The 922,746-nt window shown below is 71.8% G+C and carries 680 protein-coding genes, 10 tRNA genes, 7 pseudogenes and 1 riboswitch; of the genes and pseudogenes, 350 read left to right on the top strand and 347 right to left on the bottom strand.

The features are described from left to right. Positions 1-50 precede the first annotated feature (50 nt). Positions 51-1,256 (bottom strand): glycosyltransferase family 4 protein, encoded by a 1,206-nt coding sequence (locus WMF12_RS03485; protein WP_437864959.1) that lies wholly within the window; start codon positions 1,254-1,256, stop codon positions 51-53. A gap of 765 nt (positions 1,257-2,021) precedes the next feature. Between WMF12_RS03485 and WMF12_RS03480 the strand changes: the two genes are divergently transcribed. Both WMF12_RS03480 and WMF12_RS03475 read left to right on the top strand, forming a co-directional pair. Beyond that, positions 2,022-2,468, top strand: coding sequence for a hypothetical protein (locus tag WMF12_RS03480; protein WP_437744193.1), 447 nt, complete (start codon positions 2,022-2,024; stop codon positions 2,466-2,468). 77 nt (positions 2,469-2,545) lie between these two features. Continuing rightward, positions 2,546-4,435 (top strand): DEAD/DEAH box helicase, encoded by a 1,890-nt coding sequence (locus WMF12_RS03475; protein ID WP_437864949.1) that lies wholly within the window; start codon positions 2,546-2,548, stop codon positions 4,433-4,435. Between the two features lie 76 nt (positions 4,436-4,511). Here the strand turns inward: WMF12_RS03475 and WMF12_RS03470 are convergent, their stop codons facing one another. The 5 genes from WMF12_RS03470 to WMF12_RS03450 all read right to left on the bottom strand — a co-directional run bounded on the left by WMF12_RS03470 (position 4,512) and on the right by WMF12_RS03450 (position 7,279). Beyond that, positions 4,512-4,898 carry a DUF5615 family PIN-like protein gene (locus tag WMF12_RS03470; RefSeq protein ID WP_437864933.1) on the bottom strand — a complete coding sequence of 129 codons (387 nt, stop codon included), beginning with the start codon at positions 4,896-4,898 and terminating at the stop codon, positions 4,512-4,514. Further along, positions 4,895-5,131, bottom strand: coding sequence for a DUF433 domain-containing protein (locus WMF12_RS03465; RefSeq protein ID WP_437744190.1), 237 nt, complete (start codon positions 5,129-5,131; stop codon positions 4,895-4,897). The genes WMF12_RS03470 and WMF12_RS03465 overlap by 4 nt, the downstream gene beginning before the upstream one ends. Before the next feature lie 215 nt (positions 5,132-5,346). Then, positions 5,347-5,589 (bottom strand): anti-sigma factor family protein, encoded by a 243-nt coding sequence (locus WMF12_RS03460; protein WP_012233331.1) that lies wholly within the window; start codon positions 5,587-5,589, stop codon positions 5,347-5,349. Positions 5,590-5,595: 6 nt separating this feature from the next. After that, entirely contained in the window at positions 5,596-6,345 is a 750-nt protein-coding gene (locus WMF12_RS03455; RefSeq protein WP_437864911.1) for an RNA polymerase sigma factor, read from the bottom strand. Positions 6,346-6,427: 82 nt separating this feature from the next. Beyond that, positions 6,428-7,279, bottom strand: coding sequence for an alpha/beta fold hydrolase (locus WMF12_RS03450; protein ID WP_437864898.1), 852 nt, complete (start codon positions 7,277-7,279; stop codon positions 6,428-6,430). 304 nt (positions 7,280-7,583) lie between these two features. Here WMF12_RS03450 and bioA point away from each other — a divergent pair, with 304 nt between their 5' ends. The 4 genes from bioA (at position 7,584) to WMF12_RS03430 (ending at position 12,280) form a co-directional block, all read left to right on the top strand. Continuing rightward, positions 7,584-8,867, top strand: a complete 1,284-nt coding sequence (bioA, locus tag WMF12_RS03445; protein WP_437864888.1) for an adenosylmethionine--8-amino-7-oxononanoate transaminase — start codon at positions 7,584-7,586, stop codon at positions 8,865-8,867. Between the two features lie 269 nt (positions 8,868-9,136). Continuing rightward, complete coding sequence (locus WMF12_RS03440; protein WP_437864877.1) at positions 9,137-9,499, top strand: hypothetical protein; 363 nt, start codon at positions 9,137-9,139, stop codon at positions 9,497-9,499. A 192-nt stretch (positions 9,500-9,691) separates the two neighbouring features. Further along, a complete protein-coding gene (locus WMF12_RS03435; protein WP_437864872.1) occupies positions 9,692-10,537 on the top strand; it encodes a GFA family protein in 846 nt (281 codons plus the stop codon). 678 nt (positions 10,538-11,215) lie between these two features. Continuing rightward, positions 11,216-12,280, top strand: a complete 1,065-nt coding sequence (locus WMF12_RS03430; RefSeq protein ID WP_437864864.1) for a Vgb family protein — start codon at positions 11,216-11,218, stop codon at positions 12,278-12,280. 137 nt (positions 12,281-12,417) lie between these two features. Here WMF12_RS03430 and WMF12_RS03425 read toward each other — a convergent pair whose 3' ends face one another. Continuing rightward, a complete protein-coding gene (locus WMF12_RS03425; protein ID WP_437864856.1) occupies positions 12,418-12,816 on the bottom strand; it encodes a hypothetical protein in 399 nt (132 codons plus the stop codon). A gap of 340 nt (positions 12,817-13,156) precedes the next feature. On the opposite strand from WMF12_RS03425, the gene WMF12_RS03420 reads away from it, so the two are divergent. Continuing rightward, entirely contained in the window at positions 13,157-13,351 is a 195-nt protein-coding gene (locus tag WMF12_RS03420) for a GFA family protein (RefSeq protein ID WP_437864851.1), read from the top strand. 79 nt (positions 13,352-13,430) lie between these two features. Here WMF12_RS03420 and WMF12_RS03415 read toward each other — a convergent pair whose 3' ends face one another. Genes WMF12_RS03415 through WMF12_RS03405 form a run of 3 tightly spaced genes read right to left on the bottom strand, consistent with a single transcriptional unit; the run spans position 13,431 to position 16,216 of the window. Further along, entirely contained in the window at positions 13,431-13,856 is a 426-nt protein-coding gene (locus WMF12_RS03415; RefSeq protein ID WP_437864845.1) for an STAS/SEC14 domain-containing protein, read from the bottom strand. Positions 13,857-13,866: 10 nt separating this feature from the next. Then, positions 13,867-14,703 (bottom strand): acyl-CoA desaturase, encoded by an 837-nt coding sequence (locus WMF12_RS03410; protein ID WP_437864840.1) that lies wholly within the window; start codon positions 14,701-14,703, stop codon positions 13,867-13,869. 19 nt (positions 14,704-14,722) lie between these two features. After that, the gene (locus WMF12_RS03405) at positions 14,723-16,216 is read right to left on the bottom strand and encodes a B12-binding domain-containing radical SAM protein (RefSeq protein ID WP_437864827.1); all 1,494 of its coding nucleotides are present in this window, start codon (positions 16,214-16,216) and stop codon (positions 14,723-14,725) included. 532 nt (positions 16,217-16,748) lie between these two features. On the opposite strand from WMF12_RS03405, the gene WMF12_RS03400 reads away from it, so the two are divergent. Next, on the top strand, positions 16,749-20,186 hold the full coding sequence (locus WMF12_RS03400; RefSeq protein WP_437864812.1) for a DNRLRE domain-containing protein: 3,438 nt from the start codon (positions 16,749-16,751) through the stop codon (positions 20,184-20,186). A gap of 50 nt (positions 20,187-20,236) precedes the next feature. Here the strand turns inward: WMF12_RS03400 and WMF12_RS03395 are convergent, their stop codons facing one another. Continuing rightward, positions 20,237-21,151, bottom strand: coding sequence for a LysR family transcriptional regulator (locus tag WMF12_RS03395; RefSeq protein WP_437864803.1), 915 nt, complete (start codon positions 21,149-21,151; stop codon positions 20,237-20,239). A gap of 93 nt (positions 21,152-21,244) precedes the next feature. On the opposite strand from WMF12_RS03395, the gene WMF12_RS03390 reads away from it, so the two are divergent. After that, positions 21,245-22,117, top strand: a complete 873-nt coding sequence (locus WMF12_RS03390; RefSeq protein ID WP_437864795.1) for an oxidoreductase — start codon at positions 21,245-21,247, stop codon at positions 22,115-22,117. 124 nt (positions 22,118-22,241) lie between these two features. Here WMF12_RS03390 and WMF12_RS03385 read toward each other — a convergent pair whose 3' ends face one another. Continuing rightward, the gene (locus WMF12_RS03385) at positions 22,242-22,709 is read right to left on the bottom strand and encodes a hypothetical protein (RefSeq protein ID WP_437873830.1); all 468 of its coding nucleotides are present in this window, start codon (positions 22,707-22,709) and stop codon (positions 22,242-22,244) included. A gap of 73 nt (positions 22,710-22,782) precedes the next feature. Here WMF12_RS03385 and WMF12_RS03380 point away from each other — a divergent pair, with 73 nt between their 5' ends. Beyond that, positions 22,783-26,781, top strand: coding sequence for a protein kinase domain-containing protein (locus tag WMF12_RS03380; RefSeq protein ID WP_437864788.1), 3,999 nt, complete (start codon positions 22,783-22,785; stop codon positions 26,779-26,781). Positions 26,782-26,810: 29 nt separating this feature from the next. Further along, positions 26,811-28,271: a sigma 54-interacting transcriptional regulator gene (locus WMF12_RS03375; RefSeq protein ID WP_437864777.1), complete on the top strand. Its 1,461-nt coding sequence runs from the start codon at positions 26,811-26,813 to the stop codon at positions 28,269-28,271. Between the two features lie 13 nt (positions 28,272-28,284). On the opposite strand, the gene WMF12_RS03370 is transcribed toward WMF12_RS03375, so the two are convergent. Continuing rightward, a complete protein-coding gene (locus WMF12_RS03370; RefSeq protein WP_437864768.1) occupies positions 28,285-28,683 on the bottom strand; it encodes a hypothetical protein in 399 nt (132 codons plus the stop codon). Positions 28,684-29,174: 491 nt separating this feature from the next. Between WMF12_RS03370 and WMF12_RS03365 the strand changes: the two genes are divergently transcribed. Both WMF12_RS03365 and WMF12_RS03360 read left to right on the top strand, forming a co-directional pair. Beyond that, positions 29,175-29,741 carry a hypothetical protein gene (locus WMF12_RS03365; RefSeq protein WP_437864762.1) on the top strand — a complete coding sequence of 189 codons (567 nt, stop codon included), beginning with the start codon at positions 29,175-29,177 and terminating at the stop codon, positions 29,739-29,741. Between the two features lie 116 nt (positions 29,742-29,857). Next, positions 29,858-30,514: a hypothetical protein gene (locus WMF12_RS03360; protein WP_437864759.1), complete on the top strand. Its 657-nt coding sequence runs from the start codon at positions 29,858-29,860 to the stop codon at positions 30,512-30,514. 91 nt (positions 30,515-30,605) lie between these two features. Here WMF12_RS03360 and WMF12_RS03355 read toward each other — a convergent pair whose 3' ends face one another. Beyond that, the gene (locus WMF12_RS03355) at positions 30,606-33,191 is read right to left on the bottom strand and encodes a bifunctional serine/threonine-protein kinase/formylglycine-generating enzyme family protein (RefSeq protein ID WP_437864751.1); all 2,586 of its coding nucleotides are present in this window, start codon (positions 33,189-33,191) and stop codon (positions 30,606-30,608) included. Between the two features lie 245 nt (positions 33,192-33,436). Between WMF12_RS03355 and WMF12_RS03350 the strand changes: the two genes are divergently transcribed. Beyond that, a complete protein-coding gene (locus WMF12_RS03350; RefSeq protein ID WP_437864741.1) occupies positions 33,437-34,312 on the top strand; it encodes an ATP-grasp domain-containing protein in 876 nt (291 codons plus the stop codon). A gap of 332 nt (positions 34,313-34,644) precedes the next feature. Here WMF12_RS03350 and WMF12_RS03345 read toward each other — a convergent pair whose 3' ends face one another. After that, the gene (locus tag WMF12_RS03345; RefSeq protein WP_437864724.1) at positions 34,645-36,180 is read right to left on the bottom strand and encodes a hypothetical protein; all 1,536 of its coding nucleotides are present in this window, start codon (positions 36,178-36,180) and stop codon (positions 34,645-34,647) included. 546 nt (positions 36,181-36,726) lie between these two features. On the opposite strand from WMF12_RS03345, the gene astD reads away from it, so the two are divergent. Next, positions 36,727-38,196, top strand: coding sequence for a succinylglutamate-semialdehyde dehydrogenase (astD, locus tag WMF12_RS03340; RefSeq protein WP_437864716.1), 1,470 nt, complete (start codon positions 36,727-36,729; stop codon positions 38,194-38,196). A gap of 259 nt (positions 38,197-38,455) precedes the next feature. Here astD and WMF12_RS03335 read toward each other — a convergent pair whose 3' ends face one another. The 4 genes from WMF12_RS03335 to WMF12_RS03320 all read right to left on the bottom strand — a co-directional run bounded on the left by WMF12_RS03335 (position 38,456) and on the right by WMF12_RS03320 (position 42,669). Then, positions 38,456-39,745, bottom strand: coding sequence for a cytochrome P450 (locus WMF12_RS03335; RefSeq protein WP_437864702.1), 1,290 nt, complete (start codon positions 39,743-39,745; stop codon positions 38,456-38,458). 190 nt (positions 39,746-39,935) lie between these two features. Continuing rightward, complete coding sequence (locus WMF12_RS03330) at positions 39,936-40,628, bottom strand: ROK family protein (RefSeq protein WP_437864695.1); 693 nt, start codon at positions 40,626-40,628, stop codon at positions 39,936-39,938. Between the two features lie 247 nt (positions 40,629-40,875). Then, positions 40,876-41,973: a pectin acetylesterase-family hydrolase gene (locus tag WMF12_RS03325; RefSeq protein ID WP_437864685.1), complete on the bottom strand. Its 1,098-nt coding sequence runs from the start codon at positions 41,971-41,973 to the stop codon at positions 40,876-40,878. A gap of 90 nt (positions 41,974-42,063) precedes the next feature. After that, positions 42,064-42,669: a hypothetical protein gene (locus tag WMF12_RS03320; protein WP_437864674.1), complete on the bottom strand. Its 606-nt coding sequence runs from the start codon at positions 42,667-42,669 to the stop codon at positions 42,064-42,066. 353 nt (positions 42,670-43,022) lie between these two features. Here WMF12_RS03320 and WMF12_RS03315 point away from each other — a divergent pair, with 353 nt between their 5' ends. From WMF12_RS03315 to WMF12_RS03290, 6 genes are all read left to right on the top strand, one after another. Next, positions 43,023-43,964 (top strand): aldo/keto reductase, encoded by a 942-nt coding sequence (locus tag WMF12_RS03315; RefSeq protein WP_437744164.1) that lies wholly within the window; start codon positions 43,023-43,025, stop codon positions 43,962-43,964. Then, positions 43,961-44,803: a 3'(2'),5'-bisphosphate nucleotidase CysQ family protein gene (locus WMF12_RS03310; RefSeq protein WP_437864639.1), complete on the top strand. Its 843-nt coding sequence runs from the start codon at positions 43,961-43,963 to the stop codon at positions 44,801-44,803. The genes WMF12_RS03315 and WMF12_RS03310 overlap by 4 nt, the downstream gene beginning before the upstream one ends. A 6-nt stretch (positions 44,804-44,809) precedes the next feature. Continuing rightward, entirely contained in the window at positions 44,810-45,958 is a 1,149-nt protein-coding gene (locus WMF12_RS03305) for an NAD(P)/FAD-dependent oxidoreductase (protein ID WP_437744162.1), read from the top strand. Between the two features lie 109 nt (positions 45,959-46,067). Then, the gene (locus tag WMF12_RS03300) at positions 46,068-46,910 is read left to right on the top strand and encodes an SDR family NAD(P)-dependent oxidoreductase (protein ID WP_437864603.1); all 843 of its coding nucleotides are present in this window, start codon (positions 46,068-46,070) and stop codon (positions 46,908-46,910) included. Between the two features lie 221 nt (positions 46,911-47,131). After that, a complete protein-coding gene (locus WMF12_RS03295) occupies positions 47,132-48,889 on the top strand; it encodes a hypothetical protein (RefSeq protein WP_437744160.1) in 1,758 nt (585 codons plus the stop codon). 263 nt (positions 48,890-49,152) lie between these two features. After that, complete coding sequence (locus tag WMF12_RS03290) at positions 49,153-51,099, top strand: sigma 54-interacting transcriptional regulator (protein WP_437864576.1); 1,947 nt, start codon at positions 49,153-49,155, stop codon at positions 51,097-51,099. Between the two features lie 377 nt (positions 51,100-51,476). Here the strand turns inward: WMF12_RS03290 and rsgA are convergent, their stop codons facing one another. Next, positions 51,477-52,541 carry a ribosome small subunit-dependent GTPase A gene (gene rsgA / locus WMF12_RS03285; protein ID WP_437864560.1) on the bottom strand — a complete coding sequence of 355 codons (1,065 nt, stop codon included), beginning with the start codon at positions 52,539-52,541 and terminating at the stop codon, positions 51,477-51,479. A gap of 857 nt (positions 52,542-53,398) precedes the next feature. Here rsgA and uvrB point away from each other — a divergent pair. The 4 genes from uvrB to WMF12_RS03265 all read left to right on the top strand — a co-directional run bounded on the left by uvrB (position 53,399) and on the right by WMF12_RS03265 (position 60,592). Then, positions 53,399-55,558: an excinuclease ABC subunit UvrB gene (uvrB, locus tag WMF12_RS03280; protein WP_437864532.1), complete on the top strand. Its 2,160-nt coding sequence runs from the start codon at positions 53,399-53,401 to the stop codon at positions 55,556-55,558. Between the two features lie 408 nt (positions 55,559-55,966). Then, entirely contained in the window at positions 55,967-57,151 is a 1,185-nt protein-coding gene (serB, locus tag WMF12_RS03275) for a phosphoserine phosphatase SerB (protein WP_012233298.1), read from the top strand. Positions 57,152-57,446: 295 nt separating this feature from the next. Then, positions 57,447-58,466 (top strand): LacI family DNA-binding transcriptional regulator, encoded by a 1,020-nt coding sequence (locus WMF12_RS03270; RefSeq protein WP_437549493.1) that lies wholly within the window; start codon positions 57,447-57,449, stop codon positions 58,464-58,466. 188 nt (positions 58,467-58,654) lie between these two features. Further along, positions 58,655-60,592: a glycoside hydrolase 5 family protein gene (locus tag WMF12_RS03265; RefSeq protein WP_437864491.1), complete on the top strand. Its 1,938-nt coding sequence runs from the start codon at positions 58,655-58,657 to the stop codon at positions 60,590-60,592. 23 nt (positions 60,593-60,615) lie between these two features. Here the strand turns inward: WMF12_RS03265 and WMF12_RS03260 are convergent, their stop codons facing one another. The 3 genes from WMF12_RS03260 to WMF12_RS03250 form a co-directional block, all read right to left on the bottom strand. Then, positions 60,616-61,299 (bottom strand): extensin-like domain-containing protein, encoded by a 684-nt coding sequence (locus WMF12_RS03260; protein ID WP_437864464.1) that lies wholly within the window; start codon positions 61,297-61,299, stop codon positions 60,616-60,618. Between the two features lie 325 nt (positions 61,300-61,624). Then, a complete protein-coding gene (locus WMF12_RS03255; RefSeq protein WP_437864448.1) occupies positions 61,625-63,820 on the bottom strand; it encodes an ABC transporter permease subunit/CPBP intramembrane protease in 2,196 nt (731 codons plus the stop codon). A 6-nt stretch (positions 63,821-63,826) separates the two neighbouring features. Next, positions 63,827-64,612: an ABC transporter ATP-binding protein gene (locus WMF12_RS03250; protein WP_437744153.1), complete on the bottom strand. Its 786-nt coding sequence runs from the start codon at positions 64,610-64,612 to the stop codon at positions 63,827-63,829. A gap of 182 nt (positions 64,613-64,794) precedes the next feature. Between WMF12_RS03250 and WMF12_RS03245 the strand changes: the two genes are divergently transcribed. The 4 genes from WMF12_RS03245 to WMF12_RS03230 all read left to right on the top strand — a co-directional run bounded on the left by WMF12_RS03245 (position 64,795) and on the right by WMF12_RS03230 (position 69,333). Further along, a complete protein-coding gene (locus tag WMF12_RS03245) occupies positions 64,795-65,037 on the top strand; it encodes a hypothetical protein (RefSeq protein WP_012233293.1) in 243 nt (80 codons plus the stop codon). Positions 65,038-65,119: 82 nt separating this feature from the next. Continuing rightward, positions 65,120-66,316 (top strand): hypothetical protein, encoded by a 1,197-nt coding sequence (locus WMF12_RS03240; protein ID WP_437864413.1) that lies wholly within the window; start codon positions 65,120-65,122, stop codon positions 66,314-66,316. Between the two features lie 232 nt (positions 66,317-66,548). Continuing rightward, on the top strand, positions 66,549-67,376 hold the full coding sequence (gene thiD, locus WMF12_RS03235) for a bifunctional hydroxymethylpyrimidine kinase/phosphomethylpyrimidine kinase (protein WP_437864407.1): 828 nt from the start codon (positions 66,549-66,551) through the stop codon (positions 67,374-67,376). Positions 67,377-67,647: 271 nt separating this feature from the next. After that, positions 67,648-69,333, top strand: coding sequence for an FHA domain-containing serine/threonine-protein kinase (locus tag WMF12_RS03230; protein WP_157906421.1), 1,686 nt, complete (start codon positions 67,648-67,650; stop codon positions 69,331-69,333). 185 nt (positions 69,334-69,518) lie between these two features. Here the strand turns inward: WMF12_RS03230 and WMF12_RS03225 are convergent, their stop codons facing one another. From WMF12_RS03225 to WMF12_RS03190, 8 genes are all read right to left on the bottom strand, one after another. Further along, positions 69,519-70,100: a hypothetical protein gene (locus WMF12_RS03225; RefSeq protein WP_437864368.1), complete on the bottom strand. Its 582-nt coding sequence runs from the start codon at positions 70,098-70,100 to the stop codon at positions 69,519-69,521. Positions 70,101-70,498: 398 nt separating this feature from the next. Continuing rightward, entirely contained in the window at positions 70,499-71,071 is a 573-nt protein-coding gene (locus WMF12_RS03220) for a hypothetical protein (RefSeq protein WP_437864360.1), read from the bottom strand. Positions 71,072-71,397: 326 nt separating this feature from the next. Next, complete coding sequence (locus WMF12_RS03215) at positions 71,398-72,732, bottom strand: tolB protein (RefSeq protein WP_437744148.1); 1,335 nt, start codon at positions 72,730-72,732, stop codon at positions 71,398-71,400. Next, positions 72,723-73,583 (bottom strand): TonB C-terminal domain-containing protein, encoded by an 861-nt coding sequence (locus WMF12_RS03210; RefSeq protein WP_437864343.1) that lies wholly within the window; start codon positions 73,581-73,583, stop codon positions 72,723-72,725. The genes WMF12_RS03215 and WMF12_RS03210 overlap by 10 nt, the downstream gene beginning before the upstream one ends. Beyond that, positions 73,580-74,083 carry a biopolymer transporter ExbD gene (locus WMF12_RS03205; RefSeq protein ID WP_437744146.1) on the bottom strand — a complete coding sequence of 168 codons (504 nt, stop codon included), beginning with the start codon at positions 74,081-74,083 and terminating at the stop codon, positions 73,580-73,582. The genes WMF12_RS03210 and WMF12_RS03205 overlap by 4 nt, the downstream gene beginning before the upstream one ends. Positions 74,084-74,098: 15 nt before the next feature. Continuing rightward, entirely contained in the window at positions 74,099-74,839 is a 741-nt protein-coding gene (locus WMF12_RS03200) for a MotA/TolQ/ExbB proton channel family protein (RefSeq protein ID WP_437531733.1), read from the bottom strand. 151 nt (positions 74,840-74,990) lie between these two features. Continuing rightward, positions 74,991-75,539, bottom strand: a complete 549-nt coding sequence (locus tag WMF12_RS03195; protein WP_437297730.1) for an OmpA family protein — start codon at positions 75,537-75,539, stop codon at positions 74,991-74,993. A gap of 175 nt (positions 75,540-75,714) precedes the next feature. Next, the gene (locus tag WMF12_RS03190; RefSeq protein ID WP_437864275.1) at positions 75,715-76,530 is read right to left on the bottom strand and encodes a hypothetical protein; all 816 of its coding nucleotides are present in this window, start codon (positions 76,528-76,530) and stop codon (positions 75,715-75,717) included. Between the two features lie 614 nt (positions 76,531-77,144). Between WMF12_RS03190 and WMF12_RS03185 the strand changes: the two genes are divergently transcribed. After that, entirely contained in the window at positions 77,145-77,579 is a 435-nt protein-coding gene (locus WMF12_RS03185) for a DUF6918 family protein (protein ID WP_437549462.1), read from the top strand. A gap of 103 nt (positions 77,580-77,682) precedes the next feature. Here WMF12_RS03185 and WMF12_RS03180 read toward each other — a convergent pair whose 3' ends face one another. The 3 genes from WMF12_RS03180 to WMF12_RS03170 all read right to left on the bottom strand — a co-directional run bounded on the left by WMF12_RS03180 (position 77,683) and on the right by WMF12_RS03170 (position 81,741). Then, entirely contained in the window at positions 77,683-78,999 is a 1,317-nt protein-coding gene (locus WMF12_RS03180; protein WP_437864260.1) for a hypothetical protein, read from the bottom strand. A gap of 10 nt (positions 79,000-79,009) precedes the next feature. Further along, entirely contained in the window at positions 79,010-81,097 is a 2,088-nt protein-coding gene (gene fusA / locus WMF12_RS03175) for an elongation factor G (RefSeq protein ID WP_437864252.1), read from the bottom strand. Between the two features lie 176 nt (positions 81,098-81,273). After that, a complete protein-coding gene (locus tag WMF12_RS03170) occupies positions 81,274-81,741 on the bottom strand; it encodes a Tudor-knot domain-containing protein (RefSeq protein ID WP_437549458.1) in 468 nt (155 codons plus the stop codon). 235 nt (positions 81,742-81,976) lie between these two features. On the opposite strand from WMF12_RS03170, the gene WMF12_RS03165 reads away from it, so the two are divergent. After that, positions 81,977-82,477 carry a YchJ family protein gene (locus WMF12_RS03165; RefSeq protein WP_437297724.1) on the top strand — a complete coding sequence of 167 codons (501 nt, stop codon included), beginning with the start codon at positions 81,977-81,979 and terminating at the stop codon, positions 82,475-82,477. An 83-nt stretch (positions 82,478-82,560) separates the two neighbouring features. On the opposite strand, the gene WMF12_RS03160 is transcribed toward WMF12_RS03165, so the two are convergent. The 14 genes from WMF12_RS03160 to WMF12_RS03095 form a co-directional block, all read right to left on the bottom strand. Beyond that, a complete protein-coding gene (locus WMF12_RS03160) occupies positions 82,561-83,802 on the bottom strand; it encodes a patatin-like phospholipase family protein (RefSeq protein WP_437864209.1) in 1,242 nt (413 codons plus the stop codon). Beyond that, a complete protein-coding gene (locus tag WMF12_RS03155) occupies positions 83,799-84,761 on the bottom strand; it encodes a CPBP family intramembrane glutamic endopeptidase (protein WP_437864191.1) in 963 nt (320 codons plus the stop codon). The genes WMF12_RS03160 and WMF12_RS03155 overlap by 4 nt, the downstream gene beginning before the upstream one ends. Continuing rightward, positions 84,758-86,440 (bottom strand): L-aspartate oxidase, encoded by a 1,683-nt coding sequence (locus WMF12_RS03150; RefSeq protein WP_437864174.1) that lies wholly within the window; start codon positions 86,438-86,440, stop codon positions 84,758-84,760. Before WMF12_RS03150 ends, WMF12_RS03155 begins: the two co-directional genes overlap by 4 nt. 926 nt (positions 86,441-87,366) lie before the next feature. Beyond that, entirely contained in the window at positions 87,367-88,128 is a 762-nt protein-coding gene (locus tag WMF12_RS03145; protein WP_437864161.1) for a PP2C family protein-serine/threonine phosphatase, read from the bottom strand. Between the two features lie 907 nt (positions 88,129-89,035). Next, the gene (locus WMF12_RS03140) at positions 89,036-90,595 is read right to left on the bottom strand and encodes a PGRS family protein (RefSeq protein WP_437864128.1); all 1,560 of its coding nucleotides are present in this window, start codon (positions 90,593-90,595) and stop codon (positions 89,036-89,038) included. 20 nt (positions 90,596-90,615) lie between these two features. Continuing rightward, positions 90,616-91,164 (bottom strand): hypothetical protein, encoded by a 549-nt coding sequence (locus WMF12_RS03135; RefSeq protein ID WP_437864119.1) that lies wholly within the window; start codon positions 91,162-91,164, stop codon positions 90,616-90,618. 1,115 nt (positions 91,165-92,279) lie between these two features. Beyond that, complete coding sequence (locus tag WMF12_RS03130; protein WP_437864109.1) at positions 92,280-93,320, bottom strand: hypothetical protein; 1,041 nt, start codon at positions 93,318-93,320, stop codon at positions 92,280-92,282. 1,511 nt (positions 93,321-94,831) lie between these two features. Further along, entirely contained in the window at positions 94,832-96,304 is a 1,473-nt protein-coding gene (locus WMF12_RS03125; RefSeq protein ID WP_437864098.1) for a hypothetical protein, read from the bottom strand. A gap of 122 nt (positions 96,305-96,426) precedes the next feature. After that, positions 96,427-97,359 carry a PEGA domain-containing protein gene (locus tag WMF12_RS03120; RefSeq protein WP_437864089.1) on the bottom strand — a complete coding sequence of 311 codons (933 nt, stop codon included), beginning with the start codon at positions 97,357-97,359 and terminating at the stop codon, positions 96,427-96,429. Positions 97,360-97,938: 579 nt separating this feature from the next. Then, positions 97,939-99,417, bottom strand: a complete 1,479-nt coding sequence (locus WMF12_RS03115) for a hypothetical protein (protein ID WP_437864080.1) — start codon at positions 99,415-99,417, stop codon at positions 97,939-97,941. 131 nt (positions 99,418-99,548) lie between these two features. After that, entirely contained in the window at positions 99,549-100,625 is a 1,077-nt protein-coding gene (locus tag WMF12_RS03110; protein WP_437864071.1) for a PEGA domain-containing protein, read from the bottom strand. A gap of 41 nt (positions 100,626-100,666) precedes the next feature. Continuing rightward, complete coding sequence (locus tag WMF12_RS03105; protein ID WP_437864061.1) at positions 100,667-101,854, bottom strand: hypothetical protein; 1,188 nt, start codon at positions 101,852-101,854, stop codon at positions 100,667-100,669. A 24-nt stretch (positions 101,855-101,878) separates the two neighbouring features. Then, positions 101,879-104,587, bottom strand: coding sequence for a protein kinase domain-containing protein (locus WMF12_RS03100; RefSeq protein ID WP_437864054.1), 2,709 nt, complete (start codon positions 104,585-104,587; stop codon positions 101,879-101,881). Further along, positions 104,587-105,822, bottom strand: coding sequence for a serine/threonine-protein kinase (locus WMF12_RS03095; RefSeq protein WP_437864031.1), 1,236 nt, complete (start codon positions 105,820-105,822; stop codon positions 104,587-104,589). The genes WMF12_RS03100 and WMF12_RS03095 overlap by 1 nt, the downstream gene beginning before the upstream one ends. Before the next feature lie 280 nt (positions 105,823-106,102). On the opposite strand from WMF12_RS03095, the gene WMF12_RS03090 reads away from it, so the two are divergent. From WMF12_RS03090 to WMF12_RS03065, 6 genes are all read left to right on the top strand, one after another. Then, positions 106,103-106,423: a hypothetical protein gene (locus WMF12_RS03090; RefSeq protein ID WP_437864012.1), complete on the top strand. Its 321-nt coding sequence runs from the start codon at positions 106,103-106,105 to the stop codon at positions 106,421-106,423. A 62-nt stretch (positions 106,424-106,485) separates the two neighbouring features. Then, entirely contained in the window at positions 106,486-107,109 is a 624-nt protein-coding gene (locus tag WMF12_RS03085; protein WP_437864002.1) for a sigma-70 family RNA polymerase sigma factor, read from the top strand. Between the two features lie 267 nt (positions 107,110-107,376). Then, positions 107,377-108,192 carry a hypothetical protein gene (locus WMF12_RS03080; protein WP_437744125.1) on the top strand — a complete coding sequence of 272 codons (816 nt, stop codon included), beginning with the start codon at positions 107,377-107,379 and terminating at the stop codon, positions 108,190-108,192. Between the two features lie 544 nt (positions 108,193-108,736). Beyond that, positions 108,737-109,564 (top strand): electron transfer flavoprotein subunit beta/FixA family protein, encoded by an 828-nt coding sequence (locus WMF12_RS03075; protein WP_437744123.1) that lies wholly within the window; start codon positions 108,737-108,739, stop codon positions 109,562-109,564. A gap of 105 nt (positions 109,565-109,669) precedes the next feature. Further along, a complete protein-coding gene (locus WMF12_RS03070; RefSeq protein WP_437744122.1) occupies positions 109,670-110,641 on the top strand; it encodes an electron transfer flavoprotein subunit alpha/FixB family protein in 972 nt (323 codons plus the stop codon). A 294-nt stretch (positions 110,642-110,935) separates the two neighbouring features. Continuing rightward, complete coding sequence (locus WMF12_RS03065; protein ID WP_437863963.1) at positions 110,936-113,683, top strand: ATP-binding protein; 2,748 nt, start codon at positions 110,936-110,938, stop codon at positions 113,681-113,683. Positions 113,684-113,901: 218 nt separating this feature from the next. Here WMF12_RS03065 and WMF12_RS03060 read toward each other — a convergent pair. Then, positions 113,902-113,975: transfer RNA gene (locus WMF12_RS03060), tRNA-Pro, on the bottom strand. Positions 113,976-114,432: 457 nt separating this feature from the next. On the opposite strand from WMF12_RS03060, the gene WMF12_RS03055 reads away from it, so the two are divergent. Further along, positions 114,433-115,041 carry a response regulator gene (locus tag WMF12_RS03055; RefSeq protein ID WP_012233257.1) on the top strand — a complete coding sequence of 203 codons (609 nt, stop codon included), beginning with the start codon at positions 114,433-114,435 and terminating at the stop codon, positions 115,039-115,041. Between the two features lie 75 nt (positions 115,042-115,116). Here the strand turns inward: WMF12_RS03055 and WMF12_RS03050 are convergent, their stop codons facing one another. Next, positions 115,117-115,758: a TlpA family protein disulfide reductase gene (locus WMF12_RS03050; protein WP_437863927.1), complete on the bottom strand. Its 642-nt coding sequence runs from the start codon at positions 115,756-115,758 to the stop codon at positions 115,117-115,119. A 152-nt stretch (positions 115,759-115,910) separates the two neighbouring features. Here WMF12_RS03050 and WMF12_RS03045 point away from each other — a divergent pair, with 152 nt between their 5' ends. After that, entirely contained in the window at positions 115,911-117,173 is a 1,263-nt protein-coding gene (locus WMF12_RS03045) for a chorismate-binding protein (RefSeq protein WP_437863916.1), read from the top strand. Positions 117,174-117,183: 10 nt separating this feature from the next. Here the strand turns inward: WMF12_RS03045 and WMF12_RS03040 are convergent, their stop codons facing one another. The 4 genes from WMF12_RS03040 to cysS form a co-directional block, all read right to left on the bottom strand. Then, on the bottom strand, positions 117,184-118,629 hold the full coding sequence (locus WMF12_RS03040) for a protein kinase domain-containing protein (protein ID WP_437863902.1): 1,446 nt from the start codon (positions 118,627-118,629) through the stop codon (positions 117,184-117,186). Positions 118,630-119,047: 418 nt separating this feature from the next. Then, complete coding sequence (locus WMF12_RS03035; RefSeq protein WP_437863881.1) at positions 119,048-120,127, bottom strand: AgmX/PglI C-terminal domain-containing protein; 1,080 nt, start codon at positions 120,125-120,127, stop codon at positions 119,048-119,050. Positions 120,128-120,177: 50 nt separating this feature from the next. Further along, entirely contained in the window at positions 120,178-121,143 is a 966-nt protein-coding gene (locus WMF12_RS03030) for a DnaJ C-terminal domain-containing protein (protein WP_437744116.1), read from the bottom strand. Between the two features lie 158 nt (positions 121,144-121,301). Then, entirely contained in the window at positions 121,302-122,888 is a 1,587-nt protein-coding gene (cysS, locus tag WMF12_RS03025; protein ID WP_437863844.1) for a cysteine--tRNA ligase, read from the bottom strand. Positions 122,889-122,951: 63 nt separating this feature from the next. Here cysS and WMF12_RS03020 point away from each other — a divergent pair, with 63 nt between their 5' ends. The 5 genes from WMF12_RS03020 (at position 122,952) to WMF12_RS03000 (ending at position 127,630) form a co-directional block, all read left to right on the top strand. Beyond that, positions 122,952-123,728 carry a rhomboid family intramembrane serine protease gene (locus tag WMF12_RS03020; RefSeq protein ID WP_437863826.1) on the top strand — a complete coding sequence of 259 codons (777 nt, stop codon included), beginning with the start codon at positions 122,952-122,954 and terminating at the stop codon, positions 123,726-123,728. Between the two features lie 153 nt (positions 123,729-123,881). Continuing rightward, positions 123,882-124,442 carry a hypothetical protein gene (locus WMF12_RS03015; protein WP_437863802.1) on the top strand — a complete coding sequence of 187 codons (561 nt, stop codon included), beginning with the start codon at positions 123,882-123,884 and terminating at the stop codon, positions 124,440-124,442. Beyond that, positions 124,439-125,392 (top strand): MlaE family lipid ABC transporter permease subunit, encoded by a 954-nt coding sequence (locus tag WMF12_RS03010; protein WP_437863792.1) that lies wholly within the window; start codon positions 124,439-124,441, stop codon positions 125,390-125,392. Before WMF12_RS03015 ends, WMF12_RS03010 begins: the two co-directional genes overlap by 4 nt. A 26-nt stretch (positions 125,393-125,418) precedes the next feature. After that, positions 125,419-125,874 (top strand): hypothetical protein, encoded by a 456-nt coding sequence (locus tag WMF12_RS03005; RefSeq protein WP_437863779.1) that lies wholly within the window; start codon positions 125,419-125,421, stop codon positions 125,872-125,874. A 97-nt stretch (positions 125,875-125,971) separates the two neighbouring features. Then, positions 125,972-127,630, top strand: coding sequence for a phytoene desaturase family protein (locus tag WMF12_RS03000; RefSeq protein ID WP_437863769.1), 1,659 nt, complete (start codon positions 125,972-125,974; stop codon positions 127,628-127,630). 35 nt (positions 127,631-127,665) lie between these two features. Here WMF12_RS03000 and WMF12_RS02995 read toward each other — a convergent pair whose 3' ends face one another. The 5 genes from WMF12_RS02995 to WMF12_RS02975 form a co-directional block, all read right to left on the bottom strand. Beyond that, a complete protein-coding gene (locus tag WMF12_RS02995) occupies positions 127,666-128,082 on the bottom strand; it encodes a YkgJ family cysteine cluster protein (RefSeq protein WP_437715531.1) in 417 nt (138 codons plus the stop codon). A gap of 273 nt (positions 128,083-128,355) precedes the next feature. Beyond that, positions 128,356-134,391: a hypothetical protein gene (locus WMF12_RS02990; protein ID WP_437863747.1), complete on the bottom strand. Its 6,036-nt coding sequence runs from the start codon at positions 134,389-134,391 to the stop codon at positions 128,356-128,358. Beyond that, entirely contained in the window at positions 134,388-139,160 is a 4,773-nt protein-coding gene (locus tag WMF12_RS02985; protein WP_437863738.1) for a hypothetical protein, read from the bottom strand. Before WMF12_RS02985 ends, WMF12_RS02990 begins: the two co-directional genes overlap by 4 nt. Before the next feature lie 447 nt (positions 139,161-139,607). Next, on the bottom strand, positions 139,608-139,904 hold the full coding sequence (locus tag WMF12_RS02980) for a polyhydroxyalkanoic acid system family protein (protein ID WP_272097713.1): 297 nt from the start codon (positions 139,902-139,904) through the stop codon (positions 139,608-139,610). Positions 139,905-139,960: 56 nt separating this feature from the next. Next, on the bottom strand, positions 139,961-140,560 hold the full coding sequence (locus WMF12_RS02975; protein ID WP_437863718.1) for a peptidyl-prolyl cis-trans isomerase: 600 nt from the start codon (positions 140,558-140,560) through the stop codon (positions 139,961-139,963). 274 nt (positions 140,561-140,834) lie between these two features. On the opposite strand from WMF12_RS02975, the gene WMF12_RS02970 reads away from it, so the two are divergent. Both WMF12_RS02970 and WMF12_RS02965 read left to right on the top strand, forming a co-directional pair. Next, on the top strand, positions 140,835-145,250 hold the full coding sequence (locus WMF12_RS02970) for a tetratricopeptide repeat protein (RefSeq protein WP_437863701.1): 4,416 nt from the start codon (positions 140,835-140,837) through the stop codon (positions 145,248-145,250). A gap of 46 nt (positions 145,251-145,296) precedes the next feature. Then, positions 145,297-145,788: an N-acetyltransferase family protein gene (locus WMF12_RS02965; protein ID WP_437863689.1), complete on the top strand. Its 492-nt coding sequence runs from the start codon at positions 145,297-145,299 to the stop codon at positions 145,786-145,788. Between the two features lie 97 nt (positions 145,789-145,885). Here WMF12_RS02965 and WMF12_RS02960 read toward each other — a convergent pair whose 3' ends face one another. Then, complete coding sequence (locus WMF12_RS02960; protein ID WP_437863658.1) at positions 145,886-146,476, bottom strand: GNAT family N-acetyltransferase; 591 nt, start codon at positions 146,474-146,476, stop codon at positions 145,886-145,888. 769 nt (positions 146,477-147,245) lie between these two features. Here WMF12_RS02960 and WMF12_RS02955 point away from each other — a divergent pair. After that, positions 147,246-147,920 (top strand): glutathione S-transferase family protein, encoded by a 675-nt coding sequence (locus WMF12_RS02955; protein WP_437744103.1) that lies wholly within the window; start codon positions 147,246-147,248, stop codon positions 147,918-147,920. 25 nt (positions 147,921-147,945) lie between these two features. Further along, positions 147,946-148,566 carry a glutathione S-transferase family protein gene (locus WMF12_RS02950; RefSeq protein ID WP_437744102.1) on the top strand — a complete coding sequence of 207 codons (621 nt, stop codon included), beginning with the start codon at positions 147,946-147,948 and terminating at the stop codon, positions 148,564-148,566. Between the two features lie 60 nt (positions 148,567-148,626). On the opposite strand, the gene WMF12_RS02945 is transcribed toward WMF12_RS02950, so the two are convergent. Together WMF12_RS02945 and WMF12_RS02940 are read right to left on the bottom strand one after the other, a co-directional pair. After that, on the bottom strand, positions 148,627-149,802 hold the full coding sequence (locus WMF12_RS02945) for an acyl-CoA dehydrogenase family protein (RefSeq protein WP_437863598.1): 1,176 nt from the start codon (positions 149,800-149,802) through the stop codon (positions 148,627-148,629). A 10-nt stretch (positions 149,803-149,812) separates the two neighbouring features. Beyond that, on the bottom strand, positions 149,813-150,682 hold the full coding sequence (locus WMF12_RS02940; protein ID WP_437744100.1) for an isocitrate lyase/PEP mutase family protein: 870 nt from the start codon (positions 150,680-150,682) through the stop codon (positions 149,813-149,815). Positions 150,683-150,872: 190 nt separating this feature from the next. On the opposite strand from WMF12_RS02940, the gene WMF12_RS02935 reads away from it, so the two are divergent. Next, entirely contained in the window at positions 150,873-151,721 is an 849-nt protein-coding gene (locus tag WMF12_RS02935) for an alpha/beta fold hydrolase (protein WP_437863572.1), read from the top strand. A gap of 28 nt (positions 151,722-151,749) precedes the next feature. On the opposite strand, the gene WMF12_RS02930 is transcribed toward WMF12_RS02935, so the two are convergent. Both WMF12_RS02930 and WMF12_RS02925 read right to left on the bottom strand, forming a co-directional pair. Next, positions 151,750-151,989, bottom strand: coding sequence for a DUF378 domain-containing protein (locus WMF12_RS02930; RefSeq protein WP_437549382.1), 240 nt, complete (start codon positions 151,987-151,989; stop codon positions 151,750-151,752). 142 nt (positions 151,990-152,131) lie between these two features. Next, the gene (locus WMF12_RS02925; protein WP_437744098.1) at positions 152,132-152,941 is read right to left on the bottom strand and encodes an SIR2 family NAD-dependent protein deacylase; all 810 of its coding nucleotides are present in this window, start codon (positions 152,939-152,941) and stop codon (positions 152,132-152,134) included. A 361-nt stretch (positions 152,942-153,302) separates the two neighbouring features. On the opposite strand from WMF12_RS02925, the gene WMF12_RS02920 reads away from it, so the two are divergent. From WMF12_RS02920 to WMF12_RS02900, 5 genes are all read left to right on the top strand, one after another. Continuing rightward, entirely contained in the window at positions 153,303-155,177 is a 1,875-nt protein-coding gene (locus tag WMF12_RS02920) for a vWA domain-containing protein (RefSeq protein ID WP_437863545.1), read from the top strand. Positions 155,178-155,348: 171 nt separating this feature from the next. After that, on the top strand, positions 155,349-156,194 hold the full coding sequence (locus tag WMF12_RS02915; RefSeq protein WP_437744096.1) for a ribokinase: 846 nt from the start codon (positions 155,349-155,351) through the stop codon (positions 156,192-156,194). Continuing rightward, positions 156,191-157,393 (top strand): hypothetical protein, encoded by a 1,203-nt coding sequence (locus WMF12_RS02910; protein WP_437863523.1) that lies wholly within the window; start codon positions 156,191-156,193, stop codon positions 157,391-157,393. Before WMF12_RS02915 ends, WMF12_RS02910 begins: the two co-directional genes overlap by 4 nt. Positions 157,394-157,396: 3 nt before the next feature. After that, on the top strand, positions 157,397-158,455 hold the full coding sequence (locus WMF12_RS02905; RefSeq protein WP_437863515.1) for a retropepsin-like aspartic protease: 1,059 nt from the start codon (positions 157,397-157,399) through the stop codon (positions 158,453-158,455). A 271-nt stretch (positions 158,456-158,726) separates the two neighbouring features. Beyond that, complete coding sequence (locus WMF12_RS02900) at positions 158,727-160,184, top strand: cyclic nucleotide-binding domain-containing protein (protein ID WP_437863502.1); 1,458 nt, start codon at positions 158,727-158,729, stop codon at positions 160,182-160,184. Positions 160,185-160,430: 246 nt separating this feature from the next. Here the strand turns inward: WMF12_RS02900 and WMF12_RS02895 are convergent, their stop codons facing one another. From WMF12_RS02895 to WMF12_RS02875, 5 genes are all read right to left on the bottom strand, one after another. Further along, positions 160,431-161,000 (bottom strand): hypothetical protein, encoded by a 570-nt coding sequence (locus tag WMF12_RS02895; protein WP_193790775.1) that lies wholly within the window; start codon positions 160,998-161,000, stop codon positions 160,431-160,433. A 145-nt stretch (positions 161,001-161,145) separates the two neighbouring features. Beyond that, positions 161,146-163,281, bottom strand: coding sequence for an ATP-binding protein (locus WMF12_RS02890; protein WP_437863482.1), 2,136 nt, complete (start codon positions 163,279-163,281; stop codon positions 161,146-161,148). Positions 163,282-163,494: 213 nt separating this feature from the next. Continuing rightward, positions 163,495-164,583 (bottom strand): MaoC family dehydratase, encoded by a 1,089-nt coding sequence (locus WMF12_RS02885; RefSeq protein WP_012233223.1) that lies wholly within the window; start codon positions 164,581-164,583, stop codon positions 163,495-163,497. A gap of 190 nt (positions 164,584-164,773) precedes the next feature. Further along, positions 164,774-166,540 carry an acyl-CoA dehydrogenase family protein gene (locus WMF12_RS02880; RefSeq protein WP_437863457.1) on the bottom strand — a complete coding sequence of 589 codons (1,767 nt, stop codon included), beginning with the start codon at positions 166,538-166,540 and terminating at the stop codon, positions 164,774-164,776. Positions 166,541-166,903: 363 nt separating this feature from the next. Beyond that, positions 166,904-167,815 (bottom strand): polyprenyl synthetase family protein, encoded by a 912-nt coding sequence (locus WMF12_RS02875; RefSeq protein ID WP_437863441.1) that lies wholly within the window; start codon positions 167,813-167,815, stop codon positions 166,904-166,906. A gap of 98 nt (positions 167,816-167,913) precedes the next feature. Between WMF12_RS02875 and crtD the strand changes: the two genes are divergently transcribed. From crtD to WMF12_RS02860, 3 genes are read left to right on the top strand one after another with little or no spacing between them, the layout of a single operon-like run. Further along, positions 167,914-169,491: a 1-hydroxycarotenoid 3,4-desaturase CrtD gene (gene crtD / locus WMF12_RS02870; protein WP_437863423.1), complete on the top strand. Its 1,578-nt coding sequence runs from the start codon at positions 167,914-167,916 to the stop codon at positions 169,489-169,491. After that, entirely contained in the window at positions 169,488-170,372 is an 885-nt protein-coding gene (locus WMF12_RS02865; protein ID WP_437744088.1) for a carotenoid 1,2-hydratase, read from the top strand. Before crtD ends, WMF12_RS02865 begins: the two co-directional genes overlap by 4 nt. Further along, positions 170,369-170,860 (top strand): beta-carotene hydroxylase, encoded by a 492-nt coding sequence (locus tag WMF12_RS02860; protein WP_437863408.1) that lies wholly within the window; start codon positions 170,369-170,371, stop codon positions 170,858-170,860. Before WMF12_RS02865 ends, WMF12_RS02860 begins: the two co-directional genes overlap by 4 nt. Positions 170,861-170,904: 44 nt before the next feature. On the opposite strand, the gene WMF12_RS02855 is transcribed toward WMF12_RS02860, so the two are convergent. From WMF12_RS02855 to crtI, 3 genes are read right to left on the bottom strand one after another with little or no spacing between them, the layout of a single operon-like run. After that, entirely contained in the window at positions 170,905-172,383 is a 1,479-nt protein-coding gene (locus WMF12_RS02855) for a lycopene cyclase (RefSeq protein WP_437863402.1), read from the bottom strand. Next, positions 172,380-173,336 (bottom strand): phytoene/squalene synthase family protein, encoded by a 957-nt coding sequence (locus WMF12_RS02850; RefSeq protein ID WP_437863389.1) that lies wholly within the window; start codon positions 173,334-173,336, stop codon positions 172,380-172,382. The genes WMF12_RS02855 and WMF12_RS02850 overlap by 4 nt, the downstream gene beginning before the upstream one ends. Further along, the gene (gene crtI, locus WMF12_RS02845) at positions 173,317-174,924 is read right to left on the bottom strand and encodes a phytoene desaturase family protein (RefSeq protein ID WP_437863372.1); all 1,608 of its coding nucleotides are present in this window, start codon (positions 174,922-174,924) and stop codon (positions 173,317-173,319) included. Before crtI ends, WMF12_RS02850 begins: the two co-directional genes overlap by 20 nt. 173 nt (positions 174,925-175,097) lie before the next feature. On the opposite strand from crtI, the gene WMF12_RS02840 reads away from it, so the two are divergent. Then, positions 175,098-176,012, top strand: a complete 915-nt coding sequence (locus WMF12_RS02840) for a MerR family transcriptional regulator (RefSeq protein WP_437863359.1) — start codon at positions 175,098-175,100, stop codon at positions 176,010-176,012. Positions 176,013-176,048: 36 nt separating this feature from the next. Here the strand turns inward: WMF12_RS02840 and WMF12_RS02835 are convergent, their stop codons facing one another. Continuing rightward, entirely contained in the window at positions 176,049-176,630 is a 582-nt protein-coding gene (locus WMF12_RS02835) for a YtfJ family protein (RefSeq protein WP_437863346.1), read from the bottom strand. 437 nt (positions 176,631-177,067) lie between these two features. Between WMF12_RS02835 and WMF12_RS02830 the strand changes: the two genes are divergently transcribed. The 3 genes from WMF12_RS02830 (at position 177,068) to WMF12_RS02820 (ending at position 179,851) form a co-directional block, all read left to right on the top strand. Beyond that, positions 177,068-177,532, top strand: coding sequence for an Hsp20/alpha crystallin family protein (locus tag WMF12_RS02830; RefSeq protein ID WP_437863332.1), 465 nt, complete (start codon positions 177,068-177,070; stop codon positions 177,530-177,532). Positions 177,533-177,621: 89 nt separating this feature from the next. Then, complete coding sequence (locus tag WMF12_RS02825) at positions 177,622-178,002, top strand: Hsp20/alpha crystallin family protein (protein ID WP_044967738.1); 381 nt, start codon at positions 177,622-177,624, stop codon at positions 178,000-178,002. Between the two features lie 595 nt (positions 178,003-178,597). Continuing rightward, on the top strand, positions 178,598-179,851 hold the full coding sequence (locus WMF12_RS02820) for a hypothetical protein (protein ID WP_437863299.1): 1,254 nt from the start codon (positions 178,598-178,600) through the stop codon (positions 179,849-179,851). A 131-nt stretch (positions 179,852-179,982) separates the two neighbouring features. On the opposite strand, the gene WMF12_RS02815 is transcribed toward WMF12_RS02820, so the two are convergent. Continuing rightward, the gene (locus tag WMF12_RS02815) at positions 179,983-180,696 is read right to left on the bottom strand and encodes a hypothetical protein (RefSeq protein ID WP_437863288.1); all 714 of its coding nucleotides are present in this window, start codon (positions 180,694-180,696) and stop codon (positions 179,983-179,985) included. A 438-nt stretch (positions 180,697-181,134) separates the two neighbouring features. Here WMF12_RS02815 and WMF12_RS02810 point away from each other — a divergent pair, with 438 nt between their 5' ends. From WMF12_RS02810 to WMF12_RS02800, 3 genes are all read left to right on the top strand, one after another. Beyond that, the gene (locus WMF12_RS02810; protein ID WP_437863277.1) at positions 181,135-182,889 is read left to right on the top strand and encodes an adenylate/guanylate cyclase domain-containing protein; all 1,755 of its coding nucleotides are present in this window, start codon (positions 181,135-181,137) and stop codon (positions 182,887-182,889) included. A 134-nt stretch (positions 182,890-183,023) separates the two neighbouring features. Continuing rightward, positions 183,024-184,820 (top strand): glutamate--tRNA ligase, encoded by a 1,797-nt coding sequence (locus tag WMF12_RS02805; RefSeq protein WP_437863245.1) that lies wholly within the window; start codon positions 183,024-183,026, stop codon positions 184,818-184,820. A gap of 67 nt (positions 184,821-184,887) precedes the next feature. Beyond that, entirely contained in the window at positions 184,888-185,814 is a 927-nt protein-coding gene (locus tag WMF12_RS02800) for a glutamate--tRNA ligase family protein (RefSeq protein ID WP_437863210.1), read from the top strand. A gap of 12 nt (positions 185,815-185,826) precedes the next feature. On the opposite strand, the gene WMF12_RS02795 is transcribed toward WMF12_RS02800, so the two are convergent. Then, positions 185,827-186,036 carry a hypothetical protein gene (locus WMF12_RS02795; RefSeq protein WP_437549338.1) on the bottom strand — a complete coding sequence of 70 codons (210 nt, stop codon included), beginning with the start codon at positions 186,034-186,036 and terminating at the stop codon, positions 185,827-185,829. A gap of 254 nt (positions 186,037-186,290) precedes the next feature. On the opposite strand from WMF12_RS02795, the gene WMF12_RS02790 reads away from it, so the two are divergent. Next, positions 186,291-187,574 carry an MFS transporter gene (locus WMF12_RS02790; protein WP_437863192.1) on the top strand — a complete coding sequence of 428 codons (1,284 nt, stop codon included), beginning with the start codon at positions 186,291-186,293 and terminating at the stop codon, positions 187,572-187,574. Between the two features lie 451 nt (positions 187,575-188,025). Further along, entirely contained in the window at positions 188,026-188,664 is a 639-nt protein-coding gene (locus tag WMF12_RS02785) for a hypothetical protein (protein WP_437863177.1), read from the top strand. Between the two features lie 102 nt (positions 188,665-188,766). Here the strand turns inward: WMF12_RS02785 and WMF12_RS02780 are convergent, their stop codons facing one another. From WMF12_RS02780 to WMF12_RS02765, 4 genes are all read right to left on the bottom strand, one after another. Further along, the gene (locus WMF12_RS02780) at positions 188,767-190,647 is read right to left on the bottom strand and encodes a protein kinase domain-containing protein (RefSeq protein WP_437863170.1); all 1,881 of its coding nucleotides are present in this window, start codon (positions 190,645-190,647) and stop codon (positions 188,767-188,769) included. Positions 190,648-190,744: 97 nt separating this feature from the next. Further along, positions 190,745-192,724 (bottom strand): globin family protein, encoded by a 1,980-nt coding sequence (locus WMF12_RS02775; protein ID WP_437863151.1) that lies wholly within the window; start codon positions 192,722-192,724, stop codon positions 190,745-190,747. Positions 192,725-193,458: 734 nt separating this feature from the next. Then, positions 193,459-193,535 (bottom strand) — tRNA-Met (locus WMF12_RS02770). Positions 193,536-193,679: 144 nt separating this feature from the next. Beyond that, positions 193,680-196,022 (bottom strand): ATP-binding domain-containing protein, encoded by a 2,343-nt coding sequence (locus WMF12_RS02765; protein ID WP_437863131.1) that lies wholly within the window; start codon positions 196,020-196,022, stop codon positions 193,680-193,682. Between the two features lie 337 nt (positions 196,023-196,359). Here WMF12_RS02765 and WMF12_RS02760 point away from each other — a divergent pair, with 337 nt between their 5' ends. Then, positions 196,360-196,863 carry a hypothetical protein gene (locus tag WMF12_RS02760; RefSeq protein ID WP_437744070.1) on the top strand — a complete coding sequence of 168 codons (504 nt, stop codon included), beginning with the start codon at positions 196,360-196,362 and terminating at the stop codon, positions 196,861-196,863. 160 nt (positions 196,864-197,023) lie between these two features. Continuing rightward, positions 197,024-198,127 (top strand): GHMP family kinase ATP-binding protein, encoded by a 1,104-nt coding sequence (locus WMF12_RS02755; RefSeq protein WP_437863112.1) that lies wholly within the window; start codon positions 197,024-197,026, stop codon positions 198,125-198,127. Positions 198,128-198,143: 16 nt separating this feature from the next. Here the strand turns inward: WMF12_RS02755 and WMF12_RS02750 are convergent, their stop codons facing one another. Further along, a complete protein-coding gene (locus WMF12_RS02750; RefSeq protein ID WP_437863102.1) occupies positions 198,144-199,283 on the bottom strand; it encodes a D-alanine--D-alanine ligase family protein in 1,140 nt (379 codons plus the stop codon). 79 nt (positions 199,284-199,362) lie between these two features. Continuing rightward, complete coding sequence (locus WMF12_RS02745; protein ID WP_437863097.1) at positions 199,363-199,695, bottom strand: hypothetical protein; 333 nt, start codon at positions 199,693-199,695, stop codon at positions 199,363-199,365. Positions 199,696-199,980: 285 nt separating this feature from the next. On the opposite strand from WMF12_RS02745, the gene WMF12_RS02740 reads away from it, so the two are divergent. Together WMF12_RS02740 and WMF12_RS02735 are read left to right on the top strand one after the other, a co-directional pair. Beyond that, positions 199,981-200,241, top strand: coding sequence for a hypothetical protein (locus WMF12_RS02740; protein ID WP_437863092.1), 261 nt, complete (start codon positions 199,981-199,983; stop codon positions 200,239-200,241). Between the two features lie 507 nt (positions 200,242-200,748). Next, positions 200,749-205,935: a protein kinase domain-containing protein gene (locus tag WMF12_RS02735; protein ID WP_437863086.1), complete on the top strand. Its 5,187-nt coding sequence runs from the start codon at positions 200,749-200,751 to the stop codon at positions 205,933-205,935. A 200-nt stretch (positions 205,936-206,135) separates the two neighbouring features. On the opposite strand, the gene WMF12_RS02730 is transcribed toward WMF12_RS02735, so the two are convergent. Further along, complete coding sequence (locus tag WMF12_RS02730) at positions 206,136-207,143, bottom strand: hypothetical protein (RefSeq protein ID WP_437863071.1); 1,008 nt, start codon at positions 207,141-207,143, stop codon at positions 206,136-206,138. A 209-nt stretch (positions 207,144-207,352) separates the two neighbouring features. Between WMF12_RS02730 and WMF12_RS02725 the strand changes: the two genes are divergently transcribed. From WMF12_RS02725 to WMF12_RS02705, 5 genes are all read left to right on the top strand, one after another. Continuing rightward, complete coding sequence (locus WMF12_RS02725; RefSeq protein WP_437549309.1) at positions 207,353-207,898, top strand: RNA polymerase sigma factor; 546 nt, start codon at positions 207,353-207,355, stop codon at positions 207,896-207,898. Further along, a complete protein-coding gene (locus tag WMF12_RS02720) occupies positions 207,898-208,644 on the top strand; it encodes a tetratricopeptide repeat protein (protein WP_437863055.1) in 747 nt (248 codons plus the stop codon). The genes WMF12_RS02725 and WMF12_RS02720 overlap by 1 nt, the downstream gene beginning before the upstream one ends. Then, entirely contained in the window at positions 208,641-209,348 is a 708-nt protein-coding gene (locus tag WMF12_RS02715) for a hypothetical protein (protein ID WP_437863042.1), read from the top strand. The genes WMF12_RS02720 and WMF12_RS02715 overlap by 4 nt, the downstream gene beginning before the upstream one ends. A 161-nt stretch (positions 209,349-209,509) precedes the next feature. Continuing rightward, positions 209,510-211,255 carry a DUF1592 domain-containing protein gene (locus WMF12_RS02710; protein ID WP_437863037.1) on the top strand — a complete coding sequence of 582 codons (1,746 nt, stop codon included), beginning with the start codon at positions 209,510-209,512 and terminating at the stop codon, positions 211,253-211,255. Continuing rightward, a complete protein-coding gene (locus WMF12_RS02705) occupies positions 211,252-212,643 on the top strand; it encodes a DUF1552 domain-containing protein (RefSeq protein WP_437863029.1) in 1,392 nt (463 codons plus the stop codon). Before WMF12_RS02710 ends, WMF12_RS02705 begins: the two co-directional genes overlap by 4 nt. A 330-nt stretch (positions 212,644-212,973) precedes the next feature. Here WMF12_RS02705 and WMF12_RS02700 read toward each other — a convergent pair whose 3' ends face one another. Genes WMF12_RS02700 through WMF12_RS02690 form a run of 3 tightly spaced genes read right to left on the bottom strand, consistent with a single transcriptional unit; the run spans position 212,974 to position 214,843 of the window. Beyond that, positions 212,974-213,543 (bottom strand): manganese efflux pump MntP, encoded by a 570-nt coding sequence (locus WMF12_RS02700; RefSeq protein ID WP_437863022.1) that lies wholly within the window; start codon positions 213,541-213,543, stop codon positions 212,974-212,976. Beyond that, entirely contained in the window at positions 213,540-214,559 is a 1,020-nt protein-coding gene (dmeF, locus tag WMF12_RS02695) for a CDF family Co(II)/Ni(II) efflux transporter DmeF (RefSeq protein ID WP_437863000.1), read from the bottom strand. Before dmeF ends, WMF12_RS02700 begins: the two co-directional genes overlap by 4 nt. Before the next feature lie 11 nt (positions 214,560-214,570). Continuing rightward, positions 214,571-214,843 (bottom strand): metal/formaldehyde-sensitive transcriptional repressor, encoded by a 273-nt coding sequence (locus WMF12_RS02690; RefSeq protein ID WP_437297622.1) that lies wholly within the window; start codon positions 214,841-214,843, stop codon positions 214,571-214,573. Positions 214,844-215,191: 348 nt separating this feature from the next. Here WMF12_RS02690 and WMF12_RS02685 point away from each other — a divergent pair, with 348 nt between their 5' ends. The 3 genes from WMF12_RS02685 (at position 215,192) to WMF12_RS02675 (ending at position 219,957) form a co-directional block, all read left to right on the top strand. Further along, positions 215,192-216,373, top strand: a complete 1,182-nt coding sequence (locus WMF12_RS02685; RefSeq protein WP_437862978.1) for a hypothetical protein — start codon at positions 215,192-215,194, stop codon at positions 216,371-216,373. A gap of 114 nt (positions 216,374-216,487) precedes the next feature. After that, positions 216,488-218,866, top strand: a complete 2,379-nt coding sequence (locus tag WMF12_RS02680; protein ID WP_437862969.1) for a DEAD/DEAH box helicase — start codon at positions 216,488-216,490, stop codon at positions 218,864-218,866. Continuing rightward, entirely contained in the window at positions 218,863-219,957 is a 1,095-nt protein-coding gene (locus WMF12_RS02675) for a hypothetical protein (protein ID WP_437862958.1), read from the top strand. The genes WMF12_RS02680 and WMF12_RS02675 overlap by 4 nt, the downstream gene beginning before the upstream one ends. Positions 219,958-220,078: 121 nt before the next feature. Here WMF12_RS02675 and WMF12_RS02670 read toward each other — a convergent pair whose 3' ends face one another. The 22 genes from WMF12_RS02670 to WMF12_RS02565 form a co-directional block, all read right to left on the bottom strand. Next, complete coding sequence (locus WMF12_RS02670; protein WP_437862952.1) at positions 220,079-220,402, bottom strand: hypothetical protein; 324 nt, start codon at positions 220,400-220,402, stop codon at positions 220,079-220,081. A 98-nt stretch (positions 220,403-220,500) separates the two neighbouring features. Beyond that, positions 220,501-221,331 (bottom strand): hypothetical protein, encoded by an 831-nt coding sequence (locus WMF12_RS02665; RefSeq protein WP_437862946.1) that lies wholly within the window; start codon positions 221,329-221,331, stop codon positions 220,501-220,503. 79 nt (positions 221,332-221,410) lie between these two features. Beyond that, the gene (locus WMF12_RS02660) at positions 221,411-222,193 is read right to left on the bottom strand and encodes a hypothetical protein (RefSeq protein WP_437862941.1); all 783 of its coding nucleotides are present in this window, start codon (positions 222,191-222,193) and stop codon (positions 221,411-221,413) included. 638 nt (positions 222,194-222,831) lie between these two features. Then, positions 222,832-226,233 carry a GAF domain-containing protein gene (locus WMF12_RS02655; RefSeq protein ID WP_437862933.1) on the bottom strand — a complete coding sequence of 1,134 codons (3,402 nt, stop codon included), beginning with the start codon at positions 226,231-226,233 and terminating at the stop codon, positions 222,832-222,834. Between the two features lie 104 nt (positions 226,234-226,337). After that, positions 226,338-227,183, bottom strand: a complete 846-nt coding sequence (locus WMF12_RS02650; protein ID WP_437862917.1) for a lysophospholipid acyltransferase family protein — start codon at positions 227,181-227,183, stop codon at positions 226,338-226,340. A gap of 141 nt (positions 227,184-227,324) precedes the next feature. After that, positions 227,325-228,782, bottom strand: a complete 1,458-nt coding sequence (gene gatB, locus WMF12_RS02645; RefSeq protein WP_437862904.1) for an Asp-tRNA(Asn)/Glu-tRNA(Gln) amidotransferase subunit GatB — start codon at positions 228,780-228,782, stop codon at positions 227,325-227,327. A gap of 107 nt (positions 228,783-228,889) precedes the next feature. Then, entirely contained in the window at positions 228,890-229,564 is a 675-nt protein-coding gene (locus WMF12_RS02640; protein WP_437862893.1) for a NuoI/complex I 23 kDa subunit family protein, read from the bottom strand. 11 nt (positions 229,565-229,575) lie between these two features. Beyond that, positions 229,576-231,342, bottom strand: a complete 1,767-nt coding sequence (locus tag WMF12_RS02635; protein ID WP_437862873.1) for a complex I subunit 1/NuoH family protein — start codon at positions 231,340-231,342, stop codon at positions 229,576-229,578. Continuing rightward, positions 231,339-233,009: a 2Fe-2S iron-sulfur cluster-binding protein gene (locus WMF12_RS02630; RefSeq protein WP_437862860.1), complete on the bottom strand. Its 1,671-nt coding sequence runs from the start codon at positions 233,007-233,009 to the stop codon at positions 231,339-231,341. Before WMF12_RS02630 ends, WMF12_RS02635 begins: the two co-directional genes overlap by 4 nt. 79 nt (positions 233,010-233,088) lie before the next feature. After that, entirely contained in the window at positions 233,089-234,303 is a 1,215-nt protein-coding gene (locus tag WMF12_RS02625) for an NADH-quinone oxidoreductase subunit D (protein WP_437862856.1), read from the bottom strand. A 3-nt stretch (positions 234,304-234,306) separates the two neighbouring features. After that, positions 234,307-234,960 (bottom strand): NADH-quinone oxidoreductase subunit C, encoded by a 654-nt coding sequence (locus WMF12_RS02620; protein ID WP_437862847.1) that lies wholly within the window; start codon positions 234,958-234,960, stop codon positions 234,307-234,309. Continuing rightward, positions 234,957-235,502 (bottom strand): NADH-quinone oxidoreductase subunit B, encoded by a 546-nt coding sequence (locus tag WMF12_RS02615; RefSeq protein ID WP_437301525.1) that lies wholly within the window; start codon positions 235,500-235,502, stop codon positions 234,957-234,959. Before WMF12_RS02615 ends, WMF12_RS02620 begins: the two co-directional genes overlap by 4 nt. 26 nt (positions 235,503-235,528) lie before the next feature. After that, positions 235,529-235,885 carry an NADH-quinone oxidoreductase subunit A gene (locus WMF12_RS02610; protein WP_437862831.1) on the bottom strand — a complete coding sequence of 119 codons (357 nt, stop codon included), beginning with the start codon at positions 235,883-235,885 and terminating at the stop codon, positions 235,529-235,531. 246 nt (positions 235,886-236,131) lie between these two features. Then, positions 236,132-237,253 (bottom strand): hypothetical protein, encoded by a 1,122-nt coding sequence (locus tag WMF12_RS02605; protein WP_437744022.1) that lies wholly within the window; start codon positions 237,251-237,253, stop codon positions 236,132-236,134. A gap of 350 nt (positions 237,254-237,603) precedes the next feature. Next, positions 237,604-240,135: an MXAN_6577-like cysteine-rich protein gene (locus WMF12_RS02600; RefSeq protein ID WP_437862795.1), complete on the bottom strand. Its 2,532-nt coding sequence runs from the start codon at positions 240,133-240,135 to the stop codon at positions 237,604-237,606. Positions 240,136-240,383: 248 nt separating this feature from the next. Continuing rightward, the gene (locus tag WMF12_RS02595) at positions 240,384-243,269 is read right to left on the bottom strand and encodes an MXAN_6577-like cysteine-rich protein (protein WP_437862779.1); all 2,886 of its coding nucleotides are present in this window, start codon (positions 243,267-243,269) and stop codon (positions 240,384-240,386) included. Positions 243,270-243,401: 132 nt separating this feature from the next. After that, positions 243,402-244,601 carry an alpha/beta fold hydrolase gene (locus WMF12_RS02590; protein WP_437862766.1) on the bottom strand — a complete coding sequence of 400 codons (1,200 nt, stop codon included), beginning with the start codon at positions 244,599-244,601 and terminating at the stop codon, positions 243,402-243,404. Positions 244,602-244,605: 4 nt separating this feature from the next. Continuing rightward, entirely contained in the window at positions 244,606-244,731 is a 126-nt protein-coding gene (locus WMF12_RS02585) for a hypothetical protein (protein WP_437744018.1), read from the bottom strand. A 690-nt stretch (positions 244,732-245,421) separates the two neighbouring features. Continuing rightward, positions 245,422-246,417, bottom strand: coding sequence for a TIGR02757 family protein (locus tag WMF12_RS02580; protein ID WP_437862745.1), 996 nt, complete (start codon positions 246,415-246,417; stop codon positions 245,422-245,424). Further along, positions 246,414-248,105, bottom strand: a complete 1,692-nt coding sequence (locus WMF12_RS02575) for a sensor histidine kinase (protein ID WP_437862726.1) — start codon at positions 248,103-248,105, stop codon at positions 246,414-246,416. Before WMF12_RS02575 ends, WMF12_RS02580 begins: the two co-directional genes overlap by 4 nt. Before the next feature lie 12 nt (positions 248,106-248,117). Further along, a complete protein-coding gene (locus WMF12_RS02570; protein WP_437862693.1) occupies positions 248,118-249,989 on the bottom strand; it encodes a GAF domain-containing protein in 1,872 nt (623 codons plus the stop codon). Positions 249,990-250,474: 485 nt separating this feature from the next. Next, positions 250,475-252,958, bottom strand: a complete 2,484-nt coding sequence (locus tag WMF12_RS02565; protein ID WP_437862663.1) for a thioredoxin domain-containing protein — start codon at positions 252,956-252,958, stop codon at positions 250,475-250,477. 565 nt (positions 252,959-253,523) lie between these two features. Between WMF12_RS02565 and WMF12_RS02560 the strand changes: the two genes are divergently transcribed. The 8 genes from WMF12_RS02560 to WMF12_RS02525 all read left to right on the top strand — a co-directional run bounded on the left by WMF12_RS02560 (position 253,524) and on the right by WMF12_RS02525 (position 265,338). Beyond that, positions 253,524-255,824, top strand: a complete 2,301-nt coding sequence (locus WMF12_RS02560; RefSeq protein ID WP_437862652.1) for a hypothetical protein — start codon at positions 253,524-253,526, stop codon at positions 255,822-255,824. A 1-nt stretch (position 255,825) separates the two neighbouring features. Further along, positions 255,826-258,201 (top strand): hypothetical protein, encoded by a 2,376-nt coding sequence (locus WMF12_RS02555; protein ID WP_437862640.1) that lies wholly within the window; start codon positions 255,826-255,828, stop codon positions 258,199-258,201. Between the two features lie 134 nt (positions 258,202-258,335). Then, positions 258,336-258,680, top strand: coding sequence for an HU family DNA-binding protein (locus WMF12_RS02550; protein ID WP_437297590.1), 345 nt, complete (start codon positions 258,336-258,338; stop codon positions 258,678-258,680). 160 nt (positions 258,681-258,840) lie between these two features. Next, complete coding sequence (gene tyrS / locus WMF12_RS02545) at positions 258,841-260,070, top strand: tyrosine--tRNA ligase (protein ID WP_437761807.1); 1,230 nt, start codon at positions 258,841-258,843, stop codon at positions 260,068-260,070. Further along, positions 260,063-261,109, top strand: a complete 1,047-nt coding sequence (locus WMF12_RS02540; RefSeq protein ID WP_437862595.1) for a hypothetical protein — start codon at positions 260,063-260,065, stop codon at positions 261,107-261,109. The genes tyrS and WMF12_RS02540 overlap by 8 nt, the downstream gene beginning before the upstream one ends. 42 nt (positions 261,110-261,151) lie before the next feature. After that, positions 261,152-263,251, top strand: a complete 2,100-nt coding sequence (locus WMF12_RS02535) for an alpha/beta hydrolase (RefSeq protein WP_437862585.1) — start codon at positions 261,152-261,154, stop codon at positions 263,249-263,251. A 58-nt stretch (positions 263,252-263,309) separates the two neighbouring features. Further along, complete coding sequence (locus WMF12_RS02530) at positions 263,310-264,647, top strand: metallophosphoesterase (protein ID WP_437862574.1); 1,338 nt, start codon at positions 263,310-263,312, stop codon at positions 264,645-264,647. A gap of 85 nt (positions 264,648-264,732) precedes the next feature. After that, the gene (locus WMF12_RS02525) at positions 264,733-265,338 is read left to right on the top strand and encodes a Uma2 family endonuclease (RefSeq protein WP_437862549.1); all 606 of its coding nucleotides are present in this window, start codon (positions 264,733-264,735) and stop codon (positions 265,336-265,338) included. A 44-nt stretch (positions 265,339-265,382) separates the two neighbouring features. Here WMF12_RS02525 and WMF12_RS02520 read toward each other — a convergent pair whose 3' ends face one another. The 8 genes from WMF12_RS02520 to WMF12_RS02485 all read right to left on the bottom strand — a co-directional run bounded on the left by WMF12_RS02520 (position 265,383) and on the right by WMF12_RS02485 (position 274,530). Beyond that, positions 265,383-265,994 carry a DUF2914 domain-containing protein gene (locus tag WMF12_RS02520; protein WP_437862524.1) on the bottom strand — a complete coding sequence of 204 codons (612 nt, stop codon included), beginning with the start codon at positions 265,992-265,994 and terminating at the stop codon, positions 265,383-265,385. Positions 265,995-266,235: 241 nt separating this feature from the next. Next, positions 266,236-267,570: a multicopper oxidase family protein gene (locus WMF12_RS02515; RefSeq protein ID WP_437862504.1), complete on the bottom strand. Its 1,335-nt coding sequence runs from the start codon at positions 267,568-267,570 to the stop codon at positions 266,236-266,238. A 1-nt stretch (position 267,571) separates the two neighbouring features. After that, positions 267,572-269,047 carry a TolC family protein gene (locus WMF12_RS02510; protein WP_437862473.1) on the bottom strand — a complete coding sequence of 492 codons (1,476 nt, stop codon included), beginning with the start codon at positions 269,045-269,047 and terminating at the stop codon, positions 267,572-267,574. Continuing rightward, a complete protein-coding gene (locus WMF12_RS02505; RefSeq protein WP_437862452.1) occupies positions 269,037-269,438 on the bottom strand; it encodes a hypothetical protein in 402 nt (133 codons plus the stop codon). Before WMF12_RS02505 ends, WMF12_RS02510 begins: the two co-directional genes overlap by 11 nt. Before the next feature lie 201 nt (positions 269,439-269,639). Continuing rightward, positions 269,640-271,205, bottom strand: a complete 1,566-nt coding sequence (locus WMF12_RS02500) for a L,D-transpeptidase (RefSeq protein WP_437862441.1) — start codon at positions 271,203-271,205, stop codon at positions 269,640-269,642. A 130-nt stretch (positions 271,206-271,335) separates the two neighbouring features. After that, positions 271,336-272,238 (bottom strand): hypothetical protein, encoded by a 903-nt coding sequence (locus WMF12_RS02495; RefSeq protein WP_437862426.1) that lies wholly within the window; start codon positions 272,236-272,238, stop codon positions 271,336-271,338. Between the two features lie 23 nt (positions 272,239-272,261). Continuing rightward, the gene (locus WMF12_RS02490) at positions 272,262-273,794 is read right to left on the bottom strand and encodes a S53 family peptidase (RefSeq protein ID WP_437862412.1); all 1,533 of its coding nucleotides are present in this window, start codon (positions 273,792-273,794) and stop codon (positions 272,262-272,264) included. Positions 273,795-273,909: 115 nt separating this feature from the next. After that, positions 273,910-274,530, bottom strand: coding sequence for a hypothetical protein (locus tag WMF12_RS02485; RefSeq protein WP_437744000.1), 621 nt, complete (start codon positions 274,528-274,530; stop codon positions 273,910-273,912). Between the two features lie 398 nt (positions 274,531-274,928). Between WMF12_RS02485 and WMF12_RS02480 the strand changes: the two genes are divergently transcribed. The 3 genes from WMF12_RS02480 to WMF12_RS02470 all read left to right on the top strand — a co-directional run bounded on the left by WMF12_RS02480 (position 274,929) and on the right by WMF12_RS02470 (position 277,849). Further along, the gene (locus tag WMF12_RS02480; RefSeq protein ID WP_437862386.1) at positions 274,929-275,819 is read left to right on the top strand and encodes a homocysteine S-methyltransferase family protein; all 891 of its coding nucleotides are present in this window, start codon (positions 274,929-274,931) and stop codon (positions 275,817-275,819) included. Between the two features lie 168 nt (positions 275,820-275,987). Further along, positions 275,988-276,680, top strand: coding sequence for a glutathione S-transferase N-terminal domain-containing protein (locus WMF12_RS02475; protein ID WP_437743998.1), 693 nt, complete (start codon positions 275,988-275,990; stop codon positions 276,678-276,680). A gap of 503 nt (positions 276,681-277,183) precedes the next feature. Further along, on the top strand, positions 277,184-277,849 hold the full coding sequence (locus WMF12_RS02470) for a hypothetical protein (RefSeq protein WP_437862363.1): 666 nt from the start codon (positions 277,184-277,186) through the stop codon (positions 277,847-277,849). 292 nt (positions 277,850-278,141) lie between these two features. Here WMF12_RS02470 and purU read toward each other — a convergent pair whose 3' ends face one another. The 3 genes from purU to WMF12_RS02455 all read right to left on the bottom strand — a co-directional run bounded on the left by purU (position 278,142) and on the right by WMF12_RS02455 (position 280,298). Next, the gene (gene purU, locus WMF12_RS02465; protein ID WP_437719484.1) at positions 278,142-279,035 is read right to left on the bottom strand and encodes a formyltetrahydrofolate deformylase; all 894 of its coding nucleotides are present in this window, start codon (positions 279,033-279,035) and stop codon (positions 278,142-278,144) included. Positions 279,036-279,132: 97 nt separating this feature from the next. Further along, the gene (locus tag WMF12_RS02460; RefSeq protein ID WP_012233128.1) at positions 279,133-279,870 is read right to left on the bottom strand and encodes a histidine phosphatase family protein; all 738 of its coding nucleotides are present in this window, start codon (positions 279,868-279,870) and stop codon (positions 279,133-279,135) included. A 122-nt stretch (positions 279,871-279,992) separates the two neighbouring features. Next, positions 279,993-280,298, bottom strand: coding sequence for a hypothetical protein (locus WMF12_RS02455; protein ID WP_437862342.1), 306 nt, complete (start codon positions 280,296-280,298; stop codon positions 279,993-279,995). Between the two features lie 346 nt (positions 280,299-280,644). Between WMF12_RS02455 and WMF12_RS02450 the strand changes: the two genes are divergently transcribed. Then, entirely contained in the window at positions 280,645-281,250 is a 606-nt protein-coding gene (locus WMF12_RS02450; protein WP_437862330.1) for a hypothetical protein, read from the top strand. Positions 281,251-281,329: 79 nt separating this feature from the next. Here the strand turns inward: WMF12_RS02450 and mgtE are convergent, their stop codons facing one another. Both mgtE and WMF12_RS02440 read right to left on the bottom strand, forming a co-directional pair. Continuing rightward, positions 281,330-282,664 carry a magnesium transporter gene (gene mgtE, locus WMF12_RS02445; protein ID WP_437862320.1) on the bottom strand — a complete coding sequence of 445 codons (1,335 nt, stop codon included), beginning with the start codon at positions 282,662-282,664 and terminating at the stop codon, positions 281,330-281,332. 374 nt (positions 282,665-283,038) lie between these two features. Continuing rightward, the gene (locus WMF12_RS02440) at positions 283,039-283,656 is read right to left on the bottom strand and encodes a Maf family protein (protein WP_437862299.1); all 618 of its coding nucleotides are present in this window, start codon (positions 283,654-283,656) and stop codon (positions 283,039-283,041) included. A 340-nt stretch (positions 283,657-283,996) separates the two neighbouring features. On the opposite strand from WMF12_RS02440, the gene WMF12_RS02435 reads away from it, so the two are divergent. After that, positions 283,997-285,724, top strand: coding sequence for a right-handed parallel beta-helix repeat-containing protein (locus WMF12_RS02435; RefSeq protein WP_437862273.1), 1,728 nt, complete (start codon positions 283,997-283,999; stop codon positions 285,722-285,724). Positions 285,725-285,728: 4 nt separating this feature from the next. Here the strand turns inward: WMF12_RS02435 and WMF12_RS02430 are convergent, their stop codons facing one another. Further along, positions 285,729-287,918 (bottom strand): bifunctional alpha,alpha-trehalose-phosphate synthase (UDP-forming)/trehalose-phosphatase, encoded by a 2,190-nt coding sequence (locus WMF12_RS02430; RefSeq protein ID WP_437862264.1) that lies wholly within the window; start codon positions 287,916-287,918, stop codon positions 285,729-285,731. Between the two features lie 99 nt (positions 287,919-288,017). Further along, positions 288,018-289,724, bottom strand: coding sequence for a serine/threonine protein kinase (locus tag WMF12_RS02425; protein ID WP_437862250.1), 1,707 nt, complete (start codon positions 289,722-289,724; stop codon positions 288,018-288,020). Between the two features lie 479 nt (positions 289,725-290,203). Here WMF12_RS02425 and WMF12_RS02420 point away from each other — a divergent pair, with 479 nt between their 5' ends. Further along, positions 290,204-291,178 carry a tetratricopeptide repeat protein gene (locus WMF12_RS02420; RefSeq protein WP_437743989.1) on the top strand — a complete coding sequence of 325 codons (975 nt, stop codon included), beginning with the start codon at positions 290,204-290,206 and terminating at the stop codon, positions 291,176-291,178. An 18-nt stretch (positions 291,179-291,196) separates the two neighbouring features. Here WMF12_RS02420 and WMF12_RS02415 read toward each other — a convergent pair whose 3' ends face one another. Beyond that, positions 291,197-292,570, bottom strand: a complete 1,374-nt coding sequence (locus WMF12_RS02415) for a hypothetical protein (RefSeq protein ID WP_437862227.1) — start codon at positions 292,568-292,570, stop codon at positions 291,197-291,199. Between the two features lie 385 nt (positions 292,571-292,955). Between WMF12_RS02415 and WMF12_RS02410 the strand changes: the two genes are divergently transcribed. Continuing rightward, positions 292,956-293,933: a hypothetical protein gene (locus WMF12_RS02410; RefSeq protein ID WP_437862219.1), complete on the top strand. Its 978-nt coding sequence runs from the start codon at positions 292,956-292,958 to the stop codon at positions 293,931-293,933. Between the two features lie 46 nt (positions 293,934-293,979). Here the strand turns inward: WMF12_RS02410 and WMF12_RS02405 are convergent, their stop codons facing one another. Both WMF12_RS02405 and WMF12_RS02400 read right to left on the bottom strand, forming a co-directional pair. Beyond that, the gene (locus tag WMF12_RS02405) at positions 293,980-294,720 is read right to left on the bottom strand and encodes a hypothetical protein (RefSeq protein WP_437862211.1); all 741 of its coding nucleotides are present in this window, start codon (positions 294,718-294,720) and stop codon (positions 293,980-293,982) included. Between the two features lie 43 nt (positions 294,721-294,763). Beyond that, positions 294,764-297,400, bottom strand: coding sequence for a hypothetical protein (locus WMF12_RS02400; protein WP_437862202.1), 2,637 nt, complete (start codon positions 297,398-297,400; stop codon positions 294,764-294,766). A gap of 73 nt (positions 297,401-297,473) precedes the next feature. Here WMF12_RS02400 and WMF12_RS02395 point away from each other — a divergent pair, with 73 nt between their 5' ends. Then, on the top strand, positions 297,474-299,231 hold the full coding sequence (locus WMF12_RS02395) for a WD40/YVTN/BNR-like repeat-containing protein (RefSeq protein ID WP_437862193.1): 1,758 nt from the start codon (positions 297,474-297,476) through the stop codon (positions 299,229-299,231). Between the two features lie 22 nt (positions 299,232-299,253). On the opposite strand, the gene WMF12_RS02390 is transcribed toward WMF12_RS02395, so the two are convergent. The 5 genes from WMF12_RS02390 to WMF12_RS02370 all read right to left on the bottom strand — a co-directional run bounded on the left by WMF12_RS02390 (position 299,254) and on the right by WMF12_RS02370 (position 305,972). After that, complete coding sequence (locus tag WMF12_RS02390) at positions 299,254-300,159, bottom strand: hypothetical protein (RefSeq protein WP_437862181.1); 906 nt, start codon at positions 300,157-300,159, stop codon at positions 299,254-299,256. 10 nt (positions 300,160-300,169) lie between these two features. After that, the gene (locus WMF12_RS02385; protein WP_437862170.1) at positions 300,170-301,027 is read right to left on the bottom strand and encodes a hypothetical protein; all 858 of its coding nucleotides are present in this window, start codon (positions 301,025-301,027) and stop codon (positions 300,170-300,172) included. Positions 301,028-301,321: 294 nt separating this feature from the next. Further along, complete coding sequence (locus tag WMF12_RS02380; RefSeq protein ID WP_437862160.1) at positions 301,322-302,887, bottom strand: vWA domain-containing protein; 1,566 nt, start codon at positions 302,885-302,887, stop codon at positions 301,322-301,324. Positions 302,888-302,898: 11 nt separating this feature from the next. Next, entirely contained in the window at positions 302,899-304,461 is a 1,563-nt protein-coding gene (locus WMF12_RS02375; protein WP_437862137.1) for a hypothetical protein, read from the bottom strand. Positions 304,462-304,814: 353 nt separating this feature from the next. Further along, on the bottom strand, positions 304,815-305,972 hold the full coding sequence (locus WMF12_RS02370) for a zinc-dependent alcohol dehydrogenase (RefSeq protein ID WP_437862127.1): 1,158 nt from the start codon (positions 305,970-305,972) through the stop codon (positions 304,815-304,817). 319 nt (positions 305,973-306,291) lie between these two features. Here WMF12_RS02370 and WMF12_RS02365 point away from each other — a divergent pair, with 319 nt between their 5' ends. The 3 genes from WMF12_RS02365 (at position 306,292) to WMF12_RS02355 (ending at position 311,335) form a co-directional block, all read left to right on the top strand. Beyond that, positions 306,292-307,179 (top strand): DUF58 domain-containing protein, encoded by an 888-nt coding sequence (locus WMF12_RS02365; RefSeq protein ID WP_437862094.1) that lies wholly within the window; start codon positions 306,292-306,294, stop codon positions 307,177-307,179. Between the two features lies 1 nt (position 307,180). Then, positions 307,181-309,223, top strand: a complete 2,043-nt coding sequence (locus WMF12_RS02360; protein WP_437862085.1) for a vWA domain-containing protein — start codon at positions 307,181-307,183, stop codon at positions 309,221-309,223. Positions 309,224-309,634: 411 nt separating this feature from the next. Then, positions 309,635-311,335: an FG-GAP repeat domain-containing protein gene (locus tag WMF12_RS02355; protein WP_437862066.1), complete on the top strand. Its 1,701-nt coding sequence runs from the start codon at positions 309,635-309,637 to the stop codon at positions 311,333-311,335. A gap of 171 nt (positions 311,336-311,506) precedes the next feature. Here WMF12_RS02355 and WMF12_RS02350 read toward each other — a convergent pair whose 3' ends face one another. Both WMF12_RS02350 and WMF12_RS02345 read right to left on the bottom strand, forming a co-directional pair. Continuing rightward, positions 311,507-312,106: a Uma2 family endonuclease gene (locus WMF12_RS02350; protein WP_437862051.1), complete on the bottom strand. Its 600-nt coding sequence runs from the start codon at positions 312,104-312,106 to the stop codon at positions 311,507-311,509. Positions 312,107-312,206: 100 nt separating this feature from the next. Next, positions 312,207-313,352 (bottom strand): serine/threonine-protein kinase, encoded by a 1,146-nt coding sequence (locus WMF12_RS02345; RefSeq protein ID WP_437862034.1) that lies wholly within the window; start codon positions 313,350-313,352, stop codon positions 312,207-312,209. Positions 313,353-313,737: 385 nt separating this feature from the next. On the opposite strand from WMF12_RS02345, the gene WMF12_RS02340 reads away from it, so the two are divergent. The 5 genes from WMF12_RS02340 to WMF12_RS02320 all read left to right on the top strand — a co-directional run bounded on the left by WMF12_RS02340 (position 313,738) and on the right by WMF12_RS02320 (position 320,621). Continuing rightward, positions 313,738-316,902 (top strand): VWA domain-containing protein, encoded by a 3,165-nt coding sequence (locus WMF12_RS02340; RefSeq protein ID WP_437862017.1) that lies wholly within the window; start codon positions 313,738-313,740, stop codon positions 316,900-316,902. Between the two features lie 23 nt (positions 316,903-316,925). Continuing rightward, complete coding sequence (locus WMF12_RS02335; RefSeq protein ID WP_437861999.1) at positions 316,926-317,981, top strand: AraC family transcriptional regulator; 1,056 nt, start codon at positions 316,926-316,928, stop codon at positions 317,979-317,981. A gap of 75 nt (positions 317,982-318,056) precedes the next feature. Continuing rightward, on the top strand, positions 318,057-319,049 hold the full coding sequence (locus WMF12_RS02330) for an alpha/beta fold hydrolase (protein ID WP_437861968.1): 993 nt from the start codon (positions 318,057-318,059) through the stop codon (positions 319,047-319,049). Further along, positions 319,046-319,759: a hypothetical protein gene (locus tag WMF12_RS02325; protein ID WP_437861954.1), complete on the top strand. Its 714-nt coding sequence runs from the start codon at positions 319,046-319,048 to the stop codon at positions 319,757-319,759. The genes WMF12_RS02330 and WMF12_RS02325 overlap by 4 nt, the downstream gene beginning before the upstream one ends. Before the next feature lie 337 nt (positions 319,760-320,096). Then, positions 320,097-320,621, top strand: coding sequence for a hypothetical protein (locus WMF12_RS02320; protein WP_437861944.1), 525 nt, complete (start codon positions 320,097-320,099; stop codon positions 320,619-320,621). A 320-nt stretch (positions 320,622-320,941) separates the two neighbouring features. On the opposite strand, the gene WMF12_RS02315 is transcribed toward WMF12_RS02320, so the two are convergent. Next, positions 320,942-321,292: a hypothetical protein gene (locus tag WMF12_RS02315; protein ID WP_437861934.1), complete on the bottom strand. Its 351-nt coding sequence runs from the start codon at positions 321,290-321,292 to the stop codon at positions 320,942-320,944. Positions 321,293-321,329: 37 nt separating this feature from the next. On the opposite strand from WMF12_RS02315, the gene WMF12_RS02310 reads away from it, so the two are divergent. Continuing rightward, the gene (locus WMF12_RS02310) at positions 321,330-322,118 is read left to right on the top strand and encodes a hypothetical protein (RefSeq protein WP_437861924.1); all 789 of its coding nucleotides are present in this window, start codon (positions 321,330-321,332) and stop codon (positions 322,116-322,118) included. 132 nt (positions 322,119-322,250) lie between these two features. Here WMF12_RS02310 and WMF12_RS02305 read toward each other — a convergent pair. Next, positions 322,251-323,603: pseudogene (locus WMF12_RS02305) on the bottom strand (styrene monooxygenase/indole monooxygenase family protein); the annotation flags it as partial. A 643-nt stretch (positions 323,604-324,246) separates the two neighbouring features. Between WMF12_RS02305 and WMF12_RS02300 the strand changes: the two are divergent. From WMF12_RS02300 to pyrE, 4 genes are read left to right on the top strand one after another with little or no spacing between them, the layout of a single operon-like run. Next, positions 324,247-324,675 (top strand): bactofilin family protein, encoded by a 429-nt coding sequence (locus tag WMF12_RS02300; protein ID WP_437743959.1) that lies wholly within the window; start codon positions 324,247-324,249, stop codon positions 324,673-324,675. Between the two features lie 54 nt (positions 324,676-324,729). Continuing rightward, the gene (locus tag WMF12_RS02295; RefSeq protein ID WP_012233083.1) at positions 324,730-325,044 is read left to right on the top strand and encodes a bactofilin family protein; all 315 of its coding nucleotides are present in this window, start codon (positions 324,730-324,732) and stop codon (positions 325,042-325,044) included. 3 nt (positions 325,045-325,047) lie between these two features. Further along, positions 325,048-325,749 carry a bactofilin family protein gene (locus WMF12_RS02290; protein ID WP_437861877.1) on the top strand — a complete coding sequence of 234 codons (702 nt, stop codon included), beginning with the start codon at positions 325,048-325,050 and terminating at the stop codon, positions 325,747-325,749. Next, positions 325,746-326,324: an orotate phosphoribosyltransferase gene (gene pyrE / locus WMF12_RS02285; RefSeq protein ID WP_437861850.1), complete on the top strand. Its 579-nt coding sequence runs from the start codon at positions 325,746-325,748 to the stop codon at positions 326,322-326,324. Before WMF12_RS02290 ends, pyrE begins: the two co-directional genes overlap by 4 nt. Before the next feature lie 61 nt (positions 326,325-326,385). On the opposite strand, the gene glyQ is transcribed toward pyrE, so the two are convergent. Continuing rightward, positions 326,386-327,333 (bottom strand): glycine--tRNA ligase subunit alpha, encoded by a 948-nt coding sequence (gene glyQ, locus WMF12_RS02280; protein ID WP_437861842.1) that lies wholly within the window; start codon positions 327,331-327,333, stop codon positions 326,386-326,388. Positions 327,334-327,608: 275 nt separating this feature from the next. Here glyQ and WMF12_RS02275 point away from each other — a divergent pair, with 275 nt between their 5' ends. Together WMF12_RS02275 and WMF12_RS02270 are read left to right on the top strand one after the other, a co-directional pair. Further along, entirely contained in the window at positions 327,609-328,154 is a 546-nt protein-coding gene (locus WMF12_RS02275) for a MarR family winged helix-turn-helix transcriptional regulator (RefSeq protein WP_437861835.1), read from the top strand. A 61-nt stretch (positions 328,155-328,215) separates the two neighbouring features. Then, entirely contained in the window at positions 328,216-330,045 is a 1,830-nt protein-coding gene (locus tag WMF12_RS02270; protein ID WP_437873829.1) for a chloride channel protein, read from the top strand. Here the strand turns inward: WMF12_RS02270 and WMF12_RS02265 are convergent. Both WMF12_RS02265 and WMF12_RS02260 read right to left on the bottom strand, forming a co-directional pair. Beyond that, complete coding sequence (locus tag WMF12_RS02265) at positions 330,042-331,256, bottom strand: pyridoxal-phosphate-dependent aminotransferase family protein (protein WP_437743954.1); 1,215 nt, start codon at positions 331,254-331,256, stop codon at positions 330,042-330,044. The two genes, WMF12_RS02270 and WMF12_RS02265, sit on opposite strands and share 4 nt — an antisense overlap. Before the next feature lie 411 nt (positions 331,257-331,667). Next, positions 331,668-331,925, bottom strand: coding sequence for a GlsB/YeaQ/YmgE family stress response membrane protein (locus tag WMF12_RS02260; RefSeq protein WP_437549160.1), 258 nt, complete (start codon positions 331,923-331,925; stop codon positions 331,668-331,670). 332 nt (positions 331,926-332,257) lie between these two features. Between WMF12_RS02260 and WMF12_RS02255 the strand changes: the two genes are divergently transcribed. Then, positions 332,258-332,659, top strand: coding sequence for a CsbD family protein (locus WMF12_RS02255; RefSeq protein WP_437861812.1), 402 nt, complete (start codon positions 332,258-332,260; stop codon positions 332,657-332,659). A gap of 126 nt (positions 332,660-332,785) precedes the next feature. Here WMF12_RS02255 and WMF12_RS02250 read toward each other — a convergent pair whose 3' ends face one another. Further along, entirely contained in the window at positions 332,786-334,153 is a 1,368-nt protein-coding gene (locus WMF12_RS02250; protein WP_437743952.1) for a sigma 54-interacting transcriptional regulator, read from the bottom strand. Positions 334,154-334,540: 387 nt separating this feature from the next. On the opposite strand from WMF12_RS02250, the gene WMF12_RS02245 reads away from it, so the two are divergent. The 3 genes from WMF12_RS02245 to WMF12_RS02235 are packed head-to-tail and all read left to right on the top strand — an operon-like array spanning position 334,541 to position 337,761. Continuing rightward, the gene (locus tag WMF12_RS02245; protein WP_437861801.1) at positions 334,541-335,926 is read left to right on the top strand and encodes a cystathionine beta-synthase; all 1,386 of its coding nucleotides are present in this window, start codon (positions 334,541-334,543) and stop codon (positions 335,924-335,926) included. A 34-nt stretch (positions 335,927-335,960) separates the two neighbouring features. Continuing rightward, positions 335,961-336,230 carry an acyl carrier protein gene (locus WMF12_RS02240; protein ID WP_012233072.1) on the top strand — a complete coding sequence of 90 codons (270 nt, stop codon included), beginning with the start codon at positions 335,961-335,963 and terminating at the stop codon, positions 336,228-336,230. Between the two features lie 10 nt (positions 336,231-336,240). Then, positions 336,241-337,761, top strand: coding sequence for an AMP-binding protein (locus WMF12_RS02235; RefSeq protein WP_437861785.1), 1,521 nt, complete (start codon positions 336,241-336,243; stop codon positions 337,759-337,761). Between the two features lie 155 nt (positions 337,762-337,916). Here WMF12_RS02235 and WMF12_RS02230 read toward each other — a convergent pair whose 3' ends face one another. Further along, positions 337,917-339,083 (bottom strand): hypothetical protein, encoded by a 1,167-nt coding sequence (locus WMF12_RS02230; RefSeq protein ID WP_437743948.1) that lies wholly within the window; start codon positions 339,081-339,083, stop codon positions 337,917-337,919. A 327-nt stretch (positions 339,084-339,410) separates the two neighbouring features. Next, the gene (locus tag WMF12_RS02225) at positions 339,411-339,935 is read right to left on the bottom strand and encodes a hypothetical protein (RefSeq protein ID WP_437743947.1); all 525 of its coding nucleotides are present in this window, start codon (positions 339,933-339,935) and stop codon (positions 339,411-339,413) included. 702 nt (positions 339,936-340,637) lie between these two features. Between WMF12_RS02225 and WMF12_RS02220 the strand changes: the two genes are divergently transcribed. After that, a complete protein-coding gene (locus tag WMF12_RS02220; protein WP_437861762.1) occupies positions 340,638-344,597 on the top strand; it encodes a serine/threonine-protein kinase in 3,960 nt (1,319 codons plus the stop codon). A gap of 955 nt (positions 344,598-345,552) precedes the next feature. After that, positions 345,553-346,554 (top strand): squalene/phytoene synthase family protein, encoded by a 1,002-nt coding sequence (locus tag WMF12_RS02215; protein ID WP_437861725.1) that lies wholly within the window; start codon positions 345,553-345,555, stop codon positions 346,552-346,554. Here the strand turns inward: WMF12_RS02215 and WMF12_RS02210 are convergent. The 5 genes from WMF12_RS02210 to WMF12_RS02190 all read right to left on the bottom strand — a co-directional run bounded on the left by WMF12_RS02210 (position 346,542) and on the right by WMF12_RS02190 (position 351,837). Further along, positions 346,542-346,910 carry a response regulator gene (locus WMF12_RS02210; RefSeq protein ID WP_012233064.1) on the bottom strand — a complete coding sequence of 123 codons (369 nt, stop codon included), beginning with the start codon at positions 346,908-346,910 and terminating at the stop codon, positions 346,542-346,544. The genes WMF12_RS02215 and WMF12_RS02210 overlap by 13 nt on opposite strands. Further along, the gene (locus tag WMF12_RS02205; RefSeq protein ID WP_437861704.1) at positions 346,907-349,051 is read right to left on the bottom strand and encodes a HAMP domain-containing sensor histidine kinase; all 2,145 of its coding nucleotides are present in this window, start codon (positions 349,049-349,051) and stop codon (positions 346,907-346,909) included. Before WMF12_RS02205 ends, WMF12_RS02210 begins: the two co-directional genes overlap by 4 nt. Positions 349,052-349,336: 285 nt before the next feature. After that, positions 349,337-350,047, bottom strand: a complete 711-nt coding sequence (locus WMF12_RS02200) for a glycosyltransferase family 2 protein (protein ID WP_437861680.1) — start codon at positions 350,045-350,047, stop codon at positions 349,337-349,339. 95 nt (positions 350,048-350,142) lie between these two features. Further along, complete coding sequence (locus WMF12_RS02195; protein ID WP_437743942.1) at positions 350,143-350,580, bottom strand: rhodanese-like domain-containing protein; 438 nt, start codon at positions 350,578-350,580, stop codon at positions 350,143-350,145. Positions 350,581-350,613: 33 nt separating this feature from the next. Beyond that, on the bottom strand, positions 350,614-351,837 hold the full coding sequence (locus WMF12_RS02190) for a DUF1015 domain-containing protein (RefSeq protein WP_437861656.1): 1,224 nt from the start codon (positions 351,835-351,837) through the stop codon (positions 350,614-350,616). Between the two features lie 266 nt (positions 351,838-352,103). On the opposite strand from WMF12_RS02190, the gene WMF12_RS02185 reads away from it, so the two are divergent. Further along, the gene (locus WMF12_RS02185) at positions 352,104-353,762 is read left to right on the top strand and encodes a helix-turn-helix domain-containing protein (protein WP_437743940.1); all 1,659 of its coding nucleotides are present in this window, start codon (positions 352,104-352,106) and stop codon (positions 353,760-353,762) included. After that, complete coding sequence (locus tag WMF12_RS02180; protein WP_437861648.1) at positions 353,755-355,290, top strand: ArnT family glycosyltransferase; 1,536 nt, start codon at positions 353,755-353,757, stop codon at positions 355,288-355,290. The genes WMF12_RS02185 and WMF12_RS02180 overlap by 8 nt, the downstream gene beginning before the upstream one ends. A 40-nt stretch (positions 355,291-355,330) precedes the next feature. Here WMF12_RS02180 and WMF12_RS02175 read toward each other — a convergent pair whose 3' ends face one another. Next, positions 355,331-356,353, bottom strand: a complete 1,023-nt coding sequence (locus WMF12_RS02175; RefSeq protein ID WP_437861645.1) for an OmpA family protein — start codon at positions 356,351-356,353, stop codon at positions 355,331-355,333. 129 nt (positions 356,354-356,482) lie between these two features. Between WMF12_RS02175 and WMF12_RS02170 the strand changes: the two genes are divergently transcribed. The 3 genes from WMF12_RS02170 (at position 356,483) to WMF12_RS02160 (ending at position 360,255) form a co-directional block, all read left to right on the top strand. Continuing rightward, the gene (locus tag WMF12_RS02170; protein ID WP_437861644.1) at positions 356,483-357,460 is read left to right on the top strand and encodes a LysM peptidoglycan-binding domain-containing protein; all 978 of its coding nucleotides are present in this window, start codon (positions 356,483-356,485) and stop codon (positions 357,458-357,460) included. Further along, positions 357,457-358,713 carry a serine/threonine-protein kinase gene (locus WMF12_RS02165; protein ID WP_437861641.1) on the top strand — a complete coding sequence of 419 codons (1,257 nt, stop codon included), beginning with the start codon at positions 357,457-357,459 and terminating at the stop codon, positions 358,711-358,713. Before WMF12_RS02170 ends, WMF12_RS02165 begins: the two co-directional genes overlap by 4 nt. A 96-nt stretch (positions 358,714-358,809) precedes the next feature. After that, entirely contained in the window at positions 358,810-360,255 is a 1,446-nt protein-coding gene (locus WMF12_RS02160; protein WP_437861638.1) for an Ig-like domain-containing protein, read from the top strand. A gap of 3 nt (positions 360,256-360,258) precedes the next feature. Here WMF12_RS02160 and ftsH read toward each other — a convergent pair whose 3' ends face one another. Then, on the bottom strand, positions 360,259-362,118 hold the full coding sequence (ftsH, locus tag WMF12_RS02155) for an ATP-dependent zinc metalloprotease FtsH (RefSeq protein ID WP_437861636.1): 1,860 nt from the start codon (positions 362,116-362,118) through the stop codon (positions 360,259-360,261). 289 nt (positions 362,119-362,407) lie between these two features. Here ftsH and WMF12_RS02150 point away from each other — a divergent pair, with 289 nt between their 5' ends. Then, positions 362,408-363,367, top strand: a complete 960-nt coding sequence (locus WMF12_RS02150) for a DUF58 domain-containing protein (protein ID WP_437861633.1) — start codon at positions 362,408-362,410, stop codon at positions 363,365-363,367. Further along, positions 363,364-365,568 (top strand): VWA domain-containing protein, encoded by a 2,205-nt coding sequence (locus WMF12_RS02145; RefSeq protein WP_437861632.1) that lies wholly within the window; start codon positions 363,364-363,366, stop codon positions 365,566-365,568. Before WMF12_RS02150 ends, WMF12_RS02145 begins: the two co-directional genes overlap by 4 nt. A gap of 107 nt (positions 365,569-365,675) precedes the next feature. Here the strand turns inward: WMF12_RS02145 and panB are convergent, their stop codons facing one another. From panB to WMF12_RS02055, 18 genes are all read right to left on the bottom strand, one after another. Next, positions 365,676-366,623 (bottom strand): 3-methyl-2-oxobutanoate hydroxymethyltransferase, encoded by a 948-nt coding sequence (gene panB, locus WMF12_RS02140; RefSeq protein WP_437861629.1) that lies wholly within the window; start codon positions 366,621-366,623, stop codon positions 365,676-365,678. 207 nt (positions 366,624-366,830) lie between these two features. Beyond that, the gene (locus WMF12_RS02135; protein WP_437861628.1) at positions 366,831-367,460 is read right to left on the bottom strand and encodes a GNAT family N-acetyltransferase; all 630 of its coding nucleotides are present in this window, start codon (positions 367,458-367,460) and stop codon (positions 366,831-366,833) included. 21 nt (positions 367,461-367,481) lie between these two features. Next, on the bottom strand, positions 367,482-369,734 hold the full coding sequence (locus tag WMF12_RS02130) for an HD domain-containing phosphohydrolase (RefSeq protein ID WP_437861625.1): 2,253 nt from the start codon (positions 369,732-369,734) through the stop codon (positions 367,482-367,484). Between the two features lie 396 nt (positions 369,735-370,130). Then, a complete protein-coding gene (rpoC, locus tag WMF12_RS02125; RefSeq protein WP_012233046.1) occupies positions 370,131-374,414 on the bottom strand; it encodes a DNA-directed RNA polymerase subunit beta' in 4,284 nt (1,427 codons plus the stop codon). Positions 374,415-374,555: 141 nt separating this feature from the next. Continuing rightward, a complete protein-coding gene (gene rpoB / locus WMF12_RS02120; RefSeq protein WP_437743925.1) occupies positions 374,556-378,692 on the bottom strand; it encodes a DNA-directed RNA polymerase subunit beta in 4,137 nt (1,378 codons plus the stop codon). A 366-nt stretch (positions 378,693-379,058) separates the two neighbouring features. Further along, on the bottom strand, positions 379,059-379,445 hold the full coding sequence (rplL, locus tag WMF12_RS02115; RefSeq protein ID WP_437743924.1) for a 50S ribosomal protein L7/L12: 387 nt from the start codon (positions 379,443-379,445) through the stop codon (positions 379,059-379,061). Between the two features lie 98 nt (positions 379,446-379,543). Then, positions 379,544-380,074 carry a 50S ribosomal protein L10 gene (gene rplJ, locus WMF12_RS02110; RefSeq protein ID WP_012233043.1) on the bottom strand — a complete coding sequence of 177 codons (531 nt, stop codon included), beginning with the start codon at positions 380,072-380,074 and terminating at the stop codon, positions 379,544-379,546. 3 nt (positions 380,075-380,077) lie between these two features. Further along, entirely contained in the window at positions 380,078-380,788 is a 711-nt protein-coding gene (rplA, locus tag WMF12_RS02105) for a 50S ribosomal protein L1 (RefSeq protein ID WP_012233042.1), read from the bottom strand. Between the two features lie 145 nt (positions 380,789-380,933). Then, entirely contained in the window at positions 380,934-381,377 is a 444-nt protein-coding gene (rplK, locus tag WMF12_RS02100; protein ID WP_437743923.1) for a 50S ribosomal protein L11, read from the bottom strand. Between the two features lie 117 nt (positions 381,378-381,494). Beyond that, a complete protein-coding gene (gene nusG / locus WMF12_RS02095) occupies positions 381,495-382,025 on the bottom strand; it encodes a transcription termination/antitermination protein NusG (protein ID WP_012233040.1) in 531 nt (176 codons plus the stop codon). 30 nt (positions 382,026-382,055) lie between these two features. Continuing rightward, the gene (secE, locus tag WMF12_RS02090; protein ID WP_437861620.1) at positions 382,056-382,685 is read right to left on the bottom strand and encodes a preprotein translocase subunit SecE; all 630 of its coding nucleotides are present in this window, start codon (positions 382,683-382,685) and stop codon (positions 382,056-382,058) included. An 87-nt stretch (positions 382,686-382,772) separates the two neighbouring features. Next, positions 382,773-382,845 (bottom strand) — tRNA-Trp (locus tag WMF12_RS02085). A gap of 29 nt (positions 382,846-382,874) precedes the next feature. Then, a complete protein-coding gene (rpmG, locus tag WMF12_RS02080) occupies positions 382,875-383,045 on the bottom strand; it encodes a 50S ribosomal protein L33 (protein WP_012233038.1) in 171 nt (56 codons plus the stop codon). A gap of 9 nt (positions 383,046-383,054) precedes the next feature. Then, positions 383,055-384,245 carry an elongation factor Tu gene (tuf, locus tag WMF12_RS02075; RefSeq protein WP_012233037.1) on the bottom strand — a complete coding sequence of 397 codons (1,191 nt, stop codon included), beginning with the start codon at positions 384,243-384,245 and terminating at the stop codon, positions 383,055-383,057. Positions 384,246-384,297: 52 nt separating this feature from the next. Next, a tRNA-Thr gene (locus WMF12_RS02070) sits at positions 384,298-384,373 on the bottom strand. Positions 384,374-384,389: 16 nt separating this feature from the next. Beyond that, positions 384,390-384,462, bottom strand: a tRNA-Gly gene (locus WMF12_RS02065). A gap of 73 nt (positions 384,463-384,535) precedes the next feature. Beyond that, positions 384,536-384,617, bottom strand: a tRNA-Tyr gene (locus WMF12_RS02060). Positions 384,618-384,698: 81 nt separating this feature from the next. Next, a tRNA-Thr gene (locus tag WMF12_RS02055) sits at positions 384,699-384,771 on the bottom strand. 747 nt (positions 384,772-385,518) lie between these two features. Here WMF12_RS02055 and WMF12_RS02050 point away from each other — a divergent pair. Both WMF12_RS02050 and WMF12_RS02045 read left to right on the top strand, forming a co-directional pair. Then, positions 385,519-387,312, top strand: a complete 1,794-nt coding sequence (locus WMF12_RS02050; protein ID WP_437861615.1) for a serine/threonine-protein kinase — start codon at positions 385,519-385,521, stop codon at positions 387,310-387,312. A 220-nt stretch (positions 387,313-387,532) separates the two neighbouring features. After that, positions 387,533-387,793, top strand: coding sequence for a hypothetical protein (locus WMF12_RS02045; protein WP_437861614.1), 261 nt, complete (start codon positions 387,533-387,535; stop codon positions 387,791-387,793). A 202-nt stretch (positions 387,794-387,995) separates the two neighbouring features. Here WMF12_RS02045 and WMF12_RS02040 read toward each other — a convergent pair whose 3' ends face one another. Together WMF12_RS02040 and WMF12_RS02035 are read right to left on the bottom strand one after the other, a co-directional pair. Next, entirely contained in the window at positions 387,996-389,486 is a 1,491-nt protein-coding gene (locus WMF12_RS02040; protein ID WP_437861612.1) for an MXAN_5187 C-terminal domain-containing protein, read from the bottom strand. A gap of 5 nt (positions 389,487-389,491) precedes the next feature. Continuing rightward, a complete protein-coding gene (locus WMF12_RS02035; RefSeq protein ID WP_437861611.1) occupies positions 389,492-390,244 on the bottom strand; it encodes a hypothetical protein in 753 nt (250 codons plus the stop codon). Positions 390,245-390,462: 218 nt separating this feature from the next. Between WMF12_RS02035 and WMF12_RS02030 the strand changes: the two genes are divergently transcribed. From WMF12_RS02030 to WMF12_RS01995, 8 genes are all read left to right on the top strand, one after another. Next, positions 390,463-391,932, top strand: coding sequence for a prolipoprotein diacylglyceryl transferase (locus WMF12_RS02030; RefSeq protein WP_437861610.1), 1,470 nt, complete (start codon positions 390,463-390,465; stop codon positions 391,930-391,932). 3 nt (positions 391,933-391,935) lie between these two features. Continuing rightward, positions 391,936-392,625: a bifunctional phosphoribosyl-AMP cyclohydrolase/phosphoribosyl-ATP diphosphatase HisIE gene (hisIE, locus tag WMF12_RS02025; RefSeq protein WP_437743914.1), complete on the top strand. Its 690-nt coding sequence runs from the start codon at positions 391,936-391,938 to the stop codon at positions 392,623-392,625. A 267-nt stretch (positions 392,626-392,892) separates the two neighbouring features. Next, positions 392,893-393,795, top strand: coding sequence for a hypothetical protein (locus WMF12_RS02020; protein ID WP_437861608.1), 903 nt, complete (start codon positions 392,893-392,895; stop codon positions 393,793-393,795). Between the two features lie 51 nt (positions 393,796-393,846). Continuing rightward, complete coding sequence (locus tag WMF12_RS02015) at positions 393,847-395,463, top strand: BamA/TamA family outer membrane protein (RefSeq protein ID WP_437743912.1); 1,617 nt, start codon at positions 393,847-393,849, stop codon at positions 395,461-395,463. Then, entirely contained in the window at positions 395,460-396,401 is a 942-nt protein-coding gene (locus tag WMF12_RS02010) for a hypothetical protein (RefSeq protein WP_437861607.1), read from the top strand. The genes WMF12_RS02015 and WMF12_RS02010 overlap by 4 nt, the downstream gene beginning before the upstream one ends. A 106-nt stretch (positions 396,402-396,507) precedes the next feature. Continuing rightward, the gene (locus WMF12_RS02005) at positions 396,508-397,116 is read left to right on the top strand and encodes a precorrin-2 dehydrogenase/sirohydrochlorin ferrochelatase family protein (protein ID WP_437743910.1); all 609 of its coding nucleotides are present in this window, start codon (positions 396,508-396,510) and stop codon (positions 397,114-397,116) included. A gap of 174 nt (positions 397,117-397,290) precedes the next feature. Next, positions 397,291-398,586, top strand: coding sequence for a PEGA domain-containing protein (locus tag WMF12_RS02000; RefSeq protein WP_437861590.1), 1,296 nt, complete (start codon positions 397,291-397,293; stop codon positions 398,584-398,586). 10 nt (positions 398,587-398,596) lie between these two features. After that, positions 398,597-399,547, top strand: a complete 951-nt coding sequence (locus WMF12_RS01995; protein ID WP_437861582.1) for a hypothetical protein — start codon at positions 398,597-398,599, stop codon at positions 399,545-399,547. Between the two features lie 45 nt (positions 399,548-399,592). Here the strand turns inward: WMF12_RS01995 and hflX are convergent, their stop codons facing one another. Next, positions 399,593-401,461, bottom strand: a complete 1,869-nt coding sequence (gene hflX / locus WMF12_RS01990; RefSeq protein WP_437861578.1) for a GTPase HflX — start codon at positions 401,459-401,461, stop codon at positions 399,593-399,595. 220 nt (positions 401,462-401,681) lie between these two features. Here hflX and WMF12_RS01985 point away from each other — a divergent pair, with 220 nt between their 5' ends. The 6 genes from WMF12_RS01985 to thiL all read left to right on the top strand — a co-directional run bounded on the left by WMF12_RS01985 (position 401,682) and on the right by thiL (position 409,058). Beyond that, positions 401,682-402,710: a homoserine kinase gene (locus WMF12_RS01985; RefSeq protein WP_437861567.1), complete on the top strand. Its 1,029-nt coding sequence runs from the start codon at positions 401,682-401,684 to the stop codon at positions 402,708-402,710. Between the two features lie 168 nt (positions 402,711-402,878). Continuing rightward, positions 402,879-403,772: a M48 family metallopeptidase gene (locus WMF12_RS01980; RefSeq protein ID WP_272097504.1), complete on the top strand. Its 894-nt coding sequence runs from the start codon at positions 402,879-402,881 to the stop codon at positions 403,770-403,772. A gap of 44 nt (positions 403,773-403,816) precedes the next feature. Further along, the gene (locus WMF12_RS01975) at positions 403,817-405,634 is read left to right on the top strand and encodes a dynamin family protein (protein WP_437861544.1); all 1,818 of its coding nucleotides are present in this window, start codon (positions 403,817-403,819) and stop codon (positions 405,632-405,634) included. A 108-nt stretch (positions 405,635-405,742) separates the two neighbouring features. Continuing rightward, positions 405,743-406,471, top strand: a complete 729-nt coding sequence (locus WMF12_RS01970; protein WP_012233021.1) for a GTP-binding protein — start codon at positions 405,743-405,745, stop codon at positions 406,469-406,471. After that, on the top strand, positions 406,468-408,072 hold the full coding sequence (locus WMF12_RS01965) for a sensor histidine kinase (protein WP_437861531.1): 1,605 nt from the start codon (positions 406,468-406,470) through the stop codon (positions 408,070-408,072). Before WMF12_RS01970 ends, WMF12_RS01965 begins: the two co-directional genes overlap by 4 nt. Next, the gene (gene thiL / locus WMF12_RS01960) at positions 408,069-409,058 is read left to right on the top strand and encodes a thiamine-phosphate kinase (RefSeq protein ID WP_437861514.1); all 990 of its coding nucleotides are present in this window, start codon (positions 408,069-408,071) and stop codon (positions 409,056-409,058) included. Before WMF12_RS01965 ends, thiL begins: the two co-directional genes overlap by 4 nt. 24 nt (positions 409,059-409,082) lie before the next feature. Here the strand turns inward: thiL and WMF12_RS01955 are convergent, their stop codons facing one another. From WMF12_RS01955 to sppA, 3 genes are all read right to left on the bottom strand, one after another. Continuing rightward, entirely contained in the window at positions 409,083-409,604 is a 522-nt protein-coding gene (locus tag WMF12_RS01955) for a hypothetical protein (protein WP_437861507.1), read from the bottom strand. Positions 409,605-409,939: 335 nt separating this feature from the next. Next, positions 409,940-413,359 (bottom strand): vitamin B12-dependent ribonucleotide reductase, encoded by a 3,420-nt coding sequence (locus WMF12_RS01950; protein ID WP_437861502.1) that lies wholly within the window; start codon positions 413,357-413,359, stop codon positions 409,940-409,942. A gap of 507 nt (positions 413,360-413,866) precedes the next feature. After that, entirely contained in the window at positions 413,867-415,675 is a 1,809-nt protein-coding gene (gene sppA / locus WMF12_RS01945; RefSeq protein ID WP_437861495.1) for a signal peptide peptidase SppA, read from the bottom strand. Positions 415,676-416,018: 343 nt separating this feature from the next. Between sppA and WMF12_RS01940 the strand changes: the two genes are divergently transcribed. The 3 genes from WMF12_RS01940 (at position 416,019) to WMF12_RS01930 (ending at position 420,064) form a co-directional block, all read left to right on the top strand. Continuing rightward, the gene (locus WMF12_RS01940; RefSeq protein WP_437861487.1) at positions 416,019-417,710 is read left to right on the top strand and encodes a ribonuclease J; all 1,692 of its coding nucleotides are present in this window, start codon (positions 416,019-416,021) and stop codon (positions 417,708-417,710) included. After that, entirely contained in the window at positions 417,707-418,786 is a 1,080-nt protein-coding gene (locus tag WMF12_RS01935) for a CHAD domain-containing protein (RefSeq protein ID WP_437861472.1), read from the top strand. The genes WMF12_RS01940 and WMF12_RS01935 overlap by 4 nt, the downstream gene beginning before the upstream one ends. Before the next feature lie 174 nt (positions 418,787-418,960). Next, the gene (locus WMF12_RS01930; protein WP_437861456.1) at positions 418,961-420,064 is read left to right on the top strand and encodes a hypothetical protein; all 1,104 of its coding nucleotides are present in this window, start codon (positions 418,961-418,963) and stop codon (positions 420,062-420,064) included. A gap of 61 nt (positions 420,065-420,125) precedes the next feature. Here the strand turns inward: WMF12_RS01930 and WMF12_RS01925 are convergent, their stop codons facing one another. The 4 genes from WMF12_RS01925 to WMF12_RS01910 form a co-directional block, all read right to left on the bottom strand. Continuing rightward, on the bottom strand, positions 420,126-420,695 hold the full coding sequence (locus WMF12_RS01925; protein ID WP_437743892.1) for a peptidylprolyl isomerase: 570 nt from the start codon (positions 420,693-420,695) through the stop codon (positions 420,126-420,128). Positions 420,696-420,856: 161 nt separating this feature from the next. After that, positions 420,857-422,068, bottom strand: coding sequence for a thiolase family protein (locus WMF12_RS01920; RefSeq protein ID WP_437861439.1), 1,212 nt, complete (start codon positions 422,066-422,068; stop codon positions 420,857-420,859). Between the two features lie 218 nt (positions 422,069-422,286). Then, a complete protein-coding gene (locus tag WMF12_RS01915; RefSeq protein WP_437861421.1) occupies positions 422,287-423,093 on the bottom strand; it encodes a TPM domain-containing protein in 807 nt (268 codons plus the stop codon). Beyond that, complete coding sequence (locus WMF12_RS01910; RefSeq protein WP_437861408.1) at positions 423,093-423,719, bottom strand: LemA family protein; 627 nt, start codon at positions 423,717-423,719, stop codon at positions 423,093-423,095. Before WMF12_RS01910 ends, WMF12_RS01915 begins: the two co-directional genes overlap by 1 nt. 220 nt (positions 423,720-423,939) lie before the next feature. On the opposite strand from WMF12_RS01910, the gene WMF12_RS01905 reads away from it, so the two are divergent. The 5 genes from WMF12_RS01905 (at position 423,940) to WMF12_RS01885 (ending at position 429,344) form a co-directional block, all read left to right on the top strand. Further along, the gene (locus WMF12_RS01905) at positions 423,940-424,494 is read left to right on the top strand and encodes an ureidoglycolate lyase (RefSeq protein ID WP_437861395.1); all 555 of its coding nucleotides are present in this window, start codon (positions 423,940-423,942) and stop codon (positions 424,492-424,494) included. Between the two features lie 158 nt (positions 424,495-424,652). Continuing rightward, complete coding sequence (locus WMF12_RS01900) at positions 424,653-425,489, top strand: TrmH family RNA methyltransferase (RefSeq protein WP_437743887.1); 837 nt, start codon at positions 424,653-424,655, stop codon at positions 425,487-425,489. Positions 425,490-425,502: 13 nt separating this feature from the next. Continuing rightward, on the top strand, positions 425,503-426,201 hold the full coding sequence (locus WMF12_RS01895) for a hypothetical protein (RefSeq protein WP_437861370.1): 699 nt from the start codon (positions 425,503-425,505) through the stop codon (positions 426,199-426,201). A 206-nt stretch (positions 426,202-426,407) separates the two neighbouring features. After that, a complete protein-coding gene (locus WMF12_RS01890; RefSeq protein ID WP_437861359.1) occupies positions 426,408-428,810 on the top strand; it encodes a (Fe-S)-binding protein in 2,403 nt (800 codons plus the stop codon). 378 nt (positions 428,811-429,188) lie between these two features. Next, positions 429,189-429,344 carry a hypothetical protein gene (locus WMF12_RS01885; RefSeq protein WP_437531283.1) on the top strand — a complete coding sequence of 52 codons (156 nt, stop codon included), beginning with the start codon at positions 429,189-429,191 and terminating at the stop codon, positions 429,342-429,344. Between the two features lie 69 nt (positions 429,345-429,413). On the opposite strand, the gene WMF12_RS01880 is transcribed toward WMF12_RS01885, so the two are convergent. Next, positions 429,414-431,777, bottom strand: coding sequence for an autotransporter assembly complex protein TamA (locus WMF12_RS01880; RefSeq protein ID WP_437861350.1), 2,364 nt, complete (start codon positions 431,775-431,777; stop codon positions 429,414-429,416). 245 nt (positions 431,778-432,022) lie between these two features. Here WMF12_RS01880 and WMF12_RS01875 point away from each other — a divergent pair, with 245 nt between their 5' ends. From WMF12_RS01875 to gspC, 3 genes are all read left to right on the top strand, one after another. Further along, complete coding sequence (locus WMF12_RS01875; RefSeq protein WP_437743883.1) at positions 432,023-432,610, top strand: ubiquinol-cytochrome c reductase iron-sulfur subunit; 588 nt, start codon at positions 432,023-432,025, stop codon at positions 432,608-432,610. Next, a complete protein-coding gene (locus WMF12_RS01870; RefSeq protein ID WP_437861341.1) occupies positions 432,607-434,400 on the top strand; it encodes a cytochrome b N-terminal domain-containing protein in 1,794 nt (597 codons plus the stop codon). Before WMF12_RS01875 ends, WMF12_RS01870 begins: the two co-directional genes overlap by 4 nt. A 310-nt stretch (positions 434,401-434,710) precedes the next feature. Next, positions 434,711-435,670 (top strand): type II secretion system protein GspC, encoded by a 960-nt coding sequence (gspC, locus tag WMF12_RS01865; protein WP_437743881.1) that lies wholly within the window; start codon positions 434,711-434,713, stop codon positions 435,668-435,670. Positions 435,671-435,696: 26 nt separating this feature from the next. Here the strand turns inward: gspC and WMF12_RS01860 are convergent, their stop codons facing one another. Together WMF12_RS01860 and WMF12_RS01855 are read right to left on the bottom strand one after the other, a co-directional pair. Beyond that, on the bottom strand, positions 435,697-437,298 hold the full coding sequence (locus WMF12_RS01860) for a serine/threonine-protein kinase (RefSeq protein WP_437861329.1): 1,602 nt from the start codon (positions 437,296-437,298) through the stop codon (positions 435,697-435,699). Between the two features lie 159 nt (positions 437,299-437,457). Then, the gene (locus tag WMF12_RS01855; protein ID WP_012232997.1) at positions 437,458-438,060 is read right to left on the bottom strand and encodes a hypothetical protein; all 603 of its coding nucleotides are present in this window, start codon (positions 438,058-438,060) and stop codon (positions 437,458-437,460) included. Between the two features lie 515 nt (positions 438,061-438,575). Here WMF12_RS01855 and treS point away from each other — a divergent pair. Together treS and WMF12_RS01845 are read left to right on the top strand one after the other, a co-directional pair. Further along, positions 438,576-441,971, top strand: a complete 3,396-nt coding sequence (treS, locus tag WMF12_RS01850) for a maltose alpha-D-glucosyltransferase (RefSeq protein WP_437861311.1) — start codon at positions 438,576-438,578, stop codon at positions 441,969-441,971. A 16-nt stretch (positions 441,972-441,987) separates the two neighbouring features. Then, positions 441,988-442,566, top strand: a complete 579-nt coding sequence (locus WMF12_RS01845) for a hypothetical protein (RefSeq protein WP_437861297.1) — start codon at positions 441,988-441,990, stop codon at positions 442,564-442,566. 23 nt (positions 442,567-442,589) lie between these two features. On the opposite strand, the gene WMF12_RS01840 is transcribed toward WMF12_RS01845, so the two are convergent. From WMF12_RS01840 to WMF12_RS01805, 8 genes are all read right to left on the bottom strand, one after another. Further along, positions 442,590-444,221: a protein kinase domain-containing protein gene (locus tag WMF12_RS01840; protein ID WP_437743877.1), complete on the bottom strand. Its 1,632-nt coding sequence runs from the start codon at positions 444,219-444,221 to the stop codon at positions 442,590-442,592. 575 nt (positions 444,222-444,796) lie between these two features. Then, positions 444,797-445,738, bottom strand: coding sequence for an alpha/beta fold hydrolase (locus WMF12_RS01835; RefSeq protein WP_437861277.1), 942 nt, complete (start codon positions 445,736-445,738; stop codon positions 444,797-444,799). Beyond that, positions 445,738-445,944: a hypothetical protein gene (locus WMF12_RS01830; RefSeq protein WP_437861267.1), complete on the bottom strand. Its 207-nt coding sequence runs from the start codon at positions 445,942-445,944 to the stop codon at positions 445,738-445,740. The genes WMF12_RS01835 and WMF12_RS01830 overlap by 1 nt, the downstream gene beginning before the upstream one ends. A gap of 498 nt (positions 445,945-446,442) precedes the next feature. Continuing rightward, entirely contained in the window at positions 446,443-448,089 is a 1,647-nt protein-coding gene (locus WMF12_RS01825; protein ID WP_437861256.1) for a fumarate hydratase, read from the bottom strand. A gap of 117 nt (positions 448,090-448,206) precedes the next feature. Beyond that, entirely contained in the window at positions 448,207-448,980 is a 774-nt protein-coding gene (locus tag WMF12_RS01820) for a thioesterase II family protein (protein WP_437873828.1), read from the bottom strand. Between the two features lie 42 nt (positions 448,981-449,022). Beyond that, entirely contained in the window at positions 449,023-449,973 is a 951-nt protein-coding gene (locus tag WMF12_RS01815) for a hypothetical protein (protein WP_437861238.1), read from the bottom strand. 185 nt (positions 449,974-450,158) lie between these two features. Then, the gene (locus WMF12_RS01810) at positions 450,159-451,163 is read right to left on the bottom strand and encodes a PEGA domain-containing protein (RefSeq protein ID WP_437861231.1); all 1,005 of its coding nucleotides are present in this window, start codon (positions 451,161-451,163) and stop codon (positions 450,159-450,161) included. Further along, on the bottom strand, positions 451,160-452,854 hold the full coding sequence (locus tag WMF12_RS01805) for a serine/threonine protein kinase (RefSeq protein WP_437861221.1): 1,695 nt from the start codon (positions 452,852-452,854) through the stop codon (positions 451,160-451,162). Before WMF12_RS01805 ends, WMF12_RS01810 begins: the two co-directional genes overlap by 4 nt. A gap of 199 nt (positions 452,855-453,053) precedes the next feature. On the opposite strand from WMF12_RS01805, the gene WMF12_RS01800 reads away from it, so the two are divergent. Beyond that, complete coding sequence (locus WMF12_RS01800) at positions 453,054-454,550, top strand: hypothetical protein (RefSeq protein ID WP_437861213.1); 1,497 nt, start codon at positions 453,054-453,056, stop codon at positions 454,548-454,550. Between the two features lie 34 nt (positions 454,551-454,584). On the opposite strand, the gene WMF12_RS01795 is transcribed toward WMF12_RS01800, so the two are convergent. The 4 genes from WMF12_RS01795 to WMF12_RS01780 form a co-directional block, all read right to left on the bottom strand. Further along, positions 454,585-456,552 (bottom strand): 4-alpha-glucanotransferase, encoded by a 1,968-nt coding sequence (locus tag WMF12_RS01795; protein WP_437861206.1) that lies wholly within the window; start codon positions 456,550-456,552, stop codon positions 454,585-454,587. 112 nt (positions 456,553-456,664) lie between these two features. Beyond that, on the bottom strand, positions 456,665-458,536 hold the full coding sequence (locus WMF12_RS01790; protein WP_437861175.1) for a GAF domain-containing sensor histidine kinase: 1,872 nt from the start codon (positions 458,534-458,536) through the stop codon (positions 456,665-456,667). Positions 458,537-458,561: 25 nt separating this feature from the next. Beyond that, complete coding sequence (locus WMF12_RS01785) at positions 458,562-459,659, bottom strand: FIST signal transduction protein (RefSeq protein WP_437861145.1); 1,098 nt, start codon at positions 459,657-459,659, stop codon at positions 458,562-458,564. 616 nt (positions 459,660-460,275) lie between these two features. Further along, positions 460,276-461,352 (bottom strand): hypothetical protein, encoded by a 1,077-nt coding sequence (locus WMF12_RS01780; protein WP_437861134.1) that lies wholly within the window; start codon positions 461,350-461,352, stop codon positions 460,276-460,278. A gap of 30 nt (positions 461,353-461,382) precedes the next feature. Between WMF12_RS01780 and WMF12_RS01775 the strand changes: the two genes are divergently transcribed. From WMF12_RS01775 to WMF12_RS01765, 3 genes are all read left to right on the top strand, one after another. Continuing rightward, on the top strand, positions 461,383-462,624 hold the full coding sequence (locus WMF12_RS01775) for a class I SAM-dependent rRNA methyltransferase (protein ID WP_437861125.1): 1,242 nt from the start codon (positions 461,383-461,385) through the stop codon (positions 462,622-462,624). A 458-nt stretch (positions 462,625-463,082) separates the two neighbouring features. After that, complete coding sequence (locus tag WMF12_RS01770; RefSeq protein WP_437743865.1) at positions 463,083-463,664, top strand: cupin domain-containing protein; 582 nt, start codon at positions 463,083-463,085, stop codon at positions 463,662-463,664. Positions 463,665-464,220: 556 nt separating this feature from the next. After that, positions 464,221-475,794, top strand: a complete 11,574-nt coding sequence (locus WMF12_RS01765) for an amino acid adenylation domain-containing protein (protein ID WP_437861101.1) — start codon at positions 464,221-464,223, stop codon at positions 475,792-475,794. Between the two features lie 22 nt (positions 475,795-475,816). On the opposite strand, the gene WMF12_RS01760 is transcribed toward WMF12_RS01765, so the two are convergent. Next, the gene (locus WMF12_RS01760; protein ID WP_437861085.1) at positions 475,817-480,877 is read right to left on the bottom strand and encodes a protein kinase domain-containing protein; all 5,061 of its coding nucleotides are present in this window, start codon (positions 480,875-480,877) and stop codon (positions 475,817-475,819) included. A gap of 148 nt (positions 480,878-481,025) precedes the next feature. Then, on the bottom strand, positions 481,026-482,186 hold the full coding sequence (locus tag WMF12_RS01755; RefSeq protein WP_437861069.1) for a M20 family metallopeptidase: 1,161 nt from the start codon (positions 482,184-482,186) through the stop codon (positions 481,026-481,028). A gap of 173 nt (positions 482,187-482,359) precedes the next feature. On the opposite strand from WMF12_RS01755, the gene argB reads away from it, so the two are divergent. Together argB and WMF12_RS01745 are read left to right on the top strand one after the other, a co-directional pair. Next, complete coding sequence (gene argB, locus WMF12_RS01750) at positions 482,360-483,214, top strand: acetylglutamate kinase (protein WP_437861061.1); 855 nt, start codon at positions 482,360-482,362, stop codon at positions 483,212-483,214. Positions 483,215-483,293: 79 nt separating this feature from the next. Further along, the gene (locus tag WMF12_RS01745) at positions 483,294-483,761 is read left to right on the top strand and encodes a hypothetical protein (RefSeq protein WP_437861048.1); all 468 of its coding nucleotides are present in this window, start codon (positions 483,294-483,296) and stop codon (positions 483,759-483,761) included. Here the strand turns inward: WMF12_RS01745 and WMF12_RS01740 are convergent. Further along, the gene (locus WMF12_RS01740; protein WP_437861041.1) at positions 483,722-484,003 is read right to left on the bottom strand and encodes a hypothetical protein; all 282 of its coding nucleotides are present in this window, start codon (positions 484,001-484,003) and stop codon (positions 483,722-483,724) included. The genes WMF12_RS01745 and WMF12_RS01740 overlap by 40 nt on opposite strands. 194 nt (positions 484,004-484,197) lie before the next feature. Between WMF12_RS01740 and WMF12_RS01735 the strand changes: the two genes are divergently transcribed. From WMF12_RS01735 to WMF12_RS01725, 3 genes are all read left to right on the top strand, one after another. Beyond that, complete coding sequence (locus WMF12_RS01735) at positions 484,198-486,366, top strand: hypothetical protein (RefSeq protein ID WP_437861032.1); 2,169 nt, start codon at positions 484,198-484,200, stop codon at positions 486,364-486,366. 371 nt (positions 486,367-486,737) lie between these two features. Continuing rightward, the gene (locus WMF12_RS01730) at positions 486,738-487,748 is read left to right on the top strand and encodes an isopenicillin N synthase family dioxygenase (protein ID WP_437861021.1); all 1,011 of its coding nucleotides are present in this window, start codon (positions 486,738-486,740) and stop codon (positions 487,746-487,748) included. Between the two features lie 662 nt (positions 487,749-488,410). Then, positions 488,411-488,483, top strand: a tRNA-Ala gene (locus WMF12_RS01725). A 467-nt stretch (positions 488,484-488,950) separates the two neighbouring features. Here WMF12_RS01725 and rd read toward each other — a convergent pair. From rd to WMF12_RS01710, 3 genes are all read right to left on the bottom strand, one after another. Continuing rightward, complete coding sequence (gene rd, locus WMF12_RS01720; protein WP_437861011.1) at positions 488,951-489,115, bottom strand: rubredoxin; 165 nt, start codon at positions 489,113-489,115, stop codon at positions 488,951-488,953. Positions 489,116-489,280: 165 nt separating this feature from the next. Further along, positions 489,281-490,120 carry an SDR family NAD(P)-dependent oxidoreductase gene (locus WMF12_RS01715; protein ID WP_437860981.1) on the bottom strand — a complete coding sequence of 280 codons (840 nt, stop codon included), beginning with the start codon at positions 490,118-490,120 and terminating at the stop codon, positions 489,281-489,283. Between the two features lie 300 nt (positions 490,121-490,420). Beyond that, the gene (locus WMF12_RS01710; protein ID WP_437860955.1) at positions 490,421-490,564 is read right to left on the bottom strand and encodes a hypothetical protein; all 144 of its coding nucleotides are present in this window, start codon (positions 490,562-490,564) and stop codon (positions 490,421-490,423) included. A gap of 49 nt (positions 490,565-490,613) precedes the next feature. Between WMF12_RS01710 and WMF12_RS01705 the strand changes: the two genes are divergently transcribed. The 3 genes from WMF12_RS01705 to WMF12_RS01695 all read left to right on the top strand — a co-directional run bounded on the left by WMF12_RS01705 (position 490,614) and on the right by WMF12_RS01695 (position 499,072). Continuing rightward, positions 490,614-491,732, top strand: coding sequence for a cytochrome-c peroxidase (locus WMF12_RS01705; RefSeq protein ID WP_437860946.1), 1,119 nt, complete (start codon positions 490,614-490,616; stop codon positions 491,730-491,732). Positions 491,733-491,804: 72 nt separating this feature from the next. Next, on the top strand, positions 491,805-495,392 hold the full coding sequence (locus WMF12_RS01700; RefSeq protein WP_437860936.1) for an AAA family ATPase: 3,588 nt from the start codon (positions 491,805-491,807) through the stop codon (positions 495,390-495,392). Positions 495,393-495,418: 26 nt separating this feature from the next. Next, positions 495,419-499,072 carry an AAA family ATPase gene (locus WMF12_RS01695; protein ID WP_437860918.1) on the top strand — a complete coding sequence of 1,218 codons (3,654 nt, stop codon included), beginning with the start codon at positions 495,419-495,421 and terminating at the stop codon, positions 499,070-499,072. Positions 499,073-499,126: 54 nt separating this feature from the next. Here the strand turns inward: WMF12_RS01695 and WMF12_RS01690 are convergent, their stop codons facing one another. The 3 genes from WMF12_RS01690 to WMF12_RS01680 all read right to left on the bottom strand — a co-directional run bounded on the left by WMF12_RS01690 (position 499,127) and on the right by WMF12_RS01680 (position 500,619). Then, positions 499,127-499,594 carry a hypothetical protein gene (locus WMF12_RS01690; protein WP_437860916.1) on the bottom strand — a complete coding sequence of 156 codons (468 nt, stop codon included), beginning with the start codon at positions 499,592-499,594 and terminating at the stop codon, positions 499,127-499,129. Beyond that, positions 499,591-499,953 (bottom strand): c-type cytochrome, encoded by a 363-nt coding sequence (locus WMF12_RS01685; protein WP_437860915.1) that lies wholly within the window; start codon positions 499,951-499,953, stop codon positions 499,591-499,593. Before WMF12_RS01685 ends, WMF12_RS01690 begins: the two co-directional genes overlap by 4 nt. Before the next feature lie 144 nt (positions 499,954-500,097). Continuing rightward, a complete protein-coding gene (locus tag WMF12_RS01680; protein ID WP_437860903.1) occupies positions 500,098-500,619 on the bottom strand; it encodes a penicillin-binding transpeptidase domain-containing protein in 522 nt (173 codons plus the stop codon). A gap of 137 nt (positions 500,620-500,756) precedes the next feature. Between WMF12_RS01680 and WMF12_RS01675 the strand changes: the two genes are divergently transcribed. Beyond that, the gene (locus WMF12_RS01675; protein ID WP_437860889.1) at positions 500,757-501,167 is read left to right on the top strand and encodes an SET domain-containing protein; all 411 of its coding nucleotides are present in this window, start codon (positions 500,757-500,759) and stop codon (positions 501,165-501,167) included. 161 nt (positions 501,168-501,328) lie between these two features. On the opposite strand, the gene WMF12_RS01670 is transcribed toward WMF12_RS01675, so the two are convergent. The 11 genes from WMF12_RS01670 to acpS all read right to left on the bottom strand — a co-directional run bounded on the left by WMF12_RS01670 (position 501,329) and on the right by acpS (position 511,515). Continuing rightward, positions 501,329-501,400 (bottom strand) — tRNA-Cys (locus tag WMF12_RS01670). Positions 501,401-501,636: 236 nt separating this feature from the next. Further along, positions 501,637-502,437 carry a hypothetical protein gene (locus WMF12_RS01665; RefSeq protein ID WP_437860878.1) on the bottom strand — a complete coding sequence of 267 codons (801 nt, stop codon included), beginning with the start codon at positions 502,435-502,437 and terminating at the stop codon, positions 501,637-501,639. A gap of 259 nt (positions 502,438-502,696) precedes the next feature. Then, positions 502,697-503,602, bottom strand: a complete 906-nt coding sequence (gene cysW / locus WMF12_RS01660) for a sulfate ABC transporter permease subunit CysW (RefSeq protein WP_437743847.1) — start codon at positions 503,600-503,602, stop codon at positions 502,697-502,699. Further along, positions 503,602-504,504 (bottom strand): sulfate ABC transporter permease subunit CysT, encoded by a 903-nt coding sequence (gene cysT, locus WMF12_RS01655; RefSeq protein ID WP_437860870.1) that lies wholly within the window; start codon positions 504,502-504,504, stop codon positions 503,602-503,604. The genes cysW and cysT overlap by 1 nt, the downstream gene beginning before the upstream one ends. Positions 504,505-504,509: 5 nt before the next feature. After that, complete coding sequence (locus WMF12_RS01650; RefSeq protein ID WP_437860866.1) at positions 504,510-505,565, bottom strand: sulfate ABC transporter substrate-binding protein; 1,056 nt, start codon at positions 505,563-505,565, stop codon at positions 504,510-504,512. Then, positions 505,562-505,885 (bottom strand): DUF2325 domain-containing protein, encoded by a 324-nt coding sequence (locus WMF12_RS01645; RefSeq protein WP_012232960.1) that lies wholly within the window; start codon positions 505,883-505,885, stop codon positions 505,562-505,564. Before WMF12_RS01645 ends, WMF12_RS01650 begins: the two co-directional genes overlap by 4 nt. A gap of 159 nt (positions 505,886-506,044) precedes the next feature. After that, positions 506,045-506,719: a helix-turn-helix domain-containing protein gene (locus tag WMF12_RS01640; protein ID WP_437860857.1), complete on the bottom strand. Its 675-nt coding sequence runs from the start codon at positions 506,717-506,719 to the stop codon at positions 506,045-506,047. 59 nt (positions 506,720-506,778) lie between these two features. Further along, positions 506,779-508,122 (bottom strand): NAD(P)/FAD-dependent oxidoreductase, encoded by a 1,344-nt coding sequence (locus WMF12_RS01635; RefSeq protein ID WP_437860854.1) that lies wholly within the window; start codon positions 508,120-508,122, stop codon positions 506,779-506,781. A 217-nt stretch (positions 508,123-508,339) separates the two neighbouring features. After that, a complete protein-coding gene (locus WMF12_RS01630) occupies positions 508,340-509,017 on the bottom strand; it encodes an RNA polymerase sigma factor (RefSeq protein ID WP_437860853.1) in 678 nt (225 codons plus the stop codon). Between the two features lie 258 nt (positions 509,018-509,275). Next, positions 509,276-511,072, bottom strand: a complete 1,797-nt coding sequence (locus WMF12_RS01625) for an NAD(P)H-hydrate dehydratase (RefSeq protein ID WP_437860852.1) — start codon at positions 511,070-511,072, stop codon at positions 509,276-509,278. After that, positions 511,069-511,515: a holo-ACP synthase gene (gene acpS, locus WMF12_RS01620; RefSeq protein ID WP_437860851.1), complete on the bottom strand. Its 447-nt coding sequence runs from the start codon at positions 511,513-511,515 to the stop codon at positions 511,069-511,071. Before acpS ends, WMF12_RS01625 begins: the two co-directional genes overlap by 4 nt. Before the next feature lie 355 nt (positions 511,516-511,870). Between acpS and WMF12_RS01615 the strand changes: the two genes are divergently transcribed. The 8 genes from WMF12_RS01615 to WMF12_RS01580 all read left to right on the top strand — a co-directional run bounded on the left by WMF12_RS01615 (position 511,871) and on the right by WMF12_RS01580 (position 524,631). Continuing rightward, a complete protein-coding gene (locus WMF12_RS01615) occupies positions 511,871-513,610 on the top strand; it encodes an Eco57I restriction-modification methylase domain-containing protein (RefSeq protein WP_437860850.1) in 1,740 nt (579 codons plus the stop codon). Positions 513,611-513,684: 74 nt separating this feature from the next. Further along, positions 513,685-515,931: a DUF4139 domain-containing protein gene (locus WMF12_RS01610; protein ID WP_437860849.1), complete on the top strand. Its 2,247-nt coding sequence runs from the start codon at positions 513,685-513,687 to the stop codon at positions 515,929-515,931. A gap of 19 nt (positions 515,932-515,950) precedes the next feature. Next, on the top strand, positions 515,951-517,654 hold the full coding sequence (locus WMF12_RS01605) for a DUF4139 domain-containing protein (RefSeq protein WP_437860848.1): 1,704 nt from the start codon (positions 515,951-515,953) through the stop codon (positions 517,652-517,654). A gap of 175 nt (positions 517,655-517,829) precedes the next feature. Next, a complete protein-coding gene (locus WMF12_RS01600; protein ID WP_012232951.1) occupies positions 517,830-518,186 on the top strand; it encodes a cupin domain-containing protein in 357 nt (118 codons plus the stop codon). A gap of 16 nt (positions 518,187-518,202) precedes the next feature. Then, positions 518,203-519,231 carry a phosphatase PAP2 family protein gene (locus WMF12_RS01595; RefSeq protein WP_437860847.1) on the top strand — a complete coding sequence of 343 codons (1,029 nt, stop codon included), beginning with the start codon at positions 518,203-518,205 and terminating at the stop codon, positions 519,229-519,231. Positions 519,232-519,233: 2 nt separating this feature from the next. Beyond that, entirely contained in the window at positions 519,234-520,127 is an 894-nt protein-coding gene (locus tag WMF12_RS01590) for a hypothetical protein (protein ID WP_437743834.1), read from the top strand. Positions 520,128-520,165: 38 nt separating this feature from the next. Continuing rightward, entirely contained in the window at positions 520,166-520,870 is a 705-nt protein-coding gene (locus tag WMF12_RS01585; protein WP_437743833.1) for a thioredoxin family protein, read from the top strand. A gap of 440 nt (positions 520,871-521,310) precedes the next feature. Next, positions 521,311-524,631 (top strand): protein kinase domain-containing protein, encoded by a 3,321-nt coding sequence (locus WMF12_RS01580; RefSeq protein ID WP_437860809.1) that lies wholly within the window; start codon positions 521,311-521,313, stop codon positions 524,629-524,631. 21 nt (positions 524,632-524,652) lie between these two features. Here WMF12_RS01580 and WMF12_RS01575 read toward each other — a convergent pair whose 3' ends face one another. Genes WMF12_RS01575 through WMF12_RS01565 form a run of 3 tightly spaced genes read right to left on the bottom strand, consistent with a single transcriptional unit; the run spans position 524,653 to position 527,602 of the window. Beyond that, the gene (locus WMF12_RS01575; RefSeq protein ID WP_437860789.1) at positions 524,653-525,174 is read right to left on the bottom strand and encodes a J domain-containing protein; all 522 of its coding nucleotides are present in this window, start codon (positions 525,172-525,174) and stop codon (positions 524,653-524,655) included. Between the two features lie 13 nt (positions 525,175-525,187). Continuing rightward, positions 525,188-526,408 (bottom strand): GNAT family N-acetyltransferase, encoded by a 1,221-nt coding sequence (locus WMF12_RS01570; RefSeq protein WP_437860771.1) that lies wholly within the window; start codon positions 526,406-526,408, stop codon positions 525,188-525,190. A 42-nt stretch (positions 526,409-526,450) separates the two neighbouring features. Beyond that, on the bottom strand, positions 526,451-527,602 hold the full coding sequence (locus WMF12_RS01565) for an alpha/beta fold hydrolase (RefSeq protein WP_437743829.1): 1,152 nt from the start codon (positions 527,600-527,602) through the stop codon (positions 526,451-526,453). Between the two features lie 322 nt (positions 527,603-527,924). On the opposite strand from WMF12_RS01565, the gene WMF12_RS01560 reads away from it, so the two are divergent. Further along, positions 527,925-528,854, top strand: coding sequence for a hypothetical protein (locus tag WMF12_RS01560; protein WP_437743828.1), 930 nt, complete (start codon positions 527,925-527,927; stop codon positions 528,852-528,854). Between the two features lie 12 nt (positions 528,855-528,866). Beyond that, positions 528,867-533,597 carry a sigma 54-interacting transcriptional regulator gene (locus tag WMF12_RS01555; protein ID WP_437860720.1) on the top strand — a complete coding sequence of 1,577 codons (4,731 nt, stop codon included), beginning with the start codon at positions 528,867-528,869 and terminating at the stop codon, positions 533,595-533,597. A gap of 91 nt (positions 533,598-533,688) precedes the next feature. On the opposite strand, the gene WMF12_RS01550 is transcribed toward WMF12_RS01555, so the two are convergent. Continuing rightward, the gene (locus WMF12_RS01550; protein WP_437860706.1) at positions 533,689-534,279 is read right to left on the bottom strand and encodes a Uma2 family endonuclease; all 591 of its coding nucleotides are present in this window, start codon (positions 534,277-534,279) and stop codon (positions 533,689-533,691) included. Between the two features lie 120 nt (positions 534,280-534,399). Here WMF12_RS01550 and WMF12_RS01545 point away from each other — a divergent pair, with 120 nt between their 5' ends. After that, on the top strand, positions 534,400-534,756 hold the full coding sequence (locus WMF12_RS01545) for a hypothetical protein (protein WP_437860691.1): 357 nt from the start codon (positions 534,400-534,402) through the stop codon (positions 534,754-534,756). 72 nt (positions 534,757-534,828) lie between these two features. Here the strand turns inward: WMF12_RS01545 and WMF12_RS01540 are convergent, their stop codons facing one another. The 7 genes from WMF12_RS01540 to WMF12_RS01510 form a co-directional block, all read right to left on the bottom strand. Then, positions 534,829-535,539: a hypothetical protein gene (locus WMF12_RS01540; protein ID WP_437743824.1), complete on the bottom strand. Its 711-nt coding sequence runs from the start codon at positions 535,537-535,539 to the stop codon at positions 534,829-534,831. Between the two features lie 363 nt (positions 535,540-535,902). After that, entirely contained in the window at positions 535,903-536,352 is a 450-nt protein-coding gene (locus WMF12_RS01535) for a hypothetical protein (protein WP_437860682.1), read from the bottom strand. Positions 536,353-536,752: 400 nt separating this feature from the next. Then, on the bottom strand, positions 536,753-537,976 hold the full coding sequence (locus WMF12_RS01530) for a matrixin family metalloprotease (protein WP_437860673.1): 1,224 nt from the start codon (positions 537,974-537,976) through the stop codon (positions 536,753-536,755). Position 537,977: 1 nt separating this feature from the next. After that, positions 537,978-538,550, bottom strand: a complete 573-nt coding sequence (locus WMF12_RS01525) for a hypothetical protein (RefSeq protein ID WP_437743821.1) — start codon at positions 538,548-538,550, stop codon at positions 537,978-537,980. A gap of 463 nt (positions 538,551-539,013) precedes the next feature. After that, a complete protein-coding gene (locus tag WMF12_RS01520; protein ID WP_437860654.1) occupies positions 539,014-540,654 on the bottom strand; it encodes a tetratricopeptide repeat protein in 1,641 nt (546 codons plus the stop codon). 250 nt (positions 540,655-540,904) lie between these two features. Next, complete coding sequence (locus WMF12_RS01515; RefSeq protein ID WP_437860646.1) at positions 540,905-542,239, bottom strand: LysM peptidoglycan-binding domain-containing protein; 1,335 nt, start codon at positions 542,237-542,239, stop codon at positions 540,905-540,907. Then, entirely contained in the window at positions 542,236-542,643 is a 408-nt protein-coding gene (locus WMF12_RS01510) for a hypothetical protein (protein WP_437743818.1), read from the bottom strand. The genes WMF12_RS01515 and WMF12_RS01510 overlap by 4 nt, the downstream gene beginning before the upstream one ends. Positions 542,644-542,857: 214 nt before the next feature. Here WMF12_RS01510 and WMF12_RS01505 point away from each other — a divergent pair, with 214 nt between their 5' ends. From WMF12_RS01505 to WMF12_RS01490, 4 genes are all read left to right on the top strand, one after another. Beyond that, the gene (locus tag WMF12_RS01505; protein ID WP_437860630.1) at positions 542,858-543,373 is read left to right on the top strand and encodes a hypothetical protein; all 516 of its coding nucleotides are present in this window, start codon (positions 542,858-542,860) and stop codon (positions 543,371-543,373) included. Then, positions 543,370-543,996 carry a Holliday junction branch migration protein RuvA gene (gene ruvA / locus WMF12_RS01500; protein ID WP_437860623.1) on the top strand — a complete coding sequence of 209 codons (627 nt, stop codon included), beginning with the start codon at positions 543,370-543,372 and terminating at the stop codon, positions 543,994-543,996. Before WMF12_RS01505 ends, ruvA begins: the two co-directional genes overlap by 4 nt. Before the next feature lie 349 nt (positions 543,997-544,345). Further along, positions 544,346-545,443, top strand: a complete 1,098-nt coding sequence (locus tag WMF12_RS01495; protein ID WP_437743815.1) for an FHA domain-containing protein — start codon at positions 544,346-544,348, stop codon at positions 545,441-545,443. Between the two features lie 90 nt (positions 545,444-545,533). Beyond that, on the top strand, positions 545,534-545,932 hold the full coding sequence (locus tag WMF12_RS01490) for a (deoxy)nucleoside triphosphate pyrophosphohydrolase (protein ID WP_012232930.1): 399 nt from the start codon (positions 545,534-545,536) through the stop codon (positions 545,930-545,932). 13 nt (positions 545,933-545,945) lie between these two features. Here WMF12_RS01490 and WMF12_RS01485 read toward each other — a convergent pair whose 3' ends face one another. The 3 genes from WMF12_RS01485 to WMF12_RS01475 all read right to left on the bottom strand — a co-directional run bounded on the left by WMF12_RS01485 (position 545,946) and on the right by WMF12_RS01475 (position 548,655). Further along, positions 545,946-547,004, bottom strand: coding sequence for a FecCD family ABC transporter permease (locus WMF12_RS01485; protein ID WP_437860589.1), 1,059 nt, complete (start codon positions 547,002-547,004; stop codon positions 545,946-545,948). Positions 547,005-547,012: 8 nt separating this feature from the next. Continuing rightward, complete coding sequence (locus WMF12_RS01480; protein ID WP_437743813.1) at positions 547,013-547,912, bottom strand: type III pantothenate kinase; 900 nt, start codon at positions 547,910-547,912, stop codon at positions 547,013-547,015. Positions 547,913-548,013: 101 nt separating this feature from the next. Continuing rightward, entirely contained in the window at positions 548,014-548,655 is a 642-nt protein-coding gene (locus WMF12_RS01475; protein ID WP_437743812.1) for an O-methyltransferase, read from the bottom strand. A 93-nt stretch (positions 548,656-548,748) separates the two neighbouring features. Between WMF12_RS01475 and WMF12_RS01470 the strand changes: the two genes are divergently transcribed. Next, positions 548,749-549,468 carry a hypothetical protein gene (locus WMF12_RS01470; RefSeq protein WP_437860558.1) on the top strand — a complete coding sequence of 240 codons (720 nt, stop codon included), beginning with the start codon at positions 548,749-548,751 and terminating at the stop codon, positions 549,466-549,468. Continuing rightward, positions 549,381-549,983 (top strand): hypothetical protein, encoded by a 603-nt coding sequence (locus WMF12_RS01465; RefSeq protein ID WP_437860554.1) that lies wholly within the window; start codon positions 549,381-549,383, stop codon positions 549,981-549,983. The genes WMF12_RS01470 and WMF12_RS01465 overlap by 88 nt, the downstream gene beginning before the upstream one ends. Positions 549,984-550,098: 115 nt before the next feature. On the opposite strand, the gene WMF12_RS01460 is transcribed toward WMF12_RS01465, so the two are convergent. After that, positions 550,099-550,989 carry an SDR family oxidoreductase gene (locus WMF12_RS01460; protein ID WP_437860548.1) on the bottom strand — a complete coding sequence of 297 codons (891 nt, stop codon included), beginning with the start codon at positions 550,987-550,989 and terminating at the stop codon, positions 550,099-550,101. Between the two features lie 437 nt (positions 550,990-551,426). Between WMF12_RS01460 and WMF12_RS01455 the strand changes: the two genes are divergently transcribed. Together WMF12_RS01455 and WMF12_RS01450 are read left to right on the top strand one after the other, a co-directional pair. Next, entirely contained in the window at positions 551,427-552,005 is a 579-nt protein-coding gene (locus WMF12_RS01455) for a protoglobin family protein (RefSeq protein WP_437860538.1), read from the top strand. A 264-nt stretch (positions 552,006-552,269) separates the two neighbouring features. Further along, positions 552,270-553,628 (top strand): hypothetical protein, encoded by a 1,359-nt coding sequence (locus WMF12_RS01450; RefSeq protein ID WP_437860522.1) that lies wholly within the window; start codon positions 552,270-552,272, stop codon positions 553,626-553,628. Positions 553,629-553,649: 21 nt separating this feature from the next. On the opposite strand, the gene WMF12_RS01445 is transcribed toward WMF12_RS01450, so the two are convergent. Both WMF12_RS01445 and WMF12_RS01440 read right to left on the bottom strand, forming a co-directional pair. Continuing rightward, the gene (locus tag WMF12_RS01445) at positions 553,650-553,865 is read right to left on the bottom strand and encodes a hypothetical protein (protein ID WP_437743806.1); all 216 of its coding nucleotides are present in this window, start codon (positions 553,863-553,865) and stop codon (positions 553,650-553,652) included. Positions 553,866-554,260: 395 nt separating this feature from the next. Then, positions 554,261-557,668, bottom strand: coding sequence for a DUF2126 domain-containing protein (locus WMF12_RS01440; RefSeq protein WP_437860508.1), 3,408 nt, complete (start codon positions 557,666-557,668; stop codon positions 554,261-554,263). Between the two features lie 560 nt (positions 557,669-558,228). On the opposite strand from WMF12_RS01440, the gene WMF12_RS01435 reads away from it, so the two are divergent. Both WMF12_RS01435 and WMF12_RS01430 read left to right on the top strand, forming a co-directional pair. Next, complete coding sequence (locus tag WMF12_RS01435) at positions 558,229-560,112, top strand: serine/threonine protein kinase (RefSeq protein WP_437860502.1); 1,884 nt, start codon at positions 558,229-558,231, stop codon at positions 560,110-560,112. Positions 560,113-560,122: 10 nt separating this feature from the next. Next, entirely contained in the window at positions 560,123-561,199 is a 1,077-nt protein-coding gene (locus WMF12_RS01430; protein WP_437860494.1) for a hypothetical protein, read from the top strand. Positions 561,200-561,374: 175 nt separating this feature from the next. Here the strand turns inward: WMF12_RS01430 and WMF12_RS01425 are convergent, their stop codons facing one another. Together WMF12_RS01425 and WMF12_RS01420 are read right to left on the bottom strand one after the other, a co-directional pair. Further along, entirely contained in the window at positions 561,375-562,667 is a 1,293-nt protein-coding gene (locus tag WMF12_RS01425) for a hypothetical protein (RefSeq protein ID WP_437860489.1), read from the bottom strand. Between the two features lie 216 nt (positions 562,668-562,883). After that, entirely contained in the window at positions 562,884-563,546 is a 663-nt protein-coding gene (locus tag WMF12_RS01420) for a transposase (RefSeq protein WP_437860481.1), read from the bottom strand. Between the two features lie 248 nt (positions 563,547-563,794). On the opposite strand from WMF12_RS01420, the gene WMF12_RS01415 reads away from it, so the two are divergent. After that, positions 563,795-565,345, top strand: coding sequence for an ATP-binding protein (locus WMF12_RS01415; RefSeq protein ID WP_437860470.1), 1,551 nt, complete (start codon positions 563,795-563,797; stop codon positions 565,343-565,345). 54 nt (positions 565,346-565,399) lie between these two features. Here the strand turns inward: WMF12_RS01415 and WMF12_RS01410 are convergent, their stop codons facing one another. The 3 genes from WMF12_RS01410 to WMF12_RS01400 all read right to left on the bottom strand — a co-directional run bounded on the left by WMF12_RS01410 (position 565,400) and on the right by WMF12_RS01400 (position 569,364). Continuing rightward, the gene (locus tag WMF12_RS01410) at positions 565,400-566,491 is read right to left on the bottom strand and encodes a hypothetical protein (protein ID WP_437860456.1); all 1,092 of its coding nucleotides are present in this window, start codon (positions 566,489-566,491) and stop codon (positions 565,400-565,402) included. 234 nt (positions 566,492-566,725) lie between these two features. Then, the gene (locus WMF12_RS01405) at positions 566,726-567,721 is read right to left on the bottom strand and encodes a hypothetical protein (protein ID WP_437860449.1); all 996 of its coding nucleotides are present in this window, start codon (positions 567,719-567,721) and stop codon (positions 566,726-566,728) included. Between the two features lie 137 nt (positions 567,722-567,858). Continuing rightward, positions 567,859-569,364, bottom strand: a complete 1,506-nt coding sequence (locus WMF12_RS01400; protein ID WP_437860437.1) for an RNA polymerase sigma factor — start codon at positions 569,362-569,364, stop codon at positions 567,859-567,861. Positions 569,365-569,488: 124 nt separating this feature from the next. Here WMF12_RS01400 and WMF12_RS01395 point away from each other — a divergent pair, with 124 nt between their 5' ends. The 8 genes from WMF12_RS01395 to WMF12_RS01360 all read left to right on the top strand — a co-directional run bounded on the left by WMF12_RS01395 (position 569,489) and on the right by WMF12_RS01360 (position 575,380). After that, positions 569,489-570,181 carry a DNA-binding protein gene (locus tag WMF12_RS01395; RefSeq protein ID WP_437860429.1) on the top strand — a complete coding sequence of 231 codons (693 nt, stop codon included), beginning with the start codon at positions 569,489-569,491 and terminating at the stop codon, positions 570,179-570,181. 152 nt (positions 570,182-570,333) lie between these two features. Continuing rightward, positions 570,334-570,855 (top strand): Uma2 family endonuclease, encoded by a 522-nt coding sequence (locus tag WMF12_RS01390; protein ID WP_437860421.1) that lies wholly within the window; start codon positions 570,334-570,336, stop codon positions 570,853-570,855. Positions 570,856-571,084: 229 nt separating this feature from the next. Continuing rightward, positions 571,085-571,276 (top strand): hypothetical protein, encoded by a 192-nt coding sequence (locus tag WMF12_RS01385; RefSeq protein WP_437860413.1) that lies wholly within the window; start codon positions 571,085-571,087, stop codon positions 571,274-571,276. Positions 571,277-571,340: 64 nt separating this feature from the next. Next, a complete protein-coding gene (locus WMF12_RS01380; RefSeq protein WP_437860406.1) occupies positions 571,341-572,087 on the top strand; it encodes a radical SAM protein in 747 nt (248 codons plus the stop codon). Continuing rightward, positions 572,084-573,160, top strand: a complete 1,077-nt coding sequence (locus WMF12_RS01375; protein ID WP_437860386.1) for a radical SAM protein — start codon at positions 572,084-572,086, stop codon at positions 573,158-573,160. The genes WMF12_RS01380 and WMF12_RS01375 overlap by 4 nt, the downstream gene beginning before the upstream one ends. Next, on the top strand, positions 573,157-574,149 hold the full coding sequence (locus tag WMF12_RS01370; RefSeq protein WP_437860368.1) for a class I SAM-dependent methyltransferase: 993 nt from the start codon (positions 573,157-573,159) through the stop codon (positions 574,147-574,149). The genes WMF12_RS01375 and WMF12_RS01370 overlap by 4 nt, the downstream gene beginning before the upstream one ends. Before the next feature lie 11 nt (positions 574,150-574,160). Continuing rightward, a complete protein-coding gene (locus tag WMF12_RS01365) occupies positions 574,161-574,778 on the top strand; it encodes an AAA family ATPase (RefSeq protein ID WP_437860350.1) in 618 nt (205 codons plus the stop codon). Continuing rightward, complete coding sequence (locus tag WMF12_RS01360; RefSeq protein ID WP_437860334.1) at positions 574,772-575,380, top strand: Uma2 family endonuclease; 609 nt, start codon at positions 574,772-574,774, stop codon at positions 575,378-575,380. Before WMF12_RS01365 ends, WMF12_RS01360 begins: the two co-directional genes overlap by 7 nt. A gap of 69 nt (positions 575,381-575,449) precedes the next feature. On the opposite strand, the gene dnaX is transcribed toward WMF12_RS01360, so the two are convergent. After that, entirely contained in the window at positions 575,450-577,849 is a 2,400-nt protein-coding gene (gene dnaX / locus WMF12_RS01355; RefSeq protein ID WP_437860300.1) for a DNA polymerase III subunit gamma/tau, read from the bottom strand. 390 nt (positions 577,850-578,239) lie between these two features. On the opposite strand from dnaX, the gene WMF12_RS01350 reads away from it, so the two are divergent. The 4 genes from WMF12_RS01350 (at position 578,240) to WMF12_RS01335 (ending at position 582,087) form a co-directional block, all read left to right on the top strand. Further along, complete coding sequence (locus WMF12_RS01350; RefSeq protein WP_437531181.1) at positions 578,240-578,563, top strand: YbaB/EbfC family nucleoid-associated protein; 324 nt, start codon at positions 578,240-578,242, stop codon at positions 578,561-578,563. Between the two features lie 98 nt (positions 578,564-578,661). Further along, positions 578,662-579,276 carry a recombination mediator RecR gene (recR, locus tag WMF12_RS01345; RefSeq protein WP_044967626.1) on the top strand — a complete coding sequence of 205 codons (615 nt, stop codon included), beginning with the start codon at positions 578,662-578,664 and terminating at the stop codon, positions 579,274-579,276. 96 nt (positions 579,277-579,372) lie between these two features. After that, positions 579,373-579,759, top strand: a complete 387-nt coding sequence (locus tag WMF12_RS01340) for a RidA family protein (RefSeq protein ID WP_437860280.1) — start codon at positions 579,373-579,375, stop codon at positions 579,757-579,759. A gap of 54 nt (positions 579,760-579,813) precedes the next feature. After that, complete coding sequence (locus tag WMF12_RS01335; protein ID WP_437860270.1) at positions 579,814-582,087, top strand: hypothetical protein; 2,274 nt, start codon at positions 579,814-579,816, stop codon at positions 582,085-582,087. Positions 582,088-582,200: 113 nt separating this feature from the next. Here the strand turns inward: WMF12_RS01335 and WMF12_RS01330 are convergent, their stop codons facing one another. The 3 genes from WMF12_RS01330 to WMF12_RS01320 form a co-directional block, all read right to left on the bottom strand. Further along, positions 582,201-583,034, bottom strand: coding sequence for a hypothetical protein (locus WMF12_RS01330; RefSeq protein ID WP_437860260.1), 834 nt, complete (start codon positions 583,032-583,034; stop codon positions 582,201-582,203). A gap of 152 nt (positions 583,035-583,186) precedes the next feature. Next, positions 583,187-584,179: an aminotransferase class IV gene (locus tag WMF12_RS01325; RefSeq protein WP_437860247.1), complete on the bottom strand. Its 993-nt coding sequence runs from the start codon at positions 584,177-584,179 to the stop codon at positions 583,187-583,189. A gap of 14 nt (positions 584,180-584,193) precedes the next feature. Continuing rightward, the gene (locus tag WMF12_RS01320) at positions 584,194-595,347 is read right to left on the bottom strand and encodes a tetratricopeptide repeat protein (RefSeq protein ID WP_437860227.1); all 11,154 of its coding nucleotides are present in this window, start codon (positions 595,345-595,347) and stop codon (positions 584,194-584,196) included. 317 nt (positions 595,348-595,664) lie between these two features. Here WMF12_RS01320 and WMF12_RS01315 point away from each other — a divergent pair, with 317 nt between their 5' ends. The 17 genes and pseudogenes from WMF12_RS01315 (at position 595,665) to WMF12_RS01235 (ending at position 611,554) form a co-directional block, all read left to right on the top strand. Further along, entirely contained in the window at positions 595,665-596,555 is an 891-nt protein-coding gene (locus WMF12_RS01315) for a 3-hydroxyacyl-CoA dehydrogenase family protein (RefSeq protein ID WP_437860222.1), read from the top strand. A 560-nt stretch (positions 596,556-597,115) separates the two neighbouring features. Then, a complete protein-coding gene (locus WMF12_RS01310; RefSeq protein ID WP_437860212.1) occupies positions 597,116-597,943 on the top strand; it encodes an enoyl-CoA hydratase/isomerase family protein in 828 nt (275 codons plus the stop codon). Positions 597,944-599,071: 1,128 nt separating this feature from the next. Next, positions 599,072-599,279: riboswitch (cobalamin riboswitch) on the top strand. A gap of 98 nt (positions 599,280-599,377) precedes the next feature. Next, positions 599,378-600,091: an energy-coupling factor ABC transporter permease gene (locus WMF12_RS01305; protein WP_437873973.1), complete on the top strand. Its 714-nt coding sequence runs from the start codon at positions 599,378-599,380 to the stop codon at positions 600,089-600,091. Further along, positions 600,088-600,429 (top strand): hypothetical protein, encoded by a 342-nt coding sequence (locus WMF12_RS01300; protein ID WP_437860199.1) that lies wholly within the window; start codon positions 600,088-600,090, stop codon positions 600,427-600,429. The genes WMF12_RS01305 and WMF12_RS01300 overlap by 4 nt, the downstream gene beginning before the upstream one ends. Continuing rightward, a complete protein-coding gene (locus WMF12_RS01295; RefSeq protein ID WP_437860192.1) occupies positions 600,419-601,168 on the top strand; it encodes a CbiQ family ECF transporter T component in 750 nt (249 codons plus the stop codon). The genes WMF12_RS01300 and WMF12_RS01295 overlap by 11 nt, the downstream gene beginning before the upstream one ends. Continuing rightward, on the top strand, positions 601,165-601,992 hold the full coding sequence (locus tag WMF12_RS01290; RefSeq protein WP_437860182.1) for an energy-coupling factor ABC transporter ATP-binding protein: 828 nt from the start codon (positions 601,165-601,167) through the stop codon (positions 601,990-601,992). Before WMF12_RS01295 ends, WMF12_RS01290 begins: the two co-directional genes overlap by 4 nt. Next, positions 601,968-603,155, top strand: coding sequence for a CbiX/SirB N-terminal domain-containing protein (locus WMF12_RS01285; RefSeq protein WP_437860169.1), 1,188 nt, complete (start codon positions 601,968-601,970; stop codon positions 603,153-603,155). Before WMF12_RS01290 ends, WMF12_RS01285 begins: the two co-directional genes overlap by 25 nt. 23 nt (positions 603,156-603,178) lie before the next feature. Continuing rightward, entirely contained in the window at positions 603,179-603,553 is a 375-nt protein-coding gene (locus WMF12_RS01280) for a DUF3209 family protein (protein ID WP_437762077.1), read from the top strand. A gap of 69 nt (positions 603,554-603,622) precedes the next feature. Next, positions 603,623-604,360: an FAD-dependent oxidoreductase gene (locus WMF12_RS01275; protein WP_437860154.1), complete on the top strand. Its 738-nt coding sequence runs from the start codon at positions 603,623-603,625 to the stop codon at positions 604,358-604,360. Between the two features lie 17 nt (positions 604,361-604,377). Continuing rightward, positions 604,378-605,523, top strand: coding sequence for a cobalt-precorrin-5B (C(1))-methyltransferase (locus WMF12_RS01270; protein ID WP_437860145.1), 1,146 nt, complete (start codon positions 604,378-604,380; stop codon positions 605,521-605,523). Next, complete coding sequence (locus WMF12_RS01265; RefSeq protein ID WP_437860135.1) at positions 605,520-606,257, top strand: precorrin-8X methylmutase; 738 nt, start codon at positions 605,520-605,522, stop codon at positions 606,255-606,257. Before WMF12_RS01270 ends, WMF12_RS01265 begins: the two co-directional genes overlap by 4 nt. Continuing rightward, on the top strand, positions 606,254-607,576 hold the full coding sequence (gene cbiE, locus WMF12_RS01260) for a precorrin-6y C5,15-methyltransferase (decarboxylating) subunit CbiE (protein ID WP_437860129.1): 1,323 nt from the start codon (positions 606,254-606,256) through the stop codon (positions 607,574-607,576). Before WMF12_RS01265 ends, cbiE begins: the two co-directional genes overlap by 4 nt. After that, on the top strand, positions 607,573-608,373 hold the full coding sequence (cobI, locus tag WMF12_RS01255) for a precorrin-2 C(20)-methyltransferase (RefSeq protein WP_437743737.1): 801 nt from the start codon (positions 607,573-607,575) through the stop codon (positions 608,371-608,373). The genes cbiE and cobI overlap by 4 nt, the downstream gene beginning before the upstream one ends. Then, positions 608,370-609,509 carry a cobalt-precorrin 5A hydrolase gene (locus tag WMF12_RS01250; RefSeq protein ID WP_437860114.1) on the top strand — a complete coding sequence of 380 codons (1,140 nt, stop codon included), beginning with the start codon at positions 608,370-608,372 and terminating at the stop codon, positions 609,507-609,509. The genes cobI and WMF12_RS01250 overlap by 4 nt, the downstream gene beginning before the upstream one ends. Then, positions 609,502-610,773, top strand: a pseudogene (cobJ, locus tag WMF12_RS01245) (precorrin-3B C(17)-methyltransferase). The gene WMF12_RS01250 and the pseudogene cobJ overlap by 8 nt, the downstream one beginning before the upstream one ends. Before the next feature lie 155 nt (positions 610,774-610,928). Next, complete coding sequence (locus WMF12_RS01240) at positions 610,929-611,228, top strand: hypothetical protein (RefSeq protein WP_437860107.1); 300 nt, start codon at positions 610,929-610,931, stop codon at positions 611,226-611,228. Further along, complete coding sequence (locus WMF12_RS01235; RefSeq protein ID WP_437860097.1) at positions 611,225-611,554, top strand: type II toxin-antitoxin system RelE/ParE family toxin; 330 nt, start codon at positions 611,225-611,227, stop codon at positions 611,552-611,554. The genes WMF12_RS01240 and WMF12_RS01235 overlap by 4 nt, the downstream gene beginning before the upstream one ends. 635 nt (positions 611,555-612,189) lie before the next feature. Here WMF12_RS01235 and WMF12_RS01230 read toward each other — a convergent pair. Beyond that, a complete protein-coding gene (locus tag WMF12_RS01230; protein WP_437860073.1) occupies positions 612,190-612,423 on the bottom strand; it encodes a hypothetical protein in 234 nt (77 codons plus the stop codon). Between the two features lie 62 nt (positions 612,424-612,485). Here WMF12_RS01230 and WMF12_RS01225 point away from each other — a divergent pair, with 62 nt between their 5' ends. Continuing rightward, entirely contained in the window at positions 612,486-612,713 is a 228-nt protein-coding gene (locus WMF12_RS01225) for a hypothetical protein (RefSeq protein ID WP_437860068.1), read from the top strand. A 416-nt stretch (positions 612,714-613,129) separates the two neighbouring features. After that, on the top strand, positions 613,130-613,609 hold the full coding sequence (locus WMF12_RS01220) for a hypothetical protein (RefSeq protein ID WP_437860062.1): 480 nt from the start codon (positions 613,130-613,132) through the stop codon (positions 613,607-613,609). 197 nt (positions 613,610-613,806) lie between these two features. Here WMF12_RS01220 and WMF12_RS01215 read toward each other — a convergent pair whose 3' ends face one another. The 8 genes from WMF12_RS01215 to WMF12_RS01180 all read right to left on the bottom strand — a co-directional run bounded on the left by WMF12_RS01215 (position 613,807) and on the right by WMF12_RS01180 (position 627,650). Next, positions 613,807-616,032: a TOMM precursor leader peptide-binding protein gene (locus tag WMF12_RS01215; RefSeq protein WP_437860059.1), complete on the bottom strand. Its 2,226-nt coding sequence runs from the start codon at positions 616,030-616,032 to the stop codon at positions 613,807-613,809. Between the two features lie 140 nt (positions 616,033-616,172). Next, positions 616,173-617,327 (bottom strand): amidohydrolase family protein, encoded by a 1,155-nt coding sequence (locus tag WMF12_RS01210; RefSeq protein WP_437860057.1) that lies wholly within the window; start codon positions 617,325-617,327, stop codon positions 616,173-616,175. A gap of 77 nt (positions 617,328-617,404) precedes the next feature. Next, entirely contained in the window at positions 617,405-618,355 is a 951-nt protein-coding gene (locus WMF12_RS01205) for a BMA_0021/BMA_0022 family TOMM bacteriocin (RefSeq protein ID WP_437860056.1), read from the bottom strand. Positions 618,356-618,417: 62 nt separating this feature from the next. After that, entirely contained in the window at positions 618,418-619,605 is a 1,188-nt protein-coding gene (locus tag WMF12_RS01200) for an amidohydrolase family protein (RefSeq protein WP_437860055.1), read from the bottom strand. A 127-nt stretch (positions 619,606-619,732) separates the two neighbouring features. Next, a complete protein-coding gene (locus WMF12_RS01195) occupies positions 619,733-620,503 on the bottom strand; it encodes a BMA_0021/BMA_0022 family TOMM bacteriocin (protein ID WP_437860054.1) in 771 nt (256 codons plus the stop codon). After that, positions 620,500-624,564, bottom strand: a complete 4,065-nt coding sequence (locus tag WMF12_RS01190) for a TOMM system kinase/cyclase fusion protein (RefSeq protein WP_437860053.1) — start codon at positions 624,562-624,564, stop codon at positions 620,500-620,502. Before WMF12_RS01190 ends, WMF12_RS01195 begins: the two co-directional genes overlap by 4 nt. Positions 624,565-624,615: 51 nt before the next feature. Then, the gene (locus WMF12_RS01185; protein ID WP_437860051.1) at positions 624,616-626,373 is read right to left on the bottom strand and encodes a sigma 54-interacting transcriptional regulator; all 1,758 of its coding nucleotides are present in this window, start codon (positions 626,371-626,373) and stop codon (positions 624,616-624,618) included. A gap of 422 nt (positions 626,374-626,795) precedes the next feature. Next, positions 626,796-627,650 (bottom strand): hypothetical protein, encoded by an 855-nt coding sequence (locus WMF12_RS01180; protein WP_437860050.1) that lies wholly within the window; start codon positions 627,648-627,650, stop codon positions 626,796-626,798. 102 nt (positions 627,651-627,752) lie between these two features. Between WMF12_RS01180 and WMF12_RS01175 the strand changes: the two genes are divergently transcribed. Next, positions 627,753-629,612: a hypothetical protein gene (locus WMF12_RS01175; protein ID WP_437860048.1), complete on the top strand. Its 1,860-nt coding sequence runs from the start codon at positions 627,753-627,755 to the stop codon at positions 629,610-629,612. A 4-nt stretch (positions 629,613-629,616) separates the two neighbouring features. Here the strand turns inward: WMF12_RS01175 and WMF12_RS01170 are convergent, their stop codons facing one another. The 4 genes and pseudogenes from WMF12_RS01170 to WMF12_RS01155 form a co-directional block, all read right to left on the bottom strand. Beyond that, complete coding sequence (locus tag WMF12_RS01170; protein ID WP_437873982.1) at positions 629,617-631,467, bottom strand: hypothetical protein; 1,851 nt, start codon at positions 631,465-631,467, stop codon at positions 629,617-629,619. Between the two features lie 68 nt (positions 631,468-631,535). Next, positions 631,536-632,231 (bottom strand): annotated as a pseudogene (locus WMF12_RS01165) (AAA-like domain-containing protein); the annotation flags it as partial. Further along, positions 632,228-634,438, bottom strand: a complete 2,211-nt coding sequence (locus tag WMF12_RS01160; RefSeq protein WP_437860045.1) for an AAA-like domain-containing protein — start codon at positions 634,436-634,438, stop codon at positions 632,228-632,230. The pseudogene WMF12_RS01165 and the gene WMF12_RS01160, both read right to left, overlap by 4 nt. 669 nt (positions 634,439-635,107) lie before the next feature. Then, positions 635,108-635,341: a hypothetical protein gene (locus tag WMF12_RS01155; RefSeq protein WP_437860043.1), complete on the bottom strand. Its 234-nt coding sequence runs from the start codon at positions 635,339-635,341 to the stop codon at positions 635,108-635,110. A gap of 119 nt (positions 635,342-635,460) precedes the next feature. On the opposite strand from WMF12_RS01155, the gene WMF12_RS01150 reads away from it, so the two are divergent. From WMF12_RS01150 to WMF12_RS01140, 3 genes are all read left to right on the top strand, one after another. Continuing rightward, positions 635,461-635,631, top strand: coding sequence for a hypothetical protein (locus WMF12_RS01150; RefSeq protein ID WP_437860041.1), 171 nt, complete (start codon positions 635,461-635,463; stop codon positions 635,629-635,631). A gap of 57 nt (positions 635,632-635,688) precedes the next feature. Continuing rightward, positions 635,689-637,596 (top strand): FG-GAP repeat domain-containing protein, encoded by a 1,908-nt coding sequence (locus WMF12_RS01145; RefSeq protein ID WP_437860040.1) that lies wholly within the window; start codon positions 635,689-635,691, stop codon positions 637,594-637,596. Positions 637,597-637,706: 110 nt separating this feature from the next. Beyond that, positions 637,707-638,195 carry a hypothetical protein gene (locus tag WMF12_RS01140; RefSeq protein WP_437860038.1) on the top strand — a complete coding sequence of 163 codons (489 nt, stop codon included), beginning with the start codon at positions 637,707-637,709 and terminating at the stop codon, positions 638,193-638,195. Positions 638,196-638,221: 26 nt separating this feature from the next. Here the strand turns inward: WMF12_RS01140 and WMF12_RS01135 are convergent, their stop codons facing one another. Both WMF12_RS01135 and WMF12_RS01130 read right to left on the bottom strand, forming a co-directional pair. Continuing rightward, positions 638,222-641,131, bottom strand: a complete 2,910-nt coding sequence (locus WMF12_RS01135) for a protein kinase domain-containing protein (protein WP_437860037.1) — start codon at positions 641,129-641,131, stop codon at positions 638,222-638,224. Positions 641,132-641,165: 34 nt separating this feature from the next. Further along, a complete protein-coding gene (locus WMF12_RS01130) occupies positions 641,166-643,016 on the bottom strand; it encodes a hypothetical protein (RefSeq protein WP_437860036.1) in 1,851 nt (616 codons plus the stop codon). A 313-nt stretch (positions 643,017-643,329) separates the two neighbouring features. Here WMF12_RS01130 and cobM point away from each other — a divergent pair, with 313 nt between their 5' ends. Genes cobM through WMF12_RS01100 form a run of 6 tightly spaced genes read left to right on the top strand, consistent with a single transcriptional unit; the run spans position 643,330 to position 649,246 of the window. After that, positions 643,330-644,124, top strand: a complete 795-nt coding sequence (cobM, locus tag WMF12_RS01125) for a precorrin-4 C(11)-methyltransferase (RefSeq protein ID WP_437860035.1) — start codon at positions 643,330-643,332, stop codon at positions 644,122-644,124. Continuing rightward, positions 644,121-644,672, top strand: a complete 552-nt coding sequence (gene cobO, locus WMF12_RS01120) for a cob(I)yrinic acid a,c-diamide adenosyltransferase (RefSeq protein WP_012232849.1) — start codon at positions 644,121-644,123, stop codon at positions 644,670-644,672. Before cobM ends, cobO begins: the two co-directional genes overlap by 4 nt. Further along, positions 644,672-646,165, top strand: a complete 1,494-nt coding sequence (locus WMF12_RS01115) for a cobyrinate a,c-diamide synthase (protein WP_437860034.1) — start codon at positions 644,672-644,674, stop codon at positions 646,163-646,165. The genes cobO and WMF12_RS01115 overlap by 1 nt, the downstream gene beginning before the upstream one ends. Next, positions 646,162-646,752: a bifunctional adenosylcobinamide kinase/adenosylcobinamide-phosphate guanylyltransferase gene (gene cobU, locus WMF12_RS01110; protein WP_437860033.1), complete on the top strand. Its 591-nt coding sequence runs from the start codon at positions 646,162-646,164 to the stop codon at positions 646,750-646,752. The genes WMF12_RS01115 and cobU overlap by 4 nt, the downstream gene beginning before the upstream one ends. Next, positions 646,749-647,687, top strand: a complete 939-nt coding sequence (gene cbiB, locus WMF12_RS01105; RefSeq protein WP_437860032.1) for an adenosylcobinamide-phosphate synthase CbiB — start codon at positions 646,749-646,751, stop codon at positions 647,685-647,687. The genes cobU and cbiB overlap by 4 nt, the downstream gene beginning before the upstream one ends. Then, a complete protein-coding gene (locus tag WMF12_RS01100) occupies positions 647,684-649,246 on the top strand; it encodes a cobyric acid synthase (protein ID WP_437860031.1) in 1,563 nt (520 codons plus the stop codon). The genes cbiB and WMF12_RS01100 overlap by 4 nt, the downstream gene beginning before the upstream one ends. Positions 649,247-649,277: 31 nt before the next feature. On the opposite strand, the gene WMF12_RS01095 is transcribed toward WMF12_RS01100, so the two are convergent. Continuing rightward, complete coding sequence (locus tag WMF12_RS01095; RefSeq protein ID WP_437860030.1) at positions 649,278-649,949, bottom strand: hypothetical protein; 672 nt, start codon at positions 649,947-649,949, stop codon at positions 649,278-649,280. A gap of 155 nt (positions 649,950-650,104) precedes the next feature. Here WMF12_RS01095 and WMF12_RS01090 point away from each other — a divergent pair, with 155 nt between their 5' ends. The 8 genes and pseudogenes from WMF12_RS01090 to WMF12_RS01055 all read left to right on the top strand — a co-directional run bounded on the left by WMF12_RS01090 (position 650,105) and on the right by WMF12_RS01055 (position 659,952). Further along, complete coding sequence (locus tag WMF12_RS01090) at positions 650,105-652,282, top strand: DUF362 domain-containing protein (protein WP_437860029.1); 2,178 nt, start codon at positions 650,105-650,107, stop codon at positions 652,280-652,282. A 91-nt stretch (positions 652,283-652,373) separates the two neighbouring features. Continuing rightward, a complete protein-coding gene (locus tag WMF12_RS01085) occupies positions 652,374-653,012 on the top strand; it encodes a regulatory protein RecX (protein ID WP_437743702.1) in 639 nt (212 codons plus the stop codon). Between the two features lie 102 nt (positions 653,013-653,114). After that, positions 653,115-653,363: pseudogene (locus WMF12_RS01080) on the top strand (PAS domain-containing sensor histidine kinase); the annotation flags it as partial. Positions 653,364-653,437: 74 nt separating this feature from the next. Beyond that, positions 653,438-653,893, top strand: a complete 456-nt coding sequence (locus tag WMF12_RS01075; protein WP_437860028.1) for a sensor histidine kinase — start codon at positions 653,438-653,440, stop codon at positions 653,891-653,893. A gap of 67 nt (positions 653,894-653,960) precedes the next feature. Further along, positions 653,961-654,377, top strand: coding sequence for a GAF domain-containing protein (locus WMF12_RS01070; protein ID WP_272097267.1), 417 nt, complete (start codon positions 653,961-653,963; stop codon positions 654,375-654,377). Between the two features lie 248 nt (positions 654,378-654,625). Beyond that, entirely contained in the window at positions 654,626-655,855 is a 1,230-nt protein-coding gene (locus tag WMF12_RS01065) for a radical SAM protein (protein ID WP_437860027.1), read from the top strand. Between the two features lie 353 nt (positions 655,856-656,208). Further along, positions 656,209-656,835: an L-2-amino-thiazoline-4-carboxylic acid hydrolase gene (locus WMF12_RS01060; protein WP_437860026.1), complete on the top strand. Its 627-nt coding sequence runs from the start codon at positions 656,209-656,211 to the stop codon at positions 656,833-656,835. Between the two features lie 279 nt (positions 656,836-657,114). Next, entirely contained in the window at positions 657,115-659,952 is a 2,838-nt protein-coding gene (locus WMF12_RS01055) for a hypothetical protein (RefSeq protein ID WP_437860022.1), read from the top strand. A gap of 55 nt (positions 659,953-660,007) precedes the next feature. Here the strand turns inward: WMF12_RS01055 and WMF12_RS01050 are convergent, their stop codons facing one another. Continuing rightward, positions 660,008-660,961, bottom strand: a complete 954-nt coding sequence (locus tag WMF12_RS01050; RefSeq protein WP_437860017.1) for a S1 family peptidase — start codon at positions 660,959-660,961, stop codon at positions 660,008-660,010. A gap of 562 nt (positions 660,962-661,523) precedes the next feature. Between WMF12_RS01050 and WMF12_RS01045 the strand changes: the two genes are divergently transcribed. The 5 genes from WMF12_RS01045 to WMF12_RS01025 all read left to right on the top strand — a co-directional run bounded on the left by WMF12_RS01045 (position 661,524) and on the right by WMF12_RS01025 (position 669,010). After that, positions 661,524-662,972 carry a cytochrome P450 gene (locus WMF12_RS01045; RefSeq protein WP_437860006.1) on the top strand — a complete coding sequence of 483 codons (1,449 nt, stop codon included), beginning with the start codon at positions 661,524-661,526 and terminating at the stop codon, positions 662,970-662,972. A gap of 242 nt (positions 662,973-663,214) precedes the next feature. Next, on the top strand, positions 663,215-663,472 hold the full coding sequence (locus WMF12_RS01040) for a hypothetical protein (RefSeq protein ID WP_437859991.1): 258 nt from the start codon (positions 663,215-663,217) through the stop codon (positions 663,470-663,472). 42 nt (positions 663,473-663,514) lie between these two features. Beyond that, positions 663,515-663,988 (top strand): hypothetical protein, encoded by a 474-nt coding sequence (locus WMF12_RS01035; RefSeq protein WP_437859987.1) that lies wholly within the window; start codon positions 663,515-663,517, stop codon positions 663,986-663,988. Between the two features lie 85 nt (positions 663,989-664,073). Next, positions 664,074-667,715 (top strand): PD-(D/E)XK nuclease family protein, encoded by a 3,642-nt coding sequence (locus WMF12_RS01030; RefSeq protein WP_437859981.1) that lies wholly within the window; start codon positions 664,074-664,076, stop codon positions 667,713-667,715. An 83-nt stretch (positions 667,716-667,798) separates the two neighbouring features. Beyond that, positions 667,799-669,010: an ABC transporter permease gene (locus WMF12_RS01025; RefSeq protein WP_437859975.1), complete on the top strand. Its 1,212-nt coding sequence runs from the start codon at positions 667,799-667,801 to the stop codon at positions 669,008-669,010. A gap of 63 nt (positions 669,011-669,073) precedes the next feature. Here WMF12_RS01025 and WMF12_RS01020 read toward each other — a convergent pair whose 3' ends face one another. Next, positions 669,074-671,431: an ATP-binding protein gene (locus WMF12_RS01020; RefSeq protein WP_437859968.1), complete on the bottom strand. Its 2,358-nt coding sequence runs from the start codon at positions 671,429-671,431 to the stop codon at positions 669,074-669,076. Between the two features lie 502 nt (positions 671,432-671,933). Further along, a complete protein-coding gene (locus tag WMF12_RS01015; RefSeq protein WP_437748159.1) occupies positions 671,934-672,476 on the bottom strand; it encodes a hypothetical protein in 543 nt (180 codons plus the stop codon). On the opposite strand from WMF12_RS01015, the gene WMF12_RS01010 reads away from it, so the two are divergent. Next, a complete protein-coding gene (locus WMF12_RS01010) occupies positions 672,366-673,268 on the top strand; it encodes a DUF4142 domain-containing protein (RefSeq protein WP_437743690.1) in 903 nt (300 codons plus the stop codon). The two genes, WMF12_RS01015 and WMF12_RS01010, sit on opposite strands and share 111 nt — an antisense overlap. Before the next feature lie 176 nt (positions 673,269-673,444). On the opposite strand, the gene WMF12_RS01005 is transcribed toward WMF12_RS01010, so the two are convergent. Next, a complete protein-coding gene (locus WMF12_RS01005; protein ID WP_437743689.1) occupies positions 673,445-673,870 on the bottom strand; it encodes a hypothetical protein in 426 nt (141 codons plus the stop codon). Positions 673,871-674,032: 162 nt separating this feature from the next. Here WMF12_RS01005 and WMF12_RS01000 point away from each other — a divergent pair, with 162 nt between their 5' ends. Beyond that, positions 674,033-674,686, top strand: a complete 654-nt coding sequence (locus WMF12_RS01000; protein WP_437859951.1) for a hypothetical protein — start codon at positions 674,033-674,035, stop codon at positions 674,684-674,686. Between the two features lie 145 nt (positions 674,687-674,831). On the opposite strand, the gene WMF12_RS00995 is transcribed toward WMF12_RS01000, so the two are convergent. Next, a complete protein-coding gene (locus WMF12_RS00995) occupies positions 674,832-675,191 on the bottom strand; it encodes an arsenate reductase family protein (protein ID WP_437743687.1) in 360 nt (119 codons plus the stop codon). A 745-nt stretch (positions 675,192-675,936) separates the two neighbouring features. Between WMF12_RS00995 and WMF12_RS00990 the strand changes: the two genes are divergently transcribed. Then, positions 675,937-677,277 carry a sigma-70 family RNA polymerase sigma factor gene (locus tag WMF12_RS00990; RefSeq protein WP_437859941.1) on the top strand — a complete coding sequence of 447 codons (1,341 nt, stop codon included), beginning with the start codon at positions 675,937-675,939 and terminating at the stop codon, positions 677,275-677,277. 24 nt (positions 677,278-677,301) lie between these two features. On the opposite strand, the gene WMF12_RS00985 is transcribed toward WMF12_RS00990, so the two are convergent. The 3 genes from WMF12_RS00985 to WMF12_RS00975 form a co-directional block, all read right to left on the bottom strand. Next, positions 677,302-677,943: a hypothetical protein gene (locus WMF12_RS00985; protein ID WP_437859933.1), complete on the bottom strand. Its 642-nt coding sequence runs from the start codon at positions 677,941-677,943 to the stop codon at positions 677,302-677,304. Then, complete coding sequence (locus tag WMF12_RS00980) at positions 677,940-679,148, bottom strand: RCC1 domain-containing protein (RefSeq protein WP_437859927.1); 1,209 nt, start codon at positions 679,146-679,148, stop codon at positions 677,940-677,942. The genes WMF12_RS00985 and WMF12_RS00980 overlap by 4 nt, the downstream gene beginning before the upstream one ends. A gap of 392 nt (positions 679,149-679,540) precedes the next feature. After that, positions 679,541-680,461, bottom strand: coding sequence for a transposase (locus WMF12_RS00975; protein ID WP_437859919.1), 921 nt, complete (start codon positions 680,459-680,461; stop codon positions 679,541-679,543). A gap of 1,032 nt (positions 680,462-681,493) precedes the next feature. On the opposite strand from WMF12_RS00975, the gene WMF12_RS00970 reads away from it, so the two are divergent. Then, positions 681,494-683,932, top strand: coding sequence for a PAS domain-containing protein (locus WMF12_RS00970; RefSeq protein ID WP_437859907.1), 2,439 nt, complete (start codon positions 681,494-681,496; stop codon positions 683,930-683,932). A gap of 60 nt (positions 683,933-683,992) precedes the next feature. On the opposite strand, the gene WMF12_RS00965 is transcribed toward WMF12_RS00970, so the two are convergent. Next, positions 683,993-684,901, bottom strand: a complete 909-nt coding sequence (locus tag WMF12_RS00965) for an MBL fold metallo-hydrolase (protein WP_437859894.1) — start codon at positions 684,899-684,901, stop codon at positions 683,993-683,995. Between the two features lie 498 nt (positions 684,902-685,399). Here WMF12_RS00965 and WMF12_RS00960 point away from each other — a divergent pair, with 498 nt between their 5' ends. The 3 genes from WMF12_RS00960 to WMF12_RS00950 all read left to right on the top strand — a co-directional run bounded on the left by WMF12_RS00960 (position 685,400) and on the right by WMF12_RS00950 (position 691,051). Then, entirely contained in the window at positions 685,400-688,693 is a 3,294-nt protein-coding gene (locus tag WMF12_RS00960; protein ID WP_437859886.1) for a P-loop ATPase, Sll1717 family, read from the top strand. Between the two features lie 102 nt (positions 688,694-688,795). Then, a complete protein-coding gene (locus WMF12_RS00955; protein WP_437743680.1) occupies positions 688,796-689,551 on the top strand; it encodes a glutathione S-transferase in 756 nt (251 codons plus the stop codon). Between the two features lie 234 nt (positions 689,552-689,785). Next, the gene (locus WMF12_RS00950; protein ID WP_437859876.1) at positions 689,786-691,051 is read left to right on the top strand and encodes a PAS domain S-box protein; all 1,266 of its coding nucleotides are present in this window, start codon (positions 689,786-689,788) and stop codon (positions 691,049-691,051) included. 88 nt (positions 691,052-691,139) lie between these two features. Here the strand turns inward: WMF12_RS00950 and WMF12_RS00945 are convergent, their stop codons facing one another. Next, a complete protein-coding gene (locus WMF12_RS00945; protein WP_437859868.1) occupies positions 691,140-691,793 on the bottom strand; it encodes a TetR/AcrR family transcriptional regulator in 654 nt (217 codons plus the stop codon). 136 nt (positions 691,794-691,929) lie between these two features. Between WMF12_RS00945 and WMF12_RS00940 the strand changes: the two genes are divergently transcribed. Together WMF12_RS00940 and WMF12_RS00935 are read left to right on the top strand one after the other, a co-directional pair. Beyond that, positions 691,930-692,538 (top strand): VOC family protein, encoded by a 609-nt coding sequence (locus tag WMF12_RS00940; protein WP_437859856.1) that lies wholly within the window; start codon positions 691,930-691,932, stop codon positions 692,536-692,538. Positions 692,539-692,769: 231 nt separating this feature from the next. Then, complete coding sequence (locus WMF12_RS00935; protein ID WP_437548723.1) at positions 692,770-693,195, top strand: organic hydroperoxide resistance protein; 426 nt, start codon at positions 692,770-692,772, stop codon at positions 693,193-693,195. Here WMF12_RS00935 and WMF12_RS00930 read toward each other — a convergent pair. The 3 genes from WMF12_RS00930 to WMF12_RS00920 form a co-directional block, all read right to left on the bottom strand. Then, entirely contained in the window at positions 693,181-695,106 is a 1,926-nt protein-coding gene (locus tag WMF12_RS00930; RefSeq protein WP_437859841.1) for an ABC transporter ATP-binding protein, read from the bottom strand. The genes WMF12_RS00935 and WMF12_RS00930 overlap by 15 nt on opposite strands. Then, positions 695,103-697,037, bottom strand: a complete 1,935-nt coding sequence (locus WMF12_RS00925) for an ABC transporter ATP-binding protein (RefSeq protein ID WP_437859825.1) — start codon at positions 697,035-697,037, stop codon at positions 695,103-695,105. The genes WMF12_RS00930 and WMF12_RS00925 overlap by 4 nt, the downstream gene beginning before the upstream one ends. 154 nt (positions 697,038-697,191) lie before the next feature. After that, entirely contained in the window at positions 697,192-698,766 is a 1,575-nt protein-coding gene (locus tag WMF12_RS00920; RefSeq protein WP_437859799.1) for a hypothetical protein, read from the bottom strand. A gap of 662 nt (positions 698,767-699,428) precedes the next feature. Here WMF12_RS00920 and WMF12_RS00915 point away from each other — a divergent pair. After that, complete coding sequence (locus tag WMF12_RS00915; RefSeq protein WP_437859795.1) at positions 699,429-700,340, top strand: LysR family transcriptional regulator; 912 nt, start codon at positions 699,429-699,431, stop codon at positions 700,338-700,340. A gap of 93 nt (positions 700,341-700,433) precedes the next feature. On the opposite strand, the gene ilvE is transcribed toward WMF12_RS00915, so the two are convergent. Together ilvE and WMF12_RS00905 are read right to left on the bottom strand one after the other, a co-directional pair. Further along, positions 700,434-701,324 carry a branched-chain-amino-acid transaminase gene (gene ilvE / locus WMF12_RS00910; protein WP_437859789.1) on the bottom strand — a complete coding sequence of 297 codons (891 nt, stop codon included), beginning with the start codon at positions 701,322-701,324 and terminating at the stop codon, positions 700,434-700,436. 5 nt (positions 701,325-701,329) lie between these two features. After that, positions 701,330-702,043 carry an IclR family transcriptional regulator gene (locus WMF12_RS00905; RefSeq protein ID WP_012232810.1) on the bottom strand — a complete coding sequence of 238 codons (714 nt, stop codon included), beginning with the start codon at positions 702,041-702,043 and terminating at the stop codon, positions 701,330-701,332. Between the two features lie 232 nt (positions 702,044-702,275). Between WMF12_RS00905 and WMF12_RS00900 the strand changes: the two genes are divergently transcribed. From WMF12_RS00900 to WMF12_RS00890, 3 genes are all read left to right on the top strand, one after another. After that, entirely contained in the window at positions 702,276-702,968 is a 693-nt protein-coding gene (locus tag WMF12_RS00900) for an alpha/beta hydrolase (RefSeq protein WP_437859773.1), read from the top strand. 191 nt (positions 702,969-703,159) lie between these two features. Next, positions 703,160-703,567 (top strand): cupin domain-containing protein, encoded by a 408-nt coding sequence (locus WMF12_RS00895; protein ID WP_437743672.1) that lies wholly within the window; start codon positions 703,160-703,162, stop codon positions 703,565-703,567. A 177-nt stretch (positions 703,568-703,744) separates the two neighbouring features. Continuing rightward, a complete protein-coding gene (locus tag WMF12_RS00890; RefSeq protein WP_437859762.1) occupies positions 703,745-704,293 on the top strand; it encodes a hypothetical protein in 549 nt (182 codons plus the stop codon). A 93-nt stretch (positions 704,294-704,386) separates the two neighbouring features. On the opposite strand, the gene WMF12_RS00885 is transcribed toward WMF12_RS00890, so the two are convergent. From WMF12_RS00885 to WMF12_RS00850, 8 genes are all read right to left on the bottom strand, one after another. Next, positions 704,387-705,634 carry a hypothetical protein gene (locus WMF12_RS00885; RefSeq protein ID WP_437859759.1) on the bottom strand — a complete coding sequence of 416 codons (1,248 nt, stop codon included), beginning with the start codon at positions 705,632-705,634 and terminating at the stop codon, positions 704,387-704,389. A gap of 62 nt (positions 705,635-705,696) precedes the next feature. After that, the gene (locus WMF12_RS00880) at positions 705,697-706,335 is read right to left on the bottom strand and encodes a peroxiredoxin (RefSeq protein ID WP_272097229.1); all 639 of its coding nucleotides are present in this window, start codon (positions 706,333-706,335) and stop codon (positions 705,697-705,699) included. A gap of 163 nt (positions 706,336-706,498) precedes the next feature. Beyond that, positions 706,499-707,821 carry a S41 family peptidase gene (locus tag WMF12_RS00875; protein WP_437859751.1) on the bottom strand — a complete coding sequence of 441 codons (1,323 nt, stop codon included), beginning with the start codon at positions 707,819-707,821 and terminating at the stop codon, positions 706,499-706,501. Between the two features lie 290 nt (positions 707,822-708,111). Beyond that, entirely contained in the window at positions 708,112-709,479 is a 1,368-nt protein-coding gene (locus WMF12_RS00870; protein ID WP_437859745.1) for an LLM class flavin-dependent oxidoreductase, read from the bottom strand. Then, a complete protein-coding gene (locus tag WMF12_RS00865; RefSeq protein ID WP_437859733.1) occupies positions 709,476-710,264 on the bottom strand; it encodes an ABC transporter ATP-binding protein in 789 nt (262 codons plus the stop codon). Before WMF12_RS00865 ends, WMF12_RS00870 begins: the two co-directional genes overlap by 4 nt. Beyond that, positions 710,240-711,148, bottom strand: coding sequence for an ABC transporter permease (locus WMF12_RS00860; protein ID WP_437743667.1), 909 nt, complete (start codon positions 711,146-711,148; stop codon positions 710,240-710,242). Before WMF12_RS00860 ends, WMF12_RS00865 begins: the two co-directional genes overlap by 25 nt. Further along, positions 711,145-712,056 (bottom strand): ABC transporter substrate-binding protein, encoded by a 912-nt coding sequence (locus WMF12_RS00855; RefSeq protein WP_437859713.1) that lies wholly within the window; start codon positions 712,054-712,056, stop codon positions 711,145-711,147. The genes WMF12_RS00860 and WMF12_RS00855 overlap by 4 nt, the downstream gene beginning before the upstream one ends. A 550-nt stretch (positions 712,057-712,606) precedes the next feature. Next, complete coding sequence (locus WMF12_RS00850; RefSeq protein WP_437859700.1) at positions 712,607-713,527, bottom strand: LysR family transcriptional regulator; 921 nt, start codon at positions 713,525-713,527, stop codon at positions 712,607-712,609. A gap of 234 nt (positions 713,528-713,761) precedes the next feature. Here WMF12_RS00850 and WMF12_RS00845 point away from each other — a divergent pair, with 234 nt between their 5' ends. Then, a complete protein-coding gene (locus tag WMF12_RS00845) occupies positions 713,762-714,562 on the top strand; it encodes a dioxygenase family protein (protein WP_437859690.1) in 801 nt (266 codons plus the stop codon). A gap of 21 nt (positions 714,563-714,583) precedes the next feature. Beyond that, positions 714,584-715,243, top strand: a complete 660-nt coding sequence (locus WMF12_RS00840; RefSeq protein WP_437859681.1) for a YceI family protein — start codon at positions 714,584-714,586, stop codon at positions 715,241-715,243. Positions 715,244-715,339: 96 nt separating this feature from the next. On the opposite strand, the gene WMF12_RS00835 is transcribed toward WMF12_RS00840, so the two are convergent. The 7 genes from WMF12_RS00835 to WMF12_RS00805 form a co-directional block, all read right to left on the bottom strand. Further along, positions 715,340-716,089 (bottom strand): SDR family NAD(P)-dependent oxidoreductase, encoded by a 750-nt coding sequence (locus tag WMF12_RS00835; protein ID WP_437859677.1) that lies wholly within the window; start codon positions 716,087-716,089, stop codon positions 715,340-715,342. A 164-nt stretch (positions 716,090-716,253) separates the two neighbouring features. Then, positions 716,254-717,159 (bottom strand): LysR family transcriptional regulator, encoded by a 906-nt coding sequence (locus WMF12_RS00830; protein ID WP_437859668.1) that lies wholly within the window; start codon positions 717,157-717,159, stop codon positions 716,254-716,256. 76 nt (positions 717,160-717,235) lie between these two features. Continuing rightward, positions 717,236-717,457, bottom strand: a complete 222-nt coding sequence (locus WMF12_RS00825) for a hypothetical protein (RefSeq protein ID WP_437859658.1) — start codon at positions 717,455-717,457, stop codon at positions 717,236-717,238. Between the two features lie 146 nt (positions 717,458-717,603). Further along, complete coding sequence (locus WMF12_RS00820) at positions 717,604-718,563, bottom strand: protein phosphatase 2C domain-containing protein (RefSeq protein ID WP_437859655.1); 960 nt, start codon at positions 718,561-718,563, stop codon at positions 717,604-717,606. 14 nt (positions 718,564-718,577) lie between these two features. Further along, positions 718,578-718,862, bottom strand: a complete 285-nt coding sequence (locus WMF12_RS00815) for a ClpX C4-type zinc finger protein (RefSeq protein ID WP_437859650.1) — start codon at positions 718,860-718,862, stop codon at positions 718,578-718,580. Positions 718,863-718,877: 15 nt separating this feature from the next. Continuing rightward, on the bottom strand, positions 718,878-719,696 hold the full coding sequence (locus WMF12_RS00810; protein ID WP_437859642.1) for a hypothetical protein: 819 nt from the start codon (positions 719,694-719,696) through the stop codon (positions 718,878-718,880). 165 nt (positions 719,697-719,861) lie between these two features. After that, positions 719,862-720,338, bottom strand: coding sequence for a GNAT family N-acetyltransferase (locus WMF12_RS00805; RefSeq protein WP_437859638.1), 477 nt, complete (start codon positions 720,336-720,338; stop codon positions 719,862-719,864). Positions 720,339-721,128: 790 nt separating this feature from the next. Between WMF12_RS00805 and WMF12_RS00800 the strand changes: the two genes are divergently transcribed. The 6 genes from WMF12_RS00800 (at position 721,129) to WMF12_RS00775 (ending at position 728,199) form a co-directional block, all read left to right on the top strand. Then, on the top strand, positions 721,129-722,067 hold the full coding sequence (locus WMF12_RS00800) for a hypothetical protein (protein WP_437859628.1): 939 nt from the start codon (positions 721,129-721,131) through the stop codon (positions 722,065-722,067). A 357-nt stretch (positions 722,068-722,424) separates the two neighbouring features. Next, entirely contained in the window at positions 722,425-723,687 is a 1,263-nt protein-coding gene (locus WMF12_RS00795) for an alpha/beta hydrolase family protein (protein ID WP_437859624.1), read from the top strand. A 187-nt stretch (positions 723,688-723,874) separates the two neighbouring features. Beyond that, a complete protein-coding gene (locus WMF12_RS00790; RefSeq protein ID WP_437859613.1) occupies positions 723,875-725,299 on the top strand; it encodes a M20 family metallopeptidase in 1,425 nt (474 codons plus the stop codon). 140 nt (positions 725,300-725,439) lie between these two features. Beyond that, positions 725,440-726,096, top strand: a complete 657-nt coding sequence (locus WMF12_RS00785; protein WP_437859608.1) for a lamin tail domain-containing protein — start codon at positions 725,440-725,442, stop codon at positions 726,094-726,096. A 379-nt stretch (positions 726,097-726,475) separates the two neighbouring features. Beyond that, complete coding sequence (locus WMF12_RS00780; protein WP_437859597.1) at positions 726,476-727,303, top strand: hypothetical protein; 828 nt, start codon at positions 726,476-726,478, stop codon at positions 727,301-727,303. Between the two features lie 128 nt (positions 727,304-727,431). Next, the gene (locus WMF12_RS00775; RefSeq protein WP_437859592.1) at positions 727,432-728,199 is read left to right on the top strand and encodes a thaumatin family protein; all 768 of its coding nucleotides are present in this window, start codon (positions 727,432-727,434) and stop codon (positions 728,197-728,199) included. A 45-nt stretch (positions 728,200-728,244) separates the two neighbouring features. Here WMF12_RS00775 and WMF12_RS00770 read toward each other — a convergent pair whose 3' ends face one another. From WMF12_RS00770 to WMF12_RS00745, 6 genes are all read right to left on the bottom strand, one after another. Further along, positions 728,245-730,098, bottom strand: a complete 1,854-nt coding sequence (locus WMF12_RS00770) for a vanadium-dependent haloperoxidase (RefSeq protein WP_437859585.1) — start codon at positions 730,096-730,098, stop codon at positions 728,245-728,247. 482 nt (positions 730,099-730,580) lie between these two features. Beyond that, positions 730,581-732,548 (bottom strand): hypothetical protein, encoded by a 1,968-nt coding sequence (locus tag WMF12_RS00765; protein ID WP_437859573.1) that lies wholly within the window; start codon positions 732,546-732,548, stop codon positions 730,581-730,583. 10 nt (positions 732,549-732,558) lie between these two features. Further along, complete coding sequence (locus WMF12_RS00760; protein WP_437859567.1) at positions 732,559-733,182, bottom strand: hypothetical protein; 624 nt, start codon at positions 733,180-733,182, stop codon at positions 732,559-732,561. Then, on the bottom strand, positions 733,179-734,081 hold the full coding sequence (locus WMF12_RS00755; protein ID WP_437859562.1) for a DUF692 domain-containing protein: 903 nt from the start codon (positions 734,079-734,081) through the stop codon (positions 733,179-733,181). The genes WMF12_RS00760 and WMF12_RS00755 overlap by 4 nt, the downstream gene beginning before the upstream one ends. Next, positions 734,078-734,854, bottom strand: coding sequence for a hypothetical protein (locus tag WMF12_RS00750; RefSeq protein WP_437859555.1), 777 nt, complete (start codon positions 734,852-734,854; stop codon positions 734,078-734,080). The genes WMF12_RS00755 and WMF12_RS00750 overlap by 4 nt, the downstream gene beginning before the upstream one ends. A 105-nt stretch (positions 734,855-734,959) precedes the next feature. Beyond that, the gene (locus WMF12_RS00745; protein WP_437859551.1) at positions 734,960-735,427 is read right to left on the bottom strand and encodes a hypothetical protein; all 468 of its coding nucleotides are present in this window, start codon (positions 735,425-735,427) and stop codon (positions 734,960-734,962) included. A 214-nt stretch (positions 735,428-735,641) separates the two neighbouring features. Here WMF12_RS00745 and WMF12_RS00740 point away from each other — a divergent pair, with 214 nt between their 5' ends. The 6 genes from WMF12_RS00740 (at position 735,642) to WMF12_RS00715 (ending at position 740,654) form a co-directional block, all read left to right on the top strand. Then, complete coding sequence (locus WMF12_RS00740; protein ID WP_437859545.1) at positions 735,642-736,085, top strand: hypothetical protein; 444 nt, start codon at positions 735,642-735,644, stop codon at positions 736,083-736,085. Positions 736,086-736,226: 141 nt separating this feature from the next. Further along, a complete protein-coding gene (locus WMF12_RS00735; protein ID WP_437297194.1) occupies positions 736,227-736,481 on the top strand; it encodes a YdeI/OmpD-associated family protein in 255 nt (84 codons plus the stop codon). 1 nt (position 736,482) lies between these two features. Beyond that, positions 736,483-737,070: a hypothetical protein gene (locus WMF12_RS00730; RefSeq protein ID WP_437859537.1), complete on the top strand. Its 588-nt coding sequence runs from the start codon at positions 736,483-736,485 to the stop codon at positions 737,068-737,070. Between the two features lie 35 nt (positions 737,071-737,105). Further along, positions 737,106-737,528, top strand: a complete 423-nt coding sequence (locus WMF12_RS00725; RefSeq protein WP_437859533.1) for a hypothetical protein — start codon at positions 737,106-737,108, stop codon at positions 737,526-737,528. A 99-nt stretch (positions 737,529-737,627) separates the two neighbouring features. After that, positions 737,628-738,737 (top strand): hypothetical protein, encoded by a 1,110-nt coding sequence (locus WMF12_RS00720; RefSeq protein ID WP_437859529.1) that lies wholly within the window; start codon positions 737,628-737,630, stop codon positions 738,735-738,737. 48 nt (positions 738,738-738,785) lie between these two features. After that, positions 738,786-740,654: a hypothetical protein gene (locus tag WMF12_RS00715; RefSeq protein ID WP_437859524.1), complete on the top strand. Its 1,869-nt coding sequence runs from the start codon at positions 738,786-738,788 to the stop codon at positions 740,652-740,654. Between the two features lie 21 nt (positions 740,655-740,675). Here the strand turns inward: WMF12_RS00715 and WMF12_RS00710 are convergent, their stop codons facing one another. Next, positions 740,676-741,692 carry a zinc-binding alcohol dehydrogenase family protein gene (locus WMF12_RS00710; RefSeq protein WP_437859519.1) on the bottom strand — a complete coding sequence of 339 codons (1,017 nt, stop codon included), beginning with the start codon at positions 741,690-741,692 and terminating at the stop codon, positions 740,676-740,678. A gap of 179 nt (positions 741,693-741,871) precedes the next feature. On the opposite strand from WMF12_RS00710, the gene WMF12_RS00705 reads away from it, so the two are divergent. Then, positions 741,872-743,140: a hypothetical protein gene (locus WMF12_RS00705; protein WP_437859514.1), complete on the top strand. Its 1,269-nt coding sequence runs from the start codon at positions 741,872-741,874 to the stop codon at positions 743,138-743,140. Positions 743,141-743,217: 77 nt separating this feature from the next. Then, the gene (locus WMF12_RS00700) at positions 743,218-743,535 is read left to right on the top strand and encodes a hypothetical protein (RefSeq protein WP_437859510.1); all 318 of its coding nucleotides are present in this window, start codon (positions 743,218-743,220) and stop codon (positions 743,533-743,535) included. 51 nt (positions 743,536-743,586) lie between these two features. Here the strand turns inward: WMF12_RS00700 and WMF12_RS00695 are convergent, their stop codons facing one another. Beyond that, complete coding sequence (locus WMF12_RS00695) at positions 743,587-744,474, bottom strand: 2-oxo acid dehydrogenase subunit E2 (protein ID WP_437859506.1); 888 nt, start codon at positions 744,472-744,474, stop codon at positions 743,587-743,589. A gap of 767 nt (positions 744,475-745,241) precedes the next feature. On the opposite strand from WMF12_RS00695, the gene WMF12_RS00690 reads away from it, so the two are divergent. Beyond that, on the top strand, positions 745,242-745,562 hold the full coding sequence (locus WMF12_RS00690) for a hypothetical protein (protein ID WP_437548633.1): 321 nt from the start codon (positions 745,242-745,244) through the stop codon (positions 745,560-745,562). A 146-nt stretch (positions 745,563-745,708) separates the two neighbouring features. On the opposite strand, the gene WMF12_RS00685 is transcribed toward WMF12_RS00690, so the two are convergent. Both WMF12_RS00685 and WMF12_RS00680 read right to left on the bottom strand, forming a co-directional pair. After that, positions 745,709-746,215, bottom strand: coding sequence for an RDD family protein (locus WMF12_RS00685; protein ID WP_437859494.1), 507 nt, complete (start codon positions 746,213-746,215; stop codon positions 745,709-745,711). 322 nt (positions 746,216-746,537) lie between these two features. Continuing rightward, positions 746,538-748,679, bottom strand: coding sequence for an FG-GAP repeat domain-containing protein (locus tag WMF12_RS00680; RefSeq protein WP_437859489.1), 2,142 nt, complete (start codon positions 748,677-748,679; stop codon positions 746,538-746,540). Positions 748,680-748,968: 289 nt separating this feature from the next. Here WMF12_RS00680 and WMF12_RS00675 point away from each other — a divergent pair, with 289 nt between their 5' ends. The 4 genes from WMF12_RS00675 to WMF12_RS00660 all read left to right on the top strand — a co-directional run bounded on the left by WMF12_RS00675 (position 748,969) and on the right by WMF12_RS00660 (position 755,524). Beyond that, a complete protein-coding gene (locus WMF12_RS00675; protein WP_437859483.1) occupies positions 748,969-750,591 on the top strand; it encodes a DUF1552 domain-containing protein in 1,623 nt (540 codons plus the stop codon). A gap of 293 nt (positions 750,592-750,884) precedes the next feature. Beyond that, the gene (locus WMF12_RS00670) at positions 750,885-751,748 is read left to right on the top strand and encodes a DUF6209 family protein (protein ID WP_437859480.1); all 864 of its coding nucleotides are present in this window, start codon (positions 750,885-750,887) and stop codon (positions 751,746-751,748) included. 55 nt (positions 751,749-751,803) lie between these two features. Then, positions 751,804-753,888, top strand: a complete 2,085-nt coding sequence (gene metG, locus WMF12_RS00665) for a methionine--tRNA ligase (RefSeq protein WP_437859472.1) — start codon at positions 751,804-751,806, stop codon at positions 753,886-753,888. A 229-nt stretch (positions 753,889-754,117) separates the two neighbouring features. Beyond that, positions 754,118-755,524, top strand: a complete 1,407-nt coding sequence (locus tag WMF12_RS00660) for a hypothetical protein (protein ID WP_437859462.1) — start codon at positions 754,118-754,120, stop codon at positions 755,522-755,524. Positions 755,525-755,709: 185 nt separating this feature from the next. Here WMF12_RS00660 and WMF12_RS00655 read toward each other — a convergent pair whose 3' ends face one another. Then, complete coding sequence (locus WMF12_RS00655) at positions 755,710-757,356, bottom strand: glycoside hydrolase family 43 protein (protein WP_437859457.1); 1,647 nt, start codon at positions 757,354-757,356, stop codon at positions 755,710-755,712. Positions 757,357-757,358: 2 nt separating this feature from the next. Between WMF12_RS00655 and WMF12_RS00650 the strand changes: the two genes are divergently transcribed. Then, the gene (locus WMF12_RS00650) at positions 757,359-757,505 is read left to right on the top strand and encodes a hypothetical protein (protein ID WP_437859444.1); all 147 of its coding nucleotides are present in this window, start codon (positions 757,359-757,361) and stop codon (positions 757,503-757,505) included. 17 nt (positions 757,506-757,522) lie between these two features. Here the strand turns inward: WMF12_RS00650 and WMF12_RS00645 are convergent, their stop codons facing one another. From WMF12_RS00645 to WMF12_RS00635, 3 genes are all read right to left on the bottom strand, one after another. Continuing rightward, complete coding sequence (locus tag WMF12_RS00645; protein WP_437859440.1) at positions 757,523-758,011, bottom strand: SLC13 family permease; 489 nt, start codon at positions 758,009-758,011, stop codon at positions 757,523-757,525. A gap of 147 nt (positions 758,012-758,158) precedes the next feature. Beyond that, complete coding sequence (locus tag WMF12_RS00640; protein WP_437859436.1) at positions 758,159-759,160, bottom strand: universal stress protein; 1,002 nt, start codon at positions 759,158-759,160, stop codon at positions 758,159-758,161. Positions 759,161-759,496: 336 nt separating this feature from the next. Beyond that, positions 759,497-759,976 carry a hypothetical protein gene (locus WMF12_RS00635; protein WP_437859427.1) on the bottom strand — a complete coding sequence of 160 codons (480 nt, stop codon included), beginning with the start codon at positions 759,974-759,976 and terminating at the stop codon, positions 759,497-759,499. Between the two features lie 102 nt (positions 759,977-760,078). Between WMF12_RS00635 and WMF12_RS00630 the strand changes: the two genes are divergently transcribed. Next, positions 760,079-760,207 (top strand): hypothetical protein, encoded by a 129-nt coding sequence (locus WMF12_RS00630; protein WP_437859423.1) that lies wholly within the window; start codon positions 760,079-760,081, stop codon positions 760,205-760,207. A 72-nt stretch (positions 760,208-760,279) separates the two neighbouring features. Here the strand turns inward: WMF12_RS00630 and WMF12_RS00625 are convergent, their stop codons facing one another. After that, the gene (locus WMF12_RS00625) at positions 760,280-761,785 is read right to left on the bottom strand and encodes an FAD-dependent oxidoreductase (RefSeq protein ID WP_437859419.1); all 1,506 of its coding nucleotides are present in this window, start codon (positions 761,783-761,785) and stop codon (positions 760,280-760,282) included. A 43-nt stretch (positions 761,786-761,828) separates the two neighbouring features. Between WMF12_RS00625 and WMF12_RS00620 the strand changes: the two genes are divergently transcribed. Beyond that, positions 761,829-762,347 carry a MarR family winged helix-turn-helix transcriptional regulator gene (locus tag WMF12_RS00620; RefSeq protein ID WP_437873972.1) on the top strand — a complete coding sequence of 173 codons (519 nt, stop codon included), beginning with the start codon at positions 761,829-761,831 and terminating at the stop codon, positions 762,345-762,347. Between the two features lie 30 nt (positions 762,348-762,377). On the opposite strand, the gene WMF12_RS00615 is transcribed toward WMF12_RS00620, so the two are convergent. Continuing rightward, the gene (locus WMF12_RS00615) at positions 762,378-763,595 is read right to left on the bottom strand and encodes a cytochrome P450 (protein WP_437859414.1); all 1,218 of its coding nucleotides are present in this window, start codon (positions 763,593-763,595) and stop codon (positions 762,378-762,380) included. Positions 763,596-763,671: 76 nt separating this feature from the next. Here WMF12_RS00615 and WMF12_RS00610 point away from each other — a divergent pair, with 76 nt between their 5' ends. From WMF12_RS00610 to WMF12_RS00595, 4 genes are all read left to right on the top strand, one after another. Next, complete coding sequence (locus WMF12_RS00610; RefSeq protein WP_437859397.1) at positions 763,672-764,460, top strand: DUF2690 domain-containing protein; 789 nt, start codon at positions 763,672-763,674, stop codon at positions 764,458-764,460. Between the two features lie 481 nt (positions 764,461-764,941). Continuing rightward, positions 764,942-766,795, top strand: a complete 1,854-nt coding sequence (locus WMF12_RS00605; RefSeq protein ID WP_437859393.1) for an OmpA family protein — start codon at positions 764,942-764,944, stop codon at positions 766,793-766,795. Beyond that, positions 766,792-770,898, top strand: coding sequence for a DUF3344 domain-containing protein (locus WMF12_RS00600; protein ID WP_437859384.1), 4,107 nt, complete (start codon positions 766,792-766,794; stop codon positions 770,896-770,898). The genes WMF12_RS00605 and WMF12_RS00600 overlap by 4 nt, the downstream gene beginning before the upstream one ends. A 237-nt stretch (positions 770,899-771,135) precedes the next feature. Beyond that, on the top strand, positions 771,136-771,549 hold the full coding sequence (locus WMF12_RS00595) for a PilZ domain-containing protein (RefSeq protein ID WP_437859378.1): 414 nt from the start codon (positions 771,136-771,138) through the stop codon (positions 771,547-771,549). A gap of 64 nt (positions 771,550-771,613) precedes the next feature. Here the strand turns inward: WMF12_RS00595 and WMF12_RS00590 are convergent, their stop codons facing one another. The 3 genes from WMF12_RS00590 to WMF12_RS00580 all read right to left on the bottom strand — a co-directional run bounded on the left by WMF12_RS00590 (position 771,614) and on the right by WMF12_RS00580 (position 774,805). Next, a complete protein-coding gene (locus WMF12_RS00590) occupies positions 771,614-772,309 on the bottom strand; it encodes an acetoacetate decarboxylase family protein (protein WP_437859370.1) in 696 nt (231 codons plus the stop codon). Between the two features lie 17 nt (positions 772,310-772,326). Beyond that, positions 772,327-774,003: an amidase gene (locus WMF12_RS00585; protein ID WP_437859364.1), complete on the bottom strand. Its 1,677-nt coding sequence runs from the start codon at positions 774,001-774,003 to the stop codon at positions 772,327-772,329. A gap of 163 nt (positions 774,004-774,166) precedes the next feature. Next, positions 774,167-774,805, bottom strand: a complete 639-nt coding sequence (locus WMF12_RS00580) for a hypothetical protein (protein WP_437859356.1) — start codon at positions 774,803-774,805, stop codon at positions 774,167-774,169. A gap of 277 nt (positions 774,806-775,082) precedes the next feature. Here WMF12_RS00580 and WMF12_RS00575 point away from each other — a divergent pair. The 5 genes and pseudogenes from WMF12_RS00575 to WMF12_RS00555 all read left to right on the top strand — a co-directional run. Further along, positions 775,083-775,418 (top strand): annotated as a pseudogene (locus WMF12_RS00575) (type II toxin-antitoxin system VapC family toxin); the annotation flags it as partial. A 145-nt stretch (positions 775,419-775,563) separates the two neighbouring features. Beyond that, positions 775,564-776,547 carry a TauD/TfdA dioxygenase family protein gene (locus WMF12_RS00570; protein WP_437748140.1) on the top strand — a complete coding sequence of 328 codons (984 nt, stop codon included), beginning with the start codon at positions 775,564-775,566 and terminating at the stop codon, positions 776,545-776,547. Continuing rightward, on the top strand, positions 776,544-777,395 hold the full coding sequence (locus tag WMF12_RS00565; RefSeq protein WP_437859349.1) for a dienelactone hydrolase family protein: 852 nt from the start codon (positions 776,544-776,546) through the stop codon (positions 777,393-777,395). The genes WMF12_RS00570 and WMF12_RS00565 overlap by 4 nt, the downstream gene beginning before the upstream one ends. A 312-nt stretch (positions 777,396-777,707) precedes the next feature. Continuing rightward, the gene (locus WMF12_RS00560) at positions 777,708-778,520 is read left to right on the top strand and encodes a dienelactone hydrolase family protein (RefSeq protein ID WP_437859338.1); all 813 of its coding nucleotides are present in this window, start codon (positions 777,708-777,710) and stop codon (positions 778,518-778,520) included. Between the two features lie 126 nt (positions 778,521-778,646). Further along, positions 778,647-779,507 (top strand): alpha/beta fold hydrolase, encoded by an 861-nt coding sequence (locus WMF12_RS00555; RefSeq protein WP_437859331.1) that lies wholly within the window; start codon positions 778,647-778,649, stop codon positions 779,505-779,507. Between the two features lie 32 nt (positions 779,508-779,539). On the opposite strand, the gene WMF12_RS00550 is transcribed toward WMF12_RS00555, so the two are convergent. The 3 genes from WMF12_RS00550 to WMF12_RS00540 form a co-directional block, all read right to left on the bottom strand. Next, positions 779,540-780,016 (bottom strand): DUF2059 domain-containing protein, encoded by a 477-nt coding sequence (locus tag WMF12_RS00550; RefSeq protein ID WP_437859325.1) that lies wholly within the window; start codon positions 780,014-780,016, stop codon positions 779,540-779,542. 126 nt (positions 780,017-780,142) lie between these two features. Then, entirely contained in the window at positions 780,143-780,961 is an 819-nt protein-coding gene (locus WMF12_RS00545; protein ID WP_437859321.1) for an MOSC domain-containing protein, read from the bottom strand. A gap of 82 nt (positions 780,962-781,043) precedes the next feature. Beyond that, complete coding sequence (locus WMF12_RS00540; RefSeq protein WP_437859315.1) at positions 781,044-782,027, bottom strand: hypothetical protein; 984 nt, start codon at positions 782,025-782,027, stop codon at positions 781,044-781,046. 79 nt (positions 782,028-782,106) lie between these two features. Here WMF12_RS00540 and WMF12_RS00535 point away from each other — a divergent pair, with 79 nt between their 5' ends. From WMF12_RS00535 to WMF12_RS00525, 3 genes are all read left to right on the top strand, one after another. Next, positions 782,107-782,763 (top strand): ferritin-like domain-containing protein, encoded by a 657-nt coding sequence (locus WMF12_RS00535; RefSeq protein WP_437859310.1) that lies wholly within the window; start codon positions 782,107-782,109, stop codon positions 782,761-782,763. 381 nt (positions 782,764-783,144) lie between these two features. After that, on the top strand, positions 783,145-783,483 hold the full coding sequence (locus WMF12_RS00530) for a four-helix bundle copper-binding protein (RefSeq protein ID WP_437297157.1): 339 nt from the start codon (positions 783,145-783,147) through the stop codon (positions 783,481-783,483). A gap of 202 nt (positions 783,484-783,685) precedes the next feature. Further along, a complete protein-coding gene (locus WMF12_RS00525) occupies positions 783,686-784,807 on the top strand; it encodes a DUF4185 domain-containing protein (RefSeq protein ID WP_437859297.1) in 1,122 nt (373 codons plus the stop codon). Positions 784,808-785,244: 437 nt separating this feature from the next. Here the strand turns inward: WMF12_RS00525 and WMF12_RS00520 are convergent. Continuing rightward, positions 785,245-786,166 (bottom strand): annotated as a pseudogene (locus WMF12_RS00520) (transposase). 459 nt (positions 786,167-786,625) lie between these two features. Between WMF12_RS00520 and WMF12_RS00515 the strand changes: the two are divergent. Next, complete coding sequence (locus tag WMF12_RS00515) at positions 786,626-787,591, top strand: AraC family transcriptional regulator (protein WP_437859292.1); 966 nt, start codon at positions 786,626-786,628, stop codon at positions 787,589-787,591. A gap of 206 nt (positions 787,592-787,797) precedes the next feature. After that, a complete protein-coding gene (locus WMF12_RS00510; protein ID WP_437859277.1) occupies positions 787,798-789,342 on the top strand; it encodes an IMP dehydrogenase in 1,545 nt (514 codons plus the stop codon). 118 nt (positions 789,343-789,460) lie between these two features. Here the strand turns inward: WMF12_RS00510 and WMF12_RS00505 are convergent, their stop codons facing one another. Then, positions 789,461-790,372 carry a LysR family transcriptional regulator gene (locus WMF12_RS00505; protein WP_044963587.1) on the bottom strand — a complete coding sequence of 304 codons (912 nt, stop codon included), beginning with the start codon at positions 790,370-790,372 and terminating at the stop codon, positions 789,461-789,463. A gap of 221 nt (positions 790,373-790,593) precedes the next feature. Between WMF12_RS00505 and leuC the strand changes: the two genes are divergently transcribed. From leuC to WMF12_RS00480, 5 genes are all read left to right on the top strand, one after another. Beyond that, the gene (gene leuC, locus WMF12_RS00500; RefSeq protein ID WP_437743602.1) at positions 790,594-792,003 is read left to right on the top strand and encodes a 3-isopropylmalate dehydratase large subunit; all 1,410 of its coding nucleotides are present in this window, start codon (positions 790,594-790,596) and stop codon (positions 792,001-792,003) included. Between the two features lie 27 nt (positions 792,004-792,030). After that, the gene (gene leuD, locus WMF12_RS00495) at positions 792,031-792,648 is read left to right on the top strand and encodes a 3-isopropylmalate dehydratase small subunit (protein ID WP_437859258.1); all 618 of its coding nucleotides are present in this window, start codon (positions 792,031-792,033) and stop codon (positions 792,646-792,648) included. A 920-nt stretch (positions 792,649-793,568) separates the two neighbouring features. Continuing rightward, the gene (locus tag WMF12_RS00490; protein ID WP_437859252.1) at positions 793,569-795,110 is read left to right on the top strand and encodes a hypothetical protein; all 1,542 of its coding nucleotides are present in this window, start codon (positions 793,569-793,571) and stop codon (positions 795,108-795,110) included. Between the two features lie 784 nt (positions 795,111-795,894). Then, positions 795,895-796,074 carry a hypothetical protein gene (locus tag WMF12_RS00485; RefSeq protein ID WP_437859249.1) on the top strand — a complete coding sequence of 60 codons (180 nt, stop codon included), beginning with the start codon at positions 795,895-795,897 and terminating at the stop codon, positions 796,072-796,074. A 581-nt stretch (positions 796,075-796,655) separates the two neighbouring features. Further along, entirely contained in the window at positions 796,656-799,193 is a 2,538-nt protein-coding gene (locus WMF12_RS00480) for a glycoside hydrolase family 31 protein (protein WP_437859245.1), read from the top strand. A gap of 115 nt (positions 799,194-799,308) precedes the next feature. Here the strand turns inward: WMF12_RS00480 and WMF12_RS00475 are convergent, their stop codons facing one another. The 4 genes from WMF12_RS00475 to WMF12_RS00460 are packed head-to-tail and all read right to left on the bottom strand — an operon-like array spanning position 799,309 to position 802,668. Continuing rightward, a complete protein-coding gene (locus WMF12_RS00475; RefSeq protein ID WP_437859233.1) occupies positions 799,309-800,049 on the bottom strand; it encodes a lycopene cyclase domain-containing protein in 741 nt (246 codons plus the stop codon). 14 nt (positions 800,050-800,063) lie between these two features. Continuing rightward, the gene (locus WMF12_RS00470; RefSeq protein ID WP_437859230.1) at positions 800,064-800,981 is read right to left on the bottom strand and encodes a prenyltransferase; all 918 of its coding nucleotides are present in this window, start codon (positions 800,979-800,981) and stop codon (positions 800,064-800,066) included. Next, entirely contained in the window at positions 800,978-801,712 is a 735-nt protein-coding gene (locus WMF12_RS00465; RefSeq protein WP_437743595.1) for a ferrochelatase, read from the bottom strand. The genes WMF12_RS00470 and WMF12_RS00465 overlap by 4 nt, the downstream gene beginning before the upstream one ends. Beyond that, positions 801,709-802,668, bottom strand: a complete 960-nt coding sequence (locus WMF12_RS00460) for a prenyltransferase (RefSeq protein WP_437859225.1) — start codon at positions 802,666-802,668, stop codon at positions 801,709-801,711. Before WMF12_RS00460 ends, WMF12_RS00465 begins: the two co-directional genes overlap by 4 nt. Before the next feature lie 250 nt (positions 802,669-802,918). On the opposite strand from WMF12_RS00460, the gene WMF12_RS00455 reads away from it, so the two are divergent. Next, positions 802,919-806,665, top strand: a complete 3,747-nt coding sequence (locus tag WMF12_RS00455) for a UvrD-helicase domain-containing protein (RefSeq protein WP_437859220.1) — start codon at positions 802,919-802,921, stop codon at positions 806,663-806,665. Between the two features lie 46 nt (positions 806,666-806,711). Here WMF12_RS00455 and WMF12_RS00450 read toward each other — a convergent pair whose 3' ends face one another. Further along, positions 806,712-807,491, bottom strand: a complete 780-nt coding sequence (locus WMF12_RS00450) for a hypothetical protein (RefSeq protein WP_437859213.1) — start codon at positions 807,489-807,491, stop codon at positions 806,712-806,714. A gap of 392 nt (positions 807,492-807,883) precedes the next feature. On the opposite strand from WMF12_RS00450, the gene WMF12_RS00445 reads away from it, so the two are divergent. Next, the gene (locus tag WMF12_RS00445) at positions 807,884-808,231 is read left to right on the top strand and encodes a PD-(D/E)XK nuclease family protein (protein WP_437859206.1); all 348 of its coding nucleotides are present in this window, start codon (positions 807,884-807,886) and stop codon (positions 808,229-808,231) included. Here WMF12_RS00445 and WMF12_RS00440 read toward each other — a convergent pair. After that, positions 808,141-808,758, bottom strand: coding sequence for a hypothetical protein (locus WMF12_RS00440; RefSeq protein ID WP_437859201.1), 618 nt, complete (start codon positions 808,756-808,758; stop codon positions 808,141-808,143). The genes WMF12_RS00445 and WMF12_RS00440 overlap by 91 nt on opposite strands. A 395-nt stretch (positions 808,759-809,153) precedes the next feature. Next, a complete protein-coding gene (locus WMF12_RS00435) occupies positions 809,154-809,681 on the bottom strand; it encodes a hypothetical protein (protein WP_437859196.1) in 528 nt (175 codons plus the stop codon). Positions 809,682-809,834: 153 nt separating this feature from the next. Here WMF12_RS00435 and WMF12_RS00430 point away from each other — a divergent pair, with 153 nt between their 5' ends. Beyond that, the gene (locus tag WMF12_RS00430; RefSeq protein ID WP_437859193.1) at positions 809,835-810,683 is read left to right on the top strand and encodes a GNAT family N-acetyltransferase; all 849 of its coding nucleotides are present in this window, start codon (positions 809,835-809,837) and stop codon (positions 810,681-810,683) included. 24 nt (positions 810,684-810,707) lie between these two features. On the opposite strand, the gene WMF12_RS00425 is transcribed toward WMF12_RS00430, so the two are convergent. Further along, complete coding sequence (locus tag WMF12_RS00425) at positions 810,708-811,019, bottom strand: hypothetical protein (protein WP_012232709.1); 312 nt, start codon at positions 811,017-811,019, stop codon at positions 810,708-810,710. 498 nt (positions 811,020-811,517) lie between these two features. Here WMF12_RS00425 and WMF12_RS00420 point away from each other — a divergent pair, with 498 nt between their 5' ends. Together WMF12_RS00420 and WMF12_RS00415 are read left to right on the top strand one after the other, a co-directional pair. Continuing rightward, positions 811,518-812,519 carry an N-acetylornithine carbamoyltransferase gene (locus WMF12_RS00420; RefSeq protein WP_437859175.1) on the top strand — a complete coding sequence of 334 codons (1,002 nt, stop codon included), beginning with the start codon at positions 811,518-811,520 and terminating at the stop codon, positions 812,517-812,519. A gap of 5 nt (positions 812,520-812,524) precedes the next feature. After that, entirely contained in the window at positions 812,525-813,859 is a 1,335-nt protein-coding gene (locus tag WMF12_RS00415; protein ID WP_437859167.1) for an acetylglutamate kinase, read from the top strand. A 46-nt stretch (positions 813,860-813,905) separates the two neighbouring features. Here the strand turns inward: WMF12_RS00415 and WMF12_RS00410 are convergent, their stop codons facing one another. Further along, the gene (locus tag WMF12_RS00410) at positions 813,906-814,679 is read right to left on the bottom strand and encodes a GNAT family N-acetyltransferase (RefSeq protein ID WP_437859159.1); all 774 of its coding nucleotides are present in this window, start codon (positions 814,677-814,679) and stop codon (positions 813,906-813,908) included. Positions 814,680-814,856: 177 nt separating this feature from the next. Continuing rightward, positions 814,857-815,468, bottom strand: a complete 612-nt coding sequence (locus tag WMF12_RS00405) for a superoxide dismutase (protein ID WP_012232705.1) — start codon at positions 815,466-815,468, stop codon at positions 814,857-814,859. Between the two features lie 347 nt (positions 815,469-815,815). On the opposite strand from WMF12_RS00405, the gene WMF12_RS00400 reads away from it, so the two are divergent. From WMF12_RS00400 to WMF12_RS00390, 3 genes are all read left to right on the top strand, one after another. Continuing rightward, the gene (locus WMF12_RS00400) at positions 815,816-817,642 is read left to right on the top strand and encodes an OmpA family protein (protein WP_437859142.1); all 1,827 of its coding nucleotides are present in this window, start codon (positions 815,816-815,818) and stop codon (positions 817,640-817,642) included. 13 nt (positions 817,643-817,655) lie between these two features. Next, positions 817,656-821,909 carry a hypothetical protein gene (locus WMF12_RS00395; protein WP_437859137.1) on the top strand — a complete coding sequence of 1,418 codons (4,254 nt, stop codon included), beginning with the start codon at positions 817,656-817,658 and terminating at the stop codon, positions 821,907-821,909. Between the two features lie 190 nt (positions 821,910-822,099). Then, on the top strand, positions 822,100-822,966 hold the full coding sequence (locus tag WMF12_RS00390; protein ID WP_437859133.1) for an Hsp33 family molecular chaperone HslO: 867 nt from the start codon (positions 822,100-822,102) through the stop codon (positions 822,964-822,966). 50 nt (positions 822,967-823,016) lie between these two features. Here the strand turns inward: WMF12_RS00390 and WMF12_RS00385 are convergent, their stop codons facing one another. Further along, positions 823,017-823,652 carry a TetR/AcrR family transcriptional regulator gene (locus tag WMF12_RS00385; protein ID WP_437859125.1) on the bottom strand — a complete coding sequence of 212 codons (636 nt, stop codon included), beginning with the start codon at positions 823,650-823,652 and terminating at the stop codon, positions 823,017-823,019. A 68-nt stretch (positions 823,653-823,720) separates the two neighbouring features. Continuing rightward, positions 823,721-825,355 (bottom strand): FAD-dependent monooxygenase, encoded by a 1,635-nt coding sequence (locus WMF12_RS00380; RefSeq protein WP_437859119.1) that lies wholly within the window; start codon positions 825,353-825,355, stop codon positions 823,721-823,723. 437 nt (positions 825,356-825,792) lie between these two features. On the opposite strand from WMF12_RS00380, the gene WMF12_RS00375 reads away from it, so the two are divergent. Further along, positions 825,793-826,257 (top strand): SRPBCC family protein, encoded by a 465-nt coding sequence (locus tag WMF12_RS00375; protein ID WP_437859115.1) that lies wholly within the window; start codon positions 825,793-825,795, stop codon positions 826,255-826,257. 467 nt (positions 826,258-826,724) lie between these two features. Here the strand turns inward: WMF12_RS00375 and WMF12_RS00370 are convergent, their stop codons facing one another. After that, entirely contained in the window at positions 826,725-827,513 is a 789-nt protein-coding gene (locus WMF12_RS00370; protein ID WP_437859114.1) for a hypothetical protein, read from the bottom strand. A 28-nt stretch (positions 827,514-827,541) separates the two neighbouring features. Here WMF12_RS00370 and WMF12_RS00365 point away from each other — a divergent pair, with 28 nt between their 5' ends. Together WMF12_RS00365 and WMF12_RS00360 are read left to right on the top strand one after the other, a co-directional pair. Beyond that, positions 827,542-827,937, top strand: a complete 396-nt coding sequence (locus WMF12_RS00365; RefSeq protein ID WP_437859113.1) for a cellulose binding domain-containing protein — start codon at positions 827,542-827,544, stop codon at positions 827,935-827,937. A gap of 477 nt (positions 827,938-828,414) precedes the next feature. Then, positions 828,415-829,536, top strand: coding sequence for a PLP-dependent aminotransferase family protein (locus tag WMF12_RS00360; protein ID WP_437859112.1), 1,122 nt, complete (start codon positions 828,415-828,417; stop codon positions 829,534-829,536). Positions 829,537-829,705: 169 nt separating this feature from the next. Here the strand turns inward: WMF12_RS00360 and WMF12_RS00355 are convergent, their stop codons facing one another. After that, positions 829,706-830,488 (bottom strand): hypothetical protein, encoded by a 783-nt coding sequence (locus tag WMF12_RS00355; protein ID WP_437859111.1) that lies wholly within the window; start codon positions 830,486-830,488, stop codon positions 829,706-829,708. Between the two features lie 242 nt (positions 830,489-830,730). Here WMF12_RS00355 and WMF12_RS00350 point away from each other — a divergent pair, with 242 nt between their 5' ends. The 6 genes from WMF12_RS00350 (at position 830,731) to WMF12_RS00325 (ending at position 838,469) form a co-directional block, all read left to right on the top strand. After that, the gene (locus tag WMF12_RS00350) at positions 830,731-831,405 is read left to right on the top strand and encodes a dienelactone hydrolase family protein (RefSeq protein ID WP_437859109.1); all 675 of its coding nucleotides are present in this window, start codon (positions 830,731-830,733) and stop codon (positions 831,403-831,405) included. 117 nt (positions 831,406-831,522) lie between these two features. Then, on the top strand, positions 831,523-832,878 hold the full coding sequence (locus tag WMF12_RS00345; protein ID WP_437743573.1) for a cyclic nucleotide-binding domain-containing protein: 1,356 nt from the start codon (positions 831,523-831,525) through the stop codon (positions 832,876-832,878). A gap of 276 nt (positions 832,879-833,154) precedes the next feature. Next, a complete protein-coding gene (locus WMF12_RS00340) occupies positions 833,155-834,678 on the top strand; it encodes a protein kinase domain-containing protein (RefSeq protein ID WP_437859108.1) in 1,524 nt (507 codons plus the stop codon). Positions 834,679-834,686: 8 nt separating this feature from the next. After that, positions 834,687-835,679: a tetratricopeptide repeat protein gene (locus tag WMF12_RS00335; RefSeq protein ID WP_437859107.1), complete on the top strand. Its 993-nt coding sequence runs from the start codon at positions 834,687-834,689 to the stop codon at positions 835,677-835,679. After that, entirely contained in the window at positions 835,679-837,364 is a 1,686-nt protein-coding gene (locus WMF12_RS00330; RefSeq protein ID WP_437859106.1) for an SBBP repeat-containing protein, read from the top strand. The genes WMF12_RS00335 and WMF12_RS00330 overlap by 1 nt, the downstream gene beginning before the upstream one ends. Positions 837,365-837,836: 472 nt before the next feature. After that, complete coding sequence (locus tag WMF12_RS00325; RefSeq protein WP_437859105.1) at positions 837,837-838,469, top strand: hypothetical protein; 633 nt, start codon at positions 837,837-837,839, stop codon at positions 838,467-838,469. Positions 838,470-838,630: 161 nt separating this feature from the next. Here the strand turns inward: WMF12_RS00325 and WMF12_RS00320 are convergent, their stop codons facing one another. Continuing rightward, positions 838,631-841,963, bottom strand: coding sequence for a lamin tail domain-containing protein (locus WMF12_RS00320; protein ID WP_437859104.1), 3,333 nt, complete (start codon positions 841,961-841,963; stop codon positions 838,631-838,633). 37 nt (positions 841,964-842,000) lie between these two features. Then, on the bottom strand, positions 842,001-843,326 hold the full coding sequence (locus WMF12_RS00315; protein WP_437859103.1) for a hypothetical protein: 1,326 nt from the start codon (positions 843,324-843,326) through the stop codon (positions 842,001-842,003). Between the two features lie 80 nt (positions 843,327-843,406). Here WMF12_RS00315 and WMF12_RS00310 point away from each other — a divergent pair, with 80 nt between their 5' ends. The 4 genes from WMF12_RS00310 (at position 843,407) to WMF12_RS00295 (ending at position 849,110) form a co-directional block, all read left to right on the top strand. Then, a complete protein-coding gene (locus tag WMF12_RS00310) occupies positions 843,407-845,104 on the top strand; it encodes a hypothetical protein (protein ID WP_437859102.1) in 1,698 nt (565 codons plus the stop codon). A gap of 180 nt (positions 845,105-845,284) precedes the next feature. Continuing rightward, positions 845,285-846,079 carry a hypothetical protein gene (locus tag WMF12_RS00305; protein ID WP_437859101.1) on the top strand — a complete coding sequence of 265 codons (795 nt, stop codon included), beginning with the start codon at positions 845,285-845,287 and terminating at the stop codon, positions 846,077-846,079. A 200-nt stretch (positions 846,080-846,279) separates the two neighbouring features. Further along, complete coding sequence (locus tag WMF12_RS00300) at positions 846,280-847,017, top strand: hypothetical protein (protein WP_437859100.1); 738 nt, start codon at positions 846,280-846,282, stop codon at positions 847,015-847,017. 146 nt (positions 847,018-847,163) lie between these two features. Further along, a complete protein-coding gene (locus WMF12_RS00295) occupies positions 847,164-849,110 on the top strand; it encodes a CBS domain-containing protein (RefSeq protein ID WP_437859099.1) in 1,947 nt (648 codons plus the stop codon). 195 nt (positions 849,111-849,305) lie between these two features. Here WMF12_RS00295 and WMF12_RS00290 read toward each other — a convergent pair whose 3' ends face one another. Beyond that, on the bottom strand, positions 849,306-849,512 hold the full coding sequence (locus WMF12_RS00290) for a hypothetical protein (protein WP_012232684.1): 207 nt from the start codon (positions 849,510-849,512) through the stop codon (positions 849,306-849,308). Next, a complete protein-coding gene (locus tag WMF12_RS00285) occupies positions 849,509-849,721 on the bottom strand; it encodes a hypothetical protein (protein WP_437859098.1) in 213 nt (70 codons plus the stop codon). The genes WMF12_RS00290 and WMF12_RS00285 overlap by 4 nt, the downstream gene beginning before the upstream one ends. Positions 849,722-849,980: 259 nt before the next feature. Here WMF12_RS00285 and fadI point away from each other — a divergent pair, with 259 nt between their 5' ends. The 11 genes from fadI (at position 849,981) to WMF12_RS00230 (ending at position 863,133) form a co-directional block, all read left to right on the top strand. Next, positions 849,981-851,291, top strand: coding sequence for an acetyl-CoA C-acyltransferase FadI (gene fadI, locus WMF12_RS00280; RefSeq protein ID WP_437859097.1), 1,311 nt, complete (start codon positions 849,981-849,983; stop codon positions 851,289-851,291). Further along, positions 851,288-853,516, top strand: a complete 2,229-nt coding sequence (gene fadJ, locus WMF12_RS00275) for a fatty acid oxidation complex subunit alpha FadJ (RefSeq protein WP_437859096.1) — start codon at positions 851,288-851,290, stop codon at positions 853,514-853,516. The genes fadI and fadJ overlap by 4 nt, the downstream gene beginning before the upstream one ends. Positions 853,517-853,764: 248 nt before the next feature. Continuing rightward, positions 853,765-854,745 (top strand): SDR family oxidoreductase, encoded by a 981-nt coding sequence (locus tag WMF12_RS00270; protein ID WP_437859095.1) that lies wholly within the window; start codon positions 853,765-853,767, stop codon positions 854,743-854,745. Between the two features lie 214 nt (positions 854,746-854,959). Beyond that, positions 854,960-855,469: a GNAT family N-acetyltransferase gene (locus WMF12_RS00265; protein ID WP_437743558.1), complete on the top strand. Its 510-nt coding sequence runs from the start codon at positions 854,960-854,962 to the stop codon at positions 855,467-855,469. Between the two features lie 12 nt (positions 855,470-855,481). Beyond that, positions 855,482-856,261 carry a lysophospholipid acyltransferase family protein gene (locus WMF12_RS00260; RefSeq protein ID WP_437859094.1) on the top strand — a complete coding sequence of 260 codons (780 nt, stop codon included), beginning with the start codon at positions 855,482-855,484 and terminating at the stop codon, positions 856,259-856,261. A gap of 8 nt (positions 856,262-856,269) precedes the next feature. Then, on the top strand, positions 856,270-857,238 hold the full coding sequence (gene speB, locus WMF12_RS00255; RefSeq protein WP_437859093.1) for an agmatinase: 969 nt from the start codon (positions 856,270-856,272) through the stop codon (positions 857,236-857,238). A gap of 102 nt (positions 857,239-857,340) precedes the next feature. Next, on the top strand, positions 857,341-858,333 hold the full coding sequence (locus tag WMF12_RS00250) for a M14 family metallopeptidase (RefSeq protein ID WP_437859092.1): 993 nt from the start codon (positions 857,341-857,343) through the stop codon (positions 858,331-858,333). Positions 858,334-858,468: 135 nt separating this feature from the next. After that, complete coding sequence (locus tag WMF12_RS00245) at positions 858,469-859,857, top strand: serine/threonine-protein kinase (RefSeq protein WP_437859091.1); 1,389 nt, start codon at positions 858,469-858,471, stop codon at positions 859,855-859,857. Next, complete coding sequence (locus WMF12_RS00240) at positions 859,844-860,851, top strand: tetratricopeptide repeat protein (protein WP_437859090.1); 1,008 nt, start codon at positions 859,844-859,846, stop codon at positions 860,849-860,851. The genes WMF12_RS00245 and WMF12_RS00240 overlap by 14 nt, the downstream gene beginning before the upstream one ends. Before the next feature lie 128 nt (positions 860,852-860,979). Then, positions 860,980-861,687 (top strand): hypothetical protein, encoded by a 708-nt coding sequence (locus WMF12_RS00235; RefSeq protein WP_437859089.1) that lies wholly within the window; start codon positions 860,980-860,982, stop codon positions 861,685-861,687. 159 nt (positions 861,688-861,846) lie between these two features. Then, a complete protein-coding gene (locus WMF12_RS00230) occupies positions 861,847-863,133 on the top strand; it encodes an alkaline phosphatase PhoX (protein WP_437859088.1) in 1,287 nt (428 codons plus the stop codon). Between the two features lie 11 nt (positions 863,134-863,144). Here the strand turns inward: WMF12_RS00230 and WMF12_RS00225 are convergent, their stop codons facing one another. The 6 genes from WMF12_RS00225 to WMF12_RS00200 form a co-directional block, all read right to left on the bottom strand. Continuing rightward, entirely contained in the window at positions 863,145-864,476 is a 1,332-nt protein-coding gene (locus WMF12_RS00225; protein WP_437859087.1) for an RNA polymerase sigma factor, read from the bottom strand. Between the two features lie 2 nt (positions 864,477-864,478). Further along, entirely contained in the window at positions 864,479-864,832 is a 354-nt protein-coding gene (locus WMF12_RS00220; protein ID WP_437743549.1) for a YciI family protein, read from the bottom strand. Then, entirely contained in the window at positions 864,829-865,152 is a 324-nt protein-coding gene (locus WMF12_RS00215; protein WP_437743548.1) for a hypothetical protein, read from the bottom strand. Before WMF12_RS00215 ends, WMF12_RS00220 begins: the two co-directional genes overlap by 4 nt. 5 nt (positions 865,153-865,157) lie before the next feature. Continuing rightward, positions 865,158-865,829, bottom strand: a complete 672-nt coding sequence (locus tag WMF12_RS00210) for a glutathione S-transferase family protein (protein ID WP_437859086.1) — start codon at positions 865,827-865,829, stop codon at positions 865,158-865,160. Positions 865,830-866,021: 192 nt separating this feature from the next. Next, positions 866,022-868,715, bottom strand: a complete 2,694-nt coding sequence (locus tag WMF12_RS00205) for a PBP1A family penicillin-binding protein (protein ID WP_437859085.1) — start codon at positions 868,713-868,715, stop codon at positions 866,022-866,024. A 312-nt stretch (positions 868,716-869,027) separates the two neighbouring features. Then, positions 869,028-870,233 (bottom strand): serine/threonine-protein kinase, encoded by a 1,206-nt coding sequence (locus WMF12_RS00200; protein WP_437743545.1) that lies wholly within the window; start codon positions 870,231-870,233, stop codon positions 869,028-869,030. Between the two features lie 86 nt (positions 870,234-870,319). On the opposite strand from WMF12_RS00200, the gene pgeF reads away from it, so the two are divergent. Further along, positions 870,320-871,132, top strand: a complete 813-nt coding sequence (gene pgeF, locus WMF12_RS00195) for a peptidoglycan editing factor PgeF (protein ID WP_437859084.1) — start codon at positions 870,320-870,322, stop codon at positions 871,130-871,132. 9 nt (positions 871,133-871,141) lie between these two features. Beyond that, entirely contained in the window at positions 871,142-872,404 is a 1,263-nt protein-coding gene (locus WMF12_RS00190) for a bifunctional nucleoside/nucleotide kinase/histidine phosphatase family protein (RefSeq protein WP_437743543.1), read from the top strand. A 58-nt stretch (positions 872,405-872,462) separates the two neighbouring features. On the opposite strand, the gene WMF12_RS00185 is transcribed toward WMF12_RS00190, so the two are convergent. The 3 genes from WMF12_RS00185 to rpoN all read right to left on the bottom strand — a co-directional run bounded on the left by WMF12_RS00185 (position 872,463) and on the right by rpoN (position 876,078). After that, positions 872,463-873,461, bottom strand: coding sequence for a hypothetical protein (locus WMF12_RS00185; protein ID WP_437859083.1), 999 nt, complete (start codon positions 873,459-873,461; stop codon positions 872,463-872,465). A 41-nt stretch (positions 873,462-873,502) separates the two neighbouring features. Next, positions 873,503-874,495 carry a hypothetical protein gene (locus WMF12_RS00180; RefSeq protein ID WP_437859082.1) on the bottom strand — a complete coding sequence of 331 codons (993 nt, stop codon included), beginning with the start codon at positions 874,493-874,495 and terminating at the stop codon, positions 873,503-873,505. A gap of 62 nt (positions 874,496-874,557) precedes the next feature. Beyond that, positions 874,558-876,078: an RNA polymerase factor sigma-54 gene (rpoN, locus tag WMF12_RS00175; RefSeq protein WP_437859081.1), complete on the bottom strand. Its 1,521-nt coding sequence runs from the start codon at positions 876,076-876,078 to the stop codon at positions 874,558-874,560. Positions 876,079-876,421: 343 nt separating this feature from the next. Between rpoN and WMF12_RS00170 the strand changes: the two genes are divergently transcribed. Further along, positions 876,422-877,183 carry a Crp/Fnr family transcriptional regulator gene (locus WMF12_RS00170; protein ID WP_437859077.1) on the top strand — a complete coding sequence of 254 codons (762 nt, stop codon included), beginning with the start codon at positions 876,422-876,424 and terminating at the stop codon, positions 877,181-877,183. Here WMF12_RS00170 and WMF12_RS00165 read toward each other — a convergent pair. Continuing rightward, positions 877,137-877,844 (bottom strand): response regulator, encoded by a 708-nt coding sequence (locus WMF12_RS00165; RefSeq protein WP_437743538.1) that lies wholly within the window; start codon positions 877,842-877,844, stop codon positions 877,137-877,139. The two genes, WMF12_RS00170 and WMF12_RS00165, sit on opposite strands and share 47 nt — an antisense overlap. Positions 877,845-878,301: 457 nt before the next feature. On the opposite strand from WMF12_RS00165, the gene WMF12_RS00160 reads away from it, so the two are divergent. From WMF12_RS00160 to WMF12_RS00140, 5 genes are all read left to right on the top strand, one after another. Continuing rightward, positions 878,302-878,386: transfer RNA gene (locus WMF12_RS00160), tRNA-Leu, on the top strand. Positions 878,387-878,700: 314 nt separating this feature from the next. Then, complete coding sequence (gene secA, locus WMF12_RS00155; protein WP_437859062.1) at positions 878,701-881,736, top strand: preprotein translocase subunit SecA; 3,036 nt, start codon at positions 878,701-878,703, stop codon at positions 881,734-881,736. A 137-nt stretch (positions 881,737-881,873) separates the two neighbouring features. Further along, the gene (gene fsa, locus WMF12_RS00150) at positions 881,874-882,524 is read left to right on the top strand and encodes a fructose-6-phosphate aldolase (RefSeq protein ID WP_437859050.1); all 651 of its coding nucleotides are present in this window, start codon (positions 881,874-881,876) and stop codon (positions 882,522-882,524) included. Positions 882,525-882,531: 7 nt separating this feature from the next. After that, positions 882,532-883,140 (top strand): rRNA maturation RNase YbeY, encoded by a 609-nt coding sequence (gene ybeY / locus WMF12_RS00145; protein ID WP_437859035.1) that lies wholly within the window; start codon positions 882,532-882,534, stop codon positions 883,138-883,140. A gap of 64 nt (positions 883,141-883,204) precedes the next feature. Further along, entirely contained in the window at positions 883,205-883,513 is a 309-nt protein-coding gene (locus WMF12_RS00140) for an HU family DNA-binding protein (protein WP_437743534.1), read from the top strand. On the opposite strand, the gene lnt is transcribed toward WMF12_RS00140, so the two are convergent. Together lnt and WMF12_RS00130 are read right to left on the bottom strand one after the other, a co-directional pair. Next, a complete protein-coding gene (lnt, locus tag WMF12_RS00135) occupies positions 883,500-885,257 on the bottom strand; it encodes an apolipoprotein N-acyltransferase (RefSeq protein WP_437859011.1) in 1,758 nt (585 codons plus the stop codon). The genes WMF12_RS00140 and lnt overlap by 14 nt on opposite strands. 129 nt (positions 885,258-885,386) lie before the next feature. Beyond that, the gene (locus WMF12_RS00130; protein ID WP_437859006.1) at positions 885,387-886,301 is read right to left on the bottom strand and encodes an outer membrane beta-barrel protein; all 915 of its coding nucleotides are present in this window, start codon (positions 886,299-886,301) and stop codon (positions 885,387-885,389) included. A gap of 236 nt (positions 886,302-886,537) precedes the next feature. Here WMF12_RS00130 and WMF12_RS00125 point away from each other — a divergent pair, with 236 nt between their 5' ends. The 3 genes from WMF12_RS00125 (at position 886,538) to WMF12_RS00115 (ending at position 890,675) form a co-directional block, all read left to right on the top strand. Further along, positions 886,538-887,737, top strand: coding sequence for a class I SAM-dependent rRNA methyltransferase (locus tag WMF12_RS00125; RefSeq protein WP_437859000.1), 1,200 nt, complete (start codon positions 886,538-886,540; stop codon positions 887,735-887,737). Between the two features lie 10 nt (positions 887,738-887,747). Then, the gene (locus WMF12_RS00120; RefSeq protein WP_437858994.1) at positions 887,748-888,602 is read left to right on the top strand and encodes an HAD family hydrolase; all 855 of its coding nucleotides are present in this window, start codon (positions 887,748-887,750) and stop codon (positions 888,600-888,602) included. A gap of 183 nt (positions 888,603-888,785) precedes the next feature. Next, the gene (locus tag WMF12_RS00115; RefSeq protein ID WP_437548427.1) at positions 888,786-890,675 is read left to right on the top strand and encodes a serine/threonine-protein kinase; all 1,890 of its coding nucleotides are present in this window, start codon (positions 888,786-888,788) and stop codon (positions 890,673-890,675) included. 219 nt (positions 890,676-890,894) lie between these two features. Here the strand turns inward: WMF12_RS00115 and WMF12_RS00110 are convergent, their stop codons facing one another. Next, positions 890,895-891,218, bottom strand: coding sequence for a CxxC-x17-CxxC domain-containing protein (locus WMF12_RS00110; RefSeq protein WP_437873971.1), 324 nt, complete (start codon positions 891,216-891,218; stop codon positions 890,895-890,897). Positions 891,219-891,362: 144 nt separating this feature from the next. Beyond that, positions 891,363-891,503 (bottom strand): annotated as a pseudogene (locus WMF12_RS00105) (zinc-ribbon domain containing protein); the annotation flags it as partial. 367 nt (positions 891,504-891,870) lie between these two features. Here WMF12_RS00105 and WMF12_RS00100 point away from each other — a divergent pair. From WMF12_RS00100 to WMF12_RS00090, 3 genes are read left to right on the top strand one after another with little or no spacing between them, the layout of a single operon-like run. Continuing rightward, positions 891,871-893,292, top strand: a complete 1,422-nt coding sequence (locus WMF12_RS00100; protein WP_437858986.1) for a hypothetical protein — start codon at positions 891,871-891,873, stop codon at positions 893,290-893,292. 28 nt (positions 893,293-893,320) lie between these two features. Beyond that, positions 893,321-895,117, top strand: a complete 1,797-nt coding sequence (locus WMF12_RS00095; protein ID WP_437858978.1) for an ABC transporter ATP-binding protein — start codon at positions 893,321-893,323, stop codon at positions 895,115-895,117. A gap of 29 nt (positions 895,118-895,146) precedes the next feature. Then, the gene (locus WMF12_RS00090) at positions 895,147-897,069 is read left to right on the top strand and encodes an ABC transporter ATP-binding protein (protein ID WP_437858963.1); all 1,923 of its coding nucleotides are present in this window, start codon (positions 895,147-895,149) and stop codon (positions 897,067-897,069) included. A gap of 11 nt (positions 897,070-897,080) precedes the next feature. Here WMF12_RS00090 and WMF12_RS00085 read toward each other — a convergent pair whose 3' ends face one another. The 3 genes from WMF12_RS00085 to WMF12_RS00075 all read right to left on the bottom strand — a co-directional run bounded on the left by WMF12_RS00085 (position 897,081) and on the right by WMF12_RS00075 (position 899,231). Next, the gene (locus WMF12_RS00085) at positions 897,081-897,656 is read right to left on the bottom strand and encodes a hypothetical protein (RefSeq protein ID WP_437858951.1); all 576 of its coding nucleotides are present in this window, start codon (positions 897,654-897,656) and stop codon (positions 897,081-897,083) included. A 3-nt stretch (positions 897,657-897,659) separates the two neighbouring features. Next, positions 897,660-898,643, bottom strand: coding sequence for a porphobilinogen synthase (hemB, locus tag WMF12_RS00080; protein ID WP_437858947.1), 984 nt, complete (start codon positions 898,641-898,643; stop codon positions 897,660-897,662). Between the two features lie 210 nt (positions 898,644-898,853). Further along, positions 898,854-899,231, bottom strand: a complete 378-nt coding sequence (locus WMF12_RS00075; protein ID WP_437858942.1) for a DUF4339 domain-containing protein — start codon at positions 899,229-899,231, stop codon at positions 898,854-898,856. Positions 899,232-899,434: 203 nt separating this feature from the next. Between WMF12_RS00075 and cobA the strand changes: the two genes are divergently transcribed. Next, on the top strand, positions 899,435-901,039 hold the full coding sequence (gene cobA, locus WMF12_RS00070) for a uroporphyrinogen-III C-methyltransferase (RefSeq protein ID WP_437858939.1): 1,605 nt from the start codon (positions 899,435-899,437) through the stop codon (positions 901,037-901,039). Between the two features lie 326 nt (positions 901,040-901,365). On the opposite strand, the gene WMF12_RS00065 is transcribed toward cobA, so the two are convergent. Together WMF12_RS00065 and WMF12_RS00060 are read right to left on the bottom strand one after the other, a co-directional pair. Beyond that, positions 901,366-904,188: an ArnT family glycosyltransferase gene (locus tag WMF12_RS00065; protein ID WP_437858927.1), complete on the bottom strand. Its 2,823-nt coding sequence runs from the start codon at positions 904,186-904,188 to the stop codon at positions 901,366-901,368. Positions 904,189-904,454: 266 nt separating this feature from the next. After that, the gene (locus tag WMF12_RS00060; RefSeq protein WP_437858916.1) at positions 904,455-905,312 is read right to left on the bottom strand and encodes a response regulator transcription factor; all 858 of its coding nucleotides are present in this window, start codon (positions 905,310-905,312) and stop codon (positions 904,455-904,457) included. Between the two features lie 298 nt (positions 905,313-905,610). On the opposite strand from WMF12_RS00060, the gene WMF12_RS00055 reads away from it, so the two are divergent. Beyond that, on the top strand, positions 905,611-906,570 hold the full coding sequence (locus tag WMF12_RS00055) for an RluA family pseudouridine synthase (protein WP_437743521.1): 960 nt from the start codon (positions 905,611-905,613) through the stop codon (positions 906,568-906,570). Here the strand turns inward: WMF12_RS00055 and hrcA are convergent. Further along, positions 906,563-907,606: a heat-inducible transcriptional repressor HrcA gene (gene hrcA, locus WMF12_RS00050; protein ID WP_437858898.1), complete on the bottom strand. Its 1,044-nt coding sequence runs from the start codon at positions 907,604-907,606 to the stop codon at positions 906,563-906,565. The two genes, WMF12_RS00055 and hrcA, sit on opposite strands and share 8 nt — an antisense overlap. A 336-nt stretch (positions 907,607-907,942) precedes the next feature. Between hrcA and WMF12_RS00045 the strand changes: the two genes are divergently transcribed. From WMF12_RS00045 to WMF12_RS00035, 3 genes are all read left to right on the top strand, one after another. Then, complete coding sequence (locus tag WMF12_RS00045; protein WP_437858892.1) at positions 907,943-908,737, top strand: hypothetical protein; 795 nt, start codon at positions 907,943-907,945, stop codon at positions 908,735-908,737. 70 nt (positions 908,738-908,807) lie between these two features. Next, on the top strand, positions 908,808-909,869 hold the full coding sequence (locus tag WMF12_RS00040) for a hypothetical protein (RefSeq protein WP_437714927.1): 1,062 nt from the start codon (positions 908,808-908,810) through the stop codon (positions 909,867-909,869). Positions 909,870-909,967: 98 nt separating this feature from the next. After that, complete coding sequence (locus tag WMF12_RS00035) at positions 909,968-910,480, top strand: Fur family transcriptional regulator (RefSeq protein ID WP_437743518.1); 513 nt, start codon at positions 909,968-909,970, stop codon at positions 910,478-910,480. A gap of 50 nt (positions 910,481-910,530) precedes the next feature. On the opposite strand, the gene WMF12_RS00030 is transcribed toward WMF12_RS00035, so the two are convergent. Next, positions 910,531-912,978 (bottom strand): HAD family hydrolase, encoded by a 2,448-nt coding sequence (locus WMF12_RS00030; protein WP_437858881.1) that lies wholly within the window; start codon positions 912,976-912,978, stop codon positions 910,531-910,533. Position 912,979: 1 nt separating this feature from the next. Beyond that, on the bottom strand, positions 912,980-914,242 hold the full coding sequence (locus tag WMF12_RS00025; protein WP_437858874.1) for an aspartate aminotransferase family protein: 1,263 nt from the start codon (positions 914,240-914,242) through the stop codon (positions 912,980-912,982). 290 nt (positions 914,243-914,532) lie between these two features. Here WMF12_RS00025 and grpE point away from each other — a divergent pair, with 290 nt between their 5' ends. The 3 genes from grpE (at position 914,533) to WMF12_RS00010 (ending at position 921,205) form a co-directional block, all read left to right on the top strand. Beyond that, a complete protein-coding gene (gene grpE / locus WMF12_RS00020; protein ID WP_437743515.1) occupies positions 914,533-915,117 on the top strand; it encodes a nucleotide exchange factor GrpE in 585 nt (194 codons plus the stop codon). A 187-nt stretch (positions 915,118-915,304) separates the two neighbouring features. Next, positions 915,305-917,167 carry a molecular chaperone DnaK gene (dnaK, locus tag WMF12_RS00015; protein ID WP_012232637.1) on the top strand — a complete coding sequence of 621 codons (1,863 nt, stop codon included), beginning with the start codon at positions 915,305-915,307 and terminating at the stop codon, positions 917,165-917,167. 120 nt (positions 917,168-917,287) lie between these two features. Then, on the top strand, positions 917,288-921,205 hold the full coding sequence (locus WMF12_RS00010; RefSeq protein ID WP_437858847.1) for a serine/threonine-protein kinase: 3,918 nt from the start codon (positions 917,288-917,290) through the stop codon (positions 921,203-921,205). A gap of 125 nt (positions 921,206-921,330) precedes the next feature. Here the strand turns inward: WMF12_RS00010 and dnaA are convergent, their stop codons facing one another. Next, positions 921,331-922,746 (bottom strand): chromosomal replication initiator protein DnaA, encoded by a 1,416-nt coding sequence (dnaA, locus tag WMF12_RS00005; RefSeq protein ID WP_437858780.1) that lies wholly within the window; start codon positions 922,744-922,746, stop codon positions 921,331-921,333.

The following is a 922,746-nucleotide window of genomic DNA, read 5'->3' as shown; positions in this document are numbered from 1 at the left end:
CTGCCTCTCGGATCGCCGAGATCGCCCACGCCCCCTGCGACGAGCTTGCCTCAGGCCACGGCCCGCGCGCTGTCCCCGAATGCCGCCTGCGCGAGCAGCCGCTGCAGCTCGCCCGCGCTCTCGTCCCACGATGGCGGCGCCGCCTCGGCGAACGCGCGCTCGTCCCAGGGCCGCGCAAGCGCCTCGCGGAGCGCCTTGGTGAGCGCCCTCACGTCGCGCGGCGGGACGAGCAGGCCTGTGCGACCGCCGGTGACCACGTCCGGGATGCCTCCGACGCTCGTAGCCACCACCGGGCGGCCGACGGCCAGCGCCTCGAGCACCACATTGGGAGTTCCTTCCGCCCAGCTCGGTAGCGTCAGCAAATCGGCGGCGGCGATGTAGCGCGCGACCGAACTGAGCGGGACCTCGCCAGCCGCGATGATCCGACCGCCCGCGCCCCGAGCGGCCTTGTGGCGCGCAGCGGCCTGGTCGACGGCGGCCCGGGCCGGTCCGGCGCCGACGAGCACGAGGTGGGTGGGCTCGCCCCCCTGCCGGGCGAGCGCCTCGAACGCCTCGAGCAGATCCAGGGTGCCCTTCGTCGGCTTGAGGTCACCGACGAAGGTGATGATGCGGCCGCGCTCCGGGAGGCCGAGCTCGCGCCGGGCGGCGAGCCGGTCGCTCGGGTGGAAGATCGCGCGGTCGACACCATTGCGGACGACGACCGCGCGGCCCGGCGCCGCGCCGAGCGCGGTGAGCAGCTCGGCCATCGGACGACTCACGGCGATAGCGTACGAGGCGGACCGAACCGCGGTGGCGACGAGCGGGCGCACCGAGCGCCAGCCAGCCACGACGTTCACGTCCGTGCCGTGCGCTTTGACGACGTAAGGAAGGCCGAGCAGCCGCGCGAGCAACGCCGCCGCGCAGGCATCCGGATACAGCCACGCTCCGACCACGACGTCGAACCGCCCGAGCAGCCGTGGGATGTGGGGCACCAGCCCCGTGAGGTAGAGCGGCGCGTTCACGGGCGCCAGGAGGCTACCCGCGCCGGGCAGGTACGGCGCGCGCGGGTGCACCACCGAGATGCCGTCTATCACGTCGCGCTCTGGCACCTCCGCCAGTCGCCCCGTGCGCGTTCGCGCGCCCAGCAGCGAGATCCCCGGGTGGTAGGGGATCGCCGCGAACACCTCGACCGCGCAGCGGCGCGAGAGGGCCGCGAGCTGCTGGCGCTGGAAGGCACAGGCGAACGGCTCGACTCGGTTCGGAAAGAGGCGCGTCACCCAGAGGACACGCGGCCTTCTTGGTCGTCCCTCCCCATTCAGCTTGGAGCTCGGGCTCACTCGGGGGCTCGCATTTGGATTGGGATCCGTGAACAACATATCCAGCATGATGCACCCTTCCTCCGGGGATCGGCGCGAGCTCCGTGGTGCGTCCTGCCACTCGACGTCGGCGCCCGTGCTGCGTGCGACCTCGCTCACCAGGCGTCTCAGCACGCAGAACGGCTCCCATTCGCTGGCAGCGAGCGAGTCGTCCCCCTGCACGAGTGATACCGCATACGAAGCTCGTGTCGAGTGGTTTTTCCAGTGTTGTGAGGTTTCAAGCATTGCTCGACGTGGGATGATCCGGGCGTCCTGCGTGCTCTCGTGGAGGGCGATCGAGCCTGGTCGGCGTCCCAGACACTCGGCTCAGGCGGCTCTCCTTGCGTCCAGACGGCAGGCGGCGCACCGCGGCGCCGGCGCGCGCCACGAAGACCATCGTCGGTCAGATTCGAGCAAAAGACCTCATGTCGCTATCGAGCTTGGCACGATGGTCGTACCCCTGTGCGAGCCATCACCAACTCCATGCGCTCCTCGACCCTGGCCTCCATCATCTTTCCATACCTATCTTGCCGAACGACGAAGGGATTGCCGCTCGTTGCATTCATCGATCGCGCTCTGGATCTCGGCACCAAGCCTGATCGACACGACGGTCTCCTCCCGCTCAACGCGCGCGTGCCGGCGCGCGCCACGGAGGCAGCGATCGGCTAGACTCGAACAGGAGACCCTATGTCGCTCAGACAGCGCGATTACATCCTCCGCATGATCGAGCAGCTGGCCGAGGCCATCGGCCGGATCGCCGGGCTCCGGCGCGCCGGCCAGCTCGACGAGGCGGAGCTGCTCGTCCGCACCACCGCCGACGGGCTCTTCGGCCCGATGCGGGACATGCTCGACCGGCTCGACGCCGCGGGCGCGGCCACCCTGCTCGGCGACCACGAGAAGATCGGCGCGTACGCGGCGCTCTGCGCGGAGCAGGGCGAGATCCTCGAGCTCCGGGGCCGGGCCGCGCCGGCGCTCGCGGAGCGCAGGCGCGCGCTCGAGCTCTACCTCGAGGCGGTGAGCCGCGCGCCCGAGGGCAGCCCCGGCGCGCAGGAGGCCGCGCGCGCGCTCCTCGGCCGGCTGGACGCCGCGCGCCTGCCGGAGCGGTACCGCGCCCTCGCCGCGAAGCTCGGCTGATCGGGGCAGCGGGGCTCGCCTGCCGCGCGCGCTGCGCCCCGCACCGATGCCGGTTGCAACGGCGCCGGTGCGCGACCATGACATGGGGAGCCCCTGTGGAGACGACCACTTCGTCCGCCAGCTTCGCCGCGCTCGGCATCGCACCTGCCCTCCTCGGCGTGCTCGCCGAGCTCGGTTACGAGGAACCCACGCCGATCCAGCGCGAGGCGATCCCGCACCTCCTGACCGGGCGCGACCTGCTGGGGCAGGCCGCCACCGGGACCGGGAAGACGGCCGCGTTCGCGCTGCCGCTGCTCCAGCGCCTCCAGATCGGCGGCGAGCCGCCCGGCCCCCCCCAGGCGCTCGTGCTCGTGCCGACCCGCGAGCTGGCCATGCAGGTGGCCGAGGCGATGCACCGCTACGGCCGCCGGCTCGGCGTGCAGGTGCTGTCCGTGTACGGCGGCCAGCCCTTCGGGCAGCAGCTGCGCGCGCTCCGCCGCGGGGTCCACGTCATCGTGGCCACGCCGGGCCGGACGCTCGACCACATCGGGCGCGGCACGCTCGCGCTCGACGGCATCCGCACCGTCGTGCTCGACGAGGCCGACGAGATGCTCGACATGGGCTTCGCCGAGGCGCTGGAGGAGATCCTCTCGGCCACGCCGGGCGCGCGGCAGACCGTGCTCTTCTCCGCGACGCTGCCCCCGCGGATCGCCGCGATCGCCGGCCGGCACCTGCGCGAGCCGGTGCGGGTCAAGATCGCGGGCGAGAAGGCGGCCCCCGGCGAGCTCCCCCGCGTCCGCCAGACGGCGTACATCGTGCCGCGGGCGCACAAGTCCGCCGCGCTGACCCGGGTGCTCGACATGGAGGACCCGTCGTCGGCCATCCTCTTCTGCCGCACCCGCAACGAGGTCGACGAGCTGACCGAGGCGCTGCGCGCCCGCGGCTACGAGGCCCAGGCGCTCCACGGCGGGTTCTCGCAGGAGCACCGCGATCGCGTGATGGCCCGCTTCCGCGCCGGCACGGCCGAGCTGCTCGTCGCCACCGACGTCGCGGCGCGGGGGCTCGACATCGAGCATGTCTCGCACGTCATCAACTACGACGTCCCCTGCGCCCCCGAGGTGTACGTCCACCGCATCGGCCGCACGGGGCGCGCCGGCCGCGAGGGCGCGGCGATCACGCTGGTCGAGCCGCGCGAGCACTACCTGATCCGCAACGTCGAGCGGCTCACCGGGCAGCGCATCGAGGCCGCCACCCTCCCGACCGTGGCCGACCTGCGCGCGCGGCGCCTGGAGCTGACGCGCGCCTCGCTGCGGGAGGCGCTCATCGAGGGCGGCGCCGAGCGGTTCCGGGTCGTGGTCGAGGGGCTCGCCGACGAGTTCGACGTGATGGACATCGCGGCGGCGGCGGTGAAGCTCGCCCACGACGCGACGGAGGGGGACCGGGAGGACGACGAGGCGGAGATCCCGTCGTTCCGGCCACCTCCGCGCGGGCCGGACCGCGCCCGCGACGACCGCGCGGCGCGCGGCCCCGCGGGGCCGCGCGGGCGCCCGGGCGAGGCGCAGGCGCGGCCGCGGCGCGAGGGGCGGGAGACCGACGGCAACATCGCCCGGCTCTACATCAGCGCGGGGCGCGCCGCGGGCATCCGGCCGGCCGATCTGGTCGGCGCCATCGCAAACGAGGCGTCGCTGAGCTCCCGCGACATCGGCGCCATCGAGATCGCCGACGGCTTCTCCACGGTGGAGGTCCCGGCCGACGCGGCCGACGCCGTCATCGAGGCGCTGCGCGCCACACGGCTGAAGGGCCGCAAGGTCCAGGTCCGCCGGGACGACGCCGGGTCCCGCGAGGCGCGAGGCGGCGCGGCCGAGACGCGCGGCGGCGTGCCTGGGGCTCGCGGCGAGGCGGCCGAGGCCGGGCCGCGCGCCGGCTCAGCCGAGCCCCGGAACGGCGCGGCGGGGATGGCGCCCCCGCGGCGTCGCCCACGGGCCTGAGCACCACGGTCAGACCAGGATCCCTGTGGGATCCCCCACACGCACGCTCGGAGTAAGGGTCTCCTATGCGGCAATGTTAGCCATGGCCTTTCGTTGCCCTTCGAATCGGTAGGATCCGGACCCGCGACGTCGTCCCATCGACGGTGACAATTGCACCGCGGTCGAGCTCGTCGTCATGCTCGCGAAGCACGCGGACGATATCGGCCCCCATCGCGTTCGGGAGAGGATCCAGGGTTCGAACCTGCAGGATGCTCGGACCGCTGGCGCCGGTTGTAGCGAGGATGATGCTGAAATCGAGGTCGTGCGTGAAGACGATGTACCCGCCCTGGCGTGCCCAGGCCATCAGCTCTCGATCCTGTGCTCGAGGGTCGCCGACTGCAGACCAGTGAACGGCCTCTATCCCTTCGCCCTTCAGGAACGGTGCCCAGGTCGGCGAGAGGTTCATGTCCACCAGAACTTTCATGAGGCCTTCAGCGGGAGCTCAACCTCCTCGACACGCCATGCCGCATAAGAGAGCGCCGCCATCACGTCGTCCCTCTCGAGGTAGGGATAGAGCTCGAGCACCTCCTCGACCGGGTGCCCCGCAGCCAGCAGTCCCAGGATGGTGCCCACCGTCACCCTCATCCCTCGGATGCAGGGCCGGCCCCCCATCACGGCGGGGTCGTGCGTGATCCGTTCCAGCAGCTCCGTCGGCATGCTGGCGAGGCTACCTCATCGTCGGCTCCTCCGCTCCCGTCAGTTGGTTTCTCGGCGAATGCGCGACCGCACCGGCGGGCGGCACGGCCGGCGCCCAAGCTGCCGCGGCCGGTCGCGGTGGCAGTAGCGGCGCGTTCCATGCTCACAGCAACGCGGGCATGGCGCCTCCGCGGCGCTGCCTTCGGGCCTGAGCGCCGCCGCCCGAGGCGCCAGGCTCAGTCGGCGGTGGTCTTCCGCCGCTGGAACTGGGCGAACAGCGCGGCGCGGACGTCGTCGTGCAGCGGCTCGCCCGGGAGCCCCTGGAGCGCGTCGATCGTCAGATCCATCTGCTTCAGGTAGGTGCGGCACCTGTCGCACCACGCGAGGTGCCGCGCGCAGCCCTCCTCCTGCTCGGAGGACAGCTTTCCCTCGCTCCTGTCGGTGATCATCTCGGTCAGCTGACAGCACGTGACGATCATGCGCGCTCACCCCCTCGTCATGTAGCGCTCGAGCGCGGCCCTGAGCTTCGATCGGCCACGGTGCAAGAGGACCCGCTGGTTCGCCTCGCTGATACCCAGGATCTCGCAGACCTCGTCGGACGGACACCCCTCCACGTCGCGCAAGAGGACCACCGCGCGCTGTCCAGGCGCCAGCGTCTCGAGCTCTCGCTGCAGCACGGCGCCTATCTCCTTGCGCAGCAAGAGCACCTCCGGGCTCTGCTCCGTCCACGGAACAGGCGGAGCCGCCCAGTCACCGGTGCTGTCGAATCGGGCCGGATCGACCGCCGGCTCGCCGCCGTGATCCCCGTCCTCCACCCAGGAGACAGGGACCATGCGCTTCTCTCGAGTGCCCCACGTCCTGGCGCGGTTCGTCAGGATCCTGAACACCCATGTCTTCAGCGCGGAGCGCCCCTCGAAGCGCACGAGCCCATCGAAGACCGCCGCCCAGGTCTCCTGGACGACCTCTTGCGCGCCCGCGGGGCCGGCGACCGCCCGGGCGAGCCGGAGCATGGGTGTGTGGAGCTGGGTCACGAGCTGCTCGAAGGCCTGCTCGTCGCCCGCGAGCAGCCGGCGGACGAGCGCGATGTCGTCCGCCGGCGCCGCGCAACCGGGCGCAGCCGCGTTGCCCGGCGCGGCGGGCGCGAGGAGCGGGCCTACCTCGGCCGATGCGCGCTGCGCCGTTGCGGCCTGTTTGCCGTCGGCGGCGGCCGAGGGGTCATGGGACACGCGGAGCACGGTATCACGCCGCCGAGCCCCGCATCAATCGACGTGGATCCGGGGCGGCTCGCCCCGCGGACGACGACGGCCGCCGCCCCGGTCAGAGCGATCTCAGCGCGTCCGCGACCTCCTTCGGCTTCGTCAGGAAGGGGGCGTGGCCCGCGTCGATCGAGATGACCCGCTCGCAGGGCAAAGCCGTGTACTGCTGCTTCTGCTCTGCAGGGCTGATGGCGAGATCCTTGAGCGCCTCGACGTAGACCCGGGGGACCCTCCCCCACCTCTCCTCCGTGACATGGATCGGCTCGTCGAACGGCTTCGCGGGCTCCTCGCGCAGGTGGCTCTCGAGCCGCGCGACGTCGTCCGGAGAGCAATCCTGGCAGAAGGCGTTCGCGGCCCACCCCTCCTTGAAGGTCAGCGTCGTGCCGTCCTCCGAAGGGGCCGCGTACGCCTTGATCGCGGCCCCTTCATCGTCGGCCCACTCCTGGCTCAGCGACTGGCCATCTTTGAGCAGGAAGGCGGTCAGGTAGACGAGCTTCTTCACCTTGTCGGGCCGCTGCTCGGCGGCCTGGCTCACCACGGTGCCGCCCATGCTGTGGCCGACGAGGATCACGGGGCGCGAGGCGCTGTCGATGGCCTCCACCACGGCGTCGGTATAGGCCTCTAGGCCGGCGTCCGCGACGGGCGTCTGGTCCTCGCCGTGAGCGGGGAGATCGAGGGCGATCACCTCGTTGCCGCCGGCCTCGAGGAGCGGCACCACCTTGTCCCATGCCCATGCGCCCACGAAGGCGCCGTGGACGAGGACATACGTGTTCTTGTCCGAGCCCTGGGAGCCGCCGCCCCCCGTGCCCCCGTCCGTGTCGCTGCCGCCGCAGCCGGGCAGCGCGGACGACATGAGCGCAGCGGCCGAGATCATGGTGCCAGACCGCAGGACCTTGCGAAGCAGACCGTTCATGGATGTCTCCTCATCGTCGCGAGGCTCTCCTCGAGCGCGACGTCATCGGTATTTCGACGTGCGATGGATGCGCGCGCCCCTGCGCCCGGGCGTGTCCCCGGCGCCGCGACGGCTATCCCGCTACCTGCACAGTCTCGGGGGGGGCCCGAACGTTACAGCCTGTTCAAGGAATCGTCCGGAGGGGGCCGGGGCCGCGTCCCGCCGGCGGGACGGCGCCGGACGCGGAGGCCGCCCGCGCGCCCGGCGGACCTGGTGGCGATGGGCGTTCTGGGCTAGACGCGTCGCCATGCCATCGGAGAGCGCCATGCCTGGCGGAGACGATCTCGTCGCGCGCGACCGCCGCTGCGTGATGCACCCCTACGCCGCGCCCATCTCGAGCGCGCCGCTCTTCGCGGTCGAGCGCGCGGAGGGCGTTCGCCTCACGCTGACCGACGGCCGCGAGCTCATCGACGGCATGGCGTCCTGGTGGGCCGCCATCCACGGCTACGCGCACCCGGCGCTGACGGCGGCGATCAGCGCCCAGCTCGGGCGGATGAGCCACGTGATGTTCGGCGGGCTCACCCACGCGCCCGCGGTCGAGCTGTGCGAGGCGCTGGTGGCGCTCACGCCCGAGCCGCTGACGCGCGTCTTCCTCGCCGACTCCGGATCCGTGTCGGTCGAGGTGGCCATCAAGCTCGCTCTCCAGTTCTTCATCGCGCAGGGGCAGCCCGAGAAGCGCCGCCTGATCAGCGCGCTCGCCGGCTACCACGGCGACACGTTCGGCGCGATGGCGGTCACCGATCCGGTCAATGGCATGCACCACCTCTTCCGCGGCGCGCTCGTGCAACACCTGTTCGCGGAAGCGCCCGGGCCGGCGTTCGACGCGCCCTGGTCGCCGGACGCCCTGAGCAGCATGGCCGCGCTGCTCGAGCGGCACGCGCACGAGGTCGCCGCCGTGATCCTCGAGCCGATCGCGCAGAACGCCGGCGGGATGCGATTCTACCACCCGCAGTACCTGCGCGAGCTGCGCGCGCTCTGCGACCGCCACGGCGTGCTGCTCATCTTCGACGAGATCGCGACCAACTTCGGCCGCACCGGGGAGCTGTTCGCGTGCCAGCACGCGGGCGTCGCGCCGGACATCATGTGCCTCGGCAAGGCCCTCACCGGCGGCACCATGACCCTGGCCGCCACGCTCTGCACGGAGCGCGTGGCCGCGACGATCGCCGGCAACGAGCCGCGCGTGTTCATGCACGGCCCGACGTACATGGGCAATCCGCTCGCCTGCAGCGCGGCGCTGGCCAGCGTCCGGCTCCTGCTCGGCTCGCCGTGGCGCGCGCGCGTCTCGGCCATCGAGGCGCAGCTCCGCCGCGAGCTCGCCCCTTGCCGCGCGCTCGACGCGGTGGCCGACGTGCGCGTGCTCGGCGCCATCGGCGTGGTCGAGCTCAAGCAGCCCGTCGACACGGCGCGCGTGCAGCCGGCCTTCGTGGAGCGCGGCGTCTGGTTACGGCCTTTCGGGAAGCTGGTCTATACCATGCCGCCTTACATCATCGAGCCAGCCGACCTATCGCGTATCAGCGAGGCGATCGTGGGCGTGCTGTCGGGGATTTGACGCGGGTCGACCATCAGCGTTCGTGTTGCAGCGGAGCGTCCCCACGCTGGCTGGGCGACCACATCCGCATTCATGCTCCCAATCCAAGGCCAACCGATCGCGTCCCGAACGTTCGCGCCATGTGTGAAGGTGCGTACACCACTGAAGCGAACGCTTCGGATGGCCCCGCTTGTGGACCCGGCTCGTTGGACCATAGACTCGTACGCGTGAAGTATTGCACCAAGCCTTCCTGTCCTCACCGACTGCGAACGCGCTCGCCGGCGGAGTTCATGGACTCCGTGGCGGTCTGCAGCGACTGCGGCACGCAGCTCGTGGCGGCCGACTCACCCGAGCAGATCGAGAGCATCGTCGCGCAGGCGGACGAGGGCTCAACCAGGGGCACGGGAGACGTCCCGACGGGCACCGGGGACGAGACGAGCGCGCTCAGCCGCACGAGGAAAGACAGGTGGGTAGGGACGGCATGCCTGGCCGGCGGAATCCTCTTCGCTGCATTGCCTGTCATCGGTGGCAGCCGCCGTGGCGACGGCAGCATCACGCTAGGTGACCTCGTCAACGCGCTGTTTCAACTTGGTATCGCCGCATACCTCGTCCGAAAAGGCATGTCGCTCCGTCGAGCTCCGTCCAGATCGTGAGATCCTCCAGAGCAAGAGCCCGGAGCGCCTCGTCGTGAGGTCGTGAGCTCGGCTCCGACGCTTGACGCGGGCGCGGGCGCCCGCGTCGAGCGTCGGATCGGGACGCGCCTGGCAACCCCGCCGTGCTAGCGTGCACGCCCAGGCCATCGCTCCTGCGCACACGGAGCACCCACGACCACGGGAGATGCGAACATGACCAAGGGCGCGTGTCTATGCGGAACGGTCCGCTTCGAGATCGACGGTCCGTTCCAGACCATGCTGAACTGTCACTGCTCGATGTGCCGCAAGTTCAACGGCACGGCGTTCACCACGGCCGTCGTCGCGCCGCTGCCCGGCTTTCGCTGGCTCGCCGGCGAGGACGCCATCCGCCCGTCCTGCGCGAGCGACCGTCGCTCCTTCTGCGGCACCTGCGGCTCGGCCACGCCGATGCTCCGCCCCGAGAGGCAGCTCGCCGTGCTCCATGCCGGCAACCTGGAGGGCGATCTCGGGATCGAGCCGAAGTTCCACCAGTTCGTCGGCTCCAAGGCGCCCTGGTACACGATCACGGATTCCCTGCCGCAATTCGAGGAATGGCGGCCCGAGATGCAGGCGCCGGTCGTCTCGCGCCCCGTGGCCCCGCCGAAAGAGGGCGTCACCCAGGGGAGCTGCCTGTGCGGCAGTGTGGCTTTCGAGTTCGACGGCGCGCCCCTCCGCATGGTGAGCTGCCACTGCACGCGCTGTCGCCTCGGGCGCAGCGCCGCGCACGCGACCAACGTCTTCGTCGCCCTGGACAGCTTCCGCTGGATCCACGGTGACGCGCAGATCGCGAGTTACAAGGTGCCCGACGCGCGGTTCTTCACCGTCGCGTTCTGCAAGCGCTGCGGCGGCGCGGCCCCGCGCCAGTCACCCGAGCGCGGCTTCGCCGTGGTGCCCGCGGGCACGCTCGACACCGATCCCGGCATCCGCCCCGCAGCCCACATCTTCGTCGACTCCAAGGCGAGCTGGTTCCCGATCACGGACGACCTGCCGCGGTTCGCCGAGTACCCGCCCCAGGCCTGACGCCGCGAGCGCGCGATCGGCTGAGGCGCATCACCGGAAGCACGGTCTGCGGCTCCTCGGGGCTCGAGCCGAAGCCGCTCCGCCTGGCGCTCGGTGCCGACGCGGTGAGCGGCGTCCGCGCGAAGCTCGCCAGCGTTGCGGCCGACGTCGACCGGACCGAGGCGTTCGCGCTCGACACCGCGATCGACGCCGCGGCGACCGGCGCGTGACACGACAGGAGGAGCAGTCGCTGCATGAGCCCCCTGTGCCGAGCTCGCGCGTCGAGCGCTTCGAGGTCCGCGCGCCGGCGGCGTCGTAGACGTACACGATCGCCCTGCCGTTGACCTCGACGCGCCGCAACGGTTCCCAGCAGGGGTGCGGAGACGGTCGAGGGTAGACGTATTCGAGGGCAGCGAGCGCTTCGTTCCGGCGCGATCACCTGGCAGTGCGCCGAGCGGATCCGACTCTCTCCGTGCAGCGCCTCGGGTTCGGCTGGGGCATGCTCCCGCTCGTCGAAGCCACATCGGTTGGCGCTCTAGCGGTGTTCGTGGTAGCTAGCTCCTCCAGCGCGATTCCGGATTGTTGGCCGCCAGCGAATATCAACGGATCCGCGGGAGATGCGCCGCAATGCGCGATATGCGCCATGCGCATGTCCCGACTCCCAGGCTGGCTCCGCGCGCTGGCAAGGGAGGGTCACACATGACGTTTTCTCGTTCTGCCTTTGTCGTTTCCATGTTCGTCGCGGTGCTCGCGGTCGGCTTCTCCGTCGCTCCTCCGGAGGGAGCTGCGGCTGAGGACGACGATGTCCTCCGATATGGTACGACGAACGACTATCTCTATGTCTCCGATTCATTCGGCGACACGGTCGTTCGCTTCGATGCAGAGACAGGCGCCCTTCTCGGGACGGTCGAGTCAGGCCCTGCGCTGCGGAGGCCGAACGGGGTCATCACCATCGGTCGCGGCTCACTGCTCGTCGCCAATCAGAACGCCGCGCTGCCCGTCAACGGCGAGATTTTGCGCTACGTCGGCCCGACCGGCCGGTTCACACGCGCGATCGTTCCGAGGGACGATCCTGACGCCCCGCTGACACCTCGGGGCATCGTCGTTCGTTCAGGCATTCTCTACGTGGCCAACCAGGGCCAGCCCGCCACCGGGGAAGAGGGGTCGATCTCTCTCTATCGTGTAGGGAGCGGCGCGTTCTTGGGCGACCTGAGCACGGCGGGTTATACGGACGACTTCTATCCTACCGGCATCGTCTTCGGTCCGGACGGCGATCTGTACGTCACCGTCAGGAACGCGGGAGGGGGCACTGCCCCCGGCGGAAGAGTGCTGCGTTTCGATCCTGAAAGCGGATTCGTGGAAGTCTTCGTCCCCGAAGGCGACTTCCCGTGCGACCTCAACCGCCCTGAAGGTCTGGTCTTCGGCCCTGACAACCGACTCTACGTAGTGAGCTTCCGGGCGAGCCCGAGCGACCTCGACCGGATCCTGATCTTCAACGGTGACACCGGCGAATGCGTCGACCAGATCCCCCTCAACGAGCCTGGTGCGCCGCGCGAGTTCGCGCAGGCCCTCGTCTTCGGCCCCGATGATTTCCTCTACGTGACCGTCATCACGTCGACGTTGCCGTTCGCTGGTGAGGTGCGCCGTTACGATGTAACCACGAAGGAGTATACCGTGTTCATCCCGGAGGGCATCATTGAGGCGCCGAACTACCTCGTCTTCGGCAGGAGCGATCCAGCCACGCTGGCCTACGGTCGCCATTAGAGCAGCGCTGGCGCGGCCGGCGGCGCCTTGCGCCGTGGGTCCTCCTCTCCATGCCACGTGATCGTACATCCCTTTGGCCTGGCCGCATTCGCGCGCCGACGCCAGGCAGCCGGCGCGCGCCGCGGAGGCGGCCGGTGTCATGCGACCGGGCGCCGCCTGGACCGGAGCGCGTCCCGCTGAGCGAACAGCCACGCGCCGCAGCACGCCGACGACGGCGCGCGCCCGTTCTTTCGTGACTTCCCTGTGGCGTGGCCCCTCCGGCTCCCTCGATCCAGCCCTCCCCTCACGCCACCGCCGCGGAGCGGCTTGCCCGACGGGACCGGATCCGCACGGAGGTACTCCGGCACCCGCGCGAGGTAGTCGTTGGTGTCCCCGTCCGCGCCCACCAGAAGCCCGAAGGAGAGGACGATCCCGCTCGCGAAGCCCCGCTGGATGACCTCCCTGACCTCGCTCAGCTTGTTCTGGCCCTTGTTCATCGAGCTGATCGACTCGGGGTTCAGCGACTCGAGCCCGGTGTAGACATAGCGGCAGCCCACCCCGCCCCATGAGGCGGACCAGTTCCGGGTCGCGCAGCACGTTGAACGTGAGCGCGCAGCCCCAGATCTTCTTGAGCGGCATCAGCGCCTCGCAGAGCTCCCGCAGGTAGCGGGGCGAGCCCCCCAGGTTGTTGTCGAGGAAGCTGAACACATCGTTGGTCACCCCCGGGATGCGCTGGTTGAAGATCATCCGGTCGCGGATGTCCCGGATCACGTGGTCGATGAGGCGATAGCGATACTATTGACGAGGGGGCGAGCAGGAGAGCCACGAATGCGCCAAACGCTGGGCAGGGGTCAGTCCAGGGAGCACTCCACACGACATAAGGACACAGGAGGAACCTTGGTCGGGTCAGCGCTGCGGCGGCGCGCCCCGCGCCAATCACCCGAGCGCGGCTTCGCCGTGGTGCCCGCGGGCACGCTCGACACCGATCCCGGCATCCGCCCCGCAGCCCACATCTTCGTCGACTCCAAGGCGAGCTGGTTCCCGATCACCGACGACCTGCCGCGGTTCGCTGAGTACCCGCCCCAGGCCTGACGCCGCGATCACGCGATCTGCCACGGCACCGTCACCGTACGAGCTGTCCTGAAACGCCCCCGCGCACACGCGCGGTCACTCAGGTGCCCGGGCGCCGCCCGGCCCGGAGCGCGTCTCGCCGAGCGAGCAGCCACGCGCGCGCCTCGCCCTCGGTGTCGAAGAACTGCTGAGGGTAGGGCTGTCCTGTGAGCATTTGCACGCCCTTCGCGAGGAGCGCCACGATCACGCGCATGGGAAAGCTCGCTCCGACCATCGCGACCGCATCGACACGCGCTCCCCGCATTTCTTCCGTCACCGCCTTGCGCGCCTGCGCCGAGACAGGTCCCATGTGACGCGCGTCGGCGAGCACCAGGACGTCGCGGCCGCTCTCCGCCACGCGCCGGATCGCGCCGAGGACAGCGCGCACTCGGCCTTCCGTGACCTCGCCGTGGATCTCCACCCGCAGGATGCCGTCGGGCTCATCACGAACATCGGGGCTCGCGTCCTTGGCGCCGAGATCGCTCATGCCAACCATGCTAGCGCCTCCGCCGCGCCGCGGGGCGCGCACTCTCACGGTCCGCCGGGCTCGACTGGATGTCCGAGGCGAGCCCGACCGCTGCGAGCGCGCGGATGAACAGGAAGGCGAGGTCGTGCTGCCCCGGCGCCATCGCTTGCCGGGCGGCGCGCGGGAAGGCGTGGTGGTTGTTGTGCCAGCCCTCGCCGAAGGTCAGGGCCGCCACCCAGCCCACGTTGCGGCTCCCGTCGCGGGTATCGAACGCGCGGCCGCCGAAGCGGGCCGCGTGGCAGACGGAGTTCACCAGGTAGGTCGCGTGCATCCAGCACACGAGCGGCACGAAGAACACGAAGGGCACCGCGGCCCAGCCGAGGGCGAGACCCGCGAGCAGCAACGCCGCGACCTGCGGGGCGAAGCGCCAGCGGAGCAGCCACCGGTAGTAGGGATCGCCGACCAGATCGCGGCAGTATTTCTCCGGATCGCGGGGGTCGGTCGAGCCATCGTCGAGGATCCACCCGAGGTGGGCGTACCAGAGGCCGCGGCGCGGCGAGTGGACGTCGCCTTCGCGATCGGTGTGGGCGTGGTGCCGCCGGTGCGTGGCCACCCACGCGATGGGGCTGCCCTGGCCGCTGATCATCGCCACCGACACGAGCGCATACTCGACCCATTTCGGGCAACGGAACGCGCGGTGCGAGAGCAGCCGGTGCAGGCCGACCACGGTGGAGAGCTGGAGCGCCGCGTAGAGCGCGGCGGCGACGACAACGAAGCTCGCCCGGATCGGCAGGAACAGCCCGAGGATGGCGGCGGCGTGCACCAGGGCGAAGTAGGCGATCGCGACGAGGCGTGTGCGGCCCTTCATGGCGGATCCCCTCATGGCCTCACGCGGCCGCGCTGGTGCGGCCCGCCCGGCGGGGCCGGATCCGCGCGAGGCCGCGCGGATCCGCTCTGCAGGACGACGCCTCGATGCGCTGCGGCTCGAGGCCGAGCTCCCGCATCTTCTCCGCGTCCCAGGCCTCGATGGGGTCGCGCCCGGCGATGTAGCTGCGTGATCGGTTGGCGAGCGGCGCGCGCAGGCTCATCACCTCGGGCGCCGACATGACGACGCACGCCTTGTAACGGGGCAGATCGCTCGTCATCAGCCGATTCCACACGTGGCGGCCCACGTTGTGGAGGCTCCCCAGCGCGCGGCTCAGGCGCTGGAAATGGTCGATCACCTCCGAGGGGTGCAGCCGGGGCGGGCGGTGGCAGAGGGTGTATCCATCGAGGTCCCGGCTGATCACCCCGGGAAGGAGCCGGCCCTCGGCCGCCACCTGCGCGAAGAAGGGCGTCTCCGGGTACGGGCAGACGATGCCCAGGAAGGTGGGGCAGTGATCGCCGAGATCATGGAGGTACTCGGGCACCCGCTCGAGGTAGTCGTTGGTGTCCCCGTCCGCGCCCACGAGGAGCCCGAAGGAGAGGACGATCCCGCTCGCGAAGGCCCGCTGGATGACCTCCCGGACCTCGCTCAGCTTGTTCTGGCCCTTGTTCATCGAGCTGATCGACTCGGGGTTCAGCGACTCGAGCCCTGTGTAGACGTAGCGGCACCCTGCCCGCCCCATGAGGCGCACCAGCTCCGGGTCGCGCAGCACGTTGAACGTGAGCGCGCAGCCCCAGATCTTCTTGAGGGGCATCAGCGCCTCGCAGAGCTCGCGCAGGTAGCGGGGCGAGCCCCCCAGGTTGTTGTCGAGGAAGCTGAACACGTTGTTGGTCACCCCGGGAATGCGCTGGTTGAAGATCATCCTGTCGCGGATGTCCCGGATCACGTGGTCGATGGGGCGATAGCGATACTGTTCGTGCCCGGTCAGAACGCAGAAGTTGCAGGAGAAGGGGCAGCCGCGCGACGCCTCGATGCCGGGCAGGCGGACGAGGTTGTTCCGGTAATCGACAAGGTCATAGCGGTAGGTGGGGATCTGCTCCGGGGGCACCGGCGGGAGCGCATAGACGGGCTGGAGCTCGCCCCGCTGGAAATCGGCGATGAGGGCCGGGAGGTTGGCCTCCGGGTCCTCCGCGACCACGGCGTCGAAGTACTGCAGCGCGTCCGCGCGGAAATGGCTCGCGTGCCGCCCGCCTGCCACGGTGGTCATGCCTTGCCGTCGAAACAGCGTGGAGAGGACCTTGGTGTGCTCGTAATAGGCGTGCAGGTACGAGAAGAACACCAGGTCCCAGTGGCGATCGAGCGGGATGTCCTTTTCCTTCTCGTTGTAGAGCTCGATCTCGGCGTCAGGCGGGCACAGGGCCGCGAGCAGCTCGGGCACGGACGATTGCATGATCGAGCGCTCCTTGCGGAGCAGACGGCTCGGGTGCGTATAGGTCGAGATGATCGCGATGCGCATCGAGGACACTCCTGTTCAGTTCAGGACGTATCACACCCTCGAGGCAAGCAGGACGGAGACAGACGAGGGGGCAAGCTGGAGGACAACGAATGCGCCATGCGGTGGGCAGGGGTCAGCTCAGGGAGCACTCCACGCGACATGAGGACACAAGAGCCACCTCGGCCGGGTCGACGGCGCCACCCCCGCCGTCACAACCTCGGCGAACGCGACAGCGAACCGCACGAGGACGTGTCTTCTCTGTTGCGATTCCCCGACAAACTTATCCTCGAATCGAAACATCTCCTCGCGCAGCATCCCGGGCTCCGGGGGTCGGCCGGACTGGCCAGTTGCGATTTCATGGAGACGTGACATTCACAATGCACGTTCCGGCGTAGCGTGAAAGTGGCCGCTGCTGTCTGCTTCGGCCATTTCTTGCAATCGTCTTCGAAGGCCAACAGGTGTCATGGTGCTAAAGTCATCCTTGTTCCCGCGCGCCCTCTCGCGCGCGGGGTATTCTCTTCTCCGGCGTGACCGCGTTCGATGGACGGCGGCCATGGCGCTCGCGACCGCCTGGGGCTGCGGCGGCTCGCCGGACCCAGGTGAGCTCGGGACCGCCGAGCTCGCCGCCTCCCTCCCGAGCGGGCGCGTGGTCATCAGCCAGGTGTACGGCGGCGGGGGCAACGCTGGGGCCGTCTACACGCACGACTTCGTCGAGCTGTTCAATCGGTCGAACAGCCCGGTGTCGCTCGCGGGGTGGTCCATCCAGTACGCGAGCGCCAGCGGCACGGGCGCCCTCGGGGCCACGACGACGCAGCTCACGGAGCTGCCCGCGATCACCCTGCAGCCCGGCCAGTACTTCCTCGTCCAGCAGGCCGGGGGCTCTGGCAGCGGCGCGCCGCTCCCCGCCGCCGACCTCGTCGATGCGACCCCCATCAACATGAGCGGCTCGGCCGGCAAGGTCGCCCTCGTCCGGCAGGCCACGGGCCTCGGCTGCAACGGCGGCACCGCGCCCTGCTCGGCGGCCCAGGAGGCGCTGATCGAGGATCTGGTCGGCTTCGGCGGGGCGAGCTACTTCGAGGGCGCCGCGCCGGCGCCGGCGACCGCCAACGCGACGGCGTCGCTCCGGCAGGGCGCTGGCTGCCAGGACACGGGCAGCAACGTCGACGACCTCTCGACCGGGACGCCTACCCCCCGCAACACCTCGACCGCCGCGCTCGAATGCGGCGGCGACACCCCGCCGGCGGTGACCTCGACGGCGCCCGGCGACGGCGCCACGGGCGCCGACCCGACCGCGAGCCTGAGCGTGACGTTCAGCGAGGCGGTGGCCGTCGCGGATGCCTTCGAGCTCTCCTGCGGGGGCAGCGCGCGCCCGTTCGTGGCCAGCGGCGGCCCCCTCGCCTTCACGCTCACGCCGGCCGAGCCGCTCCCCCCGAGCGCCGCGTGCCTCCTCGTCGTGCGGGCGAGCGGCGTGCAGGAGCAGGACCCGGGGAGCAACGGGACGATCGACCCCTTGCCCGCCGACGTGTCGGTCTCGTTCACCACGGCGCAGGCGGCGCAGGCGCTCGCGATCCACGACATCCAGGGGCGCGCGCACCTCTCGCCGCGTTCGGGCGCGGTCGTGAAGACGACGGGCCTCGTGGCGACCCTGCGCAGCAACGGCTTCACCGTGGAGTCGACGGCGCCGGACGGCGATCCGGCCACCTCCGAGGGGCTGCTCGTCTTCACCGGCGCTGCGCCGTCGGTGAGGGTCGGCGACCTGGTCGAGCTCACCGGCGAGGTCACGGAGTACCGCGCCGGCTGCGCGGACCCGTGCACGCCCTCCCGCGGCAGCGCGTACCACAACCTGACGGTCACCGAGCTCGCCCGCCCGCAGATCACCGTCCTCTCGAGCGGCCATGCGCTGCCGGCCCCGGTCTCGATCGGCTTCGCGCCCGGCGCGCGCCGCCCCCCGACGCAGATCATCGAGGACGACGCCAGCGGCAGCGTCGAGGCAGCGAACGGCTTCGACCCCGAGTCCGACGGCATCGATTTCTGGGAGAGCCTCGAGGGCATGCGGGTGAGCGTCAACGCCCCGGCCGTCGTGGGCCCCACCCGCGAGTTCCCGAGCTCCGGGACCGCGGAGATCGCGCTGGTCCCGGGCGACCGCGACGCGGCCACGGGCGACGCGGCCGGCCTGCGCAGCGCGCGCGGGGCCGTCGTCGTCAGCCCCGGCGACTTCAACCCGGAGCGGATCCTGCTCCAGATCCCCCTGCGCGCCTCGCCGCCCGCGCTGGACGTGGGCGCCACGTTCGCCGGGCCCATCGTGGGCACGGTCGACTACAACTTCGCCAACTACAAGCTCCTGCCGGCCGACGAGGCGCTCCCCGCGGCGACCTCGACGCTCTCGCGCGAGGTCACGTCGCTCGGACCGCGGACCGCCGACGACCTCGACGTGGCCGCGTTCAACGTCGAGAACCTCGATCCGGGCGATCCGCAGGACAAGTTCGATCGACTCGCGCGGATCCTCGTCGAGAACCTCGGCAGCCCCGACCTCGTCGCGCTCGAAGAGGTCCAGGACAACAGCGGCCCGACCAACAATGGAGTGGTGGACGCCTCGACCACGTTCGCGCGGCTCATCGCCGCGATCGCGGCCGTGCCGGGCGGGCCCAGCACCTATCAATTCCGCAGCATCGATCCGACCGACGGCACCGACGGCGGGGAGCCCGGCGGCAACATCCGCGTGGGCTTCCTGTTCCGGACCGACCGCGGGCTCGCGTTCGTCGATCGCCCGGGCGCCGGCGCCCTGACGCCGAACGAGGTGCTCGGCGGCGCGGGCGGCGTGTCGCTGCGCTACAGCCCCGGCCGCATCGACCCGGGCAATCCGGCCTTCGCCAGCAGCCGCAAGCCGCTGGCAGGCGAGTTCCGCTGGAACGGACAGCCGCTGTTCGTGGTGGCCAACCACTGGAACTCCAAGGGCGGCGACGAGCCGCTCTACGGGCGCTTCCAGCCCCCGACCCTCTCGAGCGAGGTCCAGCGGCGACAGCAGGCCACCGTGGTGGCCGGCTTCGTGCGGCAGATCCTGGACAGCGATCCTTCCGCCAACGTCGTGGTCCTGGGCGACCTGAACGACTTCCAGTTCTCGGCGCCGCTCGGCATCCTCAAGGACGCCGGGCTGACCACGCTGCTCGAGACGCTCCCGCCGGAGGAGCGCTACACCTACGTGTTCGACGGCAATGGCCAGTCGCTCGACCACGTGCTGGTCAGCGCCAACCTGGCCGGGCCGAAGCTCATGGGCTTCGACGTCGTCCATGTCAATGCGGAGTTCGCCGACCAGGCCAGCGACCATGACCCCGGCGTCGCGCGCTTCCGCGTCGCGCCCGCGCCGGACATGGATGGCGACGGCGTGCCCGACGCGAGCGACAACTGCCCGGCCGAGCCCAACGCCTCCCAGGTGGACTCGGACGGCGACGGCCTCGGCAACACCTGCGACCTCGAGTGCGTCAGCGTTCGTCGCGGCGCGTTCGGCGGCGTGCAGGACTCCTTCGTCGAGGGCCCCACGACGGGCTGGGCGTACGGCGCGTATCCCTACCTCATCACCAGCGCGAGCGCGGTCCAGCCGGCGACAGCGGTCCTCGCGTACGATCTGTCGTTCATCCCGGAGGGCTCCAGCGTGACCTCGGCGACGCTATCGCTGTCCTATGCCTGGAAGCCCGCGGGCAGCGTCGTGACCGTGCACCGCGTGAACGGCGCCTGGGAGGAATCGACGCTCCATGGGGGCGGGTTCAGCGGGTACAGCCCGGCGGTCGAGGCCTCCCTCGCCACGCTGGCGCAGACCGACGCGTTCGTCACCGCCGATCTGACGTCCCTCGTGCAGGGCTGGGTCGATGGCGCGCAGCCGAACCACGGTGTCGCGCTGGTCGACGCGAACAACAGGACCGACTTCCGCGCGAGCGAGTATCCCGACGCCGCGCGCAGGCCGAGGCTCGACGTCTGCTATCACGCGGGCGAGTGATCCGCCGGATCGACAGCGCCCGTCCGCCCCATCGCTCTCGGTGACATCCCTCAACCGCCGCGCCGCCCGCGGCTCCCGCGCCTGCGCAGGAAGTCGATGAACGCCGAGAGCTTGGGCGGCACGTGCGCCCGGCTCGGATAGTAAAGGAAGTACCCCGGGAAGGGCGGACAGAAGCCCTCGAGGACGCGGGCGAGGCGCTTGCCGTGGAGCTCGTCCCGCACCGTCGCCTCCAGGACGTAGGCGAGCCCGATGCCGTCGACCGCGGCGCGGACCATGAGATCGGGATCGTTGCACACGAGAGGACCGCTCACCGCGATGTCGAAGTCCTTCCCGTTCTCGGTGAACTCCCACCTGTAGACGTTCTGGCTCGTGATCTGCCGGTAGTTGATGCACTCGTGCGCGTGCAGGTCGCGCGGGTGCTTTGGCTTCGCGCGCGCTGAAAGATACGCCGGCGACCCCACGACGGCGATGCGCTGGTCCTCGCTGATACGGACCGCGATCATCTCGCTGTCGAGCGTCTCGCCGAGGCGGATGCCCGCGTCGAACCCTTGAGCGACGATATCCGCGAGCCCGTCCTCGATCGCCACGTCGACGCGGATCTCCGGGTAGGCCGCGACGAACGCCGCGAGCACCGGCTCGATCACCTGCCGGCACGCGATCCTCGGGACGTTCAGCCGCAGCGTCCCGGCGGGCCTTTCGCGCAGCTCGTCGAGCGCCTCGAACGAGGCGCGGACCTCGGCGAGCGCGGGCCGGAGCCGCTCGAGGAAGCGGGCGCCGGCCTCGGTCAGGCCCACGCTGCGCGTCGTGCGCTGGAGGAGCCGCACGCCGAGCCGCCGCTCGAGCCCGGTGATCGTCTGGCTCACCGCCGAGGGCGTCACGCGCAGCTCCGCCGCCGCTCGGGTGAAGCTCCGCTTCTCGGCCACGACGAGGAGCACCGACAGGCCCGCCAGGTCGTCCTGGATCATGAAGCGCAGCTTAACATCCCGTGCAGATTCACCCCGTTTTTCGGCACAGCGCCGCGGCGTAGGCTCCCCGTCGAAGGCAGAGGAGAGAGACCCATGAGCACTGCAAACAGCGGATCCAGGATCTGGTTCATCACCGGCGCGTCCTCGGGCTTCGGCCGCGCGATCGCCGAGGAGGCGCTCCGGCGTGGCGACTCGGTCGTGGCGGCGGCGCGCGGCGAGGGCGCGCTCGCGGGCCTCGCGGCCGAGGCGCCAGGGCGCGTCGAGGTCGTGAAGCTGGACGTCACGAAGCCGGACGACATCCGCCGCGGCGTCGCCGCGGCGCTCGCGCGCTTTGGCCGGATCGACGTGCTCGTGAACAACGCGGGCTACAGCCTGGTCGGCGCGGTCGAGGAGACCAGCGAGGAGGAGCTCCGCGCCGCGATGGAGGCGATGTTCTTCGGCGCCGTGGCGCTCACCCGCGAGGTGCTGCCGCACATGCGCGGCCGCAAGAGCGGCGCGATCGTCCAGATCACGAGCATGGGCGGCCTCACGACGGGGCCCGGCTTCGGCGCCTATTGCGCCGCGAAGCACGCGCTCGAGGGGCTCTCGGAGTGCATGGCCGCCGAGCTCGCGCCGCTCGGCGTCCGCGTCCTCATCGTCGAGCCGGGCGCGTTCCGCACGCGCCTCTTCGGGGGCGCCTTCCGGTCGATGCCGGCGCTCGACGCCTACGCGCCCACCGTCGGCGCGACGCGCGCGTACGCGGCCGGGTCCGACGGATCGCAGCCGGGCGATCCAGCGAAGGCGGCGCGCGCGATCATCGATGCGATCGGCCTCGACCCGATGCCGCTCCGCCTGCCGCTCGGCGCCGACGCGGTGAGCGGCATCCGCGCGAAGCTCGCCCGCGTCGCGGCCGACGTCGACCGTACCGAGGCGATCGCGCTCGACACCACGGTGGACGCCGCGGCGAGCGGCGCGGAAACTTCCTAGCCGTGAGCACGGCCGACCTGTTCACCGAGAGCTTCACGTTCGACGCGGCCAAGTGGCAGGACGGGGACATTCCCACGCTGAATTAGAGCGCTTCAGGCTGGCGCCCTCGCCTCGGGCCAGCGCGTCACTTCGCGCCGGCGCGCCGCAGCACCTCGGCGCGCTCGGCGTCGGTCGGCTCGCGCTGGCAGTCCTTCCCGGCGCTCTGCAGGACATCGAGCTGGCGGACGAGATCCTGGGGATCCACGCTCAGGCATCCTTCCTCGAACTCGGAGCACTCGGCGACCGAGAGCGCGGTCCCCGCGACATAGCGGCAATCGGGATCCCCGGGTGGGTACCTCAGGAAGGTGGAGGCGTTCGTGACGAGACACGCCGCGTCCGACGGCGTGTTCGCCTTCTTGCAGCGCGCGGCGGCGATGCGCGCCATCCGGTCCAGCTCGGCCGCCGGATACATGGGTATCCGGGGGCGGGCGGGCTCGGCGCTCGAGGCGCCCGCGGCCCGCGGGCCCGCGGCGGGCTGCGGCGCTCCGGAGCACGCGCCCGCGAGGAGCGCGCATGCGCCGGCGAGGACGAGCAACAACCCCCCAGGCATCATCACGCGAGACGTATCATATCCGCCTCATCACCCGCAATCGAGCCGCCCCGGACCGGAGGCTCGCTGGCCCGACGTGGATCGGGTCGCCGCCCTTGCGGCGGCGGCGAGCGAGGAGGCAAGCTCCTCCTCGATGCTCCCGGACAGCGTGATCGACGGCCGCTTCGAAGTGAACGCGCTGGCCGGCGCCGGAGGGATGGGGACGGTCTACCGGGCCCGCGACCGGGCGAGCGGCGCGACCGTGGCGCTCAAGCTGCTGCGCGAGGCCGACGCGCACTCGGCGGCGCGCTTCGTCCACGAGGCGCACATGCTCTCGGGCCTCGAGCACCCGCACATCGTGCGCTACGTGACCCACGGGACGGCGCCGTCGGGTCAGCCGTACCTCGTGATGGAGTGGCTCGCGGGGGAGACGCTCTCGGAGCGCCTTCTGCGCGGAGCGCTGCGCCTCGAGGAGGCGCTCGCCGTCGTGCGCGCCGCGGCCGGAGCGCTCGGGACGGCGCACGCGCGCGGGATCGTCCACCGCGACGTCAAGCCGAGCAACCTGTTCCTCGTGGATGGCTCGATCGAGCGCGTGAAGGTGCTCGATTTCGGGATCGCGCGCCTGCACGCGGCGGCGACGCGGCTGACGCAGACGGGCAACGTGCTCGGCACGCCCGGGTACATGGCGCCGGAGCAGGCGCGTGGGGACCACGCGCTGCTCGACGCGCGCGCCGACGTCTTCTCGCTCGGCTGCGTGCTGTTCGAGTGCCTGACCGGGCTGCCGGCGTTCCACGGGCAGCACGTGATGGCGCTGCTCGCCAAGCTGCTGATGGAGGAGCCGCCGCGCCTGCGGGAGCTGCGGCCCGAGATGCCCGCGGAGCTCGATCACCTGGTGGCGCGGATGCTGGCCAAGGAGCCGGCCGCGCGGCCGGGCGAGGGCGCCGCGGTGGCGCAGCTCCTCGACGGGATCAGGGACGCGAGCGGCGGCGCGACCCCGGCGGATCGGAGCGTCGCGCCGATCACCGGGGACGAGAAGCGGCTGATCTCGATCGTGGCGATCCAGCCGGTCCGCGAGCGGCCGAGCCCCTTGCAGGAGACCGTGCCGCTCAGCGCGGTGTCCCTCGACGCGCTCGCGCAGGTGCGGTGCGTCGCGGCCCCGCTGGGCGCGCGGGTGGAGCAGCTCTGCGACGGGACGGTGGTGGCGACGGTGACCGGCGCGGGCAGCGCGACCGACGCGGCCTCGCTCGCGGCCCGCTGCGCGCTGCGGATCCACGCGACCCTGCCGACGGGCGCGTGGAACGTCGCGCTGGTGACGGGCCGGGCCGAGGACACGGGGCGCATACCGCTCGGCGAGGTGCTGGAGCGGGCGGCCTCGCTGTTCGAGGCGCCCTCGCGGGCCGGCCGCGCGGACGGGCGCGAGGAGCGCCACGAGGGCGTCCAGATCGACGCGATCACGGTGGCGTTGCTCGACATGCGCTTCGACGTGCTGGAGCAAGGGGGAGCGCTCTGGCTGCTTGCGGAGCGCGAGGTCGGCGAGGCGGCGCGCAAGCTGCTCGGCAGGCCGAGCCCCTACGTGGGCCGCGACCGCGAGCTGCGCGGCCTCCTCCAGACCGTCGAGGGGAGCTTCGAGGATCGGCAGGCCGCGGTGGCGCTGGTGACTGCGGCGGCGGGGATGGGCAAGTCGCGCCTGCGCCACGAGCTCTTGGAGCTGCTGAAGCGGCGCTACCCTGCCATGGACCTCGGCGTGGGCCGCGGCGACTCCATCGGCGCGGGCTCGGCGTTCGCGATGCTGGCCGGGGCGCTGCGCAACGCGCTCGGGATCGCGGCGGGCGAGGCCGCCCCGGCGCGCCGCGAGAAGCTCGAGCGAGCCGCGTGCCGCCTCCTCGCCGAGGCCGATCGCCCGCGGGTGGCGGCGTTCCTCGGAGAGCTGATCGGCGCGCCGTTCCTGGACGATGACCGGCCGCTCCTGCGAGCGGCGCGTCAGAGCCCGGCGCTCATGGCGGAGCGCGTCGAGCAGGCGTACCTCGATCATGCGCGCGCGGTGACGGACGCGCAGCCCATGCTGGTGGTGCTGGAAGACCTGCACTGGGGGGACGCACCCTCGGTGCGGATCTTCGATCGGGCGCTGCGTGAGCTCTGCGATCGGCCGTTCGTGGTCGTCGCCTTCGCGCGGCCCGAGGTCCACGACCTCTTCCCCCGGCTCTGGGTGGAGCGGGGGCGCTCGGAGATCCAGCTGCGCCCCCTGCCCGCCCGGGCCGCCGAGCTGCTCGTGCGGAGCGCGCTCGGCGAGGCGATCGACGCGCAGACCGCCGCCACCATCGTGGCGCAGGCCGACGGGAACGCGTTCTACCTCGAGGAGCTGATCCGGGCGGTCGCCGAGGGGCGGGGCGGCGCGCTGCCGGAGACGGTGCTGGGGATGGTGGAGGCGCGGCTCGCGGCGCTGGGGTCGGAGGAGCGGCGGCTGCTCCGGGCCGCGAGCGTCTTTGGCGAGGTGTGCTGGACCTGGGGCGTGCGCGCGCTCTCGGGCTCCCCGGCGCCCGGCGCGCGGGAGAACGACGCCTGGGCCGAGCTCTTCGAGCGCGAGATCCTCGAGCGCCGTCGGACGCCGTGCTTCGCGGGCCAGGAGGAGATCGCGTTCCGGCACGCGCTCCTGCGGGAGGGCGCCTACGCCATGCTCACCGACCGCGACAGGCGCGTCGGGCACAGGCTCGCGGGGGAATGGCTCCTCCAGGCGGGCGAGCAGGATCCGATGGTGCTGGCCGAGCATTTCGAGCGCGGCGGGGAGACGGCGCGGGCGGCGGGGTTCTACCTGCAGGCGGCCGACAAGGCGCGGCTCGCGGCCGATGTGCCGGCGGTGCTCGCGCGCGCCCGGCGGGGTATCGCCTGCGAGCCCGCGGGGGAGGTGCTGGCCGAGCTCCATATCCTGCTGTCGGAGCTGCTGTTCCACCTCGACGACCTGGCGCAGTCCTGCGCGCACGCGCTCGCTGCGCTGGAGAGCTTGTCGCCAGGCAGCGAGCACCACGGGAGGGCCCTGGCGATCGCGCTCCTCGGCGCGGTCTACGCGGGTGACCGGCAGGCCGCCCGCGACCTGATCCAGCGCGCGCCCCCCGCGGATCTCCCCGTCGATCCCCGGCTGGTGCTGGTCACCTGGACCCCCATCACCTTCCACGCCGTGCTCTGGGAGGGGATGCCCGACCTGGCGCGGCGCTACCTGCACAGGATCGAGCAGGACGTCGCGCCGATCGCGGGGGATGATCACATCGCCTGGGCCGCGATCGACATGGTGCGGGCGTGGTGGTGCGCCCACGCCGAGCGAGATGCATGGGGAGCGCTCCAGCGGTGCCGCACCGCGAAGGAGCACATCGAGGCCCTCGGCGATCGCTTCCACATCATGATGGTGCGGCTGTATGCGGCCCAGAACGAGCTGAGGCTCGGCGCTTTCGAGCTCGCCGAGCAGGCCTTCGACGCGCTGCTCGCGGTGGAGCACGCGCCGGCCTACGTCGCGCTGACGGCGCTCTCGTTCCGGATCATGGGGCTGCTGGAGCAACGGCGGGTCACGGAAGCGCAGGAGCAGGCCGGCACGATGCTCCGCAGAGCCTCGGCCTCCAGCGGGTTCTCTTACACGACGCAGGCGCGCCTGCTCCTCTCGGAATGCCGCCTCGAGCGAGGGGATCTCGCCGGGGCGGAGGAGGAGGTGCGCGCCGTCGGGGATGCCGCCAGGCTGGTGCCCTTCTTTCAGTCCGTGCGCCTCTCGCTGCTCGCCGAGATCCGGCTCCGGCAGGGGCGGGCGGCGGAGGCCGCCGCGCTGGCCCGCGAGGCGTTCGCCCTGGAGCGGTCGACCGCGTGTCTCTTTGTGCTGCGGCAGGAGGTGGTCCCCGCGCTGCTGGCCGAGGCGCTCCACGAGAGCGGCGAGGTCGAGGCGGCCCGTGAGGTCCTCCGCGAGGCGCGCGCCGAGCTGCTCGCCCGCGCCGACAAGATCGCGGATCCCGCCTACCGGCGGAGTTTTCTGGAGGACATCAACGCGCACGTACGCACGCTGGCGCTCGCGCGCGCGTGGCTCGAGACGCGAGCAGACGGGGGCGGCGCGACGAGGTAAAACCAGCCGCAGTGAACAGGGAGAGAACCGTGGCCGCCGCGAAGTCCACCCGGAACGATGTACAGGGCGCCCTGGAGCTCGCGGTGTTCGCCGGGGGCCGCGTGACGCGGCACCCGCTGCCTGCCGAGGGCCGGGTGTCGCTCGGCCGGTCGCCGGAGAACGACGTCCCGATCGACGACAGCTCCGTCTCGCGCCGGCACGCGATCATCCACCTCGGCCCGCCCATCGCGATCGAGGACCTCGGGAGCGCGAACGGGACCCGCCTCCGCCGCGAGCGCAGCGCCGGGCCGACGACCAAGCTCCTGGAGCTCCAGCCCGAGCAGGGCAAGACGATGGAGCTCGCGGTCGGGGACGCGGTGAACCTCGGCTCGACGCTGATCGTGATCCTGCCGCGCGAGGGCGCCGCGAGCGCGGCGCCGGGCCAGGGGCCGGGCCAGCCCATCGTGCTCGACCCGGCCATGGAGCGGCTCTACGCGCTGGCCGAGCGCGTGGCCGGCGCGCCGATCACCGTGATCTTGCTCGGCGAGACGGGCGCCGGCAAGGAGGTGCTGGCCGAGCACATCCACCGGCGCTCGCCGCGCGCGCAGGGGCCCTTCGTGCGGCTCAACTGCGCGGCGCTCTCGGAGTCGCTCCTCGAGAGCGAGCTGTTCGGCCACGAGCGGGGCGCGTTCACGAGCGCGGTCCAGGCGAAGCCGGGCCTCCTGGAGACGGCCGAGAAGGGCACGGTGCTGCTCGACGAGGTGGGCGAGCTGCCGCCCAGCATCCAGGTGAAGCTCCTGCGCGTGCTCGAGGAACGGAAGGTGATGCGCGTCGGGGGCCTGAGCCCGCGGCCCATCGACGTGCGCTTCCTCTCGGCGACGAACCGCGATCTGGCCGCCGAGGTGAAGCGGGGCGCTTTCCGGGAGGATCTGTTCTTCCGGCTGAACGGCATCGCGCTGACGATCCCGCCGCTCCGGGCGCGCATCGCCGAGATCGCGCCGCTCGCGCGCGCGATCGCCGACCGGACCGCGAGCGCCGTCGGGCGCCCGGCGCCGGCGTTCGCCCCCGAGACGCTCGCCGCGCTGGAGGCGCACCGCTGGCCCGGCAACATCCGCGAGCTGCGCAACGTCATCGAGCGCGCGGTCGTGCTCTCCGGCGGGGACACGCTGCTCCCGGAGCACCTCCTGCTCGACGCCGCCGCCGCGCTGCCGCCCTCCGAGGCGCGCCTCGCGGCGGGGCCCGTCGAGGCGCACCCCGCGGCGGCGCCCGCCGAGGCGCGCTCCGCGGCGGTGCCCGCCGAGGCCACCGCGCCACCCCCGGCCGAGGGCGCGGGCGGTCTGCGGGGCGAGCTCGACGCGATCGAGCGGCGGCGGATCGTCGACGCGCTGGAGCAGTGCGCGGGGAACCAGACGCAGGCCGCGGCACTCCTCGGCATGCCCCGCCGCACCTTCGTGGCCCGGCTGAGCGCCTACGGCATCCCGCGGCCGCGCAAGGGCAAGGCCACGCGCTGACGCGCGCCGGGCCTCACTTCGTGCCGAGGAGCTTCAGCAGCTCTGCCCGCTCGGAGTCGGTCGGCTCGCGATTGCAGTCCTTGCCGGCGTTCTGCAGGGCCGCGAGCTGGTGGTCGAGATCCTTCGCGTCCACGCTCTGGCAGCCCTCCTCGAAATCGGAGCACTCGGCGACGGACAGCGCGGTCCCCGACACGTAACGGCAATCCGGGTCCTCGGGCCGGTATTTGAGGAATGGTGTGGCCTCGGTGAGGAGACACGCCGAGTCCGAGGACGCATTCGCCTTCTTGCAACGCGCGGACGCGACGCGGGCCACCCTGCGCAGCTCTTCCAAGGGGTAGCGGCGGCTCCGGGGACCGGCAGGGCCCGCCGCGGCGGTGTCGCCGGCCGGGGCCGCCGGCTGAGCGACGGCCACTACCGGGGCACCGCCCCCCAGGCGCTCCGGCGTCGAGGGCGAGGGCGGCGAAGAGGAGGCGCACCCACAGGCGAGAAACGCGGCAACTGTGATGAGATGAGTTCCCCCAACCTTCATGGGCGACATATATCACACCTTGTCTCGCACTTTCAATGCAGAGCTCACCCGCCGAGCGCCGATCCCACCCATCAAGTGTGAGCAAATATTTACAGCATGAACATCCTGTCGGACGGCGAGGTGAGGTCCACACTCGGGAAGGCTGATTGAGGATGCGCCGCGCGGCGCTCGCGCAAGCGCCGCTCGCGCAGGTCTTGCTCAAGTCGAGCGAGGGTGACCCGACCTGCGGCGCCGCGACGCGAGAGCGCCTCGGATCCTGCACGGATCCTCGTTTCCTCGCGGTGGCACGACGCCTGCTGAAAGGCCAATCGCCGCGCGCAGCGCCGCTATCTCGGCAGGAGAGCGCGCAGGCACACCTCGAAGGGAGCTCTATCATGATGCGTGCACTGTTCGCTTCGTTGTCCTTCTCGTTGCTCGCTGGTTGCGCCGTGACGCCCGCTGGAGAGTCGGCCGCAGAGGATCTCGCCCCGCCGGACGCGGTCGAGCAGTCGGCGGCCAGCGACGCTGTCGCCTTCTCCTCGGCGGTGACGTTTCATTCGGAGACGCCGTTCTACGTCCCGCCGCGCGTCGGCGGTGATGCCGACTTCGGCGGTCACGGGCCGCGCACCACGCTGGAAGTGGAGCTCCACGTCTTCAATGGCAACGAGGTCTGGGCGTCCGTCCATATCGACGCCATCGAGACGAAGAGCGACTGGACGCGCGCCGAGGGGACCGGCTGGTTCCACCTCTACACCGCGCCCCGCGAGATCACCGGGATCCTCGGCCCCACGTACTTCGAGCACGAGTACCTCGACACGAACCACGCCCACGACCTCTTCTCGTTCTCCACCGGCAGCCTGGTCTCGCTGCTCGACTATGTCGGCGACACGAAGGGCAACGAGGCGGGGACCAGGACCGGCGTCCAGGTCTTCTTCCAGCCCATCACCGTGGGTCTCCTGTGAACCCCCGGCGCGAGCGCGCGCCCGGCGAGGTCCGCCCCTCCGGAGGTCGCGCTCGCGCCGGACAAACCGGCCGACATTTCGAGGTTCCACGCACGAGACGAGGAGTTCATCAAGCCATGAACATTGTATCAAGCACGGGCGAGCTGGGTGTCACGCGGGGATACGTCTTGCCCACGGGGTCGGATCAGCCGGACCAAACGCAGATCCCCATCGACTCGAAGCTCCGCTTCATCGAGACGAGCACCGGGAACCCGCTCCTCCACGTGGCCGTGACGGGCATGACACCCCCCGGCGGGTACACCGCGAAGACCGAGTACTGGTCGAGGCTCGCCCCCATCAAGTCGAGGTTGATCACCCTGGTCTCGTTCGGGTTCACGAACCGCCCGGGAGCGCCGGATTACCCCAGGGAGTTCCGGGACTGGCTCGTCGGGGGCAGCGTCCTCGCGACGGGCCAGGAGGCGTCGGCGCAGCAGTGGACTCAGGGCATCTACCAGCCGACCTCTCCGGCCAGCGCGCTCTACTGGGCCGTCGATCCGGACGGGCCGCTCGGGCGCCGGATCGGCCTCCTCGTGGAGCTCGGCAGCGCCGGCGAGCTGCGCAACGCGATCTGGTACAAGATGGATCGGCCCCAGAACGGCCTCATCTTCCAGAGCACCCCGAGCAAGGTGAACTTCACGCAGGTGTTCGTGGGGGATACGCCGTCGATCGATCCGCGCCACATCGACCCTCAGGGCGCCTGGCACCACTACCATGGCGTGATGAGGCCCGCGTGAGCGGCCCGCGCGCTTGACGCCTCGCCCGGGGGCGCCGCCCCAGGCGCGCCCGGGCAGGCCTCCAGCGCAGGGAGGCGGAGCGCTGCGCCGCTCACCCCGGCGCCGGGCGCGCCAGCCGAAACCCGATCCCCCCGAAGCGATCCCCGGGCTTGCCCGCGAAGCGCCCCGCCGCCCGGCAGAGGTTCGGCGACGTCGACCACGCGCCGCCCCGCGCCGCGCGGAAATCCGCGTCGCCGTCGTCCGCCGGATCGAGCAGCACGACCCCCGCTTCGGTCCGGGCCCCCTCGCGCTTCCACGCGTTGATGCACCAGTCGCGCACGTTGCCCGCCGCGCCGCGCAGGCCATAAGGGCTCTCGTCCTGCGGGAAGTCGTCGACGGGCCGCCGGCCGGCGACGCCCTCGTGGCTGCCCAGCATGCAACCCCAGGTCGGCTCCAGGAAATCACCCCAGGGCATGCACCGGCCGTCGACGCCCCGCGCCGCCTTCTCCCATTCGAGCTCGTTCAGGAGGCGCCACGGCGCGCCCGTCCCGGCGGCGTACCACGCCGCATAACGCATCGCCGCCCGCCAGTGGACGAACGCGACGGGCATCCTCGGCTCCTCCTGGACGTCGGTCTGGATGCACCCGAGCCGGAAGCGGCCGTCGTCTCCCCGCTCGAACCGGAGCGAGTCCGGGCTCGATCCCGAGGCGGCGCGGCCGAGCGAGAGGCGCGGGCAACACTCGAGGGCCTCGGCTTCCCGCCCGCTCGCGACGAGCGCGTTGAGGAAGCGGAGGTACTCGGCGTTGGTGACCGGGTGCCTCCGGACGATGAAGCCGTCACACCAGAGCCGCGTCCGCGGGAGGCTGTCCCCCGCGTCCGGATCGCCGCCGGCGAGGAACCAGCCGGCCGGCACGTAGAGGTCGTCCTCGCCGAGCTCGCCGAGGCGAAGGAGGCGCACCGGGTGGGCCCCTTCCCCGCCTGGCCGGACGCCGTCCCAGCGCCGCCCGCGCTCGATGAGCACGGGATAACACGCGTCGTGGTACCCCGGCGCGCGCAGCGTGAGGAGGTAGCTGCCGCGCGGGAGCGCCAGTTCGAGCAGGGGCGTCGGGCCGAGCTCGCGCGCGAGCTCGGGCACGAGCCTCCGGTCGCGCTCGACGTAGCGGTGGAGGGAGACCTGCGCCCCCGCGGGCACGGTCGCCAGCGTGAGCGCCCCGTCGCCGGCGAGCAGCACCGCGTGGCGCCCGCGGTCGTGCTGCCGGAGGAGCGCCTCGGCGCGCGCCGCGCCCCGCGGATCCCGCGCCTCCTCGGCCTGGGCGAGCTCCTCGGCGTAGTGATCGGCCAGCGCCTCGTGCGCCTCGCGGAGATCCGGCGCCTCGTTCAGCGCCGAGCGGAGGACCTGCATCCACTCGACCTGGCCGAGCGACGCCTCCCGCTCCAGGCGCTCCGCCTCGTCCTCGAGCCGCCACCCGCGCGCCTTCTGCTCGGCCGGATCGAACGAGCTCAGGCCGTCGAGGATCGCCCGCGCCTCGTCGCGCAGCGCCCGGGCGCGCGCCCGGGTCGCCTCGATCTCCGGCCGGATCGCGCGGGCATGGTCCACGATCGCGAGCGCGCGCTCGCGCCGCCGCGCGCCGTCGAGCCAGCTCCTGACGTCGGCCGCGAGCGCGGCCGCGTCCGGGTGGCGAGCCTCCGGGGCGAGCGCCATCGCGCGGGCGCAGATCGCCGCGAGCTCCGCGGGCACCTCGTGGGGGGCGCTCGCCTCGACCGGCCTGAGCCCGCCGGTGAGGAGCGCGCCCCAGACCGCCGCGGGCTGGCCGCCGTAGGGGTGGCGCCCGGCGAGGATCTCGTAGAGCACGACGCCGAGCGCGTAGACGTCGCTCGCCGCACCGAGGCGATCGCCCTCGCCTCGCGCCTGCTCCGGGGCCATGTAGAGCAGCGTGCCCAGCACCTCGCCGGGCTGCGTGAGCGGGGCCGCCTCGATCACGTCCGCCGCGCCCGCGGCCCCTGGCGAGGCGCGCAGCGGCGCGGAGGGCCGCGCGAGGCCCCAGTCCATCACCAGGACCTCGCCGAACTCGCCGATCATCACGTTGGCGGGCTTGAGGTCGCGGTGCATCACGCCACGGCTGTGCGCGTACGCCACGGCCTCGCAGACGCGGAGGAACGTGTCGATCGCCCGCCGCAGCGCGACGGGCGAGAGGCTCCCGCCGCCGGCCGCGTACGCCTCGGCGATCACCTCGCCGAGCGTGCGCCCGCGGACCTCCTTCATCGTGAACCACAGCCGCCCGTCGGCGAGCTCGCCGCACTCGTGCACGGGAACGATCCCGGGGTGCTGGAGCGCCGCGGTCAGGCGCGCCTCGGCGAGGAAGCGGGCGCGATCGGGCGTCGCGTCGCGCGTCTCGGCCGACTGGATCTTCATCGCGAGCACGCGCCCCAGGATGCGATCGCGCACGCGGCGCACCTCGCCCATGCCCCCGCGCCCGATGCAGCCGAGGTCCTCGTAGCGCTCCTCCGCGGACAGGCGCTCGGGGGCCGTGACGGAGATGGGCGGCAGCTCGGGGGCCGTGGCGCCCGGGGTCTCGCGCAGCCTGAACGTGACGTCCGACGCGGCGCCGGCCGGCGGCGCGCTTCCCGACTCGGTCGAGGCGGGCGCGCCGCATGCGGGCTGCGTCAGCGCCATCCGCTCGCGCTCGCTGAGGCTCATGCGTCGTCCACTCCGCGGATCGCGCCGGGGAGCTCCCCAGGGCCGAGGTCCGCGCCGACTGTATCGTCCGGGCGCGCTGGGCTCAACCCGACAGGCGCTGAAAGACCCGATTTTCGCCCCCGTTGAGTCTATCCTCTCGCAAGCGATCGCTCTTCGCAAGACTGGTTCTTCGCGAGCGTGGACTCACCTTGTCCGCCCCGCCGCGCCGACCCGGACCCGGGCGCGGCGGCACCCAGGAGGACTCCATGAGCGACGTCACCATCCTCTTCGGAAGACCCCATGTCCCTCAGTTCGCCGAGGATCGCTTCGAGATCGACGTGCTGGCCGCCGAGGAGCTCGGCATCGAGTCGTACGCGATCCCGCTCGACCCCGTCGTGAATGGCGAGCCGGAGCGCGCATTGCGCCGGCTGCCGAGACCCCGGCACCGGACATGGCTCTACCGGGGATGGCTGTTGAGCGAAGAAGAATACACGGGCCTGTACGAGGCCATGCAGGACCGCGGCGAGGAGCTCGTCGTCGATCCGGAGAGCTTCGCCGAGGCGATGTACATGCCCAATTACGTCCCGCTGCTCGGCGACAAGACGGCGCCCACGCGGTGGACCGAAGGGGAAGACATCCGGGAAGCGTGGGAGGCGGCCCTGGAGCTCGGGCCGCCGCCGTGGGTGGTCAAGGACCACGTGAAATCGGTCAAGGAGCTCTGGCATCGTGCGTGTTTCGTGCCCGAGGGCGCCACGTACGACGATTTCGCCGAGGTGTGCGAGAAGATCCTGGAGCTCCGCGGGGACCGCTTCGAGCGGGGGTTCGTCGTGAGACAATACCTCGACCTCGCGACGCTGCCCGGCTGGGCGCCCGGCCAGCGCCGCGTGACCGACGAGCACCGCCTCGTGTTCTGGGAGGGGCGGCTCGTGGCGCACGCGCCGTACTACGACGTGGACTCGACGCTCGAGCATCCGGGGCAATTCGCCCCTCTCGGGCAGGTCATCGGCTCCCCGTTCTTTACGGCGGACGTGGCCCGGCTCGAGCGCGGTGGGTATACGGTGATCGAGATCAACGACGGCGGCTGTTCGGCCTTCCCCGAGCAGATGGATCCGCGCGACTTCTACGGGGCGGTGCTGGGTTGAGCTGCCGGGCGGACGGCAGGCGCGAGGCTCTCCGGGCCCGAAAGCGGCGGCGCGTAGCGCGCTGACCTTCCAAGGTCCTGCCGAAAGTGAGGAGGACGCTGCGCGCCGGGAGCGGGCCCGTCGAGGGCGATGGGCGCCGGCAGCCTAGTTCCATCCACCAGGAGTCCAGCCAGGGATCCGGGGAGAGATTTCAACGCAAAGGCACAAAGACACAAAGGCGTAACAATGAGCAAATACCATGCATTTTTGCGCCTTTGCGCGCTTGGCGCCTTTGCGTTCAATCTCTCTCCGCTCGCGCTGCAGAGCCCTGGCAGGATTTCTGGCCCGCGGTATCAGCCGCGCAGCGCGGCCGTGGCCTGGGGCCGAAGCGCGGCGGGGCGCGGGCGCTTGGCCATCTCGGCCTTCCTCGGCACGGACGGCCTCGCATCGGCTCTCCAGGGCTGGAACCGCTCGTCCTTCCACATCACGAGGCCGCCCGACAGGGGCGCCTCGGGACCCGCATCGTCCTCGGACCGCAACCAGACGAGCGGGCGCGCCTCGAAGACGGGCTGCGTGCACGCGATGTCCTCGAACGCCGCGGACCAGGAGCCGGTGTTCCCGAAGAACACCCCGCCTTCCCAGCTCCCCTCCGGGTTGTGGGTGTGCCCGAAGATCACGGCCTTGGCGCCGTGCGCCCTGGCCACGGACCGCGCCGCCCGGTTCACGCCCTGCCAGACCGCGTCGAGCGTGGGCTTCGGGACCGTGCACTCGTACGCGACGAGGAGCGTCGGCGCGAGCAACGCCGCCGCCGCGAGCCCCCCCGGCATCCAGCACAGGCACGCGAGCGCCGCGAGGATCCCGACCGCCGCGAGCCCGAGGCGATCCAGCCAGAGCTCGCGCGCCACGCGGCCGAGGCAGTCCTCGGCCGGCCGCGCGAACAGCCGCGCGTGCTTGACCACGGCGGGGAAAGGCGCGCCCGTCTCGCGGGCGGCCGCGGCGAGGTCCGCGCGCCGGAGCGCCCGGCGGCTCGGGTCGCGCCGGCGCACGAGCTCGATCATCGTGCGCAGCGCGCCCACGCCGAAGGCGAGCACGAGGGAGCGGCCAGAGAACAGGTAGTACCGCGTCCAGTGAGAGAGATAGCCGAAGCCGGACAGCATGAACGACGAGTCGACGTGCGGGTTGAAGTACCCCATGCGCGACACGAGCAGGCGGCTCACGAGCGAGCCCATCGTCGGCTGGATCTCCCCCGGATTCCGGCCGAACGGCGCCATCGGGTAGCGATAACAGCAGTACGAGTCGTACTGATTGCCGTGCTCGACGATGACGCCGTCGTGCGTGCGGTGGAACCAGGCGCGGAAGACCACCCGCGCCGCGAGCGCCGCGCGGAGGTCCTCGGTCGATCCCGCCGGAAGGCCGCCGTCCCGGATCGCGAGCTCGTGCATGGCCGCGTCCACGACGCTCCGCTGCACCGCCTCGCGCACCTCGGGCAGCGTGAGCTGGATGTCGTGGTTGCCCGCCACGAAGACCGCGGTGTGCCCGTCCGCGACGATCCGGCCGACGGCCGCGACGAACACCGGGTGATCGCGCAGGATGGCCTCCATCGCCGGCACGGCGTGCTCGGCGGTGCGCGGCAGGTCGTGGACCACGCTCTCGTTGCCGATCACCCGAGGCGCATCCAGGTCGAAGATGTCGCCGTTCAGGACCAGCGTCAGCTCGTCGCGCTCGGCGCCGGGCCCTCCGGAGCTGCCCGCCCCCTTCCGGACCTCTCCCCGGAGCGCGTCGAGCATCGCCGCAATCTCCCCGTCCGGAGAGTACGGCGCCTGCCGATAGCGCATCCAGAGACCGTCGGACGGCTCGAGCTCACATAGATGGATGTCTGAGATAGCCACCGTGTGATGCATCGGCGGGAAAACTGACATGAACACGTCTCCACGCCAGCCACAGGACCGTCAAGACTTGGTGTCACCGGGCGTGGAGAGCGCCCTGCTGCAGTGCGCCCGGAGCGTGATCCAACGCGCAATCACGTTCAGCACACCTGTTCGCCACGGTGCATTCCCGTGAATGTCGCGCGCCCGCCACGAGCGAACTCGGAACGATCGACCACGAGGCGCATTGAGATCTCGGCTCCTGGATTCTCACCAAGAGAGCAACTGGCCGAGCGGCCCCCATCTGGTTGGGGCTCAGTCGCGCCGGAACACATGATGTGGTGGTCCCCCCGGACGCGGCGAAGCCCTGGCGAGCTCGGCGAGCGGCCCCATCTTTCCTGGGCGGTCGCCGGCGCGATGTTCCGTCCGGGGGCGCGCGAGCCCTGGGGGCGCCGGCCTCTGGTACGATGCACACTGGCGGAGCGAGGTGGACGCAAACCATACTGGGTGGACGGACTGTTGAGCCCGTGTGGTGTTCCGCGGGGGGAGCTCCGCGACAGAGAGGTGACCATGTCGACCCATTTCATCGACGGCAGCTGGGTGACCGGCGCGGGCGAGCCGTTCGCGAGCCGGAACCCCGTGACGCAGGCGGTCGTCTTCGAGGGGCGCGCCGCGAGCGAGGAGCAGGTCGACGCGGCCGTGACGGCGGCGCGCGGCGCGTTCGCTGCGTGGCGCGATCGCGGCCTGGAGGAGCGGGCGGCGCTGGTGAAGCGGTTCGCCGGCCTCCTGGGCGAGCACAAGCCCCGGCTCGCGGACGTGATCGGGCTGGAGACGGGCAAGCCGCGCTGGGAGGCGCTCACCGAGGTCCAGACGATGATCGGCAAGATCGACGTGTCGCTGATGGCCTGGCGCGAACGGACGGGCGAGCGTCAGGCCGAGGCGGGCGACGCGACGGCCGTGGTGCGCCACCGACCGCACGGCGTGGTCGCCGTGCTCGGGCCCTACAACTTCCCGGGCCACCTGCCGAACGGCCACATCGTCCCGGCCCTGATCGCGGGCAATTGCGTGGTGTTCAAGCCCTCGGAGCTCACGCCGAGGGTCGCGGAGGAGACCGCGCGGCTCTGGGAGGAGGCGGGGATCCCGGCCGGGGTGCTCAACCTGGTCCAGGGGGGGAGGCGCACCGGCGTCGCGCTCGCCGATCACCCGGGCATCGACGGCCTCTTCTTCACGGGCAGCTCCGGCACGGGCAACGCGCTGCACCGGCAGCTGGCGGGCCAACCGGAGAAGATCCTCGCCCTGGAGATGGGCGGCAACAACCCGCTCATCGTCCAGGACGTCGCGAACACCGAGGCGGCGATCCACCATATCCTTCAGTCGTCCTTCATCTCGGCGGGCCAGCGGTGTACGTGCGCGCGGCGGCTGCTGGTGCCGGCGACGCCGGAGGGCGACGCGCTGTTGGCGCGCCTGGTCGACGCGGCGTCCCGGCTCAAGGTGGGCAGGTACGACGACGCAGAGCAGCCGTTCATGGGCGCGGTGATCTCGCTCGCGGCGGCGGATCGGCTGCTCGCGGCGCAGGCACGGCTGGTCTCGCTCGGCGGCGAGGTGCTGCTGGAGATGCGCCGGCTCGAGGAGGGAACCGCGCTGCTCTCGCCCGGCATCCTCGATGTGTCGGCGATCAAGGAGCTACCGGACGAGGAGCATTTCGGGCCGCTCGTGCAGGTGCAGCGCTACGGGAGCTTCGATGAGGCGCTCTCGCTGGCCAACCGCACGCGTTATGGGCTCGCGGCCGGGTTGATCTCGGATCGCAGGGAGCTCTATGAGCGGTTCTGGCGGGAATCCCGGGCGGGGATCGTCAACTGGAACAAACCGCTGACGGGGGCGTCGAGCGCCGCGCCGTTCGGTGGGGTCGGGAGCAGCGGGAACCACCGGCCCAGCGCGTATTACGCGGCGGACTACTGCGCATATCCGGTCGCGGGGCTGGAAGCGACGGCGGTGGCGCTGCCTGGACAGCTGGCGCCGGGGATGCGGCTCAACAACTAGAACCTGGACCAGGGCGCAACGGCCGCCGGGGAGAGGGGAGGGGGCGCGCGGGGGCGAGGGGGGCCCTTCCCGCGGACTCGCGCCTTGTGGTGGCTATGGCCGGCTGTGCGGGAGAGGAAGATCTGGGGGGATTGGCTGCGGAGCGGGCCGGCGCTCGGATCCGCGGGGCCCTTCCCCCTCGCCCCCGCGCGCCCCCTCCCCTCTCCCCGGCGGCTCCATATTGGAACTGGCGGGTTGGGGAACGATTTGACAGGAGGGGTCAGGAGGCAGAGCTCTGCGGGCCTAGCTCTATCGGGAGGGCGGTGAGGCCGCGCATGCCGGGGTTCATCCGCCAGGTCAGCGGCCCAGGGGAGAGCTCGGCGTCGGGGAAACGGCGCAGGAACGTGGAGATGGCAGCCTGGGCCTCGACCCGGGCGAGCGCGGAGCCGGCACAGTAATGGACGCCCACGCCGAGCGAGATGTGACGGATGTCGGTGCGGCGGAAGTCGAGCTTGTCGGGGTCGGGGAACTGCGCGGGATCGCGGTTCGCCGCGCCGAGCACCAGAAAGGCGCGATCACCCTTCGGGATCCGCACGCCGTCGAGCTCGATGTCGTCGAGCGCGACGCGGCTCATCCACTGCACCGGAGAGTCGTATCGGAGCAGCTCCTCCACCGCCGGGCCGATCAGCGACGGGGTACCGCGCAGCGCTTCGCGCTCGGAACGGTGGAGAAGGAGCGCGAGCAGGCCATTGCCGATGAGGTTCTTCGTCGTCTCGTGGCCGCCGAAGAGGAGCATGCAACACGTCGAGAGCAGCTCCTGCTCGCCGAGGATCATGCCCTGCTCCTCCGCGAGGATGAGCTGGCTGAGCAGGTCGTTGCCGGGGCTCTGCCGCCGGGCCGCGATCACGCCGCGGAAATAGTCCTCCAGCTCGGCCACGGCGCTCAGCGCGCCCCCCGCGATCTCCAGCGTCGGCCGGCCCGCGCCAAGGAAGCCGCTGAGCGCGTTGGACCAGCCCTTCAGCCGGTGCCGGTCCTCGGCGGGTACACCGAGCACCTCGCCGATCACGAGCAGCGGCAAGAGGTCGCCGAGATCGCGGAGGACATCCATCCGGCCCGCCGGGGCGACCGCATCGAGCAGCTCGTTGACCAGCGTCTCCACCCGGGAGCGCAACCCCTCGACGAGCCGCGGCACGAACGCCTTGTTGATCAGCGAGCGGATGCGCGTGTGCTCCGGCGGATCGAGCAGCAAGGCCCACGACGCCAGGTTGCGGCGCAAGGGCTCCAGCCGCTGCCGCACCTCATCAGGCAGCTTCGTCACGAAGGCGCTGGAGCGCTTCGCCGACAGGCGCGGGTCACGAAAGCCCGCCGCAACCTGGTCGTAGCGGGTGACGAGCCAGCCGTTGTAAGCCGCGCTGAAGTACACGGGCGCTTCCTGGCGCAACCTGGCGTACACGGGGTACGGGTTCGCGAGGGTCTCCGGTGACTGGAGGCGAAACGGATCGAGATCAGCGTCCGCCGCTGGATTGGCCGCGGGCGGTGCGTCGGGCTTCGGTGCGTCGGGCGAGTTCATCGGGTCAGGGTACGACGGTCACGCCCGCTTGGGAACCGGCGCGACCCACGCCCGCGCAGGCCCGCCCCAGGGTCGGCGAGTCGTCTCAGGCGAGAAGGCGGCCACAGGCGAGAAGGCGGCCAGGCGAGGAGGCCGCGCGGGCGAGGGGGCCGGCCTCCCCACCGGCGCACGGGCGCGCGGCCGCGCTGGGCTAGGCCCAGAGCTTGATTCCGCCGAGCAGGCCAGCGACGTTGTCCACCACGACGACGTTCTCGGGCAGCCGCGAGGCATCGAGCAGGCGCGCGTTGCCGCCGCCGAGGTAGAGCTTGCGGTAATTGAAGATCGGCTCGACCTGCTCGATCATCTTGCGCACGCGCTTGTTCCAGCGCTTCGGGCCGATGCGCTTGCACTCGGCGTCGAACACGCGGTCCTCGTACTTCAGGTCCCTCTTTCCGTACGGATGGTGCCCGAGCTCGAGGTTCGGCACGTAGCGGCCGTCGATGTACAGGGCGCAGCCGAGCCCCGTGCCGAAGGTGAGCACCATCTCGAGCCCCTTGCCCTCGATGACGGCGAGCCCCTGGATGCCCGCGTCGTTGGCGACGCGGACAGGCTTGCCGAGGCGGCGCTCGACGGCCTCGCCGAGCGGGTAGCCCTTCCACTTCTCGTTGTCGAGGTGCGGCGCCGTCTTGGTCACGTTCTCCATCACCACCCCGGGGAAGCCGATCGAGACGCGATCGAACTCCCCCTGCGCCCGGGCGATCTCCTCGATGAGGTCGAGGATGGGGTCCGGCGAGGCCGGCTGGGGCGTCGACACGCGCACGGGATCCGTCATCGGAGTCCCCTGCTCGTCGAGGATGGTGGCCTTGATCCCCGTTCCGCCGATATCGATACAAAGCGTGCGCATGGATCCCTCTGTCTCCCCCCGGAGCTCTTCCTCCGGGGCCGCCGCGGATGCGCCCACGCGCCCGCGTTCGCGGCGGACATAATCTAGAGCTCTGGCTGCGCGTCAACTGGCGCCGCGACGGCGCACGCCTGAGCGGGCGACCACGCCCCCTGCGCCCGCCCTCGCGCGCACACTCCGCCCGGCGCCGACCAGCGCGCACCCCGCCCCTCGGTGCCCGGCCGCCGCGCCGCCCGCCCCCGGGCGACGCTCAAGGCGAGCCGCAAGCGTCGCACGCGACGCTCGGCGGCGGCGCACCGTTCGCGAGCCCGTCGAGCCATTGCACGAGGCGCGCTCCGCGCGACTCGAGGGTGTAAAATTCCGGCCGCCAGAGGATGCAGTGCGCGGAGCCGGCGGCAAGGAACGACCTGAAGTTCGGCGTCGACGCCTCGATTTCGGCGATCTCTGCCCTCATGGCGTCTGACCACGCCTGGGCGTCGCCGCCGCCCATCGCGTTGAAGAAGAAGACCTGGTCCTCATCATAGGCGGTGTTGTACTGCGACAGGCGCATGTCGGGGTAATGGGCGCCGATCTTCTCGTAGAGCACCGACAGCCGCGCGAGCTCGGCCGGGTCGAGGCCAGGTATCCATGTGGGATAAGCGCCCTCGGGCTTCCAGGAAGGAAGGCTGTCCCTGAAGAACGTCTCCGTGATGATCCCTGCCCCGCTGTCCGCGAACTCGATGACCGACGCGCTCTTGTAGTGCTCTCGCAGGTGCGCGGACCAGAGGATGGCGCCATACGCGCCCGCGCTGCAGCCCGTCACGAAGATCTTCTCTGGCGCGGGGACGTTCTCGTAGATCCAGCCGAGCGCCGCGCGGACGTTGACGGCGCCCTTGTGCTGGATGGTGACGGCCTGGCTCCCCTCCCCATACGTGGCCACGTTGTCACCCCAGTGGACGTCCCCGGTGCAATAGGGGATGTACACATGGTGCCACTCCTTGAAGGGGTTGTCCGGGTTCTCATGATCGTAGATCCCGGTCGTCAGGGCGTCCTCGCCGACCGTCTCCTGGAAGAGCGCTCCCGCGAACGAGCACGTGGTCGCGTCCCAGCACGCGCCGCCGCCGCGGAACTCGACGATGAGGCGATTGACGGTGCCCGGACGGACGAAGTACTTGAAAGGATCGCCGCGCGAGCACGTCGTCTCGCCGCCCGGCTCGATGGAGCTCCAGCCGGACGGCAGGCTCAGGATCCCGCCCCGCGGCTCGCTGCTCGGGTCTTCGTGCTCGGCGGACGTGCCGCCACAGCCGAGGACGGCGAGCGGGCAGAGCAGGAGTTGAACCGGAAGGGGCGGAACGATCTTGAATCGCATGGAGGGCAGAGAATACCACTCCATGACGCGCGGGCGGGCATCACCCGCCGGTGACGGCCCGCTCGACGCCCGCTCGGCGGTGCCGTCGCGTCATGGCACAGGGGCGTGCTCTGCCCACAGCTGCGCCGCGGCCTCGCCGACAGCGCGGCGGATCGACCCCTCGTCGAGGCGGGCGCGGTCGCGCGGCGCGAGGGCGGCGCAGATGCCGAGCGCGACGAGGTAGAGGGCGCCGATGAGGCCGATCCAGCGCAGGCCGGACGCCCCCAGGCGTGAGATGATCTCGATGGGCACGATCTGCGCGCGGATCTGGACGGCCCCGATCACGAGCACGGCGCGGTCTCCCTCCTGGAGCTCGATGTCGGCCGGGCCCGTCAAGAGGCGCGCGAGCCCGTCCGCGCCGTGAAGGCGCGCCCGCGTCCGCCGCGGGACGTGCAGCACGTAGCGGGCGCCGATCACCTCCGCGATGACCGGGGCCGCTCTGTCGAGCTCCCCCGACGGCACGCGCACGATGGACGCGGGCGTGTCGCCGATGTGCGCGCGCCCCTCCGCGAGCACGTGGCGGACGCCGAGCACGTCTTTGCCTCGGACGGCGACGAGCTCCAGCGCGCGCCGCGCAGAGGAGCTCGCCGCGGGCGGCCGCGACCTCCGGTCGCGGATGGGTTCGGCCGCCGACGCCTCATTAGGCCCTTTCGCCATACTCTCCAGCCCCCTTCGTCGGCCACCGGCAGGGCTCGACTCGACATGTCACCTGAAGACCCTGCCCCCCGCGGCGCCGCCCCGCGCGCTTCCGCATCACTCCCCTTCCCTGGCTCTCTGGCATGGAGCGTTCCGTGGCCGAGCGCGCAGGGACGTGGCGGCCCGACGACCCGCGCCGGCGCGTGAGGCTCCGGAGGACGCGCCCTGCCACCGCGCGCCGAGGCGCGACGGGGGACGCCCGCCCCGGGGCAGCTCTCCGCCGCTCCGAGAGGGGCGCGCGACGCGGCGCGCCGTGCCCGGAGCTCCGCCCCTATTTCGTGGCGCCCTCCCGGCGCTGGTGTAGATCGCCGCCCGTGAGGAAGCGCCCCCTCGGCAAGACGACCCTTCAGGTCTCGGAGCTCGCCCTAGGCACCTGGGGACTCTCCGGCGACGGCTACGGTCCCGTCGCCGACGTCGAGATCGATCGCGTCATCGATCGCGCGCTCGCGGTCGGCATCGACCTCTTCGACACCGCCGACGTCTACGGCCGCGGCGAGATGGAGCGCTGCCTCGGCAGGCGGCTCCAGGGCGCCGGCACGACGTTCGTCGTCACCAAGATCGGCACCGTTCGCGACGGCGATCCCCCGACGAAGCGGTTCGACCCGGCCCACCTCCGCACCGCGTTCGAGCGGTCGCAGGAGCGCCTCGCCCGCGAGGTGGTCGACGTCGTCCTGCTCCACAACCCCACCGTGGCCGCGATGCAATCGAAGGAGGCCCTCGCCTTCCTGAAGGAGCTCAAGCAGGCCGGGAAGATCCGCGCCTACGGCGTGAGCGCCGGCTCCGCGGACGTCGCCCGCTCCGCGCTGCGCGACGAGGTCGACGTCATCGAGATCGCCTACAACGCGTTTTTCCCCGGCGACCTCCACGACGTCGCCAGCGACGTCTCCGAGTCCGGCGCGGGCGTCCTCGCCCGATCGGTGCTCGCGCACGGGCTGCTCGCCGGCCAGTGGAGCCCCGAGCGCGAGTTCTACCTCGACGATCACCGCTACCAGCGGTGGACCCGCGACGAGCTCAAGACCCGCATCCGCCAGCTCGACGCGCTCAGGCCGCTGGTCTCGGGCGCCGTCACCTCGCTCCGCTCGGCGGCCCTGCGCTTCGTCCTCGCGAACCGCGTCGTCTCGTCCGCCGTGCTCGGCCCCCGCTCGGTCGCCCAGCTCGACCAGCTCGTCCGCGAGGCCGGCATGCCGCCCTACCTCCAGGACACGGCGCTCACGGAGCTCTCCGCGCGCCTCAAGCAGGCCGGGATCGAGGTATGAGCAGGATGGACCAGAACGACAGGGAGCTCGACGAGATCGTCCGCATCGCGCGCGCCGCGGCGGCGATCGTGATGGACGTGTACGCGACGCCGTTCGCCGTCGAGATGAAGGGCCCCGGCGACCCGGTGACCCGCGCCGACCGCGAGGCGAACGCGCTCATCTGCAGCGCGCTCGAGGCCGCGTTCCCCGGCGAGGCGATCCTCGCCGAGGAGAGCGTCCCGACCGGCGACGAGCTCGCCTCGCGCCTGCGGAAGGAGCGGGTGTTCTTCGTCGACCCGCTCGACGGCACGCGGGAGTTCGCGGACAGGAACGGCGAGTTCGCCGTGATGATCGGGCTCGCGGACCGCGGCCGCGCGGCGCTGGGCGTCGTGGTGATGCCCACGACGGGCGAGGCGCTGGCCGGCCGCGCCGGCGAGGGCGGCGCCGCCTTCCTCGAGGCGAGGGACGGCAGCCGCAGGCCGCTCCGGGTCTCGGCCGTGAGCGCTCCGGCCGACGCGACGCTCATCGTCTCGCGCTCGCACCGGCCGAAGGAGATCGAGCCGCTCCTCGCGCGGCTCGGCATCTCGAAGGTCGTCCCCTGCGGCTCGGTCGGCGTGAAGATCGCCCGGATCGCGACCGGCGAGGTCGACCTCTACGTGCACGGCGGCGGCGGCGCCAAGCTCTGGGACAGCTGCGCGCCCGAGGCCGTGCTCCTCGGGGCGGGCGGCAGCTTCACCGATCTCTCGGGCGCGCCCATCGACTACAACGGCCCCGGGCTCAAGCTCGGCCGCGGCATCATCGCCTCGAACGGCGCCCTCCAGGCCGCCGTCGTCGCCGCGGCGAGGGCGGAGCTCGGCTGAGGCGCGATGCGGGGGCAGGCCGAGATCGTCATCATCGGCGCGGGGATCATGGGCCTCGCGATCGCGTACAACCTCGCGCGGCACCACGGCATCACCGACATCGTCGTCGTCGACCGGAGCTACCTCTGCGGCGGCGCCAGCGGGCGCAACGGCGGCGGGGTCCGGGCGCAGTTCTCGAGCGAGGGCAACATCCGGCTCATGCAGGAGAGCATCCGCATCTGCCGGGATTTCGCCCGCGAGATGAAGATCAACATCTGGTTCCGGCAGGGCGGCTACCTCTTCCTCGTGCGCAGCGAGGCGGGCCGCCGGACGCTCGAGAAGAGCGTCGCCGTGCAGAACGCGTGCGGCCTCGGGACGCGGATGCTCACCGCCAACGAGGCGCGCGCGATCGTGCCGCAGCTCTCGACCGACGGTGTCGTGGCGGCGAGCTACAACCCCGACGACGGCGTCGTGTTCCCCTGGCCGTTCGTCTGGGGCTACGCCGAGCGCGCGCAGAAGCTCGGCGTCGACATCGCCACCTTCACGAACGTCCTCGGCTTCCGCACGCAGGGCGCGCGGATCGACGCGGTGGTCACCGATCGCGGCGAGATCCGGACGAACAAGGTCGTCAACGCGGCCGGCGCGTGGAGCCCCGAGATCGCGCGCATGCTCGGCGTGGAGCTGCCCAACCACCCGCACCGCCACGAGATCTGCTCGACCGAGCCGCTCAAGCCCTGGCTCGGCCCGCTCGTCGCGGATCTCTCGAACGGCCTCTATTTTTCCCAGTCGATGCGCGGCGAGATCGTGGGCGGCATCTCCAACGAGGACGTCCCCGACGGCCTCGACATGGGGTCGAGCCACAAGTTCCTCTCCCTGTACGCGCGGGCGCTCGTCGCCGCGTGCCCCCTCCTCGGCAGCGTGAAGGTGCTGCGGCAGTGGGCCGGCTGTTACGACCTCACCCCGGATCAGAACCCGATCGTGGGCGGGGTCGACGAGGTCGAGCACTTCTACCAGGCCTCCGGGTTCATGGGGCACGGCTTCATGATCGCGCCCGTCATGGGCAAGCTCCTCGCGCAGCACATCGCCGAGGGCGCCTCCCTCCCCCTGTTCGATCGCTGGAACCTGCGGCGCTTCAGGGAGGGCCGGCTCCTCAGCGAGGCGATGATCATCGGCTGAACGCCTGCCCCGGCGGCGCGGCGGCGGCGGCGCTTCGACGCGCCGCGCGCGCCGCACATGCCGCGCGCCCCGCCGCGTCGCGCTTCGCCTATACTCGCGCCCCTTCGTCATGGGTCACCTCGTCCTCGTCACCGGCTCCTCGAGCGGCATCGGCCTCGCGACCGCGGTCGCGTGCGCGGCCGCGGGCCACCGGGTCATCGCCACGATGCGCCGCCCCGAGAAGGCCGGCGCGCTCCTCGCCGCCGCCGGCGCGCGGGGCGTCACGCTCGAGATCGAGCAGCTCGACGTCGCCGCGGCGAGCGCGCCCGACAGGGTCGGGGAGATCCTTCGGAAGCACGGCCCCGCTTACGCCCTCGTCAACAACGCCGGCATCGCGGTCGGCGGCGCCTTCGAGGAGCAGGCGGACGGCGACGTCCGGGCGCAGTTCGAGACCAACGTCTTCGGGCTGATGGCCGTGACGCGCGCGGTGCTCCCGGCGATGCGCGGCGCGGGGCGCGGCCGCATCGTCAACGTCTCGAGCCTCTCCGGGCTCGTCGGCCTCCCCGGCGTGAGCGCCTACGCGGCCACGAAGCACGCCGTCGAGGGCTTCAGCGAGGCGCTGCGCTGGGAGGTCGCCCCGTTCGGCGTCCATGTCTGCCTCGTCGAGCCCGGCACCTTCAAGACCGAAATTTTCTACGAAAACCAGCGGCGCGGCGCCCACGTCTCGCTCGAAGGCCCTTACGGCGCGATGACCAGGGCGATCGAGCAGATCGTCCTGAAGGACGCCGCCAAGGCGCCGCCGCCCACCCCGGTCGCGGCGGCGATCCTCCGCCTCATCGACGACGCATCGCCGCCTTTCAGGACCCTCGTCGGCCGGGACGCACGGGCGCTCGTCGCGCTGCGCCGTGTCATCCCCGACCGCCTCTTCGCCACGGGGATCCGCCGGCTCGTCTCGGCGCCGCGCTCGCGTTGACACGTTCTCTGGCGGCGAATAGCGTCGGCTTCGCCGTTTCCAATGGCGGAGCGGCGCCACGTCGTGGCCGAAGGGGGGCCGCGCCCCCTGCCGCGCGCTGTTTTTGTCCGCTTTCGTCCCCTCAGGCTAACGAAGGCTAGCCGCTGACCGCCTCTCCTGAAGCGCACCGTGCGACGGCGAGGTCAGGCCGGCAGCATCACCGAGGTCCCGGAGGAAACACCATGTCCCGCTCAGCACGCAGCATCCTGCCGCTCCTTCGCTCGCTCCTCCTGGGGGCCGCCACCGCGTCGTCGATGGCGCTCTCCGCAGGGGTCATCGTCGGATGTGGCGACGAGAACGACCCCGAGACGCACGTCAAGCGGCTCGACGACCCGGCCACGCTCACCGCCTCCGTCAACCGGCTCGTCCAGTTCTTCGAAGACGCGATGACGCGTGACAACAAGGACCGGACCGGCCCGACCGTGAAGCCGCTCCTCGACAAGATCATCGAGCCGATGACGCAGAAGTGCGTGGCCGGCGATCTCGACGAGCGCACGAACTCGAAGCTCATCAAGTTCATCTCCGACACGAGGGACCCGCGCGGCGAGGCTTGCCTCATCAAGGCGCTCAAGGACTACAAGCCCGAGTCCACCGAGGAGGACGTCCGCTGGGCCGTGCGCGGCCTCGGCGCGATGAAGTCGGAGAAGGCCGCCGAGCCGCTCATGGCCGTCTTCTCGAAGCTCCAGCACGGCAAGCCCAAGGGCTCGACGATCTCGCGCGACGTGCACGACGCGATGGTCGACATCAACAGCAAGTCCTGGGAAGACGGGCTCATCACGATGATCGGGCGCCCGATCAACGACCCGAAGGACGTCAGCACGATGCGGAACGAGCTGTTCTGGCAGATCACCGCCGCGGAGCTGCTCGGGTGGCAGCGCAGCGAGAAGGCGGTCGTGCCGCTGCTCAAGGTGGTGCTGTCGCCGTTCAAGGCGGACGCGGCCACGACGGCCATCCTGGCGCTCACGAAGATCGGCAAGCCCGCGATCCAGCCGACGATCGCGCTGCTCCAGGGCGACCAGAAGGAGCTCGTCGAGTACTCGAAGGTCGAGAACCTGAAGGGCGCCGGCGGCGACAAGGCGAACGCGGAGCAGAAGAAAGCCGCGGAGACCGCCCACGTCGCGGCGGCCGCCCTCGTCCTGGCGACGATCGGCCGGCAGGAGTCGTCGCAGCCGCTGCTCGCCGCGCTCGAGAAGGCCGACGACGTGCCGCGCGCCATCATCGCGCGCGAGCTGACCAAGGTGCCGAGGACGCCGGAGACCCTCGCGGCCTTCCAGGCGGCCTACGAGAAGACGCCCGCGGGGCTCGAGATGCCGCCGGCCGGCATCAACGCGCGGGTGATGCTCGCCGAGGCGGCGAGCAACTTCTTCGACGCGAGCCTCGTGCCGTGGCTCGTGAAGACCGGCCTCGAGGCGCGCGGCGAGGAGGACGACGTCGCGCAGATCCGCGACGTCTCGCTGCAGACGGCGCTCAAGCTGATGAAGCCCGACCAGATCGCCGACGTCGATCGGCTCGCGGGCACCCGCACGAGCGGCGGCGGCACGGTCGGCAAGTCGATGGAGAAGGAGATCAAGATCGCGAAGGAGCTGCTCGGGGCCTGCGGCACCAAGCTCGAGTGTTACGTCGGCAAGCTCGGCGATCCGGCGTCGCAGGCGAAGGAGACGCAGTTCCAGGGGATCAAGTCCGCCTACATGGCGGGCGTGCTCGGCACCCCCGAGGTCCGGCAGCAGATCATCGACGCGATGCCGAAGGTCTCGAACGCGGCCGTCCGCTTCGTCTCGGTCTCGGTCATCGACGCCCTCTCGCCGAAGGGCGACGCCGAGGTCGCGACCAAGCTGCAGAAGATCGTCGACGACGGCGAGGCCTCGAAGGATCCCGAGAAGATCGCCGGCAACGCGCCCTTCAAGACGGTCATCTACCGCCTCACCGCCCGCGCGCAGTGACCGCCGCAGCGCCGTGCGCCCCGTCCGCGGTCGGGGCGCACGGGGCGCATGGAGCGCGCAGGCGGGCACATCACCTGGATCCAGATTTTCCTTGATTGGCGCCATTCGGGCGCGATGCTTGCTCGAAGGTCGCGCGAAGCTCGCGCGACGCTTGCGCGAAGCTTCACTGACGCGCCTGGCTCCTGATTTTTCCTGGCGTCTCCGCCGTCTTGACGGTTTACTCCGGCCCTTGTCACGGGGTCTTCCCGGCTGAAGAACGAACCATGATCGTGCTCGAGGTAACCCAGGGTCTCGCTGCCGGGCGCACCTTCGAGCTCCAGGGCGAGCTGATCACGCTCGGGCGCTCGTCGGACAACCGCGTCGTCCTCGACGATCGCCACGTCTCCGGGGCGCACGCGCGCATCGTGAGCGGCGCCGACGGGGTGATCCTCGAGGATCTGCGCTCGACGAACGGCACGAGCGTGACGCGGCGGGGCGAGCGGCTGGAGCTCGGCGCGGGGCGCAGCGCGCTCGCCCTCCAGACGGGGGACGTCATCGAGCTCGGCTCCGGGGACGCGGTCACCCGGATGGTGGTGAAGATCCCGGAGGAGGCCGACGACGCGCGGGTCGTCTCGATCCGCCGCCTCGACGAGATCGAGCCTGCCGAGGCGAAGATCGAGCGCGACCCGAGCGCGCTGTCGGCGATGTACGCGGCGCAGAAGCGCATCGGCGCGGCGACCGATCTCGACGAGGTGCTCGCCGAGATCGCCGACGCGGTGCTCGCGCTGGTGCCGAGCTCGACCCACGTCACGGTGGTGCTGCGCGACGACGACCAGGAGCCGGGCGCGGCGCCGGCGGCGTTCGTGCCGGTGCTGACGCGGGTCAGGTCCGCGTCGGGCAAAGGGGGGCCGCCTGCAGGGCCGGTCCCGATCACGCGCAGCGTGTACCGGAAGGTGATCAAGGAGCGGGCTGCCGTGCTCGCCGCCGACGCGCCGATCGAGGTCGGGCAGTCCGAGTCGCTGATGGGCGCCTCGATCCGCAGCACGCTCGCCGTCCCGCTCTGGAAGGGCGAGGAGATCATCGGCGTGCTCCAGGCCGACAACCGGAGCGTGCCCGGGATGCTGAACGCCGGCGACCTGGAGACGCTCCTCGTGCTGGCCGCCAACGCCTCGCTCGCGGTGGCGAACGCCCGGCTCATCAAGCGGCTCGTGCTCGCGGAGGAGCGGCTCCAGAAGGAGAACAGCTTCCTCAAGGGGCGCGAGGAGCGCCGCCGGGGCGGCAGCGGGGGCGCGGTCGACATCATCGGCAACAGCGACGCGATGCGCAAGGTGATCGGGCAGCTCGACAAGGTGGTCGACACGCGCGTCACGGTGCTGATCGAGGGCGAGACGGGCACGGGCAAGGAGCTCATCGCCGCCGCCGTCCACTACCGCTCTCGCCGCCGCGACAAGCTGTTCGTCGCGCAGAACTGCGCGGCGCTGGCCGAGAGCCTCCTGGAGAGCGAGCTCTTCGGGCACAAGAAGGGGTCGTTCACGGGCGCCACCGAGGAGAAGAAGGGGCTGTTCGAGATCGCCGACGGGGGCACGCTCTTCCTCGACGAGATCACCGAGACGCCGCTGTCGCTGCAATCGAAGCTCCTCCGGGCGCTCCAGGAGGGCGAGATCCGCCCCGTGGGCGCGACGAGCCCGAAGCACGTCAACGTGCGCATCGTCGCCGCGACGAACCGGAACCTCGAGGACGAGGTGGCCAAGGGGCGGTTCCGCGAGGACCTCTACTACCGCCTCAAGGTCTTCCCGATCCGCCTGCCGCCGCTGCGAGAGCGGCGCGACGACATCTCGCTTCTCGCGGCGCACTTCCTGGAGCGCTACGCGGACGAGATCGGCAAGCCCTGCGGCGGGTTCAGCCAGCAGGCGATGGAGCTCATGATCGCGTACGACTGGCCGGGCAACGTCCGGGAGCTCCAGAACGAGGTGCAGCGGATCGTCATCCAGCTGGAGCCGGGGGCGTTCGGGACGCCAGAGCTGCTCTCGCCGAGGATCCGGCAGGTCGAGGGGCTCATCGCGCGGGCGGGGACGCCGAAGGGGTCGCTCAAGGAGATGATGGACGCGGTCGAGAAGTTCTTCCTCCTGGAAGCGCTGCGCGGGCACAACAACAACAAGACCAACGCGGCCAAGTCGCTCGGGATCACGCGCGAGGGGCTCCACAAGAAGCTCCGGCAATACGGGATCTGACGGGACACGGGACGGAGAGGGCTCTCCAGGACGCGGGGGAGCCCTCGGGAGGGGGTGTCGCGCGCGGGGCCGACGGGGGGCCCTTCCCACGAACTCGCGCCTTGTGGTGGCTATGGCCGGCTGAACGGGGGAGGGAGAACCAGGAGCGAGTGGCTTCGGTGCGGGCCGGCGCTCGGGTTCGTGGGGCCCTTCCCCCGCCGGCCCCGCGCGCGACACCCCCTCCCGAGGGCTCTTTCCAAGGGATGGGAAAGAGCGGTCTCGAAGGTGCGCGCAGGCGGGCGGGGGCGGGGGAAGAAGCGGGGGGATTTGCTGGGGGTGTCTACGCAGCGTGGCGGGGACGCCGAGGTCTGGCCGCGGGGGCGGGAGGGCGGCTCTGCTTATCGCTTCGGATTGGCGCGCATCTGCTTCGAGATCTGCTTCCAGCGCCGCTTCTCCTCGATCCTCACGCGCACGTCCTGCTGCCCGGCGAGGTGGCGTCGCTCCGCACCCAGCTTGAGGTAGGCGCCGAGGCGCTCGGGATCGAGGTCGCCGTCCTTGATGGCACGGAGCACCGCGCAGCCGGGCTCGCCATCGTGCGCGCAGTCCCGGAAGCGGCAGGCCGCGGCGTGGGCCTCGACGTCGTTGAAGCCGGCCGGGGCGCTGCCGCCCGCAGACCAGACGCCGAGCTCCCGTATGCCCGGCGTGTCGATGAGGAGGCCACCGCCAGGGATCAGGAACAGCTCCCGGTGAGCCGTCGTGTGGCGGCCACGCTCGTCCGAAGCCCGGATCGCGCCCTCGAGCTGGACCTCCGCGCCGAGCAGGCGATTGCTGAGGGCGGACTTCCCCACGCCGGACGAGCCGACGAGGGCGATGGTCTCCCCTGCCCCGATCTCGGCGCGGAGCGCGTCGAGGCCGGCGCCGGAGAGCGCGCTGACGAGCGCGATCGGCGCGGCAGGGGCGACGTCCCGCGCCGCGTCGATGTACCGCGCCGGATCCGGGCAGACATCGGCCTTGTTGAGCACGAGGACCGGGCGAGCACCGCTGTCGAGGACGGCGTCGATGTAGCGCTCGAGGCGGCGCAGGTTGAAGTCGGCGTTCAGCGACGTGACGATGAACACCTTGTCGATGTTGGCCGCGAGCACCTGGGCCTCCACCGTGGGCCCAGCGGCCTTGCGGCGCAGGCACGTGCTCCGCGCGAACGTGTGCACGATGTACGAAGGCCCGGCGCCGTCGCCAGGCCTGAGCCCCACCCAGTCACCGACGGTGGGGAGCGCCGCGCGATCCGCGGCCTCGTGCGCGAGGCGACCGCTGACCACCGCGAGGCGCGGGCCATCCGCGGTCTGAACGTGGTGCCTGGACGCAGAGGCGAGGACGACGCGCGCAGGCTGCACGGCATCCTTGAGACAGGCGAGCTGGCTCGCGAAGAAGGGAGTCCATCCAAGCCCGACCAGATCGGGCTGCATTTCGTGCTGCGAAGACGGATCAACGAGAGAATCGAGGTGAGTTTGCATGACGGACGAGCGCTCCATGGCGTTCGGCCGCGCCCGAGCTTCGGCGCGCGGCGATCGACGGACAGGGCGCGGCGGCGCACAAGCGCGCACGCGCCGGCCATTCCACGCGCGGGGCCGCCGCGGAGCGGAGCTCGTCGATCGATCAGGACGTCACGCCAGAAGGCACGCCCGGCCAGGGCAGATCCCTGGAAGGGGCACGCGCTCAGGGCACACACGCACCCCTCAGGGCACGCGGGCGACGTCGCGGAGACGTGGAGACGAGCTCAGCCGGCCGCGGCGGAAACGACGGCGGCGGCGCAATGGGTGTGCGATGTGTTGGCACTCATGACCTGACCTCCGCGTTCGGCTCACGTCACCACGACGCGACAGCACCTAGAATCCTATGGCCCCGCGCCGACGTCAAGCGCTCTCGGCTCGGCCCGGCCGTATGGCCAGCGAGCACAGCGCGCGCGTACGGAGCGCGCTTCATGCAACGAGCGCGCGGAGCCCGCGCTGGGGGTGCAACGAGCGCACGGAGCCCGCTCTGGGGGTGCAACGAGCGCGCGGCGAGGTGCGGCGCATGCGGCGAAGCGGGGACGAGCGTGGGCCGGACGGAGGGGCGCGGGACGTGGGGCGCCCTCGTTCCAGGTGAACGACAGTGGGTCGACAATTTCCGCTCGGCCGATGGTTGCCAATGGTTGCCGATAGTTGGAAGACCGACGAAGCCGTACGAGACCGCGCCTTCCCGGCGAGGCGCTCCTCGCAACCTCCGGCCCTGACGGCCGCGGAGGTTGCGAGGAGCGCCTCGCCGCACTAGGGTCCTCCGCTCCATGCCCACACACTTCGAGCTCGTCTCCGAATTCAAGCCGTGCGGTGACCAGCCTCGCGCGCTCCAGGAGATCTGCTCCGCTTTCGAGCAGGGCGAGGCCTTCCAGGTCCTCCTCGGCGTCACGGGCAGCGGCAAGACGTTCACCGCCGCCAAGGTGATCGAAAAGCTGCAAAAGCCGACCCTCATCATGGCGCCGAACAAGACGCTGGCGGCCCAGCTCTACGGCGAGATGCGGGAGCTCTTCCCCAACAACGCCGTCCACTACTTCGTCAGCTACTACGACTACTACCAGCCCGAAGCCTACGTCCCGACGAGCGACACGTTCATCGAGAAGGACGCGATCATCAACGACGCGATCGACCGCATGCGCCACGCGGCGACGCACGCGCTGCTCTCGCGGCCGGACGTGATCATCGTCGCCTCCGTGAGCTGCATCTACGGCATCGGCTCGGCCGAGAGCTACCACGGGCTCCTGATCAAGCTCGAGCGCGGCACCGAGATCCGCCGCGACGAGCTCCTGCGGCGGCTCGTCGACATCCAGTACACGCGGAACGACGTCGATTTCCACCGCGGGACGTTCCGCGTCCGCGGCGATGTCGTCGAGATCTTCCCGGCCTACGAGGAGGCGCTCGCGATCCGGGTCGAGTTCTTCGGCGACGAGATCGAGGCCATCAAGGAGGTCGACCCTGTCCGCGGCAAGGTGGTGGGCCAGCTCGATCGTTACGCGGTCTTCCCCGGCTCCCACTACGTCACCGAGCAACAGCAGCTCAGGCTCGCGATCCAGGCGATCCGCGAGGAGCTGCGCGAGCGCATCGACTTCTACGACAGGGCCGTGCGCTTCCTCGAGAAGCAGCGCATCGAGCAGCGCACGATGTACGATCTCGAGATGCTGGAGCAGATGGGGTTCTGCAACGGCATCGAGAACTACTCGCGCCACCTCTCGGGCCGGAAGGCCGGCGAGCCCCCGCCGACGCTGATCGACTATTTCCCGAAGGACTTCCTCCTCATCATCGACGAGTCGCACCAGACCGTCCCGCAGGTCGGGGCGATGTACCGGGGCGACCGGGCGCGGAAGGAGACGCTCGTCGAGTACGGGTTCCGGCTCCCCAGCGCGCTCGACAACCGGCCGCTCAAGTTCGAGGAGTTCGAGCAACACTACGCGCAGGTCCTCTTCGTGAGCGCGACGCCCGGCGACTACGAGCTGCAGAAGTCGGCCGGCTCGGTCGTCGAGCAGATCATCCGGCCGACCGGGCTCATCGATCCGCAGATCCACATCCGCCCGGTGTCCGGTCAGGTCGACGACCTGCTCGCGCGCATCCGGGAGCGGGTCGGCCGCGGCGATCGCGTGCTCGTCACGACGTTGACCAAGCGGATGGCCGAGGATCTGACCGAGTACTACACGGAGCTCGGCATCCGGGTCCGCTACCTCCACTCGGACATCGACACGCTCCAGCGCGTGGAGATCCTCCGCGATCTCCGGCGCGGCGAGTTCGACGTCCTGGTCGGCATCAACCTGCTGCGCGAGGGGCTCGATCTCCCCGAGGTGTCGCTGGTCGCCATCCTCGACGCCGACAAGGAGGGCTTCCTCCGGAGCCCGCGCTCGCTCATCCAGACGATCGGCCGCGCCGCACGCAACGTGCACGGCGAGGTCGTGATGTACGCCGATCGCATCACCGAAGCGATGAAGCGCGCGATGGACGAGACGAACCGGCGGCGCGCGATCCAGGAGGCGTACAACAAGGAGCACGGCATCACGCCGGCCACGGTGAAGAAGGCGATCCTCGACCTGTCGCCCACCTCGGGCACGCGCGACTACTACGCCGTCCCGAAGGGCCCGGCGAAGCCCGCGGCCGAGGCGGCGCGCGCCGCGATGGATCTGGTCGACCAGATCGACGCGCTCCGGCAGGAGATGTTCGCGGCGGCGGAGAACCTCGAGTTCGAGAAGGCGGCGCGGCTGCGCGATCAGCTCCGGCAGCTCAAGGCACAGCAGGGGGACGGGGACGCCGGCGCGGCGCGCGAGGCGGCCGAGGAGAAGCCGGCGCGGGCTGGGCGGCCGGCGAGCCGGCGCGGTCCGGGCGGCAAGGGGGGCGGGCGGCCAGCGGCGGGCGGCAAAGGGGGCGGACGGGCGGCGGCGGGGCGAGGGGGCGGGCGCTACCGATAGCTACGGAGCCCGCGGGGGAGGAGGCTGCGCGCGCGGGGGGGCGGTGGGCCCTCCCACGAACTCGGGCCTTTTGGGGGGCTGGTGCCGGCTGGACGGGTGAGGGAGGACCGCGCGGAGATCGCTGCGCTGCGGGCCGGCCCTCGGGTTCGTGGGGCCCGCCCACCGCCCCCCCGCGCGCGCAGCCTCCTCCCCCGCGGACTCTTTGTGGGGGGATGGGGGGATGGGGGGATGGGGGGATGGGGAGGCTGCAGGCGCGGCGGGCCATGCGGAGCAGGAGGTCGCCGGGGCGTGGAGCGCGAGGGGGAACGGTGGCTTGGCAAACGCTCTTCCGGTGAAGCATCGTTTTGCTTCGTGCAGCGATCTATCGGCGTCGACCCTGCCGCGCGGCGCTGTTAAGGGGGCTCCGGCATGACAGTCTCGTCCGATCCGATACTCGTCACCGTCACCGGCAGGGACCACCCTGGCATCACCGCTCGACTTACGGGCATCCTCAGCGATATCGGCGCCACGCTGCTCGATATCGAGCAGGTGGTGGTCCACGGAAACCTGAACCTCGCGCTCCTCGCGCTCTTCCCCGAGACACGCAGCGGACTCAAGGAGCTGCTGTTCGCCGCGAAAGAGCTCGGCGTGACGCTCGACTTCAAGCCGCTCGACGGGGGCGCGCCGCGGCGCGCGCCCGGGAGCCGCTACGTGGTGACAGCCATCGGCCGCGAGCTCGGCGCAAAGCCGCTGCACGACGTGGCCTCCACACTCGCAGCCCACGGCGCGAACATCGAGAAGATCGCGCGGCTGTCGGTCGAACGCCTCTCGTCGGTGGAGATCCAGGTGCTGCTCCAGCGCGAAGAGGAGGCCGACGCCCTCAAGCAGGCCCTCCTCGCCCTCGCGACGCAGAACAGCTTCGATCTCGCGCTGCAACGCGAGGGCCTCTTCCGCCGGAGCAAGCGGCTCGTCGTGATGGACATGGACTCGACGCTCATCCGGATCGAGGTGATCGACGAGCTGGCGCGCGCGAAGGGCGTCGCGGAACAGGTGGCGAAGATCACCGAACGCGCGATGCAAGGGGAGATGGATTATGACGAGTCGCTCCGCCAGCGGCTCTCGCTGCTCCGCGGCCTCGACGTCGGCGTGCTGCGGAAGCTCGCCGCAGAGCTCCCCATCACCGAGGGCGCAGAGACGCTCATCCGGGTGCTGAAGCGGCTCGGCTACCGGACCGCGGTGATCTCCGGCGGCTTCTCGATCGCAGCGGAGGCGCTGAAAGCGCGGCTCGGGATCGACTACGCCTACTCGAACGCGCTCGAGGTCGTGAACGGACAGCTGACCGGCCGGGTCACAGGGCCGATCGTCAACGCGCAACGCAAGGCCGAGCTGCTCGAGACCATCGCCCAGGCAGAAGGCGTGTTGCTCGATCAGACCATCGCCGTGGGCGACGGCGCCAACGACCTCCTGATGCTGCAAAGGGCCGGCCTCGGCGTCGCGTTCCGCGCAAAGCCCAAGCTGCGAGAGGCCGCCGACACGTCCCTCTCCGCAAGCGGCCTCGACGCCATCCTCTTCCTGCTCGGCATCACCGAACGCGAGCTCCTCGAGGTGGCGTGAGCAGCGCGACACGGCCCGTCCGCCCAGCAGCGGAGTCCCACGGGACGCAGCGCCGCGCTTGACAGCGGCGCGCTGACCGGGCCCCCCCGCGGCCGTCCGGCGCGGCGCCTGGCCCGCCCCGCCTGGCCAGGCGACGGTGTGGGAGGGGCTGCGCTGGGCTCGTCGCTCGCTCGCGGCGCTCGGCCCTGCGCGGCGTTCGGCTCGCCAGCGGGCCGTCGTGCTATCCAACCGGGGCCATGCGGCAGAGCGGGTTCACACGGCAGGCGCGCTCCGTCGCCTGGAGCGGAGGTGATGCGTGAAGCGTCCGACGATCACGGACATCGCGTGGCGGGCGGGGGTATCCAAAGGAGCGGTGTCGTATGCGCTGAACGGCAGGCCCGGCGTGTCGGAGCCGACGCGCGAGCGGATCCTGGCCATCGCGGCGGAGCTGGGCTGGCAGCCGAGCAACGCGGCGCGGGCGCTCTCCGACGGCCGCGCCGGCGCCGTCGGCCTGGTCATCGATCGGCCCGCGCACATGCTCGGCATCGAGCCGTTCTTCATGCAGCTCATCTCCGGCATCGAGGCGGAGCTGTCCGAGAAGGCCGAGGCGCTGCTGCTCAAGGTCACGGAGGATCGCGTGGCCGAGGTGGAGACCTACCGCCGCTGGTGGGCCGAGCGGCGGGTCGACGGGGTGATCCTCGTCGACCTCTGCGACGACGATCCGCGCGTGAAGCTCATCGAGGAGCTGAAGCTCCCGGCGGTGGTGATCGGCGGGCCGGCGGGCAAGGGGCAGCTGCCCGGGGTGTGGAGCGACGACGCGAGCGCCATGCGGGCCGTCGTCGACTACCTGGCCGCGCTGGGCCACCGGTCGATCGCGCGGGTCGCCGGCCCGGCCGAGTTCGTGCACACCGCGGTCCGGACCAAGGCGTTCACCGCGGCCGCGCGCCAGCGGCGCCTGGATCGGGTGCAGACGGTCCACGCCGACTACACGGGCGAGGCAGGCGGCCAGGCCACACGGCGGCTCCTGGCCGAGGCCTCGCCGCCGACGGCCATCGTGTTCGACAACGACGTGATGGCCGTGGCCGCGCTCGCGGTCGCCCACGAGATGCGCGTCCCCGTGCCGGAGCGCCTCTCGATCGTGGCCTGGGACGACTCGGCGCTGTGCCAGCTCGTCCACCCCGCCCTGACCGCGGTGCGCCGCAACATCGCCGAGCACGGCTCCCGCGCCGCCGCGCTGCTCCTCCGCCTCGTCGCAGGAGAGCCGGTCACCGACGACGAGTGCAGCGCGCCGACGCTCGCGACGCGGGGCAGCACCGCCCCGCCCCCCCGCGCATGAGCCGGCCTGGCCCGAGCGAGGGCCCGGCCCCCCGCACGGACGCATAGACTGAACCGATTAAGTAACGTAAGCTGAACCGATTAAGTCACCTGCCCGCCGCTCGCGCCTCGAGCGCGCGGCCCGCGCCGCGAGCACGGGGACGGACGGTGTTCGAGAGCGCCGCTCTGCATGACCAGGACGTGAGGACTATGCACCGCAATTTCGCCAAAGTCGCAGTTCGTCAACAGGCGGTCGCCTGGCTGGGGGCCAATTTCTGGTCGCGGCGCGGCGGCCCGCTCATGTGGCAGAGCTATGATCCGTTCGTCGTCCGCGAGGAGCTCCGGGTGCTCGCCGATCACGGCCTGACCATGACCCGGTCGTTCTTCTACTGGCCGCACTTCATGCCGGAGCCGGACCGGATCGACGAGGACTGCGTCGCGCGTTATGCCGATTTCCTCGAGGCGCACGTCGAGGCGGGCCTCACGACGATCCCGACCCTCCTCGTCGGCCACATGTCCGGCGAGAACTGGGACCCGGCATGGCGGCGCGGGCGGGACCTCTACGGCGACGTGTGGATGGTGGCCCGGCAGGCCTGGTTCGCCGAGCAGATGGCGCGGCGCTTCGCGGGGCACCGGGCGGTGACGGGCTGGCTCGTCTCCAACGAGATGCCGATCTACGGCGAGCGCGAGCGCTCGATCCGCGAGAACGTCACGAGCTGGGCGAGCCTGGTCCTGCAGGCGCTGCGGGCCGGCGGGGCGAGCCAGCCGATCTCGATCGGCGACGGCGCGTGGGGCATCGAGGTCACGGGGAACGACAATGGGTTCTCTGTCCGCGATCTCGGCGCGCTCGTCGACTTCCTCGGCCCGCACGTGTACCGGATGGAGAACGACCTGACGCGCCAGCACTACGGCGCGGCGTTCGTCTGCGAGCTCACGGGCTTCCTCGGCAAGCCCGTCGTGCTGGAGGAGTTCGGCGTCTCGTCGGCTTTCGCGTCCGACGAGAACGCCGCGCACTACTACCGGCAGGTCCTCCACAACACGCTGCTCGCCGGCGCCACCGGGTGGATCGGCTGGAACAACACCGATTTCGATCTCATCGACCAGGATCCCTACAGGCACCACCCCTTCGAGCTCCACTTCGGGCTGACGACCGTCGATGGCCGTCCCAAGCCGCAGCTCGAGGAGATGGCCCGCTTCGCCAAGGTGCTCTCCGACATCGACGTCCTCGGCTGTGAGCGCGAGCCGGCCGACGCGGCGCTGATCGTCCCGTCGTACCTGGAAGGCGCGTTCCCGTTCACGGAGGCCGAGGACCGCAGCTACCTGTTCACGATGCTGCGGCAGGCCTACATCGCGGCGAAGGAGGCGGACCTGCCGGTCGGGCTGACGCGGGAGCGGGACGGGATCGCGGAGGACTGCCGGCTTTACCTGCTGCCGTCGGCCAAGCAGCTGACCGCGCCCACATGGCACCTCCTGGAGCGGCTTTCGTCCGCCGGCGCGGTCGTCTACGCGTCGTACTGCCACGGCACGCACGGGTCGCAGCGCGGGCCGTGGTACGCGCACCTCAACGCGATGTTCGGCGTCGAGCACCAGCTGCGTTACGGGATGATCGATCCGATCGAGGACGATTGCGCGAAGCTCACCTTCGAATGCGAGTTCGGCACGATCGCGGCGGGCACGACGCTCACGTTCCCGGTCTCCGGCACCGAGCACAGCCGCGCTTACCTGCCCGTGCGCCCGAGGGGCGCGGAGGTCGTCGCGGTCGACCAGCGCGGCCGGCCGGCGCTGCTGCGGCGCAAGATCGGGAGCGGCAGCGTCGTGCTCTGCACGTACCCGATCGAGCACTTCGCCGCGGCGACCCCGCGGATCAACCCGGAGCCGACCTACAAGATCTACGACGCGCTCGCCGAGCTCGCCGGCGTGAAGCGACCGGTGACGGTGGACGACCCGCGCGTCGCGGCGGACACGCTGCGCCACCGGGATGGCCGCCGCTTCGTGTTCCTTGTCAGCCAGGCGGATCAGCCGCTCTCGGTGAGGCCCGCCGCGGCCTCGGGGCACCTGACCGAGCTCGGCGGCAAGTCCCCGGTCCACGCCGTGGAGCTCGCGCCGTACGACGTGCGGATCCTCGAGCTGCGGCCGGGGCCGCGGTAAGCGCGGGGCCGCCGGCCGTCTCCTCAGTACCAGCGCGGCGTGCCGCAATCGATGTGCAGGTGGTCCCGGTGGCTCGCGTCGAAGTCCGGGCCGAGGACGCGCGCGGCCGCCCCCTCGGCGCGGAGCCGGCGGGCCACGCCCCGGAGGAAGCGGCCCTCACGGGTGCTCGGGTCGTCTCCGTGGAGCACGTAATCGCGGAGCACGCTGATCGCGCGGCCGCGCTTCGGCGAGAAGCGCGCGATATCGAATGCATTGCCGAACGAGTGCTCGCTCAGCCCCTCGCTCCACGGGCGCATCCTGCCGACCACTTCGCGGCAGGCATAGCTCCCCAGGGTGTTGATGCGGACGATCTGCGAGCTCAGGTGCGCCTCGGCCTCTTCCTGGATCACGCGCTCCATATCGCCCAGCCGGAGGGCGAGCGAGCAATCGACTTGCAGCGGCGGCGAGTAAACGATGCCGGTCGGCCCGCGGCTCAGCAGCACGCCGTGGGGGATGCCACACCCCTTCTTGTTGGGCTTCACGGTGTCCGGCAGCGACTGGAACCGCGCCCCCGCAACCTTGAGGGCATCGCGGCAATCCGCCCCCGCGGCCGCGGCGATGTGGTTCCACTGGCGCTGCGCCCGCGGAGGCCGCTCGCGGAGGCCGGCAGCGTCGGCGAGGTGCTCGATCCAGGGGCCGGCCAATCCCGGTGATGTCGGCGGCGTCACGGGTGGTCCTGCGGCACCGGTGGGCGCTGCTTCCGCGGAGACCGGCGCGCCCCCGGCCTCAACCGGTGCTGCTCCAGCGACTCCAGCGAGGGCAGGCGCTCCGCCGGGGGCCGGCGCCGCGAGACGGCCGGGCGCGGTTCCTCCGCGCTCCGCGAGCGTGGGACCGCCGTGAGAGCAGGACAGCGCCGAGGTCATCGCCGCCGCAGCGAGCCCCAGAAGAAAGCGTACGTGCACATCGATGTCCGTACCGCCGCGAGCGGCCGGCGCAAGGTGCGCGATTCCCCTCCACGCGCTCTCGCCCACACCGCTGCCGCGTTCGCCAGCCTCAGCCCTGTGCCGCGCTGCCTCCGCCGGCCGCTCCCCCGCGACGCTCGCGCTCGTCCATCTTCGCCTTCCCTTCCGGTTCCGGTTCCGGCGCGCTCGGCGCCGAGAACCGGAGCAGGAGCAGCCCGGCCAGCGAGACGACCATCCCCGCGAACGTCACGCTCCAGGGCAGGAGCTCGCCTTCGAGGAGGCCTTGCGCCCATGACGGCTTGAAATAGAGGAGCGACACCGCGAGCCCGTTGTTCAGGGCGTGAAGCAGCGCCCCGGGCAAAACGGAGCCGGTGCGGTGGCGCGCGTAGCCGAGCGCCAGCCCGAGCGAGAACGTCGGCAAGAGCCGGTACACCGACCCGTGCGCGAGCCCGAAGAGGAGCGCCGATACGCCGATCGCCACCGCGGGCCCGGCGCGGCGCAGGCCTGCGTAGACGAGGCCGCGGAACAGGAGCTCCTCGCAGACGGCCGGCGTGACGGCGACGAGCAGCAGGACGACCGGGTACGGCTGCCCGCCGAGCAGCACGAGCTCACCCAGCTCACGGGCGAAGGGCTCCGGCGCGGGGAACCACCGGAGGACGGTGCCGCCGATCGCGGCCCACGCCGCGACCCCGAGGAGCAGCGCCCCGGCGAGGCCCCGGACCGAGGCCGGCCTGAGGCCGAGCGTCGCCCGCGGCGAGTAACCGAAGCCGGCGACCAGCGCGAGGGTCGGGACCAGGAAGAAGCCGACCTGCGAGACCGCGAGCTGGACCGCCACGCTGGTGCGGGCGATGAGCAGGCTGCCATAGAAGAAGAGCACCTGGACGCCCGCGAACGCCGCCAGCGAGAAGCCCGCCGAGGGCGCCCCGCCGGCCCGGCGCCCCAGGCCGAGCACGGCGCGCGCCGGCTCGTGCCCCCCGAGGAGCACGCTCTCGCGCTCGAAGACGCGCGCGGCGAAGAGGAGCGCGAGGCAGGCATAGAGCGCCGAGGAGACGAGCGCCGTGAAGAGGAGATCGGCCGGCGCCTCTCCGACGAACAGCGCCTTGATCAGCACCGCGATGTTGAGGACCGGGGCGTAGGCCGTCCACGGGTTGAGCTCGACCACCGGCAGGGCCGTGATGCCGGCGAGCAGCGAGAGCGGCAGGTACGCTGGCATGAGCGCGTTCTGACCGTCCTTGAAGTCCTTCGCGAACACGGCGAGCGCGAGGAACAGCGCCGAGAACAGGAGCGTGACCGGCACGAGCAGCACGAACGTCAGCGCGAAGGTGCCGGGGCCGACGACCATCGCGTCGGGCAGCAACCGGCTCACCGTGAGCGACATGCTCACCACGTTGCCGAGCGCCGTGAGCAGCGAGATGACCCACACGGCCAGGAACTTGCCCGAGATGATCTCGATGGGCCGCACGGGCGCGCACAGCAGCGTCTGCATCGTGCCGCGCTCCTTCTCGCCCGCCGTCAGATCGATCGCCGGGAGGAAGCTGCCGAGGAGCGACATCAGGATCAGCAGCATCGGCATCATCGCGCCGAGGATCTGGCCGACCTTGCGGCTGTCCGCCGCGACGTCGCGCGGCACGACGTCGAACGCGCGCGAGAACCCCTCGGGCAGGCCGCGCTCCGCCTCGCGATCCGCGACGATGGCCCTGCGGGCGCGCTGCAGCGCGCCCTCGAGGCGCGCCTCTGCCGTGGCCGAGTCGGCGCGGACCGAGTCGAAGTAGATCGCGACGGCGCCCTTCCCGCCGCGCCCGAGCTCGGCCCCCATCGATGGCCACGGCACGAGCACCGCGTCGATCTTGCGCTCGCTCACGGCGGCGCGCGCCGCGGCGAGCACGGGGTTCTCCGGCTCGATCCACCTCGCCGGCTCGGCCTCGGCCTCGGGGGGCGCCGCCTCGCCGTCGTCCGGCGCGGCCGCCGGCCCCGCCGGCGGCGCGAGCGCCCCGGAGAGGAGCCCCTCGCGCACGTCGGGGGGCGCGCCGGCCCACGGCGCGAGCTCGATCTTGCCCGCCGCGGAGAGCCTCGCCTGCAGGCCCTCGGCGAGCTCTCCCCAGACCGCGATCCTGGACGGGCGCGCCTCGCGCGCGGCCGCCTCGACGCCGACGAGCTTGCTCATCGCGAGCGCGAAGAGCGGATAGAGGAGGAGCGGGACCACGACGAGGCGCACGAGCGTGCGCCGATCCCGGAGCGACTCGACGAGCTCCTTGCGGAGGATCGTCCAGACGATGGCGAGCCTCACGGCGCGTCAGCCCCCTGGCGCGGGCGCGCCGGCGCGCTCGGGCGTGTCGCGCGCCGCGCTCGGGCGGCTCCGCTCCACGTGGTGGAGGAAGGCGTCGGTCAGGTTCGTGGTGCCGGACCGCCCGAGGAGCTCGGGCAGGGCGCCGGCGTCGACGACGCGCCCCTCGTGCATGAGGGCGATGCGGTCGCAGAGGTATTCGGCCTCGCTCATGATGTGCGTCGAGAAGAGGATCGCCCTGCCCGCGGCGCGCTCCCGCCGGATCGACGCGACGATGAAGCGGCCGCTGAGGATGTCGAGCGCGGTCGTCGGCTCGTCGAGGATGAGCACCTCCGGCTCGTGGAGGAACGCGCGCGCGATGTTGGCGCGCTGCTTCTGCCCCGTGGAGAGCGTGCCGCACGGCCGCGAGGCGAACGCGTCCATCTCCAGGTCGGCCACGAGCGCGTCGATCCGGCGCGAGAGCGCCGCCTCTTCCATGCCGTACAGCCGACCGAAGTAGCGGAGCACCTCGCGGGGCGTGAGCCGCTGGTAGAGCTGCGTGTCCCCGGAGAGAAAGCCGAGGCGCTGCTTCGCCTCGAGCGGCCTCGCGGCCAGATCGACGCCGCCGACCAGGATCTGCCCCTGGTCCGGCGACAGGATGCCGGCGAGCATCCGCAAGGTCGTCGTCTTGCCCGCGCCGTTCGGCCCGAGCAGCCCGACGACCTCCCCGGCGTACACGGCGAGATCAACCCCGTCCACGGCCGTGACGCCGCCGTACCGCTTCACCAGACGCTCGGCGTACAGGGCGGGGCGCATGGAATCGTCTCCTAGTTCGGTCCGCGGCGCGGCGCAAAGCGCCCGTCGGACGGACCCGCACGCAGCGCGTGCCGCGGCGCGCCGCCCCTCTGCTCGCGCCGCCCGGTCGCCTCCGTCCAGGCGGCGTCGCGGCGCCGCCCCCTCGACGTCCGCCGCGGGCCCCCTAGACTACGCTGACGTCCATGCCAACGAGCCCGTCGATGCCCTATCGCGACCGTACGACGCCCGAGCCGGTCCAGTGCCCCTGCGGACATGGTCGCGATCATTACATGGTGAGCGCCGAGGCGGAGTACCGAGTCCTCGGGTACATCCAGCTCGCGTTCGGGATCTCGGCCCGGCCGACGAAGGTGAAGTACAGGTGCCGGCGCTGCGACACGGTCTTCGCGACGACGAAGGATCCCGCGGTCCTCGACAAGCATTACTGACGCCGAGGCCTCCAGCGCGATCAGGCACCTCCCCCTGCCGTGGTCGCCTCGCTCGGCGCGCCCTGTGGCATACTCGTCGCCGATGCGGCAACGGCTCTTCGCGATATCGCTCGTGATGCTCGGCGCGGCGGCCCTCCCGGCCGGCTTCCTGGCAGTCGCCTGCTCACCGGCGGAGCGCTCGTTCGGCGACAGCGGCGGCGGCGGGACCGGCGGCGCGTCGCCGACCGGCAGCGGCGGTGCATCGCCGACCGGCAGCGGCGGCGCGTCGCCGGCCGGCAGCGGGACTGGCGGCGGCGTGAGCGCCGGCGAAGGCGGGGGAGGAGGAACGGGCGCAGCTGGCGGAGGGGACACGCAACCATTGCCTCCGGAGGTCATCGCCACGGGCCTTGACGACCCGTACTCGATCGCGGTCGACGACCAGAGCATCTTCATCCTCTCCGCGTCCACGCTGCTGCGGTGCTCCCTGGCAGGCTGCCCGGCTCCGGTGGTCCTCGCCGAGGGGCTCGGGCCTCCCTCGGGCGCCGCCATCGCCTCTCCATACCTCATCGCGGTGGATCCGAATTTCGTGCACTGGCTGAGCTCCCCGAACGACGGAGGGTCGCGCCGTTACTACAGATGCCCAGCGGCCGGTTGCTTCGGCAAGTCGCCGGTGGAAGTGTGGGAGTCCATCGTGGGCAACCTGAACCAGATCCAGGTGAGCGATGACGGCGTGGCGCGCATCTCGGACAAGTTCGATGTCCTCGAGTGCGATAACGGCCAATGCCAGCGGATCCGCTGCGTGAGCGCGGACGGGATCCGTTCGTTCGTCATGGATGGGACGACCGTGTACTGGGCCCACGCCACCGATCCAGGAGGCGTCTATTTCTGCGATCCCGGCAATGCCGACGGCGCGATCCAGCTCCACGCCGAGCACGGCGTCGTCATGGCCATCCACGACGGGATTCATTACGTGATGAACGCGGTCAAGAATACCATTTTCGCGTGCAAGAAGACCGGGTGCGGCGGCAGCCCGACGACCTTCGTCGAGGGCGAGCCGTCATTGACCAGCATGGCTGTCGGCCCCACAGGCGTGTACTGGACCGCTCTCGGCACGGGCATGAGCGCAGACGGCGTCGTCAAGATGTGTCCGCTGGACGGCTGCGGCGGCGGCCCTCGGGTCATCGCCTCGAACCAGGCGCGGCCGACGAGCGTCCGCCTCCGGAACGGCTTCGTCTACTGGTCCAACCGCGGCTTGTCCGGGAGCCCGATGTCGGGTGAGATCGTGCGCGCTGGCCTCTGACGCACGGCCGGGATCGCGGCGGCGAGCAGAGCGCTCGACCTGCCGCCGGCCCGACCTCCGTGGCCGGCGGCCCTCTCGCGCCGCCAGCAAGAACCCCTCGCCACTCGCTGCATTTCAGGACACCCTGCGCGCTCGCCATGCGCGCCTCTCGCAGCTCGCTCCCCGCTCTCCCAGCGCACCTGCCGCGCGGGGGCCGACCGGCCTCCGCAACTGCCCGCCGCCGGAGCGCGCCATGAAAGGACGCGTCCTCATCGTCGCCGGCTCCGACTCGGGCGGCGGCGCAGGAATCCAGGCCGATCTGAAGGCGGTCACCGCGCTCGACGCGTTCGGCGCGACGGCGATCACCGCGCTCACCGCCCAGAACACCCGCGGCGTCGACGCCGTGTTCCCGGTGCCACCCGACTTCATCGGTCGCCAGATGGAGGTCGTGCTCGACGACATCGGCGCGGACGCCATCAAAACCGGGATGCTCCACTCGGCCGAGGTCATCGACGAGGTCGCGCGCGTCTACGAGCGCCTCGGCCGCGGCGCGCCGCTCGTGGTGGACCCGGTGATGGTCGCCAAGGGCGGCGCCCGGCTGCTGAAGTCCGACGCGGAGGGCGCCCTGCGCGCCCGGCTCCTGCCGCTCGCGGCGCTGCTCACGCCGAACATCCCCGAGGCCGAGGCGCTGACCGGCGTGGTCATCGACAGCGTGGACGCCATGCGCAGCGCCGCAGCGCGGCTGCTCGCCATGGGTCCGCGCGCCGTGCTGCTGAAGGGGGGCCACCTCCCGGGCGCGACGGTCGTCGACGTCCTCCGGGTCGCGCCGGGGCCCGGCGCCTCCGGGCTGCCGGAGGGCGAGCAGCTGTTCGAGGACGCGCGCATCGAGACGCGCGCGACCCACGGCACGGGCTGCACGCTCGCCTCGGCCATCGCCGCTGGTCTCGCCCAAGGCCTCGCCCTCGTCCCGGCGATCGGGCGCGCGCGGCGCTACCTCCGCGAGGCGATGCGCTCCGCGCCGGGGCTCGGCCAGGGCCACGGGCCGCTGAACCACGCCCACACGGCGCGGCCGTTCCCCTGAACAGCGCGGCGCGCCGCGCGCGTCTGTGGACGGCCGCGACGACCACGGCGGCCCCGCGCCGCGGGCCCCGCACGGCGGCCTGGCTGCTCTGCGAAGGAGCGGCGGGGCGGTCCCGTAGGGCGCCGAACGGGCCGCGTGCAGCGCTTGTGCAACGACTCGTTGCGCCCGGCGCTCGAATGGACGACCCTGCGCGCAGTCCGTATCGGCGTCCCGGCGCGTCTCCTTCGGCGCCGTCGCGGAGCTCTTCCTCACCCTTCGTGCGCCCGTGGCCGTGACCAAAGATCCCCTCCCTCCCATCGACGTCGGAACGGTCATCAACGACCGCTACGAGGTCCTGAAGAGCATCGGCAAAGGCGGCATGGGCGAGGTGTTCTTGGCCTTCGACCGCCTGACCCAGCAACAGGTGGCGCTCAAGGTGGTGCCCGAGGCCTCCGCCATGCCCGGCGACGACGAGGCGCTGCGGCAGGAGGTGATCCTCGCGCAGAAGGCCCGCCACCCGAACGTCTGCCGCGTGCACGACCTCGCCCCGAGCCCATGGGGGCCCATCCTCGTGATGGAGTACATCCCCGGGCAGACGCTCCACAACCACATCCGCAAGCGCAAGACGTCGGGCGGGTTCAGCGCCGACGAGTTCCGAAAGATCTCGACCGACGTCTGCGCGGGGCTCGCCGCGATCCACCAGCAGGGGCTCGTGCACGGCGATCTGAAGCCCGGCAACGTGATGGTCGCCGACGATCGGGCGGTCATCCTCGACTTCGGCTTCGCGAAGGAGCGCGCCCGCGCCGCCGTGCGCAAGCCGGGGGCGCCTCCGGACGGCGGCACGCCTCACTACATGTCGCCGGAGCGGCTGCGCAGCGGCGGCGCGAGCCCGGAGGACGACGTCTACGCGGCGGCGCTGACGCTCTGGGAGATGTGGACCTGCCGCGTCCCCGAGCCCGGCTACAAGCCGCGGCTCAAGACGATGAAGCAGCAGATCACGTTCGATGTGCCCGCCGCGCTGACGAACGACGAGATCAGGCAGATCTTCCGCGCGCTGAACCCGGATCCGCAGATGCGCCCGCAGGCGCGGCACATGCGGTTCTTCAACCCGACGCAGACCGCGACCGCGCCGATCCAGCTGCCGCGCGAGCGCATCGATCCCGGCCCCGCGCCTGGGCGAGCCATCAAGACGCAGTTCACGCCGGGCGCGCAGTCGCTGCTCATCACGTACGCCACGAACGCGCCCGACAGCGTCGCCACCCTGTTCCCGCTGCAGAAGCCGGTGCTCTCCATCGGCCGCCGCAGCGATCAGGACCTCGTCCTCGCCGAGGCGACCGTCTCCGGGTCACACGCGCTCCTCCGCTGGCAGACGGGCTCCTGGCTGGTGGAGGATCTCAACAGCACGAACGGCACCTACGCGGACTTCCCCTTCGAGCGCAAAGCGCAGGTCTCGCTGCTCCATGGGGCCGAGGTGCAGCTCGGCGAGTGCCGTCTCATGGTGGTCACGTTCGGGCCCGACTCGCCGCACCACGACAAGGCGAAGCGTTACCTCGCCCGGCGCGACGGCCTCACGGGGCTGCTCGTGCGCGAGCACCTGATGAAGGCGATCGACGAGGATGGCTTCTTCGCCGAGTGGGGCGAGGTGCCGATGCAGATCGCGCGCTTCGAGCTCCGCGGCCAGAACGGCCTCGTGAGCTTGCGACCGACGATCCTCGAGATGCTCGCGCTGCGCAAGGCCGCGCTTCAGGTCGTCGATTTGACCCAGACGTTGCTGCTCAGCCTGACGCCGGCCGCCGCCGGGCGCACCGGCCCGCTCACGTTCGTCGTCTCCATCGTGGGTCCCAACCTGGACGAGGCTCAGCACGTGGTCGAGCAGGTCGTCGCGCAGGTGCAGGGCACGCTCCCCGAGACGCTCGAGCTGACCGCCACGCTCGTGAAGTGCGAGCCTGGCCGCCCCGCGCGCACGCTGATCGACTGAGGCAGACCGCCGGGGCGTTGCTCGACCGTCGCTCAACCACCGGGCGGTGGTTCGATCGCGTGTTCCGTCACGAAGACACGGAGCCCATCACCAGGCGCACCGCGCCGGCAGCACGCCGCGCAGCGCCTGCACCCTGCGAGCGCTCCTGCGCAACGGGGCCGCTCCCAGGCCGGAGCAGCAAGCGGCTACTGGGCGGCGAGCGGCTGCTGGGCGGTGAGCGGCTGCTGGGACGGCCCGCTGCAGGCCTCGCCCGGAGCGGCGACACGATCGAGCACCACCTCGCCGGCCGACTTCCGGACGTCGATCTCGCCCTGCCAGACGAGCTCTGCGCTGCCCTGAGCGTCGACGACGTCGCGCAGCAGCCGCACGTAGACCTTGCGCTGGGCGACCTCGGGGATCGCCACCGCGAAGTCGAACGCGCAGACCGAATCACACCTCGGATTCGCCGCATCGGGCTCGTCCCGCTCGGTGATCTCGTAGATGCTGTCGATCCTGTCGACGTGCATCGCGCGCTGGCCGCAACAGTTCAGCAGGAGCCGGCTGTCCGCGATCTTCAGGGCGCCGCTGGAGTGGTCGTAGCGCCAGCGCAGGACCTCGGCCCCGCAGTAGCTCTCCTCCCCCTCGGAGGCGAGCCGCCGCTCCGGATCCACGAACCCGCCGGCCTCGCTCACGAGCCCCACCTGCGCGGGCTCCGCCTCCAGGCACGCGCTCAGAGCAAGCAGCGACCCCACCATTGCAAGCGCTCCACAGACCCCCAGGTACTTCATGCCCCGATTTCCTTGGCTGTCCCGCGACACTGTCAAAATACGCCCAAAAGGCAAAGAACCAGGGCCTCTAGAAACGCGCTTCACGTGTCCGCTACTTGCGCCTAGGGATTCAGCTGCAAGCCAACGTACATAAGGTGCGCACATGCGCCGCACCCCGGAGCAGCTGCACGCACATTCGAGTGTGATTTACGGGTTTCTGGAAACCTTGTCCAGGCGAAAGTGGCAGAGTTAGCCCGATTCTCTGACCATGAACGTCATGGTCGACCAAGCTCCTCCATCATCCTCCACCATCCCACCCCATGACGCGCTGCCATGCGCGCCGGGACATTCACGAGCTCCCCCTGCCGACCGCGGACGCGAGGTGCTGCGGAGCGATCCGGGGGCGTGTGCTCAGCGCCTCATCGCGCGGCGACCGTCTTGCTGCGCTGGCGCGGGGAGCCCTTCGCCTGGCAGCCGGCTTCCGCGGGGGTTTCGTCGAGGACGACCGCGCCGGCGGAGACCCCCAGATCGAGCGAACCGCTCCAGATCACGGCCGGGCCGCCCTGTTGATCGACGACGTCGCGCAGCAGCTTCACGTAGACCTCGCCCTGCGGGACGCCGCGCACGCCGACGGACAGATCGAAGGCGCACTGCTCGCTGCAGCGACCTCCGGCGCCGTCCGGCGCATCCCGCTCGGTGACCTCGAAGAGGCTGTCGATCCTCTCGACGTGGATCGCGCGCTTCCCGCAGCAGTCGAGCATCAAACGGGCATCGGCAAGGCGGAGCGTCGCCGCCGGCTCATCGTACTGCCAGCGCAGCACCTCGGCGCTGCAGTAACCCCCGTCCTCTGCCGCGGCGAGCCGGTGCTCCGGGTTCCTGAACCCCCCCTGCTCGCTGATCCTCGCCTCCTGAACCGCCGCCACCTGGCTGCAGCCACCGGCACAGAAGGCCCAGACGATCGCGATGGCGGTCCAGATACGGCTCGACACCATGCACTTCTCCATTTCCTCTTGGCTGGCTGGCCAGGGCGGTTCGTCCCAATTTCGTTGCAATTTTCCAGCCAACTCTCCCCCTGAGCAGTCCGGAGGCTAACCGCGACCGACGCGGTGGGCCAAGGAAGCGGGGCTGCTAACGCGGTCTCCCTTCATCGTCGTCGCTCGCAGCAGCGGCGCGGGAGGGCGCGCAGGAACTACCCACGTCAGACGTGCCGGGACGTAAAAAGTTGTCGGAGAGAGAACGCCTGGCTCAGCCACGATGCGGGCGGCCCTCGATCGGACACACGCTGGATGTCCGGGCCGTGCCCCGCGGCTCGCCCGCGTCAGTTCTTCGCTTCGACGGCCTTGCCGGGCGGCAGAGGATCCCAGCGCAGCGAGTCCCCAAGGAGGTTCGAGATGCGCTTCGGGCGCTGCCCGTCGACGCGCATGACGTAGAGCCCTGGCCCCTCGCCAGAGGTGCGCGTGGAGAAGAACGCCACGAGCCGCCCGTCGGGACTGCAGGCCGGGTACCCGTTCCTGCCCTGATTCTGGGTCAACCGTACGAGGCCGCCGCCCGTCTCCCCCGAGGCGACGAGGTCGGTGTTCTTTCCCACGCCGACGGCATAGACGGCCTTCACGCCGTCGGGGTGGTTGCAGAACGTGGGCGCCGAGGCGAAGAGCCCGTCCGGGGAGATCGCCTTGCCACCGACGTAGATGCGCTGTCCGTACCTGCCCTCGCCGGAGAAGGCGAGCTTGCCGGTCGGCGTGAACACCGGGTGGAGCGCCATCCCCACCTCGGACGCCGGCTTGATGCTCTGGAGATCGGGCCCGGAGAACAGCTTGATCGTCGACCCCACCCCGATGCTGAGGGCGACCTGGGCGCGATCCTTCGAGAACGCGATCCCGTAGACCGAGCCCTTCACGGGCAGCGGGAGCGGGCCGCCGGCGGGCGTGAAGACCTTGTACTCGTCGCCCTTCACGCTCGCCGCGTAGTGGAGCTGCTCGTTCTTCCCGAACGCAGGGGCGATGGCGGTCTGGTCGGGCGGCGAGACGGCCCTGGCGTCATGGCCGTCGGCGTCGATCGTGAAGACACGCCGCAGCGAGCCCGAGCCCGAGGCGAACGTCATGTGGCTGGCGAAACCGCCGTTCTGGCCGGTGAGGGCGCCGATCAGCTGGTCGGCCACCCGGTGCGACTCGAAGCGCACGTCGCGGAGGGGCACGATGAACTTCTTGTCGAACACCGGGGCCTGCCCGCGGTTCACCAGGAACGCCTGGCCGACGAGCTCGACCTTGTCAGCGGCGACCTTCTTGCCGCTCACGCTCACGACCGCCTCGACCCCCTTCGCGGACCACGCCTTCACGTCCACGGGGCTGTCGGAGAGGTACAGTCCGTCGGGCGCGGCGCTGTCGGGCAGCACCTCGAACTCGCCGCACAGCTCGAGGTCGCGCCGGACCACGCTGTGGATCGTCACGTCCTCGGGATCCGAGACGAGCGACGGCAGGACGCCGATCTTCGGGAGCGGGCGCGTCGCGCCGGCCACGACCGTGATGTGGCCGAGCAGTTCGTCCGGGTTGGGCGGCGCCGCCGAGGAGGCCGGCGCCTGCGCAGGAGCAGGGGGAGCAGCGAGCGCGGCGGCGGCGAGCGCCAGGGCGCCGAGGGCGTATCGAGCTAGTCGCATGTGGTCTCTCTACAGACGAACGTGACGCTGACCTGCTTCTGCCCGAGGTTGGGATAGTTCTCGGGCGGCGGCGGCAGCGCCTGCCCCTTCGCCGCCTCGAGGGTCGCCTGCGCGGCCGCGTCGAAGGCGGGATTCCCGCTCGGCGTCAGCGTGTAGCTCACCATCTGCCCGTCGGACAGGACGATGACCGCGCGCGGCTTGTGCTTCGTGAGCTCCTCCGGCGGGAGCCCCGAGCCGTTCACGCGGAACCTGCTCGAGAACCAGCCCGCGATGCGGGCCAGGTACAGATCCACCGCGCGCGCCTTGAGGGGATCGGTCTCGGTCCCCTCCTTCACGCCGTCCTCGTGGCCCTCCTGGTCGACGTTGGCGGCCGGGGCGGCGTCGGTCTTCGGATCGAGCTCGGTGTCGACCTGCTTCGCGATCTCGGCGTCGGGCGGCGGCGGCGCGGTGCCCGCGTCCGCGATCTTGACCTCCGGGGGCGGGATGTCCGCCTCGGTCTTGCCCGCGCTCGGCGACACGAACGCCTTCTGCTCGACGCGCGGCTTGGGCGTCTGGCGCACCCACCGGTCGGGCAGCTTCATCTTGTCGCGCTTGCCGCCCAGCTTGAGCAGCGGCGTGTCCATGTCGAGCACCGGCACGACCTTCACCGGGACGCTCGGCCCCTTGTCGATCTCGGGCGCCGCAGCGGGCACGGCGAGATCGGCCAGGCTGACCGCGACGGCGGCCCCCGCCTGCACGGCCATCGCCACCGCGACGGCGAGCGCGATGTCCCGCGGGCGGAAGTCGCTCGCCGGCCGGCGCTGCCCCGGCGGCGTCCTCGGTCCGGGCGCGCGCGCCGCAGCCGTGCTCACGGCGCCGCACCTCCGGGCCGCGGCGCGGCTCCCCCGGGTCGCGGCGCCGTTCCCCCGGGCGGCGGCGGCGCGCCCTCCGGCTCGATCTCCGGCTGGACGAGGAGGTTCAGCCCCTCGACCCCGGCGGCCCGGGCGGCGGCGACGACCCGCGCCACGGCGCCGTAGCGGGCGTCCTTGTCGGCGCGGATGTAGAGCTCCTTCTCCTTCTGCACGCGCCCGTTCGAGGCGAGCACGGCCTCGATGTCGGCGGTCGCGTCGTCCTCGCCGAAGAGGATCTTCTCTTCCTTCGTGACGGTCACGACGAGCTTCGTGTCCTTCGTCGGCGCCTCCTCGGCGGAGACGTTGGGCAGCTCGACCCGGAGCCCGGCCGTGAGCAGCGGGGCCGTGACCATGAACACAACGAGGAGCACGAGCATCACGTCCACGAGCGGCGTGACGTTGATGTCGCTGAACCCGCCGCCGCCGCGCCGCCTGCGCCCTCCACCGACCGACATGCCCATGATCGGCCCCGCCCCTCAGCCCTTCGGCATCACCGGCGTGGGCCGGTCGCTCGACCGCTGGAGCGCCAGCGGGATGGACTCCTGCATCCCCCGCGCGGAGAGCGACGCGATCTCCACCCAGCCCTCGCTCGCGGCCTCGAGCGCAGCGAGCAGGTCATCGATGCGCTTGTTGATCCCGTTGTAGGCGATGACCGCGGGGATCGCGGCGAACAGCCCGATCGCGGTCGCGATGAGCGCCTCGCCGATGGCCGGGGCGACGACGGGCAGCGACGCGCTCTTCTGCTGACCGATGCGGAGGAACGCGTCCATGATCCCGTAGACCGTGCCGAACAGGCCGATGAACGGCGACGCCGCCGCGATCGACGAGAGCGTCGGCATGAGCGCGCTCGCGCGCTGCGTCTCGGTCACGATCGCCCGCTTCGCGATCGAGTCGAGGAGCCGGCTCGTCCCGACGCGGCGGCTGAGCTCCATCACGACGCGGGCGCCGGGCGCGTCCGCGTGCCGCTGCGCGAGCGCGAACAGCTGATCGGGCGAGTGGGCGTGCGCCGACTCCTGCTCGAACCGCGCCTGCTGCGAGGCGAGCCGCGCAAGCTGGAGGACCTTGAGGACGGCGATCACCCAGACGAGGATCGCCGCGAAGATCAGCAGCCAGACGACCAGGAAGACCGGACCGGAGGCGTGAAGGACCAGGGAGACGGGATCGAGCTTGATCGGGACCGCCGTCGCCGGCTCGGGGGCGCTTTGCAGGAAGGCCATTTCGATCTCTTCAGGTCAGGGAGTCGGCTCGTCAGGGTTCCGCGCGCGCGGCCCCGTTCAGTGGAGTTTGCGGCCGCGACCCCCTCTCTCGCCTGGAAGCGCGGCCGTGGCCCTCTTCAAGTTCGCCCAGCGCCGCACGCGGCGCGTGCGCTCAGTCCGCGAGCAGGATGTCGACCTTCCGGTCGCGCGCCCAGCCCTCTTCGTCCGTGCCGGTCGCCTCGAACTCGCCCTTCGACGAGGTCGCGATGCGGCCCTGCTCGAGGCCCTTCTTGCCGAGGTACTCCGCGACGCTGCCGGCGCGCTTCTGGCCGAGGCCCAGGTTGTACTCCGTCTCCCCCCGGGGGTCGGCGTGGCCGATGAGCTTCATCCCCTTGCCCTTGAGCGGACCCGAGACGAAGCAGCGCGCGAGCGCGTCGAGCGCGCCCGCCGCCTCACCCTCGATCGACGTCGAGTCGAACGCGAAGCGGGCGGTCGGTAGATCGCCGCAGGCCTTGAGGATCTTGTCGTCGATGCGGATCGATCCGCTCGTCGGCTTCTCGGTGTCCTGCTTCGGGGCAGGCGGGGCAGCGGTCTTCGCCACCGGAGGGGGCGCGACGTCGCTGGCGACATTCGCCGGCGGCTGCGGATCGGAGCCGCAGCCGGCCGCGAAGGCGGCAAGGGGCGCCGAGACCACGAGGATCAACGCAGGCAGTTTTGTCATGGGCATGCCGTTACCACGCCGGGAGGCGCGTTGCAGCATTTTGAGCGCCCGCCGGCGAGCCGGCGCGCCTGGATGACAGGCATTCCGTTAAAGTGCCGCGATGCATCGCTCGCTCCAGGCGCGGGAATATTTGGGGCACCAACGGTTGGCCAGCCGCGCGCCCCCTCGACGCTGGCTATTCCTCGCTGGTGTCCGCCTGGCGCTGCGTCTCCGCAGCCGCCGGGGCCGGGGGGTCGGCGACGGCTGCAGCCATCGCGTCGGTGAGCGACATCGGCGCCTGAGGCCGCGACACCTCCTCGGACGCGAGCGACGGCGACGGCTGACGCTCAGGCCGGGCGCGGGCCCCCGGAGCGGCGGGCGGGCGCAGACCCGCCCCGGAGGCCTCGCGCGCGCCCGCCTCCGGTGCGGCGCGCGGCTGCGGCGCCGTGGCGGGCTCGGCGGCGCTGGCCTCGTCCTCGTCGGCCGCTCGCGCGCGCGCGTCGAGCCCGCGCAGCGCCGTCCTCCGGGGGCCGGGCGCCTCGAGCGGCACGCGCACCTCGCGCGCGATCTCCCCGGCCCGGGCCACGCCGCGCTGCGCTGCAGGCGGCACGTCATCCCGCGGCGCACGCGACATCCGGCCGGCGATCAGCGTGAGCCCGACAGCGATCACCAGGGCGCCGGCCACGGTCGCCGCCGCGAGGATGCGCACGCGGGCTCGTGATCGCGCCCACGAGGGCACCGCGACGGGCACGAGCGCGTCGTGGACGCGCATCACGTCGCTCACGCTCGGCGCATCGACCACGACCGGCGCCGTACCCGCGAACGCGCTCGAGGCGGTCGCCGCAGTCGACTCCACGCCCCGGATCGCCTGTGGCGTCGTCAGGCCCACCGCCGCCGGAGCGACCGGGCCGCTGCCCGGCGCGACCGAGCCCGCCGCCGACGCGCTCGACGTCGTCGTCGCGGCGGGAAGCGTCGCGATGAACGACTTCAGCGCGAGCGACCGGAGATCCATGATCGTCGGGTCATCGTCGCTCCGTGGCACCGAGGGCGCGCTCGATCGCCGGAGCGGCGGAGGAGGCCGGCTCGATCGCCGGCCGGCGCCTCCCGCCGGGGGCGCTGCCGCACCCCTCCCGTGCGCACGGAGCATCGCACCGCCGCAGACGCTGCACTCGAGCGCAGCCCCGCCGCGCGCGTCGCTCGACACCGTGGTGACGATTCCGCAGATTTCGCAGGTAACGTCCATGAGCCCCCCGCAGGCCTCGCGACACGACAACGGCGAGCGCCCGCCACGCCAGATTGTGATTCAAATTACATCTTGAGTATGGCGCGCGAGGGGCGGCCATGCATGCGGTCTCCGCGCGGCATTTCCGAGAATCGAGCGCGTGACGGCGTTGCGGTGCCATCCCGGACGGTCGACATCGGACGAGAGCCGTCCTGGACCGAAGGTTTCCCGGGTGGGCGCTTGCGATGCCGGCCTTCGGGCCGCTGTGGTAAGAGCCGCGCTTCGATGTGGTCGGGAGCGGACCACCGGTCCGCTCGACGTGGTCGCGGCTCCCTGCCGGGGGTCACGCTGACATGGGTGTGGGGGCCGCGACCGGCCTCCGAAGCGCCCGGAGGAGTTCGAGAATGGGTCTCAGCGAAACGCTGCTCGATGCGAACAAGAAATCCAAGGTCGTCGCCGACTGTTGCACGCTGGTCGACGAGGAGGTGGCTTCGAAGAGCGGACTCTCCGGCCTGGCGGTCAAGGCCGGCTACGCGGCCGTGAAGGGCATCAAGCCCGGCTTCATCCAGCAGGTGGTCGAGAAGCTCCTGCCCGAGTTCGCCAAGAAGCTCGATCCCATCTGGACCGAGGCCGCGAGCAGCGGCAACCCGAGCTCCTTCTTCACGTCGAACCGCTCGCGGATCGCCGACGCGCTCCTCAGCATCACGGACGAGAAGGCGAAGTCGTCGTCGAGCGGCGTGGTGCGCGGCACCTACGAGAAGCTGCGCGGCTCAGCGAAGAAGAACGTCGAGGAGGCCGTTCCGCGCCTCGCCCAGCTCATCCAGAAGCACTCAGCCTGAGCGGCTCGGCGCAGCAGGCCCGCTTCGCGCCGGCCTGCTGCGCGCCGCAGCGAGGCGCCCCCGCGGCCGCGTGCGCAGCGGAGGGCGCCCCTGCGATCGGCTCTCAGCCAGGCTCGCCGAAGCTGCGCGCGAAGAGGTCGCGGATCGCGTCGCGGCCGGCGTCGTTGAGATCCTGCGTGCCGATGCCGGCGAAGTTCTCGCAGGTGATGCTCGGCTGCCGCGCCATCTCCCAGGCCGAGCCGCTCCAGCGGAACCAGCCGCGCTTCTCCTGATCGTAGACGAACAGCTGCTTCTTCCAGAGGCGCGCGAGCTCCGCGCCCCAGCCGGTGCCGCCGCGCACGGTGCCGTCCTCCTGGAGCGTGCCCACGACGAAGACCTGGCTGGCCGCGTTGATCTGGTGCCAGATCGTCTGGAGGATGTTGCGCACGAGCGGGATCTCGCTCAGCACGCGGCCGAGGCGCCGCGACACGTAGACGAGGCTGAAGTCGCCCTTGCGCAGCTCGTCGTCCCCCAGCACGACCACGCCGCGCTGGCGCTCGAGGAGCCGGTGGCCCTCGAAGCTGTAGTTCAGCTCCTGCACCCCGTACCGCTCGGCGCACGCGCCGAACTCGGCCTCGGCCCCCTTGGCGCCGCCCGAGTGCACGCGGAAGCTCCGCGGGTCCTTCGGCCGCTCCGAGGGGGGCCGCACGTCCTCGTCGATGACGCGCATCGAGTGGGGATCGAGCCGCAGGTGGAGATCGGCGAGATCCTCGTTGCCGTGGTCCTTCAGCAGCCGCAGGCGAACCACGTCGCGCTCCGGCTGCAGGTAGACGACCACGTTGAGGTGCCGCTCGACCTTCTGGAGCGCGGCAGGCAGCTTGCCGGGAGGGCTCGCCTCGTCGACCTGGGCCGCGACCCAGACCTCGGCGGAGCGCTCCTTCGCGAGCCGCCCGAGCGCCTCCATCGCCTGCTCCGACGCGACCGCCACGTCGAAGCCGTCGACGATGATCACGTCGGGCTCGAAGTGGGCGACGCCGCGCGCGAACGCCACCGTCTCGAGCATCTTCTCGACCCACAGGCGCGCCGCCTCTTCGGGCGCGTCGGCCGACGCCTTCACGTGGCCGAGGTGCGAGTAGATCTGCCGGTGCCGCTCGACCTCGAGCCGGACGGCCTCCGGCTCCTCGAGCCGCATCGACTGCGCGAGATCGTGGAAGATCTCGTCGTAGTACGCGCGGACGTGATCGACCGCGTTCTCGTGCGAGATGTGGAGGACCCGGCGATCCCGCAGCAGATCGTCGAGCGCGATCTGCACGAGCAACGCCGTCTTGCCCACGCCGGGCCGGGAGACGATGACGCCGACGTTGCCGCGACCCAGCCCGCCGTGCATCGACCCCTCGAAGACCCGCATGGGGCTCCGCTCGTTTACCTCTTTGCGGTACATGCCGACCCCCTCACTTGGCCTTCTTCGCCTGCTCTTCCCGGTATTTCTTGATGAGCTCCTCACCAAGCGCCGCCGGAAGAGGAGCATAGCGCGAGAACTCCATCGTGAACTCGGCTTTGCCCTGGGTGGCGGAGCGGAGGACGGTCGAGAAGCCGAACATGTCGGAGAGCGGCACCTCCGCCTCGACGCGGCAGAAGCCGTCTGCCTCGGTCGAACCGACGATGATGCCGCGCCGCTGCATGAGGATGCCGACGATGCCGCCCTGGTACTCGCTCGGCCCCTCGCAGCCGACCTTCATCAGCGGCTCCAGGATCTGCGGGCCGGCCTTGGGGTACGTCTCGCGCCAGGCGCCGCGCGCGGCCTCCTGGAAGGCGATGTCGGACGAATCGACCGCGTGGGCCGCGCCGTCGTTCAGCGTGACCGACACGCCCGTGACGGGCGCGCCGATGAGCTGCCCCTTGGCGAGCATCGACACGAAGCCCTTCTCGACCGCCGGGATGAACTCGCGCGGGATCGCGCCACCGACGACCTGGTCGTCGAACCGGAACGGCGCCTCCGTCCAGGGCTCGATGAAGCCGCCGACCTTGCCGTACTGGCCGGAGCCGCCGGTCTGCTTCTTGTGCGTGTAGTTGAAGTCCACGCGGCGCGTGATCGTCTCGCGGTACGCGACGCGCGGCGGGCTCGTGACGACCTCCGCCGAGTACTCGCGCTTCATGCGCTCGATGTAGACGTCCAGGTGGAGCTCGCCCATGCCGTGGATGACCGTCTCGCCGCTCTCCGGATCGGCCCCGACGCGGAAGGTCGGGTCTTCCTTCGTGAAGCGGCGCAGCGCCTTCGACATGTTCGCCTGGGCCTTGTTGTCCTTGGGCGTCACGGTGAGCGAGATGACGGGCTCGGGCACGTGCATCGACGTCATCGCGACGCTCAGGGTCCCGTCCGTGAAGGTGTCGCCGGAGTTGCAGTCGATGCCGAACATCGCGACGATGTCGCCCGCGCCCGCGGAGTCGATGTCCTCCATCTCGTCCGCGTGCATGCGGACGAGCCGGCCGACCTTGTGGCGCTTGCCCGTGCGGGTGTTCGTGATCTCGCCCCCGCGGGCCAGGTTGCCCTGGTAGACCCGCAGGTACGTGAGCTGGCCGAAGCGGCCGTCCTCGAGCTTGAACGCGAGCATCACGAGCGGCTTGTCCGAGTCGCTCGACAGGACGACCTCGGCCTCGTCCTTGTCGAGATCCACGGCCTTGTTCGTGATGTCGGCGGGCGTCGGCAGGTAGCGGGTCACGCCGTCGAGCAGGACCTGCACCGCCTTGTTCTTGTAGGCCGACCCCATCATCACCGGGACGATCTGGAGCTTCACGGTCGCCTCGCGGATCGCCTTCTGGAGCAGCTCCTCGGTGACGCGCTCCTCGAGGATCGCCTCCGTGAGCTCGTCGGAGTACATCGAGAGCGCGTCGAGCATCTCCTCGCGCGCCGTCTTCACCTCGTCGGCCATCTCGGACGGGATCTCGCCGACGACGATCTTCTCGCCGTTCGCCCCCTCGAACCGGTAGGACTTCATCGCGATGAGGTCGACGACCCCCTCGAACTTGTCCTCGAGCCCGATCGGCAGCTGCAGCAGCACCGGGTTCAGGTTGAGCTTCTCGCGCAGCTGCGCGCGGACCCGCAGCGGGTTCGCGCCGGCGCGGTCGCACTTGTTCACGAACGCGATGCGCGGGACGCCGTAGCGGCGCATCTGGCGGTCGACCGTGAGCGACTGGCTCTGCACGCCGGCGACGGCGCAGAGGACCAGGATCGCACCGTCGAGCACGCGCATCGCGCGCTCGACCTCGATCGTGAAGTCCACGTGGCCGGGCGTGTCGATCACGTTGATCTGGTGCCCGTTCCAGAAGCAGTGCGTGGCCGCGGACTGGATGGTGATCCCGCGCTCGCGCTCGAGATCCATCGAGTCCATCTTCGCGCCGACGCCGTCCTTGCCCTTGACGTCGTGGATGGCGTGGATCCGCTTGGTGTAAAAGAGGATGCGCTCGGTCAGCGTTGTCTTGCCCGAATCGATGTGGGCGCTGATCCCGATGTTGCGCAGCTTGGACAGTTCGCTGATCACAGAAGGCTCCCCGCCGCGCACCCGTGGGGGCGTGCCCGTGGAGGGCGTGCGGCACGCATCGAACGTCAGCCAGGCGGCGCACTCTTGCGATCGCCCAGTCAGAAATTCGGCGCGGCTCTTAATTCGGCCCCATGGACAGCGCCAGGGGGAAAATGATCGCGCGTGAACATTTCACGCTACTTGGCTTGAATCCTGGAAAGCCCGACCGTCTCGTCCCACTCGGATCCGTAGCCGTCGTAGTGGATGCGGTAGCGCTCTTGCCCCACGATGCCCGTGACGACCGCCGGGTACATCTGCCCGTGCCACTCGACGCGGACCCTGTCGCCGATCTTGTAGACGTTGGTCTGCGACGCCTGCAGCCCCTTGCTCCGGACCTTCGGCGGCGGCGGCGGGTGGACGACATTGCCCTCGACGAGGCCGCGGATCCGTTCACGAGGTACAACTTCGTCCCAGATGTCGTCGTATCCCTGGTAGTGGATCTTGAACTTCGTCGGACCCAGGACCTCGATGACCTCCGCCGGGTAGACGTTCCCTTCCCACGTCACGAGGACGTGATCGCCGATGGCGTATTGGCGCTTGCAGCCCCCCAGAACCAGGGCGAGGGCCAGGAGGAGGGCCGCGGCGTGAGCGCGCGCTGCGGGCATACTTCCCGCCCGCCTTACCGTCCTCGCCGGCGCCCCGCAAGAGGCTTCGCTCAGGGACGCGCGCGGGTCGGCGCTGGACGGCGCGACGGCGCCGGGCCACGCCATGCCGTGCCGGGCCGTCCTGCCGCAGGCCGCGCCATGCCGTGGTGAGCCGTCCTGCCGCACGCCCGCCGCGCCCCATCTCGACGCCCCCCAGGGCGCTGCAGCGGGGCACGAACCCGTGTAGAGAACGCCCATGACCCGAGATGTTCGTCCTGGTACGGGGACCCTCTCCCGCCCGTGCCCGTGCGGCTCGGGGCGCTCGTACCGCGAGTGCTGCGCCCCCTGCCATCTGGGCGATCGCGAGGCGCCCGACGCCGTGGCGCTGATGCGCTCGCGGTACGCCGCGTTCGCCGTCGGAGACACCGCCTACCTCTGGCGGACGCTGCACATGGGCCACATCGACCGCGGGCGCGACAGGGATCAGGTGCTCCGCGAGTTGAAGGTGACGATCCACCACCACCGGTACCGGGGCCTCCAGATCCTCGACAGCCTGCAGAGCGGTGACTCGGCGTCGGTGCTGTTCCTCGCCAAGATCTTCGAGGCAGGCGTCGATCGATCGTTCGTCGAGCTGTCCGATTTCCTCCACGACGGCGAGGGCTGGCGCTACCTCCACGGCGTCGCCATCCCGCGCGCCCGCATCAGCGTCCCGCCCGACGAGCTGACGATCGCCCGGTTCTCATCCCTCGCCAGCTGACCGGCCCTCGCCGGCCGAGCGGGCGCTCGGGCGGCCGATGCGCCCTGGGCCCGCTGACCAGGCCCTCGGGTGGGCGATGCGCCTCAGCCAGCCGACGGGCCCGACGCGCGGGCCTCGTGCCACCCCATCGCCTCGACCACGGCGCGGTTCTTGTCCATCCACACCGCGATGCGCTCGCGCGTCGTCCGGTAGGCGTACTCCAGGATGGCGCGCCGCGCGCGCAGGTTGGCGGGGTTGTGGAGGAACAGCAGCGCGTCGTTCCGCGCGGGCTCGAGCACGAGGACCTGCATCTTGCCCTCGGCGAGCGCGCGCCCCACCGCCTGGTGGAGCCGCGCGTGCGCCCCGATCCGCATCGCCTGGTTGAAGATCCAGAGCATGCCCTTGTCGCGCACGCTCTCGCGCACCCCGTGCCCTGTCGGGACGGGGCGGTGCGCGGTGGAGACGGGCACGAGCGGGCTCACGACGATCGTGAGGTCCACGCCGGCGGCCTGCGCGAGATCGAGGTGCGCCACGTGGCCCAGCCCGCCGTCGAGGTAGTGGCGGTGCTCGACGCGCACCGGCGAGAAGAACAGCGGGAGCGCGAGCGACGCCGCGCAGGCGAGCGACACCGGGACGTGGTCGAACCCCTCGGCGCCGAAGACGACGCGCTCGCCCGAGTCGAGGTCGTGCGCCGGGATGCGCAGCGTCCGCGGCATCGCGCGGAACGAGTTCGGGATGCCGCGCCTCAGGAAGAACTCGCCGAGGAACCGCTCGTAACGATCGAGCTGGAAGAGCCCCGCGGGGAGCGAGTCGTTGAAGCGATCGAGCTGCTCGAACAGGTACTGCTGCGCCGGCGCGTTCGGGGTCGCGTCGCCCCGGGTCGTGAGCCGGACGATCGCGTGGCGGAGCGCGACCAGGCTGGTGCTGAGCGCGCGCCGCCACTCGCCGACGTCGATGTGGAGGAGGTGGCTGCGCTCCAGCGGGAAGAAGTTGTCGACCGGATCGAGCAGGGCGCGGTAGAGCCGCTCGATCGGGATGCCGCCCGCCAGGGCCGCGGCCACCGCGGCGCCGCTGCCGTGGCCGAGGTAGAGCGAGAAGCTCTGGTTGTCGATCCCCTCGACGCCATCCTCGAGCGCCGCGAGCGCGCCGATCTGGTAGAGCGCGCCCGTCAGGCCGCCCCCTGGCAAGCAGAGGCTGACGCGCGCTCGCTTCGCCCCGGCGCGCGGAGCGGCGCGGCCCTGGCCGCTCGCGTCCACGGTCCCGGAGGAGCGGCCCTCGCCGTCCCCCGCTGCGATCTGCGCGGATCGGCTCTCGCCGCCGCCTTGGCTCCCGAACGCCGGCATCATGAGAGGTCCTTTTCCCTCGCGCGGGCCGCCCCCTCGGCGCGACGGCCGAGGACGCAGGCGAGCGCGGTCAACACGAGCGCAGAGGCGGAGCTCACCGCCACGAGCCACACCGGGCTCGCCGCGGCGTCGGGCAGCGCAGCGCCGGCAGCCGAGGGCGCGCCGTCGGCGGCCCCCGCGCCCGCCGCGGAGAGGAGCGAGAAGCACTGGATGGCGTTGTAGGTGCCGTGGAGGAGGATGGACGGCAAGAGCGAGCCGCTCGCGACGCGGAGGACGCCGAGGGCTGCGCCGAAGATGCCGATCGGCAGGAACTTCTGCCACCCGACGTGGGCCACCGCGAAGAGCGCGGCCGTGATCGCGATCACGAGCGGCGCGCGGTGCGTCCAGCGCAGCGGGCGGGCGAGCGCTCCCCGGAAGAAGACCTCCTCCAGCGCGGGGCCGAGCACGATGAAGATGAGGCCGAGCGCGGCCCGCTCGGGCGCGCTCGCGTCGACGAAGACCCGGACGAGCTCGGCGTCGTCGATCCCCGACGGCCAGCGCGCCTCGATCGCCGTGTAGAGCGCGGCGATGGGCCCCTCGAGCGCGAAGCCGAGCGCGATCGCCAGCGGATAGAACGCCACGTGCGTCCCGCGCACGCCGAGGAACTGCCGGATCGACGCGCGGGGCGCGTGCACCTGGAGCACGCCGAAGAGCCCGAGCAGGTACGCCGCGGCCTGGCACGCGAAGCTGCCGATGACGTCGAGCTTCGGCGCCGCCCGGAACGAGCCCGCGCCGTCGAGCGCCGGCTCCATCCGGAAGGAGGAGATCAGGCCGAGCAGGAACAGGAACAGCGCGGTGACGCCCACGGTCCAGCCGATGGCCCCGGGGATCGACATCGGTCGCTCCTCGCCGCCTCGCCGGACGAGCGGACCGGGCCCTCCGCCGGTCGGCGGAGGGTCGGGGGTGCCGTGCAGATCGCTCATCGGCCTCGCAGATAAGGCAGGACGCCCCGCTTCACGACCGTGTCCGTGCCGAGGCGATCGCTCGTCTCCGGGTAGTCGATCGTCGTGTGCAGCCCCCGGCTCTCGTGCCGGGCGGAGGCGCAGCCGACGATGAGCTCGGCCACGGTGGCGATGTTGCGCAGCTCGAGCAGATCCCGGGTGACAAGGTGCTTCCAGTAGTACTCGCGGATCTCCTCCTGGAGCAGGGAGATCCGCCGGGCGGCGCGCCGGAGGCGGGCGTCGGACCGGACGATGCCGACGTAGTTCCACATGGTGCGGCGCAGCTCGTCCCAGTTGTGGGCGACGACGACCTCCTCGTCGCTGGCGACCGCGTTGCCGACCTGCCACTCGGGCACATCGGGGAACGCGCTCTGCCGGAGCTCGGCGATCTGGGTGCCGAGGCGCGCGGCCGCGCGGTGGCCGAAGACGAGCCCCTCGAGCAGCGAGTTCGAGGCGAGCCGGTTCGCGCCGTGCAGCCCCGTGCACGTGCACTCGCCGATCGCCCAGAGCCCGGGGATCGTCGTCCTGCCGTAGAGATCGGTGGTGATCCCGCCGCACATGTAGTGGGCGGCCGGCACGACGGGGATCGGCTGCGCGGTGATGTCGATGCCGTAGCGCAGGCACTGCGCGTGGATGGTCGGGAAGTGCTCGCGGACGAAGCTCGCGGGCCGGTGGGTGATATCGAGCAGCACGTAGTCCGACCCTGTCCGCTTCATCTCGAAGTCGATGGCCCGCGCCACGATGTCGCGCGGCGCGAGGTCCTTGCGCGGATCGTGGCTGGCCATGAAGGCCGTCCCGTCCGGCAGCCGGAGGATGGCGCCCTCGCCGCGCAGCGCCTCGCTCACGAGGAAGCTCTTCGCCTCCGGGTGGAACAGGCACGTCGGGTGGAACTGGTAGAACTCCATGTTCGCGATCTCGGCGCCTGCCCGGTAGGCCATGGCGACGCCGTCGCCCGTCGCGACGTCGGGGTTCGTCGTGTAGAGGTAGACCTTGCCTGCGCCGCCGGTCGCGAGCACGGTCGCCCGCGCGAGGTAGGTCTCGACGACGTGCGGCTTCGAGGCTGGCCGGTGCCGGGGCGCTGGCCGCTCCGAGTCGCGCGGCCGCGGCCTGCCCTGGTTCAGCGCGGCGTCGGTCTCGTCGAGCACGTAGGCGCCGGCGCAGATGTCCGGCCCCCCGAACCGGGAGAGCGGGATGAGGTCGATCGCCGTGTGGTGCTCGGCGAAGCGGATGTTCGGGTTCTGCCGGGCCTGCTCGAGGAGCGCGCGCTCGATCTCGAGGCCCGTGGCGTCCGCGGCGTGCACGATCCGCCGCGCGGAGTGCCCTCCCTCGCGCCCGAGGCGCACCTGGCCGTTCTCGTGATCGAACTGGGCGCCCCGCGCGATGAGCTCGCGCACCCGCTCGGGCCCCTCCCGCGCGCAGATCTCGACGACCACCTCGTGACAGAGGCCCGCCCCCGCCTCGAGCGTGTCGGCGATGTGCGCCTCGGGGGAGTCGTCCGGGGCGAAGACCGCGGCGATGCCGCCCTGGGCGTACTTCGTGTTGGATTCGTCACGCGCGCGCTTGGTGACGATGATCACCTCGCCGTGCTCGGCCGCCTCGAGCGCGAAGGTCAGCCCAGCCACACCGCTACCGATGACGAGGAAATCGGTCGTTATCGCCACGGCCAGGAGGGTAGCAGGAGCGGGGCGCACGGAGGTAGGCCGTGGTGCGCTTCCTGCGTGCGACGGCGCTGCGGCCGGGCGTTCGGGCGGGAGGCCGGTGTGGCCGGGGAGAGCCGAGCGCCGGCGTGAGCCTGCGCGAGGTGAGGGCGCGCGCACGGGCTGATCGCGCTCATGGCGGAGCGCCTCGGCCGTTGCCGACGCGCGCCGGGGCGCATGTCGCGCGCTCGGGCTCGCAGCGCGAGCTCATGAGCGCAGTCCATCCATCAGAAGCCGCGACTCGCGAGACGGAGCGGGGATGCCGGAGATGCGGTGTCCTGGCACAACACGACAGGTTCCCGGAGAGCACATCAGAGCCGGCGTCCCCCACACCATCGGTGTCGACTCGCTCGATCCAACCCCTTCGTGAAGGGGCCTCTCGCTCAAGGGTCCTCGCCTTTGCGGTGCACCGAGGGAACGAGCATCAGCTTGGGGCGACGCTTGCTTCGCGCTTTAGGACCACCTGCCGGGCGTGGGTTCTGCGCCCACAAGAGGCTCTGCGACACGGGCAGTCTGGGCCCTGACGGCGGCGCAAGCTCCTCCGCCGCCGCTTCGCGAGCTTCCCGCTCTGCGATGCAGTGCACGCAATACTTCTCGGGATCCCAGTCGATGTCCTCGAGACCCAGCCTCCGTACCCACATCCGCTCCCACTCCCCCATCTTGCTCAAGCTGGGGCGCTTACCAGAGGGAGGAGGGTCGTCTCCGCGGGACCTTCGGTGCTTCGGCATGGGGCTCCTTGAATTCGGGCGGCGCCCATTCTGCCGGCAACGAATGAGCTCGCCAAGGGGTTTCTTCGAATCAGGATTGCCGTTTTGCCGAGTTACGTTCAGCCGTCCGAAATTGCCACGAAATCATACCGCCTCTCATTTTTTCTACAGCGCTCGCCGTCATCAGCAGTCCAGCGGGCTCTGCTCGCCGCTCCACCCCCTCCCCGGGTAGCCCGCTGCAACCGCGGGGTTCGCCGCTGCCTCCGCTCGCTCTGGCGCCGGCCTGGCTCCCGGGAAGATCGCTTCCCCGCCCTTCGCGCCACGACGTTCGCCCCCAAAGAACGCTGCCCACCCCCGGCCCGTGCTCGGCCCTCCGGGCCAGAGGCCCCCCGAGCACGCGAGGAAGATGTCGCCCGGCTCCGTGTTCTCGACCTGGGCCGTCATCTCCACCGCTGCGTCGCAGCCGAGCGCGCGAGTGGCCGCGCTGGCGTGTTGCCCCAGCACGGCTGGGGCATCCGGCGAGCTGAATCCGTCCAACGCCCCACCGTCGAGCTCCGCATCCTCACGCGTTCGCGCCTCCAGCTTCCCCCCACGGAACCGGTAGATGTGCATATCGCCGGCGCAGACGATATACGCCGCCCCTGGCGCGAGCAGTACACCGGCGAAGGTCACCTGCACGCCGCTCGGTCCCGGCCCCGGACGTTCGTCCTCGGAGCGGCCTGGTCGACGCGGGCTCATCATGAGCCGCACTTCGTCCCGGCACTGCGGCGCAATCATCTCACCAGCACCAAGGTCGTCCACGCTGGCTGCCTCGACAGCGGGATGCACCATCTCGATCGCCGCGCGGGAGACGACCTCTCCGCCAGGCCGGCCCGTGACCAGGAAGAGCCCCAGGCAAGGCAACTCCCCAGAGCGCTCCTCGTTGCTCGCACGACGCCTCGACACGAAGGCCTCCGCCCCTGCCTCGATGGCGATCGTTGGACGCACCATCCTCCACCTCGCACGCTCGTCGCAAAGACGAGCCGAGTCAGCGCGCACCACGCTCGCGGTGCGCCGGTCTCCTGTTCTGTCGCCCAGCGCGCCGCGCCGCCGCCGTGCGCCCTCTCGGCGTGCTCAGGCCGTCAGCGGCTGCTCGCTCGAGCTGGGAGCTCGCGACGGGACCTTTCGCTCAAGCGCTCAAAAATCATCGCGCACGAGACGCGCCAGTCGCACCATCTTCAGCAGCAGCCGCCTGCAGCGGCCCTTGCTCCGCCTGCTTCGTCTACCCGCCCTCGGTGGAATCTTCTCCCACCCAGGGCTCAGCCGCAGCTTCGGTCGGCTCCCCGACCGTGCGGCAAGCTCCTCCATCACCGCTTCCCAGGCCGCTCGCTTCGCGATGCAGTGCTCGCAGTGCAGCTCGGGGTCCCACTCCACATCCTCGAGGCCCAGCCTGCGCACCCACATCCGCTCCCACTCCCCCATCGCGCTCGGGCTGGGGCGTCTTCCGGAGGGAGGGACATCGTTTCCACTGGAATTCCGGCGCATCGGCAGGGCGCTCCTTGGATCGAGCGGCGCGCATACTGCCGGTCACGAAAGAGCTCGCCAAGCGTTTTCGTCCAGAAATCGATATCTTTCGACTACTTACGCGAAGCCAGGCCGGGTCGTCACAAAATCGTACGGTCATCCTCACTTTCTCCACCGCTCGCCGGTGGCAGCAGTCCAGCGGGCGCTGCTGGCCGCCCCATACCCGTCGCCTGCGGGAGACGCCTCGCCTCCTCAATGGCGCGTCGCGCGATCGTCGGGGTCCCCTCCGCCACGCTTGGCGACGCCAGGCGGTACCAGCGACGAGGCCGCCCGTTACCTCGTCGCTCACTTACGGAAGTTGCTGCTCCGCAGCCGCCGTGCCTGCCGCGCCCGCGTTGTCCGCCACGTTGTTGCTGCCGCCGGGGCCCCCGTCGCCCGGCGTGCCGGGTTCCAGCGTGGTCTGCCCTTCCTGCTTCACCGCCTCGCCTCGGTAGGCGATCGCGAACGACGGCCCGCCGAGGCCTCCTCCTCCAGGACCGCCGTTGCCTCCCTGGCCTCCATGCCCGCCAGCGCACGCGTGCTTCGACCCGCCGACCCCTACGCCACCAGCGCCGCCGAGCCCGCCCGATCCACCCGGCTGCAGGTCGCCGCCAGCACCTCCCTTGCCCCCATCGCCTGCCTTCAGCACGCAGTCCTTCAGCGTCACTTTCCCCTCCACGCTCGCCAGGGCGATGCTCGCTCCGCCGGCGCCGCCGCCTTGGCCGGGCTGCCCGCCGCAACCACCAGGGCCGCCGCTGCCGCCGCTCGCGCCAGCTCCCGGCATGGCGCCTGGGCAGATCGCCGCGCCACCCTTCGCACCACCGCCTCCGCCTCCACCTTGCCCGGGCTTGCCCGCGCCACCGGCTCCGCCGCTCACGCCCACGTAGCCCGACGAGCGCAACGCGCCGAGGCCGCTCGCGGCGACGCCGGCGTCGCCGGGGGAACCATTGTCGCCACCCTGGCCGGTGCCACCCGCGGCACAGCTCCAGGCGCCTGTCGCCGGCTCTCCGGAACCTGCTGCGCCGAGGGCGCCCGACGCTCCGATGTCGCCGCCAGTGCCATTGGTTACATTGCCATCACCACCACCACCGCCGATCGACAGCTCCCCGCCGCACTCGTTGACCACCTGGGCGCCACCGGACAGCGTCGCGTCCGGCCCCGGCGTGCCATCGAGATCGCTGCACGCGTTCGTTCCGGCGTTCCCAGGTGACGCCTGCGCCGGCACCTCGCTCGGCGCATCCTCTCCCTCCGCACCATCCGCTCCGTTCCCCGCAACCAGCTCGCACCGCACCAGCTCGGCTTCCGCGCCATCCACCAGCACCGCGATCGACGACGCCCCCGGCGCCCGTGCATCCGTCGCGCGCACCGACACGTCCTCGATCCTCACCGCGCCCTCGCCCCGCAGCACCTTCAGCACGATCCCGTCCTCCCCTGGGGCCACGACCGTCTTCGCCGTCTTGCCGATCCAGGTCCACCCGTTCGCGCAATCGAGACCGCCGAACAGCTTGGCTCCCGCTGGCAGCTCAACCGCCTCCGTAAACGTTTCGGCGCACGCGTAGACTCCGCGACCTTGCTCCTCCGCGCGCCGGAGCGCTTCGGCGAGCGTCGCCACCGGCTCCGCCCGGGTACCTGCATTGTCGTCGTTGCCGCTCGAAGCCACGAAGATCCCGCACGTATCGTCCGCGGCGCCCTCGATCTCGCTCGGCACGCACCCGGAAGGCACAGCCTCACTGCCCCTGCCCCGGTACTCCTCGCAGGTGAGCATGAACTCGCAGTCGTCCTCGACGTGATACCAAAGCCCGTCGCAGCCGCCGGGGACCAGCGCAATGGCGGCGGTCGTTCCAAGCAAGGTTCGCCTGAGCGTTCTCATCGTTCTTCCTCCGGTTCCACTCACCATGCGTTCACCATCACGACGCTGACGCCCTGTGCCCGCGGCTCAGGAAGCACGAGCAACGCTTTAGAGCCCTGCGCGCTTCTCCTGGGCCACAGGGCATACGTCACAGCGCCCGTCGCCAGCAGGCCCGATAGGACGTAGCTGCCTAGCGCGATGTCCCCCAGACGACCGGCGCGCTCGCCGGAGCGTTGGAGCTCGGCGCATCGCTCGGCGAACGACGGTGACGCCACGCAGCCGCCGCCTGCAGCGAAGATCTGGCGCCGTTGAGCACGACCTCCCGAGTTCGCATCGTTCGACGCGACGGTCATCACCACCCCCACGCCGAGCCACACCGCGCTCACTGCTCCCAACGCGATCACCGGCCCCCAGTTCCTCTTGTTCGGCAGCGGTCGCAGCTCGCTCGGCACCGCCAGCAGCCCCGCTACGGAGCCTCCGGCCCCCGCGCCCGCCGCGCTCCCGCCCTTCTCCGTCGTCACACCCGCTGCCGGCGGCCCCTCGGTCGTCGCGAGCGCCACTTCGGCCTGCGCTCCCTTGGCCACCGGCACGCGCTCTTCGCACCACCCCACACGCGCTGGGGCGCAGCATAGAACTAACACGACAAGATAGCTGCCCACCCCCGGCCCGTGCTCGGCCCTGCGGGCCTGCGCGCGGTCCGCCCCTCCCGTCCCGCGCGTAGCGCGGGACCTGGGAGCGGCCTCGCTTGCAACCGCGGTTCGGGATCCAGCGCCACTGCGCCCCTGCCCCGCCTCCACGGCACAGCAATGCTCCGACGCCGAGCAAAAACGATCTGCTGCCGGGCTGCCTTCAGCGACCGTAGGATGGTATCCGGGTTTGCGGCCCGACGCAGAAGCAGTCAGCAGATCATCGGTCCCTCCGCCCGCGCCTCTTCCGATCCACGCTAGGGTGGTGAAGTCTTCAGCGCCGGGCAGCCCACCGTGCCGCGTCTCCGCGACAAATGAGTCCCTATCACCCCGGCTCGGGGCGTGTCCATTCATTTCTTGTCTCCTCCTTCAGCTCAGCTGCTCACTGACCGCAGCCCTCGTCTTCGACCAATCGCATTCCCTCGATCCCTACACAATTGTCACTCGGCAGCATGTATTCTCGCTGCCCAGGCGCCCGCAACCGATTGCATTCCTTTGAGAGCTGCGAAATTCTCACACGACACCGCTTTTTCTCTCACTGCCCACAGCTCTCGTTTCCACCAAAGTTCCGGCACGCTCCGCTCGCCCTCAGTTCGCCAGTGTTCCCGCCCGGCCTCGCGTTGCCGCCGTCTCCTGCAGCACCGGCGGAGCATCCACTTGCCGCCGCGCGGGTCGCCCTCAGGACGCACCTCTCCCCGTCGATCGCGTTCCATGCGATCGCCAACACCTTCTTCCGCCGCACTTCGCGCCGGCGAGCGACGCCGCCTGCTACCTCATCGGTCGCTTACGGAAACGCCTGCTCCGCCGCTGCAGTGCCTTCCGCTCCCGCGTTATCCGACGCGTTTTTGCTTCCGCCGGCTCACCCCAGCGCCCGGCGTGCCGGGTTGTAGCGTCGTCGGCCCTTCCTGCTTCACCGCCTCGTCTCGGTAGGCGATCGCGAACGACGGCCCTCCAAGGCCTCCTCCTCGAATTGCATTCCGTTGAGCTCTACGAAATTGCCACGCAGCAACACCTTTTTCTCACTGCCCGCAGCTCTCGTTTCCACCAAAGTTCCAACACGCACCGCTGGCTCCGGGCGTACCCGCGTTCCCGCCGGGCCCCGCGCTGCCGCCGTCCCCAGTTGCGCCTTCGGTGAAGCCCTTCAGCGCGACCGCTGCGCTCGGCGCCGTCGCGTACGCGATGCCCACCGCATGCCCACCTCGGCCGCCTGCCCCGGGGCCGCCCGTTCCACCTTGACCGCCTCTGCCACCATCGCAGCCGATGGATCCACCAAGGTGCGAAGCGGTACCTCCGGTCGCGCCGCTGCCTCCAGCGGCACCACCTAGCCCGCGGGCTCCATCTCCCCCCTTCCCCGCCTTGCCGACCGCGACCGTCACCTCCGTCAGCACAAGCTTCGTCCCCAGGCTTACGATCCCGATGCTCGACCCGCCGGCCTGCCCGCCTCCGCCTCCCTTGCCGCCGCAGCCTCCAGCGCCACCGCCGCCGCCGCTCGCGCCGACGCCGTCCACCGTGGTCCCGCCGGGGCCCGGGCAGAAGACGCCCGCCTTCGCTCCTCCTCCGCCTCCGCCCCCTTGCCCCCGTTTCCCGATCGTGCCGCTCTGGCCGTTACCACCAGCGATGCGCTCCAGCGTCAGTTCCGTGCCGTTGCTGGGCTCGCCGGCATCGCCGCTAGCGCCGGGCAAGCCATCTTCTCCGCGCCTGCAGTTGGAGGCGGCTTGTCCAGCGCCACCGATCCCGTATTCGTCGGGGTTCGGCTCAAGCACCGGCACACCATCCGCCCCCTTCTGCCCGTTGCCCTCGTTGGTACCCGTGATCCCGCCGAGCCCTCCGACTCCCCCGCGCGTCTCGCCGTCCTCGCACACCGTCACGCCGGGATCGCCGCCGTACACCAGTGCGGTGCACGCATTCGACACGTTCGTCGGCGCGCCCGCCCCCGCCTGCGGCGCCTCCATCGGCGTCTCGCCGTCCGCTCCATCCGCCCCATCGCCCGCAGTCACCTCCACCTGCGCCAGTTCCGCCTCGATATCCGCCACCGCCACGCCGATCGACGACCCCCCCATCCTCCATCGCGTTCGCCGCGCTCACCGCAAAGCTCCTCACCTTCGCCCCGCTTGCGCCTTCCCCGAGCGTCAGCGCCACTGCGCCAGCAGGCCCCTCAATCGCGCTCCGCGCCTCTTCGCTCCACGTCCACTCCACCTCGCAGTCGAAGCCCCCGATCACCTCGATCCCTGCTTCGATCGCCACGCTCTCGGCGAACGCTCCGCTCGTGCACGCCAGCACCCGCTTGTTCCCCGCGTTCACCACCGCCTCCCCGAGCGACACGTACGGCCTCGCCTTCGTCCCATCTCCACCCGGCTCCGCCGTCGCGCTCGCGAACACCGCGCACTCGTCCGTCACCGTGCTCGCGTCCTTCGTCGGATCAGCCTCGCATGCGGGGTTTGGCGCTCCGCCGCCTGCTGCTTCTAGCCAGTCGTGTTCTGGGCACGTCAGCGTGTAGTCGCAGTCGCTGGTCAGGCCGAGCGACAGCGCGTCACACCCGACGGCCGCAAGCACCGCGCAGAGGGTGCCAGCCGTGATGCCAATAGGTTTTCTCACGTTCGCATCCTTTCCTTCCCGTCGCCGCTCACCACACACCAACGACTCCCAGACCTCGCTCTCCCTGCGCTATCCAAGCGGTCGGCAGCACACCCACCGCGTTGCTCGATGCAGATGAGCGAGGCCACAGCGCATAGACCAACGCGCCTGCGGCCAGCGCACCGGACGCCGCATAGGCCACGATGGCGCCGGTGCCCAACGTTCCAGCTCGCCCCGCTCTCTCGTCGAACGTGCTGCACGCACTCGCAACATCGCTCGGCACGTGAACGCACCCAGGCCCCTGCGACAGGATCGCAGCGCGCTGCGCATCCGCTTCGCTCCGCGCATTTCTCGACGCCACCGTCATCCCGATCCCCACGCCGAGCCACACCGCACTGGCCGCTCCCAGCGTGATCACCGGCACCCAATTCCTCTTGTCCGGCGGCAGCCGCGGCTCCACGAGCACCGCCGGCGGCCCCGCCACCGCCACGACGATCCCCGCACTTGTCGCGCTCCCTGCCCCCTCCGTCGTCGCCCCCGGGGCTGTCGACGCCTCGTTCTTCGCTAGCGCCGTGTCTCACCAGCTACGGCAGTTCGGGTGCCAGCGAAACCACGCCTCCGTCCCACCGCTACGGCACCGCGCAGTTCTCTCGCCGCGCAAAAGCAACCTGCTGCCGGGCTGCCTTCAGCAACCGTCGGATCACATCCAGGTTCGCGGCCCGACGCAGAAGGACTCAGCAGATCTACGGTTCTTCCGCCCGCGCCTCCGGCAGTCCACTCCAAGGTGGTGAAGTTGTCAGCGCCGGGCAGCCCACCGTGCCGCGTCTCCGCGACAAAAGAGTCCCTATCACCCCGGCGCGGGGTGCATCCAACCATTTTCTGTCTCCTCTTTCAGCTCAGCTGATCACGGTTCAACGCGCTCGTCAGTCGTTCGTCCGCATTACGTTCAGCTCGACGAAATTCTCATCCAACGTCACAGCTCACATCTCGGCTCACTTCACTGCCCGCAGCTCGCATTGCCCGTGAAGTCCCAGCACGCCCCCGTTGTCCCCGGGTTACCGGCGTTGCCATCCGGGCCCCCGATGCCACCCTCACCCGCTGTACCCGCCGTGAAGTCCTTCAGTTCCACCGGACTGCTCGGCGCCGCCGCATACGCGATACCGACTGCATGGCCGCCTCGACCGCCTCCGCCGGGACCGCCGGGACCGCCTCGACCGCCTTTGCCCCCGTCGCAGCCGGGGACGGAGTCCACGTTCTCCGAGGCGGTACCTCCAGTCGCGCCCATGCCTCCATCAGCGCCGCGTCTTCCGCTGGCGCCCTGTCCACCCTTCCCCGCCTTGCCGACCGCGACCGTCACCTCCGTCAGCACAAGCTTCGTCCCCAGGCTCACGATCCCGATGCTTGACCCGCCCGCCTTCCCGCCACCGCCGCCGTTGCCTCCGCAGCCGCCGGCTCCGCCTCCGCCACCACTGGCGCCGGGGCCATCCAGCGGGTTCGCGACGGGCCCGCAGAACAGCCCTGCTTTCGCGCCTCCGCCGCCACCTCCCCCTTGACCTCGCGTCCCAGTTCCGCCGTTGCCACCGTCGCCGCCCGTGATGCCCGCCAGCGTCAGCGTCGTCGCACTACCGGCCTCGCCGGAACCGCCGAGAGTTCCTGGCGTGCCATCTTCACCCCGCCGGCAGTTGCCCGCGACGTCGGTTTGCCCAGCGCCGCCGATGCCATACTTCTCTGGGTTCGGGTCCAGAAGCGGCGCACCATCCGTACCCTTCTGCCCGTTGCCCTCGTCGGTACCCGTGGTACCGCCGAGTCCACCGGTGCCGCCGCGCGTCTCGCCGTCCTGGCACATCGTCACGCCGGGCTCGCCGCCGAAGACGACCTCGCACGCATCCGACACCATCTCCGACGCGCTCGCCCCCGCCTGCGACGCCGCCGTCGGCGTCTCGCCGTTTACGCCGGCCATCCCGTCGCCCGCGGTCACATCCACCTGCGCCAGTTCCGCCTCGATATCCGCCACCGCCACGCCGATCGACGACCCGCCCAGTTCCGTCGCGCTCGCAGCGCGGATCGCGAAGCTCCACAACTTCGCTCCGCTCGCGGCCTCCGACACCGTGAGCGCGATCTGGTTCGCGGGCGCCTCGATCGTGCTCCGCGCCGCATCGCTCCACGTCCACTCCGCCTCGCAGTCGAATCCCCCGATCACCTCGATCCCTGCCTCAATTGTCACGCTCTCGGCGAACGGCTCGCTCGTGCACGCGAGTACCCGCTTGCCGTCCGCCTTCGCGACCGCTTCCCCGAGCGACGCGTATGGCTTCGCCTTTGTCCCGTCTCCCCCCGCTTCCGCCGTCGCGCTCACGAACACCGCGCACTCGTCCGTCACCGTGCTCGCGTCCTTCGTCGGATCCGCCTCACACGCGGGGTTCGGCGGACTGCCGCCAGTACCTCCGGATGCGAAGTGATCGCACGTCAGCATCAGCTCGCAATCCTCATCCATATTGTCCCAGAACCCGCTGCACCCGCAAACTGCCGTGGCGAGTCCCAAGCCTGCTACGATCCAACACCTTCGGCCCATGGTCGTTGTTCCTTCGCTCGAGCTCACCACGCACCCAACACATCGACTCCAACACTACCTGTCTGCACCCGGGGCAATGCGCGAACGCGCTCCATCGTTGTCGCTTTCGGTCGAGGCCATAAGACATATGTCACCGCAGCGATCGCCAGCGCTCCCGATGCGATGTAGGCTACTCGCGCAGCGTCGCCCAACGTCGCGCCTCGAGAGCCGATACTCTGAAGCTCTTCGCATGGCTTGACGAACGTAGCCGAGGGTGTCGCGCATTCTCCGCCGGCTCGAAGGATCACTTCGCCTTTGGAGCGTGCGTCATCGTGCGCGCTGTTCCTCGCCACCGTCATCCCGATCCCCACTCCGAGCCCCACCACGCTCGCCGCGCCCAGCGCTATCACCGGCACCCAGTTCTTCTTCGGCGGCGGCTCCACCGGCACCGCCGGCTGCCCCGCCACGAGCCCCACAACCCCCGCTCCCGCCGCGCCTCCCTCCGTCTTCGCGCCCGCCACCTGCGCCTCGCTCTTCACCGGCACCATCGCCAGCCCCGCGTCCGTCGTCTCTCCCTTGGCGCTCTTCACCGTCTGGCTCACCGGCGCGTACCCCTCCAGCCTCGCCTCTACCCGGTGCTCCCCTGGCTCGACGAACACCTCTCCTTCCAGCGGCGCTCGGCCCACGGCCTTGCCGTCTACAAGCACTTCCGCCCCCGCCGCGCTGACCGTCACCCTCAGCGCACCCACCTGCGCTCGCGACTCCGCCAGCCGCTGCTCCGCCGTCGGCTTCAGCTTCGCCACCGTCTTGACCAGCGGCCAGTTCCTCAGCGCGAACGACAGATGCTCCGCTGCTTCTCGGTACTTCTTCAGCTGGTACTTCGTGTTCCCGAGGTTGTACGCCACGTCGAACGTCGGGTTCAGCTCCCACGCAGACTGCAGCTCAGCCTCCGCCTCCACGTACTTCCTCGACGCCATCGCCGTCGATGAGCCGCGCTCTTGGCACCAACCCACACGCGCAGGCGCACAGCACAGAACTGCCGCGAAAACATAGCTGCCCACCCCCGGCCCGTGCTCGGCCCTGCGGGCCTGCGCGCGGTCCGCCCCTCCCATGTCCCGCGCCGCGCGCGGGACGGGAGGGGTCTCGCTTGCAACGGCGGCTCCTGTTCCAGCGCCACGGCGCCTCTGCCCCGCCGCCACGGCACCGCAATGCTCCGACGCGGCGCAAAAGCGATCTGCTGCCGGGCTGCCTTTAGCGACCGTAGGTTGGTATCCGGGTTTTCGGCCCGACGCAGAAGCAGTCAGCAGATCATCGGTTCCTCCGCCCGCGCCTCTTGCAGTCCACTCCAGGGTGGTGAAGTTTTCAGCGCCGGGCAGCCCACCGTGCCGCGTCTCCGCGACAAAAGAGTCCCTACCACCCCAGCGCGGGGTGCGTCCATTCATTTCTTGTCTCCTCCTTCAGCTCAGCTGCTCACGGAGCACCGCGCTCGTCAGTCACACATATGCATTCCGTTCAGCTCTCTGAATTTCTCAATCCATCTCCGCCATCGTCGACCTTCACTGACCGCAGCTCGCATTGCCCGTGAAGTCCCAACATTCTCCGCTCACGCCCATCTCACCGACATTTCCCATCGGCGCCGTGCCTCCGCCCTCGCCTGCTGTCCCCGCCACGAAGTTCGCCAGTGTTACGGCAGCGCCCGGCGGCACCGCGAATGCAAGCCCCACCGCATGACCGCCTCGACCGCCTGCTCCGGCGCCGCCCATGCCTCCTTGACCGCCTCGTCCGCCATCGCAGCCGGCCGAGCCGCCAAGAGGCGACGGCGTTCCACCGATTGCGCCGCTGCCGCCAAGCGCGCCACCTAGCCCACCGGCTCCGTTGCCCCCCTTGCCCGCCTTGCCCACCATCACGGTGACGTCGATCAGCACAAGCTTCGTTCCCAGGCTCACGATCCCGATGCTCGAACCGCCCGCCTTGCCGCCGCCGCCGCCCTTCCCGCCACAACCGCCGGCGCCACCGCCGCCACCGCTCGCGCCCACGCCGTCCACCTTGGTCCCGCCTGCCCCCTGGCAGAACACGCCCGCCTTCGCTCCCCCTCCACCTCCTCCCCCTTGACCCTTCTTCCCCGTTCCACCATTGGCTCCGTCGCCTCCCGCGATGCCAGACAGCGTCAGCTCGGTGCCGCTCCCCGCGTCACCGAGACGGCCGACGGCTCCTGGCCCCCCGTCTTCGCCACGCCTACAAATTCCTGCTGCATCCGTCTGCCCAGGACCGCCCAGTCCGTAGTTGTTCGGGTTCGGCTCCGGCAACGGCGCTCCATCTACACCCTTCTGCCCGTTGCCCTCGTCGGTCCCCGTTATCCCGCCGGGCCCACCGGCGCCGCCGCGCGTCTCGCCGTCCTCGCACGTCGTCACGCCTGGCTCTCCGCCAAACACTGTGTTCGGCGCATCGCACGCCTCTGGCACCACAGTCGACGCGCCCGCCCCCGCCTGCGGCGCCTCCGTCGGCGTCGTGCCGTCCTCCCCAGCCATTCCGTCTCCCGCCGTCACCTCCACCTGCGCCAGTTCCGCCTCGACGTCCGCCACCGCCACGCCGATCGACGATCCGCCCCGCTCCGTCGCGCTCGCAGCGCGCACCGCGAAGCTCCGCACCTTCGCCCCGCTCGCGGCCTCCGACACCGTGAGCGCGATCTGGTTCGCAGGCGCATCGATCGCGCTCCGCGCTTCTTCGCTCCACGTCCACCCCGCCTCGCAGTCGAAGCCCCCTATCACCTCCACCCCGGCCTCGATCCTCACGCTCTCCGTGAACGGCTCGGTCGCGCACGCAAGCACCCGCTTGTTCCCCGCGTTCACCACCGCCTCCCCGAGCGACGCGTACGGCTTCGCCTTCGTCCCGTTTCCTCCCGCCTCTGCCGTCGCGCTCGCGAACACCGCGCAGTCGTCCGTCACCGTGCTCGCGTCCTGGGTCGGATCTGCCTCGCACCCGGGGTTCGGCCCACCTCCGGTGCCATTCCACAACCCGCGGTGGTGGTCACACATGAGTGTAAACTCGCAATCCTCCGCGACATTGCTCCACACCGTGTCGCAACTGGCAACACAAACGACAATCCCCAAGGAGCACAGCTGCCAGCGAAATCGATTCCTCATCATCGTATCCTCGTGTCGGCTCTTCACCATGCCCCCTGCACCACAATCCCGCGGTAACCGACGTGCGTCTCGGGCAGGACACGCACCTTGCCTGACGCCTTGGCCCCCGAGCGCGGCCATAGCGCGTAGGTGACGGCTGCAATTGCCAGCACACCCGACGCCGTGTACGCCACGGTGGCTGCATGCGCGAAGGTATCGACCCGCGAAGCCGTCGACCGGAGATCAGAGCACGCTTGACTGTATGCGGCCGGTGCATCCGGGCAGCCGCCCCCCGCCTTGAGGATCGCATCCGCTTGCGCGCGCCCATCCGCGCTCGCGTTGTTCGACGCCACCGTCGTCCCGATCCCCACGCCAAGCGCCACCGCGCTCGCCGCGCCCAGCGCGATCACCGGCCCCCAGTTCTTCTTCGGCGGCGGCTCCACCGGCCCCGGTGGCAGCTGCTCCACCACCGGCCCGCCGACCCCCACGCCCGCCGCGCCCATCCCCCCCTCCGCCATCGCGCCCGCCACCTGCGCCTCGCTCTTCACCGGCACCATCGCCAGCCCCGCGTCCGTCGTCTCTCCCTTGGCGCTCTTCACCGTCTGGCTCACCGGCGCGTACCCCTCCAGCCTCGCCTCTACCCGGTGCTCCCCTGGCTCGACGAACACCTCTCCTTCCAGCGGCGCTCGGCCCACGGCCTTGCCGTCTACAAGCACTTCCGCCCCCGCCGCGCTGACCGTCACCCTCAGCGCACCCACCTGCGCTCGCGACTCCGCCAGCCGCTGCTCCGCCGTCGGCTTCAGCTTCGCCACCGTCTTGACCAGCGGCCAGTTCCTCAGCGCGAACGACAGATGCTCCGCTGCTTCTCGGTACTTCTTCAGCTGGTACTTCGTGTTCCCGAGGTTGTACGCCACGTCGAACGTCGGGTTCAGCTCCCACGCAGACTGCAGCTCAGCCTCCGCCTCCACGTACTTCTTGTCCGAGTAGAGGCGCAGCCCTCGTCGATAGGACGCATCGGCACGTGTCACCGCGTCGGCGTTGGCGGGCGCGGCCTGCGGCGTGGCGGGCTGCGCGGCAGCGATCTCAGGGACGGCGATCAGCGTCGCGGCACTGAACAACACAGCAAGGGATCGGCAGTTCATCATCATGGCTCCACGCGGTTTCACTCCATCACGTCATCGGCGAGCGGCTTCTCGGTGGGCGCAGGCGCGACGGGCGCCTGCGGAACGTGCGGCGCTGCGTGCGTCGGCCGCGCAGGCACAGGCGACACTGGCGGTGGCGGCGCTGGCGGCGCTGGCGGTTGGCTCGCGGACGCGGTGTCGTCGAGGCTTGGCTCGACCGCCTCCGGCGGTGCCGGCGCCACCGGCGGCAACAGCTCCGAGGCTTCCGGCGGCGCCTGCGTGCTATGCGCTGGCGCCCCGCTCGGCGGCAGCGCCGGCTCCTGCTCTTTCGGCGGCGTCTGTCGCCGCAGGAGCATCGCCAGCACGAACGGCATGCTCACCGCGAGCACTGCGAGCACCACCATGAGCCACGTCGGCATCCAGGGTCGACGCCCTCCCGCCGCGTGCGCTGCAGGCGGCGGCTTCGGCGTCACCACCGGCGGCGGCGTCACCGGCAGCAACGACGACGGCAGCAGCGCCTTGTCGATCGGCGGCAGCGCACGGTCCGCCCACTGGCTCTGCGCCATCGCTCCCGGCTGCACCGGCGCGCCCTGCGGAGCCGCCGCGCCCCCGTATAACGGCACACGCTGCGTCACCTGCGGCCCCTGCTGCACCGGCGCACGCTGCGTTGCCGTCGCGCCCTGAAGCGGCACCGCTGCTCCCGGCAACGCCGCCCCGTGCTGCTGCGCGACCGCCCCGTGCTGCTGCGCGACCACTCCGTGCTGCTGCGCGACCACTCCGTGCTGCTGCGCGACCACTCCGTGCGGCGCTGCCTGCTGCGGCGCCTTCGCCGAAAATGGCGGCGGTACCGCCTGCACCGGCAGCGGAGTTCGCCCCGCTTGCGCCGGATACGGCGGCGGCACCGCTTGCGCCGGATACGGCGGCGGCACCGCTTGCGCCGGATACGGCGGCGGCACCGCTTGCGCCGGATACGGCGGCGGCACCGCTTGCCCTGGCAGCGGCGGAGGTCCCGTTCGCTCCTTGGGCAGCGCCGGCACCACCGGGAACTGGAACAGCGGCTGCCCCGTCGGCTTCTGCTGCTGCATCTCCGACAGCGCCCGGTCCAGCTCCGGGTTGTTCAGCGCCTGCTGCAGCTTCCGCTCGGCCACCTCGGGATCCGCCTCGCGCCGGATGCTCTCCAGATCCGGCAGGTACTGCCGAATGTCGTCGCTGTCCTTGTTGCTGCCCATCTCGAAGACCTCTCTCCTCAGCGACTAGAACGGCCTGCATCCCACCGCAGGGCACGGCTTGGCTGGCTTCGTGCCCCCTGTTTGCGCTGGCGCTGCCGCCTTGGCCGGCGCCGCCTTCTTCCGCTCCTCGATCACCCGCAAAAACGATGACTTCTGCCGCTTCGGCATCGGGTAGAAGTCCTCGTCGTCGTCCGTCGCGGCCGGTGCTGCCTTCACAGGCGCGGCGTTCGCCACCGCCTGCTCCTTCGCCGCCGCCGGTTGCTCCTTGGGAGCAGGCGCCTCGGCGGCCGCTGCCGCCCCTGCCTTCTCCGCTGCTCCGGCCTCCACCGCCGCCTCGGCCGTGCTCGCCGCCGCCGCGCTCGCCGTCGCCTCCGGCGCGGGCGCAGCGGGGCTCGCCTCGGGTGGCGGCGGCGCTGGCGCGACCGCTGTCCGCGCTGCGCTTGCTGTCGCTGCGCTCGCCGCCGCTGCGCTCGCCGTCGCGCTCTCGACCGGCGCCGCCGAGGCCGCCGGCTCTCCTGTCACCGGTGCCGGCGCCGTGTCGCGCGCCGAGCGGAGCGCCAGCACCACGCCCACGCCTCCCAGCGTGAGCGCCAGCGCCACCAGCGGCGCCAGCACGTAGGCCCGCGGCGCGCGCCGCCGCTGCGTGAGCAGCGCCGCCGGAGCCGCCGTCATCGGCGTCTCTTTCCGCAACGACTCCGCCGGTCCGGCACTCGGTGCGGTCACCGAGCTCGGCTCCGCTGGCCGCGCCGCGACCGGCAGCGGCACTCCCGCTCGCGGCAGATCCATCGCCGAGAGCTGTGGTGTCACGTACGGCAGCTCCAACTCCTGCGGCGGTTGCGGTGCCGCTCGCTGCGCCTCTCGCCATGACGTGGCGTGCTGCGTCTCGATCACCGGCAACGGCGCCGACCCACCATGCCCCGGCGCCCCCGCAGGCGACGCCGGCCCACCGTACGACTGCGGCAGCGGCGGCGGGCCTGCGTACGACTGCGGCCCACCGTACGACTGCGGAAGCGGCGGCGGTCCTGCATACGACTGCGCCAACGGCGCCGACCCACCATGCCCCGGCGCCCCCGCAGGCGACGCCGGCCCACCGTACGACTGCGGCAGCGGCGGCGGTCCTGCATACGACTGCGGCCCACCGTACGACTGCGGAAGCGGCGGCGGGCCTGCATACGACTGCGCCAACGGCGCCGACCCACCATGCCCCGGCGCCCCCGCGGGCGACTGCGGCCCGCCGTACGACTGCGGCAGCGGCGGCGGCCCACCGTACGACTGCGGCAACGGCGACGGCCCCCCATACCCCTGCGCCCCCGCAGGCGACTGCGGCAACGGCGACGGCCCCCCATACCCCTGCACCCCGGCCTGCACCTGCGGCATCGGCGACGGCCCCCCATACCCCTGCACCCCGGCCTGCACCTGCGGCATCGCCGGCGACCCCGTCCGCTGCGCCATCCGCTCCGCCCACGTCCCCCCGAGCTTCGCGGTCGACTCCAGCGGCTTCAGCGCCGGCAGCGGCTCCGTATGCCCCACCCCCCGCCCCCGCGGCAGCCTCGACGCCGGCGCGAACGGCAGCGCGCTCGCCGGCGCAACGAACTGCTCCAGCGGCGCCGTCTCCACGTGCACCACACGCCGCGCCCGCTTCTCGCCCTCCGCGCTCCCTCGCTGCATCCGGCCCTCCTGCCCCGCCTCCTCCGTCTCCTCCTCGCCCGCTGCGCCCTTCTCGTCGTCCACCGGCGCGCTGTCCTCCAGCGCCACCCCCGCGAACGCCGCCTGCCGCTCCGCCTCCATCCGCTCCCGCGCCAGCCGCTGCGCCAGCACGTGCCCCGCCGGCACCGTCTCTCTCAAGAGCCCCCGCAGGTCCCGCGCCACGTCGTCGAACCTCGGATACCGCTCCTCCCGGTCGATCGCGATGCACCGCGCCACCACAGGCCACACGAACTCCGGGCAATCCGGCACGATCTCGTGCACCGGCTCCGGCGCCGCCACGAGGTGCCCTGTCAGCGTCTCCTCCGCCGTCGCCGGCTCGCTGTCGTCCAGGAACAGGTGCTTCCCCGTCAGCACCTCATAAAAGATCGCACCGAACGCGTAGATGTCCGTACGCCCATCCGGCCTCGCCCGTTCCACGCGCTCGGCTTTCCGCGAGCTCGTGTACAGCATCTTCACCTGCTCCGGCGAGATGTACCTGACCGTCCCCACGTCCGGCAGATCATCGGTGTTCATCCCGCCGTCCGCGAACTTCGCTATCCCGAAGTCGAGCAGCCACACGTGCCCTTTCGCGTCCGCCTTCGTCCCGACCATGATGTTCTCGGGCTTCAGGTCGCGGTGCCATATCCCCTTCGAGTGCACGAACGTCATCGCGTCCGCCACCTGCAGCATCACGTGCATCGCGCTCAGGAAGTCGAGACGGTACGCCTTGTTCAGCAGCTTCCTCAGCGTCCTCCCCTCGAGGTAATTCATCACGATGTACGCCACGTGGTCTGGCGACACCCCGGCTTTCCTCATCCGCACGATGTTCGGGTGCTTCAGCTTCGGATAGAACTTGCACTCCTGCCGGAACCGCCTCGCGAAGTCCTCTCTCTTCAGGTGCCGTGGCAGCATGCACTTGATCGCCACGACATCCTCCGAGTAGTCCTCCACCGCCCGGTACACTTCCCCCATCCCACCCGCGTCGATCACCTCCGTGATCCGGTAGTCCAGGAACACGTCCCCGGCCTTCAGCGCCTCCCGCGCCATCACAGGACCCCCATCCCGCGCAGCACCAGCGCCGCCAGCACCGAGAACACCACCGTGCTCGCCAGCGTCAGCCCCGCGAACAGCCGCGCGTCCACCGGCGCCGCCCCCGCCTCCACCGCCACGCCCGCGCCGGCACCCGCCCTGCTGCTCCCCTCCGGCCTCGCCTCGAACCACGTCCTGCTCTGCGGCCCCCATCCCGCCTGCGCCTCCGGCACCCGCCCCGCTCCTCCCCACGCCCCCGCCCCGCCCGGCCCTTCCACCACCCCCAGCTCCGCCCCGATCCGCCCCAGCTCCGCCCCGATCCGCCCCAGCTCCGCCGCGAACGCCTCGGCGCTCTGAAACCGCTCCTCCGGGCGCTTCGCCAGCGCCTTCAGCACCGCCCGGTCCAGCGCCGCCGGGATCCGCTGCGCCGCGTACCGCGACGGCGGCGCCGGCGTCTCCACGACGTGCGCGCGCAGCAGCGCCAGCGCGTCCTCGACATGGGCGAACGGACCGTGCCCCACAACCAGCGTATACATCAGCAGCCCGACCGCATACACGTCCGCCCGCGCGTCCACCGGCTGGCACTGCGCCTGCTCCGGCGAGGCCGTCCGCGGCGTCCCCACCAGCAGCCCGGCCTCGGTCGGATACGCCGGCGCGGGCACGGACGCCGACGGCTCCGCCCCCGGCGCCGCCTCGGCGACGGCGCCGTCGAGCACCTTTGCGACGCCGAAGTCGAGCACCTTCGCGACCCGGGCGTCGCCCGGCGCCGCCGCCCCCGGCGCGCACAGGAACACGTTGTCGAGCTTCACGTCGCGGTGGACCAGCCCCACCCGGTGCGCCGCCGCGAGCCCCGCCAGCACCTGCCGCACCAGATCGATCGCCTCGGCCACCGGCAGCGGACCGCGCCGCTCGAGCTCCTCCCCCAGCGTCGTCCCTCGAAGCCGCTCCATCACGAAGTACGGGCGCCCCGACGGCGTCTGTCCCAGATCGAGCACCGACACCACGTGCGGCGACGACACCGCCGCCAGCGCCCGCGCCTCCACCTGCAGCCGGTCCGCGAACCGCGGATCATGCGCCAGCGCGCGGCGGACGAGCTTCACGACGACCCGCTTCCGGAGCGCGCGGTGCTCCGCCTCGACGACCTCCCCCATGCCCCCACGCCCGAGCACCCGGACCGCCCGGTACGGCGTTCCTTCCAGCACATCCCAGGCGCCACCCGAGCGCCCTGAGCCGTCTGTGGTGCGGCGTTCCACCAGCGAGGTCTCCTGAGATGGAAATCACGACCAGGGGGCCGGTTCAGACAAAGAAAATGCACCCCCCCGCGTCGATTCATGAAAACCTACATCAAATCAAGGTGTTGCCAGCCCACCGGGACCTCGGCCCAGGCCTCCGGCCCGCGCCCGACCTGGCCCCGCCGCCGGGCGCGGACAAAAGATCCCCGCGCGTCGCTTTCCTTGTCTGAAACGCCCCCTTAGCAGTGATTTAGGAGAAGGAACGGGCGCCGCACGCGGGCCCCCTCTGCTCGAGGTCACCATGACGCACGACGCTTCCGACGAGCCCGACGCGCTGGAGCCGCCCGGCGGCGCCGATCCCCTCCTGGAGGCCTGCCTCGCCGACGCGCTCGGCCCGTACCTCGGCGCGCTCTCCCCCGAGGAGCTCGAGGACTACCGCAGGCTCCTCACGATCTTCATCAAGACGCACCCCGTCGCCGCGCCGCTCTACGACCGCTTGCGGGCCAGGCCTCCGGTCCCCTCCGAGAGCGGCGAGGTCGCACGCGACGCCTCGGGCGCCGGCGGGCCCGCGGCTGGCGAGGCGGCGGCGCGCCGCGACGGCACCTTCGGTGGGCGGCGGTGACCCGCGGCCAGCGCCCGTCTCCACCTCTCCCTGACCAGGAGCGCGTGCTGGAGGCGCTGCCCATGGCCCGCCACGTGGCGCGCACGACCGCGCAGGTCCATGGCGTGCGGACGTCCCAGCGCCTCGAAGATTGCGAGCAGGCGGCCTATCAGGCGCTCCTGGAGGCCAGCCCCGGATACGACCCGACCCGCGGCGTCCCGTTCAGCGTCTATGCCTGGAAGCGGGTCGCCGGCGCCGTCATCCGCCTGATCACCCGCGAGGCGTCGTTCCAGCGCGCCGGGCTCGACGCCTTCCTCGATGCGGCCGAGTCGGTGCGCGACACGAGCGACCCGTTCGGCGACGACGACGCCGACGCGCGGAGCCAGCTCCTGGAGCCGTGCCGCGCGCTCGCCTTCGCGCGCTTCGTCGCGCACACCGGCGAGCGGCTCAAGGCGCGCCCCGAGGACGCGCTCACGCGCACACGCGCCTTCGAGGCGCTCGGGATCGCGCTCCGCGGCCTCGAGGAGCGGGAGGCGCGCCTCATCGAGCTCCGGTACTGGCAAGACCTCTCCTGGGCCAAGGTCGCGGCCGAGCTCGGCGTCCACGAGAAGCACGCCATGCGCATGGACGAGCACCTGCGCAGGCGGCTCCGGGGCGATCTGCAGGCGAGCCACGTCGAGGAGCCGCCGCCGAGCGACGGGACCTGAAGGGACCTCCGCGCCGGACCACCCGAGCTTCCGGAGCAAAAGGCAATTACAGGCGATAACACCGTCCTCCCCTCTTGAGCCCCTCTTGAGCCGCGAATCAGCAGTAATCGAGCCGTAATTGAGCCGCGGCGCCCCTCCCGGACGCGCCGCGGGCCGACTCGAAATCTCGCGCCGCGCAAAAGCGGCTTTACAATGCCCATCCGGACTGAGAGCTTGACGAATGGTGCATTCCCCGGCGCGTCGCCGGAGGACAACCAAGGAGGCACCATGGCCCTCAAAGACCTCTCTCCTCGCCAAATGGTCCAGATCACCGGCGCCTGGCTCGACCCGGAGCGCGAAAGGCCGCGCCTCGTGTCGCTGAAGCGGTGTGCCCCGCTCATCGACGATATCGAGGAGGCGCACGAAGGCGTCTTGAAGTCGCACCGGCGGCAGAAGAAGGCGGACGACCAGATCTCCGAGATCCAGCAAAAGCTGGTCGCGACCGATCAGATCCATGATCGCAAGGCCCGCGGCGCCCATGCGGTGCTCACCGGCTTCGCCGATCTGGCCGACGAGCCCGAGGACGCGGCGATCTACCTCGAGATTCGCGATCAGCTCTTCGCGGATGGGCTCAAGTTCATCGGGGCGAGCTACAGCGATGAGGCCGGCGAGGTGAAGCTCGCGCGCGACCGGCTGACGCCGGAGTCCAAGGCGGCGCTCCGGGCGCTGCCGACGCCGGGGGGCAACCTGCTCAAGGCGGTGCAGGCGTGGTTCGCCGCGGGCGACGAGCTCGGCAAGCTCGACGCGCAGCGGATCCACCTTTCGGCGGAGGACCGGCCGGGAGCGGCCGAGTCGCCCGGCGGGCAACTCCGGGCGCGCAACCGCTGGATCAAGGTGGTGCGCAGCGTCCTCCAGATGCTGGAGCTCGAGGAGGCCGGCGAGGAGACGGCGCGCCGGCTGCTCGCGCCGCTCCAGCGGGAGACGGCCAAGGCCGAGCGCCGGCGCTCGGGCGGCAAGGAGGAGACCGACGTGGAAGGCGGCGCGCCGTCCGACGCCGGCGAGAAAGCGATCGACGAGGGAGCCCCGGCGACCGGCGTGGATTGACGGGGCCGCCCCTCCGCCGGGCCCTCCGGGCTGACTCGATCCGTTAACCACCCCCCTCCGCCGGGCCCTCCGGGCTGACTCGATCCGTTAACCACCCCCCTCCGCCGGGCCCTCCGGGCTGACTCGATCCGTCACGCCCCCTCTCCGCCGGGCCCTGCTGACTGACTCGATCCGTCACCAACCCCCTCCGCCGGGCCCCGCTGACTGACTCGATCCGTCACCAACCCCCTCCGCCACCCCCCTCGCAACGGATCGCATCCGTTACGAACCCCCTCCGCCATCCCCTCACAATGGATCACCTCGCCTCTCCCGCTCCGCGAGACCCCTCACAATGGCTCGCGCCCTTCGAATAGGCCGTCGCGTCTGCTTGACGCACCACGTCGGCGCTGCCATGACCGGCTCCCTCCGCCTCGGGCGTGCTGTTTCAGCCGCGCGCGCCGGGTCCACGCATGGGGCCGCCGGCCCGGCTGCCGCAGGCGTGGCGCGTCCTTGCCGAGGCGGACTACGCTCTGCGTTACCACACAGCAACAGGAGCCACCGAGCCGTGAAGATCCTCGTTCCGCTCAAGCGCGTCGCCGATCCGGATAACGCGAACAAGGTGAAGATCCCCGCTTCCGGGGACAAAATCGAGACGACCGGGCTCGAGTGGAAGCCGAACCCGTTCGACGAGTACGCGCTCGAAGCGGCGCTCCGCCTGACCGAGGACGGCAAGGCGCCGAAGACGCGGGCGGGCGAGGTCGTCGTCGTCACCTTCGGACCGAAGGAGACCGAGCAGACCCTCCGCGCCGCGCTCGCCACCGGCGCCGACAAGGCCATCCGGGTCGACGTCACCGACGACAAGCTCGACGGCGACCTCGTGGCCCGCGCCCTCAAGACGCTCGTCGAGCGCGAGAAGCCCGACGTCGTGCTGATGGGCAAGCAGGCCGTCGACGGTGACTCCAACCAGGTCGGCCAGATCCTCGCCGAGCTGCTCGACTGGCCGCTCGCCACGTTCGCCGCGACCATCAAGGAAGAGAAGGGCGCGCTCCTCGTCGGCCGCGAGGTCGACGGCGGCGTCTCCACCCTCCGCGTGCGCCTGCCGGCCGTCGTCACCGTCGACCTGCGCATCGTGGCGCCGACCAGCGTCTACTCCCAGAAGACGGCGCCCGCGTTCAAGTACAACGACGGCGTCCGCTTCGCGGCGCTCCCCGCGATCATGGCCGCCAAGAAGAAGCCCCTCGCCGAGGTGAAGCTCGCCGACCTCGCCGCGGACCAGGCGCTCAAGGTCCAGTACAGCGCGTTCCAGCCGCCCCCCGCGCGCAAGGCGGGCATCAAGGTGAAGGACGTCAGCGAGCTCGTCTCGCGCCTCAAGAACGAGGCGAAGGCCATCTGACAGGACGCAGCAGGGACAAGACCGGACGCGACAAGAGGTCGAAGACATCGAGGGTGCCGCCGACGCGGACCCCGACCCGCAGCGGCGGGTCGTGCAGGAGGGATCATGGCTGACGTTCTCGTGGTGGCCGAGGCCGCCGATGGAAAGCTGAAGAAGACGACCCACTCCGCTGTCACGTTCGCGAGGCAGGCGGCGGCGGCGCTCGGCGGGACGTACTCGATCCTCGTGATCGGCGACGCCCTCGGCGACGCGGCCGCCGAGGCGGCGACGCTCGGCGCGGCCAAGGTGCTCGTCGCCCAGGCGAGCTCGCTGAAGGACTACGTCGCCGAGCGCTACGTGCCGACCGTCGCGGCGGCCGCCAAGGGCGCCGCCGTCGTCGTGGGCACCGCGAGCGCCTACGGCAAGGACCTGCTCCCGCGCGTCGCGGCGCGGCTCTCGGCAGGGTTCGCGAGCGACATCTCCGAGCTCCTCCCCGAGGGGGGCAAGCTCAAGTACAAGCGCCCCATGTACGCCGGCAACGCGTACGGCGTCTGCACCGTCTCGACCCCCGTCCAGGTCGTGAGCGTCCGCCAGAGCGCGTTCGCCGCCGCCGAGCCCACCGGGTCGACGTCGCCGATCGAGCAGGTCGCGGTCGTCCCGCCGAGCGCGGCGGCCGAGCGCGTCGAGTTCGTCTCCTTCGACCAGGTGAAGAGCGAGCGCCCCGAGCTCACCGAGGCCAAGGTCGTCGTCTCCGGCGGCCGCGCCCTGAAGGAGCGCTTCAACGAGGTCCTCGACCCGCTCGCCGACGTCCTCGGCGCCGCCGTCGGCGCCAGCCGCGCCGCGTGCGACGCCGGCTACGCCGCCAGCGACCTCCAGGTCGGCCAGACGGGCAAGGTCGTCGCCCCCTCGCTCTACGTCGCCGTCGGCATCTCGGGCGCCATCCAGCACCTCGCCGGGATGAAGGGCTCGAAGGTCATCGTCGCCATCAACAAGGACGCCGACGCGCCCATCTTCCAGGTCGCCGACTACGGCCTGGTCGCCGATCTCTTCGCGACCGTGCCCGAGCTCGTGAAGCAGATCCAGGCAGCCCGCAGCTGATCTTCGCGCGACCGTCCTCGCGCGACCGAGACGGCCGACGCAACCAACGCAACGGACGCGACCGACGCGACCGACGCGACCGACGCGACCGACGCGGCCACCACAACCGACGCGACCAGCACAACCGACCCCGCCGGGGTGCACCTCGTCCGCCCTCCAGCGATGCGAGCGTACCCCGGCTCACCGGATGAGTCCGTCCAGCGAGAAGTTCACGTTCACGGGCGCGATTTCCGTGTCAGGTCGCGCACGTAGCATCTTGTTCGCGTCCTGCGGCCGTGGGATCCCTTGAGCTCTATGCCCGAACGCCCGGACATGCCGATCGTCGCGGCGCTCGCGCAGGCGCGGGCATTGCTGTACGACACGGCCACGACCACGGAGCAGCGGCGGCTCATCGGCCCGACGGTCATGGAGATCGACCGCGCGATCGTGAGCCTCGATCCGACCGCGAGCGCCTCCTTCGAGCTCACGCCGCTCGCGGCGTCGGTGCCGCCGGTCGACACGGAGATCGAGGCGCTGCGCCGCGAGGTCGAGCGGCTGCGCGTGATCACCCAGCACGAGCGCGGGCTCCTCGACGCGCTCCTCAGCGAGAGCCCGCACGGCATCATCGTCTCCGACAGCCAGGGCAAGCTGATCCTCCAGAACCGCGCCTCCGAGCGGATCTGGGCCGGCAGCTCCACCGCCGAGAACGTCGAGGGCTGGGGGCGCTACCGCGCGTTCCACCCCGACGGGCGGCCGTTCGAGGGCGGCGACTGGTCGATGGCGCGGTGCCTGTCGCGCAGGGAGACCGTCCCCGCGGAGGAGATCCACTTCCAGCGCTTCGACGGCACCCACGGGATGCTGCTCGGCAGCTGCGCGCCGCTCTTCTCGCCGGAGGGCGAGATGCTCGGCGCGGTGTCCATCTTCGCCGACATCACCCAGTTCAAGCAGCTCGAGGCGGACCTCCGGGTCAGCAAGACCAAGTTCTCGACCACCCTGAAGAGCATCGGCGACGCGGTGATCTCGACCGACGGCACCGGGCGGATCGACTTCATGAACGCCGTGGCCGAGACGCTGACCGGCTGGACGCTCGACGAGGCGAAGGACCGCCGCCTGTCCGATGTCTTCCGGATCATCTCCGAGCAGACGCGCCACGACCTCGACAACCCCGTCACCGAGGTGCTGCGCCACGGCGGCATCATCGGGCTCGACGACACCACGCTGCTGCTGCGCAAGGACGGCTCGGAGCTCGCGATCGACTCGAACGGCGCGCCGATCCGGAGCGAGGAGGGCGAGCTCGTCGGGCTCGTGCTGGTCTTCCGCGACGTGACCGAGAAGCGGCTCGCCGACAAGCGGCGCTACTTCATCGGCGAGGCGAGCCGGCAGCTCGCGCTGTCGGGCCTCGACTACGAGAGCACGCTGGCCAACGTCGCCCGCCTCGCGGTGCCGCACATCGCCGACGCCACGGTGGTGGACATCGTCGAGCCGGACGGCTCGCTGGGCCGGCTCGCGGCCGTGCACGCGAGCGACACGAAGAAGGCGCTGGGGCGGGATCTCCCGGCCCGCTACCCGACGGATCCCGAGGTGCCGCGCGCGGTGCACGCGGTGCTCCGGTGCGGCGAGTCGCTCCTGCTCCCCGAGGTCGAGGGCATGGCGTGGCAGCGCGCCGCGTCGCTGAAGCCCGGCAACGAGTGCTGGTCCGGCGCGCACGACCCGGCGTACCTCGCGCTGCTCCGGGAGCTCGGCGTCCGCTCGGCGATGATCGTGCCGCTGCGCGCCCGGGACCGGACGCGCGGGGCGATCACGCTGCTCTCGACCGAGCCGAGCCGGCGCTACACCGTCGAGGATCTCGCGCTCGCCGAGGAGCTCTGCAACTTCGCCGCGCTCGCGCTCGACAACGCCCAGCTCTACCGCGAGTCGCAGCAGGTCAACCGCGCCAAGGACGAGTTCCTCGCGACGCTCTCGCACGAGCTCAGGACCCCGCTCACCGCGATCCTCGGCTGGGCGCGCATGCTGCGGCAGGGCTCGCTGAAGCCGGACACGCACGTCCGCGCGCTGGAGGCGATCGAGCGCAACGGCACGCTCCAGGCGCAGCTCGTCGAGGACCTCCTCGACGCCTCCCGCATCATCACCGGCAAGCTGCGGCTCGACGTGATGCTGGTCGACCTGCCGCCGATCATCAACGCCGCCATCGACGCGGTCCGCCACGGCGCGGACGCGAAGGGGATCGAGCTGCTCGTGCAGCTCGACCCGAACGCGGGGCCGATCTCCGGCGACCAGACGCGGCTGCAGCAGGTGGTGTGGAACCTCCTGTCGAACGCGATCAAGTTCACCCCGCGCGGCGGCAAGGTCTCGATCCAGCTCGGCAGGGCCGAGGGCCTGGCCCGCATCCAGGTGAGCGACACGGGCCAGGGCATCGTGCCGGAGTTCCTGCCGTACGTGTTCGACCGCTTCCGCCAGGCCGACAGCACGAGCACGCGGCCGCACAGCGGGCTCGGGCTCGGCCTTGCGATCGCCCGCCACCTCATCGAGCTCCACGGCGGCACCGTGAAGGCGGAGAGCGCCGGGGACGGCAAGGGCGCGACGTTCACGGTGGACATCCCGCTCGCGCCCCGGGGCGCCATCGCGGCGCTCCGGAGGGCCGACGGGCTGGTCCCCCTGTCCAACGAGCTGGAGCCGACGCTCCAGGGCGTCCGGGTGCTGATGGTCGACGACGAGCCGGACGCGCGGGAGCTCGTGACCACGGTGCTGGAGCGCAAGGGGGCGAGCATCACCGCGGTCGCGACGGTCGACGAGGCGCTGTCCGCGATCGAGCGCGAGAAGCCCGACGTGATCCTGAGCGATCTCGGGATGCCCGGGGAGGACGGCTACAGCCTGATCCGGCGCCTGCGCGCGCAGAGCCCCGAGCAGGGAGGGCGCATCCCCGCCGCGGCGCTGACCGCGTACGCGAGCGCCCAGGACCGTACACGCGCGCTGCTGGCCGGGTTCCAGTCGCACGTGCCCAAGCCGATCGAGGCGTCGGAGCTAGCGGCCGTGATCGCCAACCTGGCGGGCCGCACCGGCTAGGACCGCCCCCGACCACGCCCCCCAACGTGGACGTCAACGTGGTCGTGGACGTCAACGTGGTCGTGGTCGTGGTCGTGGACGTGGACGTAAACGGCCAGACGTCCACGTAGACGCCCACGGCCAGGAAGCCCCCCCCGCTCCCCGTCTTCCCGTCGGCAGGCCCGAACGACGAAGGGCGGCCATCAGGCCGCCCTTCGTGGATCCCCAGATGAACTGAGTCGGGGCGAGAGGATTTGAACCTCCGACTCCTCGGTCCCGAACCGAGTGCGCTACCAGGCTGCGCTACGCCCCGTTCGCTGCCCCAAGAGCAACGCCCGCTGAACAGCGGGCGCGCAACATCGCCAAGAGCGAGCCGCTTGTCAATACGAAATGATCAGGGCTCCACCGCTGCACCGCGGGCTCGCACGGCATCCCCGGGAGCGCCCGCGCACCACATGACCGTCAGATGACAAAAAGTGGCAAGAATTCGCTCACTTCGGGGTCGCCCCGGCGCCCCGGACGTTTCACGAAGCCAAGAATCGTGGGAGCGCAAGAAAAATGTCCCGTCCTGACTTGCTCAGGCCGTGTTAAAGTGTCACTGGAATCCCGATGTTGCCGAAAGGAAGCAGAGAGCGAGGCGTCTGGTGCGCCGGTGAGGGCCTCGCCCCCTGCTCGCGCAACTTGAGCAGGGGACCGCACGGGCGGCCCCTTCCAGAACGGACCAGGGCGACCGGCCGGCTCCGGCGGTCGTGACGTGAGAGGAGGAACAGGTGGCAATTGAGCTTCCCGCTGTACGCATTCTGATCGTCGACGACGACCGCGCGATCTGTGACTACATGCAGACGCTTCTCGAGCGCGACGGGTACCAGGTCAAGACGCTGGGCGACCCCACGACCGTGGAGGAAGAGGTCCGCACGGGCGGCTATCACCTCATCATCCTCGACCTGATGATGCCGAAGCTCGACGGCATCGAGGTGCTCAAGCGCATCCGCAAGGTCGACAACGACATCGCCGTCGTCATCTTCACCGGCTTCCCCAACCTCGAGAGCGCCGTCGCGTCTATGAAGCTCGACGCGGTCGACTACATCAAGAAGCCGTTCAACGTGGACGAGTTCCGCGAGGTGCTCGCCCGCGTCATGCGCAAGAAGGGCCTCGCGCGCACGCCCGAGGAGCAGCTCCACCGCGTCATCGGCGACACGATCAGGAACCTCCGCAAGGACAAGGACCTCACGCTGAAGCAGATGGCGCGCCGCACGGGGCTCAGCGTGTCGCTGCTGTCGCAGATCGAGCGCGCCGAGTCGTCGGCGTCCATCTCGTCGCTCTACAAGATCGCGGTCGCGCTCGAGTCGCGCATCCAGGACCTCTTCGGCCACTACTGATCCGCTCGCCGAGCGGCGACGCCTGGCCCGCCGCGCGCGCAGCGTGGACGCGCGCGCGCCCGGGCCAGCGCCGGCTCAGCGCCGCGCGCCGCGCTCGATCGCCGCGTCGAGCTCGTCGAGCGCGAGGCCGGCGATCGCCTCGACCCGCGCGCCCGACGTGTCGAAGACGATCACGTACGGCAGCTTCGAGACCTGCTTCAGGTACCGCCGGGCGAGCGGGCTGTCCCAGTCGACGATGTCGAGCTTGCGGTACGCGACGTCCTTGCGGGCCTCGAGCACCGTGACCATGTGCGCGTCCAGCTTGCGGCAGGGCATGCACCAGGCCGCCACGAAGTCGATGACCGTGACCTTGCCCGGGACGATCTGGGCGCCGAGGTCGGGGATGTCCGCGCCGCCGTCCTCGATCGTCCGGGCGTCCGCGCCCTCGGGGAACGTCGCCCAGCCGAGGTACTGCCCCTGGCCGGCGCCGAGCACCGCCTCGAACCCCTCGTCGGCGGCGAGCCGCTTCACGGTCCCCGCGACGTCGAACGACCGCGACGCGGTGACGGAGATCTCGGCGCGGCGCCTGTCGAAGGCGGCCGAATAGACGCCCGGGCGCTCGCGGAGATCCGCGACGAGCTCGGCGCCGCACGCCTCGCAGTCGATCTTCCGCAGCGAGACGACCGTGGTGCTCGCGCCCTCCGGGGCGGGCTGCGCGCCGCCGCAGGCAGCCGCCAAGCTGCCAAAGGCGACCAGCCAGCCGCCGCAGGCAGTCAAACCAAGGGCCGAAGAGAGGGCGTTCGCGCTTCGCACCGCGTCCTTCGAGGTACCTTGCCCGCCTTCTCCGCGCGGCGCAACGTCGTGTAGGCTGGGCCGCGATGAGCTCCGTCGTGACCCGCACCCTTCCGGCCGATCACGTCACGCCGGTCCGCGCCTACGCCGCGCTCCGCGCCCAGTCGCCGGGCCGGTCGTCGTTCATGCTCGAGTCCGCCCTGCCCGGCGAGCGCTGGGGCCGCTACGCGATCCTCGGCTACGGGGCGCGCGCCGAGACCCTCCTCCCGAGCGGGTTCGACCCGTTCGCGACGCTCGCGGACGGGCTCGCGCAAGCCGCGGCGGCGGACACGCGGAATGCGCCGGACGCACAGGGCACGGCGCGCGACCTGGCGGCCCGCGTCTGTCAGGCCTGGGTCGGCTTCCTCGCGTACGATGCGGTGCACCTGCTCCTGGGCGTCGAGCCGTGGCCCGACGAGGCCTACCTCGGACGGGTCATGAAGGACGCGACCGTCGTCGTGTTCGACAGCGTGGCGCAGACCATGACGATCGCCGGCCAGTCGCAGGGCGCCGTGAGCCGATGCGCCTGGGAGCTGTCGCACGGGCCAGAGCAAATGAGCCTCCCCGCGCTCGATCCGCACGCCCTGCCAGAGCACGTCGAGACGCCGGTGGCCGACGAGGACTTCGCCGCGAAGGTGGCCGCGGCGCACGAGCGCGTCGCGGCCGGCGAGGCGAACGAGGTCGTGCTCGCCCGCAGGTTCCGAGCCCCGCTGCGCGGCGCGGATCCGTTCGACGTGTACCGGGCGCTGCGGGTGCTCGCGCCGTCGACCCACCTCTACTTCCTCGACTTCGCGGAGTCGCCGTTCGCGCCGGGGCTCACCGTGGCAGGCGCGTCGGGCGAGACGCTCGTCCGTGTCGAGCGCGATCCGTCGGCGGGGCCGAGCGCAGGCGACGCGTCGCCCGTCGAGGCGCTGCGCGCCGCCTTCGCGCGCGGCAGCGCGGTCGGCGCGCCGGCGGCGCACGCGAGCGGCGTCAGCCGCCGCCTCGAGGTCGGCCCGCGCCAGATCTACGGCGGCTCGGTCGGGTACTTCGGGCCGGAGGGCGCGGAGATGGCGCACACGCTCGGCGCCGTCTGGGTCGAGTCGGGGTACTTCGAGACGATGACCGGCGCGCGCATCGGGAACGGGAGCGACCCGCGCGCGGCGTCGGAACGGACGCGCGGCGACGCGCGCGCGGCGCTGTCGGCAATCCGCGCGGCGCAGGAGGCGCGCAAGGCGAGCGACGCGGCCGCGGAGAAGAGGGCCGCCGCCGAGAAGGCCGCCGCCGAGAAGGCCGTCGCCGAGAAGGCCGCCGCTGACGACGACGCGGTCCGGAGCGCGTAGCGCGCAGCGCTCAGTCGTGCAGCAGGCTCTGGCGCACGCGCGCGCCCGTGGGGGCCGCCCCCGTGGCGGTGCCTGGCCGCGCGAGGCGCGACGAAGCGGCGGCCTGGGGCGCGGTTGCCGCCGCGCGGGCGCCGCGCTGAGGAGGCTCGGGAGGCGCCGGCCGAGCCGGCGGCGAGGCGATCGCCTCGAGCGCGGCGGCGCGCGCCGCCTGGGCCTTGCCGGCGGCGAGCACCGCCGTGAGCACGGCCGCCCTGGCGCCGGTCGCGGCCATCGCAGGCCTCGGGCGCTCGGGCCGCGTGAGCGTCACGAACGTCGCGACGCCCATCAGCGCGACGAGGCCGACGGGGAGGAGCCAGCCCAGGCGCGCGGGCGACGCGAGCCCGCGCAGCACGGTGGCGCTCTCCGCGCCGAGCAGCGTGTCCGGCGGCGTCGTGCGGCTCGCGGTCGGCGGCTCGGAGCCGGCCTCCGGCCCCACGACGGCGCGAGGGGCCGCCGCGTTCCCGTGCGCGAACGCCGCGACCGGCGCCCGCACCGAGGCGATCCCGGAAGCGCGCGCCGACAGGGACGGGCGCTGGAGGCCAGAGGAGGGCGGCGGCGCGTGCTCCGCGATGCGAGCGAACGACGACACCATCTCCTCCACCGAGCGGAAGCGCCGGGCCCGGTCGCGCGCGAACGCCTTCTCGAAGAAGCCGTCCAGCGCGGCAGGCAGCCTCGGCGCGAGCCGCGTCGCGATGGGCACCGGCGCGAGCAGGATCTTCGAGGCGACGACGCTGGCGATGTCGCCGGGGAACGGGAGGTGACCGGTCACCGCGCGAAACAGGATCGAGGCCAGCGACCAGAGATCGGTCTGCGCGTCGAGGGTCCGCTCCGCCCGGATCTGTTCCGGACTGAGGTAGTGGAGCGCGCCCGCGCTGATCTCCGCCGCGATCTCGCCGACGAGCCGTGGCGCGACCGCCCTCGGGAGGCCGAAGTCGAGCACCTTCACGACCTCCTCGTCGCCCTCCAGCGCGAGGAAGAGGCTCTCCGGCCGGAGGCCCTGGTGAAGGAGGCCCGCCGCATGGGCGGCCTGCAGGGCGTCGCCGGCCTGCGCCGCGACGCGCGCGGCCTCGTCCAGCGAGAGCCGGCCGCGCCGGACGAGGCGCGCCGCGAGATCCTCGCCGGAGAGCAGGTCCATCGCCAGGTAGACCACGCCGTCCTCGGTGCCGTGATCGCGCACGCTCACGACGTGCCGCGACGAGAGCTCGGCGGCGGCGCGGACCCAGCGGTCGAGCCAGAGGATCTCCCCCGTGGCGCCGGCGTCGGGGTCGAAGAGCTTCAGGGCGACGCGAACGCCCAGCTGGAGCTCGCGCGCGGCCCAGACAGAGCCGCGGTCGCGCGCGATCCGCGCGAACGGACGCGCGAGCTGCCTCTCCAGCAGATACTTCCCCCCAACGATGGTGCCCGGTGAGATATCCATGGGTTACCTGAGCCTCCTCCCCCACCGTAAAGTTGCACATACGCCATGCGGCGCAATTTGGCGTTGCGGATCGCTGCACGGTTTGCTTGTGCGACCGCCTCGACCGTGCAGGCGGCGGGAGCGTTCGCACCGCACGCCGCGCGCGGAAAGAGGCGAGTCGTATCGCGGAGCACAAGGAGCCCGTCCCGGTTGGGGCAGACCGAACCCGGCCTCCGAGGTCGGTGCAGCGTCAGGCGCGGAGAGGAGCCTTACCTGGCCAGGCGGAACCAGGGCGGTCGCGAAGCGGACACCGGGGCGTAGAACGGGACGTGGAACGGAGCGAAGCCCCGAGGAAACAGAGCCGGTTCCGCCCGCGCGACGTCGCCTTGAAGCGGCGCAGAAATCCGGCCAGAGATGGCCGGACTTCTGGCGGGCGGAACTAGGGTGCTGAGGGCTGCGGGTCGGGCGAAAACCGGAGCGGTACGACGAAGCGCAGGTCGCCGCCCTCCGGCGCCGGGAACGTGAGCGCTCGCGCGCGCCGGAGCACGCAGCGGGTGAGCCGTTCATCCGGGAAGCGCGACTCGGCCTCGAAGGCCTCGTCGACGGCGCCGCTGTCGGTCACGTGGAAGCGGATCGCGAGGCGGCCCCAGAGCGCCGGCGCGCCCGCGAGGGCCTCTTCGTAGCAGCTCCGCCACACGGGCAAGGCCTCGGCCAGGGCGGCGGAAATCGCGTCCGGCTGGAGCTCGCCCGGGCCAGGAGCGAGGACGGACGGCGGAGGCTCGACCGGCTCGTCGCCCGGATAGACCTGCAGCGTGGCCACGACCGTCGAGCCGGCCTTGGCCCCGGGGAGCGGGAGCGACCGCGCGCGCGCGGTGAGGCACGAGACGACGTCCGGCGCGGAGAGCGTGGACGAGGTGGCGCGCGCCCGGGTGACCTTGCCGGCGCGGCTCACCGTGAGCCGCACCGTGGTCTTGCCGTGCAGCGTCGGGTCCCGGTACGCGCGCAGGCGGTAGCACGAGTAGACGTGGATCCAGAGGTGCCGCCGGGCGATGCGCTGCACCTCGCTCGCCTTGAGCGGACCCTTCACGTGGTCGATGTCCACGATGATCCTCGGCAGCGGGTGCCCCTCGGTCGGAGGCGGCGGCGCGGGAGGATCCCCCCTGCCCCCGGCGTTCCAGCGATCCCGCTCCGCCGCCTCGGCCTGGCCGCGAGGCACGAGGTGGCGCCCGAGCTTGTAGGGCGGATCGATCGCGATCGAGGGCCCCTGCGAGGCGCCGCGCGCGTCGCCCTCGGCGAACGCCGCGGACGGGTCCCCGAGGGAGGCGCCCGGCGCCGCAGGAGAGACCGCCGGAGGCGCGGCCGGGGCGCGCAGCTCAGTGGAGGAGGCGGCGGCCGCCAGCGCGCCCACCCGCCGGGGCGGACGCCCCGGCTGGGCGGCGGCCGGGGCGGAGAGGCCGGCGGCGCGCGGGGCCGGGCGCGGCGGCGCCGGCGAGGCGCACGCGGCGAGCGCGATGGCCATCGCGAGGAGCGGACCGTACGCGCGGCCCGCGCCGCGCCGGGAGGCCGCGCTCAGAACCGGAGATCGCCGCGCGGCGCCTCCACCTTGCCGTCGAGCGCATCGATCGCCTTCGCGACCTCGGGGTCGTCGACGGTGGGGACGTGCACCACGAACTTCACGTAGAGATCCCCGGGCTCCTTCGCCTTGCGGGCGATGCCCTTGCCGCGCAGCCGCATCACCTGGCCGGTCTGGGTGCGCGCCGGGATCTTGAGCGTCACCTCGCCGTCGGGCGTGGGGACGCGGATCTTCTCGCCCCGGTAGGCCTCGCCCAGGGTGACGGGGACGTCGAGGTGGAGGTCGTCGCCCTCGCGCTTGAAGAACGGGTGCGGCGTGACGTGGATGTTGAGCAGCAGATCGCCGGGCTCGCCGCCGCCCATGCCCGGCGCGCCCTGGCCGCGGATGCGCAGGCGGCTGCCCTCGGCGGCCCCGGGCGGGACGCGCACCGTGACCGGCTCGGGATCACCCTCGCGCTGGAGCTGGAGCGTCGTGCCGCGCACCGCCGACACGAAATCGATGGTGAGGTTCTGCTCGATGTCGCCGCCGCGGCCGCGCGCCGGCTGCGGGCGGCGGCCCGCGCCGCCCGCGCCGGCGCGGCCACGGCCAAAGAGGTCGCCGAGGATGTCGCTGAGGTCGCCTCCGGCGGGGGCGTTGCCGAAGATCTCCTGGACGTCGAAGCCGCCGGGGCCGCGGCCCCCGCCGCCGGCCCGCGCGTTCGCGTAGCGGCGGTAGGCGCGGGCGCGCTCGGGATCGAAGTTCTGCGAGAGGCTCTCCTCGCCGAACTCATCGTAGAGCGCGCGCTTCGTCTTGTCGCTCAGCACCTCGTGAGCCTGGTTGATCTCCTTGAACTTCTGCTCGTTGGCCTTCCCCGGGCTCTTGTCCGGGTGGTACTTCATCGCGAGCTTGCGGAACGCCTTCTTGATGCTGTCCTCGTCCGCGTCGCGCGAGACGCCGAGCACGGAGTAGAGATCACGAGCCATGGTCGTCCGTCATCGTTCTGGTCCGCGGGAGGTGCGAGGCGCGCGGACCGCTGCGGGCCTTCATCGGGCCGAAACCTAGATCTCCCGTCGGTCCTCGTCCACTGGGGGCAGCCGCCTGCACGAGCGTCAGCGGTGGAACGCGCGCGGCGCGGCGCGCCTCAGGCGCTCACCCGGAATGTCGTACCGGTGGGAGAGTCGGCAACCTCGATGCCGTCGCGCTCGAGCTCCTTCCGGAGGGCGTCGCCCCGCGCGAAGTCCTTCGCGGCGCGCGCCGCGGCGCGCTCGGCGAGCTTCGCCTCGATCGCCTGCCGGGTCGTGCCGAGGAGCCCGAGGCGCTGCTCCTGCGTGCGGGCCTGGTAGACCGGAGACGGCGTCTGCAGCAGGCCGAGGACGTCGAGCGAGGACCGCAGGGCCGCGTGGAGGCGGCGCGCGAGCGGCGGGGCGGCGCGGGCGACGTCCTGGTCCTTCCCCCGCCGCTGCGCGGCGTCGGCGAGCTCGTTGGCGGCCTTGGCGACCTCGGCGATGATCGAGAGCACGACGGGGGTGTTGAGGTCGTCGTCGAGCGCGGCGGCGGCGCGGCCCGGCGCGCCGTCCGCGAGCGCGGCGAGCGCCGCGAACCCCTTCGGGAGCCGCGCCGGCAGCTCCGGCGCGGCGCCCTCGCTGGCGGGCGGGCCGGCGAGCGCGGACAGCGCGGAGAGCCGATCGAGCGTCGCATACAGGTAGTCGACGCGGCGCTCGGCCTCGACCACGCCGGGGAACACGACCCGGCCGTCGTCGCGCTTGTGGGTGTCGAACTCGAGCGGGCCCCGGTAGTGGACCGTGAGCAGGAAGTAGCGGAGCGCCTCCGGGTCGTTGCGCGCGTAGACGTCGCGGAGCTTGACGAAGTTGCCGAGCGACTTCGCCATCTTCTCCTTGTCGACGTTGACGAAGCCGTTGTGGATCCAGATCGAGGCGAGCGGCGCGCCGTCAGGATGGGCGGCCTCGCTCTGGGCGATCTCGTTCTCGTGATGGGGAAAGACGAGATCCATGCCGCCGCAGTGGACGTCGAAGCCGGCCCCGAGATAGCGGCCCGCCATGGCAGAGCACTCGATGTGCCACCCGGGGCGCCCCTTGCCCCACGGGCTGTCCCAGCCCCACCCGCCGGGGGCGACCCCCTTCCAGAGCGCGAAGTCGAGCGGATCGCGCTTGTCCTCGCACGGCCCGACGCGCGCGCCGACCCGCAGCTCGTCGAGGTTGCGCTTCGAGAGCTTGCCGTAGGAGGGGAAGCTGCGGACCGAGTAATAGACGTCGCGAACGTCGCGAACGTCGCGAACGTCGCCGGGCCGCTCGACGACATAGGCCACGCCTCGCTCGATCAGCCGCTCGACGAAGGCGATGACCTCCGGGATGTGCTCCGAGACCTTCGGCTCGACGTCGGGCGTCAGACAGCCGAGGGCGGCGACGTCCTCCTGGTACAGGCGAGCCATCCGCGCCGACAGGTCCATGGGGGGCTCGCCGGACTCGGCCGACCGCTGCAGGATCTTGTCGTCGACGTCCGTGACGTTTCGAACGTAAACGACGCGGAGGCCGCGCGCCCTCAGGTGGCGGACGAGGATATCCGGGGCGAGCGCGGCGCGGCCGTGCCCCACGTGCGCGACGTCGTAGGTCGTCGGGCCGCAGCAGTACATGCGGACCTCGCCAGGCCGCCGTGGGGCGAGCGGGGCGAGCTTCTGGGTCAGCGTGTCGTGGAGGCGCAGGGCGGACATCGGCCGGGGGTCTATCAAGGCAGGCGGATGCTGTCACGGGCCCGCGTGCTTAAGGTGATCGCGATGCTGCCCGTCCGTGACCAACTGCCCACCCGCAAGCTGCCGGCCGTCAACTACCTGCTGATCGCGCTCAACGTCCTCGGTTTCTTCTGGATGCGATCGACGATCGCGGCCGGGTTGCCGCCCGACCGGCTGCTCTCGGCGTGGGGCCTCGTCCCCGAGCAGCTCCTGGAAGCGCCGAGCGACGCGTGGTGGACGGTCTTCAGCAGCATGTTCCTGCACGATCCGACGGGGTGGGCCCACCTCGGCGGGAACATGCTGTTCCTCTGGATCTTCGGCGACAACGTCGAGGACGCGCTGGGCAGCGCCCGCTACGCGGCCTTCTATGTGCTGTCCGGGATCGCCGCCGCGGGCGCGCAGGTCGTCATCGATCCCGGCTCGACGATCCCGATGGTGGGCGCCTCCGGCGCGATCTCGGGCGTGCTGGCCGCGTACGCGTCGCTCTACCCGCGATCGCCGATCACGGTGCTGAACCCGATCTTCCTCCTGTGGTTCATCTTCGGGCTGTTCCTGGAGCTCCCGGCGTGGCTGGTCATCCTCGAGTACTTCGTGGTGAACCTGCTGAACGGGCTCGGCTCCATCGGCGTGCGCGGCGGCGGCGTGGCGTTCTTCGCGCACCTCGGGGGGTTCGTCGCCGGGCTCTTCCTCGTCCGCGTCTTCATGACAGGGCGCACCCGGCGCGAGCACGAGCGCTGGCAGCACTTTCGCCCGTCCCCCCGGCACCCCGCTGCCCGCCGGGCCCCGCCGTGGGACGCGCCGCGGCGGCGAGACTCCTGGTGACGGCGAGGTGCGACCAGGAGCGACCCGAGGTGCGGCGCCCTGTACGCGGCGCGCGGCGAAAAAGCCGGTGAGATCCGAAGGATCTCGCCGGAACGGCCAGGCTGCTCGCGGTTCGCCCAGGATGCAAAAGCGTGATAGCGTCGGCCCGCAGCGATGCGACGACCCCTTCGAAGGCGCCTCACCGCCGCGGGTTCTGCGGGCGAGGCAGCGGACCCCCGAGCCTGGCTGCTCGCCGTCGCGATCGCGCTCGCCGGCTGCGGAGGGTCGTCGTTCGACGGAACGGTCTACCGCGGCACGGACGTGGCGTTCCGCGTGCCCCCGGCGCCGGCGAGCTGGAAGCGGCTCGAGGTGTCGGACGCGGCGGTGGCGTACCGCGACGACGCGAACGGGGCGACCATCGCCCTCAACGGGCGCTGCCGGAACGAGGAGGACATCCCGCTCGTCTCGCTGACCAACCACCTCTTCCTGCACTTCACCGAGCGCGAGGTGCTGAAGCAGGACGTCGTGCCGTTCGACGGCCGCGAGGCGATGCACACCGTCATGTCGGCGAAGCTCGACGGGGTGCCGAAGGTCTTCGACATCTGGGTGCTCAAGAAGAACGGCTGCGTGTACGACATGCTCCTCATCGCCGATCCCGCCGGCTACGCCGCCAGCGAGCCGGCGTTCACGCGGATGGTCCGCGGCTTCTCGACCCTGCGCACCGATGACCGATGACGACTGATCGCAAACGGCCCGTGGCGGCGCCGCCGCCCGCCTCGAACGGCCCGCCGGCCGCCTCCTCCGGCGGGGGCTCCACCAGCGTGCCCCCGCAGAGCCTGCAGCCGACAAGCGTGCCCCCGCAGAGCCTGGCGCCGAACAGCCTGCCTCCTCCGCCGCTCCCCCCGCTCCTCGCCAGGATCAACGAGAACGCGGTCGGGTTCGTCGAGCACCTCGGGCAGTTCGGGCGGATGACCTGGGGGGCGCTCAGGTCGATGTTCGAGCGGCCGCTCGAGATCCGCTCGACCCTCTATCAGATGGAGGCGCTCGGCGTCCGCTCGGCCGCCATCGCGTCGGTGACGGCGCTCTTCGTCGGGATGGTCATGGCGGTGCAGTTCGCCATCGGCCTGCAGAAGTTCGGCGGCATGGAGTACACCGGCCGCATCATCGGCCTGTCGTTCTCGCGCGAGCTGGCGCCGACGCTCACGGCGGTGATCGTCGGCGGCCGCATCGGCGCCGGCATCGCGGCCGAGGTCGGGTCGATGGCCGTCACCGAGCAGATCGACGCGATCCGCGCCCTCGGCGCCAGCCCGCTGAAGAAGCTCGTCTTGCCGCGGCTGCTCGCGAGCGTCGTGGTGATGCCCGTGCTCGGCGCGTTCGCGCTCGTGCTGGGCTTCGGCGGGGCGATGCTGGTCTGCGCGACCGAGTTCGGCATCCCTGCCGGCTTCTTCCTGCGGACGGCGCTCGGATCCGTCACGTTCATGGATTACTTCAGCGGGATGTACAAGACGCCCTTCTTCGGGGCGATCATCGCGCTCGTCGGGTGCCACTTCGGGCTCATCACGCGGGGCGGAACGGAGGGCGTCGGCCACGCGACCACGCGCACGGTGGTCGTGACGTCGATCACCATCCTGATCGCCGACTTCTTCCTGACCAAGATGTCCATCCTGCTCTTCCCGACCCGGTGAGCAGGGGCGGTCCGGGAGGCGCCCAGATGCCGCCGCCGACGTCGCAGCGAACGCTGGCCGGGCTCCTGCCGGTGCTGCTGTTCGGGGTGCCGTTCGGGGTGACTGCGTGCCAGGGGGACGCCGGGAGGGAGGGCGGGGTCGCGGAGGCGAGCGACGGCGGCGCCGCGCTCCCGGAGGGCACGCCGGTGCCGCGGCGGCCGACGCGGCACTACCACCTCCGCCGGACGGACGACGGGTGCGAGATCTTCTGGATCGACGGGGATCTCGTCTCCGCGTCCCAGGCGGTCGTGTGCCCGCCCGACCTCGAGGTGGGCGAGCGCCTCCGCCTGACCGGCAAGACATGCCTCCGCGAGTCGGCGCAGACCCCCGCGCGCGCCGTGCCCGTCGTCTGCCCGCTGCCGCTCATGAACATGGAGAAGGCGGACAGGGCGCCGCCCGACGCCGGGGCGCCGCCCGACGCCGGCAAGCGAGGCGGCGGGTAAGCGACGGGGAAGCGACGAGCGAGAGGCGGGGCCATCGAGGGCACAAGCGCGCAGCCGACCACGTCCCTGGAGCATCGTAGTCCGGAGGGGTAGCGTCATGCGGCACGCGGATACCGTCGTGATCGGATCGGGCGCCGGCGGGCTCACTGCGGCGCTCGCGCTGGCGCGCGCGGGACAGAAGGTGCTCGTCGTCGAGCAGCACTACCTGCCCGGCGGGTGGACGCACAGCTTCTCGTTGAACGGGTACCTGTTCAGCCCGGGAGTCCATTATATCGGCGGGCTCGGTCCGGGGGGCGCCGTGCGGCGGCTCTACGAGGGGCTCGGGCTCTCGGGAGATCTCGAGTTCTGCGAGCTCAACCCGGACGGGCTCGATCACCTGATCATCGGCGACGAGCGGCTCGACGTGCCCAAGGGCCTCGATCGGCTCGTCGCCCGGCTCACGGCGCGGTTCCCGCACGAGGCCGCGGGGATAGCGCGGTACTTCCGTGTCCTGCGCGGGGTCAACGACGATCTCGGGCGGCTCGAGGCGATGCTCGAGTTCCCGAGGGTGCTGCTCGCGCCGTTCAAGGCGCCGAGCCTCGTGCGCTGGGGCCTCCGCACCCAGGAGGATCTGCTGGACGCGACGATCCGCGATCCCCTGCTGCGCGCGTTCCTGTCGGCGCAGGGGGGCGATCACGGGCTGTCGCCGTCGCGCGTGGCGCTGCCTGTCCACGCGGGCATCGTTTGCCATTACATGGATGGCGGGTACTACCCGCGCGGGGGCGCGAAGCGCATCCCGCTCGCGATGATCAGGGCCCTTCGCCGGCTCGGCGGGCAGGTGCGGACGCGCGCGCGGGTGAAGCGCATCCTCGTCGAGCGAGGGAGAGCGGCCGGCGTCGAGCTGGAAGGGGGAGAGGTCCTGCGCGCGGCGAGCGTCGTCTCGAACGCGGACCCGGCGATCACCTATGGAGAGCTGCTGCCGCCCGAGCTGACCGCCCGCGAGCGCCGCAAGGTCCAGCGGATGGAGTACTCGGTCAGCCTGCTCAGCGTGTTCTGCGCGGTGGACATGGACCTCCGGTCGATGGGTTACGACTCAGGCAACTACTGGTGGTACCGCGAGCGAGACGTGGGGCGCCTCTACGAGCGCATGGAGCACCAGCTGCCGCGCGGGGCGGTGGACGGGCTGTTCCTGACCATCACGACGCTGAAGGACCCGGGCCACCCGACCCGGGGCAACCACCACACGATCGAGATGTTCACGTTCGTGCCCCACGGCCCCTTCACGCGCTGGGAAAAGACCCGCACGGGCGAGCGAGGGGCGGACTACGAGGCGTTCAAGGAGTCGATCGGAGATCAGATGATCGCGGCGGCGGAGAACGTCATCCCAGGCATCTCGCGCGCGCTCGTGTTCCGCTCGGTGGCGACGCCGCTGACCAACGACTTCTACTGCGCCACGTACCGCGGCGCCGCCTACGGCACCGCCAAGACGAGGTGGCAGCTCGGCCCGCTGTCGTTCTCCATCGGGACGAGGATCCCGGGGCTGTACCAGTGCGGGGCGAGCACGCTGAGCCACGGGGTGGCAGGCGCCGCGATGTCAGGCCTCATGGCCGCGCAGCGGATCACGGGCGCGGCGCGCGCGGAGGATCTGCTCGGGCCGGCCGACGGCTCGCTGCGGACCTACCCCGCCGATCGGCCGGAGGAGTGGCTGCACGAGCGGAGGAAGGCGAGCGCGGCGGCGCAGGCGGACACGGACGACGAGGTCCACGAGGGGACGTGAGCCGCGCTTGAGCCGCGCTGCCGCCCTATCGAGCGCTAACCGGCCGGCGTCCTGGACCGGAACGTGATCTGCACGAGCGGCATCACGTCGGGATCGTCCTGTGTCTCCCGCTCGAACTGGAGCACGTCGTAATAGCCGCACCGCGGCCTGCCCGGGTAGTCGCGGCAGACCTCGGGCCGGGCCTCGTAGATGGTGCAGCCGCGGGTCGTGAGATCGAGGAAGCGGCAGACCCGGCCGAGCACCGGATCCGACTGCCGCCGGAGGATGCGCTCGTCGTTGTAGCGCTTCGTGAAGCGCTCCTCGGCGGCCTCGAGCGTGAGGCCGAAATGGCGGGCGAGCCGCCGCAGGTCGCGCGGCGTGACCTCGACCCGCTCGTAGATGGAGCAGCAGTAGGCCGGGCACTTCGAGCAATCGTAAGAGACGCGGGGCTTGGCCTTGAGGGTCGTCGTCATGGATCGTGAGGGACGTGCAGCCGATGCCGGAGCGAAGAGGCCGAGCGCTCGCTGTCAGGCAGCGGAGCATACGCGGCCGAGCAAGCCTCCGCGACGGCGAAGTGCTCGCCACGGCGCGCGCTCAACATAGCGCCACGGTGCAATCGTGCGATGGGAACGCGATGGGAACGCGATGGGAACGCGATGGGAGCGCGATGCGCGAGGACGGTGGCACGATGACGCGATGAGGCGCGGGCGGCGCGCAGCCACGAGCGCACAAGCGCCCGCCCGCCTTCACTCGTTGAAGCCGAGCTGCTCCCGCGCCTCGGTCAGGCCGTCGCTCACGGCGAAGACGATGAGGTCGCGCGCCTCCGCGTTGCGCCCGATCCAGGTGACGCGGTCCTTGCCCGCGGCGGGAGGCGCGTTCGTGTTGCCGCCGGACCAGGCGATGCCCGTGAGGACGACGTTGATGTCGCCCACGGCGAGGAACGCGGCCCGGTTCCCCCAGCCGTTGATCGCGGTGTTCAACGTCGAGGCGCGGTTGCCGATCGAGCCGATGACGTCGGCGGCGAGCACGCTGATCTTCGGATCCACGCCGCCCGCCATCACCCGCTCGATGCGGCCGTGGTACTCGCGCAGGCGCCCGGCGTCCGCGCCCTGCGGCGACCACGTCGGGACGAACGCCTTCAGGTAAGCCGCGAGCAGCGGCCAGAGATCGATCGGCGCCGTCCGCGAGAAGGCCGAGGCGTTGGTCTGGAGGATCTTGACGGCGCGGTGGATGAGGGCGACCCGGACGTCCTCGCGCGGCGAGGTGACGAGCGCCTGGCCGAGGACGATCTTGGGCGGGCTCGTGGACGCCGGCACGCAGACGGCGCCGAGCGCACCCGTCATGTAGACCTGCAGGCCGGGGAGGCCGTACGCCGCGCCGATGCCGCGCGCCAGATCGGTGATCTCGGCGTGCTGGGGCGGCAGCGGCGTCGCGCGGATCGAGTCGAGATCGAACGGCACCGCGGCGTCGAGCAGCGGGCCCGTCTTGAGCAGGAGCTCCCGGAACGCCGGGGTCATGAGCTCCGGCGCGAGGTGGGCGTCGAGGCGTGCCGCGCCGGCGGCGTTGCCCGCGCCGCCCATCGCGGCGTCGCGGCCGTCGAGCGCGTCGACCGTCGCGCGCGCGATCTTCGCGGCGCCGGCGCGGCCGCGGAGCTCCGCGACCGTCGCGACCGTCGAGAAGAGGTAGGGCTCGAAGCGGCCGGTGTTGAGCGCGCGGCGCGCGTCGGCGAGGGCGCGATCGAGCAGCGTGGTCGCCGCGGAGGCCTGCTCGGTGCGCTGGTAGTAGCGGGCCAGCGCGCCGAGCGCGAAGTCGTCCTTCGGCCACGTCTTGCGGGCGGTGAGCAGCGTGGCCTCGGCCTTCTTCGCGTCCCCCATCGCCTCGTAGATCTCGGCGAGCTCCGCGGTGCGGCGGCACTTCTGCTCGGGCGCCTCCGCGGCGTTGATGAGGAGGTTCTGCTGCTCGAGCGCGCGGGCGCCGTCGCCGGCGCGCTTGTAGAGCGAGACGAGGCGCTCGCGCGCGCTCACGTCGCCCGGCGAGCGCTTCAGGATCTCCTGGTACGCGAGCTCGGCGCGCTCCGCGTTCGGGAGGTGCTCGTCGTAGAGCTCGCCGAGGCGGAGGTAGATCGCGACCTGCTTGGCGGGCTCGGGAACGAGGCGCGCGAGGCGGATCCACGCCTGCTCGGCGCCGGCCCAGTCGCCCTCGCCGGCGCAGACGTCGGCGAAGGCGGACAGGGCCTCGACGTGATCGGGGTTCGCGTCGAGCGCGGCGGCGAGCGCGCGCTTCGCGGCCGCCGCGTCGCCGACGTCGGCGAGCGCCCGGCCGCGCAGGACCTCCATCTCGACCCGCTCCGCGGGATCCGTCACCGCCTCGAGGCGGCGCTCGAGGAGCGCGGCGAGCTCGGCGCGCGCCCCCTCGGCGATGTAGATGGCCCTGAGCCGCGAGAAGACGTCGGCGTACGACGGATCGACCGTGGCGACCGCCTCGAGGACGTCGCGCGCCCGCGCGACGTTCTGGACCTTGTCCTGCCAGAGCACGGCCGCGGCGTAGAGCGAGTGCGCGCGCCCCTCGGGGCCGACGCTCGCGCCCGCGGCAGACTCGAGCGCCGCGGCGGCGGCCGCCGGGTCGCCGCCGCGATCGAGCGCGTCGGCGAGATCGAGGTGCGCGACGAGGTAGTGCGGGACGAGCGTGATCGCGTGCCGGAAGAAGGCGACGGCGTCCTCGATCGAGCCCGCGAGCAGGGCGTCCCTGGCGGCGCGCACCGAGAGGGCCGCGGCCTCGGACGGGCGATCGGTGCGCTCGATGAGCTGGCGATCCGCCTCGATCGCGAGGGCGTGATCCGCCTTCGCGCGGGCCTGGGCCGCCATCTGGCGCAGCGCCCAGATGCCGCGGGGCTCGTTCCTGTACGCGATCTGGACCGGCTCGAGCGCCTCCTCCCACGGGAGCACGCGCAGGCGCAGCCGCGCGGACAGGAGCGCGTGGGCGATCGCCTCCGGGCCGTCGAGGACACGCGCGATCTCCAGGGCGATCGGCTCGAGCTCCTCGTCGCGGCCCTCGCCGATGAGGTAGGAGGCGACCCGGCGGAGCGTCGGCAGGTGGTGCGGCGTCTCCTCCAGGATGGAGCGGCGCCAGAGCAGGGCGCTGCCGGCGTCCTTGCGCCCGTGCTCGTCCAGCTCCGCGAGGCGCTCGTAGATGTCGAGGCGCTCCGCCGCGTCCGCCGCCTCACGGGCGCGCGGGATCAGGGCGTCGACGAGCTCTCCTGTGCCGTGGCCCGCGACGGCCGCGCGGTAGAGGGCGATCGGCGCGAGCGCGTTGTCCCCGGCGGCGATCGCCTGGCGGGCGCACGCGGCGGCCTGCGCGAGGTCGCCGGCGCGCTCGTGGTCGAGGGCGGCCTCGAGCGCGAGGCGAGCGGCCTCGATGCCCGCGGCGGCGCGGTCGTCACCCGAGCGGCCCGCGTCGCCATCACCGCCTGCGTCGAGGGCGCGCAGGAGCTCGGCGGCGCGCTCGGCGCGCCAGGAGGCGCGGTCGGCGGGCGGCTCCGGCGCGAGCCGCTCGAAGAGCTCGCGCAGGCCGATGTCCTGGGGGCGCGAGCGGTGCGCCGTCTCGAGGAGCGACGCCGCGGCCGCGGGGTCGGCCTCGGCGACGAGGAGCGCCTCGCGGACGAGATCGTGAGCCCGCTCGAGGGGGTCGGCCGCGCCCTCGCGGCGGGTCCTGAGCCACTCGAGGAGACCGTCGCGGTCCACCCGGGCGCGCGCGCTCCGCTCGCCGAGGTGGAGCGCGACGGGGAGCTTCGGATCGATCTGGGCGGCGCGCGAGAGCAGGCGCTCGCCCTCCTCGTTGTCGCCGCCGTCGAGCAGGCGGATCGCGGCCTCGGTGACGAGCACCGCGGCGCGCGGCCCCTCGTCGAGCGTGAGCGCGTGCTCCGCGAGGATGCGGGCCGCGCCGACGCCGCTCTCCTGCGCGGCGCGGGCGCGCGCGGCGCCCTCGTGCTGCGGGTCCGCGGCGCGGGCGCGATCGAGATCGCTCATCGCCGCGCGCTGATCGCCCGCGATCTCCGCGAGGACGGCGGCGGCGAGCGCGCTGTCGCGCTCGGACGCGACCTCGCGCAGCGACGCCACGGCCCTGGCGACGCGGGCGCCGCGATCGCCGTCGAGATCGAGCTCGAGCGCGAGCGCCCGGAAGAGCGGGCTCTCCGGCGCGGTGTCGCCGTACGTGACGACCGCGCGGGAGAAGGCGTCGCTCGCGTCGACGCCGCCCTCGGCGGGGACGGCCTCGCGCGAGAGCGCGCGGCCGAGGGCCGCGGCGGCGCGGGCCCTCGGGCCGCCGAGGGGGCGCACACCCCTCGACGCGGGCGCGCCGTCCACCGCGGCGTCGCCGCCGGCGTCGCTCAGGGCGGCGCTCGCCGCGGCGCAGAGCGGCGCGAACTCGGGATCGTCGGCGAGGGCGTCGAGCCACGGGTCGATCTCGCCCGCGGCGCCGCCGGCGAGCGCCGAGAGGACGATGCGATCGGCCGGCGAGAAGGCGCCGCCGTCGTCGAGCGTCGCGTCGCGCACGGCGGCGGCGTCGCCGAGCTCGATCGCCTGCGCCGCGAGGGCGCGGCGCGCCTGGCCGCCGTGCGAGCCGGCGGCGACGTTGCGGAGCGCGCCGAGCGACGCCGGGCGGGTCTCCTTGCGCGCGGCGCTCAGCGCGGCGGTGAGCCACGCGACGGCGGGCGCGAGCGAGGTGCCGCGCAGGGGATCGAGGGTCGCGAGGCCCTCGGCGAGGTCGCCGGCGCCGAGCAGGGCGCGGGCACGGAGCAGCGCCTCGTACGGCGTGGCGGGGGCGGCGCGGCCGCGCGCCGGCCTCGGGGCGCCGCGGTGCGCTGCGACCTGAGTGCTCGCCGCGGCGAGCGGCGCGAGCTCGGGCGCCTCGGGGAGGCGGAACTTCGCGAGCACGGCGGAGGCCGCCGCGTCCGAGTCCGGCGCGGCGAGCGCCTCGCAGAAGCGCTGGACGTGCGCGCGGGGATCGGCGGGGTGCGTCCGCGCCGCGAGCTCGAAGCGTTTGTGGGCGCCCTCGGGATCCGCGAGCGGGATGCGGCAGAGCTCCGCGCCGAGCACGAGGTTGTGGCAGCGCGCGGCCGGCGTGCCGAGGACGCGGGTCTCGCTCTCCAGCGCCTCGAGCGCGGCGGGCAGATCCCCCTCGCGCATCAGGAGGCCGCGGAGCTGGCGGTGCGCGAAGATCAGGCTCGGGGCGAGATCGCGCGCCTCGGCGGCGATGGCGCGGGCGGTGGCGTCCTCCCCGGCCATCACGTAGAGCTCGGCGACGGGAAGCAGCGCGCGCGCCCGGGCCGCGGGATCCTCGATGAGCTCGGCCTCGGAGCGGAGCCACGCGGCGCGCGCCGCCCACACGTCGCGCTGCTGCGACTGGACGAGGATCGCGCTCGCGTCCTGCTCGCCGTCGAACACCGAGGCGGGCGGCGGGATCGACGGCAGCGGCGGGAGGCTCTCCGGCGCGCGGGAAGGCGACGACGACGGGCCCGCAGGAGGCGCCGACGGGACGCGTGCTGACGAAGACGGGCGCGGCGGCGACGACGACGGCACGCGTGACGACGACGGCACGAACGACGACGACGGCACGAACGACGACGACGGCCGGACGTGGGACGCCGCGAACGGGCGCGGCGGCGACGACGAGGGGCGCGGCGACGACGAGGGGCGCGGCGACGACGAGGGGCGCGGCGACGACGAGGGGCGCGGCGGCGACGACGACGCGCGCGGCGATGAAGGCGGGCGCGGCGGCGCGAAGGCGACGCCGCTGTCGGGTCTCCGGGTCGCGACCCGCGTCTGCGCGAGATCGTCCTCCAGCTCTTCATCGGTCGGCTCGGTCGGCCCGCCGATCAGGCTGGACTCGTCCACGAGCTCGCCGGGATCGCTGTCGGCGGCGGGCTGATCCCAGCGGCTGGTGGAGGCGGACGACTGGCCGGCGTACGACCGGGTCGTGGGCCCGGGCTCGTCGAGGGCGTTCGTCTCCTCGTCGTCGAGGCCGTGCGTCTCCTCGTCGTCGAAGGCGTGCGCCTCCGCGAACCGGCCGCTGCTGGCGCCGCTGGGCGGCGCGAACTCGAACGGGGAGTCGCCGCCGTCGGGGATGGGCGTCGCGCGGTCGCCCGGCTCGGCGGTGTCCTCCTCGAACACAGGCTCCCGGCGCACCGACGGCGGCGGCAGCGGGGGCGGCGGGGCGGCGGGCTGCGGGCGCGGCGCCGTGAACCTCGCGGACGGGGCCGGCGGCGGGATCTTCGGCGTCCGATCGCCGGGCGTGAGCTCCGCGCCGAGCGACGCCTTCACGTCGCCCGGCCTGCTGCCCGAGCGGGGCTGGGCGGCGGGGCGGGGCAGCGACGGGGGGCGCGGCGGCGGGATGGGCGCCGGGGGCCGGCGCGTCCCGTGCAACGCCGGCGCCGAGGTCACGACCCCGTCGTCGACGTCCTCGGCGCGCTGATCCTCGAACAGCATGTCGAGCAGCGCGTCGCTCTCTCCGGCGCTCTGCGCGGGCCTCGCGGGCACGGGCACGGGCTCGCGGGAGAACAGCTGCTTCAGGCCGCCTTCGCCGGCGCGCTCACCCTCCTCGGCGCCGCGGATCGACTGGATGAGCTCTTCGGGGATCTTCGCGAGGAGCGTGGCCTCCTCGACGTCGCCCTCCGATACCGCCGCGCCGTACATCGCCGGCGGGGGGACCGTGATCTTCTCCTGCGACGGCGCGCCCTCGTCGCCGCCGCCGCCAGAGGAGCTCTTGGATTGCGGATTCTTGCTCACCGGACCCCCATGCCGAGCTTCTTCCGGAGCTCGAGGTAGCTCTGCGAGAGGACGAACGCGACCAGCTGGCGCGCCCGCTCGCTCTCGGCGACGACACCGCCGAGCTGCTCGCGCGGGGTATTGAGGATGTCCGAGAGGACCAGCGAGACGTCGCCCGCGGCGATGACGGCCATGCGGTCGATGCTCCTGCGCGCGGCCTGCGCCCAGCGGAGCGGGTCCTGCTGGCTCGAGACGATGCGCTGGCAGACGTCGGCGATGGCCTTGCGGGTCGCGCGCGACATCTCCTTGTGGATGGCGCGCGAGACCTCGCCGAAGACGGCGTAGGGCGGCTGCGGGACCGTGAAGCCCGCCTCGATGCACGCGGCCGCGACGAGCGAGGCGACGGTGCTGTCGTCCCGCGTCCTGAGCGATGAGATGCCCCGGCGCAGCGCGAACGCCTCGCGCGCGATCGCCGAGCGCGAGGCGGCGTCGAGCGGCGTCGTGATCTCGGGGCCGAGCACGAGCGCCGGCAGCTGGCCGTAGACGCCGGTCGCGCCGCGAGGGCTCGGGCCGCCGACGTAGAGCTCGAAGTCCGTCTCGAAGCTGAGCGCGCCCATCCACTCGGCGACCGCCACGCGCAGCGGGTGGCCGCCGCGCGAGTCGATGCGGTCCTTCTTGCCGACGCCGAGCGACACGAGCGAGGGGCCGAGCGCCATGCAGATGGTCTCGGCCATCTTCGCGAACAGCTCGCCGACGGGCCCGGTGTCGAGCGGATCGGCGATGTCGGCCATGGCCTTGGCGTCGAGGGCGATCTGCGGCCGCGCCGGGACGCGGGCGTCGATCTTCCTGAGCTCCGCGGAGATGCCGTCGTCGATGCGGACGAGCGAGACGAGCGCGCCGAGCGTGGCCTGCCGGAGCGCCGCGTCCTGCCCCGCGCCGGCGATCTTCGCGAGGAGCGCGACCCGGTCCGCGTCGATCGGCTCGGACGCGAGCGCCTGGATCAGCGTCGCCTTGGCGCGGCCGAGCACACGGGTGCGGAAGGCGGGCTCGTAGTCCGTCGTGAGGACGAGATCGATCGCCTCGCCGTCGTCCGGCGCCTCTTCGAGGAGCTTCGCGACGGCCCGCTCGGCGCGGCGCGGCGCGCGGAGCTGATCCCGGTAGATGGCCATCGCGAGGCGCGCCGCCTCGATCCGCCCCTCGGGGGTGTCGCGCTCGACCATGAGCTCCTCGAGCAGGCGCGTCGCCTCGTCCCAGGAGCCGACCCGGGCGGCGACCCGGACGAGGCGCTCGCGGACGACGGGCGTCGACAGCCCGGCCCGGTGCAGGCCGATCAGCACCTCGAGCGCCCTGTCGTGCTCGCCGAGCTTCTCGTAGGCGTCGACGGCCGTGATCCCCGACATGAGGCGCTGCTCCCCCGGCGCCTTCGCGACGCGCGAGAGCTCGGCGTAGAAGGCGGCCGCCTGGCCGAGGTCGCCCTGCGCCTTCGAGATGTCGGCCGAGAGCGCCAGCGCGCCGATGTGGTCCGGCTCGAGCAGCGTCACGTTCTCGAGCGCGGCGAGCGCGTCGTCGAGCTTGCCCTTCTTGCGGAGCACGCGCGCGCGCTCCCAGAACAGCTTGCAGAGCTCGAGGTCGTTGTCCGCCACGCCGAGCCGCTTCTCGATGATGTCGAGCAGGCGATCGTCCTCGTTGCGCGCGCGGACCCGGCGGAACAGCCGGTCGAAGGCGACGCCGCGCCGCGGGTCGCGCGTGAACGCGCGATCGAAGGCGATCTCCGCGTCCTCGTCGGCCTCGGTGTGCTGGAGGAGCAGGAGCCCAGCGCTCTCCCAGAACCCCGCGCCGCGCGCGTCGTCCTTGCAGAGCGCCCCGAGCTGCGCCGAGGCGAGCGCCGTCGACACGGGGTCGCGGAGCGCCTCGGACGTCGCGCGGACGCCCTCCCAGGCGGCGACGTCGTCGGGCCGCCGCTCGACGACCGCGCGGAACGCGGCGAGCGCGCGCTCGTGATCCCCGGCCGCGAAGTCCGACCAGCCCGCGAGGCCGAGCGCGGTGAGCTGCGCCTCCTCGCCGAGCGCGTCGCCGAGCCCGTGCAGCGCCGCGGCGCGGCGCCGCGGATCGCAGCCGGGGAGCGCGAGCTCGAGGTTGGCGAGCTGCGCGGGCGCGTGCTCGCCGGTGAGGAACGGCCGCGGCAGGTTCGGCTGATCGAGCGCGCCGACGATCGCGGCCGAGGCCTCCATCGCGGCGCGGGCCTCGCCCTCCATGTGCCGCGCGAGCGCGCTCCGCGCGGCGACCTCCGCCTCGCGGTCCTCGGCGCCGAGCGCGGCGCCGAGCCACTCGAGCTCGGCGTGCGGGCTCGGGTCGGCCGCGGCCCACGCCGCCGCGCGCGCCGCGGTGCGCGCGCGATCCTGGTCCAGGGTCCGCGCGAGGCGGAAGCGCTCGGCGTGCGCGATCGTCGCGGCGCCGTCGCCGCGCTCCTCGATGTAGTCGAGCGCGCGCTCGACGGCGCTGCGCTGCTCGAGGGCCGGCTGCCAGAGGAGGCGCCCGAGCGCGGCGGCCAGGGCGAGGTCGTCGCTCGCCTGCGACTCCAGCGCCTCGAGCGTCGCGAGCGCCTCGTCGGCGTCGCCGCCCTCGGCCGCGCCGACCTCGAGGCCGAACCGCGACAGCGCGAGCGCCGCCGGGTCCTCGCCCGCCTCGCCGGCGACCTCGAGGGCGCGGCGCCGGCTCTCCAGATCGCCCGCCTCGTGGCCGCGAAGGGCCCAGGTGAGCGCCGTCGCGCCGGCGCGCGGCGCCTTGCCGCGCGCCGCCTCGAGCTCCTCGACGGCGCGCCCGCGTTCGCCGGCGCGCCAGAGCAGGATCGCCGCCTCGATGTGCAGCGCCGCCGAGAGATCGGCGTCGTCGATCGCCGCGGCGCAGGCCGAGAGCGTCGCGGCCGCGGCGGTCGGGCTCCCGGCGCGCCGGTGGAGCTCGGCCAGGAACACCGCGATGACCTCGTCGTCCGCGGATCGCTCGAAGAGCGCGCGGAGCCGGCTCCGCGCGCGATCCAGATCGCCGCCGCGCGCGCTGCGCAGGGCAGCGACGAGCCACAGCCCGCGCGCGGTCTCCTCGCCCTCGACCTCGGCGAGCGCCTCGATGACCGTCGGCGAGCGCCGCGGGCCCGGGGCGCCGGGCTCGTCGCCGCGCTCGCGCCGGCTGCGGACGAGATCGACCGCGAAGGCGCCGAGCGCCCGCCCGAGCCACGCGTTCGGCGTGGCGCCGTCGTCGGCGCCGGCGTCGGCGAGCTCGGCGAAGGCGCCCTCGGCGCCGTCCGCGTCCCCCCGGAGGAGGCGGCTCCGGCCGATCTCGAACCACAGGCTCGCCTTCTCGGCCGGGTCGACGCCCGTCGAGAGCAGCCGCTTCGTCGACTCCTCGTACCAGGCCGCGTCGCCGCGGAGGGCCGCGAACGAGCGGCCGAAGCGCGCGAGCACGCCCGGGTGGACGCCGGCCATGCCGGCCTGCGACAGGGCCGCCTTCGCCGCGCCGACGTCGTCCGTCCGCACCGCCCAGACGTAGGCCGCGAGGAGCAGCGCGCGCCCCCGCGCGTCGTCGCTGGCGTACGAGGCCGCCGTCGCCTCGAGCGAGGCCGCGAACGCGGACGGGTCCTGACCGTCTCCGAGGAGATCGATCTCCAGCGCGCGGGCCGGGATGCACTGCGGGTCGGCCGCGAGCGCGCTCCGGAGCGCCGCGAGCGCGGCCTCGCGATCGCTCGCGAGCGCCGCCGCCTCGGCGACGCGGAGCCACAGGGCCGCAGCGCCGGGCCCGCTCGCGCCGCGCGCGATCTCCTGCTTGGCCAGGCTGGCGGCGGCCTCGGCCTCGCCGGCGGACTCGAGCGCGGCGATGCGCGCCCGGCCGAGCAGCGTCGACTGGGGCAGCCGCTCCGCGGCCCGCTCGAGGAGCGACGCGAAGCCGCCCGTGCCGGCCCGCTGCGTCAGCTCGGCGGCGCGGAGCCACGCGTCGGCCGCGTGCTCCGGCTTGCGCATGGTCCGCGGGACGCCGTTGGCGTCGCCGCTCGCCTCGTCGTCGAGCGCGTCGGCGATGAGCTCCGCCTGCCCCTCGAGGGCGCGCGCGAGCGCGCCGAGGTCCTCCTCGCGCCGGGCGATGACCTCGAGCGCGAGCTGCGACCTGAAGCGCGCCCGCCCCTCCAGCGCGGCGGCCGCGTCGAGCAGCTCGTAGGCGCGCTCCACGTTCTCGGTCGCCGCCGCGAGGTCGGCGAGCTCGATGAAGAGCAGCCCCTTCCACGTCGCGTCCGTCGCGAGCTCCGCGCGGGCCTCCAGCGCGCGCATCCGGCCGGCGAGGTCCCCTTCCTTGGCCGCGATGAGCTCGAGCTCGAGCCACGGGGTCGCGTCCTCCGGGTTGCTGAGCGCCGCCTCCTCGAGCGCCTCCTTGGCCGCCGCGAGGTTCTGCTCGTGGTCCTGGAGGTACGCCGCGCGCTCCCAGAACGAGCGCGCCCGCTCCTCGGGGGTGGCCGCGGCGCGCGTGAGCGCGTCGAGCAGCTTGCCGAGGTTCTTGATCGACTTGCGCCGCGTGAGGATGCGGACCAGCGCCTCGAGCGGCTCGCGGAACTGGGGATCCGCGTTGAACGCGGCGAGGTAGTCGCGCGCCGCCGTGGGCTCCTCGCCGAGCGCCTCCTCGAGCGCGCCTAGCTCGTGCAGCAAGAGCGCCTGGAGCTGCCGCTCCGGTTGCTCGCCTTGCTCCGCGCGGAGCCGCGCGATCAGGGCCGTCATGCTCTCCGCCTGCCCCTCGGGTGCCTGAACCGTCATCTCGCTCGCGACGCCTCCGAACGGGGTCTCATCTGTGCGCACCGCATGACGATGGCGGAGAGTAGCGAACCGAACCTGACGGAGTAAAGCGCGCCGGGCAGGGAGCCGGCTCGAACAGCGTCGCGCCGCGTCGAGTAGCCTGCCTGGCCGCGCGCGATCGGTGGGTCGAGCGGCGGACACGAATGTGCGCGCGCCCGCGCCCGGCGAGGAGATCCGCGGAGCGCGCCGGTCGACCGCGTACGCCGCCGGAACCGCTGGAAAACGAAGAACGGTGGGCGCGCTCGCGCGCGGCGCGACGCGCGCGAGGGGGCGGAGGTCGCTCGCTCGCGAGGAGGAGGCGGGGTTGCGGCGCTGAGCAGGAGGGCGCGCGTGTCGGCCGGGGCGCCGCGCGCTGCGGGGCGGCGCGGTCGATCGAGCCGCCGGGGCGCGCCTGGCCCGGCTGCCGGGCTAGGCCCTGCCCAGCACGGCGTCGAGCTTGTCGTTGACCTTCGACTCGACCATGCCCTTCATCGCCTTCAGCAGGAACGGGAGATCGATCTCCACATGGACCGCGGACGCCTCGACGCGAACGAGGCCCTTCGTCCCCTTCGCGGCGCCGCCCGGCGCCTCGAACCGGATGACGTCGCCATCCCATCGCCACTGGATGCCGAGCTTGTCTTCCATGCCCCGCGCGAGCTCTTCCGCGCGCTTCCTGGCCTCGTCCTTGGTGAGCGCGTGCTGCCGACGGATGTCGATCGTCGCCATACGGTATCTCCACTCGTTCGCGTCCACGGCGACGCGCCGGGTGCGGTACGCTCTACTTACTCGATCCGACGCGCGATCCAAAAGCCGCGCGGCGTGTCGACCGGGCCGCTCACGCCCCCCTTGGGGAGGCTGAACAGCTCGTACTCCGGCGCGGGCTCGAGCACGCCGCGCGGGATGTAGCCGAGGTCGTCGGTCGACCCCTTGTCGCCCTTCTCGATGGCGGCCTTGAAGTCCGTCTTGGCCACCTCGGCGAGCTCCCTGGCGAGCGCCAGCGCGGCGTCCTTGGAGCGCGCGGTCGGCGCCGCGCCCTGCGCGCCGCGGTACTGGATGAGCACGACGCCGAAGCGCACCTTCTTCGGCGCCTCGGCCGGCAGCGAGGGCGGCGCCTCTCCCGAGAGGAGCGTGACGCCCGCGTCGGATCGCCCCGCTGGCTCGGGGCCGCGCTCCTGGACGATGCCCTCGGCGCCGGCGTCGCTCCCCGCGTCGGCGTCGCCCGCCGCGGCCGTCGCAAGCGATGCGGCGGCGTCGGCGGCGTCGGGGCCTGCGTCGGCGGGCGCGCTGGCCGCGCCGCGCCCCTTCGAGCCGCCTTGCGTGATGACGAACGCCAGCGCGCCCGCGAAGAAGAGCGTGTAGATGACCGCCGTCGAGCGCTGCATGAGCGGCAGCGCGTTAGCACAGGTGGAGGACGCTTGGCGAGGCCGCGATGGCGACACGCGCCGCCTGCCAGACGGCGTCGCCGCTCCGTTACCGTCCCGCTACCGTCCCGCCCGTCCCCGCGTCCCGCCGTCCCCGGCCGCCCCGCGACTGCGCGCTGTCCGCTTCCTGCTTCCGGACCACGTACGCGACATGCCCGAGGAAGTCGCCGATTTGAGGGCGCCCGGCAGAAGAGGCGATCCTAAGGACCGCAACCCCTGCTAGTAAGGAGAGCGGATGTCGGGGCATCCCGGCCTTTCGCAGGCCGAACGAGCGTGGGGCGCCTGCGAAGGCGCTCGCAGCGCCGGCATCGGGTCGGGAAGCATGATCAAGGTCGAGTGCGACGGGTGCAAATCGCCGTACCAGGTCGACGAGAAGCGTGTCCCCCCTGCGGGGCTCAGGATGCGCTGTCCGAAGTGCGGTACGAGCCTGCTGGTGACCAAGGGGGGCGCAAGCGCAGCGCCCGCGCCGACGCCTGTGCCCACCCCCCCGCCGCGGGCCGGGGCGGGGGGGCTTCAGCTCTCGGAGCGGAGCGCCCCGGCGGCGACCGAGGACGCCGATCTGCCCATGGCGGCTCCGGAGGACATCGCATTCCCCGCGGTCGCGCCTCCCCGACGCCCCGGGCCGGCGCCGGCGCCGGTACCGACGCCGCCGCGCCGCGCAGCGCCCGCGGTGCCTGCGCCGCCCGCGCCGCCTCCTGAGCCGCCGGGTCCGGAGGTCTTCGGCGAGATCGGCTTGCCGGACGTCCCCGATCGCCCCGCCCCGTCCGATCGGCGGAACGCCAAGACCGTGCCGCAACGGCGCGGCTTCGGAGAGATCGATCTCATGGTCGAGCTCCCGAGCCCGACGGACGCCGAGGTGCAGGGGCTCAACCCGGACGATCTGCCGGTCGTCTACGGCAATGCGCCCGGGGCGTCGGTGGCGCTCCCGGCGCGATCGCGCGCGGAGTCCCGAACCGCCCCGGCGACGCCGACCGCGTTCGCCGGTACCGACCTGCCGGCGCGGGTCGAGCCGCTGCCTCCGAGCAACCGGCGCACCCTCGGGTTCGGCGAGCGAGAGTCGGCGCCGGGCGCCCCCTCGGGGCCTGGTGCGCGGGACGCCGGGCTCGGCGCGCGAAACGCCGGGGCCACCACGCAGCCCCTCGGTCGCGGGCGCACCCGCGGTGCGGGGGACGCGCCCCCGCGCGTGGCCCCGGAGTACGATTTCGGAGACCTGGACGACGACGCGCCCCCGGCTCCTCCGGCGCGTTCCAGCAGCGGATCCATGTCGTTCGGCTTCGGTGAGCTCGAGCTGCCTCTCGAGGGCGACGGCGACGCCGAGCTGCCCGCGACATCCGCGGGCGACCTGCCCATCGTCGCCGGCGATCTGCCGAGCTCGGCCCCGGCCGTCATCGGCATGCCCGCCCCGTTCTCGAACACGGGCTTGCCCACGCCGGCTTCCGCGCCGCTCCCCTCGCCGGCGCGCGCCGGGCTCCCGACCGCGGCCCAGGCGGGCTTCCCTGCTCCGACCGCCGCGGGCTTCCCCACGAAGGCCACCGGCCCCGCCCTCCCCTCGAAGGCCACCGGCTCCGCCCTCCCCTCGAAGGCCACCGGCTCCGCCCTCCCCTCGAAGGCCACCGGTGCCGGTTCGCCTGCAGGACCGGGGACCATCGTCGGCGCCGAGCTCTTCGACGAGGCCCCGCCGGACTACGACGACTCGCGCGTGGGCGCCGCATTCCAGGCGCCCGGGCCGCGCCCCCTCCCGCCGCAGGCGGCGCCGGAGCCGCCCAGCAGCGGCGCCATGCCGCCCGTCGACTTCGGCGCCGTACCCCCCGCCGACTTCCTCGCCGCGCCGCCCGCCGACGTCCGCGCCGCGTCCACCACCGGCTTCGGCGCCGCGCCGCCCGCCGACGCCCGCGCCGCGTCCACCACCGGCTTCGGCGCCGCGCCCACCGCCGGCTTCGGCGCCGCCGATTTCGGCGACGAGATCGCCCTCGGCGAGAGCGTCACGCAGCTCGCCCCCGGCGCCGCGCCCACCCCTTACGATCCGTCCGACCGATCCGCGAACTTCACGCAATCGCTCGCGGACGCCGACGATCGGGGCATCGAGCTCAGCGAGCCGCACCCCAGCGTCGGGGACGAGGTCGACCTGACCGGCGCGGGCACCGAGATCGGCGACCTGAGCGCCGGTCCCGGCGCGCAGGCCGAGAAGCCCGCGGCGACCACGGAAGCACCGCCGCCAAAATCGAAGATCAAGCGCTACGTCGTGGCGGCGCTCGCGGTCGCCGCCGTCAGCGGCGGCGCGCTCGCGCTCGTTCCGGACGTCGGCGCCTTCGGCGTGAACCTCATCAGCGACCGGCTCAACGCCTTCGCGCACGAGGGGGCGCTCGCCGAGCTCCGCCTGCGGACCCAGACGGCCTTCGCGAAGGACACCGCGTCGGCCGCCAACGGAGCGCTGAACGACGCGAACGCCACGCGGGCCAATGCGCCGCGCCACCGGGCGACCATGGCCTACGCCGCGTACATCGCCTTCGCGCGGAGCATCCGCTTCGGGCACCGGACCGTCGACGACGCCTTCGGCAAGGAGATGCTCACGCTCGCGAGCTCCCATCCGGGCGACCTGCTCTCCCTCGCCGTCGCGGCGCAGGCCGCGGCCAGCGGCGAGCTCCCGCGCGCGCGACAGGCCACGCAGGCGCTCGCCGCGCAGCTCAAGGACGACATCGACCTCGCCGTCCTCTCGGCCGAGATAGAGCTCGCCGCCAGGGACGCCCCCAAGGCGATCGCGGCGTGGCAGCACGCGAGCGGCCTCCAGAAGAGCGCGCGCACGCTCTACGGCCTGGCCCGGGCGCAGCTCCTCGCCGGGGACACCGCGGGCGCCGAGGCGAGCGCCCGCGGCGCGCTCGAGGCCTCGCCCGACCACGTCGGGGCCCGCACCCTGATCGCGTCGGTGCTCTGGCAGACCCCGGGCCGTGAGCAGGAGGCGCTCGATCTGCTCGGCAAGGTCACCGGCGACGGCCCGACCCGGGCCGCCGCGAGCGACCCCGAGATCGTCGACGCGTACACGCTGCTCGGCACCATCCACCTCGCGAGGTCGCGCATGAGCGCGGCGGAGCAGGCCTTCGCCGCCGCGGTGAAGCTCGACCCGCAGGCGGTGCGCGCCCTGATCGGCAACGGCGAGGTCCTCTACCGGTCGGGCCGCTACTCCGAGGCGCAGGCGCGCTTCGAGGCCGCGGCCCGCGCCGACGCCCAGCGCCTCGCCGCGCAGCTCGGCAAGGCGAAGACGTGGCTGGCGCAGGAGCGCATGAAGGAGGCGAAGGACCTCCTGAAGGAGCTGCAGAAGACGCACGCGGCGGCCCCGCAGGTCGCTTACTGGCTCGGGCGCACCGAGCTCGCGCTCGGCAACAAGAAGGACGCGGAGCAGGCGTACCTCGACGCCGTGAAGTCGACAGAGGACCTTCCGGAGGTCGTCGACGCTTACGTGGCGCTGGCGTCGCTCCTGTCCAGCATGGGCCGCAACGAGGCGGCGGCGGAGAAGCTGTCGGAGGCGACGGCGAAGTTCCCGGACCTGCCCGCGCTGCACAAGGCCAAGGCGGAGGTCGCGCTCCAGACCGGGCGGTACGACGAAGCCCGGCAGGAGCTCGAGCTCGCGCTCGCGAAGGAGGATGACCTCGGCAGCCAGTTCAAGCTGGGCGTGGCGTACCGTCGCCTGCGCCGGTTCGAGGACGCCGCGAAGATCTTCGACAAGGTCACGGCGGCCGACAAGGACTACCCGGGCCTCGCGCTCGAGCGCGGGCTCCTGTTCGAGGAGACCGGCCAGAGCGAGCGCGCGCTGGAGATGTACGCCGACGCGCTCCGCAAGGCGCCGAACGACATCGACCTGAAGCTGCGCGTCGGCTCGACCCAGGTCATGGCGGGGCACGCGAGCCAGGCGGAGCCCATCCTGCGCGACGTGCTCAAGGACCGCGCGAACTCCGCCGAGGCGAACCACTTCCTCGGCCGCGCGCTCCTCGTGCGCGGCACGAACATGGCCGAGGCGCTGCGCTTCCTGGAGCGCGCCGCGGAGCTCGATCCGAACCGCGCCGAGTACCACCTCTACGTCGGCTGGGGCGCCAACGAGACGGCCCAGACCGCGCGCGCGGAGATGGCGCTGAGGCGCGCGCTGGAGCTCGACGCGGAGCTCGGCGACGCGTACTGGCAGCGCGGCGTGCTGCTGCAGAAGCAGGGGGCGAGCCGGGACGCGCTGGCGGATCTGAAGATCGCGCTGGAGAAGCGGCCGTCCCGCTACGAGGCCTACGCCACGATGGCGCTCTGCTACCAGGATCAGGGCAACTGGGCGGCCGCGGAGGAGGCGTGGCGCAAGGCGATCGCGGCCAACGACAAGGTCCCCGAGTGGCACTACCGCCTCGGCAAGATCTACGCGTCGCGCGGCAACCGGGCCGGGACCGCGAGCGAGATGGAGCAGGCGGTCGCCCTGGGCGAGGCGCCGGACCGCTCGAGCCCGCCGTGGCTGTTCGACGCGCACTTCCTCCTCGCCGAGGCGCTCCGCGCGGCGAACAACCGCGAGAAGGCCATCCACCATTACCAGCGCTTCCTGGAGACGGCGCCGACCGACAACGCCTACCGGCGCGACGCGGAGCAGGCGCTGGAGGGCCTGGGGGCGGGAAAGGGACGCTGAGGACGCTGAGGCGGAGCGAGCGGCCGGCGCTCGGCTATCCTGGCGGATGATCCCCTCCGTCAACGCCCGCCTCGCGGTGCGCGCCGACATGCCCGAGGTGGCGAGCTTCGCCGCGCAGCTCGTCCGCCTGCACCACGCCCTCGATCCGCACCGCTTCATGTGCCTGGAGCCGCTCGAGCCGGGCTACGAGCGGTGGCTCACGAGCGAGCTCGCCGACCCCGACGCCGCGATCGTCGTCGCCGAGCGAGCGGGCGCCGAGCCGGCGCTGGTCGGCTACGCCTACGGCCGCCGGGAGCCGCGCGACTGGAACAGCCTCCTCGACGCCTGCGGCGCCCTCCACGACATCTATGTCGCCGAGCCCGCGCGCCGGCTGGGCGCGGGCGCTATCCTCCTGGAGGCCGTCATCGCGCGCCTCCGGGCCCTGGGCGCGCCGCGCGTCGTGCTCCACACCGCGACCCAGAACGCCGCCGCGCAGCGCCTGTTCGAGCGGTTCGGCTTCCGTCGCACGATGATCGAGATGACGCTCGAGCTCGAGTGACCGCGGCGTCCGCCACGCTATCAGCGCGTCGGCCGCGCCTCGATCCGAACATCCGAATCCGACGGCGCTCCCGGCGCGCTGGCGGAGGGTGATGGACTCACGAGCTCCGGCCTCCCCGGCGCGATCCTGGGAGCTCCGCGGCCGTCTGCGCCCACACCATCGTGTCGCGAGGCTCGCCCGCGGGCGTCAGGGCGTTCGCCTCGAGCGTCGTCACATGCCGGTACCCGAGCCGCCGGGGCACGGCGGCGCTCGCGGTGTTCCGCGGATCGCAGCGGATCTCGACGCGGCTCACGCCGAGCTCCTCGAGCGCGACCCGGGTCAAGCCTGCCACCGCCTCGGTCGCGTAACCGCAGCGCGTCGCCGTCGCCCGGAGCCAGTAGCCGATCTCGATCGCGCCCGGGCCGATCCGCGGGTGGAGCCCCGTACCCCCGAGCACGGCGCGCTCGTCGCGCGTGAAGATGCCATAATGAAAGTCGCGTCCTTCCGTGAAGTCGTCCCGGAACTTCTCGAGGAGCGCGGTGGTCGCCTCCATGGAGGAAGGCTCGTGCACGGCCCACGGCATCCAGGGCCGCAGGTGAGCAAGGCTTGTGTCGATCGCCTCCCTGATCAAAGGCGCATCCTCGGGCCGCCATGCTCGCAGCGTCAGCCGAGCGGTCAGGATGCGGTCCGGCGGGCGTTCACCTGTCATCGCGTCGCTCCATGCCTGTCGCCGTCATGCGCTTGACGACGAGGACGCTGTCTTGCCAAGGCCATCGGCCCACGCGACGGTCACGTCCCGAACCATGCGAGCCATGGAGTGCTCGGGCGTCGAGGCGAGCAGGCGTCACGGCACGCACCTTACAACGAAGACAGCCCTCGCACATCCGGTCAATCCCAGCCTCCGCAGCGATCATCGCCGTTGCACACCGGTCCACACACCTCTTGCCGAGGACATCGACGCTACCGCGGAGCGTCTTGACATGTCCGTCATAGCAGACTATTGTCCGTCATAGAAGAGTAAGGCGGAAAACATCAGCGCGCCCTCCCGGCACACCGGGAGGAGGTCCACGTCCACGCCCGCGCGTGGACGACGGATGACCGCTCGAGCAGAGGTGCCATTGGCTGAGGTGGCGCGGGCTGCGAACCATGACACGAGGAGGAAGGATGAAGATCTGAGCGCGCCTCATCCCGGCGGACGCGACGTCTCCCGGGTACTCGACAGGGGTCGACCATCCATCAGCAGAGGCCTTCCCTCGCCCCACGCCGGATTCATTGCTGCCTCAGCAGCACATCACAAGCAATCCCTGCTCCCGTCGCAGCAAGCGCGCGGCCAGCGCGAACGATTGTGATCCGTTCCTGCAATAGAGCCCTGGCACGCTCCCTGCTCCCTGCCACGACGACGGCCCGTTAGCGGAGCGCCCCCTCTGCCTGAGAGCAGGAGAGCTCTTCGCGTGGCGCACGCCGTCAAGGAGAACAGGATGACGAAGCTGCGACTCTACAGCGCGAAGGCGTGCCCCTTCGCCCACCGCACCCGGCTCGTTTTGCAGGAGAAGGCGATCGACTTCGAGCTGACCGAGGTCGATCTGCAGAACAAGCCGCGGGCGTTCGTCGACGCCTCGCTCTACGGCAAGGTCCCGGCGATCGAGCACGAGGGCCACCGTATCTGGGAGTCGGCGATCATCAACGAGTACCTCGAGGAGGTCTTCCCCGAGCCACGGCTCCTGCCCAGGGAGCCGGGCAGGCGCGCCCTGGCGAGGATCTGGATCGATTACGCGAACACGCGCCTCGTGCCGGCGTTCACCCAGCTGCTCAGGGCCGAGACCCGGAACCAGGAGGCGGAGGGGCGCAAGGCGCTCGGCGAGGTGCTCGCGTTCATCGAGCAAGAGGCGCTGGCGAGGTCGTCGGGCCAGGGGCCCTACTGGCTCGGCGCCGAGGTCAGCCTCGTCGATCTCTCCTTCTATCCATGGTTCGAGCGGCTGCCGGCGGTCGGCCGCCTCCGCGACTTCTCCATCCCCGCGGAGCTCACGCGGCTCCGGGCGTGGATCGAGGCCGTGCAGGCGCGCCCCGCGGCCAGGGCCATCCAGAATCCGGTCGAGTTCTATGTGGAGCGCTTCGCGAAGTTCGTGAAGCCGGCGGCGACGACGGCCGCCTGAGCGGCGCCGAGGGACAAGGGACATCATGTTGAGACTCTGGGGTCACAAGAATTCTTCGAACGTGCAAAAGGTCCTCTGGGCGCTCGACGAGCTCAGGCTCGATTTCGAGCGCATCGACGCCGGCGGACCGTTCGGTCGCGTCAAGGACGCCGACTATCTCACCCTCAACCCGAACGGGCTGGTTCCGACGCTCGAGGACGGCCCGCTGGTGCTCTGGGAGTCGCACGCGATCGTGCGTTATCTGTTCTCGCGCTACGGGTCGCCGCCGCTCCAGCCGAGCGATCTCGCCGACAGGGCGCGCGCCGACGCCTGGACCGACTGGCAGTTCGGGACCCTGTGGCCCCCGATCCGGACGCTCCTCGTGCAGCTCGTGCGCACGCCGGAAGAGCGCCGCGATCAGGGCGCGATCGACGCCGCCCGCAGGTCGGCGCTCGCCGCGCTGGGGATCCTCGACAGGCAGCTGTCACGGCACCCGTGGGCCGCGGGAGAGTACTTCACGTTCGCCGATATCCCCCTCGGGGTCGCGGCGCAGCGGTGGTACAACCTGAAGACCGAGCGGCCCGCGCTGGAGCACGTCGACGCGTGGTACGGCCGCATCAAGCGCCGGCCTGGATTCGAGCGGTGGGTGGATCTGCCCCTGGGATGAGAGCGGGGCGCATCTTCGTGCGCTACGGGCTCATCCGCGTCTCCTCTCGCGGACGGCCCCTCAGAACATCGGCAGCTCGGTGTCCAGCCCGAGGAGCACACGGCCCTGGACCTCGCGCGTGTGCGGGGCGACGAGGGCGTGCTGCGTGACGGCGTGAACGTCGCGGAAGCTGCGCTGAAGAGGGCTCTCCGCGTAGAGCGCCGTGGCGCCGCCCGCCGTGAAGGCCAGATCGACGGCGCGCGCCGCGCCGAGGGCGGCGTTCGTCGCGGCGAGCCGGACGCGCGCCCGCTCCCGCAGCGAGATCGGCCTGCCAGAGACCGCGACGTCCCAGACGGCGCCGACGGCCTCGAAGAGGTAGGCCCTGGCCGCGCCCAGCGTGGCCTCGGCCTCGGCCACGGCGAGCGCCGTCGAGGGCCGCGTCGCGAGCGACGTCGTCATGCCGCTCGGCCGCTTGGTCGCCGCGAGCCGGACCAGCTCATCAATGGCCGCGCGCGCCATCCCGAGCGCGGTCGTCGCGACCGCGCTCGCGAGGAAGCCGAAGAGCGGGAACACGAAGAGAGGCCCTGGATGGGTCGGAGACGTCATCGGGAGCCGGATGCACCGGCTGCTCGGCACGAAGACGTCGACGACCGCGAAATCGTGGCTCCCGGTGCCGGCAAGGCCGGAGACGCTCCACGTATCCAGGATCTCGCACTCCGAGGCGCGGAACATCGGCACGACGGCCTCGGGGACGCCCCCGGGCAGCATGCGCGGGGCCATCCCGTCAAAGACCACCGCGGTGCCGCCCAGCCAGTCGCAATGATGACAGGCGCTCGCCATCGCCCACCTCCCGGCGACCCGATATCCTCCCTCGACCTCGACGGCGCGCCCGCTCGGCGCGAAGACGCCGGCGGTCACGACATCCGGGCTCGCATGCATCTCTTTGCCCCCCTCCGCCGGGATGTACGCCTCGAACGCGCCGGTCGTGCCGCAGATCATGGCGCACCACCCTGCCGCGCCGTCGGCGCGCGAGAGCTCCTCGATGACCTGCAGCGCCGTGAGGGGGTCGGCCTCGAGCCCGCCCAGCGCGCGCGGACGACACATGCGGAAGATGCCCGACTCCCGGAGCGCCCTCGCGACCGGATCGGGCAAACGGCGCTCGCGCTCTCCCCGCTGGGCGTGCTCCTGGACGAGCGGGACGAGGCTCCGCGCCGCGTCGAGGAGCGACGCGGGGGCGGCAGAGGACATCGTGGTCATGGTGCTCGACTCACCCCTTCCTTGGCGGCTGCGCATAGCGCGCTTCTTCAGCGTAGTACTCGGGGAACCCGACGATCTCCTGGAGCGCCGCGAAGCTCATCCGCGGGTCGGGGTGCCGGCCGGCGCGCAGGGCCGCGAGCGCCTCGCGCATGGCGGCGGCGGCGACCGAGAGCAGGGTGAGCGGATAGGCCGCGATCTTGTAGCCGATCGCCCCGAGCTCGGCCGGCGGCAGCACCGGTGTCCTACCGTGATCCACCATGTTGGCCATCGTCGGCTTGCGCACCTCGCGGCAGAACGTTCGCATCTCCTCCACGCTCTCGGGCGCCTCCAGAAACACGATGTCTGCCCCGAGGTCGGCGAACGCCCGCGCGCGGGCCAGCGCCTCGTCGAAGCCGTGCGTCTGGCGGGCGTCGGTGCGGGCCATGATGAGCACGCCGGCGCCCTCGTCGCGCGCGTCCACGGCGGCCTGGACGCGGGTGAACGCCTCGTCGCGGGGCACGACCTGCTTGCCGCGCGTGTGGCCGCAGCGCTTGGGAGCGACCTGGTCCTCGATCATGACGCAGGCCAGCCCGGCCTGCGCATAACCGCGCACCGTGCGCTTCACGTTCATCGCATTGCCGTAGCCCGTGTCGCCGTCGCCGAGCACCGGAATCGACACGGCGCCGGAGATCGCCCGCGCCTGATCGACCATCTCACCATACGAGATGAGCCCCGTGTCGGGCGCGCCGAGGCGCGCGGCGGAGACCGCGAAGCCGCTCATGAACGAGAGCGAGAAGCCGGCCTGCTCGATCAGCCGCGCCGACAGCGCGTCGAAGCAGCAAGGCATGACGAGGAGGCCGGGCGAGGCGAGCAGATCGCGGAGCTTCTGAGCGGGGGACACGGCGGGGACGATACCGCGATCGGCTGCCCGTGAGGCAAGCGCGAAGGGCCGAGAGGCGCCGCGCGCCCGGCCAGCGCCCGCACACGCAAGAGGGAGGGACGGGGGCGCGCGCCGGCGTGCGTTCCTGTTGCGGGCCCCCGGCAGCCGGGGGCAGGATGGGCCCCGCGATGATTCCGCACAGGAGAGGGGCATGAGCACGGTTTCGGTGAAGGAGATCGCGATCGACGGCCGCCCTGCCAGCGTCCACGTGGGCGGGCAGGGCGAGCCGCTGCTGCTGGTGCACGGCGCCTGGGGCGGGGCGCCTCTGCACTGGGCGCCTGTCTGGGAGCGATTGGCGGAGCGTTTCCAGGTGATCGCGCCCGATCTGCCCGGCATCGGGCGCACGGACGCCCCGGGGCTCGGCGCCCTGGACGCCTATGCGCGCTGGCTGGAGCGGCTCCTGGACGAGCTGGGTATCTCCAGCGCGTGGTGCATCGGCAACTCCTTCGGCGTCTCGGTCGTATCGAGCTTCGCTAGCCTGTTCGCGGCCCGCTGCCGAGGGCTCGTGTTCGTCAACGGCGTTCCCATCCCCCCGCTGCCGCGCCTCGTCGGCTGGCTCGGAGCGCGGCCGCTGCCCCGCCGGATGCTGCGCGCGTTGATGCGGAAGCAGACCTATGGCCCGCGGGTCCTGAGCCGCGCCTACGCCGATCCCGGCCGCGCCCCGGCTGCCCTGCGGGACGTCCTGGAGAGCGCCAATCCACCTCAGCTGGAGGCGGTGCTCGACGCCGCCATCCACGGAGGTCCCAGGGCCCCGCTCAGCCTGAATCCGCTCCTCGTCTGGGGCGAGGCGGACCAGCTCCTCGGCAACAGCGCGGACGACGCGAAGAAGCTTCACGCTTCGCTGCCGGGGTCGCAGCTCACCTTCATCCCGGCGACAGGGCACATGCCGCAGGTGGAGAACCCCGAGGCGTTCGTCGACGCGGTGTCGCGGTTCATCGAAGCGCGCGCGACCGCCGCCCGTCCGCGCGGCTTCGGCGGCCAGGCCAGCCCGGGCGCGTGAGCGCCTGGGGTGCACGGGCGCATCGCCCTCAGGGCATCGTGGTGACCCGAGCGCGCTTTCCGAGCTGGACCGCAGCGTAGAGCAGATAGAGCCCAGCGATCCCGACGAGCACGTAGATGATGCGGCTGAGCGCGCTGAGCCTGCCGAAGAGCGCGGCGACCACGTCGAACTCGAACAGCCCGACGAACCCCCAGTTGACGGCGCCGATCACGACGAGCGTGATTGCCGCCCACGTTAGCCCTGAGATCCCACGGTTGACCTGCTCCATGACCGCGGCAGAAGCACGCGCCGCGCCGCGCGATGCGTGCACCGCGCGCCCGCTGCGGCGCGACCGCGCGTCGCGCTGACGCCGCCGGCTCGCCTCGCCGTGCTGACGCCGCCGGCGCGCCGCGCCCGTCAGGCCGCGGCGCTCACGCCGGCGTGACGTCGAGCAGGGAGGGCAGGATCGCGCCGGAGCCGCCGGTGAACACGACATCGCAGAGGCCGGAGATCGCGCTCGGCTCGACGTTGACCTCGGCGATGAGGGCGCCGTGGCGCTTGGCCATGGGGACGAAACCGGCGGCGGGATACACCACGGCCGACGTACCGACGACGAGCAGGAGATCGCAGCCCTCGACGCCGGCGGCCGCCGCGGCGAGATCGCTCTCCTGGAGGGCCTCGCCGAACCAGACCACGTGCGGGCGAAGGACGCCGCCGCAGCCGCAGCGCGGCAGCTCCGCCGCCGTGAAGCGGCGGGCGGGGGCTTCCGGATCGGGGGAGCCGCTGCCCGCGAAGGCGGGCGTGATGGGCACGTCGCGGTTCTCGGTCACGCTCCCGCACGAGAGACAGCGCACCTGCCACAGCGAGCCGTGGAGGCGCACCGGGCTCCGGGAGCCCGCCTGCTCGTGCAGGCCGTCGATGTTCTGGGTGATCAGGGTGAAGACCCTGCCGGCCTCCCGCCACCGCGCCTCCAGCTGCGCCAGCGCGTGATGACCCGGGTTCGGGGCGCAGCCGAGGGCGCGCTCCCGGCGGTGATTGTAGAACTCCCAGACGAGGCCCGGATCGCGCCGCCACGCCTCGGGCGAGGCGAGGCTCGTCGCCTCGTAACGCCGCCACAGCCCCCCAGCGCCGCGGAACGTGGGGATACCCGACTCCGCCGAGACGCCTGCGCCGGTCAGGACGGCGATCTTCCTGGCGCGGCACAGGGTGGACTGGAAGCGCTCGCGGCTCGTTTCGCTCATCACGGACCCCTGAGGATAGATCGAGAGGGAGGCGGGCGGAGGACCCGACCCGAGCTCCCGTCGATTTCGGGTGTAAGCCGGCCGAGACGACCGCGTTTCTTTGGCACTCGGACGCGCCGAGCCCCGCCACAGCGGGCCCCGGCCGCGAGAGCCCCTTCGTCGGCTCGCCGGACGACCGGCGACACGCGGCGTTCACACAGCAAAAGCGGCGAAGGGCCCGTCTCGCCCGTGGAAAATGCACCATGGGGCAGCCGCGCGTGCGGCCCCCGCAAGGACCTGTGTGTGGCGATCGGCGATGGCCGACCCACGAGAACGTACAGCAGGGATCCGCCCTCGCGATCCCCTTCAAGGAGGACACCTCATGCGCACCCGGCCCCTCGATCTCGTCGCCCCCGCCCTCGTCACCGCGCTGCTCATCGGCTGCGGTGGCTCCACGCCTGCCCCCACGGCGGCGACCGCATCGGCCGCGTCGACCGAGGCCCCCGCCGGGCAGGCCATGCAGCCGGAGTTCGACGCGCCGCAAGACGAGGGCCGCACGTCCACTGCCAAGCGCGAGGAGGCCGCGGCGAGCGACGCGGTCGACCGTGACGCCGCGCCCGCGGAGGCCGCGCCGCCGCCGGCCCTGCCCGTGGCGGCCGCCCCTGTGGCGCCCTCGCCGGCCTCGCCGGGGCCCGCGCAGTCACGGGCGACCAAGGCGGGCGCCGCGCCCGGGGCGGACGCGCGCGTCCGCGTGACGGGCGGCGCGCCCGCGCCCAAGAAGGCGCCCACCCCGGCGGCGACCGCCGTGGCGCGCCCCGCGCCCCCGCCCCCGGCCGTCGCCGTCACCGCGCCCGAGCCCCAGGGCAGCGAGACGTACCGGGACTACGGCGTCAACCCGGTCGAGGACCCCGCGAAGGACCGGCTCTCGACGTTCGCGATCGACGTGGACACGGCCTCTTACGCCATCGCGCGCCGCAAGATCATGGATGGCGCGCTGCCCCCGTATCAGGCCGTGCGCGCCGAGGAGTTCCTCAATTACTTCGATTACGGCTACGCGTCGCCCGCAACAGGCCCGTTCGCCGTGCACCTCGCGGCCGCGCCCTCGCCGTTCACGTCGGGCCACCACCTCGTGCGCGTGGCGGTCCAGGGCAAGCGCGTGCCGGTCAAGGAGCGGACCCCGGTGCACCTCGTGTACCTCGTCGACACCAGCGGTTCGATGCAGTCGCCGGACAAGATCGAGCTCGCGAAGAAGAGCCTGAAGATGCTCACCGACACCCTCAAGCCGGGGGACACCGTCGCGCTCTGCACCTATGCGGGCAGCGTGCGAGAGGTGCTCGCGCCGACCGGCATCGAGAGCAAGGGGAAGATCCTCGCGGCCCTCGCCGACCTCACCGCGGGCGGCTCCACCGCCATGTCGAGCGGCATCGATCTCGCGTACAGCCTGGCCGAGCGGACGCTCGTGAAGGGGCACGTCAACCGCGTCATCGTGCTCTCCGACGGAGACGCGAACGTCGGCCCGACCTCCCACGACGAGATCCTGAAGACCATCAAGCGCGCGAGGGACAAGGGGATCACGCTGTCCACCGTCGGCTTCGGCCAGGGCAACTACAAGGATCTCATGATGGAGCAGCTCGCCAACCAGGGCGACGGCAACTACGCCTATATCGACAGCGAGGCGCAGGCGCGGCGGGTCTTCTCCGAGCAGGTCGGCGGGATGCTCCAGGTCATCGCCCGCGACGTGAAGATCCAGGTCGAGTTCGACCCGAGCTTCGTCAAGAGCTACCGGCTCATCGGCTACGAGAACCGCGACGTGGCCGACCGGGACTTCCGGAACGACAAGGTGGACGCCGGCGAGATCGGCGCAGGGCACAGCGTGACGGCCATCTACGACGTCGAGCTCAAGGCCTCCGCGCCGAAGGGCGAGGGCGCGGCGCCGGTCGTCGTGCGCCTCCGCCACAAGGCGCCGCTCGGCTCGAACACGGCCGAGGAGACGCTGGTCAAGATGGCCCCGGGCGCCATCGCCCCCACCTTCGACGCGGCGCCGGCCGACCTCCGGTTCGCGTCCGCGGTGGCAGGGTTCGCGGAGGTCCTGCGCCACAGCCCGCACGCGCGCTCCTGGAGGCTCGCCGACATCGAGAAGATCGCGAGGGCCGCCGCGTCCAGCAAGGGCGATCAGCAGGAGTTCATCGGCATCATCCGCCGCGCCGGCGCGCTCGCCAATGGCAAGACCGACGCCGTGGCCGTGAACGCCGACTGACGCGCGCGGCGTGGGCGGACGGACGGATCGATCGGAACGCACCTGACGAGCCCCGTTGGCCAGTCGCCTCCGGGGCTCGTCCGTGCCCTCTGTCGACAACACTCCTTCCAGCCGGCGCCGTGCGCTCGGGGGACCCGGCCGGCGCCGCCTCGTTCGTGGTATGCGGCGGTGATGGGATTGCTCGCGATCTGCGGCTCGATCACCGCCGATCTCATCGGCTACGGCCCGCGGCTGCCGCGCCCCGGCGAGTCGGTGCTGGGCCGCCGCTTCCTCGTCGCGCCGGGCGGCAAGGGCGCGAACCAGGCGGTCGCGGCGGCGCGCTCCGGCGCGCGCGTGCGGCTCGCGGGCGCGCGCGGCGACGACGCGCACGGCGAGCTCTGCGCGGCCGCGCTCGCCGCCGACGGGGTGGAGCTCTCCGCCGTGGCGGTCCACCGCGGCGCGACGACGGGCGTGGCCCTGATCTGCGTCGACGAGGCCGGAGAGAACCAGATCCTCGCGATCCCCGGCGCCAACGCGCTCGTCACGCCGCCCTCGCCGTGCGGGGCCTCGGTCTGGCTCTGCCAGGGCGAGATCCCGGCCGCGGCGATCGACGGCGTGCTCGCGGCAGCGCGGGCCGATGGCGCGCTGTCGATCTGCAATCCGTCGCCCGTCAACGCCATCGATCCCGAGCTCGTCGGCCGGTTCGATCTCGCCGTGGTCAACGAGCTCGAGCACGAGGCGCTGCGCGGCCGCCTCCCGGAGCGCGTGGTGCTCACGCGCGGCGCGCGCGGCGCGGTGCTGCTGCCGTCGGGCGAGGAGTTCCCCGCCCTGCCGGCCCGCGCTGTCGACACGACGGGCGCCGGGGACGCCCTCACGGGCGTGCTCGCCGGGGGGCTCGCGTCCGGGATAGCGATCGAGGCCACACTCCGGTTCGCGATCGCGGCGGCGGGCATGTCGGTCGAGCGCGAGGGGTGTCAGACCTCGTATCCGACGCGCGCCGAGGTGGAGCGCCGCCTCCAGCGCTCCACGGTTCCGTGACGGCCTCTCCTCCCGGCGTCACAGGGCACCTCGCCCATCACGCCCCCTCGCGGCGAGCGCCGCGCCTCCGGGACATGACGCTGCACCTCGCCTGCAAGGGCGGCTATCCTGGCGGCATGACGAACTTTCGCGGGCCTGCGATAGCAGCGCTCGTCAGCCTCTCGGCCTGCAGCGTCCAGGAGCGCAACTTCGCTGGCGCGGGCGGGTCGGGCGGCGGTGATGGCGCCGGGACGACCGAACATTCCAGCGCGAGCGCCGGCACGAGCGCGAGCGCCGGCACGAGCGCGAGCGCCGGCACGAGCGCGACGACCGGCTGCACGCAGGTCGAGGATTGCTTCAATGGCGGCGACGACGACTGCGACGACGCCGTCGACTGCGCGGACTCGGACTGCGCGGAGGGCGCGGTCTGCCTGACGGCACCCACGAACTTCGAGCTTGGCGTCGTTGTGGACGCGACCGAGCCGTGCCCTGACGGGTTCACCGCGAAGGAGACGCTCCTCTTCCGCGGCCTCTCCGGCAGCGGCTGCGAGGGCTGCGGCTGCACGCCGAACCCCACCGACTGCGCGGCGGATCTCCACCTCTACGCCGACGAGTCGCAGTGCGAGGCCGACGAGGGCGGGACGCGCGGCACGCTCGCGAAGCGGGTCGGGTTCACGTGCGACGCGAAGCCGATCAACAACGGGTTCGTCGACTGGGGCGGCGTGCGCGTGGGCCTCTTCGACGTGATCCAGAGCTGCACCGCGACCGGCACGGCGATCCCCGCGCCGGCGACGTGGTCCGAGTCCAGGAAGTTCTGCCACGCGAGCGCCGGCGTGGGCTGCGGCGCCGGCGAGGCCTGCGTCCCGAGGCAGGCCTCGCCGGCGACGCAATGCGCGCTCGTGTCCGGCAGCGCCACCTGCAGCGGCTATGCGCGGCGCGAGAGCGACTGGTTCCGGGGGTACAACGACACCCGGACGTGCTCGTCGTGCTCGTGCACCGCGAGCGGCGGCGACTGCAACTACGTGCGCGTCGAGCTCGGCAACGACTACAGCTGCTTCGATCACGCCCAGATCTCGCAGGGCGGGCGGTACTGCGGGTACGCCTACTCGCCCCCGGCTCACCTCGTCGGCACGCCGACCAGCTCCACCTGCACCGCGCGCACGAACCTCAGCGGCTCGCTGGATCCCACGGGGCAGTCGACGCTCTGCTGCGTCGAGTAGCGGATGCTCGTGCCGCGCGCTCGCAGGCAGCTCCTCGCCGCGCTCTCGGCCGCCGCCGCGGCCGGCGCGCTCGCGGTGGCCGGCTGCGCCGAGCCCGCCGCGGTCCGCGCCGCGCCGGCCTCGCCGCGCAGCGCGGCGTCGACCGGCGCCGGCGACGCGTCCTCGCCCGCGGGCCCCCCGGCGGCGGGCGCGGGCCCGGCGGCGCCGGCGGCGGGCCCCGAGCGCCGGGCCAGCCTCCAGTACCACCTCAACGATCGCGCGTTCCCCTCGCCGCTCATCGACGCCGTCGTGGCGGGCCAGCCGGCCGTGCTGATCGTCGACACCGGCGCCTCCCACCACGTCCTCGCCCGCTGGCTCGCCGACGAGCTCGCGCTGCCCCTCTCGACCGCAGGCGACGTCGCCGTCGACCACGCGGGCAGGCCCCTCGCGGTGTCCCGCCTCGAGGACGCGAGCTTCGCGCTCTCCGGGTGGGGCCGGGTCGAGGTCTCCGCGCTGCTCGTCGTCCGCATGCCCGACGTCCTGCAGCGCATCGGCATCGGCGGCATCGTCGCGCCTCAGGAGCTGGCGGGGCCGGGCCGCGCCGTCGTGCTCGACCTGCGCGAGGGCCGGATGACCGAAGCTCCGCGCGACGAGGCCGCACGCACGCTCCGGGCACGGTTCGGCGAGGCCGCCATCGTGGAGCTCGCCCGCTGCGGCGGCCCGAACCAGGGCAGCGAGCTCACCGCCAAGGCGAGCGTCGAGGGGATCGACGTCACGCTGAAGATCGACTCGGGGGCGTCGCAGAGCTCGCTCTTCGCCGTCTCCCCCGCGGGGAAGCGGCTGTCGCGCCGGGCGACCGGCGCCAGGAGCGCCTACGCCGCCTCAGGCAGGCACACCGTTCCCGTCCTTTCGGGCGCTCGCCTCCGGATGGCGGGGTTCGACGCCGCCGCGGATATCGATCTTCTGCCCGGCGAGCGGCGGGCGACCTGTCCGTCGGACGGATTTGCCGGCATGGATGTGCTCCGCACCTGTGTGCTGGTGCTCGCCGAGGACGGCGGCGTCGCGGCCTGCGCCCCGCGGTGACCCGGTGAAGGACCACGCGACGTGCGTTCGGCGCGAGCGCGGCGCGTGATCGACGAGGCGCGCTGCGGCGACCGCGGCGCGGTCAACGAGGCGCCCCGCGGCAACCGCGGCGCGATCGGCGCCGAGCCAGCGGGCGGACCGCCATGCCTCAGCGGAGGCGCGATGCGTCGTGGTAGAAGGGGCGCACGCGTGGACGCCTCTGTCGCCGCGGCGGGGGGGAGAGATCCGTTCCTCTGCGAGTCCGGGGCGCCCGCGGCGCTCGGGAGGCATCATGACGACAGGTTTCGAGTTCTTGACCCAGGACGACGAGCGGCTGCTGCTGGAGAAGTCGAGCTGCGTCACCTACCGACCGGGCGAACAGATCCTTGAGGAGGGCTCGCGAAGGCAGGGCATCTTCATCGTGCGCAGCGGCCTTGTCGGGGTCGAGGTCGCCCACCTCGGGCGCGGCGTGGCCCTCCGCCAGCTCGGCCCCGGCGCCATCTTCGGCGAGATGTCGTTCCTCGAGAGCGCCGCCGCGAGCGCCTCCGTCGTCGCCCGCGAGGAGTGCACGCTCGACGTCATCGAGGGCCCGTATGTGCACTCGCTCCTCGCCTCCGTCCCCGGGCTCGCGGCGCGCTTCTACCAGTCGCTCGCGATCATGCTCGCCCAGCGCCTCCGCGAGAACACCGCGATGCTCCCGCCGCTCCTCGTCGAGGACGTGCCGCAGGTCAACCGCTTTCACGCCGCGAGGACGGGCCAGGCCGGCACCAACAACATCCCTCCGAAGCTCATCGACACGGTCGAACAGTTCAAGTTCGAGATGATGATCGCCGACAGGATGGTGAAGGAGGCCAAGCAGCCCGAGGCGGAGATCCAGGAGAAGGTGAGCGCCGCGTGCCAGACGATCGTGTCCGCGCTGCGCGAGCACATCGAGCGCGAGCGCCACCTCGAGAAGGGCATCGGCGCCTATGTCTTCCGCGAGACGTTCTCGCTCTTCATGCTGAGCCGCACCGTCGACCGGTGCTACACGAAGCCGCGCGGCTACGCGGGCGACTTCTACACCATCGAGATGATGTACAACGACGAGCCCGCGGGCGACGGTCGCCTCGGCCGCTTCATCGACCAGTGGGGGCTCGCCATCGACGCCTGCCGCGCCGTCAAGAACCGGAGAGGCGTGCTGAGCCGCGCGATCCGGGACGCCTGCAGCGGGCACGCGTCCGGCCCGGTCCACATCACCAGCCTCGCGAGCGGCCCTGCCCGGGAGCTGTTCGACCTCTTCGCGGAGGGGGGCGAGCTGCCCGACATCAAGGCGACGTGCATCGATATCGACAACCAGGCCCTCGCCTACGCCGCCGGCATCGCCGACCAGCTCGGCGTCATGGACCGCTTCAGCTTCGCGCAGGACAACGTGGTGCGGCTGGCCCACGGCCGCGGCAGGACGGTGCTCAAGCCCCAGCACATGATCTACAGCATCGGGCTCACGGACTATCTCCGCGACGACCTGGTCGTGAGCCTCCTCAATTGCATGCACGACAAGCTCCTGCCCGGGGGCGTCGCGGTCGTGGGCAATTTCGGGGTGAACAACCCGAGCAAGGCGTTCATGGACCACGTCCTCGAGTGGGAGCTGATCCACCGCAGCACCGAGGATCTCAGGACGCTATTCGCCCGGTCGAAGTTCGGGAGCACCCCCGTGGAGGTGCTCGCGGAAGAGGCGCAGGTGAACCTGTTCGCCTTCTGCACCAAGTGGTGACGCGCCCCGCTTCAGAGCAGCGGTCACCCGCACAGGAGACGGGCCCAGATCGGCGTTTTCGGCGCGGAAGCGCACTCCGGTGCGCTGAGCACCGAAAACGTCGAGGTGACACGCTCCGCTTCAGAGCGGCGGTCACCCGCACAGGAGACGGGCCCAGATCGGCGTTTTCGGCGCGCAAGCGTACTCTTGTACGCTGAGCACCGAAAACGTCGAGATGGGCCCGTATCCGACGCGGGTGACCGCCGCTCAGCGGAGCCAGCGCACCTCGTACTCGCACGTGGGGTGTCCCTCGAACCGGCACTTCGTGTGGAGGCTCTGGCCGCCTCGCGCGCCCGAGAGCCGGAGCGCGTTCTCCTGCCACGCCGGCACCGCGTCTCTGCAGATCTGGCGCCCCGGGTCGGACTGCGGGTCGACCCCCAGGTAAAGTATCAGCCGGAAGAACCGCTCTCCCTCGGCGAGGGGCGCGAGCCGGCCGCCGTTGAAGTACATGCCCCACATCACGCCGGCCTGCCGCATGACGAGCGCGGGCGTGCCGAGCTTGAGCAGCACCTTGTGCGCGAGCGTCAGGTCCTGCTCGGCCACGTAGGCCGCGAGATCGCGAATGACGCCGGACCGGTTGGGCCACCGCGAGATCTCATCCGCGATCGCGTTCCAGACCGAGATGGGATACCAGCTGTGCGCCGCGAGATCGGGCGCCGTGAAGACCGCCCGCGCAGCGGCGGGCAGCTTGGCGTCGAGGGCGGACATGGCCTGGCTCCCCCACCGCGTCTGCAGGTAGGTCCTCGTGTGCATGAGCGCCGACCCCCGGATCTTCATCGCCAAAGCCGCCCGTCCAGGATAGATGCACCCGGGCGGTGGGGGCCAGCGTGGCGCGCTGCGGGCCGCCGCGCACGGGCGCACACACGCCGACGATCGCGCGCGAACGCGCCGCGAGCCCGCCTCCCGCGGCGCACGAGCGCGCTCACTGCAGGCGCTCGGCGGTCGGAGCCGGCGGCGGGGCGTCGCCGGAGCCCTTCGCCCGTCGCGCCTGCGCGGACGCGTCGAGCACGGCGCGCACCGCCTTCGCGAGCTGCGTCGGCGTGTACGGCTTGGCGAGGAAGTGGGCGACCCCGTCGAGCAGATCGGTCTGGAGGAGGGCGTCCTCCGTGTAGCCCGAGGCGTAGAGCACGGGCAGCGGGGCGCGCGCGCGGGCGAGCATCGCCGAGAGCGCGGGGCCGCGCGCGTCCGGCAGGACCACGTCGCTCACGAGCAGGTGGATCGGGCCTGGATAGGCGGTCGCGAGCGCGATCGCCTCCTTGCCGCTCCGCGCCGCGAGGACCGAGTAGCCGAAGGAGCGCAGCGCGGCGACGCAGAGCTCGCGCACCTGCGCCTCGTCCTCCACGACGAGCACGGTCTCCACGCCCCCGACGGCGGCCGCGGTCGCCCTCACAGGCTGCTCGCAGGGCACGCCGCGCACGCGCGGGAAGCAGATCGTGAAGCGCGTGCCCTGGCCGGGGGCGCTGGCGAACCCGATGTGGCCGCCGTGCTGCTTCACGATGCCGTGGCACGTCGCGAGCCCGAGTCCCGACCCCTTGCCCGGCTCCTTGGTCGTGAAGAACGGCTCGAACACGTACTTCTGGACGGCGTCGTCGATGCCCTGCCCGGTGTCCGTGACCGTGAGCTCCACGTAGTCGCCGGGCTCGATCTCTGGCCCCCACCCCCGGTCGTCCCCGCCGAGCGCCCTGTTCGCCGTCTCGATCACCAGGCGGCCCCCGCCGGGCATCGCGTCGCGCGCGTTCACGGCCAGGTTCATGAGCAGCTGCTCGAACTGCCCCCGATCGATGTGGATGGGCCAGATCTGGCTCCCCGGCAGCACGACGAGCTCCACGTCCTCGCCCACGAGCGGGCGGAGGAGCGGCTCGACCCCGAAGATCAGCGCGTTCGGGTCGACCACGCTCGGCTGGATCAGCTGCTTGCGCGCAAAGGCGAGCAGCTGCCGCGTGAGCGCCGCGGCCCGCTCCGCGGCGGTGCCGATCTGCGTGAGGTGCTCGGCGACGGGCGACGCCGCCGGCACCTTGCGCACCGCGAGCTCCCTGTGCCCGAAGATCGCGGTGAGCATGTTGTTGAAGTCGTGCGCGACCCCGCCGGCGAGGCGCCCGATCGCCTCGAGCTTCTGGCTGTGCAGGAGCTGCTCCTCGAGGCGCCGGCGCTCGGTGATGTCGAGGCTCGTGCCGACCAGCCCGGTGATCGTCCCGGCGTCGTCCGTGACCAGCTGCGCCGCCATCTGCACGTGGCGCAGCTCCCCGCTGGACGGGCGCACGACGCGGCACTCGACGGGGCTCGCGATGCCGAGCGGCGACGCGGTCTCCGCGCCGCCGAAGACCCGGTGGCGATCCTCGGGGTGGATGAGGCCCGCGAAGAGCTCGAACGTCGGGCGCACCGAGGGATCGACGCCGAGGATGTGGTAGAGCTCCTCGGACCAGCGGATCGTCCGCGACGCGATGTCGTAGGACCAGCTGCCCACGTGGGCGATGCGCTGCGCCTCCTTCAGCATGCGCTCGCTGCGGCGGAGCTCCTGCTCGGCGCGGCGGCGCTCGGTGAGGTCGACGACCGCGCCGAAGAAGCGCGACGGCGGCCCCGCCCCCTCGACGAGGGGCAGGCTGCTCAGCAGGCACTCCCGCACCGTTCCATCCCGGTGGCGCACGCGGAACGCGATCGCGCCCGACCCCTCTCCTGTCTCGTTCGCCAGCTGCAGGCCGGCTTGCAGCCGCTCCCGGTCGTCGGGATGGACGGCCTCGAGAAAGGTCTCCGTCGAGGGCGTATCCGTCTCGGGATCGCGGCCCAGGATCCGGAAGAGCTGCCGCGACCAGATGGTGCTGCTCTGGCCGAGCTCCCAGAGCCAGTTGCCCATCTGCGCCGCCTGCTCGCCCTCGTCGAGCTGCCGCCGCGCCTCCTCGACCAGGGCGGAGCCCCTCGCGCTGCCCGGGTCTCTGGCCGGCGCGTCCGGGCCTCGCGCAGCGGCGCTCCGACCTGGCGCGCGAGCGTGGGCCAGCTCCCGCTCCAGCTCGGCGACGCGCGCGCGCAGCGCGTCCAGCTCACGGCTCCCAGCGGTGCTCATGGCCGTCCCGTTCCTCGCTGGGGCAGAGCGGTGCTCATGGCCGGCCATTGTATGCCGCAGGCGGCCCGCCGGGGACTCCTCATTCTGCGGCCCCCGCCTCGGGCGCGCCTGGTTTCCTCGGGGCTCCGCCCCGCTCCGCACCCCGGCGTCCGCTTCGCGGCCGCCTGGTTCTGTCCGTCAGCAATCCCGCCCAGTGATTGCTGACGCACAGAACTAGCTCCGCCGGCGCAGGAGCAGCGTTCGCGTGATCTCCACGACCTTTTCCTTCACCCTGCCCTCGGCCTTGCCGAGCTCGGGTGTGAACAGGTCGGCGCCCTGCTCGATCAGGGCGCGCGGCGGCGTGTTCTTCACGCCGACGATCCGGAAGGTGACGCTCCCGGCGCCGCTCTTGGCCTCTTCCCTGGCGATCACCTTCGACGCGGCGAACAGCGTGTCGCCCGCGAGCACGCCGCTCGGGTGCGCCCCCTCGTCGAGGCCGAGGTCCCAGACGCCGCACCCGGCCGTGTCGCGGCTCGAGAGCGCGAGCACCCAGGACAGCACGAGCCCCCCGTGGACGACCCGCGTCTTCGCGAAGGAGCTCGACCTGGAGTACTGCTCGTCCACGTGCAGCGGGTGGGAGTTGCGCAGGAGGGTCGCGAGCTGCATGTGCTCGCTGTCCCCGATGGTCCTGCCGACCTCGTGGGTGATCACGTCGCCGACCTCGAAGTCGTCCCACGCGCAGGCGAAGCCGCCCTGGCGCGCCGGCGGCGGCAGCGGGCCGTCGAGCTCCTCCGGGAGGCGCGCCGGCTGCGCGTCCGGCTGCGCGACCGCGTGCGGCGCGTCCGCGGGGCGCTCCGCGACGCGGCCAGGGGGAACGAGCGCCTTGCGCTCGAACGAGCAGACGAGCAGCCCGTCCTGGTTCACCACCTGGGTCCTGACGTGCACGACGCCCTTGTCCCCCGTCGAGACCGGCTTCTTGCCGATGACCAGCGAGCTCGCGCGCAGCGTGTCCCCCGGATAGCAGGCCGCCGGGAACCGGACGTCGGTGTAGGCGAGGTGCGCGATCGCCTGCTCGCTCACGTCGTGCACGCTGAAGGAGATCCCGAGGTTGAGGAGCAAGAGCGGGCTCACCGGCCTGTCCCTGAGCCCCACCGACCGGGCCGCGACGCGGCTGGCGTAGGTCGGGATCGCGTCCTGGAACGAGGCCGCGAAGAGCGCGAGCATCCCCTCGTCCACGGTGACGTCCCAGGGGTGGGCATACACCGCGCCGACCGTGAAATCGTCGAGCTTGCGGCCGTAGCGAGGAGAGCGGACGCGGACCATCGGTCCGCGCGATCATGGCACAGGCGCGCTCGGCTGACGACGGCGCGCACGCGCGCCGCGCCTCCGCGCCGCGCACACCACGCCACGCCTCTGCGCACGCGCTCGCTCGCTGGCTCACGCGCCCGGCCGCCCGTTCGCGACCCCCTCCTCTCGTGCCTCCGCGCAGCAGCGCGCCGCGGCGGAGCTCGCCTCAGGGCAGCGGCCCTTCGAGCAGGGCGCGCGCGATGCCCTGCGCGAGCACCTCGTGCGGGCCCAGCTGGAAGAAGAGGCTGCGGGCGTCGAGCAGGAGCCTCGCCGCGGTCGAGCTCTCCGCGTAGCCGCTCGCCCCGTGGAGCTGCATGCAGGCGTCGGCCGCGTCCCAGGCCACGCGGCTGGAGAAGAGCTTCGCCATCGCCGACGTGAGCTCGCACGGCTGCCCCGTGTCCGCCACGTGCGCCGCGGCGCGCGTGAGCTGCCGCGCGGCGGCGACGCGCGCGATGAGCCCTCCGAGCCGGTGCGCCACGCGCGGGAAGGAGATGAGCTGCGACCCGAACTGCACGCGCGTCTTCGCCCGCTCGAGCGCGAGCTCCAGCGCGGCCTGCGCCACGCCCACGCCGCACGCGGCCGCGTAGGTGCGGCCGGTCACGAGCGCCCGCTGGATCTGGGCGATCCCCTCGCCCTCGCGCTCGCCGAGCAGGGCCTCGCGGCCGATCTGGAGCCCCTCGATCCGGAGCTCGTAGTGCCCCATGCCGCGCTGCCCGAGCGCCCGCAGCTCGGTCCCGGCGATCCCGGCGTCCGGGAAGTCGGCGCCTGGCGCGCCGCGCCGCTTCGCGATGACGAAGAGGCTCGGCCCGAGCGGCAGCTGCCCTTGTCCTCCCGGCGTCGTGGTCCTCGCGAGGGTGAGCACCAGGTCGGCGCGGGACGCGCCGGTGACCCACGCCTTCTTTCCGATGAGGAGATAACTGCCGTCGGCCTGGCGCTCGGCGCGCGTGACGACGCGCGCGAGGTCCGACCCGTACGCCGGCTCCGCGAACGCGAGGGCGCAGCGCGCCTCGCCGTTCGCGATGCGCGACAGCCAGGTCCGGCGCTGGAGGTCCGTGCCGGATCGGGCGAGCAGGTCCGACGCGATGGAGGCCGTCATGGTGAGCACGCCGAAGCCGAGCGAGCCGCGCGCGAGCTCCTCGATGGCGGTCGCCATGGCGGCCACGCCGAGCCCGTCGCCCCCGTGCTCGGGGGCGGTGGCGAGCCGGAACACCCCGAACTGCCCCATGCGGCGGACGATCGACTCGGGGATGAGGCCGTTGCGGCGGTGGATCTCGGGGGCGAGCGGCTCGACGAGGCGCTCGACGAAGTCGCGCATGTTGTGCCGGATCCAGCCGATGCGCTCGTCCTCCGCGCCGGCGCTGGCGGGGATGCCGTGCTCGGCGGCCGCGCGCGCGATCGAGGCGACGGCGACGCTGGAGCCCGCGTCGCGCGCCCACGCCGCGACCGCCGGGTGGCCGATCGCCTTGGCGACCTCGTCGTCGCGGAGCTCGAGCTCGCCGAGCGGCGCGATCTCCCCGCCGCCGAGATCGACGCCGCCGCGCAGCGACAGGAGCAGCGCCCCTGCGTGCGCCTCGGCGACGGCCCTGGCCTCCCCGCCGGCCTCGCAGGCCCAGCTCGCGAGCGAGCGGCAGGCCTCGATCTCCGCGTAGAGGTGGGCGAGCGCGTGGGCGGCGACCTGGTGTCGATCGAGCAGCATCCGCGACACGTGCAGCGGCACGGCGGCGCCCGCCCGGACGAAGCTCGCGCTCCTCGGCGCACCCCGGAGGGCGGTGCCCACCGCGCTCCCGACGTCCACCACCCGGTCGCGGAGGCGCCCGCGCGCGACGCGCGCGAGCTGCTCGGCGGAGGTGATCGCCTCGCGCATCCCCCCGGGACTGTCGGCCTCGAGCTTTCGAGAAACGATCGTGGCGTGTTGCTCCCGAATCGCCCTCATCCCACAATCCCCCCGCTCGCGGACTATGACCCACGCCTCGCTTCACGGGACGCAGGACACAGCGCCTTTACACCGCGCCACAGCCACGCTCCCCGCGGCAGACGCGGAAAGGCCCGCCGAGGATGCCACCCCAAACCGCGTTCGTCGAGCCTGGGCGCAGCCTCACTATCGCGAGGCGACAGCGCATTAAGGCCCTCCCTGAATTTGCCTCACGTAGGGTTCACGTAGGGTTCACGTCGGCGTCGCGCGTTCCGTCCTGCGGCCCGCAAACAACCCAGCTCCACTCCCGATCATCAGTCTCAGACGTCCCCAGTCCCCCCCGACGGCCGCCCCTCTCGGACGCACGTCAGGCCGCCCGAGCCGTTACATGGAGCTCACGGTCGGAAGCGCCGCCGAAGGCCCCCTGCAGACCCGGAGGAGCCTGTCCCCCAGCTCGACGGCCCACGACCGCACGTCGTCCGCCCGCGGGCACTGCGGCACCGCCTCGACCGCGTCCTGGATGAGCCGCTGCAGCAGCCGGGTCGTGCCGGAGAGCCCGAGCTCCAGCGCCGTGTTCGGGCGCCCGAGCGCCCCGTCGCGCCCCGCCGGTTTGCCCATGTCCTCCGGCTTCCCGACCAGGTCGAGCACGTCGTCCGCGACCTGGTACGCCTCGCCGATGCGCTGCCCGAGATCGCCCCAGGCGGCCCCGTCCTGGCCTGCGGAGAGCGCGCCGAGGGTCGCCGCCGCCTCGAAGAGCGCGCCTGTCTTCGCGCGCCGGTAGGCCGAGAGCGGGACCTTCGCCTCCGACTCCCACGCCTGCCCGGCGATGATCCCCTGCGGCATCCCGACGCCGCCCCCGAGCACCTCGAAGAACCGGACCGCCCTGCGCGCGTCGGTCACGCCGCTCGCCATCGCGTGGAAGGCGCCGCGCGCGAGCGCCTCGAAGGCGAGCACGATGAGCTGATCGCCGGCGAGCACCGCGATCGGCTCGCCGAAGGCCCGGTGGACCGACGGCCGGCCGCGCCGGATCGACGCGTCGTCGAAGCAGGGGAGGTCGTCGTGGACCAGCGACGCGCAGTGAATGAGCTCCACCGCCGCCGCCGCGGCGTCGGCGGCCTCCGGCGCGGGATCGCCGTACGCCGAAGCGACGGCCAGGCAGAGCCGCGGCCGGATGCGGGCGCCTCCAGGGAAGACGGCGTGCTGCGTCGCGGCCAGGAGCCCGGGCGGCGACGCGGGCGAGGAGAGCGGCTCGATGGCGGCGAGGAGGACGCGCTCGATCCGGCGATCGAAATCCATGGGGAGCGAGTCTTGGCGAGCCTCAGGGGCTTGTCAATAGTTTGAACATTAGTTAAACAAAGTATAGACAAACTACCTCCGACGCGTACACTCCGACCATGGCGGACAGGAGGGATCGCGTCGTGGTGATCGGCGGGGGTATCGGCGGTCTGACCTCGGCCGCGCTCCTTGCTTCGAGCGGGCTCGACGTGGTGCTACTCGAGCGGGCGCCGCGCGTCGGCGGAAAGATACGCGAGGTGGTCCTCGGGGACCGCCGCGTCGACGTCGGCCCGACGGTGCTCACGATGCGGTGGGTCTTCGACGAGATCTTCGCGTCGCTCGGGCTCCGCTTCGGGGACCACGTGCCGCTCCGCCAGGCCGAGACGCTCGCGCGCCACGCCTGGCCGGACGGCTCGACGCTCGACCTCTTCACGGACGTCGAGCGCACCGCGGACGCGATCGGCGCGCTCGCGGGGGCGCGGGAGGCGGACGGGTACCGCCGGTTCTGCCGGTACGCGCGCGAGATCTTCGACGTGGTGGAGGCGCCGTTCCTGCGCGCGGAGCGGCCCACGCTCAAGACGATCCTGAGCACGGCGGGCAACCTGGGCCTCGGCGGGATGATGAAGATCGACGGGCACCGCACCCTCCACCGCGCGCTCGGCGACTTCTTCACGGACGCGCGCCTCCTGCAGCTGTTCGGGCGCTATGCGACCTACTGCGGCTCGTCGCCGTACCTCGCGCCTGCGACGCTGAGCGTCATCGCGCACGTGGAGCGCGAGGGCCTCTGGCTCCCCGAGGGCGGCATGAGCCGCGTCGCCGAGGCGCTCGCCGCGGCTGCGGCCCGCGCCGGGGCGACGCTGCGCTGCGGCGCGCACGTCGCCGCCATCGAGGAGGGCCGCGGCCGCGCGACGGGCGTCGTGCTCGAGGGCGGCGAGCGCATCGAGGCCGACGCCATCGTGCTGAACGCCGACCCCGCGGCGCTGCGGGCCGGCCTGTTCGGCCAGCGCGCCGCCCGCAAGGCGCCGGGGAGCGAGCCGCGCTCGCTCTCGGCGGTCACCTGGGCGCTCGTGGCCGAGGCGAGCGGCTTCCCCCTCCTCCGGCACAACGTCTTCTTCTCCGGCGACTACGAGGCCGAGTTCCGCGCGCTGTTCGACCGCGCCGAGCTCCCGCGCGACGCCACGGTCTACGTCTGCGCCGAGGACCGCGGCGACGCGCCGGCGCACGAGCCCGGCGGGCCCGAGGCCGGGGCGCGCCCGGGCGCCGAGGGCGGCGGAGAGCGGCTGTTCTTCATCCTCAATGCCCCTGCGACCGGTGATAAACACACCCCCTCATCCACGGAGATCCACGAATGGGAGCAGCGCGTGTTCCAGCAACTGCAGCGGTTCGGCCTTTCGCTGAAGAGCACGGGCGCCTCCCCGGTGGCGACGACGCCGTCGGACTTCGAGCGGATGTTTCCGGCGACGGGAGGCGCGCTGTACGGGCCGGTGTCCCACGGGTGGAACTCGACCTTCGCGCGCCCGGCCTCGCGCTCGAAGCTCCCGGGCCTGTACTTCGCCGGCGGGAGCGCGCACCCGGGGGCGGGCGTGCCGATGGCGGCGCTGAGCGGACAGCTCGCGGCGCGGAGCGTGATGGAGGACCTCGCTTCGACCTCGAGATCCCGAGCGGCGGCTACGCCTGGTGGTACCTGGACGCGGTGAGCGACGACGGGCAGAGCGCGATCACGATCATCGCGATGCTCGGGAGCGTCTTCTCGCCCTACTACGCCAAGGCGCGATCGCGCGGCGCCGCGGACCCGCTCATGCACTGCGCGATGAACGTCGCGCTGTACGGCGCGCGCGCCGATCGCTGGGCGCTGACCGAGCGGCCGCGGGGCGCGGTCTCCAGGTCGCCGCGGTCGCTCGCCATCGGACCGAGCCTGATGGAGTGGTCCGGGGGTGAGCTCCGCGTCTCCTTCGACGAGATCACGGCGCCTCTGCCCTCCCGGCTCTCGGGGACGGTGCGCCTCCGCCCGTCCGTGCCCGGGCCCGCGGCGGACGGCGCGCACGATGGCGTCGCCCTGGACGGGCGGGGGCTCCACCGCTGGACGCCCATCGCGCCGATCGCGCGGGCCGAGGTCGAGCTCGCGCACCCCTCGCTGCGCTTCTCCGGCAGCGCCTACCTCGACACGAACGCCGGCGACGAGCCGCTCGACCACGCCTTCGAGCGCTGGACCTGGTCGCGCGCGCTCGGCTCGGACGGGATCGCCCTCACCTACGACGTCCGGCGCCGCGACGGCACGCGCATGCTCCTCTCGCCCGCGTTCGACGCGGCGGGCGGCGCGCGCGAGCTCCCGCCGCTCGCCCCGCGGCCGCTCGGCGACACGCGCTGGGGCATGGCGCGGGAGATCGCCGCCGACCCGGGGTCCGCGCCGCGGCTCCTCCGCACCCTCGAGGACACGCCGTTCTACGCGCGCTCCCTCGCTGCCGCGACGTTCGGCGGCAAGCCGGCGACGGTCGTCCACGAGGCCCTCTCGCTCGACCGCTTCGCCAGCCCCTGGGTGCAGCTCCTCCTGCCGTTCCGCATGAGGAGGGCGCGATGACGCTCGCGATCTGGATCGGCACGGCGCTCGCCGCCTTCGCGATCATGGAGGTGTGGGCCGCGCTCCTCCACGGCAAGGTCTGGCACCACGCGCTCTGGCGCATCCACCGCTCCCACCACACGAAGCGGCGCGGCGCCTTCGAGCAGAACGACGCGCTCGCGTTCCTCCACGCCCCGATCGCCGCCGGGCTCATCATCTACGGCTGCGACGGCGCGCCCGGGCCGCTGCGCGAGGCCGCGTTCGGCTTCGGCCTCGGCATGACCGCCTTCGGCCTCGCCTACGTCCTGGTCCACGACGGGCTCGTCCACGGGCGGCTCCCGGTCTCGGGCCTCGCGCGCATCCCGTACCTCGCGCGCGTCCGCGACGCGCACCGCGTACACCACGGCACCGGCGGCCCGCCGTACGGCCTGTTCCTCGGGCCCCTCGTCCTCGCGCGGCGCGCCGCCGCGGGCGGCCGCGCCCAGCGCTCCGCGCAGCGGGCGGGGTAAAGCTCCAGCGGGCGCGGTAGAGCTTCAGCGGGCGCGGTAGAGCTTCAGCGGGCGCGGTAGAGCTCTCTCGCGAGCCCCGCACCCCAGCGGCCGATGGCCCGGAGCGGCAGCGCGCTCACGACCTCGCGGTACACCTCGGGCCGCCGCGCCGCCGTCTCCCGCAAAAACCTCACGAAATCGGCCGGCTGCATCTCGTCGCGCAGCAGCGCCGCGTACGCATCGTTGCCCATCGCGTGGAGCACGGCGAAGGCCGTGTTGAGGAGCGCGTTCATCTCCCCTGCCCTCGCCCCGCCGGCGGGCTTCGCCATGAGGGCCGCGAGCGCGCCGGTGCCCGAGTGCACCGGCGCGTCGCGCGCCGTGGCCAACGTGCGACGCGCGCCCGGCTCCCGGACCGCCCGCGCCAGATCGGCGGCCGTCGCCGCGAGCTCACGCACGTTCGCGCCGAAGCCGCAGAACGTCAGCGGGGAGTGCCGCGCCGCCGCGTCCCCCACGAGCCGCACCCGGCGCCCCGGCGCGCGCGGCGCGGCCGACAGCCGCGACCAGCCGGGGATGAAGCCGAACGTCGGGCGGACGAGGCGCGCGTCGCCCTCCTTGTAGCGCGAGAGGAGCCGGAAGAACCGCGCGTAGAGCGACAGGAGCGCGCCGGGCCCGACGTCCCCGGAGCGCGCGTAATAGAAGAGGTAGACCGTCGTCTCGCCCGGACGCCCCGGGAACGCCTCCCAGAGGTGCTGCCTGCCCTCCTCGACGTCCTCCGTGGTGGCGAGGATCTCGCCGACGTCCGGCCGGATCCGCCGCTCCCCGTCGCCCTCCGAGAGCCCCGTGAGCACGCCACCGACGGTCGGGCAGAGGAGGTCCGCGGTCGCGTAGGGGCTCGCCGCGCCGCGCGCGTCGACGAGGAGCCGCGCGGACAGCGCGCGCGGCGCGGCGCCCGGCTGCGCCTCGGCCACGGCGAGCGCGACCGCGTCCGGCCCCTCCGCGTGCCCGAGGAGCGCGTGCCCGTCGAGCAGCGTCACCCCCAGCGCCTCGGCCCGGGCCCGCGCCGCGGCGAGCAGCCCCGCCGCGTCGATGGCGTGGTCGAGCACGCCGCGCACCGGGTACGTCCCGCCGCCGTGCCAGCGGCAGAGCCCCTCGACGTAGCGGGCGATGACGAGCCGCTCGATCTCGTCCCTCGCGAAGATCCCCGACGCCGACAGCGCGGCCACCTCGGCCGTCCCGGCGTTCCACTCCCGGTGCGCGGCGCCGATCCGCGCCCGGTCGAGCACCGCGACGCGCAGCCCGGCCGACGCGAGCAGCGGCGCGAGCAGGAGCGACAGCCCGCCGCCCGCGACGACCACGTCGTAATCGGCGGTCGCGCCCCGATCCGGCGGCCGCGGCGAGGGTCCCGGCCGAGGCGCCGGGGCGGCCCGCACCGCGTCGAGGTGCTCGAGGCGCGCGAGCAGCGCCTCGCCGCCCGCCTCGCGCACGCGCCCCCGCGCCGCGTCGATCTCCCGCGCGGCTGAGCCCGGCGCGCCGCCGGCGCTCATCGCGCCGCCTCCAGGAGGAAGCGGACCTCGTCGAGCGGCGGCGCCGCGCCGTGCTCGCGGGCCTCCGCGGGCGCGACGGACCTGCGGAGCAGCGCCCGCAGCACGAGCCACGCCTTGCGGCCCGGCGACACCACGGCGCGCGTCGACACCGAGTCGAAGCCGCGGCGCGCGATGACCCGGCCGATGTCGGCGTAGATGAGCCGCGCCGCCTGGATCGCGGGGCGGCAGTCGCGCGGCAGCATCGGGATGCCGGCGCCCGCGCGGAGGTAGAGCACCTCCGCCTCGGCGAGCAGCCGCGCCACGAGCCGCCCCAGCCGGTCGTCGAACACCGGCCGCGCGAGCCACCCGTCCGGCGCGATCCCGGCCTCCCGCATCCAGGCGAGCGGCAGGTAGATCCGCCCGCGCCGCGCGTCCTCGCCGACGTCGCGCGCGATGTTCGTGAGCTGCATGGCGACGCCCAGGTCGCACGCCCGCGCGAGCGCGTCGGGCCCCCGCGCCCCCATGAGCGTCGACATCGTCGCGCCCACGGTGCCCGCGACGCGCGCCGCGTAGGCGTTCAGGTCCGAGAGCGTCTCGTAGCGGCGCCCCTCCGCGTCCCACGCGAACCCCTCGAGCAGCGCCTCGATGAACGCGCGCGGCAGCCCGTGCTCCGCCATGACGTGGGCGAGCGCGCGATCGACCGGGCTGTCGTCCGGCCTGCCCGCCGCGGCGCGCGCGAGCCGCTCCCGCAGCGTCGCGACCGCGGCCGCGGCCGCGGACGGCGGCGCGTGCTCCCCGAGCTCGTCGACCGCGTCGTCGGCGACCCTGCAGAACGCGTAGAACGCCGCCGCCGGCTCCCTCACGCGCGCGGGCAGGAGGAGCGCCGCCGCGGCGAAGCTCTTCGACCCCTTGCGCAGCAGGTCCCTGCACGCGGCGAAGTCCGCCGCCGACGCCTCAGGCGAGCTTCGATGCATCCGGGACCACCCGATCCAGCACGCGGGCCGACGAGAGCACCCCGGGCAGACCGGCGCCCGGGTGCGTGCCTGCCCCGACGAGGTAGAGGCGCTCGACGTCCTCGCTCGCGTTGTGGGGCCGGAAGAAGGCGCTCTGCGCGAGCACCGGCTCCGGCCCGAACGCCGCGCCCCGGAACGACAGCAGCCGGTCCTGGAAGTCCTGCGGCGTGAGGAGCCGCGAGCTCGCGAGCGCGCCCTCGAGCCCCGGCAGGAGCGTCGCCTCGAGCAGCGCCGAGATGGAGCGCCGGTACCGCTCCTGGGCCGTGGGCCAGTGGGTGCCGCTGAGCAGGTTCGGCACCGGGGACAGCACGTAGAACGCGTCGCAGCCGGGCGGGGCGAGCGCCGGATCGGTCGCGGTCGGGCGGTGCAGGTACAGGCTGAAGTCGTCGGCGAGCACGTGCTTCTCGAAGATGTCCTCGAGCAGCGGCCTGTACCGCGGGCCGAGGAGGATCGTGTGGTGAGCGACGTCCGGGTACTGCCGGCGCGTGCCGAAGTACCACACGAAGAGGCTCATCGAGTAGCGCTGCCGCTCGATGCGCCGGTCGGTCCAGCGCTTCCGCGCCTCGGGGGGCACGAGGTGCCGGTAGGTCCACGCCGAGTCCGCGTTCGAGACGACGACGTCGGCGGCGAGCCGCTCCCCCGACGCGAGCTCCACGCCCCGGGCGCGGCCGCCCTCCACGGAGATGCGCCGCACCTCGGCGCCGCACCGCACGGAGCCGCCGAGCCCCTCGATGAGCGACACGAGCCCCTTCACCAGGGCGCCCGTGCCGCCGATCGGGAAGTGGACGCCCCAGTTGCGCTCGAGGAACGCGATCAGGCTGTAGATCGAGGTCGTCGAGAACGGGTTCCCGCCCACGAGCAGCGGGTGGAAGCTCAGCACCTGGCGCAGGCGGTCGTCCTTCACGTGCTTCGCGACGAGGCCGTACACCGTGCGATAGCTCTCGAGCCGCACCATGTCCGGCACGATGCGCGCCATGTCCAACCACGACCCGAACGGCACGTGCGCGAGCTCCTCGAACCCGACGCGGAAGATCTCCTCGCTCCGCCGGACGAAGCGCTCGTACCCCTCGACGTCCCCGGGTGACAGGCGCCCGACCTCGGCGCGCATCGCGGCGGCGTCGCCCGTGTAGTCGAACGTCGCGCCGTCGTGGAACCGGATCCGGTAGAACGGCGTCACGGGCCGCATGTCGATGTCGTCGGCCATGTTCCGGCCGCAGAGCTGCCAGAGCTCTTCCAGGAGGAACGGCGCCGTGATGACGGTCGGCCCCGCGTCGAAGGTGAACCCGTCCTGGCGGTGGACGTACGCGCGCCCGCCCGGCTGGTCGAGCTTCTCGACCACCGTGACGTCGTAGCCCCGCACCCCGAGCCGCACGGCCGCCGCGAGGCCCCCGAAGCCGCTGCCGATCACGACGGCGCGCGGCGCGCGCGCTCCACGGAGGACGCCGGGCGCGCGCGCCGCTCGCGGGGGAGCGGCCACCTCGTCGCCCGGCGAGGCGTCGGGCCTCGCCGGGTGCGCCGGATCCTGCGCCGAAGCGCTGGTGTTTTGCATGACGCGCAGTATAATGTTTGTCCTAGCCTTTGACAAAGGCGAATGACCAAGGTGAAAGACGTCGGCAGGAGGGGGTCTTTCTGGGCCTCGCTGCCCGCCGTTCCGATGCATCCCGGTGCGCCGGGCCGGCGCGGACGGCCGCGGCTCGGCGGGTCCTAGCAAGGTTTATCCAGTTGAGCCGCTACAGAATCCATGTCGTCTCGGAGATGTGTGGCGTGTCCTCGGCGACGCTGCGCGCGTGGGAGCGCCGTTATGGCGTGCCGTCCCCTGCGCGCACGGCGTCGGCGTATCGCCTGTACAGCGACGACGATGTGGCGGTGATCAAGAAGATGCGCGACCACGTGAACGGCGGGATCGCCGCGGCCGAGGCGGCGCGCATGGTGCTCGAGGCGGCGGGGCCGCGCGTGCCGGTGGGCACGAGCGGCGGCGACGCGTTCGCCGGGGCGAGCGAGCGCATCGTCGACGCCGCGGTCCGGTTCGATCCTGACGGCCTCGAGGCCGAGGTGAACCGGGCCCTCTCGCTCGGCCCGGCGGTGACGATCTTCGAGCGCGCGCTCGGCCCGGCGCTCGAGCGCATCGGCGATCTCTGGCACGCGGGGAAGATCACGGTCGCGCAGGAGCACCTCGCCTCGCAGGTCCTCGGCGCGACGCTGCTGCACCTCCTGCGGCTCGCGCAGCCTGGCGAGAGCGGGCGGCGCGTCCTGCTCGCGGCCTTCGCCGACGAGGATCACGTGCTCGGGCTGTTCGGCATCGGCCTGCGCTTCTGCTCGTGGGGCTTCCGCTCCGTCGTGCTCGGCGCGAGGACGCCGCCCGCCGCGATCGCGCGGGCGGTCGAGGCGCTCGCGCCGGACCTCGTCGCGCTGACGGTCGCGATCCCGCCGCTCCCGCCGTCGGCGCGCGAGCTCATCGACGCCTACGCGGACGCGTGCCGTGGCGTGCCGTGGATCGTGGGCGGCGCGGGCGCCGGGGCGCTCCGGTCCTTCATCGAGGCGCGCGGCGGCCTCGTGGCGGCCGCGGAGGCGGCGGAGATCCGCGCGCAGGTCGAGTCCGCGCTGCACGCGCGGCGGCGCCGCAGGGACGGGCGCTGAGCGCGCGCGCCCCGCCGGCCGGGGCGTTCGCTGCGGTCAGCCCTCGACTTCCTTGCGGAGCAGATCGAGGACCCTGCTCTGCGACTCCGGCGTGAGGGCGCCTTCGGCCGCGAAGAGCACGTGGCCGTTCTTGCCGACCACGACGACGTTGCTGACGCCGCGGCGGAGCTTGTAGGCCGTGCGGAAGGAGCCGTCCCAGTCGCAATAGATGGTCCCGCCGACCTTCCTCGACTCCTCCCGGATGGCGTCCTTCACGAACCCTCGCGCCGGCCAGAAGTCGTAGGAGCTGACGTCGGCGATCGCGGCGACGGCGATGCCTCGCCGGTAGCGGTCGCCTTTCGTGAGCTTCGCCAGCGCGTCCTTGAGCGCCTGGTTCTGGGTCTTCGAGTCCTTGTCCTCGTAGACGATGAGGATCGGCTTGCCTTGAAGCGCCTTGAGCTGGAGCGCGCGGCCGTCCGCGTCCTCGACGCGCGCGTTCGGCGCCCGGTCCCCCTCCGAGGGCAGCGCCAGCGCGGCGCCCGAGATCAGCGCCAGGGACAGCGCCGCCGCAGAGGAGACCGAGCGGAGGCGGGCGGCAAGGACGCCGCGGCGGCGGGAGGCGGGCGGGCAGGGCTGCATGTCCGGGTTTCTAGCGCTTTCCGGGATGCGCTCCCAGGGATGTTCGAGGTGTTCGAGGCGGCAGGCTCCACCGGGCGCCGGCGTGGCTGGCTCCGCCGACTGCCTGCGCTGGCGTGGCTCGGCCTGCGGGGCGGTAGCCGGCGGGAGGCGCATGGAGCTGCTCCGGGGAGCCGGAGAGGTCGCGCTCGCCCGCCTTTCCCTTCGCTCTGACGAGTCCGGCCGCCATCGCCACTCCCGCCGATCTGCCTCGGGGGGACGACGGCGCGCCGTGCTCTTGACACCCCACGTGCCGTGCAAAGATTGGGCGGTGCGAAGAGACCGGCTCTCGGAGCCAAGGTCCCGTAACGCTACAACAAATCGGCCGTCACGAGCAGGTTGACGGCGCCGCGGGCGGAGCCCCGGCGCGCGCCGCGCGCGGCGGTCATGGAGGATTGACCATGCTGCACCGAACCACGGATTTCGATCGCGCGTTTGCCATGATGGATGAGCTTCGCCGGCGCCTCGATTGGGTGTTCGAGGAGGCGGACGCGCCCCGCGCGTCGCTCCGCGGCGACTTCGACCAGACGTCCCGGTACGTGGGTGGTCCGCGCGTCTACCTGTTCGACACGGGGAGCGCCCTTGTCGTCAAGGCCGATGTTCCGGGTCTGACGGAGAAGGATGTCCAGATCTCGCTGAATCAGGACGTCCTGACGGTGAGCGGCGAGCGCAAGTCGGATGCGCCGGAGGGCTACCTCGTCCACCGCAGGGAGCGAGGCGCGGTGCGCTTCAGCCGGAGCTTCACGCTGCCGAGCAAGGTCGATCCGGAGAAGACGACCGCGGTCCTGAAGAACGGCGTGCTGACGCTCACGCTGAACAAGGCCGCCGAGGCGCAGCCGCGTCAGATCGCGGTGACGGCTCGCTGAGGGAGCTGAGAGCTGAAGAGCGAACGAAGAGGAGAGCGACGATCCTGCGATGAGCGGATCTGGAGTGTACAGAGGAAGGAGCGATGAACATGAGCACCGATCGAAGCTTGACCCACCGTGCCGAGAGCAACCCCGAGAAGATCCAGCAGCGCCCCGCCGTGGCGCCGGCGGTCGACATCTACGAGAGCGCCGAGGAGCTCCTGGTCGTGGCGGATCTCCCGGGCGTGACGCAGGATCGCCTGGCCGTCCGCGTGGAGAAGGGGGAGCTCACCTTCGAGGGCCGGCGGACCGAGGCGGCCGAGCGGGAGCAGGGCGTCGAAGGCCTGCCGGACTTCCGCCGCAGCTTCGTGGTCCCGCAGGGCATCGATTCCGAGAAGATCTCCGCGGATCTCCGCGCGGGCGTCCTGCGGATCCACCTGCCGAAGAGCGCGTCGCTCAAGCCGCGTCAGATCCCGATCAGCGCGAGCTGAGGCGGTGTGCCAGGTGTCGAGGCACCGTGTCGCCGATCACCGACGGCCCCCTCCGGGGCGGCGTCGGGGCGGCGCGCGGTGCCTTTCGCGCGCTCCGGGGCGCCCTCGGCCGAGGAGCCCCTGTCCTGGCGGCGCGGCTTTCGGCTACGGTTCCCGCGTGCCTCTCCTGCGCCATACCCTGCCCGCGTTCGCGTCGACCGCGCTGCTCGCCTCCGGCTGCGGCGCGCTGATCGGGCTCGACGAGTTCACCGACGCTCCGGCCACCGCCGGCTCCGGGGGCGGCGATACGACGCCTTGCAAGGAGGGCGACTCGCGGGCGTGTTACGAGGGAGCGAGCGAGACCGACGGCGTCGGCGTCTGCGCGCCAGGCACGCAGACCTGCGGCGCGGACGGGCGATGGGGGGACTGCGAGGAGCAGGTGCTCCCGGGCGAGGAGGACTGCAACGAGAGGGGCGATGAGGACTGCGACGGCGTGGGGTGCAGCGACGTCGCGTGGGCCAGGATGTTTGAGGCGGGGTCCTTCGGTTTGGCGACCTCAGTGGCGATCAGCCCGAAGGGCGATCGGATCGCCATAGCAGGTCTCCACGAGGGCACGATGAACTTCGGGCCGGATGCCACCACGGTCCTGCCGGAGCAAGCCGATGAGAGAGGACTCTTCCTTGCTGTGTTCGACAGCGAGGGGAACCATGTATACAGCATCGCGCTGCCGCGCAGCGGGGACAGCGCTGCTGCCGTGGCGCTGGACGCGGAGAGCAACGTGCTATTCGCGACCAAATACACGAGAACCGTGAACCTCGGCGGCAACGATCTCCCGGCCAGCGGGACCACCGACATGCTTGTCGCCAAGCTCGACGCGAACGGCGGACATGTGTGGAGCAGGCAGTTCGGCGGCCCGCAAGGCCAAACCACACCGATCGACATCGCCGTGACGCTGGACGGCGACGCCGTGATCACCGGGAGCTTCAGCGGAGCCGTGACCTTCGGGGGCTCGGCGCTCGAGACCGCGGAGGCGTCGGACACCGACGGCTTCCTGGTGCGATTGAGCGGTGAGGACGGCGGCCATGTCTACAGCGTCCGGATCGGGGACCGATCAAGCGACACCCCGGGGTACCAAACGGGTAAGGGCGTCGGGGTCGATGCGATGGGCCGTGCCGTGGTCGCCGGCACGTTCGAGAACTCGGTCGACTTCGGCGCTGGCCACACCCATGGGTCCGCCAGGATGGGACAGTCCGGCTGGGTGGCCAAGTTCGACGCCGAGGGAGTGCCGCTATGGAATACGACCTTCATCCACGGCGACGGCAGCACGCTCGATATCGCCGACGTTGACGTTGACGCTACGGGAAACGCCGGCATCGTCGGGAGCTTCTCCGGTACGGTCACCTTCCAGGGCACGAACAATGGGGTAGACGTGCCACGCAGGACGACCGGCAGGGAGGACGACGACCTGTTCGTCGTGCGCCTGTCGTCGACCGGCGCCCACTCGTGGTCGAAGCAGTTCGGAGATGCAACTGCGCAGATGGGCGGCGAACCACGTCTGGGCGTCGCGCTCGACAGCGAGGGCGAGCTCGTCTTCGCGGGCGGCTTCCGCGGAAAGGTGGATTTCGGTGGCGGAGATCTGACGGCCAGCGACTACGACTGGTTGATCGCCAAATTCGACCCTTCGGGGGCTCACCGGTGGAGTCATCGCTATGGCGGCGCCGCGGCGGCCCAGATGGCAACCTCCGCGGCTATCTATAAGGAGACGCGCGAGATCGTCGTAGCCGGCGTAAGCGACGGCACGATCGACCTGGCGGATCCGCCGCTGATGATGGACAATCTCAGCGTGGTGCTAGCGCGAATGTCGCCGTAGATGCGGCGCCTGATGAGGAGCGCTGTCCCGGACGAAGCAAGATCGAGGTGAGCCGGCGCTGATGTGTGGTGCGCACAGGCTCAAGGATCTCTTATGTGCCGGTGACCGGCCTGCGGGCTGCGCGTGCAGGCTTAAGGCTCTATCAACGCCGCATTGTTGCCGAGGAGCGTCAGCGTCCACTTCGCGTCCTCGCCGCACGCGGTACCCTCCACATGCCGCACCTCGAGGATAAACCAGAGCTCATCGGGATCGGCGAAGCGGTCGTTCCACGTCACGTAAAATGATTCGGGCGTGCCCTGCCCTCTGACGCCGGACGCAAAGCAATTCGGTGCATCAACTTCAATTTCTCCTTGGTAAGCGATCAAATCGAAGTTCATCCCCGGCGGAGACTCGAGCGTGGCACGGAAGTGCTCGGAGCTGGCCTCATCTGCATTGTCGACGATCAGGATCTTGAACCACTTCGACGTGGTCCCCGTCACCGTCATCGAATCAGCCTCGACGTCGCCCGAGATACTACCGAGATCCTCTGCTCCCGTGCAGGTATTGGGCGCCGCATAGTCGCACTCGGCCACCGCTCCCCCGCCGCCGTCGCCTCCGTCACCTTCATTGCTTCCGCCGTCGCCGCCCTCGCCCTCAGCACCGCCGGCTCCGGTGGAGCCGACGCTCACGCTTGAGCTCGAGCTCGCGGACAGGTGTTCCCCTCTGGCACCGCCATCACCGCCGAGTCCGCCTCCGCCGGCCTGCTCCTCGTAATAGCCGGGCAGCAGATCGTCGGTGCCGTTGGCGCACGCGGCGAGGGTGAGAAGGACCGCAGGAATGACAAGCAGCCGGCCGGGCGTGTGCATTGCACGCATTCTATCTGCTCTCGCGACAGCGGTCCAAGGAAGCCACGAGGCAACGTGAGATACCGTAGCGTCGTTCATCACCGCCGGAAACGGCGACAACCGTTCAAGTTGTTTTCATTACTACGGACCTGAATTTCCGCGAATATCGATGAGGACTCGGCCCGAAACGAGGGGCTGGAACGTCCACGATACACATCTGGAACTCGATGCCTCGCGTGCCGCCGTAGAACGAGAATGAAACCGCGCCGCCTGGCCCGCCCCGGAGACCCCTCCACGCGAGCGCGGCCCGGGCCGGGCCAGGGGCACCGCGCCGCACCACGCCGCCGCGCCCCCTCCCCCACCCGCCGGAGCCCGCGCCGTCCCGGCTGGCGCCGGCGCGCTTCCGCGCCGTCCCGCATTTCGATAGTCTCGGCGCCGCTGAAGCCCGCCCTCGACGCCTTGCTCTCACTGCGCGCGAAGACGCTGCTGGCGATCGCCGCCACGCTGCTCGGGCTCAGCTTTGCCTTGTACGGCGTGTCCTCGAGGGCGCTCCTCGCCAACTCGATGGCCGCCGAGGCGCAGGACACCCGCCGTACCGTGCAGGTGGCGCTCAACCTCTTCCGCCAGGCCAGCAGCGACTTCAACGCGCGCTGGACCGACTGGAGCCAGTGGGATGACGCCTACGCGTTCGTGCAGGACGGCAATCAAGAGTTCGTTCGCTCGAACCTCGTCGCCCAGCTCTTCGACATCGCCCGGATCGATCTCGCGGTCTTCGCCGGCGCCGACGGAACGCCCGTGTACAGCACCGGCTACGACCACGCCACGAAGAGCTGGGCCCCCCTGCCGCGCGGCATCGCCGAGCGGCTCCGCCTCGGCGATCTCCTCTTCGGGCGGGACGCGCCCAGCAGCGCCGTCCGAGGCGGCATCGTCCTCCTGCCGGACGGGCCGATGCTCCTCTGCTCCCAGCCGAGCGTCGGCAGCTCCGGCCGCGGACCGGTCGCCGGCACCGTCACGTTCGGGCGCTTCTTGACCGACGCCGAGATCAAGCGCCTCACCGAGCCCGCCGGCCTCTCGCTGGCCGTGCACCGCCTCGACGATCCCCAGCTGCCCGACGACTTCCGCGAGGCGCGCGCCGCCCTGTCCGACCGCGACCCGATCCTCGTCCACCCGCTCGGCAGCGACCGGATCGCCGGATACACCGTGCTCAACGACATCGACGGCAAGCCGGCGCTGCTCGTGCGCGTGGACAACGACCGGGCCATCCTCAGGATGGGTCATGACACGTTGCGTTATCTCGTGCTCGTGACCGTGGTCGTGGGCCTGGTCTTCGGCGGCGTGACGCTGCTGCTCCTGGAGAAGCTGGTGCTGTACCGGCTCGCCCGCCTCAGCCGGGAGGTCACGGAGATCGGCGGCGTCGGCGACCTCTCGGCGCGGGTCGCGATGCCGGGGACCGACGAGCTGTCGCGCCTCACCGGCTCGATCAACGGCATGCTCTCGGCCCTGGAGGCGAACGCGCGGCGGCAGAGCCAGCAGAAGGCGGCGCTCGAGCAGGCGAAGGCGGCGGCCGAGCAAGCTCATGAGCGCTCGGACCGGCTCCTCCTCAACATCCTGCCGAGGACGATCGCCGATCAGCTGAAGGAGCACGAGCAGCTCATCGCCGAGCACTTCGAGGAGGTGACCGTCCTCTTCGCGGACATCGCGGGCTTCACCCCGCTCGCCGCGCGGCTCCCTCCGGCGGAGCTCGTCGGCCTGCTCAACCGGATGTTCTCCTCGTTCGATCAGCTCGCCGATCAGCACGGCCTGGAGAAGATCAAGACCATAGGAGACGCCTATATGGTCGTCGGCGGGCTGCCGGCGCAGCGCCCCGATCACGCGAGGGCCATCGCGCGGATGGCGATCGCCATGACGCACACCGTGCGCCAGTTCGTCGGCGACGACGGCGAGCCGTTCCAGCTCAGGATCGGCATCAACACCGGGCCTGTCATCGCCGGCGTGATCGGCAAGAAGAAGTTCAGCTACGATCTCTGGGGCGACGCGGTGAACGTGGCGAGCCGCATGGAGTCGAGCGGAGAGCCCGGCCGGATCCAGGTGAGCGAGGCGAGCTATTCCCTGCTCGCGCGAGATTTCCTCCTCGAGGAGCGGGGCCTCGTGGCGATCAAGGGCAAGGGCGCGATGAAGACCTATTGGCTCATCGGCGAGAACATACCGCAGTAGCGCGGCGCGCCGGCGCTCGTTAGCCCGCGATTGACAGGCCCCCGCCGATTGACGGGGCCCCCGGCCGATTGACAAGGCCAGGCGGGCGTGCAATGGCTGCCCGCCCGATGTCAGACCAGGAGCGACGCGCCCTCATGGACAAGCAGGCCCCGAACGAGACGACGCTTCCCGTCACCGTCCGCGAACCGGGCCCCGGAGAGGACCGCGACGAGCTCGTGCGCCTCCTCTTCGGCGACGCCGCGGCGTCGGCCAGGCGGCCCGAGGAGTACGAGGCGCGTTATCCCCGGCGCGCGCTGCCCAAAGGCGCGATGGTCACCCGCTACGCGCCGAGCCCGACCGGGTTCATGCACATTGGCGGCATCTTCGTGTCGCTCATCAACAAGCGGCTGTCGCTCCAGAGCGAGGGCGTCTTCTACCTCCGCCTCGAGGACACCGACGTGAAGCGCGCCATCCCCGGCGCGCTCGACACCATCGTCGACTCCCTCGCGCGCTTCGATCTCTCCCCTCAGGAGGGCGTGCTCCGCGCGCCGGCGAAGGACGGAGACGCGTCGTCGCGAGGCGAGTTCGTGCAGCAGGGCAGCTACGGCCCCTATATCCAGACCGAGCGGGTCGAGATCTACAGGGATTACGCGATCGATCTCATCCGCCGCGGCTTCGCCTACCCCTGCTTCTGCACGGTCGAGGAGCTCGACGCCATCCGGCAGGAGCAGATGGCCCTCACGGTGAAGCCCGGGGTCCACGGCCGGTGGGCGAAGTGGCGCGACGCGCCGCTCGCCCGGGTGAAGGAGGCGCTCGCGGGCGGCACCCCGTTCGTGCTGCGGCTGCGCGCCCCGGACGACGTCTCCGGCCGCGTCGAGTGGAAGGACGGCGTGAAGGGCGTCATCTCGATGCCCGTCAACGATCTCGACACCATCCTCCTCAAGTCGGACGGCATCCCGACGTACCACTTCGCCCACGCGATCGATGATCACCTGATGCGCACGACGCACGTGATCCGAGGCGACGAGTGGATCTCGTCGATGCCGCTCCACCTGCAGCTCTTCCGCACGCTCGGCTTCAGGCCGGTCGAGTACGCCCACGTCCCGCCCATCCAGAAGCTCGATCGCGTGGAAGAGGTCGACCCGGAGACGGGCGAGACGAAGGTCTCGGACGCGCGGCGCAAGCTGAGCAAGCGCAAGGACCCCGAGGCGAACATCGCCTATTACCGGGAGATCGGCGTCCCCGAGACAGGCACCATCGAGTACCTCCTCAACATCGCCAACTCCGCGTTCGAGGACTGGCGCAAGGCGAACCCCGACAAGCCCTATTCCGCGTTCCCCCTCAAGCTCAACAAGCTCGCCCCCGGCGGCGCGCTGAGCGACATGGTGAAGCTGAAGAGCGTGAGCCAGGCGGTCGTGAGCCGGATGAGCGCCGAGGACGTCTATGCCCAGGGCCTCGACTGGGCCAGGGAGCACGACAAGGAGCTCGCCGCGCTGATGGAGCGAGATCCGGAGTACACGAAGCGCGCGCTCGGCATCGAGCGCGGCGGCAAGAAGTCGAACAAGCGCATCACCACCTGGCCCGACCTGCGGGCCCAGCTCTTCTTCTTCTACGACGAGCTCTACAACCGCCTCGACGCGCTCGATTTCCCCGAGAACGTCCCGGAGGGCGATCGCCAGCCGCTGCTCCGGCAGATGCTCGACACGTTCGACCCGGCCGACTCGAAGGAGGCGTGGTTCGAGAAGATCCGGCAGATCGCGGTGGCCTCGGGCTACGCAGGCGAGGTGAAGCAGTACAAGGCCTCTCCCGAGTCGTGGAAGGGCCATGTCGGCGACGTCTCGATGCTCCTCCGGGTCGCGGTCTGCGGGACGAGGAACAGCCCTGATCTGACCGAGGTCATGGCGGTGCTGGGCGAGCCGCGCGTGCGGGCGCGCATCGCGCGCTTCCTCTGAGGCGCGGCGTGACGAGCCCGCGGGCCGCGCGACGAGGGCGCGGCCGGCAGCGGCAGGAGGAAGAGCGATGAGCGAGGTGTGCCGGTTCGCCCCGTCGACCACCGGGCCCGCCCACCTCGGCACGCTCGCCGCGGCGCTGCTCTCCTGGCTGGACGCGCGGTCGCGGGGCGCGCGGCTGCTCCTCCGGCTGGAGGACCTCGATCCCGACCGCTGCCGGCCCGAGTTCGCGCGCGCGATCGAGGAGGATCTCGCGTGGCTCGGGCTCGATTTCGACGAGCGCGTCGAGCAGCACGCGCGGAGGGCGCACCACGAGGCGGCGATGGACCGGCTCGAGGCGCTCGGCGCGCTGTACCCCTGCTCCGCGACGCGCGAGGAGGTGCGCGCGATCGGCCGGCGCGCCCCGGACGGCGGCTTCGCCTACGACAACCGCGCGCGCGGCCGCGCGCTGCCGCCCGGCGGGTGGCGCGCGAGCGTGGAGCCGATCCGGGCGCAGCTGCCGGACGGCGTGTTCCGGCCCCTGGACGAGGGCGGGCTCGACCTGTCGCAGGAGCCCGCGCTCGCGATGGGCGATCCCGTGGTTCGCCGGCGCGACGGCGCCTTCTCCTACCAGCTGGCGGTGGTGGTCGACGACGGCGCGGCGGGCGTCACGCGCGTCGTCCGGGGGCGCGACATCGCGCCGAGCACCGCGACGCAGGCGGCGCTCCAGGCGCTGCTCGGGCTGCCAGCGCCGGTCTACCGGCACCACCTGCTCCTCCTGGAGGAGCGCGGCGGCAAGCTGGCGAAGACGCACGGCGCGGCGCGCGGGGCGGCGCTCGCCCGGAGCGCGCCCGCGCTCACCGGCGCGCTCGCCTGCTGCGTCGGCCTGCGGGATCGCCCCGATCCGTGCACGCCGACGGAGCTGCTCCGCGAGTTCGACTGGTCGCGCGTCGCGACCGCAGACCGCGTCGTGAGCCTCCGCGACGGCTCGCTCACGCTGACGGCGAGCGGGCCCTGAGCGGCGCGTAGATCAGGCGGGCAGCGGCGAGACGGCGCGTCCCAGCATCGGGAGCCACGTGAGGATCGCGTTCGGCCGCGGGAAATCGTCGTCGTCGTCGTCGTCGCGCCGGCCATCACGCCCACGGCGGGAGCGGCTGCCAAACAGCGTCCAGGCGCGCCACGCCTGCTCGGCGAGGTCGCGCGCCCGTCCCGACGAAGTGTCATGTCCAAGGAGCATCATGTGTGGCTGCCGCTTACCACAGGTCCAAGTCGGCGCGCCAGTGTTCCACGCCGAGGCCACGCGAACGTGACCGTCCCGATGACCGGCCGTGGTGCCCGGACCGTCCCTGCTCTCCCTCACAGTGCCCGGGATGCAACCCCTCCACGGCGCGCGGGGTGGAGCGACCCGGCGCTCGATCTCCCGGCCCGTAACCGCAGCATCGCAGCCTGGCGACCCTCGCTGGAATGCGCCATGAACGTCGCCCGGACTCGTTCATGGCCACCGCCCCCGCCGCCCTGAAGCCGTCGTCGCCCTTCGCCGCCTTCACATCGCCCGATTTTTGCGTTTACGCGGCGGCCCGCCTTCTGGCCACGGTGGCCTACCAGATGCAATCGGTCGCCGTGGGGTATCAGATCTACGACCTCACGCGAGATCCGCTCGCGCTCGGTTATGTGGGGCTCGCCCAGTTCCTCCCTGTCGCGGGGCTGTCCCTCGCGTCGGGGCACGCGGCGGATCGCTTCGATCGGCGGCGGATCCTCGTCCTTTGCTACCTCACCTCGGCGCTCGCGGCGCTCGCGCTCTTCTTCCTCGCGCGCTCGCCGAGCCCGAATTTGCCGGGGATTTACGGGGTCCTCGTGCTCCTCGGCACGGTGCGCGCCTTCCAGGGGCCGGCCGGCTCGGCGCTCCTGCCCACGCTCGTGCCGACGGAGCACTTCCAGAACGCGGTGACGTGGCAATCGACGCTCTGGCAGGTCGGCGCCATCGGCGGGCCGAGCCTGGGCGGGCTGCTCTACGCGCTCTGGAAGGCGCCTGCGCCCGTCTACCTGAGCGCGAGCCTCGCGCTCGCCGCGGCGTGCGCCGGGCCCCTGGCCGTGCGGGCGCCCGCCGGCCGCCTGGAGAGGAAGCCGCCGTCGCTCGCCACGGCGCTCGCCGGGCTGCGCTACGTCTACCGGAAGAAGGTCCTCCTCGCGTCGATCTCGCTCGATTTCGCGGCCGTCTTCCTGGGCGGCGCGGTCGCGCTGCTGCCCATCTACGCGACCGACGTGCTCGGGGTCGGCCCGCAGGGGTTCGGCTTCCTGCGCGCCGCGCCGGCCGTCGGGGCCGGGCTCATGGCCGTGGTCCTCGCCTTCCGGCCCATCACGCGGCGCGCCGGGCCGAGGATGCTCCTCTGCGTCGGGCTCTTCGGGCTCGCCGCGGTGGTGTTCGGCCTGTCGCGGAGCTTCCCCCTCTCGCTCGTCGCGCTCACCGTGATGGGCGCCGCCGACATGGTGAGCGTCGTCGTGCGGATGACCCTGGAGCAGCTCGCCACGCCGCCCGAGATGCGCGGCCGCGTGAGCGCGGTCAACATGGTGTTCGTCGGCGCCTCGAACGAGCTCGGAGAGCTCGAGTCGGGCACCCTCGCGAGGCTCATCGGGACGGTGCCCACCGTGGTGTTCGGCGGCCTCGGGACGATCGCGGTCGTGCTGCTCTGGGCATGGCTGTTCCCCGAGCTGCGCGCGGTCGACCGGCTCGAAGACACGCGCGCGACCTCCGAAGAAGACGCCGCCGAGAAGGCCTGACGCGCGCCTCGCGTCGAGCGCGCGCGCAGCACATCACCGCTCCCAGCCCGGTGAGGGCCAGTCGCTCTCTCGAGGACTGGAGAGGGCCACTCCATTCGTGAGCCCCGCGGCGAGAGCACGAGACAACTCGGCGCGAATTTAACCGCGAGCACACCCGCAATCTCGCCAGGCCGAGCGCAACAAACGTAACAAACGTAACTGAACACAACCGAACACAACCGAACACAAATCCAGTGCGAACCAGTGCGAAAACGATTGCGCACCACGTACGACGCACCGCTTCCCAGATCATTCGCAATTTGACGAGGACGTTATAATGCACACTGAGCGGCACGCCATCATACAACGCACGACGACAATCCCAGCCAGGCTGTCCGAATTGCTTGACACAGAGGTAGCCCATGACCTTACATGTCTTATGGATACGATTATCGCGTGGGCTGTTGGTATCATGATGACATGGGCCCCGCCTGGGAAGAGCTTCATCAAGGACGCGGTCGAGACGCCCGAGGAAGGCCGCGCGCGCTACCACGAGATCGCGCGCGCGGCGGCGAAGGTTGCCTATGATCCCGCATTGAAGCCGCTCTTCGGCGGCCCGCGCGGTCGAGCCGAGACGATGGCGCTGCTCTTATCGATCGCGTATTTCGAGAGCGGTTACCGTCGCGACGTGGACCTCGGGCTCGGGAAGCTCGCGCGCGGCTCGGGGCTCGACTCCTGTCTGCTCCAGGTCCGCGTCGGCGCCGGCAAGACCCGGGAGGGGTGGTCGCACGAGGATCTCGTCGGGGATCGAGAGAAATGCTTTCGCGCGGGACTCGCGCTGATCAAGGGATCGTTCGGGGCGTGCCGCAAGCAGGAGCCGCGCGACCGGCTCAGCGCATACACGCGCGGCAGGTGCATCGACAACGACAAGCATTCGAGGGCGCGCATTGGACGCGCGCTGAACGTGCCGCGCGCGCCGATGACGGACGCGGCGGTGCTCGCCGCAATGCCCGGGCGCGCCCCCCTCCCCGCGGCGCCGCCGAGCGCGCCGTCCGCGACCGGAGCGGCCAGGACGGTCGCACCAGTCGGAACCGCCGGAAACGACAGCTAACGCGGCGAGGAATGAGGGGGATTGGCCAGCGCGCGAGCGCGTCGCGATCGCCCCGCGCACGACCGCTCCGGCCGCGCCTGACGACCCGCTGGAGGCGCGCGCTCAGCCCCGGATCAGGTTCGTGGCCGCCTCGGCGGTGAGATAGCTCTTGCTCTTCATTCCCAGGCGGATCGACGACAGGCTCACGTCCGTCTCGCCCTGGAGCGCGGCGATCGTCAGCGCGTTGTGGCAGTAGATGTTGATGAGCTTCGGGCTACCGCCGCTCCTCGCGTGCAGCAGCTGCTGCGACGCGAGGCCCAGCTGGAGCCCCCGCCTGCTCCCTCCGACCGAGCACATCCGGAAGTCGATGTATTCGATCATCTCCTGCTGGGTCATGCCGGGCAAGAGGAGCGACTGAGCGCCAGAGTAGAGCTCGCGCGGCACGCCGTTCGAGGCGAGGGTCGCGGGGAGATCTGGGGCGCCCACCAGGATCATCGAGAGCCTGCCCGCCGGGGCGCAGCGCAGGATGTCATGGAGCTCCATCAGGAGATCGTGATCCTCCGGATCGACGCCGTCGACGACCAGCACCGCGATCGCGTCCGACCCGGCGCGGAGGAGCGCTTGCCCGAGGAACGCGTCGACGAGGAACTGCTGGCTCAGCGTCGGTGTGATGGCCGTCGCCCCCACCTGCCTGCACAGCGACACGAGCGGCCGCGTCCCGAAGAGCAGCTGCGGCTCGACCGAGAAGACATGGATCCGCGGGACCTTGTTCTTGATCATCTCACAGACGAAGGTCCGGCCGCTCCCCGGCTTGCCCACGAGGATCGCCGGGCGCTGCCCGGCCACGATCTGCGACGCCAGCGTCCTCAGGATCCAGGCATAAGGGCCTGCGTCCCAGAAGAAGCTCGGCTGCCGGATGTCGCTGAACGGATAGCCGGTCAGCCCGAAATGATCACGGTAGCTGTACTGGCCGGTGAAGTGCCCGACGGCGGTCGAGCTGTTCACCAGGATCGTGCCCGTCGGCGTCGCGAGGGGGCCCCTCGGCGGCGCTGGGAGCTCGCTTATCCTCGTATCGGAGAGATCCACGGGCGAGCCGAGCAGCGCGCTCTTCGGCTCCGACATCTCTCGCGGCCTGACGCTGCTGCGCCGGAGCATCAGCATGTCCTCGAGGAACGCCACGATGTGCCCGGCCGACGGCCGCTCCTGAGGCCTCTTCGCCATGCAGCGGCGCAAGAGCTCCGCGAGGAGCGGGTCGATGTCCGGCATCGCCAGCTTCGGATCCGGGACGGGCGCGTGGCAGTGCGCCTGGAAGCAGCCAGCGAGATCCCGCGCCGAGAAGGGCGTCCTGCCCACGAGCAGGTGGTAGAACGTGCAGCCGAGGCTGTAGATGTCCGACGGAGGCGCGATGTCCTGCCCGGTCCATTGCTCCGGGCTCATGTAGAACGGCGTGCCCTCCAGCGTGCGGGCGGCGCTGCCGCCGAGCGGACCGCTCTCCGGATGGGACGCCAGGCCGAAGTCGGCGATCTTGAGCGTCCCCGACGCATTGAGGAGGAGGTTGGCGGGCTTGACGTCGCGGTGGGAGATGCCGAACGACGCCGCGAGCTCGAGCGCCGCCGCGGCCTCGCGCATCTTCTCGATCCCGAACTGCTCCGGCAGGCGGCCGCCGTGCTGCTTGGCCGCCTGCGCCATGGTGAGGCCGTGGACGTACTCCATGGCGATGTAGCGGACGTCCTCGTCCTCGCCGACCTGGAAGATCTGCACCACGTTCGGGTGGAGGAGGCGCGCCGCCGCGCGCGCCTCGCGCAGGAAGCGGTCGCGCCGCTCGGGATCGGTGTCCGCGCTCCCCTTCGCGATCAGCTTCACCGCGACGTCGCGCTGGAGCACGCTGTCCCTGGCCAGGTACACGGCGCCCATCGCGCCGATGCCGAGCAGCTGGATCAGCTGGAAGGGTCCCAGCCACTGTCCCGCCAGGTGGGTCAGCGTACTCGCAGGCTCCGCGATCATCGGGCTCTCATTCCCATCTTGCCATCAAACCCGTGCGCTCGCCGGGCGAATGCGTCGGCTTCCAGTCCACGACCCGCTCACGACCCGCACGAGGAGCTCACAGCTGCCCCGCGCCGGGCCCCGCGTCGCTCCGCGCCCGACCCCGCCCCAGGATGTGTCCCATCGTGAACGCGGAGAGGACGAGGACCGTGACGATGATCGGCACGGCGTAGGTCGCGAGGGACGCGATGTTGGGCGCGGCGCCCGCGCCGGCCGCGGCGCCCACGCCCGCCGCAGCCTTGTCGGCGCCACCCACCGTCATCAGGATGGCCGTGGCCATCGAGGCGGCGATCGAGAGCAGGGCGATCGCGAGCCCCGCGGCGAGGCCGCTCGGGCCAGTCGGCTCCAGCACGACGGGCGCTGCGACCGCCGGCGACGTAATCCCGGGCGAGGCGACCGGGACCGTCACCAGCGGACCGTCCAGCTTGACGTGGACGTTGACGACCATGTCCTGGCCCGCCCACGGGATGACGAGCCCCTGCGGGCTCGCGCTCGCGACGGCAGAGGGCGCTGCAGATGCCGGGCGCGCCGCCGCCCGGGACTCCTCGTGGTGGATACCGCTGGTCATCATGGCCTCATGGGCAGGGTTGGTCTGGTAGTGCAGCGTGTCGGCGTCCTCGTCGAGCGGGCCCGGGCGCCTCTTCGCCGGCATCACCTCCGTGACGCTCGACGGCGCCGGCGCGCGCTGCTCCGAGAGGGGCGGCCGCTGCGCGGGCGCCCGCTCCCGCGCGGGCGCGGCGTCGGCCTTGCGACCGCCCCCGCTCGCGACGTGATCTGCGGCCGCCTTCTTCATGACGTCCGCGATCACGCCGTAGACCTCGGTCCATGCCGACTCGACGTCGCGCGTGAAGCCGTCGCCCAGCCCTTCGCGCAGCGTCCAGAGCAGCGCCTCGCCCACCACGTCGTAATGCCGATCGACGACCATGTAGCCGTGGTGCCGCACGCCGAGCGCCTGGAGCACCGGCACGAGCCTGCCCAGGTTGTTCAGCCCATCGACGGCCACGGCGAGCGTCTGCATAAGCTTCTTCTTCTGCTCGGCCATGTCGTTCTTGAACAGCGGCCGCACCGACGGTTCGAGCTCGAAGAGGCGGTCGTAGAAGAGCGCCGCCGCGGCGTCCGAGATGGGCATCACCTTCGCCCACGATCGCTGCACGAGCTCGATGGTGCGCAGGCTGATCGGCGCGCCCGCGGGCGCCGCAGCGGGCGCGGGCGGCGGCGGGTCGCCCTGCCAGGGCGGCACGACCCCGACGAGCGTCCGCGAGGCCTTGGTCGACGAGGGCGGCGGCACCGACTTCGGCATCTGCACCGCCTGCTCCACGGGCGCCGAGCGCTGCGCCGGTTGCGAGGAGCCGATCCGCGGGGCCTCCCTCCCGGCCGGCGCCGGCGAGGGGTGCGCCTGCGCGCCGCCCACGGCCGCGTGGGCCGCGGCGGCCTTCTTCATGACGTCCGAGACCACGCCGTAGACCTCTTTCCACGCGGACTCGACGTCGGCCGAGAAGGAGTCGCCGAGCCCCTCGCGCAGCGTCCAGAGCAGCGCCTCGCCCACCACGTCGTAATGCCGATCGACGACCATATAGCCCTGGTGCCGGACGCCGAGGGCCTGGAGCACCGGCACGAGCTTGGGCAGGTTGTTCAGCCCATCGACGGCCACGGAGAGCGTCTGCATGAGCTTCTTCTTCTGCTCGGCGATATCGTTCTTGAACAGCGGCCGCACCGACGGTTCGAGCGTGAACAGCCGCTCATAGAACAGCGCCGCCGCGGCGTCCGAGATGGGCATCACCTTCGCCCAGGACCACTGCACGAGCTCGATGGTGCGCTGGCTCAGGAGCTCCGGCGGCTGCGCGCTGCGCGCCTTGTTGAGGAACTCGGGCGCGCCGTAGGCCCCCGGCCCTCGCTGGGTGGCAGGCCCCGCAGAGGGCAACGCACGCGCCGCGGGCGCGGGCGCGCTGGCGCTGCGTTGCGGCTTGGCAGCATCCCCCGGCGTCGCGGCGCCGCGCGTGTTGGTCGAGGGTGCGAAGGGATCGTTCGGTTTGGCCATCGTGGTTGTCCGCTGGAGGTTACCGGGAATGCGCCGGTGGGGTGCGCGCCGCGGCGCGCGTGTTCAGAGCACAGGAGCCGCCTCTATCGCCATCCTACATCACGGGGCCGGCGCCTGCCTACGGCGCGGCGAGAGGGCTGCGCCGCCGGCGCGAGACGCCCGTGGAAGCGCGCGCCATGTCCACCAACGCCCGACCAAGGCGCAACGAACGCACGACGAACGCGCGCAGATCGCGGCGACCTCGCCGGGGGGCGCGGCTGCGCGACGAGCGGACCGAGGCCGCGGATGTGGCGCTGGCGAACCGCACCTGTACCGGCTCCGTAGCGCTGCGCACTTCCCGAGCGACACCGCCGACGGACAGGGCATCGGAGCGGCAGCGCGCCGGAGCCGCAGAGAGCGATTGAGTTCACGCTGTCGACGCTCGATGTTCCAGAAGGGGTGTGCCCCTCATCGCCCTTGCGCTCGAGCCGCTCCGCGCCGCCGCGCTCCGATGGAACGACTGGGACCCAGGGCGCGCGAGGCCGCCGGGACGACCAGGACCTCTCCCGAGAGGCACACACCAAGCGAGCAGGCAGAGCGCACGACGAGCAGCGCTCGCCTGAAGGGGCCGGACGGCGGGATCGCTCAGACCGCCTCTCCGGTCTCACGCTCGGCGTCAGCGGACAGACCCTGAAAACGAAAAACGCGAGGTGGCCTTTCCGGCCAATCCTCGCGTCCTCTTGCTACTTGGGTCGTGGTTGCGCGGGCGGGATTTGAACCCACGACCTTCGGGTTATGAGCCCGACGAGCTACCAGGCTGCTCCACCGCGCGAGAGGGAATCTACTCACGGCCTCGCTCCGGTCAAGGATTCTCTCACGGCCCGGTGTCGATTGTGTCCATTCCCCTTTCCGATGCCTTCCGAGGGCGGCGGCACAGCTCGGCTGCGCTCGAGCGGTCCCTTCGTCCCCCTGCCCCTCAGCCCAGCCAGTCCGGCACGAGCGGCGACGGCGCCGCCGTCGAGATCACCCAGAGCTGGTGCGCCGCGCGCGTCGCCCCGATGTGGAGCAGGTGCCGCGACTCGTCGTCGGCCGAGTAGGTCGACGCGTTCACGTCGACCAGCACCACGTAGTCGTACTCGAGGCCCTTCACCTGCCGGACCTCCGTCACCTCGACGCCGGGGCGGAACGCGAACTCGTAGGCGCGCACGCGCCGGAGGTTCGGGATCTCGGCCATCCTGAGGGCGTCGTAGTAGACGTCCGCCTGCTCGGGGTGGCGCGCCAGGATCGCCAGCGTCGCGCGGGGCTCCCGCGCGAACAGCGGGCGGATCGCGTCGGCCAGGAACGCGACGGCCGCACCGGCGCTCGGGAAATGGTGGTGCTCGACCGGCGCCCCGCTGCGTGGGGCGAGGGGCGGCGTCGGATCCGCCAGCGGGCCCAGCACCGCGCGGGCGAACGCGAGCACCTCGCGCGTCGAGCGGTACGCGATGCGCAGCGGCTCGACGTCGACCCGCGACAGGCCGAGGTCGTCGAGCGTCACCCGCCAGTCGCGGAAGCCGGAGTCCATGAAGAGCCGCTGCGCCGTGTCGCCCGCCAGCGTCACGCTGCGCGGCTCGGCCACGACGCCGAGCAGCACCGCGAGGTCGATCGGCGCGAGATCCTGCGCCTCGTCCACGAAGAGGTGCTCGTAGACGAGCACGTTCTTCCCCTTGCGGAGCTCGCCCCGGAGCAGCTGGTACGCCCGCAGGAGGAGCGCGTCGTCCTCGGGGTCGAGCACCGCGCGGTCGTCGCTCGAGACCTCGCGGCCGTCCCCGCCCCGGTCGTCGTCGTCATCCGCGGGCTCGTCGGCCATCGCCGCCTTGCGCTCGGCGCGGTCGCCGGGGTCGAGGTCGAGCACGGCGGGGCAGCGGTCCGCGCACCAGCGCCACGCGCGCTTCACCTGCTCCGGGCCGAACTCGGGGTCGCCCGCCGCCTCGAAGGCGGCCATCACCCGGTCGAGATCGGTGAGCACGTCCGCCCAGAACGCGAGGGTGCCGCGCGAGTCGCGCCGCGCCCGCGCGTCGTCCTTGAGCTCCGCCGCGCGCTGCTCGAGGAGGTGGAGCATCGCCGGGTGGGTCTTGTAGCGGGTCACGACGGAGGGCGTGTTCTCCTCGATCGGCGCCTCGAGCCACGGGAACGCGCGCTTCCGCGCCGCGCGCGCCCACTCGGAGAACGTCTCGACCGCGATGCCGCCCAGGCCGAGCGCGGGGAGCGCCTCGCTGATGTACGCGCGGAGCGCGGGGCTGCCGACGATGACGAGCATCTTGTCGGCGGTGAAGCGGCGGCCTCCGTTGTAGGAGAGGAAGGCGAGCCGGTGGACGCCGATCGTCGTCTTGCCGCTGCCGGCGCCGCCCTGGATGACCACGATGCCGGCGTCCGGCTTCGAGATGAGCTCGAACTGCCGCGGGTCGAGGAGCGCCGCGATCTCCGGGAGGTGCCGGTCCTCGCGGGCGTGGAACGCCGCCCCGGTCCCGAGCCCGCCGCGCGCGCCGCCCGCCGCCGCGCGCGCGATGTCGCGCATGTCCTCGGGGCGCACCGCGCTGCCCTGCCCGCCGGAGAGCTCGGTCGCCCGCGTCGCGATCTCGCGGAAGCCGCCCGAGGGCCCGCGCACGAGCGTCCCCTGCGGCGCCGAGATGCGATAGAGCTCGCCGTCGTCGATGGTCACGGTGCGCCGCACGAGCACGGTGCCCTCGACGTCGCGCTCGCCGAAGGTCTCCTCGTACTCCGCGCCCTCCTCGTAGCGGTAGTAGATCTGGCTGACCGGGGCGTGGCGCCAGTCGACGATCCGCACGCCCGCGCTCGCGTCGACGAGCGTCGTGCGCCCGATGAGGACGTCGCGCTCGGGGCGGCCCTTCTCCCGGAGGCGCAGGTGGCCGAAGTAGGGCGACTTCGGATCGACGGGCTCGACGACGTTCTCGTTCCGCCGCGCGGCGATCCCTTGCAGGCGCTCCATCTGCTGCACAAGCGCCGGCACGTCCTCCAGCCGCGCCGCCGCGATCTGATCGCGCAGCGAGAGGAGCTGCTCCTCGTAGTTCTCGGCAGGCGGCGGGCGCGACGGCTTGGTCGCGGCGGCGGCGAGGTGCGCGGTGACGCGGGCGAGCAGCGCCTCCTCCTCGTGCACGATCGCCGCGCCGTGCTCGCTCAGCCCGGCGCCGGGCGCGCCGTCCGCAAACGTGGGAGGCGTGGGCGGCGCGGGCCGGGTGGACGTCGTGATGGTGGCCGAGGACGGCGCGGTGGACTGCTCTCGGGTGGGCGTGGGGCTCGTAGAACGATTCGCGGTCACGGGGATGCCGATGCGATGGTGGATGAGGTGACAGGCTGAGCCGGAGCGTCAGCACGCCAGACATCCGTCGCGGCCCGTTGACGCAGGAGGGTCGGACCTATTGACCGATCCGGCACAGCTCCGCAACCGCCGCGTGGGGCCCCCCACGCTATCCGCGTTTCGGCGCGTTTTCACGGGCCGGCGCGCGCCTCGACGGGGCGGTTCGCGCCTCGGCGTGCCACCGCGCGCCACGCGAGCGCCCTCGGTGCGTAACGTGCCCCGCGTCCGAGGGCGGATCCGCCGCGGGCGGTGGCGTTCTGGATTGAGGTCACGTGGGCGGACGCCGTACAAGGCAGCGATGCAAAACTGCGCGACCCGGTCCGACCGGCTCCTCGAGCTGATCCTCTTCTCGCTGCGCGATCGCGGGGCGCTCTGCGCGCTGGTCCTCGCCGCCTACCGGGTCGAGCTGACCAGCCTGCTCGACCGCGTCTCCTCGGGCTCGATCGGGGACGACGACGATCGGGAGGTCGCGCCGCACGCCCGGGGGGATCGCGCTTCCGGATCTCCGGCGCGCGCCCGCGCCGAGGGGCGCCGTACGGAGGCCCGGATCAGCGAGGAGGACGCGTTCCTCATCTACGATCTCGCCGGGTGCATCGCCGAGGCGGCGGGCGCGGCCCGCCTCCCGGTCGTCCGCCGCGACGCCCTCGCCCTCCGGGAGAAGGCGGCCGAGGTGCACGCCGGCGGCGAGCGCGCTGAGCGGGACATGTTCGCGGCCGGGCTCAGGGTGATCGACCGGATCCTCGACGCGGCCCGCGCGCAGCCCTCGCCGCGGAGCGAGCCCGCGAGCAAGGACCTGAACTGAGCGGAACCGAGCGGGACCGAGCGGGACCGAGCGGGAGCGTGCACGCCGGGCGCTCCATCGATGGCCTGCTCTCTGCACCGGGTGCCGCCGCGGGGCGCTCCGCCTCGGTCCCTGGGGCGGGCTCGCGTCCCGGCGGGTCGCGCTCGCGCCGAAGGACAGCATGAGCACCCCCTGCGCCGGCTCCCTCTCCGCGCCGCGAACGCTGCGAAGCCCGCTGTGGCGCGCGGCCTCGAGCGCGCCGATGCGCGTCTCCTTCGCCGGAGGTGGCAGCGACCTGCCCGGCATCGCCCGACAGGACGGCGGGCGCGTCGTGGGCGCCGCGATCGATCTGCGCGTGCGCGTGATCGTCGAGCCGTTCGATCGAGGCTGGGTGCGGCTCGAGCTCGCCGCGCGCGGCGAGGGGCGGGCGGAGCCGCGCCCGACCGAGGGCGCCGGCGGCGCCGGAGGGGCGCGCGTCCTCCTGCGGCGCCGCGCGGATCCTCCGCGCGACGATCTCGCGTTCCGCCTGGTCGAGGCGACGCTCTCCGCGGCGGGCGTGGGCGACGGGGTCGCCCTGCGGGTCGAGAGCGAGACGTCGCCCGGGGCTGGCCTGGGCGGCAGCGCGTCGGTGGCGGTGGCGGCGCTGTTCGCGCTGCGCGCCTCGCTCGGAGAGGCCGTGGCGCCGGAGGCTCTGGCGCGCGAGGCGGTCGCGATCGAGCGCGAGCGCCTGTGCAACGCGTGCGGCGCGCAGGATCAGGTGTTCGCGGCGTTCGGGGGGCTGCTCGATCTCGCCTTCGACGCCGGCGGCTGCTCGGGGGTGCGTCCGCTCGCGATCGGCTGCCCGGACCTCGTGCCCGCGCTCTCGGCGGGGCTGCTGCTCGTGGACACGGAGGTGCGGCGCGTGTCGGGCGAGGTGCTGGATCGGATGGACTCCGGCTCGGCGTGCGACGCGAAGGGCGAGCTCGTGGCGGCGGCCGGCGAGGTCGCGCGCGGCTTCGAGATCGGCTCGCTCTCGCTGGTGCTCTCGGGCATGCGCCGGGGCGCGGCCGCGAAGGTGCGCCTCTCGAGGGCGGCGAGCGCGCTCGCGCTTTCCCTGGAGCGGCGGCTCGACGGCCTCGGGGTCGAGGTCCTCCGGGTGTGCGGCGCAGGCGGCGGCGGGCACATCCTCGTGTGGGCGCCCGCCGAGCGCCACGCGCGCATCCTCGAGGCGCTCGGCCCGCGCCTCGTGCGGCGCCCCGCGCTCGGCGCCCCCGGCGTGCGACTCGAGGGGGCTGACGCGGGCTGACGCGCGCCGCGCGGCGCTAGGCGCTCGTCCTGAGGCGGGCCTTGCGCGCGCCGCGCTCGAGCGCGAGCCCGATGAGGCGCTCGATCAGCTCGCGCGCGGGGATGCCGCTCGCCTCCCAGAGCTTCGGGTACATCGAGATCGCCGTGAAGCCGGGGATGGTGTTGATCTCGTTCACGTAGAGCGCGCGATCGGGCGAGAGGAAGAGGTCGACGCGGGCCATCCCCGACGCCTCCAGCGCGCGGAACGCGCGGAGCGCGACCAGCTGCACGGCGTTCGCCTCGGCCGGGGAGAGGTCCGCCGGGATCCGGATCGTGGCCCCGTCGGCGTCGATGTACTTGGCGGCGTAGGAGTAGAAGCCGTCGGCGTGCCCGACCACGATCTCGCCGGGCACGGAGGCGATGGGGTCGTCGTCGCCGAGCACGGAGCACTCGATCTCGCGCACCCCCTCGATGCCCTGCTCGCAGACGATCTTCAGGTCGAACTCGAAGGCGTGCTCGACGGCCGCCTCGATCTCGGAGCGCGCCTTGACGCGCCGGACCCCGACGGACGACCCGAGGTTCGCGGGCTTGACGAAGATCGGCCCGAAGCCGGCGCCGCCGGCGGAGAGGGCGGCGATCTGCTCGATGCACGCGCCGCGATCGCGGTCCCACGCGGCCCGGCGGAGGGTGACGTGGGGGACGATCGGGATCTCCGCCTCGCGGAGCAGGCGCTTCATCACGTCCTTGTCCATCCCCACGGCGGAGCCGAGCACGCCGGAGCCGACATACGGGACGCCGGCGAGCTCGAGGAGGCCCTGGACGCAGCCGTCCTCCCCGGTGGGCCCGTGCAGGACGGGGAAGACGACGTCGATCGGGGAGCGCGCGCCGCCCGGCACGGTCAGCGTGGCCTCGCCCGCGGGCCCGGGGTGGGCGTCGAGGGCGATCTCCGGCATCGCCTCGTTCAGCCGGGCGAGGCGGGGGTCGCGCGCCGCGCCGAGGAGCAGCGCCTCTTCCTGGAGCAGCCAGCGGCCGGACTTGTCGATGCCGATGAGCACCGGCTCGAAGCGGTCGCGGTCGAGCGCCTCGACGACGAAGCGGGCGGACAGGAGGGAGATCTCGTGCTCGGCCGAGCGGCCGCCGAAGAGGACGGCGACGCGCACCTTGGCGGGGTTCCGCATGGCGGCACCCTAGCCGCGATCGCGCGCGGGGGTGAAGAAGCCGGCGGCTCGAGCGACCCGAGCGACTCGAAGAAGACGGCTACTCGGAGAGGACGCGGAACGACTTGCGGACGGTCGCCATCGCCACGCGCGCGACGTGGCCGTCGGCGAGCTCGACGTCGATGGCGGTGAGCTGCCCCTGGCGCTCGATCAGCCTGGCCACGCTCACCCTGGAGCCCCGGGCGACCTCGGCGCGCGCGACCTTGACGTCCGCGAGCGCCTCCAGCTGAGCGCCGACGGCGATGCCGTTCGCCATCTTTGCCGGCGTCTCCTCGCTCGCGCCCGCCTCTCCGCCGGGGACGACCACGGCGAGCGCCGCGACGACCGCAACGAGGAGGCCGCCCGTCGTGCTCCTTCGACTGCAGGTGAGCATCGGGCCGATTCTACGCGGAAGGAGAGCGATGTCACCTGCGATGTCGCCGGATCCGGCGGTCCGTCCAGGAGGCCATCCGCGACGACATCGAGCGCGCCTGTCGGCACAGAACGCAGAGGCGCATCATCCCCTTGGGGCGGCCCGCTGGAGCGGGCACCCCGGGCGGGCGCTCCGCGCGCTGTCGCCGCGGCCGCGCCGGCGAGCTCCGCGACGCGACATCGAGCTCGGCAAAAAGGGTCCCAATGCGCGGTCCTCGCTCGTGTCCGATAAAGGCGAGGAGGCATGATGAAGTCGCGATCGCTTATTTCAGTCACAGCCGCGCTGCTGTTTCTCTGCGTCTCGATCCCCGAGGCCGCTGCGCAGGACAAGACACCGACCAAGCAAGAGAATTACAGCTACACGTTCACCGACGATCTGCTGGATGCCTCGAACAGCTCCGCGACCGGCGCCATGCTCCAGGTCCGACAGCCCGGGCGCCGCGACAGGCTGCTCCGGCCGAGACTCCACTTCATCCCGGAGATGCTCAAGTCGGTCGAAACGATGTGATGGGCCGACTCGCCTCGTCGGCCGCGGAGGGGGTCGGGTAAGGTGAGCGAGAGCCTTCGTCCCCGCGCACGCGGGGTCAACTCCCACGAACACCGCGGCATCGACATCCTCGCGAGGACGCGCGAGCGACGCGCGACGTTGGGATGACATTGAGCGCTCTTCGCTGAACGCGACACTTCGCCCTGGTAACACTTCTGACCGGGAGCCTGAGAGCGGAGCGACCCGTAAGGTGCTGCGCACGTCCCTGCTTTGCCCTGGAGCGATTCAGCGTGCAAGGCGCGGCGACATGGCGTATCAGATGAAGTATCCGACGCGGGGAGGCGATGCGTCGAGACAACCATCAAGGGTAACAGCGAGCCCAACCACGCAGGGATCACCACAGCCCTCTGCGCAGCTCGCCTGCTCGGCAAAAGGATTGCAACCCCGATTTCCGAGAGTCGTTGTTCTGTGGGGCGGTCCACCAACAGAGCCGTGGCGTTTCTCCCGAATCCCGGATACGACCTCGACATGCTCTCAAGGACTGGAGAAGCCATCGAGGTTTCAGGGGTCACGCTGGACGTGCTCGTCCATCAAGGGATCGAAACGGCTCTGTATCGAGGTCGTCGTCGCGGAGACGGTGCGCCCGTCGCCGTCAAGGTCACACAGAGCGATTACCCGACCTTCCGCCAGCTCGCCCGGCTCCGGCGGGAGCACGCGATCTTGCGCGATCTCTCCATGCCAGGTGTGCCGCGGGCGCTCGACCTCCTCCCGCATGGCCGCGGCCTCGCGTTCGTGCTCGAGGACCTCGGCCCGACAAGCCTCGCCGATTTGATCGCGAGGCGCGGGCGGCTCGAGGCGAAGACGACGCTGCGCATCGTGGCGCCGCTCGTGCGCACGCTCGACACGCTCCACCGGCGGCATATCATCCACAAGGACATCAAGCCGCGCAACGTGATGATCGACGAGGCGGCGCTCTCGCCGCGTCTGATCGATTTCGGCATCGCCGCCCGCCTGGCCCAGGAGACACAGGAGGCTTCGGCGATGGAGGAGCTGGAGGGGACGCCTGCGTACATCGCGCCGGAGCAGACGGGCCGGATGAATCGACCTGTCGACCGGCGCTCGGACCTCTATTCGCTCGGCGTGACGCTCTACCACATGCTGACCGGGGCCACGCCGTTCCAGGCTGCGAACGCGACGGAGGCGATTCACGCGCACCTGACGCGGGTGCCGGCGCCGCCGCACGCGGTCGTCAAGGACGTGCCGCGCGGCCTGTCCAACGTCGTGATGAGGCTCCTGGCGAAGGCCCCGGAAGATCGCTACCAGAGCGCGAGGGGGCTCCTTTCGGATCTGGAAGAGTGCCAGCGGCGGCTCGATGCGAGCGGGACCGTGGAGCCGTTCCCGCTGGGCCGGGACGACCTGGTGGAGGACGTCGTGTTGCCCGATCGGCTCGTGGGTCGCGAGGCCGAGCTCGGCGCGCTCAAGGCCGCGCTCGATCGAGCGCGTTCCGGCGCGGCCGCCCTCTCGCTCGTGGTGGGCCCGCCCGGCATCGGCAAGTCGGCGCTCGTGCGCGAGCTCTGTGCGACCCAGGCGCGCGAAGCGTACTTCGCCCCCGGCAAATTCGACGCGATGGCGAGGAGCATGCCGCTCTCGGCCTTCTCGCAGGTGATCCGCGCGCTCGTGCGGCAAGCGTTGGCCGAGCCGCCCGACACCCTCCTGGCGAAGAAGCACGCCATCCAGGCCGCGCTCGGCCAGTACGGGCGGGTCGTGACCGACCTCTGCCCGGATCTCGAGCTCGTGATCGGGCCGCAGCCGGAGCTACCGGCAACCAGCGCGAGCGAGGCGAAGAACCGCCTGGCGCTCCTGATCCGGCGCTTCCTGTCCGTCTTTTCGCGTGAGGACGCCCCGCTGGTCATGTTCTTCGACGACCTGCAGTGGGCAGACCTGGCGTCGCTCGACCTGCTCGGCCGCCTGCTCATGGATATGGATGCGCGCCACCTGTGCGTGGTCGGCGCCTACCGCGACGAGGAGGTGGACGCCGCGCACCCGCTCACCGCGACGATAGGCACGCTGCGCGAGGCGGGGATCGAGCCATTCAAGCTCACGCTGGGGCCGCTGCCGCCCGCGGCAGTGACGGAGATCGTGGCCGAGGCGCTGCATGCGGACCTCGGGCGAGCCGAGCCGCTCGCGGCCCTGATCCGGGACAAGACGCACTCGAATCCGCTCTTCCTCGGCCAGTTCTTGCGTGAGCTAGAGAGCGACGGGCTGCTCCGCTTCGACCCCGAGGCGCGCGGGTTCGTCTGGGACCTCACGCGCGTCAAGGGCGCGATGGTCACCGACAACGTGCTCGCGCTGATGGCGCGCAAGATCGAGCGGCTCGCGCCCGCGACGCGCCGCGCCCTGATGTGCGCGTCGTGCATCGGCCCGTCGTTCGATCTCCGCACGCTCGCGACGATCGTCGAGAAATCGCCCGGGGCCGTCGCCGCGGATCTGCGGGAGGCGCTGCGCGAGGGGCTGGTCCAGCCGCTCGGCGGCAACTACCGGCTCCTCGAAGAGGCCGGGGACGCGCTCGAGCCGACGGACGTCGCGGTCCCGTACCGCTTCCTGCACGACCGGGTGAAGGAGGCCTGCTACGCGCTCGTGCCCGAGGCGGAGCGGCCGGCGGTGCACCTCGCCATCGGCCGGCTGCTCATGGCGCGCGGCGGCGGAGCCCGGGGCACAGCCGGCTTGTCCGTCTCGTCCGGCGGCGCCTCGGATGTCAGCGGGCAGGTGCCGGACGAGGACCTGCTCGAGGTCGTGCGCCACCTGAACCTGGGCGCGCGGGAAATCACGGACGAGACCGAGCGCATGGACATCGCACGGCTCGATCTACGCGCCGGCCGGCGGGCCATGGCCGCCACGGCCTTCGAGGCGGCGGCGAGCCTCTTCGCGGCGGGCCGGGCGCTCGCGTCGGAGAAGGGGTTTTCGTGTGATCACAAGGCGTGCTTCGCGCTCTGGCTCGAGGGGGCCGAGGCGGAATACCTCATCGGCGCGTTCGAGGAGGAGGAGGCGCTCACGGCCACCGCGCTCACGCGGGCGGAGAGCGCGAGCGAGCGCGCGAGCGTGCACAGCGTCCGCGCCCGGGCCCTGACCACGCGAGGTCGGTTTGCCGACGCGGTGCGCGCGGGGCTCTCAGGGCTCGCGGAGCTCGGCGTGACGATGCCCGAGGATCCGGCCGCGCAACAGGCGGCCTTCATGCAGGGCGTGGGGGACGTGGATCGATTGCTCGCGGGCCGCTCCATCGAGGCGCTCGCCCACGCTCCGGTGACCGAGGATCCGGAGGATCGGCAGATCTTCACGCTGATGGCGGAGATCTGGCTGCCCGTGTACTTCGTGAGCAAGGCGCTGTTCGGGCTGGTGATCGTCGAGCAAGTGCGCCGCTCGCTCGCGCGTGGCCAGTCCGAGACCAGCGCGCTTCCGTACGCAGGCTATAGCCTCATCCTATGCGTGATGATGGGGCGGCACGCCGAGGGGCACGCGTTCGGCCGGCTCGCGGTCTCGCTGTGTGAGCGATGGAAGAGCCCGACCATCGCCGCGCGCGTGCACATCACGTGGGCCACCGCGCTCTACGTGTGCGAGCCGCTCCGTAACGCGGTCGATCATGCGATACGGTCGCGAGACGCCGCGCTGGAGGCCGGGGACAATCTCTACCTCGCCATCAACCTGGGCTACTGCCTGCTGCAGTGGCTCATCGCCGCGGGCGTTCCGCTCGAGGAGGTCAAGGCCGAGGCCGACCGGTCCGCCGTCTTGGCGCGACGAACGAAGGACCCGGTCGCGATCGCGGCCGTCACCGTGTCGCGGCAGCTGGTCGCCTGTCTGACCGGACAGACCCGGGGCCGGACGAGCCTGGACAGCGACGGCGTGGTGCTCAGCGAGGAGCTCGCGGCGCTCAACGAGAAGGAGCACGCGATCGCCTTCTATTACAAGCATGTGTACCTCCTCTTCCTGCACGTGCTCTACGGCGAGCACGAAGCCGCGCTCGAGGCGGCTGCGGACGCGGCGCGGTTCGCCGCGGACGTGACGGGCATCTACTGGCCGGTGAACGCGGCCTTCCTCGAGGCCCTGACCCGGGCCGGGCTTGCGCGCGAGGCCGCGGATCTCGAGGCGCGGAAGGAGCACGAGGCCGCCATCACACCGCTGAGGGCCCAGCTCGAGGCGCTCGCCCGGAGCTGTCCGACAAACTTCCAGCACAAGCTCGCGCTCCTCGACGCGGAGCTCTGCGCGCTGCGGGGCGAGCGCTGGGAGGCGATCGAGCAGTACGACCATGCCATCGAGCTGGCGCGCGAGCATGGGTATGCGCAGGACGAGGCGATCGCGAACGAGCGGTGCGGCCGGTTCCTGCTCTCGCTCGGCCGCGAACGGGCCGCCCAGGGGTACCTCGCCGACGCCTTCCGTGGTCATTTGCACTGGGGCGCGACGGCCAAGGCCGAGGCGCTCCTCTTCGAGTTCCCCGGCCTCTCCGCGCGTATCAGCAGGCGCGACGCAAGCTCGCAGAGCAGCACGTCGGAGTCGGCGACGTCCCAGACGACGCTCCTCGGTCGGGCCACGATGGGGAGCCTGCGCGACGCCGCGCTCGTGCTGCGCGCGGTGCAGATGATCGCGGGCGAGGTCGTGCTCTCCCGGGTGGTGAGCCGCCTCATGCAGATCGTGCTCGAGAACTCGGGGGCGGAGCGAGGCATCCTGCTCCTCTCGCGTGACGACCGGCTCTTCGTCGAAGCGGCCTTCCGGGCCTCGCCGGAGTCGATCGAGGTGGGGCAGAGGCGGCTGCTCGAGGACGAGCCGGAGCTCGCGCAGCAGGCGGTGCTCTACGCGTGGCGCACGCGCGAGGCGCTGGTGCTCGACGACGCGGCGGGCGACTCACGCTTCGCGTCGGACCCGTACCTCGCGGAGCGCAAGACGCGCTCGATCCTCTGCATGCCGGTGAGCAGCCAGGGGCGCACGGCGGGGATGCTGTATCTCGAGAACAACGCGACCGCGGGGGTGTTCACCGCGGTGCGGGTGGAGCTCCTCGGGCTCCTCTCGTCACAGGCATCGATCACCATCGAGAACGCGCTGCTCCTCGAACGGATCCAGGAGGCGAACGAGGAAGCCCACCTCGCGAACGCCCGGCTCGAGCGGGAAGTCGAGCAGCGGACACGCGAGCTCGAGCGCTCGAATGCCGAGCTCGCGCGCGAGCTCGAAGACCGGACGCGCGCCGAGGCGGAGCGCGCCACGCTCCAGGAGCAGGTGGTGGAGGCGCAGAAGGCCCGACTCTCGGAGCTCATGGCGCCGCTGATGCCGATCAGCGAGGACGTGCTGGTGATGCCGATCATCGGCACGGTGGAGGCGGAGCGGGCGGCGCAGATCATGGAGGTGGCGCTCACGGGAGCGCAGCAGACCGGCGCGCGGGCGCTGATCCTGGACATCACCGGGATGCGGTACGTCGACACGGCCGTCGTGAGCGCGCTCGTGTCGGTGGCGAACGCGCTGCGCCTGCTCGGCACCGAGCCGCTGTTCACCGGCATACGACCCGAGGTGGCGCGGACGATGGTGGAGCTCGGCGTGGATCTCCAAGCGATGACGACGCTGTCGACGCTTCGGGCGGGTATCGCGCGCGCACTTTCAGGGTCGGCGATTCCAAGGAGGGGCGAGGGCTCCGGCCCGCGCGCTGAGTTCATTCACACCAGGATCGGCGGGTGACCCGGGGCTTGTTGCTCGCCGTGGTCAACAAGGCTCCCTCTCCCGGGCACATGGCGCGAGCGCTAGGCGTCCCGTCCCCGGGAGATCGAGTCTTGTTGTTTTGTTCGTGGACGCTCCGCCGACTGCGTCTCTGACATGGCCATTTTCGGCTGCACGTTATGCCATCGGCCCACTCGTGCCCCCTGGGCGCGAAATCCACGCTAAAGCACCCAAACCCCGACGCCGCGGAGCGACACCAGCACGCCGACCGGCGGCGAGCTGTACGCGACGCCCACGCCATCCACCGAGAAATCGCTGCGCCGGAGCGGCAGCAACGCGGAGGCGCTGACGTCGAAGCCGAGCGGACCTGACAGCCTCGCCAGCGACAGCTCGAGCGGCACCGCCAGCCACATCTTCTCGGCAACGTCGTTCCGCGTGTAGCCGCTCGCCGCCGCCTTCAGCCAGCCGGCGTGAAGGCCAGAGCACACATCGAAGCGCAGCGCCTCTGAGCCCGCGGCAGCCACGCAGGCGCGGACGACTCCACCGAGCATCGTTTCGCGGAGCTCGCCCGGACCGTGCTTCAGCGTCTGAGGAACGAGCCAGAGCGCGCCCATCGTCGCTCGAAGTCGCGCGCCGCCGATGCCTACCTCCGCGGAGAGCGCGGGCGCAAAGGGGCGCACCACGCCGAACAGGCCAATGGCGCCGACCGCCAGCGTGAGCCGCGTCGGAGTACGCCCCGCGCTCGGAGCCTCGCCCGTCCGCTCGCCGCCGCCAGGTCCCGCGGGCTTGGGCGGCGAGGTGGCCGCCGCCGCCACCGCCTCGGGGGCAGGCGCCACCGCCTCGGGGGCAGGCGCCACCGCCTCGGGGGCAGGCGACGCCCCGGCGCCCGCGCCGGCCTCGGGAGCCTGCGCCGACGGCTCCCGCGCGTCGGAGTCGAGCAGCAGCGCGAGCGTCACCGCCGTCGCCTGCTCGAGCCCGGCGCAGCTGCGGCTGCGATCGCGCAGCTCGCGCGCGCCGCTCCCGCTGCGGATGGACGCGCGGAAGCCGTCGGTATCCCGGGTGAAGTCGACGACGTAGGAGCCGCTCGCACCCGTCTCCGGCCGGCCGCGCAGCTGCTCGACGCGCTCGATGAGGCGCGCCGCGTCCGGGCAGCTCTCGGCGCCAGCGCCGCGCGTCACGCTCAGGAACGGCTCGGTCTGCGCCGTGGCGGTCCCCGAAGCCGCCAGCATCGCACCAAGAACCACGGGAAAAGCGCGACGCCTCCGCATCGGGACGACGCGAGGGTAGCCGCCGCGCGGAGCACGCGCATTTATTTGTGATCGTCTCGGCCCGGCGTCCCCACTAGGAGACCGAGTGGTATCGTCCCTGCACAATTCCGCGCTCGAGCTGGCGGCGTCTGCTCGTCTCGTTCGCTGACAGGTCACCGGGACGTCACGGCATGAGCACACCGGACCCCGAGTTTCGAGCCCTCTACGACGCGCACTTCAACTTCGTCTGGTGCTCGCTCAGGCGCCTCGGGGTGCGCGAGGCGGACGTGCTCGACCTGGCGCAGAAGGTGTTCTTGACCGCGCATTTCAAGCTCCCCGAGTTCGAGGGTCGATCGCTCCTCACGACATGGCTCTTCGGCATCTGCCAGCGTGTTGCGAGCGACTACCGGCGCTCCGCGCGGTTCCGGCGCGAGGTCACGACGGACGCCGCGGAGATGGACCTCTACGGCGGCGCGTCCGAGGAGCTCGCGCTGAGCGCGGAGTCGCGGCAGCGCGCGCAGGCGGCGGAGGCCATCCTGAACAAGCTGCCGGAGCCGCAGCGCCTCGTGTTCGTCCTGTTCGAGCTCGAGGAGAAGTCGGGCCAGGAGATCGCGGACCTGCTGGGCATTTCCGTGGGCACCGTGCGCTCGCGCCTCCGCCTGGCGCGCGAGACCTTCTCGCGAGAGGTCAAGCGCCTCGCGCTGGCACAGGACACGAGCCGAAAGGAGGCCGTGTGATGGGGGATCCTGAACGGCTGCTGAGCATCAAGAGCGGGGCTGACCCGCTCGAGCGGGAGCTCCTGGGAAGCGTGCGCCACGTGGGTCCGCCCGAGGGCGCGAAGGAGCGCGCATGGCGCGGCATCGCGGGCCAGCTGGCGGCGGGGACGGCCGTCGGCGCCACGGCCGGCGCCAGCGCCGCCGCTGCCACGAAGGCTGGCGTCGGTTCGCTGTTGCCGTCGGCGCTCTCGGTCAAGGCAGCGGCGGTGCTCGTGGGCGGCGGCCTGGTGCTCGGCGGAGGGTACTGGGCCCTCTCCTCCCCGGACGAGCCGCCTGCGCCGCCCCGCGCGGCGGCCCCGGAGCGCGCGCCCGCGGAGGTGCCGCAGACCCCTGTGGCGCCTCTGGAGGAGCCCAAGGCGCTTCCGGAGCCGCCGCTCGATGGTCCCACCGCGGGAGAGCCATCCCGGAGGCCGAGCGGGCCGAAGCCGACGGAGACCGATCTGTTGCGCGCGGAGAGCGCGCTGCTCACGGAAGCGCGCGCCGAGCTGCGCTCCGGAGACGTGGCGGGAGCCACGGCGCTCCTCGAGCGCCTGCGCGCGCAGTTCCCGAACGGCGTGCTCCGGCAGGAGCGCGAGGTGCTGGCCATCGACGTGCTGGCCGCGCGCGGCAACGCGCAGGAGGCGAAGCGGCGGGCTCAGGCCTTCGTCAAGCAGTATCCCAAGAGCCCCCACAGCGCGAAGCTAAGGCGGTTCCTGGATCAGCCGTGAAGCGCTGCTCGGCCGCTCGCATCATGGCGTTCGGCTGCCTTGCGGCCTCCGGGTGTGATGCGGAGATCACCTCGGTCGGAGCCTGGGCGCCGGTCGTGTCCGGATCGTCTTCTATCGAGGCGGAGCTCGGAGAGCTGAGCGACGGCTTCACCGTCGGTGAAGACAGCCGCGCTTCCGAGGGCCGCTTCATCGCGCCCCCTGGCGGAATGCCCTCGGACGAGGTGCCGGGGCTCGCGCGAGCTCGCTACCGCTTCGAGACGCCGAGCGGGGCAGAATACGTGATCTGGGGGCGGATCCACGCTCCGAGCGCCCTCAACAACCGCTTCTGGTTCCAGGTGGACAGCGGCCCCTGGTACCTCTGGCGCATCAGCGTCGGCGACATCTGGTTCTGGGACGATCTCCACGACGACACGCGCTATGGCGAGCCGCTCCGCTTCCCCCTCTCGGCCGGAGCGCACGAGCTCGTCCTCGCGAACGCCGTCGAGGGCGTCGGGCTGGATCGGCTGTACTTCACGCCGGACGGCGACGAGCCCCCGGGCAACGACACGCCCTGCGATCCGCCGCATTCGATCGAGGTCGAAGGGGAATGCCTCCCGAGCTGCGGCGCCTTGAAGGGAACCGCGTGCGGCGACGTCCCGTGCGCCGGGCGCGAATTGCTCGAAGCCTACGATTGCGCGGTGTGCTGCAGCATCGAAGGACCGTGAGCCGGCGGCGCTCCCGCCATCGGGTCGGAGCTCGGCGACCATAGACCCACCTCTTCGTACCAATCGAAACGTCTCCACGCTTCGACGACGAAAAAGGTGATCGCGCCCGAGCGGGTCTCCCACCGAGGCTGAGTAGCCAGCAGCCTCGAGCGGAGCCCTGAATGACTACATCATCGATTGAACAATTCAAGTCGCACGGAAGCGTGGGCCTGCTCGCCGCGGCGCTCGCGCTGTCGGCGTGCATCGGCAACCTGGGCAGCGAAGACGGCACATCGCCGGCGGAGGGCACGAACGGCACGAGCGGCAGCTCGAGCAGCGGAGGCTCGGGCTCGGGGTCGGCGGGCCCCGGCGAGCCATTGAAGTGCGACGCGAGCACCATCGATCCTGGGCCTTCGCCGATGCGGCTGCTCTCGCGGGAGCAGTACCTGAACACCGTGCGCGACCTCGTCGGCGACGTGCCCGGCCTGGATGCGGCGCTCGGCCCCGCGATCGAGGCGTCGGCGTTCGGCCTCTTGCAGCCGGACGTGACGCAGGTCGAGCTCGAGCATTTCCAGGCCGCGGCGGACGTCATCGCCGCGGCCGTCGCCGGCAATCCGGCGGCGCTCGACGAGATCGCGCCTTGCGAGGCCGGCGCCGAGCCGAGCGAGTGCGCGCGCCGGCTGGTCGTGGGCTTCGGCGCCCGCGCCTACCGCGCGCCGATCACGGACGCGGCGGACATCGAGCGACACCTTCAGCTCTTCGACGTCGGCGCGGAGACGAGCTACGAGCACGGGGTCGAGCTCCTGCTCCGCGGCATGCTGCAGTCGCCGCGCTTCCTCTACCGCGTCGAGATCGGCACCTCGGAGAAGGTGAGCGAGCGCGCCGTGAAGCTCTCTCCGTACGAGGTGGCCGCTCGCCTCTCCTACATGCTGTGGGGCACCCTGCCGGACGCCAGGCTGAACGAGGCCATCGAAGACGGCAGCCTGACCACGAAGGAGGGCGTCGCGGCGCAGCTCGACTGGATGCTCGAGGACGAGCGCGGCCAGAAGCTGGTCCATCGCTTCCTCGGCAGCTGGACGCACCTGAACGGCCTGAACAGCGTGGTGAAGGACGCGGACGCCTTCCCCGAGTGGCAATCGCGGTCGTTCCGTGAATCGCTGCGCGGGCAGGCCGACGCCTTCTTCGACCACGTGCTCAACGACGAGGGAGGCAAGCTGAGCGCGCTCCTCACCTCGACGACGGTCTTCTACAACAAGGATCTCGGCGGGTACTACGGCGTCACCGGCGACGAGTCCTTCCAGGCGCTGAAGCGCACGGACGGCGCCACCTCGGGTATCCTGACGCTCCCGGCGCTGCTCGCCGTCCAGGCGAAGCCCGCAGAGAGCTCGCCGATCTACCGAGGGAAGTTCGTGCGCGAAGCGCTGCTCTGCCAGCAGCTGCCGGCCCCGCCGGCCAACATCCCCAAGCCGCCCGAGGTCGACCCGAGCAGCTCGACCCGAGAGCGGCTGTCGCAGCACGAGGTGGACCCGAGCTGCGTCGGCTGCCACCAGCTGCTCGATCCGATCGGCTTCGGCTTCGAGCACTACGACGCGATCGGCCGCTACCGCGAGCTCGACGGCGGCGAGCCGGTCGACGCGAGCGGCAAGGTCATCGCCACCCGCGACATGGACGGCGAGTTCGAGGGCGTGGCGGAGCTCGGCGAGAGGCTCGCGGGCAGCGCCGATGTGGAAGAGTGCGTTGCGCGCCAGTGGTTCCGCTTCGCCATCGCCCGCTTCGAACAGGACATGGATGGTTGCTCGATGGAGAGCTTGCTCGAGACCTTCAAGGCCGCCGGCCAGGATCTGAACGCGCTTCCCCGCGCCGTCGTCGAGACGGACGCCTTCCTCTTCCGCCGCGCGATCGACGCGCACACGAAGGAGATGCCATGAACCGAAGAGGCCCTATCGACCTCCGCACCCAGATCAGCCGCCGCAAGCTGCTGGGCGGGCTCGGCGCCCTGACCGTCGCGCTCACGAGCCCCGTCTGGCGGAGCGCCACGGTGTTTGGTCAGGACGCGAAGCAGCCGGGCGCCAGGCGCTTCATCGGCATCTTCTCGGCGAACGGCACCGTGCCGTCGGCGTTCTTTCCGGCAGGGGACGCGCACGAGGCGCCGCTCTCGCTCGGCCCGATCCTGGCGCCGCTCGAGGAACACAAGCAGAGGATGCTTGTGCTCAAGGGCGTGCACATGAACTCGACGGTCGAGGACGAGCTCGGCGTCCCGAGCGAGAACAAACCCGGCGGCCCGCACATGAAGGGCCCCGGCGCGATGCTCACGGGCGGCTCGCTGCTCGCCGGCAGCTTCACGGGCGCGGGCGGCCCCGCCGGCTGGGCGGATCGCATCTCGGTCGACCAGCACATCGCGAGTCGCATCGGGGGCAACAGCCAGTTCCCGTCGCTCGAGTTCGGCGTGCGCATCGAAGGGCAGGAGCCGCTCCGCGTGATCTCGTACCGCGGTCCGAACCAGCCGAACACGGCCGTCGACGATCCATTCCAGATGTACTCGCGCATCTTCGCCAACGCGGATCTCTCCGAAACGGAGCTGCAGCGGCTGATCGCCGAGCGCCAGAGCGTGCTCGACTTCCTCAAGGACGATATCGGACGCCTGAAGGCGCGCGTCAGCTCCGAGGACAAGGCGCGGCTCGAGGCGCACCTCGGCGGCATCCGCAACATCGAGCAGCGGCTGCAGAGCTCGGCGGTCTCGTGCACGCCGCTCACGATGCCGGAGAAGTTCGACACGCGAGCGATGGAGAACTACCCGAAGGTCGGCCGGCTGCAGACCGACCTGATGCTGCTCGCGCACATCTGCGGCATGACCCGCGTCTCCACGTTCATGTGGGCCAACGCCGATAGCTGGCAGTACTATCCCTGGATCGGGGTGAACGAGGAGCACCACGAGCTCTCCCACGCCGGCGACAACGATGCGGTCGCGAACGAGAAGCTCGTGAAGATCAACGTCTGGCACAGCGAGCAGGTGAAATACGTGCTGGATCAGCTGGCGCTCGCGAAGGAAGTGGACGGCAGCTCGGTGCTGGACAACACCCTGCTGCTCTGGGGCAACGAGCTCGGCGTCGGCAACACGCACACGTACAAGGATATCCCGTGGGTGCTCGCGGGCGGCGCGGGCGGCTACTTCAAGATGGGCCGTTACATGAAATACGCCGACCTGCCGCACAACAACCTGCTCGTGTCGGTATGCAACGCCATGGGCCTCGACGACGTGACCACCTTCGGCATTCCCGGCGTGTGCACCGGGCCGCTGCCGGGCCTCCTGGCCTGAGCCGCGGGGAGAGGGCGACCTGCCGGCCGCCGGGCTGGATTCGGTCGCGAAGCTCCGCGCCAGGGGACGAGAAGGGATACAGCCGTACGCGGCCCCGGAAGAAACCCGACATTCGCGCCGAGGCAGGAAATCGCGGACGGATCCCGTCCAGCCGGAGCGAGCGCGCGGCCCGGCCCGGCGGCTGGGGCGCGCCGCGCACCGACGCGGCGGCCAGCGCGCGGTCGCGCTCGCCGATCGCGCTGTCGATCTGAGCGAGCGCTGCGGCGCAACTCGAACTCGCCTCGGCCCTGCGCACCCGGAAGCCGGCGGGCGCGGTCCGCGGGGACATGCCTACGACGTCACAAGGTGTTCGAGGAGAATCTTGAACCCGAGTCCGATGAGAACGACCCCCCCAGCGAGGTCGAGACGCTTGCCGAGCATCGCCCCGAACCGCCGTCCCGCGAAGAGCCCCGCTGCGCTGAGCAGCGCCGTGACGACGCCAATCGTCACGACGGAGATCGCGAACGGGGCGTTCAGCATCGGCAGCGTGATGCCCACGGCGAGGGCGTCGATGCTCGTGGCGATCGCCAACACGAGCATCGAGCTCAACGCGAAGGGATCGACCGTGGTCTCGCCCTCGCCACCGTCGTCGCCGCGGGCTTCCCAGAGCATCTTTCCGCCGATGAACGCGAGCAGCACGAACGCGATCCAGTGGTCCCACGCTTGCACGCGCGGACCGATCCGCTCTCCGAGCAGCCAGCCGATGACGGGCATCAGGGCCTGAGCGCCGCCGAAGAACCCGGCGACGAGCAGGACATGGCGCGCCCCAATCGCCGGGACAGACAGCCCTCGTGCCGCCGCGACAGCGGTCGCGTCCATCGCGAGCCCGAGCGCGAGGAGCAAGATCGCGCTGAAACTCACGAGCCCCTCCGCGCGTCACCGGCAGAGAGCGGGTGAACCTCGACCGTGACGTGCTGGAGGCTAGCGATGGGGACGAGCGCGTCACGGTAGGCGGAAGGCGCCAGGGGGCTCGGTACCGCGACCGAAACGATGCAGGCGCGCGCGCCGGGACCGATGTCCCACAGGTGGAGATCGACGACGCTCGCTCCTGCGAAGGTAGACTCGATGCGATCGCGGATGCGCTGAGCAAGGGACTCGGAAGGGACGACGTCGAGCAGCTGCCTGGCCGCCTGTCGGCAGAGTCCGTAGCTCCACTTCGCGATGACGAGCCCGCCGACGATGCCCATCGCGGCGTCGAGGAACGTCCAGCCAAGGTAGCGCCCGCCGAGGAGGGCGAGGATCGCGAGCACGCTGGTCAGCGCGTCCGCGAGGACGTGGAAGTACGCCGCACGCAAATTGTGATCGTGCCCGTGGTGGTCGTGGCCATGGGCGTGCTCGTCGTCGGGATCGTCATGGCCATGGTCGTGGTGATCGTGGTCGGGATGGTCGTCGTGCGCCTCGTGATGGTGCTCGTCCGCGTGGAGGAGCCGCACGCTGACGAGGTTGACCGCGAGACCAACGACGGCGACGGGAAGCGCCTCGGAGAAGGCGATCGACTCGGGATGGAGGAAGCGGCGCAGCGACTCGACGACCATGAGGAGCGCGATGAGCGCGAGCACGACCGCGCTCGTGTACCCGGCGAGGGCGTGCACCTTGCCCGTGCCGAAGGAGAACGCGCTCGACCCGGACTGCTTGCGCGCGAACCAGTACGCGAAGGCCGCCATGCCGAGCGCGCCCGCATGCGTGGCCATGTGCCAACCGTCGGCGGTGAGCGCGAGCGATTTCGTCGCGTAGCCGACCACGAGCTCCGCCACCATCATGGCGAAGGTCAGCGCAACGACCCACCGGGTCCTGGCTTCGTGCGAAGACGCGGCAGCGCCGTGATCGTGGGCGTGTCGAAACTGGGCGAGCCGATCGGATCCCGTGGAGTCGCTCATCGTTGCTTCCTTCACTTCACATACGCGCGGACGATCTGGACCAGCTCCTCCGCGGCCTCCCGCTGAGGTGCCGTTGCACGCTCCCCGTCGATGACGTGCGTACGGATGTGACCCTCGATGAGCTCGCCCACGAGGCCGTTCAGCGCGCCACGCGCCGAGGTCACCGTTTGCAGGACCTCCGAGCAACCGGCCTCGCCCTCGAGGGCCCGCTCCACCGCTTCGAGCTGCCCGCGGATCCGCCGGACGCGCGCGATGAGCTTCTTCTTGTTCTCGACCGTGTGCACGAATATAGCATAGGGGGGTATACTATATGGGTCAAGCGCCGCGCGCTGGCTCCTCTCGGAGGCCGACGACGGTGGCTCGGTCAGGCGCGGATTCGCTGCCACCCCTCGGGCAGGTGATGCTTCGGGGCAAATCCGGGCCAGTGGCCCCCATGATTCTGCCGAGCACATCGCACACATTACCACATTTCACCAGCATCCACACGCGGCAATGCCGCACGCTTTCGTCCATTTCAACCAAGCGTCCGGGCGCGCGCGAGCGGAAGATGGATGCTTCGAGCAGCGAGCGCCGCTCGAAGCACCACGGTGAACATCGTGGTGTTCACCCCGTTCCCATGGAGGGAAGCGCCTATGCTGGGATGGTTGGGATTTCTCGCGGGCAGCGCCTTCGGCGCGTACGACATCACCTCGGTCGAGGTCACGCGACCGCATCCATCGCTCGAGAGGGTGGTCTACGAAGTGGAGGCCGGGGACAGCCCCCTCGATCGATTCTCGATCATCCACGTGAGCAAGCGCGGGGCCGGCCGCGGCTGCGGCGAGCCCGTGATCCTCTTCAGCCCATTCACATTCCCGGGCGAATTCTACGAGATCAGCGAGACCGGGAGGTACGCGAAGTCCGCGGCCGGCGAGCTCGCCATGGCCGGTCACGACGTCTGGCTCGTCGACCAGCGGAGGACCGAGCTCCCGCCCGGCGCGTGCGAGTCCGGCGCCGCCGATTGCAGCGTGATGGCCGACTGGGGCTTCGACACCCTCTCGAACGACGGGCTCTTCGCGCTCGCCCTCGTGCGCTCGCAGAACCCCGGCGCGCGGCCCGTCATCGGAGGATTCTCCGCGGGCGCCAACACGGCCATGGCGCTCGTCAATCACGCGCCCCGCGCCTTCTCGGGCGTGTTTCTCTACGAGGGCACCTTCTACACCGAGGATCCGGAGATCGCCGCGCACAACGACGCGATCTGCAGCAACCTCGAGGGGGCGCTCGCCGCGGGCTCGACCTACGATCCCAGCATCGCCGTCCTCGGGCTCGCGTTGCGCGGCGCCGCCGCGGATCCTCAGGGCGCGTTTCCTCTGCCCATCTTCCCCCCGGGCACGACCAACCAGCTCGCCATGCTGCTCGTCTTCGGCGCCCCGCCCCCTCCGGGCGCGCTCGCCCCGACTCCCTCGTTCGTCCGCGCCGTCGCCGATTTCGAGACCCAGAGCCTCGTCTATAGCGATGAGGCCCGGCTCGAGCTCGTAGGCCCCCTCTTCGACAATTACGGCTCCCTCGCCGCCGTCCGCGATCTCGCGTGCGGGCTCTCGGGGCGCGACGCGAGCCACTTCTCGAACCTCTCCGCCTTCCGCGGCGACGTGCTCATCTACGTCGAGGGCACCGGCTTCGGCCCCGCCATGTTCGACACCGCAGGCCTCTTCGATCGCGCCGCGTCCGTGACCATCGATCACAACCCCGAGCTCGGCGAAGCGGACGTGTACTTCAACGTCCACTGGAAACGGACCTTCCTAGACCCCTTCACGCGCTGGCTTCGCCAGAAGATCTAGGACGCATTCCGATCAGGGGCGTCAAATTTCCAAAAATAATCGACCTATTTCCGCCGTTCTCGCGCCCATGGCACCTCGACATCCCGGAGCCAGAGGGATACACGCGGCCGAGGCATGCAGGTCTCGACGACGCCCATCACGTCGATCTCCGCGAGCGACGTGAGCTGGCTGCTCGCCACGGAAGCGGGCAGCCGGCTGCTCTCCGGCGCTGATCTCTTCACCTTGGCGTTCGCGCTCTCGGGCCGGTCGCACCAGGAGCCGCTGACGCTCGACGAGGCGCGTGACCTGCTCCTCGCGCACGGCCTCCCACAGGCGCTCGCGGGCAGCGCGCTCATCGAGCGGATGCGCGAATCGACGAGCGCGGATCCGGCGTTCCTTGTCTACAACGCGAGCACGTTCTGCATCGACCGCAACGTCGGTATCCCGCGCCGGCTGGGCCAGCTCGTCTTTCGCCACGACGTCCAGCGACTCCTCCTGGCTCATCGCGCGGAGCAGCCGTCGCCCCCGGAGCGCCCTGTCACCCGCGCTCGGGCTCGCTCACCCGCGCGGGCTCGGCGGACCGAAGCGCCCGCCGCGCCGCCACGAAGTCCCCCCGCCACCCCGACGACCCCGGAACGCCCGCCGCGCGCCCGCGCTGCCGGCCCGCGCGGCACGCCCGCCGCCTCCCGGCCGCCCGCCGCCTCCCGGCCGCCCGCCACCTCCGGCGCGGCGGAGCCGGCGCCACCGCCCGAGCCGGCTCCTCTGCCGGCTCCGCCGCCCAGGAAGCCGGCGCCGCTCCTGATGTCCGGCCTCGACCGATCCGAGCTGCTCCAGCGGCTCGCGGGCCCGCCCTCCTCGCTCGCGGCGGTGAGCCACGCGCTGCGCGCCCACCTGCTCGCCTCGGCCGAGCAGTTCGAGGAGCTGCTCGCGCTCGCCGCGCTCACCGGCGTCGAGCCGCACCGCTACCAGATCGAGACCGCGCGCCGCGTCCTCCGCGTGTTCCGCGGGCGCGCGCTGCTCGCGGACGAGGTCGGTCTCGGCAAGACGGTCGAGGCGCTGACGATCCTGCGCGAGTACCAGCTCCGCGGGATGGTCCGGCGGGCGCTCGTGCTCGTCCCTCCTGCGCTCGTCGGCCAGTGGACGGGCGAGCTCGCGGAGAAGGCCGGGATCGCCGCGCGCACGACCGACGACGCCGCGCGCACGGCGGACCCCGAGGCCTTCTGGCGCGATGAGGGCGTGGTCGTCGCGTCGCTCGCCCTCGCGAGGAGCGCGAAGCACGCGCCGCTCGTCCAGGCCGCCTCGTGGGACCTCGTGATCGTCGACGAGGCCCATCACGTCAAGAGCCGCACGACCGCCGGCTTCAAGCTGGTCGACGGCCTGCACAGCCGGTTCCTCCTGATGCTCACGGCGACGCCGATCGAGACCGATCTCGAGGAGCTCTACAACCTCGTGACGCTGCTCAAGCCCGGGCAGTTCGCGACCCCGGCGGCCTTCCGCGCGCAGTTCGTCGACCCGAAGGACCCGCTGTCGCCGAAGAACCGGGAGCGGCTGCGCGCCCTGCTCGCCGAGGTGATGGTGCGCAACACCCGCGCCGACAGCGGCCTCGCGCTGCCGCCCCGCTATGTGAGCACGGCGCTGGTCGATCCGCTCCTGGAGGAGCGCGAGCTCTACGAGCGCGTCCTCGCCCTCGTGCGCGCGCACGGGGCCGACGCCGGCTCCCGGATGCTGGCCTCGACGCTCCTGCTCGGCGCCGGCTCGAGCCCCGCCGCAGTTCGCGGGAGCCTCGAGCGCATGAGCGCGAGCGAGCGGCGCGTCCCCGGGCTGCGCGCCGCGCTCGCCGCGCTCGCGAAGCTCGCGGCCTCGGTCCGCGCGTCCCGGAAGGGCGGCGCCCTCGTCGATCTCGTGCGCGCTCACGACGAGCAAGTCCTCGTCTTCACCCGGTTCCGCGACACGCTTTCGTACATCGAGGCCGTGCTCCGCGAGGCCGGCGTCGAGCCCGTGGCGTTCCACGGCGGCCTCTCCGCCGCGGACAAGCGCGCGGCGCTCTCGGCGTTCCGTGACGGCCGCGCGCGCGTGCTCGTCTCCACCGACGCCGGCGGCGAGGGGCACAACCTCCACCACTGCCATGTCCTCGTGAACTTCGATCTTCCCTACAACCCCATGCTCATCGAGCAGCGGATCGGGCGGCTGCACCGGATGGGCCAGCGAGAGGAGGTGCGCGTCTACAACCTCTGCGCGCGGGGCACCGCCGAGGAGCGTGTCCTCGATCTGCTCGACCGCCGCCTGCACCTGTTCGAGCTGGTCGTGGGCGAGATGGATATGGTCCTTGGCAACATGGCGGACGAGCGCGATCTGGAGGAGCGGATTGTCTCCCTCTACGCGACATCGCTCTCAGAGGAGGAGATCGCGAGCGGCTTCGACGCCATTGCCGAGGAGCTCGCCGCGGCGCGCGGGCGTTACGAGCAGGTGAAGCGCCTCGACGCCAAGCTCTTTGGAAAGGACTACGAGGCGTGACCGCGGCGCTGGGGATGCTCTCGCCCACGGAGGGCGCGCTGCCCTCTCCGCTCGATTTCGTGGTCGAGGCGCTCGCGGAGGCCGGAGCGCTCGCAGAGCGGGAGGACGCGCGGGCGGTAGCGCTCCTGCCGGCGCGGCTCGCGGCCGAGATCGAGGTCCCGGAGGAGTGCGCCCTCGCGCTCTACCCCGATCGGGACGGGGACGTCGCGTGTGGCCTTGGCTCCACGCTGCTCGAGCGGCTCATCGCGAGGGCGCGCGGGCGGCCGGTGTCCACCTCGGTGCGGCTCGCCTCGGATCCGCCGCGGCCTGCCCACGTGCGGGCCGCCGCGGACCGCTTCGTGCTGCGCAACGGGCTCTGCGAGCCCGGTCAGGTCTCCACGGGCGCGGCGGTCTACGTCGCGGCCATCGTCGCTTATGGGGTCGAGGCCGACGACCGGCGCGAGGGGCTCGTTCGGGTCGTGGTGAACGCGCACGACGGCGGCGAGCCGGACGCTGCGGTGGGCGCGCACCTGGATCTGGCCTGGCCGAGCGCGCTCGTGCAGCCGAGCGCCGTGCCCCTCTCAACGGACGATCGCGCGGCGGACTGGATCGCGCTCCGCGCCGAGCGGGCGGTGCGGGCTGCGGTGCAGCCGCTGCTTGGCGAGGTCGAGCGCAGGCACGCGCGGGATCACGATCGTATCGTGTCGTATTTCGCGGACCTGATCGCCGAGGCCCGGGCGCCGCGGCGGCGCGCGGATCCGAAGGCCGTCGAGGCCAAGGTCGCGCACCTCATCGCCGAGCGGAACGCGAAGCTCGAGGCCTTGCCCGCGCGGTTCGCGGCGAAGGTGACGTGCTCGGTCGCGGCGCTGGTGAGCGCCGAGGTCCCGGCGGCGCTCGTCAACATGCGTCTCCGGCGGCGCAAGGAGTCGCGGGACATCGTTTTGCGGCTCCCGGCGGGCGCCTCGAGCCTGGACAGGCTCACGTGCGAGGCGTGCGGCGCCGCGACGGCGCGGCCGGCGGCCTGCGACGATCGGATGCACCTGCTCTGCGAGGCGTGCGCGCCGAACGCGCAGGGCCGCATCGCGTGCCCGGCGTGCGCGAAGCGGCGCTGAGGACCTGTCCAGCCGCCGCCGCCAAACCGCTCCACGCTCCGCGGTTTCCTTTTCCGCCTCCGATCCCAGGTGGCCCTGGCGATGGCGCCCTTTTCGCTTCGGTCCCCTGGTGATTCCCGGACTAGCCAGCGGGCGCGTCGAGCACGGGGAACTCCTTCACGGAGCGGCCGCCCGCCTGCTCGACCGTCAATTCGCTCTCCACGTAGAGGACCTGGAGCCTGCTCGGCCCAAGGTTCTGGACGAAGACGACGTTGCCGTTGGGCTGGTAGGTGTCGGTGTGGCCCGTCTGGATGACGACGTCGGTCCAGGCGCCGACGTTGAGAATGGTGATGTTGTAGGTGGTCGCGCCGCCTCCGGGGTTGCCGGTGTTGTAGACGTGCATCGTCCCGGGGATGGGGCCGAGCTTGTAGATGACCTGATTGGGCGGGATATTGACGACGGCCATGGTTGTCTCCTGTCTTGTAACAAGGCACGACGAACAGGTCGTGCCGGTGCAACACGCGATGGCAATGAATAGCAACGTCAATGCCAGGACATCGTCCTTCAGGGGCTCCGGACGACGAGCAGGGGGAGGATGTCCGCGCCGGCCGACACGGCCATGGCCCAGGGCTCGGAGCCCCAGCTCCACCCCGCATTGATCTCGAACGCGAGCCGGCGGACGCTCTCTTGGCCCAGCTCCACGAGCACGCCTGGTCCTGGCGACGTGGTGGCCGGGTCGCCGGGGCGGAGGCTCGACGCCGCGAAGACGAGGAGCACCGTCTCCATGGGATAGAAGACCTGGCGGGTCTTGCCATAGAGCGGAAAGGAGGCGATGGGCGCGGCGGTCTCGCCGAGGCGCTGCGCGAGGCCACAGGTGAACGGCGTCGACGTGTCGTTCTGTATCGAAATGGCGTTCGCCGGTCCCCCGAGGAGCACGACGCCGGTGCCCGTCGGCTCCTGCACGTACAGCACCTGTCCGGGCTCGATGTCGTACGAGGCCGAGGCGTCCACCCGGGCCGACGGCAGCAGCGTGCGGGTCGCGGTGTAGGCCCGATAGAGCGCCGCCCACGACAGGGTCGTGGTGAGGGAGTAGGTCCTCGATTGGAACCACACGAGCGGCACGCCGGCGGCGTCCTCTGCGCCCACCGCTTTGAAGGCGTACAGCGAAATCTCGGAGGCGGCGAGCGCGCTCGCCGTCTCGGCGCTCATGGAGACGATCAGCCGTCTCTCGGTCGGCGCTGAGGAGGAAATGGGCGGAGCGGCTTCGTCGACGCGCGCGGCCTTCGATGTCGCCGCGCCTGGCCGCTCGTCGGGCGTCCTGAGACCCGTGCCGCACGTGAGGGACAGCAACGACGCGGCGACGAGCGCGGCCTGTCCACGAAGAGGTCGTCGCATGAGGCCTCCTTGCCGCGTCGCGCTCGTCGCCCGACCGCGGAGGGTGAACCGGCAGCCGGTCCGCCCCGCGGGCGCCACGTCAGGCCTGGATCAAGCCGCCATTGCTGCGGGAGGCGTGGCGCGCCTCCGGCGCCGGTGCGTGGGCGCTTTGCGCCGCCAGGATCCTTCGGTTCAGGCTGGCGGACGACTGGAGCAGGAGCGGCGCGAGGTTGGTGCCCGCGGGGACGAGCTGAACGTTCGGGTTGCCGCTGGAATTCCAGCCTGCGTTGATGTCGAAGCTCAACGAGACCTCGGGCTCGCTGGTGAGGTTGATCAGGGCGGCCTGGCTGAACGCCTGGAAGATGACCGTCCCCGTGTTCACCGCCGTCGTGGCGAACTCCAGCAAGACGAGCTGGATTGGCGCGAAGACATCGAGCATGTTGCCGTAAAGCGGGAAAGCGCAGAGAGGCGTCGCCACCGCGCTGCCGCTCACCGACTGCACCTGCGAGATGCCGCAGACCATCTGCGTCGTGGTCTGGTTCGCGATCGAGATCGCGTTCTGCGTTCCACCGGTCACGACGGTGCCCGTGCCCGCCGGGCTCGTGACCTGGAGGATGTCGCCGAGGTTCATGTCGTAGGACGCGCTCGCCTTGATCTTGCCGCCGGGGATGATGGCGCTCTGCGAGGTGTACCCCTGATACTGCTCCTCCCACGAGATGGTGGTATCCAGGGAGAAGTTCTTGGTCTGGAACCACACGAGCGGCGCGCCGCCCTGGATGCTCGTCTGCACCCCCTTGAATCCATACAGATAAAATCCGCCCGACTCCAGGGCGTTGAAGGTGTTCTGGTCCATAGCAATGTCGATCGAATAGGGCGTGGCCATGGCGATGCTCTCCTCTCCGAGAAATCCTTGTGCATTCGCCTGGAGCCGCCGGCGCCGCGCATCGACGCAGGTCATGGGATCCGAGCGATGCTGCGTCCAGAATTGCAACAAGAATGCCAATCGAAAACGTGGCATCACGGACGCGCGACCGGGAGAGAGGGCAACAACTTGCCCGGCGGCCCCTCCCCTGACGGCAACCCTTTGCCCAGGGCAACAACTTGCCCTCGCCCCCGAGACAACCATTGACGGCGGACGTGAGGAGGGCGACGTCGGCGCTTGAATGAACGCAGCCGACCGCTCGCTCCCCGAGCGGCTCGGCCCCTACCGAATCAAGCTCGCCCTCGGCCAGGGGGCATGGGCGTCAGGGCCGTGAGCGCCGGGGTGGGGGTGTGCGCGGCAGCGCGCGGGGGGCGCGCTGGAGCACCGAACGAGGTGCCATAAGGTCCCAGCAGGCTCCACGTCCCAGGCGCGCCTTGTGTGGCGCGCAACGGAACGTCTCAGAGGGCAAGGCCCGAAGTGAGACATGCCGGGCGGTGTTTCATGCGCAAGCTCTCCCGCCCCTGTCTTGGCGGATGGCCAGCGCCCCCCGCGCGCTGCCGCGCACACCCCCACCCCGGCGCGTGCCCCCGGATCCCCCGTCAGTCCTCCCGGGACCAAGGCATCAGCCCGGTCGCCAGGCACTTCACCGCCGCCGCCAGCTCGATCGGCTCGATCGGCTTGGGCACGTGCATCTGGTACCCGGCCGCGAGCGCCCGCACCCGGTCCTCGGTCCGCGCGTACGGCGTCAGCGCCAGCGCCGGCGTGCGCCCCACCTTGCGCGGCAGGAGATCCCGCACCCGCCGGATCAGCGAGTAGCCGTCCTCCCCCGGCATCCCGATGTCGACGACGAGCAGCGCCGGCTCCGACGTCTCCAGCAGCTTCAGCGCCTCGTTGCTCGACGTCGCCGTGCTGACCTCGGCCCCGCAGCGCCGCAGCACCGCCGAGAGCATCGCCAGCGTGTCGGGATCGTCGTCCGCGATGAGCACCCGCACCCCGGTGAGCCGCGGGAACGGGTTGCGCGGGTCGGGCGCGATGCCCGCGTTCGTGAGCGCCGTCGCGGTCGCGCCTGTCGAGAGCGGCAGTTGCACCGTGCACGTCGTCCCGCGCCCCGGGCCGGCGCTCGTCACGCGCACCATGCCGCCGTGCAGCCCGACGATGTGCCGCACGATCGACAGCCCCAGCCCGAGCCCCCCGTGCCGGCGCGCGCCGCTGTTGTCCTCCTGCCGGAAGCGCTCGAAGACGTGCGGGAGCGAGTCCGCCGAGATGCCCTCGCCGTCGTCGATCACCTTGACCTCGGCGAAGCGCTCGTCCTGCGAGAGCTGCACCTGCACGAGCCCCCCAGGGCGCGCGAACTTCACCGCGTTCGAGAGCAGGTGCCACACGACCTGCTGCAGCCGCGCAGGGTCGCCCTCGACGAACACGCCCTCCGGATCGAGCCTCGTCTCGATCGCCACGCCCTTGCCCGCGGCCGACGGGAGGATCGACTCGACCGCCGTCTGCACCGGCAACGTCAGCTCCACCGCGAGCCGCTCGATCTTCAGCGTGCCCGTCACCACCTGCGACGCGTCGAGCAGCTCGTCGATCAGCGTCACCTGGTGCTCGGCGTTGCGCTCGACCGCCGACAGCGCCCGCGTCTCCGCGACCCGATCGAGCGAGCCCGCCTGCATCATCCTCGCCCAGCCGAGGATCGCGTTGAGCGGCGTCCGCAGCTCGTGCGACACCGTCCCGAGGAACTCGTCCTTCAGGCGGTTCGCGTCCTGCACCTCGCGGTACAGGCGCGCGTTGTCGAGCGCGAGCGCGGCCCGGTGCGCCACCTCCTCCGCGAAGGCGACGTCGGACCGCTCGAAGAACCGGCCCGACTCCGACGACACGAGCGAGATCGCGCCGAGGATCCGCCCGCGCGCCCGGAGCGCCACCACGAGGTACGAGAGCGGCGCGAGCGTCCGGTTGGCCGTGGCCTCCTCGCTCGTCATCGCCTCGTGCAGCAGCACGTCCCCGCGGACGTCCGCGTAGAGCTCCGACCGGCCCGTGCGCAGCACGCGCGCCACCGGGCCCGGCTCGCCGTCGACCCGGCTCGGGTGGAAGTACCGGAGCAGCGGCTCCTTCAGCGGGCTCACGTGCGCGGCCGCGACGTGGCGCAGGCCGAGGCCGTCGTCGATGTCGACCAGGCAGAAATCGGCGAGCACCGGCAGGACGAGCCGCGCGAGCGACTGGAGCGTGGCCGTGAAGTCCAGCGACGCGGCGAGCGCCGTGCTGAGCTCGGCCAGGAACGCGAACCGCCGCGCCGCCTCCTCGGCCTCGGCCCGCGCCGCCTGCACCCGGATCAGCCGGGCGCGCTCCTCCTCGGCCCGCTTGCGATCGGTGATGTCGCGGTGGATGCCGACGAGGAACAGCGGGCGACCCTCCTGGTCGTGTACCGCGTACGCCGTGATCTCGATCGGCACCTCGGAGCCGTCGCGCCGCACGCACGGGACCTCGCCGACGAAGGTGCGCGCGTCCTCGATCTGCTGGAGGATCCGGGCCGTGCTCTCCTCGCGGACGTCGTCGCGGTGGAGGAGCGCCATGCTCTTGCCGACGATCTCCTCGGACAGGTAGCCGAAGATCGACTCGGCCTCGCCCATCCAGTACCGGATGTTGCCCTCGACGTCCGTGACGAGGATGGCCTCGGGCATCTGCTTCAGCACCTCGTGCGAGAGGTGCATGGCCTCCTCCGTCTGCAGCGCGGAGAGGCGCGCCCGCTCGAGCGCCTGCGCGCTCTGCTGGACCAGCGCGAGCATGAACGCCCGGTCGTCCTCGGTGAACGACTGCGGCGCCGAGAAGCCGAACCCCACGGCGCCGAGCACGCGCCCCTCGAGGAAGAGCGGGATCGCGGCGTACGCGCGCTCGCCGGTCGCGACGCAGCACGACGCGAAGCCCGGCTCGAACTCGCCGAAGCGCTCCTCCGACTCGAGGAAGATCGGCTGGCGCTCCCGGACCGCGCGCGCCAGCGGCAGCTCCGCGCCGAGGTCGAAGCTCTTGAAGCGCGCGATCTGCGCCTCGAGGTAGCCCGTCGAGCGCACCGTCTCGAGCTCACCGCCGAGCCCGGCGCGCAGCGCCACCACGCCGGTCATCGCCCCGGCGGCCGCGACGACGTCGCTCGCGAGCACGCGGAGCACCGCGGGCGGCGTGATCGCGTCGGACAGCGCGGCCGTCACCGCGAAGAGCCACGCGGCCCGGTCCGCGCTCCGCTCCGCGGCGTGGCGCGCCTCCTCCGCCTTCCGGTAGAGGTAGGCGTTGTCGAGCGCCAGCGCCACGCGGTGCGCGAGCTCGGCCGCGAGCACGAGATCGTCCGCGGAGTAGATGCGGTTCGACTCCGAGACGCCGAACGACAGCACGCCGAGCTTGCGGCCGCGCGCGATGAGCGGCACCGCCATCGCCGACCGCGTGCCGAGCTGCTCCAGCGCGGCGGCGCGCTCGGCGGCCTCGTCGCTCTTGTCGCGATCGAGCTCGTGCAAGAGCTCGGACTCGCCGCTGTGCAGCACCTTGGCGATGCCGAGGCGCTCCTCGGCGTCGGGCGAGATCGCGCGCAGGAGCCCCTCGCGCTCGGGGTTCACGTGCTTCGCGGCGACGCGGCAGAACCGCCGCCGCGTCGCGCCCGCCTGGCCCGCGCGATCGGAGCCCGCCGGGTCGGAGTCCGCGGCGGCGCGATGGCGCCGGGCCGCGTAGATGCCCGCCACGGGCGCCGGGTCGATCCCGTCCGGCCCGGCCACGAACGTGGGACCGCCGTCCGACGGCGGCGGCGGCGGCACGGAGCCGACCAGGCCCATGGCGTCCGCGGCGCCACGCTCGATGAGATCGACCGTGCACCAGTCCGCCAGGTAGGGCACCGACAGACGCGCGAGCCGCTCGAGGATCGTATGAGGGTCAAGCGATCCGGTGAGCTGCTCGCTCGCGTCCGCCAGGAACATCAGCTCATTATGGATCGCCCCTCCGCGGGGCGGCTTCAGGACCTGCCATGCCATGGCGGTCTCGCTAGGGTTGCCTTCACGCTCCATGGGGTCGCCGGCGGCCCGCATCGTAGCGAGGGCCGATCGCAGAAGCCAGCGGCGCAGGAGAGAGCGCGGCGCTAACCGTCGGCGGCGAGCCGCGCGCGGGCGCGGTGGACGAGCGCCTGGACGGCGCGGTGCGATTCGTCGCGCACCTCGCCGACGTCCTGGCCTACCGTGGCGATGGGCGCGCCGACCTCGAGCGCTACCGGGATACGTCGCGCACGGCTCACCCGGGCCATGTGCGCCGTGAACGACTCGTCGACGTAGGAGGACTCGGCGCCGCCGTACACGAGCCCCACAGGGACGATCTCCGCGCCAACGCGGCATGCCGCGGTGAAGCCGCCCGCGCGGAACGGCCGCACCTCATCTCCGGAGAACGTGGTCCCTTCGGGGTAGACCATCACACCACGGCCGCCCTTGAGCGCGGAGCACATCGCCTGGACGACCGCAGAGCCGCTGCGCTTGCTGGAACGGTCCACGAAGAGCGTTCCGACGCGGCGCGCCGCCATGCCGATGACCGGCCATCCAGCGAGGTCGGCCCGGCTCACGACCGTGGCCTCGAAGAAGGCGAGCGTGATCATGATGTCGAGCGCAGAGCGGTGGTTCATCACGAACAGCCGGCCGAGCCCAGCGGCGTCGCGTCCAGGGCAGTATCCGGCGCCCGCCGGATCGGCCGCGCCGTCGGCGCGCCCCGCCGCGAGCTCACCCTGGAAGAGGCCGCCCGCGCGCACGTCGAGTCCGTAGAGCTTCAGGAGCGCGCGCCCATACCGGCGCATCCATGTGTGGAGGACCACTTCGCGGTCGGCCGCGGGCGAGATCGCGGTGTCGACCTCGAGCAGGCCGTACATGCCGAAGGTGAGGCCGACGAAGCCGGCCGTGCGGAGAGGGAAGCGGAGGGCGTCGAGGGGGCGAGCGCTGAGCATGCGTCGGATGTCCTTCCCGCTCGGGGCGATCGTAGAGCCAGGGCTTCAGCGAGGCGGAGGCGCCGGGCGCGCCCCGGCTCGCGCGGCGAGAGCGCCGGCCGGCGGCACCCTATTTCACGCTTGCGCTCGGAGAAAGCCCCGTCACCCGCCCGTGGCGGGAGCTCCCTCGAGCAGTCGCTTCAGCACGTCGTTCACGACGGCCGGGTTCGCGCTGCCCCCCGTCTTCTTCATGATCTGGCCGACGAAGAAGCCGAACAGCGCGGTCTTGCCGCCGCGGTACGCCGCCGCCTGCTTCTCGTTCGCGGCGATGACCGACGCGGCGACCGCCTCGATCGCGGCCGCGTCGCTCATCACGGCCATGCCCTTGTCGCGGACGATGTCGCCGGGCGCCCGGTCCGTGCCGGCCATCTCCATGTAGACCTCCTTGGCCTGCTTGCCGCTGATCGCGCCCTCGTCTACGAGACGGAGCAGCGCGGCCACCTGGCCGGGGGCGACCGGGAACGCCGCGGAGAGCCCCGTCGTCCGGGTGTCGCGCAGCACCTCGCCCTGGACGAAGTTCGCGACCTTCACGGCGTCGCCGTGGAGGCGCGCGGCCTCCTCGAAGAACGCCGCGATCTGCGGGTGGCCGGTCAGGACCGACGCCGCGTACGGGGTGAGGCCGAGCGACTCGGTGAAGCGGCGCCGCTTGTCGACCGGCGGCTCCGGGAGCGCGCCGCGCACGTCGGCGAGGAACGCCTCGTCCACGACGAGCGGCGGCAGATCCGGCTCGGGGAAGTAGCGGTAGCCGGACTCGTTCTCCTTGTCGCGGAGGAGGTACGTCTCCTTCTTCTCGGCGTTGTACCCGCGGGTCTGCTGCCGGACGCGGCCGCCCTGCTCGATGAGCGCGATCTGCCGCCGGATCTCGAGGTCGATCGCCTCGGCGACGAAGCGGAACGAGTTGATGTTCTTGAGCTCCGTCCGCGTGCCGAGCTTCGTCTCCCCCACCTTGCGGACCGAGACGTTGGCGTCGCAGCGGAAGCTGCCCTGCTCGAGGTTGCCGTCGTTCACGCCGATGAACATGAGGATCTCGCGCAGCCGCTTCAGGTACTCGGCCGCCTCCGCGCCCGAGCGGAGGTCGGGCTCACCGACGATCTCGATGAGCGGCGTGCCGGCGCGGTTGAGATCGACGACCGACAGGCCGCCGATGCCGTGGACGTTCTTGCCGGCGTCCTCCTCCATGTGGACGCGCGTGATCCCCGCCCGCATCTTGCCCGCCTCGGTCTCGATCTCGAGCTGGCCGCGCAGCGCGAGCGGCCGATCGAACTGGCTGATCTGGAAGCCCTTCGGCAGGTCGGGGTAGAAGTAGTTCTTCCTCGCGAAGACGCTGCTCTCCTGGACGGCGCAGCCGAGCGCGAGCGCCGCGCTCACCGCCATCCGGACCGCCTCGCGGTTCAGGACCGGGAGCGCCCCCGGGAGGCCGAGGCAGACCGGGCACGTGTGCGTGTTCGGCGGGTCGCCGAAGCTGGTCGCGCAGCCACAGAACGCCTTGGTCCGGGTGAGGAGTTGCGCGTGGACCTCGAGCCCGATGACCGCCTCGAAGGAGCCGTACGTCGTCGCCATGACCCGCCCTTCTAGCAGAACCTCAGCCGGACGAGAGGCGAGATGCCTGGGCTCCGCCGCGCGCCAGGCGGCGCAACGGCACGGCCTACCGGGGGAGGAAGACCGGCTCAGTGCTCCGCGTGGTCGCGCGAGAGGCCAGGGTGCGTCGGGTCGCCCGGCTCGTGGCGCTTGTTCGCCGTCAGCCGCGAGCCCGACCGATCGGAGAGGCTCATGAGGAGATCGCGCCGGTAGATGAACTGCTCGCGCGAGTCGTAGGGCACCGCGTGGAGGCCGGTGTCCATCCGGATGGCGTCGACGGGGCACGCCTCGACGCAGAACCCGCAGAAGACGCAGCGGAGCTCGTCGATGACGAAGCTGCTCGGGTACCGCTCGTAGCCTTTCCGCCGATCGCCGTCGGGGTACTCGGCCGGCTCGATCGCGATGCACTGCGCCGGGCACGCCGTCGAGCAGCAGAGACACGCGACGCAGCGGGGCGAGTTGTCCTCGCGCAGCGTGAGCCGGTGGATGCCCCGGAAGCGCTCCGGGTAGGGGCGCTTCTCCTCGGGGTAGCTGATCGTCGTGACGCCCGGCTCGAGCGCGTGCAGCACCGGGTCGGGCTTCTGGCCGAGCACCATCTCCTTCGTGTTCTTGAAGAAGTGCTTCATCGTGATCCCCAGGCCCTTGACCATCTCGGGGATGTAGGCCTGGACGTCAGCGCTCCGGACCGGGCGCGGAATGGGCTTGCCGGCGACCGGCCTTCCGGCCGGCTTCGTCCACGTGGTGCTGGGGGTAGCTCTCGCCATGAGATCCTCCTCTACGCCTGCTGCGGCGACGCCTTGGTGCCCCCCGCCGCGGCCGTGAACCGGGAAGAGGTGGAGTTGACGGTGCGCTGGCGCTCGACCGGCTCGAGCAGGCCGGCGATCAGCGCCACGACCGCCGCGAACCCGCCCAGGGCGACGACCGCGTGGGTGACGTCGGCCGCGACCTGGAGACCGCCGACGAGCCCCGCGGGCGCCGAGTCGACGGCCAGCACGACGATGCCCGTGACCATCATGTTGACGATCGTGAGCGGCAGGAGCTTCGTCCACCCGAGCCGCATCACCTGGTCGTAACGGAAGCGCGGCAGCGTCCAGCGGAAGAAGACCTGCACCCACGCCATGAGGATCGTCTTGCCGAAGAACGCCAGCACGTAGGTCAGGCTCACGGCGAAGTGGGTCATCTTGTACTGGAAGAGCGTCGCGTCGCCGAAGGCGATGTTGATGCCGTCGCGGTCCAGGAACGGCAGGTGGTAGCCACCGAAGAAGAGCGTGACGAGGAGCGCGCTCGACGTGATGAGCTCCACGTACTCGCCCGTCATGAACATGCCGAACTTCATCCCGGAGTACTCGACGAAGTAGCCGGCGACGATCTCGCTCTCGCCCTCGGGCTGATCGAACGGGATGCGCTTCGTCTCGGCCGCGAGGGCCGCGAGGAACAGGACGAACGCGAGCGGCTGGACGAAGATCCCCCACGTGTGCTCGGCCTGCCACTGCACCATGTCGCCGAGCCGGACGCTGCCGTAGATGATGAAGAGGCCGACGACGCTGAGGCCCATCGCGACCTCGTAGCTGACCATCTGGCTCGCGGCGCGCAGGCCGCCGAGCAGCGAGAACTTGTTGTCGCTCGCCCAGCCGGCGAGCGCGGCGCCGATGATGCCGGTGCCCGCCATCGCGAAGATGTAGAGGATGCCGACGTTGAGGTCCGCGACCTGGAGGTTCACGACGTGGCCGCTGCACGTGAACGCCTGGTCGACCGTCCGCTTGAGCAGCGGGAGGTCCCCGAAGCCGAAGACCCCGTCGCCGTTGTCCTCGAAGCAGAGCTTGTCGCCGAACGGGATGACCGCGAACGTCACGAGCGCCGGGAACATCGCGAGCAGCGGCGCGAGCGAGTGGAGGAGCCGGTCGGCGTTCTTCGGGATGAAGTCCTCCTTCCAGATCATCTTGATCGCGTCGGCCGCGGCGTGGAGCGTGCCGAGGAGCCGCAGCGGGATCTTGCCCTCGGGCACGCGCAGCGCCGCGTAGGCGCCCGTCACGAGCAGCAGCGCGCCGAGCAGCACACACGCGATCCGCGCGACGACGGGCGCCGCCGAGAGCGGGACCGCCTGCGTCAGGAAGAAGACCGCGACGTGGGCCATGACGCCCCCGTAGAAGATGTTGCGCGGCTCGACGCGGGCGAGCGCCTCTTCAGCCGGGTTGATCGGGCCGCCGCTGCGGGCCGACGCGCAGAACACGATCAGCCCGAGCCAGGCCACGGCCACCGCGAACTGCGCGGCGGCCACCATCGTCTCGGCCGCGGCCGGCGCGGACGCCGGGCGCGTCGCCGTGAACACGGACAGCGCCGCGAGCAGCGCCGGGGGGAAGAACACGATGCCCCGCACGACCAGGGACGGCAGGTAGACGACCGCCCGGTTCGGGCCGACGCGGTCCTGCACCATCGCGCCCTGGCGCCGGTCGGCCCAGGTGGCGATCGCCGCCATGTTCAGCAGGAACAGGACGACGATGAGGATCTTGACGATCGCGAGAACGAGCTCGACGCTGGTCATGCCGTGGCCTCCGTCTTCTTCGGCTCGACCCGCGCGCCGTCGGCGGCGGGCGCCGGCGCGGCGTGCGCGGAGGGCGCCGCTGCCCCGCCGAGGGCCGCGCCGGGCGGCATCGCGCGGCGGAGCTCGGCCAGGGTCTTCCACCCGGTCTCGTATCCGAGCACGCGCCCGAGCCGGCCGATGAGCTCCCAGGCCGGGCGCGCGTCGCCGTGCGGGAGCAGCGCCCGCTCGCTCCGCTGCGCCAGGCCCTTGCCGTTCACGTACGTCCCCTCGGCCTCGGCCCAGGAGCACGCCGGCAGGGCGACGCGCGCGGCCTTCGCGAGCGGCCCCTCGTGGGCGGCGATCGTCACCACCCCCTTCAGCCGCGAGAACGCCCGCTGCGCCTCGCCCGCGTCGACCTCGAGGTCCGACCCGAGGGCGACCACGTACGCGTAGTGCCCGGACGCGATCCCCTGGATCAGCTCCGCGACCGGGCGCGGCGGGGTCGCCGCCGCGATCTGCACGGCGCCGCGGGTGTTCGGGTTCTTGTCCTCGCTGATGAGGATGTCGTCACCCTGGCCGAGCGGCTTGCCCGACACGAAGAAGTCGGTCGCGCCGAGGTACGTCGTGGCGAGGTGGTAGAGCGCGAAGTTGTCCTCGTTCGAGTGCTGCGCCGACAGGACGATCGCGACCTTCTGCGGGTCGTCGCCGTGGCCTGCGAGCTGCTCCTTGGCCGCGGCGAGCGCGTCGTCGACGCTCGCGTCGTCGTTGCCGACGAGCGCCGTGAGCAGCCGCCCATCGACCGCGTGCCGGTACGAGAGCATGCCCTCGTCGCACATCCAGTACGTGTTGACCGCCATGTTCTCGCGGGGGCGGTGCCGGTACGGGGTGTTGTTGCGCGGATCGTAGTCGAGGTAGGCGTTGCAGCCCGTCGCGCAGCCCTGGCAGACGGTCCGGGCGCTGCGGAGGAACCAGACGCGCGCCTTGAACCGGAAATCGCGCGACGTGAGCGCGCCGACCGGGCAGACGTGCTCGGTCATGAGCGTGTAGTTGTGGTCGAGCTCGCGCCCCGGCGAGACCGTGATCTCCCCGAGGTTGCCGCGCTCGCGGACGGAGAGCACCGGATCCCGGGCGAGCTCGTTGCAGACGCGGATGCACCGCGTGCAGACGATGCAGCGCTCGGCGTCGTACACGATGGTCGGGCCGAAGGTGACCGCCTTCGGCTTGTGCACCGGCTCCTGCCGCATCCGCTTGCCCTTGCGCTGGTGCTCCAGCCAGTAGTCCTGGAGGCGGCACTCGCCGGCCTGGTCGCAGATCGGGCAGTCGACCGGGTGGTTCAGCAGCAGGAGCTCCTGCACCGCCGAGCGCGCCTCGGACACGTGGTCGCTGTTGTCGGACAGCACCTCCATGCCGTTCGCGCAGGCCATCTGGCAGGCCGGCTGGAGCTTCGGCTTCGCCGCCGGCACGTAGTCCTGCTTCGCCGCGTCCCAGCGGAGGATGTCGAGGCTCATCGCCGGCCGCCCCGGCGGCGGCATCACCTCGACCAGGCACATCCGGCAGTTGGCGGCGACGCTGAGGCCCGGGTGCCAGCAGTAATGGGGGATGTCGATCCCGGCGCGGTGCGCCGCGCGGATGATCGTGTCACCGCTCTCGAAGGGGATCTCCCTTCCGTCGATCTTGATCGTAGGCATCGTGCTCTCGATTCCCGGCGGGGCCGCGGAGGGCCCTTGCTTTCCTAAGTCGATGACGGGAGCGCTCCTCGCGCCGTCGCTAGTGGTCGCACTCCCCGCCGATCATGTTGAGGGAGCCGAAGGTCGGCACGACGTCGGGGATCATCAGCCCGGTGATGAGCTGGGAGAGCCCCTGCGTCGTGGCGAAGCACGGCGGGCGGATGCGCACGCGGTACGGCGTGCCGCTGCCGTCGGACACCAGGTAGAAGCCGAGCTCGCCGTTGCCGGCCTCGGTGTACGAGTAGCACTCGCCCGCGGGCACCTTGATGCCCTCCATGACGATCTTGAAGTGCTGGATGGTCGCCTCGATGGTCGTGTAGACCTCCTCCTTCGGCGGCAGCACGATGCGCGGATCGTCGATGTTGACGGGCCCCTCGTCGGGCATCTGCTCGAGCGCCTGCTCGATGATCCTCCCCGCCTGGCGGATCTCCTCCTGGCGGCACATGAACCGATCGTAGTTGTCGCCCCGCGTGCCGACCGGCACGTCGAAGTCGAAGCGGTCGTAGACCATGTACGGGTTCGCCCGGCGCACGTCGTAGGGCACGCCGGTCGCCCGGAGCACGATGCCGGTCCAGCCGAGCGCGAGCGCGTCCTCCTGCGAGATCTGCCCGACGCCGTCGAGGCGGTCGAGGAAGATGCGGTTCTTGAGGATGAGCTTCTCGGCGTCGTTCACGAGCGCGAGCACGCGCGCGAGGCCCACGCGGACCATCGCCTTGAAGTCGGCCGTGGGCGGCCGCGCCATGCCGCCGACGCGGCCGAAGCTGTGCGTCAGGCGCGCCCCCGTCTCCTCCTCGAAGATCTCCCAGAAGATCTCGCGCGCGCGGCACAGGTAGAGGAACGGCGTGAAGGCGCCGAGCTCCATGCTCATGGCGCCGCTGCAGATCATGTGATCGCAGATGCGCGCCAGCTCGCCGAGGATCACGCGGTAGTACTGGCAGCGCTCGGGGACCGTGACGCCGAGCATCTTCTCGACCGCCAGCGCGAAGCCGACGTTGTTGAGCATCGGCGAGACGTAGTTGAGCCGGTCGACGTACGGGAAGACCTGCGACCACGTGCCGCGCTCGCACATCTTCTCGAAGCCGCGGTGCAGGTAGCCGATCTGCACGTCGGCCTTGTTGATCGTCTCACCGGACAGCTCGAGCACGATGCGCACCGTGCCGTGCATCGCCGGGTGGGACGGCCCCATGTTGAGGAGCATCGGCTCGCTCGGTAGGTCGAGCTCGGCCTCGTCCAGCTCGCGATCCAGGGGTTCCATGGGTCAGCTCCGCTCCTCCAGCGCGCCCGCGCGCTTGCCGTTGCTCACGGCCTCGTCTCCGTCGATCGACGCCCCGGGGCCTCTCCGCGCGAAGTCGTGCGACTGGCGGCCGAAGCTCATGCCCTCGTCGGGGCCGAACGGCGGCAGCTTGCCGGTGTTCGGCACATCCCGGAACGGGATGAGCGGCTGGATGCGGTCGGCCGGATAGTCCTTGCGCAGCGGGTGCCCCTCGAACTCCGGGTACATCAGGATGCGCCGGAGATCCGGGTGCCCCTTGAAGACGATGCCGAGCAGGTCGTAGCACTCGCGCTCGAACCAGTTCGCGCCCTTCCACACCGGGACGATCGAGTCGATCTCGGCGCCGTTGCCCTCCTCGTCGCCGACGCGCGCCTTGATCCGGATGCGGTGGTTGCGCTCGAGCGACCGCAGGTGGCAGACCACCTCGAAGCGGGGCACGTCGCCGCGCCAGAGGTAGTCGACCGCGGTCAGGTCGACGAACATGTTCATCAGGGTCCGCGGGTCGTTGCGGAGGAACAGGGCGGCGTCGCGCCACACGGCGGGATCGAGCACCGCCGTGTCGTCGCCGAACTGCGAGTGCGTCTCCAGGACGGCGCCCGGGAACTGCGCCGTGAGGAGCTCTAGGACCTTCTTGCTCATGGCAGGCTCCGCTCCTTGCGCTGGAGGGTGACGAGGTGCTCCGTCGTCTGCGCCGGGTCCTCGCGCGGCTTGACGATCGCCGGCGTGCGATCGCCGCGCGCGATCTTGTCCTGGAGCAGCATGAGGCCGTCGAGCACCGCCTCGGGGCGCGGCGGACAGCCGGGCACGTAGACGTCGCAGGGGATGACCTTGTCGATGCCGGCGACGGTCGTGTAGTTGTCGTAGAAGCCGCCGCACGAGGCGCACGTGCCGAAGGCGAGCACCCACTTCGGGTCCGCCATCTGCTCGTAGATGCGGCGGAGCGCCGGCGCCTGGCGCTGGCTGATGGTCCCCACCACCCAGAGCAGGTCGGCCTGGCGCGGCGAGAAGCGCGGCACCTCGGCGCCGAACCGCGCCATGTCGAAGCGCGGGCTCGCCATCGCCATGTACTCCATGCCGCAGCACGCCGTCACGAACGGGTACTGGAACAGCGAGTACTTCTTCGCCCAGTTCAGCAGCGCGTCCACGCGCGTGGTCGCGAAGCCGTGCTCGGAGCCCTCCATCACCCGCGTCGAGGGCCCACCGGCCTTCACTTCTCCCATTCCAGAGCTCCCTTCTTCCACACGTACACGAGCGCCACGACGAGCAGCGCGACGAACGAGCTCATCGTCGCGAGGCCCGTCCACCCGAGGGTCCGGAACTGGACCGACCACGGGTAGATGAGCACCGCCTCGATGTCGAACACGACAAAGAGGATCGCCGTCAGGTAGAACTTCACGCTCGGCTTGACGAACCGCCCGCCCGTCGAGTCGCTGCCGCACTCGTACGGGATCATCTTCTCGGGCGTCGGGTTCTTCGGGCCGAGCAGCGACGTCAGCGTGAACATCGCGAGCGCGATGATCGCGGCGACGAGAAACAGCAGGAACAGGGGGATGTAGGTGGCCATCGAGAGAGCACTCCTACGCGTCGACCCCCTGGAGGGGTCGACCATCTCGCCGAGGCGCGCGGCGTCTCGGGGCGAGACCTCGGGGCCCACGGCCCCGAACCATGCAGTCCAAAAAGGTGAGAGCGACGCGGCGATGCTGCCTGAAGCAGCAAAAATCCGAGCGATCCCGGCTTAATCCGCGCCGGATCTAGTCGGCCGCCGCGGGGGTGTCAATGGAGGCGGTCGGCCAACCAGCGGGCCGCAAGTCTAGGAGCGGTTCGCGGCCAGGACCAGCCCTCGCCACGCGGTGAGCGCCGTCCCCAGGCTGGCCTCGATCTCCCGGATCTCCTCCACCATGTCGGCGTCCGCCACGCCCACGCTCCGCGCCTCGCGGACGCAGGCGAGGGCGGCGACGAACTTCTTGCGCTGCACGAACGCCCGCGCGAGCAGCGGCCAGATCTGCTTCGGCGGGGCGCCGAGGTTGGCGGCGCGCCGGAGGGGGCCGATGGCCTCGCCGGCCCGGCCGTCGTCGAGCATGGCCTCGCCCAGCCGGCGGAAGATGTCGCCGGCCGCGGCCCCGTCGTGCGCATACTGGACGGCGAGGCGCATGACCTCCTCGCCCTGGTGCTCCTCGCCGAGCTTGACGCACGCGGTGCCGAGGAGGCCGAGGCCCTTGGCGATCAGGCTGCGGGCGTCCGGCGTGAGCATCTGCCCCTCGGGCGTGCGCAGGAAGATCGCGAGCGGGGCCGGCCAGGTGCCGAGCAGCTGGATCACCTTCGGGAAGTCGCCGCGCTGCGAGGCGACCTCGGCCTCGGCGACCTTCGTGAGATCGATGGCGGAGCGCGCGCCGGCCGAGGCGCGCTCGAGCTCGTCGCGCACGTGCGAGCGGATGCGGGCGCGGAACTCGTTGAGCTCGTGGGTCTCCTCGATGCCGTCGCGCAGGAGGAGGAGGCGCGAGGTCTTCCCCTCGACGGCGAGCTTGCGGAGGCTGTAGCCGTAGAGCGGGGCGAGCAGCAGGTAGCGGACGCCGATGTGGAGCTGGATGCCCTCGAGGTCGGTGTCCCGCTCGGGCGCGGGCGGCGTCGTGTCCTCCGTGAGGAGGGCGCCGACGAGGCGGTGGCGGAAGTCCGCGAGCGTGAGCCGCTGGACGTCGCCGTCGATGTCCTCCTCGCCCGGCGGCGCGATAACGAAGTCGACCAGGGTGTTGTCCGGGTTGCGGCGGTCGACGGTGAGCGCCGTGATGCGGGCGCCCGTAATCATCGAGAAGGCAAAGAACGCCTCGCCCACGATCTCGCAGAGCGCCTGGAAGCTGCCGATGCCGTCGCCTATGCGCTCGAACCAGCCGTCGGTCCGAACGGCATCGAGGGAGAACACGCGTTCCTTTGGCATGGTTCGACCCGGATCACAGGGGCGCGTCCCGGACGACGGGCGCAAGTCCCAAGGGGGCCGAGACTCGCACGGGCGGGCGCCGCTCTCAAGAAAACTCCTAGGGCGTGCGCGTCGACACGTCGCCCGCGTCGCTCACCGACGAGAGCGCTGGCCGCCTTCCATGGCTCCCTATCGTTCCATGCCGCTCCACCTGCCCCCACGCGCGCCGATCCGCGCCTCCCTCCCGGCCCGTGACCCACGAGCCCCGGCCGGGCCCGTCGCGACGGCCGACCCGCCACAGCAGCGGTGCCGCCCCGCTCCCGCGCCCCTCTCCCCGCTGGCCGACGGGTCGCCGAGCGGGCGCGCCCCGCTCAAGGGATCTTTGCGATGTTGAGGGTGAGGTTGCCGGAGGAGGAACGCCGGCTGTCGCCGATGATCGTGATCACCTGCCCTTCGGTGAGGGTCACGGTCACGCGCGAGCTGGCCATGACCGCGTTGTCGTTGCACGCGAGCTCGGGGCCGGAGCAGCTGTCGCCGTCGTGCACGTGAAGGACGGTGTCGAAGTTCGACGACAGCGTGTCGATGACGTAGGTCCCGTCCGCCGGCGCGGTGAAGCGATAGACCCTGTCGTTGCCGCTCGACGGGACGCAGCTCGGTGTGGCCAAGTTCGGCTGGAACAGGGTGGAGCCCGTCGTCGTCTGCGGGACCGTCGAGCCGAGATCGACGGGGTTCCCGCAGATGCCGTCCTCCTGGAACAGGCTGATGTTGAGCTTGAACGCGCCCACGGCCTGAGGTTTGGCGCTGGCGCCATCGACCACGACGACGGTCTCCTGCCCCGCGGCGAGCGGCACCACGATCCGCGACTGGACGCCCGTGGCGTTGTCGTTGCAGCCGAGCACCGCGCCGCCGCACGTGCCGGCGTGCACGTGGACGACCGTGTCGAAGCTCGCTCCGAACGTATCGAAGACGTACAATCCGTCGGCCGGCGCCGTGAAGCTGTACGCCCTGTCTTCGCCGCCGGGCATGCCGCACGGCGCGCTCACGTAGTCGCCGGCGCCGACGGTCGTCCCCGACACGGTCTGCGGGACGACCGACTCCAGCGCCTTCTCCGGGCACGGGGGGCCCGGGGTGCCGCTCACGTTGAGCGTGTACGCGCCGTGCTTCCCGGACGCACCGTCCACGACCACATACGCCGTCTGCCCCTGCGCGAGGGGCGTGGACACCTGCGATTGGTACGACAAGCCCTCCGCGTCGTCGCTGCACCCCAGCAAGGCGCCCGTGCAGCTGCCGTCGTGAACGTGGAGCACCGTGTCGAAGGTCGAGCCGATCGTATCGAATGTGTACCGGCCGGCGATGGGCGCCGTGAAGCTGTAGCTGACCTCGGGGGAATTGCCCATGGCGCAGTCCGCCGGGGGCTGGAGGACGCCGTCGAGGCCTGACGTGCGGCCCGTGACCGTCTGCGGGTAGGTGGAGCCGAGATCCACCATGGGGCACGCGGGCGGAGCCCACGCGGCGACGTTCAGCGTATAGGGCCCACGCGCGCCCTCGAAGCCGTCGATCACCGCCACGACCTTCTGGCCGGCGCTGAGCTCCACCGTGGCGCGCGACTGCGACCCTTCTCCTGAGTCGTCGGAGCAGGTGAGCACGTCGCCATCACACGCGCCGTCGTGCAGCTCCAGGATCGTATTGAACCCGGAGCCGAAGGTATCGAATACATACTTCCCGGCCGCCGGCGCCGTGAAGATGTAGCTCGCGTCGGGGCTGTCTGCGCCTCCGCACGTCGGCCTGATCGCGTCGCCGAAGTGCTCGGTGTTGCCGGTGATGGTCGTCGGGAGCGCAGCGTCGATCGCCCACCCAGGGCACTTCGGCGGATCGGCCCTCGCCATGTTGAGCGTGAAATCGCCTTCCCCTCCGTCGAAGCCGGTCACCACGATGAGGACCTGCTGGCCCGCCTCGAGGACCGCGCGGACCCTCGATTGGGCGACCCCGGTGGCAATGTCATCGTTGCAGGCGAGCTGAGCGCAGGTGGTCGACCCCAGCACCCCGATGGCCGTATCGAAGGTGGACCCGACGGTATCCAGCGTGTATGTCCCCGCCACGGACGGCGTGAAGCGGTAGACCCGCTCCGACGAGCCGGCGGCCACGCACGCGAGATCGTAGTTCGTCTCGCCGCTGATGGTGGTCCCCGTGATCGTCTGCGGGAACGTGTTGCCGAGCTCATCATACGTCCCGAGGACGCAGGTGCAGGCGCCTGCCTGGCATAACGCCCCTCGCTCGCACGCGACGCCGCAGGCGCCGCAGTGGAGCTGGCTCGTCTGCAGATCGGCGCACGCGCCATCACACGCCGCGAGACCGGCCGGGCAGGTGCAGACGCCGTCGACGCACAGCTGGGCAGGCGCGCAGCTGGATTCACACTCGCCGCAGTTGCGCCTGTCGCTCAGCACATCCACGCAGGCGCCGTCGCACTCCGTGAGATCGCCCGCGCATGCGCAGGAGCCGTCCGCGCAGACGTGCCCCTCCGCGCACTCGACGTCGCAATCGCCGCAGTTCCGCAGGTCGGTCTGGAGGTTCACGCATTTGCCTGAGCAGTCGGTCTGGCCTTCTCCGCACTTCTCCCCGCCCCCGACGCCGGCCCCTATACCGCCGCCGCCCTCACCGCCGCCCCCGCTGCAGCGGCCCTTCACGCAGAGCTGCCCCTCCTCGCAGGCGTCGCCGCACGCGCCGCAGTGCTCGGCGTTCGCCTGGAGCTCGACGCACTCTCCATTGCACCGCGACAGCCCGTCAGGGCACTCGCTCGACGCGTCGGGGCTCTCCGCGCAGGACGCCGCGAGGACGACCCCCGCAGCCAGGAGCAGCGCGGCGGACGACAGGGCGGGCCTGGGGCGCGATCCGGATCTGTTCATAGCCATCCTTGGGGGGGTGCGTGGCCGCTCGAGGCGAGCGGATAACGAGGCGAGCGGATAACGAGGCGCGCGCCAGGATACGCCTACGGCCGGCGCATCCGCAACCGGCGGGGGTGCTCGGCTGGCGGCGCGCAGGTCGAGCCGCGGCCCGGACCGCGCTCGCCGCGCCGCGCCGCGGAGAGGCGCCCTCGCGGGCTCGACGCGACAGACACCGTCGCCAGGCCGGCCAGGGCACCTCCAGCGCGGACTCAGAGCTTGGCGATCTTCAGCGTGAAGTCGCCGGACGCTCCATTATACCCGTCGACGACCACGGTGATGGTCTGGTTGGGGGCGAGCTCGATCTGTACCCTCGACGCTTGTGAGCTCGTCAGATCGTCGTTGCATTGTAGCTCGATGCCGACGCAGCCACGCGTGTGGACGTGAAGGACGGTGTTGAACGACGAACCGATCGTATCGATGACATAGGTGCCGCGGATCGGGGCGGTGTAGGTGAACACCGTCTCCGGAGAGGACACGGACGCCGCGGACACGCATTTCGGCCTCACCGCGTCGGGCTGGCCGCGCGTGGTGCCGGTCCTGGTGAGCGACAGCGGCGATCCGAGGTGGATCGCGGTCGCGCAGGTCCCCGGGCCGGTGAACCGGTCCACCTGGAGCACGTAGTCGCCGGAGCTCGTGCCGAGGCCGTCGACGACGACGAGGACGGTTTGATTGGCGGCCAGGCGGAGGGCGACACGCGACTGCTGACCGTCCGTGTTGTCGTTGCACGCGAGCGACGTCCCCGTACAGCTCTCCTCCAAGATCTGGAGTATCGTGTCGAAGCTCGATCCGAACGTATCGAAGATGTAGAGCCCGTCCTCCGGCGCGGTGAAGCGGTAGATCATGTCTGGAGCATTCGACGAGGAGCCGCAGGCCGGGCGAACGGACTCGGGCCGCTCCGCGGTGCTCCCTGTCACGAGCTGCGGGACGACGGAGCCGAGATCGATCGCCGTCGAGCAGGTGCCGCCGCCGGAGAACGGCGCAATGTTGAGCGTGAAATCGCCCGACGCGCCCGCGGCGCTGCCGTCCACGAGGAGGACGATCGTTTGCCCCTCGGCGAGCTCCAGCGTCAGCCGCGACTGCTCGCTTCCCGGCGCGTCGTCGTTGCACGCGAGCTCGGCCCCGGAGCAGCTGCCGTCGAGGACGGAGAGCGCCGTATCGAGGCTCGATCCGAGCGTATCGACGATGTAGGTGCCGGCCGCGGGCGCGGTGAAGCGGTAGGTCACCTCGCCGGCGCCGCTGCCGCAGCTCGGGCGCAGGACGTCGGCCGCATCCGCGGTGCTCCCCGTCACTGTCTGAGGCACCGTCGAGCCGAGATCGATCAGCGGGCACGGGAGGACGAAGGTCTGGCTCACGTTGAGCTTGAAGGCGCCGGAGGCGACTGGAGCGTAGCCGTCCACGACGACGGAGATGGTCTCTCCCTCGCGGAGCATCACCTTCACCTGCGATTGCGGGCCAGAGGTGTCGTCGTTGCACGCGACGCTCTCGCCGCTGCATGTCCCCTTGTGGACGTGCAGGACCGTGTCGAAGGAGGAGCCGAAGGTATCGAAGGTGTAGAGTGCGGTCGCCGGCGCGGTGAAGGCATAGGTGGCCTCGGGGCCGCTGTCCCTGGTGCAGGGCGGCTGGAGGGCGCTCACGCGATCCGGGATAGCCGTGGTGCCCGTCACCGTCTGCGGAAACGTGGCGTCGAGCGTGAGCTCCGGACATGGAGGCGGCACGAACTCGGAGACGTTGAGCGTGAATGGCCCGGATCCGCCGTCGACGCCGTCGACGACCGCGACGACCGTCTGGCCCTCGGCGAGGTTCGCGACGAGGCGCGACGTCTTGGCTCCCATGGCATTGTCGTTGTCGTTGCAAGAGATCACCGTCCCGGAGCAGGACCCCCTGCGCAGCTCGAGGACGGTATCGAACGTGGATCCGGACGTGTCGAAGACGTACCCGCCGGCGCGCGGCGCGGTGAAGCTATAGCTCGCGTCGGAGGTGTCGATTGAACCGCAACGCGTCGAGACGGCGTCGCCGAGCCCCCAGGTGTCCCCGGTGATGCTCAGCGGGAGCGCCGTCGCGAGGGTGTCGAGCGGGCACGCCGGCGGCGCCATCCGGTCGAGGTGAAGGGCGAAGTCGCCTTGCGCGCCGTCGTAGCCCGAGACGACGAGGAGGACGCTCTGCCCTTCCTCGAGGGCCACCGAGGCGCTGCCCGTCACGGCTCCCCCGCGATCGTCATTGCACGCGAGCTCCTCGCAGGCGTCGAAGTCCAGGACGCCGATGGCGGTGTCGTAGCTCGACCCGGCGGTGTCGAACTTGTAGCTGCCGGCCTCCTCCGCCGTGAACCTGTAGACGAACTGGGTCGAGCCGACTCCCATGCAGGCGAGCGGGAAATAGGTCTCCGCGCCGACCGTGGTGCCCGTCAGGAGCCGAGGGACCGTCGAGCCGATGTCCTCGTAGTCGCCGGCGGCGCACGCGCACGCGCCCTCCCGGCAGAACAGCCCCGGGGCGCACGCCGCGCCGCACGCGCCGCAATGCGCCGGGTCGACGGCCAGATCGACGCACCTGCCGCCGCAGACCGCGAAGCCCTCGTCGCAGACGCACGCCCCCTCCACGCACGTCTCGTGGAGGGGGCAGCGGGCCTCGCAGGTCCCGCAATGCAGCGGATCGCTCTTCACGTCCACGCAGCCGCCGCCGCACGCGGTGAAGCCGGAGGCGCAGCGGCAGGAGCCGCCCTCGCACCGCTGTTCGGCCGCGCATTCCTGGCCGCAGCCCCCGCAATGGGCGGCGTCGGTGGCGAGGTCGACGCAGCTGCCGCTGCACGCCACGAGGCCGGAGGCGCACAGCTCGCCGCCCGCCCCGCCCCCGCCCCCGCCGACGCACACGCCCGCCTCGCACCGCGTCCCGCTCGCGCAGACGCCCTCGCAGCCGCCGCAGTGGTCCGGATCGGCCTGCGTGTCGAAGCACGCTCCCCCGCACGGCGTGAGGCCGTCATCACACGGTGCGGCGGCCGAGTCCTCCGCGCAGGACGCGGCAAGGGCGAGGAGGGCCGCGACCGTCAGCCAGAGCGCCATCGACGACGGCTCGAATCTGGCGCGCAATCCGGGGTGACTCATGAACATCCTTCGGCGGACAGGCCGGCCACCGCGTGGCTCCGAGAGATCCGGCGCCGAGGATACGCCTCTTCGCTTTCGCTCTGCAATCGTCGATCACCGCACTTCCACACGCGCGATCGACCTCCACGGGCGTCAGGCGGCCGGGAGATCCGGCATCGGAGCGGTCTCGTCGGATGTCGGCTGACGCGCCTGGATGGCCTCCAGCGCCACAGCGCCCGTCTCGGGCCCGGGCGCGTCTTCGGCCTGCAGATCGGGGCCGAGGAAACGAGCGATCGGCTCGAAGAGCTCGACGCCGGTATAGGCGCCGACGGCCAGATCGCCGTGACCGTAATCTTCCCGCGCCCCGAAGTCGCGCCCGAGCACGAGAAAGCGCTTCGGCGTCTCCGGGCGGTCGCGCCCCCATGCGTCGAACGCCGCGCGCACCGCCGAGGCGGGGGCTATCCTGTCGGCGCTGCCCGCGATGAACAGGGCCGGCGCCCCGACCGAGGCGAGGCCGTCCAGGACCCTCTCGCCGTCCACGCGGATCTCCCCGTCGCTCGCCATCCACGCGGCGAAGTCGGCGTTCAGCGCTGCAGGGATGTCTTCGATGCAGTTGACGAGCGCGAGCCGCGTGACGCCGGGAGGCACGTTGCGCGGGTTGGCCACGGCGTGATGGATCGGCGTCGGCAGCCACTCCGACGCGAACGCGACGCTGCGTGCCATGAGGCGGAGCGGGACGCCCGGCAGCAGCCGGCCCGGCAGGAAGCGCATGAGGCGCACCGGCGTGGTGAGCCGGCCAGGCGAGCCGACGATGACGACGCGGCGGACCCGATCGCCGGCGACGCTCCGGCCAAGCGCCGCATAGAGGAGCATGCCCCCCATGGAGAAGCCGACATAATCCAGCGAACGGGCGCCGGTGCGCTCCAGGATCGCCTCGATGGCGCAGGGAAGATCGTACCGGACCATGGCGGAGAACCGGACGCTGCGGCGCTCGGCGCGGGTGAGGAGGCGGCCGCTGCGCAACGTCAGCAACCACACGTCGCGTCCGAGCGTGGCGAGGTGGCGAGCGAGCGAGTAATCGGGGTGGATGTCCTGGTTTCTGTGGTTCGCGGCGAGCCCGTGGACCAGCAGGATCGGCGGCAGGTCCGGCTGCGCCTCCGCGCCGTCCGGGCGCGGGACGCGGCGGATCTCGATCGGCGCGCCATCCTCGGTCCGCAGGACCTCTTCCACGCTGTACTCGAGCGGCAGCGTCAGCCGCTTGACCCAGTAAAGGAGGTGCGCCCACAGCCCGATCGCCGCCAGCACCGCGAGCGCCAGCGCCACCAGGAGCGTTGCCCCGAATGTCCAGACCATACGGTCAATCTACCTGCTGGCGCTGCTTCCGCATGCAGGCAACCTCGACATTCTTTTTCACCAGGATGGACGGAACACAGGCCAGTCGCTCGTCGAGGCCGCAATCCAGCTCGCTCGTCTGGATGATCATGAATCCATGGGAACAGCACGTTTCACGATCATCTCCTGCAGCGCGTGAAAAAGTCACACAGCGTTCCGGAAGCCACTCCACCCCATCGCGCCGGACAGCGCGTGGGGCGACTGCCCCTGGCGGAAACGCACGTTGGCAACGGCTCGTTTTCCCTGGGATTCGCGTCTCGCGGGGACATGACCATGTGCCCAGGCCTACCGCGACGCGAGATCGAGAGCTCCAGCACAGGCGTGCACAAAGGTTCCAGATCTACCAACCCGGAACGTGGCATGCGGATCGCAACACACCAGGGCGAGGAGAGAGCTGGCAAGGGTCCCGTAAGCACCCGGGAAAGGGGGCACGGCAAGAAGAACGCCGCAGCAGAGCTCGGGGGGGCTCGGTTGCGGCGCTCTTCTTGCCGTACCGTCTGCCGGACGGCCGAGCTCATGCGCTTGCCGGAGACAAAATGAAAAAAGCGCCTCGCGGACCTGGGGGGGGAAGGTCTCCGCGACGGCGCTCGCCTGTCATTTTGCAGGCTCTGTGCCGTCCCACGCAGGATAGAATTTCAAATACTTACACCAAACACAACCAGCCACTATTGCACGATTGCAAATCACAGTTGCAATCTGATTCAAATTCGAAGGCCTTCACGTTCTCGAACTGATCGGGGTTGTAGCTGTTCCGGACGGAAATCTGCCGTGCGGGGCGTGTTCACTCGTCCCAGTGGCGGCAGACCGGCTTCACGCCGCATCCCTGGCAGCGGACCGGATCGCGCCGCGACGGGCATTGCTGGAGCATGCCGAGGTGGCAGAGGGCGAAGTCGTACTTGACCGGGTCGGCTGGATCGAAGCCGCGGAGGGCCGCGGTGATCTCCTCTGCCGTCTTCCAGGTGGCGCCCCTGCGATCGGTGAGCCCGATGTTGTAGCCGAGCTTCTCGATGTGCGTGTCGACCGGGATGAGGAGGGCCGACGGGGGCACCGGCCACAGGCCGAGGTCCACGCCGTCCGCAGGGCGGATCATCCACCGCAGCAGGAGCATGAGCCGCTTGGCGGCGCTGCCCTTCTCGGGATCGGGGAGGATGTGCGCGGCTCCGCGGTCGTCCGGACGCCGGTCGAGGCCGCCGGCGCGTCGGATCGCCCGCACCCAGGCCCCGAGGGCCTGGCGCAGGTCGCCGGTGCGCGAGAGCTCGGCCGCAAAGGCGGCGCCGAGCGAGCCCGAGGCCCGCTGCACCCGCCGCGCGCCGACGATCAGCCCGACGAGGTCGCGATCGCGGTAGATCCGGTGGCGGAAGCCGCGCAGCCGCGCCGAGACGGCCCGGGCGTCGTCGGCGGCGAGGGCGATCTCCGGCCCGAGGCGATCGAGCGCCTCGCCGATCTTGGCGTGCAGCGCCTTCACGTTGCCGAAGGCGAGCGACGCGGCGATGAGCGCCACGAGCTCCTGATCGGCCGGGTCCGTGTAGCGATGGACGAAGGAGACCGGGTCTCGCGCGCGGCGCTCCTCGACGGCGCACCGCGCGCGCACCCCGTCGAGCGCCGCCTTGACCGCGGCGCCCCGCGCGGCGTCCCTCCGCCGGGGCGCCGCCTTGAGCGCGGCGTCCGTCCTCCGGGGCGCCGCCTTGACCGCGGCGTCCGTCCGCTGCTGAGGCGCCGCCTTGACCGCGGCGTCACTCCGCCGGGGCGCCGCCTCGCCGCTCCCGCGCGCCCTCACGGCGACCCCGCGTCCGGCGCCGGATCGGTCACGACCGGCTCGGCGTTCGCGGCGCGCTCTTGCGCCTCCCGGTCGTGCTCCAGCGCGGGGAGCGACACGACGAACGCGCTGCCGCGCCCGTCATCGGTGAGCGGGCTCTCGACGCGCACGGCGCCGCCATGGCTCTCGGCGATGTGCTTCACGAGCGCGAGCCCGATCCCGCTGCCGCGCACCTGCCGCTCGCTCGCCCGCCGCCCGCGCGCGAAGCGCTCGAAGATGTGCTTCTGCTCGTCGGGATCGATGCCCGGCCCGCGGTCGCTCACCCGGATGGTGACCTGCCTCGCCTGGCGCGTCAGCGCGGCGAGGCGCCCGCCGCCCCCGCCCTCGGCCTCCACCGCGACGGCGACGCGGCCGCCGTCCTTCGCGTACTTGAGCGCGTTGTCGAGCAGGTTCACGAGGGCGAGCTCGAGCGCGCGCGCATCGATCAGCGCCTCGGGCAGCCCCTCGGCGATCGTGAGCTCGACGGTCATCTCCTCGCGCTCGGCGCGGTAGCGGTACATGTCGACGGCGCGCGTCGCCACCTCGGCGACGCTCCCGCGCGCGAACTCGTAGGCGGCCTTGCCCCGCTCGACGCGGGCGAAATCGAGGACGTTCTCGATGAGCGCGGTGAGCCGCTCGCTCTCGCTCACGATGATCTGCAGGTACTGGCGGCGCTTCTCGTCGTTGGGGACGCGGCCGCCGAGGAGGAGCTCGCCGAACATGCGGACCAGCGAGAGCGGCGTCTTGAGCTCGTGGGACACGTTCGCGACGAAGTCGCTCTTCAGCGCCGCGAGCCGCCGCTCGTTGACGGAGGCGAGCACCACGATCGCGAGCCCGGCCAGCGCCACCAGGGCCGAGAAGCCGACCATCAGGATCTCGATCAGGCGCTGCCGCTCGACCTTCTCGCCGAGCTCCTCGGCCGTGGTGAGCGCCATCTGAAGGCGCCAGTTGTAGAGCGTGGTCGGGAAGGGGCGCCCGACGGTGAACTCGCCGCCGATGATGGGCGGGCCGAACACGATGCGGCCCTCCTCGTCGATGACGTTCATCCGGCTCTTCTCGCGATCGAGGTCGCGGAAGAGCCGGGGCATCACCTCGTGGACCAGGCGCGGCACCTCGTGCCACGCGACGATGAGGCACCTGCGCCCCACGTGCTCGCGCTGCCAGTAGCTCACGAGCAGGCTCTGCTGATCGATGACGTGGTGGAGGTGGCGCAGCTCGGTCGTGTCGCCGGCGAAGTTCATCTGCGGCAGGAGGCGGGCGAGCAGGAGCTTGCGGAAGGCGTCGTCCTCCCGCCCGGACGCGCCGCGCGAGGCGAACGCGAGCACGTCGTGCGCCTCGTTGTCCATGTCGAGGACCAGGATGGCGCGCACGGTCGGCGTCTCGCGGGCCGCCGTGGGGAGCCACCGCCGCGCGATGACCGAGAGGTTCGCCACGTCGACGTGCGCGGCGACGACGTTGTCCTGGGCGATGATCAGCTTGTCGAGCCGGTCGACGCGCTCGTCGGCGAGGGTGAGCGTCGCGTCGAAGACGGTCTGCTGCCGCGCCTTCTCGATCTGCAGCGTCGTGCGCAGGGCGATCCCGCCGAGCACGAGCACGGCGACGACGATGGCGGGGACGAGGGCGAAGTACGGGACGCGATGGCGCTTCCCAGCGGAGGGGAGGAGGTCCATCGCTCGGCTCCGCTAGCGGGCGGCCTTCTTCGCCCCCGCGGTCACGAGGCCGGGCTCGAGGACCACGCCGCGCGCCCCGACGAACTCGGCGAACTGCTGGCCGATGTAGGTGAGCGCGTTGCCGTCGCTCTCGGAGAACGGCTTGCCGTCGAGCGGGTTTCCGATCTCGAGGAGGCCGAGGTAGCGGCCCGCGAGCTCGACAGGCGCGCAGATGACGCTCCGGAGCTCGACGCCGATCGCCTTCCACCGCTCGTCCATGACGCGCTCGTCCTTGGCCGCGTCGGGCACCACGACGGCGCGCCTCGACCGCATGGCGGCCAGCGGGAGCGGCGCCCGCTCGGACAGCCTGGCGAGGAGCGCGCTCTTGCCGCCGTACTGCCGGACGACCACGAACTCGCGCCGGTTGATGTCGAACAGCGACACGAGGCCGAGGGCGCACGGGATCTTGTCGAGCGTGAGCGCGAGGATGAAATCGGCGCCCGCGAGGGTGTCCTGGAGGAAGTGCAGGTCGCTGCACGCCTCGAACAGCTCGGCGATGAGGTCGTCGCCGGAGAGGCGCCCGGTCTTCGGAGGGAAGGAGGAGCGCCGCCGCGGCGGCGCCGGCGTGGGGGCAGCGACATCGGGCGGCTCCGGGACGAGCTGGAGACGTGGCGGCGCCCTCTGCTGGTCGGCCGGCACGGCGAGCAGCACCACGTCGGCCGGCGGCGTGAGGGCTGGCCGCGGCAGGTCCGCAGAATACGCGGCGGCCGGCGGTGGCACGTCCGCAGGCGGCGCCGCGTCCGCAGGCGGCGCGGCAGCAGGCGGTGCAACGGCCGCAGGCGGCGCGGCAGCCGGCGGCGCCACGTCCGCAGGCGGCGCAACGGCCGGCGGCGCCATGTCCACAGGCGGCGCAACGGCCGGCGGCGCCACGTCCGCAGGGGGCGCGGCGTCTGCCGGCGGCGCGGCAACCGGCGGCGCTACGTCCGCAGGCGGCGCAACGGCCGCCGGCACGGCAACCGGCGGCGCTACGTCCGCAGGCGGCGCAACGGCCGCCGGCACGGCAACCGGCGGCGCCACGTCCGCAAGCGGCATGGCCGGCGGCGGTGCGGTGCCGCCGGTGCGCGGGCGGAACTGGATCTCGGGTTCGGCCGAGCGCCAGTCTTTCCAGGCGAGGGTCGCGAGCGGGCTACGCTGAGGCCGGCCGTCGAAGACGTGATCGAACACGGCGATATGGATGAACTTGCCCGGTCGCGCGTCGTCGATGCGCTGCCGTGCGCGCTCGAGCCGATCGATCAGCAGCGCGCTGACGAGATCGCGCGGGGTGCCGGTCGCGACCGCATAGACGAACTCTCGGTACGTGAGCGGCGAGCGCTCGGACGGGTTCTCCTCGCGCTGTGAGATGAGCTGATACGGCGGCAGCTCCGCGGGCGCTCGCTCCGGCTCGGCGCCTCGCTCCTGCGGCGCATCCCGCCCCGGCGCCGCCTCCCCGCCTTTCGCCTGTTGCGCCTGGGCGCCCGCTGGCTCCGAGACGAGGAGCGCGGTCCCCATCGAGATGAATGGGACCGTGGGCGCGATCGGGCGCTTCCCTGCGACACGCCCCGCAGGCTCGGCCGGCTTTGGAGAAGCCGCCCCGGCCGGGGAGGCGCCCGCCGGCGTGTCGGTCCCGTCCGTCAGCGCCGCGTCGTCCGGGGCGCGCTGCACGACGTACCGCACGCGCGTCGCCGGATCGATCGCTCGGTAGCCGCTCTCCAGCAGATCCACCGAGAAATTGTTGAGCGGGCCCCCATCGCCGCGGAGCGCCCGGGCCTTCTGCAGCGCGGGCTGCCACTGCGGGGCCTCGACGCACACCTTCCTGCTCGGCGGAGCGTTCTGGCCTAACGACGAGATCTCGACGAACCAACGCATCGTTTGCGGTTCCAATCCGCGCGGGCGCTGACTGGGTGGCGCGCTCTGGCGCGAAGATCGTTCTACTCGACGCGCGCGAGAGGGGTCAACGCGCAGGCCGCACGGGAGCGCGTAGAGAGCGCGCGGACGCCTTTGGAGGATGGCGCGAAATCTTCTCAACCGGGACCGGCAAGGAGAATCGGGCCTGTCCTGAAATCACGCCGCCCGCGCCGCGAGTCGCCGCGGACGAACCCGTTCGTCCACTGAACGGCCGCCGGGTATCCCCGCGGGAGCAGGAGGTCACCCGCTGTCGAGCCGCGCGCGCCATGGAGCGCGCGGTGAATGGGGCCACCCCGCGCCGCTCGTCTCCAGGCGATCGCCGTCCTGCGCGCAAGCGGGATACCCGGCGTACATCCGATCCAGGCCGGGGGACGATCCGTGATGCGCAACTCTGCATTTCGCTTCGTGCGCAGCTCGACCCCTGCAAGGGGGTCCGCCCACGCTCGCTATCGGGTCCGCAGGATGATGTGAAAGCCGAACGGCGTCTCCACGATCCCGCTCAGCGCGCCGACAGCGACCTTCTCCACCGCCTGCTCGAACTCGGGCACCATCATCCCCTTCGAGAAGGTGCCGAGGTCGCCGCCGCGCGCCGCCGCCCCCGGCTCGTCGCTGTACTGGGCCGCGAGGTCCTCGAACCTCGCCCCCTGCTGCGCTCTCTTGAGCACCTGCTCGGCGAGCGCGCGCGCCTCGTCCCGCGTGCGAACGACGCGCGCCGGGGCCCGCCGTGACCCCGCATACATGATGAGGAGGTGCTTCGCCCCCATCTGGCCGGCCGTCGCAGGGGGCTGGGCCGCCGCCGGCTGCGCAGCGCCCGGCTGGGCCGGCGCCGGTGGCGCTGCCCCCGGCTGGGCCGGCGTCGGCTGCGCTGCACCCGGCTGGGCCGGCGTCGGCTGCGCTGCACCCGGCTGGGCCGCGGGCTTGCCCGCGCCGTGAAGCGACTCCTTCGTGGGGGGATCGTGCGGGCCGAGCGCCCTGTCGACGAGGCGCTTGAAGTGCGCGGTCGACTGCGCGCCGCCGAGAAAGTAGTCGTTGATGGCGAAGGACGGCGTGCCGGTGATGTGCAGGCGCTCGGCGAGCTTCCGGTCCGCCTCGACCGCCGCGCGGTGCGCTCCCGAGTCGAGCGCGGCGCCGAACTTCGCCACGTCGAGGCCGATCGCGGCGGCGTGGCGCTCGAGCGCCTCGCGGCCGAGCCCGCTCTCGGACTGGTCCTCCCACAGGCGCTGCGCCATCGCCCAGAAGCCGGCGTCGCCCTTCTGCCGGAACGCCTCGATCGACGCCTCGGCGGCGAGGGGCGCCCGCGTGTGGAAGGGGAGCGGCAGGTGCCTGAAGACGACGCGGACCTTGCCCGGATAGGCGGAGATGACCTCGTCGATCGTGGGCTGGACGCGCTTGCAGAACGGGCACTGGAAGTCGGCGAACATCTGGATCGTCACCTTCGCGCCGGGCTTCGCTCCCTTGCCGGGGTTGTCCTTGGTCGGCGCCGGGGCGAGGATCCGCTCGGGCGCGTTGCCAGCCCTCGCTTCCTTCTGCAGCGCGTCGTAGACCTTCGCGGGCGGGGTGCCCGCGGCCACGAGCTTCGCGGCGTGCGCGATCTGCTCATCGATGAGGGCCTCGAACTTCTCCGCCGGCTGGGCGCCGGCGAGACGCCTGCCGTTGATGAAGAAATGGGGCGTCCCCCTCGCCTGGAGGTCGTCGGCGAGGCGCTGATCGCGCTCGATGCGCGCCGCGTGGCGCCGCGCGGCGATGGCCCTCTGCGCGCGGGCCACGTCGAGGCCCAGGGACGTCGCGTGCGCCGCGAGGTCAGCGTCCTCGAGGCCCCCGGACTTCAAGAGATCGTACGCCTTCCAGAACGCCGCGTCGCCCTTCTGCGCCTTGGCCTCCAGCGCGAGCTCCGCGGCGGGCTCGGCCCGCTCGTGGAAGGGGAGCGGGTTGTGCTTGAAGACGACGCGCAGCTGAGCGCCGTACTTCTTTTCGAGGCCGTCGACGGTCGGGGCGGCCCTGCGACAGAACGGACACTGGAAGTCCGAGAACATGACCAGCGTCACCAGAGCGCCCGGGTTGCCCCGGATCGGCGATCCGTCGACAGGCACCTTCCACACGGTCGTGTCCTCGGGGGCCGGGGCCGTGGGCGGCGTCGGGGCCGGAGCGCGCGCCTTGTTCTGCTCGGACAGGGCCGCGTAGATGCGCTCCTGCGGGACGCCGGATCGCCGGAGATCCTCGGCCGCCCGGAGCTGCTCGTTGACGAGGGTCCGGAAGTCCTCGATGGGCCGCGCCCCGCTGACGAACACCCCGTTCACGAAGGTGGCTGGGGTGCCCCTGACGCCCGCGGCCTGGCCGGCCTCGACGTCCCGCTCGATCTTCGGCGCGTGCTGCTGCTGCTCGAAGGACGCGCGGAACGCCGCCCGATCGACGCCCGCCTCGGCAGCCCACGACTCGAACGACTCCGGCGCGAGCGAGCGCTGGTTGGCGAACGCGAGCCGATGGAACTTCCAGAACGCCTCGGGCCCGCCGAGCCGGAACACCGTCTGGGCCGCCAGGTGCGCCGGGCGCGCATTTTTGTGGAACGCGAGCGGGAAGTGCCTCCAGACGATGCGCAGCCGCTCGGGGCCGTAGGCCTGCTTCAGCTGCTCCAGCGTCGCCATGTGCCGGGAGGTGAAGGGGCACTCATAGTCGCCCCACACCACGAGGGTGACCGGCGCGAGCGGCTCGCCCCACCACGGATCCGCGCGGGTGACGGGCACGGCGGTGCCCGGCTCCGGCTCCGGCTCCGGCTCGGCCGCTACAGCAACCGTCGGCGCGGGAGCGGGGAGGACCACCGTCTTCGGCCGCTCGACCGCAGACGGGGGCACCGCGCCCGACGCGCAGGCAGCGAGAAAGCACCAGAGGAACTGCAGCAAGAACAGACGAGAAAACGGCGGTAGCGCAGGCATGAGCCCCCTCGAGTGTCGCGGTCCGTGGACGGGATCCTACACGGACGGCCACAGCTCAGGTCGCCCGGGCCGCGGCGAGCCATCGCTGCAGACGGGCGCACGACGGGAGCCCCGGCGAGCACAGACGGCGAGCGCCTGCCAAGAAACACCCGTAGATCCGTCCGCCAGCCATCCGACCAGCGAGGCAACGGAGAAAAAAAAGAGCGCCCGCTCGACGGCGGGGGGGGGAGACCGTCACGGGCGCTCTGCCTGCTCATTGAGCAGGATGCGGGCCAGGAGCTTCCCTTCCAAGTTCGGGGACTTTCGCTAGTAAAATGACTTTCCCATTTCAATCCTGAACAGCCGCTTGCAAACGTGCTGGGCAGAGCTGGCGGCCTCAGCCTTCGCGGGCGGGCTCCTCGGGTCAGGCTGCGTGAAAGTCGTGTAAAAGAGCCGCGTGTCACCGTCCAGCGCCGACCCTGGTTCCCCCTCGCCGCCCGGAAGCGCAGCGCCCCGACCGAGCAGCGCCTCCCCCGACGGAACGGACGGAACCGAGACCGCGGCCTCCCGGGGCGCCGGCCCGGCGGTGCCACCCGGCTGGCTCGATCGCCTGGTCGCGGCCTGGCCGCGCGTCGATCCGGTCCTGTTCGCCGCCTACGCCGGCGCATGTGTCCTCTACGCCGCCGTCGCGTTCTACAGCGCGATGCACCAGCAGACGGGCGGCATGTGGTCGGCGCCGCTCGACGACGTCTTCATCCACTTCGATTACGCCCGCGCCACCGCGCGCGGGTACCCGTTCGAGTGGTCCGAGGGCAACGGCTTCTCGAGCGGGAACACGAGCCTGAGCTACCCGTTCGTCCTCGCCCTCGGCTATCTCGTCGGCTTCCGCGGCGTCCTGCTGATGCAGTGGGCGGCGATCGTCGCGTGCACCTCGACGCTCGGCTTCCTGCTCGTCGGCGCGCGGCTCCTCGAGCCCGTCGGGCGCTGGGCGAAGTACCTGCTGCCGCCCGTGGCGCTCTCCATCGGCGCGCTCGACTGGTCGCTGTTCAGCGGGATGGAGAACGCCTTCCACCTCGGCGTCTGGGCGCTCGCCACCCTCGCCGCGCTCTCGGTCGCCCGCGCGGCCGACGCGCCACGCGAGCCGACGACGCAGGCGACGCGGACGACGCGGACGGCCGATGACACGCGCGCCGCGGCGCCGCCGAGGCGCCTCGCCCACCTCGGCTGGGCCGCCGGCCTCGCCGGCGCGCTCCTTTACGCCACCCGGCCGGAGTCGGTCGTCTGCGTGGCGGCGCTGAGCGTGTACGCGGCCATCGCCGTGAAGCGGGCCCACGGCGCGCGCGCGGCGATCGCGACCCTGCTCCGGACGTCGGTGCCCGGCGCGCTCGCGTGCCTCGCCCAGGCGGTCGCCAACCGCGTGTTCACCGGCGAATGGGCGGCGAGCGGCGCCATCGCCAAGCTGGCGCTGAACAACCCGTACATGACGTCCTCCGAGAAGTGGGACACCTACGAGTTCCTCGCGACGTACGTCGTCGCCCGCAACACCAACCACCACTTCTCGGACGCCCTCCCCTGGGGCTGGCTCGTGCCCGCCCTCGCGCTCATCCCCCTCGCCTCGCGCAGGACCCGCGGGGCCGCGGTGCTGCTCTGGATCCAGGTCGCCGGGTGGCTCGCGCTCGTGGCCCTGAACGGTCAGGTCCGCTGGCAGAACGAGCGCTACACCATGCCCGCGGTCGCCTGGCTGCTGGTGCTCGCGGCGATGGGGCTCGCGCTGCTCGTCGCGCGCGCCGCATGGGCCAACGGCGGCGAGCGCCGCCAGGAGCGGCCAGAGAGCGCCCCGGCCGGGATCAGAGCGCGGCTCGGGGCCCTCGGCGGCATCGCGGCCGCGGCCCGCGGCGGCGCCCTGGCGCGCGGCCTCTGGTGCGCGCGCGTCGCGCTCGCCCTCGCCGTGGCCGCGCTCTTCTGGGCCCACCAGCTGCCCAGGATGCGCGACCAGATCTGGTTCTTCGGCCGCGCCAGCCGCAACATCCGCGATCAGCACCTCGTCGCCGGCAAGCTCCTCGCCCAGCTCGACGTGCGCCGCGTCCTCGTCGGCGACGCGGGCGCGCTCCTCTACGCGTCGGACCGGCCCGGCCTCGACATCATCGGGCTCGGCGGCTACCACGATCTCCCGTTCGCCCGCGCGGGCGTCCACGGCCTGGGCGCCTCGCTGGAGCTCATCGAGCGCATCCCCGCCGACGACCGCCCCGACACGCTGGCCATCTACCCGGGCTGGTGGGGCGACCTCCCGGCCATCTTCGGCAGGCGGATCGCCGCGATCCCCGTCGTCGGCAACGTGATCTGCGGCGGCGCGGAGAAGGTCATCTACCAGGCCGACTGGAGCCCGCTCGCGCACGGCGAGGCGCCCGCGTCGATGCGCGAGGACGAGCGGGTCGTCGACGAGCTCGACGTCGCCGATCTCGTGAGCGAGCGGGAGCACGGCTACGCCTTCCCGCGGCCTCAGGCCGGCTTCGTCGGCTTCAGCGTCCTCCCGGATCCGCGCGGATCAGGGCACGATCGCTTCGACGCGGGGCGCGTCATCCCGGGCGGCAGGAGCGAGGCGGCCCGCCTTCACGCCCCCCGCGAGGGCCAGGGCAGGCTCGTGGTCCGCACCGCCGCGCCCCGCGCCGCCACGATCCGCGCGACGGCGGACGGCCGGGAGATCGGCCACGTCGCGCTCAAGAGGGGCGACGGCTGGACCGAGGCCTCGCTCGACCTCCCCGAGGGCTTGCCCGAGACGTTCACGCTCACGCTCACGCCGGTCGACGGGGAGTGGGTCGATCACCACGTCTGGATCCTCGATCGCCCCGCGCGCGGCGTCGGCGCGCGCCCGCTCGCCGGACAGTGACGTGCGCGCCGGCCTGCCCCGCGACCCCGCGCAATGGATCGCGCTCGCGCTCGCCCTCGCCGCGCTGCTCGCCGACGCCTGGCTCCTCCGCCGCTCGCCCGCCACCGCGCGGGCCGGCCCCGCGCCTCCACGCCCCGGCGCCGCGCGCTCGGGCCGCGATCCCGCGCCCCGCTCCGGCGCGGCCCTGGGCGCCGCGATCGCCGCGACCCTCTCGGTCGTCGCGGCGCTGCTCTCGGCCGCGTACGTCGCGGTCTACCTGCGGGGCGGCCCCCGCATCATCGACGCGACCAGCTACTGGCTCGAGGCGCGCGCGATGGCGGCCGGCTACCTCGCGTGGCCCCTCGATGAGCCCGCGGCCTCCGTGCTCGGTCGCTTCCTCGTCCGCAGCGACGCGATGGCCGGGCGCGGCGCGGCCGAGGTCGCGGTCCTCTTCCCCCCGGGCTACCCCGCCCTGCTCGCGCTGGGCTTCCTCGCGGGCGCGCCGCTCGCGGTCGGCCCAGCGCTCGCCGCGGCGCTCGCGATCGCCACCTACGACCTGGCCGCGCGGTTCGCGCCGGAGGGCCCGGCCCCGTCCGGGAGCGCCGCGCCGATCCGCTTCGTTCCGCTCGTCGCCGCGCTCTTCTCGGCGCTCTGCGCCGCGCTCCGCTACCACACGGCCGACACGATGTCGCACGGGCTCGCGGCCCTCTGCTTCACCGTCGCGCTCGCGTCGGCGCGGCGCGCGCTCGACGAGGCCCGCGCCGCCGCATCGACGGGCGCCGCGACGGGGCCCCTCGGTCCGGAGGTCCGCGCCGCCGCGCTCGGCGGGCTCGCCGCCGGCTGGCTCGCGGCGACGCGCCCGCCGAGCGCGCTCGCCCTCGCTGCGACGCTGCCCTTCGTGATCCTGCCGGCGATCGCGCCGGGGAGCGCGGCGGCCGGCCCGCGCGAGGGCGATCCGCCGCCGCGCCCCTCGCCGCGGCTCGCGCGGCTCGCCGCGGCGATGGCGATCGGCGCCCTCCCCGGCCTCGCGCTGCTCGCGGCCCACCAGCGCGCCGCGACGGGCGCCTTCGCCTCGTCGCAGGCCGCGTACTACGCGGTCTCGGACGGCCCGCCCGGCTGCTTCCGCTACGGCTTCGGCGCCGGCGTCGGCTGCCTCGGCGAGCACGGCGACTTCGTCCGTCACAACCTCGCGGAAGGATACGGCTTTCTGGCGGCTGCCGGCACGACGCTGCGCCGCCTGAAGCTCCACCTCGTGGACGCGCTCAACGCCGAGCCGCTCGCGTTGCTCGTGCTCGCCGGCGCCGTGATCGCCTGGCGGCGGCCGCGCTCGCGCGCCCTCGCGATCGCCCCGCTCCTCCAGGTAGCCGCTTACGCCCCCTTCTATTTCGACGGCAACTACCCGGGAGGCGGCGCGCGCTTCTTCGCCGACGTGCTGCCGGTGGAGCACGTCCTCGCCGCCATGGCCGCCCTCGCGCTCGCCGAGCGCGCGGCGACGGCGGCGCACGCGGAGCGCGGCCCCGCGCGCCGGCGTGGCGCGCTCCTCCCGGCAGCGCTCCTCCCGGCAGCGCTCCTCGCGGTGGCGCTCCCGCTCGCCGGCTTCGCCTTCCGCGCGGGCTTCGACCACGCCGCGCTCCGCGATCGCGAGGGCGGCCTGCCCATGTTCGACCCCGCCGCCGTCGCGCGCGCGGGCGTCTCGCGCGGCCTCGTGTTCGTCGACACCGATCACGGCTTCAACCTCGGCTTCGATCCCGCCCCGGAGGACGTCGCGGTGCTGCGCTACCGGGGCGACGCGATCGACCGCATGGCGTGGGAGGCCCGCGGTCGCCCCCCCGCGTACCGCTACCGCTTCGCGATCCCGGACGGAGGCGGCCTCGCCTCGGTCTCGATCACGCCGCTCGTCTTCGACGCCGAGCCGCCCGGCGAGGCCCGCATCGAGGGCGAGTCGCTGTGGCCGCCCCGCGACCAGCGCGGCGCCTTCGCGCTTCCCGAGCACGCCGGCGGCACGTGCGCGTCAGGCGGGCGCCTGCTCGCGGTGCACGCGGCGGGGCGCGGCGAGGCCGTCGTCCGGGTCGGCCTGCCCGCCCCTTGGCTCCGCGGCGCCCGGATCAGCCCGCGCGTGGCGCTCTCGGGCGACGGCGCCGGCGAGGTGCGCCTCCTCGTCGACGGCGCCCTGCTCCACGTCTGGCGGGTCGAGCCCGCCGCGCCGAGCCCCCCCGGCGCGGCGCTCGCCTGCGCCGAGCTCCCGCCGTATCCGATCCCCGAGGATGCCGTCGGAATCGAGCTCGCCCTCGCCCGCGAGGACGCGGCGACGGCCGGAGAGACCGGGCAGGGAGAAACCGGAGCCCTCTTCGCGCTCGACGCGCTCTCCGTTGTGGGCGGGAATTCGGTTGACCGCTAGTCCCGTAACATGCGAGCTTTTCATAGGATTCTGTTGTCGTGCGGCTCCTGGAGCGGCGCATCCCCTGGAGCTCTGCGGTGGAAAGCGGCAAGTCGAGCGCCGGCGGCGGTCCGCTCGGGTGGGGGAGGTGGACCATGACGAAAAGCGAGCTCATCGACGCGATCGCGGGACGGGGGGAGCTCACCAAGGCTCGAGCGGAGCTCGTGGTGAACTGCGTCTTCGACGCGATGACGCAGGCGCTCCAGCGCAACGAAGGCATCGAGATCCGCGGCTTCGGCAGCTTCACGGTCAGGCCGTACAAGCCCTACAGCGGCAGGAACCCGCGCACGGGCCAGCCGGTGCCCGTGCCCGCCAAGCGCCTTCCGTTCTTCAAGGTCGGCAAGGAGCTCAAGGAGCTCGTCAACGCGAGCCGCGCGTACGCGATCTCGGGTGACGACGACGACGAGGACGAGGACGACGAGGAGACCGACGACGAATGAGGCGGCGCGCGGCGCGTCCGTGACGTGACGCGCCCCACGGCGTGGCGGCGTGACGACGTCGCTCGCGGCGCCCTGGTCGCTCCCTGCGCCCTCTCCGCGCGCGCCGAGGCGCGTCGCCCCTCTGGCGGGCGGTTCCGCTGCGCGGTAGAAGCGGGCCCCCATGGTCCCCGCCGAACGTCAGCTCCAGATCCTCTGCAAGGGTGTCGTCGACCTCCACGTCCGGGCCGAGCTCGAGGAGCGGATCCGCGAGGGCAAGCCGCTGCGCGTGAAGGCCGGCTTCGACCCGACCCGACCCGATCTCCACCTCGGCCACACGGTGGTGATGCAGAAGATGCGGGAGTTCCAGGAGCTCGGGCACCACGTGGTCTTCGTGGTCGGCGACTTCACGGCGATGGTCGGCGATCCGACCGGCAAGAACGAGCTGCGCCCGCGGCTCTCGCGCGAGGAGGTCGTCGCCGCGGCGGAGACCTACCAGGCGCAGGCGTTCAAGGTCCTCGACAAGAACAGGACCGAGGTCCGCTACAACTCCGAGTGGCTGAACAAGCTCGATCCGACGCAGATGATCGAGCTCTGCGCGAAGTACACCGTCGCCCGCATGCTGGAGCGCGACGACTTCAAGAAGCGCTACGAGGAGGCGCGGCCCATCTACGTGCACGAGTTCATGTACCCGCTCCTCCAGGCCTACGACTCGGTCGAGCTCGAGGCCGACATCGAGCTCGGCGGCACCGATCAGCTCTTCAACCTGCTCGTGGCGCGCGACCTGATGCCCCGCTACGGCAAGCGCGCCCAGATGGTGATGACGATGCCGCTCCTCGAGGGCACGAACGCGCGCGTCGAGGACGGGAAGGTCGTCGGCGCCAAGATGTCGAAGAGCGCGGACAACTACGTCGGCATCACCGAGCCGCCGTTCGACATGCTGCAGAAGCTGATGCTCGTCGATGACGGCGTGATCTGGCGGTACATGGAGCTCCTGTCGTCGCGCCCGCCCGAGGAGATCGCCGCCCTGCGGGGGGCGGTCCTCCGCGGCGAGCAGGGCGTCATCGCGGTGAAGGAGCTCTTCGCGCAGGAGATCGTCGCCCGCTTCCACTCGGCGGAGGACGCGCGCGCGGCCCTCGAGCGGCGCCGCAGCGTCGCGGCCGGCGGCCTGCCGGAGAACATCGAGGAGCTCCAGGTGGCGAGCGACCGCGACACGATCCCGATCGGCAACGCGCTGGCGCTGGCGGGGCTCGCCGAGTCGACCTCCGCGGCGCGGCGCCTCGTGAAGGGCGGCGCGGTGCACCTCGAGGGCGAGGTGGTCAAGGACGAGCAGCTCAAGCTCGAGCGTGGGAAGCGCTACCTGGTCCGCGTCGGCTCGAAGAACCGCCGCTTCGCCTACCTCGTCGTTGGCTAACGCGCCCGGGCGAGCGCCTCGCCGGCGCGCCGTGCTCGGCGGCGTCCTGGGCTGCGCCCTCGGCCTCGCGCTGCCCTCGTGCGGCGGCGCGCCGCGGCCGCCCGCCCGGCCTAGCCCGCCGCTGCCGCCGCTCGCCACGGCGGACCTGACGCGCCTCCTGCCGCAGGCGGGGCTCAGGTGGCTGATCCTCGTCCGGCCCCGCGAGGTCGCGGCGGTGCCGTGGCTCATCCCGTCGATCGCGCTCGTGGCGCCCGAGGAGAACCTGGCCCGGCACGCCCGCGCGACCGGCGTCGATCTGCGGCAGGTGCGCGAGGCGGCGATCGCGTCGTACGCGGGCGCGGGGCCGGCGGGCGACGCCACGCTCTACGTGGCGCGCCACAGCGGCGATCCGCGCGCCATCGAGCGCCTCTTCCGGCGGCGGCTCACGGGCAAGGAGCGGCGCGCGCTCGATCGCCCGGACGTCGTGCGCGTGACGGGCGACATCGGCACGAAGCCGCACGCGCTTGTGCTGCTCGGCGAGGACGTGGCCTGCGTGCAGGACGGCGGCAGCCCGCTGCGCGGGCCGGCGCGCGTCGCGTCGCTGTACGCGCTCGGGCGCCTCAAGCGCTCGCCCGCGGCGCTCTCGGGCGGCCCGCTGCGCGCGCTCGAGGCCCGCCTCGGCCCGGCGCCCGTGCGCGCGTTCGCGCCGGGGCCGTTCGACGGGGAGCTCGCCCGCGGCGCGCGGGGGCTGCTCGCGGCGGCGACCGCCGTGGGCGCGGCCGCGAGGCCGAGCGCCCGCGAGGGGATCGCGCTCGCGATCGCGGTGGCGGGCGACTTCTCGACGAGCGGGGAGGCCGCCTCGGAGGAGCTGCTCGCGGCCTGGAACGAGCTGGCGGGCGGCTCGTTCGGCCACCTGCTCGGGCTGGACGCGCCGGTCGAGCCGCCGCTCGCCACCCACGCGCCGGACGCGGTGGCCGTCGCGGTCGAGCTGAACCCGCGGGCGCTCGCCCGGGGGCTCGCGGCGTCGACGGGCGAGCGGCTCGCCGAGATGCTGCGGTAGGCGCGGCGGCGCGTCGCCGGTAAATTGGGTGCCGTCAGCGCCATGCCCACCACGACCAGCGGCTTCTTCCTGCAATGCGCCTCCCGCGGCACGCTCGAGCTCGTCTTGCCCGCCGCCGACACGCCGTTCGGCGTCGAGCACCACCGCCGCGAGGAGGCCTCCGGGCCGTGGCGTCACGTGGCGACGTTCGCCAGCGGCCTCGGCCCGGTCGAGGCGGTGTCGCTCATCCAGAGCAACTTCGGCGATCCAGGCCACCTCGAGGCGGTGGCGCGCATCGGGGATCGGCTGGCCGCGTTCTGGTGCGCGCCATCGAGCGAGCCGTCGTGGAGCGAGCCGCGCTTCTTCGCGGAGGGCGCGGCCGGCGACCCCGCCCTGATTCAGGGCTGCTTCGGGGGCAAAGGCAACTTCGAGCTCGTGGTGCCTCACGCGCGCGGCGGGATCGCGCACTACCACCGCGACAACGACACCGCGGAGCTCGGCTGGCGCGGCCCGGTGATCTTCGGCGAGGGGCTCGGTCGATTCGAGGCGGTCGCGATGATCCAGCGCGTGGCCGGCGCGCCGCACGGACCCAACGCGCCCGGCGACCTCGAGGTCGTCGCGCGCGTCGGCGATCGCCTGGTGATGTTCCGGCGCTCTCCCGGGTCCGGGGCTGCGTGGCACGGCCCGGAGGAGGTGGTCTCCGGGGTCCGCGGGACACCGGCGCTCTTCCGGAGCACGATCGGCGGACCTGGGACGCTCGAGCTGTTCTCGCCGCTCGCGCGCGTGGGGCTCGCGCGGTGGAGCCGTGACGACGGCGCCCGCTTCCGCGGTCCGACGGTGTTCGCCACCGATCTGGGCCGGTGCGAGGCGGTATCGGTGATCGAGAGCTGGCCGCTCGGGCGAATCGAGCTCGCCGTGCGCGCCGATGGGCGGATCGTCCACGCGACGCGCGACGGCGCGGTCTGGTCGCAGCGCGCGATCGGCAACACGTCGCCTTCCCCGGCAGATGTCCCCTCTCCGGCGACGCTCCCTCCGCCTGCCACCACGACGAATCGCCCGCCTGCAGCGACGACCTCTCGCCCACCCGCCGCCACGACGAATCGCCCGCCTGCAGCGACGACCTCTCGCCCGCCTGCAGCGACGACCTCTCGCCCGCCCCCCTCGATGAGCTCGCCTCCGCCTGCGCCGCTCCCCACCGGCGCTTCGCCGCGGCTGCGCGCCGGGCCGCACCGGGCGGGGTTCCGGCGCATCGGCGCGCTCTCGCTGTCGGCGGACGCCTGCTACCCCGACACGTGGCCGTTCCAGGGCGCGCTCTACCGATGCCCCGCGCGGAGCGCCGCGCTGCTCTACTACCCCGCGTCCGCGGACGGCGAGGAGGCGCCGCTCTCGCCGGAAGGCCCGTTCCCGGTCATCGCGATCGCCCACGAGCGGCGCCTCGCCACGAGCGCGGCCACCGCCGGGTCGCCCGCGGGTCTTGCCCAGGACTACCGCCAGCTCGCCGGCGTGATGGCGCACCTCGCGCGCTGGGGCTTCGTCGTCGTCGCGCCCGATCTCTCGTGGCTCACGCCCGACGACGCGCCGCTGCGCCGCGCCGCGGTGCTCCGGGACGCGCTCACGCACCTCCGCGCCGGCTCCCGGGGCCCGCTCCTGGCCGACTTCGCTCGAGTGGGCCTGCTCGGCCACGGGCTCGGCGCGCAGGCCGCGCTCGCGCTCGCGCTCGACGCCGCTTGCCCGTTCGATGTCCGCGCCCTCGCGCTCCTCGCGCCGGCGGGCGCCCCCGAGCGCGCGCTATCCATTGACGCGCTCGCGCCTCGGCCGGCGCTCGTCGTCCGCGGCACCGCGGACCCCATCGCCGCCGCGGTCCCGGCGTCGCTCTACGACCGCGCGCGCGCTCCGAAGCACCTCGTGACCCTGCCCGGCGCGAACCACTTCGGCTACACGACGTCGCTCGGCCTCGCCGAGCCGCTCGACGGCCACGCCGGGCTCCCGCGGCGCGAGCAGCAGGCGATCGCGATGGGCTACCTCGCCGCGTTCTTCAATGGCTACCTCCGGGACGCGCGCGGCGACCTCGACGCGCTCTCGGGCAAGGCGTCGCTCGAGGGGCTCGAAGCACGTGAGATCCCGGTCAGCGCCGAGGTGCCTGACGGAGCGGCTGGCTCCTAGGCGCAGCCGGCGGGGCCGCGGCCGGACGCGCGATCGGCGCGATGCTAGTTTCCGTCGCGTGTACCAGCTCGGCGGCCTCGTCGTCACGCTCGTCAACGGCCTCCTCGGCCTGATCCTCTGGCGGCGGCTGCGCGCGGCGTTCCCTCGACATGGGGCGCTGATCAGCGGCCTCTGCGCTGCGGGCCTGCTGCTGGCCGCGCTCCCGGCGCTGCTCATGGCCGCGGCGAGCTTCTCGGGGCTGCGCGCGCTCCAGCGCCACGCGCCAGAGCCGCTGGCGCTGATCGCCATGGGCGCGCAGGTGGGCCTGCTCCTCTATGGGTTGCTCCTCGGGCTCGCCACGCTCGCGTGCGCGGCCGTCCGGGCGCTCCGCCGGCTCCGGCCGCCCCGGAACGCCCGGCCTGCGGCCGATGCCCAGCCTGCGACGAACGCGCAGGCCAGCGCCGGCGCTCAGGCCGATCCAGCCGCTCAGGACATCCGCGTGCCTGCCGATGTCGAGGCCCGGCCGGAGGCCGTCGATGAGCGCCGCCGCCGCTTCGTCGTCGGCGCGACATGGGCGCTTCCCGCGGCGGCGGTCGCGGTGTCGATGGGCGGCGTGCTCGCGTCGCGACAGCGTCCGGCCGTCGTGAGGCTCGCGCTGCCGGTGCGCCGCGAGCTGACGAGCCTGCACGGCGTCACCATCGCGCAGCTCAGCGACGTGCACGTCGGCAGCTTCATGGATGCGGAGCGGCTCGACGAGCTCCGCGACGCCATGAACGCGATCCGCGCGGACATCCACATCGTCACCGGCGATCTGCTCGATCACCACGTCTCGCAGCTCGAGCTGTCCGCGCGGCTGCTCCGGGGCCTGCGCCCCGCCCGGGGGCAGCTCTTCTTCTGCATGGGTAACCACGAGTACATCGCCGCCCGGTCGGCCAGCGTGGGGACGATCGTGAAGGGCCTCGAGGAAGCGGGCGCCCAGGTGCTCGTCGACGAGGCGCGGGAGGTCCGCCTCGGCGGCGATCGCCTGTGGATGGGCGCCATCGACTACCCGAGCCGCGCGCGCCCAGGAGAGCCCGCCCGGCGCCCGACGCGAGACGGACTCGATCGAGCGCTCGGCCAGATGCGGGACGACGGCGCGCCGCGCGTCCTCCTCAGCCACCACCCGGGCACGTTCCGGGCCGCGCGCGAGCTGCCGTTCGATCTGATGCTGTCCGGTCACACGCACGGCGGGCAGATCTCGCTCGGCCGGATCGGCGATTACGCGCTCACGCCGATGTTGCCCGCCGGGCTCTACCACAACGGGCATTACGAGCACCGGGGCCGTCGCCTCCACGTCAACGCCGGCGCCGGGGGCTGGCTGCCGGTCCGCATCAACTGTCCACCGGAGATCACGCTCGTCGAGCTCGTGCCCGCCTGACGCCGCAGGAAGGGTCCCACCCCCTTGCGCCCGTGGAGCTCTCGACCGGTGGACGCGTTCCGTCTCCCGGGTGAAACTGCGGGACATGGCACAAGCCGCGGTCCGCACCGGCCTTTCGCCGCAGGAGTACCTGGACTTCGAGCGTTCGTCGCCGCTTCGCCACGAATACGCGGACGGTGAGCTCTTCGCCATGGCGGGCGGCACGCTGGAGCACAGCGCGATCGCCGCGAACATCATCGGTGAGCTGCGGAACGCGCTCCGCGGTCGGGGGTGCCGGGTGCTCACCTCCGACATGCGCGTCAAGATCGCCGCCATACGCCGCTACGTGTACCCCGACGGCGCCGTCGTTTGCGCGCGTCCCGAGTTCGAAGACGAGCAACGCGACACGCTCCTGAACCCACGCGTCCTCCTCGAGGTGCTCTCCGACTCCAGCGAGGCCTATGATCGAGGGGACAAGTTCGCCCAGTACAGGACGCTACCGTCGCTCGAGGAGTACGTGCTCGCATCGCAGAAGGCGCCGCGAATCGAGGTGTTCACGCGGCAGCCAGACGGCAGCTGGCTGCTCCGGATCCACGGCCCGGGCGAGCAAGCAGAGCTGTCGTCCCTCGGCGGCGCGCTCGACGTCGACCGGGTGTACTTGGACGTCTTCGAACGGGATGCGATGGGAGAAGCGCCGAAGGACGCGCCCTGACGCGCTGACGACGACCGGCGTCTCCCGCGCCCAGCCGCCCTCGGCTACAGCGTCACCTCGAACGGCGCGCGCGCGAGCTCTTCGCCCGTCTCCGACCGCACGACCGCCGTCCACTCCCCCGCCTTCCGCGCCCCGCGCGTGAACGCCCACGTCCGCCACCGCGGCGACGGCCCGACCCCGAGCGTCACGTTCCCGACCGGCTCCCCGCCGCCCGGCGGGACGAACGCCACCGTCACCTCGCCCTCCACGTCGCTCCGGTTCTCGACCTCCAGGTACGCATAAAGCCGCGGTGTCTCCGGCGCGTTGAACGTCGTCCCCGGCGCCACCGGCTCGCGGTCCTTCACCCCCTCCGCGATCACCAGCCGCTTCACCTTCAGCTCCGCCGCCCCCCTCCCCTTCTCCTTGGCCTCACGGCTCCCCTTGCCCCCCTTGTCCGCCACGACGTTCGCGTCCGGCGCGGGCGCCGTCACCGTCGCGGCCGGCAGGCCTGCGGGCGCCGCCGCCGTGGCGGCTGCAGGCTCGGGGCACTGCGTCGCCGCGGGGCTCGCGGCAGCGGCCGGCGCCGGAGGCCGCGCGTCGTGACGCTCGCCGCAGCCGGCGAGCGAGACCGTGCAAAGCGCCAGAAACGTCATCCGTCGAGCCATCTTCATTGCCATCGAAGCACTCCTCCGCGATCCGGGGCGTCCCGGCCTCGCCACCGGATATGGCAAGGCGTGGACCGCTTCTGGCTCATTGAAATCGCTGAAGATTTTGGCTGACCTGTGGTCGATCGGCCGCGCCCCGTGTGTCCATCGAGACGGCCGACCCGCGCCGCCGCGATCGACCCGAGCCCCAGGCCTCCTCGAGTCGACGCGCGGACGAGATGCCGATCGCGAGCCTTCGCTCACGTCGAGAGATTCACCCGCCCGGCTTGCCTCCAGAAGCGGGGACAATCCCGTCCGCCCGCATCCGCTCGGCGCTCGCCGGCCCGGCCACGGTGCCGGCCGGGTGCACATACCACCCGGCCGGATCCGCCTTGTCCGGATCGTCGCGGACCTTGAGGACGGTGAACATTCCCCCCATGTCGATGTACGAGAACGGCCCGGCCCCGCCGCGCATCGGCAGGCTGTTCGCGGGGATCGGCATGGGCATCTCGCCCATGCCGCCCATCCCCGTGGTCCCCATCGTCATGTAGCCGGGCATCACGCGGCTCATCCGCCGATCGAGCGCGCGGGTCTCGGCGCCGACCATGTTCGGCAGGCCATGGCCCATCTGCATCATCGTGTGATGGGTCATGTGGCAGTGCACCGCCCAGTCGCCCGGCTCCTCGGGGACGAACTCGATGACCCGCGTGCTGCCGACCGGGACCAGGACCGTCGTCTCCGGGTACTGGGCCGACTCGGGGACAAACCCGCCGTCCGTCGCCGTGACCTGGAACGACAGGCCGTGCAGGTGGATCGGGTGGTGATCCATCGGGCCGAGGTTCCCGAGGCGCACGCGCACGCGCTCGCCGCGGCCGACGACGAGCGGCGCCGTCGCGGGGAACGCCTTGCCATTGAACGTGAGGACGTTGAAGTCGCTCATCGCGTTCGGGTCGGGCCGGCGCGCCCCCGCGTTGATCTTCCACTCGTGCGTCATCAGCACGAAATCCCGGTCCACGCGCGGCCCCCTGGGCCTCCTCGGATGCACGACGAACATCCCCACCGCGCCCAGCGCGATCTGGGTCATCTCGTCGAAATGCGAGTGGTACATATACGTCCCCGGATACCGCACGACGAACTCGTAAACATACGTCTCGCCGGGCTCGATCGGGCGCTGGGTGAGCCCGGCGACTCCATCCATGCCGTTCGGCAGCACGAGGCCGTGCCAGTGGACCGTGGTGGCCTCCGGCAGCGAGTTCGTCACGTAGATGCGCAGGCGATCGCCCTCGACCGCCTCGATGGTCGGGCCGGGCGTGCTCCCGTTGTAGCCCCACACCTCGCTCTTCAGGCCGGGGGCAATCTCGTGCTCGAGGGGGCCGGCGACGAGGTGGCCGACCTTCACGCCGTCCACCACGCGCAGCGGGAGCGTGCTGCCGTTCGGCGTCACCGCGGCGGGCTGCCCCCCGGGCGCCGCGGTCCGGCGAGGCGGGGGCGTAGCGGCGCCCGCGGCGGGCGGCGCGCCAGGGCGCTGCTGCGCATGGGCGAGCCCTTGCGTGAGGATGGCGGCGCCGGCGGCCAGACCGCCCGCGTGGATGAAAGCACGTCGGTCCATGTCAATGCCCTCCTTCGCCGGTGGCCGAGGCCCTCGGCATCGCCGCGGGAGCTCCGGCCCCCGCGGCCTCGACGCGGCGCCCTGCCAGGAGCGCGTCGAACGCAGCCTTCGCCGTCCAGTGCTCGCGCAGCGCCTCGACCGCAGCGAGCTCGGCGTCGAGCTGCTCTCGGCGCGCCGAGAGCAGCTGGAAGACCCCGACCTGCATCGCGTTGTACTGGAGCAACGTCTGCTCCAGCACCCGCTTGCGCGCCGGGAGGATCACGCGCGCGTAGTGCCGCGCGCGCGCGTGCGCGAACAGGAGCCGGCTCTGCGCCTCGCGGACCGCCGAGCGGACGTCGACGGCGCGGCCGTGGTAGCGCTCGAGCAGGCCGTCGAACTCCGCCGCCTGCGCGACCTCGGCCCCCTGACGCCGATCGAAGAGCGGGAGCGAGAGGCGGACCCCGGCGCCGAGGACCCACGGGTGCTCGTGCGCCTCGCCGCTCGCGCCGAGCTCCCGCTCGCCGTGCACGCCGATCGCCACGTCCGGCACCCAGCCCTCGGCGCGCAAGGCCCCGGCGCGCCCCGCCGCCGCCTCGAGCCGGCTGCGCAGCTCCGCGAGCTCGAGGCTCGCCCGCAAGGCCAGCGACTCCGCGCGCGGCGGCGTCGCGAGCGCCTCGGGCGCCGCAGGGACCGCGCCGGCGATCGTCCAGGAGGTCGCCGCGCCGGAGAGGCCGAGCAGCCGGGTGAGCCGCTCGCGCTGCGAGAGGAGCTCCAGCTCCATCTGCGCGGCCGTGACGCGCGCCTCCTCGTAACCCGCCTCCTGCGTCGCCACGTCGAGCTCCGGGACGTTGCCCGCCTCGAAGAGCGCGCGGGCGGCGTCGCGGGCCGCGGCGAACGCGTCGAGCGCGCGGTTCGCGATGCCGAGGCGCTGCTCCGCCGCCTGCGCGGCGTAGAACGCGGCGCGCACCTGGTAGCCGAGATCGACGACCGCGCCCGCGGCGCGGTAGCGCGCGGCCTCGTGCTCCGACCGCGCCGCCTTCGCGTGGAGCGGCGAGAGGAGCGCCGACGTGAGGTCGATCTCGACCTCGAGCTCGAGGTGCGCGTGCTCGACCCCCTCCTGCAGCGGCGTGACCCCGATCGCGATCTCCGGGTTCGGCAGCTTGCCCGCCTGCTCGAGGTTGCCCCGCGCGACGCCGACCTCCTTCAGCACGGCGCGCAACTCGCGGTTGTTGAGCAGCGCGATCCGCACCGCGGCGTCCGCGGTGAGCGGCTGCCGCGGCGCCTGGCCGAGGGCGCGCGCGCCGTCGGCCGGCGCCGGATCGACCTCCTCCGACGCCGCGCCCTTCGGGAGCTCGACGCGGGAGAGCTCGCGGATCCGCGCCATGTCGGCGGTCGACGACGGGGCGGCGCAGCCGGCCGCGGAGAGGAGCGCGAGGCCCGCCGCGAGCGGGGTGAGGCGCGCGGCGAGCGCGCGCGAGCGCCGGGGTTCAGTGCGCATGGGCGGGCTCCCTGGGCGGAGGCGGCGCGTCACCGCTGGGTGGCGCCTGGGCCGGCGCATGACCGCTCGGCGGCGCCTGGGCCGGCGCGTGGCCGCTCGGCGGCGTCCGGGCCGACGCGTGGCCGTGGTGATGATGGTGATGGTGCTGGTGAGGATCGGCGCCGCCGCCCGGCGCCGGATCGAGCCCGATCCAGGCGGCGGCGGGCTCTCCGGGCAGCGGAGGATCCTCGGCGAGGGCGACGCCGATCCGCGGCGAGGGAGCTTCTGCTGCCTGCGGTGACGCAGCAGACGACGCGGGGAAGCTCGCGGGAAGGCTGCGCGGCGCGCAGCCGGCGAGCGCAGCGACGAGCATCAGCAGGGCGTTCAGGCCGGCGAGGTGAGGTGATTTCATGGAAGCCGCTCCAGCGTGGCGAGTGCGATCACGTGCGGGGCCCGAGGGCGACCGCGCCCCGCAGCGGCTTCATGCCGCATTTGAGCTCGAGCGCTCCAGAGCTCAGCGCAGGAAGTTGGATCGCCAACAGCATCGTCCCGGGTTGCATGCATGGCCGACGCGCGCGGCCCGGCGGTATTACACGCTCCTGGCCGCGCGCGGTCAGGCGTGGATGTACACGAGCGTCCCGCCCTTGTCGTTGAACGCGGCGTGCCAGCCCTCGGGGACGGGGGGATCGGTCCACGCGAACAGCCACGCCGCGTCGGCGGGCGCGAGGTTCACGCAGCCGCTGCTCCGCACCTTGCCGAACGCGTCGTGCCAGTAGACGCCGTGCAGCGCATAGCTGTTGTGGAAGTACTGGACATAGGGCACGTCCCGCAGGTCGACGGACGACTCGCTGAGCTCGTCGCCGTCCATCGTCGCCGTGACGTGCTTCTCGCGGATGAAGAACGTGCCCTGCACGGTGGCGCTGGTGGTCGCGGGATCGCCGAGCTCGCCCCTGCCCGTCGAGACGAGGGTCGCGAAGACGGGGCGCTCGCCCTCGTAGGCGACCAGCGTCTGGAGCTCGATGGAGATGTCGATCCACTTCCTTCCGCGCGCCGCGTGCCCCCAGAAGTCGCGGCCCAGCCGCGCGACCCGCAGCGCGGACGCGGGGATCCACACGCCCGCGTCGGTCTCCGCGTAGGCGCCGCCGGCGGCCGTCTTGCCGGTGAGCACCCAGCCGGAGCGGTGCGCCGCCCAGCCGTCCGGCTTGAGCTCGCCCGAGGCGTCCGGCTTCAGCGTGCGCACCCCGTGGTGCATGACGAACGCGGGCGTCCCCTCGCTCTTCACCTCCACGCCGCGCATCGCCGTGGGGGTGACGGCCGAGGTGCGATCGATCGGGATGAGGTCGAGCTCGGTCGTCAGGCCGAAGCGCCGCCCGGTCCACGCGAAGGTGGAGATCAGGCCGAAGGCCGAGTCGGCCCGCGCGCGCCCGCGGTGCGCGGGGAAGCGGACCTTCTCGGCAGCGCCTACCGGCTTGGGCAGGTCGCGGCGGCTCGCGAAGAAGGGCGTGAGCGGCTCCGGCTCGCCCAGGAGCGCCTCGTCGCGGCGGGACCACGCGGGGGTGCCCTGGGCGCGCGAGCGCCCCTCGACGCGCCGCTGCTCGGCCTCGCTGGGCAGGTGGACATAGAGGTGCGGCGGCGGCTTCCGCGACACGACGTACCGGTACGGATACGGCTCGCCCCGTCGCGGGCCGGCCGGCGTCGCGGCGACGATCTCGTGGTCCAGGTCGAGCGAGGCGCCCCTGCCGACGCACACGAAGCCGCGGGGATGGATGGCGTACCACCCGCCGGCGCACCCCGCGTCGCCCGACGGCGCCGCGGCGCGCTCGACGAGCGCGCCGGCCCGGAGGTAACCGAGCTTGAGCGCGCCGCGCTCGGGCGCGGCGTGCACGAACGTGCGCATGGCGATGCTCGCGAGCTTGTCGCCGCGCCCGGGCCGCAGCGCCTCCCTGGACGCCGCGGGCTCGGCCTCGACGGCCGCGCCGCCGTCCAGCGGCTCCACGACGCCCGCGGCGGCGAGCGCCGGCTCCAGGGCCGCCGGCTGCGCGGCGGCCGAGCGCCCCGGCGGCTCCTCGCCCGGGCCGCAGGCCGCCACGAGCGCCGACGCGGCGAGCGCCGACGCGCGCCGCAGCCGATCCAGACCACTGCGGCGGCGCGCGCGCGCATCCGGGAAAGAGCAAGCCATGACGAGCAACGGGCCTCGTCTAGCTCAGAGCCCGCCCGCCGACCAGATCGCCCGCGGCGCGACGTCTCGACCCGCCGAGCAGCCGCGGCAGTTCAACGCGCGCGCTCCCCCTCGCGTCGCCGAGCGGCGTTTACCAGCGCGGGTCGCCGTCGATCAGCCAATCCAGCGCTCTTCGGGTCTCCTCGGCCACAGGCCCGTCGTACCGGTGGCCGGCCTCCTTGCTGCGCGCCACGCGAGCGAGCACCCCCGCTTTCTCCAGGCGCGCCGCGGCCGCCGCAGCGGCGCCGCCGCACCCGGCCTGCGCGCACACGAAGAGGACCCGCTGCCCGCCGCCGTCCGCGAACGCCTTGGCCGTCGCCGGGGTCCACTTGTCGTGTCCGCCCTCGACCAGCACGAGGCGCGGGAAGAGCGCCGCCCGGCGCGCGGCGATCGCAGAGCCCATGATCGCGCCCAGCGAGAAGCCTGTATAGAGCACCGCGCCGGGATCCACGTGCTCGGGAAAGCGCGCCCGCAGCGCCGCGAGCCCCGCGTCGATCTCCTGCTCCAGGCGGGCGTTGCTCTCGTACGTGAAGCGGACGTCGCTCGCCGACGGCGAATCGGGCCGCGCGACGCCCCTCGGGCACAGGACGAAGACGCCGTCTCCCACGATGTCGCGCCACACCTGGCACTGCCACTCGGGCCGATCGTAGTTGCCGTGCGACGCGATGAGCACGGGACGCCGCGCGGTGGCGCCGATCGGCACCGACACCACGGCGCTCGGAAACCCCTCGACAGGGAGCTCCACGAACGGCGCGTCCGCGCGGAGCGGCGCAGCCCCCGCAGCAGCGGCCGCCGCGTCCCCGGCGGCGGCCACCGGTGTCGCGCCGCCGTCCGCGGCCTGCGCCGCCTCTTCCCGCGCCGGGGCGGGCGCGACGCTGGGCGGCGCGGGCGCCGGACCGGCGGAGCGGCCTGGGCGGTCACAGCCGAGCGCCGCCGCCGCAAGGAGCGGAAGCGACACGAGCGAGAGGAAGAGGAACGCGACGGGGGGCGCCATCCGACCCAGAGGATGACGCTTTCCTACGGGAGCGCCTCCGCGAGCTTGTCCGCGAGCGGAGCGCCCCAGCCGGTCGGATAGTCCCAGCCGGGCCCCGCGCTGAACCCCTCGGGGGTCTTGCCCTCGGTGATGTCGCGGAACGCGGCCTGCACGCCCGCATCGGTGTAAAGCGCCCGGTTCAGCCACCCGGCGACGGGCTTGCCCTGCGCGATCCGGTGGCTGTTCACCGACGCCATCAGCCCGGCGAACACCGGCGCCGCAAACGAGGTGCCGCCGCGCTGATCCCACTCGCCCAGGAAGTAGAGCCAGTACGGGGAGTCCGACGACGCGCTCAGCGCGACGTCGGAGACCGCGCGCGTGCCCTGCGCGTCCGTCACGACGCTCTCCTGCCACCACGGCGTATCGAAGGCGCGCGATCGGCCCGAGCCGGAGCCGCTCCACGCCACCTCGCGCGCGACCTCGCCGCCGTCGCCGAGCTCGAGCACCGTCCCGCCGACGCACGTCACATACGGGCTCGACGACGGCACGTCGGGCCTGCTCGAGTCGCCGCTCGCGACGACGATCGTCATCCCGAGCGCCGCGCCCATGCGCGCCGCCTCGTTGTATTGCTCGCGGATCGGCTGCGCCTCCGTCTCCTCGCGGTGCGCGAACGACGTCGAGAGCACCGACACCTCGCCGGCAGCGATCGCCTCGTTCCACGCATAGAGGATGGAGTGGGTGCGCGCGTCCGGCCCCTGGTACGCGATGAGCTCCGCCATGGGCGCCATCACGCCCGACCATTGCATGTCCAGCGTGCTCTCGACATACCGCGTGGAGATCGGATCCGCGGTGACCACTTCCTCGGGGTTGTCGCGCGAGACGCCGAACGACCGCCAGAACGACTGGAGATCCCGGGTCTTGAACGTCGCCCCGACAACGACGCCGAGCTTCACGCCCTGCCCGCTGTGGCCGGCGGTGTGGAGCGCTTCGGCTCCATAGGCCCGCGCGATCTGCGCGGGCGTGTACCCCTGCTCCGGCTCCGGCGGAGGGTCCGTCTCGATCGCGCCTCCCTCGGCCGGGAGCGGATCGGTGTCGGCGGGGATCTCGACCGAGATGACGCCCGACGCGAGGTCGATGATCCGCTGCGGCGGCCTGAGCGGATCGAGCGCGCCGAACGTGCGGAGCGGCTTGCCGCCGGCCGCGGGGTTCTCGCGCTCGAAGTCGCGGAGCTCGGTGTCAAACGCGGTATTGAACTGCTCGACCGTGCCCGCGAACTCGAGCAGGAGCCGGTTTTTGGACCGCCGCCGGATCTCCATCCCCTGCTGGACGAGCCAGTCTTCGACGGCCGCGACGTCGCTCTCGGACGGGGCGTGGCGCTCCATCCAGGTCTCGACCGACATGTACTTCCGGAACGTGTCCGGCTTCCCGGGATCGTACATGGCCTCGATCGCGCTCTCGAGCCCGGGGACATCCCGGGTCGGGAACCCCATCAGCGCGCGGAAGCGGCCCTCCTCCGGCGCCGCGCCGAAGTCCATGTAGATCCCCGCGAGCGGCCGGGGAAGGCCGCTCGGGAGCACGGGCCCGTCTTTTCCGCACGCTGTGCCCCCGAGGGCGAGCAGCGCAGCGCACCAAACCGAGAGCGAACGCATCAACGAGGCCCTGCGAGGGGGGAAAGAGTCCGTCAGGCGCGTCTCAGCACCACACGTGCTCGATGAGGTAGCAGGTGTAGGTCCCCGGCTTCCATGTCTCGGGGCGCCCGCCGGTCGTGTTGTCGGTACATACCTCGCAGTAGGCGTGGATGCAGTCGGGGTCGGTGCTCTGCGGCTTCGCCCCGGGGGCGGACGGGGGCTCCTCGGAGTAGAAGAACCCGTCGGTCCTCAGCTGGTCGAGCTCGCTCTCCGACAGCTTCCCGAAGGCGGACTCGTCCGAGGAGATGCTGAACCGATCGTCCGACGCCTCGGTCAGGACGGGCGCCGGGTAGTCGCCGTAGTCCGCCTGCTCGATGGCGGCCATCTGCTCCGAGAGCAAGATCTCCTTGCCGTTGCCGGTGGAGAGCTTGATGCGCGCGTAGTCGATGGCCCCCCCCGAGTAATCGAGGGCGTAGACCGTGTCTCGGCTCATGTCGAGGTTCAGGAACTCGCTCGTCTCGAGGGCCTTCGAGACCTCCGCCTGGGTGATCCGCTCGTGCGCCACCGCGTCATCGACGGGAGCCTCCTCCGACGCGCCGCATCCGGTAAACCCGGCCGCTGCGATGACGCCAAGCGCAACACTGAGAGCGAGCGATTTGGAAGAACGGATGGACTGTCGAATCATGATGGCGTTCCTTTCTTATGGGCTCACTGACGGCGCTCGCCTGGCCTCGCGCGGGCCAGCGGGAGCTCCCCCATGTCGGTCCTGCGTCGCTCCTGCAAACGATCGCTTGCTTGTCGGACCCCACGACTCCGGCGAGTCGAGTGGAATGAGGGGAAGATGAATTCATTTCAACGGTGCCGCAGGCCCCCCATACCTGGCAAGTAATTTCCCGGCGCGAAAGAGATTTCCATCGTTCTTTCTGCCGCACAGTGGTCGGGACGGTGCACCGTGCGGGGCCTCGCTTACCCCGAGCCGCAGACGGGCCATGACCCGACTCAGGGGTTGCCGTGGAAACCGGCCGCGGACATACCGGAGCCTACATGGAGGACGTGGCCAGATCGCCGCTCGGTTCAGCTGCTGTGTCCGCCGAGGCTGCCATCGTGGTCCTCGACGGCCCGCTCGGGACCGAGCTCGCCGCGCGCGGGGTCGAGACGCCTGCGCCGCTCTGGAGCGCCGCGGCCCTGCTCGATGCGCGCGGCCGCGACGTGGTCCGCGCGATCCATCGGGATTACGCGCGCGCAGGCGCGACGGTGCACACGGCCAACACGTTCCGCACCAGGCGGAGGCAGGCGGGCGCCGCCTGGGCCGAGCTGACCGCGCGCGCGGTCTCGCTGGCGCGCGAGGCCGTGCGCGACGAGGGCCCACGGCACCGGGTCGCCGGCAGCATCGCGCCGATCGAGGATTGCTACCGGCCCGACCTGAGCCCGGCCGACGCGCGGCAGGAGCACCGCGAGCTCGCGCAGGCGCTCGCGAGCGCGGGCGTCGACGTCCTCCTCTGCGAGACGTTCCCGCACATCGGCGAGGCGCTCGTGGCGCTGGAGGAAGCGGTCGCCACGGGCGTCGAAGCATGGGTGTCGTTCACGGCCGGTCCGGGGTCGGATCTGCTCTCGCCCGAGGACATCGGGCTCGCCGCGCGGGAGGCGGCCTCCCGCGGCGCGAGTGCCGTGCTCGTCAACTGCACCCCGGCGACTCGCACGCTCGCGCACATCGAGCGGCTCGCGGCGTGCGGCGTCCCGTTCGGGGCCTACGCGAACGCGGGCGCGGAGGCCGAGGGGCTCGGCTGGGGCGTTGGCGTCGACCAGCGCGGCTCGGCGGCCGCGCGTTATGCGGAGCTCGCGCGCCGCTGGCTCGAGGCGGGCGCCACGATCGTGGGCGGGTGCTGCGGGACGGGGCCCGGGCACATCGCGGCGCTGCGCGCGCTCGTCGACGGGGCGAGGCCCGCGCGCGAACCGACGGGATCGCCGCGCTGAGGCGACGCGCCCAATCGCCGGTTGCTCCCCACGGGGCGACGTGCCACCGATTGTCCGACGAGCCGGGCGACGCCAGCGCGAAGCGGCGCGGCGCCCGGCAGACACGATCCATCGCCTGAGACAGCACGCCGTCGCGATCGGCGACGGCCCACGGACACGGAGCGCAAGATGATCGATCTCTATTACTGGCCCACCCCGAACGGCTGGAAGATCAGCATAATGCTCGAGGAGACGGGCCTCCCCTACAAGCTCGTCCCGGTCAACATCGGGCGGGGCGAGCAGTTCAAGCCGGAGTTCCTCGCGATCAGCCCCAACAACCGGATGCCCGCCATCGTCGATCACGACCCTCCGGGCGGCGGGGCGCCGATCTCCGTGTTCGAGTCGGGCGCGATCCTGCTCTACCTCGCGGAGAAGACGGGCAAGTTCATCCCCTCGGACGTCCGCGGTCGTTACGAGGTGACCCAGTGGCTCATGTGGCAGATGGGCGGCCTCGGACCGATGAGCGGCCAGGCGGGCCATTTCAATCACTATGCGCCGGAGAAGATCCCCTATGCGATCGAGCGCTATACCAAGGAGGTACGCCGGCTCTATGGCGTGATGGACAAGCGGCTCGCGGACCGGCCTTTCCTGGCTGGCGAGTACTCGATTGCCGACATGGCGAGCTATCCCTGGGCGATGCCGCACGAGCGGTACGGGGTGTCGGCCGACGAGCTCCCGAACTTCAAGCGGTGGCTCGATGCGGTGCGCGCGAGGCCCGCCGTCGAGCGCGGGCTCGCGGTCGGAAATGAGCTGCGGAACGCGAGCCAGCCGATGGACGACGAAGCGAAGAAGTGGCTGTTCGGGAAGAAGCCCGAGGCGTGACCCGCCCGTCCCGCACGCGCAGGGGACGCGCCCCCCGCGATTGCGCGGCGGTGCGCCCTGGGCGCGCGGCGCCTCGCTGACGAACTGCGACCAGGGCGGACAAACCAAGCTCCAACGCGCCGTCCAGCGCGCCAGCGCGCCACGCGCGACGCACCCCAGAGCGTCCTGAGCAGGGCGGGGCCACCAGCGCAGCGCGGCCTGCCGTCAGGGCTTCACCGGGCGCGCCGGGCCGCTGGTGCGCCCTGGCTGGACCCGACACGTCCTCTCGCCGGAGAAAAGGGGAACGAGCGCTCCTCGACGATCCGCTCGGCCCGGATCGCGCGGGCTCCGCTGCGGGGCGCCGCTCGCGCGAGCGCGCTGCATTGACGCCCTCGCGGACGTCAAGCACGCCGGGAGCGGAAACGTCTGCACAGCTCCGCCAGGCACACACTCTGCTCTGCGGTGAGCCGAGATGTCTGGGCCTAGTGGGCCCTCGCGGACATCGGGGGGAAACGATCATGTCGATGCATAGCAAGATGCTGGTGCCTGCATTTCTTTTTGCTGCTCTGGCCGCCGGTTGTGCGGTGAACACGGACGACGCGGACCTCGATCAAAGCGATCTCGGTGACGACGAGATCGGGGCCGTCGAGCAAGCGTTGGAGGAGGAGCGAGGCGGATACCTGGGGATGGGCGCGGCGCAGCTCGCGCCCGGACAGGCCCAGATGGGCCCGAGCAAGGGCGGGATGTTCCCCAGCAAGGGCGCGCTCGGACCGAGCAAGGGCGAGATGTTCCCCAGCAAGGGCGCGCTCGGACCGAGCAAGGGCGAGATGTTCCCCAGCAAGGGCGCGCTCGTGCCGAGCCAGGCCGGGATGTTCCCCAGCAAGGGCGCGCTCGGACCGAGCAAGGGCGCGCTCGGGCCCAGCAAGGGTGAGGTGTTCCCTGGCAAGGGCGCGCTCGTGCCGAGCCAGGCCGGGATGTTCCCCGGGCAGGTGCCGTCCAAGGCCGGGTTCGGCGGTTATTCCGGCCAGCAATCCAGCCAAGGGATCCAGGGCTATGCTGGTCAGCAGGCCGGCCTCGGCCAGGCCGCCATCTCCCAGTCGGGCGCTTATGGCCAGTCGGCCGTCCTCGGGCAGCTCGCGCCCGGCCAGCAAGGCCAGATCACCGCGCCTGGCCAGCAGGGCCGGCCGTAACGCCTCGCGCGCGCGCTCATCGGGCTCCCAGGAGAGCGCGCCCGGCCGCGCGCACCTCCCCCGCGCTCGATCGCCCAGATTGCCCCGACTGTCCCACGGCCTGGGTCGGTCGGGGCATTGTCTGGAGATCCACAGCGGTCTCCGCCCCCCTCTGCACCATGCCGAGCAGAGCGACGGTCTCCCGCACAGGAGACGGGCCCAGATCGGCGTTTTCGGCGCGCAAGCGCACTCCGGTGCGCTGAGCACCGAAAACGTCGAGATGGGCCCGTATCCGAAGCGGGTGACCGCCGCTCTAAAAAACGACGGTGCGGCGGCCTTCGACGATGACCCGCCGCTCCAGGTGCGCCCGGACGGCGCGAGAGAGGACGAGCCGCTCCACGTCACGCCCCATCCGGGTCATCTCCTCGGGGCCCATCTGGTGATTCACGCGCGCCACGTCCTGCTCGATGATCGGCCCCTGATCCAGGTCCCGCGTCGCATAATGCGCCGTCGCGCCGATGAGCTTCACGCCGCGCGCGTGCGCCTGGTGGTAAGGCTTCGCGCCCTGGAACGCGGGCAGGAACCCGTGGTGGATGTTGATGACGGGCGGCGCCTCATCGAGCATCTGCTCGGAGAGGATTTGCATGTACCGCGCCAGGACGACGAGATCGACATGGTGCCTCTTCAGCAGGTGAAGCACCTGACGCTCCTGCTCGCGCTTGGTCTCCGGGGTGATCGGGATGCAGAAGAAAGGGATTCGAAAGCTCTCGGCCACCGCCTCGAGCGTGGGGTGGTTGGAGATCACGAGCGGGATCTCGCAGCGAAGCTCGCCCGCGCGCTGCCGGAGCACCAGATCGTAGAGGCACGCAGGATCCCTCGTGACGAGGATCGCCATCTTCGGGACGTGATCGCTGTATTCCACCGACCATCGCGCCGAGAGCGACGCGGCGAGCTCGCGAAAGGCGGCCTCGATCGCGCCGCGGGTGGCCGAGCCGCCCAGGGCGGCGACGGCGGCCGGCGAGGCGAGGCCGGACAGATCGACGACGAGACGCATGAAGAAGCGCGGGCCCTCGTCCATGAACGCATCGGTGTGGTTGCTCGCGTCGATGATGTTCAGGCCGATGTCGTAGAAGAACCCCGCGAGTCGCGCGACGAGACCGGGCTGGTCGGGAGCGGCGATGAGGAAGGTTGCGTGAACGGGACCCATCATACGGGTCATGTAGCTCGCCCCGAGGCGGAGGCGCAAGCGCGAGGGCCGGGAGGGACCGCGGGCGGGCGGCTGCCTGTCTGCCTGGCCGCGCGTGCTAGCGCCCCTCGCCGCTCTCGGAGGACGGCGGCCCAGACGGATCATCCACGAGCCTCGGCGCCAGCGTGGAGAGCTCCGCCCAGGGGATGCGCACGGTCCGCTCGACGTCGCGCAGGTGCGCGCTGTCGTTGTAATAGATGAGGTGCCAGGCCTCGGCCCGACCCCAGCGCCGCCTTCGCTGCCAGTGGGTGAGCGAGGTGTGGCGGGTGGCGAAGTGCGCGCTCGGGAAGGCGAGCGCGTTCATCCTGAAGAAGTGGAGGAACGCGACGTCGATGAAGCCGCCGTGGGTGACGACGACGATCGTCCGCCCCTCGTGCTCACGGGTGACGCGATCGAGGGCGACGGAGACCCGCAGCATGAACTGAGCCCAGCTCTCGCCACCGGGGCTCGCGGGCCGGTACGGCTCGCGCTCGAAATCGATCGCGTAGCGCACCATCGCCTCGCCGACCGGCATCCCGTCCGCCTCGCCGGGGCGGAGCTCCTGGACCTCGTCGTCGAGCGTGACGGGCAGCCCCAGGGCGGGAGCGACGATCTCGGCCGTCTGCTGCGCCCGGCGATAGGTGCTGGCGATCAGGACGTCGGCGGGGATCTCGCGCGTCGCGGCCAGGCGATCGCGCAGGCGCTCCGCCTGGAGGACGCCGAGCTGCGTCAGCCCGGTGTCCCCGCGCATCCCGCCCACGATATGGTTCACGTTGACCAGCGCTTCTCCATGCCGGATGAGATAGAGGTTCGTCACGATCTGAGCCTCCGAGGCGCGCGACCTTGTGGGGGGAGGGCCGCGCGGGGCGGTCCGCGCTCGCTAGGAAGAGCAAGGCCCCCCTCGAATGTCAAGGGTTTGTACCGCCGCCGCGCGGGCGCTCAGGGACAGCCGTGGAAGAGCGCGAAGATGGCCGCGCTCTCGGAGCAGACCTGCTCGTCGCGCAGGGCGCTGCAGAAGTCGTCCTCCGTCAGGAAGGTCTTCTTTCCCGTGCTGCCCTCGATGCAGGAGATCGAATAGCCGAACCGCGAGGCGCCCTCCCCGGGCAAGCCTGGGATCTCCAGCTCGGAGCCTTCGCCCACCTGCGAGCCGCTGCCACCCGCGTCCTCCGGCGGATCGACGCCGAGCAACGGGAGCACCAAGATGGGCAAAATGCTGAAGAGACCGGCTACGAAATTCGGGATCATGGGTTTACCTCCAACGTCGATAGAAAGGCATCCTCGTACGAGGTGGCCATTGCAGCTGTCGAATCGAACATGCATCCGACAGGCCAGCTCCGGTCCTGTCCGCCCATTGCACAGCGCGCGCGAGCGCGGGGCGAGCCCGCGCGCGCCATCGATCGAATGCGCGGGCCGCCTGCCCCGTCCGGGTCGGAGGGGGCGCGCGGGCCGCCGCCGCGTGATCGCGGCGGGCCGGACGGGCCCGCCTGGGCGCGGCGCGCCGGACCGGCCCGCCCGGGCGCGGCGCGCTGCGCCGCCCTTGCCAGCTCGCTCGGACATGGCCTACAAGGCGGGCCCTCTGAAGGAGACCCTCATGCACCGTCGCAGCTTCATCGCGGCCGCGCTGCTCGGCTTCGCGGCCCTCGCCGGGTGCGGGCCGCGCTGGCGCGTCGTGACCCAGGCGAGCCCCGACACGTTCGTCGGCCAGCGGTATTTCGCCCTGATGCCCATCGACTACGTGGGCCTCTTCATCCTCGACCAGCGCGAGGACCAGTACCTGGCCGGCAAGGACGCGGACGATCACCAGCGCTTCGTGGCGGACAAGGAGTCCATCAACGAGGAGTTCACGAAGGCCCTGGTCGCCGCCGCCCAGGAGGAGGGCATCGAGGTCGCGCCGTCCGACGGCCACACGTCGGCGCCGTTCGTGATCAAGCCCTATATCGGCTACATGAATCCAGGCTTCTACGCGGTCGTCTCCTCGGCCCCGAGCCAGATCCGGCTGACGCTCCGGCTCACGACGCCGGACGGCCGGGTGCTCGATGAGGTCCAGTTCTCGAGCCGCACGGCGTCGCCCATCCCGAACACGAGCCTGAGCTCCGCGGACGCGGACAAGCTGAAGCCCGGCGGCCGCTGGCGCGAGGACGCGCGCGTGATCGGCGCGTATGTGGCGCGCTACCTGGCGTCCCGCGTCAGCCCCTAGGCCCCCGCCGCCCGGGCGCTCCCCGGCCGCGCGCTTCGGGGAAGCCCCCGGGGAGGGCGCGGGGGGGCGCTCGCCCGCTTCACAGCAGCACACCGCGGAGCAGGAGCTCGGCCACGCTGAAGTAGATCACGAGGCCGGAGACGTCGACGAGGGTCGCGACGAACGGGGCCGAGGCGCTCGCCGGGTCGAAGCGCAGCGCCCGGAGCACGAACGGCAGGAGCGCCCCCGCCAGCGTGCCCCAGGTCACGACGCCGACAAGGCTGATCGCGACGGTCAGGGCGAGGAGCGCGTAGTGCGGGCCATAGGCCTCGAAGAGCTTCTCCCAGGCGATGACGCGCGCGAAGCCGATGGCGCCGAGGATCCCGCCGAGCGCGAGGCCCGACGCGAGCTCCCGGCGGCTGACGCGCCAGAAGTCGGCGAGCCGGATCTCGCCGAGCGCCATCGCCCGGATGACCAGCGTCGTCGCCTGAGAGCCGGAGTTGCCCCCGCTCGAGATGATGAGCGGCACGAAGAGGGCGAGCACGACGGCGCGGGCGATCTCGCTCTCGTAGTGCCCCATCGCCGTTGCGGTGAGGAGCTCGCCCACGAACAGCGCGGACAGCCAGCCCGCGCGCTTGCCGAGCATCCTGGAGAGGGGGGTCCGGAGGTAGGGCGCGTCGAGCGCCTGCATGCCGCCGAGCTTCTGGATGTCCTCGGTCGCCTCCTCTTCCACGACGTCCACGATGTCGTCTGCGGTGACGATCCCCTTCATCCGACCCTCGCTGTCGACGACGGGTATCGCCACGAGATCGTGCTCCGCGAAGGTCCGCGCCACCGCCTCCTGGTCGGCGTCCTCGTTGACCGACACGACGTCGGTCTTCATCACGTCGCTGACGCGCCGGTCGCCGGGGGCGATCATGAGCTGCCTGAGCGACACCACGCCGCGCAGCCGCTGCTCGGCGTCGAGCACATAACCGTAGTAGATGGTCTCGAGGTGATCCCTGGCCTGCCGCTTGAGGTAGCTGATCGCCTGGTCGACCGTCGCCTCCGGCCGCACGCGCGCGAACCACGGGCTCATCAGCCCGCCGGCCTCGTCCTCGGCGTACGCGAGGAGCGCGATCACCTCGCGCCGCGTCGGCTCGTCCAGCAAGGAGAGGAGCTCCGCCTGGTCGGCCGGCGACACCTCGAGGAGGAGGTCCGCCACGTCGTCGGGCGCGAGCAGGCGGATCCACAGCCTGCGTTCGCCCTTCGTGAGGCCCGCGAGGAGCGCGGCCTGGTCGGCCGTGGGGAGACCCTCGAAGAAATCCTCCGCCTCCTCGCGCCGCAGGCGGCGATAGGCCTGCACCCGCTCCTCGTTCTGCAGGGCCGACCAGGACAGCGTCAGATCAGCCGCCGTGAGCGCCTCGGCCGCGTTGAAGGGCGGGCGTTCCATCATCGCCTCACCTCGTCGAGCGCCTGGCCCGCCCCGTCGGCGTCGCCCGGCAGAAGATGCCCATTCGTGAGGGCCCAGCGGCAGGCTCGACCCTGGAACCACGATTAGCAACGGGCGCGCCACGGCCGCCCCTCCCTGAGAGCCCCGGCGCGCACACAGCGCCGCGGCCCCCCCCGCCCGCGCCGTCAGACAGCACAGCGCCTGGGGCAGCCGGCAACTTCCTGGTTCCCTGGGGCTTCTCCCTCGGTGCTCGGATCGCGCCGACGCGCAATGGCGCGGTTTGGCGGGAACCTACCGTATCTCCCAGGATGCAGGCTCTCTCTCGGCCTGCGTGGAGCCTGCCGGCGCTCTCTCTGACGCCTGCCTGACGCCTGCGCTCACGCGCGCGCGGGCGGGGCGAGCGGATCGACCCCGAAGCGGCGCAGGAGGCGGCAGAGCGGGACGAGCGGCAGCCCCACGATGGCCGCCTCGTCGGCGTGGCGCACGTCGTCGAACAGCCACGGTCCGTGCTTCTCGAAGAGGTATCCTCCCGCGCTGCCGATCGGCCGATCCAGCTCGACGTAGCGGCGGATCTGCGCGCGGTCGAGCGGGCGGACGCGGAGCTCCACCGAGACGCACTCGGCCAGCGTCCGCGGCTCGCCGGCCGCGAGCGGCACCCCCGGCGGCGCGTGCACCGCGACGGCGGCGTGGAGCGCGTGGACGCGCCCCGAGAGCCGCCCGAGCTGGTCTGCCGCCTCGTCGAGCGAGGCCGGCTTGCGGAGGAGCTCCCCATCGAGCTCGAGCGCCTGATCGGCGCCGATGATCAGGGCGCCTTCCCGCGCGGGCGCGAGGCTCAGCGCCTTCCCCTCCGCGAAGAGGCGGGCGCACGCGAGGGGCGACATCCCCTCGGGCGCGATCTCCTCGAACGCCGGCGCGACGGCCTCGTAGGCGAGCCCGAGGCGATCGAGGAGCGCCCTCCGGAAGGGCGACGTGGAGGCGAGGACAACCGGAAACATGGTCGGCTCCATGACACGGAACGACGCGCGCGCCGAGAGGAACCGCCCGCCTCGCCCCGCGCGCTCCTCCAGCCCCTCGCGCTCCTCCCGCTCCTCCCGCGCTTCACCCGCTCTTCGCTGCTCTTCACGCTCTTCGCGGCGTTCGCACCGACTTGCTTTTATTTACCAAAATTTATCGAGAAATGGCAGACGGCGAGGATTCTAAGCAATGGTGAAAGCCGCTGGGCACACGGGAATAACGGCAGGAATTCCTGCCGTCAGGTGTCGCCTGAATTACCCATCATGCATTTCATTAAAAAGCAGCTTGCACTCGGACTCTACAGCACGCGACAGTACGCCAATGCAGCAACTCAACACAAGGCACCTCGTCACACTCTCTCTCGTCGCGCCGGGCATCGGGCTCTCCGTGCTGCTCGCCGCCTCGCCGGCGAGCGCAGCGACGTACGAGGTGGGGCGGGGCAAGCCTTATGCGAGCCTCGCGGAGGTCGCCCCTCGCCTCGCTGCCGGGGACGTGGTTCTGGTCGAGGGCGACGCGACCTATCCGGGGGATCTGTTCTTCAAGAAGTCGGGCACCGAGGCGCAGAAGATCACGATCCGCGGCGTTCGCGTGAACGGCCGCCGCCCTGTCCTATCGGGGGGGACGAACACCGTGGTCTTCGCTGGCAATCACTATACCTTCGAAGGCTTCGACATCACCGGCGGCTCGGGCCGCTGCGTGTTCAACAAAGCGCACGACATCACGATCCGCGACTCGGTGGTGCACGATTGCGCCGGGCACGGGATCCTCGGCGCCGACTCCGAGTCGGGCTCCCTCACGCTGGAGTACGTCGAGGTCTATGCCTGCGGCTCGGGCGACACCAGGCACCCCATCTACATCGCGACCGACGAGGAGACGCGCCTCGGCTCGGTGTTCCGCATGCGGCACTGCTATGTGCACGACGGCAATGGCGGCAACAGCGTGAAGAGCCGCGCGGAGCGGAACGAGATCTATTACAACTGGATCGAGGGCGCGAAATACCACGAGCTCGAGCTGATCGGGCCGGACGGCCAGGACGAGGGGCTCGCGCGCGAGGACTCCGACGTCGTCGGCAATGTCATCGTCAAGACCGGCCAGCACTTCGCCGTGCGCGTCGGGGGCGACGGCACGGGGCAGACGTGGGGTCGCTTCCGGTTCGTCAACAACACGTTCCTGCTCGCCCCCGGGTCGCGGCCGGCGATCAGGATGTTCGACGGGATCGAGAGCGTCGAGCTGAGCAACAACGTGTTCTATCGGCGCGGCGGCGGCGGCGTGGAGGTCTATGTCGACAGGAGCGCGACCTGGAAGACCGGAACGGCGTTGATCTCGGGCGCCAACAACTGGGTGCCCACCGGCTCCTCGGCCATCCCCGCGGCGTGGACAGGCACGGTGCAGGGCACCGACCCCGGCTTCACCAACCTCAGCTCGCTGGACCTCCGCCCGGCGTCGAACAGCCCGCTCGTCAACGCCGGCTCCAGCGCGACGCCGAGCCCGGCAGGGTACCCGTTCCCGAAGCCGCTCACCGCGCCGCAGTCCTCGCCCAGGAGGGGCAGCCGCGGGGCCAGCGGACCGCTGCTGCGGCCGGTCGCTGGCGCGATCGACATCGGAGCCTACGAGTCCGGCTCCAGCCTCGCGGCGTTCGCCATGAGGGCCGCGGACAGCGATCGGGACCTCGACGACGGCGACAGCAGCGCCGCGGAGGAGGCGTGGAACGTCGGCCGCGATGCCGCCCCGAGCGACGGTGAGGCGGACGCCAGCGACACCGACGACGGCGATGCCAGCGACGTCGATGGCAGCGACGCCGACGCCGACGCCGACGCGTCCGCCGGCGACTGCGCCGCGGACGGCGACGACACCGCAGCGCGCGCCGCTGCGTGCTCCGAGGCCGCGCAGGGCAACGCGGGCGCTCCGCACGACGCCCACGCCAGCGCGTGCAGCGTCGGCGGGGGGCTCGCGGGCGGCCCGGTCGCCGGCTCGGGGGCTCTCCTCGCCGGGGCGGCGGCGCTCCTCGGCGCCGCCCTCCGGCGGCGCGGTCGCCGCGCCAGGGCGTGAGCCCTCAGGCGACGAGCGCGCGCAGCAAGCGACGCGCAGACGCCGGGTCGGGCAGCTGAAACGCCGCGGAGCTCTCCCCGCCGCCCACGTGGATCGTGAGCGCGGTCGGGGGGAGCGCCGCGAACAGATCCTCGTCGGTCCTGTCGTCGCCGAGCGCGATCACCACCGCGTCGGGCCCCATCATGGCGAGCACCCGCGGCACGATCACCCCCTTGTTGACGCCGCGGAGCCGCACCTCCAGCACCTTCCGGCCCGGGATGAGCTCGAGATCGTGCTCGCGCAGCGCCTCGCCGAGCTCCAGGGGCACCTCGCGGGCCGTCTGGCTGGCGAGCTCCGGGTCGGCGGCCCGGTAGTGCCACGCGATCGAGACCATCTTCTCCTCGATGAAGCTGCCCGCCGTGCGGTCGACGAAGCCCTGGAGGACGTCGCGGACCCTCGGCTTCCAGTCGAGCGCGGCCTCGCGGAGCGCGACCCAGGGCTCTCCGGGCGCGGCGCGCGAGAAGAACCCGTGCTCCGCGTGGAGGCTGATGGGCAGCTCGCCCAGCCACCGCTCGAGGTCCTCGCGCGGCCGGCCGCTCACCACGTGCACCTGCGTCCGCGGGCGCGCCGCGAGCTCGCGCAGCTCGGTGACGAGCGCCTCGTCCGGCTGAGCGAGCTCGGGCATGGCCTCTAGGGGGACCAGCGTGCCGTCGTAGTCGAGCATCACGATCAGCGACGGCGCGCTGCGCGCGCTCGCGATCGTGCTCCCCTGGGGCGCGCCTTCCGGCCGCCGGACGGCCCCCACCGCGGACAGGACGCCGCCCGCGCGCTCGAGATCGTTCAGGAAGCGGTGCGACCAGCGGTGCGCGTCGTGCGTCACGACGCGACGCCGGAGCGCCTGCATCCGGACGCGCTGCTCGGACGGCGACATGACGAGCGCCCGCTGGATCGTCGACGCCACCGCGTCGATGTCGTGCGGGTTCACCAGGAGCGCCTCGATCAGCTCGGCGGCCGCGCCCGCGAACTCGCTCAGCACGAGCGCGCCGGTGTCGTCGAGCCGCGAGGCCACGTACTCCTTGCAGACGAGGTTCATCCCGTCGCGCAGCGGCGTCACCATCATCACGTCGGCCGCGAGGTAGAGCGCGACGACCCCGGCCATGGGCATCGACCGGTGCAGGAAGTGGATCGGGACATCGTCGAGCGTCCCGTAGCTGCCGTTGATGCGGCCGACGAGCTCGTTCACGACGCGCCGGAACTCGGCGTAGGCGTCGACGTTCTCGCGCGTCGGCACCGCGAGCTGGATGAACCGGACCTTGCTCCGGAGCTCGGGCTCGCGCTCCAGGAAGCGCTCGATGGCGAGCATGCGCCTCGGGATGCCCTTCGTGTAGTCGAGCCGATCGACGCCGAGCACGATCTTCCGGCCCTGGGCGCTCTCGCGGATGCGCCGCGCCTCGGCGCGGACCTCCTCGTCGCGCGCGAGCCGCACGAACTCGTCGACGTCGATGCTGACCGGATAGGCGCCGAGCCGCACCCGCCGCCCCTCGTACGCGAGCGTCTCCAGGTCGGGATCGAGCCCGAGCACGCGCGCGGCGGAGTAGACGAAGTGGTACCGATAGGCCGTCGTGTGAAACCCGACGACGTCGGCGCCGAGCATGCCGCGCAGCACCTGCTCCCGCCAGGGCAGGATCCGGAAGACCTCGGCCGCGGGGAAAGGGATGTGCAGGAAGAAGCCGATCCGCGCGTCGGGGATGCGCCGCCGCAGCATCGCCGGCACCAGCGTGAGCTGGTAGTCGTGGATCCACACCCTGTCGCCCGGCCTGTACCGGGCGACGATGGCCTCGGCGAAGCGCTCGTTCACCTCGCGGTAGCTCTCCCAGTCGTGCCGGGCGTCGAGGTGCAACTTCTCGACGAGGTAGTGGAACAGCGGCCACAGGACGCTGTTCGAGAAGCCGTCGTAGTAACGGCTCACCTCGGCCGAGGTGAGGTGCACCGGGGCCGCGCCGAGCTGCTCGAGCCGATCCTCGACCTCTCGGCGCTGCTCCTCGGTGAGGCGCGCGAGGTCGCCCGGCCATCCGAGCCAGAGGCCGCCGTGGCGCTCGTGGGGGCCCCGGAGCGCGGTCACGAGGCCGCCCGCCGAGGGGACGACGGAGACGTCCCCCTGATCGGCGTGGACGGTTACCGGAAGGCGGTTCGAGACGATGAGCAGGCGGGACATGCGCGGCCAGGAAGCTAGCGCATGGCCCCTGCACCACGCCCTTGAGGCGCGGTGAAATCAGGGGCTAGCCGATGGTGCTCGTCGGGCGCGCCCTGATCGCTACCTGTCGATCCGGATCGACGGCGCCGTGTTCTCCGGAGGGCTGGGCTTCGACGTGGCCGTGGGCGCTGCGGGGCGAACGGGCCGGCCCCAGTTTCGCCTGCCGCCCGAGCTCGTGTTGGACGGCGCGTCGTCGGTCTTCGCAGGCGCGGCCACCTGCGCGAGCCGCGCGACGGTCTGCACGGACATCTCCGACGGCCCCTGCACGATGGAGTAGGGCTGAAAGCCTTCCTTCTGCAGGGTCAGCCGGCGAGGCGACGCGCGCACCTGCTCGTTCGCGATCGAGAGCTGGAGCGGCGTCTGCCCGAGCGACTTCCCGTCCTCCAGGACGTCGGCGCCCGGCGGGATCGACTCGATGATCAGCATGAACGAGGGCGCGCCCTTGTGATCGCCGGGCGTGCCGGTCGCCGCGGGCGCGGTCGTGGGCGCGGTCGCGACCTCGGGCGTGGCCTCGGTCTGAGCGGGCTTGCGGGTCAGCGCGAACGCGGCCGCCGCCACGACGACCGCGCCGATGGCGGCGAGGATCACCCCCTTGCGACCGCCGCCGGAGGGGGCCTCCTGCGCGCCGGTCGCGCCCTTGGACGCGCCCGCCGCGGTCGCGGCGGCGCCCGGGCCCGAGCCGACGCCGGAGGTGCGCCCGCTCGGATCGTCATCACTCGACGGCGCCGGGAGCGTCACCGCGTCCTTGAGCGCTTGCACCGTGGACGAACGCGACGAGATCTGCACGCCGGGCAGCGACTCGAACGAGGTGATCTGCGTGCCGCCGAACGCGGTCGTCACGCCCATGCCGCGGGCGCACTCGCCGAGGCCCTGGATGAGGGCGTCCATCGTCGCGGGCCGGCCGTCCGGATCCTTCGCGAGACAGCGCATCACGAGCGCCTCGAGCGGCTCCGGGATGTCGACGTCCGGGTTCCGCTCCTTCATGCGCGGCACCGGCTGCTGGAGGTGCGCCATCAGGATCTGGATCGACTTCTCGGACTCGAACGGGACCTTCCCGCAGAGCATCTGGTAGAGGATGACGCCGAGCGAGTAGATGTCGGTCCTGAGATCGACCTTGCCGTGCGAGATCTGCTCCGGCGACATGAAGCGGGGCGAGCCCAGGAACGCGCCCTGCTGCGTGAGCTCCTCCGAGTCGTCGCCCAGCTGCTTCACGAGGCCGAAGTCGAGGATCTTGACCGCCTCCTCCGCGTCCTCGTTGGAGACGAGCATGATGTTCGACGGCTTGAGGTCGCGGTGGACGACGCCGTGCTTGTGCGCCTCGCGCAGCCCGCGCGCGATCTGCCGCGCGATGCGCATCGCCTCGGGCGGCGGCAGGCGCCCCTGCCGGCGCACGCGCCGGAAGAGCGTCTCGCCCTCGAGGAACTCCATCGCCATGAAGAACCGCTCCTGATCGTCGGCCTCGATGCGGCCGTAGTCGAAGACGGTGACGATGTTCGGGTGCTGGAGGCGCGCGAGGATGCTCGCCTCGAGGAAGAAGCGCTTGTGGAAGTTCGGGTCGAGCTGCCGCGAGGCCTGGTTCGGGATCAAGACCTTGATCGCCACCTGGCGCCCGAGCGGGATCTGCTCGCCGCGATAGATCGTGCCCATGCCGCCGGTCGCGAGCTGGGAAAGGATCTTGAACTTTCCGTTGAGCACCTTTCCGAGCAACGGATCGATCGGCTCGCTGCGCGCTACTTCATCGACGACGTTTTCGTTGGCACCACTCATATGAACTCCGTCGCCTTCCCCGTGCGGGCGCGGGCGAGCCCTCCCCTCGGTGACGATGCCTCGCGATGCGTGAGCCTGGACCTCATGATCGTGGGGAGCGTCGGCGCGTGGGGCCGTCGGGGCAGTCTAAACGGAAGAAATGTCCTTGGCGACCTTTCCTCGATCGCCTCCACGATCGCCCCGTTCGTGAGGCAGGGGCCCCCGCTCGAGAGGCCGATCGTGAGGCCGTTCGGGAGGCGCCGCACCATGCGCCGTGCGCCATAGCCCCGATCGACGGGAACCGCCAGTTGCTGGCATCGAGCGTCTGCATCGCACCTTCGCGCCACGAGATCCTGCGAGCAGAGTACACTGCTCCGCGCCCGCGCGATGCTCTTCCGATCATCCTTGTCGGGTGCCGCCGCCGGACGCCGGCCGGTGCGCGCCGGACGTCCCTGCCGGCCTTCTCGCCCTCCCGGGTGGGGACGAGGTAGTAGAGGAGGATGCGACCGGATCGCGCCGTGCTGCGCTGGTGGAGGGGGAGAGAGTACCGGCGCCTACTCGACGTGGCCGCGTCCGAGCTCGCCGGCTCGCGCCACGCCGACGCGGAGGCGACATGCGCGCGGGCGCTCCGGATCGCCGAGGAGATCTACGGTGACGGGGACGCCGAGCTGACGGCGCCGCTCTACGCGCTGAGCTCGGCGCGGCTCGCGCAGGGGCGGCTGGACGAGGCGCGCGCGAGCTCCGCGAGGGCGATCGCCATCGCCGAGGCGGCGGCGAGCACCGATCCGCCGCTGCCGAGGCTGCTCGAGCAGCTGGCCGCCATCCTCGAGCGGCAGGGCGAGCTCGAGGACGTCGAGGCGCTGTTCCGCCGGATGCTCGCGGGCTACGAGCGGATGCGCGACCCCGACCCCATCGAGCTGTCGGCGCTGCTGAACCGGCTCGGCCTGCTGCTCGGCAGGCGGGGGGCCCGCGCCGAGGCGGCGCCGCTCTTCCGGCGGGCGATCGCGCTGCGGGAGGGGGCGCTCGGCGCCCGTCACGCGCTCGTCGCAGAGGCGCTCTACAACGCCGCCACGTTCCTGGAGCTGGAAGAGGACCTCCCGACCGCCGAGCGGGAGGTGATGCTCCGGAGGGCGCTCGAGATCGCCGAGGCGGGGGCGGGCGTGGAGGGGGGCCTCCTCGCGTCGATCCTGCACAACCTGGCGGCCGCCCGGGAGGCGCTCGGGGACACGGCCGAGGCGGCGGCGCTGTACGAGCGCGCGCTCTCCGCGCGGGAGGCGCTGGCCGGGGCCGCCCACCCGTCGCTCCGGCCGACGCTGGTCCGGCTCGCGCAGGTCCACCACGCCGCGGGGCGGCCGTCCACGGCGCTGCCGCTGTACGAGCGGGCGCTCGCGCTCGCCGAGGCGGAGCTGGGGGCGGATCACCCGGTGGCCACGGCGATCGGGGCCTGGATGGCCGAGGCGCGGAGCCGGAGCTGACCCTGCCGCTCCCGTCGATCAGCGCTCGGACGACGGATCGCCGCCTTCGCGCCAGCGCTCGACGAGCTCCGGGAGGACGGTCGAGGCCATCTGGAGCAGGTGCGCCATGTGGTGTTCGGGCGTGTTGCCCCGGAACCCGCGGACATGGAGCTCGCCCACGCTCGCCTCGGTGGTCGGGATCATCTGCTTCTCGAGCTTCTTCGAGACGGCGCCCTCGGCCGCGCGCAGCCGCAGGTGCGGGGGCGCGTCCGACGCGGGCGACCGCTCGACGTGGCGCCCTGCCGCGGCGTCGAGCAGGTAGCTGGCCGTGGCGGAGGAGCTGGCGTACGCGATCGGGTCGATCTCCGAGTGCGTGATGGTGAACAGCAGCTCCTCCGAGGCGGCGAGCTGCGCGGCGCGCGCGAACGAGGCGAGCTGCAGCGGGTTGAGCCCGCTCGGCTGCTCCGGGACGAAGCCGCAGTGGATGCCGTCGGTGACGAGGATCGCGTCGAGGGGCTCGGTGCCGCGGCGGAGCTCGAGGATCTTGGCGACCGCGCCGTAGCCCGCGCTCCACGAGGAGAGGGCGACCCGGCGGAGCCGCGGGGTCGGCAGCCCGCGCTGCGCGAGCGCCCGGTCGATGTCCGCGAGCAGGCTCTCGTAGACGCCCGGCGTCGCGTAGAAGTCCTCGTACGCGCCCGAGCCGATGCCGAGGTTGATGACGGCGACCGCGGCGTTCAGCCCGGCGACCTCGGCGCTCTCGCGGACGAGCTGGGTGTTGCCGTGGAAGTGCAGCAGGAGATCGTAGCTCGACCCGGCGGGCCTGAACGTGTCGGGCGTGAAGAGCACGCCGCCGCGGATCGACGCGTATCCCTCGTGCCGGATCGCGGGCGGCGGCGTCACCGGCGCGGGCGGCGGCGCCGGCGGCTGCAAGCGCGCGAGCCCCTCCGGCGCGACGGCCGCGCTCGCCCCGGCGTCCTCGCGCGAGGAGCGCAGCGCGAGCAGCGACGCGCGGTTGACGGGGGTCATGGCGCGGAAGGCCTCGGCGGAGGCGATCGGCATCCGCGCGGCGATCCCGCGCGCGGCGGCGGCGACGACGACGATCACGGTGGCCGCGGCCAGGACGAACGCCCCGAGGGCGCGCCACACGCGCGCGCGGCGCTCGTCCGGCGAGGGCGCGGACCAGGAGCCGTACGGCCCGGCCCCGGCCATGGGGAAGGGCGGCGTCCCCTGCGGCGTTGGCGAGGCGAAACCGGGAAGGAACGCTTGCTCCTCCGGCGCGGGGGCCATGCCGAGGGGGGGCAGGTCGAGGGGAAGACCGCGGTCCGGGCAACCCTGGATCACGGTGACGGGCGGCGGCGTGGGCGTCGGCGATAGGTCCGCAGGCGACCCGTCAGCGCGCACGTTTCCCTTCATTCGATACCCCTCCCTTACAACGGGGATGTAGCGCCCAGCCCTGGCTCGCCAGGCGCTGCGTCTGTTCCGTGAGCGCGCCGCATGGCGGCAGCGCGCTGCGTTTCTGCTCCTGCCGTGAGCCCGGAAGGCGTCGCGGCAGGCGGAGCATCGACCAGTACGGTCTCGAGCTCAAGCGACAACCATTCCGTACGCGCATATTTAAGCGTGGCCGTAATACCCTGTCCCCTGCTGGAACACGCGTGGGTGAGCCTGTCGGGCCGTAAAGCGAGGGAGCGGGTGGGGTGTGCCCGGGGCTGCGCAGGTGCGCGCGAGCGGGGACGTGAGCACGCCGGCGACGAAACGCGCACTTGCGCCCCTGTCCGGCACCCACCAAGGTGCTCGGCGCTTGCTCTCCCGCGAGGTCCGCTTCCTGCTCGCAGCGACGCTGCTCCATGCCGCCATCCCGCTGCTCGCGCGGATCGCGGGCGCCCCGGGGCCGGTGCTCGAGGCCCGCTCGAGCGGCGCGCGCCGCGAGGTGGAGATCGAGATAGAGCCCGTCGCGCCGCGCGAGGCGGAGCAGGACGAGGCGCGCACGCCCTCGCCGCGCACGCCGGACGAGGCACGGCCGCGCGAGGCGGAGCCGGTCCTCGGCCGGACGGCGCGCCGCGAGCGGCGGCCGCTCGATCCATCAGCGCCGCCGGCGCCGACGGAGGCGCCGGTCGAGCCGCGGGAGGGTCCCGTGGCGCCTCCGGCCCCGGCGCCATCGAGCGAGTACGACGGGCCGCCGAGCGCCGAGGCGCCGCGCGGGGTCGCCGGCCTCGGGGGGGCGCCGGTGTGGCAGCTGCCCGGCGTTCTGCCGGATCGCGCGCCGCCGGCGCCGGCGCCGACCACGCCGGCCGCGCCGCGCGAGGTCTCGGCTGACAGGGCCGGCGAGCTGCTGCGCGAGGCGATGCGCGATCGGGACAAGACGCTGGGGCTGGATCTGCCCGCCGCCGGCACGGTCGCGTCCGTGGTGGCGGACGCGGTGCGCTCCGCCGAGACGCCCGCGACGGCGCGCGCGGTGTTCGAGGTGCACCTGAGCGGCGCCGGCGCGGTGCTCGGCGTGCGCGCGCTGTCGTCGACGGCCGGAGCGGCGACGCTCTGGGCGCGGGTGGCGCGCGAGGCGGCGGCGCAGCTCGCCGGGCGCGTGCTCGCGATGACCGCCGCGTTCGCCAAGGGGGCGAAGGTCTACGTCACGGTGAGCTCGTCGGTGCAGATGCCGAGCGGCGCCACGTCGGGCGGGATCCACCACCAGGGCGCGGGCTTCGGGTTCGACGTCGCCGACATCGGGGCCCGGCCCCGCCGCCTGGTCCAGTCGAGCTTTCGCGTCGAGGCGATCGACTGAAGCGATCGCAGAGGCGGAGGCGCGCGACGCGCGCGAGCTCGGGCGATCAGCGGCCCCGGCGCGCCGTCCAGCGCCTGTAGCGCGCGGCGCTCGCGGCGAGGCCGATCCAGAGCAGCCCGAGCAGGCTCAGCGCCGCCGGGACGCCGGTGAGCCAGACGAGCGCTGGCAGCGGCGGGCGCGTCGGACAGGGGCGGCGCGTGTCGAAGCGGCAGGCCTGATGCCGATCGAGCTCCTCCGCAGCGGCGCGGACCTCGGGGACGTCGTCTGGCAGGCCCCGCAGGGCCGCGGAGGCCATCATGTACGCCGCAGAGGCGGCGCGATCGTACGCCGGGTCGGCCGGCACGCGGTCGCGCACGAGCTCGCTCAGCCGGGCGGCGCGCTGCGCCGGCGCCTGCTCGGCCAGCGCTCCGGCGAGGTGCCGAGCGAGCGCCTCGTCGAGCTGCAAGGCGCAGGCGACGGCGCGATCTTCCCCAGGCGTGAGGTAGACCGTCTCGCCCGACGCCGTCTGGCGCGGCTCCGTGCCGGACGCCGCGACCGGCCTGCGCAGCGCCACCCGCGCCCCGCGGACACAGCCCGGGACCCTCGGGAGGGCGCGCAGGTGCACCGCGGCGTAGCGCTGGTATGCGACGCCGGCGATCGCGCCGAGCGAGAGCGCCAGCACGAGGAGCGCGGCGACCCTGCGCGCGCCGGCGCGCTCTCCGGCGCCGGCGCGCGCTGGCGGCGCGGCGCGCTCCTCGCCGGTCTCCGGCGCGGGAGCCGGCTCGCCGGAGGGCTCTCGGGACGACATGGCCGGCGGTATGGACAGCCGCGACGACGCTGTCAATGCGCCGTCACGAGGGGGGCTCCGCGCCGGCGAGGCGCGCCACCTGCGCCCACGCGCGGGCCGCCTCCCCGTGCCCGGTCGCGGCCGCGAGCTGCGCCAGGAACTGCGCGCACGCCTGCTCGCCGTGGGGATCCTCGGCCTCGCGGGCGCGCGCGAGGGCGCTCAGCGCCTCGAGGAGCGCGCCCTCCGTGCGGCCCGCGGCGGCCAGCGCGACGCCGTACGCGAGCAGCGCCCGGGCCCGCTGCGAAGGCGACGCGTCGGCCTCCGCGGCGATCCGGAAGCGCCGGAGCGCCTCCTCCTTCGCGCCGCGCCCGAGCGAGATCAGGCCGGTCATGCGCTCCGCCAGCTCGAGGTGCTCGCCGGTGCGGCGGAGCTCGCCCACGAGCCGCTCGAGCGTGCGGAGGTCGCCCTGGACGAGCGCCTGCTTGGCCAGCTCGGCGAGGCGGACCGCGATGTCGTTCATCGACAGGACGGGCGACTCCGTGGTCTTCGCGAGCGGATCTCCGGAGGCGTCGCCGCACGGAAGACCGACGTCCGGGGAGGTCGCGTCGGAAAAGTCCTTAGACGTGTCGTCCGGTTGCGCCGCGGGCGCGCCGGCCACGTCGCCCGCGCCCTCGCCGCGCTCGCCCTCCGCGGGGAGCGCGGAGCGCGCCGCGCGCTGCGGCTCCGGCGCGTCGCCGACCACCTCGATGGGCGTGCGGTAGGTAGGCGGCTGGCTCGACGAGCTGTCCGGCGCCCCGTCCCGATGATCTCTCGCGGTCTCCTGCTCGTCGGCGAACGCGAGCAGCTCCGCGGCCGAGCCCTCGAGCAGCGCGTCGCCGGCCGCGCGCCCGGCGCGCCCGGCGAGATCGGCCGCGGAGCGCCGATCGCCCGCCTTCGCGGCGTGCCACGCGGCGTCGGCGAGGCCGAGCACGCTGGCGTGATCCTCGACGACCCGCGCCGCGGCCAGGTGCCACGCGGCGCGCTCGCCCGGCGGGACGCCCGCGAGCAGGGCGTCGCGCAGCGTGCGCGAGGAGAGCCGCAGCCAGCCAGGCTCCGGGCGGAAGACCCAGCCGGCGCCGAGCAGCGCCGCCTGGACCGCGGCGACCTTCGGGGCGCCGGTGCCGTCGCACAGCGCGTCGATCGCCGCGTCCGACGCGTCCCCGCCGAGGGTCGCGAGCGCGGTGAGCACCGTGCGCTGGCCGATCGCGAGCAGGCGCAGGCGGGCCTCGATCGAGCGGAGCGCGGGGGGCGCGACGAGCTCGGCGCCGGTCATCGTGCGCGGGGGCCTGCCCCGCCCGGCGCTGCGCCGGCGCGGCCCGACGCTCCTGTTGATCCAGCGCAGCGCGCCGCTCTCCAGCGCCTCGCAGAGGAGCTCGCGCACGGCCAGCGGGAACGCGGGCGCGCGCGCGGCCCAGCGGCGCGCGCCCGCCTCGTCGATGCAGCCGTCGAGGAGGCGGCGGACGAGATCCTGCGCGCCCGGCGCGGAGAGCGGCCCCAGCGTGACCGTCGCGGCGGGGGTGAGCCCGGTGAGCGGCGCGGGGAGCGGATCCGAGCGCCCGAGCCGGGCGACGGCGCGCAGGCCGCCGCCCGGCGAGAGGGCGAGGGCGATCGCGTCGAGGCTCGCGGCGTCGACCTCGGAGGCGTCGTCGACGGCGAGCAGGCCGACGCGGACGTCGGACGGGGCGAGCCACACGGCGAGCACCTCGGCGGCGATCCTCGGCTCGACGCCCTCGCCGGCGAGGAGCCGGGCGAGCGCGGGCTTCAGCCGATCCGGGAGCACCGGCGCGCGGGCGCGGCTCTTCTCGGCGCGGAGCGCCGCGCGCGCGAGGGCGCGCCGGAGCGCGCCGAACGGCTCGCGCGAGGCCCCGATCGGCGCGACGAAGAGGCTCCGCGACGGCGCGAGCAGCCTCTCCAGCTCGAGGAGCAGCCGCGTGCCGCCGGCGCCGGGCTCGGCCCGGACGATCGCGAGCGAGCCGGGGGGCACGGCCAGCTCGGCGAGCTCGGCGTCGCGGCCGATGAGCGGCGGCTTGCACAGGCGCGCCACGCTCTCGGCGACCTGCCTGCGCAGCGGCTGCTGCGCGTCGAGGCGGAGGCCGCGCACCCGGCGCGCGCCGTCGATGCCGCGGTGGGCGCCGAGGGTCATGAGCTCGCCCGAGATCACGGCGGCGAGCGCGGGATCGAGGAGCACGTCGCCGGGGAGCGCGACGCGGGCGAGCATGACGGCGACGAGCAGCGGCTGCCCCCAGGAGAGCGCGGTGAAGCGCCCCGCCTCGCCGACGTAGGTCATCTCGCCCTGCGCGATGCCGACCGCGAAGCGCGCGTCGGGGTGCACGGCGGCGTCCTCCGCGGCGAGCGCGGCGAGCAGCACGGCCTCCTCGACGTCGTCGGGGGTGAACTCGAACGAGAAGGTCTGCGCGCTCCAGGCGCACAGGGTGGCGCCGAGCGCCTCGGCGCGCTTCTTCAGCGCGAGCGCCCTCGCGAGGTAGCTCTCCTCACCGCGCGCGGCGCCGCCGGCGGCGCGCGCGGCGCCCTTCTGGCGCGACGGCGGCGCGGGCGCCCGCGGCGCGCCGCGGCGGCCGGGCCACGGCGCGACCGCGTCCGTGCTGTCTGGCTGCGAGAGGGCCGCAGTACCTCGAAAGGACACGACGATGCGCTCCGGCATTGCGGCGAGTGTAGCGGGGCGCGGAGGGCGCGTGGGCGGTTCTCGGCGCGCGCCGCGGTACGATGGATCCTCGATGCGACCGCCTCCCCCGCGCGCCGTGAGGCCGGGATCTCGCCCGGCGCGCGCCGTCGCGCTCGCCGCCATGGCGCTCCCCTCCCCTGCGGCCGCGAACGGCGTCTTTCCCTCGGCGGACCAGCTCGTGTTCGACCCGGCGGATCCAGCGCGCGCCGTCGCCCGGATGACGTACGGCCTGCTGACCACGCGAGACGGGGGCGCGAGCTGGCGCTGGATCTGCGAGGGCGCGGTCGGGTACGACGACACGGCCGGCCAATCCCCGCCCATCGCGGCGGCGGCGAGCGGCCGGGTGCTCGCCGCGCTGGCCGACGGGATCGCGGTCGGCGCCGAGGGCGGCTGCGCCTGGGCGCGCGCCGCGGAGCTCGCGGGGCGGGAGGTGATCGATCTCTCGGTCCGGCAGGGCGATCCGTCGCACGTCGTCGCGGTGGCCACGGGGACCAGGCACGGCCTCTGGGCGTCGCGCGACGGCGGCGCGAGCTGGACCGGCGCGGGGGCGCCGCTCCCGGCGGGCTTTGTGGCCCGGACGGTCGACGTCGCGCCGTCGGATCCGCGGCGGGTCTACGTGAGCGGCCTCGCGAGCGAGGGCGGCGCCATCAAGGGGGTGCTCGCGCGCTCGGCCGACGGCGGGGAGACGTGGCAGACCGCGGCGGTGCCGGGGAGCACGACGTCGCGCGAGCCGTACATCGCGGGGGTCGATCCGCTCGACGCCGACGTGCTGTACGTGCGGATCGCGAGCGCGCCGGGGCGCCTGTTCGTCTCGACGGACGGCGGGGCGGCGTTCGCGCCCGTGTTCACGACCGAGGGCTTCGTGCGCGCGTTCGCGATCTCGCCGGACGGCGCGACGGTGGCGGTGGGCAGCGACGTCGACGGCGTCTTCCGCGCGCCCTCGTCGACGCTGGCCTTCGAGCGCGTCTCGAGCGTCGCGCCGCGCTGCTTCGCCTGGACGGATTCGGGCCTCTACGCGTGCGCGAGCGAGTTCCTGGACGGCTTCACGATCGGCCGCTCGCTCGACGGCGGCGCGACGTTCGAGCCGCTGCTCCAGCAGGGGTGCATTCGTGGTCCTCTGGAGTGCGCGGCGAGCACCGCGGTCGGAGCGGTCTGCCCGACGGACTGGCCGAGGATCGCGCTGATGACGGGCCACCGGGACTGCACGCCGGACGCCGGTTCACCCGCGGCCGGCAGCGGCACGAGCGCTGTCGCGACCGGCGCGACCAGTGCGACCGGCCCCGGCGCGGCGGCGGCGAGCGGCGGCGGCCAGGCGAGCGCCGCGGGTCTGGGCGGAGCGCCCGACGGACCAGGAGACGGGGCGCCGCCTTCTGGCGGGGCGCGGCCGAGCGAAGCGGGCTGCGGTTGCCGTACCGGCGGCGTGGAGGAGGGCCAGGCCGGCGCCCTTGCCGCCGCATGCCTGATGGCGGCCGCGGCGGCGCGACGGAGGTCTCGGCGCGCTGGCGTCATGTACGAGGGGTGCTTGGCTGAGCCAAGACCAAAACGGACAGCCTCGAGGGCCGCTCCTGAGAGGTCGCGACGTGCCGGCCCCCCCTCGCGAGGGGGGCACGTCGATCTGGAACCGAAATCGACGCCCTCGGGCGCCGCTCCTGAGAGGTCGCGACGTGCCGGCCCCCCCTCGCGAGGGGGGCACGTCGATCTGGAACCGAAATCGACGGCCTCGAGGGCCGCTCCGACAGGTCGCGACGTGGCGGCGCCCCCCCCGCGAGGGGGGCGCGTCGATCCGGAACCGCAGTCGACCCCCTCATGAGGCCGCTCCGACAGATGATGAGTCAGGGAGAGATGACGACCCGCTGCGCGGCCATCGCGACGTCGCCGTTCGGGTCCTCCAGGGCAACCTCGATATCGAGCGCTTGCCCCCGGACGGCCTCGACCGGGAGCCCCCGGTCCACCTGAAAGCGCACGCCATCGATCTCGCAGCGGTCCTCGCCGGCCTTATGCATCGTGACCTGCGCGGTGAAGGGAAGGAGCTCGAACTCCAGCTCGGGGAAGTGCCCCTCCACGGTCAGGCGCGAGCCCATCTGCCGGAGGCCGGTCACGCGCAGCGCGAGCCACACGTGATGGCCCCCTTGATGGCCCGCCTCGATCGGCACCACCTCGCCATGCTCCAGCGAAGCGAACGCGCTTTCCCCCTGCCCGATCACAACCGCAGGGTCGCCAGAGCCCGGCGTCTTGCACGCATCGCTCGCCGACGCGATCCACAGCGGGTCGTAGTCGGTGAGGGCGGAGGGGGCGATGAAGGGCTCGACGCACGCCCCCGCCGCGCAGGTCGCGCTCGCCGCGCAGGTGGTCGCGCAGCACGCCTCGTCGAGCGAGACGGGCAGGAGCAGACTCCGCCCGCCAGCCGCGCGGGTCGCGCCCCTCCGCGTCACGATGGGAGAGGCCTCGCCGTCGCGGAACGCCGCGATGGACAGCTCGATCTCCGCGCCGTCGGGCGCTGGCCCGACCACGAGCTCGGCCGGGAGCGACAGCTCTCCCCCGCCATACGAGAGACGCTCGGTGCCCGTGACGACGCCATCCACCTTCGTGGTCGTCTCGATGTGATCGAACTGGAAGCCGACCGCCATATCCGTGGTGAGGCCGATCACCACGAGCGCGTCAGCCGCCTCGCTCGCACAGCCCGCGGAGCACAGGAGGAGCAGCGCGAGCAGCGTCTCGTGGGTCGGCCGCACGCTCACCTGGGGACGCTCAGCCCGACGTGCGCGATGAGCGCTTGCGGCGCCGCGCAAGCCAGCCTGCCGCCGCGGCGAACACGGCGAGCGGCGCGGTGAGGGAGGCCTTGCTCGCAGGCCTGGCGGCGCACATGCCGGCTGAGAGGTTCCCGTCGATGCCGTCTGGACCGATGGTGACCTCCGCTTCGGCCTTCACGCTGACGCCCTGCGCGAGCAGCGCGTTCACGCACGCCGGGATCTGCGATCCGGAGATGATGTACTTCCCATTGCAGAAGAGCGCGCCGTCGCCGCTGCAGGAAGCGTCGCAGTTCGCGCGGAACTCGTGCTCGCAGTCCTCGAACTGCATGTCCTGGCAGGTGGTCTGGCAATCCATGTTCGCGTCGGCCGTGCACGAGCCCCCGCAGCACTCGATGCAGTGCTGGTAGCAGCCGCCATCCACCGTCACGCACTTGGCGCCGCACTCGCTGTCGCAGTTCGCGTCCCACGTCGCGGCGCACTGGGCGGCGTCGACGGCGCCACTGCACTCGACGTCCCGCGTGGTGGTGCACTCGACGAAGCAGTTGTGGGAGCAGATGACATTGATGCCCCTGTCGCAGTCCGCGCTGCACTGCTCGGTGCAGCTGTCCGTGCAGCCCGCCTCCGCCGAGAGGGTGCACTCCGTCTTGCAGACCGGCACGAGCTTCGTGGCGCACGCGGTCTTGTAGATCCCGAGCTCGCTGCAGCCCGCGGTGCACTCGCCCGTGACGCGCACTTCGCAGTTCGACAGGCCCTCGAAGCGAATGTTGCCGCACTCCGGGACACCCGCGCTCGCCGGGAGAGCGGCCGTGAGACAGACGGTGATGCTCGCCAACCCGAACCACATGGATCTTCGCATAGATGCACTCTCCTCCTCGACGGCCGCGAAAATACGATCCTACACAAGGCGTTCGCCGCGAGGAAGCGACATCGCCGCGGCGCACGTTTGCGGCGCACGGGACGCGTTGTTGTGTACGCGTGCACGCGGGCACGCGTACACGCGTAGCGCATGTGGAGATGTGGAGACGTCGAAACGCGTGTTGAGGGGGATCGACGTGAATGGGGGTCACGGGCGCGGCGCGCTGGTGTCACCTCGCGCGCCTCGCTGTCACCTGGCGCGCGTCGCCGTCACCTGGCGCGCGGCGCGCGGGGCTCAATCGGCGGGCCAGGGGTTTGGCGGCTCCGCCGGCGTGTAGGGCTGCACGTTCGCCTCCGCCGTGATGAGGTTCTCGATGAACAGATCGACGTAGCGCAGGTCGTCCTCGACGTCGGGGTCCGGATGATCCGCGAGCCACGCCTCGACGTTCGGCCGCAGCGCCTCGAGCGTGCGCCGCGCGGTGCGGGGGTCGGCGTCCGCGGCGAGCTGGGCGGCGAGCTTGAACCCGGCGAAGAGGTTCAACATGACGAAGCCCTTCTCGACGGTGTCGCCGGAGAAATAGCCGGCCTCCGGCGGCGCGTCGGGCGCGCTCGGCGCCTCGATGTCGACCTCCTGCGCGTGCGCCTCGCCCGTCAGCGGGTGCCGCCACGACAGCGCGAGGCTGCCCACGGCGCGCGGGTCCTCGACGCCTTGCTGGTCGGGCTTCGGCACGAGCTCGAGCAGGATGGCGCCGCCGCCGCCGCGCCGGCCGGAGCCGAAGGGCTCCGCGGCGCTCGTCCGGCCGGCGAGGAAGAGGCTCGGGATGTGCACGGCGCCGCCGCGCTCGCCGCCCTGCCAGCCGTTCGTGCCGTACGCGCCGCGCACGACGTAACCGTCGCCCACGGCGACGTCGAGCTCCACGTCGAGCGCCAGGGGCACGAGGAACGTCTTCACCTCCTCGGCGAAGACCTCCTCCACCGCCTTCGGGTCCTCGAGGAAGTAGAAGTTGCCCGCGCCGACCTCGCTGATCCCGCGCATCGCGTCGACGTCGAACTCGGCCCCGACGCCGATGGCCGTGAGGCCGATCCCCTTCTCCGCGTACCCCGCCGCGAGCGACACGAGGCGCTGAGGCGAGGTGAGCCCGGCCGTGGCCACGCCGTCGGACAGGAAGATCACGCGGTTCTGCCAGGCCGGATCGAGGTGCTGCTCGGCGAGCGCGTACGCGGTGAAGAGCCCCTCGTACAGGTTGGTCGACCCCCGCGCGGTCAGGCCCTCGAACGCCTCCGTGAGCGCCTCCCTGTCCGAGCCCTCCGCCTGCTCGAGGACGACCTCGGCCGCGTCCGCGTAGCGGACGAGCGAGATCCGGTCGGTCGGCTGGAGGGCGCCGATCATCTCGACGAGCCCCGCCCTGACGTAGGCGATCGGGTCGCCTTCCATCGAGCCGCTCGTGTCGACGGCGATGACGAGGTGCAGCGGCGGCCGCTCGAGCGCGCCGAGGTCCACGGGCGAGTTCATCCCGATCTGGATGAGCGTGCAGGGCGAGCCGCTGATCATGTTGCCCATGATCCCGAGCAGCCCGTGCATGCACACGTCCTCGCCGCAGGTCGCGGCCGGGTAATCGAGCTTGTGCTCGGCGAAGAAGCCGACGTCGTCGAGCGTGTCCGGCCCGGGGATCTCGCCGTCCTCGAGGATCTGCCGGAACAGGCCGAAGTCCTGCGCGCCGCCCTGGGAGACGCCCACGCTGCCCGGGGGATCCGTGGGTGCGGCGACGCTGCCCCGTGCGTCACCGGAATCGGCGCAGCCGGCCGCGCCGAGCGCGGCGGCGGCGCCGAGCGCGAGGACATCATGGATTCGGAGCTTCATGGCGTGACCTCCTACGGCGCCGCGGTGGCGGCGACCAAGACCGACTCGAGCAGGCGGGGTTGATCGACGGGAACGGTGAAGCACTCCGCGTCGCGCACGGGCATGTCGTCGGCGCGCACGAGGAAGACCGCGCCGGCGCCCTCGGCGAGCTCCGCGCTCTCGCCCGTCCGCAGCGAGACGACCCCGGAGATCCCCTCGCCGAGGAGCGACGCCTCGAGCGGCGCGACGAGGCTTCCGCACGCGTCGTGGAACGCGTCGCAGCCCGGGAGCGGCGAGAGTTCGGCCGAGAAATCGGCGGCCGGCAGCCGGCCCACCATCGACCAGCGGGCGAGCACGTTGCCTCGCAGCGCGAGCACGGCGTGCGTCGCGCTCTCGATGTGGATGCCGCGCGCGAAGGCGAGCTGGTCCCGCGGGAGCTCCGGGTACCTGCCGCCGTCGATCGCGACGGAGCTCACGCGGAGGACGTCGCCTTCGCTGAACGGGATCGCCTCGGCAGGAGCGCAGAGGAAGAAGGTGTCGCCGCGCTCGAGCGTGAGGGCATGACAGCCGTCCGGAGACGACGTCACGCCGGTGAGGACCCCTGCCCCGGGGACGGGCAGGGTCCAGTCGAGCCCGCTCCCCGTGGCGTACGCGCCGCACGCGCTCACGGGCGACGGCGTCTCGATAGGCGGCGCCGGGAACACCGCCGGGTGCTCGGCGAGCTCGAGCCTGGCCCCGGCACGCTGCAGCGCGATCATCCGATCCGGCTGCGGGTTCTCCGTCGACGTGACGAGCAGCTGCTCCGGAAACTCCGCCGCGGACCACGCGAGGAGCGTGAGGGGCAGCCCGTCGGCGTCGATCAGGGTTGCGTCGCACCCCGCGTTGCCCAGCGGCAGCGCGCGGCCGGGCGCGATGAGCCAGGTCTCGGCGTTCGCGAACAGATCGCGCGAGAGGGCGCTCGTCGGGTCGTCGAGCACGACGCCGCAGTCGACCCGCACCGACTCCCGCAGGCGCCGCACGCGGATGAGCTGCTCGGTCCCGGTCGTGTTGCCGATCACGAGCGACGCGAGCTCCTGCGGCTGCGGCGGCGCGCACCCCTCGGCCTCGCCGCACGGAGGCGGATCGTAGCTCGTGGCCACGCAGGACAGGCTGCCCGCCATCAGCGCCAGGCGGTGGGCGACCGGGCGCGCGGGCTCCGGCCGCGCCGTCGCCTCGGCGAGCACGCGGTACGAGGCGAGGAGGACCGGCAGCGCGATGAGGTCCGTCGGATCGACGGTGATCCGCCACGGGAGCGGCGTGAGCGCCATGAGCCCCTCGACCGCGCGGGCGGCCTCCGGAGCGAGCTTGATGGCCGAGAAGACGACGCCGATGACGACGTGCGCGCCGAGGAATCCCCGGCGCGAGGTCACGCGGAGCAGCGAGGCGAGGACCGCGGGCGCGACCAGGAGCCCCGCGAAGTCGCTGAGCTTCCCGGTCAACCACCCAGGGAGCACACCAGAGCCCTTGAGGGCGTGATCGTTGAGGACGAGGAGCGCCAGGGCTCCTAACCACAAGGGGTGAAGGAGCGTTCGAGTTGAGCGCAGATCTCGGGCCATCGGGAGCTCTCCTTCCGTGCGATCAGAGGCCATCGCGGGTGGCCGAGCAAGCGAGCGGGGCGCTCGCCGAGGTTCGGCCCCAAGCAAGCGCCATACCCTGAACAAACAAACATCAATTCAACCAATTACAACGCAACGCGGCCGCGCGCCCCTGACGCCGGTGTCAGGCGTCAGGGCTGCGGCGGGCGATGGTTCGCGTGTCCGCGGCGCCCGAGCCCCTGGGCCGCTCTCGAGCGCCGGATCGACCGGTGGAGCATCGCCCGCCGACGAGGGGCGTGGTGGCGGTGCTCGAAGGGCGGAGGGCGCATGACGGCGCGCCGGACGGGCGCCGGAGGGGCGATCGGCGCGCTACGTCAGGGCCTGAGGACGACCTTGACGCAGTCGTCGAGCTTCTTGTTGAAGATCTCGTAGCCTTGCGGGGCGCGCGAGAGCGGCAGGCGGTGGGTGATGATGTCGTCCGCCCGGAGGTGGCCGTCCTCGATGTGCTTGAGGATCCGGTCGATGTAGTTGTGCGCCAGCGCCTGGCCGGCGCGGAGCTTCAGGCCCTTGTCGAAGAGCTGGCCCAGCGGGAAGTTGTCGTAGGACACGCCGTAGACCCCCACGACCGGCACGACCCCGCCCCGGCGCACGGCGCTCATGGCGAGCCGGAGGGCCGATATCGTCCCGACCTGGCCGTGAAGGGCGCTGGAGGCCTTCTCGAGGAGGCCGCGGTGCGCCTCCATCCCGACCGCGTCGACGCACACGTCCGCGCCGCGCCCGCCCGTCATCGCGCGGATCGCCTCGACAGCGTCGACCTTGTCGACGTTGACGGTCTCGGCCTTGGCGACCTCGCGGGCCGTCTTCAGGCGGTACTCTTCGCGATCGACGCCGATGACGCGCGCCGCGCCGCGGAGCCAGGCGCACTTCATGGTGGCGAGGCCGACAGGCCCGCATCCGAACACGGCGACCGTCTCTCCACCCTTGAGCTCGGCCCACTCGATCGCCGTCCACCCGGTGGGGAGGATGTCGGTCGCGAAGAGGACCTGCTCGTCGGTGAGGCGCTCAGGCACCCTCCGTGGCCCGAAGTCGGCGTAAGGGACGCGCACGTACTCGGCCTGACCTCCGTCGTAACCGCCGTAGAGGTCCGTGTACCCGAAGAGGGCGCCGCCCTTGCCCTCGAGCGTGCCGCCCTCGGGGCCGTAGTGCTTGGGGTTGGAGCTCTCGCAATGGACGGGGAGCTCCGCCTGACAGAAGAAGCAACGCCCGCACGCGATGGGGAACGGGACAACGACCCTGTCGCCCTTCCGCAGCTTCGTGACCTGCGGGCCGATCTCCTCGACGACGCCCATGAACTCATGGCCGAGCACCATGGGCTTCGCCTGGGGAAAGAAGCCGTTGTAGATGTGCAGATCCGAGCCGCAGATCGCGGTCGCGGTGACGCGCACGATGACGTCGGTGGGCTCTTCGAGCCGGGGATCCGGGACGTCCTCGACGCGGACGTCCGAAGGTTTGTGGAAAACCAGGGCCTTCACGGTGCCTCCTTTCGGCTGACACATCGGTACGGGGCGCTCGGCGGCTCCACCGGCCGAGCCGGCGCACGGACAGCGGAACCACAGCGCTGGCTCGCATAAAGCGAGCCACGGAGCAGCGGCGCGCCCGCAGGCGGGGGCCCGTCAGCCACGGCGAGCGCGAACGGGGTGCCCTGCCCCACCGTGGCGGTCTGTCTCGACGCCGGGGAGCGACCGCGGCGACCACGGGCCGGGCGCGGCCGGCGCCCCTGCCGAGCGCGGGCCGCCGCTGCTCCGCGACCCCGCTGGCACCCCCGCCCGCGCCGATGTCTACTGCTCTCCGATGCTGCCCTCGTCCCCCGAGCCGCTCCTCGGCGCGAGCTTCGTCCGCGAGCTCGAGGTGCTCCAGCGGCGGCTCGAGATCCGCGCCCGCTCCGGCGGCGCCGGCGAGCACCTCGCGCGGCGCCGCGGCGGCTCGGCCGAGTTCAAGGAGCACCGGGCGTACGCGCCCGGCGACGACATGCGGCGGATCGACTGGGCCGCTTACGCCCGCACCGGGGAGCCGGTGCTCAAGCTGTTCCGCGCCGAGGAGGACGTCATCGCCCGCATCGTGTGCGACGCGTCGGCGTCCCTCGACTTCGGGGAGCCCACGAAGCTCGACGCGGCCCGCCGGCTCGCGGCCGCGATCGGCTACATGTCGCTCGCGCGCTCCGAGCGCGCGCAGCTCTTCGTGGCGGGCGACGGCATCGCCCGCGAGCACGCGCCGGTGCGCGGGCGCGCGGGGCTCGCCGCGCTCCTCCGCGCCCTCGACGGCGTGAGGGCCTCCGGCGGGACGCACCTCGCGCGCGCCATCGACGCCGTCGTGCGGCAGAGCGCGCGGCCAGGCCTCCTCTGCGTCGTCTCCGACTTCTTCGACCCCGGCCCGCTCACCGCCGCGCTCGGGCGCGCGGCGCAGGCCGGCCACGACGTCGCCGCCCTCCAGGTCGTCGCCGCCGACGAGCTCGAGCCGAGCTTCGAGGGTGACCTGACGCTCGAGGACGCCGAGACGGGGGCGCTCGTCGACGTGACCCTGGACGCCGCGGCCCTCGCCGCCTACGCGGCCCGCTTCGCCGGCCTGTGCGAGGCGCTGCGCGCGTTCGCCCGCCGCCACGGGGCGACGTACGTGCGAGCGCGGAGCGACGAGCCGCTCGAGGGCGCCGTCCGCCGCTTCGTCGCGAGGAGCGTCGACTGACGTGGCCGCCCCGCTCGCACAGGCCTCCGCGGGCGCCCCGCTCGCGCTGCTCTCGCCCGGCGGCCTGTGGCTGCTCGCGCTGCTCGGCCCGCTCGTCCTGCTCTACATCCTCAAGATCAAGCGGAGCCGCCGGCGCGTCCCCTCGACGTGGCTCTGGGCCGCCGCGCAGCGCGATCTCATGGCGCGCGCGCCCTTCAGGAAGCTCATCGCCCAGCTGCCGCTCGTGCTGCAGGCGCTCGCGCTCGCCCTCCTCGCGCTCGCCCTCGCCCGCCCCGCCTCGCGCGGGCGCGAGCTCACCGGCGATCACGTGGCGATCGTCCTCGACACGAGCGCCTCGATGTCCGCGGCCGCTCGAGGGCCGGCCGGCGAGGCGACGACGCGCGTCGAGCTCGCGAAGCAGCTCGCCAGGGACCTCCTCTCCGGCCTCGCCCCGGGCAGCGACGCGCTGATCGTCGAGGCGGGGCGCGACGCGCGCCTCGTCGCGGCGCTCGATCGCGATCTCGTCCGGCTCAAGGCGGCGATCGACCCCATCGCGGCGCGCGACGTCGAGGGCGACCTCGAGGCCGCGGTGGCGCTCGGGATCGACCGGCTCCGCCAGCTCGGAGGCGCCCGCCGGGTCGTCGCGATCACCGACGGCAATCTCGCCCGCCCCGCCTCGCTGCGCGGCGCGTCGCTGCCGGTGGAGGTCATCACGGTCGGTGATCCGGTCGACAACGCCGCCATCGTCCGCGTCGACGTGCGCTCCGGGAGCGCAGCGGTCGGCGCGAGCGGCGCGAGCGGCGCGGACGGCGAGCGATCGGAGCATCGCGAGGAGGTGCAGGCCTTCCTCGTGATCGCGAACTTCGGGGCGCAGCCGCGCGACGTGTACGTGACGATGCGGCAGGACAACGCGTCGGACGTGCTCGGCTCGCGGCGCGTGCTGGTCAAGCCGGGCGAGCGCCTCCCGGTCGTGCTCACGTTCCGCCCGTCGCCCGGCGACTACCGCAAGGGGCTCGTCTTCGAGCTCTCGCCGCGCGACGCGATGCCGCTCGACGACGTCGCCTACGGGCGCGTGCCGGCCGGCGACAAGCTCCCGGTGTTCCTCGCGTCGGCCGGCAAGGGCCAGGGCGGCGACGCCCAGGGCGCGCAGCCGGGGGCGCCCTCCGGCGGCTCCGTCTGGATCGAGCGGGCGCTCGCGTCCGATCCGATGACCTCCGTGACCTCGGGCGCGCTCGCGGACCTGCTCGGGAAGCCCGGGCTCGATCCCGACACGTTCGTGGTGATCGACGGCGCGTGCCCGCCCGATCCTCCGGGGGGCGATCTGCTGATCGTGAACCCGCCGCCCGGGCGCTGCGCCGGCACGCTCGTCGGGCAGACGCTCGAGCGCCCCACGCTCACGTCGTGGGACACGGCGGATCCGCGGCTGCGCTTCCTCACGCTGGACGGCGTGAACCTCCGCGTGGCCTCGTCCCTCAAGCCGGAGGCGGCGACGCAGGAGCTGATCCGCGCCCAGGAGGGCACGATCGCGACCGACATCTCCACCGCCTCGCGGACCGGCACGCTGCTCGGCTTCGACGTGGGCGAGAGCGACTGGCCGCTCAAGGCGTCGTTCGTGCTCTTCGTGCGCAACCTGCTCGAGCAGGCGCGCGCCCACCGCGCCCACGGCATCACCGGCCCCGCGCGCACCGGCGAGCCGCTGCGCGTGAGCGTCCCGGCGACGGCGCGGGACCTCCAGGCCATCGGCCCTGCGGGCGAGCGGCTCGAGGTCGCGCAGCGCGCCGGCGTCGCGGTGGTCGCGGAGACGCCCCGCGCCGGCTTCTACCGCCTCGCCTGGCAGGGACCGCAGGCCGGGTCCGTCGTCGTGCCGGCGAACCTCACGAGCGTCGCCGAGAGCGATCTCACGCCGAGGCCGCTCGCCGCGGAGGGAGGCGGCGAGGTCGCCGTCTCCAGCGCGGCGGGACAGCCGGACGCCCACGTCGAGTGGACCTGGTTGCTGGCGCTCGCGGCGCTCGGCTTCGTGGTCTTCGACGTCTGGTACTTCACGCGCGTGCCGATACGGTCGTGAGTTTCACGCGCGTGCCGATACGGTCGTGAACACGCTGCGGTTGCAGGAGCGCCATGTGCTCGGCGAGTTCGCCGATGCACGCGAATCACTGCTCGAGGGGCGGAACGCACCCCGAACGACGAACCACACCCTGCTCTGGACAACCACCCTCACAGCGACCCCGTGAGGCTCCCCTCGGGTGGACTCCCGTATCCACGGCTTTGAAGGTTCCTGGTAATCTCGATGAGCTTGGCTCCTGTCCTTTTCCACCGGCGGGCGTCGCCCGCGGGCGCATCCCCCGGAGGACCCATGGTTACCCAGCGCCGCCCGTGCCGTTCCGGTCGCGGATTCCCCACCGGACCTCAGCACCCGCCCCCTTCGCCGTGGGCCGCGCGCACCGGCCTGGGTGCGTGGCCTCTCGGCAGCGCGGCGTTGCTCCTCACGCTGCTCGCGGCGGCATGCGCCGGGGGCGAGATCGGGGGTGGCGCGAGCGGCGGCAGCACGGGCGGCACGCGCAACCCGATCTGCGAGGTGGGGACGAGCGCCGGCGAGGTGCAGGCGCCCGAGCACCGGATGGTCCTGCCCGGGCAGACGAGCTGGTACGCGTCGCCGGTGGTGATGGACCTCGACGGCGACGGTCGGAACGAGCTCATCGCCGCTTACTATGCGCTCTTCGTCTTCGACTCGAACGGGAAGGAGATCGATCGCGCCGAGGCCGGGGAGGACCGGGTTTACGCGCCGCACGTGGTCGCCGACCTCGAGGGCGACGGGGCGATCGACATCGTTTATGGCAACGGTCCTCAGGTCTTCGCATTCGAATGGAACAACGGGCTCGCGCTGAAGGCCGGGTGGCCGGCGGACACCACCACGGCCGGCAGCGCCCCCGAGGTGCGCGGGCTCGCCGCGGCGGATCTCGACGGCGACGGCACCATCGAGGTGGTGGCGACGACGACCCAGACCGCGAGCACCGAGGACGGCGGCGCGCAGGTCTTCGTCTTCAGCGCGGATGGGTCGCTCTATCGACCCGCGCCCGGGGGCGCCGCCTTCGCGGCCTGGCCTCGGTACAACAACCAGAGCGGCCCGGGGAACGACGCCGATCGCAACGGCATGGGGCACTCCGGGTTCGGGTGTTATGGGCTCAACGTCGGCATCGGCGACATCGACGACGACCCGGAGCTCGAGATCCTGGCCACCTACGACAACCACCACATCCAGGCGTTCAACCACGACGGCGTGGCGGTCGACGCCGCGCCGTATTTCAAGAATCGCGACGAGGCGTTCGCCGACCAGCCGCTGACCTGGGGCCAGTTCATCCGCTGGGCGGACCCGAAGGTGGAGGGCGAGCATTATCATCTCCATGCCGGGACGTGGCCGCACCCGAGCTCCGCCGAGTGGCTGCAATGGACCGCGTCGCCGCCGAACGTGGTCGATCTCGACGGGGACGGGCGGAACGAGGTCGTCGGCGTACCGAACGTCGAGATGCACGAGCCCTACGAGACGCAGGCTTATGCGGTGATGGTGCTCGAGGGCGCGCACGGCGACGGCAGCCGATCGGCGATGCGCAAGCCCGGGTGGGAGACGCTCCCGCGCGGCGAGAGGCCGCTCGAAATCGACGGTTATTACCCGCCCAACGGCGTGCCCTCGCCGACGACGGTGAACATCCAGGGGGACGCGCGGCCCGAGATCATCGTGCCGATGAACGACGGCTACCTCTATGCGTTCGGCCCCGATGCGTCGCTCCTGTGGCGATACGACTACATGCACGGCAAATCGATCCTGTTCGCGACCGAGGCCACCGTGGCCGACCTGAACCAGGATGGATCACCCGAGGTCTTGCTGGCGACCTACGGCGCTCCCGACGTGCTCGACTCCGGCAACCTCGTGATCCTCGGCGCGAACGGCGCGGTCCTGCACGACGTGCCCCTGCCGAACCCCGGCAGCAACGGCAACGGCAACGGCGCGCCCGCCTCGCCGGCGGTGGGTGATCTCGACGGAGACGGGCAGCTCGAGGTCTTCGTGCAGACCTTCGAGCATGGGATGGATGTCTTCACGATCCCGGGATCGGCGGCGAATTGCATGCTCTGGCCCACCTCGCGAGGTGGCCCGCTGCGCACGGGTCAGCCCTCGCGGTGACCCGCGCTCGCATGACGGACGGGAGGCCGTGAGCGGCGCGCTGGCTCGCGGCGGTCCGGGCGGAGCGAGCCAGGGCGGTCGCCGCGCCCTCCTGACCTGCCGCAGGCGGGCTCCATGGCCCGATCGGCTCGACCACGAGGCGAGCGCAGTCCGCCTCGGTGAGCTGACGCCTCAGGGCGCGTCGCTCTCGTCCTCGTCGAGCCCTTCCCACCACTCGGCCAGGTCGATCTCGACGTCCTCGAACGGCGCCGCGCGCACCTTCTCGTCTCGCCCATGCAGCCCCAGCTCGACCCACCGCCCGTTCTCGAGCTGGCTGACCAGCAACGTTCGCCGGACGGGATCCACGTACCAGAGGTGAGGCACGCCGATCTCGGCGTAGAAGCGGCGCTTCACGAGGTTGTCGTAGCTCGCCGTGCGCGGCGAGAGGATCTCGCAGCACCAGTCGGGAACGAGGGAGATGGGTTCCGCGGGCCGCGGCGGCGCGGGCATGCGCGCGCGGCGCCAGCCCGCGACGTCGGGCGATATCTCCGGCGCGCGCTCGATCTGGATGCCAGGCTCGGAGAGGATCCACCACCCTCCCGGACCGCCCCTGCCCCGCTGGTAGGGGTTCTTGAGGTCGGCCGTGATCAGGTCCTCGATGTTCGCGTGAACGAAGCGGGGACGCGGAAAGGCGTACAGCGTGCCGTCGATGATCTCGCCCCGCCAGCCGGGCGGCAGCTCGTCGAGATCGGCGAGCGTGGCGGACCGGACGAGCTTCTCGGCGAGGTTCATGCGCGGCCTGTCGCCAGCGTACACCGCCGCCACTCCCGCCGCTCGACCCGCGTCGCGCTCGCTGCCACCAGGCGAACGCCGACCGCTTCAGGGGGCTCTCTCAAGGGCAGGCCGTCTGCTCGCCGTGTGGCCGGCCCCGGTGCACCCGGTACACCCGGCGGCGCGACGACCACCGGCGGCTCGGCCGGCTCCGCTCCTCCACCCAGGATACGCGCGGCGTCGAGCCATTGCCCGCAGGCACACAGGGCTCCTCGCAAGGAAGCCACTCCCCCTGGAGCGATACGCCGCGCGCGTCCTCCAGGACGCCCCGCGCCCTTAGCCACGCGGCGAGCGCCTCGCCGAGCTCGCGCATGCTCGACCAGCGCGAGGACGGCTCCTTCCGCAGCCCGCGCTCCACGATCGCCCAGAGATCCGCGTCGAGGCCGCACGTGTCGACGAGCGACGGCACCGCGTCCTGCAGCACCGCCCGCAGGCCGTCCAGCGCGTTCCTTGACGAGAACGGGGGCCGGCCCGACAGGAGCTCGTACAGCATCGCGCAGAGCGACCAGATATCGGCGCGGCGATCGATGTCAGGGACGGCGAGCACCTGCTCCGGCGGCATGTAGTCGGGGGTGCCGAAGACCTCGAAGCTCGCCGACGCCTGGCTCGCCTCGCGCTCGGAGACGATCTTCGCGACGCCGAAATCGACGATCTTCGGCTGGAGCCGGCCGCCGCCGCGGCGCACCAGCATCACGTTGTCCGGCTTGAGGTCGCGGTGGACGACCCCCTTCTCGTGCACCGCGTGCATCGCGCCCGCGACCGGGAGGAGCAGCGCGATCGCCCGCTCCGGCGTCATCGCCGCCTCGCGCGAGAGCGCGCTCCGCAGCGACTCGCCCTCGATGAGCTCCATCACCAGGTAAGGGTCCCCCGCCGCGGTCTCGCCGAGGTCGAAGATCCGGACGACCTCCGCGTGGTTCAGCCGGCCGGCGGCGCGCGCCTCGCGGACGAAGTACTCCGCGAGCTCCGGCGACCGGAGCTCGGGCCGCATCAGCTTGATCGCGACCTCCGACCCGAGCGCCACGTGCGTCGCGATCCAGACCGTGCCCATCGCCCCCTCCCCGATCCTGCGGACCAGCCGGTACTTGCCCGCGATGAGATCCCCCTCCTGGCAGTGCACGCTGCGCGCGGGCTCGCCGAGGCCCTCGTCGAGATCCCACGCGCCGCCGCCCGTGCCGTTCCAGGTGTCCGTGGTCTCGATGCGCGACATGATCTCTCCTGCGCCGACTGCGCGGCCTCGCCGCGCCCATGACCCGCGCTCAAGCAGACTGCGTGCCATCCCTGACAAACATGGAAAGGTGCTCCGATGCGCCGGAGCGCCCCATGAAACCCGCTCGACACCGACAGAGACGCCCCACGGCGTCGCCGATGGGGCACTCGGCCACACCCGCCGAAGCGGCGTCCCCGGGCCCGCGCAAAGATGATTTACTGCGGCTCCCCCGCATGCGGACCGAACGGAGGTTTCCCTGATCCCGGCGGCCGCGCTGCGCGCCCTCCCCTACGCCGCCACGCTCGCCGGCGCGCTCGTCTTCGCCGCGCTGCTGCGCCTCGCCCTCCGGCGCGGCGCGCTCCGCCGCCCGATCCTGCTCGGCTGGATGGTGGCAGGCGCGCTGCCGGCGCTCTACGTGGGCCTCGTCTGGTGCGGCCTGCTCCCGGACGCCTATCTCCGGCTCGCGCGGCCCTGGGGCGCGCTGCTCGCGCTGGGCGCCACGTCGTTCATCGCGCTCCGGTACCTCGCGCTCGCGCTCGCCTCGGCGCACGCCCGCCGGCAGGGGGCGTGGCGCTCGCGGCTCGGCGACTCCCTCGCCCCCTTCGCCGCGTTCGCCGCGGCCATGGCCGTGGCCGGGCCAGAGCTTGGCCGGCCACTCGACCGGCTCACCGTCCTGGTCGCAATCGATCGCAGCCGCTCGATCGACCTCGTACCGAGCGCCGACCGGCGTGTCGCGCAGGAGCTCTCCGTCGCCGAGCTCGGCATGCGCGAGGACGATCGGATCGCCACCATCGCGTTCGCCGCGGGCGCGGCGACCGAGGATCCGCCGCGCCCGCGCTCGCAGCTCGCGGCCCCGCAGCGGGTCGCGCTCGGCCGGGACGGGACGGACCTCGCCGCCGGCATCCGGCGCGCGCTCGCCGAGGTGCCGCCGGACTCCGCGGCGCGCGTCGTGCTGCTCAGCGACGGCGTCGCGACCCGCGGCGACACGATGGCCGCGGCCGCCGCCGCCGTCGCCGCCGGCCTCCCGGTCGACGTGATCCCGCTGGAGCAGCGGCTCGTCCCCGACGTCCGCGTGGTCGCCCTCCGCGCGCCCGCGCGGGCCGACGAGGGCGAGGCGCTCGATCTGCGGCTCGTCACCTCGTCCCCGTCGCCGGCCGAGGTCGAGATCCGCCTCCGCCGCGACGGCGAGCTCATCGCCCGCACCGAGGCCTCGATCGCCGCGGGGGAAGACGTGCTGCGCATCCGGGAGAAGGCGCCGGGGCCCGGGCTGCACCGCTACGACGTCGAGATCACCGCGAAGGATCCGAGGCTCGACGAGGCCGCCGAGGACAACGCGGCGAGCGCGTTCCTGCGCGTCCGCGGGGCCGCGGCGGCCCTCGTGCTGGAGGGCGACGCCGGGCAGAGCGCGTTCATCGCGCGGGCGCTCGCGGACGGCGCGTTCCGCGTGGACGAGGGCGGCCTGAGCCGCGTCCCCGCCGATCTCGGGGAGCTCGCCGGCTACGACGTCGTGGTGCTCAGCGACATCCGCGCGTCGGATCTCTCGCCAGGCCAGATCGACGCGCTCGCGAGCTACGTCCGCGATCTCGGCGGCGGGCTCCTCCTGATGGGCGGCGATCGGAGCATGGGGCCGGGCGGCTACGCGCGGACGCCGCTCGAGGAGATCTCGCCCGTCGCGTTCGACCTGAAGCAGGAGCGGCGGCGGGCGAGCCTGGCCGAGGTGATCGGCATCGACATCTCCGGGTCGATGGCGGCGACCGCCGGCGCCCACACGAAGCTCGAGCTCGCCAACGAGGCCGCCGCCCGGTCGGCCTCGCTGCTCGGCCCCGGCGATCGGATCGGCGTCGCGCACGTCGACACGGCGGTGCGGTGGAGCGTGCCGCTCGGGCCGGTCGCGGACGGCGCCGCGATCGAGAAGGCGATCCGCGCCGTGGGCCCGGGCGGCGGCGGCATCTACGTCGACATCACCCTCGAGGCGGCCTACCAGGCGCTCGACCGGGACACCTCGAGCCTGAAGCACGTGCTGCTCTTCGCCGACGGGTCGGACGCGGAGAACATGGGGCCGTGCCGCGCGATGGTGGAGGCGGCGATGCGCCGCGGGACGACGACGAGCGTCGTGGCGCTGGGCCAGGGCAGCGACGTGCCGGAGCTCGAGGCGCTGTCGCGCATCGGCGGCGGCCGCTTCTACCTCGTCGAGGACGCCACGCGGCTGCCCGCGGTGTTCACGCAGGAGACGATCATGGCGGCGAAGAGCGCGATCGTGGAGGAGCCTTTCCACGTCGCGCTGGGCGCGCCGTCGTCGATCACCGCCGGCGTGCCGTTCGGCGAGGCGCCGCCGCTCGGGGGCTACGTGGTGACGGTCGCCAAGAGCCGGTCCACGGTGCTGCTGTCCGGGCCGGAGGGCGATCCGGTGCTCGCCGTGTGGTCGGCGGGGCTCGGCCGGGCCGCCGCGTTCACGAGCGATCTCAAGGGCCGCTGGGGCGCCGCGTGGACGCGCTGGCCCGGCGCGGCGCGGATGATCGCGCAGGCCGCGCGCGACGTGACGCGCAAGGAGGAGGATCCGCGCGTGCGCCTGGAAGCGGACGCGTCGGGCGGCGAGCTGTCGGTGCGGGCGAGCGTGATCGGCGACGACGGGCGTGCGCAGTCGTTCCGCCGGCTGGTCGTGCACGTCGCGGGGCCCGACGGCTTCTCGCGAGAGCTCCCGCTGGAGGCGACGGGCGCGGGCGCGTACACGGCGAAGCTGCCGCTGTCGCGGCCGGGGACCTACGTGGCGGTGGCCCGGGACGAGCTCACGGGGGAGGCGGTCGGGACCACGGGGGCGGCGATGACCGCCGGCGAGGAGCTGCGCCCGACGGGCAGCGATCTGTCGCTGCTCCGGCGGATCGCGGAGTTCACCGGGGGCAAGCGGCGCGACACGCTCGCGGGCATCTTCGAGGATCGGGCCTCGAAGCGGTTCGCGTACCGGGACGCGACGCCGAGCCTGGTGTTCTTCGCCGCGCTCGCGCTGCTGCTCGCGGTGGCGGCGCGGCGGCTCGCGCTGCCGGAAGCGGCGGCGGCGTGGCTCGCGCGGGCGGGAGAGCGGCTCCGCGCGGCGCGGTGGGGAGCCGCCGCGGAGCCGGCCGCCGCGGGCGCGACCGTGGGGGCGCTGCTGTCGGCGCGGGAGCGGGGGCGCGAGCGGCGCGAGGGCGCGCAGGCGGGACAGGCGCTGCGCGATGACGGGCGCGGCGGGGGCGAGCCGGCGCGGGCGCCGACGCAGCCGGGGCAGACGGCAGCGCAGCCGGCGTGGACGGCGCCCACGCGGAGGCCAGCGCAGGCGGGATGGAGGGCGCCGCCCGAGGGGCCCGCGCACCCGGGATCCGCGGGGCCCGAGCAGGCGGGATGGCCGGCAGACCAGGCAGCCGCGCGGCCGGAGCAGCGCGGAGCGGCCGCAGCGCCGGCGGCGGGGCGAGCCACGCACGAGACCGCGGCGCCCGCAGACCGCGAGGCGGCGCGCGAGGGGCGGCCGCTCACCGCGGCGGAGAAGATCCTGGCGCGCCGCCGCGGGCGGCAGTGAAAGTGTCGCGCAGGCCCCGCCTCGTGAGCTCTCGTCGGGGGCTCGACCCGCTCGTGAAGGCGGAGGGCGAGCGCACGCTGAGCGTCGGCGTGAAGGCGCTGCGGAGCGTGCTCGGGGCCGCGGAGGCTGCCGGGATCGACGGGAGCTCGCTCGCCCGAGCGCACGGGCTCACGCCGGAGGAGCTGCGCAACCCCGACTTCCGGCTCTCCTATCGCCGGTGGATCGCGCTCTGGGACGATGTCGTCGAGAGGGCCGGCGATCCGGGCGTCGGGCTCCGCGCCGCGGAGGCGCTCTCGATCGGTCACTGGGATGTGATGGACTACGTCGTCGCGTCGAGCGACACGGTGGGCGACGCCTTCCAGAGGTTCTCGCGGCACTTCGCCGTCATCAGCACGGCCGTGCGCCATGTCCTTCACGTCGATCGCACGGAGGCCCGGCTCGTCCGGGAGCACGTCCCCGGCGCGGCCCCGCACCGGGTCGCGACCGAGTTCGGCTTCGCGAACATCGTCCTTCGCTTCCGCGCGCTCGCCGTCACGCCGTGGTCGCCTTCCTCGATCCAGTTCCGTCACCCGCGCTGCGCCGAGCTCGAGGCGTACACCCGGATCTTCGCTTGCCCGGTTCGATTTCGAGCGCCCGGCGACGCGATCGTCCTCCCGCGCGCGGCGCTCGCGACGCCGATGAAAGGGGCCGCCCCCGAGCTCTGTGCCGTCCTCGAGCGCCACGCCGCCCTCCTCGTGCAAAAGCTCCCGCCCGCCCACGCGAGCCTCGTGGAGCGCGCGCGGCACGCGCTCGCCCTCGAGCTGCACGGCGGTGCTCCCAAGCTGGCGACGGTGGCGAAGCGGCTCGGGCTGAGCGCGCGCACGCTGCAACGACGCCTCTCGGAGGACGGTTTTCCCTTCCGAGCGCTCGTCGAGAAGACCCGCGAAGAGCTCGCGCTGCGCTACCTGGAGGATCCCGCCATCGGGCTCGCGGAGATCGGCTCGCTGGTGGGCTTCTCCGATGTGAGCGCGTTCTACAAGGCCTTCCGGCGGTGGACGGGGAGCACGCCGGGCCAGCTCCGCGGGCGCTCCGTGGCGTAGCCGAGGGCGCCGCCGGACAATCGATTGGCGCGGCGGCACAATGCCGGGGGCGGCCCGGGTTCGTACGCTTCGGTCATGCGCTCCTTCGCCCGCCGCTCTTGTCTCGCTTGCCTCGCGTGCCTCGTGCTCGCCTCGGGCTGCCTGGATCCGGACGCGCCTGGAAACCTCGTCCCGAGGACGGTCGCGGAGGACGACACGCTACCTCGCTTCACCCTCCGCGACGGCGCCCTCATTCACCTTCGCACGCAAGGGGATCCGGAGAACCCCACCCTCATCACGCTGCACGGCGGCCCCGGCGGCGACATGCGCGGCATGCTCGGCCTCGGCGCGCTCTCCGAGCGGTACTTCGTCGTCCACTGGGATCAGCGAGGCACCGGTCTCTCGGAGCGCGTCCCTTCATCGGACTTCACCGCCGAGACGTACGCGGCGGATCTCCACGAGCTCGTCCAGCACTTCTCCCCCGACGCGCCGGTCACGCTGTTCGGGCATTCGTGGGGCGCCATGTACGCGGCCCTCTATATCCAGAGGCACCCCGACCGCGTCGGAGAGGCCGTCCTCAGCGAGCCGGGCTTCCTGAACGCGGCGATCGCGAACGAGACCGAGCTCTTCACGTTCGGCCTCACCGCCGAGGGGCTGAACGATCTCGGTTGGTCGGAATGGGCCATGAGCCCCGACGGAGACGCGCGCGCAGACTTCCTCCTCTCGCTGGGACAGGGCTGGTCGCAGCCAGGGTATTACGAAGACCCGGACGACCCCGACAACTTCAAGGCCTTCCGCCTGGGCGCGCGCGCGATGCGGGACCTGCAGAGCTCGGCGAAGACGGACGGAGAGTGGGACTTCGATTTCTCTTCCGGCCTCGACCGCTTCTGCAAGCCGGTGACCCTGATCGGAACGACGATCAACACCGTCATCGGGTTCGAGCAACAGGAGAGCCGCCACGCCCCTCTTTTTTGCGACGTCGAGCTCGTCCGCATCGAAGGCGAAGACCACGGCTGGGTGAACAAGCACCCCGATCGTGTCATGGAGGTCCTGCGCGCCCATCTCGGCGCATACGAGGGGGCGAGATGAGGGCCGTCGCCCTCGCCACGGCGATCGCCGCGACGGCGGTCTCCGCGGTCGCGTCGGCCGCGCCCATCAGCGGGTATCAAGGGGAGCGAGAGAACGCGACGCACGTCAATCTCGGATGGAACTCCGCGCCCGCTCTGGAGCTCGCCTACGGGCGGGCGATTCCGGTGGAACGGCTCGTGCGCCGCCTCGACCTCGAGATCGGGCTGACGCTGCCGGTCTTCCTCGTGCCGGCGCTCGACTCCTTCCGCCTGGAGCCGGCGGCGCGCGCGACGCTCTTGCAGCACGGCGGCTGGGGGCTCGCCGGGCGCCTGGGGCTGCCGGTGCAGACGGGCGACAACCAGACGTTTCGGTTCGTGAGCGTGGGCGCGCACCCCGGGCTCGCAGGCGGGTATTTCCAGCGCGGCTGGTTCATCGCGCTGGAGGTGGAGTACACGGCGATCCTGAGCACGTACATCGCGGCGAGCGGTCGCGCGCGCGCGACCTACGAGGGCATTCGCGACGGCTTTTACGCGCCCACGGGGGGCTACCTCGACGCGAGCCTCGCGTTCGGGTTGTCGATCGGCTCGAGCGTCGAGCTCGGGCTGCGCGCGGGCTATCGCTCCACCCACGGCCTCGAGCCGCCCCCGCTCGTCCCCTTCCGCGCCGAACTGGGCGTGTCCTACGCGTTCGGAACCTCGGCGGCGGCGCCGCCCCGAGAGATCACGCAGTAGCGTGGCGCACGGGTGGCCCTCTCCCGCTCGCCTGTGACATGGATTCTCGGCGGGCGCGAGGCGGACACGACGTCGAGGGAGACCGTGTGCTTGCGGCGGGTACAGACCGGGGGCCTGGGTTACAAAGTTGACCGGGACCCTAGGTGACAGATCTGACCGGGAGCCTAGGTAACAGGCTCCCGGTCTGTACCCAGCACCAGGCGCAGCTCGCGAGCAAGGCCTATGGCCCCGAGCGTCGCGCGCTCTCCGCGGCGCCATCCAGCTCCTCGACACGGCGGACCTCTGGTTCGGCGAGGGCAAGCGCACCGGCGCCTATCAGCTGCGGCCCATCGACCAGGTGATCAAGGCGAGCCGGCCCTGGCGCGCGCGCCTCAAGGCGTTCGCCGACCAGGCGTTCGCGTTCGAGCCGGACGTCGCCGAGCAGTTCGCCGACGTGAACACGAGCGGCACGCTCACCGAGGAGACAAGCGATCTCGCCATGTTGCTCCGGCTCGCCCAGCAGCACCAGGCCCGCCTTGCGCCCGTCGGCCTCACCGAGGATTTCCTGCGCGAAGGCAGCGCGCTGCTCGACGAGGTGAGCGGGCGCGACCTGCTCGGCATCCTCGGGTTGCGCAACCGGGAAGAGTCGATGGTGCTCCGCAACTCCATCGTGACGTACGCCACGCTGCTCGGGAACGAGGCGCGCGCCGCCGGCGTCAACGCCTGCTGGGACATGCACGAGGTCAAGCGCCGCTTCAGCGCCACCTCGTTCCGCGGCGCCCTGCGGCGGCTCCGCCCGAAGCGCCGCGGCAGCGCCGCCGCGCCCGACGAGCCGGCGCCGCCCGAGCCTGCGCCGGTCGAGCCGACAGGCGCGCCGGTCTGACGCCGCGCCGGATCGAGAACGCGGCGCGCTAGCGCTGCGGCTCCGCCGCAACCCCTCCGTCATTCCGGCAGGAGCGCCTCGCCCAGCCGGTCGCGCGCCGCCAGGGCCGGGCTCTCCTCCGGGAAGACCAGGTTGACCTGCTCCGCGCCCCGCGCCAGGCACCGCACGAAGTCGGCGAGCCGCCCAGGTTCTCATCGGCGCGCGCGCTGGCCGCTTCGGGAGCGCCTGCGAGGGCTGCGGCGCGGGTCTTCGGCCTGGGCGCGGCGCGGGCGGGAGCGGCGGGGAGACCGCGCCTGCGCCGAGGGCGCGCGCCGCGAGCGCTACGATGACGAAACGCGCTCCTCGGCGATGAAGCTGCGTCTCGCGAATGTTCGGTCACTCTCCGCGACTTCCCACCCCTCCTGCTGCTCCATTGGATACCCGAGGCCACCGACCTCCCATCCATTGATGGCGCCGCGGTAGCCGGCTGCCAGCCCAACCAGCGCCACCAGCATGGTTCGCACGAGCGCTACGCGGCGCAGGTCGGCGACCGTGTCATATCCGTTGGGGGCCATCAGTCCTTGATGCACTACGATATCTCGCCCATCCCCGTCGGCTCCGGGAACGCTGCGATCGTCGGGATGCACATCGCCGGGTTCGTGGTGGCCCCCTTCGACCAGACCTGGTTTCATTCGGTCGGTGACATCGAATCTCAGCTAGGAGTCACCGTTGCGTTTTGATTGGAGCCTCGCCGCGTCCCGACCGCTCGCCGCTTCCCTCCTCCTCGTGGCCGGGTGCAACGCTCGTACACCGGGGAGCGGCGGCGATGCAGCGACCACCGGCGCGAAACCACAGGGAGCCCCGGCCTCGACGTCGGCCGCGCCGTCGTCCTCGAGGCCGGAGACCGCCCCGGCGGCACGTCGATCGAGCGATGTCCCTCCCGCCGTTGATCGAGCGGCCTTCAGCCCGGTCACCCTCGAGACGATCCAGCGCGCGCAGCACAAGATCACCGGGGACCACGCGGTCGGCGTGAACCTGCAGCCCTACTGCGAGCCGGAGGTTCAGGCGCCCGGCAGCACGAGCCCGGTCGGCGAGATGGCATGGCCAGAGCTCCGCGTGACCGACTACCAGCCGCTGCACGATTTGCTCTCGAAGCACCCGTCGTTCATCGGGGTGGTGCCCGAGCGGCAGCGACGGTCGATCGTCGTCGTCTTCGAGCCGGACTTCCAGGATTGGGCATCGATCCAGGCCCAGATCCCGGTTCCAAGGCGCGTCCCGGTCGAGCTGCGTCCCGGCTGTCACACGCGGAAGCAGAGAGAGCTCGCGCAGCAAGCGCTCGAGGCGCTCAGGAAAGAGCCGGCGGTCGGCTCGGCGTTGCACGCATGGGCGCCCGATGCCTCGATCGCCGGCCTCCGTGTCTTCGTGCTGCCGGGAGACACGGCGACGGCGGCGCTCGTCGCCGAGCGGCTCGGCTCGATCGCGAACGTCTGGTTCAGCAGGCCCTTCGGGAACCACTGAGCTCCCGCTGCTCGACCGAGGCGCGGACCGCCGTCATCGTCACGCCGAGCGGGCGGTACCACCCCGTCCTGGAGTAGCCATCGCGGAGCCATCTCCGCGACCACGTAGAACCGTGGCGAGCTCCTCCGGATGCCCCGGCGGGAGCCCGATGCGCTGCCGCACCTGCGCGATGCCGACGCCAACGCCCCCTGCGGCGAGCGCGAGGGGCCAGGGCCTCCCGGTCGTCTGCCGGATGAACGCGCGCACCCGCCCGACGTCCTCGAGGACCGCCGTCAGCCGCGCCGGATCGTTGAAGTTGTTCACGAAGGCGTTGGCGAGCGCCTGCTGCCCGCTCGTGTTGTCCGCCCGCCCGTCGCTGCCGTATTGCGCCATGAGGAGGTGGGCCATCGCGGGCGAAACCCCGGCGAGCAGGATGTTGTTGAACCGGTCGGTGGGCCCGCCGTGCCGCGCGTAGAAGCGATCGAAGGTGCGCGTCATCCATTCGGCGTCGAAGGGGCGCTCGCCGTGCTGCACGATGCACTCGACCAGGTTGCGCGCCATCTTGTTGCCGTTGTTGGCGCCCTGGCCGCCGATCGGATCGATCGACATCGCCGTGTCGCCCAGCGGCGTCACGATCCGGCCGGAGGGCAGCCGTCCGACGGGCTTGCGCACCGCGGGGACGACCCGCCCGTTCTGCCATCCGTGCTTGTCCGACAGCTCGGCTCCCCTGAACCACTCGTAGTCCCAGGGGATGAGCTCCTTCACCAGCCCCTTCGCGATCGCGATGATCTCCTCGCCTGACTTCGCGCCCTGGAACCTGTCGAGCGGCCCTCCGGGCACCGCCTCGACGAGACAGTTCCAGCTCGGTCCCACGTCCTTGTGGTGGTAGGGCACCCAGAACGCCTCCCCGATGCCCGCGAACAGGTTGAACTTGACCGGGAGCATCGGGATGCCGTCGAACCCGAGCTTCGGGCCGGTCACGCACATCATGACGACGTTGCGCTGCGCCTCCGAGTGGACGCTGCGCGCGGCGTCTCGCTCGAACAGGTTGCACAGATCGCCCCGTCCAGCAGCGACGACGGTGAGATCGTTCTCGGCGGCGATCGCGTCGAGCCGCGCGATCGTGACGGGCTCGATCACGATCTTGCCGCCCCGCCGCTCGAGCTCGAGCATCCACCGGTGGCTCTGGAGCCGGAGATCGATCGCGAAGAAGTGCTGCTCGAGGCGGCCCGCCAGCGTCAGGAGGCGGTTGCCCGGGGTGGCAGACGCGGTCACCTGGGCGCCGTGGCCTCGGGGCGCGGCGTCCTCCCAGAAGGCCAGGCCGAGCTCGCGCTCGAACGCGAGCGCGACGTCGAACCGCGCCGCGGTGCCGGTCGGTTTCGAGTCGTTGAGCCACTGCTCGGGCGTGCGATCCGAGTAGAGCGTCACCTCGTAGCCGGCCTTCACCAGGGCGTGCGCCGCGAGCAGGCCGGCCTGTCCAGACCCCACGATAGCTATCTTCCGCATGAGGAACCCCCGGGTTGGTTTGGTCTGCGCTCGCCTCACGGGCGACGCGCGCCGAGCCATCCGAGTCGGTTCGCCGTCAGGGCCACAGCAGGCGTCGCGAGCAAGGAAAGCCCAGTCGAGAGAGACCGTATCACCCGAGCCAGCCCCGCAGGAAGCGCCCACCCCCGCGCGCTCGCAAGCTCCGTCGCCGCGCATCGTTCCCCGTTCCCTCCCCCTCGCCCCCCCGCGCTCCCCTTCCGCGTTTCCCGCTGGAGAGAGCCCTCGGGGGGAGGGGGCGTCGCGCGGGGGGGGGGGCGAGGGGGAGGGCCCCACGAACCCGAGCGCCGGCCCGCATCGCAGCGACGCCTCATGGACTCGGCACCTCCGTACAGCCGGCCATTGCCACCAAAAGGCGCGAGTTCGTGGGAGGGCCCCCCTCGCCCCCCCGCGCGACGCCCCCTCCCCCCGAGGGCTCCGCTGCAGTCAGTCCATGGAGCGCCCCCGCCACCGAGGCCGCCCGCCGGTTGCGAGGCGCAGCCGCTTGGAGTAGCGTCCGCGCCGCCGCGGGGCCGGGTGATCCAGTTCGCCCAGCTCCAGCGGACGAGCCGGGCGTCTGGTGCGCGCCCCGGCTCGCGCGGCTCCCTCCCGCGCACAGGAGACGAGAATGGCCCGAGGTTCGACAACGACGCGCAGCGAATCGGACGCTGCCGAATCGCTCATCGGACGGGGCGCCCGCATCCGCGGGCGCGTCCATGGCGACGGCTCGCTCCGGGTCGAGGGGAGCGTCGAGGGGAACATCCAGCTGGCTGGCGACCTCGAGATCGAGGACGGAGCGACGGTCACCGGAGACGTCGAGGCGAGCTCGCTCGTCGTGTCCGGCCAGCTCACGGGGGACGTCGCGTCGCGCGGCCCCGTCACGATCCGGGCGACCGCGCAGTACGCCGGAAACGTGGGCGGCAGCGAGGTGATCCTCGAGGAAGGCGCGGCGTTCGCCGGCCGCATCGAGGCGGAGTTCGACCTCCCGGCCGAGCTCTCGGAGCGGACGACCGGCGGGCGCGGGCAGGCCCCGCGGCGTGAACCGGCAGGGCGGTAGCGCGCGTTGACGGACGAAGAATCGCGCCGCGAGGGCGCGGCGAGGAGCACGAACGTGGCGGGTACGATCATCGGAAACGGGCTCACGATCGAGGGCGAGATCACCTCCGACGAGGAGGTGATCGTCGCCGGGACGGTGCGCGGAAAGCTCACCGTCGAGGGGCCTCTCACCATCGACGCAGGGGCGCTGATCGAAGCGGACATCGGGGCGGCGTCGCTCCAGGTGGGCGGCAACGTGACCGGCAACGTCACGGCGGCCGATCGCGTCGATCTCCTCGCTGGCGGTCGCCTCGTCGGCGACGTGAAGGCGTCGCGGCTGACCATCGCGGACGGAGCCTCGTTCAAGGGCAACGTCGACATGGACGTGTAGCCGATGGCCGCCCAGTCCTCGATCGGGCCGACGACGGCCATCCGCGGCAACGTGCAGGGCGACGGGGATCTCGAGATCCTCGGCCGCGTCGAGGGGAGCGTCGTCATGACCGGCGACGTGACCATCGGCGAGGGCGCGCTCATCCAGAGCGACGTCCGCGGGCGGCGCGTCGTCGTCCGCGGCGCCGTCGCCGGGAACATCTCCGGCGACGAGGCCGTGATCCTCGAGCCCGGCGCGCGCGTCGTCGGCGACCTCGGCGCGCCGCAGATCGGCATCCACGCGGGCGCGCTGGTGCGCGGCAACGTCACCACCGGCGCGCCGCTCGCCGCGGTCCCTGCCCCCGCCCCGGCGCGGACCGCCGCCGCTGTACCTGCGCCGCGCGCCGCGGCGGCGCGGCCGGCGCGTGCGCTGGCGGAGCAGCGCGCGCCTGCGCCGCCCGCCCGGCCTGCGCCGCGCGCCGCGCCTGCCCCCGCGCGCCCCGCGCCGGCGGCGCGCCCGGTCGTCGAGGCGAGGCCCGCTCCTGCGCCGGAGCCGCGCCTCGCGGCCGTTCACGACGACGAGGAGGCCGATCTGTCGGCCTCGGCCGCCGGCGAGGGTGACGAGCCCGAGGCGTCCGAGGGCGCCGGCGGGCCGCCGCCGCCCGTGGTCCCCGCGCTCCGGAAGGGGGCCGCGAAGGCCTCGCTGCGCAAGCGGGGCGGCCGGTGAGCGCCGCCGACGCCTCGGAGCGGGAGCGGCTCGTCGCGCTGCTGCGCGAGCGCTCGTTCGAGCAGAAGCGCGTCGTCCTCGCGTCCGGCCGGGAGAGCGACTTCTTCATCGACTGCAAGCAGTCGGTGCTGACCGCCGAGGGCCACGCCCTCGTCGGCTCGCTCATGTTCGAGGCGCTCGGCGCGCTCCCGCGGTGCGAGGCCGTCGCCGGCGTCGAGCTCGGAGGGTGCCCCCTCGCGAGCGCTGTGTCGCTCACGAGCTTCCTGCGAGGCCGCCCCCTCCCCGCGCTCTACGTGCGCAAGGAGGTCAAGGACCACGGCTCGCGGCGCCTCGTCGAGGGCGATCGTGGCCTCGTGCCCGGGATGCCCGTCGCGATCCTCGAGGACGTGATCACGACGGGCGGCTCGACGCTGAAGGCGGTCGAGAAGCTCCGCACCGCGGGCGCCTCCGTGGTCGGCGTGATCGCCCTGGTCGACCGCCTCGAGGGCGGCGCGGAGGCGATCCGCGCCGCGGGGCTGCCGGTCGTCGCGATCTGCACCCGCCGCGACTTCATCCCGGACACCCCGCCCGGCTGAGGCTGCGCGACGCGCAGCCCGGCCGAGGCGACGGCGCGCTGCCCGCCGCCTCGGCTGCGCGCTACTCCGCCGCCTTCGCCTGCGGCTCGCCGAGGAGCGGATAACCGAGCGCCTCGCGCTGCGCGACGTACGTCTCGGCGACCGCCCGCGCGAGCGCGCGGACACGGCCGATGAAGCGCTGCCGCTCGGTGACGCTGATCGCGCCCCGCGCGTCGAGGACGTTGAAGCGGTGGGCCGCCTTCACGACGAAATCGTAGGCCGGGAGCACCAGCGCCTTCTTCGGATCGATCGCCGCCCCCTTCGCCGCCGGATCCGCGCCCCGGTACAGGAGCCGCTTCACCTCGGCCTCGCAGACGTCGAACGCCGCGAAGTGCTCGGCGATGTCGGCCTCCTCGAAGTTGTAGGTCGACCACTCCCACTCGGCGCGCTGGTAGATGTCCCCGTAGCGCACGATCTTCCCGCCCCTGTCCGAGTAGACGACGTCGTAGATGCTGTCCTTGTCCTGCAGGTACATCGCGATCCGCTCGAGCCCGTAGGTGAGCTCGCCGGACACGGGGCGGCAGTCGATCCCGCCGATCTGCTGGAAGTAGGTGAACTGCGAGATCTCGAGCCCGTCGATCCACACCTGCCAGCCGAGCCCCCACGCCCCGAGCGTCGGCGACTCCCAGTCGTCCTCGAGGAACCGGACGTCGTGATCGAGCGGGTTCGTGCCGATCGCCCGCAGCGACTCCAGGTAGAGGTCCTGGATGTCGATCGGGCTCGGCTTGAGGATCACCTGGAACTGGTGAAACTGCTGCATACGGTTCGGGTTCTCCCCGTAACGACCGTCCGCGGGCCGCCGGGAAGGCTCGACGAAGGCCACATTCCAGGGCTCGGGGCCGAGCGCGCGAAGGAACGTCGCCGGGTTGAAGGTGCCGGCGCCGACCTCCGAGTTGTACGGCTGCACGATGAGGCAGCCGCGATCGGCCCAGAACTTCTGCAGGGTGAGAATGAGGTCTTGGAAGGTCATGGGAGGGCCGGTTCTTAGCCTGGATCGCCCGCGCAGGCGACGCCCCGCGTAGCGTCGCCCGCACGGTCCGCCCGGCGCGCTGCCTCCGGGCCCGCGCGCCGCGCGCCGGACGCCGCACCGGCGCCCCGCCGCCATCCACCGCCGCCCGCGACCACCCCGTCGAGGACGGCCCGCCTCGATCCGCCCCTGCCCCTCGGAGGTCCGCAGACTGCTTGCGCTTGACCGGCGAGCGGCGTAGGTTCCCGCGCAATTATATGGGAGCCCATGCATCCTCGATGGCGCGCCGGAAGAGCCCCGCGCGGCAGGCCCCCGGCGGGCCCGACGCGCAGCGGGTCATGGATGCGATCCGCGCGATCGTACAGCGCCTGCGCGTCTCGTCGCGCGCGTGCGAGCGGCAGCTCGGCCTGAGCAGCGCGCAGCTGTTCGTGCTGCAGCAGCTCGATCAGGCGGCCGCCTCCTCGATCGCCGAGCTCGCGCAGCGCACGCTGACGCACCAGAGCTCGGTGTCGGTCGTGGTGACGCGCCTGGCCGAGCGAGGGCTGGTCACCCGGCGCGCCTCGCCTGAGGACGCGCGCCGGACCGAGATCTCGCTCACCGCTGCCGGCCGCGCGCTGCTCCGCCGCGCGCCCCGCACCGCGCAGGCCGAGCTCGTCACCGCCGTCGACCGCCTGCCCGCCGACGAGCGCAGCGCGCTCGCGCAGAGCCTCGCCACCCTCGCCCGGGCGCTCGGCGCCGGCGACGAGGCCCCCCCGCTGTTCTTCGAAGGCGAGGAGACCCCCGCCGGAGCCGAACCCGAAGCGACAGACCGCGAGGAGAGCTGAATTGTCCAGATTGAACGCCCCACCCCCACCAGTCACCGAGAGCATCCCGGTCGCCCCCTCGATGGGCCCGACCCTCGAGGACCTCCGCGTCCCCGCCCCCAGCGCCGCCGTCGACCGGCGGGTCGTCCTCGTCAGCGGCCTCGCGATCGCGCTCGGCGGCGTGGCCTTCCTCGCGGCGGAGCTGCTCACCACGCTCATCGCCGTCATCACGAACCTCGCCTTCTTCGGCCGGCTGTCCGCCGCCCCCGCGTCGCCCGCCGAGCACCACCTCGGCCTCCTCGTGCTCGTGGTGCCGATCCTCGGCGCGCTCGTCGTCGGCGTGATGGCCCGCTACGGCTCGCAGGCGATCCGCGGCCACGGGATCCCGGAGGCGATGGAGCAGGTGCTGTTCAACCAGAGCCGCATCCCGCCGCGGATAACGCTGCTCAAGCCGCTCTCCGCGGCGATCGCCATCGGCACCGGCGGTCCGTTCGGCGCGGAGGGCCCCATCATCGCCACCGGCGGCGCGCTCGGCTCGCTGGTCGGGCAGCTGCTCCGGATCACCGCGGACGAGCGCAAGACGCTGCTCGCCGCGGGCGCGGCGGCGGGCATGTCGGCGACCTTCGGCAGCCCGGTGGCGGCCGTGCTGCTCGCGATCGAGCTCCTGCTCTTCGAGTACCGCCCGCGCTCGGTGATCCCCGTCGCCCTCGCCGCGACCACGGCGACCGCGGCGCGCCTCTGCGCGGGCCACACCGCGCCCGCGTTCGAGATGGCGTCCGTGGCGCCCTCGACCGGCCCCGCGCTCGCCTTCTACATCGTGCTCGGCGCGGTCCTCGGCCTCGCGGCGATGGGCGCCACCCGCGCGATCTACGCGATCGAGGAGGCGTTCGAGCGGCTGCCGCTCCACTGGATGTGGTGGCCGGCGATCGGCGCCGTCGCGATCGGCGTCGTGGGTTACTTCGCGCCGCGGACGCTCGGGGTCGGGTACAGCAACATCGACGACATCCTGAGCGGCCGCCTGGCGCTCGCCGCGCTCGTGTCGCTCTCGCTGATGAAGTTCATCTCCTGGTCGATCGCGCTCGGCAGCGGCACCTCGGGCGGGACGCTCGCGCCGCTCTTCACCGTCGGCGGCGGGCTCGGCGCGATCCTCGGCCTGGCCGCGAGCGCGCTCCTCCCCGGGCTCGGCGTGGACGCGCGCGTCGCCGGGCTCGTCGGGATGGCGGCGATCTTCGCGGGCGCGTCCCGGGCGCTCCTCGCGTCCGTCGTCTTCGCCTTCGAGACGACCCGGCAGCCGATGGGGCTGCTGCCGCTGCTCGGCGGCTGCAGCGCGGCCTTCCTCGTCTCCAGCCTGCTGATGCGGCACTCCATCATGACGGAGAAGATCGCCCGCCGCGGCGCGCGCGTGACGGTCGAGTACGCGGCCGATCACCTGGCGCAGATCACCGCCGGCGAGGCCGCCTCGCGCCCCGCCGTGACGCTCGCCGCCGACGATACGGTCGAGACGGCCCGCGCCTTTCTGCTGTCGCAGGCGGCGGGCTCGCGCCACCAGGGCTTCCCGGTCGTGGACGATCGGGGGGAGCTCGTCGGCGTGGTCACCCAGCGCGACGTGCTCACCGAGCAGGCCGGTACCATCTCGATCCGCCACCTGGTCCGGCGGCCGCCCGCCGTGGTGTTCGAGGACAGCTCCTTGCGCGAAGCCGCCGATCACATGGTCACCGAGGGGGTGGGGAGGCTCCCTGTCGTGTCCAGGCAGGCCCCACGCAAGGTCCTCGGGATCCTGACGCGCAGCGATCTGCTCGACGCGCATCGGAGCCGGATCGACGCCGGCAAGCGCCGCGAGCAAGCCCTTGCCGCCGCGAGGCGGCGCGGAGGTCCGGCCATCCCGGACCGGGCCACCGTGGGGCAGAGCTAGTCCACGAAGTAATCGCGATCGCCCGCCAGACCCTGCTCGAGCGCGGCCATTCCCTTGGCGACGTCGAGCTTCACGCCCTCTCGCTGGAAGCTCATGCCCATCGCGTAGAGCGTCTTGAACAGGTTGTGCGAGCGGCACTGCTCGCCCATCTGGCCCACACGCACGATGTTGAGGCCGAAGGCGCCCGAGATCTCGACGCGGAAGGCCTTGGTCATGTACTCGCGGATCCGCGCGCTATCGACGCCGGACGGCAGCTTGATGGCGAGCACGCTGTTGAGGCGCACGTCCTTCGACGCGAACAGCTCGAGCCCCATGGCCTCGAGGCCCGCCTGCATGGCCAGAGAGCTCATCTCGTGGCGACGGAACCGCCGCTCGAGCGTCTCCTCGCAGACGAGGCGCAGCGCCTCGTGCAGCGCGAGCACGCCGGGCACCGGCGCCGTGTAGTGGTACTGCTGGTAGCCCCAGAACCGCTGCGCGCGCGTCGCGTCGTAGCACCAGTGCGGGCGCGGCAGGGGGCGCTCCTCGACGACCTTCCACGCGTCCTGCGAGAACGCGCAGGCCGAGACGCCCGGGATCGACGACAGCGCCTTCTGCCCGCCGACGATGCCGACGTCGATGCCCCACTCGTCCATGTGCACCGGCATGGCCGTGAGCGTGACCACCGCGTCGACGATCGTGAGGGCGCCCTGCGTCTTCGCGAGCTTGCAGATCTCCGGCATCTCGACCATGCGGACGCCGCAGGACGTCTCGCCGTGCGCCATCGTGACCACGTCGTAGCGCTGCTTCTTCATCGCCTCACGCACGTCCGCGAGCGACACGGGCCGCCCGGGCGGCCCCTCGAGGAAGGTGACATCGGCGCCCACGCCGAGCGCCATCTCGCCGAGGCGCCCGCTGAACGTCCCCACCTTCAGGCAAAGCACCTTGCGCCCGGGCCAGCACAGGTTCGCCACGGCCATCTCCATCGCCGCGGACGCGGGCCCGGCGAGGCCGAGGATCTTGTCGCTGCGCGTCTGGAACGCATAGGCCGCCATGTACTTCACGTTCTGGATGACGCGGTCCATGGTGGGGCCGAGGTGATTGATGATGACCCCGTTCGCCTGGGCCACCGCCTGCGGGATGGGCACCGGACCGGCGCCCATGAGCAGCAGCGGCTCGGACGGCAGGATCGCGGCGAGGGGCGTGATCGGCGGGGGCAGGATCGAGAACGACATGGCCAGGACCTTGGGCAAAAGCGCGGAGCCCGCTAGCAAGCCCAAAGCCTCCTGCGGCGTCAAGCGTTACCCGGCGAGCGGGCGCGGCGCCGGCGGAAATGCGGTGCCGGCGCCGGAGTCCGCGCCGCAGGCCGCCACAGGCCGCCGAAGGCCCTGCTCGTCGTACGACCCTGGGGGGTGGGCCGTGCGACGAGCAGGGCCCCCTCCAGCCTGCCGAGCGAGAGGGGAGCGCGCCGCGCCGCCTGAGCCGAGATCGCGCTCACGGGTCGCGGCGCCTCCTCCGCGCCTCCTGCTCTCGGCCCGAGGTGCTCCCGGACGTTACAGATCGCGGCGGCGGATCGAGGGCTCCTTCATGCAGCGCCATGGGCCGGTATCGGGCGTGGCGCCTCAAGAGAGGATCGCTCGGCCCGCTCATACCACCGTACGGCGCCGCGCGATCGCCTGATAGCCGGCGGTCAGCACGATGGCGCCGATGAGCGACATGAAGAAGCCAGCCGGCTCACCCTCACGGTACATGAACAACATGCGGCCGAGCAGCCCGCCGATGAAGGAGCCGACAACGCCGATGATCATCGAGACGACCCACCCGCCCGGCTCACGTCCAGGGACGATGAGGCGCGCCAGAGCACCGACGACGAGGCCAAACAGGAGAAAGAGAATGAACGACATGATGAACCTCCCAGAAAGGAGCGAAGTGCTCCTCGTTGCTATGCAGGCTGTTCAGCAAGCGCCGCGCCATGCCCTGGAGTCCCGGCTCTCCACAGACGCCCAGCCGAGCTGAACGCCGCGGACAGAGCGCTCGCATCGCCGCATTCACCGCGAAATCCGACCGCAGCGCGGGTGCGCCCCCAGGAGAGCGGGGGCCGTCCGGTCGGACCGTGGGATTGCTTGCTTGGCCGCCGCGTGGCGTATTGCCTCAGGCGAGCCGAGAGGCAGAGCGCGAGCGAGGTAGCCTGCCCCAATCGCCCTTCCGCGTCCTCGAAAAGACCGTTCGGCATGCGATGGCGCACCGGTTGCTAGATCTGGAGGTTGCCAATGCGAGGTCGACGGCGGCGGTGCGCCGCAGAGAGGCTCTGCGGAGGCCACGCCACGAGGAGCATGCAATGAGCAACGCAAGCGATCGCAATGAAGGGGCCGCCGAAGAGATGGGCGGCAAGATCAAGAAGGGCCTCGGCCAGCTGCTCGGCGACGAGCAGATGGAAGCGGAGGGCCGCGCCAAGGAGCTCCGAGGAAAGGTACAAAAGGAGGACGCCAAGGCGGAGGAGCGCGCGAAGGGCGCGGTCGAAGAGGCCGCCGGCGCGATCAAGAACCGAGTCGGCAAGCTGGTCGATAACGAGCAGATGGCCGCCGAAGGGAAGGCCAAGGAGCTCAAAGGAGAGAACCGCCAGAAGGCCAATCAGTAACCAGCGAGAGGGCGCGCCCTGGCGCCGCCCGCCGGAGGTCCGGCGGGGCGGGCCGCCTCCGGCGCCGCCCTAACCGCTCACCAGGCGCGCGAGGCCGTCTCCGGCGCTGGCCCGCGGGCCCGGCCGTCACGCCTCCGTCGCCGAGACGCCGTGCCGCTGGAGGAGCTCGCGCAGGTGGCTGCGGTCCATCCGCGCCGCGCGGGCCGCGCGCGAGAGGTTGCCGCCGTTCGCGCGCACGAGCGCCGTGAGGAACGTGCGCTCCCAGCGCGCCACGGCGCGCTCCTTCGCCTCGCGGAACGACAGGCTGAGCTCGTCGTCCCGGGGCGCCGGGAGCGCCGGGGCGCCGCTGTCCACCCCCTCGGAGCCCATCACGGCTTCGCGGAACAGCGCGGGATCGATCATCAGCACCGCGCGCTCCACCGCGCCGCGGAGCTCGCGGACGTTGCCCGGCCAGTCCTGCCGCATGAAGGCCTCCAGCAGCTCGCCGGGGGGGCTCTGGTCCTGCCCTTGCGCGAGCTGCCGGTAGAAATGCGCGGTGAGCATCGCGATGTCGTCGGGGCGCTCGCGCAGCGCGGGGACGCGGAGGCGGACGATGTTGAGCCGGTAGTAGAGATCCGACCGGAAATTTCCGCGGTTCACCTCCTGGCGGAGATCGCGGTTGGTCGTCGCGATGACCCGGATATCGAGCTTGGTCGGCTCGATCGTGCCGATGCGACGGATCTGCCGCTCCTCGAGCACGCGCAGGAGCTTCGGCTGCATGTCGAGCGGGAGCTCGCCCATCTCGTCGAGCAGCACGGTGCCGCCCCGCGCCGCCTCGAAGGCGCCGGCGCGCGCCGCCTGCGCGCCCGTGAACGCCCCCTTCGCGTGCCCGAAGAGCTCGGCCTCGATGAGCGTCGGCGGGATGGATCCGCAGTCGATCACGACGAACGGCCCCCCAGCGCGCGGGCTGCTCTCGTGGATCGCCTCGGCGAGCAGGCCCTTGCCCGTGCCCGTCTCGCCCTCGATCAGCACCGTCGAGTCCGACGCGGCGATCCGCGGCAGCGCCCCGAAGATGCGGCGCATCGCGGCGCTCTGCCCGAGCACCCGGCCGTACCGCTCCTCGTCGCCGAGCGGCTCGCGGATCTCCTCGGCCAGCGGCTCGAAGCGGAGCGTGGACTGCCCGACCCCGAGCAAGGCGCCCGGCAGGAGATAGGCCGCCTCGACGCGGAAGCCGGAGAGGGTCGTGCCGTTCTTGCTGCCGAGATCGCGGAGAAAGAACCCCCGCGGGGTGACCGAGATCACGCAATGGTGCCGCGACACCGCCCGGTCGGTGAGGATGAGCTGGTTGCCGGGCGCCGTGCCGATCACGAACTCCGTCGCGTCCGACGTCTGGGACGCCCCGGCGTCCGGGCCGGCGGTCACCTGCACGCGGAAGCGGCTGAACGCGATCTCCTTGGAGCGGACCTTGAGGAGCGCCGTCTCGGCGCTCGGGTGGATCTTCGGCTCGGACGCCATTTCGCCAGTCTACCACAGGGAGCGCGGCGCGAGATCGCCCGCCGGTCCGCTCTCCCCGGCGCGCGCAGCAGCGCCGCGTGGCGTTGACGTCAGCGCGCGAGCGCCGCGCCCCGGCGGCTCGCGCCGGAGAGCTCTGGCTCGCCACCGTCAGGGCCTTTGAACCCGTGACGATAACGTGCCGGAGAGGGGCAGTGTGGACCCCATCGTAAACACAATTTCTTTTGCTTTCTCTTCTAGAAGGATAGGAAGGATGGCCGACGGCCGGGCCCGGCAGTCACGGCAGGCGCGCGCGCTCGCCAGCGCTGTGGCGAGCCCGCCTCTCGCGGCGCCGCCGCGCGCGCGGACTCCCCTTGTCGCTGCGGCGCGCGGCGGCTAAGAGGTCTCCCCATGATGCGAGGCGCGCGCAGCGATATCACGAAGGCCGTCGGCGACACGCCGATCGTCAAGCTGAACCGGGTCACCGAGGGGCTCGAGAGCGACATCTATGTGAAGTGCGAGTACCTGAACCCGGGCGGCAGCCACAAGGATCGGGTCGCGCTGAACATGATCCGCGACGCCGAGGCGAACGGGCTCAAGCCCGGCGGGACGATCGTCGAGGCGACCAGCGGCAACACGGGCGCCGCGCTCGCGATGGTCGCGGCCATCCGGGGATACAAGTGCGTCTTCGTCATGCCGGACAAGATGTCGCAAGAGAAGATCGCGACGCTGCGCGCCTATGGCGCCCGCGTCGTGGTCTGTCCCACCGCCGTCGAGCCCGACGACCCGCGCAGCTACTACCAGGTGGCCAAGCGCATCGCCGACGAGACGCCGAACTGCTTCTACGCGAACCAGTACCACAACCCGTCGAACCCCGAGGCCCACGTCCGGTCCACCGGCCCCGAGATCTGGGCGCAGTGCGGCGACGAGCTCGACGTCTTCGTCGCCGGCATGGGGACAGGGGGCACCCTGAGCGGCATTGGCAAGTTCCTCAAGGAGAGGAAGCCAGAGATCAAGATGGTCGGCGTCGACCCGGTCGGCTCGCTCTATTACGATTACGTCAAGACCCAGCGGATCACGAAGCCATTTGCCTACAAGGTCGAGGGGATCGGCGAGGATTTCTTCCCGAGCACGATGAACCTCAAGATCATCGACGAGATCATCCGGGTCGACGACAAGGAGTGCTTCCTCATGACGCGGGACCTCGTACGGCTCGAGGGCCTCTTCGTGGGCGGCTCCGGGGGCGCGGCGGTGGCCGGCGCGATCAAGTATGCGCGGCAGAGCGGGAAGAAGGAGAACATCCTCGTTCTTTTGCCCGACGGCGCGTCCAAGTACATCTCGAAGATCTTCAATGACGACTGGATGCGAGAGAACGGCTTCCTCGAGGAGGACAAGGGCCTCGGGACGGTGCGCGACCTGCTCGCCGTCAAGCCCAGCGGGGCGGTGGTCACCGCCGACGCGAACGCCAGGGTTCGCGAGGTCATCGACATGATGAAATCGCACGGGATAAGCCAGCTCCCGGTGACCCAGGACGGCAAGCTGCGCGGGATGGTCCACGAGATCGACCTGCTCCGGCACCTCGTGACGGGGAGCGGCACGCTCGACTCGAGCATCGGCGGGCTCGTCGAGAGCGACTATGCGACCGTGACGCCCGCGACGAAGGTCGAGCTCCTGAAGGGCGTCCTGAGCGACGCGAAGATCGCGCTCGTCGTCGACAAGGAGACGGTGCTCGGCGTCGTGTCCAAGATCGACCTCATCGACTATCTTGCCCGCAAGGCGACGCCGGCCATCGGCTGAGCGCCCGAGCTCCGGCTGGAAAGGGACCATTGCGGTGACCTACGATCTCGACACGGTGCGGCGCGCGCTGCACGACCATATCGCGAAGGAGATCCTGCTGCGCAAGGCGCCGCTCGCCCTGGACGAGGATCTGTTCGCGGGCGGGTCCGGCTTCGACTCGATGTCGCTGACGCGGGTGCTCGTGTTCATCGAGCAGCGCTTCGGCGTGAAGATCCCGGACGAGGAGGTGGACCTCGACGCGGTGTCGACCGTGGACAGCATGGCGCGCTTCGTCGCCGGCCGCATCGCGGCCGCGCAGGGCTAGCGGGGAGCGGGTGGCCGGCACGTTCCGCCTGCGCGACGAGGACCTGGCCGCGCGCGGCGACGCCGTCGCGCTCGCGTCGCGCGGCGCCGCGATGACCTACGCCGAGCTCGCGGCGCGCGCGGCGGCCGTGGGCGTGGCGCTCGGCGGGGCGGGCGTGCGCCCGGGCGACCGGGTGGCGCTGCTCTCGCTGGGCCGGGCGCACGACGAGCCGGTGGCGCTCGCCGGGGTGCTCACGGCCGGCGCCGTGGCGGTCCCGCTCGACGCGACCGCGCCGCCGGCGCGGCTCGGGCGGATCGCGCGGGCCCGGGGGTGCCGGGCGCTCGTGCTCGACGCCGCGGCCGCGGGCCTCGCGGCCGGCATCGACGCCGAGCTCCGCGGGGGCCTGCCGCGCGTGGAGCTCGACGCCGAGGGGCGCACGCTGCGCGGGGCCGCGCGCGCCGGCGCGGACGGCGACGACGGGACGAGCGACGGCGGCGCCCGCGACGACCGCGCGCAGGACGTCGCGTGCATCCTGCACACCTCGGGCAGCACGGGCGAGCCGAAGCCGGTCCCCATCACGTGGGCGGGGCTCGATGCGTTCACGTCCTTCTGCATCGACCTCGTCGGGCTCACGCCGGCGGATCGGGTCCTCCGCGTGGCCGAGCTCGTCTTCGATCTCGCCTGGTTCGACCACCTCGCGACGTTCCGCGCGGGCGCGACGCTCGCGACGATGGCGCGGCGCGACCTCGCCTCGGGCCGCGCGCTCCGCGACGCGGTGAGCGCGCTCGCGCCGACGGTCATCTACGGCGTGCCGTCGATGTTCATGAAGCTCGTCGCGGCGCTCCCCGCGGCGGACGCGGGCGCGCCGGCGCCGGCTTTCGCGCTCTCGCCCGTGCGCGCCATCCTCTTCGCCGGCGAGGTCTTCCCGCCGCGCGAGCTCGCGGCCCTGGCGGCGCGGGCGCCCGGCGCGGCGCTCTACAACCTCTACGGCCCGACCGAGACGAACGTCTGCACGTTCCACCGGGTCGACCGCGCGGCGCTCGACGGGGCGAGCGAGGTCCCGATCGGCGTCGCGTGCCCCTACGCCGACTGCGCGCTGCGCGCGCTGGACGCGGGCGGCGAGAGCGGCCAGGTCATCGAGGGCCCCGGGACGGGCGAGCTCGTGGTCTCGGGGCCGACGACCGTGGACGGCGGCCCGTACCGGACCCGCGACCGGGTGGAGCGCAAGGCCGACGGGCTCTTCTACTTCCGCGGCCGCATCGACCGGATGGTGAAGATCCGGGGTTATCGGGTCGAGCCGGGCGAGGTCGAGGCCGCGCTGGCGTCGCACCCCGCCGTGCGCCAGGCCGCGGTGATCGCCGTGGAGGACGCGCGCCTCGGCAAGGCGCTGCGCGGCTTCGTCGCCCTCGCAGGGGACGCGGACGATCGCTCGCTCAGGCTGTACCTAGCGGAGCGGCTGCCCCCGTACATGGTCCCGGACACGATCGTCGCGATGGACGAGCTGCCGCGGACCTCGACGGGGAAGATCGATTATCGCGCGCTCCCCGGGTGAGCGCGCTCGGGTGGTCATCGAGGTGCCGTTCCACTCACCTCCGTTGAGCTTTATGCCATTGAGCTTCACGCCCTCGCCCCCATCGCGCCGCGGAGCACGCCGCGTCGCTGGGATGGCGGCGGTGACAGGCGCGCCCGTCACCGCCGCGCGTCGCATCAATGCGCCCCGATCTTGGCGCCCGCGCTCGCGCGGGCCGACGCCGACGCCTTGAAGCTCGGCTTGGGGATCGAGATCTTCGGCGCCTTGATCTGCACGTTCACGCTCGGCGGCGTCACGCGGACGCTCGGCGCCTTGACGTGCACGTTGGCCTTCGCGTTGGCCCTGGCAGCGGCGCCGGCCCCCGCGTGGACGTGGACCTTCGGGTCGATGTCGGCCTTCGCCTTCAGGTCGGCGTTCGCGAGCGCGTGGACGCGCGCGTCCCAGTCGGTCTTCACGCGCACCTTCACGCGCGGGGCGCGCGCGTGGACGGCGAACGCCGCCCCGGCCCGGTAGCCGCACAGGGCCACCGCCGAGCGACCCGCGTTCCGCACCGCGATGGTCAGCTTCAGCGGATCGGCGGCGAGCGCGAGCTTGCCGGTCAGGTACGCCCCCGCGGCCACCCCCGCCGCCGCGGTCGCGGCCACGTCCGCGGTCGCGACCGCCGGAGCGAGGACGACCACCTGCGGCGCCTCGGCCACCACGCCGAGCGTGATCTTGCGCTCGCCGAGGTCGATGGGCTTCAGGTCGGCGTCGAGCACATAGACGCGGACCTCGCCGGTCACCTCGTCGACCAGGAGCTCGAGGCGGTCGTCGCCCACGATCTCGATGCGCCCGCCGTGCGGGCCGAGCTTGCCCTCCGGCAGCCCGAGCTCCGCCGACGCCTTGGCGTTGGCGAAGAGCTCGGCGGTGCCGCCGGCGGGCACGTGCAGCGTCCCGTTCCACGGCTTGCCGGCGACGTTGAGCGTGTAGCCGATCTCGGTGAGATCCGCCTCCAGCTTGGGGCCGGCGGCGACCAGGAGGCCGGTCTTCGCGTCGAGCGTGAGCGGCACGCTCTTCTCCCCGGAAGCGTCCTTCCACACCAGCGTGCCGCTGACGTCCTCGCGGATCGGCTTGCCGTCCGGACCCGTGACCGCGGCCTTGACGTTCCCGTCGGCAGCGACATTGAAGGCGGCCTTGCCGCTCTCGTGCTCCTCGACGTAAGCGCCTTCGCCGATCGCCGATTCGGCGGTGGCGGTCACCTCGACCGTCGCGTTCGCCTCAGCCGGCTGCTCGCCCTTGCCGCAAGCAGCCGCGGCGGCGATCAGCAGCAGGGCGAGCACTCCGGAAACCTTGGTGATCTTCATGAAATCCTCCTCTGTGCCAGCGAACCCTCGGCGCGAGCCGCGACTTCGCTTGAGCCGAGACGCCGAGGGTTGAACCTCCCCGGGCGCGCCGGCTGCGGAGCCCATCATACGCCGAGATGCCCTGGAAGGCGCGGACGAGCACGAATATCGGTAGGAATCAAAAGATCCAGGGAAACAGAGGTAGGACAATGGCACTCACGGCCGCCAAGCGGCCGTGTCGTGCCTACCGGCGATTCGTTCAGGCAGCGAGCCGTGCGTCCACGTTGAGCGCGGTGATCGATGATCGATCGCCGATGATGGGTGGCCGCCCGCGCCCCGGCGCCGTGTTCAGGGGCTCTCGGCGCCCTGATCTCCGCCCACGTCCAGGATCTGCGGGCACTTGCGCGCCACCGCATCACACTCCGGAGGAGCCGTCTCGAGCGAGCTCAGCGCCGAGTCGCACGTGAGCGCCCGGACCCGCTGCGTCTGGGCGAGCAAGCAGACCTCGTACTCGGCCACCGTGGCGGAGCAGCCGGCGCGGTGCTCGGTCGGAGGCATGCAATCCGCTGCGTGGTCGTCCTGCTCCGCAGCCGCCTCGTCGGCCGTGGAGAGGCACTCGTCCTTCACCGTGCCGCACGGCTGCCCGACGGCGGGAGACGCGACGAGGCCCAGGTACTCACAGGCATCTTCCTTGGAGAGCTTCACCCTCGCCGCGAGCGAATCGCAGGCGGATTGGACGTCATCGGCCGTCAGATCCCTGAGCTGCTTGGAGCTCACGGCGCTGTCCGTCGGGGCGGAATCTGCACCTTCGCCGCCGCACGCAGCGAGGAACAGGACGGTCAACAAGGCCCCGAGATGAGTCGAATGCTTCATTCGTTGGTTCCCTTTCTAAGTGCGGCCGCCAGCGCGGGCCGTGAGCGCACCGGGAGCAAACCGTGTACCGCGAGCTCAGCTGTGCACGATGGGATCGCACGGCACGGTCGAAGCTCGATGAAACGGGACAACGACATCGGAGATGTCGAATCCACCAAGCGGGGAAAGCAGACGATCCCCGGCGGTCCGCTCGCCGCGAGAGACCGAGACGTCCCCGCCCGAGCGCCGCGCGGCTCGGCTCGCCTCGACATCGCGTCTCGACATGCGGCGACGACCGCGGCGGCAGAGCGCGCCTCCGCAGAGTCCCGGGTTCACCGTGTCTCGCGCGGCGCTGGCGTCCAGAGGGCGGCCGCGCGCCGGCGCTCCCTCCGTGCACGCGCCGCGCGGCCGCGCGGCGCGACGACGGCACGGCGCGGGGCGACGGCGCCTCGAGACGCGCCGCGCCTCCGCCCCGGCGCGAGCCTCGATAGCCACGCTCCGCTGGCTCATGTGTAGTCGCCTGTCGGTGCGGCAGCCCCGCCGCGCGGCGTTCGTGCGATGAGCTGGCCTCCACACAGACCTGTTGTACGGTCGGCCGCGCCGTGACATCATCGCGCGCCGTCGGGTGGATGTACTCAGCTCCAGCGTGGATGTCGGGAAGCCGCTTTTGACCTACCACCTGGGGCGAATCCAGGCCCGGGCCAAGGATGCGTCGGACCCTCGATGATCACGACGCCGAGCTCGGGACAGGCCAGGCACCCTCCGGATGTCCCGGTGTCCATCGGGCCGTGGCGGGTGCTCGCGCCGCTCGGCCGCGGCGGGATGGGGGTCGTCTACCGCGCTCAGCACGGCGTCACGGGCGCGCTCGCGGCGCTGAAGACCGTCTGCGTGGGCGACGAGAGCCTCGTCTCCAGCATCCGCCGCGAGATCCACGCGCTCCGGGGCGTCGAGCACCCGGGCGTCGTGCGGGTGCTCGACGAGGGGGTCCAGGGCGGGATCCCGTGGTACGCGATGGAGCTGATCGAGGGGCGCACGCTCCGCGATCACAACCAGGAGCGCTGGCGCGCCCGCGGGAGCGTGAGCAGCGAGCCGACCGTGAGCGTCTCCACGGCCATGAACGCGCAGGCCAGCACCGCGACGGCGGAGATCGCGCCCGCCTCGATCATCCCGCGCTCGTACCAGCCCTTCGCGCCGCGCCCGTTCCACCGCGCGGCGGGCGGCGCGCTCCGCCAGGCGCTGACGCTCCTCCGCGCGATCTGCCGGCCGCTCGCGTACGTCCACGGCCGGGGCCTCGTCCACCGCGATCTCAAGCCGGACAACGTGTTCATCCGCCCGGACGGCACGCCGGTGCTCTTCGACTTCGGCCTCGCTTTCCAGTTCGAGGGGCACACCGGGCGCGACGTGCTCCAGGCGGGCGGCAGGCTGATGGGCAGCCCCGACTACATGTCCCCCGAGCAGATCCGCGGCGACCTCGTCGACGCGCGCGCGGACCTCTACGCGCTCGGCTGCATGATCTACGAGGCCGTGACCGGGGGCGTCCCGTTCCTCGGCGACTCGAGCTCCGTCGTGCTGTCCATGCACCTCTACGCCGAGCCGCTCCCGGCCTCGGAGCTCGTCGCCGACGTGCCTCCCGCGCTCGACGCCCTCATCGCGCGGCTCCTGAAGAAGCGCCCCGAGGACCGGCTCGGCTACGCCGACGAGGTCGCGACCGCCCTCGCCGAGCTCGGCGCGGCCGACACGCCGCCGCACGACTGGAGCGGCGCGGCGCGCGCGCGCGTGCGCGTGCCGAACGCGCAGCCGTACCTGTACCGGCCGCGCCTCGCCGGGCGCGGGGAGGCGCTGCAGCAGATCACCGCGGCGCTCGAGCGCGCCCACGAGCGGCGCCAGGGCAGCCTCGTCGTCGTCGGCGGCGAGAGCGGCGTGGGCAAGACGCGCCTCGCCGTCGAGGCGGCGCACCAGGCGGCGCTCAACCGCATGGCCGTGGTCACGGGCGCGTGCGCGGCCGTGTCCGCCGAGGTCGAGCGCGAGGGCGCGGTCAAGGCCGCGCCGCTGCACCCGTTCCGCCCGCTGCTGCTCGCGGTGGCCGACCGGTGCAACGAGCTCGGCCCCGCGGGCTACGACGCGCTGCTCGGTCCGCGCGGCAGGGTCCTCGCGCCGCACGAGCCGTCGCTCGCCCAGCTCCACGGCCACGACCGCTACCCCGAGCCGCCCGAGCTGCCGCCGGACGCGGCCCGCTACCGGCTGCGGACCGCGCTCGCCGACACGCTCGCCGCGTTCGCCGCGACGCGGCCCGTCCTGCTCGTGCTCGACGACCTCCAGTGGGCCGACGAGAACTCGCGCGCCGTCCTCGAGCACCTCGACGCCGACTACTTCGCGGCCCATCCCGTCGTCCTCCTGTGCGCGTACCGGACCGAGGAGACGTCGCCCGCGCTCTCCTCGCTCCTCGGCGCCCCCTGGGCCTCGCGGCTCGAGCTCGGGCGGCTCGACCGCGGCTCGGTCGGGCGGATGGTGCGCGACATGCTCGCCCTGGACGAGCCGCCGGAGGCGTTCGTGCAGTACCTCTTCGAGCAGTCGGAGGGGAACCCGTTCTTCATCGCCGAGTACCTCCGGGCCGCGATCCAGGAGCGGGTGATCTACCGGGACGAGGCCTACGCGTGGCGGATCCGCGCGGGCGCCGAGGGCGCCGCCGCAGAGCGGCTCGCCCGCGCCGCGCGCGGGAGCCAGCCGCCCGCGCCGCTGCCGCTGCCGGGCTCGCTGCGCGAGCTCGTGGCGCGCCGGCTGTCGGGGCTGAGCCACGAGGCGCTCGCGCTCGCGCGGCTCGCCTCGGTGCTGGGCCGCGAGCTCGAGGAGCGCCTGCTGCTCGGCGCCGCGGGCCTCGCCGAGGTCGACGCCATGGACGCGCTCGCGGAGCTCGCCCGCCGCCACGTGCTCGAGGAGACGGAGCCGGGGCGGCTCGGCTTCGTGCACGACAAGCTGCGGGAGATCGTCTACGCGGGCATCCCCGAGTCGGAGCGGCGGGCCCTGCACGCCGCCGCGGCGCGCGCGATCGAGGGGCGCCACCGCGACGCGCCGGGCCTCGCGCTGTCGTACCCGCTCCTCGCCCACCACTATGGAATCGCGGGCGCCGTCCAGAAGACGCTGGAGTACCTCGACAAGGCGGGCGCCCAGGCCCTCGCGACGGGCGCCTCCGGCGACGCGGTGGATTTTTACAAGAGGGCGCTCGACCTCGACGGCGCGCACCCGCCGGAGGAGCGCGCGCCGCCGATCCGGCGCGCGCGCTGGGAGCGGCGGCTCGGCCAGGCCCACTACAACCTCGGCGATCTGCTCGGCGCGGAGCGCCACTGCGCGGCGGCGCTGGAGCTGCTCTCCCGGGACGAGGCCGCGTGGCTCCGCGCGGGGGAGCGCGCGGCGAGCGGCCGCGCGGGCCTCGGGGAGCGGCTGCGCCCGGCGATGGCCTCGCTGAAGCAGCTCGGCCTGCAGCTCGCGCACGTCGCTGGCCTGCCGGCCCCGGTCGCGAGCGACGCGGCCGAGCGCGAGCGCCTCGCCGAGGCGTCGCTCGCGGCGGAGAAGCTGTCGGAGACCTACCTGTTCCGCAACGAGCCGACGCTCGCCTTCCTGGCCGCGCTGGCGGCGACCAACGCCGCGGCGCGGCTCGGCCCGTCGCTCGCGCTCGCGCGCGGGTACGCGACCCTGAGCGTCGCGTTCGGGTACGTCCCGTGGAAGGCCGTCGTCGACGCGTACGCCGCGCGCGCGACGGCGGTCGCCGCGGCGCTCGACGACCCGCAAGGCGTCGCGTTCGTCTCGTGCCTGCGCGGGCTGACGGCGCTCGGCGAGGGCCGGTGCCGCGACGCGCGGGCGCTGCTCACCCAGGCCGAGCGGCTGGCCGAGGCGCTGCACGACCGCCGCCGCAAGGAGGAGTGCATCACGCTGCTCGCCGGCGCGGCGTACTCCGAGGGCCGCTGGAGGGAGGCGCTCGACCTGTACGGCGCGCTGGTGATCGCGTCGCGCGAGAGCGACAACGCGCAGGGCCACATCTGGGCGGAGAGCGGCCGCGCGCAGTGCCGGCTGCTGCTCGGCGACGGCGAGGGCGCGATCGCCATCTTCGACGCGCTGTCGGCCGAGGTGCAGCGGCTCGGCGACCGCACGCAGCAGATCACGCACGGCCAGGTCGCGCTGGGGCACCTGCTCCGCGGCGCGCAGGGCGAGGCCCGCGCGGCCGCCGAGCGGACGCTCCCCATGCTCCGCGAGGGACAGCCGGCGGGCTACCACTGCCTGTACGGGTACGCCGCGACGTGCGAGGTGCTGCTCGCGCTGCTCGAGGACGCCCCTGGCTCGGCGGAGCGGCGCGAGCTCTCACACCTCTCCGCGGAGGCATGCCGCGCGCTCGGCCGGTACGCGCGCATCTTCCCCCTCGGCCGCTCGACCTCGCTCCGCCTGCGCGGCCTCGCCGCCTGGCTCGCCGGCGGCCACGCGCGCGCGAGGCGGCTCTGGGCCGCGGCGATCGACGACGCCCTGCAGCGCGGCCTGCCCGTCGAGGAGGCGCGCGCCCGCTTCGAGCTCGCGCGGCACCTCCCGCGCCGCGATCCGGAGCGCGAGCGCCAGATCGCGCGCGCCGCCGCGGTCTTCTCCGCGCTCGATCTCCAGTACTGGCGCGACCGGGTGGCCCGGCTGCGCGAGCGCTAGGACCTCGCGTCCCGGACGAAGAACACAAAAAAGAGCGCCCATTCGACGGCGGGGGGAAGCCGTCACGGGCGCTCTGCCCTTCAGCTTTAGCAGGACACGGGCCAGGGCCCGACCTTGCTCGATTCATGGAGTTGACCTTAAGGATGCTCCTGACGTCTTTCGAACCTGAGATTCTCGATTGCAGGTCTGAACACGATGAATGCGCGGGGACGCGGCTCGATCTCCTCTGTCTGGAGCGGACGCCACTCGGGCGCGCCTGGCGCGGATGACCGCTTTGGACCGTGGTCACAGCCACAGATCGGGGCCGTTCACCGCAGCACGCACGGCGCGATGACAACCGCTGAATCCCCCCTCTCACGAGCGCGTCTAGCATCGCGTCCGATCGCGAGTCGGAGCGTTCCCGTCGCGCCGCTCATCGAGGCAGACCGAGCAGCAGAGAGAGAGAGAGAGAGAGAGGCTCGCCCCCGGCGCTCACCCGCCCTCACGTGGGGCGTAGAGGCCATCCGCCAGGAACTCCGGAATAATCCATGTGCCTAGAACACGCGACCTACCGCCGAGACGGAGCGAGAGAGGGCCGAGACGTCAGGCGATCACTGACGTTATCCGTTGGACAATGTACCGACCGAGGGTATACACCGACGATCATTGACGGCATGTTCCCAACACACCGGCAAAACACACAGGGAATCCATGCATTATCTCCGGCGCCCGTGCCCTGGACGACGAATTTCCGCGTCGACTGGGGGACGATAAGGCCTCATAAAGGAAGGCGAACAGGCGTCACCGCGCATCTCTCGGAGGATCGGAAAGTTCTACACGGTAGAGAGCCACCATCCATCACCGACGCAGGCGCCCCAAGCAAACAGGGTGAGCTACGTCCATAATCGCCAGTGACCGCGCGAAGCCAGGGCGACGCACCGGCGACAAGCACGTTCAACGTGCGGCACTCGACATCGTGAAACCTACTCAACACATCTCCTCTCGACCGCCCTACCTGCCCGCTGCCGCACCGGCATCGGAGCGGACTCCCTACCAGCCGATCTCGGCGATCGTCGGCTCATCGCACTATCGCGCGCTGTCGGACGACGCGTTGAAAGACGAGGACAACGCCGCGTGGGTGCTCGGCCTCGCGCCCGACGTGAAGCGGGCGTGGCTCGATCGCATCCGCTGGATCCGGATCGTCGATCGCCTCGCCGAGAACGAGCGCATCGAGCCCCACGCGCGGCGATTCAGCCGCTTCATGGTGGCGTGGAGGCGCGTCCGTTCCTGCGGCTTCGTCGATCCGTGCTGCCCCTTCGCGCGCGAGCTCTCTGCCATCCACGCGCTGTGGCTCCGCCGCCCCGCGCTCGATCGTCCCGACCTGGACGAGATGCAACCGCGCTCGCTCGCCGCCTGGGACGCCTACTTGCTCGCCCTCGCCGACTACCACGCGCCCAGCCTGCTCATCCGCACCCTGAAGGAGCACGACACGATGCTGGTGCGGCTGTCAGGCCATATCTTTCAGCTGGTTCCGTTCCTGACGAAGGAGCACTGGGACGCTGCCGGGGAGTTCGGCCGGCTCGATCAGTTCTTCAACAACCTGAGGGACATGCAGGAGGACGCCGATCGCGGCATCTGCTACCTGCCCGAGGAGGAGCTCGCGCGCCATGGGGTCACGCGCGCTCAGGTGATCTCCGGACGGTGCGTCGACACGCCCGGATACCAGGCCCTGATGCGGTACTGGCTCGATGAGGTCATGCCAGCGCTCTACGCGCGGGCGGCGCCGTTCATCGAGGCGCGCGGCCTCCACCCCTCGCTCCAGATCATGAGGGAGTGGAGCCTGCGCCGTTATGCCCGCATCACACGGGTGTTCCGCGCGACCGGCTTCGATCACCGCCGGTTCCCCGCGCGGTACTGGGCCGAGGTGCGGCGCGACCTCGCCGAGCGGCGGCAGCTCCTCCGCGCTCACCCCGTGTAACGCCTTACCGTCGAGAGGAGCGCGTCCGGCTCGAACGGCTTGCCGAGCCACGCGTCCGCGCCGACCTCGGCCGCCCGCCGGTGCGCGTCCGCCGCGGCGGTGAGCACGACGATGGGCGCCTGACGCCCGTGCCGGACCTCGAGCTCGCGCGCGAACTCCGGGCCGTTCATCACCGGCATCTTCATGTCGAGCAGGATGAGATCCGGCAGGTCGTGCTCCAGCTTGGCCAGCGCCTCGCGGCCGTTGCACGCGATCTTGACCCGGTAGCCGTCCTCCTGGAGCACGAGGGAGACGAGCGCCACGAGATCCGCGTCGTCCTCCACGAGGAGCACCGTCTTTGCGTGTCTGTCGCTCATCGTCGATCGGCCGCGGGGGCCTCGCTGCTGAGTGGAAGGGTGAAATAAAACGTGCTGCCGCTGTCCTCCTCGCTCTCGAACCAGATACGGCCGCCGTGGCGGGTGATCATGTCCTTCGCAAGGAACAGCCCTATCCCCATGCCGCCGTAGTCGTGTCGGGTGTCCGTGTGCGCGCGGAAGAAGCGCTCGAAGATCCGCTCCTGCCTGTGGGCGGGGATGCCGACGCCCTGGTCGCGCACGGACACGACCGCCTCGAAGCGCGGCGCCGCGCCGTGCCGCTGCGAGAAGAGCGCGGCGTCGCAGGAGGACGGCGGCGACGACGCCGGCGCGCGCTCGGCGACGGCGACGGTCACGTCGACGTCGCCGCCGTCGGGCGAGTACTTCACCGCGTTGTCGAGGAGGCTCGCGAGCACCTGGCGCAGCCGCTCCGGATCGGCGCGTACGACGGGCGGCCGCTCGGCGTCGAGCGACAGCCGCACCCGGTGGCGGCTCGCCGATTTCGCGACGCGATCGACCGACTCCTGCACGAGCTCCTTCAGATCGACGTCCTCCTCGGAGACCTGGAGCACGTCGAGCGTGACCTGCGAGATGGCCAGGAGATCGTCGACGATGCGGTTGATCCTGTCCGCGCCGCGGTCGATGGCCTCCAGCATCTTGCGGCGCGGCGCCGGCAGATCGTTCGAGTTGCGCAGGAGCGCGAGCGCGTATCCCTTCATGATCGCGACCGGCGTCTTGAGCTCGTGCGCGCCGACCCGGATGAACTGATCCTTGACGAGATCGAGCTCCATGAGCTCCGTCACGTCGCGGGCGACCGCGACCGCGCCGAGGACCGCCCCGCCCTCGCTGCGGATCGGCGCCGCGCTGGTCCGCAGGAAGACGTCGCGGCCCGCGCGGCCGTCCGCGAGCACCTGCTCTTCCTGCACGATGGTCTCGCCGGCGAGCGCCCGCACCATGGGCAGCTCGTCGCGCGTGAAGGCGCGGCCGTCGCTGTGGCGCACCCGGCCGAGGTCCATCACCTCCTCGACCATCCGGCCGGCCTGCTCCGAGCGGCCCGAGAGGCCGAGCAGCCTGAGCCCCGAGGCGTTGATCATCGTCAGCCGGCCCTGGCGGTCGCACGCGAACACCCCCTCGACGAGGTTGTCCAGCACGGCCCCGAGCTGCGCCGCGCGCTGCGCCGCGTCCTGCAGCAGGCGCTCGCGCTCCGCCAGGTAGCTCCGCGTGCGCCGGGACGACTCCTCCAGGCGATCGACCATCGCGTTGACGCCGCCCGCCAGCGCGCCGATCTCGTCCTTGAAATAGATCGGGATCCGCTCCAGCCGGTCGACCTCGCCGCGCTGGACGATCTTCTGGATGACCGCGGCGACCTGCTGGAGCGGGCCCGCGAGGGCGCCGGCGAGGAAGCCCGCGCAGACGGGCGCCCAGGTGACCGCGACCATCGAGAAGATCGCCAGGGTGAGCTTCAGGCCGGGCTTGGCCGGCCCCGCCGTCTCGCCGAGCACCATCGCCGCCATCCAGCTCGTCGGCGCGATGGCGAGGCAGGCGCCGAGGATCACGAGGCGGACGGCGAGCGAGTAACCCTTGCCGGGCATGGAGAGGCCGCGCTCGCGCGCGATGAGCGAGATCACGCCGGCGGCGGGGGCGAGCAGGCGGCCGAGGATGCTGTAGGCGAGCGGCAGCGCGGCCGCGAACAGGGCCAGCGCGAACAGGGCCAGCGCGACGCCGCGCTGGACGCCGAGGGGGCTCTGGTCCGGCGCGATGAAGTAAAGCGCCATCGTGACCGGCAGGTACAGGAGCCCCCACGACACGGCCCAGACCGTCGCGAACGCGAGCGGGGTGTCGTAGGCGGCGTTCGCCGCGGCGAGGACGACCTCCTCCGGGGGCGCCGCGCCGCCGCTGCTCGTGTCCTCGACGCCCGCGCCGCTCTGGAGGCGATGGGCCACGGCGTACTGCCGCAGGCGCTCGATCGGGCGCAGCATGTGGACGAGAAGCGCGATCAGCCCCCCCGTCTTGACGAGGTACATGAGCCCGATCAGCCCGAGTAGCCGCGCCTGGACCGCCGAGTCCACGACGCCGAGGAGGCGCAGGTGAGCGACCGGGACAAGCAGGCTGTACGGCAGCTCGATGCCGAATGCATAGGCCACGACCCGAGGCGTGAACGATAGAGTCCGCGACCTCCCCGGATTCCAGATTCTAGCCCAGGCGGCTCGGCTGATGGCCACGTCCGTCACCCCCCTTGTTGAAGCATGGCCGCGGGGTTCGCGCCTCTGGAGCCCCTCCGCGCCAAGTTGATGAGTCAGGTCGCCAGGCAGCTTTGCTATGAAACCAACGAGCGAGTTGTCGACCGTTTTGCGCAGCGGCTCGTGTCGATTCGATCGACTCCCACTCACACGTTCCGTCCGCGCGCGGGCGTTCTGCGATTTTCCTGATCAGCTCAGGGACTGCCTTATGGCGTTCCTGGCAATCAGGAAAAGGATGGTGAGCACGTGGCGCGCGCGCAGGCCGCTCGCCTCACCGCGGTAGACGGGACGCACGCTGACCTCGCAGACGCGGAGCCGGCGAGCCGCGAGGGCGGCGAGCAAGTCGTTCGGATAGCCGTAGCGGGGCCAGAGGCCGTCGAGGTCGAGCGCGTCGATCGCGCGGGCCGAGATGGCGGTGTACCCGCACTGGCTGTCGGAGAGGGCGTCGAGCCCCGCCGCACGGCGGGTGAGCGCGGCGAGCGCCGCCGTCGCGGCGAGCCGCTGGAGAGGCATGACACGCCACACGTCGGGGTGGCGCAGCCGATCGCCCTTCACGTAATCGGCTTCGCCCGAGGCGATCGGGGCGATGACGCGCGGGAGATCGCGCGGATCCATCTGCCCGTCGCCGGCCATGACCGCGACGGCCGAGGCGCCGAGGGCGCGAGCGCGCCGGTAGCCAGCGACGATCGCCGCGCCGACGCCGCGGCACTCCGGGTGGACGAGCACCTCGAGGCGCTCGTCCCCGACCGCGCGCGCCATCTCGGCCGTGCCATCTCGACTGGCATCGTCCACGACGATCACGTGGTCGACAAAGGCGGGGACCGACGCCGCCGCCTCGGAGATCCATCGCGCCTCGTCCCGCGCGGGGATGACCACTGCGACGCGCGCACCGTGGAGCACGCGGATTCCTAGCGGAGCGAGCGGTCTCCGGCAACGCGATCGACGCCGCGACAACACGCTCGGCGCCGCGCCGCGGGCCGTGCGCGCCGGACGTATTACCTGCCAGCGCTCTTACGGAGCTCGGCGTAGGAGCCGCCAGGCGTGGCCGTCTCGACGGGCAGCCCGGCCGGCCCCCACCCCGGCTCGGTGATCGCGCCGAACGCGTCGCGCGGCCCCTCGAAGCCTGCGCGTTGCTCTATGACGGCCGTGTAGCCGGCCGACACCATGGCCTCGGCCGCGCGCATCGAGCGCTGTCCGGACTTGCAGCCAACGATGATCTTCGCGTCTCTGGGATAGAGGGCGCCGACCACATCGAGGAAGTCGGGGTTCTGCTTCATGCCGCCGGCGCCGGCGTGCATGAGCGGCACGTTGTGCGCGCCGCTCGGGTGCCCGGCCGCATACTCGGGCTCGCTCCGGACGTCGAGGTAGAGATACCCCTCCTCGTCGATGAGCTTCTTGGCCTGCTGGGGGGATACACGCTTGATGTCCGCCATGGGGCGCAGTCTACCCCCGGCGCGGCGCGCTCGTCAGAACGTATGAATGAAGAGCCCGCTGCGGAGCTTCGGCTCGAACCACGTGCTCTTCGGCGGCATGAGCAGCCCAGCGTCGCTCACCGCGAAGAGCTCGTCGATCTGCGTGGGATAGAGGTGGATCGCCATCGTGAACGCGCCCGAGTCGACGCGTCGCTCGAGCTCGGCGACGCCGCGGATGCCGCCGACGAAATCGACGTGCTTGTCCCGGCGGGGGTCGCTGACGCCGAAGATCGGGCCGAGGATCTGGTCCTGGCAGATGGAGCAGTCGAGCGAGGCCACCGGGTCTTTCGCGTCGAACGACCCCGGGCGGACCCTGGCGGTGTACCAGCGGCCGCCAAGGTAGAGCCCGAAGGCCCGCGGCTCGGCCGGGGTGGCGGCCGCGCCGTCCCTCGCCGGCGCGACGTCGAGCCGCTCGCCGAGGGCTGCGAGCAGCGCCTCCGCGCTGCGGCCGGCGAGGTCCCGCACGACGCGGTTGTACGGCATGATGTTCATCTGGTCGTGCGGGAAGACCACGGCCAGGAAGACGTCGTGCTCGCCGCCGTCGCCGCGCAGCTTCCTGTGGACGCGCGCCGCCGCGGCGCTGCGGTGGTGGCCATCGGCGACGTAGAGCGTCGGGATCGCCTGGAAGCGCTCCTCGAGGTCGGCGGTCGCCGCGCGGCCGAGGACCCAGAGCTTGTGCGCGACGCCGTCGGCGGTCGTGAAATCGTAGATGGGCGGCGACTGCAAGGCCTCCGCGACGGCGCGGTCGATGCCCGCGTCGGCGCGGTACGTGAGGAACACCGGCTCGTCGTGGGCGCCGAGCTCCTCGATGTGGCGGGTGCGGTCGTCCTCCTTGTCGGGGCGCGTCTTCTCGTGCTTCTTGATGACGTCCTGCTCGTACTCGGCGACCGCGGCGCAGCCGACGACGCCGATCTGCCGGTGATCACCCATCCTCTGGGCGTAGAGGTAGAGGTGCGGCTCCGGGTCCTGCGCGAGGTCGCCGCTCGCGATGAGATCGGCGAGGTTCTGCGCGCCGCGGGCGTAGACGGCGTCGTCGTGCTCGTCCGTCCCCTCGGGCAGGTCGATCTCGGGGCGGGAGACGCGGAGGAAGCTGTGCAGGCCTCCCGCCGCGAGGACGCGCGCCTCGGCGGTGGAGATGACGTCGTACGGCGGGCTCGCGACGCGAGCCGCCTGGGCCTGGGGGGGTCGGTAAGCGCGGAAAGGTCGGACGGTAGCCACGGGGAGCGACTAGCCCAGCGGCCTGGGCGCGTCGAGGCGGCTCGCGCGGCGGGAGCTGCGGCAGGCGGGGCGGGCAGACCGCGCGGCCCTCGTCGCCGGCGCGGAGCCCTCGGCACCGGCGCGGAGCCCCGGCGACGGCGGCGCTGATGGCCGCGCGCGGCGCGTGCTAGGAGGGACTCGCGCCGCGAGCCGCTCGCATCCGCTCGCCGCCGCACCATCCCGCCCGCGCACTACCGCGCGCCGCACGAAGAGCACGAAGAGGAACCTTGTCCAGCTCCGGTGAGTCCTACCCTCCGCCGCGCTATTCGACCCTCCCGCCCGGCTCGGCGGACGACGATCTCCCTCTGCCGGGCGAGATCACCTCGTTCTCCAGCTCGCGATCCCGCCGCGTGATCGCCGTGGGGGGCGGCCGCGGGGGCGTCGGCAAGGCGACGCTCGCGGTCAACCTGGGGGTGTACTTCGCGCAGCTCGGGCGCGACGTGATCATCATCGACACCGACGCTTACAGCCCGGGGCTGCACGCCGCGCTGGGGATCGAGGCGCCGCCGCTCGTCACGCGCGAGGACATCGAGGAGGGCAAGGCCGAGCCGATCGCGACCACGGTGCCCGGGCTCCGGCTCGTCCCGACCGCGTACGACCCGATGACGGCCACGCCGCTCCGGCCGAGCCGCGCCGCCTACTGGATGAAGATGATCCAGGAGCTCGACGTCGACTACGTGATCGTCAGCCTCGGCGCGGCGACCGGCTCCTCGACGCTCGACCTCTTCCTGCACGCCGACGTCGGCATCTGCGCCACCACGCCCGAGCCGCTCGCGGTCGAGCACTCCTACCGCTTCTGCCGCGCGCTCTACCAGCGCACCTTGCGCCGGGCGCTCATGAAGGAGCGCTTCAAGATCCGGCTCGTGGAGAAGGTGGCCGCGTCGCTCCCGGCGCTCGCGACGCCGCGCGACTTCATCATGGAGGTGAAGCGGTTCGACGAGGGGGTCGCGTCGCTCGCGGCCGCGCAGCTGCCGCGGGTGAAGCCGCACCTCGTGGTCAGCCAGACCCGGCACCGCTCGGACCTGGAGCTCGGCCCCGCGATGAGCGCCGTCTCGGAGCGCTTCCTCGGCATCTCCCTCGACTACCTCGGCCACATCGAGCACGACGACGCGGTGTGGCTGACCGCGCGCCGGCGCCAGCCGCTCCTCATCGACAGCCCGACGTCGAAGAGCGCGCGCAACCTCGAGCGCGTGGCCCGGCGCATCCTCGCGCTGCTCGCCGCGCGCGACTCCCGCCCGGCCGAGGCGCACGCCCGCGCCCTCGCCGCCGCCTCGAAGAGCGCCGCGCCGCCGACGCTCTACGAGGCGCTCGGCCTCGCGCGGACGGCCGCTGACGACGAGATCCGGCGCGCCTACAAGCGCCAGCGCGACACCTACCGGGAGGGGAGCCTGCCCGTGGTCAGCGTGCTGAGCCCCGCGGTGCTCCAGAAGGAGCAGGCGCGCATCGAGGAGGCGCACGACACCCTCCTCGATCCGGTGCGCCGCCGCGCGTACGATCTCTCGACCTACCCGGACGATCCGCGCACGCAGCTCGGCCCGGTGCGCGCCGAGAACGCCGCCGCCGCGGCCGAGCTGGCCATGCTCCAGGCCGAGCTCGCGCGCGAGATCAACGCCGAGACGCAGTTCAGCGGCGCGCTGCTCCGCAAGGTGCGCGAGTCGCAGGGAGTCGAGCTCACCGACATCTCGCAGCGGACCAAGATCTCGCTGGCGCACCTCCAGGCGATCGAGAACGAGGCGATAGGCGACCTGCCAGCGACCGTCTACGTACAGGGATTCATTCAGGAAATTGCCAAGTACCTGCGGCTCGATCCGGCGCAGGTGGCGAAGACCTACATGCGTCGCCTGCGCGAGATCTCTGCCGGCTCGCGCGCCAAGCCGCATGGCTGAGGCGGCGCGCGGAAGCGACGGGGCGGCGCGGATCGGAGGCGGGCGCGGCACGTGCGGCACGTGCGGCACGTCAGAACGCGCCGGCGGGGATCTCGCGTTCTCGGCGCTCGCGTTCGCGCTCGCGCTGCTGCCGCGGCTCTACGTGGCGATCGCGTGGGCGCGCGAGCCCGTGTGGGACGGCCATTACTACGATTTCGGCGCGCGCCGCATCGCCGCCGGGCTCGGCTACTCGGACGATCTCATCGTCGGGGGCCAGGCGGTATGGCACCCGTGGTGCCATTATCCGGTCGGCTACAGCGGGTTCCTCGCCCTCGTCTACCGGCTGTTCGGCGCCGGGCCGCACGCTGCGACCGTCGCGAACGCGGTGACCGGCGCGCTGCTCGTCGTCGTGGTCCACCGCCTCGCCCGGTACGCGACAACGCCGGCGCGCGCCCGCGTGGCGGCGCTCCTCGCGGCGCTCTCGCCGGGGCTCATCGTCTATGCGGCGCTCCTCATGACGGAGCCGCTCGCGGCGCTCGGCTTGGTGACGGCGCCCTGGCTGCTCGCGCGCGACGCCGCGCGCGGTCGCCCGGCCCGCGGCGCGGTCCTCGCGGGCGTGGCGCTCGGGCTCTCGGCGCTGGTGCGGCCCCAGAGCCTGCTCTGCGCGCCGGCGCTCGCGCTGCTGGCCATGCGCGGCCCGGAGGCGTCCGTGTCCGGAGGAACGGCGGCGACAGCGTCTGGAGGGGCGGCCGCGTGGAAACGCGGCGCGCTCGCGGCGGCGCTCGCGGCCGCGACGGCCCTCGCGGTGGTGGCGCCGTGGACGATCCGCAACTGCCGCGTGATGGACGGCTGCGCGCTCGTCTCGACGAACGGCGGCTGGAACCTCGCCATCGGCGCGTTCCCGCGCGCGACGGGCCGCTTCGAGACGCTGCGCGCGGGCGACGGCTGCCCGATCGCGCGCGGCCAGGTGGCGCAGGACCGCTGCTGGATGGCCGCGGGGCTTCAGTGGATCAAGGATGATCCAGGTCGCTGGCTGGCCCTGATCCCGAGGAAGCTGGGCTTCACCTTCGATCACGAGTCGTTCCCGATCGGCTATCTCGGCGAGGCGAACCCTGCGGCGTGGCCCGAGGAGCGGCGCGCGGCGGGGCGCCGCGTGCTCACGGCGTCGCACCTCGGCCTGCTGTCCGCCGCGGCGCTCGGGGTCGTGGCGATGCCGAGGCGGAGGCCGCGGCGGGAGCTCGTCGCGCAGCTCCTCGCGCTCGCGGCGGTGCTCGCGCTGGCCGCGCTCGGGGTGCTCGGCGACGGGCACGCGTTCTGGCCGCTCGCGGTGGCTATCCCGCTGATCGCCGCGCTGCCGCTGCCGGGCCGGCCCGCGAACGGGGGTGTCGCCGGCTACCTCGCGTTCGCGGTCGCGTCGGTGGCGCTGACACACGCCGTGTTCTTCGGCGAGGACCGGTATCACATGGTCGTGACGCCGGCCCTGTGCATCCTCGCCGCGTGCGCGCTGCGGCGAGAGGAGGCGGCTGGGGAGCAGGCGGGCGATCGGTGACGTGACGCGGGCGGCGCCCGGAGGCGCTCAAGGCGACCCGTCAGGGCCTTGGCGCCGCCCCGCTCGGGCCGCCTGCTTTCTCTTTCTCCAACGCTTCCTGGTCCATCACCAGGCCGATCTCGATCCGCCGGTTCTTCGCCCGCCCCTCCGCCGTGACGTTCGTCGCCGCTGGCGCGAACTCCCCGTATCCAGCCGCGGACAGGCTCCCGGGCGCCATGCCCTCCGCGATCAGCGCCTGGACCACCGCCACCGCGCGGGCCGACGACAGCTCCCAGCTCGACGGGGAGCGCGCGCCCTTCGCCTTCTTGCTCTTCGCGTCGCCGCCGTCGTCGGTGTGCCCGGCGACCTGGAACCTGTGCTCCGGCATCGTCCGGAGCACCGCGGCGATCTCGGCCAGCACCGCGCGCCCCTCGCGCTGGATCTCGGCCTTCCCCGCGGCGAACAGCGCGTCGCTCGGCACCTCGATCACGAGCTGCCCGGCGCGGAGCCCGACACGGACCTTCCCCGCGAAGGCCGCGCCCTTCAGCCGGTCCACGGCGTCGCGGATCCCGGCCGCCCGCGCCTCCGCCGCCGCCTGCTTCCGGCGCAGATCGTCGAGCTTGGCCCGCGTCTCCGCGAGCTCCACCGACAGGCTGCCCCGCTCCCCGGCGAGCTGCCCCACGCTCTGCCCGGCGCTCCGGAGCCGCGCCGACAGCTCCTCGTTCATGGCGGCGAGCTCGTCGAGCCGCCGCGCGAGCCCCGCCTCGGCCGTCGTCGCCTCGGACACCCTGAGATCGCGCGCCCGGAGGTCGTCCGAAAGGCGCGCCAGCTCCTCCTCGATGGCGGCGACCTGCGCGGACCGCTGCGCGGCCTCGGCGCGGGCGCTCTGGGCCTCGGCCCGCGCCTTGTCGCCCGCCTCGCGCTCTCTCCGGATCTCCGCGCGCGCCTCGTCGTACAGCCCCTGCCGGACGAGGCAGCCCGGCGTCGCCAGCCCGAGCAGGCCGGCCGCGAGGAGCCGCGCCGCCGCAGGCGAGCGCCGCGAGAGCCACGTCGGGATCCTGCCGGCTGTCGTCGTGTCTTTCATGCGTCGCGCGCACTCTGGCACGAAACCACGGGCGCGACGAAATCGTGGCAAACGTTCCCCGCGCGCCGCCGCGCGAGCGGTCGCGAGCCGTCCCACAGCGCGCGATCCCCTGGTACCCTCGGCGGCGTGATGTCACGGCGAGCTTGGTTGTCCGTGGGCGCCCTCGCGGCGACGACGCTGGTCGGCAGCGCCGCGGCGGCGTTCCCGCACGTCGTCCGCGAGGGCGAGACGCTCGCGCAGATCGCGGAGCGCACCTACGGGCGCGTGCAGATGGAGCAGGTGCTCGTCGCCGCCAACGCGCTCGACGCGGGCGCCGGCGTGCCGATCATGCCCGGCCTGCGGCTGGAGGTGCCCGCGCTGGGCCACCACCGCGTCACCGCGGGCGAGACCTGGGCGATCCTCGCGGAGCGGCTGCTCGGCACCGCCGACCGGAGCGACGTCCTCGCGCTCTCGAACGACACGTGGCCCTGGCTCGAGCCGACCGACGGGCAGGAGATCATCGTGCCGTACAACCTGCGGTACGTCGTCGGCCAGCACGACACCTTGCTCACCATCGCCTATCGCTTCCTGGGCAAGCGGGACCACGCGTGGATGCTCGACAAGTACAACCACCTCAAGCAGGACCCGCTGCGCCGCGGCATGGTGATCCTCGTCCCGCTCACGGATCTGCCGCTCACGGCCCAGGGCAAGGCCGAGGCCGCGAGCTCCGGCGCGCTGGTGCGCTCCGAGGGGGCCGGCCGCGCGCGCGACGCCCAGCGCCGGGTCGACGCCGAGCTGCCGCAGCTCGCCGGCGACGTGCGGAGCGGCCGCTACATCGACGCCGTGGCGCGGGCGAGCCGCCTGCTCGGCTACGGCGATCTCGCCCGGGTGCAGATCGCCACGGTGCAGCGGCACCTGCTCGAGGCCTACGTCGCGCTCGACGCCACCGGGCTCGCCGAGACCGCGTGCGCCGCGTGGCGCGAGGCTGACCCCGCCGCGCGGCTCGATCCCATCGAGCTCAGCCCGAAGATCGTGCGCGCCTGCACCTCGTCGACGGAGCTGCACCTCAGGGCGCCTTCGCCGGACCCCGCGCCGCCGATCCCCGCGGACGCGGGCGGTGGGCGGTGACCTCGCAGCAGCCCGCGCCCGATCGCCTGCCCGCCGGGCACGGCGTCGCGTCGCGGTACACCGTCGAGTCCGTCATCGGCGAGGGGGCCTCCGGCGTCGTCTACCGCGCCACCCGCGACGAGGACGGCCAGCGCGTCGCGCTGAAGGTGATCCACAGGCACCTCTCGGGCACGCCCCAGATCTTCAGGCGCTATCACCGGGAGGCCGCCATCCTGGAGCGCGTCGAGGGCCCTCACGTCGTCCGGATGCTCGACTTCGTCGAGGAGGGCGGGCTCCTCGTGATCGCGCTGGAGCACATCGACGGCAGCTCGCTCGAGGAGCTCCTGCGGGACCACGCGCCGATCGAGATCGACCTGGCGATCGAGATCGCCCTGCAGATCTGCGCCGCGCTGGAGACCGCGCACGCGGCGGGCGTGGTGCACCGCGATCTCAAGCCGGCCAACGTGCTCATCGAGCGCCCGCACGGGCACGCGGGCGCCGCGCCGTCACCCTTCGCGGGCCGCGTCCGCGTGGTCGATTTCGGGCTCGCCAAGGTGGTGCACGGCGAGCAGCAGACGACCGGGCTCACCGAGAAGGACATGATCTTCGGGACGCCGGAGTACATGGCGCCGGAGCAGGTGCGCGGGGAGGACGTCGACCCGCGCAGCGACATCTACGCGCTCGGCTGCATCCTCTACGAAATGGCGGTCGGCGCCGTGCCGTTCAGCAAGCGGACGCCCATCGCCGTGATGACGGCGCAGATCGCCGAGCAGCCGCTGCCGCCGCGCGCCAGCGAGCGCTCCGGGCTCATCTCGGCCGGCCTGGAGGCCGTCATCCTGAGGGCCCTCGCCAAGAGCCCTTCCGAGCGGCACCCGAGCGCCAGGGCATTCGCCGACGCCCTGCGCGCCTGCCGAGAAGAACGGCGCGTCGTGCACCACACCCCCGCGAGCCTCGCGGACGCCGTCTCGATCACCGATCTCGCGCTCGAGCGGACCGGCCTGGATTACGCCGCGCCCCTCCAGGACGGTGCTTCCGCCCCGGGCGTCGGCCATGTTGGCCACGTCGGCCATCCGGGCACGCGTCCGGAGAGCGCGGTGGCGAGCGCGGTGAGGAGGGCGCTGCCGGAACGCACGGCCGCGGTGGTCCGCGAGACGCCCGCTGGCCCTGCGCCGCCGGCGGGCGGCACATCGCGTGAGCTCATCCTCTGGACCGTGGTGGCCATTCTCTGCGCGGCCGCCGGCATCGTGGTCGGCACGCTGTTCGGGGCGCGCTAGGACGCCGCAGGAACGCAGCTGGGACGTGCCTGGCGCGCCGCCATCGGGGGGGCTGCGGCTATGGCGTGGAGCGCGAGGATCGTGGTAATCGTTCTCATGCGTTCCTTGCTGTCCGGCGGCGCTGCCCTCGCGGCCTTCCGCTCTGCTCGGCCCCGGCGGCGGCGCGCTCTCCCCTGCGTCGCCGCCGCGCTCGCCCTCCTCGCCCCCGCGGCCGCTTCGGCCTATGACTCGCTCGCCGTGCCGTGCACGGACGACCCGCTCCAGTGCGCGCGGGGACCGCTCACGTTTCAGCGCAAAGACGCCATCCCGCTCGAGCTCGACTTCGATACAGGCTGGGTCCCGCCGGGCTCACCGCTCCAAGTCAGCCTCGGGGCGGCGGTCTACGCCGACACCCAGGTCTCGTTGAACGGAGCGCTCGAGGCGTCGTGGCCAGAGGCGCTCGCGCTCAAGGCGCCAGGCGCCCCGGATGGAGGCGCGTTCAGCTGCGATGTTGGACTCGATGTCAGCGCACAGGGACGCATCAGCGTTTCCGTCCTGGGCCAGGACTTCGACTGGACGGGTGATATCCCCTATGTGCCCCAGATCGATTTCCAGGTGCACGCGCGAGAGCAGTTCGACGCCTGGGGCTGGGAGCCGGGCATCACGCTGGAGAGCTCCACCGCGCTGCAGCGCGTTGCGTCCGTATCGCTCGGCGACCTCATCGGCGGCTCGATCCCCGGAATCGACGGGAGGTTCGAGCTCGACATCGCGATGGACGTCGCGGCCCGCTACACGACCCATCGCGTGGCCATCGAGACGCTCGATCAGGAGACGGTGAGCGGAGGCGACATCACCTCCGAAGGCGGAGCCTCCTCCGTGGACTACCTGGGAGGCCCGTCGGTCGAGCTCAACGTTCGTCCGGAGGGCTCGGTGCGGTACGACGGCACGCTCCACCTCGTCCCCGCGTTCGGCGTCAGCCTGCTGGGCCGCTCGTGGTCGATCCCGCTCGCCGACATCCCGCTCGCCTTTCCGCTCACCGAGCGGGAATGGGTCTTCGAGAGCGAGCGCGTCCATGTGCCGCTCCCGGACCTCGCGCTGGACAAGCAGGAGATCGATTTCGGCGCCGTGGAGGTGGGGCAAGCCAACGTGGAGCTCGTCCGGCTGTCGAACGCGGGGGAGGCGCTGCTCGATGCCGTCGTGACGACCGACGACCCGGAGAGCTTCGAGCTCGCGGACGCGGCGCTCGGGATCGACCCAGAAACGGAGATCGACTTCGCGATCCGCTTCGCGCCGAAGTCCAGCGGCGAGCTCGCGGCGACCGTCCTCGTCGAGTCCAACGACCCCGACCGACCCGTGCAGATGATCGCGGTGCGAGGGATCGGCGTCAGCGAGCCGGAGGCCCCGGCAGGCGGCGGCGAGCTCGCGGAGGAGGACGGCGGCTGCGCCTGTCGCGCGGCCGGGGGCGCGCCGCGCGGGAGCGCCGGCGGCCGGGCGTGGGCGGCCGCCGGCCTGTCGCTCGCCGCGCTCGCGGGCGGCCTCAGGCGCCGGCGGCGCGCGGCCTGAGGCTCACGCCGCGCTCGGCGGGCCCACGGCGATCTTCCGCCGCGTCGACACGGCCGCGACCTCCTCCAGCTCCTCGCCGCGCAGCGTCTCCTTGAGCACGAGCGCCTCCGCGACCGCCTCGAGGCCCTCGCGGCGATCGACGAGCAGCTGCTTGGCCTTCAGGTACATCTCGCCGAGCCGCTCCCTCACCTCCTCGTCGACCTCGCGGGCGGTCTCCTCGCTGCACGTGCGCTCCTCCTGGAGCACGCCGAGCATCGGCGCTCCGACGGTGCGCGCGAGCGCGGCCAGCCCGAGGCGCCGGCTCATCCCGAGGCGGGTCACCATCTCGCGGACGAGCGCCGTGGCGCGCCCGAGATCGTCGTGCGCGCCGCTCGACACCTGCCCCAGCGCGAGCTCCTCCGCCGCCCTGCCGCCGAGCATCACCGTGACGCGCGACTCGATCTCCTGCTCGGTGACCAGCTGGCGCTCGTCGCGGGGCACCTGGATCGTGACGCCGAGCGCGCCGATCGTGCGGGCTACGATGGACACCCGCTCCACCGGATCGGCGGCCGGCAGCGCGAGCGCGACGAGGGCGTGCCCGGCCTCGTGGTAAGCCACGCGCCGCCGCTCCTCCGCGGTCATGATCTGCCCGCGGCGCCGGAGCCCGAGCTGCGAGCGATCGAGCGCCTCGTCGAAATCGGCCTGTCCGATCTCGCTCGCGCCGCGCCGCGCCCCGGCCAGCGCGGCCTCGTTGACGATCTTCGCGAGATCGGCGCCGACCATGCCCGGCGTGCGGCGCGCCACGAGCCCGAGATCGACGTCGCTCGCGAGCGGCACCCGCCGCGCGTGGACGGCGAGGATCGCCTCGCGGCCCCGCAGATCGGGCCGATCGACGATGACCTGGCGGTCGAAGCGCCCGGGCCGCAGGAGCGCCGGATCGAGCACCTCGGGGCGGTTGGTGGCGGCCATCAGGATCACGGTGGTGCGCGCGTCGAAGCCGTCGAGCTCGGCGAGGAGCTGGTGGAGCGTCTGCTCTCGCTCGTCGTGGGTCGCGAGGGCGCCGAGGCCGCCCCGGGTCCTGCCCACGGCGTCGATCTCGTCGATGAACACGATGCTGGGCGCGCTCTTGCGCGCCTCCTCGAAGAGCTCGCGGACCCGCGCAGCCCCGAGCCCCACGAACATCTCGACGAACTCGCTCGCGTTCAGCGAGAAGAACGGCACGTTCGCCTCGCCCGCCACCGCCCGCGCGAGCAGCGTCTTGCCGGTGCCTGGCGGCCCGATGAGCAGGAGGCCGCGCGGGATCCGCCCGCCCAGCGAGCGGTACCTCGAGGGCTCCTTGAGGAAGTCGACGACCTCGACGAGCTCGTCCTTGGCCTCATCGACGCCGGCGACGTCCGGGAAGCGCACCGGATCCTGCCTGGATCGATCGTAGATCTTCGCCTTGCTGCGCAGGAACCCGAGCGGCCCGCCGGCCCCCTGCCCCGCCCGCCGCAGCATCATGAAGAACGCCGCGTTGATGAGGAGGAGCGGCAACACCCAGATCGCCACCTGCATCCACACCGACGTCTGGGGGCTCTTCGCCTCGATGCGGACCTGCTGGTCGAGAAGCGCCCTCACGAGCGGCTCGTCCTCGACGCCGGGCAGCCGCGTCACGCGGACGCGCTCCTCCGGTCGTTGCGGGCTCTCGCGGCGGATCAGCTCGATCTCGTCGGGCTTCACGATCGCCGCGGAGATCTCCCCGCGCCGCACCTCGGCGACCGCCTCGTCGTACGGCACGAGCGGGCGCCCTCGTGACCTGACGATCCCGGAAAGGACCAGGATCCCGACCGCGATCAGCAGGTACCCGAGCCACGCACGCGACGCCGGCCTCTTCTCGTCAGCCATTCCAAGGAGCTGATGTGCGGCGGGCGTCGCCTCGGCAAGCCCTCGCCCCCGGAAGAACGGGAAAGCCCACGAGAAAGCCGCGCGAGGGAGGGAGCCCAGGAGCGTCCCCGAGCGCGGCTCGGCGCGCCGCCGACGCACGGCAGCCGCGCGTCCACCGACAGCGCCGACGCACGGCAGCCGCGCGTCCACCGACAGCGCCGACGCACGGCAGCCGCGCGTCCACCCGCAGCGCCGACGCGCCGCTGCCGCGAGGTGATCGCCCGGTGGATCCAGGCTAAGAAGCGACACCGTGCCGCTCGCCTCCGACCGCGCCTCGCTCGCAGCGTTCCCCATCGACTGGGGCGGGCTCGCCCCGCTCCGCCTCAAGTCGCGCGCCGTCGCCGAGGGCGTCTACGCCGGCATGCACCGGAGCGTCCGCAAGGGCGCGGGGGTCGAGTTCGGCGGTCAGCGGCCCTATGTGCCCGGCGACGATCTCCGCTTCTTCGATCGCCGCGCCCTGCTCCGCCACGATCGCCTCATGGTGCGCGAGTTCGAGACCGAGACCGATCGCGCCCTGTGGCTGTGCGTCGACGCGACCGCCTCGATGTCCTACCGCGGCCGGCGCGCGCCCGGCGCCAAGCTGGCCTACGCGGCGCTCATCGCCGCGGCCATGGCCCGCATCGCGCTCGCCACCGGCGACCCGGTGGGGCTCGCCTGGCTCGGCGGCGCCGGCACCCACGGCCTGCCCGCGATGGCGGGGCGCGAGGCGTTCGAGCGGATCGTCGGCGCCCTCGAGGCCACCTCCGCCGCCCAGGACTGGAGCGGCGACGCCGGCGCCGTCGAGCGCGCGCTCGCGCCCATCGCGAAGAAGGCCCGCCGCGGCGCCGTCGTCCTCCTCATCTCAGATCTCATCGATCTTGCTCATGAATCCGGCGCGGCCCCGTCGGGCGCCGATCGCGCGCTCTCGGCGTTCACGTCGCTGAGCACCGGCGGCCGCACGCTGATCGCGCTCCAGGTCCTCGATCCCAGCGAGGCGACGCTCGACTTCGAGGGCAACGTGCGCCTCCGCGCCCTGGAGGGCGGCGCGGTCGTGGAGGCCGACGCGGGCGCGGTCCGCGCGCAGTACCAGGCGCGCCTCGCCGCCCTGGCCGAGGCCTGGTCGCGGGCGCTCGCGTCGCGCGGCGGCCGCCTGCTCCGCGCGACGAGCGCCGATCCTCCGACCGACGTCGTCCGCTCGCTCGTGCAGGCGATCGCCGAGGTGCGCCGATGAGCTTCGTCACGCTCGGCGCGCTGCTGGTCGCGCTGCTCGTCGGCGCGCCGGTCGCCGCGCACCTCCTGCGCCGTCGCCGCGCCGAGGAGCGGCCGTTCCCGCCGGCGCGCCTGGTCCCGCCCACGCCGCCGACGGCGCGGCGCCGGAGCCTCCTCGAGGACCGCGCCCTCTTCGCCACCCGGGCCGTCTCGGTGATCGCGCTCGCGGTGCTCGGCGCGACGCCGCTCCTGCGCTGCTCGCACCTGTCGCTCAGCCGCAGGGCCGGCGCGTCGGTCGCGCTCGCCATCGTCGTCGACGACTCGCTCAGCATGCGGGCGCGCACGGACGGCGCCGAGGGCGCCGCGCGCGAGGGGCGGTCGATCGACGATTCCTCGCACGATTCCTCGCACGATTCCTCGCACGATTCCTCGCACGCTTCCTCGCGCGATTCCTCGCATGCGCCCTCGCGGTTCGAGCGCGCGCTCACGGCCGCGCGCGAGCTCGCCGGCGGCCTCGCTCCCGGCGACGCCGCGGCGCTCGTCCTCGCGGGCGCCCCGGCCCGCGTCGCCCTCGCGTCGACCACCAACCTCGCCGCCGTCAGCGAGGCGCTCGCCGCGGCGGCGCCGTCGGACCGCGCCACCGACATCGACGGCGCCCTCGCGCTCGCCCGCGATCTGCTCCGTGGGCTGCCTCAGAGCGACAAACGCATCGTGCTCCTCAGCGACCTCGCGGACGGCACGCCCAACGCCCCGCCCATCTCGGGCACCCCCGACATCGCCACGTGGGTGCCGCTCCAGGAGCTCGAGGCGACGGGCCAGGACTGCGGGATCGTGCGCGCCGATCGATCCGGCCAGAAGGCGCGCGTCCGCGTCGTCTGCACCGCCGCGTCGACCGCGGCGCGCGGGCCCGACATCGCCGTCGCGCAGCGAGACGGCGGCGCGGACGCGCCGCCCGCCGCGGGCGCCGCCGCAGGCGCCTCGGCGACGGGCGCCTCCGCCGCGGCGGGGCGATCCCTCGAGGTGCGCGCCGGCGACGCCGTGCTCGGCAAGGTCGCGCTCGATCCGGCCCTGCGCGCCGAGGAGCTCTCGATCGACCTCCCGGCCGCGGCGCCCGAGATCCTGGTCGCCGCGCTCACCGGCGGCGACGCGATCGCCGAGGACGACCGCGCCCCGATCATCTCCGCCGGCGGCCCGCTCTCGATCGCGGTCGTGGTCGACCCCGCGACCACGCACGTCGAGACGGGCGGCCCGCCGCCGCTCGAGCAGGCCCTCTCGGCGCTCGACCTGGACGCGCAGATCAGGCCGCTGCCCTCGGTCCCGGAGCACGCGGACGAGCTGGCCGCGCACGCGGGGCTCATCGTCGACGACGCGCCCGGCTTCACGCCGGAGGTGCGCCGCTCGCTCGCCGCGTGGGTCGAGCGGGGCGGCGTCGCGCTGCTGACGCTCGGCCAGCGCGCGGCCGCGGCGCCGCTCGGCGCCGGGTTCGAGCCGCTGGTCCCGGGCGTCGTCCGCTGGTCGGCCTCGCCGGTGCCCGGCGTGGATCCGGCGACGGCGGGCTGGCTCGGCCCGTCCGCGCCCGGCCTCGCCGACGTCGCCCCGCGCGGCCGGGCGACGCTGGGCGCGGAGGCCTCGGAGGGCGCCGAGGTGCTCGCCCGGTGGGCGGACGGCGCCCCGTTCCTCGTGCGCCGCCCGCTCGGGCGCGGCGTGGTGCTGTTCATGACGCTGCCCCTCGGCACGGAGGAGAGCGACGTCGCGCTGCGGCCCGCGTTCCTGTCGTTGCTCGACGGCTTCGTCGGCGCTGCGCGCGCCCGCGGCGGCGCGCGGCGCCTCGCCGCGGGCGAGCTGTGGACGTTCGACGGCTACCACGACGTCAAGGTCGAGCGCGTGCGGGTCGACCGCGACGGCGCCTCGCAGTCACGCGAGGCGCTCCCCGTCGCCGAGGTCGAGCGGCGCCTGCGCGTGTCTCCGCCGCTCGCCGGCCTCTACGAGCTCACCCTGGACGGCGAGCGCTCGACGCGCGTCGTGTCGGTCCCGGAGCGCGAGATCGACCTCCGCCCGAGGCGCGTCGCCGAGAGCGCCCGAGCGGCAGAGCTGGGCGGCATGGCCGCATCCATCGACGGGTCGCCCTACGTCGCGCTCCTGCTGCTCCTGTTGCTCGCGGTCGAGCTCTTGCTGCGCGCCATCGGAGGGCGGCAGGAGCCGGCAGAAGGCCAGGCGAGCTGAGGCCGGTCCCCTCCGGGGCGCTTGCCCGCGCGGAGCGCGCGCCTGCCGGCGCGGAGCAGCCGGCGTCGAATCGAGTCAGCCGACCGCACCGCGCCGCGTTACCGCGCTCAGTGCGTCTGCCAGTGCGGGGGGATCTCGTCCGCCGGCGCGAACTCGGTCTTGGCCGGCGCGGCGGGCACGCTGGCGGCCCGGCGAGGCCCGTTCGGCTTGAAGCTGTGCTCTGCAGCGGGGAACGTGCGCGACTGCACCTCGTCCACGTAGGCGCGCGTCGCCTCCACGATCTGATCGCCGACCTCGGCGAAGCGCTTCGCGAACTTCGGCGTCAGCTCGCGGAACATCCCGAGCAGGTCGTAACAGACGAGCACCTGCCCGTCGCAGCCGGCCCCGGCGCCGATCCCGATCGTCGGGACGGAGACCGCGGCCGTCACCTCCTGCGCGAGATCCGGCGGGATGGCCTCGAGCACGATCGCGTAGGCGCCCGCCTCGTCGAGGATGCGCGCGTCGGCGATGAGGCGCTCGGCCGCCTCGTCGCCCTTGCCCTGCACCTTGAACCCACCCATCGCGTGCACCGACTGCGGCGTGAGCCCGAGGTGACCCATCACCGGGATGCCCGCGGCGACGATCCGGCGCACGTGCTCGGCGATCTCCTCGCCTCCCTCGAGCTTGATGCTCTCGAAGCTGCCCTCCTTCATCATGCGCCCGGCGTTCTCGAGCGCGTGCATCGGAGAGAGCTGGAAGCTCATGAACGGCATGTCGCCCACGACGTGGGCCCGCCGCGCGCCGCGCGCCACCGCGCGCCCGTGGTAACAGATCTCCTCGACCGTCACGGGGAGCGTCGTCGTGTGCCCCTGCACGACCATCCCCAGCGAGTCGCCGACGAGCAGCAGATCGGCGCCGCCCTCGTCGAGCAGCCGCGCCATCGTGAAGTCGTACGCCGTCACCATCGCGATCGGCGAGGCCCCTTTGCGGGAGCGGATCTCCGGGACCGTGACCTTCGTCGAGCGCTGCGCTGGCCTGCGTGCGCTACCGCCACCGTTGCCTTGCGGACCGTACATGTGCCTCCGGGTCGCGGCCGCACTCGCGGTCCACGCCTCGGGACAAGCTAGGGCGGCGCCCGCTGCGGGGCAAGACGCGGCGCGCGGCGGTCGCGGGCCGGTAAGCCGCAATCTTCAGCGTTCTCGCCTGGTTGCCGGCCGGTCGCCGGCCGGCAGGGGCGTGCGGCCAGGACGCCGCGCGGCGGCGCGATCCCAGGAGCGGCCGGATCAACCGTGGCGGGGGCCGGCGCCGCGGACGGGGTGCGCTGCCCCCGTCGTTCGCGAGCCGCCCGGAGGCGCGGACCTCGGGTTGGTCAGCGCGGTCAGGACGTGATCGCGCCACGCACCATCGATGAACAGGTAATCGCGCGCATACCCCTCGACGGCGAAGCCGAGGCGCCGGAGCAGCCGGCCGCTGCGCTCGTTGTGCGGCAGGTAGTTCGCCATCACCCGGTGGAAGCCGAGCGTGTCGAACATGTACGCGATCGCCGCCTCGATCGCCTCGAACATCAGGCCCGAGCCCACGGCGCGCTGGTCGAGCGAGTAGCCGAGGGTCGCGGCCTGGAAGGCGCCGCGGACGAACTGCGTGAAGTTGCAGACCCCGATCACATCGCCGCCGGGGGCGCCGCGCGACTGCAGCGCGAGCCGGAGCGCGCGATCCGCGGCGAAGTCCTCGTGGTCGCGGAGGAGGCGCTCACGCCAGAACGCCTCGGTGTAGAAGCCCTCGGGGCGCGGCGGATCCCACCGCGCCAGGTGGTCGCGGTTGCGCTCGAAATAGGCGAGGTAGCGGCCAGCGAACTCGACGGGAGGGATGAAGAGGCGCAGCCGCGGGGTCTCGATGCAGACGGGGCTCTTCAAGGGGTCTCCAGCGCGACGCGCCTAGGACAGGGTCCCTTCATCGAGGCGTCGCATCCCTTCGAGGAGCAGCGCCTCGGGTGACGCGGTGATGCTGCGGGTGCTGGGCGAGAAGCTCGGGTCGAGGCGGAAGTCGCCCTCCCGGAGCGTGAGCATCCGGTAGAACGCGTCCTCGCCCAGCGCGCCGGCCCAGAGCGCATGGACGACCTGTCCATCGGCGAAGTGGATCTCGCCGGCCATGGAGTTCGCCTGGATCTTGAGCGCGCACGTCTTCCGGCCGTGCCAGAGGATCTGGATCATGTCCGGCAGGCCCATCTCGGCGAGCGAGCCGGACACGCCGCGGGGGACGGTGGTCGTGGAGCGCCGCTCGATGAGCTGGCGGAGCTTGGCGGCCATGACGTCGGTCGACGCCGGCTTCGAGACGAAGTCGTCGACGCCGAGATCGAAGGCGCGCTGGGCGGTCTGCCGGTCCGTCTTCGCGGTGAGGATGACCCACGTCTTGTCGCGGCCGAAGCCGAGCTTCAGCGCGTCGGAGCGGAGCGTGAGGCCGGCGTCGGGCTCCTCGAGGTCGATCTCGCTGACGACCACCTCGATGTCCTTCGTCTCGAGCTCGCGGCGCGCCTGCGCCACGTTGCGCGCGATCGAGACCTCGAAGCCCTGCTCGAGCAGGCGCAGCTCGAGCACCGTCGTCTCCTCGGGATCGGGGTCGACGATGAGCGCCTGGTGCCGATCGGAGAGCAGCTTCGCGCGCATGTCGTCGCCCGTCATGACCTGGCGGAAGAGATCGACGATGTTCGGATCGAAGATGGTGGCGCGGTACTGGGCGAGCACGTCGCAGGCCTCCGGCGGGCGGAGCGCCTTGCGGTACGGGTTGCGCGGGTTCTGCGTGAGATCGGCGTAGGTGTCCGCGACCGCGAGGATGCGCGCGCCGAGCGGGATCTCCTTGCCAGACAGGCCATCGGGGAAGCCGCTGCCGTCGTAGCGCTCGTACATCATGCTGATCGCCGAGACGACCTCCTGCGGCAGCCCCACCGACTCCATGAGGTGCGCCGGAAGATCGACGCTCTTCGTCGCGGCGAGCCGGTGCCCCTCGTACTCAGCGACGTTGAGCGCGGTGAGGTGGTACGGGCCGTTCTTGCCGAGGTCGTGCAGGTAGGCCGAGGCCACGTAGCTCGCGACCGTCGTCGGCGGCAGGCCGATGCGCTCGCAGAGCTTGCGGACGATGCGGGCGACCGTGGAGGAGTGGCCTCGAAGGTCTTGCCGCGCGTTCTCGAGCAGGCTCACGAGGACGTTGAGCGTCTCGACGTACGCGTGGGTCGTCGTCGGATGCGGCGGCGGCGGCGGCGGCGCCGCGGCGACCGGCGCGGAGATCGGCGCCGGAGCGACGTGCTGCTGGGGGGGCGGCGATGGGGGCACCGGCGTGGGCGGGGGCCCGGCCGGGGCCACTCGGGGCGGCGCGGAGGGCGCCCGCATCACCGCGGGCACCTGCGGCGCCGTGACGAGCGGCGCAGGCACCGGCGCCGCCTGCATGGGCGCCGCGTGCGCCGGCTGCACGTGCATCGCCTGCGGGTGCATCGGCGCCGCCTGCGTGGGCGCCGCGTGCGCCGGCAGCCCGTGCATCGTCTGCCCGTGCATCGTCTGCCCGTGCGCCGGCTGCGGGACCACCGCCGGCACGTGCGTCATCGACGCGCGCTCGTGCGTGATCGATGCGCGCTCGTGCGTCATCGACGCGCGCTCGAAGGGGCTATTGCTGTTGGTGTAGAGGATCTCGTCGAACGAGTTGACCGGGCGCAGAAGCGAGCTGAACGCGGTCGTGTCGCCCCGGTAGTGGTACGCGATGGCCGCGCGGACCGCCGCCGGCCTGGCGACGATGGCGCGTACGTCCCGCACGCCCGCGGCGAGCCGGATCTCGTGCAGCGCGACGTCGTTGTCGGGATCCGCCGTCGCGACCGAGAGCGTCGTGTTCCGATCGTCGAGCAGCACCGGGAAGACGCCGTGCAACGTCGCGGTGATCGCCGAGACCTTGGCGAGCACGCGGGGCTCGATGATCGCCTTCGAGAGCTTCTCGGTCGAGACGAAGCGGGTGTTGTGGACGGTCGCGATGAACTTCAGGAGCTCGGCCTCGTTGACGATGTCGAGCTCGATGATGGCGTCCTCGATACGGCCGCGCGTACGCATCGCGTACTCCACCGCACGACGGTGATCGTCCGGGGTGATGCGCCCCTCGAGGACGAGGCGATCGGCAATCCGCTGGTTCAATCCTTGAACGGAAGCCATCGAAACCCTGATTCTACCCAGAAATTGGAGGTGGCGCGCCCAAGAACCCTCGCGGAACGGGAGCACGCGGGGAGAGCTGGCCAGCCGCTCGCGGCGTATGCAGCCATGGGGTGCGCTCGAGGAATGAGAGCAGAGCTCGGCGCGGCGCGCGAGCCCCGTGAGCATTCCAGCCGACGCCGGTTGGCTGGCGATGCCCGCTCGACCCGATACGCTGCGACGTGGAAGTGAAGACTGGCTCCGGGTAGGCGCGCGCGCCACGTCCGGCGCGGCTCGCCAGGCTGGTCACCTTGGGGCGACGGGCAAAACGCCTCCCGAGCGCTGCGAGCGCGCTTCGGGAGATGGGCGGCGCGCCCGGGGTCGGGGTTGGATCCCGCCCTGGGCGCGCCTGCAGGTCGGCTACTCCTCGTTCACGGCCGTGAGCGTCTCCTCGGGACGCGGCCTGGGGGCGACGTACGGCGCTTGCGCCACCGGCTCGCCCTCGACCACGACCTGGAGGCGCTTGTAGGCGGGCAGCCCCGTCCCGGCGGGGATCAGGCGGCCCATGATGACGTTCTCCTTGAGACCGCGGAGATCGTCCGTCTTGCCGTTGATCGCGGCCTCGGTGAGCACCTTGGTCGTCTCCTGGAACGACGAGGCGCTGATGAACGACTCGGTCGACAGGCTGGCCTTGGTGATGCCGAGGAGGAGCGCCTCGGCGATGGCGGGCTTGCCGCCGCGCTCGAGCACGGTCTCGTTCTCCTTCTCGAAGATGTGCTTCTCGACCTGCTCGTCCACCAGGAAGTTCGTATCGCCGACCTCGCGCACCCGGACCCGCCGGAGCATCTGCCGGACGATGACCTCGATGTGCTTGTCGTTGATGCCGACGCCCTGGAGCCGGTACACCTGCTGGATCTCGTTCACGAGCCAGGCCGAGAGCTCCTTCTCGCCCTTCACCCGGAGGATGTCGTGCGGGTTCGGCGGGCCGTCCTGGAGGGGGTCGCCCGCGCGCACCCGGTCACCCGGCTGCACCTGGATGTGCTTGCCCTTCGGGATCAGGTACTCGCGCGCCTGATCGCCGAGCGCGTGCCCGTCCGGCGAGTACGGCGTGATGATGACCTTCCGCTTGCCCTTCGTGTCCTTGCCGAACGTGACCTCGCCGTCGATCTCGCTGATGATCGCGTGATCCTTCGGCTTTCGGGCCTCGAACAGCTCGGCGACGCGGGGCAGACCGCCGGTGATGTCCTGCACCTTCGTCGTGTCGCGCGGGATCTTGGCGATGACCTCGCCGGCCTCGATGAGATCCCCCTCCTGCGCGACGATGTGGGCGCCGACAGGGAGCAGGTAGCGCGCCTCGAGCTCGCTGTTCGGGAGCTTCAGCGTCTTGCCCGACTCCGGGTCCTTCAGCGAGATGCGCGGGCGGACGTCGGCCGCCTTCGACTCGATGACGACCTTTCGCGAGAGGCCCGTCACCTCGTCGAGGCGATCCTGCACGCTGACGCCCTCGATGAGGTCGCCGAACTTCACCACGCCGGAGACCTCGGTGAGGATTGGCGTCGCGAACTGGTCCCACTCGGCGAGCAGCTCGCCGGGCTTGGTGCGCTCGCCGTCGGCCTTCTTGAGGATGGCGCCGTAGACGAGGCGGTTGTGCTCGCGCTCGCGCCCCGTCTCGTCGACGACCACGATCTCGCCGTGGCGGTTCATGACCACCATGGTGCCGTCCTTCTTCTTCTGGACGACCGCGCGGCGGAGGCGGACGGTGCCCTCGGTGCGGGCCTCGAGGTAGCTCGCCTCGATCTTGCCGCGGGCCGCGGTGCCGCCGATGTGGAAGGTGCGCATCGTGAGCTGCGTGCCCGGCTCGCCGATCGACTGGGCGGCGATGATGCCCACCGCCTCGCCGATGTTGACCCGGTAGCCGCGCGCGAGGTCGCGCCCGTAGCACAGCGCGCAGACCCCGCGGCGGAGCTGGCACGTGAGCACCGAGCGGATGACGACCTCCTCGATGCCGGCGTCCTCGATGGACCGCACCGCCTGCTCGTCGAGCTCGGTGTTCGCCGTGATGAGCACCTCGCCGGTGAGCGGGTCGACCACGTCCTCCAGCGCGACGCGGCCGAGGATGCGGTCGCCGAGCGGCTGGATGACCTCGCCGGCCTCCTCGAGCTTCGCCACGCGGATGCCGTCGAGCGTGCCGCAGTCGAACTCGGAGATGACCGCGTCCTGCGCCACGTCGACGAGCCGCCGGGTGAGGTACCCGGAGTTCGCCGTCTTGAGCGCCGTGTCGGCGAGCCCCTTCCGGGCGCCGTGCGTCGAGATGAAGTACTGGAGCACGCTGAGACCCTCGCGGAAGTTCGCGGTGATCGGCGTCTCGATGATCTCGCCGGACGGCTTGGCCATCAGGCCGCGCATCGCGGCCAGCTGCCGGATCTGCTGCGTGGAGCCGCGCGCGCCGGAGTCGGCCATGATGTAGATGGGGTTGAAGCTCGGCTCGATCGACTCCTTGCCCGTCTCGTGGTCGACGACCGTCTCCTTGCCGATGCCGGCCATCATCTCGGTCGTGACCTGGTCGGCGATGCTCGCCCAGATATCGACGATCTTGTTGTACCGCTCGCCGTCGGTGATGAGCCCCTCCTGGTACTGCTCGACGACGCGCTCGACCTCCTTCTGCGCCTCGCCGAGGAGGACCTTCTTGGCCGGCGGGATCACCATGTGATCCATGCAGATCGAGATACCGGCCCGCATCGCGTGGTCGAAGCCGAGCGTGCGGAGCCGGTCCGCGAGGAGGACGGTCTCCTTGTTGCGGTGGATGCGGTAGCAGACGTCGATGAGCGCCGAGAGCGCCTTCTTGTCGAGGGTCTTGTTCGCGTACTCGAACGCGACCCCCTTCGGGAGGACCTCGGAGATGATGACGCGGCCCACCGTGGTCTCGACGATGCGGCGCTTCACGTGGCCGAACTCGTCGAGCTGCGGGTTGCCGTCGTCGTCGATGATCGGGACGCGGACGCGGATGCCGGCGTGCAGCGCGACCTCGCCGTTGTCGTACGCCATCCGCACCTCCTCGAGGGAGGCGTAGATGCCGCGCAGGTAGCCCTGCGCCACGCCGTCCTCGCCGAAGGCGAGGGTGTCCGCGCGGTACGACCCCTTCTCGAACTTCCGCTCGCGGGTCGCGTAGTAGAGCCCGAGCACGATGTCCTGGGTCGGGTTGATGATCGGCTTGCCGCTCGCGGGCGAGAGGATGTTGTTCGTGCTCATCATGAGCACGCGCGCCTCCATCTGCGCCTCGACCGACAGCGGCACGTGGACCGCCATCTGGTCGCCGTCGAAGTCGGCGTTGAACGCCGCGCAGACCAGCGGGTGCAGCTGGATCGCCTTGCCCTCGATGAGGACCGGCTCGAACGCCTGGATGCCGAGGCGGTGGAGCGTCGGGGCGCGGTTCAGGAGCACCGGGTGCTCGCTGATGACCTCCTCGAGGATGTCCCAGACCTCCGGGCGCTCCTTCTCCACCATCTTCTTGGCGCTCTTGATGGTGTTGACGTAGCCGCGCTCTTCCAGCTTGTTGTAGATGAACGGCTTGAAGAGCTCGAGCGCCATCTTCTTGGGCAGGCCGCACTGGTGCAGGCGCAGCGTCGGGCCCACGACGATGACGGAGCGGCCCGAGTAGTCGACGCGCTTGCCGAGCAGGTTCTGGCGGAACCGGCCCTGCTTGCCCTTCAGCATGTCGGAGAGCGACTTGAGCGGGCGCTTGTTCGGGCCGGTGATCGTCTTGCCGCGGCGGCCGTTGTCGAACAGCGCGTCGACCGCCTCCTGCAGCATCCGGCGCTCGTTCCGGATGATGATCTCCGGCGCGTTCAGCTCGAGGAGCCGCTTCAGGCGGTTGTTGCGGTTGATGACGCGGCGGTAAAGATCGTTGAGATCGCTGGTCGCGAAGCGGCCGCCGTCCAGGGGGACGAGCGGGCGCAGATCCGGCGGGAGCACCGGGATCACGGTCAGCATCATCCACTCGGGCCGGTTGCCGCTCTCGCGGAACGCCTCGACGACCTTGAGCCGCTTCGCGAGCTTCTTCCGCTTGGCCTCGCTGGTCGCGGCGCGCATCTCCGTCCTGAGCAGCTCCGCCAGGCCGTGGACGTCGACCTGCTTGAGCATCTCGAGGATCGCCTCGCCGCCCATGCCGGCGCTGAACTTGTCGTCACCGTACTCGTCGAGGAGCTGCAGATACCGCTCCTCGCTCAGGAGATCGCCCCGCATGAGGCCAGTCTCCTTGGGATCGATGACGATGTACGCCTCGCAATAAAGCACCTTCTCCAGGTCCTTGAGCGTGATGTCGAGCATGTTGCCGATGCGCGACGGCAGGCTCTTCAGGAACCAGATGTGGGCGACCGGCGTGGCCAGCGAGATGTGCCCGAGCCGCTCGCGCCGGACCTTCGACTGGATGACCTCGACGCCGCACTTCTCGCACACGATGCCACGGTGCTTCATGCGCTTGTACTTGCCGCAGTTGCACTCGTAGTCCTTCACAGGCCCGAAGATCTTGGCGCAGAACAGACCATCGCGCTCCGGCTTGAACGTCCGGTAGTTGATGGTCTCCGGCTTCTTCACCTCGCCGTGCGACCACTCGCGGATCTTCTCCGGGCTCGCGAGCGAGATGCGGATGGCGCTGAACGACAGCGGGTCCTTGGGCTTCTCGAAGAAGCTGAAGATGTCACGCATGGAGACCTCCGGAGACAGAAACGAAACCGATGAACCTGTCCGCGCCCACTGCTCGAGTCTTCGGGAGCGCGCCGCCCGCGCGGCGCGCCTCCCCTGCCGTCACCGAGAAGGCGCGCGGCGCTCGTGACGTGACGAACTGCATCACTCCTCTTCCTCCGCGGCCGACGCCTCCACCCCTGCGCTCGTCTCGACCAGCTCGACGTTGAGGCACAGCGACTGGAGCTCCTTGATGAGCACGTTGAAGCTCTCCGGCAGCCCCGCCTCCAGGGTGTAGTCCCCCTTCACGATGGCCTCGTACATCCGGGTGCGGCCCATCACGTCGTCGCTCTTCACGGTGAGGAACTCCTGCAGCGCGTAGGCCGCGCCGTAGGCCTCCATCGCCCAGACCTCCATCTCGCCGAGCCGCTGCCCGCCGAACTGCGCCTTGCCGCCGAGGGGCTGCTGCGTGACGAGCGAGTAGGGCCCGATCGAGCGAGCGTGGATCTTGTCGTCGACCAGGTGGTGGAGCTTCAGCATGTACATGATGCCCACCGTGACGTTCTGATCGAACGCGTCGCCCGTGCGCCCATCGAAGAGGATCGCCTGGCCCGAGGTCGGGAGACCCGCGAGATCGAGGGCGCCCTTGATGTCCGACTCGTGCGCGCCGTCGAACACCGGCGATCCCATGAACACGCCCTCATCGACCGTCTTGACGAAGCGCTTGACGTCGCCGTCGTCGAGGTTGTCGAAGAAGCCGTTCATCGTCTCGTCGCCCGCATAGATGGCCTTCAGGTGCTCCTTGATCTCGGCGCTCGCCCGCTGCTGCTCGATCATCCGCTGCAGCTGGTTGCCGAGCTCGAAGGCGCCCCACCCGAGGTGGATCTCGAGGATCTGACCGACGTTCATGCGGCTCGGCACGCCGAGCGGATTCAGCACGAGATCGACCGGCCTGCCGTCCTGCAGATACGGCATGTCCTCCTCGGGGAGGATGCGGCTGATGACACCCTTGTTGCCGTGGCGGCCTGCCATCTTGTCGCCGACCTGGAGCTTGCGCTTGATGGCGATATAGACCTTCACCATCTTGATGACGCCCGGCGGCAGCTCGTCGCCCTTGGAGAGGCGATCGATCTTGTCGCGGAAGTGCTCCTCGCGCGTGCGGACGAGCTCCTCGAGGTCGCGCAGGATCTGCTGGACCCGATCGGCGTCGTCGACGGGGATCTCCCCCCAGTACTTGCGGGGGATCTCGGCGAGCGAGGGCTCGTCGATGATGGCGCCCTTCTGGAAGAGCACCTTGCCCTTGTCGTCGACGAGCTTGCCTGTCGCCTCCTTGCCGAGGAGGAGCTCGCGGATGCGGCGGAAGAACGAGTCGCGGAGGATCTTGATCTCCTCGTCGCGCGTCCGCTCGATCCTGGCCCGCTCCTGATCCTCGATGTCCCGCGCGCGGTCGTCCTTCTCGGTCCCCTTGCGCGAGAACACGCGGGCGTTGATGACGATCCCGCCGACGCCGGGCGGCACCTTGAGCGAGCTGTCGCGGACGTCGCCGGCCTTCTCGCCGAAGATCGCCCGGAGCAGCTTCTCCTCGGGCGAGAGCTGGGTCTCGCCCTTCGGCGTGATCTTGCCGACCAGGATGTCGCCCGGCCGCACCTCGGCCCCGATGCGCACGATGCCGGAGTCGTCGAGGTCCTTGAGCGCCTCCTCGCCGACGTTCGGGATGTCGCGGGTGATCTCCTCCTTGCCGAGCTTCGTGTCGCGGGCGACGCACTCGAACTCCTCGATGTGGATCGAGGTGAACACGTCGTCCTTGGCGATGCGCTCGGAGACCAGGATCGAGTCCTCGAAGTTGTAGCCCTGCCACGGCATGAACGCGACGAGCACGTTCTGGCCGAGCGCGAGCTCGCCCATGTCGGTCGACGGGCCGTCGGCGAGCACGTCGCCCTTCTTCACCACCTCGCCCGTCCTGACGACCGGCTTCTGCGTGTAGCAGGTCGACTGGTTCGAGCGCTGGAACTTCATGAGGTGGTAGATATCGGGCACCTCGGCGCCCTCGCCCTCGGCGCGGACGACGATGCGCGTCGCGTCGACGCTCTCGACGACCCCGGGGCGCCGCGCGATGACGCAGACGCCGGAGTCGCGGGCGAGCCGCTCCTCCATGCCGGTGCCGACGAGGGGCGCGTGCGACACGACGAGGGGCACGGCCTGACGCTGCATGTTGGCGCCCATGAGCGCGCGGTTCGCGTCGTCGTGCTCGAGGAAGGGCACGAGCGCGGCGGCGACCGACACCATCTGGTTCGGCGCGACGTCCATCAGCTCGACCATCTCGGGCGTGACGATCTTGAACTCGCCGTTGTAGCGGGCCGAGACCAGCGACTCCTTGAAGCGGCCACCCTCATCGAGGTTCACGGTCGCCTGCGCGATGTACTTGCCCTCTTCTTCGAGCGCCGAGAGCCAGATCACGTCCTCGGTCACCCGGCCGTTCTCGACCTTCCGGTACGGCGTCTCGACGAACCCGAACTCGTTCACGCGGGCGAACGTCGACAGCGACGCGATGAGGCCGATGTTCGGCCCTTCCGGCGTCTCGATCGGGCAGATACGGCCGTAGTGGGTCGCGTGGACGTCGCGCACCTCGAACCCGGCGCGCTCGCGGGTCAGGCCGCCCGGGCCGAGCGCCGAGAGGCGGCGCTTGTGGGTGACCTCCGAGAGCGGGTTGGTCTGGTCCATGAACTGCGAGAGCTGGGAGCTCCCGAAGTACTCCTTCACGACCGCGCTGACCGGCTTCGCGTTGATCAGATCGTGGGGCATGAGCGTGTCGATCTCCTGCGACATGCTCATGCGCTCCTTGATCGCGCGCTCCATGCGGACGAGGCCGATGCGGTACTGGTTCTCCATCAGCTCGCCGACCGCGCGCACGCGGCGGTTGCCGAGGTGATCGATGTCGTCGACCGAGCCGCGCCCGTTCTTGAGCTCGATCAGGTGACGCACGGTCTCCAGGATGTCCTGCGGCGTGAGCACCGTGAGGTCGAGCCCCGGCCGCTCGTCCTCGGGGACATCCCGGTAGAACTTGTAGTTCAGCTTCAGCCGGCCGACCTTCGAGAGGTCATAACGCTCGGCGTTGAAGAACAGGTTGTGGAACAGGGTCTTGGCGGTCTCGAGCGTCGGCGGATCGCCCGGCCGCAGCCGCCGGTAGATCTCCAGGATCGAGTCCTCCATCGTCTTCACCTTGTCGGTGAGCAGCGTGTCGCGGAGGTACGAGCCGACGTTCAGGCCGTCGATGAAGAGGATGCGGAACTGCTCGATGTTCGCGTCGCGCAGCCGCTCGAGCTTCGCCTCGGTGAGCTCCTCGTTCACCTCGACCACGACCTCGCCGGTCTCCGGGTCGACGATGTCGTGCGCCGCGACCTTCCCGACGAGCTCCTCCGGCTCGAGGCTGAGCCGCTCGAGCTTCGCCTCCTTCATCTTCCGGATGGCAGCGCGGGTGAACTTGGTGTTCTTCTTGACGATGACGTCGTTGCCGATCTTGATGTCGCGCGTCGTCCGCTGACCGGCCAGGAGATCGTACTCGATGCTCTTCGCGTACTTGCCACCCTTCTCGAGGTAAACGGTCTCGGTCGAGTAGAAGTAGTTCAGCAGGTCCTGCGTCGAGTACCCGAGCGCGCGCAGCAGCACCGTCGCGTGCATCTTCCGCCGGCGATCGATGCGAACATAGATGATGTCCTTCGGGTCGAACTCGAAGTCGAGCCACGAGCCGCGGTACGGGATGACGCGCGCGGAGTAGAGCAGCTTGCCGCTCGAGTGCGTCTTGCCCTTGTCGTGATCGAAGAAGACGCCGGGGCTGCGGTGCAGCTGGCTGACGACGACGCGCTCGGTGCCGTTGATGATGAACGTGCCCGTCTCGGTCATCAGCGGGAGCTCGCCGAAGTAGACCTCCTGCTCCTTGATGTCGCGCACGATCCGCTCCCCGCCGTCGCGGGTGTCGTAGATCATCAGCTGGTTCGTGACCTTGATCGGCGCCGAGTAGGTCATACCGCGCTGGCGGCACTCATCGACGTCGTACTTCGGCGGCTCGAGGTTGTACGAGACGAAGACGAGCTCGCTCGTGCCGTTGAAGTCTTTGATCGGGAAGACCGAGCGGAACACCGCCTGCAGCCCGACCTCCTCCCGCTCGTTCGGCGGAACGCTCATCTGGAGGAATTTGTCGTAGCTCGACTTCTGGATGTCGATCAGGTTGGGGACGTCGATGATGCGACGAACGCGACCCAGGTTCTTACGGACGCGGAAGTTGGATTGGACGACCGACGGCATCGATTTCCTCCGGCTCACACGAGCAGTGCGGGGCGGGCGCACGGCTCGAACCGAGCAACGAACACGAAGCTACGCACGAATGGCGAGCGAGCGTCCCCAGGGAATGAGGACCCAAAACATCTTGGTTGTGGGGGCAGAGCGGACCGCGTGGCGACCCATTGAGCTCCGACGTTGGCCGAGGACCCGCACCCGCGGTCCTCTTCAGGATTGACCGAGGACCCGTACTCGCGGCCCTCTTCAGCGTTGCGCGAGGGCCCGCAAACGCGGTCCCGTTCATCAGACAAAAGCGGGACGTGCGGCAGGGACGACCGCCCCTGCCGCCGTCCGCCGGCGGATCCCGATTTCCCTTGCAGGGAGCGGTGATCGTTACTTGAGCTCGACGGTAGCACCTGCCTCGACGAGCTTCTTCTTCATCTCCTCCGCGTCCGCCTTGGAAACCTGCTCCTTGACGGTCTTCGGCGCGGCCTCGACCAGGTCCTTCGCCTCCTTCAGGCCCAGACCGGTGATCTCGCGGATCGCCTTGATGACGCCGATCTTGTTGCTGCCCGCGTTCGCGAGGATGACGTCGAACTCGGTCTGCTCCGGGGCCTTCTCGGCCGGAGCGGCGGTCGCGGGGCCGGCCGCGACGGCGACGGCCGCGGGGGCAGCCTTGACGCCCCACTTGTTCTCGAGGTCCTTGATGAGCTCGGCGATCTGGATGACAGGGAGGTTGGAGAGGTAATCGACGACCTGCTCGCGCGTGATCTCAGCCATTGCAAGACTCCTTCAAACTCTTCTGCGCGCCCCGGGGAGGGGGCGATGTAAACCAAAACCAGACGGGCGCAAGGCCCAATTGATACGAAAGCACCCTCTCAGGCCTGCTTACCCGCTTCCTCTTCCTTCGCCTTCAGGAGATAGGCGAAATTCTGGAGAGGCGCGTTGAGCTGCTGCACGAATTGCTGGAGCGGCGCCTGCAGCGTCGCGAGCAGCGTGGCACGAAGCTCATCCTTGCCGGGCATCGTCGCGAGCTGCGTCTCGACGGCGTCCCCCGAGAGGATCTGCCCCTCGATGAGCCCCGCCTTGATCTGCAGCTTCTGGTTGTCCTTGCGGAACGCCTTGACGACCTTGGCTGCCGCGCTCGGATCCTCGTAGCTCCAAGCCACGCCGGTCATGCCGGTCAGGCTCTTCGAGAGGGTCTTCGCCCAGGGGTGCTCCTTGATGGCGTGGCGGACGAGCGTGTTCTTCACGACCCGGTACTCCACGCCGGACTTCCGGAACTCATCGCGAAGCTTGGTGACCGCCTCGACGTTCATCCCCTTGAAGTCCAGGAAGACCGCGGAAGACATCCGCTCGAACTTCTGCCGGACGGAGCCGATCAGCACTTCCTTCTGGGACCGTTCCATGGGCTACGCCTCCTCCGTCTTGCCGATGAAGTGGACCGGGTCGATGCGAACCCCGGGGCCCATCGTCGAAGACATCGTGATGCTCCGGAGGTAGATACCCTTGGCCGTCGCCGGCTTGGCCCGGACGAGCGCCTGGATCAGCGCGTCCGCGTTCACGTGAAGCGCGTTCTCCGCGAAGGAGACCTTGCCGATCCGCGCGTGCACGATGCCCGCCTTCTCGACACGGTACTCCACCTTGCCGGCCTTCGCCTCCGAGACGGCCGTCTTCACGTCGAACGTCACGGTCCCGACCTTCGGGTTCGGCATCAGGCCGCGCGGACCGAGGATACGGCCGAGCTTGCCCACCAGACCCATCATGTCGGGCGTGGCGATCACGCGATCGAAGTCCATGAAGCCTTCCTGGACCTTGTTCACGAGATCCGCCTCGCCGACGAAGTCGGCGCCGGCCGCCTCGGCCTCCTTGGCTTTCTCGCCCTTGGCGAACACCAGGACCCGAAGCGACTGCCCCGTCCCATGCGGGAGCACGACGGCGCCACGGACCATCTGGTCTGCGTGCCGCGGGTTGACACCCAGCCGGACCGCGAGGTCCACCGTCTCGTCGAACTTGGCGGGCGCCGCTTGTTTCACGAGCGCGCACGCCTCCTGCAATGTGTACTTTCGAGCGCGGTCGACGACTGCCCGCGCTGCGACCTTCTTCTTGGCGACTTTCGGCACATGCCCTCCTTCTTAACGGCTCTCGCCTCCCACGGTGCGCCTCAAACTACCGTGGTAAATCTTGCTTCTGGCCCGCTGGGCGCCGCTCTCGGGGCGCCCAGCGCGGCGGGGCGCATCCCCGACGGCGGGGAGCGCCACGACCACCTCAGTCGACGACGTCGATGCCCATCGAGCGCGCCGTGCCCGCCATGCTGCGCATCGCGGACTCGAGGTTCGTCGTGTTCATGTCCTGCATCTTGAGCTGGGCAAGCTCCTTCAGCTGCTTCTGCGTGACCTTGCCCACCTTGACCTTGTTGGGCTCCTTGGAGCCCGCGCCCGGCTTCTTCTTCGTCTCGAGCCCCGCCGCCTTCTTGAGGAGCACGGAGGCCGGCGGCGTCTTCATGATGAACGTGAACGAGCGGTCCGAGTAGACCGTGATCACCACCGGGATGATCATGTCCCCCTGCGTCGCCGTCCGCGAGTTGAAGTCCTTGCAGAACGCCATGATGTTGACGCCGTGCTGGCCGAGCGCCGGACCGACGGGGGGCGACGGGTTGGCCTTGCCCGCCGGAAGCTGCAGCTTCACGTACCCTGTGACTTTCTTCGCCATGATGAATCTCGCACCCTATCGAACCGCCGCCCGACGGGCGGTCTACTATTCAGAGAAACAGCGAAGCACCGCGGAGGCGCGGTGCTCGCCCGCAGGTTTGCAGCCGTCCGTTCCTGGCTAGCGCTTCTCCACGGCTGAGAAGTCGAGCTCAACGCTGGTGGGTCGGCCGAAGATGCTGACCTTCACCTTGAGCTTCTGCTTGTCCATCTTCACGTCATCGACCGTGCCGGTGAAGTTCGCGAAGGCGCCGTCGAGGACCCGCACCTCCTCACCCACCTCGAACGTGAGCCGCGGCTTCGGCTTGACCGCCCCTTCGACGATCCCCCGCCGGAGATTGTCGATCTGAACGATCGGGACCTCCTGCGGCGTCTGGTTGCCGATGAAGCCGGTCACCTTGGGCGTGTCCTTGACCAGGTGCCAGACCTGCTCGTTCATCTCCATCTCCACGAAGATGTAGCCGGGCAGACTGAGCTTCTGACGAACGCGGGTCTTACCGCCGGGACGGTTCTCCGTGACCGTCTCGCTCGGGATGAGGATCTCGCCGAACCGATCTTCCAGGCTGTACTGCTTCACGCGCTGCTGGAGCGCGTCGCGCACCTTCGCCTCGTATCCCGAGTAGGTATGGATGACGTACCACTTCTTGGCCATGGCGCTTGATTCCCTCAGGGTCTCCCTGCTTCAGCTTCCATCGCCGTAAACGATGTTGGTCACGAATGCCCAGAAGCGGTCGAGCAGCGCCAGGTAGAGGGTCGCCACGGTGGTCGTCGCGATGACGACGAACGTCGCATTCGTCACCTCTTTCTTGGTCGGCCACTTCACCTTCGCCAGCTCGGCGGCGACCTCGTCGCTCCAGGCGCGAAGCTCGGCGTTGCGGAATGCGCGCAACACGACGACCAGCGCGACGACGCCGCCGACGATCATGCCGTACGTCGTCTTGTCGTCGTCACCCACCGCGGAGAGCGCCGGCAGCGCCCGGCTGAACCAGTCCTTGTTGGCGAGGGTCGCCCAGACGCCATGGACGACCTTGCCGAGCAGGTAGGCGAGCAGCATCCCCGCGGCGAAGAAGCCGGCGAGCACATAGCGCTCCGAGCCAAGCTGAGCGGCCGCGACCTCCTCGTCCTCGGCCTCATCGGCGTCGTTCGATTCATCGGCACGCGGCGCCTCGGCGTCGTTCGCGTCAGCAGCCCCCGTCCCCTCGCTCTGCGGCACGAGGGACGAGTCCTCGGCAGGCGAGCTCGGTCCGGATTCTTCCGGCTCCTCGTCCTCCGCGACCTTCGTCGGCGGCTTGTCTTTTTGACCCTTCGCCATAACAACACCAAACGCGCCGACCCGCGGCAGACAATGGCCTGCTCGGTGAGGATCCAGGGGCGGCCCTGAGGCGCCCACATCCCCCGGCAGGGGCAGAGAGGCTCGAACTCCCGACCTGCGGATTTGGAATCCGCTGCTCTACCAACTGAGCTATACCCCTAGAATCGCTGCGCCTTCCTGAGCACTCGTTCACTTCGTCTCGTCGTGAACCGTGTGCTTCTTGCACTGCTTGCAGAACTTCTTGAGCGACACCACCTGGTCCGGCGCCTTCGTGGTCTTGTAGTTCCGCGACTTGCACTCGCGGCAGGCCAGTGAGACGGCGATGCGCGCCGCACGCCACCCACCGGCCTGCTCGCCCACGTCGGCCTCCTACGCGAGGATCTTGGTGACGACGCCGGCGCCCACCGTCTTGCCGCCCTCGCGGATGGCGAAGCGCATCTGCTCCTCCAGCGCGACCGGGGCGATGAGCTCGATCGTCATCGTGATGTTGTCGCCCGGCATCACCATCTTCACCCCCTCGGGGAGGTTCACCGTGCCGGTCACGTCCGTCGTCCGGATGTAGAACTGCGGCCGGTAGTTGGTGAAGAACGGCGTGTGGCGCCCGCCCTCCTCCTTCTTGAGGACGTACACCTCACCGGTGAACTTCGTGTGCGGCGTGATCGACCCGGGCTTCGCCAGCACCTGGCCGCGCTCGATCTCTTCCTTCTCCACGCCGCGGAGCAGACACCCGACGTTGTCGCCCGCCTGCCCCTGATCGAGCAGCTTGCGGAACATCTCGACGCCGGTCACGACCGACTTCTTCGTGTCCTTGAAGCCGATGATCTGCACCTCGTCGCCGACCTTGATCACGCCGCGCTCGATGCGGCCCGTGGCCACCGTGCCGCGGCCCTTGATCGAGAACACGTCCTCGATCGCCATCAGGAACGGCTTGTCGATGTCGCGCACCGGCTCGGGGATGTAGCTGTCCAGCGCGCTGAGGAGCTGCTGGATCGTCTCCTCCCACTTCGGGTCGCCCTGCAGCGCGGGCAGCGACGCGCCACGGACCACCGGCGCGTTGTCCCCGTCGAACTTGTACTTCGACAGGAGCTCGCGGACCTCCATCTCGACCAGGTCGAGCATCTCCGGGTCGTCCACCGCGTCGCACTTGTTGAGGAACACGACGATGTGGTTCAGGCCGACCTGCCGGGCGAGCAGCACGTGCTCGCGCGTCTGCGGCATCACGCTGTCGAGCGACGACACGACGAGGATCGCCCCGTCCATCTGCGCCGCGCCGGTGATCATGTTCTTGATGTAGTCGGCGTGCCCGGGGCAGTCGACGTGCGCGTAGTGGCGGTTCGCCGACTCGTACTCGACGTGCGCCGCCGCGATGGTCACCGTCTTCGTCTCGTCACGGACCGTCCCGCCCTTCGCGATGTCGGCGTACGAGATCGCCTTCGCCAGGTTGCGCTTCGACTGCACCTTGACGAGCGCCGCCGTGAGCGTGGTCTTGCCGTGGTCGATGTGGCCGATGGTGCCCACGTTCACGTGCGGCTTCGTACGAGTGAATTTCTCCTTGGCCATCGAGATGTCTCCTGCCGAAATGAAGTTCGCGACTGCGTTTCGCTGTCCTCGTTGGAGCCCACCATCGGGATTGAACCGACGACCTCGTCCTTACCAAGGACGTGCTCTGCCAACTGAGCTAGGTGGGCAAACGACCGACCACGGAGCGGGCGACCGGGTTCGAACCGGCGACGTTCAGCTTGGAAGGCTGACGCTCTACCAACTGAGCTACGCCCGCGGGCTTCCATCGGGAGTGACCCGGCGGATCTGGTTCCTGGTCGGACCGCCTTCGGAGCGAAACGTCGCTCCGGTGGAGGGTGATGGATTCGAACCATCGTAGGCATTGCCGGCAGATTTACAGTCTGCTCCCTTTGGCCGCTCGGGCAACCCTCCAGATTTTCTCTACTTATTAGATTTTGCCGACTTTGTCTCTGCCCTGACCTCCCGAACCACCGACCGGTCGCCTTGCATCGGAGCTGACGAGGGGACTTGAACCCCTAACCCCCTGCTTACAAGGCAGGTGCTCTACCGATTGAGCTACGCCAGCGGCATCCACCCGCTGCCCGTCCCCGGGCTCCGGGAAACGTGCGTGCTGACCTAGCGAAATGTCCCAAGACCGATCACTTCTGTGCGAGCAATCAACTCCCGGCCCTGCTGGACCGCCTGCCTGCACGGTTCGGAGTGTCCCGACCGGGCTGGACCGCAGCGAGGTGAAGCTGTTGGTGCCGCTCACGTCGCTCCGAAGGTAGACGAGTCCCGCGAAGGGAGGAGGCTCTTAGCCCCCTGCAAGAGACGTGTCAAGCGGTGTGCATCGTTTTCGTCCGTTTCGCTGGAATCGGCTGCGAGAGCGCGGTCTGGCCGCGCGGTCAAGCTGGGCGCTCCAGAGCACCGGCGTCCTCCGACGGCGCCGATCTCGCTCGAGCGCTCCCGGTTTTCAAGTGCGGACGTCGAGGAGCACGCTCCCGCGGCGCGCGGAGCGCAGCGGCGAGGCGCTCACGCAGCTGCGCTCCGCGCGCCGCGTGCCCGCGCCGAACGCCGCGCGCAGCGACGGCGCGCCTCGGGCGAGCAGCCGCGTGAGCGCGAACGCAAGCGAACGTGAACGAGGGGGCGAAGACGAGGACGACGAGGACGACGAGGGCGCGCGTCGGCGGCGCCTCGGACGAGCGAGAGGTCCCTTGCGCTCCGCTCGCGGCTGCTGCGATCCTGCCCGGCGCACGCTCGCCCGGGCGCGCCGCGGAGCGGCCCGAGGCGACGATCGCGTTCCGTCATGCTTCGGGGGTAGAGGTTCGATCGCATGGAATGTCCCGCTTGCCATCAGCCAAACATCGATGGGGCGCGCTTCTGCGCCACGTGCGGCGCGCTCCTCCCTGTCGCGCCGGTGGAAGCAGACCCGCTCATCGGCGCCATCGTCGGCGGCCGGTTCCGCATCATCGGCGTGCTCGGCGAGGGCGGGATGGGCCGCGTCTACAACGGCGAGCAGCCGATGGGCACGTCGGTGCGGAAGGTCGCCATCAAGACGCTCCTCTCGCAGCACGCGAAGGATCCGCAGGTGGTCGCGCGCTTCATGCGGGAGTGCGGCACGGTCAGCGAGCTCGAGCACCCGAACACCATCAAGGTCTACGACTTCGGGCAGACGAACACCGGGGAGCTCTACATCGCGATGGAGCTCCTCAACGGGCAGTCGCTGGAGACGGCGCTCGAGCGGGGCGGCGCGCTCTCTCCCGAGCGCGTCGATCGCATCATCGCGCAGACGTGCGGGTCGCTCCAGGAGGCCCACGAGAAGGGGATCGTCCACCGCGACCTGAAGCCCGCCAACATCTTCTTGACCAGGCGCGCCGGCGAGGAGGACTACGTCAAGGTCCTCGACTTCGGCATCGCGAAGCGCGACGAGCGCAGCGCCAAGGCCGAGCAGAAGCTGACCCAGCAGGGGACGGTGCTCGGCACCCCGCCGTACATGAGCCCCGAGCAGTTCACGGGGACCGAGCTCGACGCGCGGAGCGACGTCTACTCGCTCGGCGTGCTGACCTACGAGATGCTCACCGGGCGCCTGCCGTTCGACGCCGACACGCCGTGGGCATGGGCGACGCAGCACATGACGGCGCAGCCGTTCCCGTTCGAGGCCGTGCCGATGGGCGCCGCGGCCCCGCCGAAGATGAAGGCGGCCGTCATGAGAGCCCTCAGCAAGAGGCGCGAGGACCGGCAGCAGTCGGCGCGGGAGTTCTACGAGGATCTCACGATCGGCGCGGGCGCCCGCCTCTCGGTGCTCGCGGCGGCGCCGCGCACCCTCGTCGGGAGCGACGCGCCGACCAGCGGGACGGCGCTGATGCCGTCGCGCTCGGGTCAGACGCAGCTCGGGGAGCCGCTGTTCGTCGCGGGGCCGCCCACGGGATCGGGACCGGTGAGGACCGTCGTCAACCATCAGGCCCATCAGGCCGCGACGGTCATGGATCAGGCTGTCGTGCCGGCGCACCCGGCCGTGCCCACGGGCAGCGGCCAGGTGTTCCCCGCGCCGCCGCCGGCGCCGCAGAAGAGCAAGGCAGCTCCGATCCTCGCCGCGGTCGCGGCCGTCGCGGTGCTCGGCGTCGTGGGCGTCGTCATGATGACGAAGGGGAGCGGCGGGAGCACGACGGAGGAGAGCACGTCGACCGCGATCCCGCTGCCCACCGGCGCGCCGTCGGTCACCGTGGCGTCGGATCCCGTGGGCACGCCCACGAGCACGCCCACGACCACCCCGGAGCCTCCCCCGCCCGAGCCCACCGGCCCGGACAAGGCGGCTCCGGACACCCCGAAGAACACGTCGACTCCGACCGCGACCACCGCGCCCAAGGTCCCGCCGCCCGGCAACGAGAAGGCGGAGCAGGAGTGCAGGGCCGCGATCAACCTGGCGAACGGCGGCAACACGGATCTCGCCGTGAAGCGCTTCGCGTCCTGCGATGGCCCCAAGAAGGCCGAGGCGAGGGCCGCCATCAGCGCGAGCGCCAAGCGGGCCGTCGCGTCCAAGGGGTGCGCGGCGAAGTCCCACGCCTTGGCCGCCGCGCGGATCGGGGCGGGCGAGGCGATGTCCCAGCTGCCAGCGCAATGTCGATGAAGGAAGTGGGCCGGATCGGACACAACGCTCAGCGGGTCCGGGCTGTTCCAGGCTTGCCTTGACGCCCGATTTTGACCGGTGCTAGATCCTGCCCCGACAGTTCTGAAAGTTCAGTGCACGCCGCGCCCTGGCTTTGTTTGGTCGGCGCTTGACTTTGGAACATGGGGGAGAAGGTCGCTCACGGGAAATGGGCAGTAAGATTCGTTTGGTTGCGCCTCGAATGAGCTGGCGCGACATATGTCGATCTAAAGAGTTCGCTGGGCGATGGATCGCCCTTGACAATGTCAAATACGTTCAAGGCTGTTCCCAGCCGGCCGAAGCCGACGTTGTGGACGCCGACGATGACCTGGCCGACTTATGCGCGAGGATGCGCGAGGCCGACCGCACGGCGTGTGCGATCCTCTTCGTCGAGGACGACGCCGGAGTACCTGCGCGGGTCCAGCGACTGCCGCAGCTTTGGCGCCGCGTCGCGCATCACTGATCCGCCGGAACATCCTCATCCGCCCAGTCCGACCGTCTGACGACGCGAGCGCCCTCGGGAGCGTCTCAGCGAACCGAGCCTGGCTCGGCGAGCTCACGCTCCTGGCGTTCGCCGCCGAACGTCGGTCGCGCGTCGGTCCTCGCCTTGGGACGTCGCGTCCGCCCTGCCGCCAGCCGATCTTCGGCTCCTTGCCGATCTTCGGCTACTTGAGGATCGGCTTCAGCAGGGTCTTGCCGTCCTTGACGACGACATCGTAGTCGACGGACTTGGCCGGGTTCGTCGCACGCAGCTTCGCTGCCTGCGCGCGGAGGCTCTCGGCCAGGCGCTCGTAGGTGACGCCGGCCGTCGACTCACGCGCGGCGCGCTTCGTCTCGACGTACTTCGCGTAGATCTGACGCAGCCGCTGCTCCGGGAGCTCGTCGTCGCGCGCAGCAGATCGCTGCGGGGGCGCGGGTCGCGCGCGCACCGCGGCGTCGAGGCCGGCGCGCGCGGCCTCCGGGGGGCGCGACGGCGTCCGCGGCGCCGTATGCCGGGCGCCGCTCGCCGCGCCGGTCTCCGCGGCAGGCGGCGCGGTGGAGCGACGGCGCCGGGCCGACGGCGGGCGCTCCGAGTGGACGCGCTCCTGCCGCCTCGCTCCGGTGCCCTTCGCTTCGCCCGCCGCGGCGGCCGCAGCGACCGCTGGGGCTTCGGCCGGAGCGCCAGGAGAAGGCTTGACGGGGCTCAGGGGCGGCGGTCGCTTCGGAGCAGGCGGAGGCTCGGGCGCGACGTCCGTCAACGCGTCTGGAGGCCCGGCCGCGGCCTTCGCCGCGTCGCCGGTCTTGGTGCGCTGAGCGCGCATCTCCGCCGCGAGCTCGGCGAGCCGCTGACGGCTGTTCGCGCCCGCCGCAGGCTGAGCCTTGTCGACGGCAGGGCGCGCCGGCGACTTCGCGCCTGCTGGCGAGGCCTCGGCCGGCTTCGCCTCTGCCGGCTTGCTCTCCGCCGGCTTCTGCTGGGGCCTGGTCAGGCCGAGCCCCCGGGGCAGCCCTCCCAGCGGCGCGGGCTTCACGGCCGCGGCGGCCTGCGGCATGGCAGGCGGCGCGAGCGCAGGACGCACCGGCGAGCTGGCCGGCGCCGCGCTCGACGCCTCCGGTGCGGTCAGCGGCGCGACCGCGGCGCGAGGCGCGGCCTCCTCGGCGGCCAGCGCGGCCAGCGATCGCTTTCCCAAAAGCGACGCGGCGGGCAAGGGCGGGGGCGCCAGCGTGACCGCCTCGTCGTCGACGTCGATCTCCTCGTGACCGCCGCTGTCATCGGCGCGGTGGACCGGCTCGCGCGCCGTCTCCTGCTGCTCGGCGAGCTCCGCGTAGCGCTCTGCCCGCTTGCGGCCGACGATCGTGAGCGCTTCCTTCGCTCCGACCCGCTTCGCTGCGCGGATGACGTCGCGGCGGTACGTGCCGTTCTCGATCTCGCGCGAGATGCGGCCCCAGTACTGCTGGAACGTGTTGTAGCGCTGGATCAGCATCTGGAACTTGAACCGGAGCCCGGTGTTCCTGATCTGCTCCCGCCGCATCACCCAGATGCGACGCTCGACGTCCTTGCGCGGGATGAGCGGCTCCAGCCGTTCGATCCCCATGAAATACTGCTCGTAGAGCGCGCGCAGCCGCTCGATGCGCGTCTCCAGCTCCTCGAGCTCCCGTTCGACCTCACCCGATTCCATCGCGGCTAGAGGGGCGTGATGCGCAGGTTGTCGAAGCAGACCGGCGCATCCCATGCGTTGAAGCCCATGTGCTCGTGCCCTGGACCGGAGAGCGGAGCAGGGTCGCTGAGCTCCAGGTACTCGACGTCGTTCACCGACCAGGAGAGGGTCCTGCCGTCACGACGCTCTATCCGGAAGCGATACGGTTGTCCCGGCGCAACCGGCCGCGCGCGGTCGTCGTCGCTGTCCGGGTCCACGTCGATCTCCAGCCGTTCGGCGCTGTGCTCGTCGAGGCGCGCGAGCACGTGCTTCGTGTTCTTCCATCCTCCGAGGATCACGAGGTAGCTCGTCGCGTTCGTGTAGCTCGCCGCCGTCGCCCCGCTCCGACCGTCTCCCCAGAGCTCGGCCTTGAGATCGCCATCTGGGGCCTCGGCGATGGCGTCGAACTCGATCCGGGCGTTCTCCGGCAGCGGCCGCTTCAACCACACGCCGCGGTTCCTCGCGGCGCGCACGCAGAGCTGCCCCTCGTCGATGGCCCACTTGGAGCTCAAGGCGTTCCAATCGGGGCCGAGCGCCGGCCGGTTGAAGTCGTCCTCGAACACGCCCGCCCCCTGCGCTCCCGGAGCGGCGCCCGCGGTCGGCGAGGAGACCGACGACGCGACCGTCCCGGCTGGCCGCGCGCTCGCGTTCCCCGTGGCCGGCCCTTCGGGAACACACGCCGCGCTCACGAGCAGCCCAGGCACTGCGAAGACCCCGACGGTGGCACGGCCAGAGAGCACGGAATCGATGCTAGCAGCGGCGCGCGCGGACTTCGAGAGCCGCTTCGCGGGCGCCGTCGACAGGGTGAGGAGAACTTCGCGCTGCGCTGACGGCCCGGGCACATCGAGATCGCCCGGCGGCGCGGTTGGACCGGCGTCAGCGAACGCTTTGGCTCGCTGCGTCATGCGCGAGAGACGATGCTTGATGGTCCCCAAGCCCAGGCGTAAGGAGAGGCGCCATGCATCCCATCCTGTTCCGCGTCCCGCTGCCCGCCTGGACCGTGCCCCTTCTCTGGGTCTTCCTGATCGCTGCGGGCATCGCTTTCGCGGGCGCGATCGGGCTGCTCATCGCGAAGAACAAGCCAGGCGCGACGGCCGCGGGCATCGCAGGCGTCGCGCTCGCGGCGATCGCCTCCCAGGTCAAGGAGCAGACCTACACCCTGGGTCCGCTGCCCATCTACAGCTATGGTGTCATGCTCGGGCTCTCGCTCGTGGTCGGCTGGTACCTGACGCTCGGGCTCGCGGAGCGCGACGGCCTGCCGAAGGAGACGATGGCCAACTGCTACGTCGTCACCGCACTCGCCGCGGTCGTCGGGTCGCGCGTGCTCTACATCCTCACGAACCTCGACGAGTTCGACTCGTTCGGCGCGATGTTCGACATCCGCCGCGGCGGGCTGGTGGCGTACGGCGGCTTCCTGGGCGGCTTCCTGGGCTCGTACCTGTTCCTGCGCTCCCATCGCATCCCGCTGCTCCCCTGGGCCGACGTCGCCGTCCCGAGCCTCGCCTCGGGCCTGATGATCACGCGCATCGGGTGTTACCTCTTCGGCTGCGACTTCGGCCGGCCGCTCGGCGAGACGGCGCCCGCCTGGCTGAAGAAGCTCGGCACGTTCCCGCGCTGGGCCGAGGGCACGCTGGACCACGGCAGCGGGTCCCCGGCGTGGGTGCAGCACGTCAAGGAGCGCGGGCTGGATCCGAGCTCCGAGGCGTCGCTCGCCGTGCACCCGACGCAGATCTACGAGGCGCTCGTCGGCGCCGGGCTGCTCGCGCTCCTGCTCCTCGCGCGCCGCCGGCAGAAGTTCCGTGGCGAGATCTTCCTCATCTTCACGTTCTCCTACGGCGTCTGCCGCTACCTGCTCGAGCTCCTCCGCGACGACGCGGAGCGCGGCTCGATCCCGCCGTCGCTCCCGGAGCACGTGTTGCTCCCGGCCGGCCTCGTGATCTTCGCCGTGGGGTACACGATCGGGTTCTCCCACCTCCTCCGCGACAACATGGTGCGCAAGGTGACGCAGGTGCTCTCCTTCGTCCCCGCGGTCGCCCTGTACCTGGCCCTCAGGCCCGAGACGTTCGCCGCCTCCGCGACCCTCCAGTACTCGACCTCCCAGGCCGTCGCGCTGGCGACCGGGCTCGCCGCGTCGATCGCGTTCGCGGTCTATCACAAGGCCGCCCTGGACCACCCGGAGCAGGCGATGGCGCTCAGCCTCCCGGAGAGCCCCGCCGCGGCCGCCGACAAGCAAGCAGATGGCGACGACGACGACGAGGACCAGGACGACGAGGACGAGGACGACACGCCGAGAAAGAAGCGGAGCGCGCCGCCGAAGGCCGGCGACGCGCCGTCGCGGGCCAGGCGCGGCAGCGCAAAGGACGAAGGCCGGGCGACGGCCCGCGAAACCGGCGCCGCCGAGGCGCCCGACACCACCGGAGAGGCATAGACCGTGAAGATCGCATTCGGAGAGGGCAAGCTCGTACCGGCCGTCGTGCAGGATCGGCTGACCGGGCAGGTCCGGATGCTCGCGTACATGACGCGGGAGTCGCTCGCCAGGACGCTCGAGACGGGGCGCGCCACCTTCTTCAGCCGATCGCGCGGCGAGCTCTGGGAGAAGGGGGCGACGAGCGGCAACACGCTCGCGGTGACGAGCGTCCACGCCGACTGCGATGGGGATGCGCTCCTGATCCTCGCGGAGCCCCGCGGCCCGACGTGCCACACGGGGAGCGCGAGCTGCTTCTTCCGGCAGGTCGATGCCCGCGGCGACGGGGAGCCCGAGGCCGCCGACGAGGGGCAGGACGCGTCCGCGCTGCTCGAGTCCCTCGAGCGCGAGATCGAGGCGCGCAAGGCGTCCTCGGCGACGAAGAGCTACACCCGGAAGCTGCTCGACGGAGGCGCGCCGCTCCTCGGCGCAAAGCTCCGCGAGGAAGCCGGCGAGCTGGCCCAGGCGATCGCCGGGGAGAGCGACGAGCGCGTCGCGTCCGAAGCGGCGGACGTCATCTACCACCTGCTGGTCGGCCTCGCGTCGCGCGGCGTCCCGCTGCGCGCGGTGCTCTCGGCGCTCGCGTCACGCATGGGCACGAGCGGCCTCGCCGAGAAGGCATCGCGGGCACAGAAGGACAGCCCGGGGAAGCCGTGATGCGCCGCGCGTCGCTGCCTCGATGTGGCGGCGGCTCACGCTTCGTGATCCGCCGCGCTGCGCTGTCCGCGGCGCTGCGCGGTCAGCAACCGCAGAGCCCGTCGTAGACGGACGAAGCCCTGTCACCGCAACCGGGCTGCCGATCAGGATCACCCCGATGGCGGTGGCGCCCGCGAGAGCGAGGCGGCAGACGGCGAGGCTTCGCCGCCGCAGCTGCGCGCCGGCCCCCGCCCTCCGTGAGGGCGGCGGATGGGCTATTCTGGATGGGTGAGCCCGTTCCGTGAGCCGCCCGGCATCGAGCTCGGCCCGCTGGAGGTCGGCCTCGGGCGCGCGGCGCGGCGAGCCATGGTGGGCCTCATCCCGAGCGGAGGACGGCTCATCGCGCCGGACGGCTACGCGCGGACCCTCCACGGCGAAGACGGCTCCTGGCGCGGCCGCTCGCACACCGCAGGCGCGCTGGGCTCCCTGGGGCTCCTGCTGGCGTCGGCCTGCGCCTTCGTCGCGGCGACCGGCGGCTGGAAGCTGCACGGCCTCGATGCGACGGCGGTGACGGTCGCGCTGGTGATCGCGGGCGGGGTCTCGCTGGCCGCGGTGCTGCGCGCCGTCGATGCGCCGCGCGAACGGCTCACCGTGCACGGCGCGGTGGTCGGCAGGGCGGCGAGGCGCGCGCTCCGCAGGGCAGGGCGCCTCGCGCGCCACGCGGAGCGCGCGCCGGACAGGTTCGGCCCTCGCCGCGTCACCGCGCTGCGCAAGACGTTATCCATGCTCGCGGATCCGCTCATCGCGGACTGGATCCCCGCGGACGTGCGCGGCCGCGCCGAGCTCCTCCTTGCCCGCGCCATCGCCGCGAGCGTCGGCGCGCGCTGGGCGCGCGAGGCCAGCGTCCGGACCGAGGTCCGGGCGCTGCTGCTCGCCGCGGCCGATCACCTGATCGAGCCGACGCCGGCCCGGCTGGATCTGCTCGTGCTGGCAGAGCACACCGAGCCCGCCCCGACGCCGCGCGATGCACGTTGGCCACAGCGCGTGACCGCTGCGGCGCAGATCCGCTGCAGGGCGCCGTCGCCCCCTGTCCCCTCCGACGCCGTCGCCGAGGACGCCGCGGCGGGGGTCGATCTCGACGCGACCGATTCCTCCGGCGAGGAGATCGATCGTGCTAGGGTGCGCTGCTGAAGGGCGCGTCGCCGACGCCTCGGGAGGCTTCGGCGGCGTTGCAGGAATCCCGTGAATCCACCTCGATTCCGGAGCTCTTCACGCTCCCGGGCCATCCCCCTGCCCCCTGCGCTCGGCCGCGCCCACCTCGCGCTCTGGTGCGCGTTGCTCCTGGGGACGTGCCCGAGGCGCGCGCTCGGGCAAGGCGCGGTGGCCGCCGGCGCAGAAGCCACGGCGCAAGAGCGAGCGCCGCACGCTTCCGCGCCCCCCCTCGCGGCGGCGCCGTCGCCCGGCGCGGCGCTCCAGGAGAGGCATCGCGTCCGGTACACCCTCGACGGCATCGAGATCCGAGGCAACGTGCGGACCGCCGCGCGCGTGATCCTCCGCTACGTCAGGTTCCGCGCGGGGGACCTGCTCGACGTCGAGGATCCGGAGATCGAGCTCACGCGCTACCGCCTCCTCGGGACCGGGTTCTTCGCCTCGGTCGGGTTCTCGCTCCGCAAGGGGGTCGAGCGCGGGAGCGCGACGCTCGTGATCGACGTCGTCGAGCGCAACACGTTCGTCGTGCAGGACCTCTGGCTCGGCATCGCGGCCGACGAGGACACCGCGGGCAACGCGAAGCCGCTCTCCGCGTTCACTGGCGTGCAGGTCGCCGAGACCAACCTCGCCGGCACAGGGATCACGCTCGGCGCCGGCGTCGGGCTCGCGGCCGACCAGCTCGCGCTGAGGACCCGCTTCGTCGACCCCGCGTTCGTGGGGACCCGCTGGTCGGCCACGGTGACGGTGCTCTACAACGACGCCCGTGACTTCTTCGGCAACCGGGACGTCGTCTTCGAGTCCCCGTTGCTCGAGCAGCGCGAGGTCACGGGCTACGCCGTCGTCGCCTACAAGCGGTTCGGCGCGACGCTCGGCACAGGTCACGACGTCTCCTCCTCCTCGCGGCTGTCGCTCGACTACCACCTGGAGCAGATCGACGCGACCGTGCCCACGGTCGCCTCGCACATGCGCGGCAACAGCCGCGAGCCCATCGAATTCGACATCCTGGGCGGCAAGACGGTGCTCTCGTCGCTGCACGCCGCGATCGATCACGACACGCGCGACGCGCCCTTCCTTGCGACGCAGGGCACGCTCGCGTCGGTCTCGGTCACGGTGGGCGTACCGCCGTTCGGCAGCGACTACGGCTACCAGAAGTTCGAGTTCGGCGCGCAGCGCTGGTTCCGCCTGCCGCTGCGGCACGTGCTCCGCGTCGAGGCGTTCGCCGGCGCGATAGCCGGGGACGCGCCTTTCTTCGAGAAATTCTACGTCGGCGATCTCACCGACCTCCTGCCGGATCGGCTGCTCGACCTCGCGCCCGATCGGAGGCAACCGCCGAACTTCCTCAGCACGGACATCATCGAGGTCCGGTACGGGGACTTCGCCGCGAAGCTGGAGGCGGAGTACCGGATCCCGGTCTACGCCGGCCGCGGCTCCATCTACGGCGTCGATCTCTTCGGCGCCGCGGGCCTGTACGGCCTCGCGACGCGCCGCGAGTTCACCGATGCGCCGACCGGATACGAGGGCTTCGCCCGCGTGCCCGTGGACGTCACCTACAACCTCGGTCTGCGGGTCGACACGGCGGTCGGCGGGGTGACGCTCGCGTTCTCGAACCTGCTCGGGCTGATCCCGGCGCGGCGCGGTGAGCGGAAATGATCTGCTCGATCTGCTCGATCTGCTCGATCTGCTCGATCTGCTCGATCTGCTCGATCTGCTCGATCTGCTCGATCTGCTCCAATGCACATCGCGGACCGAAGCGCGCGACGCGCGATGCGCGGCGCGCGGGCGGTGGCCGCCGTGCCTGGCACCTCCGAGAGGCGCGGCGAGCGCTCGTGGCGCTCGGCCGCGGAGCGGCGCGCTGGCTCGGGATCGCGCTGCTCGCGACGCTCGCCCTCCGAGCGAGCTGGTCGATGGCCCAGGAGGGGCCGGGGCCCAAGGAGATCGCTGACGCGGACGCGCAGCAGGCGCTCGGCGCGCCGGCCGCGCTGCCCACCCGGGTGGCGAGCTTGACGCTCGACAAGACGATCGTGCAGCTGACCGTGGGCTTCCGCGACGTCGTCGACGGCGAGATCTCGAAGAAGCTGCTCAGCGGGCTCCCCACCGTCATCACGATGCGCGGCTACCTCTTTCACGAGAGCGGAGGCAACCCTGTCGCGCTCGCCGCCAAGAGCTGCCGGATCGTCTACGACCTCTGGGATGAGGTGTTCCGGATCCAGCTGATCCAGGCCGGAGGTCAGTCGAGCACGGTCGCGATCAACGTCGAGGGCGTGCTCCGCAACTGCGCCGAAGCCCGGCGGCTGCCGCTCGTGGAGCGGTCGCTCGTCCGCGACGGCAGCCGCTATTTCGTCGCCGTGCTGGTCGAGGTGAACCCCATGAGCGCCGAGATGCTCGATCGCATCAAGCGGTGGGTGACCCGGCCGCCCGGCTCGACGGCGATCGGGCCGGGCGACTCGCTGTTCGGCTCCTTCGTCGGCCTGTTCGTGACGCGCATCGGCAACGCCGACCGGAGGCTCGCCTTCCGCACGCAGCCCTTTTTGCCGCCGGTGCCACCGCCCAGCCCGCCTCCTCCTCCCCAGAGGTCTCCCGGCCGCTGAGCCACGCGCGCGGCGGCCTCGCTCGACGTCACGCCCCTCGCCCGCCGGGCGGCGCGTCGGTCTACACTCGTCTCGCGGACGCTCTGTTCGTGTCGGCTCCACCCCCATGCGCCTCTTTCCCATCGCGCTCGATCTCAACGGCCAGCGGGCGCTCGTCATCGGCGCGGACGGCGACGCGCCGTACACGGTGGAGCGCCTCCTCTCGGCGGGCGCTCGCGTCTCCGTCGTCGCGCCAGGGCAGGTCGACGGGTCCATCGAGCAAGCCAGCCGGGAGGGGCGGCTCGATCTGCACCGGCGAGCATTCCTGGACGGCGACCTCGCCGGGGCGGCGATCGTGTTCCTCGTGCCGGGCGACGAGGCGCTCTCGCGGCGCCTCCACGGAGAGCTCGCGGGCGCCGGGCGCCTCGTCTGCACGCTGGATCGCCCGGAGGTGTCGAACTTCGTCAATCCTTCGGTGGTCTCTGCCTCCGGACTGACGATGAGCTTCAGCAGCCATGGCGTCAGCCCTGGAACGATACGGCGCATCCGGGAGGACCTCGGCGCCCTCTTCTCGGATCCTCGGTTCGCCCGCTACATCGAGGCGCTGCGCAGGCTCCGCGAGAGCCTCCCTCGGGGCCCCGAGCGGGCCGCGCGCATGCGCCGGGCGACCCTGGGCTTCGGGCTGGAGGCGAGGCTTCGGTTCCCTGCATGGCTGGAGCGAGGCGACGAGCCTTGATGTCCGAGGAGGCCGCGCCAAAGCGGCGGGGGCGCGGCGGGGGTGCGGGCCTCGGCGCGGGCCTGGGCCAAGGCGCACGCGCCCCCGGATGAACGCGAAACCCCTTGTGTAGAGCGGCCTTCAAGGCTTAAGTGGGCGCCCACGCGACACTATCCGCGGAGGAGGGCTTACGGTATGCGTTCACGATCGGGCCGGCTGACGATGTTGACCTCGGCGGCGATGGTCTCTGGGCTCCTGACGCTGACGAGCGTCAGTCCGGCATCCGCGCAGACGGATGCCAAGCCGGCAGCGCCCCCGGCAGGTAAGCCGGCCGCCGCAGCGGCTCCTGCGAAGCCAGCCGCATCCGCGGCGCAGGCGCCCACCCCCGCTGCGACGCCGCCCGCGGCCGGCGCGACACCTCCCGCGGCCGGCGCGACGCCGCCCACGACCGGGACGCCCGCTGCGGCTCCCGCGAAGGCGGGTACGCCCGCGACGGCGGCTCCCGCGAAGGCCGGTGAGCCCGCGACGAAGGTGACCACCACCAAGCCGAAGAAGGCGCTGACCGAGAAGCAGAAGAAGGACGAGGCGAAGAAGCTCTACAAGGAGGCCGAGGCCAGGTTCGACAAGGGCGAGTACGCCGTCGCGGCCGACCTGTACCGCCAGGCGGACGAGTACGTGCCCGGCGCCGCACCGAAGTACAAGCTCGCCCTCTCGCTCGACAAGCAGGGCCTCGTCACCGAGGCCGTCGCGGCCTGGCAGGCGTTCCTCGATTCGAAGCCGGACGCCGAGAAGTTCAAGGAGAAGATCGCCGAAGGGCAGACACGCGTCGAGGCCCTGAAGAAGACGCCGGCGAAGGTGAAGGTCGCGACCGTCCCGGAGGCGCCGCCTGGCCTCAAGGTCGCGGTCGACGGCGTGGCCCAGACCGGCAAGGAGCTCTCGGTCCCGCCCGGCAAGCACACCCTCACCGTCTCCGCCGAGGGGTTCGCCGACGCGAGCCAGGAGCTCGAGGTCACCTTCGCCGAGGCGCGCGAGGTCAACGTCACGCTGACGCCGCAGGCGCCGGCGCCGGTCGCTGCGACGCCGGCCCAGCCCCCCACCCCGCCGCCGCCCGCCGACGTGCCGCCCGCGCAGCCGCCGCCGCCGGCCGCGCCGATCGAGCCGCGCTCTCCGGTGCCGGCCTACGTCACCCTCGGGCTCGCGGGCGCCGGCGTGGTGGTCGGGACGATCTTCGGCATCCAGGCGCTCGGCGCGAAGAGCGACTTCGATGACGCCCCGACGACCAAGACCGCGGACAAGGTCGATCGCTTCGCGCTCATCGCGGACATGTCCTTCGCGGTGGCGCTCACGTTCGGCGTCACCGGCGCGGTCCTGCTCCTCAGCGACGACCCGGCCCAGGCGAAGGCCGCAGCGTCGAGCGTGACGAAGAAGGCGTTCGTCACTCCGTTCGTCAGCCCGACAGGCGGCGGCGCCGCCGCGCGGTTTACCTTCTAAGGGGACTACTATGTGGAAGAAACAGCATCTTCTCGCGATGGCGCTCTGCGCTGGCGCGCTCTCGACTCTCGGGATGGGCTGCGAGCTCATCGCCTCGGTCGATCGCTCGCGCATCCCGGGGGACGAGGACGTCCCCGACGACGGATGTTCTGACGGCACGAAGAACAACGAAGAGACCGACGTCGATTGCGGCGGTTCCATCTGTCCGAAGTGCGACACCGCCAAGGCGTGCACCGCAGCCACCGACTGCGCGAGCGGCTTCTGCGCCGACGACGTCTGCTGCGATGCCGCCTGCGACGCGGAGTGCGACGCCTGCACCGCCGCGCTCAAGGCGTCGGGCGACGACGGCAAGTGCGGCCCCTCGAAGGCCGAGACCGAGTGCGGCGAGCCGACGTGCTCCGAGGGCGTCGAGACGAGCCGCGGCACCTGCGACGGGGAGACCGTGGAGTGCGGGCCCGGCGAGGAGAAAGCGTGCGAGGAGTTCGCCTGCGATCCGGAGGCCAACGCCTGCTTCACCGAGTGCACGGAGGACACGCATTGCGCGAAGTGCCACGAGTGCGCAGACGGCGCCTGCGAGCTGGCCGCGGCCGGCGCGGAGGACCTGGGCTGCGACGAGGGCCAGGCGTGCGACGCCGCGGGCGAGTGCAAGCCCGCGAACGGCGTGGAGTGCACGGAAGCGAGCGAGTGCGCCACCGGGCTCTGCGTTGACGGCGTCTGCTGCAACGCCGCCTGCGACACGGCGTGCATGGCCTGCAACGTCGCGGGGTCGGAGGGTACGTGCTCGAACATCCCGCTCGGCAGCGAGGACGGGGCGGACTGCAGCGGCATCAACGCCTGCGATGGCAAGGGCGCTTGCAAGCTGGTGGGTGGCGAGGAGTGCACCACCAACGAGCAGTGCGCGAGCGGCAAGTGCCTCCCCAGCCCCCTCTTCACGTGTGAGGAGATCCCGGAGACGCCTTGAGCTCTCTCCGGCTCCCGCCGGGCTCCCCAGGGAGCCCGGCGGAGCTCACGCCTCGAACGTCCCTCTCACACGCGCGCTGATCTCTCCTGCCCCGGAGCTCGAAGGCGGGCCCAGCACCGTCATCGACTCGGCTTCTCCCTCGAACAGCCCGCCGTCCCCGAGCTCGTCCTCCGCGGCTTCCGCCTCGTAGGCAGGCACCATCGCGGCCTCTTCCCAGCGGCTCTTGAGCCGCTCCGCGAGCTTCGCGAGCAGCTCCCGCGTCGTCTCCCGGTCCGTGGCGGACAGGACCACCGCATCCGGGTGCCCGAGGAGCAGCCGCCGCCCCTCCGCCGGGGCGATCAGGTCCGCCTTGTTGAACACCACGATGCGGGGGATGCCGATGAGATCGAGCTCGGTCAGCAGCGCCTCGGTCGTCTCGATGTGCTGGTCGCGCGCGGGATCGCTCGCGTCCACGACGTGGAGCAGGAGGTCGGCGTCGGCGGCCTCCTCGAACGTCGCCCGGAAGGCGGCGAACAGGTCCTTCGGCAGCTCCCGGATGAAGCCGACGGTGTCGGTGATCACCACCTCGCGCTCCTCGGGGAAACGGAGCCGCCTCGAGCGGGTGTCGAGGGTCGCGAACAGCTTGTTCTCGGCGAGCACGTCGGCGCCGGTCAGCGTGTTCAGCAGCGTGCTCTTGCCGGCGTTCGTGTAACCGACGATCGAGACCACCGGCACGCCGAGCCGGGCGCGGCGGCGGCGGCGCTGCTCGCGCTGGCGGGAGAGCCGCTTCAGCTGCGCCTCCAGGAAGCTGACGCGCTCCTTCGCGCGGCGGCGCCCGATCTCGAGCTTCGTCTCGCCCGGACCGCGCCCGCCGATGCCGCCCGTCAGGCGAGACAGGGAGTCGTCCTTCTGCCCGAGGCGAGGGAGCGTGTACTTCAGCTGGGCCAGCTCGACCTGGAGCTTGCCGTCCGACGACTCGGCCCGCTGGGCGAAGATGTCGAGGATGAGCTGCGTCCGGTCGAGCACCTTGAGATCCGTGTGCTTCGCGATCGCCGAGGCCTGGGAGGGGGTCAGATCCCGGTCGAAGACCAGCGTCTCCGCGTCGAGCTCCGAGGCGCGCAGCACGACCTCGTCCAGCTTGCCCTTGCCGAGCACGAGCCGCGGGTCGAGCCGATCGCGCAGCTGGAGGACCGTGTCCGCGACGTCGACGCCCGCGGTGCCGGCGAGCTCGGTCAGCTCGCGCAGGCTCTCCTCGGCCCGGGCGAGCGCCCCCACCTTGGATTTCTCGGCGACGTGGACGAGGATCGCGCGGCCGTCCTTCGCCGCGACCGACCGCGTGCGCGATCGCTTCGTGAACTCGTCCTCGAGCGCCTGGATGAGCGCGCCGAAATCGACGTCGGCGCGGCCGATCGCGACGGGGCCCACGGTCCGATATGGCAGCGCCGCCTCCCCGCGGCTGTCGCCGCGTCCCTCGGCCTCATCCACGGTCACCGTGACCGCTTCCTTCCCGTGGACCGGCACGTTGTACGCGTACTGGAGGGTCCGCGGCTCGCCCTGCGGGGTGAGCTGCACGGCCGCGACCAGGTCGAGCCGGAGACGGACGAGATCCACGAGATCGTCCCGGGTGAGCGGCTCGTTGAAGAGGTGCGTGTGGACGAGCCGGAGCGCCCTGAAGCGGCCCTGCGCGGCGCGGAGGCGCCCGATGTCCGGCAGCATCAGCCGGGTCGCGTCGCCGACGATGACGTAGTCGATCTCGCCCGAGCGGTGCACCAGCGCGCCGACCTGGCGCCCCGTCTCATGCGACGCCTCGGCGAGCGCCTTGATGAGCTCGGGCGTGGCGATGCTGGCGAGCGGGACCTTGCGGCGGTAGATGCGCTCGAGGGTCTTGGTGGCCTGGGGGCTGAGCCCGGTGGTGTTTCCGTAGAGGGTGGGCATTCGATAATCGAAGGGGGATGTCGCTCCCGCTCACTCGATTTCATAACGCACGCGGGGCCGGTCCGCGACCAGGGGCACCGCGGATCTTCGTGTGGAGCGCGCATTTTCTCACCGCTCGTCCCCCTTCCGTTGCCTCCCCGTCCCTCCTCGCCTCCCGCTCGGCGCGCTCCTCCAGGTTCCTGTAGAGACCGCGGGCGAGGCGAGGCTACCCTGCGCCGCGATGGCCATCCTGACCCCCCTCTCGCTCGCGGATGCCCGCCGCATCGGCGCGCTCTACGGCCTGGAGATCGCCGACGTGCGCGGCCTGCTCGCCGGGAGCGTCAACTCCAACTTCGCGTTGGCGCTCGCCGACGGCCGCGGACAGGTGTTCCTGCGGGTCTACGAGGAGCAGCAGCTCGGCGCGGCGTCACGCGAAGCCCGCATGCTCGAGCACCTCGCGGCCGGGGGCGTCGCCACCCCGCAGCCGCTCCGGCGCCGCGACGCGGCGTCCGGGTCGGAGGGCGCCGCGTTCGTCGCGGAGCACGCTGGAAAGCCGGTCGCGCTGTTCCCGTGGGTCGCTGGAGCGTCGCTCTGCCAGGCGCGCGTCACGCCGGACGCGACCCGCCGCGTCGGCGCGGCCCTGGCGCGGGTGCACCTCGTCGGCGCCTCGTTCGAGGGGGCGAACACCAGCCGGTTCGACCTCGACAGCCTCGACCAGCGGCTCCGGGGGCTCCGTTCCCCTGCGGGCGCGAAGTCGACGGCCCCCGCTCCCGCCCCGGCCCTCCCGCCCGACGTGGCCGCCGCCGTCGACGAGCTCACCGGCCGGCTCGAACGGATCCGCGCCGCGGCGCCGCGGACACCCGGCCCCCAGACGCTGATCCATGGCGACCTCTTCCGCGACAACGTGCTCTGGGAGGCCGGCGAGATCTCGGCGCTGCTCGATTTCGAGAGCGCCTCGCGCGGGAGCGCCGCGTTCGACCTCGCCGTCACGATGCTCGCGTGGTGCTTCGGCGACGATCTCGACCCGGATCTCGTGGCCGCGCTCGCCGCCGGCTACACGGCGGTGCGGCCGCTCTCAACCGAGGAGCGCGACCGTTTGTTCCACGAGAGCGTGATCGCGGCGCTGAGGTTCTCCATCACGCGCATCACCGATTTCGAGCTCCGCCCGAAGGGCAGCGGTGTCTACAAGGACTTCCGGCGCTTCCTTGCGCGGCAGCGGACGCTCGAGCGCCTCGGCCCGGAGGGGCTCCTCGCTCTGCTCGGCGTCTGATCCGCGTCGACTCGCGCCGACGTCTTCCGCTGTCTGATCACCGTCTGCTTGGCGCCTTCGCCGTCTGATTCAGATGTGAGCGGAGGTCGTCTGTGATTTTGCGTTAACTTCGCTGCGCGTGGCGATGGCGGCGTTGCGCGGTCCCGGCTAGGCCGTTACCTTCGCCGAATGGCACAGGTCGGAACGCTCGATTTCAAGGGCTTCATCGAGAGACGGAAGGGCCAGCGCGCGGGCGGCGGGGACGGCGCGGGCAACGCGTATGCCTACGTGTCCGACAAGAACACGCGGCTCGCCTTCGAGAAGATGCGTCCGGTCGAGCTCGCCGTGACCGCCGCGGTCAGGCTGTTCAAGACGGTCGGCAAGAACGAGCTGCTCGGCCACGCCGTCAAGGTCGGCCCCGCGCAGTTCCCGCGTGTCCACAAGCTCGCGGTCCACTGCGCCGAGACGCTCGGGATCGCGACCCCGACGATCTACATCGTCAACAGCCCCACCCTCAACGCGGCCACCTACGGGACGAACGACGACTCGTTCATCATGGTGCACTCGGCGCTGGTCGATCATTTCACCGACGACGAGCTGCTCAGCGTCATCGGCCATGAGTGCGGCCACATCCACAACAGCCACGTGGTCTACCTGACCGCCATGCACTACCTGACGCGGATGGCGTCGGTCTTCGTGAAGTGGATCGTCGGCCCGGCGATGCTCGCGCTCTCCGGCTGGTCGCGCCGGGCCGAGGTCACCTGCGACCGCGCCGGCCTGCTCTGCGCGAAGAGCCTCGACGTCTCGACGCGCGCGCTCACCAAGCTCGCGCTCGGCTCGACCAAGCTGTACGAGGAGCTCAACCTCGAGGCGTTCATCGCCCAGCACGAGGAGGGCAAGGGCGGCGTCGGCAGGTTCGCCGAGTTCACGGCCAGCCACCCGTGGCTGCCGAAGCGCGTCCTCGCGCTCCGGGCCTTCGCCGAGAGCGAGCTCTACAAGCGCCACGCCGGGCTCGGCGCAAGCGGCCTCTCCATGGAAGAGGTCGACGAGAAGGTGCACGAAGTCATCAAGATCTGGGGCTGAGGGGCTCCCGCTCCTGGCAAGGCGCAAGGCCGAGGTAGACGCACATGCTCGAATCCTTCCACAGCCGCAAAGACGACGTGACCGGGGCGCTCAGGGATCTCGTGACGTTCGCCGAGGCCCTCGGCGCCAAGAGCGTCGCGACGCGCATCACGAACGATCTCGTGAAGAAGCTCGACGCCGATCGCTTCCACCTCGTCGTGGTCGGCGAGTTCAACCACGGCAAGACGACGTTCGTGAACGCGCTGCTCGGCGCCTCGATCCTCCCCGTCGGCGTGACGCCCACGACGGCGGTGATCCACCACCTCGAGTACGCGGCCGATCCGCGCGCCGAGGTGGTCTACGCGTCGGGCGAGCGCACCGGCCTGCCGTTCGAGGACGTGCGGGCCTTCACCGTCGGCGGCGAGCGCTCGTCGAGCGCCGGCGAGGTGAAGTTCCTCGAGGTGGGGTACCCGGCCGAGCTCCTGCGCGAGCGCGTGGTCCTCGTCGACACCCCCGGGGTGAACGACCTCTCGCTCCAGCGGGCGGACATCACCTACAGCTACATCCCGCGGTCGGACGCCGTGCTGTTCCTCATCGACGCCGGCCAGCCGCTCAAGGAGAGCGAGCGGGTCTTCCTCCAGGAGAAGCTGCTCGGGCAGTCGCGCGACAAGATCCTGTTCGTCGTGACGAAGCGCGACATCTGGAGCCAGGACGAGGAGGTCGAGGCGCTCGCCTACATCCGGAGCGAGCTCGGGAAGCTCGTGAAATCGCCCGTGGTCTTCCCGATCTCGAGCGAGCGGGCGCTGGAGGGTGATCGGCCCGGCAGCGGGATGCCGGAGCTGCTCGATCACCTGACCCGTTTCCTCGCCGAGGAGCGCGGGCGCATTCTGCTCGACAACGCGCTCGGCGAGGGCCTCGAGTCCGCGCGCCTGCTCGGCAAGGGCGTGGACGCGCGGCGGCGGGCGACCGCGATGTCGCGCGAGGAGCTCAGCCGCCGCATCGAGATGATCGAGAAGGATCTGGCCGGCCAGTCGCGCACCATCGAGGAGCGGCGCGCCGGCATCCGCGAGGAGGTGAGCGCCATCCGGGCGTGGGTGCACCGCGATCTCGATCGCTTCGTCGACGATGTGCTCCGGCAGCTCCCGGCGATCATCGACGAGGCCCACACCGACGAGATCAAGGTCTACCTCGGGGCGTTCCTGGAGCGCACGTTCGCCGAGTGGGCGCAGGCCGAGACGAAGGAGATCGCCACGGCGCTCGAGGCGCTCGCCGAGAAGACGATCGCGCTCGTGCGCGAGGACGCGCACGACGTGGCGAAGCGGGTCAGCGAGGCGCTCGGCGGCGACGTGAAGCCGCCGAACGTCGAGGTCGACACGTTCGGCTACGATGTCGGCGTCTTCGCGCTCTTCACCATCGGCCTCGGCGTGATGTTCACGAACGCCCTGCTCGGCGGGATCCTGGCGCTCGCGGCGCCTGTCCTGGCCGTGTACGTGAAGGAGAAGGTCGAGGCCGAGACCCGCAAGAAGGCGAAGGAGATGGCGCCGATCGCGCTGCGCGAGGCCGCCACCCGGATCGGGCCGAAGCTCGACGAGATGATCCAGGAGTTCGCGAGCCGGCTCGACGCGTGGGTGGTCACGGCCGGCCAGGAGCTGCACCGGGAGGTCATCGAGGTCCTCAAGGCGGCGCGCGAGGAGCGGGTCCAAGCCGAGCCGAGCAGCGAGAGCCAGCTCAAGGCGTGCGACGCCCAGGCCGAGGCGCTCCAGGCGCTGACGTCGCGCCTGGAGGGGCTGCGGAGCGCGCTCTGGACCGTCGAAAACGGCGAGAGCAGGCCGATCCCTCCGCCCGTGTCCAGCGTGCCCAACGCGCCGGGCGGCTCGGCCTGAGCGGGGCGCACGCCTCCTGACAAGGGAGGAGACCCGGCCCAGCCCGGCCTCCTCCGCCATGCGCCGTGGCCATATCCAATCGTCGGGCGCTCATGCGAGAATGCGGCCGTGCAGCTCGACTTCGCAGCCCGTGAAGTGACGATCAAGCTCGTCTATTACGGCCCGGCGCTCAGCGGCAAGACGACGAACCTCGTCTCGCTGCACGGCCTCGCCGGGTCAGACGCTCGCGGACGGCTGATGACGCTCGAGACGCAGGACGATCGCACGCTGTTCTTCGATCTCCTGCCGCTCACCTTCCGCGCGAAGGACGGCGACGTCTCGCTCCGCATCAAGCTGTTCACCGTGCCCGGCCAGCCGATGCACGCCGCCACCCGGAGGCTCGTGCTCCAGGGCGCGGACGGGGTCGCGCTGATCGCCGACTCGCAGATCTCCGAGACGCAGCGCAACGCCGAGGCGTTCTTCGATCTCCGCCAGAACCTGCGAGAGAACGGCCTCGATCTCGCGAGGATGCCGCTCGTCATCCAGTTCAACAAGCGCGACCTGCCAGACATCCGGAGCGACGAGGAGCTGGCGCGGCTCGCCGCGCGGGGCAAGGAGCCGGTGTACAAGGCCGTCGCGACCCGCGGCGTGGGCACGGTGGAGACGCTCATGGGTCTTCTCCACCTCACGTGGGAGACGCTCGATCAGACGCATCAGCTCTCGAAGCGGCTGTCGATCAGCGGCGAGGAGCTCCTGAACAGCGCGGCGCGCCAGCTCGGGGTGACGAGCTCGGTGAACGACCTCCTCGCGAGGCGAATGGGCGGCAGCCTCGAGAAGAGCTCCCGGATCGTTCCATGAGGCCCGACGCCCACAAGGGGACGCCGGCGGATTTCGGTCTCGACGACGAGGATCTCCTCAGCATGCCGGGCTCCGCGCCGATGCCGTCGGCGCGCGTCGCGGACGGGCCCAGCTCCTCGAAGCGCGACGGCGCGTCCAGCGCGCCTGAGCCCTCGACGCTGCCTCCCCCCGCGGCGGCGCCGGTGGTCGACCTGGTCGGCATCGGCCCCCTCTCGCTCGAGGATCTCGTGGATCGCCAGGCCCTCGGGGAGATGGCGGCGTCATTTCACAAGCTGTTCGGCTTGCCGATCCGGATCCAATCGATCAACGGCGCCACGCTCGCGGAGTCGGGCGCGCTCGCGCCGCTCCCGCCGCTCAGCGGCCTGACCGGCGAGCAGGAAGGCCGGCGGGCGAGCGTGGCGCCGGCGGATCGGACGGCAAAACAAGGCGCGTCGGCCGGCAGCGAGGTCGCGGATCCCTGCTTCGAGGGCGCGCGCTACCAGGTGTTCCCGATCGAGTACGACGGGCGTGCGATCGGCCGGTCGATCCTGGGCCCCTACCTGCCCGACGGCCTCGACGATCCCCCTGTCGCGCAGATCGAGGCGGCGTCCCAGCTCGATCTCGCGCCTGCGGCGGAGGGGCGGCTGCGGACGCCGCGGCTCCGGCCGGAGCGGCTCGGCGCGATCGCGGACCACCTCCGCTCGGTCCTCGATCTGATCCTGTTCAGCGGGCACAAATCGCTCCTCACCTCGACGATGCACGTCGCGTCGATCCGCGAGAGCTTCCGTGAGCTGTCGCAGAAGAACGCGGAGCTGGAGCAGGCGTACGAGCGGCTGAAGGAGCTCGACCGGCTCAAGTCGAACTTCCTGGCCACGGTGTCGCACGAGCTCCGGACCCCGCTCACGTCGATCATGGGGTACAGCGAGATGCTCGCCGAGGGCATCGGCGGGCCTCTGACCGATGAGCAGCGCGAGTTCATCGATACGATCCGGTCGAAGAGCGAGCAGCTGCTCGGGCTCATCATGAGCCTCCTGGACCTCTCGAAGCTGGAGAGCGGCACATTGATCGTGCATCGCACCGAGGTGGCCGTCGGCCCGGTGCTCGTCGAGGCGGCGTCGACCATCGCGCCAGCTGCCTCGAAGAAGGGCGTCGAGCTCCGGATCCAGGCCGAGGACGATCTCCCGCCGGTGCTGGGGGACGGCGACCGGCTGCGCCAGGTGTTCATCAACCTCGTCGAGAACGCGGTGAAGTTCACCGAGGCGGGGGGCGAGGTGCTGCTCGTCGCGCGCGCCGTGAGCGAGGACATGGACGACCTCCCCGGGCTGGTGCTCGTCGCGCCTCTCCAGCAGGCGGTCGAGATCCGCGTCGTGGACACGGGCATCGGCATCCCTGCCGGCGAGCGGCTGAAGGTATTCGACCCGTTCTACCAGATCGATCAGAGCTCGACGCGGGAGCACGGCGGCACGGGGCTTGGTCTCTCGATCGTCAAGCGCCTGGTCGAGGCGCACAGCGGCACGGTGCGCATCGAGCCGAACGAGCCGCGCGGCACGGTGTTCGTGGTCAAGCTGCCGACGGTCGCTGGCTCGCCGGCGAACAGCGTCCTGCCGCCCATCTTCCAATGAGCGGGCGCTCCGAGTGGAAGCGCATCGACATGCTGCGCGCCGTGCTCGGGGGTGCGGCGGGCGATCATGTTCTGTGCGGCATCGGCGATGACGCCGCGATCCTCGCGCCCCTGGCCCCGCGGGGCGGCGCCCTCCCGGGCGCCCCGGAGCCGCTCGTCTGGACGGTCGACAGCGCCGTCGAGGGCGTCCATTTCCGGCGCGATCTCCTGGGCTTCGAGGATCTCGGCTACCGCGCGACGATGGCCGCGGCGAGCGATCTCGCGGCGATGGGGGCGCGCCCTGTCGGCCTGCTGGCCGCGCTGGTGCTTCCTCCGAGCGTGAGCGACGACGAGCTCGGCGCGCTGGCGAGGGGTCAGCGCGCCGCGTGCGACGAGATCGGCACGGCGGTCATCGGCGGGAATCTCTCGCGGGGCGGCGAGATCTCGATCACCACGACGGCGCTCGGCGTCGCGGCTCTGCCGCTCAGGCGCGACGGCGCGCGGCCCGGCGACGCGCTCGCGCTGGCCGGTCCGGTCGGCCTCGCCGCGGCCGGTTTTGCGCTGCTCGATCGCGGCATCGCGCCGGCCAGCGCCGCGGCCGAGCAGGCGATCCGCGCGTTCCGCCGCCCGGTGGCGCGCATCGACGCGGGCCTCCGCGCGGCGGGGCGCGCCCGCGCGGCGATCGACGTCTCCGACGGCCTCGTCGCGGATGTGGCGCACCTCGCGCGCGCGAGCGGCGTGCGCGCGCTGCTCGATCCTGCGGCGCTCGTGAGCGCCGACCTCCGCGACGCCGCCGCGCAGCTCGGCCTGGACGCGCTGGATCTAGCGCTCTACGGCGGCGAGGACTACGCGGTCGTGCTCGCGGGCCCCGACGTCGGGGAGCTCGCCGGCTTCGTGGCGATCGGCCGCTGCGTGTCGCGCGAGGAGGGCGCGAGCGACGTGGCGTTGCTCGGACCGGGCGGGCAGCTCACGAGCCTCGTGGCGCGGGGGTACGACCACTTCGCCTGAGCGGCCAGCGTGGCGCGGCCTGGCTCAGTTGCACTCGGCGGGCGCTGTGGTCCCGGCGAGGCTTGCTCGAATCTGGGTGAGCGCCTTGGCGCGCGGGGTTTTCCCGCTCTTCACGAGCTTCTCGATCCCGGCGCAGAGGTGGGATGCCGTCGCCGCCTTCGACTTGGCTTCCGGCGACTTGCCCGACTTGGTGGCGACCGCGTGGAGCGCCGTGCAGCACGCCTGGATGGAGGCGCCTCCCCCCCGTGACGTCGCCGTCCCCGTCGCCCCCTCGGCCGTCGCCGCCCCTGCATCGGCTGCCGCCGCAGCCCCGGCGGAAGCCGCCCCCGCGGGCTCCTGCCCCGCTGCGGGCTCCTGCGTCGCCGCCTCCGTCGGTGTCGCAGCGGGCGTCGGGGTCGCCGCCGGCACCGGATCGGCCGCCACGGGCGCGACCGTCGGCGTAGGCGCGGGGATCGTCTCCGGCTCTGCTTCTTCTTTCCGGCAGGAGCTCGACAGGATGCTGCAGACAAGAACGGCGAAGGCGATGGACGAACGCGACCGGATCATGCCCGTCTTCTACAGAGCTTCTCCGAGCGCATCCATACGGCTGCCCGAGTACAAGCCCGTACGGCCCCACCCGCCGTGCTCGCGCGCCCGCCCCACCCCAAGCGCTCCGCGATCGCCCCCCCTCCCCTTCCCCCCCGAGTCGGCGGGGGTGGGGGTGACGAGGGAGGGGCCGGCGGGGGAGGGCCCCACGAATCCGAGCGCCGGCCCGCATTGCAGCGAAGCCCCTCAGACCCGTCTCCCCCGTTCACGAGGCAATAGCCACGAAAAGGCGCGAGTTCGTGGGAGGGCCCCCCGCCGGCCCCTCCCTCGTCACCCCCACCCCCGCCCGTCGCAGCTCAGCTGCACCCCATGCTGTTGCCGCAGTTGAGGCACTTGTAGCAGGCCCCGTTCCTCACGGTGATGTGCCCGCAGCCGTCGCAGACCGGCGCGTCGCCCATCATGTCCTCGAGCTGCGCGTCGAGCGCGCTCGCCGTCCGCCCGCCGCCCTCGACCAGCGCCACCGCGGCCGGCGCGGTTTGCGAGAACGACGCCACGCCGCTCTCCTGCGCCCGCGACTCGACAGGGTCCTCCATGGCCGAGGTGACCGGCTGGACGTGGGCGAGGTCGTAGCGGTTCAGGTACTCGACCCCGAGCACGCGGAAGAGGTAGTCCACGATCGACGTCGAGATCTTCACGTAGTCGTGTCCCTCGACGACGCCCTGCGGCTCGAAGCGGGTGAAGGTGTACTGCTCGACGAAGGTCTCGAGCGGCACGCCGTACTGGAGCCCGATCGACACCGCCATCGCGAAGCAGTTCATCATCGAGCGGAACGCGGCGCCCTCCTTGTGGAGGTCGATGAAGATCTCGCCGAGCGTCCCGTCGTCGTACTCGCCGGTGCGGACGTAGATCTTGTGCCCGCCGACGCGCGCCTCCTGCGTGAAGCCCTTGCGCTTCCTGGGCAGGCGGAACCGCTCGGGCGCCGCCGCCGAGGGCGAGCGCGGGCGCGCCTGGCTCGCCAGCGCGGTCGCTGCCTGGACGACGGGCGCGGCGACCTCGGCCTTGTCGGCCTTGCCCTTGCTCTCCTTGCTGTCGCTCGAGCTAGAGGTCGACGAGAGCGGCTGCGACGCCTTGCAGCCGTCGCGGTAGAGCGCGACCGCCTTGAGCCCGAGGCGCCACCCCTCCTCGTAGATCCGCTGTACCTCCTCGACCGTCGCGTCGTTCGGCAGGTTCACTGTCTTCGAGATGGCGCCGGACAGGAACGGCTGCGCGGCCGCCATCATGCGGACGTGCGCCATCGGCGCGAGGTACCGCCGGCCCTTCTTGCCGCAGCGGTTGGCGCAGTCGAACACCGCGTAGTGCTCCTCGCGCAGGTGAGGCGCCCCCTCCACCGTCATGCGGCCGATGATCGTCTCGTTCGCCTCCTCGATCTCCGCGGCCGAGAAGCCGAGGTGCTGGAGCAGCGAGAAGCCGAAGCGCGCCCGCGACTCCTTGGAGACGCCGAGCCTGTCATAGGCCTCCTCGCCGAGGATCCAGGGGCCGAAGGCGAGATCCAGATCGAAGACGCCGGGGATCGCGGCCTCGACCTTCGCGAGGTCGTCGCTCGTGAGCCCCCGCGCCTTGAGCGACGCCCGGTTCACGTGCGGCGCCGCCAGGAGCGTGTTCGTGCCGGAGACGTAGGCGACGATCTCCTGCACCTCGGCCTCGGGGTAGCCGAGCCGCCGGAGCGCCTCGGGCACGGACTGGTTCACGATCTTGAAGTAGCCGCCGCCGGCGAGCTTCTTGAACTTCACGAGCGAGAAGTCGGGCTCGATGCCCGTCGTGTCGCAGTCCATCAGGAGGCCGATGGTGCCGGTCGGGGCGAGCACCGTCGCCTGGGCGTTGCGGTAGCCGTGCTCCTGCCCGATCCGGACCGCCTCGTCCCAGTCGGCGCACGCGGCCCGCCAGAGCGACTCCGGGCAGCGGTCGCGGTCGATCGCGTAGGCGGCGTCGCGGTGCATGCCCATCACCCGGAGCATCGGCTCGCGGTTCCTGGCGAAGCCGGCGAACGGCCCCTTCGCGGCGGCGATCTCCGCCGAGACCCGGTAGGCGTGGCCGCAGAGGATCGCGGTGAGCGCGCCCGCGACCGAGCGCCCCTGATCGGAGTCGTACGGGATGCCCTGCAGCATGAGCAGGGTGCCGAGGTTGGCGTAACCGAGCCCGAGCGGGCGGTAGTCGTGCGAGTTCTTCGCGATGCCGCGGGTCGGGTACGCCGAGAAGTCGACGAGGATCTCCTGCGCGACGAAGAACACCCGCACCGCGTGGCGGTAGCCCTCGATGTCGAACGAGCCGTCCTCGCGGAGGAACTTGGTGAGGTTCAGGCTCGCCAGGTTGCAGGCCGAGTCGTCGAGGAACATGTACTCCGAGCACGGGTTCGAGGCGTTGATGCGCGCCGTGTTCGGGCAGGTGTGCCAGCGGTTGATGGTCGTGTCGTACTGCACGCCCGGATCGGCGCAGCCCCACGCCGCCTCGGCGATCTGGCGCCAGAGATCCTTGGCGCTCAGCGTGTCGACGACCTCGCCGGTCGTCCGGGAGCGCGTCTCCCACGCCGCGCCCGTCGCCGCCGCGCGCATGAACTCGTCGCTCACGCGCACGGAGTTGTTCGAGTTCTGCCCGCTCACCGTGTGGTACGCCTCGCCGTTGAAGTCGGAGGGGTACCCCGCGCCGATGAGCGCCATCGCCTTCTTCTCCTCGCGGACCTTCCACTGGATGAAGTCGACGATCTCCGGGTGGTCCATGTCGAGGCAGACCATCTTCGCGGCGCGTCGCGTCGTGCCGCCGCTCTTGGTCGCGCCGGCGGCGCGGTCGAACACCTCGAGGAAGCTCATGAGCCCCGAGCTCGTCCCGCCGCCCGAGAGCTTCTCCTGCTTCCCGCGGATCGAGCTGAAGTTTGTCCCCGTCCCCGACCCGTACTTGAACAGCCGGGCCTCGCTCTTCACGAGGTCGTAGATGCTCATCAGGTCGTCCTGGACCGCCTGGATGAAGCACGCGGAGCACTGCGGCCGCTCGTAGGCGTTCCGGGTCTCGACGATGTCGTCGACCGCGCCCGCCCCGTTCGTTCGAGGCGCCGACGCCTTCCCGTTGGCGCTCCCGTTCCCCGCGTCGGCCGAGGCCTCGTTCCAGGCGTAGTTGCCGCCCGACCCCTCGATGCCGTACCGGTGGTAGAGCCCGCAGTTGAACCAGACGGGCGAGTTGAACGCGCCGTACTGATGGACGAGCAGGTAGGCGAGCTCCGCCTCGAAGGTGTCCGCGTCCTTCGCCGAGGCGAAGTAGCCACCGAAGTGCTCACCCGCTTCGCGGATGGTGCGCGCTAGCCGGTGGACGACCTGGCGGACGCTCGTCTCGCCGAGCTCCTTCTTGCCGTGGATCCCCGCCTTGCGGAAGTACTTGGAGACGACGATGTCGGTCGCTAGTTGCGACCAGCCGGCGGGGATCTCGGCCCCTTCCATCTTGAAGACGACCGAGCCGTCGGGGTTGGTGATGACGCTCGATCGGCGCTCCCAGGTGACCTCATCGAGCGGATCCGCGGCCCGGTGCGTGAACCGCCGGTCGAACCCGAGCCCGCGGGGGCGCGAGGCCCCTTTCTTCGCGCCCTTCTTCGAGGCTGCGCCGTCGACCTGCGCCTTGGCGGCCCCCCCGGTCACCGGACGAGCCCCCCCCTCTTCCTTCGTCCGTGCCGCCATCTTGCCGTTCCCGGCGGGGAGCTTACCGCCGTCACCCACAACTGCCGACTGGGCCATTTCCAAGTCCTCCTGTGAACCACCGCACCTGGCGGTGACCCGGGTCCTACCGAAAGCACAAAGAGTTCCCTGGAGAACTCCGAGGCCTCATCGCCTCGATCTCCACAGGTCTCATCGCTTCTCCCCTACTACCTGCTCAAACGTTCCGTCTTCAGACCAGTGAGCATAGTTTCAGGTGCCATGCCTGAAAGGCGTGCGCCGACATGCGGGAGCGCCTGACCGCTTGCTATCCAAACTCGCGAACGGTCCGTGCGTCAAGGAGAACCGCTACATGTTGGGATCTCCCTCCGAACAGGGCCCACATATAGGGCCTCTCTGTCCGGTACGGGATTCCTAGCGATCCGTGATCAGTTCTGAACAGGTGCTACCCACCGGGCGCACAGATTACGCACAGCTTCTCCCGCGAGAAAATCCGCCTCTTCCCGGGAATGCGCCTGACCAACCACCAGCTCTTCCATGGAGCCGTGGGCGTGGGCGCGTGCTGGGGCCCCGCCCGGCCGTCGCCATCTAGTCCAGGTCGTCGGCCTCCGCGCAATACGCGAGCACCCGCTCCCCCTCGCAGTGGATGGCGAGCGCCACCTCCTGGGCGATCCCTCGGAGCCCGACGAGCTCGAGCAGCGTGGGCACCGGCGCCGGCAGCAGCGGTGGAGGTGGGATGTACCGCGACGCGCGCACGATGGCCGGCTCGATGGCCGCCGCCTTGGGCCCGATCATCTGGCGCAGCTCGTGGAGCGCCCGCTCGAACCCGCCGAGCATGTCGACGAGGCCGCGCGCCTGCGCGTCGGCGCCGCTGTAGACGCGCCCCTGCGCGAGCGGCTCGATCTCCTCGACCGGGCGGCGGCGGCCGCGGGCGACGACGCGGAGGAACGCCGCATAGATCGCGTCGAGCTCGCGCTCCACCACCGCCCGCTCCCCCGCGTCGAGCTTGCGCGACGGCGAGAACAGGTCGGCCCGCGCGCCGCGCTTCACGACGTCGGTCGAGATGCCGAGGCGCTCGAGCAGCGGACCGAGCGCGAAGCGCGCCGAGACCACGCCGATGCTCCCCGTGATCGTCTGCGGCTGCGCGACGATCGCGTGCGCGGCCGCCGCCACGTAGTAGCCGCCGCTCGCCGCCACGTTCGACAGGCACGCGACGACGGGCTTCACCTCCGCAAGGCGGGTGACCTCGTGGTGGATCCTGTCGGACGCGAGCGCGGAGCCGCCCGGCGAGTCGACGTGGAGGATGACCCCCTGGACGCGCGGGTTCTGCCGCGCCGCGCGCAGGCTCGCGACGAGCCGCTCCTCGCTGGCCAGGGAGGCGCCCCGGAAGCGGGCGCGGCTGACGATCGCGCCGTGCACCTCGATGACGCCGAGGACGGGCCGAGGCCACACCGGCGTCATCGAGAGGGCGCGCCGCGCGCCCAGGTAGCGGCCCGCCGCCACGAGGCGGCTCTTCGAATGCCGCGCGGCAGCGCGAGCTCCTGCGCCTCCTCCACCCGATGCGCGGTCCGCGTTCTCCGCGCCGATCTCGGCGTGGCGCGGCGCCGCGGTCGCGCAGGGGAGCGACCCCGCCGCGAGCATGTGCTCGAGCTCGTCCTCGTACGCGACCGCGTCGACGATGCCTCGCGCGACGGCCTGCTCCGCGCCGAAGGGGGCCTCGTCGATCCACAGCGCGGCCGTCTCGCGATCGACGCGGCGCCCCTGGGCGAGCGCCGCGGTCAGATCCCCGAAGCGCCCGTCGAGCAGGGCGCCCACCTGCTCGCGCTGCGCGGCGCTCATCGTGTCCCGCACGAGCACCTCGCCGGCGTTCTTGTACATCCCCTTCGCGAACACCTCGGGCTCGACGCCGACCTGCTCCAGGGCGCGGCGCACGTAGCGGCCCTCCACCGCGAACCCGAGCGGCGACACCATCGTCTCGGGCCCGACGACGATGGCCCGCGCGGCCGAGGCGAGCAGGAGCATCGTGGTGTCGGCGCCCATCGGCAGGTAGGCGACGATGTCCTTGCCCCCCGCCCGGATCTCGAGGAGCGCGTCCCGCAGCGAGGCCGCCACCGCCGGCCCCGCGTGCACCGACCGCATCCGGAGGAGCAGCCCCGCCGGGCGCGGATCCTTCATCAGGTGCTTGCCGAGCTCGCGGACGCGCTCCACCGAGAGCGGAGCCCTCTTCCTCGGACGCCACGGGAGCGCGAGGCGGACCCGGGGGGGCTGCAGGTCGACCACGCGGCCATCGATTTCGAGGACGACATACCCGCCCCGGGGCGCAGCAAACGCCCAGCGGAGCGCGCTGACGGGGAGCAGCAGCAGGCGGAGGAGATTGACGAGCAGGGCAGCGATCACCGGAGGCTCCTCGGAATCAGGGGATGGGCGACGGAAAGGCGGCTCGGCGTCCGCCGGCGGTCACGATGGGGTGGGGGGAGACAGGGTGTGCAGGAACCGGTCCGCGCGGCACGAGATCCGGTGGTGAGGTCGGCGCCGCCTGGCCCCGGCGGTGGAACTGGAAAGAGAGAGCGTGACGCAAGGGGCCACCCTGTGGCTACACTGTCGCTCCAAGTTTCGAAGGGGACGGCGAGCCGATGTGGGTTACGTCTTGAAGAAGTCGTCCTCTCTCTTTCAGACCAGCTCAGCAAGCCGCGGGCCGTAGGCCCCCGGCGCCCTGGGTGGCAGAGCCCCTCCACCAAACGTGCATCCCGAGCAGAGCGCCCCCGCCCCGAGCCAGCTCCCCCCGCCAGCGCCGTCCACCCTGCGGCTCGTGCCCCTCGGAGGGCTCGGCGAGGTGGGGATGAACTGCCTCGCGCTCCAGCAGGCCGATGGGCTGCTGCTCATCGACTGCGGGGTCACGTTCCCGAGCACGGACCTCGGCGTCGACGTGTATCACCCGCGCTTCGATCACGTGCTCGCGCTCCGTGATCAGGTGCGCGGCATCGTGCTGACGCACGGCCACGAGGATCACATCGGCGGGCTGCCGTTCCTCCTGCGTCACCTCGACGTCCCCGTCTGGGGCCCGCCGCACGCGCTGGAGCTTGTGCGCTACCGGCTCGCGGAGCACGCGCTCGAGGACAAGGTGCGCCTGCTGCCCACGCAGGTCGGGCGCGAGGTCGCGATCGGCGGCTTCGTCGTGGAGCCGCTCCGGGTGACGCACTCGATCGTCGACGCGACGGCGCTCGCGATCCACACGGCCGCGGGGCTCGTCGTCCATACCGGGGACTTCAAGCTCGACCCGACGCCGCTCGACGGCGAGCCGACCGACGAGGCCCGCTTCCGGGCGCTCGGCGACGCCGGCGTCCGGCTGCTCCTGTCCGACAGCACCAACGTGGACTCGCCCGGCGAGGCGGGCAGCGAGCGCGCCGTCGCCCACGCGCTGGCGGAGCTCGTCGAGACCGCGCCGGCGCGCGTCGTGGTCGGCGTCTTCGCCTCGAACGTCCAGCGCCTCCTCGCCCTCGGTCAGGCCGCGATCCGCGCGCGCCGCAAGATCTGCCTGCTCGGCCGCAGCGTGCAGACGCACGTGCGGGCCGCGCAGGCCGTGGGGAGGCTCCCGTGGCCGAGCGACCTGCTCGTCCCGCCCGAGGTCGCCTCCTCGATGCCGCGCGAGCGGCTCCTCGTCATCGCGAGCGGCACGCAGGCCGAGCGGGCCTCCACGCTGACGCGGTTCGCCTCGGGGACGCACCCGCTCCTGCGCCTCGAAGAGGGGGATCGGGTCGTGCTCTCGAGCCGCGTCATCCCGGGCAACGATCGCCCCGTCGTCGATATGATGGCCGGGCTGCTCCGCCTCGGCGTCGAGCTCGTGACCTGGTCGACGGATCGGCGCGTCCACGCGAGCGGGCACGCGCACCGGACGGAGCAGGCGCGCATGATCGACCTCACCCAGCCGCGCAGCTTCCTCCCCGTGCACGGCGCGCTGCACCACCTGACGCGGCACGCGGAGCTCGCGCGGGAGCGCGGCGTGGCCGAGGTGCTCGTCGCCGAGAACGGCCACGTCGTCGAGATCGGCAAGACGCAGCCGCTCGGCCGGAGCGGCCGGGCCGTCACCGGCCGGGTGGCGACGGCGGGCGGCGAGGAGCTCGGGGAGGAGGTCCTCCGGGAGCGAGCGAACCTCGGTCGCTCCGGGGTGGCCTTCGTGTCGCTGGTCGTCGATGTGCACGGCGCCCTCGCGGCGCCGCCGCAGGTCCTCGCCCGCGGGGTCACCGGGGAGCTCGAGGGCGGCGCGCTGAGGGCCGCGGCGCGCGCGGTCGCGCAGGCGGTGAACGACTGCGAGCCGCGCGCGCGGCGCCGCGACAACGACATCATCGAGATCGCCCGGCTCGCGGCGCGCCGGACGCTCGAGGCGAAGCTCGGGAGGCGCCCGCTGGTGACGGTGGCGCTCACGCGCCTGTGACGCCGCTCGAGGGGAGCCCCCCGCCCTCGGGCGGCGGTGGCGCCGGAGCCGGCGACGGCGCGAGGCTCTCCGCGCGAGATTTCCTGGATCCAGTGCTGCTCTCCCACATCGAGCGCGTCCGCGCCGATGCGCGGCGCGTCGTCGCCGCGAGCGAGCAGGGCGAGAGCGCGGAGCCGGACGCGGAGGCGGTGCACGACTTCCGGGTCTCGCTTCGCCGGCTCCGGACGCTGCTCAAGCCGGCGCGACGCATCTACGGCAGGAGGCGGCTCCGCCCCGTGGCCGAAGGGCTCCGTGAGTTCGCGCGGGCGACCGGCGCGCTGCGCGACGAGGAGGTGCTGCGCGAGACGCTCACCGCGCTCGATCTGGACGAGGCGGCCCGGGCGGCCGTCGCAGGATGGGTCGCGCAGCGCGCGCGCCGCGAGCGCGAGGCGAGGGCCCACATCGTCGAGCTGCTCCGGCAGGATCGCCCGGACGACGCGGGCGCGACCCAGGCCGACGCGCCGGCCGCGGGGGACATGGGCGCGACGCAGGCCGACGCGCCGGCCGCGGGCGACACGGGCGCGACCCAGGCCGACGCGCCGGCCGCGGGCGAGCGGCTCCGGCTGGAGCCTCACCTCGCGCGCCTCGAGCGGCGCATCTCGCGCCGGAAAGCGAGGAAGCGCGGCGCCGAGGCGCTCGCGAGGCGAGCGATCGGTGATGCCCTGGACGACGTGCGCGCGCTCGCCGCGAGCGACCCGGGCGACGGCGCGGCCATGCACGCGCTCCGGATCCGCTTCAAACGGCTGCGCTACTCCGCGGAGACGTTCTCGCCGCTCTTCGGAGAGCGCGCCGAGCGCACCGCGAAATCCGCGTCACGGATGCAGCGCCGCCTCGGCCAGCTGCACGACGCCGACGAGGCGCTCGCGCAGATGAGGAGCGCTGAGGAGCTGGCGCCCGACGCGCGCGCTGCCGTCATCGAGGCGCTCGTCGCAGAGCGGGCGCGGCTCGCTCACAAGGCGACCGAGGAGCTCGCGCGGGAGCTCGAGACGCTCACATCGCTCTGGTCGGGCGATCCCCGCGCGCTCCCGAGCGGATGACGCAGCGCACGGGGCGCGGTGCAGCAAGGAGCGCCGCAGCAGGCGCGCTTCGGACGGGGCGAAGGGTCACCGAGATTGCCGGCTGCGGAGCTCGCCGTGCGGGCGGGCGCTTCGTGATACCGTCGGTCGGGCTCCTTCGAACCGAGGCGAAGCCCGCCGATCCCGGAGGTCGTGTTGCGCCGCTCTGCCTTCCAAAGCGTCACCGCGCTCGTCGCTCTCCTCGCGGCGAGCGCCTGCACCCAGGACTTCGACCAGTTCGAGCCCGAGCTCTTCCCGGGGCCGTCCGGGAGCGGCTCCGGCGGGGCCAGCAGCTCCGGCGGAGCTGGAGGAGGCCAGACGGCGGCTGGGAGCACCACGAGCAGCAGCAGCAGCGGCGGCGCCGGCGGCGGCGAGCGGTGCACCAACGGCGAGGATGACGACGGCGATGGCGCCGTCGACTGCGCCGACGACGACTGCGGAGGGTTCGCCTGCGTCGCCGTGCCCGAGGACTGGCAAGGGCCCGGCCTCCTGTACCAGGGCCCCGAGGCCGCGGACGTCGCCTGCCCCGAGGGCTTCTCCGAGCGGGTGGACGTGGGCGGCCGCGATCCCCTCGACACGCCCGCGACCTGCAGCCCGTGCGCGTGCGGCGCGCCGACCGTGGAGTGCGAGGCGCCCGCGGTCACGGTGTACGTGGACGGCGCGTGTGACGGGGGGAGCGCGACGCTGCCGGTGCAGGCGGAGAACTGCATCAACCTCGGCGACTTCCAGCCCGGCAGCTACAGCGGCGAAGCGCCCAACGTGGATTCGGCGGCGTGCGCCGCGTCGGGCGGCGAGGCGATGTTGCCGCCGCCGCGCTTCGGTATCGAGGGGCTCGTGTGCGCCCCCGGGGCGGACGCCGGCGGATGTGAGGCCGACGAGGCCTGCGCCCCGCGAGAGATCGATGCGCCGTTCGAGCAGGGCGTCTGCGTCTGGCGCGACGGCGAGCGGAGCTGCCCCGAGGGGTTCGGCGAACGACACGTGTTCGCGAGCTCGATGGTCGACAACCGCGGCTGCACGCGGTGCACGTGCGACACGGACGGCGTGCGCTGCGCGGCGACGCTGACGCTCTTCGAGCAGACCCGCTGCCGGGGGCCCGCCGAGACCGTGCCGTTCAACGGGGCCTGCGTCGGCGATCCGTCCCCCGCCGCCTCGGTGTCGATCGAGGTGACCGGAAGCGGCAGCTGCCAGCCGCGCGGCGGCGACCCCAGCGGCGAGATCGAGGAAGGCGACGACAGGATCACCGTCTGCTGCGCCCGCTGAACGAGCGAAGCACCGCGCTGGCCGCGCGGCGCTGAACGGCGCCGCGCGGCGCGCAGCGCGCCTACTGCCGGAAGATCTCGACGCGCTCGAGGACGACGTCCTGGTTGGGCCGATCGCGCGTGGTCGCCACGTTGGCGATGCGGTTGACGATGTCCTGCCCGCTCACGACCTTGCCGAACACCGTGTGGCGGTTGTCGAGGTGCGGCGTCGGCCCGTCGGTGATGAACCACTGCGCGCCGTTCGTGTTCTTGCCGGCGTTGGCCATGGAGAGCACGCCGGCGCCCTCGTGCCTCAGCGAGGGGTTGAACTCGTCGGCGAACTTGTACCCGGGGCCGCCCGTGCCCCAGAGCTGCGCCTTGTCCGAGTAGCGCGAGAGCGGGTCACCGCACTGGATCATGAACCCCGAGATCACGCGGTGAAAGCGGACGCCGTCGTAACAGGGCGTCCCCTGCATCCCCTGGCCGGTCTTCGGATCGGTCCAGTTGATGGTGCCCATGGCGAGGCCGACGAAGTTCTTGACCGTGTTGGGGGCGCCCTCCTCCTCGAGCCGGACCGTGATGTCACCGAGCGAGGTCTTGAGCCGAGCGTGAAGCTTGCCGGTGCCGGGCACGTTGATCGGGGGGAATTCCATCAGGCCTTCTCCTTATTCTTGGCCGCCGAGGCGGCGCCGTCAGTTCTTGGCCGCCGAGGCGGCGGCATCAGCCGAGGGAGGTGAGCCGCTGGCCCCCCTTCCTGCGTTCTGCTGCGGCGGTCTTATCTCATCTGGCGCCGCGAACGAGCGGCGAAATGACCTCACGCGCGCTCGAAGAGCGTCGCTATGCCCTGGCCGACGCCGATGCACAGCGAGGCGACCCCGACCTTGGCGCCGCGCGCGCGCATCGCATGCACGAGGGTGCACGCGATGCGCGCGCCCGAGCAGCCGATCGGGTGCCCGAGCGCGATCGCTCCGCCGCGGACGTTGACGCGCGCCGGGTCGAGTTCGAGCGCGCGCGAGCACGCGAGCGCCTGCGCCGCGAACGCCTCGTTGAGCTCGAAGAGGTCCACGTTGGGGACGCGCAGCCCGGTCCGCTGGAGGAGCTTCTTCACGGCCGGGATCGGCCCCTCCCCCATGAGGTTGGGATCCACCCCGGCGGTCGCCGTCGCGATCACCCGCGCGCGCGGCGTCGCGCCGGCGGCCTGCACGGCGTCGCCCGAGGCGAGCAGGAGGGCCGCGGCGCCGTCGTTGAGGGGCGACGAGTTGCCCGCCGTGACGGTCCCGCCCTCGCGGAAGGCCGGCTTCAGCTTCGACAGCGCCTCGAGCGAGGCGTCGGCCCGCACGCCCTCGTCGCGCTCGAACAGGACGGGCTCGCCCTTCTTCTGGTGGACGAGCACGGGGACCACCTCGGCGGCGAAGCCCCCCGACTCCCAGGCGAGCGTGGCGCGCTCGTGGGAGAGGAGCGCGAACCGATCCTGCTCGTCGCGGCTGATGCCGTGCTTCTTGGCCACGTTCTCGGCCGTCTCCCCCATCGACTGGAGCTCGAACCGCGCGGCCATCTTCGCGTTCGGATAGCGCCAGCCGAGGGTCGTATCGTAGACGGTCGGCGCGCTCCGATCGAAGCGCTCGGCCTGCTTGGGCATCGTGAACGGCGCGCGCGTCATGCTCTCGACGCCCCCCGCGATCGCGCAGTCGGCCTCTCCGGTGGCGATCATCCGCGCGGCGTCGGCCACCGCCTCGAGCCCCGAGCCGCAGAGGCGATTCACCGTGACGCCCGGGACCTCGTAAGGGAGGCCGGCGAGCAGCGCGGCCATGCGCGCGACGTTGCGGTTGTCCTCTCCGGCCTGGTTCGTCGCGCCGAAGACGACGTGATCGAGGCGCGGCGCAAGCGAAGGATTGCGACGCACGAGCGCGTCGAGGACGTGCGCTGCGAGGTCGTCGGGGCGGACCGTCGCCAGGGCGCCGGCGTAACGGGCGATCGGGGTCCGGACAGCGTCGACGACGAAGACAGGGCGCAGGGCAGCAGCCATGACGAGAGCGTAGCGTCGCCTGGTCAGCGCGCAGCGGGAGATCGCGCGCGCCCTGGAATCTCCGCTCGGTTCGACGCGCGCCGCGCCGGCGTCGATGTCGTGTGTGCCCGCCCGGTCACGCCAGGGGTGAGCACAGCGGCCGATCGAAAGGCCGGCGCGGACGCCGACCGATCGGCCCGATCCGTCCTGCACAGGGTGAAGAGGCGGCGCGCAGCGGCTCAGTAGCTATCGCTGGATCCGCCCCCGCCGGAGCGACCGCCTCCGCCGCCACCGAACCCGGACCCGCCGCCGCCGCTGCGGCCGCCGCCGCCACCTCGGAAGAGGATCGCCTGGAGGACGAGCCACAGGAACCAGCGGAAGGAGGGCGAAATCAGCGCCAGCACGAGCGCCGCCACGATGGCGACGACCGTCACGCCGACCTTGATCGGCGAGACCGGAGCGGGCGCCGGCCGGGCGTCGGGCGCCGGGCGCCGTTCCTCCTCGGGTGTCCCGGCGACGAGCGTCCTGGCGATCTCTGCGGTTCCCTGGTCGATGGCGTCGCGGAATCGATCCTGCCTGAGCAGCGGGTTGATGGTCTGCCGGATGATGTCGTTCGACTGGAGATCGGTGAGCGCTCCCCCCACGCCCTTGCCCGTCTCGATCCGGACGCGCCGCTCGTTCGGGGCGATCACGAGCAGAACGCCGTTGTCGGCCCCGCGCTGGCCGAGCTGCCAGGTGTTGAAGGCCTCGTAGGCGACGTCCTCGATCGTCTCGCCTTCGAGCGATCCGGCCACGAAGGCGACGATCTCGAACCCTGTCTCGCGGCGGATGCGATCGAGCTTCGCGTCGAGAGCGCGGATGTCGGGCGGATCGAGCCGCCCAGCGGTGTCGACGACGTGCCCCGTGAGCGCCGGCGGCGTGAAGTCGGCCAGGGCCGGCCGCGCGACGAGCGCGCAGACCAGCGCGAACGCGGCCGCCACGGCCCTGGCCACGGCCCGCAGCCGCGCCCCGCTCGTGCCGATCCGGCGCATCGCCGCGCCCCTCATCAGAACGAGACCTTCGGCCCCGACTGGACCTCGGGAGAGGCGGTGAAATAGACGCGCGGCTTGAACGGCTGGCCCGTCGCCTTGTTCACCACCTGGCCCCGGATCTTCAGGAGCTCCGCGTTGTACTCGCGCGCTGCCTGGTTGTACTCCTGGCGCGCTCGGAGGATCCGGTTCTCGATTCCCTCCAGCTGGACCTGGAGGCTGTGGAAGCCCTGGTTCGCCTTGAGATCAGGGTATTGCTCCTGCACCATGAGGAGCCGCGAGAGCGAGCCGCTGAGCTGCTCCTGCGCCTTCTGGAAGGCCTGCACCTTCTCCGGATCCGTCAGATCGTCGGCCTTGAGCTGGACGCTGGTCGCGCGGGCGCGCGCCTCGGCGACGCTCGCCAGCGTCTGCTCCTCGTGCTTGGCCGACCCCTTCACGACCGCCACCAGGTTCGGGACCAGGTCGTAACGCCGCTGGAGATCCGCCTCGAGATCGGACCATTTCTGGGCCGCGATCTGATCTTTCTCGACCAGCACGTCGTAGCGCTGGCAGCCGACGACGGACGTCATGACGGCGAGCACCGCCAGGAACAGAGAGGCCACCGCGAGGCGCTTCCGAAATGTCGATTTGTGAACAATCCGCATGACTGGCTCCAGGGTCGCTTGCATCACCCGTCGGGTAAGCGTCGCGAGGCGCCCTGCAAAACCCGGCCCCATGGCGCTCGCGGCGGGCTGGCGTGCTGCGGCGCGCCCGCGACGTGATACCCTTTCCCTGTCGTGCCCTCGGCCGGCGCGCTCCATGCACCGCGCAGGAGAGCCTCAGGGAAGCCACACGCGTGGCACGCCGCCACAGTCGCCCATGACGATGAGCCACCGCCCGCGCATCGCAGCCCATTCGCTCAGCCCCGCAGCTTATGCGCCGTACGGCGACATCCTCATGGCCTCGCCGCACGGCGAGCCCGGCAGGCCTGCCAACCAGGGGACGGCGCGGCGCTTCGATCACCTCGCCGCGATCGAGAACCTCCGCCCCGGGCACGCCTCGCTGAACGTCTCGGTGTTCCGCTGCGCCCCGCGCTCGAGCTTCCCGCTCCCGATCGCCCTGCTCGAGAAGCACCCCGGCTCGACTCAGGCGTTCGTGCCGATGAGCGCGCGGCGCTACCTCGTCGTCGTGGCCCTCGGCGGCGACAGGCCCGAGCTCACGACGCTCGGCGCCTTCATCGCCCACGGCGCCCAGGGCATCACCTATCGCCCCGGCGTGTGGCACCACCCCATGATCGCGCTCGACGCCGAGGCCGACTTCGTCTGCCTGGCCTGGGAGGACGGCTCTCCCGGCGACTGCGCCGTGGTCGAGTACGCAGAGAGCGAGCGGATCGCGGTCGCGATCGACGCGATCGGCGCGATGGGCGCGATGGGCCACTGACGGCCGGACGTCTCCTCCATCCTCGCCGATCCCGCGCGGCGCGATGGCCCGCGCCGCCGCTGCTGGGAGCGACCGATGCGGCCTGGGGGCGGACGCGTCCGGGCCGCGCTGCGCCGCAGCCTCCCGGCGCGCGCCGCGCTATAGAGGCGCCCCCCGCCATGCGCCGCTCGACCCCCAATTGCTCGTTCGTCGCGCAGGAGCAGCGAAGGCTGCTCGCCGCGCTCGACTCCCTCGACGTCGCCGACGTCGCCCGCATCCTCGAGGAGTTCGTCACGGACGAGCGCAGGGCCCGGCTGCGCGGCGTCATCGCGGCGCGGCTCGACGCCGTCACCGTGGCCATGGATGCGCCGCACGATCCGCACAACGGGGCCGCCGTGCTCCGCTCCTGCGACGCGTTCGGCTTGCAGCGCCTGCACATCATCGAGCGTGCCGAGCAGTTCCTGGTCTCGAACACGGTCTCGCGCGGCTCCGAGCGCTGGGTCGACGTGCGCACGCACGTGACCACCGAGGCCGCGATCGCCGCGCTCCGCGCCTCGGGGCACGAGCTCGTGGCGACCCACCCGGAAGGCGAGCTCACCCCGCGCGACCTCTCGAGCATCCCCCGCCTCGCGTTGGTGCTCGGCAACGAGCGCGACGGCATCCGCCCCGACCTGGCCGCCGCCTGCGCCCGCGCTGTGCGCGTCCCGATGCGCGGCTTCGCGGAGAGCCTCAACGTGAGCGTCACCGCGGCGATCCTGCTCGAGCACGCGACCAACGGCCGTCCCGGCGACCTGCCGGAGCCCTACCAGATCACGCTCTATGCGCGCGCGCTGGTGCTCACCGTCCCCCACGCGGCGGAGATCCTGGCCGCGCGGGGCATGCACCTGCCCCTGCCCCTCGGAGGAACGCCGCCCCCTCCCCCGAAGCCGCGCGGCCCCAAGCCGCGGAAGCCGCCCGCGCCGCCCACGCTCGAGACGCGCAGCGCCGGCGCCCCAAGGGAGCCTGAAGGCGGATAACATGCAGCCCCCCATGCGAAGCCCCGGTCCCCCGCAGCGCGAGCCGCGCGCCCGTCGCGCCGCGCCGCGCCCGCCGGCGCCTCACGGCCTCCGCGAGCGCCTCGCCCGCGCGGCGATCGACGTCGCGCGCGTCGCGCGCGGCGCGACCGCCCTCGCCCTGCTCCTCGCCGGCTGCATCGAGGTGCCGCCGCCCCCGCCCAGGCCGCCCCTCCAGCCGAAGGACATCAAGGTCCCCGAGGGCGTCGGGCTCGAGATCGCCTGCACACCGACGGGGGTCGAGCTCTGCTTCGACGCCCGCGACAACAACTGCAACGGCGTGATCGACGAGGGCTGCGGGCTCCACACAGGGATCCTCCAGTTCACGATCGCCTGGGAGGAGCCCGAGGCCGACGTCGATCTCAACGTCTATGACCCGGCGGGAGAGCTCGCGCGCGTCGGGGAGCCGACGGCGAGCGGCCTCATGAAGGACCGCGACTGCCCGCGCGTGAGCGGCGAATGCCAGGAGCAGAACGTGGAGAACGTCTTCCTCACCGAGGGCGAGCCGGCGCGGGGCCGCTACCGCGTCGTCGTGCGGCTCGACAAGCTGAACGACGCGACGGCCCCCATCCGCGTCCGCCTGAGCGCCCGGGTCGGCCAGCGCTCGTACAGCATGGCGCTCGATCTGTCTCCCTCCGCCGCGACCGAAGAAAAGAGCGTCGAGTTCACGCTCTGAGCCGCTCGCGGGGCGCGCCCCGCGCGGCGCGCCGCCCGCGCCCCCGCCGCGCGAGGAGCCCCCAGCGCGCACCGACGTATCCGCCCTTGCAAGAACAGAAATCCGGCAAAGGAGTCCCGCGCGCTCCCTCGCCGCCGCGCGGTTGACGTCCGGCAGCCGCCCACCTTAAAAGATGTGGCCATTTTACACCTGGAGACGCCCCGCGAATGAATCCCACGTGGATGCTCACATTGCTCGTCGGCCTCTTCGCCGCCTTTGCGTGGAGCGCCAACCGGCGTTGGCAGCTCCTCAAGGTCGGGCGCGGGGAAGACCGGCTCGACCGGATCGCCGAGCGCCTCAAAGGCACCTGGGAGTACGCCTTCCGGCAACGGAAGATGGGTTACTACCCGCTCGCCGGGCTGGCGCATAAGCTCATCTTCGTCGGATTCCTGGTTCTCCTGCTCCGGACGCTGATGCTGTGGGGGCGCGGCATCGACCCGTCGTTCGATCTGTGGATCCTGGGGCACGAGCCGGTGCGGCTTCCGGGCATCGGCGCGGTGCCGCTCGGCGGAATCTACGAGTTCGTGAAGGACGTCATGGCCACGCTGGTCGTGATCGGCGCGCTCGTGTTCATCTACTACCGGGCGATCAAGCGCGAGCGGCGCATGACCCTGTCCGGCGAGGGGCTCCTCATCCTCGGCATCATCGTCACGATGATGGTGAGCGACATGCTCTATGACGGCGCCTCGCTGGTGCTCCACCACCGCTGGTCCACGGCGGCGTGCGGCCCCGCGGACGCGGCGCTCTGCGAGCGCGTCGCCACCGTGACGGCCCCGTTCGCGGGCGTCCCCGCGGACCCGGCGGCGCTCCGCTGGCACCTGTTCCCGGCCCCGGCGGGCTCGCTGTTCGCCGTCCTCCTGAGCGGCGCCAGCCCGGGGACGCTCGTCGTGCTCGCGCACATCGGGTTCTGGACGCACGTCACGCTGGTGCTCGTGTTCCTGAACCTGCTCCCGCACTCGAAGCACTTCCACATCATCACGTCGATCCCGAACGTCTTCACGCGCAACATCGAGGCGCGCGGCCGGCTGCCGCTCGTCGCGGGCAGCGCCGAGGCGATCGGCGAGATGGTCATGAAGGCGGCCGAGGAGCCCGAGAAGGCCGCCCCGGTCGGCGTCGCGCGCATCGAGGACTTCACCTGGAAGGCGATCCTCGACTTCTACACGTGCACCGAGTGCGGCCGCTGCAGCGACAACTGCCCGGCCCACAAGACGGGCAAGATCCTGAGCCCCAAGCAGCTCACCCTGGACCTGCGCGATCACCTGTACGGCCGAGAGGGGGAGTTCATCAACAGGCCGGGCGGCGCGCGAGGCGAGCCGCGCGCCGACGGCCACGCGGCCCAGGCGAACGGGCAGGCCACCGACGGGGCGGCGGCGCAGGACGGCCAGGCAGCGGAGGCGGCGGAGACGCAGGAGGGCGCCGAGCACGCGGAGCAGGCGGCCCCGGAGAACCCGGTCCCGGTCCCCGAGGTCGCGTACAAGCCGGTCGACCTCGTGGCGAACGTCGTCCATCCGGACGTGCTCTGGGCCTGCACGACGTGCCGGGCCTGCGAGGAGCAGTGCCCGGTGATGATCAGCTACGTCGACAAGATCGTCTCCATGCGCCGCCACCTTGTCCTCGTGAAGGGCGAGTTCCCGGCGGAGCTCGGGAATCCGTTCAACGCGATGGAGGTCAACGGCAACCCCTGGAACCTCGCGCGCATCGACCGCGGCAACTGGGCCGAGGGGCTCGAGATCCCGACCATGGCCGAGAAGCCGCAGGCCCCCGTGCTCTACTGGGTCGGCTGCGCGGCGAGCTACGACGACCGCGCGAAGAAGATCGCCCGCGCGACCGCCAGGCTCCTGAAGGCCGCCGGCGTCGATTTCGCCATCCTCGGCCAGGAGGAGACCTGCACCGGCGATCCGGCGCGCCGCGCGGGCAACGAGTACCTCTTCGCGATGCTCGCCGAGCAGAACGCCGCGACCCTGAACGGCTACAAGGAGCAGGGCGGCGTCCGGAAGATCGTCACGACCTGCCCCCACTGCTTCAACACGCTCGCGAACGAGTACCCCGACTTCGGCGCGAAGTTCGAGGTCGTGCACCACACCGACTTCCTGCTCGGCCTGGTCGCCGAGAAGAAGCTCGTCCCCAGCAAGCCGGTCGAGGGGAAGGTGGTCTTCCACGACTCCTGCTACCTCGGCCGCTACAACGACGTGTACGAGCAGCCGCGCGACATCCTGAAGCGCATCCCCGGGTTGCAGCTCGTCGAGGCCGAGGGGTGGAACCGGCAGAAGGGGCTCTGCTGCGGCGCCGGCGGCGCGCAGATGTGGATGGAGGAGCAGAACAAGGACCGCGTGAACGTCAAGCGGACACTGCAGCTGCTCCAGACGGAGGCGAAGACCATCGCGACCGCCTGCCCGTTCTGCCAGACGATGATCACCGACGGCCTCAAGGATCAGTCCAAGGAGGAGTCGATCCGCCAGCTCGACGTGGTCGAGCTGCTCGAAGAGAGCTGCGCTCTCGACCGCTCGGCCGGCAGCCGCTCGGCCGCCGTCCAGGACGCCGCCGAGACGGCCGCGTCCGCCAGCGCCTGATCCGCCAAATTCCGCCACCATTGCACGCTGGAGCGGTACGTCATGCAGGCCATGACGCGCCGCTTCAGCGTGTTCGCCTACATGCGCGCCCTGGAGCAGGCCTGATGGTGTTCAGGCACAGCCTTCTCGTGCGTCCCGTCTCGGCCTGAGCTAGATTCGGCCCTGCCGCCGGAGGTGGATGTGATTGAAGGCGCTCTGAAGGGGACCGCGAACCTGGACCCCTGCCCTACGCCGGAGGGGACCGCAAGTGCGGATTACCGGCTCACAGGGACACTGGCCCATCCGATTTGCGTCTCGGTCGACGCGATCGCCGACAATGCGCTGCGCGCGCGTCAAGCAGCCTCAGGCGCAACCGAGCTCCGCTGCGACGTGTGCAACGTGGCCATCACGGGGGAGCCCCACGGGCGCGGCCTCTACGTGTGGTCGCGCGGCGACGAGCTCCGGTTCGAGGAGCCTGCCCTCTGCTGCCTCTGCTCGGTCGCCATCGGGATGACCGCGCTGTCCGCCTGGAACGTCGAAGAAGAAGAGGGCTGATCGCCCGCGGCCTGCCCGAAGGCGTGGGCCCCACCGCCCTCCGGCGCCCGCCGGACGGATCACCGCACGTCAGAACGCCTCGCCGATCGCCAGGTTCACGGCGATGGGCAGCACATCGAACAGCTTGCCCGGGGGCCGCTCGTCCTCGGGCCAGCCTGCTGCTTCTGTCTCGTTGCAGACGCCGAGCACCTGCAAGCAGGGGATGCGGTAGCCGACGTCGAAGCGCAGCGGTCCGACCGGGGTGACGTAGCGCAGCCCGAAGCCCGCCGAGAGGTGCAGGCGCTGCGCTCCCGAGCGGAACAGCCGGTGCTCCCGGGTGACATCGCCGGCGTCGGCGAAGATCACCGTACCGAGGCTCTCGCCGAGCGGTATCCGCAGCTCCAGGCTCGTCTCCCACAGCAGACGGCCTCCGATGGGGACCAGCGGGGCGTCCTCCTCGTCGGCGCTGTCGCCGGCTGTCAGGCTCGGCACGCGGGCGTGCGGGCCGACCTCGTTGTACCCGTATCCGCGGTTGCTGGTCGCGCCGCCGCTGAAGAACCCGCGGAACTGCATCAGCTGAAGGTCGGCCCCCACGTCTCTCCGGCAACGGTCCCTGTCCATGCCCGCGAGGGCGTCGCACTGGGCAGGATCCACGGAGGCGTCGCCGTAGTCGCCCGTGAACAGCCACCCGGTCATCAAGCGGAAACCCAGCGTCCATCTCCTCGAAACAGGGAAGTAGGCGCGAAACTCGGGCTGAAGGCGGATGTCGCGCGCGGAGTGAAACCGCCTGTCCCGCTCGTCCTGCGCCTTCTCGCCGACCAGGGCCTCTGCGATCGCGGTGTCGAACGCCAGATAGCCGGCCAGCTGCGTGTCCAGCGCGATGTAATAGCCGTGATGGGGGGTGACCCTGTCGGGCTTCCCCGCCTCGTTCAGCCGGCGGTCATAGGACACAAGCGCCTGGAGGTAAGGGATGAAGAGGGTCCCGAACCCGGAGGGCAGCCGCGCCGAATTGTAGGTGAACGGGCTGTTCAGCTGGACGTTGTAGAGGAGGGCCGCGTTCAGGTCCGATTTCAGGAAGGGCCGCTCGACGCCGATGGAACCGACGTACTCGCGGTAGCCGACGATCGCGTGCTCCGGAGCCTCCTGGGCAGCCTCTGGTGCAGCTCCTGACTCCCCCTCGCCGGCGCCCCCCTTGTCCGGCTTGGTGCAGAACTCACCTGTCTGGGGGCAGTAGAGCTTGAACGAGCCGCGCAGCACCGCGGCCGTGCGCCGCTCGATCGCCCCGGGCTGGCGGAGCTCGGACCGGAGCTGGATCTCCGGCAAGAGGCGGAACGTGTCCCCGAGCTCCTTGCCGAGCAGGTTCGAGAACTCCACCGGATAGAAGACGAGCCCCGGCCGGGCCTCGATGCTGAAGCGGCGCAGCCCCCCGAGGAAATTGCGATCCTCCCACCCGGCGACGAGGTGCGCCTCGACGCGCGAGCCGACCTCGGCGCCTCCGCCGAGCTTCACGGCGCGCAGCGCGGACGGCTGCACGGAGAAGGTCACGGGGACGACCGGGTTCCTGGGCTGTCCGGGCGGCGCGAGCTCGGGCTTCACGGCGACGGAGCCGAACACGCCGAAGTCGGCGAGCGCCTGCTCTGCGTCCGCCAGATCCGCGGTCGAGAAGCGCTCGCCCTCCTCGATGCCGATCGCCGTCCTGACGGGCCCCTCGGGCAGCTCGCCGAGCCCCTCGAGCTTGACCTTGCCGAACCTGCACTCGGGGCCGAGCTCGATCGTGTAGCGGATCCGCGCCTCGTTCTTCACGAGGTCGACGTCGACGTGCCCCTCCACGTTCGCGTAGGCGAAGCCGCGATCCGTGAGCACCCGGAGCAGGTTCTTCTTGAGCTCCTCGTAACGAGCCTCGTCCAGGCGCTCGCCGACCTTGAGCTCGTCCTTCGCCTCGGTCACCGGCCGGCCGATGTCCCTGCCCTTCTCCAGGGTCCAGTCCCGCCACGCGAGATCCACCGACGCGATCGTCACCGGCGCGCCCTCGGAGACGACGATGCGCACCCGCACGCGCCCCTCCTTGCCGGGGCCGCCGAAGCGCTGCACCCGCGCCGCCCGCACCCGCGCCCCGTAGAACCCGCGCGCGCGGTAGTACCGCTCGATGCGGGCCAGGTCCCGCTCGAGGACGAACCGGTCGAAGCGCTCGTACTCGACCGTGAGCGCGTCCCAGACGCTCAGGATCGGCACGGGCTCGAGCGCGCCGCCGAGGAGGCGCGAGCTCTCGGCCGTCGCGATCCGCGCGGCGAGCTCGTCGCCGCTGATCACGTCGTCGCCGTCGAACGAGACGTCCTCGATGGCGCACCCGCTGAGGTCGGGACGCGTACACGCTGGCGGTTGACGCGAAGCGGCACACGCGGAGGCCCCGAGCACGGCGAACATCACGAGCGCTGCGGCGACGGGACGAGGCATCGGGACCTGGACAACTGAAAGAGAACTTTCGGCTGTGCCGGCCGAAGCGCAATCGCCTCGATGTGCGCGATGGCGAGGATTCAACGTTACGCCTGTGTTTTCGATATGCTGCGTCCGCTTCGGCCGCCGAGGGCCCCGCTCCAGTCTGGGCGGCCTTCGGACAGCGGCGCGAGCGAGGGAGAGCCTACGAGATGGCAGAGCCGACGCAAAAGGAACCTGGTGCCGGTGGGTACCTCGGACATGGATTGCCGCACGAACCTGGGCCTCACGGGGTGCCCGCGAGCGCCGGCGCGCCGTCCGCGGGCCCGGCCCCCGAGGAGCGGCGTGGCGCCCTGAAGGCGCTCGTGGCGATCGGCGGTCTGGCCTGCGCCGGCGCGATCGCCGTACCGGCGGCGAGCTTCATCGCGGCTCCCGCCGCGGGCAGCGCCGGCGCCGCGGGCGGGCGCGAGCGCTGGGTCCGGGTCGGGCGCCTCGCGGACCTCCCGCCGGGCGAGCCGCGGCGGCTCAAGGTGATCGGCGAGGAGCGCGACGCCTTCACGGTCGCGAAGGACCAGATGCTCGGCGCGATCTGGGTCATCCGGGAGGGCGAGAAGATACGCGCGATGAGCGCCACGTGCCCCCACCTCGGCTGCGGGATCGATCTCAACGACGACAAGAAGAGCTTCAACTGCCCGTGCCACGCGTCACGCTTCGGCCTGTCGGGTGCGCCTGAGACGGGGCCGTCCCCGCGCCCCATGGATCCGCTCGCGACGCGGGTCGTCGATGGCTGGCTCGAGGTGGACTTCCGGCGCTACCGTGACGGGGTCGCCGAGCTCCAGGAGATCGCAGGATGAGCCTCGGCGACTGGCTGAACGAGCGCATAGGACACCGCGAGCCGCTGCGCCGGTTCCTCGACGCGCCGATCCCCGGCGGCGCGCGCATCGGTTACGTGTGGGGAGGCGCGCTCGCGCTGCTGCTGCTCGTCGAGGTCGTCACGGGCGCGCTGCTCATGTCGGCGTACGCCCCGAGCGCGACCACGGCGTGGGCGAGCGTCGCGCACATCAACTTCACCCTGCGCGCCGGGTGGCTCATCCGAGGCCTCCACTACTTCGGAGCGCAGGCGCTCGTCATCTTGATCGCGATCCACGTGGCGCGGATCGCGCTCCACGGGGCGTACCGCGCGCCGCGCGAGATCGGCTGGTTTTTGACCCTCGGCCTGCTCGGCGTGATCCTCGGCTTCACCTTCACGGGCAACCCGCTCCCGTGGGACCAGGACGGCTACTGGGGCGCGCGCGTCGAGACGGGCATCATGGGCTCGGTCCCGGTGGTCGGGTCGTTCACGCAGCAGCTCGTCATCGGCGGGAGCTCGCTCGGCCACCTGACGCTGACGCGGCTCTACAGCCTGCACGTCTTCGTGCTGCCGGCGGTCATGGCCTTGCTGCTCGCCGCGAGCTTCGCGCAGTTCCGCAGGCACGGCTTCGGCACGCCGCACGGCGCCGACCTCGGCAAGGCGGATCGGTTCTACCCGAAGCAGCTCGGCCTGATCCTGCTGGCCGTGGCGCTCGTGCTGGTCGTCGTGTTCGATCTCGCGGCCATGGAGCACGGCGCCCCGCTCGAGGCGCCGGCGGATCCCGTCAGCGACTACAACGCCCGCCCCGCCTGGTACTTCCGCCCGCTCTTCGAGCTGCGCAAGTACTTCCCTGGCTCGCTGGAGCTCATCGCGACCGTCGGCCTGCCGGGGGTGGTCGGGCTGTACCTTGCCCTGCTGCCGTTCATCGACAGGAAGCCCGGCCCGCTCCGGGCGCGGCTGCCGGCGCTCGCGCCGCTGTTCTTGATCGGCCTCGGGGCCGTCGGCCTGCTGGGGAAGTCGTTCGTGAAGGACGCGAAGGACGAGGGCTTCCAGCGCTCGGAGGCGCAGAGCGCCGCGCGGACCGCGCGCGCGGTGGCGCTGTTCAAGCAAGGCGTCCCGCCCGAGGGAGCGCTCGCGATGCTCCGGAACGACCCGGAGACGCGCGGCGAGGACCTCTACAAGAAGGAGTGCGCGAGCTGCCACCGGCTCAACGATCTCGGCCCGCCCAAGGACAAGCAGACGGCGCCGGACCTCACCGGGTTCGGGACGAAGGCCTGGGCGCTCGAGGTGCTGAGGGATCCCGACGCCGACCACCTCTTCGGCAAGACGGCGTTCAAGGAGATGATGCCGTCGGCGGTGAAGCCGCCCGCGGATCCCGAGGCGGCGAAGGTGTTCACGCCGATGAGCGCGGCCGACCAGGAGACGATCGCCGCGTTCCTCGAGGGGCAGGCGCGCGGGGAGCCCGGCGCCGGGACGCCCGGAGAGAAGATGGTCCGGCAGCGGTGCACGAGCTGCCACCGGCTCGACGGCAAGACCGACGACGAGGAGTCGGCCGCCCCCGAGCTCCGCGGCTGGGCCTCGGTCGCGTGGATCGAGGCGCAGATCACGAACCCCGGCAGCGGCAAGGCCTACCCGCCGGCCGCGATGGCGAAGGACCTGGAAGGCCACATGCCGGCGTTCGAGGAGAAGCTCTCCGCGAACGATCGGAAGGTCCTCGCCGCCTGGGTGTACCGCCGCGGCCGCGGTGAGCCCGGGACGACGGTCGCCGCCAAGGCGCCCGACAAGAAGCCCTGAGCGAGCCGCCCGCCGGCGCTCGCTGCCCCGCCCTTTCCTCCTCTCGATCCCCCTCTCGATGAGCGCCGCCGCGGCGCGCGTCCGGCGCTCGCGCGGCTCGTGGACGCGCGCCGATCCGTTCGGGTCAAGGCGCGCGCTCTGACAGGCGCTCGCGCGGGCGCTCCGGCGCGACGGGCCGGCACGCGCGGTGCTGCGCGTCCCGAGAGGGAGGGTCGGTGGCGACATTGTGCACGGTCGCCTCCACGCCGGCGTGCGCGCGGCGCTCGCCTCGAGCGCGGGCAGCGATCGAGCCCCAGAAAGAGCAGGACCCGTGGACCTGGATGCGGCTGTGAAGCACCACTTCCTGTGGATCGCGGGCACGATGATCGCGTCCGCCGCCTACTTTCAGGCGTCGGGGGTGTCTCACTTGATCGGGAGGACGATCATCCCGGACAGAGCCACAAGGCTCTCTTCCACGCCCCCTGCGTCCCACCGCGCGCTGCGCGACGGCCTCCACGCGACGAGCGCTGAAGCGATCCTCCAGCGCAACCCGTTCGACTCGGCGACGGGGCCGCTCCTCCCGCCCCCGGGCGGCGCTCCCGAGGAGCGCGCGCCCGCGGCGCACGGCGATCCGTGGAGCGATCCGACCTGCGACGCCGGACGCGTGGTGCTCATCGCGGCGTCGCAGGACGCCGCGTGGTCGTTCGCGGCCATCGAGGGCCCCGACGGGCAGACGCAGCTCCGCCGGCTCGGCGGCGACGCGGCGGGAGGCACGCTCACGCGCATCGCGTGGGACCGCGTCTGGATCACCGCGGGCGGCGCCCGCTGTCAGATGCAGCTCGGGAAGCTCGGGAAGAGCGCGCGCGAGGAGGCGCCCGCGCCGCAGCCCCGGCCTCAGGCGAGGCCGGTCGGGAGCGACAACAACCTGAACTCGATCCCGCCGGAGATCGCCGCCCGCATCCGGCGGGTGAGCGCCACGGAGTTCAACGTCGACCGCGCGGCGGTCGATCAGATCCTCGAGCAGCAGGCGCTCCTCATGCGCTCCGCCCGGGTGATCCCGGAGCGACGAGGAGACCAGGTCGTCGGGCTGAAGCTCAGGATCAGGCGAGGCTCGCTGCTGGAGACGCTCGGGCTGGAGAGCGGAGATACCCTGAGGTCGATCAACGGCTTCGACGTCACCGATCCCCAGAAGGCGCTGGAGGCCTACGCGCGGCTCCGGACCGCGAACCGCCTGTCCGTCGCGATCGAGCGCGGCGGACAGCTGATGACGGTCGACTTCAACATCCGCTGAGGACCTGGGCCGGGCGCGCGCAGAGCTCAGCCGAAGGCGTCGACGGCCGCCCTGGCCGCCTGGCCCGAGAGCGACGGCGGCGCGACCGCCTCCCACCACGCCGCCGCGTGCTGCTCGGTCCAGTCGGCGTCCATGCGGAGCGCGGCGAGCCGCTCGGACAGCTCGCGCGCCGACTGCGGCCGCCGCGCGGGATCCTTCTCGAGGCAGTCGAGCACGATGCGGTCGAGCGCGGGCGGGATCGCGCGCGCCGCGCGCTTCGAAGGCGCGACGGGCGCCTCCGTCGCGTGGAGCAACATCGTCTTCATCGCCGTCTCGGCCTCGAACACGAGGGCGCCCGTGAGCAGCCAGTAGGCGACGCACCCGAGCGCGTAGATGTCGGTCCGGCCGTCGATCGGGCGGTCGCCCAGCACCGCCTCCGGGGCCATGAACGCGGGCGTGCCGGTGATCGCGTTGTCCGCCGTCAGCTTGGAGGGATCCGCGTCTTTCCTGCGCTGGGCCACCAGCCCGAAGTCGAGCACCTTCAAGAAGTCGAGATCTGCGCCGTAGCGGCACAGGAAGAGGTTGGCGGGCTTGATGTCGCGGTGCACGAAGAAGGCCTTGTGCGCCTCGTGGAGCGAGTGGCAGGCCTGCCGGAGCAGGTGGACCACGCGCGCGGGCGGCTGCGGGCCGTCCAGCTTGACGAGGGTGTCGAGGTCCATGCCGTCGAGCAGCTCCATCACGTAGTAGAACGACCCGTCGCGGGCGACGCCGAAGTCGAAGATGCCGATCGTGTGCGGCGATCGGAGCGCGGCGGTCGCCTGCGCCTCGCGCTCGAACCGCGCCTTCGCGTTGCCGTTGCTCGATGGCTCGCCCTGGAACGCCTCGGGCCGGATCAGCTTCACGGCCGCGGGGCGGGCGAGCATCCGGTGCCTCGCCCGCCACACCTCGCCCATGCCGCCGCCGCCGAGCCGCTCGACGAGCCGGTAGCTGCCGAGCTCCCGCGCCGCGTCGAGCTTGCGCCCGAGCCCGAAGACGACGCGCGACACGAGGACGGAGAGCGCGAGCGCGATGACGCTCGGGAAGAAGCGGCGGAGCATCGCCTCGTGCGAGGGCGGATCCATGAAGCCCGAGCGGACGAGCACCCAGAGGCATGCCGGATCGGTGAGGATCGCCAGCGTCGAGGTGAACAGCGTGCGCACGCTCGGGGCGGGGACGATGATGGGAAACATGAGCACCCAGACGGCCACCGGCGGCCATCCCGGCAACACCGGCCCCTCCGGCCACGGCTGCGCGTTGGAGATGACCGAGAGCAGCGCGGCGCCCAGGATCTTGTAGGCGAACGAGAGATCGACGATCCGCGGCGGCGACAGGAGCCCCTTCCGCGCGATGACGAAGAGCGCGGCCGAGACCAGCATGAACGGCAGGAAGACCGCGACGCGGATCGGGTACGGGCCGAGCTCGAGGCCCGGGAAGATCTCCGACACGAGGAAGCCGAGGGAGCCCGCCACGATCGTGCAGAGCGCCATCCACGCGACGCGCCTCGTCGCCTCCTGCTCGAGGTCCGGGGGGAGGCGCGGCGACAGCCACTCCCAGCGCGGCCTCGCGCAGGTCTTGCTGGCGTCGGGGCCGAGGAAGACGGTCTCGCTCATGGAGTCGCGCGCGCGGCCCACGGCCGCGTCGGTCTGCTCTAGGGGAGGAGGAAGGCGGCGGGAATAGAAGAGTCGCGCGCGAGGCGCACGCCTCTCGGCACGCGCACGGCCGGGCGTCTTCGCGTGCGGGCGGACTCGGCCAGCCCGCGCGGGGGAGCGTTACTTGATGAAGACCTGCGCGGCCGCGATCCCCGCGCCCTTCGTCGCCTTGAGGATCACCTTGCCCGGACCGCCGATCGGCAGGGGGTTCTTCCAGCAGCCGGAGGCCTTGCCGCCGAGCGTCGCCGCGGCGCCGGTGGTGCTGTCCTGCGCGAGCACGACGGGCGGCAGCGCGGGCGCGGGCTGCGAGACGAGCTGGATGTCGAGCTCCTGGACCCCGAGACCGATGCCGACGACGGTGTAGCACTTGCCGGGCGAGATGTTGATCTGCTGCTCGAGCGCCTGGCCCTCCTGGAACTGCCCCGCGAACGGTCCGCCGTCCGGCTTCATCCCCGGGGCCTCCGTCGTGCCCATCCCTTGCAAGATCGGCGTCGCGGCCACCGCGGCGACCGGCGGGATCGGCGTGGCGGCGGAGCCCGCGGGCGCGGCGGTGGTGGTGGGCGTGGGCACCGCCGTCGCCGGCGTGGTCGGCACGGCAGAGGCGCACCACTGGCCCGGAGGGCACGGGTTGTTGGGGTCGATCGTCGGCTCGGGGGTCGACGAGCACGCGAGCGCTCCGAGCGCGGCGAGGGAGAGCGGGAGTACGTGGAAGACACGCATCATGAGAATGCTCCTTCGATGGGCATGAGCTCGCCCGATCGCAGAACGAGTGCCAGCGCTTCTTACACCGGCTGCGGTTCGACGTGTGGGCCGAGCTCACGAAGCAGCGATCTCGACAGCGCGCGGGGTGCAACCGAGCGCAAACGAGCGCAAACGGGCGCAACCCGAACGCAAACGAGCGCAAACGAGCGCAAACGAGCGCAAACGAGCGCAAACGGATGCGATCGGATGCAACCGGATGCAAGCCGAACGCAACCGCGCCGCTTTGCGCCCCGCGCGTGGCGTGCTACCGAAGTCGGGCACGCGTGGTCTTGCAATCCCGAGTAGTTAAACTATACACGTGATCCGCGTCATCTGCGTGGGGACGGCAGTGCGCGCCCAGTGGCGGACTCCGCAGCGTGCCTTGCCTCCTGGCCACCTCTGGCCCGGGCGGCGTGCTCACGCCGCACAGGGCCCGAGCCGCTGCATCCTGTGCGCCCGGCGTCGTCGCGCGGACAACGCGCATCGCCGGAGCAGCCATGAGCCAGGATCAAAAGCCCCCTCCCGCCGAAGGCAGCGCCCTCTGGTACAAGGACGCGATCATCTACGAGGTGCATGTCCGCGCGTTCAGCGACTCGAACGCGGACGGCATCGGCGACTTCGAGGGGCTCGTCGACAAGCTCGATTACCTCCAAGATCTCGGCGTCACCGCGATCTGGCTCCTGCCCTTCTACCCCTCGCCGCTGCGCGACGGCGGATACGACATCGCGGACTACGCCAACATCAACCCGTCTTACGGGACCCGGCGCGAGTTCGCCCGCCTCCTGCGCGAGGCGCACCGCCGCGACATCCGCGTCATCACCGAGCTCGTCCTGAACCACACCTCGAACGAGCATGAGTGGTTCCAGCGGGCGCGGACCTCGCCCAAGGGCTCGCGCTGGCGCGATTTCTACGTGTGGAGCGACACGCCGCACCGCTACAAGGACGCCCGGATCATCTTCAAGGACTTCGAGACATCGAACTGGGCCTGGGATCCGGTCGCCAACGCCTATTACTGGCACCGCTTCTACTCCCACCAGCCCGACCTCAACTTCGAGAACCCGGACGTCCACGCCGCCGTCTTCAAGGTGGTCGACTTCTGGCTGGAGATGGGCGTCGATGGGCTCCGGCTCGACGCCGTGCCGTACCTCTACGAGCGCGAAGGGACGAACTGCGAGAACCTGCCGGAGACGCACGAGTTCTTGCGGAAGCTCCGGCGCCACATCGACGCGAACTTCGCCGATCGCATGCTCCTCGCGGAGGCCAACCAGTGGCCCGCCGACGCCGCGGCGTACTTCGGGAGCGGCGACGAGTGCCACATGAACTTCCACTTCCCGCTCATGCCCAGGATGTTCATGGCGGTCGAGCTCGAGGACAGCTTCCCGATCGTCAACATCCTGAAGCAGACGCCCGTTGTCCACGAGACCTGCCAGTGGGCGACGTTCCTCCGGAACCACGACGAGCTGACGCTCGAGATGGTGACCGACGAGGACCGGGACTACATGTACCGCGTCTACGCGCAGGAGCACACGGCGCGCATCAACCTGGGCATCCGCCGGCGGCTCGCCCCGCTCATGAAGACGCGGCGCAGGATCGAGCTGATGAACGCGCTGCTCTTCTCGCTGCCGGGGACCCCCGTCCTCTACTACGGCGACGAGATCGGGATGGGCGACAACATCTATCTCGGCGATCGCGACGGGGTGCGCACGCCGATGCAGTGGAGCGCCGATCGGAACGCCGGATTCTCCAGGGCGAACCCGCAGAAGCTCTATCTGCCGATCATCATCGACCCCGAGTACCACTACGAGGCGATCAACGTCGAGGCGCAGCAGCAGAACCCGGCTTCGCTCCTCTGGTGGATGAAGCGGCTCATCACCCTGCGCAAGCAGAACAAGGTGCTCGGCCGCGGGACGATCGAGTTCCTGCACCCGGACAACAGCAAGGTGCTCGCGTTCATCCGCGCGCACGCGGACGAGCGGCTGCTCATCGTCGCGAACCTCTCTCGGTACGCGCAGCACGTCGAGCTCGATCTCGCGCGCTTCGAGGGCATGGTGCCTGTCGAGCTGTTCGGCAGGAGCCGCTTCCCGGAGATCACGAGCCGCGGTTACTCCCTGTCGCTCGGTCCGCACGACTTCTTCTGGTTCGCGCTGGAGCCGGCGACGCCGGCGATCTCCGCGGGCGACGCCGGGGCGGCGCCCGCGATCGCGACGAAGGGCTCGTGGCGGACGCTCCTCTCCCCGGAGGGGCGCAGGGTGCTCGAGCCGACGCTCGGGAAGTTCATCGCGGCGCGGCGCTGGTTCCGCGGCAAGGCGCGCACGCGGCGCGCCACGACCCTCGCGGACGTCATCCCGATCCTGCGCGGCGAGCAGACCGCGGCGGAGCACTACCTCCTGCTCGCGCGCGTCGAGTACACGGACGGCTCGCCGGAGACGTATGTCGTGCCGATCGGCTTCGCCACGGGCGACTACGCGCGGACGCTCGTGACGCGCGCGCGTCACGCGGTGATCGCGGACGTCACGATCCGCGATCCCGAGCCGGAGAGCGCGGCGGCGCCGGAGGGCGTCCTCTACGACGCGCTGGCGACCCCGGAGTTCGCCGCGCTCGTCCTCGCCGCGATCCGGGCGCAGGGGGTCGCGACGGGCTCCGTCGGCGAGCTCCACGCGCTGCCGCTCGGGACGACGCTCGAGACGCTCGGCGCCGAGGGAGAGCTCCCGGCGCGCATCTCCGAGAGCGAGCAGAGCAACACGACCATCATCTACGGCGACAAGCTCCTCCTCAAGATCTTCCGGCAGGTCGAGGAGGGCATCAACCCGGAGCTCGAGATCGGCCGGTTCCTGACGGAGCACCAGTTCCCTGCGACGGCGCGGCTCGCCGGGGCGATCGAGTACCAGGCCCGCGGTCGCGAGGCGACCACGGTGGCGATGCTCCAGGAGTACGTGCAGAGCCAGAGCGACGCGTGGACGAGCACGCTCGAGGCGCTGAACCGCTTCTTCGAGCGGGTGCTCGCCGACGAGGAGACGGCGAAGGGGGGCGCGCCGCCGATGCCGGCCGGCACGCTGGTCGACGCGTCGCGCGCGACACCGCCGCCGCTCGTGAACCAGCTCATGGGCACTGAGATCGTGAGGATGCGGCTGCTCGGCGAGCGCACAGCGCAGCTCCACCTCACGCTCGGCAAGCACAGCAAGGACCCCGCGTTCGGGCAGCAGTCGTTCTCGACGCTGCACCAGCAGTCGATCTTCCAGTCGGCGCACGGCATGCTCTCGCGCACCTTCGCGCTGCTGAGGAAGCGCGAGCGCTCGCTCCCCGAGAGCGTGCGGGAGCAGGTGTCGGCGATGCTGCCGCGCGAGGCCGAGATCAACGCGAAGCTCCAGCAGATCGTGTCGAGGAAGTTCGACATCCCCCGCATCCGGACGCACGGCGACTTCCACCTCGGCCAGGTGCTCTCGACGGGCGACGACTTCATCCTGATCGATTTCGAGGGGGAGCCGGCGAGACCGCTGAACGAGCGCCGCTACAAGCGCGGCCCGCTCCGGGACGTGGGCGGGATGCTGCGATCGTTCGACTACGCCGGCGCCTCGGCGCTCCGGGACGCTCGCCTCCGGCCCGAGGACGTCGCCGTCCTCAAGCCGTGGACCGACGCCTGGGTGACGTGGATCTCCGCGAGCTACCTCGCGGGATACATGGAGACGGTCGCGCGCGCTCAGGCGACCGCCGAGCCGCGGACCGACGAGACGGCGCCGTACGTGCCCGCGAGCGACGCGGACACGGTGCTCCTGATCGACTTCTACATGCTCGAGAAGTGCATTTACGAGGTCGGCTACGAGCTCAACAACCGGCCTGACTGGCTGGACATCCCGCTGCGCGGGCTGGAGCGTCTGATCACGCCCAGAGCATAGGAGCGCTGGTGGCGCGATGATCCGGCTGGAGCTCGCGGGCATGCATACGCGGTTGCACTCGACGTTGTGCGGCTCATGCCCGCAGGGCCCGACGGGTTGTTGCGCCAGCCCGCCGGGGGTCGAGTGGTCGGACATCGGGCGGATCGCCTCGCTCGGCGGCGTTGACTGGCTGCTCGAGCAGATGGCCGCGGGCAACCTGCGCCCGGGCCAGCGCGGCCTGCTCATCCTGCGGGTCGAGCCCCAGGGCAGCGATTGCGGAGCGCTCCCCAAGAGGTGCGCTTTCCACGGTCATGAGGGCTGCACCATCCCCCCCGAGCGGCGCGCGGCGACGTGCAACTACTATGTTTGCGATGACGCCTTCGCGCACGGAGGCGAGCCTCGCGGGGACCCTGAAGCGCTGGCCGGCCGCAAGGAGCATGACGCGCTCGTGGATCTCTACGGGAGCTGGGATCTCGAGCTCGCCGACCGCATACGCGAGCGCTGGCCCGACGGGCCTCCGTGGAACCTCGATTTCCTCGACTGGCTCGGTCGAGAAGTCCGCCGCCTCGCCGCCAGGGCAGCGCCCTCCATGCGGGTCCTCCGGGCCGGCACCTGAAGTATCCCCCTCTGACCGCCGCTCTAATTTGAAGGGATTGCGCTGACGTCCTGACGCCGGAGCGCGACGGTGCGCTCGACGACATCCGACGCGGAGAGCTGCAGGAAGATCGACACGTCGACCCAACCGGCCCTGGACACCACGACGACCTGCATCCCTTGAGGAAGCTCGACGCTGAGGGGCGTCTTGCCGAGCATGGTCCCGTTCCAGCTCACGTTCGCGTCCGCGGGCTCGCTCTTGATCGTGACCTTGGCCTTCAGCGGGCCCGGTTCGAGCGCCGTCGCAGCCGTGGACACGGCAGCAGGCTGCTCCGACGCGACGGGCTCCAGCGAGCGCTCGCGGAACATCACGAAGGCTCCCGCGGCGAGCAGCGCGACCACCCCGAGCACAGAGGCGAGATACCCACGCTGCCGCCAGGACGAGGCGCGCCCCACCGTCGCGCCCAGGCTGCCGGGATCGACGGCCGGGGGCTCGTGATGATGGTGGGCGGGGAGGCTGTGGCTTTGATCGCTGAGGAGGGGTAGACCGGCCGCGGTCGCGGAGGGCCACATCGAGCGGTTCATCCCCATGACCATCGAGGCGCGGGGGAACTCTCCGACCATCGAGGCGCGCTGGATGTCGCCCGCGACGTCCAGCGAGCTCAGGTACTCGAACTGCGCGGTGACCTGCTGGCGCACGAGCGCCCTGCTCTCCGCGAACATCTCGAGCACGTGCGCGCCGAGCTGCTCCGTGCGGACGTCCTCGCCCGAGCCCCGCAGGTAACTCTCCAGCGCGTCGCCCATCTCCTGCGCGGTGGCGAACCGCCGATCGGGATCCCGCTGGAGGGCCCTCGCCACGATCTCATCGAGCGCCGGGTCGATGTCCGGCACGACGGCGGAGAGCCGCGGGATGTCCCGCGTGAGCAGCTGGTGCATCACGGCGACGTGGTCGCCATCGAACAGCCGCCGCATCGCCAGGAGCTCCCAGAGCACGATGCCGATGGCGAAGAGATCGGCCCGCCGATCGACGTCGGCGCTCGCCATCGCCTGCTCGGGCGCGGCGTAGGCCATCTTGCCCTTGAAGGTTCCGCTCTCGGTGTGCGCCGCGTTGAGGGCCGCCTTCGCGACGCCGAAATCGACGATCTTCACAGCTCCGTCGTACGTGACGAAGATGTTGTGGGGCGAGACGTCGCGGTGCACGATGCCGAGCAGACCGCCATCGAAGTCCGCGAGCTCATGCGCGTAGTGCAACCCGCGCAGCGCCTCGACGATGATCCTGACCCACGCCCCCCGCGTGAAGCTCGCGGCGCCAGGACAGCCGCTCACCACCGCCCTCACGACGTCCTTGAGCGGCTGGCCCTCGAGGTACTCCATCACGATGAAGTACCCGCCGCTCTCGCCCCCGATCTCGTAGGTCTGAACGACGTTGGGGTGATTGAGCCGGGCCGAGAGCTTGGCCTCGTCCAGGAACATCAGGACGTAGCGCGGGTCATCCGCCATCCCGACGCGGAGACACTTCACAACAACGAGCTTGTTGAACGACCCGGGCCCGCGGGAGACGGCCAGAAACACATCCGCCATCCCACCACGACCCAATTTTGCAATCAGGCGGTATCGACCAAGCAAGCTGTTGCTCGCTTGCTGGGTCGAAGAGATGGTTTGGCCGCCTGAATTCACGACATCCCCCGCTATAAGAGCTTAATTAGCCCGTTGACCTGGAGTTTGCAAAGACTTTTACGCCTGGAAACAATCCGCGCCCCCTGTAGACGCGTGCCGCGTTGCTCCATCGCCTGACCATCCATCGTGATGTCTTGGCGCAGCGCTCCATCGCCGGATTGCTGCGCAAGGGCACCCCTCCCGGGCGGCAGATGTCATGGTCCTAACGAAATGGCGCCGATCGAACCGGTACGCACGTGACCACACCCACCGGGTGCTCCTGTCGGCACACCCGGTGTTCCACCACCGCTCCATTGTACACCAGGTACTTCAGGAGCGGTGGAACTGGATGCGTGTCGCAGGTCGATCCTTGAGACCCCCCCGGGGTCGCGCGAAACCAGCGGAGCACAGGCCCGCTGACACCAGAAGGGGCCAGTCGGTAATGGCGCATACATGTTCGGCGTCGAGGGCGGCGGCTCCTGAGCGGACCGGACGACCTCGGCTTCCCTGCGGAGCCGGGGGGCTCCGCAGGAAATCGACGTCCGCCCTGCGCGGAGCTCCCTACCAGGCTGTCCTGATCGCTCTGTGGAGGAGAGCTACCAAGGGTCCTGCGCCCAGAACCTGCGCACGACATCGAGCGTGGCGTCGAGCTGCTCGAAGTGCGGGAGACCCAGCGTTGGCGCGATGCGGGCGGCCTCCACGCGGGCGTTCTGCTGCGTGAGCTCGGCGAGGCGGTCGAAGCGCGAATACGGGTCACGGTCGTGGAGGATCAGCGTGGCGACGGGCAGACGCGCATAGAGGCGCTGGAGAGCGTCGTCCGTGAACAGGGTACCGGCGATGAACGCGAGGGGGGCCCGGTGGGCAAAAGGCTCCTTCGATGCGCGGATGGCATAGTCGACAAGGCCTGGATCCGGCGCGCCGACGAAGCTCTTCTTCAGGAACCAGCGAATGCTGGGCGGCGCAGCCAGCACGCGAAAGAGCGCCTCCGCGGCGTAGGGGACGCGCGAGACAGCCCGGAGGAGGGCGCTCGCGCCGGGATGTTCACGGCCGAGCCCCGTCGGGGAGATGAGCACGAGGCTGTGAACAATGCTCATCTCCTCGCAGGCGACGGCGGCGGCGAACTCCGAGGAGAGGGAGAGCGCGATGACGTCGGCGCCGCCCGGCGCGCGGACCACGTCCGTGAGGAAGCGGCGCAGCGCGGCGCAGTAGAGCTCGCGATCGTACACGCGGTCCGCTCGCTCCGAGAGGCCGAAGCCGGGAAGATCGAGCGCGTAGACCGGCCGCTCGCCTCGGAGCGCATCGAACAGGGGCGCCATCTCCCTGGACGAGGCGGCCGCGTCGACCCCGTGCACGAGCACCACGGGGCGCCCCGCAGCGCGGGCGTCCACGTAATAGGCGAGGCGCCCCGCGCTCCACGTGTCGACGTGCCGCACCTCCGCGTCGAGCGCAGGGGCGAGGGGCGCGCGCTCCGCGGGGCGGAGCGCGCTCGGCACGAGCCGATCGACGAGCCCATCGAGGCTCATCGCGCGTGCGCTCATCACGTCTCCCCCGGCGGCAGCATCCCCTCGTTGTCCGCGCGCTCGAGGTCGGCGATGCTCGGATTCCTCGGCGCCGGACGCGACTTGACGCCGCCGTCGGCGGGCCTCGCCTCCTGGCCCGCGTCGCTGCGCTTCTCGCGCTCTCGACGCTCTGCTTGACCAGCGATCTCCTGCGCTGCGCGCACCAGCCGGTCCAGACGATCCACCTCCAGCTGATGGCGAGATCCATCGGGACCACCGTGCCGATCCTCGAAACGGTGGTGCCCAGCGTCAGCGCGGCCATGAGACACCGTGCGATCAGGTCGAACTGTCATGCTCCGCTCCTTCCGCACGAGGTCAAAGCACGGACCGTGCCCCCGCGGGCCGCGGCCCCAGCAGCGCTCGTCGAGCCGATACCGGGCTGAACAGGCGCCAAGACGCCTCGAATGTGACCATTTGCCTCGGTCACCCTCGTCGATCCGGGTGACGGCAGCAGGGAAAGCTGGTGTCTAGCCGTATCACGAACGGATGGAATCGGGTCCTCGACGCCGATCCGGAGGGGACATCGTCGCCAGTCAACCTCGCTGTCGCTCCCCCGCCGACGCGGACGCGGAGTTTGCGCGGGTCCTGGAAGGTCTGGCACGGTTGGAGAGGGCGGCCGGCGCGGCCGCGCCGGCGCTGGAGGCGGAGGGGAGCTGCCCGGCCGCGATTCCGGGCTCCGGACGTCAGCCGGCGACTTCGAGCTTCCGGCCGGCCGGCTTGTTGATGTCGGCGAAGAAGTCGTTGCCCTTGTCGTCCACCACGATGAAGGCGGGGAAATCCTCGACCTCGATCTTCCAGACCGCTTCCATGCCGAGCTCGGGGTACTCGAGCACCTCGACCTTCTTGATGCAGTCCTTCGCGAGGCGCGCGGCCGGACCGCCGATCGAGCCCAGGTAGAAGCCGCCGTGCTTCTTGCACGCCGCGGTGACGGCGGGCGAGCGGTTGCCCTTCGCGAGCATGACGTAGCTGCCGCCGTTCGCCTGGAAGAGGTCGACGTACGCGTCCATCCGGCCGGCCGTGGTGGGGCCGAACGAGCCGGAGGCGTAGCCCGCGGGCGTCTTCGCGGGCCCGGCGTAGTAGACCATGAACTCCTGCAGGTAGCTCGGCATGCCGTCGCCGCGATCGAGGCGCTCCTTGATCTTCGCGTGCGCGATGTCTCGCGCGACGATCATCGGGCCGCTCAGCGAGAGCCGCGTGCGGATGGGGTACTTCGAGAGCTCCGCGCGGATCTCGCTCATGGGACGGCGGAGGTCGAGCTTCACGACCTCGCCCTCGAGATCCGCGTCCGTGGTGTCGGGCAGGTACTTCGCGGGATCGGTCTCGAGCTGCTCGAGGAAGATGCCCTCGCGCGTGATCTTGCCGAGCGCCTGACGATCCGCAGAGCACGAGACGGCGATGCCGACAGGGCACGAGGCGCCGTGGCGCGGCAGGCGGATGACCCGGACGTCGTGGCAGAAGTACTTGCCCCCGAACTGCGCCCCGATCCCCGTCCGCTGCGCGAGCTCGAGCACCTTCTGCTCGAGCTCGCGGTCGCGGAAGCCGCGCCCGCGCGCGTTGCCGTCGGCCGGGAGCGTGTCGAGGTAGCGCGCCGAGGCGAGCTTCGCGACCTTGAGCGTGTACTCGGCCGACGTGCCGCCGACGACGATGGCAAGGTGGTATGGCGGACACGCCGCGGTGCCGAGCGCGCGGATCTTCGCCTCGACGAAGGACAGCAGGCTCTCCGGGTTCAGGAGCGCCTTGGTCTCCTGGTAAAGATAGCTCTTGTTCGCGGAGCCGCCGCCCTTCGCCATGAACAGGAGCTTGTAGGCGTCGCCGTCCGTCGCGAAGATCTCGATCTGCGCAGGGAGGTTGTCGTTCGTGTTGACCTCCCGGTACATGTCGAGCGGCGCGAGCTGCGAATAGCGCAGGTTCTGCGCGCGGTAGGTCTCGAAGACGCCGCGCGCGATCGCCGCCTCGTCGCCGCCGCCCGTGAAGACGAGCTGGCCCTTCTTGCCCATGACGACGGCCGTGCCTGTGTCCTGGCACGACGGGAGCACGCCCCCCGCGGCGATGCTCGCGTTCCTGAGGAGCTCGAGGGCGACGAAGCGATCGTTCGAGGAGGCCTCGGGATCGCCGAGGATCCGCGCGAGCTGCGCGAGGTGACCGGGCCGGAGGAGGTGGGCGATGTCGCGCATCGCCTCGCGCGCGAGCAGGGTGAGCCCCTCCGGCTCGACCTTGAGGAACGTCGAGCCGGCGGCCTCGAAGGTCGAGACATGGTCGCGGCTGACGAGGCGGTACGGGGTCTCGTCATGGCCGAGGGGGAGCATGTCCTGGTACTGGAAATCGGTCATCGTTCGGGTCTCCGGGGAAGCATAGAGGCAGCGAGGCAGAGCGGCAGAGAGGCTGCGGGGTCCCTCCTTCTTTGCATGGCTCCCGCCCCGGGCTCAACACCCACCCAGCGCCGGCCGTCACGCGGGGAGCGCGCGCTCGACGTCGCCGAGGACGGCCGAGATCGACCGCAGGAGCGGCTCCCGGGCGCTCCGCAGGAAGAAGTGTCCGCCGGGGAACATCTCGACCCGGAAGGCCCCGCGCGTGTGATGGCGCCAGCCTTCGAGATCGGCGCGGTGCGCGCGCTCGTCGTCGAGGCCCCCGAACGCGGAGATCGGACACTCGAGCGGGGCCCCCGGGACGAACGGCTCGACCTCGTTGACCGCGAAATCCGCACGCAGGACAGGCAGGAAGAGCGCCAGGAGCTCCGGGTCGCGGAGCACCTCGTCGGGCGTGCCCCCCATGCGGCGGATCCGCTCCAGAAACTCGGGCTCGGGCAGGCCGTGGAGCGGATCCGAGCCGCGAACGTGAGGCGGGCGCCGGCCCGACACGAAGAGGTGGCGCGGCAGCGGTGCACCCCGGCGGCGGAGCTCGCGCGCGAGCTCGAAGCAGACGAGCGCGCCGAGGCTATGGCCATACAGCGCGAACGGCTTCGTGAGCCATGGCTCGAGCGCGGTGGCGAGGGCCTGGACGAGCGGCGTGAGGCGCTCGAACGGCGGCTCGCTCATGCGCGCCTCGCGGCCGGGGAGCTTGATCGCGCAGAGCTCCGTGTGCGCGGGGAGCTCGCGCCACCAGGCGCTGTAGATCGACGAGCCGCCGCCCGCATAGGGCGCACAGAAGAGTCGAAGCCGGGCAGCAGGGTTCGCCCTCGGCACGCCGACCCAGGGGTCGCGGCTCGGGCTGGAGGTCGTCATCACGGGGCGCTCAGCGTAGCTCGCCCCTCCGGCGCTCGCTCCCTACCATTTGCTGCCCAGGGCGACGCGGATGGTGGCGACCTTCCCCTGATCGAGGCCGAAGCCGAGGTCGTCGTCGAGCGCGACCAGCGCGCCGACGCGGGTGAAAGAGCCCTTCACGAGCGGCTCCCAGCCGACGAACGGCTCCGCCGCGAGCTGGGCTGAGTTGCTCGAGGAGAGAGGGAACGCCGCCTGAAGGCGCATGCCGATGCCAAAGTTCCCGAACGGGCGGAACTCGATCTCGTTTCCCTGCTCGATCACGGTCTTCGTGTCCTCCCCGTCCCGGGTCGGAAAGAAGACCTGACTCGCGAGGTCGTGGGTGAAGAACAGCACCTTGCCGACGTTGATCTCGGTCCCGACGCGCGCCCGGAAGGCCCAGTGCGCGAGCAGCACGCGCTGCGCATCGAAGTAAGCCCGCGCGGGGAAGTTCGCCACCGACGCGACCTCGAGCTCCGCGCCCGGGTGCGGGTGGAGCGGGATCGTCAAGCTCATGCCGCCGAAGAGCGCGAGGATGGGAAGGGCGTTGGCAGCGTAGTGGAGGCCGAACGTGGGATTGCCGATGAAGAACTGGCTGTAACCTGCGCCGCTCGTGAACCGCCTGCCGAACAGGTCTGTCGACTGGGGGCCCGAGACGTCGCCGTAGGCGAACGGGATCTCCGCGTCGAGGTGGAGACCCGCGAAGAGCTTGTACTGGGCGGCGGCGGTGATGGCGACGCCGAGCCGCGACGACTCCTCGACGGAGGCCTCTTCGCCGCCCGCCGCCGCGATCTCCCGCTGGTAAGACGAGCTGAGGACGTCGATCTCGAAGCCGAACCGGCCCCCCTGGCTCTTCGCCCAACGCTCCTTCGTCTTGTCCGTGACGGGCTGCCGCGGCGCCGCCTCTTGCGCGAGCGCAGGCGCGGCCAGGGAGAGCATGAGGAACAGGGTCCCAAGAGACGCTTTGGTCGTGCTCACCTGGTGTCTCCCATCTCGTTCTCGACTCGCGGGCAGCGCGGGCGATTGACCACCTTGTCGCACCGTCGCCGCGGCGTCGCACGGGAGGCCCCCATGACCGCGGCGATCGCCCGGATCAATGCAGCTCCAGCGCGCTGGATGCAAGCGTTTTGACCGTCGCGACCCTGCGACGCTCTGCGTCGGTCCTAGAAAGAGCCCGCGAGCTCGAGAGACGCCGGCGCGATCGTGAGCCTCACCGGAGGAGATGACGCGCGCTCTCCATCGCCGCGCTCCGGGCCTGCACCAGCGACAGTGAGGTAGATCGAGATGCCGCCGGCGAGCACGGCGGCGCCCGCGAGCAGGTCGGTGGTGAGCGCGAGCGCCTCGCTCCTCGCCCGCGCTCGCTCGATGGCGCGGGCGGCGCCGGGATACCGATCGAGCTCCGCGTCGAGGTCCCCGGAAGCGCCGAGCGCGAGGACCCCGGTGGCGGCCGCGCCCACGGCGAGCGCGCCGGTCGCGAGCCAGGGGAGCACGGGCACGCTCCGCTGCTGGCGAGGCGCGCGGTCCATCCGCAGCGCGCCCGGCGGCGCCGGAGGCGGAGCCGGCGCGCCGCCCGCGCCCTCGCCGGGCCCCTGCAGGGCCCGCGCCTCGGGGAGCGCGATCTTGAGCTGAACGTGATCGCCGCCGGCCACGTCGACGACCCTCAACACGGCCGGGCGGCCCGGCGCCTCGGCGACGATGCGGCGGCGCCCGGCGCTCATCAGAAGGGGCTCAGGGAGCGGCGTCTTGCCCGCCGGCACGCCGTCCACGGAGATCTCGACGTCCGGCGCCGAGGTCGAGATCTCCACCGTCGCGACGCGGCTCCGCAGGACGGCGATGTCCCGCGCCACCTCGGCCCGCCGGCCGCCCGGGATCCGCTCGCCACCGTCGGCGAGGTACTTCTCGAAGGCGCGCAGCGCGCAGGCGTAGTCCTTGAGCTGATAACACGTACCCGCGATGTTGTAGAGCACCTGATATGCGGGCGCGAGCTCGTAGGCGCGGCGAAACTCGGTGAGCGCAGCGCCATAATCCACCTCGTTGTAGAGCTCGACGCCTCGCCGGAAGCGGGCGTCGGCCTCCTCGGTCTTGTTACCGGCAGGCTGAGCGAACGCGCCGAGCGGGGCGCTGAGCACGATCGCGGCGCAGAGGGCGAGCGCTCTCGGGGTTTTCATCGGGCGTACGGGCTCTCCAGATCGATCCCCCGCTTCGGCTTCTGCTCGGCAGACGGCGGCGCGGGCGCGCTCGACGGCGGCGCGGCGGACGCAGGCGGCGCCGTGGCGACGCCCACCGGGGCGCTCCGACCGATGGGGGCGAGTCTCCCTGGCTGCGCTTCCGGTTCGCTCTTCAACGCGAGGCTCAAGAAGAGATCGTTGCTCGCCGTGACCTTCTCTTCCTGCGCGAGGAAACCCGGCGCCTCGGCGCGGATGACGTGCGCGCGGCCATCCCTGGCGAGGCGGCCCTCGTAGGCGCCGGTCGACATCGGCGAGCCGTCGATGGAGACCTTCGCGTCGACCGGCGAGACGCGGACGACGAGGCGGATGGCCTCTTCCTGCTTCGGAGAGGGCTCCGCCGCAGGCTGCGCGGCGACCTGCGCCTTGTGGTGATCGCTCGCGGCGATCCTCCATGGCTGCGCGCGCAAGACCCCGACGCTCACGGTTCCGCCGATGGCGACGAAGGTGGCCGCGATCATGAATATCGTGCGGTTCGGGCGCGCGGGGCGCTCCTTCGCGCCGGTCATGCTGACCGAGGGCAGCATCGAGCTCCCGTCCGAGGAGGCGCTGACCGCCGCAGGCGCAGTCAAGGTCGGCGTCATCGACATCGGACCGGCGCTCAGCTTCGGCAGGTCGGGCGTCAGCGTGACCCTCGGATAGCTCCCGGTCCAGCGCACGCCGCGCAGCTGCTCCTCCACGACTTGCTTGATCCGCGCCCGGTCGTCCGCGAACTGGCCGGCCACGATCTCGCCGGCCTCCCGCGCGGACATGCCCCGGTGGCGCTCGCCGAGCCAGCGCTCGAGATCCGCCTGCAGCTCGGCCGCGGAGGCATAACGGTCCTCGAGCGCGGGCGCGAGCGCCTTCTGGCAGATCCGCTCGATCTCGGGGTCGAGCTCGACCCTGGACGCCTCTTCCGTGAGCCTCGGAACCTCTCCGATGGCGAGCCGCCCGAGGATCGCGAGGTCGTTGAAGCCCTTCCACATGCGCCTCCGGGCGATCGCCTCCCAGAGGATCACCCCCACCGAGAAGACGTCGGAGCGCCGGTCGACGCGCTCTCCGCGCGCTTGCTCCGGCGACATGTACGAGACCTTGCCCTTGAGCGTTCCGGTGCGCGTCTCCGTCAGCGAGTCAGCCGCCTTGGCGATACCGAAGTCGACCACCTTGATCACGCCATCATAGGTGACGAAGATGTTCTGCGGACTCACGTCGCGGTGGACGACGTGGATGGGTGTTCCGTCGAAATCGCGCAGGTTGTGCGCGTGATGGAGCCCGGCCAGCGCGTCGCACAGGACGCGAACCTGGAGCGGGAGCGGCACCTTGTCGTGCCCCATGCGGGAGCGAATGCTGCCGAGCGGCTGGCCGTCGAGGTACTCCATGGCGATGAAGAAGCGCGCTCCCTCGTCGCCGACCTCGTACGTCTGAACGACGTTCGGATGATTCAATCGGGCCGCGAGCCGCGCCTCGTCGAGGAACATGGCCAGGATGTCGGCGTCCTCCACGAGCTCGGGCCGCACACGCTTCAGCACGACGAGCTTGTTGAATCCCACGGGGCCCTGGGCGACCGCGAGGCAGACGTCGGCCATACCTCCCCTGCCGATCTCGGCAATCGGGCGATATTTCCGCCAACCATTGGGATCGCTGGGAGCGCTCATTCGACCTGTGCCGGATCGATCCCCCGAGGGAGGCCAGCCCGGCCCGGAGAATGCCCGCGACCTGTTACCTCGAAGCGGCCGTCATGTGACGTTCTCGCGAATGCGATGGCCTGTCAGCGACGGTTTCGCCACGTCCCTGTCGGCCGGACAGCGCGGCCCTGCTTGACAGAGACGATTCCCTTGCCATCGGGTGATTGCAATGAACCACAAGCGCAGCCCCGTCGATTCACCACCTGCCGCCGCCCTCGCGCTGGCCGTGGGCGCGCTCGCCACGAGCGCCCTCGCGTGCTCGCTCATCATCGAGCAGCGGGATGTGCAATGCACTTCCGACGCGGACTGCGCGCAGTTCGACGGCGCCATCTGCAATCGCGCGGAGAGCATCTGCGTCCCCTCGTCGAGCGGCTCAGCCGGCGGCGAGGGCGACGACCCGCCAGGCGGGTGCGCGGCGGCCGACAAGCCGACCGTCGAGATCACCGGTGATATCACGGAGGATTTCACGCTCAGATGTGACAAGAACTACATCCTCAAGGGCCAGGTGAACGTCTCGGCCGGGGCGACGCTGACCATCGAGAAGGGGACGACCGTCCTCGGCGAGACGAACCCGCAGGTCCCCGCAACGCTCGTGGTGCACCCCGGATCCAAGCTCATCGCCGTGGGCACCAGGGATGAGCCCATCGTGTTCACGAGCAGCAAGGCCCCGGAGGATCGCATGGCCGGCGATTGGGGCGGCGTCCTCCTCCTCGGCAACGCGCCGACCAACCACGTGGACGCGAACGGCGCACGCACCCCGGGCCAGATCGAGGGATTGACGAACAACGGGCGATACGGGGGCATCGACGAGAACGACTCGAGCGGCACGCTCAAATACGTGCGCATCGAGTACTCCGGGGTGAAGATCGCGCCGAACAACGAGATCAATGGGCTCACCCTCGGCGGGGTCGGCAGGGGGACGATCATCGATTTCGTCCAGGTGAGGCACGTGTCCGACGACTGCTTCGAGTTCTTCGGGGGCACGGTGAACGCAAAGCACCTCGCCTGCCAGTACAGCGGCGACGATGCCTTCGACTGGGACCAAGGTTATCGCGGAAAGCTCCAGTTCCTCGTGGCGCAGCAGGACCCGAACGTCGCGGAGGAGACGAACGGGTTCGAGGGGGACAACGACCCGCTCGCGCTCACGCCGGCGCTCGAGCCTCGGAGCGAGCCGACGATCTACAACGCGACGCTCTGCGGGAAAGGCGTGGACGTGGGCAAGGAGCAGTACGGCATCCTCCTCCGGCGGTCGACGAAGGCGAACATCGCCAACACGATCGTCACGGGCTTCGAGTCGGGCCTCGACGTGCGCGACCCGGATCCCGAGCAGAACATATCGAGCTCGATCTTCTTCAATCTGGTGAATGACTTCGCCTACGCCGAGACGAGCGACGGGACAGGCATCCTCCAGGACGACGACGGCGGCTTCGATGAGATCGCGTTCCTGAGCGAGCCCGATCGGAAGAATCGGGAGGAGGACCCGGGTATCCAGGGCTGCTTCGACCCGTCCGCGCCCGTGTTCGGTCCCGCGACGTCCCTGACCAAGGCCGCGGTCGTGCCGCCGGACGGGTTCTTCGACGCGAGCGCGGCGTTCATCGGGGCGTTCAAGGATGCGAGCGACACATGGGCCACCTCGGGGAAGTGGGCCGTGTGGAGCCCGAACTGAAGTATCTTCCCGGATTCTTCGGGGGAATTCTCAGCTAGCGCGGGCAGCGTTCCAGCCGCCGGGCGAGGTTCCCGCGCTCCACCGACTCCGCGCCTCCCCGCGCGCGCAGCGCGAGCGCGAGCGCGCGCGGGAGATCGAGGGCCGCGCCGCGCGCGCGCATCTCCAGATAGGACCGCTCGTAATCGCGAGGGACCCGCAGCGACCAGTTGTGGTCGCCCACCGTCCCGGGCGTGTTGTAGATCTCCTTCATCCCGAGCAGATCGGCGAAGAAGACCATCACGTTCGACGCCGGGCTGGCGAAGAGGTCGGCGAGCTTGGCCTGCGCCAGCGCGCGAGGGTCGGACGCGAGCGCGCGCGCCATCGCGCCCTCCTCGGCCGGCGAGGGCGCGAGGCGCGTCGCCAGGTACGCCGCCTGCCGCCCCAGCGCGGAGGCGCGCTCCCAGGTGTCGAGGAGCCTCCAGAGCGGCGGCGTGTCGTGGGTCCCCACCATGATCCAGTCGGCAGGCGCGGCGTTCTCGCTGCGATAGACGTCCTTCGGGTTGTCGAGATCGGCCTTCTGCGTGACCCGGAAGCGCCCCAGCCCGTGCCGATCAAGGACGGCCCCGAGCGGGAACGGGAGCGTGCTCAGGACCTCGCACACGACGTCGGAGATGGCGCGCCCGCGGGCCTCCGCGCAGCGCGCGATCGTGTCGAAAATGACGCTGTAGCGTCCGACCTGCTCCGGAGACAGCGAGGTGACCCAGCCGTCGGCATACCGGGGCACGGCGCGGTTCAGCTGCCCAGGAGAGACGATGGCGTACCGCGCGAGCAACGGGTGCTCCGGCAGGTCGGGCGACGAGAAGAGCCGCGCCCCGCCCTGGACGGCGCGGAGCGGATCGGGGGCGTCGGCCGCATAGACCCAGGGACAGACGAGCCCGTGCGGGTGATCGAGGCGCACCCCGTCGAACTCATCGAACATCTTGTCCATCCGCGCCCGGACGAGCGCGAGCCCGCCGGACGACGCATCCGCGTACTGCGCGGGATCCAGGACAGGGTAGCTCCACACCTGGCCCTCCGGGTTGGTGCGGCTCGGCGGCGCGCCCATGAGATACCCCCTGAGGAAGACCGATTGATAGGCCCAGGCATCCTGAGGCGAGTAGCCTATCTGCAGATCGCCGTAGAGCTTGAGCCCGAGATCGGCCGTCACCGTCCGGAGCGCCGCGTGCTGCTCGTGCGCGAGGAGCTGGCAGAACGCGTAGAAGCGGAGCTCGTCGCGGTACCGGTCGAGGAGCGCTCTCCTGCGCTCCCCGCACACGACCACCTCGCCAGGGCCAGGCGCATAGAGGCGTCGGTCCAGCTCCGGCTCGCCAGACCAGCCGTGAAACCAGCCGCTCCGGTGCTCGGCGCAGAGCGGGCCGTAGAGCCCGTCCCTCTCGAGCCACGCCGCGTTCCGCCGCGTAAAGGCGTCGAGGCGGCGCTCGAGGTCGGCGAGCTCGCCGAGCTCGCCGGGCTCGCCGCGCCTCCGCCGGCCCTCGAACGACGCGTACGCCTCGCGGAGCGCGGCGCGCTGCGCGCGGTAGGCATGGCCGTGCTGCGCGCGAGCCTCGCTGCCAGGAGGCCGCCCGGCGACGATCTCCCGGAGCGACTCGGGGCGGAGGAGCGCGCCAGAGGGGCCGTCCTCGACCAGCCGGGCGAGCGCGATCGACAGCGTGCTCCGCGAGAAGATGGTGCCGTCATACGGAGACGCGTTGTCGGCAGAGGTCTCCCCCTGCGGCCCCAGCTGGACGCCGTTGAAGCCGAGATCCCGCGCGAACCGGAGGAATCGGCGCCCCCCCTCGGTATTCGGGGACCCGCGCCCGATGTCCTCCGCGTCGTCCGAGGGAAAGCTCGGATCGTGGATCGCGAGCACGAGGTTGCGGATGCCCAGCAACCCGAGCGCGGCCTCGACGAGCCCCCTCTCGTCATCGCCCCATCGAGCCTGGACCGGCGCCGCATCGCCCCTGTCGTTCCCGACGTCCTTCATCGTGGCAAGGTATAGCGATGAACGGATCGGACCGCCAACGCGCAAGACGAAGAGACCCTCCTGCCTCGGTGATGTGATTACACCGCTGTACGGTAAACCCCGAATGCCGCTGTCAGGCCCCGAGGCGCGTGCCAGCCGCGACTGCCGAGGTCGCGCTCGTGGCCTCCACCATCGGCAGCGTGAAGAAGAACGTGCTGCCCTCGCCCACCTTGCTCTCGACCCAGATCCGCCCGCCGTGCACCTCGACGAGCGCCTTCGCGATCGAGAGGCCGAGCCCCGTGCCCTTGTGGGCCGTCTCCTTCGCCTGCCAGTAGCGCTCGAAGATCCGCGCCCGCTGGTCCTCCGGGATGCCCGGGCCGGTGTCCCGCACCGAGAGGCGCACCTCCCGGCCCCACGGCTCGGCCCGGATCGCGACCTCGCCGCCGGCCGACGTGAACTTGATCGCATTGCCGACGAGGTTGGCGATCACCTGCAGGATCCGCTCGCGGTCGCAGAGCGCCCGATCGACGCCGAGCTCGACGCTCTGCTCGAGGCGCAGCGACTTCTCCGCCGCCTCCTCCCGCAGGAGCTCGATGGCGTCGCCGAGCAGGCCAGCGACGTCGTGGGGCACCGGCTGGATCGAGATGTGGCCGCCGTCGAGCTTCGCCAGGTCGAGCAGATCGCGGATGAGGCGGTTCATGCGATCGGCCGCCTTCTGGATGCGCTCGACGGGGCGCCGCACGTCGACCGCCTCGTCCGCGCCCGGCAGCTTCCGGCGCAGGAGGCTCGTGTTCATGACGATGGTGGCGAGCGGGCTCTTGAGATCGTGCGACACCACCGCGACGAGCTCCTCCCGGGCCCGGATCGCCCGCTGCGCGCTCTCGTACAGCCGCGCGTTGTCGATCGCCAGCGCGGCCCTGCGCCCGAGATCCTCGGCGAGCGCCCGGTCCTCCACGCCGTACATCAGATCGTCGCGGCCGGACGCGATGGTGAGCACGCCGAGCATCGTGCCGCGCGTGACGAGCGGCACGGAGATGTAACGCCGGAGGCCGAGCTCCATGAGGAGCGCCTCGCTGGCCGACACCGGCGGCTCGCTGTCGTACGAGCCGCGCTCGCTCTCCGGGGCGAGGGGCGCGCCCGCGACCTCGCAGAGCGCCGCCTCGCCCGTCTCCAGCACGCGCGCGACGCCGGACGGGAGGACCGAGTCCATCGGCGTCTGGCCCTGCAGGAGGCGCGCGAGCTCGCTCTTCTGAGGATCGGCGTGGACGACGACCGCGCGCCGGAGCATCGCCTCGCGCTCGATGATGTCGACCATGCACCAGTCCGCGACGAACGGGACCGGCAGGCGCGCGACGCGCACCAGCGTCGCCTCGTAATTGAGCGAGCTCGAGAGCAGCCGGCTCGCCTCCGAGAGGAACGCCGCGCGCCGCTGCGCCGCCTCCGCCGCCGCGCGCCCCGCCTCCGCGGCGGCGAGGTTCCGCGCCCGCTCGCGCTCGTTCTCGATCATGCGGGCGTAGAGCAGGCGGTGCACCAGCGCCGTGCGGAAGGTCGCCGTGAGCCGGCGCATCATGCCCCGGTACCGGGGCGCGAACGGGGGCTCGCTCTCGAAGCAGAGGAGGAGGCTGGACGCGCCGCTGTCGCCCTGCCCCTCCAGCGAGAAGTGCCACGTCACGAGCCCGGGCCGCGCGAGCTCGGGGTACGGCAAGGAGAGGCCCGCGCCCCCGCCGGTGGGCTCGCCCGACGCGACGAGCGAGCGCGGCGGGATGGGCAGCGCGCGCGAGCTCGCCGACAGGCCGGCGGCGTCGAGGAGCCGCGGCGCCCGCGGGGCCGGCTCGACGAGCACGAGCACGGCGATGCAGCTCAGGCGCTCGGCGAGCCGCTCCAGGAAGACCCCCATCGACTGGTGCGGATCGAAGAGGTCGAGCGCCGCGACCGTGAGCTCCTGGAGGACGCTGAGGAGCGCCAGCCGTTCCTCCTGGATCTCGTGCTCTTCGCCGCTCGCCATGACAGGGCTCCAACCGCTCCCGCGCTCAGGCCCCCAGGGCGAGCACGACAGCGGTCTTGTTGTGAAACTGCGGTACTCCTCGGCCCAGCGTACCGACTTCTCCAAAGGTCAGACATCCCATCACCGGGACGCTCTCGCCGAGCTCGCTCTCGAAGGTGGTCAGCTCGTCGCGCACCGTGTCGCCGAGCATCATGCACCGCGAGATGCAGTCGAACACGAACGCGCCGGCGATGGGCCCAGCCACCGCTTCGCGCGCCGTGGTCGCGGCCTCGCGCGCGGCGCCGACGAGGCCGATGGGGTCGCCCTCCATGACGCGGATGAGGCACCCGTCCGGGACCTCGCCGACGCAGTAGAGCCCTCCCGGCGAGACGACGCGCAGCGGGTCGCGGATGACGTGCTCGCCGTCGGCCTGCGGGATGCCGAGCGGGTGGGTCATGGCGAACGTGGCGAAGCCGTCGATGTTCACCTGATCCCCCCTCGCCCGCGCGGTGCGCTGGTAAACCGAGAAGGCGCCCTCGTACTCGAGCTCGGCGAGGACCGTGCCCTCGGCGCGGGTGACCATCGTGGGCGGGCCATACGGCCGGAAGCCGTGGCGGATGCCGGTCGCCATGCGCGCCGGCGAGTCGATCGCGACCACGACCACGCTGTCCGAGTAGGCGCTGCCGCCCGCGAACTGCGCGGTGCGCACGAAGCGGAGGTTGTCGCCCGCGCCGCCGCCGGCCCAGACGACGCCCGTCCCACCGACCTCGACCGCGCCGCGCACCACGTCGGCGGCGTTGCCCGTGACCGCGTCCGGCAGCACGATGAGCGCGCGGCTCCACCCGGGAGCGACGGACGACGGAAACTTCTCGAGGGCGCGCGAGGCGGCGAGCACGCCGGCGCGCCGCCCGTCCTGGCTCACCGGCTGCGCGACCCCGACGCCGACACGCACGGTCTCCGAGGTGACAAGCCCCACCACGAGCCCCTGCCGGAGCAGCCGGCTGCCGGCGAAGACCCCCGCAGTGCAGCACCCCGCCCAGGGGACGCCCGGCAGCTGGCTCGTCACGGCCGCGGCGAGCGCGTCGGCGTCGTACTGGTCCGTCGATAAGACGAGGGCGAATGCCGGTCGCGCCACATGCTCCATGCGGGAAGACCCGCGGAGCGCCGTCGCCACGGCCTCTGAAGCAGCCTCTCTCGGATCCGCCGCGGAGCTCGCCCCGACAAATACCTGTGTCGCCATGTTCCCTCCCCCCCTCGGAATTTCGGCACTCGCGTTATACTGGAGATTCATCCGATCGTCACGGCGGGTGATTGTCACGTGATGTCATCCGTACAGGGCGCTCCCGTTCGTCGAGCGACTCACGATTTTCCCGGCACGACGCTCCTTGCCGAAGAGCCAGGCAGAGCCGTGAGGAGGCCCGCGAAGCGCTGATCTGCGAGGAGAGAGGGAGGCGCCTGAGACCGAGGAGGCAGGTCCCTCATCCTCCGATAAGACAACGCGCGCTGCAAGCTCGGCAGACACGTCGGACACACTCGAGTCGGCCGTACAGGAGCAATCGGGGTCTTGCGCAAATACTGGACAACACGGCATCACACGGCAGGATCGTGGCATTGCGAACCGCGCTCGATGGGGCCTTGATGCCCGAGGCGGAATCAAGGCGAGTCCACAGCGCGCTGCCAGGTGAGGCGTGGTCGTTCCGTCCGACGAGAGACGGTGAACCCCGGAACCTCGCCGGTAATGGGATGATTCTGAAACGAGCTCAGGGATTCGCCCGCAAGAGCGAGTACGTCAGGGGGTGCCAGAACCCGCCCTGCTCCGCCCCCGGAGCGGCCCCGACGGCGACAAGCACGAACCCCTGACCGTCCCCGATGTCCGCCGCCGGCACGTCGCTGCTCGCCAGGATCTCGCGCATCGGCACCGACGACGTCACCATCCCCTCGATGGGATCGCGGGTCTCGATCGCGACCTCGTCGAGCGCGCCGAGGTCGCTCACCGAGAACCCGGTGGACGGTGGGAACGGCGCGATCGCGCCATAGGAGAGGTCCTGCGCGAGCGTCACCCCGGTCGCGTCCTCGCGCCCGGGCGTCAGCTCCACATGGACCACCGGCGTCGCCGCGCTCGCGTGCGCGACCTGCACGCTCACCCTGTCGAAGCTCGTCCGCCGCGACATGGCGACCGCGACGAGGCCGGCGGTCGGGGTGTCGATCGTGTAGGCGTCGCCGCAGCCTTCCTTCTCGCTGGCGTGTGTGTGCCCCTCGCCGCCGAGGCATCCGGTGGCGACCAGGAGGAGGCTCTTCTCCTCGGCGAAGACGGGCGCCGGCAGCACCGGGAGCCCCGCGGCCACGATCGGGGCCGCGCTCTCCGCGGCGAGCGCGAGGATCTCGGCGCAGTCGAGCCCCTCCGTCGCGCGGAGGTCGCCGGCGATCACGTGCGCGCGCAGGCTCGTCCCCTCGGGGATCGCCGCGCCGAGCGGCTCGACCTCCTGGGCCCGGGCGAACGCGAGGCCCGCGGCGGCGCCCGGCCAGGGGTCCACGCCGGCGCCCGTCCCGTCGGGGTACGCGAGGAAGCAGAAGCGGACCGCGTCGTGATCGCTGATGCCGTTCACCACCGTGAGCTTCGTCGGCCCCGGCGGCTCGACCGCGCCGCCGCCCGCGCCCGTGGTCGTCGTCGTCGCGCCGCTCGTGGTCGCTCCCGGGCCGCCGCCGGCGCCGGAGGTGCTCGCCCCGCTCGATGGATCCCGGCCGAGGACGTCGTGGTCCTGCGTGCAGGCTGCCGCGACGGCAAGCGAGATCCCCCCGAGGCAGGCCCATCCGGACGAACGAACTCGGTGCAGCACGCTGCGAGCTTACCGTGCTAGGCGGGGTCGATGCGGGTCCATCTCACCGCGCCAGCCGCCGTCGCCGTCCGCCGCGGCCACCCATGGGTCTACCGAGACGGCATCGCGGACGGCGGCGGGCACGGGAGCAAGCGCGGCGAGGGCAAGCGCGGGGAGCGCGCGCACCGCGGCGGCGCCGCGGCGTCGGGCGACGTCGTCGAGCTGTCGGCCGAGGGGGCGCCGTTCCTCGGGCGAGGGCTCTGGGACGCGGACTCGGCGATCGCCGTCCGCGTCTTCCAGCGCACGCAGGCGCCGCCGCTCGACGAGCGGGCCATCGCCGAGCGGCTCGAGCGCGCCTTCGCCCTGCGCGACGGCTGGTTCGACGGCCGCGACACCACGGCCTACCGGCTGTGCAACGGCGAGGGGGACCGGGTGCCGTCGCTCGTCATCGATCGGTACGACCGCGCCGCGGTGATCCGCCTCGACGGCGACATGCTGGCGCCCTGGCTCGATCGCCTGCTCCCGCACCTCGCGCGCGCGCTGGGCGCCCGCGGCGTGCGCTCGATCGGCCTGCGCGCGCGCGCGTCGGCGGCGGGCGAGGACGCGGACGGGAAGAAGCTCGTGCACCTGCACGGGCCGCCGCTGCCGGATCGCCTCTTCGTGAGGGAGACGGGGGTCGCGATGGAAGTCGATCTCGCGCGCGGGCAGAAGACGGGGGCGTTCCTCGACCAGCGCGACAACCGCGCCCGCGTGCGCGCGCTCGCGGCCGGGCGCCGGCGCGTGCTGAACCTCTTCAGCTATGCGGGGGGCTTCTCGGTGGCCGCGGCGCTCGGCGGCGCGGGCCGGGTCACCTCCGTCGACTCGGCGTCGGCCGCGCACGCGTCGGCGCAGCGCACGTTCCGCGAGAACGGCGTGGATCCGGCGGCCCACGAGTTCGTGACGGCGGACGCGTTCGACTTCCTCGAGAAGGCCCGCGCGCGCGGCGACCGGTACGATCTCATCATCTGCGACCCGCCGAGCTTCGCGCCGAGCGAGCGCGCCAAGCCGCGCGCGCTCGGCGCCTACCGGCGGCTGCACGCCGCGGTCGCGCGCGTGCTGGATCGAGGTGGCGTGTTGTGCGCGGCTTCGTGCTCGAGCCACATCACGGCGGAAGACTTCCTGGCGACGCTGGACGACGCCACGCTGGAGCGGGACGACCTGCGGATCCGGGCGATCCACGGGCAGCCGGAGGACCACCCGACGCTGCCGGCGTGGTGGGAGGGGCGGTATCTGAAGTTCGTGGTGCTGGAGTGACGCGCTGACCCGCCCGCCGGTGACGCAGGCGCTGCCGGCGCAGCGGAAACGGCTGTCCCTGGAATTCGCTAATGACCACGGCGCTGCCGGCGCAGCGGAAACGGCTGTCCCTGGAATTCAATGTCGTTCACAAAGACATGACCGACAGGCGCCGCGGCCGTATCGGCTTCACCGTCCGGCGCTCCGCGGGATCGGCTGCATCGCGTCTCGACGCTTCCGAGCTCCTCCAGAGATCGGCCTTCCCGGGCCACGCTACTACACTGGCCCAGTATTGTCCATTGCTCAGCCAACACACGGCTCACGCGCGTCACCCCCGTGACGCGCGACCATAGCGAGCGATAAAGTCGATTCGAAGCAGGGAATCGATCGAGCGTACCGCCATAGCCCGCGGTATCTTTGGAGAAGAGCCGCGCCGAGCGGTCCAGGAGCTCGGACGCGGCAGACAAGGGGGATCTATCATGACGACGCTGAAGATCACCCCGGAGCAGATGCGCTCGCGCATCGCGCGGTTCGGCGAGCTCCGGGCTTACGTGAATCACACCGTTGACACCAGCATCCCACAGGAGGCGTTCGACGCCGTGAACCCTCCTCTGTATCTCCTGATGGCGCACGCGGCGGGGGACGCGCGCGAGGGGGCGGGGCCGGCCATCGTCGGCCCCAAAGGCATGAGCGTGGGCATCGTCAGCTGCAGGCCTGGCGACAAAGTCCCTCTGCACGCACACCGTCGCTCGAGGGAGGTATTTCTGTGCCTCACTGGACGCTTCGCGCTGCGCTGGAACGAGGGCGCCACGGACGAGACGACGCTCGAGCCGTTCGATATGATCGACGTGCCCGTGGGCGTCTACCGGCAGTTCGAGAACGTCGGCCAGGAGCCCGGGCTGCTCCTCGCCATCATCACGGACGAGCGCGAAGACGAGCCGGGCGACATCGTCATCGCGCCCGAGGACAGGGCGCGCTTCGCCGAGCGCTTCGGGCCCGCAATCCTGGAGAAGCTCACGGCGACGACTGGTATGCTCTTCACCGATCCTCCCACAGAGTAGCGCCTGCCCTCGCGGTCCATCCGCGGACAGCCCCCGCCGAGCCACGGAGGCGCTGGCTGCTCAGGGCCAGACGCGGTCCCCTGCCGGCGCGGCCCCGGGCGCGGCGCCGCGCCGCGCCGACCAGAGCAGGGCGCGTCACAGATGAACTTGTTCGGGCAGGAACTCGAACATGATCGAGATGAGCCTTCCGCTCGTCGCTCGAACGATTTTGATCATTCCGCTTGGCAATACTACGATAAAGGATCATTATTAATTCTGTAGACCAAGGAAAGGTGTCGCCGGGGGAGGCGAAGCCGTCGAGTTCTCGCGTGATGGTTCCGTGACAGGCGTACGCCTGATGCGCGCTCGGGAGGAGGAGCGCGCTCGGGAGGAGGAGCGCCATGTCACCGAGGACATCGCTGAGCCGACATCCGGCGCGCGAGCGAATGGAGTGCCTGACAACCTGCATGGGTGCGCCTACGCGGCGCGCGTGAGCCCATTGCAAGGGCCTCTCCGAACGCTCGGAGCGGGAGGAGGGAGGTGCTCTCTGACATCAACGGACAGGAGGGCATGCGCCATGGTTGAGCTGACTTACGCGCCACTTTCCTTCGAGCAAGAGACGAAATGGCTCCTTGCTCGAGTCCATGGTCCCGCGCCGGTCATCCATGAAGGCGGCGCGGCCTGGCTCGACGGGGATCTCGATGTACCCAGGCTGCGCCGCGCCATCGAGGAGATCGCGGCGCGCCACGAGCCGCTCAGGACCTCCTTTGTCGAGCGCGACGGAGAGCCCGCGCAGGTCGTCAGGCCCGCGGTGACGATCGACCTCGGAGAGGTGGACCTGGCCCCGGACCTACAGCCCACCTCGGGCGAGGCGGCGCTCGCGGCCGCCCGCGAGGAGGCCGCTCGCCCCTTCGATCTAGAGCGTGCCCCGCTCTGGCGGGTGACGCTCATCCGGGCGCACCAGCGCCGCCACCTGGTCGCGCTGTCCATGCACGGCCTCGTCTGCGACGGCGCCTTCAGCGTGGGGCTGTTCTTCTCGGAGCTCTGCGCCCTCTACCATTCCATGACGCCTCCGGCGCTGCCCATGCGTTATCAGGACCACGTCCGGCGGCAGCTCGACCGCGCCGCCGGCGATCGCCTCGACGCGCGGCTCGACCACTGGACACGGGAGCTCGCCGGCGCGCCGACTGCCCTGGATCTTCCGACGGACCGGCCGCGGCCCGCCGTGCATGCCTTCGACGGAGGGTCGGTCGAGCGCGCGCTCGATCGATCGCTCCTCCTGCGCCTCGAAGCGGCGGCCCGGGACGAAGGAGCGCGCCTGTTCACCGCGCTGCTCGCGGGGATGCTGGCTGTCCTGCACCGGATCACCGGCGAGGAGGATGTCTTGATCGGCACGCCCCTGCCCGGGCGCGATACGCCGGACGTCCGGGAGCTCATCGGCCTCTTCGGCGGCCCGGTGATCGTGCGGGGCAGGTTCGGCGCACAGCCCTCGTTCCGACAGCTCCTGCGCCAGGTACACCGGTCCATCGAGGAGGGCAGAGCGAACAGCGAGGTTCCCGCCAGGGCGCTGCTGGAGAAGCTCGCCGCGCCGCGCGACCCGGGCCGCACGCCGATCGTCCAGGTCCTCTTCGCGGCGACGCCCCCCAGCCCCCCGCCGTGCAATGGGCCGCTGCTGACGCTGACCCGAACGGACCTCGATCTGCCGTACGTCGCTCATGATCTCGTGGTGAGCGTCGAGGACGCCGCCGAAGGGGTCGTCGCGAGGCTCGATTACCGCCGCGATCTCTTCGAGCAGGCGACGGCGGTCAGGCTGCTCGAGCACTGGCAGGCGCTGCTCGGCGGCGCTGCCGAGGCCCCTGATCAGCGGATCTCGGATCTGCCTCTCCTGTCGGCCGACGCGCGGCGGCAGCTGCTCGTCGACTGGAGCAGCGGCGCGGCGACGGCCCCGCCGCGCGAGCTGGTCCACGAGCAGGTCGAGGAGCAGGCGCGCCGCGCCCCTTCCGCCGCCGCGGTGGCGTTCGAAGGCGAGCGGCTCACGTATGCCGACCTGGATCGGCGGAGCAACCAGATCGCCCACCTCCTCAGGAAGAGCGGCGCCGGGCCTGGCGCGCTCGTCGGCATCTGCCTGGAGCGCTCACCGGACATGATCGTGGCCGCGCTCGGCGTGCTCAAGGCAGGGAGCGCGTACGTCCCGCTCGACCCGGCCTATCCGCCGGCTCGGCTCGCGTTCATGCTGGAGGACGCGAAGGTGTCGGCGCTCCTGACCAGCGACGACCTCGTCTGCCGCGTGCCGAGCCGCGGGCTCAGCGTCGTTCGCCTCGACGCGGATCGGGCGATGCTCGATCGCGAGCCCGCGGACAAGGTGCCTCCGGCCGCTGGCCAGGCGCCGGACGACCTGGCGTACGTGATCTACACGTCGGGCTCGACGGGCCGCCCGAAAGGCGTGCTCGTGGAGCACCGCGGGCTCACCAACCTGGTGGCCTGGCACAGGCGGCGGTTCGCCCTGTCCAGCACGGATCGAACCACCCTCATCGCGAGCCCGGGCTTCGACGCCTCGGTCTGGGAGATGTGGCCCTCGCTCTGCTCCGGCGCGTGCCTGCACATCCCCTCCGATGCCCTCCGCCGCTCGCCCCTGGAGCTCCAGCAGTGGCTGCTCGAGCAGCAGATCACCGTCTCCTTCGTCCCCACCCCCATCGCCGAGGAGCTGCTGCGCCTCGACTGGCCCGCTCGCTGCTCCCTGCGCGCCCTGCTCACCGGCGGCGACAGGCTACGGCGCTGGCCTCACCGCGCCATCCCCTTCGAGGTCGTCAACAACTACGGCCCCACCGAGGCCACCGTCGTCACCACCTCCTGCTCGCTCCTCCGGGGCGCCCACGACGACCGCGGCCCCTCACGCGAGCCGCCCATCGGCCGGCCCATCGATAACGTGCGCGTCTACGTCCTCGATCCCCGACGCCAGCCCGTCCCCGTCGGCGTCCCCGGCGAGCTCTGCATCGGCGGCGACGGCCTCGCCCGCGGCTACCTCCACGACCCGGAGCTCACCCGCGACCGCTTCCTCTCCGACCCCTTCTCCTCCGACCCCGGCGCGCGCATGTACCGCACCGGCGACCTCGTCCGCTGGCGGCACGACGGCGACATCGAGTTCCTCGGCAGGCTCGACCACCAGGTCAAGATCCGCGGCTTCCGCCTGGAGCTCGGCGAGATCGAGGCCGCGCTCAGGCAGCACCCCGCCCTCGACGACGCCGTCGTCCTCGCGACGGACGACGCCCACGGCGACAAGCGCCTCGTCGCCTACGTGGTCCCGACGAGCGGCGACGGAGCCTCCGCGCGAGGAGTGGAGGGAGTGGAGGGAGTGGAGGCGTCGCCGGCAGCGCTCCGCGCTCACCTCCTGGGCAGGCTGCCCGAGTTCATGGTGCCGTCCACCTTCGTCGCGCTCGACGCGCTGCCGATGACGGCGAACGGCAAGGTCGACCGAGCGGCGCTCCCGGCCCCCGGCCCCGCGCGGACCGCGCTGGCGCACGCCTTCGTCGCGCCTCGCTCTCCCGTCGAGCGGGCGCTCGCCGGGATCTGGCAGGAGGTGCTGCGGCAGGAGCGCGTGGGGGTGCATGACAGCTTCCTCGAGCTGGGCGGCAGCTCTGTCCATGCCGTGCGGCTGCTCTCCCGCGTGCGCAGCGCGCTCGGGGTCGATATCGCGTTCCAGGAGCTCTTCCGCCGCCCGACCATCGCCGAGCTCGCGCCCCTCGTGAGGCAGGAGCCCGCGGCGCGCGGGGCCGAGCGCGCGATCTCGCCCGTCCCGCGCCTCGGGCCGCTGCCCCTGTCCTTCGGGCAAGAGCGCCTCTGGTTCCTCCAGCGGCTGGCGCCGGAGAGCCGGGCCTACAACTGCTTGTTCCCGTTCCGCCTGCGCGGGCGCGTCGATATCGGAGCGCTGGACAAGAGCCTCCGCGAGCTCGCGCAGCGGCACGAGATCCTGCGGACGACCTACGCGGAGCGCGACGGGCGGCCGGTCCAGATCATCGCCCCGCAGAGCTCGTTGCAGCTCAACGTGATGGATCTCCAGCACCTCTCCCCGGAAGAGCGGGAGGTCGCGGCGCACCAGCGCATCAACGCAGAGGCGCAGACGCTCTTCGACCTCGAGCGAGGCCCCCTGCTCCGGGCTTGCCTGCTCAAGCTCGGGCCGGAGGACCACATCCTGTGGCTCCACCTCCATCACATCGCGACCGACGGCTGGTCCATCGAGCTCGCGTTCCGCGAGCTCGCCATCCTCTACGACGGCCACCGCGGGGGCGCCCCCGCGGCGCTGCCCGAGCTCGCGATCCAGTACGCCGACTTCGCCGCGTGGCAACGCGAACAGATGAGGGACAGCGCCCGAGCAGAGCTGCTCGCCTGGTGGAAAGAGCGGCTGCTCCACGCGCCCCCCCTGCTCGAGCTGCCGAGCGATCATCCGCGGCCGGCGATCCAGAGCCTGCGCGGCGCCACCGTCTCCTTCCGGATCGACGCGCCGCTCGTGGAGCGCCTCGGGGAGCTCAGCGCCCAGCGGGGGATGACGGTGACGATGGTCCTCATGGCCGCCTTCGCCGTCCTGCTGCACCGCTACACGCAGCGCGACGACCTCTTGATCGGAATGCCGAGCGCCAACCGGGCGCGCATGGATCTCGAGGAGATCATGGGCTTCTTCGTGAACATCGTGCCCCTGCGCGTCGATCTGTCCGGCGACCCGAGCTTCGACGACCTGCTCCAGCGGGTGCGGCAGCTGTGCCTGGAGGCCTACGAGCACGACATGCTGCCCTTCGATGTGCTCGTGCAGGAGCTGAGGCCCGAGCGCAGCCCGGGCTACAACCCGGTCGTGCAGATCGCTTTCGCCCCGCAGAGCCCGGCGGAGCGCGATCTCGCGCTCGCCGGGGTCGAGGTCCGTCCCATCGAGGCCGACGCCAAGAAGACGATCTTCGACCTCTCGCTGTACTCCTGGGAGAGCCCTGACGGCGTGACGGGGATGCTCGAGTACAGCACCGATCTCTTCGATCGAGCGACGATCGAGCGGATGGCGGAGCACCTGCTGACGGTGCTCTCCACCGCGGCCTCGGGGCCGGATCAGCCGGTGTCGTCGCTGCCGCTGCTCACGCGCGTCGAGCAGCGGAGGCTCGTGATCGAGATGAACGACACGGCGGTCGACCCTCCAGGGGACCGGTGCGTCCTCGACCTGTTCGAGGAGCAGGCGGCGCGCGCGCCGCATGCCTTGGCCGCCGTGGCCGACCGCGGCTCGTTGACGTACGGCGAGCTCGATCGCCGAGCGAACCAGCTCGCCCACCGCCTGCGCGAGGCCGGCGTGGTGCCGGGGACGGCGGTCGCGATCCACGCAGAACGGTCGCTCGCTCTCCTGGTCGGCATCGTCGGGATCCTCAAGGCTTCCGGGGCGTACGTCCCCTTCGGCCCCGAGAGCTCGAGCGAGCGGCTGGAGCTCATGCTGAACGACTCCAGGGCGCCGGTGCTCATCACCGGGGCGCGCCTCGCCGACCGCATCCCCGCGTTCGGCGGCGTGGTGATCCGCCTCGACGCCGACGGGCGGGCGCTCACCGAACAGCTTGATTCGGCGCCGCCGAGGAGCACAGGCCCCTCCGACCTGGCGTACGTGATCTACACGTCAGGCTCGACGGGCCGCCCGAAAGGCGTGCTCGTGGAGCACCGCGGGCTCACCAACCTGGTGGCCTGGCACAGGCGGCGGTTCGCCCTGTCCAGCACGGATCGAACCACCCTCATCGCGAGCCCGGGCTTCGACGCCTCGGTCTGGGAGATGTGGCCCTCGCTCTGCTCCGGCGCGTGCCTGTACATCCCCTCCGATGCCCTCCGCCGCTCGCCCCTGGAGCTCCAGCAGTGGCTGCTGGAACAGCACATCTCGGTCTCCTTCGTCCCCACCCCCATCGCCGAGGAGCTGCTGCGCCTCGACTGGCCCGCTCGCTGCTCCCTGCGCGCCCTGCTCACCGGCGGCGACAGGCTACGGCGCTGGCCTCACCGCGCCATCCCCTTCGAGGTCGTCAACAACTACGGCCCCACCGAGGCCACCGTCGTCACCACCTCCTGCTCGCTCCTCCGGGGCGCCCCCGCCGACCGCGACGCCTCACGAAAGCCGCCCATCGGCCGGCCCATCGACAACGTGCGCGTCTACCTCCTCGACCCGCGCCGACAGCCCGTCCCCGTCGGCGTCCCCGGCGAGCTCTACATCGGCGGCGACGGCCTCGCCCGCGGCTACCTCCACGATCCGCAGCTCACAGAAGAGCGCTTCCTCCCCGACCCCTTCTCCGACGCGCCCGGCGCCCGCATGTACCGCACCGGCGACCTCGTCCGCTGGCTGCCCGACGGCGACATCGAGTTCCTCGGCAGGCTCGACCACCAGGTCAAGGTCCGCGGCTTCCGCCTGGAGCTCGGCGAGATCGAGGCCACGCTCAGGCAGCACCCCGCCCTCGACGACGCCGTCGTCCTCGCGACGGACGACGCCCACGGCGACAAGCGCCTCGTCGCCTACGTGGTGCCGAGCAGCGGCGGGCAGCCCGCGGCGCACGACGCGAGCCTCCAGGCGGGCCACGTCACGGAGTGGCGCGCGCTGTACGACGATACTTACGCGAAGGACATCGCCCTCACCGATCCGGACCTCGACACGACGGGCTGGAACAGCAGCTACACCGGCGCGCCCATCGAGGCGGCGGAGATGCGCGCGTGGCGCGATTTCACGGTCGAGCGGATCCTGTCCTTCCAGCCGAAGCGGGTCTGGGAGATCGGCTGCGGGACAGGCCTCCTTCTCCTGAAGACGGCGCCCCGCTGCGAAGCCTACCTGGCGACCGACTTCTCCGAGCAGGCCATCTCCCTGCTCCGCCCCAGGCTCGCCGCCAGGGGGTACACGCACGTGACGCTGGCGCGCCGCGAGGCCAACGACTTCAGCCACGTCGAGCCCGGGAGCTTCGACGCGATCGTCCTCAACTCGATCGTGCAGTACTTCCCCGGCGCCGACTACCTGCGATCGGTGATCGAAGGCGCCGTCCGCTCGGTCGCTCCCGGCGGGCTCGTGTTCATCGGCGACGTGCGGAGCCTCCCCCTGCTCGAGGCGTTCCACGCGTCGGTGCAGCTCCACCGGGCGTCGCCGGATACAGCGGCCGAGGAGCTGCGTGGCCGGGTGCGGCGGGCGATCTCGACCGAGGAGGAGCTCGTCGTCGCGCCCGACTACTTCCGCGCCCTGCGCGGCCAGATCCCGGGCGTGAGCCACGTGGAGATCTGGCTCAAGCGCGGCCACGGCGCCGAGGAGATGACCCGCTACCGGTACGACGTCGTGCTGTTCGTGGGCGCGGCGGCGGAGCCGGCCGCGATCGCTCGATCGATCGGCGGGTCGGCGGCGGCGGACCTCCACGAGATCGAGCGGTCGCTGCGGGAGGACCGCCCCGAGGCGCTGGAGGTGCTGGGCATCCCGAACGCGCGCGTGCACGCGGACGTCGCCCTGGCAGCGGCGCTCTCGACGGCGAGCGGGACCAAGGAGGACCTCTGCGCCGCGGGCCCCGCGCGCGCCGGCGTCGCGATCGAGCCGGAGGCGCTCTGGGAGCTCGGCGGCAGGCTGGGCTACGCGGTCCGCGTCACCTGGTCGCGGACCGGAGGCCCGGAGCGCATGGACGTCCTCTTCGAGCGCGACGGGGATCCGCGGAGGCCGCGCGCCCTCCTCGGCGCGAGCGCCGCCGAGGGACAGGCGCGCTCGCCGCTGGTCAACGACCCGCTCCGCGCGAAGCAGGCGCGCGCGCTCCTCCCGGCCCTGCGGGAGTTCCTCGCGGCGAAGCTCCCCGAGTACATGGTCCCGGCGATCTTCGTGAAGCTCGACGCGCTGCCGCTCAACGCGAGCGGGAAGGTCGATCGGCGCGCGCTCCCCGCGCCCGAGCGCCCGACGCCGAGCGCCGAGCCCAAGATCGCCGCGCCGGCCTCGGACATCGAGGCCGTCCTGAGCGAGATCTGGCGCAAGGTGCTCGACCTCGACCGCGTGGGGCTCGATGATCGGTTCTTCGAGATCGGCGGCCACTCGCTCCTGCTCGTGCAGGTCCAGGCCGCGCTCCAGGCGCGCCTCGGCCGGAACGTGCCGATCGTGGAGCTGTTCCAGCACCCGACGATCCGCAGCCTGGCCGCTCACCTCGGGGCGGCCTCGCGGGCCGCGGAGGCAGACGAGACCGCTGCGCCGGCGCCGCCGACGCGCCCCTCGAGCCGCCGGGCCCCCGCGCCGGAGCGCAAGGCGGCGCCCGCGAACGCCGTCGCGATCGTCGGGATGTCCGGGCGCTACCCCAAGGCGCGCGACGTCGACACGCTCTGGTTCAACCTGCGCAACGGCGTCGAGGGCATCCGCTTCTTCACGCCCGAGGAGCTGGAGGCCTCGGGCGTCGATCTGGAGCTGATCCGCGCGCCGAACCTCGTGCCGGCGTGCGGCGTGCTGGACGACGCGATGTGCTTCGACGCGCGGTTCTTCGGCTACAGCCCGAACGAGGCGATGCTCATGGACCCGCAGCACCGGATCTTCCTCGAGTGCGCCTGGGAGGCGATGGAGAGGGCGGGCTACGACCCGCTCTCGTGCGAGCAGTCGGTCGGCGTCTTCGCCGGGAGCGACGCCCCGCTGTACTGGCTGGAGCGCGTCGGCATGCCCAAGGCGCCGCTGAGCGCCGAGTACTACCGGATCTTCACCGGGAACGTCACCGACGGCCTGACGACGCGGGTGGCGTACAAGCTGGGCCTCCGCGGGCCCGCCGTGACGGTGCTGACCGCGTGCTCGACGTCGCTCGTCGCGGTGCACCTGGCCTGCCAGAGCCTCGCCACGAAGGAGTGCGACATGGTCCTCGCAGGCGGCGTCGTGGTCCTCCCGCCGACGCGCCTCGGTCACGTCCACGAGGAGGGCTCGCTCGCGTCGCCGGACGGGCACTGCCGGCCGTTCGACGCCGACGCGCAGGGGACCGTGGCCGGCAGCGGCGTGTCGGTGGTCGTGCTCAAGCGGCTGGAGGACGCGCTCCGCGACGGCGACCACATCCACGCCGTCATCCTCGGATCCGCGATCACCAACGACGGCTCGCGCAAGGTCGGCTACGCCGCGCCGGGCACGGACGGACAGGCGCAGGCGATCCTCAAGGCGCACGCCGCCGCAGGGGTGGAGCCGGAGAGCATCACCTTCGTCGAGGGCCACGGGACGGGCACGAGGCTCGGCGATCCGATCGAGGTCGCCGCCCTGTCGCGCGCCTTCAGAAATGGCACTGACAAAGTCGGGTTCTGCGCGCTGGGCTCGGTGAAGAGCAACCTGGGGCACCTGGGGGCGGCCGCCGGGGCCACCGGGCTCATCAAGGCCGCGCTCTCGCTCGAGCACGAGCTGATCCCGCCCACGCTCCACTTCCGGCGCCCGAACCCCGAGCTCCACCTGGAGAGCAGCCCGTTCTTCGTCAACGCCGCGCCGCTCGCCTGGAAGCGCGAAACGCGCCCGCGCCGCGCCGGGGTGAGCGCCTTCGGGATGGGGGGCACGAACGCCCACGTGGTCCTGGAGGAGGCGCCCGCGATGGAGCCGTCCGGCCCGTCGCGGGCTTGCCAGCTGCTGGTCCTGTCCGCGCAGACGAGCGAAGCGCTCGAGGGCATCACGGATCGGCTGGCCGGGCACCTGCGGCACGCGGCGCGCGTCTCCCTCCCCGACGTCGCCTTCACGCTCCAGCAGGGGCGGGCGCGGTTCGCGCATCGCCGCGCCGTCGTCTGCCGCGACCCGGTCTCGGCGGCCGCCCGCCTGCGAGCGCGCGATCCCGCCCACGCCTTCAGCGACGTCGCCGAGGGCCGCGCGCCGAAGGTGGTGTTCCTCTTCCCCGGCGGAGGCTCCCAGCGGGTGGACATGGGGCGAGAGCTGTACGGGAGCGAGCGCGTCTTCCGGGAGAGCCTCGATCAGTGCGCCACGCTGTTCCAGCGCGCGCTCTCCGTGGATATCCGGGCGCTGCTCTTCCCGGGCCCCGAGGAGCGGGAGCGCGCGGCCGAGCAGCTGCGCGCCCCCTGCGCGAACATGGCGGCCATCTTCTCGACCGAGGTCGCGACGGCGCGGCTCCTCCTGTCGTGGGGCATCCGCCCGGCGGCGGTCAGCGGACACAGCCTGGGCGAGTACACCGCCGCCTGCGTCGCGGGTGTGCTGTCGCTCGAGGCCGCGGTGACGCTCATCGCGGCGCGCGGGCGCCTGTACGAGCAGCTGCCCAGGGACGTGGCGACGCTCGTCGTGCATCTCTCCGAGGACGCGCTGCTCGATCGGCTCGGCGACGGCCTCTCCCTGGCCGCCGTCAACGGCCCGGAGGTGTGCGTCGTCTCCGGGACGCTGCCGGCGATCGAGCGCCTCGAGCAGGAGTGCGCGCGCGAGGGCCACGAGACCCGGCGCTTGCCGATCGCCACGGCGGCGCACTCCTCGCTCGTCGGCCCGCTCGCGGACCGCTTGACCCAGCTGGCGGCCTCCCTGGAGCGACGGGCGCCGCGCATCCCGATGCTCTCGAACCTCACCGGCGCGTGGATGACGGACGCCGATGCCCAGGATCCGTCCTACTGGGCTCGGCACCTCCGGGGGACCGTCCGCTTCGGGCGAGGGCTCGCAGCGCTGCTCCTCGACCCGGATCACGTCTTCGTCGAGGTCGGGCCCGGGCGGACGCTGGCCACGCTGGCGAGCCAGCACCCCGACGCCGGCGCGGGGCGGCTCATTCTCACCACGATGGCGAGCTCGGGCTCCGATCGGACGGACTTGGAGGCGCTGCTCGCCGCCGTCGGCCAGCTCTGGTGCGCCGGCGCCGACGTCGACTGGGCGGCGTTCTCCCGGGACGAGCGGCGCCGGCGCGTCCCGCTGCCGACGTACCCGTTCAAGCGCACGCCGTACGTGCTCGGCGCCTCGCGCCCGGCGCCTGCGATGATGGCGGCGCCCTCGTCGGCGCTCGACAGCAGCGACGCGGCGTCGCTCCCGGCGCCTGCGACGGACCGGGGCGACGCGAGCTCCGAGCAGAGGGCCGGGGCGCCTGCGGATCATGTGGCGCGCGCGCTCGCGGACATCTTCAGGGAGGTGCTCGGCGTGGCCAAGGTGCGGCCGCACGACAACTTCTTCGACCTCGGCGGGCACTCCTTGAGCGCGATCGAGGTGCGGGCCCTGATCAAGGAGCGGCTGAAGGTCGAGCTATCGGTGCACGCGCTGCTGGAGCTACGCACCGTCGCGGCGCTCGCCGAGCACATCCACGAGAGCCAGCCTTCCAGCGCCTCCGCGCCGCCCACCTACAGGAGCGCCAGCGTCGCGTCGGGGCGCGGGCGCGGCCGGCTCATCGTCCCGCTCCACGTCGGGTCGCACCGCAGGGCGCCGCTGTTCCTTGTGCAGCCCATCGGCGGCACGATCTTCATCTACCGCGAGCTGGCGCGGCAGATGGGCGCCGAGCTGTCCATCTACGGGATCCGGGCGTCGGGGATGGAGCCCGACGAGCCCGTCTTCTCCGAGATCCCCGCCATGGCGGCGCGGTACGTTCAAGAGCTGCGCGCCGTCCAACCGGAGGGCCCGTACCTCCTGGGCGGCCACTCGGCCGGCGGCGTGATCGCCTACGAGATGGCGCAGCAGCTCCTGGCGGAAGGGAAGAAGGTGCAGCTCCTCCTGCTGGACACCGGATCCCTGGCGTCCGCGCGGGGCGCGTCGATCGAGAGCGCCGACGACGTGCTCCGGCAGATGATCGGGCTCAAGGACGCGGCCCCCAAGGCGTACCAGGGCTTCGTCGCCGCGCTCCAGGAGGACGCGCCGTTCCGCGCCATCGTGCTGAGCACCTGGCGCGCCATGACGCTCTACGAGCCGCGCCCGACGGAAGCCAGCGTCCTGTTCGTGCGCGCGCGCGATCAGCTCGGCGCGAGCGAGCCCGACGACGTCGACTACTGGAGGGGCCTCACCCGCGGGCGGTTCGTCATGCACCAGGTCCCGGGCAACCATTTCACCATGATGGAGCCGCCTCAGGTCACGTCCGTGGCCCGCGTCGTCCGGGCGCACATCACGGCGCGGAGCCGCGTGCGGGCCAGGATCCCCGAGAGCACCGCGCGTTCGGGGTTGAGCCGATGGAGCTCCCGGAGAAACGGCCCGGACAGCAGCCCCGACAGCGGACAGGCGAGGACCTGAGCCGGTCGAGCCAGCGCCGCGCTCAACGCGCGGCGCTCTTCACGAGGCCGTCGGTCCTCCCCGTCCTCTGCAGCGCGTACGCGATGCCGCTCTGGAGCGTCCCCCGCGTCACGATCTCTCTGAACTCGATCTCCAGTCCCGTGAGGGTCGTCGCGACCTCGGGGCGGATGCCGGTGAGCACCGCCTGCGCCCCGAGCATCCGGAGAGCCTTCGCCGTGGCCATCAGCGTGCTCGCGACGTCGGTGTCGACGAGCTTCACGCCGGTGATGTCGATGATCACGACCTCGGCGCCGTTCGATTCGACCCCGTGCAGGGCGGTGCTGAGCGCCTGCTGGGCCCGCGCGCGGTCCATCATCCCGATCAGCGGCATGACCATGATCCGGTCGGTGATCGGGATGATGGGGGTGGACAGCTCCGCGAGCCGGTCGTTCTGCACCCGGATGATCTCTTCCTGCAAGGACAGGCGCTCCCGCTCGCTCCGCTCTCGCCCGGCGAACTCGACCCCGAGCCGCTGCTCGGCCTCCTGGAGCGCCGCCGTGCGGTGCTCCAGGTGCTCGTAGAGCAGCGCGTTCTCCACGGCCGTCCCGGCCTGCGTCAGAAGGAGCCTGACGAGCTCCTGCCGCGCCGGCTTGAAGGTGCTCGGGGCGAGCCGGTTCTCCAGGTAGATGATCCCCTTGATCCGGCCCTGGTGGACCATGGCCAGGCACAGGATCGACCTCGGGGCGCACGCGGCGATGTACGGGTCGCCCGCGAACCGGGACTCCTGGGTCGCGTCCGCCAGGATCACGGGCTCCTTCGTCCTCGCGACGTACTGCACGATGGAGACCGGCACGTCGGCGCTCCCCTCGAGCGGGGCGGCCAGGCCCGCCCGGAGCGAGCTCGGCTCCGCCGTGACGACCGCCTCGACGAGCAGGTGCTGTTCCCGCTCGAGGATGAGGGCGCCCTTCTGCGCGCCGGAGTTCTTGATGACGATCTCCATCAGCCGGCTCACGACGCTCTCCAGGACGACCTCGCCCGCGAGCGCCTGCGCAGCCTGGATGACCGCTTCCACGTCGAGGATGCTGGTGCTGAGCCGCGTCGTCGACGTGGTCTGCGCCCTGCCGGAGCGCGATGAGGCGACCACGCTGCGCGGCCCGAGGAGCCCTCCGTCGGCAGGCACGAGGTGGGGAGCGACCCGCGCCAGGCTCTCCACCTTGGCTGTCGCCCCCCACGAGAGGTACGCGTGGTAGGCGTCCGTCATGAAGGCCCGAGCGGACCGGAGCAGCCCCTCGGCCTCGTACAGCTTCGCCGCGATCTCGTTCGCGATCGCCTCGTCGCGCACGAACCGGCTCGCCCTCGCCGCTTCGATCGCCTTCTCGTAGAGCATCATCGCGTCCCGCGTCCTCCCCGAGAGGCGCGCCACCTCGCCCGCCACGAGGGTGCTCTTGTGGGCGTAGTTGGACGGGCTCAGCTCCGCCCAGTGGTTCAGCTTCGCCTCGAGCCTCGCGATCGCCTCCATGTGCTGCGCCCGCTCGCCGTCCGGCGCCCCGTCGCACGACGCCGCGAGCGTCAAGCAGCCGAAGAACACGATCTCCGTCGCCCAGGCGTGGGTCGTCCACCCCACGCTCTGCCGCTCGGCCGTGGCCAGGAACGAGCGCGCGGACGCGTAGTCCCCGTGGAGGTAGCTCAGCTGGAGCTTGAAGGCGCTGTACCAGCTGGCCACGTAGCCGAGCTCCGGCCCCTCGATCGACCTCGTGAACTCGGCCTCGTCGAACGCCCCGCCGCTCAGGGAGTGCCCCCCTTCGGTTCGACCCGTGAGGTTCGCGACCACCTGCTTCGCGCAGACCAGGGCGTGGATCGTGGTCAGGTCGCCGATCCGCCGCACGAGCGCGAGGTTCTGCTCGATCTCGTCCGCGAGCGCGTCCAGATCGTCACCGAGGTTCAGCTTCGCCGCCGCGATGTGCATGCAGCAATACGACGCATAGACCAGGTCGCCGCTCGCCAGCCCGGCCTGGCGGGAACGCCCGAAGCAGTCGATCGTCGCCGAGAGATGCTCGAACAGATGGAGTGTCGCCGCGAAGTAGATCAGCAGCTTGCAGGTGAGGCGAACGTTGTTGAACTTCTCGTTGAGCGCGATCCCGAGCTTCGCGAACTCGTACCCTTCCTCGTATCGCTGAGGGTTGTCCCGGAACAGGGGCAGATCGTTCCCTAGCATGCTGCCGAACGAGACGTACCCCAGGGCGGACGTGGCCGAGTTGCCGTACTTTATCGACAGGTTGATCTGCTTGATCACCACGAGCAAGGCGAGGGTCGGATCCACGGCGTTCGCCGGCGTCGCCAGCTCGCCCAGGAGGCCCAGGGTCATCTGTGTCTCCGCGCTGGAGGCCAGCGGCAGGTCGATGAGATCGGCGATCGCGCGCCCCTCCAGGCTCGCGCGCAAGGCGGCGAGCTCCGCGCGCAGCATCACCTCGCGCTCCTCGGCGGCCTGCGGGAGCTCGACCCCGAGGAGCCCGAGCGCTTCCAGCGCCTGGTCTATCACCCGGTTGATCTGGCCGAGCATCAGGTAGAAGGTCATGCGCAGCACGCAGACCTTCGCGCGATCCAGCGTGCTCTTCGCCTGGGTCGCGAGGACGTCGAACAGCGGCTCGGCCGCCTCGAAGCCGCCGCTCAGGCACCTGCACTCCGCGAGCTCGGCGTGGAGCCCGAACGCGAGCTCGTACTCGCTCTTCCAGCTCTCCGCGTCGAGCAGCGATGTCCCGATCTCGAGGTAATGGACGGCGGCGTCATAGGCCGCCCCCATCTTCGCCCGCTTGCCGGCGTCGAGGTTCAGCCGCGAGAGCGCCCGCTTCTCGCGCTCGTCCGTGATCAGGGCGACGCCCCTGTTCATGTGGCCCACGATGTCGAACAGCTCGGCCTCGGACTGATCTCGCCTGCTGTCCTCCAGCATCAGCCGCCCGATCTGGAGGTGCGCCGCCTGCTTGTCCGCGTCGTCCATGAGCGCGTAGGCGGCCTGCTGCACGCGATCGTGCAAGAACCTGTAAGAGACGTTGAGCTCCTCGCCGGAGCCGTCCTCTGCGACGGCGAGCTCACCGTCCATGGCGATATCGAAGAACCTGGACTCCGCGTCCACGGGGAGGATGAAGCCCTCGCGGAGCACGCCCCAGAGCTCGCGGGCCGCCTCCAGGCGCGACCGCCTCGTCACGATCGCCAGCGTCGTCAGATCGAACTGGTGGCCGACGCACGCCGCGAGGGAGAGGATACGCTGGGCGCGCTCGGGCAGCCGGCGCATCTTGCCCACCATGAGCTCGATCACGTTCTCCGAGGCCTTCGCCTCGCGGATGCGATCGAGGTCCCATGTCCACGAGAAGCCGACGGGGTCGAACGAGAGGAGCCTCTCGGCGTGCAGGCTCTTCATGAGCTGGCTCATGAAGAACGGGTTGCCCCGGGTCTTGTCGAAGATGAGCCTCGCGAAGGGCTCCGCGCGGTGAGGATCGCAGCTCAGCGTGTCGGCGACGAGCTGGTTCACGTCGGCGAAGGCGAGCGGCTTGAGCGTCAGCTCGCTCACCGCCGCCGCCTTCTTGCGGAGCTCCCCGAGGACCACGGAGAACAGGTGGCTCGCGTCGACCTCGTTGTCGCGGTACGCGCCGATCATGAGCATGTAGGGGATCCGCGCCTCGGCCGCGATGGTCTGGAGGAACTTGAGCGACGCCGCGTCCGCCCACTGCAGGTCATCGAAGAAGAGGACCAGGGGGCGCTCCTTGGAGGGGAAGGCGCGGCAGAAGTTCTGGAGCGTCAGCTGGAACCGCGCCTGCGACTCGGTGGGGCCGAGCGCCTGGACGGCCGGCTGAGGGCCGATCAGGAGCTCGAGCTCCGGTATCAGGTCGATGAGGAGCTGCCCGTTCGAGCCGACCGCCGCCGCCAGCCTGCGCTTCCACTGCCCCAGCGCCTCGGCAGACTCCGCCATGATGTTGCGGATGAGCTCCTGGTAGACGTGCGCGACGGCCGCGTACGGCGTGGTCCGGTTGAGCTGGTCGAACTTGCCGGTCGCGAAATACCCTCTCTCACGAACGACGCTCTTCTGGAGCTCGTTCACGAGGACCGACTTGCCGATCCCGGAGTAACCGGAGACCAGGACGGATTCGCTCCCGCCCTGCCTCGTGCGGACCCACGCGTCGGAGAGGAGCGCGACCTCGGTCTCCCGGCCGTAGAGCTTCTGAGGCGCCCGCAGCTCATCGATGTAGTCGTATCGGCCGGCGGGGAACGGCTCGATCTTCCCCTTGGACGAGAGCTGCGACGAGCACTCTTCCAGGTCGACCTTGAGCCCGTGGGCGCTCTGGTACCTGTCGTCGGGGCTCTTGGCGAGGAGCTTCATCACGATGTCGGAGACGGCGCTCGGCACCGCGGGCGATACGGTCTGCGGCGCCGGCGGGGTCCGCGCGATGTGGCTGTGCACGAGGTCCATGAGGTCCGTCGTCCGGAAGGGGAGGACGCCCGTCACCATCTCGTACAGGGTGACGCCCAGGGAGTAGAGGTCCGTGCGGCGATCGATGACGACGTTCAGCCGCCCGCTCTGCTCCGGCGACATGTAGGCCAGGGTCCCCTCGAAGGACGCGAAGCGGTTCGCTTTGTGGGCTTCCTGCGACAGGCGCGTCGCGCTGCCGAAATCCGTCAGCTTCGCCTCCAGCGTCTCCGCGTTGACGAGGATGTTGTGCGGCTTGACATCCATGTGAGTGACGCCTCGTCGATGGATGGACTCCAGGGCGTCGGCGATCGAGATCGCGATTCGGAGCGCGTCCTCCAGCTTCAGCTTGCTCGCGCCGATGATCTCGTTGAGCGGCCGCTCGCCCGCGTCCTCCATGATGAGCGCCAGGCCGCTCCCCACCATCTCGATCCCATAGACCCTCACGACGCCCGGCAGCGCGAGGTCTCGGGCGATGGCGTATTCGTACTTGAGCTTCGCGATCTCGACCGGCAGCGGGCGCTCGCTCTTGAGCCGCTTGATCGCCACCGGGGAGCGGTCGCTCTCTCGAACTCCCCGGTAGACCGTCGTCGCCGAGGATTCGTGGATGACGCCCGTCAATGTGTAAGCAGCCCCACTTGCCATAAATACATTCTCGCGGGTTCGCGTCATCGCAGCAAGGGGATCCCTTACAGCCGCGGCCCGAGGCAGCCGCCCAGGTGATCCACTGGGGTCGCACGTAGCAGCCCGCGGCAGGCGAGCGTCGGAGTCGCGCGCGCCGCCCGTCAGCCCCTCAGGCGCGCCGGCCCAGCAGGAACGCCGCCAGCGCCTCCGCCTTGGGGACCAGCGTGCCCACCTCGACGAGCTCGTCCTTCGTGTGGAAGCCGCTCCCCCGCGGCCCCAGCCCGTCGATGGACGGGATCCCGATCTCGGCCGTCGAGCTGGCGTCGGATCCGCCGCCGAGGAGGGGCGCCTCGGCGTCGCCGAGCCCCGCCGCCCGCGCGCAGGCCGCGTACTCACGGCAGAGCGCCGCGCTCGCGTCGGTCCGCGCGAGCGGCGACCGCGCGATCTCGCCGTCGACCTGCACGGCGGTGCCGGGCACCTCGGCGGCCGCCTCGCGCGCCGCCGCGGCGAGCGCCGCCAGCATCGCCTCGCCGTCCGCGCGGCTCACGAAGCGGAGGTCGACCTGCGCCTCCGCCGCGTCGGGCACCGTGTTCCTGCCCTGCCCTCCGCTCACCTTGCCGACGTTGACGGTCACCCCCCGCCCGTAGTCGGTGAGCTGCTGCGCCCGGTCGACGAAGCGCGCGAGCGCCCAGATGGCGTTCGCGCCCTGCCGGTGCGCGTTGCCGGCGTGCGCCGCCTTGCCCGTGGCCGTCACCGTCGCGCCCCCCGTGCCCTTGCGCGCGGTGATGATCCGGTCCCCCTCGCGCCCCGCCTCGAACACGAGCGCGCACGCGGCGCCCGCGAGCTCGCGCTGCAGCAGCGGGCGCCCCTCGGGCGACCCGACCTCCTCGTCCGCCACGATCGCGAACCGCACCGGGATCGCCGGCAGCGCGCCGATCCGCTCGAGCACCCTGAGCGCCTCGATCACCACCACGAGCCCGCCCTTCATGTCGAGCACGCCGGGCCCGCGCGCGAGCTCCCCGTCCAGGCGGAAGCCCTCGAAGACCCCCGGGGGGAACACCGTGTCGAGGTGCCCGACGAGGGCGACGTGCCCCGCCGGCGACGCCTTGGCCGCCTCGCTCTCCGCCACCCAGTGCGCCGCGTAGCGCGCGCTCGCGAACCGCCGCACGCACAGGCCGGGGATCGTCGAGAGCTCGTTGGCCAGGACCTCGCCCACGGCGTCGCCGCCGCGCGGGTTGTCCGTGAACGAGTTGAGGTTCACCAGCCGCTCGAGGAGCGCGAGCATCGGCTCCGCGCGGCTGGACAGCGCCTGTCGGAGGGCCTGGATCACGGCGCCAGCATGCCACGGAAGCCACCGAAGGCCGAGCGCCGCCCCGCGCGAGGTCGCCGGCGCCCGCTCGCGCTGCCACCCCGCCACCACGCCGCCACCACGCCGCCACCACCCCGCGCGCCGGCGACCTCTGCCCTGGCCGCAGCAGAAGTGGTACGTGTGCCCCTCATGAAATGTCCCAGAGCAGCGCGGAGGCACCCGTGACCACGGCGACGGGCCCGCTCGTCATCAAGCTCGGCGGCGAGGTCGTGGGCGGCCCTGCCCTCGCCATCCTCTCCAGCGACCTCGCGGCGCTCACCCGCGCGGGCGCGCGCGCGATCGTCGTCCACGGCGGCGGCGCGCAGGCCACCCGGCTGCAGGAGCGCCTCGGCATCCCCGTCCGGCAGGTCGCCGGTCAGCGCGTCACCGACGCGGACACGCTCGACGTCATGAAGATGGTCGTCGCCGGGAAGCTCAACGTCGACCTCTGCGCCGCGCTCGTCGCCGCGGGCGCGAGGCCGGTGGGGCTCCACGGCGCGAGCGGGCCCGCTCTCTCGGCGGTCAAGCGGCCGCCGCAGGTCTACGCCGGCGCCGGGCCCGAGCCGGTGGACCTCGGCCTCGTCGGCGACATCACGGGCGTCGATCGCGGGCTGCTCGAGCTGCTCGGGAGCGGCGGCTACTTGCCCGTCCTCGCCTGCCTCGGGGCCGGCGCGGACGGGCAGGCGTACAACATCAACGCCGACACGGTCGCCAACCGGGTCGCCATCGAGCTCGGCGCTGCGGGGCTCTTCCTCGTCAGCGACGTGCCGGGCGTGCTGCGCGACGTCTCCGATCCCGCCTCGCGCATCCCGAGCCTCACGGTCGCCGAAGGGCGCGCCCTCATCGCGAGCGGCGCCGTCACGCGCGGGATGATCCCGAAGCTCGAGGAGTCGTTCGCCGCGCTCGCCGAAGGGGTCCGCCGCATCCACATCCTGGGGCGGCTCAAGCCCGGCGATCTCGCGCGCGAGGCGAGCGAGCCCGGCTCGATCGGCACCGTGCTCGTCCCCTGAGCTGCCTGGCCCACCTCGCCCGAGCCGGCCGCGCGCCGTATGCTCCCTGCCTCCCCGCCGTATGTTACCCGCCTCATCGATGACGGATGCCGCCCGAGCAGCGCTCGCGTTCGTCGAGGCGCACCGCGAGCAGCTCGCCATCGGCGTGGGCGTGTGCCTCGCCAGCTTCATCGCGGGCATGGCGCTCGTCGCTGTCGTGCTCGTTCGGCTGCCCGAGGACTACCTGGAGAGGCAGGAGGAGGCGCCCTTCCTGGAAGGGCGTCCGGCCTGGGTGCGCATGGCGGCGCGCGTCGGAAAGAACCTGCTCGGCGTGATGGCCGTCACGCTCGGGATCCTGCTGTCGCTGCCCGGCGTCCCCGGTCCGGGCGCGCTGGTGATCCTGATCGGCGTGATGCTCCTCGACATCCCCGGCAAGCGGCGCCTGGAGCGGCGGTTCCTCGGGGCGCCGCGGGTGCGCGCCGTCGCCGACCGCGTGCGCGCCCGCTTCGGGCGCCCTCCGCTGCGCGTTCAGGCTGGCGCCCGCGGCTCCTCACCCGGCGCGCCCTGAGCGCCGCGGGCGCCCTGCGCGAGCGCCGCCGGCCCTCCCTTCGGGGCCGCGGCGCGCCGCCGGAGGTGCCACCCGAAGAGCGCCGCAGCGAGCGCGAGCGAAAGCCCCGCCGAGATCCACTCGCGCGGCGCGAGCAGGATGCAGCCGGCCACGAAGGCGCAGCTCGCGAGCGCGAGGCGCTCTTCAGCGTCGGGCGCGTCGGGCGCGTCGGGCGCGTCGGGCGCGTTGGACATCGGGGGCACGTCGCCCTCCTCGTTACCGTCCCGCGCCGCGCGCATCAAGCGCGCCGTGCGGTCGCGATCCTGCCCACAGGGCGTGACCCGGCGCGCTCGCGCGTCGCGCTCCTGGTCGCCTCGTGCGGCGCCCGCGCGGTTGCGGTAGGTAGGGGATGGGAACGGCGAGCGCTCCGCTCGCGCAGCATCGATCTCGACGCCTTATGAACGCAAAAGACGATCGCGACGAGGGTGGGCCCGAGGGCGCGCTCCGGAACGAGGACCCCGGCGAGAGCCACGAAGCAGGCCCGGAGGCCGCCGCCGCGAGAGGCTCCGGCAAGGGCGCGCGCGCGGGCGACGGCGCAGCGCGCGAGGCGCAGCGCGACGACGCCGCGGAGGACGATGGCGCCGCGGAGGGCGAGCACGACGAGGAAGACGGCGCGGCGCCGGAGCCGCCTCCGCGGCCGCGCGGGCCCTCGATGTGGGACATCCTCCGGGACAGCTTCTTCACGTTCGACCGGCGGACGCTCGGCTTCACGCGCATCCTGCTCGGCTTCTTCCTGATCGGCGACCTGTTCCGCCGCAGCTGGGCGTGGTCCGACATGTTCGCGGACATCGGCGTCCTGCCGAACCACGTGAACCTCTGGCGCCCGCAGGGCGGCGGGAACTTCTCGCTCGTCAACGCCTTCTCCACGCCGGGCGAGCTCTGGGTCCTCTGGGCCGTGATCTTCGCCACCTACGTCTGCCTGCTCATCGGCTGGAAGACGAAGCTCATGCAGGTGCTCTCGCTCGTGTTCGTCACGAGCATGAACGGGCGCGTCCTGCTCATCGAGAACGGCGGCTACGTCGTCCACAACCTGCTGCTGCTCTGGACGTGCTTCCTGCCGATGGGCGATCGCTTCTCCGTCGACGCGCTCCTCGCGTCGCTGAAGCGGAGCCGCGAGCGGACCGCGGACGATCTGAACGACCGCTCCGCGCTCGACGACCCCCGGAAGCCGGACGCCTACGTGACGGTCCTCGGGCCCGTCCTGCTGATCCAGCTCTCGGCGATCTATTTCTTCAACGTGGTGCACAAGACCGGCCCCGCCTGGAAGAACGGGACCGCGATCCACTTCGTGCTCTACGTCGACCGGATGGTGACGCCGATCGTGGCGGACATCCGCGACTACGCGCCGAACTTCCTCATCCTCTTCATGACGAAGATGGTGATCTCGTTCGAGGCGGCCATCCCGGTGTGCCTGCTGTCGCCCCTCGGCCGGGTGTGGGCGCGGCGGCTCGTGCTGGTGATGATGAACGTGCTCCACATCGGGTTCGGCATGACGTTCGTGCTGGGCCCGTTCGCGTGGGCGCTCTGCGTGTTCTCCACGCTCCTCATCGGCCGCGAGGACTGGGAGATCGCCGCGCGCACGATGCGGCGCATGCACCGGGCCCGCGTGGTGCTGTTCGACCCGCGCTCGCCGGGCGCCGTGCTCGCCTGCCGCGTGCTGAAGCGGATGGACCGGTTCGGTCTGCTCACCTTCGAGGCGTCGAGCTCCGCGGCCCACGGGCTCTCGGTGCGACGTCCGGGCGGCGAGGCGGCCGAGGGGGCCGCGGCGCTCGCCGACATCGTCGCGGCGATCCCGCTCGGCCCCGCCGTGGCGTGGGTGCTCCGCCTGCCGCTCGTGCGCGACGCGGCGACCGCGGCGATGGCGGCGGCGCACCGCCGCAGCCTGGGCCGGGCGCTCGGCGCGCGGATCCCGGAGCGCTCGGAGATCGCGCCCCCGCCGGCGCCGCTCCGGCTGGCCGGCCGGAAGGTGCTCGCGACGTTTCGCGAGGTCGCCGTGCTCGTGATGTTCGTCGGCGCGGTCAACCAGGCGGCGGTCGAGCTCTGGGTCATCAAGAACCGCTGGAAGGTGCCTCACCCCGAGCCGACGCGCGTCCTCTCGCAGAAGCTCCGGTTCCTCCAGGGCTGGTTCATGTTCTCGCCGAACCCCGTGATGGACGACGGGACGATCGTCGTCGACGCCATCACGGTCGACGGCCGCCACATCAACCCCTTCACCGGCGAGCCGCCGAACTTCGACCTCCTGCACGCGAAGAGCTTCGCGTACACCCAGATCTGGTGCGACTACTTCGCCCGCATCAAGCTGCCGGCGAACACCTCGTACCGGGACGCGATGAAGGAGTACATCTACCGCTACCCGGAGCGCACGGGCCGGCCCGAGGACGCGATCGTCTCCGGGGAGGTGTACTGGGTGAAGGACTGGAACCCGAAGTGGGGCAGCACGGAGAGCTACGGGGAGGAGCGCGAGAAGCTCTTCATCTTCCAGAACCCGAAGGCCCAGGCGCGCGCGCAGGCGGAGCCTCCGCCGGCGCCCGGCGCGCCCGCGGAGCCGCCGAGCCCTGCCAACTAGTACCTCATCGCCCCAATCCTTCCCTAGTTGCGTGTGGGGTAGCGCCGAGCCGTCCGGCCCCCAGGGATTTTGCTCGTGGCACGGGGAGGGGACGGGCAGAACTCGCCTGAGACGTCCTATCGGGTAGGCGCCCCCCGTTGCCAGGGGGGCGCCTCTCACAGAACCGGATGAGTGCTGTTCACATCCGGCTCTTCGGCACCGTAGGGCCACCCACTGTCCCCTGGCACGTTGACAACGTACGCGCAGCATGCTAAGCGCGCCCGTCGACAATCTTTACTTTCTCAAAGACGGCCGCAAAGTCGAATGATCGTACCAAACGATTGAGACAGCGATTTCGGATCCCATGAACGTGCCGTCCCATGGGAGATATCATGAATCGAGTTGACCTGCCTATCATCGACTTGGGAGCTACGGGGAGCAACGAGCCCGAAGCTAGCCAGCGGGCAGCAAAAGAGATCTGGTCGGCTCTGCAGAAGCTTGGCTTTTTCTGCATCTGCAACCACGGCGTGCCAGAGAGCCTCGTCGCAGAGGTTCGCGACAAGCTGCTCGGCTTCTTTCGGAAGCCTGTCTCCGACAAGTTGAAGGCCAAAGGGACCCCCATGCGGGGATACACCGGCCTCACGGAGATCAACTTCAGCGCCGTCTACGGCGAGAAATCCGATACGGCCGATCTATGCGAGCGATTGAGCTTTGGCCGCGAGGTCTCGAGAGAAGCGCGCGCCACGGACCCGTACTATCAGGCGGACTTCGCCAACTTCATAGTCCCGGAGAACATCTGGCCGCCCGAGGAGACGGCGCCCGGTCTCCAGGAGGCCGTATTTGACTACTATGCAGCGATGGAGAGGCTTTTCAACCACATCACGAACCTCATCGGCCTTGCCGCTGACCTGCCGCCGAACTTCTGGAAGCCGTTCTTCTCCAAGCACTGTAGCGCTTTGACCGGCGTCTACTACCCGGAGCCCGCGCCCGAGCACTGCAATAATGCAGTCAGGCGCCTGGCCGAGCACGCCGATCCGAATATGTTGACCATCCTCAGCCCCGGCGAGATGGCAAACGGAGAGCACGCACTCGAGATAAAGCATGAGGGCAGTTGGCACCCGGTGCCTGCAAGGCCTGGCTGCTTCATCGTCAACATCGGCGACATGATGGAGTTCATCAGCAACGGTCGCCTCAAGGCCACGAGGCACCAGGTCGTGACGCCCAGGGAGCGTGCGGGCAGCGAGCGGCTGAGCGTCGTGTACTTTGGCAACCCCAACTATGATGCGGTGTTCGAGACGCTCCCCTCCTGCCTTCCCAAGGGGGCTGCGCCCCGCAGGCAGAGCTACGAGGCATTTCTCAAGGAGCAGCTCGGCAAGATGACAATCTCAACCCCGAGCGCGTAAGACAGATCGACCGGAGCCCGCCCCGTCGATCTCCTGATCGGGCGGCACGCCCGCGCAGGCGCTCCCTTACGCTCCAGGGCTGGCGTCCTGCCCGCCTTCTCCGCGAGGGCCGCTCCCGTACCTAGATCGCCAGTGCACCGAGTCCGCTCTGGCCTGGGCACCCCCGGCGCTCCGGCGCTTCGCATGAGGCGCAAACACTTGGTTGCTCCTACGGTGCTGCCGGCAGCCCGAGAAGCCGACCGATCGCTCCGTGAACGACCCGGGCCGCCTCGTCATCCCCGAGGACGACGGCGCGGCTCAGGATGCCGGCAAGCTCGGCAGCCATGGCGGCCCGAGGCGACGAGGCGGCCGTCGCGAGCTCTCCACGCCCCAGGCTTGCCGGTTGGGCCCCTGCCTTCGAAGGGGTGCGATCCATCACGTCCCGACGGAATTCCAGCGGCTCGCACGGATCGCGCCACTTCGCCACCACAAATTCGTCCTTGGGCGACGAGGTACCAGGAGGAACCACAGCGGGGGGAAGCAGGGGAACCAGCGGAAGCAAAGGGAGCCCAGGGGGGGACGCCCAGCATGGCGCCGAACGACGGGCGGGCGAGGGAGAGAAAACCGCGATCTATGCTTGACAGCGGCGCCCCGGCGAGTAGAGTCCGCGCTCTCGAAAGCGAGGGCCTGTAGCTCAGTTGGGAGAGCGCTAGAATCGCACTCTAGAGGTCGCAGGTTCGATCCCTGTCAGGTCCACCCTCGAAGCAGTTTCATTCTCTTTCTTAGCCGTTCTTCTTCATCCTCCACGCCATCGCTGCTCCCTCGCGAGCGTACGGCCGTGTGAGACGCGGGCCATGGTGAGCGTGCGAGCTCATGCGGTTACGCAGTGACGCACACCGCTCGGGCGTCCGCAGGGGAGGTCCCATCAGCACGGGGGGCAGGTCGCGGCGCGCTGCGCTGAGCGCCCGCCGCGGCGTTCCTCGACGTCGCCCTGTGCCTCGCTGCGCCGAGCGCCCGCGCGGCTGCGGATGGCGCTCACCCGGCCGCGTGCGCCAGGCCCATCCGCGGTGGATGAGGTGGAGCGTCCACCGGGGCGGCGCGCGGCGCGATCCGAGGAGCACATCGGTGCGCGGAGACCGCGCGGCCGATGTGCTCACGCCGCCGGCGCCTCCGCGCTGTCCGCGGCGCGAGGCTCGCCGAGGCGGCGCGGAGGCTCGGATCGCTCACTCGTCGATCGCCTCGAAATCGGCCTTGGTCGCGCCGCACTCCGGGCACATCCAGGAGTCAGGCAGGTCCTCGAACGAGGTCCCCGGCGCAACGCCTGTGTCGGGGTCACCGACCGCCGGGTCATAGACGAATCCGCAGACCAGACACCGATATTTCTTCATCCGTGGTTCTCCTCAAGAGCTCGACGAGAGGAGCCTGACGCTACCACGAGGGCGGACAAGGCCGCAGATGAACCTTCTGGTCCGCAGCTCTCGCCACGGCGCCCAGGTCCTGCGCCACGAGAGCGCGCGCGCCGCCTCGGCGACCGTGGCCGCCGAGACGCGGGCTCAGGGCGGCGCCGGAGCGTCGCGCACCGCGAGCTGCTTCTTCCGCAGCACGCGCGCGATCGGCCAGTAGGCGAGCCGGAGCAGCCACCGCGGGCAGATGACGCCGAGATGGATGACGAGCCACGCCACCACCCCGGGCACCACGAGCGCGAGGCCGCGGTCCACCGCGCGGACCAGCGCGCGCGCGCAGCGCTCCGGGGAGATCGACAGGAGCGCGGGAGGCTCGAGGCCCGTGAAGTTGCCGGCCACCTCGTTGAACTCGGTCCGCACGGGCCCCGGACAGACCTGCGTCACCCGCACGCCGGTGCCGGCGAGATCGAGGCGGAGCGCTTCGGTAAAGCTCGTGACGAAGTGCTTCGTGCCGACGTACGAGGCCATCCCGGGCCCGAACGTCAGCCCGAAGCCGGAGCTCACGTTCGCGATCGCGCCGCGCCCGCGCGACACCATCGGGCCGACGAGCCGGTGCGTGAGGTACGCGAGGCTCGTCACGTTCAGCGCGATCATCTGCTCGGTGCGCGACCACGCGGAGAGATCGAACACGCCGATGTCACCGAAGCCGGCGTTGTTGACGAGGACGTCGACCCCCCCGACCTCGGCCTCGACGGCGAGCAGCATCGCGTCGACCGCCGCCCGATCGGTGACATCGCAGCCGAAGGCGAGCACGGCGAGCGCCGGCCGCGCCGCGGCGAGATCGGCCCGCAGCGCCTCCAGGCGCTCCTTGCGGCGCGCGACCAGCACGAGCGCCCGGGCGCGCTGGGCGATCTCGTGCGCCAGCGCGCGGCCGATGCCCGACGACGCGCCGGTGATGAGCACGACCCCGCTGTCGATCGGCGATTGCACGGCCGACAGGGTTGCCCGGCGCCCCCCGGGCGCGCAAGGGCCCCCTCGCCGACCGGCCTCGCATCGTCCACGCTCCCGCGCTTCCGCCCTCCGGCGTTTCCGCGCTTCCACGCTTCCGCCCTCCGGCGTTTCCGCGCCGCCACGCTTCCGCCCTCCGGCGTTTCCGCGCTTCCGCCCTACCGCAGCTCGCCCGCTACACCCCGCAGGCCGCGCGAGCGCGCGGCGCAACACCTCGAGAAATCGGGCGAAACGGAGAAGCGCACCTCGGAGGAGATAGGCGCGCAGGAGGCACCTCGACATTCATTGCGCTACCTTCGAGACCACGAGTCGCAACCGGCCGGTAACACGCATCACCCCGGGGGCGTCCCCCGCGACCGCCGCCAGCACCGCGCCTTGGCCGGCGAGCGCGGCGACGGGGCGGCCGCGGCGCGCGTTGACGTCCACGGCGGCTCTCTCATACCGTGGACGGCGTCCTCACGAGCCAGGAGACCTCATGCGTTGGCCCTCATCTCTCATCAGTGTGCTCTTCATCGCCGCCGGGCTGGGCGCCTGCGAACGATCCGCGGAGTACGAGCACAAGGCCGCCCCGGCCTCGAACACGGCGAAGCCCGCCGCGACCGCCGCGGCGACAAGCGACGTGAAGCCGCTCGTCTTCGATCCGAAGGACGTCAAGTCCTTCAAGGTCCTGCCCGCAAAATTCGAGACTGACAAGAACACGATCACCGATGACAAGGTGACCCTGGGAAGGATGCTGTGGTACGAGACGCGCCTCTCGAAGAACCACGATATCTCCTGCAACTCGTGTCATGGCCTCTCGAGCTACGGCGTCGACAACAAGCAGTTCTCCTCCGGGCACAAGGGCCAGCTCGGCGGCCGCAACTCGCCCTCTGCGTACAACGCGGGCCCCCACGTCGCCCAGTTCTGGGACGGCCGGGCGGCCACGCTCGAGGACCAGGCCAAAGGGCCTATCCTGAACCCCGTCGAGATGGCCATGCCGGACGAGAAGCGGGTCATCACGACGCTGAAGTCGATCCCCGAGTACGTGAAGCTCTTCAAGACGGCCTTCCCCGACGACAAGGAGCCGATCACCTACGACAACATGGCCAAGGCGATCGGCGCGTTCGAGCGCGGCCTGGTCACGCCGTCGCGCTTCGACAAGTTCCTGGGCGGCGACGACAAGGCCCTTACCACCGAGGAGAAGGTCGGGTTCCACAAGTTCATCTCGCTCGGGTGCCCGACCTGCCACACGGGCGTCGCCGTCGGCGGCTCGACGTTCCAGAAGCTCGGCCTCGTGAAGGAGTTCCCCGGCCTCAAGGACAACGGGCGCTTCGACCACACGAAGGACGAGAAGGACAAGTTCTTCTTCCGCGTCCCGAGCCTCAGGAACGTCGAGAAGACCTTCCCGTACTTCCACGACGGCTCCATCGCGACGCTCGACGAGACGGTGACCAAGATGGCGTGGCACCAGCTCGGCGTGGAGGCCAAGCCCGAAGAGGTGAAGGCGATCGTCGCGTTCCTCAAGTCGCTCACCGGCGATCTCCCGACCGACTACATCAAGCAGCCCGAGCTGCCCCCGAGCGGGCCGACCACGCCCAAGGCCGACCCGACGTGAGCTGATCACGCGGATCACGCGGATCACCTGATTGCGCCGGGAGGGCGGATCGGCTCTGCTCCGCCCTCTCGGATGAGCACGAGCTCCAGCGACGACGGGCGATCCGCGCCCGCTCCAGAGGACGGAGCGGGCGCGTCCGCGGAAGGGGCTCGCGACGCGAGCGAGGGGCGCACCGCCAGGGCGCTCGTCTTCGTGCGCGAGCGCTTCGACGGCGCGTGCCTCGCCTTCCCCGTCGCGGCGCCGGACGTCGCGAGCTTCGGCCGCGACGAGGACGTCCTCGTCGAGCAGCAGCTCTTCCTGCGCGAGCACGCCGCGCGCGCCCGGCCCGAGGCGGTCTCCCGGCTCTCGTTCCCGCAAGGGACAGGGCTCCTCTCCGTGAGCGTCCCCGTCCCGCGCGACGACTTGCCGCGCAAGCTGCGGAACGAGGTGCCGGTGAGCTTCCCCTGCGTCGTCGTGCCGGCCGGCGAGTTGGACGCGCGCGGGCAGACGGAGACGCCGGCGGCGGAGCGCGGCGACAGCGACGCGTGGGTGCTCGTGCCGAGCCTCGGGCACGCGTTCTACGTGGAGGCGGGCGAGCCGATCGAGGCGGCGATCCGGCACGAGGTGCGCCGGCTGCTCGCGTCGCAGGTCCTGTCGACGTGGGAGCACCTGGGGCTCCTGCCCGGGAGCGCGCACCGCCTGGAGGTGCTCCACGCGCCGCTGCCCGAGCCCGAGCGCGCGGGCGGACACGGGCCGCGCGGCGCCTCGATCGTGGAGCGCGCGCGGCGGAAGAAGGCCGTCGAGACGCTCGTCGCGGTGGCGACGCCGCTCCACGTGGCGGCGCAGCGGAGCCCGCTCGCGACGCCGCCGCTCACCTGCCGCGACGCGGAGCTCGCGCGCCTCGCCGCGCTGCTCGACGGCGAGGAGCGCCTCGGCGTGCTGCTCGTGGGCCCGGAGCACGCCGGGAAGACCGCGCTCGCGCTGGCGTACGTCGCCCGCCAGACGCGGCTCGTCTACGCGACGTCGGGCGCGCAGCTCATCGCGGGCATGAGCGGGCTCGGGCAGTGGCAGGAGCGCATCCACGGCGTGATGGAGGCCGCCGCCGCGCTCGACGCGGTGCTCTACTTCGAGAACCTCGACGACCTCCTGGCCGAGCGCGTCGACGGGGGGCACGTGGACCTGGCCGGCGCGATGCGGCCCTACCTCGACGAGGGGCGGGTGCGCGTCCTGTGCGAGCTCCGGGACGACCGGCTCGACGCGCTCGAGGGGCGGCACTGGGCGTTCTTCGCGGGCCTGAGCCGCATCCGGATCGATCCGCTCTCGGCCGGGAGCACCCGGAAGGCGCTCGCCGCGCGCGCCGAGCGCGACGGCCGCGTCGAGCCGCACCGCCCCGCGGTCGCGGGCGACGCGCTGACGGCGCTCGTCGATCTCGCGGAGCGCTACCTGCCCTACAGCGCCTTCCCGGGCAAGGCGGTCCGCCTCTACGAGGACCTGCGCGCCGTGCACGAGCGGGAGCGGACCGCGCAGGGGGAGCCGGTCACGCTCGGGCGGAGCGATCTCCACGAGCTGTTCTCGATGCGCACCGGGATGCCGGCGTTCCTGCTGCGCGACGATCTCCCGCTCCGCGTCGACCGCGTGGCGCGCGACCTCGGCGCGAGCGTGGTCGGGCAGGAGCGCGCGGTGCGCGCGCTCGCCGAGACGATCGCCGTGGTGAAGGCGGGGCTCTCGCCGCCGGACAAGCCGCTCGCGGCGTTCCTCTTCGTGGGGCCGACGGGCGTCGGCAAGACAGAGCTCGCCCGCGCGCTCGCCGGGCTGCTCTTCGGCTCGCCCGATCGGCTCTCGCGGTTCGACATGAGCGAGTTCTCGAGCGAGGGCGCGGCCGATCGCCTGATCCGCGGGACCGACGGCGCGGGCGGGCTGCTCACGCAACGCGTGCGCGAGCAGCCGTTCTGCGTGCTCCTGCTCGACGAGATCGAGAAGGCCCACCGGGCCGTGTTCGATCTCCTGCTGCAGGTGCTCGGCGAGGGGCGCCTGTCGGACGCGCGCGGCAGGACGGCGTACTTCCACAACGCGATCGTGATCATGACGTCGAACCTCGGCGCGGCGGAGCGGCGCGCGCGGGCGGGGTTCGCCGGCGAGCGAGGCGCGGAGCGGCCGGAGGAGCAGGCCGCGCTGGACGAGGCGCACTACCAGCGCGTCGTCGCGGGCGCGTTCCGGCAGGAGTTCGTGAACCGCATCGATCGCGTGGTGCCCTTCCGGGCGCTGACCCGGGCGGAGCTCGCCGAGGTCGCGCGCCTCACGGCGCAGCGCCTCGCCCAGCGCCGCGGGCTGTCCGAGGCGGGCGTCGCGCTCGAGGTGTCGGAGCGGGCGCTCGCGCGGCTCGCCGAGGACGGCCACGCGCCGGCGTACGGGGCGCGGGCGCTGCGGCGCCACGTCGAGGAGCACCTCGCGGCGCCGCTCGCGCGGCTGCTCGCGAGGCTCGGGGGCGACGCGCGGGATCTCACGGTGTGGGTGACCGAGGCGGGCGAGCCTGAAGCGGCGGCGCCCGCCGACGGCGCCGTGGTCGCCCGCGCCGAGACGCCCGCGCTCCGCCTCGCGGCGCGGCGGCGGCGCGCGGCGAAGGCCGCGCAGCAGGCGTTCGGCGTCGAGCAGGTCGGCGAGCTCCGGCGCGAGGTGGACCGGTGGATGGGCCTCGGGCCGCTCGAGCAGCTCAAGGAGCAGATCGACTTCCTGCTGACGCAGCTGAGCCTCGCGAGCGGACCGTCGCGCGATCGGCGAAAGGAGATCGACGCCGCGGCGCTGCAGGCCGAGCACCACCGGCTGAGCGAGCTGTGGGGGCAGCTCGAGCGCGCGCAGGAGGAGATGCACGGCGTCGAGGAGCTCGCCCTGATGGCGCTGCTCGAGGGCGAGGAGGTGCGCGGGCTCGCGGGCGAGGCGCGCGCGGCGTGGGAGGGCGTGCGCAAGGTGCTGCCCCGCGCGCTCGTCGCGACCGAGTCGCGGCGCGACGCGATCACGCTGATCCTGGAGGAGCTCGACGCGGGGGCGTTCGAGCGGTGGCTCGCGCCGCTCCTCAAGGAGCTCCCGCGGCGCGGGTGGGGCGCGACGCTGCACATCGACGGCGACCGGGCCGGGCCCGGCGACGGCGCGTGGCCCGCGAGCCGGCGGTGGGGCCCGCCGCGCGCTCCCGGCGACGTGCTGGACGCGCTCGACAAGCCGAAGCGCGGGTTCCGGAGCGTGCTCCTCCGCTGCACCGGCGCGTACGCCGGGGCGTTCCTCTCGCTGGAGCGGGGGCTCCACCGGGTGGTCGCGCGCAAGCGGGACGCGGGCGAGGCGCCGGACGACGGCCGGCTGCACGTGTTCGTGCACTTCGTCGCGCACGCGGCCGACATCGCCGAGGACCAGTGGGAGCACAGGTCGCTCGCGCCGCCGCCCGCCGGCTCGGCCGCGGCGCGGCGGCGCGGGGCGGCCGCGCGCGAGCTCGACGAGGTCGAGGGCGCGGCGCTGATCGCGGGGCGCAGGGCGCGGATCGCGATGGATCCGGCCTGGTACTTTGAGCGGCTCGACGAGGTCGCGCTGACGCACCTGCTCCTGTTCGAGGACGAGGGGAGCGGGCTGGATCGGAGCGAGTACTTCAGCGCAGGCGGGGACGGCCCGGCGCTGGATGATTTGCCCGACGCCTGACCTGGCAGAGCCACTACCCTGAGGCCGTGCACTTCACGATCCCGCTCTTCGAACGGCGGACCACGAACGTCGAGTGCGTGACGCTCGGCCTCGGCCCGGGCACGCGCTCGCGGGAGGGGCGGCACGCGGAGCGCGTCCGGCGCCTGCTCACCGAGGAGCTCAGGGCCGTCTTCGAGAAGGCGCGCGCGGCCGAGCTCGCGCGCTTCGAGTTCCCCCGCGGCATCCGGCTCGAGAAGGTGCGCCTCGAGCTCACGCTCTCCGGCGCCGCCGAGCGGCGCAAGGTGAGCGGGCTCTGCCCCGTCGTGCTCGAGCCGCGCTGGGCCTCGGAGCACGAGCGCGTCGTCTTCGCCTACCACCCCGCCCGCCAGGGCGAGGCCGCGCCGATCCGCGAGGATCTCCCGCTGGACGAGCAGCTCCGCGCGCTGTTCCAGGTCGCGTGGGCCGCGCTCGACGACGACGAGATCGCGCGGCTCTGGAGCCGGGGCAAGGAGCGCATCGCGGCGCTGTCGTTCTCGTGCGCCCCGCGCTCGGCGCTCGCGGACCTGCCGGAGCGACCAGGCGACGACGACACCGGCGCCGATCCGGCGTTCCGCTGGAAGAAGCGCCGGGGCCTCAAGGTCCTGCCGAACCTCGGCGTGAGCCTCACGCAGCGCGCGGCCCAGGGCAATCTCGACGCGGGCGTGCCGCGATCGCCGCAGCGCGAGCAGCTCGCCTTGCTGCTCGGCGCGGGCAGGGCGCAGCCCGTCGTCGTCGTCGGCCCGCCGGGGTGCGGCAAGACGACCTTGATCCACCGGGCGGTGCTCGATCTCCTCGCGGCCGACGGGTACGGCGCGCACAAGAACCTCGACCGCGTCCGCGACGTCGTCGCCGTGAGCGGCCGCAGGCTCATCGCCGGGATGAGCCACCTCGGCGACTGGGAGAAGCGGTGCGTCGAGCTCGTCGAGGACGCGCGCAGCCGCGGCGCGATCCTCGCGATCGACGACCTCCACCACTTCGGCCGGATCGGCAGGTCGCGCGAGAGCGAGCGCTCGCTCGCCGACTTCTTCCGCGGCCCGCTCTCCCGCCGCGAGATCGTGATGGTCGGCGAGTGCTCCCCCGAGGCGTTCCGCCTCCTCGAGCAGGAGTCCCCGTCGTTCGCGGCCCTGTTCACGCCGCTCTTCCTCCCCGAGGCGACGCCCTCCGAGACGTTCCGCCTCATGGTGCGGGAGGTCCGCGCGCTCGAGCAGCGCCACGCCGCCCGCGTGAGCCCGTACGTGCTGCGGACGATCCTCGACCTCGGCGGATCGCTCCTCTCGGCGCAGGCGCTGCCGGGCAAGGCCATCGACCTCTTGCGCGAGGTCGTCCGCGCGGGCGTGACGCCCTCGCCCTCCGGGGAGCCGGGGCCGGCGCGCGGCCACGCGCCGCGCCCGGTCGGCTCGCAGGACGTGCTGCGGCTCCTGTCGCAGAAGACCGGCGTACCGCGGCTCCTCCTGGGCGGCGACGAGCCGCTCGACGCCGGCGCGCTGGAGGAGGAGCTCGGCCGGCGGGTGATCGGCCAGCCGGAGGCCGTGCGCGCGGCGGCGGACCTCGTGGCGCGCATCAAGGCGGGCCTCGTGGATCCGCGGCGCCCGTACGGCGTGTACCTCTTCACCGGGCCGACGGGGACCGGCAAGACCGAGCTCGCCAGGTGCATGGCGGAGCTCATCTACGGCAGCGCGTCGCGCCTGCTCCGCTTCGACATGAGCGAGCAGAGCGGCCCGGACGCGCCGGCGCGGCTCGTCGGCGATCGCTACGCGCCCGACGGGCTCCTGACGCAGCGGGTGCGGGAGCAGCCGTTCTCGCTGGTGCTGCTCGACGAGATCGAGAAGGCGCACCCGTCGGTGCACGGCCTCTTGCTCCAGCTCTTCGAGGACGGGCTGCTCACGGACGCGGCGGCGAGGCCCGCGCACTTCCACCACGCGGTGGTGGTGATGACGTCCAACCTGGGCGCGCGGTCGCGGGCGCTGGTCGGCTTCGGCGGCGCGGGGCTCTCGGAGGCGCGGGCGCTCGCGATCGCGGAGGAGTCGGCCCAGGAGGTCGCGCGGGCGGTGCGCGACTTCTTCCCGCCGGAGCTGTTCAACCGGATCGATCGCGTCGTGCCGTTCCGCCCGCTGACGCCCGAGGTGGCGGTGCGGGTGGCCGAGAAGGAGCTCGACCGGCTGCTCGGCCGGCGCGGGCTCGCCGAGCGGAGCGTCTTCGTGCGCCGGGGCGCCGGCGTGGCCGAGCGGATCGCGCGCGAGGCGTTCGTGGCCGAGGACGGCGCCCGCTCGGTGAAGCGGTTCATCGAGGACGAGATCGGATCGCTGCTGAGCGACGCGCTCACCCGCGGCGCGCCCGCCGCGATGCAGGTGATCCGCATCTTCACGACCGCGCGCGGCGACGGCGCCGCCGCGGCGGGCGAAGGCGCCGCGTCCCGCGGGTCACCCGGGTCACCCGCGTCACCCGAGTCCCCCGCGTCACCCACGTTTGCGCTGCACCGCGAGGCGCTCGCGGAGGCCGAGCCTGCGGCCGCGGCGTGGGCCCTCGCGCCGCTCATGGGGAGGCCGCTCGGCGCGCTCACGGCGGAGCTCTCACCGCTGCTCGAGTTCGTCGACGCGCTCGATCGGAGCGACGGCCTCGCGCGCCTCTCCGAGCGGATCCGCTACCACCTCGCGGAGCACGGCCGGACCGCCGCCGAGGGGCCCGAGGCGCACGAGCACGCGGAGGCGGTCTACAACCTCGACGCCATGCGCGGCGCGATCCGGGCGTTCCGCGAGCGGATCGACCTCGTCCGGCGGCGGAGCGGCGACGACGACGAGCAACAACACCTCGACCTGGAGGTGCGGCGGTTCGGCTACGTGACGGTCGAGGACGAGTGGAGCCGCTCCCGGGTGCGCCTGTTCCACCGGCGCCAGCTGCCGGGCCCGCTGCGCCGGCCGGCGAAGCAGGAGGTCCTGGAGTGCATCGCGGAGGGCCACGCGCTCCGGCGCGCGCTCCGCAAGGTGGACGAGCCGGGCCAGCACGCGGTCCTGATCGAGCTGCTCCGCGCGGCGCGCTTCGACGAGGGGCCGGCCGGCGCGCGCGACGAGCCCGAGGAGGGGCTCTTCGAGGCGCTCGCGCGCGCCTACGGCGAGGCAGGGGGGGAGGTGGAGGGGTGGGCGTGCGCGCCGCTCGGCAGCGCGTCCGACGGCGACGGGCGCGCGCGCGTGGTCGAGCAGGGCCGCGGGGCGGCGGGGATCGAGGCGATGCTCGCCGCCCCCGGGCGCGGGGCGGAGCTCCTCGTCCTGAGCGTCGTGGGCCTGTGCGTGATGGACTTCTTCGAGCTCGAGACGGGCGCGCACGTCTGGACGTCGCTCTCGCGCGGCCCCGAGGTGGTGCGGGTGCGCGTCCTGCCGGCCCGGCCGGGCCTCTCGCCGGCGCGCGCGGTCCGGGAGCACCTCGACCTGCAGGCGGCGTTCGACGAGGCGGCGCGGCGCGGGCGCGCGCTCCCGCCGAACCCGGCCGAGCTCCTCCCGGTGGTGCGGCGGGTCCGGTTCGACCCGCCGCGCCGCCCGGGCGCGACCGCGCCGATCGAGATCGAGGACTACGTGATGGGGTATGCCGAGTCGTCGCTGGTGCGGAGCCTGTCGCAGGCGCTGGCCCCGCTGTGGCTGCTCCGGATGAGCCGGGAGGACGTGGCGTGAGCCGGCGCCCCGGGCTGCTGCTCCGGGGATGCGCAGGCGACGGCGGACGGCCTCTCAGGGCAGCCGGAAGAGCGGGCGACCGTACGCCATGAAGGGCCAGGGGATGGCGGCGAGGATGATGAGCAGCGTGAAGACGACGCCGAGCGCCAGGCGCCGGTGCTGCGCGGTGGGGTCCGGGGCTCGCTTCGCCCGGGCCCAGGCGACGTGGGCGACCGCCACCGCCACGATCATGGCGAAGATGTGCTCGACGGCGAAGAAGCGCAGCGCCGCGATGGGCATGGCGGCCTTCAGCGCGGCCAGCGACGTGGGCCTGAGCGGGCTGAGCGCGGTGTAGAGCAAGACGCCGAGGAGGAGCTGGGCGTCGAGCGAACCGACGAACGCCGCGCCCACCTTGCGATCCGCCGCTGTCCACGGCCCCCGCTGGGCCCAGCCGCGGACCGACCGCGCGAGCGCCAGGAGCCCGAGCAGCAGGACGACCCAGCGCAGCCACGAGTGCGCGACGAGGACGAACGAATAGATCATGGACCCTGCTTTCCGGCCGCGGTGCCGGCCTCGATGATGTACTGCGCGATGTCGGCGAGATCCGACTCCCGGACGCCGCGGAAGCTGGGCATCGGGGGGACGTCGGTGCGCTTTCGCCCCGGGGTCACGGCCCAGCGGACGATGCCCGCGGGATCGGTCCTGTAGAGCGCTGCGATCTCGCTGAGCGGAGGGCCGACCAGCTTGGCGCTGGGGGCGTGGCACGCCGCGCAGAGGGTGGAGAACATGGCCTTGCCCTTCGCGGCCTGCGGCGAGAGCGCGAGCGCCTCCTCGGCGGGGTCGGGCCTCTTGCACGCGGCCGCGAGCAGGAGCAGGGCGGCGAGGATCGGCGACCACTTCATGCGGGCGGGCCGAACATAGCGCGCGGCGGCGCCGCGTGGGGCCGGCGTCGCGCCGCGAGGATCACCAGGGCGCCGCGCGCCCGGCCAGCCCGAGCAGGAGGCCGCGGCGCGGGGCGCCGAAGGAGCCGGGTCGCCTCGCGACGATCATTGCGTCTTGAAGAGGTCCAGGATCCCCTGCCCGATCGCGGCCGGGTCCGGCACCGCGACGCCGGTCGGCTCGGTGCCCTCGAGGAACACCTCTTCCACGGCGCCCTCCTGGCCCGGGAACGCGGCGCCGAGCTTCGACGTGATCCCGAGCTCGCGCGCCCACGCGACGACGGCCTCGGGGCCGACGTGCCGGAGCGCCGACACCGCGGCCACGTTCACGCTGTGGGCGAGCGCCTCGCGCAGGCGCTTCGGGCTCTGCCCCTCGCTCTCGTCGTAGTTGCCGGGCCGATAGCCCTCGAGCGCCGCCGGGTCGGTCTCGAGCATCGAGGCCGCCGTGAGCTTGCGCGAATGGATGCCGTAGCCGTGGACGATCGCCTTGAAGGTCGATCCCGGCTGAGCGCGGCGTCGGCGAGCAGCCGCGGAGATCGCCACGAACGTGGTGGAAGGCACGGTGTTCCGCAGCCAGCGGCCGAGCCCTTCGATCGCGATGGGCCGCGCTGCCGATAGGCGTTCGAGCACCGCCGCGCTCGCTGGACGCCCCTCTCTCGCCGCTGTACTCGAGCGCGAGGTCCGGACCGCAGGTGGCACCGCGTATCCTGCTGGGGCGTGGCGGTGACCCGAGATGGCGGGGCGTGATAGCGTCGGCGGCGCCTGCCATGACCGACCAGGAAATCGACGCCCTCATCGCCGAGAACCAGTTCCATCCGAACGTCGTGTGGCGCCGCATCCCTGGGAAGGGCCGGGGCGTCTTCGCTCGCCGGTTCCTGCCAAAGGGCGCCGTCGTCGAGTGGGCCGCTGTCAGCTGCTTCCAGGCGTCGGATCTGAAGACCGAGGACCACCGCAACTGCCAGGCGCTCCATCACGTGTTCACGTGGGGGGAGGAGCCGGGGCGGGAGAAGGCGTATGCGTGGGGGCTGCTCGCGCTCTACAACCACTCGGCGACACCCAACGTCGAGATGAATGACGGCCCGGTGCCGGACTCGATGGCTGCCATCGCGCTCCGCGACATCCACGCGGGCGAGGAGCTCTGCTTCGACTACGGCTACACCTGGTTCGATCCTCGCTGAGGCGAGGACGCGAGCGCCGTGGTGGCGACCGTACCGCTCCGGCTCACGTCGACGATACCGGCGCGCTGGCGAGCGCCCGTCAGCTTCGCCGGCGCACCGCGCTCGCCTCGTAAGGCCGGGGCACCTCGGTCAACGCTCGGGCCGGACTGTCGTCGTTGCGGAGGTGAGGACGGGATTCGAACCCGCGTATAACGGTTTTGCAAACCGTTGCCTAACCACTTGGCTACCTCACCGACTGTTCGAAGCGGCGGGAGGTCATGCCTCATCTCTGCGCGGCTGTCAACGCCTTTGATACCGCCGTCTACATTCACGCGGCCGAGCCGTCCCTTCAGCCGGCGCTCCGCCACGCTCGTTCTGTCGTCGTTCTGTCGTCGTTCCGGCTTCCAGTTCCCTCCCGTCCCGATCCTGGAGCCGGCGGAGGGGGGCTCCGGCGCGTTCCCGCCGCAGCCCTCCAGAACACCCGCGCTGCTTACTGTTCGCGCCCGCCGCGCCGTGCCCTTCCCGCGCGCGGCACCCTCTCCCGCGCCCCCAGGGCTCGCCCGATGTAGCTGGCCGTGTAGACCGCCCGCCGCGTCGCCTGGAGCAGCCCGCGCGGCACGATCCCCTTCCCCGTCTGGAAGGGGTTGAAGCGGAGGGCGCGCTGGTCGATGTCCACCGGCTCGTACAGCTCCATATCGGCCACTGCCATCCACCGCGCGCGCGAGCCCCCTCGCCTCACCTCGAGGCGCAGCAGCGCGAGCCCCGCCGCAGCGGCGCGCTCCAGCTTCTCCAGGCGGTTGCCTTTCACCACCGCCGCGCGCAGCGGCACCAGGCGGAACTCCGCGCGACCGAAGCCGGCCACGTCGAACCGCGCCAGCGCGTAGTAGTCGTTGTCCAGGAAGTCGTGCCTCTTCGTCGTGAAGAGGGCGAACGGGAGCAGCAAAAGTCGGCGCGCGCTCACGAAGATGAGGTCCTGATCGCCGGCGCTCGCGGCCGGCGTCACCTCTTCGCTGGTCCGGAAGCGCACCGCGACCCCCAGCACGTCCGGACGGCGCTCGCCCTTGCCGCCCCGCCACCGCCACATCGCGCCCGAGAGCCGCACGAGCGCCGGCCCCGCCAGCCGCTGCGCCAGCGCGCCGACCTCGCCCTCCACCGCGAGCGCCTTCACCCCCGCGCAGTAGACCACGCCGTCGGGATGGAACAGCCTCGCTCTCCGGATGAAGCTGCCCCCCCCGGCGATAGGAGACAGCGCTCCCCCGATCACACGCCCAACCGCTTCGAAGAACCGCATGGTGACCCCTCCCTCGAACCTGGAGCGCCGGGGGCCAATCGCAAGTTGGGCGCGCCCCGACAGCGCACCTCCCGCAGCGCTCACCCGCGTCGAAGCGTCGAGATCTGCTGTTCTCCGCGCGCCATCCGTTCTCCTGGGCAACGGCGATTCCAGGGAAGCGCCGTGTCCCCGGCGCTCCCTCTCGTGCCGCTCGTGCCGAGTCCTCCAGCGGCCCTCGCTCCGTCGCGCGCTCCGTCCCGCGCGCGATGGAGCGCGCGCGTCACCCCGCGCCGGCCTTCGCCGCCGGGTCGATCTCAGGAGCGGCGTCTCGCTGCGCCCGGCCTTCGATAAGGCGCTTCGCCACGAGCGTCAGGAGCGCGAGCAGGACGAGCAACGAGGCGACCGCGAACGCCGCCGAGAAGTGGAACTCGTTGTAGAGCACCTCGACGTGCAGCGGCATGGTGTTGGTCTGCCCCCGGATATGCCCCGAGACGACCGACACCGCGCCGAACTCGCCCATCGCCCGCGCGTTGCAGAGCACCACGCCGTAGAGCAGGCCCCACTTCGCGTTGGGGAGGGTGATGCGGAAGAACATGCTCCACCCGCTCGCGCCGAGCGACAGCGCCGCGTGCTCCTCGTCGGCCCCCTGGCTCTCCAGGAACGGGATGAGCTCGCGCGCGACGAACGGGAACGTCACGAACGTCGTCGCGAGGATGATCCCCGGACGATCGAAGATGACCCGGAGGTCGTGCTCGATGAGCCAGGGGCCGAGCACCCCTTGCGCCCCGAAGAGCAGGACGAAGATCATGCCGGAGATCACCGGCGAGACCGCGAACGGCAGATCGATGAGCGTGACGAGCAGGCTCTTTCCCGTGAACTCGAAGCGCGCGATCGCCCAGGCCGCGGCCACGCCGAAGACGAGGTTGAGCGGCACGGCGATGAGCGCGGTCGTGAGCGTCAGCTCGATGGCGGCGATGGCGTCCGGCGCGGTGATCGCCCGCCAGTACCCCGCGAGGCCGTCCTTCAACGCCTCGATGAACACCGCCACGACCGGCAGGAAGAGGAAGAACCCGAGGAACGCGAGCGCCGCCGCCGTCAGCGCCCAGCGCACCAGCGGGGGCTCGGACGTCGCGCCGCGCACCGCCCCGCGCGACCTGAACCGCAGCTTGCCGGCCGCGCCAGCCACTACGACGCGACCCCGGGCGCTCTGGCCCCCGCGGGCCGCTCGGACGCAGGCTGGGGCGCTTCGACAGCGCTCCGCGACCCGCGCGCGCCGCTCCAGGACTGGAGTCGGTTGATCAGGAAGAGGAGCACGAAGGAGCAGAGAAGCATCACGAGCGCGAGCGCCGTCGCGCCCGCGTAGTCGTACTGCTCGAGCTTGGTCATGATGACGAGCGGCGCGATCTCCGTCTTGAGGGGCATGTTCCCCGAGATGAACACGACCGACCCGTACTCACCGAACGCCCTCGCGAACGACATCGCGAACCCGGTGAGGATCGATGGCCAGAGCGCGGGCAGGAGGATGCGACGGAAGATCTGGAAGCGGCCCGCGCCGAGCGACGCCGCCGCCTCTTCCTGGTCGACCTCGAGCTCCTCCATCACCGGCTGGACCGTCCGCACGACGAACGGGAGCCCCACGAAGGTGAGCGCAATGACGACGCCCAGGCGGCTGAACGCGCTCTGGATCCCGAGCGGATACAGGAACCGACCGACCCACCCCTGCTGCGCATAGATGGCCGTGAGCGCGATGCCGCCGACCGCCGTCGGGAGCGCGAAGGGCAGGTCGACGAGCGCGTCGACGATCGACTTGCCCGGAAAGCTGTAGCGGACGAGCACCCACGCCACGAGGACGCCGAAGACCGCGTTGATGCCCGCCGCGATGAGCGACGCGGCAAAGCTCATCTTCAACGAGGCGACGGCGCGCGGCGAGGTCACCACGGCCCAGATCTCGGCGGGCTGGAGCGTCGCCGTCTTGAGGAAGATCATCGACAGCGGGACAAGCACCAGCAGCGACAGGTACGTTACCGTAATCCCCATCGCCAGCCCGAAGCCGGGCAGAACGCTCTGTCGCCGCCAGAGGAGAGCCACGAAGTCTACTTACCGGCCTGGTAGATCTGGTCGAAGACGCCGCCGTCGGAGAAGTGCGCCTTCTGGGCTTTTTGCCACCCCCCGAACACCTCGTCAATCGAGAAGAGCGCGACCTTCTGGAAGACACCCTCCGACTCGGCCGCCGCGAGGATCGCCGGGTTGCGCGGGCGGTAGAAGTGCTTCACCGCGATGCGCTGGCCGTCCTCCGTGGAGAGGAAGGCGAGGTACGCCTCCGCCACCGCCCTCGTCCCGCGCCTGTCGACCACCTTGTCGACCACCGCGACAGGCGGCTCGGCGAGGATGCTGATCGACGGCACGATCACCTCGAATTTGTCCTTACCGCTCTGCTTCACCGCGAGCAGCGCCTCGTTCTCCCAGGCGATCAGCACGTCGCCGAGCCCACGCTCGACGAACGTCGTGGTCGAGCCGCGCGCCCCCGTGTCGAGGACGGGCACGTTCTTGAAGAGGCGGCCGACGAAATCCTTCGCCTTCGCCTCGTCGCCGCCCGCTCGCTTCAGCTCGTACCCCCACGCAGCGAGGTAGTTCCAGCGCGCCCCGCCGGAGGTCTTCGGGTTCGGGGTGATGACCGCCACGCCCTCCTTCACGAGATCGTCCCAGTCCTTGATGCCCTTGGGGTTGCCCTTGCGCACCAGGAAGACAATGGTCGACGTGTAAGGAGCGCTGTTGTCCTTGAGGCGCGCCTGCCATCCCTCCTTGATCAGCCCGGCGGACGCGACCGCATCGACGTCGTAGGCGAGCGCGAGCGTGACCACGTCCCCCTCGAGCCCGTCGATCACCGACCGGGCCTGCTTGCCCGAGCCGCCGTGCGATTGCTTGATGGTGACGTCCTGTCCGCTCTGCTCCTTCCAGCGCTTCGCGAAGGCGGCGTTCACCTCTTCATAGAGCTCGCGCGTGGGGTCGTAGGAGACGTTCAGTATCTGCACCGACCCCGACTTCGAGGCGCCGGCCGCGTCGCCCTTCGAGCACGCCGAGAGCGCCAGCGCCAGCACACAACAAAGCATCGTCATCAAGCATCGCATCGATCGTCCTTGCTCCCTCATCCAGTCGCGAGATACCGCGATTCCCGCTGCGCGAGCGCGTCGAGCAGCTGCTGGAAGCGCGAGGCGCCGCAGCGCCGGGCCATGAACGCCGCGCGACCGAGCTTCTGGCAGAGCTTCTTGGCGAGGAGCACGCCGCCGTGGCTGTTCACGTCGGTCAGCACGATCACGAGATCGGCCCGCTCGATGGCCGCCCGCAGCTCGGCCGCCCCGCGGCCGCCCGTGTTGCCCGTGTGAAACTCCAGGTGGTGCCCCGCCTGCAGCGCCATCCGCTCCAGCTGAGCCTGGTTGCGATCCAACCCACCAATCCAGGTGATCCGCATCGCTCCGCCTCCTTGCTCCTCGCAGCGGGTGACCGCCGCTATAACGGACATATCTCACGCTAAAGCAGAGGACGCAAGGGAGATCTGCCAGGATAACGGAGGACATGTCTTGGATACCGGAGGGACACGAGGCCGGCGGGGTCCGGAAATGCGGCGGGGCTAGCCGCGCGAACCGTAGGTCATGACGAGGTACATGACGGCCTCGGCGCTGCCCGGGTTGCGGTAGCTGTGCGGGCTGTCGGCCTCGAACAGGATGGCGTCGCCGGTCTCGAGCAGGCGCCGCTCGCCGGCCACGGTGATCTCCACCGAGCCCTCGGTGACGATCAGGTTCTCCGCGGTGCCCGGGGCGTGCGCGTCGGCGTGCTCGACCGAGCGCGGCGCGAGGCGGAGCTCGTAGAACTCCACGTTGCGCGGCCGGTCCATCGGGAAGAGCGCCCGGGAAGAGAAGTCGCCGTTGCGAGACCGCAGGATGCGCGCCTGCGAGGCCTGCATGACGGTCGTGACGGGCGAGGTCGCCTGGCTCATCAGCGCCGAGAAGGGGACCCCGAGGGCGCGCGCGATCTTCCAGAGGACGTTGATGGTCGGCGTGCTCTGGCCCAGCTCGATCTGCCCCAGCATCGCCCGGCTCACCCCGGACGCCTTCGCCAGGCGCTCGAGCGACAGGCCCCGCTCGGCCCGGAACCGCTTCAGGTTGGAGGCGACGACCGGCGTGAGATCCGACGCCTCGTCGAGCGCCGGGTCGTCCCCGCCAGGCTCGCTCGCCGGGGGCGGGGGTGGGGACGGCGGCTCGGCGGCCGCCGACCGCGCGGGTGTCTGGGCTCTGCGTGCCTTCACTGGACGCGTATCCGCCATGGTGGAGGGCGCGCGTCAAGCGAGCGGGGGGAAGGGCGCGCTCAGGGGCCGCCGGAGACCGCCTCCGCGACCGGGCTCGCGGGCGACGGGCGACGCACCGAAGGCGCGGGCGCCGCCAGGAGCACCGGCGAGGTGTGGCCGGTGATGAGGCGGGCGCCGCGCTTGAAGGTGATGTACTGCCACATCCACGCGAACATGACGGTGAAGCGGTTCCTGAAGCCGATAAGGAACAGCACGTGGACGGCCAGCCAGGCGAGCCACGCGAGCGTGCCCGACATCTGCAGGCGCCCGACCTTCGCGATGGCGCGCGAGCGGCCGATGGTCGCCATCGTCCCCTTGTCGCGGTAGGCGAACTGCCCGCGCGGGCGGCCCTCGAGATCATCGAGGATGCAGCGCGCGACGAAGCGACCCTCCTGGATCGCGGCCGGGCTGAGGCCGGGCACGTCGACGCCGTTCCGGTCGCGGAGCGTGGCCATGTCGCCGATCGCGAAGACGCCCGGGTGCCCGGGGAGGGAGCAGTCCGGCCCGACCTTCACGCGGCCGACGCGATCGAGCTCGACGCCGAGCGCGCGCGCGAGCGGGGTGCCGCGGACCCCCGCGGCCCAGATGACGGTCGCGGCGGGGAGGCGCTCGCCGTCCTCGAACAGCACGCCCTGCTCGTCGATGCTGCGGAAGCGGCGCCCCTTGATGACCTCGACCCCGAGGGACGCGAGCTGCTCCTCGGCGCTCGCCGAGAGGCTCTCCGGGAAGGCCTGGAGGATGCGGGCGCCGATCTCGACGAGCAGCACCCGCGAGAGCGAAGGGTCGAGGGAGCGGAAGTCGCGCGCGAGGATGTAGCGCGCGAGCTCGGCGAAGGCGCCGGCCATCTCGACGCCCGTGGCGCCGCCGCCGATGACGACGAACGTGAGCAGCCGCCGCCGCGCTGCGGGGTCCTCCTCGCGCTCGGCGGCCTCGAAGGCGAGCAGCATGCGCTCGCGGATGGTGAGCGCCTCGTCGAGGTTCTTGAGCGCCGGCGCGAACCGGGCCCACTCCTCGTGGCCAAAGTAGTTGTTCGTCGCGCCGACCGCGAGGATCAGGAAGTCGTAGTCCAGCGGGTCGCCGTCGACGGTGACGCGCCGGCCGGCGAGGTCCACGCCCGTCACCTCGCCGAGCAGGACCCGGACGTTGCGCTGGCGCGACAGGACCGATCGGATCGGGACCGCGATGTCGGCCGGCGAGAGGCTGGCCGTCGCCACCTGATAGAGCAGCGGCTGGAACAGGTGGTGATTGGTCCTGTCGATGAGGGTGACCCGGACGGGCGCGTCGCGGAGCGCCTTTGCCGCGTTCAGGCCGCCGAACCCTCCGCCGACGATCACGACGTGAGGCTCTCTCGTGGTCGTTGCCATGGTGCCTCCTGGCGAGGAACGCTTCCTCGGTGGCACGACGATGGTAGGGGGCCCAGATCACCGCGGCAAGAAGGCGCAGCGCGCGGGCGCGGCGGGCGGGCGCGGCGCGCAGGCGGCCGAAAGAGCCCTCGTCGCGACGGCCAATCGGGCCGCAGAGGCGCAGCGCAGGGGCGACGTGATCCCGGTCGCGGGCGACGGAGATCGCCGCCGCGATCGCTCATGCTGCCGCGGCCTTCACGTCGCTCCTCGCCTCGGCCTTGCCGTCCGGCGCTTCGCCACGCAGCACCTCGGCGAGCAGCTTCCGGCCGCGGTGCAGGCGGCTCATGACGGTGCCGACCGGGACGCCCAGCCGCGTCGCTGCGTCCTTGTAAGACATCTCCTCGAGGTCCACGAGCACCAGGGTGTCACGGAAGGTCGGCGGGAGCGTCGCGAGCGCACGCCGCACGCCGGGCGAGAGCGCGTGCATGTCGGCGCAGCGCTCCGGCGCCGTCCACGCGCACGGGTCGGTCGCGAGCACGTCGAGGGCGTTGCGCTCGCGACGGCTGCGCCGGCAGCGGGTGATGAAGACGCTGAAGAGGATCTGGTGCACCCACGCCCGCAGGTTGGTCCCGGGCTCGTAGCTCCCCGCGAACCGGATCGCCCGCTCCACCGTGTCCTGCACGAGGTCCTCGGCCGTCGCGGGCGTCCGGGAGAGCCGCAGCGCGCGGCCGAAGAGCTCCGGTGTCATTTCGACAAGGCCGCGGAGCAGCTCGTCGACCGCTCCCCGCGAGCCCTCTCCCGGCGCCGTCCGCGCCGCGCCGAAGGACGGCCCGCGCCCGAGCGCGCGCGTCGCGCCGGGCGGCGGCGGCGCTGGGTTCGAGGACCGGGCGGGGGCATGAGCGGCGTGGACGAGCATGGCGGGACCTCCTGCGTAACCGGCACTGGCAAGGCAGGTGCCACCGCGCGGACCTCGCGAAGGCCGCGGATCACGCTGAACGGCGCGGGCGGAGACACGCGGGCGCGTGTCAAATCGACAGCAGGGAGAACGGGCGCGCCAGGGTGGCGAGCCGCCCCGCGGCGCGCCCGGCCCGGCGGCCCCACCCGCGCGAGCGCCGGGCGCGGCGTCCAGCAGAGCGGGCGCCGGGCGAGGCGTCCGGCGGAGCAGGCGCTCGCGTCACGTCGAGAACGGGTCGCTCCCGGCGGCCAGCGCGGCGATCAGGCCCGGGACCAGCTCGGCGATCTCGCCCGCGAGCAGCCCCCGATCGCTGCCCGTCTGCGCGCGCCACACATCGCCGGCGAGCGCGTGGATCAGCACCCCGGCGCTCGCCGCGGCGGTGGGATCCATCGAGCACAGCAGGGCCGCGATCATCCCGGTCAGGACGTCGCCCGAGCCGGCGGTGGCGAGCGCGGGGTTGCCCGCCATGCAGATGAACATGCGGCCGTCCGGGAGCGCGATGATCGTGCGCGCCCCCTTGAGCACGACGATCGCCCGGGTGAGCGCCACCGCCTCGCGCACGGCGCCGAAGCGGTCCTCCTCGACGGCCCGAGCGCTCCGGCCCAGGAGCCGGCCGAGCTCGCCGGAGTGCGGCGTCATGATGAGGCTCCCGCGCGCGGTCGCGAGCGCCTCCGGGCGGCCCACGAAGTGCGTCAGGGCGTCCGCGTCGACGACCTTCAGGCCGTCCCAGCCGAGCACGACGTGATCCACCGCGGCCCGCGCCCGCTCGTCGAGGCCGAGGCCCGGGCCGATGGCGACCGCCCGCCGCCCGGCGAGCGCGCCGTCGAGCGACGCCGCGATGCGGGCCGGATCGATCGAGGTCGTCATCAGCTCCACGACGCGCGACTCCATCGCGCGCGCGGTGTCGGCCCAGGTGCAGATCGTCACGAGGCCCGCGCCCGTCCGCATCGCCGCGCGCGCGGTCAGCAGCGCGGCGCCGAGCTTGCCCGACGAGCCGGCGATGACGAGCACGTTGCCCGCCTGGTGCTTGTAGACGCTCGCCTCGCGCGGGCGCAGCGACGAGCCGATCGTCTCCTTGCGGAGGACCTCCGCGACGTGGCCCACCTGGGCGAGGATCGGCCGGTCCGGGACCCCGAGATCGACGACGTGCACGTTGCCCGCGAGCCGCGCGCCCTCGGGCGTGAGCAGGCCGATCTTGAGGTGGCCGAAGGTGACGGTCTCGTCGGCCTGCACCGCGGCGCCGAGCGGCGCGCCGCTGTCGGCGTCGAGGCCCGAGGGCACGTCGAGCGCGATGCAGAGGCAGGTCGCCGTGTTGAGGACGCCGATGACGTCGGCGAGGTGGCCCTCGATGGGGCGGTCGAGGCCCGTGCCGAAGATCGCGTCGACGAGGAGGTCGGCCCCCGCGAGCGCGACCTCGAGCGGGGCGAGGGACGCGCCCGGGGGGAGCTCGGTCAGCGCGCCGCCGAGATCCACGTACGCATCGTGGTTGATGCGGCTATCGCCGGTGACCTTCTCGGACCGGGCGGCCAGGAAGACCTGGACCTCCGCGCCGCGGGCGAGGAGGTGGCGCGCCACGACGAAGCCGTCGCCGCCGTTGTTGCCGGCCCCGCAGACGACGACGACGCGGGCGTGGAGGGGGTACGTCGCGGGCTGCCCCGGGCTCGGGACGTGCCGCACCGGGAACGATCGGATGCGCGCGGCGCGGGCCTCCTCGGCGTCGCGGCGGCCGTTCGGCGGCGGCGGGACGCTCCCGGGGCGGCCCCGGAGACCCGCCCCGGAGGGCAACGTCGCCGGCCAGAACGCCCGCGCGGGCGAAAGGCCGGACGCGAGCGGGTGCGGCGCGCGGTGCGCGGCGTCGCCGGGCTGCCCGGCGTTGCGCCCCTCGATGATCGCCGAGATCACGTCGGCGGCGCCGCGGCCGGCGTTCTCCATGAGGACCACGCCGGGGACGTGGCACTGGTGGATCGCGTGTTTGTCGAAGGCGCGCATCTGCGCGCGCGATAGGACCGGAATCACGAGCGCTCTTTCCCTTCGTCCAGGCTGGATCGGCTCTCGCCGCCCTCGTCCGCTTCGGTCGGGGATCGGCTCTCCCCTTCCAGGATAGCCACCGCCGCCGCCACGCCTGCATCATGCGTGATCGACAGGTGGACCCGCTGGACGCCCATGCGCTCGGCGAGCGCGCGCGCCGGGCCGTGGAGCGCCATCGTCGGCGGCATGCGCGGCGCGCCGCGCACCTCCAGGTGGTGCCAGCTGACGCCCGGCGCGCCGGCCATCGCCTTCACCACGGCCTCCTTCGCGGCGAAGCGGCCCGCGAGCGCCGTCGCCCGGTCCACGCGGTGCGCGAGCGAGCGGCGCTCCGGCTCGGACAGCACCCGCTCCCAGAACCGCTCCCCCCACCGCGCGAGCGCCTCCTCCATGCGTCCGATGCCGCAGACGTCGATGCCGATGCCGAGGATCACGCGCCCCCCTCGCTCGACCGAGCGTCCGGGCCGGCGGCCGGCGGTTGCACGGCGCCTCCGCAGGTGACGCTCGCCGCGATGCGATTGGCGGGACGGACAGACACGGGGAAGGCCATGCGGCGACTCTACCCTATTCGATGGCGACGCCTCCTGAAACGCGATCCGCGCCTCGCCCCGAGCGCGGAAGCGGAAGCAGAAGCAGACGCAGAAAGCGCCTCGACGGCGGCACGCGAGCGGGGAAGAGGCCCGGCGCGATGCGGCCGGCCGCGGCCTCGGGCGCCGCGACCGCGCGGCGAGCGCGGCCGTGGAGCGCCGCCCGCGCGCGCCGATCGCGGCTACCATGCTCGCGGCGCCAATGCAGACAGCCCTCGATCTGACGGTCATGCTCCCGCAGAGCGCCTACGATTACGGCGAGCGCTCGTCGGGCGAGGCCCACGGCGTGGTGCTGACGAAACCCCACGTCGTGAATCTCATCCTCGATCTCGCGGGCTACACCGCGGACCGGGATCTCGCGTCGCTGTCGCTGCTCGAGCCAGCCTGCGGCCATGGCGCGTTCCTGGTCCCCGCCGCCGAGCGGCTGATCCAGTCGGCGCGCCGCCACGATCGCGACCTCCTCGAGATCGAGCCGGCGATCCGGTCGTACGACGTCGAGCGAGCTCACGTCGACCACGCGCGCCTCGCGGTCGCCGGCGCCCTCGCGCGGCTCGGGCTGCCGCAGGGCGACGCGACGCGCCTCTCCGAGGCCTGGATCGCCCACGGCGACTTCCTGCTCACCAGCCAGGGACGCCGGTTCGACGCGGTGGTCGGCAACCCGCCCTATGTCAGGATCGAACAGCTCTCGCCCGAGCTCCAGGAGGAGTATCGACACCGGTACAGATCGCTCTACGACCGCGCCGATCTCTACGTGGCGTTCATCGAGCGCGGCCTCGAGCTCCTCGCGCCCGGCGGGATCCTCTCCTTCATCTGCGCCGACCGGTGGACCCTCAACCGGTACGGCGCGCCGCTCCGCCGGCTGCTGTCGAGGTGGTTCCGGGTGCGGTGCTACGTCGATCTGCGCGGCGCGTCTCCCTTCGAGTCCGAGGTCGTCGCCTACCCGTCGATATTCGCCGTGTCGCCCGGCAAGACGGGGAGCGTCCCTGTCGCGACGCTGCGCACCGCCTCGCCGGAGGAGTGCGAGGCCGCGTCCGCCGCTCTTCGATACGCGGAGGGACACGCGGAGGGACGCGCGGAGGGGCGCGCGGAGGCGGGCGCGGCGGAGCGCGGCTCCGGCGTCGCCGTGTCGGAGTACGCTTCCTGGTTCGAAGGCGACGACCCGTGGGTGCTCGGCTCGCCAGAGCACCTCGAGGCCCTGCGCGCGCTCGAGGCGCGGTTCGCGCCGATCGAGGAGGTCGGCGGGACGCGCGTCGGCATCGGCGTCGCCACCGGGAACGACAGGATCTACATCGTCGGCGAAGAGGTGGATATCGAGCGCGATCGCCTCGTGCCGCTCGTCATGCGACACGATATCGAGGACGGCCGCATCCGCGACGCCAGGCGGTTCGTCATCAATCCCTTCGGATCCGACGGCAAGGTGGTCCATCTCGAGGAGTACCCCAGGCTCTCCGGGTACCTGCACGCGCACGAGGCCGAGATCAGGAGGCGCTACATCGCGCGGCGGGGCGGCGCAGGCTGGTTCCGCACCATCGATCGCGTGGTTCCGGCGCTGACCACCGCCCCGAAGCTGCTCGTCCCCGACATCGCGGGCTCCAACGAGGTGGTCTATGACGAGGGCAGGTTCTATCCGCACCACAATCTCTATTTCATCACCTCGGAGGGCTGGGACATGGAGGCCCTCGGCGGGCTGCTCGCCTCCAAAGTCGCCCTCTTCTTCGTGTGGTCCTATGCGGTCAAGATGCGCGGAGGCTACCTGCGCTTCCAGGCCCAGTACCTGCGGCGGATCCGCCTGCCCCCGCCGGAGAGCGTCGCGGAGGAGCTGATGAGCGATCTCCGCAGCTCCTTCCGGCGGCGCGACTTCGACAGGCTCGACGAGCTCGCGCTGCGCGCCTACGGCATCGACGCGCTGCCCGGGTTCGGCTTCCTCGACACGAGGAGATAGCCCGCTATCCGGGCCCGCGCGCGGCGTGATACCGTCGCGCTCTCGCGGGGCGTTCGCGGGCGAGGGGACGAGCGATGACGGCCGAGAAGATCGAGTGCGCTAGCCGTATCGAGGGGGTCGTCGTGTACGCGCGCGGGGCGATCGTCACCCGCCGCGTCGAGCTCGCGGCGCCGCTCCCCCGGGGGGCGGTCGAGATCTCGGTGCCGGGGATCACGCCGCTCGCCGAGCCGGGGAGCTTCCGCGCGCTCATCGACGCCGCGGGCGGCGCCGCCGCAGGCGCCCCGGCGGGCGCGGCGGCCGCCTCCGGGCCCGCGCGCGACGTGCGCGACGTGATCGGCGTGCGCGCGCGGCTCGTCGTGCCCCCGGCGCCCGTCTCGAGGACGGCGCTCTCCGCCGAGCTCCGCGAGCTCGAGCTCGCGATCGCGCGCCTGTCGGCGGAGCGCGACCACCTCCGCCTCTGGCGCGACCAGCTCGGCGCCGTCTCGCTCGATCCGGAGCTCGCGCGGCGCTTCCGGCCGGGCGACCCGGCGGCCCGCATCCGCGACGCGCTCGCGGTGAGCGGCCTGCTCTCGGACGAGCTCGCCGCGCTCGACGCCCGCGCCGCCGCGCTCGACGCGGAGCTCGAGCGCGCCCGGAAGGAGCTCCTGGCCGCCCAGATCGACGCCGCCCAGGCCACGAGCGGCGAGGTCGAGGAGCGCGACCCGGCGCGCCTCGACGTCGTCGTGCGGCTCGCGCCGGAGCGCGGCGGCGCGGCCGGGGAGCCGGCGCTCCGGCTCGAGTACGCCGTGTTCGCCGCGCGCTGGTGGCCCGCCTACGCGGCGCGGTTCTCGCGCGGCGCGACCGAGGTCGCCTTGCAGCTCGACGCCCTCGTCGCGCAGGCCTCCGGCGAGGACTGGAAGGACGTGCGCCTCGCGCTCGCCACCGCCGATCTCGTGCAGGACACGCGGCTGCCGGAGCTCGCCTCGCTGCGGCTCAGCCGCGCGCAGCGCCCCCCGCGCCGCGGCTACCGCCCCGCGCCGGAGGGGCTCGACGCCATGTTCGACGGGTTCGACCGCTTCGTCGCCGCCCTCCCCGAGCCGGCCGCGCGGACCACCGCCGCGCCTGGAAAGCTCCCGCCCGCGCGTGACGGCGGCGAGGCCACGCGGAACCGGGCCAGCCCGGAGCCCTTCGCGGCGATGAAGAGGCCAGCGCCGCCTGCGCCATCCGGCCCGGCCGCCCCGCCGCCCCCGATGCAGGCCGGCGCGCCGATGGCGCTCGCCCCGCCGATGCCGCTCGCCGCGCCGGCGCGGAAGTCGCGCGGGCTGTCGCTCCCGTCGTTCGGCGGCGGCCACGGGGCGCCGCCCCCGCCGCCGGCTCCCCAGGCGAGCGCGCCCCCGGTCCCCCGGAGCGCCCTGGGCTCCGCGGCGAGCGTCGAGGCCGCGGCCAGCCTCGAGGAGGAATGGCTCGCTCCCGAGCAGGCGCTGGAGGGCGCCGGGGCCGCCCCGGCGCTCGAGCCCGCGCAGGTCGAGGAGTGGCTCGACTTCGACGCGCTGCACCTCCCCGGCGCGGGCAAACAGCGCGGCCGGCTCGCGCGCGACGAGCCCGGGCCCTCGCGGCGCAACGCGCGTCGGGCGGAGCAGGACATCGCGGACCTCGGCGCCCCGCCCCGGGCCGTGGATCCGCGCGACTCGCGCGGGCAATTCGACCACCTCTACGTCGGCGAGAGCGCCGCCGACGTGCCGTCGAACGGCAGGCTCCACCGCGTCGCGCTGGGCGCCGCGCGCGCCCCCGCCGCGCCCCGGTTCGTGACCGCGCCCCGCGAAGCCGCCGAGGTCTACCGCGAGGCGCGCGTCGAGAACCCGTTCGACGCCCCGCTGCTCGCGGGGCCGGTCGACATCTTCGTCGACGGCGCCCTCGCGGCGCAGTCCGCGCTCGGCCGCGTGGACCGGGGCGGCCTCCTCCGCGCCGGCCTCGGCGTCGAGGAGCGGATCCGGGTCGCCAGGAACGCGCGCGTGGACGAGTCGAGCGCCGGCCTGCTCGGCGGCTCGCTCGCCGTCGAGCACGCGGTCGTCATCGACCTCTCCTCGTCGCTCGGGATGGGCGTCGAGGTCGAGGTCCTCGACCGCATCCCGGTGACGGACGACAAGGACGTCGAGATCAAGCTCCTCTCGTCGCAGCCGAAGGCCGAGCCGTACACCCAGGAGGAGCTCGGCGAGCCGGTGCGCGGCGGGCTGCGCTGGCGCGTCCCGATCGCGCCAGGCGGCAAGGCCTCCGTCGCCTTCACCTACCGCGTGGTGTTCTCGTCCAAGAACGAGATCGTCGGCGGTAACCGTCGGGAATAACAAAGGAAACGAGCGCACCATGGCAACGGATGCGAGCGGTTCGGACCGGGCTGGGCGGAGCGCCAGCGGAGGCGGAGCGAGCGACGAGAGCGGCGGCCACGAAGGCGCCCGCGCGCCGCACCCGAGCGCGGCGCGCGCGGTGACGCTGTTCGAGGATCGCGCCGAGGTCGTGCGCGCGGCGCGCGTCGAGGTCCAGGCCGGGGCGCAGTGGATCGCGATCGGCGGCGTCTCGGTGTTCGTCGACGAGCGCACCGTGCAGGCGCGCGTCGCGGGCGCGGATGCGGTCCGGGTGACGGCGGCGCGCGTACGATGGAGGGCGCACAGGGAGGCGGCGCTCGGTCGCGAGGCGATCGACGCGCTGGAGCGCGAGGAGCGCGAGGCGTCGCTGCGGGCCGGCGCCGCGGAGCGCGCGCGGGACCGGGCGTCGCGGCGCGAGGCCCACCTCGACCAGCTGCTCGCGAAGTGGGCGCGGGCGATGAGCGAGGTCCCGAAGGACGCCGGCGAGCCCGCGCGCCTCGCCTCGTGGCGCGGCGGCGCCGAGGCGCTGCACGCGGCGCTCGCCGAGGCGCTCGGCGCGTCGGCGGACGCGCGCGCGGCGCGGGCGCGCGCCGAGGAGGACGCCCGGCGCGCCGGGGCGCGGCTGCGGGAGGGATCCGTCGAGCAACCGCGCTATGAAGCGGTGATCGAGGTCGAGGTGCACGCCCCCGCGCCGCAGCCCGTCGACATCGAGCTGACGTACCGCGTCGCGTGCGCGATCTGGCGCCCCGAGCACCTGGCGCGGCTCGCCGCCGGCGCCGCGGTCACGAGCGCGGGCGGCGCGGCAGCGCAGGCGCCTGGCGGCTCGATCGAGCTCACCACCTGGGCGGCGGCGTGGCAGGCGACGGGCGAGGTCTGGGAGAACGTCACCGCGCGCTTCTCGACCGCGCGGCCGTCGAGGAGCGCCGAGGCGCCGCTGCTCGAGGACGACGTGCTCCGCGCGCGGCGCAAGACGGAGATCGAGCGCCGCCGCGTGATCGTCGAGGCGCGCGACCAGGCGATCGCCGCGGCCGGGCTCGACCGCGGGGCGCGGGCGGTCGACGAGATGCCGGGGGTGGACGATGGCGGCGAGCCGCTGATCTTCGAGGCGGCGGAGCCGGTGACCCTCCCCTCCGACGGCCGCCCGACGCGCATCGAGATCGCGCGGCGCTCGCTCCCCACCGAGCTCGCGCTGGTGCTGTACCCCGAGGTCCACCCCGCGGCCCACCTGCGCGCCACGGTGACGCTGGACGGCGGCGGCGCCGGCGGACGGCCGCGCCCGCTGCTGGCAGGCCCGGTGCGCGTCGCGCGGGGCGGCAGCCTCATCGGCCGCGCCCGGCTCGATTTCGTGGGCGCCGGCGAGCCGTTCGAGCTCGGCTTCGGCGTGGACGACGCCGTGCGCGTGCGGCGCACCGTCGACGAGGAGCAGGACACCGCCGCGATCACGGGGAGCCGCAAGATCCGCCGGCGTGTGAAGCTCTCCGTGTCCAACCTCTCCAGCAGCGTGAAGCGGGTGCTGGTCACCGAGCGGATCCCTGTCAGCGAGGTGGCCGAGGTCGAGGTCGCGCTCGGCGAGGCCCCCGGCTGGACGCTGGACGAGAAGGACGGATTTCTCCGTGGCCACGTCGAGCTCCCTCCGAAGGGGTTGAAGACGATGTCGTTCAGCTACGAGCTCCGCGCCGCAGCGAGCGTGGTGTTGCCTTTTTGAAGCCAGGAAACGCAGAGAGCGGGAACGGGGAAGGAGAGAAGGAGAGAAGCAGGGAAGCCGAGACGCCGACGGCCGCCGTCGCACGGTTCGCGCGGAGCGCCGTTGACAGGACGCAGTGCGCTTCTGTAACGGATCGATCTCCCAGCGGCTTCATTCGTGAAGGAGGAGGATCGCCATGAGGCAGCAGATCGACGGGGCCGTGGTGCTGACCGCAGCCGACGAAGACGTGATGGAGTATTTGCCCAACCGAGGCGTCTTCATGGCGCAGCTGCTGGGAAGAGACCGCGGGAACGCCTTCGGCTTCTACAGGGGCACGATGGGCCCCGGCTGTGAGATCTCGCGCGAGCTCCACACGGAGACCACCGAGACCATCTACATCCTGGCCGGTCAGGCGCTCGGCATCGTCGGCGACCGCGAGGTGCCCCTCGGCCCCGGCCAGATGATGCACGTCGAGACGAACGTACACCACGGGCTGCGCAACACGGGCGCCGGTCCGCTCGAGTTCCTCGTCATCGGCCACCCCGATTTCTGATCGCGCGGTCCGCTCCTTGAGGTGCGCCGCGCCCCTCCGGTTCGCCTCCAGCGCGCTCGCCGTGACGGCGCTGCTCGGCGCTGCAGCGGCGCGAGCCGAGCCGCCTGCTGCGGCGCGAGCCGAGCCGCTCGCGGCGCCGTCCGGCGCGGCGACACGGGGAGCCGGCGAGACCACCGCCCTCCGTTCCGGAGCGGTGCTGCCGAGCGCGCCGCGCCGGGCCGCGCCGGAGGCTCTCTCTCGCGCGCGGCCCGAGGTCGCGTGGGATCCGGCCTGGCCGCGCTTCCGCGTGAGCGAGTATGTGGCCACGGGGCTCCTGGCCGCGACCGCGTTTGGCACGCTCGCCATCCCGCCGTCGGAGGGCCGGTGGACGACCGTGAACGGCTTCGACGGCTCGGCGCGCGACGCCATGCGCATCCGCAGCGATCGCCAGCGCGAGATGGCGCGGGACGCGAGCGATCTCCTGCTCACGCTGATGACCAACCACCTCGCGGTGGACGCCCTGCTCGTGACCTGGTGGGGGCACGGCCGCGGCAGCGTCGCCTGGGAGATCGCGATGATCGACGTCGAGGCGCTCGCGCTGAACGCGGCCCTGAACGGCGTCGTCGCGGGGCTCACGAGCCGCGAGCGCCCCTACCGCGCCGGGTGCGCCGGGCCGGAGGAGCAGCAGGACCGCGACTGCCGGGGGAGCAAGCGGTACAGGAGCTTCTTCAGCGGCCACAGCTCGACCGCCTTCACGGCGGCGGGGCTCGTGTGCTCGCACCACGCGCGCCTGCCCCTGTACGGCGGCGGCGCCCCCGACGCGCTCGCGTGCGCCGCGTCGCTCGGGACGGCGGCGGCCGTGGCGACGCTCCGGGTCGTCTCCGACCAGCACTTCGCGACCGACGCGCTCACGGGCGCGGCGGTCGGCGCCCTGACCGGCCTCGGGCTCCCGTGGCTCCTGCACTACCGCGGCGGCGCCCCCGCCTCGGACGCGCCGCGCGCGGACGGCGTCACGCTCAGCTTCGCGCCCGCGCCGCTCGGCGGGTACCTGGTGGGCAGGTTCTAGCGATGACGCTCCGCCGCGCACTGGCCGCCGCCGCGACGCTCGCCGCGCTCACCCTGCTGCCCGCCGGGGCCGGCGCCCAGGATCCGGCCGACCTGCCGTCGCCCGCCGGCGAGCCGCCGCCGGTGCCCTCGGGCATCGACCTCCTGCAGAAGCGCTCTTACTGGGCGCGGAGCGCCGCCGCGCGCCCGTTCCTCTCCGCGCTGATGGATCTCGGCGTGATCTATTTCAGGCCGAGCCTCGCGCTCGGCGTGGGCAAGCCCCACTGGTCCTGGCTCGGGATCGAGGGCTATGCGAGCGGTTCGCCGAACGGCGGCGCGGAGTACCTGGGCCTCCGCGCCGCGCTGCCCAGCGTGGAGATCCGCGGCGGCGCGCGGTACGCCTTCTCGACGACCCAGTACTTCCTCGAGCCTCGGGCGTCGTACACGCGCAGGGACACCGAGCTCATGCAGGGCCCCCCGTCGCGGTACGTCGCGGCGGAGCTCGAGGTGTCGGGCTCGATACCCTTGCTCGGAGGCAGCCTGTTCGGCGTCGCGACCGGTTATGCGGTGCTGGGGACGCCGGAGGGATTCTATCTTTACGAGGAGGCGCTCCACGCGGTGATGAAGCCGCCGTACCTCTACCGGGCCCGGCTCGGCTACATGGCGGAGATGGACCGGTTCGGCGAGCTCCGCCTGGGCGCCGCCGCCGAGGTGCTCGGCAACCCTGGCCGCGACAGCGTCGTCGTGCGGCTCGGCCCCGTGCTGGCCGTGTCGTTGACGCACCACCTGGACGCGGTGGGGACGGTGATGGTGGTGGCCGCGACGCCCGATCGCCTCGGCCTGCTGGGCGCGGATCTCGGCCAGCTCGGCCTTCGATACCGGTGGGCGACCGGCGATCGCTGGCCGGAGTTCCCGTGACGCATGCGCCTGCGGCGACGCGTGGTAAGCGTCCCCGTATGAACAAGCTCATCTCCCTGACGTTCCTCGCCGCGGCCCTCGCGGCGTGCACCCAGCCCGGCGAGGCGAGCGCGCCCGCGGCCACCGGCGCCGCCGCGCCGCAGCCCGCCAAGGCCGACGCCCCGAAGGCGAAGGCCGCGGACGCGCCGGCGGCCCAGGCGAAGGCGGCCCAGGCCAAGATCGGCCAGCCCGCGCCCGATTTCACGCTGCCGGACCTCGACGGCAAGCCCGTCAAGCTGGCCGATCACAAGGGCAAGACGGTCGTCCTCGAGTGGTTCAACCCCGGTTGCCCGTTCGTGCAGCTCGCGCACCGCCAGGGCGGCCTGAAGGACGTGCCGGCGCAGCAGGCCCAGAAGGGGGTCGTGTGGCTCGCCATCAACTCGGGCGCTCCAGGCAAGCAGGGCACCGGCAAGGAAGAGAACGTGAAGGCAAAGGGCGAGTTCGGGATGAGCTACCCGGTCCTCATCGACGAGAAGGGCGACGTGGGGCGCGCGTACGGCGCCCAGCGCACACCGCACATGGTCGTCATCGATCCGCAGGGCACGGTCGTCTACGCCGGCGCCATCGACAGCACGAAGGGCGGTGAGCCCGAGCCGGGCGAGCAGGTCACGAACTACGTCGATGCCGCGCTGACCGAGCTCGCCGCCGGCAAGGCGATCTCCACGAAAGAGACCGAGGCGTTCGGCTGCACCGTCAAGTACTGACCAGCCCGCCGGCGGGCCCATGAGCAGCGGAGCAGCTGAACCCACCTCGGCATCATGTCGCGCGCCCCACAAATAGCGTCGCGGACGGCGTCCGCTCCTCGCTGCTCTCTCGTTGGATCGTTCATTGGCGCTGTCGTCGGCGCGGCGCTGAACGTCGCTGAACGTCGCTGACCGGCGCGCCCGCCGTCTGTTCCCGCCCCACGCCCATCGCCCCGTCGAGCGCATCGCACCCTGGCCTCTTCGCGGCGACAGGCCCAGTCCGGGGTGTTGACATGGACGTAAACTCAGGTTTACCGTTGGGCGACAGTTTTGTCATATCGCTCGTAGCTCACGCCTGAAGCGAGGCGCTCACTGGCACGCGGCCGGGCGCTCCGGGATGATGGCGATTCGAGGCCATGCGCTGGGGGGCTCCACCTTCGCTGTTGAAAAGGGTCCGAGTCATGAGCCGAATGGGAGGAGCGGGCCCGGAGAGTGCGAACGCCGCGTGGTCGGCGAGCGAGGAGCCCACGTCCCGCCCCGTCTCGATCGCGCCCCAGAGCAGGCCGCCCCGCTCCGCCCCGCCGGGGAGCTCGGGCGCCGCGCAGGAAACGGTTTTCCAGTGCGTCGAGCCGCCCTCGTCGCGCGTGCCGAGCAGGTTTCCCATCCGCAACTGGGATCGGTATGAGTGCGAGTCGCTCATCGGGAAAGGGGGAATGGGCACGGTCTACAAGGCCAGGGACCCGCGACTCCACAGGTACGTGGCGCTCAAGCTGATACGGGGCAACGATCCGGAGCTCGCCCAGCGCTTCATCTGGGAAGCGCGGGCCCAGGCCCGGGTCGAGCATCCGAACATCTGCAAGGTGTACGAGGTGGGCGAGGCGCAGGGCCAGCCGTTCATCGCCATGCAGTACATCGACGGCCAGCCGCTCCACCGGGTGGCGCAGCAGCTGTCCCTCGAGCAGCGGGTGAAGATCGTGGCCGACGTCGCGGACGGCCTGCACGCCGCCCACCGGCTCGGGCTGATCCACCGCGACATCAAGCCGGCGAACATCCTGGTGGAGCGGACCGCCGAGGGCGCCTTCCGCCCCTACCTCCTCGATTTCGGGCTCGCGAGGGACACCGCGGCGGACGCCCGAGCGACGGCGAGCGGCGAGGGGACGCCGGCGTACATGGCGCCCGAGCAGGTGTCCGGGGGCCAGCGCCAGCTCGACCGCCGCACGGACGTCTACTGCCTCGGCTCCACGCTCTACGAGGTCCTCGCCGGGCGCCCGCCGTTCGTCGACCCCTCGGTGACGAGCCTCATCGCCCGCGTGGCGCGGGAGCTGCCGGCGCCGGTGCGAAAGATCGACAAGCGGATCCCGGTCGATCTCGAGACCATCGTGATGAAGTGCCTCGAGAAGGAGCCCCAGCGGCGGTACGACTCCGCGAAGATGCTCGCGCTCGATCTCGAGCGCTACCTCGAGGGGGAGCCGATCCACGCGCGGCCGATGGGCATCGGCTACCGCGCCCTGAAGCGCGCCAGGAAGCACAGGCTCGCGGTCGCGGCGGCCGCCGTGGCGCTCGTCGTGCTCGCGCTCTCGGGCGCCGTCGCCCTCCGCGCGAAGCTCGCCGCCGCGCGGCAGGCCGAGCTCGCCGCGCGCGTGGCGTCCCTGGCCGAGGGCTTCGGTCAGGACGTCAAGGAGATGGAGCTGTTCATGCGCTACGCCTACGCGCTCCCCCTCCACGAGGTGTCGCGGGAGAAGGAGGTCATCCGGGCGCGCCTGGGCGAGATCGACCGGAAGATGCAGGGCATGCGCGAGACGACGGGCGATCTCGTCGAGGGCCCTGGCCGCTACGCGCTCGGGCGCGGGCACCTCGCGCTGCACGAGCCCGAGGAGGCGCTCGCGCACCTCGAGGCGGCGCTCGCGAGCGGGTACGCCACGCGCGAGGCGAAATTCGCGGCGGGCCTCGTGCACGGCATGCTCTACCTGAAGGGGCTCGATCGGGCGCGGCGCCTCGCCGACAAAGGGGAGCGGTCCGCGCACCAGCTCGAGCTCGAGGAGCGGCACAAGCAGCCGGCGATCAGGTACCTGAGGGACAGCGTGAGATCGGCCGCGGAGCCGCCGTCGTACGCCGTGGCGCTCATCGCGCTCTACGAGGGGCGGTTCGACGAGGCGCTCGCCGACGCGCGGCTAGCGTTCGCGCGATCGCCCTGGGAATACGAGGCGAAGAAGCTCGAGGGCGACATCCTGCTCGCGAAGGGCACGGCGGCGCGCGACCTCGGGGAGCACGCGGCGGCGCTCGTCGAGTTCTGGGGCGCCGTCGCCTCGTACGAGGCCGCGGCGGAGATGGCCGAGAGCGATCCCGACGTCCACGAGGCGGCCGCGCGCGCCCTGAGCGAGATCATGCTGATCGAGGCGCAGCGCGGCGGAGACGCGGAGGAGGTCGTCGCGCAGATCATCGCCCGGTGCGACAGGGCGCTCCGGGCCAACCCGCGGGCGAGCGGCGCGCTCGCCAAGAAGGCCTGGGCGCTCGTGCACCGCGGGAGGCGCGACCTGTCGCGCGGCTCGGACCCGAGGTCGGACCTCGTCGAGGCGGTCGCGGCCAGCGAGCAAGCGGTCCAGGGCGACCCGTCGGACGCGACCGCGTACGGCGCGATGGGGGCGAGCTTCTTCCTCCTCGCGTCGCACGAGAGCGCCGTGGGGCTCGACGCGTGGCCCTCGCTCGGCCGCGCGGTCGACAGCGCGCAGCGGTCGCTCGCCCTCGACCCGAACTCCTTCTGGGCGTGGAACGACGCCGCCATCGCCTACGGCATGATGGCCGAGTACGCCGCGTCCCGCGGCGCCGATCCCCTCCCCCTCTTCGAGATCGGCGCGTCGTACGCCGAGCGGGCGATCGAGATCGCGCCGAACGACATGCCGCCGCTCCTCAACCAGGGCTGGCTCTACGCGCGGCGCGCGCAGTACGAGCTCGACCACGGGGCGTCGCCCGAGGAGTCGCTCGACGTGGCCAAGGACAGCCTCGAGGCGGCCCTGCGGCGGCGCCCGGACAGCTACCGCGCCTACAACAACCTGGCCCTGACCTACCTGATCCAGGGCCGGCACGAGCGGCTCACCGGGGGGAGCCCGGAGGTCTCGCTCGCGCGGTCGATCGATGCGTACGGCGCGGCGGCGCACCTCAACCCGGACGATCTCGAGGCGAAGCAGGGGGCGGGCCTCGCGCGCATCGAGGCGGCGCACGGGGCGCTCCTCCGGGGAGGGGATCCGACGGCCGCGCTCCGCGCCGCGAGGGGCGCGATCGAGCCCATCGTGGCCGCGAGGCCGCAGCACGCGGGGGCGCTCCTCGCGCTCGGGCACATCGAGCTGCTCTCGGCGCGGTGGGCCGCGTCGCGCGGCGGGAGCCCTGCGGCGGCGCTCGACGCCGCGGAGCGCTCGCTGCTCCGCGCCCTCGAGGCGAACGAGGGCAATCCGAGGATCTTCGGCGCCCTGGCCGAGGTCCACCGGCAGCGCGCCGCCCTGACCGGGCCGGGGCTCCTCGACGTGCGCTCGGAGGTCGAGGCGGGCCTCGCGCTGATCGAGCGCACGCTGGCCATCGACCCGGGCTTCCCGCTGGCGAGCGCCAGGAAAGGCGCGCTGCTCCTCCTGAGGGCGAAGGCGGAGCGCGAGCGCGCGGCGCGCCTGGATCTGGCCCAGCGCGCCGGGGCCTTGCTCGACCAGGCGCTCCGCGGCAACCCGCTGCTCGCGCGCGAGTACGCGCCGCTCCTCGACGAGGCGGGGAAGGTCGCCGCGGCGAGCCACCCTTAGCCCCGGATCCCCGTAGCACCACTACCGGCGCTTGGGCCGCGACAGCCTGGCCATCGCCTCGTCGTGGGCCCACTTGACGCGCATGAACTCGCGGGCGTCGCCGCCGCGATCGGGGTGCGTGACGAGCGCGAGCCGGCGGAACGCCTGGCGGATCTCGTCCGCGCTCGCGGCCTCCGCCAGGCCGAGCACCGCGAACGGCGACACGCCGCGCGCGGACGCCGGCCGCGACGGCGCGCGGCTCGACGGCCCGGGTGGCGGCGGCGGGGGTGCCTCCCGCCGCGCGCGCGGCTTGGGCCACGGGGGCTCGCCGCGCAGCATGCGCGTCCAGGCCGTCGCCCACGCCGGCTCGATCTCGACGAGCGGGCGCCCGGCCGCGCGCTCGGCCTGCGCCCGCGCCTCCTCGACGGTCCGCGCGCCGCCCTGGCTCGCGTCCGGAGGGCGGAACGGGTCGCGCGCCGGCTCGGCCGTCCACCAGGCGGCCCACAGGAAGCGGCGGCGGCGGGTCGGGGTCACCGCGTAGACACCGCGGAGCGGGAGCGTCATCGGGGCCTGGCCTTCAGAAGATCTCGGGGCACCACGGGGCGCGCGCGGCGCGGAACAGACTGTCCGCGCGCTCGATGGCGCCTCCGGAGAGCGCCTCGACCTGGCCCGCGTCGGCCATGCAACGGAACGAGACGCCGCCGAGGTACGCCGAGCCGAGCGCCGTGACGTCGAGGCGGAGGTCCGGCGCCGCCGTGGTCCGCGTCGCGCGCCGCTCGCCCCCGTCGAGCTGGAACCGGCCCGCGTTCCAGGGGCAATCGCGGTCGGTGATCTCGAGCGTGAGCGCCTCGCCGCTACCGTAGGCGCGCGCCGCGAGCGCGGCCTCGACGTCCACGATGCGCACCCACAGCCCGTCGCTCGCCGTGAGGCGCAGCCGCCGCGGCTCGACGAGGAGCATGCCGAGGGGATGATCGGGCGGAAGGAGGCTCGCCTCGATCCGCTGCGCCAGGTCGATGTCGAAGAGGTACCGCCAGACGAGCCTGGTCCCGAGCGGCGAGGCGCCGATCGCCTCGATGACGCGGACCGAGCCGATCGGGATCGAGGACGCGTCAAACCGGTGGTGCACGCAGTACAGCGCGTAGGCCTCGGCGCGCCCGTCGACCTCGATCACGACGCGCTGGAGCGGGCCGCCCCCCTGGCGGATGAAGTCGTTGTCGCAGAGCCGCCGGCCCTGCCACCACGGCTCCGAGCGCGCCAGCATCCCGGGGACGAGCGGGCGGGCGCGCTCCCAGACCGGCGCGAACGCCTCGAGCGCCTCGGCTTCCCCGAGCAGCCGCGCCCGGCCCTCCGCGCTCGCCTCCCCACGGAACGCGCTGCGATCGCGCTCGATCGAGATGGAGCACGCCTGCGACGCGAGGCCGTAGCCGAAGCGGCCGTAGATGGAGCCCTCCGTGGCCCAGAGAGAGGAGATCGGCTGCCCCGCGGCCCGCGCCTCGTCGAGGTGCCGCCGGACGAGGCGCGTGAGGATGCCGCGGCGGCGGTGCGTCGGCATGACCCCGACCATCGTGAGCCCGGCGACCGGGACGTCGCCGCCCGGCGTGGTCATCGTGAGCGAGAACGTGCCGGCCGCCCCGACGAGCGACTCGCCGTCGTACGCGCCGAGGCCATACGTGAGCTCCCGGAGCCGCTTCGTCGCCTCCAGGCGCTCGGGGTTCACGAGCGCGCCGAAGGCGGTGAGGATGGGATGGACGAACTCGCCGTGCTGCTCGGGGGCCAGCTGCCGCAGCTCGATGGTCATCAGCCTACGATAGCAGTCGCGCCGGCGCCCTCGCGTGGCGTCCTACGCGCTCAGCTGCTCGCGCTCCCTCGCCGCCGCCCGCCGGATGCGCGTCTTCAGCCAGGCCTCGATGAGCGGCCACACCGTGAGCGGCGCGTCCCGGCCGACGACGATGTCGAGGTGGCCGCGCGGGAACTCGCGGTACGTCCTGTCCGAGGAGCGGCTGAAATCGTACGCAGGCTTCACCGATGCCGGCGGCGCGAGGTCGTCGTGCGTGCCCGCGATGACCAGGAGCGGCAGGTCGAGCTGCTCGAAGCGCTCGGCGTAGCCGAAGAGGCTCCCCATGTGGTGGCCGCTCTTCCGCGACGCCGCCGCGTCCAGGAACATGTTCCGGAGCACCGTGATGCTGCCGCTGTCCATCGCCAGCGACATGTGCTGCGTGAGCACCCGCGTCTCCATCGAGCCGGGCACGAACCCCCGGATCGGCAGCGGAAAGATCGGGCTCTCGACGAACGCCCGCACGAACCGGAACGGCTCGCCCCACGCCGACAGCGGGAGCGCCCCCTGCCCGAGGGGGACGCGCCGGTCGACCGTCAGCATCAGCCGGCCGAGCAGCGCGAGCGACCGCGACCCGTGCGTGAACAGGTACGGGCTCCCGAGCGTGACGATCCCGCCGACCGCGTCCCCCATCGTCGGCGCCGTCGCGTAGCCGACGAGCCCCCCGAGCGAGTGGCCGATCAGGTACACAGGCCGCGGACCCGAGATGCGCCGGATCTCCTCGATCGCCGCCGGCACGTCCTCGCGGACGAAATCGGTCACGTGGGCCGGCCGCCGCGCCCCGAGGTGCCGCGACCGACCGTGCCCCCGCAGGTCCAGGTTGAAGACGTCGAAGCCCGCGCGCGCCAGGTAGTTCGAGAAGCTCCGCGACGGCAGGTGCCAGATGTACCGGTTCTGGCCGTACCCGTGGACCAGCAGCACGCTCGCCACCGTGCTCCGGAGCCGCGCGCTCCGCTTGCGGATCATCGCCAGCGGCACATCGCGCTCCACCGGCTCCGCGTCCTCCACCCCCGGCGCGCGCGCCCCCTCGATCCCACGGCTCGCCGGCGGGGACTCGTGCGCGGTGCTGCGGACCCGCACCACCACGAGCTCCTTGATGAACCTGTCCCGCTCGTCGCGGTCGATCGTCTGCTCGACCTGGGCCTGATGCAGGATCATCCTTTCCGTCTATTGCGGATTATTTTGCTGTGTGCAACCTCGTTTGGTCCGCCAGCAATGCCGTCGCCGTGGGGCCCTGCCGCGCCAACATCGCACGGCCACCGACGGCGATCACGAGCAGGCGCGCTCTGGCGAGCGGTCGTGGAAAAAGCTCCGCCGTGGGCGGTCCGCAGGCGTCACACGGCGCTGCGTCTCGTGTACCCTCCCCCTCGCTGGTGCCCGGTCCACCGGGGCGCGCGGAGAACCCGATGTTGGCCTCGGCGCGCCCGTTCCGTGGGCGCGGAGCCCGGCCCTGAACTTACGCATCGCTAGGTGACCTACAATGTACCACGTGAAGATGGGTCGGCAGCTCGCGGTCGGGGTGCACGCAAGGGCCGCCGCGCTCGCCGCATTGCTCGGCGCCGTGTGCTTCTCATCGAGCGCCGGCGCGCAGCCCAAGGACGACGCCGAAGGCAACCTGGACGACTCCCCTGCTGCCGAGAAGCAGGCCACGGACGAGAAGGCGCAGGACGACAAGGCGCCTGGCGAGAAGGACAAGCCGCAGGAAGCGCCGCCCGAGGCGGCGGATGAGAACGCCCCGTTCGAGAGGGAGGGCAAGACCTATCGGTTCGCCGGGCTCCGGTTCCGGAACCTCATTGTGCCGAAGGCGATGATCAACCTCTTCGCGGACGGCGGGTCGAGCGTGAACGTGTTCACCTTCGGCCCGGAGCTCTCGACGCGCAGGGACGGGCTCGAGATCGATCTGGCGATCTCCTACGCGGACTACTCGATGGATCCCTTCCTCTTCAAGGGGAAGAACGACGGCAACGACGCCTGGGAGATGGTGTCGAGCACCATGAAGCTCGTCTACTTCACGACCGATCTCCTCTACGAGATCCCGCTCGACAAGGAGAAGGGCCGCTTCTCCCTGCTGATCGGCGGCGGCGTCGGGCTCGGCGTCGTCTTCGGCAACCTCTACCGCGCGCAGGCGTACCCGAACAACCCGTCGCGCCTCGACCCCGACGACGTGGGCTCGTGGAGCAAGTGCGCCGGCCCGACCGGCGGCTTCTGCGACGGCTCCAACGAGCATTTCGGCGACTACGACGAGCCGAGCTGGATCAACGGAGGCTCCAAGCCGTCGGTGTTCCCGTGGATCTCGTTCCCGCAGCTCAGCTTTCGGTACAAGCCGATCAAGCAGCTTCAGACGCGGCTCGACGCCGGCTTCTCCATCACAGGGTTGTTCTTCGGGCTGTCCGCGGGGTATGGCCTCTGATCGAGGGATGAGGTGACGTCGCGTCCGCTGTTTCCGCCGCGTTATGAGCCGATCGGGGCCCTCGGAAAGGGCGGTGGTGGCGAGGTGTGGGCGGTGCGCGACCGCCTCACCGGCAAGACGGCCGCGCTGAAGACGCTCGGCGAGGAGGCGGACGAGCCGGAGGTGCTCGCGCTCGTCCGCGAGGCGGCGGCGCTGTCGGGCGTCGAGGGCCTCGGCGTGCCGCGCGTGCTGCGCTTCGGCCGGCTGCCCGCGTCAGGGCGGCCCTTCATGGTGCGCGAGCTCGTCGAGGGGACGAGCCTCGCCGATCTGCTCGCGCGCAAGGGCGACCTGGCCAGGAACCTCGCGGCCATCGCCGACGCGGCCGATCAGCTGACGCGCCTGCACCGCGCGCTCCTGCTGCACGGCGACGTGAAGCCCGCGAACATCATCGTCGGCGAGGGCGGCCGCGCCACGCTCGTCGACCTCGGCCTCGCCGCGCCGTTCCGGGACGACGGCTCGCGGCCCGTGGGCCTCACGCCCCGCTACGCCGCGCCGGAGCTCTTCAAGGGCGACCCGCTCACCGTCCGCGCCGAGGTGTTCGCGCTCGGCGCGACGCTCGCCGAGGCCCTCCGCGACAGCGGGGGCGAGCGCGATCCGAAGGTCGTCGAGGCGCTCCAGGGGGTCGTCGACCGGGCGACCGCCAAGGACCCGAACGCGCGCTACCCGAGCGCCGACGAGCTCGCGAACGCGCTCCGGCGCGCGGCGCGGCTCCCCTCCGGGCCGGGAGAGGAGGCCGCGAGGTCGGGCGAGGCGGGCGCGCGGCCCGACGCGGACGCGGGCGCCGTGGTCTGGCCCATCGTCGGGCTGGACGCGCCCTCCACGCGGCTGCTCGCGCAGATCATGGCGCTGCCCGCGGGCGGCGGGCTCTCGATCGAAGGCCCGCGCGCTTCCGGGCGGAGCGCGCTGCTCCGGCGCATCGCGTGGTCGCTCGAGGTCGGCGGCTACGCCGTCGCGTGGGTCGAGGCGGCCCGCGTGGCAGACCAGCGCGAGGCGCTCTCGATCGAGCTGTCGGAGCACGATCTCGGCCGGGTGACGGCGCTCGTCGACGACGCCGATCGGCTCGGCGACGCGGCGATCGAGCGGCTCGACGAGGTGCGGAAGGCCGGCGGCAAGCTCGTGCTCGTGCTCGGGGATCCATCGGAGAGCGGCGCAAACCGGGGGCCAGGCGCGCCGCGCGCGGCGCGCGACGCGCCCGCTGACGACGCGCCTTCACCCGCGCGCCTGGGCCGCGGGTTCGAGCGCTTCGAGATGGCGCCGCTCGACGAGCAGGTCGCCCGCGAGCTCGTGCAGCGCACCATCCCGTCGCTGAGCGACGCGGTGGCGGCGCACGTCGTCTCCCGCGCGGGGCGGTGGCCCGGGCGCATCCGCGAGATCGTCGCGTGCATCGCGCGCGCGCCCGTCGCGTCGACCGAGGACGTCGATCGGCTGCTCGACGCGCCCCCGACGAGCGCGGTGGCGTCCGGGCCGGGCGGCGCGGGCGCCGAGGGGGCGGCGCTGCCGCCGGCGGAGATCCACCGGCTGCTCGACCGAGGCCACTTCGACGCGGCCGCGGAGGCGCTCGGGCGGCACGAGGGCGACGGCTCGGCCGCCGCGGTGCCCACCTTGACGATCGCGCGCGCGCGGCTCGCCATGAACCGCGGCGACACGGCGAGGGCGCTCGCCGAGCTCGGGCGCGTGAAGGACCAGGTCGAGGCCTCGCGCGATCACGCCCTGGCGGCGTTCTGGTCGCTGCAGATGGCCCGCGCGCTCGTGCGCGCCGGCGACTACGGCGAGGCGGAGCGCCGCGCGGGCGAGGCCGTGGAGCGGGTGGGCCCGCTCAAGATCGAGGCGGAGCTGACCGGCGCGTCGCGCCCCGAGCTCGCGACGGCCGCCGCGTTCGGCGCCTCGCCCGAGGCGATCGTCTCCGAGGCGGTGGCGACGCGCGGGCTCGCGCAGAGCTTCGCCTCGCGGCACGAGGACGCGAAGCGCACGCTGGAGCACGCGGTCCGGCTCGCGCGGCTCACGGGAGAGCCGCGGATCCTGTCGGTCGCGCTCGTGTCGCTCGCCTTCGCGCTCCAGCGGGACGACCACCTCAGCGAGGCGAAGGCGGTCTACGAGGAGGCGCTCACGGCCGCGGAGCAGGCCGGCGACGCGGGCACGCTCGCGACGACCCGCCTGAACCTCGCCGCGCTCACGAAGCTCCAGGGCGACCTCGGCGCGGCCATCCGCCACCTCGAGGCCGCCGTCGACCTGGGCCGGCGCTCCGGCCGCGTGGCGACGATCCGCCAGGCGCTCCTCAACCTCGCGAACCTCGACCTCTACCTCGGGCGGCTCGCGCGGGCCCGGGTGTCGCTCGACGCGCTCGCCGCCCAGCGCGCGGATCTCGCGCCGCAGCAGCAGGCGCAGCTGCTCGCGCTCGAGGCGGAGCACGCCGCGCGCTCGGGCGATCTCGAGCAGGCCGAGCGGCTCTGCCTCGAGTGCGCCGAGGCGTACGAGGCGATGGGCCGGCGCATCGACGGGGTCGAGGCGCGGCTCGAGCGCGTGCTCTTCGCGGTGGCGCGCGCCGGCGCGGATCCGCGCGCCCTCGGCGAGGAGATCGACGTGGCGTCGGAGCGCCTGGGGACGACCGGCGCCCACCGCGCCCTGCTCGCGCTCGCGCGCGGCCGCGTCGCGGCGCTCGCGCGCGACGAGTGGCGGGCCCGGGCGGCGTACGACGAGGCGCTCGACGCGGCGCGCGCCGCGGGCCAGCGCGACTGGATCTGGCGCGCGCTGGAGGCGCGGGCGCAGCTCGAGACGGAGCGGGGGCACCTCATCCGGGCGCGCCACGACCGCGAGGAGGCGCTGATCACGCTGGAGGAGATCGCCTCGAAGCTGCCGCGCGACCTCCGGGAGGTGTTCTGGAACGACGCGCGGCGCAAGGAGATCCGGGCGGCCGCGATGCTCGAGCTGATGAGCAGCCGCACGGTGCCGTTCACCCAGCAGAGCGCGGCGGCTCAGGCAGGCGCTGCGGCCCCCCAGGGCGAGGACCGGCTGGCGCGGGTCCTCGAGATCAACCGCGAGATCGCCGGCGAGCACGATCTCACGCGCCTGCTGGCGAAGGTGACCGATCATGCGATCGCGCTCCTCCAGGCGGAGCGCGGGTTCATCATCCTGCAGCGACCGCCGCGCGACGAGCTGCAGCAGGTCGGGGGCGAAGGCGCGGTCGATCTCTCGATCCACGCCTCGCGCGACCAGGCGGGGGACGACCCGCACGCGCGCTTCTCCAGCTCGATCGCCGAGCGGGTGATCTCCACGGGCGAGCCGGTCGTGACCGCGAGCGCGCGGGACGACGCGCGCATGAGCGATTACGTCTCCGTGCACCAGCTCATGCTGCAGTCGGTCGCGTGCGTCCCGATCCGGCAGCGGAGCGGGCAGGTGATCGGCGCGCTGTACCTGGAGACCCGGCTGAGCGCGGCGGCGAAGTTCGAGGTGGAGCTCCCGACGCTGACGGCGCTGGCCGATCAGGTCGCGATCGCGATCGAGACGGCGCGCCTCGTGAGCGAGAACGAGCGCCGCGCCCGCGAGCTGGAGCGCGCGAACGAGGAGCTGCGCGCGGCGCGCGCCAAGCTGGAGGAGCTCCTCGGCCACCGCACCGCGCAGCTGGCCGCGACGCGGCGGGATCTGCGCTCGGCGCGCGCGGTGATCCGCGGCCATTTCGGCTACGAGGGCCTGGTCGGCACGAGCGAGGCGATGCGCCGCGTCTACGCGCTCATCGACCGGGTGAAGGACACGGACATCCCGATCCTGATCACGGGCGAGAGCGGGACGGGCAAGGAGGTCGTCGCGCGGACGATCCACAACGCGAGCCCGCGGGCGAAGAAGCCGTTCGTCGGCGTCAACTGCGGCGCGATCCCGGAGCACCTGCTGGAGAGCGAGCTCTTCGGGCACGTCCGCGGCGCGTTCACCGGCGCCGATCGCGACCGCAAGGGACTCTTCCGGGAGGTGACCGGCGGCACCATCCTGCTCGACGAGATCGGGGAGATGCCGCAGAAGATGCAGGCGGGGCTGCTGCGTGTCCTGCAGGAGAAGGTCGTCCGTCCGGTCGGCGGCGCGCGCGAGGAGCCGGTCGACGCGCGGGTCATCGCGGCGACGCACCGGGATCTCGCCGACATGGTCTCGAGGGGCACGTTCCGCGAGGATCTCTACTACCGGCTGCACGTCGTCGAGGTGCGGGTGCCGTCGCTGCGCCAGCGGATCGAGGACATCCCGCTGCTCATCGACTACTTCCTCGGGATCTTCGCCGCGCGCTACGGCCGCGATCGCCGCAGCGTGTCCCGCGCCGCGCTGAAGCGGCTGTCGGCGTACACCTGGCCCGGGAACGTGCGGCAGCTCGAGAACGTGCTGCTCAACGCGTGGGTCCTGTCGGATCGCCCCGAGCTGGAGAGCGAGGACTTCGAGCTCCCCGACGCGGCGCCTCGGTCGCTGCGGGGCTCGCTCGACAGCGGCGCCACGCCCCCGCCGCGAGCGCCCGCTGGCGGCGGGGCGCCCGCGAGCGCGGGCCGGGCTCCGCCGTCGAGCGACCCACACCGCGTCGAGACGTCGCTGGACGCGCACAAGGCGAGCGAGCGGGAGCGGATCCTTGTCGCGCTCTCGAGCTGTAACTGGAACCGGGTGAAGGCGGCACAGGTCGTGGGCCTGCCGCGCCGGACGTTCTACCGGCGCCTCAAGGAGTACGGGATCCAGTGACGCGGGGGCCGCGCTCGGGGCGGGGCGCGGCGGAGAAGCTGGGGGAACACCGGCGCCCAGGCCGGAGCACCCGTGTCAGCGCGGTGGCGTGTCACCTCGCCCAGAGGACCGAGAGCTCGAGCTCGATGGCCTCGAAGGGCTCAACGCGGACGCGAGCGGAGTCGTGGTGGACGACGGCGGGCCCCCAGCGACGATCCTGGCCGAGCACATAGACCTCGAGCGTCCGCGCGATCGGGTCGACGAGCCACGCGTGCCGCACGCCCTCGCGCGCGTAGATGGGCATCTTCTCGTCGCGGTCGACGTCCTCGGTCGACGGGCTCACGACTTCGCAGACCCAGTCCGGGGCGAGGGCGAAATAGGCCGTCTCGGGCAGCTCGGGCATGCGCTCGCGGCGCCAGCCGGCGAGGTCGGGCACGAGCGCGTCGATCTCGCCCGGCGCGTCCGGGTCGGGGAAGTGCAGTTCGGGCTCGACCAAGATGGTCCAGCCGCCGGGCCCGCCGCGGCCGCGGTCGAACGGGCCGAAGAGCTCCCCTTGCAGCGCGCTCTCCGCCCTTGAATGCCGCGGCGCCGGCCGGGGGAACACATGCAGGGTGCCGCGGACGAGCTCCGCCACCTTGTTCGGTGGGACAGCTTCGAGGTCGGCGTACGTCGCGCGGCGCTGCTTCTCGGCGGGCTGGCCCATGGGCGAAGCCTGCCCGGGGGCGGATGGCGCGGCAAGGCGGCGAGACGTGCGGGGTCGACCCGCCAATAACCCCTGGAAACGCCGCACTTCACGGCGCATCATCCCGGCCACGGGATCCACGTGAGCGATCGTTCGAACCTCGCCGCCTCCATCGACGGCGCGCCCCTCGCCGACGAGGAGGCGCGCGATCTCTGGACGCGGTTCAGCCGGTACATGGATGAGCACCGCGGCGACACGGCGGGCTTCGCGCGGGAGAACGGCTACGTGAGCGTGACGCCGACCTTCGAGCGCGGGCGGGCGCTGCTCGTCGTCCGGACGACGGAGGCGCCGCCGGAGAAGCCGGCCCAGCGTCCCGGTGGAGAGAAGCCGGCCCAGCGTCCCGGTGGAGAGAAGCCGGCCCAGCGCCCCGGTGGAGAGAAGCCAGCGCCGCGCGGCGGAGGCAGCAGCAAGCCAGCGCGCGGCAGGCGGCGGCGCTGAGCGCCCACGGTACGGGCGCGAATCGCGAGCTGCCTCGATCCCGGCGGAGGGGCGCCCCGATCGGCCGGAGCCTCACCGCGACTTGCCGGCCCCTCCGGGGAAGTCCTTGCGCTTGATCTTGGCGCGCCGGCCGTCGGGGTGGTGGAACACGATCCCCTCGGCGAGGTGGCCCGGAGCGAAGCGGCTCTCCAGGTGCTGGAACAGGCCGTGGAGGCCGTCATAGGTCCTCGGGACGTCATCGTAGACGGGAATCTCGAGGTTGAACGGCACGACCATGTGCCTGGCGAGCCCGAGCGGGTTGCCCTGAATGCTCGGTCCGAGCGCCTCGGCCGAGTGCTCGCCGTCCGGCCAGCCCAGAAACTCCGTCCCGCGAACCGCCTCGAAGATCCACTTGTCTTCCGGACCGTGCTCGTCGGCGTCGACGTACCAGCCGTCGATGATTCCCTGCTGCTTCTGGAGCTTGCTCGGGTTCCTGCGCTTCTCGACCCGGACCACGTGGCCCGAGCGAATGGTCAACCGCACGTTCGTGCCGTCGAGCTTCTCGGTGGGACGGCCCTCGCCCGCAAAGACCCACTCGCACCCCTCCCGCGGCTTCGGGAGCACCTTGAAGTCGTCGCCGCGATCGAAAATCGTCGGAATCTTCTCCATGACCTGAATGCCCTTTCGTACCTGGCCGAGCAGCTCGTCAGGGGTGATGACACCCCCAGCGAGCCCGCTCGCCAGGGCACGCACCAGCTCCGCGACGGAGGTGCTCGCCTCGAGCGCGACGCGCTTCAGCGCCATCCGCTCCTCCGGCGAGATCCACGCGACCAGGCGTGACCAGCCTTCGGGCGGAACCCATGTCGCGAGTTGCTGCGGATCCTTCCTCGGTCTGCCGCGCGGGCGGCCTGGCGCTGTCACGAGACTCAGGGTAGCCCGATTTTCTATTGTGTCAATTAGCAAAACAAGAATTGAGAGCGAGGTGGGAGAGGTAGGAACAGGTAAGACGTCGCGTGCTGCCCTCGTGTCGAGCGCTGCCCTCGTGGAGATCGGGAGCCAGGGCGAGCGCCGCGAAGGCGCGCGTGGACGCGCGCCTCGGGACATCGGGGCTCCGTGCGCGGTGACGCCCTGGCGCTGCAACAGGGCTGCTGGTCTGCCGCCGCGGGTTCAGTCGAGGAGGGTCCAGGTGGCCTTGGCGGTGCAGCCGTAAGCGTCGAGCGCGCCGGGGTGCGTGAGGGGGACGAGCTTGGTCTGGCCCTTGGCGAGCGGCCCGGTGACCGAGCGGGTGTAGGGCCCCGGATCGCCGTAGTAGTGCGTGACGGTGAAGGTGATCTTCGCCGAGTCCGGAACGCCAAAGAGCGAGGTGTTCTTGATCGCGGCGTTCGGGTTGAAGATGCTGGGATAGGTGATCGAGCAGGAGAGGTTCACGGTCTTCGTGACCGGGCCGCCGCCGTCATCGCCGCCAGGACCGATGATCGCCTCTGCGCCCTCGCCCACGACCTCGGCGGCGTCGCTCGCGCCCTCATCGACGCTGTCGCCCTCGAGCGGCTCGGCGATGCAGCCGACGAGCGAGAAGGACGAGATGAGCGAGCAGAGGAGCAGGTTCTTGATGTTCATGGTGGTGTGTCCTTGGGTCGGGTGTTCGCGCTCGCGAGATGGCGTGTCGGCGGCCTCTGGCGAGCTCGAGCTCGCCTCGGCGTCCCTCGTCGCTGTCTCGCGGCGCCGCATCCGGATAGAGCAACCGGCGGACCAGGTTGTCGGGGTGCTTCGAGCCGCCCCCAGGCGCGCCCAGGATCCGCGTGGAAGGCGGCCTATCTCGGGGTTTTCGCGCTCCACCGCGCCGCGCCGGCGGGCGCACGCGCGGCGCGGTGGAGGTCAGAGCCCCCACGCCGACGGCGCGGGCCTCCACCAGGTGTCCTCTCAGGTGCTCTCTGGCCCGGAAGAGCGCGGCAGGCCCAGACTCGATCCGCGCCGCCGCGGGGGCCGGCGCTCCCCCTGAAGCCCCGCGATCGAGCGCTCAGCGCCGGCGCCGTCGCGACGCCAGCGCGCCGAGCACGCCGAGGAGCATGACGCCACCGAGATCGGCCGATCGGCTGGTCGTCGAGCAGGAGCACCCGGCATCGCCGCCAGACTCCTCATCGCCGCTCTTCGGCGTGTCGTCCGGCTCGGCGCCGCCCGCGCCGCCCACCCCGCCGCTCGAGGCGACCGAAGAGCTCACGGTCGCGCCCACGGTCGATCCGCCGCCGGCCGAGGAGGAGGAGGTCGACACGCTGCTGCCGTCCGCTCCGCCATTGCCCCCGCTGCCGCCGGCGCCGCCGGCGCCGCTGCCGCCGCCATCGAAGCCAGCGCACTCGGTCGAGCACTCGGTCGAGCATTCCCCGCAGATGCACTCGAGGATGCGGATATACATGCCGGCCCCCTCGGCATCGTCATTCATGCATCGCTCGACGCACGCGTCGTCCTGGCACTCGTTGACACAGCCGATGAATCCCCTGCACGCGATCGACGCACCGCACGCGTCATAGGGCGCCTTGCAGGTGCCCGCGAGCGAATCGTTCGAGCAGCTATCGCAGCTGCCGCCGCCGCCGCTGGCAGCGCTCGTGGCGCTCGCGACCGTGGTCCCGCCGATGGGGTACAGCGCGCACACGCCATCGATGTCGTCCTGCTCGATGGTGCGCATCGACGAGCCCACCACATAGTAAGGGGTCATCGTCGCGCTCCGCTCGCCGGAGTGGCCGAGGCCCAGGAAATGCCCCTCTTCGTGCGTGGCGATCGACTGCGTGTCGACACAGCCGTTGTTGCCGGTGTCGTTCCAGCAAAACCCGACGTCGTTGAAGACCATGTCGGCGTCCACGATCGCGCCGTCGAACTGCCAGACCGGCATCGTGACGCCGATGACCGAGTTGACGTCGCCGAGCATGTTCGGCCAGGAGGAGCTGATCCACTGAAACACGTTCTTGCCGTCGTTGTAGTTGTAACGATCGGTGGTGTCGCCGAGGAAGTCGACCTGCCACGCCGTACACCCCGCGTTCGACCACGTCTCGAACCCGGACTCGACACGGTCGACGGCGAAGGCGGAGATCTCGCCCGGGATCGTCGAGCGGTTGATGTAGTAGGCGACGGGCAGCTTGTCCCAGCGGGGGACCACGTCATCGAGCGGCGTCCACGCGGCGGCCTCACGGGCCACGGCGAGGGACGAGGCGGCGCCGAGCAGGGCGGCGAGGGCGACGCGGCGCCTCACCTCACTTCCCTCCCGCGATGCGCACGACGTCCGTCATGAGGCTCTCGATGGGCTCGACCTCCTCGACGGGCACCTCGACGGGCACGAGCGCGGCTCCGGTCCGCCGGACGAGGTGCAGCCCATCGAGGATGCGCCGCGCCATGCCCTTCTTGTCCACGTGATAGGCCGACAGCGCCAGCGCCGTGAGGTGCCACCGCCCCTTGTCGCCCGAGCGCAGGAAGACCACGGCGTCCTCGCCAGGCGAGAGCTTGGCGTCGCCGAGCAGCCGCTGTGTCTTGCCGTTGTAGGTCCCGCCCATCTGCTCCAGCACAATCATCTTCGAGCCCCCCTTGTCTGCCGCGCCGCCCTTGAGCGGCTGGGTGATCGTGAGCTCGGTGCGGGTCACGATCGATTTTCCGTCGTCGGATTCCGTCGTGTACGATCGACCGACGCTCACGCGCGCGATCGTCGCCGACTGGCGCACGAGCTCCTCCCGCGAGAGCAGGACGGCCGTCGTCGCGTCTGCGGGCGCACCGATGCCTAGCAGAGCGAGCGCAGCGGACAGGGCGAGCACTGCTTTCAAGCCTCTCTTCATGTAGATGACTCCTTAAGACATTCTTTTCTATCCCGAAGCGCGCGCGGCGGCCAACCAGGAAACAGCGCTGCAACGTGCTCGCGATGCCGTGGTGTCGCCCATCTGTCGTGACGGCGGATCATCACACCGCGGCGCGATGCCATGCCGACATGTACGGAAGCGGGCATTACCACCCGCGCCGTGGTGCGCCTGGATTTGTGCCGTACACGTAGACGACGCACTCCGGAGCTCTCGGGGAGGAGATACCCCTTATCGGGTCATCCCGGCTCTCGGCAGCATCGGTCGGAGTCAGGATGGTTGTCCGTCGATCGGGTCGACTCGCCATCAGCGCCATCAACGTCTGTCTCCGCTCGCCGGGAGCGGCGCGCGGGTCCTCGGTGCGCGCCGCGCCGCCCGCGGCGGCCCAGGCGCGCGGAGGCTCGCCCGGGCGCCCTCCGCGCCCCGGCGCGGCTCAGGGCCTCTCTCAGTCGAACCGCTTCAGGCCGTTCGGCGCCCTGGAGTCGCGCTTCGCGAAAGCCTCGTCCCGGGCCACGACGCGGCCGGCGAGGACCGCCTCCGCGAGCTCGCGGCACTCGGCGCTGGTCGCGCGATCGGCCCGCGCGAGCGCCTGCTCCGCCGCGGCGCGCGCCTCGGCCGCGCGGCCCGCGAGCGCGTGCGTCCGGGCGATCTCGGCGAGGGTCGCCGAGAGCTCCGCGGCGTTGCCCGAGACGTCCAGGAGCCGCTTCGCGCCGAGGTAGAGCGACAGCGCCCCGGCGAGATCCCCCTGGATGCGCGCCAGATCGCCCCGCGCCCGCAGCACGCCGGCCTGACCCGCGCCGTCCTCGAGCACCTCGAACAGGGCGAGCGCCTGCTCGTAGTCCGAGAGCGCCTCCTCCAGGTCCGACGCGTCGGCCGCCGCGACGCCCACGAGCTCGGCCACCAGCTCGAACTGCTTGCGACGGAGATCGCCCCGCACCTTGAGCGTCGCGGCCTGCCCGCGGCGCTCGAAGCCCGTGCGGAACAGCGCGAGCGCCCGGTCGTAGTCGCGGACAGCGTCCACGAGGTCCTCCTGCACGGAGCGCAGATCGCCCCGCGCCTTCAGGACCGCGGCCTGGCCCAGGGCGTCGCGCGTCGCCGTGAACAGCTCGAGCCCCTGGTCGTAGTCCTTCTCGGCGCCCGCCAGATCCCCCTGCCGCACCCGGAGATCGCCGCGCGCCTTGAACACGCCGGCCTGCCCGAGGTGGTCCTCGGTCGCCTGGTAGAGCGTGAGCGCCCAGTCGTAGTCGCGCGCGGCGCCCGTCACGTTGTCCTGGCCGAACCGCATGTCGCCCCGCGCCTTCAGCACGCTGGCCTGCCCGCTCCGATCCCCCGTGTCCTGGAACAGCGCGAGCGCTGTGCTGTAGTCGCGCGCCGCTCCCGGCAGGTTGCGGAGCCGGACCCGCAGATCGCCGCGCGCCTTGAGCGCCCGCCCGTGCGCGGCGCCGTGAGGGCGGGCGCGCGGCGGCTCCGAGGGGCCCGGGGCGTCGGCGTCGGCGGCCGCCCCGCGCGACCCGGCCCGGGGCTTGAGCGGCTCGCGATCGCCGAGCTGCAGGAAGAGCTGGATCGCCAGATCGTAGTCGCACACCGCGCCGCCGAGATCGCCCTCCTCGGCGCGCGCGAAGCCCCGCGCCCTCAGCGCGTCGCCCTCCGCCGCGCGATCGCCCGCGGCCTGGAACAGCGCGAGCGCCTCGTCGTAGTCGCGCACCGCCTGCACGGAGACGCCTTCCCGCAGGCGCAGCGCGCCCCGATCCATGAGCACCTGGGCCTGCCCGAGCACGTCGCCCGTCGCCCGGAACAGCGCGAGCGCCTCGTCGTAGTCGCGCGCGGCGCCCGCGTGGTCGTTCCGCCGGAGGAGCAGGTTGCCGCGCTCCCGCAGCGCGTGGCCGCGCGCCTCCGGCGGGGTGCTGTTCAGGCTCGGAGGCGCCGCGCTCGAACGGGGCCCCCGCACCACCCCCTCGCCGAGCACCTCGGCCAGCGATCCGCTCCTCGGCGTGCAGCGATCCATCGCGCTGTCGAACGAGCGCTGTGTGGGAGGATCGCCATCCGCGCCCTTCAGCTCGGAGTGGACTTCGGGGAGGCGACGCATGCCAGGCGGAACATCATACCGCGCCGGCGCCCCCCTCGTGGAGACATTGCGCGGTCAGCGCGGCGGCAGCGCTTGGTCTCCCTCCCCTTCGCCCTTCCGCCGCCGTCCGCCGCCCCAGGTCGCGAGCGGCGGCGCGCCGACGGCTGGGGCCGCTGCCTTCGCGCACGTTGGCTCGCTCACGCAATCGGACGCGGGCCCGTGGGCTTCGCCCCGCACACCCCGGCCGTGAAACGCCGCAGGCGGTCGATCATCAGAGGCCCTTGCGCGAGATCAGCACCGCGTCCCGCTCGACCTCGTACATCGCGTGGGTCACGAGCGCCGCAGCCGTGCGCTCGCGCACATGCACGACCCGCAGCTCGGCGTAGGTCTCGTCCGGCAGCAGCTCCTCGTCGACGCCGAACTTCGGCTCGTCGACCTGCGCCGGACGCTCGTCCTGCACCCGCGGCCGGACCGTGGCCAGCCTGCCCGCGCCCCCGATCTGCTGCAGCCAGCGGTCGCCCCGCCGGACCGCGAAGAAGCGCTGCCCCGGCTTCACGCCGTCCTTCTCGCCCTTGTCGATGAACACCACCTGGTGCTGCCCGACGAGCTGGTAGGGGTAGACGGCCGCGATGATCTTCGCCTCGAGATCCGCCTCGGCGCCCACCGGCGGCACCACGTCGAGGCGCCGCAACACCGCGCCGACCCTGTCCGTGCGCTCGACCACGTCGAGCGACTCGATGAGCCGCGCGCGCACCATGTGCGTCTTCGGGTTGTAACGATCCACGCGCGCCGTGCCGCGCACCGTCACGAGCTCGCCCTTCACGTCCCCGCTCTTCACCTTCTTGATCTCGCGGAAGATCGTCAGCTCCTGGCCGATCGCGACCTCGTGATCGTCCGAGAGGCGGAGGTAGACGTCGTCGCCCTCGCTGAGGAGCATCTGGTCGTCGGGGCTCGCGACGAGCTCCCCCCACGTGTCCTTCTTCACGTCGTCGACCCAGCCGAGCTCGCGCAGGAAGATCGTCTTCGACGGCACGCGCCCCCCTCGCCCCAGCTGGTTCGCGCCGAACCCGATGCTGCCGCGGGTCGGGCCCTCGCTCGGGTCGCGGAGCCGGATCCGGTCGCCCGGGTAGATCCAGTGCGGGTTCTGGAGCTGCGGGTTCAGCGCCCAGACCTGCGGCCACGCGTAGGGGTTCGTGTAGTACCTGCCCGAGATGTCCCAGAGCGTGTCGCCGCGCCGCACCGAGTGCGACTCGGGCACGAACTGCCCCTCGACGACGTAGCTGCCGTTCGCGCCGCCCTTCACCGAGGCGGGGCCCTCGCTCCGGCGGCCCAGATCGAAGCCGTCCGACGGGCGGGACGTGTCCGTCGTGCCCCGCGAGCTCGAGGGCAGGTGGGCGTTCGGATCGAACCCCGGCTGCGGATAACCCGGCACCACGACCTGCGTCTCGACGGTCGGCTCGGCCCTCGGGAGCTGGACCACGGTGACGCCCGGCGCCTGGCCGGCGCCCTCTTCGCCGCCCTGCTGGTCCTGAGCGCGCGCCAGCGGCGGCGCGGCGACGATCGGCAGGGAGACCAGGACCAGCGTTGCCTTCGCGGGGAACTTCATCGCTTGCGCCTCGACAGGGTGGAGGGGGGCGGGCTCGGCGGCGACGACCCGCCCGGGGGCTCTTCGATCACGGCGCCGTTCGCGGTCGAGCGGAGCACCGGCGGCCGCGCGCCGTCGTCCTCCGGCGCGAGCCGCACCACCTCGAGGTCAGGCCTGTCCGGCTCCTCCGGGGGCGCGGCGCGCGCCCCGGCCTCGTCAGGGCGCGCCGCGCTGCGGGCGCCGCCCTGCGAGCGCTCGAGCGAGCCCACACGATCCGCGAGCACCGCGTTCTCCGCGCGCACCCTGACGAGCTCCGCGCGCAGCTCGGAGAGCTGTCGTTCGACAGCGTCCCGCCCTCCGCCGCAACCGACGTTGAGCGCGGCGAGCGCGAGCGCCATCGCGCCGATGCCCAGGCCAATCCTCATGGGACGCCCAGCCTACCCGCCGCCGCGCCGGCCGGCCAAACGCGCGGCGATCTCCGCGCCCCGCGACGGGACGCCGCGCCCCCCGACGGGGCAACGCGCCGCGCGCGCCGCGCCGGAACAACCGCACGCGACCCGAGGTGGGCGGCGCGACGTCACGCGTTACGGAGCGCGCGCAGTTCTGCTAGGGTCCCAGCCCGAGATCTGGGTGCGAGGGGTGAACGTGCGGAAATTCTTCCTGATTTTCCTTGTCGCGACGGCTTGCGCCGGCGCCGGCTGCGGTGACGACGGGCCCGCGGCGACGGAGTGCTTCGACTACAGCAAGTTCGACGGCACCGCGCCCGAGGTGAGCTTCGCGGGCGAGGTCCTCCCCATCTTCCAGCGGTCCTGCGCGTTCAGCTCGACATGCCACGGCGCCGAGGCCGGCTCGGCCGGGTTCGCGTACCTCGGCCCGACGCTGAGCGAGCAGGCCACGCAGGCGCAGATCGACGCGATCGTGGCCCAGAACGTCGGCGCCGCATCGAGGGCGTCCTCCGGGATGCCGCGGATCACGGCCGGCGACCCCGCGAACAGCTTCCTCATGCACAAGCTCGACGACACCCTGAGCTGCGGGGACCTCGAGTGCGCCCCCGACGGCTGCGGGGCCCCGATGCCCTTTGGCGGCGACCTCCTGCCCTCGGCGGAGCGCGACGCCATCCGCAGGTGGATCCAGCAAGGGGCCAAGGTCAATTGATCGGCCGGCTCTCCGGCCACGTCGTGGAAGAAGGCGACGAGGGCACGGTCGTCCTCGACGTCAGCGGGGTCGGCTACGAGGTGACCGTCCCGCTCGGGGCCGTGGGGCGCGCGCGCGGCATCGCCGCGAACGCGAAGGCCGGCTCGGACGCGATCACCCTGTTCGTGCACACCCACGTGCGCGAGGACGCGCTCCTCCTGTACGGCTTCGCGACGCGCGAGGACCGGGCGGCCTTCCGCGTGCTCATCGGCATCTCCAGCATCGGCCCGAAGATCGCGATGGCCATCCTCAGCGCGCTCGGCGCGGGGGAGCTCGCCGCGGTGATCACCCGCCGAGAGACCGCGCGCCTCACCGCCATCCCCGGCGTCGGCAAGAAGACCGCCGAGCGCCTCGTCCTCGAGCTGAAGGACAAGCTCGTCCACCTCCCCGCGGCCCCGCTCTCCCCCGCGGCCCCCCCGCCCGCGGACACAGGCGCCAAGCAGGACCTCCTGCACAGCGCGCTCACCCGCATGGGCTACCGCCCGGCCGAGGCGGAGCGCGCCGTCACCGCCCTCGGCGCGCGCGTCGACAGCGCCCCGCTCGGCGACCTCGTGCGTGATGCGCTCGCGCTCCTCTCCAAGTGAGCCACGCCGCAGCCCGTCCAAGTGAGCCACGCCGCCGGCGCCCGACGAGCCCGGCAAGCCGGGCCGCTCGCGCCCGGAAAACCGCGGCCGCTTGCGCTCGACAAAACGCGGCCGCCCGCGCCCGGAAAAACGCGGCCGCCCGCGCCCGGAAAAACGCGGCCGCCCGCGCCCGGCGAGCCGCGATTTGCCGGGCGGAATCGCCCCAGCGAACGGGCGGGCGGCGGCGCGCGACCCCCCGCTTGAGGGGCGGAGGAGCGACAGACAGTCGACAGAGGGCCGCCGCGGCGAATATGCTCCCGCCGCCGTTCGCCCTGGGACCCAGTCCGGTCGCTCGTTGTGAGGAGGCGTGGTGATCACCTGCCCGAAGTGCTCCAAGGAAAATCAGGACCATTACAAGTTCTGCCTCGGCTGCGGCGCCGAGCTACCTCGCGACGTTTCGCCCAAGAAGTTCGCGGCAGGCACCCCGCCCCACGGCGTGCCGGCAGCGACGCGGGCGAAGGATTACGGCGATGAGCCGACCGCCATCGGCACGGGCGCCCAGAAGGGCCCGGCGGTCGCGCCCCCGCCGCCCGCGCTCGTCGATCCCGCGGCGTTCATCGCCCCGGCCCGCGGGGAGGACACCGGCGCCAGCAAGAAGGCCGCAGCGGCCGCGCCCGCGACGCCGGCGGCGGCCGGCGCAGGGACGGTCGTCTGTCCCCAGTGCCAGGAGCCCAACCCGCCGTCGAACAAGTTCTGCGCGCTGTGCGGCTTCAAGCTCGTCAAGCCGGCGGGCCAGGCCGCGCAGCCCTCCACGCCGGTCATCTCCACGTCGGGCGCCGCGAACGTCGTGCTGACGGCGCTCCGGGCGGACGGCACCGAGGCCGGCTCGTACACGCTGCCCACGAACCCCACGCTGGTCGGGCGCGACTCGGGCACGATCTTCGGCGGCGACAGCTATCTCTCGCCGCGCCACGCGACGTTCTCGATCAAGGGCGGGCGGCTCTTCGTCAAGGACGAGGGCTCGCTGAACGGCGTCTACCGCAGGCTGCGCAGGGACACGCCGGTGCAGCTCGACAACGGCGACGTCTTCCGCATCGGCCAGGAGATCGTCCGCGTCGAGCCGCTCTCCCCGGCGCCCACGACCCCCGACGGCGTCGAGCGCCTCGGCAGCCCCTCGAAGGGCTACGTCGCGCGGCTCGCCCTCATCATCGGCAGGGACGCGACCGGCAACGCGTTCCCGGTCCCCGACACCGGCCTGCACCTCGGGCGCGAGCGCGGCGACATCCTCTTCCCCGAGGACGGCTACGTCTCCGGGCTCCACTGCCAGATCTCGCTCCAGGGCGGCCGGCTGTTCCTCACGGACCTCGGCAGCTCGAACGGCACCTTCCTCCGCGTCCTCGGCGAGACCGAGATCACGGGCGGCGACATCCTGCTCATGGGTCAGCAACTGTTCCGCATCAACGTCTGAGCGCGCGCCAGCGGCGCCCCGAGGACGCGACCGTCCCGCTCGCACAACCCGACGCCCCATCGTACGCTCAGCAGCCCTGAGGCACTCGCCATGGAAATGGTCCGCACCATCCGCGTGGTCGCCGCCGTGATTGAACAGGACGGCCGGTACCTGATCACCCAGCGCCGGCCGACCGCCGTGCTCCCGATGCTCTGGGAGTTCCCCGGGGGACGCGTGGAGGAGACCGAGACGGACGCGGCCGCGCTGAAGCGCGAGGTCCGCCACCGGCTCGACGTCGAGATCGAGGTGGGCCAGCTGATCTCGTTCGTGAGCCACCCCTACGAGCGCTACGTCGTCGACCTGTACCTCTACGAGTGCCACATCAAGAGCGGTGAGCTCGCGTCGCTGGCCGTGAACGCGTTCCGGTGGGTCACGAGCGCCGAGTTCGATCGCTACCCGTTCACGCCGGCGGACGAGGCCAGCATGAACAAGCTCCTCGGCATGACCTGACGCGCCCGCGCCCTCACAGGCGCGGCGAGCGCCGCAGCAGCACGAGGAACATCGGCCCGCCGAGCACCGCGGTCACCGCGCCCACGGGCGGCTCCGTGCCGAGCCACCGGAACAGGAGCCGCGCGACGAGGTCGCACGTGGTGAGCAAGACCGCGCCGGCCACGAGCGACAGCGGCAGGAGCCGCCGGTGATCCGCGCCGCAGAGCCGGCGGACCGCGTGCGGGACGATCAGCCCGACGAAGCCGATGAGGCCGGTGCGGCTGACGATGGCGCCGACGATGCACGAGGACGCGAGGAAGACCCGGCGCTCGACGGCGCGGACGTCGACGCCCAGGGTCCCTGCCGACTCGTCGCCGAGCGAGAGGAGGTTCAGCCGCGCGGCGTCGGCGAGGAGCACGGCGCAGCCGGCGGCGACGTAGGCGGCGACGCCGAGGAGGGCCGAGGTCGTGGGCAGCTCGACGAAGCCGATGAGCCACCGGAGCAGCTGCTGGGCGCGCGACGGGGAGACGAGCGTCTTGAGGAAGGAGATGAGGCCCGCCGCGATGGAGTTCACGATGACGCCGGCGAGGAGCATCGAGGCGCCGGAGGTGCCCTCGGCCGCGCCGCGCGCGATGGCGTAGACGAGCACCGTCGCGACGAGGCCGCCGGCGAGCGCCGCCGCGGGCAGGAGCGTGGCGCCGAGGACGGTCGTCGCGCCGATGCCGAGCGCGATCGCGACCGCGGCGCCGAGCGCGGAGCCGCCGGAGACGCCCAGCACGTACGGCTCGGCCAGCGGGTTCCTGAGCAGCGCCTGGAACGCGGCGCCCACGGCCGCGAGGCCGGCGCCGGAGATGGCCGCGAGGAGCACGCGCGGCAGGCGCACGTCGATGAGGAGGGTCCGGTCGAGGCCGGGCTCGGCGACGGCGCGCGCGATCGAGACGGGCTCGGCGCCGAGGAGGACGGCGAGGAGGAGCGAGAGCACGAGCGCGGCGGGCGCCGCAGCGAGGACGAGCGCGCGGCGGAGGCCCCGGCCAGACGCCGGCGGCGCCGGGAGGGAGGGCGCGCTCGCTCGGCGCGGGGCGCGGACGGACACGGGCGACGTCAATCCTGGCCGCCTCCGCGCGCCGCGGGCGGCAGGGTGGCGGGCCCGCTGTTGCGCTCGGCGTTCCGCTCGTAGATGAGGCGCAGCCCGGTGAGCGTCAGGTCGTCGTCGACCCCCTCGATGGTCTCGGTCTGCGGCGCGATGAGCCGCGCCAGGCCGCCCGTGGCGATGACCCGGCACGGGTAGCCGAGCTCCCGCCGGAGGCGGCCCACGAGCCCGTCGACGAGCCCCGCGTAGCCGTACACGATGCCCGACTGCATCGAGTGGACGGGGTTGCGGCCGACGACCCGGGGCGGGAGCGCGATCTCGACGCGGGACAGCCGCGCGGCGCGGGAGAAGAGCGCCTCGGCGCTGATCTGGATGCCCGGCGCGATGACGCCGCCCAGGTACTCTCCCTTCGGGGTCACGCAGTCGAACGTCGTCGCCGTGCCGAAATCGACGACGATGACGCCGGCGGCGGCGTGATCCCCCCGGTCGGGCTCGGCCGCGTGCGCTCGCGCCGGCGCGGCGCGGGGCGCGGGTTCGGGCTGCCGCCGCACCCACTCGTGCGCCGCGACCGCGTTGACGATCCGGTCGGCGCCGACCTCGCGCGGGTTCTCGTAGAGGATGGCCATGCCGGTCTTGATGCCAGGCCCCACGACGAGCGGCTCGATCCCGAACGCCCGCTCGACGAGCCCCACCATCGTGTCGGTCAGCGTCGGCACGACGCTCGCGACGATCGCGCTGTCGATGCGGGCGAGGTCGACGCGGCGGAGGTCGAGCATCTGCCGGACGAGCACGGCGTACTCGTCCGAGGTGCGGGAGCGCGCGCTCTCGCAGCGGAGGTGGTGCTGGAGCACCTCGCCCTCCAGCACCCCGAAGCTGATGTTGGTGTTCCCGACGTCGATGGCGAGCAGCATGCTGGCCCGACTCTAGCGCCGCGCGCCCGGGATCCGGCCAGGATTTCGGACGCGCCACCGGCGCTCGCGGCGCGCTGCCGCACGCCCGCCGCGCCCGACCTTCAGCGCTTGCGCGCGAGCGTCACCCCGTCGCGCACGGTGAGCATGACCTTCTCGACCCGGGGATCGCGGAAGACGAGATCGTTGAAGGCGGCGATGGCGCGGCCGTCCGCGCTCTCGGGGGCGAGGACCTCGCCGCTCCAGAGGGTGTTGTCGGCGACGATCAGCCCGCCGCGGCGGCAGCGCGGGAGGACCTCCTCGTAGTAGGCCGGATACCGCTCCTTGTCGGCGTCGATGAACACGAGATCGAAGGCAGGGCTCGCCGGCATGGCGCGGAGGGTGGCGAGCGCGTCGCCGAGCGCGATCCGGATCTTCCCGCCGTGCTCGCTGCGGTCGAAGAACGATCGGGCGATGCGGGCCACCTCGGGGTCGCGATCGCACGTGATGAGCTCGCCATCCGGCGGGAGCGCCTCGGCCATGCTGAGCGCCGAGTAGCCGGTGAACGTCCCGATCTCGAGCACCCGGCGCGCCTGCATGAGCGCGACCAGCATCCTGAGCAGGGAGCCTTCGACCCGCCCGACCTGCATGACCGCCCTCGGCTCGTGGGCCAGGGTGAACTCGCGCAGCTCATCGAGGAGCGCGGGCGGCGGCTCGGAGTGGTCGTGAACGTAGCGATCCAGCTCTGGATTGACGATAGCGATCATGGCGAGGTTCCTCGGCGAGGCACCGTAGCATCGGTGCGCGCTCCCTCCTCACCTCACCTTGAGCCGCCGGCGGCCTTCGCGGTAGCGTCGACCATGGCCTTCTCTTCCTGGAAGACGTGCGCCGCAGCGGCGCTCCTGGCCGCGGCCTGCAGCTCGACGGACGGCAGCCCCGGGGCGGGCGGCGCTGGCAGCGCCGGCACGGGCGGCTCCGGCGGGGGCACGGGCGGCTCCGGCGGCGCCGGCATGGGCGGCGCCGGCGGGGGCGCGGGCGGCTCCGGTGGCGCCGGCGCCGGCGTGGCGAGCTCCACGGCGGCCGGCGGCGGCGCGGGGGGAGAGGCGGTCTACGACTGCGCGTCGCTCGGCGATCCGTGCACGACCTGCCTCGCCCTGCGCTGCCAGGAGAGCTATTGCGCGTGCCAGCGGAGCGCGGAGTGCGCCGCGCTGGGCAACTGCCTCCTCGGCTGCGAGGCGGAGGACGTGGCTTGCGAGCAGGCGTGCCTGACGGCGCACCGGGCGGGCATCTCGGGCATCTTCCTCGAGGGCGGCTGCGCGTCCGAGCGGTGCAGCGCGCAATGCCCATCGCGAGACGCGCTGTCCCCTTGCGCGTCCTGCCGGTTGACAGGGTGCGCAGCCGAGATGAACGCGTGTGTCGCCGAGCCGTCGTGCAGGGCAATGCTCGCGTGCGTGGATGCGTGCCGTGCGGACGGAGATGGCTGCCTGGAGGTGTGCTCGGCGATGCACGCGGACGGCGTGCAGGCTGCCGGGGCGGTCTTCGCATGCGAAGAGGCGCGGTGCGGGACGGATTGCGAGTGACCGGTGAGCCGCCGCGGGCCGCCATGCCGCGCGGCGTCGCGGGGGTCGACGCCCTGGGCGAACAGGCATACCCTTCCGTCGTGGCCTTCCTCGGATTGCGCGAGATCGAGCGGGACCCGTACACGGTCGTCCATCACGACCCCGCTCAGCAGCTCGTGTTCATCAAGCGATATTCGCTGAACTATCCGAGCATCGCGGCGATCGAGCTGAGCTTCGAGCGCATTGATCGGTCGCTCGAGGCGATCGCCAGGCGGCGCACGCTCCTGCTCGTCGACGCCCGCGACGCACCGCTGCGCAACGACGACGGATTCGAGAATGCGTTCGCGCACTGTCACACGAGGCTGACGCAAGGTTTCAAGAAGACCGCGGTCCTCCTGAAGAGCGCGACCGGTGTGCTCCAGCTCGCCCGGCTTTCGAAGGGCTATGAAAAACCGATGGGTATTTTCACCCGCCCCGAGGACGCGCTCCACCACCTCGGCGTCAGCGTCGATCTGAAGCAGCTCACCGATCCCTGACGCATCCCGCCGCCCCAGAGCGGGGCTCACCCGCGCACGAAATCAGCGAAATCAGCAGGACCAGCAGAAGCACGGAATCTCCGCCCCAGAGCGGGGCGCAGAGCGGGTGAGCCCCTCAAGAGAGCGGTTTGCCGCCGGTTACGCCCAGGACCTCGCCGTTGACGTAGCTCGCCTCGTTCGAGGCAAGGAACACGAACGCCGGGGCGAGCTCGGCCGGCTGCGCCGGGCGCTCCATTGGATGATTCTTGCCGAAGGTGGCCACCTTCTCCTTGTCGAACGATTGCTGGATGAGCGGCGTCCACACGGGCCCGGGCGCCACGACGTTGACGCGGATGCCACGCTCGATGAGGTCCTGCGCCAGGCCCTTGCTGAAGGTGACGATCGCCCCCTTCGTGGACGCGTAATCGAGGATATTCGGGCTCGGCTGGTACGCCTGGATCGAGGCGACGTTGATGATCGAGCCGCCTTCCTTCATGTGCGGCAGCGCGTACCGGATCATGTGGAACATGGCCAGGATGTTGACGCGGAAGGTGCGCTCGAGGCGCGCTGCGTCGATGTCCTCGAACCGCTCGACGGCCTTGCCCTGCTCCGCCGCGTTGTTCACCAGGACATCGATGCGCCCGAATTTACGCGCCACCTCCTCGACCACCTTCCGGCAATGGGCCTCGTCGGCCAGGTCGCCGGGTAGCGTGAGCGCCTCGCGCCCGGCCTCCTTGATGACCCGCGCCGTCTCCTTCGCGTCCTCGTGCTCGCTCAGGTAGGAGATGGCCACGTGGGCCCCCTCGCGGGCGAACGCGAGCGCGACGGCGCGGCCGATCCCGCTGTCCCCTCCGGTGATCAGCGCAATGCGGTCCTTCAGCCGGCCGAGCCCCTTGTACGACGACTCGCCGTAATCGGGCCTCGGCTCCATCTTGGCTTCGATTCCGGGACGCTCCTGTGTCTTGCCTTCGAAAGGCGGCTTCGGGCCCGCGCCTTTCGGATCCGCTGTCGGTCCAGTGTTCTGCATAACCTCCTCCTGACGCTGCGCTGTGGTGAGAGGCCGAACGCGCTCCCACCGAACCCTGGCCATAAGGGCGGCGGCGCAGCCCAGCCATCGGTGGCCGCCTGCTCTCCGGATCGGAGCTCCCCCTACCAACACCGGCGCGGCGACCAGCGAGCAGCGCGCGCCGTCGGATCCCCGCCGGGCGCTCCCGAGCGGACACGGCGGCAGACCTCTCTCGGCGATCGACGTGGATGGTCGTGGATCGACGTGATGGGCGTGGATCGACGTGATGGACGTGATGGACGTGATGGACGTGATCGAGCAGACGGCGCGCGCCCTGTCGCGCGGTACCGCCGCGGCCTGTTACGTCAAGGCTTGACAGGCGACAGCTGGTCCGGTGTCTTCACCCTGCGTTGTCTCGCGGCACGCCGCCGGCGAAGACGCGGAGGAGAACCGTCGTGATGAAACACGTCGACGAGAGCCGTCTGGAGTCAGATCTCGAGTATCGGTTCGGGTACCTCATCGAGTTTGTCGGCTTCGGCGAGGCGGACATCGCGGCGATCCACGGCGCCGCGCCGCACCTCGCCCCTCGGGTCGAGGCGCTCGTCAACGCGGTGTACGAGAAGCTGTTCCTCTACGACGCCACGAAGCGCCACTTCGTGCCGAAGCAGCATGGCTACGAGGGGGCGCCCCCGGCCGACCTCGCGTCGCTCACGCTGGACCACGAGCAGATCAAGTTCCGCAAGCAGCACCTCTCAACCTACCTCGTCCGGCTCGTGACCCACCCGTATGATCCGAAGATGGTCGCCTACCTCGACATGGTGGGGAAGATCCACACCGCGAAGGCCGGCAATCCCGAGGTCGTCGTCCCGCTCGTGCAGATGAACGCGCTCATGGGCTTCGTGTCGGACGCCCTGCTCCAGACCATCCTGTCGCTGGGCCTCGATCGGGAAGCCGAGGTGCGCACGCTCCGCGCGTTCAACAAGCTGCTCTGGCTCCAGAACGACCTCCTCGCGCGCCACCACCTCTCGGCGGCCTGATCCCCCTCCCCTTCCGGCCATGCGTCGCCCGCCGGGACGGACCGCAGCGGCGGGCTGCGCGCCGGCATCCCGGGGGCGGCGGCGCGTCGAGCGGACGGCCCATTGCGCAATCGCGCGACCGTTTGCGCAAGCGCACAACGGCGCGCGCTGCGCCGCCCCGCCGCGCGCGCCACGCGCCGGCGGGGGCGCCTTCGGATCGCCTGGATCGGCCGGGAACGCCGAGACGAGGAGCCCGGCACATGCGGTGCTAGGCGCCCGCCCACCATGAACCGATTCTTCGATGGCATCGCTCTTCTCGTGGGGCTGTCCGTCATCCCGACGATCGCCGGCTGCAGCGACGAGCCATCCGAGGAGGAGCGCCGCTTCGCCCGGCTCGCGAAGCGCGCCGAGCAGGTGCGCGAGCTGTCGTTCCGCCACGCCGTGCCGGTCGTCACGATCACGCGGGACGAGTTCGAGGCGGACCAGGAGGCGGCCGCGGCCACCGCCGAGGAGGACGATCTCGCGGAGATGGCCGCGACCTACGGCCGGCTCGGCTACTTCGCCGTCGACGCGGACCTTCGGGAGACGCTGGCTCGCTCGGGGGACTGGGCCGCTGCGTGGTACTCTTCCGAGAGCAACGGCATCGTGCTCATCGGCGAGGTGGACGACTCTGTTCTCATCCACGAGTATGTGCACGGGCTCCAGGATCAGCATTTCGACCTGGCGCCGGACCAGGACGACGCGCTGACGAGCGACGCGTTCCTCGCGCAGCGGGCGGTCACCGAGGGCGACGCGACGCTCGCGGAGGGGCGCTTCATCATGCAGGAGCACCTCGACGCCGATCTGCACCTCGTGGACTGGGGCCCGCTCCTGTCCTCGGTGCATGCGCGCCGGGAGGAGCTCCTCGCCGGGAGCGAGCTCCCCCTCTTGTTCATGGCGTATCCATCGTTCGCCTACAGCTTCGGGCTCGAGTACTGCGCCCACAACCTGACCGGCGCGAGCGCGGCGACGCCCGCCATCGACAGGCTCCCGCCGTTCGACTGGTCGAGCGAGGACGCGCTCTTCACGACGCGGGCGCCCACGAGCACCCAGCAGATCCTCACCCTCGACGCCCAGGACCCCGAGGTCGGCGTCGGCCTGGACGAGATGCCGTCCACGCTCGACGACCGGCTCGAGCGGCTCGACTGGGACACCCTCGGTGAGTGGCTCACCTACCTGCTCCTGCGCCCGCTCGAGGGCGCGCCCGATATCGGCGACATGCGCGCGCTGGCCGCGGCCTGGGACGGCGATCGCGCCCTGTTCGTGCGCGATCGGAAGACGGACGCGATCGGCACGGCGTGGGCGTCGGCGTGGGACGACGCCGGCGCCGCGGCGGGCGTCGAGGCCGCGCTGTGGCAGCTCTACGACGGCTCGCCGATCGCCGGCGACGAGCCGCGGCTCGGCCGCGCCGGCGACGGCGAGCTCATCTGGATCGAGCGCAGGGAAGAGCGCGTGGTCGCCCTCAAGAACGTCGACGAGGCGCTCATGCCCTCGCTCGCCGAGGCCGCCTTTCCCTCCGGGATCCGGCCGATGCGGCACATGATCCGGACGCGCCCGTCGCTCGCGGCCAGGCTCTCGCGGCGCCTGGCCGGGCGACATCACTGAACCAGCGACGGCGCGGCGCGCTCAGATGCAGAGCGAGTCGCAGTCGTGATCTTCTTCGCACGCCGCGACGCAATCGCCGTCGTCGTCGCACGCCGCGATGCAATCGTCTCGATCCGTCGAACACGCCGTGATGCAGTCGTCCTCGCCTTCGTCCTTGTCGTCGTCCGAGTCGACGAAACAGCCGGCGGCCAGGGGAATCGTGGAGACCAAGAGCACTGCGAGCACCTTGCGCAACATGGGTTGTCCTCCTTCGTGGTGTACTGTCCGCATGCGATGCAGGGGACATCGAACACTCAAGCAGGGGGCGTACCAACCGCTGTTCTGACGCGACTCACCCGTTGGGCCGCGGACCTGGAGAGCCGTTATGCCGCGCAAAGCGAGCTCGGCGCCGGAGCTCCGGGTCACCCGAGCGCCCCGGCCGGCGGACGTGGGGTATCCCGCGAGAAGGCAAATCGCCACAGCGGAGGAGGCCATGGCGGCGCTCGGCGCCCTCGGCGCCGGGATTTTCCGCGCGGCGCCGAGGGCGTGCGCGCTGGGTCAAAGTGTCACACCCGGCTCGACCGTGAGCCCCGGACCTCCGTCCAGGTGAGCCTCCGGCCGCGCCGGGTCTCACCGGGGCGCGGCCCCGCAGCTCACCCCTCGTCCTCGGCCTTCTGCGGCTTGGGCGGCGGCCGGTCCACGGCGTAGCGCCGCAGATCCAGCGTGTAGGGCGCGTCCCCGTGCGCGATCGCCTGCTTCGCGGTCACCGGCCAGGGCGTCGGCCCCTCGATCGTGAACCGCTGCGCGCGCCGCGCCGACGCCTCGAACCGCGTGAGCGGCGCGCCGTCGAAGGCGCGGCCCTCGGGGTGCCACACGTGATAGGCGCACGCGCCGATCGAGCGCTTGCCCCACGTGTCCAGGATGTCGATGTGGACCGGGTGGTGGATGCCGATGTGCGCGTGCAGGCTGTGCGGCGGCGCCCAGGCGCGGAACCGCACGCCGCCCACGTGCTCGCCCGCCGTCCCCGTCGGCCGGAGCGGCAGCACGTGGCCGTTCACGAGCACCGTGTGGCGCTCCGGCGTGAGCCCCTGCACGCGCACCTCGATGCGCTCCATCGACGAGTCCACGTAGCGCGACGTGCCCGTCGTCGTCAGCTCCTCGCCGAGCACGTTCCACGGCTCGATCGCGTTGCGCACCTCCAGCACCACGTCGCCGGCGTGCAGCGTGCCCACCACCGGGCAGCGCAGCTCGATGAACGGCCGGTACGCGTCCGCGGGCAGGGCGAGCCCGCGCTGCTTCAGGTGATCGAGCACGTCCTCGAAGTCGCGCCACAGGTAGTACGGCAGGAGGAAGCGGTCGTGCAGCGCCTGGCCCCAGCGCACGAGCCGGCCCGAGTACGGCTCCTCGGCGAACGAGGCGAGGAGCGTGCGGACGAGGAGCGCCTGGGCGACCGCCATCCGGAAGTGCGGCGGCATCTCGAAGGCGCGCAGCTCGATGAGCCCCTGCCGGCCGTGCGCCGTCTGCGGATCGAACAGCTTGTCGATGCTCACCTCGGCGCGGTGCGTGTTGCCCGTCATGTCCACGAGCAGGTGGCGGAACAGGAGGTCCGAGAGCCACGCCGGCTCGTTCTGCCGGCGCTCGAACGCGCGCGAGAGCGCGATCTCCAGCTCGTAGAGGTTCTCGTGGCGCGCCTCGTCCACGCGCGGCGCCTGCGACGTCGGGCCGACGAAGAGGCCGGCGAACATGTACGAGAGCGACGGGTGGTGCTGGTTGAACGTGAGCAGGCTGGCCAGGAGATCCGGCCGGCGCAGGAAGGGGCTCGAGAGCGGCGTCGGGCCGCCGAACGTGAGGTGATGGCCGCCCCCGCTCCCCGCCATGCGCCCGTCGACCAGGTATTTTTCGCAGTGCAGGCCGGTGTGGAGCGACGCGTCGAACACCGTCTCGAGGAGCGACGCGTACGCGCGCACCCCGTCGGAGGGCGGCAGGTTCACCTCGAGCACGCCCGGGTCCGGCGTCACCGAGAAACGAAGCACGTTGGCGCCGGCCGGGGGCGGGTACCCCTCGAGCAGCACGTCGATGCCCGTCTCCTGCCGGGTCGCGTCGATCGCGGCGATGAGCTCGAAGAAGTCGGCCGGCGAGAGGAGCGGCGGCAGGAAGACATGGACGATGCCGTCGCGCGTCTCGACGCAGAGCGCCGTGCGCACGCCATAGCCCGATCGCCCCGCGGCGGGCGCGGCGCGCTGGGCGCGCTTGTCCTCGGGGGCGTGCCGCTGGGCCGCGCGCGCGCGCGCCGTCTCGGCGTGCTCCGGGTCGCCGTCGCCGTCCAGGAGCTGGACGCGGCGCTGTCTCTCTTCCTCCTCGTCGGCCTCGGGCTCGCCGCGCCGCGGGTCCTGCGGCGACACGAGCTCCTCGATCGGCGGCGGCGGGGCCACCGCGACGAGCGAGCGGAGCGGGAGGCGCAGGCCGATGGAGCTGTCGCCCGGGAGCAGGAAGAGGTGCCCGCGCCGGAAGCCCCAGCGCTCGCTGATCCACGACCCCCACTGGCGCGCGAGGGGCAGGACGAAGCCGACCTCGCGCCCGAGCCCGCGATCGAGGACCCGCGCGAGGCGCCGCCGCTCCTCCGGGTCGTCGAGGTTCGCCTTGAGCGGGTCGACGTCGGTGGGCAGGCTCGCCTCGTCCTGGAGGTGGCGCCAGGGGTCCTCGAGGGCCGGCATCAGGAAGTCGGCCAGCCCGAGCCGCGCCGCGAGCGCGTCGGCGAACTTCCGCGAGAGCTCGACGCCGCGCCCGCGCGACGCGCTGGTCGCCGGATCGGCGTGGCGCGCCTGGGACATCTCGGTCCAGATCGGGACGCCGTCGCGCCGGCCGATGATCTCGAGCGCCCAGCGGGGCAGGCTCTCGCCGGGGTAGTGCTTGCCGGCGCGGAGCAGCAGGACGCCGCCCGGCGTGATCCGGCGCCGGAGCTCGTGCGCGAGCCGGAGCCCTTGCGACCACTTCGTCGGGCCGAGCGCGCCCTCGCACCACTCGGGCGCGTCCGGGTACTCGCGCGAGTTGAACGTCGGCTCGCCGCCCATCGTCAGGGAGAAGCCTGCGGCGGCGAGCCGCTCGTCCGCGCGATCCGCCACGGACAGGAGCTCCTGCCACACGGGCTCCTCGTAGGGCGTGGTGGGCCTCGGCTCGTGGCCGAGCCGCCCGACCTTCATCTCGAAGGTCACATCGGTCGCGCGCGTGTCGCTCGTGCCCTCGACCGGCGCCGCGAGCGCGGGCGAGGCGGTGCAGGCGAGCGGGATGTGGCCTTCGCCGCAGAGCAGGCCGCTCGTCGCGTCGAGGCCGATCCAGCCTGCGCCCGGGAGGTAGACCTCGGCCCACGCGTGCAGGTCGACGACGTCGCGGCTCACGCCGCGCGGCTGGTCGGGGATCATCCCCTCGTCCGTGAGCTGCACGAGGTAGCCGCTCACGAAGCGCGCGGCGAGCCCGCGCGACCGGAGCGCCGCGATGAGCAGCACCGCCGAGTCGCGGCAGCTGCCGCGCCCTTGCGCGAGCGTCTCCTCCGGCGTCCAGATGCCGGCCTCCTCGCGGATGACGTACTTGATGCGCCGGTTCACGGCGGTGTTCAGCGCGACGAGGAGCGACACGGTGTCGCCCTTCGAGGGTAGCCCGGCGAGGAACTCGTCGAGCAGCGGACCGCGGGCGAACGAGGGGTCGGCGCTGTCGAGGAAGGGGGCCAGGTCCTGCTTGAGCTCGGCCGGATACGCGAACGGGACCTCCTTCGCGCGCTCGTCGAGGAAGAAGTCGAACGGGTTCACGGGGCGCACGCTGACCGCGAGCTCGACCAGGACGTCGAAGTGAGGGACGCGCTCGCCCGCGGGCAAGAGCACCCGCGCGACGTGGTTGCCATACGGGTCCTGCTGCCAGCGCGCCGCGATCGGCGGGTCGATCTTCAGGCTGTACGACTCGATCTTCGCCTTCGCGTGCGTCGCGGGCCGCAGCCGGATGAGCTGCGGGCCGAGCGAGGCGGGGCGGGGATAATTGTAACGGGTCCGGTGCTGGATGAGCAGGCGCACGGTGGTTTGTCTCCGGGGGTGGCCCTATCCAACCAGAAGTGCCCCCTTCCGTCTCGCCTTCCGTGACGCGCGTGAAGGGCGCTGCGAGATCGTTTCGAGGACGATTCGGCCAGGGATCGACGGCGTGGCGGCGCGTGGGCGCGAGCGTGCGGCGGGCGAGCGCGCGGGCATGCGGCGGGCGAGCGCGTCGCGGCGCGAGCGCGTGACGGTGCGTGAACGCGAGCGCACCGCGGCGCGCGGACGCGATACCACGAGCGTCCGACGGCGATCCTGGCGCAACGCGACCGCACGGCGGCGCGAGCGTCTGACGGAGCGACCGCACAGCGACGCGAGCGTCTGACGGAGCTACCGCACAGCGACGCGAGCGTCTGACGGAGCTACCGCACAGCGACGCGGCCTCGCGACGGCGCGAGCCGCGTGACGAGGCGACCGTGCGGCGGCACAAAAACAGCGTGCTGCGGCGCCTTTGGCGCCGTTCTGTCCGCCTCGCCACGCCGCGCCCCGACACCGGCGCCGCCCACGCTTGCCGTCCGAGGGCGAAGCGGTGATCATCGCCGGCAGTGTCGGGTTCGGAGACGAAACAGCCCTCGCTGCCCCCGGTCGAGCCGGGGACGGTGCTCGCCGGCAAGTACCGCGTGGAGCGGGTCATCGGCCAGGGCGGCATGGGTGTGGTCGTCGAGGCCCGCCACGTCGTGCTCGACGAGCGGGTCGCCCTGAAGTTCCTGCTCCCCGCGTTCACCGAGCACCCGGAGGGGTCGGCCCGCTTCCTCCGCGAGGCGAAGGCCGGCATGAAGATCAAGAGCGAGCACGTCGCCCGTGTTTCGGACGTCGGCACGCTCGAGAACGGCGCTCCCTACATGGTCATGGAGTTCCTGATCGGGAGCGACCTGGCGCGCCTGCTCCGCGATCAAGGCGTGCTCGGCATCGAGGACGCGATCGATTACATCGCGCAGGGCAGCGAGGCGATCGTCGAGGCCCACGGGCTCGGCATCGTCCACCGCGATCTCAAGCCGGCGAACCTGTTCCTGACGGCGCGCGTCGACGGCTCGCCGCTCGTCAAGGTGCTCGACTTCGGCATCTCCAAGATGGCGACCGGCGCGGTCGACGTCCTGACGGGCACGGACGCGGCGCTGGGCTCGGCCCTGTACATGTCGCCGGAGCAGATGCGGCAGACGCGCTCGGTGGATCACCGGACGGACATCTATGCGCTCGGCGTCTCGCTCTACGAGCTGCTCGCCGGCAGGCAGCCGTACTTCGCGGAGACGCTGCCGCAGCTCTGCGCGGAGGTGCTGACAGGCACGCCGACGCCGCTGCGGGAGATCCGCCCCGACGTGCCCGCCGCGCTCGCGGCCGTGCTGGAGAAGGCGTACGCCCGCGAGCGCGAGCACCGGCATGCGTCGGTCGCCGAGCTCATCGTGTCGCTCGCGCCGTTCGCGCCCGCGCGCACGTACACGACCCTGGCCCGGATCGCGCGCATGGGCGGCCTGTCGCTGCACGCCGCGATCCCCGGCGGCCAGCGCGCGTCACAGCCGTCGTTCGCTGGGGTGGACTCGAGGATCCCTGGCCCGGCCGCTCGCGAGCCGTCGTGGCCGGGGCCCACCTCGCATCCCGCCTGGCAGCACGACACCGCGCAGCCGCGCCCGCCGACGCCGCTCCCCCACGGGACGCCGTTCTCGCAGGCGCCGTCGCCCGTCGCCCACGCCTCGACGCCTTACCCCCATCCATCGTCGCCGTTTTCGCACTCCCCGTCGCCGGGCAACGGCGCCTTCGGGCCTCGCCCTGCCGACGACGGCAGGCCGAGCCCGATCCCGCCGAACGGCTTCCCGGCGCCCACGCCGCAGCAGCACATCGTCCCCGGTCCGTACAGCGCGCCGATGAGCTCCCGCGCCGCCGCGACCTTCGCGTCGTCGACCCACCTCGGGATCTCGTCGGACGGGCGCCGGATCCCTGGGCTATCGGTCTCCCCTTCCGCGATCCTCGCGATCGCGCTGATCTCCGCGACCCTCCTCCTGGGGCTCATCGTCGGCAGCGTCTACATGCTCCGCCGGGGCGGCGCCGACGGGACGGAGGGCACGGCGGCGGCGCCGACGGTCGCCGTGAGCGCGACGGAGACCGCCGCGCCTGCGCCGGCGCCGACCCCCGAGCAGCCCGCGCCTGGCGCCGGGACGACGACGCCGGACGGGCCGACGATCCGACCGACAGGAGCGGCAGCCGACGCAGCGACCACGGCTGACGCAGCGGCGGCGAGCGCCTCCGCAGCCGCGAGCGCCCCCGCGCCGAACGCCGCGGCGGCCGCGAGCTCCCCCGCGGCGTCGCCGAGGACGGCGCCCACCGCCGCCCGGGGCGGCGCGCCTGCGGGGCGCACCACGCCGGCCGCCCGCCCGTCGCAAGCCACGACGACGCAGCGCCCTCCGAAGGGCATCGACCTGAACGATCCGCACTGAGCCCACAGCCATGATTCCCTCGACAGTCCATGCCCCCCGCGCGATCCGTCGCGCCCGCCTCGCCCTCGCCGCGGTCGTGCTCGGCTCGGCCGCCCTGCTCGCGCCCTCGGGCGCCGCCGCGCAGGGCGCGGGCGGCGATCCGACGCTCGCCCAGACGTTGTTCGAGGAGGGGCGCCGCCTGATGGAGGCGAAGTCGTACGCACAGGCGTGCCCCAAGCTGGCCGAGAGCCAGCGCCTGCGGCCCGGCACGGGGACGCTGCTCAACCTGGCCCTGTGCAACGAGGGGCTCGGCAAGACGGCCACGGCGTGGGGGCAGTTCAAGGAGGCGCTCTTCGCCTCGAAGAAGGAGGGCAACGCCGCGCGGGAGGCGTTCGCGCAGGAGCACATCGACGCCCTGGAGCCGAGGCTCTCGAAGATCCAGCTCAACGCGGAGAACACGCCCGGCCTTCTGGTCCGCGTCGACGGCGGCGACATCCCCGCGGCCGCGCTCGGCACGCCGATCCCGATCGATCCTGGGGCGCACGAGGTCGAGGCGACGGCGAGCGGCTACACGGTCTGGTCGACGACCGTCCAGGTCGGCGAGAGCGCCGATCTGAAGGCGATCGCCATCCCGAAGCTCCTGCCGGTGGCGCCGACGAGCAAGCCCGCCGGGCCGCAGGCGCCGCCGGCCGGCGGCACCGTCGGCGGCCGCAACGGCGGGCGCGGCCTGCAGACCGCGGGCTTCGTGATCGGGGGCGCCGGCGTGGCGGTGCTCGGCGTCGGCGCGGTGTTCGGCATCCTCGCCGCGGGGCAAGCGAGCGACGCGGAAAAGGACGAAACGCTCTGTCCGGAGAAGCTGTGCACGCCGGAAGGTCGCAAAGAGATCAACGCGGCGGAGACCAAGGCGCTCGTGTCCACGATCGGCGTCGGCGTGGGCGTCGCCGCGCTCGCCGCGGGGGCGGTCCTCGTGCTGACCTCGGGCCCATCGAGGGCGGAGGGCGCGAGCGCCGCGGGTGCGCGGCAGGGCTCGCCAGCGCGGGTGCACGCGCGCATCGTGCCGCTCATCGGCCCGGAGGGCGGCGGGGTCGGGGTGCTGGGCGCGTTCTAGTTCCGCTCGCCAGAAATCCGGCCAGGGATGGCCGGCCGAGCCTACGGTGCGAGTTGAGCCGACCCTGATCTCGGTCTTGCACTGGGGGGCGGCTGCTCGACGGGGAGTTGTTCGCAACGTCGCGCTACGTCGAGTGGGCCGTGCGTCTGGAACCCCCGCCTCCCGAACAGCAGAGCTAGTAGAAGTCCGGGTGGACGCAGACGTCGACGTCGTTGCCCGGGAAGCCGAACTGCTGGCCGACGTTCTCCTTGCACTTCAGGTTGCCGCGGCATGTCGCGTGATTGCTGGGATTGCAATCGCCGTCCCCGAGCGCGCACGGCTCATCCACCGTGCACCTGCCCGAGACTGGATCCTTGCTGTCGTTGTAGGCCTTGGTGCCCGGCATTCGCGGCAGATCGCACACGTCGACCCAGTTGGGCTCGCCGATGGCGAACCCGACGTCCGGGCGGCAGACCAGGTCATCCCGGCAGTCGTCGTGCGTGTCGCAGTCCCCCTCGTAGAGCTGGCAGCCGCCGACCGAGGCGCAGTACCCGCTCGTGCTGCTCGACTGGCGGGTACCAGGCTCGACGCACAGGTCGTAGCTGGCGGGCAGGCCCACGAGGTCGCCGATGTTCTGGCCACAGACGAGCCCGGCCTTGCAATCGGCGTCGGAGTCGCAGTCGCCCTCTCCGGCGCCGCACTTGCACTGGGGGGTGCAGAAGGCGGCGTCGGGCTCGCTCGTGTCGAACGGCCCGCATGCCATCGCGTTCAGGAGCCACTCGCCGAAGCTGGACGTGTGGATCGCATGGCCGCTCCCTATGTGAATTCCCTCGAGGGTGCTTCCGTTGTTCGGGTCTGCGCTGTACCAGATGGGGCCGCCGGAGTCGCCCGGTTCAGACGTGATGCCGTCCACCAGGATCCGAGATTCGTACGTCGGGTCCGGCGAGACGTGCCCGGTGTCCCTCGAGAACGTCCAGGTCCCGTTCATCCTCGCGCTCTCCTGGAACACGTCCCTGTTCGCTCGGAGCATCTGGAAGCTCACGTCAGCGATCAAGGGCGAGGGGCCCGCGAGGCGAGCGAACACGATGTCGACCGAGCCGTAGTTGTTGACGGTGCCGAGGTTCGATTCGGCAATCGGATGCCAGTAGAGCTTGTCGACGTTCGAGGGGAAGTCGTTGTTGGTGACCACCGAGTAGAGGGTCGGATCCGTATCCAGGACGCAATGGCTGGCCGTAATGGCCCAGCCTGTATCGATCGTGGGGCCGACGGAGTCCGGGATGACCACCGCGGAGCAGATGGTGGTTCCGTTCATCCTCCAGCGAGCGACGAGGTCGGACAGCTGCCCGGCGAAGCCGCTGGTCAGGGGGGACTCGGACGTGAGCAGCTCCTCCGTGCCCAGCGCGCCGGGGCCTTCGAGCTCCCCGGTCTCGGAGGCACAGCCAGCGAGCGCCGCCGCGAGCATGGCGAACCAGAGCCTATCGATCTTCATCATTCTCAGTACCTCGCCGTCGTCCCCCGACGGGACTGACCCGGATGGATGACCACACGCCTTCTCCTCTGCATACGGCCGGAGCGCCTCGCCGTCGGAGCCATGGCACCGCAAGCCGCGGGGCGAACACCACCTCTTCTGTGCGTGGATGAGTCGTCGAGATGGCGTCGCCCTTCCGAGAGCGCTGGAACGCAAAGCAACGTACGTACCAGGCGCCTACATCTGCTTTTCCGCCAGCCCATGGCGCCCGGGGAGAGACCTCGCGGGCCGCCGCCGCGGTGTCAGCCGGCTCAGATGGCAGAGGAGCCACGAGATGTCACGGCGCACCGGGGCGATGTCACGTGACATGTCATGGCGCACCGGGGCGATGTCACGTGACATGTCATGGCGCACCGGAGCTCCGCCCGACCGGGATCGAGGTCCTGCGCCTCGGCGACGGGCATCGATCCCCACGGCGTAGTCGAGCCCGAGCAGGCGCACAGTCTCCCGGAACTCATGGGCGTTGCCGTAGAAAGAGTCGGCGAGCACGATGTCGCCGGGGATCCCCTCGCGCACGGCGCGCTCGAGCATGCCGAGCGCGAAGTCGATCTTGCTCTTGTACTGCACGGCCGCAGGAATGCGGGCCTCGCGCCGTCGCGCCGGCTCCTCGGCCCAGCTCCGAGGTAGGTACAATTCGAAGTCGGCAGGCTCGGGCAGCGAGCGGCTCGATGCTCTTGCGCTCCGCCTCGCCGAGCAGCCCCATCGCGTAGATCGCGAACGACTCGCGCCGCAGCGGATGGGCCAGGATGGCCCCGATGTCCGAGAAGTAGGCGTCCAGCCGCCGCTGAGCGGCAGCGTCCATCGTGTACTCCACGGTACTGCGGGCTGCGTCGCGCCCATCGGGCGGCACGCTCCGGTCCGCAGAAAGGCTCCAGCTTTCCGGGACATTCCTGAGGCAGCTTCGGCTCATCCCGCCCGGTCGTGACACAGTGGTGCTAGCGCCGGGGCGCGGCAGACGCCGATCGGCCGGGGCCTTATGCGCCGGCGGGCCGAGGGCGGAGACGTCGCGCCCGGTGACGGTCACTTACGCGCCAATCAGGGGGTGTCCTCACGTGACATCCGCGCCGGCGGGCGCTCGCTTTGTAGCGATGGATGACGCCGGCCCGCTAGCAAAGACCTCCGCTGCCTCCCGGCTCCGCAGCTGCAAGCGCGACGTGCTCGATCGCTGGACGCGCCGGGTGCTCGACGATCCCAGGGCGCCGGCGCCGCGGCGGGGCGAGCGTCCGGTGCTCGTCGACGCGGCGCCGGCGCTGCTCGAGCACCTCATCGAGGCGCTCGCGGCCAGCCGGCTCGCCGGCGAGGACGCGGCGCTCCGCGGCGCGTACGAGCGGGTCGAGGACCACGCGCGCCGCTGCGTCACGCGGGGCCGCTGCATCGAGGCGGCGCTGCGGGAGCTATCGCACCTCCGGGCCGCGCTGCTCGAGGAGTGCGTCGCCCAGGGCATCGCGCTCGGGGTGGGGGAAGCGCAGGTCCTCCACGCGCTGGTGGACGCGAGCATGTGGACGAGCGCCCTCGAGATCGAGCGGGCGACGCGCGCCGCGCTCGAGGACAGCGGCGCGCGCCTGCGGCTCGCGACGCAGGCCGGCGGCGTCGGCGTCTGGGATTACGACACGGTGACCGGCAAGCTGCGCTGGGACGACCGCTGCCGGGAGGTGTGCGGGCTGGAGCCGGCGTCGGACGTCGATTACGAGCTCTTCCTTTCGGCGATCCACCCGGACGATCGCGCGCGCGTGCAGGAGGCCGTGCTGCGCTCGCAGGCCCAGGAGAGCGGCGGCGAGTACAGCATCGAGTACCGCCTCGTGGGGATCCGCGACGGGATCGAGCGCTGGGTCTGCGTGCAGGGGCGCACCTTCTTCGACGCGACCGGGCGCAGCGTCCGGATGATCGGCACGGCGATCGACATCTCCGATCGCAAGCGGGCGGAGGCTGCGCGGCTGGACGATCTCGCGTTTCGCGATCGATTCCTGGCCGCGCTCAGCCATTACCTGCGCACGCCGCTCACGGCGGTCACGCTGGCGTCGAGCACGCTGGTGCGCCACGGCAACCTGACGCCGCGCCAGGCGACGAGCGTCGAGGGGATCGCGGCGAGCGCGCGCCGCATGGCGCGGACGATCGACGACCTGCTCGACCTGACCCGGAGCTGCTTCGGCGACAGCATCCCGATCGCGCGGAGGCCGGGGAACCTTCATGTCCTCTGCAAGGGGGCGATCGACGAGCTCCGGGCGACGCGCGCGGGGGTGCCGATCCGGCTCGATCTGCGGGGGAGCGGCGCGGGGCTGTGGGATCCCGAGCGGATCGCCCAGATGGTGACGAACCTGGTGCAGAACGCGGTCGACCACGCCGAGCCCGGGAGCGCCGTGCGGGTGGCGATCCGGCCGCGCGGGGGGGACGTGCTGATCGAGGTGCACAACGAGGGCCCGGAGATCGCGCCGGAGCGGCTGGCGACGCTGTTCGAGCCCTGGCAGCAGGCGTCGCCCGCGGAGGGGCGAGCGAGCGCGGGGCGCGGGCTGGGGCTCGGGCTGTTCATCGCGCACCAGATCGCGCGGGCGCACGGCGGGGTGATCGAGGTGGCGAGCCAGGCGGAGCGGGGGACGACGTTCACGGCGCGGCTGCCGCGGAGGGGAGCGGCGAGGGGCTGAGGGACGGCGCGGACGCGATGTGCCCTTGCGAGAGGACTTCCGGGAAGGAGCCTTTCAGGCCGTGCAGCAGAAGGTGGATGGCGCGCTCGCCTGGAGCTCGCCTACGGGGTCGCCACCGTGCGGCGCGCACGCGCCCGGCTCGACATCCGCGATCACGGCCGACTTGCTCCCCAGGCCTGCGCCGGGAGGCGTCACGACGCAGAACGGGACGCTTGAGCTGACGAGGTTCGACGCGAGCAGATCCGTGCAGGCGGCGTCGCGGAACACGGACGCCATGAGGGTGCATGAGGCGCCGGTCGGATCGCCGCAGCCGCAGGCGGTGCACTCGCGGCCGTCGATCACGTCCTCGAAGAAGACATGCCTGACCGCGTACCCCTCCGGACAGCTGGCGTCGTCGCCCTCGTGGTAGATGCAGGTCAGGAAGCCCGACGGCGCCGCTGGCACGCACGTCGTCGCGTCCTCGCACGCAGTGTATGCGCCGGCGAGGCACGCCCTGGCCCGCGTCGCCCACGGATCCAGCCTGGGGACAGGCGGCGGGGCGTCGAGGCGCGGCGTGCACGCGCCGGTCGTGACCGAGGGCGCCGCGATCGTGAGCGACTGCACGCAGGGCTCGCCGTCGCAGAGCTGATCTTCGGGGATCGGGTTCGCCGCGGTGCACGCGCCGTCCCAGCCGTCGGACGCGGCGAAGGAGGTCATCACGGCGCCCGGCTCGTCGCCGGGGCACGCGGATGAGGATGCCGCCCAGCCGGTGGGGAGCGCGCACGAGGCCTCGGGCGGATCGCACGCGCAGATCGCGCAGTCCATCGGCGGCTGCTGGAGATCGGCGAAGCCTTCGTAGCCGAGCGTGGGCGCGTCGGCGGGGCAGTCGGGGACAGCTTCGGGTGGGCCGAACCAGAGCAGCGCCGGGCCGAACCAGCCGAGCGGCGCAGGCGGGGTGCACTGGCCGGAGCACAGCGAGCTGTGCATGTCGCCGCCGGCGCCGCCCTGACCGCCGGCGCCGCCCTGACCGCCGGCGCTGGCCTCACCGCCGGCCACGCCTTGGCCACCGGCGCCGCCCTGGCCGCCGTCCGCTCCGGCGTCGCGCAATACGCCGCAACCGGACAGATTGTGCTCGATCTCTTCGGGCAGACAGGGACCCGTGATCACAATCGGCTCTTGTTCACAACCAATGCACAACAGCAGGCCTGAGAGAGCCAAGTAAAACTTGCGCATCGCTGTGAACCTACCTGACCGCGGGTCTACGGCGCAAGAGGCGCATTCACGATGCTGCACCATCAGCCCCAGCGCATTCACGGATCCGAGCATCTTTCTCATCACCACTTGGCTATTCACGTATTTACGGCGCCGTTGCCGTTTCCGTTCGTTTTGTTACCGGATCGCTCAAAAGCTCGCATGTACACCTAGCCCGAACGCCACAGAGACGTTCGGTGCGCTCCACAGGGCGCGCTCAGATCCAGGAGCACCTGGATGACGATCGATCGCCGTGTCGATCAGGGTATGTACGACGTCGGTGTATCCGCTCGTCGAGAAGCTCTCAGAGAAGGGCCAGTCGATGCCGATTCGTGCACCAAGTCCAGCGCGAAGATTCAGCCGCGACGCTCCACCCAAGGGGACGTCGGGGGAAGCACGAAGCCTCCCAAACTCCGAGAGGCCGCAGGCGAAAAGAATCTGCCGATGATGGCATAGCGCAATGTTCGTCGTCAGAAGAGACACCGCCATGGGAACCTTATCGATTGTCTTCGGCAGCGAAGCGAGCGCACGGACCTCCAGCGCGACCGACCACGCTGGCCAGCGTGCCCCGACGGACAGCGCCGGCCCAGCGGCGAGACCGGGCGTCATCCCGAGGCCCGTCACCGCGCCCAGGCCGGCCACCCAGCGGAAGCGCTCCCCCGCAACCGGCGGCGCGCTGCTCCGGGGCGGCGCGCGCACGGGCGACGCCGTGCGCGGGGGTGATGACGGCGCAGGGGCCGGCTTCGGCGGGCAGGGCCGTTCCGGCGAGCAGGGCTCCTCGGGCGGCGCGGGCGGCGAAGCGGGTTTCGCCGGTGCAACCGGTGGTGCGGGGAGCTCGGAGGCGTCGTCGAGCAGCAAGGCGATCGACAGGGCCATGGCGGTGACGAGCACCTTGCAGTCGTCGCGCGCGCTGAACCCGTCGGCCCAGCGTCCGTGACCGTCGCCGTCGCGGAGGAACAGCGATGCGGCGAGCTTGCCGCGCCGGCGCTCGATGGACGCCGTCATCGTGAACGGAGCCTCCGCATCATAGGGGTCGACACCTCCCATCGCCCGGGCCGTCTCTGCGCGCAGGAACTGCTCGTCCGGGCAATCCTCGGCGCCTGGCCCGCGGATGAACTCGATCCGCACCGGAAGCGGCGTGGCCATGGGCTCGGCCCGGACCGGTGGGACGCCAACGACGGAGCTCGTGGCCGCAGTGATCGAGGCGAGGGCTGCGTGGACCGCCCTCTTCATGTTCGCGCTCTCGCCGTGCGATGTCCGGCGCACGTGCCTCGTCCGCGCGGTCACGGAAGCTTCTGCCCCGCCGCGCTGCCGGCCGGCGTCGCCTGCGCCGCCGCCGCCTTCGATCGCAGCCGCTCGCGCATCAGCTTGAGCTGCCCCTCGGGGAACCGTCGCTCGTGGGCGGCGATGCGCTCCAACGCGGTCGCCCTGTCGCCCCGCAGCAGCGCCTGCCTGGCAGCGTCGAGCAGCTGCAGCTCGTCGGCAAGCGGCTCTCTATCCTGGTCGGAGGGAGCGTGCTGCTCCGGTACGGCGGGTTTGCGCTGGCGGAAGACGCCCGCCGGCGTGGGCGTGGGCGCTCGAGAGGGTGGAGCTTCCTTGTCCGAGATCGCGTCGGATCGCGGCGCATCGGAGCGGGGCCTTCCGCCGGGACCCGTCTCGGGTCGCGCATCGGGGTGGACGGCACGCGAGAGGAGGAGCGGTGTCGCGATCGGGCCCAGGCGGTGGGCCCAGAGGGCCGGCGCTGGCGCGAGCGCGGCGAACAGCGCGGCGCCGCCGACGCCTGCCGTCGCCCACGCCAGCGCCGGGCGGATGAACCGGGCGAGCGAGCGCGCGACGCGAGCGGCGCGCCGGGGTCGGCCTGCGACGTCCTGGGGTTCGAGATCGCTCGGCAGCTCGGGACGGGACGCGGGCGCGTTCGTCTCGACGATGGCGGAGGCGCCGGAGTGGACGGCCGGCGACGCGGCGGAGCGCGAGGAGGCGAGGGAGAAGAGCGGGACCATGAGCAGGCCGGACCGGAGCGCGCGCTGCTCCTCGGGGCGCAGGCGCTTCACGGCGGAGCGGAAGTCTTCGCGCGCGAGGCGCAGCCGACTTGAAGCGGTGTTCTCGTTGAGCTCGAGGGAGCGCGCGATCTCGCGCAGCGGGATCTCGACCATGTCGGCCATGATCAGGATGGCGCGCCGTTCGGGTGCGATCGTCGCCAGCAGGCGGGTCGCGATCGCGATCCGCTGGTTCGTGGCGATGCGCTGCTCGCTGCTCGGCGCGACGTCGGCGCCCTCGAAGAACGCCTCATCCGCAAGGCCCACCGGCACCTCGAGGCGCCGGTAGGTGCGCTCCAGATGGCGCCGGACCTTTCGCCAGGCGATCCCGAAGAGCCAGCTGGACTCGGCTCGCCAGCGAGGGCCGAGGCCGTGCGGGCGCGATGGCCGAGAGGGATTGCCCGACGCCGGCAGAGGGAGCGCCGCGGGGTCGTCCTGCTCCTGCTGCTCCTGGGCGGTGTCCTCGGCGGCAGCCGGCACGGCGGACACGAAGTGCTGGAGAAGCGGCGAGGCGGCCGGCGGCAGCGAGGCAGAGCCGGGTGCTGCGGCGGGATAGGCGGGGTTGTACCGGGGGAGGCTGGTGTAGGCGCCCAGGAGGACCTCCTGGGAGAGGTCGTCGATGTCGTCCTCAGCCACGCCGAGGTAGCGGAGCATCCCCGGGAGCACGTGAACAGCGGTCGCGTGCATCGACGTCCAGGTGCTGTGCTGGACGAGGTCGGCGGGAGGAGGCGGGAGGGGAGAGAGATGGCTCATGCTTAGAATTGCGGGGGATTCTCGTGATCGTCACGGAATCGACGGCGGCGGGTGCCAAGGGGCGACATCCAGCGCTCCGAGGCCATGTCTTGTCCCTGGGGGACAGCACGGCTAGGGACGGGGAATGCGCAAGACCGTTTCGACTCGCAGCATCGTCTCGATCGCCATCACCACCTGCCTCCTCGCGACGACGGCCTGCAGCTCTGGCGAAGAGTCGCCTGCTCCGGACGAGGAGGTCGTGGTCGCCATCTCCGAAGCCCGCGGCCTGGCCGAGGGCTCCACGGCGACGGTCGACGGTGTCGTGACCGTCGCGCCCGGCACATTCAATTCGGCGACCGGCGAGCAGGGCTTCGCCCTGCAGGACGACACCGGAGGCATCTACGTGAGCCTGCCCGACGCGCTCGATCTCGACCTCGACACCCGGGTGCGTGTCACGGGGACGCTCGGGCAGACGGCCCAGCAGACAGTGCTCAACGCCAAGGCAGCCTCGGTCACCGAGCTCGGCGAGGCCGGCGCCGTCGGTCCGAGGGACGTGACGACCGGAGAGGTCGGAGAGCCCGTCGAGGGCCTGCTCGTGAGCGTGGGCGGCCGCGTGACCAAGGCCGTCGAGGACGACCAGCCCTACGGCTTCAAGGTATACATCGACGACGGCTCGGGCGAGATCCAGGTCTTCGTCCATATCGTGGACAGCCAACCTGTCATCGACACCGCGTCGCTTAAGGTCGATCAGGACATCACGGTGACCGGCCTCGCCGCGCAATACGAGGCGACCTACGAGGTCGCGCCGCGCTGGACAGCAGACCTCGTGGCGCAATGAGCGAGCCGGCCGGCGCGCCGACCCGACCCTGCGTGCGCCTTACCGCCTTGCTCCGCTGTGCGCCCCCGGGCAGACTTGGCCCCTATGGGCCAAGCCGCCGAGAAACAGCGCCGCGCCACGTACACGACCTCGAAGCCGTTCCGTCGCACCAGGTGGCAGAGCTCGTCAGCGGCACCCTGCACGTGTTCCCCCGGCCGGCACCGCGACATGCACGGGCGTCGTCCAGGCTAGGCATCAAGCTGGGCGGACCGTTCGACCTGGGCGACGGAGGGCCCGGCGGCTGGCACATCATCGACGAGCCCGAGCTGCGCTTCCCCGACCCAGGCGCGCCGGGCGAGCTCGACGCGCTCGTGCCCGATCTCGCCGGCTGGCGCCGCGAACGCATGCCCGAGATGCCCGACACGGCGTACTTCGCGCTCGCCCCGGACTGGATCTGCGAGGTGCTTTCCCCTTCGACGGAGGGCGTCGACCGCGACGACAAGATGCCGATCTACGCACGCGAGGGCGTGCGGCACGCGTGGCTGGTCGACCCGATCGCCCGGACGCTGGAGGTCTACGTGCTCGGCGCGGATCGCGGCTGGGGGCCCGCCGTCGTCCACCGCGACGCCGCCCGCGTCCGCGCCGAGACCTTCCACGCCATCGAGCTCGATCTCTCGGTCCTCTGGGCGAGGTGACCTGCAGCCGCGCTGACCTGTCCGAGCTGACCTGGACCGAGCAGCGATGGTTGTACTCCTGGCCGAGGGGACACAGGGTGTTCCGAATCGCCTGTCCGATCTCTTTCGTCGGCCCGGCGGCGGTGCCTAGCACGACTGCGGCGCACCACCAGGCATGGAAATTCAAGCACTTAGCTCGCTATTTCCAAGGCAGTTACTATGGAGACGTCGACACCCGATTCATCTAGGCATGCGAAACGATGTATTTCAGGCATGTTCGGAGTGCCCTTTCCGCAACGCGCGGCTTCTCCACCCCGATCAGCGCCCTCGCATCGCCGCGAGCCTCGGCCTGCGCCTCACCTTCGCCGAGCCCGTCCGCGGCCCCATCGCCCTCGGTTACGCCTCCCACTTCGGCCTCGGCGCGATGGCCCCGTCGCCGTGATCCGCTTCCGCGGATCTCCTTCATCCCCTCCCCCCGCCGCCGTATCCTCCTCGCAGGAGGCTCCATGCCGACCGCGACGCGCCCCCAGAACGCCACGCTCACCGGCGCGCTGCCGCTCGACCGCCCCACGGCGGAGCGGCCGCACCGGCTCTACGTGGCCACCTCGAACCACTGCAACCGCTCCTGCCCGTGGTGCTGCACCTGCTCGTCGCCCCGGGGGCAGACCTTCCTCGCCCTCGACCGCTACCTCGCGAGCTTCCCGGCCGAGGGCCCCTTCGAGGTGCAGCTCGAGGGCGGCGAGCCCACGATCCACCCGCACTTCGACGAGATGGTCCGCCTCGCCCGCGCCGAGCCCCGCTGCGCGCGCGTCGTCGTCGTGACCAACGGCGTCGAGATCCCGCGCGATCCAGCTGGCCTCGACGCGTGGCTCCAGAGGCTCGGCGAGCCCGCCACGATCAAGCTCTCGGTGAACCACCACCTCCTCGAGCACGATAGCGGCCTGCTCGCCCTCGCGTGCGCCCTGCGCGAGCGGCTCTCCGCGCTCGGCGGCGATCGCCAGCTCGTCCTGAACGTCCGGCTGCGCAAGACCGAGGCCGACGGCGACGCGTGGGTCGTCGAGGCGGTGCGCGACGCGGGGCTCATCGAGCTCGCCAACGTGTTCCACCTCCAGCGCTATGGCTTCGCGCAGAAGCGCGACGACTGGGACGAGCCTTTCCTCGTCGGGACCCATTTCACGATGCTCAACCCGGACGGCAGCGCCTTTGGCCCCGACCTCGTGGCGCGCTCCGACGCGATGAGGAGGCTGCCGTGAGCGCACGTCCCTTCCGCGACGAATGGCGCCGCCTGAAGAGCCGCGCCTTCGATCTCGAGGGCAACAGCACGGCCGGCGACACGGTGCGCTTCGACCTGTGGGGCCGGCCAATCGAGGTCTATCGCAACGCGAACTTCTCCATCTACAGCCGTCAGCCCTGCAACGCGAAATGCCACTTCTGCGTCGAGGAGCTCAGGCCCGCGTCGCGCGGGCGCAGCCTGTCGGTGCAGAAGACCGTCGAGGACGACGACGGGCGCTATTTCGATGCCATGGCGGCGTCCCTGGAAGCGCTCCGGCCGCTCGATCCGACGATCTCGGTGACCGGCGGGGAGCCGAGCCACGATCCGCGATTGCCCCGCATCCTCGCGCTCGGGCAGGCCCACCGGGGCCGCAAGCGGACGCTCACCACGAACGGCTCGGGGCTGCTCCAGCAGCGCGAAGGAAAGCGGGTGATCGACTGGATCGTCGAGACCGGCGTCCAGCACCTCAACATCAGCCGCGCCCACCCCGATCACGACAGGAACGCACGGCTGATGGTGATGAAGGACGGCCTCCGCGCCGACGAGCTGCGCAGCGTCGTGGCGGCGGCGACGGCGGGCGGCACCCGGGTGCGCCTCTCCTGCGTGCTCCTCGACGGGCAGATCGACGCGGTCGAGCCCATCGTCGGTTACCTGCGCTTCGCCCGGTCGCTCGGCGTGGACAACGTGATCTTCCGGCAGCTGATGAAGACCGACCCGACCGCGGTGGTCGAGAACCACGTCGTCAAATACAGCGATCGCGCGCGCGTCCGCCTCGAGCCGCTCCTCGACGCTCTGAGCGCCGACGCGCGGTTCTCGTTCGAGCGGCAGATCGTGGGTTATTACTACTATGTCGAGGTGTTCCGCTTCGAGGACATGGATGTCGTCTTCGAGGAAGCCGACCTCGCCCAGCTCGAGGAGACGAAGCGCTCTGGCCCGGGCATCGTCCACGAGCTCATCTTCCACCCCAATGCGAGGCTCGCCTCGACCTGGCAACCCTGGGACGGCGTCCTCGGCCCTCCTCCTTCGATGCGCGCCTCGCTGGCCACGTCATGACACCGCTCGTCATCCCCCTTCCTTACATCGGCCGGAATCTGCTCTTCCTCGAGGAGGTCCTGGACGAGCTCGAAGAGCGCGGCACTCCTCCCCCTCTCCTGTTCCGCGCGAGCGAGGCGGACAAGCTGGCTCGCCTCCTCGATCACGGCACCGACCGCGCAGGATACCCCGGAGAGAGGGCCTGGACCGACGGCCCGGATCAAGGGCGGCCGATCCGGCACGAGGACGTGATCTTCGCGACGACCGAAGGCGAGATCCGGAGTGGGGAGCGGGAGCCCGAGCGGTCCACGTCGCTCAAGAAATTCGCCGTGATCGAGCGGCCTCTGTTCATCGCCCACGACGCCCGCTGCTTCGTCAAGCTGTGCGACAGGCAGTACGAGTACCGCGATCCGGCGCAGAAGCGAGCAGCGCTGCTCGCCCTGTTCCCGGTGACCCGGGTCGCGCCCATCCAGGGCTGGTTCTCCGAGGAGGAAGGCCTCGCCTACCGGGCGCTGGTGCGCCCCATCCGGGGCGGCGCGATGGTCGAGGTGGGCTCGTGGAAAGGGCTCTCCACGGCGTACGTCGGGCGGCTCGCCGCGAGGAACGGGGTCGCGCTCCATTGCGTCGACACCTGGGGAGGATCGAGCGACAAGTACGCCGACAGGTATCGCGCCATGCTCGCCTCGGAGGACGTGCCCGGCGCGTTCAGGGCGAACATGGCGGCGCTCGGGATCCAGCCAGACGTGCTCCGGATGGCGTCCACGGACGCGGCGGCGCGCTTCGCCGACGCCAGCCTGGATCTCGTGTTCCTCGACGGCTCGCACGACCGCGCGGCCGTGCTCGCCGATCTCGAGGCCTGGTGGCCCAGGCTCAAGCCGGGCGCCGTCCTGGCCGGCCATGACCACAACGAGGATCACCCGGGCGTCCTGGGGGCCGTCGCTCACTTCATGTCCCGCGCCGGGCGGGCGATCGAGCGCGGCGCAGGCTCGGTGTGGTGGGCGCGGCGCTAGGTGGGCTGGTGATGAGCAAACCTCTCTTCGTGGCGACAGGGGCCTATTCGTGCGGCAAGACCACGACGCTCCGTCACCTCGCGTCCACGCGGGGCTACCGCGTGCACGGCGAGGCGCACCGGCGCGTGCTCGACGAGCTCGGCGCGCGCACCCACGGCCACGCGCCGGACGCGCCGTTTCGCCCGATCGAGGCGCCGGAGCACCTCTGTCCGATGTGCCGAAAGCGGGAGTTCGCCGCGCTCGTGCTGGAGGCCCAGAAGAAGATCGAGGCGGACGCGCAGGATGGAGACTGGCTGGAGCGCGGGTACCTCGATCCGGTCGAGTACTACCTGCGCACGAGCGGAGAGGCGGAGTACCCCTGGCCGGAAGGCGAGCCCGCGTTCGAGCGCTATGCGCTGGTGTTCCTGTTCGCCGTGATGCCGGAGCTCCAGGAGCCGCGCTGGGGCAAGAGCAGAGAGGCGCGCGCGGCCGAGGCGGAGCGGATCAACCAGCGGCTCGGCGCGCTCTACCGCGATGCGGGCTTCGAGGTGATCGACGTCGGCCCCGGCGCGGTGGAGGAGCGAGCGGAGCTCCTGGCGAGCCGCGCGCGGCTCATCGAGCGTGCTATCCTGGGCGCGAGCCCATGGTAGCCGCCGCGCACATGCCGCTTCCGTCCTCGACCGTTCCTGCGGGGGAGCAGCGGTTCGTGATCCACGGCGTCCCCTGGCAGACCTACGTGAGGCTTCGGGACGAGCTCGACACCCCTGGCCTGCGGATGACCTTCTGCGAGGGAACGCTGGAGCTGATGAGCCCGTCGACCGAACACGAAGTGGCGAAGACGACCATCGCCCGCCTCATCGAGCTCTTCGCGCTGGAGCGGGACGTGCCTCTCTACGGCTATGGCTCGACCACGTTCCGGCGCGAGGCCAGGTCACGCGGCCTCGAGCCCGACGAGTGCTATTGCGTTGGCGGCACGCTGAAGGAATTCCCAGAGTTCGCGATCGAGGTGGTGTTGACGAGCGGCGGGCTCGACAAGCTGCCTGTGTACAGCGGGCTTGGCGTCCGCGAAGTCTGGTTCTGGGAGCGCGACGCGTTCCACATCCATGCGTTGCGAGGCGAGCAGTACGAGCCCATCGCGGCCAGCGAGCTCATTCCGGATCTGGATCTCGTCGCGCTCGCGCGCTTCGTGCGCTGGCCGGATCAACACGAGGCGGTCAAGGCGTTCCGCAGCTGGCTGCGAAACGGAGGCTGAGGCCGCCCCGCCGTCAGCCCACGGCCATGCCCGGCGCGCCAGGGCGCATGGCGCGGCGGCGCGGGGCCCTCACCCCTCCGCGACGTCCTGAGCGAGCCGCACGTCCTTGAGCTCCGCGCCGAGCAGCTCGATCGCGGCCGTGACGAGCGGGTGGTCGGCCACGGCGCGCTTGGCGGCCTCGATGCGGGCCTTGCGCTCTGCGGTTTCGACCTGGGCGAGCGACGGGCCGGCGCTGCCGCGGGTGATCGTCTCGAAGACCAGCTCGGCGGGGGCGCCGAAGTGGGAGCCGAGGACGCGGGCGAGCAGGTCGCGGGACGCCGGCTCGGTGGCCTGGCCGGACAGGAACGAGTTCGCCTCGTAGCCGAGCGCGACGCGGGTCGGCGTGAGCTCCAGCACCGCCGCGTGCTCGAGGACGGAGGCGAGCGCTGGCCGTTGCACCCTGACCGCGGCGATCACCGCGCGCCAGGTGGCGAGGTCCTCGGCGCTCATCGATGGCGGCGGCGGCGCGCTCGACGCTGGCGCCGGGCTCGGCGCCGAGGGCGGCGCGCTCGACGCTGGCGCCGGGCCCTGCGCCGAGGGCGGCGCGCTCGACCTCGGCGCCGCGAACGGCGGCGCGCTCTGCGGAACGGAGTAGAGCGCGCCGCGCGGCGACGGTGGCGGAGCGCTGTCGGCGCGGTACGCGGGCGCGACCGCGCCGCTCGCGTACGGCGGCGCCTTCGCGAAGGCCGGCGCGGCGCCGCCGCTCGCGAAGCTGGTCGCGGCGCCGTGCACGCCCGGCGCGCCGTTCACGAAGGGGACAACGTTGGCAGCCGACGTGCCGCTCGCCGCGACACCGCCGTTCGCCGCCATGCCGCCGTGCGCTCTCGCCACCCCACTCCCGCCCGGCGCGCCATAGACGGCCGCCGCACCGTTCGCTCGCGCCACGCCGTTCGCCGCCGCGCCAGTCACCGCCACGCCGTTCGCCGCCGCGCCAGTCACCGCCACGCCGTTCGCCGCCGCGCCAGTCGGTCTCCCAGCCCCGCCCGCGCCCGCTGCGCCGCTCGCGAAGGCGACGCCGCTCGCCGGTGCGCCGGTGGCGGCCGCGCCGTTCGCTCTCGCCACGCCGTTCGCCGCCGGCGCGCCATTGAACGCCGCCGCGTCGTTCGCTCTCGCCGCGCCGGCTGCCGCCGCGCCGGAGGCGCGCGCGTCCTCGGGCGCAGCCTCGGCCGATGCCGCCCCGCGCCGGGGCGCCGCCGCTCCGCCGGACGGCGCGCCGGGCCGCTGCGGCCCGCGCTCCGGCGCGCCGCCACCGCCACCCCCGCCGCCGCCTCCGCCATTCAGGCGCCGCTCGAGATCGCCAAGGCGGCGCAGCAGCTCGTCGATCGGCAGGAGCGGCGGCCTCCGGGCGAGCCGGACGAGCGCCATCTCGAACGAGGCGCGCGGCTGGCCGCTCCGGGCGATGTCGTCGAACGCGCGCGAGAAGCCCTGGTGCAGCCGCGTGAGATCGTCCGCGTCCGCCCGCGCCGCGAGCGCGCGCGTGTCGGCGACCTCCTCGTCCGCGAGATCCAGGAGCGGCGCCGGATCCTCGCAGACCTTGGCCACCACGAGATCGCGCAGGTGCGCGAGGAAATCGCGGGCCACGTGGGGCAGATCGTACCCCTCCTGCGCGAGCTCGCCGACGATGCGCACGCACGCCGCAGGGTCGCCGTCCACGAGCGCACCCGCGAGCCGGTGCAGCACGACGCGGTCGGCGACGCCGAGCACCTTCGCCACCCCCTCGGCCGTGATGCGATCGCCGCTCGTCCCCACCCACGCGATCACCTGGTCGAGCAGGCTCATCGCGTCGCGCATGCTCCCCGCCGCCTCCCGCGCGAGCGCGCTGAGCGCCGGGTCGTCGGCGGGGATCTTCTCCTGATCGAGCACCCAGCGGAGCCGCGCCGCGATCGCCTGCGCCCCGATGAGCTTGAAGTCGTAGCGCTGGCACCGGCTCAGGATGGTGACCGGGACCTTGTGCACCTCCGTCGTCGCGAAGATGAACTTCACGTGCGGCGGCGGCTCCTCGAGCGTCTTCAAGAACGCGTTCCACGCCGCGTTCGAGAGCATGTGGACCTCGTCCACGATGAAGATCTTGAACCGGTCGCGCGCCGGCCGGTACGGCAGGCTCTCCTGGAGCTTGCGCACCTCGTCGACGCCGTTGTAGCTCGCGCCGTCGATCTCCTGGACGTCGACGTCCGCGCCGACCGTGATCTCGGCGCACGGCGCGCACGTCTGGCAGGGCGTCGCCGTCGGCCCGTGGACGCAGTTCAGCGCCTTCGCGAGGATGCGGGCGCTCGTCGTCTTGCCGACCCCGCGGACGCCCGTGAAGAGGAACGCGTGGGCGACGCGATCCCGCGCGATGGCGTTGGCGAGCGTCGTGGAGACGTGCTCCTGTCCGACGAGATCCTCGAAGGACTGCGGGCGCCATTTCCGCGCGAGGACGACGTAGCTCATACGCTGCTCGACTAGCACCTTCTCGCGGGCGCGTCGCCGCGGCTGTGGCCGGTACGGAAGTCGCCCTGCATTCCGGAGAGTTTGCCAGAATTGCCGCACAAAATGCACCCTGCCCGCACCGGGGCCGGAACCGGCCGGAATCGGCCGGAACCGCGCCACCGCACGCGCCAAGAAGCCCTGGAGAGCGCGCCAACGAGCCCCCTGAAGAGACGGAGGAGCCCGCCCGCGGCGGGCGGCCCCGGAGGGCGACGCCCGTGGTGCCGCGCGCTGCGTCGAACGGCCGCGCGCTGCGTCGGCGGGCCGCGCGTCCCGCGCCCCTCCTCGTCCCCGTCCCCCTCCCCTTCACGGTTGCGGCGCGGCGCGGTTCACGGCATAGACGCCGATCTGAATATGCAATTTCGCGGCGGAATGAACGAGCTGGTTCGCCAGGCGGCGCGCGTGCAGCGCAAGATCGACCAGGTGAAGGGCGAGCTGAAGGACCGCGAGGTGAGCGCGACCGCCGCCGGCGACAAGGTCACCGTCGTGGTCTCCTGCGAGGGCAAGGTGCGCCGGATCGAGGTCGATCCCGCCTTCCTCGCGAGCGAGGGCCTGGAGATGGCGCTCGACGCCATCGTGGCCGCATCGAACTCGGCGCTCGACGCGGCCGACAAGCTCGTCGAGACCGAGATCACCAAGGTGACCGGCGGCGTCAAGCTCCCCGGCATGCACACTTGACGGCGTTGCGTTCCCCGGCGTCGCTCCCCGGCTCCTCGAAGGTCCCGAACGGCGACCGGGGCGCGCCCGCGGCCGGCTTCCGGAGCGCGCCCGGCGGCCTGCCCGGTCGGCTGTCGCGGGTCGCCCAGCTGCTCGCGCGCCTGCCGGGCGTCGGCGAGAAGACGGCGCAGCGCTTCGCCCTCTTCCTCGTGACCGCCGGCGAGGACACCGCGCGCGACCTGGGGGGCGAGCTCGTCGAGCTCTGCGATCACATCAGGCCGTGCATCCGGTGCGGCCACATCGCCGAGCTCGACGACGGCGGCCGGGCGCTCTGCGCCATTTGCCTGGATACGCGGCGCGACGGCGCGCTCCTGTGCGTGGTCGCGCGCGTCCAGGACCTCCTGGCGATCGAGCGGAGCGGGGCGATGCGCGGGCGGTACTTCGTGCTCGGCCGGCTCCTCTCGCCGCTCGAGGGGGTCGGCGCCGAGGAGCTGCCGCTCGAGGCGCTCCGGGCGCGCGTGCGCGATCCCGAGCAGCCGGTGAGGGAGGTGCTGGTCGCCACCCCGCCTTCCGTCGACGGAGAGGCGACCGCGCTGCTGCTCGCGCGGGAGCTCGGCGCGATGGGGATCCAGGTCACGCGGATCGCCAGCGGCGTGCCGCACGGGGGAGATCTGGAGTTCGCCGACCAGGTGACGCTGGGGCGAGCCATCGAAGGCCGGAAGAGCTTCGGCTAGCAGGAAACGCGAGAATCGGCCCCAGCCCACGAAAGCGAGGGGCGGAGCGGGCGGGCGTTCTTCACGCCGAAGCGCTCACGAACTTCAGAGGTCGACATGTCCAGAATCGCCATCACATCCGATCAGGCCCCGCGCGCCATCGGCCCCTACTCGCAGGCCGTCAAGGCCGGAGACCTCGTGTTCTGCAGCGGCCAGATCCCGATCGATCCCGCGACGGGCGAGCTCGTCGCCGGGGGGATCGAGGAGCAGACGGCCCGGGTGATCAAGAACCTGACCGAGGTGCTGTCCGCGGCCGGCGCGAGCTGGAGCGACGTGGTGAAGACCACGATCTACCTGACGGACCTCGCGGATTTCACCATCGTCAACCAGGTGTACGGAGCAGCCGTCGGCGGCGTGCTGCCCGCACGGGCGACGGTGCAGGTGGCGGCGCTGCCCAAGGGCGCCGCCGTCGAGATCGAAGCTGTTGCCCATCTTTCGCGATAATCGGGGAGCCGCGGCCGCGGTCCCCATCTCCACTATGTCCCCGGGAGCCTCGACATGAGCACAAAGAACGAGAGCGAGAGCACGGAGCGGACCGCCAGCGCAGTTCCCGAATCTGCGCGCGAAGGCGCCCCCGATGCAGAGAGCGGAGACAAGCCGCGCGCGCGGAGGGTCGTCCGCTCGGCGAGCACGTCCGTCGGCGCGAGCGGCGCGAGCGGCGTGAAGCGGACCGACGAGCCCTCCGAGGGCGCGTCGGCGCAGCCCGCAGGCGAGGCGCCGCGTCCCTCGTCGAAGGCCGCCGCAAAGGAACCGCAGGGCTCGCTGCTGGACGTCATCGCGCCCCGCAAGCGGCCGGCGCTCGCAGACGCGCCGCCGCCGCCGACGACCGAGGACGCCGCGCCGCCGCCGGCCGCCGCGCCGCGGGTGGTGCGCGACTACCGCGCGCCCAGGCCCGAGCGGCCCGTTGTGGCCTCCGGCGGGCCGAGGCCCGACCGCGGGCCCAGGCCCGATCGCGGCCCGCGCCCTGACCGTGGACCGAGGCCCGACCGCGGGCCGCGCCCCGACCGCGGGCCCAGGCCCGACCGTGGACCCAGGCCCGAGCAGGGCCCTGGAGCGGCGCAGGTAGCAGGCGCAGAGCAGGGCGCGAGGCCCGACCGCGGGCCGCGCCCCGACCGCCCCTGGTCCGACCGCGGGCCCAGGCCCGATCGTGGGCCCAGGCCCGACCGTGGACCCAGGCCCGACCGCGGGCCGCGCCCCGAGCGCGGGCCCAGGCCCGACCGTGGCTTCTTGGCGCGGCCGGCAGCAGAAGGCGGGCGGCCGCAGGGCCCCGGGGGCGCCGAAGGACGAGCGCCCGCCGCGGCGAAGCAGCAGCAGAGCGACCGGATGGTGACCGTGGTCGGCCAGGGCGCGACCGCGACGGTCGTGACGGGCAAGAGCGCCCGGCAGCCGCAGGGCCCGGCCAAGCCGGCGCACCTCCTCTTCGCGCTGCCGGCGGCCAAGGCGAAGCCGGTCGCGACCGCGGACAAGCCGGCGCTCACGGCGCGCGAGGCGCTCGGCGCGCGCACCGCGAAGGCGCAGCAGGCCGCGGCCACCGCGAAGAGCAAGGCCGAGAGCGGCGCCCGCCCGGAAGGCAGCCCGAGCGCCGGGGCGGCGAAGGTCGACTTCGACGCCGAGGTGCTCGCGGCGGGCTGGGATCGGGCGCTCGAGGCGCTGAAGTCGGCGGGCGACGCCGCGCCGGCGCTCGTCGACGCCTGGCTCGGCGCCTCCAACGCGGAGGCGATCGCGGCGGCCGCCGAGTCGGAGGACGCCTCCGGCGCGGCGCGGAAGGCGGCGCGGCGCGCGCTCAACGTGATCAAGTCGCGCGGGGTGACGATCCCGACGCGCCCGCGCGTGGTGCGGCTCGCGGAGGAGCGCGCCGAGGTGGTCGAGGCGACGCTCATCCCGCCTGACTCGAGCGGGACCGAGGCCATCGCGATCACGAGCCGCGACACCAGCGGCCGCTACCGGATCGCCGAGGTGATCGTGCGCGACTCGGTCGGCGTGCTGCACGCCGGCGCGGGGTGGCTCAGCGGCTCGCAGATCAAGGAGGGACGCGCGCGCGCGTACGAGAACCTGGGCACGGCGCCCGTGCCGGTCTCCCTGGAGTGGGCGCGCCACCGGATCGCGGCCGCGAAGCGGCAGAACGCGGTGTCGGGGCAGGTCGTGCCGCTCGGGCTCGAGGGGTGTCGCGATCTCATCGAGCCCGCGCCGGACGCCGAGCCGAGGCACCCGGTGGCGGACCTCGAAGAGAGCCTGACGGACGAGCTGGCGACGGCGCAGATCGCTGGCTCCGCCGCGCTGCACGAGGAGCCCGAGTTCCGGCACTGGCTGCCCTCGCGGCCGGCGCTCGACGAGCTCCTGCAGAAGGTCGGCCAGCGGCTCGGGGCCGCCGGGATGCGCGATCCCGGGCTGGTGAACACGGCCCTGCGGGAGGAGATCGACCTCGCGACCGACCGCTTCTTCTCGCCCGAGGTGCGCGGGCAGCTGGCGACGCGGATGCGAAGCAGCGCCGTGTCGCTGCGGGCGCGCAAGGGCGACGCGGCGGCCACCACCGCCCTCGCCGTCGCGCGCGCCATCAAGGAGGCCGGGCTGATCACCTCGCCGCCGCGGGAGATCCCCTTCCTGGCGGCCTTCTTCCAGAAGGCGCTCGGCGTGCTGGCGCAGCAGGGCGGCGGGCAGCTGCGGATCCCGGTCCCGGCCGGTGCCGTCCCCCCCGCGAGGGACGCCGCGGCGGGCGGCGAGGAGCCCGCCGAGGGCTCCGGCCCCGAAGCCCAGCCGTCGACCGGCGGCTGATCGGGAGCGCCGGCCTCGCCGGCGCGCCGGCGACGCGAAGCCGGTGACCCAAGGACCAGGAGGCGAGCCCGGGGCGACCCGGCGCTCGCCTCTCGGCTTTTGTCCTGGTGGAGCTACTTCACCGCGATGGTGATGTCGCCGTTCTCGGTGAACAGCTCGAGCAGGCCGCCGTCGCCGTCCCCCATCGTGTACGACGTCGCGCTGCCCTCGCCGGCGGTGGCCCACGTCGAGGGGATGCCCTGCTCCACGACGTCGCCGTTGAGCGTGTGCGCGGTCATCGTCCCGTCCACCCCGGCCGGCACCGCGAGCTCGATCGCGCCGTTGCCGGAGCTGATCGCGCCATCGGAGGCGCTCCACGCGTCAAGGTCGACGAAGACATGGCCGTTGTCGGTGGCCACGTCGATCGCGCCGCGCGCGCCGACCACGTCGATGCTGCCGTTGTCGCTCACCACGGTGGTGCCGCGGGACGGGGCGCCATCCAGGTTGATCTCGACGCCGCCGTTGTCCTGCTCGACGCGGAGCCCGCCGTCGAACGCGGCGGGCAGGACGACCTGGATGTCGGCGCCCAGCCCTCCCCACCCGCCCGAGACGCGCCGCGTCGAGATCACGACATCGCCGTCGATGATCGCGGCGAGCTTGAGGTCGTTCTCGATCTCCTCCACCGCGACCTCCCGCTCGTCCTTCTTGCGCATCGTGAACGGGGAGAAGCTGACCTCGACCTCGCTCACGTCCCCGGTGACGACCTCGACGTCCCCGTTCTCGCTCACGATGCGGACGCTCTGGGTTGGTAGGTATTCGACCCGAGCGCGCTCCTTGGTGCCCTCGTAACGCACGAGGGTCTCGGCGGTGATGGAGTTGTCGTCGATGCTCAGGGCACACCCAGCCGTCGCTGCAGCGGACACGGAGCACACCAGGAAGCAGGCGATTCGAAGCGAGCGATTCATCATGGATTCCTCTCGGGCAGATTGTACGGCGGGCAAAGTGCGAGCCCCATCCGACCCGCGCAGGGAACGTGCCGACCAGTTCCTTGGACGCGCGCTCCGAGCGGCACGTCATGGATCGCAAGATTTCGACGCTGTCGAGCCGGGCCGCAGCGGGCTCAGGGCGTCTCCCACGGGAGGGGCATCGCACCAGCGCCCACCCTCCTGCGGAAAGCCGCATGCAGTGCCCGGGTCTTCGGGCCGGGGACACCCGCGCCGATCGTGTGGGCGTCCACGCGAACGACCGGGACGATCTCCCGGAGGCTCGAGGTGATGAACACCTCCTCGGCGGCGAGGAGCCGGGCCATCGTGACCGGCTCGCAGCACACCGGCATGCCGAGCTCGCCCGCGACGTGCATCACGTGGGCCCGGGTGATGCCGACGAGGATCCCTGCCTCCTTGGGCGGCGTGATGAGCAGGTGCCCCGGGTCCTCCGCGCCCTCGTGCGCCGCGGGCCGCCGCTCGACAAGGAAGACGTTGGACGTCGTGCCCTCGACGACATGACCTGACGGGTCGAGGATCAGCGCCTCGTGCGCCCCCGCGGCCCGCGCCTCGCGCAGGGCGAGCAGGCTCTCGAGGTAGTTCGAGACCTTGGCGCCGGGCGCCGCGTCGCCGGCCCGCTGGGTGCGGATCGTGATGACCGACATCCCCTCGCGGTAGAGCCCGCCAGGCAGCGACTTCAGCGGCTCGACGAGGATGACGCGGAGGGGCGCGCCCGCGAGCGAGGGATCGAGCCCGAGCGGGCCGCTGCCGCGCGTCAGCATCACGCGGATGGTGCTCTCGAGCGGCGCGGCCGAGCCCGCGGCGGACGCCGAGCCCTGAGCGCCCGCCGAGCCCGCCGTGGCCCCGGCGCTCCCGGCCGCCGTCGCTGCCCGGAGCAGCGCGACGACCTCGCGGCCGAGCTCGTCGCGCGGGATCGGCAGGGCGATCGCGATCCGCTCGGCCGAGCGCTCGAGGCGGGCGAGGTGCTCTTCCAGAGCGAACGGCTCGCCGCCGTAGGTGCGGATGGTCTCGAAGACGCTATCGCCGTAGAGGAAGCCGCGGTCGTAGACCGAGACCCTGGCCTCCTCCGGCCGGTGGATGACACCATCGATGCTGACTAGCCGCGTCACGCGGCGAGATTACGTCACTTCTTGAGCTGCGCCAGGAGCTCCTTCGCCGGGGCGAAGTCCCGCTCGTTGTCGAGCGCGCGCTCCAGCATCTGGATCGCCTTCTTGTCGTCGTTCTGACGGTGGCTGATCACGCCGAGGTAATAGAAGACCTCGCCCTTGCTGATCGGCGCGCCCTCGTCGAGCTTCTGGAGGAGCAGGGCGCGGAAGGTCTTCTGCGCGCGATCGATGTGCGCCGCCTTCGCCGCGTCGTCGCCCGACTCCGACAGATCGAGCGCCAGCACGCCGAGGTCGCGGAGGATGGCGATCGAGCCCGGGTCGATCTTGAAGGCGATGTCGAGCTCGGCGAGCGCCCGCTCCCGCTGCCCCTCGGCCAGGTAGGCCTTGGCGAGGCGGTGGTGGATCGCGGCGAGATCCTTCGAGCGGCGGCCGCCGTAGGACTCGACGATCTGCTGGAGCGCCTCGGCGGCCTTCTGGCCGCGGCCCGAGGCGCTGTACGCGTCGCACAGCGCGAGCAGGAGCTCGCGGTCGCCCGGCACGAGCTCGGTGGCCTTGACCAGGAGGTCCGCCGCGCGGCCGGGATCGTTCCGCTTCGCCAGGTGGATGCCGGCCGCCTTGCGGTAGAGCGCCACCTTCTCGGCCGGCTGCGTGGCCGCCTCGGCGTCGCCGGTGATGAGATCGGCGAGCTCGGTGAAGGCCTGCTGCTTCTCGTAGAGGGCGAGGAGCTGCTTCCTGATCTCCTGCGCCGACCCGTCCGCCGCGAGCCCCCGCTCGAGCACGCGCCGGACCGCGCCCTCGTCGCCGAGGGACCGGTGCAGATCCGCGAGCCGGAGCGCCGTGCCCACCGCCTCCGCGGCGCGGGCGTCCTCGAGGATCACCTCGAGCCGCTGCGCCGCCTCGGCCTTCTCCCCGCGCTGCTCGTGCAGGCGCGCCAGCGCGAGGAGCGCGCCGTGGTGGCGCGGCTCGCGCTCGAGGACCGCGCGGTAGGTCTCGATCGCCCGCGCCGTGTCGTTCAGCCGCGCCTCGTAGACCTCGCCGAGGCGAACGCTGTACGAGAGCTCCGCCGCGACGTCGCCGCGGTCCTTCGCGCGCTCGATCTGCGTGACGAACAGGTCCGACAGCTCCTGATCGCGGCCGGTCTTCTCGAGCAGCTGGGCGAGCAGGACCGTCGCCTTCTCGTTGTCGGGCTGCTCGTCGAGGACCGCGCGCAGGTGCTCGGTCGCCTCGCTCACCGCGTCGAGCCGCGAGAGGCAGATCTCCGCGCTCTCGAGGCGCAGCGCCGAGCGGGCCTCGGGCGACTCGGCCAGGTCGGTGAGCCGCTCGAGCAGCGCGAGCAGCTCCTTGTGCTTGCCGGCCTTCGCGTAGAGCTCGCGCAGCGCCGTCGCGGCGCGCGCGTCGCCCGGATCCGCCTCGAAGAGCGTCTCGTAGAGCTCGATCGCCGCCGCGTCGTCGCCGAGCCGCTCGCGCGCGACCGCCGCGGCGGCGTGCCGCGCGTCGCGGATGCGCTCGGCCTCGGCGTAGAGCTCGGACTGGCGCACGAGCAGCCGGAAGACCTCCTTGTGGTCGCCCGCCTCCTCCCGCACCTTCGTGAGCTCGGCGAGCGCCCAGGTGTCGCCCTCGTCCGCGGCGATCATCTCGCGCAGGATCGCCTCGACGAGCTCCCGGTCGCCCAGCGCGCGCTCGGCGAGCTCCTTCGCCTCGCGGCGAAGCTCGCCCGCGCTCCCTTCCATGCCGTCGAGGGCGGCGATCCGGCGCAGCGTGCCGATGAGGTCGCGCTCGCGCCCCGGCGCCCGCTGCAGCTCCTCGATCGACCGCAGGATGTGCTCGCTCGTGGGATCGTGCGTGAGCGCCGCCTCGTACGCCGCCTCGGCGGCCTTGGCGTCGCCCACCTTGTTCTTCTGCCACTCGGCGATGCGCATCCAGAGGTCGCGCGCCGTGTCGCCGTCGAGCTCGGTCCCGGCCCGCACCGCCCGCTCCAGGGCGGAGGCGGCGCTCGCCCAGCCGCCCGTCAGCGGGGCCAGGCGCTCGATCTCGCCGAGCACGTCCGGGTCCGACGGGTCGTCGGCGAGCGCCTTCTCGAGGGTCTCCAGCGCCGCCCTCGGGTCGTTCGAGCGCACCTCGAGCACCTTCGCCAGGTCGAGGCGCATGCGGATCCGCTCCGCGCCGCCCGGCGCGAAGCGGATGCGCTTCTCGTAGAGGCGCGCCAGCGCGGCGTTGTCGCCCCGCGTCCGGTAGACGCCCTCGAGCGCCTCGGCCGCCTCGTCGAAGAGCGCCGGGTCCTCGGTGAGCGCCTCGATCGCGCCGCTCGCCCGCTCGTGATCGACCGCGCGATCGAGCGCCTGCCGCAGGGTGTTCAGGCCCTGCGGCTTGTCGCCGAACGACCCGATCTGGATCACCGCGAGCCGGTAGAAGAGATCCGCCTGATCGCGATCGCCGGGCGTGACCGCGACGCGGCGCTCGAGCACGTCCGCGAGCGACCGCTCGTCGGCGAGGCGGCCGTAGAGCCGGTCCAGCGCCTCGAGGAGCTCCGGCGTGTCGCCGGCGTGCTCGACGGCCTTCGCGTAGGCCTGGGCGCTGCGCCGGTCGTCGCCGAGCTTCTCCTCGGCGATGCGGCCGATCCGCAGGAACAGGTCCTTCGCGATCGTCGCGTCGAACGTCGCCGCGGCCCGCTGCGCGAGCGCGTCGCAGTAGCGGCCGAAGCCGTCCGTGCGCTCCGCGAGCCGCTCGATCTCGCCGTGCAGCGACGCGTCGTCCGGCGCGTCCTCCAGCGCCCGGAGCAGCGCCTGCTCCGCCTCGAGCGGGCGCCCGAGCTGCACGTCCTGCACGAGGGCGATCGCCCGGAGGGTCGCGGCCCGGTCGGTCGGCTCGGTCTGCGCGCGCAGGCGCAGCTCGAGCGCGGCGGCGAGCTCCTCGTGGCGGCCGGCCGCGCGGAGGACGGGCTCGAGCACCTCGGCGGCGTCGAGCCGCAGCTCCTCCCGGCCCTCGCCGATGGCGCGGACCGCCTGGATCGCGTGGTCGTTCACCGCGTCCTCGTCGAGGACGAGCCGGTACTGCTCGATCGCGTCGCTCGGGCTCTCCAGCTCCCCCGCGTAGAGGTCCCCGATCGCCGTCCGCAGCTTGATGCGCGCGTCCCTGTCCGCGGCCGCGCTCGCCTGGAGCATCAGGTTCGACAGGAGCTCGTCCCACATCCGCTCGGCCCGGTAGAGCCGCTCCAGCGCGGACAGCACCGCCGGATCGCCCTGCTTCGCCTCGAGCGCCGCGTTGAGCGCCGCGATCGCGTCGCGCGGGCTCGAGAGATCCCGCTCGTAGCGCTCGGCGGCGCGCACGTTGAGGTCGTAGCGCAGCTCCTCCTCGTCGGGGCCCGCGAGCTCGACGCGCCGGCCGTAGAGCTCGACGAGGCGGCTCGCGGCGCCGCGCGGCTCGTGCAGCTCGATGAGGGCGTCGATCGTCATCGCGCTCTCGGGATCGAGCTCGAGCGCCCGCTCGTACGCCTGGATTGCGCCCTCCGTGTCCTCGAGCATCTCGAGCTTGGTCTCGGCGATGCGCCGGCAGATCGAGGCGTTCTCCTCGTCCGACGCCATCTCGCTCTTCTTCTCGAGGACGGAGATGAGCGTGTCCCAGTCGCTGAGCAGCACGGCCAGGGTGTCCATCTGCTCGAGCGGCTCGGGATCGCTCGGGTCGAGCGCGGACAGCCGCGCATAGGCGCGGAGCGCCCGGCGCGGGTCGTCGATGCGCGTGTCGTAGACCTTGGCCAGCGACGAGAGCAGCTCGCGCTTCGTGAGCTCGTCCGACGTGGTGGTCACCCCCGCCTCGAGGCTGTCCGCGAGCTCCTCCCAGGCGCCGAGCTGCTCGGCGAGCCGCTCGAGCTCGCCGCGCGTCTCGCCGTCGTCCGGATCGAGGCCGAACGCCGTCCGGGTCGCGTCGAAGGCGCGCAGCTCGTCGTTGCCGCGCGTCTCCCAGAGCTTCGCCGTCTCCCGGAGCACCGCGACCTTCTCGCGCGCGTCCGAGGCGAGGCCGAACCGCTCGTCGTTCAGCCGGACGAGCTGCCGCCAGTCGTCCGCCCCCTCGTAGAGCGGCCCGAGGATCTCGACGACCCGCGCCTTGTGCTGCGGGTCCTGGATGAGCGCCTCGAGCGCCCGGATCGCCTCGGCGTGCGAGGGCACCTCGCCGACGATCGCCTCGAGCTGATCGATCGCGCCCGAGGTGTCCTCGAGCCGCGTGCGCAGCAGCGCCGCGAGCGCGAGCCGGTAGGGCGCCGCCCGCTCGCCGTTCGGGGCCGCCTCGGCCCGGCGCAGGTAGAGGTCGGCGAGGTCGCGCGGCCGGTCGAGCTCGCGGTAGAGCTCCGTCAGCGCGTCGAGCGCCCGGGCGTCGTTCTCGTCGACGTCGAGCGCCGCGCGGTACGTCTCGATCGCGAGCGCGGGCTCGCGGAGCTCCGTCCGCTCCAGGCGCGCGATCGTGTGGAGGGCGTCGAGCCGGTCCTCGTCCTTCCGGTAGTCGAGCGCCGCGCGGTAGAGCTGGATGCGCTCCGCGTGGCGCCCTTCCTTGACGAGCAGCCCGTCGATCGCGTCGAACAGCTCGCGCGAGTCCGGCTCGAACTCGTGCGCGCGCCGGTACCACCGCAGCGCGTCGGCCACGTCGCCGAGCTGGGCGTAGAGCTCGCCGGTGCGCCGGCTGAGCTTCGCGCTCGACGCGTCGTCCGAGGTGAGCTCCCCGAGCTCCGCCGCGTAGATCTCCGCGAGCCGCCGCTCCGCGCTCGCCACCTTCGCGAGCCGCTCGAGCTCCGCCCAGACCCCCTCGTCGGTGAGGTCCTCGTGGAGGAGCTTCGCCACCGTCTCGAGCGCCGCGCGGTAATCCTCGAGCTGCTCCTCGTGCAGCGTCGCGAGCCGCTGCAGCAGATCGCGGCGCTCGACCGGGTCCTGGCTCGCGGCGAGGCGCGCGTCGAGCGCGATCTTCACCCGGTTCCAGTCCGCCCGGCGCAGGTACACCGGCTCGAGCATCTCCCCGGCGCGCGCCCGGTGCTCCGCCTCGGCCGAGCCCTCGAGGATCGCCTCGAGCAGCGAGACCGCGCCCTCGTGCGCCGGATCGATGAGCAGCGCCTCGGAGAGCTCGTCGAACGCGCGCTGCAGGTCCTCGGTGTGCCGGTGCGCGACGAGCGCGATCTTGACGTGCAGCTCGGCGAGGTCGCCGGCGCGCACGTCGAGCTGCCGCTCGTAGAGCCGGATGAGGTCCTGGAAGCGCCCCGCCTCGCGGTAGAGGCCGTCCAGCGCCGCAATCGCGTCCGGGTGGAGCGCGATGTCGAGGATCGTCTCGTAGGTCGCGATCGCGCCGGCCTGGTCCCCGAGCGGGCCCCGCTCGAGCTCGGCGATCCGGAAGAGCAGCCCCGTCTTCTCCTCGTCGGTCTCGGCGTGCTCGACCCGGAGCTTCAGGATCTCGAGCAGCCGCCCGGCGTCGCGCGCCTCGCCGTAGAGCTCCTCCAGCGCGATCATCGCCCGCCGGTCGTCCCCGCGGGCCTCGAGCGCCTTCTTGTACTGCTCGACCGCGAGCTCGCGGTCGTCGAGCTTGTGCCGCGCGAGCTCGCCGACCCGCAGCCGCACGTTCTGCTGCACGTCGCCGTCGAGGATGTCCGGCGCGATGCGCTGGAACAGCTCGCACACCTCGGACCAGCGCCCCGTGGCCTCGCCGAGCCGCTCGACCGTGGCGATCCAGGTCGTCACCTCGGGCTCGCCCGCCGCCTCCCGCACGCCGCGGAGCGCGTAGCCGAACGCCCGCGACGTGTCGCCGAGCGGGCCCTCCGCGGTGCGGAGCGACTTCTGCAGGGTGGCGAGCCGCTCGCTCGGGAGATCCGAGGTCTCGACCTTGATCTCCAGGACCCGGAGCAGGCGCTCGGCGTCGCCGTCCGCCTCGTAGAGCGGCTCGAGCGTCTCGGCGGCGTCGCGCCGCGCGTCCTCCCGCTCGAGCATCGCCTCGAGCGCCGCGCGGCAGCGCGCGTTCGACGGGTCGAGCGAGAGCGCCTGGCGGTACGCCTCGAGCGCCCCCGTCGCGTCGGCCTGGTGCAGCCGCCGCACGTCGCCGAGCCGCGCCAGCAGATCGAGCCGGGCGGGCGTCTCCACCGCGAGGGACAGGTCCACCTCCAGCGTCTCGGCGAGGTCGACCCAGCGCTCGTCGAGCTCGTAGAGCTCCTCGAGGGCCGCGAGCGTCGGGCGCTCCGGGCCGAACTCGTCGAGCACCGCGCGCCACGCGTTGATCGCCTCGGGCACGTCGGCGAGCTTCTGCGCGAGCGTCTCGGCCGCCTTGGTCATCGCGCGCCGCCGCTCCTCCGGCTCCGTCGTCGACTGCTCCCGCGCCCGGAGCACGGAGACGAGCTCCCGCCACTGCGACGTCCGCTCGTAGAGCCGCTCGAGCGCCGCGAGCGCCGCCACGTCGGCGCCGTCGTCGCCGAGCCGCGCCTGCCAGGCCTCGATCGCCTTGGCCGGATCGTCCAGCACCGTCTCGTGCAGCGTCCCGATGCGCTCGTAGAGCGACCGCCGCGTCTCGACGTTCTCCTCGAGGCGCACCTCGATCGCGAGCACGCCCGCGAGCGCCTGGTGCTGCTCCTTCGCGGCGTAGATGCGTCCGAGCGCCTGCGCCGCCGGGATCACCAGCGTCGGATCGGTCGGATCGATGGCGAGCACGCGCCGGTAGACCTTCTCTGCCCGGTCGGCGTCGCCGAGGAGGTCCTCGCAGATCCTCGCGACTTCCATCAGGATTTCGCCGCGGATGGTCGCCGTCCCGCACGCGTCCGCCGCCGCCGTGAGCACCTCGGCGACCTGCTCGTGCTCGCCGAGGCGCCGGCCGATCTCGATGAGCCGCTCGCGCGCCGCGAGGTCCTCCGGCTCGAGCGGCAGGAGCTCCGACAGGCTGGCGAACGCGCCCGCGTCGTCCCTGAGCCGCTCGTCCTGGAGCACGCTGACCCGGCGGAGCAGCTCGCGCCGCTCCGACTCGGTCTCGGCGCCCTGGCGCCGGATCTCGAGGACCCGCACGAGCTGCCGGATTTCGTCCCGCGCCTCGTACACCGCCTCGAGCACGCGCGCCGCGCGGAGCCGGAGCGCCCCGATGTCGAGCAGCCGCTCGACGAGCTCGCGCGCCTTCGGGTCGTTCTGGCGGATCCGCAGCACGTCCTCGAGGTGCCCGAGCGACCCATCGGGCTCGTGCAGCCGGTCGAGGTAGATGCTGCCGAGCGACAGCTTGATCTCGACGCTCTCGGCCTCGGTCGCCGTCTTCAGGCGCTGCTCGAGGAGCGCCGCGAGGTCGCGGAAGCGGCCCTCGCGCTCGTAGAGCTTCTCCAGCGAGTCGAGCGCCGCCGTGTAGAACGGATCGAGCTCGAGGATGCGCTCGTAGTAGCCGATCGCCTTGGCGGCATCGCCGATGATCTCCTCGGCGATGAGCGCCACCTCGTTGAGCAGCTCGATGCGCTCGCTCTGGTCCGTCGTGCCCTTCGCGGCGCGGTCGTAGAGCTCCTCGAGCTCGCCCCACCGCTCGGCCGCCGTCAGGATCTGCTTCAGCCGCTCGAACGCGCGGTGGTTGTTCGGATCGAGGCTCAGCACCCGCTCCAGGTAGGGCTTCGCGCCCTCCGGGTCGCCGAGCTGCTCGTCGTGGAGGCTCGCCGCGCGCTCGCAGAGCTCGACCTCCACGGAGCTGCCGAGCACCTTGTCGCCCTCGGTGCGGCCCGCGACGAGGTGCACGCGGTACGCCTCCGCGAGGTCGGTCGGGCGGCCGGCGCGCCGCGACAGCTCGGCGGCGCGATCCCAGAGCTCGATGTCGTCCGAGAACTCGTGCAGCGCCCGGAGGAGCGCGTCGAACGCCGTCCCGGCCGCGTGCAGCTTCGTCTCCTCGACGCTCGCGAGCGTGACGTAGAGCTCCCGCCGCCGCGCCGGATCCCGCTCCGACTCGAGGATGACCCGGAGCGCCATGGCCTCGCGCCGGTGGTTGCCCGTCTCGGCGTACTCGACGGCGAGCACCTTGGCCGCGCGCACGCGCGTCTCCGGGCGCTCGACGAGCCGCGAGAGGACGGCGATCGCGTCCGGGTCGTGCGCCGACAGATCGAGCGCGCGCACCGCCGCCTCGAACGCGTCCGCGGGCCGATCCAGCCGGTCCAGGTAGAGCGTCGCGAGCTCGATCTCGCGGCGCGCCCGCTCGTCGCCCTCGCTGACGTCGCGGTGCGTGGCCACGATCACGGACGCCGCCTCGTACTCGCCCGCGGCGTTCAGGAGGCGCGAGAGCACCCGCAGCGCGTTGATGCGCCCGGGCGTCAGCGCGATGACCTTGCGCAGGAGCTCGATCGCCTTCGCCGGGTCGCCGAAGACCTCCTCCTCGAGCGTCGCCCACTCCTCGAGGATCTCGGCGCGGTCCTCGCCCCCGACCTGGCTCGCCCTGAGCTCGAACAGCCACCGCAGATCGGCCTGCCGCTCGTTCGCGCGGAGGAGCGCGTCGAGCGCCCGCACCGTGTCGTCGTCGGACGGATCGTCCTCGACGAGGCCGCGGTAGACGATCACCGCCTCGTCGAGCTTGCCCATCTCGCGCGCGTACACCTCGGCGAGCTTCAGCCGCAGCGTGCGCTGCACGTCGGTCTCGAGGTCCTCCGCCGTCCGGAGCCGGCCCTCGACCGCCTCGACGAACGGCCCCCACGAGCCCGCCGCCCGCGACCAGGCCTCGAGCAGATCGAGCCCCTCGTCGTCCGGCTTCAGCTCGTAGGCGCGGCGCGCGTAGCCGAGCGCGCCCGGCTTGTCCGAGAGCGGCCCGCCCGTCACCGCCGCGAGCTTGCGCAGCATGCCGACCTGCGCCTCGGCGTCGTCCGTCGCGTCGAGGAGGATCTCGTAGAGCGCCGGCAGCCGGGCCCACTTCTCCTCCTCCTCGTAGATCGGCACGAGCGCCGCCGCGGCGCGCGCGTCCTTCGGCGAGACGCTGAGCACGCGCTCGTACGAGCGCGCCGCGCGCTCGGGCGCCTTGAGCTGCTCCTCGAAGATCCGGGCCGCGCGGAAGGAGATGTCGAGCTTCGTGGCCGGATCGGTCGCCTTGTCCGCCGCGCCCGAGAGGAAGTCGACGAGGCCCTCCCAGTCGTTCTGCGAGGCGTAGAGCTCCTCGAGCCCGTCCCAGTCGCCCGCGGCGAAGTACGCGTCGCGCAGGACGCGGAGCGCGCGCGCGTGCCCCGGCGAGAGCGTGAGCACGCGCCGCCACGTCCGCGCCGCCTGGGCCGGATCCTTGAGGCGCTCGGCGTACACGGCCCCGAGCTTCTGCAGCGAGACGAGCCGCGCCGCGTCGTCGGGCGCGAGGTCGACGCGGCGCTCGAGCACCTCGGCGACCGTGGCGAAGTCCTTCTCGCGCTCGGCCTGCTTCTCCAGCGCGTCGAGCACCCCGGGGGCGCTCGGGTCGAGCTCGAGGATCCGCTTCTGCAGCGCGATCGCGTCCGCGCCGCGGTCGAGCCGCTCGGCCGCGAGCTTGGCCATCTCGCCGAGGAGCTCGATCTTCGCGGCGCCCTCGGCGCCCTCGAGCTTGCGCTCGTAGAGCGAGTAGAGCTGCGGCCAGGCGCGCCGCTTCAGGTACAGCTCGCGGAGCTTCTGCTGCGCCTCCTCGTCGATCGGCTCGACCGTGAGCAGCGCCTCGTACGCCGCGATGGCGTTCTGGACGTTGGAGAACTGGTCGAACCAGCGCCGCGCCACCGCGCGGTAGAGCCCCGCCTTCTCGGCGGGGCTCTCGGTCAGCTCGGCGAGGCGCTGCTGGTACGAGAGCAGGTCGCGCCAGCGCCCGAGCGACTCGTAGATGCGGGTCAGCTCCCGCACGGCGTCGACGTCCTTGTCGTCGAGCTGGACGATCTGGGTGAGGACCGTGACGAGGGCCGCGTCGTTCTTGGCGCGATCGCGGTAGATCGCGGCGATCTCGCGGAGCACAGCGACCCTGCCGGCGACGTCGTCGGCGGGCGTGCGCTCCAGGTCCTGCCGGTGGAGCTCGACGAGGGCGTTGTACCCCTCGGTCTGCAGGTAGAGGCGCTTCAGGGCGTCGCGCGCCTGGCGGTTCTCCGGGTCGGTCCGGAGCACGGACTTGTACTGCTCGATCGCCTTGGCGGCGTTCTCCTGCGACTCGGCGAGCCGCGCGAGCTCCGTGGCGATGGCGCGCTTCTCGGGGCCGTCGGGCACGGCGCGCTGCGCGTCCGTGAGGATCGTCGTGAGCCGCGGCTTGTCGCCGCGCTGATCGAGCACCTCGCGGTAGAAGTTGAGCATCCCGGCGTGCGCGGGGTCGGCGCGGCGCACGCGGTCGAAATAGGGCTCGGCCGCCTGGGGCTGGCCGCGCATGCGCCAGTGGACCATGGCGATCTGCACGAGCATGCCGAGCTCCTCGCCGGGCTTCACGCCGCCGCTGCGGAGCTGGTCCTCGTAGAGGGCGACGAGGCGATCCCAGTCGCCCGCGGCGGAGTAGGCCTCGGTCAGGAACGAGAGCGCCTCGGGCTGGCCGGGCGAGAGGTCGAGCAGCTCCTCGTACGCCGCGACGGTGCGGGTCGGATCGCTCAGGCGGGCCTTGACGGTGCGCGCCGCGCGGACGGCCGCCGCGATGCGGTCCTCCTTGAGCTGGGCCTCGCCCTTGACGAGCGACTGGACGCGGACGACGGCGTCCCAGTCCCCCGCGGAGGAGAAGGCGATCTCGGCGAGGTTGGCCGCGCGGAGGTTCTTCGGGTCGAGCATGAGGGCGAGCTCGATGAGCTCGGCCACCCTGGCGCCGAGCTCGGCGCGGCCGTAGCGGTAGCCGATGTCGGCCGCGCTCGTGTAGAGCGCGCTCTTGAAGGCGCCGTCGGTCGCGCCCTCGGCCTCGGCCACGTACCGGTCCACGAGGTCGCGCCACCGCTCGCGCTTCGAGGCGTCGGTCTCGAGCGCCTCGGCCGCGGCGTCGTCGTCGGGGCGCAGCTCGAGCAGCCGCTTGTACGCGGCCGCCGCGCGGTCGACGTCGATGAGCTCCTCGTGGTAGACGCGGGCGAGCTCGGCCTGCATCGCGGGCTCGACGGCGCTGCCTGCGGCGAGGGCGATCTCCAGCTCGAGGAGGCGGGCCACGGCCTGCCATTCCTTCCGCTGCTCGTGCCGCCCGCGCGCCGCGCCGAGCAGGCGCTCGACGTCCCCGGGGCCCGCGCCGTTGTTCGGAGCGGTCACGGCCTCCGCGAGCTCGTTCCAGGCTGCCTCGTTTTCGGGCTCATCCTGCAGACGCCCAAGGGCCATCCGAATCGTCTCAACGCTCATCGTATCTCCGCGGACCTCGCGAATTCGGTCCGGTCCGTTCACGGGCCGGGCGAAGATAGCCGGGCGGACGACACGGTTTCAAGGTTCCTCGCCCCCGCGGGCCTGGAAGGTCGGGCGAAGCTTTCGCGCGCTTCTGCTTCTGTGGCGCGTGGACGTCCGAGCGGGCGGGCCGTCGGGCCGCGGGCGAGGGCGGTTCACCGCGCTCTCGGCTTCGGCTATCAACCGCGGCCATGGAAGCTACGACGATCAAGCGCTTCGGGGTGATCGGCGCGGGCCAGATGGGGCGAGGCATCGCCCAGGTCGCCGCGGCCGCGGGCCTCGAGGTGGTCCTGTGCGACGTCTCGAGGGCGCTGGCGGAGTCGGGCAAGGCCCAGATCGCCGCCGTTCTCGCGAAGCAGGTGGAGAAGGGCAAGCTGGCCGCGGAGGCCCGGGAGGCGCTCCTCGGCCGCGTCGCGGTGGCCGACGGGATGGCGGGCCTGGCCGGGGTCGACCTGGCCGTGGAGGCGGTGACCGAGAGCTTCGAGGTGAAGAGCGGGATCTTCAAGCTCGCCGACGCGGCGCTGCCGAAGGGCGCGATCCTGGCGTCGAACACGTCGTCGATCTCGATCACGCGGCTCGGGGCGGTGACCGGCCGGCCTGAGCTGGTCATCGGGATGCACTTCATGAACCCGGTGCCGCTGATGAAGCTTGTCGAGCTCGTCCGTGGGGTCCAGACGTCGGACGCGACGTACGAGGCCGTCCGGGCGCTCTCGGTGGGGCTCGGCAAGACGGTGATCACCTCGAAGGACCAGCCCGGGTTCATCGTGAACCGGATGCTGATCCCCTTCCTCAACGAGGCGTGCTTCGCGCTCCAGGAGGGGCTGTCCACGCCGGAGGACATCGACGCAGGGGCGCGGCTCGGGCTGAACCACCCGATGGGGCCGCTCGAGCTCGCGGACCTGATCGGGCTCGACACGGTGCTGTCGATCGCGGAGGTGCTGCACCGGGAGTTCGGGGACTCGAAGTACCGGGCGGCCACGTTGCTCCGGAACCTGGTGGCTGCGGGGTGGTACGGGAAGAAGAGCGGGCGGGGGTTCTACGTGTACGACGAGAAGGGGCAGAAGAGCGGACGGGCGGTGTAGGCGGCTGCCACGGAGCCAGGGAGGGAGGGGGTGCCGCGCGGGGGGCCGGCGGGGGCCCCTCCCACGAACTCGCGCCTTTTGGGGGGCTATGGCCGGCTGAACGGCAGGGCCGATCCGGGAGGGCGTCGCACGGAGCAGGCCGGCGCTCGGGTTCGTGGGGCCCTACCCCGCCGGCCCCCCGCGCGGCACCCCCTCCCTCCCTGGCTCTCTCCAGGGGGATGATGACGGGGGAACGACGACGGTAGCCGCGCGAGGCGAACACGGGTGTGCGGCTCGGAGGACGGGCGGTCTGCCCGGCTGCCCACGATTGCACGCGGGCTCGCGGCAGGACCGTCATGTCGCGCGCACCCGCACTCAAGCGGTGAGTTCGGATCATCGAGCGAAGGGCCGTGTCCCGGAACAGGCGCGCGACTCCTCCGGAAATCGCTCGCCTGGAAATCGCTCGCTCGTCGGCTCGGCAACGGCCTCGACACAGCGGGATCGGGAGGACACGGAATGACGCCTTCCCTGGCCCACGGCAGGCGCTTCCCCCCGGCGCGGGGCGCTGCTAACCACGCTCCATGACCGCTCAAGAACAGCAGCCGGGGGCCCCTGCTCGCGGTACGCTCCAGTTCGTCGCCGTCGAGCGCGCGGATCACGTCGCCACCGTGACCATCCAGCGGCCCGACAAACTCAACGCCCTGAACCCCGCCGTCCTCGGCGAGCTCACCACGGCCTTCCGCGACCTCCTCGCGCCCGCCGAGGGCAACGAGGTCCGCGCGGCGGTGCTGACCGGCGCCGGCAAGGCGTTCGTCGCCGGCGCCGACATCGCGGAGATGGCGGCCATGAACAGCATCGCCGCGAAGCGGTTCGCCGACGCAGGCCACCGGCTCGCCGAGCTCATCGAGACTGCCCCCTTCCCCGTGATCGCCGCCGTCAACGGCTTCGCGCTGGGCGGCGGCTGCGAGCTCGCCCTCGCCTGCGACTTCATCTACGCCGCCGAAGGCGCCAAACTCGGCCAGCCCGAGGTGAACCTGGGCGTCATCCCGGGGTTCGGCGGGACCCAGCGGCTGCTGCGACGGGTCGGGCCCGGACGCGCGCGCGAGCTCGTCTATTCAGGTGACATGATCACCGCCCAGCAGGCGCTGTCGATCGGGCTCGTCAACGCCGTCTTCCCAGCGACCGAGCTCCTCGCGCGCGCCCACGAGACCGCCCTCAAGATCGCCTCGCGCGGCCCGCTCGCCGTCGCCGCCGCCAAGCGCGTCCTCCTGCGCGGCGAGAGCCTCGACCTCGCCGCCGCCAACGAGCTGGAAGCCCAGGCATTCGCGGCGCTCTTCGGCAGCGAAGATCAACAGGTCGGAATGAAAGCGTTCCTGGCGAAATCGCAGGCCACGTTCACCGGAAAGTGACGCCTCGGAAGACGCGAACCGCGCGCTCGAGGGCAAAAAAAATACCGCGCATCACGCTGGAGGGGGGCCCAGAATGACCGCGGCAGGGAAACCGCGCCGGAGTCTTGAACGTCCGCCACGGTGCAGAAGAAAGACCGCATGCGCTCCGGGCTGGGGGGTCCGCGCCGGTGCGCATGCGGTAGTCAGATTGTGGCATCCGCAGGCGCATTGTCGATAACAAAGTGCAACGCGTGCACGCCGAGCGAGCAGAGCGCTCCGGGCGCGAAGGCAGCCAGGCGGGCGCGCGACCCACACACACCCGATCTGCGGGGATTCACGTTCGAGCCGGGCATACCCCTCCACCAGAGACAGCGCCCAGCGCAGCGTTCATCTCGCATTCCGAGACGAGCGAACACGAAATCCCTCATCTCTTCAATAAGAGAGGCCACGAGGCAGCAGGCCGTACACCGGACACCTGCTCCCGAGTAAAGAGCCAGGACGAACAAAGCACACTGCGGAAGGAACGCGCCGGCTCCTGTATTCAAGCGCACGAGAGGCCCTCGTGCGGGCCCAAACCGAGACAGGGGCTGCGCCCGCGCGGCGACAAAGTAAACAGGTTTTATCTAAGGGGGACATAATTCAAGACGTGTGCTCGACGACTCTTCGCATGATGCGTCTGGGTCAATTTCTCGGCCTCGGGCCGCCGCACGACAGGGCCTCGATCGCTCGTCGGCGCCCATGGCCGCTCGATGGGGGGGCGCCGACGGGCGCGCGACGCGCCTCGGCAGCGATGGCCTCGTGCGCCTCGGCAGCGCCCCCCGAGGGCAGGGTGCCACCAGCGCAGGCATCACCGCCGCGCCGACGCCGCGGACGAGGGCACTCGCGGCGGGCCGCGCCGGGCCGGACCGCGCAACGCGGAAGCACGCGCCCCCGGGTCGACGCACCCGGGTTCGCCCGGTCCGCGCCCCCGGCTCGCGCGATCGCGCCGCTACGATACGCGGCCGACGCGCGAGGCGGAGCTGGCCCGCGCTCGACGGGGAGCTCGTCTGACATGCCATGCCGCATGCAGCGCCCGCTGAGCCCCCTCCTCCACGATCGGGGCGCGACGTCCTTGACGCCGGGCACGAAACGGGATTACCGAGCACCGGCCTGACAATCCATTCCTCGGGTGCCCTCCGGGGCATAACAGGGAAGCCGGTGCAAAACCGGCGCGGTCCCGCCACCGTGAGTGGGGAGCTGCCTCCGAAGACCACTGGGCCCCATTGGAAGAGGCCTGGGAAGGTGGACGCAGCGCTGGGAGCTCGATCAGCTCCCTGAACCCATGAGCCGGGAGACCTACCCGAGCCTCCCACGAGGTGCAGCTTGCGCACGTCTTCGTGGCGTTCGGGTGCGGACTTCACCCGGAGCGCCGAAATCGGTCTTCACGGCCGCGCATTGTCGATCGCCGCCGTGTCCCTGGGGACGCTCCTCGCGCCCCGGCCCGCGGCCGCGATGCACCTCGCGGAAGGCGTCCTGCCGCTCGGCTGGTGCGCCTTCTGGAACGCGCTCGCGCTGCCCTTCGTCGCGATCGCCCTCCACCTGCTCCGGCGCCGCACCGAGCAGGACGCCTTCTACAAGCCGTTCGTCGGCCTCATCGCGGCCGCCGTCTTCGCGATCTCGTGCATGCCCGTGCCGGTGCCGACCGCCGGGACCTGCTCCCACCCGTGCGGCACAGGGCTCGCGGCGGTGCTCATCGGCCCCTGGATGACCGTCCTCGTCACCGTGGTGGCGCTCCTTATCCAGGCCCTCTTCCTCGCGCACGGCGGCCTCACCACGCTCGGCGCCGACGTCGCGTCGATGGGCATCGCGGGCGCCTTCACCGGATATTTCGCCTTCCATGTCGCGCGGCGCTGCGGCGCGAACCTCTGGGTCGCGGGCTTCCTCGCGGGCGTGACGTCGGACTGGGCAACCTACGCCACCACGGCGCTCGCGCTCGCGCTCGGGCTCTCGGGCGAGGGATCGGTGACGTCCATGTTCACGGGCGTCGCCCTCGCCTTCGTCCCCACCCAGCTCCCGCTCGGCCTGCTCGAGGGCGTCATGACCGCGGGGGCGCTCGCCTTCCTGCGCGCCCGGCGGCCCGACATCCTGGACCGACTCCAGGTCGTCCGGCTCGCCCCGGGGGCGTCGTGAAGCGGCGGCTCGGACAGCGCCCGCTGCCAGCGCCGCTCGCGCGGCGCGCGTGCGCGGCAGCGCTCCAGCTCGCCGGTTCATTCTGGCTCGCCGCCTGCGGCAACGCGTCCTGGGACGGCGTCGACGAGGCCGTGGTGCGCCGCGTCGCCGAGGACGCAGGGCGCCACGACACGGGGCCGCTGTTCGCGGGCCTCGAGGGCGACCTCCTGCTGTTCGCGTTCCTCTGGGCCGGGCTCCTCGCCGGCTTCGCCCTCGGCTATTTCTCGCGCGTGCTCTTCGTCGAGCGCGCGGGCGCGCCCGCGGGCAAGGCCGGCGGCGAAGGCCTCCGTGCGGACTGACCCGCCCGCGCGGCTCCGCGACGTGGACGCCCGGCTCCGCCTCGGGGCCGCCGTGGCGGCGTGCTGCGTCGCCGCGGGCGCGCGCTCGCCCGTCACGCCGGCCGCGCTGCTCCTGCTCGCGTGCGCGGCCCTCCGCCTCCAGGGCACGCCGGCGCGCGCCGTCCTCCGCGCCGCCGCGCCCGCCGCGTGGATCGGAGCGGTCGCGGCGGCGCTCGCGCTCGCGCTCACGCCGGGGGCGCCGCTCCTCCCCGGCGCGCCGTTCCCGGCCGACGCGATCACGGCCGAGGGGGCCCGCCGCGCCGTGGCCATCGGCGCGCGCGTCCTCGCGGCGGCCGCGGTGCTCCGGTGGCTCGCCGGCGCCGCCGCGCCCGCCGAGATCGAGGCGGCGCTCGCCGGGCTCGGCGTCCCCGCGGCCCTTGTCGAGCTGCTCGCGCTGACGCGGCGCTTCGCCGGCGTGCTCCAGCGCGCGGCCGACAGCGCGTGGAGCGCGGCCGCGCTCCGCGGTGGGTTCACCCGCCCCGGCGCCGCCGCGCGCTCGGCCGGCGCCGTCGCGGGCGTCGTGGCGCTCCGGACGCTGGAGCGCTCCGAGAGCGCCGCGCTCGCGATGCAGCTCCGCGGCTACCAGGGGAAGCTCCCCGTCGCCGACCGAAGGACGAGCGCGCCCACCGCGAACGTCGCGTTCGCCGCCGCCGCGCTCGTGGCCCTCGGGCTCAGCGTCGCCGCGGGAGAGGCCGGATGATCGCGATCGCGCTGCGCGCCCCCCGGCTCGGCTACCGGCGCGGCGAGCCCGTGCTGCGCGACGTGCGCATCGACGTCGCCGAGGGCGAGTCCGTCGCGGTGCTCGGCGGCAACGGCGCCGGCAAGACCGCGCTGCTCCGGACGCTCGTCGGGCTCCTCCCGGCGCCCGGCGGCGGCGTCGAGATCGCGGGCCGCCGCGTGGCCTCGCCCTCGGACGCCGTCGCCGCGGGCGCCGCGCTCGTGCTCCAGGACCCGGACGACCAGCTGCTCGGCGCGACGCTCCTCGACGACGTCCTGTTCGGCCCGCGAAACCTCGGCCTGCCCGCGCCCGAGGCGCGCCGCCGCGCCGAGGCGGCGCTCGCCGCCGTGCAGATCGCCCACCTCGCCGATCGGGCCATCGAGGCGCTGAGCTTCGGCGAGCGCAAGCGCGCGTGCATCGCCGGGATGCTGGCGATGCGGCCGCGGGTGCTGCTGCTCGACGAGCCCACCGCGGGGCTCGACCCGGAGGGCGAGCTCGCCCTGTGCCAGACGCTGCGCGCGCTCTCCGAGCAGCAGGGGACCACGCTGGTCACCGCGACGCACGCGGTGGATCTCGTGCCGCTCTTCGCCTCGCGCGCGGTCTTGCTGGGCGACGGTCAGGTCCTCGCGGACGGGCCGCCGCGGGAGGTGTTCGCGCGGGGGGAGCTCCTCGCGCGGGCGCGGGTGCGGCGGCCGTGGGTCGCCGAGCTCTGGACCCGGATGAGCCCTGCGCCGCCGCGGGGCGGCGCGGGCCTCCCGCTCACCCTGGAGGAGGCGCTCGCGTGCATGACGACGGTCTCCTGCTGATCGGCCACGGCAGCCGCGACGCCGCGTCGAACGCCGAGTTCGAGGCGATCGTGGCCGATTACGCCGCGGCGCGGCCCGAGATCGCCGTGCAGCACGGCTACATCGAGCTCGCGACGCCGCACCTCGCCGACGCGCTCGCGGCGCTCGCGGCGCGGGCGTCGCGTGTGGCGGTCGTGCCGCTCTTCCTGTTCGCGGCGGGGCACGTGAAGAACGACATCCCGCTCGCGCTCGAGCGGGCGCGGGCCGCGCACCCGGGCGTGCGGTTCTCGGCGGCGCGGCCGCTCGGCGTGCACCCGGCGCTCGCGGAGATCGCGTTCGAGCGCGCCGCGACGGCGCTGCCCACCGACCCGGCGGCGCGGGCCCGGTCGGCGCTCGTCGTCGTGGGGCGCGGGTCGAGCGACCCCGACGCGAACGGCGATTTCTGCAAGACGGCGCGCCTCATCGGCGAGGGCCGCGGGCTCCAGCTCGTCGAGCCGACCTTCATCGGCGTCACCCGGCCCTCGGTCGAGGAGACGCTGGAGCGGGTCGCGCGGCACCGGCCGGAGCGCGTCGTGGTGGTCCCCTACTTCCTCTTCGCCGGGCGGCTCATGACGAAGCTCGCCGAGCAGGTCGACCGCTTCTCGTCGACATACCCGTGGATCCGGGCGTCGCTCGCGCCGCACCTCGGCCGGTCGAGCGCGCTCGAGGGCCTGATCGACGAGCGCGCGCGCCAGGCGTTCGCCGGCGAGGCGCCGCTCCCCTGCGACACGTGCATGTACCGCACCGCGCTGCCGGGGCTCGCCCGGGAGGTCGGCGGGCTCAAGGCGATGCTCTACAGCGTGCGCCACACGCTCACGCACACGCAGGCGTCGAACCACCCGCACGCCCACCGCTCGCTGCGCAAGCACGTGCTCGTCTGCGGCAACGCCGACTGCGTGGACCGCGGCAGCCTGGCGCTGCTCGAGTCGGTGCGCCGCCTCGTGAAGCAGGCCGGCCAGCAGCAGCAGATCCGCGTGACGAGGACGTCGTGCATGGGGCGCTGCGGCGAGGGGCCGACGGTCGCCGTCTACCCCGACGGGGTCTGGTACCGCGGCGTCCGCGAGGAGGACGCGAAGGACCTCGTCGAGGAGCACCTGCTCGGCGACCGGCTGGTGGCCCGGCTCGTCGACGACATCATGCAATGAAGGATGGATAGGAGAGAACCGATATGGCCTGTCACGAGATCGCCGCGCTCCGCCTTGGGCTCATGAACATCCTGGGGATCGACGACCCGGGCGAGCGCGCGCACGAGCTCGCCGAGCTCGGCGCCGCGGCCGCAGAGCCGGGGCCGGTCTCGGCGATGCTGCGCGCCGGGGACCTGAAGAGCCTCTCGCGCCTCTTCGAGGGGTCGCTCGTGGAGCTCCAGGAGAAGGTCGCGAAGACCGCCGCCGGCGACCCGAAGCTGCCTTACCTGCGCTCGCTCCTCATCCTCACGAAGCAGGTCGAGCTCGACCTGCGCGCCCAGGTCGACGGGCTCGGCCGGCTCTACCGGGAGCTCGAGGAGATGCACGACTTCGTGCACGAGATCTACCCGGCCGAGTGAAGCGCGGGCCGCTCACCGGAGCGGCCATGGGGCGCGTGATTGCGACCGCGCGGAGACAGGAGCGACGTCATGGCAACACAAGGCAACCCGAAGATCAGGATCGCCCACGCAACGCCGCTCGGCGACGCCGCCCGGCTGCTCCGCCTCGAGCGCGTCGACGGCGCGGAGGTCGGCTTCGCCGGCGGGCAGTACGTGATCATCAACACCGGCGTCACCCTGCCCGGCGGCAGGCTCGCGAAGCGCGCCTACTCGCTGCTCTCCAGCGACGCCGAGCAGCGCACGGTCGAGATCGCGGTGAAGCGCGTCGGGGCCGGGCCGGGCTCGAACGTGCTCAACGACATCGCCGTCGGCGCCGAGCTCGAGTTCAGCGGACCCTGGGGCAAGCTGCGGCTCGCGCCTGGCTTCTCCGGCCGCGCGCTCGTGATCGCCACCGACACGGGCATCACCGCCGCCCTCGGGATCGCCCGGAGCGTCGCCGCCGCCGGCGCGGCGCAGCTCGAGCTGCTCTGGCTCGTCGAGCCGGGCGAGACCTTCGCCTCCGAGCCGTTCGTCCGCGAGCGCCTCCCCGCCGCCGTCCGCCTCGCGGTCGCCCGCGATCTCCCCACGATCGGCCACCCCGAGCGGCCGGCGCGCGCGTGCGCCCTCGTGGAGCGGGAGCTCGCGGCAGGGCCCTACGACGCCGTGCTCTGCGCCGGCGACGGCGCGATCCTCTACCCGCTCCGCGACCGGCTCGCCTCGCTCGGCGCGCCCGAGGGCAGCGTGCTCCTGGAGAGCTTCTTCAACAACCCGATGAAGAAATCTCCGTAATCATTCAGGATCCCTCGATGGTAGAGGTCCGGCCGAGAGACCCGAAAGGGCAGCGCGAGGGGTTCACGACGGGCGCGTGCGCGGCCGCCGCGGCCAAGGCGGCGGCGCGCGTGCTCGCGCGCGGCGCGGCGGTCGACGCCATCGAGACCACCCTGCCGAACGGGCAGAAGGTCACCTTCCCGCTGAAGCGCTGCGATCGCGACGGGCCGCGCGCCACGTGCAGCGTCATCAAGGACGCCGGCGACGATCCCGACTGCACCCACGGCGCCGAGCTCGTCGCCGAGGTCGAGCTCCGCCGCGAGCCGGGCGTCGAGATCCGCGGCGGCGCGGGGGTCGCCGTGGTGACCAAGCCGGGGCTCGGGCTGCCCGTCGGCGCGCCGGCCGTGAACCCCGTGCCGCGCCGGAACATCACCGAGATGGTCCTCGAGGAGCTCGAGGGCTCGGGCTTCGCCGGGGCCACGGTCACCCTCAGCGTCCCCCAGGGCGAGGAGATGGCGAAGCAGACCATCAACGCGCGGCTCGGTCTCATCGGCGGCATCTCCATCCTCGGGACGAGCGGGATCGTGAAGCCGTACTCGACCGCCGCCTTCCGCGCGAGCGTCGTGCAGGCGATCGACGTCGCCGCAGAGCGCGGCATCGCGGCGCTCGCGCTGACGACCGGCGGCAAATCCGAGGCGTACGCGATGAAGCTCTACCCGGAGCTCCCGGAGGAGGCGTTCATCCAGGTGGGCGACTTCATCGGCACCGGGGTCCGCCACGCCGCGCGGCGGCGGATCGCCCGCGCGATCATCGTCGGCATGATCGGCAAGCTCTCGAAGATGGCCGACGGCAAGATGATGACGCACGCCGCCGGCTCGGAGGTGAGCATGGAGCTGCTCGCGCAGATCGCCGAGGAGCTCGGCGCGCGGCCGGAGATCGCCGCCGAGATCCGGCAGGCGAACACCGCGCGGCACGTGCTCGAGCTGTGCCAGCGCGAGGGGCTCACCGGCGTGCCCGGGGGGATCTGCCGGCGCGTCGTCGAGCACACCTCGCGTCACGCGGGCGGCGGCCTCGAGGTGCACGCCTGCCTTGTCGATTTCAACGGGGCGCTGCTCGGCCGGTATCCGGCCGGCGACGCCGGTGCCATCGGTGCGGACAGAGCGGAGAGAGCGGAGGAGCCATGAGTGGTGATGAGGTGCGCGCGGTGAACGACATGCGGCAGATGACCGCGCTCGGGCGGCGCATCGAGGACAAGAGCTTCGCGATCATCGACGAGGAGGTCGGCGCGCACGGCTTCCCGGAGGCCGAGTGGCAGGTCGTCCGCCGCGTGATCCACGCGACAGCCGACTTCGAGTTCTCGTCGCTCATGCGGCTCCACCCCGAGGCGATCGCGCGGGGCATCGCGGCGCTCCGGGGCGGCGCGCCGGTCCTCGTCGACGTGAAGATGATCGGCGTCGGCCTGAACGAGCAGCGGCTCGCGTCGTACGGCTGCGCGATCCACTGCTTCATCTCGGACGACGACGTGATCCAGGCCGCCTCCGCGGCCGGCTCGACCCGCGCGATCGAGTCGATGCGCAAGGCGCACCGGCTCGGGCTGCTCGACGGGGCGATCGTGGCGATCGGCAACGCGCCGACGGCGCTGCTCGAGGTCGTGCGCCTCGCCCGGGAGGAGGGGGCGCGGCCGGCGCTCGTGATCGGCGTGCCGGTCGGCTTCGTGTCGGCGGCGGAGTCCAAGGAGGCCCTGCTCGAGTCCGGGCTCCCCTTCATCGTGGCGCGCGGCCGCAAGGGCGGCAGCCCCATCGCCGTCGCGATCGTCCACGCGCTGCTGCTCCTGTCGTCGGAATCGGCGGCATCGCCGGGATCGACAGGATCCGCGGGCTCCGCCGGCTCGGCCGAGCCGGCCAAGGTGGCGAGATGAGCGCGCGCCGCGCCGTCACCGTCGTCGGCATCGGCGACGACGGGTGCGCCAGCCTGTCGAGCCGCGCCGCGTCCGCGGTCGCCCGCGCCGAGGTGCTCGTGGGGGGCGAGCGGCACCTCGAGTTCTTCCCGCAGTTCCGCGGCGAGAAGATCGCCCTCAAGGGCGGCCTGTCCGCGGCGCTCGACCGCGTGGACGCCCTGTCCGCCGAGCAGAACGTGTGCATCCTCGCCTCGGGCGACCCGCTGTTCTTCGGCGTCGGCGCGCTCGTCGTCCGGAAGCTCGGCGGCGAGCACGTCGAGATCATCCCGAGCCTGAGCTCGGTCCAGTGGGCGTTCGCGCGCACCGGGATCGCCTGGGACGACGCCGCGTTCGTCTCGGTCCACGGGCGCTCCCCCGAGGGGTTCGCGACGCGCCTCCGCCGGCTCTCGAAGGTCGCGGTGCTGACCGACGGAGAGAACAGCCCGGCCCGCCTCGCGGCGCGGCTCCTCGAGCACGGCGACGCCGGCTGGAAGGCGTGGGTCTGCGAGAGCCTCGCGGGCGCCGGCGAGCGCGTGCGCGCGTTCGACCTCGCCGCGCTCGCCGCCTGCGAGGACATCGGCCCGCTGAACGTGCTCCTGCTCCTGCGGAGCGATCCCGCGTGGCGCCCGCCGCCGGCCGTCCCCTACCTGCACGAGGACGCGTTCGCGAAGCGCATGCCGAAGAACGGCCTGATCACGAAGCGCGAGGTGCGCATGCTCTCGATCGCCTCGATGGCGATCCGCCCGGACGCGGTCGTCTGGGACGTCGGCGCCGGCTCGGGGTCGGTCTCGATCGAGGCGGCGATGCTCTGCCCCCTCGGGCGGGTCTATGCGATCGAGGTCGACCCGGAGGGCGTGGAGATCTGCCGCGACAACGTCCGCACGCACGGGGTCGACAACGTGCGCGTCGTCGCGGGCCGCGCGCCCGAGGCGCTCGCGGCGCTCGAGGACCCGGACGCGGTGTTCGTCGGAGGGAGCAAGGGGAGCATGGAGGAGATCGTCACGGTGGCGCTCGATCGGCTGCGCCCCGGCGGCCGGCTCGTGGTCAACGCCATCACGATGGAGAACGTCGCCGAGACGTACCGCGCGCTGCGGGCGCGGGGGCTCGACCCCGAGGTCACGCTGCTCTCGGTCTCGCGCGGCGTCCCGCTCGCGCGCTACGTGCGGTACGAGGCGCTGAACCCGATCCACATCTTCGCCGCGACGAAGCCGGCGAAGGCGCAGGAAGCCGTGGAAGCGGCGGAGGGCGCGGCGCCGGCCCGGCCCGCCGGCTCGCCGCGGTCCACCTCGGAGGCGTCATGAGCGGCCTCGGCAAGCTCTACGGCGTGGGCGTCGGCCCCGGCGCGCCGGACCTGCTCACGCTGCGCGCCGTGCGCGTGCTGCAGGAGGCGGACGTGCTCGCGCTCCCCCGCAGCTCGGACTTCGGCGCCTCGATGGCCTACCGGATCCTCGAGCCCGTCGTCGGCAAGCAGCGGGACAAGGAGCGGCTGCTCCTCACCTTCCCCATGAGCAAGGATCCGGATCGCGTCCGCCCCTACGTGGACGCGGCCGTCGAGAAGATCGGCGACCGGCTCTCGCGCGGCCTCACCGTGGCGTTCGCCACCGAGGGGGATCCGTCGCTCTTCAGCACCTTTGTCTATGTGCGCCGCGAGGCGCTCCGCCGCTTCCCCGGGCTCGAGGTCGAGGTCGTCCCCGGCGTCACCTCGGTCACGGCGGTCCCTGCCGTGAGCGGGCTCGCGCTCGCCGACGGGCAGGAGCGGATCGCCATCCTGCCCGCCACGTACGGCGTCGACGACCTGACCGACGTCCTCCAGCGCTTCGACACCGTGGTCCTCATGAAGATCGGCTCGGAGATGCCGAAGGTGACCGAGGCGCTCACGCGCGCTGGCCTCCTCGATCGGGCCGTGTTCGTGTCCAAGGCGACGATGCCCGAGCAGCGGATCGTCCGCGACCTCCGGGCCGCGCAGGGCGAGCGGGGCGACTGCTTCGCCATGGTCGTTGTCACGCGCGGGGAGCGGAGCGGGCTGCTCGTCGGCGAGGCCCCGGCCTCGCCGCCGGGCGGCTTCGACAAGGCTGTTACCGAACCGGAGGCCCCATGATCGCCGAGCGCAAGCCCTACGCCATCTACGCCATCACGCGGCACGGGATCTCCATCGCGCGCAAGCTCATCGAGGGGCTGCCGGGCGCGGATCTCTACGTGTCGCAGAAGCTGTTCGACGGGGCGCCGGCGGGGGCGAAGCCGCTCCCGCTGCCGATGGGGCCGCTCTTGAACGAGGCGTTCACGGCCTACGACTGCCACGTCTTCGTGATCAGCGTCGGCGCGGTCGTGCGCATGATCGCGCCGCTGCTCAAGAACAAGAAGGTCGATCCTGCGGTCGTGTGCGTCGACGACACGGCGCGCTTCTCGATCTGCGTGCTCTCCGGGCACGTCGGGCGGGGCAACGCGTTCACCGAGAAGGTGGCCGGGCTGCTGGGCGCGCAGCCGGTGGTGACCACGGCGTCCGACGCGCTCGGGACGCTGACGGTCGACATCCTCGGCCGGGACCTCGGGTGGACCCTTGACGATCCCGACCGCAACGTGACGCGCGGCTGCGCCGCCGTCGTGAACGCCGCGCCGGTGCTGTTCGTCCAGGAGACCGGCGAGCCCTCGTTCTGGCCCGAGGCGACGCCGCTGCCGCCGGGCGTGCGTTACGCGACGTCGCTCGACGGCGTGGACCCCGGCGCGTGGGAGATCCTGCTCGTCGCGAGCGACCGCGATCTCTCCCGCTCGCACCCCGAGATCGTCGAGCGCGCCGTCGTCTACCGGCCGAAGAGCCTGGTCCTCGGCGTCGGCTGCGATCGCGGCGCGCCGCTCGACATGGTGGAGCGCGGCGTCGACCGGCTGCTCGAGGAGCACGGGCTGTCGGCGAGATCGGTGAAGGCGCTGGCGACGATCGACAAGAAGGCCGATGAGGAAGCGCTGCTCGCGCTGTCGGCGCGGCGGGGGTGGCCGCTTGTCACGTTCACGCCCGAGGAGCTCGACGCGACCGAGGGCATCGAGAACCCGTCGGAGACGGTGAAGAAGCACGTCGGCGCCCGGGGCGTCGCCGAGCCGGCCGCGCTGCGGGCGGCGGGGGCCGCGAGGCTGCTCGTGCCGAAGCGGGCGTACACCGAGGAGGGCGTGGGGCGGTCCATGACGCTCGCGGTGGCGCGCGTCCCCTTCTCGAAGCGCAACGTGGAGGAGAGCCATGGGTGACAGCAAAGGAGTCCTGTCGATCGTCGGGATCGGTCCCGGCGCCGAGGAGCACGCGTCCCGCGCCGCCCTCGAGGCGATCGCGGCCTCGGACCTCATCGTCGGGTACACGACGTACATCCGGCTGGTGAAGCACCTGATCGAGGGCAAGGAGGTGATCAAGACCGGCATGACCGAGGAGATCGGCCGGGCGCGCGCCGCGGTGGAGCGGGCGCGGGACGGGGCGCGCGTGGCGATCATCTCGTCGGGCGACGCGGGCGTTTACGGCATGGCCGGGCTCGTCTTCCAGGTGCTGGAGGAGATCGGCTGGAAGCGGGGCGAGTCGCCGGAGCTCCGCCTCGTGCCCGGGATGACGGCGCTCAACGCGTGCGCGTCGCTCGTCGGCGCGCCGCTCGGCCACGACTTCTGCGCCATCTCGCTCTCCGACCTCCTGACCCCGTGGCCGGTCATCGAGCGGCGGCTCGAGGCCGCCGCCGCGGCCGACTTCGTCATCGGCCTTTACAATCCCGCGAGCGGGCGGCGCACGCGCCAGATCGTGCGGGCGCAGGAGATCATCCGCCAGCACCGCGCGGGCACGACGCCGGTCGCGCTGGTGAAGAGCGCCTACCGCAAGCTGGAGAGCGCCGTGCTCACCGATCTCGACCATTTCCTCGAGTACGAGATCGGGATGCTGACGACGGTGCTCGTCGGGTCGACCAACACCTTCATGTTCGAGGGCTACATGGTCACCCCGCGCGGGTATACCAACAAGTACACATGGGATGGAGCCGCGCTCCCCGGCCAGACGCCGGGGCGCTCGCTCGTGCTCTCCGAGGAGAGCGGCACCGCGGAGGAGGTCTAGATGGCACGCGTAGGGAGGCTGGGCGGCGCGATCCTCGCCGAGACCCAGGGGGCGTATTACCTCGTCGGCAACACCAAGGCGCCGTGCGACTTCCGCGCGGCGGGGTTCGAGCCGCCGGACGAGGTCGACCTCGTGAAGGGGGCCTATGTCCGGCTCAAGCCGCTTCGCGACGCGGGCGAGATCGAGGTGGCGCCGCCGGTGCTGCTGCTCGACGTCGAGGGCGAGGAGCTCGCGAAGAAGCTCGTCCACCGCTTCGTGATCGACCGGAATGGCTCGGTGAGCGAGCGGCTGTGGCGGCTCGTCTACAGCCACGACGACCCGCTCGACGACGCCGAGGCGCCGGTCGAGCGGGACGCGCGCTGGCTGGGCGACATCCCCGAGCCCATCTGGCAGCTCGTGCGCGACAACGTCCTGCGCTGCCTGTAGTCCGATCGGGCACGGGGAGGACACTCAGGCAGCTCGCCTGATGTCGGGGTGCTCGAGGCGACCCGCACGCTGGCCGCGCGGGGAAACCCGGGAAGAGGTGCGTCCCACGCCCGGGCTCCTGTGACGTCGAGGATGCCGCTGTTCCATGGCGCACCGTGGCCACGACGGCGGGATGCCGCTGCTCCTTGGTGCAACAAGGTGATGACGGCGCTACGCTTCGCGACGTGCAAGCGCTCAAGGCCCGCGTCCAGAACGGTCGCATCGTCGTGGACGAGCCCACGGATTTACCGGAGGGCATGGTGCTCGATCTCGTCATCGCAGATCCGGGCGACGAGCTCGACGACGAGGAGCGCGCAGAGTTGCACGCAGCCCTCGAAGAGGGGCTCGCTGAGATGCGAACAGGGGCAGGTATCGAGGCCGACGTGCTGCTCGCCGAGCTGCGGGCGCGCGGGTGAAGGTCCGATTCCTGGGGAGATCGGCCGAGCAGGCGCGCGCGGTGGATGCATGGTGGCGCGAAAACCGTCCCGCCGCGCCATCGCTGTTCGCCGATGAACTCGCCGCAGCGCTCCGCACGCTTCGGCGTACGCCGGAGATGGGAGCCCCCTACGACCCCAAGGCGAAGGATGGAGTGCGGCGTGTTTTGCTGTCGCGGACGCAGTACTATGTATATTACGCGATTGAACCGGAGATGCGTTTCATCGGAGTGCTCGCTGTCTGGAGCTGCCTGCGCGGCAAGCCGCCCAGCTTGGGTCACGTGAAGGACGTGAAGAAGAACCGCTGAGGCGGAGAGCTCCCTCCAGCGAGCTCGGCTCGTGATCAACATCCGGCGGCCCGGCCATAGAGCGCTGTGCGTGGGCTCCTCGTGGCCGACCTGCTCGTGCTTTCGTCGCTGCTCGCCGTGGACAGCCTGCCCTAGCTCGCGACTCACGCGCTCGATCGGCGCGCGAACGCGTGGCGGTGCGCGCCGGTGCCTCGCCTACCGCGATCCTCAACTGCGGCCTGCCCGAGGCGGAGTACGACGAGGGCGCCATGGGCATCGCCCGTTGCTTCGCACGGGAGGCGGGCCTCCCGTGCGCGGAGAGGACTAGCGTTGGCACAGAGGGCAAAGAATTCCTCGAGCACCCCGAGCGGGCGCCGGCTGAACTCCGCCCCTTCCAGCGCCTCACCTACGCCGACGTGGATCTGCGCCCGGTGGCGGGCCGCCCAGCCTTCCGCGCCGAGTTGCGGGAATGGATCCCTGGCCCCTCACGCGCCGTCAGCCGGTTCCCCTGATACCGTCGCTGGGCGCCGGGCTCCGTCTGACGAATCGCGCCTGACGGGCCTTTTGGGCGGGCGCGCGTCGAGCCTGTCAGCGGGTGCGCGAGCGGTTGGGGTCGGCGGCGAACCAGATCGCGACGTGCGTGTCGAGGAGCCACTTCAATGCTTGTCTCCCTCGAATGCACTCCGGACGTCGTCGGGGAGTGGGGCGTCGAAGTCTTCCTTGAGTTTGATTTGCCCGAGCAAGCCGCCCGCGACCGGCGCGACAGGAGACGGCGGCTGCGCCTCCCCCAGCGCGATGAGCTCGACCCGCTGCCCACGGAGCGGCGAGAGCGCAGGCAGAGCGCGGACGACGGAATCGTCCACCACGACGTGGATCTTGAGCGCTTGCATGCGCACAGGATGCGCTACCGAGCGTCGGAGGTCCATCCTGCGGAGGCCGACGGCGGGGCGCGGTGCTGCTGCTCGGCATCGAGGGCGAGGAGCTCGCGAAGAAGCTCGTCCATCGCTTCGTGATCGATCGCAACGGCTCGGTGAGCGAGCGGCTGTGGCGGCTCGTCTACAGCCACGACGACCCGCTCGACGACGCCGAGGCGCCGGTCGAGCGGGACGCGCGCTGGCTGGGCGGGATCCCCGAGCCCATCTGGCAGCTCGTGCACGACAACGTCCTGCGCTGCCTCTGAGCTCGGCTTCGAATCTGGCGCGCCCGCCGCCCCCTCGCGATGCCGGCATCGCGTCACCAGGTGAAGGGTCGCTTCATCGGGTGACGCAAAACCGGCATCGCGTCACCAGGTGAAGCGACGCTTCATCGGGTGACGCGACGCCTCGCCATCCCCCCCGAGGGATCCCGCGGGACTATCGGACGACCACGCGCCTTTGGGCGGATACCGTGGAGGAATCGCCCCTGTGCCGGGTACCCCGAGGGCCGACCCAGGTGGCACATCGCTTGCAAACCTTGCGATCGATCGAGGCGGAAACAGGCCGGTGCGGCGTCATGGCTGCTTTCGCAATCGGGGAGGCTCGTTCGCGCTGAACGCCCCTCCCCGCGTGCTGCCGCATCGCGCTCCTCGCAAAGCATGCCTCGACATGGAGGAAGAACATGGGTGTGTCTGTCAAAGATTCCGTCGGAAGCCAGGACATCACGATCTTCGAAGATGGGGCTCTCCTGATCAAGGCCACAGTCCCCAAGACGATTTCGATGAATCAGCAGGGCGATTGGGAAGGGTCCCTCGTCACCCTCAAGTTCTACAACAGCGGACAGTACCAGTTGACGGTGGACTCGATCGTCCTCCTGGTCTCCAAGCAGGAGCCCAACAACAATAGCAATTTCCGCACTCGATGGAAGGAGACGTTGACGGAGCAACTCACCATCGCCCCTCCGAACGGGCTGCTCGTACCCCCTTCCTCGAACTCCTACACCCCCTACAACGCAGGCACCTGGCAATGGTGGGTGACGTCCGGCGGCGGAGGAACCGCGCAGGGTTACCTGAACGCAACGTCGGCGTCGTATCACGTACAGATAACCAAGGACAACGTACAAGGAACCGGCGCTCAGGCCGGTCCCAACGTCATCGTGTGAAATGCTGATGTCGTGGCCGCGCGGGCGACGCCCGCGCGCGTCCCATCCAGCGCCAGACGCCTGCGCGCTCGACCACGCGCCAGGGGCCGTGCCCATCGAGCCGCACGGGCTATCCCGAAGAATCGTTCGCGGCGCTTCATCGCCGAGCGCGATGCGCTGGGCCATCATGTCATCTCGCCTGTGCAGCTCCTCGGCAGCTAGACGAACAGAGGGACCGGGTTGAGCTCGCCCTCGGCGAGCGGGCGGGCGAGCCACCCCAGCGCGCACGGCACCTCATAGAGCCTCCCCGGGCCGAATCGAGGCCAGAAATGGCGCAAGCCCGGGACGATCACCTGGACCACATGCAAGCCGATGTCCGGGCGGGTCTTGTCCACCGCGACGAGCTCCAGGCCCGCCTCGTCGAGGCGACCCAGGCATTGCTCGATGTCGGCGCGCAGATCGGCGCCGCCGATCCGGGGCAGGTGCTCGGCCGCGACCCGGGGGAGAGCGGGGCTCGGGAAGAGATGCGCGCGGTCAGGCAGCCGCTCGAGGTCCCACGGCGCCCGGCGCGCGCCCCCGGGCTCGAAGAGCTGGTTCAGCTCGGTGAGCGATCGCTGCACGGCGAGGTGCGGGTCGAGGTGGCAGCCGAACCCGATGGTGAATCGATCCTCCCGGGCCTCGTGGGCGAGCGCGACGCAGGTGGGGATACCGAGATCGTGCGTCAGATCGAGCACCCAGACGGCCCAGCCGAACCGGGCATAGTCCGCCTGGAGGGCTTCGAAGTACGGGTCCCCGAAGCTGTCGAGCGCGATGGCCGGGCGCGCGAGCCGATTGTACCACCAGACCGCGGCGGCATCGCGCTCCACGAGCTCGAGCAGGGCTTGCAATACGGCCTCTTCGAGGCAGGTGCCGGCCGCCACCCCGTTGCCGCAGGGGCCGCAGAACGCGGTGCCGCTCTCGGCCGGGGCCTCGGCGTAGCAGTAGGCCAGCGGGACGTAGCGCCGCTCGCGCTTGCTCAGCGACCAGGCCGGGGTCCAGTCGATCCGGGTGCCGGCGTCGAGCGGCTCCGGTACCCACTGGCGACGATCCGCTGCCTGCGCGTTGAGGTGAGCGCGCTCGCGGTACTGCGCCTCGCTGAAGTTCAGCAGATCGTCGGGCGCGAGCGCCGCCGCGCCGAGCTCGTCCTTGCTGCCGCGGACGCGCGCCTCGTCCCCCTGGTAGACGCCGCTGTATCGCTCGAGCGCCTCGCAGAGCGCGCTCACCCTGGCCTGGTCCGCGCTGCGCCCCTTGCCGGCGCAGCTCTTGTCGAAGACGTTGGTGCGCGGGACGCCCTCCCGGGGGCAGGCCAGGTAGCCGGACGCGTACACGGCGCGGAGCTCGGTGTCCCGCCCCGGCATCGGCACGAGGTACGTCACGGCTCCGGTGATCGGGCTGACGAGGTGCTGATAGCGCTCGTAGGTCCGCCGCGGGGTCTGCCGGCGATATCCACCGTCCTCGTAATGCGCCTTCTCCACCGGCTGCAAGTCGATCGGGCGCTCGCCGACGGCCGCCATCCGCGCCGGATCGCCGCACGCCGGGCACTGCGGCCTCCGGACGACCGCGTGCGCGGTGATCTGGAACGTGGCCAGGTCGAGGGCGAGCACCCGGGCACCGAGCGCCCGGGGAGAGCTGGTATCCTCCCCGGCGAGCGCGCGGGCGATGGCCGAGGCGCCGAGCCCGCAAGCGGTCCGTACGCTCGCCTCGGTGGCCGCCCTGGGGGGAGGGACGTGGCCCTCGTGCCCCCGGCGCCGGCGAACGAGCTCCTCGACCGGGCGGTTCTGGCGCATCCAGAACGCCAGGCAACCCCAGCAGGGGCCGGCGCCGGGCTCGAAGACGGGCCCAATGAGCGGCTGGACGCCGGCAGGCCTGATCAGGAACCAGCGCGTCCCTTCACGCAGCGCACGGCGGTTGATCGAGGCCAGCTCGGGCTGCACATGGTCGTCGGCCACGACCACCTGCACCGCCGCCTCGCCGTCGATCCGCACGCCTGCCTGTTCGAGCGCCTCGGTCATCCACCCGGCGGGAGCGGCTTCGCCAACGGCCAGGACCGACACCGGGGTCCGGCTCAGGGCCTCGGCGGCCGCCTTGCCGTCGAGACCCACCCCGCGCCAGTACGCCGCGTGCTCGGAGGGAAGCTCCGGTGTTGCGGGGACCAGGTAGCCACGCGCCGCGAGCCGGCTCAGGGCATACAGGGTCTCGGGCTCGGAGAACCGATCGCGCGCGGCGCGCAGGATCTCGTCCACCGTGCGCCGGCCATCGACGAGCGCGGCCACCTCGGCGGCGCAGGCGCCGGAGAGGACGAAGCGCTCGCGCTCGCCGATCAGGAAGACCACGCCCGCATCCATGCGCTCGACGCGCAGGGTGGGCTTGAACGCCAGCACCTGGCTCAATTCCAGAGGATCCATCGTCGTTCCTGGTTTCACCCGCCAAGGAGCACATGCAAGTGGCGCGCTCGAGGAGAGCGACCGCCGGATGGCCGGGGATCGCCTCGCCTCCCTGGACCCATCAGGATCCGGGCGGAGTGGAGCCGCACGCGGCCGTGCCCCTACATCCCCATGAGGCCGCAGGGGCTCTCCCAGAGGATCGTCCGCAGCGCCTCATCCCCGAGCGCGCCCCGCAGCGCCATCACCTCGTCGACCATCCCGGGCCCGTGGTCGAGGTGGGGGAAATCGGTCCCGAACATCATCCGCGTCGCGCCGATCTCCCTCACCACCCGGTCGAGCATCGCCTCGCCGGGCTCGAGCGCGATCCAGCACTGCCGCTGGAAGTACTCGGAGGGCGGCCGGCGCACCCGGCCGCGCACCTCGCCCCGCATCTGCGCGTATTCGACGTGGTCGAGCCGCCAGAGCCAGTAAGGCAGAAAGCCGCACCCCGCCTCGAGCAGGCCCACCCGCAGCGTCGGGTGGGCCTCGAGCACGCCGCCCTCGATGAGCGAGAGCAGCGCCATCATCGCCTCCATCGGGTGAGAGCACGCGTGCTGGCCGAACCGCGTCTCGAAGCGATCGGCCCCCGCCGTGGCGACGCGCGCGTGCGTGCCCTCGTGGAGGAGCACGGTGACGCCGTGGTGCGCGCACGCCGCCCAGAATCGCGCGTGGGCGGGCGCGCTCAGCGTGCGGCCCTGCACCGGGTTCGGCCGGAGCACCACGGCGCGCGCGCCGTCGCGCGCCGCCTGCTCCAGATCGCCCGCCATGGCCTCCGGATCGTGGCGCGAGAGCAGCGCAGGACCGAGGAGCCTGTCCGGCGCGCTCGCGCAGAAGTCGCTCAGCCATCGATTGTAGGCGCGGGCGTAGGCGCGCGAGCGCTCGGCGTCGATGCCGTCGTCGTGGACGAGATAGGACGCGTATGTCGGAAGCAGGACGGCGATATCGACGCCGGTAGCGTCCATCTCGGCGAGGTGCCCGTCAGGCCTCTCCGAGGCGGCGAGGAGCTCGCGGCGGCGCTCGGCGGCGAGCCCGAGCTCGATGTAGGCCGCCTCGGAGATACGCAGGATCGGATCGCCGTTCACGCAGAGGATGGGGGGCGTGGGCAGGAGCGCGTGCTCGCCCAGGCGGTTCATCCGCCTGGCCAGCGACTCGGGCGGCCCGAAGGGCGCGAGCCGAGGAGCATACGCCCGCATCGCTGCCGGCAGGTACTCCGCCCACAACGCGACGGGCTCGGAGACGTGACGATCCACATCCAGGATCCGGAAGCCATCTCTCATGCGCAGCTCCTCGGGCGGCTCTCAGCGCCTGGCCCGGCTCCAGAGGATCCATCGTCGGTCCTGGTCTCGTCCCCCGATCAGCAGCAGCAAGTGAACGGGTACGCCGCTCCCGTCGCGTTGTATACGGCAAGTGCGATGGGCTCGGAGTCCACGTTGCTCGGCTTCGTGGGCAGATAGAGCTTGAGCGTATGAGGCTGGAGCGAATCCCAGTACGACTGATGGTCCTTGCCGAGCGGAGATCCCGGCGGATGCCACCGGGCTGCGCCGTCCTCCTCGACGCGCAGGCTCATCGTCCAAGGTAGCCTGTAACCTCGGATTGTTCGCAGCGCTGATGCAAGGTCGATCGTGAGCGCTCGTCTAAATTCCTGGTCGCTCCAGGCTTTGGCCATCGCCGCGAGCAGCACGACGTTGAACTCGGCGAACAAGCTGTCGTCGGGAACGAAGCCCCCCGCAGGAGGGCCGCTGTGGAGGCCGACGCGCTCTTGACCCGCCTCTTCGCCCTCATGTCCGCACCCCGCGGGCTCCCGCCCTCGTTCGCGGCGACCGACGTGCTGCACCCCGTGGTCCGCCCGGACGTTGAACCCGCCCCCTTTGTCCTGAGAGCGCGCATGAACCCCGTGCTGATCGTGCTCCCGGCTCCATTGATCGCTGAACAGCGACGGGCGCTGCTTGTAATAATCCCCGAGCGCCCTCGCGTAGTCCTCCGGACGGAGGTCTTCCCGGAGGTCATCGTACCCTGGACGAGCTGCGGAACACTTGGGCGCGAGCGGCAGGCGCAGCGTCAAGCAGTCGAGCAGGTCGCTGGGCCAGACCCACTCATCGTGGATCCACCTGAAGTCCTCGTCGGCTCGTGCGATCTGAAGCTCGCACGTCCTTGGCCATGGCCAGATATAGCCAAATCGATCCTTGAGCACGGAAGCGGGGTTGCCCCCGGTCAACTCCTTGCCAAAACCGTTCGGATCGGCCCATGCCTCTGCGATCGCGCGCAGGTATGTCGAGCGAAACTCCATCAATTGGTTCGTGCTCATGAGCCCCTCTTTGCTTGACCGTTGTTCGCAATGAAGTGTGCGCGGGTCGGTGTCGCGCCCGTTCACGCGCCGCGCGGGCGCGCTGCCTCCGACAACCCCATGAGCCGCGCAGGGTTGTCCCACAAGGCTGCCCGGAGCACGTCCTCGGCGAGCGGCCCGCCCCCGTCGAACAGCCTGGCGACGATCGTGGGATCGTGATCGACGTGGGGGAAGTCCGTGCCGAAGACGACGCGATCCTCGCCGATGACGCCGACGCAGTGCGCGAGCATCGCCTCGCCCGGCTCGAACGCGATCCAGCACTGGCGGCGGAAGTAGCTTGAGGGGCGCTGGTTCACGCGACCGCTGACCTCGTTGCTCAGCTGCGTATACTCGATCTCGTCGAGGCGCCAGAGCCAGTAGGGCAGCCACCCGCAGCCCGACTCGAGGAAGCCGACGCGAAGGCCCGGATGGCGCTCGAGGACGCCTCCTTCGAGCAGGGCGAGGAACGCCATCATCGCCTCGAGCGGGTGGGAGCAGGCATGCTGGGCGAAGTGCGTTCGGAAGCGCGAAGCGCCGGCCGTCTGCACGCGCGTGTGCGTCCCCTCGTGCAGCAGCAGCGGGATGTCGTTCGCTTCGCAGGCCGCGAAGAAGGGTTCCAGCTCCGGCGCGCCGAGGGTCCTCCCGCGGACCGGGTTCGGCCGGACCACGGCGGCGCTGAGGCCGTCCGCGAGGCCGGCGTCGAGATCCGCGACCATCTGCGCGGGATCGTGGCGCGAGATGAGCGCGGCCCCCTTGAGCCGGGTCGGGTCTCGCCGGCACTGGTCCGCGAGCCAGCGATTGTAGGCTCCCGCGTAGGCGCGGGAGCGGTCCGCGTCGATCTCCTCGTCGTACACCAGGAACCCCGTGTAGGTCGGGTGCAGCACGGCGACGTCGACCCCCGCCTCGTCCATCGTTGCGAGCTGGCCGGCCGCCGTCTCCGCGGCGATCAGCTCGCGGCGGTGCTCCTCCGCATGGATCCCGACCTCGATGTAGCCCACCTCGGTCATCCCGCGACAGATGGGCTTTCCTGCGACCGTGACCACCGGCGGGGTCGGCAAGAGGGCATGGTCTCCCAGCCGGTCCAACCGAGCCCGGAGGGGCTCATCATGCTTCGAGAGGGGGCGGACGTCCGGCGCGACGTCGCGGTACCTCGCCGGCAGGTACTCCGGCCAGAGCCCCATGGGCTCCATGACGTGGCGGTCGATGTCGATGATGGCAATCCCGTTGCGCACGCTACCCTCTTCCTACGAGCAGAGCTCCGGAGTTCCATGCGGTGCGGAGGACGCGCTGCGATCCGTCCGGCGGCACGGGATCACGCGAGCGCCTCCTTCGCTCCCGGTCCAGCCAGCGATTGTAGCGTCAAGCGCAGGTGAAGGGGTACTGGGGACCCGTGTCGTTGTACGCGGCGAGAGCGATCGGCCAGATGGCATCGTCCGGAGGAGCCTGAGGGATGTTGACGGTGATCGTCACCCGAGCGGGGATCCGGCTCGCAGATTGGCCGTGAGCTTTGCCCTGATAAGGAATTTTGTGCCAGAACTTTTCCCAATCGAGGGAGGAGAACTTCAGCTTGAAGTTCCAGTGAACAATCATGCCCATCGATGCTTGCACGAGGCGCCGAGCATCCTTCGAGGCGAAGAGCTGCTCTTTGAATTTCTCATCGTACCACGTCATCGCGAGGAGGCGGGACGTGATCACTCCGAACTCGCCGAAATCATCGGGCGGCTGGCTCGTCCCGTCCGTCGGCGGACCAAGCATCGACGGGAACCATTGGCAATAGAGAGCAATGGCGTCCGCGGGCGGCGTGCCCTCCGTCGGAGGGCCTGGCAAGGTGATATCGATCTCGTCACCGTCGGCGAGCCAGCCGAGCATCTCATTCGGCCGCCACTGCGGCCTGGGCTCGTCGGAGATGGCGAATTTCACGCTGAAAGGAAACTTGAAGCCATATTCCTTCTCGAGGAGGGGAAGGACGCCATAAGGCTCCTTCTTGGACGCACTGACCAGCTGCTTCAGGAAGTCCCGATCGCGCCAGGCACGGGCGATGGCTCGCAGGTAGGCGGTGCGCAGGCGGGGAAAGGGGGCGGCGCTGCCTGTTCCGCCGGTCTCCCATGCTTCAGAGGGCTCGGTTGTCATGGATCACTCCTCGGTGAAAGTAACTTCAGATCAGGAAACGAGTCGTGGAGCTGCGTCAATCGGTGCACGAGGACGGTGTCGTCCCCGAAGATACGCCGGTGCTCCTCAATTACCGCTGCCTCGAAGCGGTACATGCCTCGCTCGCCGGCCAGCAGCCGAGCCCGGGCGAGCATCTCCCGGATGGCGCCCCGATCGGGCTTCGGCAGGCGCATTTCGTAGCGCGCGCGGCGCCGCAAGAGCTCCACCTCGAAGAAGTGCTCGCCGAGCTCGGTGCACATCGAAAGGCAGGTCTCCACGCGGGCGATCGCCTGGTGCAGACGGCCGGCGTCTGCCTCGATGTCTGCCAGAAAAGACCCGTAGTAGGTGAGCGCCAAGTTGCAGTGGAGGGACTCGAGGGTCCGGAGGATCACCTCGACCCCCTGCAGATCCCCCGCGGCCCACGACGCGAGGGCCGCACCGTAGCCCTCGAAGGCAGGCAGCCCGTATGCCTGGGAGGTCGCGAGCAGCTCGCCCGTCGTCTTGTGCACCGCGGGCTTGTCCTCGTTCATGTGCTGGATCTGGCCGAGGTAGAGCAACGCGATCCCGAGGGACGGGACGTGCTTGATCTCCCGCGCCCAGGCGATCGCGTCGTTCGCGAGCTGGAACGCCCGCGTCGTCCGCCCCATACCCCATTGCACCCATGCGAGCTGCCCCGTGGCCCAGACGCGGCAGTCCATGCCGAACGCCGAGCCCTGCTGCCCGTCGCGCGCCGGATCGTACAGATGGATCGCCTCGTCGAACCATGTCTCAGCGTCCAAGAACCGCCCCTCGGCGTGGAAGCCGACGCCTTTGGCTGTCGCGGCCACGCACTGGAGCGACGGGTCCTCGATCCGGTCGGCGAACGCCACGAGCTCGTCGGCCACCCGCCGGCACGCCGCGCGCTCGCTCGCCACGTGGTAGTGCATGTACAGGCCGAAGAGGGTGGAGACGGTGTGCTCGGTCGTCGTGCTCGCGGGGAGCAGCGCCCGGGACTTCTCGGCCAGCGCACGCACGTCGGGGGAAGCCCAGCCCTGCATCGACATCAGCGCCTGCAACCGGATGCTGTTGGCGCCGAGCTCGGCGTCCACCCGTTCGCCGGTCGGCAGCGCCCCGATCCAATCGACGACATGGGAGGCGTGCGCGCTGGCCTCGGCGTAGGCCGAGCGCCCGAGCGCCTGATGCGCCGCCGTCCGGGCGTACCCGATGGCCTCCCGCTTCTGCTCCGCCGCCGCGTGATGGTGCGCGAGCAGATCCGGCCGCGTTCGGACCACCTCCGGAAACCCCTCCTCCAGCGTCTTCGCGATGCGCGCGTGGCTCCGCTGCCGCGCGCCGGTGGACAGCGACTCGTACGCCGCGTCCCGCACCAGCGCGTGCTTGAAGCTCCCCACAACCTCCTTGCCGCGCCGCCTGCGCAGCGCGATCCCCGCGCTCATCAGGCGCTCCAGATCCTCTGCCACCGCCGCCGGGCCGAGCGGGCTCGCGGCCGAGAGCACCTTGACGCTGAACTCCCGGCCCATCGCCGCCGCTAGCTGGGCCGTCTGCTTGGCGCGCGAAAGACGATCCAGCCGCGCCGTGAGCAGCGCCCGCAGCGTCCCCGGGATCGCCGCGCCCGAGAGCGGCCGGGTCAGCTCGTAGCGATCCTCCCGCTCCACCAGGAGCCGCGCATCGATCATCATCCGGAGCAGCTCCTCGGCGAAGAGCGGCACCCCGTCCGCGCGGTCTGCTACCTGCTCTATCACGGCGGGAGGCAGCGCCTTGTGGCCCGAGAGCCCGGTGAGCATCTCCTCCATGTGCGGGCGCTCCAGGCGGCTCAGAGGGAGCAGCAGCATGTCGGCCGTCGAGAACGACGGTGAGAACTCCGGGCGAGCCGTCATGATGACGCACAGGGGGACCGCGGGCGCCTCGCGAACGAGCTGGGCGAGGAACTCCATCGTGGTGGGGTCGGCCCAGTGCAAGTCTTCGGCCACCAGGAGGACGGGCCGCTCGTCGGCGATCGCGAGGAGCAGCGACGCCACGGCCTGGAGCGTCAGCGCCTTGTGCCGCTGCGGCGAGACGTCGAGCGGGGCGTACGGTTCGCCGAGAGGCAGGGAGAAGAGCGGCACGAAGAGCGGCATGGCCTCGGCCAGCGCGAAGCCGTGGCCGGCGAGCTCCCCCTCGAGCCGCGCGATCTTGCCGCCCGCGTCGGGCTCCTGATCGAACCCGAGCGTGCGCTCGAGCAGATCGACCACCGGACGGAGGGGGCTGGTTTGCGTGTCGGGCGAGCACCGCGCCTCGAGAAAGGTGTGGGCCTCGCGCGCCAGCCGATCGCGCAGCGCGCGCGCCAGCCGGCTCTTGCCGATGCCGGGCTCGCCCGTGATGAGGATCGACTGGCCCGCCCCCTCGCACGCGCGACGCCACCGCTCCACGAGGAGCCCGGTCTCCTGATCTCGGCCGGAGAGCGGCGCCTTCGAGCCGTCGGGGGTCGGCCAGCTCGCCGCGGCGCCGTGCTCCTGCCGGAGGCGGTAGGTCTCCACCGGCGCCGCGATTCCCTCGATGGCGCGGCCCCCTTCGCTCTCGAGGTCGAACGAGGCGCGCAGCAACGCTTGCGACGCGGCGCTGACCGCCACGGATCCCGGCGGCGCCAGCGCGGCGAGCCGCGCGGCGAGCCGCGGGGTGGCGCCGGTGACGAGGCACGCGCCGTCGAGGTCCCCCAGGTTCCCGTCGACGACGAGGCCGGTGTGGAGGCCGACGCTCACGTCGATCTGTACACCCGGCGTAGCGCTGCGTAGGTCCTCGGCGTCCTCGGGTTGCGCAGCGCCGGCCATCGCCAGCGCCGCGCGGGCAGCGCGCTTGGCGTCGTCCTCCGCCGCGCTGGGGTAGCCGAAGTAGACAAGCAGATCGTCGCCGAGCGCCGCGGCCACGTACCCCCCGTACCGGCGCCCGACGTCCGCGCAGAGGGTGAGCGCCGAGCGCAGGGGATCGTCCAGCGCCTCGGCGTCGGCGGCCTGCCCGGCGGCCGCGCGCGCCCTCAGGTGACAGCAGAGCGCCGTCAGCTGCCGGCGCTCGCCGTCGAGCGCGGGCGCCCTCCGTCGGTCGAGCGACGTGGCGACCGTCGCGGCCGAGGCGAGCGACCGCGTGTCGGCGCTGGCCTGGGGGCCGCCGGCGCCGAGCAACGCCTCGCGCGAGAGCCCGCGCAGGCTGCAGGCCTCGAGCGCCTCGAAGAGCCCACGGGCGGTCACATCGCGCGCGCCTTCGTCCTTGCGGAGAGCGCGGGCGAGCAGGTCGCCCAGGGGGTGGCGCTCGAGCGCGGCGGGGATCGGGACGGGATCGGGGCCGAGCAGCCGGTAGAAGATCTCGGCCTCCGTGCCGCCGTAGGCTGGCTTGCCCGTCAGGCACTCGAGGAACACGAGGCCCCACGAGAACAGATCCGCGCGCGGCGAAGCCTCGGCGCCGCGCCACTGCTCCGGCGCCCCGTAGCCGGGCGTGCCCAGCGCGTCGTGGCTGCCGGTCAGGCGCGTGGATCGCCCGTCGTCGAGCGTGGCGCCGATCCCGAAGTCGAGCACCAGCGCATTGCGGCGGGCGCCCGTGGGGATCACCATGATGTTGCTGGGCTTGAGGTCGCGGTGGACAACGCCCGCCGCGTGGGCGCACGCGAGGGCGTCGAGCACCTGGAGCATCAGGTGCCGCGCCTCGGACGGCGCGAGCGCGCCCTCTCGCTCGAGCAGGGCGGCGAGGTTGTCGCCAGGCGCGAAGGCGAACGCGGCGTAGAGGGTCCCATCTTCCACCTGCCCCGCGTCGACGAGCTGGACGAGGTTGGGGTGGTGAAGCTGGGCGCAGAGCCGCGTCTCGCGCAGGAAGCGCGTGACCCGCCTGTCGGCCTGCGCGACGCCTCCCTGCTCGGCGAGGCGCAGGATCTTCAGGGCGATCGGCTGCCCGGTGGTGAGCTGGCGGGCCTTGTGCACCACGCCGAAGCCGCCCTCGCCGAGCTTGGCCAGGATCTCGTAACGCCCGTCGAACGTGGCGCCTGGCGCGAGCGCGGCACCGTTTGCGACATAGCACTGCATGATCGATCTCGTGGTCGCAGGAGGCGCTCGGAGAGCGCTGGCACCGCTCCCTCAGGGCTCCTTGTCGGCGTCGAGCACTGCCAGGAGATCCGGATCGACCTCACCTCCAAGCAGGTCCAGGACCTCGCGCACCCGCGAGAGCTCGCGCCGCAGCGTCCGATGATGGTTGCGGTTCTTGAGCAGCATCTCCTGGCCGAGCAGCGTGAAGGCGTCGTCCCGGTTGCCCGTCCGCTGCACCGCCGCGCCGAGGACCATGCCCCGGAAGGCGTCGGTCAGCTCGAGCGGGAGCGGGGCGCTGCCGCCCCGGCGTCGCTCGGCCTCGTTCACGAAGCTGAGCGCCGCCCGCCAGAGCAGCTTGGACAGCGCGCTCGGCTCGGCGTCGCTGTCGAAGGTGAGCGCGCGCTCGACGTGGCGCCGCTGGATCACCAGATCGCCGCCGAGGCCGCTCTGCCCCGCGAGATGGAGCGCGTAGGCGCGCCGGACGATGTTGTCGAGCTGCCGCAGGTTGCCCGGCCAGGGCGCGGACACGAGGAGCTTCATGGCGTCGGGCTCGAAGCGCGCCGTCCCCTTGCCGTCGGCCTCCTGATGGCGCCGGTTCAGCATGTAGTCGGCCCAGCGCGGGAGCTCGTCGAGCCGCTCGGCGAGCGGGAGCAGCCGCACCGGCAGGACGTTGATGCGGTAGTACAGGTCCTCGCGGAAGCGGCCGGCGCGCACGGCGGCGCGCAGATCGGCGTTGGTGCCGACGAGGAGGCGCGCGTCGGCGCGGCGCTCCCCCGCCCCGTCGTCGCCCAGCATCCGGTAAGCGCGCTCCTCGATGAAGCGCAGGAGGCCCGCCTGGGCCTTGAGCGAGAGCTTGTCGATCTCGTCGAGGAAGAGCGTGCCCTTCGCGGCGCGGGCGACCGCGCCTGGGTTGTCCTTGACGGCTCCGGTGAAGGCGCCCCGCTTCCAGCCGAACAGCTCGGCCATCTGCAGGTCCTCGGGCACGCCGAGGAGGTCCAGCGATTCGAAGGGCTGGCCCCGGCGCTGCGAGTGCTCGTGGCACCAGCGCGCGAGCCTGGATTTCCCGGCGCCGGTCGGGCCGGTGATCAGGATGGTGTCGTCCCGCGGGGCGAAGGCGCGGAGCAGCTCGACGAGGTGCGCGGTGCTCTGACCGACGACCGGCAGGAACTCGTCCGGGCTCGCCGGCTCGTCCGAGCGAAGCGGCAGCGCGCGGGCGGCGATGAAGGCCCCGGCGATGCTGGCGAGGATCGCCAGCTCCTCGTGGCACTCCGCCCAGGGGAGCTCGAGCCCGACGGCCCCCCTGCAGCTCGCCTCGATCGTGATCATGCCGTCGACGCTGCCGCCCGGCGCGCGCAGCGGGACGACATGGACGTGGGTCGCGTCGCGACCGAGCATCCGCTCGCGTGTCGCGTCGCCGGGCATGCCGGCCGCCGCTGGCGGGTGGCGGAGCGCCATGGCCCCGTCCGGCATCCAGGAGCGGAGCGAGGCGCGCTGGACGTCGATCGAGACCGAACAGCGGTGCTTCTCGATCCAGCTCCAGACGCTGCCGGAGGTGAGATAGCCGGTGCCTTCGATGCGCGCGCCGCTCAGGCGGTCGATGCCGAAGAGGCGCTGGTAGCTGTCCTCGGGGCGGAGGTGGACGACGCCACGCAGGATCCGAGCGCGCCCGGCGAACGGGCTGTCGGCGAGCGCCTCTTCGACGCAGGTGAACATGGCCTGGAGGACCGCCGTGGCAGCTTCGTCAAAGTACGTGGCCGACACGAGGCGGGGGACGAGGGAGATGAAGCTCTCGTCACGGGATGCGGTCACGGTAGGCAGCAGGAAAGCAGGAGAACCGGGGCGGGTCCAGGTGGAACGAACAGGCTCGCGTCTCCTGCGGACGCGCTGCGTCCCGGCGGGACGCGAGCCCCCTCTCGCCTCGGAGGCCGTGGCAGCGCCGGCGTCCTGCCCGAGGGACCACGGGGGCCGCCGCGGGTCCGAAGGCCGGACGGCACGCCCGGACGTCGGGGTGTTCGAGGGCCCCCGTACACTGGCCGCGCGGAGACACCCGGGGTAGGCATTGACGTGAAGAAGAACCGCTGAAGCGGCAGAGCGCTGCCGTCATGCGATCTCGGCCCGCGATCGACGAACTCCTCACCGATTCGCCTCAATTTATGCAATTGAAATGCGATTTTGCCTGCTCGCAGGCGTGCTCTGGCTCGCCTGACGGTGAAGCATGTTCCGGACCTCGTTCAATCGCGGTTCGGTAGCTCAATGTCGAGCGCCGCGCTCGCATAGAGAATCGGGAGCTTCTCCCGCAGCCATAGCGTCTTCCACGTGCGCCGGTACGTGCGAACCCCGATATTCACGAGCAGTCGGACCTTCTCCGTCTCGCGCGCGACCTTCAGTACCAGAAAGCTCCTGAAGTCGTTCTTGCCCTCGAGCGCGCGTCGAACGCGATACACCCAACCGATGTCGCGATCACCCTCGCCCGAGACGTCCAGCTCGGTCTGCCCGATGTCGATCTTGAAGGGGCCGGCCAGCACCTTGGCCTCCGCCGCCGCGTCGACGCCCGCGCGGGCTGCGGAGTCGGCCTCGACCGAGAACTTCATGGACGCCTCCAGCGCGACGGAGAGCTGGGCCGAGGCCTGGAAATACGTGGCGTGCACGCGCTGCGGGAAGACCTCGACGGCCCGCGACGCGCGCGGCCCGTCGACACCGTCACGGATCTTCACCACGAACTCGGCATGGTCCGGCGATTCGTCGTCGTCGAGGCGCAGGCTGAACGTGAGCGCCACGAGGAGGAACTCATAACGTTGCTCCTCGCTCGCCACGCGGAGGGGCGGAGGGAGCTCTCGACCGAGCGCCGCATAGAGCGGCAGGAGCGGCGTCGTCTCTGCAAATGGCGCGACGCGCACCCCCCTCCGGACGAGCCCGATCGCGTCTTCCGGATCCGAACACACAGCCGCGGCGGGGCGGAACGGGTCGAAGAACGCCTCGGGCTCCGGCCCGACGGGCGCCTCGCCGTCACCACGGGCCGCCGCCCGGAGCGCTTCTTCCCAGCTCGCCACTGCTTCGGCCGGCAGCACCGCGATGACCTCGCGCATCGATACCTCCAACCGTCAATAGAGCCGACTCGACCCGCCCGGACAAGGCCGGCGCGCCACGCCGCTTGCCCGCGAGCGGCGACCGCGGGTACCCTCGGCGTCGTGACCGCGTGCGCCGGCCGCCTGGTTCGCCTGTTCGGACGCGTCGGGCTCGTGCTGGGCTTCGCCTCTCTCGGGCGCGAGGCCTACGGTCAGGCTGCCGCAGGGCCATGCCCGTGGGGCCGCGATCCCGCGACGTTGAAGTGCCTCCCCGAGCCGATCAAGCCGCCGCCGCCTCCTCCTCCGACGCTGGAGCTCACGAGCTCGCCGAGCGAGGCGGAGGTGTTCCGCGTCCCGGCGGCGCTGGAAGAGTGCCAGTCGGCCGAGGGACGATCCCTCGGCCGGACGCCTTTGACACTGACGCCAAAGAGCGGGTTGCGATCGGGCACGCAGAAATTCTGCCTGAAGGCGGCGGGGTTCGGGCCGACGCCCGTCTCGGTGAAGGTCGCCCCGTCGGGGCTCACCAGACCGCCTCCCGTCACGCTGGCCCCGTTCGTGCGGGTCAAGCTCAGGTGGGATCCGGTGTGCGCATACTCCAGTCCACCCGAGTGGATCCTCATCGTCCCGGAGGCTTCCGACGCGAAGGTCGAGCCGTGGAGGGCCCCCTTTCCGCCTGATCCCATGCCGCTCCCGCAGGGCGATCACAGGTTTGTCGTGTCGGCGGACGAGTTCAAGACGAAGGAGATCACCGTGACGGTGGGGGCGCCGGGCGGCCCCGACCTGGATGCCCCCATCTGCCTCGAACCGGCGACGTGGGTCACGATTCGCAACGCGGAGAAGAAGCACCCGCTCGATGGACTGTTCATCCAGCTGGTGAATCGTGAAACGCGGGTGCTGTGGAGCGGTGAAGCCCCCGTCGGATCGAAGTCCGTCGAGGTGCCTGTGCGGCCGAGGGATGTCGACGACATCCGGGTCTTCGCAGACCGCGCTTATACCCGGCGCGTGCCGGAGCAGCACGTCGGGCGCCAACACGGGAGGACCGGCAAGGCGGAGAAGTCCATGCAGAGCGCCGAGGAGCTGGCCCGGTGGGAGGTGTGGCTCGATCTACGCTCCGAAGAAAAGGAAGGCGACGCGAATCACAAATTGATTCGCAAATCGATGACGAAAAAGTGCCTCGATCGCGAGATCAGCTACGGCGGCGAGTATTGTGCAAGCGAAGCCTACCTGCGCGTCCACAAGGACCACGTGAACCCGTCGGGCGCGAAGGTCCTGGAGCTCCTCAGGGCCGGCTGCCGGAAGGGCGACATCGCCTCTTGCGCGGCGATGACCTCGTCGGACGCAGATGCGTTCGTCAAGCTCGACGCGCAGTGCCAACAGGGCACCGCCGACCTCTCGTGGCTCGCGTGCGTGCGCCGTCGGCAGGGCTCGCGCCCGGGAAGCGCATTCCTCTACCTCGATAGCATCGCGGATCCCTACGAGTTCGAGACGACGCTAGAGGTCAGCGTCGGCGGAGCGACGGCCCTGACCGTCCAGGGGCGGCCGGGGCTCGTGCAGTGGGCCGAACTGGGGGCTGTGGTATTTCCGACGGAATTTTTCGGGATAAAGTTCGCGTTGCGTCCGCTCGACATCGCCGTCCTGCCGGCGCAGAGCGAGTCGGGCCGGCCTCGCGGCTACTTCGGCCTCGCGGGTGCCGGCCTGGAGCTCGGGGCCTCGGTCAAAGCTGCGCCGAGCGTGCGCCTGGATCTCGCCGGCTTCGTGACCGGGTACTACACGGCCTCAGCCTCCAGCGCCGGCGGCTACCTCGAGGTGAACGTCTCCATTCCGACGATGGACGACGAGTTCTTTCTTCAGCTCCGCGCCCGCGGCGGGCTCGCGCGCTTCCCGCAGTTCGCGTCCATCCGCGACGACGAGCGCGTGCCGCAGGGCGGCGCCGTGCGTCCATTCGTCGGGTTGGGGGCCAACTGGGTGGCCCGGGAGCAATGAGGGCTCATCGCTCCGGAAACACGTCCTCGAAGCGCCGGACGCGCTGGGGCCCCACCTCGTCGAACCGCTCGATGCGCGCGCTCTTCCCGTAACGGATCGTCAGGCCGAAGCGGCGCTGGGCCGCCTCCCACGATCGATCGGTCGAGCGCTCCCACGCGTGCAGCCTCATCCTCCCGACGAGCGGGACCGCGGCCACGACCTGCGTCTGCCAGGCTCCGACCGCCACATCGACCGGGCTCTCGTCCAGGGGCGTCACGTCGGGCTGGCCCTCCCGCACGAGCACCAGCCAGGTCCGAGATGGGCTCGGGCCATCGACCGCGTCGACCAGCAGTCCCGCGACATGATCCTCGTCGACGCCCGCCACCGCCCGAACGAAGCACGACGGCGCGTTGCAGAGGGTCAGGGGCCATCGCTGCTGGATGGCCAGGTGATCGGCCGAACGCGCCAGCACACCGAGAATGGGTACGGTCACGGTTTCTCGTTCGACGAAGCTCTCCGTGCCGAACGCGGCGAGGCGCGGATTCCCCGCGAAGCTCGCGAGCGCATGAACGAGCGGGAGGCTTAGCCCCGGGCCGCCGTTCACCTTCACGCGGCCCTCGCGGCCGGCCGTGGCGATGAGCAGCTGGTCGCCGAGCCACGCCGCCGCGCGGGCGCCATAACCTCCGTCCACCGGAGGCGACTTGTTTCCTTTGGTCAGCCCCTCGAACCAGGCGTCGAGGCGGGCGATCGACTGCCGCCCGTAGGTCCCGTCGGAGCAGACGTAAGCGATCATCGCGCCATCGCCGGACGGCTTGATCTCCAAGCTGATGACGTATGTCGACCGGCGCGCGTCCCGCGCTCCCTGCGCGGGGCACACCGGCAGCGTCACCGCGCCTTCCCCTCGGTTGATCACCAACGCGTCACCCACGGCGCCGATCGACCACCTCCCGTCGGGCCGGATCTGAGCACGCCGGGTTCCGGATCCGGTGATGGACAGGGGGGCATGGTCCGGGCGAAAAATGACGAGCTTCCCCGAGCACGAGGCGGTCAGCGTGTCATCTGAGAGCTCCAGCCGATCGCAGGTCTCCTTCCGCCGCTCCTTGCAGCGCTTCTCCTCCGTGCCCTCGTTGAGCTGCGCGGGGAGCCAGAGCGTGGCTGCGATGTCCGGCTCCGGCACGGCGGGCGCACGGTCAGCCCCACGGCGTGCGGCGGCGAACGCTCGGACAACAGCCGCCTCCTCGGAGCACGCCGCGGCGCCGAGTTGGTTGGCGAGCTCGTCGAGCTCTCTCCCGCGTCGCTCCCAGTAGGCGCGCGCCGCCTCGCGCGCGGGCGAGCCGTCGCCGGCGAGCCCGTAGGCCTGGAGGCTGCTCCAGATCGCTGAGGCATTGTCGTCGTCCGTGGCCTCCTGGATCACCTCGGCGCTCCGCCGCGCCTGCTCCTGGCGCTGAACCTGCTCCGTTCGATCCCTGTTGCGCTTCCACATGACCCCGCCCGCCCCGGCGCCCGCGACGACGACCGCGGCGAGCAGGGCCCAGACCCACCGCGGCACGGGCGGCGCGGGCAGGATCTCCCGGACCCAGCGCTCGTCGAACCGCAGCCCGTAGATGCGGTTGCGCAGGCGGAGGCTGCCATCCGCGTTCCGGTGGACCAAGCCGGCGAGGAGCAGGGCCTCCTCGTCGCGCTCGGGCACACCGGGCACGCTCTTGCGCTTGAGCATGGTGAGGTAGCGCGAGCGCGCGTGCGAGGATCCGGCGATGCGCTCCCGGACGATCTGCTCGATCCGGTTGAAGTGGACCTTGAACGTGGTCGGGTCGTTGATCTCCGCGAGCACGAAGGCCTCGACGTCGGCGCTGCGGCCCGCGCGGCCTTCTCGCACAGCGCGCTCGTGAGGAACGGCTGTCCCGACGTCCAGGCGAGGATCTCGTCGACGACCGCCGCGCCCGGGAGCCCGTGGCCGGCGAGGTAGGCATCGAGCGGCGTCAGGTCGCAGCGCTCGCGCGAGAAATCGGTCAGGCGGATGGTGCTGCCCACGTTGTACGGCGTGCTGGTCGAGCGCTTGATGAGCTCGTCCGCGGTGAGGACCCCGACCAGGCAGAAGGTCAGCCGGTCGAGCTCCGGCCGCGAGGCGCGCTCGTTGTGGAGGGAGCGAATGGTGAGGAAGAGGTCGTCTGTGAAGCCGAGGCCTTGCGTGACGTCGACCTCGTCGAAGACAACGACGATCGATGTCGGATCCGCCAGGAAGAACGCTTCGACGAACGCCTGGAATCGAGCGCCCATGGCCTCCTCCGCCGGCCGCTCGGACCACCACGCCTTGAAGGGTCGGCTCGCGCCCATGCTCAGCGCCATCTTGAGGAGCAGAGCTCGGTACCACGCTGTCCCGTCCTTCAGCTGGTTTCCGCCGAGCGCGCTCAGGTCGACCGACACCACCCGGATGCCCGCCGCCTGGAGGCGCTGCATGACCCGATGGACGAGGCTCGATTTCCCCATCTGGCGCGACGTGAGGATGTTGCAATACGTGCCGGCCGCGAGGAGGTCATAGACCTCCTCGTCCTCGGGTCGCGTGATGTAGATCGCGAGGTCGGGGACCGTCCCCCCGACCTTGATGGGTTGCAGCTGACGGATGTCGTCCGGCGGGCTCACCTGAGGGCGCCGAAGAACTGCGCGTAGGCGAGGTTCAACGCGACGAAGCGCGGCGTTGGACGGCCCTCGGCGCGCACGAGCCCGAGCGTCACCAGCGCGGCGGCGGCTCTCGCTTCCGCCGGGGAGAGCGTCCTGTTGTGGACGATCTTGCGCATCACGGAGACGAGCTTCGGTTGGTCCGGGAGCTGCGGCGGGATGCTCCCGATTCGACTCAGCAGGGCCTTGAGGCTCATGGAGAAGGGGCCAGTCAAGGAGCCGCACTGCTCGTGAAGAAAGGCGACGCGGTCGCGGATTTCGGCCGGCGTCGGCGGAGCCGAGGGCTTGCCTTTCCCGGGGGCGAGCACGTAGGCCAGGGCCTGGCGGGTGAGGGCGGGGTGCCCGCCCGTGGCTTGATGGAGCAGATCGACCTGGGCCGCCCCCAACCTGAAGCTCGCCCGCTCCGCGACGATCGCGATGTCACCAGGCGCGAACGTATCGAGCTCGATCGGCCCCTTGTCGATGTTGAACGGCGACCGCGCGATGTCCGTCATGAGGTCGGACGGCTCGGTCGCGATGCACAGCACGAAGCTGCAGCTCAGGTGGACGGCGTCGATCCAGGAGCGGATCGACGAGAAGAACTCCTCGGCGTAGGGGCGCTCGATCACGCGGTCCACCCCGTCCAGGATAAGGACCAGCCGAGGCATGTCCTCGAGGGCCATCATCAGGACCTCCTCGAAATCCGTCGGGCTCTCGAGCGGCTGCGTCGGGAGCGAGAGCTTCAGCCCTTTGCAGAAGACGCGCGCGAGGTCGTTCAGGAACGTCACGTACCCGCGGTTCTCTCCGTCGTCCTTCGGCAGCCGTCCGAACGAGCGAAAATTGATCAGCAGCACCGGGCGCCCCTCGTCCTCGCAGCGCTGACGCAGGCGCAGGGCGAGGCTCGTTTTACCGAAGCCGGACGGGCTCAACATCGTGAGCACGAATGTCTCCGAGCCCATGCGATCGTACGCGTCGGCGTCCACGGGCCGCTCCAGATAGAAGAGATCGCCAGGCGGGAGGGCACCCGCGCTCATCCGGATGCGCTGGAAGTCGGCTTTCGGGAGCGACGGAGGCGCGGCCGGTGCCTGGGGGGCGCTGGGCTCGACGGCCTGGTGGCCAATCGCCGCCATGATGGCGCGGACAGCGCTGGGCGTGTCCTGCTCGCCGCGCCATGACGCGTACTGGAGCCGCCCGAGGTAGGTATCGAACTCGAAGGGCAGCGCTTCCAGCGCCGGGTCACGCACAGGGAGCAGGATCGGTCGTCCGGTCTGCCGCCATCGGGCGTACGCGATGCGCACCTCTTGCAGGAGCATCTGGCTCTCCAGCGACTCGGACGTGAGGACGGGGACGAACACGTCGGCCCGCTCCAGCGTGGTCTGGATGCGCCGGGCCCAGTCCTCTCCGACCTTGATGTCGAGATCGACGAATGCCTCGTGCCCCGCGCCCTGGAGCGCGCGCTGGAGCTCCGCGACGAACGTGGCCTCCGGCTCTTTGCGACGGTAGGCGAGGAACACGCGCGACGAGCCCGCGATCGAGCGGAGGAACGAGGGGATCGACTGGAGGAGCCGGGTCGGCACCGCGAACGCCTTCGCGAACGCCGGGCTCACCGAGGGCTTGCCGCCGCCGTCCGGCACGACGCGCCTGTAGAGTTGGTGACTGACCAAGCCGACGACCCCTCGCTCGGTGAGGACGGGCGCGCCGGACATACCCTCGATCGGAGCCGGGTCCCCGTTGACGTGGAGCGAGAGCAGCCAGCCGTCGGTGCCCGCGGCGCGCCGGGCGATCGACCCGTCGACCGTGCCACCCAGCCAGAGCGGCGCCCGCTCGATGGAGAGCGGGTGGCCGAAGCTCCGCCAGTCAGGGCGCTCGGCGAGATCCTCCCCCGAGAGCGGGAGGCATGCGGTCCCTTCGACCTGGCGCGCAAGCTCGAGAACCGCGATGTCGAGGCCGACGTCCGGATCGAAGCGCTCGAAGACGACCTTGAACGGGACCTCCGACGCGTCTCGCGCCTGGGTGAAGGAGATGCTCCCCTGCGCAGCCTTCTCCTCCGCTGGCCCTCGCAAGCAATGGGCACATGTGAGGACGCGCGTCGGCGTCACAAGGAAACCCGTGCCGTAGACCGAGCCCCCTCGATTGAGCGTCGCGCGGATCCGCCCGACGGACCTCGGGAGCGCGTCGTGCTGTAGGGTCATACCGTGGCCTCTCGCCCAGGATCGGGAGGAACCGACGCGGCGTCAAGACGGGCGGGCAACGGGCGCGCCCCAACACGCCCCGACGCGCGGGGCGCCGTCTGCGTGTTGCTCGAGAAGGCGACGTGCTGGCGTTGGCGAGATATCTCGACCCTCTTTCGCGGGCTTAGCGGCGCCGGCTCGTCTACGGCCACGACGACCCGCTCGACGACGCAGGGGGGACGAGCGCCGAACGATGCGAACCCTAGGGCGATCGGACGCGGCGCAATCCCTGCTCGATCACCTGCACGCCCACAGGATGGGCACCTGGTACGCACGCAACAGTTCATCCGAAGTGATGAGCGTCGCGTCCTCCAGCTGGGCTTGTGCCACCAGCATTCGATCGAACGGATCGCGGTGGTGCAGCGGATTAGGAAGTCGCCATCCAGACGTGCGCCGCTTCGATGGCCAGCTCCCGCACCGTCGGATAGCCAAGCCACCACGCCCGAAGCTGCTCCGGCGGCAGGCTGCCTTCCAGCCGTCCGATGGCGTGCTTGATCGCAAGCTCCCACCAGGATGCGACCGAAATCAGTATCTGCGCACCGGGATCCTGGACCGCATCGACGACCTCCCGCCGTCAGCGGTTGGGATCGGCAGCGAACCAGATTGCGACGTGCGTGTCGAGGAGCCACTTCAAGGCTCGTCTCCCTCGAATGCACTCCGGACGTCGTTGGGGAGTGGGGCGTCGAAGTCCTCCTTGAGCTTGATTTGCCCGAGCAAGCCGCCCGCGACCGGCGCGACCGGAGACGGCGGCTCCGCCTCCCCAAGCGCGATGAGCTCGACACGCTGCCCCCGGAGCGGCGAGAGCGCAGGCAGAGCGCGGACGACGGAATCGTCCACCACGACGTGGATCTTGAGGGCTTGCATGCGCACAGGATGCGCCACCGAGCGTCGGAGGTCCATCCTGCGGAGGCGGACGGTGGGGCGCGGCGCTGCTGCTCGACGTCGAGGGCGAGGAGCTCGCGAAGCAGCTCGTCGAGCGCTCTGTGATCGACCGGAGCGGCTCGGTGAGCGAGCGGCTGTGGCGGCGCGTCTACAGCCCCGACGCCCCGCTCGACGGCGCCGGGTCGCGCGTCGAGCGCGACGCGCGCTGGCTGGCCGGTATCCCTGAGCCCATCTGGCAGCTCGTGCGCGACAACGTCCTGCGCTGCCTGTAGTCTCGGCCGGATCGCTTTTCCCGCGGCGACCGCGGGAGCGACGATCGGAGGTCGAACGTGGAACGGTCTTTCCTCGCCCTCGCGGCGGCGTTGCTCGCGGTGGGCTGCTCGGCGAAGTCGAGGACGTTCTCCGGCGAAGAGCCCCAGGGCGCGGGCGGGAACGACGGCGGGGGCAGGAACGACGGCGGCGGCGATGCGGGCACCGGCGGCAGGAGCGACGGCGGCGGCGGGAACGACGGCGGCGGTGACGCGGGCACCGGCGGCGGGCCGCTGTGCGCCGGCGTGGACTGCAGCCACCTCGACGGCGGCTGCATGCGCGGCGTGTGCATCGAGGGCGAGTGCTTCGCCGAGCCGCGGCGAGCGGGGACCGAGTGCGCGGCCGCGGCCGGCGAGTGCGACGCGGCCGACACGTGCGACGGCGCGGGCGAGTGCGTCGCGAACCGGGCGCCGGAGGGCACGGCGTGCACGGGGTGCCCGAGCGGGGCGTGCGGCGGCTGCGCGATGGGGGTGTGCGCCGATGGGCCCGCGGTCACCTGCGGCCTCCGCTTCGCCGACGTGACCGCCGCCTCGGGGCTGCCGGCGACGACAGGCAGCTCGGTCGTCGCGTGGCTCGACGTCGAGAACGACGGCGACCCCGACGTGTTCCTGCGCGGCAGCGGCCTGTACATCAACAACGGCGCGGGCGTGTTCACGGAGGGGGCCGCCGCGCGCGGCATCAGGGATCTCGGCACCACCTCCGAGCATTACCCGGTGATCGCCGCCGACTTCGACAACGACGGCGACATGGACATCTTCGTCGCCAACGACACCCGCTACGGCACGATCCCGAACCGGCTCTATCGCAACGACGGCAGCGGCACGTTCATGAACGTCGCGCTCTCGGCCAACCTCGAGCTCACGACGACGACGCCCGGCCCGGCGGTGTGGGTCGACCACGATCGCGACAACGACCTCGATCTGTTCTTCGGCTCGGAGTTCGGCACGTCCGCCATGTTCCGGAACGACGGTGCGCTGCCGTTCGCCGATGACAGCGCGCGCTTCAGCACCTTCCTCCAGGGCGACAGCGCGACGTGGGCCGATCCCGACGCCGACGGCGATCTCGATCTCTACATGGCCACCGGCTCGACCGGAAACGGGAACCGCTTCTTCCGCTTTACATCGCCGAGCTGGACGGACGTCGCGACATCGGCCGGGCTCGAGGACGCGCCGGCGGCCAGCTCCCGCTGGGGCGGCGCGACCTGGATCGATATCGACGCCGACGGCGACCTCGATCTCCTCTCGGTGCGCGACGGGGACGCGGACGATCTGCTCTATTACAATGCCGGCGCGGGCGCGCCGTTCTCCGGCGCCATGGCGGAGAGCGTCGGGCTCGGAGACGGATCGTTCATGAGCGCGAGCGTGTGGGCCGACTGGGACCAGGACGGCGACCTCGACGCGTACGCGGGCGGCACGCTCTACCGCAACGACGCGGGCACGTTCGCGGCCGCCGGCGCCTCGCTCGGGATCACCGCGCAGCAGGTCGGCTCGTTCGCGGACGTCGACGGCGACGGCGACCTCGACCTCCTCACCACGAGCTTCGGAGGAGCGGCGCTCTACCGCCGCGACGTGACCGGAATGCCTTGCCGCGCGCCGGGCTACGCGGTCGTCCGCGTGCTCACCGATCGGGACGGCAATGCGACCGACGCGAACGTGAGGGAAGATCGCGACGCGATCGGCGCGCGCGTCGACGTGGACCTCGACGGAGACGGCGACTTCCGCGCGGGCGGCTATACAGGGGCCGATCGCGTGGCGACCTACCTCGTGGGCGCCGGCCAGTGGGGCAACCGGCAGCAGAGCCAGCTCCCGCTGGTCATCGGGATGGGGGCCGCGGCGTCGGTCGATATCCGCGTGACGTTCCCCGACGGCTCGGTCGTGACACGCAACGACGTCGCCCCGGGCGCGCGCATCACGATCAACGATGTCTGACGAGGGTGGTACACGAGATCGGCGCGATCTGGGGTGGCGGGTGGACCCGTGCAGGCCGGTCTGCGCGGTGCTTACGTGATAGCGGTCTCCGATGGGGCGGTCAGGCGGCCATGTACACGATCGATCTGGAGAAGCCGATCTGGCATCGCAACGACAAGAACCGCGTCTGGGCAGACGCGCTCCTGAGCGCGTTCGGCGAGTTCGTTGAGGAGGCCATCGATCATGAGGCGGCAGCGCAGGATCTCGCCGGCGACGCGGGTATGAGCGTCGCCGACTACCTGGCATGCGGGATCGGAATCACGGTGGAGCGCCCAGGCTGCGCCCTCTGGATCGCCGTCTCCTTCTGGAAGAACGTCGTCACGATCGCAGTCCCGAACCATCCACCGGGCGATGTCGACGCTGCAATCGACGAGCTCGAGCCGTACATCGACTTCTTTGTCCAACGCGGGTTCAAGGCGCTCGACCCCGATACGGGTCATCCGCTCGGTCAGGGAGCGATGCGAGAGAAGCTCGCTGCCGGGTACCGGCGGAGGCAGGGAATGCTCGACACCGTTGCGGCGCTCGTCGGCGGCGAGGTCCCCGGCAAGCTGGCGCCCTGACGAGCGCGAGCTCTGGGCGGGCGGAACTAACGCCGCGCCCGCAGCGCGCCGAGCCGCGCCCGCGCCTGCTCCGCGGAGATGGATCGCGGGCGCGCCTTGCCCCAGCGCTCGAGGACAGCCTCGTACGCCGCGGCAGCGCCCCGCAGATCGCCTGTCGCCTCCAGGGCCATGCCCAGGTAAAGCCGCGCCGCCGTGGTCGAGAACGGGTCGGCCAGGGCCGCGCATGAGCGCGCAACGCGCGTCAGCGGCCCGATCGCCTCCTGCCCCTTCCCCGCGAGCGCGTACACCTTGCCGATGTGCAGATCGAGCAGGAGCCACCGGCCGCTCTCCGACGGGAGCGGCTGGTCGAGCGGCATCGTCTTGAACGCCGCCGCCGCGTCGGCCGCGGTCTCCACGCCGGCGGCGTACGCCTCGGTCCAGAGCAGCCAGCGGTGCTCCGGCTTGATCTCCTGCGCCGCGGCGCGCCACTTCGACTGGACCCGCTCCAGCCACGCCGAGCGCGCCGCGTCGTACGCCTCCTGCGTCATCGACGCTGCCCGGAAGCTGTACGGCAAGAACGCGATGGTCCAGTCGGCCGTGGTCGCCGGCTCGGACCAGGCGCTCATCCGGCGGAGGAAATCGTCCGCCACACGCCCGGCCTCCCGCGGCAGGCCCATCTCACGGTAGAGCTCCGCCAGCTTGAGGGCCGGGCTCGCGTGCGCGTCCTGATCGTTCCTGCCGGCGACCTCGCGCTGCCACGCGCGGGCGTGCTCCACCGCCAGCTCGAAATCGCCGTCCAGGACCGCGAGCGAGCTCCGATCGAGCAGCTCCTTCGCCCTCCGCTCGCCTTCGGGGACCGCCGCCCACCCCTGCTCCAGGGCCACGAGCACGCCCTCGCGCGGCGCGCCCCGCGCGTGGAGCGCCAGCGCCAGGTGCCGGTGCGCCGGCGCCGCCTTCGGATCGATCGAGAGCCAGCGGCGCGCGTGCTCCTCCACTTGCCGGCAATCACCCTGGCGATGGAGGAGGCGCACCCGGTTCGCGAGGCAGAGCGTCGCGCCGGGAGCCGTCTCGGCGCAGGCCTGGTAGGCGGCGAGCTCCGCCGCGACGTCCCCCTTCATCCCGAGCGACTCTCCCTTGAACCCCCACGCGAGCACGTGGCCCCGGTCCAGGGCGAGCGCGCGATCGTAGGCCTCGACGGCGTCGTCGAACCGGAGCTGGCCGAACCTCGCCGCGCCCAGGTACACGAGGAGCTCCGGATCGGCCGGAAACCTCGCGACCGCGGCCTCGAGCCGCCGCTCCCATGACACGGCGTCGGAGGGCTGGCGCACGTACGGCTCGGCCGCGTCGAGCAGCGCCATGTCGCGCTCGCCGAGGGCGGCCCGGTGCCGGGTCGCGAGCTGGAAGTGCTCGCGCGCCTCGGCCGGCCGCTGTCGAAACGTCCAGATCGCCACGCGCAGATGGCCGGCGCCGAGGCCACGATCCAGCGCCACGGCGCGCTCCATCGTGCGCGCGGCCACGTCCGGCGCGCCGTCACGGTAGGCCTGCAGCGCCTCCTCGTAGAGCGCCGCGGCCTCCGGGTTGCTCGAGGCGGGGCGCGGCGACTCCGGGGCGACGACTGCCGCGCCGCTCGGCCGGGGCGGCGGCTCCGGGGGACGCCGGAGCACCGCGACCGTGGCGCCCGCGACCGCCGAGGCCGCCAGCGCGAGCGCGACGAGCCCGCGCCGGCCCGGCCGCGCGCGCTCGTCGCGTGCGGTCCGCACCACGACGGCCTCGCCCGACGCGGCCCCGTGATCCGGCCGCGGCGCAGGCTCCGCACCGGCCGGCGCGGGCGGCGCGCCATCGGGGCGCGGCGACGCCGGGTCGGTCCGATACGGCACGGTCGGCTCGAAGCCGATCCCCGCGGGCGTGCCCGCGTGCTGGGCGCCTGGCGCAGGGCCGCGGCGCGCGTTGGCGCCGTCGACCTGGGTCTCGGCCTCTCGCGCGGCGGGCGGCGAGCGCGCCGGGAGGCTCGGCAGCTCATCCTCGAGCCCCTCGGCGGCGATCAGCGCGCGCCAGAACGCGCCGGCGTCGGGGTACCGGTCGCGCGGAGAGACGCTGAGCGCCCGCGAGAGCACGCGCTCGACCGCGTCCGGCGCCGAGACGCCGCGCGCTCGCAGCGTGGGGCGCAGCGCAGGATCGACGACCACCGAATAGAGCTCGACGATCCCCTCCCCCTCCAGCGCCCGAGCCCCCGTCACGAGCTCCACGAAGACGAGCGCGAGCGCGAAGACATCGGTCCATGGCCCCGTCGCGCCCCGCTGCTTGTCGAACTGCTCCGGAGCGCCGTAGCGGGGCGTGAACACCGACGGCCCCTCCGCGGTGCTCGCGAGCGCCGCGGTGCGCGAGCGCTGATCGCCGATGATCTTGGCGATGCCGAAATCGAGGATCTTGAGCGTCCTCGCGCCCCCCGCCTCGGCGAGGAAGAGGTTCTCCGGCTTGACGTCGCGGTGGGCGATGTTCTGCTCGTGCGCCACCGCGAGGGCGCGCACCGCGGGGTCGAGCAGGCGTATCGCCTCGCGGCGGGACAGGGTGCCGCCGCCTCCGGCGCGCAGGCGCTCGAGGTGGCTGGCGAGCGTCTCGCCGTCCAGCCACTCGAGCACGAGATAGGGCACGCGAGCGCCGTCCTGGGTCGTGAAGGCGCCGATGTCGAGCGCCTGCACGATGCCGGGCGAGAGGCGTGAGAGCTGGAGCAGGAGCCGCCCCTCGTCGCGCAGCCGTCGAATGAAATCCTGCTGCGCCTCGGGCGAGAGCTCGTCGGGCAGCTTGAGGCACTTGATCGCGACGGGCGCGTCGAACCCCTCGTGCACGCCGCGATAGACGACGCCGAACCCGCCGGCGCCGACGGCGGAGAGGACACGGTATTTGCCGTCGATCGTGGTCCCGCAGAGCCGAAAAACGTCGCGCTGGGCGCCGGACATCGGCGGGAGTATACGCCATCTCCGGAGGACAGACTCAGGGCGACTCGGGGTTCGCGATGGCGGCCCGGAGCCGGCTGCAGGCCTCGACGAACCCGGTCGAGAGGACCTGGTCCAGGTGCCAGAAGTTCCTCTGCCGCTCCTGCTCGTAGAACCGGGCGATCGTCACCAGGAGCAGGTCCACGCACAGCGCCGGGTCGCGCCAGGCGGGCTCCGTCCGCGGCCCGCTCCGCGACCCGCTCCGTGGCCCGTCAGCGCACGACGCGGCGAGCGTCCGCTCGAGCACCGCGGCGACCTGCGCGAGCTGCAGCACCATCCGGCGGCACGCGCTCGCGCGGATCCCTCCGCCCCTGGCAGCCACCGGCCGCAGCGTGTCGTCGAACGCCGTCGCGAACTCGCGCCACAGCAGCGCGCCCGCCTGATCCACCGCCTCCTTGAGCCCCGCGGCCGGAACGCGCGGCGAGAGCGCGTCGACGAGGCGGGCGCGCGCCCCCTCGTCCTCGGCCAGCGCGCGGTACGGCTTCGACCAGCGGGCGACCTGGCGGCGAACGTCCCCCACCGTCAGATCGAGCTTGAGCCCCGTGATGGGGAGGAGCGACGCGTCCGGCAGCTTCAGGGAGGGCCTGTGCCAGGCGTACTTGCTCTCCATGAAATCGGCGAGCATCTCGGCGATGCCGTTGCTCGCGGCCACCTGGAGTCGCGCCCTGATGTCGGCTTCGGCGAAGCGGAGCAGCGCCGCCTCGTCGAGCTCGGTGCGCCCCCCGCGCTCGACGAAGGCCGAGGCGATGCCGGGGCCGACCGCGCCGGGAAAGACGGTGTCGAGCGCGAGGGGCTCCTCGATCCGCGGCAGCACCGCGTACTCCCACTCGAACTCGGCCAGCGCCTCCTGCCACGCATGGCCCCAGGCGTCATGAACCACGTAGTCCTCGACCTCCGGTGTCCGGAGGACCATCACCATGGTGGCGAGGGTCTGTGTGACGACCTCCGTCGGGACCGCGGCCGCGTCCGCGAGGGAGCGCGCGAGCGCCGGATCGATGGCCGCGCGGTCGAAGTAGCCGAACGCGGGAAACCGTGCCGTCGCCGCGGTGTTCGTGTCGTCGCATCGGGCGATGAAGGCGGAGATGGCGCGCCGCTCCTCCTCCGGGCGCTCGTCCCAGCCGGGCACCTCGAGCCGCGGCGCCTCGCCGGAGCCCGCCGCGCCGGGCGAGCCGGTCGCCGGCGCCGACGCGCGGATGCACAGGAAGATCGCGGTCGACGTCATGAGCAGATCCACGTCGCCCGGGCGCCACGGCAACGGGCCGTAGATCGCGCTCATGAGCTCGGCGCACGCGGCGGGCGACGCGCCCCCCTTCGCGGCGAGCTCCGAGGCGATCGCCTTCGTGATCGCGTGCTTCACCGCGAGGTTGGAGGTCATATGATCCATCGCGGCCTCGACCTGCGCGAGCTCTGCCTCGTCCCACCCGAGCGCCTCTCGCAGCGCCCGCCGGACGCGCGGGATCCCCTCGCTGCCCTCCGGCAGATCGAGCGGGAAATCGAGGAGCGGGCGCGACGCGACCGTATCGATGAGCGGCGCGGAGCTGCTGCCGGCGAACCGGAGCCAGAGCAGCACCGCCTCGGTGAACCAGGCCCGGAAGGATGCGCTCGCCACATGGAACTCGTCCGGGGTCGGCTCGCTCAGGGCGTCGATGCCGCGCATCAGCCGCTCGCGAAGATCGCGCCCCCTCGCCTCCCGCTCCTCGCGGCTGCCCTTCGTCGCGTCCTGCAGCTCCTCGATGTCGGCGAGCAGATCGAGCGTGGGTCCCCACGCGGCCGGGAGCGTCGGCTCGAAGAGGGCTGCCGCGCACAGGATGGGCGCCGAGGGCTGAGACCTTCCGTTCTGTGGGTCCATGGCGTTTCCTTGAAGAGGGGTGCGACCTCCCATCGCATCACAAGGCGCATGCCCTGAGCAAGGCCCCGGACCAGCGCGTCGCAGCGAGAAGACGGGAGCCTTCCGGCACACACCGCAGGTTCGTCTCCGTGGGCCTGCGCTTCGTCTTCGTCATCTTCATCTTCGCGCAGCCTACGCTGCGTCTCCTCAGGTGTTCGCGCCGAGCGCACGGGATCCACCATGAACGCTGGCGTTCGCTTCGGGACCGCTCTAGTTTCGCGCGCCCGCGGTCCCTTCCGGGATCGCCGGCGCACGAAGCAAGGAAAGAACCCCCATGCGCGTCTACATCATCGGCGCGGGCCCGGGCGATCCCGGGCTCATCACGGTGCGCGGCGCCGAGCTCGTCGCTCGCTGCCCGGTCGTCATGTACACGGGCTCGCTCGTCCCCCGGGAGATCGTGGCGTCCGCGCGGGCGGACGCCCGGGTCATCGACTCCTCCGGCATGACCCTCGACCAGATCGTGGAGGTCCTCGTCGAGGCCAGGGACGCAGGGCACGACGTGGCGCGCGTCCACACGGGCGATCCCGTCCTCTTCGGGTCGACGGCCGAGCAGATGCGCCGGATGGATGCGCTCGGGATCCCGTACGAGATCATCCCCGGCGTCTCGTCCTTCACCGCGGCGGCCGCGGCGCTCGGGCGCGAGCTCACGCTGCCCGAGCTCTCGCAGACCGTCATCCTGACGCGCGCCGAGGGGCGCACGCCGGTGCCGCCCGCCGAGCGGCTCGAGGAGCTCGCCCGCCACCAGGCGACGCTCTGCCTGTTCCTGAGCATCACCCTGCTCAAGGACGTGACCGCGGCGCTCATCCCGGCCTACGGCGCCGATTGCCCGGTCGCGGTGGTGCACAAGGCGAGCTGCCCCGATCAGAAGATCGTGAGAGGCACGCTCGCCGACATCCGGGAGAAGGTGCGGGCCGAGGGCATCAAGACCCAGTCGATGATCCTGGTCGGCCGGGTACTCACCTCCACCGATTTCGCCGACTCGCGGCTCTATGATCCGGAGTTCAGCCACCGCTTCCGCAAGGCCGAGAAGAAGCTCCTCGTCCCTGGCACGACCGAGGAGGACTCGTGAGCGCGGAGGAGAGCGCCGGAGCGGCGGCAGGTCGACGAGGGCTCGTCATCGTCTATACGGGCCACGGCAAGGGCAAGACGACGGCCGCGCTCGGCATGGTGTTCCGCGCGCTCGGCCGGGGCATGCGCGTCGCGGTCGTGCAGTTCATCAAGGGGAAGTGGAAGACGGGAGAGCGGCTGTTCGCCGAGACGCTCCCCAACCTGACGTTCCTCGTCATGGGGCGCGGCTTCACCTGGGAGAGCGACGATCTCTCGCGCGACAAGGCGGCGGCGCGCGCGGCCTTCCAGGAGGCCGCGGCGCTCATCGCGGGCGGCGAGCAGGACATCGTGGTGCTCGACGAGATCACGTATGCGCTCCATTACGGCTTCATCGCCGAGGACGAGCTGCTCGCGGCGCTGCGCGCGAGGCCCGCGCACGTGCACGTCGTGATCACCGGCAGGAACGCGCCCGACGCGCTCCTCGCGCTCGCCGATCTGGTGACGGAGATGAGATCGGTGAAGCACCCGTTCGAGCAGGGACAAAAGGCCCAGATGGGAGTCGATTTCTGATGTCCCGGGCCATCCCCCGGCTCGTCGTCGCCGGCACGGCGAGCGGCGTCGGCAAGACGACCGCCACGGTGGCGATCGCGCGCGCGCTCCGCGCCCGCGGCCTCGAGGTCGCGCTGTTCAAGTGCGGTCCCGACTACCTGGATCCGACGTACCACGCCCGCGCCGTGGCCGGGACATCGCACAACCTCGACGGCTGGATGATGGGCCGGGACGCGGTCCTGTCGACGTTCGCGGCGGAGGCCGCCGGCGCCGACGTCGCGCTGATCGAGGGGGTGATGGGCCTGTTCGACGGGGCGAGCCCGACCGGGGAGGAGGGCTCGACCGCCGAGATCGCGAAGTGGCTCGAGGCGCCGGTCGCGCTCGTGGTCGACGCGTCCGGGATGGCCCGCAGCGTCGCGGCGCTCGTCCAGGGCTTCGCGGGCTTCGATCCGGCGCTGCGCGTCGCCGCTGTCGTGTGCAACCAGGTCGGCAGCCGCGGCCACCTCGACATCCTCCGACAGGCGCAGGCGCAGGTGAACCGGTCGCTGCCAGTCCTCGGCGGCCTGCCGCGGGACGAGGCGCAGCGCTTCCCCGAGCGCCACCTCGGCCTGCGCACGGCCGACGAGGCCGCGCTCCCCGAGGAGCGCCTCGACCACTGGGGCGCGCAGGCCGAGGCGTGGATCGGGCTCGACGCGCTGCTCGAGATCGCGCGCGCGGCGCCGCCGTTGCCGGAGGTGGCAGCGACGACGTCGGCGGCCAGCATGACGGCGCCGCCGCGCCAGGCGCGCATCGGCGTGGCGTTCGACGAGGCCTTCCACTTCTACTACGCGGACAACCTGCGCCGCCTCGAGGCCGCCGGGGCCGAGCTCGTGCGGTTCTCGCCGATCCACGACGCGCGCCTGCCCGACGTCGACGCGCTCTACCTCGGGGGCGGCTACCCCGAGGTGCACGCGGAGCGCCTGGCCGCAAACGCCGCGCTTCGCGACGAGATCCGCGCGTTCGCCGGCCGTGGGGGCCCGATCTACGCCGAGTGCGGCGGGCTCATGTACCTGACCGAGGCGATCCGCACGCTGGACGGGCGCGCGCACCCCATGGTCGGGCTCGTGCCCGCGGAGGCCGCGATGTGCGCGAAGCTGCAGGCGCTCGGGTACGTGGAGGTCGAGACGCAGGCGCGCACGATCCTGGGCGGCGCGGGGCTCCGCTTCCGCGGGCACCAGTTCCGCTACTCCGAGCTCCGCCCGTCGCAGCGCGCTGTGCCGGCGCCGGCCGAGCCGGCCGCGGCGCCAGCCGAGCCGCCGCCCGCGCAGGCGCCGCCGCCTGCCGAGCACGCGCCCTTGCCGATCGAGCACGCCTACTCCGTTCGGCGCCGGCGCGGCGGCCAGGTCGCGCGCGAGGGGTACCGGGCGGGGAGCGTCCTCGCCTCGTACGTGCACGCGCACTGGGCCTCGAACCCGCTCGTCCCCGAGGGGCTCGTCGCGAGCGCCGCCGCGCACCGGAAGGAGCGCGCGCGATGAGCGGCCAGGGCACGGCGCCGCGCCGGGTCGCGCTCATCGGCGGCGGCGTGCGCTCCGGCAAGAGCGCGTTCGCGCTCTCCCTCGCGCGCTCGCTCGGCGAGCGCCGCGCCTTCATCGCGACCGCCGAGCCGTTCGACGACGAGATGCGGACGCGCATCGACGCGCACGTCCGCGAGCGAGGCGGCGCGTTCCTCACCGTGGAAGAGCCGATCGCGCTCCCCGAGCGCATCGCCTCGCTCTCCGGCGTCGACGTCGTCGTCGTCGACTGCCTCACGCTCTGGCTGTCGAACCTGCTGCTCCGCGACGAGACCGAGGGCCGCGCGCTCGGGCCCATCGAGGAGCGCATCGAGGCGCTCGCCGCGGCGGTCGAGTCGGCGGCGCCGCACGTCGTCCTCGTCTCGAACGAGGTCGGCATGGGCGTGGTCCCGGAGAGCCGGCTCGGCCGGGCGTTCCGCGACCTCGCGGGGCGCGCGCACCAGCGGCTCGGCCGCTCGGCCAGCGAGCTCTACGTGGCCGTGATGGGCGCGATCCTGCGCCTGCGCCCCGGCCCGGTCGCGCTCGTCGGCGGCGGCGAGGACGCGCGATGACGGCCGCCGCCGCGCTGCTCGTCGCGGTCGCGTTCGACCTCGCCTGCGGCGAGCCCCCCGCCGCCTTCCACCCCGTCGTGTGGATGGGCTCCGCGATCCAGGCCCTGAAGCGCGCCGCGCCCACGGGCGGCCGCGCCGCGGAGCTCCTCTGGGGCGCGCTCATGGCCCTCGCCGTCCCCTGCCTCTTCGCCGCGCTCGGCGCCGGCGTCGCGGCGCTGCTCGCCCCGCACCCCGTCCTCGCGCTCGCTTTGTCAGGTCTCTTGCTGAAGCCCACCTTCGCGCTCCGCGCGCTCCGCGACGCGGCCTTCGGCGTGCGCGACGCCCTCGCGGCGGGCGATCTCCCCGCGGCCCGCGGCGCGCTGCGGAGCCTCTGCAGCCGCGACCCGTCGGAGCTCGACGAGCCCGCGCTGGTCGCCGCGTCGGTCGAGTCGGTCGCGGAGAACGCGTCGGACAGCTTCGTCGCGCCGCTCTTCTATTTCGCCCTCTTCGGGCTCCCGGGCGCGCTCTTCTACCGCGCGGTGAACACGCTCGACGCGATGGTCGGCTACCACGGCCGCTACGAGTACCTGGGCAAGGCGTCGGCGCGGCTCGACGACGCGCTGAACTTCGTGCCGGCGCGGCTCACCGCGCTCCTCCTGCTCGCCGCCGGGTGGCTCCGCGGCGCCGACGCGCGCCGCGGCCTCGCCGTGCTCCTGCGCGACGGCGGCCTCACCGAGAGCCCGAACGCTGGCCGGCCCATGGCGGCGATGGCCGGGCTGCTCCGGGCCGAGCTCGAGAAGCGCGGCCACTACCGCCTCGGCGACCCCGTGGAGCCGCTCCGGCGGGGGCTCATCGACGAGGCCTGCCGGATCGTGCTGCTCGCGGCGCTGCTCTTCGCCGGGCTCGCGGCGGCCCTCCTGGCGGCGGCGTCCTTTGGACAGGAGCTCTTCCGATGACGGCGCTCACGGTGATGGTCCAGGGCACGGCGTCCTCGGTCGGCAAGAGCCTGCTCTGCACGGCGCTCTGCCGCATCTTCCAGCGGCGGGGCCTCCGGGTCGCGCCGTTCAAGTCGCAGAACATGGCGCTGAACTCGTTCGCGACCCTGGACGGCGGCGAGATCGGAAGGGCGCAGGCGGTGCAGGCCGAGGCGGCGCGCGTCGCGCCGACGGTCGACATGAACCCTGTGCTGCTCAAGCCCGAGGGCGACTCCCGCTCCCAGGTGGTCGTGCTCGGCAAGCCGATCGGCAGCCTGCACGCGCGCGACTACTTCGCGTACCGGGGAGAGCTCAAGGACATCATCGCCCGCTCGCTCGGGCGGCTGCGCGAGGCGCACGACGTCGTGGTGATCGAGGGGGCGGGCAGCCCCGCGGAGATCAACCTGAAGGACCGCGACATCGTGAACATGCACGTCGCGCGCGTCGCCGACGCGCCGGTGCTGCTCGCCGGCGACATCGACCGAGGCGGCGTGTTCGCGGCGCTGGTCGGCACGATGGCGCTGCTCGAGCCCGACGAGCGCGCGCGCGTGGCCGCGTTCGTGATCAACAAGTTCCGCGGCGACCTCAAGCTGCTGGAGCCGGGGCTCGACATGCTGACGGCGCGGACGGGCGTCCCGGTGCTCGGCGTGGTGCCTTACCTGAAGCAGCTGCGCATCGCGGACGAGGACTCGGTGTCGCTGGAGGGCCGGCGGCGCCGGGCGCCGGCGGGCCCGGGGCAGCTCGACATCGCGGTGGTCCGGCTGCCGCGGATATCGAATTACGACGACGTGGAGCCGCTGGAGCACGAGCCCGGCGTGGTGGTGCGGTTCATCGAGCGGCCGGACGAGATCGGCAATGCCGACCTCCTGCTGCTCCCCGGGACGAAGAGCACGATGGCCGATCTCGCGTGGCTGCGCGCGAGCGGCCTCGCGGAGGCGGTCGCGGCGCGCGCCCGGCAGGGCGGCTGGACGCTCGGGATCTGCGGCGGCTGCCAGATGCTCGGCGGGGCGATCGAGGATCCGGAAGGCGTCGAGTCGGCCGAGCCGGCGGCGCGGGGCCTCGGGTTGCTCGAGGTGTGGACGCGGTTCGAGCGGACCAAGACGGTGGCGCAGGTGCGGGCGCGGCTCGCGGGCGGCTCGTTCCTGGGGGCGGCGGGCGCGGCGAGCGCTGGAGAGGCCGAGGGCGAGGGCGCGGGAGAGCTGACCGGCTACGAGATCCACATGGGCCGCGTGGAGCGGGTGGGCGGCGCGGCCGCGGCGTTCGCGATCGGATCGAGGGGCGGCAAGGCCGAGCCGGCGCTCGACGGGGCCGTGTCGGCGGACGGCGCCGTGGTGGGCACGATGATCCACGGGATCCTCGACAACGACGGGCTCCGGCGGTCACTCCTCGCGGCGCTGCGCGAGCGGAGGGGGCTCCCCAGGGTCGCGGGCGAGCCGGCGATACCGAGCCGGCACGAGGAGTACGACCGGCTCGCCACGGCGGTCGAGGCGAGCCTCGACCGGGCGCTGCTCGACCGCATCGTGGGGCTCGACCGGCGCTGAGCGGCGCCCCGACGACCGGGCTCGCCGCGGCTCACTCCTTCGTGAACCTCATGTAGTGCTTGATGGGCCCCGAGGCGTCCGCTCCCGCCGATACCGGGAAGCCTCTCGTGAACGAGGATCCCTGCGCGCAGAACGGGTTCTCCTCGGGCTCCTCGCCCTCGGGCTCGATGGCCAAGATGGAGCCGGAGACCGACCAGGTGCCCATCGACGGCGTCGTGATCCGCCCCAAGACAAACGTACACGCGCAGTCGGCGCCCGCATGAGCACACTCCGCCGAGGTGAAGGGCGACTCCTTCCCAGCTGCAGCCCGCTGCATTTTCACGCTGAGCTGCGCGCACGTGTTCGGGATGTCCTCGGCCGCGAGGCACGCCGCAGGGTACACCACCTTGATCGGCCCTTGCTGCGTGATGGTCGTGACATAGGTGTTATCGGCCCGGAATTCGGCGCGTCCGCTCACCACCATGGCGCTGATGTCGATCTCCGCGTCACACCCCTCGTCGAGGTCCTCGAACATCGAGGGATCCAGGCACGCCTCATCCATCGTCCACGTTCCTGTCGGATCGCCGCCGCACGCCGCGACCAGCCCGCAGGAGGGGCCCTCTTCCTTGCTGTTTCCCTCGTCGTCGACGCTGCCGCCGCACGCGGACAGCGCCAGCAGGGTCGTCACGATCACGGCCGAGAACACGCCAGAAACGGATTTCATCCCATCCTCTATTCGCAGGGATTCTCTATTGGAAGTAAATTCCACGCCAGCAGGGCCACACATCCGTTCATTCCGCGCCTGCGCTGGAACGCATGAGCTGTATCAAAATTCTTCCTTCTCGCCGCCGTCGTTTCGCCCCATCGTGCTCCGCGAGCATGAACACGACACGGGCGATCCACGGTCGCCGGGCGCGGCGCTTTTCCCTCGCGATCGCGGCGCTGGTCGCCGTCCTCGCGGGCTGCGGGGACCGGTCGCAACAGCCGGGCGGACCTACCAGCGACGGCGGGCCCGCCGTCGCCGCGGCGGCGCCGCCCGAAGCGGCGGCGTCCTCGCCCGCGCCGGCACAGACCGCCTCCTCCTTCGCCGCCGCCTCCGCGCACCCGGCCGTGCCGACCGCCGTCCCGAGCGCGTCGAGCGACGTGGTCGCGGGCGCGTCGCAGCGGTACGAGTCCGGGCCCTCGGTGATCGCGTCGGACAGCATCGACGGCGCCGCCCTCAGGAAGCGGCACGTCGAGCGCATCAAGGCCGACGACTCGCCCGTCACCGTGCTCCGAGGCCAGGGTCCCCTGGAGCTCGGCAAGCGCATCTGCGAGGCGGTGGTGCCGAGGCGCCCCGCGGCGACTCCCGTGCTCCTCAAACCCAACATCTGCGGGTTCGACAGCGTGAAGGACCCTGCAAAGTCGAAGGGCGACGACGGCGTGACCGGCCGGATCACCCAGCCGGAGTTCGTTCGAGGCGTCGTCCAGTGCCTCAAGGCGCGCGGACACACGAAGATCACGATCGCCGAGGGCTGCGGCCACTCGCACAAGTTCTGGAAGGACATCGCGCAGCGCACCGGCTATGAGGCGATGGCCGCGGAGGAGGGCGCCGCGCTCGTCGCGATGGACGACGACGGGGTCTACGACGTCGCCGGGGACAGGCCCGGAAAGCCCCTCGCCATCCGCGGCATCCAGACAACCCACGTCCCGACGCTGCTCATGCCGAAGGTGCTGGCAGAGCACCTCGACCACGGGCTCTTCCTGTCGCTCCCCCGGCTCAAGATGCACCGGTACTCGGTCATCTCCGTCGGTATCAAGGGCATGCAGGGCACGGTCATGCTGTCGGACAGCGCGCCGGCCTACAAGCAGAAGTGGAGGATGCACAGGGAGCTCAAGGCGTACCTGGACACGAAGTCCGCTGGCCAGGAGGATAGAGCTCTTTACTTATCGTCGCTCCGCGTCTTCGCCGAGCGCATGGTCGACGTGCTCGAGATATCCGCGCCGGACGCGGTGCTCGGCGACGGCGCGCCGGCGATGGGCGGAGACGGCTTCCAGGTCCTCTACCCCACGGCGGAGATGGTGGCCATCGGCGGCACGAACCCGGTGCGGGTCGACCGCGTGGCGGCGGAGCTCCTCGGCGTCTGGAACAGCCCCGCGCTCGCGCGCGAGCTCGGCGGCCACCGGACCTCGCCGCTCATCGACGCCGCGGCGAAGCGCTTCGGGCTGGATCTCAAGGCGACGGCGATCACGGGAGACGGGGCAGATCTCCTGAAGGGCCCGAGGCCCGTGCATTACAAGGCGATGGCGCCCTTCCGGCTCGACTGGGAGCCCGGACAGGCGCCCTTGCCCGGCGGGCCCGCGAAGGGGCTCGATCCCGCGCCGCCGGCCTCGCCGAAGGCGCCCGAGGGGAAGCAGGGCGAAGGGCCGGGCGGAGTCCCCGCGAAGCCGGAGGCACACGCGTCGCCTCTTCCGCCGGGAGAGCAGGTCGTGCTCGACGGGAAGGCCGACGACGCGGCCTGGAGCCGCGCGAAGGCCGTGCAGTGGGACACCGACTATGCCGGCAAGCCCACCGGGTTCCCCACGCGGGCGCGCTTCCTCTGGTCGAAACAGGGGCTCCACGCGCTCTTCGAGCTCTCGAGCGCGGGGCTCAACACGGATCGCTCGAAGCCCGTCGGCACGGAGCGAAAGGGACTTTATAAAGAGGATTGCATCGAGCTTTTCCTGACGCCGGCCCCTGGCTCGCCAAGGCGGTATTTCGAGGTGGAGATCGGGCCGTTCGGCCATTTCTTCGATATCGCCATCGACCGCGACGCGCGCCTGGAAGACACGGCGTGGTCGAGCGGCGCGACGATCGCGACGAGCCAGGACGCGCAGGCGCGCACGGCCGTCATCGAGGCGCTGCTGGCGGCGCCGGGGATCGTTGGCGCGCTCGCCCCGAACGCGCGGCTGCCCATGAACCTGTACCGGATGGAGGGCAAGGACCCACGGCATTACCTCGCGTGGAGCCCGCCCCGCACGAGCAAGCCGAACTTCCATGTCCCCGAGGCGTTTGGCGTGCTCGTGCTCGATCCGTGAGACAAGGCAGCGGGCGCCCCGCCGCGGCCGGGAGCAGGCGGGGTGAGCTGGCGCTTGCGGTCCGCGCGGGGTGCGCCATCGTCCCTCGTGCATGCCGATCATCACGGGAATCGCCCCCTCGCCTGACAAGCCTGGCCACGTCGTCATCCTGGTGGATGGGGTCCCCTTCGCCACGGTGCCCGAGCAGGCCGCCGCCGGCCTGACCCCCGGCCAGGAGAGCCCCGGGGCCGCGGCAGAGCCGCCGCGAAAGGCCGGCGAGGCCGCGCAGAAGACCTACGAGCGGGCGCTGCGGCTCCTGTCGTTCCGTGCGCGATCGGCCAGGGAGCTGGAGAAGCGCCTGATCGAGAAGGGCGAGCCCAGGGAGCACGTGACGACCGCGATCGAGCGCCTCACCTCGAGCGGGCTGCTCGACGACGCGCGCTTCGCGGAGGCCAAGGCGCGCTCCGGCATCGTGGGCAAGCCCCGGTCGCGCCGCAGGATCGAGCAGGACCTCGCCCGCAAAGGCGTCTCGCGCGACGTGGCGGACGCGGCCATACGGCAGGTCATGGCCGAGGAGGGAACGGACGAGTCCGCCGTGGCCGAGCGGGCGGCGCGCAAGAAGCTCCGCTCGCTCTCGGGGCTCGCTCCGGCGGAGCAACGGCAGAAGCTCTATGCTTTCCTCGCGCGCCAGGGCTATTCGCCCGACGTGGCGCGCCGGGCGCTGCGCGCGGTGCTCGACGCGCCGCCGTGAACGGCGCCGGCGCGCCGGCCTCTCCGCGGTGCGGCGGATCACCCGGGCAACCAAAACACGTTGTTTTTCTGCCCTTCTCCCGCCACCTACAGCAAGCTACTCATGGTCGTCGGCTTCGAGATCACCGATCAGGTGCTCGCGCGGCGCCGCATCGAGCAGCTGAGCCAGCACCGAGAGGAGCTCATCGCAGCGCTCGCGAAGACGAACCAGGAGCTCGACCAGTTCGCTTACGTCACCTCGCACGACCTCAAGGCGCCCCTCCGGGGGATCGCGAACCTGTCCGAGTGGATCGAGGAGTCGCTTGCGGGGAAGCTGGACGGCGCGACGCAGGAGTACATCCACCTCCTGCGCGGGCGCGTGCGCCGCCTCGAGGCGCTCATCGACGGGATCCTCCATTACTCGCGGCAGGGCGCCTGCGCGGCGACGTGGTCAGCGTCGACACCGGCCATCTGCTCGCGGAGGTCGTCGAGCTGCTCTCGCCGCCCGAGGGGGCCCGGGTCGACATCGCGCCCGGGATGCCGACGATCGCCGCGGAGCGCGTCCCGATGCAGCAGGTGTTCCAGAACCTCATCAGCAACGCCCTGAAGCACGCGCGCTGCAGCGACGCGCGCGTCGAGGTGACGTGGGAGGACGCCGGTGCCTACGTCGAGTTCGCCGTGAGCGACAACGGGCCCGGCATCGCGCCCGAGTACCACGAGCGCATCTGGGATCTCTTTCATACGCTCGAGTCGCGCGACAAGGTGGAAGGCACCGGGATAGGGCTCTCCGTCGTGAAGAAGATCGTGCAGAGCCGCGGAGGGAGCGTGTCCGTCTCGTCGCGCCCCGGCGCAGGAGCCACCTTCATCGTGCGCTGGCCCAAGCGGGTGAAGGACGAGGCCTGACAAATCCGGCGCGTCCCGCGAGCTGCCCCGGGTTGACGCAGGCCCCGCGACGGCCGAAGGTGCGAGCATGCATGCGCGCCGAGAGTCGTTGGAGCCGTGGCTTCGGAGCTTCGTCGCCGACAACGGGGGTATCGCTGGCACGGTGCACCTCGTCGAGGGCGATGCGCTCGCGCTGGCCGCCGCCGTGAACATCCCCGAGAAGGTGCAGGAGATCACGCGCCGCGTCCCGCGGGGCAAGGGGATGGCCGGACTCGCCTGGGAGCGCGACCAGCCCGTGCAGACGTGCAACCTGCAGACGGACACGTCCGGCGACGTGCGGCCCGGGGCCAGGGCGGTCGCGGCGCAGGCGGCGGTGGCGCTGCCCGTGCGCGACGCCTCCGCGAGCGTGCGCGCCGTCGTGGGGATCGCGTTCGCCGGCGAGCGCGAGCTCGGTCAGGACGAGCTCGATCGGCTCGCGCAGGGCGCTGGCGCGCTGCCGGCCTGACAAGAGCGCTCCCGCGCCGGCCCACCTCGCTGCCCGCCGCAGCGCCGCTGTCCTACCGCGCCGCTGCCCGCCGCAGCGCCGCTGCCCGCCGCAGCGCCGCTGCCCGCCGCAGCGCCGCTGCCCTACCGCGCCGCTGCCCGCCGCAGCGCCGCTGCCCTACCGCGCCGCTGCCCAGCTGTACCGCCACGCCACCGCACCACAAGGCCCTTGTTTTTGGCGGCTGCGATGCTAGCGATGCCCGCTCTCCCATGGAGACGAACGGACGCAGCGCCCCGAAAGCCGCGATCGACGCTCCGCTCGACGCGCGCGATCCGGACGCCCGCCCGCACGTCCGCGTGGAGGACCTCGTGCGCGGCGCCGCGAACGAGCCCGCGTGCGAGCGCGCCGCGGCCGGGCCTGGCGAGGGCGGCGCCATGGGCGAGCCCCTCACGGCGAAGCTCGCCCGCCGCACCGTGCCGGGCGCGCTCTACGAGCCCGGTCCCGAGCAGGGGTATCTCCGGTGCACCGCGTGCGCGCACCGCTGCGTCCTCGCGCCGGGGCGCGCGGGCGCGTGCGGGATCCGCTTCGAGAAGGACGGCGAGCTGCGCGTCCCGTTCGGCTACGTCGCGCGCCATTACGTGCGCTCGGTCGAGACGAACACGATCTTCCATGTGCGCCCCGGCGCGAGGTCCCTCACCTTCGGGATGTTCGGGTGCGACCTGCGCTGTCCTTATTGCCAGAACTGGAAGGTCTCCCAGGCCCTCCGCGAGCCGGAGGGCGACGGCGAGCCCATCGACATCAGCGCCGCGGATCTCGTCGAGGTGGCCGTCGCGGCGGGCTGCGGGGTGCTCGCGAGCGCCTACAACGAGCCGATGATCACCGCCGAGTGGGCGCGCGCCGTCTTCGCCGAGGCGCAGCGGCGGGGGCTCGTCACGGCGCTCATCTCGGATGGCAACACGACGCCCGAGGCGCTCGCGTACATGCGCCCGGTCGCCGACGTGTTCCGCGTCGACCTGAAGGGGTGGAGCGCGGATCAATACCGGACGCTCGGCGGCCGCGTCGAGCCGGTGCTCGCGGCGATCGGCGAGGCCCGGCGCCTCGGCTACTGGGTCGAGGTCGTGACGCTCGTCGTCCCCGGCTTCAACGACAAGGCGGCCGGCCTCCGCGCCCTCGGCGCCGAGATCGCCGGGGTCGACCCCGACATCCCCTGGCACCTCAACGCCTTCTACCCGCGTTACAAGATGCGCGATCGCATGACGACCGACCCGGCGTTCCTCGTGGACGTGGCGGGCGTCGCCTACGCGCGGGGGATGAAGTACGTCTACGTCAGCAACGTGGCCGACCGCGTCCGTGAGCTCTCGCATACACGCTGCCCCGCCTGCCACGAGGTCGTTGTGCGGCGGTTCAACTACGAGACGCAGGAGGTCCTCCTCTCCGGCGGCGCGTGCCCTTCCTGCGGGACGCGCGTGCCCGGGCTGTGGGGACCGGCAGCGCCGTAGCGCCGCACAGGCGGACGCCCGGCTCCTGCCGAGCCCGCGAGCGCATCGCCGCCCGGGAGCCGACTGGGCCTGTTGCTGAGAGGTTTCTGCCTCATTTCACCAGACGCCCTGTCCAGTGCTCCGCGCATCCCGGCAGAGCCATATTGCGTCCCTACCGAACTCCCCCGATCGCAGGAGCATCGCTGACCCTCTGGCCGCACAGGCCGGCTGGAACAGGCTCCGCCCGCTGATCGGACTGGCCTGCTGGCCGGCCAGTCGATTGGCCGGCCAGCAGGCCACTTCAGCCGGCCACTCCGATCAAAGAGCTCCCACAAGGAGGCTTGCCGCGGCGCCGCATGTGGTAAATTTCCAGCATGTCGTCGCCGTCCGAACGTCTCGCACAGATCCTTGCGGAAGGCCGAGTCATCGCGACTCGCGAGCTCGGCGAAGCGTGTGCGGCGGAGCTCCACACGCACGCCAAGCAGCGGTATCTCGCGCTGGAGGCGACGATGCCGCAGTTCCGGAGCAGCACGAATCGCAAGCTCTTCGAGCTCGGCCCGCCGGTGCTCGCGATCTACCAGGCGCTCCTGCACGACCTCGGCGTGGATCGGGAGCCGGCCCTGCGCATCGCCGAGGACATGCTGCTGGCCTTCTACCGCAAGCAGCTGAACCGGAGCCCGCTCCTCGGCGCCGCCATGGATGTGATGTTCCGGCTGAAACCAGCGCGGAGCCTGCTCATGATGAGCCTGCGCGCGGACGAGCCGGAGGGCATCCGCTTCGACGAGGCCAGCGGCACCGGCGCGCTCCTGGCCTTCGACGTGCGCGCGTGCCCGATCGTGGCGTTCGCGCGGCGGCACGGCGCGCCGGAGATCGTCCCCATGATCTGCCGCCTCGACGACCTCAAGGTGAAAGAGCTCCACGGCATCGAGCTCCACCGCACGGGCACCCTCGGCACGGGCGCCGAGCGGTGCGACTTCCGGTACGTGACGGCGAAGAAGTAGCGTCGCGCTCCGCGGCCGGCGCAGAACGCACATGGGCTCACCACCCGTCGCTCGGGTGCGCCGGTGGGCTGCGCGCGTCGCCATTCAATGCTTGCCTCATGACGCGCTGCACCCCTGAAAAGGGTCATGATCGTGAGGCGGTGTACGACGTGCGCCGCGCGCATTTCAACATTGAAACATAAATGCTCTTTCCTGGATCCCCAAAGAGCGTGTCCGTGTTAGTTGTTGAATGATCACTCGATCCCCGATCGCCTGAAGTCGCTTTCTCGAGGAGGTCATATGAAGTCATCGTTCGCCCTGCGAAGGGTCGCTGGCGGCCTTTTGTCCGCCGCGGCGTCGTCTCTTGTCCTCGCGGCCAGCGCCCCCGCCCTGGCCGAGCCGTCTTACACGCTCTTCGAGAGCGGGCAGGTGCGCCCGCTCGCGCTCTCTCCCGGCGGAAACCTGCTCTTTGCGCTCAACACGCCGGATGGCCGCCTCGAGGTCTTCCGCGTCCAGCACGGCGCGCTGGTCCACCGGAGCTCGATACCGGTCGGGCTGGATCCGGTCGCCGTGGCGGCGCGGAGCGACACCGAGGTGTGGGTCGTGAACCACCTGTCCGACAGCGTCAGCGTCGTCGAGCTGTCCCCTGGCGGATACGGCGGCCGCGTCGAGCGCACGCTGCTCGTGGGCGATGAGCCGAGAGACATCGTATTTGCGGGCCCCGGGCGGCGCCGCGCGTTCATCACGGCGGCGCACCGCGGCCAGAACAACCCGAACGATCCCGAGCTCACCACGCCGGGCGTGGGCCGGGCCGACGTCTGGGTGTTCGACGCGAACCACCTGGGCTCGTCGCTCGGCGGCGAGCCGCTCGCGATCCTCACCCTCTTCACCGACACGCCGCGCGCGCTCGCCGCCACGCCCGACGGCGCGCGCGTCTACGCCGCCGGCTTCCACTCGGGCAACCGGAGCACCGTCGTCACCGAGCTGCTCGTGCCCGACGGCGGCGCGGCGAACGGCGGCTCGCCGGGCCCGATGACCAACGCGTTCGGCGACCCGGCGCCCGAGGTCAGCCTCATCGTGAAGTTCGACGGCGCGCACTGGGTCGACGAGCTTGGCCGCACCTGGGACGACACGGTGCGGCTCTCGCTGCCCGACAAGGACGTGTTCGCCATCAACGCCATGGCGACCCCCCCGCGGCCGATCGCCGGGCCCTCGGGCCATTTCACCGGCGTCGGGACGATCCTCTTCAACATGGTCGTCAACCCGGTGAACGGGAAGGTCTACGTCTCCAACACCGACGCGCGGAACGAGCAGCGGTTCGAGGGCCCCGGCGTCTTCGCGGGGCAGAGCCTGCGGGGCCACCTCCACGAGAGCCGGATCACGGTGCTCCGCCCCGGCAACGCCCCCCCGCGCGTCGCGCCGCGGCACCTCAACAAACACATCGATTACTCGGCCTGCTGCGCCCCCACGCCGAACGCCGAGAGCGAGGCGAGCCTGGCCCAGCCGGTCGACATGGCCGTCACCAGCGACGGCGCGACGCTCTACGTGGCCGCGCTCGGGTCGAGCAAGGTCGGCGTTCTCGGCACGGCCGCGCTCGAGAGCGACACGTTCGTGCCCGACGCTTCCGACCACATCGAGGTGAGCGGCGGCGGCCCGTCGGGGCTCGCGCTCGACGAGGCGCGAGGCCAGCTGTTCGTGCTGACCCGCTTCGACAACTCCATCTCGATCGTCGACACCGCGACCCGGGCCGAGACAGCGCACGTCGCGATGTACAGCCCCGAGCCGCCGAGCGTCGCGCTCGGGCGGAGCTTCCTCTACGACGCGCGCACGAGCTCGGCGCACGGCGACTCCTCGTGCGCGAGCTGCCATATCTTCGGCGACTTCGACAGCCTCGGGTGGGATCTCGGCAATCCGGACGAGCCGGTCACGACCAACCCGGGCCCCTTCGTCGGCCCGCTGCTCAACCTCTTCACGCAGCAGCCGATGCCCCAGGAGTTCCACCCGATGAAGGGCCCGACCACGACCCAGAGCCTGCGCGGCATGGCCAACCACGGCCCCATGCACTGGCGCGGCGATCGCACCGGCGGCAACGACGCGCCCACCGCGCAGCCGGACAGCGGCTCGTTCGACGAGCGCGCCGCGTTCATGAAGTTCCAGGCCGGCTTCACCGACCTCCTCGGCCGGAGCGGCCCGATCCCGGCCGCTTCCATGGAGGCGTTCGCGGACTTCATCCTGCAGGTGACCTATCCGCCCAACCCGATCCGCCGCCTGGACAACTCGCTCACGCCGGATCAGCAGGCCGGGCGCGACACCTTCGTGAGCGGCAACCTGGACGGCACCGCCATCTGCAATGGCTGTCACGTCCTCGATCCGGAGGGCAATCCCGGCGTCGACAAGCCGGGATTCTTCGGAGCGAACGGCAACATGACGTTCGACTTCCAGCCGCAGCTCATCAAGACGCCGCACCTGCGCAACATGTACCAGAAGGTCGGGATGTTCGGGATGGCCGCCCCGCTGTTCGGCATCCTGCCCGGCGACAACGATCCCAAGGGCGACCAGGTGCGGGGGTTCGGCTTCCTGCACGACGGCAGCTTCGACACGCTGTTCCGGTTCTTCCGCGGGATGGGCTTCTCGCCGTTCACCGGCTTCACCAACCAGTTCGGCACCTTCCCGGACAACCCGAACGGCCTGCCGGACTCGCCGGCGGGCGACGCGGTCCGCCGGCAGCTCGAGTCGTTCCTGCTCGCCTTCGACTCGAACGTCGCGCCGATCGTCGGCCAGCAGGTCACGCTCACGACCGGCAACCAGGCCGCCGCCGATCCGCGCGTCGATCTCCTGATCGCCAGGGCGGACGCCGGCGAGTGTGATCTCGTGGCGAAGAGCCACCTGACCTTGCAGGAGATCGGCTTCCTTCACACCGGAGCAGGGCAGTTCGTCGCCGACCGGATGGCGCTGCCGCCGATCCCGGACGCGGTGCTCCGCCAGATCGCCCTCGCGACGGGGCGACCCCTGACCTACACGTGCACGCCGCCGGGCTCGGGCTACCGCATCGGCCTCGATCGCGACGAGGACGGCTTCCTCGACGGCGACGAGCGGAGCGCCGGCAGCGACCCGGCGGACCCGGCCGACACGCCCTGAGCTCCGCCTCGCGGCGCGGCGCGCGGCCGGCGCCCGCTGGCCTTCACCTGTCCCGTCATCGCACCTGCACGCCGGCGCGGAGCGCGCAGTCCGGGTCGGCCGGGAACGCGCAGGCGAGGGCGCACACCCCATCTTGGCCGCAGTGGAGATCGGCGCAATCGGGGTCGACGATCTCGGGCCCGACGTCACACGCCGCCTCGCAGAGGCCGTCCGCGCGGCACGGGTTGTCCGCCTCGAACTCGTCGATCGTCGGCTGGATGAACTGAGATATCTGGTCGAGATCGGTGCGCGCCTGCACCCCGTCCAGCGTGCAGGGGTCGTCGCCGAACGAGGTCACGCCGGCGTGGCGCTCGACGCCCCCGCGCACGAGGAACGCCGGACCTCCGGAGTCGCCGGCGCACGTGTTCATGTCGGGGACCTGGTAATAGAACTGGGTCGCGTCGATCGTCCCCGGCGTCCCGCCGACCTGGGCGGGGCCGACGGCCACGATAGGGAACGTCACGGCGCGGCGCATGCCGAACCCTGTCCCCGCGACGCCGTCGGAAACACCGTAACCGACAAAGGTGTAGTCCGGCCCGACGTACCAGGTGGTATTCTCCATCGATTCGCGCAGGAGGGGCGCGGGCTGCACGGGCGCGTCGCTCTCCAGCTCGAGGAGGGTAAGGTCGTTCTGGAGGCTTGCGGGATCGAAGGCGGGGTGCCTCCGCGACGTCTCGATCCGCACGCTCTCCGACCGCCGCCCGAGGGTCGGGCCGAAAAAGACGCGCGTGAGCGCGCCGTGGCAGTGTCCCGCGGTGATCACGGTGCGCCGCGAGATGACGGTCCCGCTGCAGTACGCCCGGTTCCGATTGCCCACGCCCACGACATAGGCGTGCGTCGTGTCCACAGCGCCTCCAACGATGCGCTGCCGGGACGTGAGCAATGGCTGCTCGCCATCGCCCGCGGGAGGTGCGTCCGCGCAGCCGAGCCCGCCGAGGCACAGGATCGCGATCGGGATGGCATTCTTCATACTGCAACCTTTCCGTCCAGAAATGGTGTCCAGAGCGGCGGATTGCGGAGGCGCCCGCGGTTCGGCGCCGCTCGGACCCGCGGGCGCGCGGGGGGCATAACAAGCGCAGTGCCAGCGCCATGCTCGGCGAGCGCGCGAGTCGGCCGCGGGGCGCGGCGGGGAGTCCTGGAATGGCGCGCGAGCGGGGGGATCTCGTCGGGGCGAGCACCGCAGGAGGGACGGCGCGGACGTTCGCTCCGCTCCGGAGAGGGCATGGCGCCGCGGTCGCGGCCCATGGCGCCGCGGTCGCGGCCCTCGCGCGCTCTCCGATGCCACGATAGCGGAGGACCGGGGGCGGGGCAGCGGCCGTCGGCAAGCTCGCCCGCTCGTCGATCCGCGGCCGCCGCGCACCTTCGTCACGCGCCGGCTCGCCCAGGGGCGCCTCGCCGCCGCGCTCGCGATGCCGGCGCGTGACGAAGGCGGCGCGCCGGCGAGCGCCCACGCACACGCCAGGACGAGCTACGTTGCACCTTGACCGCGGCGGCGCCGGCGCTGGCCGCTTTCGCTCTCTCGAAAGGAGACCATGGAGACCGCCAGAGCAGAAGTCGCCCCTTCAGCGGGCGTGAGCGATCTATCGACGCTGCCAGGACCGCGGAGGCTGCCGCTGCTCGGCAACCTCCTCGAGATCCGGCCGACCCAGTTCCACCTCACGCTCGAGGGCTGGAACCGCAAGTATGGGGATCTCTACACCTTCTGGCTCGGCCGCGCGCCGGTCGTCGTCGTCGGCAGCGCCGAGCTCGTCCAGCGCATCCTGCGCGAGAGGCCGAAGGAGTTCCGCCGCTGGAGCCCGCTGCAGGAGCTCATCGACGAGATGGGCTTCGGCGGCGTCTTCTCGGCCGAGGGCGACCAGTGGACGCGGCAGCGGCGGCTCGTGATGAGCGCGTTCACCGCCGGGCAGCTGCGCGAGAGCCACGGCACGCTCTCCACGATCACCCGCCGGCTCCGGGAGCGATGGCGCGCCTCGGCCGCGCGGGGGGCGCCGGTCGACGCGCGGCGAGACCTCGCCCGTTACACGGTGGATGTCACCACCGCGGTGGCGTTCGGCCTCGACATGAACCTCATCGAGCGCGGCACCGACCCCCTGTCGCACCAGCTCGAGACGGTCTTCGCGGCGCTCAACCGCCGCGTCTTCGCGCCATTTCCGTACTGGCGGCACGTCAAGCTGCCCGCCGATCGGGCCCTCGATCAGGCGCTCTCGGAGGTGCGCACGCGGATGCTGGGCATCCTCCGGACGACGCGCGCGGAGCTCGACAGGGATCCGGCGCGGGCCGCGGCGCCTCGCTCGCTGCTGGAGGCATTGCTCGTGGCGCGCGACGCCGACGACCCGAAGGCGCGGCTGTCGGAGCAGGAGGTGCTCGGCAACGTGCTCACGCTGCTGCTCGCGGGGGAGGACACGACGGCCGACACGATGGCCTGGATGCTCCACTTCATGGCCCTGCGCCCGGACGTGCAAGCACGGATGCGGGCCGAGGTCGACGCCGAGCTCGGCGACGCGGACCTGCCCGAGAGCCCGGAGCACGCGCAGCGGCTGCGCTATCTCGGGGCGGTGGCGCAGGAGACGCTGCGCCTGAAGTCCGCGGCGCCGATCCTGTTCATGGAAGCCTGCGCGGACACGGTGGTCGGCTCGCTGCGGCTCGCGGCGGGGACGCGGATGATCCTGCTGACGCGGCAGATCGCCCTGAAGGAGGAGCACTTCCACGACGCGGCCTCGTTCATGCCCGAGCGCTGGTTGACCCCGCGGCCGGCGGGCGCCGGCAAGCACGACCCGCGCGCCGCCCTCGCCTTCGGCAGCGGCCCGCGGGTCTGCCCCGGGCGCGCGCTCTCGATGGTCGAGAGCGCCATGGTGGGCGCCATGGTCGCGCGCGACTTCGATGTATCGCTGGTCGACCCGGCGCGGCCCGTGAAGGAGCTCCTCGGGTTCACGATGAAGCCGGAAGGGCTGTTCGTCCGCTTCACCCCCCGCCGCCGCTGACGTCCCATCGAGCCTCGTTCCGGGGCCATGCTGGGGTTGATCCCACCGAGAGAGACGCCTTGAGCCCATCGGGACACGACGTGCATACCTCCTTCCAATCCGCAAAAATGCGCTACCTCCTGGTCCTCGGTGTCGCCGTCGTTTCGTTTGCGCTCGGATGGTTTCTCAGGCCATCCGTCCGCGTCGCTGGCTTCCCGGAGATAGGGGAGCTGCAGCCGTTCACGAAGAGAGGCTGCACCAAGGTGGGAGTTCCGTTAACGGAGCTCGGGGCGTTCTCGGAGGCCTCGCTCCGCTACTCGCCCGGCGACAGCGCGCGGCTCCAGGTGGTGGCGTTCCGCCGCGCGGGCCCGGACGCGGAGCTGCTGCAGCTCGACGCGGGCGAATACGACGACGAGTTCGACGCCAGCGGGGAGGTGTTCAAGCTGCGCTGGGATGCCACCAAGGGGTGGCAGGTCGACGACTGTCACGTGGTCGTCAGGTACTGGCCTGGAAGGCCCTGAGCTGCGCGTCGTGCTCATTCCCCACAGCCGACCGGAAATCTCGTGCGGCCGACAAATATTTCCACACGACTTGCTCTGCCTTCCGGGCTGCCCCGGACGCGTTCGACCCTTCTGCTGCGGCTGCTCGGCTCGGGCCGCCGCTTTCGCGAAGCGGTGGCGGATCTGGCGGCGTTGCCCCGCGATGCCTGGGAGAAGAGCGTCGCCGTGCCGCTGCTGTTACACTTCGGGCTCGACCAACAGGAGCCGACAACCGACGAGGAGGACGATGTGAGCGCAGCGATCCGGGCTTGGTTCGAGGAGTACACGCAGCAGCTCCGCGACGAGGGGCGGAACCAAGGGCGCGCCGAGGAGGCGGCGCGTGCGGTGCTGACTGCGCTCCGGGTTCGCGGCATCGCCGTACCGGACATCCTGCGCAAGCGCATCCTGCTCGAGAAGGATCCTGAGCTCCTGGAACGGTGGCATGAACGGGCCATCGTCGCTGCATCGATCGAAGATGTGCTCCCGGACCTGAGCTGAGCGATGCCAGCCAACGGCAGACTGCCGAGCTCGTAAGCGTCGCTCATCACCTCCCCGCGGCCTCTGCCGCCTCTCGAGCCACCCCGTGCCCCACGCCGTCATCACCTCCCCCAGCGCCGCCGCTCGCCTCGATCGGGCCGTGGGCTGGCTGCGCCGCCGGCGCCCCGCCGAGCGCGTGCTCCTCGTCGGCGCCTCGGTCGAGGCCGTGAGCGAGCTCGCCCGCGCGTCGATCCGCGGCCGCCGCGCCACCTTCGGCTGGCACCGGCTGACCCTGGGGCGCCTCGCCGCCGCGCTCGCGATGCCGGCGCTCGCCGAGCGCGGCCTCGTCCCGGCCAGCGCGCTCGCCATCGAGGCCCTCTGCGCGCGCACCCTCGACGGGCTCGCGCAGGACGGGCTGCTCGGCCGCTTCGCCCGCGTCGCGGATCGACCCGGGCTGCCGCGCGCCGTCGCGCGGACGCTCGACGAAGCGCGGCTCTCCGGCGTCGCGCCGGACGCGCTCGCGCCGGCCGATCTCGACCGCATCGCCCACGCGTTCGACGCCGCCCTGGACGACGCGGGGCTCGCCGATCGCGCGATCGTCCTGCGCCTCGCGGCCGAGCGCGCCCGGGCCGCAGACGACGGCGACCCCCGCTCGCGCCACCCGCTGCTCGGGCTGCCGATGCTCCTTCTCGACCTGCCCGTGCGGTTCGCGCTGGAGCGCGAGCTCCTCGAGGCCGTCGCCGCGCGCTCGCCGGACGCGCTCGCCACCGTTCCGGCCGGCGACGCCGCGTCGCTGCGCCACCTGCAGGCGGCGCTCCGATCGCCGCCGCGGCGGGTCTCGCTGACCGCGGTCTCCGCCGCGCACGACGGCGCCGGCGCGGGCAATGGCGTGGACGACGGCGCCGACGACGGCGCGGGCGACGAGCCGCCGCCGGTCGCGCCCAGCACCTCGCTCGCGCGTCTGCAGGAGCACCTGTTCGACCCGCTGACCGACGAGGCCCCCGGGCTCGGCGACGAGGTCGAGATCCTCTCCGCGCCCGGCGAGAGCCGGGAGTGCGTGGAGCTCGCGCGCATCGCGCTGCGCGAGGCCGCGCGCGGCGTGCCGTTCGAGCGGATGGCGATCCTCCTGCGCGCGCCCGAGCAGTACCGCGCGCACCTCGTCGAGGCGCTGCGCCGGGCCGGGATCCCTGCGCACTTCGCGCAGGGCTCGGTGCAGCCCGACCCGGCGGGCCGCGCGCTGCTCGCGCTGCTCGCGTGCGCCGCCGAGCACCTGTCGGCGTCGCGCTTCGCGGAGTACCTCTCGCTCGGGCAGGTCCCCGACGCGACGCCCGCGGGCGAGCCGCCGCCGGCCCCGCCCGAGGCCGACCGCTGGGTGCCGCCGGACGATGACCTCTTCCCCGAGCTCCTGCGCGGCGGCTTCGACGAGGCGCCGCCGGACGACGAGATGGCGGGGGAAGATCTCGGGTTCGATCCGCCAGGGAAAAGCTTCAGTCCGGCCGCCCAGAACCCCAATCGGACAGCCCCCGACCCCGATCGGACAACCCCCAACCCCGGTCGGACAACCCCCAACCCCGATCCGACAGTCCAGAGCCCCGATCCGACAGCCCCAAACCCCGATCCGACAGCCCCAAACCTCGATCCGACAGCTCCAAACCCCGATCCGACAGCCTCAAACCTCGATCCGACAGCCCCGAACCCCGATCCGACAGCCCAGGGCCCCGACGCCCCGGTGCACGACGGCACCCTGCGCGCCCCGCGGCGCTGGGAGCGCATCCTCGTCGACGCGGCGGTGATCGGCGGGCTCGATCGGTGGGAGGCGCGGCTCTCGGGCTTCGAGCGGGAGCTCCGGCTTTCGCTCTCCCGCGCCCCCGAGGACCGCGACGCCGCGCGCATCGCGCGGACGCTCGCCGACCTCTCGGCCCTCCGCGCCTTCGCGTTGCCGCTGCTCGCGGCGCTGCCCGGCCCGGGCGAGCGCGCGACCTTCGGCGAGTGGCAGCGCCGCCTCTCGGCCCTCGCGACGCGCGCGCTCCGGCGGCCCGAGCGCGTGCTCGCCGTGCTCGCCGAGCTCGCGCCGATGGCCCACGTCGGCCCGGTGGACCTCGGCGAGATCCGCCTCTGCCTCGCGTGCCGCCTCACCGACCTCGTGCTGCCCCCGGCCGCCCGCCGCGACGGGCGCCTCTTCGTCTCGCCCATCGAGGGCGCCCGCGGGCGCTCGTTCGACGTGGTCTTCGTCCCCGGGCTCGCCGAGCGGATCTTCCCGCAGAAGGTCACCGAGGACCCGATCCTCCGCGACGCCCTCCGCCGGACGATCGCCGGGGGCGACTCGGGCCTCGACACGAGCGACGACCGCGTGGCGCGCGAGCGCCTCGCGCTCCGGCTCGCGGTCGGCGCGGCCCGCCAGCGGCTCGTCGTGTCGTACCCGCGCGTGGACATGGATCAGTCCCGGCCTCGGGTGCCTTCGTTCTACGGCCTCGAGCTCCTGCGCGCGGCCGAGGGCAGGCTGCCCGGCTTCGGGGAGCTCGAGCGCCGCGCCGAGCAGGGCGGCGCCGCGCGCATCGGCTGGCCCGCGCCCGCGCGGCCCGAGGACGCCATCGACGCGGCCGAGCACGACCTCGCGCTCCTCGAGACGCTCTTCAGCCTGCCGGAGGCGCAGACGGTCGGCACCGCGCGCTACCTGCTCAACGCCAACCCCCACCTCGCGCGGGCGCTCCGGTTCCGCGCGCGGCGCTGGATCCCGGGCTGGACGAGCGCCGACGGGCTGTTCAAGCCGATCGCGGAGGCGCGCGAGGCGCTCGCGAAGCACGCGTTCGGGCGCAGGTCGTTCTCGCCGACCGCCCTCCAGCACTTCGCCGCGTGCCCTTACCGCTTCTTCCTCTACGCCGTGCACAAGCTCGCCCCGCGCCCGGCACCGGAGGCGATCGAGGAGCTCGACCCGCTCCAGCGCGGCCGGCTCGTCCACGACGTGCTCTACGAGGTGCTGGTCGCCCTGCGCGACGCGGGCAAGCTGCCGCTCGGCCTGCCAGCGCTCGACGAGGCCCGGGCCGAGCTCGATCGGGCGCTCGACCGCGTCGCCGCGCGCTACGCGGACGAGCTCGCGCCGGCGATCCGGCGCGTCTGGGACGACGGCATCGCGTCGGTGCGGGCCGACCTCCGGGAGTGGCTGCGGCGCGCCGCGGAGGACCGCGACTGGGAGCCGATCCATTTCGAGCTGTCGTTCGGGCTGCCGCGCCGCCTCGCCACCCGCGATCCGGGGAGCTCGGACGCGCCCGTGGAGCTCGACTGCGGCGTCCGGCTCCGGGGCTCGATCGACCTGGTCGAGCGGAGCGTGTGGGGCGCGATGCGGGCGACCGACTACAAGACGGGCAAGGCGCGGGCGCCGCGCGACGCGGTCGTGAGCGGCGGCGGCACGCTCCAGCCGGTCCTCTACGCGCTCGCGCTGGAGAAGCTCATGCCCCCGGGCACGCAGGTCGAGTCCGGGCGGCTCTATTACTGCACCTCCGCCGGCGGGTTCACGGAGGTGCCGATCTACCTGGACGCGCGGGCGCGCGACGCGGCCGCCCAGGTGGCGGGGATCATCGGAGACGCGATCGACAAGGCGGCCCTCCTGCCGATGCCGGCGGAGGGGGCGTGCGCGCAGTGCGATTACCGGCCGGTGTGCGGGCCCTACGAGGAGCTCAGGACCGGGAAGATCAAGCGGCGCGACATCGAGCCGCGGCGGCGGCTGGAGCAGCTCCGACGGCTCGCGTGAGCGCGGGTGTCGCACGGAAGCGTCGCCCCTGGACAGTGGCCCGCGATCGCCGGGGGCGTGGCCGGGGATGTATACACTCCATCATGCACAGCAAGATCGCTTTGCCCTGCGCCCTCCTCGCGCTCGCGGCGACGGGCACCGGTTGCAATCTCATTTTCGGCATCGAGCCTGGCACGGAGGGGGCTTCCTCCGCTTCCTCGACGACGACGAGCACCGGACCTGGTGACGGAGGCTCTGCCCAGACGACGTCGGGCGGCGGCGACGGCGGCGATGGCGGCGATGGCGGCGATGGCACCGGCGGCAACGGTGGCGATGGCGCCGGCGGCACGCCCTCGTGCCCCCCGTCGAACTGCGCCGCGGGGGAGTGCCCCGTCACGCAGATGCCAGGGGAGCTCGGGTCCAACGCGAAGGGCATGGCGGTCACCCGGGATCTCGTGCTCATGGCCAACAACCAGGCCATCGTCGCCATCCCGAAGGACGGCGGGGCCGCACGTACGCTCCCGGGCACCCTCGGCTTCGGGGATACCGCCTGGATCACCTACTCGGGCGGGCAGCTCTCGTGGACCAACTGGAGCAACGGAGACGTGCTGGGGATCTCCATCGAGCCGCCGAGCTCCAGCCCGATCCAGATCGCGCAGGTCCCCCTGCAGGAGAACGGCGATCCGGCGGTCACGGCCTTCAGCCGGATCACCTCCTTCGGCGACAGCGTCTACTGGGCGACGCAGACGCCCCCGGCGGTCTGGCGGGCCAAGGCCGACGGCAGCCAGGCCGTCGCGGAGCTGGTCGCCTCCGACGACCACCCGATCGGCGTCGCCGTCGACGCGACCCACGTCTACTGGTCCAACTACTGGTCGCGCCAGATCCTGCGCAAGACGAAGGATCCGCTCGGCGAGACCGCCGAGGTCTTCGCGGAGGCGAACGGCAACCCGACCGTGCTCGTCCTCGCCAACGGCGTCGTGCACTGGGTGACCGACACCAACGGCGCGGTCCAGTCCAAGGCGACGAGCGCGGCGCCGAGCGCCCCGCCCTTCACCACCACGGTCGACGCTCAGGCCGTCGCCAAGTCGCTCGCGGTGGACGACGAGTTCGTCTACTGGACCGTTTACATGAACAGCGAGGGGAAAGGCGAGGTGCGGAGGGCGCACCTCGGCATGGGGGACACGGTCACCCTCGCGACCGGGCAGCCGTACTTCTTCGAGATCGCCGTCGACTGCGGGTCCATCTACTGGAACATCAACAACGTGGAAGCCGAAGAGGAAGCCGTGGTGTTCCAGATGCCGAAGCCCTCGAACTGAGCACCTCGTCCCCCGACGCCGTCGCTGGAAGCGCGCTCCCGGGCAGCTCGGCGGGCGCGACCGCTACGCGGCGCCCTCCGCCTCTTCCCTCCTGGGCCACGTGAACCGGAACGTCGCGCCGCTCTTGCCGTCCGACTCGACCCACGCCCGCCCGCCGCGGCTCTCCACGATCTTTCGCACGATGGCGAGGCCGATCCCCGTGCTCTCCACCTTGTCCCTCGCCTGCAGCGTCTGGAACATCCCCCACACCTTCTCCTGGAACGCAGGCGCGATCCCAGGCCCGTTGTCGGACACGGAGACCTCGACCCTGTCGCCCTGCTCCCGGGCGGACACGGAGACCGCCGCGTCCTCGCGGCCCGCGTGCTTGAGGCCGTTCGTGATGAGGTTCATGAGCACCTGTTGCAAGGGCACCCTGTAGGTCCGCAGGGTCGCCGGCGGCACGTCGAGCGTCACCCGCGCGGGCGGCCTCGGGGCGATGAGCTCGACCACCTCCCTCGCCAGCCTCTCGAGGTCGACGCTCTCCGGCTTCTGGCGGAACCTCGTCGCGCGGGAGTAGGCCAGGATCCCCTCGATCAAGGCCTCCATGCGGCGCACGCGCCCGCGCAGGAGCTCCATCTGATGGCGCGTGTCCGCGGTGAGCTTGTCCGAGAGGTCCTCCTCGATCCACTGGGCGAGGCTCGCGATGCCCCGGAGGGGCGCCTTCAGGTCGTGGCTCGTCACGTACGCGAACTGGTCGAGCTCGGCGTTGGTCCGCTCCAGCGCGCGGATGAGCGATTGCGCCTCCTGGAACCGCCTCGCGTTGTCGATCAGCAGGGCGACGCGGTTCGCGAGCTCCTCGGCGAGCGCGACGTCCGCCTGGCTGAAGCGGCGGCCCGACTCCGCGTGGACCAGCGTCAGCGCGCCGATGGTCCGGTCGCGCCCCCGGAGCGGGACGACGACATACGATCTCAGCCCGAGCGACCGGATCAGGCGCAGGTGCTCGGGGCTCAGCGCGGCGGACTCGATGGCGGCGTCCGGGATGTCGGCCATCCACTCGGAGCGACCGGCGCGGATCACGGCGGACACGCCCGCCGGGGCGTCGGGCCGGGGCGGGGACATCGCCCGGAGGCGCTCGGCGAGCTCGATCTTCGCGGGGTCGCAGTGGTGGACGGCCACGCGCTCGATGGAATCGCCGTTCAGCATGTCGACAGCGCACCAGTCGGCCAGGGTGGGGACCGCCAGGTGGGTCAGGTGCGTGAGCCGCGACGCGACGTCGAGCGAGCCGGAGAGCGCGGCGCCCGCCTCGCTCAGGAGGCGGAGCGTCGCCTGCTGCCGCTCGAGCTCCGCCGCGAGCATCTCCGCGCGCGCCCGGGCCTCGCGCTCCCGCTCGAGGAGGCGCGCCCTGTCCAGCGCCGACGCGCACTGCGCCGCCACGCTGAGCAGGAACTCGCGCTCTTCGGGGCTCCACGCCCGATCGTTCGCGAAGGAGAACGCGAGGCCGCCGAGCAGCGCCGCGTGGGCGACGATCGGCAGGACGGCGAGCGCCTTCACGTCGTCGCGGACAGGCCGCAGGGCCGCGAGCTCGGGGTACGCGGCGTGCAGGCTTTGCCTCGTGTCCACCCAGATGGGGCGGCGCTCCCGGAGCGCGTCCGAGAGCGGCAGTCGGGCGTCGAGGGGCACCCTCGCATAAGGGCTCGTGCGCTGCTCCTCTAGCCCCGAGTGGCCGACGAGCGCCGCGACGCCGGCCGCCTCGTCCGCCGTGTACATCATCGTCGTCGAGGCGCCGAGCACCCGGTGGATGTCGCTCACGACGGCGGCGGACACCTGCTCGACCGTCACGGCGCCGCTCAGCGCGGTGCTGACCGCGAGCAGCGCCTGGGTGAGCCGGGCGCGGCGATCGAGCTCCTCGACCCGCTTCGTGAGCTGCGCGGCGAGCTCGCCGCGCTCGGCCTCGACCTGCTTGAGGCGCGAGATGTCGGCGAACACCGAGATCCCGCCCTCGAGCTCGCCGCCAGGTCCGATGATGGGCGCGGCGCTCCCGAGGACCATGCCATACGTCCCGTCGAAGCGCTGAATCCGGGTCTCCTCGCTCTCGATGACCTGCCGTTCGGACATCGCGCGGGCCATGGCCCAGTCCTTCGCCTCGTACGGGCGGCCGTCCTCGTGGAAGGCGCGATAAAGCGTCCAGTCGTTGATCGATTCGGTCGAGGCGCTGCCGGCCCAGATGCGCTCCGCCGCCCTGTTGTGCAGGACGAGCTTCCCGGACGCGTCGCAGAGGATGACGCCGTGCGGGCTGTGCTCGAGCACGGCGTCGAGCCACCCGCGATCCCGGGACCCCACGGCGCGGAGCCGCTCGAGCTCACGCTTCAGGGCCTCGATGTCCGTCGTATCGACGCGGGCGGCGGGCCCGGGAAACGGGCCGTTGTGCGCGGAGGTTCTCATAGGATGACGGCGACCGGCGCCTCGGCAGAGGGCCGAGGCGGCGCTCGGTCGGACGTCGCCGGAGCTTACGCGCATCGATGGTGCGGCGGAAGGCGGCGTGACCCGGCCGAGCGGGTTCCTCAGCGCGCGGCGCGCGCATGCCCGGCTGCCTGGCGGCGATCCGGCCGCCTGGCAGCTTGTCCGGCGCCGCGCAGGCGCGGGCGGACGGCGCCGACGGCGGCGCGCGGGCGAGTGCCCGAGCGGGTCCTTGGGATCATGGTCGATCGCCGGGCCGGCCGCTGCGCACCGGCTGGGTCTGGGTCAACGCCGAGCGGGACTGCGACTCTCGGCGTGATCGCGCAGGGGGCGCAGGGGCGCTCGGGGAAATGACGATGCAGGCTTAGGGCTCCACCTCGCTCACCATCCTCGCTTCCCGAACCCAGATGTTCGGGGCCGATAACCGGCAGGTGAGCGCGACAGCGCGCCGGTGTCGGCCAAGGAGCAAGCAATGATGGGCAATCGTTCAGGTCGCCTCATGGCGATCATGTTCGCTGGGAGCTTTGTCCTCGCGGGGGCCGGCGGCTGCATGGGCAGCGACGATGACGCCGAGGCGAATCGCGATGGAACGGATGGGCAAGAGCGGACCGGCACGGGCCCCGACGGCAGGAGCCACGGACAGACGGGCCGAGACGGCGCGCGAGGCGCCGGGAGGGGCGGTGGAGCGCAGGCCGGCGGCAGGCAGGGAGGCCGCGAGCAGCCCGGTCATCAAGGCGGCAGACAGGGCGGCGAACGGGCCGGCGGCCAGCGCGCGGGCGACAGGCAGATGTGCGGCGAGCAGGCCGGCCATCAAGGCGGCAGGCAAGGGGGCCGCGGGCAGATCGGCAGTCAGGGCGACAGGCAGGGAGGCCGCGGAGAGCGCAGCGCGACGCAGCAGCCGTCGGACGCTGAGCTCACGATGCTGATCTCGTTCATCCACCAGAAGGAGGTGGATCTGTCGCAGATCGCCTTGGACAAGGCCGAGTCCCCGGACGTGAAGCGCTACGCCGAGCAGATCGTCGAGGAGCACTCCCAGTCCGAGCAGCTCGGCGCGGGCTCGAGGGGCTCAGGTATCAGGATGGAGTCGTGCTCGCGCTGCCGGGAGCTCGACGAGAGCTCGACCGAGGTGAGCGGAGCGCTGGAAGAGGAGGAAGGCGCCGAGTTCGACACGGCCTTCATCTGGGCTCAGATCTCCTTCCATCGCCGCGCCCTCGAGCTCCTCGACGTGCCGGGCGTCGCGAACGCGGAGAACGCCAGGATACGAACCAGCGTGAAGGCGATGCGAGCGGACGTCGAGCAGCACCTGACGGAGGCCGAGCAGCTGTTCTGCTTGCTGCTCCACGAGCAGCAGGCAGGCGGCCAGCAGCAACGCGGACAGCAGGAAGGCACCCAGTCTGGCCAGCAGCAACGCGGACAGTTCGGCTGGGCGCAAACCGGCCAGCAGCAGGGCATCCAGGTCGGCCAGCAGCAGGGCATCCAGGTCGGCCAGCAGCAGCAGGGCATCCAGGTCGGCCAGCAGCAACGCGGACAGGTCAGCCAGATGCAGCCCGGCCAGCGGCAGGGCGCCCAGCTCGGCCAGCAGCAACGCGGACAGCAGCAACGCGGACAGGTCAGCCAGATGCAGCCCGGCCAGCGGCAGGGCGCCCAGCTCGGCCAGCAGCAACGCGGACAGCAGCAACGCGGACAGGTCAGCCAGATGCAGCCCGGCCAGCGGCAGGGCGCCCAGCTCGGCCAGCAGCAACGCGGACAGCAGCAACGCAGCCAGCAGCAAGGCCCCCAGGCCTACGCGCAGCGGCAAGGGGAATCGCAGAAGTCCCAGTAACAGGGCTTCATGTCCCGCAGGGCGGCGGCGACGGCGCCTGCTCGCGGCCTTCGCGAGCGCCGAGCTCCCCGAGCGCCACCCCGCCTATCCGATCCAATGACGGCGCCCATGGTCTCGTGACCGCGATCGCGGGCGAGTAGGCGCGTGCGCGCGGTCGCTCAGGCGAGCCGCACGCGTCATGAGTCGATCCACGTCCACGGGAAATCGACCTCCACAAGCGTCTCGGCGCCGTCGAGCACGTCCACGCTCTCGACGCGCACGATGTCGCTCATCGCGTCTCCGTCGAAATCCACGAGCCAGACATCGACGTCATAGTACCCCTCGGAGAGGCCGTCGATGGTGAGGCCGAGATCATCGCAGTCCCCCACCGCGTCGAGGACGAGGAAGCCATCCTCGTCCTCGACGCTGACCGCGACCCCGCTCACGTCGTGATCGAAGCACGCCCACGGGTCGTCGCTGCCGTCGATGGTCAGGGCGACGGTGAGCGAGCCGCGCGTGAGGTGATCGTGGTCATCGTCATGATCGACGACGATGCACCCCGTGAGCGAGGCAGTGGCGAGGACGCAGCCAGCGAGACCGGTGAGCACCTTCGAAAGTTTCATGGGGGTCGTCTTCCTTTATCCAAGTCTGGCGCTGTCGCGCCGATGCGCGGCACGGCAGCAAGCGCTATACCAGCGAGCGGCGCCCTGCGGTGCCACGCGGCGGCGCTCCGCCTTCGCCGGGTGGCACCGCAGTTGCTCCTGTGAACCCCCATGGAGATGAACGTGCCAGTCCTCGATGTTTCCTCCCCCAGAGCTGCGGCGCGCGCTCAGCAGCGCAGCAGCAGGCTCGCCGTGCTGGCCGCGCTCGTTGCGCTCGCGCTCGTCGGCGCGACCGGGTGCGCGGCAGAAGTCCACACCAGGGCCGCTGCGCCGGCGCATGCGACCGTCACGTACCAGGAGTTCGCGGTGTACGAGGAGCCGGTCGTTCACATCGCAGCGGCGCCGGTCCACGTCGAGACCTACCCGCGCGTGTACTACCGCGGGACCTACGTCTACTATGTGGACGGCCGCTGGTACTACCCGTCGCACCACGGCTGGGTCTACTACCGCGACGAGCCGCGCGCCCTGGTCCGCTACCGCGTCGGCTTCGAGCGACACGGCCACCATCACCATCACCATCACCACGTGCACCGCACAACCACGGTCAGGCCGGCAGCGACGGTCCGGGCGGGGGCCTCGGTCCGGGCGGGGGCCTCGGTCAGGCCGGCAACCTCGGTCAGGCCGGCAACCTCGGTCAGGCCGGCAACCTCGGTCAGGGCAGGGGCTACGGTGAAGGCGGGGGCCTCGGTCAGGCCGGCGACTCCGGCGAAGCCGGCGAAGAAGCATCGCGTGGAGCGTCGACGGCACCACGTCGAGGAGAGGCGCCCCGAGCGCTGACTGCCGCCTCGGCATTGGCACAAACGTTGCGCTTGCACCTGCGACGAGGCGGCGACGCGGGTCGCGGCATGACCGCGCTCCCTTCGGGGCCGCCTCGGCCCGCGCGCGGGCCCAGCCTCCCCCGATCCCCTGGCCCGCCCTCCCGCTACCCGCCCTTCGCGGCATCGGCGAAGGCCTTCCAGGTCGCCTCGGCCGCGCCCACGCAGGCGCGCGTCCCGTCGCGCACGATGGGCGTGCGGAGCAGGAGCGGATCGTCGACGAGGAGCTCCGCGATCCGCGCATCGCTCGGGCCGAGGTGCTGGAGGCCACGCTCCTTCACCCGCGCGCTCTCCGCGTCGTAAAGCACGCGCACGCCGCCCACCGCGCGCGCTACGCTCGCGAGCTCCCCCTTGGAGAGGCCCTTCTCGCGCAGATCGACGAGCTGCACCTTGATGCCCCGGTCAGCGAAGAACCGCTGCGCCGCCCGCGTCGCCTTGCACTTGGCCGTGCCGAAGATCTGGATCATGCGCGTCGCTCCTCGGTGGAATGGCTACTGCGCGCTCCGGAGGGCAGCGCGGGCGTGGAGCATAGCAACCGCTGCCCGGACGGCGCAGGGCCAGCGGCGCGCAGGACGCTCCGCGTCGTGCCCGAAGCGCATCGCCCCGAAGCGCGGCTCAGCAGCAGCGCCGCCGCGCGCAAGGGTCGGTTCTTCCGACCTACGATTCTTCCGACCTACGTTGCCGTCCGCTGCCGTCTCGGATCGATCCCGCCCCGTCGCGGCCGCTCCACCAGACAGATGGCGACCTCGCTCCGCCCCCCTCCGAGGCCGCCCGCTCCGGTCTCGACCGGCCCCGCTGCCCCGCCGTACGGTCCCGGCAACTCGCGACCTCGCTCCGCCCCCTCCGAGGCCGCCCGTGTCGGTTCGAGAGCGCCCCCTCACGAGGCCCTCCGCCAGCGCCCTCACGTCGCGCCCTCCAACGCCCGCTTCTCCGCCCCGCAGCGCGATCGAGAGGGGCGCGTCCGCTCGTCCGGCGACGTACACTCGTCCGGCAACGCACACGCGCGCGCCGCCATCCGAGGACAACGAGAACGCGCCGCGCCGAGCGGGGCAGCAACACCGAAAAACGCCGTGGAAATGCGCCATGTCGGCGGTCGATTCGTTTTCCTATTTACGTCCTCAGCGGTTAGGATATCGAGGCGCATTGATGATCGTGCCCCCTCACACCCTTCGCGGTCGGGTACGACGCAGCGGCAACACTGGAGCGCATTGAATGAGGTTCCGTCCCTCGCTCTCGACGAGCGAGTCCGAATCGAGTCATCCCGTTTCCATCGCTTCCGCGGGCGGACGCGCGGGCGAGCGCGCGCCAGCTCGGCGCGCGAAGGCCACCGGCGCGCAAGCCACGCTCGGCGCGACCGAGCTCTACTTCCGGTCGCTCGCCGGCAGCCAGCCGCTGACGCGCGAGGGCGAGGTCGCGATCGGCCGTCGTATCGAGGCGGGCGCGCTCGCCTGCTTCGAGGCGTGGGTCCGGTCGCCCGTCGCGCTGCGCGAGCTCGCCTCGACGGCAGAGGACGTCCAGGTCGGGGCGCTGAGCCTCCGGGATCTGCTGTGCGAGGCCGACGCGGGTGATCCCGAGGCGGACGCCTCCGCGAAGCGGCTCGCGGAGCTGCTCACGCTCGCCCGCTCGCTCCTCGGCCGACAGATCACCGAGGACGGCGTGGAGACCGCCCTCGCGGGCCTCGCCGCGGGCCTCGCCGAGCTGCGCCTCGATCCGACCTTCGAGGAGCGCATCGAGCGGAGCCTTCGCGCAGCAGCGGCCGAGGCGGACAAGGCGGAGCGCGCCGCGATCGAGGCCACGATCGCGGCGATCGCCCGGGGGCGCCGCGCCGTCGCGCAGGCGAAGTCCGAGCTCGTCCAGGCGAACCTCCGGCTCGCGGTCGCCATCGCGCGGGAGCACCAGCGCTTCGGCGTCCCGCTGCTGGACCTCGTGCAGGAGGGGAACCTCGGCCTGATCCGCGCCGCCGACAAGTTCGAGTACCGCCGCGGCCACCGCTTCGGCACCTACGCCGCGTGGTGGATCAAGCAGGCGATCAAGCGGACGATCCTCAACCAGGGAAAGCCCGTTCGGATGCCGGTCCACCTCACCGCGATCCGGAGCCAGGTGGTGCGCGCCCGGCGAGATCTGGTGCAGGAGCGGGGGCGCGAGCCTTCCGTCGAGGAGATCGCGGAGCGCAGCGGCCTCACCGTGGAGAAGGTGCGGGTGATCAGCGAGCTCGCGCTCGAGCCGCTCAGCCTCGACGCCCCCGTCGGCGAGGAGGGCGATACCCGGTACGGCGATCTGCTGGCCAACGACGAGCCCACGCCCGCGGACATGCTGGCCCGGCGCCGGCTGATCGAGCAGACGCGCGAGCTGCTCGACTCGCTGCAGCCGCGTGAGCGCGAGCTCCTGCGGCGCCGCTTCGGCCTCGACGGCAACGAGGACGAGACGCTCGAGGAGATCGGGCAGTCGTTCTCGCTGACGCGGGAGCGCATCCGTCAGATCGAGGCGAAGCTGCTCGAGAAGCTCCGGACGCGCTCGCGGCAGCGAGAGCTCGGCTCCTATCTCGAGGGGTGAGGGCGCGGGAAGCGCCGGCGCGCTTCAGAAGCTGTACCCCACCGCCCCGCCCAGCCGGTGAGACGAGCCGGCCGCGTTCTCGTACGCGAGCTCGACGTGGTTGGGGACGAGGAAGAGCAGGGCGTCGACGAGCAGGCAGTCGTCCTTGCCGTCGCACAGCCGATCGTCCCGGCTCCCGAAGATCATGCGCCACTTCACGGGCAGGCCGAGGCCGAGGGCCGCGCGCGCGCCGAGCGCGCCGCCGGCCTCGGGGAGCCTGTCGCTCAGCGTCCCGGCGAAGAGGTAGACCGGCGCGACGGCCAGATAGACGTAGTGGTTCATCGTGCCGCTCTCGCCGGCAAAGCCGGCGCGGAGCTCGGGACCGAGCGCGTAGCGCGCGACGCGCACCTGGCCGTCGAAGCCACGGCGATCGTCAACGTCGGTCGAGCCTGCGCTCGCCGAGAGCCCCCCGGAGAAGTACGGGACCCACGACGCGCTGTCGGGGCCCGTAGACCCGCACCAGCCGAGAAACAGCCTGCCCTCGAAGACCCGTACGCCGCTGCCCGCGCACGCGCCGAAGGCGAGATCCATCTGAAAGGGCCGCACCGGATCGGCGAGAGCAGCGCCAGGGGCGAGGGCGCCGGCCATCCCTGCCACGGCCGCGAGCAGCCGCGCGGCGCGCGTCACTGTCGCCCGGTCCCGATCTGGCCTTGGCCGTCGCTGCCCCAGCAGAACACCCCGCCCTCCTCGTCGAGCGCGCAGGTGTGCTCTCGCCCGGCGGCGAGGGCGACCGCGCGCACGTCGAGCGCCGCCTGCACCGGCGCGGAGACCAGGTTGGCCTCCTCGGAGCCGAGCTGGCCGCTCTGGTTGGAGCCCCAGCACACGACGCCGCCGTCGTCGAGCAGCGCGCAGCTGTGGCGCCCGCCGGCGACGACGGCCTTCGCACCGGCAACGCCCTCGACGAGGGTGACGCCGACAACCTCGTCGGCGCTGTCGACGATGGGCCCGCCGCCGCTCTGGCCGTTGAGGTTCCAACCCCAGCACGCCACCTGTCCCGTGCCGAGGGCAGCGCAGCTGTGGCGCCCGCCCACCGCAACGTCGGTCGCGCCGCGCACGCCCTCCTTGCGGGCAGCTCCGGCGGCACCGTCTCCCCAGCACCACACGTCGCCCTGCGCGTCGAGGGCGCACGCCTGCGCTTCGCCGGCGGCGACGCGCGTCACGCCGCGCAGCGGGAACCCACCCAGGTCGAGGACGAGCGCGGGCTCGCTCCTCACGACGGTCTCGGGATCGGAGCCGAGCTGGTGGCTCCGGTTGTCACCCCAGCAGACCACGGTGTCGGCGCCGCGCACGGCGCACGTGAACCCGAGCGATGGGTCGTCCGCCTCCACGAGCCCGCCGGCCGCGAGCTCAACCACGCCCTCCAGGTCGGGCACGTCGCGCGGTGGCACCGGGCAACGCCCACCAGCCACGACGTCCGCGCCCCCGGAAGTGTCGGCGCAGCCCGCCGGCACGACGCCGAGGGAGCCGCCCACGTCATCCCCCCAGCACCTGACCCTCCCCTCGTCGAACAGCGCGCACGTGTGCCGCGGACCAGCGGCGAGACGCACGGGGTCCGCTGCGAGCGAGACCCACCTCGGGGAGGTACTCAGCGAGCCGATGGAAACGTCGCCAAGCTGGCCCGCTTCGTTGTCGCCCCAGCACGCGGTATTACCGTTCCTGAGAATCGCGCAGGTATGGTAGGCACCGGCGACGATCTGCGCCGCGGGTTCGAGCGCCTTCACGCGCACGGGGGTGAAGTGGTAGTCCTCCGAGCAGCCACCGGCGAGGGGCGCCGTGATGAGCAGCGAGGCGGCCGCCCACCGTCGGGAGATGAGACCTCTTCGTCCGATCATGATTCGCCTCGTGCGCGTGCCTGCATAAACGACCAAACGACCCTACCCAGGTTGCGCCGCACCCCGCACGCGAAAACGACCGACCTACGTTGCGATGCGGCCAGGTTGCGTTGCGGCCGGGGGGCGGCGGCACCCCACCCCGGAATGACTATCCCATGGGTCCACCTTTCGAGAGGAATCATTCCGCTCGGCCAACCATCGCGTATAGCACTCTGCCCCTGACGCCGCTTCCTCTGCGTTCGGCACCGCCTGCAGACGTACGAAGGCACGGGTACACCGCCGCACGAGATTCGTCCGTCCACACCGCCGGTCCCAGACGGACGCGCCCCACGACAAGGCACTGATGCCCTCGCCCGTCCCGCCCACCTCCCTGCCACGGCGCCGCTAGGGCTCTACACCGTGAGCACGACGTCGGCCACACTGGCGCCGTGAAACGTGCGCATCCACCACGTCCCCGCGGGGAATACAGCGCTGCGTACGCCGGCACGCCATCGCTCCAGCGCCGCACGGTACGACGCTCGAAACGCACGCACAGCGGCACCTGCGACTCGCCACGCATCTCCCTGCTCGCGACCCACCGCAAACGTCGGATTGCCGTCGCGCAGCGGCTCGAAGCTCGTCACGCGCTCGTGAGGGGACACCTTGCCGGCTCTCTCGGCGCCCAAGAAGCGAAGTCCTCGCCGCTGCACCTCCACGCGGGCCCGCGCTTCGTGTCGCTCGAGCTCGGCAGAGACGTCCTGGCGAAAGCCCTCCGCGCTGTCCTGCTCGATGGCCGGCGGCAGCGCGAGCGAGACCGTCGCTTCCTCGGGCCACTGGGGGTTTTTCGGGTCGAGATACACCGAAGGCCGTGCCGCGCGCAGCACGCCGCGACCGAGCTCGTCCACATCCACCTTGGCGCCCGGCCACTCGCGAGCATGCTGCACCAGGCCAGCGGCGACAGGATTCGCCATGACGTAAGCAATCTTCTCCACCACCGCCGCGCGCGTCAGCAGCCGCACCACGCTCGTGGCCTCGTGGTCCCATACCGGGCCTTCCCACCCGCGAAGCACCTTCGTGCCGAGCGCGACGATGCGATGGAAGAATTGCAAGAACCGCGGCAGGACGCCCCTCGAGTCGGTCACGACCAGGTGCAGATGCGTCGACATGGCGCAGATCGCATGGACCTCGATGCTGTAACGGCGGGTCGACACCGCGAGGACGTAGACCAAGAGCTGGGTGATTGCCGCATCCGGGCGGAAGAGCAGGTGCCGGCGCAGGACGCGACGGGTGATGAGGTAGGTGGCTCCGGCAGCGATCTCGCGGGGCTGGCTCATGACAGGCGCAATAAGACAAGCGCCGTGCCAGGGATTTCAGCCAATCATTTCGCGGCTCGACCAAGCTTCTTGGGTGGCGGCCGCCTGGCGGGCCGCCACCCGAGCTGGAGCCGACTAGCCCAACCTGGGTTGCGGTTAGTCCGCCAACCGGCATCGGATCCGCTGCACCTGGTCGGTCCACAGGATCCGCCCCGCCAACCTGGGTCGGGTCCGCGCGCGCCAACCTGGGTCGGGTCCGCGCCACCAACCTGGGTCGGGTCCGCCCAACGCTCACACTCACACTGTAATTCACGTTTTCTCTTGCGCATCTATGTCGCCCAGCCGTATGGCATCGACGGGTCGCCAAGACCCTTCTGAGTGGGGGAGGATGAAAACCACCTGAACCTCGCCGCGCAAACGCCGGGGGTCTTCCTGCATGGCGTGAATCATGGGTTGCGCCTCTGCACCCCCGCGTGGAAGCGCCGCTCTCGGCTCGATGGTTCACCGGAATGCTTCTGTCCCGGTGTGATTGGCCATCACGAAGCCAGAGCCCGCGCGCCTGTGCGGCGCAACCGAGGTAGGCCACCTCCGCACGCCCGGGTGCGCGCGACGGCGTTCGACCCCTACAGCGACGATGAGAGGTTGCCGTCAGTATGCAAATCGCCCACGCACTTCGAGAGGTGCGGGGGCGCTTGGCCTTCGCCACGAGGAGGCGACGCCGCCCAGTAGCCGCCTCCCAGCGCGCTGGCCGCCGCGCATTTCCTCCCCGGCGTCCTCCTCAGCCAGCGCGTGCGCGGCAGAGCCGCCGCCGGCCTGCACCGGCCCGGGCCCTGGACGGCCGCGTGAACCAGGTTGCGGCGCGAAGGCTCGTGAACCAGGTTGCGGCGCGAAGGCTCGTGATAGTCTCGCTTCGCGCCCACCAGGATCCGGGTAGAAGGCGCGAGGGGCGGATTGAACAGCGACGACAGAGGGCGCGGAGCCGAACGGGGTGGACCGTCCAGGGAGCGACACCGCGGGGATCCGCCGGCGTCGGGCGACACGCTCGCCCGCGCCGTGGCCGACGCGTCGATGGCCCTCTCGCGCGCCGGCGATGACAGTCCGCAGCAAGCGATCGTGGCGGCGGCGGCGCGCCTCCTCCACGTCGACATCGCCTGCCTCTACGATGTCGCGCAGGTGCCGCACACGCTCGGGCTCGTCGCCTGCGCGGGCGGCAGCGCGGGCTCGCTGGACGCCCTCCGGCGCCTGCCGCTCGACGCCCCGAGCCTCGCCGGCGCCGCCGCCCGCTTGAACATCGCGCAGGTCGCGCCCGAGGACGAGAGCGCCGACGCGCTCCTCGACGCCGGCCATCTGCGCCGACGCTGCGGCTGCACCCGCGAGTTCGCGATCCCCATCGCCTTCGCCGGCACCCTGCGCGCGGTGCTGCTCTGCGCCACGGCGCAGCCCGCCCTCCCGCAGACCGAGCTGGTCGAGATCGCGGGCGCCCTGTCGAGCCTCTTCGGGATGGCGCTCACCGCCCCCGAGCTGCACGCCCAGCGCGCACGGATCGAGGAGCTCGAGCGGGAGAACCACGAGCTCGAGCGCTCGCGCGAGCAGCTCCACGCGACGATCGCGGAAGCCAGGCAGACGGAGGCCGCGCTCCGGCTGAGCGAGGACAGCCTCGCCCGCGCGCAGAGGTTGGCGAAGCTGGGCAACTGGGACTGGCACATTCCGAGCAACGAGCTGCTCTGGTCCGACGAGTGTTATCGGATGCTGGGCCTGTCTCGCGACGCCGGCGCGCTCACGTACGAGCGGTTCCTCGCCTGCATCCACCCGGAGGACCGCGAGGGTGTGATACGCTCCGTCGACCTCGCGCTCCAGGGCACCCTGCCCTATTGCGTCGATTACCGGATCGTCCGTCCGAACGGCGAAGAGCGCTCCCTCCACACCGAGGCGGACGTGATCCGCGCCGAGGACGGCTCTCCGCTGCGGATGATCGGCACGGCCCTCGACGTCACCGAACAGCGGCGCGCCGATCGCGCCTTGCGGCTCAGCGAGGAGCGCCTGCGGATGATCGCGGAGCACGCGAGCGACGTCATCTTCCATATACGGCTCGGCCCGGAGGGGGGCTACGAGTACATCAACCCCGCCGTCCTCGAGCACACCGGCTATCCGCCCGCGGCCTGGTACGAGGACCCCGAGCTGTTCGTCACCCTGATCCATCCCGAGGACGTCGGGCGCTATCATGCGTTCGTCGAGCACATGGCCGCGGCCGGCGGCCGGCTCACCTTCCGGATCATCGACAGGAGCGGCCGGACCCGCTGGGTCTCGACCCACATCACGATCCAGCACGACGAGCACGGAAACCCGATCGCCGGGATCGGCATCTCGCGCGACGTCACCACGGAGAAGCTCGCCGACGAGGAGCGCGAGCAGCTCCTCGGACAGCTCGCGGCCGAGCGGCGCTGGCTCCACGCGGTCATCGAGCGCTCGCCTGTCGGCATCCTCCTCCTCGACCGGGCCGGCGCGCAGATCGCCCGGAATCGCCGCGCCCAGGAGCTCGCCGGGACAGACTCGCCGCCCGGGCCCTTAGGCGCATGGGGCCTGTGCCTGCCCGACGGGGAGCCGCTCACCGACGAGGAGCAGCCGTCGGCGCGCGCGCTGCGAGGCGAGGTCACGAGCTCGAGGGAGCTGTCGCTCCGGCGCGCCGACGGCAGCATGCTGGCGGTGCTCGCGAGCGCTGGCCCCATCGTCGACGGGAACGGCAAGCTGCTCGGCGCGGTCGTCGTCTTCGACGACATCACCCGGCTCAAGGAGCTCGAGCGGCTCAAGGAAGAGTGGACGTCGGTCGTCGCGCACGACCTGAAGCAGCCCGTGACGACGATCATCGGCTACGCGACCCAGCTCGAACGGAAGCCCCAGGTCACGACCGCGGTGAAGACGAGGGCGGGACACATCCTGGCGAGCGCCAAGCGGCTCGCGCGGATGGTCTCCGATCTCACGGACATCTCCCAGATCGAGTCGCGTCGCCTCGCGATCGAGCGCGCCCCCATCGACCTGCGCGCGCTCGTGGAGGCGGTCGTCGAGCGGATGGAGAGCGAGACCGAGGGGCGCGTTGTCGACGTCGAGAGCCGCGGGGAGATCCCGATCGTGCACGCGGACGCCGGGCGCGTCGAGCAGGTGCTCAGCAATCTCATCTCCAACGCCGTGAAATACGGTGATCCCGAGACGCCGATACAGGTGGCGCTGGAGCGGCGCGACGACGCGGTGCAGATCTCTATCCGGAACAGCGGCCGCGGGATCCCGGCCCAGGACCTCCCGCTCCTGTTCGAACGCTTCTTCCGGGGAAAGGCGAAGGAGGAGCGCGTGGTCGGCCTCGGCCTCGGCCTGTACATCGCGAAGGGGCTGGTCGAGGCCCACGACGGCAGGATCTGGGTCGAGAGCCCCGAGGGGGGCCACACGACGTTCCATTTCACGCTTCCGGTGGGCGCGGCGCCGCGCCGGGATGCAACGTAGCCACGAGCCGCCCGGCCCTCGGAGGCGGCCTACCGAGAGGAGATGGCCCGCTGTGCGCGGTCAGCGCGCGCCCGCGACCGGAGCGGGGGTCCACAGCGGTGGCTCCGACACGTCCCTCCCCGCTCCGGCCGGCACAGCATGGCTTCGTCCGGTGATGCGCTCGAACTCCACGACGTCATGAGAGCACACGAGCCTTACCTCGTGGCCGCGCTCCTCGCGCAGCGCGCGCAGCCGCCGCTGGTTCTCGAGCCGCGCGCCGCGGTCCTTCTCCATCATGAACTGATAGAGACGCAGACCCGGCGTGCATGCCGGCCGAACCGGGTCCATCTCTCGGTGATAGAAGTAGGCGTCGCCGGCGAGGAGCAGCCAGCCGCCATCGCTCCGGATAGCCACGCCAGCGTGGCCCAGCGTGTGACCGATGAGCGGGACGAAGAGCACCTCGTCCTTCAATCCACCCACCGGCCGCGCGCCCTCGAAGCCAAACCAGCGCTCGCCACCGCCCGAGGGGTAGGCAATCCAGCTCGGCTGCGTCGACCACTGAGCCGGCCGGTAGCGCATCCGGTCGAGGAGCGTCCGCCGCGCGACCGCGGCGTCACGCTCGTCGGCGAGCAGATGGACCTGCGCTCCAGGAAAGTCGTCGAGGCCTCCGGCATGGTCGAAATCGAGGTGGGTGAGCACGATATGGCGGACCTCCTCGGGTCGAAGGCCGAGGCGCTCGATCTGCCGGCGCGCGGTCATCTCGGCGCGAAACTCCGGTCGCACGAGGAAGAGGAAGAACCGGCTGAGCCGCTTCCTCGCCATCGAGACGTCCAGCAGCCCAAGCCCGGTGTCCACGAGGACCAGGCCGCTCTCCGTCTCGAGGAGCAAGCAATGGCACGTCAGCCGCCCGCGGAGCCCCAGCGTTCGCCCGTCCATCAGCGCGCCGCCGACCGGACAGGTCGAGATGCAGTTGAGATGATGGATTCGCACGGACGCATCCCCCCTTCGCGGCTACCCTGCTCCCGCGACGACCGCTCGACGAGCTGGCCCCGACGCGAGCCCACGGCGCGGTGTGCGCTCGAACTGCTCATCGCGCCCCGCTCGCCGGAGATCACAAGACCAGAGCCAGGGCTCACCGGAGCGCATGAGGCGCTGTGATTGCACGGTGTATGCCGATCTCCGGGCCCCAGACGGCGTAAACGACGGAAAACCGGACGCCTGCCACGGGCGGAGGCGCCCCGCACGGGAGGCGCGCTGGATGGGATGGGCCGCCTCGACTTTCGTGCCGCGCCTGGACACTTCCTGACCCGGAGCGCCCCCATGTCCGCGCCCGCGCCACCGCGCGCCACCCGAGCTCCGCCGCGGCGCGCGCTTCCCCGCGCCCGAGCGCCCGAGCAGGAGCCCTACTTCTGGGGCGGCGTTGCGACGAGCTGGTAGGCGCGGGCGCGCAGGTTTTCCTGAGGCGCCAAGGCTGGTACGCTGGGCGATATGTCGGATGAGAGTGCCCGCCGTCCGTACCAGGCCACCAAGCCATCCGCTCGCGGGAGCGACTCGACCGGGGCCAGGAGCGTTGGCCCGGGGGATGTCGTCGGCCAGCACTTTCGGATCGACGAGCTCCTGAAGAAGGGAGGCATGGGCCGGGTCTACCGGGCAACCGATCTTCGCCTCGGCGAGCCGGTCGCGCTCAAGCTGATGGATCCGGCGATCGTCGGCACGGAGAGGGCGCGCGCCCGCTTCTTCCGCGAGGCGCAGACAGCGGCGAGGCTGCGGAGCAAGAACGTCGTGCAGCTCCTCGAGTTCAACGTCGATGCAGCCACGCAGGTGCCCTACATCGCCATGGAGCTCCTTCGCGGCGAGGACCTGGCCCAGCGGATCGCCCGCGGGCCGCTCTCCTATGAACAGACGAAGGCGATCCTCGGCGATGTCTGCAGCGCGATCGCCAAGGCCCACCGCATGGAGATCATCCATCGCGACATCAAGCCGGCCAACGTCTTCCTCGTCGAGGACGACGATGGCCCGCTCTGCAAGGTCCTCGACTTCGGGATCGTCAAGCTCGGTGACCTCGGGCTCGACCCCCATGGATCCCCGCAGACGGACGCCGGCGCCACCCTGGGCACGGTGAGCTACATGAGCCCGGAGCAGATCGCCGACGCCCGTGGGGTCGACCTCCGCGCGGACCTCTGGTCGATCGGCGTGATCGCCTACGAGTGCATGACCGGGCAACGGCCCTTCCGCGGCGAGTCGCTCTTCGAGCTCGTCCACAAGATCTGCTTCGATGTCCCGGCCCCGCCGTCGCGCCTGGCAGACGTCCCGAGCGGCTTTGACGCCTGGTTCGCCCGGGCGACCCACCGCGACCTCGACCGCCGGTTCACCTCCGCCCGCGAGCTCATCGAGGCGCTCCGGGCGCTCGCTGGGCGCCCGCCGGAGCCGCCCCTGCCCCTGCCCCGGCCCTCGCCGCCCGAGCTCCCCACGAACCAGAGCTGGGCCTCGGACGCCAACCAGATCGATATCGGCGCCCTCAAGGACCTGACCTTCAAGAACGCCGTGGTCCGCGAGTTCCTCGACAGCGCCAACAAGCACTTTGTCTCGGGGAGCAAGGGGCTCGGCAAGACCCTCCTCCTCACGTACAAGCGCTCGGTCCTCAGCGAGATCTACCTGGCGGCGACCGGCCGCGAGCGCCGCCACGCCGCCGTGCAGTTCATCCCGGAGGGGCGGCCGTACCTCGATCTGATGGGCGATCTGCCCAGCGTCGATCAGACCCGCAGCGACCTCATGTCGGGCCTCCACGAGTGCAAGCGGCTCTGGAGCTTCAGCTTCCGCATGTCGATCGTCTCCTACCAGTCCGCCGCCGCCGGCGCCGGCGATCCCGCGGATCTGGCGCCGCTCCCCCGGAGCCTGCGCGGGCTCCTGGAGGGCCGGCCGGTCGAGCCGACGATGGTGCTGAAGGAGCTGCTCTCGCTGACCGTCCGCCAGATCAACCAGGTCGTCGACGCGATGGAGCGCCCGCTCGAGCGGCGGCTCCGCTCGCTCCACAGCGGCGTCTTCATCTTCATCGACAAGCTCGATCAGGCGCTCCGGCGGCTCCCGCGGGCCGCGTGGATCCACATGCAAGCGGGGATGATCGAGGCCGCGTGGGATCTCATGAACGCCAACCGGCACGTCAAGATCTTCGCCACCATCCGCGAAGAGGCGTTCTCCGCCTACGAGTCCGACATCAAGACCAACCTCTACGGCGCGACGTCGACGCTCCGCTACGCCAAGCACGAGCTCTTCGAGCTGCTCGAGAAGCTCACGTATTATTACGAGCGGCTGCCGCTCCGCGAGTTCATCCACCTCGACGTGGTGAGCGCGGGGCGCTCGGCCCGCGGCGAGTCGACCTTCGACTTCCTCCACCGCCACACCCTCGGACGGCCGCGCGACCTCGTGATCCTCGCCTCGGAGATCTCGCGCAACCGAAAGGCGCTCGACGAGCGGACCTTCACGCAGATCGTGCAGCGCACCAGCGCCGGCCTCCTCGTGGCCAACATCTTCGACGAGATGCGGGTCTTCCTCGAGGTGCTCTGTCACCGCGACAAGCGGGCTCGCTTCCTCGGCCTCCTCCCCTGCGACGTCCTCACCCACGACGAGGTGATCGAGGTCTGGTGCAGGTTTCATGAGGTCGATCGCGCGTTCTACGACGCCCACGGCAGGGAGGCCGACGACGTCTACCACCCTTTCCGCGAGCTCTTCGAGTGCGGCCTCCTCGGGGTGCTCGGCGCCGATCCGGGGGCCGAGCGCCAGGTCCAGCGCTTTCGCCAGCCGCACGACGCCGTCGTCGGCTCGCGCCACGAGCTGCCGCGCTCGCGGTATTACCTGCTCCACCCTTCCCTCCGCGCGTTGATCGAGCCGCTCCCCGGCGGCGGCCGGTTCCACGCGATCCGCCACGTGATCATCGGCCACGGGGAGCCCTGGCCCCGCCACTGGGACCTCGTGGTCGACGTCCAGCGCGAGCTCTTCCGGCGCCCGGACGCCGACGAGGAGATCGGCGGGGCGGTGTTCTCCCTCCTCGACCGCCTCGCGACAGAGATCGCCGACGGCGAGGGCCCCGACGCCGCGCGTCGGGCGATCGCCGCCTCCCCCACCTTCGCCCGCCTCAGCGCGCACCTCGAGCGAATCCACTGGGACGATCTCCACCTCACGCTCCTCGAGCTCTTCCCCGACGAGCGGCGAGAGGAAACGGAGCCGACCGACCGGGTGGAGGTGGCGATGCTGCTCATCGACATCGTCCGGTCGACCCACATGATCCGCAGCATCGGCGACACCGGCTTCGTCGACCACCTTCACCGGCTCCGCGGCTCCCTCCGAGGGGCGACGAACCCGCGCCTGCTGAAGGGGACCGGCGATGGGTACCTCGCGGTCTATCCCACGGTGGCCCGCGCCGTCGACGCGGCCCGCGTGCTCCGCCGCACCGTCGACGACCCCGCCCAGCTGCGCCTCGTCGTCCACTGGGGCTGGGTGCGCATGAGCGATCACGACGTCATCGGCACGGAGGTCCACCGGCTCTTCCGCATCGAGGCGGTCACCGAGGAGGATCGCGCGGACGAGCCGAGCTCCGGGATCGGCCTGCCGCGCCCCGGCCGCGTGACGCTCTCGCGCTCCGCGGCCGCCGCGCTCCCCGACCCGTCGCGCGCGGACTTCCGCCGAGCGGGCGCGTTCCGGCTCAAGGGGTTCGACGATCCCGAGTCGATCTGGGTGGAGATCGACGAGAACGACGAGAACGACGAGAACGACGCCTGCCCGTGAGATCGCTCGCGGTGAGCCCGAGGGCCCACCGACGGGCCGCGCCCTCGGCCCGCGAGCGATCGGCCGGAGGCGCGCGGCGGTGTGTGGTAGCCTGCCGGCGCCATGACCGAGCTACTTGGCCTCGTTTTCTCGCCGTGGACGGAGAAGGCTCGCTGGGCGCTCGACGTCCGGCGCGTCCCCTACACCTTCCGGCACTACCAGCCGCTCGTCGGTGAGCCGGCGCTCCGGGTGAAGCTCCGCCGGCTCACGGGCCGTGTCTCGGTGCCGGCGCTCACCACCGACGACGGGCGCGTGCTCGGGGACTCGGCCGACATCGCACGCTGGGCAGACGGGCGCGGCGCGGGACCGACCCTGTTCCCTGTCGAGCACGAGGCCGATATCGCGCGGCTCATCGATCTTTCGGAGCGCGGCCTCGCCGCCGGGCGCGCCCGCGCGCTGACGCGCATGCTGGCCGACGACGAGGCGCTCGCCGAGATGGCGCCGAGGCCGATCCGCCGCGCGCTCGGCCCCCTCGCCTCGCGGCTGGGAGCGCTGGGGGTCGCCCGCACCCTCCGCAAGTACGACGGCGACAAGACCGACGGCGAGGCGCACCGGCAAACGCAGGTCGCCGTGCTGGAGGAGATCCGCGAGACGCTCGCGCGGGCGGCGCCGTCCGGAGACGCGCCGCGGACGCTCCTCGGCCGCTTCACGTTCGCGGATATCGCGATGAGCCAGGTCCTCGTGAACGTCGCGCCGCCCGCCCAGCTGAAGCTCGGCGCCGCCAGCCGCCGGTGCTTCTCCGACCCCGACCTGCGCGATCGCTACGACGACCTTGTCGCGTGGCGCGACGAGCTCTACCGCGCCTTCCGGACGAGCTGACCTGCCCGGTCGGGCGAGCGCGGCATCTCGAGCGCGGTGAAGCCCGGGGAAACCAGCATGGCAATGCGCTCCATCGGGGAGCTCTCTCCTTCAGGCGTTGAGGGCGACTGACCAGGAGCGCGGTCGTCCAGCGCGCCCCCCCCGACCGTTGGCAGGCGCGTCCGCAGCGCCAGGCCTCGCGTGGCGCCAAAGCCTCGATCATGGACGCCGGATCTGGTAGCGGTGGAATTTACCATGAAACAAGCGTGGCAAACGGACGAGGTGGGCCGCTTCTTCGAGATGTCCGTGGATCTGATCGGCACCGCCGGTTTTGACGGGCGCTTCAGGCGGATTGGCCAGGCGTGGGAGCGCACGCTCGGGTTCTCGCGCGAAGAGCTCTTGTCGACGCCGTTCATCGACTTCGTGCACCCCGACGATCGAGAGCGCACGCTGGCCGAGTCGGCGCAGGTGTTCGGCGGCAGCGGCAGCGTGACGTTCACGAACCGCTACCGGTGTCGCGACGGCTCTTACCGGTGGATCGAGTGGAACTCGTCGGTTCACCCGGAGGAGGAGCTCGTCTATTTCGTCGCTCGCGACGTCACGGATCGCAAGCGCGCGGAGGAGTCGCTGCTCGCGGCCGAGTCCCGGTTCCGGGCGGCGGTCGAGGGGAGCCTGGACGCCTTCTTCGTGCTCCGGAGCGCGCTCGACGAGGCCGGGACGCTCGTGGATTTCGTGGTCACCGACGCCAACCAGAGGGCCGTCGAGGGGATGTCGATGCCCCGCGAGGAGATCGTCGGCAAGCGGCTCAGCGAGCTCTCGCCCGCCGCGCGCCACCTCGGCCAGCTGGACAAGTACGCGCGCGTCTTTCGGACCGGCGAAAGGCTCCTCGAGGAGCAGCAGATCGAGAGTCCAGGGCACGAGGACCGGTGGCTCCAGCATCAGGTCATCCCGCTGAGCGACGGTGTCGCGATCGCGATCAGGGACATCACGCCCTTCAAGCGGCTGGAGGCCGAGCTCAGGGAGACGCTCCAGCGCCGGGCGATCCACGCGGAGGAGCTCGAGGAGAAGAACCGCCTGCTCGCGGCGGAGAACGCCGAGCGCGAGCGCGCCGAGGCGCTGATGCGGCAGCAGCAGGAGACGATGCGCGCCATGTCCACGCCCATCATCCAGGCGTGGGAGGGGGTCCTCGTGCTGCCGATCATCGGGACCGTGGAGACCGGGCGGGCGAATCACATCATGGAGCGGCTGCTCACCGAGATCGTGCGGACGAGCGCGCGCTTCGCCGTCCTCGACCTGACCGGCGTGAACGCGGTGGACGCCGCGACCGTGGCGCACCTCCTCGCCGTGGTGCGCGCGGCGAACCTCCTCGGCAGCAGCTGCCTCGTCTCCGGGATCTCGCCCGAGATCGCGCGGACGATGACGGAGCTCGGCGCGGCGGATGGCGGGTTCAAGACCTTCGGCGTGCTCCAGAGCGCCTTGCGTTACGCGCTCTCCCGCTGCAGCGCCGAAAGCCCGCGGTGAGCCGCCCGGGCGCGCGCATCGACGCGCGCTTCAGCTGACGTGAGGTGGCGGGGAGCGCCTCTGCGTCGCTCGACGGCTGTCGGGCCGCTCACCCGCGGCTGCGCGCCCGCTTGCCCTCCGCGGGGGCGAGCCATCGATCGAGCTCGCCCGAGACGAGGTGAAAGTCGAACGCTTCGGCGTTGATCCCGAGCTGGGTCATGGCGCCGATGATGAAGGACGTGACCACGCGGGCCGCGGCGCGAGGATCCAGATCGGAGCGCAGCTGTCCGCCGCGCACGCCTAGCCGCACGAGGTGCTCGACAGCGAGGTTCCACTCCTTGTGGACGGCGCAGAGCGCGGTCCGCGCCGCCGGGTCGCGCTGCGCGCGCACGGAGAGCTCTTGCAGCACGGCCGCGAGGTGCGGATTGTCCTGGAAGGTGCGCCATGCGCTCTCGAGGTGCGCTCTCAGGATCGCGCGCGCGTGAGCCGGGCCTGCGGCGCCCTGGCCTGCCGGGCGGCGCTGCGCCTCCACGAATTTGTCCGTCACATGCGTGACGATGGCCGCGAGGAGCTCGTCCTTCGTCCCGAAATAGTAGTGAAGCGTCGAGATATTGACCCCTGCGCGCGCCGCGATGTCGCGCGTCCGCAGCCCCTCGAGGCCCTTCTCGGCGATGAGCGTATACGCCGCCTCGAGCAGGTCGCGCCGCCGCGCTGCACCGAGCTCCGTGGACGAGGTCTTGCCGCCCGCGACGGCGCTTCTCATCTTCGCCAAGCCCACGCAAAGCTACAGGTTTTCTCCGGTCCCAGCAAGCGCCCGCGGCGCGCGCCTTGACCGTCCGGCCGCCGTCGCGTATTGTCAATCAACTGATTGATTGACTCCCATCGCATGGAGGAAATGCATGATGTCCTTGGAGCTCGCCACCGCGCCGCTCGCCGCCCGGGTCCAGCGAAAGGCGATCGGCGTGGGGATGCGTCTATTCTTCGCCTGGTCGCACCTTGCGTATCGCCTGCTTCCGCCGTGGGGCGGCAAGCTGCGCGCTGTCGATCACCTCACCGTGCCGTGCTCGGATCTCCGGGTGGCGGAGCGGTTCTATGTCGGACTGCTCGGCGCGCGCGTGGTGATGCGCGTCGACATCCCGTTCCTCGAGCGGATGGGGCGTCCTGCGGACGAGATCGCGCGAGGGGTCCACCTCTCGGTCGTGTTCGCCGGGGGCCCGCGGTTCGACCTCTTCGAGTCGCCGATCGGGCAGCCGCCCCGCGAGGCGGATCATCCGCACTGCGCGCTCTGGGTCGCGCCTGGGAAGCTGCTCGCGTGGAAGGAGCGCTTGAATGCCGCTTCGGTGCCGACGTACGGCCCGACGCGGCTCGGTCCACCGGGCCAGGCGTCGCTCTATTTCAACGATCCATTCGGCAACCGCCTCGAGCTCGTCACGCTCGGCTTCACCGGGGAGATACCGGTCGGGGCGCCCGACGTCTCCGCGCTGAGCTACACCTGGGCTGGCCCGTGAGCTGCCAGCTGACTGCAAGCTGACTGCAAGCTGACTGCAAGCTGATGACAGGCTGATGACGCCGCGCGGTCGATGCCGGGCGTGATTTCCGGGTGGCGTCTCCTCCCGCGGTTGCCCGGGAGCAGCGCGGGCACTATGGGAGCATCCCCGAACGGCGCTGCCCGGTCGGGCCGTGCCCGGCGGGGACGAGCTGCCCGTGACCGGGCTCATCGCCACGAAAGGAACGCTCCAATGCCTGTTGACGTGAAGTACACGACGCAAGCCACGGCCAATGGCGGCCGCGATGGCCACGCTGCCACTGCCGACGGTGCTCTCAAGGTCAAGCTCTCGACACCGAAGGAGCTCGGCGGCGCTGGCGGCGAGGGGAACAACCCGGAGCAGCTGTTCGCGGCGGGTTACGCGGCCTGCTTCCTGGGCGCCCTCAAGTTCGTGGCCGCGCAGGAGAAGGCCCGCATCCCGGCCGAGGCCACCGTGACGGCGACCGTCGGCATCGGCCCGCGCTCCGAGGGCGGGTTTGGCCTCGACATCGGCCTGCGGATCGCGCTGCCGGGCCTGGAGCGGTCGCAAGCCGAGCAGCTGGTCGAGAAGGCGCACCAGGTTTGCCCCTACTCGAACGCCACCCGCAACAACGTCCCCGTCCGCCTAGAGGTCGCCTGACCTTCTGACGCCGCGCGCTCCCTCCACGGGGGCCGGCGCATCATTCATGAGCTCCCGGTGGAGCGCCGCGAACGCTCCCCCCCGCGCGAGCAGCTCCGCGTGCGTCCCCTGCTCGACGACCCGCCCGCGGTCGAGCACGACGACGCGATCGGCGTGCCGGATCGTGCTCAGCCGGTGGGCCACAACGAAGCTCGTCCGCCCTCGCAAGAGCCTCCCGAGCGCCGCCTGCAGCCGGGCCTCGGTGAGCGCGTCCACGGCGCTCGTCGCCTCGTCGAGCAGCACGATGCGCGGATCGGCGACCATGGCGCGCAGGAAGCACACGATCTGCCGCTGCCCGAGCGACAGCGCCGTCCCGCGCTCGCCGACCTCGGTGGCGAGGCCGTCCGGCAGCGCGTCGAGCATGTCGAGCACGTCGAGGCCCCGCGCCGCGTCGCGGATCTCTGCGTCGGTCGCGGCGGGGTTGCCCAAGCGCACGTTGTCGAGCACCGTCCCGCTGAAGAGGAAGTTGCTCTGCAGCACCAGCCCGAGCTGCGCGCGCAGCGAGGCGGACGAGGTCGCCGCGAGATCGTGCCCGTCGACGGTGATCGACCCCGCCGTCGGCAGGTAGAGCTTCGCGAGCAGGTTCAGGATCGACGACTTGCCGCTGCCCGTGTGCCCGACCAGCGCGATCATCTGCCCCGGCTCGGCGACGAGATCGACGCCGTGGAGCACCGGCTTGCCCGGATCGTAGGCGAAGTGGACCCGCTCGAACACGACCCGGCCGCGCGCGGGCGGCAGCGCCGGGAGGCCGCGCTCGTCGGGCCAGTCGGGCGCCGTGTCGAGCACGCGGAAGAGCCGTTCGGCGCCCGCCATCGCCGCGAGGGCCTGGTTGTACTGGTTGCCCAGCACGGGGATCGGGTTGAACAGGAGGTTCGCGAGGAAGAAGAACTCCACGAGCACGCGCAGCTCGATCGCGCCGTGGAGCGCCTGATAGCCGCCGACGACCACGAGGACGGCCAGGAACAGCTGCCCGTTGAACTCGAGGAGCGGGAGGAAGGTCGCCGAGTGGCGCGCCGCATCCATGTTGTAGCGGGAGTGGTCGAAGATCAGCGCGCGGAACAGCCCGCCGTTGATGTCCTGCCGCACGAAGCCCTGCGTCACGCGCACCCCCGTGACCGACTCGGCGAGCGTCGCGGTCACGCGGGTGAAGCTCTCCTGCGCGCGCTGGTGGGCGGCCCCGAGGCGCTTGTGGAAATAGACGATCAGCCCCCAGAAGACGGGGACCATCGCGACCACCACGAGGAAGAGCTGCCAGTGCGCGTGGGCCATCAGCGCCATCGCGACCGCCATGGTGCCGAGGTTCACCGTGCTCACGAACACGACGTCCTGCACCGCCACCCGGATCGCGTCGATGTCGGACGTCATGCGGCCGATGAGGCGCCCCACCTTCGTCTTCACGAAGAAGCGCATCGGCATGCGCAGGAGGTGGCTCTCCAGCCGATCGCGCATGTCGAACACCACCGCCTCGCCGAGCTCGAGCGCGAGCCGCGCGCGGTAGTGGAAGACGATCTCGGTGAAGAGCACGAGCGCCGCGAAGCCGAGGACGGCGAGCAGCGTGGCGCGCGCGTCGCGCCGGGCCACCGGGCCGCTGATGATGGCGCCGACCGCCCAGGTCAGGATCGGGAGCTGGATCGACCTGACCACCACGAGGGCGAAGAGCGCGTTCCGCTTGCGCGCGTACGGGCGGGTGAAGGCGAACACCCGCCGCGCGAGCCCGAGATCGAGCGTGCGGTGGTGGTGCTGGTCCGCCTCGTCCTCGAGCGCCACGCGCGCGAGGCCGAGGCGCGCGTCGATCGGCGCCGCCTCGGCCGCGGAGCGGGCCGCCCCCGACGCCGTCGCGGGGCGGCTCGGCGCGTCGGCCCCGCGGCTCACGCCGGGTCCTCGGCAGGGCGCGCGCCCGCGGCGGCGCGGCGCGAGGGGGTGTCGTCCGCCCGCGCCCCGAAGGCGTGGGCGTCGTGCAGCGCGAGGGCGCTCGCGTAGTGGCCGCGCCGCCGGAGCAGCTCCTCGTGGGTCCCCCGCTCGGCGACGCGGCCCCGGTCGAGCACGATCACCTGGTGCGCGCGGCGGAGCAGGTGCGCCCTGTGCGTCGCCATGATCGTCGTCCGCCCCCGCGTCGCGCTGAGGATCGCGTCGAGGATCTCGCGCTCGGTGCTCGCGTCCACCGCCGCGGTCGGGTCGTCGAGCAGGAGCAGCGGCGGGTCGAGCAGCACCGCGCGCGCGATGGCGAGCCGCTGCCGCTGGCCGCCCGAGAGGTTGACCGCCGCCTCGCCGAGCTCGGTGTCATAGCCCTCGGGCAGCTCCCGGATGAACTCGTGGGCGCAGGCGATGACCGCGGCGCGCTCGATCTGCTCGCGCGTCGCGTGCGGGGCGCCGAACGCGATGTTCGCCGCCACCGTGTTGCTGAAGAGGAAGTTGTCCTGAAAGACGACCCCCATGCGCCGGCGGATCTGGTCGAGATCGTGGCGCCGGAGGTCGATCCCGTCGAGGAGGACGCGCCCCGACGTCGGATCGTAGAAGCGCGGGATCAGGCTGAGCAGCGTGCTCTTGCCCGCGCCGGTCGGGCCGATCACGGCGACGAACTGCCCGGGCGCGACGTCGAGGTGGACGTCGTGGATGACGGGCCTCTCGGGATCGTACCCGAACGTGACGCGCTCGAACACGAGGCGCCCCTCGACCCGCGCGGGGCGCGCCGGCGCCTCGGGGCTCGTGATCTCGACGGGGGTGTCGAGCACCTCGAAGACGCGCTTCGCCCCGATGAAGCTCTGCTGCGCGGTGTTGACGATCGTCGCCATGCTCGCGATCTGCCCCGAGAATTGCTGCAGGATGCCGGCGAACACCACGAGCTGCCCGAGCGTCAGCCGGTCGCGGGTGACGAGCAGCCCGCCCATGCCGAGCAGGATCACGAGGTTGATCTGCCCGAGCAGATCGATGGTCGGGCTGAGCACGCTGACGGTCCGGAACGTCTCCTGCTGCTGCTCGCGCACCTCGCGGCTGCGCTCGTCGAAGCGGCGATGGGCCTCGCGCTCTCGCCCGAGCCCCTTGATGACCTGGATGCCCTGCAGCCCCTCCGTGAAGCTCAGGACCATGCGGTCCACGAGCTCCCGGTTGCGCAGGTAGGCGGGCTGCGCCCACCGGGCGAAGAGCGTGCTCGCGATCCAGAGGAGCGGCGTCGGGGCGAGGCACGCGAGCGTCAGCAGGACGTGCGCGCGGAGCATGTACGCGACGTACACGCCGAGCGACAGGACCATGATGACGCTCGGGAGCAGCACCCCGTCCACGAAGGAGCGCACGAGCTGCACGTCGCCTGTGACGCGGTTGATGAGCGAGCCGCTCTTGTTGGCGTCGAAGAACCGGAAGCTCAGCCGCTGGAGCTTGTCGTACACCCGCGCCCGGAGATCCGGGACGATCTCCATGTGGACGAGGTAGCCCACCGAGAGCGCATAACCGTAGTTGATCACCGCGCGCGCGGCCGCCATGGCGAGGATGGCAGCGCCGATCGAGAGGACCGCGCGCATGGGCTCACGCTCGGCGTCTACCAGCGTGCCGAGGCCGTCCGGCAGCTCGGGGAGGTGGATCGAGGGATCGAGCCGATGGCGGAGGATGTCGATGGCGAGCCCGGTCAGGCCGAGCCCAGCGAGCCCCAGCGAGAGCAGGACGATCTGGTAGCCGAGGACACGGAGGACGCGCCCCCGGTACGCCCAGCTCAGCCCGAGGAGCCGCAGCAGGAGTGAGCCTCCCTCGCGGGAGCGCCCTGTTTCCGACGAAGCGAGGGAACCGACATCAGGACGTGAACCGGACAACATCAGCGCAGGGCACCTGGCATACCGGCCATGCCGGGGCCCGTAAGCTACCGATTTGTGCGGCGTTCGCCAGCGGCGGGGACACGAACCCCGGGGCGCGGCCCGCCTGTCACCTGGACCGCTGGGCCAGCGCCCTGACAGGGCTCCTGGCGCTCCGCTAGTACATCAGGTTGCCCTTGCCGAGCTGGAAGTTGATGTTCGATCCGAACTGATCGCGCGCGTTCTGGACGCGCGAGATCGCGTTCGAGATCCGGCCCTGGCGCTGCGACCAGGTCGTCGCCGAGAGGCCCGCCGCGATCTCGGTCTTCGCCAGCTGGAGGCGATCCGTGGAGACGGGGTGCAGCGGCGTGCCGCCGGCGGCGAGGACCTCCAGCGCGTCGTCGATCTCGGCCTCGGCCAGCTCCATCAGACGCCGCTGGACGTCGGCCCGCGTGTCGTGGAACTGCTGGACGAGCACCTGGGCGGCGTTCAGGCGCTGCTTTGCGAGGTCGACGTTGAACGCGGCGTTCAGGACACGAAGGAAGCGGCCGATCTTGTTGATGTCGGAGTCGGGGAACTGGACGGGGCTGCCGAAGCGCGCCTCGAGCTCCAGGCCGGCCGGCGAATTCTTGAAGAAGTCCGACAGATAGAACGCCACCGCGCCCTCGATCTGGTTCCCGAAGGCGTTCGTGTGGAAGAACGGCGGCGTGTCCACGGCCTCGATGAGGGGCGGGGTGCTGAACGTGCCGTCGCCGAACCCGTTGAGAAAGCCGATGTCCAGGACATCGATGTTGGGCGACGCCAGCCCGGAGCCGCCGAAGCCGCCGTCGAACGCGCCGATGGTGCCGGTCGCGGGGGCCTTCCGGGTGCCCGTGTCCAGGTTGCGGTTGCGCCCCGTGTCCAGGTGGTTCGCGCCCGCGTTCGCGTGGCACACGTTGCAGCGGCCCCGCGCCGGGTCGAGGAACGCCTGCCGCCCCTCGTTCGCCTCGGCATCGGCGAGGTTCACCTGCGTGAGGTTGAGCTCGTTCGTCCGGCCAAGGCTCATCTGGTAGGCGAGCGTCAGATCGAGCTCCTGCTCCGTCGGGAGCCGGAAGGCCACCCCCGGCTCGCGGCCGAGATCCGTCGGGTAGTGCTGCGTGATCGCCCCGGTGAGGAACTCGCGCAGCGAGCCGGTGCCCGGGGCGCCGTCGCCCGACCAGCCCGTGCGATGGACCGGCGGGCTCGCTATCCCGTCCACCGGATCCGGCGTGATGCTCGTCGCCAGCGAGAGCGTGTGGGGGACCGCGCGCATCGAGAACTTGTTGTCGAGATCGTCGAAGCCATCGATGTTCTCGCGGATCAGGCCGAGCGTCTTCAGCTCGGGCGTCTCGAGATCGGTCAGCTCCGGATCCTGCTCGAAGACGAACAGCGGGTCGAGGGGGTTATCCTCGAGCAGAGCATCGATGAAGGGGATGTCAATCGTGAAGTTGTTTCCGACAGGATGGCACGTCCCGCAAGACCGGCCGTTGCCCTCGAAGGTCTCGCGAAAGAAGATGTCGGCGCCCGCGCAGATCTCCCTCGTGACGAGCCCGGCGATCACGCGAGGATCCTGGTCGCAAGCCGCGAGCCGCTGCTGAGCCGTGAGCGCGCTCGACGCCGCGCCAAGGATCTCTGCCTCGCCCTCGCCCTCCGGCGCGGCGGGGGCGCACGAGGCGAGGAGAGAAACAGAGACGATGGGGGCGAGGAACAAGGAACTCAATCTCGGACTTGGCATGACGCTCTCTCTTCCTGTTACAGTTGTTCGACACCGATTTCGAAACACGGCGTTCATGGATGCGGCGCGACGTTCGGCGGCAGCGCCGGGGAAACACAGGTGAAACCGACCTGGCGCTACGCCGACGGCCGACGCGGCGCCGGCGCTGCGGGCGAGAGCCGGGGCGAGATGGCCGATCCAGGCCATCCGCGTGGCTTTGGAGGCACGCCGGAGGCCCGAGGTCCGGGCCTCGCGCGCTCCATGCGACAAGCGCGCTCGGGCCGCTCCGCCTCGATACGACCCCCTACGGGGATCGCGCCACAGGCGATCTCAGGCGGCGACTACTTAGCTGACCGGACCAGACATGGCAACGTTCACAAACGTTCGCAGCACAAATCTGACTTCTTAACGAACCTTTACAAGCAGGATCACGAGACGACATTCCCCGGCGGATCGGCCTGCGGCATCGCCGCGTATCGCCATGACGGCGGGCGAAGCGGGCGCGAGGAGGAGCCGTGAGCCCGGCTCCGCGGGCGTGCTCGGGAGATCGAAGCGGGACATGGGTGCGAAGACCGGCGGCATCCCCTCACCTCTCTCGGTGAGGTCAGTGACCGTGCCGGTTCAATGGCCAACGTTTAGGTCGGCGGATGGCGCGCTTCCAACTCATTAGTAGCATGGGCCCCATGCATCCCGTGCATCTTGCTTCCATCGACCTGAACCTGCTCGTCGTCCTCGACGCCCTGCTGGCGGAGGGGAGCGTCACGCGCGCGGCGGCGCGCGTCGGGCTGAGCCAGTCGGCGATGAGCCACGCCCTCGGGCGCCTCCGCGTGTTGATCGACGATCCCGTCCTCGTGCGCACGCCGCGTGGGATGATCCCGACGCCGCGCGCGCAGGAGCTCATCGGCCCCATCCGCGAGGCCCTCGCCAAGATCGAGGCGACGGTCGCGCGCAGCCCTCGCTTCGAGCCCGCGACGGCGCGCCGCTCGTTCACCGTCGCCACGGTCGATTACGTGGAGCTCATCCTGCTGCCGCGGCTCGTGCAGAAGCTCGTCGCCGAGGCGCCCTTCATCGACCTCGTCGCGCGCCCCTACGACAGCGAGATGTGGAGCGCCATGGAGACCGGCAAGGTCGATCTCGCGATCGGCCTGCTCCCCACCTTGCCCGCGGGATTTTACCGGCAAAGGCTCATCGAGGAGCGCTACATGTGCGTCGTGCGGAGGAGCCACCCCGCGGTGCGGGGCAAGCTCACGCTCAAGACGTACACGAGCTTGCCGCACGCGCTCATCAGCCCGCGCGGCGAGGGCGGAGGCCGGGTGGACGAGGTCCTCGCCGAACGAGGTCTCTCGCGCCGCGTGGCGCTGCAGATCCCGCATTTTCTCGTGGCGGCCCACATCGTGGCCCAGACCGATCTCGTGCTGACCGTGCCGGCGCGCATCGCGCGCGTGTTCGCGGAGATGGAGGAGCTGCACGTCATGAAGCCGCCCGTGGAGCTCGGCGGGTTCTCGGTGGATCAGGTGTGGCACGAGCGGCATGCGAAGGACCCGGCGCACACCTGGCTGCGCGGCGTCTTCGCGGAGATCGCCCGCGACAGCTGACGCGCTCTCCCGCGGCGGCCAGGTCTCGCGGGAGCAGGGGCGAGCCGACGTGCCGAGTAACGCGAAAGTGAACCGGTTAATCCGGGCTTCCGTTCAACCCGGGCCGCCGGGCGCGGCGATGAACGGGGCGCCCTCGGTCTCGGCGAGCTGCCGGTGGAGCGAGGTCAGGCGGGCCGTGACAGGGCCGCGCTCGCCGCGGCCGATCGTGCGCCCGTCGAGGCTCCGGACGGCGATCACGCCGGCGCCGGTGCCCGTCAGGAACGCCTCGTCGGCGGCGAAGAGGTCGAGCCGCCCGATCGAGCGCTCCACGACCGTGAGCCCGATGCCGCGCGCGAGCTCCATGACGGCCGCGCGGTTGATGCCCTCGAGGCACCCGTCGGTGGCCGGCGGCGTCGCGAGCACGTCGCCACGGAGCGCGAACACGTTGGCCACGGAGGCCTCGGCCACGTGGCCCCGCGCGTTCAGGAGCAGCGCGTCGTCGGCGCCGCGCTGCCTCGCCTCGAGCTTCGCGAGCGCGGAGCCGAGGTAGTTCAGGCTCTTGATCCGCATGTCGAGCGCGTCCGCGTTGGGCCTCCTGTGGCTCGACGTGATGAGCTCGAGGCCGCGCCGCCGCTGCTCGTCGTCGAAGAGGCGGATGGCCCCCACGATGCAGAACAGCCCCGGCCGCTCGCAGGTCGTCGGATCGACGCCGAGCGGGCCCACGCCGCGCGTCACCACGAGGCGCACGTAGGCCTCGGGCTGGCCGTGCGCGCGCGCCGTCTCCTCGACGATGGCGCGGAGCCCGTCGAGCGAGCGCGGGAGCGCGATGCCGAGCGCCCTCGCGCCGATCTCGAGCCGCGCGAGGTGGCGCTCGATCCGGAAGACGCGCCCCGCCGCGACGCGCATGCCCTCGAACACGCCGTCGCCGTAGAGCAACCCGTGATCGGTCACGTTCACGGTCGCGCCCGCAGCGTCGACGATCCGCCCATCGATCCATGTCTTCATGCCGTTCACCTCCTGCCCTCGCCCTGAAGGGCGCGCGCGACCCGCTCGGCGGCGTCGCGCGTGTGATTCACCGCGGCGTCACGACGATCGCCGCGCAGGCTCTGGGCGGCCGCGGCGCAGGCGACGCAGCCGTGCAGGCCGCCGCGCGCGAGCACCGGGGCCGCGATGACGGTGAGCCCGTCGATCCACGCGCCCTCGTTGACGTCGTAGCCGCGCTTCGCGGCGCGCCGCGCGGCGCGGAGCATGGCCGGGTCCGCGCCCGAGGCGCCCACGAGCTCCGGCGCGTGCGCGAGGTAGAGCCGGCCGCTCGCGGTGACGTCGACCGGCACCTCGGCCCCGACGGTGGGCGCCGCGCGCAGGAGGCCCGTGCCCTCCGCCTTGTCGAGCACGACGAGCCTGCCAGCGCGCGCGGCGACGAGGAAGAACGTCTCGCCGAAGGCGCGCGCCGCCCGCTCCAGCTCGGGCCTCGCGACGCGCGCGACCGCGTCGAGCCCCTGCGCCCCGAGCCCGAGCCGGATCAGGCCGACGCCGAGCCGGTAGCGCCCCTCCCCGTCCTGCTCCACCAGCGCGTGCGCGGCGAGCGACGCGAGCAGCCGGTGCAGCGTCGCCTTCGGCATGCGGAGCCGCTCCGCGAGCTCCGAGAGCGAAGCGCTGCCGCCGCCCTCGCCCAGCGCCTCGAGGGCGCGCACCGCCTTGTCGACCGTCCCGGATCGCTCCATGCCAGTTCCACTATTCGGAATGACGTTCCGACTATTGGTATAGCTCCATCCCGCGCCCCGGTCGAGGGCGCGGCGCCGCGGGATCCCCGCGGGATGGCGGGCGTCGGCGCGCGGGGGCCGGCGGAGGCGCGGGGGGAGCAGGCTCAGCGCTGCGGGCGACGCGCGCTGGTGTCGCTCGAGGGGGTCGGATAGCGTCTTCGGTCCCGCCGTGAGCTGCGGAGGAGAGGAGCACATGCGCAAGATCTCATCGGTCGTACTCGTCCACGGCGCCTGGCACAGCCCGTCCTGCTGGTCCCAGGTCGCGTGTCGGCTGCTCGGCAGCGGGCTCGACGTCCGGGTGCCAGAGCTGCGGAGCGCCGGGCCCGCCGCGGGCGGCCTCGCGGCGGACGCGGAGGCGGTGCGGGCGGCGCTGGCCGAGGCGCCCGGCGAGGCCGTCGTGGTCGCGCACTCCTACGGGGGATTGCCGGTCACGGAGGTGGCGGCCCGCGCGGGCAACGTCGCCCACCTCGTTTACCTGTGCGCGTTCATGCTCGGCCCGGGGGAATCCCTGCTCTCGGCGATCGGAGGCCAGGAGCCGCCGTGGTGGATCACCTCCACGGATGGCCGGACGATGATGCCCGACCGCGCGCGCGACATCTTCTACAACGACTGCAGCGACGAGGTCGCAGCCGCCGCGGCAGCGGCGCTGCGGCCTCAGTCCAAGGCGTCCTTCACGGAGCCGCTGGGGGCCGCGGCCTGGCAGGAGCTGCCCTCCACCTACGTGATCTGCGAGCGCGACAACGCCATCCCGGTGTTCGCGCAGGAGGCGATGTCGCGGCGCGCGAGGGACGTGCGGCGACTCGACGCGGGCCACTCTCCGTTCCTGTCGCAGCCGGACGAGCTGGCCGCGCTCGTGCGCGACATCGTCGCGGCCGCGGCCGGCTGAGCCGACGCCGGCGCGCGGCGACGTCGGGGCGGCCACCGCCCGCGCCTGGCCCCCGGAGCCGCATCGACATTTCGGCTCGACCAGCGAAACGGCGGCGGAGAGCTGCCGTATCCAGCGAGCAGGGCGGCCTGTCGCGACGGCCTGTCGCGATGGGCGGACCCGCGCCCGATGCTGCCGTGGAGGATCAAGCCATGACTGTCCTGAACATCGCCTCGATCGAGAAGCTCAGCCTGCCCGGGCTCGCCCACCAGACCCTCGCCGGCCCTCGCGACGGCCTCCGGACGCTCGAGGTGTGGATGCAGACCATTGCGCCGGGCGCGCAAACGCCGCGTCACCGGCACGCATGTGAGGAGGTGATCGTCGTCCTCCGCGGTTCCGGGACATGCGAGATCGATGGAGTGGCCCTCACGTTCGGCCCGGGCTCGACGCTCATCGTGCCGGCGGGCGTCCCGCACCAGATCGCGAACACGGGTGAGGAAGAGATGCACGTCGTCGCCGCGCTCGGCGCAGCGCCGGTCACCGTGGAGACGCCTGCCGGCGAGCGCATCGAGCTGCCGTGGGATCAGCACCGCTTCGCTCGCGAAAAGTGCGAGGTCTGACCTTCATGCCGCTGCGCAGGCTGAGCCAGGCCGCACGCCGCGTTCCGGCGAGCTCGCCTGCCTCGCGCAACCGGGCGGGCGTGCAGTCTTGTTCTGCCCGTCCGCAGCACGCTGCCTGCACCGGAGCCACACGCGGTGTCCTGGCTCGTGGCACAGCGGTTGCCGTCTGGCGCTGGCATGAAACCGAACACGCTCTTCAAGGTCCTTGCGCTGGTCGCTAGCTTCCCGTTCGCCGCCGGCTGCGCTCTCGGCTCCGAGGAGGAGCCAGCGCCTGGGCAACAGTCGCTCGGCGCGTCGTCCGAGGCCGAGGGGATCTGGCTCTCCACGAAATACTCCTTCGGTCTCTGCGCCGGCGAGTGCATCACGACGGTGTCCCGCGATGGCGCAGAGCTCTCGCTCACGGCCTGCACGCACGCCAAGAGCTGTCCCCGCTCGAACCTGGCGACGCTGACGGCCGAAGGCACGCGAAAGCTCGACGAGATCGAGGACGCGCTCTCGGGCGTCGCCCTCGACGGCCGCTACGGCTGCCCTGACTGCGCCGACGGCGGCGCAACGTCGGTGCGCCTGCGCCGCGATGGTCTCGAGACGTCGCACCTCTACGAGTACGCCGGGGCGCCGGCGCCCCTCCTGGCGCTCGATCACCTGGTGGCCGACCTCCGGCTCGGCCTGGACTCCTGCACACCGGGACCGCTCCTGAAGCTCTCGTCGGGGTGCACGCCCAAGTGAACGCGCTCGACCGGAGGCTCCGGGTCGGCTCGTCTGGGTGAGACCGCCGCCGCCGGAGCCGCGCCCGGCCAGCGCCGCCCGCCGGAGCGGGCGCTACCCGTCGTCCGGCAGGTAGAGCTTCACGTCGTCGAACTCGGCGGTGCCCTCGTAATAGTTGATGTGCGGATCACCGAAGAAGAAGTGATCCGGGTAGGCCGACCCCGCCGGCCAGGTCTCGAAGGTCTTGCCGAAATCGACGGTCTCATTGGGGTGTTCCGCCTCGATCTCGTCGGGGCGCTGGTTGTAGTGCCACGTCACCGGCGGCTCGCGGAAATCCCTCCGCGCGGCGTACGTCGTGCTGCCGCCGTGGTGGAACCTGCCCTCCGCGGACATCGCATAACCCCGGCCGTCGCGCTCGACGGTGACCACGTAAGCCTCCCTGTCGAGGTACTTGTCCACGAAGATGGGGCCGTCCTTCCACCCGCCGGCGGTGTACGACGTGAACCCATTTCCGGTCCACGGGCTCCCGAACGCATCGCCGCGGAGCCAGATCATGCTCACATAACGTGATCCGTCCTGCTCGGCCCGGCCGGTCGAGGGGTTCCAGACCTGCGACCAGGGGCCGTCCTCGCCGAAGTTGCTGTCCGTATCCATCACGACCTTCCGGTGGTGATGGATGAAGACGTTGTTGTGAGGGGCCGGCCGCGGATAATCGGTGATGCAGAGAAAGTAAACACCGTTATCGAATGTCGCCGACCGCGGCGCGGCGCTGCGATCGCTGAACCGCCACGGGTCGGCCAGCTCGTCCCCGTCGTAGCCGTTGGTCTTGCCCCCGTGCGTCCAGCTGCCCTCGCGCAGGCCGCCGAAGCCGATGTTCGAGACCGTCACCTCCACGCGGTACCGCGCGGGCAGCGGCGCGGTCGAGCGGAGGATCGCGCCGTCGTAATGGCGGGTGGAGACGAGCCTCGCCTTGCCGCCCGCCGCCTCGAAGCGGCCGCCTGTCTCGGGGACGCCGTCGCGGTCGCTGTCGCGGCCATACAGCTCGACCGTGAGCCAGCCGCCCTCGCCATACGTGAAGGACTTCCGGAACGATCGGAACCTCCGCAGCCCTTCCCGGAACACCTCGCCGCCCCGCGCGGAGAAGAACTCGCCATCTTCGTCGAAGACATCGACGTGATAGGGGCTCTCGTCGCCATACCGATCCTCGGTCCACGCGGCGGGCTCCTGGAACGGCGCATCGAAGGTCTCGTGGTGGACGAGCTTCCAGCCTGCGCCGGCGGCCCGCGCCGCCGGCGCAGGCCCGCCGCCGCTCGCCCCGAGCGCCTCGGGCGCGGGAGCGCGCGAGCACGCCGCCGGCAACACGAGGGCGAGCGCGGCGAGGCGTCGCGTCGACGCCTCGCGCGCGCGGGCGGCGCCACGCCGCCTCAGCGGTTGGGCTGAGGGGTGAGGCGCAGGTACGGGCGAACGGCGTTGTACCCCTTGGGGAACTTCTGCGCGAGGACGGCGGGGTCCTGGAGCGAGGGGACGATCACCACCTCATCGCCGTCCTTCCAGTTCGCGGGCGTCGCCACGGAGTGGCTGTCCGTGAGCTGGAGCGAGTCGATGAGGCGCAGGATCTCGTCGAAGTTGCGCCCCGTGCTCGCCGGGTACGTGAACGTCGCGCGGATCTTCTTGTTCGGATCGATGACGAACACCGAGCGCACCGTGAGCGTGTCGCTCGCCTGCGGGTGGATCATCCCGTAAAGGCCCGACACCTTCCGGTCCACGTCGGCGAGGATCGGGTAGTTCAGCTTCGTGCGCTGCGTCTCCTCGATATCCACGGACCAGCGCTTGTGCGAGTCGACGTCGTCGACGCTGAGCGCGATGGGCTTCACGCCGCGCTTGTCGAACTCCGCCTTGAGGTTGGCGACCGCGCCGAGCTCGGTCGTGCAAACCGGGGTGAAATCCTTCGGGTGCGAGAACAGGATCACCCACGAGCTCCCGGCCCACTCGTGGAATCGGATGGTCCCGTGCGTGGACTCTTGCTCGAAATCAGGCGCGATGCTTCCGAGTTGCAGGCTCATGACATTCCCTCCTGGCCGCGGCCCAGTCTCCGCTATGGCGGAGGAATCTCCGTCAAGCCGCTCAGGGTGTCAAGCCGGGAGCGGCGGTGTTTCGCGCCGGGACGCCGCCGGCGCGCGCTCGACCGCACCGCGCCGCGCCGCGCTTGGCCGGCGCGGCGGCGCCTCAGAGCGCGCCGACCTCGCGGCGGAGGCCGCGCCACGGGATCTCCCGCGGCGGCGAGGCGCGGCGCTCGCCCGCCCCGTCCGGCTGCGCCGCGGTCGAGCACTCGCCGTGCTCCAGCAGGTGCAGGGCCTCGGCGAGGCACGTCTCGCCCGCGTCGCCGAGCTCTGCGCCGAGCGTGTCGTCGGCGGCGCAATCGGGGGGGAGGCCATCGTAGAAATCGCCCTCTTCCTTCGCGTTGAGCACCCGGAACGCGATCGGGTGCACGACCATGTCGCAGTTGTCCCATCCGTACATGCCGACGGGTTTGCCGTGCGTGGTCGAGCCGACGATCTTCACGTCCATGTAGGCGCGCAGGCTGTTGATCAGCGACTCGCTCGCGGAGGCCGTCCCGCCGGACGTGATGACGACCAGCCGGGACAGGGGGAGCGGCGGCTGGTCGAGGTCGTCGAACGTCTCCCGCTTGTCCCAGTCGACGTGCCTGTCGTTGTGCGCGGTGATGTCGAGCAGCGCGCCGGCCTCCGCCGGCCGGTGGATCAGGCTCGCGAGGTGCCTCTCGACGGAGAGGCGCCCACCGCCGTTGTAGCGCAGGTCGAGCACCAGCTCGTCGACCTGGCTCTCCCTGAACAGCGCGAAGGCGCTGTCGAGCTCGCTCACCGAAGGCTCGATGAAGGTGGTGAGCATGAGATATCCGACGGTCGCGGACCCTGTTTGCAGGACACGCGGGCTCACGACCGTGGTGATGCCATACCACGCCTTCCGGAGCGCGACCGTGAAGGCCTCGGCGTCCGCGCGCTCGATCGTCAGCGACATCTCGTGCCCTTCCTCGTCGGGGCCCGCGAGCTCCTCCCAGAGGTCGTCGCTCACGACCTGCTCGACGTCGATCCCGTTGATCGCCACCACCGCGTCGCCCCGCCGGAGGCCGGCCGCTCCGGCAGGCGAGCCCGGCTGGACCAGCGCGAGCCGGAGGCTGTCCTCGTGGTCGAAGCTCCACCGCATGCCGAACCCGAGGGTCTGCCCTTCCCGGAAGAAGGCGTCGTCGACGCTCTTGGTCGAGATGTAGCTCCAGCGGTCTCGCGGCTCGGTGACGAGATCCACGAGCAGCGCCTCGGGCGAGGGGTACGCCCGATAGTCCAGGTCGGGTACACCGTCGTACCAGAGATAGGCGTCCTTCATCAGCTCGAACAGGAACTGGTTCTGTCCCTGCAGCGAGCAGTCTGCCTTTGGCTCCGCATCACCGTCCGAGGCGGTGCAGCCTCCCGTCGCGGCGGCGGCCAGCGCGAGGGTGCATGTGGAGAGGACCGCGACGAGCTTCGAGGCGACCATGCGCCTCAGCACACCACGAAACGGAAAGGGCGAGCAACGGGGTTGGGTTGGCGGTTCGACCCGACCGGGGTTGGGTTTGCCGGCAGCCCGAGCGGGGTTGCGGGTCGATCCCCGACCGGGGTTGGGTTCAGCGGCCGCGGTTCATTCCCCGACCGGGGCTGCGGTCCAATGTGATTTATCTCACTTTGCTGCCGCGACCAGATCCCGACCGGGGTTGAGGTTTGCCTGGTCCATTCCCCGACCGAGGTTGAGGTTTATTCGACCGAGGTTGAGGCTTATTGTAATTCACATCACTCTGCCGCCGCGACCAGATCCCGACCGAGGTTGAGGTTTGCCGGGTTGAGGTTTGCCGGCCTCGGCAGCCCATAGTTGTCCCGCAACGTCTTCCCCGCATATTCCGTCCGGAACAGCCCGCGTCTTTGCAGGATCGGGACCACGTGCTCGACGAACGCCTCGAGCCCCGACGGCAGCACCGGCGGCATCACGTTGAAGCCATCGGCCGCCCCCTGCTCCCACCAGTGCTGGATCGCGTCCGCCACCTGCTCGGGCGCGCCGGCGAACGTCCGGTGGCCGCGGCCGCCGCCCAGCCGCCCGATCAGCTGGCGCACCGTCAGCCGCTCCCGCCGCGCCAGGCTCACGATCAGCGTGTACCGGCTCTTCGCCCCCTCGATCTGATCCTCGCTCGGAAGATCCCGCGGCAGCTCCGCGTCGAGGTCGAGCTCCTCCGGCTTCACCCGCAGCGTCTGCGCGAGCTGGCGCTTGGCATACTCCGGCTTGATGAGCCGATCGAGCTCGGCGTCGAGCGCGTGCGCCTCGGCCTCCGTGGCGCCGATGACCGGCACGATCCCCGGCAAGATCTTGATCGACCCCGGATCGCGCCCCAGCGCGCGCGCGCGCCCCTTCAGATCGACATAGAACCGCTGCGCGTCCTCCAGCGTCTGCTGCGCCGTGAACACCGCCTCCGCGTACCGCGCCGCCAGCTCCTTGCCGTCGTCCGACGAGCCGGCCTGCACGAGCAGCGGATACCCCTGCGGCGAGCGAGGCACGTTGAGCGCCCCCTCGACCTTGAAGTACCGCCCCACGTGCCGCGGCGGGTAAATCTTGCGGTCATCGCCCCAGACGCCGTTCTCCTTGTCGCCGAGCGGCGCGTCGTCGCCCCAGCTGTCCCACAGCTTCAGCGACACGTCGATGAACTCCGCCGCCCGCGCGTACCGGTCGCTGTGCGCCGGCAGCTCGTCCAGGTTGAAGTTGCGCGCCGCGTCCACGCCCGCCGTCGTGACGATGTTCCAGCCCGCCCGCCCCCCGCTGAGGTGGTCCAGCGAGGCGAACCTCCGGGCCAGGTTGAACGGCTCGTTGTACGTCGTCGAGGCGGTCGCGATCAGCCCGATGTGCTCGGTCACCCCGGCGAGCGCCGCGAGGAGCACCGTCGGCTCGAGCGTCCCGGCCGGCCTGCGGCCGACGTTGTTCCACAGCACCGGGCTGTCGGCGAGGAACACCGAGTCGAGCTTCCCCCGCTCCGCGATGCGGGCCAGTTTCTTGAAGTGCGCGACGCTCGTGTTCGCGAACGGATCGCTCTCCGGCAAGCGCCACGAGGCCTCGTGGTGGCCGACGCTCATGAGAAACGCGTTGAGATGCAGCTGTCCGGGTCGTTGGGTCACGGGGCACTCCGTTCCAGTTCAGGGTTCGCGTCAGGATCTCCGGCAGCGGCCGCGCCCGGCGCGACCCCCAGCGCCGAAAGCAGCGACTCGCGGTGGGCGAGGAACCGCGGATCGCGCAGCGGCCGCGGCGCCGGCAGATCGATCCGCCGCTCCTCGGCGATGCGGCCGCCCTCGAGCACCAGCACCCGATCGGCGAGCGCGATCGCCTCGTCGACGTCGTGGGTCACCAGCAGCACGGCCGGCCGGTGCCGCGCGCACAGCTCACGCAGGAGGTCGTGCATGCGCGCGCGGGTCAGCGCGTCGAGCGCGCCGAACGGCTCGTCGGCCAGCACGAGCTCCGGATCGCGCACCAGCGACCGCGCCAGCGCCACCCGCTGCTGCTCGCCGCCGGACAGCTCGACGGGCCACGCGCGCTCCCGCCCGGCGAGCCCCACCTCCGCGAGCGCGTCCAGGCCGCGCTCCCGGGCCTGCGGCACGTCGAGCCCGAGGATCACGTTGTCGAGCACCCGCGCCCACGGCAAGAGCCGCGTGTCCTGGAACACGACCGCCCGGTTGTCCGGCACGTGCAGCTCGCCCGAGCCGGTCACCTCGTCGTCCAGCTCGGCGATCGCCCGCAGCAGGGTGCTCTTGCCCGATCCGCTGCGGCCGAGCAGCGCGACGAACTCGCCCCGCTCGATCGTGAGGTCGATCCCGTCGAGCACCACGCGGGCGCCGAAGCGGCGGACCAGGCCGCGGATCCGCACCGCGGGCGGGGCCGCCGTCAGCCGGCCAGGATGCGGCGCCATGACAGGGCCTTTCGCTCGATGAGCCGCACGGCCGAGTCGGACGCCAGGCCGAACAGCCCGTACACGACGAGGCCGAGGAGGATGATCTCCGTCTGCCCGTACGAGCGCGCCAGCGACATCATGTAGCCGATGCCGCTCGTGGCGTTGATCTGCTCGACCACCACGAGCGCCAGCCACGCGCCGGTCACCGCCAGCCGCAGGCCCATCAGGAAGCCCGGAAGCGCCCCCGGCAACGCCACCTTCCGGATGAACTGCCACCTCGTCAGGCGGACCGTCTCGGCCAGCTCCACGTAGCGCGCGTCGATGGTGCGCAGCGCCGCGTGGGTGTGGACGTAGACCGGGATGACGACGCCGAGGGCGATGGTGAGCACCTTCATCTGCTCGCCGATGCCGAACCAGAGGATCAGCAGCGGGATGAGCGCCAGCGTCGGGATCGCGCGCTTGATCTGCACCGGCCCGTCGAGCAGCGCCTCCCCGACGCGCGTCAGCCCGGCGAGGAGCGCCAGCACCGTGCCCAGGCCGGCCCCGAGCGCGAGCCCCAGGAAGGCCCGCTGCGCCGACGTGAGCAGGTTGGACAGGAGCCGCCCGTCGGCGATCAGCTCGTGGGCTGTGGTCACCACGGTCCACGGCGCGGAGAGCACGCGCGCGTCGAGCGCGCCCGTCGCCGAGGCGGCGGCCCAGAGCGCGAGCAGCAGCGCCGGGCCGAGCGCGAGGCCGTACGGGATGCGCCGCCCCGGGCCCAGGCGGCGCCGCAAGCGGCGGCTGGACACGCGGCGGCCGGTCGGGGCGCCGGACGGCGGCGCGGAGACGTCCGCGGTCGCGGTGAGATCCGGGAAGCTGGCGAGGCGCGGCGAGGCGGCGCTCGTGGGCAGTGCGGTCGTCATGGAGTGCTCCTGTCGGCCGTCGCCGGCCGGTCCGTCGGTCCGGCGCCCTCGGCGGCGCCGGCCACCTCCGCTCCGATCGTCTGGAATCGGAGGTCGAAGATCGTCCTGGCCTCGAACCGCTTCTGGCCGGAGGCCTCGGCGAGCAGATCGGCGGTCTCCTGGGTCAGCGCGATCGCCTCGGACCAGTCGCCCGGGTACTGCGGCTTGCCGGAGGCCTCGATAAGGAAGCGCCCTTCCCTGGCCGAGAGGCCCTGATCCTTGACGTAATACGCCTCGATCCAGGCCTCCGGATGCGCGTAGGCCCACAGCTGGGCCCTGGCCCGCCACTTCGCGTAGTCGACCAGCGCGGCCGCCTTGTGAGCGTCCTTGAGCACCTCGGCGCGCACATGAAGGAAGCCCAGGTTGTCGCGGACGCCGTGCGCGATCGACGAGGCGCCCTCGGCGCGGTACTCGTTGAGATAACGCAGCAGGGTGACGCCGGACAGCGGCGCGACGTCGACCTGGCGGCTGGTGAGCGCCTCCTTGAACTCCGTGCTCCCGAGCTGGACGAGCGTCACGTCCTTCTGCGACAGCCCGGCCTTCTTCAGCGCGCGCAGGACGAGCGCGCCCTGCGCCTGCCCCGGCGAATAGGCGATCTTCTTGCCGCGGAGATCGCCAATGGACGCTACCTGCGCGCCCGGCGCGGTGGCCAGCTCGTAGATGGGCTTCTCCCGCACCTGCACGGTGAGGATCTTCACGTCGACCCCGGTGAAGGTGGCGTGGATGGGCGGCGTGTCGCCGACCGCGCCCGCGTCGAGCACCCCGGCGCGGAACGCCTCGATGGTCTGCGGTCCTCCGCTGATGTTCTGCCAGTCGACGCGGAACGGCAGCCTGTCGATGTCGCCGGAGAGCTGGAGTTGCTTCTGCACCGTCGGATCACCGATGCTGAGCCGCGTCTCGCGCGGGATCTCGGCCGGGATCGGGGCGTCCGGGGCCAGCGTGGCAGCGGCGCTCGCCTCGCCGTCGCGCTTGCACCCGGACGAGGCAATCAGCGCAGAGAGCGCCGCGAACGTCGCGAGTGAGCGAATCCTGTCGATGAACGAGCGCAGATGGACCTCGGTGCGCGGCTGGAAGCGGTGCCGTTTTGCTGCTGCCCAGGCGCCGCCCCGCCCGCCGCCCAGCCGGCGGGGGAGAGGAGCGCTCGGGAGACGCCGGGATGGGCCTCGCGGAGCCGATGGCTCGCGGCCCGTCCTCGGGATCGTCTCGCCATGACCAGCAACGCCCATGCCGCCGCGCCGCTCGCCCGTGGACGGCGCCGTCCAGCGGCCAGCGCCCGCCGTCGCGCGGCGCCCGCCGGCCGCGGGACGGCCGGGCCAAGGCCGCGCTGCTTCCCCAGCAACAGCCGGTGGTGATCCGCTGCTCCGGCGCGAGCACGGCCCGCCTCCCTCCGGCGGGAGCAGGCGCGGAGGAGGCGGCCCGCTACCGCGCCGCGGCGGGGGCCTCGCGCCGTCCCTGGACGCCGAACGCGTCGAGCAGGTAGTCGCGGAAGGCGCGGATCTTGGACGGCAGGAAGCGCGTCCCCGGGTGGACGAGGTACAGGGAGGCGGCGCCGTGGATCGCGTAGTCCTTGAGCACGGGCACGAGCCGCTTCGCGTCGAGGTCGCCCCGCACGTTGATCGCGGGGACCAGCGCGATCCCGCCCCCGGCCAGCGCGACCTCGCGGCAGAACGAGAAATCGGAGGCCGAGATCGCCGCGCGCACCCGGAGCTCCGCGCGATCGCGGCCGTCGCGCGCCGAGAGCGCGATCGTCGCGTGGCCGCGCGCGGTCTGGGCGAGCAGCAGCCGGTGCCCCGCGAGGTCCTCGGGCCGGCGCGCGGCCCCGTGCTTGCGCAGGTAGGAGGGCGCCGCGAACAGGCCGACCTCGATGTGCTGCAGCTTGTGGGCGATGAGCGACGAGTCCGGGAGGCTCGAGGTCGCGCGCAGGGCCACGTCGACCTGGTGGGCGTCGAAGTCGAGGAGCGCCTCGGTGAGCAGCAGCTCCAGCGAGATCTCGGGGAAGCGCTCCGCGAAGCCGGCCGAGAGCGGCGCCAGGATGCTCAGCCCGAGATCGAACGGCGCCGTCACGCGCAGGTGCCCGCGCGGCCTCGAGCGCGCCTGCTGCACCGCCACGTTCGCGTCCTCCAGCAGCTCGATCGCCCGGCCGACGCGCATCCGGTAGGCGAGGCCGTCCTCCGTCGCCTGCACGAGCCGCGGGCTGCGGCGGAGCAGCTCCACCCCGAGCGCGTGCTCCAGGCGCGTGATGCGGCGGCTGACGCTTCCCTTCGTCTCGCCCAGCGTCTTCGCGGCCGCCGTGATCGATCCGAGGTCGACCACCAGGCAGAAGGCCCGCAAATCGCTCACATTCGCGTCGATCGTTTCCGCTTTGGCAACCTGGCGTTTCATTGCAGGGTCATTGTACCACTATCGGAAACGACCTAGGGTGGGCTCATCATGGATCGCCGGGCTGCATTAAGGCTCCTCCTTGCCGCGGGCGGGGCCGCACCGATCGCCGGCGCCTGCGGGCGCTCGACGTCGACCGCGCCCGGCCCGGCTCCAGCGTCGAGCTCCACGTCCACCGCGGCCGAGAGAGGTTCGATGTCCGACACCCAGCAAACAGCGCGCGAGGGGCGCATGCCGGCCCTGTTCCTCGCGCATGGCTCTCCCTTCCTGCTCGACGATCGCGCGTGGGTCGCCGAGCTCGCCGCCTGGGCGCAGGCGGTGCCGCGCCCCACGGCGATTCTCATGATCTCGGCCCACTGGGTGGACGCGCCGGTCACGCTCGGCGCGACCGAGGCCGTGCCCCTCGTCTACGACTTCTACAACTTCCCCGAGAAGTACTATCAGGTGGAGTACCCCGCGCCCGGCGCCCCCGCGCTCGCGCGGCGCGTCCGGGAGCTGCTCGGCCCGCTGGGGCCGGTCGCCGAGGCGCCTCGCCGCGGGCTCGACCACGGCGCCTACGTGCCGCTCCTCTGCATGTACCCCGGCGCGGACGTCCCGGTGCTCCAGATCTCTTTGCCGACGCTCTCTCCGGCTCCGCTCCTGGAGATGGGGCGAGCGCTCGCGCCGCTCCGCGACGAGGGGGTGTTGATCGTCGGCAGCGGTTTCTTGACCCATAACCTCCGCGCGGCAGACTGGCGCGGAGATGCGGTCGCGCAGCCCTGGGCCACGGAGTTCGACGCATGGTGCGCCGAGGTCCTCTCGCAGCGCGACGTGGGCGCGCTCATCGAGTACCGCGCCCGCGCGCCGGGCGTGCGGATGGCGCTCCCGACCCACGAGCATTTCGTGCCGGTCGTCGCCGCCATGGGGGCGTCGATCGACGTGAGCGAGCCGGTGCAGTTCCCCATCACGGGGCTCACCTATGGCTCGTTCACGAGACGTTCTGTGCAGTTTGGCTGACCAATAAGGAGATTGTCTCTCATGTTCACCGCTCGTTTCGCTCGCATCGCCCTCCCCGCCGCCCTCTTGCTCTCGCTCGCGGGGTGCGAGGACCCGACCAAGGACAAGCCCAAGGCGACCATCTCGACCGCCGCGCCCGCGCAGACCCAGGCCGCCGCCGCGCCCTCGGGCCCCGCCGAGACGCTGCCCCTCGACGTGGCCGCCTCGACCATCGGCTTCGTCGGCTCGAAGGTCACGGGCAAACACGAGGGAAAATTCGAGAAGATCTCGGGCTCGATCACGCTCGCCGGCGGCAAGGCCGCGGGCGGCAAGCTCACCATCGAGGCCGACGCGTCGTCGGTGAAGACCGACGCCGAGAAGCTCGACGGCCACCTCAAGTCGCCGGACTTCTTCGACGTCGAGAAGTACCCGAAGGCGACGTTCACCTCGACCGAGATCAAGGCCGGCGGCGAGAAGGGCGCGACGCACACCGTCACCGGCGAGCTCGATCTGCACGGCGTGAAGAAGACCATCACCTTCCCCGCGACCATCACCGAGGGCGCCGATGCCGTGTCGGGCAGCGCGGAGTTCGTGATCAACCGCAAGGACTTCGGCATCGTCTATCCGGGCAAGCAGGACGATCTGATCCGCGACGACGTGCTGCTGAAGCTCTCGCTCAAGGCGCCCCGCAAGCAGGGCTGAGCGCCGGCCGAACACCGGGCGCGCCGCCCATGGGCTTCACGAGCCAGCTCATGAAGCTGGACGGGTTGCTCGCGCTCGCCCGCGGGGCTCCCCCTGTCAAACCTGGCTGAAGCCGCCGTCCGCGACCAGGTCGATGCCCGTGGAGAAGCTGCTGTCGCTCGATGCGAGGAAGAGCACCGCGCGCGCCATCTCGGAGGCCTCGCCGACTCGCCCGAGCGGTAACAGGCGAGCAAACTCGGCGCGCATGGCGTCGGCCTCTGCCTTGGTCTTCGCCTGCGCGTCGATGATCGGCGTGTCGATGGGGCCCGGGCTCAGCGTGTTGACGCGGATGCCCCGATCCTTCAGCTCGGCGGCCCACGAGCGGGCAAACGAGCGCATCGCCGCCTTGCTGGCGGAGTACGTCGTGTACACGGGGATCCCCTTCAGGTGAGCGGCCGACGACACCAGCACGATCGCCCCTCCGCTCCGTAGCAGCGGCAGCGCCTTCTGGACGGTGAAGAACGTGCCGCGCGCGTTGACGTTGAAGGTCCGGTCGAAGTGCTCCGGCGTCGCCTGGGCGAGCGTGGCGAGCTCCACGAACCCGGCGTTGGCGACGACGATGTCGAGCGCGCCTTTCTCGGCCTTCACGGTCGCGTAGAGGCGATCGAGGTCATCGAGGCTTGCGACGTCGCCTCGGACCGTGGTCACGCTTCGACCCAGCTCCTCCCGCGCCTTGTCCAGCTCCGCCTGGCGCCGGCCCATGATGAACACGTGCGCCCCCTCGTCCACGAAGGTCCGGGCCGTCGCCAGCCCGATGCCGCTGCTTCCTCCCGTGATGACAGCAACCTTGCCGCTGAGCTTCGCCATGATCTCTCCAACTTCGATGGACCGCGAGCGCCGCCGATCCGCTCGGCGCCTCGATCGCCCGGAAAGATGCGCGCGCCGGCGCCCCCGGAGAACTGCCTGGCGCCGCATACCCCGTATTCCCGGCGGGAATGGCCGCGGCCCCTCCGAGGGGAGGCCGACCAGCCTCATCGCGCTCTCAGGCCTGCAGACGGCGCGACCTCGTCGGTGAGGAAATCGATGAACGTCCTGGCCTTGCTGCTGAGCGCCCGCCCGCTCGGGCAAAGCGCGTGAATCGCCACCCGCGGCGGCCTGTCGGCGACGAGCAGCCGGGCGACGGCGCCCGACGCGAGCGCGTCGGCGAAGAGCCACTCGGGGACGTGCGTTATGCCGAGCCCCGCGAGCACCGCCGCGCGCACGCTCTCGGCGTCGTTGCAGCGCAGCGGCCCCGCCGGCGTGAGGGTGACCGCGTCCTTCCCGGAGCGAAACTCCCATGGCCGCGGGCTTCCACAAACCATGAAGGCGACACACGCGTGGCGGCCGAGATCACCGAGGCTGCGCGGCGGCCCGCGCCGCTCGAGGTAACTGGCGGACGCGACGGTCACGACATCGAAGGTACCGATCCGGCGGCTCACCAGCGACGAGTCGCGCAGCTGCCCGACGCGGACGGCCACGTCGAACCCCTCTTCCACGAGGTTCACGTAGCGATCGTCGACATCGAGGTCGATGTGGAGCCCCGGGTAACGGTCGAGCAGCGCAGGCAAGAGCGGCACCATGTACATGCGGCCGAAGCCCGCCGGGGCCGTCACCCGAAGCTGGCCGACCACGGCGCCTTGCCCGTGCGTGGCCCGCGCCTCGGCCGCGTCGAGCTCCGCGAGCAGCCGCACGAGCGCGTCGTAGAGGTCCCGCCCCGCCGCCGTCGTGCTCAGGCCGCGAGACGTTCGCCGCAGGAGCTGCGTGCCGAGGCGCTTCTCGAGCGCGGCGACTTGCTTGCTCGCCGTCGACTGCACCACGCCCTCGACCTTCGCCGCCTTCGAGAAGCTGGCAGTCTCCACCACGCGAACGAACAGGCGCATCGTGTTCAGCCGGTCCATGGGCGCCGCATTACTACCTGCATGGTGGCCGAGCAATGCCGGCCGACTGCAGGCGACCGTCCGCTGCGACGCTTCGTCAGCCAGCGTCTCGCTGGAGACGACGTCGAAGGCTGGATATCAGCTCGTAACCGACAGGATTCGAGAACTCTCGCTCGAGGAACTCGAGCAACCGGGCCGCTTCTGTCAGCGTCAGATCATCGGAATGCCACCCGGTGCCCAGCTCGTCGTCGCCATGGAGGAGCACGTAGGTGAGCGCCCGATCCGAATCCGCGATCGCCGCAGGAATTCCGAGCGACATGAGCTGAGTCCGATGACGGAGGCGCCAACCCGAGCTCCCGGGGGCGAGGGTCGAGGGCCGACGGTATGCCATTCGTGTTTCCAGGGTGCGGTCATGAGGGAGGACCATGCTACCGCTGTTCTGCCGCGCCGCGAAGCAGCGCCAGGTTAGCCGACGCGCTCGCCCAGCACCACCGCCACATCGTCCTGCAGATTGCCGGACGGAAGAGTCACCGCCTGGATCAACGCCTCGACCGCCGTATTCACATCGCCCGTGCGCGCAAGAGCGTTGATGGTCGCAAGCGACGTGTACTTCAGCAGGCCATCGGTGGCGACCAGGAGGCGTCCCGAGAGCGCCTGGCGGGGAATGATCGCGGGCCTGCACGCGCCGCTGCCGACCAGCGGCTTGCGGCGCTGCGCCGCCGCCAGCTCGATCGGTCCGTCAGGCGTGACGAGGAGCGCGCCCGAGTCGCCCACGCTGGCGCCCCAGAGCTCGCCTCGGCTCACCTGGACCACAACGAGGGTCGTCTCGCCACATCTGGGCTCCGCTTCCAGCTCACGGTCGAGCTGGCTGAGGCGCTCGCACCAGCCGTCCGCGTCGAGCTCCATCTCGGCGCCGAGCGCCGCCATCGCGCTCGTCGCCGAGCGGGCGGCGGCCGCACCGCCCGAGAGCCCGCCCGCCCCGTCGGCGACGGCCACGGTCCACCGATCGCCACGGCAGCTCAGCTCGAGACGATCCTCGTTCGCGCTACCTGCCACGCGGCGTGACCAGAAGCGCATCCAGCCAGAGGAAGGTTCGAGCCGCTCCCACTCGCCGCAGCGTTCCGAGAGCGTGATCTCTATCGAGTGAACAACGTTGTCCCGGAACCAGATGGCTGCGCCCTCACCGAGGCCGCATTTCGAGCAGCCGCGTTCAACGAACCCGGGCACTGTGACGAGTCCGCCCACGTTCTCGCCATCGTCGATGAGCGGCGCCGGGCGCCCGGGCGGATCGAACCAACAAATTCGGTCACCGAGCCTGTACTCGTGAAGCCGGCAGTAGCCGTACTTGTACTGGACGCGCCACTCCTGGAAATGTCCACAGCTGGGGCAGTCCGCTCGGGCGATGACGACGTCGAATACTCCCATGACGCTTTGCTTGGCTAACCGATCACGGATGTCTCTGCACCAGCATCGCCGCGTGGGCGAAGGTCACCAGCACCAGCGCGAACAGGTGCACGATGCCAAAACGCTCCAGATTCCGCTCGAACCCGAAGACGGCGGCCACATTCCTGAACGCAGGCGCTGCAAATGCTGACATCAGCGGCAGCGATGAGGCGCTCGAGAACGGCCACCCCGCGTCGACAGAACGAACACTGAGAGCGCGCATCAGCGACTCCGTCGCTGGCCGCCACCCTGTCCGACAGCTCAATCCAGACGCCCGACATGTCAACGAGCTATCATCACCCTTCGAGTTGCAGCCTGTCATCGTAGGGCCACAAATCATCATGCGGCTTCATCGCGAAGATGAAACAGCGGTTGATGAGCAGCTCGACGCGCTCCTCCCGCGTCAGCCCATCGTTATCTTCGTTCGTTGACTCCAGCGTGCTCAGATCGCGCTTACCATCGACGTTGTAGTACAGCTTTTGGCCCACGCGATAATCCCTGCGGAAGGCGGTACGCCACTGCGAGTTGCTGCCCCAGCCATGGGAGAGGTCCTGCGCGGGGCGGTTCTTCCGCCGGTACGCCCAGTATACGGTAGAGGATTCGGCGACGTCCTTGCGGATGATGTCGCTGCCGCCGCACACGCGCGCTCCGGCCCTGGAGAAGAGCATGTCGCCGAGCATCAGGCACGGCCAGGAGCAGCTTACGAGCGATACCGGCTGACGGCGGTCGTCGGCGTGCTCGACCTCGACGATCTCATGATAGAACGGCGAGAACGAGGGCATCTGGGCGATGGTGAGCCCCAGCGCCTCCGCAAACGCCACGTACTCGGCCTTCGAGATCAATGGCCCCGGCCAGTCCGATCCGTCCGCCGTCCCGCGCTGAAACCGCAGCAGTAAGGTGTCATTGACGCGACTCAAGGCATACAGCCGCCACAGGTCCTCGACGTCGACGGACGGGATGGGGCTTCCGCGCCGGAAAGCGAAGGAGCGGAGCCAGGTCCGCTCGTCGGCGTTCGCCCTGAGCCAGGGTGCGAGCACATCCGGATAGAACGAGCCACCGTCGTACTCGAGGATCGAGTCATGGAGCTCACGGTAGATTGCTTGTGCGCTATGCATCGTGTTCCCCGATGGGCCTGACGATATCGCCGGCCACGCTGTTCGGTGTCGCGAAGCCGTGAGATCCCACGGGCAGCGGCGCCGGAGCACATCCCCCAACGCCCGCGCTCACCAACCCCCGCCAACACGCCTCCGCCTTGATTCCTTTCCGGCAAGCCCGCGTGACTATGACGACCTATTGGGGGTCAGCTCCTTGGTCATCATGAGCCGCGGAGAGACCTTGAACCCCTGCGCCTCGTACAAGGCGAGCGCTCGCTGATTGTCCGGTCGCACCATGAGATGGACGGCGTTCACGTTGCGCTCCCGCAGGTGTTGTACGGTCGATTCCAGCAGGGTCCGCCCCAGCCCCCGCCGTCGGGACCCAGGCTCCACGAAGATTTCCGTCACGAAAGCATCACGCCCCGCGAACTCAAGATCATACCCGAACGTGGCCAGGCTATAACCGACGAGGGGGCGACGCACGCCGACACGCGCAACCAGGATCAGCCCGAGGTCGTCGTCGTCGAGCACACGGTGCAGCGCGGGAATCATCGACTCGGGCCTCCAGAGAATGCCCTCGGCCTCGTTGAAGGCGACCATCAACGGGAGGAGGTCGCGCGCGTCTTCGCTCCTGGCGAGCGCTATTTCTTCGGGCTCTTCCATGTGCGTTCACCTGCTCCGCTGTCTTGGTCCGCATGGCACCGCGCCTCAGCCGCGCGGGCTTCCCGCGTCCGCTGCCGGCGTTTGTCAGCGCGGACCGAGCGAGCCCTGCCGAGCTCCCCAAGGGTAGCCCCGCCTCGTACCGCCGTCGCTGGTCTGCCTGGTGCGCCGCCCGTTCGTCGCGGCCACGCCTCCTGAACTACCCGCATGCAACCGATATTACAGGGCGCTGCGGTTTCTGTCAGCCGATCTTCACGTCTGCGGAGCGCGATCGAGGCTGGTCGGGCCCGCGAGGCCGCAAACCCAACCTGGGGCGGATTGCCCCCGGCCTCTCTCCGGCGGAGCGCCGCGTCGCCCGCGGTTTGCGCCGCGCCTTCCACCGTCTCCGCCCGGAGCTTCGCGACACCGCGCACCGCATCAGCGTCCCCCTCGCCGATCACGTGATCGTCACGCCCTCCGGGCGCTCTCCTCCGTGCTTCGCTGCTGACACCGGTCCGGCTCTGCCGCCGGACCTGCGCGATGCCAGCCAACGTCGGCAATCACCGCTGCAGCGTGCATCTCCCGATCGCTGGCGAATCGCGTGGTGCTCATTCCCCCAGTCGACCAGAAATCTCGGGCGACCGACCACGATTCCCAAACGACTGGCTCCACCTGCCGGTAATTGCTCGTGCTTCCCTGCTGCATTACGAACGCATCTGGAATCTCGTGGCGCGAATCGACGACTCTCCGAGTCGTCGATTCGCATCGAAACATGCTGGCTTATCCCGCGATGGTGAATTAGAGTCTCTCGCGAATGCACAACCGCTCCGACCAGTTCACCAAGAACCTGCTGCGCGACGGGCTGAGCCTCGTCTCAGCGGCCGAGACCGAGGTCGAGGTGCTGGCGGCGACACAGAAGATCGATGTCTACAGCGTGCCTGATCCCGCGCGGGAATCCGAACGCGCCGGCATGGGCCTGCTCGGCGAGCTCTCGGCGGAGCCGAGCTTGTTCGAACCATTTCACGGCACGCCGGGCCTTCGTCGGGTCCGGCACTGCCTGCGCAAGCAGCTCACGTGGCACCACGAGCTCGAGCGCCGCGCCCGCGCTGCAGCCCGCTCCGTAGCGCCGGACGAGGACACCGACCCGCCGCCGCAGCCGGAGGTCGCGTTCCCTGCGCTGGTCGTCATCAGCCCGGGGCGTCCTGAGACGGTGCTCGACGCCTACCGGTGCGAGCCGGTGCAAGCCGGCGTCTACCACGCCGTACCGGGCCTGGTGATGCGCGTGGTGGTGCTCGCAGAGCTGCCCCGGACGCGTGCGACGCTGCTGCTGCGGCTGCTCGGCTCGGGCCGCCGCTTGCGCGAGGCGCTGGCGGATCTGGCGGCACTGCCAGACGATGCCTGGGAGAAGAGCGTCGCCACGCCGCTGCTGGTACACTTCCGGCACGGAATCCAGGAGCCGACGACCGACGAGGAGGACGATGTGAGCGCAGAGATCCGGGCGTGGTTCAAGGAGTACGAGCAGAAGCTCCGCTCCGAGGAGCGGAAGGAAGGTCGTGACGAGGGGCGCGCCCAGGGGCGCGCCGAGGAGGCGGCGCGTGCCGTGCTGACCGCGCTCCGGGTCCGTGGCATCGCGGTGCCGGACGCTGCGCGCGAGCGCATCCTGGCCGAGAAGGATCCGGAGGCGCTGGAGCAGTGGCTGGAGCGGGCCATCGTCGCCACATCGCTCGCCGAGGTGCTCGACGAGCTGAGCTGAGCGATGCAGGCCAGCGGCGCGCTGCCCGACTCGTAGGCTTCAGCAACGACCTTGCATCGTTCTCGAGACCGTCAGCGGTGAGCTCCGGTCGAGGGCCCCACCGCGGCGAGGCCGTGAGAGGCGTTCTCGGCCATTGCATCGATAGAACGGAGAACCACGGAGCTCGGGCAGCTCCGCTACCCCGATGCTCCACGGCCACGCTGGACGATCGCCGCCGGCTCATCGTATCGAGCAGGAAGGCGGGAGGGCCGGGAGAACAGCCCCTCAGGGCCCTCGCGCCTCCGCCTCTCCGCTCCTTCCGCGCCACGATCGTGCTCGCCGCGCCGGCCTCGGCCACGCCGTGAGAACGATGCGCGCATGCTCCACAGCGACGTCTCTCGACACGCCCTCTGCCTGCTCGCGTCCTTCTTCGCCTCCACGCTCGTCGCCGGCTGCGCCGACGACGACGCCGTGCCGCCGCACGAAGGCGATCCGGTCTGCACCGGCTGGGGCGACGAGGCGCCTGCCGACGGCGTCCTCGAGCTGCCCCGCCCGACCGGCCCGCACCCGGTCGGCACGCAGATCCGCGCCCTCACCGACAGCGCGCGTGGCGAGGAAGCAACGGAGGATCCCGACGACCGCCGGGAGCTCATGGTGCAGCTCTTCTACCCGGCCGATCCTTGCGGCACAGGGCAGCTCGCGCCGTACCTGTCGCCGGAGGAAGGCGACAGCCGCCGCACGACCGGCGGCCTCCCGGCCGAGGACGGCTTCGAGGCGAGCATCGTCACGCACGCGCGCGTGGGCGTGCCGCTCGCTGAAGACGGCGCGCCCCACCCGGTGCTCCTCTTCTCGCACGGGTTCGGGATGCTCCGCGCCGACTACACGAGCCTCCTCGAGGACCTGGCGAGCCACGGCTTCGTGGTGGCCGCCATCAGCCACACCTACGACACCGAGCTCGCGGTGTTCCCCGACGGCCGCGCCGTGCCCTTCGGCTCGGTCGTCCTGACGCCGGCGATGGACGCGTCGGAGGAGGAGATCGAGGCCTTTTCTCAGGCGATGAACGAGCACGTCGCGGTCTGGGTCGACGACGCGCGCTTCGTGCTCGACGAGCTCACGGCCGCCGCGCAGGACGACCCGGGCGGCCTGCTCACGGGCCGGCTCGACCTCGAGCGGGTCGGCGTGCTCGGCCACTCCTACGGCGGCGCGATGGCCGCCGAGGTATGCGCCCGCGACGACCGCTTCGACGCCGGCCTCGACATCGACGGCAGGCTCTTCGGGCCGCAGGACGGCGCCGGCGGCAGGGGCCTCGCGCAGCCCTTCTTCATCATGCTCGCGGCGGACCACCCCGACGATCCGAGCATCGACGAGACCTACGGCGCGCTGAACGGCCAAGGCTACCGGGCGCGGGTCGAAGACACCGCCCACCTCAGTTTCTCGGACCTGCCGATCGTCGTCGAGCACTTCCTTGGCGAGGGCGTCCTCCCGGAGCTGCTCGGCACGCTCGATCCGACCCGCGCGGTCGAGATCACGAACGCGTACACGCGCGCCTTCGTCCAGGCGCACGTGCGCGGCGAAGCGGCGCCGCTGCTCGACGGCCCCTCGCCGGAGTACCCGGAAGTGACCTTCGAGAAGCGGCCCTGACGCCGGGAGGGCCCGATGAGCCCGCCCGCCCAAGCGCCGCGCCCGCCCGCCAGCCCCGCGCTCCTCGCCTCGGCGCTCTGGAACGTCGAAGATGTCAACCCCCCATGTCCGCGGTACACCCACGTCGTGGGCGCTGTAGAGTCGGTCCCTGGAGATCGCCGCCGTCCTCAAGCCCCTGGAGAGGTTCATGCTGACGAAGCTCAACGAGCGTGAAGCCGTCGCGTCCTGCGAGCGCTGCTGGGAGCAGGAGATCGTCCCCGCGCTGCACGACTACATCCGCATCCCCAACAAGTCGCCCGCCTTCGACCCCGCCTGGCGCGAGAACGGCCACATGGACAGGGCGGCGTCGCTCATCGCGGCCTGGTGCGAGGCGCAGCCGATCCCCGGGCTCACGGTGGAGGTCGTGCGCATCGGGAACCGCACGCCGGTGATCCTGATGGAGGTGCCAGGCACGCGCGACGACACGGTGCTCCTCTACGGGCACCTCGACAAGCAGCCCGAGATGACGGGGTGGCGCGAGGGGCTCGGCCCCTGGGAGCCGGTGCGCGAGGGCGACAAGCTCTACGGACGCGGCGGCGCCGACGACGGCTACTCGGCCTTCGCGTCGCTCGCGGCGCTGCGCCTGCTGCACGAGCAGGGGATCCCGCACGCGCGCTGCGTGATCCTCATCGAGGGCTGCGAGGAGAGCGGCAGCCCGGACCTGCCGGCCTACATCGACGCGCTCGCGGGGCGCATCGGCAAGCCGAGCCTCGTCGTGTGCCTCGACTCCGGCTGCGGCAACTACGACCAGCTCTGGACCACGACGTCGCTCCGCGGGCTGCTCCAGGGCACGCTCGACGTGAACATCCTGCGCGAGGGCGTCCACTCGGGCGTGGGCAGCGGCGTGGTGCCCTCGAGCTTCCGGATCCTGCGGCAGCTCCTGTCGCGCATCGAGGACGAGCGGACCGGGCGCGTCCTCGTGGACGCGCTGCACGTGCAGATCCCGGAGGAGCGCGCGGCGCAGGCGCGGGCCGCGGCCGACGTGCTGGGCGCGTCGGTCGTGTGCGAGCTGCCGTGGGTGAAGGGCGCGTGCCCGGTGACCGGCGACACGGCGGAGCTCCTCCTGAACCGCACCTGGCGCCCCGCGCTCTCCGTGACGGGCGCCGACGGCCTGCCGCCCATCGCGGGCGCGGGCAACGTGCTGCGCCCGTTCACGAGGGCGAAGCTCTCGATGCGCCTCCCGCCGCGCCTCGACCCGAAGAAGGCGGCGGCGGCCCTGAAGGAGGCCCTGGAGAAGGACCCGCCGTACGGCGCGGAGGTCCGGTTCCACGTGAGCGAGCCGTCCGCCGGATGGGACGCGCCGGCGACGGCGCCCTGGCTCGAGGCGGCGGTGCGCAAGGCGTCGAAGACGTTCTTCGACCGGCCGGCGATGGGGATCGGCGAGGGCGGGACGATCCCGTTCATGGCGATGCTGGGAGAGAAGTTCCCGGAGGCGCAGTTCCTGATCACCGGCGTGCTCGGGCCGCAATCGAACGCGCACGGTCCGAACGAGTTCCTGCACCTCGGCATGGGGAAGAAGCTGACCTGCTGCGTGGCGAGCGTGATCGCGGACCACGGGGCGCGGGCGCGCTGAGGGGCGCGGCCGCGCGCTTTGCAGACGCGCGCGTCCACGGCGGGGGCGGTCGCGAACGGGAGCCCGCGCGCGCCGCCCGTTGACACACCGTTGACACACCGCCGGGATCGCCGTGTGCTGGGGCCGAGGAGAACATCGTGATGGCACAATTTCGATATGCCGCGCTCTGCCTCGCTGCGCTCTGCGCGGGCGGCTGCGGTTCGAGCGACGAGCCCGGGGACACGGGCACGCCGGGCACGGGCGGCACGGGCGCGACCACCACCTCCCAGAGCTCGAGCTCGAGCGGCGCAGGCGGCGACGGCCAAGGGGGGACGGGCGGCGGGACCGCGACGACGACCGTCGTGGTGAACGAGATCTCGGCCAAGGGCGGCGACTGGATCGAGCTCGGCAACCCGGGCCCGGGCTCGGCCGACCTCGGCGGGCTCGGCCTGTGCGACTCCGACGACAGCGGGCAGTGCAACGCGGCCGACGCGCTCAGGTTCCCCGAAGGCACGCAGCTCGCCCCGGGCGCGTACCTGCTCATCCTCGGCGACCAGCTGCCCGAGGACGGCCCTGGGCCCCACACCGCGTGCCTGCCGGACGGCGGACCGAGCAGCTGCTTCTATGCGACCTGGAAGGTGAGCGCCTCCAGGGGCGAGACCGTCTACCTCATCTCCGAGAGCGACGAGGTGCTCGCCCGGCTCGAGTACCCGATCGAGGCGGCAGCAGATGGGCAGACGTGGGGCAGGTTGCCCGACCTGACCGGCGAAGGCGCCGCCACGGCGCCGACCCCCGGGGCGGAGAACGCGGCGCCCTGACGCCCAGCGGAGCCGCGGCGCCCTGACGCTCCGGCTGGGCCGCGGCGCCCCTGGCGCTCCGGCCGAGCCGCGGCCCCCTGGCGCTCCGGCCGAGCCGCGGCTCCTCCCGGGCCCCGTCGGCCGTCGACGGCTATCCCGCCATGCCGAGCGGCCGTGCCGAGCAGAGCGAAGCGTGCGAAAACGTCACTGAACCGCGATGCTCATGTCACCGACGTCTGCACTCGAGATCCTTCGCGCTCCGCTGCTGCCACCGCGCCGCCTCCGGGCGCCCCGTCCGGAGGGAGGGCCTGCGCCAGGCGCCTCTGCACCGCGCTCTGCGGCACCGGCGCTCGCGCTCTCGCTGCTCCTGTCGGCTTGCGGGGCCTCGGATCCGCCGGCGGTGCGGGAGTCGGGCTGCCCTCGTTGCACCGGGGCCGCGCGAATCGGCGCGCTCCCGCCGGGTGACATCGACGAGTGCTCCGGTGTCGTCACCAGCGGGCTGCACCCGGACACGCTCTATGTTCACAACGACCACGGCGATGACCCCCGGTTCTTCGCGATCGGGTTCGGCGGCGCGCTGCGGGCCGAGGTGACCGTGGCCGGCGCGGCCGCGGTCGACTGGGAGGACATCGCGCGCGGGCCTTGCCGTTCGGGCGGGGGCAGCTGCCTCTTCCTCGCGGACATCGGCGACAACGACGGCGAGCGCGATAGCTACACGATCTACGGCGTGCCGGAGCCGGACACGCTCGGAGGAGCGCCGCTCGCCTCGACCGCCGAGGTGTTCGTGCTCTCGTACCCCGACGGAGGCCACGACGCGGAGACGCTGCTCATCCACCCCGCCACCGGAGCGCTCACCCTCGTGACGAAGGTCAACAAGGGCACCTCGAGCGTCTACGAGCTGCCAGCGCTGCCCGCCGCGGGCGCGCCGGCGACGCTCGTCCGGACGGGATCCATCGAGCCGCCCGCCGGGAGCGCGCGCTTCACCAGCGGCGACGTCCACCCGGACGGCACGGGCGTGCTGCTGCGCACCTCATCACACGTGCTCTATTACCCGATGACACCGGATCAGACGGTGGCGCAGGCGCTGGCCGAACCGCCCTGCGTGCTGCCGTCGCCCGACGAGGAGCAGGCCGAGGCGATCACGTGGGTGCCCGGTGGATGGGACTACGTGACGGTCGGTGAAGGGAAAGAGGAGCCGATCCACCGCGTGTCCTGCCAGGCGCCCTGAATGGCGCCCGAGGTCCCGAGTCCGGGCGGGTCGTTGCTCGCGGCCCGATGAGGACACGGCTTCTCGGTGGACGAGGCTTTCTGTATCCTCATCCTCCTCCCACCACCGAGTCCGCAAGGAGGACCATCATGTCGCGACATGGGAAGACCGCGGCCGCGCTGCTCGCCATGGCGCTGCTCGATGCCGGCTGCGCGTCCCCCGAGCAGGACACCTCCTCCGGCGCAACGGGCGGCGGATCCACCTCGGTCAGCTCCGCGTCCAGCGCGACCGGCGGAGCCTCGTCGAGCGACGCCAGCAGCGCGTCGACAGGCCAGCCGCCCGTCAATCCGGGCGAGGTCGACTGCCGCACGCCCGGTGATGGGAAGTCCACCCTGGCCTTCGTCAACAAGTGCGACCAGCCGCTCCAGTTCCTGGGGAGCCTCATCGACGGCGGGGAGCTCGGCCCTGGGCAGTTCGCGTGCCGCGACGTGGGCACCAGCGAGGAGCCGCTGTCGTCGCTGCGCTACTGGGCATACGCCGGGTCGGACCCCGGCGGCGGCCGACACACGCTGGCCGAGATGACCCTCAACACCGATTTCAACGACTTCGATTGGTACAACATCAGCCACGTGGACGCGCACAACCTCCCGCTGGCGATCGTGCCCGTCGGACTGCCAGACTGCCGGACGCTGTCGTGCCCGACGAGCCTGCTCGCAGCGTGCCCGGAGGTGGGTCGCTACAAGGACGAAAGCGGCGCGACGATCTCCTGCGTGAGCCCTGACCGGGACGATCCCGCGAACCCCGTGGCCACGTACTTCGAAGAGCAATGCAAGGACGCGTATTCGTGGTCCGGGGACGACCAGGAGTCGATGGCCGCCTGCGCCGGGGAAGACTACGACATCGTGTTTTGCCCCTGAGCTGCCGCTGGCCTCCTCGGGCTCAGACGCCGGCGAGGGGTCGATTCATACCGTGACCCGCGTGCCGTCGAACCTGGTGAACGTGAAGCCCTCGAACGGCTCGCGGAAGGTCCGTCGCTCGTCCCGGAGCAGGCTGATCGCCACCTCCTCGCCGAGCGCCAGCGACGCCGCTGCGTCCGTGCGCCAGTGGATGCCCGCCCAGTTGCGCCCGAAGGCGGCGTTGGTCGCGAGCTTGTTCAGCTCACCGCCCACGGTCAGCGGCGGCCCGCTGTACGGAACGAGCCGGGTCGGATCGGCCGGATCGGGGACGAACGGATCCTCGATGACATGGTCCTCGTCGAAGAAGGCCTTCAGGAGCGTCACATTGACGCCCGCGATGGCGGCGGCGCCGCCCGGATAGGACCCGTGGATCGGGGCGCCCTCCGGGAAGGCCTGCGGAAGCAGGTAGCTCCCGAACGTGTCGAATGTCAGCTCGACCGCCAGCGAGCTCAGGATGTCGTCGTGCAGCGGGTACTCTCGCGCGTCGTTCGCGAGCCGGCGGTGGACCAGCCCGCCGTACGCCTCGGGGCGGATGCTGCGGTGCACGAACCACTTCTGCCAGTAGGCGGCGCGGATCGCGCGCGACGTGCCGAAGGGGAGCAGGCCCTGCAGGTAGGCGAGCGCGAAGGTCGCCGCCGCGGTGGCCTGCGTCTCCGACGTGAGGTAGGGGTTCGTGGGGCTCAGGGGGGCCGCGATGCCCCCCGGGGCGTTCGGGTTCGCGCTGCGCGCCGCGCCGAGGAGCAGCGCTGCGCCCCAGAAGCTGGACGCGCCGCCATGCACGTACTCCGCCAGATCGCGCCCTGTCGAGATGTAGCGGCGCACCGGGTCAAAGGCGATCGACCGGGTGGGAGCGCGCCCATTCTGCACCGCGAGCCACTCGGCGTAATCGGTCTGGAAGTCGTTGCCTGGCAGCGCCGTGCGGATCGCGCCCCCGATCACCTGCGGGCCATAGGGGATGTCCCGCAGGAGGAACTGCGAGATGTAAGGGCCGTCGAGCACGCCGGGAGGAACCACGTGCCTGGCCGTCCTGCCCGAGCGATCCCGGGGATCGACGTAGGTGACGCTGCCGCGGAACAGCGTGTCCAGCGTGACGCGACCGCCGACCCGGGGGCCGGTGTAGCCCGACAGACGGTCGATCTCCTCGAGCGCGTCCTCCACGTCGCTGCTGTCGGCATAACTCTCGAACGGCACATCCCGCAGGAGCGCCTTCCAGTAGACCTCGACCGCCTCGGAGGCCTTCTGCGCGCTCGCCAGCGCGGGCGCCGGGGGCACGCCGATCTGGGCCGGGGTCTTTCCGATCAGGCTGACGGCGAGCGTGCCGATCGGATTGACGAACTTGCGCGTGCCGCCGAGCGGGATGGCCTCGAAATCGTCCCATTCGCGCGACGCGTGGGCCCTCGCCGCAACGCGGTACGCGGCCAGATCCACCTCGCCTCGCGCGTCGTGCGGCAGGCCGCGCGTGTCCGTCCCGATCTTGTTCCGATAGCGCGCCTCGTCGCCGTTGTCCGGGTGTGGCGCGATCGGCTCCTCGAAATCGTCGACCGCGGCCTCCACGCGCACGCGCAACGCGCGCAGGCGGAGCTCGTGGTCGAGCGGCGAGACGCGCGGATCGCGGCGCGACGAATCGAACCCGTCGAGCAGATCGTCGACACCCCTGCCCCGCGCTGCATTGGCAACACCGGGGCTCGCGGCGAGGACGCCTCCCACGGCGAGCGAGCCGGCAACACTCATGAAGGCGCGCCGGCCTGCGACCTTCTCGGCCCCCGGTCGCCCTGCGGCGCCCTCGGAGCTCACGGGCTTCGGGGCGTCGGGAGTCGAAGCGTCGCTCCTGTGATCGCTGTCATGAGAATCGATGGTCATGGCGTTCAGCTCCGTTCGTTGGATAGACCTTCGCGTCCGCCCGCCGCGGCGTTCGCGGTCAGGCACCCGTGAGAATCGGCCTGTGCGCTCAGATCGCAGCGGGTCGTCCCGGAAGCGGAGACGGTGAGGTCGAGCTTCCGGCGACGCGCGCGCTTCGAGCGCCGACGAGGCCAGGAGAGGATCGGGCAGCGGCCTCAAGCCGCTTTGTCCGTTTTATAGGACAAACGTCTACTATAACGGATAAGATCGAGCAAGGACTTTGTTTCGCAGCGCACTGGCAGGACGTCTGTCGTCCGGGGCCCGGTGATATCGAATGAAGATGCGACAGGGCGGCGATGAGCGGACGGAACCCGCAATGCTGGAGGGCATCGTCCGTGGGGCGCGGGCGGGGGCTCTTCCAGGAGTCCTGGAGCTCTATCGAGAGCTCCAGCCCGAAGACGCGCCTTTCCCCCCGCCGGCGACGCCGCGGGGCGCCGGGCGGGTCACGGCACCGCGTGGCCGTCGACCCTGAGCTGGAACAGGAAGTACGGCGGGATGCAGGCGCCCTCGCCCGAGCTCGTCCTGGCGCACACGTAGTCCTCGCGGCAGGGCGCCTCGCTCGAGCAGCGCCGCAGGCCCGCGGGCGTGACGTGGCGGCTCAGGCACTCGGTGAACACCGTCCCGCGGGCGAGGCAGCGGTTGAACGGGTCGAGCACGGCGATGGCGCCGCAGACGCCCTCGTCCGGGAGCGCGACGCAGCTGCTCGTGCACATGCCGCCGGGGAACCCGACGGGGCTCGTGTTGCACACCGCCGCGAGCGGGCACGCCCCGGGCTGCGCCGCCGCGGCGCGATCGCGGTGCGGGTCGGCGTGGGGCACGACAGCGCCGACCTGGCACGGGTCGCCGACCTCCGGCGCCGCCGGCAGGCAGACGCCGACGGTCGCGCGGTCCTCCTGGGGGGCGTCGTACGCGGAGCACACGAGCCCTTCCGCGCAGGCCCAGCCCGCGAAGCTCGGGTCGCCCAGCCCGCAGCGCGCGCCGTACCCGCCGCGCGCGCCGTCGCCTCGCTCGGGATACGGCACCTCGTCGTCCGGGGCGGCGCCCCGAGCGATGGCCTCGACCACCGCCCGCCGGCGCGGGAGATCGCCCGCGAGGTGCGCGGACTCGACGGTGAACAGCGCGTCGTGGACGCGGCCGGGGGGCTCCTGCCCGAGCAGGTGGAAGCCGGCGACGGACCCGCTCTGGTGGCACCCGGGGCAGGTCATCTGGTCGAGCCGCCGGAGCAGCCCCTCGGGCGAGCGGACGCGCGAGAGGCCGCCGAAGTCGACGCCGGCGAAGTCGCGCGGCTCGAACAGGACACGAAAGGGCCTGTTGGCGCGGCGCGCGAGCCCGTGGGGCGTCGCCGACAGCGCCTTCGTGGCGAGGAACTCCTCGGGCAGGAGCGCGGTCCCCTCGTCGAGGCGCGCGAGGTTCTCGGGGGCCGATAGCCACGCTCGCAGCCGCTCGCGCCGCGCCGGGTCGCGCGAGAGCCGGGCGACGTCGGGGGTGTTCTCGAGGGCGAGCGGCGCGTAGCGCCCGGCGCGGGCGTCCCAGCGGAAGGCGCGGAGCACGTACTCCGCGTGCCCGCCGAGGTCCGGGCGCACGGTGGAGGGCCAGCGGACGCTCTGCAGGTTCACGACGAGCTGCGCGAGGTGCGCGCGATCGGCGGCGCCCGGGGCGAGCGGGCCCTCGGGCGAGGTGAGAAAGCGGACGAGATCCGGCCCGGAGAGCGCGCCGGCGCGCGACCAGGCCTGCGCGAGCCGGCGGCACGAGAGGGCGTCGTCGGCGGGCGCGAGCAGCTCGAACGACGCGGTCATCGGGAGGCGCGAGCTTGCTCCGGCCGGGGCCTCCGCGGCGTAAGCGAGCCGGTACACGAGGCGGGTCTCGCCGCAGCCGGAGGCGTGGAACGGGCGGCGGTCCATCCGGTTCACCACGCCGACGAGCTCGAAGCGCGCGCTCTCCGCGGAGAGCCACCGCTCGTCGAAGAGGCGGTGGGCGTGGCGGGCGACGCTGGTCCCGCTCCTCGGATCGGCGCGCTGGACCTGCCGCAGGTCGTCGGCGAGCACACGCGCGACCGAGGCGAGCTCGGCGGTGCGGGAAAGCGCGGCCAGGGAGGCGGGCGCGCGCGGCGCCCCCGTGAGCACCGAGCCGAAATCGAGGCCCGCGGCCTCGAGCCCGGCGAGCGCCGCGCCGTCCGTGATCGACAGGAGAGGCCGCCCCGGCGGCGCGGGCTCCTGCGGGGCTGCGCCGGGCGCGGGCGCGCTGGAGGCGGGGGACGGGCCGGAGGGCCGCTGCAGCGCGGCGTCCCCTGCCCCCGCGACGTCCTGTCCCGGCGCGGCGGGGCGCTCGAAGGGCCACCGCGAGCACCCGGCGAAGCTGGCGCCTGCGAGCGCGGCGAGGACGAGCGCGAGGCGGAGCCGGCGCGGAGCCATGATGCCGAGGCTACCCCCGCCCTCGCCGCGTTGCGCAAGGGGCGCTCGGTCCCCCGTCGAGAATGCGCTGCGCCGCTCCCGCAGAGGGCGCGGGCGAGCCGCCCCTGGTGCCGTCCGTCGCCTCTCCGCTGGAACCCGAGCTCGCCTCGATCCAGCGGCGGAAGAGGCGGGCCTCGCCCGGCGGGAAGAAGGCGGTGGGCGGCACCTCGGCGTGGTAGCGCCGGAACGCGGCGCTGAAGTCCGCAGGATCGCGGTCGAACCACGCCTCCGCCTCGGGCGATCCGCGCAGGAGCCGCTCGAAGCGCAGCCGCGCCACGAGCAGCGCCGACATCCTCACCCCGTCCTCGTCGGCCCCGAGCAGCGCCCGCCGGAGCGCGGGCGGCAGCGCCGGATCCTCGGCCGCGGCGCGCAGCGCGGCCACGGGATCCTGGGCGGTCATCGCGCGAGCCACGAGCGCTTCGTAACGCGCGTGCGCCTGCGCCCCGCTCAGCCGCGCCGGCCGCGCCGCCGCGCCCTCCGCTGCCCCGCCGCGGCCCTCCGCTGCCCCGCCGCGGCCCTCCCCTGCCCCGCCGCGGGCCTCCGCGCTGCCACGCGCCGCGCGCCCCGCTGACCTGCCGCCGGCCGCGCGCGTCACCTGCGCCTCCCGCGCCGGCCGAGCGCGCGCCGCGCGCGGCGGAGCTCCTCCCGCACGGCGGCCGCGTCGTCCGCGCCGTGCACCGTGCCCTCCATGCGCTCCAGCGTCACCCCGCGCAGGTTCGGGCAGCGCGGCGCGACCTCGTCCAGGAGGCGCCACACCGGCTCCGGCACGGCGTCGTCGTGGCCGTCGAGCCGCAACACCCGGCCCGAAGGCAGCCAGCCCGGATCGCTCGGGCCGCCGCCGGAGAGGTGGATCTCGATCACCCGGGCGAGATCGAGCCGCGCCACGTACTCGGCCGGATCGAAGCCGAAGTTCTCCGCCATGGTGTGGACGTTGTGCAGGTCGAGCAGCAGGTGCGTCCGCGGCGCCCTCAGGATGCGCTCGAGGAAGCGCGGCTCGTCCAGCGGATCGCCGAGCACGAAGTAGCTGACGCTGTTCTCGACGCCGACGTCCTCCACGACGGCCTGCATCGCCCGGAGCGCGCGGCGGGCGACCGCGGCGCCGTGCGCGCTCATGGGCATCGGGAGCGGCAGCCCGGTCGAGAGCCCGGCGGGCGCGCTGATCCCGAGGTGATCGGTGTACCAGCGGAACCGGAAGATCGCGTGGTCGCGCCGCAGGGCCGCGAGCCAGCGGGCGCGCCGGCCCGCGTCGGCGGCCGAGGCGCCGCCGAGCGACCAGCCGACGCCGTGGGCGACGAACGGCCGGTCCGACCGGCGCGCGAGCTCGGCGAAGCGGCGGTGAAAGCCGTTCTCCTGGAGATCGGCCTCGGCGGCGTCCGGCACGCGCCAGAGCGTCTCGGGCGCCACCTCGTAGTAGTCGGCGTCGCGCAGGATCACCTCGGCCAGCAGGTCGAGGAACGCCGCGTCGGGCTGGAGCGTGAGGCCGACCGGGATCAACGCGTTGATGCCCCGCGCCCGTCGACCGAGAAGAAGTACAGGAAGCGCCGTGACTTGGAGGGCACGTGCCCCATGCCGCAGGCCATGAGCCCGCTGTCCTCGGCCCCCTCGACGTCGATCCCGCAGCCGCTGGCGATCGCCCAGTGCGCGCCCGCCGGCGGCGCCTTCACGAGCCGCGCGCGCACGCTCGCGGCCCGGGCCTCCACGTTGCGCGCGTCGGCGCCAAGGCCCTTCCGGAGCAGCGCCCCGAGCGCGCCGATCCGCTGCGCGGCGATCCTGTCGTCGTGCTTCAGCTGCTCCTCCCGGCTCCCGGCCGCCATGCGGCGCATTCCGTCGTAGCTCGGGAACGCGACGTCGAGCTGCGTCGCGACGACAGGCACCTTGTCGGTCCTGACCACCACCAGGAGCGGCTCCCCGTTGCCGGCGCCGGGCACCAGCTTCTTCAGATCGGCCATGGTCGCGCAGACGACCTCGACGCCCGCGAGCGGGGCGAGATCCCCGTCCGCGCCGAAGTTGAGCAGCTCGCCGAACGCGTGACCGCGCTCCCACTTGGCGCTGTCGTCGGCAGGGATGACGAGGACGAGCAGCGCCCTGCTCGCCTGCCGGGCGCGGCGGAACGCGGCCGAGACCTGGACCAGCGACCCCGCGGCGGCCGCCGGCTTGCCCGTCTCGTCGCACGCGGCGCCATCGCCGAACGCGTCGCGGATGAACGCGGGCCACGCGGTGGCCGCGAGCCCTGCTGCAGTCGCTCCCAGCAAATGCCTGCGCTTCATGGTCACTCCTCACCGCCGTTCCCGAGCAGCTCGCTCTCCATCTCGCCGCGCCCCGAGGGCTCGGGCGTGAGCGGCGCGAAGGCCTCCCAGCCCGGCCGCACCAGCCTATCCTGATGCCGGCCCAGCACGATCGGCGCCGCCCCCGCGGATCGCAGCATCACGCGATCGCCCGCGGCCGAGTACTCGCCGGTCGCGACCACCTCCCCGGTGCAGCGGTCCTCGAGCGTGAAGCCCCCGGACGCGTCCAGGAGGAGCGTCCGCGGCCCCGCGGGCGAGCCAGCGGATCTCGCCCTCGGCGCCGCGGACGTGCGCGAGCATGCCCCCGCGCAGCGCGATCCGCTGCGCGCCCTCCGGGCCGCGCAGCGCGGCCGTCTCTTCCACGTCGAGGGCGACCGGCAGGATCGGCGCCCCTTGCCAGCCGTCGCTGGCCACGGTCCAGCGAGCGCGCGCCGCGGGATCGAGCAGCACGTACGCGGTCGCGTCCGGAGCGTCGATCGGCTGGGCACACCCGGCGGAGAGCAGCGCCGGACAAAGAAGGGAGAACGCAAGGAAGAGACCACGACGTCTGGGCATCGGGCGGAACCTCCGGGGAGCTGAGACGCGCCAGGTCGGCGAAAGTTGCATCCATGTTCTCCGCGGGATGTCAGCCGCCGCAGTGGCCGCGCATAGACCTCCATCGACAACGGCGAGGTGCCCGGGGCGAGCCCGGAACGGCGCGAGCAGACCGATAGCGCTCGTGGAGCCGTGCATCGCACGCCAGCGCGGCACACAGAAAAGGACAGACCTCATGAAGACCATCACCAGCATCGCACTCATGGGAGCTCTCATCAGCGTTTCCGCCGTCGCCGACGCGGCGGTCCAGAACCACCACGGCGGGATCTGCCGTGCCCAGGCCCCCGAGCACGCCAATCGGGTGTACTATCCGGCCATGGGCATCGAGGCGCTGCAAGGCGTCAACGTGGCCTGCCCGCTCGTCACCACCGGGAACAAGATCAATGATGTCGAGGTCAACGTCAGGGACACCACCCGGCCCGCCACCCTGTGCTCCGTGACGGCCACCAACTGGGATGGCACGGAGCTCGGCAACCTCAACTTCACCATCGGACAGGGCGCGAACTGGAAATCCGTGACGGTCCCCGACTCCATGAAGGGCTCGTACGTATCGTACCTGGTCACCTGCTCGCTCCCGAAGAATCAGATCCTCACGAGCATCAACGTCGGCACGCCGTGAGCGTCGGGGGCTGCGGCCCTCGATCCCGCGCCCTGGAGGGCCCGGCCGCGACCTGCGCGGCCGGCCCCTCGCGCGACCAGCCCGACGGACGCCCCCGATTCGCTTCACCTCCACGCCGGGCGTCGGTATAACGAGGAGGCCATGAGCGCCGATTCGTCAGCCCTGAGGCGGCCCAGGTACCCGATGCCGGATTTCATCGAGAGCGCGCTGAACGAGCGTGGCTTGATGGACGCTTACAAGCAGCGCCCTGCCTACCAGCAGAACGATTACATCGGGTGGATCAACCAGGCAAAGCGCCAGGAGACCAGGGAGAAGCGGCTCCGCCAGATGCTGGACGAGCTCGAGGCAGGCGGTGTTTACATGAACATGAAGCACCCGGCGTCGGAGAGGGCCTGAGATGCTGGCCTACGTGTTCTGGCACTGGAGGCAACCGCAGGCCGCCGCGGACGAGTACGAGCGCCGGCAGCGCGCCTTCCACGCGGCGCTCGCCGCAGCGCCCGCGCCGGGCTTTCTCCGGTCGTTCAGCGTCGGGCTCTCCGGGGCCCCGTGGGCGGCCGGCGGCGGCGACGTCTACGAGGACTGGTACCTCGTGCAGGATTTCGGTGCGCTCGGCGCCTTGAACGAGGCCGCGGTCTCCGCCAGCCGCTCGGCGCCGCACGACGCGGCGGCCACGGTGGCCGGCGGCGGGGCCGGGGGCCTGTATCGCCTGCGGGGCGGGGTTGCGCTGAACGCGCCCGGCTACGCCCACTGGTTCGGCAAGCCCGACGGCGTGTCCTACGGTGAGCTATTCACCCGGCTCACGCCGATCCTGGAGCAAGCGAGCGCCGGCCTGTGGATGCGCCAGATGGTGCTCGGGCCCGGCCGGGAGTTCTGCTTGCACGCGGCGACCTCTGTATCGCTGCCCGCGCCGTTCGATGCGCTCGTCCTCCCGCTCCGGCCAGCCTGGCCGGCGCTCGACGACACGGGCATGACGCCGGCGCGCTGAGGCCCGCGCCCCGCGGCACCCGCCCGCTCTATCCTATGGAGATCGACCTCGCGTTCGTCCCCGGCTTCTCCGCGTCGCTCGCCGGCTGGGAGGCCACGCTGCGCGTGGGCTGCCATGGCGCGGTGAGGTGCCACTGGATCGGGCCGTCGGGCCCCGAGGAGCGAACCGGGACACGCCACGATCTCTTGTTGACCCCGCAAGCCTTCGAGAGGCTCAGTGGCGCGCTCCGCGAGCTCCCCGAGGAGCTCCAGCGGTGGGCGCTCGACGACGCTCCTGTCCGGCACATCCGGTGCCGCACCGGAGATGGGCTCATCGAACGTCGCCGGTCGGTATCGAGGAAGGCCGCGACGCCGCTCGAGGCGGCGTTCGATCGCGTCTGGATCGAGCTCTTCTCCGTCGTGCGGCCGGCCCTGGTCGACCTCGGAATGCCCGAGTCGCTCGTCGCGCTGGCCCACTGATACGACAGCGCTACGACAGCGCCCGACAGCAGCGAACAGCACGAGCGCTCCGAGGCAGGCTTGCCGACGTGCTCCCGCGTTCCGTGTACACTACGCGCCATGAACCGCTTCCTGCTGATGAGTGTGCTTGCTTTGTCCGCGTGTAGCCCCGAAGCTCGGGACTTCGCTCCTGGGAGCTCCGATGCCACGAGCTCGACGACCTCCGGCGGGGGCGGAGGCGACGCCGTGGCCGCGGCGGGGGCCGGGGGCGACGCACCCGGCTGCCAGGATGGCCTGTCCTTCTGCGGCGGCTCCTGCGTCGACGAGACGTCCGATCCGGATCACTGCGGCGCTTGCGGCCATTATTGCCTGGGAGCGCCGTGCGTGGCGTCGCGCTGCCAGCCCCTCGTCCTGGCGTCGGGCGGCGTCGAGCCGACGGACATCGCGGTCGACGACACCACGGCGTACTGGGTCGATCCCGTCGCTCGGCAGGTGATGACGGTGCCTGTCCGCGGCGGCAATGCGGCGTTCCTCTTCGAGGGAGACCCCCCCTTCGCCCCCCAGAGCATCACGCTCGACCCCTCCGGCCAGATCTATTTCACCGACTCAGGCCTCGAGATCATCATGATGGCGTCGTACGAGGGCGATTCCACGATCCTCGCGGACGGGCAGACATACGCCATGGGCATCGCGGTCGACGCCGCGAACGTCTACTGGACGAGCGCCGACCAGGGCACCGTCATGAAGGTGCCCATTGCGGGCGGCGCCCCGGTCGCGCTCGCGGAGGGGCAAGACTCCCCGCTCGGCATCGCCGTCGACGCGACCCACGTCTACTGGGTGAACGAAGGAGGCACGGTGATGAAGGCGCCTGTCGCGGGCGGCGCCCCCAGCGCGATCGCGGACGGGCAGCTCAAGCCGCAGGACATCGCCGTGGACGCCGCCGCCGTCTACTGGACCAACGACGGAGGCACCGTGATGAAGGCTCCGCTCGAGGGCGGCCCCCCCTTCGCGCTCGCGGAGGGGCAGCGCAACCCGCGGAAGCTCGCGATCGACGCCGAGAGCGTGTACTGGACGAACGACGACGGCAGCGTGAAGAAGGTGCCCATCGGAGGCGGCGATCCCGAGACGCTCGCGACGGAGCAAGATCATCCGCTGGGCATCACCGTGGACGCGACCAGCGTCTACTGGACGAACAGCGCCGCAGGCACGGTCATGAAGCTCCCGAAGTGACACCCCGCTTGCCAGGGGCCCGGCTCGAGCGCGACGATCGGCGCCTCCATGAAGCGCGCCGCCCTCCTCCCGATCACCCTCCTCACCGCGTGCGCCGGCGCCCCGGCTCCCCAGCGTGCTCCTGTCGCGCCGCTGCTCGCGGCGCCGCGCTCCGCCGTCGCCGCGCCCGCGGTCGCGGCGGCGCAGCCCGCGAGCGCGCCGGCGGAGCTCGCCTTCGTGCTGAGGATCGCCCATCCGAAGCGGACCTGGGCCAACGCCGCGCAGCTCCTGCCGAGCAGCGCGCTCGTGTTCACCATGGGCTCGACGGACCCCACGAAGATGCTCGAGCCAGCGGTGGGCCCGGACCTCGCCGGGATCGTCGATCTGGACAGGCCGATCGACGTCGCCTTCCTGGGCACCACGGGCGATCACGCCGTTGCCTCCCTGTCGGTCGCGGAGCAGGAGGTGCCGCGGCTGCCCGATCGCTTCGTGCTCAAGGAGATCGAGGAGCACCCGGGCCTGTTGCGCGTCGAGCGCGCGCGTGACGCCGATCCCGACGAGGAGGCGCCGCCCTGGGCCTGCGCCTTCGATCCCGGCGAGCGGCGGGACGGCGCGCGCCTGCTCTGCGGCACGGACATGGAGGACATCGAGGCCGCCGCGGCCTACCTCGTCCAGGTCGTGGCCCGGGAGCCGCTCGACGCGGACGCCCGGATCGAGCTCTCGGAGCGGACCCTCCGCCAGGCCGTGGAGGAGGCGAGCGCCGCGGGCGACGCGGACGAGGACGACGGCCGCGCCGGGGCGCTGGGCGAGGAGCTCGCCGCGGGGTTCCTGCGCGACATCGAGCGGTTGAACGTCAACCTCACGTGGGGCCGCGCGGACGTCGAGGTCGGCCTCACGCTGCGCTTCGCGAGCCGGCGCTCGCCCCTCACGCTGGCCTTCGTGCCGGCCGCGGCGCAGGACGCCGCGCCGCCGCCGGCGTTCTTCCGCCTCCCGGCCGACACGGCGGTCGCGTTCCACACGCAGGGCGCGTCGCGCGCCGAGCTCGCCCCGCTGCGGGAGGCCGTCTTCAAGGCGCTGCGCGACGACATGATCGACGACGGCTACGACGAGGCGCGGCTCGATCAGGTCCTCGATCGCCTCGGCACCCTGGCCCTCACGGGCGGCCCCCTCGTCTTCGGCGCGGGCGCGAACGGCGCGGCGGCGGAGAAGGCGCTCGCGGCCTACCAGCGCGACAAGGGCGCGCCGCGCGCGCGAAAGGCGGCGCGCCTCGCGCTCCAGGGGTGGGTGCTGGCCTCGGTCGAGGAGCCGGCGCAGACCTGGATCTCCGGGGTGAAGGAGTTCCTCCAGCGCGGCGATGAGCTCGACAAGTTCAAGCGGAGCGCGCCGAAGGACGGCGCTCGCAAGGACGACGAGGACGAGCAGAACACGACGCACGCCTTCGTCCGCGCGCCCGCCACGCTGCCTGCGGGGACGCTCCACGTCGAGCTCCGCTCCAGGCCGCTCACGAAGGGCGCCCCGCCCGCGCACACGACCCACCTCTATGTCGTCCCCGCCGGCCAGCGGACGTGGCTCGGGATCAGCGAGGACGACGCCGCCCTGGTGGCTCGGCTGCGCGTCGCGGTGGATCCGGGGCGCGACGAGGGCACGCTCGGCGCGGCGCCGGACATGGACGTGCTGCGGAGGCGCGGGACGCTGGCCGGCGGGCTCTTCTCGCTGGCTGGCTTGGCGCTGCTCGCGGCGAACGGCGACACGCCGGAGGCGCTGGACGAGGCCGCCAAGGACCTCGCCGCGCTCGCGGCGCTGCCGGCGCGGGGCGGGGTCGCGACCCCGCTCGCCGTCACCTCCGAGGTGCTCGGCTCCGGCGCGGCCCGCGTCGACGTCCGCGTACGGCTGACCCACGCCGGGATCCAGGACGCGATCGCGCTCCTCGCCCGCTGACGTGCCCGGCGCGCCTCGCGGTCAGCCCCACCCCTCCAGCACCAGCTTGCCCACCGCCTGCCCCGACTCGATGCGGGCGTGCGCGGCGCGCAGGTTCGCCGCGCTGATCCGGCCGAAGTGCTCGCGGAGCGTCGTGCGGACCCGCCCCTCGTCGACCCACGCCGCCACGCGCGTGAGGATCGCCCGCTGCGCGGCCATGTCCGCGGTCTCGTAGAGGGAGCGCGTGAACATCAGCTCCCACGCGAAGGTCGCGCTCTTCGACATGAGCTTCCCGAGATCGAGCGGCGCCTTCGCCTCGACGATCCCCACGATGCGCCCGCGCGGCGCCACGAGATCCGCCATCGTGTCCCACCACGCCTCGGTGCTCTGCGTATCGAAGATGAGCTCCACGTGCTGTATCCCCGCGGCCTCGAGCTGCGGCCGGAGCGGCGCGCGGTGGTCGACGAGGACGTCCGCGCCGAGGGAGCGCGCCCACGTCCGGCTCTCCTCGCGCGAGGCGGTCGCGACGACCCGCAGCCCCGCGGCCTTGGCGAGCTGCACCACCATCGACCCCACGCCGCCGGCGCCGCCGAGGACGAGCACGGTGCTCCCCGCGTCGCGCCCCTCGGGGTCGACGCTGAGGCGCTCGAAGAGCCCCTCCCACGCGGTCAGCGAGGTGAGCGGCAGCGCGGCCGCGTCGGCGAACCCGAGCGACCGCGGCATCGGCGCGGCGAGGCGCTCATCGACGAGGTGCACCTCCGCGTTGCTGCCCGGCCGCGCGATGCTGCCGGCATAATAGACCTTGTCTCCCGGCCGAAACACGGCGACGTCCGCGCCCACCGACTCGACGATGCCGGCGGCGTCCCAGCCGAGGATACGCGGCGGGTTCTCGACCCGGGGCTTCGGCGCGCGGACCTTCACGTCCACCGGGTTCACGGCCACCGCGCACACCCGCACGCGCAGATCGCGCGGCCTCGGCGCCGGCTCCGGCAGCTGGAGGTCGAGCAGGCTCTCGGGGTGCTCGATGGGAAGGTAGCGGTGGACTCCTACGGCGTGCATGGCGTTGCTCCTCTGCGGGACCGGCAAGAGGCCCCGTCACGCGCCGCAAGGTGACCCTCGCCGGCGGGACGGACAATCCACGCGTGGCGACGAAGATTCATGAATTCCGTTCACAGATCGACCCGGTCGCAACCTTGCCACTGCCTCTCTCCGCAGGTTACGTCTGTTACTTCTACGACATGCGAAGAGGCTTACTCCAGTTTCTCTTGTTCATGAGCGCTGGCCTCGCGTGCCAGCCAGCCCCCTCTGCGTCGGACACGGGCGTCGAGGAGCCGCTCCCCGACGACGGCGACAACGCCAACCCGCTCTGCCCCGGCCCCGTCGAGCCGGAGACCAGCGAGGTCGCGGCGCTCTCGCTCCCGGCGCGAACGATATCGACGCTGACCGGCGCTTACATCGCGAGCGACCAGCGCTCAACGCGGACGCGCATGGTCGTGGAGGGCCAGGCCGCGCTGGCGCTCGGGCCCGACTATCCGAGCTCCGTGACGATCGCGCTGGATTCGGTCATCGACCCGCGCTGCTGCTGCAATCCGATCCCGGGCGCGATCACCATTGACCAGATAGGCGCCATCCAGGGTGCGATCGCCGTCGAGCAGACGGGGCCCACGACGTTCTCTGTCCGCGTGAGCGAGGAGGGGACATCGACCTTCGAGGTCTCGGGCGTGCTCGCGGTGCCGGAGGGCGGCCTCGACGCGTGCTCCGCGTACGACGACACCCGCGAGCTCCCCGTCACGCTGTTGATGACCGTCCAGGCGGCGCGCCCGCGCTGGCAGATCGAGATACCGGCCGAGTGCGGCGCGAGCGCCGTCATCCAGTCGAACCGGCCTCTCCCGATCACCACGGCGGCGTTCGACGCGGCGGGCCTGCGCTTCTCTCCACAGAACGTCGAGCACCCGGCGGTCGACGTGGTGGGGACCGGCGTGGCGCTCCGGGTGCGTGAGGGGGGCGCGCCTTCCGATATCGTCGCGACCGGGGACGGCAGCGTCGTGATCACCCCGGCCGACGGCGGCGCATCGCGCGAAGTCTCGGTGATCCCTGCCGCCCGCATCGACGCCATGGACGTGGTGTTCGCGCTCCCGGGCGTCGCGGGGGGCGAAAGGCCCCTCGTGGATGGCGAGACGCTCGAGGGGTTCCACCGCACGGGGAACCGGGTGGTCGCCGTGATCTCCGGGCTCGCGTCCGGCGGTGTTCCGCTGTGCAGCGAGGCGAGGAGCGAGGATTTCGAGGTGACGTCCTCCACGCCGGAGGCTTGCGCCGTCGATGGCCGGTTCTGCGAGAGCAGCGAGATCCCCCGCGGGGATCTGCTGACCCGCTCCGCGGAGGTCATCGCCGATGGGACGTGCGCGGTGCGCGTCGATGCGCCGGCGTTCGCCGGCGGGGCCGGCCTGGGCGCGGAGATCTCCGTGACCCTGACGGGCACCGAATCGATGATCGATCTCACGCCCTAGGTTTACCGGCCGCTCGCGGTAGGGTTCGTCTCAAGGCCAAGGACTACCGCGAGGTCGCCTGCCGCACGATCTGCGAAATGGACCGCCAGGTCGGGCCGCTCCAGATCGGCCCTGACGGCCTTGCGCGGCGCGGCGTGCTCGTGCGGCACCTCGTGATGCCTGGGTTGCTCGACGAGTCGCGCGCGATCTTCGAGTTCCTGGCGCGCGAGGTGTCCGCTGACACGTACGTGAACATCATGGGCCAGTACCGGCCGGAGCACCGCGCCTCCGAGTACCCCGAGATCGATCGACGGCCGACCGCGGACGAGGTCACGGCCGCACGACGCCTCGGCCGCGAAGCCGGGCTCCACCGCTTCGACGCGCGCAGACCACAGCGGCTGTTCGTGGTCGGGTAGGAGGCCGGGAGAAGCCGCTGAAGACCCTGCGGGCGGCGCATCACGCGATCGTCATGTGCCTGGTGTGCCGCCGCCGTCTGGTGACCCAGGCGCCGGCGCAGAGCTCTCGAGACCAGCGCGCCCGGCCGCGCCGGCGGCCGGAGCTGGCATCTCGAGCTCGAACGCCTGCGGATCGGCCATGTAGGCCCGGAAATGCCGGAGCACCTGGCTGATGTGCCAGCCGTCCGCAACCCGGTGGTCGATGGTCGCCGTGATCGAAATCGACGGCCGCACCTCGACGCGGCCGTCGACCGCAACCGGCTTGTCGGCGATCTCTCCGGCGAGGACCATCAAGGGCACCTTGAAGAACGAGGCGAGCGGGGCGAAGCCCATGGGAATGCCGAACATCCCGACGCTCGTGACCATCGCGCTCCCAAACGGGCTTCGCTCGAGGCCGAGCGCCGGGAAATCCCGGTCGAGATTCCCCGTCCACCACGACGAGAACCGGAGCAGCTGGCGGAGGATGGGCCTGGGGAGCGCATTGCCCGTCCGCTTCGTCCGGGTGAAGATCGGATCGCGCCCCTCCTTGAGGCCGCGAGCCCTGTCAGCGAGCTCGTGCGCAAGCGCGACAGCGCTCTTGCGGTCGGCGCGCTCCACCTTGACGCCGGACAGATCTCTGTCGGCCTCGACTGCCGTGATAAAGAAGATGTCGACCGTTCTCCGTGGCACCGCGCGGCCCGCGACGAAGCGGGTGTTCAGATCGGGCATCTCGTGGAGCGCGTGCGCCACGGCGCGCCCGACGAGGTGGGTCGGCGTGACATGGTGGCCCGCGGCCCGCGCTGCCTCGATGAACGCCGAGAGCGGACGCGCGTCGCACTCGAAGGCGCCGAAGATCTGCGGGTTCTCCGGCGCGCGCCATATGACCGACGCCACCTTTCTCCACCCGGTGAGCTTTGCCATCGCCAACTGGATCTCCAGGAGCTAGCAACACCCGCAGCATCAGGCGGCCTGCCCGGCGCCTGAGGCGGTGTCCCCCCCGCGGCGCCGTCGCTCCATGGTGACGCCTCGGGGCCGCCGGAAGCCATCCGGTCCGGGCGCCAGCCCCGCGCATCTCTCCTCTTACTTACCCCGCTTTCCAGGGGCATGCCGCAATCCGACCCAGGTTGGGGGTCACGACCCGCGTGCGTGAGGTGCGCGGCCGCAAGCGGATCCGCTCGGCCGCTCGATGCGCTCCTCGTCCTTCGTGCGCGGACCTCGGCGAGCGTGGGGATCTCGCCGGCGTCCACCCTCCGCGCGAGGTCGCGCAGCGCGAGCAGCTTCGGGCGCGAGAGCACTTGCTTGTCCCTTGGACGGAGCTCTGGGGAGGGCGGCGCGGTCTCCAAGGCAGGAGGCTCCACCGGCGCCAGGCGCACCTGTCTCGACCGCGTTCGGCAGACGCGAAGATCGGCCCTACAGAAGCCGCAGCTCCTGTAGTATCGTCCACATGCGAGCAGCTCAGGCCGCGTGGTCGCTACAGGCGGGCGAGCGCACCAGGGACGGCGGTACTCGGCGGGGCTATCCTTGGGGGGCTCGGCAGGGCTCGGGCGAATGGGTTCGACGGGGCCCTGCTTCGCGCGCTAGCCGGAACTGGTCCTGACGGGCTCGACCGGACTATTGAACGATTCCTACCACAACGCACTTCCTTGGCACGAGAGCAGCCTCCGCTCGAACAGCTCGAGGAGATCACCATGCCCTGGTATGTCTATTTCGCGTACTTCTTCGGCGGGGCGTTCCTCGCCAATGCGCTCCCCCACTTGATCGCCGGCGTGTCCGGCCAACCGTTGCAGACCCCGTTTGCATCACCGCCATTCAAGGGGTTGTCGCCGCCGGCGGTGAACGTTGCCTGGGCGCTGGCCAACCTCGCCTTCGCGTATCTCTTGCTTGTGCGCGTCGAAGCCCTCGACCTCCGGAGCTGGTCTGACGTTGGTGTCTGTTTTCTCGGGTTCGGCGCCATGGCCCTCCAGTGCTCTCGTTCTCTCGCTCGCATTCGCAAGCAGGCCGTCCCCTGACCTGCCCCGTCGCGAGGCGACGAAAGCACGCGCCGCGAACGCCATGATGCCATGGCGAGACGATTGAATTTTTACGATGCGCACCACGCACGCCGCCGCCCCCCGGAGACACGGTCCGTCCCCACAGGAGCTCGGCGCACCCCCTCTCAACGTGCGTCGTCAGCGCCGCGCACGAGGATGACGCGGGTCTTCGACAGCCCGTCGTGCAGGCCCACGGGCGCGTCGCCCCGCTTCAGGAACGTGAAGGCCTCGAAGGGGATGAACCGGCACAGGGTGCGGATCGCGATCCGACCGACGCCGGCGCGGCTGCCGTCCTCCATCACGACCCGCGTGCCAGTGACGAGCTTGCCCAGCGTGGCGCCGAAGATCGCCTCCATCGAGACATAGTACGCGAACATCATCACGAGACTGAGCAATGTATCGTTGATCTGTTCGAGCGCCTCGGTGCCTGCGATGAGCCCGAAGATCCCGCCCACGATGAACGTGAACAGCAACATTCCCGCGTAATCGACGATGAGGTTCACGAACCGCCGGCCGCCGCTCGCGAGCCGCAACCGCGAGCGCGCCTCCGGTTGCAGCGCCGCGGGTGCGTCTGCCTTGGGTGCTTCGTAGGGGTTGTAGCTCTCGGCGGGCTGGGCGGTCGGAGAACTCATGAGACCTCTCGATGCGGGTTGGGTGACGTCGCGGCGCAGCGCTCGAGGGCGGGCTGCCCTGGAGTCGACGCGCCCTGGCACATGCTACGCCCCGCCGGCGGCGGCGTGAAGACAGCCCCTTCGACCCGGCGATGAAGGAACGATCAAACCGGACACGCTTTTCGGAGTGTGGACGGATCGCAAGGGCGACCGGTGACGCGGCGCCGGATCGAGCTCACCGCCGAGCGCAAGGTCGACGCTCCCCGTTGCCTTCGCGTCTTACACGGCCCGCTGAGAGCACGAGCTCGCCGGCCTCGCGGATGGAAGCAGCCAGCCTGCGGGCTCAGAGATTGATGACCAGCGTGGTCACGGCTTCGCCGTCGTCGTACACGATGTCGGGCCTGGCGTCCCCGTTGAGGTCGCCGACACCGAGAGACAGGCCCTCCCGGCTGTTCGCCTCGTCGAAGGTGTGATCTTCGCCGAACGCCGTCCCCTCGCTGATGACGAGGTGGATCACGCCGTCCATGGCCCAGTTCGCGACGACATCGTCTCTCCCGTCGCCGGTGAAGTCGGCCATCGCGGTCCTGGCATGGTGATTCGCCGACACCTGGTGCTCGGGCCCCTGGGTGAAGCCACCCGCGCCGTCGCCGACGAGCACGCGCAGCCTCCCGTCGAGCATGGCCACGACCAGGTCCTGGTCGCCATTGCCGTCGAAGTCCCCGACGGACACCGACGACGCCTTGGAAGGCATCGCGAAGAAGGTCGGTGAATCGAGGCCCCCCGCCCCGTCGCCGAGCCAGACGCTAACCTTCCCCTGGTCCCAGTGGGCCGCCGCCAGATCCTCGTTGCCGTCGGCGTCGAAGTCCCCCACGGCGAGCGCGACCGGAGAGTCGGCGGGCACCGTCGCTGCCGCCACGAACCCGCCCGCGCCGTCCCCCAGGAAAATGGTCACGTCGGAAGCGCCGCCGGAGGCGAGATCTTGATGCCCATCCCCGTCGAAATCCGCGGTCGCCAGACAGAGCGCGCTCGCCGGATCGATCTCGACCACGGGCAGAAACGTCGCTCCCGGCCCCCCTTCGGCGAGCGACAGCCCCCACACCTCCGCCGCAACGTCGGGATCGCCGTCCTCGTTGAAGTCGGCGACGACCGCCGCGGCGTAGTAATCCCTGGGCGGCAGAGCCCAGACGGGCTCTTCCAGCCGCCCCGTCCCCTTGCCGCGCAGCACGCCCAGCCCCTCGCCCGAACCACCGCCGACATTGCCGAGGATGACGTCGACGCGGCCGTCCTGATCGGCGTCGCGCACGAAGATCTCGGTCAGGCTGCCGCCCATGAGGGGCTCGGAGACGCGGACCTTCTTGACCGAGCAGAGCGCGTTCAGCGGCGATTGGCTCGGGTTGGGGGCGAGACGACAGGTATCCTCGGCGTCGTAGATACCGTCCCCGTCCTCGTCGAAGAACCTGTCGATATCCGGCACCTCGGCGGTCGAGCCCAGCTCCTCGAGCCGCTCGCCGAGGAGATCCTTCACTTCGTAGCGATCCAGCGCCGAGGCCGCGCCGGCGAGCTCCGCGACGAGCGCGGGGTCGAGCGCGCCGTCGCTCGCCAGGTCGAGCGAGAGCTGGTTCACGAGCTCCTGCATCGTCGCGTCGACGGAGCCGTGCTCACCCGCCTCGCGGCTGGCTGCCTTGAGCACCACGGCGCCGACGGCGAGGAGGTACGCATTGGCGTCGCCATCGCCCCCGAGAGCGTTCATCTCGACGCCGTCCGCGTGGGGGTCGAAACCTGCCGGGCCGATGCCCAGCGCGGCGCGGAGCTCGCCCTCTGCCTGCTCGACTGCAGCCGTGAGATCGCCGCTGCCCTCGGCGAGCCGCCTGGCCCGCTCGTAGCCGAGGTGCGTGATCAGGTTGACGTACGCGGTCTGCTCCGGCGCATCGCCGGCAACGTCGAACAGGGCGCGCAGCGTCAGCGGCGCGCCCGAGAGGCGGCCGGTGACCTCGTTGTAGTAGAACCCTTCGCTCACGATCGAGACCGGACCGGGGTGGGCGATAGCCACTTCGAAATGTCCAAGATCGTTGTCCGTCGCCGTGATGAACGTCCGTCCCGTCGGGGTCAGGTCATGACCGAGGACCGAGATCACCACCGATGAGCCGACCACGAACGGCCCCTTCTCGACGGCTCCCGTGAGCTGCACAGGCCCCGCGCCACCGGTCCCTCCCCCCGTCGCGCCGCTGCTCGCGTCCGCGCCGCCTGTCCCCGTCGCGCCGCTGCTCGCGTCCGCGCCGCCTGTCCCCGTCGCGCCGCTGCTCGCGTCCGTGCCTGTCCCCGCGGCGCTGCTGCTCGCGTCCGCGCCGCCTGTCCCCGTACCGCCGGCGGGCGAGCCCGTCGTCCCGCCCGCCTCCGGGATGGAGGGCGCTGTTTCCCCACCGCATGCGCCCAGCAACGCAGAGGCGGCAAACGCAAACAGGACGCGATTCGACCTCCTCGTCATGCTCTCAACATAGCATCGCGGGCAGCGAAGCGTCGCGATAGGCGCCAATTACCGCCGCCTCCCGCCGCGCGACGAGCTCTTTCCCGGCGCCGCTGTCGCCCGTGACGCGCGGGGCATCCTTCCGCTCGACGAGCGCTCCCGGCCGAGCGAAATCCAAATACGTTCACGGGCCTGCGGGCATTGTAGGGGTGACGGAGACGTGGCGAACGCGGGCATCCGGAGGGCGTTCCGAGGGTCAGCCGGGCGTTGTCTCCACTGAGGCAGGAAAAATACGATCATGGCAAAGCGCGTGAACCGAAGAATTTTCCTCCGGGGGCTGGGCGGAGCTTGCGTCGCGGCGCCGTTCCTCGGCTCGATCCTCGACCGCTCCGTGATGGCGCAGCCGGCCACGCCACCGAAGCGGCTGATCGTGATGTACACGCACTATGGCTGCATCACGACGCGGTGGTTCCCGAAGAAGTCACACGGCCCGCTCACCGCCGCGGACCTCGAGTCGACGACGCTCAAGCACCTGGCGCCTCACGTCGACAAGCTCCTCATGCCCCGAGGCATCCGCGCGATGAACGAGTGGACGGCGACGATGGTTCGGGGGCAGGGGAACGATCACCACACGCAGGTGGTCGGGTCGTACTTCACTTGCCACCCGGTCACTCCCAACAGCAACGACCCGTTCAGCTTCAACACGGCGACGAAGTTCAACGCCAAACCGACCGGTCCCTCGCTGGACCACGTCATCGCACGACAGCTCAGCCCGCAAGGCACTCCGTTGCTCTTGAACACGGGTGGTCAGAACGATAACCAGCAGTCGGCGATCTCCTACTCCGCCGCCGAGACCCTCTTCAGGGGCCTCAACGCGCAGCAGGCCTTCAGCAGCCTCACGGGCGTCTTCGAGGCGGGGAAGCCGCCGTCTCCGGACACCTACGCGGCGATGCGCGGCAAGAGCGTCCTCGACATCGTGAAGGACGATCTGCAGAGGCTCGAGCGGTTCGACATGAGCCGTGCCGACAAGCAGAAGCTCGCAGCCTGGAAGGAGCTCCTCCACACGACAGGACACGTGGTGGCTTCTGCGCAGTGCGACACGTCCCTCGCCACAGCGCTCGGCGTGACGCAAGAAAACATCGACCTGGCGAGCACAACCCCGCTCGGCGAAGACCGGCTGATGCAGCGAATCTCGGACAGCCTGGACGGAGCCGACCTCTATTCGAACCTCGCCGTGCTCGCGGCGGCGTGCAACGCGAACCCCGTCATCTTCCTGAAGTACCCCGGGAACTACAGCTTTACGGGGCTCGGCCTGACGCAAGAGAGCGAAGGTCTCTCGAGTCGCTTGGACAGCGCGGGAGTGCAGGGCCCCTGCGTCCCGGGTGTGATTGACATGCTCCTCAAGATCGACGACTTCTATGCAAGGAAGTTCGCCCACCTCGTCGGGCAGCTGAACCGTATCGACGAGGGCAACGGGACGCTCCTCGACAACTGCGCGGCCGTCTGGTTCCAGGAGATGTCGGACGGCTGCGCCCTCAACCTCAACAACCTGCCGATCGTCCAGGTCGGCAGCGCTGGCGGCTATTTCAAGACCGGCTGGGCCGTGAACGTCGATGACGGCTCGCCCGATCTCACGACCGGCAACAGCGAGATCACGTGTGCCGAGGGCGCTCCGCAAGAGGTCGACGGGTACTCCCAGGAAACGGGGACCGATCCGTCGCTCGCCAACGCGCCGATCAACAAGTACTACTGCAGCTTGATGAACGCCCTCGGGGTCAAGGCAGGCCCGGATGGTTTCCCGGCGAAGGGCGGTTCGGCGCCGGTGACCCACTTCGGCATGTACGACCGGACGGAAGACTTCATCGGTGGCGGGACCAATCCCCCCACCATCCACGATCCAGGCGAGTTCACCGCGCTCAGGGCGAACTCCTGAGCGGTCTCGTCCCCGAGCCTGTCGCGCGCCCGGGTCATGAACGCGCCGCGGGCGAGCGACCACCGCAGCCCGACGCGACGGCTCGGTCACGGCGGGCTCCCCAGGCCCAGCGCTTGACAGCTGGGCCCGGTTTGGGTCGCGCCGTCCGAGGGGACGCGATCGGCCGTCACGCCCCCCGAAACCGCACCCGCGCGATCGGCCGACGCGCGATCGGCCTTCACGCCGGCCGAAACGTCGCCCCGCTTGCATTTGCTGCCCGTTCCTGGCTACGCGTCCATGCAAGGAGGGTCCCGATGGCAACGACCGCTGTTCTCCAGTTCCTGCCTGACTGGCAGCACGCGCAGCAGGGTCCGATCGAGCGCGGGGGGAAGCTCAGGATCGAGTATGAGCTGAGCCGCCTATCGCGCTGCTTCACGACATGGCGCGGCGCCGAGATCGGCGACATCACCGCCTACGTCCGCTTTCACCCGCGCGGCGCGATCGTGCAGGGGAGCGTCGTCGAGGAGGTGCGGGCCCCGGGGAACCCGCCCGGGCACGTCGTCGCGCACAGGCCCGCGGCCCTGGAGATCTCGGTGCCCGACGACGCGACCCAGGCGGAGATCTGGTTCCACGGCTTCTCGCAGACCAGCCGCCGGTGCGAGGCGTGGGACACGCGCTTCGGCGACAACTACTGGTTCGACGTGGGCGGCCCGCCGCCGCGGATCCCGGCGCAGCCGGTCGTCTACCGCGCGGGGGCGCAGCGGCGCCCCGACATCACGAACGTCCGGGCCTTTCGGGTCTCGAAGGTCTACGCGTTCCCGAGGCCCGCGCAGGGGCCGATCGCGGGGACAGACATCCAGATACACCTGGACCTCGACGCGTGGGTCAGCCATTCGGCGTGGGGCGCCAGCGCATGGATCGATGTCCACGTGTTCGACGGCCACGACGCGCTCGTCCACGCCGAGACGATCCCGCTCGTGTATACCGGGTGGGGCCCGAACCAGCAGTTCAGCTTCGCCGGCAAGATTTTCCAGGGATCCACCGCGACGCCGGGCTCGGTGTCGCCGCGGCCGGACGCGCGCAGGGTGCAGCTCCGGCTCTATTACGAGATCGACGGCCAGGTGTTCACGGATGGAGTCCTGCACCAGGCCGAGCTCCCCGAGGACGCGCTGATCTGATCGGCGCCGCGCCGGCTCGCCGCGGGAGAGCGCCCCATGCTAAGAGGGCGTTGCCATGGCGAGCCGCTTCTACGTCACGACGCCCATCTATTACATCAACGACGTCCCGCACCTCGGCACCGCCTACACGACGATCGCCGCGGATGTGCTGTGCCGCTACCACCGGCTGCGCGGCCACGAGAGCCGCATGCTCACCGGCACGGACGAGCACGGCCTCAAGATCCAGCGCGCCGCCGAGGCGCGCGGCGTCGCGCCGGGCGCCCACGCCGACGAGATCGCCGCCGTCTTCCGCGCCACGTGGCCGAAGCTCGGCTGCGCTCCCGACGACTTCATCCGCACGAGCGAGCCGCGCCACAAGAAGGCCGTGCAGGAGCTCTGGAGCCGGATCAAGGCGCGCGGGGACATCTACCTCGGCCACTACGAGGGGCTCTACTGCGTCGGGTGCGAGGCCTACTACACCGAGAAGGACCTGGAGCAGCCCGGGAACGTCTGCCCGCTGCACAAGAAGCCCGCCGAGAGCGTCAAGGAAGAGAGCTACTTCTTCCGCCTGTCCAGGTACGGAGACGCGCTGCTCGATTATTACAAGCGCAACCCGACCTTCGTGCAGCCGGCGAGCCGCCTGAACGAGGTGGCGAGCTTCGTGCGCGAGGGGCTCCAGGATCTGTCGGTCTCCCGCACCACGTTCGAGTGGGGCATCCCCGTCCCCGACGACCCGAAGCACGTCATGTACGTCTGGTTCGACGCGCTGGCGAACTACATGACCGCCCTCCGGGAGCCGGAGGACAACACGCGCTTCTGGCCCGCGGACGTGCACCTCGTCGGCAAGGACATCCTGCGCTTCCACGCCGTCTACTGGCCCGCATTCCTGCTCTCGGCCGGCTACGGCGAGGCGGAGCTGCCGCGCCAGGTCTTCGCCCACGGGTTCCTCACGTACAGCGGGCAGAAGATGTCGAAGACGCTCCGCAACACCATCAGCCCCGTCGAGGTGGCGGCCGCCCTCTCCGAGGCGGCCGCGGCGGCCCTGCCCGGCGGCCCGGGCGCGGCGGCCGGCGCGCCCCTCGTCGGGGCGGACGTGGTGCGGTATTGCCTGATGCGCGCGATCTCGTTCGGCCAGGACGGCGACTTCAGCCTCCAGGACGTGCTGTCGCGGTATGGCTCGGAGCTCGGCAACGCGCTCGGCAACCTGCTGAATCGCGTGCTCCCGTTCGCCGAGGAGGTGCCCGCGAAGGGGGCCTTGGGCCCGCTCGAGGAGGAGCTCGCCGCGGCGCAGCGGCAGGCCGCGGCGGCCGCGGCGACGGCGTTCGACGCGAACCAGCCGACGCGCGCGCTCGACGCGATCTGGACGGTGATCGCCGCGGCGAACCTCTACGTCGACAAGGCCGCTCCGTGGGTGGCCAAGAAGACGGACCCGGCGCGCCTCGGGACGATCATCGCGACCTTGATCGAGCAGCTCGAGGCGGTCAGCGTGATGATCTCCCCCGTGATGCCGGTCGTGGCGGGCAGGATGCGCGAGCAGCTCGGGCTGCCGCCGATCGCGTTCGAGGAGGGCAGCGATCGCTGGCCGATGGCGCTCCCCTCGCGAGCCCCCGGCGAGAAGCTCCGCAGGGGCTCGCCCATCTTCCCGCGCCTCGAGAAGGAGAAAGAGGCCGAGCTGCTCGCCCGGTTCGCCCCGCCACGGCCGGACGCCGAGCCGGCGAAGGCCGATGCGAAGGCTGGCGCGAAGGCCGATTCGAAGGCCGCCCCGGAGGCGACGGCCGCGCCCCGGGCGAGCGGCGGCGCCGAGGTGGCCGCCCCGCCGGCGCGCCAGGGCAAGAGCCCCGTGGCGTTCGACGATTTCGCCCGGCTGGACCTCCGGATCGGCGTGGTCACGAGCGCTGAGCGCGTGAAGAAGAAGGACCGGCTGCTCGATCTGCGCGTCGACACCGGCGACGGCGCCCCGCGGCGCATCATCTCGGGCATCGCGGCGAGCTACGCCCCGGAAGAGCTGGTGGGCAAGCGGATCGTCGTCATCTGCAACCTGCCGCCGCGCGACTTCGGCAAAGGGCTCGTTTCCGAAGGCATGCTGCTGACCGCCGAGGTCGAGGGGCGAGTCCGCACCATCACGGTCGAGGACGCCGCGCCGGGCACGCCGGTGCTCTGACACCGCACGTCGGCACGCGATTTACAGCGCAGCTTACAGCGCAGCGATACGACGGGAGCGAAACACCGGCCGCAGCGGCCGCGCGGCGATCGCGAGCGCGCCGCGCCGCGCCGCGCCGCGATCGTGCTTTTCGCGCCGGTGGGCGGGGGACCACCGGGGATGCAGGTCCGCGCGCCGGGGGGGCGTGCTAGAACTGGTCGATGCGCGCTTGCCTTGGCACGAGGAGGCGGTGAGCATCTCCCTGCGGGGGCGCGATGCCGTGGCCCTGGCCATGGCGGTCGCGGCGCACGCCGCGATCCTCGTCGCGCCGACGCCGGAGCGGCCTCCGGAGGGCCCTGCCGAGCCGTCCGCGATCGTGGATGGCATCGATTTCGAGCTGGAACCACCGGCTCCCCAGGCCGCAACCGCGGCGCCGGCCGGGGGCGAGCCGGTCGCGGGCGAGCCGGAGGCGGCCGGCGAGATCGGCAAGGCCGCTCCGACCGAGAAGGCGCAGGCGCCCGCGCCGGGCGCCGCAGCGGCCAAGGTCGCCTCGATGGAGCGCGCGAGGCCGGCGCCGGCCGCCCCCGCCGCCGAGCCGAAGGCCGCGCCTCCGGAGACGGCGCCGCCCGCAGCCGGAGCCGCCGCCCGGCCTGCGGCCGAGGCCCCCGCGCCCGCCGTCGAGGCTCCCGGCGCCCCCGCGCCCACCGCCGAGGCCCCGGCGCCCGCCGCAGAGGCCCCGGGGGCCCCGGGGACGGCGCCGCCCGGCGACGAGTACGGCGGGGCGCCGCCCGCTGAGGGCGGGGGCATCGCGCTCGCCCCAGGGCTCGGGGCGCCCCTCTGGACCGTGCCCGGCGTGCTCCCCGGCCCTGACGCGCCGCGCGCCGCCCCGACGGCCGCCCCGCGCGCTCGCCCGGTGGATCCGGCGATCGCGGGCACGGTGCTGAACGAGACGCTGCACAGCAAGGACAAGAGCGTGGGGATCAGCGTCCCCGCCGCGGGCGCGGTGGCGAGCACCCTGGCGGACATGGTGCGCTCCTCGGCCGCGCCCCTCGACGCGCGGGCGACCTTCGAGGTCAAGCTCGGCGCCGACGGCCAGGTCCTCGGCGTCCGGCTGGTGAGCGCGTCGGCCGGGGACGGCCCCACGTGGGATCGCATCGTGGACGGGGCCAAGGGGGCGCTCGCCGGGAGCGCGCTGCAGATGGGGCCTGACCGGCAGCCGGTGACCGTCACGGTCAAGGTCCAGTCCAAGGTGCAGTATCCGTCCGGCAGCAGGAAGAAGCCCAAGCCGGAGCTCGTGTGCGCCGAGGAGGTGCTCGAGCAGCTCCAGCAGGCGATGGAGGATCCGAGTCGGCTCGGCCAGCTGCGCGGCCCGGGCGACGGGGCGCCGCCGGCGAGCGACATGGATGAAGAAGAGCGGAAGAGGATGTTCTGCATCCCTCTCGGGCTCCGCGTCAAAGGCGATCTGTCCGACGTCGGCGCGCACAGGATCAACGTGGTCTCGGCGTCGTTCGCGGTGAAGCGCGAGGGCGAGCGCGCCCTGCCGCACGAGGACATCCTGCCGATCGACACGCGCGTTCCGTGGGCGCCCAAGGACCCGAAGAAGACGAAGCTGCCGCCGCCAAAAAAGAAGAAGTGGAAGAAAAAGAAGGATCCTTGAGGGCCCCGGCCTGCTCACTACCCTGACGGGCTGCAGAGAGCTCAGCCGAGCGAGCGCGAGCCCGATCGCGCCTCGCGCTTCGCCGAAGCGCTCGTCGTCGACCCCCTCGGGCGCTACGACTCCAGCTCCAGCGACCCGCGGTCAAAAACGAGGTTCCTTACCCGCCTCCCTCCCGGAAAGTGACGCTACGGGCGCCTGGGGTCGATCAGGTACTCGCGCTCGCGGTACTCGAAGTAGTCGAAATCGGCTGGGCGCGCGGTACCCGACATGTCCTGGCACGCCATGCCGACGAACGCACCGGTGAAGTTGGGAAGGCCAGGCGCGGAGGCCTCGTCCGAGAGGATGCTGGCGTCCAGGTGCTCGGGGAACCAGCTCCAGTCCGTACCGTTGAGGCTGTAGGCGAAGTAGAGCCGGTCGTGGTCGAGCTCGGCGCGCAGGTGCACGGGCGCGGTGCCCGGGATGGGGACGGGTGCGGTGAAGGCGTCCGCCATGACCCCATCCGGAATCGCCGACATGATCCGGATATAGCGCCCGACCGTCTCATCGTGCGAGATGTGCAGGTAATGGAATTTGCTCGCGTTGTAATAGCAGATGAGCCCGGCCATCTGCTGATACTCCTCGGGCGCGAAGTCGACCGACGTGACCGCGGTGTAGCAGTGCGCCTGCTGGCGGCGTGCGACGAGCGACTGGCGGAACAGGCTGCCGAGCGTCTCGCGGCCGTAGAGCCGGAGATGACCGGGACGTGCGGTGAGGCTGAACAGCTCGTCGGGGTAGGGCGAGCGCAGCCACTGGAAGTCGATCGGCAGCTGCGGTGAATCGAAGTCCTCGCGCGCGGCCGGGGCGGGGAAGGGATGCGCGGGCAGGCCGGGGGCTGGGACCTCGACGCGCGGGATATTTTCACCATCGGCCGTGCGAAGCCAGCCGTCGTTCGACCAGACCATCCTTTGGATCGCGGTCTCGCGGCCGAGCGTCGAGCGCCCGCGGTTCGGGATGGGACGGCTGCACAGGTGGACCATGTACACGTCGCCCGACGGCGTATCGCAAAGGTCAGCGTGGCCCGCGCGCTGCAGCGCGACGTCGGCGCGAGCGCGCGAGGTCAGGATGTACGTCTCGGGGTGCAGCTCGTACGGGCCGGTGAGGTCACGGGAGCGCGCCATGGTGACGGCGTGGCCCTGGTACGTGCCGCCCTCGGCGGTGATCAGATAGTAGTAGCCGCCGCGCTTGTAGATGTGCGGACCTTCGGTGTAGCCGATCGGCGTGCCTTTGAAGATGTTCGTGACAGGCCCGATGAGCTTGCGCTCGGCGTGCGAGTACTCCTGGAGCACGATGCCGGCAAAGCGATTGCGGCCGGGCCGGTGGTCCCACAGCATGTTGCTCAGGTACTTGCGGCCGTCTTCGTCGTGGAACAGCGAGGGGTCGAAGCCGCTCGAGTTGAGATAAACGGGATCCGACCACTCGCCGTCGATGGTGGGGCTGGTCACCAGGTAGTTGTGGAAGTCGCGCATGGACGCGCCGGACGCGCCGCCGACGCTGGTCCGGCCGTAGCGCTTCACGTCGGTGTAGATCAACCAGAACAGGCCATCCGCATACGTCAGGCACGGCGCCCAGACGCCGCACGAATCGCCGTCGCCAAGCAGGTTCAACTGGCTCGCGCGGTTGAGCGGACGCGAGAGCAGACGCCAGTGTACGAGGTCGCGCGAGTGGTGGATCTGCACGCCGGGGTACCACTCGAAGGTCGAGGTCGCGACGTAGTAGTCGTCGCCGACGCGGACGATGGACGGATCGGGGTTGAAGCCCGGCAGGATCGGATTGCGGATGAAGGTATCAGGCATGGATGAATGGCTCGCCGGCGATGGTCGAGAGGACGATCGCGCCGAGGATATCGAAAGACGAAGCTGCCGCCGCCAAAAAAGAAGAAGTGGAAGAAGAAGAAGGAGCCTTGAGGGCCCGCCCGCGCCCGGCGCGTCGCCGGGCGGCCTGAAGCGGCGCCTCCCGCGGTCAGAAGCCCCACACGAGCGGGACGACGATGACGGTGGTCGCGAGCACCAGGAGCTGCAGCGGCAGCCCCACGGGCATGAGGAGCCTCGCGGGCGCAATGCCGCGCTTCAACGCGAGGGTCCCCACCACCGGCAGGAGGATCGCCACGGTCCCTGTGGAGCTCATGAAGGCGGACAGGAGCGCCGTCGCCCCCATCACGACCACCATCACCCTCGCCTCTCCCGATCCCGCGACGCGCTCGAGGCGGTGGCCCAGCCAATCGGCGACGCCCGTGTCCGTCAGCGCGGCCCCCACGATGAACAGGCCAGCTATCATGAGCACGGCCGGGTTGCTGAACCCGGCGAGCGCGTCCGATACCGTGGTGACGCCGGAGAGGGTGAGCGCGAGCAAGGACATCATCGCCACGACGTCGAGCCGCAGGCGATCGCTCACGAACAGGACGATCGTGGCTCCGAGGATGGCCAGCGTGAGGGCAGCTTCCGGCATCATGCGACGGCGCAGCCTATCCGAAGGGGCCGCAGAGCCAACCCCCTATCGTCTCACCGTCTTACCGGCGCTCACGCCGTCTTGCCCTCGGCGGGTCGAGTCGACGCGCGCGTCCAGGCGCCGCCGGAGCATGCTTTGCCGCCGCGCCGCTCAGGGCAGCTCCAGCGCGAACGTGGAGGGGCGCGCGACCAGCACGTCGCACGGCGCCGAGCGCATGACGGATTCGGCCACGCTGCCCAGGAGAGCGCGCGAGATCCCCGAGCGCCCGTGCGTGCCCATGATGATGAGATCGGCCTTCCACCGCCCGGCTTCGCGCACGATCGCGCGCCTCGCGTCGCCGCGCCGGACCGACGACTCCCACGTCACGCCGAGCCCGTCGAACGAGCCGAGGAGGCGCCTGAGGCCGGCGCGCGCGTCGTCATGGTATCGCGCCTTGTAGGCCGCGAACTCCATCGAGGGGAGGGCGAGCTCCATCCTGTCCTCGAAGGGCACGTGGTAGGCGTGGATCGCCCGGATGCGGCTCACCTCGGGGTCGATGACCTTCGTCGCGAGCGCGGCGCTCCGAAGCGCGACGTCCGAGAGCTCGACGGCGAGCAGCGGCCGCCCGTAGGCGCCGGCGGGGGGGCGCTGTACGACGAGCACGGGAGTGTCCGCGTGACGGACGGTGAGCTCGGCCGTCGACCCGAGCAGGAGATCGAGGATCGGGCGCTCCCCGTGCCTGCCGAGGACGATCAGCTCCGCGCCGCGGCTGCGCGCATGACGGATGATCTCGACGAACTCTCTGCCGACGAGCACGCTCGGGGCGACCTGCAGACCTGCGTTCCCCGCGCCTCGGGCGACATCGAGGGCGCGGGCCGCGATCTCGTCGAGCGAGCGACGCGCGGCCTGCTCCGCGCTCTCGCCCTCCGCGGGCGAGGCGGGCGCTGGCAGCACGTGAACGAGGTGCAAGGTGCTGCCCGCCGAGAGGGGGAGGCGCGCGGCGCGCTCGATCGCCGCGAGAGCGCCCGGCGAGAAATCGGTCGCAGCGAGGACGTCGCCGAGGCGAGCCTCGCGGCGCGGTGTGCTCGTCGTCCGGCCGCCGCGCTGGGGGGCCGGCTCCGCCTGGGCGGGCGAGCTGGGCGGCGTCGTGGGCGTGGCGTTGGTGCGGCACATCGGCTCGTCGCGCAGACACAGCAAGCCGCGCGCCAGGCGTCGCGACCTGCCCTGCGCAGGGCGCACGTGCCGCCGAGGACCTGCGGCGCGGGCCCCTGAGGTCGGCGGAGGCCGGCTGCCGCTGCGGCCCACCGATGCCTTGGCGAGCGACTCGCCTCGCGTGATCGAGGGGGGGTGTCGCGCCGCGTGCGATCATCACGGCGGGCGACGTCAAGCGCAGCACCGGGTCACGCGGCTCATCCCGGCCGTGGAGGACGCACCTGCCTGCGTTCCGTCATCGACGCGGGCTACCCGGGCGCGTGCTCTGTCGGTCTGGTGTCGTCCGTCGCAGCCCCATCAACGCGGAGATGCCTTGATGGCGGCAAGAGCAGACGTGTACTCGGCCATCGCCGCCGAGATCGCTGCCGCTTGCCGCTCGTGCGCCGATGCACCTTCGAGCGCCTCGCGCTGCCGGCAGAGCGCTTCGCGCGCGATGACATCGTCACCCGCTCGAACCGCGAGCATCGCGCGTAGTTCCCATTCCCTGGCGTTCGCAGCCTCCTGCGCAGCCGCTCGTGCCAGCTCCGCCCCGTATCTCTCAAGTGATTCCAGACGGCGTTGAGCCTCTTCAAATCGACGAGCTCCCTCGTCCTCGGCGCTCGGCTGAGCCTTCGGACCACGTCGAAGCGTTGAAAGGACGCGAGTAAACCAATGAGGTACCCTTTCTGGTGCCCGCACAGGCTTGAGCCGAGCAGCAACTCTAGCATCATCGATACGCTTCAAATCGCGTTCGATTCGCTCGGCGAGCTTGGCAAACTTCTCGGCATGGGAATCCATCTCGATTGAACCCCCTGCTTCTCATCTTATGCCGGATCCACGTCCGTTGGAAGACGGTTACCACCCGGTTACGACGCAGAGCACAACCTGGTCAAGGGCCCGGTGGCGGTCACGGGGGATCGCTACATCGCGTCGATCACGCTGGACCCCGCGGCGGAGCCCGCGAACCTGATCGGCCAGACCGGTGGTACCGGCGTCCAGGTGCCCTGGTCGATGTTCCGTCTCCCTTGACGCGAGGGGCCGCGCCGTTGGCTCGGTGAACTCCACAGCCTGCGGCGTGGCGAGAGCGCGCTCTCGTCCTTGTCATCTTCGTGATGGGAGCCCGACGCTGGCAAGGTAGGCTTCCAGAGCGGGTGCATGGTCGGACGACACGATGGCGCCGATATAGCCGTCCGGCCGGACGAGCACCCAGTCGCCGTGCGACACGCCATAAGCAGCGCGGAGATGGCCGCCATCATCGACGATGTCGCCGCGCGGCCCGACGGCGTGGATGTGAAGTCCGGGGCGCGGCTCGACGGCCGAGAGCCGGTCCGACCCGTAACCCAGCAAGGTCCAGTGTGGACCCTGGAAGAGCTTGAAGAGCCGCGTCGGCATCCCCGCGACGCCGCGGACGGGCGCGTCCGGCGCTCGATTGCCCGCGAGGATGCCGCCGCTGCGTTTCGGCTTTTCCAGGGCCAGCGACGATTCCGGGTATCCGAGATCGAGCTGATGCACCTCGCGTCCGCGGCGCATGACGCCTCGCTTGGCCGCCTCCAGGAGCTTCGTTGTCAGGCCGAGCGTCTCCGCGGCGATCGGCCGGCGCTCCTCCTCGTAGGTCGCGAGCAGCGCCTCCGGCGCGCCTGCCAGAACGGCGGCGAGCTTCCAGCCGAGGTTGTAGGCATCCTGCACGCTCGTATTGAGGCCCTGCCCACCCGTCGGCGGGTGGATATGCGCGGCATCGCCGGCGAGGAAGACGCGCCCGTCCCGGTAACGGTCGGCGAGGCGCGCGTTCATGGTGTAGGCGGAGGCCCAGGAGACCGAGCGGATCACGATGTCGCCTCGGCCCGTGCGGCCCGTGACCATCGCTGTAAGGCCTTCGGCGGAGAGATCGACATCACCCTCGAGAGGAATCGGCGCCTGCAACTGGAACATGTCGGTGCCGACGAGCGGGCACAGCGACATCTGCTTCTCCATCGACCCTTCGTTGAAGCGATGCCAGGCGGCCCTGCTGAGTCCCTCCAGGACGACGTCGGCGACGACCGCGCGCACTCCCAGGGTCTTGCCGGGAAAGCCGATCGCGAGCGCGTGCCGTACGACGCTGCGGCCGCCGTCCGCTCCGACGAGATAGCGGACGCGGACCGTCTCCTCGCCCGTCGGGCCGGCGATGCGGGCGTTGACCCCCTCGCCATCCTGCTCGAAGCCTTTCAGCTCGCGGCTGAACTCCGGGTATTTCCCGAGCTCCGCCAGACGCTCGCGCATCGCGGCTTCGGTCAGGAATTGAGGCACGAGGAGCGGCAGACGATAGGGCTCGCCAGGCGTCGGGTCCTGAGGCTCCATGATCTGCGACTCCTCGTAGCCTCCGTCGTCGCGATATACCCGCGGGGGTGGGTACAGGCCGCCGGTCGCAACGACGCGGTCGAGGATGCCCAGATCCTCGAACACCTCCTGGCTGCGCGGCTGGATCCCCTTGCCGCGCGAGCCGCGAAAGGGCCCGTCCTGCCTGTCGATGAGCCGGAACGCAACGCCCCGACGGGCGAGCTCAATGGCGAGGGTCAACCCAGCAGCACCTGCGCCGACGATCAGGACATCCGTCGAAAAAGTAGATTCCACAGCGAGCTCCGCTTTTTTGGACCGCGTTTCAGATATGTGTATGATGCATATAACCGCGCCCTCCGAAGCGTCAAGGAAATTTGTGCAAAATACACGCATCACAAAAAAGAAGCTCCGCGAGCTCCACGGAGCGATGGTCGATCTGATCGCGCTCATGAACCAGCCGCAGCGCGATCAGGCGCTGCTCGCGGAGGCAGGCATCTCCCTGGATCAAGCCCTCTTTCGGCTGCTGGTGGGGATCGAGCGCTTCGGGCCGATCGGCGTGGTCGAGCTCTCGAACCGAGCGGGGCGCGATTACACGACCGTCAGCCGCCAGGTCGCGAAGCTCGAGAGCCTTGGGCTGATCGAACGTCGACCGAGCCCGGCCGATCGTCGCATCCATGAGGCGGTGATCACCGACAAGGGGCGGCAGATGACGGACGCCTTGGACGCCGCGCGTCAGAGGCTTGCGGCCCCTATCCTCGCCACGTGGAGTGAGGAAGACTTCAGCGACCTGGTGCGCCTGATGCGCCGGTTCGTGGACGACTTGATGGCGCAGTCAAGCGGAACGGACAAGACCTGAGGTGGTCGCAGGCCTCCTGCGGCGCCGCCTTCACCCGGAACACGGCGTGCGCGCCCCCGCGGCGTGCACCGCGGCGCGCCTCCCCGGCTCGAAGCGGATCGGCAAGCGCGCCGGACCGTGCACGATGATCGCCTTGCGCGGCTCCCACGGCTCGTCGCTCGCGAGCCGGAGGCCCTCCAGACGGCAGAGGAGATCCGGCAGCGCGATCCGCGCCTCCAGGCGCGCCAGCGCCGCCCCGATGCAGAAGTGGATGCCGTGGCCGAACGCGACGTGCGGGTTGGGGTCGCGCCCGATGTCGAAGCGGCCAGGGTCGTGGAATTGATGCGGATCCCGGTTCGCGGAGCCGATCACGGGCAGCACCAGCTTCCCGGCCGGGATCACCTGGCCGTGCACCTCGACGGCGCGCCTCGTCTCGCGGAACACCATCTGCAGCGGCGAGCGGTGGCGCAGGACCTCCTCGATCGCCGAGGGCAAGAGCTCGGGCGCCGCCCGGAGGCGGAAGAGCTCCGCCGGGCTCTCGAGGAAGCACAAGATCGCGTTGTCGATCAGGTTCGTTGTCGTCTCGGTGCCCGCCGCGAGCAGGAACTGGAAGAAGTTCAGGATGTCTCCCTCGGTCAGCCGCTCGCCGTCCACCTCGGCCTCGACGAGCCGGGTCAAGAGGTCCTCCGCCGGCGCCCTCCGGCGCGCCTCGATCAGGTCCGCGAGATACGCCTTCATCTCTTCCTTCACCACGGCGTGCTCGCTCACGGCCCTCGCCGCCTCCTCGCCGCCGGAGATCGCGTGGCTGAGGTTCACTATCGCCTCGCTCCAGCGCAGCAGCCGCGCCCGGTCCTCGGGGGGAATGCCGAGCATCTCCGCGATCACCATCGTGGGCAGCGGCCCCGCGTAGTCCGCCGCGAGGTCCATCTCCCCGCGCTCGATCCACGGATCCAGGAGATCGCGCGACAGCTCCCGGATGCGCGGCTCCAGGCCCGCGATCGAGCGCGGCGTGAACGCCCGCAGGACGATGGATCGAAGCTTCGTGTGGCGCGGCGGGTCGGAGAAGACGATCCAGTCCGGCGCCTTGCCGGTGGGAGGCGTCACCGCGGAGCTGAAGGCGTCATGATCGGTCAGCGCCCGCTTCACCCCGTCGTAATCGAAGACCATCCAGAGATCGAGCGGAGCGACATGGAACACGGGAGAGCCGGTCCGCAGCTGATCGTAGAGGGGATAAGGATCCCGCCGCATCTCGTCGGGGAAAAGGTTCATCGTCGAAACCTCCGTCGTCTGGAGTCGCCGGTGGCAGCCGCCGTTCGGAGACGATGGTAGTCGATGCACCCACGAGATGGAGCGCTGGAACGCGCCTCCCGCGCGGAATACGCCAGTCGACACGACCCGGACGGACGCGGCGCCCGGCCACCGCGAGCCGCCGGCGGCCCCGGATGAGCCCGCGGCGCCTGACGTAGCGAGTCCTGGGCGGCGCCCGACACGGGTCCTTTCACGCGGACGCGGGAACCGGCCGGTGCCCTCCGCCCGTACCCAGGCCGAGACCTCGACGCGCCGGCGCCGCTCGGTAGCGCGATGCCCGCGTCCCCAGGGCTCGAAAGGACATGGACCATGCGTATCGCCTCCTCGTTTGCCGCCGCCGCCCTCGGAGCTTCCTTTGCCCTCGCCGGCTGCATCGCCGACACGTCCGATCCCGAGCCGCTCGGCGGAGAGCGCTCCGCGCAGGAGGACGTGGGCGAGGCCGCTGCCGCGCTCGGCAGCTGCCACGGCGCGTCGTGCACCGGGCAGGACCCTGGCGCGACCGGGTGCGAGGCCGACGCGGTCACGCGGGCGTCGAGCGACATCATGTCGGGCTACACCGCGGTCGGGAATCGTGATCCGGTACTCGGCGAGCTGCAACGCGGCATGGGCAAGGACCGTCGTGACGAGCGGCAGCTCGTATCTCCGGGCAGAGATCACGAGGAGCTCGCCCTACGCGACGAGCCAGGCCGAGTCGACCTCACCGATCGACGCGCTCCGCTCGCCGATGCTGGCCGTCACGCCAGGATCCAGGTTCACCGCCGTTGGCAAGATCGGCTCGAACCCTGGCATCTTTCAATTCAGCGGCACCGTCCGAACGAACTTTTGATCCCACGGGGAACCCAGGCCTCCGGCGACGCAGCGCCGGGGCCGCGAGCACCGCAGAGCCCGCCGGCCGAGCGCGCCGGCGCGCCGGCGCGCCCCCGCTCGATCCTGGTCGATACCGCCGCACCGAGGCCGCAGTGCTGATGTCTGTAGGCCTCAATCGGCCCGCCGCAGAGCCGGCTGGGGCCGCGAGATCCCCGACAAACCACCCGCCCCACGCGACGGCGAGGCGTGCACACGCCTTGCATAGGCCGCGCTGCGAAGGCCGGCTCGCAGGAGAGCCGCCCTGTCGAGGCCGATCCGAATTCGGACGGCCGCCCAGCGAAAAGTCCACCGGTAGCGTCCTGCGAAGCCTATAAGACGGCCCGGGATTTCTAGGCTGCTCGCCGATCCTCCTCGTCGAGTACGCCGCGTTTCCCCCAACTTGCCTGCGCGCCGGAGCAGTCGACGGCCGCTCGCCCAAAGCACCCAAGGTGATCCTGCGCATGAGAGCCCCCTTGCCCCCTCGATGGATCTGCGGCGCCGCCGCCCTAGCCGCGGCGGCGTGGGCCGCGCCAGCGTCCGCTCAGGAAGCGGGACCGGCGCGCGGCCTCGCCCTCAACCGCTTCAGCCCCGCGCCCGCCGGCGACCGGATGTTCGGTGTGCCGTCGCCGTATGCAGCCTCGCCGAACCAGGACGGCAGCGCGACGCTGCACGTGATGCTGCTCGGCGACTACGCGCACAACCCGCTCGTGCTCACGCGGGAGGGCAGCGACGAGAACCTCGGCGCGATCGTCGGCCACCAGCTGTTCCTGCACCTGAACTCCTCGCTCACGCTCTGGGATCGGCTGCACGTCAACGTCGACCTGCCCCTCGCCGTGCTGCAGCAGGGCGACAGCCCCGCGGCCGAGGGCCTCTCGTTCAGGTCGCCGAGCGACGTGCAGCTCGGCGATCTCCGGGTCGGGCTGCGCCTGCGCCTCCTCGGCGATTACTTCGACCCGTTCCAGCTCGCCGTCGGCGGCTTCGTGTGGGTGCCGACCGGCGACCGCGACGGCTCGTTCGTGGGCGAGGAGTCGGTCCGCGGCCTGCCGCAGATCCTCGCCGGAGGCCGGATCCCGGGCTTCGTCTGGTCGGCCGCGGCCGGCGTCGATCTGCGCCCCGCGCAGACGTTCGCGCAGGTGCGGCAAGGCCTGATGTTCAACGGCGGCGCGGGCGTCGGCCTGCTGCTGGGCTCGGAGGAGCAGCTCCAGATCGGCCCCGAGGCGACCGTGTCGACGGTGCTGGAGGACCCGGAGGCCCGCAACACGAACGTCGAGGCGCTGCTCGGCCTGCGCTACCGCTTCGCGCCGACGCTCCGCGACTTCGAGCTCGGCGTCGCCGCCGGCCCCGGCTTCACCTCGGGAATCGGCACCCCGGATTTCCGCGCCGTCGCGATGCTCGCGTACTCGCCCGAGGTCCGGCGCGCGGATCCGGACCGCGACAAGGACGGCATCGTCAACGAGAAGGACGCGTGCCCGGACGTGCCCGGCGTCGGCGACCCGGATCCGAAGAAGAACGGCTGCCCGCCGTCCGATCGCGACGAGGACGGCTTCCTCGATCGCGTCGACGCGTGCCCGGACACGCCCGGCATCGCGAACGACGACCCGAAGAAGCACGGCTGCCCGCCGCCCGGGGACCGCGACAAGGACGGCATCACGGACGACGTCGACGCGTGCCCGGACGAGGCCGGCCCGGCGAACGAGGATCCGAAGAAGCACGGCTGCCCGCCGCCGCCCGACAGGGACGGCGACGGCGTGATCGACGCGGAGGACGCCTGCCCCGACATCCCCGGTATCCGCACCTCGGATCCGGCGACGAACGGCTGCCCCGGCGACCGCGACGGCGACACGGTGCGAGACGACAAGGACGCCTGCCCCGACGAGAAGGGCAAGCCCGATCCGGATCCGGCGAAGAACGGCTGCCCCGTCGCCGTGCGCATGACGGAGACGGAGATCGTCATCCTCCAGCAGGTGCAGTTCGACACCGGCAAGGCGACCATCAAGAAGGTGAGCGATCCGCTCCTCGATGAGGTGGCGGGTGTGCTGAAGGAGCACCCGGAGATCACCAAGATCGAGGTGCAAGGGCACACAGACCCGCGCGGCGGACGCGCGTACAATATCAAGCTCAGCCAGGCGAGGGCCGAGTCGGTCATGAAGGCGCTGGTCCAGCGCGGCATCGAGGCCGAGCGGCTGGCGTCGAAGGGCTACGGGCCCGACGTCCCGATCGCGGAGAACGACACCGACGAGGGACGCCAGCAGAACCGCCGCGTGCAGTTCAAGATCCTCGAGAAGAAGCCGAAGCAGCAGCAGGAGGCGCCGTGAAGAGACGTTGGGTCATAGGTAGTCTTGTCGGGCTCGCCTCCGTGGGCGGGCAGGGCGGCGCCGCGCACGCCGCGCCCGAGTTGCGCGAGCAGGTCGACCAGCGGGGCGACTTCATTCTGATCGGGAACACGCTGGGCAACGAGTGCGGCAGCGACGACATCGAGTCGCCCGTGCTGGGCGACCGCGGCCCGTGCGGGAGCGGCACCGGCGACAGCGCGCCCGACACCTACTGGCGCTCCGACTCGCCCGCAGAGGGCCAGGCGGAGGCGAACACCAACATCACCGCCGCCCAGGCGCGCACCACCGCCGTGCTCGAGGTGCCGGCCGGCGCGACGGTCACCCACGCGTACCTCTACTGGGGCGCGCACCTCGGGCCCACCGGGGACGCGGACGAAGCCGTCACCCTGGAGCGGCCCGGCGCGGGCGGCTTCTCCGAGGCGGTGACCGCCATCGACTTCGTCGAGACGATCAGCTCGAGTCGCGTCTACTACCAGTCGGTCGCGAACATCACCGCCCTCGTGCAGGAGCACGGGTCCGGCGCGTACCGGGTGAGCGGCATCAACAGCGCGAGCTTCGTGAACAGCGACTTCAACAACCACTTCGCCGGGTGGTGGCTGGTCGTGTTCTACGAGCTCGCCTCCGAGCCGCCGCGCAACCTCGCGCTCTTCGACGGCCTCGACACGGTGGCCAGCGGGTCGACCCAGAACACCATCCTGGACGGGTTCCTGGTGCCGAACGCGGGCTACGACGCGAAGATCGGCATGGTCGCGTTCGAGGGGGACCTCGCCCACACGGGCGACCAGTTCCTCTTCAACGGGACCGCGCTCGGCAATACGCAGAACCCGGCCGACAACTTCTTCAACGGTACGCGCTCCTACTTCAACGCGCCGGTGTCGAACGTCGGGGATCTGCCGCAGCTCGCCGGCACCCAGGGGACCATGGCGGGCATGGATATCGACGTCTTCGATATCACCTCGCTGGTGACCCCGAGGCAGACCTCGGCGCCCATCGTGGCGTCGAGCAGCATGGATCTGTACTTCCTCGCCGGCTTCATCACGTCGATCTCGACCTTCAGGCCGGACTTCACGTCCTCCTCGAAGTCGGCCGTCGACGTGAACGGCGGGCTGCTGCTCCCGGGCGACGTGCTCCAGTACACGATCGAGGTCGTCAACAGCGGCAACGACGCGTCGAGGGGCACCGTGCTCACCGATCCGCTGCCCGCGGGCGTCACCTACGTGCCCGGCTCGCTCTCCATCCTGACGGGCGCGAACATGGGCGCGAAGACGGACGCGGCCGCCGACGACCAGGGCGAGTACGACGCCGGGACGCGCACGGTCCGCGTGCGGCTCGGCACGGGCGCGAACGGGACGGCGGGGGGGTCGATCCCCGCCGGGCAGTCGACGCGGGTGACCTTCCAGGTGACGGTCAACGGCGACGCCTCGGGGGTCATCGCCAACCAGGCGATCGTCCGCGCCTCCGGGCAGCAGGGCGCGCCCGAAGAGGACACGCCGACCGACGGCAACGGCCCGACCGACGGCGTGCCGCCGACCGAGGTCGTCATCGACGAATGCGAGACCAACGCGCAGTGCGCCGCGCCGACGCCTCACTGCGACACGGCGGCGGAGCCCAACGAGTGCGTCGAGTGCCTCACGGACGCGCACTGCGGGCCGCTCTCGCCGACGTGCGATCCCGACACGCACGCCTGCGTCTGCGAGCCGACGGGCGCCGAGGTCTGCGGCGATTCGATCGACAACGACTGCGACGGCGTGCTCAACAACGGCTGCGACTCGGACAACGACGGGATCGAGGATCCCGACGAGCTCGAGACCGGCACCGACCCGAACGACGCGGACAGCGACGACGACGGCGTGATCGACGGCGATGAGCCGGACTTCGACGAGGACTCCGACGAGGACGGCCTCATCAACGCGCTCGACCCCGACAGCGACAACGACGGGCTCTACGACGGCACCGAGCTCGGCCTGCCCTGCGACAACGCGGCCACCGACGCCGATGCGGGCCATTGCCGCGCCGACGGGGACGCCGGCGCCACCAAGACCGACCCGCTCGACGCCGACACCGACGACGGCGGCGTGCCCGACGGCCACGAGGACTTCGATCTCGACGGCGTCGTCGACGCGGGCGAGACCGATCCGAACGTCCGCGCCGACGACGTGCCGCCGACGGACACCGACGGCGACGGGCTGAGCGACGATCTGGAGGAGACGATCGGGAGCGATCCGAACGACGCCGACACCGACGACGACGGCGCGCTCGACGGCCAGGAGCCGAACCCCGCCGACGACACCGACGGCGACGGGCTGATCAACGTGCGCGACGTCGACAGCGACGACGACGGGCTCTACGACGGCACCGAGCTCGGGCTGCCCTGCGACAACGAGGACACCAACGCCGATGCGGGCCACTGCCGCGCCGACGCGGACGGGGGCGCGACCAAGACCTCGCCGGTCGATCCGGACACCGACGACGGCGGCGTGCCCGACGGCCAGGAGGACCTCGATCTCGACGGCGAGATCGACGCGGGCGAGACCGATCCCAACAACGGCGCCGACGACGGGACGCCGGCGGACACCGACGGCGACGGGCTGATCGACGTCATCGAGGAGGAGATCGGCACCGACCCGAACGACGCCGACAGCGACGACGACGGCGTGATCGACGGCGACGAGCCGAACTTCAGCGACGACCACGACGGCGACGACCTCATCAACGCGCTCGACCCCGACAGCGACGGCGACGGCTTGTTCGACGGCACCGAGCTCGGCCTGCCCTGCGACAACGCCGCCACCGACGCCGCCGCGGGCAACTGCGTCGCGGACGCCGACCCCGCGACGACGACGCACCCGCTCGACTCGGACACGGACGACGGCGGCATCTCCGACGGCGCGGAGGACGCGGATCACGACGGCGCCATCGACGAGGGCGAGACCGATCCCAACAACGGCGACGACGACGCGGTGGACGAGGACCGCGACGGCGACGGGCTGCCCGACGCGGAGGAGGAGGCGATCGGGAGCGATCCGGACGACGCCGACACCGACGACGACGGCGTGCCCGACGGCCAGGAGCCGAAGCCCGGCGAGGACACCGACGGCGACGGCCTCATCAACGTGCGCGACGTCGACAGCGACAACGACGGGCTGTTCGACGGCACCGAGCTCGGCCTGCCCTGCGACCGCGAGGGCACCGACGCGGAGGCGGGCCACTGCCGCCCCGACGGGGACGCCGGCGCGACCAAGACCGACCCGCTCGACGCCGACACCGACGACGGCGGCGTGCCCGACGGTCACGAGGACATCAACCTGAACGGCGTCGTCGACGCGGGCGAGACCGATCCCAACCTCGGCGAGGACGACGGGACGCCGGCGGACAGCGACGGCGACGGGCTGGTCGATTCGCTCGAGGACGAGATCGGCACCGACCCGAACGACGCCGACAGCGACGACGACGGCGTGATCGACGGCGACGAGCCGAACTTCAGCGACGACCACGACGGCGACGGCCTCATCAACGCGCTCGACCCCGACAGCGACGGCGACGGGCTGTTCGACGGCACCGAGCTCGGCCTGCCCTGCGACAACGCGGCGACCGACGCGGACGCGGGGACCTGCATCGCGGACGCCGATCCCACGACGACGACGAACCCGCTCGATCCGGACACGGACGACGGCGGCGTGACCGACGGCGTGGAGGACGCGAACCACAACGGCGCCATCGACGAGGGCGAGACAGATCCCAACAATGGCGACGACGATCAGACGCCTCCGGCGTGCCGGCAGGACAGCGATTGCGGCGGCGCGACGAGCGGGATGATCTGCGAGGAGCACGCCTGCGTGGAGGGCTGCCGCGGCGCCGAGGGCAACACCTGCCCGTCCGGCGAGGTGTGCAGCTCGACCGACAGCACGGCGGGCACCTGCGCGCCCGAGAGCGAGAACGATCCGACCGGCATCTTCGCCGAGGGCAACGGTTTCTGCGCCGCGCGGCCCACGCCCGCGGGCAGCACCCGTGGCGCTGCCGCGCTCCTGCCCATGCTCGCCGCCCTCGCCGGCCTCGCCCTGCGCCGGCGGCGCGCGGGCCGCTGACCGGCGGATAGAAGCCCACGGCCGCACGCCGCCCCGCCCACCTGGCGGGGCGGCGACCCCCGAGCGGCCGCGGGCGCCTCTCGTCGCGAGCGCCCTCAGGGGCGCCGAGATCCCCCCCACCCGCTCCTCAACGACCAGCGTTCGTCATCGACCCGCCGCAGCGCGGGACGCTACGCTGTAAGTTTCTTGTCCACCTGTAGCCGTCCTCCGTAGCGTACCGCGCCAAGGAGAACGACCATGGAGATGCTGCTCGCCAGCGAGCGCCGCGCCACGCGCCGCGCTGCGATCGTGGAGTGCCAGGCCGTGCGCGAGCGGGGCTTCCGGCTGCTCGGGACCCGGGCGATCGACCTGTCGATCGACGGCATGCTCGTGCTGACGAGCGCCCGCCCGCTCACGGGTGAGCCGGTGATCGTCTCGTTCCGGATCCCGGACACGAGCGTCTGGATCGACGCGACGGCGACGATCGCGCGCACGCTCCACGGCCGGCGCCTGGGCGACCCGGGGCGCGCCGTGGGCCTGCGCTTCGACCCGCTCGACAGGGCGTCGAGCCGGCGCCTCCGCGCGGCGCTCGAGCAGTTCCCGCCGACGTACCCCTACCGCGCGCAGCGCGTCGACTACGCGGCGACGGCCGCGATGATCTCGCTCAGCTGATCTGCGCGCTCGAGCGACCGAGCGGCCCTGACGCCGCTGCGGGGCAGCTGCCCGCGGTGAGAGATCAGAGCGAGCGATGGGGCTCGACGTCGGCGACCGGGAACTCGGCCTGAAAGCTGGAGAGCCGGACGGCGAACACCACACGCCCCTCGTCGACGCGCGGCATGCGCGCCGGATCGACGCGCGCCTCGAGCAGGCGCGCGTGGCGGGCGCGCCCGCGCGCGGTCGGCGCGCAGAAATAGTCGTGCCCGTCGCGGTGGTGCACCAGCCGGCGGAGGCGCGCGGGCACGAGCGCGCTCGAGGCGGGCAGGCTCGGGCCCGCGGCCGCGAAGCGCAGATCGGCGAAGACGTCGCCACCCTGCGATGCCCGGAAGCGCTCGCTCCCGTCCGCCTCGCGCGCGATCTCGAAATCGGCGTGCTCCTTGGGGATACCCCAGTTGAGCTGCCCGTTCACCACGCTGTCCCACGAGCTGACGTAGATCTTGCTGATGGACCAGCAGAGGCCGCGGCGCGTGCGGAAGCGCCCGGGGATGAACAGGAGCTCGCGATAAGGCCCCACGTTCGACGACGTGTAGTCGAGCGCCATCAGCAGGCTGTAGCGCCCCTCGAAGCGGGGGCGGAGCGCCTCCGGGATGAAGCTCTGCTCCTTGAGCAGCCGCTCCGGGAGCTCGAGCATCACGAGGGTTGCATCGCCAGCCAGCGTCCACGGCGCTGGCGCTGGCTTCACGTCGGGAGGATGACCTCCGGCGCTCCGGCTCATCGCGACCTCTCCTTGGACTAGATGGGATCAGGGACCTCGAGCAGATCGATCGCCCCCGGGGGGCGCCGCGCGCTCGCGAGCTCCGATCGCTCGAGGTGGGCGAGGACGGCGAGGACGGCCGCTTCGTCCCACGCGTCGCCGAGGATCTGCAGGCCGATGGGCAGGCGCTCGGCGTCGACGCCGACGGGCGCCGTGCCGGCGGGGAGGCCGGTGAGGTTGCCGAGGAAGGCGAAGCGGCACATGCCGTCGAGGGCGATGGGATCCAGGAAGGCGCGGCCTTCCTCGGCCTGCGCGTAGCGGGGCGCGGTGATCGCCGTCGTCGGGAGCGCGAGGACGTCGACGCCGGCGAGGGCGCGCGCCACCTCGCGCCGCATGCCCGCGCGCAGCCGCGCGGCGTCGATCTGCTCGAGCGCGGTGACGCCCGAGAGGAGGCTGAAGGTGACGCGCAGGTCCTCGCTGATGAGGTCGCGCTGCTCCCTCCAGGCGCGCTGGAACGCCGCGAGCGACTCGGGGCCGATGACGAGGTAGCCGATGGAGGCCGCGTGCCTGGCGAGGGGGATCTTCACGTCCACGAGGGTCGCGCCCTCGCGCTCGAGCGCGCGCAGCGCCCCCCAGCACACGCTCGCGACCGGGGTGGAGGCGTCGCGCCACTCCGCCTCGTCGACGCCGATGCGCAGGCCGCGCACGCCGGCGCCGAGGCGCGCGCCGAAGCCTCCGGGGGGCGGCGCGGGCGCCCATGCGGTGAGGTCGTCGTCGGGGTCGGGCTCGCTGGCGACGGCGTCGAGGAAGCGCGCGAGATCGGCCGTGCTGCTGGCGATCGGGCCGGCGTGGGCGACCGAGCCCTTGAAGCCGTCGCCGGCGCGGCTGACGCGGCCGAAGGTCGGCTTGATGCCGAAGACGCCGTTCAGCGCGGCGGGCGCCCGGATGGAGCCGCCGCCGTCGCCGCTGGCCGCGAGCGGCGCGAGCCCGAGCGCCACGCCGACGGCGGAGCCGGTGGAGGAGCCGCCCGCGGCGCGCTCCTTGTGGTGCGGGTTGTGGGGCATGCGCTGGTGGACGCTGTTGCCGATCGGCGACATGCCCCACTCGGTGAGCACGGTCTTGCAGAGGAACACGGCGCCCGCCTGCCGGAGCCGTGCGACCACGGCGGCGTCGCGCGGCGCGGGCGGTTGCGGGCCGCAGGGCGAGCCGAGCGTGGTCGGGAGGCCCTCGACGTCGAACTCGTCCTTGACGAGCAGGGGCACGCCGTCGAGCAGGCCGCGCGGCCGCCCCGCGGCGTGGCGCGCGGTCGACGCGTCGGCGTCCCTGAGCGTCGCCTCGCGCGAGGTGGCGACGGCGATGTTCATGCACGGGCGCTCGGCGGCGAGCGCCTCGAGCGCCGAGAGGGCGCGCTCGGCGACGCGGAGCGGGGTGGTGGCGCCCCTGCGGTAGGCCGCCGCGTAGGCCACCGAGGGCCTGGGCCAGTCGCGGACGGGGGGCGCGCCGAGCCCGGCGTCCTCCCAGCGCCGCGGCGGCGCGGCCTGGAGGGGGCGCGCCTCTGCGGGGACGTCGTCGCGGAAGGCGTCCGGAAGCGAGGCGAGGCGATCGATGCCCAGGCTGCGCTTCATCACTTCCCGGAGCGCGGCGGAGGATCCGGGCGCCTCGGCGGCGAGGCGCGCCGCGGTGAGCGCCCGGCCGGTGAGTCGGGGGACCTTCATGCGGCGCAGCTTACTCGACGCGGCGGGCGGCGCGGCGGCTCATGGTCAGGGTGCTCCGCGAGATCACGCCGTAGCTGCGTGTCGTCGGTGGCGGGATCGGTCGTCGTTCCTCGTCGATCCGCGCGTGGGAGGGCCTGGGACGTCGGCCGCCGCGATCTGGAGCTCAGGCAGACGAGGTGAGGTCGTCCCAGGCAAGCACCGCCTCGGGGCGCAGCTCGCGCATGCGCGTCACGGTTCGGTCGGGTCGCCTCCGCTCGAACACCAGCGCCGTGTCGCCCGCGTAGAACGTGCCGATGGAGTCGCTAGCCTCTTCGACCTCGCTCAGGCCGAGCGCCCGGGAGAGCTCACGGCCAAGCGACGACAGCGCGATATGGGTCGGCACTTCTTTGGGGTGTCCCCACAGCGCAATGCGGGCGACGAACGTGCGCACGGAGTCGCTCGTGCGCTCCCACTCGCCCCAGCTGAAATCGTATGCCCACATACTGCCGTCTTCTGTCATACAAGCGAGCGTATCGTGGTTGTCGAGATCATCCTGGCTCAGGAGAATCGCAGGGCCGCCGGGAGTCTGCTGAATAGGCCACTCCGCGACGCTCCCCTCCGCGAGGGCTCGCTCGAGCATCAGGATCCCGCCGAAGCGCTGGATCCGATCGACGCTGCGCAGACCGCCAAACGAGCTCTCGGCGTCTTCTGCCGCCCTGGCCAGCGCCTCGCTGCCACCGTTCTGCAGCACCCACGAGGCGAGCCGCGCGGGGTCGCCGGGAGCGTGCAGCCGACAAAGCCAGCGCGATGCCGCCTCTCTCACGCGGGGCGATAACGGAAGCGTCCTCGACGCTGGATCTACGGTTGCGTCTCCGGGCCAAGCGCATCGCTGGGGCGAACGCACCGGCGATGCCAGGCGCAACGTCGCTCCCCCCGTCACACCGACGTCACCCGGAGCGGTTCGGACAGCTCGCAGGCTCCGCTCGGTTCGTCGATGACATCGAATCTCCTGCAGAGAATGCCGATGCGTGGACGTGCGACGAGGAGAACTTCAAGCCGTGATCGTGCTGGACACGCACGCCTGATTCTGGCTCGTCGCGTCCCCAGATCGCCTCTCCGAGCAGGCAGCCATGGCCGTCGATGGAGCGGATAGGCTTGGTGTCTCGGCCATGACTTGCTGGGAGATTGCGATGCTCGCCCCAAAAGGGAGGGTCGAGCTTGATCGACCCGCGCAGAGATGGATCGAGGACGCGCTCACCAGAAGCGGGGCGATCCTCTTGCCGATTGAACCGGTGATCGCTGCGCTGGCGGCACGGCTTCCCTTGCATGGCGATCCGGCAGATCGGCTCATCGTTGCGACGGCGATGACCGCCAGCGCAGAGCTCATCACCAAGGATCATCAGATCCGCAGCTCTCGCCTCGTTCCGACCATCTGATAATGGTCTCCATGCGAGCTCCTCGCATGCATCCCCCCTAGCGCTGGCAGCTCGCCGACTCGAGCCGCCGCTCGCACCCTGGCACGGCGCCCGCATACCGACCGTCAGGAAGGACGTGGCGGGGGGGACCACGCGGAGGAGACCCATGAGCCAGAGAGCATCCGATCAAGCCATCCAGGTGAAGCCGCTCGCAGGGCACATCGGCGCCGAGATCCACGGCGCCGACATCTCGAAGCCGCTGCCCGACGAGGCCGTGGCGGCCATCCGCGCGGCGCTGCTGAAGTGGAAGGTCGTCTTCTTCCGGAACCAGCCGCTCGGCCACGCCGAGCAGATCGCCTTCGCCGCGCGCTTCGGCGAGGTGACCTACGCCCATCCGCACGAGGACGAGCCGTTCGACGAGCACCCGGAGATCCTCGCCATCGACAGCCGCCGCTACGATCGCCGCTACGGCAGGCGCTTCAGCTACGAGAACCGCTGGCATACCGACGTCACCGCGGCCGTGAACCCGCCGGCGGCGTCTATCTTGCGGGCGCATATCCTGCCGCCCTACGGCGGCGACACGACCTGGACGAACCTCGTGGCAGCCTACGAAGGGCTGTCCGCGCCGCTGCGCGTGCTCGTCGACGGCCTGCGGGCGGAGCACCGCTTCGGGCTGCGGTTCGCGCCGCAGGACCAGGACAGCCCGTACCTGCGCAAGGTGCGCGAGAACCCGCTGATCTCGATCCACCCCGTGGTGCGCGTCCACCCCGAGACCGGCGAGCGGGCGCTGTTCGTCAGCCCCGGCTTCACCAGCCACATCGTCGGGCTGTCGGCGCGCGAGAGCAGCGCGATCCTCGACCTGCTCTTCGAGCAGATCAGCCGCCCGGCGTACACGGTGCGGTTCCGGTGGGAGCCGGGCAGCATTGCGTTCTGGGACAACCGGGCCACGGCGCACCTGGGGCCACAGGACCTCGGGCACCTCGACGTCGAGCGCGTCCTCTACCGGGTGACGCTGACCGGAGACATCCCGGTGGGGGTCGACGGGGTCCGCTCCGAGATCGTGGCCGGGGAGCCGTTCGGCAAGCGGCCCCCGAGCAAGCTGAAGCCCGCCCGCAAGGACAAGGCGCCCGAGGCGGAGGTGCAGGCATGAGCGCCGCGAGCGCAGGCGTCGAGAGGACGTCGTTCGAAGGGCCCCACGGGCCGGTGGAGGCGGTGCAGGTCCGCCCGGCGTCGGGCGGGCGCTCGCCAGCGCCGGCGGTGCTGATCCTCCACGAGGGGCTGGGGCTCACCGTCCATACGATCGAGCTGGCAAGGCGCTTCGCGCAGGAAGGATACCTCGCGTTCGCGCCGAACCTGTATTCGCACGACACGACGCACCGGACCTTCACCGAGGCGGAGGTGGCCCGGGGGGTGAGCCTGCTGCGCGCGGCCGACCGCGACGAGGTGGTCGCGCGGTTGCCGGCGGACGAACAGGAGCGGCTGAAGAAGGTGTTCGCCTGGTTCGGTAACCGCGACACGTCGACGTACCTGCCCGACGCGAGGGCGGCGGCGGCGCACCTCGTCGGCCGGTCGGACGTGCGGTCGGGGGGCGTCGCCGCCGTCGGGTTCTCGCTGGGCGGAGGGCTCGTGGGGCAGCTCGCGGTCGCAGGCGTGGCGCTCGCGGCGGGCGCGGTGTTCTATGGGCAGGCGCCGGCTCTGGAGCAGGTGAAGAACGTGCGATTTCCGCTGCAGGTGCATTATGCGGAGGAGGATCCGGCGATCACCCCGAGGGCGCCAGCGGTGGGGGAGGCGTTCAGGGCTGCGGGGCGAGAGCTGATCTCGTTCGTGTACCCTGGGACGCGCCACGGGTTCTTCAACGAGACGCGGCCGGCGTACCACGCCGATGCGGCGCAGCTCTCGTGGCGGCGCACGCGGGAATTCTTCGCCGAGCGCACCGGCAACGTCGCGCAATGGCGGCCGCAGGCCGTCGCCGGCGAGGGTGCGCGCGCTGCAGGGTAGCTGCGGCTCCGTCGCTGGTACCTCCGGAACCTCAACCTGGGTCAGCACCTCGGGTCGGAACCTCCGGAACCTCAACCTGGGTCAGAGCCTCGAACCTAGCCTCGAACCTCAACCTGGGTCGGGTCGGAACCTCAACCTGGGTCGGGTCGGAACCTCGAACCTCGAACCTCAACCTGGGTCGGGTCGGAACCTCGAACCTCGAACCTCAACCTGGGTCGGGTCGGAACCTCGAACCTCAACCTGGGTCGGGTCGGTCCAAACCTCAACCTGGGTCGGGTCGGTCCATGGCACGGAGGCTGCTGGGCGCCCGCCATGACCACCTCCACGCCCATCGCCGAGAGCAACGCTCCGAAGCCCATCCATACCGACGACGCGGGACTCATCGCCGGCGCGATCATCCTTCCCGCGCCCGCCGGTGACCTCCCCGGCTACCGCGCCCACCCCGCCTCCGGTGGCCCCTTCCCTCTGGTGCTGGTGATCCAGGAAATCTTCGGCGTCCACGAGCACATCCGCGACGTGGTCCGTCGCTTCGCGCACCGCGGCTACTACGCCCTCGCCCCGGATCTGTTCGTTCGGCAAGGCGACCCCAGCCACCTCCGCACCGTCGACGAGTTCCGGGCTCTGGCGGGCCGCGTGCCCGACCGTCAGGTGCTCTCGGACCTCGATGCGAGCGTGGCCTTCGCCGAAGCCTCCGGAAAGGCCGACGTCCGCAAGGCGGCCGCGGTCGGCTTCTGCTGGGGCGGGCGCATCACGTGGCTGTATGCCGCGCACAACCCGGCGCTGAAGGCGGCCGTGGCCTGGTACGGACGCCTGACCGGCGATCGGACCGAGGCCCAGCCCAAGCACCCGATCGACGTGGCGAGCGCGCTGCAGGCGCCCGTGCTGGGCCTCTATGCCGGACAGGACCAGGGCATCCCCCTCCCGACGGTCACCGCGCTGCAGGAGGCGCTCCGTACCGCCTCCGAGACCGGCAGCGCGCCCGGCGCCGCGCAGTCCGAGATCCGGGTCTACCCTGACGTCCCGCACGCCTTTTACGCCGACTATCGGCCGAGCTACCGGCCGGAAGCCGCCGCCGACGCCTGGCAGCGCCAGCTCGACTGGCTGGCACGACACGGCGTCGCCTGACGGCGACCGGCCGCGACAGCGCCCCGGCGATCCCTGCTGCCCCGGCAACAAGCTGCGCCTCCACTGCTACTCCTTACGCACCCCACGCCCGCGCCACCGCGCCCCGCGATCGGATACCCTGACGCGGTGCGCGCCAGGATCCGAGACACCGAGCTCTACTTCGACATCGAGGGCATGGGCCTCGTCCCCGACGGCCCGCGGATGCGCGAAAAGCCGGTGATGTTCGTCGTACATGGCGGACCTGGCGCAGATCACTCCTCGCACAAGGGAGGGATGACGCCGCTCGCCGACCAGGCGCAGCTCGTCTACTTCGATCATCGCGGACAGGGCCGCTCCGCGCGCGGGCCAAAGGAAACGTATACCCTCGAGAACAACGTCGAGGACATGGAGGCGCTGCGCCTGCACCTCGGCCTCGATCGTATCGTGGTGATGGGCACCTCCTATGGCGGCATGGTGGCCATGGCCTATGCGCTCGAATACCAGCGGAACATCTCTCATCTCATCCTGGTGGCCACGGCGGCCAGCCATCGTCTCATCGACCGGGCGAAGCGGATCGTCGCGGAGCGCGGCACGGAGCAGCAGAGAGCGGCGTGCGAACGCCTCTGGGCCGGCGAGATCGAGAGCGACGAGCGGTTCGCCGACCTCCTCCAGATCATGGGACCGCTCTACTCGACCACCTTTGATCCACAGAAGGCGGCCGAGTCCCGCGCGCGCACCATCTACAACGTCGACGCGTGGAACGTCGGCCTGGAGGGGTTCATGCGGAGATTCGATTTCACGCCGCGCCTCCCCGAGATCGCGGTGCCCACGCTCGTCATCGCCGGCCGACACGACTGGATCTGCCCACCCGATCTCTCGGAGGAGATCGCGCGGCTCATCCCGGGCGCGGATCTACGTATCTTCGAGCGCAGCAGCCACTGGGTGCGCTCTGACGAGCCGCGGGCGCTGCTCGACGCCGTCGCCGGCTTCCTGGCCCAGAGGCGGTAGCGCGCAAAGCGCACCGCCGAGCGCCGCGCCCTCTACTGGATACCGGCCTTCTTCATCGCCGCGGGCATCCGCTGGACGATGACCGTCCCGACCTTCTTCCCCACCTCGCCGCTGATCTCCGGGAGGAGCTTCGCGGCCTTCTTTCCGACCGGGGTGCCGTAGAACTTGATGAGCTCCTTCAGCTCATCGGCGGTGAACTTCCCCGCATAGATCTCGACGTTCCACTGGACGAGCTCGTCGTACGGCAGCACCTCGGCGACCACCGCCTTCAGCTTGCTGGCGTCCTTGGGCGAGATCTTCGCGCCCGCTTGCTGCATCGAGGCTCCCATGTTGGTCATCAGCTGATCGAGGAGCGCATTGTAGACGTCCTTCGGCATCACGAGGTGCGTGAGCTCCAGGGCGAGCTTCTTCTCCGCCTCTCCGGCGTACGCGCTGCCGAGCGACACGAAGGAGAGCAGGGTCACAACGGCGAGCGAGACGATCCATGAACGAAGCGCGTGCTTTCTCATGGGCCCTTTGTATCACGACCGCGCCGCGATCCGCGCCGCGCCGCGCAGGCAGGCCCGCCGCATGCCCTCCCCGGAGCCGCCGCGACACCTGAAGAGCCGCCACGCAGGAGCCGTTCGGGCGCTCGGTCACACGACCGTCACCTCGTCCCCCACGCGCAACGTGCCGGCTTTCGTCTCCTGGATGTAGTTCTGTCCGAAGTTCACGTCGCTGGGCTTCTGCGCGTCGCGCCGGTACGTGGCCAGCGTGCGGAGCGGCTCCGGGCCGCGCTCTGCGGTGAGCTGGTCGGTCGTGGTGACGACGCAGCGGGCGCACGGGCCGCCGGCGCGGAGCACGAGGTCTCCGATGCGGACGCGGCCCCACCGGTCCTCGTCGAAGGCAGCGCAGCCGCTCACGACGAGGTTGGGCCGGAAGCGATCCATCGGCAACGGCGCGGCGCTCCGGCCCTCGAGGTGAGCGTTCAGATCGGCGAGGGAGGCCTCGGAGATCACGAGCAGCGGGAACTCGTCGGCGAACGACACGACGTCTTCCGGGCCTGCCACCGAGGTCTTGAGGACGGGCCGCCGGAACGCCTCGCCGATGCGGACGAGACGCGCCGGGTGATCCAGGACGCCGCTGAGCCACGCGGCGGCTTCGTCACCGCAATCCTCGGCCAGGAGGCCGCTGCTGCTCCAGACCTCGACCGTGAGCAGGCGGGCGCCCTCGGCCCTGCGCGGCACGGAGATCGGCGGCCGGCCGGCGAAGCCGAGCGTGAGCGCGCGCTCGGAGAGATGCGTCTCGATGAGCGCCATGCGCGGCAGCGGGCGCTGCGTGAGGGGCTTTCCCTCGGGGTCGACGATCATGAACCGCCGATCGCCCGCGAGGCCGAGCGCGTCGACGGCGGCCGCGTCGACCGCGAGGCCCCGGCAACCTTTGACGGGATAGATGTGGATCGCGGAGAGTCGCATTCCGGAGCGTATAACACCCCTCGGGCGCTCGACGCCCGGAGAAGCGCGGCGCGCACGTTCCGAGCGCCCGCGCTCCCCGTCGTCATGCCACGGCGCCTCCCTCCGCCGGTATCCCGAGCACCTGCCGCAGGTCCATCCCCACGACGACGTCGGCGTTCTGCTGCACCCATTCGACGAGCGCGGGGCGCAGGGCGCGCGCGATCTCTTCCTTGACGAGCCCTTCCACGGCGCTCGGCCCGAGGCGCTGCGGGTCGAGCGCGACGCCGCCGCCCGCGACCAGGGCGCCGAACAGGCGCACGAGCGACTCGGCGCCCGCTGCCTGGCGTGCCGCGCCGAGCGGCTCGACCCGCTCGACGGCGATCTCGCCGCCGCGCTTCACGACGAAGCGACGGACGTCGGCCTGGTCGACTCCCCCCTTGTGGAGCACCGCCGAGGAGCAGTCGACCTCGATGCGCTGCACGCGCGGCGCGGTCTCGATCTCCTGCCGCGTGCCCTCGATATCGACGCTGGCCGCGATCATCGCGCCGGCCGGGATGCGGAACCCGTCCGAGCCCACCCCGCCCGCGAGCTCCTGGTGCAGCGTCAGCCGCGCGGACAAGCGGGCGCCCCGCACGGCCGTGCTGCTGCCGGACTCGAGGTTCGAGAGCACCTGACGCACCGTCACGACGAGATCGGGATCGCGGGTGGGGTCGTACGGGGGCATGGCCATGGGCGTCGACGTGACCAGTCCGCGCATGAAGGCGCGCGCCTCGTCCTCCGCCGATCCCTTTCCGACCTGGACGAGCCCTCCCGTATAGAAGACGTTGGGCGTCATCGCGCCTGAACGGAAGTCGTACTCGACCTGCTGGAGCCCCATGTCGCCGAGCGGCGGCGGCAGGTTGATGACGAGGTACGGCTCGAAGGTGATCCGCAGGAGCGCCGGCGCGAGCGTCAGGCGGAGCGCCGTCGCGCTCGACGTGGCGAGCGCGGCGATTCCGGTGCGCCTCAGGACGGTGCGAGCGGGGAGGTCGAACGAGATCGAGACCGACTCGAGATCGATCCACGACGGCAGGAAGCACCAGGCCATTCGAGGAGGGTACACCCACCTGGCCGCCGGAAGCGCGGCCTATTGACCCGCCGCACGGGGCGCGCCCATCATGTCCCGCATGAAGCCAGAGGAATTCCTCGACGAGCTCGACCGCAAGGTCGGTGAGCGCCTCGCCCACATCGGCGCAGTGGCCCGCGCGGCGGAGCCGGCGAGCGGCGTCGGCATCCCGGCGCTGCTCGCGACCGCGCTCAAGAAGGAGCTCGAGGCGACCGAGGAGGCTGCGCTCTGGCTCACCACCGAGACCGACGTGGAGGTGAAGCTCGCCCTCGCCCGCCAGTGCGGCGATGAGGCGAGGCACTACCGGCTCATCGCCGAGCGGCTCCGCGCGCTCGGCGTCGACCCCGCCGCAATCCCGGCGAAGTTCGGGCCGCCCACGCCGATGTTCGGGTACTTGAAGGGGCTCGGCTCCACGGTCGAGCGCGTCGCAGCGGGCCAGTTCACGCGGGAGGCGCTCGCGAAGGTGCACAACCAGGCGTTCATCGATTACTGCGAGTCGCAAGGCGACGCCGAGACCGCGCGCCTTTACCGCGAGGTCATCCAGCCGGACGAGAGCCATCACCACGAGATGGGCCGGCGGCTCCTCACGCGCCTCGCGGTCACCGAGGAGGCCCAGGCGCTCGCGCGCGCCGCCGCGATGCGCACGCTCGAGATCGCCGAGGAGCTCCAGGAGATCGCCCGCCTGAAGATGGGTATCTGCCGCGCGCCTGGGTGTTAGTGTTCAGGCACGGTCCTGACGGACCGCCACCCTGCTCGATCCAGCCGCTCCGATGCGGTTCGCCGATCTGACCGTCGACGTCCGGGCGTCGATCGCGAGCTAGCATGTCGTGGTGTCGCGCTGTCGCGCAGAGAGAGCGACCAGGGCGGGAACAGCCGTTCGGGCAGGGCGTTCGCGCATGTCTCGCGGCGTCCCGGCTGTTCGCGAGGCGCGTTCAGGGCACGGCGGTCTCGGCGTCGGTCGCTGTTCCGAGGCCTATATGCGGGATGGCCCGACATGCGAAAGCCATCGAATCCATGCACCCTCCAGATACCGAAGTTGCCGCCTTGTCGCGAGGCTTACTCGCGGCGAGAGTCGGCCAGTTGGGTCAAGGGGGTTCTCATGATCAAGTTTCCGGGGGACAGATCGTTCCGGGAGGTGGCCCGTTTCACCCAGGATTGTGGTTCGATCTGCACGCACGCGGCTCAGTATTGCCTCGAGATGGGAGGCTCTCACGTGAGCGCCCCGCACATGCGGCTGCTCCAGGACTGCGCCGACATCTGCGAGGCGACGTCGAAGCTCCTCCTGCGCAGCTCGCCGCAGATCACCCAGATGATGAGCGTGTGCGCGAGCCTCTGCGAACAGTGCGCGGCGAGCTGCGATAAGCTCACTGGTGATACGCAGATGAAGACGTGCGCTGACGAGTGCCGCCGCTGCGCTGCCGCCTGCCGGCAGATCTGATAGCGGCGGAGACATGGTGGTCCTCCGGACCGTGAGCCGAGCAGCGGAGTAGCTTTCCTCGCCTTTTGCGGATCGCCGCCATCCTCCCCGCCAGAGCCCTCGCGCGCGCGGCGGCCCGTCGGCGCCGCGGTCGAGTGTGGTCCGGCGGCGGAGCGACGCCGACGGCGGCGGCGTTCTGGCTCCCCATGGTACCCTCGCGCGCATGCGTTATCGAAGGACCATGGGAGCCGCCGGGTTCGCTCTCCTGTGCGCCGGGTGTGGCGGGGACGCGCCCGAGGCTGCGGTGCGCGCGGTGCGCGACCTGGGTGCGCTGGAGTTTGCCCCGGCGATTCGAGGGCGGGACGGCGGCTACAGCGCGCGGTGGGGCGACCTTTCGGCGTGGGTGTTCGGCGACACGACCCTGGAGATGCCGGGGGAAGACGGAGCGCTGTGGAGGTCGAGCACCTTCTGCGCGACCGACGATCTGGATGCGTCGGATGGGCTCTCGTCGCTCACCGAACCGCTCGACGCGGCCGGCGCGCCGCGGGAGTTCCTGCCGTTCACCGAGGAGGAGCTCGCGTTCAACCTCGCGCACGCCGACCCTCGGGCGGAGGAGACGTGCGAGGAGGACTGCGGAGCGCGCTATGCGCTGTGGCCGGGCCCCATCGTCGTCGACGAGGCGACCGGCCGTGCGCTCGTCTTCTACAGCAAGGTGACGGGGCGGCTCGGGGCGTTCGACTTCGACATGATGGGTTCGTCGATCGCGGTCTGGGAGAGCTTCGATGCGCCCCTCGCACGCCCGGAGGTACGCCCGGGCGCTGCGGATCCGACGCTCCTCTTCGGTGCGGATGAGCCATCACTCACGTCGGCGGCGCTCGTCCGCGAGGGGATGCTCTACGCCTACGCCTGCGCGTGCTCGGGTCTCACGTGCCCGTGCCTCGTCGCGCGAGCCGCGCTCGCGGAGGCAACGGAGCGCGACGCGTGGCGGTTCTTCTCGGACGGGCGCTGGGTGGATGGCCATGAGGAGGCGGAGCCGGTCATGGCGGGGGCACCGATGATGTCGGTGCATTGGAACGAGCACGTCGGCAGGTACATCGCGCTGTACAGCGAGCCGGTATCGTCGGAGATCTCGCTCCGGACGGCGCGGGCGCCGGAGGGGCCATGGTCGGACAGCGCGGTAGTTTTCACCGCCGAGGTCCCGCCTACCCCGGAGGCGTGGCCCTATGCCGGGCTCGTGCACGCGGAGCTCGCGCGGGAAGGAGGTCGGGTGGAGTACGTGACGTACTTCCGGGAGACGGGGTTCCTGGAGGGAGAGATCCGACTCGTCGAGCTGGAGCTCGAGTAGACGACCCGACCCAGGTTGAGGCCTGCGGCCTGCCGGAGGCCCCCGACCCGACCCAGGTTGAGGCCTACGGCCTGACCCAGGTTGAGGCCTGCGGCCTGCCGGAGACCGGCCGACCAGGTGAAGAGGGCCAGCTGAAAACGGTCGAACCGGGTTGAGACGACCTGGCTCGGTCGACCATCCGCCACGAACCTAACCAGAATGGCCCCAGCCGGATCGCTCCATTGGTTGGGCAGGTCCACTTCACCGGCACCCAAGGTGCCATTCGCTCAGACCCAGCCGGCCACAACCTTAACGCGGCTTCGCGCGAGCCCATCGCGGCAATCCATCCCCAGCGCCACGTGAACGCTGCCGCTCGCTTCACCTTCCCCAGACGGACCTTCCCCACGACGGCGCCTTAGCCCGCCCCGCTGTGGCGCTGTGACGCACCGCCGAGGTGCCTACATCGTGAGCACGACGTCCGCCACGCTGGCGCCGTGATAGATGCGCATCCACCACGTGCCCGCCGGAAAGACGGCGCTTCGTACCCCGGCACGCCATTGTTCGAGCGCCGCACGGTATGACGCACGAAACGCTCGCACAGCGGCGCCAGCGATTCGCCATGCATCGCCCTGGTTACGGCCGACGGCAAACGTCGGATTGCGATCGCGCAGCGCCTCGAAGCTCGTCGCGCGGCTGTAAGGGGAGACCGTACTGGCGCCTTTGATGCCTAATATTCGGGGCCCTTGCCGCTGCAACTCTGCATGGGCTTGCGCTTCCTGTCGCTCAAGCTCGGCCGCGACTTCACGACGAAAGCCTTCTGCGTTGTCGTGCTCGATGGCGGGTGGTAGCGCGAGCGAAAGCGTTACTTCCTCCGGCCACTGCCGATTCTCTGGATCAAGATACACGGATGGACGCGCTGCACGGAGCACGCCACCGCCGAGCTCGCTCACATCCGACTTGGCCCCCGGCCACTCGTGCGCGTGGCGGACGAGGCCAGCGGCTACGGGGTTCGCGAGGACGTAGGCGATCTTCTCCACCACAGCCGCGCGCGTCAGCAGCCGCACCACGCTCGTGGGTTCGTGGTCCCACACCGGTCCTTCCCACGTGCGGAGGACCTTCGTTCCAAGCGCAACGATGCGGTGGAAAAAATTGCAAGAAGCGCGGCAAAACGCCTTGCACATCGGTCACGACGAGGTGCAGATGCGTTGACATCGCGCAAAGAGCGTGGACTTCGATGCCAAATCGACGGGTCGAAACGGCGAGAGCGTAGACCAGGAACTGGGTGAGGGCAGCATCCGGGCGGAGAAGGAGATGCCGGCGCAGGACGCGACGGGTGATGAGGTAGGTGGCGCCGGGAGCGATCTCACGAGGCTGGCTCATGGCCGGGGCATATGAACAAATGCCGTACCAGGGATCGTGAGCAATCATTTCAATGACTTATGCCGACGCGACGGGTGCGACGGGTGGCGGCCGCCACGTGGTCCGCCACCTCGACGGCCGTCGCAGCGACGGCTGCTAGCCTTGGCGCCATCGGCTGGATAGCGGAACCTCCGGCTCACACAAACCGAGGCGCGCGCTCTGGGTGGGTGCGCGCAACCTGGGTGCGGTCACCTGGCCTCGACCGTCGTCGGTCGCAACCCGGGTGTGGTCGTCTTCTCAGCCCGATCACCTCAACCTGGGTGCGGTCGTGCCCTGCCCCCCTCAACCTGGGTGCGGTCGTGCCCCCCTTAACCTGTGTGCCGGCGACCTCAACCTGGGTGCGGTCGGCGGTCGGCAACCTGGGTGCGGTCGCCGCCGAGGCACTTTTTTCTGCAACCAGCCATCAGCTACCCTCCGCCTGTGGCAACGTCAGACAGGAGCCGCGCCGAGTACCAGCGGCGGGTCAACCGCGTGGTCGACTACATCCAGGCCCATCGCGCAGAGGACCTCTCCCTCGACACGCTGGCGGCTGTGGCGGCGTTCTCGCCGTTTCACTTCCACCGCGTGTTCAAGTCCATGACGGGCGAGAACCTTCGCGAGTTCATCCAGCGAACGCGCCTCGAGACCGCGGCGAGCCACCTCGTGCAGCGGCCGCGCGCCGACATCCTCGAGATCGCCCTCGAGAACGGCTTCAGCTCGGCGAGCGCCTTCGCGCGCGCCTTCAAGGAGCGCTTCGGCATGAGCGCCTCCGCCTGGCGCAACGGTGGCGCCACGGACGCGCGCAAGGCGCGGCAAGCGGATCGCAAGCCGGGTCAAGTCGAGCGCAATCCGTGCAAAGCAGCGCTCTGCGCGCCCGACCAAGATGCCTCCTCGTCGGGCGCGGACGCCCGCCAAGACGAGGAGGAGATCATGAACGTGACCGTGAAGACCCTGCCGAGCTACCGCGTGGCCTATGTCCGAAACATCGGCCCCTATGGCCCGGAAGGCAGCGTCGGCGAGGCCTGGCAACGGCTCGTGCGCTGGGCCAGCGCGCGCGATCTGTGGACCCCGGACCGCATCTGCCTCAACATCGCGCACGACAACCCCAAGGTCACCGAGCCTGCCAAGTGCCGCCTCGACGCCGCCATCGTGATCCCGCAGGACTTCAAGGCGGACGGCGACGTCAACGTGACCGACATCGCCGGCGGCAAGTACGCCGCGGGCGCGTGGGTCGGCGACGCGCACGCGATCGGCTCCGCCTGGGATCAGCTCTTCGGGAAGTGGCTCCCTGAGAGCGGCTATCAGCCCGACCATCGGCCCTGCTTCGAGCTCTACCAGGGCGAGTTCCACGATCCCAAGACCAACAACTTCCGCTGCGAGCTCTGCTTGCCGGTGCGCCCGCTCTAGCTCCGCGGGAGCCCGGTCATCCTGCCCGGGCTCCTGCACCGCCTCGCCGCAACGCTGGCGGGCGGCCGGGCCCCGGTCGCCTCGTCCCTCGCGCCGCCCTTCAGAGCCCGCCGTTGCCCCCGCAAGCCATCGATATTACACGATTTTCACGGAAGAGCGGCGCCGCTCGCGTTTGACAGCCGGGGATCCTTGCACTAGGAGCCGACATGGCATTCATCTACGATGAGCCGAGCAGGACGTTTGGCGAGTACCTGCTCGTCCCGAATCTGACGACGAAGGGCTGCGTCCCCGCGAACGTCGATCTCACGGCTCCTGTCGTCCGGTTCAAGGCCGATCCGGGCGCGACGCCGCCGGATCCGAGGCTCGCGCCGCTCACGATCAGCGTGCCGATCACCAGCGCGATGATGCAGTCGGTCTCGGGCGCCGAGCTCGCGATCGCGCTCGCGCGCTGCGGCGGCCTGTCGTTCGTGTACGGCTCGCAGGGCATCGAGGAGGAAGCCGCCATGGTGCGGCGCGTGAAGAACTACAAGGCCGGGTTCGTCGTGAGCGACTCGAACCTGCGCCCCGACGCGACGCTCGGCGACGTCCTCGCGCTCACCGATCGCACGGGCCACTCCACGATTGCGATCACCGAGGACGGCACGCCCACGGGCAGGTTCGTCGGCATCATCACGAGCCGCGATTACCGGCTCGGCAAGACGCCGCTCAGCACGCCGGTGCGCGAGATCATGACGCCGTTCAAGTCGATCCACTGCGGCAAGGTCGGCCTCGATCTGCAGGAGGCGAATGAGCTCATCTGGCGTCACAAGCTCAACACCCTGCCCGTCATCGACGAGCGACAGCACCTCCAGTACCTGGTGTTTCGCAAGGACTACGAGTCGCACCAGGCGCACCCGCTCGAGAACGTGGATCACGAGAAGCGCCTCATCGTCGGCGCCGGCATCAACTCGCGCGACTACAGAGATCGCGTGCCGGCGCTTGTGGAGGCGGGCGCCGACGTGCTCTGTATCGACTCGTCGGACGGCTACTCCGAGTGGCAGGGCGACACCATCGCCTTCGTGAAGTCGCTCGGCAAGCCGGCCTATGTCGGCGCCGGCAACGTCGTCGATCGCGAGGGCTTCCTCTACCTGGTCGAGGCCGGCGCCGACTTCGTCAAGGTCGGCATCGGCGGCGGCTCGATCTGCATCACGCGCGAGCAGAAGGGGATCGGCCGCGGCCAGGCGTCGGCCGTGATCGAGGTGGCCAAGGCGCGCGACGAGTACTTCCAGCGGACCGGCGTCTACGTGCCGATCTGCTCCGACGGCGGCATCAGCCAGGACTACCACATCACCATCGCCCTCGCGATGGGCGCCGACTTCGTCATGATGGGCCGCTACTTCGCGCGCTTCGACGAGTCGCCCGGGCGCAAGGTCCGCGTGAACAACCAGTTCATGAAGGAGTACTGGGGTGAAGGGAGCAACCGCGCGCGCAACTGGCAGCGCTACGACCACGGCGATACCAGCAAGAAGAAGGATCAGCTCGAGTTCGAGGAGGGCGTCGACAGCTACGTGCCGTACGCCGGCAAGCTGAAGGACAACCTCGACGTCACCCTCGCCAAGGTGCGCTCGACGATGTGCAACTGCGGCGCCACCTCGCTGCGTGACCTGTACATGCGCGCGCGCCTGACCGTCGCGTCCGCGGTGAGCATCCACGAGGGCGGCGTCCACGACGTGATGCTGAAGGACACGCGCGGCAACACGCGCGAGCCCTGAGGAGCCACACAGGCCGACCGTCGCTCTGGCGCCCCGGGGCGCGCGCTCCGGTCGACGAAGCGAGCCCTCGTGTCGCGCCCCCGTCGACCTGACGAGCGGCGGCGCGCCTCACACGGTGTCAGCCGCCGAGCAGCGCGCGCGTCCGCTGCTCCGCGCGGCGCCCCTCGGCGGCGAGCCGCTCGACGAAGCGCTCGACGATCGGATTGCGCCTGAAATTCTCGCGCGTCATCAGCTCGACGGGCAGCGGGTCGACCTCCGCGACCTCGACGTCGAGCCGCGAGCGCGCCACCTCGGTCAGCGCGAGCGCCGGCGCGAGGCCGATGCCGAGCCCGCCGGAGACGTACGAGACGAGGAGCGACACGCTCGACACGTCGATCGTCGAGATGGGCCGGATCCGCTCGCGATCCAGGTACGCGTCGAGCATCCGCCGCCCCACGCTGCCGGGCGCCAGCCGGAGCAGCGGCTCGTGCCGGAGCCGCTCGCGCAGCGCCGGCGCCGTGCCCTTGAGCCGCGGCCCCACCCAGAGGAACGGCTGCACGAACAGCGGCTGCTTCACGAGGTCGCCGCCCGCCGAGGACGCCGACGCGAGGCCCAGATCCACCTCGCCGCGCTCCACCCCCCGCGCGGCGTCGACCGAGTTCGCCGTCGTGATCGCGAACCGCACCGGCGCGCGCTTCTCGAGCATCTGGCGGATCACCGGCACGAGCAGCCCCTTGCCGAGGTAGTCGCTCGCCGCCACGCGCAGGGTCGTCGACGGCTCCCCCGCCAGCTCCGAGAGCAGCTCGAACACCCCCTCCGCCTGGTCGAACAGCCGCGTGATCGCGCCGAGCGCCGCCTCGCCGGCCGGGCTCAGCCGCACGCCGCGCCCGTCGCGCTCGAACAGCGCCACCCCGAAGCGCTCCTCCACCCGGCGCACCTGCTGGCTGATCGCCGACGGCGTCTTGTGCAGCCGCCGCGCGGCCTCGGCGACCGAGCCCGACCGGGCCACCATCAGCACGTCCTCGAGCGCGGGGAGCAGCGACGCGTCCATGTAGCCTTACTTAATCGATCGTGAAAAAAGTTTCATTCGACTTAATCCTCTCGCGCCCGCATAGTCATGCCGCCCGCCCGACGTTGAACCGCCAGACCGGCGGCGGCCGGCCGCCTTCGAGGGAGGCCGCTGGCGCGCCCTGGCGCCGGCGCTCGGGCCGGTCCGCTTCGCTTCGCACGCCGTCCCCTTCACCCGTATCCAGCGCACCGCGAGAGGCCATCATGGGTAAGAGTCTCTATGACAAGGTTTGGGACCTCCACAAAGTCCGCACGTTGCCGAGCGGCGAGGACCAGCTCTTCATCGGCCTTCACCTGATCCACGAGGTGACGAGCCCCCAGGCGTTCGGGATGCTCCGCGATCTCGGCCTGCGGGTGAGCATGCCCGAGCGAACGTTCGCGACCCTCGATCACATCGTCCCGACCGACAACCGCAAGCGGCCGTTCAAGGACACGCTGGCCGAGGGGATGGTCGACGCGCTCAAGAAGGCGTGCACCGAGCAGGGCGTCACCTTCTTCGATCTCGAGTCGGGGAAGCAGGGCATCGTGCACATCATCGGCCCCGAGCTCGGCCTCACGCAGCCGGGCATGACGATCGCGTGCGGCGACTCGCACACGTCGACGCACGGCGCGTTCGGCGCGATCGCGTTCGGGATCGGGACGACGCAGGTGCGCGACGTGCTCGCCACGCAGACGCTGAGCCTCCAGCGGCTCAAGGTCCGGCGGATCCAGGTGGAGGGCAAGCTCGGGCCGGGCGTCTACGCGAAGGACATCATCCTCGAGATCATCCGGCGGCTCGGCGTGTCCGGCGGCACGGGCTACGCGTACGAGTACGGCGGGTCGACCATCGAGGGGTTCTCGATGGAGGAGCGGATGACCCTGTGCAACATGTCGATCGAGGGCGGCGCCCGGGTGGGCTACGTCAACCCGGACCAGGTGACGTTCGAGTACATGAAGGGGCGTCCGTACGCGCCGAAGGGCGAGGCGTGGGAGAAGGCGCTCGAGTACTGGCGCTCGATCGCGTCGGACGAGGACGCGCGTTACGACGACGTCGTCCGGATCGACGCGAGCGAGATCGCGCCGACGGTCACCTGGGGCATCACGCCGGGGCAGGCGATCTCGGTGAAGGAGAAGGTCCCGGCGGCCGAGGACGTGGCGAACGAGTCCGAGCGGGCGCTGATCCGCGAGGCGCTCGAGTACATGCGGCTCGAGGGCGGCAAGCCGATCGAGGGGACGAAGATCAACGTGGCGTTCATCGGCAGCTGCACGAACGGTCGCCTCTCGGATTTCCGGGAGGTCGCGCGGCGCATCCAGGGGCACAGGGTCGCGCCGCACGTGCGCGCGCTGGCCGTCCCGGGGTCGATGGAGGTGGCGCGCGCGGCCGAGGCCGAGGGGCTGGACCGGGTCTTCCGCGAGGCGGGCTTCGAGTGGCGCGAGCCTGGCTGCTCGATGTGCCTGGCGATGAACCCCGACAAGCTCATCGGGGATGAGCTGTGCGCGTCCTCGTCGAACCGCAACTTCAAGGGCAGGCAGGGGAGCCCCACCGGGCGCACCGTGCTCATGAGCCCGGTGATGGTCGCGGCTGCCGCCGTCCGCGGCGAGATCGCCGACGCTCGTGACGTGTTCGGAATCTGACGACGCTCGCACCCGAGGGAGATCCCAATGGCACTCGATTTGATTCAATCCGTCACCGGTCGCGCCGTTCACGTTCCGGGGGACGACATCGACACGGACCGCATCATCCCGGCGCGCTTCCTGAAGTGCGTCACCTTCGACGGCATCGGCGAGCACCTCTTCCGGGACGTGCGCTTCGACGAGCGCGGCGAGAAGCGGGAGCACCCGCTGAACGACCCGCGCTTCGCGGGGGCCACGGTGCTGATCGCCGATCGCAACTTCGGCTGCGGATCGTCGCGCGAGCACGCGCCGCAGTCGATCGCGAAGGCGGGTTTCAAGGCCGTCATCGCCGAGAGCTTCGCCGAGATCTTCTTCGGCAACTCGACGACGCTCGGCATCCCCTGCGTCTCGGTGAGCCGCGAGGACCGCGCCGCGCTCGTGGCGCGCGTGAACGCCGACCCGAAGACCCCCGTCACGGTCGACCTGCAGGAGCAGGTCGTCCGGGCGGGGAGCGATCTCACGGTGCCCTTCACGATCAAGCCGGGCGCGCGCGAGTCGCTGATCCGGGGCACCTGGGATCCGATCGCCCAGCTGCTCGAGGGGGCCTCGGAGGTCCGGCAGGTGGCGGCGCGGCTGCCCTACGTGCGGCCCGCCAACGCGCAGTAGCTCCGCGCTCGATCGGGGCGCTGCCCCAACCTGGGGCGCGCGAGCACCTCAACCTCGCGCGAGCCCCTCCGATCCCCTCAACCTGGGTCGCGAGCACCTCAACCTGGGTCGGGTCGCTCCTCCGCTCCCTCCGCTACCTCAACCTGGGTCGAGCACCTCAACCTGGGTCGGTATCCCGACCCGGGTCGCCTCCGCCCCCGCGAACCTCAACCTGGGTCGGGTCATCCCAGCCGAACCTCAACCTGGGTCGGGTCACCCTCCTCCAAACCTCAACCTGGGTTGGGTCGTCCGGCCACCAAACCTCAACCTGGGTCGGGTCACCCGGCCAACCAAACAAGAAATTTCCGCCGTCACTCAATCCAACTACCTGCCGGGCCCCCTGTGGCGCCGGTTGGCTCAACGTGACACGTAGGCAGCGTCCGCCGTCACACTATGGCCCCGTCGCGCTGGGCGGATGCGCGCAGCGGGCGCTACGCGACCGCGAAAAGCCGGTCGATACGCGTCGCTCCGTGCGGCCGGCGACGCCGCCGAGCAGGCGGACGCGCCTGGCATGTCCAGTGCTTTATCTCCACGCGAGCTCTCCGAGTCGGCGCTGAGACGCCGCGCGCAGCAGCGCTCGCATGCTGCGGCGCAGAGCCATCGTTCCTTGATCGCGTGTCTCGCACAGGCACGCAGGATGGAGTACCCCCATGCGTTTCGCGATCTTCTCCTCTCTTATCTCGCGTTCGTCAGCCGCTCGCTCCTCTCTCCAGGGTCTGGTTGCGCTCTCCGCGCTCGTTGTGCTCACCGGCGCCAAGGGGCAGGGCTGTGGGGGCGTGGACGAGCCATCACCGCCACCAGAGCCCGACTGCGGCCCTGGCTTTCACTGGGAGACGGTCTGTTCACCGTGCGAGATCGGCGAGATGTGCGAGGAGCAGTGTGTGCCCGACAGCATCTGTCCTCCTGACTGGAGCGAGCAGACCATCTGCAGCGGCGGCACCACCTCTTCGGGCCAGGGTGGCTTCGCCGGCGGCACCGCCATCCCCGTCGATCCGGGCGAGTGCTGGACCGAGTGCATCCCGCCGCAGCCGTACTGCCCGCCGGGCACGATCGAGCAGACCGTGTGCGGCGGCACCACCACGGTCGGCTCCGGCGGCTCCGGCGGCTGGGGCAGCGCCAGCGCTGTCGGCTCCGGCGGCTGGGGCGCTGGTGGCATGCCGATGCCTTCCGAGCCGTGCTGGACCGAGTGTGTGCCCGTCGAGCCCTATTGCCCGCCCGGCACAACCCCGCAGACCTTCTGCGACGAAGGCACCACCGTCACCAGCAGCACCACCGGCGGCGCCGGCGGCTCGGGTGGCTGGATGAACACCGGCGGCGCCGATGCGGGCGCGAGCCCGCCGTACCCCGGCGGCGGCTGCTGGACCGAGTGCGTGCCCACCGGGCCCTACTGCCCGCCCGGCACCACTCCGCAGACCTACTGCGACGGCGGCTCGTCCGTCACCAGCAGCACCAGCGTCGGCGTCGGCGGCTCGGGCGGCTGGGCGGGCGCCGGCGGCGCCGGCGGGGGCACCGCGGGCGGGGGCATCGGCGGCTCCGATCCAGGCTTCGCCGCACCGCGCCCCCCCGACGGCGGTTGCTGGACCGAGTGCGTGCCCACCGAGCCCTACTGCCCGCCGGGCACCACCCCGCAGACCGTCTGCAGCGGCAGCGGCAGCAGCGGCGTCGGCGGCACCGGCGCCTATGACGGCGACTGGGGCGGTTGCTGGACCGAGTGTGTGCCCACCGAGCCCTACTGCCCGCCGAACAGCATCCCGCAGACCGTCTGCGGCGGCAGCGCGGTCTCGGTCGGCAGCTCGGGCAGCACCGGCACCGGCTATGGCGGCAACGGCCCGTACCCCGGCCAGGACCCGTACCCCGGCCAGGAGTACTGCTGGACCGAGTGCGTGCCTGTCGAGCCCTACTGCCCGCCGGGCACGACCCAGCAGACCATCTGCGAAGACGGCGAGCCCGTGCCCGACACGAGCAGCAGCAGCGGCACCGGCATGGGTGGCATGCCCTTCCCCGGCGGGGGCTGCTGGACCGAGTGTGTGCCCACCGAGCCCTACTGCCCGCCGAACAGCATCCCGCAGACCGTCTGCGGCGGCGGCAGCTCCGTCTCTGTCGGCAGCTCCGGCAGCACCGGCACCGGCGTGGGCGCCATGCCCTACCCCGGCGATTGCTGGACCGAGTGCGTGCCCGTCGAGCCCTACTGCCCCGCGGGCATGATCGAGCAGAAGGTCTGCTCCGGCGAGAGCAGCAGCAGCAGCACCGGCACCGGCATGGGCGGCGCCGACGCGTACCCGCCCGGCGATTGCTGGATCGAGTGCGTGGAGGGATCCACCTGCCCCCCCGGCGCGATCATCCGGACCATCTGCGAGGAGCCGAGCGGCGGCGGCGCCGGTGGCCCGGTCTGCCGGACCGAGTGCGTCCTGATGCTGCCGTGACGCGACGGGCGCGGGCGATCCCCCCGACCGCGGGAGGCTTCGCGAGCGAAACGCCGCCGCCCGCGCGCTGGAGCGCCGCCGCTCCCATCCGATGACCGATGACGAAGGCGCCGGGAGCGCCAGGGGAAGCACGATCCCCTGGCGCTCCCGGCGCGTCGGCGTTCCAGGACGGCACCGCCCCGGCGTTGCGCGGCTGTCATCGACCGAGGATCGTACCCGATACCAACACACGGAGCGCCCGAGAGCACAACGTTCGAGACCGGGCCGCGACCGGCATTGAAGACGGTGGAGCGGGCCCTGAAGCAGGCGCGCCTGATCGATCGACGTGATCCGTGCCGTTGAAGGCCGCTGGTCGATTGAAGAGCGCTTCGAGAGAGGGCGATGGGCGAGGTCCACCTTGACCACGATGAGGCTCGCTGTTTCACCGGCGGGCACCGCCACATCCCCCTCGCGCTCTTCGCGCACGCCGTCTTGACGGTTGATCGGGCTGCCTCCGACGCTTCGAGCGGGTCTGGCGGTCCAGCGATGACCGCGATCCAGCGCTCCCCCTCTTGACGCGGCGCTCCGGAGGAGCCCCGCCAGCCTCGTCCTCCTCCGGATTCGAGGATGCCCGCGGGCCGGTTGATTGGAATTGACATCGGCAATGTGAGCGTTCACATTGCCGTCGAGGGGTGTCCTTTCGCTTCGTCCTCCTTGGTCGCCTTGGGCACCGAGCTCTTCGTCATCTGTTCGCTCTTCATCGATTTTTGCACCGATTCCATTCGCCTGGCCTTCGAGAAAGCGATTGCCGATCGAGGGTGATTGGCGCTTTGCCAAGGGCGATCCGCCAGAGAGCATGACAGACATCGCGTATTCGACGCCTGTCGTGAAAGCCTGGATGCTGTCCACCGGGCATGATTTCGTCAAGAATCCGGCGAACCTGGCGGTGTGGCCGGATGGCAATCTCGGGAGCGGAGTAACCTAGTTTGCGGCGGGCCACGCTCAGACGCTCCTCGGGCGCACCGGTGTCATCACATCGGCCCGTCCGGGGATTCGGCTGAGCCACGCGGGAGGTTGTGTGCGCACCGCGCTCATTGCGCTTCTTCATCACGGAGCCAGGCTGCGCCCCCTGGCGCCAGCCTGCTGCCAGCCGCGCAGTCCGCGTCAGCGAGCCGTGCCGCTGTAGCCGAGCTCTTGCGGTCGGTGCTCCGAGGGACCCCGCCTTGAGCACGAACAAGATCCCCGTCAGGGCGATCTGATCAGGAGTACGCGGCCGGCCGCCCTGCGGCTTCGGCTCCGTCTTCGGGAGCAGCGGTTCAAGTCGCCCTCAGCGTTCGTCCGGCATCAGCTGCTTCCCCGCGCCGTACTCCGTCGCGCGCTCCGCCTCTCCCGAGCGAGGGGGCTGAGCGGGCTGTCGCCAGGCGCCCTCATGCTGATTCAGCGGCGCGAAGCGCGGGCGAAACAGCTCCGCGCCCCGACCGCATGGAGACAGTCCGCGCTCTTACAGCTGACATAAATCATCGAAGTCAGGAGAACTATTATGATCTCTGTTGCTTGCGAGGAGTCATGCGAAACTTGATTAACCGTTATCTCTACGCGGTTCTGATCGGCCTCTTGCCGCTCGGCAGCGCATGCTCGGGCGAGTCCAACAACCCCGGTCCGGGTGCCAGCGGCACGTCGACCAGCGCCGCTGGCACGACCGGGATGGGAGGTGGTGGGTCAAGCACGACCGGGGTCGGCGGCGCCGGCGGCGGTGCCGGCGGTGCCGGCGGTGCCGGCGGTTCCGGAGGCGAGGGAGGCGGCGACCAGCTCGAATGCCCGCCTGCGCCTCCGGAGACCGGGCTCTATACTGCCGACGCCAACGGCATTACATTCAACCTGGAAACCGGCCTATTGAGACTGGAAGTCTGCAACGAAAGCATAATCAGAGTCCAGTACGCCACTGATCCTTCACTCCCCGACAAGACGTCTCTGTCTGTCAATAAGAAGTGGGGCACACCGAGCTTTTGCATCGCAGAGAACTCGGGAACCGTGACCATTACGACCTCACGCTTGAAGGCCAATGTCGACACGACCAACGGCCTGGTCACCTATACCGACTTGAACGATAGCGTCATCCTGGCGGAAGACAGCAAAACCTTGACACCCGCGACCGTCGAGGGTGTCAGGACGAATCGCGTCGAGACCTCCTTCGATTCACCCGCCAACGAAGCGCTGTTCGGTCTTGGCCAGCACCAGGACGGCGTAATAAATCGCAAAGGAACGACTCGACGTATCATCAACGTCAACACGGAGATCAACGTTCCGGTGCTGGTGTCCAACAGGGGCTACGGGATCTTCTGGGACAACTATTCCGCCTCGAACTTCGACGGGACCAAGTCCAACAACACCAAGTACAGCTATTCGTCCGAAGCCGGCGAGATGGTGGACTACTACTTCTTCTATGGTCCAAGCATCGACCAGGTCGTGGCCCAATACCGCACCGCAACCGGCGCAGCCCCGTTGTTCCCGAAGTGGGCTTACGGGCTCTTCCAGTCGAAGGACAAGTACGGTAGCCAGGCCGAGCTGCTGAGGATCAAGGACGGCTACCGCAACAACAACATTCCGGTCGACTGCATTGTTCAAGACTGGGACTACTGGAATCCGTACGCATGGGGCTCCCACTTCATGGATCAAAACCGCTATCCAGATCCAGCAGCCCTCGTCTCCGAGATGCATAAAGCCAATGTTCATACGATGATATCGATCTGGCCGTTGTATGAACGCGTGAATACGGAGATGAAGGCGGGAGAGATGGCCAACTACAATGCGCTCGACGACATTGGAGCGCTGTTCGCCAGCGGCGGCACACACCATTTCTATGACACATTCAACCCCGACGCCAGAGCTCTGGTGTACCAGCAGATCCATGATCGCCTGCTGGGGCCGCATGGCTGGGACGGCATCTGGGCCGATAACACCGAACCTCAGGGCTATCCGGACCCCGTCAATGTGCGGGCGGCTGATACCGAGCTCGGCAAGGGGGCGCTGTACGTGAATGCTTATCCCCTGGGACACTCCCAGGCGTTGTACGAGCATTGGCGTGCCACCGGCCCGAAACAGAAGCGAGTCTACGTCCTCACCCGCAGCGCCTTTGCCGGCCAGCAGCGATATGCCACGACGTGCTGGTCGGGAGACATTGACAGTAATTTTCAAACCTATACCAGGCAGATCCCTGCGGGGCTCAATTTCTCGATCGCGGGGATGCCCTATTGGACCACTGACATAGGCGGGTACTGGGGCCACAACGTGGACTGGACCACCAGCGCGAACAATGAACTCTTCACCCGCTGGTTTCAGTATGGCGCCTTCAACCCGATCTTCCGGATACATGGCGGCGGGACAAGGGAATTGTACAGCAACAGCTGGAGCGCCGCCACCAAGGCCAATCTCCTCAAGATCGACAACCTGCGCTATCGGTTGATGCCTTACATCTACTCGTTGGCATGGAAGGTGACCAGCGAAGGCTACACCATGATGCGGCACCTGGTCTTCGATTATCCCAATGATGAGAAGGTATTCGGCATCAAGGATCAGTTCCTGTTCGGCCCTGCCTTCCTGGTCAATCCAGTGACCACCGCGGGCGCTACCAGCCGCTCCGTTTATCTTCCCGCGGGTACCTGGTACGATTTCTGGACAGGCGCGACGACAGACGGCGGGCGTACGGTTTCGGCGCCCGCGCCGCTGAGCGAGATGCCGCTCTACGTCAAAGCGGGCTCAATTGTTCCCATGGGTCCCAGCATTCAGTATGCAACGCAGAGCATCGACCCGCTGGAGATCCGGATCTATACAGGTCAAGACGGGTCCTTCACTATTTACGAGGACGAGGGCGACACCTATAACTATGAGGAAGGTCAATACTCGACAATCCCACTCACATGGGACGACTCTGCCAAGGCGTTGACCATTGGCGCAAGGAAGGGAAGCTATCCTGGAATGCCGGCCAGCAGGACGTTCAGGATCGTGTTGGTAGGCTCCAATCATGGCGCCGGCGTCGACGTCACGGCTGCTCCGGATCAAATGGTCACGTACAACGGCTCAGAGGTTGTTGTAACCGCAAACTGAGCGACGGCTGTTGACGCTCAGGCTGATGGATGGGGCGGCCGCGCGACGGCCGCCGCCGCCCTGAGCGACACCGCTCCGACGGAAGAAAAGACGCGCCGGAAGCGCCGAGGGAATTTCAATCCCCGTCGCTTCCGGCGCGCCCGTACCTGAACCCGAACGCCCACGCCGGGAACACCGTGGCCGCGAAGCCCGCGCCGAGCCCGTAGAGGATCTCGTCGAGCGGCACGCCGAGCAGCGCCCTCCCCGGCAGCAGCACGCTGGGCCGCCAGGTGCGCTCGAACACGCCGGGCACGAGCGCCGCGAAGACGAGGCACAGGCCGAGGTAGAGCGCCGCCGACAGGAGCGCTCCGAGCAGTCCCGGCACGAGCAGATCGCGGCGCGCCCCCACGAGCGCCGCCGCGAACGCCGTCATCGCCGCCACAGCGGCGTAGAGGACGGGCACCCCCGCCGCGGCCAGCGCCCCGGCCGCCGCGAGCGCGAGCGCGATCACCGCCGCGGCACGCAACCACGGTCGCGCCCCCGCCCCCGCGCCGAACCACGGTCGCGCGCGCGGCGCCCCCTGCGCCGCGCAGGGCACCGGCGCGCGGCGGAACACAACGGCATAGACGGTCGAGGAAAATCCGCTGAGCCCGACGACGAACAGCACGTCCTCGATGCCGAACCCGATCCGATCGGCCAGGTCGAACAGGAACTTCGGGGCCCAGTACCTCGGGTAGAACAGCCGCTCGGTCGCCGCGAACGGCAGCGAGGCGAGCGCCATCCGCTTCATCAGGGGGCGCAGATCCGGGCGCGCGAGCCAGATGACGCCTCCTGGCAGGAGGAAGAGCAACGAGAGCAGCAGGAACTCGTGCGACATCGCGCCCTCGCTCCTCAGCGCGCGGCGAGGGCGATGAGGGTCGAACCGACCAGCGACAGCGTCGCCGCGCCCGCCGCCGCGACCCGGACCAGCAGCAGGCGCGAGCCAGGCGGCGCTGGGCGGGCCAGCAGCACGACGAGCGCCGCCACCGCCGGCGCGAGCAGGCCCGCCCCAGGGCTCAGGCCCACCGCGCCCAGACCGACCGGCGCGAGCACGAGCGAGAGCCCGTTCAGGAGGACCACCCACCGAGCCGCCCGCTCTCCGCCCACGCGCACGGGCAGCGTCCGCTTGCCGCTCTCGCGATCCGAGGGCTCGTCCGGGAGCGCGGTGGCGATCGCGCAGCCGAGGTGGCTCGGCAGCAGGAACGCGAGCAGCGCGAAGGGGAAGCGCGCGGGGTCGCCCCCCTGGGCGATGTAACCGTAGAGCGGCAGGACCGCGCCGACGCCGACCATCTGGAGCAGCTCCCCGCCGCCGCGGTACGACAGGCGAAGCGGCGGGTAGCTGTAGGCCCAGAGGAGCAGGAGCGCCGCGATCGCCAGGAGCACGAGGAGCGGCGCTGCGGCCGTCGCCAGCGCCGCGGCGAGCGCCGCCGAGACGGCCACGAGCGCCGCGGCGCACACGACGGCCGCGGCGCCGAGCGCGCGGGGCGAGAGGCGCCCCTCGACCAGCACGCGCGAGCCGCCCGAGAAGGGCGTGGCGGTCCGGTTGCGGCGATCGGTCTCCTGGTCGGCGACGTCGTTCGCGTAGACGATGAAGAGCTGGTTCAGCAGGCCGAACAGCTGGACCGCCGCGAGCGTCCCCACGTCGAGCGGGCGGCCGGCCGCCCGCGCGCCGACGAGCTGCCCGAGCAGCAGCGGGAGCGCGATGCTCGGCTGCGAGGCCAGCCGCGACGCATCGAGCCACGCTCGAAGCGCGCCCGGCCGGGCGCTCATCGCCCCTCGCCCCGCGACAGGCCGAGGCGATCGGCCAGCTTGGCGCGCAGATCGGTGAAGGGGAGGTCCCAGCGGCGCTCGCCGTCGAGGCGCCAGGCCTTGAGCGGGATCAGGTCGACCTGCGCGAGCAGGCAGTGGAGCTGCGACTCCTCGGGCGGCTCGCGGATGAACGAGAAGGGGTTGCGGTACTCCCGGCCGTTCAGCTGCGAGTACTTGCGGTCGTTGCTGGCCACGAGCTCGACGAGCGTCCTCTGCCGGCCGTCGAGGTAATCGAAGAACGAGACGTCGAAGGGCCCGATGCCCGCGCGCTCCTCCGGCTTGCGCATCACCCAGCGAGCCCAGTCGTAGCCATAGAGGAAGTCGTGCGCATAGCGGAAGCGCAGCTTCGACTTGTTGCCGAAGCCCAGGCAGAGCGACACCACGCGGCGGGCGAAGTCGCCGATCGCGGGCGCGCTCCCGGCCTGCCATAGGCAGCAGGCCAGGTAGTCGAGATCCCAGAAGATGTTGTCGGGGAAGTTGTCGGCGACCGCGCAGATCACCTCGCCGAGCCCGCGGGCAAAGGCGCGCACCCGCTCGGCGTCCTCGCTGCCGTTCACGATCTGCTCGACCAGGGCGACGGGGGTGGGCGCGCACGGCCGGCCCGGCGCGACCGAGGCCCGCGCGCCCAGCAGGGGTGTGAGGCGCGCGAGCGCGTCGCGCTCCTCCGGCGGGATGACCGCGACGCCCGTCATGTCGGCCCTCCCCCGGCACGGAGCCCGGCGGCGAGCACGGCCGCCGACAGGGCGGCGATGCCCCACTGGATCGCGCGGTGGAGCTCGCGCTTGTAGGCCGCCTGCGCGGCGAAGGCGTTCGTCACCGCCTCGGGGCTCTTCTCGAGGAGCCGCGCCCTGAAGAAGAGCGCCACGGCCGCCGCCGGCGCGACCGACCAGAGCGGCGGCGCGTCCTCGGCGAGGAGGGACGCCGCGAGCCAGAGGAGCGGGCCGAGGCCGGCGAGGGCCTCGGTGACCCGGCGCGTGGCCGCATTGCCGAGCAGCGTGGCCACGGTGCGCTTGCCGCCGGCGCGGTCGCTCTGCTCGTCGGACAGCCCGCTGGCCAGCGCGCTCGCCAGCGCGAGCACGAGCAACCCCGGCAGGAGCGCGACGAGCCACGCCGGCGCCAGCACGCCACACTGGGCATACGCGTGCAGCACGGGGAGCACGCCGCCGACGCCGGCCATCTCGAGGAGCTCGCCGCCGCCGCGGTAGTTGAGCCTGAGCGGCGGCAGCGTGTAAGCGACGAAGACGAGCTGGCCGAGCGCGGCCAGGGGGAGCAGCAGCGGGCGATCGAGCGCGACGCCGGCCACCCAGGCCATGAGCAATGCGGAGACACCGGCCCCGAGCCCGGCGAGCAGGAGGGCCTTGGCGGGAAGGATGCCGTCCGGGATGGTCTTCGGCGAGCAGCCGTCCGGGAACATGCGTCGCTTGAGGGCGTCCACCTCGCGATCGCCCCAGTCGTTCAGGAGCACGACGAAGGCGACGTCGGCCATCATCCACAGCGCGCCGAAGGCGAGGGCCCCTGCGGACAGCCGGCCGGCGACCGCCGCGCCCACCGCGTGCCCGTATGCGGCCGGGACGAGCACCTTGGGCCAGCTCACGGGTTTGAGCGCGTACGCCCACCGCGCTCCAGGGCTCATCGACTCGAGGCGCATGGATCAGCTCTCTCTGCTGCTAGCACAAGAACATCCACGCTCAGGGGCTACATGAGCCCGTCCGGAAAACGGACCGCCTTCCGCCGGGCACGGCAGCGTTTCCTTCCACGCCGATCTGCGCCACCTTACTCCCCCGACAGCCTCCCCCACGCGACCCAGTGCGGCACGTCCTCCTCCCCTCCCCGAGCCTGGCCGGCGCGCTCCTGCCGCGCGCCCTCGGGCAGCGCCTCGAGCCCGCGCGGAGGCGCGCGTGACCGCCGACGCGGTCCGATCGCGCGGCGCGCGGGAGCTCGCGGATGAGCCCGCCCGCCGCCGCATCCGCGACGATCTGCGGACGACGCTCGTCGTCGAGGCCGCCGCGGGCACCGGCAAGACGACCGCGCTCGTGTCGCGGATCGTCGCCGTGCTGCGGAGGGCGCCCGAGGAGGGCGGCGGGACGCTCGATCGCATCGTCGCGGTGACCTTCACGGAGAAGGCGGCCGGCGAGATGAAGCTGCGCCTCCGGGCCGAGATCGAGCGGGCGCGCAGCGACCCGGGCGCAGGCCCGGCGGAGCGCGCGCGGCTCGACGAGGCGCTCGCGCACCTGGAGGCGGCGCGCATCGGGACCATCCACTCCTTCTGCGCCGACCTCCTGCGCGAGTGGCCGGTCGAGGCGCGCGTCGACCCGCTGTTCCAGGTCGCGGCCGCGGATCAGGCCGAGGCGCTCTTCGACCAGGCCTTCGACGCCTGGTTCCAGCGCACCCTGAACGACCCGCCCGAGGGCGTGCGCCGGATCCTGCGCCGCCGCCCGCGCGACGGCGCGCAGGGCCCGCGCGACCTGCTCCGGAGCGCGGCGTTCAAGCTCGCCGAGCACCGCGACTTCACGCGCCCCTGGCGGCGCGATCCGTTCGACCGCGAGCGCGCCATCGACGAGATCCTGGACCGCCTCGCGGCGCTCGCGGACCTGGGCGCCGAGGCCGACCGGGAGGGCGACTACCTCGCGCAGAGCCTCCGGAACCTCGACCGCTACCTCGCGGAGCTCCGCCGCCGCGAGGAGGTGACGGGCGGGCGCGACCACGACGGCCTGGAGGCCGAGCTCGGCGACGTCGCGCGCTGGAAGGAATGGCGCTGGAAGGGCTCAGGCAAGGCGTTCGGCGGGGATCTCACGCGCGCCGAGGTGCTCGCGCAGCGCGACCGCGTGAAGGTCGAGCTCGACGCCGTGCTCACGGCCGCGAGCGCCGATCTCGCGGCCTGCCTCTCGCGCGAGCTCCGGCCGCCGATCGAGGCGTACGACGCGCTCAAGGCCCGCGCCGGCAAGCTCGACTTCCTCGACCTGCTGCTCTGCGCCCGGGACCTCCTCCGCTCGAGCCGCGGCGTGCGCGAGGAGCTCAACCTCCGCTTCTCGCACCTCTTCGTCGACGAGTTCCAGGACACCGACCCGCTCCAGGCCGAGATCCTGCTCCTGCTCGCGGCCGACGACCTCTCCGAGGCCGACTGGACGCGGGCGCGCCCGGTGCCCGGCAAGCTCTTCGTGGTCGGCGATCCGAAGCAGTCGATCTACCGCTTCCGCCGCGCCGAGGTCGCGCTCTACGAGGCGACCAAGGCCCGGCTCGTCGCGTGCGGCGCGAGCGTCCTGTACCTGTCGACGAGCTTCCGCAGCGCCCCGTCGATCCAGGAGGCCGTCAACGCTGCGTTCGCGCCGCTGATGCAGGGAGGGACCGCGGAGGGCGAGCGCGCGGCGACCCAGGCGCGGTACGTCGCGCTCGAGCGGTTCCGGGACGATCCGCCGGAGCAGCCGACGGTCATCGCGCTCCCGGTGCCGCGGCCTTACGGCGACTTCGGCAGGATCTCCGATTTCCGTGTGCGGCAGTCGATCCCGGACGCGGTCGGCGCCTTCGTCCACCACCTCATCCACGGCGGCGCGGGCGCCGGCGCGGCCTCGGGCGCGCGGCGCTGGACGGTGACGGAGCGCGAGCGCCCGGGCCAGCGGGTGCCGCTCGAGGCGCGGCACATCTGTCTTTTGTTCAAGCGTTTCCAGACGTTCGGGGAGGACGCGACCCGCCCCTACGTGCGGGCGCTCGAGGCGCGGCGGATCCCGCACGTGCTCGTGGGCGGACGGTCGTTCCACGATCGCGAGGAGGTGATGGCGGTGCGGAGCGCGCTGCTCGCGATCGAGTGGCCGGACGACGAGCTCAGCGTTTACGCGACGCTGCGCGGGCCCCTCTTCGCGCTGACGGACGACGTGCTCCTGCTCTATCGCGACCGGTTCCGGCGCTTGCACCCGCTGTTTCAACCGCCGGACGACGGGGCGCTCGATCTCGCCGTGGAGGGCGGGGCGCGGCCGCTCCGGGAGGTCGCGGAGGCGCTCGCGGTGCTCGGGCGGCTGCACCGCGAGCGCAACCGGCGGCCGATCGCGGACACCCTCGGCGGGCTCCTCGACGAGACGCGCGCGCACGCGGGCATCGCGATCTGGCCGACGGGGGAGCAAGCGCTCGCGAACGTGCTGCGGGTGATGGATCTCGGGCGGCGCTTCGAGGCGGCCGGCGCGACGTCGTTCCGCGCGTTCGTGGAGCGGCTCGAGCTCGACGCCGAGCGGGGTGAGGTCGCGGAGGCGCCGGTCGTCGAGGAGGGGACGGAGGGCGTGCGGATCATGACGGTGCACCGGGCCAAGGGGCTCGAGTTCCCGGTCGTGATCCTGGCGGATCCGGCGTCGCCGGCGGCGCACCAGCTCCCGTCGCGGCACGTGGATCCGGAGCTCGGCCTGTGGGCGGAGCCGATCGCCGGCTGCGTGCCCGCGGAGCTCGTCGAGCGCCGCGACGAGGTGCTGCGCCGCGATCGTGAGGAGGCGGTGCGGCTCGCGTACGTGGCGGCGACGCGCGCGCGCGAGCTCTTGGTGGTGCCCGCGGTGGGCGACGCGCGCCCGGGCGACGGCACGAGCGACGGCTGGCTCGACGTGCTCCACCCGGTGCTCTACCCGGCGCCGCGCGAGCGACGGAGCCCTCGACGCTGCGAGGACCTCGGCTGCCCTCCGTTCGGTACCGACACGGTGCTGGAGCGCCCAGCGCGGTGCGAGGCCGACGAGCGGGACGCGGTCGCGCCGGGGGAGCACGCGCCGATGGCCGGATCGCACCGCGTGGTGTGGTGGGATCCTGGCGCGCTGGATCTGGATCGCGAGCCGGAGGCGGGGCTGCGCCAGCAGCGGATCCTGCAGGCGGACGCGAGCGGCGCGGCGGCGGCGAGCGCCGGGCCAGCGAGCGGCGCCGGGGTCCTCGGGAGCAGCGGGGCGACGGCGAGCGCCTTGCTGACAGGAGAGCTCGGGCAGCGCGGGCACGAGGCATGGCAGGAGGCGCGGCAGCGGGCGATCGTGGACGGCTCGATGGCGGCTGTCCGCGTGAAGACGGCGACGGAGATCAGCCACGAGGCGGCGGAAGCGGCCGCGGCGGCGGCCGGAGCGGGGACGGCGGCCGCGCAGCGGAGCGGCGGCGGCGGCGGGGTGCGCGGGGAGAGGGCGGACGCGCTGCCGGTGATCTCGTTCGAGCAAACGGAGATCGCGCGCGAGGGACGGCCCTACGGCAAGCGGTTCGGGACGCTGGTGCACGCGGTGCTGGCCGAGGTGGATCTCCGGGCGGGCGAGGACGAGGTAAGGACCGTGGCGGCGGCGCAGGCGAGGCTGCTCGGGGCGCCGGCCGAGGAGCTCGACGCGGCGGTCGCGGCGGCGGTCGCGGCGCTCGAGCACCCGCTGCTCCGGCGCGCGGCGGAGAGCGCGGCGCGCGACGCGTGCGAGCGGGAGACGCCGCTGCTCCTGCGGCTCGAGGACGGGACGATCGCCGAGGGCATCGTCGACCTCTCGTTCCGAGAGAGCGTCGGCGACGTGGGGATCTGGACCGTGGTCGATTTCAAGACCGGCTCCGACGCGGGCACGGCGCACGCGGCGCAGGAGGCGCAGGTGCGGCTCTACGTGCAGGCGATCGCGGAGGCGACGGGCGAGAGGGCGAGAGGGGTGGTGCTCAGGGTGTGAGGGGCGCCGGCGCGGCCTGCGCCGCGCTGGCGCTCAACGGATCAGATCACGGCTCCCACATCGTTTGAATCTTGAAACTCCGCGTCGGGAAGCTGCTCCAGCTGCCACTCCGAGCGCTGACGACGATGCGGTGGGTGGCTCCGTTCAGAAGCTCATTCGGGCTCAGCGTACTGAAGTCAATTCCCCACGGGGGGCCGACCATGCAGCCACCGAAGTCCTCGTAGTTGCCGTGCAGCTCCCTCTCCGCCTTGAATTCCATGACCCCGTTCACCACACGGTACAGGCTGGCCTTCAAGATCAGCGCGTTGCACTCCTCCTCATTCGTCGGCAGGGAGTCCGCCCAGGTCACGTACGTATGCAGCGTGTAGCCGGGACCGGGCTGCGAAGTGAAACCGTTCTTGTAGTTGGTGACGTCGACCGCCTGGGCCTTGTAGCAGTCTGTCGTGGTGTACGTCGTCGGCGAGGTGTAGTTGAAGCCGCCGTTGTACGTCGCAACCGCGGCGACGGTGGCGCAAGTAGGCTCGCTGTACGCCTGCTCCGCCTCCGCGACGTCTTCATCGCGCTGTTCGTCCTGCATCTCCACGGCGCAGCCCGTGGTGGCCATCGCGGCCATCGAAGCAAAGAGGCATCCCACTACGGAGTGGATTCGGCTCATCGTTTCAGATCTCCATTTGTAAAGCGTGCGAAAAGCGGCGTCGCGATGTTCAGCCGGGCATCGCGAGGCCATGGTGCGCTGGTTCGCCCACGCCCAGGCGTGGAGGCGAGTCGCCTCTTCACCACGGCCTTCCTTGGTCCGGCTCATCGCCGCCGCCGTCGCGTTCAGCAACGCACATGCCAACGCAGCGCCCCTCCCGCCTCAACGCCGCCGCCAGGCCCCACGCTCGGTCCGGCACGGCCCCGCAAGGCGGTAAATCCAGACGAAGAGAGCTCCTGCAGGGCGCACCAGGGGCCCGGTGCGCTGCCCGTGCGAGCCGCTGCGAGCACGTGTCTGTCACGCATAGAGCCGTGACATGTCACACCAAACGCCGTGACATGTCACACCAAACGCCGTGACATGTCACACCAAACGCCGTGACAAGCGTGGCGGATTGACCGCGAGAAAGGCGGGGTAGCCCGTGCCACGCTGTCCGATGACACGTCGTCGAGATCAAGGCGCTCCCCGCGCATGGTCATCGCTTTGACCTCGAGCTCCACATCCTCCTTGATGACGCCGGGCCCTTGAAGACCCCCGATACGTTCGACAAGACGAAGGCGCTCGCCGAGGGCGTCGCCGACCTCTCGCTCCGCGAGAGCGTGGGCGACGTGGGGATCTGGACCGTGGTCGATTTCAAGACCGGCTCCGACGCGGGCACGGCGCACGCAGCGCAGGAGGCGCAGGTGCGGCTCTACGTGCAGGCGATCGCGGAGGCGACGGGCGAGAGGGGTGGTGCTCAGGGTATGAGGGGCGCCGGCGTCACGCGCCGGCGATCGGCGGCTCAGATCGGCTCCCACACCGTACGGATCCTGAACTTTCGCGTCGGGAAGCTGCTGCCATTGCCGGTTCGGGCGGTGACGACGACGCGGTAGCTGTGGGTGGCCACCATGGGCGTATAGAACTTGAGTCCGTAGCTGAGGCCAACGTTGCAGCCCACGCCATTGACGTAGTTGCCGCGTCTCTGCGCCAACTCTACGGGGACCATCACCCCATCATCCTCGTAGTACAGGGTGGCAGCCAGAAATAGATCGCGGCACTCCTCCGGGTCCGTCGGCAGGGTGTCCGCCCAATCCACGTACGTATTCAGCTCGTGGTTGGGGCCGGGCGCCGGCGTGAAACCGGCCTCGTAGCCGACAACGTCGACCGCCAGGCTCTTGTAGCAGCCCGTCGTGGTGTACGTCTGCGGCGAGTAGTAGTTGTAGCCACCAATGTAGGTCGTCACCGGAGCGACGGTAGCGCACGTCGCCTCGCTGTACGCCTGCTCCACCTCAGCGACGTCCTCGTCGAGCGAATCGACCCCGTCGACCTGATCGTCCTGCATCTCCACGGCGCAACCCGTGGCGGCCATCGCGACCATCGAAGCGAATAGACACCCCACCACGGCATGAGTTCGGCTCATCGTGCCACTCTCCATGTACAAAGCGTATGAGTACGGCGTCTCGACGTTCAGCGGGGGACCGCGGAGCTCATGATGCGCTGGTTCGCCCAGCCAGAGGTGTGGGGGCAAATCGCCTCCAGCAGCGCATTCCCTCGCCCGGCTCATCGTCGCCGCAGGGGCACTTCGCAACAGAGATGCCAGCCCGGCCCCCCTCTGCTTCGACGTCATCACCGAGCCCCCGAAGCCGGACCGGTGCCGCTCCTCGACACGGGAAATCCAGCCCGAGGCGAGCTCCTCGCGCCGCGCCAAGAAGCCGGAGCGCTGCCCGCGCGAGCAGCCGCAAGGCCGTGACATGTCACGCCGCGGGCCGTGACATGTCACGCAGCGGTTCGTGGGCGCCGGGGTCCGACGGGCGCTCACCGCCGGCCGGGGGTCCGCACGAACCGCTCGTCGTCCACGGTGGTGGGGAAATCCTCGGCGTCGACGTGCTTGTACAGGTCGCCGTCGCGGATCTCGTAGCGCATGTACACGACGGGCTCCTCGATGGACTCCTCGACTCCATCCTGCAGGATGCGGGTGTACTCGAGCGCGATGTGGCCACGCTCGGTGTTGTACGAGGTGACGCGCGCGTAGAGGTCACGCGGAGCGCCCATGTACGGAAAGCGGTGGTGGAAGCTCGTCGCGCTCAGCTCGATGAGCGAGCCGTCATCCTCGCTGACCCACGTGCCCACGAAGGGCAGGCGCTGTGTCTCGTCCCTCCGGGACTCCGGCTCATCCGCCGCCAGCTTGGGCTCGGGCGCGCCAGGGCGCGAGGGCGGAAGGACGAGCTCGACCGGGGCGGCGGCCCCAGACGACAGCTGAGCTGGCGAGGGACCGCAGCCGATGGAGTAGAGCGTCGCGAGCGCAAGGGCGGCGCAGGTCGCGCAAAAGCCACGTCGGTGCATCGGACGAGTCTACACCCGAGCGGCGGGAGCCGGCCCCCTGGACGCGCGATGTACGGCGGGCGCCGGCGCCGCTCGGCGCCAGCACAAAAGGGCCTCTCCGAGGAGCCCGGAGTTCCTCGCGCCGGGGCGCGTGGGGTGACACAATCGTGGCCCGTGAGCGCTCTCCTCGCCGCCATCGAGCGGTTTTACGATGCCGTCCCTCGCTGGCGCGCTGACGCAGAGGACCATGGACCGCTGACTCTCTTCGTTCGCCGCGGCGACGGCTGGCCCTACTATGCCCGCCCCGCCCTCGGCCATCCCGGCGCCGTGTCGGTCGAGGACGTGGCCGCCGTGCGCGCGCGTCAGCGGCAGCTCTCGATCCCGGAGGCGTTCGAGTGGGTGCTGGAGACCACCCCTGGGCTCGACGCCACGGCCGAGGCGGCCGGCCTGCATGTCCGGCGCTGCCCGCTGCTCGTGCTCTGCGGCGAGCCCCACCAGACGCCTTTGCCGGAGGGCGTCTCGCTCTCGACCATCACCGCCCAGGACCCGGATCTCGCCGAAGTGCAGGCCGTCGCGCACGTCGCCTTCGGCGCGCTCGACACCGCGGTCGGCTCTGCGGGACCGGCGGAGCGGGAGGCCGCCGCGGCCGCGCTCCCGGCCGGACAGGCGGCCGCATGGCACGCGTCGCTGATCGAGGGGACGCTGGTGCACGCGGCCGCTCGGGGCCGCGAGGGAGCGCTCGCCGGTCCGCTCTGCACCGGCAGCTACCAGCACGCGCGGGACGTCGCCGAGATCGTCGGCGTGGGGACGCTGCCGGCGGCCCGGGGGCGCGGCCTCGCCGCCGCGGTCACCGCGGCTCTGGCCCGCCATGCGCTGGACGCCGGGATCCGCACCGTGTTCCTGTCCGCGCAGAACGACCGCGTCGCGCGCGTCTATGAGCGGGTCGGGTTCCGGCGCGTCGCCACCGCGTGCATCGCCGAGCCGCCCGCGCAAGCGGAGAGCGGCACCGTCCTCGGAACGTGATGCAGCGCCATACAGCGGCGCCGGTCAGACAGGGGCGACGTGGTAATCCGGTCCCTCTTCCCCGCGCAGGATCTCGGTATGAACGACCGATGCGCCCCGCAGGTGCGCCACCTCCCCGAGCTCGGCGTCGCCGCGATATGCCGAGAAGGCTTGTTCATCCGGAAACGTGACGAGGTGGATCTCCTTCAGGGTGAGCCCAGCGCCGTCGGGCGCGGTCACCACCGTCCGCTCGATCGCACCGCCGTACCGCGCCATCACCGCCGCGGCCTTCCTCTCGTACGCGCGGAACGCGTCGAGCGCCTCGCAGCGCACCGTGAGGATCACGACCAGCGTCACCGGAACACCCGCTCCTTCACGCCACCCACCACCAAAGCACAAAAAAAAGAGCGCCCATTCGACGGTGGGGGGGGAAACCGTCACGGGCGCTCTGCCCTACCTGTTTAGCAGGAGGCAGGCCAAGGGTTGCACCCCCGATTTCCGCGAGTCTTTCCCCAGGGGACCTGCGTACTCCTTTCGTTCCTGAAATCAGCACCTGCAATCCTGGTGTCCCCGACACTGCCGAGGAGCTCGTCCAGCGGCTGGTGGGGCCGACACGAGACCGTGCCCGCCACCGGCGTCGGTTCCCGCTCCCGGAATCTCCTCGAAGCGAACCACGCTCACCGGTTCCTCGTCGCGTCGCGCAGCGGTCCCCGCTCGCCGGAGGCGAGGGGCCGCCCCCTTGAATCGCCCGCGCGCGCGGCGCGGCGCGGCGCGGCGCGAGCAGCGTTGACATCACCGCCAGGCTTGCTCCAATGCGAGTGCCCGCTCCGCGACGTTCAAACGAGGAGGCATCCGATGCGGCACTTCCTGACCACGATGGACTACACCCGCGCAGAGATCGAGGGCCTCCTCGAGCGCGCGCAGCGCTTCAAGCGGCGGCCTATCGAGCCGCGCCTCAAGGACCGCACCATCGCGCTCGTCTTCTTCAACCCATCGCTGCGGACGCGCACCTCCTTCGACGTCGGCATCCGGGAGCTCGGCGGCCACGCCGTCGTGCTCGAGCCTGGCCGGAGCGCCTGGCCCATCGAGTTCGAGGAAGGCATCGCGATGGATGGCGAGCCGGAGGAGCACATCCAGGAGGTCGCTCGCGTGCTCTCCCGCTACGCCGACCTCATCGGCGTGCGCGCGTTCCCCAAATTCCAGCGCTGGGAGGACGATCGCCAGGACAAGGTGCTCCAGGGCTTCGCCCGCCACGCCACCGTGCCGGTCGTCAACCTGGAGACCATCACCCACCCCTGCCAGGAGCTCGCGCTCGCGCTCGCCATGAAGGAGCGCCTCGGCCGCCTCGACGGCAAGAAGTTCGTCCTCACCTGGACGTATCACCCGCGCCCGCTCAACACCGCGGTCGCCAACTCGGCCGTTCTCATCGCGTCCAAGCTCGGCATGGACGTGACCCTCCTCTGCCCCAGCGAGGAGTACCACCTCGACGAGCGCTACCTCGACGCCGCAAGGGAGAGCGCCGAAGGCAACGGGCAGAAGCTCTCGATCACCTACGACATCAAGTCCGCCTACGAGGGCGCCCACGTCGTGTACGCGAAGAGCTGGGGCGCGATTCCCTACTTCGGGCGCTGGGAGCAGGAGAAGCCCATCCGCGACAAGAACAAGCACTTCATCGTCGATGAGCAGAAGATGGCGCTCACCGCGGGGGGGCTCTTCTCCCACTGCCTGCCGGTCCGGCGCAACGTCAAGGTCACGGACGCGGTGATCGACTCGCCAGCATCGATGGTCATCGACGAGGCAGAGAATCGGCTGCATGTTCAGAAGGCCGTGATGGACGTGCTGGCCAACGGGTGGTGACAACGATGGGTTCGACGCAAGACGTCATCGTCCGCCTGCTCAGGAACCTCGGCAGCCGCAAGGAGGTCGAGCAGTACCTGAAGCAGTACGCGGCCGTCGATCAGCAGAAGTTTGCGATCATCAAGGTCGGCGGCGCCATCCTCGACGAGGACCTCGAGGCGCTCGCGACCTCGCTCGTGTTCCTCAACCAGGTCGGGCTGTATCCCGTCGTCATCCATGGCGCCGGGCCGCAGCTCGATCGGGCGCTCGCCCAGGCGGGCATCCCGACGGAGCGGGTCAATGGCCTGCGCGTCACGACGCCCCGCATCCTGGAGATCGCCCGCCGCGTCTTCCTCCGCGAGAACCTGCGGCTCGTCGAGGCGCTCGAGGAGATGGGCACGCGCACGCGGCCGATCACGGCGGGCGTCTTCGAGGCGTCGCTGCTCGACGAACCGCGCCTCGGGCTGGTGGGCAAGGTGGAGCGCGTCCACGTCGACGCGGTGAGGTCCAGCCTCCGCGCCGGGCACCTGCCGATCCTGGCCTGCCTCGGGGAGACGCCGGGCGGGCAGATCCTCAACATCAACGCCGACGTCGCCGCGCGCGAGCTCGCGCTCGCGACGCAGCCGTTCAAGATGATCTTCCTCACGAGCACGGGTGGCCTCCTCGACGAGCACGGGCGCATCATCTCGGCCATCAACCTCGAGGAGGATTTCGCGGGCCTCATGGCCCAGCCCTCGCTGAACGGCGGCATGCGCCTCAAGCTGCAGGAGATCAAGCTCTTGCTCGACGGGCTGCCGGCGACCTCCTCGGTCTCGATCACGTCGCCGGATCACCTGGCGAAGGAGCTCTTCACGCACACGGGCTCTGGCACGCTCGTCCGCCGCGGCGAGCGGATCCTCCGGCACGACACGCTGGACGGCATCGACCGCGGCCGGCTTCGCGATCTGCTCGAGGCGTGCTTCGAGCGGAAGCTCGACGAGCACTACTTCGACAAGAAGCCTTTCTATCGCATCTACCTGTCCGACTCCTACCGGGCGACGGCGATCCTCACGCTCGACCCGCGCGGGAGGGCCCCGCTCACTCCGTACCTCGACAAGTTCGCGGTGACCTCGGAGGCGCAGGGCGTGGGGATCGGCGGCTCGCTCTGGACGCGGATGAAGAGCGAGAACCCGAAGCTGTTCTGGCGCGCCCGGAACGGCAACGAGATCAACCCCTGGTATTTCCAGCAGGCCGAGGGCAGCTACCGCAACGAGAGCTGGACGGTGTTCTGGTACGGCCTGTCGAGCTTCGACGACATCCGCGCCTGCATCGATCACGCGCTGTCCTTGCCGGCAACCCTGCGCCAGCACGGCACGGTCTGACCCCGCCCTCACCCGCCGTGGCGAGGGCGCCTCGTCGCGAGCGGGCTCACGGCGGGTCGCCGCCGCCGTCGTTCTCCGCCTCTTCGAGCGGCTCGATCTCCTCGTCCGTCGCGGGGCCCGACGGGCGCGACGCCGGCGGCGGGGCGCTCGACCTCTTCTCGCCGCCGCGCGCCTTCAGCGTCCGCCGCGGCGCTCGCTTCGGCTTCGCGGGCGCGCCGAGCGCCTCCGGGCTGCGGGGCTTCTTGAGCGCCCGAGGCGGCAGGAGCTCCGCGTCGACAGCGACCTTCTTCGCCATGAAGATCGCGGCGTCGAGCCGGTAGAAGCTGCGCTTCCGGTAGAACTTGAGGGCGCCGTCGTTGTTCTCGGCCACCTCCAGCACGAGGTGGGTGCAGCCGTGGATGCGCGCGAGGTGCTCGAGCTGCTCGAGCATGAAGGCGCCGACGCCGCGGCCCTGGTACTCGGGGTGGACCGCGAGCTCCTCGACGAAGAGCGGGCGCATGTCGTGCTTCGTGAAGTAGCGCTCGTTCATCCAGTTATCGGTCCCGGTGATCTCGAAGGCGCACTCCGCGTAGCCGACGATCTCCTGACCATGCGCCGCCCGGACCTCGAAGAGGAGCTGCTCGACCCCTTCTTCTTCGTAGACCTCGAGGAACCGCTTCTTCGAGCGAGGCCGCTGGTATTCGACCGTCTCCCGGTTCACGTCGCGGAACACCTTCTTGAGGAATTCCCAGACCCGGTTCAGGTCGCGCCGGTGGATCCGGCGCACGTAGATGAGGCTCTCTTCCCCGGCGGCGCGGGTGCTCGACTCGGCCTTGCTCATCGCCGCGCCCAGTCTACAGGACGAACGCGGACGGGGCACTGGGGGCGAGGCATGATCTGGAAAGCCGCGTCTGCGGGAAGTCCGGCCCGAGGAGAAGGTGGTCGCCGCGTGGCACGGAAGCGCCGAACTCGCCGGTGAGCCGGCGGGGACGGGTGCCCCCGCCGGGTAACGACAGAATCACCCCTGCTGAGCGTGCGGCCCGATCTGCGCGAGGCGCGCGTTGATCACATCCCAGTTCAGGCCCGAGAGCACGTTGGCCACATAGTCCGCCTTCTTGGTCTGGTAGTCCGCAAAGTACGCGTGCTCCCAGGCGTCGATGGCGACCATGATATGCGTGTTCGCGAACAGACCGACATCGTGCTCGGTCCGGACGAGGTTATTGAAGAGCTTCTGCTCCTGGTAGTCGTACACGAGCACCGTCCAGCCGTGCGCGCTCAGGAGCGACGCCTTCGCGTCGGCCAGCCAGGCGTCGAAGCTGCCGAACGACGCCTCGATGAGCTTCTTCGACTGGGCGCTCGGCTGCGTCGAGCCGTTGCCGATGTTCTCGAAGTACAGCTCGTGGAGCACCGTGCCGTTGAAGGCGACCGGCTCGCGACGCTTCAGCTCGCTGTACGCGTTGTACGAGTAGTTCGGCGCGCTGCGGTCGGCCTTGCCAAGCTGCTCCCAGATCTCGTTGAGCTTCTTCACGTAGCCCTGGTACAGCGTGAAGTGCGCCTTGAGCTGCAGGTCGCTCAGGCCCTTGGCGTTGCCGCCGAGGAGGTTGTCGAAACTCTTGGGTTCGCGGGACATGGTGCCTCCTAAACGAGTACCGCAAGCAGTGCGTGCCGCGGGGTCAGGCCGCCGCTTTACCGCTGCCGCTCTCCGGTAGCAACCCTGCCGTGCGACGTGGCAGACCGCCGACTCACGACGCCATCGGGCCTGACCTTCCGCGCAGGAAACTCCGGACGCCGGCTCGAGCCGCGCCGTGATCCCGCGCAGGGACGCCACGACCCCCGCGCGCCGCACGGCGCCGCGCCCGAGCTGGCCCGATCGGCCGGCGTGCGCCCAAAAACCTCGTGAAACGTTGAACGCCGCCGCCGTTTCGGTCGATACTCCTGGTGCTTGCTGTTCCTTCGCGCAAGGAGGCGACCTCGTTCATGCCGGCTCGTACACAGGGGACTCATCCGACGGCCGCGCTCGCGGCGGCGCTGTGCCTGCTCGGCGCAGCGGCTCATGCCGAGGCGCAGGAACCCGCGAGACCCGAAGGCTTCGCGCTCGACAGGTTCCAGCCTGCACCCGCCGGCGACAGGATGTTCGGAGTCCAGTCCGCCTACACGGCAGGAAGCACCGCACCCCACATCATGCTCCTCGGCGATTACGCCCAGGATCCGCTCGTGTTGCGGCGGTTGTCGGAGAACGAGGAGTTCGGCGACGGCAAGGTCGTCGGCAGCCAGCTCCTGCTCCACCTGAGCGCCTCGCTCTCTCTGTGGGAGCGCCTCACGGTGAACATCGATCTGCCCATCGCGCTCCAGTCGGGCGACGGCGGAGCCGCCTCCGGCGCCCTGCTGCCGCCGCCGACCAGCAGCGCCCTCGGGGATCTCCGGCTCGGCGCGCGCGCGACGCTCCTCGGCGGCTACTTCGATCCGTTCCAGATCGCACTCGGCGGCTACGTGTGGCTGCCGACCGGCGACCCCGAGGCGTATTCGGGCGACGGCAGCGTGCGCGGCGGTCCGCAGCTCATCCTCGGCGGCCACCTGGATCGCGCGGTGTGGTCGCTCGCCGCGGGGCCGGAGTTCCGGTCCACGAGGCAGTTCGCCAACGTCGAGCAGGGGATGACGGTGCACTGGGGCGCCGGCGTCGGGCTGCTGCTCGACGACGAGCGACGCCTGCAGATCGGCCCTGAGATCACCGGCGCGGTCACGGTCACCGACGTCCAGCAGCGCACGACCAACCTGGAAGCCCTGCTCGGCGGGCGCTACCGCTTCGCGGACGACTTCGAGGCCGGGCTCGGCGTGGGCCCTGGCCTCACCCCCGGCGTCGGCACCCCCTCGTTCCGCGCGGTGGCCATGGTCGCCTACTCGCCCGAGGTGAAGCCGCCCGTGCAGGACCAGGACGCCGACGGCATCGCCGACGCGGACGACGCGTGCCCGCACACAGCGGGCGTCCGCAGCCCGGATCGCACGAAGAACGGCTGTCCGCCGCCCAAGGACGCGGACCACGACGGCATCCTCGACGCGGTCGACGCCTGCCCCGCCGTGGCCGGCGTCGCCTCGCCGGACCCGAAGAAGAACGGCTGCCCGCCGCCAGGGGACCGCGACAAGGACGGCATCACGGACGACGTCGACGCCTGCCCGGAGCAGGCCGGCCCGGCGAACGACGACCCGAAGCAGCACGGGTGCCCGCCGCCGCCCGATCGCGACGGCGACAAGGTCCCCGACGCGTCGGACGCCTGCCCGGATCTGCCCGGCCTCACCACGACCGACCCGGCCACGAACGGCTGCCCGGGCGACACCGACGGCGACGGCATCCGCGACGACAAGGACGCCTGCCCGAACGAGAAGGGCAAGCCGAACGAAGATCCGACGCAGAACGGGTGCCCGGTCGCGGTCCGGGTGACCGAGACCGAAATCGTCATCCTGCAGCAGGTGCAGTTCGACACCGGCAAGGCGACCATCCGTCCGGTGAGCAACGAGCTGCTCGACGAGGTCGCCGGCGTGCTCAAAGACCACCCGGAGATCCTCAAGATCGAGGTCCAGGGCCACACGGACGACCGCGGCACGCGCCAGTTCAACACGAAGCTGAGCCAGGCCCGCGCGGAGTCGGTGCTGAAGGCGCTCGTCGAGCGCGGCATCGCGGCCCAGCGCCTGCAGGCGAAGGGCTACGGCCCCGACGTCCCGATCGCGGAGAACAAGACCGAGGCGGGTCGCCAGAAGAACCGGCGCGTCCAGTTCAACATCATCGAGAAGGAAAAGAAGCAGCCCTAGGCTGGAGGCGTCGATGACAAAGCGATTGGCATTCACGGGGCTCACAAGCGCCGCGCTGCTCGGGGCGCTCTCCGGGACCGCGAGCGCGGCTCCAGTGCGGCGGGTCCAGGTCGCGCAGCGGGGTGATTTCGTCCTTATCGGCAACACGCTCGCGCACGACTGCGCGCCGTCCACGCCCGCGCCGCTGGTGGGCACGGTCGGGACGTGCGGCACGACCGCGACGCTGGGGGACTCCGCGCCCGACATCTACTGGCGGGGCGACAGCCCCCTCGCCGGCCAGGCCGAGGCAAACAACACCGTCGATCCCGCGGCTGCCCGCAGCACCGCGGTCCTCAGCCTCCCCGCGGGCGCTCGGGTGACCCACGCGTACCTCTACTGGACGGTGAGCCGCGACAGCGGCACCTCGGCCGATCTCACCGTGACCCTGGATCGGCCTGGCGGCTTCTCTTCCAGCGTGACCGGTACGAACTCGGGCCAGACGGAGATCTTGGGCCTCGCCCACGCCCAGACGGTCGCCAACGTCACGTCGATCGTGCAGACGCGCGGCGCGGGGGCGTATCGCCTGAGCGGGATCTCCAACGGGACCGATCTGGACAGCGTGAGCCAGCAGATCGCGTTCGCCGGCTGGTGGATGGTCGTGCTCTACGAGCTGACGACCGCGCCCGCGCGGAACCTCGCCGTCTTCGACGGGCTGGATCAGGTGATCGACGGCGCGACGGTCGGCTGGAGGATCTCGGGGTTCGTCGTCCCCTCGGGCGGGGGCCAGGCGAAGCTCGGCGTCATCGGGTACGACGGCGACAGCTCGACCGGCGACGCGCTCGAGTGGAACGGGACCGCGCTGTTCGACGCACAGAACCCGGCGAACAACTTCTTCAACAGCTCCCGTTCGTTCCTCGGCGCGCCGATGTCCTCGGCGGGCGATCTGCCGAGGCTCACCGGCGGGCCGCTGAGCATGAGCGGCATCGACATCGACGTGACGCAGGTGCCGGCCAACCTGCTCATGGCCGGCGACACGGAGGCCGAGGTCGGGGCGGCCGTCGACGGCGCCGACAGCTACCTGCTCGGCGGCCTCATCACGTCGGTGCCGACGCGCCTCCCGGATCTCTCCACGTCGACCAAGTCGGTCCTCGACCTCAACGGCGGCGGCGTGACGCCTGGCGACACGCTCGAATACACGATCCTCGTCGCCAACACCGGGGATGACAACGCCGCGGCGGTCGTGCTGAACGACCCGCTGCCCGCCGGGGTCACCTTCGTGCCGGGCTCGCTCGAGATCGCCTCGGGCCCGAACATGGGCGGCGTGACCGACGCGCCCGGCGACGACGAGGGCGAGTACGTCGCCGGCTCGCGGGCGATCCGCGTCCGGCTCGGCGACGGCGCCGACGCGGCCCAGGGCGGGTCGCTCGGCGTCAGCGAGACCACGACGGTGCGGTTCCGCGTGACCATCGATCCGGGCACGGACGGCGAGATCGCGAACCAGGCCATCATCACCGGGCAGAGCCCCGAGGGAGGCGCTGCCCAGGACTACCCGACGGACGGCAACGGCGCGGACCCGGGCACGCCGCCCACGGAGATCCTCGTCGACAGCGACGGCGACGGGCTGAGCGACGGCGACGAGAACTTCGCTGGCACGGACCCGAACGACGCCGACACGGACGACGACGGCGTGAGCGACGGCGACGAGCAGCTCTGGGACCGCGACACCGACGGCGATGGCCTCGTCAACGCGCGGGACGTCGACAGCGACGACGACGGGCTGTTCGACGCGACGGAGATCGGCTCGACGGACTGCGATGGTCCGGGGACGGACGCGCTGGCGGGGCACTGCGTGCCCGACGGCGACGCCGGAGCGACGACGACCGACCCGCTCGACGCGGACACCGACAACGGCGGCGTGCTCGACGGCTCGGAGGACGCCAACCTGAACGGCGTGCTCGACGCGGGCGAGAGCGACCCGGCGGCCGGGCACGGCGCCGACGACCAGCGCGCCGACGCCGACAACGACGGGCTCGGCGACGATCTCGAGGCGACGCTCGGCACCGATCCGAACGACGCCGACAGCGACGACGACGGCGTGCGCGACGGCGACGAGCCGAACCCGACGGACGACAACGACGGCGACGGGCTGATCAACCCGCTCGATGTCGACAGCGACAACGACGGCCTCTTCGACGGGACCGAGCTCGGGCTCGGCTGCGACGGCCCGGGCACCGACGCGACGGCGGGCAACTGCGCTGCCGACGGCGACGCGGGCGCCACGAGGACGTCGCCGCTCGAGGCCGACACGGATCGCGGCGGCGCGAGCGACGGCTCCGAGGACGTCAACCTGAACGGCGTGCTCGACGCGGGCGAGACCGACCCCCGTTCCGGTCATGGAGACGACGATCCGCAGAACACGGACGCCGACGACGACGGGCTGAGCGATGATCTCGAGGTCTCGCTCGGCACGGACCCGAACGACGCCGACACCGACGGAGACGGCGTCCGCGACGGGATCGAGCCGAACCCGGCGGACGATACGGACGGCGATGGGCTCCTCAACGCGCTCGACGTCGACAGCGACAACGACGGCCTCTTCGACGGGACCGAGCTCGGCCTGGGCTGCGACGGCCCTGGCACCGCGCCGTCGCGGCGCTGCGCCCCGGACGAGGACGCCGGCGCCACGAAGACGTCGCCGCTCGACGCGGACACGGACGACGGCGGCACGAGCGACGGCTCCGAGGACGCCAACCTGAACGGCGTCGCGGACGACGGCGAGACCGAACCGACCCGCGGGCGCGGCGACGACGACGGCGACAACGACGACGGGGACGAGGACGGGCTGAGCGACGACCTCGAGGAGACGCTGGGCACGGACCCGGACGACGCGGACTCCGACGACGACGGCGTGCAGGACGGGCAGGAGCCGAACCCGGCGGACGACGCGGACGGAGACGGGCTCATCCACCCCCTCGACGTGGACAGCGACGACGACGGCCTCTACGACGGGACCGAGCTCGGCCTCGCCTGCGACGGCCCCGGCACCGACGCGGACGCCGAGCACTGCACGGCGGACGGGGACAGCGGGGCCACGACGACGTCGGCGCTGAGCCGTGACAGCGACCGGGGCGGCGCGACCGACGGCTCGGAGGACGCCAACCTGAACGGCGCGCTCGAGGCCGGCGAGACGGAGCCGACCGCCGGCCATGGCGCCGACGACAGCCAGAACGCCGACGGAGACGCCGACGGGCTGAGCGACGATCTCGAGGTGTTCCTCGGTTCGGATCCGGAAGATCGCGACACCGACAACGACGGCCTGCTCGACGGCGAGGAGCCGAACCCCAGCGACGACGGCGACGGCGACGGCCAGGCCGACGTCCTGGACGCGGACAGCGACGGCGACGGGCTCTTCGACGGCACCGAGGCGGGGAAGGACTGCGCGGACGCGGACACCGATGCCGCCGCCGAGAGCTGCACGCCCGACGCCGACGGCGGGACCACCACGACGAGCGTGGTGAATCCCGACACGGACCGCGGCGGCCAGAGCGACGGCGATGAGGACCTGAACCACGACGGCAAGGTCGACGAGGGAGAGACCGATCCGAACGACGCCGGGGACGATCTCGGCGATCGCGACGGCGACGGCCTCTCGAACAGCGAGGAGACGGCGCTCGGCACCGATCCGGACGACGCCGACAGCGACGACGACGGCGCGCTCGACGGCGAGGAGGTCGAGCCTGGCGTCGACACGGACGAGGACGGGAAGATCAACGCGCTCGATCCCGACAGCGACGGGGACGGGCTCCTCGATGGGACCGAGCTGGGCAAGGGCTGCTCGCACGAGGACACCGACGCCGACGCGGCCACCTGCGTGCCGGACGGCGACGACGGGGAGACGACGACCTCGCCGACGCAGGCCGACACCGATGGCGGCGGAGCGAGCGACGGCGAGGAGGACGCGGACCACGACGGGGTGGTCGACGAGGGCGAGCGCGATCCGAACAACCCCGCGGACGATCAGCCCGCGGAGTGCGAGCAGGACAGCGCTTGCGGCGCTGGGATGGTGTGCGACGAGGAGACGAAGGAGTGCGTCCCGGGTTGCCGCAACCCCGACAACACGATCGGCCCGTGCACCACACCGCTCCCCGGTGAGGGCGTCGTGGTGCAAGGCGGCGGCTGCGCCTGCACGGTGGGCGCGGAGGGCGACGGCAGCCGCTCGGCGCCGTGGGCCTTGCTCGCGGCCGGCGCCTGCGCCGCCGTGCTGCACCGGCGCCGCCGACGCAGCTGAGCTCTCCCCCCGGGCGGCGCCCCCCGCGCCGCGCAGGAGGGGGCGCCTGTGCTACAAGCCAACGGAATAACTATGCTTTTATGCGAGGCGCGCCCGCCTGCAGGGCGCCTCCGCCTGCGGCGATCGATGCGGCGCGGGTTGCCATCGGCCGTCCGTGGCCTAACGATGTTTTCCCACGGGAGAGTGCATCTTGCCCCGACCTTCTGATTCCGTCGTCCGCGCCATCACGATGGATGGCGCTTTTCGCGTCATCACGGCGCTGACCACCGAGACCGTGCGGGGGGCCGTCGCGGTGCAATCTGCGACCGGCGCGACCGCGCAGCGGCTGGGAGAGCTGATCACCGGCGCCATCCTCGTGCGCGAGGCGATGGCGCCGAACTTGCGGGTCCAGGCGATCGTCAAGGGCGCGGCCGGTCACGGGACCCTGGTGGCCGACTCGCACCCGGACGGCACGAGCCGCGGCCTCGTCAACCTGGGCAAGGGGGTCACGGCGGAGAGCGCGGTGAAGATCGGCGGAGGGTCGCTGCTGCAGGTCATGCGCACGCTGCCGAGCGGCATGCTCCACCAGGGGGTCGTCGAGATCCCGACCGAGGGCGGCATCTCCGCGGGCCTGATGACGTACATGCAGGAATCGGAGCAGGTCGTCTCGATGATCGCGGTGGCGACGCTGATCGGCAAGGACGGCGTCGGCGCTTCCGGCGGCTACCTCGTGCAGCTGCTCCCGGAGGTCGAGCGCGGTCCGCTCATGGTGATGACCGAGCGGCTCAAGGACTTCGAGCGCCTCGACGACGTGCTCGCGCACGAGGGAGCCTCGGCGGACGTGCTGCTCGGGGAGCTGCTTTACGGCATGCCGTTCTCACGGCTCGAGGACTCGCCGCTCAGCTTCAGCTGTCGCTGCAGCGAGCTCCGGGTGATGGCCACGCTGGCGAGCCTGCCGCGGAGCGACATCGAGGAGATGGTCACGGACGGGAAGGTCCTCGACATCCGCTGCGATTATTGCGGCAAGGACTACCAGGTGTCGCCGTCGCAGCTCCGCTCGCTGCTGACGACGAGCTGAGCCGCCGCGCGCCTGCGCGCGGCCGGCGGGCCGCACGCCCACGCGCGGGGTCACGCGGGCTCGCGAGGCGAGAGGCCGCGGATCACGAAGGCGATGACCCGCTCGATCTCCGCCTCGTCGTCCCACGCCGCATCGGGGGCGATGTACACGCGGTGGACGATGTACCCCACGAACGTCGAGGCGACGCAGCGGATGACGAGGGGCGGCGGCCACCCGACGATCTGCCCTTCGCGCTGGAAGTGCTCGATCAAGGTGATCCCCTTCTCGAGGAGCGGCCCGAAGACCCTGCCGGCGATGCCGAGCCGCAGCTCGGCGTCGAACGGCAGCTCCTGCGCGAGGATGCGCACCAGCTGCGGGTGCGCGCGCACGAAGGCGATGCGCTCGGCGAGGAGCGCCCGCAAGAACGCCTCGAAGGTCGGGTACGTCGCGTCGAAGAGCGGGTCCATGGAGCGCGCCAGCGCGGGCCCGACGAGCTGTTCGACGGCGGGACCGATGACGCCCAGGAGGAGGTCCCGCTTGCTCGGGAAGTACTTGAAGATCGTCGCCTCGGCGACCCCTGCGCGCCGCGCGATCTCCTTGGTCGCGGTCCCGTGGAAGCCCTGCTCGGCGAAGGCGGCCACCGCAGCGTCGACGATCTTCTTCTGCGCCTCGGTCAACGTGTCGTGCGGGCGCGGGCGTCGGCTCATCAGCGTCCTCTCTCCTCGACGTCTAGCAGCGCCGCGCGGCGGCTCGGGCGCGCTGCGGTCGGCGTGCGCTAGGCGGCCTCGGCCCCGCGGGTGAAGAGCCGGTCGAGCGCCTGCCTGAGCTCGCGCTCGTCGAGCGGATCGCAGCGCACGCCGACGTAGCCGTCCGGCCGGACGAGGACGGCGGCTGCCGCCTCGGCGCCGTACGCCGCGTGGGCGCGCCCGTCCGGATCTGCGTACCCTCCGGCCTCGGGCGCGCTGATGACCAGCACCTTGAGGTCCGGCCTGCTGAGCTCCGCGGCGAGCCGCCGGACGTGGCCGTGCGCCTCGGTGTTCGCGCTGCCCTGGGGTGGACCGGCGAAGAGCAGCAGCGTGGATTCGACGCCGCGCATCAGCTCGAACAGGTGGACCTGCTGTCCCGCCGCGCTGCGCAGCGAGGCGTCCGGTGCGCGATCTCCGGCGCGGGGCCCGCGCTCCGGCGGGTGCCCGATCTGGATGGACAGCGGGCTCTTCCGATATCGGATCTTGAGCTGCGAGACGAACCCCAGCATCCGGCGTTGCACGGCAGCGACGCCGATGGCGCGGGTCATCAGGCGCGGCGCGACGATGCGCAGCGCCCGGCCCATGAGACCGTGTCCGGCCATGAGCCCGAAGAGGCGGTCTGTGAAGGCGATCAGCCGGCGCGCGACGGGCAGCCGCTCCATCTCGTAAGTGTCGAGCAGCCACGCTGGCATCCTGCCCTGCTCGACGGCCGCGAGCTTCCACGCCAGGTTGTAAGCGTCCTGGATTCCGGTGTTCATCCCCTGCCCGCCGGCCGGGCTGTGGATGTGCGCCGCGTCGCCGGCGAGGAACACGCGCCCCTTGCGCAGCCGCGTGGCGACGCGGTGGTGCAGCCGGTAGCGCGAGAGGACGATCGCTTTCTGTATCTTGAACGGCGTGGGGATCATCGAGCGCATCACGCCTTCGAACTCCTCGAGCGAGAGCGACGCGCCGCGCGCCGGCAACGCTTCGGGCAGGATAAGGACGATCCGGAACCGGTGGCTTCCGGGCACGGGGAAGGCCGCTGCGAGGCCCCGGCGCGAAGGGCTGATATAGATGTCGCCGTCCGGCAGTGGCCAGTCGATGACGAGGTCGCCGAGCATGCAGTGATCGTCGTAGGTGTCGCCCTCGAAGGCGATGTCTGCGCCCTGGCGGACGGCGCTGCGCGCGCCGTCGCAACCGAGGAGCCACTTCGCGCGCACCACCTCGGTGTTCCCGTCGACCCTGCGGAGCGTGCATGTGACGCCGGCGCTGTCCTGGGTATAGGAAGCGAGCTCGGCGCCGCGCTCGACCGTCACGCCCAGCTCCGAGAGCCGCGACTCGAGGACGCGCTCGGTGTCGAACTGCTGGATGACGAAGATGCCTGGAACGGGCGTGGAGAGCTCCGGGAAGTCGAAGATCGGCAAGCGTGCGCGCTGGCCGTTCGAGAGGAGGACGTTGAGCCCTCCGACGCGCGTGGCGCGCGCCATCGCGGCGTCCGCGATCCCCATGCTGGTGAAGATCTCCATCGTCCGCGTCTGCACCACGAGCGCTCGCGAGTGATCCGGCGGCGGTTCCAATGCCTTGTCCACGATCCGCACTGCGAGCCCGCGCCGAACAAGCTCTCCGGCCATCGTCAAGCCCGTCGGACCTCCACCGACGACCAGCGCATCCACAGCTTCTGTCATAGGCCGCCTCCGGATTGGTGAGTGAGCATTCACTCACTTTATGTGAGGACCTCCTTCGGTTGGCAAGGCATCAAGGCAAAGTATGTCTCACATCGACACACATTCACACGGTCAACCGCACCATGGTTGAGCTCGCCCAGCTGCGTCAACCGCACCGGGGTTGAGCGGCCGACCGTGGTTGAGCCGACCGACCGAGGTTGAGCCGCCGACCGAGGTTGAGCCGCCGACCGAGGTTGAGCCGACCGACCGAGGTTGAGCCGCCGACTGGGGACCAACGCTCGCCCCCTGGTTGAGCTCAGCGACGCCGCCACATTCAACAGGAACGGATCTTGAAGCCCACCAGCGAACTCCCCGCTCACCCGCCCCCCACCCCGCCCTCGCTCGGCAGACCGCGCCCGCGTGCTCGCTCGGCGAGGTCTTCGTGCGATGGTCGCCGCATGCAAGAGGTCCACGTCAACGTCTACATCCACGCCCCGGTCGAGCGGGTTTTCGACGCGGTGGCTGACCACGAACGCTTCCTGTGCTCCGGGGACGGCACCCACACGAAGGTCGTCCGGCCAGGGCTCACCGAGCACAACGGCCTCGGCGCCCTCCGCGAGGTGCGCGTCGGGAAGCGGATTCGCTACGTCGAGGAGATCACGGCCTTCGAGCGGCCGTCCTCGTTCGACTACCAGATCGTCGAGAGCACGCAGCCGCTCCGGCACCAGGGCTCGCGTCTCCGCTTCACTCCGCGCGGCGAGGGCACGGAGATCGACTGGACATCACGCTTCGACATCCCGCTGCCGCTCGTCGGCAAGCGGCTCGGATCGCTCGCCAGGCGCATGTTCATCGCGGCGTTCACCGAGCTGCTGCTCGCTGAAAAGGCGCGGATCGAGGCCTCGCAACCCGCGCGCGCCACGTGACCCCCTCGCGCGCTCGCCGACAGGCAGCGCCTGGTCTTCATGCCCCTTCCCCTGGACGTGAACTACGGCTGGGCGGACCGATCCTCTCGCTGGAGCGCGCGCCCTCCACAGAGGGCAAGGGCGACCCGTTCTGCGGTTCGGTGCTCTCGTTCGGCGACGAGGAGAGACCGGCGCCGTGGTCAACGCGGTTCATGGCGGACTCCGAGTTCAACTGGCCCATGCGCCGCCTCCGCTGGAGGACGCGCAGCGCGGCCCCGTCACTTCACATGACCGACGCCAGGGACGCCCGACCAACGCCGCTGGCGCGGCGTGGCGCGGTGTCCGCAAAACACGTGAAACGTCGTCCAGTGTATGGCCAGCATTCATCCGCCCGCTCTGAGGGCAATGCATGTAGACGAATACCCCATCAGCTACGACATCGACAGAAAGTTCCCATGGCAAGCCTCTTGCTGATGCCAGGCGGTTCTCTATAAGCTGTTGACCTCAACTTCCTTCCGTTCGGCCTTCGGACTTGGTCGAGCGGTCGCAGGGGTGTTCAAGATGCGACCGATGGCAAGGTGTGCGTCGCTGCTCGGCCCGATGACCTCGGGAGCAGCTCGTATCCGGGGTTCCAGGGGGAAGGTGTCGACGAGGGCAGGAGCGCCGCCGCAGCTGGGCAGTCGCGGCAATCGGGTCAACCGAGTCAACCGATCGAGCTCTTGGCCGAAGGGAACCGCCGCGCTCTGTGCCATCTCGTTCCTGACGCTCGTGGCATGTGCCCAAGGCTCCAGCCTGGACGGCGAGAACACAGGAGGCGGGGGCGGCGCCTCCGCCAGCTCGGGTGGGGCGCCTTCGTCCAGCTCAGCCGGCGCTGGCTCCACCGTATCTGCGACGAGCGGCTCGACGAGCTCCACAACGAGCGGCTCGTCCAGCGCTGCGGGCGATGTCACGAGCGCGACGGTGAGCAGCTCGTCCGGCTCAGGTGGCGCCGATGGTGCCGGCGGCGCTGGGGGTCTGGGCGGCGCTGGCGGGGACGACGCTGCGAGCGCCTCGGCCAGCTCCTCGGCGAGCAGCTCGGCCAGCTCCTCGGCGAGCAGCTCGGCCAGCTCCTCGGCGAGCAGCTCGGCCAGCTCCTCGGCGAGCAGCTCGACCAGCTCCACGACGAGCAGCACGACAGGCACCGGCGGCGGTAGCGCCACGAGCTCCACCACCGCGAGCTCGACCACCGGCGGCGTGACCACACCGGCGCTCGAGCTGCAATATGCTGCGAGGGACACCACCGTCGAGTCCCAGCATCTGTCGTTCATGGTACAGGTCAAGAACACGGACGATGCGAGCATCGCGCTCAGCGATCTGACGATTCGCTACTGGTTCACGGCCGACGTCGCGAAGGTGGATCTCAAGAGCGAGTGCGACTTTTCGTCGATCATCGGCGGATGCGCCAACGTCACAAGGACGTTCGGCGAGGCATCGGGCACGAAGGCCGATCACTATCTCGAGCTCGGTTTCCTCGCCGCCGCAGGTAGCATCGCCCCGAACGTCACGTCCGGAAATGTGCAGATCCGCATCTACAACGGCGACAATTACGACCGCATGACGCAGACCGACGACTACTCCTTCGGCACCAACACCGCCTTCATGCCTTTTGAGCGGGTCACCGTGTACCACGACGGCGTGCTCGCCTGGGGAACAGAGCCTTGACTGGCCACGAGAACGAGCTCCACGTCCTGCGGGAGCAAGCTCCGCATCGATAGCCGCCCCGGGCGAACGTTCGCCGGACCTCGGCGTACGGTCAGCTCCGGAGATCGATCTCAGGACGGATCCCCCGCCGGCCAGACCAGCCCGACCTGGCTCGCAGGGCCTGCCGCCCTGTGCGGACGCGCGCCCCTCCAGCCCTTCGGTGCCCTGTGGCGGCCTGACTCGCCGCGCGCGCACGCCACACCCCGCAACATGCCGTTACACGCCCTGGCCCGTCCCAGGTTGCCGCGATGTAACCAATTTTCCATGGAATTCCGTCCCGCCATGGGACGCGAGCGCTTCCGCTCCATCTGGAGACGGGCAGCTCGGGCGGCACCATCCTTGAATGGCCTCGCTCGGACCCTGAACTCTATGGATGCCACCGCGCGCGCAACGCCTCCTCCCCCGTCGTCCCACACCCGGCCTGTGCAGGCCCCGATCTTGCGTGATGCGCCGCGGAGCGGACCGCGGCTCGGACACGGCCTCGAGCGGTTCGACCCCCTGAAGCGGCGCGCCGCGGACACACCTGGCCTCATCAGCTTCGCGGGCGGGCTGCCCGCCCCGGGCGAGTTCCCGCGCTCGAAGCTCGCGGCCTCGTTCGTTCGCGCTCTTCAGAACCCCAGCTGCGCGGCGCTCCCGTGTAGCTGGCCCGAGGGCGACGAGGACCTCCGCGCCTGGATCGCCGGGCAGCTGCGCCGGCGCGGCGCCCAGGTGGCTCGCGACGACGTCATCGTGACCAGCGGCGCACAGCAGGCCGTGTCCCTCGCCGCGCAGCTGGTCCGCGGATCGCGCGCCAGGATCGGCGTCGACCGCGAGAGCTCCCCCGGCGCGCTCGATCGGTTCCAGGAGCTCGGCGCGACGGTCGTCGACGGCGGCAGCAACGTCGATGCCTATTATCTCATGCCCGCCGTCTCCAATCCGCGTGGACGCACGCTGTCGCGCAGCGATCGAGCCAGGGTCCTCTCGACCCTCCGGCCCATCATCGAGGACGACGCTTACGCGGATCTGTCCTTTGACGGCGCCGTCCCGCGGCCGCTCCTGGCCGAGGCCCCCGATCGCGTGTTCCACGTCGGGACGTTCTCGAAGACGCTCTGCCCCGGCCTCCGCGTCGGCTGGCTCGTGCCCCCGCGCTCGCTCCGCGCCGAGGTCCTCCAGCTGAAGCAATCCGCCGATCAGCAGGCGGCCAGCCTGCCGCAGGCCATCCTGGAAGACTACCTCCGCACAGAGGACTTCGATCAGCGGCTCGTGCGCCTGCGGGAGTTCTACGGTCGCCGCGCCGCCCGCATGGAGCGGGCGCTCCGAAAGCACCTGCCCGGCTGGCGGTTCGACCCGCCCGCCGGCGGCTTCGCGATCTGGGTCGAGCCCGACGCCGAGCCGAACGAGGCCTTCTTCCTGGCCGCCGCCATCGAGCACGGCGTCGCCTTCGACCCGGGCTCGCTGTTCCGGGCTCACGGCGCCGTGCGCCCATTCGCCCTCCGGCTCTGCTTCTCCTCGGTGGCGTGCGACGAGGACCTGGACGAGGGCGTGCGCCGCCTCGCGCGGTGCTGGGCCGAGGTCGCGTAGCCTCGCCAGCGGGCGCCGATCCACGAAAGCGCCCTGCACGACCTCTCTCCCTCTCTCCTTCAACTCCCTCTCTCCCTCACTCCCTCTCTGCTCTCTTCTCCTCCTCTCCGATCGCGACACCGCGGCGGCGGCCTGCGCGCACGCCGCCGACCCCGCGCAGGGCGCGGCCTCACTGCGCCAGCGGGCCGCCTGGCTTGTGCGGGACGGGCGGACGGCGATCGAGCAGCTCCCGCGCCGCGGCCCGGACGACCGCGGGCACGTCCGCCGCCGCCGCGAGCCGCAGGAGCTCGGGCCGCAGGAGCAGGCGCACCATGGGCACCGCGATCTCCTGCGGCGCGCCCGGGTTCTGCACGATCGCCATGCGCACCCGCGCGCGCTGCGGCCACTCGGGGTGCTTCGCGATCTCCGTCAGGACCTCCGCGTTCGCCGGGCGGCGCGCCGCGAGGCGGACGACGTCATCCTCGGTCAAGCGCGGGTTGGCGAGCAGGTTGCGGATGACCAGCGGGTGCGGGTCCCGGAGCAAGGCGTCGAAGGCCGCGCGGGTCGGCCGCCGGGCCAGCGCGCGCCGCTCGCCGAGCGTGAGCGCGCGACCGGCGCTCGACGTGGCGACGAGCCGCTCGTCGGGCGCCGGCGAGGCCGGCTGCGCCTCGGGCCGCCGCGCCTTGCGGCGCAGGAGGCGCGAGAGCGGCAGCAGGGCATGGGAGGACGCGAGCTCGCGGAGCTGCTCGACGCGCTCCGAGAGCGCAGGATCCGCGAGGCTCGGCACGACGGCGCCCAGCACGTCGCGCGCGAGGGGGTTGGCCTGCTCGGCGTCGCGGCAGAGGTCGTCGAGCGCGCGGGCGACGGAGGGGAGATCGGCGCGCAGCACCTCGCTCCGCAGGAACGCGACCCGCAGCCGGAGCTCCTTCAAGGACGAGACCGCTCGCCTCCATCGTCCCGCCAGCGCATCCACGCCGTCAATCTACATCGCCGGCGTCCCGGCGTGGAGCGCGTGCCAGGCAGTTTGCGCTACGCAACGTGCGCGGGGCGGTTATCCTGCGCCGCGCCATGAGGGGACGGCGGAAGCCGATCCCCGATTGCCGACGGGGACGGCGGAAGCCGATCCCCGATTGCCGACGGGGACGGCGGAAGCCGATCCCCCGATCACGGACGAGGACGGCGCAGCCCATCCCCGTCTCGAAAGGGAGGAGTCGCATGTCCGAAAAGGTTTCGTTCCCCGCGAAGGACGGGTCCTCGGCGACCGGCGAGATCGTCTGGCCGAAGCAGGGGGACAAGTCGCCTGCCGTCGTCCTGATCCAGGAGTGGTGGGGTGTGAACGACCACATCCGCTCTCTGCTCGACCGGCTCGCCGCCGCCGGGTTCATCGCCCTCGCGCCCGACCTCTACCACGGCAAGACCACCAAGGACGCCACCGAGGCCAACCGGCTGATGACCGAGCTCGACAAGCCGCGCGCCCTCGAGGAGATCGCCGGCGCCGCCCGCTTCCTGTCGGCGCACGAGCGGTCGACCGGCAAGGTCGGCGTCATCGGGTTCTGCATGGGCGGCGCGCTGAGCTTCGCCGCCGCCGCGACGATCCCCGAGCTCGCGGCCGCGGTGCCCTTCTACGGCGTCCCGAGCCCCGCGCCCGATTACACGCGCGTCAAGGCGCCGATCCTCGCCCACTTCGCCGCGCGCGACGGCTGGGCGACGCCGGCCGCCGCCGAGGCGATCCAGAAGGAGCTCGCCGCCCGCGGCCAATCCATGGAGCTCCACGTCTATGACGCCGACCACGCGTTCGCGAACGACACGCGCCCCGAGGTCTACGCCCCCGAGGCCGCGAAGCTCGCGTGGGAACGGAGCATCGCGTTCCTGAAGCAGCACCTCGCCTGAGCACGACGCCGCGCTCCTTCCCGGGGATCCGCGAGACGCGGGGTGCGCGGGGCGTGCGGGGTGTCAACCGGGCGCGTTCTTTGCCGCCGCGCAATGAACCCTGATATACACGCTTACATGGCCCTCCCCCCGGTACTCCCGGGCTCGATCCAGCAGGCGGAGTCGCCGATCGACCGCGCGCTCTCGCTGGCGCTCGCGGGAGAGCGGGACGCCGCGCTGCGCTGGGCCGCTGCGCTGGTCCGGCACGACCCGACGATGCCGTCGGCGCTCTGCCTCTGCGGGCGCCTCCTCGGCGAGCTGAACCGGCACGAGGCCGCGCGCGAGGCGTGCTCCACCGCGATCGCCCGCGCGATCGACCTCGAGAACCTGCCGCTCGCCGTGGCGGCCGCGCGCGAGAGCGAGCGCTTCGGCGGCGATGCCGGGCCCGGGCTCGACCTGATCGCCGAGGCGTTCTGCCGGGACTCGCCGCGGCTCGGCGAGGGCGCGCCGCCGCCGCCGCCCCTGCCGGCCGCCGAGGCGTTCCAGCCGCTCGCCTCCGTGCTGACCGGCGCGCTCCTGCTCAACAAGGCGACGGAGATCCTCCACGACGCCACGCGCAGGCTGGCCGCCCAGGCCGATCACCCCGGGATCGCGCCCCAGCCGGTCTTCTCGTCCGTCGGGCGCGACGCGCTCCGCGCCCTGTGCGCTGCCTTCACGCCCATCTGGGTGGCGGCGGGGACGACCGTGATCGAGCAGGGCGCCGCGCGCAGCGAGGCCTACTTCGTCGCGCGCGGGGAGCTCGAGGCGCGGCGCCGGCGCGGGGACGAGGAGATCCTCCTCGCCCGGCTCGCGAACGGCGCCATGTTCGGCGAAATGGCGCTGCTCTCTCGGGCCCCGCGCACCGGGAGCGTCATCGCCACGCGGCCCTCCATCGTGCTCGAGGTGAAGCGCGACGCGATCGACGACATCGCGCAGCGCGAGCCCGAGGTGGGCCTGGAGCTCGCGGCCTACTGCCGGGACCGCATGGTGGAGAACCTCGTCCGGATGAGCGACGTGCTCCGCGTCGTGCCCGAGGCCGACAGGCCCGCGCTCGTGAAGCGGTTCCGCACGCGCACGTTCGAGAAGAACGAGCGGCTGCTCGTCCAGGATGAGCGGCCCCCCGGCCTGTTCCTCATCGCCTCCGGAGAGGTCGCCGTCGTCCGGCGCGACGCGGCGGACGACGCCCGCGGCGAGCCGCTCGTGCTCTCGACGCTCGGCCCCGGCGACGTCGCCGGCGAGATCGCGATGGTCCTCCGCCGCGCGACGAACGCCGAGGTGATCGCCGTTCACCCCACCGTGACGCTGTACCTTCCGGCCACCGAGTTCATGGGTCTGGTCGAGGATCACCCGGCCGTGCTGGCGCAACTCTACAAGCTCGCCGTCCAGCGCGACGAGGAGACCACGAGCATCATGGCCGAGGAGGTCTCCGTGGCCGAGGACTTCGTGTTGATCTAGGGTACCGAACCGATCGAAAAATTGACGAAACGAACCACGGATGCGCGGAGGTTTTGTTGTTGTCGCTTCTGTGTCGCTGTGGTTCAAACTCTCTCTCGCGCGGCGTTCCAACCTGCTCGGTGCTCTAGCGACGTCCTGCGAGCACGCGGCGGGCGCACCGATTGACGCTCCGCGCCACGCCTCGTAGACTTTCAGTCTATCCGTTGTTCTTGTTGACCAGCACTGAACAATCACCAGCGTAGGGAAGGCCACGCGCGCACCACAGGTCCTGCGACAATGACGACGAACGCGTTCGGGCTGGAGGGACAGGTGCTGGTCGGCCGGTATCGGCTGCTCCGCCCTCTCAGCTCGGGCAGCATGGGCACCGTCTGGCGCGCGGACGATCTCACGCTGGGCTCGCCGGTCGCGATCAAGGTGCTCGGGCCTCTCTATGCGAAGGACGAGACGGTCCGCGCGCGCTTCTACCAGGAGGCGCAGGCGGCGGCGGCGCTCCGCAGCCCGAACGTCGTGCAGATCCTCGATCACGGCGTCGAGAACGACGTCCCCTTCATCGCGATGGAGCTCCTCGAGGGCGAGGACCTCGCGCACCGGCTCGAGCGTGTCGGCGCGCTCGATGCGGCCGATACGGCGCGCATCTTCGCCGACGTCGCGCGCGCCGTGCGCAAGGCCCACGACGCCGGCATCGTCCACCGCGACCTCAAGCCCGACAACATCTTCCTCGCCCGCGACGACGACCGGGAGGTGGCCAAGGTCCTCGATTTCGGCGTCGCCAAGACGCGCCTGTCCGGCAAAGAGGGCATCGGGACGCAGGCGGGCGTGCTGATCGGGACGCTGCCGTACATGAGCCCTGAGCAGGCGCAGGGCGCGACCGTCGATTACCGGTCGGACCTCTGGGCGCTCGGGGTGATCGCGTTCGAGTGCGTGTGCGGCCGGGCGGCGATCACGGCCGAGGCGCCTGGCGCGATGATCCTCGAGATATGCAGTGATCCGCTGCCTGTCCCCTCGAAGGTGGCGTCTGTGCCCGTGCCGCCGGCGTTCGACGAGTGGTTCATGCAGGCGTGCAGCCGTGACCCGAACGGGCGGTTCGCCTCGGCGACGGCGATGGTCGACGCGCTGCGCGACGCGCTCTTGCCGCCCAGCGACGCGCAGGAGGGCGGGCGGGCCTCGGTGAGCTCGATCCCCGGGGGCGCGGGCACCACGTCGCCCTCCGTCCCGCCGATCTCCGCTGCGCCGCTCTCCGCCGCGCCGCTCTCCGGTCCGCCGATCTCCACCTCCCCGCTCTCCGTCTCGCCGGATGGGAGCGTCGCCTCGCCGCCGGGCCTCTACGACGAGGCCGGAGCCGACTCGAGACCTCGCCGCAGGATGCCGATCCCGGCCGTCGCGCTCGGCCTCGCGGCTTCGGTCCTCTGCGGGGTGCTCTTCATCGGCTGGCGCGCGCTCGGGGACGACCCGATCCCGCACGCACCGCCGTCCGGCGCGGCCTCGCCGCCGGGGACGCTCGACACACCGCCTGTCGCCGCCCCCGCGAACAATCCGCCGGCGGAGGCGAATTCGCCCAGGGGGGCGCCCGAGCTCGCGCCTCCCCAGGACACGACGGCCGCGGCGACCTCGACGCCTGCGCCCCGCGCCGGCTCCGCGCTGGCGGCCAGCGCTCCGGCTGCGGCCGCCTCCTCCGCCCAGACGGCGCCCGCTCGCCCGGGCAGGGCCGCGTCCTCCTCGCCGCGGCCCAGGCCCTCGTCCGCGGCCCCGCCCGCGGCCTCCAGCGCGACGCGCCCCAGGTCCGACCGCCTCGGCTTCTGAGGAGACGAATGCGCGCGCGATCGAGGGTCTCGGGCACCGCCACCATCGCGTTCGCGCTCGCGCTCGCGCTCGCGACCACCGCGCGGGCGGCCGACGTCGACCCCGCCACCATGAACGCCGCCCGGGCCCTCGCCGAAGAGGGCCTCGACCTCTTCGACAAGGGCCAGTTCGCGGCGGCGCTCGACAAGTTCGGGCGCGCGGACCAGCTGATCCAGGCGCCGACGATCGACCTCTATGCCGCGCGGTGCCTCGAGCAGCTCGGGCGCCTCATCGAGGCCTCCGAGCGCTACCTGCAAGTGAGCCGCACCTCGCTCGACGCCTCGGCCAGCGATGTCTTCAAGGCCGCGGTCGCCGACGCCGGGAAAGCGTACGACGATCTCAAGCCACGAATCCCCAGGCTCTCTGTGGGGGTACGCGGCGCCCCGGAGCGCGAGGTGCAGATCACCATCGACGGCAAGCCGATGCCACCCGCGCTGGTGGGGGTCAGCCAGCCTGTCGATCCTGGCAAGCACGTCGTCGAGGCCGCGTGGGCGGGGCGTGTCGTCCGGCGGGAGGTCGCGCTGCAGGAGCGGCAGGAGGCGGCGCTCGCGCTCGAGTTCCCCGTCGGTGTCCGCCCGCCTATCGTCCTTTCCCCGCCCGCCGACCCGGCGCCGGGCACCACGCAGCGCGTGCTCGGCTGGACCGCCGTCGGCACGGGCGCCGCGGCGCTCGTCGTCGGTGGGATCACGTTCGGCATCACGAGCGCGCGGCGCAGCGAGCTGATCGATCTCGGGTGCACCGAGGACGTCGTGTGCCCGGACACGCCGAGGACGCGCGACAGGCTGGGCTCGTACAACGACCTGCGCCTCGTCCCTGCGCCGGCGTTCATCGTGGGCGGAGCGCTCGCCGCGGGCGGCGTCGCGCTGCTCCTCACCGCACCGTCCGCGGCGGCGAGGCCCAAGGGCGCAGCGGTCCGTCCGTGGATATCGCCGTGGGGTGCCGGGATCGCGGGGGTGTTTTGATGAAACGCAACGGCTTCATGGTCCTTTGCGGCGCGCTCGGCGTGGCCGGCGCGCTGGGCGGGTGCTTCGATCAAGGCGTGCTCGTGCCGGGCGCCATCAGCGGCGGCGGCACCGCGCAAGGCGGGATGGCCGGCGTGGGCGCCGCGGGAGGCGCGGACGGCACGGGCGGCACGGGCGGCGCAGGCGCCGCGGGAGGTGCGGGCGGCACGGGCGGCGCAGGCGGCAGCGAGCCCTGCGACCCTTGTTATACAGGCCCCGAGTCGACCAGGGGAGTCGGCGAGTGCAAGGACGGCTGCCTGCGCGGCGGCTCGTGCGTCGACGAGGTGCTCCCCAGGACCGAGGCCTGTACGACGAAGGCGAATGACGAGAGCTGCGATCGTGTGGCGGAGTGCACCGGAGCGCACGAGTGGAGCACCCAGCTCGGAGTGAACGGCGAGCAGATCGGTTATGACGTCACCTTCGACAGGGAAGGGAACCTCCTGATCGCGGGTGCCTTCAGCACCAGCCTGGATTCCGTCGGCAGCCTGGGAGCGTTCGACGGCTTCGTCGTCAAGCTCGCACCCGGCGGCGCGAAGGAATGGTCGAAGGCGTTCGGGGGGAACGGCTCGGATTCTTGCAATCGCGTGGCGCTCGACAAGAACGGCGGCGTGATTCTGGCCGGGACCTTCGAAAACACACTTAACTTCGACGGGACGCCGCTCACGAGCAGAGGCAGCTCGGACGTGTTCGTGGCGAAGCTCGACGCAGAGGGCGCCCTGGACTGGATCAAGACCATCGCCGGTCCGAGCGTCGATAGAGTTTACGGTCTCGCGGTGGATTCGGACGACAACATCGTCGTTGCTGGCAGCTTCACCGACTGGGCCGACGTGCTGGGCGGGCGACAGCTGGGCGGGGACCACCTGACGAGCGAAGGTGGAGAGGACATCTTCGTCGCGAAGATGGACGCCCTCGGAAACTTCGCCTGGAGCAGGAACTTCGGCGATACGACCGCTGAGGTCGCGAACGACGCTGCCGTCACGCCCGACGGAGGCGTGGTCCTGGTCGGCCGCATCGCGGGCAGGGTGAACTTCGGGACGACGCTCCTCAATGCTCAGGGCGACGACGCCTTCATTGCGAAGCTCGACGGGGACGGGACGCCGCTCTGGGCCAAGATCTTCGGCGACACCATGAGCCAGGAATTTGCCGCGGTCGCGGTGGACGCGAAGGGGGACATCGTCGTCGCAGGGAGCACCGGGGGAACGATCAATTTCGACGGAGCGCCGCGGAGATACGCCGGGGGAATGGACGCGGTCGTCGCCGCCTTCACCGCGGAGGGCAAGCACCTCTGGAACCGTCTGTACGGGGATGCGGAAGATCAGAAGGCGCTGGGGGTGGCGGCCGACCAGGCGGGCAACGTCATCGTCGTCGGAGAGTTCGAGAGCGCCATCGACTTCGGCGCCCCGAGCCCGAGGCTCGAGTCCCTCGGCGGCAACGACGCCTTCATCGCGAAGCTCGCTCCGAACGGCGACACGGCCTGGGCCAAATCGTTCGGCGACGCGGCGGAGCAGCGCGCCCGGGCCGTCGCCGTGGATGAGCTGGGAGCCATCGCGCTGACGGGCAGCTTCAGCGGCAGGATCGATCTCGGGCAGGACCCGATGATGAGCTCCGGGGGCGCCGACGCCTTCGTCGCCAAGCTGAAGCCCTGACGGCCACCTCGCGACGAGGATCCCGCGGGGACGCGGCGGTGGCCGGACTACGGCCGCAAGTAGCCGGAATCGCTGGCTCGATCGGGGCGCTTCCGATCGCTGCCGTGAGGCGGCCCTCCCTCCGCGCCGACAGCACCGGTGTTGCCGGCGCGTGGTGCAGGACCTCCGTCGGACCAGGGGACGCATCGAGGTCCGGTGAGCGATCCATGCACCAGAACAAGTGATCCACCCGGATCTCGCGCGACTCTCCTCGGGAGCGCCTCGAGAGTCCTCGTTTTGCGGTGTGAGTCCTCGTTTTGCGGTGCGAGCCACCGCTTTGCGGTGTGAGTCCTCGCTTTGCACCGCTGTTTGCTTCACGGACGATGCACACGGTGCCAAGTCGGGGCGCGCTCACGTGGCACCACACTTGCTTAGAGGCCCCCCACTTGCTTAGAGGAGGAATGGCTCACGCAGGAGGAGGTCGCGCGCGATGATGAACACGCAACAAAGCCCGGGAGTGCTCTACCAGGGGACGAGAGGGCCCGCCAGCATCGCGCCGGTGGCTGCCAGCGTGCCGCCCATGTCGGCCTCGGGGGACCTTGAACGCGAGCTCGAGGCGATCGCCCAGGGCGTGCGGCAGAAGCGGCGGGGTCGGTTCGTGTTCGGGGTGGGTCTGGTCGTGGCGGCCGTGGCCGCGGTCGCGGTGACCACCTTCGCCGGCAAGGTGAAGGTGGCCGAGGCGGCTCAGGCCGAGGCGGTGGCCGCCCGCGTCGCCGAGCAGGACAGGATCGCGCAGCTCAACCTCCAGCTCGACGAGCGCAACCGGAAGATCACCGAGCTTACCCTCGCGCTCGACGCCGCCAAGAGCGACGCTGAGAAGGCGCAGAAGGCGTTCTCCGATTACAAGGCGACGGAGGCGACCAAGGCGCTGGCGCAGGGCGAGGACGTGGCCGACGCAAAGACGTCGACCACCAAGGGGGCCGCAACCCTCCGCGGCCGAGCGGCGACGTCCGGCAAGGCGGCGCGGGGCGCCAGCGCGGCGCGGGGCGCCAGCGCGGCGGCGCCGGCCAAGAAGGGCGGAAAGTGCGTGTGCAAGGCGGGCGACCCGCTCTGCGGCTGCCTGTGAGCGCCCGCTCACGGCCCATTCCTCCTTGATTCGCTTCACTCTCTCCGGACACAGCCGACAGGACGAAGACACCGGCGCGCGCGGCGTGGACCGCGTGGCGCCGGGCGAACGGCGGGCCGTCGAGGTGCGCTGCGCCGAGGAGCGCAGCGTCTCGGCCGGGCTCACGGCACGTTCGCCGCACCAGGGGTGATCGTCGTGGAGCGCGCCCAGTCGGCGGCGGCCTGGTTCGTGTCCGTCCCGTCGGGCAGGCGGCAGAGCGAGCCAGCCGCCATGCCGCCGTCCGCCACCGTGGCCGGCAACGCGTCGCCTTCGACGAGGCTCACGCTGGCGCCCCCGATCGTGACGGCGGGGATGCTCCCCTCGTAGGAGAGCGCGTCGATCACGGCCCCTGTCATGGTGTTTATCAACGCGATCCCGTCGGAAGCCCCGTTCTGCATCCGGTCGGTCTGCGCGCCCGAGAAGGCGATCGTCACCGCACCTTCCGCCACGACGCCTGGCATGGTGTCGGTGCCGACCACCGCCGTGCTGCCGACGACGAGGTACTGGCCAGCCGCGAGCGTACCGGCGGAGCCCAGATCGAGCGTTCTGTAGGCGGAGGGCGCGCTGCTGGATCCATCGACCAGCACGAGCGCATGGCCCGTGAGATCCACGGGTGCGCCGGCGCCATTGTAGATCTCGATGAACTCGGCTCCATCTCCGCCAGGCTGATCGTAATCCACCTCGTTGATCACGAGCCCTGCCGTCGCGGCCACCGCCCCGAGGGTCGTCACGAGATCATCGACGCCGCGCGGCTCGACCTTCGCGTCGTGGTTCCGGTAGGTGAGGATGCCGCGGATGCTCGCGAAATGCTGGCCTTCCGCCGGGAAGGGGCTGGACCGGTACAGGAGGTCGTCCACGCGCAGATCGCCTGTGACGACGAATTCATGAACCATCGTATCGAGCCCGATCACCGTGACGTCCTCCACCTCGACGAGGACCCCCTCGAGCTCGGCGGCGCGCGCGCCGCCCGCCGCGATGTCGGCCGGCGCGACGGGCTCCGGCGCCGGCGCCGCCTCGCCGAGCGACGCGATCACCTCGACCACGGCGGACCCGAGCTGGATCTGCCCGAAGTAATTCGCGATCACCGCGATCGCGATCCGCACGCGATCGCCGACCAGCACCGAGTTCTGCGGGCTGTACACGTAGACGCCGGAGTGCGCCGGCCCCGCGTACCCCGGGTCGCCCGGCTTCGCCTGCACGAAGAAGCCGCTCGCGTGCTTCCCGGTCACGAGCACGTTCTCCAGGGCCACCGTCTCGCCCTCCGCGCGCGTGCCGTCCTTGATATCGTAGATCGCCACCGTGCAGCCCAGGGCCCCTGGGTTCGCCTGGTCCGGGCACAGGTCGCACGGGTCGCCCTTGCCGTCGCCGTCCGCGTCGGCCTGACCGGGGTTCTGGAGGTTCGGGCAGTTGTCCGCGCCGTTCGGCGCGCCGTCGTTGTCGGCGTCGTTCGGGTCCGGCGGCGAGCAGAGCGTGCTGCCCGCGTCGAGCGGGCACGCGTCGCAGGCGTCCCCGTCGCCGTCGCCGTCGAAGTCGGCCTGGAGCCCGTCGTCGAGCGGCCGGATCGGGTTGAAGACGCTCGGGCAGTCGTCCGCGCCGTTCTCGATGCCGTCGCCGTCGAGATCCGCGTCCGTCGGCTGCCCGGTGTAGACAGTCGAGCCGTTCACCGAGGCGTTCAGGGGCGCGCTCTCCGCGCGCGACGGGGTGCAGAGCGGCTCGCCCTCGGGCTCGCCGCAGAAGAAGGCCGGGTAGATCTCGCCCGCCTGCTGCTCGAGGTCCTCCAGCGTCATCCCGATCTCGTCCCGCAGACAGACCTGCTTCGACACGCCGCACACATCGACCGCGTCGCATGCGCCCGCGCCCCGGACCGCGGACACCACGGCCGCGTCGCCATACAGGACCTTTCCGCCGCGCATCACGAGGACGACGTCCTCGGGATCGGCGGCGACGACAGCGCGGTGGCCTTCGCGCTCTCTGCCGTCGAAGATCGCGATGTCGGCGACCTTCCCCGTGGACAGCGCGCCGATCACGTCGTCCGTCGCGGTGACCGCGGCGGCGCTTCCGGTGACCATCCTCCACAGCTCCTCATCGGTGAAGAAGCCGTCGTAATACGCCTCGTTGAGCGCCGCCGCGCACCGGAGCTCGCGCAAAAGGTTCATCGATCCGGTCGCGATCCAGTCGGTGCCGAGCGCGATCTGCACCCCGAGGCGGGCGGCGGCGGTGACCACGGCGGTGTCGCCGTAAAGCGTGATGTTGGAGCGGGGAGACCAGATGAGCGCCGTGCCCTCCGCCGCCATCGCCGCGTAGTCGGGCGCGGTCAGGCCGATCCCGTGGATGAACGCGCTCTGCGGCTCGAGCACGTCGTTCGGCTCCGCCTTCAGGCAGACGAACTCGTTGCGCGCCGACGCATCGATCCCCTCGGCGACGTGCGGGCAATAGGCGTCCTCTCCCTCGACGTCCTCCCCTGTCACCATGTCGGCCGAGTAGCCGCAACCGCTCACGAGCTCGCGGCCGCCCGTGTCGTCGAGCGGGAACGTGTCGAAATGGACCGCGTTCTGGCCCAGGCCCTCCTGGTCGGCCCGGTCCAGGTTCCGGAGGAGGCCTGGCGCGCTCCCCGAGCCCACGATCGAGGTCGCGCCGCCCATCAGGAAGCGGAGCTCGCCCCAGCGGATCTGCGCCTGGTCAGCCATGCCGGGCGTGTCGATTCTCGTGTGCTTGTTGTTGCCGGTGCGCCAGTCGTGCCGGTGCTCATAGCGCTCCTCGGTCGGGGTATACGGGCTGTTCTGCGTGTACGTGATGTGATCATGCGTGTTGATCAGCGCCGGGGAGACGACGCCGGTCGGGCACATGATCTCCGTCGCGCCCGCCGCCTCGCAATCGCAGCCGACGCACGCGATCGCGCCCCCCTCGTCCACGAGCACCCGCCCGCCCCGGTACACCCTGCCCGGGGCCAGCACGACGCCCCGGATCAGCGTCGCGCCCGCGCCGGCAACGACCTCGCACGTCCCCTGCGCGAGCGGCAAAAGCTCCTCGCAGACGGTCTCCTCGGCCGGCGTCTTCGTGCAATCGACCTCGCAGCCGTCGCCCGTCGCGACGTCCCCGTCGTCGCACTGCTCCCCCGGATCGATGGCGCCGTCACCGCAGCGCGGGGGCACCTCGATCTCGCACGCCGCCGAGCAGCCGTCCCTGGCCGCCGTGTTGCCATCGTCGCACGCCTCGCCCGCGTCGAGCGCGCCGTCGCCGCAGCGGGGCGCCGCTGGCTCCTCGCGCTGGCACGTCGGCGAGCAGCCGTCGCCCTCCGCGGTATTGACGTCGTCGCACACCTCGCCCTCGTCGACCACGCCATCGCCGCAGACGCCGAAGCGATCGCCCGCGCCGTCGTGCCCGCAACCAGTGAAGAGCAAAAGTCCGACGTGCACGGCCATCCGCCGCGCGAAGCGCGCCGAGCTGTGAGGCATGCCTCACCTGTCGGCGACGAGAGCGCTCGAGTTGCCTTCAAATGACGCGGCGGCAGCGCACCATCGCGATCGCGCCGATCGCGAACAATGTGAGCCAACCCACACATGGCCGCGTTCCGCCTCCGCTGGTTGCGCCAACAGCATAACTGCAGGAGCTCGCGCGCCGCTTTCCGTCGATCGGCCGCCCCACCTGTCCGCTGCTGCCGGGCGGCGAGCCGGCAGCAACACCGCCGCCGCTCGATCCGCTCCCCCCGCCGCCGCTCCCCGTCCCCCCGCCTTGCTCCGTCGGCTCGCAGTTGTCGGCGGCCTCGCTGAACGCGGCGAGCGCGAGCTTTTCCACGCCGACCTCGTCGACGAGGCCGAAGGGCTGCTCGTCGAGCGGCGCGTCCTGGAAGCTGGCCCAGACCACGCCGGCGACGTCGTCGCGCTCCGAGAGGAGCTCGAACGACGTTGTCAGGTTCGCCGCCTGGAGCTCCTCACCGGCGAGCGCGCTCGACCACGCCATCCCGGTCACCGCGAAGGGGCTCTCGTCCCCCTCCTCGTCGGCGAGGTCGCGCAGCGCGTCGAGATAATCGTTGAGCGTCACCGGATCGACCTCGGTGCTCTGATGGAAGAACAGCTGTTGACCGAGGCGAGACCACGGCGTCCGCTGGCCGAAGCGCGCCTCGAGATCGTCCCACGCCGGCTGCGCGTAGAGCTCGCGCAGGTAATCGACCCCCGAGAACGGCGCGGCCGCGTCGTCCGAGGCGAGCAGGCCGCCCGTGGTCAGCGACAGCGCGTCGACGTTGAAGAGCGCCTCGTTGCGGATGCGGATCTGGGCGAGGATCTGCGCGAGCACCCGGGGCAGGATGAAGGTGCAGCCGGCGTGCTCCGGGTCGAGCGCAGGGTCGGGGAGCTCGGAGCAGTTCGGCTGACTCCAGATCTCCCACTGGACGACGTCCCCGGCGTACCTCGTCATGAGCGCCTCTGCCGTCTCGGCGAACGCCTCCACGTACGCGTTGTCGCCGTCCCGGTCCGGATCGTCATTCCAGACGTCCTGTCCTTCTCCGATCGTGCGGTGAGAGAGGAGCCCGACCGGCTCGAGGCCGGCGGCGCGCGCCGCGTCGATGATGGCGTCGTACTGCTCGAGCTTGTCGTCGTCCCACGCCTCGGCGTCATCGAGCAGGAACTCGACGCGCACGGCGCCGGCGCCCGCCCGCGCGAGCCGCTTCGCCTGATCGTCGTCGAGGATCACCTCCCCTGCGTCGACGGGCGCCCCTGGATCGATGCCATAGAAACCGCACGGCACGCCTCGGGCACCGAGCGCAGGGGGCGCGACGAGAAGCGCGGAGGAGGCGGCAAGAGCGACAATGACTGCACGCATGTCGCGAGGATAGCTGGGATGAGCGCCTCGACCAAGAAACGACCCCGACATGAACCATCCATGGTAGGGAGAGGCTTCACATGGCTTTCCTGGAACCGGAAGAAGCAGAGCACGGGCAACTCGGGGTCGCCCCTCCGAGCGGCGAGGCCGACGGCGACATGGAAGCGGCGGGCGACGGCGTCGTCGAAGGCGCGCCCCCGGCCAGACGCTTGCGCGACTGGCTGCGAGGCGCGCCGCTCTCCGAGCGCCTGCACCTCGCGTTCGGCCTCGTGTTGCCGGCGTTCCTCCTCGTCGTGAACATGGTGCGCGTGCGCTCGTTCACGATCGACGACGCGTACATCTCGTACCGGTACGCGCGCAACTTCGCCAGGGGCCTCGGGCTCGTCTACAACGCCGGCGAGCGCATCGAGGGGTACACGAACTTCCTCTGGACCTTGCTGCTCGCGGGCGGCATCAAGGTCGGCCTCGACCCCGACGTCGTCGCCAAGGTGCTCGGCGGGCTCGCCGCCTGCGGCTCGCTCGGCGCGCTCTACCTCCTCTCGGCCCGGCTCCGCCCTCACGGCGCGGTCCCTTGCATCGCCACGTGGCTGTTCGCGAGCTCGATCGTGCAGAGCGGATATGCCGTCTTCGGCCTGGAGACGCCGCTGTTCGTCCTGCTCGTCCTCGCGGGCACCGAGATGATGTTCCGCGAGCGCGACCGGGGGACCGGCTTCCCGTATTCGGGCCTCGTCTTCGGGCTCGCTGGCCTGACGCGCCCGGAAGCGCCGTTGTTCATCGGCATACCGATGCTCTTCCTCGGCCTGCGCTTCTTCGGGCGGCAGAACCTCCTCCGCGGCGTCGTCTTCGCCGCGCCCATCGCGTGCCACATGCTCTGGCGGCACAGCTACTACGGCACGTGGCTGCCGAACACGCTGAGCGCCAAGACCGGCAGCCTCGCGGAGCAGCTGGCCGGGGGGCAGCGCTACCTCGCGGAGTACGCGGAGCACACGTGGCCGGCGCTGCTGCTCGGGCTCTTCGGCCTCTGCGTGGCGATCGTCGCGCGCCACCGCGACGCGCTCTGCGTCGCGGCCCTCGCGCTCGCGGTGGGCGGCTACGTGCTCCTCGTGGGCGGGGACTGGATGCCGTACTACCGCTTCATGAGCCCGTTCGAGCCGTTCTGCTTCCTCCTCGCGGGCCTCGGCGCGCGCGCGCTGCTCGAGCCGCTGCTCGCCCAGCTCTCGGCCCGCGCCGCGGACGCGCCCGAGGGCGGGGCGATCGCCCTCGCCGCGGGGGCCGGCGTGCTCGCGCTCGGCTGCCTCGTCGCGCTGGGCGTCTTCCGGGCGCAGCGGATCGAGCGCGCCCAGCACCGGATCCTCGACGACGAGAAGCGGTTCTGGGACAGCGCCGCGGGCGGCGTGGCCAACTGGTTCAAGGAGCACGGCAAGCCCGGCGAGGTCGCCGTGGGCGACATCGGGTACATCGGGTATGTGACCGACTACCCGGTGCTCGATCTCCTCGGCCTCGTCGATCCCGTGATCTCCAAGCTCCCGGGCGGCTACACGCGCAAGACGGGCCCCGGCTACGTGCAGCACGTCTTCGACAAGATGCCGCGCTACTTCGTGTTCGTCGGCGGCGCCGACACGTGCGACAAGCTCCCGTTCCCGGCGCAGGAGAAGCTCCGCAAGGACCGGCGTTTCCGGGGCGTGTACGAGGTGGCCGGGATGGTGCGCCACAGCAAGAACGGCTACTGGTGCGTCTTCGAGCGGCCGGACGACGCCGCTCCGGCCCCCGCGCCCTGAACCTCGCCGCGAAGCGGCGAGGTTCGCCACGATAGCCGCCCCTCGCCGCGAAGCGGCGAGGTTCGCCACGATAGCTGCCCCTCGCCGCTTCGCGGGGAGGCTCGCCACGACAGCCGCGCCTCACCGCGGGCGCGCGCGACCCCACCGCAGCTCCGCGAGGTTTGCTAGCATCGCCGCCCCATGCCCTGGCTCTGGTACGTAGGTCCCTTTGCGTTGCTCGTCGTCTGGTTCCTGACCGGCTTGCGCGGTCGGCACGAGGCGAGGCGCGACCGCGAGCTCGCGCGCTGGCGCGCCCTGATGACCCCCGAGGCGGCCCCGGCCCGTCCCGGCGCGAAGCCCGGCGGCCAAAAGGCCGACGCCGACGGCGACGGCCCTCGTCCGGTGCGCTCGTTGCCGTCCAGCCTCGCGCACACGCTGCAGGAGACGGGCGGCGGCGCGGTCCTCGCCCGCTACGAGCTCGTCCCGAAGCTCGCCTACGTCGCGGTCGTGGGCCCGGACGCGAAGAACGGCAGCGAGTACCAGGTGGTCCTCACAAAGCTGGCCAAGGCCGGGCCCCGGCTCACCGTGTGCCCGCTGCCCATCGTCGATGGCAGGCGTGCCCCCAACACCGGCGTCCAGTTCAAGAAGGACCCGGAGTTCATGGAGCAGTTCCTTGTCGAGGGACCCGAAGCGAAGGCCATCGGCCGGTGGCTCTCGAAGAGCATCCGCGACGCCCTGCTCGACTTCCCCGACGCGTGGCTGTTCGTGCAGGATCGCGCCATGGCGCTCGCCGTGTACGGCCCCGTCGACGCCGACCGCATGGAGGAGCTCGTCATCGCCGCTGACGCGATCTTCGCGGAGCACGGCAACGAAGGCGCTCCCTCCCTGCTGTTCGATGGCAACGGCGACGCTGACGACGACGAGGACGAGGAGGAGGACGACGACGAGGAGGACGACGACGAGGAGGCCGCGGGCGCCGAGGGTGCCGTTCGATAACCACGGCCGAGCCGAGCCATGGTAATCCTCGCAGGTGGGCCTGATTGAACGCGAGATCGCTGCTCTCCTCCGCTCTCCTGCTCTCGCTCTGGCTCACGGCACCCCCTGCCGCTCCGGCAGAAAAGAACAGCTGGGCTAAATCCCAGGGATCGCGTGCGGAGCTCGAGCTCGACGTCCTGAGCAAGTCGGCCTCATGGGCCATGGACGATGTCACGTCCGAGGTGAGCACGTTCGGGCTGACCTTCGATCTCCGAGGTCAGCTCGAGTGGTTCGGCCGGCTCCACCTCGAGGTGGATCTCCCGCTCGCTTATGGCGACGTCTCCGCCTCGTTCCGGTCGACCCGGCTCGGCGTCGACGAGAGCAGCAGCGCCGGCAGCCTTCTCTTCGGCAACCCCACGGTCGGCGCCCACTATGCGCGCGCCCTCTCGCGCAAGCTCACCGTCTTCGGCGGCGGCGCGCTCTCGATCCCCGTCCTCAGCGCCCCCGACGCCGACGCCCGCGCCACGCTGCAGGCGACCGCCCCCGCGCGCGCGTCCTTCGACCTGCACCGGCTCACCGCCGGGCACCTTCCCCTGAAGGTCCGCGGCGGCGTCGAGGCGGAGCTCGCCGCGCGGCTCGTCTACCGCGCGGACACCGCGGTGATGTTCGCCCTTCCGACCAGCAAGGCCGGCGTCGAGCTCGTGGTCGAGCAGGGCGACGAACTCGAGCTGCGCGGCCGAGGCCCCTACGGCGGCGGGCTCCGCCTCCAGGCCGCGCTGACGCTCACCCGCGACGACAAGATGCAGCTCGCGATGGAGCCGTTCTTCACCTACACGCTGAAGCAGCCTGGCTACTACGCCCGGGCAGGGCTGCTCGTGGCGCTCGACGCGCCGCTCGGGTTCGGCCTTGCCGAGGACAAGGTCGCCACCCTGCGGCTCGCGGCCGGCCGCAGCTTCTGACCGCGTCGCGCGCCTTCGCCCGCCGCCCCGCCGCCCGCGCCCAGCCAGACGCCCGCCGTCCCGCCGGGGGATCCCCCCGCGCCCCCTGCCGCTCGCCGTCGTAGGCTTCCCTGGAGCGGGAGCGAGCGAAAGGCGGGGCGATCACCATGGGCGAGCAGCACGTCTCCGAGCAGGCGAGCGAGGAGCAGCACAAGGCGTTCATGCGGGCGCTGCTCGACGACGTGGAGGCGCTCGAGCGCCTCCTCCTGGAGGATCGCATCGAGTCCGGCGTGCGCCGCATCGGCGCCGAGCAGGAGATGTTCCTCGTCGACCGCGCGCTCCGGCCCGCCCCGCTCGCGCTGGAGGTGCTCGAGCGGGCCGCCGACGATCGGCTCACGACCGAGCTCGCTCGCTTCAACCTGGAGGCGAACCTCACCCCGCTCCCGTTCGGCGGCGACTGCCTGCGGCGGCTCGAGGCCGAGCTCTCGGAGGTCATCGGGCGGGCGGCCGAGGCCGCGCGCGCCGTCGGCGCCGACGTCCTGCTCACGGGCATCCTCCCCACCCTGCGCGCCGGCGACCTCCGCCTCGAGAACCTCACGCCGGCGCCTCGCTACCACGAGCTCAACCGCGCGCTCTTGCGGCTGCGCCAGGGCGATTTCCGCGTCTCGATCCACGGGCTCGACGAGCTCGAGATGACCCACGACAACATCCTGCTCGAGTCGTGCAACACGAGCTTCCAGGTCCACCTCCAGGTCGGGGCGCGGGAGTTCGCGTCGCTCTACAACCTCGCGCAGGCGGTGACCGCGCCCGTCCTCGCCGCCGCGGTCAACTCGCCGCTGCTCCTCGGGCAGAGGCTCTGGCACGAGACCCGGATCGCCCTCTTCGAGACCTCGGTCGACACCCGCCCGAACACGCTCGAGGGCCGGCAGCACAGGCCCCGCGTCCACTTCGGCGACGGCTGGGTGCAGGGCGGCGTGCTCGATCTCTTCCGCGAGGACATCGCGCGGTTCCGCGTGATCATGACAGCCGATCCCGGCGAGCCCCCCGCGGCCGTGCTCGCGCGCGGGGAGGTGCCGGACCTCAAGGCCCTGCGGGTCCACAACGGCACCGTCTACCGCTGGAACCGCCCCTGTTACGGCGCCCTGGCCGGGGTCGCGCACCTGCGCATCGAGAGCCGCGCGCTGCCCTCGGGGCCCACGGTCCTCGACGAGGTCGCGAACGCCGCCTTCTTCTTCGGCCTGATGACCGGCCTCGCCGCCGAGCACCCGCGCATCGACCTCGAGATGCCGTTCGAGGACGCCAAGGCGAACTTCTTCGCGGCGGCCCGCCACGGCCTCAAGGCGCAGCTGACGTGGCTCGGCGGCCGGAGCCTCCCTGCCCCGGAGCTCATCCTCTCGCACCTCCTCCCCGCCGCCCGGGCGGGCCTCTCGGCCGCGGGCATCGACGCCGCCGACGTCGACCGGTACCTCGGCGTCGTCGAGGAGCGGGTCCGCAGCGGCCAGACGGGCGCGCAGTGGGCGCTCGGCTCGCTCGCGGCCATGGCCGGGCGGGGCACCCCGGAGCGGCGGAGCCGCGCCCTCTGCGCCGCGATGCTCGCCCACCAGCAGGAGGAGGCCCGGGGCGGGGGGGCCGGGCGCCCGGTGCACGCGTGGGAGCCCGCCGCGCTCGAGGACGACCTGGACCTCGTGCGCGACAGCTACCGGACCGTCGGCCAGTTCATGTCGACCGATCTGTTCACGGTGCGGCCCACCGACATCGTCGACTTCGCCGCGAGCGTCATGGACTGGCGGCACGTGCGCCACGTCCCGGTCGAGGACGAGCAAGGCCGGCTCGTCGGCGTCGTCTCTCACCGTGCGCTGCTCCGGCTCGTCGCCCGCGGCGCCGCGGCGGCGCCGAGCGGCTCCGCGCCGCCCACCGTCGCGTCGATCATGCGGCCCGACCCCGTGACCGTCGCGCCGGACACGCCGACGCTGGAGGCGATGCGGATGATGCGCGAGCACCGCGTCGGCTGCCTGCCCGTCGTCGCGGGCGAGCGGCTCGTGGGCATCGTGACCGAGCGCGATCTCCTCGACGTCTCGGCGGCGCTGCTCGAGGCCTTCCTGCGCGAGGCGTGAGCAGGCGCGGCTGCCGGTGACGCGCGAGCCGGAGCGACAGAGAGAGAATGAAACGCAAAGACGCAAAGGCGCAAAGTCGCAAGAAGAAGCGAGAAAAAAATTCTTCTCGATCTCCTTTTGCGTCTTTGCGTCTTTGCGCCTTTGCGTTTTTATTCTTCTAGAAACCCTGCGAGGAGCAGCGCTCCCGCGCGGAGCTCACAGATCGCTGATCTCGACGCACGTCATCGCGTCGCCCTTGGCCTGGCAGTCGAACACGGTGCCGTACGCGTTGAAGAAGCCCTGCTTCGTGCGCGTGACGTGGTACCGCGTCCCGTCGATCTGCCGGATGCTCGTGTAGCTCCCCTGACAGCCGATCGCGCCGAAGCTCGCGAGCAAGAGCCCGAAAATCAAAGAACGCTTCATTCGCCCGCCTCCGTCGTTACCTCGACCTCGGTGCACTCCGCCTTGCCCGGCGCGTCAGGGCACATCCACATCGCAGGCTGGTTGTTCTTGTGACCGGCCACATACACATAACCCGGCGCCGCGGGCGCCGAGTCGCTTGCAAATGTCGCACACCCCGCGAGCGCCGGAGCGCTGCAGAGCAACGCACTGCATAGAATGAGTTTCCGCATGGCCAACCACGCTACCGGCAAGCTCAGGCGTGGGCCAAATTAGCGCCCAGGCTGTCCCAACCGTTCTTCCTCCCACGTCGCTTTCTCGTGGAGCACCTCGCCGCCTGCGACGCCCTCGCCGCCCACGGTTGACACGCCGCGTTAGCGCACCTAAGGGAATTACCCCAACCGGTGTGCGCTGGCACGCCGGGATCCGGGGGGCTGCGCGGGGCGCGCGGGGCGGGCTCGCGATGGGCTCTCCGGCAGCAGAGGAGTCGACATGGCTTCAGGCAAGAATGGGAAGGGGGGCAAGGACCGGGTGGCGGTCGTTGCCGGGCTGCGCACGCCGTTCACCAAGGCGGGGACGGCGCTCAAAGCGCTGCGCACCGTCGATCTCGCCGCCACGGTGGTCAAGGAGCTCCTCCAGAGGAGCGAGGTGACCCCGCGCGACGTCACGCTCGTCGTCTACGGCCAGGTGGTGCCGACGCTCGACTGGCTCAACATCGCGCGCGAGGTCGTGCTGCGCACCGGCCTGCCCAAGGACATCGACGCCTACAGCGTCTCGCGCGCGTGTGCCACGTCGCTCCAGGCCATGACGAGCGCCGCCGAGGCGATGCTCGCCGGCCAGCACCACGTCGCCCTCGTCGGCGGCGCCGACAGCATGAGCGACGTGCCGCTCGGCGTCTCCCGGAAGCTCGCCTCCGCGCTGACCGACTTCCAGAAGGCCAGGACGCTCGGCGCCCGACTGGAGATCCTCTCCCGCCTCTCGCTGAAGGACCTCGTGCCCCCGATCCCGGGCTTCTCGCGCGAGCCGACCACGGGCGAGCAGATGGGCGAGGCCGCCGAGAAGATGGCGAAGCAGAACGGCATCTCGCGCGCCGAGCAGGACGCGATCGCCCACCGCTCGCACACGAACGCCGCGCGCGCCTGGCGTGACGGCACCTACGCCGCCGAGGTCATGCACGTGATCCCCCCGCCTTACGACAAGCCGGTCGAGCGCGACAACGTGGTCCGGGACGACTCGACCCTCGACGCCTACGCGAAGCTGTCGCCGGCCTTCGATCGGCGGCACGGCACGATCACCGCGGGCAACGCGTCGCCGCTCACCGACGGGGCGAGCGCCCTGCTCCTGATGCGCGAGGGCAAGGCCAAGGCGCTCGGCTACCAGCCGCTCGGGTACGTCAAGTCGTGGTCCTACGCGGCGGTCGACCCTGGCTGGCAGCTCCTGATGGCCCCGGTGCTCGCCGTGCCGCGGGCGCTCGAGCGCGCCGGCCTCTCGCTCGCCGACATGGACCTCGTCGACATGCATGAGGCCTTCGCCGCCCAGGTCGCGTCCAACCTGAAGGCGCTCGCGTCGCCGTCGTTCGCCGCGGAGAAGCTCGGCCGGTCCGCCCCCGTCGGCGAGATCGATCCGGAGAAGCTCAACGTCAACGGCGGCTCGATCGCGCTCGGGCACCCCTTCGCGGCCACGGGAGGGCGCATGGTCCTCTCCACGCTCCGCGAGCTCAAGAAGCGCGGCGGGCATCACGCGCTCCTCACCGTCTGCGCGGCGGGCGGCCTCGGCGCTGCCGTCGTCCTGGAGGCCGCATGACGACGACATCCGCCGCCGCCACGCCGGCCCCCGCGGCCGCGAGCCCGCTCTCCCTCGAGGTGCGCCCCGACGGCGTGGCCGTCGTCACCTACGATGTCCCGGGCGAGGCGGTCAACACGCTGAAGCCCACGTTCACCGGCGATCTCGAGCGGATCGCGGGCCAGATCGCGAGCAACCCGCTCATCAAGGCGGCGATCCTCGTGTCCGGCAAGGCCGACACCTGGATCGCGGGCGCCGACATCGAGATGCTGAAGGGCGTCGCCACGGCGGCCCAGGCCGAGGCGATGTGCCGTGCCGGTCACGAGGCGATCCTGCGGATCGTGCGCTCGCCGAAGCCGATCGTCGCCGCGGTCCACGGCGCCGCGCTCGGCGGCGGCTTCGAGGTGGCGCTCGCCTGCCACGCCCGGGTGCTGAGCGACGACCGGAAGACGGTGCTCGGCTTGCCCGAGGTGCAGCTCGGCCTGCTCCCCGGGATCAACGGGCTCCAGCGGCTCGCGGAGCGCGCCGGCCTGAAGGCGGCGCTCGACCACGGCCTCACCGGCAAGAACATGCGCCCCTCGAAGGCGCGGCAGCTCGGCGTCGCCGACGACGTCGTCCCCGCGGCCATCCTGAGGGAGACGGCCGCGGCGCTCGCCCTCAAGCTCGCGCGTGTCGAAGCCGGCCCGCCGTTCCGGCCCAGGCGGGCGAGCGCGCCGAAGCTCGACTCCGCCGCGCTCACCCGCGCGGCCCTGGAGCGGAACCCGATCGGCCGTGCCCTGCTCTTCCAGCAGGCAGCGCGGCAGACGCGCAAGAAGACCGGCGGGCACTACCCGGCGCCCGAGCGGATCATCGACGTGCTGAGGACCTATGCGGAGAAGGGCTTCGAGGCGTCGAAGGAGGTCGAGGCGCGCGCGTTCGGCGAGCTCGTCGCGTCGAGCACGGCGCACCGGCTAATGGAGCTCTTCTTCGCGACGAACGCGATGAAGAAGGACACCGGCGTGGACGACCCCGCCGTGCAGCCGAGGAAGGTCGAGAAGATCGCGATGATCGGCGCCGGCCTGATGGGGGCCGGCATCGCCTATGTCAGCCTGAACGCCGGCATCTCCGTGCGGCTCCGGGATCGCGACGACGCGTCGATCGGCCGCGGGCTCAAGTACGTGGCCGACATCCTCGGCGAGCGGGTGAAGAAGAAGCAGCTCACGCCGCTCGAGCGCGACGAGAAGCTCGCGCTGCTCACCGCGACCACGGACGCCTCGGGCCTCCGGAGCGCCGATCTCGTGATCGAGGCGGTGTTCGAGGATCTCGCCGTGAAGCACGCGGTCCTGCGGGACGTCGAGCAGCACGGCAAGGATGGGGTGATCTTCGCGTCGAACACGTCGTCGATCCCGATCTCGCGGATCGCGGCCGTGTCGAAGCGGCCGGAGAACGTGGTCGGGATGCACTACTTCAGCCCGGTGCACAAGATGCCGTTGCTCGAGGTCATCCGGACCGAGGCGACGTCGCCCGAGGTGGTCGCGACGGCGGTGGCGGTCGGCAAGCGCCAGGGCAAGACGGTCATCGTCGTGAACGATGGGGTCGGCTTCTACACGAGCCGGATCCTCGGGCCGTACATGAACGAGGCGAGCTGGCTGCTCGCCGAGGGGGTCGCGATCGAGCAGGTCGACGCGGCGCTCGTCGCGTGGGGCTGGCCGGTCGGCCCGCTCGCGCTGCTCGACGAGGTGGGCATCGACGTGGCGGCGCACGTCGGCCCGATCATGCTCGAGGCGTTCGGCGACCGCCTCGCGCCGCCTCCCACGATGGCCAGGCTGGTCTCGGACGACCGGAGGGGCCGCAAGAACGAGCGCGGGATGTACCTGTACGGCGCGGCGGCGAAGAAGAAGGGCAAGGGCAAGCACGCCGACGAGGGCGTCTATGGCGTGCTCGGGCTGCCGGTGCCGAGGGCGAAGGACAGCCCGCCGGTGCCGGTCGAGGAGATCCAGCTGCGCTGCTCGCTCCAGCTCGTGAACGAGGCGCTGCACTGCCTCGGCGAGGGGATCCTCCGGAGCCCGCGCGACGGCGACATCGGCGCGATCTTCGGCCTGGGTTTCCCGCCGTTCCGCGGCGGGCCGTTCCGCTACGTCGACAGCCTCGGCGCCGCGGAGGTGCTCCGCCGCATCGAGATCTACGAGCGCCGCTTCGGCAAGCGCTGGACGCCCGCACCGGCGCTCGTCGAGGCGGCGAGGACCGGGAAGCCCTTCTACGGCTGAAGAGAGAGAAGAAAAAAAACGCAACGGCGCAAAGACGCAACGGCGCAAGGGAGAGAGAAAGATTTGTTTCTTCTTCTCCTTGCGTCTTCGCGCCTTTGCGACTTTGCGTTTAAAATTCTTCATCCATCCACCACGCTCGCCGTTTCAATCGAGCTCCGCGGCCACATCCGACCCGGCCCCCGGGCCCTGATGGCCCGCGCCTTGCTCTCCTCTCGGCGAGGGAAAGACCGCGCGGGAGGGGGCCAGTCATGCGGAAGTGCATTCGCGATGCGGTGGTCGTTATCACCGGGGCATCTTCGGGCATTGGCAGGGCGGCGGCGCTCGCGTTCGCGAGGCGCGGCGCGCGGGTCGTCATCGCCGCTCGGGACGAGGCGGCCCTCGAGGAGGTCGCCGCCGAGTGCGCCAGCGTCGGCGCGTCGGCGCTCGCCGTCCCGACGGACGTGAGGGACGAGCACGCCGTCCGAGCGCTCGCCCGCGCCGCCGTCGAGGTGTTTGGCAGGATCGACGTCTGGGTCAACAACGCCGCCGTGTTCCTCTACGCGCGCGCGGACGAGGCGCCCTACGAGGCCTACCGCCAGGTCATCGAGACGAACCTGCTCGGCTATGTGCACGGGGCGCGGGCGGTGCTGCCCTGTTTCCGCGCGCAGGGCGCCGGGGTGCTCATCAACAACGTCTCCGTTCTTGGCAAGTTCGGCGCGCCGACCATGAGCGCCTACGTGATCTCCAAGTTCGGGGTCCTCGGCCTCACGTCCTGCTTGAGACAGGAGCTCTCCAGCACGCCGGACATCCACGTTTGCAACCTCCTGCCCGCGACGATCGACACCCCGATCTACCAGCACGCCGGCAATTTCACCGGCCACGCCGTCCAGCCGATCCGGCCGATCGTCGACCCCGAGCGGGTCGCGGCGGCGATGGTCTCCCTCGCCGAGCGGCCGCGGCGCGATGTATACGTCGGCGCCGCCGGCCGCATCACCGCCGCGGCGTTCGTCGCCTTCCCGGGCCTCATGGAGCGGCTGCTCGCGGCGTACACGCTCCGCGCGACCTTCCTGGATCGCGCGGCGCCGCACACCGACGGCAACATCTTCGTGCCCATGAAGCACTGGACCGGCGTGACCGGCGGATGGCGCGCGTCCTCGGGCGTCGCCGCGCTCCTCGACACCGCCCGGGCCTTCGCCGGCCTCGCGCTCGCACTCCCGTCCACGGCGGCAGAGCGCCTCAGGCCACGATGACATTGCCGCCCTGGCACCTTCCGTACGCGATTCCCCAGCCATCTTGACGCGCCATCGCCCCCGACGTGTCTCTCAACCTCGGGGGTCCTGTGACGTGTTCTCCACGGAGTCCCGGCATGCTGCGCCCACAGCAACGATTCAATTGAAATAAGGAGGCGCAACAATGAGCCGTTATGTGGCGCGCACGCTCCGAGGCGATGACTTTTCGACTCTGATGGAACTGGAGACGGCCCTCTTCGGCGGCGCGGGCGAAGGGGAGCTCGGGCGGTATTACATCCGTCTTTGCTGCGACTTCTTCAAGGACTCTTGTTTCATGGTCGAGGCCGCGGGGAGGCCCGCGGGCTACCTGCTCTCCTTCACGCGCGGCAAGGAGGTCTACTGCACGACCCTCGCCGTCCTGCCCGAGTATCAGGGCTCCCGCGCGACGCACACGCTGCTCCGCGCGTTCGTCGGGTCGATCCTCGGATGGGCGGAGTCGTGCTGGTTCACCGTCGAGGAGGACAACCACGCCGCGCGGGCGCTCCACGCCATGCTCGGCGCCAAGGAGATCGAGGTCCGCCCCGATTTCTATGGAACCGGACACCCGCGCATCATCTCGCGCATCGATCGCGACGCGTTCATGGCGCTCCGGGCCCGCTTCGAGAAGGTGGGGCTCGTCGATCGCCAGGCCGAGGCGAAGGAGCCGCGCGCGGCGGAGAGCGGCGGCATCGCCGCGGTGGCCTGAGGCCGACGGACCATGACGACCACCGCTCCGCTCGACCACGGCCGCCGCGCGCCGGCGGCGGGCGATCGGCCCTGGACCGAGGCGCTCTCCATCGCCAGCCGGGTCTCCGGCGTGATGGGGCTCGCGCTCGACGCCGTGTTCCGGACCAGCCTGCTCCCCACGCTGCCCGCCTCGCGCCACCGCGAGAGGGCGCGCCTCCTCCACGGGATCGCCCGGGACCTGTGCGCGCTGCACTGCCTGCGCGTCCGCGTGACCGGCGCGCTCCCTGCGTCGCCGTTCGTGGTCGTGGCCAACCACGTCAGCTACCTCGATCCGATCCTCCTCGCGTCGCTCACCCCCTGCACCGCCATCGCGAAGCAGGAGATCGGCAGCTGGCCGATCATCGGCGATCGCGCGCGCGATCTCGGCGTGCTGCTCGTCGATCGGCAGCGCCCGGCGAGCGGGGCGCGCGTGCTCCGGAGCGCGCTCCGGGCCCTGCGCCATGGCGTCCCGGTGCTGAATTTTCCGGAGGGCTCGACCACCCGCGGAGAGAAGGTCCTCCCGTTCCGGAAAGGCATCTTCGGCGTCGCCCAGCTCGCGGGCGTCCCCATCGTGCCCGCGGCCATCACCTACGATGATCCGGAGCTCTGCTGGGCGGGCGACGACACCTTCCTCCCCCATTTCCTCCGCTTCTCCAGCCGCCGAGAGGCGAGCGCCCGCGTCGCATTTGGCCCGCCGCTCGGCGATCACGGCGGCGCGGCGGATCTCGCGGACCGCGCCCGCGCCGTGATCCTGGACCTCTTGAGCCTGTAGGAGATCTCATGTCTCAACAACGAGCAGCCGCGTACCTGCGGCACGGGCAGACGCCGTTCTTTCGCCTCCCGACGGCGGGATTCCACGAGGCCGGCGCGTCCGCCTATTCCGGCGCCGACGCCGTGCTCCTCGGCGTCCCGTGGGACGGGAGCGTCACGTACCGCCCGGGCGCACGGTTCGCCCCCTACGAGCTGCGCCGCGTGAGCGCGCTCGTGCAGTCGTATCACCCCGGCCACGGCATCGACGTGTTCCGCGCGATCAACGTGCTCGACGGGGGCAATGTGCCCTTTCCCCCGTTTCACGCAGACTCCGTTCGCGAGCTGATCCAGGCCTCGGTCGACGAGGTGCTCGCGGCCGGCGCGGCCCCGTTCGTCGTCGGCGGCGACCACTCGATCGCGCTCCCGGTGCTCCGCGCGCTGTCGCGGCGCCACGGCCCCGTCACGGTCGTTCACGTCGACGCGCACCTCGACACGAGCACCTCGGAGGTGTGGGGCGAGCCGTTCCACCACGGCACGCCGTTCCGCAACGCGATCGAAGAGGGGCTGATCGGGCGGAGCGCGCTCCACCAGATCGGCATCCGCGCCACGTGGGGCCACCCGGAGGAAGGCGCCTTCGCGGCGCACGCCGGGGCGACCCTGTACGGCATGGATCGGATCGACCGCGACGGCGCTTCTGCGATCGCCGCCGCCATCAGGGCAGCCGCGGGCGAGTCGCCCGTCTACATCTCCTTCGATATCGACGGCGTCGACCCGGCCTATGCCCCGGGCACCGGCACGCCCGTGCCCGGCGGGCTCACCTCACGCGAGGCGATCCAGCTGCTCCGCGGCCTCGCGGGGATCAACCTGGTGGGCATGGATCTCGTCGAGGTATGCCCCGCGCTGGATCACGCCGACATCACCCTCCACCTCGGCGCGCACCTCCTGTTCGAGGGCCTGGCTCTCCTCGCGACGCGAAAGGGCGACCCGCCGCGCGGATGACGCGAATCGACGCGAATCGCGAAACCGCGGAATCGCGACACATGAATCCGCTCAATCCGCTGGCGCCCGCCGCCATTCCGGTGTCACATAAGAGACACTGGGATGACACGCTCGCCCGATCTATGCGGCCGCTACGCCGAGCTCCCGCAGCTCGATGATGCCTGGGCGCGCCTGGCGCGCACCTACGGCGGACGGGAAATAGCGATCGGGACGTCCGCAAACGGAAGACCCTTGCGGCGCTACGACTTCGGCAATCCGCTGGGTCCGACGTTCCTGCTGACGTCGCTCATGCACGGGGTCGAGGTGATCGGCGGGCTCGCGCTGCTCGATGCGGTCCGGTCGATCCTGGCGAGCGGACGAGCGGGCGCGGCGGCGCGGGCGCGGCTCGTCGTGGTGCCGGTCGTCAACCCCGACGCGTTCGCCGACAACCTGGAGCGCCTCCGCGGCGAGCGGCGAGCGTCGCAGCGCTGCAACGCCCGCGGCGTGGATCTGAACCGGAATTTCGCGCCGCTGTCCTCGTCGCGGCCGCTGCACCCGTTCGCGGGCTCGCGGCTCCGGTGGTCGCCGCACTACACGGGGCCTCACGCGTTCTCGGAGCCCGAGTCGCGCGCCCTGCGCGACGTCGCGCTGGAGACGCGGCCTGCGCTCGCGATCGGCTTTCACAGCTGCGGCAACTTCCTGCTCTACCCGTGGGCGCACACCGACGTGCCCAACCCGCGCGAGCCGCTGTACCGGGCGCTCGGCGACGCCTTCTGCCGGGCTCTACCGCGCGAGCGGTACGAGATCCGCCAGGCGGCGCACTGGTACCCCACGGTCGGCGACATGGACGACTGGCTCGACGCCAACCTCGGAACGCTCGCCTTCACGGTGGAGGTCAGCCGTCCTGCACGCTCCTTCCGCGACATCCGCCGGCTGCTGAACCCGTTCTGGTGGCTGAACCCGCGCGAGGCCGACGAGGCGATCGCCAACGTCGTCCCCGGCGTCGGCGCGCTCCTCTGCGACGCCCTCGATCGCGGCGTGGGCGGCGCGCCCTCGCGGGCGGCCCCGCCGCTCGACGCGCCGCCTGCGGAGCTCTTCGCCGACGCCGCCGAGTGAAACGGCCGCGCTCCTCGTGTACTCGCCGGGCGCGCGGCTGCCTCTGGCCGCCATCCCGCGCTGGCCAGAGGGCGACGGCGGCGAGGACTGTCGAAAAGTGCCAGTCCCGCGCGCAGCATCCACTATCCTTCGGGCGTGGACGCCGCCACGCCCCGCATACCGCCGACCGTGCGGATCAGCCCGAGCGCGGCGGCTCGTCAGGCCGGCGCCGACGAGTCGGACATCTGGCAGCACACCCCCGACGAGATCGTCGAGGGCAAATACCGGCTGGTCCGACCGCTCGGGCGCGGGGGCATGGCCGAGGTCTGGCTCGCCGTGCACGTCACGCTCAAGACCGAGCTCGCCGTGAAGTTCCTCAGCGCCTCGCTGACCGGCGACGCGGAGCGGAGCCGCACCGTCCTGGAGAGGTTCCGGTTCGAGGCCCAGATCTCGGCCCGCCTGAGCGCGCGCACGCGGCACATCGTCGCGGTCCACGACGCAGGGGTCCACGACGACATCCCTTACCTGGTGATGGAGCACATCCCGGGGCGAACGCTGTTCGCCGAGGTGCGCCAGAAGGGACCGATCGATCCGGTGCGCTTCGGGCACATCCTTGATCAGATCGGGGACGCGCTCACCGTGGCGCACGACATGGGCATCGTGCACCGCGACCTGAAGCCTTCGAACGTGATGCTCGTCGGCACGCCCGGCGCGGAGCTGACGGTGAAGGTCGCGGATTTTGGCATCGCCAAGGCGCTGCACGGCGATCTAGGCCTGGATCGGCCGCAGGAGACGGAGGCCGACGTCATGCTGGGCTCGCCGAACTACATGAGCCCGGAGCAGCTCGCCTCGCCGCTCGCGGTCGACGCGCGGGCCGATGTCTGGGCGCTCGGCGTGCTGACCTATGAGGTGCTGACGGACTGGACGCCTTTTCAAGGCAACAGCATCGCGGAGATCATCGTGGCGGTCAGCACCCGCGATTTCGAGCCTGCCACGGAGGTCCGGCGATCGCTTCCCCAGGGGCTCGACGCCTGGTTCTCGCGCGCCCTCGCGAAGGGGCCGGCGCAGCGGTTCGCCTCGATCCGCGAGATGGTGGAGGCCTACCACGCCGCGCTCTCGGCGCCGCCGCCCGAGCGGCCCGCGGAGGTCGCGCCGCCGCGGCGGCCTCGGGTGGCGCCCGCCGTGGCGCTGGCCTGCCTGACCGCGCTCGGGGGGACCGCCGCGCTGGCGGCGCGCCTGCTCGATCGGCCGCGCCTGGAGCAGCCGGCGCGGCTCATGGCCCCCGGCGTGCGGGGCGCGCTCCAGGCGGTCGCGCTGCGCTCGCCGCCCCCGCCGCAGCAGCCCGCCGCGGCCGAGCCGCCGGCCATGGCCGAGCCGCCGGCCTCCGCGGCGGCGCCCGCGCCGCCTGCCTCCGCAGCGCCTGCGCAGCCGCGCTCGTCCCAGCGCCGCCCCGGGGCTGACAGGGCCGCCCCGCGCGCGACGGCGACCACCGCGCCCACGGTGCCCCGGCGCCGCAAGGAGATCGACAAGAGTGAGACCTTTTGAGCGACGGCTCATCACGCTCTGCAGCGTCGCCATGCTCGCGGCGGCGCCGGCGCGCGCGCTCGCCGTCGGGGCCGAGGAGGACGCGAAGACGCTGTTCGCCCGGGGGCGCGAGCTGCGGAGCACCGGACAGTGCGAGCAGGCGGTCATCGCCTTCCGGAGCGCGCTGGAGATCTACCCCGAGGGGCTCGGCGCGCTCCGGAACATCGCCGAGTGCGAGGAGGAGCTCGGCCGCTATGCCTCGGCGAGGCGAGACTGGTGGGATCTCCGGCGCGCCGCGCTCCAGTCCAACGAGGCCAAGTACGCCGGGTGGAGCGATGACGCCGAGGCCCGCTACCGGGCGCTCGGCAGCAAGGTCGGGACGTTGACCGTCCGGCTGAAAGGCGCCGAGGGGCGGCCGCCGGTCCAGGTGGTGCTGGACGGCAAGCCCCTCGACCCGAGGCTCCTCGGCGTCGAGCTCGAGCGCGATCTCGGCGCCCACACGGTCGAGCTGTTCTACGGCGGCGCCGCGCCGATCGCGGAGCGCGCCGAGCTCACGCCTGGCGCCCGTCAGGTCGTGACGCTGGCCGTGCCCGCGCCGCTCCCGGGGCGCGACGCGCTCTCCGCGCCGAGCGCCTCCGGCACGCCGGCCAGCGGCATTCGCATGGGCGGCTACGTCGCGCTCGGCGTCGGCGGCGCTGGCGCGATCGCGACCGTCGTGGCGCTGGCCGTGCGCGCCGGCGCGCTGTCCGCGGTCGAGGACGGGTGCGCCCCTGCCAGCGGAGGCGCCTACGAGTGCCCGCCGTCGCTCCAGGGCGACTACGACACGGGCAAGACCGCCTCGACGCTCGCCGGCGTCTTCGCCGGCGTCGGCCTGGTCGGGATCGGCGCCGGCGTCACGCTGCTCCTGCTGAGCCCTTCCGAGCCCACGTCGCCGGCCCCTGGCAAGCCGGCGGCGGAGCTCGTCCTCACGCCAGCCCCGGGCGGCCTCGGCGCGCGCCTGCTCGTGAGGTTCTGAGGTTCGGCGATCGGGCGCGACCGGGCCGTGACGCGGCAGCGTGGGAGCGCGGGTCGCTGAGCTTGTCTTTCCGCACCCGGGCGCTACCCCATGATCGAGGCGAGGGCGCGCGAGGCGGGGAGGTCGAGATGAGCTCACAGCGAAACAAGATCCTTGGTTCGATTGCAGGGAGCGGCGCGGTCGCCGTCCGCGGGGCGGCGGAGGCGCTGTTCTCGGCGGCGGGCAAGAGGCTCCTCGACGAGGGCGCGCGGGAGGGCCTGCGACGCGTGATGGTCGAGAACACCACGGCGGTCGTGGACGCGCTCGCGCCCGGGCTCTCGCTGGGCGCGCAGACGACGGCGAAGATCATCGCGGATCAGGGCGGAACGCAGGCCGCCGCGATCGTCGCGCAGGCAGCGGGACGACACGCGGGCCAGGCCGCGCTCACCGACGGCGTCTCGGCCGCGGTCGCGAAGGGGCTGGCCCGAGAGGCGATGAGGGCCGCGGGCCGGGAGGTCCTGAAGGGCGCGGGCAAGGCGGCCGGCATCGGGTTCGTGATCGACGGCGCCTTCGGTGCCTACGAGGGCGTCACGGCCTACCAGCGAGGCGAGATGACGAGGAAGGAAGCGCTCGCGCACGCGGCGCAGGAGGCCTCGACAGGCGCGGTGGCGACCGGCGCCGGCGTGCTGCTCGCGGCGGGCCTCGTCGCGGTGACCGGCGGCGCCGCGGCGCCTCTCGTCTTCGCGGTGGGCGCTGGCGGCGCGATCGGCGCGAAGCAGGTCCTGCGGCGGCTCGTCGGCCGGGTGTCCTCGAAGGTCCTGGCCCGTAACGTCGCTGACGAAGGCCAGGTGGGATGACGCCACGAAGGTGGCGTGTGTCCCGGCCAGCGCGCTCACCGACTCGACCTCTCCTTGCGCGCGGCCCTGCGTTCCTCTCGTGCATCGGCCCCGCGGCGCCCCTATGGCAATTGCCTTCCGTGCCTTTCGCGTGATGGTGTTCCGACGTAGATCATCTCCATGCGACGACGCATCCCGAGGCGTTCATTCCTGCGCGTCGGTGGAGCTGCAGCCGCGACGCTGACCCTACCGTTCTCGCTGATCTTCTCGCGGAGGACGCAGGCGGCCGGCCGGTTCGGGCCTCTCGTGCCCGATCCGGCGGGCATCCTCGACCTCCCTGCGGGCTTCACGTATCGGGTCCTCGAGCGCGCAGGCGGCGAGATGGACGACGGTTACCGAGTTCCCGGCCGGCCGGACGGCATGGGGTGTTTTCCTGGGGCCGACGGCACCGTCGTCCTGCTCAGGAATCATGAGAACTCGCCTGCTGATGAGGGCATTGGCCCGTATCGATCCGGCCAGGGCGCGCCGGCGGAGGCGTACGACGCGGCGAGCATGGGCGGCGTCACGAGGCTCGTGCTGGACGCTGCGACGTTCGAGCGTCGCTCGAGCAATCTCGTGCTCGCTGGCACGAACCGGAACTGCGCGGGCGGCCCGAGCCCCTGGGGCTGGCTCAGCTGCGAAGAGAATGTCGACGCTCGCCACGGCTACGTCTTCGTCTGCGCGGCTACCGCGTCCAGGGTGGAGGCCCCGCGACGCCTGACCGGCTATGGCCGCTTCCATCACGAGGCGGCGGTCGTCGATCCCACGACGAGGATCGCTTACCTGACCGAGGATCGCCCGGACGGCTGCTTCTACCGCTTCAAGCCGGCGGACCCCGCCGCTCCGTTCGAGGGCAAGCTCCAGGCGCTCTGCGTCGTCGGAGCGCGCAACGCCGAGACCTCGGGCTGGGAGCTCGAGGAGCCGCGCGAGATCGCGTGGGTGGATATCGACGAGCCCGATCCACGCGACGACACGGTCAGGACGGAGGCCCGGACCAAGGGGGCCGCGATCTTCCGGCGCGGGGAGGGCGTCTGCCTATCGCAAGGCGTCGTGTACATCTGCGCGACGATCGGCGGCCCGGCCGGGGCCGGGCAGATCTTCCAGCTGGTCCCCCAGGGAGATGGCGGCACGCTCGGGGTCGTCGCGCAATCGACGGACACGAACGAGCTGGACGCTCCCGACAACATCACCATCGCCCCCTGGGGAGAGCTCTTCATGGCGGAGGATGGCTATCGAGGGAACTACCTTCGAGGTGTGACGCTGGACGGGCAGATCTTCGATTTCGCGCGCAATGCGCGGAGCATGAGAGAGCTCTCCGGCGTGTGCTTCTCGCCCGACGGCAAGGCGCTCTTCGTGAACATGCAGGAGGACGGCCTCACGCTGGCGGTCATGGGCCCGTTCCCCGGGGCGGGCGCCCTTCGCGAGTGAGGCGCGCTCGTTCATTCGGGCTCGGGGATCCGCGCTGCGCGATCTCCGCGCGCGGCCATGGCCGCGATCGTCGCGTCAGGGGCTGGCGCGGCCGCGCACAGGGCCCGCGGCCGGAGCGCGTCGATGCGCTGCTCGATCTGCGCGCGCTCTGCGGCGTTGGCCGCGCAATCGCGGGCTCGCTCGAGGGCCGCCAGCGCTTGATCCACCCTCCCCGTCTCCTCGAGCAGGACGCCCTGGACGAGGTGAGCATAGGGGTAACGCGCCAGAGCCGGGTGATCGATGGCCGTCGCGATCAGCTTCAACCCTTCCGCCGCGCCCAGCGCCCGGGCGACCGCGAAAGCACGGTTCACGCGCACGATCGGGCCCGGGCGGTGCTGCTCGAGCGACTCGTAGAGGATCGCTATCTGGAGCCAGTCGGTGTCCTCGGCGCGCGGCGCCGAGCAGTGGACCGCCGCGATCGCGGCTTCGATCTGGTAGGGGCCGGGGCGCCCCCGCTCGAGCGCCTCTCGCAGCAACGCGCAGGCCTCGTCGATCGCGGCGCTGTCCCACCTCGATCGGTCCTGCTGCTCGAGGCTCCGGGGCTGCCCTTCCTCGTCGGTCCGGGCCGGCATGCGCGCCGCGTGCAGGAGCAGCAGAGACAGCAGGCCCTGCACCTCGGGTACCCGTGGCAGCGTTGCGTCGAGAGCCCGAGCCAGGTGCATCGATAGCCGGGTGAGGCCACGACGTATCGGCGCCTCGTCGCCACGGGACCAGTATCCCGCGTTGAAGACGAGGTGGATCACCGCGAGCACGGCGTGGAGCCGCTCCGGCGCCTCCTCCAGCCGCGGGACTTCGTAGTGCTTGCGCCGCTCCCGGAGCCTCTCGCGCGCCCGGGTCAGCCGGCGCTCCATCGCCTGCGCGCTCACCAGAAACGCATGCGCGATCTCGTCCGTGGAGAGCGCCGCGACCGTCGACAGCGCCAGCGCCGCCCGCTCCTCGAGGCCGAGCGCGGGATCGCAGCAGGTGACGACGAGGCGCAGGACATCGTCCGGCCACCGCGCGGCGTCCGGCGCCGAGAGCAGCGCCTCGGACCAGGGACATCGCGCCGCGAGCGCCGCGAGCGCGGTCGCGTGCCGCTGCTCTCCGCACCGCCGCCGCAAGCCGTCTCTGTGGATGTTCGTGGCGACGCGCACGAGCCACGCCTCCGGCGCGTCGGGGACGCCCCGCTCTGGCCACGTCGCGAGGGCCCTGGCGACGGCCTCCTGCACCGCGTCCTCCGCCGCGTGCAGATCCCGCGTGTGGCGAAGCAGCCGCGCGAGCACGGGCGCATACGCGCGGCGGAGCAACGGGGCGAACCCCTCCATGACTACGGCGTGCGCTGCCAGGTGACAGGCCGGATCTCCACGGATCCATCCGCCGGGCAGATCTGCTGCGCCCGGGCCGCGGCGATGGTCTCATCGGCGCACTCGATCAGGTAAAAGCCAACGAGCCACTCCTTGGTCTCCATGTAGGGCCCATCGGTGATCGTCGCGGTCGTCCCCTGCACGCGCACCGTACGCGCCTTGTCTCGCCCGTCGAGCCTCGCCACGGCGAGCAGCTCGGCGCGCGCGGTCGCCTCTTGCTGGAGGGCGCGGTGACGGTCCAGCACCGCGCGCTCGTCCGCCGCGGGGAGCGGATCGCCCTCGGGGCGCGCGCTGTGGATCAACAGGACATAGATCATCCGATATCTCCTCGCGCGAACGCGTACGACGCCTGCAGATACGATTCCCACCGCGCGGCGTGCTCGAGCGGCACCGCGAGCCACTCACGAAAGATCCTCCCGCTCGGCGCGAACACCGCCCCCTCACCGGCGGTGATCGCCGCAGCGACACGCGCCGCCGGGAGCTTGACGACGAGGTGCCTCCCGTCGCGGTCGATCGACGCGAAGAACCGGCCCCCCACGCGAAGGCACGGGAAGCCCATCATCGTGCTGCGCGCGACGCTCGGCTCGAGGGCCCACCGCTCGGAGAGCCGCGAGAAGAGCTCGGCTCCGCCCGTCATTGTCGTCACGCTCCTCCGCGCTCCGAGCGATGCGCCGCCTGCTCGAGCGCCTGCGCCATCGCGGTCGGCATCGCGGTCGCGCGCCACGCTTCCCGCTCGTCGAGCCGGGCGAGCCACGCGCGGAGGTTCGGGAACGGCGCCAGGTCGACGCGGCCGAGGGCGGCCATGGGCAGCTGGCACCCGAGCGAGTAATCGGCGAGCGTCACCGCGTCACCGGCCACAAATGCGCGCGCCTTCAGGTGCGCCTCCAGCAGCGCCGCGTACGGCTGGAACTGCTCGAGGGCGCGCTGGGCGACCGCCTCGTCGGGCTGCCCTCCCATGAGCGGCTTGAACAACCGCTCGAAGAGCACCGCTCCGAGGGCACGCCCGAAGTGCGAGAGCTCCCAGCACTGCCAGCGAACCACATCGATGCGCCGCCTGGGGTCACGGGGAAACAGCGACGTCGCGCCATGGGCATCCGCAAGATACTGCATGATCGCGTTGGACTCCCAGAGCCGCAGATCTCCGTCTACAAGGCTCGGAACGAGGCCGTTCGGGTTGATCGCGAGGTAATCCTGGCTCTTGTGCGCGCCTGTAGCGAAGTCGACGAGGATCGTCTCGACGGGCACCGACAGCTCGTGGACGACGGCCTGGACCTTGCGGCAGTTGGGCGATCCCGGAACGATGTAAAGTTTCACAAATCGGCTCCTTTCGGAGGCTGGCGAGCCCCCGCCCGCCGCTTCCTGGAGCGAGACGTCGAGCGCCCCGCATTCCGGACAGGAAAAATGCCGCGCTCGCGCTTTCCTCGTCCGGCGGTGTCGCCGCCCTCGGCCTGGGGGCATCACCGTCGCTCCTGACGCCCCTCCGAGCCCTCCGATCTTGTGCGCCGCTCAGAACGGCGGCGGCGCCGTCTCGCCGGTCGGCAGCGGGCCCGGCTCCGGCGCGTGCTCCGACTCGACCGGCGCTGGCGCGGCCCCTGGCTCCACCGGCCGCGGCCCCTCGCCTGGCGCCGGCGGGGTGCCCTGCTGCTCGGCTGGCGCCACGCCGTCCGCCGGCTCCGCGCCCGCGTCCGCCTCGGGCACCTGCGCCTCCTCGGTCGGCTCCGTCCCGGCGACGAACACCTCCTCGATGGCGTCTTCCTGCCCCTCGCGCGCGAGGAGACCCGTCAGCGGATCGATCTTCACGCGCACGACGCCGTTCGGCACCGGGAAATCGGCGGCCGGGCGCTTCGCGTGCGCCTGCTTCATGAAGTCCACGAACGCCGGCAGCGCCGCCATGGCGCCCGTCTCACCGCTGCCGAGCGGCGCCGCGTCGTCGTAGCCGGTCCACACGGCGCACGCGATGTCGGTCGAGTAGCCCACGAACCAGGTGTCCTTCGACTGGTTCGTCGTCCCCGTCTTGCCGGCGATCGGGCGCCCCAGCGAGCGCGCCTGCCTGGCGGTCCCGCTCTGCACGACCGACGTCAGCACGCTCGTGAGCACGTAGGCCTCCGCCTCCTCCATCACGCGGTGCCCCGGAGGGCGTGGCGGCAGCGGGATCTCCACCCCGCCGGGCCCGACGATCTTCGTGATCAGGACAGGCTGCTCGTGGACGCCGCCCGCGGCGATGCTCGCGTACGCGGCGGCCATCTCGCGCGGCGTGACCTCGTAGGCGCCGAGGGCGAGCGACAGGTCTGCGCCGAGCTTCGACTGGACGCCGAGCGCGCCGGCGAAGGCGACCACGTTCGAGGCGCCGACGCGCGACAGCGCCGACACCGCGGCCACGTTCACGCTGTGCGCCGCCGCCTCCCGGAGCCGCGCCGGCGACTTCCCCTCGCTCTCGTCGTAGTTCTGCGGCTTGTACCCGGCGATGGCCAGCGGATCGGTGTCGAGGATCGTCGCCGGCGTCAGCGTGCGCGCGTGGATGCCGTAGCCGTAGACGAACGCCTTGAACGTCGATCCTGGCTGCCGCCGCGCGAACGTCGCCCGGTCGAGCCCGCCGCGCATCGCCTCGTAGCTGCCGACGAGGGCGACGATCTCGCGCGTCCGCACGTCAATCGCGACGAGCGCCCCCTCGGGTCCGAGCTCGAGCCGCAGCGGCACCGGGGCCGCGGGCTTCCCCGGTTTGCCCGCGGGCGCGGCGCGCCCTGCCTCTCCGGCGGCGTCCTCGTCCTCGTCCTGGCCTGCGGCGGCCGCTTCGACGACCGGCTCCGGCGCGGGGCCGATCAGGCTGACGCGCACCACCTTGTCGACGTCGGCGAACTTGCTCGGCGGGAGCCCGTTCGGGTTGTACCGCTGCGCGCCGCGGAGCGTGACCGTGCCTTCCAGCGTGCCCACGCGCACCGAGAGCGTCCCTCGCGCGTCGTCGGCGCCCATCACGACCCCCCGGAAGACCTTGTGGCCGGCGGGCGTCCCATCGAAGGCTGGCGGCTCTTTCTTGCTCCGCGCGAGCGGGCCGAGCAGCTTGTGCCGCTTCGCGTAGGCGTCGAGGTTCTTGCGGACGGACGCGCGCGCCGCCGCCTGCATCGCCGGATCGATCGTGGTCGTGATGGTGTAGCCGCCTTGCTGCGCGGCGGGCCCGACGAGCTCGCGCAGCACGCGCTGCGCCTCGGCGACCACCTCGGGCGCGAGCTCGGCGAGCGATTCGGTCTCGATGGCGAGCACGACCGGCTCCTGCTTCGCTTGCGCCACCTGGATCTCGTCCGCGAAGGCCTTGCGCTGCATCTGATCGAGCACGAAGTCCCGCCGCGCCACGGCGCGCTCGAGGTTCACCCGCGGCGAGTACACCGACGGCCCCTTCACGATGGCGACGAGCAGCGCGGCCTCGGCGAGCGTCACGTCGCGCACGCTCTTCCCGAAGTAGTAGCGGCTCGCCTCCTCGACCCCGTAGCGGCCGTGGCCGAAGTAGATCTTGTTGAGGTAGAGCTCCAGGATCTCGTCCTTGGTGAGCTCCTGCTCGATCTTGCGGGCGAGGATGATCTCGCGCGCCTTGCGGTTGAAGGTCCGATCCGGCGTGAGCAGGACGTTCTTCACGACCTGCTGCGTGATGGTGCTCGCGCCCTGCCGGGCCCGGGTCGAGCGGAGGTTCACCGCGAGCGCGCGGAGCATGCCGAGGTAGTTCAGCCCCGCGTGCTCGTAGAAGCCTGCGTCCTCGGCGGCGAGCGCGGCCAGCTTCACCTGGCTCGGGATCTCGCCGATGCGCACCACGGTGCGCCGCTCGGTGAAGACCTCGCCGAGGCGCGTCCCGTCGCGCGCGAGGATGCGCGTCACCTGCGGGGGCCGGTAGTCCTTGAGCTCGCGGGTCGAGGGGAGATCCGCCTCGTAGTGCCGGATGACGAGCGCGATCGTGGCGGCGGCGAGCACGAGCAGCGCCGCGAGCGCGATCCCGATGCGCTTCGCCCACGTCGCGATCCTGGGGCCTCTCTCCTGCGGGGGCGCGCCTTCCGGCTGGCTGGGCAAGCGCTGCGCGCCCTCGATGTGCGGCGCGCTCGCCGGCCGCGTTGCCCTGCTGATCCGCTCCGGCGGCTCGCTCCCTCGCCCCGGCGGCCCCGACCGCCGCGCCAGCGGATCCGACGCCTGACGCAGCGGATCCGACGCTCGACGCAACGGGTCCGATGCCTGACGCAGCGGATCCGACGCCTGACGCAGCGGATCCGACGCTCGACGCAACGGGTCCGATGCCTGACGCAGCGGATCCGACGCCTGACGCAGCGGATCCGACGCCCGATCCGGCGCATCGGTCTTCCTGACCGGATCGTTCTCGTTTCCCCCTGGGTTCCGTGATTGCTCCGAGGCCATGACGCCGTCCCCGTGAACGCTGGCGCAGGCGATGCGCATCCAGAGCGCCCGGCGCGCCGGCGCGGCGACGCTAGCACGCCCGCGGAGGCCCGCCTCGATCCGGGGCGCGCTCGCGGAGGATCAGCCCTGGAACAGCCGCATGGCCACGATGGTGATCAGGATGCCTGCGATCAGGCAGCCCGCCGCGATGCCGACGAGGAGCAGCGGCTTCGCCTCCACCTTGGCCGGCGCCTTGGTGGGCTGCTTGGCGAGGGGCGCCGGCGCGGGCGCTGGCTTCGCGGACGGCGCCGGCGGCTGCTGGACCATCTTCACCGTCTTCGCCGGCGACTTGAACGCGGACGACGCGGGCGCCTTGCTCGCCTGGAGCGCGGCTGCGTGCTGTTTCGACGCTTGCTCGAGCACCGCGTTCGCCTTCTTCGGCATCATCGCCGTGTAGCCCTTGCCCGCGCCGCCCGCGAACGGCTTGAGCGCGTCCGCGAACTCCGCGGCCGACTCGAACCGGTCCTCGGGCCGCTTCTCGAGCGCCTTGCCGAGCACCGCGCCGAGCCCCGGCGGAAACTGCTTCCCGGGGACGCGCTCGTCGAGCGGGATCGGGTTCCTCGTCACGTGGTGCTGGATGTACTCCATGGGCGTCCGCGCCTCGAACGGCAGCTTGCCCGTGAGCACCTCGTACAGGATCGTCGCGAGCGAGTAGATGTCGCTCCGCGCGTCGAGCACCTTGCCCTGCGCTTGCTCGGGCGACATGAACTCCGGCGTCCCGAAGACCATGCCCTCCTGCGTGAGCATCACCGACCCCGGCCTGAGCTCGCGCTCCGTCACCTTCGCGAGGCCGAAGTCGAGCACCTTCGGGTAGTCCTTCAGCCCGCCGTTGGTCGACAGGAAGATGTTCTCGGGCTTGAGATCGCGGTGCACGATCCCCTGGATGTGCGCCTCCTGCAGCGCGCCGCAGACCTGGATGAGGACCGGGATCGCGCGCTCGACGGGCAGCGGCCCTTCCTTGCGGACCACCTGGTTCAGGTTCTTGCCCTCCAGGTACTCCATCACGATGTACAGCGAGCCGTCCTCGAGCTCGCCGTAGAGCAGCACCTTGACCGTGTTCGGGTGCGTGAGGTGGCTCATCGCCCGCGCCTCGCGGCGGAAGCGGGACACGAGATCCTTCCGGTTCGCGAGCTTGGGGTGGAGGATCTTCACCGCCACCATCCGGTTCATCGCCGGCTGTGCGGCCTTGTAGACCGACCCCATGCCGCCGGAGCCGATCTTCTGAAGGATCTGGAACTGCCCTCCGAGCAGATCTCGACCGATGTTCGGGTCCGGACCGGCAGCCATGCGTGGAGCCGGAAAATACCACGCAACCCACCCGTATCGTCTATGACCGAAGCAGCCGACGCAGCGGATCCCGCCGTGGAGCCAAAATGACCGTAAAAATCGACGACCCCGGGGCCGCCGAGGCGCTCGAGAGCCCGCTCCTCGCCGCCGCCGGCTTCTCGCACGCCTTCTTCACGCGGCGCGGCGGCGTCAGCGCCCCCCCGTGGGACACCCTGAGCTTCGCCATCGCCCTCGGCGACGACCCCGCCGCCGTCCGGGAGAACCTGGAGCGCGCCGCGCGGCGCCTCGGCATCCCGGCCGCGCGGCTCTATTTCCTCAGCCAGGTCCACGGCGTCGAGGCGCGGGTCCTCACCGGTGAGGAGGATCGCGAGGACGTCGTCCGCGAGGTGGGGGACGTGACCCTCTCGCGGGTACCCGGCGTCGGCTGCGGTGTCCGCAGCGCCGACTGCGCCCCGATCCTCCTCGCCGATCGCCGGACCGGCGCCGTCGCCGCGGTCCACAGCGGCTGGCGTGGGACCGTCCGCCGGGTCGTGGTCGAGGCGGCCCGCGCGCTCCGCTCGCTCGCCGGCCCTGGCGCGGATCTCGTCGCGGCCATCGGCCCGCACATCGAGGCCTGCTGCTTCGAGGTCGGCGACGACGTCGCCGCCGATCTCGCCGCGTGCTCCAGCGCGGGCGCCGCCGCCGTCGTCCGCGGGGCCTCCGGCGCGCGCCCGCACGTCGACGTCCGCCGCATCCTCAAGGCCCAGCTCACCGAGGTCGGCCTGGACGCAACCTCGGTCGAGGACGTCCCTGGCTGCACCGCGTGTGACCCCGCCCGCTTCTTCTCGTACCGGCGCGACGGACAGCGCAGCGGCCGCCTGCTCTCCGTCATCGTCGCCGGCCGTACCGTCATCGGCTAGAACGCTCCCATGGTCTCGCTCGCGCGCGACTCCTCGCCGATCGTGCTCGCCATGGTGGGCTTGCCCGCCCGCGGGAAGACGTCCATCGCCCGCAAGATCGCGCGGTACCTGTCGTGGCTCGGCCACCCCACGCGGCTCTTCAACGTGGGCAACTACCGCCGCGCGCACCTCGGCACCGCGCAGCCGCACCAGTTCTTCGACCCCAACAACACCGAGGGACGCCAGGCGCTCCTCGGCATGGCGATGACCGCCCTCGACGACCTCATCGGCTGGCTCAGCTCCGGCGGCGAGGTGGCGATCTACGACGCCACGAACAGCACGCGCGCTCGCCGGAACCTCGTCACAGAGCGCTGCCAGGCGCACGGCTTCCCGGTCGTCTTCATCGAGTCGATCTGCAACGACGAGTCGATCATCGAGACCAACGTCCGCGAGACGAAGCTCCGCTCGCCGGACTACCAGGGCGTCGACCCGGAGGCGGCGCTGCGCGACTTCCGCGCGCGCATCGCGCACTACGCCCGCGCGTACGAGCCGCTCGGCGAGCCGGAGCGGAGCTACATCAAGATCATCGACGTCGGCCGCCAGGTCGTGCTGAACCGCATCCACGGCTACCTGCCGGCGCGCCTCGTCCCGCTCTTGATGAACATGCACCTCACGCCGCACCCGATCTGGCTGACCCGCCACGGGGAGAGCGTGTTCAACGAGAAGGGGCTGCTCGGCGGCGACTCGGATCTCAGCGCGCGCGGCGACGAGTACGCGAAGAACCTCTCCGCGTTCATCCGCGAGCGCGCCGGCGACGAGCACGTCAACGTCTGGACGAGCACGCTGCGCCGCACCATCCAGACCGCGCGCCCGATGACGCAGAACCACGTCGCCTGGCGCGCCCTCGACGAGATCGACGCGGGCGTCTGCGAGGGCATGACGTACGAGGAGATCCGCCAGCAGATGCCCGAGGTCTTCCACGCGCGCGCGGCCGACAAGTTCCGCTACCGCTACCCGCGCGGCGAGTCGTACGAGGACGTCATCCAGCGCCTCGACCCGCTGATCATCCAGCTCGAGCGCCAGCGCTCGCCCGTGCTCGTGATCGGCCACCAGGCGGTGCTGCGCGCGCTCTACGCCTACCTCGTCGATCGCCCCGCGCCCTCGTGTCCGACGCTGCCGATCCCGCTGCACACCGTCATCGAGCTGACCCCGACGGCGTATGCCTGCGAGGAGCGCCGCTTCCAGCTCGCGCCCGCCGTCCAGGGCGGCGACTCGAGCACCGCGCACCCCTGAGCCAGGCAGCGCGGCCGCGCTGGAGGCGCCGGCTGCGCTGCGGCGGGGCCGCGCCGGCTCAGCGATCCCGGCTGATCAGCTTGCGGAGGAGCTCCAGCGGGTGGAACGGCAGCATCGCGGCCATGTCGCTGTCGGTGCCGGCCCGCTCGAGCACCGCCCGCACCGCTGGCGCCACGATCCCCATCGGGTCGATCCGCTCCACGAGCGCGCGGAGCGCGCTGAGCGCCGCGCGCCCCGCGTCGATCCCGAGCGGGATGGCGAGGGCGGCCGGCACCGGCGCGAGGATCACGTCGCGCACCGCCACCGCCCTGGCCCAGGCGCCCGGGCTCGGGTCGACCTCGAGCTGCCGGATGGTCTCCGCCTCCGCGAAGCAGCCGAGCGACAGCTCCCCTGCCCGCTCCTCGATGGCGCGCGAGAGGTGCCGGTAATCGCGGCGCCAGTCGCCCGCGAGCAGCCCCATGTCCTCGCGCACCTCGTCCGGCCCGAGGATCAGGTTGATCCCGCGGGCGTCGCGGCGGAGCGCGACGCTCGTCCAGAGCTCCCCGCCTTCGAACAGGCCGATCACCACCGTCTTGCCGACCCCGGCGAGCGACTCCAGCGTGCCGCGCACGACGCCCGCCGAGGGCATCGGCACGCCGCGCAGCTTCGCCGGCCAGAGATCGATCCTGCCCGCGAGGAGCTCCTCGCGGGCGAGCTGCAGCAGCAGGAGCGACTGGCCGATGAGATCGTCGCCGCGCCGCACCCGCGCCCCGAACCGCTCCACGATGGCCTCGAGGACGCCCGCCTCAATCACGGCGGCCCAGCTCGCGTGGTGGCTCGCGGCGAGCTCCTCCGCGGAGAGCGGGAGGGCGCGCTGCGCGTCGTCGATCCGGAGCCGGCCCGCGTCCGTGTGCACGAGCTTCCTGAGCCTGCCGCCCGCGTGGACCGCGACGACGCCTCCGCGCGGACGGCCGACCTCGCGCTCCTCGATGCCCGTGCGCCTGGGCCGGAACAACGACAGCACGCGAACCCAGTCGGTCGCGGTGAACCCCTCGAAGCGGACGTCGGGCGAGAGCACGGGGCCGAGCCTACCGCCGGCGCGCTCTGTGCGCGAGCCGGCTACGCCCCCCACCAGAGCATCTCGTGCACCTGGCTCTCGCCGCGGACGGGCACGATCACCCGGATCTTCTGGCCCTCGATCTGGACCACGTGGGCGGGGAAGCTGTCCGCCGGGTAGTAAAGTGACTTCACGAAGCCGTTCGCGTCGAGCCAGAGCAGGTGCACCCCGTCCGCGGTCGCCCCGTGCATGAGGAGCATCCGCCCGCCGCCGAGCAGCGCGAACTCCATGCTCTTGAAGCCCAGCTCCTCGAAGCGCTCCGGAGACGGGAAATCGTCGCCCACGGACCTGAGCTCCGGCAGGTGCGCGCGGAGGTGCTTGTAGAGCGTGTCGTAACGGACCTTCGCGAGCTTCGGGATCCGCCGGTCGCCCGCGGCGAGGATCGGCAACCGCTCCGCGTCGAACGTCGGCACCTCCACGTGGGTGCGGTAGCGATCCACGAGCCTGCCACGGCCGATCTCCTCGTCGCTGAGCGCCTTGAGCCACCACTGGAAGATCGCGAGATCGCCCGTCCCTGCGCTCGACTCGAGCCGGACCAGCGACTCCCACAGCGGCCTCCGGACCTGCCATTTTCCGCCGTGATTCTTGACGACGCACGCCCCGACGTAGAGCGCCCCGTGCGTCACGAGGGTGACGAGCATGGGAGGCTCTCCGCCCGCGCTCGCCGACGACGCGTCGCTCGCTCCGCGCGCGCCGCTCGATCCGCCTGCCGGCGCGAGCCAGGCGTCGCGTCGCTCGCGCGTCAGCGCCGCGCCCAGCCGGTGGACCGACGCATCGGAGAAGTCGAGCCCGAGATCGGGCGCGCCGAACGCCGCGGGCGCGAGGCGGGCGAACACCTCCGCTGCGTGGTCGATCTGGGCCAGGATCGACGGGTTTCCTGCCGGGTTCGCGTCCGTGGAGCGCACGCCTGCCAGGTCGGCGAGCGCGTCGGGCGGGTACAGCGGCGCGAAGAAGCGCTCGAAGATCTGGGCGGCCGTGATCGGTTCGGCGGGCATGGCTCGGGGCCGTGAGGATCGGCGTGGCAGAGGGGCGGGCGACCGCGGACGGCCGCCGCGGCTCAGAACATCTTCTTGCGCTTCGACGAGCTCAGGATGCCGAGCATCTCGCGGTACTTGGCCACGGTGCGGCGGGCGATCTTGATGCCGTCCGTCTCCTCGAGGATCTTGACGATCGCCTGGTCGCTGTAGGGATTCGACTTGTCCTCGGCCGCGATGATCTTCTTGATCGCCTGCTTGACGCTCTCCGAGGCGATGTCTTCGTCGGCGACCCTGTGGATGGATGAGTTGAAGAAGTACTTCAGCTCGAAGAGCCCCTGGGGCGTGTGCACGTACTTGTTCGACGTCACGCGGGAGATGGTCGACTCGTGCATGCCCACCGACTCGGCGACGTCCCTGAGGATCATGGGCTTCAGGTAGCCCACGCCGCGCTCCAGGAACTCGCGCTGCTTCTCGACGATGCACTCGGTCACCTTGATGATCGTGCGCCGCCGCTGCTCGATGGCCCGGATCAGCCACTGCGCGCTCCGGAGCTTCTCGCTGATGAACTCCTTCGCCTTCGGGTCCCTGAGCATCCGCTGGGCGAGGTTCTCGTTGATGTAGAGCCGCTGGAGCCCCTTGTCGTTGTCGGTGACGACGAACTGGGTGCCGTCCTTGATGACGTACACGTCCGGGGTGATGGCGATGGTCTTCTCGTCGACCTCGGCGAAGTTGCGCGCCGGCACGCTCTCCAGCTTCTGGATCTCCTGGACCGCGTCGTAGACCTCCTCCAGCGGGATCTTCAGCGCCTTCGCGATCGCGGGGAAGTTGCGCCGCTCCACGTTGTGGAGGTGGTCCTTGATGATGGCCATCTCGATGTCGTCGAAGCCAAGCACCTCCGCCTGCACCCGCAGGCACTCCGACAGGTCGCGGGCCGCGACCCCGACCGGATCGAAGCGCTGGATCATCGACAGCACCTCCTCGGCGTCCTCAGGGTGGAGCTCCGCCTCCCGCGCCAGGTCCGCGAGGCTGATGTCGGGCCCCCTCGTGCCGTCCGGACGTTCGCCCCCCTTGAGGTCGAGGTACCCCTTCTCGTCGAGGTTGCCGATGACGAGCAGCGCGAACTGCCGCTCGTTCTCGACGAAATCGCTCATCTGGAGCTGCCAGAGCAGGTGGTCGCGCAGGTTCGACGGCTTGGTCAGGTTCTGGTCGATCGGCGGCAGCTCTTCGAAGCCGCCCCGGTGCGCGGGCATGGCCTGTTGGAGCTGCCTGTTTTCCAGGAACTGCTCCCAGTCCACCTCCTTGACCCGCTTCTCCGTCTCGCGCGCCGCGATGTCGGTGTCTCGGTCGAACCGCTCGCCGTTCTCGAGCCGCTGCTCCGTCGGCAGGTCAGCGTTCCTCCCCCGCTGATCCCCCTTGTCGCCGTCCCGCGCCTTCGGGTCGGTCATGTCGTCCGCGAGGACAGGGTTGCCGTCCAGCTCCTTCCTGATCTCGTCGACCAGCTCGAGCCGTGAGAGCTGCAGCAGCCGGATGGCCTGCACCAGCTGCGGGGTCATCACAAGCTGCTGCGACAGCTTGAACTGGAGCTTCATCTCCATGCCCATGAGGAGCTCCTTCTCTCAGTTCGCCGCCAGCGCCACCCGCCGAACGGGGGCCGGGGCATTGCGCGAGGTTCGTGCCATCGAGTGTCTCATTGGTGGCCTCACCCCCAACGTAGCATCGAACGGGGCAGCGGCCCGGGTCTTGCTTTCACGTCTGCACCAAAAAATAGCGCAGGGCTTGCATCCTACACCGCTGAACATGTTTTCAGCCTTCGCCGCGGTAGATTTTTCGCCCCGCGCGGAGCTCTGCTCGCAGCCAGTTCGGATTGGCCCCCATCTGCCGATCGTTGCACTATCGGCCGCCGATCGGGAGGCTTGAAATCCCGAAAGGTTGGGCGAAGGCGCGATGGGAAAGCCGAAGGTGCGCGGACCTACGCACGGGCACGGGACGGAGGTGGAGGGCGTGCGCGGCGGGGCTTCGCAGGATGTCGAGAAGGAGCGGATCCTGTCTCGCTCGCCCCTCGCCTCGCTGGCCTCACCGAGCCGGCGGGTGCTGTTCGAGCTCGGCAGGGTCGAGCGGCTCGCGCGCAGGCAGTGCGTTTGCCAGCAGGGCGCGCCGCCGAAGCACCTGTTCCTGATCGGGGCGGGTCGCGTGAAGGTCGAGCGCGTCGCCGACGGTCGGGTGGTTCCGCTCGGGCACCGCGGGCCTGGCGACCTCGTCGGCGAGGGCGCGCTCGCGGGCGCGACGGTCTCCTCCGAGAGCGCGACGGTGCTCGACGAGGGGGACGCGCTCGTGGTGCCGCTCGCCGGTCTCGAGCGGCAGCTCGCCTCCGACGCAGCGCTCCGCGGCGCGCTCGCGGCGGCGCTCGTGGCGCGCCAGCTCGAGACCGAGGCGCGCCTCGGCTCCCTGCTCCTCTGCACGGTCGAAGCGCGCCTGATCGATTTCCTCCGCGCCGCTGCGCGGCGATGGGGGCAGCCCCACACCGCTGGCCAGCTGGTGTCGGCCCCGTTCACGCACGCGGACATCGCGCTGCTGATCGGGTCCACCCGCGAGACGGTCACCCTGCTGCTCGGCAAGCTGAAGCGCGCCGGCCTGATCGCGTTCGACCGGCGGCGGATCGTCATCCGGGATGGCGAGCACCTCGAGGCGCTCGCCGCGACGGCCTGAGCGTCCGCCCGGAGGGGCCGCTGCGCGGCCTGCGCTGGAGCCGATACACCGCGGCGCCGTTCGGCTCGATGAAGGTGCGCCGCTCGGCGGGGTGGCCTTCCACGCCTTCCACGCCCGCCGCAGCGCCAGGCGCGCTCGGACGGCTCCCCTCCAGGTCGGCGCGTTCGCCCTGGACCAGACGGAGACGAGGAAAGATCCCGGACTGCGCGGATGGCCGGGGGCTGACGTCGACGAAGATCGTGCTGAGCAGCCGACCGAAGGCGTACGGCTTGAGCAGGACCTCGCTGACGTCGTCCGTGCCGTCGCACGAGACCGGCTCGTCGGCACAGAAGATCACCCGCCGGGGCATCGTGCCCTCGCGCCGCAGGCGGCCCAGGATCTCCCGGGCGCCTTTCGTTCCGGGGGCGAGATCGATCAGCGCGACGTCGTAGACGCGCTCGCGGGAGAGGGAGATCGCTTCCTCCAAGGTCGCGGCCGGGCTGACGAGCGCGCCGCGGTTGCAGAGGAGGAGCGCCGTAGCCCTCCGGAGGACATGGTCCTGATCGAGGAGGAGAACGTTCGGTTGGTACGTCATCGGGTATCCCTGCGGCTTGCAGTCGAATTGCGCCGCATCGACGAGGACGGCGACGAGCGCGCCCCCTCCGTCGTTCAGCGGCAGCATCCGCGTCCGCGGACGGTCCCCCCTTCGCAACGCACGTGCCGAAGGCGAGGCGCCGCCGCCGCCTGGGCCTCGTTTCCCCTGTTCTCGGCGGCAACGCGCTTGTTCGAGCGTCGCTGCCGGTGAGGCTGCCCCGCCGACCCCGGGGCCGCCGCTGTGCCCATTTCGCGCTCCCTCCGCGGCGCCTCTCCGCCCCGACGAAGAGCGCCCCCCCACCCTGTCGGCCTGCCCACCGCGTCGCTGACCGTCGGTGGGCGGTTCGTGCGCACGGGCCAGCCCAGGTTTGCGGCCCCGCCAGGGCGGCGCGGTCCGCCGATCCGCCGGTTGCTCCAGGCTCGACGTACCGCGGGTCACATGTCCAGACCGCTCGCGCTACCCCGCCCTGACGCGTTCGGCGCAACGCAGCAAACTGATTTTCCCGCTTGATGAGGCTGGCGTAGGGTGCCACAAGCGTCCGCGCGCACGAGTGGCGGAATTGGTATACGCACCGGTTTTAGGTTCCGGCGCCGGGAGGCTTGGGGGTTCGAGTCCCCCCTCGTGCACCACGGCTTGACGCCTGGAGGACTCGACCACCTCGCGCCGTGACGCGCCGCCCCGGGGCGCCTCCCGCGATGGCCCGGGACGGTCGTGGTCCGCTGGGCGCGCGGCGCGGTGGCGAGCGTTCGACCCGCGCGCGGCTCCGACGACGAACGCGTGACGGGGGCGCGGGCTGCGGAACCTCGGGCGGATCGCCTCGGCGGCGTCGTCGACCGCGCGCGCGGTCCTGGAATTGCGCGACGCCCGCGGCGCGACTACGTTCGCGTTCCTCGGCCGGACCCTCTCCTCCCACCTGACCGCCGCGGAGCCAAGGCACGTAAAGATGTTCACTTGGGCGATGAAGAAGATTTTCGGCACCTCGCACGAGCGTGCCATCCGCCGCCTGCGACCCCGGGTCGAGGCTATCGGCAGGATGGAGCCGGAGCTGCAGAAGCTCTCGGACGCCCAGCTCCGAGCAAAGACGGCGGAGTTCAAGGAGAAGCTCGCCAACGGGGCGACGCTGGACGACATCCTGGTCCCGGCGTTCGCGGTCTGCCGCGAGGCGTCGAAGCGCGCCCTCAAGATGCGCCATTACGACGTGCAGCTCATCGGCGGCATGGTGCTCCACAACGGCTGCATCGCCGAGATGCGCACCGGCGAGGGCAAGACCCTGGTCGCGACGCTCCCTTGCTATCTGAACGCCCTCGAGGGCAAGGGCGTCCACGTCGTCACGGTGAACGATTACCTGGCGCGGCGCGACGCCGAGTGGATGGGCAAGCTTTACGGCTTCCTCGGCCTGTCGACGGGCGTGGTCGTCAACCAGCAGGGCGACGCCGAGAAGCGCCACGCGTACCGCTGCGACATCACGTACGGCCAGAACAACGAGTTCGGCTTCGACTACCTGCGCGACAACATGAAGTTCTCGGCGCTCGAGTACGCGCAGCGCCCGCTGCACTATGCGATCGTCGACGAGGTCGACTCCATCCTCATCGACGAGGCGCGGACTCCGCTCATCATCAGCGGGCAGGGGGAGCGTTCGAGCGACAAATACCGCACGATCAACGAGGTGATCCCCCAGCTCCGGAACGAGGAGCACTACGCCGTCGATGAGAAGGCGCACTCGGTGACGCTGACCGACGAGGGCGTGGAGACGGCAGAGCGGCTGCTCGCCTCGCTCCAGGTGCTCAAGGGCACGAACCTCTATGACCCGGTGAACCTCGAGACGCTGCACATCCTGAACCAGTGCTTGCGCGCGCACACGCTCTACAAGCGCGATGTCAACTACATGGTACGCGACGGCAAGGTGCTCATCATCGATGAGTTCACCGGCCGCGTCCTCGCGGGGCGCCGGTGGTCGGACGGCCTGCATCAGGCCGTCGAGGCGAAGGAGAACGTCCGGATCCAGGAGGAGAGCCGGACGATGGCGACGATCACCTTCCAGAACCTCTTCCGGCTGTACAAGAAGCTCTCCGGGATGACCGGCACCGCGGACACGGAAGCGGCGGAGTTCCACAGCACGTACAAGCTCGACTGCGTCATCATCCCCACGAACAAGCCGGTGGTCCGCGTCGATTACGAGGATCTCGTCTACAAGACCGAGAAGGAGAAGTTCACCGCGGTCATCAACGAGATCCTCGAGAAGCACGAGCTCGGCCAGCCGATCCTGGTGGGCACGACGAGCGTCGAGAAGAGCACCGCGATCAGCCGGATCCTGACGAAGCGGGGCGTGAAGCACAACGTGCTGAACGCGAAGCACCACGAGAACGAGGCCTACGTGGTCGCGCAGGCGGGCCGCAAAGGGGCCATCACGGTCTCGACGAACATGGCGGGTCGCGGGACGGACATCATCCTGGGCGGTAACGCGGAGATGCTCGCCAAGCTCAAGTTCAAGGAGCAGAACCGCCAGCCCGAGGCGGAGCCCGATGCGTTCGAGGCCCTGGTCGAGGAGCTCAAGAAGGAGTGCACCGCGGAGGGCAACGAGATCCGCGAGATCGGCGGGCTGTACATCCTGGGCACCGAGCGGCACGAGTCGCGCCGCATCGACAACCAGCTGCGCGGCCGCGCCGGCCGCCAGGGCGACCCCGGGACGTCGAAGTTCTACCTGTCCCTCGAGGACGACCTCATGCGCATCTTCGCCGGGGATCGGGTGAAGAACCTGATGGAGCGGATGGGCATGCCCGACGACGAGCCCATCGAGCACCCGTGGGTGACGAAGAGCGTCGAGAACGCCCAGAAGAAGGTCGAGGAGCGCAACTTCGACATCCGCAAGAACCTGCTCGAGTACGACGACGTGATGAGCGCGCAGCGCAAGACGATCTACGACATGCGCCAGTCGCTGCTCGTCGGCCGTTACTCTCCCGAGATCCTCGACGAGGAGGGGAAGCCGACGGGCGAGAAGCGCGCGATCAAGCCGCTCCCGTCCATCGTGGAGCTGGTCCGTCCGGACGTCGGCTACCTGCTCGGCATGTTCGCGAACGACCCGGTGATGCCGCTCGACGCGGACGGCAACCGGCGCGAGATCGTGCGAAAGGACTTCGAGAAGACGGAGCGGTTCGTCGAGCTCGAGAACATGCAGCGCGAGATCTACACGCGCTGGGGCGTGAAGATCGAGCTCGAGACGCGCGCCGACAAGGCCCTCGAGATCTACGACGAGTGCTCCGAGCTCATGCCCCTGGCGCTCACCGAGCAGCGCGAGCGGCTGCTCGATCTGATGGACCGGATCATCGGCGCGATGGTCGAGGAGTCTTGCCCGGCCCGCAAGCCGCCGGAGGACTGGGACTGGGGCGGCATCTTCCAGGGCTTCCGCGAGCACTTCGGCGTCGAGCTGCCGGACGACATCGCGCACATCGGCGACCAGGAGACGCTGGCGCGGGATCTCTACGAGCGCGCCGAGAAGGCGTACGAGAAGCGCGAGGAGGAGATCGGCGTCGAGCTGTCGCTGCGCATCTTCCGCCACCTCTACCTGGAGGAGCTCGACAAGGCCTGGGTCGACCACCTGACCGACATGGACCACCTCCGCGACGGCATCGGCCTGCGCGGCTACGGGCAAAAGGACCCGAAGCAGGAGTACAAGAAGGAGGGCTACAACATGTTCGTCAACATGGTGGCCCGCGTCTCCTCGAACGTGGTCACGAAGCTCTTCAGCGTGAACGTCAGGCGCGCCGAGCAGGAAGAGGCGCAGATCGAGGCTGCGGATCGCGAGCGGCACGCAGCGGCGCTGCTCGACGCGGTCGCGCAGCACGACGAGTCCCTCCCGATCGGCGCGAACCCCGCCCCGGCGCTCCCGCAGCCTGCCGTCATGCAGGAGCAGGAGTGCCCCTGCGGCAGCGGCAAGCCGTTCAACAAGTGCCATGGCGGTGAGGACGAGGCGACGGCCTGAGCCGGCGCCCCCTGCCCGCTCCGCCTGACAGCCAGAACGAGGCAGCGAGGGCCCCTGTCAGGCCCTTGCTCCTCGGCATCTGACCCCAGCATGAACACCGCCGAAGGGCCGATCCATCGGTTCCCGGAGGCAGCATCATGAAGGTGTTCATCGATTCAGGAGATATCGCGGAAATCAAGGAAGCGCAGTCGATGGGGGTCATCGACGGCGTCACGACCAACCCGTCGCTCCTGGCCAAGGCCGGCAAGCCGACGAAGCGGGCGATCGCCGAGATCTGCGAGGTGGTCGACGGCCCCATCTCGGCCGAGGTGGTGGCGGTCGAGAAGGACGCGATCCTCCGCGAGGGTCGCGAGCTCGCGAAGATTCACCGGAACGTGGTGGTCAAGGTGCCGCTCATCGACGAGGGGCTCAAGGCCGCCCGGATCTTCGCTTCCGAGGGCATCAAGACGAACGTGACCCTCTGCTTCTCGGCCGCCCAGGCGCTGCTCGCGGCCAAGGCTGGGGCCACGTACGTGTCGCCGTTCGTCGGGCGCGTCGACGACGCCGCGGGGGACGGGATGGATCTCGTCCTGCAGGTCGTGACCATCTTCAGGAACTACGGGTTCTCGACGCAGGTGCTCACCGCGAGCGTACGGCACCCCGTCCACTTCGTGCAGGCCGCCATGATCGGCTCGCACGCCGTGACGATGCCGCTCAAGGTCATCAAGCAGCTGACCAGGCACCCGCTCACCGACGTCGGGCTCGCGCAGTTCTTGGCAGATGCGAAGAAGATCCCCGAGCTGGTATAGCGATCCCGTGGCCGAGAAGCGCAAGGAGAGCTCGGGGACGACGCGCCGCGGGAGCCGCCCGGCGGCCCCCGCGGTCGTGTCCGTCACGACGCAGGGAGGGCCCTTCAAGGGGGTGTCGACGGCGGTCGTGCGCCGGCGGGCGAGCAAGATGCTCTCCCACCTCGCGTTGCAGGGCGTGGAGCTCTCCGTCGCCCTGGTGAACGATGAAGCCATCCACGAGCTCAACCGCAGCTACCGGCGCAAGGACAAGCCGACCGACGTCCTCGCCTTCCCGATGCTGGACCAGAACGGGGCCAACTCGCGCAGGCGCGGCCGGCGAGGTCCCGTGGATCCGTCGGTATGGCGCGGTCTTCTCGGCGACGTGATCGTCTCGATCGACACGGCCGCGCGGCAGGCCGCCGAGCGCGATCGCCCGCTGCTCGACGAGATCACGATGCTGCTCGGGCACGGCCTGCTCCACCTGCTCGGCTACGACCACAAGACCGACGCAGAAGAACGGGAAATGACGGATTTGACCCGGGAGCTCGAGGTCGCGGCGGCGTCACGAAGCAACAGCATCACTGTAATCGATCCGCGTCGCAGCACTGCGAGGCAAAAGAAGACGGGGGCGCGATGACTTATCACTTGCGAGGCGAAACCTCGCTTGTTAAACGGACGCCCCCTTTCGACTTGGAGGAGACATGCCCGGTTCGAACAAGCTGACCAAGGCCCAGATGATCGTCGGTCTTGCTGAGGCCACCCACCTCGACAAGAAGTCCGTGGCCAGCGTGCTCGATGCGCTCGGCGAGCTGGTGAAGAAGGAGCTCGGTCCGGAGGGGCCGGGCGAGGTCACGGTTCCGGGCCTCGTGAAGATCAAGGCGAAGGAGATCCCGGCCACGCAGGACCGGGAAGGCATCAATCCGTTCACGAAGCAGCCGATGACCATCAAGGGCAAGCCGGCGAGCCGCAAGCTCCGCGCGGCGCCCGTCAAGGCGCTCAAGGACGTCTGAGCGGCGCGTCCGTGGCCGCAGCTTGCGTCGCCGCATCGGGCGGCGCGAGCTCCGGGGGCCCCGCAGGCGGTCGTGCCCCCGAGCTGACGCCCCGGGCTTGCCGCGGGGCCTTCGCTGTGGCGCGTCGCGCCCGGAGCGCGCAAGCGATGCCCGCGAAGGCGAGCAGCAACGCCATCGGGGCGTCGCCCAGACGAGTGTAGAGCGTCAGCGGCGTGTCCCTGACCGAGGGGGTCGCGAAGGTCACCCCCGGCGCAGCGCTCTCATCGCGGCTGCGCACCACGCCCCGGGCGTCGATCCATGACACGACGCCGAGGTTCACCGCCCGCACGAGATCACGGCGCAGCTCGATGGCGCGCATGACCGCGAGCCTCGCATGCAGCTCGGGCTCGGCGCTCCCGGTGAACCAGGCGTCGTTCGTGATGTTGACGAGGAGGTTCGGGGCGAGCGCCCCGGTGATCCGCCGCCCCACCCCGGTGAGCGTGTCCTCGTAACAGTTGAGCACCCCGATCCGGAGCGCCGGCCCGTGCTCTCGGGGCAAACTGAGGGCGCGCGGCTCCGCGCCCGGGACGAGCCCACCGCTCTTCTGGAAGATGCGCCGCAGCCAGGGCAGGTAAGCGCCGCCCGGAACCGTCTCGCCGAACCACAGCAGCTGCAGCTTGTCCTGCGTCGGCTGCATGCTCCCATCGGGGAGCACAAGGGTCGCGGAGTTGTAGCTGTTCCGTTCCTCGACGCCGTCGGCGGCCTTCACGGGCGGCGCCTGGGTGATGAGCCCCGCGAGGATCGGGCCACGGATGCCGGGCCCCAGGATCGCTCGACCGCCGCGCGGCGCCTGCCGGGCGCTGTGAGAGAGAGGGTAAGGGTACGCCGCCTCGGGCCAGAGGGTGAGCTCTGCGCCGCCGGCCTCGGCCTCCCGGGTGAGATCGTGCAGGGTTCGCAGGATCCGCGGGTGGTTCTTCGCCTGCCAGCGCTCGTGAGGCCCGACCGCCTGGTTGACGAGCGCGACGCGCGCGGTTGGCAGGCCGGCGCTGGCGCGCTCCACCGCGGCCATCCGCAGCGCGCCGTGAGCCGCGAGCAGCCCGAACAGCGCGACGCTCGAGAGCGCCGGGTAGAGGATCGGGCGGGACAACCGAAGGCGGGTGAGCCGCGGTTCCTGCGCGGGCGCGCGCTCGAGCGGCCGCCCGCCCGGCGCCCTCCCCGAGGCGGCCAGGCCAGCGCGGGCGAGCAAGGCCGCCCCGACGGCGAACAGCACGGAGACGCCCCGCTCGCCGATGAGATCGGCGAGCTGCACGAGCGCCGGCCAGGGGCTCATGAGACCCGCAGGAGTCCAGCCGAAGACGGTCGGGATGGCCACGGCGGCGAACACGCCGGTCGCAAAGGCGAGCTCGAGGGGAGCGCGCAGCCGCCGGATGAGCGCGCTCGTGATGCCGCCGCAGATCGCCCAGACCAGCGACTGGGCGGCCGCGAGCAGCACCAGCGCGAGGTACGAGGCCGCCGAGCCGAGAGGCGTGAACCGCTGGATGACCTCCGGCACGAAGCGCAGGCCGACGACGCCCGCCGCCGTTCCCCAGACAGCGCCGCGCCCGAAGGCGCGCCAGATCGTCGGGGCGTCGTGGACGGCGGCCGCCAGCAGAGCGAGGCCAACGATGACGGCGGGGACCAGATCCGTCGGCGGCGCCGTGAGGGCGAACGTCGCGCCGCCAGCGAGGGAGAGCAACAGCGGGGCGCGGCTACGGAGCGCGCGCATGATCGAGGCCTGGGGCACGATGCGGCGTTATACCGCGTGGAGACGGTCCGGACCGCGACCGCCTGGTCGAGAGCAGAACGGACGCGAACACCGCGCGGTCAGGGTGGACGGGAGGCTATGACGAGCCGCTCACCAGTAAATACTGAGCCCGCCGCGGAAGAGCCCCCCGCCCGACGTGTTGGTCGTCCGGCCGGTCTCGGGATCCGTGAACTCGGGAACGAGCCCATCGTCCGTACGGCTGCGCACGAAGCCGAGCGCATCGACGTTCAGGGCGATGCGGGGGGAAAGCCGGAACTCGAGGCCGATGCCGCCGTGCGCGCCGAAATAGTCGTACTCCGTGTCCGGAGCGAAGTCGGTGCCGCCGGCCGCGGCCTCGCTCGAGGAGCGATCGACCTCGGCGTGCGCGATGTTCAGGCCGCCCATGAAGTAGAACTGGGTGCGGCTGCGCGGGTTGACGAACAGCATCCCGGTCAGGGAGAGCGGCACCTCGGTCCGCTGGTCACCGTTGTAGTCCGTGCCCGCGAGGAAGTCGGCGCCTGCATCGAGCGCGAACGCCGGGACAGGCCGGTAGCGCAGGCTGATCCCGACGCCTCCCATGCCAGCGTCCTCCGCTCCGCCGTGCTCGCGCCCCAACATGACGCCCTCCATGCGGAGGTTGATGCCCCAGTGGCGCCGCCAGCGCCGCTTCACCGCCGGAGGCGGCGCCGGGGGCGCCACGCGGCGCACGATCACGCGCGGCGGAGGGGCCGCCCCAGGCGCCACGACGATCACCTGAGGAGGCGGGCCCGACGGCGAGGTCTCGTAGACGACGACCGGCGGGGCTGGACGGGCGGCCCCCCTGGCCGGCGGCGGGGGCGGCGGCGCCTCGGCAGGCGCGGCCTCGGCAGGAGCGACGGGCGGCGGTTCCGCGACGGGATCGCGAGGCGGCTCCACTTCCTCGCAGAACCACGCGCCGGGAGGACAGTTGCTGTCCTCCTGCGCGAACGCGCTCATCGGCGCGGTCATCGCCACCGCAACAAGGGCATGGGTCAAGCAACGGCGCATCGGGCGACTCCTCTTCGGTGCAGGGAAGTTAGCAACCGGGATGCCATCGACCATCTTGCGGGATCGTCGTCACCATGGCCGCGCAGCACGCGGGCGTGCATCGGCCGCCACGGCACGCTGTGGCGGAAGGTTCACACGCGCGCCGTTCCGCAGGGTACTAGCTCCCACGGCAAAGGTCACGGCGCGGTCGCCCCCGTCGGGAGCCCTGCCAACATCGAGACCAATCGGATTCCACCATGCCTACGGTTACGTTGAAGCAGGGTCATGTTCGGCCGGTGTGGTCGGGGCATCCCTGGGTGTTCGCTCAGGCGATCGCGCGCATCGAGGGCGGCGCGGTGGCCGGGGACGAGGTCGTCGTCACCGACCCCTACGGCAGCGTGCTCGGGCGCGGGCTCTACACCCCGCGCTCGGCCATCCCGGTGCGCATGTACACGCGCGAGGACAGGCCGATCGACGCGGCCCTGTTCCGGCACCGGATCGAGCGCGCCATCGCGCACCGCCGCGAGATCGGCCTGCCCGCGCGGGCGCCTGGCCATGAGACCGACGCCTTCCGGCTGATCCACGCGGAGGGGGACGGCCTGCCCGGGCTCATTGTCGATCTGTTCGGCGACGTGGTGGTCGTGCAGCTCGGGACGATCGGGATCAAGCGCCGCGAAGGGGTGATCTTCGACGCCCTCCAGGCGGCGCTCTCGCCGCGCGCGATCGTGGACAGGACCCCGGAATCCCTCGCGAAGCTCGAGGGGTTCACCGCGGACGCGGGCGTGGTGCGCGGCGATCCCGCGCTCGATCAGCTCCGGTTCGTCGAGCGGGGGCTGCGTTACACGATCCCGCTCGCGCTCGGCCACAAGACCGGGTTCTACCTGGACCAGCGGACGCTGCGGACCCGCGTCGAGCAGCTCGCCCACAACCGGCGCGTGCTCGATGCCTTCTGCTTCGTCGGCACGTTCGCCATGGCGGCGGCCCGCGGCGGGGCGAGCGAGGTCCTCGCGATCGACGAGAGCGCGACGGCGATCGAGGTCGGGGCGGAGTGCGCGCGGGAGAACGGGCTCCTCGACCGGATCAAGTTCACGCGCGACGACGCCCGCAAGGCGCTGCAGAACGCGTCGAGGCAGGCGGGCTACGATCTCGTCATCTGCGACCCTCCGAAGCTCGCAGGCACGCGCGCCTCCAAGGACGCCGCGCTCACGGCGTACCGGCGCCTCGCGGCCGGAGCCTGCCGGGCCACGCGCCCAGGCGGCGTCCTCGTGCTCTGCTCCTGCTCCAGCGCCGTGAGCCTCGACGATCTGACCCGGGTGCTCGCGCTCGGCGCGCGCGACGCGCGCATGCAGGCCGCGGTGTTCGACCGGCACTTCCAGGGAGGGGATCACCCCGTCCCCGCCGCCTTCCCCGAGGGGCTCTACCTGAAGAGCCTCATCGCGCGCATCGACGCGCTCTGACGATCGCCCGATGAAGCCGCTCTCCCTTCTGCCTCCCGACGCCGCGCGCGCCCTCGCCGGGGTGATCTTCGATCTCGACGACACCGTGCTGGATCACGGCGCCCTCACCGAGGCGGCGTACGCAGCGCTCTTCCGTCTACGCGAGACGGGGCTCGCGCTGATCGCCTGCACCGGCAGGCCCGCCGGCTGGGGCGAGGTGCTCCAGCGGCAGTGGCCGATCGACGCGACCATCGTCGAAAACGGAGCCGTCGCGCTGGTCCGCGAGGAGGAAAGCGACGTCGCCGGCCATCGAGGAGGGCACGCCCCGCGCGCCGGCGCGCGCCGCGTCGTCACGCTCGACGACCTGGACCGCGAGGCGCGGCGAGCCCGTCGAGCCGAGCTCATCGGGCTCGCCAATGACATGGTGCGTCGTTTTCCGGCGGCGGCGCTCGCGGACGACAACGACCAGAGAGTGACCGACGTTACCATCGACATCGGGGAGCACCGGCATGTCCCGCCGGAAGACGTGCAGAAGATGCGCGCCGAGCTGCGCGAGCGGGGGGTGAGGACGCTGCTATCGAGCGTCCACCTCCACCTCACGCGCGAGCCGTCCGACAAGGCCACGGGGATTGTGCGCCTGCTCTCCGCTCGGTTCGGTGAGGATCCCACCCGGGCGCGGCACCGCTACGCGTTCGTCGGCGACAGCGGCAACGACGGCGTCGCCTTCGCCGCATTTGTGCTGACCTTCGGGGTGGCCAACGTACGCGCCCACCTCGGTAAGCTGTCCGTACCGCCGCAGTTCGTGGCGTCCCTTCCCATGGGCCGCGGGTTCGCGGAGATCGCCCAGCAGATCGCCGAACTGCGGAAGAATGCACCCGAACCGTGATCTTGCCGCGCGCAAGTCACTTCGCACTGCGATCCGCCCCACACCTGACGCAGGTAACCTAGCCGCGGCGCGCACTGAAGGAATAGGATCGGTCTTTCGGGAGGGCCGTGCCTCCCAACCCTTTACAGGGGCGCGTGTTCTCGGGGACCATGACGTTGGTCCCTCGCCCGCCAGCGGCAGCAGATGGCGTTTCGACCCCCGACCCCCGGCCTCCTCGTCGACAACAAGTACCGCCTCGCGGAGCGCATCGGCGGGGGCGGCATGGGCGACGTGTTCCGGGCGGAGCACGTGCTCGCAGGTCGCGCCGTTGCGATCAAATTCCTCCACCCAGAGCTGGCGGACAACTCGGAGCTCTCGCACCGCTTCTTCCAGGAAGCGCAGGCGGTCAACCGGATCCGCCACCCGAACATCGTCGACGTGATCGACGCAGGCGTCGGAGAGCTCGGTCCGTACATCGTGATGGAGCACCTCGACGGCGAGTCGCTCGGCATGGCGCTCGCGCGCTTCGGTCGCCTCGACATGGAGGCCGCCGTCGGCGTCGCGATCCCGGTGCTCGAGGCGCTCGACGCCGCGCACCGCGCGGGGATCATCCACCGCGATCTCAAGCCCGAGAACATCTTCATCGCCTTCGATCCGAGCCGCGGCTCGGCCGTCGTCCGCCTGCTCGACTTCGGCATCGCCAAGGTGCTCGACTCCGATGGCCCCTCGCCGCGGACGCGCACGGGCGTCGTGTTCGGGACGCCCGACTATCTGTCGCCCGAGCAGGCCACGGGGGAGTCGCCGCTCGACGGTCGGAGCGATCTCTTCTCGGTGGGCGTGCTGCTCTACGAGGTGCTCACGGGCACGCGCCCGTTCCGCGCGCCGACCGCCGTGGCGACCGCGTTCCGCGTCGTGCACGCCGAGGTGCCCACGCTCGCCTCGGCGGGCGTGACCGTCGACCCGCGGCTCGAGGCGATCGTGCAGCGGCTCTTGCAAAAGGATCCCGCGAAGCGGTTCCAGACGGCCGGAGACGTCGTCCGCGAGCTCGAGCGCGTCGCGCCTGATCCGCCCAGACGGACGACGGCGCTCGGCAGGCTGATCAACGTGCAGCGGCGGATGGCCCTGAGCCTGGGGAACGCTCCGGAGAACGAGCGCGATCGCCTCTCGTCCTCGCGCGATCGATCGCGCCCGGGGTTCGACGTGAACCCCCCGCCGCCGATGCGCATCTCGCCGTCGATCGTGCCGGGGGGGCGCGTCACCGAGGCGCCGCCCGGGATGCGGCCGTCGTCCTCGGAGCCAGCGAAGCCCGCGCCCGGCATGACGCTCTCGAACGCGCTGCGAAGCCGCGGCTCGGAGCCCACGATGCTCTCGCAGCGCGGCGAGTCGCTGCCCACGGTGCGCAGCGCCGACCTCGGGCACCGGGCCGAGCCGACCGTCCGCAGCGCGGACTTCGGCTCCTTGATGAACCGGACACGCGACACGCGGCGGCCCAACGTCACCCCGGTCCGGCCGCTGCCGGCGCGCTTCGCCGGGCAGTACCAGGTGCGCGGCCCCGTCCTGCGGAGCGTCGATCGCACCATCGTGGATGAGTACGGGAGGAGCGCGCGCGACGAGGTCGTCTCGCAGATGCCGCTCCGCTACGCCGACGACTTCAAGCACGACTCGATCAACGCGCTCGTCGGGTACGAGCTCGAGGCGCTCGACGCCTACATGGAGCTCGCGACATCGCTGGTCCTGCGCGATCTCGAGCGCTGGCGCGACATCGGCAGGCTCGGCGTGGGCGGCGAGCTGCACAGCCTCGTGCGCACGCTGTTCGCCCGCCCGCTGACCGACATCGCGTCGCTCATGCGCCGCGGGACCTCGATCTGGTCGCGGCTCTTCACGTTCGGCTCGTGGCGCGTGGCGACGGGCCCGACCGGGCGGGTCACGCTCCACATCGGCGACTTCGACCCTGCTTCGCTGCCGCTCCGGCTGTGGGTCGTGGGGATGGTCGAGGAGACAGCGCGCCGCGCGTCCGGCGGCGGCGTGAAGGTCACGATCACGCTCGGCGAGCTCGGCTTCACCTCCGAGCTCGCCTGCGAGATCAGCCTCTAGTTCCGCCCGCTTGACGTCCGGCCAGAGATCGCGGGGCTTCGGCGCCGCTTCGCGGCGGCTTCGCGCGGGAGGTCCTGGCTTTGTTTCCTCGGGGCTCCGCCCCGCCCCGCACCCCGGCGTCCGCATCGCGGCCGCGCCGGTCGCGCCGGTCGCACGAGCAGCGACCGGCGCTCGGGGGTGTGCCGCAGCGCGATGGCTGCGCGTCGCTGGAGGCGTCTCTCAGGAAGGCTTGCGCGCGCGGTAGCACGCCTGACAGAACACGTCGCGGCCCTCGACCGGCTTGAACGGGACCTCGCCCTCGGAGCCGCACGACTTGCAGGTGATCGAGAACGTCGGACGAGTGCGCGGCGCGCGAGGCTGCTGCGCCGGACCGCGGCTCGGCGCGGCAGCGCGGCGCTCACCGGCGAACGAGGGGGCGCGGTAGTTGCCGTCATCTCGGAAGGGCGCGCCGCCGCGCGGGCGGTTCGGGTAGTGGCTCTGCACCGCCCATGCGGGCGTCAGCCCCGAGTACGCGTCCTGCATCGGGCTGCGGTACTCGTTCACGTCGCCCGTGTAGCGGGGCTTCCGAGGCTGGCCGTCGCCGCGCGCCAGACCGCGATGCCCCCCGGCGCCCCGAGGCGGACCAGGGCGCTGGCGCTCCGCAGCGCGAGCCGGCGATCCGCTCTCGCTCTCCCCTCGATTGTCCTTGCGCGCACGGCGGCAGGTCCGGCACCGCTTGGGCGGGGCCGCGAGCTTCCGTTCGGCGTAGACGGCAGCTTCCGCAGCCGAGAATAGGAACGACGTGCCGCAGCTCGCGCAGACAATGTGCTCGTCTCGATGCTGTTCCATGATTCCTCTTTCGTCAGGCCGACGGGCCTCGCAGGCTCACGGGCTCGGGTGACTCGGATGACTCGGGTGACTGGAGCGCCCGGGAGCTGCCCCGCTGCGCTGGAGAAGCGCGATTTACGCGGGGTTCTACGTGATATCGGTGGGATCGCCCTCTTGATGGGGCACGGGAGTGCCTACGGTGACATGCTTGTCAGGGCGGTCAAGCGTGCCGCCTCCACGCAACGCCAGGATCGATCGCGCGGCGCGGAGCTTTGATTTCGAAGCTCCTCACGATACCATCCGCGCGACTTTCACGAGGAGCACAGCTCTCCCGTGACGGACCACGAGCAGCATCCGCCCACGCCGCGCATCGCAACCAGTCGAAGCAATGAGCCATCCCTCCCTGCACCTCACCGCTCGTGACTTCGACGCGTACGCCGCCGAAAAAGCGACCTCGAAGGCCTACTCACGCCCCCGCCTCGAGGTGAAGCAGCGCGCGCTCGCCTGGGCGCGCGGCGTCGTCGCCCGGCTGGCCGAGCTCGGCATCTCGGTCGATGTCCATGGCTCGGACGAGCACCCGTCGATCCGCAACAAGCACCGGGCCGACTGCCAGTGGGTCTTCTTCTGGCGCGACCAGGCGGCGCGCGACGAGCTCGATCGCCTCCTCGACCGCGGCCGCTCGATCTCCGACGCGATCGACGATCCGAGCCCCTTCACGCGGCACGCGTTCCTCGCGCTGCGCATCTCGGAGAGCGAGGTGCAGGTGTGCTTCGCGGTCCACCCGGACGCGAAGGTGGACGTCGACAACCTCCGGGCTCGCCTCTCGGCGACCGAGGAGGCGACGGGCGCGCCAGCCTCGCCGCTCTCCGCCGAGCTCACGAGCGCGCTCCACGCGCTCCCGGAGCAGTTCTCGTTCGGCGCCGCCGGCGGCGATCGCGTGGCCTGCAGCGCGGCCACCTCGGACGCGATCGCCGAGATGCTCCGCCGCGCCGCCGACGGCCAGGTGCCGCTCTGGATCGGCTGGGCGATCCCGCGCGAGACGGCGGTCGAGCACGCCGACATCCTCGATGAGCAGCTCGAGGACGCGCTCGTCGCGCTCGCCCCGATCTACCGGCTCGTCGCGTGGTCGCGCGAGAACGACCGCATCGCGCTCGACCGCAAGCTCGAGGGCATCGAGCAGGAGCGGGCGCGCGCCCACGCCGAGATCGAGGCCGAGAACGAGCGATGGCGCTCCGAGCAGGCCCGAGCGCGAGAGCGCTCGATGGAGCAGGCTCGAGCGCGCGGCGATGAGCGCGTCGAGGCCGCCCTGCCCGCCCGCCGGCCGACCCTGGCGACGCTGTTCAAGTCGCCGAGCAACGCCGGCGCCGGCGCTGGCCGCGGCGGAGAGCCGCGGCCCTCGCTGAAGCGGGTCGGAGAGGGCAGCGCCCCGGCCCGGCGAGCGCCGCACGGCGAAGCGGAGCCGCAGGCGAAGGCCGAGGCTCCGCAGAAGCCCTCGGCCGATCACGCGCCGCGAGCGCAGCGTGGTCCGTCCGGCGAGCCAGAAGCTGCCGCGAAGGTCGCGCCCGATCCCGCCAAGGGCGGCGTGCTGGAGAAGGGCAGCCGCGTCCGTGTGCGACGAGGCCCCTTCGGCGACAAGATCGGCGTGGTGAGCGAGCTCGATGGGCGCGGAGGCGCGCGCGTCCTGCTCGGCCTGCTCTCGACGAGGCTCGAGCTCGACGATCTCGAGCTCGTGGTCGATGGAAGAGATCGGCCCGCGCTCTCGACGTCGCACCGCAAGCCGCTCGCGCCGACGCCGCGCAAGGCGCGCTGAGCGTCGCCGCGCGGCCCCCCCCCACGCAATGGTCAAGCGCGATCCCTCAACCTACCCCGTCGGTCTCGGCGCGCAGTTCCGCCACAAGCTTCCGCTCTACCTGACGGGCGCGGCGCTGCTCGCTGCGCAGCAGTTCCTCATGGCCAGGCGAGATTTCCTGGTCAAGGACGCCGTCGACGCCGCCGTGAAGGCGCAGTCGAGCGAGGCCGCGCATGCGGCGCTCCTCATGCTCGCGGTCAGCGTGGGCGCCGCGATCATGCGCGTGTTCTCGCGGGTCACCATCTTCACGGCGGGCCGCAACGTCGAGTACGAGCTCCGGGCGATCCTGCTCGCGCGCCTGCACAAGCTCGGGCCGGCGTTCTTCCGCAAGATGCCGACCGGCGACATCATGAGCCGGGCGACGAACGATCTGACGCAGGTCCGCCTCCTCCTCGGCTTCGGCCTGCTGAACGTCGTGGGCTCGATCTTCGCGTTCACGAGCGCCCTGTACGTGATGCTCCACATCTCGAAGAGGCTCACGCTCGCGGCGCTCCTGACGATGCCCGCGCTGATGCTCGTCACCCGGTCGTTCTCGACCAAGCTCTTCGTCCGCACCCGCGACAACCAGGAGGCGATCGGCGCCATGAGCGACCGTGTCCTCGCGAGCCTCGCCGGGGTCAGGGTCGTCCGCTCGTTCGCGCTCGAGGCGTCCGAGATGGCCGCGTTCACGAGCACGAACCAGGGCTACCTCGAGAAGAGCCTCGCGCTCGCCAAGCTGCGCGGCTCCATGGCGCCGCTCATGGGGGCCATCAGCTCCGTCGGCGTGCTCATCGTCTTCTGGTACGGCGGGCGGCTCGTGCTGGAGCAGCAGATGACCCGGGGAGACTTCGTCTCGTTCTGGCTGGCGCTCTTGCGGCTCACCTGGCCGATGCTCGCCCTCGGCTTCGTCGCCGCCATCGTCCAGCGCGGTCGTGCCGGCTACGACCGGCTCAAGGCGATCTTCGAGGCCATCCCTGAGGTCGTGAGCGGCCCGATGCCCTCCCCCGAGGTCGTCCACGGCGCCATCTCCGTCAAGGACCTGACGTTCTCCCACGGCGCGAGGAAGGTGGTCGACGGCGTGAGCTTCGAGGTCGAAGCGGGCAGCTCGCTCGCCATCGTCGGGCGCACCGGCTCGGGCAAGAGCACCATCGCCACGCTGCTCGCCAGGCTCATGCCCACGCCCCGCGGCTCTGTGCTCCTGGACGGCGTCGACATCTGCGACCTGCCGCTCGACACCGTGCGCGCGAGCATCGGCTACGCGCAGCAGGATGCGTTCCTCTTCTCGACGACCGTGGCCCGCAACATCGGCTACTCCCTCGACGATCCGGATTCGCCCGCCGCCTTCGAGACGATCCGCGCGGCCGCCGACGAGGCCGAGGTGCTGAACGAGGTGCTCTCGCTCCCTGACGGCTTCGATACCGTGGTCGGGGAGCGTGGCGTGCAGCTGTCCGGCGGACAGCGCCAGCGCGTCGCGCTCGCGCGCGCGCTCGTGCGCGAGCCGAACGTCCTCGTCCTCGACGATCCGCTCTCCGCCGTCGACGCGAAGACCGAGCAGGCCATCCTCGCGGCGATCGAGCGGCAGGCCGCGCGACGGACCGTCATCCTGATCACCCACAGGGTCGCGGCCGCGCGGCGGTGCGACGCGATCGTCGTGCTGGAGCAGGGTCGGGTCATCGAGCGCGGCACGCACGACGAGCTCGTCCGCGCGGGCGGGATCTACGCGTCGTTCGCCGAGGAGCAGCAGCTCGAAGAGGATCTCGCGACCTTCGAGGCGTCGCCGTCCTCGCAACCGGTGGGGCTCTCGTGACACAGCCGGCTCACGGAGACAGCGCGACGATGCGGTCGAAATCGGGCGGCGCCTCGGCCGCAGGCGAGGCGGGCGCGGGCCCGCGGCGGCCGGCGCAGGCGACGACGGCCAAGGGCCGCGGGGCGACGAAGGCGAGCCGCACGGAGGACGTGCTGAGCCGGTTCCACGAGGAGACACGGCTCGGCGAGGCGTACGACGCGCGCATGCTGCTGAGGCTGTGGCCGTTCGTGCGCCCGCAGGGCACGCACCTCGCGCTGTCGCTGGCGCTGCTCGTCGTCACGGCGCTGCTGGCGCTGCTGCGCCCGCTCATCATGCGCGACGCGCTCGACGCCTTCGACACGCCCGGCGGGCTCGATCACCTCACGCGCAGCGGCTTGTTGCTCACGGGCGTCATGGTCCTGGAGCAATCGCTCGCCTTCCCGCAGCTCTACCTGATGCAGCTCGCCGGCGCGCGCGCGATGGCCGACCTGCGCGTGCGCGTCTTCGGCTTCTTGCACACCCGCCGCCTCGGGTTCTTCGATCGCACGCCCGTCGGCCGGCTCGTCACGCGCGTGACGAACGACGTGGACGCGATCGGCGAGATGTTCGCGTCCGGCGCGCTCAACGCGTTCGGCGATCTCCTCCGGCTCGCCGTCATCGTCGCGGTGATGGTGTCGCTCGACTGGCGCATGTCGTTGCTCGCCTTCGCGGCGGTCCCCCCTGTCGCCCTCGGCGTCAACTGGACGCGGCGGCGGATGCGCGACGCGTTCCGCGAGGTGCGGTCGAAGACGGCCAGGATGAACGCGTACCTCAACGAGCAGGTATCCGGGATGGCCGTCGTGCAGGCCTACGCCAGGGAGGAGCGTTCGGCCGAGGAGTTCGACGAGATCAACGCGGCGTACCGCAACGCGAACAACCGCTCGATCGTGCTCGACGCGACGCTCGACGCCGCCATCGAGATGGTCTCGAGCGTCTGCATCGCCGCGGTGCTCTGGTACGCCGGCGTGAACAGCCTGAAGGACGAGATCTCGTTCGGGACCTTGTTCGCCTTCGTCGCCTACATCGACATGTTCTTCGTCCCGATCCGCGATCTCTCGGCTCGGTACACGCTGCTGCAGTCCGCGATGGCCGGCGCGGAGCGCGTCTTCGAGCTGCTCGACAACAAGGACGAGGACGCGACGGCGGCGGCGACGAGCGGCGGCGACGCACCGAGGACAGCAGACGAGGGCGTCGCGTTCGAACTCGACAACGTCGGCTTCGGCTACAAGCCGGGCGTGCCCGTGCTGCGGCACGTGTCGATCGCGGCGAGGCGCGGCGAGAAGGTCGCGCTGGTCGGCGCGACCGGCGCCGGCAAGAGCACCGTGGCGTCGCTGCTGCTCCGCCTCTACGACGTCGATGAGGGCGTCGTGCGGGTCTTCGGCCGCGACGTCAGCGCGTACCCTCGCGACGAGCTGCGCCGCCAGTTCGCCGTCGTCCCTCAGGACGTGTTCCTGTTCCCGGGCACGGTGCTCACCAACATCGCGGCAGGCGACGCGATCCCCGATCGGGCCAAGGTGGTGAACGCGCTGAACCGCATCGACGCCCTCGACCTCTTCGAGCGGCGTGAGGGCGGGCTCGACGCCCCCGTGCTCGAGCGCGGCAGCAACTTCAGCGCTGGCGAGCGCCAGCTGATCGCCTTCGCCCGCGCCCTCTACCGCGACCCGCCGCTCCTCATCCTGGACGAGGCCACGGCGAACGTCGACAGCGACACCGAGGCGCGCCTCCAGCGTGCCCTCGAGGGAGCCATGGAGGGGCGCACCGCGTTGATCATCGCGCACCGCCTCTCGACGATCCGCGCCGTCGATCGCGTCGTCGTCTTCCACAAGGGCTGCGTCGTCGAGCAGGGCACGCACGAGGACCTGCTCGCCGCGGGCGGCGTCTACAGCAAGCTGTACCGGCTGCAGTTCGCCCGGCAGGCAGCGGCGCACGCCTAGAAGCGCGGGCCCTAGGGCGCCGCGCTCCCACCGCCGGGATCGGCGTCGTCGCCGTAGCACCTGCCGACGACGGTGCCCCCGGCGGCTCCCATCCCATCACCGTCGGCGCCGGCCGCGCCTCCTGCGGCTCCGGTCGCGCCGTCATCGGCGCCGATCGCGCCCCCGGCGACAACCCGCAGCCAGTACTCGGAGCAGCTGCCGTTGACGACGATCAGGTGCTGGTCGTCCACGCAGGGCACCTCGGCCTGGTTGCCAGCCGCCTGCGCCAGCGTCCCGCCGCTCTTCGTCCCGTCGCGCTCGAACGACAGGTACACCTGCCACCACCGCGGGCGCGCGCCGAGGTGATGCTTGAGCGCGTACCGCATGCCGCCCGGGAAGTAGAGGAGCTCCCCGTCCGGCGCCGAGGTCTCGTAGATGCCCCCCTCCGGTGTGGCCTCGACGAACTCGATCGGCGGGTTCGCTTCCTCGGACCGGTCGCACCTGTTCGGCGAGCACCCCGCCGCGAACGCCGCCGACGCGCCCACCGCCCAGGCGGCGGCCCATCTCAAGCGCTGCGCGGCGTTCCCGCCTGCGCCCTGGCTCCGCATCGCTCAGCCGAGCCAGCGCGCGGCGTCGAGCGCGTGGTAGGTGAGGATGAAGTCCGCCCCGGCGCGCCGGATCGACGTCAGCAGCTCGATCACGGCGCGCTTCTCGTCGATCATTCCGCGCTCCGCGGCCGCCTTGATCATCGCGTACTCGCCGCTGACGTTGTACGCGCCGAGCGGGAGCGTCGTCACCTCGCGCACGCGCGCGATGACGTCGAGGTACGCGAGCGCGGGCTTGACCATGAGCATGTCGGCCCCCTCTTCCTCGTCGAGCGCCGCCTCGCGCAGGCCTTCGCGGGCGTTCCCGGGGTCCATCTGGTAGCCCGCCCGGTCGCCGAACTTGGGCGCGCAGTCGGCCGCCTCGCGGAACGGCCCGTAAAAGCCGGACGCGTACTTCACGGCGTAGGAGAGGATCGCCGTCCCCGTCAGCGACTCGACGTCGAGGGCGCGCCGGATCGCGGCGACCCGGCCGTCCATCATGTCGCTCGGCGCGACCACGTCGGCCCCCGCCTTGGCGTGGACCACCGCCGCCCGCGCGAGCACCTCCAGCGTCGCGTCGTTGTCGACGTCCACCGCCCCGGACGCGTCCTGCCGGAGCAGGCCGCAGTGGCCGTGATCGGTGTACTCGTCCACGCACACGTCGGTGATCACGAGCAGCTCCGGCACGGCCTCCTTCATCGCCTTCACGGCGCGCGGCACGGGCCCGTCCGGGTCGTAAGCGCTCGTGCCCGACGCATCCTTGGTGCGCGGGAGCCCGAACAGGATCGTCCCGCCGATGCCGAGCTCCTTGCAGAGCCGCGCCTGCGCTGCCGCGGCGCTCACGGGCAGCTGCGAGACACCCGGCATCGTCCCGACCGGCCGAGGCGCGTCGAGCGCCTCGTTGAAGAAGAGGGGGAGGATGAAATCTCCCGGATGGAGGGTTGTCTCGCGCACCAGGGCGCGGAGGGCGGGCGAACGACGGAGCCGGCGCGGTCTCTTCGTGGGGAACACGGCGGCGGAGCATAGCAGCCCTGCGCCCGCGTGAGCCGCTCCGGTCCAGAGGAGCGCGCGATCCGTGGATCGCCTGGGCGCTGCGAATCGGTTAGTGTTCGCCCGAAACCGCCAGCATGAGAACGGCCCTCCACTTCCCGTCTTCCGGCCGCGCTCGCCCCGCCGCGCGCGCAGCTCGCGCCGGGCGCGGTCCGTGCGCGCGGCCATCCCTCAGCGGTGGGCCGCTCCAGAGCGCGCGGCCGAGCGCGCCGCCGGGCCGGGGCGCGGCGTCATCGGCTGGGGCGTCTGCTGGGACGACAGTGGAAGCGTATCGTCGTCGTCATCCGCTGCCGAGCCCTCCTCCGGCTGCTCCGCAGGCGTCGCCGTGGCGGCGACCGTGACCGTTGCAATGTCGGACAGCGGGCACCACACGGTCCATGCCTCATTGCGGACGAAGCTATCGAGGGGGACCACTCCGCTCTCGATGCCGCGCGCGAGCTGGTCGAGCCTGACCGGCCCGACCGAGCGCTCCCCGTTGGTGACGTACCATCGGTCCGGAAAGCCGCGCTCCGAGCTCAGCAGCTCTTCGACCAGTTTCACCGATCTCATCGAATGGACTCCAGAAACCGCCGGACGTTGAATCGACCGGATGCGATTCTAATCCCATAACGCACCGGGTCAACATCACTGCAGAATCGCTATGACAATCAACGTCTGCCATGCATGAACGAGATAATGACGGGAGTTTGACTGTGTTTCCGAGGCGTAACGATCCTTCCGAGGAGGGCCCCGGCGCGGCGGCTGCGGGGGCAATGAACGACGGAGCGCCGGGCGCGGCCAGGCCAGGCGTCGTGTACCTGGTCGGCGCCGGCCCGGGGGATCCGGGGCTCCTCACGTTGCGCGGCGCAGAGCTCCTCGCCACGGCCGACGTCGTCCTGCACGACGAGCTCGTCCACCCCGCGCTGCTCGACCGCGTGCGGGAGGGCGCCGACGTGCGCTCGGTCGGCAAGCGCGGCGGCGATCGGGTGGTGAAGGACGCGAAGCAGGCGGAGATCGACGCGGAGCTCGTCGCGCTCGGCCTCGCGGGCCGCAGCGTCGTTCGCTTGAAGGGCGGCGATCCGTTCCTCTTCGGGCGTGGCTCGGAGGAGGCGGAGGCGCTCGCGCGGGCCGGGGTGCCGTTCGAGGTGGTGCCTGGCGTCTGCTCTCCGCTCGGCGCGACGGCCTACGCCGGCATCTCGCTGACGCACCGGCACATCGCCTCCAGCGTGATGATCGTCAGCGGCGTCACCCGGGCTGGCAGATCCTTCGACTGGAGCGAGCTCGCCTCCGTCCGCGGGACCATCTGCGTCCTGATGGGCATGCAGGCCCTCGACGCGGTGGTCGCGGGGCTGATGGGGCCGGGGCGCCGCGATCCCGCGACGCCGGCGGCGGCGATCCAGTGGGGGACGCGGGCCGACCAGCGCGTCGTCTCCAGCCGCCTCGACGACCTCCCTCGCCGCGTGAAGGAGGCAGGGATCGAGAGCCCCGCGGTCATCGTCGTCGGCGCCGTCACGGGCCTGCGCGACACGCTCCGCTGGTTCGATCGGAAGCCGCTCTTCGGCAAGCGCGTGCTCGTGACCCGGCCGCGCCACCAGGCGCGCTCGACGTCGAGGCTTGTGCGCCTCCGCGGCGGCGAGGCGGTGGAGCTCCCGACCATCGAGATCCACCCGCCCCCCGACCCCGCGCGCGTCACCGAGGCTGTCCGCGGCCTCTCCGGTTACCACGCCGTCGTCTTCACGAGCGAGAACGGGGTGGCCTGCTTCTTCAAGGAGATGGAGCGGCTCGGCCTGGATGCGCGCGCCTTCGGCCCTGCGCGCCTCGCCGCGATCGGCGTCGGGACCGCCGCCGCGCTCGCTGCGCGCGGCGTCCGCGCCGACATCGTCCCGCGGGAATTCCGCGGCGAGGAGCTCGCGGAGGCCATCCTCGCCGACCCCGCGCTGGCCGGACGCCGGGCGGCGTCCCCTCGAGTCCGCGTGCTCCTCGCGCGCGCGCTGGTCGCCCGCGAGGTGCTCCCCGAGCGCCTCCGCGCCGCCGGCTGCGAGGTCGATGTCGTGCCTGTCTACGAGACCCGCCCTGCGTCGGCCGGTCGCCGCGAAGAGCTGCTCCGGGCGCTCTCGGCGGGCGCGATCGACGTCGTGCTGCTCACCTCGAGCAGCACAGTCGACAGCCTCTGCGATCTCCTCGGCGAGGGCGCCGCAGCGCGCCTCGAGCGCGTGCTCCTCGCGAGCATCGGGCCGATCACGACCGCGACCGCCGAGAAGCGGGGGCTCCGGATCGGCGTGACCGCCGAGGTGAGCACCACAGCAGGTCTCCTGGACGCGCTGGATCGACATTTCACTGCATTGCAAGCTGCCCCTGGGAGCGCCGGGAGCGAATGAGCTGGTCGCACGATGTGCGGCCGGCGCAGCTGCGGAAATAAAGAGAGCGTCGCAGCGGACCTGGGGGGGAAGGTCTCCGCCGCGACGCTCGATCCCAGGGGAGAGCAGGGCGCGTGCCTGCGACTTCTTCAAGTCGATTCAGGTACTTAGGACGTCCCAGCAGGAGTCCCCTTGCGCTGCTGCGCCGCCACGGCGACAGAGATGCAAGGACACTCCTGATTCAGCATGACCGTCGAACATCGACAGCGGCATTCCCCGGGCCGGAGCAGGCGTACAGCGTCACAGCCGGACAGCGCTGGTGAGAGCGCCCTCCGGTGCCATTTGGCTCACTCGAACGTCGCTCGCACCACGAGGAACTTGTTGTTGAGCTCGATGGAAGTGAGCTTCTCGAAGATGCGAGGGCTGCCGAGCTCGTTCGACAAGGAGCCCGTGCGTCCGTGCTCGGTGACGAAGTAGAAGGTCTTCACGCCCTTCTTCTTCTGCTCGTTGATGTAATCCTGAAACTTCTTTCCGCTCGACACGAAGGCCGCCAGCCGGTTGCCGGCATAGAAGTTCTCGCCCTTCCAGTTCAGCTGGTAAGCGACGAGCGGCCCTGGGATCTGCTGATTCGCGCGCACGTAGGCGAGCAACGTCTCGCGTTGCCCCCAGTGAGGCGACGTCCGCACGAAGTACACGTCGATGCCCCACGCCGTGAACACGACGGCGAGCGACAGGAGCGCGTAGACGACGTGGCGGCGCCAGCGCGCGACCATCAGCAGCAAGCACAGCGCAGCGGCGGCGGCGGTGAAGGCCCACAGGGCCGCGGAGAAGTCGAGCGACTGCGGCCAGGGGCGCTTGTAATTGTACGTGAACAGGTGCAGCAGCCTGGCCTGGCTCGGCTGTCCCTCGCGCACCATCGCGAGATCGCGCCCGACGAGGAACACGAGGAGCGCAGCGCCGAGCGCGACGGCGCCGAGCATCGCGCGCTCGTAGCTGACCACCGCGGCGGAGCGCGCCGACTGCACCGGCGAGGAGGCGTCGTTCGAGCGGCGCGCGAGCCCTCCCGCGCGGCCATCGAGGCGCAGCATGTCGTCGAGCAGGATCCCCGTGAGCATCGCCGCCGGCGGGACGGCCGGCAGGATGTAGTGATGGAACTTCGTCAGCATCAGCGAGAACAGCGCGAAGCCGAAGAGGAACCACATCGCCAGGAACACCGAGGCGTCGCCCTGGCGGACGTCGGCCGAGCCGCGCTCCCCCGGCGCCGCCCCCTCGCGCCGCCTGAGCCACCACACGAGCGACGCGGGCACGAGCCCGGTCCACGGGAACATCGCGTAGCCGAGCTGCCACACGTAATAGCGGAAGCTCACGTCGTCGCCCTCGTTCGTGTCGTGGACGTGGGTGAAGGCGCGCTTGAACATGTCGTGGAACAGGAGCCTGTCGGTGAACGGCTGACCGTGCCGCGCGTACATCGCGACGAACCAGGGCAACGCGACGCACGCGAGCACGAGCAGCCCGACGGGGATCTCCATCTTGAGCACGTCGCGGTACCGGCGGGAGACGACGACGTAGCCGAGCGCGCAGAGCACCGGGAGCCCGAAGCCGGCCGGCCCCTTGGCCATCGTGGACAGGGCAGCGAAGAACCACGCCGAGAGGAAGAGGAGCCGCTGGACGCGCCGCTCGCCCCAGCTGGCGTACAGGACGATCCCGAGCGTCTGCACCCAGACGAGCGCCTGGAGCGCAGGCTGAAGGCCGGGGAGCACGGGCAGCACCGACCGGCAGGCCTCGTTGCCAGGGAGACCGCAGTTGCCCGGTGAGCCCGAGCTGAAGACGTCGCCGCGGAAGTGGAGGCCGAAGGGCGAAAGGCCGATCTCGAGGTGACGCGAGAGCAGGTAGAGGATCTGCGGCAGCGCGCAGGCCAGGATCGCCCCCAGCACGAGGTGATAGGCCGAGAGGCCCACCTTGAGCGGGCCGAGATCCACCTCGTAGACGCGCGCCTCCTCCGCGTCGTCGGTGTGGATGCCGAGCAGGAGGAGCGCCATCGCCGCGGCCATCGTCGCGACGAACGGCATGTCGGTCATGGTCTGGTGGGAGACCAGGAACCACTGCGGCATCGTGGCGAGGACGAGCCCCGCGAGCAGCCCCGCGCGGCGGCTGAAGATCCGCGAGACGGCCTTGTAGAGGAGATAGACGGCGATGAGCGTCAGCGCGAAGACGGGGAGCCTGACGGCCCACTCGGGCCACGGGGTGCGCCCCTCGGCGGCCGCCGAGAGCATCTCGCCCGAGCGGTAGCGGACGCCGAACGCGGCCATCGCGAGCGCCTGCATCCAGAAGTCGAGCACCGGCTTCGACCAGAACCAGCCGTCCTGCGCCCACCAGAGGGAGATCCAGTCGTTCCTGGCCAGGATCTCGCGCGCGACCTCGCCGTAGTGCGTCTCCCAGGGATCGGTGAGCGAGTGGCTCCCGAGCATGGGCAGGTAGAGCAGCGTGACGACGGCGACGAGCCAGAAGCCGTGCCGCCGGCCGAGGGGGCGCGGAGCTCCCGCCTCGTCGACGCGACAGGGGCCGAGGCGCTCGCCGAACCGGAACGCGCCGATGACCGCCGTGAGAAACGCGGCAGGGACGGCGATGGCGGGCACCGCCAGCGAGAGCAGCGTCGGCGCGCCGTCCGACGAGAGGGGGCTCGGCGAGAAGAAGCCCGCGACGCTCAGCGTGATCAGGACGAAGAGCGCGACGAGCCCACCCCCGAGCAGCGCGAGCGGGCCGAGGAGGTCGCGGATCCCGACGCGCATGGCGACGCGCTCGGGGGGATCGTCGAACGTGCCGAGCAGATCGAGCAGACCGATCGCCGCGATGACGACGCCGAGCGCGCCGATCGGGACCCCCCAGCGCAGCTGAGGCGCGAGCGCCATCACGACGAACGTGAGGAGGGCGCCCGCGGCGGACACGGCAGCGCCGCGCCAGCGGAGCGGGTTGCCCTGCGGCACGAGGCGAGCCTCCTCGGCGTCGGCCGCGACCCCGGCCATCCCGACCATGTCGTCGCTCCCCGCCGCCCCGTCGCCAGCGGAAGGCGCGCGTGGCTCAGGAGCGTTCGGGCTCTCCAGATCGCCCGCGGCCGTCCCGTCGCGGGCGTCCGCGGGCGCACCGCTGCGTTTGTCGTGTGTGTCGTTCATGGCTGCGCCAACCGCGGAACGAGGCGCGGCCCTGGCGTAGCAACTCCAGGTCGCCGGGCAAAGCAGCGGTCGCATGCGCCCGCGCTGCGATCCCGACCGCGCGCGCCCCGCGAGCGACGCCGCGGCGCGAGGAGCGCCGTACCGTAGATGGATCGGTGGGCCTCACACGCCCAGGAAGGCGCCCCGCCCCGTTCGCGTGCCTGGCCGGCGCGACAGGAGCAGGGGCGGGTCGACACCCGCGGCCAGGCAGCGGCCGCGGTGGGCGCCTACTTCGTCAGGCGCGCGATCTCTTCCTTGATGATCGTCTCGGCGAGCACCGGCACGACCTCCCACACGACGCGCTCCACGACGTCGCGGGACAGCGCCATCACGGCCTCCACCTGCTCGGAGGTGAGGCCGAGGCCCTCGAGCTTGCTCGCCATCTGGCCGTTGACCTGCGCGGAGGCGGTCGCGGCGACGGCGGCAGGCCCCGTCGCGGTCTTCGGCACGCCGGACACCGGCGTCGGCGAGAAGGCCATCGTCGTCGTGACCGGCACGTTCGCCGAGCCGCCCGGCGCCGTCTTGACCGAGGCCTGGGCCGGCGCAGCGCTCGTGGCCGGCGCGTTGGGCGTGTAGATGAGGGTCTTCGCGCGCTGGAGCGGGCTCGCTGCCGCCTGCTGCGCGGCGGCCGCGGGCTGCGCGGCGGGCTGCGCCGCAGGAGAGCGCGCGGGCGCAGGCGCCGCGGCAGCAGGGGCCGCTGCAGCGGCGGGCTTCGCTTCGCCGCGCGACGCCAGCAGCTTCTTGACCTTGTCGATCATCTGCTGGGTGTCGAACGGCTTGTCCATGTGATCGTCCGCTTGCGCGCCCGATCCCTTCGCGGGGTCGAACGGGTTTTGCTTGGACGACAGGATCAGGACGGGCGTCGCCGGTGAGGCCTGCTTGATCGCCTTGCACAGCTCGTAGCCGTTCTTCGGCTCGAGCGTGACATCGGCGATCACCAGGTCGGGTTTATCGCTCTTGAGCTTCTGCAGCGCAGCGTCGGCGCTGCTCGCCGTCACGACGCGGAAATCCTGACCCGCAAAGGTGATTTCGAGCACTTTGCGCATGGTCACGCTGTCGTCTACGGCGAGAAGGGTGCTGGCCACGAACGGGTCTCCTCTCAGATGGCGAGAAAGCGATGACGGCTCTGGATATCTTCGGCCCCGGTCGCGCGATGTGTCAACATTCGCGGTGTATTTCGCCCCGCGGGCCCCGCGGATGTGCGTTTTTCCGCGCCGGTAGAGCCCGGTCCCACGCTGGTGGGCGGAGCCGAGGCGCCCCGGTGAGCTCTACATGCGTCCGCTCCGACCCGCCACTCCGCCGAGCCACGAAGACAAATCCGCCGAAACGACCGGGGTCCACCCGGCCGCCCAGGTACGACCTCCGCAGGATGGCCGCTGGACGGTGCCCGCCGAGCTGGATCGGCGCCCGCTGGACGGGGCCGTCCGTGCGCTGGCCGCGGTCTCGTGGTCCGACGCGCGCCGGTTGATCGAGACCGGCAAGGTGCTGGTCGGGAGCGCGGTGGCGACGAGCGCCCGTCGGCGGGTGCTCGGCGGGGAGCTGATCGAGGTCCGCCTGCACGCGCCGAGGCCCGAAACCGTGCGGCGGCGCAAGCTCGAGGGCGAGCTCGTGGTCTACGCGGACGCGAGCGTCGTCGTGGTGAACAAGCCCGCCGGGGTGAGCACCATCCCGTACGGCGACGAGGCTCCCGCGGAGCAGGCCGCGACCCTCGACGCGCTGGTGCGCGAGGTGCTGGCCAGGCGCGACCGCCTGCGCGGGCGCGCGCCGCTCGGCGTGGTGCAGCGCCTCGACAAGGGGACGAGCGGGCTGCTGGTCTTCGCGCGGACGCTCGCCGCGAAGAAGCACCTCGCGCAGCAGCTCCGCGTCCGCGCGATGCACCGGCAGTACCTGGCGCTCGCGCACGGCGCCGTCCCGCGCGGCACCTACCGCAGCTACCTCGTCGAGGATCGGGGCGACGGGCTGCGCGGCTCGGCGCGAGAGGGGCGGCGCGAGGGGCAGCTCGCGGTGACGCACGTGGAGCCGATCGAGGTGCTCCGAGGGCCGCAGGAGGGGGCCGGCGCCGGGGGCGTGACGCTGGTCGCGTGCCGGCTCGAGACGGGACGCACGCACCAGATCCGCATCCACCTCGCGGAGGCCGGGCACCCGCTCGTCGGCGAGACCGTCTACGTGCGGGATTACCGAGGGACGAGGGTCCCGGCCGCGCGGCTGATGCTCCACGCGGCCGAGCTCGGCTTCAACCACCCGGCCGACGACCGGCCGATGCGCTTCCAGGCGCCGCCGCCCCCGGACTTCGACGACGTGCTCGATCGGCTCCGCGAGCCGCAGCGGAAGGGCGCTACTTGACCTTGCCGCGGACCTCGGTCATCGCCGCGGCCGTGGCGTCGACCAGCGGCATGACCTTCGCGTAGTCCATCCGCGTCGGGCCGAGCACGCCCACGGTCCCGGCGACGCGGCCGTTCTCCATGTACGGCGCGGCGACGAGGCTGAGCTGGCCTCCGCCAAGGTCGCCCGCCTCGCTGCCGACGAACACGGTGACCTCACCCGCGCCGGCGGCGAGCGTCCGGTCGAGCAGATCGACGAGCTCCTCGCGCTCCTCGAGCGCCTTCATCAGCTTCTTGAGCCGGTCGACGTCGGCGTACTCAGGCAGATCGATCAGGCGGTTCTGCCCCTCGATGACGACCTCGCTCCGCCGGGTCACGTCGGCCGTCGCCTTGCTGCCGAGCTCGAAGGCGCGGCGCCTCAGCGCGTCGATCTGGAGGCGCTCGTCCGCGAGGCGGCGGGCGAACAGGTCCCGGATCTCGCCCAGGGTGCGCCCCTCGATGACGTCGGTGAGCAGGTTGTGGATCCGGGTGAGCTCACTCTCGTTGATCGCCTCGTCGGCCGAGATGAAGCGGTTCGCGACCGAGCCGTCGGCGAAGACGAGCACCGCGAGCAGCTGCCCGGGCTTGGTCGGGATGAAGCGCAGCTGGGCGAGGGCGCGGAGCTCCGCCCGCGGCGCCGCGACGACCGCCGCGGCGCCGGACAGCTCCGAGAGGTAGCGACCGGTCTCGCGGAGCGGATCGCTCGCCCCCGCGTAGATCTCGGTGAACCTCGCGCTCAGCTCGGCCTGCTGCTCGGGGGACAGCGACCGGAGCTCGACGAGCGCGTCGATGAACAGCCGGAGCGCGCGATCGGTCGGGATCCGCCCGGCCGAGGTGTGCGGCTGGTGGAGGTACCCGGCCTCCTCGAGGTCAGCGAGCACGTTGCGGATCGAAGCAGCCGAGAGATCCAGCCCGTACTTCCGGGCGAGCGTCCTGCTGCCAACTGGGTCGCCCGTTGCGATGAACTCGGTGACCGCGGCGAAAAGGATCTTTCGAGCTCGGTTGGAAAGATCACCCATGTCAGTTGCATGCAGCGTACAAGCGCACCGCCGTGGCTACCTGGACCAGGGACCGCCCGGACCGGGAAGCCATGCGGGCCGGACCTTCGCTCCCGTACGTCAAGCTGCGCGTGCGGGCGCTTGACCCACGGACGCGCATGCGACCCATTTTGAGGGGATCGCGCGGCCCGGTCAAATGTCGCGGTAGGATCGGCAGCCAACCCCCCACGCACGGGGGGGCCCGCTCCACCGGATGGCGGCGCGGTCGGCCACTCGGCTACTCGGCCACGTGCACGTGGTCACTTGGCCCCCGAGAGGGTCGGCCTGGCTTGCTTCGCACGAGGATGTACCGCAACGATGCCGCCCGCACGCCATGCCGCCGCTGCCTGCGCGCTCGCCCTCGCGCTCGGCCCCCTCGCCGCCGCGCCGAGCGCGCAGGGCAAGCCGAAGGTCAGGTACCACCAGGACTGGGCGAAGCACCCGTCGGCGCGCTACGCGGCCATGAGCGCGGAGCAATGCCGTGCGGCGCTCACGCAGCGGAAGATCGCGTTCCAGCCGGTGCAGCGCGCGCCGGGCGTGCTCGCTCCGGTGCGGCTGATGCAGGGGGTCGGCGGGGTCCTCTACCGGACGGCGCTGCCAGCCCATCAACGCGCGGGAAACCCGCACGACGTCTTCGACTGCCGCCTCGCGCTCGCGCTCTCGGACTTCAGCCGGATCCTCCGCGCGCACGACGTCGACGAGGTGCTGATGTTCTCGGCCTGGCGGCCTCCGGCCAGGATGTGGCCCGAGGGCAGGCTCGCCACGAGGCACCCCGGCGGGCTCGCGATCGACCCCTACAGGTTCATCAAGGAGCGCGTCGGCGGCGGGTTCGCGGAGGATTGGCTCGAGGTGGAGCGCGACTTCGTCGGCAGGCGCGGCGCGCCGGTCTGCGGCGAGAGCGCCGGCCCGACCGGCCGGCCCCGCGGGGCCGGCAAGGGGGCGGGCAGCGGCCCTCCAGCGGACGCGGCAGCGCGAGAGCTGCGATCCATCGTGTGCGAGGCCATGGACCAGCACATCTTCACGTCGATCCTCACGCCCAACTACGACCGGGCGCACAAAAATCACCTGCATCTCGAGGTGACCCCCGGCGTCCAATGGCATCTCGTGCGCTGATCCGGGAGGGGCCGTCCTCCCCCGCGCAAACCCGCTCTCCCTCCGAGGTCGACCCGCTATGTTAGCCCGCGTGCCCGCACGAAGACCCCCGCTCTCCCGCGCGTCCGCCGCGCTGGCGCTCGCCGCTGTCGCGCTGTCGTTCACGTTCGTCGGCTGCCCCTGCGTCAGCGGTCCCGTGAACGCGAGCCCCGCCCTCCGCTGGTTCCTGTTCTCGAACTTCGGCGCCAGCAAGATCTGCCCCGAGATGCTGAAGAGCGGGGTTTCGCTGCGCCTGCAGGACAGATCGGCGTCCATGGGGCGGTTCTTCCCGATGCAGTGCTCGTACGACGTCAACGACGCGGCCCAGACGATCACCGTCCACATCGCCGGCACGGGCTACGGCTACATGCAGCCGGCCAAGCGGGTGGGCTTCTCGCTCACGACGTCCGTCGAGTACCGACCCGACTTCCAGCTCGCGGACGATAACGTCTACGTGTGGGGACGGCTGAACCGGATCGTGCAAGGCCCGAGCTTCCAGCTGGGCTACGTCGAGAACCCGGTCATCGACGTGATGGCCAACGTCCCGCCGTTCGGAGGGCTCGCCAACCTGCTCGGCAACCAGATCGTCGCTGGCGAGCTGACCCGCGGGTTCACCGTCCTCTACAACGAGGAGACCGGGAAGGACTTCACGCTGGGGATCCTCATGCCGCCCCAGCGACCGCACCACCCGTTCGAGGCGGAGGACGAGGAGCGGTACACGTTCGCGAACGAGACCGTCGAGGTGTACGCGAACCAGCGCGACTACCTCGGACCGTTCGAGGTCGCCGACTCGGACCAGGCGCTCTACCTCAAGGTCAGCGCGCAGGGCGCGCCCGTGGACCTCATGATCGTCGACAAGCCCACCGGCGACGCCTGGCGCGAGGCGTACCAGACCGGCAAGCCGCTCGGACCCCCGCCAGGCCCGGTGCAGGCAGGCGGCCCTCTCCAGCCCGGGATCATCGAGACCCGCCGCTACGCGCTGCGCCCGGGCCTCTACTACGTCGTTATCGACAACACGGCGGCGGCCGGCCTGGTCGCGCCGCCCATCACGCTGCTCAGCCCCCTCGGGGGTTCGGCGGCTCAGATCAGCTACATGGCGCAGGTCGGCGAGTAGCGCCGACGAGCGAGGCACGGGCAGCATCGGCGAGGTCGCGCCACGTAGGTTCGGTCACCGGCCTTGACGCGGTTCGCCGCGAACGGGATAAACTTGCCATGGCCGTCATGGAGAGAGAGGGGAGCGGCGCCAGCCACGTGGACCAAATTGCCCTCGACCGGCTCCGCGCTCGCCTCCAGGCGTACATGGCGAAGAAGGGGCTGAGATCGACGGCGCAGCGCCGGCTGATCGTCGACACGTTCTTCTCCGGCGCCCCGCACATGACCATCGAGGACCTGCTCGCGGAGGTGCGCGCGCACGACCGAGGCATCGGGTACGCGACGGTGTACCGCACGCTCAAGCTGCTCGCGGAGTGCGGCGTGGCCTCCGAGCGCCGGTTCGGGGACGGCCTTAGCCGCTACGAGCTGGCGGACGACGCCAGCACGCACCACGACCACCTGATCTGCGTCAACTGCGGGAAGATCATCGAGTTCGAGGAGCCGCGGATCGAGGCGCTCCAGGAAGAGATCGCCGCGAAGTACGGCTTCGACGTGACCTGGCACAAGCACGAGATGTACGGCGTCTGCGCGGACTGCCGTGACGCGAAGGACACCACGCCCGACGTCTCGTAGCCGGCCCCCGGCGCGGCGAGGAGCCCCGCGCCGGCGAGCGCGCCCGGCGCTCAGCTCTTCGCGTCGAGCGCGCGGGCGTGGACGACGGCCATGACGCCGCCGAGCAGCGAGGCGATGGGCGCGTAGGCCGGCGGGAGCACGAACGCGGCGATGACCGCGGCGCCGACGAGCGCCGGGGCGACGCTGAGCGCGAGCCCGACGCGCGCCTCGAGGCGCGTGCGGTGCGCGAGCGCGAGGGAGAGCGCGGCGTCGCGGACGTCGTCCGACGCGAGGACCGTGGAGAAGTCGGCGGGCGCCGAGCCGGCGGCGCCGAGCGCCACGGAGACGTCCGCGGCGCCGAGCGCGGCGTCATCGACGCCCGCGTGGCCGAGGACGGCGACGCTCGTGCCCGCGTCGATCAGGCGACGCACCTCCGTGCCGCGATCCGCGGGGAGGATCTCGGGGCGGATGTGATCGATGTCGAGCGAGCGGCCGATCGCCTCGCACGTCTCGCGCGCGTCGCCCGACATCAGCACGGGCTCGATCTGTGCGTCGAGCAGGTGCTGGATGGCGGCCCGCGCCCCGGGGCGCAGCCCGTCCTGCAGGCCGATGATGCCGACGAGGCGAGCGCCGACAGCGACGAGGACCACCGTGCGCCCCAGCGCCTCGAGCTCGGCGACGCGGCTCTCGGCCGCGGCGATCGAGATCCGCTGCTCGAGCATGAGCGCGCGGTTGCCGACGCAGAGCTCCTCGCCGGACGAGGTGACGGCCGTCACGCCGAGGCCGGGGTGGAAGTTGGGGTTGCGCACGCCGTCGGGCCGCAAGCCGCGGGCGCGCGCGGCGCGGACGATCGCCGTCGCGACGGGGTGCTCCTCGGTGCGCTCCGCCCCGGCCGCGAGCGCGAGCACGTCGCTCGGCTTGAGCTTCTGGCCGGTCGCCTCCAGCTCCGCGAGCTCGGGCTCGCCGAGCAGCAGCGTGCCGCGGGCGCAGAACACGGCGACCGAGGTCTTCCCTGCGCGATCCCAGGCGTCGGCGCTCTTGTAGACGATGCCCCGGCGGAGCCCGAGCAAGATGCCCCGCGCGACGTGCACCGAGGCGATGGAGGCCGTGATCGCCGTGGACAGCGCGGCGAGCACGGCGGCCGCGGTCATCGCGATCTCGACCGGAGCGCGCCCGGCGACGAAGGCGGAGAGCGCGCCGATCGCCGCGGCGCCGATCGCCCAGCGCTCGGTCAGGGCGCGGGAGGCCTGCGCGATGGGCGCGAGGGCGTCCGCGCGCCGGCGGGCGTCGAGCAGGACGCGCGCGACCGCGCGATCGCCGCCTGAGAAGGTGCACGCGCCGACGAGGCGACCCCGGACCACGGTGGCCCCGGCGACGACCGGGTCGCCGTCGCGGCGGCGGGTCGGCGTGGTCGCGCCGATCCAGGGGAGCACCTCGACGTCGCCGCCCGTGACGACGAGGTCGACGGGGACGATCTCCCCCGCGTCGACCTGGACGCTCTCGCCCGGTCGCAGCTCGTAGAGCTCATCCCCGGCGCCCTCGACAGGACCGCCGTCGCCGCCGCGCTGAGGGGCGCGGTCGGCGGGCGCCTGGCCCTGCGCCCACGCGCCAGGCGGCCGGCGCGCCGGGGTCGAGAGCACGGATCCGATCCACGCCCGCTCCGCGAACACGCGATGTCGGGCGCTCTCGATGAGCCACGCGCTGATCGCGCTGGCGGTGGCGATCACGCCGGCGAGCGACGCGGCCTCGGCCGCGAGGGCGCGGTCCTGACCGAAGAGGGCCCAGACGGCGGCCACGAGCCCGCCAAGAACTGGGGCGAGCATCGGCGCAGGGTGCGGATCGGTGGCGTCGCGCGCGGTCGTGGCGGCGCGGCCAAGGAGCATTCCGGCGCTCACCGTGGCGAGCACGATCCGCGCGCCGATGACGAGCTTCGCGTCCCCGGCGAGGGTGAGCGCGACGGCCAGCGTCCCCGCGATGATCGCGAGCACGAGCAGGAGCGCGCCGATGTCCCGCGCCTCGACTGCATCGTAGCGCTGCGGCTCCTCGCTCAGGATGGTGTTCCCGATGGGCTCGAGCAGCGCGCGATCGTCGTCGAGGACGGGCAGGTCCGGGAGCCGCTCGTCGAGCGACACGGGCGGGAACGCGTCGACGATCGGCGCGTCGAGATCCGCGACGCGCGCCGCGCCCTCGTCGGCGCTCGCCCGCGCGGGCTCCGCGCGCGGGGTGCGCGGGGTGGAGGCGTGGTGCCCGCCGGCGCCGGGCGGCGCGCCCGACGGGAGCCCCCGGGGAGGAGCGCCGGCGAAGGGCGCGCCCAAGGCCGCGAGGCCCGCAGGCCGGCCGTCCCCCGGCGCAGGCGGCGCTTCACCGAGGAAGGCGTGGCGGCACCGCGCGTTGCAGAAGTAATGGAAGCGCTGATCGAAGATCGCCACCTGCCCCGCGCGCAGGGGATCGATCAGCTTGCTGCAGCCCGAGCACGGGACGGGTGCGACGGCGGGACCCGCGGCGCGCGAGGCGACCACCTCAACCTGCAGCCGGCGTCTCGGCGAGCGCGGCCTCGACCTCGGCCAGCGCCTCGTCGATCTGCGCCTCGCTCACGATGAGGGGCGGCGTGAACCGGAGCACGCTGTTGCCCGCGATCGTGAGCAGCACGCCCCGATCGCGCGCGCGGCCGAGGGCGGCGCGCGCGTCGACGGTCGGCGCGAGGATGAGCCCGCGGAGCAACCCGCGCCCGCGCTCGCCGAGGCACACGCCCGGCAGCCGCGCGGCGATCGCGGCGAGGCCGCGGCCGAGCTGCTCGCCGCGCTTCAGGGCGGCCTCGCACAGCTTCTCTTCCTCGATGACCGCGAGCACCGTGCGCGCCGTGGCGGAGGCGAGCGCGTTGCCGCCGTAGGTCGAGCCGTGCGAGCCCGGGGGCAGCGCGCCGTTGAGCCGCTCCCGCAGCACCAGCGCGCCGACCGGGAACCCACCGCCGAGCCCCTTCGCGAGCGCCGCGGCGTCGCCCTGGACGCCGTCGTACGTCGCGCCGAGCCAGTGCCCCGTGCGCCCGATGCCGGTCTGCACCTCGTCGATGAGCAGCAGCGCGCCGTGCTCGTCGGTGATGCGCCGCAGCTCGGCGAGGAACCCGGCCGGAGCCGGCAGCACGCCGCCCTCCCCTTGCACCGGCTCCACGAGGATCCCCGCGACGTCCGGGCCCATGGCAGCGCGCACCGCCGCCACGTCTCCGTACGGCACGTGCGTGACGCCGTCGAGCGAAGGGCCGAAGCCCTCGCGGTACTTCGGCGTCCCGGTCAGGGCGACCGCGCCGAGGGTGCGGCCGTGAAACGCGTTGTCGAACGCGATGATCCGGTAGCGCCCCTCCTCGCCCCGGTTGAAGAAATGGCGGCGCGCGAGCTTGAGCATCGCCTCGTTCGCCTCCGCGCCCGAGTTGCAGAAGAAGGCGCGGTCAAAGCCGGTCTTCGCGCAGAGCTCCTCGGCGAGGCGGAGGTTCTCGGCGTTGAAGAAATAGTTGGAGACGTGCATCAGGCGACCCGCCTGCTCGGAGATGGTCGCCACGAGCCGCGGGTGAGCGTGCCCGAGCGAAGCCACGGCCACCCCCGCGCACATGTCAAGGTACCGGCGCCCCTCCGTGTCGAAGAGCTCGCAACCCCTGCCGCGGTCGAGGACGAACGGCGGCTGGCGGTAGTTGCCGAGCAGGTGCTTCTGCGCCGCGAGGAGCGGCGCGCTGGCGGACGTGGAGGCGTTCGCCGGCGGAGGTTCGGCGGCGGGGCTTGTGGCGATGCTCATGGGGGGCGATCTAACGCCGGGCGGGGGGTCGGAGCAAACGCTCGATGCAGCGCCCGCAGCGGATCGTGGAGACCCGGGCAATCTGCGCGTCTGAAGCGCGTCTGAAGCGCGTCCGGAGCGCGTCCGGAGCGCGTCCGGAGCGCCCGCGCGCCGGCCCCCCCCACCCGCGGGCGTCCTGGGCCGGCGCGGCGGCGAGCGCCGACGCGCTCGGGCGCCGGCGCTCGCCTCCGGACCGACCATGGGCCTGGCGATTGCCAGCGGATCGCGGCTGGTTATAGTGCCGCCGTCCTATGAGCGATTCGGAACAAAATGGGTCGAACCAGAACACGGGGGAGACGGCCGACGCGCGGGCGGAGCGCGCAGAGGCCGCGGAGCAGCAGGCCCCCAGCCCCGAAGACAAGCTAGGCGAGGTGCAGGCCGAGGCCGCGCGGATGCGCGAGCAGCTGCTGCGCACCGCCGCGGATTTCGACAACTTCCGTAAGCGCTCCCGGCGCGAGGTCGAAGAGGCGCAGCGCCGCGGCCGCGAGGCGATCCTGAAGGATCTGCTCCCGGTCTTCGACAACCTCGAGCGCGCCGCCAGCCACGCCGAGAGCGCGCCGGACGTGAAGTCGGTCGCCGAGGGCGTCCGGATCGTGACGAAGCAGTTCGTCGACACGCTGGAGCGCATGGGCATCAAGCGCATCGCCGCGGTCGGCAAGCCCTTCGATCCCAGCGTGCACGAGGCCATCCAGCAGCTCGACTCGACCGAGCACCCCGCCGGCGTCGTGATCGCGGAGGTCCAGCCGGGATACATGCTGGGCGATTACCTGATCCGCGCGGCCATGGTCGTCGTCTCGAAGGGCTCGCCCGTCGAGCCGGCGCCCGCGGCGAACTGATCCTCCGCGCGGCGTCGCGCCGGCTCCCTCGGCGCACACCCCCGGCACGGTGCGCATCCTGGCGGTGATCCTGTCCGGGATCTGCCGTGCCCCGCTACCTCACCTCACGATCTCCCCAAATATCGCGGGCGCCCAGGTCGTCTCCCCACCCGGCGAGCATCCAGGCCTGTAGTATCTTTCGCCGCATATGGGGAAGGTGATCGGCATCGATCTCGGGACGACGAACTCGTGCGTGGCTGTCGTCGAAGGGGCAGGCGTCGCCTCGGCCAACGATGTTCGGGTGATCCCGAACGCCGAGGGCGCGCGCACCACGCCGTCCGTGGTCGGCTTTCCCGCGAGCGGTGAGCGCCTGGTCGGGCAGGTCGCGCGCCGCCAGGCGGTCACGAACCCGCAGAACACCATCTACGCGGTGAAGCGGCTGATGGGCCGGAAGTTCACCGCGCCCGAGGTCAGCAAGCAGATCAGCCTCGCTCCCTACAAGATCGTCGAGGCGCCGAACAGCGACGCGTGGGTCGAGGTCAAGGGGCGCAACTACTCACCGCCCGAGATCTCCGCGGTGATCCTCGGCCAGATGAAGCAGGTCGCCGAGCGGTTCCTCGGCGAGCCCGTGACGGAGGCGGTGGTCACCGTCCCCGCCTACTTCGACGACGCGCAGCGACAGGCGACGAAGGACGCAGGGCGGATCGCCGGGCTGGACGTGCGCCGGATCATCAACGAGCCGACCGCCGCGGCGCTCGCCTACGGCCTCGACAAGGTGAAGGCCGAGACGATCGCGGTCTACGATCTCGGCGGAGGCACGTTCGACATCTCGATCCTCGAGATCGCGAGCGGGGTCTTCAGCGTCAAGGCGACCGGCGGCGACACGCACCTCGGCGGCGAGGACTTCGACCAGCGGATCATCGACCTGCTCGCCGACGAGTTCGAGGGGAAGAGCCGCATCGATCTGCGCCGGGACCGCATGGCGCTGCAGCGGCTCAAGGAGGCGGCCGAGAAGGCGAAGCACGAGCTCTCGTCGTCGCTCGAGACCGAGATCAACATCCCCTTCATCGCCGTCGGCCCGGGCGGAGGGCCGCTCCACCTCGAGCGGACGATGCGGCGCAACGAGCTCGAGATGCTCTGCGAGGGCCTCATCCGGCGGACCATCGACGTCTGTCGCGCGACGCTCGGGGACGCCAAGCTCCCCGTCTCCGCCGTCAACACGGTGGTCCTCGTCGGCGGCATGACCCGGATGCCCGCGGTGCAGGCGGCGGTGCGCGAGTTCTTCGGCCGGGAGCCGAACAAGGGCGTGAACCCCGACGAGGTCGTCGCGGTCGGGGCCGCGCTGCAGGGCGCCGCGCTCTCCGGACAGGTGGACGAGGTGCTGCTCCTCGACGTGACGCCGCTGTCGCTCGGCGTCGAGACCGGCGGCGGCGTGAGCTTCAAGCTCATCCCGCGGAACACGACCATCCCCACCGAGCGGAGCGAGATCTTCACGACGAGCGTCGACAACCAGAGCTTCGTCCCCGTGCACGTGCTCCAGGGCGAGCGCGAGATGGCCGCGGACTGCCGGAGCCTCGCCCGGTTCGAGCTCACCGGCATCCCTCCCGCACCGCGCGGGCTGCCCAAGATCCAGGTCACCTTCCGCATCGACGAGAACGGGATCGTCCGCGTCGAGGCGCGGGATCTCGGGACGGGGCGGGTGCAGGAGATCCGGGTGACCCCCACGAGCGGCCTCACGCCGGACGAGGTCGAGCGGCTCGTCTCGGAGGGCGAGCGGTTCAAGGAGACCGACGCGCTCCGGCGCGATCTCGCCGAGCTCCGCAACCAGGCCGAGACCCTCGTCTACACGACCGAGCAGGCCCTCGAAGGCTACGGCGATCTGCTCGACGCCGAGCTCCTCGGCGAGGTCCACGCCGAGTGCGCGGCGCTGCGGAAGCTGCTCGAAGCCGGCGGCGACCTCGACGCGCTCCGGGACGCGTACGCGCGTCTCGAGGGGGCGGCGTTCCGGATCGCGGAGTCGATGTATGGAGGGGACGATGACGCCGGCGCAAACAAGGCCGTCGAGACATGACGCGCGGCTAGGCGACGCGGCCGGCGCGGCGGCGCCGGCTCGCGCGCCGATCGCGGGCCGTCCCCTCCGGAGCGCCGCGCGCGCCAAAGGCGCGAGGCTGCGTGGGGCGCAGGCGGGGCGATGCTGAGCGAGACCTTCGGGCGGTATCGCTTGCTCGAGCGCCTGGGCGAAGGCGGCATGGCCGAGGTCTTCAAGGCGAAGAGCTTCGGCGTCGAGGGGTTCGAGAAGGTCCTCGTCATCAAGCGCATCCTCCCCAAGCTGGCCGAGCAGGGGCGCTTCGTGGACATGTTCGTGCACGAGGCCAAGCTCGCCGTGCGCCTCTCGCACGCGAACATCGTGCAGGTGTTCGACCTCGGCCGCGTCGACCATCCGAACGGCGATCCGACCAGCTACTTCATCGCGATGGAGTACGTCCCCGGGCTCGACCTGGCGACGCTCCTCGCCCGCTGCCGGAGGGCGAAGAAGCCGATCCCCCTCGCCATGGCCGTCTTCATGACGGCCGAGATCGCGAAGGCGCTCGATCACGCGCACCGGCGGCGCGACGAGCAGTCGCGCCCCCTCGGCATCGTCCACCGCGACATCTCTCCGCAGAACATCCTGCTCTCCTGGGAGGGCGAGGTGAAGGTCACCGACTTCGGCATCGCGAAGGCGACGCAATCGATGACCGACGAGGAGGTCGGCGAGAACCGCGCAGGGAGGATCCGCGGGAAGCTCGCCTACATGAGCCCCGAGCAGTCGCGCGCCGGCGCGATCGACGGCAGGAGCGATCTCTTCTCGCTCGGCACGGTGCTCTACGAGATGCTCGCCGGGTCGAACCCGTTCGCGGCGCCGACGGCGTTCGAGATCATGCGGCGGCTGCAGGCGAGCGAGTATCCGCCGCTCGCGCTCGTGCGCCCCGACGTGCCCCGGTCGCTCGTCGACGTCGTGAGCACGATGCTCGCGAAGGACCCCGAGGATCGGTTCCCCGACGCCGGGCGGCTGCACGAGGCGCTCCTCGGCTTCTTCTACGCGACGGCCGAGCGGTTCGGGGCGAACGACCTCGCCGATTTCCTGGAGCCGTTCCACGAGGAGAAGAGCGCCGAGATCCAGGCGAGCGCCGTGCTCGAAGAGGAGCCGAACGGGGCCAACGAGCGCACGCCGGTCGAGGTGCCGCACACGGCGAGCACGCGCAGCCGCTCGGCGTCGGGGCTCCTCCAGCTGCTCGAGAAGGCCGACAGCGGCCCGGCCGCGCGCGGGCTCGGCGAGCGGCGCGAGGTCACGGCGCTCGTGCTCATCTTCACGGGATCCGAGGACGACGCGGCGAGGCGCATGGCGCGGGCCCGCGACGTGCTGGCGCGCTATGGCGCGCTGCTGCTCGAGCAGGAGGCGTCGCAGCTCGTCGCAATCTTCGGGCTCGGCGACGCCGACGGCCGCGACACGGAGGCCGCGGCGCGCGCCGCCCTCGTGATCCTGCGCTCGCGCGGCGGGGGCGCCGCGGTCTCCGCCGGCATCCACCTCGCCCGCATCCTTGTCGACAGCGCCGGCGCCCCGATCCGCGACGAGCGGCTCACCTCGCTCATCGCCTCCGCCCAGGCGCTCGCACGCGCGACCGAGTCCCAGGTCGCCGTGTCGAACCTCACCGGGCGCGTCCTCCGCAACGCGTTCGCGACGGAGGAGCTGCCCGGCGCGGGCCGGACAGCGCCCGAGGGGGGGCGCGTCGTCACGTCCGCGCAGCCCCCGGACGGCGCGTACGGCCGCTTCATCGGCCGCCGCGACGAGCTCAAGCAGCTCGGCGACATCCTGGCCGCCGCCACGCGGAAGCGCGCGCAGATCGTCGTCATCCAGGGCGAGCGCGGCATCGGCAAGACGCGGCTGCTCGCCGAGATGGAGCGGCGGCTCTCGAAGGGCGACTACAACGTCGGCGTCTACGTCGCCTCGTGCCCGCACAACGGCGCCGACGTCCCGTGGAGCGGCCTCACCGCGATGCTCCAGGTGCTCTGCGGCATCCAGGAGGGCGACGACGAGGAGCGCATCCGCGCGGTGCTGCCGCGGCTGCGGGCGCTCGGCCTGCGCGACGACGAGTCCGCGGCCGTGCTCGGTCAGCTCGGCGCGGCGCTCGCCGAGAGGCGGGCGCCGCAGGGGACGACCGCGATCCTGCGCACGGCGTTCCCGCGCATGGTGCAGAGCCTCTGCGAGGATCGCCTCCACTGCTTCGCGTGGGACGACGCGCAGGCGATGGACCAGCTCACCGCCGAGACCCTGCTCGCCACCGCGGGCCGCGCCGGCGGGCTCCGCGCCGTGCTGATGCTGGCGACGCGCAGCGACCCGCCGCCGCTGCTCGAGGCGCACCCCCACTTCTACCGGCTCAAGGTCGGGGAGCTCTCGGACAGCGACAGCGCGCGCCTCATGTCGGCGCGCATCGGCGCGAACTTCCTGCCGCCCGACGTGGTCGCCTTCTGCCGCGAGCGCGCCGGCGGCCACCCGCTCTTCCTCGAGGAGCTCATCAAGGAGCTGAGCGACTCCGGCGCGCTCAGCGTCGTCAGCGGCGTCGTGAAGGCGCGGCTCGACGGCGCGTCGGCGGTGCCGCGCTCGCTGCGCACGCTCATCGCGACCCGGGTGCGGCGGCTCGATCCGAGCGACCGCGCCGTGCTCCAGGCGGCGGCCATCCTCGGCGATCCGGTGCCGACCGAGGTCCTCGCGGCGCTCCTCCAGCAGAAGCTCCCGGCCGTGAGCCGCGCGATCTCCGGGCTCGCGACCCGCGACCTCTTGCGGCTCAAGGGCCCCGCGCAGGCGAGCTTCGCGTCGCCCATGCACGGGGAGATCGTCCTCGACGCGATCCCGCCGGAGCTCCGCCGGGAGCTGCACGCCGCGGCGGCGGCGGCGTATGTCGCGGTCGTCGGCGAGGACGGCGCCGAGCACGCCGAGCGCATCGGGCAGCACTTCTACCACGCCGGCGATCGCGACCGCGCCGCCACGTTCTACGCGCGCGCGGCGCTCCACAAGATCCGCGCGAGCCAGCTCGATCCGGCGCTCCGGCTCATCTTCCAGGCGCTCGATCTCGGCGACCACGCCCACCGCTCGCCGGAGGAGCTCTCCGGGTGGCTCGGCTCGCTCGCCGACGTCGTCGTGCGCGTGCGCTCCGCGCCGGATCTCGTCGACGTCGCCGCCCGCGCGCTGCGGCGCATCGACGAGGCCGGCACGCCGGAGCAGAAGCTCTCGGCCCGCGTCGACCTGGCGCGCGCCCTCGGCGCGGTGGATCTCTTCGCCGACGCGTACGCGAGGCTCGAGGAGGCCTACGCCCTCGCCGGCGATCGGGAGGACCTCCGCCGCAAGGCGCTCGCGTGCGAGACGGAGATCGGCGTCCGGACGGGCGACTTCGCGCGCGCGGAGCGCGCCGTCGAGCAGCTCGAGGCGACGGGCGCGATCGACGATCCGAGGCTCTTGCTCGCGATCTCCCAGACGCGCGCGGCGACGGGCGACATCGCGGCGGCGCTCCGCGCCCTCGATCGGGCGGAGGCGCTCGGCGATCCGGGCGACCTCGCGGCGGCGAGCGAGCGCGAGAAGCAGCGCGTCCTCGTGCACGTGTTCCTGCGCGACTTCGACGCGGCGGTGAAGAGCTCCGCCCGCGCCGTCGACCTCGCCCGGTCCGCGGGCCTGCGCTTCGAGACCGCCGCCGCGCTGCACAACCTCGGCGACGCGAGCCGGCGGCTCGGCGATCTGCCGCGCGCCTACGCGTCGCTCACCGAGTCGAAGGAGCTCGCCGAGGAGAGCGGCCACGAGCGCCTCGCCTCCATCAACCGCGCGCACCTCGCCTACCTGGACGGGCTGAGCGGCGCGGCCGGCGCTGGCGAGCTCCTGCGCGAGCTCGCGCGCTACGCCGACGCGCGCTCCTACCGCACCGACGCCCTCGAGAGCCGGTACCTGCTCGGCGCGCTCCTGAAGCAGCGGGGCCTGGTGAAGGAGGCGCGGCGCGAGCTCGCCGAGGTGCTCGATCTCGCGTCCGCGTACGGCAACAAGCTCGTCGCGGACGACGCGCGCTCCGCGCTGTCCGAGCTCTGACCTCGCGCGCTCGTCGCGCGGCGCGAGATCTGCGCGACGCGCGGCCCGCTAGCGGACCGAGGGCCCGGTAGCCGGCACGTCGCGCTCGTGCCGCGCGCGCGTCTTCCGCGTCGCGCGGGCGCGGCTCACTCGTCGGCGAGCTTCTTCTCGAGCGCCTCGAGGTGGGCGCGGACCTGCGGATCCGAGTCGCGCTGCGCCTCGATCTTGCGGACGGCGCTCATCACCGTCGTGTGATCGCGGTTGCCGAAGGCCCGCCCGATCTCCGGGAAGCTGCACTTCAGCCGCTGCTTGCAGAGGTACATCGCGACGTGGCGCGCGAAGGCCACGCTCTTGTGGCGGTCCTTCGAGGTGAGGTCGATCGAGCGCAGGTGGAAGTGGTGGCACACCGCGCGCTGGATGTCCTCGACGCTCATCATCTGCGCGCGCGGCGGCGACGTGGCCGTGATCTCGGCGCGCGCGAACGGGAGGTCGACGGGGCGGCCCGTGAGCGAGCTCTTGGCCGCCAGCCGGATCAGCGTCCCCTCGAGCTCGCGGACGTTGGAGCGGACCATCTGCGCGAGGTAGAGCGCCACGTCGTCCGTGAGCGCGATGCCCTCGAGCGCCGCCTTGTTCCGCACGATCGCGACGCGCGTCTCGAGCTCCGGCACCTGGATGTCGGCGACGAGCCCCCAGGAGAACCGCGAGACGAGCCGCTCTTCCATGCGCTCGAGGTTCTGGGGGTACTTGTCGCTCGTCACCACGATCTGCCGGTCGAGCGTGTGAAGCGCGTTGAAGGTGTGGAAGAACTCCTCCTGCGTCTGCTCGCGTCCGGCCAGGAACTGGATGTCGTCGACGAGCAGCACGTCGCAGCTCGACCTGTACCGCGTGCGGAACTCGTCCATCCGGTGGTGCTGGATGGCCGTGATGAAGTCGTTCGTGAACTTCTCGGCCGAGACGTAGATGATCCGCGCGTCCGGCCTGCCCTCGAAGACGCGGTGCGCGATCGCGTGCATGAGGTGGGTCTTGCCGAGCCCGGTGCCGCCGCAGATGAAGAGCGGGTTGTAGCGGCGTCCCCCGCCGCCCGCGGCCGCGATCGCGGCCGCGTGCGCCAGCTGGTTCGAGGGGCCCACGACGAAGCTCGCGAAGGTGTGCTTCGGGTTGAGGTCGTCCGGCATCGACGGGACGCGCCGGAGCGCCGGCTCGGGGCGGGGCGCCGGCGCCGGCGCCGCGCTGGTCGGACGCACCACGAGCGCCCGCGGACGCACCGGGGTGAGCTCCACGCGCTGCGCAATGGGCGCGTCGAGGTTCTGATCCACCGTCCACGCGACCTGGACCGACCAGCCGGTGAGCTCTCGGATCTTGTCCGTGAGCGCTGGCAGGAAATTGTCCCTGACCCACTCGAGGACGAACTCGTTCTGGACACGCAGCGTCAGGACGCCGTCGGTCAGATCATCGAACTGAACTCCCCCGAACCACTGATCGAAAGTGGCCGGGGAAAGCGTCCGCGTATGCTCGATCGCCCGATCGAAGACCTCGCGCGGCTCGTGTTTCGGAATCGTCAT

Source organism: Sorangium sp. So ce363 (assembly GCF_051520435.1).
Classification (GTDB): Bacteria; Myxococcota_A; Polyangia; order Polyangiales; family Polyangiaceae; genus Sorangium; species Sorangium cellulosum_B.
This window is presented reverse-complemented; position numbering and strand designations above follow the sequence as displayed.

Bases quoted from the DNA above. Each gene is read 5' to 3' on its own strand.
- WMF12_RS03480 (WP_437744193.1), top strand. From the start codon at position 2,022: ATGTCGCTCAGACAGCGCGATTACATCCTCCGCATGATCGAGCAGCTG.
- WMF12_RS03475 (WP_437864949.1), top strand. From the start codon at position 2,546: ATGACATGGGGAGCCCCTGTGGAGACGACCACTTCGTCCGCCAGCTTC.
- WMF12_RS03470 (WP_437864933.1), bottom strand. From the start codon at position 4,898: ATGAAAGTTCTGGTGGACATGAACCTCTCGCCGACCTGGGCACCGTTC.
- WMF12_RS03465 (WP_437744190.1), bottom strand. From the start codon at position 5,131: ATGCCGACGGAGCTGCTGGAACGGATCACGCACGACCCCGCCGTGATG.
- WMF12_RS03460 (WP_012233331.1), bottom strand. From the start codon at position 5,589: ATGATCGTCACGTGCTGTCAGCTGACCGAGATGATCACCGACAGGAGC.
- WMF12_RS03450 (WP_437864898.1), bottom strand. From the start codon at position 7,279: ATGAACGGTCTGCTTCGCAAGGTCCTGCGGTCTGGCACCATGATCTCG.
- bioA (WP_437864888.1), top strand. From the start codon at position 7,584: ATGCCTGGCGGAGACGATCTCGTCGCGCGCGACCGCCGCTGCGTGATG.
- WMF12_RS03440 (WP_437864877.1), top strand. From the start codon at position 9,137: ATGGACTCCGTGGCGGTCTGCAGCGACTGCGGCACGCAGCTCGTGGCG.
- WMF12_RS03435 (WP_437864872.1), top strand. From the start codon at position 9,692: ATGACCAAGGGCGCGTGTCTATGCGGAACGGTCCGCTTCGAGATCGAC.
- WMF12_RS03430 (WP_437864864.1), top strand. From the start codon at position 11,216: ATGACGTTTTCTCGTTCTGCCTTTGTCGTTTCCATGTTCGTCGCGGTG.
- WMF12_RS03415 (WP_437864845.1), bottom strand. From the start codon at position 13,856: ATGAGCGATCTCGGCGCCAAGGACGCGAGCCCCGATGTTCGTGATGAG.
- WMF12_RS03410 (WP_437864840.1), bottom strand. From the start codon at position 14,703: ATGAAGGGCCGCACACGCCTCGTCGCGATCGCCTACTTCGCCCTGGTG.
- WMF12_RS03405 (WP_437864827.1), bottom strand. From the start codon at position 16,216: ATGCGCATCGCGATCATCTCGACCTATACGCACCCGAGCCGTCTGCTC.
- WMF12_RS03400 (WP_437864812.1), top strand. From the start codon at position 16,749: ATGGCGCTCGCGACCGCCTGGGGCTGCGGCGGCTCGCCGGACCCAGGT.
- WMF12_RS03395 (WP_437864803.1), bottom strand. From the start codon at position 21,151: ATGATCCAGGACGACCTGGCGGGCCTGTCGGTGCTCCTCGTCGTGGCC.
- WMF12_RS03390 (WP_437864795.1), top strand. From the start codon at position 21,245: ATGAGCACTGCAAACAGCGGATCCAGGATCTGGTTCATCACCGGCGCG.
- WMF12_RS03385 (WP_437873830.1), bottom strand. From the start codon at position 22,709: ATGATGCCTGGGGGGTTGTTGCTCGTCCTCGCCGGCGCATGCGCGCTC.
- WMF12_RS03365 (WP_437864762.1), top strand. From the start codon at position 29,175: ATGATGCGTGCACTGTTCGCTTCGTTGTCCTTCTCGTTGCTCGCTGGT.
- WMF12_RS03360 (WP_437864759.1), top strand. From the start codon at position 29,858: ATGAACATTGTATCAAGCACGGGCGAGCTGGGTGTCACGCGGGGATAC.
- WMF12_RS03355 (WP_437864751.1), bottom strand. From the start codon at position 33,191: ATGAGCCTCAGCGAGCGCGAGCGGATGGCGCTGACGCAGCCCGCATGC.
- WMF12_RS03350 (WP_437864741.1), top strand. From the start codon at position 33,437: ATGAGCGACGTCACCATCCTCTTCGGAAGACCCCATGTCCCTCAGTTC.
- astD (WP_437864716.1), top strand. From the start codon at position 36,727: ATGTCGACCCATTTCATCGACGGCAGCTGGGTGACCGGCGCGGGCGAG.
- WMF12_RS03335 (WP_437864702.1), bottom strand. From the start codon at position 39,745: ATGAACTCGCCCGACGCACCGAAGCCCGACGCACCGCCCGCGGCCAAT.
- WMF12_RS03330 (WP_437864695.1), bottom strand. From the start codon at position 40,628: ATGCGCACGCTTTGTATCGATATCGGCGGAACGGGGATCAAGGCCACC.
- WMF12_RS03325 (WP_437864685.1), bottom strand. From the start codon at position 41,973: ATGCGATTCAAGATCGTTCCGCCCCTTCCGGTTCAACTCCTGCTCTGC.
- WMF12_RS03320 (WP_437864674.1), bottom strand. From the start codon at position 42,669: ATGGCGAAAGGGCCTAATGAGGCGTCGGCGGCCGAACCCATCCGCGAC.
- WMF12_RS03310 (WP_437864639.1), top strand. From the start codon at position 43,961: ATGAGCAGGATGGACCAGAACGACAGGGAGCTCGACGAGATCGTCCGC.
- WMF12_RS03305 (WP_437744162.1), top strand. From the start codon at position 44,810: ATGCGGGGGCAGGCCGAGATCGTCATCATCGGCGCGGGGATCATGGGC.
- WMF12_RS03300 (WP_437864603.1), top strand. From the start codon at position 46,068: ATGGGTCACCTCGTCCTCGTCACCGGCTCCTCGAGCGGCATCGGCCTC.
- WMF12_RS03295 (WP_437744160.1), top strand. From the start codon at position 47,132: ATGTCCCGCTCAGCACGCAGCATCCTGCCGCTCCTTCGCTCGCTCCTC.
- WMF12_RS03290 (WP_437864576.1), top strand. From the start codon at position 49,153: ATGATCGTGCTCGAGGTAACCCAGGGTCTCGCTGCCGGGCGCACCTTC.
- rsgA (WP_437864560.1), bottom strand. From the start codon at position 52,541: ATGCAGCCCGATCTGGTCGGGCTTGGATGGACTCCCTTCTTCGCGAGC.
- uvrB (WP_437864532.1), top strand. From the start codon at position 53,399: ATGCCCACACACTTCGAGCTCGTCTCCGAATTCAAGCCGTGCGGTGAC.
- serB (WP_012233298.1), top strand. From the start codon at position 55,967: ATGACAGTCTCGTCCGATCCGATACTCGTCACCGTCACCGGCAGGGAC.
- WMF12_RS03265 (WP_437864491.1), top strand. From the start codon at position 58,655: ATGCACCGCAATTTCGCCAAAGTCGCAGTTCGTCAACAGGCGGTCGCC.
- WMF12_RS03250 (WP_437744153.1), bottom strand. From the start codon at position 64,612: ATGCGCCCCGCCCTGTACGCCGAGCGTCTGGTGAAGCGGTACGGCGGC.
- WMF12_RS03245 (WP_012233293.1), top strand. From the start codon at position 64,795: ATGCCAACGAGCCCGTCGATGCCCTATCGCGACCGTACGACGCCCGAG.
- WMF12_RS03240 (WP_437864413.1), top strand. From the start codon at position 65,120: ATGCGGCAACGGCTCTTCGCGATATCGCTCGTGATGCTCGGCGCGGCG.
- thiD (WP_437864407.1), top strand. From the start codon at position 66,549: ATGAAAGGACGCGTCCTCATCGTCGCCGGCTCCGACTCGGGCGGCGGC.
- WMF12_RS03225 (WP_437864368.1), bottom strand. From the start codon at position 70,100: ATGAAGTACCTGGGGGTCTGTGGAGCGCTTGCAATGGTGGGGTCGCTG.
- WMF12_RS03220 (WP_437864360.1), bottom strand. From the start codon at position 71,071: ATGGTGTCGAGCCGTATCTGGACCGCCATCGCGATCGTCTGGGCCTTC.
- WMF12_RS03215 (WP_437744148.1), bottom strand. From the start codon at position 72,732: ATGCGACTAGCTCGATACGCCCTCGGCGCCCTGGCGCTCGCCGCCGCC.
- WMF12_RS03205 (WP_437744146.1), bottom strand. From the start codon at position 74,083: ATGGGCATGTCGGTCGGTGGAGGGCGCAGGCGGCGCGGCGGCGGCGGG.
- WMF12_RS03200 (WP_437531733.1), bottom strand. From the start codon at position 74,839: ATGGCCTTCCTGCAAAGCGCCCCCGAGCCGGCGACGGCGGTCCCGATC.
- WMF12_RS03195 (WP_437297730.1), bottom strand. From the start codon at position 75,539: ATGACAAAACTGCCTGCGTTGATCCTCGTGGTCTCGGCGCCCCTTGCC.
- WMF12_RS03190 (WP_437864275.1), bottom strand. From the start codon at position 76,530: ATGGATCTCCGGTCGCTCGCGCTGAAGTCGTTCATCGCGACGCTTCCC.
- WMF12_RS03185 (WP_437549462.1), top strand. From the start codon at position 77,145: ATGGGTCTCAGCGAAACGCTGCTCGATGCGAACAAGAAATCCAAGGTC.
- WMF12_RS03180 (WP_437864260.1), bottom strand. From the start codon at position 78,999: ATGTACCGCAAAGAGGTAAACGAGCGGAGCCCCATGCGGGTCTTCGAG.
- WMF12_RS03170 (WP_437549458.1), bottom strand. From the start codon at position 81,741: ATGCCCGCAGCGCGCGCTCACGCCGCGGCCCTCCTCCTGGCCCTCGCC.
- WMF12_RS03165 (WP_437297724.1), top strand. From the start codon at position 81,977: ATGACCCGAGATGTTCGTCCTGGTACGGGGACCCTCTCCCGCCCGTGC.
- WMF12_RS03160 (WP_437864209.1), bottom strand. From the start codon at position 83,802: ATGATGCCGGCGTTCGGGAGCCAAGGCGGCGGCGAGAGCCGATCCGCG.
- WMF12_RS03155 (WP_437864191.1), bottom strand. From the start codon at position 84,761: ATGAGCGATCTGCACGGCACCCCCGACCCTCCGCCGACCGGCGGAGGG.
- WMF12_RS03140 (WP_437864128.1), bottom strand. From the start codon at position 90,595: ATGAGAACGCTCAGGCGAACCTTGCTTGGAACGACCGCCGCCATTGCG.
- WMF12_RS03130 (WP_437864109.1), bottom strand. From the start codon at position 93,320: ATGGGGGGGTCGTCGATCGGCGTGGCGGTGGCGGATATCGAGGCGGAA.
- WMF12_RS03125 (WP_437864098.1), bottom strand. From the start codon at position 96,304: ATGCTGACGTGCGATCACTTCGCATCCGGAGGTACTGGCGGCAGTCCG.
- WMF12_RS03120 (WP_437864089.1), bottom strand. From the start codon at position 97,359: ATGGCGTCGAGGAAGTACGTGGAGGCGGAGGCTGAGCTGCAGTCTGCG.
- WMF12_RS03115 (WP_437864080.1), bottom strand. From the start codon at position 99,417: ATGTGTGACCACCACCGCGGGTTGTGGAATGGCACCGGAGGTGGGCCG.
- WMF12_RS03105 (WP_437864061.1), bottom strand. From the start codon at position 101,854: ATGGGCAGCAACAAGGACAGCGACGACATTCGGCAGTACCTGCCGGAT.
- WMF12_RS03100 (WP_437864054.1), bottom strand. From the start codon at position 104,587: ATGGCGCGGGAGGCGCTGAAGGCCGGGGACGTGTTCCTGGACTACCGG.
- WMF12_RS03090 (WP_437864012.1), top strand. From the start codon at position 106,103: ATGACGCACGACGCTTCCGACGAGCCCGACGCGCTGGAGCCGCCCGGC.
- WMF12_RS03085 (WP_437864002.1), top strand. From the start codon at position 106,486: ATGGCCCGCCACGTGGCGCGCACGACCGCGCAGGTCCATGGCGTGCGG.
- WMF12_RS03080 (WP_437744125.1), top strand. From the start codon at position 107,377: ATGGCCCTCAAAGACCTCTCTCCTCGCCAAATGGTCCAGATCACCGGC.
- WMF12_RS03070 (WP_437744122.1), top strand. From the start codon at position 109,670: ATGGCTGACGTTCTCGTGGTGGCCGAGGCCGCCGATGGAAAGCTGAAG.
- WMF12_RS03065 (WP_437863963.1), top strand. From the start codon at position 110,936: ATGCCCGAACGCCCGGACATGCCGATCGTCGCGGCGCTCGCGCAGGCG.
- WMF12_RS03040 (WP_437863902.1), bottom strand. From the start codon at position 118,629: ATGGATATCTCACCGGGCACCATCGTTGGGGGGAAGTATCTGCTGGAG.
- WMF12_RS03035 (WP_437863881.1), bottom strand. From the start codon at position 120,127: ATGGCCATCGCGCTCGCCGCGTGCGCCTCGCCGGCGCCGCCGCGCCCG.
- WMF12_RS03030 (WP_437744116.1), bottom strand. From the start codon at position 121,143: ATGGCTCGTGATCTCTACTCCGTGCTCGGCGTCTCGCGCGACGCGGAC.
- cysS (WP_437863844.1), bottom strand. From the start codon at position 122,888: ATGTCCGCCCTGCGCCTCCACGACACGCTGACCCAGAAGCTCGCCCCG.
- WMF12_RS03020 (WP_437863826.1), top strand. From the start codon at position 122,952: ATGCTGCCCGTCCGTGACCAACTGCCCACCCGCAAGCTGCCGGCCGTC.
- WMF12_RS03015 (WP_437863802.1), top strand. From the start codon at position 123,882: ATGCGACGACCCCTTCGAAGGCGCCTCACCGCCGCGGGTTCTGCGGGC.
- WMF12_RS03010 (WP_437863792.1), top strand. From the start codon at position 124,439: ATGACGACTGATCGCAAACGGCCCGTGGCGGCGCCGCCGCCCGCCTCG.
- WMF12_RS03005 (WP_437863779.1), top strand. From the start codon at position 125,419: ATGCCGCCGCCGACGTCGCAGCGAACGCTGGCCGGGCTCCTGCCGGTG.
- WMF12_RS03000 (WP_437863769.1), top strand. From the start codon at position 125,972: ATGCGGCACGCGGATACCGTCGTGATCGGATCGGGCGCCGGCGGGCTC.
- WMF12_RS02995 (WP_437715531.1), bottom strand. From the start codon at position 128,082: ATGACGACGACCCTCAAGGCCAAGCCCCGCGTCTCTTACGATTGCTCG.
- WMF12_RS02985 (WP_437863738.1), bottom strand. From the start codon at position 139,160: ATGACGGTTCAGGCACCCGAGGGGCAGGCGGAGAGCATGACGGCCCTG.
- WMF12_RS02980 (WP_272097713.1), bottom strand. From the start codon at position 139,904: ATGGCGACGATCGACATCCGTCGGCAGCACGCGCTCACCAAGGACGAG.
- WMF12_RS02975 (WP_437863718.1), bottom strand. From the start codon at position 140,560: ATGCAGCGCTCGACGGCGGTCATCTACACGCTCTTCTTCGCGGGCGCG.
- WMF12_RS02970 (WP_437863701.1), top strand. From the start codon at position 140,835: ATGTCGGGGCATCCCGGCCTTTCGCAGGCCGAACGAGCGTGGGGCGCC.
- WMF12_RS02965 (WP_437863689.1), top strand. From the start codon at position 145,297: ATGATCCCCTCCGTCAACGCCCGCCTCGCGGTGCGCGCCGACATGCCC.
- WMF12_RS02960 (WP_437863658.1), bottom strand. From the start codon at position 146,476: ATGACAGGTGAACGCCCGCCGGACCGCATCCTGACCGCTCGGCTGACG.
- WMF12_RS02955 (WP_437744103.1), top strand. From the start codon at position 147,246: ATGACGAAGCTGCGACTCTACAGCGCGAAGGCGTGCCCCTTCGCCCAC.
- WMF12_RS02950 (WP_437744102.1), top strand. From the start codon at position 147,946: ATGTTGAGACTCTGGGGTCACAAGAATTCTTCGAACGTGCAAAAGGTC.
- WMF12_RS02945 (WP_437863598.1), bottom strand. From the start codon at position 149,802: ATGACCACGATGTCCTCTGCCGCCCCCGCGTCGCTCCTCGACGCGGCG.
- WMF12_RS02935 (WP_437863572.1), top strand. From the start codon at position 150,873: ATGAGCACGGTTTCGGTGAAGGAGATCGCGATCGACGGCCGCCCTGCC.
- WMF12_RS02930 (WP_437549382.1), bottom strand. From the start codon at position 151,989: ATGGAGCAGGTCAACCGTGGGATCTCAGGGCTAACGTGGGCGGCAATC.
- WMF12_RS02925 (WP_437744098.1), bottom strand. From the start codon at position 152,941: ATGAGCGAAACGAGCCGCGAGCGCTTCCAGTCCACCCTGTGCCGCGCC.
- WMF12_RS02920 (WP_437863545.1), top strand. From the start codon at position 153,303: ATGCGCACCCGGCCCCTCGATCTCGTCGCCCCCGCCCTCGTCACCGCG.
- WMF12_RS02915 (WP_437744096.1), top strand. From the start codon at position 155,349: ATGGGATTGCTCGCGATCTGCGGCTCGATCACCGCCGATCTCATCGGC.
- WMF12_RS02905 (WP_437863515.1), top strand. From the start codon at position 157,397: ATGCTCGTGCCGCGCGCTCGCAGGCAGCTCCTCGCCGCGCTCTCGGCC.
- WMF12_RS02900 (WP_437863502.1), top strand. From the start codon at position 158,727: ATGACGACAGGTTTCGAGTTCTTGACCCAGGACGACGAGCGGCTGCTG.
- WMF12_RS02895 (WP_193790775.1), bottom strand. From the start codon at position 161,000: ATGAAGATCCGGGGGTCGGCGCTCATGCACACGAGGACCTACCTGCAG.
- WMF12_RS02890 (WP_437863482.1), bottom strand. From the start codon at position 163,281: ATGAGCACCGCTGGGAGCCGTGAGCTGGACGCGCTGCGCGCGCGCGTC.
- WMF12_RS02885 (WP_012233223.1), bottom strand. From the start codon at position 164,583: ATGGTCCGCGTCCGCTCTCCTCGCTACGGCCGCAAGCTCGACGATTTC.
- WMF12_RS02880 (WP_437863457.1), bottom strand. From the start codon at position 166,540: ATGAGGGCGATTCGGGAGCAACACGCCACGATCGTTTCTCGAAAGCTC.
- WMF12_RS02875 (WP_437863441.1), bottom strand. From the start codon at position 167,815: ATGGATTTCGATCGCCGGATCGAGCGCGTCCTCCTCGCCGCCATCGAG.
- crtD (WP_437863423.1), top strand. From the start codon at position 167,914: ATGGCGGACAGGAGGGATCGCGTCGTGGTGATCGGCGGGGGTATCGGC.
- WMF12_RS02860 (WP_437863408.1), top strand. From the start codon at position 170,369: ATGACGCTCGCGATCTGGATCGGCACGGCGCTCGCCGCCTTCGCGATC.
- WMF12_RS02855 (WP_437863402.1), bottom strand. From the start codon at position 172,383: ATGAGCGCCGGCGGCGCGCCGGGCTCAGCCGCGCGGGAGATCGACGCG.
- WMF12_RS02850 (WP_437863389.1), bottom strand. From the start codon at position 173,336: ATGCATCGAAGCTCGCCTGAGGCGTCGGCGGCGGACTTCGCCGCGTGC.
- crtI (WP_437863372.1), bottom strand. From the start codon at position 174,924: ATGCAAAACACCAGCGCTTCGGCGCAGGATCCGGCGCACCCGGCGAGG.
- WMF12_RS02835 (WP_437863346.1), bottom strand. From the start codon at position 176,630: ATGCAGCCCTGCCCGCCCGCCTCCCGCCGCCGCGGCGTCCTTGCCGCC.
- WMF12_RS02830 (WP_437863332.1), top strand. From the start codon at position 177,068: ATGCTGCACCGAACCACGGATTTCGATCGCGCGTTTGCCATGATGGAT.
- WMF12_RS02825 (WP_044967738.1), top strand. From the start codon at position 177,622: ATGAGCACCGATCGAAGCTTGACCCACCGTGCCGAGAGCAACCCCGAG.
- WMF12_RS02820 (WP_437863299.1), top strand. From the start codon at position 178,598: ATGAACTTCGGGCCGGATGCCACCACGGTCCTGCCGGAGCAAGCCGAT.
- WMF12_RS02815 (WP_437863288.1), bottom strand. From the start codon at position 180,696: ATGCACACGCCCGGCCGGCTGCTTGTCATTCCTGCGGTCCTTCTCACC.
- WMF12_RS02805 (WP_437863245.1), top strand. From the start codon at position 183,024: ATGGACAAGCAGGCCCCGAACGAGACGACGCTTCCCGTCACCGTCCGC.
- WMF12_RS02800 (WP_437863210.1), top strand. From the start codon at position 184,888: ATGAGCGAGGTGTGCCGGTTCGCCCCGTCGACCACCGGGCCCGCCCAC.
- WMF12_RS02795 (WP_437549338.1), bottom strand. From the start codon at position 186,036: ATGATGCTCCTTGGACATGACACTTCGTCGGGACGGGCGCGCGACCTC.
- WMF12_RS02790 (WP_437863192.1), top strand. From the start codon at position 186,291: ATGGCCACCGCCCCCGCCGCCCTGAAGCCGTCGTCGCCCTTCGCCGCC.
- WMF12_RS02785 (WP_437863177.1), top strand. From the start codon at position 188,026: ATGATGACATGGGCCCCGCCTGGGAAGAGCTTCATCAAGGACGCGGTC.
- WMF12_RS02780 (WP_437863170.1), bottom strand. From the start codon at position 190,647: ATGATCGCGGAGCCTGCGAGTACGCTGACCCACCTGGCGGGACAGTGG.
- WMF12_RS02775 (WP_437863151.1), bottom strand. From the start codon at position 192,724: ATGGCCAAACCGAACGATCCCTTCGCACCCTCGACCAACACGCGCGGC.
- WMF12_RS02760 (WP_437744070.1), top strand. From the start codon at position 196,360: ATGCAAAACTGCGCGACCCGGTCCGACCGGCTCCTCGAGCTGATCCTC.
- WMF12_RS02755 (WP_437863112.1), top strand. From the start codon at position 197,024: ATGAGCACCCCCTGCGCCGGCTCCCTCTCCGCGCCGCGAACGCTGCGA.
- WMF12_RS02750 (WP_437863102.1), bottom strand. From the start codon at position 199,283: ATGCGGAACCCCGCCAAGGTGCGCGTCGCCGTCCTCTTCGGCGGCCGC.
- WMF12_RS02745 (WP_437863097.1), bottom strand. From the start codon at position 199,695: ATGCTCACCTGCAGTCGAAGGAGCACGACGGGCGGCCTCCTCGTTGCG.
- WMF12_RS02740 (WP_437863092.1), top strand. From the start codon at position 199,981: ATGAAGTCGCGATCGCTTATTTCAGTCACAGCCGCGCTGCTGTTTCTC.
- WMF12_RS02735 (WP_437863086.1), top strand. From the start codon at position 200,749: ATGCTCTCAAGGACTGGAGAAGCCATCGAGGTTTCAGGGGTCACGCTG.
- WMF12_RS02730 (WP_437863071.1), bottom strand. From the start codon at position 207,143: ATGCTGGCGGCTTCGGGGACCGCCACGGCGCAGACCGAGCCGTTCCTG.
- WMF12_RS02725 (WP_437549309.1), top strand. From the start codon at position 207,353: ATGAGCACACCGGACCCCGAGTTTCGAGCCCTCTACGACGCGCACTTC.
- WMF12_RS02720 (WP_437863055.1), top strand. From the start codon at position 207,898: ATGGGGGATCCTGAACGGCTGCTGAGCATCAAGAGCGGGGCTGACCCG.
- WMF12_RS02710 (WP_437863037.1), top strand. From the start codon at position 209,510: ATGACTACATCATCGATTGAACAATTCAAGTCGCACGGAAGCGTGGGC.
- WMF12_RS02705 (WP_437863029.1), top strand. From the start codon at position 211,252: ATGAACCGAAGAGGCCCTATCGACCTCCGCACCCAGATCAGCCGCCGC.
- dmeF (WP_437863000.1), bottom strand. From the start codon at position 214,559: ATGAGCGACTCCACGGGATCCGATCGGCTCGCCCAGTTTCGACACGCC.
- WMF12_RS02685 (WP_437862978.1), top strand. From the start codon at position 215,192: ATGCTGGGATGGTTGGGATTTCTCGCGGGCAGCGCCTTCGGCGCGTAC.
- WMF12_RS02680 (WP_437862969.1), top strand. From the start codon at position 216,488: ATGCAGGTCTCGACGACGCCCATCACGTCGATCTCCGCGAGCGACGTG.
- WMF12_RS02670 (WP_437862952.1), bottom strand. From the start codon at position 220,402: ATGGCCGTCGTCAATATCCCGCCCAATCAGGTCATCTACAAGCTCGGC.
- WMF12_RS02665 (WP_437862946.1), bottom strand. From the start codon at position 221,331: ATGCGACGACCTCTTCGTGGACAGGCCGCGCTCGTCGCCGCGTCGTTG.
- WMF12_RS02660 (WP_437862941.1), bottom strand. From the start codon at position 222,193: ATGGCCACGCCCTATTCGATCGACATTGCTATGGACCAGAACACCTTC.
- WMF12_RS02655 (WP_437862933.1), bottom strand. From the start codon at position 226,233: ATGGCATGGCAGGTCCTGAAGCCGCCCCGCGGAGGGGCGATCCATAAT.
- WMF12_RS02650 (WP_437862917.1), bottom strand. From the start codon at position 227,183: ATGCTCAGCGCTCGCCCCCTCGACGCCCTCCGCTTCCCTCTCCGCACG.
- gatB (WP_437862904.1), bottom strand. From the start codon at position 228,782: ATGGCGACGACGTACGGCTCCTTCGAGGCGGTCATCGGGCTCGAGGTC.
- WMF12_RS02640 (WP_437862893.1), bottom strand. From the start codon at position 229,564: ATGGCGAGAGCTACCCCCAGCACCACGTGGACGAAGCCGGCCGGAAGG.
- WMF12_RS02635 (WP_437862873.1), bottom strand. From the start codon at position 231,342: ATGACCAGCGTCGAGCTCGTTCTCGCGATCGTCAAGATCCTCATCGTC.
- WMF12_RS02630 (WP_437862860.1), bottom strand. From the start codon at position 233,009: ATGCCTACGATCAAGATCGACGGAAGGGAGATCCCCTTCGAGAGCGGT.
- WMF12_RS02625 (WP_437862856.1), bottom strand. From the start codon at position 234,303: ATGGAACCCCTGGATCGCGAGCTGGACGAGGCCGAGCTCGACCTACCG.
- WMF12_RS02620 (WP_437862847.1), bottom strand. From the start codon at position 234,960: ATGAGCAAGAAGGTCCTAGAGCTCCTCACGGCGCAGTTCCCGGGCGCC.
- WMF12_RS02615 (WP_437301525.1), bottom strand. From the start codon at position 235,502: ATGGAGGGCTCCGAGCACGGCTTCGCGACCACGCGCGTGGACGCGCTG.
- WMF12_RS02610 (WP_437862831.1), bottom strand. From the start codon at position 235,885: ATGGCCACCTACATCCCCCTGTTCCTGCTGTTTCTCGTCGCCGCGATC.
- WMF12_RS02605 (WP_437744022.1), bottom strand. From the start codon at position 237,253: ATGCCAAAGGAACGCGTGTTCTCCCTCGATGCCGTTCGGACCGACGGC.
- WMF12_RS02600 (WP_437862795.1), bottom strand. From the start codon at position 240,135: ATGAACAGATCCGGATCGCGCCCCAGGCCCGCCCTGTCGTCCGCCGCG.
- WMF12_RS02595 (WP_437862779.1), bottom strand. From the start codon at position 243,269: ATGAGTCACCCCGGATTGCGCGCCAGATTCGAGCCGTCGTCGATGGCG.
- WMF12_RS02590 (WP_437862766.1), bottom strand. From the start codon at position 244,601: ATGGTCTGGACATTCGGGGCAACGCTCCTGGTGGCGCTGGCGCTCGCG.
- WMF12_RS02585 (WP_437744018.1), bottom strand. From the start codon at position 244,731: ATGATCATCCAGACGAGCGAGCTGGATTGCGGCCTCGACGAGCGACTG.
- WMF12_RS02575 (WP_437862726.1), bottom strand. From the start codon at position 248,105: ATGGACCTCCTCCCCTCCGCTGGGAAGCGCCATCGCGTCCCGTACTTC.
- WMF12_RS02570 (WP_437862693.1), bottom strand. From the start codon at position 249,989: ATGCGTTGGTTCGTCGAGATCTCGTCGTTAGGCCAGAACGCTCCGCCG.
- WMF12_RS02565 (WP_437862663.1), bottom strand. From the start codon at position 252,958: ATGCCTGCGCTACCGCCGTTTTCTCGTCTGTTCTTGCTGCAGTTCCTC.
- WMF12_RS02550 (WP_437297590.1), top strand. From the start codon at position 258,336: ATGACGAAAAGCGAGCTCATCGACGCGATCGCGGGACGGGGGGAGCTC.
- tyrS (WP_437761807.1), top strand. From the start codon at position 258,841: ATGGTCCCCGCCGAACGTCAGCTCCAGATCCTCTGCAAGGGTGTCGTC.
- WMF12_RS02535 (WP_437862585.1), top strand. From the start codon at position 261,152: ATGCCCACCACGACCAGCGGCTTCTTCCTGCAATGCGCCTCCCGCGGC.
- WMF12_RS02525 (WP_437862549.1), top strand. From the start codon at position 264,733: ATGGCACAAGCCGCGGTCCGCACCGGCCTTTCGCCGCAGGAGTACCTG.
- WMF12_RS02520 (WP_437862524.1), bottom strand. From the start codon at position 265,994: ATGGCAATGAAGATGGCTCGACGGATGACGTTTCTGGCGCTTTGCACG.
- WMF12_RS02515 (WP_437862504.1), bottom strand. From the start codon at position 267,570: ATGGACCGACGTGCTTTCATCCACGCGGGCGGTCTGGCCGCCGGCGCC.
- WMF12_RS02510 (WP_437862473.1), bottom strand. From the start codon at position 269,047: ATGCGCACTGAACCCCGGCGCTCGCGCGCGCTCGCCGCGCGCCTCACC.
- WMF12_RS02505 (WP_437862452.1), bottom strand. From the start codon at position 269,438: ATGAAATCACCTCACCTCGCCGGCCTGAACGCCCTGCTGATGCTCGTC.
- WMF12_RS02500 (WP_437862441.1), bottom strand. From the start codon at position 271,205: ATGGCTTGCTCTTTCCCGGATGCGCGCGCGCGCCGCCGCAGTGGTCTG.
- WMF12_RS02495 (WP_437862426.1), bottom strand. From the start codon at position 272,238: ATGGCGCCCCCCGTCGCGTTCCTCTTCCTCTCGCTCGTGTCGCTTCCG.
- WMF12_RS02485 (WP_437744000.1), bottom strand. From the start codon at position 274,530: ATGATTCGACAGTCCATCCGTTCTTCCAAATCGCTCGCTCTCAGTGTT.
- WMF12_RS02475 (WP_437743998.1), top strand. From the start codon at position 275,988: ATGATCGATCTCTATTACTGGCCCACCCCGAACGGCTGGAAGATCAGC.
- WMF12_RS02470 (WP_437862363.1), top strand. From the start codon at position 277,184: ATGCATAGCAAGATGCTGGTGCCTGCATTTCTTTTTGCTGCTCTGGCC.
- purU (WP_437719484.1), bottom strand. From the start codon at position 279,035: ATGGGTCCCGTTCACGCAACCTTCCTCATCGCCGCTCCCGACCAGCCC.
- WMF12_RS02455 (WP_437862342.1), bottom strand. From the start codon at position 280,298: ATGATCCCGAATTTCGTAGCCGGTCTCTTCAGCATTTTGCCCATCTTG.
- WMF12_RS02450 (WP_437862330.1), top strand. From the start codon at position 280,645: ATGCACCGTCGCAGCTTCATCGCGGCCGCGCTGCTCGGCTTCGCGGCC.
- mgtE (WP_437862320.1), bottom strand. From the start codon at position 282,664: ATGATGGAACGCCCGCCCTTCAACGCGGCCGAGGCGCTCACGGCGGCT.
- WMF12_RS02440 (WP_437862299.1), bottom strand. From the start codon at position 283,656: ATGTTTCCGGTTGTCCTCGCCTCCACGTCGCCCTTCCGGAGGGCGCTC.
- WMF12_RS02435 (WP_437862273.1), top strand. From the start codon at position 283,997: ATGCAGCAACTCAACACAAGGCACCTCGTCACACTCTCTCTCGTCGCG.
- WMF12_RS02430 (WP_437862264.1), bottom strand. From the start codon at position 287,918: ATGTCCCGCCTGCTCATCGTCTCGAACCGCCTTCCGGTAACCGTCCAC.
- WMF12_RS02425 (WP_437862250.1), bottom strand. From the start codon at position 289,724: ATGAGTGGTGCCAACGAAAACGTCGTCGATGAAGTAGCGCGCAGCGAG.
- WMF12_RS02420 (WP_437743989.1), top strand. From the start codon at position 290,204: ATGCGACCGGATCGCGCCGTGCTGCGCTGGTGGAGGGGGAGAGAGTAC.
- WMF12_RS02415 (WP_437862227.1), bottom strand. From the start codon at position 292,570: ATGAAGGGAAACGTGCGCGCTGACGGGTCGCCTGCGGACCTATCGCCG.
- WMF12_RS02405 (WP_437862211.1), bottom strand. From the start codon at position 294,720: ATGTCGTCCCGAGAGCCCTCCGGCGAGCCGGCTCCCGCGCCGGAGACC.
- WMF12_RS02400 (WP_437862202.1), bottom strand. From the start codon at position 297,400: ATGCCGGAGCGCATCGTCGTGTCCTTTCGAGGTACTGCGGCCCTCTCG.
- WMF12_RS02395 (WP_437862193.1), top strand. From the start codon at position 297,474: ATGCGACCGCCTCCCCCGCGCGCCGTGAGGCCGGGATCTCGCCCGGCG.
- WMF12_RS02385 (WP_437862170.1), bottom strand. From the start codon at position 301,027: ATGCGAAGATCCATGTGGTTCGGGTTGGCGAGCATCACCGTCTGTCTC.
- WMF12_RS02380 (WP_437862160.1), bottom strand. From the start codon at position 302,887: ATGAAGCTCCGAATCCATGATGTCCTCGCGCTCGGCGCCGCCGCCGCG.
- WMF12_RS02375 (WP_437862137.1), bottom strand. From the start codon at position 304,461: ATGGCCCGAGATCTGCGCTCAACTCGAACGCTCCTTCACCCCTTGTGG.
- WMF12_RS02365 (WP_437862094.1), top strand. From the start codon at position 306,292: ATGCTGCCCTCGTCCCCCGAGCCGCTCCTCGGCGCGAGCTTCGTCCGC.
- WMF12_RS02350 (WP_437862051.1), bottom strand. From the start codon at position 312,106: ATGAACCTCGCCGAGAAGCTCGTCCGGTCCGCCACGCTCGCCGATCTC.
- WMF12_RS02345 (WP_437862034.1), bottom strand. From the start codon at position 313,352: ATGTCGCGCATCGAGACCACGGACACCTGGAACGGCACGGGCGGCGGC.
- WMF12_RS02340 (WP_437862017.1), top strand. From the start codon at position 313,738: ATGGTGGCAGGCGCGCTGCCGGCGCTCTACGTGGGCCTCGTCTGGTGC.
- WMF12_RS02330 (WP_437861968.1), top strand. From the start codon at position 318,057: ATGCGCTCCTTCGCCCGCCGCTCTTGTCTCGCTTGCCTCGCGTGCCTC.
- WMF12_RS02325 (WP_437861954.1), top strand. From the start codon at position 319,046: ATGAGGGCCGTCGCCCTCGCCACGGCGATCGCCGCGACGGCGGTCTCC.
- WMF12_RS02315 (WP_437861934.1), bottom strand. From the start codon at position 321,292: ATGAAACCAGGTCTGGTCGAAGGGGGCCACCACGAACCCGGCGATGTG.
- WMF12_RS02300 (WP_437743959.1), top strand. From the start codon at position 324,247: ATGGCCCGAGGTTCGACAACGACGCGCAGCGAATCGGACGCTGCCGAA.
- WMF12_RS02290 (WP_437861877.1), top strand. From the start codon at position 325,048: ATGGCCGCCCAGTCCTCGATCGGGCCGACGACGGCCATCCGCGGCAAC.
- glyQ (WP_437861842.1), bottom strand. From the start codon at position 327,333: ATGACCTTCCAAGACCTCATTCTCACCCTGCAGAAGTTCTGGGCCGAT.
- WMF12_RS02275 (WP_437861835.1), top strand. From the start codon at position 327,609: ATGGCGCGCCGGAAGAGCCCCGCGCGGCAGGCCCCCGGCGGGCCCGAC.
- WMF12_RS02270 (WP_437873829.1), top strand. From the start codon at position 328,216: ATGGGCCCGACCCTCGAGGACCTCCGCGTCCCCGCCCCCAGCGCCGCC.
- WMF12_RS02265 (WP_437743954.1), bottom strand. From the start codon at position 331,256: ATGTCGTTCTCGATCCTGCCCCCGCCGATCACGCCCCTCGCCGCGATC.
- WMF12_RS02260 (WP_437549160.1), bottom strand. From the start codon at position 331,925: ATGTCGTTCATTCTCTTTCTCCTGTTTGGCCTCGTCGTCGGTGCTCTG.
- WMF12_RS02255 (WP_437861812.1), top strand. From the start codon at position 332,258: ATGGCGCACCGGTTGCTAGATCTGGAGGTTGCCAATGCGAGGTCGACG.
- WMF12_RS02250 (WP_437743952.1), bottom strand. From the start codon at position 334,153: ATGGCGTCCGAGCCGAAGATCCACCCGAGCGCCGAGACGGCGCTCCTC.
- WMF12_RS02245 (WP_437861801.1), top strand. From the start codon at position 334,541: ATGATGCGAGGCGCGCGCAGCGATATCACGAAGGCCGTCGGCGACACG.
- WMF12_RS02230 (WP_437743948.1), bottom strand. From the start codon at position 339,083: ATGAAGATCACCAAGGTTTCCGGAGTGCTCGCCCTGCTGCTGATCGCC.
- WMF12_RS02225 (WP_437743947.1), bottom strand. From the start codon at position 339,935: ATGAAGCATTCGACTCATCTCGGGGCCTTGTTGACCGTCCTGTTCCTC.
- WMF12_RS02220 (WP_437861762.1), top strand. From the start codon at position 340,638: ATGATCACGACGCCGAGCTCGGGACAGGCCAGGCACCCTCCGGATGTC.
- WMF12_RS02210 (WP_012233064.1), bottom strand. From the start codon at position 346,910: ATGAGCGACAGACACGCAAAGACGGTGCTCCTCGTGGAGGACGACGCG.
- WMF12_RS02195 (WP_437743942.1), bottom strand. From the start codon at position 350,580: ATGGCGGACATCAAGCGTGTATCCCCCCAGCAGGCCAAGAAGCTCATC.
- WMF12_RS02180 (WP_437861648.1), top strand. From the start codon at position 353,755: ATGGCTGAGGCGGCGCGCGGAAGCGACGGGGCGGCGCGGATCGGAGGC.
- WMF12_RS02175 (WP_437861645.1), bottom strand. From the start codon at position 356,353: ATGAAAGACACGACGACAGCCGGCAGGATCCCGACGTGGCTCTCGCGG.
- WMF12_RS02170 (WP_437861644.1), top strand. From the start codon at position 356,483: ATGTCACGGCGAGCTTGGTTGTCCGTGGGCGCCCTCGCGGCGACGACG.
- WMF12_RS02160 (WP_437861638.1), top strand. From the start codon at position 358,810: ATGCGTTCCTTGCTGTCCGGCGGCGCTGCCCTCGCGGCCTTCCGCTCT.
- ftsH (WP_437861636.1), bottom strand. From the start codon at position 362,118: ATGGCTGACGAGAAGAGGCCGGCGTCGCGTGCGTGGCTCGGGTACCTG.
- WMF12_RS02145 (WP_437861632.1), top strand. From the start codon at position 363,364: ATGAGCTTCGTCACGCTCGGCGCGCTGCTGGTCGCGCTGCTCGTCGGC.
- panB (WP_437861629.1), bottom strand. From the start codon at position 366,623: ATGTACGGTCCGCAAGGCAACGGTGGCGGTAGCGCACGCAGGCCAGCG.
- WMF12_RS02130 (WP_437861625.1), bottom strand. From the start codon at position 369,734: ATGGCTTCCGTTCAAGGATTGAACCAGCGGATTGCCGATCGCCTCGTC.
- rpoC (WP_012233046.1), bottom strand. From the start codon at position 374,414: ATGCGTGACATCTTCAGCTTCTTCGAGAAGCCCAAGGACCCGCTGTCG.
- rpoB (WP_437743925.1), bottom strand. From the start codon at position 378,692: ATGCCGTCGGTCGTCCAATCCAACTTCCGCGTCCGTAAGAACCTGGGT.
- rplL (WP_437743924.1), bottom strand. From the start codon at position 379,445: ATGGCTGAGATCACGCGCGAGCAGGTCGTCGATTACCTCTCCAACCTC.
- rplJ (WP_012233043.1), bottom strand. From the start codon at position 380,074: ATGGAACGGTCCCAGAAGGAAGTGCTGATCGGCTCCGTCCGGCAGAAG.
- rplK (WP_437743923.1), bottom strand. From the start codon at position 381,377: ATGGCGAAGAAAGTCACAGGGTACGTGAAGCTGCAGCTTCCGGCGGGC.
- nusG (WP_012233040.1), bottom strand. From the start codon at position 382,025: ATGGCCAAGAAGTGGTACGTCATCCATACCTACTCGGGATACGAGGCG.
- secE (WP_437861620.1), bottom strand. From the start codon at position 382,685: ATGGCGAAGGGTCAAAAAGACAAGCCGCCGACGAAGGTCGCGGAGGAC.
- tuf (WP_012233037.1), bottom strand. From the start codon at position 384,245: ATGGCCAAGGAGAAATTCACTCGTACGAAGCCGCACGTGAACGTGGGC.
- WMF12_RS02050 (WP_437861615.1), top strand. From the start codon at position 385,519: ATGGAATGTCCCGCTTGCCATCAGCCAAACATCGATGGGGCGCGCTTC.
- WMF12_RS02045 (WP_437861614.1), top strand. From the start codon at position 387,533: ATGAGCTGGCGCGACATATGTCGATCTAAAGAGTTCGCTGGGCGATGG.
- WMF12_RS02040 (WP_437861612.1), bottom strand. From the start codon at position 389,486: ATGGAATCGGGTGAGGTCGAACGGGAGCTCGAGGAGCTGGAGACGCGC.
- WMF12_RS02030 (WP_437861610.1), top strand. From the start codon at position 390,463: ATGCATCCCATCCTGTTCCGCGTCCCGCTGCCCGCCTGGACCGTGCCC.
- WMF12_RS02010 (WP_437861607.1), top strand. From the start codon at position 395,460: ATGATCTGCTCGATCTGCTCGATCTGCTCGATCTGCTCGATCTGCTCG.
- WMF12_RS02005 (WP_437743910.1), top strand. From the start codon at position 396,508: ATGCGCCTCTTTCCCATCGCGCTCGATCTCAACGGCCAGCGGGCGCTC.
- WMF12_RS02000 (WP_437861590.1), top strand. From the start codon at position 397,291: ATGCGTTCACGATCGGGCCGGCTGACGATGTTGACCTCGGCGGCGATG.
- WMF12_RS01995 (WP_437861582.1), top strand. From the start codon at position 398,597: ATGTGGAAGAAACAGCATCTTCTCGCGATGGCGCTCTGCGCTGGCGCG.
- hflX (WP_437861578.1), bottom strand. From the start codon at position 401,461: ATGCCCACCCTCTACGGAAACACCACCGGGCTCAGCCCCCAGGCCACC.
- WMF12_RS01985 (WP_437861567.1), top strand. From the start codon at position 401,682: ATGGCCATCCTGACCCCCCTCTCGCTCGCGGATGCCCGCCGCATCGGC.
- WMF12_RS01980 (WP_272097504.1), top strand. From the start codon at position 402,879: ATGGCACAGGTCGGAACGCTCGATTTCAAGGGCTTCATCGAGAGACGG.
- WMF12_RS01975 (WP_437861544.1), top strand. From the start codon at position 403,817: ATGCTCGAATCCTTCCACAGCCGCAAAGACGACGTGACCGGGGCGCTC.
- WMF12_RS01965 (WP_437861531.1), top strand. From the start codon at position 406,468: ATGAGGCCCGACGCCCACAAGGGGACGCCGGCGGATTTCGGTCTCGAC.
- thiL (WP_437861514.1), top strand. From the start codon at position 408,069: ATGAGCGGGCGCTCCGAGTGGAAGCGCATCGACATGCTGCGCGCCGTG.
- WMF12_RS01955 (WP_437861507.1), bottom strand. From the start codon at position 409,604: ATGATCCGGTCGCGTTCGTCCATCGCCTTCGCCGTTCTTGTCTGCAGC.
- WMF12_RS01950 (WP_437861502.1), bottom strand. From the start codon at position 413,359: ATGGCCCAGTCGGCAGTTGTGGGTGACGGCGGTAAGCTCCCCGCCGGG.
- WMF12_RS01925 (WP_437743892.1), bottom strand. From the start codon at position 420,695: ATGGAATTCCCCCCGATCAACGTGCCCGGCACCGGCAAGCTTCACGCT.
- WMF12_RS01920 (WP_437861439.1), bottom strand. From the start codon at position 422,068: ATGGCTGCTGCCCTGCGCCCTGTCTTCGTCGTCGACGCTGTCCGGACC.
- WMF12_RS01915 (WP_437861421.1), bottom strand. From the start codon at position 423,093: ATGAGGGGCGCGGCGATGCGCCGGATCGGCACGAGCGGGGCGCGGCTG.
- WMF12_RS01910 (WP_437861408.1), bottom strand. From the start codon at position 423,719: ATGCGGATTGTTCACAAATCGACATTTCGGAAGCGCCTCGCGGTGGCC.
- WMF12_RS01905 (WP_437861395.1), top strand. From the start codon at position 423,940: ATGAGCCACCGCCCGCGCATCGCAGCCCATTCGCTCAGCCCCGCAGCT.
- WMF12_RS01900 (WP_437743887.1), top strand. From the start codon at position 424,653: ATGCGCCGCTCGACCCCCAATTGCTCGTTCGTCGCGCAGGAGCAGCGA.
- WMF12_RS01895 (WP_437861370.1), top strand. From the start codon at position 425,503: ATGCGAAGCCCCGGTCCCCCGCAGCGCGAGCCGCGCGCCCGTCGCGCC.
- WMF12_RS01890 (WP_437861359.1), top strand. From the start codon at position 426,408: ATGAATCCCACGTGGATGCTCACATTGCTCGTCGGCCTCTTCGCCGCC.
- WMF12_RS01880 (WP_437861350.1), bottom strand. From the start codon at position 431,777: ATGCCTCGTCCCGTCGCCGCAGCGCTCGTGATGTTCGCCGTGCTCGGG.
- WMF12_RS01870 (WP_437861341.1), top strand. From the start codon at position 432,607: ATGAGCCTCGGCGACTGGCTGAACGAGCGCATAGGACACCGCGAGCCG.
- WMF12_RS01860 (WP_437861329.1), bottom strand. From the start codon at position 437,298: ATGAGCGAGACCGTCTTCCTCGGCCCCGACGCCAGCAAGACCTGCGCG.
- WMF12_RS01855 (WP_012232997.1), bottom strand. From the start codon at position 438,060: ATGATGCGTGTCTTCCACGTACTCCCGCTCTCCCTCGCCGCGCTCGGA.
- treS (WP_437861311.1), top strand. From the start codon at position 438,576: ATGAGCCAGGATCAAAAGCCCCCTCCCGCCGAAGGCAGCGCCCTCTGG.
- WMF12_RS01845 (WP_437861297.1), top strand. From the start codon at position 441,988: ATGATCCGGCTGGAGCTCGCGGGCATGCATACGCGGTTGCACTCGACG.
- WMF12_RS01835 (WP_437861277.1), bottom strand. From the start codon at position 445,738: ATGAGCGCACGCGCGATGAGCCTCGATGGGCTCGTCGATCGGCTCGTG.
- WMF12_RS01825 (WP_437861256.1), bottom strand. From the start codon at position 448,089: ATGACCGATTTCCAGTACCAGGACATGCTCCCCCTCGGCCATGACGAG.
- WMF12_RS01820 (WP_437873828.1), bottom strand. From the start codon at position 448,980: ATGACGACCTCCAGCCCGAGCCGCGACCCCTGGGTCGGCGTGCCGAGG.
- WMF12_RS01810 (WP_437861231.1), bottom strand. From the start codon at position 451,163: ATGAAAACCCCGAGAGCGCTCGCCCTCTGCGCCGCGATCGTGCTCAGC.
- WMF12_RS01805 (WP_437861221.1), bottom strand. From the start codon at position 452,854: ATGAGCGCTCCCAGCGATCCCAATGGTTGGCGGAAATATCGCCCGATT.
- WMF12_RS01800 (WP_437861213.1), top strand. From the start codon at position 453,054: ATGAACCACAAGCGCAGCCCCGTCGATTCACCACCTGCCGCCGCCCTC.
- WMF12_RS01795 (WP_437861206.1), bottom strand. From the start codon at position 456,552: ATGAAGGACGTCGGGAACGACAGGGGCGATGCGGCGCCGGTCCAGGCT.
- WMF12_RS01790 (WP_437861175.1), bottom strand. From the start codon at position 458,536: ATGGCGAGCGGCGAAGAGCACGAGATCCAGGAGGAACGGCTGGCGCTC.
- WMF12_RS01785 (WP_437861145.1), bottom strand. From the start codon at position 459,659: ATGGAGCATGTGGCGCGACCGGCATTCGCCCTCGTCTTATCGACGGAC.
- WMF12_RS01775 (WP_437861125.1), top strand. From the start codon at position 461,383: ATGCGGGTCCATCTCACCGCGCCAGCCGCCGTCGCCGTCCGCCGCGGC.
- WMF12_RS01770 (WP_437743865.1), top strand. From the start codon at position 463,083: ATGACGACGCTGAAGATCACCCCGGAGCAGATGCGCTCGCGCATCGCG.
- WMF12_RS01765 (WP_437861101.1), top strand. From the start codon at position 464,221: ATGGTTGAGCTGACTTACGCGCCACTTTCCTTCGAGCAAGAGACGAAA.
- WMF12_RS01760 (WP_437861085.1), bottom strand. From the start codon at position 480,877: ATGGCAAGTGGGGCTGCTTACACATTGACGGGCGTCATCCACGAATCC.
- argB (WP_437861061.1), top strand. From the start codon at position 482,360: ATGTCCCAGAGCAGCGCGGAGGCACCCGTGACCACGGCGACGGGCCCG.
- WMF12_RS01745 (WP_437861048.1), top strand. From the start codon at position 483,294: ATGACGGATGCCGCCCGAGCAGCGCTCGCGTTCGTCGAGGCGCACCGC.
- WMF12_RS01735 (WP_437861032.1), top strand. From the start codon at position 484,198: ATGAACGCAAAAGACGATCGCGACGAGGGTGGGCCCGAGGGCGCGCTC.
- WMF12_RS01730 (WP_437861021.1), top strand. From the start codon at position 486,738: ATGAATCGAGTTGACCTGCCTATCATCGACTTGGGAGCTACGGGGAGC.
- rd (WP_437861011.1), bottom strand. From the start codon at position 489,115: ATGAAGAAATATCGGTGTCTGGTCTGCGGATTCGTCTATGACCCGGCG.
- WMF12_RS01705 (WP_437860946.1), top strand. From the start codon at position 490,614: ATGCGTTGGCCCTCATCTCTCATCAGTGTGCTCTTCATCGCCGCCGGG.
- WMF12_RS01700 (WP_437860936.1), top strand. From the start codon at position 491,805: ATGAGCACGAGCTCCAGCGACGACGGGCGATCCGCGCCCGCTCCAGAG.
- WMF12_RS01690 (WP_437860916.1), bottom strand. From the start codon at position 499,594: ATGATCTATTCGTTCGTCCTCGTCGCGCACTCGTGGCTGCGCTGGGTC.
- WMF12_RS01685 (WP_437860915.1), bottom strand. From the start codon at position 499,953: ATGAAGTGGTCGCCGATCCTCGCCGCCCTGCTCCTGCTCGCGGCCGCG.
- WMF12_RS01675 (WP_437860889.1), top strand. From the start codon at position 500,757: ATGACCGACCAGGAAATCGACGCCCTCATCGCCGAGAACCAGTTCCAT.
- WMF12_RS01665 (WP_437860878.1), bottom strand. From the start codon at position 502,437: ATGCGGTTCTTCGAAGCGGTTGGGCGTGTGATCGGGGGAGCGCTGTCT.
- WMF12_RS01650 (WP_437860866.1), bottom strand. From the start codon at position 505,565: ATGAGGGAGCAAGGACGATCGATGCGATGCTTGATGACGATGCTTTGT.
- WMF12_RS01645 (WP_012232960.1), bottom strand. From the start codon at position 505,885: ATGCGGATCACCTGGATTGGTGGGTTGGATCGCAACCAGGCTCAGCTG.
- WMF12_RS01635 (WP_437860854.1), bottom strand. From the start codon at position 508,122: ATGGCAACGACCACGAGAGAGCCTCACGTCGTGATCGTCGGCGGAGGG.
- WMF12_RS01630 (WP_437860853.1), bottom strand. From the start codon at position 509,017: ATGCTCGTCCACGCCGCTCATGCCCCCGCCCGGTCCTCGAACCCAGCG.
- WMF12_RS01615 (WP_437860850.1), top strand. From the start codon at position 511,871: ATGCAGACAGCCCTCGATCTGACGGTCATGCTCCCGCAGAGCGCCTAC.
- WMF12_RS01610 (WP_437860849.1), top strand. From the start codon at position 513,685: ATGACGGCCGAGAAGATCGAGTGCGCTAGCCGTATCGAGGGGGTCGTC.
- WMF12_RS01605 (WP_437860848.1), top strand. From the start codon at position 515,951: ATGGCAACGGATGCGAGCGGTTCGGACCGGGCTGGGCGGAGCGCCAGC.
- WMF12_RS01600 (WP_012232951.1), top strand. From the start codon at position 517,830: ATGAGGCAGCAGATCGACGGGGCCGTGGTGCTGACCGCAGCCGACGAA.
- WMF12_RS01590 (WP_437743834.1), top strand. From the start codon at position 519,234: ATGACGCTCCGCCGCGCACTGGCCGCCGCCGCGACGCTCGCCGCGCTC.
- WMF12_RS01585 (WP_437743833.1), top strand. From the start codon at position 520,166: ATGAACAAGCTCATCTCCCTGACGTTCCTCGCCGCGGCCCTCGCGGCG.
- WMF12_RS01580 (WP_437860809.1), top strand. From the start codon at position 521,311: ATGAGCCGAATGGGAGGAGCGGGCCCGGAGAGTGCGAACGCCGCGTGG.
- WMF12_RS01575 (WP_437860789.1), bottom strand. From the start codon at position 525,174: ATGACGCTCCCGCTCCGCGGTGTCTACGCGGTGACCCCGACCCGCCGC.
- WMF12_RS01570 (WP_437860771.1), bottom strand. From the start codon at position 526,408: ATGACCATCGAGCTGCGGCAGCTGGCCCCCGAGCAGCACGGCGAGTTC.
- WMF12_RS01565 (WP_437743829.1), bottom strand. From the start codon at position 527,602: ATGATCCTGCATCAGGCCCAGGTCGAGCAGACGATCGACCGCGACGAG.
- WMF12_RS01560 (WP_437743828.1), top strand. From the start codon at position 527,925: ATGTACCACGTGAAGATGGGTCGGCAGCTCGCGGTCGGGGTGCACGCA.
- WMF12_RS01550 (WP_437860706.1), bottom strand. From the start codon at position 534,279: ATGGGCCAGCCCGCCGAGAAGCAGCGCCGCGCGACGTACGCCGACCTC.
- WMF12_RS01540 (WP_437743824.1), bottom strand. From the start codon at position 535,539: ATGGCGCTGAAGCGCGTCGCGCTCGAGGCGAGCACCTCCGTCGCGGAG.
- WMF12_RS01535 (WP_437860682.1), bottom strand. From the start codon at position 536,352: ATGAACATCAAGAACCTGCTCCTCTGCTCGCTCATCTCGTCCTTCTCG.
- WMF12_RS01525 (WP_437743821.1), bottom strand. From the start codon at position 538,550: ATGAAGAGAGGCTTGAAAGCAGTGCTCGCCCTGTCCGCTGCGCTCGCT.
- WMF12_RS01520 (WP_437860654.1), bottom strand. From the start codon at position 540,654: ATGCGTCGCCTCCCCGAAGTCCACTCCGAGCTGAAGGGCGCGGATGGC.
- WMF12_RS01515 (WP_437860646.1), bottom strand. From the start codon at position 542,239: ATGAAGTTCCCCGCGAAGGCAACGCTGGTCCTGGTCTCCCTGCCGATC.
- WMF12_RS01510 (WP_437743818.1), bottom strand. From the start codon at position 542,643: ATGAGGATTGGCCTGGGCATCGGCGCGATGGCGCTCGCGCTCGCCGCG.
- WMF12_RS01490 (WP_012232930.1), top strand. From the start codon at position 545,534: ATGGAAATGGTCCGCACCATCCGCGTGGTCGCCGCCGTGATTGAACAG.
- WMF12_RS01480 (WP_437743813.1), bottom strand. From the start codon at position 547,912: ATGCTGCTCGCCATCGACGTCGGGAACACCAACATCAGCTTCGGGGTG.
- WMF12_RS01475 (WP_437743812.1), bottom strand. From the start codon at position 548,655: ATGATCGCTATCGTCAATCCAGAGCTGGATCGCTACGTTCACGACCAC.
- WMF12_RS01470 (WP_437860558.1), top strand. From the start codon at position 548,749: ATGGCCTTCTCTTCCTGGAAGACGTGCGCCGCAGCGGCGCTCCTGGCC.
- WMF12_RS01460 (WP_437860548.1), bottom strand. From the start codon at position 550,989: ATGCAGAACACTGGACCGACAGCGGATCCGAAAGGCGCGGGCCCGAAG.
- WMF12_RS01455 (WP_437860538.1), top strand. From the start codon at position 551,427: ATGAAACACGTCGACGAGAGCCGTCTGGAGTCAGATCTCGAGTATCGG.
- WMF12_RS01450 (WP_437860522.1), top strand. From the start codon at position 552,270: ATGAACCGATTCTTCGATGGCATCGCTCTTCTCGTGGGGCTGTCCGTC.
- WMF12_RS01445 (WP_437743806.1), bottom strand. From the start codon at position 553,865: ATGTTGCGCAAGGTGCTCGCAGTGCTCTTGGTCTCCACGATTCCCCTG.
- WMF12_RS01430 (WP_437860494.1), top strand. From the start codon at position 560,123: ATGATTCCCTCGACAGTCCATGCCCCCCGCGCGATCCGTCGCGCCCGC.
- WMF12_RS01425 (WP_437860489.1), bottom strand. From the start codon at position 562,667: ATGAAGATCGATAGGCTCTGGTTCGCCATGCTCGCGGCGGCGCTCGCT.
- WMF12_RS01420 (WP_437860481.1), bottom strand. From the start codon at position 563,546: ATGGGCGCGACGCAGCCCGCAGTACCGTGGAGTACACGATGGACGCTG.
- WMF12_RS01415 (WP_437860470.1), top strand. From the start codon at position 563,795: ATGGATGACGCCGGCCCGCTAGCAAAGACCTCCGCTGCCTCCCGGCTC.
- WMF12_RS01405 (WP_437860449.1), bottom strand. From the start codon at position 567,721: ATGGCCACGCCGCTTCCGGTGCGGATCGAGTTCATCCGCGGGCCAGGC.
- WMF12_RS01400 (WP_437860437.1), bottom strand. From the start codon at position 569,364: ATGAGCCATCTCTCTCCCCTCCCGCCTCCTCCCGCCGACCTCGTCCAG.
- WMF12_RS01395 (WP_437860429.1), top strand. From the start codon at position 569,489: ATGCGCAAGACCGTTTCGACTCGCAGCATCGTCTCGATCGCCATCACC.
- WMF12_RS01385 (WP_437860413.1), top strand. From the start codon at position 571,085: ATGCGAAACGATGTATTTCAGGCATGTTCGGAGTGCCCTTTCCGCAAC.
- WMF12_RS01380 (WP_437860406.1), top strand. From the start codon at position 571,341: ATGCCGACCGCGACGCGCCCCCAGAACGCCACGCTCACCGGCGCGCTG.
- WMF12_RS01370 (WP_437860368.1), top strand. From the start codon at position 573,157: ATGACACCGCTCGTCATCCCCCTTCCTTACATCGGCCGGAATCTGCTC.
- WMF12_RS01365 (WP_437860350.1), top strand. From the start codon at position 574,161: ATGAGCAAACCTCTCTTCGTGGCGACAGGGGCCTATTCGTGCGGCAAG.
- WMF12_RS01360 (WP_437860334.1), top strand. From the start codon at position 574,772: ATGGTAGCCGCCGCGCACATGCCGCTTCCGTCCTCGACCGTTCCTGCG.
- dnaX (WP_437860300.1), bottom strand. From the start codon at position 577,849: ATGAGCTACGTCGTCCTCGCGCGGAAATGGCGCCCGCAGTCCTTCGAG.
- WMF12_RS01350 (WP_437531181.1), top strand. From the start codon at position 578,240: ATGCAATTTCGCGGCGGAATGAACGAGCTGGTTCGCCAGGCGGCGCGC.
- WMF12_RS01340 (WP_437860280.1), top strand. From the start codon at position 579,373: ATGTCCAGAATCGCCATCACATCCGATCAGGCCCCGCGCGCCATCGGC.
- WMF12_RS01335 (WP_437860270.1), top strand. From the start codon at position 579,814: ATGAGCACAAAGAACGAGAGCGAGAGCACGGAGCGGACCGCCAGCGCA.
- WMF12_RS01330 (WP_437860260.1), bottom strand. From the start codon at position 583,034: ATGATGAATCGCTCGCTTCGAATCGCCTGCTTCCTGGTGTGCTCCGTG.
- WMF12_RS01315 (WP_437860222.1), top strand. From the start codon at position 595,665: ATGGAAGCTACGACGATCAAGCGCTTCGGGGTGATCGGCGCGGGCCAG.
- WMF12_RS01310 (WP_437860212.1), top strand. From the start codon at position 597,116: ATGACCGCTCAAGAACAGCAGCCGGGGGCCCCTGCTCGCGGTACGCTC.
- WMF12_RS01290 (WP_437860182.1), top strand. From the start codon at position 601,165: ATGATCGCGATCGCGCTGCGCGCCCCCCGGCTCGGCTACCGGCGCGGC.
- WMF12_RS01280 (WP_437762077.1), top strand. From the start codon at position 603,179: ATGGCCTGTCACGAGATCGCCGCGCTCCGCCTTGGGCTCATGAACATC.
- WMF12_RS01275 (WP_437860154.1), top strand. From the start codon at position 603,623: ATGGCAACACAAGGCAACCCGAAGATCAGGATCGCCCACGCAACGCCG.
- WMF12_RS01270 (WP_437860145.1), top strand. From the start codon at position 604,378: ATGGTAGAGGTCCGGCCGAGAGACCCGAAAGGGCAGCGCGAGGGGTTC.
- WMF12_RS01265 (WP_437860135.1), top strand. From the start codon at position 605,520: ATGAGTGGTGATGAGGTGCGCGCGGTGAACGACATGCGGCAGATGACC.
- cbiE (WP_437860129.1), top strand. From the start codon at position 606,254: ATGAGCGCGCGCCGCGCCGTCACCGTCGTCGGCATCGGCGACGACGGG.
- cobI (WP_437743737.1), top strand. From the start codon at position 607,573: ATGAGCGGCCTCGGCAAGCTCTACGGCGTGGGCGTCGGCCCCGGCGCG.
- WMF12_RS01250 (WP_437860114.1), top strand. From the start codon at position 608,370: ATGATCGCCGAGCGCAAGCCCTACGCCATCTACGCCATCACGCGGCAC.
- WMF12_RS01230 (WP_437860073.1), bottom strand. From the start codon at position 612,423: ATGCAAGCGCTCAAGATCCACGTCGTGGTGGACGATTCCGTCGTCCGC.
- WMF12_RS01220 (WP_437860062.1), top strand. From the start codon at position 613,130: ATGGGTGTGTCTGTCAAAGATTCCGTCGGAAGCCAGGACATCACGATC.
- WMF12_RS01215 (WP_437860059.1), bottom strand. From the start codon at position 616,032: ATGGATCCTCTGGAATTGAGCCAGGTGCTGGCGTTCAAGCCCACCCTG.
- WMF12_RS01210 (WP_437860057.1), bottom strand. From the start codon at position 617,327: ATGAGAGATGGCTTCCGGATCCTGGATGTGGATCGTCACGTCTCCGAG.
- WMF12_RS01205 (WP_437860056.1), bottom strand. From the start codon at position 618,355: ATGAGCACGAACCAATTGATGGAGTTTCGCTCGACATACCTGCGCGCG.
- WMF12_RS01195 (WP_437860054.1), bottom strand. From the start codon at position 620,503: ATGACAACCGAGCCCTCTGAAGCATGGGAGACCGGCGGAACAGGCAGC.
- WMF12_RS01190 (WP_437860053.1), bottom strand. From the start codon at position 624,564: ATGCAGTGCTATGTCGCAAACGGTGCCGCGCTCGCGCCAGGCGCCACG.
- WMF12_RS01180 (WP_437860050.1), bottom strand. From the start codon at position 627,650: ATGCGCGAGGTCATCGCGGTGCTGCCGGCCGAAGCAGTGGCGAGCTGG.
- WMF12_RS01160 (WP_437860045.1), bottom strand. From the start codon at position 634,438: ATGACCCTACAGCACGACGCGCTCCCGAGGTCCGTCGGGCGGATCCGC.
- WMF12_RS01155 (WP_437860043.1), bottom strand. From the start codon at position 635,341: ATGCAAGCCCTCAAGATCCACGTCGTGGTGGACGATTCCGTCGTCCGC.
- WMF12_RS01140 (WP_437860038.1), top strand. From the start codon at position 637,707: ATGTACACGATCGATCTGGAGAAGCCGATCTGGCATCGCAACGACAAG.
- WMF12_RS01135 (WP_437860037.1), bottom strand. From the start codon at position 641,131: ATGTCCGGCGCCCAGCGCGACGTTTTTCGGCTCTGCGGGACCACGATC.
- WMF12_RS01130 (WP_437860036.1), bottom strand. From the start codon at position 643,016: ATGGACCCACAGAACGGAAGGTCTCAGCCCTCGGCGCCCATCCTGTGC.
- cobM (WP_437860035.1), top strand. From the start codon at position 643,330: ATGCGCGTCTACATCATCGGCGCGGGCCCGGGCGATCCCGGGCTCATC.
- WMF12_RS01115 (WP_437860034.1), top strand. From the start codon at position 644,672: ATGTCCCGGGCCATCCCCCGGCTCGTCGTCGCCGGCACGGCGAGCGGC.
- cobU (WP_437860033.1), top strand. From the start codon at position 646,162: ATGAGCGGCCAGGGCACGGCGCCGCGCCGGGTCGCGCTCATCGGCGGC.
- cbiB (WP_437860032.1), top strand. From the start codon at position 646,749: ATGACGGCCGCCGCCGCGCTGCTCGTCGCGGTCGCGTTCGACCTCGCC.
- WMF12_RS01100 (WP_437860031.1), top strand. From the start codon at position 647,684: ATGACGGCGCTCACGGTGATGGTCCAGGGCACGGCGTCCTCGGTCGGC.
- WMF12_RS01095 (WP_437860030.1), bottom strand. From the start codon at position 649,949: ATGAAATCCGTTTCTGGCGTGTTCTCGGCCGTGATCGTGACGACCCTG.
- WMF12_RS01090 (WP_437860029.1), top strand. From the start codon at position 650,105: ATGAACACGACACGGGCGATCCACGGTCGCCGGGCGCGGCGCTTTTCC.
- WMF12_RS01085 (WP_437743702.1), top strand. From the start codon at position 652,374: ATGCCGATCATCACGGGAATCGCCCCCTCGCCTGACAAGCCTGGCCAC.
- WMF12_RS01070 (WP_272097267.1), top strand. From the start codon at position 653,961: ATGCATGCGCGCCGAGAGTCGTTGGAGCCGTGGCTTCGGAGCTTCGTC.
- WMF12_RS01065 (WP_437860027.1), top strand. From the start codon at position 654,626: ATGGAGACGAACGGACGCAGCGCCCCGAAAGCCGCGATCGACGCTCCG.
- WMF12_RS01060 (WP_437860026.1), top strand. From the start codon at position 656,209: ATGTCGTCGCCGTCCGAACGTCTCGCACAGATCCTTGCGGAAGGCCGA.
- WMF12_RS01055 (WP_437860022.1), top strand. From the start codon at position 657,115: ATGAAGTCATCGTTCGCCCTGCGAAGGGTCGCTGGCGGCCTTTTGTCC.
- WMF12_RS01050 (WP_437860017.1), bottom strand. From the start codon at position 660,961: ATGAAGAATGCCATCCCGATCGCGATCCTGTGCCTCGGCGGGCTCGGC.
- WMF12_RS01045 (WP_437860006.1), top strand. From the start codon at position 661,524: ATGGAGACCGCCAGAGCAGAAGTCGCCCCTTCAGCGGGCGTGAGCGAT.
- WMF12_RS01025 (WP_437859975.1), top strand. From the start codon at position 667,799: ATGCACAGCAAGATCGCTTTGCCCTGCGCCCTCCTCGCGCTCGCGGCG.
- WMF12_RS01020 (WP_437859968.1), bottom strand. From the start codon at position 671,431: ATGAGAACCTCCGCGCACAACGGCCCGTTTCCCGGGCCCGCCGCCCGC.
- WMF12_RS01010 (WP_437743690.1), top strand. From the start codon at position 672,366: ATGCTGATCTCGTTCATCCACCAGAAGGAGGTGGATCTGTCGCAGATC.
- WMF12_RS01005 (WP_437743689.1), bottom strand. From the start codon at position 673,870: ATGAAACTTTCGAAGGTGCTCACCGGTCTCGCTGGCTGCGTCCTCGCC.
- WMF12_RS00995 (WP_437743687.1), bottom strand. From the start codon at position 675,191: ATGATCCAGATCTTCGGCACGGCCAAGTGCAAGGCGACGCGGGCGGCG.
- WMF12_RS00990 (WP_437859941.1), top strand. From the start codon at position 675,937: ATGAGGTTCCGTCCCTCGCTCTCGACGAGCGAGTCCGAATCGAGTCAT.
- WMF12_RS00980 (WP_437859927.1), bottom strand. From the start codon at position 679,148: ATGATCGGACGAAGAGGTCTCATCTCCCGACGGTGGGCGGCCGCCTCG.
- WMF12_RS00975 (WP_437859919.1), bottom strand. From the start codon at position 680,461: ATGAGCCAGCCCCGCGAGATCGCTGCCGGAGCCACCTACCTCATCACC.
- WMF12_RS00960 (WP_437859886.1), top strand. From the start codon at position 685,400: ATGTCGGATGAGAGTGCCCGCCGTCCGTACCAGGCCACCAAGCCATCC.
- WMF12_RS00955 (WP_437743680.1), top strand. From the start codon at position 688,796: ATGACCGAGCTACTTGGCCTCGTTTTCTCGCCGTGGACGGAGAAGGCT.
- WMF12_RS00950 (WP_437859876.1), top strand. From the start codon at position 689,786: ATGAAACAAGCGTGGCAAACGGACGAGGTGGGCCGCTTCTTCGAGATG.
- WMF12_RS00945 (WP_437859868.1), bottom strand. From the start codon at position 691,793: ATGAGAAGCGCCGTCGCGGGCGGCAAGACCTCGTCCACGGAGCTCGGT.
- WMF12_RS00940 (WP_437859856.1), top strand. From the start codon at position 691,930: ATGATGTCCTTGGAGCTCGCCACCGCGCCGCTCGCCGCCCGGGTCCAG.
- WMF12_RS00935 (WP_437548723.1), top strand. From the start codon at position 692,770: ATGCCTGTTGACGTGAAGTACACGACGCAAGCCACGGCCAATGGCGGC.
- WMF12_RS00925 (WP_437859825.1), bottom strand. From the start codon at position 697,037: ATGTTGTCCGGTTCACGTCCTGATGTCGGTTCCCTCGCTTCGTCGGAA.
- WMF12_RS00920 (WP_437859799.1), bottom strand. From the start codon at position 698,766: ATGCCAAGTCCGAGATTGAGTTCCTTGTTCCTCGCCCCCATCGTCTCT.
- WMF12_RS00915 (WP_437859795.1), top strand. From the start codon at position 699,429: ATGCATCCCGTGCATCTTGCTTCCATCGACCTGAACCTGCTCGTCGTC.
- ilvE (WP_437859789.1), bottom strand. From the start codon at position 701,324: ATGAAGACATGGATCGATGGGCGGATCGTCGACGCTGCGGGCGCGACC.
- WMF12_RS00905 (WP_012232810.1), bottom strand. From the start codon at position 702,043: ATGGAGCGATCCGGGACGGTCGACAAGGCGGTGCGCGCCCTCGAGGCG.
- WMF12_RS00900 (WP_437859773.1), top strand. From the start codon at position 702,276: ATGCGCAAGATCTCATCGGTCGTACTCGTCCACGGCGCCTGGCACAGC.
- WMF12_RS00895 (WP_437743672.1), top strand. From the start codon at position 703,160: ATGACTGTCCTGAACATCGCCTCGATCGAGAAGCTCAGCCTGCCCGGG.
- WMF12_RS00890 (WP_437859762.1), top strand. From the start codon at position 703,745: ATGAAACCGAACACGCTCTTCAAGGTCCTTGCGCTGGTCGCTAGCTTC.
- WMF12_RS00880 (WP_272097229.1), bottom strand. From the start codon at position 706,335: ATGAGCCTGCAACTCGGAAGCATCGCGCCTGATTTCGAGCAAGAGTCC.
- WMF12_RS00875 (WP_437859751.1), bottom strand. From the start codon at position 707,821: ATGGTCGCCTCGAAGCTCGTCGCGGTCCTCTCCACATGCACCCTCGCG.
- WMF12_RS00865 (WP_437859733.1), bottom strand. From the start codon at position 710,264: ATGGCGCCGCATCCTGGCCGGCTGACGGCGGCCCCGCCCGCGGTGCGG.
- WMF12_RS00860 (WP_437743667.1), bottom strand. From the start codon at position 711,148: ATGACGACCGCACTGCCCACGAGCGCCGCCTCGCCGCGCCTCGCCAGC.
- WMF12_RS00845 (WP_437859690.1), top strand. From the start codon at position 713,762: ATGTCCGACACCCAGCAAACAGCGCGCGAGGGGCGCATGCCGGCCCTG.
- WMF12_RS00840 (WP_437859681.1), top strand. From the start codon at position 714,584: ATGTTCACCGCTCGTTTCGCTCGCATCGCCCTCCCCGCCGCCCTCTTG.
- WMF12_RS00835 (WP_437859677.1), bottom strand. From the start codon at position 716,089: ATGGCGAAGCTCAGCGGCAAGGTTGCTGTCATCACGGGAGGAAGCAGC.
- WMF12_RS00830 (WP_437859668.1), bottom strand. From the start codon at position 717,159: ATGGACCGGCTGAACACGATGCGCCTGTTCGTTCGCGTGGTGGAGACT.
- WMF12_RS00825 (WP_437859658.1), bottom strand. From the start codon at position 717,457: ATGTCGCTCGGAATTCCTGCGGCGATCGCGGATTCGGATCGGGCGCTC.
- WMF12_RS00820 (WP_437859655.1), bottom strand. From the start codon at position 718,563: ATGGGAGTATTCGACGTCGTCATCGCCCGAGCGGACTGCCCCAGCTGT.
- WMF12_RS00815 (WP_437859650.1), bottom strand. From the start codon at position 718,862: ATGTCGGGCGTCTGGATTGAGCTGTCGGACAGGGTGGCGGCCAGCGAC.
- WMF12_RS00810 (WP_437859642.1), bottom strand. From the start codon at position 719,696: ATGCATAGCGCACAAGCAATCTACCGTGAGCTCCATGACTCGATCCTC.
- WMF12_RS00805 (WP_437859638.1), bottom strand. From the start codon at position 720,338: ATGGAAGAGCCCGAAGAAATAGCGCTCGCCAGGAGCGAAGACGCGCGC.
- WMF12_RS00800 (WP_437859628.1), top strand. From the start codon at position 721,129: ATGCACAACCGCTCCGACCAGTTCACCAAGAACCTGCTGCGCGACGGG.
- WMF12_RS00795 (WP_437859624.1), top strand. From the start codon at position 722,425: ATGCTCCACAGCGACGTCTCTCGACACGCCCTCTGCCTGCTCGCGTCC.
- WMF12_RS00790 (WP_437859613.1), top strand. From the start codon at position 723,875: ATGCTGACGAAGCTCAACGAGCGTGAAGCCGTCGCGTCCTGCGAGCGC.
- WMF12_RS00785 (WP_437859608.1), top strand. From the start codon at position 725,440: ATGGCACAATTTCGATATGCCGCGCTCTGCCTCGCTGCGCTCTGCGCG.
- WMF12_RS00775 (WP_437859592.1), top strand. From the start codon at position 727,432: ATGTCGCGACATGGGAAGACCGCGGCCGCGCTGCTCGCCATGGCGCTG.
- WMF12_RS00770 (WP_437859585.1), bottom strand. From the start codon at position 730,098: ATGACCATCGATTCTCATGACAGCGATCACAGGAGCGACGCTTCGACT.
- WMF12_RS00765 (WP_437859573.1), bottom strand. From the start codon at position 732,548: ATGGCTCCGCGCCGGCTCCGCCTCGCGCTCGTCCTCGCCGCGCTCGCA.
- WMF12_RS00750 (WP_437859555.1), bottom strand. From the start codon at position 734,854: ATGAAGCGCAGGCATTTGCTGGGAGCGACTGCAGCAGGGCTCGCGGCC.
- WMF12_RS00745 (WP_437859551.1), bottom strand. From the start codon at position 735,427: ATGCCCAGACGTCGTGGTCTCTTCCTTGCGTTCTCCCTTCTTTGTCCG.
- WMF12_RS00740 (WP_437859545.1), top strand. From the start codon at position 735,642: ATGAAGACCATCACCAGCATCGCACTCATGGGAGCTCTCATCAGCGTT.
- WMF12_RS00735 (WP_437297194.1), top strand. From the start codon at position 736,227: ATGAGCGCCGATTCGTCAGCCCTGAGGCGGCCCAGGTACCCGATGCCG.
- WMF12_RS00730 (WP_437859537.1), top strand. From the start codon at position 736,483: ATGCTGGCCTACGTGTTCTGGCACTGGAGGCAACCGCAGGCCGCCGCG.
- WMF12_RS00725 (WP_437859533.1), top strand. From the start codon at position 737,106: ATGGAGATCGACCTCGCGTTCGTCCCCGGCTTCTCCGCGTCGCTCGCC.
- WMF12_RS00720 (WP_437859529.1), top strand. From the start codon at position 737,628: ATGAACCGCTTCCTGCTGATGAGTGTGCTTGCTTTGTCCGCGTGTAGC.
- WMF12_RS00715 (WP_437859524.1), top strand. From the start codon at position 738,786: ATGAAGCGCGCCGCCCTCCTCCCGATCACCCTCCTCACCGCGTGCGCC.
- WMF12_RS00710 (WP_437859519.1), bottom strand. From the start codon at position 741,692: ATGCACGCCGTAGGAGTCCACCGCTACCTTCCCATCGAGCACCCCGAG.
- WMF12_RS00705 (WP_437859514.1), top strand. From the start codon at position 741,872: ATGCGAAGAGGCTTACTCCAGTTTCTCTTGTTCATGAGCGCTGGCCTC.
- WMF12_RS00700 (WP_437859510.1), top strand. From the start codon at position 743,218: ATGGACCGCCAGGTCGGGCCGCTCCAGATCGGCCCTGACGGCCTTGCG.
- WMF12_RS00695 (WP_437859506.1), bottom strand. From the start codon at position 744,474: ATGGCAAAGCTCACCGGGTGGAGAAAGGTGGCGTCGGTCATATGGCGC.
- WMF12_RS00690 (WP_437548633.1), top strand. From the start codon at position 745,242: ATGCCCTGGTATGTCTATTTCGCGTACTTCTTCGGCGGGGCGTTCCTC.
- WMF12_RS00685 (WP_437859494.1), bottom strand. From the start codon at position 746,215: ATGAGTTCTCCGACCGCCCAGCCCGCCGAGAGCTACAACCCCTACGAA.
- WMF12_RS00680 (WP_437859489.1), bottom strand. From the start codon at position 748,679: ATGACGAGGAGGTCGAATCGCGTCCTGTTTGCGTTTGCCGCCTCTGCG.
- WMF12_RS00670 (WP_437859480.1), top strand. From the start codon at position 750,885: ATGGCAACGACCGCTGTTCTCCAGTTCCTGCCTGACTGGCAGCACGCG.
- metG (WP_437859472.1), top strand. From the start codon at position 751,804: ATGGCGAGCCGCTTCTACGTCACGACGCCCATCTATTACATCAACGAC.
- WMF12_RS00655 (WP_437859457.1), bottom strand. From the start codon at position 757,356: ATGCCTGATACCTTCATCCGCAATCCGATCCTGCCGGGCTTCAACCCC.
- WMF12_RS00650 (WP_437859444.1), top strand. From the start codon at position 757,359: ATGAATGGCTCGCCGGCGATGGTCGAGAGGACGATCGCGCCGAGGATA.
- WMF12_RS00645 (WP_437859440.1), bottom strand. From the start codon at position 758,011: ATGATGCCGGAAGCTGCCCTCACGCTGGCCATCCTCGGAGCCACGATC.
- WMF12_RS00640 (WP_437859436.1), bottom strand. From the start codon at position 759,160: ATGTGCCGCACCAACGCCACGCCCACGACGCCGCCCAGCTCGCCCGCC.
- WMF12_RS00635 (WP_437859427.1), bottom strand. From the start codon at position 759,976: ATGGATTCCCATGCCGAGAAGTTTGCCAAGCTCGCCGAGCGAATCGAA.
- WMF12_RS00620 (WP_437873972.1), top strand. From the start codon at position 761,829: ATGCATATAACCGCGCCCTCCGAAGCGTCAAGGAAATTTGTGCAAAAT.
- WMF12_RS00615 (WP_437859414.1), bottom strand. From the start codon at position 763,595: ATGAACCTTTTCCCCGACGAGATGCGGCGGGATCCTTATCCCCTCTAC.
- WMF12_RS00610 (WP_437859397.1), top strand. From the start codon at position 763,672: ATGGAGCGCTGGAACGCGCCTCCCGCGCGGAATACGCCAGTCGACACG.
- WMF12_RS00605 (WP_437859393.1), top strand. From the start codon at position 764,942: ATGAGAGCCCCCTTGCCCCCTCGATGGATCTGCGGCGCCGCCGCCCTA.
- WMF12_RS00595 (WP_437859378.1), top strand. From the start codon at position 771,136: ATGGAGATGCTGCTCGCCAGCGAGCGCCGCGCCACGCGCCGCGCTGCG.
- WMF12_RS00590 (WP_437859370.1), bottom strand. From the start codon at position 772,309: ATGAGCCGGAGCGCCGGAGGTCATCCTCCCGACGTGAAGCCAGCGCCA.
- WMF12_RS00585 (WP_437859364.1), bottom strand. From the start codon at position 774,003: ATGAAGGTCCCCCGACTCACCGGCCGGGCGCTCACCGCGGCGCGCCTC.
- WMF12_RS00570 (WP_437748140.1), top strand. From the start codon at position 775,564: ATGAGCCAGAGAGCATCCGATCAAGCCATCCAGGTGAAGCCGCTCGCA.
- WMF12_RS00565 (WP_437859349.1), top strand. From the start codon at position 776,544: ATGAGCGCCGCGAGCGCAGGCGTCGAGAGGACGTCGTTCGAAGGGCCC.
- WMF12_RS00560 (WP_437859338.1), top strand. From the start codon at position 777,708: ATGACCACCTCCACGCCCATCGCCGAGAGCAACGCTCCGAAGCCCATC.
- WMF12_RS00550 (WP_437859325.1), bottom strand. From the start codon at position 780,016: ATGAGAAAGCACGCGCTTCGTTCATGGATCGTCTCGCTCGCCGTTGTG.
- WMF12_RS00545 (WP_437859321.1), bottom strand. From the start codon at position 780,961: ATGCGACTCTCCGCGATCCACATCTATCCCGTCAAAGGTTGCCGGGGC.
- WMF12_RS00540 (WP_437859315.1), bottom strand. From the start codon at position 782,027: ATGGCCTGGTGCTTCCTGCCGTCGTGGATCGATCTCGAGTCGGTCTCG.
- WMF12_RS00535 (WP_437859310.1), top strand. From the start codon at position 782,107: ATGAAGCCAGAGGAATTCCTCGACGAGCTCGACCGCAAGGTCGGTGAG.
- WMF12_RS00530 (WP_437297157.1), top strand. From the start codon at position 783,145: ATGATCAAGTTTCCGGGGGACAGATCGTTCCGGGAGGTGGCCCGTTTC.
- WMF12_RS00525 (WP_437859297.1), top strand. From the start codon at position 783,686: ATGCGTTATCGAAGGACCATGGGAGCCGCCGGGTTCGCTCTCCTGTGC.
- WMF12_RS00510 (WP_437859277.1), top strand. From the start codon at position 787,798: ATGGCATTCATCTACGATGAGCCGAGCAGGACGTTTGGCGAGTACCTG.
- WMF12_RS00505 (WP_044963587.1), bottom strand. From the start codon at position 790,372: ATGGACGCGTCGCTGCTCCCCGCGCTCGAGGACGTGCTGATGGTGGCC.
- leuC (WP_437743602.1), top strand. From the start codon at position 790,594: ATGGGTAAGAGTCTCTATGACAAGGTTTGGGACCTCCACAAAGTCCGC.
- leuD (WP_437859258.1), top strand. From the start codon at position 792,031: ATGGCACTCGATTTGATTCAATCCGTCACCGGTCGCGCCGTTCACGTT.
- WMF12_RS00480 (WP_437859245.1), top strand. From the start codon at position 796,656: ATGCGAAACTTGATTAACCGTTATCTCTACGCGGTTCTGATCGGCCTC.
- WMF12_RS00475 (WP_437859233.1), bottom strand. From the start codon at position 800,049: ATGTCGCACGAGTTCCTGCTGCTCTCGTTGCTCTTCCTCCTGCCAGGA.
- WMF12_RS00470 (WP_437859230.1), bottom strand. From the start codon at position 800,981: ATGAGCGCCCGGCCGGGCGCGCTTCGAGCGTGGCTCGATGCGTCGCGG.
- WMF12_RS00465 (WP_437743595.1), bottom strand. From the start codon at position 801,712: ATGACGGGCGTCGCGGTCATCCCGCCGGAGGAGCGCGACGCGCTCGCG.
- WMF12_RS00460 (WP_437859225.1), bottom strand. From the start codon at position 802,668: ATGCGCCTCGAGTCGATGAGCCCTGGAGCGCGGTGGGCGTACGCGCTC.
- WMF12_RS00440 (WP_437859201.1), bottom strand. From the start codon at position 808,758: ATGAGCCGAACTCATGCCGTGGTGGGGTGTCTATTCGCTTCGATGGTC.
- WMF12_RS00435 (WP_437859196.1), bottom strand. From the start codon at position 809,681: ATGCACCGACGTGGCTTTTGCGCGACCTGCGCCGCCCTTGCGCTCGCG.
- WMF12_RS00420 (WP_437859175.1), top strand. From the start codon at position 811,518: ATGCGGCACTTCCTGACCACGATGGACTACACCCGCGCAGAGATCGAG.
- WMF12_RS00415 (WP_437859167.1), top strand. From the start codon at position 812,525: ATGGGTTCGACGCAAGACGTCATCGTCCGCCTGCTCAGGAACCTCGGC.
- WMF12_RS00410 (WP_437859159.1), bottom strand. From the start codon at position 814,679: ATGAGCAAGGCCGAGTCGAGCACCCGCGCCGCCGGGGAAGAGAGCCTC.
- WMF12_RS00405 (WP_012232705.1), bottom strand. From the start codon at position 815,468: ATGTCCCGCGAACCCAAGAGTTTCGACAACCTCCTCGGCGGCAACGCC.
- WMF12_RS00400 (WP_437859142.1), top strand. From the start codon at position 815,816: ATGCCGGCTCGTACACAGGGGACTCATCCGACGGCCGCGCTCGCGGCG.
- WMF12_RS00395 (WP_437859137.1), top strand. From the start codon at position 817,656: ATGACAAAGCGATTGGCATTCACGGGGCTCACAAGCGCCGCGCTGCTC.
- WMF12_RS00385 (WP_437859125.1), bottom strand. From the start codon at position 823,652: ATGAGCCGACGCCCGCGCCCGCACGACACGTTGACCGAGGCGCAGAAG.
- WMF12_RS00380 (WP_437859119.1), bottom strand. From the start codon at position 825,355: ATGACAGAAGCTGTGGATGCGCTGGTCGTCGGTGGAGGTCCGACGGGC.
- WMF12_RS00375 (WP_437859115.1), top strand. From the start codon at position 825,793: ATGCAAGAGGTCCACGTCAACGTCTACATCCACGCCCCGGTCGAGCGG.
- WMF12_RS00365 (WP_437859113.1), top strand. From the start codon at position 827,542: ATGGTACAGGTCAAGAACACGGACGATGCGAGCATCGCGCTCAGCGAT.
- WMF12_RS00350 (WP_437859109.1), top strand. From the start codon at position 830,731: ATGTCCGAAAAGGTTTCGTTCCCCGCGAAGGACGGGTCCTCGGCGACC.
- WMF12_RS00345 (WP_437743573.1), top strand. From the start codon at position 831,523: ATGGCCCTCCCCCCGGTACTCCCGGGCTCGATCCAGCAGGCGGAGTCG.
- WMF12_RS00340 (WP_437859108.1), top strand. From the start codon at position 833,155: ATGACGACGAACGCGTTCGGGCTGGAGGGACAGGTGCTGGTCGGCCGG.
- WMF12_RS00335 (WP_437859107.1), top strand. From the start codon at position 834,687: ATGCGCGCGCGATCGAGGGTCTCGGGCACCGCCACCATCGCGTTCGCG.
- WMF12_RS00330 (WP_437859106.1), top strand. From the start codon at position 835,679: ATGAAACGCAACGGCTTCATGGTCCTTTGCGGCGCGCTCGGCGTGGCC.
- WMF12_RS00325 (WP_437859105.1), top strand. From the start codon at position 837,837: ATGAACACGCAACAAAGCCCGGGAGTGCTCTACCAGGGGACGAGAGGG.
- WMF12_RS00320 (WP_437859104.1), bottom strand. From the start codon at position 841,963: ATGCCTCACAGCTCGGCGCGCTTCGCGCGGCGGATGGCCGTGCACGTC.
- WMF12_RS00315 (WP_437859103.1), bottom strand. From the start codon at position 843,326: ATGCGTGCAGTCATTGTCGCTCTTGCCGCCTCCTCCGCGCTTCTCGTC.
- WMF12_RS00310 (WP_437859102.1), top strand. From the start codon at position 843,407: ATGGCTTTCCTGGAACCGGAAGAAGCAGAGCACGGGCAACTCGGGGTC.
- WMF12_RS00305 (WP_437859101.1), top strand. From the start codon at position 845,285: ATGCCCTGGCTCTGGTACGTAGGTCCCTTTGCGTTGCTCGTCGTCTGG.
- WMF12_RS00300 (WP_437859100.1), top strand. From the start codon at position 846,280: ATGGACGATGTCACGTCCGAGGTGAGCACGTTCGGGCTGACCTTCGAT.
- WMF12_RS00295 (WP_437859099.1), top strand. From the start codon at position 847,164: ATGGGCGAGCAGCACGTCTCCGAGCAGGCGAGCGAGGAGCAGCACAAG.
- WMF12_RS00290 (WP_012232684.1), bottom strand. From the start codon at position 849,512: ATGAAGCGTTCTTTGATTTTCGGGCTCTTGCTCGCGAGCTTCGGCGCG.
- WMF12_RS00285 (WP_437859098.1), bottom strand. From the start codon at position 849,721: ATGCGGAAACTCATTCTATGCAGTGCGTTGCTCTGCAGCGCTCCGGCG.
- fadI (WP_437859097.1), top strand. From the start codon at position 849,981: ATGGCTTCAGGCAAGAATGGGAAGGGGGGCAAGGACCGGGTGGCGGTC.
- fadJ (WP_437859096.1), top strand. From the start codon at position 851,288: ATGACGACGACATCCGCCGCCGCCACGCCGGCCCCCGCGGCCGCGAGC.
- WMF12_RS00270 (WP_437859095.1), top strand. From the start codon at position 853,765: ATGCGGAAGTGCATTCGCGATGCGGTGGTCGTTATCACCGGGGCATCT.
- WMF12_RS00265 (WP_437743558.1), top strand. From the start codon at position 854,960: ATGGAACTGGAGACGGCCCTCTTCGGCGGCGCGGGCGAAGGGGAGCTC.
- WMF12_RS00260 (WP_437859094.1), top strand. From the start codon at position 855,482: ATGACGACCACCGCTCCGCTCGACCACGGCCGCCGCGCGCCGGCGGCG.
- speB (WP_437859093.1), top strand. From the start codon at position 856,270: ATGTCTCAACAACGAGCAGCCGCGTACCTGCGGCACGGGCAGACGCCG.
- WMF12_RS00250 (WP_437859092.1), top strand. From the start codon at position 857,341: ATGACACGCTCGCCCGATCTATGCGGCCGCTACGCCGAGCTCCCGCAG.
- WMF12_RS00235 (WP_437859089.1), top strand. From the start codon at position 860,980: ATGAGCTCACAGCGAAACAAGATCCTTGGTTCGATTGCAGGGAGCGGC.
- WMF12_RS00230 (WP_437859088.1), top strand. From the start codon at position 861,847: ATGCGACGACGCATCCCGAGGCGTTCATTCCTGCGCGTCGGTGGAGCT.
- WMF12_RS00225 (WP_437859087.1), bottom strand. From the start codon at position 864,476: ATGGAGGGGTTCGCCCCGTTGCTCCGCCGCGCGTATGCGCCCGTGCTC.
- WMF12_RS00220 (WP_437743549.1), bottom strand. From the start codon at position 864,832: ATGATCTATGTCCTGTTGATCCACAGCGCGCGCCCCGAGGGCGATCCG.
- WMF12_RS00215 (WP_437743548.1), bottom strand. From the start codon at position 865,152: ATGACGGGCGGAGCCGAGCTCTTCTCGCGGCTCTCCGAGCGGTGGGCC.
- WMF12_RS00200 (WP_437743545.1), bottom strand. From the start codon at position 870,233: ATGGCTGCCGGTCCGGACCCGAACATCGGTCGAGATCTGCTCGGAGGG.
- pgeF (WP_437859084.1), top strand. From the start codon at position 870,320: ATGACCGTAAAAATCGACGACCCCGGGGCCGCCGAGGCGCTCGAGAGC.
- WMF12_RS00190 (WP_437743543.1), top strand. From the start codon at position 871,142: ATGGTCTCGCTCGCGCGCGACTCCTCGCCGATCGTGCTCGCCATGGTG.
- WMF12_RS00180 (WP_437859082.1), bottom strand. From the start codon at position 874,495: ATGCCCGCCGAACCGATCACGGCCGCCCAGATCTTCGAGCGCTTCTTC.
- rpoN (WP_437859081.1), bottom strand. From the start codon at position 876,078: ATGGGCATGGAGATGAAGCTCCAGTTCAAGCTGTCGCAGCAGCTTGTG.
- WMF12_RS00170 (WP_437859077.1), top strand. From the start codon at position 876,422: ATGGGAAAGCCGAAGGTGCGCGGACCTACGCACGGGCACGGGACGGAG.
- WMF12_RS00165 (WP_437743538.1), bottom strand. From the start codon at position 877,844: ATGCTGCCGCTGAACGACGGAGGGGGCGCGCTCGTCGCCGTCCTCGTC.
- secA (WP_437859062.1), top strand. From the start codon at position 878,701: ATGTTCACTTGGGCGATGAAGAAGATTTTCGGCACCTCGCACGAGCGT.
- fsa (WP_437859050.1), top strand. From the start codon at position 881,874: ATGAAGGTGTTCATCGATTCAGGAGATATCGCGGAAATCAAGGAAGCG.
- WMF12_RS00140 (WP_437743534.1), top strand. From the start codon at position 883,205: ATGCCCGGTTCGAACAAGCTGACCAAGGCCCAGATGATCGTCGGTCTT.
- lnt (WP_437859011.1), bottom strand. From the start codon at position 885,257: ATGCGCGCGCTCCGTAGCCGCGCCCCGCTGTTGCTCTCCCTCGCTGGC.
- WMF12_RS00130 (WP_437859006.1), bottom strand. From the start codon at position 886,301: ATGCGCCGTTGCTTGACCCATGCCCTTGTTGCGGTGGCGATGACCGCG.
- WMF12_RS00125 (WP_437859000.1), top strand. From the start codon at position 886,538: ATGCCTACGGTTACGTTGAAGCAGGGTCATGTTCGGCCGGTGTGGTCG.
- WMF12_RS00120 (WP_437858994.1), top strand. From the start codon at position 887,748: ATGAAGCCGCTCTCCCTTCTGCCTCCCGACGCCGCGCGCGCCCTCGCC.
- WMF12_RS00115 (WP_437548427.1), top strand. From the start codon at position 888,786: ATGGCGTTTCGACCCCCGACCCCCGGCCTCCTCGTCGACAACAAGTAC.
- WMF12_RS00100 (WP_437858986.1), top strand. From the start codon at position 891,871: ATGAGCCATCCCTCCCTGCACCTCACCGCTCGTGACTTCGACGCGTAC.
- WMF12_RS00095 (WP_437858978.1), top strand. From the start codon at position 893,321: ATGGTCAAGCGCGATCCCTCAACCTACCCCGTCGGTCTCGGCGCGCAG.
- WMF12_RS00090 (WP_437858963.1), top strand. From the start codon at position 895,147: ATGCGGTCGAAATCGGGCGGCGCCTCGGCCGCAGGCGAGGCGGGCGCG.
- WMF12_RS00085 (WP_437858951.1), bottom strand. From the start codon at position 897,656: ATGCGGAGCCAGGGCGCAGGCGGGAACGCCGCGCAGCGCTTGAGATGG.
- WMF12_RS00075 (WP_437858942.1), bottom strand. From the start codon at position 899,231: ATGAGATCGGTGAAACTGGTCGAAGAGCTGCTGAGCTCGGAGCGCGGC.
- cobA (WP_437858939.1), top strand. From the start codon at position 899,435: ATGAACGACGGAGCGCCGGGCGCGGCCAGGCCAGGCGTCGTGTACCTG.
- WMF12_RS00065 (WP_437858927.1), bottom strand. From the start codon at position 904,188: ATGAACGACACACACGACAAACGCAGCGGTGCGCCCGCGGACGCCCGC.
- hrcA (WP_437858898.1), bottom strand. From the start codon at position 907,606: ATGGGTGATCTTTCCAACCGAGCTCGAAAGATCCTTTTCGCCGCGGTC.
- WMF12_RS00045 (WP_437858892.1), top strand. From the start codon at position 907,943: ATGCCGCCCGCACGCCATGCCGCCGCTGCCTGCGCGCTCGCCCTCGCG.
- WMF12_RS00035 (WP_437743518.1), top strand. From the start codon at position 909,968: ATGGCCGTCATGGAGAGAGAGGGGAGCGGCGCCAGCCACGTGGACCAA.
- WMF12_RS00025 (WP_437858874.1), bottom strand. From the start codon at position 914,242: ATGAGCATCGCCACAAGCCCCGCCGCCGAACCTCCGCCGGCGAACGCC.
- grpE (WP_437743515.1), top strand. From the start codon at position 914,533: ATGAGCGATTCGGAACAAAATGGGTCGAACCAGAACACGGGGGAGACG.
- dnaK (WP_012232637.1), top strand. From the start codon at position 915,305: ATGGGGAAGGTGATCGGCATCGATCTCGGGACGACGAACTCGTGCGTG.
- WMF12_RS00010 (WP_437858847.1), top strand. From the start codon at position 917,288: ATGCTGAGCGAGACCTTCGGGCGGTATCGCTTGCTCGAGCGCCTGGGC.
- dnaA (WP_437858780.1), bottom strand. From the start codon at position 922,746: ATGACGATTCCGAAACACGAGCCGCGCGAGGTCTTCGATCGGGCGATC.